Genomic DNA, 914,805 nt, shown 5'->3' with positions numbered 1-914,805 from the left:
CGACATCTCTACCAGGCGACGAGTTCTAGGACTCCAGACTGCAACGTGTTCGCAGTCAGCGCAAGAGGGGGGTGGACGGTTGTCCGCGATTGCGACGAGGCCGCGAACCTGTTTGGGTTGACGTATGACCGATACGAACAGCAAGCCCGAGATCGACGCTCCCGAGGGGCCGGCTCCCGTCGAGCTGGTGATCGAAGACCTCGTCGTCGGCGACGGCGCCGAGGCGCAGCCCGGCTCGACCGTCGACGTGCACTACCTCGGCGTCGAGTACGACAGCGGCGAGGAATTCGACTCCTCGTGGGGTCGTGGCCAGTCCATCAACTTCCCCCTCCAGGCGCTCATCAGCGGTTGGCAGGAGGGCATCCCCGGCATGAAGGTCGGCGGTCGCCGCAAGCTCACCGTGCCCCCGCACCAGGCCTACGGCCCCGCGGGCGGCGGTCACCAGCTGTCGGGCAAGACCCTCATCTTCGTGATCGACCTGCTCGGCGTGAGCTGACCGCTCACCGTTCGAGTCGACGGCCGGCAGGGGCCACGGTGCGCAGCACCGTCTCCCTGCCGGCCGTCGTCGTTCCATCGGCCGTGCGCTCGTCGCGATAGCGGCCGCCGCGTTCGACGATTCGGGATGCCGCGCGGTTCGCAGTGCGATCGATCGTCGCCCACGTCGACGGCGACGCGAAGTCGACGCGGCCGTTGCGGCTGAAGATCACCCAGTCGTCGACGATCTCGACGTGCATGCCGGGCGCCTCGTCGATCATCGCCGCCATGAGGTCGGGCGTGAAGACGTAGAGTGCGTCGCGCTCGTACTCCTTCGGCACGAACAAGCGGAAGTACCGGTCGAAGTCGCCCTCGAGCGAGAGGTGCTGGTCGTCGTCGAAGTCGACGGGGAACGCGCGTCGCCCGGTGCTCGCCATCGTCACCGCCGCGGGTTCGAGCACCATGTGGGGCAGGTGCGCGTCGAGCTGCACGGCGACGTACTGCCAGTACGAACCGTCGTCGGCCGTCGTGCTGGCGACGCCGCCCGCGCGGATCGTGACGGACACCGACGTGCCGGCCTTCGCCTGCGGGTGGAGCAGGTTGCCGACTTCTACGGTGCGCCCCGAGGTCGTCGTGAAGCGCGAGTTGCGCCGTCGCCCGCTGAGGCGCTCGAACAGGCGGCCGGGCAGTCGCGGCTCCACGTTCGGCTCGTACACGAGGCCGTTCAGCTCTGCCAGCCGATGCAGTCGGGCCTCGGCCTTCGCCGGTTCGCCCGTCGCCGCGGGCAGGCTGGCGAGGCGGGCGACCGCGATCGTCGCGAACACCGCCCACGCGGTGAGGATCGCGAAGGTGAACGTCCATCCCGTGTCGAGCGCCGCCATGATGCCGTACGCGACCATCGCGAGGAATCCGATGCCGAACACGCCGAGACCGATCGCGAGTGCGATCATCCTGCCTCGGTTGGTGCGCGCAGCTGCACGGTCGCGCTGACGCTGCGCCGCGAGCTCGGCGCCCGAGACGGGAAGGGTGAGGGACGAGAGGTCGATCGCCGGCAGCAGCATTTCGGTAGTCTGGCATGCGGCCGGTCGACGGCCGGAACCCGAAAGGCGCGACGACGTGAACCGCTTCCGATCGCCACTCATCGCGTTCGCCCCGTACCTGGTCGTCTCGGCGCTGCACCTCGTGCTGCTGTACCTCGGCCCGGCGTGGAGCGTCACGGCGACGAAGGCGCTGCTGATGCCGCTGCTCGCCCTCGCGGTGGTGCTCCTCGTGCGCCCGTTGCGCGCGCCCGTGCCGTTGCTGTTGACGGGCATCGCGTTCTCGTGGGGCGGCGACGTGCTGCTCTCGTTCCCGGGTGACGGATGGTTCGCGGCCGGCCTCTGCTCGTTCCTCCTCGCCCACGTGGCCTACATCGTGCTGTTCCTGCGGATGCCCCGTGCACGTCCCCGCCCGCCGGCCTGGTCGTACGTCTACTGGGCCTGGATGATCGTCGTGCTCGGCCTGCTCCTGCCGCACGCCGGCGTGCTCGCCGCCCCGATCGTGCTCTACGCCGCGGCCATCGGCGCGATGGCGATGTGCGCGTCGATGCACGGCAGGTGGATCGTGCTCGGCGGTGCATGCTTCATCGTCTCCGACTCGGTGCTCGCCCTCGGCAGGTTCCTGCCCGGGTACGAGTTCGCGGCCCACGACTTCGTCGTCATGTCGACCTACCTCGCGGCGCAGGGACTCATCGCGTGGGGCGTGGTGGCCGCGACTCTGTCGCGCCGAGCCGCTGCGGGTCCGTCGTCTCCTGCACCCGATCGACGAGCTGACGCCACGGCCCCGTGAGCTGGCGCTCGGCGAGCGTCGCCTCGTGCGGCTCGCAGCGGATGCGGTAGACGAAGCGGTCGGGCTCGGGCGGCAGCGGTGGCGGCTCGCCCCACGGGATCTCGTCGATGAGGATGTACCACTCGTCGGGATCGGGCTGCTCGTCGACGCGAACCTCCCAGGTGAGCCTGGTGCCGGCGAGGCCACCGCTCCGGGACACGATGACGTCCATGGGCTGATCGTACTCCGCAGGCGTGGAGGCTACTCCGGAGGCACCTCGATGCCGACCGCAGCCCAGCCGTGCATGACGGCGCGCTCCTCACGGCTCTCGCGCCCGAAGCGCTCTCGCGCCGCTCGCACGGTCTCGGCGGCGAAGCCCGCGAAGTCCTCGTCGGGCGACAGTCGCCCCGAGGTGAGCACGTCGTACCAGATGCGCCCCACGTGCTCCCACGCGAAGCCGCCCAACTCCGTCGCGGCGAGTGCGAACGCCCGGTTCGGGATGCCGGAGTTCAGGTGCACGCCGCCGTTGTCGTCGTCGGTCTCGATGTAGTCGCGCATGTGCGCGGGCTGCGGGTCGCGGCCGAGCACGTCGTCGTCGTAGGCCGTGCCCGGCTCGAGCATCGAGCGCAGCGCCCGGCCCTGCACCTCGTCGGTGAAGATGCCCTCGCCGATGAGCCAGCTCGCCGCCCCGGCGTCCTGGCCGAGCGCGTACTGCTCGACGAGCGCGCCGAAGGCATCTGAGACATGCTCGTTGAGTGCCCCGGACTGCCCCTGGTAGCGCAGCTTCGCCGTGTGTTCGGTGACCCCGTGTGCCAGCTCGTGGCCGATGACGCTCAGCGAGTCGGTGAAGCCGCTGAAGACCTCGCCGTCGCCGTCGCCGAACACCATGCGCTCGCCGTCCCAGAAGGCGTTGTCGTAGTTGTCGCCGAAGTGCACGGTCGCCTCGAGGGGCATGCCGGCGCCGTCGATCGAGTCGCGGCCGAAGACCCGGTCGAACAGGCGATGCGTGTCGCCGAGGCCGTCGTATGCGTCGTCGACGGCTTCGTCGCCCGTGGCGCGCTCGCCCTCTCGGCGTACGAGGCGGCCCGGCAGCTTCTCCCGGCCCTCGGCGTCGGAGATGCGGCGGTCGGGCGCCGACGGCGCGTCGGGCAGCACGGTCGGCAGCTCGGGCAGCGGCTCGACGCCGAGACGTGCCGGAGGCTCGCGCAGCAGTGCGCGCCGCGCCGCCTCGGCCGCGATGGGGAACCGCGGGCCGGCCGCGTGGGCGATGCGGTCGAGCAGGTAGGGAGGCACGATCTGCTGCATGCCTCGATGCTCGCACCTGCCGGCGACATCGGCGCTGAACCGCGCTCACGAGTCGTCGCAGCGCCGCCGACATCGGTCGGGCACCGCACCGAGCGCCTCGCCATAGGCTGGTTGCGTGACCACCACCCCGCTCCTCGGCCTCCTGCTCGACGTCGACGGCCCCATCGCGAGCCCCGTGACGCGGTCGATCGCGTTCCCGTCGATCGCCCGCGACCTCGCGGCCCTCGCGAACGCCGGCAACCCCGTGATCTTCAACACGGGCCGCTCCGATGCGTTCATCGCCGAGCAGGTCGTGCCGCCGCTGCTCGCCGCAGGTCTCGAGCCGGGCGCGCCCGTCTGGGCGATCTGCGAGAAGGGCGCGGTCTGGGCAGCCATCGATCAGCACGGCCTCGGCGAGGTCTTCGTCGACCTCGACCTCGCGATGCCCGCCGACTTCGCCGCCGACATGCGCGCCTACGTCGAGGCGCACTTCGACGAGTTCGCCTTCTTCGACGACACGAAGCGCGCGATGGTCTCGGTCGAGCAGCACGTGCACGTGGCATCCGACGACTATCTCGGGGCCCAGCCGCGCTTCGACGCGCACGCCCACGAACGGCTCGCGGCGCGGGGCTTCGGCACGGTGCGGGACGGCGATGAGCGACCGGATGCCGCGGGGCGCGTGCACTGGCGCATCGACCCGACGATCATCTCGACCGACGTCGAATCCGTGCGTCTCGGCAAGGACCTCGGGGCCGCACGGGCCGTCGAGCTGCTCGAGCAGCGCGGCATCCGCCCGCAGCACTGGCGCACGATGGGCGACTCGCGCGGCGACTACCGCATGGCCGACTGGCTCGCCGAACGCGGTGAGCGGGTTCGCCACGTCGACGTGCGCCCGGCCGAGGGCATCCCGGACACCACGTACCCGGTGCTCACCGCGGGCGACCTCATCCACGACGAGGCCGGCGCGCTGTTCCTCTCTCGATGGGTCGTGGCGTCGCAGCGCGGCGAGCTCGGCGACGACGACTAGCGAGTCCCCGATGCCGAGCACGAACACCGCCGAGACCGTCGAACCGCCCGAGCTGCGGACGCATCCGATCGCCCTCGTGCCCGCCGTCCTCGTGTGCGGTGCCGCCGTGCTGCTGTTCGGATTCATGGTGCCGATCGCCGGGTACGCGATGCTCGCCGTCGGCCTCCTGGCCGCGTGGCTCTGCGACCGGTCGGGCCGCACCGAGCGGCTGCTCGCCGACCTCGCGCTCATCGCCATCGGGCAGGTCATCATCTCGACGGTGTCGCTGAAGGCCGACCTCAGCGACGAGGGCATGGTGCGCTTCGCGGTCGTGCTCGGGCTCGCGGTGCTCGTGCCGTACGTCATCTCGCGATTCGTGTACCGCGAGCACGTCATCCGCTTCCCGTGGCGCACGGGCCGGCGCTGGAATCGCACGCAGTGGCTCTACCTGATCTTCGTGACGCTCGCGGGCTGGCTGATCCTGCCGTTCTACTTCATCAGCTCTGGCGCGTACCAGAACTGGCCGACGGTGACCGAGCCCGACGAGATCGCGCGCCTGTTCGTCGGCGTCGGCGCCGTCGGCACGTGGGACGAGCTGTTCTTCGTCTGCACCGTCTTCGTGCTGCTGCGCCGGCACTTCCCGTCGTGGCAGGCGAACCTGCTGCAGACGATCGTGTTCGTCTCGTTCCTGTGGGAGCTCGGCTACCAGTCGTGGGGTCCGCTGCTCACGATCCCGTTCGCGCTCATCCAGGGGTACACGTTCAAGCTCACCAAGTCGCTCGGCTACGTGTTCACGGTGCACATGCTCTTCGACGCGGTGGTGTTCGCGGTCATCGTGTACGCGCACAACGGATGGCCGGCGATCTTCCTGCTGGCGCCGTAAGGCCGCGTCGGGCTGCGTTCGGGCGAACGGATGCCGCGGCATCCGCTCGTTCGCATCGTGCCTGCTTCAGGAGCGCGCCTACTTCAACTGGCCGCGCGTCTCGCCGCCCATGAATGTCGGCGTGTGCACGTTGATGTAGTAGGCCTTCGGGTTCGCCTCGATCGCGTCGAGCAGTGCCGGGGCGGGCGCGGGGACGGCGCAGGCCGAGACCTCGAAGCTCGTCGAGTTCGGCACCGGGATCGGGATGACGACGGGGCCGGCGACGTTGCGCGGGCCGACGTGCACGTGCGCCGCGGTGGCGCCGGCGGTGAGGCCCTCCACCTCGAGCGTGTAGCAGAACTCGCCGTCGCTGATCTCGTAGGCGAAGAATCCGCGTGCGCCGCCGGTGGCGCCGGTCGTCTGCGCTTCCTGCTCGTTGTTGAGCGGGATCGCCGGAGTGCCGGGCGGTGCCGCCTGAGCTGCTCCCGCACCCGCGAATGCGAGGGCGGCGATGGCCGTGAGGCCGAGTGCGATGGTGCGTGTTCGAGTGATCGTGATCATGATGACGGTTCACTTCCTTCGATCGGTTCGCACGCTACGCCGGGCGATTCGGCGCCGCAAGGTCAGCCGTCGACGGATGCCCCGTGCTCGCCGAGCCACTCGAGCAGCACCGCCGCGTGGTTGACCTGCTCGTCGCGCGCGCCGAACAGCAGCGTGACCCGATCGTGCTCGTCGCCGAGCGCGACGAGCGCCCGCGCGGCGTCGTTCGCGTCGAGTTCGCCGCGGTATCGATCGGCGAATTCGTCGAACCGCTCGCGGTCGTGGTGCCACTCGGTGCGGAGCTCGGGGGAGGGCGCCACGTCCTTGTCCCACAGATCGAGCTCGGCGCGCTCCTTGCTCACTCCGCGCGGCCAGAGCCGGTCGACGAGCACACGAAAGCCGTCGGATGCCTCGGCTTGGTCGTAGACGCGCTTGATGACGAACCCCATGGGGTCAGTCTGCCCCGGGGCATCCGTCGTGCCAAGCGACCGCCGTGCCGACGTCGTCAGCTCTTCGGTCGGCTCCGCAATCCGACCACGATGAGCGCGAGCCCGCCGAGCGCGATGATCGGTCCGAGGATCGCCCAGAGCAGCGAGCCGGTCATGGCGCTGCCGCCGATGAGGCCGATGCCCTGGAACATGAAGACGACGCCCATGACGACGACGAGTGCTCCGATCGCGACGAGAACTGGCTTTCGCATGCGGGCAGCTTCCCGCACCGGAGGTCGCGCCGCAAGCATCGGCTGCCGCCCGGCCGCACGCTCGGTATCCTCGGACCAGCTCGAGACCACCCCCGAAGCCACTGAAGCCCCACGGAAGGATGCCGCGCATGCGTGCGATCGTGCTCGACCGCTACGGCCCGCCCGAGCGGGTCATGCGCCTCGCCGAGCTCGCGGATCCGGTGCCGGGAGCCGGCGAGGTCGTCGTGCGGATCGCAGCTGTCTCACTCAACTCATGGGACGTCGACCTCGCGACCGGGGCGACGCTCGTGCGCCTCGAGGCGCCGCTTCGCCCCAAGCGTCGGGTGATCGGCTCGGATGTCTCGGGCACCGTCGTCGCCGTCGGCGGAGGCGTGACCCGGCACCGTGTCGGCGATGCCGTCTTCGGAGAGCTCTCGGCCGCGGGCTGGGGCGGGTTCGCCGAGCGCGTCGTCGCGCGCGATGAGGCATTCGTGGCGAGACCGACCGGGCTCGACGACCTCACCGCCGCCGCGCTGCCGCAGGCTGCGAGCATGGCGTGGCAGGCGCTCGGCGGGGCAGACGCGGTGGTGCCGAACGGTTCGCTGCACGGCAGGCGCGTGCTCATCGTCGGCGCGGGCGGGGGAGTGGGCACCTTCGCGATCCAGCTCGCGAAGCGCGGTGGCGCCCATGTGACCGCGGTGGAGCGGGCGATGTGGAAGCTCGACGCGCTCGCCGAGCTCGGCGCCGACGTGGTGGTCTCGGGCGTCGGCGACGGCACCGAACCGCGCCACGCCTTCGACCTCGTGCTCGACGTGGTCGGCGCGCTGCCGCCGTCGCAGTCGGGCGAGATGCTCGCCGAGGGCGGCCGCGCCGTGTACATCGGCGGCAGTCCCCGCCGCATCGCTCAGGTGCTCGTCGCGAGTGCCCGCGCCGGTCGCCGGTCCGAGGCGGACGCGGAGGCCGCCCGGCACGTCGGCCTGCTCGCTGCCGTGCCCAATCGCGACCTGCCCGGGATCGCCGCGCTCGCCGCAGCCGGTGAGCTGCGGGCGCTCATCGACGGCCCCCATCCGCTCGATCAGGTGCCGCAGCAGCTCGCGCGCCTGCAGTCGGGCGCGGTGCTCGGCAAGTCGGTCATCGAGGTCGGCTGACGAACCGGGCACGTCGGCCGCGAGGCATCCGCTCTGGTAGAGTATTGAGGTTGCCGTCATGACGGCCGCGCATAAAGAGAGCCCGGGCATTCTGCCACGGGCAGCGCGCAACAAGAAGAAAGGGGATCCCATCTATGGCACTTGAAGCTGATGTCAAGAAGGCGATCATCGAAGAGTACGCGACGCACCCCGGTGACACTGGATCCCCCGAGGTCCAGATCGCGCTCCTCACGAAGCGAATCAAGGACCTCACCGAGCACCTGAAGGAGCACAAGCACGACCACCACTCGCGTCGTGGCCTGCTGCTCCTCGTCGGTCAGCGTCGTCGTCTGCTCGGCTACCTCGCCGATGTGGACATCAACCGCTACCGCAAGCTCATCGAGCGTCTCGGCCTGCGCCGCTAATCGACTCTCGCTGAACCCGCGAACTTCTTGCGGAAGCCCCCGCCCAGCTCTCACGAGCCGGCCGGGGGCTTTCGTCATCCCCGGGCGAGCTCGTCCGGGCCGTGACCTGATCCGTCTCACTCGGTCGCGCGCGAACGCAACTGCGGATATACGATCTGGCGCGCCGCGGCCACCCGCCGCTGTTCGGCGTGTCGGATCGTATATCCGCAGTTGTGGGCGGGCGAACGGACGGGGGCCTGGCCAGGCGGAGCAAGGGGAGGGCAAAGCTGGGGAGGGCTCGGAGGGTGTGGGCTACTCGGCGCGTGCGCGGTGCGCCCGGGCGGCCATGCGGTTGCCGCATCGCGTGCTGCAATAGCGGCGGGAGGCGTTCTTCGACAGGTCGGCGTAGATGCCGGTGCAGTCGTCGGCCTGGCACATGCGCAGGCGATCCATGCCGTCGGCGCGGATGACGTCGACGAACGCCATGGCCGCCTCGACGAGGATGCGCGAGGCGAGCGGGGCGTCCTGACTGGTCGCGTGCACGTGCCAGTCGAGGTCGTCGTGCCGCACGAGCCGGGGCAGGGCGTTCGCCTCGTCGAGGATCGCGTTCACCTCGGTCACGGCGTCGTCGCGGTCGAGACGCCAGAGCGCGCGCAACCGGTCGCGCGCGGCTGCGACCTCGGCGACCTCCGCTGCGGTGCCGTCGCGCCGGCCGGAGTACCACCAGGCGTCGAGGATCGCGCCGAGCTGCTCGGGTGTGGAGAGCTCGTCGGCGCCCGATTCGGATGCCTCGGGCACGGTGTCGGCCAGCGCGGCGACGAAGCCGAGTGCCGCGATCGTGTCATCGGTGAAGATCATTTGACTCCTGACGTCCGTTGCCGGTACTGTCACGAGCATAACGTCGTTCGGTCATGACGCCGCCACGAATCCACACCACGAGAAGGAGACGCCGATGCGCGGTTCGAAGGGCTTCATCGGCATCGTGCTCGGCCTCGCCGCAGGCCTCGCGTTCGGCGCCGGCGGCGTGGTCGTCAAGCCGCTCCTCGAGTCGGGCTGGTCGCCGGGCGCCGCGGTCTTCGCCCGCATCGGCGTCGCCGCGATCGCGCTGATCGTGCCCGGCCTCATCGCCCTGAAGTTCGACCTGCGACCGCTCTGGCACGCCCGGTGGACGGTGCTCGCGTACGCCCTCATCGCCGTCGTCGGCACCCAGGTCGCCTTCTACGCCTCGATCGCGCTCATCCCCGTCAGCACGACGCTGCTCATCGAGTACCTCGCACCCGTCGCACTCGTGCTCGTGGCCTGGGCGCGCCAGCGCCGGGCGCCGCAGCTCGTCGTCATCGCGGGCTCGGTGCTCGCGATCGCGGGCCTGTACCTCGTGATCGGCCCGGGCGGCGGCGGGCTCGACGTCGTCGGCCTGCTGCTGGCGGGCGTCGCGATGGTCGGCGTCTGCGTCTACTACGTGCTCGGCGAGCGGGCGGATGCCTCGGTGCCCCCGATCGCCCTCGCCGCGAGCGGCTTCGTGGTGGGCGCGATCGTGCTCGGCAGCCTGGGCATCGTCGGCGTCGTGCCGTTCTCGGCGGAGTTCGTCGAGGTGCAGTACTTCGGCACGGTCGCGCCGTGGTGGGTGCCGGTGCTGACGGTCGGCCTCGTGTCGACGGCGTTCGCCTACGTCGCGGGCATCAGCGCGATCCGCATGCTCGGCACGCGCCTGTCGTCGTTCCTCGGGCTCTCCGAGGTGATCTTCGCGGCGATCGTCGCGTGGTTCGTGCTCGGCGAGGCGATCGGCCCGCTGCAGGCGGCTGGCGGCCTGCTGATCCTCGGCGGCATCGTGCTCGTGCGGTTCGAACGGCCGAGGGATGCTGCAGCGGTCGCCCTCGACATCGACCTCGTCCCGGTGGCCGTCGACGCCCGCGAGTAGCGATGCTCGAAACCGGCCGTAATACTCGATGAGCCGGGCGTAGCGTCGAGGCATGACACGCGCCGACTGGACCGAACTCGCCGACACGACCCAGGCGGTGCACGCCGGCAACGCCGTCGACGGCGGGTCGGGGGCGATCCGCACGCCGATCGTGATGGCGAACTCCTACGCGCTGCCCGACGATCCGTCGACGATGAGCTGGTCGGGCACCGAGAGCCCGCTCTACACGCGCAACTCTGGGGCGAACCAGATCGGGCTGCAGCAGAAACTCGCACTGCTCGAGCACGGCGAGGACTCGGTCGTGCTCGCCAGCGGCGTCGCGGCGCTGCACGCGGTCTTCTTCACGTTCCTGAAGACGGGCGACCACGTCATCGTCTCGGATGTCTCGTACGAGGCGACCTATCGGCTCTTCACCGAGCTCTTCCCCGAGAAGTACGACATCGAGGCCGATTTCGTCGACACGAGCGACCTCGACGCGGTGCGTGCGGCGCTCCGCCCGAACACGCGTCTCGTGCACATCGAGGCCATCGCGAACCCCACGACGAAGGTGACGGATGTCGCGGGCGTCGCCTCGATCGCACATGAGGCCGGCGCCCTGCTCAGCGTCGACTCGACGTTCACGCCGCCGCCATTCTTCCGCCCGCTCGATCATGGCGCCGACCTCTCGGTGCACTCGCTCACGAAGTACATCAATGGCCACGGCGACGCCATGGGCGGGGCCGTCACGGGCCGGCGCGAGCTCATCGCGCAGCTGAAGGCCGACGCCATGGTCGATGTGGGCGGCGTCATCAGCCCGTTCAACGCGTGGCTCATCATGCGCGGCTCGGTGACGCTGCCGCTGCGCCTCCGCCAGACCTTCCCGACCGCGCTGCGCGTCGCCGAGGCGCTCGACGCCGACCCGCGCATCGCGTTCGTCGCGTACCCGGGGCTCGCGGGGCACCCGCAGCACGACCTGGCGACGACGCAATTCGGCGGCGCCTACGGCGGCGTGATGTCGTTCGCCGTCGACGGTGGACCCGAGGTGCAGAACGCCTTCGTCGACGCCCTGCGCATCGTGACCTCGGCGGTCTCGCTCGGGCACGACGAGTCGCTCATCGTGCACGTCGGCACGACCGGGCCGCGCGTGGCGTTCTATCCCGACGGATTCAAGACCTTCGGACACCTGCGCTTCTCGATCGGACTCGAGGACGCCGACGACCTGATCGCCGATCTGCGGCAGGCGCTCGATGTCGCGGTCGGCCCGCTCGGCGGCTGAACGACACGGTCGCACTGCCTAGAATCTGATCATGCGATTCGGCGTGATCATCCTCCCGCAGTACGAATGGCCCGAGGCGGTGCACTACTGGCGCGGTGCCGAGGAACTCGGGTTCGATCACGCCTGGACCTACGACCACCTCTCGTGGCGGGGTCTCGCGGGGGAGCGCTGGCACGCCACGGTGCCCACCCTCACGGCGGCCGCGATGGTCACCGAGCGCATCGGGCTCGGCACCTTCGTCGCGAGCCCGAACTTCCGGCATCCGGTGCCGTTCGCGAAGGAGGTCGCGACGCTCGACCAGATCTCGGGGGGCCGCCTGCTGCTCGGGGTCGGCTCGGGCGGCACGGGGTTCGACGCGTTCGTGCTCGGTCAGTCCGAGTACACGCCGCGGCAGCGCCTCGAGCGGTTCGTCGAGTTCGCCGAGGCGCTCGACGTGCTCCTGCGCTTCGAGGAGCCGGAGTCGGGCGGCATCTCGTTCGAGGGCGAGTGGTTCACGGCTTCCGGCGCCCGCATGGTCGGCGAGCCGGCGCAGCGTCCGCGCATGCCGCTGCACCTCGCGGCGGAGGGGCCGAAGAGCCTCGATCTCGTGGCGCGGGTCGGCGACGGCTGGGTGACGACGGGCACCACCATCGACGACACCGACGCCTGGTGGCAGCGTCTTGCCGAGTTGAGCGCACGGCTCGACGACGCCTGCGCGCGACAGGACCGCGATCCGGCGAGCCTCGACCGCATCCTCTCGCTCGACTCGGAGCCGCGGTACAGCCTCGCGAGCGCCGCGGCCTTCGAAGACGCCGTCGGGCGTGCCGCCGAACTCGGGTTCACCGACGTCGTCGCGCACTGGCCGCGCGAGCACGGGCTCTACGCGGGCGACGAGTCCGTGCTCGACGAGGTCGCCGAGCTCATGCCGCGCCTGCGCTGATCACGGGCGCCGAGGCATCCGCGGGTCCTGGCGTCATGCTGCCCGCGATACCCTGAAGCACATGCCCGCGCCCCGTTCGAAGCCACTGCTCGCCTGGGAGCCGTTCCCGTACCTCGTCGTGTTCGTGCTGCTCCTGCTGACGGGGGTCGTGCGACCCGAGGGTCCGCCGTGGCTGCTGTGGCCGTTCCTCGCGATCCTCGCCGCGGCGGTCGCGTGGCTCATCGTCGGCCTCGTGCGCGGGTCGCGACGGTCGAACCCCGACCAATGGGGTGACCTCACGAGCCTCGACGGGCTCGAACTCGTCGACGCGGAGCGCGTCGAACGTGGGGTGCGTGCCGTCGCGCCGGTGGTCGACGAGCACCGGCACCAACCGGCGATCGAACTCGCACGGTTGCACGGCGGCCCCGAGCAGCATGCGGTGCTCGTGCCCCGTGCGAGCCGCTGGCTGTCGCGGCGCTACCGCATCGGTGTGCAGCTGGTCGGCGGCGACCGGCCGCGTCATGCCGGATTCCTCAGCGGCGCAGCCGACGACCGTTGGCGCGACCTGCTCGACGGCCTGCGCGAGCGCGGCCGCTATGTTCGGGTGCCGGCGCTCATCACGGGGGATTCACGACCGTACGGGGTCGAACTCGACCTCAGCGGCCTCGAACGGCTCGGTGCCGCGCCGGCGGAGTGACGCGCCGCACGGTCGACCGAGCGACTCGGCCGCGCGCAGCGGGGCGGCGGGTCAGGCCGAGGCCTCCTCGGCCTCCTGCTTGGCGAGGTCCGCGCGAACCTGCTCCATGTCGAGCGCCTTCACCTGGGAGATGAGCTCGTCGAGCATCGGCCGGGGCAGTGCGCCGGCCTGTGCGAAGACGCCGATGCCGTCCTTGAAGGCCATGATCGTCGGGATCGACGTGATGTTCATGGCTGCGGCGAGCTGCTGCTGGTCTTCGGTGTCGACCTTGGCGAACGTGAGGTCGGGGTTCGCCTCTGCGGCGGCCTCGTAGTTCGGTGCGAACTGCAGGCACGGACCGCACCATCCGGCCCAGAAGTCGACGAAGACGGTGCCGCCTTCGAGGATCGTCTTCTCGAAGGTGTCAAGGGTGAGCGCCACGGTAGCCATGCACCCAGCCTAAACGCGCAATCTGTGGCCGTGCTCGGCGTTCGCTTTGCGCGAGGTGTGAGCCGGCTCGACGGTGGGGCGAGCCGGCTGGGGGTTTCCTCACCTCGTCGGCGCCGTCGCCGCTATCGTGAAGGCGTGGTCGCATTCGGAGACGCGCTCGGTGCATTCCGTCGGCGGGGCCCGGTCGCCGACGCTCCGTCGGATTCCGGGGTCGCCGTCGACGAGGCTCGCCGTGCCGACGAGGCCATCCCCGATCTCGACTGGCGGGTCTTCCCCGAAGGGGCGGAGCACTCGATGTTCGCGGCGCCGAGCGGCTCGCTCGCTCGGGTCGCGCTGGGGCCGCCCGCCGCCCCGCGCATCGTGCTCGTGCCCGGAGCCACAGGGTCCAAAGAGGATTTCGTGCTCATGATGCCGCTGTTCGCCGCGGCCGGCTACCGGGTCGAGTCCTTCGACCTCGCCGGGCAGTACGAGTCGTGGCGCGCCGGGCCGTGGAACCTCGATCCGGCGCGCCGGCGCTACGACGAACGGCTCTTCCTCGACGACCTGCTGGCCGTGCTCGACGACGGCACGGCGCCCGCGCACGTGCTGGGATACAGCTTCGCCGGCACGCTCGCCGAACTCGCCCTGCTCGAGCGACCCGACCGGTTCGCGAGCCTCACGCTCCTCAGCGCCCCTCCCGAGCCGGGCCAGACGTTCCGCGGGGTCAAGCGCATCGGGCCGATCAGCTCGTTCACCTCGCCGCACCAGGGCGCGGCGCTCATGCTGTGGGGCATTCGCAACAACCTCAACCGGGTGCCGCCGCGCCGGCTCGAATTCGTGCGCGAGCGTTTCGCGCTCACGCGGCGCGAGAGCGTCGACGACATCATCGCGCTCATGATGGCGACGCCCGACCTGCGGGCGGATCTCACCGCGTCGATGATTCCGAAGCTCGTCGCGGTGGGGGAGCACGACCTCTGGCCGCGCGAACTCCATGAGCGGTTCGCTCGAGAGATCGGGGCGCATCTCGCCGTGTATCCGACCGGGCACAGCCCGTGCGAGACGGCGCCGCATCAGCTCGTACGCGACATGCTCGCCCTCTTCGCGGCGACCGACCTCACTCCGTAGTCGTCGGCGGCGGGCCGTCCGCCCTCACGCGGGCAGCGGTTCCTCGCCATCGGTCTCGGCAGCGACGGCCCCGTCGGGATCGGCAGGCAGCCCGCTCGCCTCCCACACCCAGACGGGCGCGCGACGTCGTTCCGCGCGCCTGGTGAGCGGCGGCCATTCGCGCGACTCGACCGACATCGTGTGGAACGCCATGCGCACTCGCCGCGCGAGACCGTCGAAGCTGTCGAACGGGCGCGCCGAGACGCCCACCAGCATGCGGCGGTCGCGCACGACGGTCATGCCCGGCTGCATCCACCAAGCGAGGTCGAGGTCGTCGTGCACGTCGGCGCGATCGCGGTGCACGAGGTCGCGGAGTCGGGTCCACGCGTCGGCCCGCATCGCATAGTTCGAGCCGAAGATGGGCGGATGCCCCAGCAACGCGCCGATGACCGTGAAGTAGCCGCCGATGTAGATGTTGCGGGCGATCCAACGAACGACCGCGTTGCGGCCGTAGAACACGCCGCCGTTCGTGACGACGGCTGGGTGATCCGATCCGGCCATGCGCCGCTCGATCTCGGCGATCCAGTCGGGCGCGGGGACCGAGTCGGCGTCGAGTCGGGCGAGCAGATCACCGGATGCCGCGTCGAACCCGGCGGCCGTCGCCGGCCAGATGCCGCGCAGCGGCTCGTGCACCACGCGTGCGCCGGCGGCGAGGGCGACCTCGGTGGTGGCATCCGTCGAGCCGTTGTCGACGACGATGATCTCGTCGGGGTGCCGGGTCTGGGTCGCGAGCGCAACGAGGCATGCGGCGAGGAAGTCCGCATCGTTCAAGCTCGGAATGATGACCGAAATCGTGCCCATCACGGCGAGTCTAGCCACGAGGCGGTCGTGCCACGCTCGATCCGTGCGTCGGTGCGCCCGATTCGGAACGGGGGCTGTTGCCCGCTCGTCGCACCACATATGCTGGCCCGCGACCGGGGGTCAATGGAGACGAACCGGAATGGAAGGGGAGACGATGTACCCATCTGCAACACTTTCCAAGCGCGCCAAGACGGCGGTGATCGCGACCGCGGCGATCGCCGGACTGGCGCTCGTGCCCACGAGCGCCGCCTTCGCGGCACCAGCTGCGAAGAGCTGCGACGCTCGAACCAACAACACCGTGCAGAAGCTGCTCGAGTGCGTCGGATCCGACGGCACGATGGAGCACCTCGAGGCGTTGCAGTCGATCGCCGACGAGAACGACGGCAACCGAGCCGCAGGACTTCCGGGTTACGAGGCCAGCGTCGACTACGTCGTCGAGACGCTCGAGGACGCCGGATGGAACGTCTCGATCGAGACGTTCGACTACGACTTCATCGGGGATTCGACGCTCACGCAGCTCACCCCCGTCGAGGCCGACTACCCGACCGGCGCGTTCACCGGCAGCGGCGACGGCGACGTCACCGCCGCGGTGGTTCCGGTCGACATCAATCTCACGCCGCCGCGGGCGTCGACGAGCGGCTGCGAGGCGGCCGACTTCGCCGGGTTCCCCGAAGGGTCGATCGCGCTCGTGCAGCGCGGCAGCTGCAACTTCGGCGACAAGGCGTTCTTCGCCGAGCAGGCGGGCGCTGTGGGCGTCATCATCTTCAACCAGGGCAACACGCCCGACCGTGAGGGACTCGTCGTCGCGGACGCCTCGTCACGGTCCGACGGCTCGACGGTCTCGCACGGCATTCCGGTCGTCGGAGCGAGCTTCGCGCAGGGTGTCGCCCTTGCCGAGCCCGACTCCTCGGCGCACATCTTCGTGCCCGCGCCCGACCCGCGCCCCCAGAAGAACGTCATCGCCGAACTGCCCGGCACGAACGACGGCAACGTCGTGATGGCCGGCGCTCACCTCGATTCGGTGCGCGAGGGCCCGGGCATCAACGACAACGGCAGCGGTTCGGCCGCACTGCTCGAGATCGCCCAGCAGATGTCGAAGGTCAAGCCGCAGAACACCGTGCGCCTCGCCTGGTGGGGTGCGGAGGAGGACGGCCTGCTCGGTTCGGCCGCGTATGTCGCCGGCCTCTCGCAGGCCCAGAAGGACGAGATCGCGCTGTACCTGAACTTCGACATGGTCTCCTCGCCGAACTACATGTTCATGATCTACGACGGCGACGAGTCGGGCTTCGAGGCGCCGGTGACGGTTCCCGAAGGTTCGGTGCAGATCGAGAAGCTGTTCGAGAGCTACTTCACGGGTGCCGGCGTGCCGTATGACGACGCGGAGTTCAGCGGTCGCAGCGACTATGAGGCGTTCATCCTCAACGGCATCGCCGCAGGCGGACTCTTCACCGGCGCCGATGCGATCAAGACCGCCGAGCAGCAGGCGATCTGGGGCGGCGAGGTGGACGAGATGCTCGACCAGTGCTACCACCAGGCGTGCGACGACCTCGAGAACATCGACGAGTACGCACTCGACGTGAACGTCGATGCGATCGCGTTCGCCGTGCTGGCCTACGCCTACTCGACCGAGTCGGTCAACGGCGTGGTCGGCAAGAACGTGCCGGGCGGGCTCAGCCTCCCGGTTCCTGCCGGTCCCGAGGGCACCGTCGGCAGCGACGGCGGGCACCAGCACTCCTCAGACGACTGAGTCCGAGGAGATCCGGGGCGGGGGTGCCGAGGGCACCCCCGCCCTTCGCGTGCGCGCGATCGCGGTCGATCGGGAATAGTGGGCGTGGGGCATCCGTTGTCGGAGATGTATGCAAAAGCATGCAACGCGGAAATCTCCCACGAGGAAGAGCCCAGGAGGGCAACCATGCAGTTCGGAATCTTCACCGTCAGCGACATCACTCAGGACCCGACGACGGGACGCACGCCGAGCGAGCACGAGCGCATCACCGATGTGCTGACGATCGCCCAGCACGCCGAAGAGGTCGGCCTCGACGTCTTCGCGCTCGGCGAGCACCACAACCCGCCCTTCTTCTCCTCCTCGCCGACCACGACGCTCGCCTACATCGCCGCGAAGACCTCGAAGATCCAGCTCACGACCTCGACGACGCTCATCACGACGAACGATCCCGTGAAGATCGCCGAGGACTTCGCGATGCTCCAGCACGTGGCCGACGGCCGTGTCGACCTCATGCTCGGTCGCGGAAACACCGGCCCCGTCTACCCGTGGTTCGGCAAGGACATCCGCCAGGGCATCAACCTCGCCCTCGAGAACTACAACCTGCTGCACCGCCTGTGGCGCGAGGACTTCGTCGATTGGGAGGGCCAGTTCCGCACGCCGCTGCAGGGCTTCCAGTCGACCCCGCGCCCGCTCGACGACGTGCCCCCGTTCGTCTGGCACGGCTCGATCCGCAGCCCCGAGATCGCCGAGCAGGCCGCGTACTACGGCGACGGCTTCTTCGCGAACCACATCTTCTGGCCCGCCTCGCACACGCAGCGCATGGTCACTCTCTACCGCCAGCGGTTCGAGCACTACGAGCACGGCACCGCCGCGCAGGCGATCGTCGGACTCGGCGGCCAGGTCTTCATGCGAAAGAACTCGCAGGACGCGGTGCGCGAGTTCCGCCCCTACTTCGACAACGCGCCCGTGTACGGCCACGGCCCGAGCCTCGAGGAGTTCACCTCGCAGACCCCGCTCACGGTCGGCAGCCCGCAGGAGGTCATCGACAAGACGCTCGGCTTCCGCGACTACGTCGGCGACTACCAGCGTCAGCTCTTCCTGATGGACCACGCCGGCCTGCCGCTGAAGACCGTGCTCGAGCAGCTCGACCTGCTCGGCTCGGAGGTCGTGCCGGTGCTGCGCAAGGAGTTCGCGATGAACCGCCCCGAGACGGTGCCGGATGCCCCGACGCACGACTCGCTCGTCGCCGCACGCAACGCGGCGAAGGCCGGCGGCACGAGCGTCGCACCGAAGGGCGCCGCGTTCGGCGCCGCAGCCGTGAAGGGAGCCTGACCATGACCACCCGCACTCTCGCCGTCGTCTCGGCGGGCCTCAGTCAGCCCTCGTCGACGCGCATGCTCGCCGACAAGCTCAGCGACGCCACGGTCGCGAAGCTCACCGAGCAGGGCATCGACACGACCGTCGAGACCTTCGAGCTCCGGGATGTCGCGACCGACATCATGAACCACATGCTCACGGGCTTTCCGAGCCCGAAGCTCGAGGCGGTCATCGAGGCCGTGACCGGCGCCGATGGGCTCATCGCCGTCACGCCGATCTTCACGACGAGCTACTCGGGACTCTTCAAGTCCTTCTTCGACGTGATCGACAGCGCCGCGCTCGCCGAGCTGCCCGTCGTGATCGGGGCCACGGCCGGCACGCCGAGGCACTCGCTCGCGCTCGACTACGCGCTGCGGCCCATGTTCACCTATCTGCACGCGATCGTCGCGCCGACCGGCGTGTTCGCGGCGACGGGAGACTGGGGCGAATCGGCCGACAGCGTGAAGACGCTGCCGGCGCGCATCGACCGGGCCTCCGGCGAGCTCGCCGCACTCGTCGCAGCGAGCGACCGTTCAGCGAGCGTCAGGGACCCCTTCGCGCTCGACCGGCCCTTCGGACACCTCATCGGGGGTCTCACCGGCGAGTGAGGTCGTCGCCGGGGTCGCCGGAACGAGCGACCCCGGGTCGAGGTCGTGCACGCCGTCATCGGGCATCACGGACTCGGCCGTGCCGGCGCCGCGGAACCACGGCGCCCACCACAGCACGGTGCCGGCGACCCAGGCGGTAACCATGACGGCCGCCCACGCCTGAGCCGTGCTGATGCCGGCGTCGATCGCCACGAGGTTCGCCTCGTCGACCGGCACGATCCGGTCGTCGAGCGACGCGAGCCACGTCGTGGTCGTCACCGTGACCGCAGTGGCGACGACCGCCGCGAGGGTCACGAGGAGCAGTCGTTGCGGTCGCAGCGCCTGCGCGAGCAGCGTCGCCGAGAGCGCGGCCACGACGATCGAGGCCGCGATCGCGCGCCATGCCATCTGGCCGACGACCGGTGAGAGGCCGGCGGAGAGCGAGTCGAGCATCGGGGGCAGCATCGCCGTCACCACGATCGCGAGCACGGCGAAACCGGTGAGCGCGATCCACCTCCCCGGTCGGGCGCGATGCGCGGCGGCGACGGTCTGCAGTTGCCGGTTCGCGACCTCGGTGACGCCCAGGAGTCCGAGGAGCGCCACCCAGAACGGGAGCGTCCAAAGACCGAACTGGAGCGATGCCGCGAAGAACACGCCGATGAGCAGCGCGGAGAGCACGACGAGGACGACACGCGAGGTGCGGGCGCGCCGTTCGGCAGCGGCGATCACCCTCCGCGCCCGGGAGTCGGCAACCGTGTGGTTCGCGATCGCCCGCCGCCGTCGTCGGCGGGCCCCGAACGCCGACCCGAGTCGCACCACGACGAACGCGGCAGCGACGGCGGTGGCGATGGACGCGACGCCGACACCGGGGCGCAGTCCGGCCGACTCGCCGAGTTCACCCGTCATCTCGCGGACCGCGAGCATGAGCCCGCACGCGACGATGAGCAGGGCGAGGATGAGACGGGGCGGTGAGAGCAGGGCCGGAACGACGACGAGCAGCGGCCTGAGGAGCCACTGCGAGATCCGCACCGGTGAGAGGGCTGCGCTGCCGCGAACGAGGGCGGCCGAAGCGTTCCGGGCGGCACGCGATGCGAGCGCCACGCGATACCCCGAGCGGAGGGACTCGAGATCCTGCGTGCCGCGGACCATCGTGGCGCGAATGGCATCGGGATCGTCGGGGGCGACGCGATCGGCATACGGGAACTCGTCGCTCGCGTTCATCTCGCGGAGCAGAGCATCGTGCACGGCGCCGAGCTCGCTCGTCGACGTCGACGTCGACGTCGACGCCGGGTCGCTGTTCGCGGGCGCCGTCCAGACGACGGGCGGCGCGGGCTCCATCGACTCGAGCAGCTCGATGACCCCCGCAGCCGCGTCCAGCCGCCCCCACCACCAGTCGTTCCGACGCCACGCCGCGCTCAGGAAACCGGCGAAGTTGGCGATTCGGAGCCCCGCGAGTTTCGACGATGATCGCAGCTCGCGGTCGTCGAGGAGCCGAGAGACGGTCTCGTGGTTCAGTTCGCCGACGGGCTTGCCGAGAGCGGCGCGGTAGCCCTCGAGCAACTGCGCGTCGAGCAGGGTGCGGAACCCCTCGACCGATGCGGGCTGGGTGTCCGAGCCGATCCGGTGGAATCGCACCGTCGACGTCGCGGTCGGCATGCCGCTGCCCGCGAAGATCAGGGGCAGGTCTGCCGACGGCAGCGGCCGCCCGGCCGGAGGCATCCGGTGCCAGGGGCTCTCGACCCAGCGTTCCTGACCCTCGAGCGCACCGAGGGCGGCGCTCGCGTGCTGGAGCCAGCCGACGATGCCGTCGAGTGCCGACCAGAGTCGCGCGCGATCGGCCGGGCCGTCGGCGTTCGAGGTCAGCCACACGAGGGCGAGGCGGCGGACCCGTTCGTCGGAGAGCGGCGATTCGATCGACGGGATCGCGTCGACGGCGTCGAGTGTGCGCTCCACCGCGGCGTCGCGGCGGTCGCGCGCCTCGCTCATCACCGCGTACAGGCCCTCCCGGAGCGCCGCCCGCGAGACGTCAGCCGTGGCGTCCACCTCGGTGAGTGCACGGTCGAACGCATGCAGCGAGACCGAGCGGAAGGCCTGGTCCTCGAGCGCGCGCACCCAGGTCAGCGCGCAGTACGCGGCATCGACGAGCGTCTGCCATCCCGTCGACACGGCGTCGGCCGGCAGCCCGTCGTCGAGCTCGTCCCTGCTGAACCGGTCGAGGATGTCGCGGAGCTCCTTCTCGAATCGGCCGATGCTCGTGCGGTCGAGGGCGCGTCGTACCGGGCGGCGCGCCAGATTCGTGCCGAGCGCCCACTCGCCGGGGCGACTGAAGACCATCCGCAGGAACTCGGCATCGGTCGTCGAGCGCAGGCGGGCGAACGCCGCGATCGAGCGCTGCGCCGGCGGCATCGACGCCTCTTCCGCGGAGGTGCGGGCATCGAGCCGGACGGCGAGCATCTCGTCGCGTCCCTTGCGGACGAGGGCCGCCGTGCGCGCCTCGTACACCGCGTCGATCTCGTCTTCGCCGGACTCGCCCGATGCGCGTTTGCGGACCGCGGTGAGGATCGGGAACAGGAACCGGGAGAGCGGGTCGGTGCGCGTGGTGGCGGGGTCGGGCGGCAGTTCCGGTGCCGGACCCTCGTAGGCGGTCGCCCGGATCAACCACCGCGAGCTCTCCTTCGGGGAGGGATCGAGGTACACGAGCGCCCGGTTCACGTGCTCGTTCGCCGGGATGTTCCGGATCGCCCGCAGCGCCCGATCGATCGGGATGTTGTCGAGCACCCCGCCGTCGACGACGCGGAACGGATGCGAACGGCCGTCTTCGCGGTGGGCGCTGAACACGGTGCGCATGTCGGGCGGGCTCGCGGGCTCGGAGGTGTCGAACGCCTCGTCGCCGGAGTAGATGAGCGCCGGTTCGAAGGCCCCGGGGAACGAGGAGGTCGCGCGGGCGGCGTAGGCGAGCCGGGCGAGGGCGGGACCACGAGCCGCCTCGTCGTCGTCCCGACCGGGGATGCCGCGGTCGGGCACGGAGTCGCCGTCGGAACCGACGAAGCGGAAGTGCGCGTGCCCCTCGGCCGCGTTGCGCTCGCTCGTGTCCTTGGCGTCGATGAGCGTCGCCGAGAGGTCGACGACGACGTGAGGCGCGGCGAGCGCCGGATGCGGTGCCGAGGCGGTGCCGACCCGACCCGTCGCGATGCTCCGCAGGGCCCGCTCGAGCTCCGACCAGAAGTACTCGTCGCCGCGGAAGACGGAGTCGAATGCCGCCGGCTTGCCGGTCTGCAGCAGACCCCATGCGGATCCGGTCGTCAGCCAGGTGCCGAGGATCCCCTCGAGTCCCACGCCGGCGCGCTGCGCGACGGCGTACATCACGCCGTTGAGCCCGCCGGCACTGGCTCCGGCGAGCACGTCGTACTCGACGCGGTCGTAGCCCCGAGCGAGCAGAAGCCGCGCGTAGGCGTCGGCTCGCACGAGCATGTGCTCGTCGTCGTCGGTGTCGTCCTCGAGTTCCGAAGGCTCCGGCCGCGGCCTGATGAGCAATGCCCTCGGGTCCGGATCATTCGCCATGCTGAAGATCCGGATGCGTCGGAGGATGTCGAGTTCGGCGATGGCGCCGCCGATCCAGACGGCGAGGCTCACCCCGCCCTTCATCGCGAGCGCGACCCGGAGGCCGCGCGCGGCGTACGGCCGGGCTCCATGGGGAAGGAAGATCCGCGGATTCGGGTCGTCGGGTGCGTCGGCCGCATCGGCGCCGTGGACGGCGTCGTGCGACGGCGGTGCCGGGTCGATGCCCTCCCGTGTCGGAAACACCCCGTACTCCCGCCGGGAGGTGGCGTCGAGGTGGAGTGTCACGTAGTCGTGCGGTTCCACGGTTTCGGGCATCGAGACTCCTGCGGGAGACCTGAGGCGGTCGGCGACAGGCTAGCGAACGGATGCCGCGACGGCATCAGTGCTCGCCCCGATCGGCGCCGATCCGGACCCGGCGAGCATCGAGCGCCCTGATCGCATGGTCGACGACGAGTCCGAGCGTGATCGCGATCGGAACGGAGACGCCGATCGCGACGAGCGGTGAGTCGCGCAGGAGGCTGCCGACGACCGCGCCGATCGCGACGTTGTACGAGGCCCAGGCGATGCCGGCCGCCGCCGACAGTGGGAGGTAGCGCTGGAGCGGCACGCGACCGGCACCGGCCGCGAGATTCACCGCGATTCGGGCGAACGGCACGTAGCGAGCGGTGAAGACGAGCAGTGCGGTCCTCCGGTGCACGGCGGTTCGCATCCGTTCGGTCGCGGCGGCGATGCGATCCGCGCGCTGCCAACGCCACCGGTCGAGGCCGACGCGCCGGCCGATCAGGTAGCAGAGCCCGTCGCCGACGACCGCTCCGGCGGCGGCGACGGGAACGACCTGCCAGAGCGCGGGGGATCCGGTCGTCGCCGCCAGCGCGCCGAGCGCGACGACGAGGGTCTCGCTCGGCAGCACGACGAGGAACGCATCGCCGACCACGAGCGCGAAGAGCATGGGCAGGAGCCAGGGCGAGGCGGCGAGCGAGGCGAGCCATGCGTCATCCACACGCCCGTTCTAGCCGCCCGAGGTGAACGGCAGGAGACGTCATCGCATCGTCGCAGGTGGTCTTAAAAAGTGAATCAACCTCATTTTGGGGGATGTCGGTCGCGACGAGGGCCGCGTACCGTCGTCGGTAGGACGCGGTCACGTGAGACATCGTCCGTGCGGACCGATCGGGGGGCGACCCGCGTGACGGCCGGTGTCTGCGCAATCCGGCCGCGCGCACACCCACCCGAAGGGAAGCAGATCATGACCATTCGCCGAACACTCGCCGTGCTCGCAACAACGGCGGCACTCGTACTCGTCGGTGCCGGAGCCGCATCGGCCGCCGGCAGCCCGCATTTCATCAAGAACGCCACGGGCGCCTCGCTCTCGGGGACCTCGCTGGTCGTCCAGTTCAAGGAAGCGGGCCTCCCGGCTGGCGCCACGGAGACCATCACGGCCACCGCGCAGCTCGACGCGACCTATTCGTGCGTCAACAACGGGGGCCACGTGCCTTCGGATCCGAAGAAGACGACGATCAGCACCGATGTCTCCGAGAGCGGAGAGTTCACCGCGGGCAAGAACGGCAACGTCATGGGGTCGCTCACGCTCAGCGCGCCGGCGGCAGCCGAGGTGCTCTCATGCCCGGGCGGACAGACGTCGACCCTCGTCTCGGGAATGTGGTCGAACGTCTCGATCTCCGATGAGGACAGCGGGGCGTTCCTCGCGATCCCCGGTACGTTCACCTTCTAGATCGAAACACGAGAAGCGGGAGGGCTCGCCCTTCCCGCTTCTCGTCGCGTACGGACTGCGCCGTCCGGGAGACGACGGTTCGCACCGCCGGGGAGGATCCGCCATGCGGTGCGAACGGCGTCACCCGGAGTGCGCGCGGCGGCGGGTCGCGAGAAGTGCTGCCCCGCCGAGGAGCACGAGAAGGATCGCCCCGGCGATCGGCCAACCTGATTCGACTCCTGTGGAGGCCAACGAGGTGTCAGGCGCCGGAGGCGCGGGCGTGGCGGCCGGCGGGGTCGGCGGAGTGGACGGCGTCGGCGGCACGAGGGCGACCGGGTTGTCGAGGGTCACGTCGACGGTCGTTCGATCGCCGATCACGAGGGTCGCCGTACTCTCATCCGACATGACGCCGTCGCCCGAGAATCGGGGCATGCCGTAGACCACTCCGCTGATCGCCTCGGGAGCCGCCTCGGTCAGGGTCACGACGGTGCCGGTCGGCAGGCCGCCGACCCCGAGCGGCGTGCCGGGCGAGAGGGCGAGTGAACCCGTGACGGGGGCGCCGTCTCGCAGGTACGAGTAGGTCACCGTGTAGACGGTGCCGTCGGGCACGACGGAGGCCCCATCGCCCGAGAGCGTCTTTGCCACGGCGAATCCGCCGACATTGCCGGTGCCGCCGCCCTCACCGCCTGCCGTCACGAACTCGACCGGCCACGTGGTGAACGCCTCGCCGGAGGCTGTGATGGTGTTGCCGAAGAGATCGCCCTCGCGCGCGTCCGCGGGCAGCGTCGTGCGGTACTGCAGCACGTACACGCGATCCTCCGAGGTCACGGGCTCATTGAAGGTCAACTCGAAGGAGTGGGTGGCGGGCGAGTCGACGAGCGTGAACGTCTCGGGGCCGGTGCCGGCGACGACCTCGTGGTACTCCCACGACGCCCACTTCGATGCGGGGACCCAGCCGGCGGTGAGGCCCGAGGGGTCGAAGCCCATGCGGGCGTCGTAGACGTCCTCGAGCACGACGGGGGAGTCGCCCGCGAGCACGTCCGACGGAACGACGACCTGCCACGTGATCGAGGTGCCGTCGTCGTTCAGCCAGCCCCACTTCTGCGGCGAGGTCGGCGCGGTGCCGGGCTCGCCGCCCTCGACGATTCCCCCGCCCGGGATCGGGACTCGGATCTCGATGCCGTTGGCGGTGGTGAAGACGTACGAGTCGTCGTCGGTCGCCGCCGTGGACTGCGCGAAGAAGTGGAGCGTCCCGCGCACGTCGTGATGCGTCTCGACATAGTCGCCGAGGGTGCACAGGATGCTCGACTCGGTGACGACGCAGTCGCCGACCGTCGCGCCAGAGGCATCGCGGAGCACGAAGGTCGCCGAGTAGGCGTGCACGGGGCTCGGGAAGTCGAGGCGGAAGGTGTCGCCTTCGACCGCGCCGGCGGGCGCGGCCCAGGTCGCATCGACGGTGTACCGCTGCCCGACCCCGATCGGGCCGTTCGGGGCATCGGTATTGATCGAGACGCTCGTGATGGCGTCGAGTTCGTCCGCGTGCGCAGCGGTCGGCATGGCGACGAGCATCGCGACCGAGGCGAGCGCAGTGGCGACGGATGCCGCGATCGCACGGAAACCTCTGGGCGGGCGGGTGGTGGTGTGCGCATTCGGGTGCACGGTGGATCAGCTCCTTCGGGTGGAAAGCGGAGGGGCTGTGGGTGCAGCCCTCCACCCGAAGAGACGGTCGTGGCAGGGAACGATGACGCGCGGCGAGCGATCCTCACGGGACTCTCAGGAACGGCACCGCGTCGAACGCACCGCGAGCGTTCGGGCGCGCCGAACGGCCGCTCCGTCGATCATCCGGTGCGGTCGCCGGTGCAGAGGTGCCTCGCGGTCAGTCGTCGAGCACGAAGGTCACCTCGAGGGTGACCGACCAGCCGGTGACCCGGCCGTCGCTCACTTCGACCTTCTGCTCCTTGACCCAGGCCCCGGTGACATTGCGCAGGGTCTCGGACGCCCGTGCGACCCCTGAGGCGACGGCGTCGTCGAAGCCCGTCTCGGAACGGACGGTGATGGTGGTGACACGTGCGACGGATGCCATTGCATTCCCCCTCGAATGATGTGCGTGCGTACGAGACCCATCTTGCGCCTCGGGCGAGCGGAAAGCGAGGGTCTCGCGGGGCCGCACGGGCCCGCCCGCGGCGCCCTCCCGTCGACGCGGCGGCGAACGGCAGTCGACCAGTCGATGAATCCTCGGTTCGCGGGGCGGTTTCCGGCTGGTGTCCGCCCGAGCACCCCTCACGCTGGAGTCGTGAAGGTCGTCCTCCTCGCAGAATCGTTCCTCCCGCACATGAACGGCGTGACGCACTCGCTGCTGCAGGCGCTGCGCCACCTCGAGCGCCGGGGGCACGAGGCCCTCGTCATCGCCCCGCGCTCGGGGCCGATCGATCACACGCTCTATGGAGCCCGAGCCGTGCTGCTGCCGTCGGTGCCGCTGCCGAGCTACCCCGACGTGCGCGTGACGCTCGCGGGTGCGCACCGCCTCGCCGAGGTGATGCGCGCCCACGAGGCCGAGGTCGTGCACCTCGCCTCGCCGTTCGTGCTCGGCTGGCGCGGCGTGCTCGCCGCCGAGTCGCTCGGCATCCCGAGCATCGCGGTCTACCAGACCGACATCCCCTCGTATGCCGAGCGCTACGGGGTACCGGGCGCAGCGCCGGCGCTCACCCGGCACCTCGGGCGCCTGCACCGGCGCGCGACCCTGACGCTCGCGCCCTCGTCGTCGGCGGTCGAACGGCTGGAGTCGCTCGGCGTCGACCGCCTCCGGCTCTGGCGTCGCGGCGTCGACACCGAACGGTTCTCGCCCGGCCGACGCGACGAGGCTTGGCGCCGCGAGATGGCGCCGGGCGGTGAGGTGCTCGTCGGCTACGTCGGCCGCCTCGCGCCCGAGAAGCAGGTCGAGGACCTCCGCGCGGTGGCGGAACTGCCGGGCGTGCGGCTCGTCGTCATCGGCGAGGGGCCGTCGCGGGTGCAGCTCGAACGCCTACTGCCCGAGGCGCGATTCACCGGGTTCCTCGGCGGCGACGAACTCGCGCGGGCGATGGCGAGCCTCGATGTCTTCGTGCACCCCGGAGAGAGCGAGACGTTCTGCCAGACCGTGCAGGAGGCGATGGCGAGCGGCGTGCCGGTCGTGGCGACCGGGCGCGGCGGCCCGCTCGACCTCGTGCAGAACAGCGCGAACGGATGGCTCTACCGCCCGGGCGACCTGGGCGAACTGCGTGATCGCGTGCGCGACCTCACCGGCGACGACGCCAAGCGCCGGGCGTTCGGCGAACGCGCACGCGCCTCCGTCGCCGGCCGCGGGTGGGATCGCCTCGGCGACGAGCTCATCGGCCACTACGAGGCGGCGATGGGGCGGGCGGAGGTCGCGGCGCCGGATGCCGCGCCGTCGCCGTTCGCTCGAGACGCAGGCCCCGCGGCATCCGCACCGCCCGCGGCGGCCCCGCGTCGCTGGCGTCGCTACGTGGCCGTCGGGGACTCGCTGACCGAGGGCCTCTGCGACACCTCGCGCGTGCCCGCAGGGGAGTACCGCGGCTGGGCCGACCGCCTGGCGATGCTCATCGCCGCAACGAGCTCGGCGGTCGAACCGGTCGCCTACGCGAATCTCGCCGTGCGCAGCCGCAAGGTGCGCGACGCGATCGACGTGCAACTGCCGGAGGCTGCCGAGCTCGGCGCCGACCTCGTCTCGGTGCTCATCGGGGCAAACGACCTCGTGGGCCGCCGAGTCGATCCGGAGGCGCTCGCTCGCGACCTCGGCGCGGCCGTCTCGCGGCTGCGCTCGACCGGGTGCGACGTGCTGCTCGTGACGCCGTTCCTGCCGCGCCGGCCGGTGACGCGGTTCTACCGCCGTCGCTTCCGGGCCTACAACGCGCGGCTGCGCGAACTCGCCGATGCCAGCGGGTCGATGCTCCTCGACGTCGACGCCCACCCCGAACTCGTCGACGACGAGCGGTGGGCTGAGGATCGCGTGCACCTCAACGCCGCCGGGCATCGCGGCATCGCGTACGCCGCGGCGCGCGTGCTCGGCATGCGGGACGCGACCGCGCTCGGCGAACTCGAGCATGCCGTGCACGACCAGGAGGAGGAGTTCGCCCGCACCGCGGTCGGCGACGCCGAATGGCTCCTCCAGCACGCGGTGCCGTGGGTCAGGCGGCGGCTCGCCGGTCGCGCAGCAGGCGACGGCCGGGTGCCGAAGCGCGCGCAACTGCAGCCCGTCATCGTGCCGGCGACGGATCGAATCCCACGGACACCGCCGGTCGCCGCGCAGCAGGTCGTGCGGGGGCAGTGACGCCGGATCAGCCGCTCTTGCGGCGGAACTCGCGCTTGTGGTCGGCCGGACCCTGCGTGTGCTGTGCAGCGCCGCCACCATCGAGGTGGGCTTCGCCAGAGCGCTTCTTCGCCGCGTTGTTCTTGCGATCGAGGGCTTCGCGGAACTTGCGCTTCGCCTCGTCGGACGGGCCCTGGTTGGTCTGCTCGTCGGAACTCATGCGTTCGAGTCTGGCACGGATGCCTCGTGCCCGCGCACGCCGGGACGGCGCCGAGCGGGCCCGCGCCACGCGACATCCGCTGTTCACCGGCCGAAAACGGTCGCTCTGCTAGCATTGGGGGAGGTTGCCCGTGCTTTTCGCGCGGGCGATCGGTTGGAGCAGGCCGGCAGGAAGCTGGTCCCCTGTGGTGGATTACCGATCGTTGATCGAGTGCGACGAAGTCGTGCATCGAGATCCGAGCGGTGGACTTCTACTGGTGGCCAGCGTGAACGCGTCGACCGACGCGATTCGTATTGCCTGTTCCTGCTCCTCTGGATGAGTCGCGCCCACACGGGGTGCGACGGTAAACAAAGGAGACGACCTCTTGGAAGGTCCTGAAATCACGTTCGCCGAAACGGTCATCGACAATGGCAAGTTCGGCACCCGCACCATCCGCTTCGAGACCGGACGTCTCGCCCAGCAGTCGCAGGGCTCCGCCGTCGCCTACATCGACGAAGAGACCATGCTGCTCTCGGCGACCTCGGTCTCCAAGCAGCCGAAGGAGCACTTCGACTTCTTCCCGCTCACGATCGACGTCGAAGAGCGCATGTACGCAGCCGGCCGCATCCCGGGCTCGTTCTTCCGTCGCGAGGGCCGCCCCTCGACCGAGGCGATCCTCACCTGCCGCCTGATCGACCGCCCCCTGCGCCCCTCGTTCGTCGAGGGCCTCCGCAACGAGGTGCAGGTCGTCGTCACCGTGCTCGCGATCGAGCCCGACGAGTTCTACGACGTGCTCGCCATCAACGCCGCGTCGCTCTCGACGCAGCTCTCCGGCCTCCCGTTCTCGGGCCCGGTCGGCGGCGTCCGTGTCGCCCTCATCGACGGCCAGTGGGTCGCGTTCCCGAAGTACTCGCAGATCGAAGAGGCCGTGTTCAGCATGGTCGTCGCCGGTCGCGTGGTCACCGAGGCCGACGGCTCGCAGGACGTCGCGATCATGATGATCGAGGCCGAGGCGACCGACAACGCCTGGAACCTCATCCAGGCCGGTGGCGTCAAGCCCGACGAGGCCGTCATCGCGCAGGGCATCGAGGCCTCGAAGCCCTTCATCAAGCAGCTCGTCGAGGCGCAGCAGTCGGTCGCGAAGACCGCCGCGAAGCCCACCGCCGACTACCCGACGTTCCCGCCGTACCAGGCCGAGGTCAAGGCAGCGGTCGAGGCATTCGCGAGCGCCGACCTCAAGGACGTCTACAAGATCGCCGGCAAGGTCGAGCGCCAGGACGCCGACGACGCGCTCAAGTCGCGCGTCAAGGAGCACGTCGCGGCCAAGGTCGAAGCGGGCGAACTGCCCGAGTCGGCCAACGCCGAGGTCTCCGCGGCCTACAAGTCGGTCACGAAGCACGTCATGCGGACGCGCGTCCTCGAAGAGGGCGTGCGCATCGACGGCCGCGGGCTCGCCGACATCCGCCCGCTCGACGCAGAGGTGCAGGTCGTTCCCCGCGTTCACGGCTCGGCCATCTTCCAGCGCGGTGAGACCCAGATCCTCGGCGTCACGACGCTGAACATGCTGAAGCTCGAGCAGTCGATCGACTCGCTCAGCCCGGTCACCAAGAAGCGCTACATGCACAACTACAACTTCCCGCCCTACTCGACCGGTGAGACCGGTCGCGTCGGGTCGCCGAAGCGTCGCGAGATCGGGCACGGCGCACTCGCCGAGCGCGCACTCGTGCCCGTGCTGCCGACGCGCGAGGAGTTCCCCTACGCGATCCGCCAGGTGTCCGAGGCGCTCGGCTCCAACGGCTCGACGTCGATGGGCTCCGTCTGCGCCTCGACCCTCGCGCTCCTGAACGCGGGCGTGCCGCTGCGCGCACCCGTCGCCGGCATCGCGATGGGCCTCATCTCCGACACCGTGAACGGTGAGACCCGCTACGCGGCGCTCACCGACATCCTCGGCGCCGAAGACGCCCTCGGCGACATGGACTTCAAGGTCGCCGGCACGTCGGAGTTCGTCACCGCGATCCAGCTCGACACGAAGCTCGACGGCATCCCCGCCTCGGTGCTCGCCGGCGCGCTGACGCAGGCGAAGGACGCCCGCACGACGATCCTCGCCGTGCTGAACGCCGCCATCGACGGCCCCGACGAGATGGCCCCGACCGCGCCCCGCGTGATCTCGGTGCAGATCCCCGTCGACAAGATCGGCGAGCTGATCGGCCCGAAGGGCAAGACGATCAACGCGATCCAGGACGAGACCGGCGCCGACATCTCCATCGAGGAGGACGGCACCGTCTACATCGGCGCGACCGACGGCCCCTCGGCCGAGGCCGCCCGCGCCCAGGTCAACGCGATCGCGAACCCGACGAACCCCGAGGTCGGCGAGCAGTTCCTCGGAACCGTCGTCAAGATCGCCGCGTTCGGTGCGTTCGTCTCGCTGCTCCCGGGCAAGGACGGCCTGCTGCACATCAGCGAGGTGCGCAAGCTCGCCGGTGGCAAGCGCGTCGAGAACGTCGAAGACGTGCTCGGCGTCGGCCAGAAGATCCTCGTCGAGATCACGAAGATCGACGACCGCGGCAAGCTGTCGCTCGCCCCCGTGCTGGCTGAAGAGGCCGACACCGAGGGTCGCGAGACCGCCGGCACGCACGCCGAGGAGCCCGCAGAGGGCGCCGACGCGTAGGTCGCAGTCAACCAGCGGATGCCCCGCCCGATTCGTTCGGGCGGGGCATCCGTCGTTTCGGCTGACGCGAGGTGCGAGTCGATGCTCGACTCACATGGGCAGGAAGCCGGCGCTGCGGTGCAGAGCGTCGCGCTCGGCGAGCGCTGCTGCTGCGGTGGCCCGTGCATCGATGCGGCGTTGCTGCCGGTCGCGATCGTTGCGCCGGGCCTCGCGCTGCAGGCCCCAGCTCGCGAGCCCGAGTCCGCTGCGCACCGCCCAGCCGGAGAGGAGTCCGGAATCGGGGGAGAGGAGAGTGGTCATCGTTCCTCCTTCGGAGAGGTGTCGTCCTTCGAGGTGTCGTTCGTGGCGCCGCCGGTCGGTTCCCCGCGCACGAGCGGGAACGCGTTGACGTGGATCTGCACCGGGCGGGACCCGGCCGATGGGGTGCGCTTGTAGGCGTCGATGTAGCGCTTCAGCACGGCGTCGATGTCGGTGACGAGCTGATGCAGCTGCTCGGGCGTGAGCCGCACGTTGATGGTGTCGGAGGTCGCGATGTCGAGCCACGTGTCGTCGAACACGTGCTCGCCCTCGCTGAGGAACTCGCGGAAGTTCTGTTCGCGCTTGCGGAACCACTCGTCTTCGACGAGCTTGACCGCGAGACGGTCGGCGCTGCCCGGCGGCAGCGACCGGGCATCGGGAATCGCGATCGACCCCGGCGTGCGCTCCCACCAGCGCTCGCGGCCCTTGCCTCGCGTGGTGTCTTCGCGCACGAGCCCGGCGCCTTCGAGCTGCCGCAGGTGGTAGCTCGTCGAGCCGCTCGATTCGCCGAGTCGTTCGCCGAGCCCGCTCGCGGTGAGCGGGCCGTACGCCGAGAGCTCGTCGTAGATGCGAACGCGAAGCGGATGCGCGAGCGACTTGAGGCTCGCCGACGGCAGCACGTGATCGATGCCGGGGTGGCGGCTGCTGCTCGGCTGGGCCGTGATGTCGTCGGGGTTCGTAGTAGCCATGTTGCAAAGATACCGCTGCAAAAGACTCTTTGCAAGGTTTTGTTTGCAACGAGTTCTCTGCAACTCTTCGGTGCCCGCGGAACCGCTCGCCGGTGGGGGATCGAAGCGGGCTCAGCCGGGCGCCGACCGAGTGAGTCGGGCGAGGGTCGCATCGGCGAGTCGCTCGGCGCTGCCCGGCGCGAGACCGAGGTAGAGCATCGGCTCGATGAGCTCCAACTCCAGCACGGCGAGCCGCCCGTCGAGCCGCACGACGTCGACGCGTGCGTACAGCAGGTCGAACGGGAGGCGCGCGAGCATCGACTGCACCTCCGCGAGGTCCGACCGGTCGACGGTGGCTCGCTCCACGGTGCCGCCGTAGATGCCGTGCGCCCGGAAGTCGCCGGTGGCCGGACGCTTTCGCAGCACGTGGCTCGACTCGTCGCCGAGGAAGACGAACGACAGCTCGCCCTCGTCGAGGATCGCCGGTGCGAAGGGCTGCACCATGACCTCGGTCTCGGGCGGGATGGCGTCGAGTGCCTCCCGGAGGGTTGCGGCGTCGGCGCGCACGACGCCCGACCCGCCCACGCCGACCGCGGGCTTCAGTACGAGTTCGTGCCAGCCTGCCTCGGCGACCGCTTCGTGGAGCCGCGCTCCAGCGGCCGGCGTTCCGCGCACGAGCGGCACGATGGGCACGCCGAAGCGGTCGAGGTCGTCGAGGTAATGCTTGTCGGCGTTCCAGCGCACCGCCTCCGCGGAATTGAGGAGTGCGGCACTCGACCGCTCGATGGCCGCGATCACCTCGAGGAACTGCGGCAGTCGATCGACGTAGTCCCAGGTGCTCCGGATCACGACGGCGTCATACGCGTTCCAGTCGATCTCGGCGCTGCTCCACGCCACGGGCTCGGCGTCGACGCCGCGTTCGGCGAAGGCGTCGAGGAGTCGGCGGTCGTCGTCGAACAGCGACTCCACGTCGGGGATCTCCCAGGTCACGAAGCCGGGGAGCCGTTCGCAGCGGAGCACGGCGATGCGGATCGGCCTCGTACGCGACGTCGGGCCTCTGCCGGTCATGGCGCCAGACTACGACACGGGCGCATCTCCGGCACGGGCGCGTTCGCTCGACGTCCGTACGGCGTCGCCGCTCAGAATCAGGCGGGTGCTGCCGTGCTGCCCCGCACCACGAGCGATGCGGCGACGGTGGTCGGCGTGGAGGGCGTCGAGTCGGGGTCGGCGATGACCTCGATCAGGTGATCGACGGCGAGCCGCCCGATCTCCTCGAAGGGTTGGGCCACCGTGGTGAGGGCGGGGCTGCAGTAGGCGGCGAGGGCGATGTCGTCGACGCCGATGACCGAGACGTCGTCGGGCACGCGTCGTCCGTGTTCGTGCAGGGCTCGGATGACCCCGAAGGCCATCTCATCGCTCGAGGCGAAGATCGCCGTCACCTCGGGCATGCGGGCGAGGAGGAGTCCGGCCTGGTAGCCGGACTCCGGCGACCAGTCGCCGCGCAGGATCGGGGGAGCCTCGCGACCGGCGGCCCCGAGGGCCGCGCGCCATCCGTCCTCGCGTTCGCCGGCCTCGACCCATTCGCCGGGCCCGGCGAGGTGCCAGACGGTCTCGTGGCCGAGCGAGAGCAGATGCTCGGTCGCGATGCGTCCGACGGCGGTCTGGTCGACGGCGACGACCTGGGTCGACGCCGACCTCGATCCGTCGATGGTGACCGTGGGGATGCGGCGGCTGATCTCCTCGGTGGCATCGCTGCCGACGAGCAGCGGCACGACGAGCACGATGCCTTCGACGGCCTGTTCGGCGAGGCGCGACATCGCCTCGGCGATCGCCTCGGGGGAGAGGGAGGTCGTGGTGGCCATGCTCACGGCGTAGCCGGCTGCGCGTGCGGCTCGCTCCATGCCGTAGCTGATGACGGCACTCGAGTAGTTGAGCGTCGGCATGCTCACGATGCCGATCGTCCGGCTGCGGCCGGACGAGAGCATGCTCGCGGCGGCGTTGCGTCGGTAGCCGAGTCGGGCGACCGCCTCCTCGACCTTCGCGCGGGTGCGGGCGGTGACGTTCGGGTGATTGCTGAGCGCCCGCGAGACAGTCTGCTTCGAGACGCCCGCGAGCGCGGCGACGTCGGCCATGTCGGGTGCCCGACCGGCGGAGGATCTCGGTGTGCTGCTCATGGTCGCTCCATCGGGGCGTCAATGCGGCATGGGCCCTCCATCCGCGGTGATGTTACCGATCATACCCGTCGGACACGATTCAGTGGGGGATGTCGCGGCTTTCCGTATGGCACTTGGGATTCCTGCTGTTGAGATCGGTAACAATCTGTGTAATGCTGTCCGACGACGGCCCCTCGGCCAGCACCTCTGCATTCACATTCAAGGGAGATTCAGTGAAGAAGACAGCACTTCGCTCGGCCGGTCTGGCCGGAGCGGTCGCGGTGGGCCTCGCACTCACGGCCTGCTCGAGCGGTGGCGGCGCGACGGCCGACGGACCCGTCGAGATCGACTTCTGGGGTTGGGCTCCGGGCTACGCCGACGCCGTCTCCGCCTACAACGCCTCGCAGGACGACGTGAAGGTCAACTACGAAGAGGTGGCCCCCGGCGCCAAGGGCGGCTACGAGAAGATGCTCAATGCCGTGACCGCGGGCAACGCGCCCTGCCTCGGCCAGGTCGGCTACGAGACGCTCACGAGCTTCGCCGCGCAGGGTGCGCTCGAAGACGTGTCCGATGTCGCCGCCGACGACGAGGGCGACTTCAGCGCCGCCACCTGGGCTGCGATGAGCGTCGGCGACGCCGTCTACGGCGTGCCGGTCGATCAGGGTCCCATGGCCCTCTTCTACAACACCGAGGTCTTCGACTCGCTCGGTCTCGCCGTGCCCACCACGTGGGACGAGTACAAGGCCGCGGCGCAGCAGATCCATGCGGCAGACCCGTCGAAGTACATCTCGGCCACCTACCTCAACTACGACTACGCCGGGTTCGACTGGCAGGCGCAGGCGCCCTGGTTCGCCGTCGAGGGCGACTCGTGGAAGGTGTCGATCGACTCGCCCGAAGGCGAACAGGTCTCCTCGTACTGGCAGGGCATGGTCGACGAGGGCCTGCTGAGCCCCGCGCCCATGTGGGACCAGTCCTGGTACACCGGGCTCGGCGACGGCAGCATCGCCACGCACGTCGGTGCCGTCTGGATCGCCGGCATCCTCAAGGGCAGCGCTCCCGACGGCGCCGGCAAGTGGGCCGTGGCGCCGATGCCGCAGTGGAACGCCGGCGACGAGGTCACCGGCAACGTCGGCGGCTCCGGCACGGCCGTGCTGAAGGGCTGCGACAACCCCGAGGCCGCGTGGGACTTCGCGCACTTCATGAGCACCGACGCCGACACGTTCTCGGCACTCGTCGAGTCGGCCGGCTTCTACCCGGCGGCGACCGAACTGCTCTCGCTCCCCGTGCTCAGCGAGGGTGACGACTACTTCGGCGGGCAGAACATCTACGAGGTGTTCACCGAGTCCTCGGAGCACGTCGCCGGAGGCTGGGTCTGGGGGCCGAACATGCCCGAGACGGTCGGGTTCCTCGACGACGGGCTGAGCGCTGCATGGGCCGGCACCGGCACGATCGCCGACGCGCTCACGACCACGCAGGAGAAGACGGTCGACGCGCTCGAGGCGCAGGGCCTCTTGGTCTCCGAGTAGCACCGGTTCCACGCGGCCAGCGCCGCGAACCAACGGATGGCGGGCCGGACCACCGGCCCGCCATCCGTTCCGAAGACGCACGCACGACAAGGAGCGACATGACCTCGGTCACCACGAACGGAGCAAGCGCACGTGTGCGCAGGTGGCGCACGCCATGGCTGTTCCTCACCCCGTTCCTCGTGCTCTTCCTGGCGATGTACCTGGCTCCGATCGCGTTCGCCTTCATCCAGAGCCTCTTCACGCTGCAGCGAGACGGACTCGGTCTCACCGCGCCCACCCTCGCCTTCGATCCGTTCGCCAACTACGCCCGGGTCTTCACCGACGACGAGTTCCTCGCCTCGCTCGGCCGAGTGCTGCTCTTCGGCGTGGTGCAGGTGCCCGTCATGCTCGGACTCGCCCTCTTCATCGCCCTGCTCATCGACTCGAAGTCGGCCCGTGGCCGCGGATTCTTCCGTCTCGGCAGCTTCCTGCCGTTCGCGGTGCCGGGCGTCGTCGCCGCCGTGATGTGGTCGTTCCTCTACTCGCCGGTCACGAGTCCGATCAACGGGTTCCTCGAGGCGACGTTCGGGTTCAGCATCCCGTTCTTCAGCGATGCACTGGCCCTCTGGTCGGTGGCCAACGTCGTCACCTGGTGCTGGACCGGCTACAACATGCTGATCATCTACTCGGCGCTGCAGACCATCCCCGCCGAGACCCTCGAAGCGGCGAAGATCGACGGCGCCTCGTCGTGGCGCACCGCTTGGAGCATCAAGATCCCGATGGTCCGCCCGGCCCTCATTCTCACGACCGTGTTCTCGATCATCGGCTCCGCGCAACTCTTCAACGAGCCCACCGTGCTGAAGTCCATCTCGGGTGGAGCGATCACCTCGACGTACACGCCCCTCATGGCGGCGCAGGCCCAGGTGGCGGCGCAGAACTACCCGTACGCCGCGGCCGAGTCGGTCGTGCTCGCCGTGCTCGTCGGCGTCACCTCGTTCGTCTTCTTCAAGATCACCGGAAGGGGAGATCGTTGACCCCGACCCTCGCCTCTGCCGCGCGGCCTCGCGGCCGGCGCGACACCACGCTCGCGAGCCGCACCGGCGTCATGGCCGTGCTGCTCCTCGCGGCGTTCTACTTCCTCATGCCGATCTGGTGGCTCGTCGTCGCCGCCACGAAGCCCGCCGGGCACCAGTTCAGCGGCAGCGGCCTCTGGTTCGACGGATTCGGCCTCGTCGAGAACATCGCCCTCGTCTTCGACGTGAACGACGGCATCTTCGGCACGTGGATGCTGAACAGCATCTTCTACTCGGGCACCGCCGCCGTCATCGGCACCGTCATCTCGGCGATGGCCGGCTACGCGATCGCGAAGTACGCCTTCCGCGGCCGCGGCGTCGTGTTCGGCGTCATCCTCGCCGCAGTGCTGATCCCGAAGGTCATGTTCACGCTGCCGCTCTTCCTCATGTTCAACCAGATCGGGCTGCTGAACACGCCGCTCGCGATGCTGCTGCCCTCGATCGTGAGCCCCTTCGGCGTCTATCTCGCGAGCGTGTTCGCCGCGCAGTCGGTGCCCGACGAACTGATCGAGGCAGGCCGGCTCGACGGAGCAGGGGAGTTCCGCATCTTCCGCTCGGTCTCGATGCGCATCATGACCCCGGCGCTCGTCACGATCTTCCTGTTCCAGTTCGTCGAGGTCTGGAACAACTACCTGCTGCCCGCGATGGTGCTGAACGACAGCTCCCTGCAGCCGGTCGTCGTCGGTCTCGTCGGCTGGTCGGCCTCCAACGGCAACGTGCCCGCGGGCACCGTCGTCGTCGGCGCCTTCCTCTCGATCATCCCGCTCGTCATCGCCTTCCTCTCCCTGCAGCGCTTCTGGCGCGCGGGCCTCACCGCCGGAGCCATCAAGTGACCCGCCCCGCTCCATCCGATACGAACAGCGCGACCGCGAACAGTGCGACTGCGACCACGTCGATCGCCGGGCCATCCGCGCCGATCCTCACGTTCCGCGACGGCGAGCTGTTCCGCGACGGTGCCCCGCACCGCGTGCTGAGCGGGTCGATCCACTACTTCCGGGTGCACCCCGACCTCTGGCGCGACCGGCTCGAGCGCCTCGCCGCGCTCGGCCTCAACACGGTCGACACCTACATCGCGTGGAACTTCCATCAGCGGAGCCCCGGCCCGGCCGACTTCAGCGGATGGCGCGACCTCGAGCGCTTCATCGCACTGGCCGGGGAGCTCGGCTTCGACGTGATCGTGCGACCGGGCCCGTACATCTGCGCCGAGTGGGACAACGGCGGCCTGCCGTCGTGGCTGACTGGTGTACCTGGCCTCCGGCCTCGCTCGAGCGACGACCGCTACATGACCGCGGTCGAGGAGTGGTTCGACGAGCTCATCCCGCGCCTCGCCGCGCTGCAGGCGAGCCGCGGCGGCCCCGTCGTGGCTGTGCAGCTCGAGAACGAGTTCGGCAGCTACGGTGACGATGCCGGCTACCTCCTCCGGCTCCGCGACGCGCTCGTGGACCGAGGGGTTACCGAACTGCTCTACACGGCCGATGGGCCGACCGAGCTCATGCTCGACGGCGGCACGCTGCCTGACGTGCTGGCGACCGCGACCTTCGGCTCCCGCGCCCGCGAGGCGGCCGAACTGCTGCGGTCGCGCCGCGACGGCGAGCCGTTCCTCTGCGCCGAGTACTGGAACGGCTGGTTCGACCACTGGGGCGAGCGCCACCATGTGCGGGAGCCCGGCGGGTCGGTCGGCGTGATCGACGAGATCCTCGCGGTCGGCGGTTCCGTCAGCATCTACATGGCGCACGGCGGCACGAACTTCGGCCTCTGGTCCGGGGCGAACCACGACGGCCGCGTGCTGCAGCCGACGGTCACGAGCTACGACTCGGATGCGCCGGTGAGCGAGCACGGCGCGATCACCGGGAAGGGTCGGATGCTGCGGCAGCGACTCGAGGCGTTCACGGGCGTCGTGCCTCCAGCGATCCCCGAGGCGCGAGCCGTGCTCGCGGCTCGGCGTCTGCCGACGGCGCCCGGCGCGGCGCTGCTGCCGGCGCTGCGGGCGGTGGGCGGCCACGAGGCATCCGTGACCGTCGCGCCCGCGAGCTTCGAGGAGCTCGGACTCGACGCCGGACTCGTGCTGTACGAGGCGACCCCGATCCTGCCGCGCGGCACGAGCACGCTCTCGATGCGCGGCCTGCACGACCGAGCCCAGGTCTGGGTCGACGGCCGGTTCGCCGGCGTCGTCGACACGGTGAGTGCCCAGAGCGGCCTCGAGGTAACGGGCAAGGGCGAGCGGGTGAGTCTCGAGATCCTCGTCGAGAACCAGGGCCGCATCAACTACGGGCCGCTGCTCGGCCAGGGCAAGGGCATCCTCGGCGTGGTGCAGATCGACCGGCGGATCGTGCACGGCTGGCGGAGCCGGCCGCTCCCGCTCGCCGAGTGGAGTGCAGCCGAACTCGAGGCTGCCGTCGCGGTGGCGGCGGGCGAGACGGCCGACGGTGTCGAGCAGGTCGAACCGGGTGACGCGGGGTTCGTCACCGCGATGTTCGAGGTCGAGACCGCAGCCGACACCTTCCTTGCGCTGCCCGGCTTCGCGAAGGGCTTCGTCTGGGTCAACGACTTCCTCCTCGGCAGGTACTGGGAGATCGGGCCGCAGGTCACGCTCTACGTGCCTGCGCCCGTGCTGCGGGCCGGGGTCAACATGGTCACCGTGCTCGAGCTCGAGCGCAGCGGCGACGAGCTCGAGCTGCGCGCGGCCCCAGAGCTCGGGCCCGAAGAGGAGTACATCGAGTCGTTCGACTGAGCGACCCGCGCGACGGCGCTGGGGTGCCGACGGCGCCGGGGTGCCTCAGCGCTCGAGCAACGGGGCGAGCCGGTAGGGGATGAGCTCGCCCATCGCGAGCGAGGTCTCGGTGCGCTCGACGCCGTCGATCGCGAGGATCTCGCCGTCGATGCGGAAGAGGTCGTGCGCGTCGCGGCAGACCACCCGCACGAGCAGGTCGATCGCCCCAGAGAGCCCGTGCGCCTGGATGACCTCGGGGATGCGCCCGATCTCGTCGACGACGTCGCCGAGCAGCTTCTGGCGCACGTGCACCGAGATGAACGCCTCGATCGGGTAGCCGAGCGGCGCCGGGTCCATGCTGCGCTCGAACGAGAGGAAGGCGCCGGATGCCTCGAGGCGCGCCATGCGCGCCTGCACGGTGTTGCGTGAGAGCCCGAGACGGTCGGCGAGCGCCACCACGGTCGCCCTCGGGTCGGGGGCGAGCGCCGTCAGCAGCGCCTTGTCGACAGCGTCGTAACCGGTCATAACGCCACACGATAGCAGTCGAACTCGTGATCGAACCGTGCAACATGCTCAAGGCAGCTCTGGTTGGTTGAGCTGTGTGCGAGATCGACGTACGCTCTGGGTATCCGGCAGTGCCGCCGGGCGCGGGCAGCCCACGAAGCGAGCCCGCCGACAGCGAGGATCGACGATGACCCCATCAGACCGAGACGCCACCGGCCTCTTGACGAGGCCCGACGACTTCGTGCAGCTCGTGACCCCCACGGGCGAACGCCACGCGAACGCGGAGTTCGACCCGTGGATCGCCGACATCGATCTCGGAGCCCTCGGCCGTCTCTACCGCGACATGGCGATCGTGCGGCGCATCGACTCCGAGGCCACGGCCCTGCAGCGTCAGGGCGAGCTCGGGCTCTGGCCGCCGCTGGCCGGGCAGGAGGCCGCGCAGATCGGCGCCGGCCGCGCGCTCCGCGACGACGACTTCATCTTCTCCAGCTACCGGGAGCACGCGCTCGCCTGGGTGCGCGGGGTCGAGCCGGCCGAGCTGCTCTCGGTCTGGCGGGGCACCGCGGCATCGGGCTGGAACCCGTTCGAGCACGGCATGGCCGTGCCGCAGATCATCATCGGCGCCCAGGCCCTGCACGCCACCGGCTACGCCATGGGCGCGGCCTGGGAGGGCTCGGACGCCGCGGCCATCTCGTTCTTCGGCGACGGCGCCACGAGCGAGGGCGACGTCAACGAGGCGCTCGTCTTCGCGGCGAGCTTCGACGCCCCGGTCGTCTTCTTCTGCCAGAACAACCAGTGGGCGATCTCCGAGCCCGTCGGCCTGCAGTCGAAGCAGCACCTCGCCCGCCGCGCCGACGGCTTCGGCATGCCCGGCGTGCGGGTCGACGGCAACGACGTGCTCGCGGTGCTCGCGGCCACCCGCATCGCCCTCGATCGCGCCCGACGCGGCGAAGGCCCGACGTTCATCGAGGCGGTCACGTATCGCATGGGCCCGCACACGACGGCCGACGACCCCAAGCGCTATCGCACCGACGACGAGCTCGCCGAGTGGCGCGAGCGCGACCCGCTCGCACGGGTGCTCGCGCTGCTCGAGGCATCCGGTGTCGACGTCGCCGGCCTCGAGCGCGAGGTGGCGGCCGACGCCGATCGCGCGGCGGCCGAGCTGCGCGCCGCGATCACGACGATCGCCGACCCCGCGCCGCTGACGGTCTTCGACCACGTCTACGCCGAGCCCAACAGCCACCTGGAGCGGCAGCGCGAGCACTACACGCGCTACCTCGCGATGTTCGAGGACGCATCGACGGAGCACAGCACGGATGCCGCGGCATCCGAGACCGCCGAAGGAGGCGCACGATGACCACGCTCACTCTCGCGAAGGCCCTCAACGCCGGACTCCGACGCGCGCTCGCCGACGACGACAAGGTCGTGCTCATGGGCGAGGACATCGGCACGCTCGGCGGCGTGTTCCGCGTCACCGACGGGCTGAAGGCCGAGTTCGGGGCGAAGCGGGTCGTCGACACACCGTTGTCGGAGGCCGGCATCGTCGGCACCGCCGTCGGGCTCGCGTACCGCGGCTTCCGTCCCGTCATCGAGATCCAGTTCGACGGCTTCATCTACCCGGGGTTCGACCAGATCGTCGCGCAGGTCGCCAAGCTGCACTACCGCTCTCGCGGGAACGTCCGCATGCCGATCACGATCCGCGTGCCGTTCGGCGGCGGCATCGGCGCGGCCGAGCACCACTCCGAGTCGCCCGAGGCGTACTTCGCGCACACGGCCGGCCTGCGGGTCGTGGCGTGCTCGAACCCGGCCGACGCGTACCTGATGGTGCGACAGGCGATCGCGAGCGACGACCCGGTGCTGTTCTTCGAGCCGAAGCGGCGCTACCACGTGAAGGGCGAGGTCGACGAGACGGCCAGCCTCGCCGACGCCCGGCCGATGGGCGTCGCGACGACCGTGACGACCGGCAGCGACGTGACCCTCGTGACGTACGGAGCGCTCGTGCAGACCGCGCGCGACGTCGCGACCGCGGCCGCCGAAGACGGGGTGTCGATCGAGGTGATCGACCTGCGCTCGCTCGCACCCGTCGACTACGCGACCGTCGAGGCGTCCGTGCGACGCACCGGCCGGCTCGTGATCACCCACGAGGCGGGCCAGCAGGGCGGGGTGGGCGCCGAGCTCGCCGCCTCGATCACCGAGCGGTGCTTCGAGTTCCTCGAGGCCGCACCCGTGCGCGTCACCGGGCACGACATCCCGTACCCGCCCGCGAAGCTCGAACGGCACCACCTGCCCGACCTCGACCGCATCCTCGACGGGGTCGACCGGGTGCTCGGCCGGCCGAACTCGCTGAGCGGGGTGGAGGCGTGAGCATGATCCGCGACTTCCCGCTGCCCGACCTCGGCGAGGGCCTCACCGAGTCCGAGCTCGTCGCCTGGCGCGTCTCCGTCGGCGATCGCGTCGAGCTGAACCAGATCATCGCCGACGTCGAGACCGCGAAGGCCGTCGTCGAGCTGCCGTCGCCGTATGCGGGCGTCATCACGGCGCTGCATGCGGCCGAGGGGGAGACGATCGACGTCGGCGCCCCGCTCTTCTCCTGCGACACCGGCGAACCGGATGCCTCGAGCCCGGCCGCGGGCGCCGCGTCGCCCTCCTCCCAGCCCGCCCCGGCGGCGCCGGCCTCGTCGAGTGCCGGCGCAGACGTCGTGGCCGAGGCCGCACCCGGGCCGAACCTCGTCGGCTACGGCGCCGCGGCCGAGACCGGCCCGAAGCGACGCGCACGCCGCTCGGCGCTCGTCGCCGACCTCGTGCCCGCGGTGCCCGAATCGCCGGCCGACGCGACCGCCGCCGAGGCCGCTCAGGGGCCCGCCGCGGCAACGGCGCGCACCGAACGTCCGCGGTCGACGCCGCCCGTGCGCAAGCTCGCCCGCGATCTCGGGCTCGACCTCGAGGCGATCGACGGCAGCGGCGAGCGCGGCCTGATCACCCGCGACGATGTCGAGCGCGCGGCATCCGCTCTCGCGATGCCGGTGCCCGACGACGTGTCGTCGCTGATCGCCGGAGCGCCGGTCGCGGCCGGCGCAGCGCCCGCCGAGACGCGGATCCCGATCAAGGGGGTGCGCAAGCACACCGCCGCGGCGATGGTGCGGAGCGCGTTCACCGCGCCGCACGTGACCGAGTTCCTGACCGTCGACGTGACGGCCACGATGGAGCTGCTCCGCGGGTTGCGCGACGATCGCGCGTTCGCGGGCCGCAAGGTGACGCCGCTCACGGTCGTCGCCAAGGCTGTGTGCATCGCCGCCCGTCGCACGCCCGAGGTCAACTCGCGGTGGGACGAGGAGGCGCAGGAGATCGTGCGGTTCGGCGGCGTGAACCTCGGCATCGCGGCCGCGACCGAGCGCGGTCTCGTCGTGCCCAACGTGAAGGGCGCCGAGCGGATGACCCTGATCGAACTGGCCGACGCGATCGCCGCGCTCGCCGAGACCGCGCGTGCCGGGCGCACGAGTCCGGCCGATCTCTCGGGAGGCACGATCTCGATCACGAACATCGGGGTCTTCGGCATCGACGCGGGTACGCCGATCCTGAACCCCGGGGAGGCGGCGATCCTCGCGATGGGCGCGGTGCGCCGTCAGCCCTGGGAGCACCGCGGCGAGATCGCCCTGCGCGAGATCATGACGCTGTCGTTGTCGTTCGACCACCGTCTGGTCGACGGCGCACAGGGGTCGAGGTTCCTCGCCGACGTCGGCGCGATCCTTCGCGAGCCGGGTGTCGCGCTGACCATGGCGTGAACGCCGCCGCGGCGAGAGGATGTGCGTATGGACGCTCGCACCATCCTCTCGCCGTCGGAGATCGCCGATGACCTCGCCGGTACCGCCTTCGCCCACGTCGACGACCACCTCGTGGGCGTCTTCCGCACGGCCGACTTCGCGACCGCGGTCCGGCTGCTCGACGCCGTCGCAGTCGTCGCCGACGAGCTGAACCACCACCCCGACGTGCGGCTCGGCTGGGGCCGCGTCGAGTTCGAGCTCACCTCGCACGACGTCGGCGGGGTGACCTCGCGAGACGTCGCCCTCGCCGGGCGCATCGGCGAGATCTCCGCCGAGCAGGGCGCCCGACCCGGGGCCTGACGACCCGGCCGCTGCTCGGGTATCGGCGATCGCGCTCCCCGGCACCCCAGAAACGGACACTCCACTTCGATTAGGCTTCTCCGCGAACAGGGAGGGGCCCGAGTGAAGCTGAAGCTCACCGTGCGGCAGTCGGATGCGCCGGAGCGCGACCTGCTCGTCACCATGGACGCGCTCGCGACGATCGGCGACCTCGCCCGGTTCCTCCGCGCGAGCGACCCGAACCGCGTGGGTGACGGGCATCGGGCCGATGCGCCTGCCGACGAGCCGACGCTCCGGGTCACCGCGCCGGGCGCCAGCACCTCGCAACTGGTCAACCCGCTCGCGACGGTGCACGAGTCGCCCCTGCGCTCGGGCTGCACCGTCGACGTCGCCGAGCAGTTCGACCCCGATGCCACCGGCCTCCCGCCGCTCGTCGACGTCGAGGTCGTCTCCGGTCCCGATCGAGGGCGGCGATTCTCCCTCGCGGCCGGGGTGAACTACGTGGGTCGAAGCGCCGCCGCGCAGGTGCGGCTCACCGACGAGGGCATCTCCCGCAGCCACGCGACGATCACCGTCGGCGACTCCGTCGTGATCGCCGACCTCAACTCGGCGAACGGCGTCGAAGTCGACGGTCGCCACGTCGACCGGGCGCAGCTCGGCACCCGATCGCTCGTGCGGCTCGGCGGCACCGAGCTGCAGCTGCGCCCGGCGGGTCATCGCCGAGTGCTCGGCGTGACGTCGCCCGTCGAGGCATCCGCTCGTGTGGACTTCGTGCGCTCGCCGCGGGTCGAACCCGTCTATGCCGGCCGTGAGCTCACCGCACCCGAGCTGCCCACGGCAGCCGAGAAGCCGCGTTTCCCGATGCTCGCGGTGCTCGCGCCGGTGGTGCTCGGCGCGGTGCTGTTCGCCATCCTCCAGACCCCGATCACGCTCCTCTTCATCGCCCTCTCGCCGATCATCATGCTCGGTACCTGGATCGACGGGGTGGTGCAGGCGCGTCGACGACGTCGCGACGAAGCGGCCAGGTTCGAGTCCGGTCTCGAGACCCTCGGGCAGGAGCTCGACGAGGAGACGCGCATCGAGCGCCGGGCACGGCTGGCGGAGTCGCCGTCGGGCGTGGCCATCGCCGGCGACATCCGCGAGCGCGGGCCGCTGCTGTGGACGCGCAAGGCGGAGCACGTCACCTTCCTCGACGTGCGCTTCGGCACCGGCGCGCTCCCGAGTCGCAGCACCGTCGCGCCGCCGACGCGCACCCATGCAGCCGCCGACGAGTGGAACCGGGTCATGCAGGTCATCGACCGGCATCGCACCATCGAGGGCGTGCCCGTCGTCGAGAACCTCGATCGGGCAGGCGCGATCGGCGTCGCCGGCGACAGCCCGTTCGCTCTCGGTGCCGCGCGAGCGCTCATCCTGCAGCTCGCGGCACTGCACTCGCCCGCCGACATCGTGCTCACGGCGATCGGCGGTCCGGCATCGGCGCAGGAGTGGGCATGGCTGAAGTGGCTGCCGCACGTCGACTCGCCGCACAGTCCGCTGCGTGGAGCGCTCGCCGACGAGTTCGCATCGGCGGCGTCGCTGCTCGCCGAACTCGAGGAGCTCGTCGGGCGCAGGCGAGCAGCGGGTTCCGGGCGCGGTGAGCGCGTGCGCTCGAGACTCACGGATGCGGCCGCCACGAGCCGCGCCGACGACGCCGTGGATCGCGAACCGGCGACCCCGGCCGTCGTCGTGCTCGTGCTCGGCGATGCGCCGGCCGACACCGGACGGCTCGTCGCGCTCGGCGAGGACGGTGCCGACTACGGCGTGCACCTGATCTGGCTCGCTCGCGACGCCAGAGCCCTGCCGGTGGTGTGCCGCACCTTCCTCGACGTCGACGACACCGGCCGCACGACCGTCGGATTCGTACGTCAGGGCCGCAGCGTCGAACTCGCGGCGACCGAGGCGTTCAGCGCCCGCGAGGCGGGGGAGTTCGCGCGGCTCCTCGCGCCCCTCGAAGACGTCGGCGCCCCCGTGCTCGACGAGTCCGACCTGCCGCGATCGGTGGCGTTCCTCGACCTCTTCGACGAGGCTGTCGCCGACGACGCCGACGCCGTGCTCGTGCGCTGGGCGAAGAACGACAGCCTCAGGGCGGCGTGGACGCCCGGGGAGCGGCGCGAGCCCGGAGGCATCCGCGCCCTCGTCGGCCAGGGCCCCACCGACCCGTTCTACCTCGATCTGCGCCGCCACGGCCCTCACGCGCTCGTCGGCGGCACGACCGGCTCGGGCAAGTCGGAGTTCCTGCAGACCTGGATCCTCGGCATCGCCACGGAGTACTCGCCCGACCGGGTCACCTTCCTGCTCGTCGACTACAAGGGCGGCGCCGCCTTCGCCGAGTGCGTCGACCTGCCGCACACCGTCGGACTCGTCACCGACCTCAACGCCCACCTCGTGCGCCGCGCGCTCACCTCCCTTCGCGCCGAGCTGAAGCATCGCGAGCAGCTGCTGAACGCCAAGGGCGCCAAAGACCTCGAGACGCTCGAGTCGCGTTCCGATCCGGATGCCCCGCCGGCCCTCGTGATCGTCATCGACGAGTTCGCCGCGCTCGCCGCCGAGGTGCCGGAGTTCGTCGACGGCGTCATCGACGTCGCCCAGCGCGGCCGCTCGCTCGGCCTGCACCTCGTGATGGCGACGCAGCGGCCCGCCGGCGTGATCAAGGACAGCCTCCGCGCCAACACGAACCTGCGCGTCGCCCTCCGGGTCGCCGACGAGGCCGACAGCCTCGACGTGCTCGGCACCGACCGTGCCGCCCACTTCGACCCGGCGACGCCCGGACGCGCCGCGTCCAAGCTCGGCCCGGGACGCGTCCACGACTTCCAGACGGCCTTCCTCGGCGGGTGGACGAACGCGGATGCCTCGACCGCGAGCGACATCGAGGCCGCCGAGCTGGTGTTCGGTCGCGGGCAGCGGCTGACTCCCGGGTCCCGTGCCCGCGCCGACGGCCCGCGGGTCGACGAGCCGCGGGACATCGAGCGGCTCGTGCGCACGATCGGGCGCACTGCGACGGCGAGCCGGCTCGCCGTCCCTCGGCGTCCGTGGCTCGACCAGTTGCTCCCGGTCATCGATCTCGCGAGCATCCCGGTCGCGCGCGACGGCACCGTCGCCGTCGGCCTGCTCGACGAGCCCGAGACGCAGCGACAGGTGCCGCTCGCACTCGATTTCGATCGCACCGGAAACCTCGCGGTGTTCGGCGCCAGCGGCTCGGGCAAGAGCGCGGCGCTGCGCACCGTCGCGATCGCGGCGTCGATGGGCGCCGCGCAGCACCCGGTCAGGGTCTACGGCCTCGACTTCGCAGGAGGCGCGCTCGCCAGCCTCGAGTCGCTGCCGACGGTGGGGTCGATCATCGACGGCGGCGACGTCGAGCGCGTGGCCCGACTCATCCGTCACCTCACCGAACTCGTCGACGTGCGTGCCGCGAAGTTCGCCCGTCATCGTGCCGCCTCGCTCGCCGAGTACCGCGCCCGCTCGGCCGACCTCGCCGAACCGCGGGTGATCGTGCTGCTCGACGGCATGAGCGCCTTCCGTGCGGAGCACGAGTTCGGTCAGGGCGGCCGGTTGTTCGACGCGTTCACGCGAATCCTCACGGCGGGCCGGCAGCTCGGCGTGCACGTGGTGGTCTCGGCCGACCGCATCGCCGCGTTCCCTTCGGCGCTGCTCGCCGCTGTGCAGCAGCGGTTGACGCTGCGGCTGGCATCGCCCGCCGACTACTCGATGGCGGGCGTGCCCGACGACGTGCTCGACGACGCCCCGCCCGGGCGGGGCCTGCTCGGCGGACACGAGGTGCAGCTCGGGGTGGTCGGCGGCTCGACCGAGCTCGGCTCCCAGGCCGCGGCGACGGAGCTGCTGGCCGCACGACTGCGGCAGGGCGGCGTGCGGCCGGTCGCCGAGATCGAGCGGCTTCCCGAGCGCATCGACCGTGCGCTGCTTCCGGCCACCGTCGACGGACGTCCGGCGGTGGGCATCAGCGACGAGACGCTCGGTCCGGTGGGGATCCCGCTCGACGGCCTGTTCGTCGTCACCGGGCCATTCGGCTCGGGGCGCACGACCGCGATGCGCACGATGCTCCAGGCCGTGCGCGAGACGCGGCCCGAACTCACCCCGTACCTCGTGGTCGCCCGGCGCTCGGCGCTCATCGATGCGACCGACTGGGCAGAGGCATCCGCCGACGCCGACGAAGCGGAATCGCTCGCGACCCGGCTCGCCGCGGCACTCGAACTGCCGCATGCCGAGCGTGATCGCGACCGACTCATCGTCATCGAGAACGTCGGCGACTTCGAGGGGCTCGGTGCCGAGGTCGCCGTCGCCCGACTGTTGAAGGCGGCCCGTCGCGCCGAGGTGGCGGTGCTCGTCGAAGCCGACACGGTCACGGCGGTCGCGGCATGGCAGATCCACTCCGAGCTCAAGACGGCACGCGCGGGCATCGTGCTGCAGCCCGAGGAGACCGACGGCATCGCGCTGTTCCGCGTGCAGTTCCCGCGCGTCACCCGCGCGGACTTCCCGGTCGGCCGCGGCATCCTCGTCGAGGCCGGTCGGGTCATGCGGGTGCAGCTCGCGCTGCCCGACGCGGACACCACGACGGAGCCGTCGACACGTCGTGGGCGACGCACCTCGAGCACGGCGTCGTGACACCCTGTGGAAACGGATTCGCGTCCCCGTTTCGCTTGGAATAGAGTGACCCGAACGAGGGGCACGGAGCTGGTCCGTGTCGCGGGGAAGGGGCCGTCATGGCGAATCTGAATGTCTCGTACGGCGAGTTGACGGCCAAGGCCGATCAGTTGGTCACGGGTCGCGATGAGATCAACGCGACGTTGACGAAGCTGCAGGGTCAGATCAACGCGCTCGTCGCCCAGGGCTTCACGACCGACAAGGCCTCCGGCGCGTTCGCCGACGCCTACACCCGGTTCACCACCGGTGCATCGAACACGATCGGCGGCTTGAACGACCTCGCCATGTTCCTGCGCACGACGGCGACCACCCTGGGCGACGTCGACGCGCAGATCGCGTCGCGTCTGGGTCGCTGACCCCCTCGGCCGCACCGACATGTACGGCAGCACCGAGGTACTGAGCACGCGCGCGTCGGACGCACGGCATGCCGCCGAGGTCCTCCGCGTGCGCGCGCGAGGGCTGCTCGCCGACGCAGGGAGCATGGGCTGGGACTCGCCGGCGGGGGAGTTGATGCGTGCCCGCCTGCAGGAGACGGCGGCGACGCTGGGCGCGCAGGCGACGGCGCTCGAAGACGTAGCGGCAGCGCTCGACGTGCACGTGCGGAGCGTCGAGGAGGTCCGAGCCGCGATCGCCGAGGCCGAGCGCCTCGTGACCGGGATCTGGAACACCGCTGCGAACGTCGCATGGAACACCGTCGAGGTGGTGCGGGATGTCGCGGAGGGTGCGGTGACGCACGCGATGCGCATGATCGGGCCGGTGCTCGCGACCCCGGGGGTCGTGTCCGTCGCCGTGTACGAACTGGGCGGGGCCGAGTTCACCCAAGACGAGGTGTCTCGCGCGCGGTCGCTCGTCGGTGCGATTCCGGCACTTCCGCAGACGGGCTCGCGCGATTGGCTCGACCTGCGGGCCACGGTCACGGCGCACGGATGGGGATGACCGCCGCACCGGGGCGCGTGATCGTCACACCGTCCGAACTCGTGCTGATCGCCGACCGGTTGCCCGGTGTCTCGCTGCCGGCGTTCGTCTCAGTCGATTCGACTGCGGACGACCGAGCGGTTGCGCTCGCCCGACTGCGGGCGCGAGGTCTGGTCAGCGAGGCGGCTGACCTCGACGACACTGACTGGGGGAACGTCGTCGACCTGTCGGTGCTGGCCCCGCTCGCCGTGCTCCGCGGTGCCGGTGTCGTCGTGCAGACCGAGGCATGGTCGGTCGGGGTGCGGCGGTGCACGGCCGCGTCGATTCGCGGTGCCGAGTACGCCGCGGTCACGCGCACGTCCACGCAGGCCGCCGACGACGAGGTCGTGCTGGAGCTCGCACCGATCGATCGACTCTGGCCTGCCCTGATCGACTCGCTGCCTCCTGTCGACCTGAGCGGGCACGCCGAGCAGCCCCGCCCGAGGTCGCGGGTGTCCACGGGCATCGTCGAGGCACGTGCGCTGATCGACGCGATCCGCGACGGCGATGCCGGGGTCATCGCGGCCGTTGCGAGCACCGCCGGCGGCGCACCCGAGACCGCACCGATGCTCCGAGCACTCGCGAGGCCGCTGCGGGCCGGCTTCCGGCTGCTCGGGTACGTCGGCACCGACCCGTTCGTGCAGCGCGACTGGCTGGCGACCGACTCGGGCTGGATGCATGTGCAGCTCACCATCGACCAGCCGTCGGGCGCAGGCGCCATCGATGCTCGAGCCATCGTCGAGACGGGGAAGCTCATGATCGACCCGACGAACCCCCGAGAGATCGGGGCCGACCTGTTGGCGATCATCGCCACCGTCGTGAGGAGTGCAGATGTCGCTTGAACGCCCCGACAACGACGACGTGGTCACCCTCGTCTCCGACGCCGCCGATGCCACCGAGCAGGCGACTGACGAAGCGATCGACGCGACGGGCGACGCGTGGAACGAACACGTCGAGCAGACCGGGCAGACGGTTCGTGACGCGGCATCCGGGACCTCCTCCGTCGTCGCGGAGCACGGACAACGGCTCGCCGTCACGTTCACCGACATCGACCGGGTCGTCGGCGGACTCAAGGCGGTCAACACCGACGTCGCTCCGATCCTCGCGTCGATGTTCACCCTGCCGAGCCATCCCGACCTCCTCGCATCGGTGCCGTTGTCGCCGTTCACCGCGGCTGGAGTCACCACTGCCGCGCTCAGCGCGGCCGGTCGCATCAGCATCGCCCTGTTCGCGTCGGAAGCGCTCACTCTGGTCGCGGCATCCGTCGTGTCGAGCTACGAGCTCGCCGACGCGGCCCTCTCCGCGCAGGCCGCCGCCGCGGGTGCGGCCGCCGGCATCGCATTCGGCACCGCCAAGACCACGATCGACCTGGCCGGCACCGTGGTCGTGGGCGCGGCAGACGTCGTCGGCACCGCCGTCTCAGGGGCCGCGGACGTCAACTGGCAGGTCGGCACCGCGCTCGTCACGGTCTCCGAACTCAGCAAGACGGCGCTGCTCGCGGCGGCAGGCTCGCTCCTCGTCGGGTTCGGCACCGAAGCGGTCACCTCGATCAACGAAGCGATGCCGAGCCCCTACGACGACGAGACCAGCCCCTGGGAGCTGCTCCAGGTCATGGTCCCGGTCGTCAGCGCGATCGACGGGCTCAGCAAATTCAGCCTGAGCGACGCCTGGGCGAACAGCGCTGACGCCATCCAGGGTGCACTCGGCACAACCGGGCCGCTCTTCGACGACATCCTCGACTCACTCATCCGCAGCGGTCGCACGCTCGGCTTCTTCCACGACGGTGAGACGCAGCTCGTCGACGAAGCGCCCATCGATGGTGGCGACCTGAGGGACCGGATGGATCAGGCACGTGAGGGGTCCATAATCGCGTTGGACCGTAAGCTGGTCCACGACGATGCCGGCGCCATACTTCCGCGTGATGTCGCCGAGCTTGCGGCCAGCGCCGGTCAAGTCGACAAGGTCGGTGGTGCCGAATTCTCGACGATCCGTGTGATCAGCTCAGTCGACACTGATGGAAGCACCAGCTATCTGGTGGTCATCCCGAGCACTCAACAGTGGTGGCCGACCAACGGGCCGGCCGCCAACGATCTGACCGCAGACCTCTACAACCTCGCGTACGGAGGTTCGGAGCTCAGCGATACCGTGCTCGAAGCCCTGGCCCAGACGCAGCGGGCCGACGGGGTCGACCCGGGAACTTCGGCTGTGTCCTACGCGGGATTCAGCCTCGGCGGCATCACGAGCGGCGTCCTCGCTGCCATCCCCGAGGCCCATGCCACCCAGGTCGTCACGTTCGGTGCGCCGTACGCGAACTCCGACATCCCCGACCAGGTCGGCGTCATCGCCTATGAAGCCCATCCCGACCTCGTGCCCACCCTCGACGGCTCGAACAACCCCGACACATGGACGACCATCAGAGACTGGGCGCCGAGCATCACCGATTCGGAGGGCGACGTGCTCGACGGGCAAGACCCCTCGGCCCACGACGCGAACCGCTACGCGGTGATGGCCGCCGAGCATCCGACGAGCAGCGACAGTCTCGACGACTTCTTCCAAGGAGACCTCACCGTGCACGACTACTACGCTGTACGCAAATGAACCGTCGGCGAATCCTCGTGACAGCCGCACTCGTCGTGGCGATGCTCGCCCTGACGGGCTGCGGCGGCATCACCGTCGGCGGACAGAAGGCCGATACCGCAGGCGTTCAGCTCCTGAACATCGATGGGGTCGACAGCGGCGGCGTCTACGCGGGGACCGTCTGGGCAGGCTTGACCCGCAAGGATCAGAGCAGTGTTTCCGTGACCCTCGACCCCGGGGTGGAGCCCACGCCGGAGTTCTTCGACTACCTCGTCGAGCTCGCCTGGTCGGTCAACGACAACAAGCCCAACGAGCCGGTCTCCGTCCATATCAGGTCCGACCCCCAGCTGAATGTCCGGGAGCTTGCTGAGGAGGCGGGGTGGACGTCGCTGCACGAGCTGGCTTTCGATGAGATCGGCGGTCCGATCTTCCTCGACGACGTGGAGGAGCGGTTCGGCCCGTGGCCGGGTGAGCCGCCCGAGGCGCCGACCGACGCGCTCATCCTGCCCGATGCGGGCGAGTAGCTGAGGCGAGCGCGGAAGTCGCGCAGGGTCGACGGTCGTGAAGCGCCACACGGGTCACCGTGCGGAAGCTCGGCCGTTGGAGGCTTCCGCTCGCCCTCAGTCAAGCGCGTAGACGCGCTCCTCGATCTCGGCGTCGCGCGCGTTCGCGAAGCTCGTCTCGGTGGAGACGTGCCGGAACCCGAGCCGTTCGAGCAGCGCGATCGACGGGGCGTTGTCGGCGGCCACGCGGGCGCGCACCGGTCGCTCGTGCACCTCGTCGAGGAACAACCGCATCGCCCGGGTGGCGATGCCCTCGTGCCAGTGCGCCGGGTCGATCCAGCAGGTGAGTTCGGCACGCCCGTCGTCGAACCAGCGGGCGACGCTGCCGACGATCACGCCGTCGGCGCGCACGGTGCGGGTGTCGACCGTGGGGTCGGCGAGAAGCCGGCGCCAATGGGCGTCGAACATCGCGCGGTCGCTCGGGTCGGGTGACGTGAACGCGGCCATGCGCACGGCGGTGGGGTCCTGCTCGAATCCGAACAGAGCGTCGAGATCGCCCGCGCGGGTCGCGCGCAGGGTCACGACATGAGGCTCGCCCATGTCATTTCCTCCAGGATGCCGCGGATGGTGCCGTCGGCGGGTCTGCGCCCAGGGATGCGGGCGCTGTGCGGAGTGGAGTTCAGGAGGCCGAAGGCGGCGTGTGCCCGGATCCTGAGCTCCGTCTCGGCCCGATCGGGCCGGAGTCTGTGAAGGGTGTCGACCCAGTGTTCGACGTACTGGCGCTGGAGGAGGCGCACCTCGTGCCGGGCGTCGACGTCGAGCTGCTCGAGTTCCCTGTCTTGCACGAGGATCACGTCGGCGTCGCCGAGCGCGAAGTCGACATGGAACGCGATGAGCTCGCGGAGTGCAGATGCGGGGTCGGATGCCGCGCCGAGCACTCGCTCGGCGCCGTCGAGCAGCGTGATGCTCGCGCCCTGGAGGATCGCGGCGAGCACGGCAGCCTTGCCCGGGAAGTGGCGGTAGACGGCGGGGCCGCTCACGCCGACGGCGGCGCCGAGGTCTTCGATCGTGACGCCGGCGTACCCGCGCTGCGCGAACAGTGTCGCGGCTGCGGTGAGGATCGCCTGGCGACGGTCGGCCTTCTGCCGGCTGCGTTCGGTCGCAGCACCCACGGTCGCAACGCCTGCAGCAGCCGCAGAACTCGCGGTCGCAGCGTCTGCGGCCGTCGCGTCTGCGACTGCGTCGCCGACGATCTCGGCCGTGCTCGGTGTGGTTGCCATCTCGGTTAATGCTCGCTAACATCGGGAATCGAGTTAGTGCACACTAACCGAAATTCAGCGCCGGCCACAAGGGGGCGCGCCGTCGACGAAGACTGGTGGAACGAATGCCGATCCTGCAGACCAGCATCGACCCGAGCGCCGATGCTGCGCGTTCCAACACCGCCGCACACGGCGTGCTCGTCGAAGAGCTGCGCACGCGTCTCGCGACGGCGGCGCTGGGCGGCCCCGAGGCATCCCGTGACCGCCATGTCGCCCGCGGCAAGCTGCTGCCGCGCGACCGGGTCGACCGGCTGCTCGACGAGGGCAGCCCGTTCCTCGAACTCTCGCCGCTCGCCGCCGAGGGACTCTACGGCGGCGACTCGCCGGGTGCCGGCATCATCACGGGTGTCGGGCTCGTGCACGGACGCCCGGTGCTCGTCGTCTGCAACGACGCCACGGTCAAGGGCGGCACCTACTACCCGATGACGGTGAAGAAGCACCTGCGCGCCCAGGAGGTCGCGAAGGAGCAGCGTCTGCCGTGCATCTACCTCGTCGACTCGGGTGGAGCCTTCCTGCCGCTGCAGGACGAGGTGTTCCCAGACCGCGAGCACTTCGGTCGCATCTTCTTCAATCAGGCGCAGCTCTCGTCGATGCGCATTCCGCAGCTCGCCGCGGTGCTCGGCTCCTGCACGGCCGGCGGCGCCTACGTGCCCGCGATGAGCGACGAGACCGTGATCGTGCGGGGCCAGGGCACGATCTTCCTGGGCGGCCCGCCGCTCGTGAAGGCGGCGATCGGCGAGGTCGTCACCCCCGAGGAGCTCGGCGGCGGCGAACTGCACTCCAAGGTCTCGGGCGTCACCGACCACCTCGCCGAAGACGACGAGCACGCCCTCGAACTCGTGCGCGACATGGTGGCGACGCTGCCCCAGCCGGCGCCGCGGGCGTGGTCCGTGCGCGAGCCCAGGCCGCCGGCCGTCGACCCGTCGACGCTCACCGCTGCGGTGCCGGTCGACGTGCAGCAGCCCTACGACGTGCGCGAGGTCATCGCACGCCTCGTCGACGGCAGCGAGTTCGCCGAGTTCAAGCGCGAGTACGGCGACACGCTCGTCACGGGCTTCGCCCACCTCGACGGCCACCCGATCGGCATCGTCGCGAACAACGGCGTGCTCTTCAGCGAGTCGGCCATGAAGGGCGCGCACTTCATCGAGCTCTGCGACCAGCGCGGCATCCCGCTCCTCTTCCTGCAGAACATCTCGGGCTTCATGGTCGGCCGCGACGCGGAGGCGGGCGGCATCGCCAAGCACGGCGCGAAGATGGTCACCGCCGTCGCGACGACCCGCGTGCCGAAGTTCACGGTCGTCATCGGCGGCTCGTTCGGCGCCGGCAACTACTCGATGTGCGGGCGGGCGTACTCGCCCAGATTCCTCTGGATGTGGCCGAACGCCCGCATCTCGGTGATGGGCGGCGAGCAGGCGGCATCCGTGCTCTCGACCGTCAAGCGCGACCAGCTCGCGGTCAAGGGCGAGACCTGGTCGGATGCCGCAGAGCAGGCGTTCAAGGACCCGATCCGGGCCCAGTACGACGATCAGGGCAGTCCGTACCACTCGACCGCCCGGCTGTGGGACGACGGCATCATCGCCCCCGAGGACACGCGCACCGTGCTCGCCCTCGCGCTCGAACTCGCGAGCCGAACGCCGCTGCCCGAGCCGGCGTTCGGGTTGTTCCGCATGTGACCCAGTCGGCCGGGCGCCGCGCCGTGCCGGTTCAGGCTCGACGCGCCGCCGCGGCCTCGACCTCGCGGATCGCCTCGTCGACGCCGCGGTTCCACGGCATGCCGTGGCCGGGCAGCACCCATCTGGCATCCGTGCCCTCGAGGCGCCGCAGCGATGCGAGCGCCTCGGCCGGGTCGTCGGTGAACGGCGCGGGCTGCGGCCCGGTCGCCCCGGTGAGCACATGGCGGGTGGTGAGTGCATCGCCGACGAAGACGGCGTCGGCCACCGGCACGTGGATCGCGATGCTGCCGGGGGAGTGACCCGGCATGCTGATCACGCGCGGTGCGCCCGGCAGATCGAGCACGTCGCCGTCGTCCACGGTGACGACCTCGGTGAGCGGGGTCGTGCGCAGGCCGTTGTGCGTGAGGGCGTACCAGAGGAACTTCGAGGTCGCCCCGAGCTTCATGCCGCCCCACTCCGGCTTCGTCGACTCCTCACCGCGAGCGCGGGCGGCATCGGCCGTGTGCACGAAGACCGGCACGCCGTGGTCGCGGCGCAGGCGCTCGGCGAACCCGATGTGGTCGGAGTCGCCGTGCGTGAGCACGACGCCGCGGATGTCGCCGACAGACCGGCCCATCTCGGCGAGCTCCGCGATCAGCTCCTTCCATTGCCCGGCGAGCCCGGCGTCGATGATGGTGACGCCCTCGGGGGTGTCGACGAGGTAGACGGCGACGATGTCGGAGCCGATGCGGTGGAGGGAGGGGCCGAGCTTCATCAGGTGCCTCACTTGCGATGGATGGGAGGTTGATGGCTATGCTACTTAGCCATCATGGCTATGCGCAATAGCCTAGAGTCGAATCGATCGAAAGGATCCCGCCGATGCCGACACCCGAACGAACCTCGCTCGACGCCATCGTCGGGGCCGGGCGCGCCATCCTCGAGGTCGAGGGGCTCGGCGGGCTCACGATGCAGGCGGTCGCCGAGCGAGTCGGCGTGCGCGCCCCGTCGCTGTACAAGCGCGTGCGCGACCGCAGTGATCTCGTGCGGCTGATCGCCGCGTCGTCGGTCGCAGAGCTCGGGGAGCGCCTCGGTGCCGAGCAGGCTCCGATCTCCGGCGGTGCCGGTGGTCGCGAGGCGACGGATGCAGCGGGCGCGGGCGCGGCGGCGGCGGCGGCCGAGAGTACCCAGGTCGCCGAGGTCGCCCGCCTCGCCCGTGTCGTGCGGGCGTTCGCACATGAGCAGCCGGCGGCGTACCGTCTCGTCTTCTCGCCCGGAGCGGAGTCGGGGCTCGACGTCGAGGCGCTCCGCGAGGCCAGCGCGCCGTTGCTCGCCGTCGCCGGCCGGCTCGCCGGTTCCGATCACGCGCTCGATGCCGCGCGCACCCTCACCGCGTGGCTGACGGGCTTCATCAGCATGGAGCTCTCGGGGGCGTTCCGCCTGGGCGGCGATGTCGATCGGGCGTTCGAGTTCGGCGTCGAGCGCATCGCCATGGCGCTCGCGCCGCGATCGGGGTGAGCGGGGAGTCCCGCTTGTGATTTCAGTTAACGCCCACTAACATCGAATCCAGTTAGTGCGCGTTAACTTAGTTCGCGCACCTCGAGCGCAGGGAGGCGCGGATGGGCACGGTCGACGCCGTCGACGAGGCACGGTCGATTCGTCCGTTCGACCGGGTGCTCGTCGCCAACCGCGGTGAGATCGCGGTGCGGGTGATCCGCACGCTCCGCCGCCTCGGCATCCGCTCGATCGCCGTCTTCTCCGACGCCGACGCCGACGCGCCGCACGTGCGCCTCGCCGACGAGTCCGTGCGCATCGGCCCGGCACCCGCCGCCGAGAGCTACCTCGACCCCGCGCGCATCATCGCGGCGGCACGCGAGACGGGCGCCGAGGCGATCCACCCCGGCTACGGCTTCCTCTCCGAGCACGCCGGCTTCGCCGAGGCGTGCCGCGATGCGGGCATCGTCTTCGTCGGCCCGGGGGTCGACGCGCTCGAGGTCATGGGCGACAAGATCCGGGCGAAGCGCCACGTCGAGGCATCCGGTGTGCCGACCGTGCCCGGCATCGCCGACCCGTCACTCGACGACGCCGCGCTCGCCGCAGCCGGCGAAGCGGTCGGCTTCCCGCTGCTCGTCAAGCCCAGTGCCGGCGGCGGCGGCAAGGGCATGCAGATCGCCCGCGACGCGCGCGAGCTCGCGGCAGCGCTGCCCGCTGCCCGGCGAGTGGCCATCACCGCGTTCGGCGACGACACGCTGCTGCTCGAGCGGCTCATCGAACGCCCACGGCACATCGAGGTGCAGGTGCTCGCCGACGACTTCGGCAACGTCATCCACCTCGGCGAGCGCGAGTGCTCGCTGCAGCGTCGCCATCAGAAGGTCATCGAAGAGGCGCCGTCGCCGCTGCTCGACACCGAGACCCGTGCGCGAATCGGGCAGGCGGCTTGCGACGCCGCCCGCAGCGTCGACTACCGCGGGGCGGGCACCGTCGAGTTCCTGGTGTCGGATGCCGCGCCCGACGAGTTCTTCTTCATCGAGATGAACACCCGGCTGCAGGTGGAGCACCCGGTCACCGAACTCGTCACGGGCGTCGACCTCGTCGAGCAGCAGCTGCGAGTCGCGGCGGGTCAGCCACTGGCGCTGACGCAGTCCGACATCGAACTCACCGGCCACGCGATCGAGGCGCGCGTCTACGCCGAGAGTCCCGAGCGCGGCTTCCTGCCGTCGATCGGCGAACTGCTCGTGTGGCGGGAGCCGAGTGGCGACGGGGTGCGGGTCGACGGCGGCATCCGTTCGGGGCAGCAGATCACCGCCGACTACGACCCCATGCTCGCGAAGGTCATCGCGTACGGTGCCGACCGCACCGAGGCGATCGCGCGCCTCGACGCCGCGCTCGCCGACACCGTCGTGCTCGGCGTCGACACGAACCTCGGCTTCCTCCGACGGCTCCTCGCTGAACCCGCCGTTCAGCGCGGGGAGCTCGACACCGGTCTCATCGACCGCATGCCGGAGCCCGAGTCGAATGCAGCTCCGCCCGAGGTGCTCGCCGCGACCGCCGCGTACCGCGACGCCGTGGCGATCGACGAGGCGCGGAGCGCCGGTGCCCACGCGTGGCGGACCGCTCGTGGCTGGCGTCCTGGCCGTCCCGCGGCGGTTGCAGGCCGCGACGCCACGACGGCCGACGCCATGGCAGCCGATGTCATCGCGACGGACGCCGACGACGCGGTCTGGCTGCACACGACGACCGGCATCTGGCGCGTGCCCGCCACGGGTCGCCGGGCCGCGCTCGACGCCCGCCTCGCCATGATCGAACGAGGCGGCCTCGCCGACCCCGAGCTCCGCGCACCCATGCCCGGCACCGTCACCGCGGTGCTCGTCGCCGACGGCGACGCAGTGCTGCCGGGCGACGCCGTCATCGCGATCGAGGCGATGAAGATGGAGCACCGCGTCACGGCGTCGGTCGCCGGCATCGTGCGCCTCGCCGTCGCAGTGGGGGAGCAGGTCTCCCGCGACCAATCCGTCGCTCGCGTGGAGCCGCAGCTCGCGGCATCCGCCGAGGTCCCGACATCCGTCCCCGCATCGTCGGACGCGCCCCACGAGGGCGCGAACCCGACGCCGTCCCACCAGGAATGAGGAGCACGACCGTGAGCACCGAGCTGAGTACCGAGGAACAGCAGCTGTACGACATGGTCTGCGAGTTCGCCGACACCGTCGTCGCCCCGCAGTCCTACGAGGCCGACCGCAGCCACACGCTCTCGATGGACGTCGTCGCGCAGATGGGCGACCTCGGGCTCTTCGGCCTGCCGTTCCCCGAGGAGGTCGGCGGCCAGGGCGGCGACTACATGGCGCTCGGCCTCGCGATCGAGGCGCTCGCACGGGTCGACCAGTCGATCGCGATCACGCTCGAGGCCGCGGTCGGACTCGGCGCCATGCCGGTCTACCGTCACGGCACCGAGGAGCAGAAGGCCGAACTCCTGCCCGACCTCGTCGCGGGGCGTGCGCTCGCGGGCTTCGGCCTCACCGAGTCCGAGGCCGGCTCCGACGCCGGTGCCACCCGCACGACCGCGGTGCTCGACGGCGACGAGTGGGTCGTCAACGGCTCGAAGCAGTTCATCACCAACTCGGGCACGCCGATCACGAGGTTCGTGACGGTGACCGCCGTGACCGGCGAGCGCACCCGCCCCGACGGCTCGGTCTCCAAGGAGCTGTCGACGATCATCGTGCCGAACGGCACGCCCGGGTTCACGGTCGACCCCGGATACGACAAGTCGGGCTGGCGCGCCTCCGACACGCATCCGCTCACCTTCGACGACGTGCGAGTGCCTGCGGCCAATCTCCTCGGCGAGCGGGGCCGCGGCTTCGCCAACTTCCTCCGCACGCTCGACGAGGGCCGCATCGCGATCGCCGCCCTCGCGACCGGTGTCGCACAGGGCTGCCTCGACGAGGCGCTCGCCTACGCGAAGACCCGCAACGTGTTCGGCGTGCCGATCGCATCGCACCAGTACATCGCGTTCACGATCGCGAACATGCAGGCGCGGGTCTACACCGCGCGGCTCGCCTGGCACGACGCGGCCCGGCGGCTCGACGCGGGCCTCCCGTTCAAGAAGGAGGCGGCCATGGCCAAGCTCGTCTCGAGCGACGCCGCCATGCTGAACTCGCGTGACGCCACCCAGATCTTCGGCGGCATGGGGTTCATGAACGAGTCCCTCGTGGCGAGGCACTACCGTGACTCGAAGATCCTCGAGATCGGCGAGGGCACGAACGAGGTGCAGCTCATGGTCATCGCACGCGAGCTGGGCATCGGCTAGGGGGTTCACCATGACGGATGCTTCGGCAGAACGGACGCCGCTCCGCGACGTCGTGCAGCGCGGGCTCTGGTTCGAGGAGTTCGAGCAGGGCGTACGGTACCTGCACCGCCCCGGTCGCACCGTCACCGAGGCCGACAACGTGCTGTTCACCACGCTCACGATGAACCCCCAGCCGTTGCACCTCGACGCGGCGTGGTCGGCCGAACAGCCGTTCGGCCAGCGGCTCGTCAACTCGATGTTCACGCTCTCGACGCTCGTCGGCCAGTCGGTCGGCCAGCTCACGCAGGGCACGCTCGTCGCGAACCTCGGCTTCGGCGCCGTCGCGTTCCCGCACCCGGTCTTCATCGGCGACACGCTCTACGGCGAGACCGTCGTGGAGTCCAAGCGGGAGTCGGCCTCGCGCCCGGGCCAGGGCGTCGTGGTCGTCGCGCACACCGCCCGCAACCAGCACGGCGAGGTCGTCGCGACCGCGTCGCGCACGATGCTCGTCTGGCTCCGTGAAGCGGGGGAGCGGCTGACGGCCGCAGGTTCGGCGCCGGATGAGGAGGGGAAGACCGCATGACGCATCCGACCTTCCGCTTCGGCCCGGCCCTGCTGTTCTGCCCGGCCGACCGGCCCGACCGCTTCGCGAAGGCCCTCGATCGCGCCGACGCCGTGATCCTCGATCTCGAAGACGCCGTCGCCGGCGACGCGAAGCACGCCGCCCGGGTCGCGTTGCTCAGCACGCCGCTCGACCCAGAGCGGGTCATCGTGCGGGTGAACCCCGCCTCGACCCCGGAGTTCGCGGAAGACCTCGCGGCGCTCGCGGAGACCGAGTACCGCACCGTCATGCTCGCCAAGTGCGAGGGCACCGCCGACCTCGTCGACCTCGCCGACTTCGACGTCATCGCGCTGTGCGAGACCGCTCGCGGAGTGCTCGCGGCGAACGAGATCGCGGCGCTGCCGAACGTCTCGGCACTCATGTGGGGGGCCGAAGACCTCGTCGCCTCGCTCGGCGGCTCGTCGAGCCGCTTCGCCGACGGCCGATACCGCGACGTCGCGAAGCACGCCAGGTCCCAGGTGTGCCTCGCGGCGGGGGCGCACGACATCGCCGCGATCGACACGGTGCACCTCGAGATCGGCGATCTCGACGGACTCCGGGCCGAGGCCGAAGACGCAGTGGCCGTCGGATTCGCCGCGACGGCATGCATCCACCCCGACCAGATCGAGGTCGTGCGCGAGTCGTACCGACCCGATGCCGCGCGGCTGGAGTGGGCGCGCGCCGTGCTCGAAGCAGCCGAAGCGCAGGGCGGCGTCTTCGCCTTCCGGGGCGGAATGGTCGATGCACCCGTGCTCCGGCAGGCCGTCTCGCTCATTCGCCGCGCGGGCGGCTGAGCGAAACGATTCGATAACGGTTCACCTGCCGTTCCCCGGATCGCACCCCCTGAGCGTCCGACGCGACGTATTCTCGGAGTCAATCCTGGGGAGGAGGGGAACGTGGCACGACGACACGTCTACCGGGCGAATGAGGCGAGCGGTGCGGGGGCAGCGGTCGCCCTCGCCGACGCGATCTCGCACGACGAGCATGACGACCGCACCGACATCTTCGACGGACTGCACGTCGACGTCATCGCGTCGAACCCGCTCTCGGGCCCCATCATCGTGCCCCGGAGAGTGGCCATCGGCGACTCCGGTCTCGCGGTGCATCCGCTCGCGCTCGGCGCCAGCACGTTCGGCTGGACCCTCAGCACCGAGCAGGCGTTCGACGTGCTCGACCGCTTCGCCGGCCTCGGCGGTTCCCTCGTCGACACCGCCGACAGCTACGCCGCCGGGCGCAGCGAATCGATCATCGGCAAGTGGATGGACTCGCGCGGCACTCGCGACCGCATGGCCATCGCGACGAAGATCGGCCACCACCCCGATCACCGCGGACTGTCGCCGGCAGAGATCTCGGCGGCCGTCGACGACTCGCTGCTGCGTCTCGGCATCGAGCGCATCGACCTGCTCTACTTCCACGGCGATGACGCCGAGGTGCCGCTCGAAGAGAGCCTCGGCGCGGTCGACGCCCTGATCGCCGCCGGCAAGGTCGGCGCGATCGGCGCAGCGGACTTCACGCCGGATCGGCTCATCGAGGCGCGCGTGCTCGCCGCCAACGGGCTGCCGCGTTTCCAGGCGCTGACCACGAAGTACAACCTCATGGAGCGCCGCCCGTTCGAGGGTGCGCCCGAACTCGTCGCCCATGCGCAGGCGCTCGCCGTGCTGCCCTACTTCGGCCTCGCGAGCGGGTTCCTCGGCGGGCAGGTGCGGCGGCGCGCCGACGTGCGCCATGATGCCAGGGGCGAACGGCAGGCGCGATACCTCGGTCGACGCGGCCACCGCGTGCTCGCAGCGGTCGACGAGATCGCCTTCGCGCACGGCGTGCAGCCGGCGACCATCTCGCTCGCATGGCTGCTGGCGAAGCCCACCGTCGTGGCGCCCGTCGTGAGTGCGAGCCGGCCCGATCAGGTCGATGCGCTCATGGCCGCGGCATCCGTCGAACTGCAGCGCTCGGAGATCGTCGAACTCGACCGCGCTTCCGCCTGATCGCGTGGCGGCGCGCCCGGGTGCGCGCCGCCCGAGCGCGCCCGACGCGGGTGGCATAGGCTGATCGGGATGAACGGCGCTGTCGACCTCCCACTCGGCCAGGCCGAGCTCTCCTTCACCGCAGCAGGCGACGCGCGAGTTCGGCGCAGCGTGCTCCCCTCGGGGGTGCGAGTGCTCAGCGAACAGGTGCCGGGCAGTCGCAGCGCGACCATCGGCTTCTGGGTCGCGGTCGGTTCACGAGACGAGCAGCGAGCGGATGCCGCGCACCCCGCGACGTACGGATCGACGCACTTCCTCGAGCACCTGTTGTTCAAGGGCACCGAGACGCGCTCGGCTCTCGACATCGCGATCTCCTTCGACGCCGTCGGCGGCGAGCACAATGCGCTCACGGCGAAGGAGTACACCTGCTACTACGCCAAGGTGCAAGACCGAGACCTGCCCATGGCGGTCGAGGTGCTCGCCGACATGTTCACGTCATCGTTGCTCGACCCGACCGAGTTCGAGAGCGAGCGCGGGGTCATCCTCGAAGAGCTCTCCATGGCGGGCGACGACCCGGGCGACGTCGCGAACGAGCGCTTCTTCGAGGCGGTGCTCGGTGCGCACCCGCTCGGCCGGCCGATCGGCGGCAACCCCGAGACGATCCGCAGCGCAACGCGCGACGCCGTGTGGGAGCACTACCGGGCCAACTACCGCCCGCAAGACCTGGTCGTCACCGTCGCCGGCGCCGTCGACCACGATCTGCTGCTGGCCGAACTCGACCGGGCGCTCGCGGCGGCCGGGTGGGACCCGACGGTCGCCGGGCAACCCGTCGAACGGCGTTCAATCGTGCCCGCAGCGCTCGAAGCCGGTCCCGAGGTCTCCGTCGTGGCACGCCCGACCGAGCAGGTGAACCTGCTGCTCGGGGTACCGGGCCTCGTCGCGACCGATGAACGGCGCCCGACGATGAGCATGCTGAACGCGATCTTCGGCTCGGGCATGTCGTCACGCCTCTTCCAGCAGGTGCGCGAGCGCCGCGGCCTCGCCTACTCGGTCTACTCGTTCGCACCGGGCTACTCCGATGCCGGCCTCTTCGGCATGTACGCCGGGTGCGCCCCGGCGAAGGCCGGCACGGTCGCGTCGCTCATGCGCGACGAACTCGAGCGGCTCGCCGAACACGGCGTCACCGCCGAAGAGATGCGCCGCGCCTCAGGGCAGCTCGCGGGCGCCTCGGCGCTCGCCCTCGAGGACTCCGACACCCGGATGTCGCGGCTCGGCCGCGCCGAGCTGACCCTCGGCGAGTTCGTCGACCTCGACGAGGCCCTCCGTCGCATCTCGCTCGTCACCGCCGACGACGTGCAGCGGCTGGCGGGCGATCTCGTCGCACGCCCGTTCTCGCTCGTCGCCGTCGGCGCGATCGACGAGACGGCATTCACCGGAGCGGCCGCCGCGGTCGCTCCGAGCTCCGACGTCGCCTGACGGCGGCATCCGCCCTGCATCAGAGGAACCGATACCTGTGGCCCACCACCTCTACCTCGTCCGTCACGGCGAGCAGCTCGACGCCGAGCACGGCCTTCCCGACGGCCCGCTGTCGCCCCGTGGCCGCCGTCAGGCCGAGCTTCTCGCCGAGCGCCTCGGCGGCATACCGTTCGACAACGCGTGGCACTCGCCCCTGCAGCGCGCGACCGAGACGGCGCAGATCATCGCGGCGAAGATGCCGGCGCTGAGCCTCGAGCCCTCGCCGCTGCTCTTCGACTGCATCCCGACAGGCCCTGCACCCGAGACCCCGAAGGCCTACGACGCCTTCTTCGGCTCCGTGACCGAGGCCGAGATCGAGGCCGGCAGTGCGCAGATGGAAGATGCGGCCTCCGAGTTCCTCCGCTCTCATCGCGAAGACCGGCACGAGTTGCTCATCACCCACAACTTCGTCATCGGATGGTTCGTGCGCGAGGTGCTCGGGGCGCCCGACTGGCGCTGGGTCTCGATCAACCAGGTGAACTGCGGCCTCACGGTGCTCACCCAGCGGCCCGGACGGCCGTGGAGCCTCGTCTCCCACAACGACATCGCGCACCTGCCACCCGAGCTGCGCACCGGCCTGTCGGAGCCGTACGCGATCTGAGCGCCTCGCGCTCGCGTACGGCTCGGGGCGCCGGTCAGCCGACGCGCTTGCCGTACCAGTTCGTCGCGTTGGGGTTGGCGTTGTACGGATCGATGTCGACGTACCCGCTCGAGCGGTAGAGGCCGCCTGCGGCCTCGAGGCTCGCATTCGTGTCGAGCACGAGCTCCTGCGCGCCGTACTCGATCGCCCGGCGTTCGAGTTCAGCGAGCAGACGGCGACCTTCGCCGTCGCCGCGGGCCGCGGGCGCGAGCCAGAGGTGCTTGACCTCGAAGCGCACCTCGAAGGTCTCGGGCCGGCGCTGGATGCGTCGTACACCGCCGCATCCGACCGCGGTGCCCGACTCGTCGACGACGACCAGGAAGACGCCCGCCGGCGGCGTGAACTGCTCCGCGGCCGGCCAGGTCGGACGGTACTCGCCCTGCTCGGCGGGGAACCCGACCGCTCGCTCGGCGAAGTAGTCGGCGAGCAACGCGTGCGCGTCGGGGTCGGTCACTGAGGCGTCTCGGTAGCGCAGCATGCCCCAACACTATTTGCGACGGGCGGCGGATGCCGCGTGCTCGGCGTCGAGCCGTCACGACGGTCGCCCGGCCCGCGCTTGCTAGGGTGAATCCGTGACGATACGGGTCGCCGTGGCGGGAGCCACCGGCAAGATGGGGCAGCTGGCGCTTCGACTGATCGAGGAGGCCGAAGACCTCGAACTGCACGCCGCGCTCGACTCGAAGTCGAGCCTCGACCTCATGCTCGGCGCCGATGTGGCGTTCGACGTCACGCATCCCGGCGCGAGCGCCGAGATCGTCGAGTTCGCCGCAGGAGCGGGCATTCCGATCGTCGTCGGCACCTCGGGTTGGTCGAGCGATCGCATCGCCGAGATCTCCGCGTTCGTGCGCGGCCACGCCGACGCGGGCGCCGTGCTCTTCGTTCCGAACTTCTCGATCGGCAGCGTACTCGGCACCGCCTTCGCGAAGCTCGCGGCACCGTTCTTCGACTCGATCGAGATCGTCGAGGCCCACCACGCCGGCAAGGTCGACTCGCCCTCGGGCACGGCCGTGCGCACGGCGGAGCTCATCGGCGAGGCGCGTGCGGCGCGCGGTCCGGTCGCCGCTCCGCACGCCGACCAGCGCGCCCGCGGGCAGCTCGTGAGCGGGGTCCCCGTGCACAGCCTGCGCCTCAATGGCGTCGCGGCCGAGCAGCGCGTCGTCTTCGGCGGCGACGGCGAGACCCTCACGATCACGCACTCCACGCTCTCGTCGAGCTCGTACGAGGCCGGCATCCTGCTCGCGCTCCGCAGCGCCCTCGAGGCATCCGGTGTCACCGTCGGCCTCGACGCGCTCCTCGATCTCGGACTGTCCGGCACCTCCCGATGACCACGAAGCTCGGCGCGCTCATCATGGCCGCGCTCCTCGTGCTCTACCTCGCGCTCGTCGGATGGCGCGCAGTTCAGTTCATGGCGACGGGGGAGCCGATCGCGATCGCGATGGGGGTGGCGCTCCTCGTGCTGCCGCTCATCGGTCTCTGGGCGCTGTGGCGCGAGCTCGAGTTCGGCATCCGCTCGCACGAACTCGTGAAACGGCTCGACGCGGAGGGCGGGCTCGACCTCGAGCTGCCGCTCCTGCCGAGCGGGCGTCCCGAGCGGGCAGCAGCAGGCGCGGCCCTCGACGAGTTCCGCACCGCGGCCGATGCGGCTCCCGAGTCGTGGCAGGCGGCCATGCGGCTCGGACTCGCGTACGACGCGGCCGGCGATCGTCGCAACGCCAGGCAGGCCGTGCGGCGGGCCGTCGCGCTGTCGCGCGTTCCTCGCTGAAGCCGTGGCGATCAGCCCGAGCGAGCCTCGATGAGCCTTCGCGACTCGTGCTGGGTCCGCGGCGCACAGGGTGGAGGCGCTGCCTGCGATGTCTCCACCATCGTCGCCGGCTCTCTCGCGCGCCCGCGCGTCGGCGTCGAAGGCAGCGGCCGTCAGATGCTGCCGGCACCGGGGCCGGCCTGATCCCGCTTCTCCTGCTCGATCCGCGCCTGCTCCTGGGCGGCGCGCTCGGCGGCGGGATCCTCGGAAGAGGCACGCGAGCGTCCCCAGCTCCTGACGAGCAGCACGACGATCACCGCGAGTATCGCGAGCCCGACGATCCACCACAGCGGATCCATGATCCACCTCCTCGTGCACGACGCCGCCGGCGTCGATCGTACCTACGATATTCCCGCCGTTTCGGAGCCGCAATGAGCTCGTCCGGCGGCCGGACCCTGCTCGACCGTGAAGGCGCAGCGAAGGTCCAACCAGCCAGGCTCCGATGTCCGCGTCGCGTAGGCGGTTGGGCGGATCGACCTAGCGGGCCGCCGTGCGCGGCGCCGCGAGCATCGCGTCGATCGCGGACTCGACGGTGGCGTGCGTGAAGCGGTAGCCGTCGTCGATGAGGCGCTGCGGGCGCACCTTCTGGCTCGACAGCAGCAGTTCGTCGGCGGCACGCCCGAGGGCGACCTCGAGCATGCGCTCGGGCACGCCGAGGGCGTGCGGCCGATGCATCCGCTCCGCCATCGCGGTCATCACGCGATCGGCGGTCGCCGGTGTCGGGCCGGCGATGTTCACCGGCCCCGAGAGCGATGACCCGAGCAGGTGCACGATGGCGCCGACCTCGTCGTCGAGTGCGACCCAGGGCCAGTGCTGGCCGCCCGTGCCGAGCCTGGCCGAGATGCCCAGGCGGGTGAGGGTGCCGACGCGCTTCAAGGCGCCGCCGTGCCCGACCACCATGCCGCTGCGGAAGACGACGGTGCGCGTCTCTTCGGGGGCGAGCCCGGCCGCGGACTCCCAGCGGCCGACGACCTCGGCGAGGAAGCCGGTTCCGGCGCTCGAGTACTCGGTGAGGAGCTCGCCCGGTCGGTCGCCGTAATAGCCGACCGCTGAGGCGTTGAGGAAGACCGTCGGAGGACGCCGCGCCTTGCGCATCGCGTCGGCGAGGGTGCGGGTCGCCGTGATGCGCGACTCGAGGATCTCGCCGCGGTACGACTTCGACCACGGCAGCCGGGCGAGCGAGGCGCCCGAGAGGTTCACGACCGCGTCGACGCGGTCCATGACGGTGAAGTCGATGATGCCTGCCGCCGGCGACCACGAGGCCTCATCGGCGCCCTGGGCGCGTCGGCGCACGAGGCGCACGACGTCGTGCCCGTCAGCGGTCAATGCGGTGACCAGCGCGGTGCCGATGAATCCGGATGCACCGGCGACGAGTACCCGCATGGATCAGGCGAGTTCGGCTTCGATCGTGATCGGAACGCCGGCGAGCGCCTGCGAGATCGGGCAGTTCTTCTTCGCGTCTTCGGCGAGGGCCTCGAACTGCTCCTCGGTGAGTCCCGGCACCCGGGCGCTCACCAGCAGGTGGCTGCCGAGCACGCCCTTGCCGGCCTCGAAGGTGACGGCCGCGGTGGTCTGGATGCTCTCGGCCGGCGTGCCCGCCTGGGCGAGGCCCAGCGAGAGCGCCATCGAGAAGCACGAGGAGTGTGCTGCCGCGAGCAGCTCTTCGGGGTTGGTCGTGCCTTCTGCGCCCTCGGCGCGGGCCTTCCAGTTGACGGGGAATGAGGCGAGGCCCGAGGAGTCGAGGGCGACATCGCCCGATCCCTCGAAGAGCGTGCCCTTCCAGACGGTGGTCGCTTCACTCGTGACTGCCATGTGATCCTCCTCGTCGAGCCGGGACACCAGCCTATCGGCGAGTGCCGCCGCAGGTCAGACCCCCGGGATGATCCTCGCCCGTGCGAGCAGCAGGTAGATCTGGCAGCCGAGGCAGAAGTCGAAGGCGGCGTTCAGGAAGGCGGCGAAGAACACGATCGCCGCGGCGATCGGCACCGCGTACTCGAGGCCGAGGAGCGAGAGCAGCACGCCGGCGAGACCGACGGCGAAGCCGACGCCCTGCGCGAAGGTCGGCGGGCGCGGGTCCTCGAGTTCGGCGGGCGGCTCGAGCCGCGGACGCACGAGCTTGGCGAAGATCAAGCCGTACGGATGCCGGCGGATGCCCGCGAACGCGCCCCACGCGAAGAGCAGCGTGATCGCGACGAGCAGCCAGAACGCCGCGGCATCCGCGCCTGCGATCGCGAGCACGACGGTGATGAGCAGCAGGGTCGCCGTGATGGCGGCGCCGAAGCGCGGGCCGCGCGGGTCGATGCCTGCAGGAGCGCGGGCCGCCTGCGTCGATTCAGCCGACGATGCCGATTCAGCCGGAGATGACATGGGGGCTCCTCAGGAGGTCGTCGAGTCGTTCGCGCACGGCGGCGGCGCGGGGGAGTCCTGCGATGCGGGCGCGCACCGCGCCGTCGGCGTCGAGCAGCAGCGTCGTCGGCGTCTCGGTGACGCGGAAACGGCCGGCGAGGTCGGGGCGATGCGTGAGATCGACCTCGACGTGCGCCGCGCCCTCGTGCTCACCGGCGAGCCGGGTCAGCAGTCGCCCCGTCGCCGGGCAGCGGGCGCAGAACTCCGTCGAGAACTGCACGAGCGTGGCCCGTTCGCCGAACGCGGTGACGCCGAGCTCGGCCGGCCGCACGACGTCGCCGGAGCCGCTGCGGGCGACGCCCTGCCGCGAACGCCAGACGAGGCCGACCGCGGTCGCCGCGGCGAGCAGCGCTGCGCCGGTCGCGAGCGCGGGGAGCCAGTCCATGCGGCCAGCGTACGCAGCACGCGCCGCCCCGTGCGGAGTGTGACCGACGATGACGGGGATGCCGCGGCATCCGCTCGCCTTCGCCGAAGTGTCGCCGGTGCGGGTTAGCCTTGTGGGGATGGCCGAGACGATCTCAACTCCGTACGAAGACCTGCTGCGCGACGTGCTCGAGCACGGCGCCGTCAAGACCGATCGCACGGGCACCGGCACGCGCAGCGTGTTCGGCCGCCAGCTGCGATTCGACCTCTCCGAGGGCTTCCCGCTCGTCACGACGAAGCGGGTGCACTTCAAGTCGATCGCCTACGAGCTGCTCTGGTTCCTGCAGGGCTCGTCGAACGTCGGCTGGCTGCGCGAGCACGGCGTGACCATCTGGGACGAGTGGGCCGATTCCGCCGGCGAGCTCGGTCCCGTCTACGGCGTGCAGTGGCGGTCGTGGCCGACGCCGTCGGGCGAGCAGATCGACCAGATCTCCGAGGTCATCGAGCAGATCCGCACGAACCCCGACTCGCGCCGGCTCATCGTCTCGGCGTGGAACCCCGCCGACATCCCGTCCATGGCGCTCGCGCCCTGCCACGCGCTGTTCCAGTTCTACGTCGCCGACGGCAAGCTCTCGTGCCAGCTCTACCAGCGCAGCGCCGACCTCTTCCTCGGCGTGCCGTTCAACATCGCCTCCTACGCGCTGCTGACGCACATGATCGCGGCGCAGACCGGGCTCGAGGTCGGCGACTTCGTCTGGACCGGCGGCGACTGCCACATCTACGACAACCACGTCGAGCAGGTCACCGAGCAGCTCACCCGCGAGCCCTTCGCGCCGCCGACGCTGCGCCTCGCGCGCACCCCCGACTCGATCTTCGACTACGAGTACGAGGACTTCATCGTCGAGGGCTACCAGCACCACCCGCCGATCCGCGCGGCCGTCGCGGTATGAGCGAAGCGGATGCCTCGGCAGCGCGGACACCAAAGCTCGGGCTCATCTGGGCCGAGGCGCACGGCGGGGTGATCGGGGCCGGGGGAGTGATGCCCTGGCACCTGCCCGAAGACCTCGCCCACTTCAAGGCCGTCACGCTCGGCAACCCCGTCATCATGGGCCGCAAGACCTGGGACTCGCTGCCCGAGCGGTTCCGGCCCCTCCCGGGGCGCACGAATATCGTCGTCACCCGCAACGCGCAGTGGGCGGCCGAAGGGGCCGTGCGGGCGGGCTCGATCGACGAGGCGCTGGCGTCGGCCGCGGCATCCGGCCCCGAATGGATCTGGGGCATCGGCGGCGGCGAGCTCTACGCCCGCCTCATCGACCGTGCCGATCGGCTCGAGGTCACCGAGCTCGACCTCGACCTCCCCGGCGACGCCTACGCCCCGTCGATCGACATGAGCTGGCGGCTCGTCGACACCGACGACGCGGCGAATCACCTCTCTCGCACCGGCACCGGCTACCGCTTCCGCCGCTACGACCGCCCCTGACCCGTCGCCCGTCTGCCCTCGCCAGCGCGTGAACGTCAGCGAGTCGGCGGATGTTTCGCACGACGCGCCGACCGGCCCCGGCGCGTCGTTCGATTCATCCGCTGACTCGCAGATGCTTTTGACTTCACCTCGACACCGTGCGCTTCGTCGAATCTTTCCTCAGACAGCTCCGGCTGATCAGGAGTGTCATGCGCCCTTGAGCAGGGTCGGAGCATGCCCGTCGACCTCGTCCGCATTCAGCGTCTCTGCTCTGCACTGAAGATCGCTCGCACGTCGGACTTCGCCCGGGCCGGCGTCTCGCGTCATGCGCTTGCGGTCGCGGTGCGAGAAGGCAGCGTGCTCCGAGTGCGAGAGGGCGTGTTCGTGCCGGCAGACGCCCTCCCGGAGGTGCGCACGGCCGCGGCACACGGCGGTGTGCTCGGCTGCATCAGTCGACTTCGTCTCGCGGGGCTCTGGGTGCTCGACGATGACGATGGGTCGGTGCATGTCGTGCTTCCGCGCCACGGACACCGGCGGCGATCGCATATGGACTGCACTTGCGTCGTGCACTGGGTCGCTGCCGATCCCCGCGGCGACCGCACAACCTTGGTCGAGGCGCTCCGGTGCCTGCTGGCGTGTCGTGGCGAGGAGTCGTTCTTCGTGGCACTCGAGTCGGCGATGCGCAAGCGGATCGTCACCGAGACGGTAGTCGCACGGCTGCGCGACTCGATTCCTTCGAAGTGGCGGTGGCTCGTCGACTTCGCGCGTTGGGATGCGGACAGTGGGCTCGAGTCCCTGCTCCGTCTGAGACTGCGGACGCTCGGCATCACGCTCGCCTCCCAGGTCGAGATCCCCGGTGTCGGCCGCGTCGACTTCATCCTCGGCGATCGACTCATCCTCGAGGTAGACGGGCGACTGAACCACGAGGGCGTCTCGATGCGGCACAAGGACCGCGTTCGCGACGCAGTCGCGGCCGCCCACGGCCTCGACACACTGCGCTTCGACCACGCGATGATCGTGCACGAATGGCCGCTCGTGGAAGCAGCAATCCTCGCCCGCATCGATCGAGGCCTGCATCTCGAGCGGCGAGTCGGCGGACGTGCGCGTTGACACGCCGACCGAGCCCAGCGTGTCGCGCGATGCATCCGCTGACTCGCAGTTGCGACGAGCCCGCGGGGCCGCCGCGGGGCACGCGGCGCGGGGCCGACCCGATACGCTGGAGAGCGTGACCTCTGAGAACCCCTTCGGACAAGTGCTCGTCGCGCTCGTCACGCCGATGACGGCGGACGGCGAAGTCGATTGGCCCGGGGTCGAGAAGCACGTCGACGATGTCATCTCGGCGGGCGCCGACGGCATCGTCGTCACCGGCACCACGGGTGAGACGTCGACGCTCACCGACCCCGAGAAGATCCGTCTCGTCGAGGTCGGCAAGGATGTCGCCGCGGGCCGCGCCAAGATCATCACGGGCGGAGGGTCGAACGAGACCGCACACGCGATCGAGCTCTACAAGCACTCCGAACGCGTCGGCGCCGACGGCATCATGATCGTCACGCCGTACTACAACAAACCGACGCAGGCCGGCATCCTGACGCACTTCCGGCTCGTGGCCGACGCCACCGACCTGCCGGTCATCCTCTACGACATCCCCGGTCGCACGGGCGTGCCCATCAAGTACGAGACGATCCTGCGGCTCGCCAAGCACCCCAACATCCTCGCCGTGAAAGACGCCAAGGGCGACTTCTCCGAGGTGAGCCGAGTGCTGAACCAGACCGACCTCATGTACTTCTCGGGCGACGACGCCAACGTGCTGCCGCACCTCGCGATCGGCGCGACGGGTCTCATCGGCGTCACCGCGAACATCGCGCCGGCGCCGTACCGCACGATCGTCGACGCCGTGAACCGCGGCGACCTCGCCACGGCCACGGCCGCGCATCAGCAGCTCGAGCCGCTCGTGCGCGCCACCATGACCCACGTGCCGGGCACGGTCGCGGCGAAGTACATCCTGCACGGCCTCGGGCGCATCTCGAGCCCGCGCGTGCGCCTGCCCCTCGTCGGCCCCGAAGAGTGGGAGGCCGCCCTCATCGAAGACGAGATCGACCACGTGCAGGGCATCCCGGGCGTCGACTTCCACAACTTCCGTCCCGACCGCAACGCCGCCGCCGGCGGCGCACTGCCGAAGGTCGCGGGAACCACCCGCTGAACGAGCGGATGCCGCGGCGCGCACCTGCCCGCTCCGACATCCGCCCCGAGACATCCGCCGGTCACAGGGCCGGCACCGAACTGAACACCGCAACAGAAGGAGGGCACATGCCCGACGTCGTCATCGATCCCGCCCCGCTCGAGGCCGGAACGCTCCGCATCATCCCCATCGGCGGCCTGGGGGAGGTCGGCCGCAACATGACCAGCTACGAGATCGACGGCAAGATCCTCATCGTCGACTGCGGCGTGCTCTTCCCCGAAGAGCACCAGCCGGGCGTCGACCTGATCCTGCCCGACTTCGGTTTCCTGAAGTCGCGCATCGACGACATCGTCGGCGTCGTGCTCACGCACGGTCACGAGGACCACATCGGTGCGGTGCCGTATCTCCTGAAGCTCCGCGGCGACATCCCCCTGATCGGTTCGCAGCTGACGCTCGCGCTCATCGAGGCGAAGCTCAAAGAGCACCGCATCAAGCCGTACACCCTCACGGTCAAGGAGGGCGGGCACGAGCAGATCGGCCCGTTCCGCCTCGAGTTCATCGCCGTCAACCACTCGATCCCCGACGCGCTCGCCGTGGCGATCAAGACCGACGCGGGCACCGTGCTCGCGACGGGCGACTTCAAGATGGACCAGCTGCCGCTCGACGGCCGCCTGACCGACCTGCGCGAGTTCGCGCGTCTCGGCGAAGAGGGCGTCGACGTCTTCATGGTCGACTCCACGAACGCGGATGTCCCGGGCTTCACGCCCCTCGAGCGCTCGATCGGCCCCGTGCTCGACGAGGTCATCAACCGCGCGCCCCGCCGGGTCATCGTGGCGAGCTTCTCGAGCCATGTGCACCGCGTGCAGCAGGTGCTCGACGCCGCATGGGCGAACCACCGGCGCGTGGCGCTGCTCGGCCGCAGCATGGTGCGCAACATGACGATCGCCGCCGACCTCGGCTACCTGAAGGTGCCCGAGGGCGTGCTGATCGACTACAAGAAGGCCGGCAACATCCCCGACGACGAGATCGTCTACATGTCGACCGGGTCGCAGGGCGAGCCGATGGCCGTGCTCTCGCGCATGGCCAACCGCGACCACCAGATCGAGATCGGCGAGGGCGACACGGTCATCCTCGCGTCGAGCCTGATCCCGGGCAACGAGAACGCGGTCTACCGCGTCATCGACGGCCTCACGAAGCTCGGTGCGAACGTCGTGCACAAGGCGAATGCGAAGGTGCACGTCTCGGGCCACGCCGCCGCCGGCGAGCTGCTCTACTGCTACAACATCCTGAAGCCGAAGAACGTGCTGCCGATCCACGGCGAGTACCGGCACCTCTTCGCGAACGCGAAGCTCGCACAAGACACCGGCATCCCCGAGAAGAACACCTTCATCGGCGAGAACGGCACGGTCTACGACCTGCGCGGCGGCGAGCTCCGCGTGGTCGGCCAGCTCGACCTCGGGTTCGTCTACGTCGACGGCTCGACCGTCGGCGAGATCACCGATGCCGACCTGAAGGACCGCCGCATCCTCGCGGAGGAGGGCTTCATCTCGGTCATCGTCGTGGTCGACGCCTCGACGGGCCGTGTCATCACCGGTCCTGAGATCCACGCGCGCGGATTCGCCGAAGACGACTCCGTCTTCGACGACGTCAAGCCGAAGATCATCGACGCCCTCGCCGAGGCCGCTCGCAACGGCGTGCGCGACTCGCACGCGCTGTCGCAGATCGTACGGCGGGTGCTCGGCGGCTGGGTCAACCGTCGCCTGCGCCGTCGCCCGATGCTCGTGCCGCTCGTCATCGAGGCGTAGCACGGGGCGCACTCCCCAGAACGGCCCGTCTTCGGACGGGCCGTTCGGCGTTTCGGCGCGGCGACACCGCGGGTCTCGGGGATGACCCGGAATCCTCCCTGAGGAGGATTCCGCTGTCGTCGCCGAATCCCTAAGGTGGGGGAGATGCCCGGCGGCCCCTACGCCCGGGCGACCCGACGAAGGAGTGCCGTGGGCGTCTGGCGCAAGTGGATCTTCCCGACCGTTCGCATCGTGCTGGTGGCGGTGATCGCGATCGCATTGGCGAAGCTCGCGTTCTTCCCCGATCGCGCCGAGGCCGAGACCGAGTCGCTCACGCCGACCGGGAGCGTGGCCGAGCCGCAGGTCGTGGTCGCGCGCGGTTCGATCGCGAACGACGTCGTGCTCACGGGCACGGTCAACGCGGATGCCGCGGCTCCCGTCAAGGCGACGGCCACGGGCACGGTCGACGAGGTGTTCGTCGCTGCGGGGCAGAAGGTCACCGCCGGGCAGAAGATCTACGACATCAAGGTGCAGGACGAGCCCGAACCGGTCGAGGCCGCACCCGGGCCCGACGGGGCGCCGGTGATGACCACCCCGGAGCCGACCTTCCACTTCGAGAAGGTGCTCGCGCCGACGGCCGGCGTGCTCTCGTCGCTCGACGTCATCGCGGGCCAGCCCGTTGCGACGGGCGATGTCACGGGGCAGGTCGCCCCGCCGACGTACAACGTCACCGCGACGCTCAGCCCCGAGCAGCAGTACCGGCTGACGAGCGCACCGACCGAGGCGGTCGTGACGATCGCGGGCGGCCCCGCGCCGTTCACCTGCGGCGGCCTCGTGATCTCCACGCCCTTGTCGGGCAGCGGCGCCGGGGCGGGCGGCGCGGGCGCGGCCGGCGGTGCCGGCGGCACGGGCGAAGAGACATCCGGTGGCACCACCGTGCGCTGCTCGGTGCCGGGTGACGTGCGCGTGTTCCCCGGACTCTCCGCGCAGGCGAAGATCTCGGCCGGCAGCGCCGACGACGTGCTCGTCGTGCCGGTCACGGCGGTCGAGGGCGGTGCGGAGACCGGCGTCGTCTGGCTCGTGACGCCCGAGGGCGAGCGGGTCGAGCAGCCTGTGAAGCTCGGCCTCAGCGACGGTACGCAGGTCGAGGTCGTGGAGGGCGTCGCCGAGGGCGACCAGGTGCTCGAGTTCGTTCCCGGCGCCCCTGGCGGCACCGGCGAGGAGAGCTGCGTGCAGGCGCCCGACGGCATGATGATGTGCGGAACGCTCACCAAATGACGCTCGTCGAAGCACGCGGCGTCGGCCGCACCGTCGAGCTGCCCGACGGGCGGCCGCTCACGATCCTGTCGGGCGTCGACCTCACCGTCTCCGAGGGCGACCGGGTCTCGATCGTGGGCCGTTCGGGTTCGGGCAAGTCGACGCTGCTGAACCTCCTCGGCCTGCTCGACGCGCCGACCGAGGGCGAGCTCGCGTTCCTCGGCCATGATGTGCGCCGCATCGGCAGCGGTGCCCGCGACCGTCTGCGCGGCAGTGAGGTCGGCTTCGTCTTCCAGCAGTTCAATCTGCTGCCGGGGCGCACCGCGCTCGAGAACGTGCAGACGCCGCTCCTCTACTCGGGCGGCCGGGAGTTCTGGCGGCGTGAGCGCATCGCCCGCGACATGCTCGAACGCGTCGGACTCGGCGAGCGGCTCACGACGAAGCCCGAGCGGCTGTCGGGCGGCGAGCAGCAGCGGGTGGCGATCGCCCGTGCTCTCGTGCGCAAGCCCCGACTCATCCTCGCCGACGAGCCGACCGGCGCCCTCGATCTCGAGACCGGCGCCGAGGTCATGTCGCTCATCGAGGCCGTCGCAGCCGAGACCGGTGCCGCGCTCGTGACGATCACGCACGACCCCACGATCGCAGCGCGATCGAATCGCCACTTCCTGCTGCGAGGCGGCAGGCTCGAGTCCGCGGATGCCGACGGCACGACTTCGGCCGACGACGACGCGGTCGCGGCCGAAGCGGACGACGACGCCCAGGCGGCCGTCGAGATCGGGGTCGTCGCATGATGGGCTGGCTGACCCGAACGGCGACCGGGATCGTGAGCACGATCGTCGAAGCCCTCGAAGAGCTGCGCATCCACCGCGGACGCGTGCTGCTCTCGCTCATCGGGGTCGCGGTCGCCGTGTGCGCGCTGACGACGGTCGTCGGCGCGGGGGCGATCGCCGAACAGGCGGGCCGCGAGATGCAGGAACGCGGCGGCGGGCGCCCCGCGACCGTGCAGATGACCCCGATGTCCCCGAACGGCTCGATCGATCCCGAGACCGCCGAAGTCGCGTGGCGCACGGCCCTCGAGCGGCACGGCATCGAGTACGCGAGTCGCATCGGATACGGCGGCCTGACCGTGCAGTTCGCCGACGGGGCCGTGCCCGTCTCGATGCAGGTCGTCGACCCCGACTACGGCGTGATGCACCGTGTCCGCCTGAGCGAGGGTGCCTGGTTCGTCGAACGGGATGCCGACCGCCTGGCGCCGGCGCTCATCGTCAACGAGGCGTTCTGGAAGCGGCTCGGGAGCCCGGCGCTCGACACGCACCCGACCGTGCAGCTCCTCGGCCGCGGTGCCGCCACGGGAGTCGTCACGGGAGTCACCCCTGCCCAGGGGGAGTGGGACACCGAGCCGACCGCGTTCATCCTCTCCGAGGGGTATCTCCCGCTCCAGCCTGCGACGCCTGATCCGATGATGGGCGCGTACGCGCCGTCGTACGAGATGTGGATTCCCGACGGTTCGGCCGATGAACTCACCGAATCGATGAAGCAGGCGTTCCAGTCCGAGCTCGGCGAGGGAGCCACGGTCGAGGGATGGCGCAGCGACTACGGCGCGATGGAGGGCGACCCGTTCCTCCCGCTCAAGCTGATGGTCATCGGGGTGGCGGTCGTCATCCTGCTGCTCGGCGCCCTCGGCCTCCTCACGATCGCGCTCGTGACCGTGCGCGGACGCATTCGCGAGATCGGCATCCGTCGGTCGTTCGGCGCCACAGCGGGGCGCGTGTTCTTCTCGGTGCTGATGGAGACCGTCGTGGGCACGTTCGTCGCGGGTGTCGTCGGGGTGGGTGCGGCGATCGCGATCGTGCGCAGTCCGCTCATGGGCATGGCGCTCGGTGGTGCCGAGGTGCAGGACATGCCGGGATTCCCGATCGAGGCGGCGCTGATCGGCATCGGAGCGGCAGTCGCGGTGGGTGCGCTCGCCGGACTCCTGCCTGCGCTCGGTGCGGTGCGGGTGAAGGTGATCGACGCGATCCGGTTCTGAGGCGACGCGCGGGGTGCGACGCGAAACACCGCCGTAACACCCCGCGCGTAGCATCCGCGCATGGCGGCATTCACGGTGCGACCGGCCATCCCCGACGACGGATCATTCCTCGCCGACATGGTGGTCGAGGCGGCGAACTGGCGGTCGGGAGGCATCCGGCCGCGACCGACGGTGCTCGCCGACCCCGCGTCGCGCGCGTACGTGGCCGGCTGGCAGCGTCCGGCCGATCGCGGCGTCGTCGCCCTCGACGGCGAGGGCAGGCCGGTCGGTGCGGCCTGGTACCGGCTGTTCGCCGCCGATGCTGCGGCTCACGGCTTCGTCGCCGTCGGCGTGCCCGAACTCATCATCGGCGTTCGACCGCTCTGGCGTGCGCAGGGCGTCGGCCGAGCGCTGATGCAGGCGCTCGCCGAGACGGCGCGCACGGCGGGCTTCGCACGGCTCGCGCTCAGCGTCGAGCACGGCAACTTCGCCGAGTCGCTGTATCGCTCCGAGGGGTTCGTGGTGGTCGGCTCCAGCTCCGGACGCGACACGATGGTGCGTTCGCTCGGCTGATGACGCAGCAATCCCGTGATCGCATCGTCGCCGGAGGCGGGGCGGATCGCCAACACTCGCACCCGGCTGTCGCCCGGTGTGGGCGCGCGGCCGTAGCCTAGGCACATGGCTACGAGCACCAGGTCGAATGGGCGTGCCTCGGGCGCGTCCTCGCGTGCTTCGAGTGCCCGCACCGCGCCCACGAAGAAGCTGCCGGCGGCGAGCACCCGTGGCACGGCCGCCAAGAAGCCGCCCGCGGCGCCCGAGGGGCCGAACATCCTCGTCCGCGCGTGGATGGGACTCGCCCACCTCACCGGTGGCGCTGCGCGCGCGCTCGGACCCGAGACGCTCTCGAAGGAGGAGCGTCGCGACGGCCTGCCATTCTTCATCGTCGTGCTCGCGATCATCGGCGCGGTGATCGAGTGGTTCCTCATCAACGAGCCCGTCGCCCAGACGCTCGACTCATGGACCTTCGGCGGGCTCTTCGGCCGCGTGGCCTTCGCCCTGCCCGTCGTGATGCTGCTCTTCGCGGTCTGGCTGTTCCGGCACCCGAGCTCCGTGCACGACAACACGCGCATCGGCATCGGGCTCGGCCTCCTGCTCCTGACCGTCTCCGCCCTCTGCGACATCTTCGGCGGCCAGCCCGAGCCGCGCGACGGCATGGCGGTGCTCGCCCGTGCCGGCGGCATCCTCGGTTGGCTGGTGGCCGCGCCGCTCATCGCGCTCATCACCGAGGCCGGCGCCGCCGTGGTCGTCATCGTGCTGCTCGTGCTGTCGCTGCTCATCATCACGAAGACCCCGCCGAACCGCATCCCGGCGCGCTTCCGCGAACTCTACGAGTGGCTCTTCGGCGCGACGCACGACGAACCGGTGACCGAGGTCGGCCCGAAGCCGACCAAGCGCGAGCGCAAGAAGTCGGTGCAGACCGAACTCGACGGCATCGACGCCCTCGGCGACGCCGAGGAGCCGAAGGGCGGCATGCTGCCGTGGTGGCGCCGCAATGACTCCAACCGTGAAGAGGATCCAGCATTCGAGGCCACCGGCGTCGAGGGCCTCACCGAGGTGTTCGGGGCGGGATCGGCAGCAGGCAGCTTCGAGACGCCCCTCGAGGGCGTCGGCCAGACCAGCTACAACACCGAGGTGCTCGGCGACCTCGAGCGCGCCGAGTCGGCGCTGCAGCAGTTCACGGGCGACGTGCCGCGCGGCGGCACCGGACTCCGCGGTGACGACGCCGGGGCCACGAACGTGCTCGCCGCGTTCGATGTCGCGAGCGACGCGGGCGATGCGGGCGCGCTGCCGGGCGCCGGCGCACCCGAGTCGTCGGAGTTCGATGCGGAGGCGTCATCCGAACCCGATCGCCCCTACAGCCTCCCCGCGGCGTCGACGCTCGCGGCCGGCGCACCTGCCAAGAAGCGCTCGCAGGCCAACGACGACGTCGTGCGCCAGATCACCGGCGTGCTCGAGCAGTTCGGCGTCGATGCGAAGGTCACGGGCTTCTCCCGCGGCCCGACCGTGACGCAGTACGAGATCGAACTCGGCCCGGGCGTCAAGGTCGAGCGCGTCACGGCGCTGTCGAAGAACCTCGCCTATGCCGTCGCCTCGAACGAGGTGCGCATCCTCTCGCCGATCCCCGGCAAGAGCGCGATCGGCATCGAGATCCCCAATGCCGACCGCGAGATCGTCACCCTCGGCGACGTGCTGCGCTCCGGCAACGCCGCGAACGCGACGCACTCCATGACGATCGGCGTCGGCAAAGACGTCGGCGGCGGCTACGTCGTCGCGAACCTCGCGAAGATGCCGCACCTCCTGGTGGCCGGCTCCACAGGCTCGGGCAAGTCGAGCTTCGTGAACTCGATGATCACCTCCCTCCTGATGCGGGCGAAGCCCTCCGATGTGCGCATGGTGCTCATCGACCCGAAGCGCGTCGAGCTCGCCCCGTACGCCGGCGTGCCGCACCTCATCACGCCCATCATCACGAACCCGAAGAAGGCCGCCGAGGCGCTCTCGTGGGTCGTGAAGGAGATGGACATGCGGTACGACGACCTCGCGTCGTTCGGCTTCCGCCACATCGACGACTTCAACAAGGCCGTCGTGGGCGGCGAGATCGTGCTGCCCGCCGGCTCCGAGCGCAAGCTCAAGCCGTACCCGTACCTGCTCGTCGTCGTCGACGAGCTCGCCGACCTCATGATGGTCGCCCCGCGCGACGTCGAGGACTCGATCGTGCGCATCACGCAGCTCGCCCGCGCCTCCGGCATCCACCTCGTGCTCGCGACCCAGCGACCGTCGGTCGACGTGGTCACGGGCCTCATCAAGGCCAACGTGCCGTCGCGTCTCGCGTTCGCGGTCACGAGCGTCACCGACTCGCGAGTCATCCTCGACCAGCCGGGCGCCGACAAGCTCATCGGGCAGGGCGACGCGCTCTTCCTGCCGATGGGGGCATCGAAGCCGCTCCGCGTGCAGGGCGCCTGGGTGAGCGAAGACGAGATCGAGCGGGTCGTCAAGCACGTGACCCGGCAGGCTCGTCCCGAGTACCGGCAGGATGTCGCGGAATCCGCTCCCCGCAAAGAGATCGACTCCGACATCGGCGACGACCTCGAGCTGCTGCTCGCCGCCGCCGAGCTCGTGGTGTCGACCCAGTTCGGCTCGACGTCGATGCTGCAGCGCAAGCTCCGCGTCGGCTTCGCGAAGGCCGGCCGCCTCATGGACCTGCTCGAGTCGCGAGAGATCGTCGGCCCGTCCGAGGGCTCGAAGGCGCGCGACGTGCTCGTGACCGCCGAGCAGCTGCCCGGTGTGCTCGCTCGCCTCCGCGGCGAGGAGCCGGCCGCGGCTCCGGCGACCCGGCCTGCTGCGGCCGCAGCGCCTGCCCCGGCGCAGACCGGTCCGCTCGGCGGCGGCATCGCACCCACCGAGGCGTACGACGCCCCTGACGCGCGCTACGAGGATCCGGTCGCGCGCATGAGCGAGGGCCTTCCCGAGGTCGAGGGCGACACCGACGAAGACGCCTGGGGCCTCACCGGTCGCGACTGATCCACGACCGGGCCGGCGTGCACGTCGGCCGCTCCGTGAGGGCCACCCGGCCGGTAGTCTGGCGGTATGACCTCTTCCGCCGGCACCCCCGCGCGATCGGCGAACTGGAACCTTCCGAACGCGATCACCGTCGTCCGCATCCTCATGGCTCCGCTGGTCTTCTGGCTGCTCCTCGCCGACGCGGGAGCCGACGGCCCGATGCGCTGGTGGGGCGCCGTGATCTTCATCGTCGCGATCTCGACCGACTGGGTCGACGGGTGGCTCGCTCGCTCCCGCGGTCTGGTCACCGACCTCGGCAAGATCCTCGACCCGATCGCCGACAAACTCCTCACGAGCGGCGCCCTGATCTGCCTCTCGATCCTCGGCGAACTGTGGTGGTGGGTCACGATCGTCATCGTGGTGCGCGAGGTGGGCATCACCGTGTGGCGCCTCGTCGAGCTGCGCCGCGGTAACGTGGTGCCCGCGTCGTCCGGCGGCAAGCTCAAGACCCTCGCGCAGTCGGTCGCGATCTCACTCGCGCTCGTGCCGCTGTGGACGATCGTCGGCGACTGGATCTACTGGCTCAATTGGGCGACGATGGCGGTCGCCCTCGTGCTCACCCTGTGGTCGGGTCTGCTCTACGTGCGCGACGCCGTGCGCCTCGCACGAGCGCCCCGCGACGCGAGCTGAGACGAGCGAGCGGATGCCTCGTGCCACCGAAGACTCGGCAGCCCGGCTCATCGCCGTGCTCACCGAGCGCGGCCTCAGGGTCGCGGTCGCGGAGTCGCTGACGGGCGGACTCGTGGTCGCCGAGCTCACGAGCGTGCCCGGGGCATCCGTCGTGGTCGCCGGCGGGGTCGTCGCGTACGACACCGCGGTGAAGCGATCGGTGCTGGGCGTCGACGCCGAGCTGCTCGCCGCCGAGGGGGCGGTGCACCCCGAGGTCGCCCGGCAGATGGCCGATCGCGTGCGCGTCGCGCTCGCGGTCGACGGGCGAGCGGCCGAGCTCGGCATCGCGACCACCGGGGTCGCCGGACCGACCGATCAGGACGGACGGCCGGTCGGCACCGTCTTCGTCGGCCTCGCGTTCGACGGCCGGGTCGAGGCGATCGAGCTCCCGCTGCTGCAGGGCACCCGGGCGGAGATCCGCGCCGCGACCGTGCAGGCCGCGATCGAGGCGGCGCTCGTCAGGATCCAGCGCGCCTGAGCGCGTCGACGCAGCCGGCCGGCGTGAGGGCGTCGGGCGCCGGGCGTCAGGCGTTCGGCACGCGGTAGCGGTGCTCGGGCCGGCCGGCCGTGCCGTAGCGAGGCGAGACCTCGGCGGCGCCGCTCGTGACGAGATGTTCGAGGTAGCGACGTGCGCTGACGCGGGACATGCCGAGCGATTCGGCGATCTCGGCGGCCGAGGCATCCGTCTCGCACCTCGCGAGCTGTGCGGCGACGCGCTCGAGACTCACGGGTGACAGGCCCTTCGGCAGCACCGCCCGACGTGCCGGCGCCGACCCGAGCACCTGGTCGACCGCGCGTTGGTCGAGCGTGGTGCCCGGCATCGCCAGGTTTGCGGCGATCCCGCGGCGCACCTCGTCGAGTCGTTCGCCGAGGGTTGCGCCCGAGAAGGGCTTCACGAGGTAGTGGCGCACTCCGAGCTGTCGCGCCCGGCGCACGGTGTCGAGGTCGCGTGCGGCGGTGACGGCGATGACCTCGACATCGTCATCGGCCGCGCGCAGCCGGCGGAGCACGTCGATGCCGCTGATGTCGGGCAGGTAGACGTCGAGCAGCACGAGTTGCGGCCGGTGTAGCTCGATGGCCGAGAGGGCTTCGGCGCCCGTATGGGCCTCGGCGACGACGGTGAAGCCCTGGCGCGCGTCCACGAAGGCGCGGTTGACCTGTGCGACGGCGAAGTCGTCGTCGACGATCACGACACGGATGTCGCTCATGCGTGCGCTCCCACGTCGTTGTCGGAGGCCGCCGTTCGCGCCCGCCGGTCGGGCGCGGGCCAGGGCAGCCGCACCGTGAATCGGGCGCCGCCGAGGGGCGAGGCATCGACCTCCGCTGATCCGCCCAGCCGGGCGGCGATGCGCGTCACGATCGTCAGGCCGATGCCGCGCCGGGCCTTTCCCGGTGCCGCCGACTTGTCGCTGACGTCGGGTTCGAAGATCGCGTCGCGCCGATGCGGCGCGATGCCCGGGCCGTCGTCGTCGACCTGCACGACCACGGTCGCCGGTTCGAGGTCGTCGCGAATCGAGAGCGCGATGCGTCCGCCGAGCACGCACGCCTCGATGGCGTTGTCGAGCAGGTTGCCGACGACGGTGAGCAGTTCGGTGCGCGGGGCCCCGTCGTCGACGGTGTCGAGGTGCGACCCGGGTGCCAGCACGAGTTCGAGTCCGAGCTCCTGTGCGCGAGACCGCTTCGCGAGCACGAGGGCGGCCATCTCGACGTCGCCGATGCCATCGTGCTCGTCGAGCGGCGAGAGCGCGCCGCCGCTGCCGACGCGCTCGATGAACGCGATCGCGGCCTCGACGTGGCCGAGTTCGAGCAGCCCGCTCACGACGTGCAGCTTGTTGGCGAACTCGTGCGACTGCGCGCGGAGACCCTCGGCCAGGCCCTGCGCACCCTCGAGCTCGCGGAGCATTGTCTCGAGCTCGGTGCGGTCGCGGAGGATCGCGATCGAGCCCACTTCGCGACCGTCGACGCGCACCCGGTCGCCGTGCACGAGCAGCACCCGCTCGCCAGACAGCACCGGTGTCTCACGGTTCTCGCCCGAGGCGATGAAGCTCGCGAGCTCGCGGTCGAGCACGTCGCCGATCTGCCTGCCGAGCACCGCTTCGGGGTCCGCGACCTCGAGGAGGCGCGCCGCGGCGTCGTTCATGAGCACGATGCGCCCACCGTCGTCGACGGCGACGAGCCCCTCGCGGATGCCGTGCAGCATCGCCTCGCGGGTCTCGAGGAGGGCCCGGATCTCGTCGGGCTCGAGTCCGTAGATCCGGCGACGGATGACGCGGCCGATCCAGGCCGAACCGATCACCCCGATCACGGCGGCCGCGACCAGCGCGACGAGGAGCACGGTGAGCCCGCCCGCGAAGTCGGCGCGCAGCTCGGACTCGAGGATGCCGACCGACACCTGCCCCATGACCTCGCCGTCGGGCGCGAAGATCGGCACCTTGACCCGCCATGACTCGCCGAGCGTGCCCGTCTGGGTGCCCACGTACACCTGCCCCGACAGCGGGATCGCCGGGTCGGTCGACACCTTCTCGCCGATGCGGTCGGGGTTCGGATGGGAGTAGCGGATCCCGTCGTCGTTCGCCACGACGATGTAGGTCACGTTCGACGCGCGCCGCACGACCTCCGCGACGGGCTGGATCGTCGCCGACGGGTCCTGGTCGTCGAATGCATCGGTGATGACCGGAAGGCCGGCGACCGATTGCGCGACCGCGATCATGCGGTCCTCGTAGGCGTCGCGGAGCTGCTGCTCCTGCATCCAGACCGCGGTGACGCCGGTGCCGACCACGGTCGTGAGCACGATGACAAGCTGCAGCAGCAGCAGCTGCATGCCAAGCGTCATCGACCGGCCCACCTGTCAAGTGTGCAGCACCGCGACCGGGCGGGCGTCCACGAGCCCGTGACCAATACGACCGAATCGACCGAAACGACCACTACGACCCTTACGACCGCAGACTTCCGACCCGGGTGACGCCCCTCCTAACGTCGGCGGCACACCGATCGTCAGCCCGCGGATGAACCCGGGCACTCAAGGAGGAGCATTGCGATCTCACAGCTGGCCGCGCACGTCGGCCGCACTCACTCGAACCCCTCGCACGGCGGCGCGCATCGCGTTCGCGAGCGTCGGCACGGCTGCACTGCTCGGCCTCGCCGCATGCGCGGCCCCGGCCGGCGGCGGCGGAGGCGAGGCGGATGCCGCAGCGGCATCCCTCGACGCCGTGAACCTCATCGCCCCAGCCGACCCCGGCGGCGGCTGGGACCAGACGGCCCGCGCCATGTCCCAGGTGCTGACTGACGAGGGCCTCGTCACGCAGGCGCCGGTGCAGAACATCGGCGGCGCCGGCGGCACTGTCGGGCTCGCCTCGCTGGCCAACGAGAAGGACCCGGCGACGCTCATGGTCACCGGTCTCGTCATGGTCGGCGCCGTCGAGACGAACGCCTCCGATGTGCGCATCGAGGACATGACCCCGATCGCGAAGCTCACCGAGGAGGCGCTGGTGCTCGTGGTGCCGGCCTCCTCGCCGTACAAGACGGCCGAGGACCTCGTCGACGCGATCGTCGAGGAGGGCGCGGCGATCTCGGTGACCGGAGGTTCGGCCGGCGGCGCCGACCACATCCTCGCCGGCATGCTGCTCACCGAGGCCGGGGTCGACCCGGCCGACATCCCCTCGACGCTCAACTACATCCCGAACTCGGGCGGCGGCGAGGCCGTCACGATGCTGCTCGGCAACACCGTGCAGGCGGGCATCTCGGGCGTCGGCGAGTTCGTCGAGCAGATCGAGGCCGGCGAGCTCCGCGCCCTCGCGGTCTCTTCGCCCGAGCCCGTCGAGCTGCTGCCCGACACCCCGACGCTCGTCGAGGAGGGCTACGACGTCGAGCTCACCAATTGGCGTGGCCTCCTCGCGCCCGGCGGCATCTCGGACGCCGACGTCGAGGCGCTCACCGCGCTCGTCACCGAGCTGCACGACTCGGAGGGCTGGACTGCGACGCTCGCCGACAAGGGCTGGGCCGACGCGTTCCTCGTCGGCGACGAGTTCCAGTCGTTCCTCGACGGCGACATCGCCGAGGTGACCGAGACGCTCACGACGATCGGCCTGGTCGCGCCGTGACCGATGCGACACCGGCTCCCCTCGACGCTTCGGCGTCGGGGGGAGCCGCCCCCGTTCGTGCACCGATCGGCGAGTTCGTCTTCGCCGCGGTGTGCGCCGCGCTCGGCCTGTACGCGATCATCGGCGCCGGATTCATCCGGGTGCCGCCGGGTTCGGCGAGCGTGCTCGGTCCCCGGGTCTTCCCGTACGCCGTCGGGGTGCTGCTCGTCGCGGCATCCGTCGCCGTCGTGGTGCAACTGCTGCGCGGTCGCCGCGGCGTGCCCGACGAGGGGGAGGACGTCGACCCCGACGCCCCGACCGACTGGCTCACGGTGGCCAAGCTCGTCGTCTGCTTCCTCTCGCAGATCGTGCTCATCGAGTTCGCCGGCTGGCCGCTCGCGGTGACGGTGCTCTTCGCGGGCGCGGCCTGGTCGCTCGGCGCGAAGCGCTGGTGGATGGCCGTCGCCGTCGGGTTCGGACTCGGACTCGTCACCCAACTCGTCTTCGGCTCGTGGCTCGGCCTCTCGCTGCCCGCCGGCCCCCTCCTCGACTGGATCCCGATCTTCCATGGATAGCCTCACCGCACTGCTCGAGGGCTTCGCCACCGCGCTGCAGCCCCAGTACCTGCTCTACGCCCTGTTCGGCGTGTTCATCGGCACCGCCGTCGGCGTGCTGCCGGGCATCGGCCCGGCGATGACCGTCGCGCTCCTGCTCCCGCTCACGTACTCGCTCGACCCGACGGGTGCACTCATCGTCTTCGCCGGCATCTACTACGGCGGCATGTACGGCGGGTCGACGACCTCGATCCTGCTGAACACGCCGGGGGAGTCCGCGTCGATCGTGACGGCGCTCGAGGGCAACCGGATGGCGAAGGCCGGTCGCGGTGCGGCGGCCCTCGCGACGGCGGCGATCGGGTCGTTCGTCGCGGGAACGGCGGCGACCCTCGCGCTCACCTTCCTCGCACCCGGCATCTCGAAGCTCGCGGTGCAGCTCGGCCCCGCCGACTACTTCGCCCTCATCGTCGTCGCCTTCCTCACGGTCGGCGCGCTGCTCGGGTCGAGCGTGCCGCGCGGACTCGTCTCGCTCGGCCTCGGCCTGCTGCTCGGACTCGTCGGCACCGAGGTGCTCTCGGGACAGCAGCGCTACACCTTCGGCATCCCGAGCCTCGCCGACGGCATCGACGTCGTGATCATCGCCGTCGGCCTCTTCGCTCTCGGCGAGACGCTCTACGTGGCGTCGCGACTCCGGCACGGGGCGGTGCGCGTCATCCCGGTCACGAAGGGGTGGCGCAGCTGGATGACCCGCAGCGACTGGTCGCGCTCGTGGCGACCGTGGCTGCGCGGCACCGCGATCGGCTTCCCGATCGGCACGATCCCGGCGGGCGGGGCGGATGTCGCGACCTTCCTCTCGTACGCGGCGGAGCGGAAGCTCGCGAAGGGCGATGCGCGGGCCGAGTTCGGCCGCGGCGCGATCGAGGGGGTCGCGGGTCCGGAGGCCGCCAACAACGCCGCGGCCGCGGGCGTGCTGGTTCCGCTCCTCACGCTCGGGCTGCCGACCACGGCGACGGCCGCGATCATCATCTCGGCGTTCCAGTCCTACGGGATCCGCCCTGGGCCGATGCTCTTCGAGAACCAGTCGGGGCTCGTCTGGGCGCTCATCGCGAGCCTCTACATCGGCAACGTCATGCTGCTCGTGCTGAACCTGCCGCTCGTCGGCATGTGGGTGAAGGTGCTGCGCATCCCTCGGCCGTACCTCTACGCGGGCATCCTCGCCTTCGCGGGGCTCGGGGCCTACGCGCTGCACTTCAACGTCTTCGACACGGTGACCCTGCTCGTCGTCGGCCTCGTCGGCTTCTTCATGCGCCGCTACGGGTACCCGGTGGCGCCGATGGTGGTCGGCGGCATCCTCGGTCCGATGGCCGAGGAGCAGCTGCGCAAGTCGATGGCCATCAGCCAGGGCGACCTCGCCTATCTCGTGCACAGCCCGTTCGCGATCGTGGCCTACAGCACGCTCGCCGTCATCATCGTGCTCGGCATCTGGCTGAAGCGGCGCAAGGCGAAGCTCGAGGCGACGCCGACGCTCGTACCGACGGCGGCGATCGCGGCCATCGAGGATCGGGAGCGCGAGACATCCGGGCGTCGAGGGAATTCCGGCCGGGACGCGGAATAGTCTTCGTGAACACCCTGTTACATGTGGCAGGTTCACACGAAAGCCCCAGTGTGCAACGCTAGATTGGTACAACGGAGAGTCGGCTAGACTGACGCTCCCGTTTCCGGCTCCGGGGGAGCCGCAGGCAGAGAGAAGGAGGTTCCCGATGGTCCTGGTTCGACAGGAGATCGGCGATGTGCTGAGGGACTTCCGTCTGCAGAAGGGTCGTACCCTTCGTCAGGTCGCGTCCAAGGCCAGCGTCGCGCTCGGCTACCTGAGCGAGGTGGAGCGAGGCCAGAAAGAGGCGTCCTCCGAGATCCTCGCCTCCGTCGCCGATGCGCTCGACACGCCCATCTCGGTGATCATGCACGAGGTCGGCGACCGCATCGCGGTGCTCGAAGGCCTCTCGGTGGTGCCCGACAGTCTGCCCGACGAGCTCGTGGCAGAGTTCGACGCCGACCTGATGGTCCGCTGACCACTCCCTATACGCAACGCAGATCGGCCGGTCGTGAGACCGGCCGATCGTCTGTCCAGAGGTGATCCGGTGAAGCAGAGCGAGTTCCAGGCCGCGGTCGCGGAGGAGTTCGGCGTCGGCTACGGCGGCGCGGTCGTCGGCGACCTCGTGCTCACCGCGCTCGGCGGCCGCACCGCCCGTGAGGCGCTCGCCGCCGGGGTGCGCCCGCGCGAGGTCTGGCTCGCCCTCTGCGAGGCGACGGATGTCCCGGAGGAGCGCCGGCACGGCGCCGGCCGCCCGGTGCCCGGGGAGACGCGCTCGCCGCGGCACCCGTAGCGGCGCCGCCGTTCGACGTGCCATCGACGCTCGCACTCGCGTCCGAAGACGTGTTCGACACGCGGGCGCGTCTTCGAACATGCGTTCGGGAGCTGGGGTAGGCTCCTCAACAGCAGGAGCTCCAGTGCAGCTGTCCACATCCCCGTCGAGTTCGGCGTCGGATGTCGGTGGCCGACCATACGGTCGATGCATCGGAACACACCGCAACCGCCTTGTCGCACGACCCCGCAGGTCAGCACCGAACGGTCAGCACCCGCAACGTGGAACGACAGCCTAGAGGCAGCAGCAATCGAGCATCGAAGGAGCCCCACCCATGGCATCACCAGCAGACCGCGAGAAGTCACTCGAGACCGCCCTCGCGCAGATCGACCGCCAGTTCGGCAAGGGCTCGGTCATGCGCCTCGGCAGCGAAGACCGCGCACCCGTCGAGGTCATCCCCACGGGCTCGATCGCGCTCGACGTCGCGCTCGGCATCGGCGGGCTCCCGCGCGGCCGCATCATCGAGATCTACGGTCCCGAGTCGTCGGGTAAGACGACGCTGACCCTCCACGCCATCGCCAACGCGCAGCGCAACGGCGGTATCGCCGCGTTCATCGACGCCGAGCACGCGCTCGACCCCGAGTACGCGAAGAAGCTCGGCGTCGACATCGACGCGCTGCTCGTCTCGCAGCCCGACACGGGTGAGCAGGCGCTCGAGATCGCCGACATGCTGGTGCGCTCCGGCTCCATCGACCTCATCGTCATCGACTCGGTCGCCGCGCTCGTGCCCCGCGCCGAGATCGAGGGCGAGATGGGCGACTCGCACGTGGGCCTGCAGGCCCGACTCATGTCGCAGGCGCTCCGCAAGCTCACCGGTGGTCTCAGCCAGACGAACACCACGATGATCTTCATCAACCAGTTGCGCGAGAAGATCGGCGTGTTCTTCGGCAGCCCCGAGACGACCGCGGGCGGCAAGGCGCTGAAGTTCTACGCCTCGGTGCGTCTCGACATCCGTCGCATCGAGACCCTGAAAGACGGCACCGACGCAGTCGGCAACCGCACCCGCGTCAAGGTCGTCAAGAACAAGATGGCGCCACCCTTCAAGCAGGCCGAGTTCGACATCCTCTACGGCGTCGGCATCTCGCGCGAGGGCAGCCTCATCGACTACGGCGTCGACCAGGCCATCGTCAAGAAGTCGGGTGCGTGGTACACGTACGACGGCGACCAGCTGGGTCAGGGCAAGGAGAACGCCCGCAACTTCCTGCTGCAGAACCCCGACATCGCCGCCGACATCGAGCAGAAGATCCTCGTCAAGCTGAACATCGGCCAGCCGGCCGGTGCGGCTGCTGCGGCTCCGGCGAATGTCGAGCCCATCGCACCGAAGCTCGGGCGCAAGGGCGCCTGAGCAAGAACCACGACACGACCGGGGTGAGTCAGACATGAGCGACGCATCATCAGAACGACTCGCCCCGGTCACGTACCTGCCGTGGGCGAAGGCCGAGCCGACGCCGCCGGTTGCGGCATCACGGAGCCGTCCGACGGCTGAACCCGAGTCGCCGCCCGTTGCGGCGCCACGGAATCGCCAGAAGGCCGACGGAGGTCGTGGTCGCCTTCGCTCGGTGTCGCGCAACGAGACCTGGGCCGAGTCCGAGGCGGGGTCGGAGTCACGAGAGCCGTCGGAGCCCGAAGAGTCCGGGGCGGAGCGCGATGAGCGCATCGACCGGCTCGTCATCTCACGGCTGCGCCGTTCGGCGCTCTCGGTCTCCGAGGTGCGCGCGGTGCTCGTCGAGCACGGGCTCGACGACATCGAGGTCGAGGAGTGGATCGAGCGCTACGAACGGCTCGGCTATCTCGACGACGCGAAGCTCGCCGAGCAGGTCGTGCACAGTCACGGCGTGCGCCGCGGCCGGGGCAGCGGCGCGATCATGCAGGAGCTCGGGCGCCGCGGCGTCGACAACGCGCTCGCGCGGGCGGCGGTCGAAGACCTCGACCCCGAGACCGAGCTCGAGAACGCGAGGGCCGTCGCCGAGCGACGGGCACGTCAGCTGCGCGGGCTCGACCGGCAGACCGCCGAGCGCCGGCTGTCGGCGTTCCTCCAGCGGCGGGGCTACCCGGGCGATGTCGTGCGCGAGGCGGTGACGGCGGCACTGGCTGCCGAAGGCTCGTAAACTGGTGCGATCATGAGCACCATTCACGACGTCTCCATTGATGAGGTGCCCGGCGACTCGCTCGCCGGAGCGGCAACGACGCCGCGCACCTACGAGGTCCGCACCTTCGGGTGCCAGATGAACGTGCACGACTCCGAGCGGCTCTCGGGCTCGCTCGAGGCCGCCGGGTACGTGCCCGCCGACGGCGCGGAGCCCGACGTCGTGGTCATCAACACCTGCGCCGTCCGCGAGAACGCCGACAACAAGCTCTACGGCAACCTCGGTCACCTCGCGTCGGTCAAGCGCCGCCACGAGGGCATGCAGATCGCCGTCGGCGGATGCCTCGCCCAGAAGGACAAGAACGTCATCCTCGAGAAGGCGCCCTGGGTCGATGTCGTCTTCGGCACCCACAACATGGGCGCGCTGCCCAGCCTGCTCGAGCGTGCCCGCCACAACGACGAGGCGCAGCTCGAGATCCTCGACTCGCTCGAGGTGTTCCCGTCGACGCTGCCCACGAAGCGCGACTCCAGCTACAGCGGATGGGTGTCGATCTCGGTCGGCTGCAACAACACCTGCACCTTCTGCATCGTGCCGGCGCTTCGCGGCAAAGAGAAAGATCGCCGGCCCGGCGACATCCTCGCCGAGATGCAGGCGCTCGTCGACGACGGCGTGATGGAGATCACGCTGCTCGGCCAGAACGTCAACTCCTACGGCGTCGAGTTCGGCGACCGCCAGGCGTTCGGCAAGCTGCTCCGTGCGGCGGGCCAGATCGAGGGCCTCGAGCGCATCCGCTTCACGAGCCCCCACCCCGCCGCGTTCACCGACGACGTCATCGACGCGATGGCCGAGACGTCGAACGTCATGCCGCAGCTGCACATGCCCCTGCAGTCGGGTTCCGACCGCGTGCTGAAGGCGATGCGCCGCTCCTACCGCTCCGAGAAGTTCCTCGGCATCCTCGACCGGGTGCGCGCGCGCATCCCGAACGCGGCGATCTCGACCGACATCATCGTGGGCTTCCCAGGCGAGACCGAAGCGGACTTCCAGGAGACGCTCCGCGTCGTCGAAGCGGCGCGGTTCGCCTCGGCCTTCACGTTCCAGTACTCCATCCGCCCCGGCACGCCTGCGGCGACGATGGAGGACCAGGTGCCCAAGGAGGTCGTGCAGGAGCGCTACGAACGACTGCTCGCCCTGCAGGACCGCATCTCGTGGGAGGAGAACCAGCGCCTCATCGGTCACCCCGTCGAGGTGCTCGTCGCGACCGGCGAGGGCAAGAAGGACGCAGAGACGCACCGCCTGAGCGGTCGCGCCGAAGACAGCCGCCTCGTGCACTTCGAGGTCCCCGCCGGCTCCGAGCTGCCGCGGCCGGGTGACGTCGTCTCCGTGACCATCACGCAGGCCGCGCCGTTCCACCTGATCGCCGACTCGCTCGACGACGCACCGCTGCGCATTCGCCGCACCCGGGCCGGTGACGCATGGGATCGCGCGCAGGCAGAGAGCTGCGGCGTACCGGCCGCGCCTGGGGCATCCGCAGCCGGCCGTGTGTCCCTCGGCTTGCCCACGCTTCGCGCGCGCGGCGCCGAGCCGCTCATCTCGCCCGGCGTGGGCACAATGCCGATCTACGACCCCACCGACGGCCAACGCTGACGTGACGCTCATCGCGATCGTCGGCGCGACCGGCACGGGCAAGTCCGCATTCGCGCTCGACCTCGCCGAGGCGTACGGCAGGGTCGGCCGTGTCGCCGAGGTGGTGAACGCCGACGCCATGCAGCTCTATCGGGGCATGGACATCGGCACCGCCAAGCTCCCGCCCGCCGAGCGGCGCGGGGTGCCGCATCACCTCCTCGACGTGCTCGACGTCGTCGACGAGGCATCCGTCGCCGAGTACCAGACGGCGGCGCGCGCCGCGGTCGACGAGATCCTCGCCCGCGACTCGGTCGCGCTGCTCGTCGGCGGCTCCGGCCTCTACGTCTCGTCGGTCATCCACGACTTCCGCTTTCCGGGCACGGATGCCGCGGTGCGCGCCCGGCTCGAGGCGGAGCTCGCCGCGCAGGGCCCCGGCATGCTGCATGCGCGTCTCCGCGAGCTCGACCCCGTGACGGCGGCGAGCGTCGACGCGCAGAACGGGCGCCGTCTCGTGCGCGCCCTCGAGGTGATCGAGGTGACCGGGGAGCCGAAGGCCGCGCGGTTGCCCGACGAGCCCATGCCCTGGCGTTCGCACGGCATCGTGCACCTCCGCAGCGACCGGTCGACGCTCGTCGGGCGCCTCGACGAGCGGGTCGAGGGCATGTGGCGAGACGGACTCGTCGACGAGGTGCGGGGGCTCATCCCGGCGGGCATCGAGCAGGGCGTCACCGCGCGCAGGGCCATCGGCTACGCGCAGGCGCTCGGCGAGATCACGGGCCGGCTCGCGCGCGCCGAGGCCATCGCCGAGACGCAGCAGCTCACCCGGACCTACGCCCGCCGCCAGGTGAGCTGGTTCAAGCGGTACCGCGAAGCGGTCATGATCGACGCGGACGACGCCGTCTCGCGAGGCACCGAACTCGCCCGGATCGCGGCCACGGACTGATCCGACGGCAATCGATCTGCGCTGCACGAAGGCGCCCGGATCGCAGCCATAGACTGATCGGATGGCATTCGATCTGCGGTTCACCAAGGGCCAGGGCACCGGCAACGACTTCGTGCTCTTCAGCGACCCCGAGGGGGAGTCGGAGCTCACCCCGACCCAGATCGCCGCAGTCTGCGACCGCCGGTTCGGCGTCGGCGCCGACGGGGTCATCCGCGCCGTGCGCTCGGCGAACCTCGAGGCGGGCGCCGCGGCCCTCGCCGAAGACCCGTATGCGGTGTGGTTCATGGACTACTGGAACGCCGACGGCACCGTCTCCGAGATGTGCGGCAACGGCATCCGCGTCTTCACGAGCTACCTGATCGACCAGGGGCTCGCCGACCTCGGCGCGAACGAGTCGATCGCGATCGGCACCCGTGCCGGTGTTCGCACCGTGCGACGCACGGTGGCGGGGTTCGAGGCCGACCTCGGCCTCTGGCGTCTGGCCGGCGGCGAGCCGCTCGTGCGCGGCAAGAGCCTGCCGGTCGCCCGGCCCGGCCTCGGCATCGACGTTGGCAACCCGCACATCGTCGTCGCCCTGGCCGACGACGAAGAGCTCGACGGGCTCGACCTCGCCTACCAGCCGATCATCGAGCCCGAACCCGAGGCGGGCGCCAACATCGAGTTCGTCGTGCCCGCCGAGCCGCTCGTCGAAGAGGGAGTCGGGCGCATCCGCATGCGGGTGCACGAGCGCGGCTCGGGTGAGACGCTCTCGTGCGGCACCGGAGCTGTGGCCTCCGCGCTCGCGGTGCGCTACTGGGCCGGCGAGGCCGCTCCGGACCGTTGGCGGGTGCAGGTGCCCGGCGGTGTGCTCGGCGTGCGCATGTTCCAGGCCGCCGACGGCGAGCACGTGTCGCTCTCGGGTCCGGCCGAACTCGTCTTCGACGGAGTGCTCAGCCTCGCCTGAACCGGCGGCGCCTGCCGTTCGACGGCGTGGACCTCGCGGTCAGCGAGCGGATGCCGCCGCGCTCACCTCGAGCACCCGGAAGCCCTTGTCCTGCGCGACACGGTCGACCTCGAAGTCGAGGTCATCGCCGATCCAGCGCTGCAGCGACTCGGCGCCGAGGTGCTTCGCGACGACGAGCCACGCACTCGCCTCGCCTTCCAGGCGGGGGAGCCAGCGCTCGAGGAGCGCGTGCAACTCGGCCTTGCCGACCCTGATCGGCGGGTTCGACCAGATGCCCGCGAAGCGCACGTCGCCGGGAACATCGTCCGGCAGCACCGCGTTGACGTTCGTGATGCCGACGCGTGCGCAGTTGCGACGCACGAGGTCGAGGGCGCGCTCGTTGACGTCGACGGCCCACACCGTGGCATCCGGTGCCCGCAGCGCCAGTGAGATCGCGATCGGGCCCCAACCGCAGCCGAGGTCGAGCAGATCGCCGGTCGCCGGCGGCGCGGGGGCGCGGTCGAGCAGGATGCGGGTGCCGGTGTCGAGGTGCTCGGGACTGAAGACGCCGCCCGAGGTCGAGAGCTTCAGTTCGCGCCCGGCGAGGGTCGCGGTGATGGTGCGGAGAGTGGCCTCGCCGCCCGGACGAGAGGAGAAGTAATGCTCGGAGGCCATACAGGGGAACCTATCGCAGCGATGGGAACTAGGGTTAACGCGATGAATGACGCTGAACAGAACTCCGCAGACGACGCCGTCGAGCGGGTGCTCAAGGGCGCCGAGACCAAGGCCGGGGTGACCCGCTTCGGATCGGATTCCGCCGAGGCGCTCATGTCGCCCGATTCAGTCGACCTGTTCGGCTCCGATACCGACGGCGAGCAGTACGACCGCGAGGCGCGGGCCGGTCTCCGCCGGGTCGGCGGACTCTCCACCGAGCTCGAAGACGTCACCGAGGTCGAGTACCGGCAGCTCCGGCTCGAGAACGTCGTGCTCATCGGCGTGTACTCGCAGGGCTCGCAGGACGAGGCCGAGAACTCCATGCGCGAGCTGGCGGCCCTCGCAGAGACCGCGGGTGCCCGCGTGCTCGACGGCGTGCTGCAGCGCCGTCCGCACCCCGACCCGAGCACGTATCTCGGCCGCGGCAAGGTCGACGAGCTGCGCCACATCGTCGCCTCGCTCGGCGCCGACACGGTCGTCGCCGACACCGAGCTCGCGCCGAGCCAGCGACGTGCCCTCGAAGACGCGATCAAGGTCAAGGTCATCGACCGCACCGCCGTCATCCTCGACATCTTCAGCCAGCACGCGAAGAGCCGTGAGGGCAAGGCGCAGGTCGAGCTCGCGCAGCTCGAGTACCTCCTGCCGCGTCTGCGCGGCTGGGGCGAGTCGATGTCGCGCCAGGCCGGTGGCCAGGTCGGCGGCGCCGGGGCGGGCATGGGCTCCCGTGGTCCCGGTGAGACGAAGATCGAGCTCGATCGCCGTCGCATCCACTCGCGCATGGCGAAGCTCCGCAAGCAGATCGCCGGCATGAAGCCCGCACGCGAGGCCAAGCGCGCCAACCGCCGACGCAACGCCGTGCCCTCGGTCGCGATCGCCGGCTACACGAACGCCGGCAAGTCGAGCATCCTGAACCGCATCACCGGTGCCGGGGTGCTCGTCGAGAACGCCCTGTTCGCCACGCTCGACGCGACCGTGCGCCGCAACACCACGGCCGACGGCCGCGTCTACACGATCGCCGACACCGTCGGCTTCGTGCGCAACCTCCCGCACCAGCTCGTCGAGGCGTTCCGCTCGACGCTCGAGGAGGTCGGCGACTCCGACCTCATCGTGCACGTCGTCGACGCAGCCCACCCCGACCCCGCCGGGCAGATCGCCACTGTGCGCGATGTCATCGGCGAAGTCGGTGCCCGCGACATCCCCGAGCTCATCGTCTTCAACAAGGCCGACCTCGTGACCCCCGAAGACCGGCTCGTGCTCCGCGGGCTCGAACCCGGCGCGATCTTCGCATCGGCCCGCACCGGCGAGGGCATCCCCGAGGTGCTCGAGGCCATCGCCCGAATGATGCCCGACCCCGCCGTCGAGATCGACCTGCTCGTGCCGTACGACCGGGGCGACGTCGTCTCGACGCTGCACGAGACCGGTCGAGTGCTCTCGATCGAGTACCTCGAAGACGGCACGCGCGTGCGTGCGCTCGCCTCGCCGGAGCTCGCAGGCCAGCTCGAGGAGTTCGCCGCGGCCTCCGCGGAGGCCTGAGCCGCGGCATCCGCTCTGCCGGCGCACGGTGCGACGACCGCACGTGCACGCCGGCGACCGGCCCTTCGGCGACCCGTGTTCCGGTGACGGATGCCTCGGCGAGGCCGCCCCGGCGACCGCTCCGCGTCACCGTGCGTCACAGTCGTGCGGTGCCTCGCGGTGCCGCGTATCGTCGCACCTGATCGATCAGTGACCGGCCCACGCCGACCACTTGGAGCGACCGCCGAGCCCGGCACCCGCCCGCGACATCCACCCGCCGTTCCGGCCGGGGGAACGCGGCCTGCCGTGTTCTTCCCGTTGCCGCTCGCCACGCAGGAGCACCATGGCATCGACCGCAACCGACGCATCGGGCGCCGACTGTCGCCCCCGACTGCCGCTCTCCTTCGAGCTCTTCCCGCCCCGCACCGATGCTGCGGCGCTCGCCCTCGGCCGCACGATCGACCGGCTCGCCGAGGTCGACCCCGCGTTCATCTCGGTGACGTTCGGCGCGGGCGGCAGCTCGCGCGCCCGTTCGCTGACCGTGCTCCGCTACATGCTCGAGCACACGCACGTCGAGCCGATGGCGCACCTGACGTGCGTGGGCTCCTCCCACGCCGAGGCCAACCGGCTCGTGAGAGAGTTCCTCGACGCGGGCATCACGAGCTTCCTCGCGCTGCGCGGCGACCCGCCGGCGAACGCCGACCCCGACGCGGGCATCGGCGACCTGGGCAGCGCCGCCGAACTCGTGCAGCTCATCCACCGGGTGCAGGAGGAGCGTGAGCCCTTCGGGCAGGTCGGCGTGCCGGGCAACCCCGGCGCGTCGCGCATCAGGGCGCGCCCGCGTCCCGAGCGGGTCGCGGTGGCGACGTTCCCGACCGGGCATCCGCGGTCGCGGAACCTCGGGCACGACGTCGACACGCTGCTCGCGAAGGAGATCGCCGGAGCGAACCTCGCGATCACCCAGCTCTTCTGGCGCGCCGACGACTACCTCGGCTTCGTCGAGCGCGCACGCGCCGGCGGGGTCACGATCCCGATCCTGCCGGGCATCATGCCCGTCACGAACCCGGCACGGCTGGGTCGGCTGACGGAGCTGACGGGCGTCGAACCGCCGGCCGAGCTCGCCATCGACCTCGAGATCGAACCGGATGCCGCGGCGCAGGCCGAGCTCGGCATCGCCTTCGCCACCCGCCTCGCCGCCGAGGTGATCGCGGGCCGCGCCCCCGGCCTGCATCTCTACACCTTCAACCGCCATGAAGCCGTGCTCGACGTCGTCGACCGGCTCGGACTGCGAACCGACCGGTTCGCCGACGAGAGGAACACCGCACGATGACCACCCCTGCACCCGCCTTCCCGAACGCGACGATCCTGGGCTACCCGCGCATCGGTCGCCGGCGCGAGCTCAAGCGGGCCGTCGAGGCGTTCTGGGCCGGATCCATCACAGCCGAAGAGCTCGAACGCGAGGCCGCAGCATTGCGCACCGCGACCCGTGAGCGCCTCGCGTCGCTCGGCCTCGCGCGCACCGGCTCGGCGATCCCCGAGACGTTCTCGTTCTACGACCAGGTGCTCGACACCGCCGTCGCCGTCGGCGCGGTGCCCGAGCGCTTCGCGGGGCTCGCCGACGAGCAGGGCTGGCTCGACCTCGCCGCCTACTTCACGATCGCCCGAGGCGTCGGCGACGACGCGCCGCTCGAGATGACGAAGTGGTTCGACTCCAACTACCACTACCTCGTGCCCGAGATCGGCCCCGACACCGTGTTCTCGCTCCACGCCGAGCGCATCCTCGCCGAGTTCGCCGAGGCGAAGGCGGCCGGGTTCACGACGCGTCCCGTGATCGTCGGGCCTGCGACCTTCCTGCTGCTCGCGAAGGCTGCCGACGGCGCCCCCGCCGGCTTCGCGCCGATCGACCGGCTCGCCGACCTCGTGCCCGTCTACGCGGAGCTGCTCGAGCAGCTCGCCGCGGTCGGCGCCGAGTGGGTGCAGCTCGACGAGCCCGCGCTCGTGAGCGAGAGCATCGACGTCGACCGGGCCCGCGTGATCGAGTCGGTCGGCGTCGCCTACGACGCCCTCGGCGCACTCGAGGCCCGACCGGCGATCTTCGTCGCCGCTCCCTACGGCTCGCTCGACGACGCCCTGCCGGCACTCGCGGCGACCCCCGTCGAGGCGATCGGCCTCGACCTCGTGCGCGGCACGCTGCCCGACGGACTCGACCCCGTGACCGCCGAGTCGCTCGCCGCGAAGACCCTCGTCGCCGGCGTCATCGACGGTCACAACATCTGGCGCGGCGACCTCGATGCGGCGTTCGAGCGGGTGGCTGCCGTGCAGCACCTCTCGCCGGCCGTCTCGGTGTCGACCTCGACGTCGCTGCTGCACGTTCCCCACGACGTCGCCGATGAAGACGAGCTCGACGCCCGTCTGGTCTCGTGGCTCGCGTTCGCCGACCAGAAGGTCGGTCAGGTGGCCGTGCTCGGTCGCGGGCTCGCCGAGGGGCGCGACGCGATCGAGGGCGAGCTCGCCGCGGCATCCGCTGCCCTCGCCGACCGCGACGCCGCACCGGGCGTGCGCGTGCCCTCGGTGCGCGACCGTCTCGCCGGGCTCGCCGAGGCGGACTTCGCCCGCGTGAGCTACGACGAGCGGGTCGCTGCGCAGGAGTCGCTGGGGCTGCCCGAGCTGCCGACGACCACGATCGGCTCGTTCCCGCAGACGGCCGAGATCCGTCGCGCCCGCGCCCGTCTCGTGAAGGGCGAGCTGAGCGCTGACGACTACGCGGCGCTCATGCGCGCCGAGATCGAGCGCGTCGTGCGACTGCAGGAGGAACTCGGACTCGACGTGCTCGTGCACGGCGAGCCCGAGCGCAACGACATGGTGCAGTACTTCGCCGAGCTGTTCGACGGCTTCGCCGTGACGAAGCACGGCTGGGTGCAGTCGTACGGCTCCCGCTGCACGCGGCCGTCGATCCTCTGGGGCGACGTCTCGCGGCCCGCGCCGATGACGGTCGAGTGGTCGAGCTACGCGCAGTCGCTCACCGAGCAGCACATGAAGGGCATGCTCACCGGCCCCGTCACGATCCTCGCGTGGTCGTTCGTTCGCGACGACCAGCCGCTCGGCGACACGGCGCGGCAGGTGGCACTCGCCCTCCGCGACGAGATCACCGACCTCGAGACGGCGGGCATCCGCATCATCCAGGTCGACGAGCCCGCCCTGCGCGAGCTGCTCCCGCTGAAGCTGGCCGATCAGCCCGCGTACCTCGACTGGTCGGTCGGCTCGTTCCGCCTCGCGACGGGCGGCGCCGTGCCCGGCACGCAGGTGCACACGCACCTCTGCTACTCGGAGTTCGGCGTCGTCATCGACGCGATCAAGAACCTCGACGCCGACGTCACCTCGATCGAGGCGGCCCGCAGCCGCATGGAGGTCGTCGACGACCTCGAGACGAGCGGCTTCGACCACGGCATCGGCCCGGGCGTCTACGACATCCACTCGCCGCGCGTGCCCGGCGTCGCCGAGGTGCAGGCCTTGCTCGAGCGCGCGGCGGGGGCGATCCCCGCGACGCGGCTCTGGGTCAACCCCGACTGCGGCCTGAAGACCCGCGGCTACGACGAGACCGTCGAGTCGCTGCGGCACATCGTCGAGGCGACCGCGGCGGTGCGGGCCGAGCGCGCCGCCCCGGTGCTCGCCGGGTAGCTGCGACCGAGCGGATGTCGCGGCTCGCGGCATCCGTTCCTGCGACCGAGCGGATGTCGCGGCTCGCGGCATCCGCTCGGCTCACGCCGGGGTGATGCACAGGCGCGGAACGTATGGTCGACGCATGCAACTCGCGGTCCACGAATCCGGCGGGGGTACGCGCACCGCGATCCTCATCCACGGCATCATGTCGGACTCGCGCGCCTGGCATCGCGTCACCGCCGAACTCGAGGCGCAGGGGTTCCGCGTGCTCGCGGTCGACCTCGCCGGCCACGGCCGCAGCCCGCGGGCTCTGCGCTATTCGCCGGCCGCGTGGGCGAGCGACGTCGTCGAGACACTCGAACCGCTGCTCGACGGGCCGCCCGACGTCGTCATGGGGCACTCGCTCGGCGGGCTCGTCGCAAGCCTCGTGGCCGACCGCCTCGCTCCTCGGGCCGCGATCTACATCGACCCGGCCTTCTCGTTCCCGAAGGGGGTCAAGGGGTGGGCCTTCAAGGCCTTCTTCGCCGTGGCGCCTCGGCCCCGGCGTTCGGCGCTCGTGCGCATGAACCCGAAGTGGAGTGCCGCCGACGTCGACATCGAACTCGCGACGCTGCGCGACTGGGACAAGCGCACGATCCTCGGCTTCACCGACACCCGGCCGCTCGTGCCGCCGGCCCGGCTCGTCGCCCCGACGCTCGTCGTGCTCGCCGAGAAGAGCCTGCTCATCACCGCGAAGGTCGCTCGTCAGCTACGACACCAGGGCATGACGGTCGAGACGGTGCAGGGCACCGGGCACACGGTGTTCCGCGACGACCACGCCGGCTTCATGGACGCCGTGCTCGGATGGCTGCGCGAGCTGTCTCCGCTGACGCCGGAGCAGGTGCCGGTCCGGGTGCACGCCGCCGCGTAGCGGGAGACATCCGCTCGCTCGCTGCCGCTGCCGGTGCGTGCGTCGGCTGCGTGCGTCGGTGTCAGACCGAGCGCAGCACAGCGACGATCTTGCCGAGCACCTCGGCGTGGTCGCCGACGATCGGTTCGAACGCGCTGTTGCGGGGGAGCAGCCAGGTGTGCCCGTCGCGCTGGCGGAACACCTTGACGGTGGCCTCGCCGTCGAGCATCGCCGCGACGATCTCGCCGTTCTCGGCGGTGCGCTGCGATCGCACGACGACCCAGTCGCCGTCGCAGATGGCGGCGTCGATCATGGAGTCGCCGACGACCTTCAACATGAACAGCTCGCCCTTGCCGACGAGCTGCCGGGGGAGCGGGAACACCTCGTCGACCTGCTGTTCGGCGGTGATCGGCACACCGGCCGCGATGCGCCCGACGAGGGGCACCATCGCCGCATCGCCGACCGGGGTCGGGTCGGACGATGTCGCCGGGCGGTCGGTGACGCCCGGCAGCTCGATGAGCACTTCGAGCGCACGCGGGCGGTTGGGGTCGCGCCGGAGGTAGCCGGCGAGTTCGAGCTGGTTGAGCTGGTGGGTCACGCTCGAGAGCGACGAGAGGCCGACAGCGTCGCCGATCTCGCGCATGCTCGGCGGGTAGCCGCGGCTCGAGACCGAACGCTGGATCATCTCGAGGATGGCGATCTGCTTCGCGCTCAGACTCTTGCGGCGGCGCGGCCTGCCGGCTGCCTGCACGTCGTCGATGTCGGTGCTCAACGTCTTCGCCCCTCGTAGCGGCCACGCGGCCGGATGTCGGTGGTGTCTGGTCGACTGTCTTCCAGACATTCGAAACTGTATCCGTCTCGCGTGCGTGCGGCAAACATCTGTTCGAGTGTGTCGGAGATCCGGTTTCCCGGGTTTCCGGAGTTTCATCCTTGCCATGTTCGAAATTCGAATGTATGTTCGGAACAGAGTTTCGCATCCGGTCCTCCCGGCCGAGGGCCGGATGCGACTCCTACAGGAGGTGTGACATGAGCGCAGCGATCGCAACGACCGGCTTCCAGCCCTCGCGGGCCCTCCCGCGTGAATCGGCTCGGAGCAACGACTCGACATCGAGCACGGTGGTGCGCACCCGCCTTCGGCTGACCCGCCGCGGTCGCATCGTCTTCACCGCGCTCGCGCCGCTTCCGCTCGTGATCTGGGCGTTCGTCGTGGTGCTCGGGTCGGGGACTGCCGCCGCCGATGTCGACTCCGTCGGTGCGGCCTTCGAGGCGGCATCCTTCGAATACGTGACCGTCGGCCAGGGCGACTCGCTCTGGGCGATCGCCGAATCGGTCGACCCCAGTGGCGACGTGCGCGAGGTCATCGAAGAGATCATCCGGCTCAACGGTCTCGACGACGCGGTCGTCGAGCCCGGGCAGCGGCTCGCGTTGCCGCTCGCCCCGTGACCGTCGGCGCGTGACGAGCGGCTGAAACACTCGGGCGAGCCTCGTTAGGCTTGCATGGTGACGAGTCTCGAAGACCTCCCCATCCGCGACGACCTCCGTGGTCGCACCCCGTACGGGGCACCGCAGCAGGCCGTGCCGGTCGCACTCAACGTCAACGAGAACACGCATCCGATTCCCGAGGCCGTCGCGCACGACATCGTCGCCCGCGTCGCCGCCGCGATCATGACGCTCAACCGCTATCCCGACCGTGAGTTCTCCGTGCTGCGCCGAGCACTCGCCGACTACCTCGGGCACGATCTCGACCCCGCGCAGATCTGGGCGGCGAACGGGTCCAACGAGGTGCTGCAGCACATCCTGCAGGCCTATGGCGGACCCGGGCGCTCGGTACTGGGGTTCGCGCCGACGTACTCCATGTACGGGCTGCTCGCTTCGGGTACCGGCACCGAGTGGATCACCGCGGGCCGTGACGACGAGTTCGAACTCAGTCCCGAAACGGCCGTCGCCGCGGTGCACGAGCACGACCCAGACATCGTGCTGCTCTGCGCGCCGAACAACCCCACGGGCACACCGCTCCCGATCGAGACGATCGAGGCGGTCGCCGACGCCGCACGCGGCATCGTCGTCGTCGACGAGGCGTACTTCGAGTTCGCCGAGCCGGGCACGCCGAGTGCACTGACCCTGCTCGAGGGGCGGCCGCGCCTGCTCGTCTCGCGCACGATGAGCAAGGCGTTCGCCTTCGCCGGTGCGCGAGTCGGCTACCTCGCCGGCGACCCTGCGGCGATCGACGCACTCCGACTCGTGCGCCTGCCCTACCACCTGTCGGCGCTGACGCAGGCGGCGGCACTCGGTGCGCTCGCCCACTCGGCCGAGATGCTCGCGATGGTCGACGAGATCCGCGGGCAGCGGGAGCGCATCTCGGGCGAGCTCGCCCGGCTCGGGTTCCACCCGTACCGCAGCGGCTCGAACTTCGTGCTGTTCGGCGGTGTCGACGACCCCCGTGCCGTGTTCGAGCAACTGCTCGCCCGCGGCATCCTGATCCGGGAGATCGGCATCCCCGGTCACCTGAGGGTCACCGCGGGCACGGAGGCCGAGACCACGGCCTTCCTCGAAGCGATCGCCGTATCCGCCCCGAATAGGATTGCCTCATGACCGCATCGAGCCCTTCGCGCACTGCCCGGGTGCAGCGCGAGACGAGCGAATCCAGCATCGACCTCTCGATCGACCTCGACGGCTCGGGCACGAGCGACATCGAGACCGGCGTTCCGTTCTACGACCACCTGCTCACGGCGTTCGCGAAGCACTCGCTGACCGACCTGACGGTGCGCGCGAGCGGCGACCTCGAGATCGACGTGCACCACACGGTCGAAGACGTCGGCATCGTGCTCGGGCAGGCCATCAAGCAGGCGCTCGGCGACAAGCGCGGCATCTCCCGCTACGGCGACGCGCTCGTGCCGCTCGACGAGGCGCTCGCGCAGGCCGTCGTCGACATCTCCGGCAGGCCGTTCCTCGTGCACACGGGCGAGCCCGTCGGCTTCGAGTACCACCTCATCGGCGGCCACTTCACGGGTTCCATGGTGCGGCACGTCTTCGAGGCGATCGCGTACAACGCGGCGCTCACCGTGCACGTCACCGTGCTCGGCGGCCGTGACCCGCACCACATCGCCGAAGCGGAGTTCAAGGCGTTCGCGCGCGCGTTCCGCCAGGCGAAGGCATTCGACCCGCTGGTGTCGGGCGTTCCGTCGACCAAGGGTGCGCTGTGACCCGCAGCCGTCGTGTCGTCGTGCTCGACTACGGTTCGGGCAACGTGCACTCGGCCGCGAAGGCACTCGAGCACGCCGGTGCCGAGGTGACGGTGACCGCCGATCGCACGGCGGCGCTCGAGGCCGACGGCCTCCTCGTGCCCGGCGTCGGCGCCTTCAAGGCAGTCATGGACCAACTGCACGCGGTGCGCGGCGGTGAGATCATCGATCGCCGACTCGCGGGCGGACGCCCGGTGCTCGGCATCTGCGTGGGCATGCAGGTGCTCTTCGAGCACGGCGTCGAACGCGGCGTCGACACCGAGGGGCTCGGCGAGTGGCCCGGAACCGTCACCGAGCTGCCCGCCCCGGTGCTGCCGCACATGGGCTGGAACACCGTCGAGGCGGGTGAGGGTTCCGCCCTCTTCGCCGGCATCGAAGACGAGCGGTTCTACTTCGTGCACTCGTTCGCCGCACAGGAGTGGCTGCTCGACGTCGAGCCGCCGTTCCCCGCGCCGACGCTGACCTGGGCCGAGCACGGCGGCCGGTTCCTCGCCGCCGTCGAGAACGGCCCGCTGACGGCGACCCAGTTCCACCCCGAGAAGTCGGCCGAGGCGGGCATCCGCCTGCTCGCCAACTGGATCGGGACCCTCGGCTGAGCCGTTCGACCGTCATGTGCACTCGGCTCCGACATGGTCGGACTAGGATGCTGTGACTGTGCCGACTCGCAAGGCGCGACCGCGATGACTAGGACAGTGAATGAGTGAATTCAACAAGACCCCCCGCCTCGTGCTGCTCCCGGCGGTCGACGTCGCCGGTGGCAAGGCGGTGCGCCTGACCAAGGGCGAGGCCGGCACCGAGACCAGTTACGGCGACCCCGTCGACGCTGCGGTCGAGTGGGCCGATCAGGGTGCGGAGTGGATTCACCTCGTCGACCTCGACGCTGCGTTCGGACGCGGCTCGAACGCGGGCGTGCTGAAGAAGACCATCCGTCAGGTGCGCGGCGTCAACGTCGAGCTCTCCGGCGGCATCCGCGACGACGAGTCGCTCGAGCACGCCCTCGAGATCGGTGCCAAGCGCATCAACCTCGGCACGGCGGCCCTCGAGAACCCCGAGTGGGCGGCCTCGGTCATCGCGCAGTACGGAGAGGCGATCGCGGTCGGGCTCGACGTGCGTGGCACCACGCTCGCCGCCCGCGGCTGGACGAAGGACGGCGGCGACCTCTGGCAGGTCATGGAGCGCCTCGAAGAGGCGGGTGCCGCTCGCTACGTCGTCACCGACGTCACGAAAGACGGCACGCTGCAGGGCCCGAACCTCGACCTGCTCCGCCAGGTCATGGAGCGCACGCACCGGCCGGTCGTCGCATCGGGCGGCATCTCGAGCCTCGACGACATCGTGGCGCTGCGCGAACTGGTCCCGCTCGGCCTCGAGGGCACGATCGTGGGCAAGGCGCTGTATGCGGGCGCCTTTACCCTGGTCGAGGCATTGGATGTCGCTTCGCAGTGAGTGCTGACGCTGGCGAGGGCCGCTCCGGCGACAACGCCGCTGCCGCCGACTCCGCCGGCGTGCCGTGGGCCGGGCGTTCCTTCCAGCCCAACACGCACGCCTCTGACGACGGCCGGGCGCCCGAGGCGCTCGCCGCGGCCCTCGACGCGTTCCATGCCGGCGACGCCGGGCAGGCGCCCGTCGTGGCGGAGTTCGCGCGTTCGCGCCTCCTGATCCCCTTGCTCGCCGAACTCGGCGACGGGGGCTCAGAAGTCGGCGCTCACGGTCTCGCGGTCGACAAGAGCCAGGAGCTCTCGATCGTGACGGTGCAGGGCCCCGACGGTCGCAAGGTGCTTCCCGTGTTCGCCTCGGTCGAGGCGATGTCGCGGTGGAACCCGCTCGCGAGGCCGGTGCCGGCCGACGGCGTGCGCGTCGCCCTCGCGGCCGCCGACGACGGCACCGATCTCGTCGTGCTCGACCCGGGTTCGCCGACCGAGTTCGTGCTTCGGCGCCCGGCGGTATGGTCGGTCGCGCAGTCGCACGAGTGGCAGCCGCCGTTCGAGTCGCCCGCCGTCGGCGCGGCGTTCCGGGGTTCGATCGAGCGAGAGCTCGCCGTGCTCGGCGTGACCCTGCTCCCCGGCGACCCGACGGCCCGCCTCACCGGACCCGAGCTCGTCGTGCGTCTCGAGCTCGTCGCCGGCCTCAGCCGTGAGGAGCTCGACGTGATCACGGCGCGGCTCGCCCGGCGCTGGGCGGCCGACGACGTCATCGCGACCTCGGTCGATTCGCTGACGGTCAAGCTCGTCGGCACGCCCACCGGCTGAGCCGGGGCGCCGAAGCGGCTCGAGCGGCCGCGGTGCCCCCGACAGGGGTGCTCACCGCCCGTTCGTGGCGTTGACCACACCGGCGAAGCGGCGCACAATCGGTGGTGTGCGCTCGTCGCACGGAATCCAGGTGCGCCATGACTGAAGCGAACACGACGTCCGGCGCGTCGGGCGAGGCCGCCCAGACAGCGGATGCCTCGTACGACGCGGTGATCGAGGCATCCGGCCGCCACGCCCGAGCGTGGCTCTCGAGTGTCCGCGAGCGGGCGATCCCGCCGCAGGCGACGGCCGACGACATCAAGGACCGCCTCGGGCGCGAGCTGCCGGAGGCGGGCGAACCCGACCTCGAGGTCATCGCGCGACTGGCCGAGGGTGTCGAGCCCGGACTCATCGCGATCGGCTCGCCGCGCTTCTACGGTTGGGTGATCGGCGGCACGCAGCCCGTCGCGCTCGGCGCCGACTGGCTCGTCTCGGCATGGGACCAGAACACAGGCCTGCGCGCGATAACGCCTGGGGCGGTCGCCGTCGAGGAGCTCGCCGGCGAGTGGCTGCTCGACCTGCTCGGCCTGCCGCCGCAGAGCGACGTGGGCTTCACGACGGGCGCCACGATGGCGCAGTTCTCGTGCATGGCGGCCGCGCGGGGCGAGGTACTGCGCCGGGCGGGATGGGACGTCGAGGCTGATGGGCTCGCCGGCGGTCCGGCCATACGATTCATCGCCGGCGACGAGCGTCACGGCACCATGGACCTCGCAGCACGGTACCTGGGGCTGGGCGCACCGATCGCGGTACCCGCTGACGAACAGGGGCGCATCCGCGTCGACGAACTGGCCGCGGTGCTCGCCGCCGGCCAGGGCCCGGCGATCGTCGCGCTCCAGGCCGGCAACATCCACTCCGGTGCGTTCGACGACTTCGCCGCCGCGATCGAGGTGGCGCACGCGGCCGGCGCGTGGGTGCACGTCGACGGCGCATTCGGGCTCTGGGCTGCGGCGTCTCCGTCGCTGCGCCACCTGACCGCGGGGTTCGCGGCCGCCGACTCGTGGTCGACCGACGCGCACAAGACCCTGAACGTGCCGTACGACTGCGGCATCGCGATCGTGCGCGACCCGGCAGCGATGCGGCGCGCCCTCGGCATGCACGCGAGCTACCTGCAGGCCACCGAGGTCGGCGCAGACCCCCACGAGAAGGCGCCTGAGCTCTCGCGTCGCGCTCGCGGCGTACCGACCTGGGCGGTGCTCCGCTCCCTCGGTCGCGAGGGCGTCGCGCGGCTCGTCGACGGACTCGCCGAAGCTGCGCGCGGCATCGCCGACGGGGTCGGCGCTCTGCCCGGCGTCGAGGTGCTGAACGAGGTGGTCTTCACCCAGGTCTGCATCGCCCTCGACGACGACGCGGTCACCGAAGCGCTCAGCGAGCGGCTCTGGAACGAGGGCGAGGTGCTCGCCATGACCTCCCGCTGGCATGGCCGCGCCGTCGTGCGCTTCTCGGTGAGCAATTGGCGAACGGATGCCGCGGAGGTGCGCCGAACGGTCGACACCGTCGCCCGCACGCTCACCGCGATCCGGGGCTGAGGCTGACCGGAACGATGAGGTCGGCCCACGCAGCAGACCCGGCGTCGGCGGCATCCGCTTGAATGGAGACATGACTGAGGCGCTCGACGCGTTCTCGCCCGCGACCCGGGCGTGGTTCACCGAGTCCTTCAGCGCACCCACCACCGTGCAGAACGGCGCCTGGCAGGCGATCTCGCGCGGCGAGCACTCGCTCGTCGTCGCTCCGACCGGCTCGGGCAAGACCCTTGCCGCCTTCCTCTGGGCGATCGACCGGCTGCACCACGAGGCTGCTGATGCCGAGTCGACGGGCACGCGCGTCATCTACCTCTCCCCGCTGAAGGCGCTCGGCGTCGACGTCGAGCGCAACCTCAGGGCGCCGCTGGTCGGCATCGCCCGCACCGCGGCGGCGCACGGTTTCGAGGTGCCCGAGGTCTCGGTCGGCGTGCGTTCGGGCGACACGCCGCCAGGTGAACGGCGACGGCTCGTGACGCACCCGCCCGAGATCCTCATCACGACGCCCGAGTCGCTGTTTCTCATGCTCACCTCGGCGGCGCGCGAGACACTCCGCGGCGTGCAGACGGTGATCGTCGACGAGATCCACGCGCTCGCCGGCACGAAGCGCGGTTCGCACCTCGCACTCTCGCTCGAGCGGCTCGACGAACTCACCGCCGCGCCGGTGCAGCGCATCGGGTTGTCGGCGACGGTGCGACCCCACGAAGAGGTGGCGCGGTTCCTCGGCGGCACTCGAGCGGTCACGATCGTGGCGCCGGCCTCGGGCAAGAGGTTCGACCTGCAGGTCACGGTGCCCGTCGACGACCTCTCCGACCTCGCCGGCGAGACGGGCGCGGGCACCGTGTGGCCGCACGTCGAAGAGGCGATCCTCGACGAGGTGCTCGCCCATCGCTCCACGATCGTGTTCGCGAACTCCCGGCGTCTCGCGGAGCGGTTGACGGCACGGCTCAACGAGCTGTGGGCCGAGCGCACCGCGGTGCCGGTCGAGGCGCTGACGGTGCCGACGGAGGCGACGGCGGTGAAGCGAACGCCGGCAGAGGCGGTCGGCGCCTCGGGCATCACGACCGGAGCCCCGCCCGTGATCGCGCGGTCGCATCACGGCTCGGTGAGCAAAGAGGAGCGGGCCCTCGTCGAAGACGACCTCAAGTCGGGGCGGCTCCGCTGCGTCGTGGCGACGTCGAGCCTCGAACTCGGCATCGACATGGGAGCGGTCGACCTCGTCATGCAGGTGGAGTCGCCGCCCTCGGTCGCGAGCGGACTGCAGCGGCTCGGCCGGGCCGGTCACCAGGTCGGCGAGGTCTCGAAGGGCCTCATCTTCCCGAAGCATCGCGCCGACGTGCTGCACTCGGCGGTCGTCGCCGAACGCATGATCGGCGGCGCCATCGAAGAACTCCGCATCCCCGCGAACCCGCTCGACGTGCTCGCCCAGCAGACCATCGCGGCGACCGCGCTCGACGAATGGGACGTCGAGGCGTGGTTCGCGCTCGTGCGCCGTGCGGCGCCGTACGCCGCACTGCCCCGATCGGCGTTCGACGCCACGCTCGACCTCCTCGCGGGGCGCTACCCCTCCGACCGCTTCGGCGAGCTGCGCGCCCGCATCGTCTGGGACCGCGACACCGGCACCATCGTCGGCCGCCGTGGGGCCCAGCGCCTCGCGGTCACGAGCGGCGGCACCATCCCCGACCGAGGCCTGTTCGGCGTGTTCATGGTCGGCGAGGCCGGACCCGGCCGCCGTGTCGGCGAGCTCGATGAGGAGATGGTCTACGAGTCGCGTGTCGGCGACGTGTTCGCCCTCGGGGCCACGAGTTGGCGCATCCAGGAGATCACGCACGACCGGGTGCTCGTGGCTCCCGCCTTCGGCGAGCCCGGGCGCCTGCCGTTCTGGAAGGGTGACGGCATCGGTCGCCCTGCCGAACTCGGGGCGGCGATCGGCGGGTTCATCGCCGAACTCGCGGGCGCACCGGCATCCGATGCCTTCGCTCGCAGCCGTGCCGCCGGACTCGACGAGCGGGCCGCCACGAATCTCGTGAAGTTCATCGATGACCAGCGCGCGGCGACCCGGGTGGTGCCCGATGCGACGAACCTCGTGGTCGAGCGCTTCCGCGACGAGCTCGGCGACTGGCGCATCGTGCTGCATTCGCCCTACGGCATGCGTGTGCACGCGCCATGGGCGCTCGCCATCGGCGCACGCGTGCGCGAGCAGAGCGGCGTCGACTCCAACGCCGTGGCGAGCGACGACGGCATCGTGCTGCGCATGCCCGACACGGGCGACGATCCGCCGGGCGCCGAGCTCTTCGCGTTCGAGCCGGCAGAGCTCACCGAGCTCGTCACGGCGAACGTGGGCGGTTCGGCGCTGTTCGCGGCGCGGTTCCGGGAGTGCGCGGCGCGGGCGCTCATCCTGCCGCGGTCGAACCCTGGCAAACGATCACCGCTCTGGCAGCAGCGGCAGCGGGCGTCGCAACTGCTCGAGGTCGCCCGCGACTTCCCCGAGTTCCCGATCGTGCTCGAGGCGGTGCGCGAGTGCCTGCAGGACGTCTACGACCTGCCGGCCCTCACGCGTCTCGCCGAACGCATCGAGCGCCGCGAGCTGCGATTCGTCGACGTCACGACCGAGTCGCCGAGTCCCTTCGCGTCGAGCCTCCTCTTCGGGTACGTCGGCGCCTTCATGTACGAGGGCGACGCCCCGCTCGCCGAACGGCGGGCCGCGGCGCTCTCACTCGACCCGGCGCTCCTCGCCGAATTGCTCGGCACGGTCGAGCTGCGAGAGCTCCTCGACCCCGAGGTGGTCGACGAGGTCGAGCGCATGCTCCAGCGCGTCCACCCCGAGCGCCTCGCGCGAGGCGAGGAGGGCGTCGCGGACCTGCTGGGCGACCTGGGCCCGCTCACGGCCGACGAGGTGGCGGCGAGGGTCGACGACGAGACGGATGCCGCAGCGGCGCTCGCCGCACTCGTCGCGGCGCGCCGGGCGGCGCCGGTGAGCTTCGCCGGCCGGTCGTGGTTCGTCGCCGTCGAAGACGTCAGCCGGCTGCGCGACGCCCTCGGGGTGCCGATCCCGCCGGGCCTGCCCGAGGTGTTCGGCGAGGGGGTTCGCGACCCGCTCGGCGATCTCGTCGCCCGCTACGCCCGCACGCACGGCCCGTTCACGGCAGCGTCGGTGGCCGCCCGCTTCGGCATCGGCCAGGCCGTGGCATCCGCTGCGCTCGCGAGGCTCGGCGGGGAGCGCCGCGTCGTCGAGGGCGAGTTCCTGCCGCATGGGTCGGGCATGGAGTGGTGCGACAGCGGGGTGCTCCGGCGCATCCGTCGACGCTCGCTCGCGGTGCTGCGCAATGAGGTCGAACCGGTCGAGCCCCGCGAGTTCGCGCGGTTCCTGCCTGCCTGGCAGCACGTGGGCGGCAAGGTCAGCGGTGTCGACGGCGTCGCCGCGGTGATCGAGCAGCTCGAGGGCGCGCGCATCCCCGCCTCCGCGTGGGAGGCGTACGTGCTGCCGGCCAGGGTCGCCGACTACCGGCCGGGCATGCTCGACGAGCTGACCGCGTCGGGCGAAGTGCTCTGGGCCGGCACGGGTTCGCTCGGCGGCGACGACGGCTGGATCAGCCTGCACCTCGCCGAGACGGCCGAGCTCACACTGCCGGCGCCCGCGGCCGCACCCCTCGACCCGCTGGAATCCGAGTTGATCGCGGTGCTCGGCGGCGGAGGCGGTTTCTTCTTCCGGCAATTGGCCGAGGCAGTCGGCTCCGAAGACGACCGCGCGCTCGCCGACGCCCTCTGGCGCCTCGTCTGGGCCGGGCTCGTGACCAACGACACCTTCGCCCCGGTGCGCGGCCTGCTCGCCGGCGGGGGAGCGCACAAGACCGCGGCGCCCACCCCTCGGGCACGGCTCCGGGCGGGGTCGCTCTCACGTCGGTCGCTCGCGGCGACCGTGCAGGCCGGGCGCACGGCGGCTGCCCGGGCCAATCCGCCGAGGGCCGCCGGGCGCTGGTCGGTGCTGCCGCTCGCGAGCAGCGCCGCCACGCCGCGGGCGCATGCGCTCGGCGAGGCGCTGCTCGAGCGCTACGGCATCGTCACGCGCGGCTCCGTCATGGCAGAGGCGCACGTCGGCGGGTTCGCGCTCGCGTATCGCACCCTCTCGGGGTTCGAGGACTCCGGGCGAGTGCGCCGCGGGTACTTCATCGACGGCCAGGGCGGGGCGCAGTTCGCGACCGGGGCAGCCGTCGACCGCCTCCGCGCTGCGCCGAAGGGCGAGGCGGTCGCGCTCGCGGCCACCGACCCGGCCAATCCGTTCGGCGCCGCCCTCGACTGGCCCGAGCTTCCCGGCGAGAATGCGCATCGCCCGGGGCGCAAGGCGGGCGCCTTCGTCGCCGTCGTCGACGGCGAGGCGGTGCTCTACCTCGAGCGCGGCGGGCGCACGACCCTCGTCTTCACCGACGACGAGTCCGCCCTCGCCGCGGCGACCGCGGCGCTCGCCACCGCGCTCACCCGGGGTCGCACCGAGCGGCTCCGGGTCGAGACGGTGAACGGCGGCGCGGTGTTCGGCTCCGTGCTCGACCGGCCGCTGCGTGCTGCAGGGTTCCGGGAGACGCCGAGAGGGCTTCGCTTCGATGCCAGAGGGTGACACCGTCTACCGGGCTGCACGACTGCTCGACGAGGCGCTCGCCGGTCGCACCGTGACGCGCACCGACTTCCGGGTGCCCGCGCTCGCCGAGGTCGACCTGGCGGGCGAGCCGGTGCACTCGGTCGCGAGCCGCGGCAAGCACCTCCTGATGCGCATCGGCGGGGTCGTCGTGCACTCGCACCTGAAGATGGAGGGGGAGTGGCGATTGCTCCGGGCCGGCCAGCCGTGGCGACGGCCCGCTTGGCAGGCGCGCGCGATCATCGACGTGCCGGATGCCTCCGCGGTCGGCTTCGACCTCGGCACCCTCGAGCTGTTCGGCGCCGCCGAAGAGGCGGAACGGCTCGCCTACCTCGGGCCCGACCTGCTCGGGCCCGACTGGGACGCAGAGGAGGCCGTGCGCCGGCTCGCGAGCTCGCCCGAGACGCCGATCGGAGTCGCCCTCGCCGAGCAGCGCAACCTCGCCGGGCTCGGCAACGTCTACGTCAACGAGGTGTGCTTCCTCCGGGGCATCCTGCCGGCCCGACCGGTCGCCGAGGTCGAGCTCGCGCCCCTCGTGGCACTCGCGAGCCGGGTCATCCGTGCCAACCGCGATCGCGCGGTGCGCACGACCACCGGCGACACGCATCGAGGCCGGCAGCTCTGGGTCTACGGCCGAGGCGGCGAGGCGTGCCGTCGATGCGGCACGCTCATCGAACACGGTCGCCTCGGGCGGAACGCCGTCGAGCAGCGCGAGAGCTGGTGGTGCCCCAACTGCCAGCGCCCGCGCGCGGCCGGCCCGCCTGAGATCAGCTGACCGGGCCGGTCCACTTCTCGCCCGGGCCCTTGCCGATCGGGTCGGGAATGACGGATGCCTCGCGGAACGCGAGCTGCAGCGACCGCAGGCCGTCGCGCAGCGAACGCGCGTGCATGTCGCTGATCTCGGGAGCGCCCGCCGTGATGAGTCCGGCGAGGGCGTTGATGAGCTTGCGCGCCTCGTCGAGGTCGATCTGCTCATCGGGGTCTTCGGCCAGTCCGACCTTCACGGCTGCGGCGCTCATGAGGTGCACGGCGGCGGTCGTGATGATCTCGACTGCGGGGACCTCGGCGATGTCGCGGGTGGCGCCCTCGACCGTGGTCTCGTCTGAACTACTGTTCACGGATTTCCTCTGCTAGACTACTTCGGGCTCCGGGGCTTCACCCCGGTACGAAAGTGGAGATTCTCCCACCCGCGCATACCGCTTCATCAAGGTTACCGGGTCATTGCACTCCGCTCCCACGTCGCAAGACGGGGGAGTAGGTAGGGTGCCGCATGAACAGCACGGTGGAAATCCGTGCACGCATGCGCGAATTTCTCCTTTCGTCGTCGGGCGGCATCCGCCTTCCGACCGAGCGAAACAGCTTGAGTAGAGGAGAACACGCATCAGCGATCCCCGTACAAACGACCGTATCCGCGTCCCCGAGGTTCGACTCGTGGGGCCTGCCGGAGAGCAGGTCGGCGTCGTGAAGATCGAGGTGGCCCTGCGGCTCGCGCAGGAGGCCGATCTCGATCTCGTCGAGGTCGCTCCGAACTCGAAGCCGCCGGTCGCGAAGATCATGGACTACGGCAAGTTCAAGTACGAGGCTGCGCAGAAGGCGAAAGAGGCCCGGCGCAACCAGGCGAACACCATCCTCAAAGAGGTGCGGTTCCGTCTCAAGATCGACAAGCACGACTACGAGACCAAGATGAAGCGCGCCATCGGCTTCCTGAAGGCCGGCGACAAGGTCAAGGCGATGATCCTCTTCCGCGGTCGCGAGCAGTCGCGTCCCGAGATGGGCGTCCGCCTGCTGCAGCGCTTCGCGGAAGACGTGGCCGAGTTCGGCACGGTCGAGCACAACCCGACGATCGACGGCCGCAACATGGTCATGGTGATCGGGCCCCTCAAGAACAAGGCCGAGGCCAAGGCCGAGGCCAACGCACAGCGTGCTGCTGCGAAGGCGCGACCGGCGGCAGATGCCCCGGCCGACGGCGACGAGCAGACGGCCGAGCCCGTCGAGGGCTGAGCCAAACATCCCCGTCCGTCACTCGCGTGACGGCAGAACCAAGGAGAAATACGAGATGCCGAAGCAGAAGACCCACTCCGGGTCCAAGAAGCGCTTCAAGATCACCGGTAGCGGCAAGATCAAGAAGCAGCAGGCCGGTATGCGCCACAACCTCGAGGTCAAGTCCTCGAAGCGCAAGGCCCGTCTGAACCAGGACAAGGTCGTGTCGGCCCCCGACGCCAAGGTCATCAAGAAGCTTCTCGGCCACTGAGCCGCGAGACCCGTTAAGGAAGAAACAGAGTCATGGCAAGAGTGAAGCGGGCGGTCAACGCCCACAAGAAGCGCCGGGTCATTCTCGAGCGCGCCAGTGGTTACCGCGGCCAGCGTTCGCGTCTCTACCGCAAGGCCAAGGAGCAGGTCACCCACTCCCTCGTCTACGCGTACCGCGACCGCCGCCAGAAGAAGGGCGACTTCCGTCGCCTCTGGATCCAGCGCATCAACGCCGCGTCGCGTGCGAACGGCCTCACGTACAACCGCCTGATCCAGGGCCTCGGCCTTGCAGGCATCCAGGTCGACCGTCGCATCCTCGCCGACCTCGCGGTCAACGAGCCCGCGACGTTCGCCGCGCTCGTCGAGTCGGCCAAGAAGGCACTCCCGGCCGACACCTCGGCTCCGAAGACCGCCGCGTAAGCAGCGACTTCAGCTTCGAACGGCCCGGCACCCTCCGCTCGCACGAGCAGGGAGTGCCGGGCCGTTCCGCATTCCCCCGGTAGAATCGGGGCATGCTCGAGAACCCCCGATCGCCGCGCGTGCGCGCGGTAGCGAAGCTCGCCCGCAAGGCCGCACGTGTCGAGAGCGGCATGTTCCTGCTCGAGGGCCCCCAGGCGGTCGCCGAGGCGCTCACCTTCCGGTCCGAACTCGTCATCGAGCTCTTCGCCACGCCGAGCGCACTCGAGCGCCACCCCGAGATCGCCGATGCCGCCGCGTCGTCAGACGTCGAGATCGAGTTCGTCACCGAAGAGGTGCTCGACTCGATGGCCGACACGGTGACGCCGCAGGGGTTCGTGGCTATCTGCCGGCAGTTCCCGACCGCGGTGAAAGACGTGTTCGCCGCGAAGCCGAAGCTCGTCGCCATCCTCGAAGAGGTGCGCGACCCCGGCAACGCCGGCACCATCGTGCGTGCCGCCGATGCCGCCGGCGCCGACGCCGTCATCTTCACCGGGCGCACCGTCGACCTCTACAACCCCAAGGTCGTCCGCTCCTCGACCGGCTCGATCTTCCACCTGCCCGTCGCCATCGGCGCCGAACTCGCCGACGTGCTCGTGCGGGCACGTGCCGCGGGCCTCACCGTCCTCGCCGCCGATGTGAAGGGCGACGACCTGCTCTCCGCCCGTAACGACGGCGTGCTCGCCGGGCCGACCGCCTGGGTGTTCGGCAACGAGGCCAGGGGCCTGCCCGACGAACAGCTCGAGCTCGCCGATCGCGTGGTCACCGTGCCGATCTACGGGCACGCCGAATCCATGAACCTCGCCACCGCGGCATCCGTCTGCCTGTATGAGAGCGCCTTCGCGCAGCGCACCGCTGATCACGGTTAGGTAACCACTGCCCGACTCCGTGTCGCTGGGCCGTCGCTGGCCCTAGTTTTGGGGATATGGAGCCAATGCAGCCTGCCCCGCCGACCTCCAACATCTCGGTGCGTCGCGGCGAGCCGCTCGTGGTCATCGACCACGTCGACAAGCACTACGGCGAGCTGCACGTGCTGAACGACATCAACACCGTCGTGAACCGCGGCGAGGTCGTCGTCGTCATCGGTCCGAGCGGCTCGGGCAAGTCGACGCTCTGTCGTGCGATCAACCGTCTCGAGACCATCGATTCGGGCTCCATCGCCATCGACGGCGTGAAGCTGCCCGAAGAGGGCGCGGCGCTCGCGAAGCTGCGTGCCGACGTCGGCATGGTGTTCCAGTCGTTCAACCTGTTCGCGCACAAGACCGTGCTCGAGAACGTCACGCTCGCGCCGATCAGGGTCAAGCGGATGTCGCGCAAAGCGGCAGAGGCCGAGGCGATGAAGCTCCTCGAGCGCGTCGGCGTGGCGAACCAGGCGAAGAAGCTCCCGGCCCAGCTCTCGGGCGGCCAGCAGCAGCGTGTCGCCATCGCCCGTTCGCTCGCGATGAACCCCAAGCTCATCCTCATGGACGAGCCGACGAGCGCGCTCGACCCCGAGATGATCAACGAGGTGCTCGACGTCATGATCGGTCTGGCCAAAGACGGCATGACCATGATCGTCGTCACGCACGAGATGGGCTTCGCTCGCAAAGCAGCAGATCGAGTGCTGTTCATGGCCGACGGCAAGATCGTCGAAGAGGCGACCCCCGCGGAGTTCTTCGACCACCCGAAGTCCGATCGCGCGAAGGACTTCCTCTCGAAGATCCTCGAGCACTAGACCCGCGCCGCCACGAGCGGCGGGGATTCACCACACAGGAAAGAGGCAACGGACATGACACGCATGAGAATCGCCCTCGTCGCAGCCGCAGCGGCCGCAACACTTGCCTTCGCCGGCTGTGCCAGCGGCGGCGGCGGCGAAGCAGAGGAGTCGGCCGAGCCTGCTCCCACGTTCGAGGCGGGCACGACCATGGCCGCCCTGCAGGAGGCCGGCGAGATCACGATCGGCACGAAGTTCGACCAGCCTCTGTTCGGCCTGGTCGGTCCGTCGGGTGACCCGGAGGGCTTCGACGTCGAGATCGGCAAGATCATCGCCTCGGAGCTCGGCATCGACGAGGAGAACATCAACTGGACCGAGACCGTCTCGGCCAACCGCGAGCCGTTCATCGAGGGCGGCCAGGTCGACCTCGTCGTCGCCACTTACACGATCAACGACAAGCGCAAGGAGGTCGTCTCCTTCGCGGGCCCGTACTACGAGGCCGGTCAGTCGATCCTCGTGCTCGCCGACAACGACGACATCAAGAGCGAAGAAGACCTCGTCGGTCAGCCCGTCTGCTCGGTGACGGGTTCGACTCCTGCGGCGAACCTGAAGGAACTCGGCGCCGAGGTGCTGGAGACCGACACCTACTCCAACTGCCTCGAGCCGCTCCGCCAGGGCGACGTCGTCGCGGTGTCGACCGACAACGTGATCCTCGCGGGCCTCGTAGCCCAGAACGAGGGCGAGTTCAAGGTCGTCGGTGAGCCGTTCACCGAAGAGCCGTACGGAATCGGCGTGAAGCTCGACGACACCGACTTCCGCATGTTCATCAACGACGTGCTGGAAGAGGCCTACGAAGACGGCCGCTACGAGGAGGCATGGAACTCCACGGCCGGCACGGTGCTGCCGTTCGCCGACCCGCCCGCGGTCGACCGCTACTGATTCGAATGGACCCGGACCCCGATGGGGTCCGGGTCCACTCCCTCACCATCGAGAGGACCCGCGTGGACGTCGTCATCGCGAATCTCCCGCTCTACCTCCAGGGCTTCAGTGTCACGCTGCTGCTGCTCGCGGTCGGCGGGGTGGGCGCGCTCGTGCTCGGCACGCTCATCGCAGCCATGCGGATCTCGCCGATCGCGACGCTCCGCGTGATCGCCACGGTCTACACCGAGATCATCCGCAACACTCCGTTGACGCTCGTGGTGATCTTCTGCGCGATCATCCTGCCGATCCTGGGATCCGACCTCTCGTTTCTCGTTTCGGGCATGATCGCCCTCGCGGTCTACACGTCGCCGTTCATCGCGGAGGCGCTCCGGTCCGGCATCAACGGCGTGCCGGTCGGCCAGGCCGAGGCCGCGCGGAGCCTGGGTCTCGGCTTCGGCCTGACGGTCTCGATGATCGTGCTGCCGCAGGCGTTCCGCATGACCATCCCGCCGCTCATCAACGTCTTCATCGCGCTGACGAAGAACACCTCCGTCGTCGGTGGTGTCGGATTCGTGAGCGAGCTGTTCGGTGTCGGCCGCACCCTCGCGAATGCGAACGGCGATGCCGTCATCGCCATCCTCGTCGGCATCGCATTCTTCTACCTCATCGTGACCGTGCCGCTCGGCCTACTCGCGACGCAGCTCGAGCGGAAGTGGGTGGTGCAGCGATGAGCGGCGCCAGTGTCCTGTTTGACGCGCCCGGCCCCAAGGCTCGGCGTCTCTCCCGCATCTTCTCGGTCGTCACGGCCGTGCTGGTGGTGGCGGGCCTCGGCTGGGTCGTCGCCACGCTGAACGCGCCCCGCGAATCCGGCGGGATCACCCTGCCCGGGATGTTCGATCCGAGCCGCTGGGACATCGTGCAGGATCCCGAGATGTGGGGCTTCATCTTCTCGGTCGGTGTGTGGGGAACGCTCCGCGCCGCGATCGTCGCAGCCGTGCTCGCCATCGCACTCGGCATCGTCCTGTCACTGCTGCGCAGCTCGACGATCGCATGGGTCCGCATTCCGACCGCAGTGCTGATCGAGTTCTTCCGCGGCATGCCGGTGCTGCTGATGATGCTGTTCATCCTCCTCGTCGCCGGAACCGGCCAGTACTGGGCTGTCGTGTCCGCCCTGGCGATCTACAACGGCGCGCTGATCGGCGAGGCACTCCGCGCGGGCCTGGTGGCGCTGCCGAGAGGCCAGCGCGAGGCCGCCCTCAGCGTCGGAATGCGACCCCTGCAGTCCAAGATGCTCGTCGAGTTCCCGCAGGCGTTCCGCCAGATGCTGCCCATCATCGTCGCGCAGCTGGTCGTGCTGCTGAAGGACACGTCGCTCGCCTACATCGTGGGCTACCCCGAACTGCTCCGCGTCACGCTCAACAACCTGGGTAGCTTCTACGGCAACCGGTACCTGTTCACGCTGTGGTGCATCGCGTTCGTCCTCTACCTCGCGATGAACCTCTCGCTCTCGTGGTTCGCGCGCTGGCTGTCGCGGCGCACCGACCGTCGATACCACCCGGGCAAGGCCGGCCCGCGACCGGATGACCCGAGCCAGGCGCTGCTCCTCGCCGACGCCACGGCGGAGGCGAGCGAATCCGCACGCGGCCCGCTGCGTTGACGGCCGGCATCACGCCCGCACGATCCCCTGAGCCCGCCCGCTAGACTCGTTCCTTGTGTCCGAGCCCCGTGAAATCACCGAGCAGTCCGTCGAGTCCGCGGTCGCCGCGGCGCTCGCCGCGATCGCCTCGGCCGGCGATTCCGCCGCGCTGAAGGCCGTCCGCGCCGAGCACACCGGCGAGAAGAGCGAACTCGCCCAGTTGAACGCCCAGCTGCGCAACGTCCCCAACGAGCAGAAGGCCGCACTCGGCAAGCTCGTCGGCGGTGCGCGCGGTCGTGTGAACCAGGCGTTCACCGCCCGCGAGGCCGAGATCCTCGAGGCCGAGGCCGCCGAGCAACTCGCGGCCGAGACGGTGGACGTCACCGCGCTCGCCTCGCGGTACCGGGCGGGTGCGCGGCATCCGCTGTCGCTCCTGCAAGACCGGGTCTGCGACGTCTTCACCGGCATGGGCTGGGAGGTCGCCGAGGGGCCCGAGGTCGAGAGCGAGTGGTTCAACTTCGACGCGCTGAACTTCGACGCCGACCACCCTGCGCGTGCCATGCAGGACACCTTCTTCGTCGACCCGCCCGAGTCCCACCTCGTGCTGCGCACGCACACGAGCCCCGTGCAGATCCGCTCGATGCTCGAGCGCGAGCTGCCGCTCTACGTGCTCGCTCCGGGCCGCGTGTACCGAACCGACGAGTTCGACGCCACGCACCTGCCCGTCTTCATGCAGTTCGAGGGCGTCGCCGTCGACAAGGGCCTCACCATGGCGCACCTCAAGGGCACGCTCGACCACTTCGTGAAGTCGATCTTCGGCGACGAGGCGAAGATCCGCCTGCGCCCGAGCTTCTTCCCCTTCACCGAGCCATCGGCCGAACTCGACTTCTGGCACCCGACCTTCAAGGGCGGCGCGCGGTGGATCGAGTGGGGCGGCTGCGGCATGATGCACCCCAACGTGCTGAAGGCGGCCGGTATCGACCCCGAGGTCTACACCGGGTTCGCCTTCGGCATGGGCATCGAGCGCGGGCTCATGCTCCGCAACGACGTGCAGGACATGCGCGAAATGGTCGAGGGAGACATCCGCTTCTCCCAGCAGTTCGGAATGGTGGTCTGAGACATGCGAGTTCCACTGAGTTGGCTCGCCGAGTACGTCGAGCTCGTGCCGGGCACGACGCCTGAAGACGTGCATGCAGCGCTCGTCAAGGTCGGCCTCGAAGAGGAGGACGTGCACACGTTTGACCTCGAGGGCCCGATCGTCGTGGGCGAGGTGCTGGAGTTCGTCGAGGAGCCGCAGTCCAACGGCAAGACCATCCGCTGGTGCCAGGTGCGCGTCGCGGCCGACGGTGAGACCGCTGCCGACGGCGGCGACGCCGTGCACGGCATCGTCTGCGGTGCCCGCAACTTCTTCGTGGGCGACAAGGTCGTCGTGACGCTGCCGGGCGCCGTGCTGCCCGGCCCCTTCCCGATCGCCGCCCGCAAGACCTACGGGCACGTCTCCGATGGCATGATCGCCTCGGCGCGCGAGCTCGGCCTCGGCGAAGACCACGACGGCATCCTGCGGCTCTCGACGCTCGGCATCGACGCGCCCGTCGGCACCGATGCGATCAAGCTGCTCGGCCTCGACGACGCCGCCATCGAGATCAACGTCACCCCCGATCGCGGCTACGCGTTCTCGATCCGCGGGGTCGCCCGCGAGTACGCGCACGCCACCGGGGCGCGCTTCCGCGACCCGGTCGAGCAGGCGGCGCCGGCGGATGTCTCGGACGACGCGTTCTCCGTCGTGATCGACGACGCGGCCCCGATCCGCGGCAAGATCGGCTCCTCGGTCTTCGCCACGCGCATCGTGCGCGACGTCGACGCCTCCCGCCCGACGCCGGCGTGGATGATCGCGCGGCTGAAGCTCGCCGGCATCCGCTCGATCTCGCTGCTCGTCGACATCACGAACTACGTCATGCTCGAGCTCGGCCAGCCGATCCACGGGTACGACCTCGACCAGCTCCGCGGCGGCATCGTCGTGCGGCGCGCGACGCCGGGGGAGAAGTTCACCACGCTCGACGGCAAGGAGCGCACGCTCCACGTCGAGGACCTCGTCGTCACCGACGACCGCGGGCCGATCGGCCTCGGCGGCGTCATGGGCGGCGCTGAGACCGAGATGGGAGACGAGACGCGCAACGTGCTCGTCGAAGCCGCCAACTGGGACCCGGTGTCGATCGCGCGCACCGCGCGTCGCCACAAGCTGCCGAGCGAGGCCGCCAAGCGTTACGAGCGAGGTGTCGACCCCGAGATCGCGGCCGCGGCCGTCTCCCGCGTCGCGCAGCTCATGGTCGACCTCGCCGGGGGCACCGCCGATGCAGGCGGCTCCCTGATCTCCACGGCTCCGGCGCGCGAGGCGATCCTCTTGCCCGCCGGCTTCGTCTCGTCGATCATCGGCGTCGAGTACACCGAAGACGAGGTGCACGACGCCCTCGCCGAGATCGGCGGCGTCATCACCGCCGTCGACGGCGGATTCTCGGTCGTGCCGCCGGCCTGGCGCCCCGACTTGACGGGCCGCGAAGAGCTCGCGGAGGAGGTCGCCCGACTGATCGGCTACGACCGCATCCCCTCGGTGCTGCCCGTCGCGCCTCCCGGCCGCGGACTCACCCGCTCGCAGCGGCTGCGCCGGCGCACCGCCGACACGCTCGCGGCGGCAGGATCGGTCGAGGTGCTCTCCTTCCCGTTCGTCTCCGACGCCGACAACGCGGTGTTCGGCAGTGCCGACGGCGCCCCCGTGGCATCCGTGCGCATCGCGAACGCGCTCGACCAGACGGTGCCGTTCCTGCGTCGTTCGCTCGTGCCCGGCCTGATCGGCGCCGCGCGACGCAACCTCTCGCGCGGCCTCACCGACCTCGACCTCTTCGAGATCGGCACGGTGTTCCTGCCCGAGACGGGTCGCACCTACGGTTCGCTCGAGCTGCCCGTGGGCGACGAGAAGCCGAGCGACGAGGTGCTCGCGGCGCTCGACGCCGGCATCCCGCCGCAGCCGCGCCATCTCGGTGCGCTCATCGTCGGCGACGTCGTGGTGAAGCAGCCGGGTCAGCCCGCGGTGCCCGCCGGCATCGCCGACGCGCTCGACGTCGTGCGCCAGGTCGAACTCGCGACCGGTGCGCGCATCGACGTCGCGCAGGGTTCGCACCAGGCGATGCACCCCGGCCGCACGGCAGAGCTCCGCGTCGACGGCACCCTCGTCGGCTTCGCCGGCGAACTGCTGCCGGTGCTCGCCGCCGAAGCCGACCTGCCGCGGGTGGTCGCCGTCGTCGAGCTCGATCTCGACGCCGTCATCGCGCTGACCGAGCCCGCCCTCGAAGCGCGCACGATCGACACGATGCCCGCCGCGACGCAGGACCTCTCGCTCATCGTTCCCGTCGAGGTCGCAGCGGCCGAGGTCGCCGCGGCGATCCGCGAGGGCGCGGGCTCGCTGCTCGAGCACCTCTCGATCGTCGACGACTACCGCGGCCAGGGCGTGCCCGCCGGGGCGAAGAGCCTGACGTTCGCGCTCCGGTTCCGGGCCGACGACCGCACGCTCACGGCGGCCGAGGCCAGTGAGGCGAAGCTCGCCGGTGCGGCGCTCGCGAACGACCGCTTCGGGGCGACCGTCCGCGAATGACCCCGCGCGCACGATCCGTCGGCGACGTCGTCGCGGCCATCGATTCGGTGGGCGCGCGGCGTGCCGGCCGGCGGATGGTGGTCGGGGTCTCCGGCTTCGGCGGCGCGGGCAAGTCCACGCTCGCCCGGGCGCTGGTCGGCGAGATCGACGGCGCCGTGCGGTTGCGGGGGGACGACTTCCTCGAACCCGCGCGCTCGCATCACCGATCACCCGACTGGGACGGCGTCGAGCGGCACCGCATCCGCGATGAGGTGCTCGATCCGTTCCTCGCCGGCCGACCGGCCGCGTTCCGCCGGTACGACTGGTCGGCCCGCGAGCTGGGCGCGCCCGAAAGGCTCGAGCCGGCCGACGTGCTCGTGCTCGACGCCGTCGGGATCTTCCATCCCGACCTCGACGGATTCCTCGACCTGCGGGTCTGGGTCGACGTCGACCTCGAGGAGGCGACCCGGCGCGGCATGGCCCGCGACGCCGCCGAGGGGCGCCTGCACGAGGAGTTCTGGCGCGACATCTGGGTGCCGAACGAACGCGACTTCGCTGCGGCCTTCGACCCGCGCGGCCACGCCGACCTCTGGTACGAGCCCGCGGGGGGCGACGGCGCCTGACGTCACGCGTTTGCACGGTGCCACCCGCCCCGGATAGGGTCGCCTGTATGTCCGCCGCTCGGTTCGCAGTCCCCGCACGCATCTCGCGTGTCGTCGTGGTGCGCAGCCGACGTCGTGGCGAGCGCCGACTCTAGGCGACCCCGCATGCGGCAACGAGGCCGTCAGCAGGTGTCGCCGGAGCCATCCTCGACCACTCCGACCTTTCAGGTCGTGTGCGTCGCCGGGAGCCAACCTCGACCACTCCGACCTTTAAGGTCGTGTGCTTGGCCGGGAGCCGACCTCGACCACTTCAGACCTTTAAGGTGGAACCATGACGTTCACCGTCGCCGTTTCCGGCGCGTCCGGCTATGCCGGAGGCGAGATCCTTCGCCTCCTCGCCGACCATCCCGATTTCGATGTGCGCACCGTGACCGCGCACTCCAACGCCGGCCAGCCGCTCATCGCGGTGCAGCCGCACCTGCGCAGCTATACGCATCTCACGCTGAAGGACACGACGGCCGAGAACCTCGCCGGTCACGACATCGTGTTCCTCGCGCTGCCGCACGGGGCATCCGGTGCGATCGCCGCGCAGCTGCCGGCCGAGACCCTCGTGATCGACTGCGGTGCCGACCACCGACTCGAGAGCAAGGCCGACTGGGCGGCGTTCTACGGCGGTGACTTCCACGGCGCGTGGACCTACGGGGTGCCCGAGCTTCCGCGCCTGTCGGGCACGCAGCGCGACCGGCTCGCCAAGACGAAGCGCATCGCGGCGCCGGGCTGCAACGCCTCCACCGTCGCGTTGTCGCTCGCGCCCGGCATCCGTGCCGGCGTCATCGAGGCCTCCGATATCGTGTCGGTGCTCGCGGTCGGCCCATCGGGTGCCGGCAAGAGCTTGAAGGCGCACCTGCTCGGCTCCGAGCTCCTCGGCTCGGCGAACCCGTACTCGGTCGGCGGCGTGCATCGCCACATCCCCGAGATCCAGCAGGCGCTGCGCTGGGCGGGCGGCGGCAACCCCACCATCTCGTTCACCCCGGTCATCGTGCCGATGTCGCGGGGCATCCTCGCGACCTCGACGGCGCGCATCGTGCCCGGCACGGATGCCGCGACGGTCCGTGCGGCATGGGAGGACGCCTACGCGGGCGAGCGCTTCGTGCAGCTGCTGCCCGAAGGCCAGTTCCCGCGGACCGCCGACGTGCTCGGTGCGAACACCGCGCTCCTCGGCCTCCAGATCGACGAGAACTCGGGCCGCGTCGTCGTGGTCGCCGCCGTCGACAACCTCGTGAAGGGCACCGCGGGTGCCGCCATCCAGTCCGCGAACATCGCACTCGGGCTCACCGAGTCGACCGGACTGCCCGTGAACGGAGTCGCCCCGTGACCGTCACCCATCCGCAGGGATTCGAGGCCGCGGGCATCGCCGCGGGCATCAAGCGCTCGGGCGCACTCGACCTCGCCCTCGTCGTGAACCGCGGGCCCGCGCAGCAGGCGGCGGTCGTGTTCACCTCGAACCGCGCGCAGGCCAACCCGATCATCTGGTCGAAGCAGGTCGCGGCCGACGGCATCGTGTCGGCGATCGTGCTGAACTCGGGCGGCGCGAACTGCTTCACCGGGCCCGAGGGGTTCCAGGTCACGCACCGCACGGCCGAGGCCGTCGCGTCGGGGCTGGGAATCGCAGCCGGCGACGTGCTCGTCTGCTCGACCGGACTCATCGGCGACCAGCTCGACGGCGAGGTGCTCGAAGAGGGCGTCGTCTCGGCCCTCGCCCGTCTCTCGACCGATGGCGGCGACGATGCGGCCCGTGCGATCATGACCACCGACTCGAAGCCGAAGCAGGTCGTCGTCGAGGGCGACGGCTGGTCGATCGGCGGCATCGCGAAGGGCGCCGGCATGCTGGCGCCGGGGCTCGCGACGATGCTGGTGGTCGTGACGACGGATGCCGCGTTGCCGGCCGATGACCTCGACACCGCGCTCCGCGCCGCCACCCGCGTGACCTTCGATCGGCTCGACTCCGACGGCTGCATGTCGACGAACGACCAGGTCTCGCTGCTCTCCTCCGGGGCGTCGGGCGTCACGCCTGATCTCGGCGAGTTCACCGCGGCACTCACCGAGGCGTGCCGCAACCTCGCGTTGCAGCTGCAGGCCGACGCCGAGGGCGCGAGCCACGACATCGCGATCGAGGTCGTCGGTGCGGTGACCGAAGACGACGCGGTCGAGGTCGGCCGCTCGGTCGCCCGCAACAACCTCTTCAAGGCGGCGATCTTCGGAAACGACCCCAACTGGGGCCGGGTGCTCGCCGCGATCGGCACCACGAGCGCGCCGTTCGATCCGTACCTCGTCGACGTCTCGATGAACGGGGTGCGCGTCTGCCACGCCGGACGCCCCGACGCTCCTCGAGACGAGGTCGACCTCACGCCGCGCGCGACGCACGTGCTCATCGAGCTGCACGCCGGCGAGGCATCCGCCACCATCTTCACGAACGATCTCACGCACGACTACGTGCACGAGAACAGCGCCTACGCGAGTTGAGCATGAGCGACGAGACAGAACCAGAAGACACCAACGACGCCGCGGCGAAAGCCCAGGTGCTCATCGATTCGCTGCCCTGGCTGAAGCGCTTCCACGGCGAGACGATCGTGGTGAAGTTCGGCGGCAACGCCATGGTGAGCCCCGAACTGCAGCGCGCGTTCGCCGAAGACATGGTCTACCTGCGCTACGCGGGCATCAAGCCCGTCGTCGTGCACGGCGGCGGCCCCCAGATCTCGGCGATGCTCGAGCGGCTCGGCATTGCGAGCGAGTTCCGCGGCGGCTACCGGGTCACGACCCCCGAGACGATGGACGTCGTGCGCATGGTGCTCTCGGGCCAGGTGAACCGAGAGCTCGTCTCGCTCATCAACGAGCACGGACCGCTCGCCTCGGGCCTCTCGGGCGAAGACGCCGGCCTCTTCACCGGGCGCCGGCGCGGCGCGATCGTCGACGGCGAAGAGGTCGACCTCGGGCTCGTGGGCGACGTCGTCGCGGTCGACCCGGCCGCGGTGCTCGCCGAACTCGCTGCCGAGCGCATTCCCGTGGTGTCGTCGATCGCCCCCGACGGCGACGTGACCGGGCAGTCGCTCAACGTGAACGCCGATTCGGCTGCTGCATCGCTCGCCGTCGCTCTCGGCGCGGCGAAGCTCGTGATCCTCACCGACGTGGCGGGCCTCTACCGCGATTGGCCGAACCGCGACTCGCTCGTCTCGGTCATCGACGTGCCCTCGCTCGTCGAACTGCTGCCGAGTCTCGAGTCGGGCATGATCCCCAAGATGGCCGCGTGCCTCGAGGCCGTCGAGGGCGGCGTCGCGAAGGCTGCGATCATCGACGGCCGGGTGCCGCACTCGATCCTGCTCGAGGTCTTCACGCAGTCGGGCATCGGCACCGAGGTGGTGGCGGCATGAACGACTGGCAGCTGCGGTTCGACCAGCGCATCATGCGCTCCATCGGCATGCCGCTCGCGAAGCTCGAGCACGGTTCGGGCGCCTGGGTGACGGATGCCGCGGGCACGACGTACCTGGACTTCCTCGCGGGCATCGCGGTGAACTCCCTCGGGCACGCCCATCCGGTGTTCGTCGAGGCGGTCACGGCGCAGGCGTCGAAGCTCGCACACGTCTCGAACTACTTCACGACCGAGCCTGCGCTCGAGCTCGCCGAGCGCCTCGTGCGCCTCGCCGGTGCGGGGCCCGACGGGCGCGCCTGGTTCGGCAACTCGGGCGCCGAGGCGAATGAGGCCGCGTTCAAGCTCGCCCGGCTCAACAACTCGGGTGGCGCACGCACCCGCGTGATCGCGCTCGTCGACGCCTTCCACGGGCGCACGATGGGTTCGCTCGCGCTCACCGGCAAGCCGCACATGCGGGCGCCGTTCGAGCCGATGGCGGGGGGAGTGGAGCACATCCCCGCGACGATCGAGGCGCTCGAGGCATCCATCGACGACGCGGTCGCTGCCGTCTTCGTCGAGCCCATCCAGGGCGAGGCCGGCGTCGTCGAACTGCCCGAGGGGTTCCTCGAGCGGGCGCGCGAGCTGACGCTCCGCCACGGCGCGCTGCTCATCGTCGACGAGATCCAGACCGGTGCCGGGCGCACCGGAGCATGGTTCGGCTTCCAGCACGACGGCATCACGCCCGACGCGATCACGGTGGCGAAGGGCATCGGCGGCGGCATCCCGATCGGCGGGCTCATCACCTTCGGCCGAGCCTCCGAGCTCTACCAGAAGGGCCACCACGGCTCGACGTTCGGCGGCAATCCGCTCGCGACCGCGGTGGCGAATGCCGTGCTCGGCGAGATCGAGCGCGCCCGTCTCGTCGAGAACGCCGCCAGGCGCGGTCCGCAGCTGCGCAAGCGGATCGAGGCGATCGGCTCGCCGCTCGTCGCGGGCACGCGCGGCCGGGGACTCCTCATCGGAGTGGCCCTCACGGCGCCGGTCGCCGGCGACGTCGTCGCCCACGCCATGCGTCACGAACTCATCGTGAACGCCGCCAACGACACCACCATCCGCATCGCGCCGCCGCTCATCATCGGCGACGCCGAGATCGACGAGTTCGAGGCGCGCTTCGCGCGCGCCCTCGTCGACGCTCACCCGTACTGACCCGACCGACCTCTCCACGAACGGATGTACCGCATGACCCGCCACTTCCTCCGCGACGACGACCTCACCCAGGCCGAGCAGACCGAGATCCTCGACCTCGCCGAGCAGCTGAAGGCCGACCGCTGGTCGCAGACGCCGCTCGCCGGCCCGCAGACCGTCGCCGTGATCTTCGACAAGTCCTCCACCCGCACGCGCGTGTCGTTCGCCGTCGGCATCGCCGATCTCGGCGGCTCGCCGCTCATCATCTCGACGGCGAACAGCCAGCTCGGCGGCAAGGAGACCCCCTCCGACACCGCTCGCGTGCTCGAGCGCATGGTCTCGGCGATCGTCTGGCGCACCTACGCGCAGTCGGGCCTCGAGGAGATGGCCGCCGGCACGACCGTGCCCGTCGTCAACGCCCTCTCCGACGACTTCCACCCGTGCCAGCTGCTCGCCGACCTGCTCACCATCCGCGAGCACAAGGGCCGGCTCGCCGGCCTCACGGTCACCTTCCTCGGCGACGGCCGCAGCAACATGGCCCAGTCGTACCTGCTCGCGGGCGCCACGGCGGGCATGCACGTGCGCATCGCCGCTCCGGCGGAGTTCGCCCCCGAGGCATCCGTCGTCGCGGATGCCGAGCGCATCGCGTCCACGACCGGGGGCTCCGTCGCCATCGTCACCGACGCGCGCGAGTCCGTGACCGGTGCCGACGTCGTCGTCACCGACACCTGGGTGTCGATGGGCAAGGAGGAGGAGAAGGCGCATCGCGTCGCCACCTTCGGCGGGTACCAGGTCGACGCCGAACTCATGTCGCACGCGGCATCCGATGCGGTGTTCATGCACTGCCTGCCCGCCGACCGCGGCTACGAGGTCAGCGCCGAGGTCATCGACGGCCCGCAGTCGATCATCTGGGACGAGGCCGAGAACCGCCTGCACGCGCAGAAGGCGCTGCTGGTCTGGCTGCTCGCGAGGAAGGACGCCTGATGAGCGACGTGAACGGCACCGACGGCACGGCGGGCACCGAGCCCGGGGCCGAGGCCCACGGCACCAACGAGGGCTCGCTCTGGGGTGCTCGATTCGCGAGTGGCCCGTCGCCCGAGCTGCAGCGCCTCTCGAAGTCGACGCACTTCGACTGGCAGCTTGCGGGCTACGACCTCGCCGGCTCACGCGCACACGCCCGCGCGCTGGCCGCGGCCGGATACCTGGAGGCCGACGAACTCGAGGCCATGCTCGCAGGGCTCGACACCCTCGAGGCGCGCGTCGTGTCGGGCGAGATCGTCGCCGGGGAGGCCGACGAAGACGTGCACGGCGCCCTCGAGGCCGCACTGATCACCATCGTCGGCTCCGAGCTCGGCGGCAAGCTCCGCGCGGGCCGCAGCCGCAACGACCAGATCGCCACGCTCGTGCGGCTCTACCTGAAGGACCACGCCGCGACCATCGGTCGCGACCTCGTGCACCTCATCGACGCGCTCGCCGCGCAGGCCGACGCACATCGCACGGCCATCATGCCGGGGCGAACGCACCTGCAGCACGCGCAGCCGGTGCTGCTCGCCCATCACCTGCTCGCGCACGCCTGGGCGCTGTCGCGCGACCTCGAGCGCCTCGTCGACTGGACGAAGCGAGCGGATGTCTCGCCCTACGGCGGGGGAGCCCTCGCCGGGTCGACGCTCGGCCTCGACGCGGCATCCGTCGCCCGCGACCTCGGGCTCGCGAGCCCCGCCGAGAACTCGATCGATGCGACCGCGAGCCGCGACGTCGTCGCCGAGTTCGCGTTCGTGACGGCGATGATCGGCATCGACCTCTCGCGCTTCGCCGAGGAGATCATCCTCTGGAACACCCGCGAGTTCGGCTTCGTCACGCTGCACGACGGCTACTCGACCGGGTCGTCGATCATGCCGCAGAAGAAGAACCCCGACATCGCCGAGCTCGCGCGCGGCAAGTCGGGCCGTCTCATCGGCAATCTCACGGGGCTGCTCGCGACGCTGAAGGCGCTGCCGCTCGCCTACAACCGCGACCTGCAGGAGGACAAGGAGCCCGTCTTCGACTCCGTCGAGACGCTCGAGGTGCTGCTGCCGGCGTTCACGGGCATGGTCGCCACGCTCACCTTCCACACCGAGCGCATGGCCGAGCTCGCACCGGCCGGCTTCTCGCTGGCGACGGATGTCGCGGAGTGGCTCGTGAAGCGGCGCGTGCCGTTCCGCGATGCCCACGAGATCACCGGTGCCCTCGTGCGATACGCCGAGGAGCACTCGCTCGAGCTCGACGCCGTCGACGACGCCGCACTCGCGGCGATCTCGCCGCACCTCACGCCCGACGTGCGCGAGGTGCTCACGGTCGAGGGCTCGGTCGCGAGCCGTGACGGCATCGGCGGCACCGCTCCCGTGCGGGTCGCCGAACAGTTCTCCCGCCTCGCCGATCGCGTGCGGCACCTCGTCGCGGGCCTGCCGGAGGCGCGCAGCTGAGCGGACTCGTCGCCCCTGGCCGGGAGTTCTTCGAACAGGATCCCGTCGTGCTCGCACCACTCCTGCTCGGAGCGGTGCTGAGTTACGACGCGCCCGACGGGCGGGTGGCGATCCGCCTCTCGGAGCTCGAGGCGTACCGGGGCGTCGGCGAGGATCCCGGTTCGCACGCGTTCCGGGGGCGCACGCCGCGCAACGCGGTGATGTTCGGCGAGCCCGGGCACCTGTACGCGTATTTCAGCTACGGCATGCACGTCTGCCTGAACATCGTCGCGCGTCCGGCGGGCTCCTCATCGGGTGTGCTCATGCGCGGTGCGACCGTGGTCGACGGTCTCGACCTGGCGAGGAGCCGTCGGCCCGGCGTGAACGATCGGGACCTCGCGAGAGGGCCCGGCCGGCTCGCGAAGGCGCTCGGCGTGCCGCTCGACGCCGGCGGCAGCGACTTGCTGGCACCGCCGTTCACGCTGCAGGTGGTGCAGACACCGCTCCATGCCGCGAGCGGCCCGCGCACTGGCGTCGGCGGCGAAGGCGGTGGCTCGCAGTACCCGTGGCGCTTCTGGCTGCCCGGCGACGAGGGCGTCTCGCCGTATCGGCGGCACAAGCTCGCGGCGGAGTGACGGGCGCCGCCACGTGGCATCCGCTGATCGCGGTGCGCCGCAGCAGGTTGCGAGCGCTCAGCGCAATGCGAGATGCACGACGAGTGCGCCGGCGCACGCCCAGATGAGGCTCGCGAAGGTGCCGATGATGAATCGCTCGCGCGCCTCGGGCGCCTCGAGTTCGGTGAAGCGGCCGACACCCTTGATGGCGACGACGATCGCGAGCGCCTCTGGGAAGCCGGCGATGATGGCGCCCGCCGAGGCGACGCGCTCGAGCACGCCGATCGTCAGGCCGCCGCGCAGCACTTCGCGCTTGGCGGTGGCTTGCACGCCGCGATGCTCCTCGTCGGCCGTTCGCTTCTCGGCGACGATGATGCCGCCGTGGAGTCCCGGTGCCACGGTGCCGCCCATCGCGAGGTCGAGCGCCGTGGCGGCAGCCGGGCTGCCGCCGAAGACGGCGACGGTGAGGCCGAGCACGGTGATGAGCGGCGCGAGGCCGAACTGTGCGGGGCCGCTCGCCGACGCCGCTGCGAGCAGCGCCACGCCGAGCGTGCCTGCCGCGAACCAGATGTAGGCGCGCCGCGGGCGCAGATAGGCGAGCACCGAGAGCGCCGCCGCGGCGACCAGCGAGACCACCAGGGCCGACCAGGTGATGGCGTCGGCGATGATGACGAAGTGGTTCATGCGTGGGCTCCCGTCGATTCGTCGAGGTTCTCGAGCAGCCTAGCGAGCGCCGGCACGGCGTCGAGCTCTGCGCGGATGTTCGCCGACCTCATGCGCGAGCTGATCGCCGGGGCGCTCACGCCGAGCTCATCGGCGATCTCGGTCTGCAGGGCACCGGCGACGATGCGGTCGTAGACCTCCCAGCCCTGGTCGGACCTGCGCTCGCGGAGGAGGAGGGCGAGCTTGAACAGTGCCTCGACGTGTTCGGCGTCGCCGTGGGCCGCCTCGATCGCGAGCCTGGGCGAGCTCTTCTTCGCGCGCTCGACCGCATCGCGTGCTGCGAAGAACGCCTCGCCGCTCGCCTCCCGGATGTCGGCCGGAAGCGGGTCGCGAACGTCGCCGCATCCGATGCCGACGCTCCAGGCCCCGTCGCGGGTGAGTTCGAACACGACCTCGACGACGGTGCGCGCGTCGCGGGTGAGCAGCTGGAGCTCGTCGCCTGCGTTTCGCGCGACCGGCAGCAGCAGCTTCTCGCCGTGCGCGCGCTGGATGCGGTCGCGCTCGGCGCCGGCGAGATCGGCCTGCGTGCGACTGGAGACCTGGTCCGCGGTGACGACGAGCATGATGGCTCCTTCAGTCTGTAGCCTTTATCTGTAGTCGAATAAGCATACAACATTAATCAGGAATCGGTTAGAGATGGGACCTAATCCGCTCGCTGATACCCTGACGGAGTGTCAGACCCAGTGATCCTCAACACCCAGCAGAACGACGCCGCTTTCGCAGACGTCTGGGAGGAGCTCGTCTGGCGCGGCCTCGTGCATGTGTCGACCGACCAGGCTGCGCTGAAAGAGCTTCTCGCGGGCGAGCCGATCACCTATTACTGCGGGTTCGACCCCACGGCGCCGAGCCTGCACCTCGGCAATCTCGTGCAGCTGCTGACGATGCGCCGCCTCCAGCTCGCCGGCCACAAGCCGCTCGGCCTGGTCGGCGGCTCGACCGGTCTGATCGGCGATCCCCGCCCGACGGCCGAGCGCACGCTGAACACCAAGGAGACCGTCGCCGAATGGGTCGGGTACCTGCAGGGTCAGGTCTCGCGATTCCTCTCAGGCGAGGGTGAGAACGCGGTTCGGCTCGTCAACAACCTCGACTGGACGGGCGGGCTGTCCGCCATCGACTTCCTGCGCGAGATCGGCAAGCACTACCGCGTCGGCACGATGCTGAAGAAGGACGCGGTGGCGTCGCGCCTGAACTCCGACGCCGGCATCAGCTACACCGAGTTCAGCTACCAGATCCTGCAGGGCTTCGACTACCTCGAGCTCTACCGCCAGTACGGCTGCGTGCTGCAGACGGGCGGCAGCGACCAGTGGGGCAACCTCACGAGCGGCACGGATCTCATCCACCGCGTCGAAGGCGCGAGCGTGCACGCGATCGGCACCCCGCTCGTCACGAACTCCGACGGCACGAAGTTCGGCAAGAGCGAGGGCAATGCGATCTGGCTGGATGCCTCGATGTGCAGCCCGTACGCGTTCTACCAGTTCTGGCTCAACACCGACGACGCCGACGTGATCTCGAGGCTGAAGATCTTCACGTTCCTCAGCCGGGAGCGCATCGAACAGCTCGAGGCGCTCGTCGCGACCGAGCCGTTCAAGCGCGAGGCGCAGAAGGTGCTCGCGAACGAGGTCACGACGCTCGTGCACGGCGCGGATGCAACGCAGGCCGTGATCGACGCGTCGCGTGCACTGTTCGGCCAAGGTGATCTCGCCGCCCTCGATCGCGAGACACTCGAGGCCGCACTGCGCGAGCTTCCGAACACCACGGCGACGACGGATGCCTCGATCATCCAGCTTCTCGTCGAGACCGGCCTCGTCTCGAGCCAGAGCGAGGGCCGGCGCGCCATCGCCCAGGGGGGAGTGTCACTCGACAACGTCCGCATCGACGATGACGCGGCGACGCTCGACGGTCGCGTCGAGCCAGGCGGCATGGCGGTGCTTCGTCGGGGGAAGAAGACGTTGGCGGGAGTCTTCGTCGGGTAGTCGCTGCAAACCTCGGTTCGGGCCCCGGTCATTCACTTCGGTGGGTGGTCGGGGCCTTGCGTGTTTCGGGGTGTCACGGTGCGACACGCCCGGGATGCGGGTGTGATTTGCGTGGTCGTGTGGAGTCCACGTATTGTTATCACTCGTTGCCCCACAGGAGCGGATGAGCGGGACTGCTGAGTAAGCGTCTGGTTCTCCTCCTCAAGTGGCACGAAGATCCCAAACCAAGTTGTTTCTTCTTCTTGTGTTTGAAGCGTTCGGATGCGTCCTGTTTCAGGATGGCCGGATGAGAACGAAAAGCTCCGGTGGTTTGATCCGTTTCGGGTCGGTTGTCGGGTGCGTCCGTTCCTTGAGAACTCAACAGCGTGCACTATGTTCAATGCCAAATTATTGAACCCCGACCAGTCCTTTGGGGCTGGGGAGGATTCCTTTGGATTGATGGACAGTCAGTTTGATTGTTCTTTCAGTCAGAGATTGAAACTCTCAATGCTCTTCGGAGTGTTGGAACCATTTTTTTTGGAGAGTTTGATCCTGGCTCAGGACGAACGCTGGCGGCGTGCTTAACACATGCAAGTCGAACGATGAACCTGGAGCTTGCTCTGGGGGATTAGTGGCGAACGGGTGAGTAACACGTGAGTAACCTGCCCTGGACTCTGGGATAACCCCGAGAAATCGGAGCTAATACCGGATAGGACCTGGAACCGCATGGTTTTGGGTGGAAAGTTTTTTCGGTCTGGGATGGACTCGCGGCCTATCAGCTTGTTGGTGAGGTAATGGCTCACCAAGGCGTCGACGGGTAGCCGGCCTGAGAGGGTGACCGGCCACACTGGGACTGAGACACGGCCCAGACTCCTACGGGAGGCAGCAGTGGGGAATATTGCACAATGGGCGAAAGCCTGATGCAGCAACGCCGCGTGAGGGATGACGGCCTTCGGGTTGTAAACCTCTTTTAGTAGGGAAGAAGGGCTTCGGCTTGACGGTACCTGCAGAAAAAGCACCGGCTAACTACGTGCCAGCAGCCGCGGTAATACGTAGGGTGCGAGCGTTGTCCGGAATTATTGGGCGTAAAGAGCTCGTAGGCGGTTTGTCACGTCTGCTGTGAAATCCCGAGGCTCAACCTCGGGCCTGCAGTGGGTACGGGCAGACTGGAGTGCGGTAGGGGAGATTGGAATTCCTGGTGTAGCGGTGGAATGCGCAGATATCAGGAGGAACACCGATGGCGAAGGCAGATCTCTGGGCCGTAACTGACGCTGAGGAGCGAAAGCGTGGGGAGCGAACAGGATTAGATACCCTGGTAGTCCACGCCGTAAACGTTGGGCGCTAGATGTGGGGACCATTCCACGGTTTCCGTGTCGTAGCTAACGCATTAAGCGCCCCGCCTGGGGAGTACGGCCGCAAGGCTAAAACTCAAAGGAATTGACGGGGGCCCGCACAAGCGGCGGAGCATGCGGATTAATTCGATGCAACGCGAAGAACCTTACCAAGGCTTGACATATACGAGAACGCCGCAGAAATGTGGAACTCTTTGGACACTCGTATACAGGTGGTGCATGGTTGTCGTCAGCTCGTGTCGTGAGATGTTGGGTTAAGTCCCGCAACGAGCGCAACCCTCGTCGTATGTTGCCAGCACGTAATGGTGGGAACTCATATGAGACTGCCGGGGTCAACTCGGAGGAAGGTGGGGATGACGTCAAATCATCATGCCCCTTATGTCTTGGGCTTCACGCATGCTACAATGGCCGGTACAAAGGGCTGCGATGTCGTAAGGCGGAGCGAATCCCAAAAAGCCGGTCTCAGTTCGGATTGAGGTCTGCAACTCGACCTCATGAAGTCGGAGTCGCTAGTAATCGCAGATCAGCAACGCTGCGGTGAATACGTTCCCGGGCCTTGTACACACCGCCCGTCAAGTCATGAAAGTCGGTAACACCCGAAGCCGGTGGCCTAACCCTTGTGGAGGGAGCCGTCGAAGGTGGGATCGGTGATTAGGACTAAGTCGTAACAAGGTAGCCGTACCGGAAGGTGCGGCTGGATCACCTCCTTTCTAAGGAGCACTGGCCACTTTGGTGGTCCAGGCATGCCAGATCAGACCGAACGTGTCTGCTGGCAGCTCATGGGTGGAACATTGACATAGGTGCTCGTCTGAATGGTTCAGACCTAGTACGCCGCTTCCTTTGGGGAGTGGTTGGAACGGTGGGGGCCGGCCGGTCGGGTGCATGCACGCTGTTGGGTCCTGAGGGGCCGGACAACTTCCCGCGCTTCGGCGTGGGGGTGATGGTTTCTTACAGACCTTCACGAAGCCGATGGGTTTTGATTCGGTGGGTGTGGGGGTTCTGGCCGTCTGTTGAGAACTACATAGTGGACGCGAGCATCTTAGAAACGGGACTTCGGTCCTGTTTCACAATAGGTGAGTCGCCAAGGGGTCGCCTTCGGGTGATCTTGTTGGCGTATTCACTGGTCAATTTCGCAGCATCGCCCTCGGGTGGTGTTGCACGATTCGATCTCATGTGATTTTCAAGTTTTTAAGAGCAAACGGTGGATGCCTTGGCATCTGGAGCCGAAGAAGGACGTCGTAATCTGCGATAAGCCTCGGGGAGCTGATAAACGAGCTGTGATCCGAGGATTTCCGAATGGGGAAACCCCGCCAGGCCCTTTGGGTGACCTGGTGACTCCCGCCTGAATATATAGGGCGGGTAGAGGGAACGTGGGGAAGTGAAACATCTCAGTACCCACAGGAAGAGAAAACAACCGTGATTCCGTTAGTAGTGGCGAGCGAACGCGGAAGAGGCTAAACCGAGCCATGTGTGATACCCGGCAGGGGTTGCATGGTCGGGGTTGTGGGACCTTTCGGACTGTACTGCCGTGCAGTCACGGTGACGCGTCAGGTATAGACGAACCGGATTGAAAGCCGGACCGGAGTGGGTGTGAGTCCCGTAGTCGAAATGCCTGGCGGCCCGGAGAGGTATCCCAAGTAGCGCGGGGCCCGAGAAATCCCGCGTGAATCTGTCAGGACCACCTGATAAGCCTAAATACTCCCAGATGACCGATAGCGGACAAGTACCGTGAGGGAAAGGTGAAAAGTACCCCGGGAGGGGAGTGAAATAGTACCTGAAACCGTTTGCTTACAAACCGTTGGAGCCTCCTTGTAGGGGTGACAGCGTGCCTTTTGAAGAATGAGCCTGCGAGTTAGTGATATGTGGCGAGGTTAACCCGTGAGGGGCAGCCGTAGCGAAAGCGAGTCTGAATAGGGCGATTCAGTCGCATGTCCTAGACCCGAAGCGAAGTGATCTATCCATGGCCAGGTTGAAGCGACGGTAAGACGTCGTGGAGGACCGAACCCACTTCAGTTGAAAATGGAGGGGATGAGCTGTGGATAGGGGTGAAAGGCCAATCAAACTTCGTGATAGCTGGTTCTCTCCGAAATGCATTTAGGTGCAGCGTTGCGTGTTTCTTGCCGGAGGTAGAGCTACTGGATGGCCGATGGGCCCCAAAAGGTTACTGACGTCAGCCAAACTCCGAATGCCGGTAAGTGAGAGCGCAGCAGTGAGACGGTGGGGGATAAGCTTCATCGTCGAGAGGGAAACAACCCAGACCACCAACTAAGGTCCCTAAGCGCGTGCTAAGTGGGAAAGGATGTGGAGTTGCACAGACAACCAGGAGGTTGGCTTAGAAGCAGCCACCCTTGAAAGAGTGCGTAATAGCTCACTGGTCAAGTGATTCCGCGCCGACAATGTAACGGGGCTCAAGCACGCCACCGAAGTTGTGGCATTGACATTGATGGTAGGCCTTCGTGGTCCAGCCGTGTTGATGGGTAGGAGAGCGTCGTGTGGGCAGTGAAGCGGCGGTGTGAACCAGCCGTGGAGGCCACACGAGTGAGAATGCAGGCATGAGTAGCGAAAGACGGGTGAGAAACCCGTCCTCCGGAAGACCAAGGGTTCCAGGGTCAAGCTAATCTGCCCTGGGTAAGTCGGGACCTAAGGCGAGGCCGACAGGCGTAGTCGATGGACAACGGGTTGATATTCCCGTACCGGCGAAGAACCGCCCACATGAAATCAGGAGTGCTAAGCATCCCAAGACGCGTGGATCCCTTCGGGGACGATCGTGAGGCGGCATGCGACCCCATCTGGTGGAGTGAGCGTATTAACAGGTGTGACGCAGGAAGGTAGCCCAACCCGGGCGATGGTTGACCCGGGGCAAGCGTGTAGGCCGAGCGATAGGCAAATCCGTCGCTCATGATGGCTGAGACGCGATGCGGATAAAAAGTGGGTGATCCTATGCTGCCAAGAAAAGCATCGACGCGAGGTTCCAGCCGCCCGTACCCCAAACCGACTCAGGTGGTCAGGTAGAGAATACTAAGGAGATCGAGAGAATCGTGGTTAAGGAACTCGGCAAAATGCCCCCGTAACTTCGGGAGAAGGGGGGCCTAAGGCGTGAATGGACTTGCTCCAGGAAGCGCTGCAGGGCCGCAGAGACCAGTGGGAAGCGACTGTTTACTAAAAACACAGGTCCGTGCTAAGTCGCAAGACGATGTATACGGACTGACGCCTGCCCGGTGCTGGAAGGTTAAGAGGACCGGTTAGCCGCAAGGCGAAGCTGAGAATTTAAGCCCCAGTAAACGGCGGTGGTAACTATAACCATCCTAAGGTAGCGAAATTCCTTGTCGGGTAAGTTCCGACCTGCACGAATGGCGTAACGACTTCCCAGCTGTCTCAACCGCGAACTCGGCGAAATTGCATTACGAGTAAAGATGCTCGTTACGCGCAGCAGGACGGAAAGACCCCGTGACCTTTACTACAGCTTGGTATTGGTGTTCGGTGTGGCTTGTGTAGGATAGGTGGGAGACTTTGAAGCTGGCACGCTAGTGTCGGTGGAGTCATTGTTGAAATACCACTCTGGTCACTCTGGATATCTAACTTCGAACCGTGATCCGGTTCAGGGACAGTGCCTGGTGGGTAGTTTAACTGGGGCGGTTGCCTCCCAAAAAGTAACGGAGGCGCCCAAAGGTTCCCTCAACCTGGTTGGCAATCAGGTGGCGAGTGTAAGTGCACAAGGGAGCTTGACTGTGAGACTGACAGGTCGAGCAGGGACGAAAGTCGGGACTAGTGATCCGGCAGTGGCTTGTGGAAGCGCTGTCGCTCAACGGATAAAAGGTACCTCGGGGATAACAGGCTGATCTTGCCCAAGAGTCCATATCGACGGCATGGTTTGGCACCTCGATGTCGGCTCGTCGCATCCTGGGGCTGGAGTAGGTCCCAAGGGTTGGGCTGTTCGCCCATTAAAGCGGTACGCGAGCTGGGTTTAGAACGTCGTGAGACAGTTCGGTCCCTATCCGCTGCGCGCGTAGGAAATTTGAGAGGATCTGACCCTAGTACGAGAGGACCGGGTTGGACGAACCTCTGGTGTGCCAGTTGTTCCGCCAGGAGCACCGCTGGTTAGCTACGTTCGGGATGGATAACCGCTGAAAGCATCTAAGCGGGAAGCCGGCCTCGAGATGAGATTTCCATACCCTTCGGGGTGAGAGGCTCCCAGCCAGACGACTGGGTTGATAGGCCGGATGTGGAAGACAGGACTAACGACTGTCGGAGCTGACCGGTACTAATAAGCCGATAACTTGATAATCACTACACTCACACACGTTTGAACATGTTCATGAAAAGGCCGTGTGAGTGGCCAAAGATACGCTCGCGTCCACTCTGTGGTTCCCTTCAGACGGAAACCCAACACATAACTCAACATTGTTGAACCCGCACCACCACACCCGCACGCGGGTGCAGGATGGTGCGGTCACCGAGACCACACACCCACCCCAACCCTGTTGGCGGGCGAGGTGTGGCAAGAGTTTCGGCGGCCATAGCGCGAGGGAAACGCCCGGACACATTCCGAACCCGGAAGCTAAGACTCGCAGCGCCGATGGTACTGCAGGGGGGACCCTGTGGGAGAGTAGGACACCGCCGGACAAACATTGAGGAGAGTGGCCACCCGAAGACGGGTGGCCATTCTTCGTTAACGGGGTACTTCACAAGGTGCCCCATTACGGTTGAGTCTCATGAGGACTCCACACACGACGGGACTATCGTGAGCGACTCCAAGAAGGACTCGGCAGACCAGGGACGACCCCAGCGGAGCGAACAGCGCAGCGGCGGCAACGGAGCCGGCCGACCAACAGGCGCGCGTTCCGGATCCGCCCACCGAGATGGCGCTCCAGCGAAGAAGCCGTACGGAGATCGTGACGCGAAGAAGCCCTATGGCGACCGCGACAACCGCAAGCTCTACGGCGATCGTGACGCGAAGAAGCCCAATGGCGACCGCGACAACCGCAAGCCCTACGGTGACCGTGACGCGAAGAAGCCCAATGGCGACCGCGACAACCGCAAGCCCTACGGTGACCGTGACGCGAAGAAGCCCTACGGCGATCGCGACAATCGCAAGCCGTACGGTGACCGTGACGCGAAGAAGCCGTATGGTGACCGCGACAACCGCAAGCCGTACGGTGACCGTGACGCGAAGCCCTATGGTGATCGCGGTGCGTCGAAGCCGTACGGCGACCGTGACAACCGCAAGCCGTACGGTGACCGCGATGCGAAGAAGCCGTACGGTGACCGCGACAACCGCGAGCCCTACGGTGACCGCGATGCGAAGAAGCCGTACGGTGACCGCGACAACCGCAAGCCCTACGGTGACCGTGACGCGAAGCCCTATGGTGATCGCGGCGCGTCGAAGCCCTACGGCGATCGCGACAACCGCAAGCCCTACGGTGACCGCGATGCGAAGAAGCCCTATGGTGACCGCGACAACCGCAAACCCTACGGTGACCGTGACGCGAAGCCCTATGGTGATCGCGGCGCGTCGAAGCCCTACGGCGACCGCGACAACCGCAAGCCCTACGGTGACCGCGATGCGAAGAAGCCCTATGGCGACCGCGACAACCGCAAGCCCTACGGCGATGGGCCGCGTGGCGGCCGCCCCGGTGGGCGTGACGACCAGCGCGAAGCTCCCCGCGAGGTCCACGGAGCGCCCGAACTGCAGGTGCGCCCGCGTCACGACGACCCGTTCATCCCAGAATCGATCGAGGCACGCGACCTCGACAAGGGCGCACGCGCCGAGCTGAAGACGCTGAGCAAGGAGAACGCCGACTGGGTCGCGCGGCACCTGGTGGCGGCATCCGAACTGCTCGAAGACGACCCCGAGCTCGCTCACCAGCACGCGCTCTCGGCAGGACGCCGCGCGGGCCGCATCGCGGTCGTGCGCGAGACGCTCGCGATCACCGCCTACGCGACCGGCGACTTCGCGCTCGCCCTTCGCGAGCTGCGCACGTATCGCCGCATCTCGGGCAGCAACGACCAGCTTCCGCTCCTGGTCGACAGCGAACGCGGAGTCGGCCGCCCCGACCGCGCCCTCGAGGTCGGTCGTGCGGTCGATCGCTCGACGCTGCCGGCTCCCGTGCAGGTCGGCCTCGCCATCGCGATGTCGGGCGCCCGACTCGACCTCGGCCAGCCCGAGATCGCCCTCGCCGAGCTCGAGATCCCGCAGCTCGACCCCGATCGTGCCTTCTCGTACAGCCCGGCGCTGTTCTCGGCATACGCCGAGGTGCTCGAAGAGCTGGGCCGCGCCGATGAGGCGGCGAAGTGGCGCGCCCGCGCCGACCGCGCCGAAGCCGCCCTCGGCGGCCCCGCCGAAGCCGAGTCGATCGAGATCTTCGAGGTGGAGCTCGAGGAGGTCGACGACACCGAGTCCGTCGAGACCGAGGCATCCGACGAGTCCGTCGAGACCGAGGCATCCGACGAGTCCGTCGAGACCGAGGCATCCGACGAGACCGTCGCAACCGAGGCATCCGACGAGGCTGAAGCAGCGGATGCCGCTGCCCAGGACGTATCCGCCGACGCACCCGAATCCTCCGACGAGTCCGACGATTCCGGCGCTGTGCTCGACGGCGACCCGGGCGACGTGCTCGAAGACGACGTGCGCGAGATGCTCGCCGCGCTCGAGGCCGACGAGAGCGAGGGCACGTCCGGTGGGACTGTTCCGCGCGAAGACTGAGCACGCGACGCCGCTCGACGGCGTCGACGCCGTGCTCGCCGACCTCGACGGCGTCGTTTACGCCGGCGCCCACGCGATTCCGCGCGCGGTCGAGAGCCTGAACCTCGCGAAGCGCGATCGGGCCGTCGGGTACATCACGAACAACGCGTCGCGCAGCGATGCATCCGTCGCCGGTCACCTGGCCGAACTCGGCCTCGAGGTCGTGCCGGCCGATGTCGTGACGTCGCCGCAGGCGGCGATGTCGCTGCTCGCCGAGCAGGTGGCGCCGGGGGCCCTCGTCTTCGTCGTCGGCGGCGAGGGCATCACGACCGAGCTCGAGAAGCGCGGCTACCGCATCACGCGTTCCGCCGATGATGCGCCCGAGGCCGTGGTGCAGGGCTTCACGCCCGAGATCGGATGGCGCGAGCTCGCCGAGGCATCCTTCGCACTGACCGCCGGCGGTCAGGACGGCGCAACGCCCGGGATCCCGTGGATCGCGACGAACATGGACTGGACGATCCCCGTCGCGCGTGGCATCGCGCCGGGCAACGGCACACTCGTCTCCGCGGTGCACACGGCCGTCGGGCGGTTCCCGCTCGTCGCAGGCAAGCCCGAGACGCCGATCTTCGACGAGGCCCGCCGCCGATTCGGCGCCGAGCGACCGCTCATGGTCGGCGATCGGCTCGACACCGACATCCTCGGCGCCCGGCGCGCCGGCATGCTGAGCGCCCTCGTGCTCACCGGCATCGACAAGGCGAAGCAGGTGCTCGCAGCTCCCGAATCGAGCCGGCCCGACTTCATCCTGGCCGACCTCGACGGCCTCCACGCCCCGTATCCGGTGACGGAGGAGGTACGCGGCGGGGTCACCCGAGTGGGTACCGCGCGGGTGCGCCTCTCGGGCAACCGGGTCGAGATCGTCGACGACGGCGGCGACCGGCTCGATCTGCTCCGTGCCGCATGCGCGGCGATCTGGGGGTCGGGCATGGGCATCCACGTGCTCGACGTTCCGGCGCGGCTCTACAGCTGATCGGTCGGTCGTCGGCTCGGCGTCAGCGGCTCGGGGTAGCGTTGAGGGGTGAGCACTGAACCCGATCGACCAGCAGCGGCCGAGACGACCCCGCCGGCGTCCGATGGGGCGTCCTCGTCGGTGTCGGTCGTGCTCGCCGACGTCGAGGGCCGACCGCTCGCCGAGCGCGCAGCGGCCTATCAGGCCCTCGCCGACGAGCTGCGCACCCAGCTCGAGCAGTCCGACCCGTCATTGCGCACCTGACGCATGACCGGACAACGACTGGACGCGGCCCTTGCTGAGCGCGGACTCGCTCGATCACGCACGCACGCCGCAACGCTCATCGCCGCGGGTGTGGTGACGGTCGACGGTCGCCCCGTCGTCAAGGCCTCCGCGAAGGTGGGCGATGACGCGGTGCTCGAGGTCGCGGAATCCGATCACTACGTGAGTCGTGCGGCGCACAAGCTCATCGCCGGTCTCGACGGGTTCGGTGTCGATGTCGCCGGGCGCATCGCGCTCGACGCGGGCGCCTCGACGGGCGGGTTCAGCCAGGTGCTCCTCGAGCGCGGCGCCCGGCAGGTGCTCGCCGTCGACGTCGGGCACGGTCAGCTCGCACCCGAACTCGCAGATGCCCCCGGTCTCGTGCTCGTCGAGGGCTGCAACGTGCGCCATCTCGATGCGGCGCGACTCGCGGAACTCACCGGGGTCGCCGAACGGCCGTCGCTCATCGTCGCCGACCTCTCGTTCATCTCGCTCACCGTGGTGCTGCCCGCGCTGCGCGCCAGCGCGACGGATGACGCGGATTTCGTGCTGCTCGTCAAGCCGCAGTTCGAGGTGGGCCGCGGGGGAGTGCGCGAGGGCGTCGTGCGCGACGCCGGTCTCCGCTCCGAGGCGGTCTCGAACGTGCTGTGGGCGGCGTTCGACATCGGACTCGGCACCGCGGGCATCCTGTCCTCCCCAATCGCCGGCGGCCACGGAAACCTCGAATACCTCGTGTATCTCAGCGCCGTGCGGGGGTCGAATCCGACAGAATGGTCACGTCAGGTCGACGAAGTGACGGGGAGGGCGAAGGCGTGAGCGACGCACGGCGCTTCCTGGTGGTCTCCCACACCGGTCGGCAGTCCGCCCTCGAGGCGACGAGCGAGGTCTGCGCTCAGCTGCTCGCCGCCGGCGCGGTGCCGGTCATCGCGGCCGAGCACTGGGACGAGGTGCACGACTTCGTACCCGAGCTCAACGGCTCGGTCGAACGATTCGAAGAGACCGATCCCACCGCCATCGAGCTCGTCATCGTGCTCGGCGGCGACGGCACGATCCTCCGGGCCGCCGAGATCATGCGCGACTACCCGGTGCCGCTGCTCGGCGTGAACCTCGGCCATGTCGGCTTCCTCGCCGAGAGCGAGCGCGACGACCTCGGCTACACGATCGGCCGTGCCCTGGCACGCGACTACACCGTCGAAGAGCGCATGACGCTCGGGGTGCGCGCGAAGGTCGGCGAGAGCGTCGTCTACGAGAGCTGGGCGCTCAACGAGGTCACCGTCGAGAAGGCCGAACGCGAGCGCATGCTCGAGGTCGTCATCGAGGTCGACCGCCGGCCACTCTCCTCCTTCGGCTGCGACGGCGTCGTGATGTCGACTCCGACCGGGTCGACCGCGTACTCGTTCTCCGCCGGCGGGCCGATCGTCTGGCCGAGCGTCGAAGCCCTGCTGCTCGTTCCGCTCAGCGCACACGCACTCTTCGCCCGCCCGCTCGTCGTCGGCCCCGAGTCGTCGCTCGCGGTCGAGATCCTGCAGCGCACCGAGGCATCCGCGGTCATCTGGTGCGACGGGCGGCGCACGTTCGACCTTCCGCCGGGTGCGCGCGTGATCGTGCGCAGGTCGCCCGTGCCGGTGCGCCTCGCTCGGCTGCACGAGGCGCCCTTCACCGATCGCCTCGTCAACAAGTTCCAGCTCCCGGTCACCGGGTGGAGGGGGCCGGTCGGGCGTGAGTGAGGCAGAGAGTGATCGAGGTCTGCAGTGATTGAGGAGCTTGGCATTCGCGACCTCGGCGTCATCGCCGAGGCGACGCTTCCGCTCGGGGCCGGGTTCACGGCGGTGACGGGTGAGACCGGCGCAGGCAAGACCATGGTCGTGACCGCGCTCGGGCTGCTGCTCGGCTCACGTGCCGATGCCGGTGCCGTGCGAGCCGGCGCCAAGCAGGCGTGGGTCGAGGGCCGCTGGCTCGTCCCCGACGACGGCGTCGTCGCCGAGCGCGTGGCCGAGACGGGCGGCGAGATCGAGGCGGGCGAGCTGTTGCTCGGCCGGTCTGTCTCGGCCGAGGGCCGCAGCCGTGCGGTCGTCGGCGGCCGAAGCGCTCCCGTCGGGGTGCTCTCCGACCTCGGCGACGAACTCGTCGTCGTGCACGGCCAAGCCGACCAGCAGCGGCTCCGCTCGGCGGTCGCGCAACGCGAGGCGCTCGATCGCTTCGCCGGGTCGAAGCTGCAGGCCGTGCTCGACGAGTATCGCGAGGCGTTCAACGCCTGGCGGACGGATACCGCGGAGCTCGAGCGACTGCGAGCCGACCACGAGTTGCGCCTCCGTGAAGCCGAAGAGCTGCGGGCAGCGCTCGACGAGGTCGAAGCCGCCGACCCGCAGCCCGGCGAAGACCTCGAGTTGCAGGAACGCGCCGACCGGCTCTCGAACCTCGAAGAGCTGCGGCTCGCCGCCGCGCAGGCGCGCGCACTGATCTCGGCCGAAGACGTGGTCGACGACGTTCCCGATGCGGTCGCACTCGTCGACGGCGCACGCCGGCAGCTCGAGCGCGTCGCCGAACACGACGCCGCGCTGCAGCCGATCGGCGAGATGCTGACGAACGCGGGCTTCCTGCTCGCCGATGCCGCCGCCGAGCTGTCGGGATACCTGGCCGGACTCGACGCCGACGGCGCGCGCGAGCTCGAGGTCGTGCAAGAACGTCGCGCCGTGCTCGGCGGTCTCGTGCGCCGTCACGGCGGTGGTCTCGACGACGTGCTCGAGTTCCGCCGCAACGGTGGTCTCCGGCTCGTCGAGCTCGACAGCGACGACGAGCGCATCGAGGGGCTCGAGGCATCCGTCGCCTCGCTCAAGGCCGACGTCGACCGGCTCGCCGGTGCGCTCACCGAACTGCGCACCGATGCCGCGGGCCGTCTCGCGGCCGCAGTGACCACCGAACTCGCAGCGCTCGCGATGCCCGACGCCCAGCTCGCGGTCGCGATCGAGCCGACGGCCGAAGCGACGACCCACGGCCGCGATGCCGTGTCGATCCTGCTGCGACCGCACCCCGGCGCCGAGCCGCGGCCGGTGTCGCGCGGCGCCTCGGGCGGCGAGCTGTCACGGGTGATGCTCGCGATCGAGGTCGTCATCGCGGGCAGCGATCCGGTGCCGACGTTCGTGTTCGACGAGGTCGACGCGGGTGTCGGCGGTGCCGCCGCGATCGAGATCGGGCGGCGACTTGCTCGACTCGCCGAACGCTCGCAGGTCATCGTCGTTACCCACCTCGCGCAGGTCGCCGCGTTCGCGACGAATCACCTGAGCGTGGTGAAGGGCACCGACGGGCAGGTCACCTCGTCGAGCGTGCGCCAGCTCGCCGGTGCCGAGCGAGAAGCCGAGATGGCGCGGCTGCTGTCGGGGCTGGCCGACTCGCAGAGCGGACTCGCGCACGCGAGGGAGTTGTTGGAGATCGCCGCCGACCGCGCGGCGTGACAGGCGGTCGACGACCGTGAACGAACGGGATCGAGTGGATCCCGAGAAAAATGGGGGAGCGCGTGGGGCATGTCGGGTCGAATGATCAGGAACGTGGGTTAGGCTATAAGCCCGTGGTGGATGAACGCGGAACAGACAATCAGAACGACACGACCAAGCACATCTTCGTGACCGGTGGTGTCGTTTCTTCGTTGGGCAAGGGACTCACGGCGGCGAGTCTCGGCAACCTCCTGACTGCCAGGGGCCTCAGAGTCGTCATGCAGAAGCTCGATCCATATCTGAACGTGGATCCGGGCACGATGAACCCCTTCCAGCACGGCGAGGTCTTCGTGACCGACGACGGCGCTGAGACCGACCTCGACATCGGTCACTACGAGCGGTTCCTCGACATCAACCTGAGCCAGGCGGCGAACGTCACCACCGGCCAGATCTACTCGACGGTGATCGCCAAGGAGCGCCGCGGCGAGTACCTCGGCGACACGGTGCAGGTGATTCCGCACATCACCGACGAGATCAAGCGGCGCATGCGGCTGCAGGCCTCGGAGTCGCCGAAGCCCGACGTCATCATCACCGAGATCGGCGGCACCGTCGGCGACATCGAGTCGCAGCCGTTCATCGAGTCGGCACGCCAGGTGCGTCACGAGCTCGGTCGCAAGAACGTCTTCTTCGTGCACGTCTCGCTCGTGCCCTTCATGGGCGCGTCGGGCGAGCAGAAGACGAAGCCCACGCAGCACTCCGTCGCCGCCCTGCGCTCGATCGGCATCCAGCCCGACGCACTCGTGCTGCGCAGCGACCGGCCCGTCACCGAGTCCAACAAGCGCAAGATCGCGCTCATGTGCGACGTCGACGAGCAGGCCGTCGTGAACGCGGTCGACGTGCCGTCGATCTACGACATCCCGACGATGCTGCACGACCAGGGACTCGACGCCTACATCATCGACACCCTCGGTCTCGCCGAGAAGGCGGCCGACGTCGACTGGTCGGGCTGGAGCGGCCTCCTCGACGTCGTGCACGATCCCAAGCACGAGGTCACGATCGGGCTCGTCGGCAAGTACATCGACCTGCCTGACGCGTACCTCTCGGTGACCGAGGCGCTGCGCGCCGGCGGTTTCGCGAACGACGCCAAGGTCAACATCGAGTGGATCCCGTCCGACGAGTGCCAGACGCCCGAGGGTGCGCAGAAGCACCTCGCCCACCTCGACGGCATCTGCGTGCCCGGCGGCTTCGGCGTGCGCGGCATCGAGGGCAAGCTCGGCGCACTGCTCTTCGCACGTGAGAACGCCATCCCGGTGCTCGGTCTCTGCCTCGGCCTGCAGTGCATGGTCATCGAGTACTCGCGCAACGTCGCCGGCCTGCCCGGCGCCTCGTCGAGCGAGTTCGACCCCGACACGCAGTACCCGGTCATCGCCACGATGGAGGAGCAGGTCGAGATCATCGCCGGCGGCGACCTCGGCGGCACCATGCGCCTCGGCCTCTACCCGGCCAAGCTCGCAGAGGGTTCGATCGCGGCCGAGCTCTACGGCTCGACCGAGGTCTCCGAGCGCCACCGTCACCGCTACGAGGTCAACAACGCCTACCGCGACCGCATCGCAGAGGCGGGCCTCTCGTTCTCGGGCATGTCGCCCGACCGGCACCTCGTCGAGTTCGTCGAGCTGCCGCGCGATGTGCACCCGTTCTACGTCGGCACGCAGGCTCACCCCGAGCTGCGCAGCCGCCCGAACGACGCGCACCCCCTGTTCCGCGGCCTCGTCGGTGCGGCGCTCGAGCGCCAGCAGGCGAGCAAGCTGTTCGACGACGTCAGCAATGGCTGAATCCCACGACACCGGCATCGGCGGGCGGCGCGAGCCGCTCGCCGATGAGCGGGTCGAGGTGCCCGTCGTCTCGAGCGATCGGGTCTTCGAGGGTCGTGTGTGGGACATCCGTCGCGACGCGTTCGAGTTCGGCGGCGAGACCATCGTGCGCGAGTACATGGATCACACCGGCGCCGTCGGCGTGCTCGCGATCGACGACGACGACAACGTGCTGCTGATCAAGCAGTACCGGCACCCCGTGCGCGTGCGCGACTGGGAGATCCCCGCCGGGCTCCTCGACATCGACGGCGAGCCGCCACTGGCCGCCGCGAAGCGGGAGCTCGCCGAAGAGGCCGATCTCGAGGCATCCGACTGGGCGGTGCTCAGTGACTTCGCGACGTCGCCCGGCGGCAGCGACGAGCTGATCCGGGTGTACCTGGCGCGCGGGCTGTCGGCGACGGCCGAGCCGTTCGCCCGAGAGGGCGAGGAAGCCGACATGGAGACCCGATGGGTGCCGCTCGACGAGTGCGTCGACGCGGTGCTCGATCGACGCCTCCTCAACGCCCCGCTGGCGATCGCGGTGCTCGCGGCTGCAGCGGGCCGCGCACGCGGCTGGTCGAGCCTCGGTGCAGCGGATGCCCCGTGGCCCGGGCAGGCCATCGGTCGTATGGAGCCTCCGCGACGATGACGCGAACCCCCGTCGACGACTACCTGCGGCATCTCGCCGTGGAGCGGGGGCTCGCGCAGAACACGATCTCGTCGTATCGACGCGACCTCGCGATCTACGCCGACTGGCTCGCGTCCCGGGGCATCGGCGGACCATCGGCGGCGACCGAGCAGGACCTCGGCGACTTCGTGCGGTTCCTCGGCGCCGACCGGGTGCCGCCGCTCGCGACTTCGTCGATCGCGCGCGTCCTGTCGGCCGTGCGCGGCCTGCACCGCTTCCTCGCCGAGGAGGGTCTGGTAGCAGCGGATGTCTCGCGCGAGCTGCGCCCGCCGAAGCTGCCGATGCGGCTGCCGAAGGCGATCCCGGTCGACGACGTCGAGGCGCTCATCGCGGCCGCCGGCGGCGACGAGCCGACCGACCTCCGCGACACCGCCCTGCTCGAGGTGCTCTACGCGACCGGCGCGCGCGTCTCCGAGGCCGTGTCGTTGAACGTCGACGACCTCGTCGACCAGGAGGTCGTGCGGCTCTTCGGCAAGGGCGGAAAACAGCGCATCGTGCCGCTCGGCAGCTACGCACGGCGGGCGGTCGACGCCTACCTCGTGCGTGCCCGCCCACTGCTCTCCGCTCGCGGCACGGCGACGCCCGCGCTCTTCCTCGGCGCGCGCGGCAAGCGGATGTCACGGCAGGCCGCCTGGGAGGCGATCCGCGATGCCGCAGCGACGGCGGGGCTCGCGTCATCCGTCTCGCCGCACACCCTGCGCCACTCGTTCGCGACCCATCTGCTCGAGGGCGGTGCCGACGTGCGCGTCGTGCAGGAGCTCCTCGGCCACTCCTCGGTCGCCACTACGCAGATCTACACGCTCGTCACAGCGGACACACTCCGGGAGATGTACACCGCGGCCCACCCGCGTGCTCGCTAGAATCGACCAAGCACCCGCCCGGCCCAGGAGAGAAGACGACACGTGACGCACCAGACGAACCACTCAGCGGACGGAATCGCAACTCCGCCAGAGCTCGGTCCCACTGGTCGTCCCGCTCGCGAGTTCCCCGAGCCCGCGACGCTCACCTCGCATGGCCCGGCACGCATCATCGCGCTCTGCAACCAGAAGGGCGGCGTCGGCAAGACGACCACCACGATCAACCTCGGCGCGACGCTCGCCGAGTACGGCCGCCGGGTGCTCGCGATCGACTTCGACCCGCAGGGCGCGCTCTCGGCGGGGCTCGGCGTGCCGACGCACGACGTGCCGACGATCTACGACCTGCTGCTCTCGCGCACGCTCGACCCCGCCGACGTGATCCAGAAGACGAGCGTCGACGGCCTCGACGTGATCCCCGCGAACATCGACCTCTCGGCCGCCGAGGTGCACCTCGTCACCGAGGTCGCCCGCGAGCAGATCCTCGCGAGCGTGCTGCGCCGCGTCTCGGCCGACTACGACGTCATCCTCATCGACTGCCAGCCGTCGCTCGGCCTGCTCACCGTGAACGCGCTGACGGCCAGCCACGGTGTCGTCATCCCGCTCGAGTGCGAGTACTTCGCACTGCGCGGCGTCGCGCTGCTCATCGAGACGATCGACAAGGTGCGCGACCGCCTGAACCCCGCGATCAAGCTCGACGGCATCCTCGCGACGATGTACGACTCCCGCACCCTGCACTCCCGCGAGGTGCTCGAGCGCGTCGTCGACGCGTTCGGCGACGAGGTGCTCGAGACCGTGATCACCCGCACCGTGAAGTTCCCCGACGCGAGCGTGGCCGGCACGCCGATCACCGAGTTCGCACCCGAGCACCAGGCGTCGCGGGCGTACCGCCAGCTCGCCAGGGAGCTGGTCTTCCGTGGCGCGGTCGCCTGAGGCGGCTTCGGCCCCCGAACAGCACGCGCCCGACGCGACGGTGTCGGCCGAAGGACAGCACGCGCACGCGCGGACGGATGACTCGGTCAACGAGGAGGGCGGCTTCCGCGTCGCGCTCACGAACTTCGAGGGCCCGTTCGACCTGCTGCTCTCGCTCATCACGAAGCACGAGCTCGACATCACCGAGGTCTCGCTGTCGGCCGTGACCGATGAGTTCATCTCCTACCTTCGCGGCCTCGATTCCGAAGAGGAGCTCGATCGCGCCTCCGAGTTCCTCGTCGTCGCGGCGACGCTGCTCGACCTGAAGGTCGCCGGTCTCCTTCCGCAGGGCGAGCTCGTCGACGCCGAAGACGTCGCCCTGCTCGAGGCCCGCGACCTGCTGTTCGCACGCCTGCTGCAGTACCGAGCCTTCAAGGAGGCTGCGCGCTGGTTCTCGGGCAACCTCGAGCGCGAGTCGCTGCGGCACGCCCGCAACGTGCGCCTCGAGGAGAAGTTCCGCCGGCGCGCGCCCGAGCTCGTCTGGACCCTGTCTGCAGAAGACTTCGCTGCGCTCGCGACGCTGGCGCTGACGCCGCGCGAGATCCCGGTCGTCGGCCTCGACCACCTGCACGCACCGCTCGTCTCGATCCGCGAGCAGGCCGCGCACGTCGTCGCCGTGCTCCGCCGCGGCGATCCCGTGACCTTCCGTCAGCTCATCGCCGGCGTCGGCCAGTCGGGAGTCGTCGTCGCACGATTCCTCGCCGTGCTCGAGCTCTATCGCCATGCCGCGATCGGCTTCGAGCAGCTCGAGCCGCTCGGCGAGCTGACGCTGCGCTGGTCGGCCGAGAACTGGTCGGACGAGAACCTCGAGAGCCTGGGGGCTGACTATGACGAATGAGACGGATGTCGCGGCGACGGACGTGCCCGACGAGCAGGTCGTCGACGCAGTGAACGAGCCCGACGCGGCGAACGAGTCGGAGCCCGGCGGCCCCGAGCTCTCGATCGTGACCCCGCTCGACGTGCCCGGCCAGCCCCGACTCGACCTCGACCGCGCGCTCGAGGCGATCCTCTTCATCGCCGATGAGCCGCAGAGCGTCGTGTCGCTCGCGGCAGCCGTCGCGCGCCCCGTCGCCGAGGTGCGCGCCGCGATCGCGCGGCTCCGGGCTGACTACGACGGGGCCGGCGCGTCGGGCGAGCCGCGAACGGATGTCGCGGGGGAGCCCGAGCCGCGAAGCATCCGTCGCGGGTTCGAACTCCGCGAGGTCGGCGGCGGCTGGCGGTTCTACGTGCGTGCCGAGTACGACACCCTCGTGGCCGACTTCGTGCTCACCCAGTCGTCGACCAGGCTCTCGCAGGCGGCGCTCGAGACGCTCTCGGTGATCGCCTACAAGCAGCCCATCTCGCGCTCGCAGGTCGCATCGATCCGCGCGGTGAACGTCGACTCGGTCGTGCGCACACTGCTCGGGCGCGGCCTCGTCACCGAGGTCGACACCGACCCCGAGACCGGCGCGATCCTCTACGGCACGACCGAGCTGCTGCTCACCAACCTCGGCATCAACTCGCTCGACGAGCTGCCCCACATCTCGCCGTTGCTCGACGACGGCCAGGAAGGATTCGATTTTGACTGACGCAACCGGCTGGGGCGGCGAACCCGCCCCTGAGGGCGTACGACTGCAGAAGGTGCTCGCCGCCGCGGGCGTCGCGAGCCGGCGGGTCTCCGAGCAGTACATCGCCGAGGGCCGCGTCGAAGTGAACGGCGAGATCGTCACCGAACTCGGCCGTCGCATCGACCCCGAGACCGACCTCGTCGCGGTCGACGGCGTCGCCGTGCAGCTCGACCCTGCGAAGCGCTACTACATGCTGAACAAGCCGCGCGGCGTCGTCTCGTCGATGCGCGACGAGCAGGGCCGCCCCGACCTCACCCGCTTCACCGACGACCTCGAGGAACGGGTGTTCAACGTCGGTCGCCTCGACGCGGAGACGAGCGGCCTGCTGCTGCTCACGAACGACGGCGACCTCGCGCACGTGCTCGCGCACCCGTCGTTCGGCGTCTCGAAGACGTACATCGCGAAGGTGACCGGCCGGGTCACGCCGCAGGTCATCCAGCAATTGAAGAACGGCATCGAGCTCGACGACGGCCCCATCAAGGCCGACAAGGCCCGCATCCTGCAGCAGCAGGGCGACGACCGGCACTCGATGGTCGAGCTCACGCTCCACTCGGGCCGCAACCGCATCGTGCGCCGCATGCTCGACGCCGTGGGGCATCCGGTCGTCGACCTCGTGCGCCGCAGCTTCGGCCCGCTGAACCTCGGCACCCTCCGTTCGGGTCAGATGCGCGAGTTGACTAAAGTGGAGCGGGGCCAGCTGCTCACCATCTCCCGCGCCGCGGACGCTGGCCGGGAGGACGGCGCCGACCCGAACGAAGGTGAGTCGTGACCGAATCACGTCTGACCGGCCCGGTTCGCGTGGTCGGTGTGGGCCTGCTCGGCGCGAGCATCGGGCTCGGGCTGCGCGCCAAGGGCGTCGACGTGATCCTCGCCGATGCCTCGCCGACGCACCTCGCGATCGCGGTCGACTACGGTGCCGGCCGAGCCGCCGCCGCAGGTGACCGCCCGCAGCTCATCGTCGTGTGCGTACCGCCCGATGTCACCGCCGATGTCGTGGCCGCCGAACTCGAGGCGTACCCCGAGGCCATCGTCACGGATGTCGCGAGCGTCAAGCTCGCCGTCTACGAGAACCTGAAGGCGCGTGGCGCGGATCTCTCGCGCTACATCGGCACCCACCCCATGGCCGGGCGCGAACGCGGCGGTCCCATGTCGGGCCGCGCCGACCTCTTCGTCGGTCGCCCGTGGGTCGTGGCCGCCCACGGCGGTATCTCGTATCAAGACGGCTCGGCGATCGACGACCTCATCCTCGACCTCGGTGCCACGCTCGTCGAGCTCACGCCCGAGCAGCACGACGCCGCCGTCGCCCTCGTCTCGCACGTGCCGCAGGTCGTCTCGAGCCTCATGGCGCGTCGCCTCATCGACGCCCCGCACGCCTCGGTCAACCTCGCCGGGCAGGGCGTGCGCGACGTCACGCGGGTGGCCGCGAGCGACCCCGAGCTCTGGGTGCAGATCCTCGGTCAGAACTCCGCGCCGGTCGCCGAGATCCTCCGCGGCTACCGCGACGACCTCGACCGCTTCATCGACGCGCTCGACAACATGGATGCCCCGGGCGCCCGTCGCCGCATCGCCGAGGAGCTCTTCGGCGGCAACACCGGCGTCGAACGGCTGCCCGGCAAGCACGGCGTCGACCGTCGCTACTCGAGCCTCATCGTCATGATCGACGACCGGCCCGGCCAGCTCGCCCGGCTCTTCAACGACGTCGGCGAGGCCGGCGCCAACATCGAAGACCTGCGGCTCGAGCACTCGCCGGGCGCGCAGATCGGCCTCGCCGAGATCTCGGTGCTCCCCGAGGTGCAGCAGCATCTCACTGATGAGCTGGCCGCACGCGGCTGGCGGATTGCAGGTTGAACGTGTCACTCGTCATCCCGTTCGTCGTGGCCGTCGATGGTCCGGCAGGCAGCGGAAAGTCGAGCGTCTCCAAAGAGGTCGCACGCCGACTCGACTTCGGCTTCCTCGACACGGGCGCCGCGTACCGTGCGCTGGCGTGGCACGTCGAGGCATCCGGCGTCGACACCGACGACGAGGCATCCGTCGTCTCGTGCCTCGACTCCTTCGGCTACCGCATCGGCACCGACCCGACCGGGTACTCCGTGCACGTCGGCGAGGTCGACGTGACCGAGGCGATCCGCGACCCGCAGATCTCCGCCGTCGTGAGCGCCGTCGCCCGGGTGCCCGAGGTGCGCCGTCACCTCATCGAGCTGTTCCGGTCGATCATGGCGGCGGTCGATGCTCCCGGCATCATCGTCGAGGGGCGCGACATCACGACCGTGGTGGCGCCCGACGCCCCCGTTCGCATACTCCTCACAGCATCCGAAGCGGTTAGAATGAGCAGGCGCTCCGCAGAGCTGACCGGATCGTCGGTCGAAGCTGTGGGGGAGCAGCTGCGGAAGCGCGACGCGGCGGACTCCAAGGTCGTGGACTTCATGACCGCGGCAGACGGCGTCACCACCGTCGATTCCACGGAACTCGACTTCGACCAGACAGTCGATGCGGTGATCGGCGTGATCCGCGCAGCGCAACCCGCGCTCGCCCCGGGGCACGATGCCAGGGGCGCACAGATTTCAGAGGAGACACCATGACCGACCAGAGCGAAGAGTTCGACGCTCCCGACGACGACCTCGTCGAACGTCTCGCCGGCGTCGACGACGAGCTCGCCGAGCAGCGCGCAGCCACGCTGCGCTCGGGGCTCGCCGACTATGCGCTCGACGACGACGACCTCGACGTGCTCGAGCTCTCGGAGGAGGGCGAGGAGGGCATCCGCTACCTCCCCGCGCTGCCCGTCATCGCGATCGTCGGTCGACCGAACGTCGGCAAGTCCGCGCTCGTCAACCGCATCCTCGGCCGCCGCGAGGCCGTCGTCGAAGACACCCCCGGTGTCACGCGCGACCGCGTCTCGTACAAGGGCGAGTACCTCGACCGCCGCTTCACGCTCGTCGACACCGGCGGTTGGGAGCCCGACGCGAAGGGCATCGACGCCTCGGTCGCCCTGCAGGCCGAGGTCGCCATCGAACTCTGCGACGTCGTGCTCTTCGTCGTCGACGCCACGGTCGGTGCGACCTCGACCGACGAGCACGTCGTTCGCCTGCTCCGCAAGACGAAGAAGCCCGTCTTCCTGCTGGCCAACAAAGTCGACGACGCGCGTCAGGAGCCCGAAGCCGCAGCGCTCTGGAATCTCGGCCTCGGCGAGCCCTACCCGGTCTCGGCACTGCACGGTCGCGGCGTCGCCGACATGCTCGAGTCGGTCTTCAAGGTGCTGCCGCAGGTCTCTGCGGTCGCGAAGGACGAGTTCGGCGGCCCCCGCCGCGTCGCGATCCTCGGTCGCCCGAACGTCGGCAAGTCGAGCTTGCTCAACAAGTCGGCGGGCGAAGAGCGCGTCGTCGTGAACGAGCTCGCCGGCACCACGCGCGATCCCGTCGACGAGCAGATCGAGCTCGGCGGCAAGATCTGGCGGTTCGTCGACACCGCCGGCATCCGTCGTCGCGTGCACCTGCAGCAGGGCGCCGACTTCTACGCCTCGCTCCGCACCCAGGCCGCGCTCGAGAAGGCCGAGGTCGCCGTCGTGCTCCTCGACGTCTCGGTGCCGATCTCCGAACAAGACGTGCGCATCATCGACCTCGTGCTCGAGTCGGGCCGCGCGCTCGTGCTCGCCTACAACAAGTGGGACCTGCTCGACGACGAACGCCGCCGGTACCTCGAGCGCGAGATCGAGCAGGACCTGCACCACGTCGCGTGGGCGCCTCGCGTCAACATCTCGGCCAAGACCGGCCGTCACCTCGAGAAGCTCGTTCCGGCGCTCGAGACGGCACTCGAGTCGTGGGACACCCGTATTCCGACGGGCAAGTTCAACGCGTTCCTCACGGAGCTCACGCAGGAGCACCCGCACCCGGTTCGCGGTGGCAAGCAGCCCCGCGTGCTGTTCGGCACCCAGGCGGCCAGCCGCCCGCCGACATTCGTGCTCTTCACGACCGGGTTCCTCGACCCGGGCTACCGCCGGTTCATCCAGCGGCGCCTGCGCGAGATCTACGGCTTCGAGGGCTCGCCGATCGTCATCAACATGCGGGTGCGCGAGAAGCGCGACCGCTCGAAGTAGGTCACGGATGTCGCGACGCCCGAGTTGCTCCCGCGAGGGGAGCGACTCGGGCGTTCGCGGTCCATCCGGCGGCGCGAGGATGTGATGGACGTCACGATCCGGGTGAAGCCCGGCAGTCGCAAGGGGCCGCTCGTGGAGGCGCTCGAGGGCGACCCGGCCGCCTCGCTGACCGTCTTCGTGCGTGAACGTGCGGTCGACGGCGCCGCGAACGTCGGCGTCGTCGCAGCCCTCGCAACCCACTTCGGGGTGCCGCGGAGTCGCGTGCACATTCTGCGCGGGGAGTCGTCGCGCGTGAAGCGCGTGCGCATCGACGCCGACTGAACCGCGGCGATCGCGGGGCGCATACGATGGCCCCATGGCTCTCGACGACGCGGGCGACCACGACGGTGCCGGTGCGGTGGTGCTGGCGGCAATGCGCGCGATCGGAGTCCGCCTCGATGAGATCGAGCCGGCGGCCATTGCCGACGAGCCGGATGCGGTGCATCGTTTGCGTACCACCGTGCGGCGGCTTCGCAGCGTGCTCGCCGTGTACGGATCGTTGTTCGACGCCTCGCAGGTCGATGAGGTACGCCGTCGGTATCGAACGCTCGGCCGGAGGCTCGGCAGGGTGCGCGACCTCGAGGTCCGGCTCCTCGTGGCGCAGGAGGCCCTGCACGACGCAGCGACGTCGGGGGGCCTCGATTCCGCGGCGCTGGTGCAGGTCAGCGCCGGAATCGTCGCGGACGTGACCACATCCCATCAACTCGCGCACGGGCGATTCGTCGAACACCAGCGACGGCCGGGCGCCGCTCGGCGTCGCGCTGCGCTCGACGAACTGCTCACCGACGCAGCCGTAGCCAGACTGGCAGGTGCGGAAGCTCGGCCCGTCCTCGGTGCACTCCTCGGGCGCGAAGCGCGGCGGGCCGCGAAACGGGCGTCAGGAGTGGAGGCGACCAGCACTCCGGCGCAGTTGCATGCTGCGCGGAGGGCCGCTCGCCGCCTCCGCTACGCCGCGGAGGCGATTGCAGATGACCCCGGTGCGACCTTCGGTGCACCGGCGTCGCGGCTCGCGGCCGCCGGACAGGGCGTTCAGGACGTGCTCGGCGATCATCGGGATCAGCTGCTGTTCGCCGAGTACTTGCGAAGTTCGGCCCCCGGCGCAGTCGGCACCGGGCAGAGCATCGTGGTCGAGCGACTCGCGGACGCCGCCGATCGACATGCCGCCGCGCGACTCTCCGATCTCGGCCCCGCGGTGCACGACCTTTGCCGCGCCGAGCGTGACTGGCTCTCGGGCTAATGCCCTGCAACGGGGTTCGGTATCGGTGCGTCCGGCTCAGCCGGCCAGCTCGACCTGCATGATCGCGCGGTCGGGCCGGGGTCGTGAGACCTCGGTGAAGCCCGCATGGGTGAACATCGAGACGGTGCCGTGGAAGAGCGCGTCGGCCGAGACCTTCGCGCGGATCTTCGGGTCGACGGCATAGGCCTCGACGACGCGGGCGCCGCCTGCTCGGGCGAAGTCGACCGCCGCCTCGGCGAGAGCGCGAGCGACGCCGCGGCCCCGGTGGTTGCGGGGCACGACGAAGCAGGAGACCGCCCAGACGGCGGTGTCATCGAAATCGGGATGCTCGGTGCCGCCCTTGACGATGGTGCTCAGGCGAACCCTGGGGAGGTCGGTGCGAGGTTCGACGGCGCACCAGCCGACCGGCGTCTCGCCGTCGTAGGCGATGAGCCCGCGCCCGATGCCCGACGCGTTCAACTGCTCTTGCAGCCGGTCGCGCAGCCCGTCGTCGCCGAACCGGCGCCAGTCGCTGCCCGGGATCTTGTACCACTGGCACCAGCAGTGCGCAGGATCGCCACGAGTGCCGAAGACGGCTTCGACATCGGTGAACGGAACTTCGCTCGCAGGGGCGACCCGGAGCCGGAGCGGCTCGAGGTCTTCGGTCACGTCGGTGATCACGATTCGAATGTAGCGCCGACCACTGACATCCGCAGCGGTTGCGGGGCGTTCGACCACACAAGTCGTGAATATAGGTAACAATGCAGTATCATCATGATATGACTCCCGAGATCACCGTGCTCGACCGGCTGCTCGAGGTCAGCGAGCTCTTCCAGAAGGACATGGCCCACGCGTTCGATGGCACGCCGCTGACCCCCTCACGCGTGCGCGTGCTCTGGGAGCTCGCCGCCACCGGCCCGTCGACGCAGCACGCGCTCGCGACCCGGCTCGAGGTGAGTCCGCGCAACATCACCGGTCTCGTCGACGCGCTCGAGGCCGGCGGGTACGTCGCGCGTACACCGCACCCGAGTGATCGGCGGGCGATCATCGTGTCGCTCGCGGCATCCGCTGAGGAGTTCATGCGCGACATGCAGCGCGACCACGCCGAACTCTCAGCCGAACTGCTCGGCGCCGTCGCGCCCGCCGATCGTGATGCGCTGCTGCGGGGCGTCGAGGCGATCGCCGGGCGTCTGCGCGAGCTCATCGAAGCCGACGAGCAGCGCCGGGCGGTCGGCGAGGCACGGGCGGCGGTGGGGGAGTGAGCACCGCGACCTCGGCGCGCGCCGAGGCATCCCTCTGGCAGCGCATCGGCTGGTTCCTGAAGCGTGCGCTGCTCATGGAGCTCAGCATCTATGCGAGCATCGGCCGGTTCGTCGCACGGCGCCCGGCGATCGCGCCCGGCGCGAAGGGGTTCGGCTTCCACAAGCCGGTGCTGACGATCCTCATGATCTTCATCGTGCTCTCGGCCGTCGAGATCCCGATCTTCGACCTCATCGTGCATCGCTGGCCCGCCGTGCGCATCACGCTGCTCGTGCTCGGCATCTGGGGGCTCACCTGGATGTTCGGGCTGCTGTGCGCATATCTCATGCGGCCGCACACCGTCGGCCCCGACGGCATTCGCGTGCGCGGCGGTCTCGAGCTCGACATCGCGCTCAGCTGGGACGACATCGCGTCGGTCGCGCGCAACCTCCGAGTGGATGAGCCCAAGTCGCCGAAGATCGTCGAGACGGATGCCGCTCGCACCCTCATGCTGCGCATGACCGACGAGACGAATCTCGAGATCGAACTCGAGGGGCCGACGGTCGTGAAGCTGCCCGGACACGGCAGGGCCGGCGGTGAGCAGTCGGTGACGGCACTGCGCATCTGGGTGGATGACCCGGTGGCGTTCATGGACGAGGTGCGGAAGTACATCTGACTTCGCGCCTGCCTGCGTGTGGGCGGCGGCCGAATTCGCACCGAACGGATGCCCCGTAGACGCCCGTGTGTCACGAGCACCCCTTCGGATGCCGCTATGATGGTCAAGTTGTCTTCGGAGAAATCCGGTGGCATCGGGCTGTGGCGCAGCTTGGTAGCGCACTTGACTGGGGGTCAAGGGGTCGCAGGTTCAAATCCTGTCAGCCCGACCAGAGAAGCCCCGGTAGATCGCAAGATCCGCCGGGGCCTTCTTCATGTCTGGAATGCCCAACCCCTCCGAAAGCCCTCCTTAAGCGAGAGCATCGGTGATTTCTGCCATGATGTGTGAATGACAGAGGCTTCGCCGCCTGAAGCTGCATCGGCACCCGTCGTCAGTGAGAGTCCTGAGGCTACCGGCACCCCGCGCTTCTCGTTGAGGGTCGGACGGTTCTTCATACCCCTCGGCTGGAAGTTCCTCGGCGCGGTTGTCGTGGTTGTTGTAACCGTTCTAGTGGTAGCGATTCTCCCCGCTGGCGCTCCAGCGTGGATCAGCTCCGCCGCCTACTTGGTCGCAGGTGCGCTCTTGGGGCTCGTCCTCCAACCGATGCCTGAAACCCCAAGCAACAAGACTCACGCTGAGTTTGCAGTCTCATCGCTCGCGGATACCACACGCTCGGTTGCGAGTTCCCGCACCGCCGTGGCGCAGCTGATGGAGAGTGGAGAATTGAATCAAGTTCGTATGGGCCTGCAAGTGGTTCAATCCGAGCTCGACAGAACACTCGCTCAGCTGGTCAATTCAGTGAGTGAATGGGACAAAATCGAGCCAGGCGTAACTGAACGCGTTCTGACCCAGATCAAGGAGCGAGCCGAGCTGGCTCGAAGGCTAGGAGTTGAGAAGTAATTGGCAAAGGCAATTCGTGGCCAAGTTGCGCAGATCGTCAGCGACCGGGAAGTAATTCTCAACCGGGGAGTCGCAGACGGTGTGGAGCCCGGGATGTTCTTCAAAGTGCTTGATCCGAGAACCGTCGACATCACCGATCCAGAGACGGGCAACATACTTGGCTCAATCTCGAGGATCAAGATCGTCTTGAAAGCTGCTGAGGTGGCGGAGCACCTCACGGTCGCCCAGACCTTCCGCTCGCACGAAGTCAACGTTGGAGGAACTGGGAACAACCTTCTTGGCTCGCTTATGAGCCCGCCGAAGTATGTAAGGCAGGTGGAAACCCTTCGGCGAGGTGCGGGTGAACCTGCTCCGATTGCAGAGCGAGAGAGCGTTGTAGCGATTGGTGATCCGTTTGAAGCCGCTACATCGCAGGAGGTGGAGAGTTCACGGTCGGTAAGTCTCTGGAGAGAGGCCGTTGAAGGCGAGAGCCTCGTTCAGAGCGACCCCGAGTAGCCGCCTGTCACTATCCCAGCGCCTTTCGCTATCGCAGAAGGAAAGCCGCGGGACTGGCTGCGGTGGGTTGGAAGCGACTAGCTGCGACCGATGGCCGACCAGTCGACGCTGATGTCGACCCCGTCCAGCTCAACCGCGAGCTTGGACTTCCAGCCGCCCGCCGGGTCGATCGGGATGTATACGATTCCGTTGATATCGCTCGGAAGTTCAACCCCATCGTCGTATAGGACCGCGACTCGCGTCCGTCCGAGCAAACCAAAGAAGAACCCCATCTCGAACACGACGTTCTGGCGTGCACGCGACTGATCGTCCTCAGGATCGAGAGACTTCGGACGTCCAACGTCGTCACCGGTCAGGAGGACCACTGCAAATCCAACGGATGCAGCGCTTGACTCGAACTTTTCGATCAACACCTGCCCCTTGTTGGCCTGCTGGTGCAGGATTACTGGCTGCGCGCCCGTCAGATTCTGCAAGAAGGATGAAAGCTCAAACTTGCGAGCATCATCCTGGCCATGAACTATGAAGACCCGATCTGACGCCTCTGATTGATCCGCTGCGGGAATAGGTCTCTCTGAAGCTTCTTCCGAGATTTCGACTTCAAGCTTGGCGGCTTCGAGAAGGGCGACGGTCTCGGTGACTCCAGCAGGCTGATATCCGCTTGTATCCATCCCGTCAAACCAAATCGACGGACCGAACGCGATTGCGGTGAAGCTCCTGTACATGGGACTGTCGTCGCCGAAGATCTGGCGGACGACCACGTCTGTTCGCTTCAACCACTTATCGAAATCCTCAGGATAGCCGCCGTTGGCATCGGATATCTGTTGGTCGAGGAGTTCGAGTTTTCTCGTCAGGTCCACGAGGACCACCGTAGTGGTGAACCGTGTTACCGGTCGCCAGCCGCACGAAGGCGTACTTGCTGCGGGGGAGTAGCTCTGGCCGCCGCGACGTGGGCAGAGAACCGGGCGCGGTGCGAGCTGTAGTCCTTCTTGCGCAGGTGCGCGTAGACCCGGTCGGCGATCTCGTAGCTGGCGTGGCCCATCGCTCGGCTGAGTTCGTGCATGTCGAGCGCCTTGCTCTCCAGCGCCAGCGTCGCGAACGTGTGGCGAAGCTCGTGCAGGTGCAGTTCCGGGAACCCTGCCCGACGCGCGGCGGGCTTGAAGGTGTAGCGGTAGAAGCCCTTTGGAGAACACGTCGCTATTCCGAGTGAGGTGCGCCGCGAGGCAGAGAGATTCCCCGACATCGTTGCATTGCGGAGAAATCTATACCCGACGACTTCGGAGGTCCTCGGCTGGCTCATCGAGGTCATGTCGACGGTGCCCGCTCGCGACAAGAACCTCGTCGATCTCTACGCCAACCACGGCGCCGCCGACCCGCTCGTTGTAGCGTGCGCGCTCGATGGCCGCGAGCGGGACGACCTCTACCTGATTGCGCCGGAGTGGGTGGTCGTCACCGGCGACAAAGCCGTGCAGAGCAAGGCGGAGCAGTTTGGGCTGACGGTTCTTAGCAACGCTGAGTTCGCGGCTGTCATCGACGCCGCCGAGGGGCAAACGTGACCGGCTGGACGGATTTGCACGTTTAGCCGGGAACGGTTGTTCACCACCCCTTCTTCATCACCATCAGGTCAACTTCGGGTGGCTGGATATCCAGTTCACCTTCGGGCCGGAGGGGCCGGATCTGCCGTGGCTCGGCTGGGCGCTGGATACGGCAACCCTGATCCCGTGTGTCAGCTACGGCGCGAGCGTCGAGCCTCCCTCCTGAGGAGTGCGGCTCGCGTTCACCGAAAGAAGTCTGGAATGATCGCGTCGATCTTGGCCTGCAGGCCTTTCAACGCCGTTTCGGGCCAACCGAAGTATGCGGTCACGTAATTGAGGGCGTTGTAGAAGGCGGCAAGCGCCGCTCCCACATCGTTCTCGACTGACTCGATTCTGACGAGGATCTGTGCCTTGTGATGACCGGTTGCAGGGTCTTCGACCCATCTTCGCTGCTCCCGAACCGGGTACAAGGTGGGATGCGTGAGGTTGGAGAGAAGACCGTACATGCCGGAGGCCGTGGTGGCATCGATCGTTCCACCAAACGACTCGGTGAGTTCGTACATCCACTTCACCGCGTCTTCGAGACCGGGGAGTTGCTGGGCGCGTAGTACGCCATTGCCAAGCTCTGCCTTCGTTGACCCCGAAAAGCGCTCGAGAATCTGTGCCTTGAGCTTCTTGTACGCGGTCTCAGTTCGCTTGTATGTCGGATCGTCCTTGCCGCGAAGGCGACCCGAGTTCTTCTTCGCCTCCTCGGCGCTCTTAAGTTCTTCGAGGTAGACGCGAGCGAGACGATCTTCGGCTGGCTCGTCAGGATCGTCACCCAATACCCATACCGCGTGGGCGCAGTTCTCGATGATCGCGCGAAGGATCAGGGGAGGAGACGAGATGACCTCTCCGGCCCTGAGCAGGCTCGCCAGCCCTCCCATATGAGCCGCAGCTCCGAAGAGAAAGATCTGTATGACCTCTGCAATGAGGCGATGACCCGTCTCGCCGGTCGGGTTGGCGATCGCTGGGTCTGGTGCAGGCAAGGTCACGGCAGCGGCCGCCGCACCCGATCCCGACGCTGGTTCCCAGTGGAAGGTGTCGGCCGTTTCGTGAAACGCGTCGCGACATGCGAGTAGCGCCTGAGCAAGCTCTTCCAGGCGAGCGCTGTAAGCCGGAGGCACGGTCTGCCAGTAGGTCATGCGATTACCATCCCTGGTTGCTCTGAGGCGAGCGGTAGCGGTGTCAGCTTTCACGAGGCCGACCCGTCTTCCCTTCGTAGGCACGTCATGGAGGTGGTGGTCGCTCACTGATATAGAACGCCAGACTGGACTCCCACAGTCAGACCCCACCGCATTGACCTTGCCGCGGTGGGGATTTCAGTGGGCCGCGACCGAAGTCGTAGGCCCCGAGCCGTTCTTGACGGTGAGAGTGGTGGTACTTGTGACCAGATGGCCGGCAGGGAAGAACTGACGGTGCAGACCATCCTCCTCGAATACATGTGCTGCTCCCGGCAGAGCCTCGAAGGGAAGCGGGCGGAGTGCGTTCGGATTGTGAAAGACGGTCAGACCGTCGATCCAGTCCTCTTCGTAGTCTTCGCTGACTACCTGCGAGAACTCCTCCTCCACTCCGGTGTTGTCGTTCGCGAAGCGTCGTCCCTCATGGCGAGCGGTGACGTTCGGTTCTCCCATGCCCGCCGCGATCCCAATGCGGTTGAACTTCGTCAGCGTTCCGGCAGCGTTGAACGCGACCGCGCTGATGTGCTCCGAGTCCGGCAACTTGAAGAAGCCTGACGGCAGTCGCTTGTCACCCCACTCAAGATCCGTTACTGGCACCTCGACCTTTTGGACCTTGCCATCAGACTCGACCTCTTCGATACGCACGCCGTACAGGTACTCGAACAAAGCCGACTGGCTCCAGGTCATGGACAGGTCTTGGTGAAAGTCCTGGACCGCGATGACGAAGGGAATGTCCTGGACACCCTCACGCTCCCAGTATCGCTTCTGAAGCTTCGCCCAGAGCGGTCCGGAGAAGCGGGTTGGCAGGTAGTTGTGGATGTAGTCGTGGATGGCCTCCGCCGTCTCGGGGAGCGGGACGACCAGGTTTGGCGGCGGCGGGTTGGCTGTGGTGGCCTCGATGTAGAAGTCGCCGAGGATGCCGCGAGCCAGGAAGTCGGGCGCGGGCTTCGGCTGCTCGACTCTGTACCCTGCTTCACGGAGCATGGCCCAGAGGTAAAGCTCCCAGACGCGAGGATCGAACCCAGTCGTTTGGAACTGCTCGACGTACGAGCCGTCTTGGTTGTCATACCAACGCATCGCTATTTCGATCAGTCGTTTCGCGGCCACGGCGCTCGGACTGTCACGAAGGTACTTGAAGCGAGTGTGAAGCTTGCTCTCCTTCACCACCTTCGCGAAGAAGTCCGCAGACGGCTTCTCATCACCCTGGGTTCGTGCGTTGTTGTAGTTCTTCAGGACGCGAACCATGCTCTCGGCTGTGCCGTTGACTGCATCAGGGATGTTCGTGTGGCTTTGCAGCGTCTCGACGGCGCGATACTTGCCCGCGAGGTCAGGTGCCAGCACCGCGCTGTTGAGGTCCCTGTCCGTGAGGTCCACGAAGACGGTCGCCAGCACCTTCGCTGGTTTGACCTCCAGCCACTCGACCTCCGTGATCGGAGGCAGCGGTCCCACTCCTCGCGCCCAAACCACGTAGGCGTCGAATCGTCGCTTACTGATCGCGTGAATCTCGACCGCGCCAGTGCCGTCAGCCATCAGATGCATCACCTTTCTTTGGAGCGGTCTGCGTAGGCCGCTATCGGTCAAGTCGCTGTACGTAGCGGGTTGCTCAGAGGTGAGCAGCCAGTGCGTCACGAACCACCGCAAGATCCGCCTCGCGGTGCTTCACGATGAACCGTCCGCGAACCGTGAAGTCGGTCATGGGGATGATGACGAGGGACAAGCCTCGAGCGGGGATGAGTTCGCGGCGTCGGTCATCGTAGAGCCGACGCTGAATCCCGCGGTGCGCTCCCGAGACGGTGAGCACCTCCGGCTTGTCGAAGTGCTTGACAGCTTCGGTGTGCTGCTTCTCATGGAACTCCACCACAAGCCGCAACGACGGATAGTACGCATCCACCGGAAGAGCCTTGCGACGGCCCGTCTTAGGTGAAGGGTCACCCTTCAGCCACTCGAAGGTGTGCTGCCTTCTGCCCTTCGATCCCAGCGCCTCATCGCAGAGGTCGAGGACGTAGCCCTCGTTCTCTAATGCCATGAGCTGAGGGTAGCGGCAATGCGCGACACATCCTCGACCGGAGTCGTCGGTGAGGCCGGGTGTTCAAGAACGATTGGGTCTGATCTGCCGAACGTCCTGGAGCCGCGACGCTTCGGCGGATGCGACCGTACAAAGCCAACTCGTCGAGCACACCAACTACATCCTGATGAATCAGTACCGTGAGGCGCTCGGCCTCGACGATGGCCCGGTCACGTATTGTCTCTGGAGCGTCCGCGAGCCGGCGGTCCATCCCGTTGCCCATGCATGGATCAACGGCGCCAAGCGCCCCGCCGCCGAGATCGACACGGACCCGATCGTGTATGCCATCGGGTGGGTGATGGACGAGCGGACCATCGTCACCGCGGTGACTCCGCGGGAGCACCTCGACCACATCCGGATCGCATTCGCCACTCGAGTAGCTCCTCGAGCATACGCCCGCTGAGGGATTCCCTTGTGACGCCTGATGGGAGTTCGGTTTGGCGGTGGCGACGATACGGCGGGCATCGGCTTCCCATCATTTACCCATCAGATTGACCCGTGAGAGACCCCCGACGACCGGGTAGAATCGGAGTTAGCGAACCGCCCGGTTCCCTGTAAACACAAGGGAATCCGCAAGTTTTCGGAGACATTCGGTGAAAACCGAGTTAAGGCTGCAGCCTTCAAGGGGTCGTAGGTTCAAATCCTGTCAGCCCGACCAGAAAGTCCCGGAAACCTGAGGGTTTCCGGGACTTCTGCGGTTAAGAGAGACTGATCCTCTCATGCCGAGCGTCGATCTTGCAGTGCTCGGGTCCACGCAGCGATCCAATGGGCGCGCTGACGCAGTACGCCGATCTCCGCACAAGGCCGACGCGGTCCGTCGGTGTGGGAGCCTGCCACGCCTGTTGGCGACCGACTTCGGCTGTTGACTTCGCCAGCTCTCTTCGCAAGTATTCGCGCATGAGTGACAAGTCCGATTCCGAGCAGATCGACGACATCATCGCGCAGCAGAGCGGCTGGAAGCAGGACGTGCTCGTCGCGCTTCGAGCTGCGATCATGGCCGCCGACCCGGCTGCCGTCGAGGCGGTCAAGTACAAGAAGCCCTCTAAACCGGAGGGAGTTCCGTTTTGGACGCATGACGGAGACGTCTGCTTCGTCGACGTGCTCAAGAGCGCTGTAAGGCTGACGTTCGCGAAGGGTGCCCGCATGGAAAGCAGCGATCTCTTCAACACCCGGCTGGACAGCAAAGTCGTTCGAGCCATCGACTACTTCGATGGAGACCGCGTGGACGAAGCGGCGGTCAAGGCGCTCGTAGCTGAGGCCGTGGAACTCAACGTCGCAGCCAGGTGACAGTGGTGACGGGAGCGCCGAACCGGTCACCCACGTCAGGCCGCGACCTTCGCATGCCCGACTAATGCGAGGACTGCGCGTGAATCCGAATCAGGCAGCGGCCCGGATCCTCCAAGGGGTCTCAGGTTCAGATCCCGTCAGCCCGACCAGAAAGTCCGGAAAGGTCGAGGGCTTCGTGCTCGATGGCCCGAGTACATCCACTTGACCCCAGAAGGGGTGACACGGACACGAGCCACTCGATACCATCCGCGGAGACGGTCACAATGGCCGGTGTGCGACAAGGAGGTCGACATGACACACGGAATCGGCAGGAGGTCGTTGATCACGGCCGCCGCCGTCATGGGCATGCTGGGATTCGCGGTGACTCCAGCCACGGCCGCAGGCCCGGGGAACTCGGACGACGCTCCGTTCCGCGGGCGGATCGTGAGCATGCTCCAGCACATGAGCGTTGAAGAGAAGGTGGGTCAGCTCTTCGTCGTCGAGGTGTACGGGCGCGACGCCACGGCTGTGACTGCCACCGCTGCCGCGAACAACCGGCGGCTGTACGGCGTCGATACTCCAGCGCAGGTCATCGACAAGTACAAGCCCGGCGGCGTCATCTACTTCACGACCCGCGGGCCCGACAACTTCGGCACGCCGACCCAGATCGCGACGCTCTCGAACGGGCTGCAGACAGCGGCGACCGACCAGCCGGCCGGCATCCCCCTGCTCATCTCGACCGACCAGGAGGGCGGCGCCCTCGTCGCCCGGTTCGGCGCTCCGGCGACGCAGATGCCCGGGCAGATGCCCCTCGGCGCGAGTCGCTCGGCGGAGCACGCGCACCGCTCGGCCGAGGTGATCGGCACCGAGCTCGCCGCGGTCGGCATCAACCAGGACTACGCGCCGGTCGCCGACGTCAACGTCAACCCGGCCAACCCGGTCATCGGCATCCGCTCGATCGGCGAAGACCCGCAGCTCGTCGCCGAGCTCGTCGCCGCCGAGGTCGACGGCTTCCACGACGGCGGCGTCGCGGCCGCCGCGAAGCATTTCCCGGGCCACGGCGACACGGCGACCGACAGCCACTTCGGACTCCCCGAGGTGACGCACACGCGCGAGCAGCTGGAGGCCATCGACCTGCCGCCGTTCCGGGCCGCGATCGCCGAAGGCGTCGACACGATCATGACCGCGCACGTCGTGTTGCGCTCGATCGACCCGAGCGGCGCCCCCGCCACGATGTCGGAGCCGATCCTCACGGGCCTCTTGCGCGAAGAGCTCGGCTACGACGGGCTCATCGTCACCGACGCGCTCGACATGCAGGGTGCCACGAGCACCTATCCGCCGAACGTCGCGCCCGTCGCGGCGTTCAAGGCGGGCGCCGACATGCTCGTGCTCCCACCCCAGATGGATGTCGCCTTCAACGCCGTGCTGAGCGCTGTGCGGAGCGGCGAGATCTCCGAGAAGCGGCTCGACGAGTCGGTGTACCGTGTCTTGCGGCTCAAGCTGCAGCGCGACCTCTTCGAGGACCCGTTCGTCGATGCCGATGCCGCGGCCGCGATCGTCGGCGCACCCGCGCACGTCGCCGACGCGCAGACGATCTCCGACGACACGACCACGCTCCTCAAGAACGACGCCGGCGTGCTGCCGCTCTCGACCGAGCCGCGCGACGTGCTCGTCACGGGCTGGGGCGTCGCGACGACGTCGACCCTCGGAGGCGCGATCGCCGCCCGCGGGCAGAGCGTCACGGTGCGCGAAACGGGGCTCACGCCGAGTGCGGCCGTGATTGCCGAGGTCGCCGCGGCCGCTGCGAACCACGACCTCGTCGTGGTCTCGACGAACAACGCGTCGAACGTCTCGGCGACGACCGGGCTGCCGACCGCGTCGGCCGCAGCCCAGCAGGCCTTCGTGCAGGCGCTCCTGGCAAGCGGCACGCCGGTAGTCGTGTCGGCGATGCGCAACCCGTACGACATCTCGGTCATGACGAACGTGCCGACGGCACTCGCGACCTACGGCTACACGGCGGCGTCGCTCGAGTCGCTCACGCGTGTGCTCTTCGGCGAGAACGAACCGGTCGGCAAGTTGCCCGTCACGATCCCGACGGCGGACCGGACGGGCGTGCTGTACCCGTTCGGCCACGGGCTCGGGTTCGACTGACGCGCTGACGCCCGCTGGGTGAGTGGATGCCGCGCGGCATCCACTCACTCCGCGACGGGCCGACGCCGTCGGTCGGAGAGCGACGGGCCCGGGGCATCCGGTCTTCTCCACCTGATGACGACCTCGTAGGCTCTCTCCATGCGCAGCATCCCGAACGGCCGCCTGCAGGTGGTCTGCGGCCCGATGTTCGCCGGTAAGTCCGAGGAGTTGCTGCGGCGCGTGCGCCGCGCGCAACTCGCCGGACTCGCCGTCGAGGTCGTCAACCACGCGCTTGACGATCGGCACGCCGCGGGCCGAGTGGCCTCGCATTCGGGGCTCAGCATCGCGTCCCGATCAGTGCCCGACGTCGGCTCGCTGGTAAAGCTGGTCGGCGATCGCGAGCTGGACCTGCTCGCGATCGATGAGGCGCAGTTCTTCGGGACGGAGCTCGTCCCGGCGGTGAGCAGACTGGTGCTCACCGGAATGTCGGTCGTCGTCGCCGGTCTCTGCGTGACGTTCGACGGCCGCCCCTTCGAGCCGCTTCCATCGCTCATGGCGCTCGCCGAGGATGTGACGAAGCTCACAGCCGTGTGCGCCGTCTGCGGGCAGGATGCCGCGTTCCATCAGCGGGTCCTCGCCGACGACGTCGCGGACGCTCGCGTCGCGACCGCCGAGCATGTGGGCGGGATCGAGTCGTACCAGGCACGCTGTCGGCAGCACTTCGGCGAACGAGGCCGTCGCCCACTGTGAAGTGTCACCCGAGTGCTGAACGCGGGAGCGTCAACGCGAGTCGCGATCGTGCCCCATATGACTCGACGGTGATCAAGCGGACGGCGGTGGCGTTGCGTCGGGCCGGTCACGCCACTCGGTCTCGGCCAGTGCGTAGACATCCGTGTCGGCCCAGCGGCCCTTGAACCAGATGTTCCCGACCAGGTGCGCCTCCTTGCGCATTCCGAGTCGACGGCAGAGCGCGACGGATGCCGCATTCAGGGGATCCACCTCGGCGACGATGCGATGCAGGCCGATCGAGTCGAATCCCAGCCGAAGCACCTGCATCGCAGCCTCGGTGGCGTACCCCTGACCGGAATACCCGGGGTGGAATGCCCAGCCGATCGCGGCGCAGCCGTGTTCGGCACGCTCGAGCATGAAGTAGAGGTCGCCGATCACGCGCGCATCACTCCGGTGTTCGACCGCGAGTTCGAGGAAGTCGCCATCGGATGCGAGGGTCGACTGTTCCGACCATTTCGCGATCCTGGCGGCGAGTGTCTCGCGATCGCGAGGCTCGTAGAGGAGGTACTCGCAGACGTCGGCGCGGGACTGGTAGGCGAGGATGTCACCGAGGTCCGCCTCACGCATGGTGCGGAGCCGGAGGCGTTCGGTGAGAGATTCCTCGAACTTGAACGGGAGGCGGAAGACGGGACGCTCGCTCACCTCGCCGAGTCTAGATGGCACTCTGGGTGCTGCGGCGTTATCCCGTCATTCCGACGGGCTCGAAACCCGGTCGGGCGACGAGCGCTGCTGTTCCGCATACTGCGTGCCCCAGCGTGTCAACTCGCCGAGCAGCGGCGTCGCGCTGACTCCGAGTTCGCTCAGCCGGTACTCGACCTTCGGCGGCACCTGACGGTACACCATGCGCGTGATGAGGCCGTCCTCCTCGAGCTCCCGCAGCTGGCGGGTGAGCACGCGTGACGTCGGATCCTGAAGGAGCCGGCCGAGTTCCCCGAACCGCAGCACCTCGTGCTCGCCGAGGAGAGTGAGGATGCTCGGCTTCCAGGCCCCGCCGAGCACGGCGATCGACACCTCAGCGTCACACGAATCGGACCACTCGCGGACGATCCGTTCCGTCTTCTCTCTCATGGAGAGCTCCCTCCTGTCGGCTTTGACAGTATCCAATCGGTAAGTACGTGACATTTCTGTCGGTACTTGCACCTTCTGTCTGTAGTTTACAGACTCGTGATGTGACCTCACCAACCGCCATCATCGATTCGCGCTCGACCCTCCGCCTCTGGCTCGCGATGGTCCCACTGCTCCTGGGAATCCTCATCGGCGCGCTCGCGATCAGCAGCGTCTCCACCGCCCTTCCCCGAATACGTGCCGACCTGGCCTTCACCGACACCGAGGGGCTCTGGTTCGTCGACATCTACTCGCTCTCGCTGGCCGCAACCCTCATCGTCGCCGCGCGGATCGGCGACGCGTTCGGTCGGAAGCGGATCGTCCTCATCGGCCTCGCGGGATTCGCGGTGCTCAACGCGGTCGGAGGCCTCGCGGACAACGGGACCCTGCTCATCGTCATCCGCGGGCTGCTCGGTGTCGCCGAAGCGTTCGTCGTCGCGGGGGTGGTCGCCACCATCGGCGCCAACTACCAGGCCAGGGAGCGCGTGATGGCGTACGGGCTGTGGACGGCGACGTTCGGCGTGGGAAGCGCGCTCGGTCCTGTGATCGGCGGGCTGCTCTCGGACGGACCAGGGTGGCGCTGGCTGCTGCTGGGGAGCGTGCCGCTTGCGGTGCTCGCCGGGGTTCTCGCGTTCTGGTTGGTCCCGGACTCGCGCAGTTCCCGACCGCAGTCCTGGGACATCCCGAGCATCGTCTCCTCGATCGTCGCACTCGGCGCCCTCACATTCGCGCTGCACGAGGCGCTCGCGGCGCCGGTGTCCGCCGCGGTGGCCGGTGCGATCGCGGTCGTGAGTCTCGTCTTCTTCGTCGCCAGGCAACGACGGCTGAGCGAACCGCTCATCGATATGCGACTGTTCGGGCTGCAGGGGTTCAGCCCCGCCATCGTTCGAGTGCTCATCGCCAGCGGCGTCGCGTCCGGGTCCGTCCTGCTCGTGAGCCTGCATCTGCAGGACACGAGGGGCCAGAGCGCCGCGGATGCCGGCCTCGCGATCCTGCCCCAGGCGGCGGCGATCGCGATCGGCGGGGTGGTCGCGCCGATCGCGCTTCGCTGGTTGCGCGCACAGACACTCACGGTCGGAGCGCTTCTCCTGCAGGCCGCCGGCATGGCATGGCTCGTCACGGACCCGGAGCTCGTCGCGGTGCCACTGGCGTGCGTCGGACTCGGATTCGGCATCGCGGGAACGCTTGCGGCGACGGCGTTGTTCGACGCGACCACCGACGACGACGCCGGCCAGGTCGGCGCGATCCAGGAGGTCGGCTTCGCGCTCGGCGGCGGGCTCGGCATCGCCATCCTCGGCACGATCGCTGCGGTCTCGGACGGTGGATTCGCCACCGCCGCTCTCGTCGCGGCGATCGCGCTCGTCGCCGCGGCGATCCTCCCGTTCGTGCGCCGCCGGACGGCGAGCGGTGCTCGAGCAATGCTCACGCCGGAGGACTCCTGACCTCACGCCGGTCGGTCGGCCCTCTGCAGCAAAAGTTCCCCGGGGCTGAGTGCGGTTCCTCCCTCGGCCGCGTTCGGCGCGCCGCAGGGGTTGAGCTGGCGGGCCGGATGTGGTCGGCTGGGTTCGGGGAAAGGGGTGCGATATGAACGACGACCCGTCTTGGACGAAGGTCGTACAGGCCGTCGAGCCGGAGCAGCCACAGCTCAAGCGGGTGCTCGGACCGGGACTGCTGCTCCTGTTCATCGTCGGCGACATCCTCGGCACGGGCATCTACGCGCTCACCGGTCAGGTCGCCGCGGAGGTCGGCGGGGCAGCGTGGCTGCCGTTCCTCCTCGCGTTCGCCGTGGCGACCGTGACCGCGTTCTCGTACCTGGAGCTCGTCACCAAGTACCCGCAGGCCGCCGGCGCGGCGCTGTACACGCACAAGGCGTTCGGCATCCACTTCTTCACCTTCATCGTGTGCTTCATCGTGATGACCTCGGGCATCACGTCGGCGTCGACGGCCTCGCGCGCGTTCGCGGCGAATCTCCTGATCGCCTTCGGAATCCCGGATGCCACGGTGACGACGATGCTCATCGCGGTCGCGTTCATCGTGCTCATCATGCTGGTGAACCTCCGCGGCGTGAGCGAGAGCGTGTGGCTCAACGTCTTCCTGACCCTCGTGGAGCTGTCGGGCCTGCTGCTCGTCATCCTGATCGGCATGTGGGCGATCGCCGGCGGCAACGCGGACTGGTCGCGGGTCGTGGCCTTCGAGACGCCGGAAGACAAGGGTGTGCTGCTTGCGGTCAGCACCGCGACATCCCTCGCCTTCTTCGCGATGGTGGGGTTCGAGGACTCGGTCAACATGGCCGAGGAGACGAAGGACCCGAGTCGCATCTTCCCGAAGATGATGTTGAGCGGGCTCGGCATCGCGGCGGTGATCTACGTGCTGGTGTCGATCACCGTGGTCGCGCTCGTGCCGATCGGGCAACTCGTCGGCAGCGAGACGCCGCTCGTGACCGCGGTCGAGGCCGCGGCGCCCGGATTCCCGATCAACGACCTGCTGCCGTTCATCTCGATGTTCGCGGTCGCCAACACGGCACTCATCAACATGATGATGGCGAGCCGCCTGCTCTACGGCATGAGCCGGCAGGAGGTGCTGCCGCCGTTCCTCGGCAAGGTCGCGCCGAGACGGCAGACGCCATGGGCGGCGATCCTGTTCACGAGTGCGCTGGCTGTGGGCCTCATCGTCTACGTCTCCCTCGACGCCGAAGGCTCGATCGTCGCCCTGCTCGGTGGCACGACCTCGCTCCTACTGCTCACCGTGTTCGCGATCGTCAACGTGACCGTGCTGGTGCTGCGGCGGCAGCCGGTCGAGCACAAGCACTTCCGCACGCCCTCGGCACTGCCGGTGATCGGCGCGATCACATGCCTCTACCTGGTGTTCCCGTGGACCTCCGGCCGGCCGGCCGGGCAGTACGGGATCGCGCTCGCCCTCTTGGCGATCGGCGTCGTGCTGTGGATCGCAGAGCGCGTGTACACGGCAGCGCGGCGCCGACGCGCTGGCGTGTGAAGCGAGTTGTGAAACACGGCCGACGTCCCTGTGAACAGGTTTCGGACCACTGCCCGCTCGGTGCCCTATGGTCATCACCATGGGCTCGACTGCGACGGCGTATCTCACCGGTTTCGGCCGGTATCTTCCGGGCGATCCCGTCGACAACGACGGCATCGCGGCGCGACTCGGTGGCGACGATGCGGTCACCGAGCGAATCCGCCGCCGCATCCTCGACGCGAACGGCATCCGGCAGCGGCACTACGCACTCGACGAGCACGGCGAGCCCACCGAGCTCAATGAGGAACTCGCCGTCAAGGCGCTTCGCGCTGCGTTCGACGACCGGGGCATCGACGCGTCCGACGTACGAATGCTCGCCTGCGCGACGACCATGGGCGACGTGCTCGTGCCGGGCTTCGCGTCGATGGTGCACGGTCGACTCGGCGGCGGTCCGATGCAACTGCTGTCGGCATCGGGTGTCTGCGCCTCGGGGCTCGCCGCGCTCGACGCGGCCGTGAGCAAGGTCAGGCTCGGCGACCACCCGGTCGTCGCGGTCGTCGGGTCGGAGCTGTCCAGCCGCAGCCTGCGGCAGCGCCGCTTCGACGACATCCGTGCCGGCATGGACTCCCATTTCCTGCGCTGGATGCTCTCCGACGGCGCCGGTGCCGTCGTCGTCGAGTTCCAGCCGCACCCGAGCAAGCCGTCGCTGCGGGTCGACTGGGTGCGTCAGGTCTCGCTCGCTCATGAGCACGACGTATGCATGCGGGCGGGCATGGACGGCATCGAGCCCGTTGTCGGCAATACCTGGCAGGATGTCGGCGTCGCCCAGGCCGAGGCGAGCGGCATGTTCGTGCTGCGTCAAGACGTCACCGTGCTCGACGACCTCGCCGAGGCCGGCATCCGCCAGTTCGAGGAACTCGTCGACATCGGCCTCGTCGACGTCCATCACCTCGACCACGTCGTCTGCCATTACAGCACCAACGCGTTCCGCGATGCCGCGTTCGACGGGCTGCGCCGGCGCATCCCCTCACTCGACACCGACAAGTGGTACTCGAACCTCGAGACCCGCGGCAACACCGGTTCGGCGAGCATCTTCATCGCACTCGAAGAGGCTTGGCGCACCGGTCGGTTCAGCCCCGGCGAGACGATCCTGCTGGCGGTGCCCGAGTCGGGTCGATTCTCGTTCGCCTTCGCCCACCTCACCGTTGTCGCCCCACCCGATCAGCAAGGAGCCACCACATGACGACCGACACGACGACCGCGTCCGCCGAGCTGCAGCCTGCGGATGTCGCAACCCTCTTCGACCGGCTCGCCGACGTGTGGGTCGAGCTCGAGCGGTACCTGGAGCGCGTGCCCGTGCTCCGCCGGCTCGACGACGGCACGGTGACGATCGACGACTACCGGCGGCTGCTCTTCAACCTCCGCCAGCAGGTCGTCGACGGCTCGCCGTGGATCTCCCGTGCCGCATCCAACTTCGACATCGACCATTTCGAGCTGCGCGCGGCGGCGATCAAGCACGCCGAAGAGGAGCACCGCGACTACCTCATGCTCGAACGCGACTACGTCGCGATCGGCGGGTCGCTCACCGATCTGCGCGCAGGGCGCAAGAACATCGGTTCCGAAGCGCTCTCGGGGTACATGTTCAATTACGCGGATCAGCCGAACCCGGTGGGTCTGCTCGGTGCGATGTTCATCATCGAAGGGCTCGGCGCGAAGCGCGCCGCGGGATGGGCCGGCAGATTCCAGGAGGTGCTCGGACTCGCCGACAGCCAGGTGCACTTCATGCAGTACCACCAGGAGGCCGACAGCGAGCACACCGGCGACCTCGAGGCGATCCTCACCTCCGGCATGATCGATGACGCCGCAGCCGACGAGATCGTGCGCTGCGCGCAGGTGGTGGCCCGCCTGTACGCGCTGCAACTCGAAGAGCTGGATCACTGACATGGCGGAGTTCGTCCGTTCGGACCCGAGCATGTGGGAGGCGGTGTACGCCGATCCATCCGTGCCACTCGACCGCGCGCTCGTGCGACTGATCATCGACGACCAACGACGCCTCTCGCGGCGTTGGCTCTACCCGATCGCACGTATCCTGTCGCGCGTGTTGGTCGCGCTCATCTCGATCGTGAAGCGCGTGCTGCCGTTCCGGTGGATGCCGCTCCACACGATGGACGTGCTGTGCGTCTGGTTCCTTCGACGATTCGTGTCGCCCGATGCCGTCGAGCTGCTCATCCGGCACTTCGTCGTCGAGACGAATCTCGTCAACTTCATCATCCGCAATACCCCGGTCGACATGGAACCGGTCACGTTGCGCCCCGAGGCGCTCTCGGGGCTCGGTGATCAGGCCGTCGTCGAGCACGACGTCAACGTCTACGACGTGCTCATCGCGCTCGACGCGGTACAGCTGACGCGGCCCGAGAGGCTCGACTTCACGCAGCTCGACATCCCGCCGCTCGACGCCGAACGACAGCGCCGTCGGTTCGTCCGCCTCGACATCCAGACCGCTCTGTGCTTCATGAACATCCCGTTCTCGATGGCGCTCACGGTCGAGGAATACCGACGTGCGGTGCACTCCATCCGGTTCGACGACTCGTTCCTCGAGATCCTCGCCCTCGTCACCGACGACGACACGTTCCGCCACTGGAAGCTGGCGGGCATGAGCCTCTGGATGGACTCGAACGTCGACGTGCCACGGATGGTCTATCGGCACGCGCTCGTGTGCGAGTACGCGCACGCGCGCCTCGTGAAGTTGGCCGGGGGAGAGTACCCGCGCCAGACCAGCGTCGAGTTCGACTGACGCGAGCGCTGCACCCGATCACCGAGCAATGGTGGAGGTCTAGGATCTGTCGCGTGTGGGACGCGTATGTGGAATTCGGTGAAGCCGATCGATCCAGCCTTCCGATCGAGCAGCAGCGCCTGTACGCAGTCCTCGATCTGAGGCAGGAAGTGACGTCGGGCGGATTCGACTCCTACTTCCGGTACTGGGGTGGCGACACGGCTGAGATCGCGCTGGACGCGCTGCCCGGACTGGTCGGTGAAGAGTGGGCAGTGCTGTTGCGCGACGCGATGAGCCTGATGGGGACTCCGTATCCGCGCGAGCCGGACGATCGCGCTGCGATGCTCGACGCCGGAGACTTCGACGACGCTCTCGCAGCACTCGACGACCGGCTGTATCGGCTCGAGGCCGTCGAAGACATCGACGGGAGACTCACCGCTCACTCGTACTGACGGTCGGCATCGCGGGAGCCTTCCGGAAGGGGCAGTCGGGGCCGTATCGTCGAACCAGTGACTGAGGAGGGCATCCGATGCGCAGCGTCACATATTCGATGAGTGCCTCGCTCGACGGCTACATCGTCGGCCCCGACGGCGGGTTCGACTGGAGCGTCCCGGACCCGGAGGTGTTCCGACTCTCCTTCGACGAGATACGGGGTGTCGGCGTCCACCTGATGGGACGCAAGCTGTACGAGACGATGCTGTACTGGGAGACCGTCGATCCGGGCGACCTCGACGACGCGGAGCGTGAGTGGACCACGCTCTGGAATCCGCTCCCGAAGGTGGTGTTCTCCACGACGCTCTCTCAGGTGCAGGGCAGCTCCCGTCTGGCAACCGGCAGCGTCGCGGAGGAGATCGAACGGTTGCGAGCCGAGCCCGGCGACGGTGAGATCGCGATCGGAGGCGCGACCCTCGCCGCCGAGGTGGCCGCGCTCGACCTGATCGACGAATACCGGGTCAGGGTCTACCCGGTGCTGGTCGGGGGCGGCATCCCGTTCTTCGCGCAGCAGGAGCGCCACGTGGATCTCGAACTGCTCGAGAGTCGCGCCTTCGACTCGGGGGTCGTCTACCTCCGGCATCGCGTCGTGCACTAGCACTGCAGGTCGCGCGCCTCACGATTCATCTGCTCGCGCTCGCCGCTTCGCATCCCAGGACCCGTTCCCGGTGCGCCCGGCATGGAGACCGAGACATCCCGCTGGGGCGCGAAGCTCACTGGCGACGCGATGAACGCTGCGGTGGCGATCAGGGCGAGCACCGTCAGGCCCGAACAGAATCGCGTCATGGCCGTGAAGGTTCGCTCGCCCAGCCGGCGGCGCACGACGGCGAGGAGGACGAGCCCGATCAGGCCGCCCGCGGTGTTGGTGATCAGGTCGGTGACATCGGAACTGCCGACGGACAGTGCGTACTGGGCGACCTCGAGCGCGAGGCTCGCCCCGGCGATCGCGAACGTGGCCTTCCACCATGGCCACGACGGCGCGAGCAGACCGAGGTAGAGGCCGAACGGGATGAAGAGCACGATGTTCGCGACGACCTCGGATGGTGCGCTCGCCCCGTTGCAGGCGTTGGAGACGAACGGGACGAGCTTGACCTGACGCAGCCCGCCCATGCCGAAATAAGGGACTTCGAGCTTCCACATCACGATCCAGGCGAGCAACGCGAGGTACAGCGCGAAGAGGGCGGGCAGCACGAAGCGCCGAGTGCCGCGAGTCGGATCGCCGCCGCCCGCCGTCGACGAACGCGGCGATTCGTCGACGGTCATCGGGCAGCGCCCGACGCCGCGGCGGGCAACTGCACCGTGACGCGCATCCCGCCTTCGGGGCGGCCGACGACCGTGAGAGTTCCGTCGTGCGCATTCACGATGCTCTTGACGATCGCGAGGCCCAGACCGACACCGCCATGGTCACCGCGAATGCGTTCCGTGCCCCGCTGGAACGGCTCGGTGAGCGTGGAGACCAATTGCGGCGGGAGCTGCTCGCCGGTGTTCTCGACCGTCAACGTGACCGATCCGTCGTCGACAGCGGTGATGAGCGATGCGGTGCCGTGTTCGGGCAGGTTGTGCACGATCGCGTTGTGCAGCAGGTTCGTGGTCGTCTGCAGGAGGAGCGCTCGGGAGCCGAGCGTGAGGGCGATGGCACCGGATGCCTCGATGGTGACGCCGCGCCGCTCCGCGAGCGGCAGCAGCGTCTCGACTGCCTCATCCGCGAGGAGTGACAGGTCGACGACCGCTCGGGTGAACGACCGCTGATCGGCGCGGCTGAGCAGGAGCAGCGCCTCGGTGAGGTCGATGGCCCGGGTGTTCACCGCACTGAGACGGTCGATGATTGCTGGGCTGACGTTGCTCGGATCACTGCGCGCGACCTCGAGCATGGTCTGCGTGATCGCGAGCGGGGTGCGCAGCTCGTGAGAGGCGTTGGCGGCGAATCGCTGCTGTTCGGCGACGTGCGCCTCGAGCCGGGCGAGCATGGCGTCGAAGCTGTCGGCGAGCTCGCGGAATTCGTCGTTGCGTCCCTCCAGATCGATGCGATACGAGAGCGACCCGTCGGCCGCCTTGCGCGTGGCTTCGGTGATGCGGTCCAGCGGTACGAGCATGCGGCCCGCGAGGAACCATCCACCGACCAGCCCGACGACCAGTAGGAACAAGAGGACCACAGTCACCACCGGACCGAACGCACGGATGAGATCGCCCTGGCCGGGCACGAAACCGCCGATCGTCTGGACTGCATGAGTGGGGACGTAGCGCAGGAGGTAGAGCCATACCGCGGCCAACAGCAGCACGCTCGCGACCGTCAGGAAACCCGCATAGCTGAGGGTCAGCTTGAGTCGGACGCTCATTCCTGGAGCCCTACTCATGCCGACCGGCCTCGCCCTGAGCGGCCGGCCCGATGTCGATGCGGTAGCCGACGCCGGGCACCGTGGCGATGACCCAGGGCTCGCCGAGTCGTTTCCGCAACGCCGAGACGGTGATGCGCACGGCGTTCGTGAAGGGGTCGGCGTTCTCGTCCCACGCACGCTCCAACAGCTCTTCGGCGCTGATCACACCGCCCTCCGCGGCGACGAGGACCTCGAGCACGGCGAACTGCTTGCGGGTCAACGCGACGTATCGGCCGTCGCGGTAGACCTCGCGTCGGAACGGGTCGAGGCGCAGCCCGGCGATCTCGCGCACCGGCGGCCGGTTGTGCGCACGCCGGCGATCGAGCGCTCGAAGCCGGAGCACGAGCTCCTGCAGTTCGAACGGCTTGGTGAGGTAGTCGTCGGCACCGATTCCGAATCCGGATGCCTTGTCGTCCAGCCGGTCGGCGGCCGTGAGCATCAGGATCGGCATCCCGCTGCCGGAGGCGACGATGCTCTCGGCGATCTCGTCGCCCGACGGGCCGGGGACGTCCCGGTCGAGGACGGCGATGTCGTAGGTGTTGATGCTCAACAGTTCCAGCGCCGTGTCCCCGTCGCCGGCGATATCCGCCGCGATCGCCTCCAGGCGCAACCCATCGCGGATGGCCTCCGCCATGAAGGGTTCGTCTTCAACCACCAACACACGCATGCTGGCAATGCTAGGAGTTACCGCGTATCGCGGGCGTATCCGAAACCGGATACGGGCGGGCAACACGGGGCTGCGTTGACTGGCGGCATGAGTCACCATGCAACATCTCGAATTCGGTATCGCAGGATCCTCTGGGCTGCTGTGGTCCTCATCGCGATCGTCGTCGCGGTCACGATGATGGTCGGATCCCTCGCCCGATCGTTGGCAGCGACATCCGCCGGCCCAGCTGACACGCAGCCGCAGGGTGGCATGGCGATGGCCACCGCCGACGGGGCCATCACCGAGGCCGATGGTGCGATGCCCGATGGCGTGTCCGCCTTCGACGAGCAGCATCCCGGGGTCGTCAACCTCGACCCCGACCTGCTGCAGGCCCTGCGCGACGCGGCGTCGGATGCGCGCGAGGACGGGATCGAGTTCGTCGTCAACAGCGGCTGGCGCTCGCCGGAGTACCAGGAGCAACTGCTCCGCGATGCCGTGGCCGACTACGGGTCCGAGCAGGAGGCCGCTCGGTGGGTCGCGACCGCGGAGACCTCCGCTCACGTCGCCGGAGGCGCAGTCGACATCGGTTCCTATGACGCGACCGACTGGGTGTCGGACCACGGTGCCCGGTACGGCCTGTGCCCGATCTACGACAATGAGCCGTGGCATTTCGAACTGCACCCGGAGGCGATCGATCAAGGGTGCCCGGCGAAGTACTTCGACCCCACGGAGGATCCGAGGATGCAGCAGTGACCGTCGGTCAGTCGGCCCACACCTCGTCGATCGGGAGCTCGCGCCCGAGGATGTTCGACGCCGCCCGGTGCCCGGAGTACAGCGCCGCAGGCACCGTCGCCGGGTCATCCGTCCACGTCGCCTCGCCGGCGAGGTGGAGGACGCCGCCGACGGGGGTCGCGAGGTCGTCGTGGTCGGCCGTCGTGGAGCCGACCGTCATGTAGGCGTACGAGCCACGGGCGAACGGGTCATCCTGCCACGCCGTGATGTGCACGGTGCTCGGCTGCGGCACGCGCTCGCCGTAGAGCCTGCGCAGCTGCGCGAGAACGGACTCGACGACCTGGTCCCGGTCCCAGGCGCGCGTCGCTCGAGCCGTGGGGCCCGCCGCGAAGGTCAGGAGCGTGGGCGTGCCGTGCAGGTCGGTGAGGTCGTACCAGGAGTGCCACCAGCGGCTCTCGGGTCCCTGTTGCCGGATCGCGTAGACCCCGTCGTCCCAGAACTTCGTGGGGAACCGAAGGAAGACCTTCTCGAACGCATTCATCTCGAGCCGGCCGAGTGCGCCCGCCACGGGGTCGGGAAGCGGCGGCTCGACGACGAACTCGGGGGAATGCAGCACGCCGACCGGCGCCGTCACCACGGCGGTGTCGGCCGTGAACACGCCCCGATCGGTCGTGACGACGACGCCGTCGGCCGACCATCGCACGTGGGACACGACGTGCTCGAGACGAATGTCGAGTCCGGCCGCGAGGTGCTCGGGAAGCCGGTCGTACCCGTCGGGGAACACGACCTCGTCGCCGTCGATCGAGTCGTCGTCGAGGCCGTGCGCGGCGAGATCCTCGATCCACGCCCCGTACTGCTCCTCCGCCCGATGCTCGAGGAACTCGCGCACGCGCTGGGTGCGTTCTGCGTCCCACGTCTGGGCGGCGAGCGCAGCCTCGGTCACGTCGCGGTACGAGGCATCCGGGTCGGATGCCGCCACCACCTCGACGAGCGCCGCGTCGAGCGTGCGGATGTCGCCCGTGAAACGCTGCGCCGCGACATCCGGGAGCCGCTCGCCATCGGGGCCGAAGTACGCGATCGGCCGGCTGTCGGGCTGATACCCGCCGACCGTGAACTCCACCATCGCCATGCCGAACGCCTCGGCCGCCTCGGCGACGGGGCTGCGCGTGATGCCGTGGATCCATGAGGCGCCGAGGTCGGTGACGAGCCCGTCGCGGCGATCGGTCCAGACCCTGCCGCCCACCCGGTCGCGGGCCTCGAGCACCACGACCCGGCGTCCGGCTCTCGCCAGCAGTCGAGCGGCGGTCAGGCCCGCCACCCCCGCACCGATCACGATTGTGTCGACCTGGTCTCTCACCGATTCTCCTTCGAGCGGATGCCGCATGCCCTCCGACGCTATCGGTCGACGACGCCGCGCGTGACATCGCCATCGACCTGCGGGCGGGTTCCGGGTGAGGATGGAGGCATGGACTTCATGGAGATCCGCTTCGACGGCAGGCTCCCGGTGGACCGGGACGACGTCGAGGACGAGCTGAACGACGCACTCGCCGACCTCGGCGAGGTGAGCGGGGCCGGATCCGGCGCGTTCGGGGCGCACCTCGACGTCGACATCGATCCAGCGGCGCCGCGAGACGAGGTGGTTCGCCGCGTGCTGGGCGTGCTCGTCGGGCTCGGCCTGTCGGGACTGGCCCGGATCCGCCCGGGCGACGGCACGGAGTGGATCGAGGCCTGATGGCCGACCAGACGAACAGTGCGTGGGTCAAGACCGGAGGCGGGCCGCTGATCGCCGTGCCCGAGTCGGTGCTCGAAGCCTGGCACGGGGCGGACGACGAGGATGACGATCTGGACGACGGCGTCGAGGAGGGAGTCGGCGACTACGGGCGTGCCTGCGCGGTCGCCGGGTACGCAGGGGTGATCGACGTCGGCGGTACGCCCGCTCTCGTGCTCGGCGACGACCCCGCCCCGACGACGTTCGTCTCGGAGCGCTCCCTGTTCCTCCGCGTGCCGGCCGCCGACAGCGCGGAGGCGGCGGTGGGCGCACTCGGGCGGGCACTCGAGGTTGCCAGGTGGGAGGAGGCCGCGCACTGGGACGTGCCGGGGCCCGTCGTGCTCTTCGACTCCGCCTTCGCCGCGGACGATCTCGGCAGCACCTCGTCGTTGCGCGTCGATCTCGCGCCCGGCCGCTACCGGGTCGAGACCGCCGACGTCGAGCCCGACGACGACACCTGGCTTCTGCTGGTCCGGCTGTCTCCCGAGGCACCGGTGTGACAGGGTGAAGTGCATGATCATCGACATCGTTCCCCCCGAGGCCGTGGGCCCGGTCCGAATCGGCATGACCATGGATGAGGCGAAGCGCGCGCTCGCCACCATCGACGGCCACGATCCCCAGTCGGGGTTGCCTGCGGTCTACGACAGCGGCATGTCGATCGAACTCGAACCCGCCCCCGGCGGAACGGTGGGCGCGATCGAGGTGTCCCGCCCCTACGGCCCGGTGCGCGTCGAGTACCGCGGCATCGACCTGCTGGGCACGCCGGCTGCGCGAGTCGTGGAGCAACTCTCCGAGTTCACGGAGCTCGAGGAGGACGAGGGCGGCCGCAGTTACGTGGCTCCGGCGCTCCTGCTGTCGCTGTGGCGACCTTTCGTCGAGGACGAGAACCCCGATGAAGAGCAGGGCCACTTCTTCCAGTCGGTGCTCGTTGCGCCGCCGGGCTACTTCGACGGACCGAATGCCTGAGCGCCGAGCCCCGGGCTCCGGGCCCCAGGTGGCCTGAGCAGGCCTGCACCAGACCCGGAGTCGCTGCTCTGCAGGCGGGGAGCGTGTTCAGTCGACCAGTCGCTGCGCAGCATCGAGGCTGCCGAGCGCCGCGTCGGCGTCGACGCGGGTGAGCGCGAAGGTCGCGACGACGAGGGCGGTGCAGGTCTCGGCGAGACGATCGACCTCGTCGGCCGGTCGGTCGGGGTATCTGGCCGCGATGCCGCTGCGGATGGCCGTGTGCAGTTCGCCGCGATAGGCGGCGACCGACTCGCGGACGGCCGCGTCGTGAGCGATCGGGGCGCCCGCGGCATTGATGAGCAGGCAGCCGTTCTCGGCGGTGAAGGAGTCCGACCGTTCGAGTGCCGCACGGAGGCCGGTGAAGTACTCGACGATCGCGTCAGGGGAGACCTGCGGGACCGTGAGCGGCCGGAGCCTCGGGCGGACGACCTCGTCGAGGTAGCTGTTCACCGCTGCGTCGAAGAGCCCGCGCTTGCTGTCGAACGCGTGGTAGATGCTCGAACGCTTGAGCCCGGTCGCCGCTTCGAGGTCGGGAATCGAGGCATCTTCGTACCCGTGCTGCCAGAAGACGGTGCGAGCGGCGCGGACGACCTCTGCGGTGTCGAACATCTGCTGTCGGCCCATGTGCCGGCTCCCCTTTTTGCGTAACGGTCAGTCCAGTATATATTGGAACGACCGTTACATGAAACACGGCCCACGAGGCCGGGAAAGTGAAGCAGCACGTGTCGAACGCGACCAGCACGCACATCCAGCTCATCGCCCGCCCCGAGGGGTGGCCGACCCCGGCCGACTTCCGCATCACCACGGTCGCGTACGGCGACCTGCAGCCGGGCCAGATCCGCGTGCGGAACGAGTTCGTCTCGGTCGACCCGTACATGCGCGGTCGCATGAACGACGTGCGCAGCTATGTCGCGCCGTACGCCCTCGGCGAGACCATCGCCGGCGGGGCGATCGGGCGCGTCGTGGCATCCGAGGCCGAATCGATCCCGGTCGGCAGCGTGGTGCTGCACCAGCACGGCTGGTCGGACATGGTGCAGCACGACGCGGCGACCTTCCGGGTCGTGCCCGAGCTCCCCGGGGTGCCCCTGTCGCTGTACCTCGGCACGCTCGGCATGACGGGGCTGACCGGCTACGTCGGCCTCACCGCCATCGCGGGCATGAAGCCCGGCGACACCGTCTTCATCTCGGGCGCCGCCGGTGCCGTCGGCACCGCTGCCGGGCAGATCGCGAAGCTGCTCGGAGCCGGCCGGGTCATCGGTTCGGCCGGCTCGGCCGAGAAGGTGCGCCTGCTGACCGAGAAGTACGGCTACGACGCCGCGTTCAACTACAAGGATGCCCCAGTGCGCGAGCAGCTCGCAGAGCTCGCGCCCGACGGCGTCGACGTGTTCTTCGACAACGTCGGCGGCGACCACCTCGAGGCCGCCCTCGACGTCATGAACGACGGCGGCCGGATCGCCCTCTGCGGAGCGATCACGAGCTACAACACGACGGAGAAGGCGGTCGGTCCCGACAACCTGGCGAACATCATCACCCGCGGTCTGTCGGTCAAGGGGTTCACCCTCGCGGCATACCTCCACCTCGCGCCGGAGTTCAACGGCAGGATGACCGGCTGGTTCTCGGAGGGGCGCATCGCCTACGACGAGACCATCGTCGACGGCATCGACAACACCGTCGACGCGTTTCTCGACATGATGCGCGGCGCGAACACCGGCAAGATGCTCGTGCGCGTGGGCGGCGGCACGACAGAGGACTGAGCCAGGCCGAGCGAGTCCGCCGCCAGGCTCAAGAGCAGCACGAGGCCGGACCCGCCCGCGCGGAAGCGCGCGAGGATCTCCCGTGTCGGTCGGCGAAGGATGTCGGGGTGATCGAAGGTCTTCGCGAGGGCGGCGAACGCGAGGTTGAACGCGATCGGCAGAACGATCAGCAGAATGCTCACGACATGAGACGTCGTCATCGACGCTCTCCCTCCACCGCTGGGGCGTCCATGCCCACGAGCTCGGCGCTCACCCGCCAGAGACGCTCGGCGTCAGCGCGGTCCTCGCCGCGCCTCGACGGGCGCACGCGCCTGCTGTTCGAGAAGAATCCGCCGGTGACCTGTTCGAGATCGGGCGCGGTGGCGAGGTGGATCGAGGTCGCCGCGCCCTGAGCGGGTGTCTTCATGAAGGGCTTGAGCACGGGCACGATGAACCGCTGCACCGCTGCGGGATCCTCTGCGCCGAAGGCGGTGCGCACCACTCCGGGATGCAGGGCGTTGGAGGTGACCAGAGTGCCGCGCAAGCGTCTCGCCAGTTCGAACGCGAACAGCACGTTCGCGAGTTTCGACTGGTCGTAGGCGCGCGACCCCGAGTAATTGCGCTCACCCTGCAGGTCGTCGAAGTCGACACGCCCGGTGCGATGCGCGTTGGAAGAGACTGTGACGACACGCGATGGTGCGCTCTGCTTCAGCCGGTCGAGGAGGAGGTTCGTCAACAGGAACGGCGCGAGGTGGTTGACCGCGAACGTGCGCTCGAGTCCGTCGGCTGTGAGATGCCGGGTCTGCCAGAACCCGCCGACGTTGTTGACGAGCACGTCGAGGCGCGGCAGGCGTTGCAGCACCTCGTCGGCCAGACGCCGCACCTCGGCCTGCGAGGAGAGGTCGGCGACGAAGGCCTGCACGTCTGCGGCGCCCGCCTCGCGGACCGTCCGTGCGATCGCGTCGGTGCGCTCTCGATCCCGACCGACGATCGCGAGCTGCATGCCGGTTCGGGCGAGTCCGAGCGCGGTCGCCTTGCCGATGCCGCCGGTCGCACCGGTGATCAGCGCGACACGCGAGCGCGACTCTTCGGATCGTCGTGACATGGCGGACTCCCTCCATGCGAACACCACCAGTATGGTCCGGATGTCTCGCAGAGTGGTCGAGCGCGGTCGACCACCCGGATCACGCTCGCGCGAACGCCCGCTCCAGTCGGCTGAGCCCCTCTCGGATCCTGGCGGGTTCGTACGTGGTGAACGAGAGTCGCATCGTCGAGGCATCCGGCCGCTCCGCATAGAACGGAGCGCCCGGCACGTACGCCACGGACTGCTCGATCGCCGCTGCGAGTCGGTGTGTGCTGTCGTGCCCGGTCGGCAGCGTGGCCCACACGAACATCCCGCCGTGCGGGGTGCTCCATGTGCTCCCGGCAGGGAGCGTCTGAGGCAGGGCGGCGAGCATCGCGTCCCGGCGCTCGCCGTAGGCCGCGCGGATGCGGTCGAGGGCGGTCTCGAGGCCGCCACCGGTCAGGTAGTGCGCCGCCGCGGCCTGATCGACGGTCGAGGTGTGCAGGTCAGCGGCCTGCTTCGTCACGACCACCGCGGAGTGGAGATCGGCAGGAGTCCGGATCCAGCCGAGCCGGAGACCGGGGGCGAGCACCTTGGAGAAGCTGCCGACCGTGATGACGTGCTCTTTCGCCAGGGCTGCGAGGTACGGCATCGGCTCGCCCGAGTAGCGCAGCTCGCGGTACGGCTCGTCTTCGATGATGCGGAAGCCGTGTCTGGTGGCCAGCCGGGCGAGCCCTTCGCGCGTCGTGAGCTCGAGGGAGCCGCCGGTCGGGTTCTGGAACGTCGGCACCGTGTACATGAGCTTCGGGCGGTGCTGCTCGGCAAGAGCGTTCAGCTCGTCGAGGTCGATCCCCTCGGCGTTCATCGGCACGCCGATGATGCGCGCCCCCGCCATGGTGAAGGCCTGAAGTGCCGCGAGATAGCTCGGTCGCTCGACCAGCACCACGTCGCCCGGGTCGAGCAGTGAGAGCGCCAGCAGGCTGAGGGCCTGTTGCGATCCCGTCGTGATGAGGATCTCGTCGCGCGTCGTCGGCAGACCTTGTGCCGTGTAGCGATCGGCGATGAACTCGCGCAACGCCGGGTTGCCTTCGCTGGTCGAGTACTGCAGGCCGCCCGGATCGATCAGGGCCGCGTCGAACGAGCGCCGGAGGCCGTCGAGGTCGAAGAGCTCGGGGGCAGGCAGGCCGCCGGCGAACGAGATGACGTCGGGGTTCTCGGTGAGCGCGAGGAGATCGCGCACCGGCGACCGCGTCGTGCCGCCGGAGCGTTGGGAGAGACGGGGGAGTGGAGCGTGCATGGTACCTCACCGGCAGAGTGCGGGAACGTCGGGATCTGATGGCCGTCTCGATCGTGTCCCCGGCCGGGCGAGGCCGCCGTCGTGGTCGGATGGCGCGCTCGTAGCTTTACGGTACAGAATGTATCGTATGGCGGCAACGGTGTTGGGGCGACCACGGCACGAGAGCATCGATCGGGCGATCCTCGACGCGGCGGCGCGCATCATCGAGGTCGAGAACTACCGGGCCCTCACGATCGGCCGGGTGGCTCAGGATGCCGCGACGACGCGTGCTGCCGTGTACCGACGATTCCGCACGACCGCAGAGCTCGCGATCGCGGTGCTGAGCGACCGCTTCGGCACCGATCCGGGCGTGGACACCGGGGATCTCGAGACCGACCTCCGCACGATCCAGCGCCATCGGTTGGAGCTGTTCACCCACCCGCTCATCGTGCGCGGCCTCCCGGGCCTGATCGACGACCTCTCGCTCCAACCCGATGCAGCACGGCGCTTCTCCGAGGAGTTCCTCGGCCCTCGGCGCACGGCGACGACGCGCGCCGTGCAGCGCGCGATCGATCGCGGGGTCGTCGAGGCATCCGTCGACGTGGAATGGATCAGCGACCTGCTCACCGGACCGCTGCTCATGCGCGCGCTGCTCCCCGGACTGCAGGCGATCGACACCGCCCTGATCGAGCACACGATCACCGCGGCGCTCGCCGAACTCGACGGGCCCGGTCGGCGCCTCAGGTGACGGCGTCCTCGATCATCGAGAACACGCCGATCAGGAACACGAGCAGGCCGCCCGCGATCCAGAGCCACTCGACGCGGCGCGACATCCGTCTGCCCTGCTTCGCGACACCGGGTGGTGGGCGACGGATCACCGGCGCACCCTCGGCCGACGACGCCACGTGGGTGGAGCCGAGTCGTTCGTCGCGCCAGCGCTCCCATCGCGACACGCGCTCGGTCAGTGCGTCGACGACGGAGAACAACCACACCCAGGTCGCCGGATCGAGGGTGGAGAGGTCCTTGCGCGAGTACAGGAACAGGTGGTCGTCGACGATCTCGACGTCGAGTTCCGCCACGGTGTCGATGAACGCGGCCATCACGTCTGGTGTGAACAGGTAGAGCGCATCCGACTCGTACTCCTCGGGGCAGTAGAGCTCGAAGTACCGGTCGAACTCGCCTTCGAGGCGCAGTCGCTGACGCCGAGCGAACTCGACCGGCAGATTCCGGCGGCCGAGCGCGTTATTGCCCTTCGCGTCGAGCACGAGGTGCGGCAGAGTCACCGGCAGTCGTACCGCGACGTATCCCCATCGGTGGCGTTCCCGGCCCTTGCCCTCGCCTGTCGTGGAGTGATGGTTGGCGATGGAGACGGGATGCCTCCCACCCCGCGCCATCACGTCGTAGGCGAGCTCCGTGCCGCCCCGCGTGAAGATCATTCCCGGCAGCGCGGGGCCCGGCTGCACCGGTGCATACGTCATGCCGTTCGCCGCAGCGAACCGGTGGAGACGGTACTGGCGCCGACCGGCGCGTCGGACGAGCGCGCGGACGACGAGCGCTGCCGACACCGCGACGAACCCGAGATACGGCAGGAGCAGGAACCATGCGGCGAAGCCTTCGCCCGGGTCGGAGGGGGACAGCAGATCATCACCGAGCAACGACGTCCAGAAGACGAGCAGCACAAGGGCCGCGACGAGCAGCAGGCCGGTCGGCCAGAAGATCGCAGCGAGGTTCGGCCGGATCGAGGGCGGCAAGCGGTTCCGGAACGCCGTCAATGCTGCCCGGTCGATGCGCTCCTCGAGCGCCGTCGTGTCCAGGCGCGTCCCCGTGGACGTCGTTCCGCGCTCAGCCATGGCCGTCATTCCGTCGGCTCGGGGTCGGCGGAACCGAGGTCGAGCTGCGGATGATGAGCTCGGGTTCGAAGAGGAGCTCGCCGCGATGCACGGTCCGGTGCTTCAGCAGGCGGGTCATCACCGGCACGACGGCTTCGGCCAGCCGCTCGAGCGGCTGCCGCACCGAGGTCAGCGGCGGGTCCGCGTAGTCGAGCGGGTAGACGTCGTCGTAGCCGACGATCGAGATGTCCTCCGGAACGCGCAGCCCGCGTCGTCGTACGGCTCTGACGGCTCCCAGCGCGATCTCGTCGCTCGCCGCGACGATCGCCGTCAGGGGCGAGTCGTCGAGCAGTGCGGTCGTCGCCGAGATGCCCCCCTCGATGCTGTACTCGTGGCGCACGACGTGGAACGGGCCGTCGTCACCACGCATCCGCAACGCGGCGATGAAGCCCTCCACGCGCAGCTCGCTGGGGCGATTGCCGACCGGTCCGGCGGCAAGCCCGATGCGGCGGTGACCGAGGTGCCAGAGGTGGTCGACCGCGAGCTCGGACGCCATCAGGTCGTTGGTCGACAGGCCGGGCGCCGGCACTCCGGGGAAGTTGCCGTTGATGCAGACGAACGGGATGCCTCGGCTCGTGAGCAGGCGGTGGACCGCCGGCTCCGCCTCTTCGAGGGTGTTGCTGGCGGAGACGAACACCACGCCGACCGCCCCGGCATCGATCATCGCGGTGACGAAGTCGAGCTCCTGCGTACCGCCGACCGGCGCGGAGCAGATGACCGCCCGCAGTCCCTGAGGCCCCAGGGCGGCGGCGATGCGATCGGCCAGATGCGCGAAGAACGGATCACGGATGCCGGGGGTCACGAGCAGCACCAGGCTGCCGTGCGTCGGTCGCGTGTAACCGACGCGGCGCATCGCCTCCTCGACCACGCGGCGGGTCTCCGAGGCGACGACGGAGGGGTTGTTGACCACTCTGCTCACCGTCGCCTCGCTGACTCCGGCCGCCTCAGCGACGGCTGCCAGGCCGACTTTGGCCATTCGGCTCCCCTTTCGACACGACGTTCTCGATCACTCGCGCTCGAGGTGGACGAGCACGGCCGTCTCCGGGCGCAACGCCGGAATCTCCACCCCGGATGTCATCAGGATGCCACCCGGCAGCGCCATGGGAACGGGGGAGAAGAGTCCGTACGCGCCGATGCCGTCGACCTCCGCCAGTTCGACCTCCGTCATCCCCGGCATCTCGGCGCGAACCCGGTAGCGCGAGGTCGCGTCGAGTCCGGGCAGTCGCAATCGAAGCGTCGAGTCGGGTCCGTGCTCTGCGGCGATGATCGTGTAGAACGCCTCGGATCCGTCGGCGGCGACCACGCCGCGCACGACGGCGTCCTGCCCGGCACGGTCGCCGTTGACGACCTCGCCCGTGTGCAGCAGCTGCCGCAGGCCGACGTAGCGCTCGATCCATCCGCGGAGTTCGGCGAGCTCCTCGGGTGCGGCGGTCGTGAGGTCCCATTCGACGCCGAGATGGCCGATCAGGGCCACTGCGGCACGGAACGGCAGCGGATGCGTCCTGCCGGTCGTGTGCGACGTCGGCGACGCGATGTGCGATCCGATGAGTTCGGGGGGCAGCAGCAGGCCGGTGCCGGTCATGATCCGCATCCGATCGAGCGGGTCCATGTTGTCGGAGGCCCACACGCGATCGGTGTGCTCGATGACCCCGCGATCGACGCGGCCGCCGCCCGAGCTGCAGCTCTCGATCTCCAGGCCGGGGTGCGCGGCCCGGAGCTCGTCCATCAGCCGATAGGTCGCCAAGGTCTGACGATGCACCGCGGGCGTGAGGTCGCGCCCGCTGCCGGCCTCGACGAGATCGCGGTTGTGGTCCCACTTGAGGTAGCCGATGCGCGAATCCGAGAGCAGTGCCGACAACCGGTCTCTGAGGTACTCGTACGCCGCGGGATCGGTGAGGTCGAGCAGTTGCTGGTTGCGCCCCTCGATCGGCAGCGTGTCGCGCGCCCGCATGATCCAGTCGGGGTGTGCGCGAGCGACGTCGGAATCGAGGTTGACCATCTCGGGCTCGACCCAGATGCCGAACTGCATGCCCAGGCCGGTGACGAGCGAGACGAGCGGGTCGAGGCCGTTCGGCCACACGGCGGGATCGGGGATCCAGTCGCCGAGGCCTGCGCGATCGTTGCGACGCCCGAGGAACCAGCCGTCGTCGAGCACGAACCGTTCGACTCCGAGGTCTGCCGCGATCGTGGCGAGCCGGGCGAGCTTGTCGAAGTCGTGGTCGAAGTAGACGGCCTCCCAGACATTGAGGGTGACGGGACGCGCCGATCGCGGATGGTGCGGCCGGGCGCGCAGCGACGCGTGGTGACGGGCTGCGACGCCGTCGAGTCCTGTGCCGTATGCGGCGTAGACGACCGGTGATCGATATTCCTCACCGGTCGCGAGCACGACCTCTCCGGGCAGGAGGAGCTCGCCGCCGCCGAGCACTGCGGCGCTCGACGTGCGCTCGAGGGAGTGCTCGTGATTGCCGCTGAAACCGACGTGCATCGACCAGACCTCGCCGTGGCGGAAGGTGAAGCCGGGTGTGCCGGCGCAGAGCAGGAGCGCCGCATCGAAGCCGGTGCGTCCACGACGGGATTCACGCGAGTGCACGCCGTAGCCGACGGGGAACCGCTGCGGCCACCGCTCGTTGCCCCAGCGTCCGGCGAAGTCGAGCCCCTCGCTCGCATACGTCGGCACCGGGAGCACGAGTCGCAGCGCGTCGAGACGGTACGGGTCGGCCGAGGTGTTGCGGATCGTGGCCTGCATGGTCACGATTCCGGATGCCTCCATCTCGATGCCCAGTTCGAGCTCGAGCGCGGCCCAGTCGTCACGTGCGCGGATCTCGAGTCGACCCGCTCCGCTCGAGACCGTGTCGTCGGTTGCGATCACCCGGCCGTCGAGGACGGTCTCGACCACGGTGAAGCGCGGAGACCAGGCGCCGCCGTCGCGGCTGCCGACCACGCCGGGCCTGCCGAACCATCCGTCGCCGTGCTCCGGCACGATCGTGAGCGCATGTCGCGTGTCGGGGCCGCTCGACGTGGCCACCTGCTCCGCGACGATGCACGCGATCTGGAGTTCGTCGGGCGTGAGTTCACCGAGCTCGCGGCCCCAGTGCGTCACCTCCGGCAGACCCGTGGGGTGGATGCGCAGGAGCAACGAGACGCCGGCGGAGGTCAGGTGCACTACCGAATGAGACATGCTGCAAGTATCAAGCAAGATCTTGCATTGATCCAGCAGAACTTCCGTCCCGCGCGCGCTCGCCAGTCCGCCTGAGGCGCACTGGTGGTCAGCGGCGGGCTCGCCCCGCGAGTTTCGCCTCGAGCGCCGCGACATCCGGCACGAACCATGCGGCGTCGCCGCGATTCGTCTCCCGCACGAACGCATCGAACGCGTCGCTCGTCGCCACGTGCTCCGAGACGTCGCCCACGATCGCGACGCGCAGGCGGTAGTTGCCGAATTTGCCGAGCACCTCGCCGGCGAAGCCGCTCGAGAGGTCGAAGAACCGTTCGTCGAGCCGTTCGACCGGGATCGCGATGAGGTTCGCCCGGCTCGACCAGGCACCACCGATCAGGTCGGAGGTGTCGTCGTCGGTCGCGATCACCGGGCCGTCGACGTCGAGACGATCGACGCGCACTCCGTGGAGCTCTTCGATGGGCATGACCCCACGCTAGACCCGGCGTGCGCGAAACGGCGCAGGAAACGGGCGCAGCAAACGAGCGGATGCCGCGGGTGGCGTGCACCCGCGGCATCCGCTCGTCTCGCGACCGATCAGCCGAACGGCACCGCTTCGAGCACGGTGACCTGCACGGCGCGGTTCGGCGCCTGGTAGGTGACGGCATCGCCGACGTAGCGGCCGGTGATCGCCGCGCCGAGCGGCGAGGTCGGCGAGTAGACATCGAGGTCGACGGTCGCATCGAGGTCGGCGAGTTCGCGGCTGCCGAGCAGGAAGCTCGTGGGTTCCGCGTCGTCGTCGAACCGCACCGTGATTCGCATGCCGGGCTCGACGAGCCCGTCGTCGGGCTTCAGGCCCACCTCGGCGTTGCGAACCATGGCACGAAGCTCGGTGGCTCGCGCCTGCTCGGTGTCGGTCAGCGTTCGGCCGGGCCGCGAGAGCTCGACGAGTTCCGCCTCGAGCCGCTCGAGTGCGGCCGGGGTCATCCACACGGATTCCGTGGTCATCGCGGAATTCCTCCCTTTCGGCGACCCCGCGGGGTCGTCTGGAACAGAACTTCCCAGCCTAGTCGAGTCGGCTCGAGAGGGATACCGCCTACTGGTTCAGCCAGGCGATCAGTGTGCCGATCGCGGTGAGCAGGATGAGTGCGAGGAGTCCGTACCGCCGCAATTGCACGGCGAGGAGCGCGACCGACGGGCGCCGGCGGGGTCGCCGCCGGCGCCGTGGCGCGCGAGGGGGTTCGGGCGGAGTGCTCAGCTGGCCCTCGGCACGATGAGGCCGTCGGTGGCGGTGCTGGCGGCTGCGAATCGCGCCTGCACGTCAGCCCAGTTCACGATCTCCCAGAAGGCCTTCACGTAGTCGGCGCGGACGTTGCGGTAGTCGAGGTAGTACGCGTGCTCCCAGACGTCGAGCTGCAGCAGCGGGGTCACGCCGAGCGGCGCGTTGCCCTGCTGGTCGAAGAGCTGGAAGATCACGGGGCGGGCGCCCACGCTGTCCCAGGCGAGCACCGCCCAGCCCGAGCCCTGCACGCCGAGCGCCGTCGCGGTGAAGTGCGCGCGGAACGCGTCGAACGAGCCGAAGCCGTCGTCGATCGCCGCAGCCAGCTCGCCTTCGGGGGAGCCACCGCCGTCGGGCGACATGTTCTGCCAGAACACGCTGTGGTTGATGTGGCCGCCGAGGTTGAACGCGAGGTCCTTCTCGAGCTTGTTGACGTTCGCGAGGTTGCCGCTCTCGCGAGCCTCGGCGAGCTGCTCGAGCGCGGTGTTGGCACCCGTCACATAGGCCTGGTGGTGCTTCGAGTGGTGCAGCTCCATGATCGTCGCCGAGATGTGCGGCTCGAGCGCGGAGTAGTCGTACGGCAGTTCGGGCAGTGAATAGGCGGGCATCCGGATGCTTCCTTTCGACGTGCCGCTCGCGGGTGCGATGCGGCGGGGTTGGACGACGGGGTCAGAGTTCGGGGGCGGCCTGGTCGAGGCGGTGGAAGCGGCGATCACGGTAGACGAGCGAGGGTGCCTGCTCGCCGAGGAACACGTCGAGCACCTCGGCGACGACGAGTGAGGACCCGCCGACCGGCACCACGTGCAGCGTACGACAGCGGAGCGCTGCCGGGGAGTCGGCGAGCCATGGCTCGCCGGTCTCGAGACGCGACCAGCCCTGCTCGGGAGTGAAGCGGGGTTGGCCCGAGCGGGCGAAGGCGCGAGCGACATCGACGTGGTGGGCGCCGAGGAAATGCACGACGATGCTGTCGGCGGCGAGCAGTGCGCCGGCCGAGCCCGTGGCCCGGGTCACCGAGAACGACAGCGCGGCCGGCTCGGCCGAGACCGACGCGACGCTCGACGCGGTGAGGCCGACCGGACCGTCGGGCGTCATGCCGGTGATGAGCGCGACCCCTGCCGGGTGGTCGCGGAACGCGGCCTTGAACGCGTCGGCGGTTGCGGTGGCTCGGCGGTCGATGGCGGCATCCGTCATGCGTGCGCCTCCTGAGGCGGCAGCGCCGCGATGATCGGGTGGTCGAAGGCGAGCATGCCGATCTTGGCGGCTCCACCGGGCGAGCCGAGGGGAGCAGCCCCTCCGACGGACACTTCGAAGAACTCGACGTTGGCCTTGTAGTAGTCGGCCCAGATGTCGGGGAGGTCGTCTTCGTAGTAGATGGCCTCGACCGGGCACACGGGTTCGCAGGCGCCGCAGTCGACGCATTCGTCGGGGTGGATGTAGAGCGAGCGTTCGCCCTCGTAGATGCAGTCGACGGGACACTCGTCGATGCAGGCCTTGTCTTTGACGTCGACGCATGGCAGCGCGATCACATACGTCACCTGGCGGTCACCGACTTCACGATTCGCATGCCTCTACCGTAAAACCTCAAGTACCCTTGAAGTCAAAACGAGGGGGTCGGATGTCGCAGCATGACGCACTCGAGGCCGAACCGGCAGCGGCCGGCAAGCACGCGCCCGACGAGCTGCTCACCGTCGGCGAGATGAGCCGGCGCACCGGGGTGGCGCCGTCGGCGCTGCGCTTCTACGAGGACCTCGGGCTCATCGCCTCGCACCGCACCGGTGGCAATCAACGGCGCTACCCGCGCCACATGCTGCGCCGGGTCTCGCTCATCTCGGTCGCAAAGCGGCTCGGCATCCCGCTCTCCGACGTGCAGACGGCGTTCGAGAACGTGCCGCTCGACACGACCCCGAGTCACGAGGACTGGCAACGGGCATCGCGTCGCTGGAAGCGGCAGCTCGAGCTGCGCCGGCTCGGCATCGAACAACTCGAACGCGAGCTCACCGGATGCATCGGCTGCGGCTGCCTCTCGATGAAGGCGTGCCGACTGCTGAACCCCGACGACGAGCTCGGCGAGCACGGGTCGGGGCCGCAGCGCCTCTGAGCGGGGCGGCTCCGAGCACGTGGTCGTCGGTCGAGCTCGTCGCCCGAGGTTCAGGATCGAGCGGGACCGCTCGCCGTCTCGTCAGGCCGCGACGATGAGCCGCGTGACGTCGGCGAGCACGTCGTGGTTGCTCGGAGCATCGGCGCGATCGGTGCGCGTGAGGATCGCGAGTGTCAACGCCTCCTCGCCCGGACGCCAGATCACCCCGGCGTCATTGACGACGCCGTAGCTGCCGAGACCGGTCTTGTCGGCGAGCTCGAACGGCGGCGTCAGGCCCGCGAGGATCCGCTGGCCCGAGGTCGTGTTCCGCAGCATCCACTCCTGAAGCCGCGCGGTGGTGAGGGCGCCGGCGCCCTGGTCGATGAGCAGGAGCTGGAGGAGGAACGCGATGTCATCGGGTGTCGACGTGTCGCGCTCGTCGCCGGGCGTGGCCTCGTTGACCTCCGGTTCCGGTCGATCGAGACGGGTTCGGGTCGCCCCGAGCGAGCGGGCGAACTCCGTCACGGCCTGCGGCCCGCCGAGTTCGCGCAGCAGCAGGTTGCCGGCGGTGTTGTCGCTGTAGCGGATGGCGGCGTCGGCCATCTCCTCGGGGGTGGCCTGCCAGGTCTTCCGATTCAGCCTCGTGTCCTTGCCGACGACATCGGCGAGGGTGAACGGGATCGGCTTCGCCCAGTAGACGTCGTCGTAGCCCCGTGCCTGCACGAGGGCGCCGGCCGCAAGCGTCTTGAACACGGAGCACATCGGGAAGCGCTCGGCGCCGCGGTAGCGGAAGGCCCGTCGCGAGTCGTGCCACATCGCGGTGACGCCGATGGTGACGGATGTCGCCCGCTCGAGTTCCGCGATGGCCTCCGTCAGGCGCCGGTGGCCGCCGACCGCCGGTGCGGCCGGTGCTGCGAACGCGGGTGTCGTCGAGAACGCCGCGGCGGCCGCACCGGCCGTGGTGAGGCCGCCGATGGCGAGCAGGGATCGTCGGGAGAGCTGGCTGGAAGGTCGATTCGTCATGTCCGGGAGTCTGTCGGCGACCCGTCGATGCTGGCAAAGGCCGAATCGACGTGATCGATGCAAGAATCGCATGCATGGCGCGACACCTCGATCTGCGGGCCGCGTGCGAGGCCTTCGTCTCCGTCGCCGAGCGGGAGAGCTTCACGGCCGGCGCCATCGGAGCCGGCGTCACCCAATCCGTCGCGAGTCGGCGCATCGCGGCCCTCGAGGAGCACCTCGGAGCACGCCTCTTCGAGCGCACCTCGCGCCGCGTGGTGCTGACCGACTTCGGTCGCGGGGTGCTGCCGAGCGCGATCAAACTCGTCGATGCGGCGCTCGAACTCTCCGAGGACGCCGAGCGGTCGCACCGGCTCCCCGTGACGATCGGCATGCCGCACGCCTTCGACACCGCCGTGGCCGCGAGGATCGCCGCCGCGGCATCGAGCCGGTCGATGACCGTCGAGTTCGTGCCGGGGCTTCCGGCGGAGCGGGCGGCGGCGTTCGCGGCAGGGCGCACCTCGCTGAACCTCGAGCCCGTCGCGCCCGATCGCGCCCGCTGGGCGGTGCCGCTCGGTATCGCGAGCGCGGGGACGAGCCATGCGGAGGGCGACTTCTTCTTCTCCGAGTTGCGGCCGCGCCGCGGCATCCGCTCGCTCGTCAGACTCTGGCTGGCGCCCGAAGACGACGTGCCGCACGTTCGCGATCGCCTCGAGCGGGTGCGCAACGGCGCGGGACTCGCGCCCACCCAGCTGCGAACGGCGCCCTCGCTCATCACCGCGATGGCGGCGGGGCAGGGCGGCGACGACCTGGTGCTCTGCACGAGCTCCGAGGCCGTCGTGTACGGGCTTCGATGGCGAGCACTCGGAGATCTGCGTCTGGTGCGCGGGTACGCCCTGGCCGGGCGCGAGCGGGAGCTCCTCGCTCGATTCCTCGAGGTGGCCGGTGCGGACGTCGCCGAGCTGCTGCAGTCCGCCCCGGTCGCGGGCGGTCCTTCCGAGACCCGACCGACGCGAGGCGGGGCGCATGCAGACTGATCGCGCCGTGCTCCGCGACGCCGGCGAGGTGCTGCATTCGGCTGGCCTGCGCGCCTCGATCGTGGTGCGCGATCTCGGGAGCGGCCGACAGCTGTCGATCGCGGCCGACGACGCCTACCCGCTCGCCTCCGTCGTGAAGCTTCCGCTCGCGCTCGCCGTGCTGCAGCGCATCGACGACGGGCGGCTCGACCCGGCCGGGCCGGTGATGCTCGAACCGTCCGATCGAACGCCCGGGCAGACCGGCTACTCCCGGTTCCGGCATCCGACCACCGTCTCGATCGAGGACCTCCTCTACATGGCCGTGTGCCTGAGCGACGACACCGCGGCCGACGCCCTCTTCGACCTCTGCCCGCCCGCTGCGGTCACGTCGTCGCTGCGTGAGGCGGGCATCGCCGGCATCACGGTGCGGCACTCGATCCGCGAGCTGCACCGCACCCTCGCGAGCGTGCTGCCGCCCGAGCAGATGCCGCAGGCACTCGCACTCGCCATCCGGGCGTCCACCCGGGGTGGCGGCCACCTGATTCCCCAGCTCGACGTGTCGAGCGCGAACGCTGGCACCGCGAACGCGTGCGTCGAGCTCCTCGACCGCATCTGGCGGTCGCCCCTGCTCGACGGCCAGAAGAACCGACTGCGCGGCCTGCTGGCGATGAACGTCATGCGTCAGCGACTCGCACCCGACCTGGAGTCCGACGACGCCGCGTGGCATTCGAAGACCGGCACGTTCCTGCACCTGCGCCACGAGGTCGGCGTGCTCGAGCACGCCGATGGTCATGCGCTCGCCATCGCGGTGCTCAGCGAGTCATCCGTGCCGGCGCAGCGCCAGCCCGCCGCCGAGCAGGCGCTGGGGCTCGCGGCGAAGCTCCTGCACGATCGGGTGCGATCGGCCGCAGCCTGACTGCGCCGCCGCCGGACGGCCCGAGCGCCTCAGCCGCCGAGTTCCTGCAGCTCATCGAGTCGGGGTGCCGGAGCGACCGGGTCGTCGACGCCGTCGAAGATGCGCAAAGTGCGTTCGGCGCCCCACCGCGGCCAGCCGGGCTCGCCGGCGGTCGCGAAGGCGACCCACGCCTCGTGCATGGCCGAGGCGAGCGACTGCGGCGCGGATGCCCCGGCGAGCGCCACCGAGTCGGGCGCGGCGAGCCCGTCGAAGACGAACCCGAGCTCCACGGCGTGCGCCGCGCCGAGGTCGCGCACCGGGCTGCGCCACGCGAACTCGTAGACCCACGTCGGTGCGCCGGCCGCCGCCCGTGCATCGGCCACTCGGTACTCGGAACGCCGCAGCAGCACGTCGGTGAGGATCGCGCCGAACACCTCGCCGTGCTTCGCCCCCTGCCGGTTGGCGCGGTACCGGCGCACGGCAGCCGCCGAGATCTTCGCAGCGCGCCGGCCGAGGGCCAGGTGCAGGCGCGTGATCTTGTCCACGGCGCCGCTCGGCACGAGCCAGAGGCGGTACTCCTCCGTGGTCGTGCCGATGAGGAGCGGCACGTTCGACGAGGCGCCGGCTGCGAAGCCGTCGGCGGGCGAAGCGGGCACGAGGTCGTCGTCGGTCGCGATGGTGAACGCCGGACCGCCGCCGAGCGGCGAGCTGCCCGCGAGCACCTTGGCCTGCGCCGCCACGAGCCGATCGGGATCGATCGCCGCGAAGGCGTCGCGGGTGGCGGGCACGCCGAGTTCGCGGGCGATGAGCCCGGTGATCCTGCCCGCATCGGCGGGAGACTTCACCTCGAGCGGCCCGCTCATGACGATCGCCCGCTGCATCACCTCATTCGCGACGGGCGACGCGGCGAGGGCCGCGACGGTCGCTCCGCCGGCCGACTGGCCGAAGACCGTGACCTGGTCGGGATCCCCTCCGAATCCGGCGATCTCGCGCTGCACCCATCTGAGCGCGGCGAGCTGGTCGTGCAGGCCGAGATTCAGCGGAGCGCCCTCGAGCACAGAGAAGCCCTCGGTGCCGAGTCGGTAGTTGACCGAGACGAACACCACTCCGTCGCGGGCGAACGCCGACCCGTCGTAGCCGGGCAGCGCGTTCGACCCGTGCTTCAACGATCCGCCGTGCATCCAGACCATGACGGGCAGCTGCGCGCCCGCGGCATCCGCCGGTGCCCAGATGTTGACGTGCAGGATCTCGTCGCCCGGGATCGCGACCGTCGGCAGCAGTTCGCCGAGTGCTCCGGCATAGGGCGCCTGCGGAGCGGTCGGTCCGAAGGCCGTCGCGTCGCGGACCCCCTGCCACGGTTCGACCGGTTCCGGCAGACGGAACCGGCGCTCGCCGAAGGGCGGTGCGGCATACGGAACGCCCAGGTACCGGGCGATGCCGTCGATGGTCTCGCCGCTGAGGGCGCCGGTGGAGGTCTCGATGACACCCTCGAGGGGTGCCCGCTCGTCGCTGAGTGGTTGCACCAGCTCATCCTGCCGGTCGGGCGCCGGTTCGCGCTAGACGCAGTCGCCGGACGCAGTCGAGCCCCGACGATCCATCGATCGCCGGGGCTCGAGTGGTGGTGGAGCTACGCCGCAGGCTCGCTGTCGCGCTTCGGCAGCTTCCAGCCCGGCCGCACGAAGTGGCACGTGTAGCCGTTCGGGTACTTCTCCAGGTAGTCCTGGTGCTCGGGCTCGGCCTCCCAGAACGGGCCGGCGGGCGTGACCTCGGTCGTGGCCGGGCCCGGCCAGAGGCCCGAGGCGTCGACATCCGCGATGGTCTCGAGGGCGACGGCCTGCTGCTCGTCGCTCGTCGGGAAGATCGCCGAGCGGTAGCTCGTGCCGAGGTCGTTGCCCTGGCGGTTCAGCGTCGACGGGTCGTGGATCTGGAAGAAGAACTCGAGGAGGTCGCGGAACGACTCGACCTCGGGGTCGAAGACGATCTCGATCGCCTCGGCGTGGGTGCCGTGGTTGCGGTAGGTCGCGTTCGGCACGTCGCCGCCCGTGTAGCCGACGCGGGTGCTGATGACCCCGGGGCGCTTGCGGATCAGATCCTCCATGCCCCAGAAACAGCCGCCGGCGAGGATCGCGGTCTCGGTTCGTGCAGTCATCGTGCGTTCTCCTGGTTCTCGAACAGTGCGCGGTATCGACCGTAGCCCGCCTCGTCCAGCTCGGCGAGCGGAACGAAACGCAGGGCCGCGGAGTTCATGCAGTAGCGCAGCCCGCCGGCCTCGGCCGGGCCGTCGTCGAAGACGTGGCCGAGGTGGCTGTCGGCCCCGCTCGACCGCACCTCGACGCGCTTCATGAACAGCGAGCGGTCGGTCTTCTCGGTGACGGCCTCGGGCTCGATCGGCTTCGTGAAACTCGGCCAGCCCGAGTGGCTCTCGTACTTGTCGGTCGAGGCGAACAGCGGCTGCCCCGAGACGACGTCGACGTAGATACCGGGCTCGTGGTTGTTCCAGTACTCGTTGCGGAACGCCGGCTCGGTGCCGTCCTCCTGCGTGACCGAGTACTGCTTCGGGGTGAGGCGGGCGATGGCCTCGGGAGTCTTCCGGTAGTCCTGTGACACGTCTCCTCCTCGATCGGCGCCGCTGGCTGCGGCGTCACCAGAGAAAACGATGGCGAGCGCGATCGTGTTCCGCGAATCGGCCTGCGCGGCTGTGGGTTCGCTGTGAACGTGCATCCACGCGCAACGAGGCCGACCCCGATTGCGCCGCCGATGCGCGAGGTCGTCTCCCGGCAGCCGTGGTGCACCGCAGCACTGCGGACGTTCGGCTGCATCAGGGATGACCCTGTTGCCGGGCTCTCCGCTGTGCGGGATACTCGGGACATCAGTGGCGTTCAGGAGCGAACGCGACCGACATCCGCATCGCTTCGTCGTCACCCTCCGTAGGGAGGATGTCATGGTTGCGAAGCACGGTCGGGGGTTCTCGGGCATCGGCGCCGTTCTCGCCGAGGTCGCTCTGCTGGGGGCGGCTCTGGTCGGCTGCGCCGTCGCGCAGCCCTTCGAGCCCGAGGCGACACCGAGCATCCCCAGCTCGTCGGCGCCGAGCACGACGTCGGCAGCGCCGCCGCCCGATCCCGGCGGCGAGGCAGTTGCGGTGGAGCTCCCGCAGCTCCCGATCGGCGGCGACGCGACGCAGAACGAGGAGACCTTCGCCGACGAGTGCGTCACGGTGAACTGGATCGTCGACGCGGACGCCGCCCAGATCCCGGAGGGCGTGCAGGTCACGGTCACGGGAGCCAGCTTCACGGACGACGTCTATGCGCTCGCCGAAGTGGGGTGCAGCGGCAGCGAGCCGCCCTGCATCGGATACGTCTTCGGCGTCGACCGGAACCGCCAGACGTGCGAGCTGGCGATCGCGCCGACGGGCAATCCGCCGAGCTCTGCCGACACCGAGCTCGTCGTCGCCGTCTCGGGTCGGGTCGACTGCGTCGAGGGTGAAAGCCAGGAGTGCACCGCGTTCCTCCTCGCGGTCGCGCAGGAACCAGGGGTCAGCATCCCCCTCGATGCACCAGAGCCTGCCGACCCGATCGACGACCCCATGGACGACCCGACGGACGACCCGACCGATGACCCGACGGACGACCCGGCGGAATGACGCCTGATGTCCGAGACGGGCGAGCAGCAAGGCGGGGCGCAGCTTGAACGCTGGATGAACGTGCTCGGCAGCGTGATCGCGCCGGCCACGCTCCTCGGCGCGCTGCTGTTCTACTTCGGCTACGTCTCCTCCCGCGCCCAGTACGACTACTTCGGCATCGATGTCGACGTCATCGGCCTGAGCACACAGGACTACGTCATGCGCAGCCCACAGCCGCTCCTCGTTCCGCTCCTCGTGCTCGCCCTCCTCGGCGCAGGCCTGATCGCGGTGCACGCGGTGATCCGGCGCCGCTCGGACCGGCCCGGTTTCGCGGTCGCCGTGAAATGGTCGACCGTCATCGGCCTCGTCATCTTGGGAGCAGGTCTCGTTCTGCTGTTCGCCTACCCGCTGTTGGGCGAATGGCCCTACTACCCGCTCGTCACCCCGCTCGTGCTGGCGGCGGGGGGCGCGATCGCGGCCTACGGCCTGGGTACCCTGCGCTTCCTTGTTCGCGCGGGCCGGTCGGCTCGCGCCCCGCAGAGGGGAGTCGTAGTGCTGCTCTGGGCCGCCGTCGTCGCGTGCGTGTTCTGGGCGACGGCCACGATCGCGCAGTGGTCGGGTCTGGGCCTCGCGCAGCAGCAGGCACGGGACCCGGTCAATCTGCCGAGTGTCATCGTCGACACCCATGAGCGGCTCTTCCTTCCCGACGAGGCGCACGTGAGCGAATCCGCGCTGCCGGTCGCTGAGGACGACGTGTTCCGATTCCGCTACTTCGGGCTCCGCCTCCTGATCGTCGGCGACGACCGGCTGTTCCTCATCTCCAACGAATGGGACAGCCACAGCACGACGCTCGTGCTGCCGATCGACGACTCGATCCGGCTGCAGTTCCAGTTCCGCAACTTCCCGCCGTGAGCGGTGCCGTCCGGCGCAAGCGCTCGAGTCGATCCGGACTGCGCCGCGTCGTCTCGACCGGTGCGGAGCTGTTGGGTGCCCTCGCTACGATTGCCGGGTGAGCGAAGCCCCCGCACAGACCGCCCCCGCATCCGTCGATATCTCGGCCGTCGTGCGCCCCGAGCGATCGGTGCACCTGCTCGAGGCGCTCGCGCACCGAGTCGTCATCGCCGACGGGGCGATGGGCACGATGCTGCAGGAGCACGACCCGAGCCTCGACGACTACCAGCAGCTCGAGGGCTGCAACGAGATCCTGAACGTCAGCCGCCCCGACATCATCGGGCAGATCCACGACGCCTACTTCGAGACCGGCATCGACGCCGTCGAGACGAACACCTTCGGCGCGAACTGGTCGAACCTCTCGGACTACGGCATCGACGACCGCATCGAGGAGCTCGCGGCGGCCGGCGCGGCCATCGCCCGGGAGCGGGCGGAGGCTTGGCAGGCACGCGACGGCCGTGAGCGCTGGGTGCTCGGCTCCATGGGGCCGGGCACGAAGCTGCCGAGCCTCGGGCACACGAGCTACGCGCACCTCAAGTCGACGTTCGCCCTGCAGGCCGAGGGCCTCATCCGCGGCGGAGCCGATGCCTTCCTCGTCGAGACCTCCCAGGACCTGCTGCAGACCAAGAGCGCCGTGAACGGCTGCAAGCAGGCGATCGCGGCGACCGGCGTGCGCCTGCCGATCTTCGTCGAGGTGACCGTCGAGACGACCGGCACCATGCTCATGGGCTCCGAGATCGGCGCGGCGCTCACGGCGCTCGAGCCGCTCGGCGTCGACGCGATCGGCCTGAACTGCGCGACCGGGCCCGACGAGATGAGCGAGCACCTGCGCCATCTCTCGAAGTTCTCGAACGTGCCCGTCATGTGCATGCCGAACGCGGGCCTGCCGGTGCTCGGCGCGAACGGGGCGAGCTACCCGCTCACTCCCGAGGAGCTCGCGACCGCGCATGAGCAGTTCGTGCGCGAGTTCGGTCTGGGCCTCGTCGGCGGATGCTGCGGCACCACGCCCGCCCACATGAGCGCCGTCGTCTCGAGGCTGCGGGGGGCCGAGGCATCCGCTCGCCGCATCGAGGCCGACCCCGGTGTCGCGAGCCTCTACCAGCACGTCAGCTTCGAGCAGGAGAGCTCGTACCTCGCGATCGGCGAGCGCACGAACGCCAACGGGTCGAAGGCGTTCCGTGAGGCGATGCTCGAGGAGCGGTGGGACGACTGCGTCGACATCGCCCGCAACCAGGTGCGCGACGGCGCCAACCTGCTCGACGTCTGCGTGGACTACGTGGGGCGCGACGGCGTCGCCGACATCCGCGAGGTCGTCTCGCGGCTCGCGAGCGCGTCGACGCTGCCGCTCGTGGTCGACTCGACCGAGCCGGCCGTGCTGCAGGCCGGGCTCGAGCTGATCGGCGGCCGTCCCGTCGTCAACTCGGTGAACTTCGAGGACGGCGAGGGCGGCACGAGCCGCTTCGCCCGCATCATGCCGCTCGTCAAGGAGCACGGCGCCGCGGTCATCGCCCTGACGATCGACGAGGAGGGTCAGGCGCGCACCGCCGAGAACAAGGTGCGCATCGCCTCGCGGCTCGTCGACACCCTGGTGGGCGAGTGGGGGATGCGCGTCGACGACATCATCGTCGACGCCCTGACGTTCCCGATCGCGACCGGGCAGGAGGAGACCCGGCGCGACGCCATCGAGACGATCGACGCGATCAGGCAGATCACTGCGAAATACCCGGGCATCAACACGACGCTCGGCGTCTCGAACGTGTCGTTCGGACTGAACCCCGCCGCACGGTCGGTGCTGAACTCGGTGTTCCTGCACGAGGCGGTCGAAGCCGGCCTCACGAGTGCGATCGTCGACGCGGCCAAGATCGTGCCGCTCGCCTCGGTGCCCGAAGACCGCCGTAAGGTCGCTCTCGACCTCGTGTGGGACCGCCGCGAATACGACGCCGACGGTACCCTCACCTACGACCCGCTCGTGGCGATGCTCGACCTCTTCGCGGGCGTCGACATGGCCGCGATCCGCGACGCGCGTGCCGCCGAGCTCGCGGCGCTGCCCGTGGGCGAGCGCCTCGAGCGCCGCATCATCGACGGCGAGGCCAAGGGGCTCGAGGCCGACCTCGACCTGGCTCGCGCCGGAGGGCTCAGCGCGATCGACATCATCAACGTGCACCTGCTCGAGGGCATGAAGGTCGTCGGCGAGCGCTTCGGTTCGGGCGAGATGCAGCTGCCGTTCGTGCTGCAGTCGGCCGAGGTGATGAAGAGCGCCGTGGCCCTGCTCGAACCGCACATGGAGAAGTCCGCCGCCGGCGGCAAGGGCACGATGGTCATCGCCACCGTGCGCGGCGACGTGCACGACATCGGCAAGAACCTCGTCGACATCATCCTCTCGAACAACGGCTACGAGGTGATCAACCTCGGCATCAAGCAGCCCATCGCCGACATCATCAAGGCGGCCGAAGAGCACGACGCCGACGTGATCGGCATGTCAGGCCTGCTCGTGAAGTCGACCGTGGTGATGAAGGAGAACCTCGAGGAGCTGAACGCCAGGGGGCTCGCGAAGCGCTGGCCCGTGATCCTCGGCGGTGCCGCCCTGACCCGCACCTATGTCGAAGACGACCTCGCCGGCATCTTCGACGGGCAGGTGCGCTACGCCCGCGACGCCTTCGAGGGGCTGGCCCTCATGGAGCCGCTCGTCGCGATCGCCCGCGGCGCCGACCCGGCCACCGTCGGACTGCCCGCCCTCAAGAAGCGCATCCACCGGCCCGGACTGCTCACCGTCACCGAGCCCGAAGACATGCCGGAACGATCGGATGTCGCGGCCGACAACCCCGTGCCGGCGCCGCCGTTCTGGGGCACCCGCATCGTCAAGGGCATCGCGCTCGCCGAATACTCCGCGTTCCTCGACGAGCGCGCCACGTTCATGGGGCAGTGGGGGCTGAAGCCCAGCCGCGCCGACGACGGCGCGAGCTACGACGAGCTCGTCGAGACCGAGGGGCGGCCTCGACTGCGCTACTGGCTCGACCGCATCCTCGCCGAGGGACTGCTCGACGCCTCAGTTGCCTACGGCTACTTCCCGGTGGTCGCCGACGGCGACGACATGGTCGTGCTGCATCACGGCGACGACCCCGACGGCCTGCTCGGCACCGCGGGGCTGCTCGCCCCCGACGGCGGCTCCGGGGGCCCGATCGGCGGCGACCGACTTCGATTCCACTTCCCGCGTCAGCGCCGCGACCGCCACCTCTGTCTGGCCGACTTCGTGCGCTCGCGTGACTCCGGGCAGGTCGATGTCGTCGCCGTGCAGCTCGTGACCGCCGGGCAGCGGGTCAGCGAGGCGACCGCGAAGATCTTCGCCGAGAACCGCTATCGCGACTACCTCGAGCTCAACGGCCTCGCCATGCAGCTGACCGAGGCGCTCGCCGAGTACTGGCACTCCCGGGTGCGCGACGAGCTCGGCCTCGGCGGGGAGGACCCCGACGACGTCGCCGGACTCTTCAAGCTGCACTACCGCGGCGCACGCTTCTCGCTCGGCTACCCGGCGTGCCCCGACATGGAGGACCGTCGCAAGGTCGTCGAGCTGCTGAAGCCCGAGCGCATGGGCGTCGTGCTCTCGGCGGAGCTGCAGCTGCACCCCGAGCAGTCGACCGACGCGTTCGTCTTCCACCACCCCGAGGCGAAGTACTTCTCGGTCTAGCGGGTCGGCCGCGTCGCCGTCGACGGGCGCTGCGACGGCAGCTTCGCGCGCCGGAGCGAGGCGAGCACGGCCGGACCGATCAGGGCGATGCCGACAACGGTCGTGACCGCGCGCACCGTGTCCCAGGTGAGCGTCGAGGTCACGAGCGAGTACAGGGCGAACGAGGCGAGGTTCTCGCCGATCGGCGCCGTCCCGTCGTAGGAGATGCCGGTGCCCGTGCCGACGGCGAACGGCCAGAACCAGAGGTTCATGATGAGGCCGAACGCGTAGGCGGCCACGACGCCGTACCCGGCGAGCATGGCGATCTCGAGGGCGGTCGCCCGGCGCACGGCTGCCGTGGTCGCTGCCCGGGGCCGGATCGCCGGCAGCAGGCCGGCACCCGCGGCCACCCAGGCGCACGCGAACATCTGGAACGGCGTCCATGGGCCGATGCCGCCCCAGAGCACCGACGATACGGCGATCGTGAGCATGCCGAGCAGGAACCCGAAGCGGGCGCCGAACGCCCGCCCGGCGAGGATCAGCAGGACGAAGACCGCCTCGATGCCGCCCACTCCGGCTCCCGCGATGCGGATGCCCGCGCCGATCGCCGCGAGCACGCCGAGCAGCGCCACCGCCTTCGCGGAGTGCATCTGACGGTCGAGGGCGGCGAGCACGACGGCGATCACCGCCGGCAGCACCGCGAAGGCCACGAACGGCGCGGCCCGCTGCGCATCGGCCGGCACCGCCGTCGCGACGAGCGGCCAGCCGAACGCGGCGAGGGCGAGGGTGCTACCGGCGAGGAGCGCCACGGTGGTGATTCGTTCGCGACGAACGACGGCACGGGGGCCGCGGGCGTCGTCGTCGGCCGCGACGCGGTGGTCGGTTCGGGGCTCGGTGGCGGTCATGCGATGACCTCCGCGGCCATGAGCGGGGCCGGCGAGACCGCGCCCCGCTCGATCGCGAGCTCCCGGCTCGCGAACCGAGTGGCGAACTCGCGGTCGTGCGTCGCGAACAGCACGACCCGGCCGTCGCCGGCGACCGTGCCGAGTGCTTCGCCCACGAGTCGCCGTGCCGCTGCGTCGAGCCCGCGGGCCGGTTCGTCGACGAGCAGCACGGCGTGCGAGGGGGCGAGCTGGATGGCGATCGCGAGGCACAGCCGCTCTCCCGCAGAGAGGTCGCGAGGATGCCGGAGGAGCATGCCCTCGCCGAGGTCGCGGCCGAGCAGCGCTGCGAAGGCCTGGGCGGTCGGCGTCGCGGGCCGATTCCGGCGATCGGCCCGGTGACACTCGGCGGCGACGGTCGTGCTGAAGAACAGGTCGTCGAACTCCTCGGGCACGAGCGTGATCGCGCGGCGGCGCGCCGCAGGGTCGAGCGAGGCGACGTCGACGTCGCCGATCAGCACGCGGCCCGCGGCATCCGGCACCGCCATCGCACCCAGCAGGCTGCTCTTGCCCGCGCCGTTCGCTCCGGTGATCGCGACGCGTTCGCCGGCGTGCAGGGTGAACTGCGCACCCCGCACCGCGAAGGTGTCGCCGTGCCGCGCATCGAGACCCTGCACCGAGACGAGCGGATGCCGCCGCCCCGGCGTCGCTCGATCGTCGCCGTCGCCGTCGCCGTCGACACGGCGCGCCGGTGCCGGCAGGGTCGTCGGCGCGAGAGCCGGTGCGTCGCCGATCGTGACGCGCCCACCGTCGATCGCGAGCCAGGCGTCGGCGATGCCTCGCCACTCGGCGGTTCGATGCTCGGCCACGACGACGCAGGTGCCCGACTCGTGCGCGACCCGGGCGAGCGCCTCGCACACGATTCGTCGCGCCGCCGTGTCGAGCTCGGCGAGCGGTTCGTCGACGAGCAGTAGGGTCGGGCGCGAGACGAGGGCCGCGGCGATCGCGACGAGCGTCGCCTCACCGGCGGAGAGCGCGATGACGGGCCGCTCGAGCAACCGGGCGATCCCGAGCGCATCGGCAGTCTGCTGCACCCGCTCGGCGATGCGCGCGGCGTCGAGGCCCTGTGTGGTGAGCGCGAAGCCGATCTCGTCGCGCACCGTCTCGGCCACGAAGGACAGCCGCACCTGCTGGGCGACGACGCCGACGAAGCCGGCCGTCTCGCGGGGCGGGAACCGGCGCCGATCGAGTCCGCCGATCTCGATGCGCCCGCCCTGCACGCCGCCTTCGAAATGCTGGAAGAGGCCGCTCATCGCGTCGAGCAGGCTCGACTTGCCCGAGCCCGTCGCGCCCGACACGATCGTCAGGCTGCCCGGGGCGAGTTCGAGATCGACGTCGTCGAGGCGCCAGGCGCCACCCTGGTCGAGCGAGGCCGCGGTGCACCGCACGGGTCGTTCGGCGTCGGCGGTCGGTCGAGCGGATGCAGCGAACCCGCGCACCTCCATCGAGGCGGCGAGGGCGAGGGCTCGTTCGATCGTGTGCTCGAACACCGGCACGAGGAGGGCTGCCGGCCCGCGCTCACCGCGAAGGGCGGCGGCCCGACGCATCCGTCGCACCGACTGGGCGAGCGCCGGAGCAGTGGCCCATGCGATGACGAGCGCGCGCGAGACGGCGCGGATCGGGCCACGGGTCGCGCCGAGCACGAAGAGACGCTGCACGTCGATGAGCGCGTTGAGCACGCCGAAGGCGAGAATGACCGCCGCGAACGGCAGCGCACTGACCGCGGCGTTCCAGATGCCGCCGCTCGTGACCGGTCCGAAGAGCGCGATGTGGGCGAAGGGGCCCTCGAGCGGCACCCGCGGCAGGTCGAGGAGCAGCACTCCGCCACCGGATGCCCCGCCGAACACCACGCGGTAGGCGACGCGCGACACGACGAACACCGCCGCGACGATCGCCGCCGCGCGCAGTGGTGCCGCGCGGAACCGCATCATCCGGCCGGGGTCGGAGTCTCCGTGCCGGTCGTGTAGACGAGGCCGACGCTCTGGCCGGGCTCGAGCTGCAGCGTGCCGAGTCCCTCCTGCGCGTACTCCCACTCGGCCTCGGCCGAGGACTTCACCCAGAGCGCCCAATACGCGTAGGCGGGCGGCATCGACTGGCAGGACTCGACGAACGAGGCCTCGCCTGCGACCTCGACGGTCTCATCGGGCCCGGGCCGGTCGTTCACCCGGCAGACGATCTGGTCGCCCCACTCGACCGAACCCTCGGTCGTGACGCCGGCCTCGTCGAGCACCGTCGTCGCCGGGATCGCGGCGCTCGCGTCGACGCAGTCCGATGCGCCGTCGCCCCCGAGCGTGCCGAAGTCGACGATCACGCCGACCCCATCGCAGTCGGCCCCGGCTTCGGCGCTCGCCTCGGTGCTCGCTGCGGCGGTCGGATCGGCGGTCGGAGCGGGTGTCGCGGCGGCGCAGCCGCTCAACGCGAGCACACCGACGAGGAGCAGGGAGAGGAGGGGGGATCGCACGTCGACCACCCTACCGACGAGCGGTTCTGCACCGTCGCGGCGTGAAACAACCCGACATCTACGAACGTGACGCCTGTCACGAAGGACTTGCAAACCCGAGGAACCCTTCGGTTAGTCTGTGCGGATCGGCAACTTCCCGCGGGCGGAAGGCGCTCGCGGATCGTCGCATGATGGGGGATCGGCAGTCGAGTCGAGCCCCCGCTGGGGGAGAAGCATGCTCGAAGCGTCCGGAGTCTCGACCACCGCACGGCCCACGACGGGCGGATCGACCGGACCAGGAGCCCCACGCAGACGCACACGACCAGCGCGCTGGCGCGCCGTGGCCTCCGGAGCCTCCGTGCTCGCACTGGCCGCCGTGGCGGGCACCGGCGTCATCACGAACGACACCGTCGCCGAACGCGCAGCGCAAGCGGCCGATCAGGTTGCCGCGACCGCGCAGCTCTCGGCGGCGACCGACCTCGACGCGAGCCAGCTGGGCACCCACGAGGGCATCCTCACGGCGCGGGCCGCGCAGGACGCGGCCGATGCGCTGCACTCGGCGGAGACGGTGATCGCGGCAGCCCACGGCAAGTCGGACATCTCGGACCTCGAGGCATCCGTCGCCGCGCTGCAGTCGTATGAGCTCCTCGCTCCCGAGCGGGTGTTCGAGCTCGCCGATGCAGCTCGCGCCCACGCGGTCACCGTGCAGGCCGCGGTCGTCGAGTTCGATCGCGTCGCGGCCGAGCAGGCTGCAGCCGCGAAGGCGGCCGCGGAGCAGGCGGCCGCCGAACGGGCAGCGGCCGAGCGCGACGCCGCGACGCCGCCGACGAGCGGCGGACCTGCGCCGGCGGCGCCCGCGAACCCGAGCGAGGCACAGGTCATCGCCCGCGACATGATGGCTGCTCGCCATGGCTGGGGCGCCGACCAGTTCGGCTGCCTCGTCGAACTCTGGAACCGGGAATCCGGCTGGAACGTCACGGCAGGCAGCCCGGACGGCGCCTACGGGATTCCGCAGGCGCTGCCCGGGAGCAAGATGGCGTCGGCAGGCGCGGACTGGTTGACGAGCGCGGCCACGCAGATCAGCTGGGGGCTCGGCTACGTGGCCGGGCGATACGGCACGCCGTGCGGTGCGTGGGCCCATTTCGAGGCGAACAACTGGTACTGACTTCGTGGTCGCGTGCGCTACACGAGCGGCCGGAGCCGGTATCCGATTTGGATGACTTTCACAGGGGAAGTTGAGGTTTCGTCCAGAAGGCCTCGGCAGACTGGCCACTTCGCCCGGGCGCCCCCGCTCGTGGAACGTCGAACAAGGGTCGCCCAGTGCTCTGCACAGTGCCGATCCGCCTTGTGAAAGTCATGCAGAACCAGTCATCCTCTTCTGAAAACAGCCAGTCCGAAGCCCGCGAGACCGAAGCGCTCCGCCCCCGGTCCCGCCGCAACCGCCCCCTCTGGAGGAGCGGACCGATGCTCGCGGCCGGAGCCGTCGTCGCCGTCGGCGCCATGGTCGGCACCGGCTTCGCCGTGCAGTCCGCCGTCGCAGCGACGAACGACAGCGTCGCCGCGACCGATGCCCTGCGCGACGCCGCGAACCTCGACGTCGAGCAGCTCGGCTCGCACGCCGGCATCCTCGAGGCCCGCGCCGTCAAGGCCGCGAACGACACCATCGCCACGGCGAAGGACACGCTCGCCGCAGCCAAGGGCAAGGCGGATGCCAAGGAGCTCGCCTCTTCGGTCGCCGCCCTCGGCAACTACCGGCTCCTCGCCCCCGAGCGGGTGTTCGAACTCGCCGATCGCACGGAAGCCCACGTCGCGCCGGTGCAGGCCGCCGTGGCGAAGGCCGACAAGATCGCAGCCGAGAAGAAGGCCGCTGCTGCTGCTGCCGCTGCGGCTGCTGCTGCCGCGGCCGCCGAGGCCGAAGCCGAGTCGGAGTCGTCGGAGTCCTCGACCGGCTCGCGCCCCAGCGGCCCCGCCAACCCCAGCGGTGCCCAGGCCATCGCCCGTGACCTCATGGCTGCTCAGTACGGGTGGGGCGCCGACCAGTTCGGCTGCCTCGTCTCGCTCTGGGACCGCGAGTCCGGCTGGAACGTCTACGCCGAGAACCCCTCGAGCGGCGCCTACGGCATTCCGCAGGCCCTGCCCGGCAGCAAGATGGGCACGGCCGGCAGCGACTGGCAGACCAACCCCGCCACCCAGATCACCTGGGGCCTCGGCTACATCGCGGGCCGCTACAGCACGCCGTGCGGCGCGTGGGACCACTCGGAGTCTGCCGGCTGGTACTGATCCCGAACGGATGATCGAACGGCGGCGACGTCGGGCCTCGCGCTCGCTGTCGTCGCCGTTCGGCGTTGCAGCCCGAATCGGCGGCATCGGCGTGGATCGTCGACCCGCGACATCCGAGCCTCGATAGCCTGACGGCATGAGCGAGCGCGGGGGAGAAGGTCCGAAGGCCGCGAAGCGGGGCGCGTTCGCCGGAGTCATCGCGTTCGGCACCCGTGCCACGTCGTGGGCGCTCGAGCTGAAGCCCGCGCGCGCGTTCCTCCTCTACCTCGAACGCCACGGTGCGATGCTCGCCGACAGCGTGACCTACCGGGTGCTCTTCTCGATCTTCGCGGGCGTGTTCCTCGGCTTCGCGATCGCGGGCATCTGGCTCTCAGGCAATCCCGACGCGCTCGACGCGCTCGTGGAGACGGTCGATGCCGCGATTCCCGGCCTCTTCGGCGAGGGCGGGTTGATCGCACCCGGCGACGTCGTGCAGCCGCTGACCCTCAGCATCGCCGGCATCCTCGCCCTCGTGGGCCTCATCGGAGCCGCGATCGGGGCGATCGGGTCGCTCCGCACCGCCTTCCGTCGCCTCGGCTCGCAGCCCGACGACCAGACCTTCTTCGTCTGGGTCATGCTGCGGGACCTCCTCCTCGCGATCGGATTCGGCGCCGCGTTCGCCGCGGCCGCGGCCGTCACGGTCTTCAGCACGACCGCACTCGGCACCATGCTCGGCTGGCTCGGCATCTCGAGTCACGACGCGGTCTTCGACGCATCCTCCCGGTTCGTCACCATCTCGGTGACGTTCGTGATCGACGCGCTCCTCATCGCGATCATGTTCCGCGTGCTCTCCGGCATGCGTCCGAGCGCTCGCTCGCTCTGGAGCGGAGCGCTGCTCGGCGCCGTCGGACTCTCGGTGCTGCAGGTGCTCTCCGGCCTCTTCGTCGGCGGGGCGACGAGCAATCCGCTGCTGGCCTCGTTCGGCTCGCTGATCGCCCTGCTCATCTGGCTGAACCTCTCGAGCCAGGTCATCCTCATCGCCGCCGCCTACATCGTGACCGGTGTCGACGACGAGCACGACCGCGTGAGTGCGCGCTTCGGCGCCCCGACGCTGGCGATCCGCCGCATGCAGCGGGCGGAGCGCCGGGCGACGGATGCCGCGGCCGAACTCGTCGCCGCACGTGAGGCCGTCGAGAAGGAGCGCGCGGGAGGTTCGTGACGTGGCGCGATCGGGGCGACAGAATGGGTGGATGCCGACCGTGCTGCAGCTCGTCCGCTCCGTGGTGTCACCGCTGACCCGCACGCGACTCTTCCGTTGGTGCGCCCCGCGCGTGCTTCCGCCGATCGAACGCGTGATCGCCGCGATCTCGGGCGGACGAGTGCAGCTCAGCGCTCTGCTCGTGCCGTCGCTCGTGCTGCACACCACCGGCGCGAAGTCGGGCGAGCCCCGTGACTCCGCGCTCATGTACACGCCCGACGGGCACGGCCGTGCGATCGTGGCCGGCACGAGCTTCGCCCGTGACCGTCATCCCGGCTGGACGTACAACCTGATCGCGCACCCCGATGCCGCGATCACGGTGCGAGGCAAGCGGATGCCGGTGCGCGCGAGTCGCATCGCCGATGACGAGCGGGACGCCGCATGGGCGCGCATCGAGGCGCAGTGGCCCGGGTATCGCGCGTACGAGCGGGAGTCGGGCAGGGTCGTGCGGCTCTTCCGCCTGCAGCCCGTCGCCGACGTGCATCACGAGCCGATGTGACGTGCTGAAGGAGCCGCGAGAACGCAGGCCGCGCCCAGCGCCACGCCGTACGCTGGGCATATGACGCGACGCCCGAGTGACCCGATCTACAGCACGGCGATCGTCGCCGGCCGCGCGCTGTTCGGCTTCTGGGGCTTGAAGCGCAGCGTGACCGGTGCCGAGCACGTGCCGACGACCGGCGGCGCGGTGGTCGCCATGACGCACTTCGGCTACTTCGAATTCGCGCTCGTCGAGTGGGCGACCTGGCTCGCCAACCGCCGCCGCATCCGTTTCATGGGCAAGCAGAGCGTGTTCGACAAGCCGATCGTCGGATCGATGCTGCGCAGCATGAAGCACATCCCGGTCGACATGAAGGCCGGAGCCGCCGCGTACGCGAAGGCGGTGACGTCGCTCCGCGACGGCGAGCTCCTCGGCGTCTTCCCCGAAGCGGGCGTCAGCGCCTCCTTCACCGTGCGCCAGCTCAAGACCGGCGCGGCGCGTCTCGCGGCCGAGGCCGGGGTGCCGATCATCCCGGTCGCCGTCTGGGGCGGCCATCGCCTGATGACCAAGGGTCACAAGGTGCGGTTCTTCGAGCGGTTCGGCGTACCGGTGAGCTTCGCGTTCGGCGAGCCGATCACCGTCGCCGCCGACGAAGACCCGCATACCGTGACCGAGCAGCTCCGTGCGACCCTGCAGCGCATGGTCGATCGACTGCAGGCCGACTACCCGGTCGACGGCACCGGCATGTGGTGGCAGCCGCGCTCGCTTGGCGGCACCGCGCCCACGCCTGAAGCGGCCGCGGCCGCAGACGCTGCACGGGATGCCGCCCGCGAAGCGGCTCGCGCCGCGCGCGACGACCGGCACTGACCCGAGACATCCTCGACGCCGCGGGTTAGGCTCGTGGCATGTGCAGGAACATCCACACCCTCCACAATTTCGAGCCGGCGACCACTGACGACGAGGTGCATGCCGCGGCGCTGCAGTTCGTGCGCAAGGTGAGCGGTTCGACGAAACCGTCGAAGGCCAACGCCGAGGCGTTCGACCGTGCGGTGGCCGAGATCGCGCACGTGACCCGCCACCTGCTCGACGACCTCGTGACCGCGGCACCGCCGAAGAATCGCGAGGAGGAGGCCGCCAAGGCCCGGGAGCGGGCGGCGCGCCGGTACGCGACGCAGGCGACGGCTCAGATCGCGTGACGCGCCGGGGCGCCGAGGCACTGACGCTCCGTGGGGAGTAGCGTCGCCTTCATGGCCGATGCCGTCACTCTCTCCGTCCCCGGTCCGCACGGCGATCGCGACGTGCGGATCTCGAGTCCGTCGCGGGTGATCTGGCCTGAGGCCGGCATCACCAAACTCGAACTCGCCGAGTACTTCATCGCCGTGGGCGCACCGTTCGTCGAGGCGAACGGCGACCGTCCGGTGTCGCTGCAGCGATTCCCGGGCGGCGTCGACGGCGAGCAGTTCTTCTCGAAGAACCCTCCGAAGGGCGCACCCGAGTGGGTGCGGTCGGTGCCCGTCACCTACCCCAGTGGGCGCACGCACCCGCAGCTCGTCGTCGATGAGCCCGCCGCCGCGGTCTGGGCGGCGCAGATGAACACGATCGTCTTCCACCCGTGGGCGTCCCGCGCCGAGAACCCCGACAACCCCGACCAGCTGCGCATCGACCTCGACCCGCAGCCCGGCACGGGCTTCGCCGAGGCCGTGCCCGTCGCGGTAGAGCTCAGGAAGCTGCTCGGCGAGGTCGGCCTCACCGCGTTCGTGAAGAGCTCGGGCAGCCGCGGCATCCACGTCTTCGCCCCCATCGAGTCCGAGCACGAGTTCCTCGACGTGCGCCACGCCGTCATCGCGCTCGGGCGCGAGCTCGAACGCCGCATGCCCGACGAGGTCACCACCAACTGGTGGAAGGAGGAGCGCGGCGATCGGATCTTCATCGACTACAACCAGGCCAACCGCGACCGCACGATGGCGGGCGCATACTGCCCGCGCCCGCTGCCGCAGGCCTCGGTGTCATGCCCGCTCGAGTGGGACGAGCTCGATTCGACCGATCCCGGCGACCACACGGTGCGCACCGTGCCCGAGCGACTGCAGCAGGTCGGCGATCCGTGGCACGGCATGCACGACGCTCCCGGGCGCATCGACACGCTGCTCGACTGGTGGCAGCGCGATCTCGACGACGGGCTCGGCGAACTGCCGTTCCCTCCCGACTTCCCGAAGATGCCGGGCGAGCCGATGCGCGTGCAGCCGAGCCGGGCCAAGCAGCAGCCCTGACTCAGGGTGCTGCGACGGGCAGGTCCGCAACTGCGGCATACGCCGGCACCCAGGGTGACATGTTCGTCGGCGTGCTCGCGGTCTCGCGGTCGGCGACGAGTGCCTCGACGGCTGCCGCGATGGACCCGAGCGCGGTGCGGAACAGCAGCGAACCCGTGCTCACCCGTGCGACGCCGAGTGCGGCGAGTCGCGAGAGCGGCAGCTCCGCCTGGACGAGCACGTTGAGCGGTGCCTCGATCGCGCGCACGAGGGCGGAGACGGTCGCCGATTCGAGCACGCCGGGCACGAAGACACCGGATGCCCCAGCCGCCAGATATCGGCGGGCCCGGGTCACCGCGTCGTCGAAGCGGCCGGCGGCATCGTCCTCGCTCGCCACCCAATACCCGTCGGTTCGAGCGTTCAGGTAGAGCCCGGGCGCCGCGGCGGCGATCGCGGCGACCTTGGCCGCGGCGAGCTCGGGGTCGATCAGGTCGCCGTGCTCGGTCGAGTCCTCGATGTTCACGCCGACGCACCCGAGCGCGGCGAGTTCGGCGACGTACCGCCCCACCTCGTCGGGGTCGTCCGAGAAGCCGGCCTCGAGGTCGACGCTGAGCGCGATGCCGTGGGCGGCAGCCGCCCGAGCGAGCGCGAAGGTCTCGGTGGCGATCTCACCGGCGCCGTCGCGTTTGCCGGCGCCGACGGCGATCCCGAGGCTCGTGGTGCCGATCGCGCGGTGGCCGGTGGCGGCGAGCCATCGCGCGGAGGCGAGATCCCACGCGTTCGGCAGCAGCATCGGGGAACCGGGTCGATGGAGGGCGCGGAACTCAGCGGGCGTCAGCATCGGGGGAGGTCTCCTCGTCTCGGCGCCGCTCGGCTCCGTCGGTGCGTATGGTCTCGACGATCGCGGCGGCGATGGCCAGAGCGTGATGGGGTGCCGGGCAGGCCCGGGGCCCCGCCCCGAACGCGAGCACGCGGGCCGGGCGTTCGGCGGTCGCCTCGCGGTCAGGGCCGCCGAGGTGCAGCGTGACGAGCATCTCGCCGCCCTCGAGCAGCCCGGGCACGAGCCGTCGCGTGACGGGCACGGGGGAGTCGTCGCGGAGCACGGATTCCAGCAGCGCGCGGGTCGGCGCGTCGGCTCCGCGCGATCGTGCAGGGGCGAGAGCACGCTCGACGAGGGTCGTCGTCGCCGCATGCGCCTGCACGAGCAGCTGCACGCGAAGCACCTGTTCGGCCGGGTCGGCGGCGCCGGATGCCTCGAGCAACGCGGTCACGGCGGCATCCGCTGTCTCGGGGTCCGCTGCCGCACCCGTGGGGTAGGCGGCCGCGACCACCTCGACGAGCGAAGGGAGGACATCGGCGCGGGCGAAGCCGAGCGCGTCGGCGAGCACCGCGACGGGGATGTCCCGGGCGCACGTTCCCGCCCGGGCGTGCGCAGCGGCGGCAGCAGCGAGGGCGGCCGGGTCGAGTCCGTCGAGCAGCGCCTCGAGACGGGCGCGGCGGGCCTCGTGCTCGGCGCCGTTCACGAAGCGCGAGACGTCGGCACGGAATCTCGTCATCGGTGATGCGGTGGTTCCTGCCGCGACCGCGGCCTCGGGAACCCGTGACGAGGGCTCGCTCAGGATGCGTTCGACCTCGGCCCGTTCGATGATCTCGATCATGGTTCGACGCTACGCCCGGGACGCTTCGATGTCCGGCGAAGTGTCACCGACGTATCGTGGTGGCATGCACGGAGACGCCGATCTCGCCGAACCCGCACGACTCATGGGGGAGCCGGCCCGTGCCGCGATGCTCGTGGCGCTCCTCGACGGCAGATCGCTGCCCGCGAGCGAGCTGGCCTCCGTGGCAGGGGTGAGCGCCTCGACCGCGAGCACGCACCTCGCGCAGCTGCTCGCGGGCGGACTCGTGACCGATCGCAGGCTCGGCCGGCACCGGTACTTCACGCTCGCGAGCGCCGACGTGGCGAACGCCGTCGAGGCACTGCAACTGATCGCGCCTCGGCGCACGGTGAACTCGTACGCGCAGTCCGCCTCAGCGGAACGGCTCGCCCTCGCACGCTCGTGCTACGACCACTTCGCAGGCCGTCTCGCACTCGACCTCGCCGACGCGCTCGTGAGCGAGGGAGCGATCGCGCCCCTTGTCGCGGGAGAGCCGGGTCGGGTGCTCGACCCGGGCACGCCGCTCGCGGAGCGGCTCGGCATCGCCGAGGGCATCGGCATCGCCGGTTCCGCGCGTCGACCGGTGGTGCGCGGATGCCTGGATTGGACCGAGCGCCGTCCGCACCTCGCCGGTCGACTCGGCGCCCACGTGCTCGAGCGGCTGATCACCGAGGGCTGGGTCGAGCGTCGCACGGGCGACCGCTCCCTCCGGGTGACCGAGGCGGGCTCACGGGAGTTCGCCGCGATCGCCCGAGGCTGAGCCGGGCATGCGAGCCCGGGTACTGCTCAGACCGGGTTGCCGGGGCGCCCGGCCACCGGGTGCATGTCGGCGCCGATAGGGGAGCGCGGAGCCCCGTGCACCTCGCGGTGCAGCCGCTCCATGCGCGTGTCGAGCTCGGCTGCGGTGTGCGCGGCATCCGTCAGCCCGTCGAGCAGTTCCTTCGGCACCTGTCGGTCGTACTTGTAGTAGATCTTGTGCTCGAGGCTCGCCCAGAAGTCCATCGCGATGGTGCGGATCTGCACCTCGACGGCGACCGGGTGCGCCCCGGTCGAGAGGAACACCGGCACCTCGACGATGACGTGGAGGCTCTGGTAACCGTTGGACTTCGGCTCCTGGATGTAGTCCTTGACCCGCAGCACCTTGATGTCGCGCTGCGCGGTGAGCAGCTCGAATATGCGGTAGGCGTCGGACACGAAGCTGCACGTCACTCGCACGCCGGCGATGTCGGTGATCGTCTCGCGGATGGTGTCGAACGTCGGGTCGATGCCCTTGCGCTGCATCTTCGCGATGACGCTGTCGAGGCTCTTCAACCGGCTCGAGATGTGCTCGATCGGGTTGTAGTCGTGCGTCTGGTTGAACTCCTCGCGAAGGATGGAGAGTTTCGTGATCACCTCGTCCATGCCGAACTTGTAGCGCAGCATGAAGCGCTCGGTCTCGTCGCGGAGGGCTCGCATCTCGTCGAGCGTCTGGCCGTCGATGGTCTCGAGCGTGCGCTGTGCGCGTGCCGTGAGCATGGGCGGAGCGGAGTGCCGGGTGGGCGGGGTGCCGTCGAGCGGGGTCACGGATGCCACGCTACGACGCGAAGCTCTGCATTTGCTTTGATCTGCGCCTGAACTGCGCGGTGTTCGCCGCCGGCGCACCGCCGGCCCCTCGGTGCGTCGCTACGCTCGAGGCATGGCAGAGTGGCTCACCGTGGCTCCCGGCGTCCATCAGCGCCGGTACGACCCGTTCGACATCTCGATCGTCGTGATCGAGGGCTCCGACGGGCTTCTCCTCGTCGACACCCGTGTGCAGCCGAGCGAGGCGTTCGAACTCGCCGCAGACATCGCGACGCGGTTCGACCGTCCGGTTCGCTGGGTCGTGAACACCCACGCGCACTTCGACCACACCTTCGGCAATCAGGTCTTCGGGCCGGGCACGCCGACGGATGCCGCGATCTACGGCCACGCGAACATCGCCGCCCACTTCGCCGAGTTCGAGGGGCCGCGTCTCGCGGCGTGGCGCGCGGATCCGAGTCGCGAGCCCGAACGGCAGTGGGCCGACGTGGTGCTGACGCCCCCGACGCATCCGATCGTCGAACCGCTGGTGCTGAACCTCGGCGACCGCGTCGTGGAACTGCGCCCGCAGTCGCCCGCGCACACCGACACCGATCTCGCGCTCTTCGTGCCCGATGAGCGCGTCTGGATCCTCGGCGACCTGATCGAGGAGTCGGGGCCGGTGATGTACGGGTCGGGCAGCTACCCGCTCGGCTGGCCGGGTGTGCTCGATGTGCTCGCCGCGTCGATGCGGCCGAGCGATCCGGTGGTGCCCGGGCACGGCAGGGTGGTCGACCGGGCGTTCGTGGAACGGCAGGCGGGGGAGCTGGGGCTCATCGCAGATCGGTTCCGCGCAGCGCATGCGGCCGGGCTCAGTCCGGCCGAGGCGCTCGCCGCCCACGATGACTGGTCCATCCCCGTCGACGGGCTCGGCGGCGCCGTCGAACGCGCGTACCGAGTACTCGACGCGCGGAGGGAGGCGCGGGCATGAACGCCGACGGCGATCCGTTCGCGATCCACCTCTCCGACGACGAGCTCGACGACCTGCGCGGACGACTCCGTCGCACCCGATTCGTTCAGCGGAGCAGCAGCCGCCCGTGGGCCGGAGGCGTCGATCCCGGCTATCTCGCGGGTCTCGTCACCGAGTGGGCCGAGACCTTCGACTGGCGCTCGGTCGAGACGCGCCTGAACCGGCTCGACCACCGGCAGGCACTGGTGCAGGGAACCCGGGTGCACTTCGTTCGCGCGAGCGTCGGCGCGGCCGACGGCGAAACCATCCCGCTGCTCGTGATGCACGGCTGGCCGTCGAGTTTCCTCGAGATGCTGCCGCTCGCCGATGCGCTCCAGGCGGCGGGCGAGATGCACGGTCTGCGATTCGACCTCGTGATCCCGTCGATGCCCGGCTTCCTCTTCTCGGAGCTGCCCGATGCTCCCCTGACACGGGAGATCATGGCCGACCTGATGGCCGCGTTGATGCGCCAGCTCGTCGGCGATGCGCAGTTCGGCGTCTTCGGCGGCGACATCGGCGGCACCGTTGCCGCATGGATCGCGGCGAAGCATCCCGATCGAGTGCTCGGCCTCTACATGATCCATCCGCCGTTCCCGGCGGAGTTCACGGCGCCGCTGACGTCTGCGGAGCGCGCTGTGCTCGAGGCCGAAGCCGAGTTCGACGAGGGCGACGAGGGGTACAGCGCCATCATGGGCACGCGGCCCGACACGGTCGCGGCGGCGCTCATCGATTCGCCGGCAGGGCTGCTCGCATGGATCATCGACAAGCTCCGCGACTGGAGCGACGCCGGCGGCGACCTCGAGCGTCGCTTCGATCGAGAGACCCTCCTCACCCTCGCGACCCTGTACTGGTCGACCGGTTCGATCGGCACCTCGTTCCGCCAGTACTTCGACTTCCCGGCGAACGCGCCGCGACCCGTGATCACCGTGCCGGCGGGATTCACGCTCAGTGCCGAGGCGATCATCCGGGACATCCCGAAGAGCATCGCCGAACGAGCGTGCAGCGACATCAGGGTGTGGCACCCGGCGACGGCGGGCGGTCACTTCATGGCCCACGAGGAGCCCGAACTGCTCGCGGGGCATCTCGCGGCGTTCTTCGACGAGCACGGTCGTCCGCGCGGGAACTGACGGAACGACGCGGTGCGCGATCTCGGACGTCGTTCGTGTCAGGATCCGTCGGTCGTCGTCGACCTCTCGAGTTCCGCACGGACCGCGGCGATCGCACGGTCGAGGGCCGCCTCGTACCGGTGCGGCGCCGGTGCTCCGTAGCCGACGACCATCGCCGGTACCCGCAGCTCCGAGGGGTCGCCGAGCTGGAAGGATCCGAGTCCGTCGAGCCGAACGCCGAGCCGCCGGGCGACGCCCGTGACCTCGCGCTCGTCGATGCCGGTCGGCAACTCGACGAGGCAGTGCAGGCCGGCACGCATCCCGCTCACCCGGCATCCGTGGAGCTCTGCGGCGACGCGTCGTTCGAGGAGCTCACGTCGCGAGCGGTACTCGGCGCGACGACGGCGTACGGTGCGGTCGTATTCGTGCGCCTTCATGAAGGCGTCGAGGGTCGACTGGTTCAACACATCGGCGATGCCGTTCACTGCAACGAACTGCGCGGCGAATTCCGCTGCCAGGCGCTCGGGCACCACGGCCCACCCGAGCCCGACGGCAGGGGCGAGGCTCTTCGACGCAGTGCCGAGGTAGACGACCTGCTCCGGGGCGAGCGATTGCAGCGCGCCGATCGCTCGACGGTCGTAGCGGAACTCGCCGTCGTAGTCGTCTTCGATGATGAACGCCCCGGTGCGTTCCGCCCAGGCGACGACCTCGAGTCGTCGCGATGGCGAGAGCGCGACACCGGTCGGGAACTGGTGCGCCGGCGTCAGGAGCACGGCATGGACGGCGAGATCTCCCAGGCCGCTGACGACGGCGCCGTCGTCGTCGACGGCGAGTGCCACCACGTCGAGCCCCGCGGCGCGGAGGATGCCGCGATGCGCCTCGTGGCCGTACTCCTCGACAGCGATGCGCTGTGCGCCTCGGGCCACGAGCGAGCGCGCGACGGTCGCCAGGCCGGCGCCGAAACCGCGGGTGACCGCGATGCGCGCGCCGTCCGCCCAGACTCCGCGAGTGCGGGCGAGGTACTCGGCGACGGTGGCCCGCAGCGCGACGGAGCCCTGCGGCGGGCCGTACCCGAATGAGGACGCCGGGAGGTCGAGTGCCGCCCGCCGCGCCGAGGCCGCCCATTCGCGCCGGGGGAACGACGAGGCATCCGGGATGCCGCCGCGCAGGTCGAGGCCGGGCTGCGGCAGACGGGGCTGCGGTTCGACGCCCGATGCCTCCGTTCCGGCTCCGAGGCGCGCGGCGACCCAGGTGCCGGCGCCGACGCGCGCCTCGAGCCACCCCTCGGCGACGAGAACGCCGTAGACCTCGGCAACCACGTTGCGGGCGATGCCGAGGTCCGCGGCGAGGGTGCGACTGGCGGGCAGCCGGGTGCCGGCCTCGAGGCGTCCGTCGCGAACCGCGGCTCGGAGCGCCGCTTCGAGTGAGGCCGCCTTTCGGCGCCGGTCGAGATCGAGATGCAGATCGAGCCCTCGAATGGCCCAGGATTCACCCATGGAATTGGACTGTAGCAGTGGGCTGATCGACTCGTAGCGTGGTGTCATGACCATCACCGATGCACTCGTCGACATCCCCGTCCGCCTCGACTTCGATGCGATCGTTCCGCGCTTCTCCCGCGCGGTCGCCTCGCTCGACCACGCCGCGACCGCCGAACTCGACCGGGTCGACTTCGACCCGCAGCTGCGCGAGATGGTGCGGCTCCGCGCCTCGCAGATCAACGGATGCGTCTACTGCGTCGACCTGCACTCGAAGGATGCGCGCGCCGCCGGCGTCTCCGAGCAGAAGTTGCACGCCGTCGCGGTGTGGCGCGATTCGGCGCTGTTCACCGCGGCGGAACGTGCGGCCCTCCACCTCACCGAGTCGATCACCCGGCTCTCGGAGAGCCACGTGCCCGAGGAGGATCTCGCCGCCGCGACCGCCGTCTTCGGCGAGGATCGCACGGCCGCGCTCATCTCGCTCATCATCGTCATCAACGTGTGGGACGCCATCGGCGTGACGACGCGGTGCTGGCCCGTCGCACGCGACGCCGCCTGACCCGGCACGACTCGGTCTGGAATGATGCAGACATGACGGATGCCGCGCAGCCACCGGTCCTGCAACTCCGAGTCGTCATCGAGGCGGAGGACTACGAACAGGCGGTGGCCTTCTACCGAGACGCGCTCGGCATGCCGGAGCTCATGGCCTATGCCGAGGGCGACGATGACCGTGTGGCCATCCTCGAGGCAGGGCGGGCGACCCTCGAGATCGCGAACCCGACGCACAAACGCGTGATCGACGAACTCGAGGCGGAGGGGCGCCCGAGCCAGCGCATCCGGCTCGCCTTCGAGGTGACCGACGGTGCAGGCACCACCCGTCGCCTCGCCGAGGCCGGCGCCGCCGTCGTCGCCGAGCCGGTCGAGACGCCCTGGCGTTCGCTCAACTCACGGCTCGATGCGCCGGCGGGCCTGCAGATCACGGTGTTCGAAGAACTCGAAGGCTCCGAGGAGCGCGCCCTGCGCGACGGGTTCGGCACCGAGGCCGAGCGCGACTGACGACGCGGCGGGCTCAGACGTCGCCGTCGACGTAGAACCACCTGCCGCTGTCGCGGAGGAACCGGCTTCGCTCGTGCAGCACGCCGCGCTCGCGGTCGGAACGGTATGAGGCGCGGAACTCGACCTCGCCGTCGCGATCGAACGGGCCGCCGCGCTCGGTCGAGACGATCTCGAGGGCGAGCCATGTCGTCTCGTCGTCGAGATCGAGGTCGAGCGGACGCGTGCTGGAATGCCATGTCGCGCGGAGGTAGTCGGCGTCGCCGACCGCGAAGGCGGTATAGCGCGAGCTCATGAGCTGCACGGCGGTCGGCGCCTCGGCGCTGCGCGCGAGCAGGGGGCCGCAGCAGTCCCCGAAGGTGCTGCCGCTGCGGCAGGGGCACCGATCGTCTGCGGCCGGTCGGTGCTGGGGAGAGTTGCTGGGCATCCTCTCAGTATCGCGGGCGTGGAGGGCGATCATCATGCTCTGCACAGCAATAACTGAGGAACTCTTCAGAAACTCCGGGCAGAGTGTCTGACTTCTGCCCTCGCTCGGGGGCGTCCCCCAATCCGATCCGAGCACCCCAGAACCTATGCGCAACGAAATCACCACGCCCGAAACCGAAACCGCCCACGAGACCCGGCACCCGCGCCGCAGCATCCGCAAGCGCCGCATCAGCCGCAAGCGGCTCATCGCCGTCGGCGCCGTCATGGCCACAGGCCTCATCGTCGGCACCGGAATCACGGTGCAGTCGGCGATCAGCACCCAGGCCAGCATCGCCGAGACCGCCGCGCTCACCGAATCGACCGGTGTCCGTTCCGAACAGCTCGGCGCCTACAGCGCGATCGCCGAGGCCCGCACGCGCCACAGCGCGCAGGACACCCTCACCGCAGCCAACGCCACGCTCGCCGCGGTCGACGGCAAGGTCGACTCCAGCGGCCTCGCTGCGTCCGTCGCCTCGCTCGGCGAGTACGAGCGGCTGCCGATCGATTCGATCGTCGACCTGACGAAGCAGACGCGCGCCGAAACCGAGAAGGCCGCGGCCGCAGCCGCCGCCTACGACCGCGCCCAGGCCGAGAAGGCCGCCGCCGCCGCGGAGGCACTCGCCCGGGCGAACACGCCCGACGGCGCCCGAGCCACCGCACGCTCGCTCGCCGCGTCGAAGTACGGCTGGGACGAGTCGCAGTTCCAGTGCCTCGACCAGCTGTGGCAGAAGGAGTCGGGCTGGTCGTACACCGCCTACAACGCGTCGAGCGGCGCCACCGGCATCCCGCAGTCGCTGCCCGGCAGCAAGATGGCCACCGCCGGCTCCGACTGGCAGACCAACGCCGCAACCCAGATCAAGTGGGGGCTCGACTACATCGCCCGCGGGTACGGCAGCCCGTGCAGCGCGTGGTCGCACTCGCAGTCGGTGAACTGGTACTGATCCCGGGGGATGTCGCGTAGGGTTGCCCGCACGGGGCCGCCCAGGCCTCCGATCAAAGGGCGTCATCCATGTCAGACAAGTCGCCGAAGAAGTCGTCGTCCAAGACGGCTGCGAGCAAGACCCTGAAAGAGAAGCGCGCCGACAAGAAGGCGAAGGTCGAGCACCGCGCCAGCAGCGACGCAGTGTCCGAGGCAACGCACCGCAAGCGCTGAACCGCAGCGGCGCCCGAGCGGGGCGATGGAATCTCCGTCGCGTTGCACGGGCGTCGCGATGCAGCCCGGCGACCGCAGTTCAGACGGCGCGAGGGTCGAGCAGGCCCGCTCGGTCGGGGTGCCGGTCGAACCACTCGCCCACGTACCAGCAACTCGGCACGATGCGACGGGTCGAGTTCGCCTCGACGTCGTCGACCGCGAACTCGACGAGTTCGCCCGCCAGGCCGCTGCCGCGGTACGGCGGGTTCGTGAACGTACGGGTGAACGCGACCGAGTCGCCGAGCTCCCGATAGTCGAGCACGCTCGCGATGTCGCCGTCGACGCGCAGCACGTATCGGCGGGCGTCAGGTTCGTGAGCGAGTTCGGTATGCACGTCGATCAGGCTACGCCGCGTACGCTCAGCGACCGCGGAGGCGCTCGAGATCTCGCCGTTCCCGTTTCGTGGGGCGGCCCGCACCGCGATCGCGCGTCGCGACGATCGCCACCGTCTCGCGTGGCGGCGGGGGAGGTGTGCGATCGTCGACCGCCGTCGCCGCGACGGCCGCCGATACCCGCTTGACGAGCGTCTGCCGCACGACGAGCATGCGATCGAATCCGTCGATGCGCACGCGCACCTCGTCGCCCGGGCGCACCGACTGGGCCGCCTTCGCGCGCTCGCCGTTCACGCGCACATGCCCGGCCCGGCATGCCGCCGTGGCGGAGGATCGCGTCTTGAACTGCCGCACCGCCCAGAGCCAGGCGTCGACGCGCACGGGGGACTCGCCGTTCATGCCAACAGCCTACGGCGGCGCCGGCCCGACATGTTCGTGGGGCATGCTGGACTCATGAGCGGAGCGAGCGGCGACGAATGGGTCGTGGGCCCCGATGGCGCGAAGTACTGGGGCAGGTATGGGGCGGCAGGCCTGTTGGTCGTGAGCCCCGAGCGCGAGGTCCTGCTGCAGCATCGGGCGTTGTGGAGCCACTTCGGCGGCACCTGGGGCATGCCCGGGGGGGCGCGACACGAGCACGAGAGCGCCGTCGAGGCGGCCGTCCGTGAGGCGGGTGAGGAGGCGGGTGTGCCACCGGCGCTCCTCGAGGTGCGGTTCAGCACGGTGCTCGACCTCGGTTACTGGTCGTACACGACCGTCGTCGCCGATGCCGCCGAACGGTTCGCCCCGATCGTCAGCGACCCCGAGAGCATCGAGCTGCGCTGGATCGCGATCGATCAGGTCACCGAAGTGCCGCTGCACCCGCGATTCGCCGAAGCCTGGTCGGGCCTCGCAGCCCGCCTCTGAGGCCCCGCGTCAGGCGGTGCGCTCGTCGACCGGTGACACGGACCGTCGTGGAGGCCACGGCACGATCGGCGAGGTGCGGGCGCGATAGTCGTCGTAGTCGGGGTACCTCGACCGCGAGATCGACTCGGTGAAGATCGTCGAACCGATGAAGAGCGTCGTGAGCAGCACGGCTCCCGTGACCGACCAGTGCAGCCAGACGCCGGTCGCCGCGACCGCGAACCCGTAGAAGACCCACCACTGGGCCTGTTCGAAGAAGAAGTTGGGGTGCCGCGAGAAGCGGAACAGCCCGGTCTGCAGGAAACCCGGCTGCGGCGTGCGGCCGGCCGCACGCTCGGCGGCCTTCCACCGGTGGAACGTCCATTGCTGCTGGTCGGCCACCGTCTCGCCGGCGAGGAGGGCGAGGAACACGACGGAGAGCACCACGTCGGCCGCACCGAGCGGAGCGTCGCCGGCGGCGAACACCGTGGCGGCCGGGAGGCAGAACAGCAGGATCACGGCGTTCTGGTAGATCGAGATGAACAACAGGTTGAACGCGGCGAACCCTGCACGCGACATCCGCCCGCGCAGCACCGCCCAGCGGTAGTCCTCGCCGCCGGGGCGGTACCCGCCCTTACGAGCGAAATTGAAGGTCAAGCGGATGCCCCATGCCGAGACGAGCACCGCCATGAGCACGAGTCGCCCGTCGAACCCCGACGCGACGGCGAACACCCACACGTAGACGATCGGCGCGATCGACCAGATGCGATCGACCCACGAGTACTCGCGAGTGGCGATCGAGGCGACCCACGTCGCGAGCGTGATCGCGGCGCAGATGACGAGACACACGATGAGCGGACCCATGGCGGCATTCTACGGATCGATAGGATCGGAACGTGGCTGGGGAACGCTCGGGGGAGGTCGGTTCGGAGATCTGGACGATCCCGAACATCCTCAGCATGCTCCGGCTGGCACTCGTTCCGGTCTTCCTGATCTTCATCGTGCGCGGCGACTACATGGTCTCGCTCGTCGTGCTCGTCGTCGCGAGCCTCTCCGATCTGCTCGACGGCTACCTCGCGCGCCGTCTCGGCCAGGTGACCCGTCTCGGGCAGCTGCTCGATCCCGCCGCCGACCGGCTGTACATCTTCGCCGCACTCGTCGGTCTCGCAGCCCAGGGCCTCGTGCCCTGGTTCATCGTCGTCGTCATCGTCGCCCGAGACGTCTTCCTGCTCGCCCTCGGCGTCGTGCTCGCCAACCACGGATTCGGGCCGCTGCCCGTGCATCAGCTCGGCAAGGTCGCGACGTTCGCGCTGTTCTTCGGCTTGCCGGTGATCATGCTCGGACTCGCATTCCCTGCCGTCGCCGCCATCAGTCAGCCGATCGGCTGGGCGATCACCCTCTGGGGTGCATTCCTGTACTGGTGGGCCGGCATCATCTACGCGATCGAGACCGCTCGCGTCATCCGCATTCCGCGGGTGGCAGACGAGCCTCGATCGGATACGCTGGAACAGGGAGGTCAATGTGGCGGATAGCGACAACACTCAGGCCGGCAGTGCCGAGACCGGGAGCGAGCCTTCGACGACCACGTCGACGCATGCTGCGGTCGACGGGGCGACCGATACGACCATCGGCTTCAGCCGTGAGGCGGCCGCACAGCTGAGCGCGGTCGACGCCGACGTCACAGCCGAAGAGCAGGAGGCGATCGCCGCACTGCCATCGGGCTCGGCACTGCTCATCGTGCGTCGCGGGCCGAACAGCGGGGCGCGATTCCTGCTCGACACCGACGTGACCGTCGTGGGTCGTCATCCCGACGCCGACATCTTCCTCGACGACGTGACGGTCTCCCGCAAGCACGCGGAGTTCGTGCGGCACCGTTCCGCGTTCGAGGTCCGCGACCTCAGCTCGCTGAACGGCACCTACTTCGACGGAGTGCGCATCGAGACGGCGCTCCTGAGCGACGGTGCAGAGGTGCAGATCGGAAAGTTCCGGCTCACGTTCTACGCCTCGCGGCGCGACCTGGCTCCGGTGGCGAGCGAATAGTGGCAGCTCCCGCTGCGTCCACGCGCGCGAGCGGCCAGGCGCCACTGCTGGGCATCGGTCAGGTGCTGGCACGGCTTCAGCCCGAGTTCCCCGAACTCACTCCATCGAAGCTGCGCTTCCTCGAAGAGCAACGGCTCGTTGCGCCCGCCCGAACCGCGGCCGGCTACCGGAAGTTCTCGACGGCCGACGTCGAGCGCATCACGGTCGTGCTCTCCATGCAGCGCGACCAGTACCTGCCGCTCAAGGTGATCCGCACCCACCTCGAGGCGATCGACGCAGGGGAGACCCCGGCGCTGCCCGGCGCCACGAGTGCCGCGGCGTTCCTCGCGGGCGCGCGAAGGTTCCGTCGCGATGAACTCATCGCGGAGGCAGAGGCCACGGCCTCGCTGCTCGACGATGCGGTGTCGGCGTCGTTGCTGCCGGCAGCCGAGTACTACGGCGACGAGGCGCTCGGGGTGCTCCGCTCGCTCGTCGCACTGCGAGCGGTCGGCATCGAACCGCGCCACCTCCGCGGAGTGCGCGCCGCGGCCGAGCGCGAGGCGGCGCTCGTCGAGCGGGCGATCGCGCCGTCACGTCGAGCGGATGCCGCCGACAAGGCCCGTGCCGCCGAGCGCGGCCTCGAACTCGCCGAGCATCTCGAGGCCGTGCATGCGAGTGTTGTCCGGGCCTCGCTCGGCCGTCTCGCACGATGATCTCGCGACACGCCGTGACGTTCGGCCGGATGTGTTCGACAGAGCCTGCCGCCCTCGGTAGCGTGGAACTCGCGCCGACGAGGTGCCGACGCGAGAGTGAGGGGCGGAACGGATGAGTGAGCTCGACCGGACTCCACGCTCGCGGTACGACCTCGGGTTGCTCTTCACCGATGGCATGCCCGAGCACGACGACGCCACGGGATATCGCGGAGCGGTCGCGGCGCGTGCCGCCGGCATCAGCTATCGCCAGCTCGACTACTGGGCGCGCACGCAGCTCGTCGAGCCCACCGTGCGCAGTGCTGCCGGCTCGGGTTCGCAGCGGCTCTACGGTTTCCGCGACATCCTCGTGTTGAAGCTCGTGAAGCGACTGCTCGACACCGGCATCTCCCTGCAGCAGATCCGCACGGCGGTGACGCAGTTGCGCGAAGCGGGCATCGACGATCTCGCCCAGACGACCCTCATGAGCGACGGTGCGAGCGTCTACCTGTGCACGTCCGACGACGAGGTCATCGACCTCGTCAACCGCGGCCAGGGCGTGTTCGGCATCGCCGTGGGCAAGGTGCTGCGCGAGGTGGAGTCGACGCTCGTCGAGATCGGCACGCAGCCGGCCGACCCCATGGACGAACTCGCCGCACGTCGCGGCGTGCGCTCGCGCAAGATCTCCTGAACCCAGCCCTCCGCGCTCGACGCGCATCCGCACGCTCAGCGTGTCGTTCGGCGTGGTCGTGTCTCCGCACGCAGCGTCGGTCGTTCCCGTCCAGCACGTCACTGCATGCCGGGTGGGCTCCTGCAGGGCCGTCATGCGACCCGCGAGTCGATCAGGCGGTCGGAGTCGGGGCCTCGAGCGGCAATCCGGCGAACTCGCCGATGCGAGCCGTGCGCAGCACCCGCTCGAGCAGCTGATCGAAGTTCGACGACATCTCCTCGGCGCTCTCGCCCGGCCACATGTGCAGCGGCTTCGCGGCGCCCTGCGCCTGCTGGAGCGACGTGCGCTCGGGCAGCTGCGGGGAGAGCACGAGCGGACCGAACATGTCGCGCAGCTCCTTGATGCGGAACTGGTGTTCGAGCGACTGCACGCGCGCACGGTTCACGATGATGCCGAGCGGCTGGAGTCGCGGCGAGAGACCTCGCCGGATCTCCTCGATCGCGCGGAGCGCGCGGTCGGCCGCCGCGACGGAGAAGAGCCCTGGCTCGGTCACGACGGCGACGCGGTCGCTCGCGGCCCAAGCCGTGCGGGTCAAGGCGTTCAGCGACGGCGCGCAGTCGATGAGCACGAGTTCGTAATCGGCCTCGACGTTGGCGAGCGCCTCCTCGAGCTTCCAGATGTCGCGGATCGACGGATGGGGTCCGTCGAAGTTGATCGCCGACGGGCTGCCGATCATGACGTCGATCGTCGACTGCGGGTTCGAGCGCGCCCAGCCGCTCGGCGCGATCGCCGAGCGCACGATCTTCTCCTTGGGAGAGGCGAGCACATCGGCGACGTTGAGGTGGCCGGCGACCTGGATGTCCATGCCGGTCGAGACGTCGGATTGCGGATCGAGGTCGACCACGAGGGTACGGACGCCGCGGGCGAACGCCGCCGACGCCAGTCCGAGGGTGACGGTGGTCTTCCCGACACCGCCCTTCAGAGAACTGACGCTGAGTACGTGCACGGCAGATACGTTACCTTTACTACTCGGGCGATACCTAAACGTTCGCTGTGGGGAATCCAGTCTGAAAGGCCTGCATGTTCACGAAGATCCTGGTTGCCAATCGCGGAGAGATCGCCATTCGAGCGTTCCGAGCCGCCGTCGAACTCGGTGCGAAGACGGTCGCGGTGTACCCGTTCGAAGACCGCAACTCCCTGCACCGGCTGAAGGCCGACGAGGCGTACCAGATCGGCGAGCCGGGTCATCCGGTGCGCGCCTACCTCGACGTCGCGGAGATCATCCGCGTGGCGAAGCTGTCGGGCGCCGACGCGATCTACCCGGGATACGGATTCCTCTCCGAGAACCCCGAGCTCGCGCAGGCGGCGGAGGCCGCCGGCATCACCTTCATCGGCCCGCCCAAGCGCGTGCTCGAGATGGCGGGCAACAAGGTCACGGCCAAGGAGCACGCGATCGCAGCGGGCGTGCCCGTGCTGAAGTCGACGCAGCCCTCGCGCGACATCGAGGAGCTCGTGGCCCAGTCCGACGAGGTCGGCTTCCCGATCTTCGCCAAGGCCGTCGCAGGCGGCGGCGGTCGCGGCATGCGCCGCGTCGCCTCGAAGGACGACCTGCGCGCGGCCCTCGAAGAGGCCATGCGCGAGGCCGACAGCGCGTTCGGCGACCCGACCATGTTCCTCGAGCAGGCCGTGCTGCGGCCGCGCCACATCGAGGTCCAGGTGCTCGCGGACGCCTCGGGTGAGACCGTGCACCTCTTCGAGCGCGACTGCTCGGTGCAGCGCCGCCACCAGAAGGTCATCGAGATCGCTCCGGCCCCGAACCTCTCCGACGAGGTGCGCCAGTCGCTCTACCGCGACGCGATCGCATTCGCCAAGTCGATCGGCTACGTCAACGCCGGCACCGTCGAGTTCCTGCTCGACACCGCCGGCGAGCGGGCCGGCCAGCACGTGTTCATCGAGATGAACCCGCGCATCCAGGTCGAGCACACGGTCACCGAAGAGGTCACCGACGTCGACCTCGTCGTCTCCCAGATCCGCATCGCCGCGGGGGAGTCGCTCGCCGAACTCGGCCTGCAGCAGGACTCGATCCGGCTCCGCGGCGCCGCCCTCCAGTGCCGCATCACGACCGAAGACCCGACCGCCGGGTTCCGCCCCGACACGGGCAAGATCACGACGTACCGCTCGCCGGGCGGTGCCGGCATCCGCCTCGACGGCGGCACGATCAACCCGGGTGCCCAGATCAGCCCGCACTTCGACTCGATGCTCGCCAAGCTCACCTGCCGCGGGCGCGACTACCCTGCCGCAGTCGCCCGCGCGAAGCGCGCCCTCGCCGAGTTCCGCATCCGCGGCGTCTCGACGAACATCCCGTTCCTGCAGGCCGTGCTCGAAGACCCCGCGTTCGTCGCCGGCGACCTCAGCACCTCCTTCATCGACGAGCGCCCGCAGCTGCTGCGCGGTCGTGTCTCGAAGGACCGCGGCACCAAGATCCTCAACTGGCTCGCGGATGTCACGGTGAACCAGCCGAACGGACCGGCGCCGACGACCGTCAGCCCCGCCGAGAAGCTGCCCGCCATCGATCTCTCGGCCCCTGCACCGTCGGGCTCGCGTCAGCGCCTGCTCGAACTCGGCCCGAAGGGCTTCGCCGCGGCGCTCCGCGCCCAGACGCCGCTCGCGGTGACCGAGACCACGTTCCGCGACGCGCACCAGTCGCTGCTCGCGACCCGCGTTCGCACGCGCGACCTCGTCGCCGTCGCACCGTATGTGGCCCGCATGACCCCCGAGCTGCTCTCGGTCGAGGCGTGGGGCGGTGCGACGTACGACGTCGCCCTCCGCTTCCTCGGTGAAGACCCGTGGGACCGCCTCGCCGCCCTCCGCGAGGCCCTGCCGAACATCAACATCCAGATGCTGCTCCGCGGGCGCAACACGGTCGGCTACACGCCGTACCCGACCGAGGTGACCGACGCGTTCGTGCGCGAGGCTGCGTCGACCGGCGTCGACATCTTCCGCATCTTCGACGCGCTGAACGACGTCTCGCAGATGCGTCCGGCCATCGACTCGGTGCTCTCGACCGGCCACGCGGTGGCCGAGGTTGCGGTGTGTTACACGGGCGACCTGCTCGATCCGGCGGAAGATCTCTACACGCTCGACTACTACCTGAAGCTCGCCGAGCAGATCGTCGACGCCGGGGCGCACGTGCTCGCGATCAAGGACATGGCCGGACTCCTGCGCCCGACAGCTGCTGAGAAGCTCGTGGGCGCGTTGCGGGAGCGATTCGACGTTCCCGTGCACCTGCACACGCACGACACCGCAGGCGGCCAGCTGGCGACGCTCCTGGCCGCGAGCCGCGCCGGAGTCGACGCCGTCGACGTCGCGAGCGCGCCCATGGCCGGCACCACGAGCCAGCCCTCCGCGTCGTCGCTCGTCGCCGCCCTCGCGCACACCGAGCGGGACACGGGCATCTCCCTCGACGCAGTCTCCGACCTCGAGCCGTACTGGGAGGCCGTGCGCCGCCTGTACCGCCCGTTCGAGTCGGGCCTGCCCGGCCCCACCGGCCGCGTCTACCACCACGAGATCCCCGGTGGTCAGCTCTCCAACCTGCGCCAGCAGGCGATCGCACTCGGCCTCGCCGACGACTTCGAGCTCATCGAGGACATGTACGCGGCAGCCGACCGGATCCTCGGCCGGGTCCCGAAGGTCACGCCGTCGTCGAAGGTGGTCGGCGACCTCGCCCTGCACCTCGCGGCCGTCAAGGCCGACCCCGACGACTTCGCGGCCAACCCCGAGAAGTACGACGTGCCCGACTCGGTCATCGGCTTCATGGCCGGTGAGCTGGGCGACCTGCCCGGCGGATGGCCCGAGCCGTTCCGCACGAAGGTGCTCGCCGGCAAGGACATCCGCATCGGCGTGACCGAGCTCACCGCCGAACAGCGCGAGGCGCTCGAGGCCGACAGCGCGACCCGTCGGGCGACGCTGAACGCGCTCCTCTTCCCGGCGCCGACGCGCCAGTACGAGCAGATCCGCGAGCTGTTCGGCGACCTGTCGGTCGTCGACACCGCCGACTACCTGTACGGCCTGCGCCAGGGGGCCGAGCACGTGGTCGAGATCGCGAAGGGTGTGCGGCTGTACGCCGGTCTCGAGGCGATCGGCGAGGCCGACGACAAGGGCATGCGCACGGTCATGACGATCCTGAACGGGCAGCTCCGCCCGGTCTTCGTGCGCGACCGCTCGATCGTCGTCGAGACCCGTGCGGCCGAGAAGGCGGATGCCTCGCAGCCCGGGCAGATCGCAGCGCCGTTCTCGGGCGTCGTGACCCTCCAGGTCGAGGCCGGTGCCGAGATCTCCGCAGGCCAGAGCGTCGCCTCCATCGAGGCGATGAAGATGGAGGCCGCCATCACCTCGCCGATCGCCGGCGTGGTCGAGCGCGTCGCGATCCCCAAGACGCAGCAGGTCGAGGCGGGTGACCTGCTCGTCGTGGTGCGCCCGCGATAACGCGGTGCGCCCGCGTTCGGAGGCGCGCCCGCGATAGGCTGGGAGCGGTTGGCACTGATGAGGAGGGGTATCGGTGACTGAAGACAAGTTCGATGATGACGCGGCGTCGCGTCCGGGGGCGGGCACACGCACGTCCGCACTCGACCGCGCGCGCAGATCGGCGGCATCCGGCGCACATTCGGCCGATGACACCGCGGCGAACCCGAGCGTTCGGGTCGACCTGCCACCGGCGCCGGTGCACGAGATGCCCGACGACGAGGTCGCCGTGGCGATCGACGACGTCGCGGTGAACCCGGGCAGCCTCGTCGGCGGTGGCAGCAGCACGACCTCGGTCGAGGTCATCACCCCTGCACTGGCCGGTGCCGGCTACCGGGGCGCGTCGCGTCGTGAGCCGTCGCCCTACAGCGCACTGCTCGCGTCCGATGCATCGAAGACCCGGCGCGAGCGCGTGAGCACCGACACGGGCAGCCACGTCGCCATCGTCGACGTTCCCGGCGACCCGGCGCTGCCCGCCGAGGTCCCCGAGACCGCGGACTCGCTCACCGCCGACCGGCTCATCGACCTGAACCGCACGACTCGGCCGGCGCCGCAGGGCGGCTTCAACCGACTCGTCTACGAGGCTTCCCTTCACCTCGTGAACCTCGGCGACTCGCCGAAGGTGCAGGCCTACAAGGCCATGAGCCAGCGCATCCAGCGACGGTTCGAGGGCGGCGCCCGGTTCGTGCCCGTGCTCACGCGCAAGGGCGGCGTCGGCAAGACGACGATCACGGCGCTCCTCGGCATGGCTCTCGCCGATGCACGCGACGACCGCATCATCGCGATCGACGCGAACCCCGACCGCGGCACCCTCGCCGAGCGCGTCGACCGGCAGACCCGCGAGACGGTGCGCGATGTCGTCGCGAAGGCCTCGTCGATCGGCGGCTACACCGACTTCTCGCGCTTCGTCTCGCGCGACGAGACGCGTCTCGACATCCTCGCGTCCGACACCGATCCGACCCTCTCCGAGGCGTTCGACGACAACGACTACAACGTCGTCGCCGGCCTCGCCGCCCGCTACTACTCGATCGTGCTGACCGACTGCGGCACGGGCATCGTGCACTCGGTCATGCGGGCCACGCTGCAGCGCGCCGACTCCGTCGTGATCGTGTCCGGCGGCAGCGTCGACGAGGCGCGCCTGGCGTCCGAGACGCTCACCTGGCTCGAGGCCAACGGCTACGGCGAACTCGTGCGCAACGCGGTCGTCGCGATCAACCTCGCCACGCAGGGCACGCACCTCGTGAAGGTCGATGAGATCGAGGCGCACTTCCAATCGAGGGTGCGCGAGATCGTGCGCATCCCGTACGACCCCCAGCTCGCCGCAGGTTCCGTCGTGAACTGGCACGAGCTGCGACCCGTCACCCAGCACGCGGCTCGAGAGCTCGCGGCGCTCGTGGTGGAAGGCATGCCCGCCGAGCGCGAGCACTGAAACGGAGAACCCTTGCCCGAACGTCCCATTCGCCTGTTCGGCGACCCCGTCTTGAAGACCGTCTCCGCCCCCGTCGAACAGGTCGACGATCGCGTGCGCGGGCTCGTCGCCGATCTGATCGACAGCGTCAGGCTGCCTGGACGGGCGGGAGTCGCGGCGTCCCAGATCGGCGTGAACCTGCGCGCGTTCAGCTACAACGTCGACGGTGAGGTCGGGTACATCCTGAATCCCGAGCTCGAGGTATCGGGCGACACGGAACTGATCGACGAGGGATGCCTCTCGGTGCCCGGTCTCTGGCACAAGACCCCGCGGCATCCGTTCGCGCGAGTGCGGGGCATCGACCTCGACGGCAACGAGATCGAGCTGTCGGGCACCGGGCTCATGGCCCAGGCGCTGCAGCACGAGACCGACCACCTCGACGGGCTGCTCTACCTCGATCGCCTCGAGAAGGACGAACGTCGCCTCGCGATGAAAGAGGTGCGCGAGTCGGACTGGTTCTGAGCTTCGATCGCATGACGAAGGCCCCGCGGAATCCGTGGGGCCTTCGTCATGCGTGAACGGCTCAGTGCACGATCGAGTGGCCCTCGGTCGCGGGAGCGCCGGAGTACATCGCCTCGATGTTCGGGCTGAAGTCCTCGAGGATGATGTTGCGCTTGATGCTGAGCTTCGGCGTCAGGTGGCCGCTGGCTTCGGTGAGCTCGGTCGGGAGGATGGTGAACTTGCGGATCGACTCCGCGCGCGAGACCGTCTCGTTGGCGGCGTCGATGGCACGCTGCACCTCGGCGAGCACCGCCGGGTTGACGGTGGCCTCGTCGATCGACATGCCGGCATCCTCGCCGTTGTTGTTGAGCCACACCGGGAGCATCTCGGGGTCGAGCGTGATGAGCGCCGAGATGAACGGCTTCTTGTCGCCGACGACGACGACCTGACCGACGAGCGGGTTCGCGCGGATGGGGTCTTCGAGCGCGGCGGGGGAGACGTTCTTGCCTCCGGCCGTGACGATGATCTCTTTCTTGCGGCCGGTGATGGTGAGGAATCCGTCGGCGTCGAAGGAGCCGATGTCACCGGTCTTGAACCATTCGCCGTCGAACGCCTCGGCCGTCGCCTCGGGGTTCTTCCAGTACTCCTTGAAGACGTCGATGCCCTTGATCTGCACCTCTCCATCGTCGGCGAGTCGTACAGCGACGCCCGGGAGCGTGGGGCCGACGGTGCCGATCTTCGACTTGCTGGCCAGGTTCACCGTGGCGGGCGCGGTCGACTCGGTGAGGCCGTAGCCCTCGAGGATCGTGATGCCGAGCGCGTGATAGAAGTGACCGAGTCGCGGACCGAGCGGGGCGGAGCCCGACACGGCGTACTTGACGTTGCCGCCCATGGCCGCCCGGAGCTTCGACAGCACGAGCGTGTCGAGCACCTTGAACTTGAGCTTGAGGCCGAGCGGCACCGAGCCCGCCTCTTTGGCCATGGAGTACGCCACGGCGGTCTCGGCGGCGGCGCGGAAGATCTTGCCCTTGCCGCCGGCTTCGGCCTTCTGCTCGGACGCGTTGTAGACCTTCTCGAACACGCGGGGCACGGCGAGGAGGAAGGTCGGCTTGAAGCTCGCGAGCGAGGGCAGCAACTGCTTCGTGTCGGCCTGGTGCCCCACGCGCACTCCGGCGTGCACCGACAGCACCGCGATGAAACGGGCGAACACGTGCGCCGTGGTGATGAAGAGAAGCGTGGAGGCGCCGTTGGGGTCGAGCACGACCTCGTCGAGTGCGACCGCGGCGTTGCGGGAGAGCTCGACGAAGTTCGAGTGCGTCAGCACGCAGCCCTTGGGCTTGCCGGTCGAGCCCGAAGTGTAGATGAGCGTCGCGATGTCGGAGCCGACCGCGAGATTGCGACGTCGCTCGATCTCCTCGTCGGGGACCTCGGTGCCGCCGGCGACGAGCTTGTCGAGGTCGCCGAGGTCGATCTGCCAGACGCCCCGGATGGCGGGGAGGTCGGGGTGCACCTCGTCGAACCGGGCGAAGTGGTCGGGCGTTTCGACGATGACGCCGATGGCGCCCGAATCGCTGAGGTTCCACCGCACCTGCGAGGGCGAGCTCGTCTCGTAGATCGGCACCAGCACGGCGCCCGCGAACCAGGTCGCGAAGTCGATCAGCGTCCACTCGTAGCGGGTCTTGCACATCAGGCCGATCTTGTCGCCCGGCTGGATGCCGGCGGCGACGAGGCCCTTCGCGAGGGCGATCACCTGGTCGTAGAACTCCTTCGTCGTCACCGGCGACCAGCCGCCGTCGGCGGTCGGGAGTGAGAACAGCACGGAGTCGGGCGTCGCGGCGACGCGATCGACGAGCAGATCTGTGGTGTTCGCTTCAGGGTCGGCAGCGACCACAGGTGGGGTAGCGAATTCGATCACGGTAGCTCCTTCGGCACCGGGAGGGTTGCACGCGGCTCGGGCACCAGCGCGAACCTCGGCATTGGGGTCGATTACACTCTAGTCGTTGCTCGCGACCGACCCAGGTCTCAGCTCCATCACGCTTCTTCCCCCTTCTGAAAGGCAGCCTTCCGGTGCATGCGATCGGTATCGACATCGGTGGAACGAAGATCGCCGGCGCGATCGTCGACCAGCTCGGCAACATCGTCGCCAGCGACCGCGTCCCGACGCCCGCCGGAGACTCGACGCTCCTCGAAGACGCGGTCGTGCAGATGATCGAGTCGCTCCGCGCTCGCGCAGAAGAGGAGATCGTCGCGATCGGCGTCGCAGCAGCGGGCTTCGTCGACGCGGCGCAGTCCACGGTCTACTACGCGCCCAACATCGACTGGCGCAACGAGCCCTTCCGCGAGAAGCTCGAGGCGCGGGTCGGCACGGCCGTCATCGTCGACAACGACGCCAATGCGGCAGGCTGGGCGGAGTTCCGCTTCGGTGCCGGGCGTCTCGTGAGCGACATGGTCATGCTCACCATCGGCACCGGCGTCGGTGGCGCGATCGTCGCCGGCGACCGCCTGTTCCGCGGCGGCTTCGGCGCGGGAGCCGAGCTCGGCCACCTGCGCGTCGTTCCCGATGGCCTCGCGTGCGGGTGCGGGCAGCGCGGATGCATCGAACAGTACGGTTCCGGCCGCGCGCTGCTGCGCATGGCGAACGAGATCGCCGATGCCGGCGGCATCGGTCAGGGCCTGGCGCGCGTGCGATCCGAGCACGGCGAGCTCGACGGTCGCCTCGTCGGCGAGTTGATCGCCGCGGGCGATGCCGGCGCCATCGCGGCCCTGCGGCAGCTCGGGCACTGGCTCGGCCAGGCCGCGGCGAGCCTCTCGGCAGTGCTCGATCCGCAGCGCTTCGTCTTCGGAGGCGGCGTGGCCGTGGCGGGCGAGCTCCTGCTGGAGCCGATCCGTGCCGCGTACCTCGAGCACCTGCCGGCCCGCGGCTATCACCCCGAGCCCGACTTCGTGATCGCCGAACTCGTCAACGACGCCGGAGTGGTCGGCGCGGCCGACCTCGCCCGCGTGTGGGTCGCCGAGCACGCCTGAGTCCCGCGACGCTAGGCTGAGTCGGTGCTGAAGAGGGAAGGGGGAGTCCGTTGTTCTACTGGATCATGAAGAACCTCGTGATCGGTCCGATCCTCCTCTCGATCTTCCGGCCGTGGGTCGTCGGCCTCGAGAACGTGCCGAAAGAGGGCGCGGTCGTGCTCGCCTCGAACCACCTCTCGTTCATCGACTCGATCTTCCTGCCGCTGATCGTCGACCGTCCGGTCGTCTTCCTCGCCAAGAGCGAGTACTTCACGGGCAAGGGCCTCAAGGGCTGGGCGACGAAGGTCTTCTTCCAGGCGGCCGGCCAGCTGCCGATCGACCGTTCGGGCGGCAAGGCCTCCGAGGCGTCGCTCGAAACGGGTCTCCGGGTACTCGGCGAGGGCAAGATCCTCGGCATCTACCCCGAGGGCACTCGCAGCCCCGACGGCAAGCTCTACCGCGGGCGCACGGGCGTCGCACGCATGGTGCTCGAAGCGGGCGTCCCGGTGATCCCCGTCGCGATGATCGGCACCGAGCACGTCATGCCGATCGGCTCGCGTCTGCCCAAGGTGCGGCGCATCGGCATCATCCTCGGCGAGCCGGTGGACTTCAGTCGTTTCGAGGGACTCGAGGGGGATCGGTTCGTGTTGCGTTCCGTGACGGACGAACTCGTCTACGACCTGCGCGGTCTGAGCGGCCAGGAGTACGTCGACGTGTACGCCAGTTCGGTGAAGGAGAAGCGGGCCTCGCAATCGCGATAGGCTCATTCCGCGGGGACGCGACGTGCGTCGCCGTTTCTCTTTTCGGCGCCGTCGTGCGCCCCGAACCCTCAGGACGTTCCCCGTGGTACAGCTCGTCGAGCCGGTCGTGAATGCAGATCCCTCCGTGATTGCCGGCCTCGACTATTGGCGCACCCTCCCCATCAAGCAGCAGCCGACCTGGCCCGACGTCGAGGCCGCGCACGCGGCATCCGCCGAGCTCGCGACGCTGCCGCCGCTCGTCTTCGCCGGCGAGGTCGACACGCTCCGCGACCGACTCGCAGCAGCCTCGCGCGGCGAGGCGTTCCTGCTGCAGGGCGGCGACTGCGCCGAGACCTTCGCGGGCGCGACGGCCGACCAGATCCGCAACCGCGTGAAGACCGTGCTGCAGATGGCGGTCGTGCTCACGTACGGCGCATCGATGCCGGTCGTGAAGATGGGCCGTATGGCAGGGCAGTTCGCCAAGCCCCGTTCGAGCGACACCGAGACGCGCGGCGACGTCACGCTGCCCGCGTACCGCGGTGACATCGTGAACGGCTACGACTTCACCCCCGAGTCGCGTGCGGCCGATCCCAACCGGCTGATCAAGGGGTACCACACGGCGGCCTCGACGCTGAACCTCATCCGGGCGTTCACGCAGGGCGGCTTCGCCGACCTCCGCCAGGTGCACTCGTGGAACCAGGGCTTCGCCTCGAACCCGGCGAACGCCCGCTACGAGAACATGGCTCGCGAGATCGACCGAGCGATCAAGTTCATGGAGGCGTGCGGCGCCGACTTCGAGGCGATCAAGCACACGGAGTTCTACACGGGCCACGAGGGCCTGCTCATGGACTACGAGCGCCCCATGACCCGCATCGACTCGCGTACGGGCACCCCGTACGACACCTCGAGCCACTTCATCTGGATCGGCGAGCGCACCCGTGAACTCGACGGCGCGCACGTCGACTTCCTCTCGCGCGTGCGCAACCCGATCGGTGTGAAGCTCGGCCCGACGACTACGCCCGAGACGATGCTCGAACTCGTCGAGAAGCTCGACCCCGAGCGCGAGCCGGGTCGACTCACCTTCATCACCCGTATGGGCGCCGGCAAGATCCGTGACGCGCTGCCGCCCCTGCTCGAGGCGATCAAGGCGAGCGACGCGAGCCCGCTGTGGGTCACCGACCCCATGCACGGCAACGGCATCACGACGCCCAACGGCTACAAGACGCGTCGGTTCGACGACGTGGTCGACGAGGTCAAGGGCTTCTTCGAGGCGCATCGCGACGCGGGCACGCACCCGGGCGGCATCCACGTCGAGCTCACGGGCGACGACGTCACCGAGTGCCTCGGCGGCTCGGAGCACATCGACGAGGAGACGCTGGCCACGCGATACGAGTCGCTGTGCGACCCGCGGCTGAACCACATGCAGTCGCTCGAGCTCGCGTTCCTCGTGGCCGAGGAGCTCGCGGCGCGCTGACGCGGACACGATCGAGACGCAGAACGGCGGATGCCCCGGGGCATCCGCCGTTCTGCATGTCTCGGGCTCATCGGCCGAAGCGTCGGGCTCAGAGCGTGAGCTGACCGACGATCGTGATGGTCGATCCGCGCACGCGCTTCTCTCCGGCGGGAGGGTCAGACGACGTGACCGTCGCCAGATCGAGGAAGAGGTCGGGCAGGCTGTAGCTGACGTCGAATTCGGCCTTCTCGAGTTCGGCCTTCGCTTCGGTCATGGTCTTGCCGACGACGTCTGGCACCTCGACGAGGTCTTGACCCTTCGAGAGCGTCAGGTTGATCGTGTCGCCCTGTCGCACGACCTCGGTCGTCGGCTCTGCGGCGACGACGCTGCCGTCGGCGATCTCGCCCGAGTTGTCGAAGACGGAGTCGAGGTAGGCGAACTTCAACCCGGCCTTGGTGAGCGCGGCCTCCGCATCGGCGCTGGGCATCGCGATGACGTTCGGGATCGGGCCGGCGGAGACCACGAGCGTCAGCTCGCCGAGCTCGGGGTACTCGGCGCCGACCGACTTGCCGTCGGCATCGAGCACGTCGATGACCGTGTCGGCGGCGACGTCATCGGAGAACTGGAGCACGTTCGGATCGACGACGGTGAAGTCCTTCAACGTCGCACGCGCGTCGGCCGACGGCGCGCCTCGAACCTCGGGGACGGGCAGTATCTGCGGGCCCTGTGAGACGTAGAGCGTGACGGTCGAGCCGCGTTGCGCCTGTTCGCCTGCCTCGGGGTCGGTGCCCGACACCTTGCCCTTCTCGATGACGGGGTCGTTGCGTTCGGCGGGCTCGACCGAGAAACCGGCCTTCTCGAGCGCGGCGGTCGCGGCGGCGGGGGCGAGGTTCGCCGTCGCGGGCACGGGAGCGAGGGCGCCGGGGCCCGCGCCGAAGTACCAGCCGGTGCCCGCTGCGAGCCCGGTCAGCAGGAGCACGAGGGCGATGATCCAGTAGCCGCGGCGCTTGCGGCGCTCGGCGCTCTTCGCGAGCGCCTCGGTGTCGTCGCCGTCGGATGCCTCGAGGGTCGCCGTCGCCGCGACGGGCGCCGCGCCCGCGCCGAGCACGCGCGTCTCGGCGGTCACCGCCGTGCCCGGCAACGCGCCACCCGGAAGCACCATCGTCGCCTGCGTCTGCAGGGGACGATGCGATGCACGGATCTCCGGCTCGACCTCGCGCAGGCGCTCGAGCATCTCGCGGGCGTCGTTCGGGCGCGCCTCGGGGTCGCGGTTCGTGGCCCAGAGCACGAGCTCGTCGAGCTCGACGGGAACCGCCGGGTTCTTCGAGCTCGGCGTCGGCACCTGGTCGTTCGCGTGCTGGTAGGCGATGGCCATCGGCGCCTCGCCCACGTAGGGCTGCTCGCCGGTGAGCATCTCGTACATCATGATGCCGACCGCGTAGATGTCGCTGCGGGCATCTGCCACGCCGCGGGTCACGAGTTCGGGGGAGAGGTAGGCGATCGTGCCGAGCAGCGCCTGACCGGTGGCCGTGTTGGCGCTTGCGGCACGGGCGAGCCCGAAGTCCCCGAGCTTGATGCGCCCGTCATCGGCGAGCAGCACGTTCTCGGGCTTCAGGTCGCGGTGCACGATGCCCGCCTTGTGCGCGGCGGCGAGTCCGGCGAGCACGGCGTCCATGATGTCGACGGTCTGCTCGGGGGTGAGCTTCTTGTAGTCCTTCAGCAGTTCGCGCAGGGTGATGCCGGGCAGGTACTCCATGACGAGGTAGGCCATGTCGGCGTCTTGGCCCTGGTCGAACACGTTCACGACGTTCGGGTGCGCGAGACGCGCGGCCGAGCGGGCCTCTTGCACGAACCGGGTCTTGAAGGTGTTGTCGTCGGCGAGGTGGCCGTGCATGATCTTGATCGCGACGCGGCGCTCGAGGCGCAGGTCGGTCGCGAGGTACACCGTGGCCATGCCGCCGCGGGCGATCCGGGAGCGCACCTGATAGCGGCCGTCGATGAGACGGCCGATCATGGGGTCGACAGGCGCAGTGGTCACTCTGAGAGTCTACGAAGAGCTATATGCCGCAACCGTTGCAAACGCCGACGGCGCGCCGATCGCAACCCCATCGTGATGCTCGGCGACCCCGGTCAGCCGAGTTCCGACAGCCAGGCGCGCGCCGAGGACTCCCACTTCGCGTAGTGGTCGGGGTGCGCGCTCAACTGCACTGCCTGCGCGGCCTGCGTCACGGTGAGCGATTCCCACCCGGGGATGTCGAGCAGGCCGCGGGTGCGTCCGGCATTGGGGTTGGCGGCGCCGCCGTAGAACGCGGTCGCGGCGCGCACCGGGTCGAGCACCTCTTCGACGGTGCCCCAGCCCTGGCTCGGGCGCTGCTGGAAGAGGCCGAGCGAGTCGTGGTCGCCGTATTCGGGATTCTTCAGGCCCGACTCCTGCGCCGCGGCGGCGAGGGCGACGACGATGCCCTGGTCGGGCACCCCGAGTGCGCGTCCGACGTCGACGATGATGAGGGCGTTGCCGCGCATCTCCTCGGTGAGGGCGACGCTGACCGAGGCGACGCTGACGGCGGCGACCGGTCGAGCGACCCGCAGCACCTGGCCGGCGCGGATCACCGCTCCGGCGTCGAGGCTGTTGATCGCGACGAGTTCCGGGACGTCGAGGTCGTGCCGCGCGGCGATGTCCCAGAGGGTGTCGCCGTCGACGACGGTGTAGACGTCACCGCGCGACGGCGCCGGGGAAGCCGGTGTCGGCGCAGCCGGTGCCGGGGCGGCGGGGGCCGGCGTCGCGGAGGCGGGAGCCGCGGCATCCGTGCCGCCTGGAGGCAGCACGATCGACTGCCCCGGGAAGATCAGGCTCTGCCGGCCGAGCCCGTTGGCACTCAGCATCTGGTCGAGTGAGACGCCGTAGGCGGCGGCGATGCCGCTCATGGTGTCGCCGGCGACGACCGTGTGTCTGGTGAGTTCGGCGGCGACGGGCTCCGGTGCCGGGGCGGGGGTGCCGCTGCCGGGCAGGGCCAGGCGTTGCCCGGGGAAGATCAGGCTCGACCAGCCGAGCCCGTTGAGCGCGAGGATGTCGGCGGTCGCCACGCCGTACCGTTCGGCGATGCCGCTCACCGTGTCGCCGTCGCCCACGGTCACCTCCGACGGCACGGAAGCGGAGGAGGCGGTCGTCGATGCGGCGGCATGGCGGACGGGACCGTCGTTCGAGGCCTTCACCTTGGGCATGCGCTTGGCCGACTGCGGCGCCGCCTCTGCGGGTTGCGCGATGCCGAGCGTGACCGCGATGGTCGACACGACGGCGAGCGGCAGGGTGATCAGGCGACGGATGCCCCGGCGACGGTCGTTCACGTCGCGTGCATGCCGGCGCGGATGGTCGACCGGGCCGTTCGCGGTCTCGGCGTCGTACGTCATCGTTGCCCCCTTGCGCCCCGGCTTGGTGCTCCCGGGCCCCCGCGGCAACCGTCGCATAGCGTGTTGGGGGAGTCAAACACCTCGACGCGAGTCTCTCGAAGCGGGCGGAGTGAGGCTGCTGAGGTGTGTCGCGATCGATGGTTCCGCAAGACGCCCGGCTCGTGGCAGTCTTGGTATGTGACCGATGCTGCCGAAACCGACTGGCTGACCGTTCCCGACCTCGTCGAGATGCTCGGGCAGAGCCCGAGCCGCATTCGTCGACTCATCGACGACCGGCACCTGCTCGCCGCGCGCGTCGACGGCGTGCTCAAGGTGCCCTCGGTGTTCCTGCGCGACGACGCTCCGCTGCCCGAACTGTACGGAACGGCGAACGTGCTCGCCGACAACGGCTTCACCGACGCCGAGGCGCTCGAGTGGATGCTCGCCGAGGACGACAGCCTCGGCACGTCGCCGATCGCAGCGCTCCTCGCCGGGCGCAAGGCCGAGGTGCGCCGCGTGGCGCAGGCGCTCGCCTGAACCGCTGAACCGCGTCAGCTCGTGCGGCGGGTGACCGCCCGTGCAAGCGAGCCGAGTTCGGCGCGGGCGTCCCTGCTGATCGGCGCGGCCTCGAGCGCCTCTGCGGCCTTGGCGACGTTCGAGGTGATGAGTGCCTCGACCTCGTCGACGGCGCCGCATTCGCGGATGGTCTGCTGCAGCATCCTGACCTGTTCGGGCGCGAGCTCGGGATCTCCGAGGAGTTCGTCGAGCAGACGGCGCTGGCCGGGTGCGAGTCGCTCGCGGGCGATCGCGATGAGCATGGTGCGCTTGCCCTCGCGGAGGTCGTCGCCGCTCGGCTTGCCCGTGACCTCTGGGTCGCCGAACACGCCGAGCAGGTCGTCGCGCAACTGGTAGGCGATGCCGAGCGGCAGGCCGAACGCGCGGAGCGAATCGAACTGCGCGGCCGAGGCGCCGGCGATTGCGCCGCCGATCACGAGCGGCGCCTCCACGCTGTACTTCGCCGACTTGTAGACGATGACGCGCTCGGCGCGGAGCCGCTGCTCCGATTCGGCCTGGCTCCGCCACGCGCGCTCCTCGAGGATGTCGAGGTACTGACCGGCCGTGACCTCGGTGCGCATGCGCATGAACTCCGAGCGCGCCCGGCGTGCGGCGTCGCGGTCGGGGAGCGCCGCGAGCCCCTCGTCGAGCAGTTCGTCGCTCCACCCGAGCAGCAGGTCGCCGAGCAGGATCGCCGATGCGCGACCGAACTCGGGTGCCGAACCCGCCCAGCCCGAATCCGCGTGCAACTGCTCGAAGAGGCGATGCCCCGAGGGGGCGCCTCGTCGGGTGTCGGAGTTGTCGATGATGTCGTCGTGGAGCAGCGCCGCGGCGTGGAAGAGCTCGAGCGCGGCGGCGGCGGAGACGACGGGGAACCTGTCGCGCCCGCCCTCGGCGGCGAACGGGTCGAAACCGCGCCCGCCGATCGCTTCCCAGCCCCAATAGCAGAACAGCGCCCGGAAGCGCTTGCCTCCGCTGAGAAACCGCCTTGAGAACGCGTCGAGCGGTTCGAGGTCGGGGCTGATCTCGCGGAGAATGGAAGTGCGTTCGGCGAGGAAATCCTCGATGCGTTCGTGCACCATATCGACCAGTCGGGAACCGTGAGCCACCCGCCTAGCCTAGCGAGGCTGAGCAGGGCTAGAATGGACTCGGATGCGTCGATCCCGAGCCTGAGGGGAATGAGATGCCGCTTTCGGAGCAGGAGCAACGTCTTCTCGAGGAGATGGAGCGGAACCTCTATCGCAATGACGCCGACTTCGTGCAAGCGGTCGGCGGTGTTCGTGGTCGACGGCCGAACTACCGGGCCATCGTGCTCGGAGTGCTGCTCGCCGTCGCCGGCGCGGGCGCGCTGATCGCGGGCGTGGCCTCGCAACTCCTCATCATCGGGGTCGTCGGCTTCGCCCTCATGTTCGCCGGGGTGCTCGTCGCGATCACCCCGTCCAAACGCGGCGCAGCAACCGCCGCCCCCGCAGAGGCGCCGGCCGCGAATCGACGCGGTCGCGGCATCACGGGCGGCAGCTTCATGGACCGCATGAACGAGCGTTGGGATCGCCGCCAAGACGGCCAGGGCTGATCCCTCCACTTCGCACCACCTGAACGGGTCGATCTTCGGATCGGCCCGTTTTTCGTGCGCCCGGGCGGCACTCCGCCGTCTCAGCCCGGCGCGCTGCGCGGCATCCGCTGCCTGAATGTGCCGTTCGCATCGGCCATGGCGATCGTTCGCGCCGGATCCCTCCACTCCACTCCACCCGCTTGATCCCTGTATTCACGGGGCACGCTCATGCGATGACACGCCACGATGCGCGAATGTCGTTGATTGGTGGATGAGAGTGGAGTAAAGTGGGGTCACCTGGATTCTGGCCGGAGGAAAGGGGGTGGTGTGGTGTTCCTCGGTAGCTATGAACCAAAGCTCGATGAGAAGGGCCGCGTCATTCTTCCGGCGAAATTCCGGGAGGAGCTCTCGAGCGGTCTCGTGCTCACGCGCGGGCAGGAACACTGCATCTACGTGTTCAGCGCGCGGGAGTTCGAGAGCATGAGCGACAAGATCCGCCAAGCCCCGGTAACGAGCAAGCAGGCGCGCGACTACATGCGCGTCTTCCTCTCGGGGGCTTCCGCGGAGACCCCCGACAAGCAGCATCGCGTCACCATCCCCGCCACGCTCCGCGCCTACGCGGGCCTCGACCGCGACCTCACGGTCATCGGAACGGGCAGCCGGGTGGAGATCTGGGACGCGACGGCATGGGCGAGCTACCTCGCCGAGCAAGAGGCGGCCTTCGCGGACACGGCGGAGGAGGTGATCCCCGGACTCTTCTAGTCCTCGGGCTCCGACCCCCAGCCGGCCGCGCCTGGTGCACTTCCCCGCATCAGGACGAACGGATGGGGATCGGAACCCGAGGCCACGAAGGCAAGGCGGAATCATGGACATCGAACGCATTCACACCCCGGTCATGCTCGAGCGCACGCTCGAACTCCTGGCCCCGGCCCTCGAGGCCGACGGCGCCGTGATGGTCGACGCGACCCTCGGCATGGGCGGCCACACCGCCGCGTTCCTCGAGCACTTCCCGAAGCTCACGGTCATCGGACTCGATCGCGACACCGACGCACTCGGCATCGCCCGCGAGCGACTCGCGAAGTTCGGCGACCGTGCCCGATTCGTGCACACGGTCTACGACGGCATCGTCGAGGCCGTTCGCAGCGAGGGGTTCCGCGAGGTGCAGGGCGTGCTCTTCGACCTCGGCGTCTCCTCGCTCCAGCTCGACCGCGCCGAGCGCGGCTTCGCCTACTCGAAGGATGCGCCGCTCGACATGCGCATGGACTTCACGAGCGGCCGCACCGCGGCCGATGTGATCGCAGAGGAGAGCGAAGAGGAGCTTCGCCGGATCTTCCTCGACTACGGCGAGGAGAAGCTCGCCGCGCGCTACGCGAGGGCGATCGTGCGGGCGCGAGCGGAGGCCCCGATCACGCGTTCGGCCGAGCTCGTCGCCATCATCCAGGCGGCGACCCCGGTCGCGATCCAGCGGCAGGGTCACCCCGCAAAGCGGGTGTTCCAGGCGCTGCGCATCGAGGTCAACGAGGAGCTCTCGGTGCTCGAGCGGGCGATGCCCGCCGCGCTCGACACCATCGCCGTCGGCGGCCGCATCGTCGTACTGGCCTACCAGTCGCTCGAGGATCGGATCGTCAAGCGTTCGCTCGCCGCAGCGTCGAGCTCGTCGGCTCCGGCCGGCCTGCCGATGGAGCTGCCCGAGCACCGGCCCGAGTTCAAACTCCTGGTGCGGGGCGCCGAACTCGCGAGCGAAGACGAGCAGGCGGAGAACCCGAGGGCCAAGCCCGTGCGGCTCCGTGCCGCTGAGCGCGTGCGGAGGCCGTCATGAGCGCCGTGCAGGCCCAGTCCCTCCCCGCCCCCCGGCGGGTCGGTCCCGAGCGCCCGCAGCGACGGCTCCGCCCGGCGCCCGAACGAGCGCCTCGGTCGAAGCCGAGGCTCGCATACGCGGTCATCGCGCTCGGCGGCGTGGCGGTCATCATCGTGGCGCAGCTCCTGCTCTCGATCGCGGTGACGCAGGGAGCGTACGAGATCGATGCGCTGCAGATGCAGCAGACGACGCTCACCCGCGACGAGCAGAAGCTCTCCGAAGACCTCGACCGCGTCGAGTCGCCCCAGTTCCTCGCCACGAAGGCCGAGGGGCTCGGCATGGTGCCGAACTCGGACCCCGTCTATCTCCGACTCTCCGACGGCGCCGTGCTCGGCGAGCCGAAGGCGGCCGAAGGCGGTGCCGGGGCGTCCGCGCCGCTCGTCCCGAATGCGCTGATCGACGGCGTGCCGTCGACCGGCAAGGCACAGGCGGGGGAGACTCCGACCGGAGGAACTCCCGGTCGGGCTGATGGTGCGACACCCGGGGCTCCTGCGGGGGCTCCGGCGGCGCCTGTCGACGGCGGACTGCCGACGCCCGCCACGCACTGACCGTTCTACCGCTTGCGAGGACCCACTCGATGAACCGCACCAGCCGCCACCCGATGCGGCGGATCCTGCTCTCCGCCGCAGTGCTCCTGGCCCTGGTCGGCGTCTTCGTCGTCCGCCTCGTCGACATCCAGATCGTCCGTGCGGCCGAGCTCAACGAGCAGGCGCAGGACGCACGTTCGGAGCCGGTCACCGTCTGGGGATCACGTGGCGACATCGTCGATGCGAACGGCAAGGTGCTCGCCGACAGCGTGATGCGGTACGACATCGTGCTGTCGCCGAAGCAGGCGTCGAAGGCGATCGTCGAGCGCGAAGTACCCGATCCCGACAACCCCGACAAGACGAAGGACGTCGTCGTGCCGATGCCCGAACTCGCGGCGGAGCTCGGCGAAGTGGTCGGACTGACCGGCGACCAGGTGGAGGGCATCATCTCCGCCGAGCTCGCTGAAGACCCGAACGCGGACTACGCCTACGTCGCCAAACTCGTCGACACCGAGACCTACGAGAAGGTGAAGGCGCTCGACATCCCGTGGGTGTACGCCGATGATCACCCGAGTCGTCGGTACCCCAACGGTGCCGTCGCCGGCAATCTCGTGGGCTGGGTCGACCCCGACGGCGAACCCGTCGCCGGCCTCGAACGCTCCGAGGACGAATGCCTCGCGAGTGAGAACGGCAAGGTCAGCTACCTGCACAGCCTCCAGGACTGGGTGAAGATCCCCGGCACCGAGATCGTGCACAAGCAGGCCCATGACGGCGGCATGCTGCAGCTCACGATCGACACCGACCTGCAGTGGGCCGTGCAGCGCATCGCCGAGGCCCGGGTGCAGGAGGTCGGCGCCGAGTGGGCGACCGTGACCGTCATGGAGGCGAAGACCGGGCGACTCCTCGCGGTCGCCGACGTGCCGACGGTCGACCCGAACAAGCCGTCCGCGACCGACGAGGAGGATCGAGGCTCCCGCTCGTTCACCGCGCCCTTCGAGCCCGGCTCGACGTTCAAGGCGCTCACCGCGGCATCCGTGATCAACGCGGGCCTCGCCGATCCCTTCAGCAAGATCACGGCGCCCTACCGCATCGTGTTCCCCAACGGGGCGAACATCAACGACAGCTCGAGCCACGAAGACCTGCCGCTGACACTCACCGGCGTGCTCATCGAGTCCTCGAACACGGGGATGTCGCAGTTCGGCGAACTGATGACCGACCGGGCCCGCTACGACGACATGCTGAAGTTCGGCCTCGGCAGCCCGACCGAGGTCGGATTCCTCGCGGAGGAGCCGGGCGACCTGCACGGCGACCCCGACGAGGACTGGGACAACCAGACCAAGTACGCGACGATGTTCGGCCAGGGGTTGACCACGACCGCGGTGCAGATCGCGAGTGTCTACCAGACCATCGCGAACGGCGGCGTGCGCATGCCGGTCAGCCTCGTCGACAGATGCATCAACGAGGACGGCACTGCGACGCCGGCCCCGTCGAAGGGCGAGCGGGTGATCTCGGCCGAAGCCGCGTCGGAGACGAGCCAGATGCTCGAGCGCGTCTACCAGGACGCCTGGCTCTCCGACGAGTGGAACATTCCGGGCTACCGGGTCGCCGCGAAGACCGGCACCGCCCAGTTCCCCGACGGCAAGGGCGGCTACCGCAAGGAGTACCTCGTCTCGGTCTCGGGGTTCGCTCCGGCGGACGATCCGCAGTTCGTCGTTTCGGTGAGCATCATGAATCCCGTTAAGATGAATTCGTCCGCCGCATCCGCTCCCGTCTTCCAAGAGGTGATGAGCCAGGTGCTGAAGAAGTACCGGACCGTTCCATCCGGCGCCCCGGCGCCCGAGCTGCCAGCCACCTGGTGAGAAAGTTGGGTTCGTGACCGGAACGCCTCTCACGGCTCTCCGGCCGAAGCACCCGAGTCCCCGATCGCTTCCCGGCCTCGCCGAAGCGTTCGGATTCGCCGTGCTCGGCGAGATCGACGGTCTCGAGGTGACCGGAGCCGGCCTGTCCTCGAAGAGCGTGCAGCCCGGCGACCTGTACGTCGGGGTGCCCGGGCGCAACGCCCACGGCGCCGACTTCGCGGCATCCGCTCGTGAGGCGGGCGCCGTCGCGCTGCTCACCGATGCCGCGGGCGCCGAGCGCGCGGCCGATGCCGGCCTCCCGATCCTCGTGACCGACGACGTGCGCGCGGCGCTCGGCGAGGTCGCGGCGTGGATCCACCGCACCGCCGAGAACCCCGCGACGTTCTTCGCCGTCACCGGCACCAACGGCAAGACGAGCGTCGTCTACCTGCTGTACGGCATGCTCCGCCAGCTCGGCATCATGGCCGGCCTCACGTCGACGGCCGAGCGGCGCATCGGCGACGAGGCCGTGACGAGCTCGCTCACGACCCCCGAGGCGAGCGAGCTGCACGCGCTGCTCGCCCGCATGCGCGAGGTCGACGTGCGCGCTGTCGGCATCGAGGTCTCCGCGCAGGCGCTCTCGCGCCACCGCGTCGACGGACTCGTCTTCGACGTGGTCGGGTTCACCAACCTGACGCACGACCACCTCGACGACTACAGCTCGATGGACGAGTACTTCGAGGCGAAGCGCGAGCTGTTCCAGCCCGAGCGATCGCGACGCGGCGTGGTCACGGTCGACTCCGAGTGGGGCAGTCGCCTCGTCGCCGAGTCGCGCATCCCCGTGACGACCCTCGCCTCGGTCGACGGCGTCGAGGCCGACTGGCGCATCACGGTGCTCGAAGAGGGCGCCGACCACACGTCGTTCCGACTTGACGGCCCCGATGGTCGCCGGATCGAGACCCAGGTGCCGCTGCTCGGCTGGTACATGGCCGCCAACGCCGCCCTCGCGATCGTCATGCTCACCGAGGCCGGGTACGACCTCGACCTCATCGGCGCCGCGCTCGAGCGCGACGGCGGCGTGCAGGCGTACATCCCGGGCCGTGCAGAGCGCATCTCGGGCGATCGCGGTCCGGTGGTCTACATCGACTACGGCCACAGCCCCGACGCCTTCCTGCAGACCCTCGGTGCGATCCGCCGTTCGACGGCGGGCCGAGTCGTCATGGTCTTCGGCGCCGACGGCGACCGCGACACCACGAAGCGCGCAGAGATGGGCGCGATCGCCGCCCGCGGGGCCGACGTGGTCGTCATCACCGATTTCCACCCGCGGTTCGAAGACCCGGCCTCGATCCGCGCCGCGCTCATCGCCGGCGCTCGCGAGGCCGTTCCCGACCGCGAGATCCACGAGATCGCCGATCCGCGCGAGGCGTTCCGCGCCGCGCTCGCCCTGGCGGGCGACGGCGATGCGATCCTCTACGCCGGCCCCGGTCACGAGGACTACCACGAAGTGAAGGGCGTCAAGATCCCGTACTCCGCAAGAGACGATTCCCGGCAGGCACTGCGCGACGCGGGGTGGCTCGCATGATCGCCATGACCCTGGCCGAGATCGCTTCGGCCACCGCCGGCGCGCTTCGGCTCGACGCCACCCAGGCCACGCCCGACACGATCATCGACGGGGTCGTGACGACCGACTCCCGAGAGGTCGGCGCGGGCGGCGTGTTCGTCGCCAAGCGCGGCGAGTTCGACGACGGCCACCGCTTCGCCCCGGCCGCAGCCGAACAGGGCGCCGCCCTGCTCATCGTCGAACACGCCCTCGACCTCCCCGTGCCGCAGATCGTCGTCGCCGACTCGGTCGACGCCCTCGGCGCCCTCGCGAGCGAGGTCGTGCGCCGGGTGCGCGCACTCGGGCGACTGCGCATCGTCGGCGTCACCGGCTCGAACGGCAAGACGACCACGAAGAACCTCCTGCGCACGGTGCTCGAGCGCGTCGGCCCGACCGTCGCTGCCCGCGCCTCGTTCAACAACGAGGTCGGCGCGCCGATCACGATGCTCGAGCTCACGAACGAGACCGAGTTCCTCGTCGCCGAGATGGGCGCCTCGGGCGTCGGCGAGATCGCACGGCTGGTGCGCATGGCTCGGCCGGACGTCGGCATCGTGCTGAAGGTCGGCCTCGCCCACGCCGGTGAGTTCGGCGGCATCGAGCAGACCGTGCTGGCCAAGTCCGAGATGGTCACCGACCTCGTCGAGACGGATGTCGCGGTGCTGAACGCCGACGACCCGCGCGTGGTGCCCATGGCGGGCCTCACCGCGGCGCGCGTCATCTGGTTCGGATTCGGCGAGTCCGCCGACGTCCGGGCGACCGACATCCGCGCCCACGCGCGCGGCACCGAGTTCACCGTGACGATCCCCGGCGGCGAGTCTGCACGGGTGCAGTTCTCGGTGCTGGGGGAGCACCACGTCATGAACGCACTCGCGGCCATCGCGGCATCCGTCGAACTCGGCGTACCGCTCGCCGCGGTCGTCGCCGCGCTCGAGCAAGTGACCCTCGCCGAGCGCTGGCGCATGCAGGTCATGGGCGGTCGCGACGGCGTCACGATCATCAACGACGCCTACAACGCGAGCCCCGACTCGATGTCGGCCGCGCTGAAGACGCTCGCGCAGGTGAAGAACCCCGAGGCCCGCACGATCGCGGTGCTCGGTGAGATGAGCGAGCTCGGGGAGTTCTCGGGCGAGGAGCACGATCGCATCGGACTGCTCGCGGTGCGGCTCGGCATCTCGCAACTCGTCGTGGTGGGAGCCGGCGCACGTCGCCTGCACATCACGGCGATCAACGAGGGCTCGTGGGACGGCGAATCCGCCTTCGTCGAGTCCGCCGACGAGGCGTTCGACCTCGTCACGTCGTCCGTGCGCCCCGGCGACACGGTATTGGTGAAATCGTCGAATGCGGCGGGTCTCCGCCTGCTGGGCGACCGACTGGGAGAATGGTTCGCGTGAGCGCTGTTCAGGTACGCGGCGGGGCAGGGCACACGGCCGGCCTGCCCGACGATCGACTGGGAGAGTGGTTCGCGTGAGAGCACTGCTGACCGCTGGGGCGTTGTCGCTCGCCTTCACGCTGTTTCTGACCCCGCTGTTCATCCGGCTGTTCACACGGCTCGGGTGGGGGCAGTTCATCCGCGACGACGGGCCGCAGAGCCATCACGTCAAGCGCGGCACGCCCACCATGGGCGGCATCATCTTCATCCTGGGCACCCTCTTCGGGTACTTCGTCGCGACGCTGCTCGTCAGCGACGAGAAGCCGACGGCGACGGGCCTGCTCGTGCTGTTCATGATGGTCGGACTCGGCGTGGTCGGCTTCATCGACGACTTCCTGAAGACCCGCAAGAAGCAGAGCCTCGGTCTCGGCGGCTGGGCGAAGGTCGTCGGCCAGGTGATCATCGCCGGGGCGTTCGCCCTGCTCGCGCTCCAGTTCCCGAACGATCGCGCGATCACTCCCGCCGATACCAAGATCTCGTTCATCAGGGACCTGCCGCTCGACTTCATGGTGTTCGGCGCGGTCGTCGGCGTGATCCTCTACGTCATCTGGATCTGCCTGCTCGCGGTCGGCACCTCCAACGCGGTCAACGTCACCGACGGCCTCGACGGACTCGCCGGCGGCGCCTCGATCCTCGCGATCGGCTCGTTCGTCATCATCGGCTTCTGGCAGTTCAACCAGTCGTGCGCGTCCGCCGGCCTGAACCCGTCCGACGAGTACCGCTGCTACGACGTGCGCGACCCGCTCGACATCGCGATCGTGGCGACCGCGATCGTCGGCGGTCTCATCGGCTTCCTGTGGTGGAACACGAACCCCGCGAAGATCTACATGGGCGACACCGGTTCGCTGGCGCTCGGCGGCGCACTCGCGGCACTCGCGATCGTCAGCCGCACCGAGCTCCTCCTGCTGCTCATCGGCGGCCTCTTCGTGATCGAGACCGGTTCGGTCATCGTGCAGCGGGCGTACTTCAAGCTCTCGCACGGCAAGCGCATCTTCCTGATGAGTCCGATCCACCATCACTTCGAGTTGAAGGGATGGGCGGAGGTCACGATCGTCGTGCGCTTCTGGATCATCGGCGGCCTGCTCGTGGCGGCAGGCGTCGGCGCCTTCTACTTCGAGTGGCTGCAGAGCTGATGACGGATGCCGCTTCGCCCGTCTCCGATCGTCTCGATGCGCTGACCAGCTGGAACGCCGATTGGCGCGGTCTCCGGGTCGTCGTCATGGGTCTCGGCGTCACGGGGTTCGCCGTCGCCGACACGCTGACCGAGCTCGGCGCGTCGGTGCTCGTCGTCGCGCCCGAGGTCGACGACGATCGTGCACGCATCCTCGAGGTCATCGGGGCCGGTCTGCTGCGGCATCCGCTCGATGCCGTGCCCGCCGAGGTCGTCGAGTTCGCACCCGAGCTCATCGTCGCCTCGCCGGGGTTCCACCCCGATCACCCGCTGCTCTCGTGGGCGGCCGAGTCGTCGATCGCGGTGTGGGGCGACATCGAACTGGCCTGGCGGGTGCGCGACAAGGTCAATACGGCCGAGTGGATCCTGGTCACCGGCACGAACGGCAAGACGACGACCGTGCAGATGGCGGCGACATTCCTCGCGGCGAACGGCCTGCGCGCGGCGCCGTGCGGCAACATCGGCGTGCCGGTGCTCGACGCCGTGCGCGACCCGGGCGGGTTCGACGTGCTCGTCGTCGAGCTCTCGAGTTACCAGCTGCACCACCTGCCGACGTCGGGACCGGGCGCGCTGCACCCGTGGGCGAGCACCGTGCTGAACATCGCCGACGACCACCTCGACTGGCACGGTTCGTTCGAGGCCTATCGGGCCGCGAAGGCGACGGTCTACGAGAACACGAAGGTCGCGTGCGTGTTCAACCGGGCCGACGAGGCCACGCGCCGCATGGTCGAAGACGCCGAGGTCGAGGAGGGCGCGCGCGCCATCGGCTTCGGGCTCGACGTGCCGGGGCCGAGCGACTTCGGCGTCGTCGAGGGAATCCTCTGCGACCGCGCGTTCCTCGACGAACGGCACTCCGCGGCGCTCGAGATCATCACGCTCGATGAATTGGAACCTCGAGGGCTCACCGCCCCGCACGTGGTGGCCAACATCCTCGCGGCGTCGGCCCTCGCCCGCTCGTTCGGCGTGCCGGTCGGCGTGATCCATGACGCGCTCGGCTCGTTCCGGCTCGACGCCCACCGCATCGAGACGGTGGCGGTCTCCGGCGGCATCCGCTGGGTCGACGACTCCAAGGCGACGAATCCGCACGCGGCCGAGGCGTCGCTGCGGGCGTTCGGCAAGGTCGTCTGGATCGTCGGAGGCCTCCTCAAGGGCGTCGACGCCGATGCACTCGTGGCAGCCCACGTCGCACGCCTCCGCGCCGCGATCGTGATCGGCGCCGACCGCGCCGCGCTCGTCGCCGCGTTCCGCCGACACGCGCCCGAGCTGCCGCTCTTCGAAGTGGTCACGGATGACACTGAGACGGTGATGCCCGACGCGGTCGCGCTGGCCGCGGCGGTCGCTGAAGAGGGCGACACCGTGCTCCTCGCGCCCGCTGCGGCGTCGATGGACCAGTTCGCCGACTACGGTGATCGCGGACGGCGGTTCCACGACGCGGTCGGATCGATGCTGGGAGGTGAGGCGGATGGCGACTCCGCCCCGCGCGAACCGCTCCCCGGAGCCTGAGCGCACCGGCGTCTCGGCCTCCAGGATCCGTCTCGGGCGCGTCTTCCGCGTCGAGTCGGCCGACTACTTCCTGCTGCTCGGCACGACGCTCTTCCTGGTCGTCTTCGGCCTCGTGATGGTGCTCTCCGCCTCCGTCGTGCAGTCGCACCTCGAAGACGAGAGCTTCTATGCGCAGGCGCTGCGTCAGGGACTCTTCGCCGTCTTCGGCATCCCGCTCATGCTCATCGCGAGTCGCATGCCAGAGACGTTCTGGATGCGGCTCGCCTGGCCCGCCCTGATCCTCTCCTGCATTCCGCAGCTCCTCGTCGTCGCGACACCCCTCGGCGTCGAGAAGGGCGGCAACACGAACTGGCTCGAGATCGGCTCGGTGCAGTTCCAACCGTCGGAGTTCATCAAAGTGGCCCTCGTGATGTGGCTCGGCCTCATCGTCACGAAGAAAGAGGCGCAACTCGGCGACTTCGTGCACGGGGTGCTGCCGATCGTGCTCGTCGGCGGCGGCGCGATCGGCCTCGTGCTCCTCGGCGGCGACCTCGGCACCGTCATGATCATGGGCGCCATGCTGCTCGGCGCGCTGTTCCTCATCGGGGTGCGGCTGCGGCTGCTGCTGCCGCCGATCTTCGCGGCCATCATTCTGTTCGCGATCGTCGCGGTCTCGAGCCAGAGTCGCATGCGCCGGATCACCTCCTTCCTCGACGCCGACTGCGTGAGCGGTGGCAGCGGCGACTCCGTCAGCGACTGCTGGCAGATCCAGCACGGATCGTTCGCCCTCGCGAACGGCGGCGTCTTCGGCGTCGGGCTCGGCAACTCGGCCGCGAAGTGGTCGTGGCTGCCCGCCGCCGACAACGACTTCATCTTCGCGATCATCGGCGAAGAGCTCGGCCTGATCGGCGCGATCGTGGTCATCGCCATGTTCGTCGTGCTCGCGGTGGCGCTCGGGCGCGTGCTGCGCGGGGCGCGCACGCCGTTCGCTCGCACGGCCACGGCTGCGGTGCTCGTGTGGATCATCGGTCAGGCGTGTGTCAATATCGGTGTCGTGCTCGGCGTCTTCCCCATCCTCGGTGTGCCGTTGCCGCTCGTCTCCGCGGGTGGCACGGCTCTGCTCACAACGCTCTTCGCGATCGGCATCGTCTTGTCGGTCGCGCGCGATCCCGAAGCCCCGGCGCGCGCCGCGGCACGTGCGGCGGCACGCAAGAGCGGTCGCCCCGCAGCATCGCGGGCGGCACGATGACCACCTACCTCCTCGCCGGTGGCGGCACCGCCGGCCACGTCAACCCCTTGCTCGCGGTCGCCGACCGGCTGCGCGAACGCGACCCCGAGGCATCCGTGCTCGTGCTCGGCACGGCCGAAGGCCTCGAGGCCCGACTCGTGCCCGCCCGCGGCTACGAGCTCCTGACGATCGCGAAGGTGCCGTTCCCGCGCCGGCCCAACCGTGCAGCCGTGGCCTTCCCGGCGCGATTCCGCGAGTCGATCGCCGCAGTACGCCGCATCATCGACGAGCGAGGCGTCGACGTCGTCGTGGGCTTCGGCGGCTACGTCTCGACCCCGGCGTACCTCGCCGCGCGTCGCGCCGGCATCCCCGTCGCGATCCACGAGGCGAACGCACGCCCCGGTCTCGCGAACCGACTCGGCGCGCGCTTCGCCGCGACGGTCGGCGTCGCCTTCGACGGCACGCCGCTGCCCGGCGCCCGACTCGTCGGCATGCCGCTGCGCCGCGAGATCGAGACCCTCGATCCGGCCACCCTCCGAGGCGAGGCCGCTGCCCACTTCGACCTCGACCCGTCGCGACCGGTGCTCCTCGCCACCGGCGGTTCGCTCGGCGCCAGGCGCATCAACCGCACGATGGTCGACTCGGCCGACGCGATCACGGCTGCCGGATGGCAGGTGCTGCACGTCACCGGTGCGAAGTCCGAGGTCGTCGACCCCGACGTGGCCGACTACCGCATGGTCGAGTACGCCGACCGCATGGACCTCGCCCTCGCCGTCGCCGACGCCGCGGTCTCGCGCGCCGGGGCCGCCACGGTGTGCGAACTCTCGGCGCTCGGCATCCCCGCCGTCTTCGTGCCGTACCCGGTCGGCAACGGCGAGCAGCGGTTCAACGCCGCCGGCGTGGTCTCGGCCGGGGGAGCCGTGCTCGTCGACGACGCCGACTTCGTGCCCGAGTGGGTCGACGCGACCCTGCTGCCGATGCTCTCCGACGCCGGCCGTCTCCGGGTCATGGCGGAGGCCGCCGCATCCGTCGGGTTCCGCGACGGCACCGACCGCATGGTCGCCCTCGTCGACGAGGCGCTCGGCGAGCCAGCCGGCGCCGCCCCGTCGGGCGCGTAACGTTGAGTGAGCGGATGCCGCGACATCCGCTCGCCCGAACCGGCGCCTCCGGCGTCTCGCACCCCGTCCGCAATCGACCTCAGCCAGGAAGAACCGCAGCACCGTGACGATCAAGCCCGACCTCTCCGCCCAGATCCCCGCCGAACTCGGCGCCGTGCACTTCGTCGGCATCGGCGGTTCCGGCATGAGCGGCATCGCCCGGCTCATGCTCGGCGACGGGCACCGGGTCACCGGGTCCGACGTGCGCGACTCCGCGAACATCGCGGCGCTCCGTGAACTCGGCGCCGAGATCGCGATCGGGCACGACGCCGCGAACCTCGCCGACGACATCGACACCGTGGTCGTGACCGGCGCACTCTGGGAGGACAACCCCGAGTACCGCCTCGCGCTCGAGCGGGGCCTCCCGGTGCTGCACCGGTCGCTCGCCCTCGCCGCGCTCATCTCCGGCCGCCGTCTCGTCTCGGTCGCGGGCGCCCACGGCAAGACCACGTCCACCGGCATGATCGTCACCGGCCTCCTCGCGCTCGGCGAGGATCCGAACTTCGTCAACGGCGGCGTCATCGAGGGGCTCGGCGTCTCGTCGGCCGCGGGCGACGGCGAACTGTTCGTCGTCGAGGCCGACGAGTCCGACGGCTCCTTCCTGCTCTACGACACCTCGGTCGCGCTCATCACGAACGTCGACCCCGACCACCTCGACCACTACGGCTCGCGCGAGGCCTTCGAGCAGGCGTTCGTGACGTTCGCCGACGGGGCGCGCGAGCTCGTCGTCGTCTCGTCCGACGACGCCGGCGCCAAGCGGGTCACCGAGAAGCTCTCGCACGAGCACGTGGTCACGTTCGGCCAGGCTGCGGATGCCACGGTGCGCGTGCACTCGGTCGAGACCGACGGGCCCGTCTCCTTCGCCGTCGACTACGCCGGCGCGACCTACCGCGCCACGCTGCGCATCCCTGGACTGCACAACGCGATCAACGCGGCGGGCGCCTTCGCGGTGCTCGTCGGCCTCGGCTTCGACCCCGAGGCATCCCTCGCAGGCATCGCCCGGTTCGCGGGAACCGGCCGACGCTTCGAACTGCACGGCACGGTGGGCGGCGTCAGCGTCTACGACGACTACGCGCATCACCCCACCGAGGTCGCAGCCGCGCTGTCCGCCGCCCGCACGGTGGTCGGCGAGGGTCGCATCATCGCGGTGCACCAGCCGCACACCTACAGCCGTACTCAGACCTTCGCCAAGGAGTTCGCCGAGGTGCTCGAGCAGTACGCCGACGAGACCGTCGTGCTCGACGTCTACGGCGCACGCGAGGACCCCGTGCCCGGTGTCACGGGCGCCCTCGTGAGCGAGCGGTTCGCCGACCCGGCGCACGTCGCCTTCGTGCCCGACTGGCAGCAGGCCGCCGACTACACCGCGAGCATCGCCCGCGACGGCGACTTCGTGATCACGCTCGGCTGCGGCGACGTCTACCGCATCGTGCCCCAGCTGCTCGGCTCGCTCGAGCGCGAGCGCGGATGACGCCGGAGCCCGCGTGAAACGGCCTCAGGGGTTCGACGGACCGCCCGCACGTGCGCCGCGCGCACCTCTGCCGGTGCCGGACGCCGAGCGCACCTCGACGCCGGTCGCGCGTGCCCCGCGCACCGAGCGGCCGGCGCCCGATGCGGACCGCACCTCGACGGAGCCGATCGCGATCGTGGTCACGACGCCGGTGACTCCGCTCGTGCCGGGCAGGACTCCGGCATCGGCGGAGAGTCTCCCACCGTCGCGGCCGCCGGGTTCGGAGCGAGACGATGCACCGGCCGCCCCCGCGACCTCGAAGAGCGAGCGGACGGCCAAGCGCGAGCTCGCCGCAGCGGGCCGGGAACGCCGAAAGTACGAACGCCAGGAGGTGCGGCGATTCACGAAGCGATCCCGTCGTCGCCGGATCGTGTGGTCGGTCGTGCTCGGTGCGATCGCGGCGCTCGTGGTCGTTGTCGCGGTCGGCGCCTACTCGCCGCTCATGGCATTGCGCGAGGTCCGGGTCGAGGGCGCCGCACGCATCCCGGTCGCCGACGTGCAGGCGGCATTCGACGATCAGCTCGGCACTCCGCTGCCGCTCATCGCGAGCGCCGACGTGCTCGCCGCGCTCTCGGACTTCCCGCTCATCGAGACCTATTCGACCGAGACGATCCCGCCCGGCACCCTCGTCGTGCGCATCGTCGAGCGGGTGCCCGTCGGCGTCGTCGACACCGGGAAGGGGCTCGAGCTCGTCGACGCCGCAGGCGTCGTCATCGAGCGCCCGACGGAGCGACCCGACGGGCAACCGCTGATCGTCGCGGAGGGCGGCGTGGCGGGCGAGGGCTTCCGAGCCGCTGCCGCGGTCATCAGGAGTCTTCCGCCCGAGGTGCGCGGGCAGCTCGTCGGTGCCTCCGCGGCGACGGCCGACGACGTGCAGCTCGAGTTGTCGACCGGCGCGACCGTCGTCTGGGGGAGTGCGGAGGAGTCCGCCGCGAAGGCGGCCGTGCTCGCGAGACTCATGGACGCGGCGCCGCCCGACACGGTCGGCGAGTACGACGTGTCGTCACCGGCCAGCGCCGTCACGCGGTAGCGGCAGCCGGAAATCGGCCGGATCGCGGCCGATCCGCCCGGCGGTTCGCGACACGCGGGCGAGCCTTTCGCGGCAGAGGCCGTCGGGAGCCTACCGTCATCACAGGAATTGCATACTCAGCAAAACTTTAACCTTCGACTAGAGGTTCAGGGTTCAGAGTTCGCACGGAAGGCCGGTCATGTCGACAAACCAGAACTACCTCGCCGTCATCAAGGTCGTCGGTATCGGCGGCGGCGGTGTCAACGCCGTCAATCGCATGATCGAGCTCGGCCTCCGCGGCGTCGAGTTCATCGCGATCAACACCGACGCGCAGGCGCTGCTCATGTCGGACGCCGATGTGAAGCTCGACGTGGGGCGCGATCTCACTCGCGGCCTCGGCGCCGGCGCCGACCCCGAGGTGGGCCGTCGTGCCGCCGAAGACCACGCGGAGGAGATCGAGGAGGCGCTCGCGGGCGCCGACATGGTCTTCGTCACCGCAGGCGAGGGCGGCGGCACCGGCACCGGCGGTGCTCCCGTCGTCGCGCGCATCGCCAAGTCGATCGGCGCGCTCACCATCGGTGTCGTCACGAAGCCGTTCGGCTTCGAGGGAAAGCGACGCCAGACCCAGGCCGAACAGGGCGTCGCGCGCCTGAAGGAAGAGGTCGACACCCTCATCGTGGTGCCGAACGACCGCCTGCTCGAGATCAGCGACCGCGGCATCTCGATGCTCGAGGCCTTCGCCACGGCCGACCAGGTGCTGCTCGCCGGTGTCCAGGGCATCACGGACCTCATCACGACCCCCGGTCTCATCAACCTCGACTTCGCCGATGTGAAGTCGGTCATGCAGGGTGCGGGCTCCGCGCTCATGGGCATCGGTTCGTCGCGGGGGGCCGATCGTGCGATCAAGGCCGCAGAGCTCGCCGTCGCGAGCCCGCTGCTCGAAGCCTCGATCGACGGCGCCCACGGCGTGCTGCTCTCGATCCAGGGCGGGTCGAACCTCGGCATCTTCGAGATCAACGACGCCGCCCGGCTCGTGCAGGAGGCGGTGCACCCCGAGGCGAACATCATCTTCGGTGCCGTCATCGACGACACGCTCGGCGACGAGGTGCGCGTCACGGTCATCGCGGCCGGCTTCGACGGCGGCGAGCCGAACGCCAAGCCCGTCGAGGCGCGACGCACGAACTTCGTGCCCGCTGCCGTCGGCGCGGCGGTCGGCGGCGGTGCCATCTCGAGCGAGGCCGCAGATGTGATCGCCGAGATCGACATCGACGAGCTCGTCGAGACTGCGAACTGGGGCGAGGTCGAGACGGCGACGGCCGACCAGATCGTCTCGGACCCCGCGTTCGACACCGACGACGACGACCTCGACATCCCCGACTTCCTGAAGTGAGCGACGCGAGGCCGGCCGCCGACTCGCTGGCAGGGCGCCTCGCCGAGGTGACCGGCCGGGTGTCGGATGCCGCGCGGGACGCGGGTCGCGACCCTGCCGAGATCACGACGATCGTCGTCACCAAGTTCCATCCCGCGTCGCTCGTCGAGCAACTCGCCGAGCTCGGCGTGCGCGACGTGGGCGAGAATCGGCATCAAGAGGCGCAGGCGAAGGCCGCCGAGCTCGCTGCACTCGACCTGCGCTGGCACTTCGTCGGGCAGCTGCAGAGCAAGAAGGCCCGGCAGGTGCGCGCCTACGCCTCGGCGATCCACTCGGTGGACCGGCCGGCGCTCGTCGACGCGCTGCGTTCCGACGAGGCATCCGTCGACTGCTTCGTGCAGGTGAACCTCACCGAGGACGCCGGCCGCGGAGGTGTCGCCCCTGTCGACCTCGAAGCGCTCGTCACGCAGGTGCTGGAGACCCCCGGACTGCGTCTCCGGGGACTCATGGCGGTCGCGCCGCTCGGGGAACCGGCTCGGCCGGCATTCGCCCGCGTGCGCGCCATGTCGGAGCGGGTTCAGAAGTTGGACCCGACCGCGCACGATCTGTCCATGGGGATGTCGCACGATTTTCGCGACGCGATCATGGAGGGTGCGACACACCTGAGAATCGGAACGGCAATCACCGGGAATCGGCCGGTCGCCGGTTAACCTCGAAGAGACGGAACACAGACGGAGGCAGCGATGTCGAACCCGCTCAAGAAGACGATGGTCTATCTCGGACTCGCCGATGAAGAGCTCGAAGAGGAGACCACGCAGGCCCACGCGCCCGCACCGGTGACCCCGGTCGCGAACGCGGCGCCTGCACCGAGGACCGGTGCATCGGTCACACCGCTGCGCAAGAACCATGTCCAACCGAGCACACCGCAGGCGGAGATGAACGAGATCCTGACCGTCCACCCGCGTCAATACCGTGACGCGCAGGTGATCGCCGAGTCCTTCCGTGAGGGAGTCCCCGTGATCATCAACCTCTCGCAGATGTCGGATGCCGACGCGCGTCGTCTCATCGACTTCGCGAGCGGCCTCTCGCAGGGGCTCTACGGAAAGATCGAGCGCGTGACGAGCAAGGTGTTCCTGCTGTCGCCCGCCCACGTGGTCGTCTCGGGGGAGACCGGCGAGAGTGAGGGCGACGTGGACGCGTCGTTCTTCACGCACGCGTAGCCCGTCGTGGGCGCGCTGGCAATCGTCTGGAACATCCTCTACATCCTGCTGCTCATCTACTTCTTCGTGATGTGGGGGCGGTTCGTCCTGGATCTCGTGCGCACGTTCAACCGTGCGTGGCGCCCTCGCGGCACCTGGCTCGTGGTCGTCGAGGCCGTCTACAGCCTCACCGATCCGCCCGTGCGCTTCTTCCGGCGACTCGTGCCGCCGATCCGCATCGGCCAGGTCGCATTGGATCTGGGGTGGAGTCTGGCCATGCTCGTCGTGATCGTGGCGATGACCGTGGTGTCCCTTCTGGCACAGGGGGCGACCGTGCCCGGCTGATGATCTCCTGCGAGGGATGAGGTCGAGACGATCGGCACTCACGACTCTGAGGATGTCTTTGCTACCGTTAGCTGAACGTGATCGAACAGTTCGACAGATTTGAGGGTGGAAAGCCATGGCGCTAACTCCGGAAGATGTGGTCAACAAGCGCTTCCAAGCGACGAAGTTCCGGGAAGGGTATGACCAAGACGAGGTCGACGACTTCCTTGACGAAGTCGTGGTCGAGCTTCGTCGACTGAACGGGGAGAACGAGGAGCTGCGTCAGCGGCTGTCCGCGGCCGAGGCCCGTGCTGCGGAGGCCGCCAAGGCTCCCGCCGCCGCTGCGCCGGCAGCTGCCGCGGTCTACACCGAGCCGGCGGCTCCGCCGCCCACGGTCGCGGTGCCGATGCAGCAGCCCGTCTCGCAGCAGTCGGACTTCGACGAGCAGGCGAGCACGACGAACCTCCTGCAGCTCGCGCGTCGTCTGCACGAGGAGCACGTCCGCGAGGGCGTCGAGAAGCGCGATGCGCTCATCGCCGAGGGCCACGCCACCGCGGCTCGAGTCGTCGCCGAGGCCGAGGCCAAGCAGCGCGCGCAGATCGGTGTGCTCGACCAGGAGCGCGTCGCGCTCGAGAAGCGCGTCGACGAGCTCCGCGTGTTCGAACGCGACTACCGCGCGAAGCTGAAGAACTACATCGAGGGTCAGCTCCGCGAGCTCGACACTGCAGCGCCGGTGCAGGTCACCGGCAACCAGGGATTCTCGTCGCCCGTCGGCGCGTCGGGCCTGCCCGCTGAACAGCCGGCACCGACGTTCCAGGGCTTTGGAGGCTGAGCGGGCCGCGAAGGTCGGCTCCACCACCGCCCTCCTGGTCGTGGCCGGCGCCGCACTCGCGGCGTACGGCCTCGACCAGCTGAGCAAGTTCCTCGTCGTCTCGAACCTCACCGAGGGTGAGGTCGTGCCGGTGCTCGGTTCGCTGCTCCAGTGGCAGTTCGTGCGCAACCCCGGTGCGGCATTCTCGATCGCGAGCGGAATGACCTGGATCTTCACGATCCTCGCAGCCGGCGTGATCACCTTCATCGTGTGGTTCGCACGGCGCATCCGCTCGATCGCCTGGGCCGTCGTCTTCGGACTCCTGCTCGGCGGAGTGCTCGGCAACCTGACCGACCGGCTCTTCCGCGAGCCGTCGTTCGGCCTCGGTCACGTGGTCGACTTCATCTCGACACCGTGGCTCATCCCGGCGATCTACAACATCGCCGACATCGCGATCGTGTCGAGCATGGTGCTCTTCATGATCCTCACGATCCGCGGCATCGGCCTCGACGGCTCGCGCGAGCTGCGGCCCGCGAAGCGCGAGGCTGCCGAGACCGCGCGGAACGAGACCCCCGCCGCCACGGCGGACGGCGACGTTCCGCTCCGCGAAGCCGCGACCGGAGCCTGATGGAGCACCGTTCCTTCCCCGTTCCCGACGGGCTCGAGGGCGCGCGCGTCGACGCAGGCCTTGCGAAGCTCCTCGGCTTCTCCCGCACCCTCGCCGCCGACATCGCCTCGGCGGGCGGCGTCTCGCTCGACGGGGCATCCGTCGACAAGTCCGACCGGCTCCGCGCCGGCGCCTGGCTCGAGGTGAGCTGGGAGGAGCCGCGCGGCCTCACGATCGACCCGATCGCCGTGCCCGACCTCGGCATCATCCACGACGACGACGACCTCGTGGTCGTCGACAAGCCGGCCGGCGTCGCCGCGCATCCCTCGGTGGGCTGGAACGGGCCGACGGTCGTCGGCGCGCTCGCGGCCGCGGGCTTCCGCATCTCGACGTCGGGGGCATCCGAGCGCCAGGGCGTCGTGCACCGTCTCGACGCGGGCACCAGCGGCCTCATGGTCGTCGCGAAGTCGGAGCGCGCCTACACCGAACTGAAGCGCCAGTTCCACGACCGTGAGGTGGAGAAGATCTACCACACGGTCGTGCAGGGCCACCCCGACCCGCTCGCCGGAACGATCGACGCGCCGGTGGGCCGTCACCCCCGCTCCGAATGGAAGTTCGCGGTGACCGCCGAGGGCAAGCATGCCGTCACGCACTACGAGACGATCGAGGCGTTCCCCTACGCATCGCTGCTCGAGGTGCACCTCGAGACCGGCCGCACACACCAGATCCGGGTGCACATGGCCGCCCAGCGGCATCCGTGCGCGGGGGACTCGATGTACGGCGCCGACCCGACGCTCTCGGCGAAGCTCGGCCTCGACCGGCAGTGGCTCCACGCCAAGCAGCTCGCCTTCGCCCACCCCGCCGATGGCGAGTGGACGACGTTCGTGTCGGAGTACCCGGCCGATCTCGCGCACGCGCTCGGCGTGCTCCGCGGCGACTGAAACACCGTCTGCCGCGGCCCCGACGTGGGAGGTCGCACGTAGACTTCGAAGACCTCCGAACACACTCGCCGTACCCCGATGAGGAGCCCAGTGGCCACCGATTCCTTCGTCCATCTGCACGTGCACAGCGAGTACTCGATGCTCGACGGTGCGGCGAGGGTGGGGGAGCTCATCCAGGCTGCGAAGGGCGAGGGAATGCCCGCGGTCGCGATCACCGACCACGGCAACGTGTTCGGTGCGTACGACTTCTGGAAGCAGGCGACCGACGCCGGCATCAAGCCGATCATCGGCACCGAGGCGTACATCACCCCGGGCACCGCACGTGGCGACAAGACCCGAATCCGGTGGGGCAACGGCGGGGGCGACGACGTCTCGGGCTCGGGCGCCTACACGCACATGACACTGCTGTCCGAGACGACCGAGGGCATGCACAACCTCTTCCGGCTCTCGAGCCGTGCGTCGATCGAGGGCTACTACTTCAAGCCGCGCATGGACCGCGAGCTGCTGTCGATGTACTCGAAGGGGCTCATCGCCACGACCGGCTGCCCGTCGGGCGAGGTGCAGACGCGCCTGCGACTCGGACAGTACGACGAAGCGGTGAAGGCGGCATCCGACTTCCGCGACATCTTCGGCAAGGAGAACTACTTCGCCGAGATCATGGACCACGGTCTCGGCATCGAGCGCCGCATCATGGAGGACCTGCACCGGCTCGCGAAGGACCTCGCCCTGCCGCTGGTCGCCACGAACGACCTGCACTACACGCATGCCGCCGACGCCAAGAGCCACGCCGCTCTGCTCTGCGTGCAGTCGGGTTCCACGCTCGACGACCCCAACCGGTTCAAGTTCGACGCCGATGAGTTCTACCTGAAGACGGCCGCCGAGATGCGCCATGTCTTCCGCGACTACCCCGAGGCCTGCGACAACACCCTGCTCATCGCAGAGCGCGCCGACGTGAAGTTCAACACGAACGCCAACTACATGCCGCGCTTCCCGGTGCCAGAGGGCGAGAGCGAAGACACCTGGTTCGTGAAAGAGGTCGACCGCGGCCTCGAGGTGCGCTACCCGAACGGCATCCCGGCCGACGTGCGCAAGCAGGCCGACTACGAGGTCGGCGTCATCCTGCAGATGGGCTTCCCCGGCTACTTCCTCGTCGTCGCCGACTTCATCAACTGGTCGAAGAACAACGGCATCCGCGTGGGTCCCGGCCGTGGCTCCGGTGCCGGTTCGATGGCGGCCTACGCCATGCGCATCACCGACCTCGACCCGCTGCAGCACGGCCTCATCTTCGAGCGGTTCCTGAACCCTGACCGCGTCTCGATGCCCGACTTCGACGTCGACTTCGACGAGCGCCGTCGCGGCGAGGTCATCAGGTACGTGACCGAGAAGTACGGCGACGAGCGTGTCGCGCAGATCGTGACCTACGGCACGATCAAGGCGAAGCAGGCGCTGAAGGACTCGGGCCGCGTGCTCGGCTTCCCGTTCTCGATGGGCGAGAAGCTCACGAAGGCGATGCCGCCCGCGGTCATGGGCAAGGACATCCCGCTCACCGGCATCTTCGACGCGAAGCACCCGCGCTACAAGGAGGCCTCCGACATCCGGGCCATCGTCGAGACGGATCCCGAGGCGAAGACCGTCTTCGAGACGGCGCTCGGCCTCGAGAACCTGAAGCGCCAGTGGGGCGTGCACGCGGCCGGCGTGATCATGTCGAGCGATCCGCTCGTCGACATCATCCCGATCATGAAGCGCGAACAAGACGGCCAGATCGTCACGCAGTTCGACTACCCGGCGTGCGAGTCGCTCGGCCTCATCAAGATGGACTTCCTGGGGCTGCGCAACCTCACCATCATCGACGACGCCCTCGACAACATCGAGGCCAACCGCGGCCACCGTCCGGTGCTCGAAGACCTCGCGCTCGACGACCAGGGCGCCTACGACCTGCTTGCGAGGGGAGACACGCTCGGCGTGTTCCAGCTCGACGGCGGGCCGATGCGATCGCTGCTGCGCCAGATGAAGCCCGACAACTTCGAAGACATCTCGGCCGTCATCGCCCTCTACCGGCCGGGCCCCATGGGTGCGAACTCGCACATCAACTACGCGCTGCGCAAGAACCGCCTGCAGGAGATCACCCCGATCCACCCGGAGTTCGAGGAATCGCTCCGGGAGATCCTCGACACGAGCTACGGCCTGATCATCTATCAGGAGCAGGTGATGGCGATCGCGCAGAAGGTCGCCGGGTTCTCGCTCGGCCAGGCCGACATCCTGCGTCGCGCGATGGGCAAGAAGAAGAAGTCCGAGCTCGACAAGCAGTACGAGGGCTTCTCAGGAGGCATGAAGGCGAACGGCTATTCGGATGCCGCGATCCAGAAGCTCTGGGAGATCCTGCTCCCGTTCTCGGACTACGCGTTCAACAAGGCGCACTCCGCCGCGTACGGCGTCCTGAGCTACTGGACCGCCTATCTCAAGGCCCACTACCCGGCCGAGTACATGGCGGCGCTGCTCACGAGCGTCGGCGACGCGCGCGACAAGCTCGCGCTCTACCTCAACGAGTGCCGACGTATGGGCATCAAGGTGCTGCCACCAGACGTGAACGAGTCGATCGGCTACTTCGCCGCCGTCGGCGAAGACATCCGATTCGGACTCGGCGCCGTGCGCAACGTCGGGTTCAACGTGGTCGACGCGATCCGCGGTGCACGCGACACGAAGGGCCGATTCGAGTCCTTCCACGACTTCCTGAAGAAGTCGCCGCTCCCGGTTGCGAACAAGCGCACGGTCGAATCGCTCGTGAAGGCCGGTGCGTTCGACTCGCTCGGACACACGCGTCGATCGCTCGTCGAGATCCACGAGGGCGCGGTCGAGTCGGTCGTGAAGGAGAAGCGGGCCGAAGAGGTCGGCGACTTCGGCTTCGACTTCGACAGCCTCTTCGACGACGACGAGCGCGATGCCGCGCCGTCGCTCGTGCCCGCCCGACCTGAATGGCCGAAGAAGCAGAAGCTGGCCTTCGAACGAGAGATGCTGGGGCTGTACGTGTCGGAGCATCCGCTCGACGGACTCGAGGTGTCGCTCGCGAAGCACGCATCGACGTCGATCCTCGATCTCACCACCTCGGATTCGACGCAGGATGCCGACACGGTCACGGTGGCCGGCCTCGTCACGAGCGTGCAGCACCGCATCGCGAAGGCCTCGGGCAACCAATACGGCATGATTACGGTCGAGGACTTCTCGGGCGAGATCACGGTGATGTTCATGGGCAAGGCCTACCAGGAGTTCGCGCCCGGCCTACAGGCCGATTCGATCGTGGTCGTGCGCGGGCGGGTCAGCATGCGCGACGACGGCATGAACCTGCATGCCTACAGTGTGTTCACGCCCGAGATCGGTCAAGACGAGGAGTCGGGCATCGTGAAGATCACGCTGCCCGACCAGCGGGCGACGCAGGAGACGACCGAGGCGCTCCGAGATGTGCTCGTCCGGCACCACGGGGAGACCGAGGTTCGGATCACGCTGACGAAGGGCCGCGTCGGTCGTGTCTTCGAGATCGGGCAGTACCCGGTCAAGGTGACCGCCGACCTCTACGGAGAGCTGAAGAGCCTGCTCGGCCCGAACTGCCTCGTGTGACGTCGACCCGATCCGTGGCGTGACCGGTCGATAGGCTGGAATCATCATGCTGCGCACCATCGACCTCCGTGGAACCCGACCCTCGACGGCAGGGCTCCTCGCCCTCGTGCCCCGGGCGGCGACCGACGTCTCCGCGGCGCTCGATGCCGCCCGCTCGATCATCGACGAGGTGCGCGAGCACGGTGAGACGGCGCTGCTCGACCAGGCCGAGCGCTTCGACGGCGTTCGACCGGCGGCGGTGCGCGTGCCGGCCGACGAACTGGCGGCGGCGCTCGAGGGCCTCGCACCCGATATCCGGGCGGCGGCGCTCCAGACGATCGAGCGCGTGCGTGCCGCGAGCGAGGCCCAGGTGCCCGCGCCCCAGACGACGGTGCTCGCCGCAGGGGCCGTCGTCGAGCAGCGCTGGCAGCCCGTCGCCCGCGTCGGCCTCTACGTGCCGGGCGGCAAGGCGGTCTACCCGTCGAGCGTGATCATGAACGTCGTGCCCGCCCAGGTGGCCGGGGTGCGCTCGATCGCGCTCGCATCACCGGCGCAGTCGGAGTTCGGCGGCCGCATCCACCCGACGATCGCGGGCATCGCCGCACTCCTCGGCATCACCGAGGTCTACGCCATGGGCGGCGCCGGCGCGATCGGCGCCTTCGCATACGGCGTCGACGGCATCGGCCTCGAGCCGGTGCAGCGCGTGACCGGCCCGGGCAACGTCTTCGTCGCCGCCGCGAAGCGCGTCGTGCAGAGCGTCACCGGCATCGATGCCGAGGCCGGGCCGACCGACATCCTCGTCATCGCCGACGACGGCGCCGACCCCGACTTCGTCGCGGCCGACCTCGTGAGCCAGGCGGAGCACGACGAGCTCGCCGCCGCCGTGCTCGTCACCGACTCGCCCGAGCTCGCGGCCAGGGTGGCCGAGCGCCTCGAGGCGCGCGTCGCGGCCACGAAGCACAGCGCACGGGTGCGCGAGGCGATCGACGGAGTGCAGTCGGCAGTCGTGCTCGTCGACGACCTCGAGCAGGCCGCCGACTTCGCGAACGCCTTCGGCCCCGAACACCTCGAGATCCAGGTGCGCGACGTCGATGCCACGCTCGCGCGCATCGAGAACGCCGGCGCGATCTTCGTCGGCTCCTTCTCGCCGGTCAGCCTCGGCGACTACGCAGCGGGTTCGAATCACGTGCTGCCGACGGGTGGTCAGGCGCGCCACGCCTCCGGTCTCTCGGCCGCCACCTTCCTGCGCCCGCAGCAGGTCGTGCGCTACGACGAGCAGGCGCTCCGCGAGGTCGCCCCGGTGATCGCCGCGCTCTCGACGGAAGAGGACCTGCCCGCACACGGCGAGGCCGTCACCGCCCGATTCCCGGACTGACCCCGATTCGAATCGTTCCGCCGGGAGTCGTCGCGGTCGTGCTCGCGGGCACGTCGGCGGCGCCCTGATCGCCGCCGCTAGGCTGGGAGCACCATGTACTGTCCCTTCTGCCGTCACCCCGACTCCCGAGTCATCGACTCCCGCACGAGCGACGACGGGCTCTCGATCCGGCGCCGTCGCCAGTGCCCCGAGTGCGGGCGCAGGTTCTCGACCACCGAGACCGCGAGTCTCGTCGTCATCAAGCGGTCCGGCGTGGTCGAGCCGTTCAGCCGCGAGAAGGTCGTGCTCGGCGTCAGGAAGGCGTGCCAGGGCCGCCCGGTGACCGACTCCGACCTCGCGGTGCTCGCGCAGAAGGTCGAGGAGACGATCCGCTCGACGGGTGCATCGCAGATCGAGGCGAACGACATCGGCCTCGCGATCCTGCCGCCGCTCCGTGAGCTCGACGAGGTCGCCTATCTCCGCTTCGCGAGCGTCTACCAGGCGTTCGATTCGCTCGACGATTTCGAATCCGCGATCGATCAGCTCCGTGAAGAGCACGGTCGTCTGCCGGCGCGACCGGTGGAGTGACGTCGGCCCGGCCGCTCCCACTCCGGTAGCCTGAGGCGCGATGTATCGACTTCTCTTCACCGCCTTCCTCTCCCACATGGACCCGGAAGACGCGCACCACCTCGCGTTCCGCGTCATCCGCGCGCTCCCGACGCTCGGTTTCGGCAAGCTCGTCGAGCGGTTCACCGCGCCCGACCCGTCGCTCGCGGTCGAGACGCTCGGCCTGCGCTTCCCGTCGCCCTTCGGCGTCGCGGCAGGGTTCGACAAGGACGGTTTCGCAGTGCGCGGCCTCGGCAACCTCGGGTTCGGGCACGTCGAGGTCGGCACGATCACGGCCGTCGCCCAGCCCGGCAACCCGCGGCCACGCCTGTTCCGCCTCGTGAGCGATCGCGCGCTCGTCAATCGCATGGGCTTCAACAACGGCGGTGCGGATGCCGCGGCCGGCCGTCTCTCGCGACTGTCGCGCCGCAGCGACCGCCCGGTGCTCGGCATCAACATCGGCAAGAGCCGGGTCACCGCCGTCGAGGACGCGGTCGCCGACTACGAGCGCAGCGCCCGCGTTCTGGCCCCCTTCGCCGACTACCTCGTGGTCAACGTCAGCTCGCCCAACACTCCGGGGCTCCGCGGCCTGCAGGAGATCGACTCGCTCGCGCCGCTCCTCGAATCGGTGCGTGCGGCTGCCGGCGGCACCCCGCTGCTCGTGAAGATCGCCCCCGACCTCGACGACGCCGAGATCGTGCGTATCTGCGAGCTCGTCGAGCGCCTCGGCCTCGACGGCATCATCGCGACGAACACGACGATCTCCCGCGATGGGCTCCGCGCCGAGGCATCCGTCGTCGACGCCATCGGGGCAGGCGGCCTGTCGGGTGCGCCGCTCGCTGCGCGGTCGCTCGACGTGCTGCGACTCATCCGCGCCCAGGTGCCTGCTGAGCTCTGCGTCGTCTCGGTCGGCGGTGTCGAGACCGCCGCCGACGTGCAGAACCGGCTCGATGCAGGAGCCACGCTCGTGCAGGGGTACTCGGCGTTCATCTACCGGGGTCCGTTCTGGGCCAGGCAGGTCAACCGCGGCCTGGCGAAGTTCGCGCGGAGCCGCCGCTCGGCCGTCGCGGCCTAGCCTCACTCGGTGCGCTCAGCGCGCCGCACACGTCGGCGCGCTGAGCGCACCGGTCGTCACAGCACACCCGTCGCCGCAGCGCGCGGTGGTCAGAGCACGCCGAGATCGGCGAGCCGGTCGGCGATCGTCGAGCCGTCGTTCGCCGAGACCCACGGCACGCCCGAGGCGTGCTGCTCCGTCTTCGTGCGACCTCCGGCGAGCACGGCTTCACCCTTCGACAGGCGGCGGATGGCGACGGCGGCGACCTTTTCGGGGTGCTCGAGCGCGAAACGCTCGTAGTGCTCCTCGTCGTGCTGCCCGTCGTCGCCGATGAGGAGCCAGCGCACGTCGGGAAACTCCTCGGCGAGTCGCCGGAGGTTCTCCTGCTTGTGCTCCCGGCCGCTCCGGAACCACCGGTCGTGCGTCGGGCCCCAGTCGGTGAGGAGGAGCGGGCCCGCCGGATACAGGTTGCGCGAGAGGAACCTCGTGAGCGTGGGTGCGACGTTCCAGGCGCCCGTCGACAGGTAGATGACGGGGGAGGCCGGGTGCGAGCGCACGAGCCGTTCGAACAGCACGGCCATGCCCGGTGTCGGGATGCGCGCGTGCTCGTCGAGCACGAAGGTGTTCCAGAAGGCGACGAACGGCCGGGGGAGTGCCGTGACCATCACGGTGTCGTCGACGTCGGAGATGATGCCGAATCGAACCTCGGGCCCGACGATCCAGATCGGCGCCTCGACGGGCTCCGCACCCTCGGTGTGCAGCGTCACCCGGTGCCAGCCGGGCTCGAGCGAGACCGGCACCTTCGTGTCGACGACCCCGCCGCGATCGGCGAGCACCTCGATGCGCGTGCCGCCGACCTCGATCACCACGGGCACGCCGCCGACAGGCACGCTCGTGAAGCTGCGCCATCCGCGGATGCCCTGCTCTCCACGGCGACGCCGGCGCTTCGACGTCTCGTCGGGGGCGACCGGCTTCGCGAGCAGCACCCGGCAGAGCACTCGCACCCACTCGGTGGACCCGTAGCCCGTGTAGGGCACGATGGTCGGCCGGTGGCCTCGGCGGCGCGCCCAGCGTTCGCGGATGTCGTGCACCCAGTCTTCGAGGCGCGCGGCACGATGCCGGACCTGGCGCTCTCGTTGTCCGGCCGGAAGGGGGGAGCTCGCCGGCATCCACTCAGTCTGTCATGCGTCGACACCGCGTCGCGAAACGTGCCCGGAGATGGTCGGACGACCCGCGCCGCTCCGGGTAGAGTGGACGGGCAACTGAGGAGGTTCCGTGCCGAATGTCGACCTGATCCTGGGGGCCGATCCGAGCCGGAGACGCTCGATCCGTACCGAGCCGACCCAGCGACGCAGTACACAGCGCCTCGACGCGCTGCTCGACGCCGCGGCGGAGATCGTCGACGAGTCCGGGTTCGAGCGCCTGACCACGCAGATGGTCGCCGAGCGCGCCGGTGCCTCGATCGGCACGGTGTACCGCTACTTCCCCGACCGCGTCGCCGTGCTGTACGCACTTCGCGAGCGCTCGGTGCGACGTTTCCGGGAACGCATCGCCGACGACCTCGTCGACATCGACCTCGCCAACTGGTGGCACCTCATGGACGTGGCGATCGACGCCTGCGCCGCGATGTACCGCGACGAACCGGGCTTCAGCGTCGTGCACGCCGCACGTCGTGAGACGCCCGAGGGCGACATCGAGCCCGAGCTCGCCCACCGACTGGCACGCCTCATCGAGGCGGAGTTCGGCGGTGACGACCTCGACCTCGCGGAGCTGCGCTTCCGCCTCGGCGTCTCGATCGAACTCGGCGACGCGCTCATCAGCCGCGCGTTCGAGCGTGACGAGGCCGGCGACGACCGCTACCTGGCCGAGGCGAAGCGCCTCGTGCACGACTACCTCGCCGAGCACCTGGGCGAGGCGCGCAGCGCCAGCACCGCCGCCTGACGTCCCGCCGGCGTCCGACGCGCCGCGTCGCGTTCGTTGCCTCGGCACGCGATTGGTGTTTGGCTGGAAGCCGGTTCGGCGAGTGCCGGGCGTGGAATGAGGCAGCATGATCGAGTTCCGTGGCGTCACCAAGCAGTTCCCCGACGGCACCGTCGCGGTGGCGGGTGTCGACATCGTGGTCCCGCCGCGCAAGACGACCGTCTTCGTCGGCTCCTCGGGTTCCGGCAAGACGACGCTCCTGCGCATGATCAATCGCATGGTCGACCCGACCGCGGGGCAGGTGCTGATCGACGGCACGGATGTCGCGACGCTCGAGCCGGTGGGGCTGCGACGCGGCATCGGGTACGTGATGCAGAACTCGGGGCTCCTACCGCACCGCAAGGTGATCGACAACGTCGCGACGGTGCCGCTGCTCCGGGGTGAGAAGAAGGCCGTCGCCCACGCTCGCGCACTCGAGCTGCTCGACACGGTGGGCCTCGACCGCTCGCTCGCCGACAAGTACCCGAGCCAGCTCTCAGGCGGCCAGCAGCAACGGGTGGGCGTCGCCCGCGGCCTCGCCGTCGACCCCAACATCCTGCTGATGGACGAACCGTTCGGCGCCGTCGACCCGATCGTGCGAGCGGAGCTGCAGCAGGAACTCCTCCGCCTGCAGGGCGAACTCGGCAAGACGGTCGTCTTCGTCACGCACGACATCGACGAGGCGTTCCTCCTCGGCGACCAGGTCGTGATCATGCAGCACGGTGGGCAGATCTCCCAGGCAGCGTCTCCGGCTGAGATCCTCGCGAATCCCGCCGACGACTTCGTCGCCGACTTCGTCGGGGCGAATCGCGGCAAGCGGGCGCTGCACCTGACCGAGGTCGATGGGCGCCGGATCGTCGTCGACGACGACGGACGCCCAGCGGGAGTGCTCGCCTCGTGAACTGGCTCTGGTCGAATCTCGACCTGGTCGGCGAACTGATGCTGACGCATCTGGCATTGTCGGTGCCCGCGATCATACTGAGCTTCGTGATCTCGGTTCCGATCGGATGGATCGCGCACCGGTACCGGTGGTCGCGAGGGGTGCTGCTCTCGCTCTGCGGCCTGCTCTACGCGATCCCGTCGCTCGCGCTGCTCATCGCACTGCCGATCGTCACCGGGCAGCGGACGACCTCCCCGGTCAACCTCGTGGTCGCGCTGACGCTGTACGGCATCGCGGTGATCGTGCGCACCGCTGCCGACGCCTTCGACGCGGTGGAGCCCGATGTGCGCCAGTCGGCGACGGCCATCGGCTATTCTGCGGCGGGTCGGTTCTGGGGCGTCGAGCTCCCGCTCGCGGGGCCGGTGCTGCTGTCCGGCCTCCGGGTCGTGATCGTGAGCACGGTGAGTCTCGCCACCATCGGCGCCGTCATCGGCGTGCAGAGCCTCGGCAGCCTCTTCACCGACGGCCTGCAACGCGGCATCCAGGCCGAGATCATCACCGGCATCGTGGCCACCATGGTGCTCGCCATCGGGCTCGACTGGGCGAGCGTGGCGATCGGCCGCATGCTGATGCCGTGGTGGCGGCCGAGCGCCGCGGAGCGTCGCCGCACCCTCGACCGCGTCGAGCGGGTGGACGCCGCATGAACCTCCTGCTCGAGGGCATCGCCTGGATCCTCGACCCGGCCAACTGGACCGGGGCGGGGTCGATCCCCGAGCGCATCGCCCAGCACCTCGCGATCTCGGCGACCGTGCTCGTGATCTCAGCGCTCATCGCCCTGCCGATCGGCATGCTGGTCGGGCACACCGGCCGCGGCAAGGAACTCGTCGTGACGGTCTCCGGCGGGTTGCGCGCGCTGCCGACACTGGGCCTGCTCACGCTCCTGGCACTGTGGCTCGGCATCGGCCTCCAGGCGCCGATCATCGCACTGGTCGTGCTCGCACTGCCGCCGCTGCTCGCCGGCGCCTACTCGGGGCTGGAGTCCGTCGACCGACGCACGGTCGACGCTGCGCGGGCGATGGGCATGCGCGAGGGGCAGATCATCGGCAGGGTCGAGGTGCCGCTCGGCATGCCGATCATCGTCGGCGGCATCCGCTCGGCCACGCTCCAGATCATCGCGACCGCGACACTCGCCGCCTACATCGCCGACGACGGGCTCGGCCGCTTCATCTTCGCCGGACTGAAGACCCGCGACTACGCCGAGATGCTCGGCGGCTCGATCCTCGTGATCCTGCTCGCCCTCGCCATCGACGGCCTCTTCGCGATCATCCAGCGCCTCGTCGTGCCCGCCGGCGTGCGGGCGAACAGAACCAGAGAGCTCCGCTCGCGGCCGCCCCGGCCACGAGCGGTCGTGGGGCGACCCATCACCGAAGGGAATCCAGAATGAACACCGCAGGAAAAGGCCGGCTCGTTGCACTCGCAGCAGTCGCGGTCGGGGCGACAGTGGCCCTGGCAGGGTGCGCGTCGGGCGATCCGCTGGACAGCGGATCGAGCACCGACGGCGCGTCGTCGGAGACGATCGTCGTCGGTTCGCAGGACTACTACTCCAACGAGATCATCGCCGAGATCTACGCGCAGGCGCTCGAGGAGAACGGCTTCACGGTCGATCGGCAGTTCCGCATCGGCCAGCGGGAGGTCTACATCCCCGAGATCGAAGCGGGCGAGATCGACGTCTTCCCCGAGTACACGGGCAATCTGCTCCAGTACTACGTGCCCGACACGACGGCGACGACGAGCGACGACGTCTACGCCGAACTCGAGACCTCGCTGCCCGAGGGCCTGCGTGTGCTCGACCAGTCGTCGGCGACCGATCAGGATTCGTACAACGTCACGAAGGAGTTCTCGGACGCCAACGGCGTGACGAGCCTCGCCGACCTCGCGAAGGTCACGACTCCGCTGACCCTGGGCGGCAACTCCGAACTCGAGACGCGCCCGTACGGTCCCGAAGGGCTCAAGTCGGTCTACGGGGTCGACGTGGCCTTCACGCCGATCGAGGACAGCGGCGGCCCGCTCACCCTCAAGGCGCTCGTGGACGACCAGGTGCAGCTCGTGAACATCTACAGCGCCGACCCGAACATCAAGGCCAACGACCTCGTGACGCTCGAAGACCCCGAGGGGCTCTTCCTGGCTTCGAACGTCGTGCCGGTCGTGAGCGAGAAGGTCACCGATGAGATCGCCGACGTCATCAACACCGTGAGCGCCGCGCTCAGTGCCGAAGACCTCGTCGCGCTCAACGCGCTGAGTGTCGACGAGCAGCAGTCGGCCGACCAGATCGCGAAGGACTGGCTCGCCGAGAAGTCGCTGTTCTAGCGGTTCGCGTCGAGATTCGAGGGGTCGGATGCCGCGGCATCCGACCCTTCGTCGTCGGCTGCGCCCGCCGCAGCCTCGGACGGCTCGTGGGCCGGGGCATCCGTGGCGGTCATGTGCTTGGCCTCGGAGCGGACGAGGAGTTTCTTCACGCCCCAGACGGCGGCGAGGAAGAGGGCGATGACGCCGACGAACAGGTAGCCCGCCCAGTGCAGCTCGCGGCTCAGTTCGCGGTAGCTCCCGGCGGCGAGCCAGCCGACGGTCACGTAGGAGAACGCCCAGATGACGCACGCGGGCACCGTCCACGCCATGAACTTGCGGTACCGCATCGAGCTCATGCCGACGGTGAGCGGGATGAGCGAGTGCAGCACGGGCAGGAAGCGGGAGATGAAGACCGCGGGGCCACCGCGTCGGTCGAGATAGCGCTCGGCGCGCGACCAGTTCTCGTCGCCGATCTTGCGCCCGACCCACGATCGGTGGATGTGCGGACCGAACCAGCGGCCGAGGGCGAACCCGATGCTCTCGCCGATCAATGCGCCGACGATGACGGTGATCGTGAGCGCGAAGTACTCGCCCGCTCCGTCGATGGCCGTCGAGGCCACGATCACGATCGTGTCGCCCGGCACGACGAGTCCGATGAGCACCGACGTCTCGAGCAGCATTCCGAGCCCGGCGAGCAGGGTGCGGGCGATCGGATCGACAGCCTGGACGGTGTCGAGAATCCAGTCGAGGATCTCGTTCATCGTTCGAGCGTAGCGAGGCGCGCTGGGCGCCGGCATCAGACTCGGGTCTGATTCGCCGGGGGAGCGGCTCGTACCGTGGTCGGGGTCAGGCGAGCGCGCCGAGCGTTGCGAGCAGCGCGACGATCGGCACGGCGACGATGATCGCCGCGGTCCACACGACGGCGGAACCGGTCAGCGGGCCGGAGAGCTGCTGGGGTTCGTCGAGCCGGGCGAGCCGCGCCTCGAGCATCGTGACGTCGGGAACGACGCCGCCGGAGTCGGCATACGCGCCGGGCTCGCCGCCGCTGCCGACCTGCAGCATCGCGCGGCGGAGCGCCTCGTCGTCGGACTCGCGACGTGCATGGTCGTCGGCGAGCATCTCGGCGAGGAGAGCCACCGACCGTTCGGCGCGGTTGGCGATCGGGAACCAGGGCAGCGCGCTGTGCCAGGCCCGGAACGCGAGGAGCACGAGATGGTGCAACTGGTCGAGGTGCGCGCGCTCGTGCGCGATGACGGCCCGCAGTTCGGCTTCGTCGAGCGCGTCGATGAGGCCGTCGGTGAGCACCGTCGCGGAGCGGATGCCCGGCACGCAGTAGGCGAGGGGCACCGGATGGGCGAGCACGCGAGTTCTCGGCTGACCGGGCATCGGGTCGCTGAGCAGGTCGATGAGCTGATGTTGGCGGCGGCGTTCGCGCTCGGCGCGCACCGCCGTGAGTGCGAGGTTGAGGGCGAGGTGCAGGGCGAGTCCGGCGGCGAGCGTGAGCGCGGCGAGGTGCACGACGCCGAACTCGGGCGGGATCGGGCCGGTGAAGAGAAGGGGGAGCAGGGCCTGGGCCGCGCCCAGCAGCGATCCGGCCGGAGACGCGCCGAAGACGAGCAGGCAGCCGATCATCGAGAGGCCGCCGCCGAGTGCGATCGCCTGCCAGAGTGCGAGGGCGATCGCCGGGGATCGGTTCGGCCAGGAGGCGCGCGACAGCACGAGGGGGATCGGCCACGCGAGCAGGAGTGCGAATCCGCCGAGCAGCACGGCGACGGCGAGCATCGTCAGGATCGCGAGAGGTCGTCGAGCAGGCGCCGCAGCGTTGCGGCCTCACCGGCGCTGACGGTGCCGACGAACCTGGCGAGCGCGGCATCGCGATCGCTGGCACGGTCGAGCACCTCGTGCATGAGCTCTGCGGTGTGCTCTTCGCGAGTGAGCAGCGCCCGGTAGCGGTGCGGGCGGGTGTCGCGGGCGCGCGACACGAAGCCCTTGCGCTCGAGTCGGGACAGCACGGTCAGCACGGTCGTCGTCGCGACGGCGCGGCCGGGCTCGCCATCGCTGAGGGCGAGGGCGTCGCGCAACTCGTTCGCCGTGAGCGCGGCGTCGCGCGACCACAGCACCTCCATCACGGAGCGCTCCAGTTCGCCGAGACTCGCCATGCCTCCAGACTACCGTCGTCGGGCGATTTGTTCTACGCTTCGTAGAAGAAGGTTCTACTGCGTGTAGAACAAAGACCGCGTCGCTTGCGATCGCGTGTGAAAGGGGCATCCGTGAACGAGCTGCTGGACCCGCTGCTGCTCGCCCGATGGCAGTTCGGGCTCACCACCGTCTACCACTTCCTGTTCGTCCCGATCACCATCGGCCTCGCGACCTCCACGGCCGTGTTCCAGACCGCGTGGTACCGCACCGGCAAGCTCGAGTACCTGAAGATCACGAAGTTCTTCGGCACGATCTTCCTCATCAACTTCGCCATGGGCGTCGTGACGGGCATCGTGCAGGAGTTCCAGTTCGGCATGAACTGGTCGGAGTACTCGCGCTTCGTCGGCGACGTGTTCGGGGCCCCGCTCGCGCTCGAGGGCCTGCTCGCCTTCTTCTTCGAGGCGACGTTCATCGGCCTCTGGATCTTCGGCTGGGACAAGCTGCCCCGCGGCCTCCACCTCGCGACGATCTGGTGCACGGCCATCGGCTCGATCGCCTCGGCGTACTTCATCATCGCCGCGAACGCGTTCATGCAGAACCCCGTCGGCTACGAGATGAACGTCGAACGAGGGCGCGCGGAGCTCGTCGACATCGGCGCGCTGCTGTCGAACCCCGTGGCGCTCGCGGCGTTCCCGCACACGATCGCGGCGAGCTTCATGGTGGCCGCCGGCCTCATCATCAGCGCCGCGGCCTGGCACCTCGCCCGCAACCAGCACCTCGACTCGATGCGCCCCGCACTGAAGTTCGGCCTCTGGGTCATGGTCGGTTCGGGCATCCTCACGACGCTCTTCGGCGACCAGCTCAGCCTCGCCATGGTGGCGACCCAGCCGATGAAGATGGCCGCCGCCGAGGCGATGTACGACACCGCATGCGGGGCGGATGCCTCGTTCTCGCTGTTCACCCTCGGCACCCCCGACGGCACGAGCGAACTCTTCTCGATCCGCGTGCCGTACCTGCTCTCGTTCCTCTCGACGCACACCTTCGACGGCTGCGTCGAGGGCATCAACGACCTCCAGGCGCAGTACCAGGAGCTCTACGGGCCCGGCGACTACACGCCCATCATCTGGGTCACCTACTGGTCGTTCCGCTGGATGATCGGCCTCGGCCTCGCTCACGTGCTCGTCGCCGTGGTCGGCCTCTGGCTCACCCGCAAGGGCCGCATGCCCAAGCAGGCCTGGATCTGGAAGGTCGCCATCTGGAGCTTCCCGCTCTCGCTCGCCGCGATGATCGTCGGCTGGATCTTCACCGAGATGGGCAGGCAACCCTGGATCGTGTTCAGCCTGCTGCCCACCGAATCGGCGGTGTCGCCGAACGTCACCGGGCTCGACGTGCTCATCTCCCTCGTGGCGTTCACCCTCATCTACGGCATCCTCGCGGTCGTCGAGGTGCGCCTCATCATCCGGGCCATCAAGAAGGGCCCAGCGGAGCTCGGCGAACCCGATCCCGAAACCGGCCGCGTCGAACCCGCCTCGACGGTCTACTAGGAGGACACCCATGGATCTCACAGTGCTCTGGTTCTGGATCGTCGCCTTCATGTTCGTCGGCTACTTCGTGCTCGACGGATTCGACTTCGGCATCGGCATGTCCCTCCCGTTCCTCGGGAAGGACGAGACCGATCGTCGCGTGCTGATCAACACGATCGGCCCCGTCTGGGACCTGAACGAGACGTGGGTGATCGTCGCCGGCGCCTCGCTCTTCGCCGCGTTCCCCGAGTGGTACGCCACGCTCTTCTCCGGGTTCTACCTCGCGTTGCTGCTCATCCTGCTCGCGCTCATCGCTCGCGGTGTCTCGTTCGAGTACCGCCACCAGCGACCCGAGTCGCGCTGGAAGAAGTGGTTCGACGGCATGATCGTCGTCGGGTCGGCGGTGCCGGCGCTCCTCTGGGGCGTCGCGTTCGCCAACATCGTGCAGGGTGTGCCGCTCGACGCGGATCACAACTACACGGGGACGCTCTTCGACCTGCTGAACCCGTACGCGCTGCTCGGCGGCGTCACGACCCTGCTGCTCTTCTTCACCCATGGCGTGGTGTTCGCCTCGCTGAAGACCGAGGGAGATCTGCGGGAGCGTGCGAGACGACTCGCCACGAAGTCGGGCCTCATCACGATCGTCGTCGCCGCGTCGTTCCTGCTCTGGACGGGGCTCGCCTTCGGCACGCTCTGGTTCTGGATCCTCGCGGCCGTCGCCGCGGTGGCCCTCATCGGCGGATGGATCGCGAACCTGCGCGGGGCGGAGGGCATCGCGTTCACCCTGCTCGCCATCACGGTCGCTGCTGCGGTGTTCGCCCTCTTCGCGGCGCTGTTCCCCGACGTGATGCCCGCCTCGAACGATCCGGCGAACAGCCTCACCATCGAGAACGCCTCGAGCACGACCTACACGCTCACCGTCATGAGCTGGGTGGCCGTGTTCTGCCTCCCGCTCGTGCTGCTCTACCAGGGGTGGACGTACTGGGTGTTCCGCAAGCGCGTCTCCCGCGCGTCGATCGAGGCGGCAGCGCACTAGGTGAGACCGCTCGATCCGCGGCTCCTCCGTCGCTCCCGCGCCGCTCGCGGCTTCCTCGCCGCGGGCGGCGCCCTCGCCCTGGTCCAGAGCGCGGCCATCGTGGCGTTCGCCTGGGCACTCGCGTCCCTCGTCACGGGATTCATCGACGGCATGCCGATGGCCGACGGCGTGCCGCTCCTCGTGCTGCTCGTGGCCGCGGCATCCGTTCGCGCCGTCGCCGCGTGGCTCTGGGACGTCGTGGGCTCGGCCGGCGCCACTCGGGTGAAGGCCGAGCTCCGCAGCGAACTGCTCGCGGCGCTCGAGGCCGAGCCAGAGGGGCTTCCGGACTTCCCGACGGCGCGCATCGCGACCCTGCTCGGTCCGGGGCTCGACGCCCTCGACGCGTACTTCGGACAGTACCTGCCGCAGCTCGTGTCGACGATCGTCGTCACCCCGATCCTCATCGCGATGGCATGGATCGCCGATCCGTTGTCGGGGCTCGTGCTCGTGATCGTGCTGCCGCTCATCCCGGTCTTCATGGCGCTCATCGGCATGGCCACGCAGGTGGTGCAGCGGCGGCAGTGGGAGAGTCTCGCGTCGCTGTCGCGCGGCTTCCTCGAGGTCGTCGGCGGATTGTCGACGCTGCTGCTCTTCCGCCGTGCGGAGCGCCAGACCGCCCGGATCAGGGCGGTCACCGACGACTACCGCTCGCACACCATGAAGGTGCTGCGCATCACCTTCCTCTCGGGCTTCACGCTGGAGTTCGCCGCGAGCCTCTCGGTGGCGCTCGTCGCCGTCTCGATCGGGCTGCGCCTCGTCGCAGGCGACATGCTGCTCATCGCCGGGCTGTTCGTGCTGGTGCTCGCGCCCGAGGTGTTCCTGCCGCTGCGCAACGTCGGCGCCGCCTTCCATGCGTCGACCGAGGGGGTCGCCGCGTCGGTCGACGCCTTCGACCTGCTCGACGCGGCCGAGCAGGCGCATCGGGTGCCGGTGCGCGACACGGCGGTCGTCGTCGACGCGATGAACGACGGCACGGATGCCGGTGGCGGCCTGCTGCTCCGCGGCATCAGGGTCAGGCGCGGCGACCGGGTCGTGCTCGACGGCCTCGACCTCGAAGCCCGCCGCGGTGAACTCGTCGCGGTGACCGGGGAAAGCGGTTCGGGCAAGTCGAGCCTGTTCGCGGCGCTGCTCGGCTTCGTGCCGATCGAGGGCGATGCGCGGCTCGACGGGTCGCGGCTCGGCGCCGGCGCGGGCGCCCGCTCGCAGGTCGCGTGGTCGGGGCAGACTCCGGCGCTCCTCGCCGGAACGATCGCCTCGAACGTGCGCCTCGGCGACGAAGACGCCGACCCCGCGCTCTGCGCGCGCGCCCGCCGGCTCGCGGGTGTCGAGCTGGATCCCGAACTGCGGCTCGGACCGGGCGGATCGGGCCTTTCGGGCGGCCAGGCGCAGCGCGTCGCGACCGCCCGGGCGATCCATCGGCTGCTCGCCCGCGACGCGCCGCTGCTGCTCCTCGACGAACCGAGCTCGGCGCAGGACGCCGACCGCGAGGTCGCCCTCGGCGATGCGCTCCGCGAACTCGCGGCAGACGGCCGCGTCGTCGTCGTCTCGACCCACCGAGCGGCACTCGCATCCCGGGCCGACCGCATCATCGAACTGGAGCCTGCGCATGTCTGACCCCGCGCGCGCCATGCTGCGCCGCTCCATCCCGAGTCCGCGCCGGCTCCTGCCCGCCGTGCTGTTCGGCATCGGCTCAGCCGGGTCGACGATCGTGCTGCTCGCGTGCTCGGCCTGGCTGATCGCCCGTGCCGATGAGCAGCCGCCCGTGCTGTACCTCTCGATGGCGATCGTCGGCGTGCGCGCGTTCGCGCTCGGCCGCTCGGTGTTCCGCTACCTCGAGCGGCTCACGGGCCACGACGCCTCGTTCCGGCAGCTCGCCACGATCCGTGCGGACGTGTTCGCGCGCATGTTGCCGATCGCCCCTGACGGCATCGCGGCGACACGACGTGGCGACCTGCTCGATCGCTTCGTGAGCGACGTCGACGAACTGCAGAACGTGCCGCTGCGTGCCGTGCAGCCGCTCGTGAGCGCGGCGATCGTGCTCGTGGCCGCCGTCATCGGCATCGGGTTCCTGGCGCCGCAGTCGGCCGTGGCCGTGCTGGTCTGCCTCGTCGTGGGCATCGGCGTGGCGCTGCTCGTGCAGCAGCGGGCGGTCGCCCGGGCCGAGCGCACCACGGCACCGCTCCGTGGCGAGCTGCAGGCGGCGATCGTCGAACACGTGCAGGCGCTCGACGTGCTCGTCGCCTTCGACGCCGCGGGCGCCGGGCGTCGACGCATCGACGAACTCGGCGCCGGGTACGCCAAGGCGACCCGGACCCGTGCGGCGGCGACCGGCGTCGCGGCGGCGGCGATGAGCGCGATCGGCGGATTCGCCGTGGCCGCGAGCCTCGCCGCGGCGGTGCCGCTCCTGCAAGACGGCCGCATCGACGGGCCCACCTTCGCAGTGCTCTGCCTCGTGCCCCTCGCGATCGCCGAGATCGCGACGGCCGTGCCGCTCGCGGCGTCGTCGCTCCGGCTCGCGCGTGCGAGCGCCTCCCGGGTCGCGGGAGCCGTGCCCGACACCGTGCCGGCGGGCATCCCCGTCGTGCCGGAATCGCCGGCGGCACCGCCGACGCAGGATGCGCCGCCGCTGATCGAGTTGCGCGGCGTGCAGGCGAGCTGGCCGGTGCTCGCGAACCCCGAGGGCGGCGGCGCAGGCACGGCCGCGACCGACGACGGCAGGGGAGCGGCCCTCACCCGGGTGGATCTCGCGATCGCGCCGGGCGAGCGGCTCCTCGTGCGCGGAGGTTCGGGAGCAGGCAAGACCACGCTCGCGCACGTGCTCGTGCGCTTCCTCGAGTACGCGGGTTCCTACCGCCTCGGCGGCATCGAAGCGTCGACCCTCGACCCCGCCGACGTGCGCGGCATCGTCGGACTCGTCGAGCAGCGGCCGTGGCTCTTCGATGAGGACGTTCGGCAGAACCTGATCTTCGCTCGCGACACCGCGAGCGACGACGAGCTGCTCGACGTACTCGAGCGCGTGGGCCTGCGCGAGTGGGTCGAGGAGCGTGGCGGCCTCGACGCGAAGGTCGGCGAGCGCGGCGCCCTCGTCTCGGGCGGGCAGGCGCAGCGACTCGCCCTGGCCAGGGCGATGCTCGCCCGATTCCCGGTTCTCGTGCTCGACGAGCCGACGGCGAGCGTCGACCCCGCACGCGCCGACGCGCTCCTTCGCGACCTGACCGACGCGGCGAGTCGCTCGGGCAGCAGCGTCGTGCTGATCTCGCACGCCCCGGTCGATCCCGCGCTCGTCGATCGCATCGTGACGATCGAAGACGGTCGCCTCCCGGCGATCTAGGCTGAGAGGATGCCGCGTCGCATCCGTCACCTCACCCTGCCGGTGTGGCGCGACCCCGAAGCGGTCTTCCGCACGTTCTTCGCCGAGTCGCCGTACGTCGTCTGGCTCGACGGGGGAGCGGATGCCGCGTCGGGATCGAGCGTGCTCGCGGTCCCGCACGAGCACTCCGAGTTCGTGACGGCCGACGTGGTGCGCGGCACGGTCTCGAGGTCACGGCCGGCGGCCTCGGATGCCGCGGTGCAGGCGACCACGACGGCCGGCTCGATCTTCGACGTGCTCGGCGAGATGTTCGCCGAGCACCGACCGGCACCGGGCGACGACTCCATCGGGTCCGCCGATGACGGCGGCCCGATCGGCTGGTTCGGCTGGTTCGGCTACGAGCTCGGCGCGCAGCTGAACGAGGTGCCGATCGCCGAAGCCGAGACGCCGGATGCCGCGTTCCTCTTCATCGACCGGGCGATCGTCTTCGATCACGGCGCACGATCGGTGCGGCTCGTCTGGCTCGACGACGACGAGTCCGCCGCGCCAGGCCCGGCGGAGGCGTGGGCGACCGAACTCGCGGCCGGCATCGAACGGCTCGACGCGGCATCCGCGCCCGTGATCTCGCCGGTCGCGTCGCCGGCAGGCGCGGGTCCTGACCGCGCGCCGACGCGCTGGCGTCATGATCCGCAGCGCTACGAGCAGCTCATCGCCGAATGCCAGGCCGCGATCATCCGCGGCGACGCGTACCAGCTCTGCCTCACGAACCGGGTCGACGTCGACGTGCACCCCGATCCGGCCACCGCCTACCTGGCGCTCCGCGCCTCGAGCCCGAGCCATCACGGCGGGTACCTGCGCTTCGGTGACACCGCGCTGCTCAGCGCCTCGCCCGAGCAGTTCCTCCACGTCGAACCCGGAGGCATCGTCTCGACGAAGCCGATGAAGGGCACTCGGCCGCGAAGCGCCGACCCCGAGACCGACGCCGCCCTTCGCCGGGAACTGCTCGCCAGTGAGAAGGAGCGCGCCGAGAACCTCATGATCGTCGACCTCATGCGCAACGACCTCGGCCGCATCGCCGAGCTCGGCACCGTCGAGGTGCCCAGCCTCCTCGACGTCGAGGAGTACGCCCACGTGCACCAGTTGGTCTCGACGGTGACCGCGCGGCTGCGGCATCCGCTCACCGCGCTCGACGCCGTGCAGTCGGCGTTCCCTGCGGGCTCGATGACGGGGGCCCCGAAGCACAGCGCCATGACGATCCTGCACGAGCTCGAGCAAGGGCCGCGGGGGATCTACTCCGGGGCCTTCGGCTACCTCGGCGTCGACGGCAGCGCCGACCTCGCGATGGTGATCCGCTCGATCGTGCTCACGCCGAACGGCGCATCCATCGGCACCGGCGGCGGAATCACCGCGCTCTCAGTCGCCGCGGAGGAGGTCGAGGAGACCCGCATCAAGGCGCGTGCCCTGCTCGCGGTGCTCGGCGCGGAGATGCCCGCCTCCGAGTGAGTAGGCTTGATATCCGAGTGCGCCGTGATCCGGCGCGCCCGCCAGCCTTCCCGAGCGATACACGATTGAGAGTCACGTGGCACACGACCAGGACCCAGCGCACGCCGATGCCGGCGCGTACGACTTCGCTGCCATCCAGGCGAAGTGGCTTCCCGTGTGGGATGAGTCCGAGCCGTTCCGTGCCGGGCTTCCCGGCGACACGAGGCCGCGCAAGTACATCCTCGACATGTTCCCCTACCCCTCGGGCGACCTGCACATGGGTCACGCCGAGGCGTTCGGCTACGGCGACACCGTGGCGCGCTACTGGCGCCACCAGGGCTTCGACGTGCTGCACCCGGTCGGCTGGGACTCCTTCGGGCTGCCGGCCGAGAACGCCGCCATCAAGCGCGGCATCGACCCGCGCGGGTGGACGTACGAGAACATCGAGCAGCAGAAGCGCTCGTTCCGCCAGTACGCACCGTCGTTCGACTGGTCGCGTGAGCTCCACACGAGCGACCCCGAGTACTACAAGTGGAACCAGTGGCTGTTCCTGAAGCTCTACGAGCAGGGCATCGCCTACCGCAAGGCGGGCCAGGTCAACTGGTGCCCCAACGACCAGACGGTGCTCGCCAACGAGCAGGTCATCGACGGGCACTGCGAGCGCTGCGGTGCGGTCGTGACGAAGAAGGCCCTGACGCAGTGGTACTTCCGCGTCACCGACTACGCCGACCGGCTGCTCGACGACCTGAACCAGCTCGAGGGCGCCTGGCCCTCGAAGGTGCTGTCGATGCAGCGCAACTGGATCGGCCGCTCCTCGGGCGCCGACGTCGAGTTCGAGATCGAGGGGCGCGAGGAGCGCATCCCGGTCTTCACGACGCGCCCCGACACCCTCTTCGGCGCGACCTTCATGGTCGTCGCTCCCGACTCCGACCTCGCGGCCGAGCTCGCGAGCGGCGCGTCCGCCGAGGTGCGCATGCGCTTCCAGGACTACGTCGACTCGGTGCGCGCCGAGAGCGACATCGACCGGCTCGCGACCGACCGCCCGAAGACGGGCGTCTTCCTCGAGCGTTACGCGATCAACCCCGTCAACGGCGAGCGCCTGCCGATCTGGGCCGCCGACTACGTGCTCGCCGACTACGGTCACGGCGCGATCATGGCCGTTCCGGCGCACGACCAGCGCGACCTCGACTTCGCGCGCGCGTTCGACCTTCCCGTGCGCGTCGTCGTCGACACGAACGCTCCCGTCACGGGCGTGATCCCGGTGATCCCGCTCGACGAGAACGGCGACCCGTACCTGCCCGACGACCTCCCGCTCGAAGACCCGGCGTCGACCGGCGTCGCGCTCGCGGGCGAGGGCCGACTCATCAACTCCGGACCGCTCGACGGACTCTCGAAGTCCAACGCGATCCGTCGCGTCATCGAGATCCTCGCCGAGCGCGGCCTCGGCCGCTCGTCGAAGAACTACCGCCTGCGCGACTGGCTGATCTCGCGCCAGCGCTACTGGGGCACGCCGATCCCGATCATCCACTGCCCCGATTGCGGGGAGGTGCCGGTCCCCGAGGCCGAGCTGCCGGTGCGACTGCCGGATGCCGCGGGGCTCGACCTGAAGCCGAAGGGCGCGAGCCCGCTCGGCGCGGCAGAAGACTGGGTCAACGTCGCGTGCCCGAACTGCGGGGGAGCGGCCCGCCGCGACTCCGACACGATGGACACCTTCGTGGACTCTTCGTGGTACTACCTCCGCTACCTCGACCCCAACAGCGACGAGCGCGCCTTCGACCCGGCCGAGGCCGAGAAGTGGGCGCCCGTCGACCAGTACGTCGGCGGCGTCGAGCACGCCATCCTGCACCTGCTGTACTCGCGCTTCATCACCAAGGTGCTCTTCGACCTCGGCTACCTGAGCTTCACCGAGCCGTTCACGTCACTGCTCAACCAGGGCATGGTCATCATGGACGGCACGAAGATGTCGAAGTCCAAGGGCAACCTGGTGGAGTTCGCGAGCGAGCTGCGGGCGCATGGCGCCGACGCGCTGCGCGTCACGCTGGCGTTCGCCGGCCCGCCCGAAGACGACATCGACTGGGCGGATGTCTCGCCGGTCGGCGCGTCGAAGTTCCTGGCCCGCGCCTGGCGCATCTCGGGCGAGATCACCTCGAGCCCCGACGTCGAGTGGAAGACGGGCGACGCATCGCTCCGCCGGGTCACGCACCGTCTGCTCGCCGATGCCCCCGGCCTCGTCGAGGCGTTCAAGTTCAACGTGGTCGTCGCCCGACTCATGGAGCTCGTGAACGCGACCCGCAAGGCGATCGACTCCGGCGCGGGCGCCGGTGACGCCGCGGTGCGCGAGGCGGCCGAGGTCACCGCGATGATCCTCGACCTGTTCGCGCCGTTCACGGCAGAGGACATGTGGCAGCGGCTCGGCTACGAGCCCACGATTGCGCTCGTGCCATGGCGCAAGGCCGATCCCGCGCTCCTCGTCGAGGAGTCGGTGACGGCGATCGTTCAGGTCGACGGCAAGGTGCGCGATCGACTCGAGGTGTCGCCGAAGATCTCGAGCGACGAGCTCGAGGCGATGGCGCGTGCGTCGGCAGCGGTCGTCCGCTCGATCGGCGAGCGTGAGATCGTCAACGTGATCGTGCGCGCGCCGCGTCTCGTGAACATCGCGACCCGGGGCTGATCGTGCGAACCCTCCCCGAAACGGGGAGGGTTCGACTTCCGGTGCTCGCCGGCGACCAGCGCCGGGGTGACAGCTGCCCGGTCATGACGGCAGAGCGAGTTCGAAGGCGCGGTGCATCTGCTCCGGTCGAGCGATCATGCACTGCATTCCGAGAGCCGCCGCACCGCCGTCGTCGCGCGACGAGTCGCCGATCATGACGCAGTGCCTCGGGTCGACGCCGAGCGAGTCCGAGGCGAGTCGGAAGATCCGCGGATCGGGTTTCGCGTACCCGACCTCATACGACAGGATCACCGCATCGAACGCGGACGCGAGCCCCCAACGCTGCAAGGCGGGTCGGACATCCAGTGCGATGTTCGACACGACGGCCAGGGGCATCCCGATGTCGGAGGCGCGTGCGATGAATGCAGCGGCGCCGGCGTTCAGCATCCATTGCTGAGGCATCGTCTCGTACAGGGCTTCTGCGAGTTCGGTCGACACGCGATCGTCGCGGGAGATCGTCGACACGAATGCGTGGCGATGCGAGGTGGGGTCGAGGTCCCAGTCCAGTGTCGGGAACCGCTGCCCCGCGTCTGCCCACACGTTCCGAATCCGATCGGAGAGCCCCGCGGACGGGTCGACGTCGTGGGGCACCCGCGTGCGCGCATCGGCGATCCACTCGTCGACCGATCGAGCGACGGCCAGGGTGCCGTGGAAATCGAGGAGCACCGCGCGCGGGTGACGGTGAGGTGGACGCGCTTCGGGACTCATGCCGCTCATTCTCCCGCGCTGCGCGAAGGGCGGAGCCGATCGGAGGGATGGGGTGCCGGCGGGGTCAGGCCCAGGACTGCTTCTGCGAGTCGACCAGGTGGATCACGTCTGACGGCGAGGAGATCCAGAACCCGTCGAACCCGGCGCCGAGGTCTTCGATCTCGTCGCGTCGCGCGATCCCGGCGTTCTCCAGCACCTCCGCTGCCGATCCGGTGTCGGAAGCCACCAGCTCGAGCCACACTTCGGCCTGCGAGAGCCCTGGACAATTGTCGATCCAGAGGTTGCAGTGGCCGAATTCGAATCCCGTGGCATCACCGTTCGGTCCGGAGACCGCTGGGAGCTGCAGGATGTCGCGATAGAACCTGACCGTCGCCTCGTAGCGGTGCGGCGGCACCTTCAGGGCGACGTTGCGACCGCCTGAGAACGCGGGATGCTGATCGGTCATGGTGTGCTCCTCGATTCGAGTTGGCCTGGCAGGTTGATGCAACCTTAGAGTTGCACCATCGAGAGTGCAATCTTCGAGTTGCACCAAGTCGACCGAGGTTCGGGTTCTTCATTGCGGGTGCCAGAGTGCGGCGAAGGTCTATATTTACTTTCGTTGCGGTAAAGTAGATATAGCCCAACGCCCATCGACGTGAGGAAGCGACCCATGGCCCATTACGTCGACCTGCTCTGGAACCCCGAAGACGCCTCGCACCTCGGCCGCAAGGACCGTGCGCCCGGCCGGTACCGGGCGTACGTTCCCGATGAGCTCGGTGAGGAGCTGCCCGCGATCAGTCCGGCGGCGCAGCGCGCCGCCGAGGATGCGCTGGCGGTGCTCGCACGTGCCGACGAGCGCATCGGCGAACGAGGGCGCTTCCTCAACCACCTGCTGATCCGCTCGGAGAGCATCTCGTCGTCATGGATCGAGGGGAACAGCGTCACCCCGAAGAAGCTCGCCATCGCGGAGCTGCTTCAGCACAGCCCCACCGGGCACAGCACGCGAGTCGCCGTGGAGGTCGTTGCGAACGTGCGAGCGACCGAAGCGGCGATCACGGAACTCGGCGACTTCGACCGCGCGGTCACGACAGCCGACATCGAGCGCCTGCAGCACGTCATCGAGCCCAGGCTCGAGTCCGGCTTGCGCACCGTGCAGAACTGGGTCGGAGGGCCCGGATGGAGCCCGCTCCGCGCAGACTTCGTACCGCCCCCCGAGAGCGAGGTGCAGCGCCTGGTCGACGACCTCGCGCGCTTCGTGACCGCGACCGAGGGGAACCCCGTCGTGCGCGCGGCGATCGCACACGCCCAGTTCGAGACGATCCATCCGTTCATCGACGGCAACGGCCGCACCGGCCGGGCGCTGATCCACACCGTGCTCCATCGCGCGGACGCGCTGCGGAACACGCTCATCCCCATCAGCACGGTCTTCGCCGGCGCCAAGGATCGCTACATCGCAGGACTCACCGCGTTCCGGCAGATCCCGTCGCACCTCGACGACTGGATCATCGGCTTCGCAGAAGCGGCCGAGCTGGCGGCGGGCAACGCCGTCAGGCTCGCTGCAGACATCGCCGACCTCGATGAGAAGGTGCGAGCGGACCTGATCCGCTTCCGCGAGGATCAGGCGATCACGCCCGCGGCTCCGCGTCGTGATGCCGTGGTGCTCAAGATCCTTGACGCGCTGGCCACGGATCCGGTCCTGACCATCGAGAAGACGGCCGAACAGCACGGGGTGTCCACGGCGGCCGCGCATCGCGCGCTGGTGCAACTCGCCGAGGCGGGCATCCTCGGTCGGACGAAGGACCACAAGGGCAAGCTGATCTGCTGGACGGCAGACCAGCATCTGGCGCTCGTCAGCCTGACCGAGCGCAGCAACCGGGTCGGAGCAGGCGACACCGAGCACGGCGGCCCGCGTCTCGGTCCGCCGGCGCCGGCCGTCGGCCGGGTCGGCGCGCTGCGAGCGTAGGTGCTGCGGCGAGGTCTACGGCGAGATCGCGCCTCTGATCGACACTCCTCCTCGACAGCGGAGGAGTGCCGCCCCGCTTGCACCGAGCGCCGCCGGCCGCACCTCGAATGATGCCGATCGTCCTACCGTGCAGGCATGCCCGCTCGCGATGCCGTCGACCCGTTGGCGGTGCTCGATCCCTCCGCCCGCCGCGCGAGCCCACGCATCCGGGTCGGCGTCGGCGCTGCCGTGGTGCTGTTCGTGCTCGCAGTCGCGATCGCGGCGCTCATGTCGTTCGGTGCAGGCGGGGGCGGCGAGCAGGCGCGCATCGAGGCATCCGGCGACCGAGCGGATGCCTCGGCCGACCCGTCATCGACCGTGGGTGCGCCGTCGGTGCTCGTGCACGTACTCGGTGCCGTGGTGCGGCCCGGGCTCGTCGAGCTCGACGCGGGTGCTCGGGTCGTCGACGCCATCGCGGCGGCGGGAGGTCTGGCACCCGACGCCGATCCGGCGGGGGTGAATCTCGCGCGTCCGCTCGTCGACGGCGAGCAGCTCGCGGTGCCGGTGGTCGGTCAGGTGCCGCCGCCCGCTGCCGAGGGTGCGTCGGTGCCCGGTACCGGACCCGCTGACGGCCTCGTGCATCTGAACAGCGCAGACCTCACCGAGCTCGACACGCTCCCGCGCATCGGACCGGCGCTCGCGCAACGCATCATCGACTGGCGCGACGCCAACGGCCAGTTCACGTCCGTCGACCAACTGCTCGACGTCGCAGGCATCGGCGACGCCGTGTTCGCGGGCCTCGAGCCGCTCGTGGCGCTCTGAGTGCGCGACCTCCGCCTGCTCCTGCCCGCGATGTCCGCGTGGGCGGTGGCGTGGTGCGCCATCGGTATCCCCGGAGGCGCTTCAGGGGCAGCGCTCGTCGCGTGGGCGCTGTGGGCGACGGCGTGCCTCGCTGCAGTTCTCGCGGTCATCGGAGTGCTGCGCGAGCGTCGTCGGGCTGCGGCGCTCAGGGATGGCGCCGTCGCCGCACCGTTCGTTCGCGCGGCGGCGACGGCGCTCGTCGTGGTGTCGGGCGGCGCCCTCGTGGCGAGCTCCGTGGCGCTCGGGCTCGGCACGCGAGAGTCCTCGCCACTCGCCGTCGCGGCCCAGGACCATCGATCACCCGAGGTCACGATCGAACTCACCGGCGCCCCGCGGGCGATGCGCTCGAACTGGTTCGCCGAGGGCGACACTCCGCCGCTCCGGGTCGAGGGCAGACTCGTCGTCATCGACGACGCCGCGGCGCACGCGGTACCGGTGACGACGGCGCTGTCGCTGCCCGCGGGTGAACTGCAGCTCGGCGCCCGGGTCACGTTCGCGGCTCGTGTCACAGCATTGCCGGCCGATGAAGGGTCGGCGTTCCGGTTGGCGCCGGTGGGAGACATCCGTTCGGTCTCGCTGCCACCGCCGTGGCTCGCGTGGACCGTCGGCCTGCGCACCGGCTTCGCCGAGACCGCCGGCGCGCTCGGCGGCGACGGCGGAGCGCTCGTGCCCGGGCTCGCCATCGGCGACACGAGTGCCGTCGACGAGGGCCTCGACGCGGCCATGAAGGCGTCGTCGCTGAGCCATCTGACGGCGGTCTCGGGGGCGAACTGCGCCATCGTGACCGCAGCGGCATTCGCCTTCGCCGCGCTGCTCGGCCTGCCTCGACTGCTGCGTGTCGTGCTCGCCCTTGCGGCTCTCGCCGGGTTCGTGGTGCTCGTCACACCCGAGGCGAGCGTCGTTCGTGCAGCGACGATGGCCGTCGTCGTGCTCGTGGCGGTCGCAGCGGGTCGGCCGGGTGGCGGCTCCGCCGCGCTCTCACTGGCGGTCGTCGTGCTGCTGGTGGCCGACCCGTGGTACGCCCGCGACTACGGGTTCGCGCTGTCGGTGTTCGCGACGGCAGGGCTCCTGTTGCTCGCCCGGCCGCTCACCGTCGCACTCGCACGCTGGATGCCGCTGCCTGTCGCCGCCGTCATCGGCGTGCCGCTCGCCGCCCAGTTGGCCTGCCAGCCGGTGCTCGTGCTGCTCGACCCTGCGCTCGCCCTCTACGGTGTGCCGGCGAACCTGCTCGCGGCACCTGCAGCGCCCATCGGCACGGTGGTCGGGCTTATCGGCTGCCTGCTCCTGCCGGTGCTGCCCTCGGTCGGGTTCGCGTGCCTCCAGCTCGCGTGGCTGCCCGCCTCGTGGATCGCATTGCTCGCTCGGGCCTCGTCGACCATGCCTGCGGCCCGCCTCGAATGGCTGCCGGATGCCCCGGGTGCGCTGCTGCTCGCGGCATGCACGGCGCTCGCACTCTGGCTCCTCCTGGGGTCGCGGCGTCGACGGCGACTCCGCGGCATCGCGGGAGCGGTGCTCGTCGTGGCGATCGCCGTGCCGGTGGGACTCTTCGCCGGCAGGCCGCTCATCGGCGCGGCGACGCGGCCGACCGAATGGGATGTCGCCGCGTGCGACATCGGGCAGGGCGACGCGGTGTTCGTGCGCTCAGGCGAGGCGACGGCGCTGATCGACACCGGGCCGGATCCTGCCGCGCTCTCGCGCTGCCTGGGTCTGCTCGGCATCTCCCGCATCGACCTGCTCGTGCTGACGCACTGGGATGCCGATCACGTCGGGGGAGTGCCGGCGGTCGCCGGTCTCGTCGAGACCGTTCTCCATGGCCCGCTCGACGGCGACCGGTCGACGCGTGCGCTGGATCCGCTCGTCGCGGCGGGCGCTGAGCCGGTCGAGGTGGTGGCCGGCTTCGGCGGCAACCTCGGCGACGCGCGCTGGCGCGTGGTCTGGCCTCGACCAGACGCGCCGCCGGGCAACGACGCCAGCGTGGTGCTCGACGTCTCGACACCCGAGTACCGTGGCCTCTTCCTCGGCGACCTCGGTGAGGAGGCGCAGGCCCGGGTGCTGCGGTCCGCGACGCTCGGCCCGGTCGATCTCGTGAAGGTCGCGCATCACGGTTCAGCCGACCAGAGCGAGCGTCTCTACGACGAGCTCGCTGCAACGGTCGGGGTCATCGGAGTGGGCGCCGACAACGGTTACGGCCACCCGACGGACCGGCTCCTCGACCTGCTGCGTGCGAACGGCACGGCGGTGGTGCGCACCGATCAGTCGGGCGCCGCGCTGTTGACCGCTGAAGCCGGCGGCTTCGAGCTCTGGACCGAGCGCGACTCCGCCGGTGTCGCCGGCGGCCCGTAGACTCGTTGTGACGAACGGGAGGTGCGGTGGCATCGCGCACAGGCGCATCGCGCTCAGGGGCATCGCCCAAGGCGAAGGCGGCGATCCCGCAACTCGCATGGCACGCGATCCGGCCGGCACCGGTGGTGCTCGTCACGGGTGCTGAAGACGTGCTCGCCGAGCGGTCGATCACGATGTTGCGCGACTTCCTGCGCTCCGAAGACCCGGCCCTTGAAGTGAGCGATCTCGAAGCCGACGGCTACCGGCGAGGCGAGCTCATGACGCTCGCGAGTCCCTCGTTGTTCGGCGAGCCGCGCCTCATCCGCGTCAGCGGTGTCGAACGCGCGAGCGACGACTTCCTGCTCGACGCGCTCGACTACCTCTCGCAGACGGCCGAGTCCACGACTCTCGTACTCCGCCACCGCAACGGCGTGCGCGGCAAGAAGCTCCTCGACGCGATTCGCGGCGGTGGCGGAGGTGGCATCGAGGTCGTCTGCGCCGAATTGAAGAAGGACGCCGAGAAGCAGGACTTCGCGGCGGCCGAGTTCCGCACGGCGGGCCGCAAGATCAGCCCTGGGGCATTGCGGGCTCTCGTCGGCGCATTCAGCGACGATCTGCGCGAACTCTCCGCGGCCTGCCGTCAGCTGCTCGCCGACGCGCCATCCGACATCACCGAAGCCGTTGTTGCGCGCTACTACGGCGGCCGCGTCGAGACCAACGCGTTCGCGGTGGCCGACGCAGCGATCGCCGGCAGGCATGGCGAGGCGCTGATCGCGCTCCGGCATGCGCTCGACAGCGGTGCCGACCCCGTGCCCATGGTCGCGGCGTTCGCGATGAAGGTGCGCACGATGGCCAAAGTGTCTGGCACTCGAGGCGGCGGCGCACAGCTCGCCGGCTCGCTCGGCCTGGCACCGTGGCAGGTCGACCGAGCGCGACGCGATCTCGCCGGTTGGACCGACGAGGGCCTCGGCCGGGCGATCGAAGCACTCGCAGCGACGGATGCCGCGGTCAAGGGCGCCGAACGCGATCCGGTGTTCGCCCTCGAACGACTCGTCGGCGTCATCTCCTCGCGCGGTCGCGCCTGACGAACGCGCCGTTCGAGCGACCGCTCCTCCTGCGCACGGCTCCTACCTCGGTGCGCGAGTTCGCGGCGTCGTGCACGCGTCGATGGATGACCTCGGGCATGACGAAGGCCCCGACACATCCGTGCCGGGGCCTTCATCGAGTGCGTGTTCGCGTCAGAGCGCTGCGACCTGCTTCGCGAGAGCCGACTTGCGGTTCGCGGCCTGGTTCTTGTGGATGACGCCCTTGCTCGAAGCCTTGTCGAGCTTGCGCGTCGCGGCACGGAGGGCGGTCGTCGCCTTCTCCTTGTCGCCCGTGGAGATCGCGTCCTTCGCAGTGCGGATGACGGTCTTCAGCTCGCTCTTGACGGCCTTGTTGCGCTCCTGCGCCTTGAGGTTCGTGCGGTTGCGCTTGATCTGCGACTTGATGTTTGCCACGTGGAGTTCGTCTTTCGTTCTTGTGCGGGTACCGGATGTGCCGGGAAAGGTAGAGGGGCCTCACCGGCGAATCGTGCGGGGTGGGACCCACACGCAAGCCAACAGGCAACGATACCAGCTATGCGGGTACGTCACCAACGTTCGCGCCTGCGAGTTGCCCGGGGAAACTCGGCGACCCTTCCGACGGCGCGCCAGCCGGGCTGCGACGCCGGCGCCCGGCCGCGGCGCGGCGATCGAGCTCGGCGACGGCGCCGAGCACGATTGCGGCGAAATCGTCGGGTCGGATGAGGCTCACGAGGTGCGTTGCGCCGGGAATGATGGCGAGGTGCCCGTCGCGGGTGGCGCGCAGCATCCGGCGCTCCTCGAATCGGAAATGGTCGAAACGCCCGTTCACGAGCCAGACGGGCAGGTCGATCGCCGCGAGGGATACGACGGGGTCGAGCTCGCCGACGGCCTCGAGCGCGGGCGCCATGACGTCGAGGGCGACGCCGCCCGCGAGCACGTCGTCGACGGCCTCGGGGGAGAGGAAGAGCCGGGCCATGGCGTCGTTGAGACCCCGCCCGCGGTCGGGCATCCGCCCGATGAGCGCCGAGAGCCGTCGGTACCCGCCGAGCGGCGCGCCCCGCGGCCGCGTGCTGCACGACGCCGCCACGAGCCCGTCGAGCCGATCGGGTTTTCGCGCAGCGAACTCGATCCCGAGGTAGCCGCCGAGGCTCAGTCCGACGAGCAGTCGCGGTGTCGAATGATCGGCGGCCTCGTCTGCACCGACAGCAGGGTTCAGTGCTGCGTCGATCGTCTGCAGCGCCGCCTCGACCGTGAATGGTTCGCCGATCCGGCGGCCGTGCCCCGGCAGGTCGATGGCGACGACGTCGAGGTCGTGCGCTCCGAGGAGCTCGAGCTGCCTGCGCCACATCGACGATGAGGTGCGGAGTCCGTGCACGAGCACGACGCGAGCGCGAGGCATCCGTCAGCCCGCCCTGATCGCACCCAGTTCGCGCGCCCTGGCGACTGCGGCAGTACGCGAACCGACCCCGAGCTTCGTGAAGATGTGCACGAGGTGCGACTTGACGGTCGCCTCGCTGAGGAAGAGGGCGCGGCCGATCTCGCGATTCGTGCGGCCTTCGGCCACGAGCGAGAGCACCTCGGCCTCACGCACCGTCAGCCGTTCGCTGCTGGCGAGCGACGCGTCGAGTCGCGACGAGACGCCGGGGGCGAGCGCGGCGTCGCCGACCGCCGCGGCGTGCACGGCGGCGATGAGCTCGGCGGGCGGGGCATCCTTCAGCAGGTAGCCGCTCGCCCCGGCCTCGATCGCGCCCAGGATGTCGGCGTCGGTGTCGTAGTTCGTCAGCACGAGCACTCGGGGTGATCCCAGCTGCGAGCGGATGCGCCGGGTCGCCTCGGCGCCCTGCATCGCGCCCGGGTACTGCAGGTCCATGAGCACGAGGTCGACGGCGGATGTCTCGGCCAGCCGCACCGCGTCTTCGGCCGTCGTGGCCTCGCCGATGACCTCGAGATCGGGTTCGCTCTCGAGCATCGCGCGGATGCCGGCGCGCACGACGGGATGGTCGTCGCTGAGGAGGATGCGGATCATGGCTTCACCACCGGGATGCGGACGGAGATCGCCGTGCCGTCGCCGGGCGTCGACTCGATGTCGACGCTGCCGCCGAGGGCCGCAGCGCGCTGGCGGATGGCGCGAAGGCCGAATCCGCCGGTGCCCGCGTCGCCCGGCTCGCCGTCGACGCGTTCTGCCTCGGAAGTGCGGAACCCGACCCCGTCGTCGACGACGTCGAGTGCGATCTCGTCACCGAGGTAGCTGAGCGTGACCGACGCGTGGGCGGCGCCGGCGTGCTGCAGCACGTTCGCGAGCGACCCCTGCGCGATGCGGAGGAGGGCGGCGTCAGCCGCCATCGACAGCATCACGGGCTCACCGCTCGTGGAGAACTCGACCCGGAGCGGCGTGCCGGACTGCATCGACTGCTCGGTGGTCGACTCGGTGAGTCGCCGGAGCGCCGACGGCAGGGTCTGCGCGTCGAGCGAGGGCGGAGCGAGCTCGCGGATGAAGCGGCGCGTCTCGCCGAGGTTCTGGGCGGCGGTCTCGCGGGCGAGTCGCAGCTTCTGCTGCGTGGGTTCGTCGGCGACGTCGCGCTCCGCGGCGTGCAGCAGCATCTGGATGCTCGACAGGCCCTGCGCGACGGTGTCGTGGATCTCCTTCGCGAGGCGTTCGCGCTCGGCGAGGGTGCCCGCTTCGCGGCTGGCCGCCGCGAGCTCCTCACGAGTCGCCATGAGGTCGAGGATCAGCGCCTGGCGCTCCTGCGTCTCCTGCGCCATGGCGCGATAGCCGAGACCGATCACGATCGCGACGCCCGCGCTGATCAGCGGGCCGAGGATCGAGCCGACCTCGAATCCGAGGTGCGACGCCGTGCCCCAGACCGACAGGCCGAAGGTCACGACGACGAGCGGCACCGCGATCGGTGCCGCGAGCACATGCAACTCGAGGAAGAAGAGCGGGAACGCGAGGAACGCCGCGTCGGGGGTCATGGCCGACATGCCGACCCACAGCACGAGGAGGCTCACGAGCCAGATCACCCGCGCCCAGGTGGGCAGGTTGCGGTGGGCAGCCGCGATCCCAGCGCCGTAGCAGGCGAGGAATGCGACGGCGAGCACCGTGAGCCCGATCTCATGGGGCGCGTCGTCGAGGAGTGCGCGCACGACCACGAACAGCGTGAGGCCGATGACGAGCACGTGCAGGCCGAGTCGCAGCGCCGTGAAGACCGGCCGCAGGGCCGATGGAGCGACGCGTTCGCTCGGGATCTCGATGACCGCCATGATGCTCTGAGCGTAGCCCGGGGGCGTGCCACGAGGCATCCGTCGAAAGTCTGAAGCGAAGTCATGGGAGAATCGTCAGGATGTCCCCGAGAGCCACGAACCCGCCGGTGCCTGCTGCCACCGACCCCGCGCTGATCCGCAACTTCTGCATCATCGCGCACATCGACCACGGCAAGTCGACGCTCGCCGACCGCATGCTCGGTATCACCGGCGTCGTGAGCGATCGAGACATGCGTGCTCAGTACCTCGATCGCATGGACATCGAGCGCGAGCGCGGCATCACGATCAAGAGCCAGGCCGTGCGTATGCCGTGGCAGGTCGAGGGCGCCTCGTACGCGCTGAACATGATCGACACGCCGGGTCACGTCGACTTCAGCTACGAGGTCTCCCGTTCGCTCGCGGCCTGCGAAGGAGCGATCCTCCTCGTCGACGCGGCGCAGGGCATCGAGGCCCAGACGCTCGCGAACCTCTACCTGGCCCTCGAGAACGACCTCGAGATCATCCCGGTGCTGAACAAGATCGACCTTCCGGCCGCCGAGCCCGAGAAGTACGCGAAGGAGCTCGCCGACCTCATCGGCGGTTCGCCCGACGACGTGCTCAAGGTCTCGGGCAAGACCGGCGTCGGCGTCGAAGCGCTGCTCGACCGTGTCGTCGAGCGCATTCCGGCTCCGGTCGGCGATGCGGATGCCCCGGCGCGCGCGATGATCTTCGACTCCGTCTACGACAGCTACCGCGGCGTCGTCACCTACGTGCGCATGATCGACGGCCACCTGAAGCCGCGCGAGCGCATCCAGATGATGTCGACGAGGGCGACGCACGAGATCCTCGAGATCGGCGTGAGCGCGCCCGAGCCGACTCCGTCGAAGGGTCTCGGCATCGGCGAGGTCGGCTACCTGATCACCGGCGTGAAAGACGTGCGCCAGTCGAAGGTCGGCGACACGGTCACGACCGCCGCGAAGCCGGCGACCGAAGCGCTGCCCGGGTACACCGAGCCGCTGCCGATGGTCTTCTCGGGTCTCTACCCGATCGACGGCAGCGACTACCCCGAGCTCCGCGAGGCGCTCGACAAGCTGAAGCTGTCGGATGCCGCGCTCGTCTACGAGCCCGAGACCTCCGTCGCACTCGGCTTCGGGTTCCGCTGCGGCTTCCTCGGCCTGCTGCACCTCGAGATCGTGACCGAGCGCCTCGAGCGCGAGTTCGGGCTCGACCTCATCGCCACCGCGCCGTCGGTGATCTACGAGGTGACGACCGAAGACAAGAAGACCGTCACGGTCACGAACCCGAGCGAGTTCCCGACCGGGGCGAAGATCGTCGAGGTGCGCGAGCCCATGGTGCGCGCCGCGATCCTCGCACCGAAAGACTATGTGGGCACGATCATGGAGCTCTGCCAGTCGCGCCGTGGTTCGCTCATCGGCATGGAGTACCTCGGTGAAGACCGGGTCGAGATCCGCTACAACATGCCGCTCGGCGAGATCGTCTTCGACTTCTTCGACCAGCTGAAGTCCAAGACCGCCGGCTACGCCTCGCTCGACTACGAGCCCACGGGCGACCAGGCAGCCGACCTCGTGAAGGTCGACATCCTGCTGCAGGGCGAGCAGGTCGACGCGTTCAGCGCGATCGTGCACCGCGACAAGGCCTACGCCTACGGCGTGCTCATGACCGGGCGCCTGCGGGAGCTCATTCCGCGCCAGCAGTTCGAGGTGCCCATCCAGGCCGCGATCGGCGCCCGCATCATCGCGCGCGAGTCGATCCGCGCGATGCGAAAAGACGTTCTGGCCAAGTGCTACGGCGGTGACATCAGCCGCAAGCGCAAGCTCCTCGAGAAGCAGAAGGAGGGCAAGAAGCGCATGAAGATGGTCGGTCGCGTCGAGGTCCCCCAAGAGGCGTTCATCGCCGCGCTCAGCGGAGACGTCGAGAAGAAGGACAAGAAGTAGCCTTCGGGTTCTACGTCCGAGGCGTCGTCGGTGCGTATGCGCTGAGCCGCTCGCGAAGCGAGCCGGTGTGCAGCTCGAAGAGATGCGCGTCGTCGTCGGAGAAGTAGATCGACTCGCCCTCGCCCTGCACCCGTGAGCGCGGCGGGCGCTGCTCGAGGCCGAGCGAATCGATGATGCGACGCAGCTCGTCGAGCGCACTCGCGTCGACCTGGAACGCGACGTGGTTGTACGAGCGCGGCAGCTCACCGTCGCCCTGCATGATCGCGACCCAGGTCGCGGTCGGCTCATCGCCGATGAGGAAGAACCGCTCCTCCGAGAGCGAGAACGTCTCGGCGCCGCTGTCGTACACGCGCACCGCTCCGAGCACGCGCGTGAGGATCGTCTCCATGCGGTCGAGGTCGGTGACGATGAAGGTCACGTGGCTGAGGCCTGAGCTGGCGATGCGAGGAGTGGTGTCTGCCATGCCTCCATTCTCGAAGACCTCGGCCCGAGTCATCGACGCCGAGGGCGCCGAGCGCTAGCGTGGTCGCCGTCGGCGGGTGGAACGCACGAGCTGCATCGGGCGGTCGCGTCCACCCCGAAAGGGGCAGAGCATGGTCCGGATGCTGCGTCCGCGCGCGTTGCAACAAGGCGACACCGTCGCCGTGGCGGCGCTCTCAGGCGGCCTCGACGCCGACGAGGAGGCGCTCTTCAGACGCGGCATCGCCGAACTCGAGGGACTCGGCTTCGTCGTGCAGATCTCGCCGCTCGTCGAGATCGGGCGTCACTGGTGGTGGGGCGCGGCCCAGCCCGCCGAGCTCGCGGGGGAATTCAACCGCCTGCTCCACGACCCTGAGGTGCGCGCGATCTTCGCGCTCTCGGGCGGTCGCATGACGCTCGGCTACCTCGACCTGATCGACTACGCGGCCGTCGAGGCCGACCCGAAGCCGGTCATCGGGTTCAGCGACATCGATGCCGTGCTGCTCGCGCTGCACTCCCGCACGGGTCTCGTGGGCGTGCACGGCGATCTCGTGACCTTCGGGTACGGCGAATGGCAGGAGGCCGGCGCCGATCGGCGGCAGGAACTCGCCGACGTGTCGACCCGTCTGCTCACGAGCACGTCACCGGTCGGCATGCTGCCGTCCGACGGCGAATGGGAACGCTGGCACGGCGGCCGTGCGGTCGGGCCGCTCCTCGGCGGCCTGCTCAACCGTCTCGTGCGCCTGCAGGCGACGCCGTTCGCGCTGCCGCCCGAACGCTTCGACGGCGCCATCCTCTTCTGGGAGGAGGTCGGCACCGCCACGTCGGCGGTCTGGAACGATCTGCACGTGCTCCGCCACGCCGGCATCCTCGATCGCATCGCAGGCATGCTGGTCGGACCCGTCGCCGACATCGAGGTCACCGAAGGCGGTCCCGGGCTGCGCGAGATCGTGCTCGACGTGCTCGGCGACCGCGACATCCCGGTGCTCGCGAATCTCGAGATCGGCCACACTCCGCCGAACCTGCCGTTGCCGCTCGGCGTTCGCGCCCAACTCGACGCGGATGCCGCGACCCTCTCACTGCTCGAATCAGCTGTCGTCGAACGCTGAGCACTCGGCGATGAGTCGTCATCACCAGTGCGGACACAGGCGACCTCCGTAGAATCGACTGATGCCTGTCGAGCCTCAATCGCATCAGACGCGCGCGCCCGGCAGGCGCCGCACCACAGGAAAGGCCCACGGATGACCCGCCGAAGCACCTTCACCGACCAGTCGGTCACGTACGGCGCCATCGGGGCGACCCTCGCCCCCGATCTGCTGCGCTATCCGCCGGCAGGCTACCGCCCGTCCGAAGACGCGGTTCGCCTCGGATCGGGCATCGAGCGCTTCGAGCGCGCCGCCGAGTCGCTCATGACGTGGGGCATCCAGCGCGGCTCCGGCTTCGAGATCGTCGACATCTCGACGGGCACCGGCGCCCAGTATCCGGGCATCGTCTACGACACCGAGGGCGCGCCGCTCGCCGAGCAGCCTGCCCCGCGCATCGAGGAGCGGTTCGGTGCCGACGGCATGCCCTACATCGCCGCTGGCATGACGGCGACGCTCGAGCGCAAGAAGCGGATCGGCACCGAGCAGATCCCCGTGCTCATCGTCTACGTGATCGACGAGCCCGAACGCATCGGATTCGCCTACGGCACGACCGGTGCAGGCGCCGAGAGCGGCGAGGAGTCCTTCATCGTCGAGCACCGCGACGACGACACCGTGTGGCTCACGATCCGATCGATCTTCGCGACGTCGGGCGTCACGGCGCCGATGCAGCGCAAGCGCCGCCGCGAGCTCACGCGTCTCGAACTGCGGGCGCTGCACCCCGCCGGCGGCGTCTAGTCGTGGCATCCGCTCTGCCGCTCGGCGACCCGGCGCCTGCTGACGGGCTCCTGCCCTCGTCTGCCGCCCTCGGCGCCGACGACCGCGCCTTCGGCGTGTACGTGCACGTGCCGTTCTGCCGGGTGCGCTGCGGGTACTGCGACTTCAACACCTACACCTCCGACGAGCTCCGAGGCGCGCGTCAGGTCGACTACGCCGACCACGCGATCGCCGAGGTCCGGATGTCGCGGCAGATGCTCGAGGCATCCGCCGTGCCCGCTCGTCCTGCGTCGACCGTCTTCTTCGGCGGCGGCACGCCGACCCTGCTGCCGGCCGACGACCTCGTGCGCATGCTCGGGGCCGTTCGCGACGAGTTCGGGTTCGAATCGGGAGCCGAGGTCACGACCGAGGCGAACCCCGACTCGGTCGGCCCCGAAGACCTCGTGCGTCTCGCCGAGGGCGGGTTCACGCGCGTCTCGTTCGGCATGCAGTCGGCCGTGCCGCACGTGCTCGCCGCACTCGACCGCACGCACGACCCGGCACGGGTGCCGCTCGTCGTGCGCTGGGCGCGCGAGGCGGGGCTCGACGTCAGCCTCGACCTGATCTACGGCACGCCGGGGGAGTCGATCGACGACTGGCGCCGCAGTGTCGAAGCCGTCGTCGCCGAGAAACCCGACCACGTGAGCGCCTACGCGCTCATCGTCGAAGAGGGCACGAAACTGGCCAGGCAGATCCGGCGCGGCGAGCTCGCGCAGCCCGACGACGACCTCGAGGCCGACATGTACGAGTTGGCCGACGACCTGCTCGCCGCGGCGGGCTACGAGTGGTACGAGGTCAGCAACTGGGCGACCGACGCCTCGCATCGATCACGGCACAACCTCGGCTACTGGCGCGGCGACGACTGGTGGGGCGTGGGCCCCGGTGCGCACAGCCACGTCGGCGGCGTGCGCTGGTGGAACGCGAAGCACCCCTCGGCGTACGCCGACCGGGTCACCGCGGGGGTCTCACCCGCGGTGGGCCGAGAGACGCTCGACGGCCCGACCCGCGAGGTCGAGCGCGTGCTGCTGCTCACTCGCATCCGCGAGGGCATCCCGGTCGCCTCACTGCATGCGGGGGGTCGTCATGCGGTCGCCGGCCTCATGGCAGACGGCCTGGTGGACGCGAAAGCCGCCCTCTCGGGAGTGGTGACACTCACCAGGAGAGGGCGGCTGCTCGCCGACGCCGTGGTGCGGCGTCTGCTCGACGATTCGTCGGAGCTCAGCTCACGAACTTGATCGAGAGCGGGTAGGTGTAGGGCTGGCCCTGGTTCGCCTTCACCGCGGCGATGATGCTGAAGACGATGATCAGCACGCTGATCGCCGCGAGCAGGAAGAACCCGATGATGATGAGCGCGAGGAACGAGCTCACGACGGCGGCGATCGCCATGGTGATCTGGAAGTTCAGGGCGGTCGCGGTGTGCTCGCGCACGAACGGACCCTTGTCCTTTAGCACCAGGTAGCCGATCAGGGCGGGGATGAAGCTGAAGAAGATGCCGCCGATGTGCACGAGCGTCGCCCAGAGCTTCTCATCGGCCGGGCTGAGCTGCTGGCTCGGCTGCTCGTAGGGGTTGCCGGGAGGCGGGGGAGGCGGGGTTGCACCGGACATGATGTCTCCTTGGTCGGCTCGCCGTGAGGCGAGGTTCGGTCTCGTCGCCCGATGGGCGAAGTTCGAGGCACTCTCATGCTGGCACAGCCGAGCGCGCCGGGTAAGACCTCGCCCCGGCGCGCTCGATGCCGACCGGCTACTTGATGAGGCGGATGGCGAACGGGTAGCGGTAGTGCTGGCCGTCCTTCGCCTTCAGGAAGGCGATGATCGAGAACACGACGCTCACGATCCAAGCGGCCCAGACGAGGAAGACGCCGATGAGGATGACCGTGAGGATCGAGCCCACGATGTAGGCGATGAGGATCGTGATCTGGAAGTTCAGCGCCTCTTTCGCCTCGGTGTTCGTGAACGGGCCGCGGTCCTTGAAGACGAGCCAGATGATGAGCGCCGGGAGGAACCCGACCACGCCGCCGAGGTGGGCGAAGGCGCCCCACTGCACGTCCTGCTCCTGCGAGAGGGGCGCAGCCGCGGCCGGCTGCGCGCCTGCGGGCGCGCCCTGGGGGGCGGCGGGCGGCGGGGTCGGCTGGGCGTCGGGATCGGGGGTCGGGGTGTTGGAATCGGTCATGGCGTGTGCCTTTCGGAGGGCTCTCAGATGAACCGCATCTCGCGCGACGGGGCATCGCTGCAAAGGGGGTGACTCGCGGGGGATACCCATAAGCTAGCGCCGCGCCTCGCGGCTGGCAACGGCCGCGTCACGGTATGGCGCGATATGATTAGCACTCACTCAGAACGAGTGCTAAGCGATGGAGGGAAGCGAGGGTCATGGTCTCCGAACGCAGCCTCGCAGTTCTGCGAGCGATCGTGCAGGACTACGTCGCGTCCCGCGAACCCGTCGGCTCGAAGTCGATCGTCGAACGGCACGCCTTCGGCGTCTCCGCCGCGACGATCCGCAACGACATGGCACTGCTCGAAGAAGAGGAGCTGATCGCGGCGCCGCACACGTCGTCGGGCCGCATCCCGACCGACAAGGGCTACCGGGTCTTCGTCGATCAGCTCACCGACGTGCGTCCGCTGAGCGGCGCACAGCGGCAGGCGATCGAGACGTTCCTCGGCGAATCGAGCGATCTCGACGAACTGCTCGCACGCACGGTGCGACTCATCGCCCAGCTCACCAACCAGCTCGCGGTCGTGCAGTACCCGAGCTTCGGCAGTGCGCGCGTGCGCCACGTCGAGCTCATCGCGCTCGCCCCCGAGCGGGTGCTCTGCATCCTCATCACCGACTCCGGGCAGGTCGAGCAGCGTCTCGCCGAACTCGAGGAGCCCGTCGACGAGCAGACGCTCGGCGACCTCCGCGTGCGACTGAACGACATCGCCGGAGGCCGGGCGATGGCGGATGCCGCGGACGCGCTGTCGGGCGAGATCGACAACGTCGACCCGCGCCACGCGGCGGTGCTGCACACGCTCGCCGTGACGCTCGCCGAGCAGGCGCGCGCCCAGCGCCAGGATCGCCTCGTGGTCGCCGGAGCGGCGAACCTCGTGCGCACCGAGCAGGACTTCGCCGGCTCGATCCTCGGCGTGATCGAGGCCATCGAAGAGCAGGTGGTACTGCTGAAGCTCTTCGGCGAGATGGCGACCGACGAGCACGCCGTGACGGTGCGCATCGGGCGCGAGAACGCCTCGTTCGGCCTTGGCGAGACCTCGGTCGTCTCGAGCGCCTTCGCGATCCCGGGCCGCGACATCTCGCGCCTCGGCATCGTCGGCCCCACCCGCATGGACTACTCCCACAGCATGGCGGCCGTACGCGCCGTCGCCCGTTACCTCTCCCGAACGCTCGGCGAGAACTGAACCCGCCGCCCGTCGCTCGCGACCGGCATCCGGCAATCGAAAGGACAAGCCCTCCGTGGCCGACCACTACGAGGTCCTCGGCGTCTCCCACGACGCAACCCCCGACGAGATCAAGAAGGCCTACCGCCGTCTCGCGCGCGAACTCCACCCCGACGTCAACCCGGGCGCCGAGGCATCCGAGCGCTTCAAGTCGGTCACGCACGCGTACGACGTGCTCTCCGACCCGAAGCAGCGCCAGCAGTACGACCTCGGCGACCAGGGCGGCTTCGGCGGCGGCCAGAACTTCGGCGGCTTCGGCGACATCTTCGAGACCTTCTTCGGGGCAGGCCAGCAGAGCCGCGGTCCGCGGTCGCGTCGTGAGCGCGGTCAAGACGCGCTGCTGCGCGTCGAGGTCGGTCTCGACGAGGTCATCTTCGGCACGCACCGCGACATCGAGGTCGACACCGCGGTGACCTGCGAGACGTGTCACGGCTCGTGCTGCCAGCCGGGCACCTCGCCCGTCACCTGCGACATCTGCCACGGCACCGGCTCGATCCAGCGCTCGGTGCGCTCGCTCCTCGGCAACGTCATGACCTCGAGCCCCTGCGGCACCTGCCGCGGCTACGGCACCGTCATCGCGACGCCCTGCGTGACCTGCCAGGGTCAGGGGCGCGTTCGCGCCCGCCGCACCGTGCCCGTCGACATCCCCGCCGGCGTCGACACGGGCGTGCGCCTGCAGATGCCGGGCTCCGGCGAGGCCGGCCCGGCCGGCGGCCCGAACGGCGACCTCTACCTCGAGATCAAGGTCAAGAACCACGACGTCTTCAGCCGCAACGGCGACGACCTCCTGTGCACTCTCGAGGTCTCGATGACCGACGCGATCCTCGGCACGCACGCGAAGGTCGCCGCACTCGACGGCGACGTCGACGTCGATCTCAAGCCCGGCCTCCAGAGCGGCGAGATCCTCACCGTGAAGGACCGAGGCGTCTCGCGCCTGCGCGGTGCCGGCCGCGGCGACCTCAAGGTCGGCATCCAGGTGGTGACGCCGACCAAGCTCTCGTCGAAGGAGCGCGACCTCATGCAGCAGTTCGCCGCATCGAAGAAGGCGCCCGCGCCCGAGCTCAGTCACTTCCAGCAGGGCATCTTCGCCCGACTGCGCGACCGGTTCCTCGGTTAGGCGGATGCTTCGGTGAGCCACCTCTACCTCGACGAGTCGCTCGATCTCTCCGCCGTCGCGCCCGGCTCGACCGTTGCGCTCACTGGCGACGAGGCCCGCCACGCGGTCACCGTCTCGCGCGTGCGCGCGGGTGAGCGCATCGCGATCGGCGACGGACGCGGCACCCTCGTGCACGGCGCCGTGGCGTCCACCGGCGCCCGCGAGCTCGAGCTCGAGGTCGACGAGGTGCTCGTCGAAGAGGCCGCATCACCGCGCATCACCCTGGTGCAGGCGCTCGCGAAGGGCGACCGCGACGAACTCGCCGTGCAGGCCGCGACCGAGCTCGGCGTCGACGCGATCGTGCCGTGGGCGGCGAGCCGCTCGGTCTCCCGCTGGGAGGGTCCGAAGGCCGAGAAGGGCCGTCAGCGCTGGGCGACCATCGTGCGCGAAGCGGTCAAGCAGTCGATCCGGGCCTGGCTGCCGGCCGTCGCGCCGGTCACGACGACAGGGCAGCTCGCCGAGCGACTCGAGGGCCAGCGGATGCTGCTGCTCGAGCCGACCGCGACGGCGCTGCTCACCGACATCCGACCTGACGGGCGCGATCTCGCACTCGTCGTCGGCCCCGAGGGCGGCATCGCGCCGGCCGAGATCGAGCGCCTCGTCGCCGCCGGTGCAGAGCCCGTGCGGCTCGGCGCACCCGTGCTCCGCACCTCGACCGCCGGGCCGGCGGCGATCGCGGTGCTGAACGCCTCGCTCGGGCGGTGGTGAGGCATCCGTCGCTACGATGGAGTCATGACCGAGTCCCGCGCAGAACCGACCCTCTTCGAGCGCATCGCCGCCCGTGAGATCCCCGCGCGCGTGGTCGCAGAGACCGACCGCGTCATCGCGTTCCACGACATCGCGCCGAAGGCGCCGGTGCACGTCGTCGTGACGCCCAAGTCGGGCGACTACCGCGACGTCGTCGAGCTCGCAGCCGGCGACCCCGGCCTCCTCGCCGAACTCGTCGAGGTCGCGCACGGCGTGGCCGACGAGCTCGCCCACGGCCAGTTCCGCCTCGTCTTCAACACCGGGGCCGCCGCGGGTCAGACGATCTTCCACGTGCACGCGCACGTGCTGGCCACCGCCGGCTCGGCCGGCGGTCTCGAGGAGGACACGCTTGCCGGAGTCTGATCCGATCGGCGACCGCGCCGCTGCCGACCGCTCACCGGCGGAGGCCGCAACGGCCGACGAGGAGCGACTCACCATCGACGGAATCGCCATGGTGCGACTCCTCGGCCCGCAGGACCGGCTGCTGACGCAGGTGCAGCGCGAGTACCCCGGCGTGCAGGTGCACGTGCGCGGCAACGAGATCGCGATCCGGGGCGACGCCGACGGGCGCATGCACGTGCGCCGACTCATCGAAGAATTGCTCGAGCTCGTGCGCGCCGGGCAGGACCCCACACCCACAGAAGTGAGGAGCTCGGCCCGTATGCTCGACGCCGATTCCAATGCCAAGCCGTCCGAACTGCTCGGGCAGGTCATCGTCTCGAGCCGCGGCAAGACCATCCGGCCGAAGACCGAGGGCCAGCGTCGCTACGTCGACGCGATCGACGAGCACACCATCGTGTTCGGCATCGGCCCCGCCGGCACCGGCAAGACCTACCTCGCGATGGCCAAGGCCGTGCAGGCGCTCCAGCGCAAGGAGGTCAGCCGCATCATCCTGACGCGCCCCGCGGTCGAAGCGGGCGAGCGACTGGGCTTCCTGCCCGGCACGCTCACCGACAAGATCGACCCGTACCTGCGGCCGCTCTACGACGCGCTCAACGAGATGATGGACCCCGAGCTCGTGCCGAAGCTCCTCGCCTCGGGCACCATCGAGGTCGCGCCGCTCGCCTACATGCGCGGCCGCACGCTGAACGACTCGTTCGTCGTGCTCGACGAGGCGCAGAACACCTCGCCCGAGCAGATGAAGATGTTCCTCACGCGACTCGGCTTCGGATCGAAGATGGTGGTCACCGGCGACATCACGCAAGTCGATCTTCCGGCCGGCGCGAGCGGCTTGAAGCTCGTCACCCGCATCCTCGACCACGTCGACGACATCGAGTTCGTGCGCCTCACGAGCGACGACGTCGTGCGGCACACGCTCGTCGGCCGCATCGTCGACGCCTACACCGAGCACGACCAGCGCCAGCAGGCGCAGCGATTCGAGCGCGACCAGGCGCGAGAGTTCGCCAATCGCGCCGAACGGCGTAGCGCCGGCCCCCGCGACCACCTGCCGAGGAAGGGCAAGGCATGAGCATCGAGATCAACAACGAGTCCGCGATCGAGGTCGACGAGGCCGCCATCCAGCGGCTCGCCGTGTACGCCCTCGACGCGATGCACGTGCACCCCGACGCCGAGATCGCCATCGTGCTCGTCGACGAGGGCGCCATGGAGCAGTTGCACGTGCAGTGGATGGACGAGCCCGGCCCGACCGACGTGCTGAGCTTCCCGATGGACGAGCTGCGTCCCGGCACCGACGACGCGCCGACCCCGGCAGGGCTGCTCGGCGACATCGTGCTGTGCCCGCAGGTCGCCGAGGCGCAGGCGCGGGCGGCGGGGCATCCGCTCATCGACGAACTGCTGCTGCTGACGACCCACGGCATCCTGCACCTGCTCGGCTTCGACCACGCCGAGCCGGCGGAGGAGAAGGAGATGTTCGGCGTGCAGCGCGACATCCTCGTCGGATTCTCCATGCAGGAGCGGCGCCGCTGACATGCAGCCCTGGCTCTTCCTCGGCGCGGCCTTCGTGCTCGTCGCGTTCGGCGGCCTCATGGCCGCCGTCGACTCGGCGATCGCGTCGACCTCCCGCGCCGACGTGACGGAGCTCGCGCTCGAGTCGCGCGCTCGGCGGTCGCTCCTCGCGATCGCCGAAGACACGGGGGCGCACGTCAACGCGGTGAACTTCGTGCGCATCATCGCCGAGACGACCGCAGCGGTGCTCGTGACCCTGGCCTTCGCCTCGTTCCTCGACAACGTGTGGCTCGTGCTGCTGTACTCGGCACTCATCATGACCGCCGTCTCGTTCGTGCTCGTGGGTGCGAGCCCTCGCAGCGTCGGCCGGGTGAACGCCGCGATCGTGCTGCGGCTCACCGCCCCGCTCGTGCACTTCCTGCGCGTGCTGCTCGGCCCGCTCGCCGGCGCGCTCGTCTCGCTCGGCAACCGCGTGACGCCCGGCCGCATCCGCTTCACCGGGGTCTCGAGCGAAGAGCAGCTGCTCAGCATGGTCGACGAGGCCACCGAGCTCGACGTGCTCGAGGAGGGCGACCGCGAGCTCATCCACTCGATCTTCGAGTTCAACGACACCGTCGTGCGCGAGGTCATGGTGCCGCGCACCGACATGGTCACCATCGAGGCGGCCGCGCACCTGCCGCACGCGATGGCGGTGTTCCTGAAAGAGGGGTACTCGCGCATCCCCGTGGTCGAGCGCGACGCCGACGACGTGACCGGCGTGCTGTACCTGCGTGATCTTGCGCGACTCGGATTCGAGCGCCCGCTCGACGCCGAGGGGCTCACGGTCGGCGAACTCGTGCGCCCGGCGCTGTTCGTGCCCGAGTCGATGAAGGCCGACGCACTGCTGCGGCAGATGCAGCTCGAATCGAACCACCTCGCGATGGTGGTCGACGAATACGGCGGCATCGCCGGCCTGGTCACCCTCGAAGACGTCATCGAGGAGCTCGTGGGCGACATCGCCGACGAGTACGACCGAGAGGCCGCGCAGGTCGAAGACCTCGGAGGCGGGCGCTTCCGCGTGAACGCGCGCCTGCCGATCGACGAACTCGGCGAGCTCTTCGGACTCGACATCGAAGACGACGACGTCGACTCGGTGGGCGGCCTGCTCGCGAAGGAGCTCGGGCGTCTCGCCCAGCCCGGCGAGCGGGTCACGGTCTCGGGGCTCGTGCTCGAGGCCGAGCGCACCGAAGGCAGACGCAAGCGCATCTCGACGATCCTCGTCGAGCGCGACCAGGCGCTCATCGACGTGCAGAGCGCGTTCGAGTCGAGCGACACCGAAGGAAGGAACTCCCGTGGCTGAGTATCATGCCGGATTCGTCTCGTTCGTCGGGCGGCCGAACGTCGGCAAGTCGACGCTCACCAACGCCCTCGTCGGCGAGAAGGTCGCGATCACGAGCTCGAAGCCGCAGACGACGCGCCGCGCCATCCGCGGCATCGTGCACCGCGAGCACGGCCAGATCATCCTCGTCGACACGCCGGGTCTGCATCGCCCGCGCACGCTGCTCGGCGAACGCCTCAACGCCCTCGTGCAGTCGACCCTCGGCGACGTCGACGTGATCGCGTTCTGCGTGCCGGCGAACGAGCCGATCGGCCCGGGCGACCGCTACATCAACGAGCAGCTCGACCAGTATCCGCGGGCCAAGAAGGTCGCGATCGTCACGAAGACGGATGCCGCGTCGAAGTCGAAGATCGCGGAGCACCTGCTCGCCGTGTCGGAGCTCCGCGAGTGGGCGGCGATCATCCCGGTCTCCGCGCCGCAGGACGACCAGCTCGACGTGCTCGTCGACGAACTGCTGTCGTTGCTGCCCGAGTCCGACCAGCCGCTCTACCCGGCCGAGACGTTGACCGATGAGAACACGAGCGAGCGCATCGCCGAGTTCATCCGCGAAGCGGCCCTCGAGGGCGTCTCCGACGAGCTGCCGCACTCGATCGCGGTGACGGTCGACGACATGGTCGAGCGCGAAGACAAGGACCTGCTCGAGATCTACGCGAACCTCTACGTCGAGCGCGACAGCCAGAAGGGCATCATCATCGGCAAGGGTGGATCGCGACTGCGCGAGGTCGGCACGACCGCCCGCGCCCAGATCGAGGGGCTGCTCGGCCGCAAGGTGCACCTCGCGCTGCACGTGAAGGTCGCGAAGGAATGGCAGCGCGACCCGAAGCAGCTCGGTCGCCTCGGGTTCTGAGGCGTGCGACGGGGCCGGGCGCGGCGGTCGTCCCGGTCGTCGCCGTGTACGACTCGAGGATGATTCCGCGCGCCCGCTGAGGTCGGCGGTCGCCCGAGCGCGTACGGTGGATCGGTGCCCATGACCATCAGCCGCGCGAAGCTCACGACCGACATCGTGCTCGCCGTCGTGTTCGGGTTCGTGTGCATGCCGTTCGCCGTGCTCGGCGAGTGGGCCGACATCGTCGCGCTGCTCGCGTTCTCCGCCGCTCTCGCGGTGCGCCGCGCATGGCCCGCCTGGTCGCTCGGACTCGCCTGGGGCGGCGCGCTCGTGCAGATGCTGTGGCTGCGGGACCTGCAGCTGTACGACGTCGCGGTGATCGGGGTGCTGTACTCGACCGCGGCGCACGGCGGTCGAGTCGTCAAGTGGCTGGGCCTCGTCTCGGCCGGCGTCGGCGCGCTGTTCGCGACCGGCTACCTCGCCGTCGCCAAACCGCTCATCGACAATGCCGGGTTCGTCGGTCCGCAGGACACCGTCAGCATGGTCATCCTGACGCTCGTGCTGTTCGTCGCCTCGATCGCGGTGCTCGTGCTCTCCTGGACGGCAGGGCTCCTCGTCCGCTCCGTGCGCGACACCCGTGAGGTGCGTCGCCGTGAGGAGACCGCGAACCGCGAGCGCGAACTCGTCGAGTACCGCTACATCGTCGAGCAGGAGCGCAATCGCATCGCACGAGACATGCACGATGTCGTGGCGCATTCGCTCGCCGTCGTCATCGCGCAGGCCGACGGCGCCCGATTCGCCGCGCCCACCCGGCCCGAAGCAGCCGTCGACGCGCTCGGCACGATCGCCGGCGTCGCTCGCGGCGCGCTCGGCGATGTGCGCCTGCTCCTCGCCGAACTCCGTCATGACGAGGCGGGGGCGCCGCAACCCGTGCTCGACGACCTCGGCGGCCTGCTCGACCAGGTGCGTGCGGCCGGCCTCGACCTCCGCTTCACCGAGACGGGGCAGCGCCTGGCGCTCGGCACCGGTCACCAGATCGCGGTCTACCGCATCGCACAGGAAGGCCTCACGAATGCACTTCGCCATGGCGACGTCAGCGCACCCGTGCACCTCGGGCTGGACTGGGACGCCGACGGCGTCACGGTCTCGCTCGTGAACGCCAGGCGAGCGGATGCCCCTGCGCCCGAGTCCCATGCCTTCCGGCACGGCATCCCGGGCATGCGTGAGCGGGCACAGCTCGCCGGCGGCACGCTGCTCGTTGAGGCCGGCGCAGACGCCATGTTCCGCGTGACCGCGAGGATTCCGGCGCAGACGGGTCGCCCGGCATGAGCGGCATCCGCGTCGCGCTCGTCGATGACCAGGCGCTGTTCCGAGCCGGTGTGCGCATGCTCATCGAGTCGCAGCCCGACCTCGAGGTCGTGGGCGAGGCGAGCGATGGCGGCGCCGCCGTCGAGCTCGCGCGCCGTGAACGACCCGATGTGGTGCTCATGGACGTGCGGATGCCCGTGCAGGACGGCATCGCGGCGACCGAGCAGATCGTCGCCGCCGCCGATCGTGACGGAGTGGCTCCGCCACGCATCGTCGTGCTCACGACCTTCGACCTCGACGAGAACGCGGCGAGGGCCATTCGCGCCGGTGCGAGCGGCTTCGTGCTGAAGGATGCGGACCCCGAGTTCCTGCTCGCGGCGATCCGCACGGTGCACCAGGGCAACCAGGTGATCGCTGCGGCCGCGACGCGCGCGCTCTTCGCCCACGTGGGCCGGGGGAGCGGCCGGCGGCCGGCGCCCGCCGCCTGGTCGGAGCTGACGCCTCGCGAACGCGAGATCTTCGCACTCGCGGCCCGGGGGCTCAGCAACGGCGAGATCGCGGCATCCGAGTTCCTGTCGGAGGCGACGGTCAAGACCCACGTGAGCCGCATCCTCGCCAAGCTCGGGTTGCGCGACCGTGTGCAGCTCGTGGTGTTCGCCTACGAGCACGAGCTGCCGACGGCGCCCTGACCGTCCAGGTGCCTGCTCTCGGGTGATGCCGGGTCATCCTGCAGGATGACGGCGAACCATCCAAGCGCCGGATGCCTCACCCCCGGTGCCGTCCGTAGCGTCGAAGACATGCAGATCCAACCCTCCGACCTCGGCCTGATCGCCCGCGTCGCCGAACTCGGCAAGCGCTACGGAACCGGTGCGAGCACCGTCACCGCACTCGATGACGTCTCCCTCGGCCTCCGCCGCGGCGAGTTCACCGCCATCATGGGCCCATCGGGTTCGGGCAAGTCGACACTCATGCACATCATGGCGGGCCTCGACTCGCCGACGGCCGGCCAGGTGTGGCTCGGCGACACCGACATCACCGAGCTGTCCGACTCCGCACTCACCGTGCTCCGCCGTCGTCGCATCGGCTTCATCTTCCAGTCGTTCAACCTCGTGCCGACGCTCGACGTGCGCGGCAACGTCATGCTGCCGTTCGACCTCGACGGGCGGCGCCCGACGCGCGACGAGCAGGCGTGGATCGACGAGCTCTTCGACACGCTGGGCCTACGGCCCCGCATCGGACACCGCCCGCACGAGCTCTCGGGCGGCCAGCAGCAGCGCGTGGCCATCGCCCGTGCGCTGGCAACCCGGCCCGACCTGGTCTTCGCCGACGAGCCGACCGGCAATCTCGACTCGCGCACCGGGCGCGAGGTGCTCGGCCTCCTCGCCGCGGCGAGCGCGCGCTATGGCCAGTCGATCGCCATGGTCACGCACGACCCCGTCGCCGCGAGCCATGCCGACCGCATCCTCTACCTCGCTGACGGTCGCATCGTGCGCGACTCGGGTCGTTCGAGCGCCGAGGAGATCTCCTCGTTCATGCTCTCGATGGAGGTCGCCGCCTGATGCACACGCGACTGAAGGACCAGTGGCCGACGCTCCTCGTCGCCGCCCTTGCCGGCACCTTCGGGGTCGCGCTGCTGCACATCACCGGGCTGCTCGCCGCTGCGATCGCCGCCGACGACGTGACCGGCGAGAGCACCACGGTCGCGCTGATGCTCGGCATCGTCGCCGTCGTGTTCATCGTGATCGCGGTCTACGTGAGCGCGATCGTCACGGCGAACACCGTCTCGACCGTCGTTGCCGGTCGCACACGGCTCATCGCCCTGCTCCGCCTCATCGGCTCGAGCGCCCGGGCTCAGCGCGCACAGATCGCCCGTGAGGGGCTGCTCGTGGGCCTCATCGGGGCGGCGATCGGCGTCATCGCCGGCACCGCGATCGCCTTCGGCATCGAGCAGCTGGCCGTCGCGAACGACCTCATGCCCGCCACCGACTACGACTACCTGAACGCGATGATCGTGCTGCCGGCGATCGCCGTCGTGATCACCACGTGGCTCGCCTCGTGGGTCGGCTCGCGCCGGGTGCTGCGAGTGCGGCCGATCCAGGCCATCGGCAACGCCAACGAGCAGGACCGCGAGGAGCTCGGCCGTCGTCGTGGGCGCAACATCACCGCCCTCGTGCTGTTCGTCGTGGGCATCGGCCTGCTGGTCGCCGGCGTGGTCTGGGGTCTGACCGAACCGTACGGCGTGCTCGTCGGCATGGTCGGCGGTCTCGTCTCGTTCACGGGCATCGTGCTCGGCGCACACGTCGTGATGCCCCCGGTGCTGCGCATCGTCGGCCGGCTCTTCGGTGCCTCGCCGGCGGCCCGCCTCGCCGCCGAGAACGCCGTGCGCCACCCCGAGCGGAGCTCGCGCATGACCATCGGCCTCGTGATCGGCGTCACCCTCGTGACCACGTTCTCGGTGACGATGGAGTCGTACCGGGCGATGCTCGTCGCCGCGCAACGAGCACAGCCCGAGATGTACGCCGGCATCGACGAGATGCTGAACGTCACCGTCGCGGTCTTCACGGTGCTCATCGGGTTCAGCGCCCTCATCGCCGCGATCGGCATGGTGAACACCCTGTCGCTGAGCGTCATGCAGCGCACGCGCGAGCTCGGCCTGTTGCGCGCGCTCGGCTTCGACCGTCGGCAGCTGCGTCACATGATCGTCGTCGAGAGCGCCGCCCTCACGCTCGCGGCCACCGCCACCGGCATCGTGCTCGGCTTCGGCTACGGCTGGGCGGGTGCGCAGGCACTGCTCGGCGGTGCGCAGGGGGAGCCGACGTTTGTGCTCCCGGGCATTCCGTGGGCGCTGTTCGGCGGTCTGCTCGTGGCCGCGGGCGTCCTGACGCTCGTCGCCTCCATCGCTCCGGCACGGCGCGCGATGCGCGTCTCGCCGGTGGTCGCCCTCGCGGTCGACTAGGGAGTGCCGCCGCGGGGTGCTGAGGGGAACGGAACGAGCGGATGCGTCGGGGGAGGCATCCGCTCGTTCCGTCATGTTTGCGCAGCCGGTCGTCCTCGGTGTTAGCCTTGGCGTGTGCTTCACGGCCTGCTTCTCCTTAGCTGCCGCAGCGAGTCCTAGTCTCAGGCCTCCCTCGCTGCGGAGTTCGTCGTCGGCTGAAACCCATCCGTAAGCGAGAAGAGCACCCCATGCAGAACACCCAGCAGCCGTCGTCGATGCCCGTGCATCGCTACCGCCCGTTCCACGAGCAGATCCGCGTCGACCTGCCCGATCGCACGTGGCCGTCGAAGCGCATCGAGGTCGCACCGCGCTGGTGCGCCGTCGACCTGCGTGACGGCAACCAGGCCCTCATCGACCCGATGAGCCCCGAGCGCAAGCGCATCATGTTCGACCTCCTGGTCAAGATGGGCTACAAGGAGATCGAGGTCGGCTTCCCCTCGGCGAGCCAGACCGACTTCGACTTCGTGCGCAGCCTCATCGAAGGGAACGCGATTCCCGAGGACGTCACCATCCAGGTGCTGACGCAGGCGCGCGACCACCTCATCGAGCGCACCTACGAGTCGATCGCCGGCGCGAAGCAGGCCATCGTGCACCTCTACAACTCGACGAGCATCCTGCAGCGCGAGGTCGTCTTCCGCACCGACCAGCAGGGCATCATCGACATCGCCCTGCACGGTGCGCGCAAGTGCCGTGAGATGGAAGCGACGATTCCGGGCACCACCGTCTACTACGAGTACTCGCCCGAGAGCTACACCGGCACCGAGCTCGAGTTCGCCGTCGACGTCTGCAACCAGGTCATCGAGATCTTCGAGCCGACGCCCGAGCGCAAGGTCATCATCAACCTGCCCGCGACCGTCGAGATGGCCACGCCCAACGTGTACGCCGACTCGATCGAGTGGATGTCGCGGCACCTCGCGCACCGCGAGAACGTCATCCTCTCGCTGCACCCGCACAACGACCGCGGCACCGCGGTTGCCGCCGCCGAGCTCGGCTACCTGGCCGGCGCCGACCGCATCGAAGGCTGCCTCTTCGGCAACGGCGAGCGCACCGGCAACGTCGACCTCGTCGCCCTGGGCATCAACCTGTTCACGCAGGGCATCGACCCGCAGATCGACTTCTCCGACGTCGACGAGGTCAAGCGCACCGTCGAGTACTGCAACCAGCTGCCCGTGCCCGAGCGTCACCCGTGGGCCGGCGACCTCGTCTACACGGCGTTCTCCGGCTCGCACCAGGACGCGATCAAGAAGGGTTTCGAGGCCATGGACGTCGAGGCGGAGCGCCGCGGCGTCGCCCTCGGCGAACTCGAGTGGGCCGTGCCGTATCTGCCCGTCGACCCGCGCGACCTCGGCCGCAGCTACGAGGCCGTCATCCGCGTGAACTCGCAGTCGGGCAAGGGCGGCGTCGCCTACCTGCTGAAGGCCGACCACGCGCTCGACCTGCCGCGCCGCCTCCAGATCGAGTTCTCGGGCGTCGTGCAGGCCAAGACCGACGCCGAGGGCGGCGAGGTCTCGAGCGACGAGATCTGGCGCGTCTTCAACGACGAGTACCTGCCCGCGCCGCAGGAGCGCCCCGATGAGAAGTGGGGCCGGTTCGAACTGCTGTCGCTCCGCACCGAGAGCGCGCTCGACGGCGTCGTCAACGTGCGAGTCGGCCTCCGCGACGGCGACGAGCGCGTCGAGGCCGACGCGTCCGGCAACGGCCCGATCTCGGCGTTCCTCGCCGTCATGGGCGCCGAGGGCGTGTCGGTGCAGCTTCGCGACTACGTCGAGCACACGCTCGCCGCGAGCGGCAACTCGCTGGCCGCTGCCTACGTCGAGCTCGAGGTCGAGGGCCGGGTGCTCTGGGGCGTCGGCATCGACGCCGACATCTCGACGGCATCGCTGAAGGCGGTCGTCTCCGCGGTCAACCGCGCGCTCCGCAGCGCCGTTCCCGCCGACGCCGAGCGCGAGGTCGTCGGGGTCTGATCGAAGTCGGATGCCGCGTGCACGAGGTGTGCACGCGGCATCCGCTGGTTCATGGCATGGGAGTCAGGCGCGACGCCAGACCTTCCAGGAGCCGAGCGCACGTTGCTCGGGAAGGCTCCAGCCGAAGCGCACGGAGCCCAGGCGGATGAGTGTCGTCACGATCACGCACGCACTGCCCGCCACGACGACGTTGACGCCGAGGGCGACGAGTACCACGAGGAGCGCCGCACCGACGGTCGCGGCGATCGCGTAGAGCGAGCCGACGTGCATGAGAGCGATCGGCAGGTTCAGCGCGACATCACGCAGGATCGAGCCGCCGACGGCGGAGAGCACCCCGACGAACACCGCCGGCACGACGGGTGCACCGTAGGCGAGCGCCTTCGTCGTGCCGATCGCGCCGAAGAGGCCGATCGTGACCGCGTCGAGCGCGATGATGAGCCCATTGAGCCGGGTGAACACCCGGAGCAGCAGCATGCCGAGCAGAGCCGCCGCGGTCGCGACGGGGATGTACCAGTTGTCGAAGATCGCCGCGGGCGGCTGATTCAGCAGCACGTCGCGGAGGAGACCACCGCCGAGTCCGACGAGCACGCCGATCAGGGCGACGCCGAGCAGGTCGATGCGGCGCTCGGTGAGGCGGGCGGCGAACATCGCACCCTGGATGGCTCCGATCGCCACTGCGGTGAGGTCGAGCCAGAGCGGGATGACGAAGAGTGCGGAGCTCACGGCACCAGTGAATCACGCGCCGCGAGGAACTGCTCGAAGGTGACGGTCGTGGTCTGCCCGTCGGGCACGAGCGCGCTGCCCGAGCGGAAGGCCCGGAAGGTCGCGCCGGGCAGGCGCAGGGGCATGACCGGGCGATGCGAGCCTCGCGCCGTGCGGTAGGCCTCTGCGAACGAGCGGACCGTGCGCACCTCGGGGCCGCCGATGTCGGGCACGCGTCCCGCCGGCGCGGAGTCGACGAGTTCGACGAGTCGGTCGACGAGCTCGCCCACGTCGATCGGCTGCAGGCTGATCGACGGCGCGACGAGCACGGGGGAGTATCGCTGCGCGTCGAGAAGCGAGGCCACGAATGGGTGGAACTGGGTCGCCCGGAGGATGGTGTGCGGCACGCCCGAGCCGGTCACGACCGCCTCGGTCGCGAGCTTGCCGCGGTAGTACGGGAGCGGATTGCGGTCGATGCCCACGATCGAGAGCAGCACGAGGTGCGGGCGCCGCTCGGGGCCGATCGCATCGACGAGGACTCGGGCGATACCCGAGTCGTCTCGGCTCGTCGTCGCGAGGTGCACGATCGTCTCGACGCCGTCGATCGCTTGCTCGATGCCGTCGCCCGTGGCGAGGTCGCCGGTCACGAGGTCTGGTCCGCTGCGGCGACTCAGCGCCCGCACGCTGTCGCCGCGATCGCGGAGCCGCTCGACGAGCCGGCGCCCAACAGTTCCGGTCGCCCCGGTGACGAGGATCTCTGCCATGCGCCCAGTCAAGCATGTGGGATCGGGGCGCCGCGGCATCCGCTTCGGGCGGTTCGAGGGCCCGGGGTGGGAGAATGAAGGGTGCCCGTGTACCGAGATGAAGCCGTCGTGCTCCGCACCCACAAGTTGGGCGAAGCCGACCGCATCGTCACCCTGCTGACCCGGCAGCACGGCAAGATCCGCGCCGTCGCCAAGGGCGTGCGACGCACGGGCTCGAAGTTCGGGTCGCGGCTCGAGCCGTTCATGGTCGCCGACCTGCAGCTCTACGAGGGCCGGAGCCTCGACGTCGTGACGCAGGCCGAGTCGCTCGGCTCCTACGGCGCCCTCATCACGCAGGACTACTCGGCCTACACCGCCGCGAACGCCATGGTCGAGGCCGCCGACAAGCTCACCGAGGCCGAGGGCTCCCTGCAGCAGTACCTGCTGCTCGTCGGTGCGCTGCGCTCGCTCTCACGGCACGAGCACGGCGCGAGCCTCACCCTCGACTCCTACCTGCTGCGTGCCCTCGCCCTCGCGGGATGGGCGCCGAGCTTCCAGGACTGCGCGCGCTGCGGCAAGGTCGGCGAGCACACGGCGGTCGTCGTGCAGCTCGGCGGCGTCGTCTGCGATGAATGCGCCCCGCCCGGCACGCCGCGCATCGCCGGCTCCACGGTGGCCCTCCTCGGCGCACTGCTCGCCGGCGACTGGGTGTTCGCGAAAGCGTCGAGCGACCGCGACCGCAGCCAGGCCAGCGGCATCATCGCCGCCTACACCCAGTGGCACCTCGAGCGGGGCCTCCGCTCGCTGCCCCACGTATCCAGAGAGACGACCGCCCAGTGAGCCCGAAGCCCTACACCCACCGCGACGCCGTGCCCTACCGGCCGCTCGACTGGACGGGCATCTACCCGCCCGCCCTGCCGAAGGGTGCAGTGCCCGAGCACGTCGCGATCGTCATGGACGGAAACGGCCGGTGGGCCAACCGCCGCGGCCTCACCCGCATCGAAGGGCACAAGGCGGGCGAGATGGCGCTGCTCGACGTCGTCGCAGGGGCCATCCAGGCGGGCGTGAAGCACCTCTCGGTCTACGCGTTCTCGACCGAGAACTGGAAGCGCTCGCCCGAAGAGGTGCGCTTCCTCATGGGCTACAACCGGGACGTGCTGCACCGGCGCCGCGACCAGCTCAACGAGTGGGGCGTGCGCATCCGGTGGGCCGGACGCCGCCCCCGCCTCTGGGCCTCGGTCATCAAGGAGCTGCAGGTCGCGGAGCAGCTGACCGCGGGCAACGACACCCTGACCCTCACGATGTGCGTCAACTACGGAGGGCGCACCGAGATCGCCGACGCCGTGCGATCGATCGCCGACGACGTGGCATCCGGTCGCCTTCGCCCGTCGGCCGTGTCGGAGAAGCTCATCGCGAAGCGGCTCTACGTGCCCGACCTGCCCGACGTCGACCTCTTCGTGCGCAGCTCGGGGGAGCAGCGCACCTCGAACTTCATGCTCTGGCAGTCGGCGTACGCCGAGATGGTGTTCCTCGACACGCTGTGGCCCGACTTCTCGCGCGTCGACCTGTGGCAGGCCATCGAGCTCTATGCCGGTCGCAATCGCCGTTTCGGCGGTGCGATCGACGCGCCGACCGCCGGCAGCTGAGTCGAGCCGACTCCGTCGGTGATCGTTCTCGTCAGCCGAGGCCGAGCTCGGTCACGAGCGACCGCGCCTTGGTGAGCGCTGCGCTCGAGCCCGGCCGTGCTGCGAGGTCCGCCAGCCCCGGCCATGCGGCGTGCTCGGCTGGGATCCGGCCCGCCGATGCGGCGGCACGCAGCACCGGGGCCCGAAGCAGTGCGACGTCGAGGACGCGGTTCAGCCAGGACGGCGGCTTCGGCTGGGCGGCCGCGAATCGGACGGATTCGGTGAGCAGCGGCCACAGCACCGGCAGCGCGCGCATCTCGCGTTCGATCGAGCCCATCATGCGCGCAGGCGTGATGTCGGGCAGCGGCAGCAGCCGTGACGCGGCCAGGCACACCGACTCGGCAGAGAAGCGGCGGCCGGCGACCATCGCGTCGACGCTGTAGCGCGACTCGACGTCGGAGCACAGCGAGGCCAGCACGACCGCGACCATCAGAACGGTCAGGGGCGGTACCGGGCCGTTGCTCATCGGGCCGTCCTTGCCGGCGTTGCGGTCGCGGAACTCCGACGGGATGATCCTGCCCGACGCTTCGTCCCACTGCAGCCAGCGTCGCTCCTCGCCCACGACCGTGTCGGCATCGAGCTGGCCCTCGCGGTCGAGGGCGTACGACCAGGACATGAGCGCCCGGTACCGCACCTCGGGTGCTTCGGCCAGGCTGAACTCGAGCGGCACGAAGCGCTTCGACCCGCGAAGGTGCGATGACGAGGCGAGGCGGATGCCGTCGTCGATGGCGGCCCCCTCACCGTCTCCGGCGGGCCAGATCGCGTCGAGATCGACCGCGGGCTTCGGCGAAGCGACGTCGGAGCCGGAGGCCGCACTCGGTTCGGGGAGTCGCGCAGCGATCGCCTTCGCGGCGGCGACGGCGCGCGAGGAGCCGGGGCGGGCGGCGAGAGCGCGGGTGTGCGGGAGGTCGAGCGTCGTCGGTTCGGCGTTGCCGGCAGCGACGGCGTCCTCGGCGCCGGGCAGCAGGACGCCGATCGCCTCGACCACCTCCGCGGTGCCCGCCGTCATCCGAACAGCTCCGAGCGACGCGCCGACGAAGCCGTCGAGAAGCGGCCAGACGACGGAGCCGAGTCCGGCCTCGCTCAGCTCCAGCGCGACGCGCGCGAGTTGCGCGCCGCTGCCCGAGCTGCCACACCGGAGCAGGCCGAGATCGGCCGTCCCCGGCCGGAGCAGCCCTCGATCCCATGCCTCCAGCACACCCTCGAACATCGCGGTGGCGGCATTCGGATGCGGTGACTGAAGTCCACTGAGCATCCGGGCGGCGAGGCACGGGGTGAGTGGTGCCTTGCGGCGCGCGAGCTGTCGCCACTCGAAGCCGCTGCCGGCTTCGAGTCCATCGCCCGAGTATGCGCCGTCACCCCACGTCGGCAACTCGACCGTCCCGCCCCAGGCGAAACCCGTCGTATCGATTCGGCGCGGGAACGGAGTGAGCGACGCCGGAAGCGCGGTGGCTGCACGGCGCCAGTCGCCATCCTCGTCCTGCACCTGTGCCGGTTCGATCAACGGATCGAGCGCGTACGCGATGGCTGCCGGGCCGGCGGCGATCGTCATCAGCTCGCCGGACTGCAGCACGACGGGCACGTCCAACAGGGCGAGCGCGTCGAGGTGCCGCTGCTCGACGAGCACCAGGTCGAGGCGGAGCAGTGCGAGGAGCAGATCCGCCTCACTCGCTGTGGCGTCGGCATCGCGGTACCTCAGCAGGCGTTCGACGAGATCGTCCGGCGCGATCCGAAGGTCGTCCCACGACGGTGTGGACAGCAGCGTGGGAACCTCGCCGAGCCGTCGGACGACCGAGGCTTCGCGCGCCGGGACCGGACTGAACACCACATCGCGCCGCCACTCGTCGTCGCCGGAGGGCACGAGCCGGTCGAGCATTCGGATGCGAGCGCCGGCGACCCGGTCGGCAGCGGAGCTCACGCCCGCACGCCAGTTCGGCCTCAGCCCGCGCAGCGCGTTGTGCGCTGCGTCGACATCGGTCCGTGCGACAGCGTTCGCGAGCTCAAGGAAGCGGTCGACCTCGAGGTCTTCGGCGCCCTCAGGGCGTGACGCCAGCACCCCCGCGGCCTCGGCGAGCGCGGCAGGTGATGCGACCGGCAGCTGGAAGCGCGGCACGATCCAGACGTCGGGAGTCGGCTGCCACGCTGTCGCTGCGACCTCGGGCTCCGCGACGGGTTCGGAGTCGACGCCCCATCGCTCCTGCAGGGCCAGGGCCGCCTTCGCCAGCGAGCCGTCGCGGCCCGACGCGACCGGCGACAGCGCGAACGAGGCCGTCTCGGCAGCATCACCGGTGAGCGGCTGCGTGCGGCGCAGCGCTGCGTCGAGCACGATCCTGCGTGCGGCCTTGGACTTCGCCGCGAGCGAGAGCGAGAGCACGTCGGCGGCCTGGTACGCGTCACCGTGCTCGATGATCGCGGGCGCGAACGCCGTCACCACCGGGGCCTCCGCGTGACTGAGGGCTCCGAGGAGGGCGTCCGCATGTGCGACGAACTCTGCGTCGGTGAGTGCCAGCGAATCGGTGAGGACGACGGCCCACACCTTGCGGTCTCCAGGCCGCTGCGCGGCGTCGAGCGCCGTGAGCGCGAGCGCCACGGCTTCGTCGCGCTCGACCCACCCCTGTTCGGCGCCCGCGGCGACCACGTCGCCGAACGGTCCGGTCGCCGGAGCCCCGACGGCGACGCCGGTGCGCAGATGGTCGACGAATCGAGAGCGGATCACCTCGGCATCGATCGCGCCGCGACCGACGGGGTACAGCTCAGCCTCCAGACCGAGCGCGACGGCCGCGTACACGGCCCAGTCCTTCAGGTACTCCACGCTCTCGGGCACGGGCAGTGCATGGTGATGCACCAGCCGCACCGCGCGACCGGCGTGCACCGACGTCGCGTGCTCCCATGGGCGCCGGTTGGAGCGACAGGCGCGCGACGTGAAGGCGATGGCGAACTCCGGCCCGCGCGTCGCGAGCACCTCGCTGGCGAGCTGATCGGGGACGGAACCCGGCCCGTCGAGCACGGCCTCCGCGCGTCGTGCGTCCGCACCCACACGGATGGCGAACAGCGCGAGCATCCCGTGGTCGACCTCGCCCACCGTGGACTCGCGGAAGAGACTGTTCCCCTCTTCGACCCAGACGTCCCAGTCGCCGCGTTGCAGGCCGGCGCGGGCTTCGCGCTGCTGCGCATCGGTGCCGACCGGGAGTGCGAGCGCGTCGGTCTGTGCGGCGCCGGCCCAGCCGAGGTCGCTGAACAGCTCGAGCGAGCGCGCGAGGGCGTCGGTCATCGGATCTCCTTCATCATGATCTGTGCGGCGAGCACGTGCTTGCACGGTCCTCGATCTCCACCGCCGGTGAGCTGCCACGTGCAGGTGCAGCGGGCGTCGCCATCGGCCCCGCGCACGCTGTACGTTGCGGGCTCGGTGCGGGTGCCCGAATGCACGAGCCACTCGCCGGGCTCGGTACCCCGTTCCACGAGGCGCTGCGCGACGAGCCGTCGCGCCGCGCTCACGCGCGGGTTGTCCCGCGTGACGCGCTCGGGGTCGTCCAGCAACTCCCGGTGGAAGTGGGCGCGTGCGCGTATGTCCCAGCCCACGCGTCCGGAGGCGGCCAGCACGGCGAGACCCGACTCGACCTGTGCCGTCGTGAGCCCCGACTCGAGGCGCAGCCGCTCGACGTCGATCACCGGTTCGAACGCCAGCAGCGCCGAGACGAGCGCCGCATGCTCGGTGACCTCGGGACTCGCCAGCGCGCTCAGCAACGAGCCCTCGCCCGAGAACCCGCGCCATGGCTCCTTGGTGATCCCGAGCAGCAATCGGGCGTGCTGGAGCTCGACCTCGAATGCCGTGGCGCCCGGCTCACCGTCGGCAGGGCCGTACACGGTGAGCCCGGTCACATGGGGGAGCAGCCGCTTCAGCCCGCTCAGGCGATGGATTCCGTTCACGTGCACTGCGCGGTCGGTGCGACGAGGCGCGATGCGGAATCCTGCAGCAGTCGGTGTGAGCCATCCGGCCGATCCCGTCGCGGTCGTCGCAGGGATCGAGGTGAGCAGTGCGCGTGCGGCCGCCCGGTCGAGCGTGAAGGCGCGAGCGAGTCCACGGTGCAACTCTGCGACATTGCCGAGCGCGGGGATCCACCGATTCGGCATCTCGACCGGCCGCTCCGTCGCCGCGGTCGCAGGGGTGGCCACGGTCAGCCCGTGCCGGCCGACATCGAGATGGAACAGCTCGCCCCTGCCGACCGACGCGAGCGCTTGTCGCGTGGCCATCCCGATGTCGACGTTCGTGGTCCCATGCGCGACCTCACCGCCGTCCAGTCCGGAGCCGAGGAGGTCGAGTCGTGCGTACACGCTGTTGCAGGCTGAGAAGACTTCAGCGCGCAGTCGATCGCCGTGGGCGGTGAGCACCGGGTCGCGTTGAGTGGTGGGCGTGTACTTGAAGTACCGGGTGGCGGTGATGTCGGCGAGCGACAGCAGTCCGCGCGCCAGTACCTGCGGTTCGGTTGCGAACCCGTGGAAGAAGCTCGGACTGGCGACTGTCCCGTCGGGAGTGAGGGCCGGGGCGAGTGCGAGCGCCAGCCGATCGCGAGTCACCGATGACGCCGTCGTGAACCCGCGAACACCCATGCGGACGAGGCTAGCGGAGGCCACCCTCCATTTCGGCCGGGTGTCGTCCGGCCGACAGGCCCGCAGACGGTGGCCTCAGCGGGATCTGCGGCGACCGATCACTCCGGCGAACAACGCGTGCAGGAGCGGCAGCGCCGAAGCGATCATGAGTGTCGTTCCGAGCACGGGGTTCGGCGCGACGAGCATCGCTCCGCCGATGAGCAGCGCGGCGAACAGCACGGCCGACACGACGCGGCGGGCGAGGCCCTCGAGTCGGTCGAGGCGCCGTTCGATGCGTGAGGTGTCGAACGAGAGCCGACCCTCATCGGCCTTCGTGATGAGCGCGTCGACGCGCTGCGGCATCCGCCAGAGCAGGCCCGCGCTCTTCATCGCCTCCGAGGCGAGGTCTCGCGCGATGTCGCCGCGCTCCTCATCGAGGAGCCGTGCGGCGTAGGGCTCGACGGCATCCCACACGTTGAACTCGGGGTCGAGTCCGCTGCACATTCCCGAGGTGAGCGCCATCGAGCGGATCAGCAGCAGCAGGTGCTCGGGCAGCTGGAACGGGAGGGACCGCATGACATCGCCGAATTCCTCGCCGAACTCGCGGAACTCCCGCGGGTCGACGTGTTTCAGCTGGGCGAAGCCCATGCCGCCGAAGCGGGCGAAGAGCTGCGAGAGCGCGCGCTCGAGCTCGCCGGTGTCGGCCGAGGGCATGAGCACCCCGATCTCGCGGGCGGCGTCGATCATCGCCCGACCGTCGCGGGCGGCCACGGCGATGACGAGTGCGCGAAGCCCCGAGCGCAGCTCGGTCGGCACCTCGGCCATCATGCCGAAGTCGACGAAGGTGAGCCGCCACGGCGGAACAGAGCCGTTCGGCCCGTCGCCGTGCACGGTCGTGGGCGGCAACGGCGTGACGAAGATGTTGCCGGGATGCGGGTCGGCATGCACGAATCCGTGCGTGAAGACCTGGTCGAACATGATCTCGGCGAAGACCTGAGCGACGTCGGCGGGCGGGATGCCGGCCGCCTGCAATGCGACGGTGTCGTTGATCTTGATCGCCGTGACGTCCTCGAGGGTCAGCACCCGACGGGTCGTCCGCTCCCACACCACGGCCGGGGCGTACACGCGGTCGTCATCGGCGAACGACTCCGCGAAGCGCTCGGCACTCGCTGCCTCGTGCAGATAGTCGATCTCCTCGAGGCTCGTCTGGGCGAACTCCTCGACGAGGGCAGGGGCATCGACGCGGTCCGACACGATGCGCACCCGCCGCAGCCAACCGGCGACGCGGCGGAGCGCGGCGAGGTCGACGGCGACGATCTGGTCGATGCCGGGGCGCTGCACCTTGACGACGACGTCGTGCAGCCCGGTCTCGGCGGCGTCGCCATCGGAGAGCCGGGCGCGGTGCACCTGCCCGAGCGAGGCCGCCGCCACGGGGGCCTCGTCGAAGCGGTCGAAGACGTGCTCGAGTCGTGCGCCCAGCTCGGCCTCTGCGAGGTCGCGGATCGCGGGGAACGGCACCGGCGGCACTTCGTCCTGCAGGCCCTCGAGCTCCGAGGTGATCTCGGGCGGCAGCACGTCGAGGCGCGACGAGAGGAACTGCCCCACCTTGATCATGAGCCCGCCGAGCTCGACGGCGAGCGTGCGGAAATCCTCCGCGAGTCGACGGATGCGCTGCTCGCGTGTGCGCTCGGCGACGCCCGCGAGGCCCAGTTTCGGCAGCGCGAGCTCGAACCACCAGAGTTGGATCAGTCGCCGGGCCGCGAACGTCAGGATGCGGCGGGAGCGCGCACGACGTGCACCGTCGCTCATCGCGCCATCCGCTCGCCGGTTCCTCGATGGGGAAGCAGGGGCGCCACGTGTCAGCTCTGGGCGAGGATCGAGTACAGCGCGCGGCGGGCGTCGTCGAGCACCGTCACGGCCTGCTTCACCTGGTCGGGGGTTCCGCTCCGGCCGAGCTGCGCCGTTGCGGCGGCGAGGTCGACGGCCGCCTTCGAGAGGGCGCGGTGCTGTTCGGTGCCGTTGGACGACGAGGACTCCCAGGGTGCCGGCCGGTCGGCCGCTGCCTCGACCTCGGCACGGCCGAGGTCGGTGAGCGAGTAGGTCTTGCGACCGCGCAGCTCCTCGGCGACGATGAGCTCCTCATCGGCCAGCAACTGCAGCGTCGGGTAGACCGAGCCGGCGCTCGGCTTCCACATGCCGCCGCTGCGCTCCTCGATCTCCTGGATGATCTGGTAGCCGTGCATCGGCTGCTCGGCGAGCAGGGCGAGCACCGCCGCGCGCACGTCGCCGCGCGCCATCCGCTTCACCCCTGGTCGTGGGTCGAAGGTGGAGCGCAACTGCTCCATCGCCTCCCAGATCGCAGCGCCGGGGCTGCCTGCCCCGAAGCCGCGTTCACCACTGAAACCTGCTCCACCGAATCCGCCTGTCGGGCGTTGACCGTTCATGATGACCTCCCGGTTCACGACTGAGCGATACTCAACGATATATCGCTAGCGTCCTGAATGGAAGGGGTACGTCGTGGCGAGCCAGGCCTCGGCCTCGCGTGGATTCCGCAACAGCACGACCTCGAGGTGCGGGCGCCTGCGCGCGGCGTCGGCGACGAGTTCGCCCCGGCTGCCATGCGTGTTCCACGCCCAGCGGATGATGTGCTCGGGGTCGCTGAAGATCGTGGTCAGTGAAGGCTCGAGGTTGCCGTTCCAGAGCTCCTCGCGCCGCACGCGGCGTCGCACCGTTCGCGCGACGACCTGCCGCATCACGCGCGCCCGCGAGTAGTCGAGGAAGACCAGCACCTGCGCCCGGTCGGCGAGCAGTTCACGCGCCGAGTCGTACTGCCACTCGGTCACCCAGCCCGGCTGGGACGTGAACGCGTCGACGTCGGCGACGAAGCTCGGACGCGGCGTCCAGTCGGGTCCGTGGAAGAGCGCGTCGATCTCCTGGAACGGCAGTCCGGATGCCGCGGCGATCTGCCGCGCGAGCGTCGACTTGCCCGCCCCGCTGGCCCCGGCGACGAGGATGCGGCGCGGTGCGCGGTCGCGCGGGGAATCGGCAGCATGAGGCATCCGTTCACCCTAATCCGGGCCCGGACGCGGCGTCGCGATCGACGAGGGGTGCCCGACGGGGAATACGGAGACCGAATCATCCGTTTGCAGAGTTCGTGAGTGAACCCATCAAGATCGACATCTGGTCCGACATCGCGTGCCCGTGGTGCTACATCGGCAAGCGCCACCTCGAGAGCGGCATCGCCTCGCTCGGAGACGACGCACCCGAGGTCGACATCACGTACCACTCCTTCGAGCTCGCACCCGACACCCCGGTCGACTTCGAGGGCTCCGAGATCGACTTCCTCGCCAAGCACAAGGGCATGCCCGCCGAGCGCGTGCAGCAGATGCTCGAGCACGTGACGGGCGTCGCCGCGACCGCCGGACTCGACTACGACTTCGATGCGCTGCAGCACACCAAGACGCTGAAGGCGCACGAGCTGCTGCACTTCGCCAAGGAGCAGGGCCTGCAGCTCGAGCTCACCGAGCGCCTGCTGCGCGCCTACTTCACCGAGGGCCGTCACGTCGGACGCGTCGACGAGCTCGTCGAGCTCGGCGCCGAGATCGGCCTCGACGCCGACGCTGCGCGCGAAGCGCTCGAGTCGGGCCGGTACGCCGCGGCCGTGCAGGCCGACATCGCCCAGGCGCAGGCCTACGGCATCAACGGCGTTCCGTTCTTCGTCATCGAGGGCAAGTACGGCATCTCGGGCGCGCAGCCCGCAGAGGTCTTCGCCCAGGCGCTCACGCAGATCGCCGACGAGCGCGAGAGCGCCGTCGCGTGAGCGAGGTCGACACTGCGACGACGGATGCCGCGGCTCCCGCGCCCTTCGCGATGATCACGGGCGACCCGTCGGCCATGGTCTGCGAGGGCGACGTCTGCTTCATCCCCCCTGCTGGTTGAGCCTGTCGCCTGGTTGAGCCTGTCTGCTGGTTGAGCCTGTCGAAACCCGGTCTCGACAGGCTCGACCCGCAGCAGCGGGCACGGGGCGCTGAACGCTCGCGCTACTCGGGGTCGGAGATGTCGGCCACCGTCGCGCCGAAGGCGTCGATGAGCCGATCGGCGTCGACGAAGAGGCTGCGGCCGTGCTCGCCGGCACCCATCGAGACGCGTCGACCCGCGATCGAGGCGTCGGCGACGACCGGCCAGGCCGTGGTCGAGCCGAGCGGGGTGATGGTGCCGCGCTCGTAGCCCGTCGCGGCGAGCGCGAGTGATGCGTCGGGCAGCTGCAGCTTGTTCACGCCGACGACCGCGCGCAGCTTCGACCATGAGATCTTGCGGCCACCGGGCACGAGGGCGAAGACGTAGGTGTCGTCGCTGCGCTTGACGACGAGCGACTTGACGATGTCGGCGGGAGTGATGCCCATGAGCGCGGCCGCCTCCTCGAGGCTGTTCGCCGCCGGGCGCTCGATGATCTCGACCTCGAGGCCGCGCGCCGCGGCATCCGCTCGCACCCGATCCGCACCCGTGAGCTCCGACATGTCGTCCTCCCCAGCCTCGTCCTCCGAGAATCCTAGGCGCGCACGGACGAAGCGGGCGAGTGCGCCCCGATCTCTGGGAGAATCGACGGTGATGTCCTCAACCACCACGCTTCCAACGGGCCCGCTCACGATCGGCGGGCTCGAACTCGACGTGCCCGTCGTGCTCGCCCCCATGGCCGGCATCACGAACACGGCCTTCCGTCGCCTCTGCCGCGAATTCGGCGCCGGCCTCTACGTCAGCGAGATGATCACCTCGCGCGCGCTCGTCGAGCGCACCCCCGAGTCGATGCGCCTCATCACGCACCACGAGTCCGAGACGCCGCGCTCGATCCAGCTCTACGGCGTCGACCCGAAGACCGTCTCAGAGGCGGTCACCATGCTCGTGGCCGAAGACCGGGCCGATCACATCGACCTGAACTTCGGATGCCCCGTGCCGAAGGTCACCCGCAAGGGCGGCGGCGCCGCCCTTCCGTGGAAGAGCGGGCTCTTCCGCGACATCGTCGAGGGCGCCGTGCGCGCGGCCGGCGAGATCCCGCTGACCATCAAGATGCGCAAGGGCATCGACGCCGACCACCTCACCTACCTCGAGGCGGGCCGCATCGCCGAGGGCGCCGGCGTCGCTGCGGTCGCGCTGCACGCGCGCACCGCCTCCGAGTTCTACTCGGGCGAGGCCGACTGGTCGGCCATCGCGAGGCTCAAAGAGACGGTCACGAGCGTGCCGGTGCTCGGTAACGGCGACATCTGGTCGGCCGATGACGCGCTGCGCATGGTCGCAGAGACCGGGTGCGACGGGGTCGTCGTCGGGCGCGGATGCCTCGGCCGCCCGTGGCTCTTCGGCGACCTCGCCGCGGCGTTCCGCGGCGAGTCGCAGAGCTTCCACCCGTCGCTCGGGCAGGTCGCGCAGACATTCCGTCGGCACGCCGAGCTCCTCACCGAGTTCTTCGACAGCGAAGAGCGCGGGTGCCGCGACATCCGCAAGCACGTCGCCTGGTACTTCAAGGGCTACCCCGTGGGCGGCGACCTTCGCGCGCGCCTCGCGACCGTCGAGTCGCTCGTGCAGCTCGACGAGCTGCTCGGCACCCTCGACTGGTCGATGCCCTACCCGGGCGAGGGCGCCGAGGGCCCGCGCGGTCGCGCCGGCACTCCGAAGAAGCCGGCGCTGCCCGACGGCTGGCTCGACTCGCAGGAGCTGGCGGGCCACGACCGAGTGACCCTCGTCGACGCCGAACTCGACACGAGCGGCGGCTGACCGTGCGCGAACCACTCTTCGGCGGCTACGAGACCGCCGACACCGAACGCTGGCTCCCCGAAGAGCACTCCTCGCGGCGCAGCGACTTCGCGCGCGACCGTGCCCGGCTGCTGCACTCGAGCGCGCTGCGTCGCCTCGCGGCGAAGACGCAGGTGCTGAGCCCGACTGCCGGCCTCGACTTCGCCCGCAACCGCCTCACGCACTCGCTCGAGGTCGCACAGGTCGGGCGCGAGCTCGCCTCGAGCCTCGGTCTCGACCCCGACGTCGTCGACACCGCGTGCCTCGCGCACGACCTCGGCCACCCGCCCTTCGGCCACAACGGTGAGAAGGCGCTGAACACCTGGGCGGCCGACATCGGCGGCTTCGAGGGCAACGCGCAGACGCTGCGGCTGCTCACGCGACTCGAGCCGAAGGTCTTCGGCCCCGACGGCCGCAGCTACGGCCTGAACCTCACCCGCGCGAGCCTCGACGCGAGCTGCAAGTACCCGTGGCCCGAGGCGACGAGCGTCGCCGATCCATCCGGCCGCGCCAAGTTCGGCTTCTACCAGGGCGACACCGAGGTGTTCCGCTGGCTCCGCGCCGGTGCCCCCGAGCGCCGCCTCTGCATCGAGGCGCAGGTCATGGACCTCAGCGACGACATCGCCTACTCGGTGCACGACTTCGAAGACGCGATCGTCAACGGCTACATCGACGTCGCAGCGCTCGGCGCCCGCGTCGACCACGAGAGCCTCGTCACGTCGATGTACGAGTGGGTCGGCGGCTCGATCACCCACGACGAACTCATCGCCGCATTCGACCGCCTCGACTCCCTCGACGGATGGCTCGACACCTGGAACGGCAGCCGATTCGACCAGGGCCGCCTGAAGAACCTCACGAGCCAGCTCATCGGCCGGTTCGCGCACGCCGCGACCACCGCGACCCGATCGGCGTTCCCGCTCGCGAGCCTCATCCGCTTCGACGCCGACGTCATCGTGCCCCGCGAGATCCAGGCCGAGATCGCGGTGCTGAAGGGCATCGTCGCTGCGTACGTGATGTCGAAGAACACGCGCCAGCCGATCTACCACCAGCAGCGCGAGGTGCTCACGTCGCTCGCCGATGTGCTCCTCGCGGGCGGCGAGCAGCACCTCGACGCCGGCTTCGCCGAAGACTGGCGTGCGGCAGACGACGACCCGGCGCGCAAGCGGGTCGTCGTCGACCAGGTCGCGAGCCTCACCGACCAGTCGGCCCTCGCCTGGTACGAGCGCCTCGTGCAGCAGTGACGACGCGAACCGGCCTCCGGCGCTCGTCGGCGTTCGGCGAACTAGGATGAGAGCCATGGCGGGCCGAATTCGACAGAGCGATGTCGATGAGGTGAAGGCCCGCACGAACATCGCCGACATCGTGGGCGAGCACGTCAGCCTGAAGTCGGCGGGCGTGGGTTCGATGAAGGGCCTCTGCCCCTTCCACGACGAGCGCAGCCCGAGCTTCCATGTGCGACCGGGTCTCGGCTACTACCACTGCTTCGGCTGCGGCGAGTCGGGCGACGCCTACACGTTCCTGCAGCGCATGGACCACGTCTCGTTCACCGAGGCGGTCGAGCGGCTCGCCGGCCGCATCGGCTTCGAACTGCACTACGAAGACGGCGGCCAGGCCTCCGATCACGGCAACCGCGCGAGGCTCCTCGCGGCCAACCAGGCCGCCGCCGAGTTCTTCGTCGAGCGTCTCAGCGCCCCCGACGCCGAGGTCGGCCGCCGGTTCCTCGGCGAGCGCGGCTTCGACGCCGAGGCGGCCCGGCGCTTCGGCGTCGGCTTCGCGCCCAAGAGCTGGGACGCACTGACCGACCACCTCAAGGGTCGAGGGTTCACGACCGAAGAGCTCTCGGCCTCCGGCCTCGTCTCGCAGGGCGACCGCGGCGTCTACGACCGCTTCCGCGGCCGGCTCGTGTGGCCGATCCGCGACGTCACGGGCCAGACCGTCGGCTTCGGTGCGCGACGCCTGCTCGACGACGACAAGGGCCCCAAGTACCTGAACACCCCCGAGACCGCGATCTACCACAAGTCGCAGGTGCTCTACGGGCTCGACCTGGCCAAGCGCGACATCTCGAAGACCCACCGGGTGGTGGTCGTCGAGGGATACACCGACGTCATGGCGTGCCACCTCGCCGGGGTCACGACCGCGATCGCCACGTGCGGCACCTCGTTCGGCGTCGACCACATCAAGGTGCTGCGCCGCGTGCTCGGCGATGCCTCGGGCGTCGGCGAGGTCGTCTTCACCTTCGACGGCGACGCGGCCGGCCAGCAGGCGGCGATCCGCGCGTTCGGCGAAGAGCAGCGCTTCGCCGCGCAGACGTTCGTGGCCGTCGCCCCCGACGGGCTCGACCCGTGCGACCTGCGCCTCGCGCGCGGCGACGCCGCCGTGCGCACCCTCATCGAGTCGCGCACTCCGATGTTCGAGTTCGTCATCAAGCACACGCTGGCCCGCTACGACCTCGAGACGGTCGAGGGCCGGGTGGCCGCGCTCCGAGCGGCGGCGCCCGTCGTCGCCGACATCCGCGATCCCGCGCTGCGGCCCGGGTACACCCGAGAGCTGGCCCGCATGCTGGGCGTCGAGCTCGGCGAGGTCACGCGCGCGGTGCGCTCGGCGGCGAGCCGGCCGAAGTCGGGGGAGTCGGGCGACGGCCGGCCCGCGGCATCCGGCACCGCAGGCGCCACCGAGGCGGCGGATGTCCCCGAGCGCCCGTTCTCCATCACCCAGTTGCCGAACGACCCCGCGACCCGCCTCGAGCGCGATGCCCTCCAGGCGATGGTGCAGCACCCCGACACCGTCGGTGCCGACCTGCTCCGCCACGCGGTCGACTGCCGGTTCGGCAACCCCTCGCTCACGGTGATCCGCGACGGCATCGCCTCGGTGCTGGCCTCCTCCGACCCGCAGGTGCGCGTCGACCGGGTCATCGCCGAGGTGCCGGCGCCATTCGCCAGCCTCGTTCAGCAGCTCGCCGTCGCACCGATGCCGCATCGCAGCGAGGCCGAGCTCACGGTCTACGTGCAGGGCGTGGTGGGAGCGCTCGTCGATCGCGAACTGCTGCGCCAGAAGTCCGAGCTGCTCGGGCGCCTGCAGCGCACCGACCGCACCGACGTCGCCGCCTATGCGGCACTGCAGCGTGCCCTCGTCGAGATCGAGACCGAGCGCCGCGCGCTCAGGGCCGACTGAGGACCATCCGCACGAAGGTGCCCGCCGACGCGCATCCGTTGCGTCCAATGTTGCAGATCGGTAAACATTCGGCCGTGGAGCCGTCACTCCAAGCACCATTCCGAGGCCGTGTGCTACGTCTTGGGGATACGAAAACGCGTCTGCGCGCAGCGCAGCGCGATTCAGTCCTGACAGGAAGAGGTAGACGGATATGACATCCGCATCCAAGAACGGGCGGCGCAGCCTCGTCGCAGTGGCCGGTCTCTCGGCCGCAGCCCTCGCTTTGGCCGGCTGCGCCGCGGGCGGCGGGGGCGACGACGCTTCCGGCAGCTCGATCACCATCGGCACGACCGACAAGGTGACCACGCTCGACCCGGCCGGCTCGTACGACAACGGCTCGCTCGCCGTGCAGACGCAGGTCTTCCCGTACCTGCTGAACACCGACTACCAGAGCACCGAGGTCGTTCCCGACCTCGCCGAGTCGGCCGAGTTCACCTCGCCGACCGAGTACACGGTCAAGCTTCCCGCGGGCCTGAAGTGGGCGAACGGCAACGACCTCACCGCCGACGACGTGAAGTTCTCGTTCGACCGCCAGGTCGCGATCGCCGACCCCAACGGCGCCTCGAGCCTGCTCTACAACCTCGACAGCACCGAGGTCGTCGACGACACCACGGTCGTCTTCCACCTCAAGGCCGAGAACGACCAGGTCTTCCCGCTCATCCTCACGAGCTTCCCGGGCGCCATCGTCGATGACGAGGTCTTCGCCGCCGACGCGCTGACGCCCGACGACGAGATCGTCGCGGCGAACGCCTTCGCGGGCCCGTATACGATCACGAGCTACGACTTCAACACGCTCATCTCGTTCAAGAAGAACCCCGAATACAAGGGCCTTCTCGCCGAGGCGAAGACCGACACGGTCAACCTGAAGTACTACGCCGAGTCGTCGAACCTGAAGCTCGACGTGCAGGAGGGCGGCATCGACGTCGCCTACCGCAGCCTCTCCGCGACCGACATCGACGACCTCAAGGGCAACGACAAGGTCAACGTCGTCGAGGGTCCCGGCGGCGAGATCCGCTACATCGTCTTCAACTTCGACACGCAGCCGTACGGCGCGAAGACGCCCGAGGCCGACCCGGCCAAAGCGCTCGCGGTGCGTCAGGCCGTCGCCGACCTCATCGACCGCGATGAGCTCGCCGACCAGGTCTACAAGGGCACCTACACGCCGCTGTACTCCTACGTACCGGCCGGCATCGCCGGCGCGGTCGAGCCGCTCGTCGAGATGTACGGCGACGGCGAGGGCGCGCCCGACGCCGACAAGGCCGCCGAGCGCCTCACGGCTGCCGGCGTGACCACGCCGGTCGAGCTGAACCTGCAGTACTCGAACGACCACTACGGCCCCTCGTCGGCCGACGAGTACGCACTCATCAAGGACCAGCTCGAGTCGACCGGCCTGTTCACGGTGAACCTGCAGACCACCGAGTGGGTGCAGTACTCCGAAGACCGCACCTCCGACGTGTACCCGGCCTACCAGCTGGGTTGGTTCCCCGACTACTCGGACGCCGACAACTACGTCACGCCGTTCTTCCTGATCGAGAACTTCCTCGGGAACCACTACGTGAACCAGGAAGTCAACGACCTGATCATCAAGCAGGCCTCCGAGCCCGACCCCGCAACCCGCACCGCCGACATCGAGGCGATCCAGGAGAAGGTGGCGGCCGACCTGTCGACCGTGCCGTACCTGCAGGGCGCACAGGTCGCCGTGACGGGCACCGATGTGGAGGGCACCGACCAGACGCTCGACGCTTCGTTCAAGTTCCGCTACGCGGCGCTGTCGAAGGGCTGAGCCGGCTGAACGGCTAGAGTCACTTCTACGCAAAGAACGGATGGCCCGCTCTCCCGAGCGGGCCATCCGCATTCGAGCCTCACCCGATTGGCGAACATTGACCTCAACGACGACGGCGCCCGCCAGTAGCGCGTCCCCCGCAAAACGGAGACCACCGAAGTCCTCCGGTGGCGGCCTCGGCCGCTACATCATCGTGCGGGCCCTTCTCATCATCCCGACGGTGTTCATCCTCGTCACCCTCGTCTTCGTGCTCATGCGCTCGACCGGTGACCCGATCACCGCGAAGCTGGGCGGCCAGCTCCCGGCCGACCAGCTCGCCGAGCGCATCCACGCCGCCGGCTACGACCGCCCGATCTTCGTGCAGTACCTCGAGTACCTCGGACAGATCGCCACGGGCAACTTCGGCACCACGCTGACCGACAACCGCCCGGTCACCGAAATCCTCGTCACCTACGGCGCTGCGACCCTCGAGCTGGCGTTCTACGCGCTCCTCGTCGCCTTCGTCGTGGGCATCCCGTTCGGCCTGATCGCCGCGTACTTCCGCGACAAGGGCCAGGATGCCTCGCTGCGCGTGTTCGCCATCCTGTGCTACGCCACTCCGGTCTTCTTCGCCGGCCTGCTGCTGAAGCTCATCTTCTCGGTGTGGCTCGGGTGGCTGCCGGTCGCCGGTCGAGCCTCGGTCAGTGCGCAGCTCCAGATGGAGCTGCTGCCGAACAAGACGGGCCTCTACACGATCGACGCGATCATGACGGGGAATCCGGCGGTGCTCGGCGACGTGCTCGCTCACGCGGTGCTGCCCGCCATCGCACTCGGCCTGCTCACCGCCGGCGTGTTCCTCCGGCTCGTGCGCACCAACGTCATCGGCACGCTCTCGACCGATTACGTCGATGCCGCGCGATCTCGCGGCGTGAGCGAGTACCGTCTCGTGCGCAAGCACGCGTACCGCCCCGCGCTCATCCCCATCATCACGGTCATCGGCCTGCAGATCGCGCTGCTCCTCGGCGGCGCGGTGCTCACCGAGACGACCTTCGAGTGGAAGGGGCTCGGGTTCATGCTCTCCGAGTACCTCCAGGCGCGCGACTTCGTCGCGGTGCAGGGCATCGTCGCCCTGCTCGCCGTGATCGTGGCGCTCACCAACTTCATCGTCGACATCATCGCGGCGCTCATCGACCCGAGGGTGAGGTACTGACATGTCGACCGACACCGTCATCCAGCCGCCGAAGCGGCGCCTGCGCGACCGGCTTCCCGTCGTGCACCAGCTGCGCCAGAGCGTCGGCCTCCAGCGAGGCATGCTCGTCGCAGGCCTCGTGCTCACCGGCCTCTTCGTGCTGGTCGCGATCTTCGCGCCGCTCATCGCCCCGTTCGGCTTCGCGCAGTTGCGCGATGCCCAGGGCCCCTTCGGCAGCCAGCAGCCTCCGTCGGCCGAACACCTCTTCGGCACGACCGTCGGCGGCTACGACGTGCTCTCGCGCGTGCTGTGGGGCGCCCAGACCGCCCTGTACGTCATCGTCATCGCGGTCATCCTGTCGATCTTCGCGGGCGTGCTGCTCGGCCTCGTCTCCGGATACTTCGGCGGCTGGCTCGACCGCGTGCTCGTCGTGGTGTGCGACGCGATCTACGCGTTCCCGTCGCTGCTGCTCGCGATCGTCATGGCGATCGTCATCTCGGGCGGTCAGTCCAACCTGTGGGGCGGCGTCTTCGCCGCGGCGATCTCGATCACGGTCGTGTTCATCCCGCAGTACTTCCGGGTGATCCGTGCCGAGACCGTGCGCATCAAGGCTGAGGCGTACGTCGAGTCCGCCAAGGTGCTCGGCGCCTCGAACGGCCGGGTCATGTTCCGTCACGTGCTGCGGAACGCCACCCGCACCCTGCCGCTGATCTTCACCTTGAACTCGTCCGAGGCGATCCTGACCCTCGCGGGCCTCGGCTTCCTCGGCTTCGGCATCGAGCCGACGGCGGCCGCGGAGTGGGGCTACGACCTCAACAAGGCGCTCTCCGACGTCTCGAGCGGGATCTGGTGGACGGCGCTCTACCCGGGCATCGCGATCGTGCTCGTGGTGCTCGGCATCACGCTCGTCGGCGAGAGCCTGAACGACCTCGCCGACCCGCGCCTGCGCGGCCGCCGACGCGTCGCACAGGCCTCCGGCGAGGTCGCCGAGACCTCGGTCGTTCCCGGCGGCACGCTGATCGCGGGTCCCGGAGGGCTCGCGGGGCTCGAAGACGGCGAATCATTCGACGAACACGGAATCGGGGTCCGCTCATGAGCACGGTCGTCAACATCGAGCGACTCGGCGTCTCGTTCGCCACCGACGCCGGCGCCGTCAAGGCGGTCGACGACGTCTCGCTGAAGGTCGAGCGCGGCGAGGTCCTCGCGATCGTCGGCGAGTCGGGGTCCGGCAAGACCGTCACCGCGAAGACGATCCTCGGCCTGCTGCCCGACACGGCCACCGCGAGCGGCGCCGTCATCCTCTCGAACAAGGCCGGCACCTCCGAGAGCGATGTCGTGTCGCTCTCGAAGAAGCAGTTGCGCGCCGTCAGGGGCACGGATGTCGCGATGGTGTTCCAGGAGCCCTCGAGCGCCCTGAACCCGGTGTACACCGTCGGCTGGCAGATCATCGAAGGCCTCCGCGCCCACTCGTCGATCTCGGCGAAGGACGCACGTGCGAAGGCGATCGAGATCCTCGGTCGGGTCGGCATCCCCGACCCCGAGCACCGAGTCGATCACTACCCGCACCAGTTCTCGGGCGGTCAGAAGCAGCGCATCGTCATCGCCATGGCGCTCGTGCTCGACCCCGGCCTGATCGTCGCCGACGAGCCGACCACGGCGCTCGACGTGACCGTGCAGGCCGAGATCCTCGATCTGCTCCGCCGTTGCCGCGACGAGTTCGGCATGGGCATCGTGCTCATCACGCACAACATGGGCGTCGTCGCCGACCTCGCCGACCGTGTGGCCGTGATGTACCAGGGCAAGGTGGTCGAAGAGGCCGACGCCAAGACGCTCTTCGCCTCGCCCAGGCCGAGTACACGAAGGCCCTGCTCGCTGCGGTGCCGTATGTCGGCACCGGCACGGCGAGCGCCATCGAGCGCGCGGCGAAGCGACCGGCCGACTGGGTCGAGCAGGCGCCCGTGGTCGAGGCATCCGGTCTCGAGATCGTCTACCCGGGCCGCTTCGGGCGACCCGGTTTCCAGGCCGTCGGCGGTGTCGACTTCGTGATCCGTCCGGGCGAGGTGCTCGGGCTCGTGGGGGAGTCGGGCTCGGGCAAGACCACCATCGGCCGTGCGATCGCCGGGCTGACGAAGGTCACCGGCGGTTCGCTGCGCGTGCTCGGCCACGAGATGAACGGGGTGCGCGAGCGCGAGTTCCGGCCGCTCCGCAGCCGAATCGGCTTCGTCTTCCAAGACCCGGCGTCGAGCTTCAATCCGCTGCTGACGATCGCCGAGTGCGTCGCCGAGCCCCTCGTGATCCATGGCAGGGCATCGAACCCGGCCGCGGCGCGCAAGCGGGTCGACGAGTTGCTCGAGGCGGTGCAGTTGCCGAAGGCCTACGGAGACCGCTACCCGCACGAGCTGTCGGGCGGCCAGCGTCAGCGCGCGAGCCTCGCCCGGGCGCTCGCGCTCGAGCCCGAACTGCTGATCGCCGATGAGCCGACGTCGGCGCTCGACGTCTCGGTGCAGGCGCGCGTGCTCGAGCTCTTCGCCGAGCTGCAGCGCGAGTTCGGCTTCGCCTCGCTCTTCATCAGCCACGACCTCGCCGTCGTGGACATCCTCGCCGACCGCATCGCCGTGCTCTACCGCGGATCGCTCGTCGAGGAGGGCACGGGTGCCGAGGTGCTCGGCGCACCGAGCGACCCGTACACGCAGCGGCTCCTCGCGTCGCTGCCGGTACCCGATCCGATCGCGCAGGCCGAGCGTCGCGAGGAGCTTCGCCGACTCCGGGAGGCCGTGTGATGCGTGGCGCGGCCCACGGCTATCCGATCGTGCTCGACGACTTGTCGGTCGAGTATCCGGCGAGGGGTCCGAGCCCGGCGCATGTGACGCTGCACGGGCTGAGCCTCACAGTGGCGCCCGGGGAGGTGCTCGGGCTGCTCGGCAGCGCCGGCAGCGGCAAGAGCACCCTCGCCAAGCTGCTCTCGGGTGTCGCGTTCGACACGCGCGCGGCCGAGGGCCGGCCGCTCATCACCGGCGGTGACGCCACCGTGCTCGGGCAGTCGCTCCGCCGCCTCCCGAAGCGCAAGGTGCCCGAGTACCAGTTCCATGTCGGCTACCTGCCGCAGGACGCCGCGTCGACGCTGCCCGCCGACCGCACCGTCGCCGAGATCATCGGCGAGCCGATCCTCGAGCGCGACCACCGGTACAACGCGCGCGCCCTGGCGACCCGGGTCGCCACGATGCTCGACGGGGTGCGTCTCTCGCTCGGCAAGCTCGACATGTACCCGTACGAGCTCTCGGGCGGTCAACGGCAGCGCGTCGCGCTGGCCCGCGCGCTCGTGCTGGGGCCATCGGTGCTCATCGCCGATGAACCCACGGCGGGAATCGATCTCACCGTGCGCGACGTGGTGGCGCAGCTGATCGGCGAGCTCCGACAGGAGCACACCTTCTCGGCGGTCATCATCAGCCACGACCTTCCCGTGCTGCGAAGCACCGCCGAGCGCGTGGCGGTGCTCGACCGGGGTCGGCTCGTCGCCATCGGCACGATCGACGAGGTGCTCGACGATCCGAAGCATCCGTACGTGATGGCCCTGGCCGGGGCGCTCGACGCCGGACACGCCGTGATCGACGATCTCGACCTGGGGCCTTCGGTATGACGGATGCCGCGGCATCCGTCTCACGTGCACGGCACCGCGTCGTGGCCGGTGCCGCCGCCGGGCGGCGCGCCGCTGCGACCCCGGTCGAGGCCGGGCCCGTCGCGATCCTGCCGACTGCCGAGCCGGCGTTCGTCGACGCGGTCGAGCGGGCCGGGGGAGTCGTCGCCCCGCTGACGGCGGCGACCCGCGGACTCGTGTGGACCGCGGCATCCGGAAGCGACGACCTCGCACGGGTGCTCGACGAGCACCCCTCGATCGGCTGGCTGCAACTGCCGTGGGCGGGCGTCGACGCGTTCGCCGGGTTGATCGAGCGTGCCGCCGGCGACGGCCGCGTCTGGACCAGCGCGAAGGGCGCGTACGCGCAGCCCGTCGCCGAGCACGCGCTCGTGCTCGTGCTCGCGGTGCTCCGAGAGCTCCCGAGGCGTGTGCGTGCGACATCGTGGCAGGCCGACGAGCTCGGCCGCACGCTCTACGGCGCGAACGTCGTGATCGTGGGCGCCGGCGGCATCGCCGTCGAACTGATTCGGCTGCTCCAGCCGTTCGGGACGCGCGTCACGGTCGTGCGGCGCAGCACGGAGCCGGTGGTCGGAGCCGAGCGCACCCTGCCGACGGCGCGACTCGGTGAGGCACTCGCCGACGCCGACGTGGTCGTGCTCGCAGCGGCACTCACAGGCGACTCACGCGGATTGATCGGCGAAGGAGAACTGCAACGGATGCCTCGTGGCGCCGTGCTCGTCAACGTGGCACGCGGCGGCCTCGTCGACACCGAGGCCCTCGTCGCCGCCCTGACGTCGGGCCATCTCGGCGGGGTCGGGCTCGACGTCACCGATCCCGAGCCGTTGCCGGCGGGGCATCCGCTCTGGCAGGCGCCGAACTGCATCGTGACGCCGCACGTCGCCGACACCGAGGAGATGACCGTGCCGCTCTTCGCGGAGCGCATCTCGCAGAACGTGCGCGCGTTCCTCGGCGACGGCGACTTCGAGGGCCGGATCGATCCTGTCGCGGGCTACTGAGTCGGTCACCTCGGGCTCGGCATTCTCGAGGGGGCCTCGGATTGGGAGTCGGGCGAACCTTTTGCTAGAGTATCCATCGCTGAACAAGCGATCCTCCATAGCTCAATTGGCAGAGCAATCGGCTGTTAACCGGTAGGTTCTTGGTTCGAGTCCAAGTGGGGGAGCGACAAGCCCCGCATTCCATGAATGCGGGGCTTTTTCGTTGCCTCGGGGTCGGATCGCACTGCAGCCTCCGTTTCTCGTCCGGCCAGATTCCGTTCACTCGATTGTTGGAGCATCTGCGTTCTACGAAGGAGCCAGATGTCCATCCGTATCGGCATTCGACGTGCCCTCATCCCGATCGTCGCACTGGTGATCGTCGTCATCGCCGCCGTCATGCCCGCGGCGCCGGGTGCGGCGCACGGGTTCTCGACGGTCGTCTACGTCGATGCCACCGCACCGGGCGCCGACCATGTCCGCACCGAGATCGGTCTCGAGTACGACCTGCTCGTCGCTTCAGTGGCGGGGAGCCGAGACGTGCCGCAGTTCTTCGACGAAGGGATGGCGGCGTTCGGGACGGGAGAGGAGTCGTCGGCGCTCAACGCGCATGCCGACGCCATCGTCGGCTACGTGACCGACCGTTTCGCGGTGAGCGCGAATGGACGAGCGTGCGAGCCCGCGCAGTCCGGCGCCCTCGGGGTGATCGAGCGGCACGACGTTCCCTACGCGCTCCTCACGCTCGACTTCGCGTGCGAGCCGGCTGCCACTCACGCATTCCGCAGCACGCTCTTCCCCGATGAGGAGCAGTTCGTGCGGGGCACCGTCACGATCGTCGAGTATCGACTCGATGGGCGCACGAGCACCGCGACGCTGAATCGCGAGGCGCCGGAGTTCGACACGGAGCAGCCGTTGATCGAGCGGTTCTCGCAGTACTTCGTCCTCGGTGCCGAACATCTGCTCTACGGCATCGATCACCTTCTCTTCCTGCTCGCACTCATCATCGGGTCGCGGCGCCTTCGGGACGTGGTGATGGCGGCGACCGCGTTCACGGTCGCTCACTCGGTCACCTTCACCTTCGCGGCGCTCGGCATCATCTCGGTTCCCGCGGCGCTCGTCGAGCCGGTCATCGCGTTGTCGATCGCCGTGGTCGCAGTGTGGTACCTCTGGCGCGCACGTCGCGATCGGGCGGCGTCACTCGTCGTGCAGCCGGGCAGGACCCGTCTCGACGTCGGCGATTGGGCCAGGCTCGCGGTCGTATTCGGGTTCGGGCTCATGCACGGACTCGGGTTCGCCGGTGCGCTCGGCATCGACGAGCCGTTCTCGTGGCCGCTCCTCTGGTCGTTGCTCGTGTTCAACCTGGGCATCGAGGCCGTGCAGGTCGGGATCATCGTCACGCTCTTCCCGCTGCTCGGGCTGTGGCGCCGACAGGCTCCGACGAGTTCGATCATCGGCGGGGCCGTCATCGCGTCAGGGGTCGCGCTGATCGGTCTCGTGTGGTTCGTGCAGCGCGTGCTCGGCATCGGATGAGTGCAGTGACGATGGTCCGGGAATGGGACGGTGAACTCCTGACGAACACTCAGTTCATGTGGCATCCGCAATTCAGGATGTCCCTACGCTCGCTGCTGTGAAAACCTCTCTACGGCTCTCTGCCGTCTCCTTACTGGTTGGGCTCGCAATAGCGTTGGTCCCTCTCCCCGCATCCGCTCACGTCGGCGAGCATCAGGCCGAGATCGTGGTTCGCACGGGTTCGTCATCGATGGCCGTGCTGACGTTGCCTGAGGACGTCGTCGATGTCGAGACCGCTGCCGACTTCGTCGCGGCCCGGGTCGCGGGCCCTTGCGCTGCCGACGCTGCCGCGTTCCCGGGTTCCTCGGTCGGCGCACCCGGTGGCGTCGTCGTCGAGCTCAACTGGGCGTGCCGGGTCTCGCAGCTCGACCTCTCTGCGCTGGTCGAGTCGGCGGGTCTGAATCGTGTGGTCACGGACTTCGACGGGATGACCGTGAACGCGGATCCCTCGATGCCCGTGGTCGACGCGGGTGGCGCGCATCCTGTTGCGCCGTCCATCCCGTTCCTCCTGATGGTGCTCGCAGGCCTTGTGGCTGCAGCCGCCGTGGCGTTCGGCGTGTGGTGGATGCTGCAGTCTCGGAAGTTCCGAGCCGAAGCGAGCACGCGTCGGAACGCTGTTGATTCGACGAACGGACGCCCATCGCGCACTCGTCGGGTCCGTGGCGTCGCCGGCGTACTCGCCGGCGCGCTCGTCCTGGCGCTGGTGCCGGGCTACGCCGCCACTGCGACCGAGGTGCCAGACGACCTGGTGCTCGTGACGCAGAATCCGAAGGAAGGCGATGCGCTGACGTTCAACTACAAGACGGACACGCCGTCGTCGACGAACTGGGTGGGGATCTACCGGCCGACAGACCAACCGGGTCCCGTGGCTGCGACGATGTGGAAGTACACGGCCGGCCCGTCGGGCACGGTCACCTTCAGCGGCCTCGAGGCCGGCACCTGGAAGGCGCATTTCCTCGCCAATGACGGATACGACCCCATCGTCGCTCCCATCACGTTCACCGTCGCGCCACGGGCGAACACCGGCACCACGGTGCCGGTCAGCGGAATCGTGTACACCGACCAGGACGCGGACGGCACACGCGACGACGGTGAGCCCGGCATGGCGGGGCTCTCAGTGACGGACGGCCAGGTCTGGGCCACGACCGATGAGAACGGTCGCTATCAGATCGACATCGATCCCGCCCGCCGCGCGACCGACCTGGTCAGCGTCGTCTCGCCCGACGGCTTCACGCCGACCCTGCGCGACGACTTCGTACCGCAGTTCTTCTCGAAGGTCGACACGAGCGGCTCTGCCGCCGAGGGCGTCGACCTCGGTCTCGTCCCCGACGAGCACGCCGCCGACCCGACGGAGACGTGGCTGATGGTCTCCGACACCGAGGTGGTCGGCTTCACCGACGAGCGGGCGGCGGAATCCCTCGCGGCATGGACCGCGCGGGTCCACACGCTCTCCGAGGTCGACGACGCGAGCTTCACGATCACGACCGGAGACCTGACCGTGACCGACTACGCGGCGACGGAGCGACGGCAGAAGGGCTACGACGTGCTCCGCGACGGACTGCGTAACGGAGGCCTCGGACATCCGTTCTATCCAGTCATGGGCAATCACGACGTCGGCGGGCCCGCCGGTGCTTCGGGATACGGCGGAAGCATGGAGTTCTGGCGACAGAACATGGGCCCGGAGTGGTACTCGTTCGACCGCAACGGCCGCCATGTCGTGGTGCTCGAGGACAACTACGACGCACGCGGCCTCGCACCGCAGCTCGCGTGGCTCAAGGAGGACCTCAAGCGTCACGCGGAGGGCAAGCAGGTGCTGGTCTTCGCGCACCGTTCCCTGTTCACGAAGTGGGGTCCGGGCGCCGGGATGCAGCCGATCGTCGATGAACTCGCCCGCTACGACACGCGCATGTTCGCAGCCGGGCACAATCAGCAGGCGGAGTACCGCCGGGGAGCGTTCGCCCGTTCGGTCGAGATCAACAACCAGGGCACCTACGGAATCGATGGCGCCCGCCCCGACTACAAGATCCTGGACTTCTCGGCCATCACCGATGACGAGTCGACGCCTGAGAACGAAGACCGCGGACTCGTGTTCGGCACGCACCGGCAATTCGAGATCGATGACGATGCCGCACTCGTGAGCCCGGGAGAGGGAGGCCGATTCGATGCGGGCAGTCCCGTCCCGGTGCAGGTCTACGCGGAGGACGACGGACGCACACCTGCTACGGCCACGGTCACGGTGCAGGACGCTCGAGGACGGGTGGTCTGGACCGAGGACCTCGCGTTCGGCGGGGACGCAGCCGCACTCGGTCGCGAGAACTGCTACGTGGAGCCTGGCGGTGATGGGCCCGAACCATGCCCGCCGGCACGAACCTCCTGGACGCGCGCGGTGAGCGAGATTCCGGCACTCCGCGCCGGTGACTACACTGCAGACCTTGCGGTCGTCGGCACCGACGGAAACGGATGGCCCGAGCGATCGACCTCGTTCAGCGTCACGAAGGCGGCAGACGAGGAACCTGCGTTCGACGGGGACTGGGTACGGCAGGGCGGCACCGAGGCCGGACGGTCGTCGGCAGCGACGGATCCGGGCGCCGAACTCGACCTGCAATGGGTCCAGAACACCGGTGAGCAGTTCAACCTCAATGGCTCGGTCATCGCCGACGGGCGAGTCATCGTCGCGTCGGAGGCGTTCGATTCGCCGTACAGCATGATGCTGGCCTACGACGCCCGCACCGGTGCCGAGCTCTGGCGCACCTACCTCGACGGCGATGCGGAGTCGGCACCGTCCCTGCACGAGGGCAAGGTGTACATCACGACGTCGAACGCGCGGCTCTACGCGCTCGATGCCGAAACGGGAGCCGTCGCCTGGGAGACCATCGACGACGAGCACCGCCAGGCGACGTCGGTGCGAAGGTACGGACGCGCCGGCGGACCCGTGAGCGTCTTCGACCTCCCTGCCGAGGGGCGTGCCGTCGCGGTGTACCAGGAATACGGCCGTGTGATCTGCCGCGACGCGTCAGACGGCAGCAAGCTGCCCGGTGGATTCTCCGCTCCGGCGGCATGGGGCGAGTTCCACAGCACGGCGGTGCGCGTGCCCGGGAGCAACCGTGCCTGGATGCACAGCGGTTCGAGCGAGACGCTCATCGGGCTCGACCTGTCGACCTGTCAGCAGACTAGCTCCACGGGCACGAATGGCGGACTGCAGAGCATGTCGTCACCGGCGCTCACGGATCCCGAACAGGGCGAACCGAAGGTCGTGACGGTCACGAAGGACGGCGTCCGTGCGCATGATCCCGGTGACGGGCACGTGCTGTGGCACGCCGCCCTCTCCGGCGAGAAGTGCGAGCCCGGTCCGCCGCCGGTCACGAGTCCGGCCATCCGCGGCGAGATCGCCTACGTCGCGGCGATCGACGGGGTCATCAGGGCGTACGACACCGCGTCGGAGACCCCGAGCACCCCGATCTGGGCGACGGAGGTCGGGTATCTGCCAGGCGAGGCACCGTCCGACGACCCCGGAAGGGCAGGATGCGGTGCTGACGCCGTCGGATCTCCGACGATGCATCCGCTCGTCACAGAAACCATGGTCTACGCCGGGACCTGGGACGGCCGCCTGCTCGCCCTCGACCGGGCGAACGGTTCGCTGGTCGCCTCGTACGACCTCGGTGGCGGCGTCGCCTCGGCGCTCTCGGTGAGTGGTGACTGGCTGTACGCGCTGACCGACGACGGATCGATCCACGCCTTCACCGCGAGGCCCGAACCCGCGCGGGAGCTCGCCATGGACGTGACGGTCGGGAGTCGTTGCGCCGGTCCGAACGCGAAGCTGTCCGTCAAGGTGGTCAACGCCGAGGAGGTTCCGATCGACGTCTCGATGGCCACCGAGTTCGGCGACAAGTCGTTCGACGGCATCGCCCCCGGCGAGAAGGCGTTCCACCCGTTCTCGACACGGAAGCAGGTGCTTCCGGCCGGTGAGGTGACGGTGACGGCGACCGCAGAGATCGACGGGGAGGAAGTCACGACCACGCGCTACGTGGAGTACGAGCGGAGGTCCTGCGGATAGATCCCGCTCTGTCGGGCGGTCGGCGCGAGTGCGCCGGCCGCCCGACGGCTCCTCGACACGACCGTGTCGGCTCACCCGTGCTCGACGAGATCCTTGGCCATCCAGTGGTCGGCGTACGGTCCATCGCTGAACGCCGCAACCTCCCGATACCCCGCGCGACGATACAGGCGCTGCGCCTCGACCAGGTCACCGCGCACTTCGAGTCGTATGCGTCGTACCCCGCGCCGTTCGGCGACGCGCTCGACCTCGCCGATCAGCGCCGCTCCGAGCCCGCGGCCGCGTGCTTCAGACGTGATGAAGACGCGAGTGAGTTCACCGACTTCGGCGTCGATGTAGCGGACTCCGGCGCATCCGAGCACCTCGTGCCCGTCGCGGGCGACGACGAATGCTCCGGTCTCGCCGCGGAGGTCATCGCTCGGCTCGTCGGCGAGCGTCTCCTCGATCTCGGAGTCCGTCGCGGGCCGCCCGTTGTAGCGGCCGATGATGTCGTCGTAGTAGCGGCGGAGGATCAGGCGCGAGGACTCGGTCGTCGGGTCGACCTGCACGAAGGTGAGCACCCGCCAACGCTAGCGGAGGTCTGTCGAGCGCCAGTCGGGGCACAGGCGTCCCGATATTCTGAGGAGCGGAAGAAGGAGGGTCCGTGGACGAGCGCACCGCCGCCGACGCGTCTGCCGCCGGCGACGGCGCGGGCGCTGCCGCCGAGCGCTCGACGGCCATCCGCGACAGCCTCGCCGTCGGGCTCGCGACCGCGATCTACGGCGTCTCGTTCGGAGCCCTCTCAGTGGCCGCGGGCCTCGACATCTGGCAGACATGCTTCCTCAGCCTCGTGATGTTCACTGGCGGCTCGCAGTTCGCACTCGTGGGCGTGCTCGCGAGCGGGGGAGTCGCCGCGGGCGGGTCCGCGATCGCCACGGCTGCGATGCTCGGCATCCGCAACGTGGTCTACGGCATGCGCATGAAGCCGATCGTCGACGACGTCGATCCGGCCACCGGGCGCGGCAGCATCTGGCGACGCGTCGCTGCGGCGTGGGTCACGATCGACGAGTCGACGGCGGTGGCGCTCGCTCAGCCGAGCGATCGCGCCGCCCGCGTCGGCTTCTGGGTGACCGGCATCACGATCTTCGTCGGCTGGAACCTCACGACGCTCGTCGGCGCACTCATCGGCGACGCGATCGGCGACACGCGGGCATGGGGGCTGGATGCCGCGGCGGCCGCGGCCTTCCTCGGGCTCCTGTGGCCGCGACTCAAGCGATTCCAGGCCGGCGCGGTCGCGGTGGCGGCGGCGGTCGTCGCAACCCTCACCACACCGGTGCTCATGCCCGGGCTTCCCGTGCTCGTCGCGGCCGTGGTCGCGGTCGTCGTCGGCTGGTTCAATCTCTTCGATCGGCGGCGCGCGTCGTGACCACGTGGCACATCATCCTCATCGCCAGTGCGGCGACCCTCGCCCTCAAGCTCGTCGGGCACCTCGTGCCTGCCGGGTTCCTCGAGCGCGAACGACCTGCGCGCATCGCCGACCTCCTGACCGTCGCGCTGCTCGCCGCACTCATCGCGGTGCAGACGCTCGGTGTCGGCCAGGACATCGTGATCGACGCCCGCGTTCCCGCGCTGATCGTCGCGGCAGCGCTCTACGCGCTCAGGGTGCCGTTCATCGTGGTCGTGGCGGTCGCCGCGCTCGTCGCCGCGGGCATCCGCGCACTCGGGTGAACCGGCGCCACGCGGCATCCGCTGGTCTGGCGGTGCTCAGGCCTCGAGGTCGTCGACGCCCGGCATCCATTGCGCGCCGGGCTTGCCCCAGCCGAGCTTGCGGGTGATCTTCGCGACGATGCGCTGATCGCGCTCACCGAGGCGGTCGGTGTAGAGCGTGCCGTCGAGGTGGTCGTACTCGTGCTGGAAGATGCGCGCGAGCCATCCCTCGGCCTCGATCTCGAACCGCTCGCCGTCGAGGTCGGTCGCGCGGAGGATCGCGCGCTCGGCGCGCCGCAGCCCGAATCGCTCGCCGGGGAAGGAGAGGCAGCCCTCCTCCTCATCGATGTCGGGCTCGCCGGCAGGAGGCGGCGAGATCCAGAGTTCGGGGTTGATCGCGACGCCACGCCAGCGCGTGCCGTCTTCGTCGACCCATCCGTAGGTGAAGAGTCGCAACCCGACGCCGACCTGCGGGCCGGCGAGCCCGACGCCCGGCGCAGCGTCCATCGTGTCGAACATGTCGGCCACGAGGGTGCGGATCTCGTCGTCGATCTCCTCGATGGGGAGGGCGGGGGAATGCAGCACCGGGTCACCGGCGATTCGAATGGGGAGCACGGCCATTCGGCAAGGATATCCGGCACGGAACGGGTAGGGTCGATGCGTGGAACCGGACCTGAGCGACCTCACCGAGCAGATCGCACTCGACCCCACCCAGTTCATCGGGATCCCGCTCGCCCTCGTCGGCGCGGTGTTCCTCTCCCTCGGAGCGCAGTTCCAGCACCGAGGCGTGGTCAAGGTCGAGTCGCGCACCGTCGACAGCTTCGGCAAGGGGCTGAACTTCAAGCAGCTCACGCTGCTCCTCGCGCGACCCTCGTGGGTACTCGGCACGGTCATGCTCGGTCTCGCGATCGTCTTCCAGCTGTCGAGCCTCTACTTCGCCCCGCTCATCGTGGTGCAGCCGCTCGGCGCCATCGCGCTCGTCATCACGTCGATCCTCAACTCGCGCATCAATCACGTGAAGCTGAATCGGAAGTCGATCACGGCGATCGTGATGTGCGTGGGCGGCGTGTTCCTCTTCGTCGGCGTCGCCGCGTTCACGGCCGTCGACAAGCCGGTCACCGAGCGGCAACTGATCACGATCCTGATCATCCTCGCCATCGTGCTCGCGGCCTCCGGTGTCACGTTCGCGCTGTTCCGCCAGCACATCCGCGCCATCTACTACGTCATCATGGCCGGCGTGCTCTACGGCTTCGTGGCCACCCTCGCCAAGGTCGTGATCGGCCGGGTGGAGCAGGGCGAGTTCGAATGGCTCACCGCACTCTGCCTGATCGGGCTGCTGGGCGCCGCCGCACTCGGCGCGTACTTCGTGCAGAACGCGTACGCGTCGGGCCCGCCCGACCTGGTCATCGCGGGGCTGACGGTCGTCGACCCGATGGTGGCCGTGGCGATCGGCATCGCCGTGCTCGGTGAGGCGTCGCAGGCGCCGCTCTGGGCGATCGGCGTGTTCATCGTGGCCGGGGTCATCGCGGTGTGGGGCGTCTTCCAACTTGCCCGAAACCACCCCCAGACGCGCCTGTGAGCTGAGTGTCGGCTGCTCCGACGACATGCGCGCACAGGGGAGCATCCGGTGCGCTGCGTAGACTATCGTCGGATTCAGTCCGCGCGTCGAGCCGCCTATCGCAGCGCCCCGATGCCCCGACGAGGGCCGATCGCCCTCGATCCCTTGAAATGGTGAGGAACAACCCCACGTGTCAGACACCCCCGGTGCGAGTACTCCCGGCACCGCCGGAGCCGAGATCGAGCGACCGCTCACGGTTCTGATCGGCGCCGACACCTTCGCCCCCGACGTCAACGGCGCCGCACGCTTCGCCGAACGCCTCGCTGCAGGCCTCGCCGAGCGCGGTCACGACGTGCACGTCATGGCCCCTGCGGGCAACCGCAAGCACGGCACCTGGAAGGAGGTGCACGAGGGTCAGGAGATCACGGCGCACCGCCTCCGCAGCTGGCGTTGGTACCCGCACGACTGGCTGCGGTTCGCGCTGCCGTGGCGCATCAAGCAGAACAGCGCCCGGGTCATCGACCAGGTCAAGCCCGACGTGGTGCACTTCCAGTCGCACATCATCACCGGCCGCGGCCTCTCGGTCGAAGCGCAGAAGCGCGGCATCCGCATCGTCGGCACCAATCACTTCATGCCCGAGAACATGCTCGAGTTCACGTTGCTGCCCGCGGCGTGGCAGGAGTGGGCGGTCGGTCTCGCCTGGAAGGCCGCACGTCGCACCTTCGGCCGCGCCGAGGCAGTGACGACGCCGACCCGAAAGGCCGCGCAGTTCCTCGAGAAGCACACCGGTCTCGTCGGCGTGCACGCGATCTCGTGCGGCATCGATGCGCACAAGTATTCGCCGAGCTGGGAGCCGCGCACCGAGAACCGCATCCTCTTCGTCGGTCGAGTCACCGGCGAGAAGCAGATCGACGTGCTCCTGCGAGCGCTCACGTTGTTGCCGAAGGAACTCGACGCCAAGGTCGAGATCGTCGGCGGCGGCGACCAGAAGAAGAACCTCGAGCACCTGGCGGTCGAACTCGGCATCGCCGACCGGGTGAAGTTCACCGGCTATGTGACGGATGACGAGCTCCGCGAGGCCTACCACCGCGCGTCCGTGCTCGCGATGCCCTCGATCGCCGAGCTGCAGAGCATCGTGACGATGGAGGCCATGGCCTCGGCGCTGCCCGTCGTCGCGGCGAACGCGATGGCGCTTCCGCACCTCGTGCACGACGGCGAGAACGGATACCTCTTCGAGCCCAGCAACGCCGAAGACCTCGCTGCGAAGCTCCGCATCGTGCTCGAGGCCTCGCCGGCCGAGTACCGCAGGCTGAAGGAGGAGTCGATCCGGCTGATCGCCGCACACGACATCCAGCGCACGATCTCGACCTTCGAGAGTCTGTATCGTGGGAGGCCGGTGACCGATCCGGTCACCGACGTCGCGCCGGCTGCCACTCCCGAGTGACCCGGTGCGTGGGGCGGTAGCTCAGCTGGTCAGAGCAGTGGACTCATAATCCATCGGTCACGGGTTCAAGTCCCGTCCGCCCTACAAATATGGTTTCACCAGGGTGAGGGCGATGATCTGAAGAGACGCGCGGTTCACAGCCGGCCCCCATGCCGGCAAATTCTTGGTCGCCGAGGAGGACGAGAGCGGGTCGATCATTGCGCTCATCTGCAATGGTCAGCCTGGATCTCTGGAGTCGATTGCAGACTTCTGGTTCGCCGACGTGGTTGAGCTGGAGCGTGGCGTGACTGAGGACGGCTGGAAGGTCACCTGGCTGCCGCGGGGAAGCCTCGGGACACCGTTCTGACCAGTGGTGCAGCTCGGGGTACAGGCGCAGTGCCGGTGTGGAACCTCACGCGGGTGATGCCGTGCGCGGTGACGACGGCGTTCGCCCGTTCGAGGAAGGCCGCGCATACCAGCCCCTTCTCATCGGTAGGGCATTCATGTCGTGAGTAAGGGTTGACGCCCGCCAGCACACTGGGCTGCCTCATACTCGATCCCAATCGGGACGTCCACGCGAAGGTAATCGTCGATGACCACAGCTCCAGCCGGTGAGAACTCCCACAGCTACAAACGCTCCGGGTACCAGCCACAGCGCACGGCTCCTCCAGGGGTCCTCTTCTCGGGTTGCGGCTCTCGCCTCGCCGAGGCTGACATAACGGCATCCTGATCACGGGCGCGGAACCTCGGAATCTGCTTCTGGCTTCCGGCTTCTCACCCGGGGGCCTATTGCGATTCGTCACGTATCCCTCGGTGTCCGCTTCTCGTTAGCGCGAGGCGCGAGCCGAGCGGTTCAGACAATCCGACGATGGGCGGGTGCTCGTCGAACTCATTGATGATCAAGGCGCGGTGTCCGTCGAGATCTTCGAGCTACGCGCTGGCCGAGTAACCAGTGAGTGGGAGTTCTTGTTCGGCCCATCCGTGAGTTCGTCAACTGAACTCGGACCCACTACGGCAATCTAGCCGGGTCCAGCTGATCTCACATCGCTGCGGCGTACCCCCGCTGCTGGCGCCGTGAGTACTTCGACATCGTTCACCTACGCATAGTGCACTCCGTGCCAGCATGCAAGGCCTCGACGCCGCGACGGCGGCACGCATACGGTCTGATCATCGAGTGAACGGAGCCACCATGTCCGATCCGGAGATCACCCCGTCGCGGACGGCTGACGACTCAGGTGGGAAGAGCGATGACCGTCGCGGGTCGAGCGACGACGTCACCCTTCCTGCGGAGACCCAGATCGAAGACGAGACCGTCGGGATCGATACTGCGTCGGGTGGGACCCAGAGCCCCGGGGACGACGATGAGTGACGCTCGCCCTGGCGATCCTGGCCCGCCCGAGGACGAGCCTGCCCGCGAGCGGTCGTCACCGACGGAGGAGCTGGCGCCCGCACTCGACATCGACGCCCGGCTCACCGAGATCGAGCGCCGTGTGAACCTGCTCGTCAACGTCACGCCACTCAATGCGGCGGAGGCGTGGGCGGACTTCGAACGCAGTGACTTCGGCACGGCCCCCACGCTGCGGCTGCGGCCGTTGGACTTCGACCCGGACCTGCTGCAGCGCGACCTGTACGACCTCGAGGTCGAGAATGTGGATGACCCGGCGCTGCACACGCTCTTCCGGGCGAAGAGGGACGAGATCGCCCGTCAGATCACCGCGTTGGAGGACCGCGACACGTCACGGTTCCTCTACGGGTCACTCCAGCTCTACGGAACGGTGGCCCCTCCGCTGGCCGCGGCGGCGCAGGAGCTGCTCGAGACCATCCCCCCGCAGGCGCCCAGCACCCAGACCGTCACCGCCGGGGCGTTCGCCGACGAGGCCCGGGCGGAGTTCGAGCGCTACCGTGCCGTGTATCCGGACTTCCCGGTCAGCGTCGAGGTGCGAGACGACGTCTCCGAGCTGATGGTGTCGTTCGGCCGCCTGCTCATCCCTGCGTCCGCCGCTTTCAGGGCCGACCGGGTCGAGCCGCTGCTGCACCACGAGGTCGGCACCCACGTGGTCACCTATCAGAACGGTGCCCGGCAGCCACTGACGCTGCTGACCATCGGCCTGCCCGGCTACGACGAGACGCAGGAAGGCCTCGCCGTGCTCGCCGAGTACCTGACCGGCGGGTTGGACCCGCGGCGGCTACGCGTGCTCGCGGCGCGAGTGGTCGCGGTCGGCGAGATGCTCGACGGCGCCGGCTTCCTGGACATCTTCGAGTTGCTGCGGGCCGCCCATCGCATACCGGCGCGTACCGCGTGGTCCATCGCCATCCGGGTCGTCGTCGGGGGCGGATCGGTGAAGGACGCGATCTACCTGCGCGGGATCACGCGCATCCTCGACGCTCTCGCCGAGGGCAGCCGGCTCGACGTCCTGCTCGTCGGCAAGCTCGCATTGGACCACATCCCCTTGGTGCAGGATCTGCTCGACCGCGAGGTGCTCCACGCCCCGTGGGTTCGGCCACGCTGGTTGGACGTGCCCGGTGCACAAGAGCGTCTGGAGAGGCTGCGCGCGGGCGCGACTGTCACCGACCTCTACGAAGGAGACAGGGCAGCATGAGGCTCGCATTTCTCGTCAACGATGTCGCCACCGAGGTGGACGAGTACACGACCACCCGACTTGCACGGGCCGCGGCCAGGGGCGGGCACGAGACCTGGTATGTCGGCGTCGGGGATCTCGAGCTCGGCAGCAGCGACGGGCTGTTCGCGGCCATGGCTCGCGCCGCGAGATGGAAGAGCGACGACACTCTCGCGAGCTTCATGGAGAGGATCAAGGCGCGCGACGCCGAGCGGATCGTCATGGACGACCTCGATGCGCTCGTCCTGCGCAACGAGTCGATCGACGACCTGCAGGAGCGCCCGTGGGCCAGCCCGATGGGCGTGGTGTTCGGACAGATGCTCGCGGACCGAGGTGTGACGGTGGTCAACGACCCGAACACCCTCCATCGGGCGACCAGCAAGCTCTACCTGGAGGAGTTCTCCGAGAACGTCCGACCTCGGTCGCTGGTGACACGAAACAAGGAGGCGATCGAGCGGTTCGTCGACGACGTCGGCCATTGCGTCGTCAAACCGCTGTACGGGGCCAAGGGCCGCAACGTCTTCATGATCGAGGGCCCGGGGGAGACCAACCTCGCTCAGATGACGGAGGCCGTCCTGCAGGACGGGTACGCCATCATCCAGGAGTTCGTCGACGGCGCCGAGGACGGCGATGCCCGGATCTTCTTGCTGGAGGGCCGCATCCTCGAGCGCGACGGCCGGCCGGCCGCCTTCCGACGCGTGCCCAGCGGTAACGACCCGCGCGCCAACATCAGCACCGGCGGTCGGTCGGTGCCCCTCGAGGTCGGTGAGGCCGAGCTCGGCATCGTCGAGGCGATGGGCGACAAGCTCGTCGCCGATGGCATGTTCCTCGTGGGCATCGACGTGATCGGCGGTCACGTGGTGGAGATCAACGCGGAGAGTCCCGGCGGGTTCCAGAGCATCGAGAGGCTCTACGACATCGACATCGCCGAGACCGTCATCGAAGCCCTGGAGCGCCGCGCAGGCCCTGGGACGGAGGCGAACCTGTTGGTGGGCCGGTCGGCTGCTTCGAACCCGAACAGTATTCCGTCGATGGGTGGCCAATAGTTCATCCCGTCGATGACGCCTCGACCCCCAGCGGGTCCAGCGGCAGTTCGATGTCGACCATCATTGCGGCGTCCGCAGGCCCAGAAGCATGCGCTGGTGTCCGATTCGGGGTTGGTGACCGCGTTCTCGGAGGACGCTGCCGCCCGCGAAGCCAGGATCGGTCGGTTTGTCCGGACATCCAGCCGAGATACTTGAATCGTGACCGTGGCAGGCGCACAGTGGAAGGAGAGGGAGGGCGCCTATGCGCGACTGGATGACTCAGCCGGATGTCATGCCGATCCTGTCCCCGGGCCGGCACTTCTCCCCACGGCGTGGGGCGTGCGATTATGCGGTCGTCTCAGCTTCGCTGAGCTGATCCGCGCACGTCCAGATCGGAGAACCCTGTGGGCAAGGTGGTCTTGAACGGCTCGGTGTCGGTGGACGGCTTCATCGCGGACGAGAACGACGATCCCGGTCCACTGTTCGAATGGCTGGTCAGCGGTGACGTCCCGTTGGACGAGAGCGGCGTGTTGAACGTGTCGCAAGCGTCCTACGACCACATCCGGCCGTACTGGGACCAGATCGGGGTGACCATCGCCGGCCGCCACGTCTTCGACCTGACGGACGGTTGGGACGGAAAGCCTCCGAGCGGGATCGACCACGTGGTCGTCGTGACGCACCGACCGCAGCCCGAGGGCTGGGACTCCGAGGCGCCGTTCCACTTCGTCGACGGCGTCGAGGCGGCCATGGCCAAGGCGCAAGAACTTGCGGGTGACCGCATCGTCGAGGTCGCCGCTGGTGACGTCGGTGGCCAGATGTTTGCCGCGGGCCTGGTCGACGAGGTGCGCATGGATGTCGCACCCGTCGTGTTCGGGGCCGGCAAGCGCTACTTCGGGTCGGTCCACGCACCGCACCTGTTGGAGGATCCTGATGTGGTGATTCAGGGCGACCGGGTGCTACACCTGCGCTATCGGGTGCGCCGGCAACCGAACTGAGCGGGTGCGCGAAGACGCCCCTTGCGAACGACGGCACAGGGTCGGGTATCCGGCTGCGCTTGCGCATCGCTGCACTGAGGCCGACGCGCCAGCCGACATCCACCCTCGATGGACATCCGGGCGAGGTACTTGAATCGCGGCCGCGGCAGGCGCACAGTGGAAGGAGACAGAGGGGGTCTCATGCGCGACTGGACGGCTCAGCCGGATGTCATGCCGATCCTGTCCCCGGGCCGGCACTTCTCCCCACGGCGCGGGGCGTGCTTCATGGAATTCGCGTCGTACCTCGCGGGGGAGCGTTGGAGCGACCATCCCGCCTGCACGCACCGCACGCTCGCGCTTCTTGCGCGGATGGTGAACGACCGGACGAGCGAGGCCGGCCGCGCCCGGCTCACGCCGCTCATCCCGACGGTCATCGGCCTGACGAGCGATGACCCGCTGCTCGACGTGCTGCTCGCCGTACGAGCTGCCAGTGCCGCCTTGCCCATCGCCGCCGAGGAACGTCAGCGTTCGCTGGCGGTGGGGCTGCGAGTCGCCCTCAGGGTCCTCGCGGATCGAGACGACGATCCCGCCGCGGAATTGCGCGAACTGGGCAAGGCTGCCCTCCGCGCCGCCCCCGCCGCCGACGCCTGGGCCGCACGGTTCATCGAGGAGGTCGGTCCGGGCCGCCCCGGCATGACGGTGCGGCAGTGCTCCGCTCTCGCGACCAGCGCCGTCGATGGGATCGCGCGGGCGTGCGTCGCGGATCCCGATGAACATCTCGTCGCCCTGCTCACTGCTGCCGTGTCGGACACGGTTCGCTTCGTGGGTGCTGATCGAGGTCGAACTCTCCGACGAGTCCATCCAGGTCCCTTCGCCGGCGCAGCGGTCATGTCGCTTCGCTGAGGCGATCCGCGCCATCTCTCCAGATCGGCGTGATGAGCCGCCGCGATGACGTTGCATCGTCCATCGTGTTCACTCGTGTTCGGACAGCAGCGGCGGCGACCATCCCGGATCGCGACCGAGTTGCGCAGCGCGCGAGACGGATGCCGCGCCGAAGCGATCGCGTACCGCGTCGAGCGCCGTGTCGAGGCGCACCCCGTCGTCCCAGTCGATCGGCAGCTCCGGCTGGAGGCTGTCGGTGCGCGCCAGTTGCGACAGCGAGACCCCGATCAGGGTGATGCCGCGCTCTGCGATCACGGGCTGCGCGCCGACGAGCAGCTCTCGCGCGACGCTGAGCAGCATTGCGGTGCGATCGGAGGGGGAGCGGAGCGTGCGCGAGCGGGTCGCCTTCACGAAGTCGCCGTAGCGAAGACGCAGCACGACCGTGCGGCACATCCGGTCGCCGTCGCGGAGGCGGCGGGCGAGCCGATCGACGATCTGGGTGAGGATGACGTCCAGCTCGTCGGCGGAGCGCAGGCGACTGCCGAGTGCGCGCTGAGAGCCGATGGCGCTGCGGCGGCGCGTGGTGTCGACCGGGCGGGGGTCCCGCAACCGGGCCAGCGCGTGCAGATGCGCGCCGGTCGCCTTGCCGAGCAGCCTCTCCGCGGTCGCGGCTTCGAGCTCCGCCAGTTGCCCGACCGTTCGAATGCCGAGCCGATGCAGCTTCTCGGCCGTCACCGCACCGACTCCCCACAGTCGTTCCACCGGCAACGGCAGCAGGAACGCCTCCTCCCGTTCGGGCTCGACCACCAGCAGGCCGTCGGGCTTGCTGACCGCGCTGGCGACCTTCGCGAGGAACTTGGTCCGCGCGATCCCGACCGAGATGGCCAACCCGACCTCGGAACGAACCCGCTCACGCAGTCGCAGCGCGATCTGCTCGGGCGTGCCCGCGATGCGTCGGAGGCCCCCGACCTCCAAGAACGCCTCGTCGATGGAAAGCCCCTCCACCAGCGGCGTCGTGTCGCGGAAGATCGCGAACACGGCTCGGCTGGCCGCCGAGTACGCGTCCATCCGCGGCGGGACGACCACGGCATCCGGGCAGAGGTTGCGCGCCTGCCGGCCGCCCATCGCAGTGCGCACCCCACGGGCCTTCGCCTCGTAGCTCGCCGCCAGTACGACACCGCCGCCGACGACGACGGGCCGGCCGCGCAGTTCAGGCGCGTCGCGCTGCTCGACCGACGCGTAGAACGCATCGAGATCCGCGTGCAGCACGGTCGCCTCGCCCCGCATCTCGCTCCTTCAAATCGGTCGTCCGTACTGCGGATCGTCGCACGCACCGACGACACGGGGCCGGCCCTCGCGGGCTCACCTGCTGCGAACAATGCGCTACCCGATCGTTATCGTTCCGGCCACGAAGGGCGTCTCACGTCGCAATAGGCTTTCGGGATGCCTCGATTCCTCACGCCCGTCGCCCTGGCCGTTGCGGCCTCACTCGCCCTCGCAGGTTGCTCGAGCAACCCGGGCAACGATTCACCGTCGGCGAGTGAAGCGCAGGAGCCGACTGCGGCGCCCGCCACGGGGGTCGCGGTCGAGGGGACCGGGTACGGGTTCGTCGCACCCGAGGGCTGGGAGATTCCGGCCGACTTCTCGTTGCCCGGCGCGGATGTCATCGTCGCCGATCTGACCGACTCCGACGGATTCGCCGACAACGTCAACGTCTTCCTCTCTCCTGCGGGTGAGCTCGCACCCGACCAGGTCGAGTCGATGGGTGTCGGCGAACTCGAGGGGGCAGGTGCCACGGAGGTGACGGTGCGGGAGCGCGTCGTGGTCGCCGAGTCGGAGTCGGCGCACATCTCGGCCGGTCTCTCGTCGAACGGAGCCGACTATCTGATCGAGCAGTACTACGTGACCAACGACGGCCAGACGTACGTCGTCACGTTCTCGTTCAGCCCGACCGTGTCGCAGCCCGACCGCGACGAGCTGTCGGAGTCCGTGCTCGCGACGTGGGACTGGTCGTAGGTCGCCCAGCCCGACTTCTTCGGCCCGGCGCCGGCGCCGGGCGCGTGAGCCCCGTGAAGGCGTTTCCGGTCGGTGGTGCGTCGTAGGCTTGCGCCGTGGCCAACCTCGATGATCTCCGTCGCACCGCCGTCGGGCTGCCCGGGAGCGAAGAGCGAGCGACGACGGGCGGCGCCGCCTGGTTCGTGCGCGGCAAGCTCTACGCCTGGGAGTGCCACCCCTGGCCGAGCATCCCTGAAGACATGCGTACGATCATCGCGGCAGAACTCGTCGTCGGCGTGAAGGTCGCCGACCCCGTCGATGCACTCGCGCTCGTCGAGATGGCACCCGGTGTGTTCCTGCGCACCACCACGAGGTGGGGCGAGCCGAAGGTGGCGTTCCGCATGGCGGGGATCGACGAGCAGCACCTCGCAGAGCTGGTGACCGAGGCGTGGAGAGTGCAGGCTCCGAAGTACTTGCGGACCCGATTCGACGAGCTCGGCCCCGAGACCGCCGCCCTGCCGTCACGAGGGGACTGAGCGTCGCGGTCGATGCCGCCTACGCCGGCTCCTCCTCGGGGATGCCGAGCCCGCGAGGGAACACGCTGTGGCGGAGCTGGGTCTCCATGGCTCCGACGATGTCCGCGATGTCGACCGCCGCGAGATCTGCGGGCTGCCACTCCGGCACGACATCCTGGTGGAGCGAGTCGGTGTTCTGCGCCACCAGTGCCTGCACCCCGGTGAACATGTCGGGTTGCGTCGTGAACCAGCGCGCCAGCCGCAGCTCGCGTTCGAGCGCCTCGCGCAACGATTCGCCGTCGCGCGCAGCTCGTACCGAGCGCAGCGTCGCCGCAAGTGCCGTCGGCGAGAGCCGGAGGAGCGTGTCGGCGGCCGCGGCCGCGTTTCCAGCAGCATCGGGGTCGCTCGAATCGGCGGCGCGCAGCCCGGCAACCTCTTCGTGGTTCGAGAACGCCCAGAGGCGCTCGAGGATCGCATGGACCGAGTCCACGGCGTAACAGGCGTCGATCCAGTCACGACGGACGAGCACCGTCGAGGTGCCGGGGTCGGCCGCGAATCGCCGAACCTTCTCATCGGGCGCGGCCCCGTCACCTTCGTCTTCGAGTGCTGCGGTCAACTCACCGATCCGCTCCGTCGGCACCATCACATCGGCGAAGCCGAGGGCGATCGCGTCCGCTGCGGTCAGGTCGACCGAGTTCAGGGCGAGGTACGTTCCGACCTCACCCGGGGTGCGCGCGAGCCGCCACGTCGCACCCCCGTCGGGAACGAAGCCGTAGCCGGTCTCCGGATGCCCGAGCTTCACCCGATCCGTCACCACTCGTGTGGAGGCGTGGCCGGCGAGCGCGATGCCGCCGCCCATCGTCATGCCGTGCATGATCGACACGATCGGTTTGGGGTACTCGGCGAGCTTCGCGATCAGGCGGTATTCATCGCGGAAGAAGACCGCGCCGATCGTCATGCCCTCGGCCGCACGAGCCAGGATCTCGCGGAAGTCGCCGCCTGCGCAGAACCCGTAGTCGCCGACCCCGTCCAGCAGGATGGCCGAGACGGAGGGATCCTCCGCCCACGCATCGAGCGCCTCGGTCATGGCGCGCATCATCTCGAGGTCGATCGCGTTGATCGACTCCGGACGATTGAGACTCAGGTGGCCGAGTTGGCCGACGACGACGGAGTTGACAGGCGTATGCACCCGCACAACGCTAACGGGCGTAGACCCGTGGTGACGACTCGACGTGCGGCTCGAACGTCTGGGCCACCCTCATCCGATCGGCTCGAACTCGTTGAGGCGCCAGGTCTGATCGAACCAGGGCTCGAGCGGGCCATAGAGGCGCAGCACCGGGAACCAGGACTTGCCGGGCAGCGTCTCGACCCAGTTCGACTCCTTGCCGACCGGCGCGGCCGGGCCGAAGTAGAGGTCGAACGAGCCGTCGTCGTTGGCCTGGAGCTTGCCGTCGTTGCTGGCGAGAGCCGGGTACGGGGTCGAGGGGATGACGAGCAGCGACCGCGTCTGCGTGTCGTACACGTCGATTGCCCAGAAGTTCTTCGCCGGGGGATTGGCGTCGACGTGCAGACGATAGCTGCGCGCGCCGTCGAGGAGCTGTCCTTCGGAGTCGTGCACGGTGTAGGCGTACGCCGACCCGGCACCGACCTGCGCGTGCGCCATCGCCGGGGTGATGACCGTCGCGAGGTAGTGGAACTGGGTGCGGGCGTCGAGAAGCCGAGCACCGTCACGGAGGAACTCGTAGTTGCCGCCCACGAAGGCGTTGCGCCACGATCCGTACAGCACGGCTTCGGGGTCGCGCGGTGCGTAGCCGACCGTTCGGGCGAGGCCGGCGGCGATCGGCGCCGCCAGCTCGAGTATGGCGCGCAGACGCGCATCGGGCGCGAAGGGCTGACCGCTCACGATGCCGATCGCAGCGAGCTGACCTGCACGTTCTGCGTCGAGTGCATCTGCCGGCTCCTCCTGAACCAGCTGGGCAACCTCTTCGTAGAACGAGAAGTCGTTCGCGTGCACGGTGTTGAACGGCGTCTCGGCGAGATTGATGAATTCGTTCTCCGCGGGGTTCGCCGCATCGGCGAGCGGGTAGATGCGCGTCTGCTTCATCGCGGGGACGCCGCCGAGCGCGCGCAGCACGACGAAGTTCGTGTACGTCGGCGTGCGATAGACGAAGTAGCCGTCGGGCACCTCGCCCTCATAGCCCGGCGGCAGGAACAGGTACTTGCCGCCGGCGCCGTGGTCGGGCCCTGCGATGCCCATGTCGGCCACGTACCGGAACCAGAAGTCGTCGACGACGCACAGCGACTGCGGTGGCGCCTCGATGACGGTCGGCCCCCACGCCTTCAGGTCGAGCATGGTCACACCGTAGGTCGTCTCGGTGTTCGGCGTGAGGAACAGCGCCTTCGAGGTCGCGCGGGGCTCGGTGATGCCGATCTGCCGGGCCGAGGTGACGCCGGCGACGCGGAGGCCTGCGCGGAACGCCACGAGCGACGCTCCGGGAACGGCGTTCAGGAACACATCGATGGCTCGGATGAGGTCGAGTGCGTTGTACGCGGTCTCGACGGTCTCGGGCACCGGCACTCCATCGAAGAAGTGCAGATCGCCGAACGGCGACGGGACGGTGTCGGGTGTGCTCACCGAGGCCACGGCCTCCGCCATCTGGGCAGCGGTGAGTCCTGGACGCGTGTGCTCTGACATGTTCCCCCTTGATCGAATCGTGCTCTCACCTTGGCAGGGGTGAGGGTCGAAGTCGATCAAGGGGGCGGCGCGTCACTCCGCCGTGGTGTCGGCCGCCTTCACGAGTTGCCCGCCGGCGAGCCCGGCGAGGATCGAGCCGACGTCGAGCCCTGTCAGCGACTTGACGACCTCGGTGCCCTCGCCGAGCACCTGGCCGACGGTCTTCGTGATCGCGCTTGCGCCGTCGGTCGAGACGACGGTCAGCGTCTTGATGTTCGAGATCGGCTCCGCCGCGGCACGTACGATCTCGGGCAGGCGCGAGATGATCTCCTGCGCGAGCGCCGCCTCGCCGTACTTCTTCAGCGCCATGGCCTTCGCGTCGGTGGCGGCGGCCTCGGCGAGACCTTCGGCCTGAATCGCCGAGGCGCGAGCCTCGCCATCGGCCCGGATACCGGCGGCGAGTGCGACCTGACGGTCGCGCTCGGCCTCACCGGCGAAGCGCACGGAGGTGGCGGATGCCTCGGCGTCCTGCACCGCGGCTACCTTGTTGGCCTCGGCGATCTTGGTGCGCTTGTACGCCTCTGCCTCGGTGCTCGCGTTGGCGGCGTCGCGGAGTGCGGTCGCGCGCTGCACTTCGGCGTACGCCTCGGCCTCGGCGGGCTTGCGGATCTCGATGTCGAGCCGCTCCTGGGTCACGAGCGCCTGCTCCGAGAGCGCGTCGCGCTCCTGCACGGCGACCAGTTTGTCCTGCTCGGCCTTCGCGAGCTGACCGGATGCCTCGGCCTCGGCATTGGCCCGGTCGGTCTCGGCCTTGATCGTGGCCTGCTTCAGGCTCAGCGCCTTCTGGCGCTCGGCGACCTGCTCGGCAGCCTCGATGCGCGCGAACTCGCTGACCCGTGCGGCTTCGGCCTCGCTCACCTCGGCGACCTGACGTGCGCGGGCGGCCTCGGCGCGGCCGAGGTTCGCGAGGTACTCGCTGCCGGGCGTCGAGATGTCGGAGATGTTCAGCAGGTCGACCTGCAGGCCCTGCTCGACGAGGTCGGTCTTCGTCTCGGCGACGACGCGGTCGGAGAGGCTCTTGCGATCGGAGATGATCTGTTCGATCGTCATGTCGCCGACGATCGAGCGCAGCGAGCCCTCGAGCGATTCCTTGATGATCTCGGTGAGCAGGCTCTGCTGCGAGAGGAAGCGCTGGGCTGCACGGCGAACGCCGTCTTCGGTTCCGCTCACCTTGAAGTTGATCGACGCCTTGATGGCGATCTTGATGCGGTTCTTGTCGACGCCCTCGACGGTGATGCCGATCTGGCGCTGCTCGAGCGAGATCGCGAAGCCCTGCTGCAGGATCGGCCAGACGAAGGTGCGGCCGCCGATGACGACGCGCTGCGCCGACGACTGCTCGGGTGCGGCGCGTCCGGCCCCACGACCGACGATGACGAGCGCCTCGTTCGGTGGCACGCGGCGGATGCGGCGGGCAATGAACGTCAGCAGCGCGAGCAGCGCGATGACGATCGCGATGACCGAGATGACCTGGATCAGCAGGGGGGAGAGCATCGGGTTTCCTTTCGGGAGGAGACGCAGGGAGGGTGGTGCAGGGGACTTCGGGGGTTGAGCGGGAAGTGCGAGCGGAGGGGCGTGGTCAGCCCGCGACGACCTTCACGCGGCTGCCGGCGTGCTCGACGACGCGCACCCGAGCGCCCTCCGCGATCGGCTCGTCGGAGTACGCCAGGCGGCGCTCGAGCTCACCGGGGCCGTCGAGGCTCACCTCGCCGCCCGCGGTGGTGACATCCGAGCGCGCGACGCCCGAAAGCCCTACGGCCGAGGCGGGCACCCCGTCGGAGCTCCGGGTGAGGTTGCGAATCGCGAGCACGCAGAGCAGGTAGGCAACCGCGGCGAGCACGATCGAGAGCACGTACACCCAGACGACCTCGAGTCCCATGCTGCCGACGAGGGCGCCGGATGCCCCGAAGACGACCATGCCGACGGCGAGTGCCGTGCCGGAGAGGGCGCCGTCGCCGATCTCGAGGTGGTCGAAGATGTCGCCGAGCACGAGCGAGATGACGAGGAGTACGAGGCCGATGCCTCCGACGATGAGGAACGGAAGGAGCATCGACTGCCTCTCTGCGCGCGCGAAAACCCGGGCAGAGGGGGTGCTCGGGTGGATACACCCTACCGGGCTGGGAGGCTCCGCGCAGCAGCGGATATGCCGACCGCGTCACACGTATGCTGCGGCAGGCATCGTGGCGCTCAGACCGCGTGCTGCCGAGAGACCAGCAGCGCATCGACCGCAGCGTCGCCGCGGATGCGCCGCATGAGCGCGACGACCTCGTCGACGACGGCGAGGGTGAGGCCGCGGCATACGATGCTGTACGGCCCGAGGGCTTCGAGCCCGCCGGCCCTGATGCGGATGACCTCCCAGCCGACCTCCCGGAGCGCCTCGTCTTTCTCGACGTCGGACGCCTCTTTCAGGCCGAGGTGGGCGCGTCTCGATCGGCCGGGATCGTCGTATTCGATGGCGATGCGAAGCTGTGGGACGAGGATGTCGGGCCAGACCTCCTGCTTGCCGTAGAACATGCGCGCGGTGCGCACGGCGTTGACGCGATGGTGGAGGCGGATGCGTTCGCCGAGGAGCATGCGCAACCGCTGCTCGACCTGGGAGGTGCCGAGTCTCAGACCCGGTTTCATGAAGGCGACGCCGGCCTCGCGCCGCGCACCGGGCGCTGCCGCGTTCGACCGGCACTTGGCACAACTCGGGCCGGTCAGCACCTCGCCCACCGTGGCGGGGTATCGATCGTGCCCGCGGGCGCAGCGCCAGTCGTAGCTCGCTCCGATGCGCGTCTCGCGGGCGAGCGCGGCGCGCTGCGGGGGAGCGACGCGTGAGAGCAGCTCGGCGCGCGAGCGCTGCGTCTCGTGCAGCAGCATGCAGAGGGGGCACACGCGGGAGAGCGCGACGGCACCGGCAGCGCCCGCCTCGGCGCCGTGCCCGCATCGGAAGCTCACCGCGACCATCGACGCCGCCCGCATTCGTTCATGGGCTCGATCATCGCCGCTGCCACCGACATGATGCGCTCGGCATGTCGGACGCACGGGCGAGAATGGGAGCATGCGGATCGTGGTCGGTGCGATGGGGCCCGGCCGGGTCGCACTGGTCGACCCCTCGGTCTCGATCGCACCGTTCGACACGGTGCCGCTGCACGACCTCCCGGGCGTTGTCCGCGCCCTCGAGGCGACTCACCGCCCCCGTTGGATCTGGGCCGACACCCGTCGCTGGTACCCCCGCCTCCTCGCCGAGGGAGTGCGCGTCGAGCGCTGCCACGACCTCGTGCTCGCCTCCGCGATCCTCGACCACTCGACTGCGACGACGGCGGCTCGCGATGACGGCATGCATCCGAGGCCCGAATGGCTGCCGCTCGGGCCGGCCGAGGCCGGGCAGCCGATACCTGCCGTGCCCGCGGCATCCGCTGCGCATTCGGCGCTCTTCGATCTGCTCGACTTCGACGGCGAAGCGGATGCCGCGGCGCGCGAGACCGCCACCGGGCCGCGCGACGTGCTCGGGGTGCCGGTCGATGCGGTGCTCGCCGAGCACGCACGGCAACTGGCGCTCGTCGCCGCGTCCGAGCGGCCGGGCGCGCTCCGCCTGCTGCTCGCGGCCGAGTCCGCCGGCGCGCTCATCGGTGCGGAGCTGCACGCCGCCGGGTTGCCGTGGCATCGCGGCGTGCACGAGCGCGTGCTCGAGGCCGAGCTCGGGCCGAAGCCCGCTCCCGGTCGCAAGCCCGTTCGCATGGAGGAGCTCGCGACCGAGGTGCGAACCCTGCTCGGCGCCCCGGCCGTGAACCTCGACTCCCAGGTCGACCTGTTGAAGGCACTGCGCCGTGCCGGCATCCCGGTCGAGTCGACGAGCCGCTGGGAGCTGCGCGAGCACGACCATCCGGCGATCGAACCGCTCGTCGCCTACAAGAAGCGCGCCCGGCTGCTCAGTGCGAACGCGTGGTCCTGGCTCGACGAGTGGATCGTCGACGGGCGGTTCCGGCCCGACTACGTTCCCGGCGGCACGGCCACGGGGCGATGGGCCACATCGGGCGGCGGCGCCCTGCAGCTGCCGAAGAACGTGCGCAGCGCGGTCGTCGCCGACCCCGGCTGGACGCTCGTCGTCGCCGACGCCGCACAGCTCGAGCCGCGTGTGCTCGCAGGCATGGCGCACGACCAGGCGATGGCCGCTGCAGGCAGGGGGCGCGACTTCTACAGCGGCATCGTGGGCGCGGGCGTCGTCGAGACGCGCGATCAGGCGAAGGTCGCGATCCTCGGCGCGATGTACGGGGCGACGACCGGCGAGAGCGGCCGGCTCGTGCCGCGCCTCGCACGCGCGTACCCGCGTGCGATGGCGCTCGTCGACCGCGCCGCAGCCGAGGGGGAGCGCGGAGCCAGCGTCACCACCCTGCTCGGCAGGTCGTCGCCGCCGCCCGGAGCCGAGTGGCGCGCGATCCAGTCACTGGCCTCCCAGCCCGAGGCGACCCCGACCGACGAGCGACGTGCGCGCTCGCGTGCCCGCGACTGGGGCCGCTTCACCCGCAACTTCGTCGTGCAGGGCACCGCGGCCGAGTGGGCGCTCTGCTGGATGGCGGGCCTCCGATCGCGGCTCGTGGCGATCGCGGGCGATGCCCCCGGGCCCGGTGCGATCGCGTCCCGCTCGGGGCCGGCATTCGAGCGCATGCCGCACCTCGTCTACTACCTGCACGACGAGATCATCGTGCACACGCCCGTCGAGCACGCCGATGCCGTGGCTGCCGCGGTCATGGAGTCCGCGATGGAGGCCGGCAGGTTGCTCTTCGGCGACTTCCCCGTGGAGTTCCCGCTCGATCTCGCGATCGTCGAGAGCTACGCCTCGGCCGATGCCTGAGCCGCGTTGGCCTCGGCGGCGAGTGACTCGGAGTCGGCCGACCGCGCCGACGGCCGCCTTCCGCGTCGAGGCCGCTCCATGCGGGGTGCGAAGGCGAGATCGATCCGGCCGGTGATCGCGGCGACCTCGTCGAGCCAGGCGAGCGCCGCGTGGGCGCGCGCCACCTCGGCGGAGGCCGCCAGGGCGGCGAGCCGAACGGAGGCCACGGCCGCGTCGTCGTCGCGTTCCCCGTCGTCGACCGCTGCACGAGCGGATGCCTCGAGCGCACGCTCCTGCCACCGCACACGCTCGGCCGCGACGACCGGGCCGACCTCGATGCTCGGCAGCGACGCCGCGACGAGCACCCGATCGACGGTCTCGTCCCACGGGTCGCTGCCTGAGGCATCCGCACCGGCGAACCAGGCCGACGTCGCAGCGGTGCCCGCCTTCGTCGCCCGGTAGAGGGGGAGGCCGTCGTCGGTGGCACCCGCCGATTCCACGAGGCCCTGCTTGCCGAGGCGCTCGAGCGTCGCATAGCTCTGGCCGACATTGACGTTACGCCGCCCGCCGGTGCGCTCGGCGAGGTCGCCGTGCAATTGGAACCCGTACCCCGGGCCCGCGGAGAGCAGGGCGAGCAGTGCATCGCGAACAGCCATTCGTACTCCGATCGAAGTCAACGTTTCACTGAGTATATGGTTTCGCGCCTTGTCAATGAGCCTGATGCGGGGCATAATCGGCGGTGACGGCTCGCTCGTCGACAACCGAATACCGTCATCTATCCGTTGAGGTCGTTGGGGAAGACGCACCTCGAGAACGGAGTATGAGATGACGAAGAATGCCACGCGGGCAGTGCGCACCGCGCGAGGCGTGCTGTTCGTGCACTCCTCGCCGAGGGCGCTGTGTCCGCATGTCGAGTGGGCCGCCGGCACCGCCCTCGGTGTCGCCGTGAACTTCGACTGGAACGAGCAGCCGGTGCTTCGCGGTGCCATGCGAGCGGAGTTCTACTGGGAAGGCGATGCCGGCAGCGGCGCGAAGCTCGCCTCGGCACTGCGCGGCTGGGAGCAGCTGCGCTTCGAGGTGAGCGAAGACCCGACGCCCGGCTCCGACGGTGCACGATGGATGCACACTCCGGAACTCGGCGTCTTCTTCGCCCAGACCGACACCGCGGGCAACGTCGTGGTGCCCGAGGACCGCATCCGATATGCGATGGACGTCGGTGGCACCGACTCCATCGAACTGCATCGCGAGCTGCGCCTCGCCCTCGGGCAGGCGTGGGACGACGAACTCGAGCCCTTCCGCCACGCGAGCGACTTCGCCCCGGTCGTCTGGTTGCACCAGGTGGGCTGAGCGAACCTCGGTCCGCCGGCGGCGTGACGCGAAGTCGGATGACTCTTCCCGGCGGCGCATGAGCGAAACCCTCGGACCGTGCACGAGAAGACCCCGGCGCAGGGACTGCGACCGGGGTCTTCTCATGCGTGCACCGGGCGGGCCCGGCCCTCGTCTACGGCGTGCGGATCGCGACGACGGCGTTGTGGCCGCCGAAGCCGAACGAGTTGCTGATCGCGAGCTGCGGGCCATCACCGAGCGGCTGCGGCTCACCGGAGATGCGCAGCGGGATCTCGGGATCCTGCGTGGTGAGGTTGATCGTCGGCGGCGCAAGGCGGTTCTGGAGCGCGAGGACCGTGAATACCGCTTCGAGCGCTCCAGTGCCGCCGAGCAGGTGCCCGGTGGACGCCTTCGTGGCGGAGACGGGGATCTCGTGCACGCGATCGCCGAAGACGTTGCGCAGCGCCGTGTACTCGGCGATGTCGCCGACGGGCGTGCTCGTCGCGTGGGCGTTGATGTGCGTCACGTCGTCGACCGTCGCACCGGCCTGCGCGAGTGCGTCGAGCACCGCTCGGCTCGCGCCGCGGCCCTCGGGGTCGTTCGCGGTGATGTGGTACGAGTCGGCGCTCACCGAACCGCCCGCGAGCTCCGCATAGATGCGGGCGCCGCGCGCGAGGGCGTGCTCCTCGGTCTCGAGCACGAGGCTCGCGGCACCCTCGCCCATGACGAAGCCGTCGCGGTCGACGCTGTACGGGCGCGAGGCGTGCGCCGGGTCGTCGTTGCGACGCGAGAGCGCCTGCATCGACGAGAAGGAGGCCAGCGTGATGGGGTGCACCGCGGACTCCGAGCCGCCGGCGATGACGACGTCGGCGTAGCCGAGCTGGAGGTGCTCGTAGGCGTTCGCGAGGGACTCGGTGCTCGACGCGCAGGCCGAAGCCACCGTGCGTGCGAACGCGCGTGCCTCGAAGTGCATCGAGATCGCGGCAGATGCGGCGTTCGGCATGAGCATCGGCACGGTCATCGGCAGCACACGGCGGGGGCCGCGCTCGCGCAGTGTGTCCCATGCGTCGAGCAGGGTCCAGATGCCGCCGATGCCGGTGGCGTAGTCGACGCCGAGGCGTTCGGGGGCGACATCGGGTGATCCGGCGTCCGCCCACGCCTCCTTCGCGGAGATCAGGGCGAACTGGCTCGACGGGTCGAGTCGCTTCGCGACGGGGCGCTCGAGCACCTCTTCGGGGCGAACCTTCGCCTCGGCGGCGAAGGTGACGGGCAGCTCGTACTTGGCGACCCAGTCGTGCTCGAGCGAGCGCGCGCCGGACTCGCCGGCGAGCAGGGCGTTCCAGCTCTCAGGGGCGGTGCCGCCGAGCGGTGAGGTCGCACCGATGCCGGTGATGACGATCTTCTTGGTCATTCGAGAAACACTCCGATGGAGGAAATGGTCACACTGATCGAGCGGGCCGGGCGGAAGGCGCCGGCCCGCTCCACGCAGCTGCTAGGCCTGGGCCTTGACGATGAAGGTGACGGCGTCGCCGACGGTCTTCAGGTTCTTGACCTCTTCGTCGGGGATCTTCACGTCGAACTTCTCTTCGGCGTTGACGACGATCGTCATCATGGAGATCGAGTCGATGTCGAGGTCGTCGGTGAACGACTTGTCCAGCTCAACCGTGTCGGTCGCAATGCCGGTCTCGTCGTTGATGAGCTCGGCCAGGCCGGCAAGCACTTCTTCGGTGGACAATGCCATTGTTCTTCTCCTTGGGGGTGTCTCGTTTGACCGAGAGACAGTCTAGATGGACAGGGGGAGGTGGTTCAGGGAAGAACCACCACTTGGGCGCCGAACACGAGTCCGGCGCCGAAGCCGATCTGGAGGGCGAGGCCTCCGGAAAGTTCAGGGTGCTCCTCGAGCAGGCGGTGCGTCGCGAGCGGGATCGAGGCGGCAGAGGTGTTGCCCGTCGTCGCGATGTCGCGGGCGATGACGACGGTCTCGGGCAGCTTCAACTGCTTGGCGAACTCGTCGATGATGCGCATGTTCGCCTGGTGCGGGATGAAGGCGGCGAGGTCGTCGGACGTCACGCCCGCGGCATCCAGCGCCTGCTTCGCGACCTTCGCCATGTCCCACACGGCCCAGCGGAAGACCGTCTGACCCTCCTGCCGGAGCGTCGGCCATTCGGCCGCGCCGTCGCGGAACTCGGTGAGGGTGCCGTTCATGCCGACCGCGCCCGCCTTCGAGCCGTCGGAGCCCCAGATGGTGCGGGCGATGCCGGGCGTCTCGCTCGGGCCGACGACGACGGCGCCGGCTCCGTCGCCGAGGAGGAAGGAGATCGAGCGATCGGTCGGGTCGACGACGTCGGAGAGCTTCTCGGCCCCGATGACGAGGGCGTAGGTCGCGGCGCCCGAGCGGATCAGCGCGTCGGCCTGCGCGACCGCGTAGGCGTAGCCCGCGCAGGCGGCGTTCATGTCGTATGCCGCGGCGGGGTTCGCACCGACGCGATCAGCGACGACGGCCGCCATCGACGGCGTCTGCTGCACGTTGGAGATGGTCGCGATGATGACGAGGTCGATGAGCTCGGGGGCGATGCCCGACCGCTCGATCGCCTCGCGGGCAGCGGTCGTGGCCAGGTCGGTCGCCGAGACGTCGGCTCCGGCACGCGTGCGGGTCACGATGCCCGTGCGCTGCTGGATCCACTCGTCGGACGAATCGATCGGGCCGATCAGGTCGGCGTTGGGCACCGCGTTCTCGCCGCGGGCTGCGCCGACGGCGTAGATGCGCGTGAAGGCAGGCCCGTGCGACTGCTGGAGGGTGGGATTCGTCATGCTCGGCTTTCTCGTCTTCGTCGCCGGCTCAGGCGTGCTGCTCGATGAGCTCGATCGCCGCCGACAGGTCTTCGGGAGTCTTCACGGCGACCGTCGGCACGCCCTTGAGTGCGCGCTTCGCCAGACCGACGAGGGCGCCGGCCGGAGCGAGTTCGATGATGCCCGTGACTCCTGCCGCCTGGAAGGACTCCATGCAGCGATCCCAGCGTACGGGGGAGGACACCTGGCCGACGAGCAGGTCGAGGAATGCGGCACCGGATGTCACGGCTGCGCCATCGCGGTTGGTCCAGAGGGGGAGCGTGGGGTCGGCCGGGGCGAGGTCGGCCGCGACAGCTGCGAGACGGTCGACCGCCGGGCGCATGTACCGGGTGTGGAAGGCGCCGGCGACCTGCAGCGGGATGACCCGTGAACCGGCCGGAGGCTCGGCCTTCAGGGCCTCGAGCGCGTCGAGCGCGCCGGCCACGACGATCTGGCCGCCGCCGTTGAAGTTGGCGGGCTCGAGGCCGAGCTCGTCGAGACGGGGGAGCAGCGCGGCTTCGTCGGCGCCGATGACCGCGCTCATGCCGGTCGGCACGAGCGCAGCGGCATCCGCCATCGCCCGGCCGCGTTCGGCGACGAAGCGGATCGCATCGGTGTCGCTGAGCACGCCGGAACCTGCGGCAGCGGTGATCTCGCCGACCGAGTGGCCCGCGATGCCGCCGATGCGCGCCGCACGGCCGTCGGCCAGAAGCGAACCGAGCGTCAGGATGCCGGCCGCGACGATGAGCGGCTGCGCGATCGCGGTGTCGCGGATCGTGTCGGCGTCAGCTTCGGTGCCGAAGTGCGCGAGATCGAGCCCCGCGGCATCGGACAGCACCGACAGCCGTTCGGCGTAGGCCGACTCGGCCAGCCAGGGAGCGAGGAATCCGGGGGTCTGAGAGCCCTGTCCAGGGCAGACGACGACGATCACCACCCCAGTCTGCCAACCGGAGCGCCACCTGGAGTGTGCACACGCGACAAGCTCTCGGCGGAAGCCTTGTACGAACGGTACAGAAGCCGGGTCAGTTGGTGGGTCGTCGGCGCGGGGCCAGCTCGTGATCGCTCATCGAACCGATGATGAGCGCCGACTGCAGGATCAGCGCTTCGCGCGCACCCGTCGCGTCCCAGCCGATGACGTCGGAGACGCGCTTCAGGCGGTAGCGCACGGTGTTGGGGTGCACGAACAGCTCACGTGCCGTGGCCTCGAGCGAGCGGCCGTTGTCGAGGTAGCTCCACAGCGTGGTGAGGAGTTCGGTCGAGTGGGCCTGCAGCGGCCGATAGATGCGGTGCACGAGCGTCGCCCGGGCGAGCGGGTCGCCGGCCAGCGCGCGCTCGGGAAGCAAATCGTCGGCGTGCACCGGCCGGGGTGCGTGCCGCCAGGAGCGGGCGACCGCGAAGCCGGCGAGTGCCGCCTTCGCGCTCTTCGAGGCGTCGACGAGGTTCGGCACGGCGTGGCCGAGCACGAGGTGCCCGGGGCCGAAGTGCGGCTCGAGCTGGCTCGCGATCTCCATGAAGGTGAGCGCCGGGGCGGTGCCGATCGCCTCTTCCGCTTCACGGGCGAGAGGATCGGCACGACCGATCACGAGCACGAGGCGATTGCCCTGCACGCCGATCAGGACGTCGGCGTGCATGTGGCGGGCCGCCCGGCGCACGTGGTCGACGTCGAGCTGCTTCGGCGCCGTGCCCACGAGCACCGACACCTCGCCGTGGCCGTGCCAGCCGAGGGCCGCGATGCGGCTCGGCAGTTCGTCGTCGGCCTCGCCCGAGAGGATCGAGTCGACGACGAGGGCTTCGAGACGGGCATCCCAGAGGCCGCGCGCCTCGGCGGCGCGTGCGTAGACGTCGGCGGCCGCGAAGGCGATCTCCCGCGAATACAGGAGGATCGCCTCGCGCAGCGGCTCGCCGCCGTCCTTCACGCGATCTTCGACGACCTCGACCGTCACCCGGATGAGCTGCAGCGTCTGCTGCAGGCTCACCGAGCGGAGCAGCTCACGCGGAGCCGCCCCGAAGACGTCGGCCGCGATCCACGGCGTGGACCGGGGGTCGTCGAACCAGGCGACGAACGAGGAGATGCCGGCCTGGGCGACGAGGCCCACCGCGGAGCGACGGCTGGGTGGCATGTCGCCGTACCACGGCAACGTGTCTTCGAGACGCTTGAGCGTCGCCGTCGCGAGTTCGCCCGCGATGGTGCGCAACCATGCGAGCGTTTCCGCCTTCGTCTTGGGCCTCGTCGCCACCTCGTCGCCTGCTAGCTCTCTCCGCCGGCCGATCCGGTGGTGCCGGCGTTCACGTCGTACAGGCGGTACTTCTCGATCGCCTGGGCGGGGAGTGAACGGTCGACCTCACCGCGGTCTGCGAGGAGTTCGAGCGTGCGGACGACGACCGACGGACCGTCGATCTTGAAGAAGCGACGCGCGGCGGGGCGCGTGTCGGAGAACCCGAAGTCGTCGGCGCCGAGCGTGGCGTACTGACCGGGCACGTAGGCGCGGATCTGGTCGGGCACCGCGTGCATGAAGTCCGAGACGGCGACGAACGGTCCGTTCGCCGCGGTGAGCTTCTGCGTGAGGTACGGAACCTGGCGCTCGGCGTCGGGATTCAGGAAGTTGTGCTCGTCGGCGGCGAGGCCGTCGCGGCGCAGCTCCGACCAGCTCGTGACCGACCAGACATCCGCCGACACGCCCCAGTCCTGCGCGAGGAGCTGCTGCGCCTCGAGGATCCACGGCACCGAGACGCCGGAGGCGAGGAGCTGGGCCTTCGGCCCGGCGACGTCCGACGTGTTCAGGCGGTGGATGCCGCGGATGATGCCGTCGACGTCGACGCCCTCGGGCTCGACGGGCTGCACGAGCGGCTCGTTGTAGACCGTGAGGTAGTACATGACGTTCGGGTCGGCGTGAGAGCCGCCGTACATCCGCTCGAGTCCGGAGCGCATGATGTGCCCGATCTCGTAGCCGTAGGCCGCGTCGTACGACACGACGGCCGGGTTGGTCGACGCGAGCAGCGGCGAGTGGCCGTCGGCGTGCTGGAGGCCTTCGCCGGTGAGGGTCGTGCGGCCGGCCGTGGCGCCGATGATGAACCCGCGGGCCATCTGGTCGCCGGCCGCCCACATCGCGTCGCCCGTGCGCTGGAAGCCGAACATCGAGTAGAAGACGTACACCGGGATCAGCGGCTCGCCCTGCGTCGAGTACGACGTGCCCACGTTCGTGAACGCCGCCATGGCGCCGGCCTCGTTGATGCCGACGTGGAGGATCTGGCCCTGCGGGCTCTCTTTATAGGCGAGCAGGAGCTCGCGGTCGACCGAGGTGTAGTGCTGGCCGTTCGGGTTGTAGATCTTCGCGGTCGGGAAGAACGCGTCGATGCCGAAGGTGCGCGCCTCGTCGGGGATGATCGGCACGATGCGGTGGCCGAAGTCCTTCGAGCGGATGAGATCCTTCAGTAGTCGTACGAACGCCATGGTCGTGGCGATCTCCTGCGTGCCGGAGCCCTTCTTCGCGATCGCGTAGACCGAGTCGTCTGGCAGCGAGATCGCCGTGTGGTTCGAGCGGCGCTCGGGCAGGTAGCCGCCGAGCTCGCGACGGCGCTCGTGCAGGTACTGGATCGCCTCGTCCTGGTCGCCGGGCGTGTAGTACGGCGGCAGGTACGGGTTCTCCTCGAGCTGCGCGTCCGTGATGGGGATGCGCATCTGGTCGCGGAACGTCTTGAGGTTGTCGAGGGTCATCTTCTTCATCTGGTGGGTCGCGTTGCGCCCCTCGAAGGCCGGACCCAGGCCGTAGCCCTTGATCGTCTTCGCCAGGATGACCGTCGGCTGGCCCTTGTGCTCGCTCGCAGCCTTGAACGCGGCGTAGACCTTGCGGTAGTCGTGGCCACCGCGCTTGAGACCCCACACCTCGTCGTCGGACAGGTGCGAGACGAGCTCGAGGGCGCGCGGGTCGCGGCCGAAGAAGTTCTCGCGCACGTAGGCGCCCGACTCCGCCTTGTAGGTCTGGTAGTCGCCGTCGGGGGTGACGTTCATGAGGTTGCGGAGCGCACCGTCGTGGTCGCGCGCGAGCAGGTCGTCCCACTCGCGGCCCCAGACGACCTTGATGACGTTCCAGCCGGCACCGCGGAAGAAGCTCTCGAGCTCCTGGATGATCTTGCCGTTGCCGCGCACCGGACCGTCGAGGCGCTGCAGGTTGCAGTTGATCACGAAGTTCAGGTTGTCGAGACCCTCGTTCGCGGCGACCTGGAGCTGGCCGCGGCTCTCGACCTCGTCCATCTCGCCGTCGCCGAGGAACGCCCAGACCTGCTGGTCGCTGGCGTCCTTGATGCCGCGGTTCGTCAGGTACTTGTTGAGCTGCGCCTGGTAGATCGCGTTGATCGGTCCGAGACCCATCGACACGGTCGGGAACTGCCAGAACTCCGGCATGAGGCGCGGGTGCGGGTACGACGAGAGGCCGTTGGGCGCGTGCGACTTCTCTTGACGGAACCCGTCGAGCTGGTCGGCCGACAGGCGGCCCTCGAGGAACGCGCGGGCGTAGGTGCCGGGGGAGGCGTGGCCCTGCACGAAGATCTGGTCGCCGCCGCCGGGGTGGTCCTGGCCGCGGAAGAAGTGGTTGAATCCGACCTCGTAGAGGGCGGCAGACGAGGCGTACGTCGAGATGTGGCCGCCGACGGCGATGCCGGGGCGCTGCGCGCGGTGCACGAGCACAGCGGCGTTCCACCGGATCCAGGCACGGTACCGGCGCTCGATCTCCTCATCGCCGGGGAACTCGGGCTCGTTCTCGGGAGCGATCGTGTTCAGGTAGTCGGTGGTCGGAACCATCGGCACACCGAGGTGCAGTTCCTTCGAGCGCTTCAGCAGGCTCAGCATGATCTCTCGCGCGCGCTGGTGTCCCTTCTCGGCGACAAGCGCATCAAGGGATTCGGCCCATTCGGAAGTCTCTTCCGGATCGGCGTCCATCGCCTCGACCGAGTAGGGATCCTGGTCGTTGACAGTCACACTCGACCTCTCTCTTCAGCAGATCGTGCCTGCGGGGTGTGGGATGTGCGCACGCCCAGTGGGCCGGGTTCTCGGCCGGGTGGCACCACGCCATCCTAGTGATTCTATGCCCGCGGGGTGGGGGCTAGGCTGGGGCCTCGATCCGACCGAACGTCCTGTGGAGGGAAGCCGCCCCGTGATCCTCGCTCCCGGCGCCGCTGCGCCCGACTTCACCCTCGTGAACCAGTTCGGCCAGCCCGTGCAGCTCTCGGAGCTCAGGGGTCGCGCCGTGGCGCTCGTGTTCTTCCCCCTGGCGTTCTCGGGCATCTGCCACGCCGAACTCTGCGAACTGCGCGACAACATCGCCATGTTCGAGGGGCCGGATGTCGCGCTGCATGCGATCTCCGTCGACTCGAAGCACACCCTGCGCGCCTGGGCCGAGCGCGAGGGCTACGACTTCCCGCTGCTCGCCGATTTCTGGCCGCACGGCGCGGTCGCGGATTCGTTCGGCGCGTTCGACGTGCGCACCGGGCTCGCCGAACGGGCGACGTTCCTGATCGATGCCGAGGGCGTCGTGGCGGCGAGCTTCGCGACACCACGCGGCGAGGCGCGGTCGCTCGAGCAGTACCGAACGGCGCTCGCGGCGCTCTGAGCGTGCGCCGGCGGCATCCGATCGCACGGTCGCCTGACGTCAGCCGAGGATGTTGACCGACCTGGCGATCACGAGCGCGAGGATCAGGAACCCGCCGAACGCCTGCAACGCCATCAGGAGCTTGAACCGCGGCGAGAGCGGCATCGCGTCGGTCGCGCTGAACGCCATCGAGTTCGAGAGCGCCGAGTAGAGGTAGTCGACGAAGCGGGGCATCCAGTCGCGCACCGCCGATGACCGCGCCGCGACCTCGGTGACCGCGTCGTCGTCCTCGTCCTGTGGGAACCGGAAGTCCGCGGGCGGCAGGTCGGATCGCGCCGCCATCGTGCGCATGACCGGGCCACCCCGGTCGAGCTCCCAGTACAGCAGTGTGAATCCGATCACGTTCGCGACCCAGACCTGCAGTGCCGAGAGGAGCAGGCCGTGCGCGTCATCCGCCTGGCCGACGGCCAGGGCCACGAGCAGGAACACGAGCGTGATCTGGTTCGCGACGACGAGCCCGGCGGCGAGGATGATCGACGTCCACTTCGTGAACGGGGTGAGCCGGGTGAGCCGGTGCGGGTTCGCGATCACGAGCGGCACGAGCAGCGCCAGGCCGAAGACGACGACGACGAAGCGCAGCGGGCCGAGGAACGCGTTCGGCAATGCGGCGTAGAGCGCCAGCGCGATCACGAGCGCGACGACCGACGGCCATCGATGCTCCGACGGCGTGCTTCGGCTCGGATGCTGCTGCATCGGCTGCTCCATGGCCGCGAGTCTAGGCAGCTCGCGATAGCATGAGCGTGCGCCGCGCGCGGTCGCGGGCCTTTAGCTCAGTTGGTAGAGCGCCACGTTTACACCGTGGATGTCGTCGGTTCGAGCCCGGCAGGGCCCACCCTTCGCCTTCCTAGGCCGGGTCGCCGGCCACGAGCCGTACGCAGCACTGCCCCACGCCGGGTTCGAGCACGACCGCTCTCGCCTCCCCGTCGACGCCTTCGGCGGCGCCCTGGAGGAGGGCCCGGTTGGCACCGCAGATCGTCGCGGTGTGGTTCTGCGCGACCCGGTGGAACGGGCAGTTGGTGAGGAGCAGCCCATCGGCGCCGTCGTCGACGGGTTCGTAGCCGAGTCGCTGGAGCACCTCGGTCATCGAGTCGGAGGCCGAGCCGAGCGCCCGGCCGAGGTCGGTCGCGACGCGTTCGAGCGTCGGCCGGATCGGGCGGCCCGTGCGATCCGATTCCTCGACGGCCCGGCTCAAGAGCTCGGCGGCGATGTCGTAGTGGCGCTTGGGCACGGAGACGGAGACCTCACCGGAGGCGGCGGTGTAGAGCTTCGCGGGGCGCCCGGCGCCCGGCCCGGTGCGGCCGTTGCGACGTTGGAACTCGGTGACGAGCCACCCCGCCTCGACGAGTCGATCGAGGTGGAAGGCCGCAGTTCCGCGCGCCATGCCGAGCGCCCGAGCGGCTTCGTCGCGGCCGACGGGCTCGGGATGCCGGCCGACGAACTCGAGCAGCGCCCGCCGTTGCGGGTCTGCGATCGAGGCGACGGCCACCAGGTCGTCGTGCCGCGCGGAGTCGTCCATGCGGTCAGCCTAGCTCTAAAACGATGATTCTTGACGAAAGACGAGAATCTAAAACAGCAATCATTGACTTAAGAATTTCCTGCTCGTACAGTCGGGAACATGAGATGCGCTCGAGTCGCATCGAGAGGCGGATGATCGTGACCACGGCGCCGAGTTTCGTCATCGTCGGCGGGGGACTCGCCGGCGCCACCGCGGCGAAGACGCTCCGCGACGAGGGCTTCGACGGCGACGTCCACTTGATCGCGGCCGAGGCGCATCATCCGTACATCCGGCCGCCGCTGTCGAAGGACTACCTCGCAGGCACCGCCGAGCGCGACTCGGTGTTCGTCGAGTCGCCCGAGTGGTACCGCCGGCGCGAGATCGACCTGCAACTCGGTACCACCGTCACCGCGCTCGACCCCGCAGAGCAGCGCGTGCAGCTCGACACGGGCGAGGCGCTCGACTACGACGCCCTGCTGCTCGCGACCGGATCGACCGCCCGTCGCCTCACGATCCCCGGTGCCGAACTGCAGGGAGTGCGCACGCTTCGCACCCTCGATGATTCCGAAGCGCTGCACGAGGAGCTCGCGAGTGGCGGCCGTCGACTCGTGCTGATCGGGTCGGGCTGGATCGGCATGGAGGTCGCCGCGACGGCGCGCACCCTCGGCAACGAGGTCACGATCCTCGAGCGAGACCCCGTGCCGCTCGCGAACGCGCTCGGAGACGAGCTCGGCGGCATGTTCGCCGAACTGCACGTCGAGCACGGCGTGGAGCTCCGAACCTCCGTCGTCGTCACCGAGATCACTGGCGCCGGCGGCCGCGCGACCGGCGTGCGGCTCGACACCGGCGACCTCTTCGCCGCAGATCTCGTGCTGGTCGGCGTCGGCGCGATGCCGAACCTCGACCTGGCCCGCAGCGCCGGCGCCGCGATCGGCTCGGGAGTGCTCACCGACGCCGCGCTCCGCACCGACCTGGCGAACGTCTGGGCCGCGGGTGACATCGCCGAGGCGTACCATCCGCTCGCCGACCTGCGCCTGCGAAGCGAACACTGGGCCAACGCCCTGCACGGCGGCGCGGTCGCCGCCCGCTCGATGCTCGGACTCCCCGTCTCCTACGACGACATCCCGTACTTCTACACCGACCAGTACGACCTGGGCATGGAGTACTCGGGCTTCGGCCCGCTGACCCGAGGCGCCGAGATCGTGTACCGCGGCGATCGGGACGCCCGGGAGTTCATCTCGTTCTGGGTCGCCGGCGGTCGCGTGGTCGCGGGCATGAACGTCAACGTCTGGGATGTCAACGAAGGGGTGCAAGGCGTCATCCGGCGCGGCAACGTGGTCGACCCGGCGCGCCTCGCCGACGAGCGGATTCCGTTGGAGGAGCTGTGAGCCCCGCAGCGTCCCCGACCGCGGCACTTGCAGCCGAAGGGGTGAGCATCTGGCTCGACGACCTCTCGAGACAGCGCATCCTCAGCGGCGACCTGCAGCGCCTCATCTCGCAGCGCGAGGTCGTGGGTGTCACGACCAACCCCACGATCTTCGCGGCCGCCATCGGCGGAAGCACGGCGTACGACGAGCAGGTCGCCGCCCTCGCGCAGGGCAACCGGTCCGCGAGCGACGTCGTCTTCGCGCTGACCACCGACGATGTGGCGAGGGCGGCCGACCTCCTTCGCCCCGTGTTCGATGCGAGTGGCGGCGTCGACGGATGGGTGTCGATCGAGGTCGGTGCCGATGCTGCGCACGACACGCTCGCGACGCTCGTCGAGACCCGGTCGCTCGCCGAGCACATCGATCGCCCGAACGTGTTCGTGAAGATCCCCGCGACCGTCGAGGGCGTGGCCGCCATCACGGCCGCGATCGCGCTCGGCATCAGCGTCAACGTCACCCTCATCTTCGGTCTCGACCGCTATCGAGCGGTGGTCGACGCCTATCTCACCGGTCTCGAGCGCGCCCACGAGTCGGGTCTCGCACTCCGGGGCATCCGCTCGGTCGCATCGTTCTTCGTGTCGCGCGTCGACACCGAGGTCGATCGCAGGCTGGATGAGATCGGCACAGCGGCCGCGCGCGAGCTCAGGAGTCTCGCCGGCATCGCCAACGCGCGACTCGCGTACGAGATCTTCACGAGCGAGTTCGCGGGCGCACGAGCCCAGCGGCTGCTGGCGCTCGGCGCGAACGTGCAGCGACCGCTCTGGGCTTCGACCGGTGCGAAGGACCCGGCGCTGCCCGACACCCGCTACGTCGAAGAGCTCGTGGCCCGCGATGTCGTCAACACGATGCCCGAGAAGACGCTCGAGGCCGTGTTCGACCACGGTCGCATCCGCGGCGACACGATCACGGGCACCGCCGACGAGTCGCGGGCCGTGCTCGCCGGCCTGGCGGCGCTCGGCATCTCCTACGACGAAGTCACCGCGACCCTCGAGCGCGAGGGCGTCGCGAAGTTCCAGGCATCGGGCGACGAACTCGTCGCCACCGTCGCGGCCGCACTCGAGCGCGCACGAACCGGAAGGCCATGACGGATGCCGCAGCAGACCGAGACCGTTCGTGAGCCGACGCCCGTAGCCGCAGAGCTCGGGGCCGCCGGGCGCGTCGCCTTCGAGGTCGAGACCGAGATCCCGACCGCGCACGGGCCGTTCCGCTTCCGCGCCTATCGGGATCTGGTGACGGACGACGAGCACCTGGCGATCGTCTCGCTCGCACCCGTGACGCAGGGCGCGCTCGTGCGCGTGCACTCCGAGTGCCTGACGGGCGAGGTGTTCTCGTCCGAGAAGTGCGAGTGCGGCCCGCAGCTCGATGCCGCCCTCGAGCGGATCGCGGACGGCGGAGTCGTCGTCTACCTCCGCGGGCACGAGGGCCGGGGCATCGGCCTCGTCGCCAAGCTCAAGGCGTATCGCCTGCAGCAGTCGGGCCTCGACACGCTCGACGCCAACCTCGCGCTCGGCCTGCCCGCCGACGATCGCGAGTACGCGGCCGCTGCGGCGATCCTCGACGATCTCGGCCTGCACTCGGTGCGGCTGCTCACGAACAACCCCGACAAGATCGCCCAGCTGACCGGCCACGGCATCGAGGTCGTCGAGCGAGTGCCGCTCGTGACGGGGGCCGCTCCGGCCAACCTCGCCTACCTCCGGGCGAAGCGCGACCGAATGGGGCACCTGATCCCCGCCGACACGTGACCGACACGGGCGCGAAGCGGATGCGGCGCAGCGCCGGGCCGCGGTGTCGCGCGCTCCGAAGGTAGGCTGGGCGGGTGACCGCCACCCTCGCCGACCTGCTGACGACGATCGAACGTCTCTGGCCGATCGCGGGAGCGGAGTCGTGGGATTCCCCAGGACTCGTGACCGGCGATCCAGCGGCCCCGGTGCGGCGCGTGCTCTTCACGGTCGACACCGTCGTCGAGACGGTCGACGAGGCGATCGCCGAGGGTGTCGATCTCGTCATCGCCCACCACCCCCTGCTCCTGCGCGGAGTCACCTCGGTCGCCGAAGACCGCTACAAGGGGTCCCTGATCGCGCGTCTGATCCGCGCCGACTGCGCAGTGGTCACCGCCCATACGAACGCGGATGTCGTCGCCGAAGGCACCTCGGCGGTACTGGCCGACCGGCTCGGCCTCATCGAGACGCGGCCCATCCGGCCGTCGATCGACCCGTCGCTCGGGCTCGGCCGCGTCGGTCGCCTGCCCGAGCCCACGACCCTGGGCCGCCTCGCCCGTGTGCTCGCCGACATCCTCCCCGCGACGGCGACCGGTGTCCGCGCCTCCGGAGGCTTCGACGACCCGGTCGAGACGGTCGCCGTGTGCGGCGGCGCCGGCGACTCGCTGCTCGGCGACCCGGCGGTCCGCGGCGCCGACGCGTACATCACGGCCGACCTCCGCCATCACCCGGCGTCGGAGGCACGCGAGCAGGCGAAGCTCACGGGCGGCCCTGCGCTGCTCGACGTCTCGCACTGGGCGAGCGAATGGCTGTGGCTCGATGTCGCGGCCGCGCAGCTGCGCGCAGCCCACCCCGAGCTCTCCGTCGTCGTCTCCGAGCTCCGCACCGATCCCTGGGATTTCCAGATCGTGCAGTGAACAGCGAACCCCGACCACCGTCCTCACCGACGACCCGATCCCACGAGGAGCACCACGTGAAGGCCAGCCCCGCCGAACAAGAACAGCTGTTGCGGCTCCAGTCGCTCGACACCCGCCTCGCGCAGCTCGCGCACAAGCTCGGCTCGCTGCCGCAGGCAGGCCGGCTCGCCGAGTTCGCCGCCCGTGACCAGGCCGTGCGCGGCACGCGTGCCGAGGCTCTCGGCACCCTCGAGGACGCACGCGTCGAGCTGAAGCGCCTGGAGTCCGACGTCGCCGTCGTCGAAGCGCGCATCGCGCGTGACAGCGAGCGCCTCCAGCACACCTCATCGGTGAAGGACGTCTCGGCGCTCGAGGCCGAGCTGGTCTCGCTCCGGCGCAGGCTGAACGACCTCGAAGAGCAGGAGCTCGTCGTCATGGAGCGCGTCGAGGAGGCGGACGTGGCCCTCTCCAGCATCGACCTGCAGCGCGACGCGATCGTCACCGAGGTCGCCGCCCTCGAGGCCGAGCGTGACGAGGCCGCAGGCGGCCTCGGGGTCGAGCGCGAGCAGACCGAACGCGATCGGGCGGTCGTCGCCGAGGGCGTGGCCGAGCCGCTGCTCGCGTTCTACGAGCAGCGCCGCGTGCGCGGCGGGGGAGTCGGCGCGGCCCTCCTGCAAGCGCGCACGTGCGGTGGCTGCGGCATCACGCTCACGGGTTCCGACCTCGAGTCGGTGCGCCGTGCAGCCCCCGACGAGGTCGTGCTGTGCCCCGAGTGCGACCGCATCCTGGTGCGGACCGACGAGTCGGGCCTCTGAGCCGCGCTCTGCGCTGACGACCGGCGAACGGGCCCGGATGCCGCGGCGATCCGGGCTCGGCCGCGACGGTAGACTCGAATCGCGAGTGGGCCGGCAAGACGGTCGCGTCGCACGGTTTCGATCGTGCGCCGAGGAACGTCCGGGCTCCACAGGGCAGGACGGTGGGTAACTCCCACCCGGGGCAACCCGCGAGACAGTGCCACAGAAAGCAGACCGCCCGGTGCGCAAGCGCCGGGTAAGGGTGAAACGGTGGGGTAAGAGCCCACCAGCGACCGCGGTGACGCGGTCGGCTCGGTAAACCTCGTCCGGAGCAAGGTCAGACAGGGAACGATGGGGCTGCCCGTCCCGTTTCCGGGTAGACCGCTGGAGGGCTGCGGCAACGTAGTCCCGAGAGAGATGGCCGTCCAGCCGGTGTCGCGAAAGCGCCCGGTGAACAGAACCCGGCGTATCAGCCGGCCCATTCGCACCCTTTCGCACACCGACCGGCGGCACCACCTCCCGTGAATCGGGTTCGCGGATCAGCGCCAGAAGTCGGCGAGACTCGCAGCGAGTGCCAGGCCCTGGTCGTGACCTCCTCGCGCTGCCGGCCGACGGGTCGCGGGGTCCAGCGCATTGGCATTGAACACGTCACCCGCGCCGGCGTCGGGGAAGACGGTCTCGACCTCGCTTCCCACTGCGCGCAGCTCGTCGACCTGCGTCGCGAGGTCCATGCCCCACTCGAGCGGGGTCCGCGACCGGCCGCCGAACGGCTCCAGCACCACGACTCGGTCGTATCCGGCCGCCAGGTCGGTGTTGGAGCTGCGTCGATAGCCGCCGTTGAGGTAGCGGCGCTCACCGATGCGGTACGGGATCATCGCAGAGGTGCTGGCGGCGACGGCGTCGACCAGGTCGATGCCGCTCCGGCGGTCGAACACCACCGGTTGCCCGGTTCGGGCTTCGACGGCCGTGATGAACACGGGCTGGCCCGGCCAGTCATGGCTGGGAAGCCGGGCCGCCACGATCTCGCGCCATCGAGCAGCATCCGAGCCGTCGGACGCGTCCCGTTCGAGCGCCGCAGCGCCCATCCTGCGCCTCATGTCGGATGCACCCGCGGAGGAAGCGATGATCTGGTCCGACCACTCCATGTAGCTCGGCCCGGAGAGGGATGGCGTGCGTCTCCCGGCGGATCCGCCGGTGCCGGTGCCGGGCCGCGTCTGGGGCGCCTCGGCGAGGATGGCGGCGTAGAGCTCGGCGGGCCGTGCGCCGCTGGTGATCTGGGCAGCCACCGTCGAGCCTGCCGAGGTGCCGATGATGAGATCGGCGGAGGTGAGATCGACACCGGCGTCGCACAGGCCGGCGATGAGGCCCAGCTGCCAGGCATTGCCTGCCGCTCCGGCGCCGGCGAGCACCAGGGCCCGGGTGTTCGAGGGGTTCGTCGAAGATGTGGTGTTCATGGGAGTCGCCTTTCGCGATTGCGTGTGCGGCGCTCCCGGTTGCGACTACGTCAGTCGCGCGATCGCGGCCTGCGGGGGAGCACCCATTGCGGATACTGCGTTCATGGGTCTCACCTCCAACCGGTCGATCACGATCACCGGCACGTTAGCACGGCCGACGACGAACCGCTCGCACCCGATCGACTACGCCGCGAGCGACGCCGCGCCGAGGATACCCGCGTTGTTGCGGTGCGCCGCCGGCACGATCGGCGTCTTCAAGTCGAGCAGGGGCAGGAACTGCTCATGGTGCTTCGACACGCCGCCGCCGACGACGAAGAGGTCGGGCGAGAAGATGAACTCGACGTGCGCGTAGAACCGCTGCAGCCGGGTGGCCCACTCCTGCCAGTCGAGCGATTCCCGCTCCATCGCCGAGTACGCGGCGTTCTTCTCGGCTTCGCGCCCGTCGAGCTCGATGTGCCCGAGCTCCGTGTTCGGCACGAGCACGCCGTCGTAGAGGAACGCGGAGCCGATGCCGGTGCCGAGCGTCGTCAGGATGACGAGGCCGTCGGCGTCGACCGCGGCGCCGTAGCGGGACTCGGCGTAGCCGGCGGCATCCGCGTCGTTGATGAAGTGGATCTCGCGACCGAAGGCGTCTTCGAAGAGCTCCTCGGCGGGCAGGCCGATCCACTCCTTCGAGATGTTGGCCGCTGAGAGGGTGCGGCCGTGCTTGACGATCGCCGGGAAGCACACGCCGAGGGGGAGGTCGTCGCCGAACTCGTCGGAGAGACCGGCGAGCAGTTCACCGGTCGCAGTCAGGATGTCGGCGGGGCGGCCTCCTTCGGGCGTCGAGACCTTGCGTCGCTCGGAGGCGAGCCGGCCGGTGCCGAGGTCGACGACCGCGCCCTTGATGCCCGTGCCGCCGATGTCGATCCCGATCGCGTGCTGTGTCGCCATAGCGGCCACACTATCGCGGGCCGTTCGGGTGCCGTTCAGGGGAGCGTCAGGATGTCGGCGCCTCGCTCGGTGACCACGAGGGTGTGCTCGAACTGGGCCGTGAGCGAACGATCACGCGTCACGACCGTCCAGTCGTCGGCCCAGACATCCCATTCGATGGCGCCGAGGGTGAGCATCGGCTCGATCGTGAAGATCATGCCCGGCTCCATGACGGTGTCGAACTCGGGGGCGTCGTAGTGGGGGATGATCAGCCCCGAGTGGAACGCGCGCCCGACCCCGTGGCCCGTGTAGTCGCGCACGACCCCGTAGCCGAAGCGCTTCGCGTACGCCTCGATCGCCCGGCCGATCACGTTGACCTCGCGGCCGGGTGCGACGGCGCGGATGCCGCGGCGCAGCGCCTCACGGGTGCGCTCGACGAGCTGGGCGGCCGCTTCGCTCGCCTCGCCGACGAGGAACGTGTGGTTGAGGTCGCCGTGGTACCCGTCGAGGTACGCCGTGACGTCGATGTTCACGAGGTCGCCGTCGGCGAGCACCGTGTCGTCGGGGATGCCGTGGCAGATGACCTCGTTGACCGACGTGCACGACGACTTCGGGAAGCCCCGGTAGCCGAGCGTCGACGGGTAGGCGCCGTGCGCGACGACGTACTCGTGCGCGATGCGGTCGAGCTCGTCCGTCGTGACGCCGGGGCGGATCGCGGCGGACGCCGCCTCGATCGCGCCGGCGGCGACACGCCCGGCCGCGCGGACGAGCTCGACCTCTTCGGTCGTGTAGCGATCGCCGCTCGAGTACGGCGCCGGCGCGCGCTTGCCCACGTACTCGGGTCGCGGGATGGCGGCGGGCACCGCTCGGAGCGGTGACAGGCGGCCGGGGATCAGGTGGCCTGAGGCGTCCTTGGGCATAGGATCAGCCTATGGCCGAGGATGTCGAGCACATGTTCTGGTACAACCTGAACACCGGTGAGGTGGAGCAGGGATTCGTGTCGCCATCGGTCGATCGGGTGGGGCCCTTCGAGACCCGCGCCGAGGCCGAACGGGCCCTCGAGATCCTGCGTGCGAACAGCGCCAAGTGGGCTGAAGAAGAGGCCGCCGAAGACTGAGCTCCAGCTGGCCGAGCCTGTCGGGACCGAGGCTTCGACGGGCTCAGTCGGCAGCGCGGCTACTCGTAGGAGTGCTCGGAGTTCGGGTAGACGCCGGCTTCGACGTCGGTGCGCCATTCCTTCGCGGCCGCGCTCAGGATGCCCGAGAGGTCGGCGTACTGCTTCACGAACTTCGGCACGCGACCGATCGTGAGACCCGCCCAGTCGGTCCAGACGAGCAGTTGGCCGTCGGTGTGCGGGCCCGCCCCGACGCTGATGGTCGGGATGTCGAGGAGTTCGGTGACCTGCCGCGCGGCATCCGCCGGCACCATCTCGAGCACGACGGCGAACGCACCGGCGTCCTGCACGGCCTTGGCGTCGGCGAGCAGCCGCTTGACGCCCTCGCCGCGGCCCTGGATGACATGGCCGCCGAGGCCGTGCTCGCTCTGCGGCGTGTAGCCGATGTGCGCCATGACCGGGATGCCGGCACCCACGATGCGGCGGATCTGCTTGTGGCTGCGCTCCCCGCCCTCGAGCTTCACGGCGTGCGCGCCGGTCTCCTTCATGAACCGCACCGCGGTGTGCAGTGCGTCTTCGGGGCCGTTCTCGTACGAGCCGAACGGCATGTCGGCGACGACGAATGCGCGTTTGACCGCACCGGCGACTGCGCGCGTGAGGGGGATCAGTTCGTCGACGGTGACGGGCAACGTCGTCTCGTAGCCGAACACGTTGTTGCCGGCCGAGTCGCCGACGAGCAGGAAGTCGATGCCGGCCTCGTCGAAGATGCGAGCGGTGAGCTGGTCGTAGCTCGTGAGGCCCGTGATCTTGATGCCGTCGCGCTTCGCGTTCTGGAAATGCCGGGTGCGCACGCGCTTCGGCCCTCCGGTCGCGGCGGCACCGCCGTAGGGGTTCTGCTCGGTGCCGGCCGACGTGTCGGATGCTGCGTTCTGGGGCTCGCCTGACATGGGGCAAGTCTGGCACACGCGACATCCGTCACCGCCTCGCGGGCGCGCGCAAGGCAGCACCGCGAGCCAGTACGCTGAGAGGTGCGAGAGAGGGTGTGGATGGATAAGCAGCGCGACTTCGTTCTTCGCACGATCGAGGAGCGAGGGGTCAAGTTCGTCAGGCTCTGGTTCACCGACGTGGTCGGAACCCTGAAGTCGGTGGCGATCGCGCCGGCCGAGGTCGAGGGTGCGTTCACCGAGGGCATCGGCTTCGACGGCTCGGCGATCGAGGGCCTCAGCCGCACGTTCGAGTCCGACCTGCTCGCGTACCCCGATCCGACGACGTTCCAGACGTTGCCGTGGCGCGGAGACATCGACCCCACCGCGCGCATGTTCTGCGACATCACGACGCCCGACGGCGAGCCGGCGGTCTCCGATCCGCGCAACGTGCTGAAGCGCACCCTCGCGCGTGCGGCCGATCGCGGCTTCACCTTCTACACGCACCCCGAGATCGAGTTCTACCTGCTCAAGTCGTCGAAGTACGGCGCCTCGGGCCCCGAGCCCGTCGACTCCGCCGGCTACTTCGACAACGTCCCGGGCGGCACCGCCCACGACTTCCGTCGTCGTTCGGTGCGCATGCTCGAAGACCTGGGCATCTCGGTCGAGTTCAGCCACCACGAGGCGGGCCCCGGTCAGAACGAGATCGACCTGCGGTACGCCGATGCGCTGACCACCGCCGACAACATCATGACGTTCCGCACCGTGATCAAAGAGGTCGCGATCGAGCAGGGCGTGTACGCGACGTTCATGCCGAAGCCGTTCTCCGGTCAGCCCGGCAGCGGCATGCACACCCACATGTCGCTCTTCGAGGGCGATGCCAACGCCTTCTACGAGGCCGGAGCGCAGTACCAGCTCTCCAAGGTCGGCCGGCAGTTCATCGCCGGACTGCTGACCCACGCTCCCGAGATCACGGCCGTCACCAACCAGTTCGTGAACTCGTACAAGCGTCTGTGGGGCGGCGTCGGACCCGACAAGCTCGCCGAGGCGCCCAGCTTCGTCTGCTGGGGGCACAACAACCGTTCGGCGCTCGTGCGGGTGCCGTTGTACAAGCCCGGCAAGGGGCAGAGCGCTCGCGTCGAGTACCGTGCGATCGATTCGGCGGCGAACCCCTACCTCGCGTTCTCGCTGCTCCTGGCTGCGGGCATGAAGGGCATCGAAGAGGGCTACGAGCTCCCGCCCGAGGCCGAAGACGACGTGTGGGCGCTGACCGATCGTGAGCGACGGGCACTCGGCTACGACCCGCTGCCTGCGAGCCTCGATCACGCGGTGCAGCTCATGGAGGAGTCGGAGCTCGTCGCCGAGACGCTCGGCGAGCAGGTGTTCAACTACGTGCTGGCGAACAAGCGGGCCGAGTGGCGCGACTACCGCTCGGAGGTCACTCCGTTCGAGCTGAAGCGCAACCTCGAGATCCTCTGACGCATCGGATGTCTCGTCAGGCCCCCACGCTCGGAAGAGTCGCTCGCGCGGGCTTCGTCGAGCTGAGCGGCGCCGCGGCGGCGCTCGAGTCGCTGTCGGCGTCCACCGGTGTCGCTGCGGACTCCCTGCTCGAGGTGTTCGCGCAGGCCGCCGACCCCGACGAGGCGCTCGCGGTCGTCGCTCGACTCCACGAACAGGCGCCGACCGAGCTCGCCGGCGTCCTCGATCATGAGAACGCCGCGGCGCGCCTGGTGCGACTCGTCGGAGCGTCGCGCGGATTCGCCGACTTCCTCCTGCGGCATCCGTCGGATCTGGCATCGTTCGCGCAGGTGCCGATCGCTCCGCCGAGCGTCACCGAGGCACGAGCATCGCTGCTCGCCGCGCTCGACGGGGTCTCCGCCGCGCCTGCTGATCTGACGGAAGCGGCGGCGAAGGCGATCCGCATCCGGTACCGCCGGCTCCTCGCGGACATCGCGGTGTACGACCTCACCCGCGCCGACGCGGTCGACGTGGTCGATGTCGTCGCCGCAGGTCTCGCCGATCTGGCCGGCGCCACGCTCGATGCAGCGCTGGCGGCCGCTCGTCGTGTGATCGGGCGTGCGCCGGGGGAGCCGGCGGCACCCGGGCGGTATCCCGCCGCCGAGGTCGAGGCCACGAGGCTCGCCATCATCGGCATGGGCAAGGCCGGGGCCCGTGAGCTCAACTACGTGAGCGACGTCGACGTCATCTTCGTCGCCGAATCCGCCGACGAAGACGTGGTCTCGACCGCGCGAGCGCTCGACATCGCGACCCGGCTCGCCATGCTGACGATGCGCATCATCGGCGAGCCCGGCATCGAGCCGCCGCTGTGGGAGGTCGACCCGAACCTCCGCCCCGAGGGCAAGGACGGCGCACTCGTGCGCACGCTCGAGTCGCACTTGCAGTACTACGACCGGTGGGCGAAGAGCTGGGAGTTCCAGGCGCTGCTCAAGGCCCGCCCGCTCGCCGGCGACCTCGAGCTCGGCGGCCGGTACATCGAGGGCGTCGCGCCGAAGGTGTGGTCGAGTTCGAGTCGAGAAGGCTTCGTCGAGTCCGTGCAGGCGATGCGCGAACGGGTCACCGAGCACATCCCGGCCGACGAGGTCGACGTGCAGATCAAGCTCGGGCCCGGCGGCATCCGCGACATCGAGTTCACGGTGCAGCTGCTGCAGCTCGTGCACGGCGCCTCCGACGACGGCATCCACCAGCGGGGCACGCTGCCCGCCCTCGCGGCCCTCGCGGAGCTCGGCTACGTCGGGCGGGAGGAGGCGGCCGAGTTCGCGCGCGACTACCGGGTGCTGCGCGTGCTCGAGCACCGGGTGCAGCTCGAGCGGTTGCGCCGCACGCACCTCATGCCGCGCGACGAGCACCGACTCCGCGTCCTGGCCCGTGCGTCGGGGCTCGGCCGCACGGCTGATGAACTCAGGGCGGTGTGGCTCGCCACGCGCCAACGCGTGCGCGGCCTGCATGAACGACTCTTCTACCGGCCGCTGCTGTCGGCCGTGGCGGCGCTGCCCGCATCCGGTCTCGGGCTCACCAGCGTGCAGGCGGAGGCTCGACTCGCGGCGATCGGGTTCCGTGACCCCCGCGGTGCACTCGCGCACATCGCGGCGCTCACCACCGGCGTCTCGCGGCGCGCGCAGATCCAGCGCAATCTCATGCCGGTGCTCATCTCGTGGTTCGCCGACGGCACCGACCCCGACTTCGGGTTGCTCTCGTTCCGGCGCCTCAGCGACACCCTCGGCACCACGCACTGGTACCTGCGGCTGCTCCGGGACTCCTCCGACGCGGCGCTGCGACTGACCCGCGTGCTGTCGGGCTCGCGATTCGCCGCCGAACTGCTCGAGCGCAGCCCCGAATCGGTCGCATGGCTCGAAGACCTCGACGAGCTGCGACCTCGATCGATCGCCGCGCTCGAAGACGAGGGCCGCGCAGTGCTCCGTCGCCATGCGGAGCCCGACGTCGCGGCCAAGATCTTCCGCGCCATCCGTCGCCGCGAGGTGCTGCGGCTCGCGTTGTCCGGAATCCTCGACGTCTGCACCGTCGAAGAACTCGGCCACGCCCTCAGCGACGTCACCGAGAACCACATCGCCGCCCTCGTCGCCGCGATCCGCGGCGGCGAGCCCGACGGCATCGAATTCGCCGTGATCGGCATGGGCCGCTTCGGCGGCCGCGAGCTCGGCATCGGCTCCGACGCCGACATCATCTACGTCTACCGGGCGACGGATGCCGCGGCCGACGCCGCACATTCGCGGGCGCTCCGCATCGTCTCCGAACTCGTGCGTCTCAGCGAAGACGCGCGGCTGCCCTTCGACCTCGACGCAGACCTCCGCCCCGAGGGACGCAACGGCGTCGTCGCCCGCTCGCTCGATGCCTACCGTGCGTACTACGCGAGGTGGTCGCTGACGTGGGAGGCGCAGGCGCTGCTGCGAGCCCGCGGTGTGGCGGGCAACCTGCCGCTCATCGAGGAGTTCACCGAGCTCGCCGACACCGTGCGCTATCCCGAGTCGATCAGCGAACGCGACGTGCGAGAGGTCAAGCGCATCAAGGCTCGCGTCGAGAACGAACGACTGCCGCAGGGAGCCGATCCGAACCGGCACCTGAAGCTCGGGCGCGGATCGCTCTCCGACGTCGAGTGGTTCGTGCAGCTCATCCAGCTGCAGCATGCCGCCGCAGTGCCGGCGCTGCGCACGACGTCGACGCTCGACGCCCTCGCCGCAGCGGTCGAACATGGGCTCGTCGAGGCATCCGATGCCGAGACGCTGCGCGCAGCATGGGTGTTCGCCTCGCGCGCCCGTTCGGCGCTCACCCTCTGGCTCGACCGCACCACCGACGTGCTGCCCGTCGAGCGGTCGCAGCTCGAGGGCGTCGCCCGCATCATGGGCTACCCGCCGGGCTCGGCGACGCAGCTCGAGCAGGACTACCTGCATGTCACCCGGCGCGCCCGGGCCGTCTTCGATCGCGGCTTCTACGGGGTCGAGCCTCGCCGCGAACCGTCCATCGGCTGAACGCCGCCGGGGCTCGAGACGAGCGACATCGTCATCCGGTCGTCCCGTCGGCCCGACGCAACGTGCTGCCGTGAAACGACGAATGGGCCCGCCCGCCGAAGCGGTGCGGGCCCATCCAGGCCGGATCCTACGACTGCAGGGGGGATGCAGGTTCGGATCCTGGGGACTGCAGAGGGGGCTGCAGGATCAGACGCCGTAGTAGAGCTCGAACTCGAACGGGTGAGGACGCAGAGCCAGCGGCTTCAGCTCCTTCTCGCGCTTGAAGTCGATCCACGTCTCGATGAGCTCCTTGGTGAACACGCCGCCCTCGAGGAGGAAGTCGTGGTCGGCCTCGAGTGCCGCGAGGGCCTCGCCGAGCGAGCCGGGGACCTGCGGGATCGCCTTGGCCTCCTCGGGCGGGAGCTCGTAGAGGTCCTTGTCGACGGGCTCGTGCGGCTCGATGCGGTTCTTGATGCCGTCGAGGCCGGCCATGAGCTGCGCGGCGAACGCGAGGTAGGGGTTGCCCGAGGCATCCGGAGCGCGGAACTCGATGCGCTTGGCCTTCGGGTTGGTGCCGGTGATCGGGATGCGGATGGACGCCGAACGGTTGCCCGCCGAGTACACCAGGTTCACGGGAGCCTCGAAACCGGGCACCAGACGGTGGTACGAGTTCACCGTCGGGTTCGTGAAGGCGAGCACCGCGGGGGCGTGCTTCAGCAGGCCGCCGATGTACCAGCGCGCGAGGTCGGAGAGACCGCCGTAGCCGGCCTCGTCGTAGAAGAGGGGCTTGCCCTCGCTCCAGAGCGACTGGTGGGTGTGCATGCCCGAGCCGTTGTCGCCGAAGATCGGCTTCGGCATGAACGTCGCCGTCTTGCCCCACTGCTCGGCGGTGTTCTTGACGATGTACTTGAACTTCAGGATGTCGTCGGCTGCGGCGACCATCGTGTCGAAGCGGTAGTTGATCTCGGCCTGGCCACCGGTGCCAACCTCGTGGTGCGAGCGCTCGAGGATGAGGCCCGCGTCGATGAGCTTGAGGCAGATGTCGTCGCGCAGGTCGGCCTGCTTGTCGACGGGGGAGACGGGGAAGTAGCCGCCCTTGTAGGGGGTCTTGTTGCCGAGGTTGCCGCCCTCTTCGACGCGGCCCGAGTTCCAGGCGCCCTCTTCGGAGTCGACCGAGTAGAAGCTCGAGTGCTGGTTGACCTCGTAGCGCACGTCGTCGAAGATGTAGAACTCGGCCTCGGGGGCGAAGAACGCGGTGTCGGCGATGCCGGTCGACGCGAGGTACTTCTCGGCCTTCTTGGCGACCTGACGCGGGTCCTTCGAGTAGATCTCGCCGTTGCGCGGGTTGTAGATGTCGAAGACCATGATGAGTGTGCGCTCGGCGCGGAACGCGTCGATGTACGCGGTCGTCACGTCGGGGATGAGCTGCATGTCGGACTCGTGGATGTTCGCGAAGCCGCGGATCGAGGAGCCGTCGAACAGCTGGCCGACGGTGAAGAACTCTTCATCGACAGTGGAGGCCGGGATGTTGAAGTGCTGCTGCACGCCCGGAAGATCGGTGAAGCGGATGTCGAGGAACTTGACATCCGTCTCCTTGATGAACTTGAGAACTTCGGACGAATCGCTGAACATGTTTGCGCAGTCTCCAAGAGGACTAGAACCGGACGGACTTTCACAGCCGGTAGTGACGCTAGCCGGGTGCCGTTTCCCTGCCGTGACCGGAATGTTTCGGCCATGTTACGCCCAGAACGGCTCGGTAGACTCTTCTGGTGCCTGATGCGAAACCCCAGACCTTCGGAGACCTCGAGCCGAGCCGATGGCCGGGGGAGCGCCTCGGACTGCCCGCTGAAGGGCGCGGCTCCGTGGCTCGACCCGGTCGCCGCATCACCGCGCTGCTCGTCGACTGGGCGAGCGCCATGCTGATCTCGCTGCTCTTCACGCCCTACGAGTCCGCCGCGTACACCTGGGTCACGCCGCTCGTGTTCGCCGTGCTGCAGATCGTCTTCATCCCGACCATCGGCGGCAGCCTCGGGCACCGCCTGCTCGGCATGCGGGTCATCCCGCTCGAGGGCGGTTGGATCGGCGCCCGGCGTCCGGTCGTGCGCACCGCGCTGCTCCTGATCGTCATTCCGGCGCTCGTCTGGGATTCCGACCAGCGCGGCTTCCACGACAAGGTCGCCGGCACGGTGCTCATCCGCTACTAGCCCCGTCGTGTCTTCCGAGACCCCGGTCACTGGCCCCGCAGGCTCCGCAATCCGAGCACGGCCGCGAGCGGCTTCACCAGTGCGAGCTCACCGAGCCGGTGATCCTCGGCGCGTACGAGTCGATCGGCGAGGTCGGGCCGCAGCTTCCACAGGTGCGCTCGCCCCTTCTCGGCATGGAGCGAGTTGGAGACGATCTTGATCGCGTCCGCGTCCTCGATGAACGGGATCGCGTTCTGGATGTTCTCCCAGGTGGTCGAACTGTCGCGGTCCAGCCGAATCGGCCCGGTGTATCCGCGTCGTCGGGCGTAGCGGGCCATCAGCTCCGCCTCGGAGACGGAGCTGGCCACACCGCCCCCGCACAGCACGAGCACGCTCTCCGACGCGTGCGGATCCCGCGAGCGGAGCCCGGCGCGAACCCGGTAGCGGTTCAACAGGTTGGCCCGCGTCCCGCGATTCCGGTAGCCGAGGATGACGACTGCTTCCGAGGTACCCGACCGCGCCGCGGTACCGAGCCGCCGACCGGTCGATCGGTGGTGGACGAACTCGGCCCAGGCGACGACGCCCGCGATGGCCGCAACCGGTACGAGGAGAGGAAGGCGACGCACCCTGCGAGGCTACCGCCGAACGGGATGATGCAGCCGGGGAACGGGCCGCTGCCTTCCTCGGCCACACGACGAGAACGCGGCATCCGTCATGACGGATGCCGCGTTCGTTTCGCTCAGTGCCGGGTCAGCGCATCTTGCCGCGCTGGGGCCGGGCCTTCATCGGGTCGATGCCCTTCGGGATCGGCAGGGAGGTCTGGAGCGAGTTGAGTCGATTGGAGACGGCCAGTACCTCGGGCTTGGTCAGCGCCTTCTTGGTCTTGCGGAGCGCCGCCGGGAGCTTGTGGAGGGCGATCGACCCCTCGTCGTCGCCGACCGAGAGCTGCATGACGGGAACGTTCGGCAGGATGCGGGTGACCTTGCGCTGCTCGTCGTCGAGCATGCGCTTCGTGCGCGAGACGGGCCCCTCGCTGATGAGGGCGACGCCGCCACGGCCGACGGCACGATAGACGGCGTCCTGCGTCTTGCCGTTGACGGCGACGGGCATCTCGTTGCCGACCCATCCGCCGCGAAGGCCGCTGCGGAGCACCGCACCGACCGCGCCGGGCTGGCCCTCGATCTGCGAATACGCGGCACGCTCGGCGCGACGGCCGAGGATCACGAGTGCGATGAGGAGGCCGGCGAGCACGCCCGCGACGACCCAGAGGGCGATCGTGAAGCCGTTGCCCTCGCTCAACCAGAGCGCGAGGCCGAGGCTCACGAGCACGGGGGCGAGGAAGCCGAGGAGCATCAGCCACTGCGCGGTGGAATCGTAGCGGCGGGTCATCTGGAAGACCTGCCACATCTGCTTCATGCGGCCGGGCTCCTTCTGAGCCTTCGATGCGTCCTTGGTACGTGCCATGTTCTCAAGGATACCGGCGCGGAGGGCCGTCTCGGACCGCGATCTGGTCGCGGTCCGAGACGGCGGATGCCGCTAGCCGACCGCCTGCGCGAAGCCGAGCGATGCGTCGGCGAGATGCGAGAGTTCGGCGGGCAGTTCCCGCCCCTTCGCGTGCATCGACTGCGCCCAGAGGCGACCTGCCCGATAGGAGGAACGTACGAGGGGGCCGGCGAGGACGCCGAGGAAGCCGATCGCCTCGGCCTCCTCCTTGATCTCGATGAACTCCTCGGGGCGCACCCAGCGGGCGACCGGCAGATGCCGGGGGCTCGGCCGCAGGTACTGCGTGACCGTGATGATGTCGGTGCCGGCGTCGTGGAGGTCCTGCAGTGCCTGCGAGATCTCTTCCCGCTCCTCGCCCATGCCGAGGATGAGGTTCGACTTCGTGATGAGTCCGGCGTCCCGGCCCTGCGTGATGACGTCGAGCGACCGCTCGTATCGGAACGCCGGACGGATGCGCTTGAAGATGCGCGGCACCGTCTCGACATTGTGCGCGAACACCTCGGGCTGGGCATCGAACACCTGCTGCAGTAGTTCGGGCACTCCGTTGAAGTCGGGCACGAGGATCTCGACCCCCGTGCCGGGCGACTGACGGTGGATCTCGCGGATCGTCTCCGCGTAGAGCCAGGCGCCGCCGTCGGGCAGGTCGTCGCGGGCGACGCCAGTGACGGTCGAATAGCGCAGCTGCATCTTCACCACCGACTCGCCGACGCGGCGAGGTTCGTCGGCGTCGTAGTCGGCCGGCTTGCCGGTGTCGATCTGGCAGAAGTCGCAGCGACGCGTGCACTGCGCCCCGCCGATGAGGAAGGTCGCCTCACGGTCCTCCCAGCATTCGTAGATGTTGGGGCAGCCGGCCTCCTGGCACACGGTGTGCAGGTCCTCGCTCTTCACGAGCGACTGCAATGCCCGGTATTCGGGCCCCATCTTCGCCCGGGTCTTGATCCATTCGGGCTTGCGCTCGATCGGCGTCTGGGCGTTGCGGATTTCGAGGCGCAGCATTTTGCGCCCCTCGGGTGTCGTGCTCACGCGGCGATCGCCGCCTCGGCGCGGAATCGCGCGGAGATCGGTTCGACGAGATCGGCCGGGGTCACGGTGCGACCCAGTTCGCGGCTGATCGTGGTCACTCCCGCATCGCGGATGCCGCAGGCGACGATGCGGTCGTAGGCGTCGAGCTCGTTGCTCGCGTTGAGGGCGAAGCCGTGCATGGTGACACCGCTCTCGACGCGGATGCCGATGGCGGCGATCTTGTTCTCGCGTCCGGGCGGGCCGACCCAGACGCCGGACCTGCCGTCGACGCGGTGCGATTCCAGGCCGATGTCGGCGAGCACGTCGATGAGGATGCCCTCGAGTCGCCGGACGTATCCGACGACGTCGATGGGTTCCGGCAGGCGCAGGATCGGATACCCGACGAGCTGGCCGGGTCCGTGCCAGGTGATCTTGCCGCCACGGTCGACGTCGATGACGGGAGTGCCATCGGTCGGCCGCTCTTCGGGCGCTGTGCGCTTGCCGGCGGTGTAGACGGAGGGGTGCTCCAGAAGGAGTACGGTGTCGGGGCGTTCGCCCCCGACAACCGCGCGATGGACGGCGCGCTGAAGGTCGAGACCCTCGATGTACGGCACGGAGTTGGCGCTTAGCCCCGTGACGACGATGTCGAGCATGGGATTCAGCTTAGGTCACTCCTCCTCGACAGCGGTCGTCGACGGGCTGGACTCCCCAGCGATCGGTCCGGTTCTACCCTGGCGGTGACTCGCAGGCATGCTGTCGGCATGGTTCGATCCAGCAGGCGACGCCCCGAACATCGCTCCGGCTCCGGCTCCGATGCCGAGGCGGTGACGCGCGACGCATCGCCTTCGGCCTCGTCGACGCTCGCCGGCTACCGTCTGCTCCGGCGCATCGCGTCGGGCGAGCGTGCCGACGTGTTCCTCGCCGCCGTCGACGGCCCGGCAGACGATCCGGGACCGCTCGCGGTCGTGCGGGTCTACGAGGCCACGGCGGACGGAGCGGCGATCGCCATCGAGATCGAGGCGATGTCGACGGATGCCTCGGGGTCGCTGCCTGCGATCTTCGACGTCGCGACCCTCGACGACGGGCGATGCGCACTCGCGGTCGAACGGCTGGCGGGCGCATCGGTCGCTCGCATCATCGCAGAGCGGCGGTTGACCCCCGGCGAAGCGGTCACGATCCTCGCTCCGATCGCGGTCGCAGTCGGCGAACTCGCGCGCAGAGGGTTCGTGCACATCCGGATGTCGCCAGGCGACGTGCTCCTCGACGGACACGGGCGTCCGCGGCTCATCGGCCTCGGCGGCCTCGAGCGACTTCCCTCGGCGCCGCACGAGCGCAATCAGTTCCTTCGAACGGGGCACCTCGCCCTCGCGGACCTGGTCGCCGAGGTGATCGCGGCGACGGAGCGACCGGGGGTGTTCGCTGCCGTCGATGAACTGATGCAGGCACGTCTCACGACACGGCCGTTCATGCCGTGCGACGCCGAGCTCGAACGAGCGCTCTTCGCTGCTGCAGAGCCCGCGGCCATCCGTGGCGTCGTCGCCGTCGCACCACGGCCGGGCCTGGGATCACGGGCGACCGCGCCGCTCGAGACCGGGACTTCGGACGCACACGGCGATGATGCCGGCGGCCTCGGTGCATCCGAGGCTCCGGCACGCGGTTCGTTCGCGACCCTGCTCGACCTCGCGCAGTGGCCAGCGTTCCTGGCGGACGGCCGTCGCGCAGTCGACGGTGCACCGACTTCCGGTTCACCCGACGCCTCCCTCGGCGTCCGGAGCCGAGCGCGAGCGATGCTGCGCCGCCGCCGACCAGCTCTCGTCGTCGGGTCCCTCGTCGGCGGGGGAGCACTCGTGCTGCTCCTGACGCTGGTGCCGCCGGAGACGAACGACGCCGTGTCCGCGGGCACCGGTCACGACGCTGCTGCGCAGGCGGCCGAGGTGCCGGCGGTCGATCCGTCAGCGCCGGCGGCCGCGCCCGAGGATGCCACCGCCGGCGATGACGTCGTGGCAGCCGTGCAGGCCATGCTCGAGCGCCGTGCCGAGTGCTTCGATCAGCTCGACCTGGCCTGCCTGCAGACGATCGTGCAACCCGGTTCCGCCGCCGAAGCCGACGAGGTCGCGGCCATGGGCGTCGCGCGCGATGGCGGTGACGCGCCGGCCGCGTTCGATCCGGCCGGCATCGCAGTGACGGCCGAGATGGGTTCGGCGGTGCTCGTCGCGGTTCCCTACGCAACGGGTGAACGAGAACCGGCCTCGCTCCTCGTGATGAGGGGCGAGGCCGGTTGGCGACTTCGAGAGATCTTCGGCTAGATGCCGAGGTCCGCCTCGAATGCGCCCTCTTCGAGCCGCTGCTTGACGGCGGTGAGGAAGCGGGCGGCGTCTGCGCCGTCGATGATGCGGTGGTCGTACGAGAGCGCCAGGTAGACCATCGAGCGCACGGCGATCGCGTCCGCGCCGTCGGTCGAGACGACCACGGGGCGCTTCACGACGGTGCCGGTGCCGAGGATCGCCGACTGGGGCAGGAACACGACCGGGGTGTCGAAGAGTGCACCGCGCGAGCCGGTGTTCGTCAGGGTGAAGGTGCCCCCCGACAGCTCGTCGGGCTTCAGCTGGTTGTTGCGCGTGCGCTCGGCGAGGTCGGCGATCTGCGCGGCGAGGCCGGCGATGTCGAGCTCGGCCGAGTCACGGATCACCGGGGTGAGGAGGCCGCGCTCGGTGTCGACCGCGATGCTCATGTTCTCTTGCGCCGGGTAGACGATGCTGTCGCCGTCGACGGTGGAGTTGATGATCGGGTAGGCCCGGAGCGCTTCGGCCGCTGCCATCGCGAAGAACGGCAGGAACGAGAGCTTGTTGCCGGTCTTGGCGAGGAAGTCGCCCTTGACCTTGTCGCGCAGGCGGGCAACCCGGGTCACGTCGACCTCGACGACGGTCGTGAGCTGTGCGGTCGACGTCATCGAGACGACGGCGCGCTCGGCGACGACCTTGCGCAGGCGCGTCATCGGCACGGTGGTGCCGCGCAGCGGCGAGACCTCGAGCTCCTGACGCGCCGGGGCGGCTTCAGCGGATGCCGCGGGCGCAGCATTCGCCGAGATGACGTCCTGCTTGCGGATACGACCGCCGACACCGGTGCCGGTGACGCTCGCGAGGTCGACACCCTGCTCGTTCGCGAGCTTGCGGACGATCGGCGTGACATAGCCTGCAGGGCCGGCGTGCGAGCCACCGGCGGGTGCCGAGGGAGCTGCCGGCGCTGCGGGAGCAGCGGGCTCGGCGACCGGGGCTGCCGGAGCTGCGGGGGCTGCCGGTGCGACGGGCTCGGCGACCGGGGCTGCCGGAGCTGCGGGGGCTGCCGGCGCGACGGGCTCGGCGACCGGGGCTGCCGGAGCAACCGGAGCCGCGGGGGCAGCCGGTGCGACGGGCTCGGCTGCCGGAGCTGCGGGCTCGGCTGCCGGAGCTGCGGGCTCGGCGACCGGGGCTGCCGGAGCTGCGGGGGCAGCCGGTGCGACGGGCTCGGCGACCGGAGCAGCGGGTGCGACGGGCTCGGCAGGAGCAGCCGGAGCCGCCTCCGCCACGGGCGCTGCGGCCTCGGGAGCGGCCGGGGCAGCAGCAGCTGCACCCGAACCATCGCCGATCGTCACGAGCGCGGTGCCGACCTCGACGGTTTCGTCCTCTTGGACGAGGATCGCCTCGATGACACCCGCCACGGGTGACGGGATCTCGGTGTCGACCTTGTCGGTCGAGACCTCGAGCAGCGGCTCGTCGACCTCGACACGGTCGCCGACATTCTTCAGCCAGCGGGTGACCGTGCCCTCAGTGACACTCTCTCCGAGTGCCGGGAGGCTGACGGATTCGCTCATGCGCTTGTCTCCTTCACAGCGTGGGAACGCTTTCTAGCTTATTGCAGTCGTGGATGGGAACGACGGGTTCAGATGGCGTGGAGCGGCTTGCCGGCCAGCTTCAGCACTGCCTCGCCGAATGCCTCGCCCTGGGTCGGGTGGGCGTGGATGAACGGGGCGATGTCTTCGGGGTACGCCTCCCAGTTCACGGCGAGCTGCGCCTCGGCGATGAGCTCTCCGACACGGCCGCCGATCATGTGCACGCCGACGATCGGGCCATCGTTCACGCGGACGACCTTGATCGAGCCGGAGGTGCCGAGGATCGAGCTCTTGCCGTTGCCGGCGAGGTTGTACTCGAACGACGACACCTGGTCGGCGCCGAACTTCTCGGCGGCCTTCGCCTCGGTGTAGCCGACGGAGGCGACCTCGGGCTCGCAGTAGGTGATCTTCGGGATGTTCACGTCTTCGACGACGATCGGGGCGAGGCCCGCGATCTCCTCGGCGATGAAGATGCCCTGCTGGTAGCTGCGGTGCGCGAGCTGCAGGCCGGGGACGATGTCGCCGGCGGCGTAGACGCCGGGAACGCTCGTCTCGAGGCGGTCGTTCGTGATGACGAAGCCGCGGTCGATGGTGATGCCGGCCTCTTCGTAGCCGAGGTTCTGCGTGACCGGGCCACGGCCGACGGCGACGAGCAGCAGCTCCGCCTCGTAGGTGGTGCCGTTCTCGAGCGTCACGACGACGCCGTCGTCGTTCTGGGTCACGCTCTGGAAGCGCACGCCGAGCGAGTACTCGATGCCGCGCTTGCGGAAGGCGCGCTCGAGCTGCTTCGAGATCGTCTCCTCCTCGTTGGGCACGAGGTGGGGCAGGGCTTCGATGATCGTCACGTCGGCGCCGAAGGAGTTCCAGACGCTCGCGAACTCGACGCCGATGACGCCGCCGCCGAGCACGGCGACCTTCTTGGGGATGAAGTCGAGCTCGAGGGCCTGCTCGCTCGTGATGACGCGGCCGCCGATCTCGAGGCCGGGGAGCGAGCGCGAGTAGGAACCCGTGGCGAGCACGACGTTCTTGCCGACGTAGCGGTCGTCGCCGACGGCCACGGTGTTCGCGGCGACGAGACGGCCCTCACCGGCGATGACGGGGATGCCGCGAGCCTTCAGCAGACCCTGCAGGCCCTTCCACTTGCTCGCGACGATGCCCTCGCGGTAGGCGGAGACGCCGGCGATGTCGACGCCCTCGAAGGAGGTCTTGACGCCGTACTTCGCAGATTCGCGGGCCACCTCGGCGACCTCTGCCGAGTGCAGCAGGGCCTTCGTGGGGATGCAACCGCGGTGGAGACACGTGCCGCCGAGCTTGTCCTTCTCGATCACCACGGCGGTCATGCCGAGTTCGACGGCACGGATCGCAGCGGCGTAGCCGGCGCTGCCTCCGCCCAGGACGACAATGTCAAAGTTCTGCTCGGACAAACGCTCTCTCCCTTGCGCACCAGATCTGCGACACGGACTGCTCCCGGTTCGTTGCCGGGACAGGGTGTATGGGCGAGGATCTCGCCCCCAACGACCTTACTACTCTGCGGCGAGCTGCTCGCCCAGCCGGATGAGTGTGCGAACGGCGATGCCGGTGGCGCCCGATCCGGTGAAGCCGTAGCCGGCTGCGGTGTTGTGCGAGGGGCCCGCGATGTCGAGGTGGGCCCACGGGATGCGCGTGTCGGCGCCCTCTCGCAGCCCGACGAACTCCTGCAGGAAGACGCCCGCGAGCAGCATGCCGGGCACCGTCATGCCGAGCTTGGTGTTCGCGAGATCGGCGACATCCGACTTCAGGTACTGCATGAGGTCGCGGGGGAGCGGCATCGGCCAGGTCGACTCGTCGACCGAGTCCGCCGCCGCGCGCACCTGCCCGACGAGGTCCTCCTCGCCCATGAGGCCCGCGATCCGGTGGCCGAGAGCGACCATCTGCGCGCCGGTGAGGGTCGCGACGTCGACGATCGCGTCGGGCTGCTCCTCGCTCGCGGCGACCAGGCCGTCGGCGAGCACGAGCCGGCCCTCTGCGTCGGTGTTGATGACCTCGACGGTCTTGCCGCCGCGGATCCGCAGCACGTCGTTCGGGCGCGCCGCGGTCGAGGAGGGCAGGTTCTCGGCGATGCAGAGCCATCCCGTGACCCGGATCGGCACCTCGAGCTCGGCGAGGGCGACCATCGCGGAGAGCACGGTTGCCGCCCCCGCCATGTCGGTCTTCATGCCGACGAGCGCGGTCATGGGCTTCAGCGAGATGCCGCCCGAGTCGTACGTGATGCCCTTGCCGACGAGGGCGAGGTGAGCGGATGCCCCGGCCGGCGTGTAGTCGAGGCGCACGAGTCGCGGCCCGCGACTCGAGCCCTGACCGACGGCGAGGATGCCGCCGAACCCGTCGGCGGCGAGCGCCTGCTCGTCCCACACCTTCGAGCCGATGCCGACGGCCGCGGCCGCCTCGACGGCGATCTGCGCGAGTCGCTCGGGGAACAGGTCGGCGGGCGGCATGTTGACGAGGTCCTTCGTGGTCGCGACGGCGGCGACCACCGCGCGAACCCGGTCGACACCGATCGCGGACCCGTCGAACACGGAGTGCAGCACGATGCTCGTGGGCCGCGGCTTCGGCTCCGAACGGAATCCGTCGTAGCCGTAGGCGCCGAGACCTGCGCCCTCGAGGAGTGCAGCGGCAGCGTCGGCGTCATCGGTCGGAACGGCGATCGCCACCGCGAGCTCGCCCTTCAGCTGGCGGAGCGCGCTACCCGCGGCGAGGCGGAGGCTCGCGGCATCCGCTCGCTCCCCGATGCCGACCAGCGCGACCACACGCGGGCCGCCGGCAACGCCGGGGATGCGGATGAACTCTTCGGCCGCCCCGCTCAGGTCGAGCGCCTCGAGCACGGGCGCCACCCAGTCGAAGCCGGCTTCGGCCAGCAGTTCCGGGCCGTCGGCGCCCTTTCGGACGGCGAGCAGCACGACGTCGGCGTCGGAGGCGGAAGCGGGGGAGTCGGTCACTGAGAGGGTGGGAACAGCCATGCGGTCGATCGTACGTGTTCGCTCTCGGCATCATGTGGACGGGCGATGATCCGGAGGAGGGTGCAACGGGCCTCAGTAGGCTGGAAGCATGCGAGACCCCCGCTCCCTGTACGAGTTGAACCCCGACGTGATCGTTCCCGCCGGGCTTCCGCTGGTCGCGGGTCTCACCGGCTACGCCGATGCGGGCGGGGCCGTCGCGCAGACCACCGAGTACCTGCTCTCGACGCTCGACAGCACGGTCGTGGCATCCTTCGAGGCCGACGAACTGCTCGACTACCGGGCGCGCCGGCCGATCATCCTCTTCGAGGGCGACCACCTCACCGACTACACGCCGCCGCGGCTGAGCCTCGATCTCGCGGTCGACGAGCTGGGCCAGCAGTTCCTGCTGCTCACCGGATTCGAGCCCGACTATCAGTGGCAGCGGTTCAGCTCGGCCGTACTCGACCTGATCGAGCGATTCGAGGTGTCGTCGACCACCTGGATCAACTCGATCCCGATGCCCGTGCCGCACACGCGGCCCGTCGGCGTGACCGTGAGCGGCAATCGCTCCGAACTCATCGATGCGATGTCGATCTGGCGTCCGACGACGCAGGTGCCCGCCAACGCGCTGCACCTCGTCGAGTTTCGGCTCCAAGAGCTCGACCACCCCACGACGGGCTTCGTGCTGCTGATTCCGCACTACCTCTCCGACGCCGAGTACCCATCGGCCGCGATCACCGCGCTCGAGGCGATCAGCGCCGCGACCGGACGCATCTTCCCGACCGACGCGCTGCGCGAACAGGGACGGGACTTCATCGCCCGCATCGACGAGCAGGTGTCGGAGAACGCCGAGCTCGCGAAGCTCGTGGGCACGCTCGAGCAGCGGCACGACTCCTACATGGAGGGCACCACGCTCCGATCGCCGCTGACCGACGAAGACGGCGAGCTGCCGTCGGCCGATGAGATCGCCGCGGAGCTCGAGAAGTTCCTCGCGTTCCGCCGCGCGAACGACGACGACACGCCGCGCGGACTCTGAACGGGCGGGGAATGCCCCCGGCCGTCTCGACGTTGAAGCAACAAGAGAGCGAGTCCGGCCCCGATCAGGCGTGAAGCGGTGCGCACGTCTGTATAATGGAGGCAGGACCCGTTCTGGCCCGCTGGCGTGGTGAAAGACCATGCCGATGCAGCGGACTTGACATGGGTCCTCATAGTGTCCGAAAACGACCGGACCGAGTGCAAGAGCCGAGTCCGCGAGGACGCGCGGGCACAACGGTAGGAGAGGTTCAACGAATGGCAACGACGAAAGCCGCGACGACGGCTGCGAGCGAGGCGGAGAAGCCCGCTGCGAAGCGCGCGACCGCCGCGAAGTCGACCGCCGCGAAGACGCCGGCGAAGGCCGCGGCCACCCCCGCGACCAAGACGCCGCGCGCTACCACCGCGAAGACCGCGACCAAGCCCCGCGCCAAGGCGAAGGCCAAGAGCGACGACGATGAAGGTGAAGAGGTCGTCGACATCGAGGTCGTCGACGGCGCCGATGACTCGGCGGCCGACGGCGACGACGACGACACGAAGGCCGTCGCGGTAGAGCCGCACCCCACCGGTGCCCTCGTGCTGCGCGCGGTCGACGACGAAGACGAGGTTCCGGTCTACTCGAGCGCCATCACCGGCGCGACGGCCGACCCCGTCAAGGACTACCTGAAGCAGATCGGAAAGGTCGCGCTCCTGAACGCGGCCGAAGAGGTCGAGCTCGCGATGCGCATCGAGGCGGGCCTGTTCGCCGAAGAGAAGCTGTCGCACATGACCGATGCGGAGAAGCGCTCGCAGCTCGGTCGCGAACTGCAGTGGGTCGCCAAAGACGGTCAGCGCGCCAAGAGCCACCTGCTCGGCGCGAACCTGCGCCTCGTGGTCTCGCTCGCCAAGCGCTATACGGGTCGCGGCATGCAGTTCCTCGACCTCATCCAAGAGGGCAACCTCGGCCTCATCCGTGCGGTCGAGAAGTTCGACTACACCAAGGGCTTCAAGTTCTCGACGTACGCGACGTGGTGGATCCGCCAGGCGATCACCCGCGCCATGGCCGACCAGGCGCGCACCATCCGCATCCCGGTGCACATGGTCGAGGTCATCAACAAGCTCGCCCGCGTACAGCGTCAGATGCTGCAGGACCTCGGTCGCGAGCCCACGCCCGAAGAGCTCAGCCGCGAACTCGACATGACCCCCGAGAAGGTCATCGAGGTGCAGAAGTACGGCCGCGAGCCCATCTCGCTGCACACGCCCCTCGGTGAAGACGGCGACAGCGAGTTCGGCGACCTCATCGAGGACACCGAGGCGGTCGTCCCGGCCGACGCGGTCGGTTTCACGATGCTGCAGAAGCAGCTCGAGTCGCTCCTCGACTCGCTGAGCGAGCGCGAGGCGGGCGTCATCCGCATGCGATTCGGCCTCGGCGACGGAATGCCGAAGACCCTCGACCAGATCGGCGACACCTTCGGTGTCACGCGTGAGCGCATCCGCCAGATCGAGTCGAAGACGATGGCGAAGTTGCGTCACCCTTCGCGTTCGCAGTCGCTCCGCGACTACCTCGAGTAGGCCGCCAGTGCGCTACGCCCCGGCGATCCTCGTCGGCAGGCTCACCCGATTCGCCGCCCGGCTGCGCAAGCCCGGCGGCGGATCGGCTGTTCCCGGCCTGGTCGTCAACCGCATCGCCCCGAAGTACCTGAAGCGCACCCTCTCGGGCTTCCCGCAGGGTCTCGTCGTCGTCTCGGGTTCGAGCGGCAAGTCGACGACCACGAAGATGCTCGTCGCGATCCTCCGCGCCCACGGCGTCGACGTCTTCACCAATCCGTCGACGGCGAACATCAGCCAGGGCCTCACCTCGGCGTTGCTCGAGCAGGCCGACTGGCAGGGCCGCGTGCCCGGCGAGGTCGCGGTGCTCGAGATGGACGAGGGCCACGGCGCACTCGTCATGCAGGGCGTCGACGCGCGGGTCGTGTGCCTGACGAACGTCATGGTCGACCAGATCGACCGTTTCCACGACTCAGAGATGGTCGCCTCCATGCTCGCCCGCATCGCGGCGCGCGCCGGCGAGTCGATCATCGTGAACGCCGATGACGCCTACCTCGAGCGACTGGCCGCACGGGTTCGCCCCGAGGTCGCCGTGCACCGCTTCGGCGTCACCGAGACCGTGCTCGCGGCATCGCCGCGCGGCCTCGGCTACACCGAGACGAGCGGCACCCGACTGTCGAGCGGCACCGACGTGGTCGTCGAAACGGTCGACGGTGCGTCTGCAGTGCTCGATGACGCCGGGACATCCGTCTCGATCGGACTGCCGGCACGCGGCGTGCACTACGCCGTCGATGCGGCGGCCGCGTACGCGACGGCGAAGGCCGTGCTCGGCGAGCGCTTCGCGAGCTCGACGGCTGCCGATGCCCTGAGCGCGATCCCCGCCGTGTTCGGCCGTGGCGAGCGCACCACCGTTCGCGGTCAGGATGTCGAGTTCGTGCTCGTGCAGAATCCCGCCAGCTATCAGCTCAACGTCGACAGCATCGCGCCGGGCACCGAGCAGATCCTGTTCGCGATCGGTTCCGACGTGCGCGACCCTTCCTATTTCTGGCCGACGGATGCCGGTTCGCTCGGCCGGGTCTCGATCGTGACCGGTTCGAAGTCGGCCGAGGCGGCGCTCATGCTGGCCTACGACGGCGTCGAGATCGACCGCGTCGAGCCTGACCTCGGCACGGCCGTCGACGACTTCCTGGCGATGCCGGCGCCCTCGTCGGGCGTCAAGACGATCGTCTTCACCGCCGACGCCATGCGACGCACTCGCGCCCACCTCGGACTCGCTGGAGCAGAATGACCCTCACGATCGTCTCGTTGCTGCCCCGACTCCAGAACACGAACGGCGACGCCGAGAACGCCCGCGTGCTCGCGACGCGTGCACGGTGGGCGGGCCTCGACGCCGAGGTCGTCGAGGTCGAGTCGGCCGCGCAGCTGCCGCCCCGCGTCGACGCGATCGTGCTCGGTTCGGGCAGCGACTCGTCACTCGACGAGAGCCGCGAACTGCTGCTCACGATGCACGACGAGTTCCGCCGCTGGGGCACCGAGGGCGTGCCGATCCTCGCGATCGGCACCGGCTGGGAGCTGCTCAGCTGGGGCGTCGAGCTCGCGAGCGGGCGCAGCGTCGAGGGCCTCGGCATCCTGCCGGGCCGTTCAGTGCCGCGTGCGAACCGGGTGACCGGCGACGTCGTGGTGAAGAGCCCGCGCTTCGGCATGCTCGTCGGCTTCGAGAACCACGCGCGCGACTACGTCGGCGCAGAGGCATCCCCGCTCGGCCGTCTTCGCGCCGGACACGGCAACGGCCGCGACTCCGGTCAGGAGGGCGCGGTCATGGGCGATGTCTACGGCACCCACCTGCATGGCCCGGTGCTCGCCAAGAATCCCGTATTCGCCGATCGGATCCTCGACACCATGGCCTCGCGCGCCGGGCTCGAGTACGTCTCGGGCGAGCGGGCGCAGGCCGTCGACGCCTACGCGTCGGCCGCGCGTGCCGCGCAGCTGTCCGCCGCCGGCGTCTCGCTTCCCGAGTCCTGAAGCCTCCCGAGTCCTGAAACGACGAACGCCCCGGACGAGCCGGGGCGTTCGTGGAGTCGGTCGGTCAGCTGCGGTCGCCGAGCAGCTTGCTCGACTCGTCGTGCCAGCTGTGCGCGATCTGCGAGAGCTTCTCCTGGTGCTTGCGACCGTGGTGGGCGCAGAACAGCAGTTCGCCGCTCGCGACGACGACGCGGATGTACGCCTGCGCGCCGCAGGCATCGCATCGATCGAGCGCGGTGAGCTCGTAAGGGGTCTCGAGTTCATCGACCGCACCGGTGGTCTCGGTGTATTGGGTCATGGCTCCTCCTTCGTCGCTCATGCGTGGTGTTCCGTTCATCAATGAAAACACGAGTGGGGGCCGGTTCCTTCCGTTGGGCCGGGCATTTCGCTCAGCGCGTAGTGGCTGAACGGATGTGTCGGTGCAGCTCAGTAGGCTTGTTCGACGTGAGCTCCGACTATTCCGCCCGCCATCTCTCCGTGCTCGAGGGCCTCGAGGCCGTGCGCAAGCGACCCGGCATGTACATCGGCTCGACCGACTCCCGCGGCCTCATGCACTGCCTCTGGGAGATCATCGACAACTCGGTCGACGAGTCGCTCGCGGGCCATGGCAACGAGATCGGCGTGACGCTCCACCCCGACGGCAGCGTCGAAGTGCGCGACCGCGCGCGCGGCATCCCGGTCGACATCGAGCCGAAGACCGGTCTCTCGGGCGTCGAGGTCGTGTTCACGAAGCTGCACGCGGGCGGCAAGTTCGGTTCCGGTTCCTATGCGGCCTCCGGTGGCCTGCACGGTGTCGGAGCATCCGTCGTCAATGCGCTCTCCGAGCGACTCGACGTCGAGGTCGACCGCGACGGCAAGACGTGGGCCATGTCGTTCCACCGCGGTGAGCCCGGCAACTTCGCCGATTCGGGTGCGCCATCGCCCGATGCACCGTTCACCCCGTTCGAGCAGCGCAGCGAGCTCCGGGTCGTCGGCAAGGTGGCGAAGGGCGTCACCGGCACGCGCATCCGATACTGGGCCGACCGCCAGATCTTCACGAAGGGCGCCGAGTTCCAGACCGAAGAGCTGCTCGGTCGCGCGCGCCAGACCGCGTTCCTCGTTCCCGGCCTCGCCATCGACGTCACCGACGAGCGGGGTGAGGCCCCGCACACGACCTCGTTCCAGTTCGAGGGCGGCATCTCCGAGTTCGTCGAGCACCTCGCGACCGATGCCCCGCTCACCGACGTGTGGCGTCTGACCGGCACCGGCCACTTCACCGAGACGGTTCCCGTGCTCACCGAGGGCGGCGCGATGGTGCCGACCGAGCTGAAGCGCGAGTGCGTGGTCGACATCGCCCTGCGCTGGGGCACCGGTTACGACACGGTGATCCGCTCGTTCGTGAACATCATCGCGACGCCCAAGGGCGGCACGCATCAGGCCGGCTTCGACCAGGGCCTCCTGAAGTTCCTGCGCCAGCAGGTCGAGCTGAACGCTCGACGCCTGAAGGCCGGCAACGACAAGCTCGAGAAGGACGACGTGCTCGCGGGCCTCACGGCGGTGGTCACGGTGCGCCTGCCCGAGCCGCAGTTCGAGGGTCAGACGAAAGAGGTGCTCGGCACGCCCGCTGCCCGCGCCATCGTCTCGAGCGTGCTGACGAAGGAGCTCGGAGCACGCTTCTCCTCCACGAAGCGCGACGACAAGAACCAGGCTGCCCTGCTGCTCGACAAGGTCGTCGCCGAGATGAAGTCGCGCATCTCCGCACGGGCGCACAAAGAGACGCAGCGCCGCAAGAACGCGCTCGAGAGCTCGTCGCTGCCGGCGAAGCTCGTCGACTGCCGGTCGAACGACGTCGCACACAGCGAGCTGTTCATCGTCGAGGGCGACTCCGCACTCGGCACCGCCAAGCTCGCCCGCGACAGCGAGCACCAGGCGTTGCTGCCGATCCGCGGCAAGATCCTGAACGTGCAGAAGGCGAGCGTGGCCGACATGCTCGCGAACGCCGAGTGCGCGTCGATCATCCAGGTGATCGGTGCCGGCTCCGGCCGCAGCTTCGATCTCGAGGCCGCCCGCTACGGCAAGGTCATCCTCATGGCCGACGCCGACGTCGACGGCGCGCACATCCGCACGCTGCTGCTCACGCTCTTCTTCCGCTACATGCGGCCGATGATCGAGCATGGCAGGGTGTTCGCCGCGGTGCCGCCGCTGCACCGGGTCGTCGTGATGAACCCCGGGTCGAAGCCGAACGAGACCATCTACACCTATTCAGAGGCCGAGCTCAAGGGCGTGCTCGCGACGCTCGATCGTCAGAAGAAGCGCTATCAAGACCCGATCCAGCGGTACAAGGGCCTCGGCGAGATGGACGCCGACCAACTCGCGACCACGACGATGGATCGCCGCCACCGCACTCTGCGTCGCGTGGGCATCGGCGATGCCGAGAACGCCGGGCGGGTGTTCGAACTGCTCATGGGCAGCGACGTCGCGCCTCGCAAGGAATTCATCATCGAGAGCTCCGACGCGCTCGAGCGCGATCGCATCGACGCGTGACGCTGAGCCGGCGGCGGCCGGATGCTCTCGCCCCGCGTGACGACGCACCGCTGGGCCCGGTCGAATACGACCGAGCCCAGCGGACACTCTGACAGCGTTCTGACGAGAGCGGTGACTCAGTTGCCGTAGAGCGCGACGGCCCCCGTGCGGTCGGAGCTCGTCATCGACAGATCGTCGGACGAACCGTTGCACTGCGGGTAGTGCATGATCGAGGAAGAGTCGTACGGCGTCAGCGGACGCCAGTTGTTGTCTTCGAAGCACGTGCCCGATTCGGGACGCGTGTGCTCGTGCCGGAACCCGAGGGTGTGGCCGAGTTCGTGACCGAGGATGTTGGTCGGCGTCCAGGAGCCCGAGCTCCAGATCGAGTCGTCGATGAGCACGTTCTGCTGACGGTCGGGCGTGCTCGGGAAGAACGCACGGGCGATGTACTGCGAGGTCTGCACCGGCTCGACCGAGAACAGTACCGACTTGTTGCGCGTCGTGCACTGGCCGTCGGCGCTGCTCACGTACACGAAGTTGATCTTCGATGACGCGGACTCCCAGAGAGCCGCGCCGCTCGCCATCGCGTTGACGACATCGGCGTGACGCGTGCCGAACTTCGTGCTGACGCAATAGGTGAGGTTGCCGACCTGCGAGGCCGACCACTTGTCGTCGGCGCCGTTGACCGTGTTGACGATGAGACCATCGGTCGGCGTCTCGGGACCGACGAGCAGGTCGTAGAAGTTCCGCAGGTCGCCCTTGTCCGAGATCACCTCGTCACCATTGACGATGTAGCCGCCATCGACGTCTCGGTAGGTCGATGCCGCGAACTCCTGGTAGGAGGGAACGTCGGAGTCATCGAGCGGGGTTGCGCCGGCGGCCGGGATTACCGTGCCGACAGCGAGCGCGGCGGCCGCGGTGGCGGCGAGCGCGAGTGTTCTCGTGATTCTCATGCAGTGTGCTCCTTCTGAAATGAGCGAATCTCCGTTCGCCTGGTCGGCGAGCGGCTTCGGTTCCATGGGTCGGGCGTCGTTGCCAGTCCATAGGTCAGGCGTCGTTGTCTGTCCCCCGAAGTAGGCACAACGTAGCCTGCGAGATTCGGGCGTGTCAAGGATTTCAGCGCGTGCCGCGAGAGCTCCGACTCGCTCGAGCACGACCGCATCGAAGTGTGACGTTCACCCCGACGTCGGTCGGATGTTCTGATTCAGATGGAAGACGTTGCCGGGATCGTACGCGTCCTTGACGGCGGTCAGTCGTGTCAGTTGATCGGTCGAGTACGCCCGACGGAGCCCCGCCTCTCCATCGTCGCCGAGCACGTTGACGTACGCGCCGCTCGAGTACTCGTCCATCGTGCTCGCGTAGCGCCGGGCGGCCGCAATCCGCGGCGCATCCTCGTGGGGCGAGCGCCAGCGGGAGGCCGCCACGAACTCGAACGCCGTGTCGCGCCTCGAGAAGGCTGTGGCGTCGCCGGGAACGTCCGCGATGGCCCCGCCGTATGCCTGCAGACTCACGTCGGGCGAGAGTTCGTCATCGCGATCGAGCAGCGCTTCGATCAGGTCATCGCCGAGCTCGCGGAAGTAGTGTCCCTTCCAGTACCGACGCCATGCGTGGCCTTCGACGTCGTCTTCGCGCGTCTGCAACTGCAGGTAGCTGAGCGGATCGACTGATCTCGCAGCGGGAGGGGCGGCGTGGTCGAGGCGCTGCTCGAGCGCGACGATGCGTGCACGAGCGTCGAGTGGATCACCGACCCACACGAACCCGAGCGCCACCGTCCCGCCGGAGATCGTCGCGGTGAAGGTCGACTCGCGCGGCGCGTCGATGCTGAGGTCGCGCCATGCGCGCATCGCAGCTGCGGCGGCCTCAGCGTCCGCGACATCCTCGATCGGATAGTGGAACTCGACGGCGATCGCGTCGCCGGGTTCGGGGTGCAGTGCGAACTCGAACGCGGTGACGACACCGAAGTTGCCGCCGCCGCCGCGAAGCGCCCAATCGAGTTCGCGATTGGAATCGCGGTCGACCCGCAGCAGCTCACCATCGGCCGTGACGAGCTCGAACGCGAGCACGTTGTCGCAGGCGAGCCCGAGCCGCCTCGCGAGCCAGCCCATGCCGCCACCGAGGGTGAGCCCGCCGACGCCGGTGTGCGAGACGTTCCCCGCCGTCGTTGCGAGGCCGTGCTGCTGTGCGGCTCGGTCGAGGGCGCCGAGGAGGGCGCCGCCCTGCACCCGCGCGCGCCGCCCGAGCGCATCGACCTGCACATCGCCCATGGGCCGGAGATCGATCATGAGACCGTCATCGGCGACCGCGTGTCCGACGATGCCGTGCCCGCCGCAGCGCACGCCGATCTCGAGGTCGTTCTGCGTGCCGAACCGGATCGCCGTGGCGACGTCGGTCGCGTCGGCGCACCGCACGATGTAGCGCGGATGCCGGTCGACCATGCCGTTCCAGACAGTGCGGGCCTCGTCGTAGCCGTCGTCTCCCGGTTCCAGCACCGTGCCGGAGATGTCGTGCAGCGTCGTGCGCCCCATGAGCGCCCCTCCCGTTCGCCAGAGAGCCGGCGCACAACGAGTACGGCGTTCAGCGGCCGGCACGGCCGAATATGCCCCTCGACCGTGCCCGCGTCAAGCCCGACGTACGACGTCAGCCGATGCGCGTGCCGATCGCGCCGACGACGGCCTCGAGCGGCTGGCCCGACCCGTCGCGCTTCGCCCCGCCGTCGGGCAGCGTACGGGCCGTGCCATCGGGTCCGACGGCCAGCGCAGGGGAGCGGCCGACCCAGGCGAGGTGCAACGCGTCTTCGCCCTTCAGGAAGCGCTGCGCGCGCACTCCGCCGGTCGCGCGGCCCTTCGCCGGGAACTCGGCGAAGTCGCTGACCTTGGCGCTGCCGGGGTCGGTACCGAGCAGGGTGTCCGTCGTCGCCGCGATCGTGACGACGACCGCCTCGGGCACGTCGTCTGCGGCGATGCTCGTGAAGTGCACGATGTGGGCACCGGCCCCGAGGTTGATGCCGGCCATGCCGCCCGCGGGGCAGCCCTGCGGGCGCACGGTGGCAGCGGGGAACCGCAGCAACTGCGCGTCGGTGGCGACGAACACGAGTTCGTCGGTCTCGTCGCCCTGCACGGCTCCGACGACCTCATCGCCCGCCTTCAGACCGATCACTTCGAACTCGGGCTTGTTCGGGTACGCGCCGGTGGCGACGCGTTTGACGACGCCCTGCTTCGTGCCGAGCGCGATCGACCGATCGGAATCGAGCGAGACGATCGCGAGTACCTTCTCGTCGCGGTTCGGCAGCGTGAGATAGTCGCCGATCTTGACGCCGGCGCCCAGCTGCACCGAGGTGGGCGGCAGCATCGGCAGGTCGACCGGAGTGAAGCGGATGAGTCGGCCGAGGCTCGTGACGGCGCCGATCTCGGCCCGGCTCGTCGTGTCGAGCGTCGAGCGGATCGCGTCGTGCTTGCTGCGACGGGCGGGAACGGAGATGACGGGTGCGCCCTCGTCGCCCACGGGCAGGTCGACGCGTGCGATGCGACCGGTGGCCGAGAGGAAGACCCGGCAGGGCACGTCGGCGACTTCGAGGATCGCGGCGGCCCGCTTGGCGGCGGCGCCGGCGATGCTCGGCCGGGCGTCGGTGAGCAGGGTGCGGCGCGGAGTGCCGAAGCGCTCGGCGATCTCGGCGAGCTCGTCGGAGACGAGGGCCTCGATGCGGTGCCGGCTCGAGAGCAGTGCCTCGAGCTCGGCGATCTCGGCGCGCAGCTTGTCGCGCTCGGCCTCGAGCTCGATGCGCGAGAACTTCGTGAGTCGGCGCAGCTGCAGTTCGAGGATGTAGTCGGCTTGCACCTGGCTGAGGTCGAAGACCTCGATCAGGCGAGCGCGTGCGGCGGCGGTGTCGTCGCTGCCGCGGATGAGCTGGATGACCTCGTCGATGTCGAGGATCGCGATGAGGAGGCCGTCGACGAGGTGCAGGCGTTCGCGCCGTCGGGCGAGCCGGTACTCGGAGCGGCGGGTGACGACCGAGATGCGGTGCGCCACGTAGACCTGGAGCAGCTCCCGCAGGCCCAGGGTCTGGGGTCCGCCGTCGACGAGTGCGACGTTGTTGATGTTGAACGAGTCCTCGAGCGGCGTGAGCCGGTAGAGCTGCTCGAGCACGGCCTCGGGGCTGAAGCCCGTCTTGATGCCGATGACGAGCCGCAGCCCGTTCGTGCGGTCGGTGAGGTCGGTGACGTCGGAGATGCCGTTGATCTTCTTGGCGTTGACGCCGTCTTTGATCTTCTCGATGACCTTCTCGGGGCCGACGAGGTAGGGCAGCTCGGTGACGACGAGTCCGGTCTTACGGGCGGTGATCGACTCGACGCTGACCTTGGCGCGCGTCTTGAAGCTGCCGCGACCGGTGGCGTAGGCGTCTTTGATGCCCGAGAGCCCCACGATGGTGCCGCCCGTGGGCAGGTCGGGGCCGGGCACGTACTCCATGAGCTCGTCGAGAGTGGCGTTCGGGTGCGCGATGAGGTGCCGCGCGGCGCCGACGACCTCGATGAGGTTGTGCGGCGCCATGTTGGTCGCCATGCCGACCGCGATGCCGCTCGCACCGTTGACGAGCAGGTTCGGGTAGGCGGCGGGGAGCACTTCGGGCTGGGTCAGCTGGTTGTCGTAGTTCGGCACGAAGTCGACGACGTTCTCGTCGAGTCCGTCGGTCATCGCGAGCGCGGGGGAGGCGAGACGGGCTTCGGTGTATCGCGACGCTGCAGGGCCGTCGTCGAGCGAGCCGAAGTTGCCGTGACCGTCGATGAGCGGCACGCGCAAGGTGAACGCCTGCGCCATGCGCACGAGGGTGTCGTAGATGGCCGTGTCGCCGTGCGGGTGGAGCTTGCCCATGACCTCGCCGACGACGCGCGCCGACTTCACGTGGCCGCGATCGGGCCGCAGGCCCATCTCGGTCATCTGGTAGAGGATGCGCCGCTGCACGGGCTTCAGACCGTCGCGGGCGTCGGGAAGCGCCCGCGAGTAGATGACGGAATACGCGTACTCGAGGAACGAGCCCTGCATCTCTGCGGCGACGTCGACGTCTTCGATGCGCTCGACGATCGGTTCTTCAGCGGGCTGATTCTTTGCTCGGGTCATCCGTCGTATCTGGGCCGGGCGTGGCGTGCACGCGGGAAACAGGGGCGCGCCCGGCCTGTGCCAGACTGGGCGCGATGTCTGCCATGCTACCGGTGCCCGCCGACACCGCCCCACGCCTTGCCGGGGTGCTCGGCAGTTCGATGTCGGCCGTTCAGGGCCTTCCGAACGATCTCGGCCTTCCCCGGGCGACTGCCGTCGTCGTCGTGCTCGTCGACGGACTCGGCGCATCGAACATCCAGTCGCGTGCCGGGCACGCCAGGTTCCTCGCCTCCCGCATGGCGAAGCGCGACGTGCTCCGCACCGTGTTCCCGTCGACGACGGCGGCCGCGATCGCGACGTTCGCGACGGGCCGCCCTCCCGGCGATCACGGTCTCGTCGGCTACCGCGTGCTGGACGCAGCGCACGATCGCCTCGTCAACCAGCTGAGCGGATGGGACGCGGGCATGCCGCCCGAGACCTGGCAACGCCTGCCCACGCTCTTCGAGACGATGCGCGAGGCCGGCATCCCGAGCTACGCGATCGGAGCCGCCAGATACTCCGACTCGGGCTTCACTCGCGCGGTGCTCCGCGGAGCCGAGTACCGGCCCGGGGCATCCGTCGCCGACCGCTTCGCCGAAGCCGATCGCATCCTCGCGACCGGTGAGCGCGCGGTCGTCTACCTCTACGTTCCCGAACTCGACCAGGCCGCGCATGCCCACGGCTGGGAGTCGGACAAGTGGCTCGGCCAGCTCGAGACGCTCGACGCCGAACTGGCCGCATTCGAACGACGGATGCCACGTGGCGCCGGTCTCCTCGTCACCGCCGACCACGGCGTGGTCGACGTGCCCGCGCACCGACACGTCTTCATCGACGACCGGCCCGAACTGCTCGTCGGGGTGCGTCACGTCGGGGGAGAGCCGCGCTGCGTGGCGCTGTACTTCGAACCCGGGCTCGAGGCATCCGCTCGCACCGCCCTCGTCGAGGGATGGCGCGCCGCCGAGGGGCACCGTTCGTGGGTCGTGAGCCGCGACGAGGCGATCGAGGCCGGGCTCTACGGCGAGGTCGCGGGCGACGTGCGCGATCGCATCGGCGACGTCATCATCGCGGCGCGGGCCGGCATCGCCTACTACGACCGCAGGGAGCCGAACCGTCAGGCCGAGGCCATGATCGGCCAGCACGGGTCGCTCAGTGACGAGGAGACCCGGGTTCCGCTCATCCGCGGGGGAGTGTTCGGCCGCAACTGATGCGGTCGAGACGTGCGACTGCCCCGGGCGGCGAAGCCGCCGCCGCGAGGCAGTCGGATCACTCGGGGTAGTTCCAGCGCTTGACCTGCGGCTTCGGCAGGCGCAGCGGGCGCAGCTGCAGTGCACGCATCGCGGCGTACCAGCGCACGCGCTCGACCTTGTCGGCGCCGAACTTCGCAGCGAGCTTCTTCGTGAGGATGAAGCCCAGCACGATGACGTCGATGACCGCGACGAGGAAGAACGACCAGAGCGCGAGGATGCCGATGGACTGCACCTGGGCGCTGGGCACGAACGTCAGCAGGATGACGGCGAACATCACGGGGATGAGCACCTCGCCGATGCTGAACCGTGCGTCGACGTAGTCGCGCACGTACTTCTTCTGGGGGCCGCGGTCGCGGGCGGGCAGGTAGCGCTCGTCGCCGACCGCCATGCCGATGCGGGCCCGCTCGCGCGATTCCGCCGCCTTGGCACGGGCCTGCTTCGCCGCCTCCTTGCGGTCGTTCGGCACGAGCGGGCGCTTCCGCGCAGCCTCCTGCTGCGCTCGGCTCGGCGTGGGCGCACCCTTGCCGGCCTTCAGGCGAGCCTGGGTCTCTTCGAGCGTCTCGGCGCTCGGTTCTTCGGTGTTGTTCGGGTTCTTGGCCACGGGATTCCTCGAATCGGTTCCCCTTAAGATTACCGGCATGACCGAGTCTCATCCCGCCGTCGGCGGAACTTCCGACCCCACCACCACGAGCGACGCGCTGCGCAGCGCCGTCGAAGCCGCTTTTCCCTCCACCATCGCCGATCTCACGCGCCTTGTGAAGATCCCGTCGGTGTCCTGGGCGGCCTTCGACGACGCCCACGTGGAGGCGAGCGCCGAGGCCGTCGCCGAGCTCGTACGCGGGCTCGGCGTCTTCGACCTCGTCGAGATCCGCCGCGCCGCGATCGGCGAGGGCGAGGGCGCGGATGCCCCGCTCGGCAAGCCGGCGGTCGTGGCGCGCCGTGCTGCGCGCAACGGGCGGCCGACGGTCCTCCTCTACGCGCACCACGACGTGCAGCCGCCCGGCGAGGACGCCGACTGGGAGTCGTCCCCGTTCGAGCCGACGCTCCGCGGAGACCGCCTGTACGGCCGCGGCGCCGCCGACGACAAGGCCGGCGTGATGGCGCACATCGGTGCCATCCGCGCACTCACCGAGGTGCTCGGCACCGACTTCGACCTCGGCATCGCGCTCTTCATCGAGGGCGAGGAGGAGTCGGGCTCGCTCTCGTTCGCCAACTTCCTGCACGAGAACCGCGAGCTGCTCGAGGCGGACGCGATCGTCGTCGCCGACTCCGGCAACTGGGACCTCGAGACGCCGGCGCTGACCGTCGCGCTCCGCGGCGCGGTGGCATTCCGCATGCGGGTGGCGACGCTCGGCCACGCATCGCACTCGGGCATGTTCGGGGGAGCGGTGCCCGACGCCATGCTCGCCGCGATCCAGCTGCTCGCGACCCTCCACGACGCTGACGGCTCCGTCGCGGTCGACGGGCTGACCTCGGCCGACCTCGAGACGCCGGCCTACGATGAGGCGCAGCTCCGCGCTGAGACCGGCCTCCTCGATGGCGTCACCCCGATCGGGCGCGGCGAGATCCTCTCGCGCATCTGGGCGCAGCCGGCGATCACGGTCACGGGCATCGACGCGCCCTCGGTTGCCAACGCCTCGAACACGCTCGTGCCGAGCGTCGCAGTGCGCGTGAGCGCCCGCGTCGCGCCAGGCCAGCGCGACGTCGACGCCCTCGACGCGATCCGCTCCCACCTCGAATCCCACGCACCGTTCGGCGCGAAGCTCGAGTTCGACGCGATCGAACTCGGCAATCCCTTCCTCGTCGACACCTCGGGCTGGGCGGTCGCCGAATCGAATGCGGCGATGGCCGAGGCCTGGGGCAAGGAGCCCGTCGAGATCGGTGTCGGCGGGTCGATCCCGTTCATCGCCGAGCTCGTCGCCGAGTTCCCCGCCGCACAGATCCTCGTGACCGGTGTCGAGGACCCCGACTCGCGTGCGCACAGCCCCAACGAGTCGCTGCACCTCGGCGTCTTCCAGCGTGCGCTGCTGAGCGAGGCGCTCTTCCTCGCCCGTCTCGACGCACGGAGCGAGGATTCCTGAGAGCCGGTCGGCCCCGGTCGCCGTTCCTGCGGTTACCATGGAAGAAGGTTCCGCGTTCCCTGACGCACCGAGGAGAGACATGAGCGACACGATCACCGAGACCGCGCACGGCGTGAAGCTGAGCGACCCCGCCGCCGACAAGGTGCGCAGCCTCCTCGAGCAGGAGGGTCGCGACGACCTTCGCCTGCGCGTCGCGGTGCAGCCCGGCGGCTGCTCCGGCCTCATCTACCAGCTCTACTTCGACGAGCGCCTGCTCGACGGCGACGCCGTCGTCGACTACGAGGGCGTCGAGGTCGTCGTCGACAAGATGAGCGTGCCGTACCTCGATGGCGCATCGATCGACTTCGAGGACACGATCCAGAAGCAGGGCTTCACGATCGACAATCCGAACGCAGAAGGCAGCTGCGCGTGCGGTGACTCGTTCCACTGAGGCATCCTGATCAGCTCCGAAGGGAGGTCGCGAAAGCGGCCTCCCTTCTGTGTTTTCGCCGATCGTGCAGGAAATCACCGCTCCGACGCGCCCGACACCGCGCCTGAGTGCACACCCCGGGGGTCGAGTCGGAGTAGGCTAGACAACGATCACCGCGCTTCACTGTGAAGCGCCTTCGAGTCTCCCGAAAGGTCACCGGTGCGCAACAACCGCCGTCTCCGATGGGCTGCAATCCCGATCGCAGCGTCGCTCAGTCTCGTCCTCGCAGGGTGCACGCAGGCCCAGTTGAACGGATTCCTCCCCGGATTCGTCGAGGGTGAGGCGCCGGTAACGAACCACACCGAGCGTGTCTCAGGCCTCTGGGTCACCTCGTGGATCGTGCTGCTGATCGTGGGTGTCATCACCTGGGGTCTCACGATCTGGGCCGTCATCGCCTACCGCCGCCGCAAGGGCCAGACCGGCCTCCCGGTGCAGCTGCGATACAACATGCCGATCGAGGTCTTCTACACGATCATCCCGCTGATCCTGGTGCTGGGCTTCTTCGCCTTCACCGCACGCGATCAGGCGGCCATCGAGGAGCGCTTCGCCGAGCAGGACATCGACGTCAAGGTCGAGGTCATCGCCAAGCAGTGGGCGTGGGACTTCAACTACGTCAAGGAAGACGTCTACTCGCCCGGCATCCAGGGCCAGCTCTCCGAGGAGGGCCCCAAGGGCTCGCTCGTGCAGGAAGAGCTGCCGACCCTCTACCTGCCCGTCGGTGCCAACGTCGAGATCGAACTCGAATCGCGCGACGTCATCCACTCGTTCTGGGTCGTGGACTTCCTCTACAAGAAGGACATGTACCCCGGCAAGACCAACTACATGTCGTTCGTGCCCGAGCGCGAAGGCACGTACGCGGGCAAGTGCGCCGAGCTCTGCGGTGAGTACCACTCGCTCATGCTCTTCAACGTCGAGGTCGTCTCGCAGGCCGAGTACGACGACTACATCGAGTCGCTTCGCGACGCCGGCCAGGAAGGCCAGCTGTCGAACGAGTACGACCGCAACCAGAACCTGCCCGGTACGGGCGCGCCCGAATTGAAAGAGGAGCACTAAGCCGCGATGAGCACCACGACCGCACCGGCTCGCCCCTCTGCGAGCACGCTTCCGTTCGGCGCTTCCAAGGTCGAACGCAAGGGCAACATCCTCGTCAAGTGGATCACGTCCACCGACCACAAGGTCATCGGGTACATGTACCTGATCACCGCGTTCATCTACTTCTGCATCGGCGGCGTCATGGCGCTGATCATCCGGGCGCAGCTCTTCGAGCCGGGCCTCGAGATCATCCAGACGCGTGAGCAGTACAACCAGCTCTTCACGATGCACGGCACGATCATGCTGCTCATGTTCGCGACCCCGCTGTTCGCGGGCTTCGCCAACGTGCTCATGCCGCTGCAGATCGGCGCCCCCGACGTGGCGTTCCCGCGTCTGAACGCGTTCGCGTACTGGCTCTTCAACTTCGGTTCGCTGATCGCGGTCGCGGGCTTCTTCACCCCCCAGGGTGCCGCGTCGTTCGGATGGTTCGCATATCAGCCACTCGCATCGACGACGTTCTCACCAGGTGTCGGTGGAAACCTCTGGATGCTCGGCCTCGGCCTCTCCGGTTTCGGCACGATCCTCGGTGCGGTGAACTTCATCACCACGATCATCACGATGCGCGCGCCCGGCATGACCATGTTCCGCATGCCGATCTTCACGTGGAACACCCTCGTGACCTCGATCCTCGTGCTCATGGCCTTCCCCGTGCTCGCCGCGGCGATCCTGGCCGCCGGCGCCGACCGCATCTTCGGCGCCCATGTGTTCGACCCCGCCAACGGCGGCGTCATTCTGTGGCAGCACCTGTTCTGGTTCTTCGGCCACCCCGAGGTGTACATCATCGCGCTGCCGTTCTTCGGCATCGTCTCCGAGATCTTCCCGGTGTTCAGCCGAAAGCCGATCTTCGGGTACAAGACCCTGATCTACGCGACGATCGCGATCGCGGCCCTCTCGGTCACCGTGTGGGCACACCACATGTACGTCACCGGCTCCGTGCTGCTGCCGTTCTTCGCACTCATGACGATGCTCATCGCAGTGCCGACGGGTGTGAAGATCTTCAACTGGATCGGCACGATGTGGCGCGGCTCGATCACCTTCGAGACCCCCCTCATCTGGTCGCTCGGCTTCCTCATCACCTTCGTGTTCGGCGGCCTCACCGGCGTCATCCTCGCGTCGCCGCCGCTCGACTTCCACGTGTCCGACACGTACTTCGTCGTCGCCCACTTCCACTACGTGGTGTTCGGCACCGTCGTCTTCGCGATGTTCGCCGGCTTCTACTTCTGGTGGCCGAAGTGGACCGGCAAGATGCTGAACGAGACGCTCGGCAAGTGGCACTTCTGGCTGCTCTTCATCGGCTTCCACACGACGTTCCTGATCCAGCACTGGCTCGGCGTCGTGGCGATGCCCCGCCGGTACTACTCGTACCTGCCCGAAGACAACATCACCTGGATGAACCAGCTGTCGACGATCGGCGCCGGCATCCTGGCGGTCTCGATGATCCCGTTCTTCCTGAACGTGTACATCACGGCCCGTCGGGCACCCAAGGTCACGGTCAACGACCCGTGGGGCTACGGCGGATCGCTCGAGTGGGCGACCAGCTGCCCGCCGCCGCGCCACAACTTCACGTCGATTCCTCGTATCCGTTCGGAGCGCCCTGCGTTCGACCTCAACCACCCCGAGGCAGGCATCCCGGTCGGCATCGGTCCGGCGAAGGACGCACCGCAGTCGCCCACGTATGACGCTGCTTCGGAGGAGATCAAGTAATGCGCGCCAACGTCAACCTCTTCTGGATCCTGACGGTATTCCTCGCGATCGTCGCGGGCGTTTACATCGGCTGGAGCTGGGCCGACAACGTCGCGAACGGGCTCAACCACCCCGAGTGGGCAGGCACGGTCGCCATCTCGCTGACCGCAGTCCTGAGCGCGTTCATCGCGTTCTACCTCGGACGCGTGCACAAGGCCCAGGGCGCTGAACTGCCCGAGGACCGCCTCGACGCGAACATCGACGACGGCGACGCCGAGCTCGGGTTCTTCAGCCCGTGGAGCTGGTGGCCGATCGTGCTCGCCGGCGCCGCTGCGCTGATGTTCCTGGGCCTCGCGGTCGGGTTCTGGATCTCCTACATCGCGGTCGGCCTCGGCGTGATCGCCCTCGTCGGCTGGGTCTACGAGTACTACCGCGGAAACTTCGCCCGCTGAGTTTCAACGCGAAGAGCCCCGAGACGGTTTCCGTCTCGGGGCTCTTCGCGTAGCTGTGTCATCGATTCGTCAGGCGGTCGACGTCGTCGCCGCGCTGCCGATCGGTGCCCTGACGGCCACGGCGACGTTCCAGTTGCCGACACGATCGTCGTCGCTGACGACCATGCCCGAGCGTCGCAGCACGTCGATCATCGCCTCGGGGGAGTGGATGAAGCCGCGGTATCGACTCCCACGCATCGCCATCCACGCGTTCTCCAGTCGAACCAGTGCGCGGGTCACCCACGACGGCGATGGGTAGGTGAAGACGATCGCGCGCCGCGCATGGGCGGCCGCGGCGCCGAGGAGATGCGTGAAGTCGGGATAGCAGCACACGACTCGGTGGAGAATCACGAAATCGGCCGGCTCGATGTCATGGCCTGGCACGGCGAGATCGATTCCGACGATCCGGGTCGCCGCGGATTCGACTCCAGCCTGGCGAATCAGCTCCGCAGCCTCCCCTTCGTAGGCGTCCGAGAGCTCCAGGTTCACGGCCGACGCCGCACCTCGCGCCAGCAGTTCGAGCTGCATCGCGCCGATGCCGCCGCCGATCTCCAAGACCGATCTGCCCTCGACGCCGAGAGCTGAGATGAGGTCTGTCACGCGGCGCTCTGAGTCGGTCAGGCCGTGCCGTCGAAAGCGGCGCGCCAGCTTCGCGGCGAATCGGGCGCCGAATACGTCGTCGAATCCGCATGGGACCCGCGGATCGCAGCACTCGTCCATGGCTTCATTCTCGTCCGGATGCCGATCGATGGCGAGACCCTGGCGAGTCGTCGACCATCACTGAAGAACAGGCGAACGCACGAACGTCACGACGTCGACCGACACGGTCACCGAGAGTTCATCTGATGCTGCTGCCCGCTCGCCGTCGGCCCGATGATGTGCGGTGGGGCCCATGTCCACGAGCAACTCGCGGGTCTCGGCGTCGGCGACAAGGGGATACTCGACCCGCGTCGTCCCGGACGCCGTGAAACCCACGTCGGAGAACTGTGCGGCCACGAGTTCGGCCTTGCCGTCGGGGATGTCGAGCGCCGCTCCGATGCGTCGCAGCTCGATGAAGTGCAACGCAGTCGGCACGACGACGAGCAGGACGCCCCCGGGACGCACGATACGTGCGAACTCCTCCGGGTTCCGCGGTGCGAAGACGTTGAGCGCGATGTCGGCGCTGGCGTCGCGGATCGGGAGCGGCCGCCACAGATCGAGCACGACGCCTGTGGAGCCGGAGACCGCCTTCATGGCCATGCGCACGGCCGCGGGGGAGCGATCGGCGAGCAGCACGGAGGCGCCCGGGCCGGCGCGCCCGAGCGCGCCGGCGTAGTAGCCCGTGCCGCACCCGAGGTCGGCGATGCGGGTTGCTGCCGACGTGTCGTGCGACTCCCCGGGTTGACGGACGCCGGCCCTTGAAGCGGTGCTCGGTCGACCCGCGTGCATCGCTGCGATGAGAGCATCGGCGATCGGCGCGTAGGCACCGGACTCGAGGAGTCCGGTGCGCGCCTCGAGCATCTGCCGGTCATCGCCGACGGTTCGAGGGGCTTTCGGTGGGAGCAGCGTGACGCTGCCGTGCTTGGCCAGGTCGAACCGGTGGCCGGTCGAGCAGCCGAGTACTCGATCGGTGACCGGCTCGAGGTCGTGAAAGCAGTTCGGGCACCGCAGCCACGTCGAATCGATCGACATGGCGCGGTGCCCGAATCTCTCTGACGGGATCGTCAGTGGTGGGTGTCGTGGCCGGACTCGAGCTCGCCCTTCGTGACCGGCGCGATGCGGTCTTCGAAGAACCAACGCGAGAACGCGGCGCGGAGATGCTGACCGGCCGTGATCTTGCCACGCGCGTTCGGGCGGATCATGAGCGGAGCGTAGCTCTCGTGGCTGACGAGCTTCCAGCGGTCGTACTCGTCGAGGGGCTGGTGCACCTCGATGAACTCGCCGCCCGGCAGCTTGACGATGCGCCCGGACTCGTAGCCGTGCAGCACGATCTCGCGGTCCTTCTTCTGCAGCGCGATGCAGACGCGCTTCGCGATGAAGTAGGCGACGAACGGGCCGACGATGACGACTGCCTGGAGTGCATGGATGACGCCCTCCATGGTGAGCGAGAAGTGCGTCGCCAGGATGTCGGAGCTCGCAGCCGCCCAGAGGCCGGCGTAGAACGTGACACCGGCTGCACCGATCGCTGTGCGGGTCGGAGCGTTGCGGGGACGGTCGGCGATGTGGTGTTCGCGCTTGTCGCCCTTGATCCAGGCCTCGATGAACGGGTAGATCAGCACCAGCACGATGAACACACCGATGACGATGAGCGGCACGAGGATGTTGAACGACCAGGTGCGGTCGAGCCAGACGAACTCCCAGCCCGGCGGGATGAGACGCAGAGCGCCGTCGGCGAAGCCGATGTACCAGTCGGGCTGGGTACCGGCGGAGACGGGGGAGGGGTCGTACGGGCCGTAGTTCCAGATCGGGTTGATCGTGAACATCGAGGCGATGAGCGCGAGCACACCGAAGATGATGAAGAAGAACCCGCCGGCCTTGGCCGCGTAGATCGGGAGGATGGGCGGGCCCACCGCGTTCTGCTGGGTCTTGCCCGGGCCGGCGTACTGCGTGTGCTTGTGCACGACGACGAACACCAGGTGGAGCGCGACGAGCGCGACCACGAGCGCCGGAAGCAGCAGGATGTGCAGCGTGTAGAGACGACCGACGATCTGGGTGCCGGGGAACTCGCCGCCGAAGAGCAGGAACGAGGTCCAGGTGCCGATCAGCGGAATGCCCTTGACCATGCCGTCGATGATGCGGAGGCCGTTGCCCGACAGCAGGTCGTCGGGAAGCGAGTAGCCGGTGAAGCCCTCGGCCATCGCGAGGATGAAGAGGGTGAATCCGATCACCCAGTTCAGCTCGCGCGGCTTGCGGAACGCACCCGTGAAGAAGATGCGCAGCATGTGCAGCCCGATGGCGGCGACGAAGAGCAGCGCAGCCCAGTGATGCATCTGGCGCACGAACAGGCCACCGCGAATGTCGAAGGAGATGTCGAGCGTCGACGCCATGGCGACCGACATCTCGACGCCCTTGAGCGGCACGTAGGAACCGTCGTAGTGCACTTCGACCATCGAGGCCTGGAAGAAGAACGTCAGGAAGGTGCCCGAGATGAGCACGACGACGAAGCTGAAGAGCGCGACCTCGCCGAGCAGGAACGACCAGTGGTCGGGGAAGGCCTTACGGCCGAGTTCCTTGACGAATCCCGCGATGCTCGTGCGCTCGTTGACGTAGACGGACGCAGCTGACGTGAACGACCGCTTCTGCGGCGCGGTTGCGGACGGTGCGGTGGTCAATTGCGCTCCCAGAAGCTCGGGCCGACGGGTTCGGTGAAGTCGTGCTGCGCGATGAGGTAGCCCTCGTCGTCAACCTCGATCGCAAGCTGAGGCAGGGGACGGGCTGCCGGGCCGAAGATGACTTCGCAGTTGTTCGCCACGTCGAACTGCGACTGGTGGCACGGGCACAGCAGGTGGTGCGTGTGCTGCTCGTAGAGGGCCACGGGGCATCCGACGTGCGTGCAGATCTTGGAGTACGCGACGATGCCCTCGTACGCCCAGTTCTCCTTGCCGGGCGCAGGGTTGAGTTCGCCCGGCTCGAGGCGCATGAGCAGCACCGCTGCCTTGGCCTTCTCTTCGAGCTTGCCGTGCTCGAGGTCTTGGAGACCCTCGGGGATCACGTGGAACGCGCTGCCGATCGTGACGTCGGCGGCCTTGATCGGGACACCGGAAGGGTCGAGCGCGAGGCGTGTGCCCTTCTTCCACATCGTGTGGCTGAGCAGCTCGACGGGCATCTGGTCCTGCGGTGCGAAGCCTCGGAACAGCACGATGGCGGGCAGCGGGAAGACGAGCAGCGCACCGATGAGGCTGTTGCGGATCGCCGCGCGACGAGTGAAGCCCGACTCGCGGTCGGAATCGGTGAACACCTTGACGGCCGCCGCCTGGGTCTCGGGCGATCCGCCGATGGGGTGGCGCTCGTCGACGAGTTCGACGTCGGCCATGATCGCCTTGCCCCAGTGCACCACGCCGAATCCGATGGCGAGCAGTGCCAGGGTCGCGCCGAGGCCGAAGAACATGTTGTTCAGGCGCACCGCACCGACGTCGTTGGACTCGATCGGGAACAGCATGTACGCGGCGATCGCCCAGACGCTGCCGAGGATCGACAGGTAGAACAGGGTGTAGACGGTGCGCTGGGCACGCTTCTCACGCTTCGGGTTCTCGTCGGTGACCCGGGGCCGGTGCGGCGGGAAGCCGGGGTTCTCGAACGAGTCGGCCGCGATGACCGCGGTACCCGGCGAGACGGCAGTGTCGTGCGCGGCGTGCGACGAGTCGGCAGCGGCGAGCTCTGCGCCGCTGTGGTCGTCCTGTGCCATGGTTCTCCTTCTTCAGCTACTTCTGTGCCGGGGCGTGCGCTAGTTGGACTTCGCCGTGATCCACACGGTGATCGCGACGATCGCGCCGAGACCGAAGATCCAGATGAACAGACCCTCTGCGACCGGCCCGAGGGAGCCGAGTTCGATGCCGCCGGGCGAGCGGTTGTCCTGGACGTACTTGAGGTACGTGATGACGTCGCGCTTGTCTTCCGGCGAGATGTTCAGGTCGTTGAAGACCGGCATGTTCTGCGGGCCGGTGACCATGGCCTCGTAGATGTGCACGCCCGAGACATCCGTCAGCGGGGGAGCGAACTTGCCTTCGGTGAGCGCACCACCGGCGCCGGCCACGTTGTGGCACATCGCGCAGTTGATGCGGAAGAGCTCCGCACCGTTCGCCGCGTCGCCACCGCCGTTGACGAGGTGGTCGCTGGGGATGTCGGGGCCCGGGCCGAGCGAGGCGACGTAGTACGCCAGCTGCTTGACCTGCTCGTCGGTGAACTGCGGAGGCTTCACTTGCGCCTGGGGGCCCTGCATCTGCATCGGCATGCGGCCGGTGCCGACCTGGAAGTCGACCGCTGCCGCGCCGACGCCGACGAGGCTCGGGCCTTCGTCGGTGCCCTGGGCGGAGAGCCCGTGGCACGTGGCGCAGTTGGCCTGGAAGAGCTTCTTGCCCTCTTCGATGGTCTGCTGCGAGTTCGGGTCCACTTCGGCCTGCGCGATGGTGCCGCTGCTCAGCGCGGCGTATGCACCACCGGTGAAGACGAGGCCGAGCGCGAGGAGCGCGACGGTGGCGAGCGGGTGCCGGCGTCCGGTGCGTCGCTTCTGGCGAGTCATGGGTATCTTCCTGTTCACGGGCATGCTGTGGTGACGCTCCTGATGCGACTTACTTGAGGACGTAGATGACGAAGAACAGTCCGATCCAGACCACGTCGACGAAGTGCCAGTAGTACGAGACGGCGATCGCGCTGGTCGCCTCGCGGTGACCGAAGTTCTTGACCGCGAAGACGCGGCCGATGACGAAGAGGAACGCGATCAGACCACCGGTGACGTGCAGGGCGTGGAAGCCCGTCGTGAGGTAGAAGGCCGAGCCGTAGGCGTTGGAGTCGAGCGCGATGCCCTCGGACACCAGCGTCGCGTACTCCCAGACCTGGCCTGCGACGAAGACGCCGCCCATGGCGTAGGTGAGGAAGAACCACTCCACCACGCCCCACTGGGTCGGCTTCCATCCGGTCGCGTACGGCTGGAGTCGCTCGGCCGCGAAGACGCCGAACTGGCACGTGACCGACGACAGCACGAGGATCAGCGTGTTCACCGCCGCGAACGGCACGTTCAGCCTGCCGGCCTCGAAGGACCACAGCTCGGGTGATGTCGACCGCAGCGTGAAGTAGATCGCGAAGAGTCCCGCGAAGAACATGACCTCGCTGCCGAGCCAGACGATCGTTCCCACCGCTACGGTGTTCGGTCGTTTGATCAGGGGCGCGCTCGCCTGATAAGTGATTGAGGTGCTCGTCACCATCCCATTATGGCTGAAACGAGGCCTGAGTTTTCGTCATCCGGGGGAGTCGTGTCGCTCACTTCGGGTAAGGCAAACCTAAGTTGCCCTGTGCGAAGGCCGCGAATCCGCCGTGAATCCCGCAGATAGGATCGACGCATGCCCGCAGGACAGAACTGGCCAGACATCTTGAATTCCCTTCTCGAAGGGTCCGATCTGAGTGTTTCGGATGCCGCGTGGTGCATGGAACAGGTCATGACGGGTGCGATCAGCGAGGCGCAGCTCGCCGGATTCCTCATCGCGCTCCGCGTCAAGGGGGAGACCGTCGACGAGATCGTCGGCTTCCGCGACGCGATCCTCGACCATGCGATCGCCCTGCCGGTCGATCCGATGGCGCTCGACATCGTCGGCACCGGCGGCGATCGCTTCGGCACCGTCAACGTCTCGACGATGGCCTCGATCGTCGCCGCGGCATCCGGTGTGCCGGTGATCAAGCACGGCAATCGTGCCGCGAGCTCGTCATCGGGCTCGTCGGACGTGCTCGCCGCACTCGGGCTCGACCTCGAGCTGCCCGCCGAGCGGGTCGCCGACGTGCTCGGCGAGGCCGGCATCACCTTCGCCTACGCGGCGGCGTTCCACCCCGGGTTCCGTCACGCCGGCCGTGTGCGCTCCGAGCTCGGCGTGCCGACCGTCTTCAACTTCCTCGGCCCGCTCGTGAACCCGGCCCGCCCCGAGGCATCCGCTGTCGGCGTGGCGCAGCTCGACCGCGTGCCGCTCATCGTCGGCGTCTTCCAGACCCGCGGCGCCACCGCGCTCGTCTTCCGTGGCGACGACGGCCTCGACGAACTCACGACCACCGGCCACAGCCATGTCTGGGAGGTGTCGCTCGGCACCGTCAAGGAGCATGACCTCGACCCGCGCGACCTCGGCATCGCGCGCGCCACGATCGAGCAGCTCGCAGGCGGTGACGCGCAGCACAACGCCGCCGTCGTGCACGACGTGCTCGCGGGCGCCCACGGTCCGGTGCGCGACATCGTCGTGCTGAACGCCGCAGCCGGCCTCGTCTCGTTCGAGCTGGCGAAGGACCCGAGCCAGTTCCAGCGCGCCATCCTCGACCGCTTCACCGAGAAGATCGCGATCGCCGAGGCCGCGATCGACAGCGGTGCGGCCGCGCGCAAGCTCGAGCAGTGGATCGCGGCCACGAAGTCCTGATGGCTCCTGCGCCCTGAGCCTGTCGAAGGGGTCTCTCCGCTTCGACAGGCTCAGCGAGCACAAGGGATCACTTCACGTCGGCGTCGACCCAGTCGAACGTCTTCGTGACGGCCTTCTTCCAGAGCCGGATCTGACGGTCGCGCTCGTCGGGATCCATCTTCGGCTCCCAGCGCGAATCCTCCTGCCAGTTGGCGCGCAGCTCGTCGAGGCTCGACCAGAAGCCGACCGCGAGACCCGCGGCGTAGGCCGCGCCGAGTGCCGTCGTCTCGGCGACCACCGGGCGCACCACGGGCACGCCGAGGATGTCGGCCTGGAACTGCATAAGGGTGTTGTTGGCGATCATGCCGCCGTCGACCTTGAGCTCGGTCAGGTCGACGCCCGAGTCGGCGTTCACGGCCTCGAGCACCTCGCGGGTCTGGAACGCCGTCGCCTCGAGGGCGGCGCGGGCGATGTGGCCCTTGTTCACGAACCGCGTGAGGCCGACGAGCGCGCCGCGCGCATCGGGGCGCCAGTACGGCGCGAACAGGCCGGAGAACGCAGGCACGAAGTACGCGCCGCCGTTGTCCTCCACCGTCTTGGCGAGCGCTTCCACTTCGGGCGCACTCGAGAACAGGCCGAGGTTGTCGCGGAGCCACTGGATGAGCGAACCCGTGACCGCGATCGAGCCCTCGAGTGCATAGTGAGGGGCGGCGTCCCCGAGCTTGTACCCGAGCGTGGTGAGCAGTCCGTTCTTCGAGTGGACGATCTCCTCACCCGTGTTGAAGATCAGGAAGTTGCCCGTGCCGTAGGTGTTCTTCGACTCGCCCGCGTCGAACGCGGCCTGGCCGAAGGTCGCGGCCTGCTGGTCGCCGAGGATGCCGGCGACCGGGACCTCGCGGAGCAGACTCGAGGAATGGGCGTGGCCGTACACCTCGGAGGACGACTTGATCTCGGGCAGCATCGACTTCGGCACGCCGAACGCGGCGAGGATGTCGTCGTCCCAGGCGAGGGTCTCGAGGTCCATGAACATCGTGCGCGAGGCGTTCGTGACGTCGGTCGCGTGCACGCCGCCGTCGACGCCGCCCGTGAGGTTCCACAGCACCCAGGTGTCGGTCGTGCCGAACAGCAGGTCGCCCGCCTCGGCCTTCTCACGTGCGCCGGGCACGTTCTCGAGGATCCAGACGATCTTCGTGCCCGAGAAGTACGTCGCCAGCGGCAGGCCGACCTGTTGCTTGAACCGCTCCACGCCGCCGTCGGCCGCGAGACGGTCGACGATCGGCTGGGTGCGCGTGTCCTGCCAGACGATCGCGTTGTACACGGGCCGGCCGGTGGTCTTGTCCCACACGACGGCGGTCTCGCGCTGGTTGGTGATGCCCACCGCGGCGACGTCGTGCCGCGTCAGATTCGCCTTGCCGAGCGCCTGGCCGATCACCTCGCGCGTGTTGTCCCAGATCTGGGTGGCATTGTGCTCGACCCAACCGGCCTGCGGGAAGATCTGCTCGTGCTCGAGCTGCCCGGTCGAGATGATCGATCCGTGCTTGTCGAAGATGATCGCGCGCGACGAGGTCGTGCCCTGGTCGATCGCGAGGATGTAGTCGGCCATTCGGTTTCTCTCTCAATCTGCTCAGCCGGTCGAAGCCGGCGGTCGTGCCGCGGATGAAGCGGGGCCGGCTCGACGAGCCGACCCCGACCTCATCAGGTGATGATGGGCAGCAGCGGGATCGCCAGCCACCCGGCCAGCAGTCCGCCGATGACCGGGCCGATCACGGGCACCCATGAGTACGACCAGTCGCTGCCGCCCTTGCCGTGGATCGGCAGGATGGCGTGCGCGATGCGCGGGCCGAGGTCACGGGCCGGGTTGATCGCGTAGCCCGTCGGGCCACCGAGGGAGACGCCGATACCGATCACGAGCAGCGCCACGGGCAACGCACCGAGCGCCGCGAGACCGCCGTCGCCCTGCCTGCCGCCGCCGAAGCCGATCACGACGAACACCAGCACGAAGGTGCCGATGATCTCGGTGACGAGGTTCCAGGCGTAGTTGCGGATGCCGGGGCCCGTCGAGAAGACGCCGAGCTTCGAGGCGGGTTGCGGTTCCTCGTCGAAGTGCTGCTTGTAGGCGAGCCAGACGATCACGGCGCCGATGATCGCTCCGATGAACTGGGCGCCGATGTAGGCGCTCACGGAGACGGGATCGACCGGCACGGTGAGGCCGAGCCCTGCGTTGCCGAACTCGGTCGCGCCGTTGGCGACGAGACCGAGGGTGACGGCCGGGTTGATGTGCGCGCCCGACGCGTAGGCGACGATCACACCGGCGAAGACCGCGAGGCCCCAGCCGATCGTCACCATGAGGAATCCGCCGTTGAAGCCCTTCGTCTTGGCGAGGGCCACGTTGGCCACGACACCACAGCCGAGGAGCACGAGCATCGCGGTACCGACGAGCTCGCTGAGGAACAACACTCCGAGATTGTCCACGTTGACCATCCATCCTTTTCGCTAGCCCGAGGGCATCGCCCAGGGGCGGAACACTGCCAACGATACTCAGACCGGCATCTGCGGGGAATGGGGCGGGTGAGATTTCGCGCTGCCCCTTACGGTTGGCGGCATGTCGGGCGTAGGTTGGCGGAGGAATGCTGCGTCGACGTCGCTGCACGGCTGCACGGCGCCCGCTGTCTGAGGGAAAGGGATGTCGTGAAGAAAATCATCAATGATCCCAAGCGGGTCGTCGACGAGTCGGTCGCCGGTTTCGGTCTCGCCCACGCCGACCTCGTGCGCGTCGAGTTCGATCCGATCCATGTCGTGCGCGCCGATGCGCCGATCGCCGGCAAGGTCGGCATCGTGAGCGGCGGCGGCAGCGGGCACGAGCCCCTGCATGCCGGCTACGTCGGCTTCGGCATGCTCGATGCCGCCGTGCCGGGCGCAGTGTTCACCTCACCGACGCCCGACCCGATCCTGGCCGCGACGAAGGCGGTCGACGGAGGAGCCGGCGTGCTCCACATCGTGAAGAACTACACGGGCGACGTGCTGAACTTCGAGACGGCCGCCGATCTCGCCGCCGCAGACGGCATCGAGGTGCGCGCGGTCGTCACCAACGACGACGTCGCCGTCAAGGACTCGCTCTACACGGCGGGCCGACGCGGCGTCGGAGGCACGGTCCTCGTCGAGAAGATCGCCGGCGCCGCTGCCGAGCGGGGGGATTCGCTCGACCAGGTCGTCGCCGTCGCGGAGCGGGTGAATGCCGGTGCACGCTCGATGGGGCTCGCCCTGACGGCCTGCATCGTGCCGCACGCCGGGGAGCCGAGCTTCACCCTCGCCGAAGACGAGATCGAGATCGGCATCGGCATCCACGGCGAGCCGGGGCGCGAACGTGTCAAGCTCGAGCCCGCTGATCGACTCGTCGACCGGCTGCTCGAACCGATCCTCGAGGACCTTCCGTACGAGCGCGGCGAGCGCACCCTGCTCTTCGTCAACGGCATGGGCGGTACTCCGCAGATCGAGCTGTACCTCGCCTACCGCAGGGCGGCGGAGGTGCTCGAAGAGCGCGGCATCGAGATCGCCCGATCGCTCGTGGGCAATCACATCACCGCGCTCGAGATGCAGGGCATGTCGATCACGTTGCTGAAGCTCGATGACGAGATGGTCGAATTGTGGGATGCCCCGGTGCAGACGGCTGCGCTGCGGTGGGGCCGGTAGAAGCAGGATCGAAGGGGGAATCTCGGTGGGATTGGACATCACCTGGGCCGTGGACTGGGTCAGACGAAGCGCACAGGTGATCTCGGATCACCGAGTCGAGCTGATCACGCTCGATCGCGAGATCGGCGACGGCGACCACGGCGAGAACATGGACCGGGGCTTCCAGGCCGTGCTGCCGAAGCTCGACGACCTCGCTGCCGGTTCGACACCCGGGGATGTGCTGAAGCTCGTCGCGACGACGCTCATCTCGACGGTCGGCGGCGCAGCCGGTCCGCTCTACGGAACCGCGTACCTGAAGGCCGCCGCGGCCGCCGGCAGCGCAGTCTCGCTCGACGGCCCGGCGATCGCGGCCATCCTCACGGCCGCGCGCGACGGGGTCGTCACGCGCGGTAAGGCGGAGGCCGGCGACAAGACGATGATCGACGCGTGGACACCCGCCGTCGACGCAGCGGATGCCGCGGCCGCAGCAGGCATCGACGCCGCAGGCGTCTTCGCCGCGGCCGCTGATGCGGCCGAAGCCGGCGCGGTCGCCACCGAGCCGCTCGTGGCGCGGAAGGGCCGTGCGAGCTACCTGGGTGAACGATCGGCCGGGCATCGCGACCCGGGGGCCGAGTCGAGTGCGCTGCTGCTCCGAGCTGCCGCGGATGCGGCGGCGGCATCAGCGGGTGCCTGAGATGGGCACCCCGGAGAAGGTGGGCGTGCTCTTCGTCTCGCACTCGGCGGCGATCGCCGCAGGGCTCGTCGAGCTGGCGAGGCAGATGGCGCCGACGGCTGCGCTCGTCGCCGCAGGCGGCACCGACGACGGCCGCATCGGCACGAGCTTCGATCTCGTGACCGCCGGCATCGCCGAGGCCGACTCGGGTCGGGGTGTGGTGGTGCTCTGCGATCTCGGGTCTGCGATCCTCACTGCCGAGACGGCCCTCGACTTCCTCGACGACGAGGTGCGCGAGCGGGTGCGCATCGTCGACGCACCGCTCGTCGAGGGCGGGGTCGCCGCCGCGGTCGCTGCGGAGGCGGGGGACCCGCTCGAGGTGGTCGTGGCGGCCGCCGAGTCGGCACGGGGGCCGGCCACCGCGGCGAGCGCGGGCGCGGTCGGCGAACGGGCGGAGGCGGATGCCGCGAGCCCCGCTGCCGCGGCATCCGGCTACACCCGGAGCATCCGTCTGGTGAACTCCGACGGGCTGCACGCTCGGCCCGCCGCCGAGCTCGTGAAGCTCGCGAGCACGTTCCCGCAGAAGGTCACCGTGAACGGCACTGATGCCAAGAGCCTTCTGGGCATCATGTCGCTCGGCCTCACCAAGGGCGCGCAGGTCGACATCACGAGCAGGGACCTGAGCGGTCGCGAAGCGGTCGACGCGTTGGCGGCACTCGCGGAGTCGGGCTTCGGCGAAGCCTGAACCGGGTCTCGTCAGTTGCCGCCGGCGACGCGGATGTCGGCGCCCGAGGTGTACGAGGCATCCGCTGAGAAGAGGTACGCGACTGCACCGGCGATCTCATGCGGCTCGCCTGCGCGACGCATCGGGATGTTCGGAGCACGCTCTTCCGGAGCGTTCGGCCGACCGGCCGTCGCGTGGATCTCGGTGTGCGTCGTGCCGGGGGAGACGGTGTTGACCCGCACGCCGACGGGGCCGAACTCCTTGGATGCGCCCGTCGTGAGCGCGTTCAGCGCCGCCTTGCTTATGGCGTAGGGGATGTAGGTGTTCGGGGCGCCGCTGCGGGCCGCACCCGATGAGATGTTCACGATGCTGCCGCCTTCGCCGCCGCGATCGGTCGCCATGTGGGCGATCGCCGCGCGCGTCAGGGCGATGGGGGCGAGCACGTTCACGCGGAAGAGCACCTCGCTCTCGTCGAGGCTCGCCTCGAGGAAGCCCCCGATGCGCCCCGTGATGCCCGCGTTGTTGACGAGGCCGGTGACCCGGCCGAACTCGGCGATCGCCGCGGGGACCACGGTCGCCGTCGCCTCGAGGTCGGCGAGGTCGACCTGCAGCAGCAGCACCCGAGCACCGGATGCCGCGCACCGACGTGCGACCGCGTCGGCCTCGTCACGGCGCTCGCGGTACGTCAGCACGAGGTCGTGCCCGTCTGCGGCGAGGCGTTCGGCGATCGCCGCACCGATTCCGCGGCTCGCGCCCGTGATGATCGTGACCTGTCGTGTCGCTGAGGCATCCGTCATGTGCCAAGCCTATTCCCGGTGCCGTGTCTGAATTCCGCGAACTCGGCGCGAAGGAGGCAGTGGCGGCGCGGTGCGCAGCGGGCGTACCATCAGGCGCATGATGGCACGTGACGAAGCGAGCCGAGACGACGGCAACGCGTTCACCCACTTCTTCGACAAGGTCGACCGGGTGCTCGAGCCCGTGTTCAGCAACCCGCCGACTCCAGCGGATGAAGCGCCGCTCGAGCCCACCGACGGCAAGGCGTGTCCGATCTGCGGGCATCCCATGTTCGAGCACTTCATCGATCATTCGACGCCCAACACCGTGCTGGTCTGCCCGACCGACGAGCGGTTGCCCGAGCACGAGGTCGGTGGGCCCTACAACGAGCTCGGCATGCCCGCGACGGGCCGCCGACTCGAGAAGTACGCCGAGCGTCACACGAACGAGTAGGTGCACGCAGCGGCATCCGCTGCATCATCTACGCTGGCGACGTGACGTCACGAGTCGTACCGCACAGCATCAACATCACGATCCTGCACGACGGTCAGGTGCTCTTGGAGCTCCTCTCCGACATTCGCACGAGCCTGGCTCACGCGGAATCCCAGGTCTTCGACCAGGACCACGTTTTCGCCGTCGTGTCGAGGTGGGTGGCCGAGCGTTCGTGGCAGCCGACGCATCGGGGAACCGCGCGGGCCTCGTTCGCCGAGAAGTATCGGCGAGGCTATGAGCTGGCGGTTCCCGGCACCGAACGTGACCTGTTGCGGTTCCGCGTGTCGCCGAAGGGGCTCGCGGAGCGGTTCGCACTCGCGTTCTCCGCTGGTGCCGAATCCGATGATCCCCGAACTGAGCAGTTCGCTCGAGACTTCGCCCGCGGTCTCGGCATCTTCTTCCGGAGGTCCAAGGTGTTGGCGGAGGAACGCCTGGCCGGCGGTGTATACCTGCCGATCCTCAGGTCGTACCTCGATCATGCGCGCTCGAAGGTCGGTGAGGAGGACCAGAATCACCACGAGGTGTTCTCCCGGGGCGTCGGCGCCATCATGGACGACGAGCGGTACCTCCTGCTCTCGGACGATGACGACGCACGACAGCTGTATGCCGCACTCGAGTCGGAGCGATCGGACCTCTACAACTGGTACATGAACCTCGCGAAGGGCGGCGTGGTGGGGTCGAGGCGACCGCAGGGCGCCTGATCTGCACGGCGGCGACCGGTCACCAGGGCCTGGTGTCCTTGCCGTCGAGCCAGAGCCGGCCGATGCTGATGGGCGGTTCGGGCGTCGTCTCGGCGTTCTTGATGTCGACGGTCTCGCGGTGCTTGATGACCTGCGCGATGGCCATCGCGTGGCCGTGCCCGAGTGCGTACTCGGTCTTCAGCCATGCGACGACTTCGCCGGTCTTGGTGCCGGCGGCTCCGAGTCCGCGTTCATCTGCGAGTTCGATGAAACGGCGAGGCGTGATGCCGGTCGAGGTCTCGACGTTGTCGAGGTAGGACTGCCCTTGGGACATGTGCGTGCTCCTTCTCCGTGTTCGTGCTTCGTGTTTGGTGCTTCGTCTTTGGTGCTTCAGTGCCGCGCGCTCGGTCGGTGGACGGTGAGCTGCACGCCGCGTTCGAGGGTTCGGGATTCGACGAGCTCGAGGTCGGCGCGTGGCCCCTCGTAGGTGTCGAACAGGCGTCGCCCTTCGCCGAGCACCACCGGGTGGGTGAGGAGGCGGAGCTCGTCGAGCAGGCCGTGGGCGAGCAGGGATTCGACGAGACGGATGCTTCCGGCCACGGTGAGACGACCGTTCCCGCCGGCCTTCAGCGCGACGAGGTCATCGAAGCCGAGAATCTCGGTGTTGTGCCAGGTCGGAGAGTCGAGCGTGCTCGAGATGACGACCTTCGGCATCGCGTTGAGTTGGCGGGCGAGCGGCACGTCGTCGCCGCGATTCGGCCACGAGCCTGCGAAGACCTCGTACGTGCGGCGCCCGAGCAGCAGAGCGGATGCCTCGCCCTGCTCACGAGCCACCTCTGCGAGCATCTCCTCTCCGACCCAGGGGAAGTGCCAGGTCTCCGGCGCTTCGACCACGAGATCGAGGCTCGCGAACAGCTCGGCGGTGATGGTCCTGGCCATGTCAGGCGCTCACAGCCATGGCACGGAGGATGGGAGCGACCGCATCTGCCGGAAGCTGGTGGTCGCCGCCGGGAACGACGACGAGCTCGCTGCCGGGCACGACCGCGGCGAAGGCTGCAGCGCCGGTTCTGATGGACGGGAACGTCGACTCGCCGACGAGGACCGTGACGGGAACCGGGATCGACACGAAGCGGTCGAGCGCGGCGACGTCGCCGGCCATCGTGTCGCCCATGATGCGAGCGTCGTAGCGAAGGGTGTCGGCGAAGGGCTCCACCGCCGCGATGAACGGAGAAGCCATCATCTGGTCGACCATCTCCGAGGGCAGCCCGACCGCCTCCAGCGAGAAGTACCGAAGGGCTCCGAGTCGATCGCCTGCTGCGGCGAAGGCGTCGAGCCTCGCGATGTAGTCCGCCGGGATCGGCGGACGGGCGTCGTCGACGATGAACGGCGGCTCGAAGGTGGCGACCGCGGCGACCGGCACACCGGCGAGGGCGGCTTCGAGCGCGAGGACGGCGCCAGAGGACTCGCCGAGCAAGAGAGCGGCGCCGCCGACGTGCTCGAGGAGCGCGGCGATGTCGTCGATCTCGCGTTCGACGGCGTAGGTCTCGGCGTCGCCGCTCTCGCCGCGACCGCGCCGGTCGTAGGTGATGACGCGGAGTCCGCCGGCCGCGGCGAGCGCTGCGGCACTGGGGGAGATGGCACGGTATGCGGTGGCGCCGTGCACGAGGATCACAGCGGGGGCGTCCGCAGGGCCGAGGTCGTCGAATGCGATCTGCGTGCCATCGGCGGAGTGGGTGAACTGGGTCATGAGCATCTTCCTTCATCTGAACGGTACCGTTCAGTACGGTACTGAGTGGTACAGTACTGACGGGTACCGGAGGAGTCAAGTCATGAACACCAATCCACGAGTCGAGGCGACACGAGCTCGCATCCTGAACGCTGCCTTGGACGCATTCGTCCTCGACGGGTACACCGGCGCGAGCACCGATGTCATCGCGGCAGCGGCATCAGCCTCGAAGCAGACCGTCTACAAGTACTTCGGCGACAAGGAGGGGCTCTTCCGGGCACTGATCTCCGATGTCGTCGACCGGGTGCACGACTCGATCGTGCGCCTCGACATCGATGCCTACGTCGATGGGGAAGCCGTCGTGCGGGCACTCGCCCGACTGTTGACCGACTCGGTGCTCGATCGTCGGGTGCAACGATTCCGCCGCCTCGTCATCGCCGAAGCCGCGCGCTTCCCCGACATCGGCCGCGCCTACTACGAGGGGGCGTTCGAGCACACGCTCGGCCACATGGCCGATCTGCTCGCCGGCGCGAGCGAGCGCGGCTGGCTGAGCATCGAGGAGCCGCGGATCGCGGCGAATCAGCTGGCGGGGCTGTTGCTCTGGATCCCGAGCAACCGGATCATGATGACCGGTCGATTCGATGCCATCACCGAAGCCGAAGTCGAGGCCGGGTTGGAATCCGGCGTCCGTGTCTTCTTGGCGGCGTATCGGGACTGACCTCGTGCGGGGAGCGTGGGCTGGGACTAGGTTTGCGCCATGCGCAAATTCGACGTTCGGCGCCGGACGGCCGTCTCCGACGGCACCCCGAGCTGATGCAGTTCGTTCTGGACTTCCTCGTCTGGAGCGCGATCATCGGGATCATGCTGTGCATTCCCCTCGCCATTCGCGCGGTTCGCAATGAGCTCGTGCACCAGGATGACCCGCAATTCACGCCCACTTCACTGCTCGCGCGAACAGTTCGATGGCAGCGCCAGCGCGGCAGGCAGGATGCCGCCGCTGCAGACTCGTACGACGACTGATCCGCGGAGTGTGGTGGCCTGGGTATTCACCGGGTTGCTGCTCCTGCTCGTGGTCGTCTCGGTGGCCGCAAGCTGAGGCGTACTCCTCGCGCCGGTCGCATACTGGGGCGCGATCGTCGCGATGATCGGGGGAGCGATCCTGGTGTTCCTCTGCGCGACGAGGGCCGCCGCCGCCTAAGTCAGTCCCGACATTTCGCGGCTGCTTCATCGACCGTTGGCGACCGAACCGCACCGCATCACTATCGGGCGCGACCGAGCCTCACTCGTTCGACGACTTGCCAAGATCCTGGTTCCCTCGATCCCGCCATGAGGCTGAGAGACGCGACTCTCGTCGTGAGCGGAAGCCGAGGACGAATCGCACTCGCCGCAGCACGCATGAGTTCCACATCGCCTCCATCGCCGATGGTCACATGAGGGATCACGTCGTCGTGTGCCCCGCCGTATGGAGAGCACTCGGGAAACGCGTCGACCACCTGGCGGATAAGGTGCTCGAACTTCTCCGGTTGCGACGGTGCGAGCCAGACCACCTGATCGGCGAACCAACCGAAGTCGTCGAAGACCGCATCGAACGGACTCACCTTCGTCGCCACGGCTTCGAGCCTCGACAGTGTGGTGTGATTCACATCAGCCGGTCGCACGAACGGGTAGAGCATGGTGAGATGCGCCGGCATTCCCCACTCCCGGGAGGGGTCGAGCGCCTTCCTGTGGTCATCGAGGACCTCGTCGAACTCCGAGATCTCGACGACGATCGCACTTTCGCGCTCGGCTGCCATGCAACCAATCATCGCCCATGCCCCCGCTCGAGCAGTCCGCAGCCGAGGGGGGCGGGACGGGTCACGCGAAGTCGAACATCGGCGGGAAGGCGAACACCAGGATCGCCGCCCAGCCGAGGTAGACCGGGAGGTACGCGGTCTGCCACGACTCGACACGACCGAATGGCACGCGCCGACGCACGAAGCCGATCTGCAGCCACGTGGCCCACGCGAGGTTTGCGAGAAGGATGAGGTTCAGCCCGAGTGACGCCGTCTTGTTCGCGCTGAACCCGAACTCGCCCGTACGGGCGATCATCGCGACGAGCACGATGACATCGACGACGAGCGCTGCCACGAGCATGAGCACCTGCAGGCGATCGAACCAGCCGGGGGCGAGCGCAGGGTCGCGCGCTGAGATCGCGTACACGAGGAGCGCGACGACCACGACGAGCACGAGGTCGAAGGCGATGAGCAGTTCACGGCTGCCGTCGACGAGGTTCCACTGCATGACCGACGCCACGATGAGTGCGAGCATCATGAGCGTGAAGAGCGGAGTGAACACCTTCGTGAGCACCGGGGCGATGTTCTCGATGACGCGTTGCTTCGCGCCGACGAGCCAGGCGGAGACGAGGATCGCACCCGCTGCCCCGCACGGCAGCACCCACTCGACGATGAACGGCGCGATATCGACCTGGATCGACGCGAACACCGCGACGGTGAGCCCGCTCAAAGCGCCGCCCACGATCGCGATGAGCACGTAGTAGACGAGCCATTCACCGCTGAAACGCAGGAAGTCCATCCGAGTGCGGTCGCTCCGCCAGACACCGCCGGCGTCGACGATGCCCGTGACGAGCCAGAGCGCGACGATCGAGCCGATGGTCGCGAGCACGGCGGTCGCGGAGTTCTGCGTCGCGACCGTGTCGGTCGAGGATCCTCCGTCGAACGGGTAGAGGTTCAGGGCGAGCGCCACGAGCGCGAAGGCGCCTGCGACGCCGAGAAGCGTGCCCATCGGCGGTCGCCGCCGCCAGGCGAACCATGCGGCCAGGAAGGGGAGCACGAGGACCGCGATGTTCCGGAAGACGAGTTCCGGATCGCCGGTGAGCAGCTCGGTCGCCTTCACCGCGATCCCGGCGCCGACGCCGAGCAGGAGGGCGATCGTGAGCCCGTTGGCGCGCCGCACGAACGGCATCGTGCCGTTCGAGGCATCCGTGCCCTCGGAGTCCGACGAGTCGTGGAGCACGAGCTGCTTCCAGAGGCGGCCCGAGTGCTCGGCGGCGTACTCGCGTGAGAGGTCGTCCATGCTCCCGAGGCGCTTGACCGCGATGAGGAACGCCTCGTCGTCGGCGAGACCAGCGGCCGTGAGGGCGTCCACCCGATCGCGCAGGTGCGATTCGAGTTCGTCGACGTCGCGGACGCTCAGGGCGTCGCGCCGCTCCATCCATTCGCGCCATGATGCGATGAGCTCGTCGAGGGCAGGGGCATGTTCGGTCGTCATGATCAGCCCAATCCGAGCGCGAGGCGCGGCTGTCGCTTGTCGCCGTCGCCGGGCCAGACCTGGTCGAGCACCCCGCCGACGATCGACCACTGCCGGCGATGGTCGGCCAACGTCGACGCACCCTGTGCGCTCAGCCGATAGTGCTTGCGCGGCCGCCCGCCGGATGACTGGCGCCACTCGGATTCGACGTGGCCGAGTCGCTCGAGCCGGTGCAGCAGGGGGTAGAGCATGCCGTCGCTCCACTCGAGCTCACCGTCTGAGAGCTCCGTGATCCGCTGCAGGATCGCGTAGCCGTACGATTCGCCCTCGGCGAGGATGCCGAGGACCACCGGGGTGGCCGCAGCGGCCACCAGGTCCTTGCCGATGCGCATGCGTGCTCCAATCGCGACCGGGGGATGCCTAGAGCATCCAGATACCTAGAACTGCAAGGTATCACCAGAGCGCGCTCTACGCCATCGGGTCGGTCTCCGTCGACGAGCATGCTGAAGGCCGAGCCGAGAGCGGCCACGATCCAGAAACCAACTCGTGTTGAACGCGGTCGTCAGCCCGCCAGCGAATGTGCGGGAACAGTGGAGCGCAGGATGCCTCCCGTGATGCCGCGGACGACCAGCCATGCCAACGGCGCGGCTGCCAGGCGGAGTGTCTCGCCCACGATGATCAACCACATCGCGACGCGGAGCTGGTCGAGGTCGTCAGCGGCAATGTAGATGCGGTTCGATTGCTGGATGACGACGTTGCCGAGGACCCAGAGCAGCCACCACATGATCTGCCACGAGGGCCGAGTGCGCCCGATGGCTCGCCAGAGGTCCGAGATGTTCTGGTACGGGAACCAGAAGCTGATGATGGGCACGAACCAGGATCCAGCGTGCCAGCCGGCTGAGCGGCGCATTCGGCCAGTGACCTGCTTGACAGCGCGGTACTGCCAGATGGCCCAGAGCGCGCCGGTCGCGAGAATCGAGACAGACGACATGATGGAGACCACGAACGTGCTCTGGTCGTACATGTCGAATACGCCGATGGCGGAGTTGAGACCGTTGAGGTAATTCGTGACCGCGCTGATTCCGAACGTCTCGATTCCGATGGTGGCGACGGACATGACGCCGCAGACGATCAGGAGCACTTGGGTTGCCATCGCGAGCCTGGCGAGGGCGTTGGTGGTCGCGAGTGGCTGGTTGGACTGGTGGTGCTGCTGCTGCTGCTGCTGCTGCGTCCATCGTGCGCCGTCCCACCACCAGGTTGCCGACGATCCGTCCGGCGCCGGGTACCAGCCGGCCGGAGGGGGAGTGGGGGCGATGGTCATCGGCTGGCTTCCTCGGGGGATCGTCTTCGACACGTCGTGCAATGCGGACAGTTCGCTTCGCTGGATCGCGTGCCACTCTAGCGATCCACGAGTGGCTTGCGGAACGGCGCTCTGGCGGCGAGATCCGGTTGGAGTTGCCGCGTCTAGCGCCTCGTCTCGTACCTGGTCATGATCACCCCGCCGGGAAACGTCCGCGTCTCCACCGGCTTCAGGTGCACCCAGCTGTCCAGCGCAGCGAAGAACGGTGTGCCGCCGCCCACCATGACCGGATGTGTCACGATCGTGTACTCGTCGATCAGTCCGGCCCGCATGGCCGCCCCGGCGAGCGTTGCACCACCGACCCTCATCGGCTCGCCGTCCTCGGCTTTGAGCCGGGTGATCTCCGCGACCGCGTCGCCGGTGACCAGACGCGCGTTCCAGTCGACCGTGTCGATCTTCGAGGAGAAGACCACCTTCGGCGTGTCCCGCCAGTTCCGCGCAAAGGCGATCTGTGCCGGGGTGGCATCGGGCTGCTGGTCGCCGGTCGGCCAGTGGGAACTCATGATCTCCCACAGCTTGCGCCCATACAGCAGCAGGCCGATCGCCTGTTCCTGATCGAGCCACCACTGGAACAGTTCGTCACTCGGCTCGCTCCACCCGAGGTCGTCGCCGGGAGCGGCGATGTATCCGTCCAAGCTCACGTTCATGCCGTAGATCAGTTTCCGCATGGCGCCAGTCTTCCGTCACCCGGTCACGCTCGTCTAGACCGAACACGAGCGGTGGGGGACCGGCAAACGCACGGCGCAGGGTCACGCCTCCGGTAGCGTTTGCGGCGTGAATCCGGTCGCCGCAGGCGCCTTCCAGATCTGCGTGGCTGCCGGATTCAGAGGGATCCGCTTGCGGTCGTCCGATGAGGACAGGCTGAGGAGCCGGAACCTGGTCGACTAACATTCGGGGATGACCAACCCGGCTCCGATCGACGACGTCCCGATCGGCGGCGAGATCATTCGCCTCGGGCAGTTCCTGAAGTTCGCTGGGCTCCTCGACTCTGGTGGAGACGTGAAAGAGGCCATCATCAACGGCTCTGTGGCCGTGAATGGCGAAGTTGATCGCCGACGTGGACGGCAGCTGCAGCTCGGCGACATCGTCAGCTTCGATGGTCGCAGGGTTCGTGTCAGCCTGTGAAGGCCGGACAGCCCTCGAAAGCGCATCGTAGTCTTCCTGAGACGGATCCTGTCGCTGTGCGCCTTCGAACCGACTGGGGGACCGCCAAGCCCGCTGTCGAGGATCTTGTGCCGGTGCTCAACGAACTCGATGGAGCAATTCGGGCCGCGGCAGCCGCTGGACTCGATTGGCGCGGCATCGTCGCCGAGAGCCGCATCGAGGCCCGTCTTGTCCAGCACGTCGTCGCTGGAGGTTCGAGTATCGATTACCTGCTCCTCAAGCGTGCGCAGCACAGCTGACGAACCACATGCGAAGCACGAGCCGGATACCTGCGACGTTGCTGCGGCCTCGGCCTTCGGGCGCACGAGATCGCATGTCGTCGGTTGTCACACGGACGGGTCCCAGGCTCCGAGCTGATCGAAGATACGACGTTCGCCTTCGAACTGAAGCGAATCCAGCGTTCTGCGTCCGTAGAAGAACAGGACCAGGTCACTGGCCGTGCCTCGGGCGGAGGCGTTGGCCGTGTCGGGGTCCTCGCTGACAGCGGGCGCGATGTGGGCGACCTGTGCGCCGTCGTGGGACAGCCGGAGGCGCCAGGAGCGGCCCTCAGTGGCGTGGTAGTCGACGATGGCAGGGTCGTGTGGCCAGGCGACCGTCGTCGCGCAGAGGGTGAACTGGCAGTCGTCGAAACCGTCGAGGGCGATCTTCTCCGGTATCGGCTGCGGGGCACCCCCAGTGAGCTGGACGTCGTAGGTGTGCACCGCGATCTCGTGGAGCTGGCGCCGCGCCCAGGCCCCTGAGGTCTGCGGTGACGGTGAGTCCGCCCACCATGTCCAGCAACCGCGATCCGGGCCCGCCTCGCGCAGCACACTCGCCAGGTGCTCTACTGACTCGACCCACCAGGCCAGGAGAGCCTCGCGCTCCCGAGGCGCACCCGTGCTGCCTCCCCATGCCGACTCCTCTGGCGGACCGTCCGCGGGCCCGGCGGTGACGATGGCGGCTGCCTTGCGGCGACCCATGCCCACGTGTTGCACGTGATCGAACAACGTCCGCGCGGGATGGGTCGTCATCTGAATGTCGAGGCTCGGCGCCGCGGCGACCGCAGTGCGGAAGGCGGCCGACCGTTCGTTGATCAGCCGCAGCTGCTCAGGGAACGTGAGAATCTTGTGCATCCCGCCGTTCTACCACTGTGCTCCGATGACCGGACAGCAATTTCCGCAGCCGACACGGCGGCCGTCCTGGCATTGTTACGTGCACTCGGGGGAGGAGGGGAGTCATGGTGGGCTTCAGCACAGTGCAGCATCCGACCTTTGCCACTTCTGATGGTGAAGTCCCTTATCCAGATTTCCCCAGATCTCGGACTCCTGAGACGAGAGCCTCCCGCAGGGAGGCGGTGATATCGATCGACTTGGTGACGGGCAGGTCGATAGCGGCGGGATCGATCGGCTGAACATCCATGTGTGTGCTCCTCGTGTGCGTCGAGTGTTGCTACTGCTCGGTCATGGCGGACGTGGACCGCATCTCAGTGGCTGTTGGGCCGAGATGGTCGCGCAGGAGCTCACGGGCGCGGGCGTACCGTGAGCGCGCGGTCGATGCGGAGGTTCCTGTCACGACGGCCGCGTCGATCAGGCTGAATCCGTCCCAGTGGACCAGTCGGACAAGTTCCTGGAGTTGGCGAGGCAGTCTCGCTATCGCGGCACGTATCTGCTCGGACTCCTCGAGCGACTCCACCTCGGTCGGTGTGACCAGCCTTGCGCGAGTGAGTTCATCGCGAAGGCGCTCGACGGCAGCGTGCCGGCGCCGGCTTGCGCGGTGGGAAGCAGACAGGACCCGGGACGCGATACCGAAGAGCCACTTTCGGGCATCTGTTTCGTCGGTGGGGAGGCGGTCGACTCGCTTCCAAGCGACGATCATGGTGTCGCTGAGCAGATCGGCCGCGTCGGCACGGGGCTCGGTGCGTCGCTCGAAATAGGCAAGCAGATCGGATGAGTTGGCGCGAAGTGCGCTGGTCAGCTCCGCCACGCGGGGGCTCGATGCCCGGGTCATCGCTCGCCCCCGTCGCAGAGGCCGCCCGATTCGATGGACAGATCCTCGGTCGGGAGGCCGAGGCTCGCGACGTGCTCAACCGTCAGCTCGTAAATGGCCATGCTGCGCGCCACGGACTCGGGGTTCCTCGGTCCTCCACCGTCCTGGATCTGTTCGGCAAGTTGCTCGCTGATGTCGACGGCGTTGATATCGAGCGTCGCGAGGTACTCCCGAGCAGCGTGTATTGAATCCGACTCCGAGTCCTGTTTCGAGGCCGAAACGACGCGGAACCCTTCATGGCAGATCTCTTCGCCCCGCGAGTGGGACGTCGCGTTATCCGTCCACCCGAACCACGCGAGCACGCCGGGCGTGGCCGCGGCGATCGAGGCGCCACCCGCGAGCGCGAACACAATGAAGCTGCCGGCAAGCATCGGCCGCCATCGACGTTTGACGGTGAGCGGCTGTGCGCTCACCAGGTCATCCAACGCAAAGCTCAGATTTCGGCTGCGCTCGGCCAGCTCGGGCTGCGAGCGACGCAGCAGTTCGTCCAGATCATCGGCCACCGCGTAACCCCGTCCATTTCGTTCGACTTACACATACATGTCCGCTGGTGCCCGAAACGTCCATTTCGGCTGCGTCGTGTTCGAGATGAGCATGATTCGCCCCATCAAGAGGGCGAGATCGGCCCCCGAAGTTCCCACAACAGGGGCGTCCCGGACGCTCGGACTCTCGGCTGAGCCTTACGCTAACCGGATGCGTATCTCCGCTCAGTCGGTCATTGTCGGAATCGGCACCACAGTCATCGCCTTTGCGCTTGTCGGCTGCACCAGCCAACCAGGTCCGGCCGTGACGGAGGCGACGGCACCTCCCAGCAGTACCGTCAATTCCACCCCTGAGGCGAGCACCGCACCCGTAGTGGAGCTCGCAGGCTGCGACACCACGCTCGACGACGCTGGCAACGCTGATCTCGCTGCGACAAATCTCACGCCGGTCGACTTCGAATTCCAGAACTGGGACTATCCGCTGCTCTCTGATTTCGCGGCCGACGGTGTGGTCTGCAAGTGGGCCGGCGGCGGCGACGTAAATGTCGTCGTCGGCCAGCTGGCGATGGATGAGGCGACATGGGAGACAACGCGAGCCGAGCTCGAGGCGGCCGGCTTCCAGCGGGACAACGCTGGTGGAGTCGATGGGTTCACGAACGGACCGGACGGTGAAGACGAGAGCTATCCGTCGCGCGGATTCGCCTGGCGCGACGGCATCCTCTACTACGCCAGCTATCCCGGCATCCTTGAGTTCATCCCGGCGTTCCAGATCTGACTGTTCGACCCCATCTGAGCGCCGCGCGGCCGGGGTAGGCCCTGCGAATCCTGCAGATCGGGGATTCTCATTCAGACATAATGTGCATTATCGGCTACCTCACCGGAGCTCCATCGAACGCTCAACCAATGCGACAGTATGTTCCCCGGAGAAGCACCATCAAACGCAAACCGACCGCACCTGCTGTCCCATGCGATCCGCTGCGTCGTTGCGTCGGTGAGAATGCACCGAGGGAAAGATACGAATACCTCAGTTTCCGGCTCGGGCGCTAGATACTCGAGACGCTTCGTCGACACGTCGTCGAGATGGCCGGCTTGCCGAGGGTCTCGCCATTCAGTGTTACGAGCTGGAGCGCTCCTGGTTTACCCCAGGAAACGGACTGCATTATCCGTTTTCGTGCGCTGAGCAGACGCTGCATCTACGCTCGAATCGTGATCGACTTCCTGATTGTTGTGAACGGCGTTCCGGGTGCGGGCAAGACGACATTGGCCAGTTCGCTCGCTCGAGAACTCGCGGTTCCTCTGATCGCGAAGGATGCGATCAAGGAAGCGCTGAGCGACGCGATGAACGTCTCGCTGCCGACGTCGCAGCTGGGAGCGGTCGCCGCTGAGAACGTCTGGGCGATCGCAAGGATGCTCAGCGGAACGGTGATCGTCGAATCCTTCTGGGCGGCAGGTCGAGACGACTCGCATTTTCGTCGCGGCTTCAACGCACTTGGTGCACCGCGTGGCGTCGAGATCTGGTGCCAGATCTCGCTTGAAATTGCACGGGAACGGTTCCTCACGCGAGATCGCCACGTTGCGCATGCCGACGCTGGGCGCCTTCCAGAGTGGGAGGCGCTCAGCTCGTCCGCAGCTCCAATCACAGGCCTGCCCGTGATAGCTGTTGAGACGACAACGGCGGTGGATGTGCCGTCATTGGCGAAGACGCTGACGGAGCACATCGCGGCCTCGTAGTGATGACACCGTCTCCGAACCCGAGCGCTTCGCTTCGCGCATGAGGCCCTATCGGCAGATGAATGCGCGATTCACTTGATGAGTGGCACGTTACTCGTGTCGGATCCGACCGTCAGCGGACACAAGTTCCAGCACACGCCTGCTGACGTCCTCGTACACGGCGAGCCGTGAAGCGGCGATTTCGTTGAACCAATCGGTCGCGATCCGAAAGATCAGTGCACGCACGAGGTACTGCGAGAAGTGGTCGGAAGGCTCGATCGTTTCGAGCAACGAAGGGGGCGCTCCTTCGAAGCACACCGCGTCCACAGCGACGATCGCCACGGAATACTTGACGGGCCGCCAGTACAACGTGAGATCGATAACCGACGGCACATGCATCTCATCGAACAGAACGTTCCCGCTGAGATCACCATGGACGATGCCCGGAGACTCCGAGATGGCCAGACGCGCCGCGAGCAGATCTGCGAGAAACGGTGCGCCGTCGATATCGGCGGGTACGCGCTCATCCCACGCGAGACGATCAGCGCGGGCCCAGGCATGAGTCCGCCTATCGATGAAGTCCGGTCGGTCGACTCCTCGGAACTGGTCTGCAAACTCGAAAGCGACCCTCGCGGTTTCTGCCCACCTGCCCGCTCGGTGTTCACCTTCGAGCACGGGAAACGCCGTCCACCCGTCGACGATCAGCTCCCCCGACCGACTCATGATCGGTAGGCTCATTCGGATCTCCGCAGCGCTCACGTTGCTCGACGCGAGGTGCAACCAGTCGAGCTCTTCGGGCAGCACGTCGAGCGGTTTGAGTATGACGTTCCCGACGCGCCACGCAGTCCCTCTGCCACCCGTCAGCCTCGCAGCCGGACCGGCGGCGCCGAACGCGTCGAGGACATGAACTGGCGGGCGCATTCCGCGATCCTAGCTGGCATTCAGGTCACGCCCGCGAACTCGCCAGCCACTCCCCTGGCTTGGTCCCGGCGGAGGCCATGTGTGCACGAAACCGGGCCAGCGGCCTACGTCGTCGGCACTTCGTGCCCAGCCGAAGCCGCATTGCTGTGCGGCGCGCACTCGGCCGCAGTGGACGGTGTCGTCGCCTTCGCCCCGTCTGATGGTCGCGCCGGCCATACGATGGCGGGCAAGCAGAGAATTGTGTGGATCGCCGCGGTCTACGTCTCCCTCGTCGCAGCGCTCGGGTTGACGGGCTGCGCTCCGGCCACCGGGGCCGTCACCCCGTCAGCCGCGGGTTCGACCAGTGAGCCGGTCGAAGCGAGCGATTCGCCCACCGTCACCACTCCCCCGGCGGTTGAGTCGGCGCCCTGCGATGCGGTGTTGGACAAGGCCGGCTACGACGACCTCGCCGCCGACAATCTCACATTGCGCGACTTCGACGTGCAGAGCTGGGACTACCCGCTGCTGGCCGAGTACTCGACCGACGGCATGGTCTGCAAGTGGACCGGTGGAGGCATGTGTTCGTCGTACTCGGCCGGTTGCCCATGAACGAAGCGGCATGGGCGACGACTCGCGCCGGTCTCGAGGCGGACGGATACTTCGAGAACGTCGACTACGGGATCGACGGATTCGTCGATGGGCCCGACGGGAGCGACGAGAGCTACCCCGCTCGCGGCTTCGTCTGGAACGACGGCATCCTCGACTGCGCGAGCTACCCCGGGATCCTCAGGTTCGTCTCGGCTCTCCAATCTTAGGCGGTGTGAGATCGAGGGCCGACGTCGAGGCGTTGGCGGGCACCACTGCGATGTCCTCCGTCAGGATGGGATTGCTGGGCCAGGCGAAGGAGATCGGGTCGATCGCAGGTGAGGAATCATGATCCGGCCATACGTTGAGCATGTGGATCTGAAACTGTTTCGACCGAGCTGGCTCGTTCTCCTCGCACCTGCCGCCGGCGCGGCCTACATCGTCCTGTGGTGGATCGCCGAGGCCGGACGCCTCGGGAACGCCCCGCTCGGGCCGATCGTGGCTGTGGTGCCGTTCATCGCGTTCGGCCTCGCGATCGCGATCTCCCAGCGATGGCCGGCCGTGGCCTTGGGCTTGATCGGTGCGGTTCTCGTCGTGCAGCTTCTGGTGGAGAGCGCGAGGTTCGGCAACACGAGCTGGCCGGCCTACCTGCCGCTGCTCTACGCACTGTTCAATATCAGCGCCTTCGGCAGCTACGTCGTGCATTGGATCTCGCTGCCGGCCTCCGGCCTCTACGCGGTGATCGTGACCTTGCTCCTGACGCTCCGCAGCTTCGGCGCTGCTGAATGGCCGGTGCTGTACTCGCCGCAAGCCGCCCGCGACTACCAGAACGGCGGCGAGTTCGAGGTCGTCGGGATGTTCGCTGCGGCGTGCGTCATCGCGGTCGGCCTCGCGGTCGGCGCCTGGTGTGCCGGCCTGGCGCTTCGTATGGTCACGAAGGTGTACACGGCTCGCAGGCACGCCCAGGCGCTCGAACGCGATCTCGCGGCGGTTGAAGACGAGCTGGTCGCCCTGTCGGAACGCGAGCAGCTCGCCCAGGAAGTGCATGACGTGATGGCGCATTCGCTCGCCGTGATCGCTGCCCAAGCCGATGGAACGCGAATGACGGATGACTCGCTCGCTGCGGGCACCCGGAATGCGCTGAGCACGATCGCGGACACGGCACGCGACGGGTTGACCGAACTCCGCCAGCTCCTGGACTCGAGCCCCCTCCTCGGCGAAGCAGAACGCCCGAAGCTCACCGATCTTCAGGCGCTGTTGGATCGAGTCCGCGGCGCGGGGCTCGATTGCGTGTACGCCGAGCACGGCGAGAGCAAGCCCCTCTCCCCCATCCAGCAGTTGAGCGTCTTCCGAATCGTGCAGGAGGCGCTCACGAACGCGGTCCGGCATGCCGACACCGACGGCTCCACGACGGTCACGTTGGACTGGAGGGGGCCTGGATTGGCGCTCCTGATCGCGACCCCGGCCTCCGCCACGGGTGCGACTCGACCGGGCCGCGGCATCCGCGGCATGCAGGAACGCGCGCAGATCGCCGGCGGCTGGCTCACCGCCGCCGTCGATGAGGGAGACGCATTCATCGTCAACGCGTTCATCCCGGTCGACGAACCCACCAGGCTCGCGATCGAGGCCATCGCATGAGTGAACCCATCCGGGTCGCCATCGCAGACGACCATGTGCTGTTCTGCGCGGGCATCGAGATGATCATCCGGTCGCAGCCGGATCTCGAGTTCGCCGGCACCGCGCACGACGGCGACGACATCGTCACCCTTGCCGCCGAGGTGCGCCCCGACGTCATCCTCATGGACATCCGGATGCCGAAGGCCGACGGCATCACCGCGACCCGGAGGGTGCTGGTTGAGTCCCCCACCTCACGGGTCATCGTGCTGACGACGCACCAACGACAGGAGGCGGTCGCGCACGCGATCGACGCCGGCGCACATGGCTTCCTCATGAAGGACGCCCGACCCGAACTGCTCCTGGCCGCGATTCGCACCGTTCACGAAGGAAACTCCGTCTACGCACCCTCCACCACGCTCGCGCTCATCCGCGACCTCACGCCGTCGGCGCGCGTCGAGCCGGATCAGCAGGCGATCGCGGCGCTGACAGCCCGCGAACGCGAGGTCTACCTCCTCGCAGCACGCGGACTCTCGAACGCCGACATCGCCGAGTCCGCGTACATCAGCGAAACGACCGTCAAGTCGCACATCTCGAGCATCCTGGCGAAGCTTGAGCTCGCATCCCGGCTGCAGGTCGTCGCCCACGCATACAACCACCGCCTTGTTCAGTGAGGAAGTCCGCCATGACCGACCCCGCGATCGAACTGCCGCCGACCGAACCGATCGACATCACCGCATACCTGCCCGACCCCTACGACGAACCATCCGCGTAGAGATGGATCGCGAAACTGCCGAACGGGATGGACTGCAGGAGCCCTAGACTGCCGACATGAGCGACCTCCCACCGGACATGGATGCGAGCGGCTGGCTGACGCTCGGCATTGTCGCAGTCGCGCTCGTCGCCGGTGGCTTCATCGCAAGCTGGCTGAAGAAGCGACGGAGCAGGACCTCGAGCAGCACGTCGACGCAGACGGATGCCGAGGTCGCGCGCCAGCACGCGATCGACGAGGCGGAACGACTCACACGCAACCCGCGGGAACGCTACTAGGCCCTGTTGCCAATCCTGATCGCCGGAGCTGATCGGCGATGTTTGCGGCTACTTTGGGTCGGGGCAGCCGAATGTCGTCGAGCGCTGCTTCAACCCACTCAAGCAGTGCGTGCGTTCGATCAGTGGGCGCTGCGAGCGGCGCCGGCCGTGTGGGCCGCGGCAATCGCTTCGCTGTGCGACCGTTCGCCGGGGATCGATGCGTCGTGATCACCCGGGAGTCGTCGAGCACGTCGCGCTCGCACGACGAGGAAGACCGTGGCGCACGCGATCATGACGCCGAAACCCGCCAGCCAGAACACCAGTTCCATGTCGATCTCCTCTTGTTGGCGCGAGCCTATCCCATCGCGCGGCACAAGCGGAGGTGAATCTCCGCGGGCGCTCCCCCGCTCGGCGACGTCTCAGTTCGCGTGCTGCGATGGGATTCGTACCATGCGGATCGAGCGGACACCCTCCACGCTCTGCACTGCGCCGTCGGCATGGAATCCGTGCTTCCGATAGAACGCCTGTGCTCGCGGGTTGGGGTCGGCGACCCACAGGGCGACCGACTCATCGTCCCCCTGGATGACAGCGTCGAGGAGCGCCGCGCCGACGCCGGTGCCGTGTTCTGCCGCGAGGACGTACAGCACGTAGAGGTGCGTGCTCCAATCGGCCGTCGGCACTTCCGGCGGGCCGGCCATCGCGACCCCGATGACGATTCCTTCCCGTTCGGCCAGCGCGACGCGATTCGCGCGGTACCGCTCGTCGACGAGTGCGGCGGTCCAGAATCGTTCGCGAGCTTCGACGAGCCCGTCATCGTCGAGCACGCGATCGGGCATCATCCCGCGGTATGTCTCGCGCCACGACGCGACGAGCATGCGAGCCATGCCCGGGACGTCGGCGACTCGTGCCGGCCGAACGACGAATCGCGAGTCCATCGGCGAACAGTATCGAAACCGCAACGAAGCCGCCCGCGGTGTCAGACTCCAGCGAGCTGTGGCACGACGACCGCGGCCACGATCGCCAGAGCCACCAGTGCAAGAACGAGTAGCGCCCGATCGATCCGTCGACGACTCACCGTGCCCGCGGCGAAGGAGGAACGCGAGAGGTGGTCGAGGTTCGGGAGCAGCGCCTGGTACGGCGGCTCAACCTCGCTCGTGACCGTCTCACTCCGGTCTGCCGAGTCATCCTCGTCTCGCATATCCCCAAGGTAGCTGCGCTCGAACTGGGCCTGCTAGTCACTTGACAAAATGGAAGGTTCCTTTCGAACGGGAAACACAGGGAAGTGGGGCCGCCATATCCGAGCCGAACACATCTGAAGCAGCCACCTCGCTCGCGAACGCGTACTCCGTGCTGAGCAAGCAGGTCGCCCTGCTCGTCGATGCGGGTTTCGTCGACGTGCAGAAGGGATATGCCGGAAAGCGGCCGCGCACCTGGTTGCAGCTCACTCCGAGAGGGCATGCCGCCTTCGTCCGGCATCTCGATGCGCTCCGCGACATCGCGAACGGTGGCCCGCGCTAGCGCGCGGGCAACCGTCGCCCATTCCCCCGATCAGGCGTCGCCGACCTGAGGCGCGTGCTCCGCGGCATCCGCTGTCGCAGCCCAACTCGCCAGCATCTTCAGTGCGTCGGCCGAGACCGAGTTCGGCTCGGCCGTGAAGATCGAGAGCTTGAGCCCCGGATCGGCGGGGAGCTCCATCGCCTCGAAACTCAGCTCGAGGGCGCCGACGATCGGATGATGGAGACGTTTGACGCCGGTGCGGTGGTGGCGCACATTGTGGGCCGCCCAGAGCGTGCGGAACCGTTCGCTGCGCGTCGACAGCTCCCCCACGAGGTCGGTCAGTCGCTTGTCGTACGGATTTCGGCCGGCCTCGCCGCGCAGTGCCGCGACGACGTCTTGGGTGACGCGATCCCAGTCGGGATAGAACTCCTGGGCGGCCGGGTCGAGGAACGCGAACCTCGCGCCGTTCGGCTGCGGCGCGGCGAAGACCACGGAGTAGAGCGCCCGGCCCAGTGCATTCGCGGCGAGATAGTCGGTGCGGTTGGTGCTGATGATCGCCGGCGCCTCGGTGATCGCATCGAGCACACGCTGCAGGGTCGGGCGCACCTCCCCGGTCTTCGGGCGCGGGCGTCGGGACGTCGGCGAGGCATTGGCGGCGCGGGCGAGGTCGAACAGATGGGCGGACTCGGCGTCGTCGAGCTGCAGCGCCCTGGCCAGGGCTTCGAGCACGGTGTCGGATGCCCCGGCGAGGCTGCCGCGCTCGAGACGCGTGTAGTAGTCGACGCTCACACCGGCGAGCATCGCCACCTCTTCGCGACGCAGCCCCGACACCCTGCGATTGCCGCCGTAGGCCGGCAGGCCCGCCTGCTCGGGAGTGATGCGGGCGCGCCTCGTGCGAAGGAACTCGCGCACCTCGCTCCGGTTGTCCATGTCTCGAGGGTAGGCCTCCGAGTCGCAGTGAGGGAGGTACTGCCAGTACTGGTCACGTCGGAGACTCCCCAGACCGGGCTGGATGCTGTCGAATGGGCTCATGACTTCCACGACCCTCACGCTCAACAACGGCGTCACCATCCCGGCGCTCGGATTCGGCGTGTTCCAGACCCCGCCCGAGGCCACGATGCTGGCCGTCGAGGCCGCACTTGAAACGGGCTATCGGCTCATCGACACGGCGGCCGCGTACGGGAACGAACGCGGTGTGGGCGACGCCATCCGGAACTCCGGTCTTGCCCGCGACGACGTCTTCATCGAGACCAAGGTGTGGATCAGCGACTACGGCTACGACGAGACGCTCCACGCATTCGAGAAGAGCGCCCGCAAGCTCGGGGTCGACACGATCGACCTCTTCATCCTGCATCAGGCGCTGCCGAGCGAGTTCGACATGACCGTCGACGCCTACCGCGCGCTCGAACGCCTGCTCGGTGACGGCCGGGTGCGCGCCATCGGCGTGAGCAACTTCATGCCCGATCACCTCGCGAAGCTGCTCGAGCGCACCGAGGTCGTGCCCGCCGTGAACCAGGTCGAGGTGCACCCGTACTTCAGCCAGCCGGCGGTTCGGGCGGCCGACGCCGAGCACGGAATCCTCACGCAGGCCTGGTCCCCCATCGGCGGCATCACCTCCTACCGCGGCGATTCGACGCGCAGCACCTTCACCGACCCGGTGATCGTCGGCATCGGCGAGCAGTACGGCAAATCGCCGGCACAGGTGATGCTGCGCTGGCACCTGCAGGAAGGCCGCTCCGCGATCCCCAAGTCGGTGCGACCCGAACGCATCGCCGAGAACTTCGACGTCTTCGACTTCGAGCTGACGAGCGAGGAGCTCGCCGCGATCGACGCGCTCGACACCGGCGTGCGCGGCGGCCCCGAGCCTGAGGTCGTCACCCTCGAGACGTTCGGGCGGGCCATCCCCGAAGACTGAGACTCTCGGCGGTCAGGTCGCGCGCGGTCGCGCGAGCGCACCCTACGATTGTCCGATGAACCAGCACGTGCAGCAGCGTCTCGAGTGGGCGGCGCTGCCGCCCGAGCTCACCAGTGAGATCGCGAGCCTCCTCGGAGCACCGGTCGTCGAGGCACGAAGCCAGCCGAGCGGCTTCTCCTCCGGCAGTGCCGACCGCATCCGGACCAGCGACGGCCTTCGCGCTTTCGTGAAGGCGGCGCACGTCGATCACAACGCGGGAACGACAGCGCTGCACCGCCAGGAGCTCGCCTTCATGCGCGCCGCCCCCAGCGGCCTGCCCGCCCCGGAGCTGCTCGGCGGGATCGAGCTCGACGGCTGGGTCGCGCTCATCTTCAGGGACATCGACGGTTCCCACCCCGGTGCGCGTCTGGACGGATCCGATGTGCACCACGTGCTGGACGCGCTGCACGTCCTGCCGCGGGTGCGCGGCAGCATGGCCATCGATCTCCCGAACATCGCCGACGAGGTCTCAGCCGACGGCGAGAGCTGGGACGAGCTCGTCGCCGACGGTGCGGTCGGCCACCTGCCCGAGTGGGCTCGCGCCAACCTCGACCGGCTCGCGACGGCGTCGCGCCGAGCCGGCGCGGCGGTCGCGGGCGATCACCTCGTGCACTTCGACTGCCGGGCTGACAACATGCTGCTCGACGATGGCGGCCGTGTCTGGCTCGTCGACTGGCCGTGGGCCGCGATCGGTGCGCCGTGGTTCGACGGCATGAGCTACCTGCTCGACACTCGACTCCGCGGCGAGACGGTCGACGCCGAGTCGGTGATCTCCGCCCATCCGATGTTCGACGGCGTCCCTCAGGGCGATCTCGATGCCGCCCTCGCGGCGACGACCGGCGCGTTCTTCAACAAGGCCCGACTCCCCGCGCCGGCGAACATGCCGACGCTCCGCGCATTCCAGCGACGCGAGGCGGTCGCCGGAATGGAATGGCTGAGAGAGCGCTGGGCGGCGTAGCGCGGTCCGATCCCCGCTCAGCAGGCTCGAGGGCGGCTCCCGTACGCTGTATCGAGACCCACGGATGCCTCGGAGACGCGACTCACCGAGGCATCCGCCCTGCACCGGCGTGAGAGGCACTCCACCTTGGCGATGAAGAACAGCACGAAGATCCAGCTCGCCGTGATCGGGGGTCTCGTGGTCGCCGCCGTGGGGATCGTCTTCGCCGTCACGGCCAACCAGGCGCCTGCAGCGGCGCCGGGCACCGCGGCACCGACGACGCCGGTCGTCGCCGAGAACAGTCACCGACTCGATGTCGCCGACGGCAGCACGGTGACGTTCACCGAGTTCCTCGACTTCGAGTGCGAGGTGTGCGGGGCGGTCTACCCGTTCGTCGAGGAGCTCCGCGCCGACTACGCCGGCGAGGTGACTTTCGTGACGCGGTACTTCCCGATGCCCGGGCACACGAACTCGCGCACCGCGGCGATCGCCGTCGAGGCCGCGGCCCAGCAGGGCAAGTTCGAGGAGATGTACGACCGCATTTTCGAGACCCAGGCCGAGTGGGGCGAGCAGCAGGTGTCGAAGGCCGATGTCTTCCGGGAGTACGCCGCCGATCTCGGGCTCGACCTCGAGGCGTACGATCTGGCGGTCGCCGACCCCGCCACCGAGGCGCGAGTGCAGTTCGACTTCGACGCGGCCGTGGCACTCGGGGCCGAGGGAACACCGACCATCTTCATCGACGACGAGCTCGTTCCGCTGACGTCGCCCGATGACATCCGCGCCGCTCTGGACCGCGCCCTCGCCGCCTCGGAGTGATTCCGCGGACCGCGCGTCAGCGCGCCTCCTGAATACGGATCATGTTGCCGGCAGGGTCGCGCACCGCACAGTCGCGCACCCCCCAGCCCTGCTCGATCGGCTCCTGCACGATCTCGGCACCCACGGCCTGGAGTTGTGCGAACGTCGCGTCGAGGTCGTCAGTGGCGAGCAGGATGCCGGAGTACGTGCCCTTCGCCATCATCTCGACGATGAGATCGCGCTCGTGGTCGGTGATGCCGGGATCGGCCGCCGGCGGCTCCAGCACGATCGAGATGTCGGGTTGACCCGTCGGACCGATGGTCACCCAGCGCATCCCCTCGTACTCGACATCGCCTCGGACCTCGAACCCGAGTGCGTCGCGGTAGAAGGCCACGGATGCGTCGGGGTCGGTGTGCGGCAGGAAGCTCGAGTGAATCGTGATGTCCATGGCGTCACGCTAGCCGCACGTTCGCGACGCCGCTTCTCGATTCCTGCGCGGTTCAGGCGAGCGGTTCGACGATGGAACGCTCACCGGGGATGCCCGTCTCGACGTTGTACGGCCGGCCAGACCGCGGTCGCCATTCCCTGAAGGATCGGAACGCCAGCGGCAACCCTTCGGCATGAGTCGGATCGATTCGGTCCATCATCTGCAGGTGCACGTGCGGCTCGGTCGAGTTGCCGGAGTTGCCGCACGCGGCGATCGGCTGCCCGGTCGTCACCGCGTCGCCGACCGCGACGCGGATCGACCCGAGGCGAAGGTGGGCGAGCGAGACGAACGCCCGCCCGTCCTGCAACGCGATCGTCACCGAGTTCCCCGCCACGGCGTGGAGGCCCTGTCGAACACGCGCTGCCTGCCCGAGCGCGTACGGCACCAGTGCGAGCTGCGATCGCCGGCCCTCGTGATCGGCCTCACCGTCGTGGACATCGACGATGATGCCGTCGGCCGGCGCGAGGATGGATCGCCCGAATCCGCGGAAGCGCTCGGCCGGCTCGGTCGAGACGAGCGTGCGCCAGTCACGCCGCTCCGCCGATCGTCGATGCCGATCGACCGCGACGAAGTCGATGGCGTACCGCTCGCCGAAGAGGTCGACCCCGTGGCTCGGCACCCGGCGGGCAGGGCTGTTCTGCGCCATCCACATCCCGGTGAACGGCAGCGACAGCACGGTCGCCGTGTCGGCGCTCATTGTGCCGGCCGTTGCAGGCGACGGTGGAGGCGCTGAGCGTCTCGACGGTACATCGCGGCGTGCGCGACGAGGTCGGTGCGCTCGGTCTCCATCGCGCGGGCATCGGTGAATGCGGCGAGTTCCTCGAGGCGTTCCGCGGCGGTCGCCAGTACAGCGGATGCCTCGTACGGAACGCCGTACGCGTCGATCACACGGTGCAAACGGGTCATCCGGGATTCACCGCCGTTCGCCTGTACCTCGTCGAATCCGTCGGCATCCTCGGCGAAGGGTGCGAGGCGATATGCGAGGTACGCGAGATCCCAGATTCGCGGCCCAGGCGACGCCATGTCGAAATCGATGACGCCGACCAGTCGTTCGCCATCGACGAGCAGGTTGTACGGTGCGAAGTCGTTGTGGCAGATCACCTCGACCGGATCGTGCCGCTGGGTACGCCAGATACCGGAGGCGAGCCCGGGTGGCACCTCGGCATCGTGAATCCGCCGCAGCAACCGGCCCGCCTGCTCGAGCACGGCCGACGACCAGAGCACGGCCGGCTCCGCACGATCGAGCGTCGAACCCGGGAGGTAGCCGAGCACTTCCCAACCTTCGATGTCCCTCCCCCGCGGCTCCGGCACCTGCTCGACGCCGCTCCCGCGAATCGCCATCAGCCACGCCTGAACCGAGGGGGTCCACTCGCCTGCCACTCGGCGCACGGTGTCGCCGACCCGCACCACGACTTCCATGTTGCCGCCGCTCAGCACCTCTTCCGCCATGCACCGATACTGGCAGGCCCACCTCGTCGCGACCTGCGTTCGCCGAAATCGGGCATCAACGACAGCACACGGTCACCCCGCGACATCCGAAGACTCGCGGATTCACATCCGACACTCAGGCGACCGACGGCCATAGCCTGATCCCTGCACGGCACCCGCCGCCGCCAGAAAGGACACAACAATGTCTACGTCGCAACCCACCGGGGTTTTCGCGTCATTCTCGCTCGACGCATCGTCACTCACGAAGTCGGCGATCAACACCATCCGCGCGACGCTCGGCATCAGCGGCGCCGTCGCGCTCATCTTCGGCTTCCTCATCACCTTCTGGCCGAAGGACTCCGCCGTCGTGATCACGGTGCTGTTCGGCATCTACTTCCTGATCGCCGGCATCGCCTACCTCGGTCTCGGCATCTTCTCGAAGGGCATCTCGGGCGGCGCACGAACGCTCGACATCATCCTGGGCCTGCTCTTCGTGGTCGGCGGCATCATCGTGCTCGCCAACCCGAGCGAGTCGGCCGTCTTCTTCGGCATCTTCCTCGGCATCCTCGTCGGCATCCTCTGGATCGTCGAGGGAATCGTCGCGCTCGCCCAGTCGAGTGACGCAGGCTCGCGAGGATGGGCGATCTTCTTCGGCATCCTGAGCATCGTGGCCGGCATCGTGGTGCTGTTCTCGCCGCTGTGGGGAATCGCGATCCTCTTCGTCATCGCCGGCATCAGCCTCATCGTGCTCGGCATCGTGCAGATCGTTCGCGCGTTCACCTTCGGACGCGGCGTCACGCCCGCTGCGGAGTAGCTCGAACGAACGGGAAAGCCCGCCGAAGCGATTGCTTCGGCGGGCTTTCTGCGTCTCAGGCGAGTCGTCTCAGTGGCGTGTGCTCAGGCATCGCCCTCGCGTGCGAAGCCCGAGGTGTCGCCGACGTAGCGGGTGTTGTCGGCGGGCACCGGCTCGACCGCAGCGGAGGCGACCTCGGCAGCGAACTCGGCGACGTTGAACAGCCGGCCGGCGTCCTGCTTGCGGGCCTCGATCGCTCCGGGGTTCGCGCGCTCGAGCAGGGTCGCCGTGATGGTGCCCTCGATCATGTCGCCCGAGACGACGACGAACTCGAACCCGGCGGCCTCGAGCTCGGGCAGCTTCGCGCGGAGCGCGTCTTCACCGGCACGCTTCGAGAGCGCGACGGCCTCGTACTCGGGCATCGTCGGCGTCGTGCGGATGAAGTGCGCCTGGTGGCTCGTGACGAACACGATGCGCGCTCCGGGAGCGAGGTGGGGCAGCGCGCCCTCGACGACGTTGACCTGGGCGTCGCGGTTCAAGCGCATGGCGTAGTCATCGCCCATGCCGGTCTCCATGCCGCCCGAGGCGTTGAGCACGAGGATGTCGATCGGGCCGAGTTCGGCAGCGGCGCGCTCGAACATCGAGGCGACGGATGCCGCGTCGGTGAGGTCCGCTCCGACGGCGATGGCGGTGCCACCGGCCTCGGTGATCTCGGCGACGACCTTCTCGGCGCGAGGGGCCTTGCTGCGGTAGTTGATGACGACGGATGCCCCGGCGGCCGCGAGGTAGCGGGCGGTGTCGGCGCCGATTCCACGCGAGGAGCCGGTGACGAGAGCGACGCGGCCGTCGAGGGTTTCGGGGGCGAGCGGGTTGGTCACAGGGGAACTCCTCGGGGCTTGACGGACGTGGTCCGCACAGAACAGGCGAACCGAGACTATCAAGTCCGCCGCCGCGACCCACTGGGTCAGGCGCCCTGATAGTTTCAGTAGACGCCGTGCGAAGGAGAACGAATTGGATGTGCTGACCCAGTACGCGTGGATCGTCTGGCTCGTGTTGATCCTCGCGTTCGCGACCATCGAGGTCTTCACGCTCGAGATGACGTTCCTGATGCTCGCGCTCGGCAGCGTCGCCGGTCTGCTGTCGGGTCTGTTCGGCATTCCGTGGTGGGCGCAGTTCATCATCGCCGCGCTCGTCGCGGTCGCATTGATCCTGTTGCTCCGGCCACCGCTGCTGCGGATGCTGCGGCGTGGCGGCGATCCGACGCGCAGCAACATCGACGCACTCATCGGCGCCGACGGCCAGGTGGTGCGCACCGTCACCCCGGCGGGTGGTCAGGTGCGACTGCAGAACGGCGACGTGTGGACGGCTCGGTTGTCGCCCATCACCGAGCAGACGAATGTCGCGGTCGGCGAGCGTGTGCTCGTGACCGGTATCGACGGAGCGACGGCGGTCGTCGTTCCGGTGGAGAGGAGCACTGGGGCTTGATGGACGTTTCCGGCATCATCGCGGCGATCGTCGTCATCGCGATCGTCATCTTCGTCATCGTCGTGTTGGCGAAATCGATCCGCATCATCCCCCAGGCCTATTCCGGCGTGGTCGAGCGGCTCGGCCGCTACCACAAGACCCTCAGCCCCGGGCTCAACATCCTCGTGCCGTTCATCGATCGGCTGCGCCCGCTCGTCGACATGCGCGAGACGGTCGTCTCCTTCCCGCCGCAGCCGGTCATCACCGAAGACAACCTCGTCGTCTCGATCGACACGGTCGTCTACTTCCAGGTGACGGACGCCCGTGCCGCGACGTACGAGATCGCGAACTACCTCGGCGCCGTCGAGCAGCTGACGACCACGACGCTGCGAAACGTGGTCGGCGGCCTGAACCTCGAGGAAGCGCTCACCTCGCGCGACAACATCAACGGTCAACTGCGCATCGTGCTCGACGAGGCGACCGGCAAGTGGGGCATCCGCGTCGGACGCGTCGAGCTCAAGGCGATCGATCCGCCCCACTCCATCCAGGACTCGATGGAGAAGCAGATGCGCGCCGAGCGCGACCGTCGTGCACTCATCCTCACCGCCGAGGGCACCAAGCAGTCCGCGATCCTCACGGCAGAGGGCGCCCGACAGGCCGCCATCCTCGAAGCCGAGGGCGATGCGAAGGCTGCTGTGCTTCGCGCCCAGGGTGAAGCCGAGGCGATCCTCACGGTCTTCGACGCCATCCACAAGGGAGACGCCGACCCGAAGCTGCTCGGGTACCAGTACCTGCAGATGCTCCCCCAGATCGCGCAGGGCGAGTCGAACAAGCTCTGGATCGTGCCGAGCGAACTCACCGAGGCGCTGAAGGGCATCGGCAAGGCGTTCACCCCCGCGGCTCCCCCGCAGGCGCCGGAAGCGCCCGGCGCGACCGGCCCGCGTCTCTGACGGGAGGCCCGTGGTCACCGCCTACTTCGAGCCGTCGAGGCCGCGAGTGCTCGCGCACCGCGGCCTCGCCCTCGAAGCGCCCGAGAACACCCTCCTCGCCTTCGCCAAGGCCGTCGCGATCGGAGCGGAGTACGTCGAGACCGACGTGCATCTGAGCGCCGACGGTGTCGCGGTGGTGGCGCACGATCCGACACTCGAACGCGTCGCCGATCGCGCCGTCGACGTCGAGAAGCTCACGATGGCCGAACTGCGACGCATCGGCCTCGGAAACGGGCAGGGATTCTGCTCCCTCGAAGAGGCGCTCGATGCGTTTCCCGAGACCCGGTTCAACATCGACGTGAAGGTCGAGAGCGCGGTCGAGGCGACCGTTGCCTCGGTGGCGAAGACCCGCGCCGGTTCGCGAGTGCTGCTCACGAGTTTCTCCGAGCGCAGACGACGACGCCTCGCGGCGCTGCTGCCCGACACGGCGACCTCCGCCGGCGGCGCCGGAGTCATCCGAACCCGCCTGGCCTCGCTCACCGGTTCGACGTCCGCCATGCACCGAGCACTGCACGGCGCCCGTGCACTGCAGGTGCCCGAGCGGATCGGCGTGCTGCCGCTCGTGACCGATCGCTTCGTCGCTGCCGTGCACCGCGCTGGAGCGGAAGTGCATGTCTGGACCATCAACGAACCCGCCGACATGACGCGACTGCTCGACCTCGGCGTCGACGGCCTCGTGACCGACCGCGCCGACGTCGCGCTCCCGCTCATCGCAGCGAGAAGCTGAGAATTCCCCGGTAAACCTCAGGCTCCGGAAAGGGAATGCCCAGCTTGATCGTTTAGACATAGAGACGAGCGAGAGGAGTACGCCATGGCGGACAGGAGCCTTCGAGGCATGCGCATCGGCGCACAGAGCCTGCAGAGTGAAGACGGCGTGGTGTTCGCAGACCGTGCGGAGTACGCCTATCGCTGCGAGACCTGCGGTCGCGAGACCGTGATGACGTTCTCGACCGAGGCCGAGCTGCCCGAGTCGTGGGAGTGCAAGCACTGCGGTGCATCCGCTGTGCTGCTCGTGGACTCGAAGCCGGTCGAGATCGACCGCTCGGGCGAGAAGGTCGCCCGCACCCACTGGGACATGCTGCTCGAGCGACGCACCCGTGCCGAGCTCGAAGAGCTGCTCGAAGAGCGGCTCAGCTATCTTCGCGCCCGTCGCGGCCAGAAGATCGGCGCCTAGGGCGCATCCGCTCCGATGGCGTCGTCATCGCCGCCGCGGTCGCGAGACCGTCGGCGCGCGATGATGCCCGCGGCGATCAATGCCGCCAGTGAACCGATCACGATCACGACCGGCACACTCGAGCCGAGCACGACCGACGGCGTGAGCCCGTCGCGCAGTTCGACGTCGGTGACCATCGCGCCCTGCTCGTAGGCAGGCAGCGAATCGATCGTGCGCCCCGAGGGGTCGATCACCTGGCTCGTGCCGACCGTCGAGATGTTCACGACCGAGCGACCCGTCTCGATCGCCCGGAGCCGGGCGATCGCGAGCTGCTGCTGATTCTCGTCGGTGCCGCGGAAGTCGGCGTTGTTGGTCTGGAACATGTAGAGCTGCGCGCCGTCGCGCGCCCCCTCCCAGATGACGTCGTCGTAGATGACGTCGAAGCAGATCGCGAGCCCGGTGACGGCGTCGCCGAGGTCGAACACCGGCGCGTTCGTGCCGGGGGTGTAGCCGCGCTGCACCAGACCGATCAGATCCGGCGCGAGCGCGTACCAGAAGTCCCGATCGGGGATGTACTCGCCGAAGGGCACCGGGTGCCGCTTGTCGTACAGCGCGACGGCGCCCTCCCCCGCTCTCCAGAGCATCGAGGTGTTGAAGTACTCGTCGTCGCGCACGGTCACGGTGTTCAGCACGATCGGCGCATCGAGCTCCTCGCCCAACCGATCGAAGATGCCGGCGACGGATTCGCTCCGCGTCGGGTCGATGTCGGAACCGCCCTCGGGCCAGAGCAGCACGTCGATGCCCTCCTCGTCGAGGATGGGCTCGGTCGCCGCGAGCTGCGCGGCGAGCACGTCGCCCGGCTCGCGCTCGTCGAAGTAGCCGGAGGGCCCGTTGCCCTGCACGCTCGCGACCCGGAGATCACCCGCCGGCGTCGTCTGCCACGCGGGCACGAGCATCGACACGGCGAGCAGCGCCGCGACGGGCAGCACGGTCGCCGGTCGGCGCCACCCCGCGACCCGCACCCACTCGATGACCCCGGCCACGATGGCCACCATCACGAAGCTGAGGCCCGTCGAGCCGGCCCACGACACCACCTGGGCGAACGGGCTCTCGGACTGGCTGAGCGCCGCCCGAGCCCATGGGAACCCGCCGTACGGCATGGTGCCGACGGCGGCCTCGCGCACGCACCAGAGGCCCGCGACGAGCAGCGGCAGCGCGACCAGCCGGATCCACGGTGAGCCGCTCACCCGGGGCAACCACCGGTAGGCGAGCGCGATCAGCACGCCGCCGCCCGCGACGAAGAGGGCCTCGAGGATCGAGAGGGCGAGCCACGGCACCGGGCCGAGGTAGAGCGAGGTCCACGAGACCTGCAGCAGATAGAACGAGAGCCCGAAGACCAAGCTGACGAGGGCGGCCCCCCACGCCGAGCGGCCGATGAGGCTGATCAGCGCGAGTGCGATGCCGACGAACGCGAGCGGCCAGATGCTCGCGCCGGGAAAACCGAGGTCGTAGGCGAACCCGCCGGCTGCAGCGGCCAGCACCGCGCCCCAGAGCGGCAGGAGGGGGCGATGGGACTTCTCGGGCACCAGATCAGCCTAAGCGACGGCGGAGGCCGCTCATGCGGGTGCGCCGTACGCGACGACTCCGCGCCGCACGGCGTCGATGGCGGATCGCGCTGTCGCCCCGAGCTCGGCATCGGCGACGATCGAGACCTGGTCGAGCAGGTCGACCACCTGCTTCGAGAGGCGCACGAAGTCGCCGGCTGCGAGCTCGGTATCGGCGAGCACGGTTCCGAGACTCGTGCCGCGCGCCCACGCGTGCATCGCCGATGCGAGTGCGGGTGAGGGCACCTCGCTGCCGGGCAGCCGGTGGTCGCGCTCGATGTCGTCGAGCACCGCCCAGGTGTCGGTCGTGCGTTCGAACGCCTCTCGGAACCGACCGCGGGGCAGCCGGTACTCGACATTGCTGTCGTCGCGTCGCGGCTCGTAGACGAGTGATGCCGCCATCGCGGCGATGCCGGCCTCGTCGAGGCCGTCCCAGATGCCGCGCCGCAGGCACTCCGCCACGAGCAGGTCGCGTTCACCGTAGATGCGCTTCAGGATGCGCCCCGACGAGGTGGAGACGAGCGCGCCGGATGCGTCGCGGTCGAGGTAGCCGAGCGACTCGAGCACCTCGGTGACCCGGTCGAACCGCTTCGCGACCTGGCCGGTGCGGGTTCGGATCTGCCGCGAGAGCTGCTCGTGCTCGGTCTTCAGCCGCCACCAGCGCTCGGCCCACCGGGCGTGCGACTCGCGCTCGGCGCAGCCGTGGCACGGGTGCGCGCGCATCGCCTTGCGAGCCGCCGTGAGCTCTCGCTGCATCCGATCGCGCTGCGCATGCGTCGGGTTGCCCTTCGACGACTGACGCTCGATCTCGCCGATGCGACGCCGGAGTGCGGCGTACTCGCCGAAGTCGCCGAGGTGGCAGCGCATCGCCTGCTCGAAGCCGGCCATCGACTCCTCCTGCTTGCGCAGGGTGCGGGCGAGATCGACGACCGCGCGGTCGGCCTGGAACTGGGCGAATGAGAGCTCGAGGATCTGGCGCGTGCGCTCACGACCGAACTGATCGATGAGGTTGACGGCCATGTTGTACGTGGGCCGGAAGCTCGAGTTGAGCGGGTAGCTGCGCCGGGAGGCGAGCGCGGCTACGGCCTCGGGGTCGAGCCCGTCGACCCACTGGATGACCGAGTGCCCCTCGACGTCGATGCCGCGGCGGCCGGCACGACCCGTCAGCTGGGTGTACTCCCCCGGCGTGATCGGCACCCGCGCCTCGCCGTTGAACTTCTCGAGCTTCTCGAGCACCACCGAGCGCGCGGGCATGTTGACGCCGAGCGCGAGTGTCTCGGTCGCGAAGACGACCTTCAGCAGCTTCAGCTGGAAGAGCTCCTCGACGATCTCCTTGAACGCGGGGAGCATGCCCGCGTGGTGGGCGGCGACGCCGCGCTCGAGTCCCTCGAGCCACTCCCAGTAGCCGAGCACCGCGAGGTCCTCATCGCGGAGCATGCGTGCGCGTGATTCGACGATCTGCCGGATCTCGGCGCGCTCGGCGGATTCGGTGAGACGGATGCCGCTGCGCAGCACCTGACGCACCGCCTGATCGCACCCGACCCGCGAGAAGATGAACACGATCGCCGGCAGCAGGTTCTTTCCCTGCAGCATCGCGACGACCTCGGGTCGATCTGCACGCCCATTGCCGCTGCGCGCATCACGGTGGTAGCGACCGCGGTCGCCGCCCCGCTGCCCGCGAGTCGAGCGGCCGGAGATCGATCGCCCGCCCGCTCGCGCGAGCTGCTTGAGCTCGGGATTCACGCGATTCGTCGCCGCCTGCCCCGACGAGTCGAAGAGATCGAGCATCTTCGACTTCACGATCACGTGCTGTTCGAGCGGCACGGGCCGCTCCTCTGAGACGATGACGTCGGTGTCACCGCGAACCGCCTGCAGCCAGTCGCCGAACTCCTCGGCGTTCGAGACGGTGGCCGACAGGGAGACGAGCCGCACCGCCTCGGGGAGGTGGATGATGACCTCTTCCCAGACAGCGCCGCGGAAGCGGTCGGCGAGGTAGTGCACCTCGTCCATCACCACGTACGCGAGACGGTCGAGCAGCGGCGAGTCGGCGTACAGCATGTTGCGGAGCACCTCGGTCGTCATCACGACGATGCGCGCACCCGAGTTGACGTTCGTGTCTCCGGTGAGGAGGCCGACCGATTCGGCCCCCCAGGTGTCGACGAACTCCTGGTACTTCTGGTTCGAGAGCGCCTTGATCGGGGTCGTGTAGAAGACCTTCGCGCCCTGCTCCTGCATGGCGAGGAACACCGCGAACTCGGCGATGATCGTCTTGCCCGCGCCCGTGGGCGCGGCAACGAGCACGCTGCGCCCCTCGTCGAGCGCGCTGCAGGCGGCGAGCTGGAACGGGTCGAGGTCGAAACGCTGGCCCGCGACGAAGTCGGCGAGACGCGGCTGGCGGCGTTGCTGACGGGAGAGCGCGTAACGCTCGGCCGGCGAGAGGCTCATCACCCCTCCAGCCTAGACAGGCTCCCCGAATTCGAGCAGGTTGCGGCGCGCGACACGACGATCGTGCAGGTGAGCGACGAACCATGCCGCGAAGTAGAGCACGATCATCGGAATGGCGAGCATGAACATCGAGATGACATCGGCCGACGGCGTCGCGATCGCGGTGAACAGCACGATCACGAGGATCGCGATGCGCCACGACTTGATGATCGATGCCGCACTGATGACCCCCGCGAAGTTCAGGAGCACGACGAATACGGGAACCACGAACGCGACGCCGATCGCCACGACGAGCTTCAGCACGAAGTCGATGTACTCCTTGGCGGTGAGGAACGACAACGCTCCCTCCGGAACGAATCCCGTCATGAGCTTCACGATGTTGGGCAGGACGAACCAGCCCGCAGCACAGCCCGCGAAGAACAGCGGAATCGCGGTCACGAAGAACACCAGCGTGAAGCGGCGCTCCTTCTTGTTCAGCCCCGGGACCAGGAACGCGAAGACCTGGTAGAGCCAGACCGGGCTCGAGATCACGAGCCCGATGGTGAACGCGATCTGGAGCATCAGGTCGAATCCGCTCGAGATCGTCGGGAAGACGATCGCCGTATCGGAGCCCTGCGCTTCAGCCACCCGCTGTACGGGCTCTTGGATCGCCTGCCAGACGAATGCGTTGGTGAGCCACCAGCCGAGACCGGCACCCACCACAATCGCGATCGCGGAGATGAAGAGGCGCTTGCGGAGCTCGATCAGATGCTGACCGAGCGACATCCGCTTCTCGCGGTCCTTCTCACCGCGATCTTTCACCGCGGTCACCGTGGTCAGGAGTTCTTGCCGGAATCCGGGGCGTCGGCCTTCGGCGTCTCGTCGGTCGCGTCAGGATCGGTCTTGTCGGAGCGGACCTCGGTCTTGAGGATCTTCATCGACTGGCCGAGGCTACGGGCGAGCGCGGGAAGCTTGGGAGCTCCGAAGAGCAAGAGGATGACCACGAGGATGATCAGCGCGTGCCAACCAGTGAAGCCTTGCCACATGGGGGTTCGTCCGTTTCGTCGGTGAGGGTGACGACAGTCTACCTGTCGTCGATGTCAGGCTGATGCCGCCCGGCATCGGAGGGAACAGGTTCAGCGTAGCCTGCCAGACCGGCTGCCGCCCACTCGGCGACCACCGCGCGCGCCTCTGCCGGCGCCACGACGGTCACGAGGCCGGGAAGACCCGCCACGAGGCGCTTGAGCCCGTGCACGTGCGCCAGGCGCAGCGTCACCCGCAGGCGCCCGTCGACCTGTTCGGTACGAGCGTCGGCCAGGTAGTCGGCGAGCAGCGGCAGTGTCTCGGGCGCGACGTCGACGACCACGTCGAGGTCGGAATCCGAGCTCTGGAAGAGCGTGTCGGGCACCGTGCGGTCGGAGTGGTCCTCGATCGGCGCATCGGAGACGAGCAGTTCGCTCATGCGGTCGACCCGGAAGTTCCGCACGTCCTCCCGCGTGTGGCAGTAGGCCTGCAGGTACCAGTCGGCGTCCTGCGACAGGATGCGGAGCGGGTCGACACGTCGGCGCCCCGCCACCCCGAGCGCGTTGCGGTAGTCGAACTCGAGCTGCCGGCCACCCGTCACGGCCTCTCGGATCAGGGCCAGCGAGGCATCCGCTTCGGTCTCTGCCACAGCCAGGCGACTGGGTGCCGCGGATGCCCCGGCCGTGAGCTTGGCCATGAGCGAGGCGAGCGAGGCCCTGCCGGCGTTCTCGGGCGATGCCGAGAGGTACTGCAGGCCGGCGATGAGTGCCGCCGCCTCACGTGCCGACAGTCTCGGCGCATCGTCGATCGCGACGTGGTGCACGATGACGATCACGTCGTCTTCCTCGAAGGCGTCCCAGTCGATGTCGAAGAGGTCGTTCGGCTGGTAGGTGCCGGTCTCGCCGGGCAGCCCCGACGTCGCGATGAGCCGCACGGCGTGGCGGATCTCCTCTTCGGTGAGCCCGAAGTGGGTCGCCGCCTCGTCGACGTCGACGACGCGCTGTTCGAGCAGGTACGGCACGAACGAGAGGAGGAAGACGAGCTTGTCGGGCGCCTTCAACGGCTTCGAGCGCTTGGCCATCATCGTCGACCCTCCTCTGCCGCATCGCCGGCGGCGTCGCGGTGGGCAGCGACGACGGCACGCAGCCGGTCGCGCACCGCGTCGCGCAACTCATCGGGCGCGAGCACGCGGACCTCGGGACCATAGGCGGCGAGCTCGTCGGCGAACACCGCGGCATCCGTGTAGTGCAGGCGGATGACCCCGGCGTCTTCATCGCCCTCGATCGCGCGCTTGCCGAGTCGCACCTCGGCGTCGCTGCCTCCGGTGACCGCGAGGTCGGCGACGTTGCGCTCGTGCAGCTCCTGCAGCTCGGCGATGATGCGGTCCTGAACGCCGAGCGGCGGCGCCTCGAAGCTCGAACCGGGCACGGGCGTCACGTCGCCGATGATGCGCGAGAGCAGGAAGGTGCGGGGGCTCGCCGCGTCGTGGTCGTACGCATGCAGATGCCAGCGGCCGTCGTGGAGCACGACGGCGAGCGGGTCGACCGTGCGCCGACGCGGCTCGGCCTCACCGGGCTTGAAGTAGCGGAACCGCACCGACTGCCGGCGATCGAGCGCCTGTCGCAGCGGCTCGAACGCCGTGTCGCGCACGCGCAGCCGCGGGGCGTAGCCGATCACCGGTTCACGCGGCTCGATGCCGAGCGAACGGAGCTTCGTGAGCGCGCGCTGCGAGTCCGCCGAGAGCGACGCCTCACGCCATACCTCGGCGGCGAGGCCGAGCAGCGCGAGTTCGTCGGGCGTGAACCGCACCTCATCGGGCAGGTCGTACTGGCCCTTGGGGATGCGGTAGCGGAGCGCCTGGTTGTCGCCCGGTCGATCGGGCGATTCCACGGTCTCGAGCGGGATGCCGAGCTCGCGGATGTCGTCTTTGTCGCGCTCGAACTGACGCTCGAGATTCGCATTCTGACCGGCGGAATCGAATCGCTCGGCGTAGCCGCGCACCGTCGACAGGATCTCGGACTTCAGGAGGCCCGTCTCGGTCGCGAGCAACGCCAGCACGAGGCTGAACAAACGGTCTTCGACCGGGATCTTCGACTCGCCCTTGTTCACTCCGCCGCTCGCCACACGTGCGATCTTACTGAACCGCGGTGGCGGCGAGGGCCGCCTCGACGAGCTCAGACCACGCCCAGGATGTCGATCACGTAGAACAGGGTTGCACCCGGCGGGACCGTGGCGTTCCCCTGGTCGCCGAAGCCGGCACTCGGCGGCACGACGACCGCGACCTGCGAGCCGACCTTCTGCCCGATGACCGCTTCCGAGAAGCCCGCGGGCATCTGGCCGCCCTCACCGTCGGTGACGGCCACGATGGTCGGGGCTCCCTTCGGCCAGGTCGAATCTTCCAGCACGTCGCTCTCAGCCCAGGTCAGGCCCGTGTAGTGCACGACGACCGCGTCACCGGATTCCACGACCTCGCCTGAACCCTCTTTCAGGACCTCGACCTCGGTCGTCTCGAACGGGTCGGCCTTCGGTACCGTGATGCCGGGGCGCCCGTCGGGCGCCAGCACCACGGCCGGGAACCCGTCACGGCTGAGGCGCACCGCGCCGTCGGCGCGCGCAGGGAAGGCACGCTGCACGTCGAAGACTGCCACGAGGCTGTCGCCCCCCTCGGCGGCGCTGGGATCGTCCGCAGGCCGGATGGCGTCTTCAGACGGCGCAACCACGACGACGCGAGATCCCTCTCGGGCGCAGCTCAAGCCCTTCGTGAATGCGACCAAGGTGTCGCCGCCGACTGCGAGCGGCGCGGCATCGTCGTCGTAGCCGACGGACTGCACCAACTCACCGGTCGTGCCATTGAAGATCGAAGCGCCGAGCATCACGATCTGGCCCTCTTGAAGACGTTCGCCCTCACCGGCGATGACCTCGGTGCACTGCGTCTCATCGGGCGCGAGCGGCGTCGGGAACGTGACACGCGGCGCGTCGCCGAAGTCGCCCTTCACCGTGACTGCGTTGGAGGAATCACCGGACCCCGCCTCGGGGGCGGGCGCCGAAGCGCAGCCCGACAGCGTCAGGGCGATGATGCCGGCCGTGGCGATGAGCGCGAATGACGAGCGCACTGATCCTCGATTCTTGGGTGATCGGTGAGGGGCGTTGAAAGCCTACCCGCCCTGACCGGCGGGTTCCGTCCCGGGCGAGTCGAGCTCGGCCGAGACGACGGGGTCGCCCACTGAGGCGGCATCGGACCCGTCACCGGCGCGCGAGCGGGTGGCCGCGGCATCCGCCTGCCTGACGCGCTTGCGCAGGCTCTTGTCGCTCACGTTGCGCTCGCCGAGCGCACCGGGGGTCCAGGCCTCGACGTCTTCATCGCTGAACTCGGTCTTCGACGGGCGACGCTTCAGCTCGGGCAGGATCGTGTCGGGAGCGAGGCGCCGGGCGGTGATGAGGAAGCCGGTGTGCGCGATCATGCGGTGGTCGGGGCGCACGGCGAGACCCTGCACGTGCCAGCCGCGCACCATCGTCTCGGACGACTGCGGCTCGGTGTACTCCCCCGTGGCGCGGATCGCCTCGGCGACGCGCGAGAGCTGTGTGGCCGTGGCGATGTAGCAGAGCAGCACTCCGCCGGGCTTCAGCGCCGCCGAGACCGACTCGAGGCACTCCCAGGGCGCGAGCATGTCGAGCACGACTCGGTCGACGGATGCCTCGTCGACCGTCTCGGGCAGCACCTCTGCCAGATCGCCGAGCGTGATCGACCAGTTCTCGGGGTCGGCGCCGTGGAAGGTGGCGACGTTGCCGCGCGCGACGCTCGCGAAGTCGTCGCGTCGCTCGAAGGAATACAGGTGACCCGCCGCCCCGATGGCGCGGAGCAGCCAGAGCGAGAGCGCACCCGAGCCGACGCCGGCCTCGACCACGCGTGCGCCCGGGAATATGTCGGCCTGTGCGAGGATCTGTGCGGCGTCCTTCGGGTAGACGATCGCGGCGCCGCGCGGCATCGACATGACGAAGTCGGTGAGGAGCGGTCGAAGGGCCAGGTACTCGACCCCGGCCTGGTTCGCAACGACGGAACCGTCGGGCCGGCCGATGAGGTCGTCGTGCGCGAGCAGCCCCTTGTGCGAGTGGAAGTGCTGACCCGGCAGGAGCGTGATCGTGTGCAGGCGCCCCTTGGGCCCCGTCAGCTGCACTCGGTCGCCGACGCGGAACGGTCCGCTCTGCTCGCCTCTGCTCTCGATCATGCCGTGACCTCGCGAATCGTCAGGAGTGCGGCCAGGTCGTCGACGGTCGTGCCGTCGAGCGTCGGCCACAGTGCCGCGGCCGGCAGGCCGTCGAGCGGGATGAAGTTCGGCACGGCGAGGGCGAGCGCCCCCGACGCGTGCGCCGAGGCGAGGCCCGTGGGCGAGTCCTCGATGGCGACGCAGTCGACGATGTCGACGCCGAGCTGCGCTGCGGCGGTGAGATAGGGCTCGGGGTGCGGCTTCGCGTTCTCGACGCTGTCGCCGGAGACGATCAGGTCGAACGCCTCGAACGGGATGGCGGCGACGATGTCGTCGGCCATCGAACGGACCGACATGGTCACGAGCGCGGTGGGCACGGATGCCTCGCGCAGCGCCTGCAACAACTCGCGGGCCCCGGGCCGCCACGGCACGCCGTGCTCCTCGAGCTGCTCGCGCACGCGTTCGGTGAGGCGGTTCACGATGGTGTCGGCGTCGAGGTCGACGCCCCTCGCCTGGAAGTACGCCGCACCGTCCCAGAGGCCGCTGCCCACGAGCTCGAGCGCATCGTCGTGACTCCATGGGAGTCCGAAGGCCTCCATGAGCTCCGTCTCTGCGGCCATCCAGTACTGCTCGGTGTCGACAAGGGTGCCGTCCATGTCCCAGAGGACTGCGGCGGGGAGGCGAGTGGTCACAACCGACAAGTCTACGGGCACGGCCTATTGTGGAGGTGAACCCGGAGATCCGGGGCGGAAAGCGGGGCACCAGGAGTGAATCAGCCGGCCGGTTTCGAGGGCGGAAGGCTGCTCGTCGTCGCATTCGAAGGATGGAACGACGCCGGAGAGGCGGCGACCGGGGCGGCCAAGCTCCTCGTCGAGCGCCTGGGCCTCGTCGAGATCGCGGCGGTCGATCCCGAGCTCTACTTCGACTACCAGTTCACTCGCCCCACGATCGTGCTCGGCGACGACGGCACCCGCCGTCTCGAGTGGCCGGGTGCCGCGATCATGGGTCCGGGCGGCCTCCCGGCATCCGACGACGACGACGACCAGGTCACCGGCCCCGGCGCCGAGGCCCTGCACGTGCTGCTCGGCGCCGAGCCCGCCCGCAGCTGGAAGGGCTTCGCGGCCGAACTCATCGACACCGCACTCGCTGCCGACATCGAGGGCATCGTGCTGCTGGGTGCGATGCTCGCCGACGCGCCGCACACCCGGCCGCTGTCGGTCTTCGCCTCGAGCGAGAACCCCGAGGTGCGGACGGCGCTCAACGTCGAACGCTCGACCTACGAGGGCCCCGTGGGCATCCTCAGCGTCATCGCCGACCAGGCCGAGCGCGTCGGCATCCCGACGGTCTCGCTCTGGGCGTCGGTGCCGCACTACGTGCACAACGCGCCGTCGCCGAAGGCGGTGCTGGCCCTCCTCGGCAAGGTCGAGGAGCTCACCGGGCTCTCCATCCCCCGCGGCAGCCTCGAGGTCGACGCGAAGGCCTGGGAGGCGGGCGTCGACGCGCTGGCCGCCGAAGACGACGAGATGGCCGGCTACATCACCCAGCTCGAGCAGGCCCGCGACGCGGTCGACGCCCCCGAGGCGAGCGGCGAGGCCATCGCACAGGAGTTCGAGCGCTACCTCCGGCGCCGTGGCGAGGAGCCCGGAGGCCGCGCCGACGGGCGCGGCGACGGGCCGCGCTGATCGATCAGCGCAGGGCGATCAGGCGCTGATCGCCCCCGTGCCGAGCAGCACGAGGATCGTGGTGCCGAGCAGCACCCGGTAGATCACGAACGGCAGGAAGCTGCGCTTCGAGATGTAGCTCATGAAGAACGCGATCACGAGCAGGCCCACGACGAACGCGACGAGCGTGGCGGCCGCCGTCTCGATCGCCCCATAGACCGAGGGCTCGTCGAGGCTCTTCACGAGCTGGAAGAGTCCGCTGCCGAACACCGCGGGGATCGCGAGCAGGAAGGCGTAACGCGCCGCTGCGGCGCGCTCGTAACCCAGGAAGAGCCCCATCGTGATGGTGCCGCCCGAGCGCGAGACCCCCGGAATGAGGGAGAGCGCCTGGGCGAGGCCGAAGAAGATGCCGTGCGGCACCGTGAGGTCTTCGAGCTTGCGGCGCTTGGCACCCGCCCAGTCGGCGAGTCCGAGGATGAGGCCGAACACGATGAGCATCGTTCCGACGATCCAGAGCGAGCGCAGGCTCGTCTCGATCTGATCCTGGAACAGGATGCCGAGCACGACGATCGGCACCGAGCCGATGATGATGAGCCAGCCCATGCGCGCGTCGGGGTCGTTGCGCGGCACGCGCCCGGTGAACGATCCGAACCAGTGCGAGATGATGCGCACGATGTCGCGCCAGAAGAACACCACGACCGCGGTCTCGGTGCCGAGCTGCGTGATCGCGGTGAACGCGGCTCCCGGGTCCTGCGCTCCGGGCAGGAACTCCCCCAGGATGCGCAGGTGGGCGCTCGAGGAGATCGGCAGGAACTCGGTGAGGCCTTGGACGAGGCCGAGGATGAGCGCTTCGATCACGTGGTGCATCCGCCTTCCGCCCCCGCGGAAGCAGGAGGACTGAGTTCGGTCAAAAGTCGAGGAGGAGGTCGCGCAGTACCCGCCTGCCGAAGACCGACCCGTTCGGTCAGTAGTCGAGGAGGAGGTCGCGCAGAACCTGCCTCCCGAAGACTGACGCGTTCGATCAGTAGTCGAGGAGGAGGTCCCGGAGAACCTGCCTACCGAAGACTAATGCGTCGAGCGGGACCCGCTCGTCAACACCGTGGAACATCGCCGGGAAGTCCAAGCCTTCTGGCAGCTTCAGGGGCGCGAAGCCGTAGCCGGCGATGCCGAGCCGGCTGAGCGCCTTGTTGTCGGTGCCGCCCGAGAGCAGGTACGGGAAGACGGGGGCGCCGGGATCGTGCACGCCGAGCGTGTGCTTCACGGCGTCGACGAGGGCACCGGATGTCGCAGCCTCGAGCCCCACGTCGCGGTGCACGATCTCGACCTCGACCTCGTCGCCGACGAGCGCACGCACCTCGGCGAGCACCGCCTCCTCCTCGCCGGGCAGGGTGCGGATGTCGACGAGCGCCTCGGCGCGGTCGGGGATGACGTTGTGCTTGTAGCCCGCGGTGAGGAGCGTGGGGTTCGTCGTCGTGCGGAGGGTCGCGGTGATGAAGCCCGATGCCGAACCCGTGGCGAGGGCGAGCTCGTCGGGCGAGACCTGCTCGGGGTCGACGCCGAGCACGCCCGCGATCTCGCCGAGGAGCTCGCGGGTGGTGTCGGTGAGCCGCACGGGCCACTCGGTGCGGCCGAGGGTCGCGATGGCCTCGGCGAGCTTCGTGATGGCGTTGTCGCGGATGAGCCGCGACCCGTGGGCTGCGGTGCCCTTCGCGACGAGGCGCACCCAGAGCAGCGACTTCTCACCGGTCTGCAGCAGGTAGGCGCGGCGACCGCCGACCGTGATCGAGTAGCCGCCGACCTCGCTGATCGCCTCGGTGGCGCCCTCGAAGAGCTCGGGGTGGTGGTCGACGAGCCATCCGGAGCCCGCGCCTCCCCCGGCCTCCTCGTCGGCGAAGAAGGCGACCACGAGGTCGCGCGCCGGCTGCGAGCCCGAGCCGATGATGTCGCCGAGGGCGGTCAGCATCATCGCGTCCATGTCCTTCATGTCGACGGCGCCGCGGCCCCACAGCATGCCGTCGCGCACCTCGCCCGCGAACGGGTCGACGCTCCAGTTGCGGGCGTCGGCCGGCACGACGTCGAGGTGGCCGTGCACGACCAGGGCTGGCTTGGACGAATCGCGGCCGGGCACGCGTGCGACGACGCTCGTGCGTCGCGGCTCGGGTTCGAAGAGCTGCGGGGCGAGGCCGAGCGCTGCCAGTCGCGCCTCGACGTACTCGGCGGCCTCGCGCTCGCCGTTGGCCCTGCCCTCGCCGTAGTTCGAGGTGTCGAAGCGGATCAGGTCGCGCGCGACGATCGCCGTCTCGTCGAGTTCTGCATCGGAAGGGGTGCCAGTGGGAGACGGGGCCATGCCCTTCACGGTAGCCGGGGCATCCGTGGTTGGCCACCGTGGTCGAAGGCACCTCTGAAACCGTGCTAATGTCTTCTCTCGGGCCACCGAGTGATCGGAACGGCCTGACACGAGCGCGGGTGGCGGAAATGGCAGACGCGCTAGCTTGAGGTGCTAGTGCCCTAACGGGCGTGGGGGTTCAAGTCCCCCCTCGCGCACGCTTGTGTCGAGAAGGCCGGATCAGTTTACTGATCCGGCCTTTTCGCATTTCCGGGCCTGGTTTCCGAAGTCGGCGCGAATGTTCTTTTTCGCGTTCCTTCACCCTCATCCGATGTCTGTCGCGAGGTCATCCGACGTTCTGGACGGTCGGCACTGCCGACTTGCCGTATTCGAACATGTGTTCGAAACTGTGAGGATGACCATGACCGCTCCCCTCGCTCCGGCCGATGCGCCATCGCGCGTCGAGGAGCTGCAGGCGCGCATCCGGGGCATGCAGGCGACGCGGCTCGAGTCGAAGACGGTGCCCACGCATCCGGCCTTCGAGCAGGTGCTGCCCGGCGGCAGCCTTCGCGAGGGCACGGTCGTCTCGGTCGAGGGGTCGACGACCCTGCTCATGGCCCTGCTCGCCGGCCCCTCGGCGAGCGGCCGTTGGGTCGCGGTGGCCGGCATGCCCGAGTTCGGCGTCGAGGCGGCCTCGCGGTTCGGCATCGACCTCGAACGGCTCGCGCTCGTGCCCGACCCGGGGCGGCAGTGGCTCGCCGTGGTCGCGGCGCTCGCCGACGTCATCCCCGTGGTCGCCGTGCGGCCGGTCGGCCGGGTCTCCCCCGCCGAGGCGTCGCGGTTGACCGCCCGGCTCAGGCAGCGCGGCACCGTGCTGCTCGTGGCCGGCCAGTGGCCGGGCAGCGACGCGAGCCTCGGCGTCGAGACGAGCGACTGGCACGGGCTCGAACTCGGACACGGGCACCTCAGCGACCGCGACGTCGTCGTCTCGGCGGGCGGGCGCGGAGAATTCGGGCGCCGAGGCCGTTCGCGACTCCGGCTGCCTGGGCGCTCACTCGAATTCGGGGTCGCGGCCGATGAGGCGGCACCGTCCGGCGAGCCGGTGCCGTTGGGCGAGCCGGTGCGCCTCGACGAGTACGTTCGGCGGGCGGTCTGATGGCGGTCGACCTCGTGCACGCCGACCCCACCCGCACGATCGTGCTCTGGTGCCCCGACTGGCCCGTGTTCGCGGCCTGCCGCGAATCGGGACTCGATCCCGATGCACCCGTCGCCCTCACCGTGGGCGGGCAGATCTACGCCTGCTCGGCCGCAGCGCGCCGCGACGGCGTGGTGCGGGGGCTGAAGCTCCGCGAGGCGCAGTACCGTTCCCCCGAGCTCGCCCTGCTCGACTACGACGCCTCGCTCGATGTGCGCGTCTTCGAGCCGGTCGTGCGGCGGGTCGAAGAGACGGTGCCCGGGGTGCAGCTCATCCGCCCCGGCACGCTCGCCATGCGGGCCCGCGGCCCGGCGAGGTACTACGGCGGTGAGGATGCCGCGGCGCGGGCCCTGCTCGACACCGTCGCCGCACTCGACGTGGTGGGCGCTCGGGTGGGGGTCGCCGACGGGCCGTTCGCGGCCGAGCAGGCGGCTCGGGCGGCGGGCGCCGGTGGTGCCGTGGGCGGCCCGGGCGAGTCCTCCGTGGGCATCGTCGCGCCCGGGGCATCCGCTGCCTTCATCGCACCGCTGCCGGTGCGCCTCGTCGTGGACGCTCGCATCGGCACCCTGCTGAACCGCCTCGGGGTGCGCACCCTCGGCGAGTTCGCGGCCCTGCCCGAAGCCGACGTGCGTCGCCGGTTCGGCGCGGCGGGTGCCTTCGCTCACGATCGTGCGGCCGGGCGGGAGCAGGCGAGAGTGCTCGCCCGCACGCCGCCGCCCGAGTTCGAGGTCGCGCAGGAGTTCGAGCCGCCGCTCGACCGCATCGACCAGCTCGCCTTCGCCTTCCGGCTGCGGGCCGACGAGTTCATCGACCGCATGCGGGCGAAGCGACTCGTGTGCACCGGCATCCGGGTCGAGATCGACGACGAGGCGGGCGGGCACTCGAGCCGCAGCTGGCTGCACCCCCGCTGGTTCACCCCCGCCGACGTCGTCGACCGCGTGCGCTGGCAACTGCAGGGCGCCGGCACCGCCGACAGCGCGCTCACCCGCCCGATCGTGCGGCTGCGCGTCGTGCCCGAGCGCATCGACTCCACCGGCAACCACGAAGAGGGTCTCTGGGGCGGCGGGCCCGATGAGCGCGTGCACCACGGGCTCACGCGCGTGCAGAGCATGCTCGGCCACGACGCGGTCGTCACGGCCGCGATCGGCGGCGGTCGCATGCTCGCCGACCGGCAGGTGCTCGTGCCCTGGGGCGACCGGGCGCCCGAACGCGCCGGTGGGGGCTCGGCCGCGGCTGCACCGTGGCCCGGCAGCCTGCCCGCGCTGGCGCCGGCGAGCGTGTTCCGCGAGCGGCTGCCGATCGGGCTGCTCGACGGCGGGGGCGCGGCCGTCGAGATCGACGCCCGCGGAGTGATCTCGGCCAAGCCCGAACGCTTCGCGCTCGCCGGGGCGGCACCGGCACCCGTGCGGGCCTGGGCGGGCCCCTGGCCGGTCGTCGAGCGCTGGTGGGACGCCGAGCACGCGCGGCGCGTGCACCGCTTCCAGATCGTCGACGACGACGGGTGCGCGTGGCTGCTCGTGCGCGACGACGAGGGCTGGTGGGCCGAGGCGAGGTACGACTGAACCCCGCGACATCCGCAGCGAGCCAGGCAGATCGAGGGGGTGACTGATGGGGTGGAACAATCCGGGCATTCCGTGGTCGGAGCTCGAACGCAAGCTCTCCGACGAGCGCCGGCCGGGTGCGCCTGGCGCGCCGAAGACCATCGGCGACGGCGGCGACTCGCCCGCGTGGAGTCGCAAGCGGCACCCGTACCGTCCGTCGGAGGGGCTCGCGGCCCCGACCGGGCCGGTCGTGCCCTACGCCGAGCTGCACGCGCACTCGAACTTCAGCTTCCTCGACGGCGCCTCGTCGCCCGAGCAGCTCGTCGAGGAGGCGCAGCGCCTGGGGCTCACCGGGCTCGCCATGACCGACCACGACGGCTTCTACGGCATCGTGCACTTCGCCGAAGCCGCCGAGAGCTTCCCCGAGCTGCAGACGGTCTTCGGCGCCGAGCTCTCGCTCGGGCTGCAGGGGCCGCAGAACGGCTTCGCCGACCCCGAGGGCGAGCACCTGCTCGTGCTCGCCCGGCGTGAGACGGGCTATCACCGGCTCGCCGGTGCGATCACCGACGCCCAGCTCGCCGGCGGCGAGAAGGGGCGACCGGTGTACTCGCTCGAAGCGCTCGCCGAACGCGCTGACGGCGAGTGGGTCGTGCCGACCGGGTGCCGCAAGGGCGCCGTGCGCCGTGCGCTCGCCGAGGGCGGGGCGCATGCGGCGGCGCGCGAGCTCGACCGCCTCACCGCGCTCTTCGGGCGCGACAACGTCGTCGTCGAGCTCTTCGACCACGGGCACCCCTTCGATCAGGAGGCGAACGACGCGCTCGCCGGCCTCGCCGAGCAGGCCGGCCTGCCGCTGCTCGCGACGAACGCCGTGCACTACGCGACGCCGCCGGAGCACCGCCTCGCGGCCGCCCTCGCCGCGGTGCGGGCCCGCCGCAGCCTCGACGAGCTCGACGGATGGCTGCCGGCCTCCGATCAGCTGCACCTGCGCAGCGGCGCCGAGATGGCCGCCAGGTTCGCCCGCTACCCCGGCGCCGTCGCGCGCTCGGTGACGCTCGCCGACGACCTCGCCTTCACGCTGCGCAGCGCCCGCCCGAAGCTGCCGAAGCAGGAGGTGCCCGAGGGGCACACGCCGATGAGCTGGCTGCGAGTACTCGTCTGGCAGGGCGCCGAAGAGCTCTACCCCGGCGTGCCGCAGCACGTGCGCGAGCGGCTCGAACGCGAGCTCGACGTCATCGAGTTGAAGGACTTCTCGGGCTACTTCCTGATCGTGCACGACATCGTGGCCGAGGCGCGGCGCCGCGGCATCCTCTGCCAGGGTCGTGGCTCGGCGGCGAACTCGGCGGTCTGCTACGCCCTGCGCATCACCGCGGTCGACTCGATCGGGTACCGGCTGCCCTTCGAGCGCTTCCTCTCAGCGCTCCGCGACGAGGAGCCCGACATCGACGTCGACTTCGACTCCGACCGGCGCGAGGAGATCATCCAGTACGTCTACGCGAAGTACGGCAGGCAGAACGCGGCGCAGGTGGCGAACGTCATCAGCTACCGGCCGAAGGTCGCGGTGCGCGACATGGCGAAAGCGCTCGGTTACTCCACCGGGCAGCAGGATGCCTGGTCGCGGCAGGTCGAGCGCTGGGGCGCCGTGGTCGAGACCGATGACCACGACATCCCCGACGCCGTCGTCGAGCTCGCCGGGCAGGTACTCACCTTTCCGCGCCACCTCGGCATCCACTCGGGCGGCATGGTGCTGACCGACCGGCCCGTCGGCGAGGTGGTGCCGATCGAGCACGCCCGCAAAGAGCACCGCACCGTGGTGCAGTGGGACAAGGACGACTGCGCGTGGATGGGCCTCGTGAAGTTCGACCTGCTCGGCCTCGGCATGCTCGCGGCCCTGCAGTACACCTTCGACCTCGTGCGCGAGTCGACGGGCGAGGTGTGGGAGCTCGCGAGCCTGCCGAAAGAAGAGGCGGCGGTCTACGACATGCTCTGCCGCGCCGACTCGATCGGCGTGTTCCAGGTCGAGAGCCGGGCTCAGATGGGCACGCTCCCCCGGCTGAAGCCCCGGTGCTTCTACGATCTCGTGGTCGAGATCGCGCTCATCCGTCCCGGTCCGGTGCAGGGCGGTGCGGTGCATCCGTACATCCGTCGGCGCACCGGCGAAGAGACCGTCACCTACCTGCATCCGAAGCTCGAGCCCGTGCTCGAGCGCACGCTGGGCGTGCCGCTCTTCCAGGAGCAGCTCATGCAGATGGCCGTCGCGGTCGGCAACTGCAGCGCCGCGGATGCCGACCTGCTGCGGCGCGCCATGGGCTCCAAGCGCGGGGTCGAGAAGATCGAGCGGCTGAAGGCGAAGCTCTACGCCGGCATGGCCGAGAACGGCATCGAGCCCGAGGTGGCCGACTCGATCTACGAGAAGATCGAGGCCTTCGCGAACTTCGGCTTCGCCGAGAGCCATGCGCTGAGCTTCGGGCTGCTCGTCTACGCGAGCTCGTGGTTGAAGCTGCACTACCCGGCGGCGTTCCTCGCGGCGCTGCTCCGCGCCCAGCCCATGGGGTTCTACTCGCCGCAGACGCTCACCGCCGACGCGCGGCGGCACGGGGTGGCGGTGCTGCGCCCCGACATCCTGCGGTCGGGGGTGCACGCGGGGCTCGAGGCCGCAGACGGTGCGGTCTCAGGTCGCGGCGACGGATGCCGCGCGCCCACCGGTCTCGACGCGTGCGCCGAGCCCGCGCAGCCGCCCGTCGGCCCCTTCGAACGTCGCGCCCCCGATCGCAGCGCAGAGCACCGGCGCGACGGCGCGTTCGCGGTGCGGCTCGGACTCGCCGACGTCTCCTCGATCGGGCAGGCCGTCGCCGAACGGCTCGTCGCCGAACGCGAGGCCCGCGGACCGTACCGCGACATGGCCGACGTCTCGCGCCGCGGCGGGCTCGATGCCGCTCAACTCGAGGCGCTCGCCGCGGCGGGAGCATTCGACGGGTTCGGACTCGAGCGGCGCGAGGCGCTCTGGATGGCAGGCGAGGCGGCCCTCGACCGTGAGGAGTACCTCGCGGGCTCCGTCGTCGTCGTGCAACCACCGCTGCTGCCGATGCTGAGCCCGGCCGAACAGGTGGTCTACGACCTCTGGGCCACGGGCATCTCCCCCGACGATCACCCCATCAGGCACGTGCGCGAGCGGCTCGACGAGCGGGGGGTCATCCGCATCGACCTGCTGCAGCAGGCGGAGTCGGGTCGGCGCATCGAGGTGGGCGGGGTCGTCACGCACCGGCAGCGGCCCGCGACGGCGAGCGGCATCACCTTCCTCAACCTCGAAGACGAGTCGGGCACGCTGAACGTCATCGCGGGCGTCGGGGTGTGGAACCGCTATCGGCGCATCGCCCGCGAGGCGCCGGCCATGATCGTGCGCGGCATGCTCGAACGCTCGCACGAGGGCGTCACCAATCTCATCGCCGATCGATTCGAGCCACTCACCGTGTCGGCGCCGCACCGATCGCGCGACTTCCGCTGAACCTCGCGGCTGTCCGTGCGCGGCTGTCCGTGCGCGGCTGTCCGTGCGCGGCTGCGCGGAATACCCTGAGGTCGTGGACAGCTGCGTTCCACGAGATTCGACGCGAGGTGGCGGAAGGTGACCCGCCGGCCGGCGGGTCACCGACTGTTCACGCGCGCATTCATCGCGTTGGGGATCGCGGAACTCTGCTACTTCACAGCCGCAGGCATCGCGATCTTCGCACTTCCGCTCTACGTCACCGGACCGATCGGCGGCGACGAGGCGTGGGCGGGGCTGGCATTCGGCGCATTCGCCCTGACGGCGCTCATCCTGCGGCCGCTCGCCGGACGACTCGCGGACACCCTCGGGCGACTCCCACTGCTCGTGGGCGGTGCGCTCATCGCGGCGACGAGCCTCGGACTGATCTCGCTGGCCGACGACCTCGTCACGGTCATCGCCCTGCGGCTCCTCGCAGGTGTCGCCGAGGCGGCGTTCTTCGTGGCGGGGTTCGCCGCGCTCGCCGACCTCGCGCCCGAGGAACGCCTCGGCGAGGCCCTGTCGTACAACTCGCTCGGACTCTACCTCGGCATCGCGCTCGGACCGCCGCTCGGGCAGGCGCTCGTCTCGCTCGGCGGCTACCCGTTCGCGTGGGCGGGCGGCGCAGCACTCGCAGCGCTCGCGGCCGGGCTCTCGCTTCTCGTGGGCGAGACCAGGGAGGCCGCTCCGCCCGCAGAACCCGACCGTCGGTTGATCCATCGCCCCGCCTTGCCGATCGCACTCGGGTTCCTCGCCTCGCTCGTCGCGATGGGCGGCTTCCTGGCCTTCGCCTCACTCCACGCCGTGCAGGTGGGGCTCGCGAACCCGAGTCTCGCGTTGTTCAGCTACGGCGGCGTCGTGGTGGTGTGTCGCATCGCCTTCGCGCGGGTTCCCGACCGGCTCCCGCCGCTCGCACTCGGCGCGGCGGCGCTCGTCACGATCGGTCTGGGTCTCGCCGTCGCGGCCTCGTGGCCATCGCCTGCAGGGCTCATCGTCGGCGCGGGAGTCGTGGCGGTCGGGGTCGCGTTCAGCACCCCGGCGTTCTTCGCCGCGATCTTCGCGACGGCGTCGCCGTCGCAGCGCGGCGTGGCATCGGGCACCGCGAGCGCGGCGATCGACCTGGGCCTCGGAATCGGACCGATCGTTCTGGGCCTCGTCGCCGACGCGGTCGGAATCCCGTGGGCGTTCGGTGCCGGCGCGGTCGTGGCCATCGCCGGGGCGGCCTGGACGCTCGCGCTCCGGCGTCGCGGGGCCGAGTCCGTTCGGGCGGAGGCATCCTGACGCGGTCGCCGATTCGCACGGCGGACCGATCGCGGCCCGGTTCGCAGCGACGCCGTGTGTCGACGCCGGGCTCGCCCCGCGGCATCCGCTAGCCTCGACCGGTGCCTGCAACGCCCCCTGGATCCTTCTCCGACGACCCCCATGACCGGTACGGCGGCGATGTGCTCTCCGGCGACTGGAAGGCGCGCGGGCGCAAGGTGATCCCGACGGTCGAGGCCGAACGCGACCTCGTGGTCGAGCTCGCCGAGAACGGCTTCTGCGGCGCCGTGATCGGCATCGAGAAGAACATCGTCGTGCTCGAGGACCGCTTGGGCGGGAAGCGCATGTTCCCGCTCGGCCCCGGCTTCCTCGTCGACGGCGAGGCGGTGCAGCTCGTCGCGCCGAAGCCGAAGGCACCCGCCGGGCGGCTGCGCACGGCCTCGGGATCGTTCGCCGTGGAGTCCTCGCCTGCTCGGGTCGCGCTGCCGAGCCGCATCTTCGTCGAGGGGCGTCACGACGCCGAACTCGTCGAGAAGGTCTGGGGCGCCGACCTCCGCATCGAGGGCGTCGTCGTCGAGTACCTCGAGGGCGTCGACGTGCTCGCCGACGTGCTCGCCGAATTCCGCCCGGGCCCGGGCCGCAAGGCCGGTGTGCTCGTCGACCACCTGGTGCCCGGCTCGAAGGAGCAGCGCATCGCCGACGCCGTCATGCGCGGCCCGTACGGTGCGAACGTGCTCGTGGTGGGGCATCCGTTCATCGACATCTGGCAGGGCGTGAAGCCGGCCCGCCTCGGCAAGGAGGCGTGGCCCGTGATCCCGCGGGGCACCGAATGGAAGCACGGCGTCTGCGACGCGTTCGGCTGGCCGCACGCCGAGCAGGCCGACATCGCGCGGGCCTGGCAGCACATCCTCGGCCGGGTGCGCGGCTACGGCGACCTCGAGCCCGCCCTGCTCGGCCGGGTCGAAGAGCTCATCGACTTCGTGACCGCACCCGCCGGCTGACCAGCCGCCGGCGCGCGAGTACCCGATGCGTGCACGAGTACCCCGCATGCTGCGCAGCTCGGGGCCTCCGCCGCCGATCAGGTCCTCCCGCGGCAGGACCCGAGTCGGTCAGATCGAGAAGCCGCCGTCGCTCATGATCAGCTGGCCCGTCACCCAGCGGGCCTCGTCGGAGACGAGGAAGCGCACGAGGCGTGCGGCGTCGTCGGGCGTGCCGAGCCGGCCGCTCGGCTGCATGGTGGTGAGCGCCGTGCGCGTCTCGTCGTCCATCCAGCCGGTGTCGACTGGCCCCGGGTTCACGAGGTTCACGGTGATGCCGAGCGACGCGAGTTCTCGGCCCGCCGCGATCATGATGCGGTCGAGTGCGCCCTTGCTCGCGCCGTAGGGCACGTTGCCGACGACGTGGTCGCTCGTGAGCGCGACGACGCGGCCTCCCTCGCTCGGCACCTGGGCGGCGAAGGCCCGCAGCAGCAGCCATGACGCGCGGGAATTGACCGCGAAGTGCCGGTCGAAGCTCTCGATGGTGGTGTCGAGGATTCCGGAGTCCACACTCTCGGCATGCGAGAGCACGAGGGCGCTGATCGGCCCCAGAGCAGCGGATGCCTCGGCCACGAGCCGTGCGGGCACCGACGGGTCGGCGAGGTCGGCGTCGAGGGCGATGGTGCGCGCACCGAGACCCTGGAGCTCGGCCACGAGTGCTGCAGGATCGCGATCGGGGTCGCCGCCCAGCGGCATCCGACGGTCGTAGTCGCCGAAGTGGCTGAACGCGACGTCCCAGCCGTCGGCGGCGAGCGTGGTGGCGATCGCCCAGGCGATGCCGTTGCTGCGGCCGGCGCCGGTGAGCAGCGCGACGGGTCTGGTCATGACGCTCCTAGACGATCGTGGTGCCGAAGGCGAGGCCGAGGACGTACGTGACCGCCGCGGCGCCGAGGCCGATGCCGAGCTGGCGGAGCGCACGCTTCAGCGGCGATGCGCCCGAGAGCAGGCCGACGATCGCGCCGGTCGCGAGCAGGGCGATGCTCACGAGTACCGTCGCCGTCAGGATCGCCGGGAGCCCCGTCATGCCGAAGAGGTACGGCAGCACGGGGATCAGCGCGCCCGAGGCGAAGAAGCAGAAGCTCGAGATCGCGGCGGAGAGGCCGGTGCCGACGGCCTCGTCGTCGTGCTCGACGACGCTGAGCGCGTCAGTCGGCGCCTGCAGCTGCTCGGCGGCGTGCACGCGGGCGACGACGAGCGCCGCGTGATCGACGGCCTCCTGCTGCTCCATGCCGCGCGCACGGTAGACGAGCGCGAGCTCGTTGGCGTCGATGTCGAGGTCGGGCAGCGCCTCGCGGGCTGAGGGGTCGGGGGCGGATGCCTCAAGCAGCTCGCGTTGCGACCGCACCGACACGTACTCCCCCGCACCCATCGACAGGGCGCCGGCGAGGAGGCCCGCGATGCCGGTGAAGAGCACGACCGCCGCGGGCACGCCCGTCGCGCCGATGCCGAGCACGAGCGCGAGATTCGAGACGAGTCCGTCGTTGGCGCCGAACACGGCGGCGCGGAAGGTACCGGCGAGGCGGCGGCGACCGCGGGAGGCAAGCCCGCGCACGACCTCGCCGTGGATGCGCTCGTCGGCCGCCATCGCCGGGGTGGCGTCGGGGTCGGTGGCGTACGGGGAACGGGCCTCGGCGCGCTGCGCGAGCGCGAGCACGAAGATCGAGCCGAATCGGCGGGCGAGCGCCCCGAGCAGGCGGGTGCGCACATCGGCGCGAGGCATGCCGCTGTCGTCGCCGCCGAGCAGGGCGAGCCAGTGCGCTTCATGACGGCCCTCGGCTGCGGCAAGCGCGAGCAGGATGTCGCGCTCCTCGCCGTCACGGCGGGCTGCGAGCTCACGGTAGACGGCGGCCTCTGCCCGTTCGTCGGCGAGGTAGCGCCGCCATCTCGCGCGGTCGGCGGCCGTGCCCGCCGGCTGTACGTGGTTCATCGTGCTCCCGTCCATCGCGGGCGCTCGTCTGCCTGCGATCCGAGCTGGTCCCGCGTCATCGCATGCGGCCGTTCGAACGGCCTCAGCCACGCTATCGGGCGGGGTCGGCGCGACCGCCGGTTTCGCCCGGATTGGCAGGATTTCGGATCGCCGAACCGGGCTCAGCCGACGAGCTTGTTCCAGCCGTCGCCGTCGGCGTGCTCGAAGATCAGGTTCGTCTCGGTGTGGGCGACGGCGGGGTGCCCGGTGAGGTAGTTGAGCACGAACTCGCGCAGCTCTTCCGCGTCGCGCGCCGCGACGTGGATCAGGTAGTCCTCGGCGCCGGCCATGTGGAAGACGCCGATCACGCCGGGCAGATGCGGCACGGCCTGGCGGAACGCGTCGATCTCGCTGCGATCGTGCTTGACGAGACGGATAGCGATGAGGGCCTGCAACGAGACGCCGAGCGAGGCGAGATCGACATCGACCCGGTACCCGCGCACGGTGCCGAGCGTCTGCAGGCGCCGGAGTCGGAGCGATACGGTGGACTCGGCGACCCCGACCTCGGCGGCGAGGGCGGCGCCCGAGGCGCGGGCATTCGTCGAGAGCGCCTGGAGCAGTGCCCGGTCGACGCGGTCGAGTTCCGGCTTCTGCGCCACGGTGGTCTCCTCAGAGGTCAAAATTGCAGAACATTCGAGATTTCGAGCGTATCGCATCGAACCTTCACGTTGGTTTGCTGTTCGTCACAGATTCTGCTTGATTCGAGCCATGCAGACATCGTCGTCGCACCTCGAGACCCGCGCCGTCCACGGCGGAATGACGGGCGTTCGAGAGAGCGGATCCCATGTGCCAGTGATCGACTTCTCCACCACGAATCCGCTCGGCGACGTCGAGACCGGCGGCGCCTCCTACGAAGAGCTCGCGACGGGCCACGACCTCGGCGAGGGCCGTTCGGCGGTGTACCAGCGACTCTGGCAGCCGGGCGTCGCCCGCTTCGAGGAGTCGCTCGCCGGACTCGAGGGCACCGAGGGCGCCGTGGCCTTCGCGAGCGGCATGGCCGCGCTCGCCGCGACGCTCATCGCCACGGCGTCCGCTGGACGACCCCACATCGTCGCGGTGCGCCCGCTCTACGGCGGCACCGACCACGTGCTTGCGAGCGGCCTGCTCGGCACCGAGCTGACCTGGACGGATGCGGCCGGCATCGCCGGTGCCATCCGGCCCGACACCGGGCTCGTCGTCATCGAGACGCCTGCGAACCCGACGCTCGAGCTCCTCGACATCCGGGCGGTGGCGGATGCCGCGGGCGACGTTCCGGTGCTCGTCGACAACACCTTCGCCACCCCGGTGCTGCAGCGCCCGGCCGAACACGGCGCGACCCTCGTGCTGCACAGTGCGACCAAGTACCTCGGCGGCCACGGCGACGTGATGGGCGGCGTCGTGGCCGCCGACGCAGCCTGGGTCGAACGGCTGCGACAGGTTCGCGCGCTGACCGGCGGCCTGCTGCACCCGATGGGCGCGTACCTCCTGCACCGCGGGCTCCGCACCCTGCCGCTGCGGGTTCGCGCGCAGCAGGAGACCGCCGCCGAGCTCGCCGAGCGCCTGCTCGCCCACCCGGCAGTGGCGCGAGTGCACTACCCAGGGCTGCCCGGCCAGGATCCTGCGGGCCTCATCGGCCGTCAGCTCGAGGGGCCGGGGTCGATCATCGCGCTCGACCTCGTCGGCGGGTACGACGCCGCCGCGAGGTTCACCGAGTCCTGCGAGCTCGTGACCCACGCCGTCTCGCTGGGCGGCGTCGACTCGCTCGTGCAGCACCCGGCGTCGCTGACCCACCGGCCCGTCGCCGGCGAGGCGAAGCCCGGCGCGGGCATCGTGCGCCTCGCGATCGGGCTCGAGCACGTGGACGACCTCACGGACGACCTCATGGCGGCACTCGACCGGGCAACGGAACTCGGCGGCCTCGACGGCGCCGTCACCGGCGACGCGTCCTCCGGTCGGGAACCGGTGGACGCGCGCTGAGCGGCGCACGTTCCGGCGTGCGCTGAGCGAGTCCCGGCTCAGTCGCGCGCCGGCTCGCGTGCCGTCGTCGCGGCCGTGTGCACGGGGTTCCTGATGCCGATCCACGACACGATGCCGCCGATCACGAGGAAGCCCGCGGTCGCGATCGCGGCTCGGTGGAACCCCGTGACGTCGAGCTGCGTGCCGACGATGACGCCGATCGAGGCGATCGCGACGAGCCCGGCGATGCGTGCGACGGCGTTGTTGACGGCGGAGCCGATGCCGGCCCGGGCCGGATCGACCGCGCCCAGGATCGCCGCGGTGAGCGGTGCGACGGTCATCGCCATGCCGAGCCCCATCACGATGATGCCCGGCAGGAGCTGCGTCCAGTACGACACCTCGGTCGTGACCGTGAGGGTGAGCAGGTACCCGAGCGCCGCGGTGATCGGCCCGAGCGTCATGAAGATGCGCGGCCCGAATCGGGTGGACAGCCCGCCGAACCAGGAGCCCAGGAGGACGATCATGATCGTCGGCGGCAACGTGGCGAGCCCGGCGGCCGTGGCCGAGAACCCCGCGAACTCCTGCAGGAAGATCGTGATCGCGAACGGTCCGAGCGAGAACGCGGCGTAGATGAAGAGCGTGGCGAGGTTGCCCGCTGCGAAGTTCCGCGCTCGGAAGAGGCTGAGCGGCAGCATCGGCTGCGGCGCCCGATGCTCCCACCAGACGAACGCGATCAATGCGACCAGACCCACGACGAGCGGAATGTAGACGACCGGCGATGACCAGCCGAACCTGCCCTGCTCGATGAGCGCGAAGACCGTGCCACCGAGGCCGACGACGCCGAGCGAGGCACCCAGCCAGTCGATGCGCTCCTTCGCGGGGTTCGGGGCGTCGCGACCGAGTGCGTGCATGAAGACGAGCGCGAAGGCGATCGGCAGCAGATTGATCCAGAAGACGAGCCGCCACGAGACGAGGTCGACGAGCAGGCCGCCGAGGAGCGGTCCGACGAGGAAGGCAACGGTGGTCCACGCCGTCCAGCGCCCGATCGCCTTGCCCTGCTGCGCAGCCGGGAACGTCGCGATGATGAGGGCGAGCGAGCTCGGCACGAGGAGCGCGCCCGCGGCGCCCTGCAGTCCGCGACCGATGACGAAGACGAGCCCGTCGGGTGCCATGGCGCAGAGCGCCGAGGTGGCGGCGAAGCCGTAGAGACCGATGCGGATGATGCGCAGCCGCCCGTAGGAATCCGACAGGGAGCCCGCGAGGAGGATGAGCGACCCGAGGGTCAGCAGGTAGGCGTCGACCGCCCACTGCTGCAGGGCGAGTCCTCCGCCGAGTTCGGCCTCGATCGCGGGGAGTGCGACGTTGATGACCGCACCGTCGAGGAACGCGATGAAGGCGACGACGATGGCGACGACGAGCACCCGGGAGCGGCGTTCCATACTCGTCATGCTAGACCTGCGTCGGAGCGCGGCGGCGGCCCGCGTTCGGCCGCCACCGCGCTCCGTGGGGCCTCGTCAGGCGGCCAGCCAGACGTCCGGTCCGAACACCTCGTAGTGGATGTCGGTTGCCGGGATGCCTGCACTGATCGCCTGCGACCGGATGGAGCGCATGAAGGGCAGCGGCCCGCAGAGGTACACCTTCGCGCCGGCCGGCAGCTCGACGCCGTTCAGGTCCATGAAGCCGGTCTCGGCGTCCACGCCCGTCGCGGCCTCTTCCAGCCAGAGCTGCAGCTCCGCGTTCGGAAGCCGATCCACGGCCGAGCGCATCTGCCCTTCGAGGGCCCAGTTCTCGGCGCGCTGCTCGGCGTGCAGCACGAGCACCCGGCGGCCGGAGACCTGCTGCGCGAGCGACTGCAGGATGGACGCGCTCGGGGTGCAGCCGATGCCCGCGGTGGCGAGCACGATCGGGGCATCGGAGTCGTCGAGCTCGATGTCGCCGTACGGGTTGGAGAGCTCGACGACGTCGCCGACGTCCACGGAGCCGTGCAGGTGCGGCGAGACCTCACCGCCCTCGTCGAGCTTGGTCGTGAAGACCCGCTCGCTGAGCGAGTCCACGTTGTCCGACAGCGAGTACTGGCGCGCCTGACGGAGGCCGTCGGCGAGGCGCACACGCACGGAGACGTACTGGCCGGGGGTGGCGCGAGTGACGGGGGTGCTGTCGGCCGGCGTCAGCCGGAACGTGACGGATCCCACGCCGGCGGCCTCCTTCGCCGTGACGCGCCACATCGTCCACATCTCATCGTTCGCCTGCTGGGCGTAGAGACCTTTCTCGAGCTTGATCAGCGCATCGGCCATGAGCCAGTAGACCTCGGTCCAGGCTTCGGCCACCTCGGGCGTGACGGCCTCGCCCAGATCTTCGGCGATGGCGGCGAAGAGGTGCTCGTAGACGATCGGGTAGCCCGACTCGGGGATGCCGAGCGAGGTGTGCTTGTTCGCGATGCGCGCGAGCACGGCCTCCGGCAGCGTGCCCGGGTGGGCCAGGAGGTGCGTGGCGAAGGCGGCGATGCTGCCGGCGAGTGCTCGCTGCTGCGTGCCGTTCTGCTGGTTGGCGCGGCTGAACATGCCGTCCATCAGTTCGGGATGGGCGGCGAACAGTCGGCGGTAGAACTTCGGCGTGATCTCGTCGATGCGTCCCGCGATGACGGGCAGTGTGGCCTCGATGACGGGGCGGGACTTCTCAGACAGCATCGTTTCTCCTTCGAGCGTCGAACCGGTACGTGACGACCGGATTCCGCTCTATTTCTACACGCTGTAGAAAACATGTCCAAATCGCCTCCGCCCTCCCGTGGCGGGCCGGCTCAGCGACTGCCGAGGCGCTTGCGCAGGAACTCGATGCGCGCCTGCAACTGCGTCACGGTGGCCTGCGCGACCGCAGGGCCGCCGCAGACGCGGCGGAGCTCGCCGTGCACCTGCGAGTGCGCCTCGCCCGTATGCCGCGCCCACAGCCCGACGAGGCTGTTGAGCAGCGACCGCTGCTCTTTGAGCGTGCGGAAGAGCGCGACCGGTTCGGGGGTCTCGTCGGCGACGACGTGCTTGCGACGCTCCCCCGCACGCCGCGCCTGCCGCGCCTGACGGTGCCGCAGCAGCTCGGAGACCTGCTCCGGCTCGAGGATGCCGGGGATGCCGATGAAGTCGTACTCCTCATCGCTGCCGGGCTCGGCGAGCGTGCCGAACTCGGTGCCGTCGAAGAGCACTCGGTCGAACGAGGCATCCGACCCGAGCGCCTCCCAGGTGCCGAGCCCCATCTCTTCTTCGGAGGCCCGCTCTTCGCGGTTGGCCGACTCGAGCAGGCTGTCGTCGAGGCCGTCGTCGTCATCGTCGCCGCCTCGGCGGTCGAGGGCGTGATCGCGTTCGAGCTCCATCTGCGACGCGAGATTCATGAGGGTGGGCACGTTGGGCAGGAAGACCGAGGCCGTCTCACCGCGGCGACGGGCCCGCACGAAGCGGCCGATCGCCTGGGCGAAGAAGAGGGGCGTCGAGGCGCTCGTGGCGTAGACGCCCACCGCGAGGCGCGGCACGTCGACACCCTCGGACACCATGCGCACGGCGACCATCCACCGGCTGGTGTTCGCCGAGAACTCCTCGATGCGCGAGCTCGCCTCCTTCTCGTCGGAGAGCACGATCGTCACCTTCTCGCCGCAGATCTGTTCGAGGATCTGCGCGTAGGCGCGGGCGACGGTCTGGTCGGTCGCGATGACGAGGCCGCCCGCGTCGGGGATGCCGTGGCGCACCTCGGTGAGGCGCCGGTCGGCGGCGGCGAGCACCGCGGGGATCCACTCGCCGCTCGGTTCGAGCGCCGTGCGCCAGGCCGACGAGGTGATGTCCTTCGTGTTGTCTTCGCCGAGCTTCGCCTCCATCTCGTCGCCGGCCTTCGTGCGCCAGCGCATGTGGCCCGCGTAGACCATGAAGAGCACCGGGCGCACGACGCCGTCGGCGAGGGCGCGGCCGTATCCGTAGTTGTAGTCGGACCTCGAGAGACGCACCCCCTGCGCGTCGGGAACGTAGTCAACGAAAGGAATGGGAGCGGTGTCGGAGCGGAACGGCGTACCGGTCAGCGACAGCCGCTTCTCGGCGCGCTCGAACGCCTCGCGGATCGCGTCGCCCCACGAGAGCGTGTCGCCGCCGTGGTGGACCTCGTCGAGGATGACAAGGGTCTTGCCCGACATCGTCACCTCGCGATGGAGGCCAGGCCGCATCGCGACCTGCGCGTAGGTGACGGCGACCCCGTGGTAGTGGCGGGCGGTGCGACCGTGGGCGTTGCGGAAGTCCGGGTCGAGCCGGATACCGGCACGCGCCGCGGCATCCGCCCACTGCCGTTTCAGGTGGTCGGTCGGCGCCACCACGGTGATGCGGTCGATGATGCGCCGCGCCCGGAGTTCTGCCGCGAGACGCAGGGCGAACGTCGTCTTGCCGGCGCCCGGCGTCGCGGCAGCGAGGAAGTCCCGCGGCAGCTCGGTGAGGTACTGCTCGAGGGCCTCGGCCTGCCAGGCCCGGAGCTTCGATGCCGTTCCCCACGCTGCGCGTTCGGGGAACGAGGGTGAGAGGTGCTCGGCGGCTGACGTGCCCGGTTGGGGGCCGAAAGGGATCGCAGTACTCACTGGATCCGAGCGTAGCGGAGGCACCCGACATCCCCGAACCGGGATCGAGTTGGCACAATGGAGGAATGGTCACGCAGCAGCATCCCTGGTCGCGCTACGTCGCCCTCGGCGACTCGTTCACGGAAGGCATCGGCGACCCCGAACCGGGTGCGCCCGGCGGTCACCGCGGCTGGGCCGACCGTGTCGCCGAGGAACTGGCCCAGGGCACCGAGGACTTCGCGTACGCGAACCTCGCCGTGCGCGGCAAGCTCATCCAGCAGATCATCGACGAGCAGATCGAGCCCGCCCTCGCGCTGCGCCCCGACCTCATCACGATCTCCGCCGGCGGCAACGACGTCATCCGCCCGCGCACCGACCCCGACGAGATCGCGGCGCGCTTCGAGTACGCGATCGAGCGCCTCTCCCGCGATCACGCGACGATCGTCATCTTCACCGGCGTCGACGTCGGCTTCTCTCCCGTGTTCCGCGGCATCCGCGGCAAGGTCGCGATCTACAACGAGAACCTGCGCACGATCGCCGCGAAGTACGACTGCATCGTGGCCGACCAGTGGGCGCTCACCGCCATTCAGGACCAGCGCATGTGGGCGCCCGACCGCCTGCACCTGAACTCGCTCGGCCACCACACCGTCGCACGCATGGTCGTCGACGCGTTGAACGTCGAGCACGACCTCGAGCCGCTGCGACCCGAGCCGCTGCCGTCGAGCACGTGGCGTCAGGCGCGCGTCGACGACATCTCCTGGGCGCGCGAGTACCTCGTGCCCTGGGTCGTGCGACGCATCCGTCACCAGTCGTCGGGCGATCTCATCAGCGCCAAGCGACCGGATGCCGCGCCGTACGCGTCACCCGAATAGGCCGACGACGCTCGGCGAGCGGTCTCGAGGGGCGGTGCTCAGCCGAGCGCGCCCGGATTCGAGAGGCGCCACCACGCCCCGGGGTCGTCGATCCCGGCATCGAGCACGAGCGGCACGCTGATCTCCTGGGTGCCGGCGCGAACGATCGCGGTGCCGACCTCCTCGCCACGCTGCGCCAGCGTGATGGGATCGGCCTGCACCTCGACGTCGACGGGCGTGTCGCTCCACACGACGACGGTGGCGCCGTCGGCGGTGCGAGCCCGAGCGGTCTCGCCCCACGGCGTCGTGTACTCGGCGAGCACCTGATTCGCCTCGAGCGGCACGACCTCGTGGAAGCCCGGGGCGACGGAGTCGAGCAGCGCGGCGATGGCCTCGTCGAGCACGGAGTGGTTCTCGCCTCCGAGGAGCACGCCGACCACGGTCACCGTCGAGGCGCCGACCGCGTAGTCGGCTGTGAAGAGCAGGTTCGCCGCGTCATCCGTCGTGCCGGTCTTCATGCCGTCGACGCCATGCGTTCCGAGCAGCTTGTTCGAGTTCTCGAGGGTGCCGAGCTCGGGGATCTCGACGCTCTTCGACGCGACGATGGCCGCGATGGTCGGGTCGCGGAGCGCGATCTCGCCGAGGAGGACCATGTCGGATGCGGTGCCGAGGTTGTCGTCGGAGATGCCGCTGGAGTCGACCACGTGGGTGTTCGCGAGTCCGTTGGCGGCGAGCCAGGCATTGGCCTTCTCGACGAGCGCCTGCTCGGAGCCGAAGGCCCAGTTCGCGATGGAGATGCCGTAGTTGTTGCCCGACGGGATGAGCAGCGCCTCGAGGCTCTCCTTGAGGCTCAGGGTCGCACCCGCCTCGACGGGGGCCACCGAGCCGTTCTGCTCCACCATGTCCCAGTAGATGTCGACGTCGGCGTCGGTGTACTCGATGTCGGGCCCGCTCTCGCCTGCGGAGATCGGATGCTCGGCGAGCACCGTGAGCGCGGTGATGACCTTGGTGATGCTCGCCATCGGCATGAGGGTCGTCTCGTTGCCCGCGGCCATGAGTCCCTCGAATCCGACGGCGCCGACGGCGTAGCCCCCGAACCCGGGCAGCGCCAGCGCCTGCGGCGCCGCGGCGACCGGCTCGGGATCGGTGACCTGCGGGGCGGCAGCGGGCACCGCGGCACCGAGCGCATTGGCCGTGTAGACGCCGCCCGTCGTGATGAGCGCGATGACGACCGCGAGCGCGCTGAAGACGACGATGCGACGGCGTCGGTACACCCTCGCCTTGGCAGTCGCGTCTTGGGCGTCGGTCATGATGGGACCTCCGCCGGCAGCCCGACCTCGGGCAGCGCGACCGCGTACAGCACGACCGCGGCGGCGGCTGCGACGTTCAGCGAGTCGACGCCGTGCCGCATGGGGATCGTCACGACCCGATCAGCCGACTCGAGCGCCGTGCGACTGAGACCGTCGCCCTCGGCGCCGAACACGAGTGCGAGGCGCTCGGGAGCATCGGCGGCGAGATCGGGCAGCGAGACCGCGTCGTCCGCGAGGGCGAGCGCCGCGATCGTGAAGCCGTGCGCATGCAGCAGCTCGGCCGCTTCCGGCCATTCGGGCAGCCGGGTCCACGGCACCTGGAACACGGTGCCCATGCTCACCCGCACGCTCCGGCGGTAGAGCGGATCGGCGCAGCGCGGGCTGACGAGCACCGCGTCGGCGCCGAGCGCGGCGACGCTCCGGAAGATGGCGCCGACGTTCGTGTGGTCGACGATGTCCTCGAGCACGACGACGCGGCGGGCGCCCGCGAGGAGCTCGGCCGGATCGGCGAGCACCGGCCGCTCGAACGCCGCCAGCGCACCGCGGTGCACGCGGTACCCGGTGATCACCTCGAGCTGGTCGGGGTCGGCGAGGTGCACGGGGATGTCGAACGGCGCGAGCACCGGTTCGAGGCCTGCGAGCCACTTCTCCTCCATGAGCACCGAGCGCGGGCGGTGGCCGGCACCGATTGCCCGGCGGATGACCTTCGCCGATTCGGCGATGTACAGGCCCTGTTCGGGCTCGTGGGCGCTGCGCAGCGCGACGTCGGTCAGCCGTGCGTAATCGGCCACCGCATCGGATGCCGCGTCGCGGACTCGTTCGATGTGCATGCGTCTCCTCACCCTCCAGCCTGCCAGTGCACGAAACATTCCGGAAAACGGACGCGTCTAGACTCGAGAACATCGCCGAAGGGAGAGTCGCGTGAGCACTGGTATCGAGGCTCCGGTCGGGGTCGAGGCGCACGTCGCCGAGGCGATCGAGCTGCTCCGCGGGGCGCGCGTCGCGGTGCTCACCGGGGCGGGCGTCAGCACCGACTCGGGCATCCCCGACTATCGCGGCGAGGGCGCTCCCGTGCGCACACCGATGACCGTGCAGACCTTCCTCGCCTCCGAGCAGGCGCGCAAGCGCTACTGGGCGGGCAGCCACCTCGGATGGCGCAGCTTCGGCAGCGCGGTGCCGAACCGCGGTCACCTCGCCCTCGCCGAACTCGAGGCTCGCGGCGTCGTCAGCGGCGTGATCACCCAGAACGTCGACGGCCTGCACCGCCGTGCGGGCAGCCGTCACGTGATCGAGCTGCACGGCAGCATGGACCGCGTGCTGTGCCTCACCTGCGGCCAGCACTACGCTCGGCAGGCGGTCGCTGCACGGCTCGAGGAGCTGAATCCCGAGATCGACCTCGAGACCGCGATCCGTCCGGCCCCCGACGGAGACGTCGAGGTCGACGACGTCGACGCGATGGTGATCCCCGCGTGCACCGTGTGCGGCGGCATCCTGAAACCCGATGTGGTCTTCTTCGGCGAGTTCGTGCCGTCCGACCGGTTCCAGGCGGCGGCCTCCCTCGTGCAGGGCGCCGACGTGCTGCTCGTCGCAGGCTCGTCTCTCGTCGTGAACTCGGGCATGCGGCTCATCGAGCAGGCCCGGCGCAAGCGTCTTCCGATCGTCATCGTCAACCGAGGGCTCACGAAGGGCGACGGCCGCGCAGCGGTCAAGGTCAATGCCGGCGCGAGCGAGACCCTCGTCGCGATCGCGGCCGCCCTCGATTCGTGACGTCCCGGTCAATCTGCGAGAGTTCTGCCATGACGGATGCCTCCACCGACCCCACCCGCACCGACTCGGTGCTCATCGCACTCGTGCGTCACGGCGAGACGGAGTGGAACCGGCAGCGGCGCATCCAGGGCACGACCGACATCCCGTTGAACGACACCGGTCGGCTCCAGGCTGCGCAGACCGGCGAGCAGCTCGCGAGCGAGCAATGGGATGCCGTCTACGGCACGACGCTCTCGCGCGCCGCGGAGACGGCTCAGATCATCGCTCGACGACTCGAGCTGCCCGAGCCCGAGCTCCTGGCCGATCTCGCCGAACGCGCCCACGGCGTGCTCGAAGGACTCGACCATGCAGGGCGGGCAGCGGTCGAGGCGCAGGCGGCGACCATCGAGGGCCTCGAGCCGCGCTCGACCGTGATCGCCCGATCGACCGCGGCGCTCGCCGGGATCGCCGCGGCGCACCCCGGCGGCTCGGTCGTCGTCGTCTCGCACGGCGGCGTCATCCACTCGCTGATGCTGCACCTCAGCGACTGGACCCTGCCCGGCGCCGGCTACGCGGTCGCCAACGGCTCGGTGCACCTCGTGCGCTTCGAGGCGGGCGAGCTGGCGCTCGTCGAGCCCGAGGCCCTCACGGGCACCGACGCGTAACCAGACGCCGCGCTGCGCCTGCACGGCCCCCTTCGGGCCGCGCATGACCGCTCTCGGTTCAGCCGACCCGTCGGCGCCGGCGCCGGCGATTGCCCGCCACCGTCGACAGCATGAGCGCGAGTAGGCGGTCGGCCGACGCCGCCCAGTTGTAGCGGGCGGCCACGCCCACGCCCGCCTCGGATCGCCGCTCCCACTCCCCCTCGCGTTCGAGCGACCAGAGCGCCGCGACGAGCGACTCGGGGTTCTCGGGGTCGAAGTAGACGGCGGCGTCGCCGCCGATCTCGCGGAAGATCGGGATGTCGCTGACGACGACTGGCGTGCCGAGCCGCATCGCCTCGACGAGCGGGATGCCGAAGCCCTCGGCCTTCGACGCGTGCACGAGCGCGGTCGCGCCCGAGAGCAACTCGGCGTACGCGGAATCGCTCACGCCGTCGTGGAAGACGAGCCGAGCCTGCGGTGCGAGTCGCGTGAGCCGCGAACGCTCATCGGCGCTGATGCGGCTGAGCAGGTGCAGTTCGTGGTCGGGCAGCGCGGCGACGGCGCGCACGAGCGTGTCGACGTTCTTGTAGGGCATGTAGGAGCCCATGTAGACGAGCCGGTGCCCCTCTGGCCGCGTGCGCGGCAGCTCCGGAGCGCCGAGGTCGTCGGCCGCGTTCGGCACGACGGTGACGGGCCGGTCGGTGAGGTGGTGCTCGTGGATGAGCCCCGCCGTGGTCTCGGAGACGGTGACGACTTGGTCGGCGCGGTTCAGCAGCATGCGCTGCGGCCACCAGGCGAGGTGGTACAGGCGCCAGAGCAGGCGCAAGGGTGCCGGCAGGTCGCGCGGCGGCGTGCGGTTCTCGTAGTAGATCAGGTCGTGCAGGGTCAGCAGCAGTTTGTAGTCGCGCCCCCACGAGCCCATCGTCTGCATCGGCGTGAAGACGACGTCGGGCCGCAACCTCTTGACCTGCAGGGCGACGAGCGGCTCGCGGATGCTCGTGGGCGAGCTCACGAGTTGCCACGGCAGCTCGGGCAGCATGGCGAGCTGGCGGTGGTCGCTCACGAGCATGGTGAGCGGATGCCGCTTGCCGAGCTCGGTCACGATGCCCGCCGTGAACCGGCTGATGCCGTCGTGCTGCCCGATGCGGGTGTAGCGGCAGTCGACGACGATCCTCACGCGCGCGCCCCGGCGCCGAGGAACGTCAGGATGCGGGACGCGGCGTCGCCGGGCGTCTCGTAGTGGATGAGGTGGCCGACCTCGGGGATCACCTCGAGCGTCGCGTCGGGGAAGAGGGTGACGAGTCGGTGCTGCGCCGCGATCGGGGTGACGTCGTCACGCTCGGCGGCGACGAGGAGCGTCGGCACCGCGATGTCGGCGGCGTACTCGCTGACGTCGTTGCTGACGGAGGCCTGGAACGCCTCGAGCACGGCGTCGCGGTCGGCGAACGCCGAGAAGTACTGGTCGTGCTGGTCGTGGATGAAGCGGCGGAGCGACTTCGACCGGGTCTTGGCCATCGTCACGCTCATGACCCGCACGACGACACCGTTGCGCAGCAGTGCGAACCCGGCGCGCTCGGGCAGCGCGGCGGCGGTGCGGTAGTAGAGGACCGCGAGCCGGGTCATGATGCCTCGGGGGCCCTCGAGCGCCGGCGCGCCGATGGGATTGACGAGCACGAGGCGCTCGGGGGCGAGTCCGGCGGCGACCGCGGCCGACGACACGATCGAGCCGAACGAGTGGCCGAGCAGGGCGTAGGGACCTGTGATGCCGATGGCGTCGATGAAGGCGCCGAGCCAGTCGGCATAGGCCTCGATGTCGTGCGGGCGACCGGCGAAGGTCGCCGACTCGCCGAAGCCGGGCAGGTCGGGCGAGATGATGCGGAAGCCGGGCAGCTGTGCGACGACGGGTTCGAGGCCGTGGTGATCGCCGCGGAAGCCGTGCACGAGCACGAGCACGGGGGCGTCGGCTTCGCCGTACTCCCACCAGGCCGTCTCGGTGCCGTCGACGTCGACGCGGTGCGCTCGCACGGGGATGCGAGCGAGTTGCTCGGCGTACGGAGAGGTGATCATCCTTTCCATTCTATGGCGAGGTGCTGGGCGACTCCCGTTCACTGTGGAGAGGCGAGGCCGTGCGGATGCCGCCGACACGCGCCCCCGCACGGCCTCGATGACGGTGGCCGACCATAGCCTGACGGCATGGATCTTCTGGGTGGCCACTGGGCCGACACTCTCGCCGTCTTCGATCTCGAGACGACGGGCATCGACGTCGACACCTGTCGCATCGTCACGGCCCATGTCGGCGTCATCGGCGCCTCGGGCGAGGTCCTCGAGCAGCGTGAGTGGCTCGTCGACCCCGGGGTCGAGATCCCCACCGCGGCGTCGCTCATCCACGGCGTCAGCACCGAACGCGCCCGGCTCGAGGGGCAGCCGGCTCCCGGCGCGGTCGCCGAGATCATCGGCGCATTGACGGATGCCGCGGCGCGGGGCCTGCCGATCGTCGCGTACAACGCCGCCTACGACCTCACGATCCTCGACCGCGAGGCATCGCGGTACGGCGTCACTCCCCTGCCCACGCCAGGTGCCGTCATCGACCCCCTCGTCATCGACAAGGCCGTCGACAAGTACCGCCGAGGCAAGCGCACGCTCTCCGCGACCGCCGAGCACTACGGCGTCGTGCTCGACGACGCCCACGACGCCGGTGCCGACGCCGTGGCCGCCGGCCGCGTCGCCCAGGCCATCGCCCGCACCTTCCCCGAACTCGCCGCGACCGCCGTCGCCGAGCTGCACGCTCGCCAGGTCGACTGGAGCCGCGAGCAGGCAGAGAGCTACCAGGCGTGGCGCCGCAAGAACGGCGAGCCCGAGTTCACCACCTCAGGCGCCTGGCCGGTGCGCTGAGCCGGCATTCGGCTCCCCCGGCACGCGAATCCGCGAGTAGACGAAGAGGTCCCGTCGCTCGGAGCGGATCACGCGCCACGATCTGAGCAGCCCCTCGCGCTCGAACCCGGCCGTCTCCGCGGCCTTCCAGGAGCCCGTGTTCCAGGGCTCGACGAACAGCTCGAGACGCTCGAGCGATGGCAGGCTCCACGCCCACTCGCCGAGCGCACGAAGCGCCGCGGATGCATGGCCGTGGCCGCGCTCCGACTCGACGATCCAGTAGCCGATGCTGGCGCGCCCCGGGTCGTCGCGCACGGGCCAGAGCCCGATCTGGCCGATGGCGCGATCGTCGGCGTCGGCGATCGCGAACGAGTAGCCCGCGCCCGACCTCAGGCGCCGATGCTGGCGTGCGATGTAGGCGAGGGCGCCGCGGCGGTCGGCGTTCCGCGGCACGGTCGTGACATCGGGGATCAGCGGGTCTCGTGAGGCCTCGCGCACCGTCTCGACGTCATCGTCGCGGAACGCGCGGAGCACGATGCCGTCACCGGTCACTGCGGCGGGCAGCGTGAGCGCAGGTGGCGTGCTCCTGCGCTTGCGCTTGCGCTTGCGCGATGGTCCCGGCATCCGGTGACGCTAACACGACGCGTGTCGCGGCCGCTCGACGACAGCCGAGCGTACGACGAAGGCCCCGCCGACGGCGGGGCCTTCGTGGTACGACAGTGCTTACGCGCCGAAGTTCTTGAAGCGCTGGTTGAACTTCTCGACGCGACCGGCCGAGTCCATGATGCGCTGCTTGCCCGTGTAGAACGGGTGCGACTCCGACGAGATCTCGACGTCGATGACGGGGTAGGTCTCGCCGTCGAGCTCGATCGTCTTGTCGCTCTTCGCCGTCGAGCGGGTGAGGAACGTGGCGCCCGAAGCGAGGTCGCGGAAGACGATCGCGTTGTACTCGGGGTGGATGTCGGTCTTCATGGAGACTTCCTTGGATTTCAGCTGGTGAAGCATTCGGACGGTGGATACGAAACCTGCGCGCACGCAGGGAAGAAAGGTGGCCCACGGGCCAGCTATCGATCTTAGCAGAATCGACGGCGAGGTGCGGTCACACGGCGCGAGCCGCGTATCGACCGTCGGTTTCGGTCAGTTCGATCGTCATGTCGAAGGTCTTCGAGAGATTCTCGGCCGTGAGCGACTCCGCGAGCGGACCCGCGGTGACGATGCCGCCCTTCTGCAGCAGCAGGGCGTGCGTGAAGCCGACGGGGATCTCTTCGACGTGGTGGGTGACCATCACGATCGCGGGCGACGCCGACGACGCGGCATAGCCGCCGAGGAGCGAGACGAGCTCTTCGCGGGCACCGAGGTCGAGGCTCGCGGCCGGCTCGTCGAGCAGCAGCAGCTCGGGGTCGGTCATGACCGATCGGGCGATCTGCACGCGCTTCTGCTCGCCGTCGGAGAGGCTGCCGAAGCGGCGGTCGGCGAAGCCCTCGAGGCCCCACTCCGAGAGCACGCGCTGCGCACGACGCAGGTCGATCGCCTCGTACTCCTCGTTCCAGCGACCGGTGACCGAGTACGCCGCGGTGAGCACGACGTCGATCACGGTCTCGTTGCGCGGGATCTTGCGGGCCATCGCCGTCGAAGCGAAGCCGATCATGGGGCGCAGTTCGAACACGTCGACCTTGCCGAGCGCCTCCTGCAGCACGTCGGCCGTGCCCGACGTCGGGTGCATCGCCGCGGCTGCGATCTGCAGCAGCGTCGTCTTGCCCGCGCCGTTCGGCCCGAGGATGACCCAGCGCTCGTCGGAGTCCACGCTCCAGTTGACGGAGTCGAGGATCGTGTTGCCATCGCGGACCACCGACACATCGTGGAACTGCAGAACCGTGCTCGCCATGCGTCCCATGCTATCGGCAGCGCGAGGGTCGCTCGGCGCACCCGGCACGCCGAGCCCGTCGACCGGGGGTCATCGAGCGAGCACGCGCCCGTAGAGCTCGAGCGTGCGTTCGGCGATCGCCGCCCAGCCGAAATCGGTCTCGGCGCGGCGGCGGCCGGCCGCGCCCATCTCGGCCGCGCGGGCGGGATCGCTCACCACAGCGGTGAGCGCCGCGGCGAGATCGGCGACGAACCGTTCGGGGTCGACCGGCGTGCCGGTGCCGTCGTCGAGCTGCTCGATCGGCACGAGCACCCCGGTGACACCGTCGGCGACGACCTCGGGGATGCCGCCCGTCGCGGTGCCGACGACCGGAGCACCGCAGGCCATCGCCTCGAGGTTCACGATGCCGAGGGGTTCGTAGACCGAGGGGCAGACGAAGGTCGTGGCGGCCGTGAGGAGGGCGGAGAGCTCGCCGCGCGGCAGGTGCCGGTCGATCCAGACGACGCCGTCGCGTTCGGTGCGCAGCTCGTCGACGAGGGACGTCACCTCCGCCATGATCTCCTCGGTGTCGGGCGCCCCGGCGCACAGCACGAGCTGCACGTCGTCGGGCAGCAGACGCGCCGCCCGCAGCAGGTAGGGCAGCCCCTTCTGCCGCGTGATGCGGCCGACGAAGATGACCGACGGCCGATCGGGGTCGACCCCCAGCGACCGAACGACATCGGGGTCGTGGTGCGGAGCCCAGTCGTCGAGATCGATGCCGTTGTAGACCACCTCGACCCGACTCGGGTCGATCGAGGGGTAGGAACGCAGGATGTCGCGGCGCATGCCCTCGCTGACTGCGATGACCGCATCGGCGTCTTCGAAGGCGGCGCGCTCGACCCAGGATGAGAGCCGGTACCCGCCGCCGAGTTGCTCGGCCTTCCACGGCCGCAGCGGCTCGAGGCTGTGCGCCGTCACGACGTGCGGCACACCGTGCAGGCGCTTCGCCGTGAATCCCGCGAAGTTCGCGTACCAGGTGTGCGAGTGCACGAGATCGGCACCGACGGTGTCCCCTGCCATGAGCAGGTCGACGCCCATCGTGCCGAGCGCCGCGTTCGCCGCCGCGAATTCGGGCGGCGTCGGATAGCCGAAGGTTCCCGCTTCGTCACGCGGCGCACCGAAGCACCGCACCTGCACGTCGATGCTTGAACGCAGCGCTCGAACGAGCTCCGCGACGTGCACACCGGCACCGCCGTAGACCTCGGGTGGGTACTCGCGGGTGAGCAGGTCGACGCGCATGCTGCAAACGTAGCGCAGCGGCATCCGTCACGCTCCGACTCGACGGCCCACCGGCGGCTCGCGCTGACTACAGTTGTGGCATGGCGACGCGCAAGGTATTCGGCATCGTCCTCGCCGGCGGCGAGGGCAAACGACTCATGCCCCTGACGGAAGACCGCGCGAAGCCTGCGGTGCCGTTCGGCGGGCAGTACCGATTGATCGATTTCGCGCTCTCGAACCTGCTGAACTCGGGGCTCCGGCAGATCGTCGTGCTCACCCAGTACAAGTCGCACAGCCTCGACCGGCACGTGTCGCAGACCTGGCGCATGAGCGGGCTCCTGAACTCCTACGTCGCGTCGGTGCCCGCGCAGCAGCGCCTCGGCAAGCGCTGGTTCTCGGGGTCGGCCGACGCGATCCTGCAGAGCCTCAACCTCATCTACGACGAGCAGCCCGACATCATCGTCGTCGTCGGTGCCGACCACGTGTACCGCATGGACTTCAGCCAGATGATCGACGCGCACATCGAGTCGGGCGCCGCGGCGACCGTCGCCGCGATCCGGCAGCCGATCGGCCTCGCCGACCAGTTCGGCGTCATCGAGGTCGATGCAGCCAATCCCGGCCGTATCCACCGGTTCCTCGAGAAGCCCGCCGATCCGGTCGGCCTCCCCGACTCCCCCGGTGAGGTGCTCGCCTCGATGGGCAACTACGTGTTCGACGCCGATGCGCTCATCGACGCCGTGCTGCGCGACGGCGAACGCACCGACTCGAGCCACGACATGGGCGGCGACATCATCCCGGCCTTCGTCGCGCAGGGTGCCGCGGGCGTCTACGACCTGCAGCGCAACGAGGTGCCCGGGTCGACCGATCGCGACCGGTACTACTGGCGCGACGTCGGAACCATCGACTCGTTCTTCGAGGCGCATCAAGACCTCATCTCGGTGCTGCCCGTCTTCAACCTCTACAACCGGGAGTGGCCCATCTTCAGCCAGCAGCTGAACTCGCCGCCGGCGAAGTTCACCCGCGACGCCCGAGGCACCCTCGGCACGGTCATCGACTCGATCGTCTCGCTCGGCTCCGTGATCTCGGGTGCCCACGTCGAACGCAGCGTCATCGGGCCGTGGGCGAAGGTCGGCTCCGGCGCGCACGTCTCCGACTCGATCCTCTTCGACCGGGCGCGCATCGACGCCCGAGCGACCGTGCAACGGGCGATCCTCGACAAGGAGGTCATCGTCGAGGCGGGCGCGCGCATCGGCGTCGACCGGGCCGAAGACGTCGCCAGGGGGTTCATCGTGACCGACAGCGGAATCACCGTCGTGGGCAAGGGCTCGCGCGTCCGGGCCACCGCGTGAGCGCCGGCACCATCGGCCGCGCGAGCGGCCCCCTCGTCGTGCTCGACGCCGACTCGACCCTCATCCGCGAGGAGGCGATCGAACTGCTGGCCGAGGCCGCAGGCACCCTCGAACACGTCGCCGCCGTCACCGAGCGGGCCATGCGCGGCGAGCTCGACTTCGCCGAGAGCCTGCGCGAGCGGGTCGCGACCCTCGCCGGCCTCGACGTCTCGGTGCTCGCCGCCGCACGCGAGCGGATGACCCCCACCCCAGGTGTGCGGCAGCTCATCGACGGCGTGCACGCGGCCGGCGGACGCATCGGCGTCGTCTCCGGCGGGTTCCACGAGTTGCTCGACCCGCTCGCCGAGCGTCTCGGGCTCGACTTCTGCCGGGCGAACCGCCTCGAGATCGCGGGCGGCCGGCTCACCGGTCGCGTCGACGGCCCGATCATCGACGCCGCCGCGAAGGCGACGGCGCTCGCCGAGTGGGCGGCTGTCAGCGACATCCCGATCCGACGCACCGTCGCGGTCGGTGACGGCGCGAACGACCTGCAGATGCTCGACCGAGCCGCGCTCGGCGTCGCCTTCTGCGCGAAGCCGATCGTGCGAGCGCAGGCCGACGTCGCGATCGATCTCCCCGACCTCTCACCGGTGCTCGCTGCGCTCGGAATTCGTGGGTGAACCGCCGAGTGTCGCTCGTTGACCCCTGTGCGCGCCGCGGCGTAGCATCGCGGCATGGCTGAGGTCGAGGGTGCGCGCTCGGCGCAGCCGGTGATCGTCGGCGTGGTGCCCGGTCAGCCCGCCCAGGTGGTGCAGCAGGCCGCCCTCTTCGCGAGTCGGTTCGGAACCGAGCTGGTCTGCGCATACGTCAACCCCGCTCGCTATCCGGTCGAGGAGGCCGCCGACGGATCGGTCGAGAGCGCCTCGCTCGATCCCGACTTCGCCGACGACCGTGAGACGGTGTTCGACGAGACGCTCGCCCGTGCGCTGCGAGACCGCCTCGCGACGACCGCCGTGCCCTGGCGCACGCTCGCGCTCGCCGGCGATGTCGCCGAGGCACTCGGGCACCTCGCCGAGACGCTCGATGCCGTCATGATCGTCGTGGGCGCACACGAACACTCGCTCGGCGGGAGTATGCGCGAGTTCTTCAGTCGTTCGGTCGGCGCGCAACTGGCGCACCGGCAACTGCGACCGATCGTCATCGTTCCCGCATCGCAGCGCGCATCGTCCGAGCCCCGCCGCGGATCCGACTCGTGACGGATGCACGGCCGCCCCACCTCCGGTGGAGTGCCATCGCGCTCGTCGTCGCAGGAGGCATGGCCGGGTCCGCAGCCCGCGCCGGGCTCGCCTTGGCGATCCCCACGATCGCCGGAGTGCCGATCGCCATCGCGCTCGTCAACATCGTCGGTGCGTTCGTGCTCGGCGGCCTGTACTCCATGCTCGCGCACCGGGGCCCGGCGGACGCGTCGGCCGCGCAGCTCCGCCTCCTCATCGGCACGGGCTTCTGCGGCGGGTTCACCACGTACAGCGCACTCGCCAACGACACCGTCGTGCTCGCGGTGAACGGCGGGGTCGGCGCGGCCATGCTCTACGCGCTCGGCACCCTGCTGGTCGGCGGGCTCGCCACCTGGGCCGGGATCGTCGTCGGAATCGGACTCGGCGGACGCCGGCGCCCCGGTCGGGTCGGTGAATCCGCATGACGCTTCCGCTCTTCCTCCTGATCGTCGTCGCGGGCGGACTCGGTGCCGGCGTGCGCTTCGTGCTCGACGGTCTCATCCGATCACGGGTTCGCACCGCGTTCCCTTGGGCGACGACGCTCATCAACGTGTCGGGTTCCTTCGCGCTCGGCATCATCATCGGCGCAACGCTCTCGAACCTGCTGTCCCCCGAGCTCGCCCTCGTGCTCGGCACCGGGTTCCTCGGCGGTTACACGACCTTCAGCACCGCGAGCTACGAGACGGTGCAGCTCATCCGACAGCGGCGATTCGCCGCGTCGTTCGTCAGCGGGGTGCTGATGCTCGTGTTCTCGCTCACGGCCGCCGGACTCGGGCTCTGGCTCGGCAGCGCGTTCTGACCGCGCCGGAGCGTTGAGTGGTTCGGTGCGAGCCGACGAACGTGTCGGACGCCGCGAACAGGACCTTCTCCGCGAACAGCGGGTTGTCGGCGGGCTTGACTCGTGAGGAACCGGCCCATGTATTCTTGTCCGCACATAGTTGTCTAGCAAAGGAGCGAGACGAAGATATGCGGCAAATGCAGAGCACGTGGAAGGTGATCATCGGCGCAGCTGCGGGCGCGTTGATGATCGGAACGACGACGATATCGGCGCAGGCGGCACCGCCAGATGGCGCGCACATGCCCCCGCAGGTGCAAACCCAGTCTGAGAGCTCTCGTCATCACGCCGCGGCGGCGGTGGCTGCGCTGGTGGACTTCTACAACCCGGAGAACGGACGGTTCGATCCGGGCCCCTCTTGGTGGCAGACCGGAAACTCGCTGCAGGTGGTGCTGGACTTCGAGCAGCGAGCGAACGACACGTCCTACCTTCCTCTGGTCGAAGAGGCCGTGACGATGCTGCGAGCTCCGCAGGACTGGTGGCCGCAGGGCGGAGGTGAGTTCCGGACCGACTCCACCGACGACACGGGATGGTACGCGTTGGCGATGGTGCGCCTGTACGAACTCACGGGGAAGACCGAGTACCTCGACATCGCCAAGCTCGATGAGGCCTACATGCGCGACTACTGGGACGACCGTTGCGGTGGCGGGATCGTCTGGGACATCCCGTCGAACAGCTACAAGAACGCCATCAGCAACTCGCTGTACCTCAAGTTGACGGCTTCACTCCACAACGCCATCCCCGGGGACACCTTCTACCTCTCCCGTGCGCTCGAGGAATGGGAGTGGTTCAAGGCGAGCGGCATGATCAATTCGGACCACCTGGTCAACGATGGGCTCCGAGACGACTGCACGAGCAACGGCGGGACGACCTGGACCTACAACCAGGGCTCGCTCATCGGCGGCCTGGTCGAGCTCGCTGAGGCGACGGGTGACCGAAGTCTGCTCACCGAGGCGAGGGCGATCGCAGATGCCACGCTCTCGAGCCCCACGTTGGCGCCGGGAGGCGTGTTGACGGAGCCGTGCGAACCGACCCGGTGCAACACGGACCAGTCGGCGTTCAAGGGGATCTTCGCGCGAAACCTCGCAGAACTGGACGACGTGTTGCCGGGCCATCCGTACAAGAAGTGGCTGAAGAACCAGGCCGAGCTCGCCTACTCCGTCGACCGGAATGCTGCGAACCAGTTCGGTCTGTTGTGGGGCGGACCGTTCGATCGTGCCGATATCGGCCGGCAGGACTCCGGGACCTCGCTGATGGTCGCCGCGCTCTGACGGACGGGATGGGCGGCCGGTTCGCGATGACCGGTCGCCCATTCAGGCGTACGACACTAGTGCCCCATGCCGAGTCCGCCGTCGACGGGGATGACGGCGCCCGAGATGTAGCCCGCGTCGTCGCCCGCGAGCCAGGCCACGACCTTCGCGACCTCGTCGGGCGATGCGAAGCGACCGAGCGGAATGTTCTTCTTGTACTCGGCCTGCTGGGCCTCGGGCAACTCGTCGGTCATGTCGGTCTCGATGAACCCGGGTGCGACGACGTTGGCGGTGATATTGCGCGCGCCGAGCTCGCGGGTGAGCGAGCGGGCCATGCCGACGAGGCCGGCCTTCGACGCCGAGTAGTTGACCTGACCGGGCGAGCCGTACAGGCCGACGACGCTCGAGATCATCACGATGCGACCGAAACGGGCCTTCAGCATGCCCTTGGATGCGCGCTTGACGACGCGGAAGGCACCCGTCAGGTTGGTGTCGATGACGCTCGTGAAGTCGTCTTCGCTCATGCGGAGCAGCAGCATGTCCCGCGTGATGCCGGCGTTCGCGACGACGACCTCGACCGGGCCGAGTGCCGCTTCGATCTCGGTGAAGGCCGCATCGACGGATGCCGCGTCGGTGACGTCGGCCCGAACGGTGAGCGAGCCTTCAGGCCCTTCGCCCGAACGTGCGGTCACGGCCACGCGGTGGCCTTGGGCGATGAACTCGCGGGCGATCGCGAAACCGATTCCCCGGTTGCCACCGGTCACGAGAACGGTGCGGCTCGTCGTCATGCGTTGCTTCTCCTTCTGGCATCGGGCCGATCGACCCGTTTCAGCTTAGATGCTCGCGTATTCGAGGCATCCGTCGCCCGCCGACAGACGTAGGCTTGAAGCAAGAGGAGTGCCGCAGGACCACGGCGACCATCATGAAGCAGCAGCAGTCGATCACCACGCTGCCGCCCTCGCCCGAAGCGGAGCGGCGGGCGCGCATGATCAAGTACTCGATCGCGATGTCGATCCGCGTGCTCTGCGTCATCGGCCTGCTCTTCGCACGTGGCTGGTGGCTCGCCGTGTTCGCCGCAGGCGCGATCTTCCTCCCGTATTTCGCGGTGGTGATCGCGAACGTGCAGGGCTCGGGACGGCAGCGCGCGGTGCTTCGCCCCGGTGGCCTGCTGCGTCGCACTCCCCCGCCTGCAGCCTCATCTGCGGCCGGTTCATCGAGTGCCGCCGATCCGGCGCACCACGACGACGCGGCACCGCACGACGACGACGCTCGCCACGATGAACGCGGCGCCGCATGATCGGTGGACTGGGCGCATCGCCCGACCACGGCACCTGCTCGCGCGCGCAATGCGGGCAACCCGCGCTGTGGCGCATCGACTGGCGCAACCCGCGCATCCACACCGGCGACCGCGGCAAGACCTGGCTCGCGTGCGACGAGCACGTCGACTACCTGCGCGGGTTCCTCGAGGCTCGCTCGTTCCCGGTCGCGGTCGCCGCCTTCGCAGACATCCACGAGCCGCGGCCCGACGCCGCAGACGGAGACGACGAGTGAACGACTGGCGATTCCTGTTGCATCGGCGATGGGCGGGCTACCTGCTGCTCACCGTCGTCTTCGCGATCGTCTGCTCGGCGCTCGGCGCCTGGCAGTTCAACCGGCGCACCGAGGCGCTCGCCGAAGTCGCGCGCATCGACGCCAACTACGACGCGGCGGCCGTGCCGGTCGCCGAGGCGCTTCCCGACCCCGAGGCGTTCGGCATCGATCAACGCTGGCAGGTGGTCGCGCTGTCCGGCGAGTACCTCGCCGACGAGGAGGTCGTCGTGCGGAACCGCCCGTTCGAGGGCAGCTCGGGCTTCCAGGTGATCACGCCGTTCCGCCTCGACGACGGCACGGTGTTCATGGTCGATCGCGGATGGATCGCACAGAACTCCGAGGGACGGCCGAGCGAGGTGCCGTCGCCGCCGAGCGGGAACGTCGAGATCGAGGCGCGCCTGAAGGCCGGCGAGGGGCGCATCGACGGGCGCACGTCGACGGGCGACGAGTTCGCGACGATCGACCTCGAGGAGCTCTCCGAGCGGGTCGGCGAGCCCAGCTATACGGCGGCCTACGGCGTGCTCGTGCAGACGGGGGCCGACGCCGACGAGCCGCCACTGGCCGCCGCACGCCCCGAACGCGACGAGGGCCCGCACCTCTCCTACGCGCTGCAGTGGTACGTCTTCGCCCTCATGGGCTTCGTCGGCCTCGCCTGGGCGGCGAACCAGGAGCGCAAGGCGCTCGCAGAGACATCCGGTTCGACGGATGCCGCCGCTCGCGCGGCTCGCAAGCCGAAGCAGAAACGGCGCGACGCCGACGCCGATCTCGAGGACGGCGTGCTCGACCGGCACTGACCGAGCCGAGCACGCGGCCTCACGCCAGCTCGATGAGCTCCTGGTACTCGCGGCTCCAGTGGTCTTCGGTGCCGTCGGGCATGATGAGCACGCGCTCGGGGTTCAGCGCCTCGACGGCGCCGGGGTCGTGCGAGACGAGCACGACCGAGCCCTCGTAGTGCGCGAGGGCGTCGAGGATCTCGGCACGGCTCGCGGGGTCGAGGTTGTTCGTCGGCTCGTCGAGGAGCAGCACGTTCGCACCCGAGACGACGATCATCGCGAGCGCGAGACGGGTCTTCTCGCCGCCGGAGAGCACGCCGGCCGCCTTGTGCACGTCATCGCCGGTGAAGAGGAATGAGCCGAGCACCTTGCGTGCCTCGGTCTCGGTGAGGTTCGGCGATGCGCTGACCATGTTCTGGAGCACCGAGCGCTTGACGTCGATCGTCTCGTGCTCCTGCGCGTAGTAGCCGACGCGCAGGCCGTGGCCCGCATCGACGACGCCGGTGTCGGGCTTGTCGACACCCGCGAGGATGCGGAGGAGCGTCGTCTTGCCCGCACCGTTCAGGCCGATGATGACGACCTTCGAGCCGCGGTCGATCGCGAGGTCGACGGCAGTGAAGATCTCGAGCGAGCCGTAGCTCTTCGACAGGTCCGATGCCGTGATGGGCGTGCGGCCGCACGGCGCCGGGGTCGGGAAGCGGAGCTTCGCGACGCGGTCGACGGTGCGCACCTCTTCGAGGCCGGCGAGCAGCTTCTCGGCACGGGCGACCATCTGGTGGGCCGCGGCGGCCTTCGAGGCCTTCGCCCCGAACTTCGCAGCCTGGAGCTGCAGCACTCCGGCCTTCTTCTCGGCGTTCATCCGCTCTTTCTTGCGACGCTCCTCGTCGGCGGCACGCTGACGCTGGTAGTGCTTCCAGCCCATGTTGTAGATGTCGATCGCGGAGCGGTTCGCGTCGAGGTAGAACACCCGGTTCACGACCTCGCCGACGAGCACGACATCGTGGGAGATCACGATGACGCCGCCCCGGTAGTTCTTCAGGAACTCGCGGAGCCAGACGACGGAGTCGGCGTCGAGGTGGTTCGTCGGTTCGTCGAGGATCATCGTCTCGGCGTCGGAGAAGAGGATGCGAGCGAGCTCGATACGGCGTCGCTGACCGCCCGAGAGGGTCTTCAGCGGCTGGTCGAGGATTCGGTCGGGCAGGTTCAGGTTCGAGGCGATCGAGGCCGCCTCGGCCTCGGCTGCGTACCCCCCGAGTGCGTTGAAGCGGTCGGTGAGGTTGCCGTACTTCTTCATGGCGCGCTCGGCGACTGCCGGGTCCGCGTCGCCCATGCTCAGGGACGCCTCGTGCATGCCGAGCGCGATCTGGCCGAGTCCGCGGGCATCGAGGATGCGGGTGCGAGCGAGCATCTCGGGATCGCCGGATCGCGGATCCTGCGGCAGGTAGCCGATCTCGCCGCTGCGCTCGATCCGGCCGCCGGTGGGCAGCGTCTCGCCCGCGAGGGTCTTCGTGAGGGTGGTCTTTCCGGCGCCGTTCCGACCGACGAGGCCGATCTTGTCGCCGTCGGAGACGCGGAAGTCGACGTGCTCCATCAGCACGCGCGCACCGATGCGGATCTCGAGATCATGAACGGCGAGCACGGGGGTTCCTCCGAAACGAAAGGGGTGGGATTGCGTGCCGAGCGGCACAGCCTCCCAGTCTATCCCGCCGGGCGCGGCTCCGTGGCGGCGTGGCCGCAGCACAGCGGATGTCTCAGGCTTCCGCCAGACTCGGAGCATGCCGAATCTCGCCAGCGACGCGCGCGTTCGCGCTGCCCGACTCGACTCGCACGGGCTCGCATCGGGCCTGCCATCGATCGCCGCAGCGGTGCGACACCTCGGCGCGGTGCAGGCGCAGGACTTCGCCGCCTCGAAGTGGGTGCTCGGCGCGCGGGTGCGCGGCTCGGTCGCCGCCGACGTCGATGCCGCCATCGAGAGGCGCGAGGTGCTCCGGTCGTGGCCGATGCGCGGCACCCTCCACCTGGTGCCCGCCGAGTCGCTGCGGGACATCCTCGCGATCACGGGCCCGCGCATCCTGCAGAAGGCAACGACGACCCACCGGGAGCTCGGGCTCGACGCCGAGGTGTACTCCGCCGCGCGCGGCATCGCGGAGCGCGAGCTCGCGGGCGGCCGATCGCTCTCGCGCGATGAACTGCAGTCCGCCTGGCAGACGGCGGGCATCTCGACGGCCGGGCAGCGCGGCTACCACCTGATCTGGTGGCTCGCTCACGACGGTGTGCTCTGCTGCGGGCCCGTCGAGGGTCGCGCTCAGCGATTCGTGCTGCTCGACGAATGGTCGCCTCGCGTCGCGCCGGCGCGGGCGCGCGAAGAGACGCTGACGGCGCTGTTCGTCTCCTACCTCACCGGGCACGGGCCGGCGACGATTCAGGACTTCGCCTGGTGGAGCGGGCTGACACTGACCGATGCCCGCGCCGCCCTCGCCGACGCGGGTGATCGGGTCGTCGCGTTCGACGACGAGCGCTTCATCGTCTCAGTGCCCTCGTCGAGCGAGAGTCCTCGGGCCTCGCGTGCCACCGGACGCCACGCGCTCGCGGCGTTCGACGAGTACTACCTCGGCTATCGCGATCGCGGCCCGGTCTGCGACCCCGCGCATGCGCCGCGGGTGGTGCCCGGCGGCAACGGCGTCTTCCAGCCGACGCTCGTGCAGAACGGCCGGGTCGTCGGGCTGTGGCGAAAGGCGGAGCGGGCGCGAGCGACCTCCGTGACCCTCGACGGGTTCGACGGCCCGCTCGATCCCGCGGCGTTCACCCCGCGCCTGCGCGAGTGGGCGCGGTTCTGGGGCAGGGAACTCGGCGAGGTGTCCGCGCTCGACTGAGACGGATGCCGCGGCATCCGCCGTTCCGGCGCGGGCTGCCGCGCCCGCTCACTCGCCGGAGCGCACGAACGGCGGCCGTGCAGAATGCACGACCGCCGTTCAGTGGAGCGTCGGGACTACTGCGCGAGCGCGGCCTGGAGCTCGAGGGTGATCGTCACCTGGTCGCCGAGCAGCACGCCGCCGGTCTCGAGCGCTGCGTTGTACTGCAGGCCGAAGTCCTCGCGGTTGATGACGGTCTTCGCCGTGGCGCCGCCCTTGTAGTTGCCGTAGGGGTCGCCGCCGAAGCCGCCGAAGTCGAAGTCGAAGGTGACCGGCTTCGTGATGCCGCGGATCGTGAGGTCGCCGTCGACCTTGAAGTCGCCCTTCTCGACACGCACGCCGGTCGACACGAAGTCGATCGTCGGGTAGGTCTCGGCCTCGAAGAAGTCGCCGGTGCGCAGGTGCGCGTCGCGGTTCGGCTCGTTCGTGGTGACCGAGGCGACCTCGGCCGACGCGGTGACGCTCGAGTCGAGCGGGTTCTCGGCGGTGACGAACGTCGCGGTGAAGCGCTCGAACTTGCCCTTGACCTTGCTGATCATGATGTGGCGGATGCTGAAGCCGACCTCGCTGTGAGTGGGGTCGATGTTCCAGGTGCCAGCGCGGTAGCCGGGGATCTCGATCGTCGGTGCAGTCGTCGTCATGTTGGGCGGTCTCCCGTGTTCGGTGTCGTGGCGGCCGTTCGGCCACGCCTATGCAAACGCATGGAGAGCGTGCGTATTCCCGACCGACCGAGAAGTTTCAGGAATCTCTCGGGTTCAGCTCGCGAGCGTCCGGCGCAGGGTCAGCACCCGTTCGACGGCGTCGTCGAGCTGGGCCTCGGTGATGCGCCCCGATTGCACGCCGCCGACGATCGCGCCGACGAGGCCGTCGACCGAGATGCCCATCGAAGCGGGATCGGCGGGAAGCACGTAGAGGAGCAGGTCTGCGCCCGCGGCCACCGCGCGAACCGCGTTCTCTCCGGGATCCGCGTACTCGGGCAGGCCGTTGTGCTGCAGCATGAGCATGTCGTCGGTCACGACCACGCCGTCGAAGCCGAGTTCGTCACGCAGCACGCGGTGCCACTCGGGCGAGAGCGACGCCGGGGCCGCATCGACGGCGGGGTAGGCGAGGTGGCCGGTCATGACGAGTTCGGCGCCCGCGTCGATGCCGCTCGCGAACGGCAGGGCGGGACCGGCGCGCCATTCGTCGATCGTGAGCGGCGCGGTCGGCACGCTCGAGTGCGAGTCGCCCGGTGCCGCTCCGTGCCCGGGAAAGTGCTTGAGGGTGCTCGCGACGACGCCCTGCTCCCCCGTGACGGCCCCGGCCACCCGATCGGCCGCGCCGACGGGGTCGGTGCCGAGCACCCGACCGAAGATGAACGAGTCGGGGTCGGCGGTGACGTCGGCGACGATGCCGAAGTTCACGTTGACGCCGCTCTGGGCGAGCACCGCTGCCCGGGCTGCGAAGGCCGCCTGAGCGGCCGCGGGCGCCTCGGCGCGCAGGGTGTCGGCGGCAGCGGCGCCGTCCCAGGGCAGTCGCTGCACCTCGCCGCCCTCCTCGTCGATGCCGATCAGCACGGGAGCCTCGGCATCGGCCTGTACGGCAGCGGTGAGCGCACCGAGCTCGGCGGGGCCGGCCGGCACGTTGTCGCCCATGAGGATGAGTCCGGAGACCCCAGCGTCGACGTACGCGCGGAGCGGTGCCGGGTCGGTGCCCGGTGCGTGCACCATGAGCAGTGCCGCCGCCTTCTGCTCCATCGTGAGCTGCGACATCCGCTCGTCGACCCACTCGGCGATCGGATCGATCGGAGTCGGCGTCGGGGTCGGAGTCGACGTCGGTTCCGACGGGGCCGTCGTCGCTCCACTGCCGGCAGTGCCGGCGCATGCCGTCAGCGCGAACAGCGCCGCCGTCATGAGGAGCGGCAGTCGTGCAGTTCGGATGGCGCGCATTCGAACGACTCTACGGTGCGTGTCCGAACGAGCGCCGAGAGCCGCCATGGGTAGAATCGCCGCCTCGAAGGGGGTCTCGTGCGAACTGGACCGAGGTACGCGGCAACCGGGGCGATACTCGTCGCCGCGGCCCTGATGCTGCCCGCCGCCCCCGCATTCGGCGAGGACTACCCCAGCTGGGACGAGGTCACCGCCGCCAAGCAGAACGTGGCGTCCCGCGAGGCCGAGGCGACGCGCATCAGCGGGCTCGTCGCCTCGCTCGAGACGACCGCCGCTGCGCTCGGCGACGCAGCAGTGCAGGCGGCCGGCGTCTCCGCCGCGGCAGCAGCGGCACTCGCCGACGCCGAGCAGCGGGCCGCGACGCTCGCGACGCAGTCGGCCGCAGCGGAGGCCGAGGCCGAGGCATCGGGCGAGCGACTCGGGCGGGTCGGAGCCGTACTCGCCCGTTCGGGCGGGGCGGACGTCACGCTGCGACTGCTGTTCGACGACGACGCCTCGACCGAGCTGCCGCAGGGGCTCTCCCGCGCGGCCCAGCTCACGAATGTCTATGGCGGCATCGCCGACCGCGCCGAGGCGGCGAAGGCGGAGTCGGCCTCGCTCTCCGCCCAGGCCGACGTCGCCGAGCAGGAGCGATCGCGCCGTGCGGAGGCGGCAGCCCTGGCCGCTGCCGAAGCCGAATCCGCCCACGCGACCGCCGAGGCCGAACTCGCCGAGCAGCGAGTCGTCGTCGACACGCTCTTCGCACAGCTCGCGAGCCTGCGCGACAGCACCGCGGCACTCGAACGGCAGTATCGGGCCGGCGAACAGGTGCGGCGAGAGGCGGAGGCCCGGCAGCGCGCCGCCGAGGAGGCCAGCGGCAACGCCGTCGACGTCGGCAGCGCACCGCCGCCCGGCGTCGTCGTCGACACCGCCGGCGCGAAGGCGTACGCGGCAGGCACCGTCGCACGCTACGGCTGGGGTCCGGGCGAGTACCAGTGCCTCCTGAACCTGTGGACACGGGAGTCGAGCTGGCGGGCCGACGCCTACAACGCCTCGAGCGGCGCATACGGCATTCCGCAGTCGCTGCCGGGCAGCAAGATGGCCAGCGCGGGTGCCGACTGGCGCACCAATGCCGCCACGCAGATCGAGTGGGGTCTCTCGTACATCGCCGACCGCTACGGCGCGCCGTGCGGCGCCTGGGCGCACTCGGAGCGGTTCAACTGGTACTAGCGCTACAACTGGTACTGATGCATGCCGACTCGAACGACCACGAACTCGCAGTGTTCCGGCGCCACGGCGCCGAGGGCGTGCTGCTGCTCGGCGGCGGCGCCGCGATCCTGCTGCAGCTCGCCGACCCTCGCGTCGCCCGCGGTGTGGCCCGGCACAGCGGGTTCCGCGAGCGCCCGCTCGAGCGTCTGATCGGCACCCTCGACTACGTCTACGCGATCGGCTTCGGCGACGAACAGCTCGCCGCCGAAGCAGTGCGCAGCGTGAACCGTCGCCACGCCCCCGTGCGCGGCGACGCCGAGGGCGGTCAGCCCGCGTACAACGCGTTCGACGCCCACGCCCAGCGGTGGGTCGCCTCGACCCTGTTGGCCGTCGCGCTCGAACTGCACGAGCGGCTCGAGGGACCGCTGCCCGCAGCGACCGCCGACGTCATCGTGAGAGGCTATGCGCCGCTGGGGACCCGACTCCAGGCCGCCGACGAGGGGTGGCCCGAGACCCGCGCCGAGTTCGACGCCTGGTGGGCCGAGCAGCTCGGCGCCCTCGAGGTCGGCGGCGACGCCCGAGCCGTCGCGAGGGGCCTGCTCGGCGGGACATCCGCCCTGCCGTTCGGCGCCGGTCTGCTGCTGCCGCTCGTGCGCCTCATGACCGCGGCGCTGCTCCCGGCGCCGATCCGGGCGGCCTACGGGTTCCGCTGGACGCCGCGGGTCGAACGCGTCGCGAACGGATGGCTCGACGCGATCGCCGCCGTCTGGCCCCTGCTGCCCACGGCCATCAGGCACGCACCGCTGCGCGCATCCCTTCGTCGCGCGAAGCGTCGCAGCCGGTACTCTGGAACCGAGCAACGAGGACGAGGATGACCCAGTCAGTACCGCACCGCAATGATGCGCTCGACAGCATCGACCGCAGCATCGTCGCCGAGCTGAGCCGCGACGGCCGGCTCTCGGTGCGCACCCTCGCGGAGCGCGTGCACATCTCCCGCACGGCGGCGCACAACCGCGTGCAGCAGTTGCAGCAGCGCGGCGTCATCACCGGCTTCGGCGCCCACATCGACCGCAAGGCGATCGGGCTGAACATCTCGGCGCTCGTCGTGGTACGCATCGGCGAGGTCTCGTGGGAGGAGATCGCGGCGAAGCTCGCGACGCTTCCCTTCGTCGAGAAGGTGCAGGCCGTCTCGGGTGACATCGACATCATCCTGACGGTGAGCGCGCCCGACCACGAACAGCTGAGCCAGGCGATCCTCCGCGACATCCACGACATGCCGGGCGTCGTGTCGACGCGCTCGCACCTGATCCTCGCCGAGATCGAGGGTCATCCCCCGGCGCAGACCCTGGACATCTGGCGCACCTGACGCCGTCCGCAGTGGACGAATGGCCGCGCTTTCGAGTCCGCCGTGCCGTTCGTTCACGGTTGATCGAGACCACCGTCGCGGCGCGCCACAGTGTCCGACGATGAGGTCATGAGCCTCAATGTCGAGCACGCATCCGTCCGCACCCTGCCGAGCGAGAAACCCCTGCGCCTCCTCGACAACGCCGGCCATGCGGTCACCGGTTCGGCGACCGGCGGGTTCGGTCTGCCCGACACCCAGACGCTGCTCGAGCTCTACCGCAAGATGGTCGTCGCCCGGCGCTTCGACGTGCAGGTCACCGCGCTCACCAAGCAGGGCCGCCTCGCCACCTATCCCTCCGCGTACGGCCAGGAGGCGTGCGAGATCGGCGCCGTGGCCGCGCTCACCGCCGAGGACTGGCTGTTCCCGACCTACCGCGACAGCATCGCCCTGCTCACCCGCGGCATCGAGCCCGCCGACATCCTGCAGTCGTTCCGCGGCGACTGGCACAACGGCTACGACCAGCACGCGCACCGCACCGCCGCCCAGGCGACGCCCCTCGCGACGCAGGCGCTGCACGCCGTCGGCCTCTCGCACGCAGCACGCCTGCGGCACGATCCGATCGTCGCGCTGACCTTCCTCGGCGACGGCGCCACGAGCGAGGGCGATGCGCACGAGGCCTTCAACTTCGCGGCGGTCTGGCAGACGCCGACCGTCTTCGTCGTACAGAACAACCAGTTCGCGATCAGCGTGCCGCTCGAGCGGCAGACCCGCGCGGCGACGCTCGCCGACAAGGCGGTCGGCTACGGCATGCCCGGCTACCACGTCGACGGCAACGACATCGCGGCGATGTACGCGGTGACGAGCGCCGCCGTCGAGCGCGCCCGGAGCGGCGGCGGCCCCACGCTCATCGAGGGCGTGACCTACCGTATCGAGGCGCACACGAACTCCGACGACCCCACCCGCTACCGCGCCGCGCGCGACGTCGAGCACTGGAAGCGTCGCGACCCGATCGAACGCCTCGAGAAGTTCCTCGTCTCCGAGGGCGTGCTCACCGAGTCCATGCGCACCGAGATCACGGATGCCGCCGAGGCCCTCGCCGCACGCACGCGCGACGTCATGACGATCGAGGCCGAGCTCGACCCGCTCGAGCTCTTCGACCACGTCTACGGGCGCGAGCGCGCCGCGCTCCTCGAGCAGCGTGCGTCGCTCGAGGCCGAGATCGCCGCCGGTGCGTTCGCGAGCCACGAGGGGGCAGCACGATGACCGCGACCGCGACGAGCACCCCCCGCCGCCGAGGCATCCGCCGCTCCGACGCAGCTGACCATGGCAGGTGCGCTGAACGCGGCGCTTCGCGACGCCATGGCGGCCGACGATCGCGTCATCGTCTACGGCGAGGACGTTGGACCGCTCGGCGGTGTGTTCCGCGTCACCGACGGGTTGCAGGCCGAGTTCGGCGAGGATCGCATCTGGGATTCGCCGCTCGCCGAGTCGGGCATCATCGGCACCGCGGTGGGCATGGCGATGTACGGCATGCGCCCGGTCGTCGAGATGCAGTTCGACGCCTTCAGCTACCCGGCGTTCGAGCAGATGGTCTCGCATGTCGCGAAGATGCGGAACCGCACGAAGGGGCGCGTCACCCTGCCCATGGTCGTCCGCATCCCGTGCGCCGGCGCGATCGGCGGCGTCGAGCACCACTCCGACTCCTCCGAGGCGTACTGGGCGTCGACGCCCGGCCTCACCGTGGTGATGCCCTCGAACCCCGCCGATGCGTACTCGATGCTGCGCGAGGCGATCGAGAGCGACGACCCGGTCGTCTTCATGGAGCCGAAGAGCCGCTACTGGTCGAAGGCACCGCTCGCCCTGCCCGTCACGACTGCGCCGATGGATCGCGCCGAGGTCGTGCGCGAGGGCACCGACGTGACGCTCATCGGCTACGGCCCGACCGTGCGCACCGCGCTCGAGGCCGCCGAGGCGGCTGCCGCTGAAGGCCTCTCGATCGAGGTCGTCGACCTTCGCAGCCTCTCCCCCTTCGACGACGAGACCGTCAGCGCCTCCGTGCGCAAGACCTCGCGTGCCGCCGTCATCCACGAGGCCGCGCAATTCGGCGGCTACGGAGCCGAGGTCGCCGCGCGGGTGACCGAGCGCAACTTCCACCACCTCGCCGCGCCGGTGCTGCGCATCGCGGGGTTCGACATCCCGTTCCCCTCGCCGAAGCTCGAGGAGTACCACCTGCCGACCGCCGACCGCGTGCTCGCCGCCCTCGACACCTGGGAGTGGGACGCATGAGCCGCGAGTTCATCCTCCCCGACCTCGGCGAAGGGCTCACCGAGGCCGAGATCGTCGCGTGGCTCGTCGCCCCCGGCGACGAGGTCGCGATCGACCAGGTCGTCGTCGAACTCGAGTCGGCGAAGTCGGTCGTGCAGCTGCCGACGCCGTTCGCCGGCGTCGTCGAGTCCCTCGGCGGCGAAGTCGGCCAGGTGCTGCACGCGGGCGCCGTGCTGCTGACGCTCGACGGGGAAGCGCAGGTTCCGGATGTCGCGGCGCCCGCCGAACCCGGCATCGTGACGAGCGAGACCGCGCTCGCCGAGGAGTCGGGCGCCGTGCTGATCGGCTACGGCACCCGGCAGTCGACCGTGACGAAGCGGACGGCCTCCGCGCCGGCGCGCTTCGGTCGCCGCAGTGGCGCCGGAGTCGGTGCCGGCGGTGGCGGTGGCGGTGCGTCCACCGCGCCACGCTCGAACGGTGCTGCACGACTCGACGCCGCTCGCCGCTCCCCTGTCGTCTCCCCGATCGTGCGCCGCCTCGCCCGCGAGCACGGCTTCGACGCGAGCCAGTTGCTCGGCTCGGGTCACGATCATCTCGTGATGCGACGCGATGTCGAGTCGTTCATCGCCGAGCAGGAGGCGCCGACGACGACAGCGGCCGCCGCGGCATCCGCCGCCCCGTCGACGGCGACGCCTGCTGCCGCACCCGTCGCCGACCGCGAGGGCGACCGGCGCGTGCCGCTCGACCGCATGGCACGCGCCGCCGCCGCGCACTTCTCGCGCTCGCGACGGGAGATTCCCGAGGCGACCGTCTGGATGGACGTCGACGCGACCGGCCTGCTGGCCGCGCGCCGGCAGCTGCAGGAGGCGACGGGTGAGCGGTTCGGCATCACCGCCCTCATCGCCCGATTCGTCGTCGCGGGTCTCGCGAAGCACCCCGCTCTCAACGCGAGCTTCGATGCCGAGCGCGACGAGCTCGTCCTGCACTCGGCCGTGAACCTCGGCCTCGCCGCGCAGACCCCGAGGGGGCTCCTCGTGCCCGTCGTGCACGGCGCCGAGCGGATGCCGCTGCGCACGCTGCGCGACGCGATCACGGCCCGCACCGAGGAGGCCGCCACGGGCGTCTTCCCACCATCGGCGCTGACGGGCGGCACCTTCACGCTCAACAACTACGGCACGCTCGGCGTCGACGGTTCGGCGGCGATCATCAATCACCCGGAAGCGGCGATGCTCGGCGTCGGCCGGTTCATCGAACGCCCGTGGGTCGTCGACGGCGCTCTCGCCGTGCGCACGGTGACGGAGTTGACGCTCTCGTTCGACCACCGGGTGTGCGACGGCGCCGAGGCCGCGGCCTTCCTCACCTTCGTGGCGCGATGCATCGAGCGCCCCGTGTCCGTGCTCGCCGAACTCTGAGTTCGACGCGGTGTCGCCGGATGCGACGTCGGGATCGGCTCGGGATCAGAAGAAGTCGTTGGGAGTGCCTGCTGCGCGCTCGACGTCGCGGGTGTCCTGCGCCCCGGCTTTGAGCTTCGCGACCGCGACACGCAGCCCGGACTCCATCTGCGCAGCCCATGCGTCGGACTCCCGCGCGGTCTGCTCGGCGGCACGGGCGCGAGCCTCGCTCGCCTCGGCGGCGTTGCGCGCGTCCTTCACCTGTCGGAGTGCGAGCGAGATGCCGTAGTACGCCGCGACCATGGTGGCGATCGGCGCGGCGATGATCGCCAGCGCACTGATCGCGGCACCGGTGGGGCTGAATGCGATCAGCAGTGCGAATGCGAGGAAGAGCGCGACGATCGCCGCGAGCACGACGAGCATGAACCGAAGGTCACCGCTCCACGTGCGTCGTTCGGCCGGCTCCGTCAGCGACGGCTCGTCGCCTGCAGCCGGCGCGAAGTTCGGCAGCGCCGCAGTGGCTGCCGCCTCGTCGTTGGTCGGACGTGTGTACGCGTCGGACATTCGTGCTCCGCTCCCCTAGGCATTCGGATCAACCCCCCAATTGTGGGCCGGGTCAGTCGACGGGTCAAGGTGCCGCGCGGCATGCCTCCGAAGCCGGCGACCCTCGACCTCAGGCGGCCTGCGCTTCAGCGAGCCCCGCCTCGATCGCGGCGATCACCGCGGGGTCGTCGGGCTGCGTGGTGGGGCGGAAGCGCTGCACCTGCCCGCCCGGCTGCACGACGAACTTCTCGAAGTTCCATTTCACGCGACCCGACTTGCCGTTGTCGTCGGCCACCGAGGTCAGTTCGGCGTACAACGGATGCCGGTTCCGTCCGTTGACCTTGACCTTCTCCATCAGCGGGAAGCTGACGCCGTACGTCATGGAGCAGAACTCCTTGATGTCGTCGCCGTTGCCCGGCTCCTGCCCGGCGAACTGGTTGCACGGGAAGCCGAGCACCGTGAACCCTCGATCGCCGTACTCGCGCTGCAGCGCCTCGAGCTTCTCGTACTGCGGTGTGAGTCCGCATTTCGATGCGACGTTGACGATCATCACGACCTGGTCGGCGTACTCGGCGAGGGAGGTCGAGGCTCCGTCGATCGTCGTGAGGGGGATGTCTCTGATGTCCACGATCCGAGCCTACGTCGCGCAGCGGCATCCGAGGCCACTTTCACATCCAATGCGAAGTCACGGTTCCGCGCAGCATCGAAGCGCGGCAGACTCGGTCTGTGGGCATCACCGACGAAGACCTGGCATTCCTCGAGCGTGCCGTCGTACTCGCCCGAGAGGCTGCGGCCGACGGCGACGGCGCCTTCGGTTCGGTACTCGTCGATGCGGCCGGTGTCGAGCGCTTCGCCGACCGCAATCGCGAGACCACCCTCGGCGACGAGACCCGGCATCCCGAGTTCGAGATCGCACGATGGGCCGCCGCGAACCTGACGGGCGCAGAGCGCGCATCGGCCACGGTCTACACCTCGGGTGAGCACTGCCCGATGTGCTCCGCGGCCCATGCCTGGGTCGGTCTCGGGCGCATCGTCTACGCGGCCTCGGCGGCGCAGGTCGCCGAGTGGCGCGCGGAGGTCGGCATGACGCCGTCTCCGGTCGCCGCCCTCGCGATCACGACCGTCGCGCCGGGCCTCGTCGTCGATGGCCCCGTCGCGCAGTTCGCCGACGAACTCCGGTCGCTGATCGTCGGCGAGGCATCCGCGTCCTGACCGGTCGCATCCGTCGAAGCCGATCGCTCGCCGGTCTCGAGACCCGGTGTCGGCGCGGCGCGATACGGTCGGTGGAGGCGGCCTCGGGCCGCGGAATGACGAGCGGTTGTGCGCACGTCGAGTACCCGCATCGGGTGACGATGCACGCCCTCGAGAGGACCACCCCACCACGATGCTGGGCGTCAACCATGCCACCAGCGGCGCCGCCGCCTGGATCGCCGTCACCGGGGCGATGCCGTACCTCACGAGCGGCGTGTACCCGCTCGACCCCGTCGGCGTCGTCGCCGGGTCCTTCATCTGCGCCGGTGCGGCGCTGCTGCCCGATGCCGACCATCACAGTGCGACCATCGCGCAATCCGTGCCGATCCTCGGACGGCTCACGGCGGGTGCGGTCGGCTCGGTCGCCGGCGGCCATCGGTATGGCGCGCACTCCCTCATCGCCGCCGTCATCGTCGGACTCGGCGCCTGGGCGCTGACCCTCCTGACGCTCACGACCGGGCGGCTCGGCACCTTCTCGCTCGGCATGATGCTCGGCTCCGCCGCCCTCATGTGCTTCGCCGTGAAGGCCCGCGACCTGGTGAACTCGTGGCTGACGGCCTGGGCCATCGGTGCCGCGTTCGGACTGGTGCTCGTGGTGCTCGCCCCCGACAGCGTCGATTGGTTCCCGTTCGCGGTCGTCGTGGGCTTCGTCGCCCACCTCGCCGGGGACTTCCTCACCACCGGCGGCCTGCCCGGACTGCTCTGGCCGATCATGCCGCGTCCGCCCAGGTTCCTGAGACGGGCTCCGATCATCAGCCGCATCTGGCGCCCGAGCGGGCACGTCGCCCTGCCCGTACTCGGCGCCACAGGGTCGGTACGAGAGGTGGCGCTCGGAACGGGCCTCGCGCTCTACGTGTTGATCGGGGTCGCCCACGAGACCTTCCGCTGGTTCGGCATCCACCCTGCGTCACTGCTCTGACGGGCGCTGCGCCGACGCGGACGCGATCACGCATCGACCTCATCGCCCGTTTGCAGCAGCACCGCCAGATGGCAGTCCGATCTCCGAGCTGAGCGATACGGTACCGATCATGCAGATCGACGGACTCTACAACTTTCGCGACACCGGTGGAGTGCCGCTCACGAACGGGGGCACGACCCGTAGCGGCGTGCTCTTCCGCTCCGACGCACTCTCGGGCCTGACCGACACCGGGCTCGCCGAGCTCGCCGCCACCGACATCGGCGTCATCGTCGACTTCCGCACTCCCGATGAGCGACAGGCCGCGGCGGACCGCGTTCCGACGTCACGGCCGTTCGCGGTCGTGGAGCTCGGGCTGCTCGAGGGCGCCATGGCCGACATGGCACAGCGGTTCTTCGCAGACGGCGCATCGCCGTCGGCCGAGGCGCTCGCCGACGCTGCGGCATCGGTGCCCACGCTCGGCGACCTGTATATCGGCATGCTGCAGCACGGAGCCGCCCAGTTCGCCGAGGTCGCGCGCCTCATCGCCACGTCGACCGATGACTCCCCCTCCGCGGTGCTCGTGCATTGCACCGCCGGGAAGGATCGCACCGGCGTGGCGACGGCGCTCATGCTCGACGCGGCCGGCGCCGAGCGCGCCGCCGTCGTCGCGGACTATGCGGCATCCGAGGAGAATCTCGCCGGCCCTTGGGCCGACGGGATGCTGCAGATGATCGCGTCGTTCGGACTCCCCCTCACTCCCGAACTGCACACGCTCGTGACGGGCACGCCGCCCGAGGCGATCGAGCGCGCCCTCGCCTGGGTCGACGGCGAGCACGGCGGCAGTGCGGCCTACCTCGCCTCGGGCGGGCTGACGACCGAGGAGCTGGCCGGCCTCCGGGTGCGCCTCGCCGGCTGACGGCCACCGGGTATCCGTCTGGTCGCATCTCGACGTCGAGCGAAGTCGGCGATCTCGGCCGAGCCCGGGCTGGCCCTGACCCGCCCTTTACCCTCGGCCGCGTTAGATGGGTCACCATGGACGCACCATCTCGCTCGAGCAACATGATCGACGCCACGCCGCGGATGAGCCGCCTGCAGAGCGGCATCCTCTGGTTCGTCCTCGTGGCGGGTACGTTCGGCGGCCTGCTCATCGCCGCGAACGTCGCGTTCGGATCGCAACCGGTCGGCGACCGAACGGAATATGCGTACCACCTGGCAGCACTCGACCCCGACGTTCGGGCGTTGCCCGTCGTGGCGCACATCCCGGAGTCGGCTCTCGACATCCGGCTCGTGTGGAATCCGGCGACGGGCGCCGCGGCAGCAGCCTGGAACACCCCAGCGGATGCAGTCCCGCCCGAGGGGTGCGCAGCCGTTGCAGCTCCGGCACCCCCGGTCTTCGCCGAACGCATCGTCCGTCTCGGCGCCGAGCCGCCCGACGGCCTCGACTGCAGCGGCGTGATCGTCGTCGAGCACGGCGGCGCGACGTACGCGTGGACGGCCCCTCACTGACCGGCTCGGACTTCAGCGCGAGGTCGCCTTCCGGGGAGCTTCGTCGAGGTCCAGCGCGGGTATCGACCCGGTCACCACCGCGTCGACGTTCATTGAACCGTCGACCGGGCCGACGATCGGAATGGGCGTGGTCGGCGTCGGCGCCAGCGGCTCGACCCGCATCCTGCCGAGCCGTCGGTGCTCGATCACGTAGGCGGGAACGAGCAGCGCGATCGCACCGAGCCACGCAAGCGGGTTGCTCCACACCACCCCGACGAAGCCGAACGCCGATCCGAGCACGATCGCCGCACCGACGCGCATGACGAGCTCGACCACGCCGGTCACGGTCGGCGCCACCGTTCGGCCGAGACCCTGCAGCACTCCGCGCAGCACGAACAGCACGCCGAGTGCGGAATAGGTGAAGCCGTCGACGACGAGCATGTACGCCGCGGCATCCACGACCGCTTCGGATCCGTCGCCGACGAACACCCGCACCAGCTGTTCGCTGAAGATGATGAGCGGGGCGCCGATGACGATCGCGGCGCCGATCGACATCCAGGTCGCCTGCACCACACCACGCCGGATGCGGTCGGGGCGCTGCCCGCCGAGGTTCTGGGCGGCGAACATCGACGCCGCGAGGCCGAGCGACGACAGGAGCGCCACCGCGATCGAATCCACTCGCGATGCCGTCGTGTACGCCGCGACCGCGTCGGCGCCGAGCTCGTTCAGGGCCACCTGCACCGTGAGCGTGCCGATCGCGATGATCGAGGTCTGGAAGCCCATCGGCATGCCTAAGCGCAGATGCTCGAGCATCTCGGCGCGCGACACCCGCCAGTCGGCGCGGCGCACGTGCAGCACCGGAATCCGGCGGCGGATGAAGTCGAGGCAGAGCACGACCGACACGGCCTGCGAGACGACCGTTGCGAGGGCTGCCCCGGCGACGCCCCAGTCGAGCGGACCCACCATGAGCACCACCAGACCGATGTTCAGCAGGCACGAGAGCGTCAGGAAGACGAGGGGGGTGCGCGAGTCGCCGATCGCGCGGATGACCGCGGACAGGTAGTTGAAGAACATCACGGCGGATGCCCCGACGAAGCTGATCTGCGCGAACACCGTCGCCTCGGCGAGCAGTTCCTCGGGTGTCTGCAGCAGTTGCAGCGCCGGGCCTGCGATGAGCGGCGCGCCGATCGTGAGCACGACGCTCATGGCGCCGGTCAGGAGTGTGCCCGCCGCGACCGAACGGCGCACGGCATCGAGGTCACCCGAGCCGAATGCCTGCGCGGTCGGGATCGCGAAGCCCGAGGTGACGCCCCATGCGAATCCCAACAGCAGGAACAGCAGTGACCCGGTCGCTCCGACCGCCGCGAGCGAGTCGATGCCGAGCTGCCTGCCGACGACGATCGCGTCGACCACCTGGTAGAGCTGCTGCACCACGTTGCCGATGAGCAACGGAACCGCGAATACGAGGATGACCCGCCACGGGGCGCCGGTGGTCAGGTTTCTTGCCATGCGGATCTCAACGGGTTCGGGGCGGAAGACGATGCGCGATGTTTGCGTCGCCATGGGAGTATATCCGGTCGCCTCCTCGGTCATGCGACGGCTGTCCCGATCCGCTCGGCGCAGTCGGACACGGCGAAGGCCGAGGTTCGGAGCGATGGTCGGGAACGGTGCCGGCGGCGTATCGTGTGGCCAGGAGGTCGAGAGAGATGACTGACAGGAGTTCGAACGCCGGATGCTTCGCCGGCGGCGGTGCGATCTACGGCCTCGGCATCATCGGTGCCTGGGTGTTCTTCTTCCAGCAGGCCGATGCGTTCTGGGCCTTCGTCTGGGCGTTCTTCCAGGGCATCTTCTGGCCGGCGTTCATGGTGTACGAGGTGTTCCGGACCCTCGTCGAGTAGCGCGGCTATTCCGGGTGGTCAGTCGAGCGGCGGACGACGGAGCTGCTTGACGTAGGTGCGCCGCTTCTTCGCCGCCAAGCGCCGTTCCTTGGCACCGCGGCTCGGCTTGGTCCGACGTCGCGACGGTGACGATGGCCGCAGAGCATCGGCTACGACATCGGCCAACCGAGCGCGCGCGGCATCCCGGTTGCGCAATTGTGCCCGATGTTCGGATGCTGCGATCGTCAGCACCCCGCCGACGAGGCGACTGCTCAGACGCTCGAGGAGTCGCTCCCGTTGGAGCGGAGAGAGAACGGTCGAGCCTGCCACATCCCAGATGAGCTCGACTCGGGAATCGGCAGTGTTCACGCCTTGCCCGCCGGGCCCCGACGACCGCGAGAACCGCCAGGACAGCTCGGACTCGGGGATCGTGAGTCCGGCGTCGATCCGAAGACCGGGGCGATGGGCAGCGGGCATGGTTCCATCATCCTCGTGTGCGCGAGAGATGAGCGCGCATACGGATCGGCCTTCGTTCGTCGGAAGATTCCGGGCTGCCGCTGCGTTGTCGGTTGCATGGGTTGGAATGACGATGTCGTAGAGACGTTCCGCAGCAGCAAGGGCACCGAGAACCACTGGGGCCCGAAGCTGATCATCCTGCATTCAATCGGGGCGAAGTCGGGCGAGACGCACCTGAATCCCGTCGTCGGCTTCCGCAACGAGCACGGATGGCGCGTGGTGGCGTCGAAGGGCGGCTCGCCGGAGAATCCCGCCTGGTACCACAACCTGCGAGCGAACCCGTCATTCGAGATCGAGGCCCTCGTGGACGGCGAGATCGTGACGGTGCCGGTGACGGCGACCGAGATCGCCGGCGACTCGTGGCAGGAGGCGTACGGAGCCATCGTGGCCGAGGAGCCGCAGTTCGGGGGCTACCTCGAGAAGACCGATCGCCGGATCCCGGTGCTGCAGCTCACCCCTCGCACGGATTGACGAGACGCTTCTCGCGGAGAGCGCTCGCGATCGGCTGACCTTCGTGGCGGGCAGGGACAGCCGGTGACAGCCAGCTCGACGACTGCATCGTAGGCAGAGCCGTGCTGCCCGGGTGTCGCGGGCGGACGTGCATCCGAGCTGTGGTCCTCCAGCACAAGACAGCCCAAGCACTCACGGGACGATCGTGGCTGCCGTCGCGGGCGACTAAACTGCCCCCGTGTCGAAGACACGGGGGCGACCACCGAGTGTTCCGCCTCGCTGGTTCGTCCGCCTCGCTTGGGTTGTGCACCGGGGCATGTACCGAATCACGGGTGGACGAGTCGGGTTGTGGCGCCCGAAACCCCGAGGGTGGGGCACGCTGCACTTGACGACCATCGGGCGGCGCACCGGCCATGAGCGAGCGGTGATTCTCGGCTACTTCGAGGACGGTCCGAACCTCGTCACGATGGCGATGAACGGTTGGGCAGATCCGGAGCCGTCGTGGTGGCTCAACCTTCAGGCCCAACCTGATGCGGTGGTGGTCGTTCGAGATGGCCTGCGGCTCGTGCACGCTCGGGCCGCGCATGGGGACGAACGCTCGCGTCTCTGGTCCAAGTGGCGCGAGATCGACGCGGGGCTCGACGACCTCGCGGCGCTTCGGTCATCCGAGACCGCAGTCGTGGTCCTGGAGCCACGCTCAGCTCAGATTCCCTGACGTGTGCCGGAGCTCCTGCGGGCCATGGCTGCCGTAGCGGATGTCCAGGCTCAGATCGATCGAGGCCGCGGCGGCGCTTTCTGAGCCGCTGATGCGATTTCAGGGCGGCGTTCACCCCCGGCCGTCGACGAGCCCGCCGACGGCCCAGACTCGGCGTGCCGCTTCACGGTGCCGAGAAAGGCCCGAAGGTTGCCCCGATCGCGCCCTGAAACCAGAAAACCCCCGAAGAACTCAGGTTCTTCGGGGGTGTTTGGTGGATCTGAGGGGACTCGAACCCCTGACCCCCTGCATGCCATGCAGGTGCGCTACCAGCTGCGCCACAGACCCGTTCTGCCTCGCTTGAGGCAACGAATTGAGCTTACACCAGCCTCCGCCCGCAGACGAAATCGAGGGACCCTCGACCGGTGCGGCCCGCTCCGATCAGCTGCTCGCGGCGAGCAACGGCGCCACGGGAAGCGCCGGGCAGTCGGCCCAGAGGCGCTCGAGGCCGTAGTACAGGCGCTCCTCCTGGTGGAACACGTGCACCACGACGTCGCCGAAGTCGAGCAGGATCCAGCGCCCGACGTTGTGGCCCTCGCGGCGCTTCGTCGGCGTGCCGGCACGGCCGAGCACGTCTTCGATCTCGTCGGCGATCGCAATGACGTTGCGCTCGGAGTTGCCGGTGACGATGAGGAATACGTCGGCGAACGGGATCTGGCGCGACACGTCGAGTGCGACGAGATCGTCGCCGCCCTTCGAGTCAGCCGCACGCGCTGCCAGCGCGAGCGTCTCGAGGGCCTGGTCGGATGCAGTCATGCGCTCACTTCCGGTGCGTGGTGGTTGTCTCGGATCAGAACAGCCCCGCGACGGCGCCGATGACGAGGGTGGCGACGACGCCGAGTGCGAGCACTCCGGCGGTCACGGCGAGCACGAGCGGAACGTTCATGCCCTCCTTCTTCGGCGGGGCGATCATGGCGCGGGCTGCGCCCTGGGTGCTGATGGCGCGCGTCGCGGCGACGGGCGCTGCGCCGGTGCCAACCTCTTCGATCTGGTCGAAGAGCCGGTCGACGTCGGAGGAGTCGATGCGGCTGGGGTGCACGCCCGTCGCGCCGTACGAACGCGGCAGGTCGATCGACCCGGTGGCGATGATCTCGCCGCTCGAGGCGAGCGGCGAGCCGCCGAGCGAACCGTGGTCGGGCAGGGTCGGCAGGATCAGGGCGTTGGTGGTCGTCGGAACGCCGTGGCTCACGCCACCGCGCGACAGCAGCTGGTCGAACGGCTCGGCCGACTCGACCGGGGCGTTCAGCTGCGAGGTCCAGTGGCCGACCGCCGGCGACGGCGAGGCGATCTCCTCGTCGGGACGAATCGGATGCACCGGGTTCGCCCCAACCGGGAACGACACGGCGACCCCGGGCTGCTGCGGCGCCTGCTGCTGCGGAGCCGGGTCGTCGATCTCGTCGTCTTCGAGGTCGAACTCGTCGAGTTGGTTGGCGTCGAGCATCGCGCGAAGCTCACGGCGGGTGAGCGTGCGCTCGGGCGTGGTCGCCTCGTTCAGGCCGTACTGCGGCGGCTGCTGCTCGGCGACCGGGTGCGGGTACGGCGCGGCGTCGGCCGGCGGCTGAACGGGTGCGGCCGGGGCCGGCGCGGGGATGACCGGACGCGGCGCGAAGGGGCTCTGCTGCGACACCGGAGCCGGCGGCGCTACGGGGAACGAAGCGGGCTCGCCGAAGCCACCGGCCGGGCGAGGCGCCGCGAATGCCGGGCTCGTCGCCGCGACCGGCATCGAGGGAACCGGCGCCGGCTGAACGGGCGCGGGGACCGCCTGCACGGGGGCGGGCTGCACGGGCGCGGGCGGCTGCGACTGCTGCGGTGCGACCGGCGCGCCGGGAACGGGAAGCGTCTGGCCCGAGGCATCCGGGGTCGCCGAAGGCTCCTGCTGCTCCAGCAGTCGCTCGCGTTCGCGCATTTCGCGGCGCGTCAGCGGCGGATCCTGCGACGACGTCATACGACACTCCGGTAGAGATGGTGCTTGGAGATGTACTGGACGACCCCATCGGGCACCAAGTACCACACCGGGAAACCCCGGCGCACCCTGCTCCGGCAATCGGTCGACGAAATCGCCAGAGCCGGAACTTCCAGCAAGCTTACGTCTTGCTCCGGCAATCCCGAAACGGACAGCACATGTCCCGGACGACTCACAGCAACGAAGTGCGCGAGATCCCAGAGTTCCTGCACGTCTTTCCAGGAGAGGATCTGGGCGATGGCGTCGGCGCCGGTGATGAAGTAGAGGTCGGCATCGGGGCGTTCACGGCGGATGTCGCGCAGTGTGTCGATCGTGAACGTCGGCTTCTCGCGATCGATGTCGACCCGGCTCACGGTGAACCGCGGGTTCGACGCCGTCGCGATCACCGTCATCAGGTAGCGATGCTCCGCCTGGGTGACGTTCGACTTGTAGCTCGGCTGGCCGGTCGGCACGAAGACGACCTCGTCGAGGTCGAGCGACTGCGCGACCTCACTCGCCGCGACCAGGTGGCCGTGGTGAATGGGATCGAACGTTCCGCCCATGACTCCGATGCGAGGCCGGCGCTCCGCGACCGTCATCGCGCGCTCGCCAGCCTCAGTGGCCGCCGTGCTCGTCTCCGGCGTGGCGTGCGGCGTATGCCGCGGCCTTGGCGGCGTGGCGGTTCGCCACGTCACGGTACGAGGCGACGACGAACCCGAGGGCGGCGAAGATCGCGAGCGCGATGAGACCGTAGACCCAGGACTCCATCGGCAGCTCTCTCGCGTGCACCGTCTCGGTCAACACCGTCGCGGTCTGCACTGCGGTGACAAGGCTCATTCGCCGTTCCTTTCGAATCCTGCGGGTCGTGCTCCAGACAGTCTAGCGAGGTCAGCCGCGCACATGTCCGGCACCACGCACGATCCACTTCGTGCTGGTCAGTTCGGGCAGGCCCATGGGACCGCGTGCGTGCAGCTTCTGCGTCGAGATGCCCACCTCAGCACCGAAGCCGAACTCGGCGCCATCGGTGAACCTGGTCGAGGCGTTCACCATGACGGCGGCTGCGTCGACCTCGTTGAGGAAGCGCTCGGCGTTCGCGAGGTCGTTCGTGACGATCGACTCCGTGTGCTTCGTCGAGTACCGGCGGATGTGCGCCATCGCATCGTCGATCGTGTCCACGACGCCGACGGAGATGTCGAGCGACATGTGCTCGGTGGCCCAGTCCTCGTCGGTGACGGGCTGCACCTCGGGCCGGATCGCGCGGACCCGCTCGTCGCCGTGCACGGTGACTCCGGATGCCTCGAGGCGCGCGAGCACCGGCGGCAGCAGTCGTTCGGCCGCATCGACGTGCACGAGCAGCGTCTCGAGCGCGTTGCACACGCTCGGCCGTTGGGTCTTCGCGTTGTGCACGAGGTCGACCGCCCAGTCTTCGCGGGCGCTCTCGTCGAGGAACATGTGCACGACACCGGCGCCCGTCTCGATGACGGGCACCTTCGCCTCGTCGACGACGGCGCGGATGAGGCCGGCGCTGCCGCGAGGGATCAGCACGTCGACGTAGTCGCGGGCCTGCATGAGGTGCCGGGCACCGGCACGGCCGAAGTCGTCGACGGTCTGCACGGCGTCGGCGGGGAGGCCGGCCGCATCGAGCGCGTCGCGGAGCACGCCGAGCAGCACCCGGTTCGTCTGCTCGGCAGCGGTGCCGCCGCGCAGCACCACGGCGTTGCCGCTCTTCAGCGCGAGCACGGCGATGTCGATCGTGACGTTCGGCCGGGCCTCGTAGATCGCTCCGATGACGCCGAGGGGCACTCGGATCTGGTCGATGCGCACGCCGTTCGGCAGCGAGCGGCCGCTCACGGTGTCGCCGACGGGGTCGGTGAGTCCGATGACCTCGCGAACCGCGTCGGACAGCGCGGCCACTCGCCGCTCGTCGAGGGTGAGGCGATCGAGCAGGCCGGTACCGAGCCCTGCGGCGCGACCGGCCTCGAGGTCGAGGGCGTTCGCCCCGATGATCTCTGCCGAGCGCTCGGCGAGCAGCACCGCCACCTGTTCGAGTGCGGCGTCCTTCTCAGCGGTCGACGCGCGAGCGAGGCGCCGTGAGGCGTCCTTCGCCGCGGCGAGACGGGTATCGATCACCGAGACGTCGAGGTCGGGCTGCTCCATGCCCCAAGCCTAGGCGAGCGGACTGTCGCGCTCCGCAGTGTGACGCGGCGGCGCCGGGTCGAACCAGGTGCCGACATCGTCGCCCGCGAGCGCCTCGGCGACGAGCGGCGTCGCCGTGATCAGCACCGACGTTCCGGCCTCGGCCGCGATGCGGGCTGCCGAGACCTTGGTCTCCGCTCCCCCGGTGCCGACTCCAGCACGACCGACGGAGCCGATCTCGACGCCGGCGAGCTCGTCGCCGTACGGCACGTGCTCGATGCGACGCGCGCCCTCGAGGTGCGGCGGCTTCGTGTACAGCGCATCGACATCGGAGAGCAGCACGAGCAGGTCGGCGCCGATGAGCTCGGCCACGAGCGCCGCGAGCCGGTCGTTGTCGCCGAAGCGGATCTCGTGCGTTGCGACCGTGTCGTTCTCGTTGACGATCGGCAGGATGCGGAGGGCGAGCAGCCGGTCCATCGCGCGCTGCGCGTTCGAACGAGGGGTCGAGTTCTCGAGGTCGCCCGCCGTGAGCAGCACCTGGCCGGCGAGCACGTCGTAGCGGTCGAGGCTGGTCTGGTACCGCCACATGAGCACGTTCTGCCCGACGGCGGCGGCCGCCTGCTGCGTCGCGAGGTCGGTCGGCCTGCCGTCGAGGCTGAGCAGCGGCAGCGCCGTCGCGATCGCTCCGGAGGAGACGAGCACGATCTCGGCGCCCCGCACGTGCGCAGCGGCCAGCGCATCGACCAGCGGTCCGATCTGGTCGGAGTTCTCACCGCTGACCGACGAGGAGCCGACCTTGACGACGATGCGCGACGCTGTGGGGATCTCTGCGCGGTTGGCGGGGGTCATTCCCGCTCCTCGCCGCTCGAGTCCTTCCCGGCTTCGGGACCCACGGCTGGTGCAGCGCCGGCAGCGGCCTCGGCGTCGGTCTGCTCGTCGAGCTCGTTCCACATGCCGGCCGTGCGCTCGCGCTCGAGCTCGGCACGGGCCGCGGCCTTGGCGTCCATGCGCTCGTAGTACTCGCTACGACGCTCCGCACGTGTGGCGCGACGGTTCTCGTCGAGCCGGGTGTCGGTGCCGCGCGGTGCGGTGATGAGCTCGGCCGTCGACGTGAGCGTGGGCTCCCAGTCGAACACGACACCCGCGCCCTTGCCGATCACGACGGTCGAACCGGCGTCGGCGCCGGCGCGCACGAGCGCGTCTTCGACGCCGAGCTTCGCCAGGCGGTCGGCGAGGAAGCCGATGGCCTCGTCATTCGTGAAGTCGGTCTGCTGCACCCAGCGCTCGGGCTTCTGGCCGAGCACGCGGTACATGGTGCCGTAGCTGCCGCCCTCGGCACGCACGACGAAGCCGGGGTCGTTGGAGGCCTTCGGCCGCATCACGATGCGCTCGGGTGCCGGCGGCGTCGCGGCTTCGGCTTCTGCACGGGCCGTGTCGACGAGCTCGCCCAGGGCGAATCCGAGCTGACGCAGACCCTCGTGGCTGACGGTCGAGATCTCGAACACGCGGTATCCGCGCGACTCGAGCTCGGGGCGCACGAACTCGGCGAGTTCGCGTGCCTCGGGCACGTCGATCTTGTTGAGTGCGATGATCTGCGGGCGCTCGAGCAGCGGCAACTGGCCCTCGGGCACGGGGTACGCGGCGAGCTCGGCGAGGATGACCTCGAGGTCGGTGATCGGGTCGCGACCCGGTTCGAGTGTCGCGCAGTCGAGCACGTGCAGCAGGGCTGCGCAACGCTCGACGTGGCGCAGGAACTCGAGCCCGAGGCCCTTGCCCTCGCTGGCGCCCTCGATGAGACCGGGCACGTCGGCCACCGTGAAGCGGTGGTCGCCGGCCTGGACGACGCCGAGATTCGGGTGCAGCGTGGTGAAGGGGTAGTCGGCGATCTTCGGTCGAGCAGCCGACATCGCGGCGATGAGGCTCGACTTGCCGGCCGACGGGTAGCCGACGAGCGCGACGTCGGCGATGCTCTTGAGCTCGAGCGTGATCTCGACCTCGTCGCCGAGGGTGCCGAGCAGTGCGAAGCCGGGGGCCTTGCGCTTCGTGGTCGCGAGCGACGCGTTGCCGAGACCGCCGAGGCCACCGGCCGCCGCGACGAAGCGCGTGCCCGGCTCGGTGAGGTCGGCGAGTTCGAGGCCGTCGGTGTTCTTGACGACGGTGCCGACGGGCACCGGGAGTTCGAGGGTCTCGCCGACGGCGCCCGCGCGGTGGTCGCCCATGCCGGGCTGACCGTTCGCGGAGGAGCGGTGCGGACGCCCGTGGTAGCCGAGCAGCGTCGTCACCTGCGGGTCGGCGATGAGCACGATGTCGCCGCCGTTGCCGCCGTTGCCGCCGTCGGGGCCGGCGAGCGGCTTGAACTTCTCACGGCGAACGGAGACGCAGCCGTTCCCGCCATGACCGGCACGCAGGAACAGCGTCACCTCGTCGACGAAGCTGACCATGCTGCATCCTCCAAACCGAGTAAAACACGTGAGGGCGGGCCGAAGCCCGCCCTCACGATGAACGTCGATCGACTATTCGCCGACCGCCACGATGTTGACGACCTTGCGGCCGCCCTTGTTGCCGAACTGCACTGCACCGGCCTCGAGCGCGAACAGGGTGTCGTCGCCACCGCGACCGACGCCCGCGCCCGGGTGGAAGTGCGTGCCGCGCTGGCGGACGATGATCTCGCCTGCGCCGACAACCTGGCCGCCGAAGCGCTTCACGCCGAGGCGCTGCGCGTTGGAGTCACGACCGTTGCGAGTGGAGCTAGCTCCCTTTTTGTGTGCCATTTCGCTTCTCCCGGGCCCTTACTTGATTCCAGTGACCTTGACGCGCGTGAGGTCCTGACGGTGCCCCTGGCGCTTCTTGTAGCCGGTCTTGTTCTTGAACTTCTGGATCACGATCTTCGGACCGCGGAGGTCGTTGAGGACCTCGGCCGTGACCGTGACCTTCTCGAGCGCCTTGGCGTCGGAGGTGATCTTGTCGCCGTCGACGAGGAGCACCGCGGCGAGCTTGACGTTGCCGTCCTTGTCTGCCTTGATGCGGTCCATCGTCACGATGGTGCCGACTTCGACCTTCTCCTGCCGACCGCCGGCGCGCACTACTGCGTAAACCACTACTCGTACCTATCTCTGGGGAGCCCGGGGGCCCCGACTGTCTGATGGGATGTCACTGCGCGGTCGCCCCAGCGGGAAGAAGGGTGGTGACTGGCAGAAAACTGTTGTGCAGGCGATTCTGGAGTTCGGAGAACCGGACCCCGGAGACCTGCGGACGGGCGCACCGTGATAAGCGGCGGCACCAACGGTCGAGTTTACCGGATGTCGCGGGGCCGGTCAAACCACTGCCACCGGCGCGTCGCGGGCTCGACGCGTAGGATCGGCCCATGACCGTGCTCATCGACACGCCGCTCTGGCCGAAGCACGGCACAGTCTGGGCTCACCTCGTCAGCGACGAGTCCATCGACGAACTCCGGGAGTTCGCTGAGAGAACCGGGTTGCCGCCGAGATCGTTCGATCTCGACCACTACGACGTGCCCGTGGAGCGCTACGACGATCTCGTCGCCGCGGGCGCCGTGCCGGTCTCGCCGCGGGAGCTCGTCGAGCGCCTTCGGAGGAGCGGACTGCGCGTCACGCCGCGTGAACGGCGTGAGCGCGCAGCCCGGTCATCACTCGGCTGAGTCGGATGCCGCGGAGTCGCCCGAGCCGTCGGCCCGGGTGATCACGGGCTGGCCGCCGGCGGTCGTGCTGAGTGCGGCGGTGGAGACGCGACGACTACGCGTGCGCCCCTCGCCCGCCTTCTTCGGAGCGGGAAGCGCGTCGAGCACCGAATCGAGGAGCACCTCGGTCTCGGCGACCCTGACGGGGCGCTTGCGGGCCACCGGAGGCACGGGCAGGTCGAGGATCTGCGCGACCTCGGGAACCGCCGGCGCCGTGGGCGCCTCGACGACCGACGCTGCCGCAGCCGGCGCTGCGGCGACGGGCTCGGAGGCGACCGGCGCCGCACCCTGGTCCTGCGACACCCGGCGGTGACGACCGCGACGACGACCGCCGCCCGAGGTCTCTGCCGGCTTCTCGTCGGCGTCGGCCTTCGGCGCGCGGCCCGCGTCGGCGGTCGAGGCAGCAGGCTGCTCCCCCGCGACATCCGCGGCCGGCTCTTCGGCCTTGTGCTCGGTGTGCGGAATCGTCGAGGCCGCGATCTGCGCGAGCGCGTTCTTCACGTCGTCGGTGATCGCGTGGGTGCCGGTGTGAGCCTTGGGCTCGGCGGGCGCCTGAGCGGGCTGCTGCTGGTTGCCACCGCGACCGCGACCACGACGCTCGGGCTGCGACTGCTGGGCGCTGCGGTGCTTCACGACGGGCTCGTGATGCACGATGATGCCGCGACCGGCGCAGATCTCGCAGGGCTCGCTGAACGACTCGAGGAGGCCCAGGCCGAGCTTCTTGCGCGTCATCTGCACGAGGCCGAGCGAGGTGACCTCGGCGACCTGGTGCTTCGTGCGGTCACGCGAGAGGCACTCGACGAGACGACGCAGCACGAGGTCGCGGTTGGACTCGAGGACCATGTCGATGAAGTCGACGACGATGATGCCGCCGATGTCGCGGAGGCGCAGCTGACGCACGATCTCCTCGGCCGCTTCGAGGTTGTTCTTCGTGACGGTCTCTTCGAGGTTGCCGCCGGAACCGACGAACTTGCCCGTGTTGACGTCGACGACGGTCATCGCCTCGGTGCGGTCGATGACGAGCGAGCCGCCAGAGGGCAGCCAGACCTTGCGGTCGAGCGCCTTCTCGATCTGCTCGCTGATGCGGAACTCGTCGAAGGAGTCGCGCTCACCGGCGTACGCCTCGACGCGCTCGAGCAGGTCGGGTGCGACCGCGCGGAGGTACCGCTCGATCGTCTGGCGCGCTTCATCGCCCTCGATGACCATCTTCTGGAAGTCCTCGTTGAAGACGTCGCGCACGATCTTGATCAACAGGTCGGGCTCGGAGTGCAGGAGCGCGGGCGCCTGCACCTTCTCGAGCTGGGTCGAGATGTCGGCCCACTGCGCGATGAGGCGGTTCACGTCGAGCGTGAGCTGCTCTTCGGTGGCGCCTTCGGCCGCGGTGCGCACGATGACGCCCTGGTTGTCGGGCAGCACCTCTTTGAGGATCTTCTTCAGGCGGGCACGCTCGGTGTCGGGGAGCTTGCGGCTGATGCCGTTCATCGAGCCGTTGGGCACGTACACGAGGTAGCGGCCGGGCAGCGAGACCTGGCTCGTGAGGCGGGCGCCCTTGTGGCCCACCGGGTCCTTCGTGACCTGAACGAGCACCCGGTCGCCGGGCTTCAGCGCGAGCTCGATGCGGCGGGGCTGGTTCTTCTCGCCGTTCTCGGCGGCGGCCTCCCAGTCGACCTCGCCCGAGTACAGCACGGCGTTGCGGCCGCGGCCGATGTCGACGAACGCGGCCTCCATGCTCGGCAGCACGTTCTGCACGCGGCCGAGGTAGACGTTGCCGATGAGCGATGCGTCCTGATTGCGCGCGACGTAGTGCTCGACGAGCACGCCGTCTTCGAGCACGCCGATCTGGATGCGGCCGCCCTTCTCGCGCACGACCATCGAACGGTCGACCGACTCGCGGCGCGCGAGGAACTCGGCCTCGGTGATCACCGCGCGGCGGCGGCCGGCGTCACGGCCATCGCGCCGGCGCTGCTTCTTCGCCTCGAGCCGGGTCGAGCCCTTGACCTTCTGCGGCTCGGTGATGAGCTCGACCTCGCGGGGCTTGCGCACCTTGACGACCGTGTTGGCGGGCTCGTCGGTGTTCGCACGCCCCTCTTCGCCGCTGCGACGGCGGGTGCGCCGGCGGACGGTCGACGACTCGTCGTCGTCGCGCTCGCGACCGGTGCGGTCGTCACGGGCCTGCTCGCGACCTCCGCGGTCGGCGCGGTCGTCACGGCCGCCGCGCTCGTCGCGCTCGGGCCGGTCGAAGCCCACGAGCACCGGCGGCGCGTGGAAGATCAGCGACGTGGTGGTGAGGGTCGCGGGGATCGGCGAGACCTCGACGGCCTCGACCGCCGCTTCGACGACGACCTCGACGGTCGCAGCGGATACCTCGGCACCCGTCGCCGCGATCGGTTCGATGTCGGCCGTCGCGGTCGCTGCAGCGGCGTCGACCGTCTCGGGAGCGACCGGGGCCGCGGCATCCGTCGGTGCGGTCTCGACCGCCGGCGTGGCCGGCGTCTCGACTGCGGGCGTCACCTGGGTGTCGACCGCCTTCGCGCGGCTCGCTCGCCGAGCGCCGAACAGTCCGCCGCGACGTCGGGTCGAGCCGTTGCCGGTCTCGGGTTCGTTCGTGTTCTTCTCGTTGCCTTCCACCATCTCTGGTGCACTCCTACGCCGGTTCCGACAGCCGCGCCGTCGTCCCGTACTCGTCTGGAGCGGCTCCGCGCTTGCGCCGAACCGCTGAATCCTTCATTACTGCGACCGGCAGGTTGCCTGTGTCGCCACGTCTTGCGGTGCGTTCACCGCCCACTGGATGCGCTGCATCCTCAAAGCCCTCATTGGCGTCGTGCCGGGCGCGGCCCGGACGACTCCTTCGATTATCGCATGCTCTCGCAGCTGAGGGCGGAATCGGCATGCCATAATCCGAGCATGCCGGACTCGCCCACCCGTTCCCGACCCGTCGGCCTCGCCGTATTCCTCCTGATCGCCGGGGGCCTCGGGCTCCTCGCGGCGTTCGAGCTCTCCATCGAGAAGGTGCTCTCGCTCAGCGACTCGTCGCACATCCCGTCGTGCAACGTCGGCGTGCTCGTGGGCTGCAGCACGAACCTGGCCTCGTGGCAGGGCGGGGTCTTCGGCTTCCCGAACCCGTTCATCGGCCTGATGGCGTGGCCCGTGGTCATCACGATCGCCGTGGCGATCCTCGCCGGGGCGACGTTCTCGCGCTGGTTCTGGGCGGCGTTCAACGTCGGTGTCGCCGGTGCGCTCGTCTTCGTGGGCTGGCTCATCTACCAGAGCATCTACGTGCTCGACGTGCTGTGCCCCTGGTGCATGCTCACGTGGGCGGTCACGATCCCGACGTTCTGGGCCCTGACGCTCTACAACCTCCGCGAGGGGCATATTCCGGCATCGGCACGCGTTCGCCGCCTCGCGGGCACCTGGTTCGGCTGGGTGCCGCTCATCACGGTCGTCTGCTACGCCGTGGTCGTGCTGCTCGCTCAGGCGCAGATGGACGCGATCCCGCGCGTGATCCTCGACCTGAAGAACGCCTTCAGCTGAGACACGGATGTCGCGGCGCCCGGGTGACCCGGGCGCCGCGACATCCGTTCAGCGCTGCGAAGCGCGACGCCTCGTCGAAGCGCGACGCCTCAGAACCAGAGGGCGAGCTCGCGCTCGGCCGACTCGACCGAGTCGGAGCCGTGCACGAGGTTCTGCTGCACCTTGAGGCCCCAGTCGCGACCGAAGTCGCCGCGGATCGTGCCGGGCGCCGCCGTCGTGGGGTCGGTCGTGCCGGCGAGCACGCGGAAGCCCTCGATGACCCGGTTGCCGGCGATGCGCATGGCCACGATCGCGCCGGACTCCATGAACTCGATGAGCGGCTCGTAGAAGGGCTTGCCCTCGTGCTCCGCGTAGTGGCGGGCGAGCAACTCGCGGTCGGGCTGCACGAGGCGGAGGTCGACGAGGGAGTAGCCCTTGGCCTCGATGCGGCGGAGGATCTCGCCGGTGAGGTTGCGTGCGACACCGTCGGGCTTGACGAGCACGAGGGTCTCTTCGATGGGGCTGGTCATTGCTGTTCCTTCCATTGCGCGGCCGCTGCCGCTCGTTCTCGGTCGATACGTGCGCCGGTCACCATGCAGTACCACCACATGCCGCCGAAGAGCGCGCCCACGACGAACATCGCGGGGTTGAGGAATCCCGATGCGAGGATGAGCACCTGGATGACCCAGCCGAGCGTGTACGCCCAGCTGTATCGCAGGAGCCCGATCGTCGCGATCAGGGCGAGGATGATGACGCCGCCGGCCGCGAGGGCGACCCATGACGGCAGGGAGCCCTCGACGCCGCCCTGGGAGAGGCCCCAGATGACGAGCGCGGCGAGGAACACCACGATGACCTCGAAGCCGAGCACGATGGCGGCGAGGCTCTGACGGATCGAGCGCAGCGGCGCGACGGGCGCGTCGGCGGTGGGGTCGCCGGATGCCGCGGTCTCATCGGATGCCGCGGGCGCGGTGTCGTCGGGTTCGGGCATGGACGTCGAGTCGCTCACGAGCGCCCCCATTCACGGTCAGCGGCGATGGCGATGGCCTCGCCCACGAGCACGATCGAGCCGGTGACCACGACGGCGCGCTTCGGCGCATCTGCCGCCCACTTCCGTGCATCGTCGAGTGCGTCGAGCAGGTCGTCGTACTGGAACACCTTGTCTTCGTTGCTCCAGCCGACGGCGGCGAGGGCGAGCTCGTCGACGGGGATCGAGCGCTCCGACGACGAGGTGGTGATGTTGAACCGCTCGACGGCGCCGTCGAGCGCCGTGATGATGCCCTGCGCGTCCTTGTCACGAAGGACGCCGACGACCGCCACGACCTCGTCGAAGTCGAAGTACTCGTCGAGGGCCGCGACGAGCGCGCGCGCTCCATGCGGGTTGTGCGCGGCATCGACGAGCACGGGCGGCTCGGTGCCCACCATCTGCAGGCGCCCGGGCGAGGTCACCGCGCCGAGTCCCTGCTGCAGCACCTCGTCGGCCATGCGCATCGTGCCGGCGCCGAGGAACGACTCGACCGCGGCGATGGCCACGGCGGCGTTCTCGGCCTGATGGCGTCCGAAGAGCGGCAGCGCGAGGTCGCGGTACTCCCCCGCAAGTCCCTTGACCGAGATGAGCTGACCTCCGACGGCGACGCGCGAGTCGAGCACGGCGAAGGCGCCGCCCTCGACGGCGAACGTGCCGCCCTGCTCGGCCGTGGCGTCGCGCAGCACCGTCAGCGCCTCTGGCGACTGGAACGCCGTGACGACGGCCGCGTCGGGCTTGATGATGCCGGCCTTCGTGCGCGCGATCTGCTCGATCGTGGTGCCGAGCGCCGACTCGTGATCGAGGTCGATCGGCGTGAACACGGCGACCTGGCCGTCGGCCACGTTCGTCGAGTCCCACTCGCCGCCCATGCCGACCTCGAGCACGACGACGTCGACCGGAGCATCGGCGAAGCATGCGAACGCGAGCGCCGTGAGCGTCTCGAAGAAGGTCAGCCGGGGCTTGCCGGCCGCTTCGAGCTCGGCGTCGACGATGGCGACGAACGGCTCGATCTCCTCCCAGTTGCGAGCGACCGCCTCGTCGGAGACCGGCTCGCCGTCGATGAGGATGCGTTCGGTGAACCGTTCGAGGTGCGGGCTCGTCATGAGACCGGTGCGAAGCCCCCCAGCGCGCAGGATCGACTCGATCATGCGGCTCGTCGAGGTCTTGCCGTTCGTGCCGGTGATGTGGATCACGGGAGCGGCGCGATGCGGGTCGCCGAGGATCTCCACCGCGCGTCGCGTCGCGTCGAGCCGTCGCTCGGGGGCGGCTTCGCCGACCCGTTCGAGCAGGCTCCGGTACACGGCGTCCGCCGCGTCGGCGTAGTCGAGTTCTTCGGTCATGCCTTCGCCACCTCCACGGCCAGTCGCGAGGATTCGCCGACCGTCTTCGCCTCGTCGCCGGGGTCCCCGGCGATCACGGTCAGTTCGGTCGCGAGCGTCTCGCCCGCGATGAGCTCGCGATGCCGCTCGGCGGCCGCCGCTCCGGTCTCGTCGAGCGTCAGCGTCAGACGGATGCGGTCGCCGACCTCGAGGCCGGCCGCCTTGCGCGACTCCTGCACGGCGCGGACGACGTCGCGCGCGAGACCCTCGGCCTCGAGCTCGGGGGTCGTCGCCGTGTCGAGGATCACGAAGCCACCGTCGGCGAGCAGCGCGAGCGCGCTCGATCCGTCGCCCGAACCGCCGGCTTCGAGCACGAGGTCGTACTCCCCCGCCTCGAGTGCGATGCCGCCCGCGACGACCGTGTCGCCCTCGACGCTCCAATCACCCGAGCGGGCGGCCTGGATCGCCTGCTGCACGGTCTTGCCGAGCCGCGGGCCTGCGGCACGGGCGTTGACCGTGAGCCGCTTCGTGACCCCGAAGTGCTCTGCGCTCGAGGCGTCGAGCGTCACGAGGTCGACGGCCTTGACGTTGAGCTCGTCGCGCAGGATCGCCTCGAACGGCGCGAGCGCCGCGGCATCCGTCGCGACGACCGTGAGGCGCGCGAGCGGAAGCCGAACGCGACGACCCGACTGCTTGCGCAGCGAGAGCGCGGCGGAGCTGATCTCGCGCACCGAGTCCATCGCGGCGACGAGGTCGTGGTCGACCGGGAAGGCCGCGGCGTCGGGCCAGTCGGCCAGGTGCACGCTGCGCCCGCCGGTAAGGCCGCGCCAGATCTGCTCGGAGACGAGCGGCAGCAGCGGAGCCGAGAGCCGCGTGAGCGTCTCGAGCACCGTGGAGAGGGTGTCGAACGCCTCGCTGCCCGAGCCGTCTTCGCCGACGCCCGCCCAGAACCGGTCGCGCGAGCGGCGCACGTACCAGTTCGTCAGCACGTCGCCGAAGTCGCGCAGCTTCGCCGCGGCGAGCGGCGAGTCGAAGGCCTCGAAGTCGGCGGTCACCCCGGTGACGAGCTCGCCGAGCTTGGCGAGCAGGTAGCGGTCGAGCACGTCGGTCGAATCCGTGCGAGCGGATGCCTCGTAGCCGCCCTCGCGAGCAGAGTTGGCGTAGAGCGAGAAGAAGTACCAGGTGCTCCAGAGCGGCAGCATGAACTGCCGCACGCCCTCGCGGATGCCCTCCTCGGTGACGATGAGGTTGCCGCCGCGCAGCACCGAGCTCGACATCAGGAACCAGCGCATCGCGTCGGAGCCGTCGCGCTCGAAGACCTCGGAGACGTCGGGGTAGTTGCGCAGCGACTTCGACATCTTCTGCCCGTCGCTGCCGAGCACGATGCCGTGGCTGACGACGTTCGAGAAGGCGCGCCGGTCGAACAGCGCCGTCGAGAGCACGTGCATCACGTAGAACCAGCCGCGCGTCTGGCCGATGTACTCGACGATGAAGTCGGCGGGGTTGTGGCTGTCGAACCACTCCTGGTTCTCGAACGGGTAGTGCACCTGCGCGAAGGGCATCGAGCCCGAGTCGAACCAGACGTCGAAGATGTCGGGGATGCGCCGCATCATCGACGTGCCGGTGGGGTCGTCGGGGTTCGGGCGCACGAGGTCGTCGATGTAGGGGCGGTGCAGGTCGGGCTCGCCGTCGGGGTTCACGGGCACGCGGCCGAAGTCGCGCTGCAGCTCCTCGAGCGAGCCGTACACGTCGACGCGCGGGTACTCGGGGTCGTCGCTCTTCCACACCGGGATCGGCGAGCCCCAGTAGCGGTTGCGGCTGATCGACCAGTCGCGGGCACCGGCGACCCACTTGCCGAACTGGCCGTCCTTCACGTTGTCGGGCACCCAGTTGATGTCGTGATTGAGCTCGCCCATGCGGTCGCGGAACTCGGGCACGCGGATGAACCAGCTCGAGACGGCCTTGTAGATCAACGGGTTGCGGCAGCGCCAGCAGTGCGGGTACGAGTGCTCGTAGCTCGCCTGGCGGAGCAGACGCCCCTCGGCCTTCAGCAGCTGGGTGAGCGGCTTGTTCGCGTCGCTCCAGAGCAGCCCCGCGACATCCGTCACCGCCGGCAGGAACCGGCCGCCCTCGTCGAGCGAGATGATGACCGGGATGCCCGCGGCCTCGGAGATCTTCTGGTCCTCTTCACCGTAGGCGGGCGCCTGGTGCACGATGCCGGTACCGTCTTCAGTCGTGACGTAGTCGGCGACGAGGATGCGCCAGGCGTTCTGCAGGCCGTACTCCTCGACGTCGGCGTAGTAGTCGAAGAGCCGGTCGTAGGCCACGCCCTCGAGCTCGCTGCCGCGCACCGTGCGCGAGACCGCGGCGCGCGCGTCGTCGGCCGACTCGTAGCCGAGCTCCTTGGCGTAGTTGGCGACGAGGTCGATCGCGAGCAGGTACTCGCCGCCGAGCACCTCGGTGTCGGATGCCACGGCGCCCGAGACGGCGGTGCCGACCTCTTCACGCAGCACGGTCGCGTCGGGCGTGCCGTTCGGCCCCGCGGGCACCACGGCGTACTCGATGTCGGGGCCGACCGCGAGGGCGAAGTTCGTCGGCAGGGTCCAGGGCGTCGTCGTCCACGCGAGCGCTCGCACGGCCGTGAGGCCGAGCGACTCGGCCTTCGCCCCGACGAGCGGGAACGTGACCGTGACCGTCTGGTCCTGACGCATCTTGTAGACGTCGTCGTCCATGCGCAGCTCGTGGTTCGAGAGCGGCGTCTGGTCGCGCCAGCAGTAGGGCAGCACGCGGTAGCCCTCGTACGCGAGGCCCTTCTCGTGCAGCGTCTTGAACGCCCAGATGACGCTCTCCATGAACGTCACGTCGAGCGTCTTGTAGTCGTGCTCGAAGTCGACCCAGCGCGCCTGCCGGGTGACGTACTCCTGCCACTCCTTGGTGTAGCGGAGCACGGCGTCGCGAGCGGCCTGGTTGAAGGCCGCGATGCCCATCTCCTCGATCTCGCTCTTGTCGGTGATGCCGAGCTGACGCTCGGCCTCGAGCTCGGCGGGCAGGCCGTGGGTGTCCCAGCCGAAGCGGCGGTGCACCTGCTTGCCGCGCATGGTCTGGAACCGCGGGAACAGGTCCTTCGCGTACCCGGTCAGCAGGTGTCCGTAGTGCGGCAGGCCGTTGGCGAACGGCGGGCCGTCGTAGAAGACCCACTCGGGAGCGCCCTCGCGCTGGTCGATCGAGGCCTGGAACGTGTCGTCGGCCTTCCAGAAGGCCAGCACGTCGCGCTCGACGGCGGGGAACTCGGGTGAGGGGGCGACACCGTGGTCGTCTGGGGTACGGGGGTACACGCTCGCTCCTTGCGGGGACGGATGCTCTCACGAGGACGCCGGTGCTCGATCGAGCGCCGCCGCGGTACCACCTCGCTTGCGAGTCGCGTCTTGCGACCGACTCGCCCCTCATTGCCGGCTGTGACGGGCCGAACCGTTCGGTTCTACTGCCGAGCGGATGCCGCGTGGCGCCCGATCGGGTTCTTCCGAAGACTCCCCGGTGATAGCCGGATCAACGTCGAATTACCGACGACTGCTGCGCCGGTTCGCATCCGGATCAACATCGTTGCCGTCAAGACTACCGCGTCGGCATGGGGCGGAGCACGCCCGAAGCACGGGGCGCCGAGCGGTACGCCTCGCTGATGAGCGCCAGCAGGGCAGCCTCGGGCAGCTCGTGGTTCTTCGCCTCGTCGACGAGGTCGTACACGGCGCCCGCGAGCGCGGCGTGCCCGCCGATGCGCACGGCGACGACGGCGCCCCGGCCGCGATGGAGCTCGATGAGGCGTTCGTCGCGCAGCCGGTGGTAGGCGCGGAGCACCGTGTGCACGTTGACGCCGAGCGCTTCGGCCAGCTCGCGCGCGGCCGGCAGCCGCTCGCCGCCCGAGAGGCGACCGTCGATGATCGACGCGCGCAGCCCCGAGGCGAGCTGCTCGAAGAGCGGCGCATCGAGGGTCTGGTCGAGTCGGATCAGCATGCGCAAAGTCTATTGTTCTAGTGATATACGAACAACTTGCTTGTCGGGACTGCACGCCGATGTCAGGATGAGTCCGGGCCACGCCGATGCGAGCCCGCCCCAGCTCCCCACCACAAGGACCTCGATGCGTGCTGCACCCGTGACCACCTCCCCGAACGTGCGCAGGCTCGGCATCGCCGGCATCGCCCTCGTCTCGACGATCGCACTCGCCGCCTGCCAGGCGCCCGCGCCCGAGGCATCCAGCGAACCGGTGTCGGGCGGCACGCTGAGCTACGCGAGCGGCGACGCCGAACCGACCTGCCTCGACCCGCACGTCGGCGGCAACTACCCGCAGGCGCTGCTCGCCGGCCAGTTCCTCGAATCGCTCGTGTCGCGCGACGACTCAGGCGAGATCATCCCCTGGCTCGCGGAATCGTGGACGGCCTCCGACGACGGACTCGCGTGGGAGTTCACCCTGCGCGACGACGTCGCCTTCACCGACGGGACGCCGCTCGACGCCGAGGCGGTGAAGGTCAACGTCGAGCACCTGAAGGACCCGGCGACCCAGTCGTCGACGGGTTACCTCGCGCTCGGCAAGGTCGACCACGTGGAAGTCGTCAGCGACCAGGTGGCCCGCTTCGTGATGAGCTCGCCCGACAGCGCCCTGCTCGAGTCCCTCAGCCAGCCGTGGCTCGCCATCGAATCCCCCGCCGGTCTCGCCCGCGGCATGGACGAGAACTGCCAGGCGCCCATCGGCACCGGCCCCTTCGTGGTTGACGAGTGGGTCAAGCAGGATCGCGTGTCGCTCGTGCGCAACGACGACTACACCTCCCCGCCCGCCGATGCGGCGCACGAGGGGCCGGCGTACCTCGAAGCGATCGACTGGCGCTTCGTTCCCGACGCCGCTTCGCGATACGCGGCACTGCAGGGCGGCCAGGTCGACGTCATCGACAACCCCCAGCCCGACACCATCGCGGCCGCGAAGTCGAACGACGCGCTCACCTGGCTCGATGCACCGCGTCCCGGCGCCGCGAACCGCATCGAGCTCAACTCGGGTCAGGCCCCGTTCGACGACGAGCGCGTGCGCGAGGCGTTCATCCGCGCGGTCGAGGTCGACGACGGCATCGACGCGCTCTTCTTCGGCACTGCGGAGCGGTCGTACTCGCCCCTCTCCTCGGTCGAAGCCGTCGCGTACTCCGACGAGTCGCTGTTCGAGCCCGACCTCGACCGGGCCAATGCGCTCCTCGACGAAGCCGGATGGACGGAGCGCGACGCCGACGGCTATCGCGTGAAGGATGGCGTGCGGCTGACGCTGCGCTTCCCGGTGAGCACGAACCAGTCGATCCCTGCCGAGCAGTCGCTCTTCGAGCAGGTCCAGGCGACGGCCGGAGCAGCCGGCTTCGACGTCGTGATCGAACTCCTCGACCTCTCGAGCTGGTACGGCGCGCTCGCGGCGCACGAGTACGAGATCGTGAGCGCCCCGTACACCAAGGTCGGCCCCGACGTCCTGCGCATCCTGTACCACTCCGACAGCATCACGCCGGCGCCGAGCGGGTACTTCGCGAACCTCGCCCAGCTCGACGATCCCGAGGTCGACTCACTCCTCGCCGACGCGGCGACGACGAGCAACGCCGAAGCCCGCGCCGAGCTCTACGAGCAGGCGCAGCAGTTGATCCTCGGCGGCTACTACCTGCTGCCGCTGTACGACCAGCAGAACAGCTTCCTGCTCAGCACGTCCGTACAGGGGGCCCGCGCGATGCCGACCGTCTCGACGCCGACGTTCTATGACGCCTGGCTCGCCGACTGAGCAGCGCCGCTCCTTCGGCGGTGCGACCCTTCGCCGCGCCGGCCTGCTCGTGGCCGGCGCGGTGTTCGTGCTGTGGGCGGTGGCCACGCTCACCTTCTTCGCGATCCGGCTGATCCCCGGCGATCCGGCGCAGGCGATCCTCGGCGGCCCCGGGTCGCAGGCGTCCCAGGAGGCGCTCGATCAGGTCCGGAGCGACTACGGGCTCGACCAGCCGCTCATCGTGCAGTACTTCGCGATGCTCGGTCGCCTGCTCACGGGCGACCTCGGGACGTCGTACGCCCTCAAGCTCCCCGTCGCCGACCTGCTCGCGGCCCAGCTCGGCGGCACGCTGCTCCTCTCCGCCCTCTCCCTGGTGCTCGCATGGGTCCTGGCGCTCGGTCTCGCGATCTGGTCGACCCGGCGCGGCAGGATCGCGAGCGCCGTCGGCGAGGGCATCGAGATCACGACCGCTGCGCTGCCGCATTTCTGGCTCGCCGCCGTGCTCATCGCGGTCTTCAGCGTGGCGCTGGACTGGCTGCCGCCGGTCGCGACCGGCACTCCCGCCGGATTGGTGCTGCCCGTCGTGACCCTCGCGATCCCGCTCGCGGGATTTCTGGCCCAGGTCATGCGCGACAGCCTCCTCGACGCGATGCAGCAGCCCTTCGTCGTGTCCGCCCGGGCTCGCGGCGAGAGTGCCGTCGGCCTGCGCGTGCGCCACACGATCCGGCACGCCGCCCTCCCAGCCATCAGCCTGTCGGGCTGGGCACTCGGCTGGCTGCTCTCTGGGGCGGTCGTCGTCGAGACGATCTTCGCGATGCCCGGGCTCGGTCGCACCCTGCTGCAGGCGGTGACGCTCCGCGACATCCCGGTCGTCACAGGAGTGGTGTTGCTCGTCGCCCTCGTGTACGTGCTCATGACCGTGCTGACCGATCTCGCGGCGCGCATCGCCGACCCTCGATTGCGTCAGGAGTCCGGCCGATGAGCGATCTCGAACTCCAGCAGGCCACAGCGGTCTCTGCTGCGGCGCACGCGCCCGCCCGGCGCAGAGGTCGGATGCCGCGGGTCGGCACCCTCGTCGCGGGGGCGTTCGTGCTCTTCCTCCTCGCAGCGACCGTCGCGCCCGAGCTCGTCGCGACACAGGATCCCAACGCGATCTCCCCCGTCGACGCATTCCAGTCGCCGTCGCCCGCACATTGGTTCGGCACCGACGAATCGGGTCGCGACATCTACAGTCGCATCGTCGCGGGCACCGCCACCTCGCTCCTCATCGGGATCGCTGCGACCGCGATCGGCCTTGCGCTCGGGCTCGTGCTCGGCGTGCTGGCGAGTTTCGGCGGCCGGGTCGTCGACTTCGGCGTCAACCGGCTCGTCGAGGTGCTCTTCGCCTTCCCCGGGCTCCTCCTCGCACTGCTCGTCATCGTCGTGTACGGTCCCGGTCCTGTCACCGCCACCGTGGCGGTCGGCCTCTCCACGGCGCCGGGATACGCCCGGATCATCCGCGGCCAGCTCGTCGCGATCCGCTCATCGCAGTACGTCGAAGCCGCGCGGGTGCTCGGCCGCTCCCCCGCGCGCATCCTCTCTCGGCACGTGCTGCCGAACGCGCTCATCCCGCTCTTCGTGCTCGCGACGCTCGGCATCGGGCAGGCGATCGTCTGGGCAGCAGCCCTCAGCTACCTCGGACTCGGCGCCCAGCCCCCGGCCGCGGAATGGGGTGCGATGCTCGCCGCCGGCCGCACCTACCTCGCGACCGCATGGTGGATGACGGTGTTCCCCGGGCTCATGATCGTCGGCACGACCATCGCGACGACGGTGCTCGGCCGCGCACTCACACGTCGCGGACGGGGCGAGCGATGACGAACCCGCTCGCGCCCGTGCTCGAGGTCGCCCGGCTGCACGTCGGTTTCGGCGGCACCGAGGTCGTGCACGGCGTCGACCTCACGATCATGCCCGGCGAGTGCGTCGCCATCGTCGGCGAATCCGGCTCGGGCAAGTCGGTGACGGCTCGCGCACTGCTCGGCATGGCCGGCGCCGATTCGCGGACTTCGGCAGAGCGCCTGCGCATCAGCGGCCTCGATCTGGGCGCGGCGAGCGAACGCGAGTGGCGACGTGAGCGAGGGCGTCGAGCCGGACTCATCCTGCAGGATGCGCTCGGCTCGCTCGATCCGCTCCGCACAGTGGGCCGCGAGATCGAGGACCCGCTCCGGATTCACCTGAAGCTGCCCGCATCCGAACGCCGGGCACGAGTGCTGCAACTCCTCGCCGACGTCGGCATGCCGGACCCGGCGAGTGCCGTTCGTCGGCGTTCCGGCGAGCTCTCGGGCGGGCTTCGCCAGCGCGCGCTCATCGCCGCGGCGATCGCGCTCGATCCGCCACTGCTCATCGCCGACGAACCGACGACTGCGCTCGACGTCACCGTGCAGGCGCGGATCCTCGCCCTGCTCGACGAGATCCGCGAACGCGGCACGGGAGTGCTGCTGATCAGCCACGACCTGGCCGTCGTGTCGCGTATGGCCGACCGCATCCTCGTCTTGCGCGAGGGACGGATCATCGAGCAGGGACCGACCGGTGAGGTGCTGGAGTCGCCGCGGGAGGACTACACGAGATCGCTCATCGCTGCGGTGCCGGCGGAGGTCCCTCGCGGAGCGCGGCTGTCCGCATCGCCGATGCGGCCGGCGACGCAGCCGGGTGCGCTGCCGACGATCTCATCGGCGCCGCTTCCGGCATACGATCCGGCAATCGGCGCGACCCCGCTGCTCGAACTCGCGCACCTGACGAAGACCTTCACCGTGCCGGGCGGGCGCTTCACCGCCGTCGACGACGTCTCGCTCTCGCTGCATCGCGGTGAGACGCTCGGCCTCGTCGGCGAATCCGGCTCGGGCAAGACGACGGTCGCTCGCCTCGCCCTCGCCCTCACGACGCCCGACGGCGGCTCGGTGCGCTTCGACGGCGAGGAGTGGTCGGCACTGGACGAGCGGCACCGGCGCCCGGCGCGCCATCGGATCGGCGCGATCTACCAGGACCCGCTCGGCTCCTTCGACCCGCGATGGAACGTCGGTCGCCTGCTCGCCGATGCGGTGCGCGGTGCGCGCGAGGCTGGCATGAGCGGCACGTCCTCCGGACCCACCGCTCCCGTCGTCGCCGCTCTCCTCGACCAGGTCGGGCTCGCGGCATCCGTCGCAGACAGGAGACCCCTGACGCTGTCCGGCGGCCAGCGGCAACGCGTGGCGATCGCCCGAGCCCTCGCCGGGTCGCCCGAACTCCTGATCTGCGACGAACCCGTCTCCGCACTCGACGTGACGATCCAGGCGCAGATCCTCGACCTGCTCGACGACATCCAGCGTGAGCGCGGACTCGCCCTCCTGTTCATCTCGCACGATCTCGGCGTCGTGCACCACATGGCCGACCGTGTCGCGGTCATGCGGGCCGGCCGGATCGTCGAGTCCGGCGATGCCGGGCGGGTGTTCGCGCAGCCGGGGCATCCGTACACGGCGCAGCTCGTCGCGGATTCGCCGCGCCTCGCGACCTGAAACGGCGCGAGACGCGCGTCGGCGCCGTCCAGCAGGCCACCCGGCCCGTCCTCCGGTAGGCTGGATCGTCGCACATTCAGGCACCTCACCACCGACACGGTGCCGCCGATATCGAACCGGAGCATCATGACCGACACCGCGCGCATTCCCGACAAGCCCGCTCTCGAAGGCCTCGAATCGGTCTGGGGAGGCGCCTGGGAGCGCGAGGGCACCTATCGGTTCGACCGCACGACGGCGACGCGCGAGTGCATCTACTCGATCGACACCCCGCCGCCGACCGCCTCGGGCTCGCTGCACATCGGCCACGTCTTCTCCTACACGCACACCGACGTCGTCGCGCGTTTCCAGCGCATGCGCGGCAAGAGCGTCTTCTACCCGATGGGCTGGGACGACAACGGCCTGCCCACCGAGCGCCGGGTGCAGAACTACTACGGCGTGCGCTGCGACCCCACGCTCGCCTACGTCGAGGGCTTCGTGCCGCCGTTCGAGGGCGGCGACGGCAAGTCGACGAAAGCCGCCGACCAGGTGCCGATCAGCCGCCGCAACTTCATCGAGCTGTGCGAGCGGCTCACCGTCGAAGACGAGCAGCAGTTCGAGGCCCTGTGGCGACAGCTCGGCCTCTCGGTCGACTGGACCCAGACCTACCGCACGATCGGCGACGAGTCGCTCTTCGCCTCGCAGCTCGCCTTCGTGCGCAACGTCGAGCGCGGCGAGGCCTACCAGGCGCTCGCGCCGACCCTCTGGGACGTCACGTTCCGCACGGCGGTCGCGCAGGCCGAGCTCGAGGACCGCGAGCAGCCCGGTCACTACCACCGCGTCTCGTTCCACCGCCCCGACGGCGGCGTCATCGAGATCGAGACGAGCCGTCCCGAGCTCATCCCCGCGTGCGTCGCCCTCGTCGCCCACCCCGACGACGAGCGTTACCAGCCGCTCTTCGGCACGACCGTCACGACGCCCGTCTTCGGCGTCGAGGTGCCCGTGGTCGCCCACCACCTCGCCCAGAAGGACAAGGGCACCGGCATCGCCATGATCTGCACGTTCGGCGACATCACCGACGTCGTGTGGTGGCGCGAGCTCGACCTGCCGAACCGCGCGATCATCGGCTTCGACGGCCGTGTCATCGCCGAGGCCCCCGACGTCATCACCTCCGAGGCGGGCAAGGCGGCGTTCGCCGAGCTGGCCGGCAAGACCACCTTCTCGGCCAAGCAGGCCGTGGTGCAGCAGCTCCGCGACTCGGGCGACCTCCTCGCCGACCCGAAGTCGATCACCCACCCGGTCAAGTTCTTCGAGAAGGGCGACAAGCCGCTCGAGATCGTCTCGACGCGCCAGTGGTACATCCGCAACGGCGCCCGCGACGAGGCCCTCCGCGAGCGACTGCTCTCGCGCGGCCGCGAGATCGACTGGCACCCCGACTTCATGCGCGTGCGCTATGAGAACTGGGTCGGCGGGCTCTCTGGCGACTGGCTCGTCTCGCGCCAGCGCTTCTTCGGCGTGCCGATCCCCGTCTGGTACCCGCTCGACGCGGCGGGCGACCCGGTGTTCGACGAACCGATCGTCGCGACGCGCGAGATGCTGCCGGTCGACCCGTCGTCGGCTGCTGCGCCCGGCTTCGACGAGTCGCAGCGCGGTGTCGCCGGCGGCTTCATCGGCGAGCACGATGTCATGGACACCTGGGCGACCTCGTCGCTGACCCCGCAGCTCGCGGGCGGCTGGGAGCGCGACCCCGAGCTCTTCGACCTCGTCTTCCCGTACTCCCTGCGCCCCCAGGGTCAAGACATCATCCGCACCTGGCTCTTCTCGACCACGCTTCGCGCCGAGCTCGAGCACGGCGTGGCGCCGTGGGCGCACGCCTCGATCTCGGGATTCATCGTCGACCCCGACCGCAAGAAGATGTCGAAGTCGAAGGGCAACGTCGTGACGCCGGCCGGTCTCCTCGACCAGCACGGCTCCGACGCGGTGCGCTACTGGGCGGCATCCTCGCGCCTCGGCACCGACGCGGCCTTCGACCCGCAGAACCCGACGCAGGTCAAGATCGGCCGCCGCCTCGCCATCAAGGTGCTGAACGCGGCGAAGTTCATCCTCGGCTTCGACGGTCGAGCGGATGCCCCGGTGACCGTGCCCGTCGACCGCAGCATGCTCGCCGAGCTCGCCGGGGTCGTCGAGCGGGCGACCCGCTCGCTCGAGGCCTACGACCACGCCCGGGCCCTCGAGCTGGCCGAGACGTTCTTCTGGACGTTCTGCGACGACTACCTCGAGCTCGTGAAGGAGCGCGCCTACGGCGAGCCCAGCCCCGAGCAGGCCTCTGCCGTCGCGGCGCTGAAGACCGCACTCGATGTGCTGCTCCGCCTCTTCGCACCCGTCATCCCGTTCGCGACCGAAGAGGCGTGGCGCTGGTCGCACGAAGGCTCGGTGCACGTGGCGTCGTGGCCGAACGTCGACGAGCTCGCCGCGCGTGGCGAAGCCGGCGTCGAGCTGCTCGAGCTCGCCGGCCTCGCGCTGACCGGCATCCGACGGGCCAAGACCGACGCGAAGGCGTCGCAGAAGACGCCCGTCGCGAGTGCCGTGATCGCCGCGCCCGCCGCGACGATCCCGCTGCTGGAGTCGGTCGCATCAGATCTGCGTGCGGTGGGGCGCATCGCCGAGCTCGGCTTCGTCGAAGCCGAGTCGTTCGAAGTCCGCGACGTCGTCTTCGAGGCGCCGTCGGAATAGGGGGAACCATGAACTACGAGATCCGATCGGCCGGTGACGACGACTTCTTCGGATGGCTGCCGCTGTTCGAGGCGTACTGCCGCTTCTACGAGACCGAGCTCGACGACGCCAAGGCGCTCATCGTCTGGAACTGGATCCGTGACGAGTCCGAGCCGCTGCAGGCCGCACTCGCCGTCGACGACGAGGGGCGACCGGTCGGGCTCGCCCACTACCGGGCCGTGCCGAACTCGCTGACGGCGACCCGGGGCATGTACCTCGACGACCTCTACGTCGACGAGAGCGCACGCGGGTCGGGCATCGGGCGATCGCTCATCGAGTTCGTGCATGCGCGGGCCGCTGAGATCGGCCAGGGCGGCGTCAACTGGATCACGGCCGACGACAACGCACCGGCGCAGCAGGTCTACGACCAGCTCGCGAAGCGCACCAGCTGGGTCACCTACGAGATGGACGCCTGATGCGACTCGGCACGCGGTGGGCGTTCGGCTCCGAGCCGCCGGTCAGCGTGCCGACCGAGCTGCGCGAGCGCATCGCGGCCGCCGAGACGGCGTTCGCCGGCGACGGTGCGAACCGCCATTGGACGCTCACCTGGCTCGAGGGCCGGCCGATCGCCGAACTCGACGACGGCACGGTCGTGCGCGACACGATCGTCGACGCGCACGACGCCGACGAGGACTGGTAGCGGCAGCCCGCTCAGCGCACGCGCACGGTCGGCACGATGCTCGGCCGGATTCGGCTACGCCCGCGCGATGATCTCGCCGTGCGGCATGAGCAGCCAGCCGTCCTCGTCGGCGGCCCACGCCCGCCACGCGCCGGCGATGCCACGGAGCTCGTCGATGTCTGCGTGCCCCGACTCGATGGCGTGCGCGGCGAACTGGGACTCCGTGGCGCGCTCGGCCCATGCGCCGCCCCACCATTCGCGTTCGAGCGCGGTGGAGAAGACCCAGACGGCCCCCGTCGCGGCGATGTCGGCGAAGCCCGCCTCGCGTGCCCAACCCTTCAGATGCCGCCCGGCATCGGGCTCGCCGCCGTTCCATTCGTGCACGGCGCGATAGAGCTCGAGCCATCGGGCGAGGCCCGGCGACGTGGGGTTCCAGATCACGCCGCCGTAGTCGACGTCACGGGCGGCGACGATTCCACCGGGCTTCGTGACGCGGCGCAGCTCCCGCAGCGCGTCGACGGGCCGGGCGAGGTGCTGCAGCACCTGGTGGGCGTGCACCACGTCGAAGGTGTCGTCGTCGAAGTCGAGCGCATAGGCGTCACCGACGGCGAACTCGACGTTCGCCACCCCTTCGCTCTCGGCCAGCCCCGTCGCCGCGGCGACCACGTCGGCCGAGGCGTCGATGCCGACGACCGTTCCGGGGCGCACACGGCGGGCGAGGTCGATCGTGATGGTGCCCGGCCCACTGCCCACATCGAGGATGCGAGCTCCTTCGTGCAGGTGCGGCACGAGGTAGGCGGCCGAGTTCTCGACCGTGCGCCAGGAGTGCGTGCGCAGCACGCTCGCATGGTGGCCGTGCGTGTAGGCGTCTCGGAGACCGTGTTCAGCGCGTTCGGTGCTCATGTTCCGAGCCTAGGCTCATGCCCGCTCGTGTGACAGCGAACTACGGTGGATGGATGACCGAGCACTCCAACCCGTTCCTCGAGCCGAGCCCGCTGCCCTACCGGCTTCCGCTCTTCGCCCTCATCCGACCGGAGCACTACCGGGAGGCGATCGAAACCGGCATGCGCGAGCAGCGTCGGGCGATCGAGGCGATCGCGACGGATGCCGCGGCGCCGACGTTCGAGAACACCGTCGTCGCCCTCGAACGCGCGGGAGAGGTACTCCGCCGCGTGCTCCCCGTCTTCGAGAACGCGAGTTCGGCCGACAGCGATGCCGCGATCGACGCCCTCGAGGTGGAGTTCGCGCCCCTGCTGTCGGCGCATCGGGACGCCATCCGGCTCGATCCGCGCCTCTACGCGCGACTCTCCGAACTGCAGGACGCGCGCGACGAGCTCGGGCTCGACGCCGAGTCGGCGGAGCTGCTCGACAGGTACCACCGCACCGCGACCCTCGCCGGAGCCGCCCTGAGCGAGCCGCAGCGCCTCGAGCTCACGACCATGAACACCCGTCTCTCCGAACTCACGACGGCATTCCAGCAGCATCTGCTCGCCGACGGCAACGACCTCGCGCTGCACCTGACCGATCCCGACGACCTCGCAGGCCTCGACGATGGTCGGCGTTCGGCGGCGCGAGAGGCCGCGATGGCGCGCGGTCTCGACGGCTGGCTCATCACTCTCGTGCTGCCGACGGGGCAGCCGGCTCTCGCATCCCTCGAGCGCGACGCCGTGCGCGACCGCCTGCTCGCCGCATCCCGGTCACGCGGATGCCGCGGCGGCGTTCACGACACCCGTTCGACGCTCCTCGAGATCGTGCGGATCCGCGCCCGGCGGGCCGCACTCCTCGGGTTCGACAACCACGCCGCCGCAGTGACCGTCGACGAGACGGCCGGAACGCCCGAGGCCGTCGCCGAGCTGCTCGACCGGCTCGTGCCCGCCGCCACGGCGAACGCCCAGCGCGAAGCGCACGCCCTCGCCGAGCAGGCGGTCACCGAGGAGCGACGGCCGATCGAGGCATCCGACTGGGCAGTGCTGAGCGAGGCCGTGCGGCGCGAGCGGTACGCGGTCGACCTCGACGAGATGCGCCCGTACCTCGAGTTCGACCGAGTGCTCACCCGCGGCGTCTTCCGCGCCGCGGAGCTGCTGTACGGCCTGAAGATCCTCGAGCGCACCGACCTCGTCGGCTACCACCCCGAGACCCGCGTGTTCGAGGTGTTCGAGCAGGATGGCACCCCGGTCGGGCTCTACCTGCTCGACCTGTACACCCGCGATTCGAAGCGCGGCGGAGCATGGATGAGCTCGCTCGTCGAGCAGTCGACGCTCGAGGGCACGCTCCCGGTCGTCGTGAACAACATGAACGTCGCCCGGCCGGCGGCGGGCGAACCGACGCTGCTCACGCTCGACGAGACCGAGACGCTCTTCCACGAGTTCGGTCACGCGCTGCACGGCCTGCTCTCGCACGTCGTGCACCCGTCGATGTCGGGCACGAACGTGTACCGCGACTTCGTCGAGCTGCCGAGCCAGGTCAACGAGCTGTGGGTCCTGCGACCCGAGGTGCTCGGCGAGTACGCGGTGCACCACGAGACCGGCGAGCGGATGCCGCAGCAGCTCGTCGATCGCCTGCTGGCGTCGCGCACGTTCAACGAGGGCTTCTCGACGACCGAGTACCTCGCGGCGGCCGTGCTCGACCAGGCGTGGCACCGTCTCTCCCCCGCTGAGGCCGATGCCGTCACCGATGTCGCCGACTTCGAGCGCCGGGCACTGGCGGCCGCCGGCCTCGACGACCCGCTCGTGCCGCCGCGCTACTCGAGCACCTACTTCGCGCACGTCTTCGCGGGCGGGTACGACGCCGGGTACTACTCGTACATCTGGAGCGAGGTGCCGGGCGCCGACATCATGGCCTGGTTCGAGGCGCACGGCGGAGCCACTCGGGAGAACGGTGCGCGCTACCGCGAGGAGATCCTCGCTCCGGGCGGGTCACGTGACCCGCGGGAGTCGATCCGCCGCCTGCTCGGGCGCGAGCCCGACATCGCGGCGCTCCTCGAGCGCCGCGGCCTCGCCTGAGACGGCGGACGCCCCGTGCAGCGTGCTGCACGGGGCATCCGTCGATGTCGAACGAGCGACTCGGATCGCGATGACTCAGAGCGTGGAACTCAGATCGCGAAGCCGAGGGCGCGCATCATGTCGCGGCCGTCGTCGGTGATGCGCTCGGGGCCCCACGGCGGCATCCACACCCAGTTGATGCGGAACGCGTCGACCGTTCCGTCGAGTGCCTCGGCGGTCTGCTCCTCGATGACGTCGGTGAGGGGGCATCCGGCACTCGTGAGCGTCATGTGGATGACCAGGGCGTCGTTCTCGTCGTCCCACCCGAGGTCGTAGATGAGGCCGAGGTCGACGATGTTGACCCCGAGCTCGGGATCCATGACGTCTTTCAGCGCTTCTTCGACCTGGTCGTAGCGCTCTGGTGCGAGGGAGGTGACCATGGTGCGATTCTACCCTCTGCCTATTCGGCCGGCAGAGCTTCGGCCGGCACCGCTTCGGCTGCGGACTCCGCGACCTGGTAACGGTCGTAGCCCTCTTCTTCGAGACGGTCGGCCAGTTCGGCGCCGCCCTGCTCGGCGATCCTGCCCGCGACGAAGACGTGCACGAAGTCGGGCTTGATGTAGCGGAGGATGCGCGTGTAGTGCGTGATGAGCAGCACGCCGAGGCCCGTGTTCGCGTGGGCGCGGTTGACGCCCTCGGAGACGATCTTCAGCGCGTCGACGTCGAGGCCGGAGTCGGTCTCGTCGAGCACGGCGAACTTCGGCTTCAGCAGTTCGAGCTGGAGGATCTCGTTGCGCTTCTTCTCGCCGCCCGAGAAGCCCTCGTTGACGTTGCGCTCGGCGAACGCCGAGTCCATCTTGAGGTTCGACATCGACTCGCGCACGTCCTTGATCCAGCCGCGGATCGCAGGCGCCTCGCCGTCGATCGCCGTCTTGGCGGTGCGGAGGAAGTTCGTGACGGTCACGCCGGGGATTTCGACGGGATACTGCATCGCGAGGAAGACCCCGGCGCGCGCACGCTCGTCGACCGACATCTCGAGCACGTTCTCGCCGTCGAGGAGGATCTCGCCCTCGACGACCTGGTACTTAGGGTGGCCGGCGATCGTGTACGCGAGCGTCGACTTGCCCGAGCCGTTGGGGCCCATGATCGCGTGGATCTCGCCCTCGTTGATGACGAGGTCGACGCCGCGCAGGATCTCGCGCGTGCCCTGCTCGGTCTCGACGTTGACGTGGAGGTTCTTGATCTCGAGAACGGACATGTTCGTAGTGGTCTCTTTCGGTTGCCGGCCGTTCCGGGCCGGAGAAGGTGTGTCAGACGGTCAGGGTGACCGCGGGATCGATGTGGACGTCGCCGTCCTTGAGCTCGACCTGGTAGACCGGGACGGGCTCGTACGCGGGCAGCGTGAGCGGCTTGCCCGTCTTGAGGGAGAACATGGAGCCGTGCGCCCAGCACTCGAGGGTGTCGTCTTCGACGAAGCCCTCGGCGAGCGAGATGTCGCCGTGGGTGCAGGTGTCTCCGATGGCGAAGACATCACCCGCTGCGTCCTTCACGACGGCGATGGGAACGCCCTCGAGCACGAAGCGCGACGCTTCGTTGACGGCGAGGTCGTCGATGGCGCACACACGCACGGATGTCACGTCAGCGACCTTCCAGTTCAGCCTCGATCGCCGCCGTGAGGCGGGCTTCGAGGTCGGCCGAGCCGATCTTCTGCACGATGTCGGTGAGGAAGCCGCGCACGACGAGTCGTCGTGCCTCGTCTTCGCGGATGCCGCGTGCCATGAGGTAGAACAACTGCTCGTCGTCGAACCGACCCGTGGCACTCGCGTGCCCGGCGCCTTCGATGTCGCCGGTCTCGATCTCGAGGTTCGGCACGGAGTCTGCACGGGTGCCCTCGGTGAGCACGAGGTTGCGGTTCTGCTCGTAGCTGTCGGTGCCGACCGCGGCGTTGCCGATGAGCACGTCGCCGATCCAGACGGTGCGCGCGCCTGCGCCCTGGAGCGCACCCTTGTAGGTCACGCGGCTCTTGGTGTGGGGTGCGTCGTGGTGCACGTAGACCTGCTGCTCGAGGTGCTGACCGGCATCGGCGAAGTACAGGCCGAGGGCCTCGATGTCGGCACCCTGTTCGGCGAGGTGGGTCGAGGGGTTCACCCGGACGACCTTGCCGCCGAGCGAGACGACGATGTGCTTCAGGAACGAGTCGCGGCCGAGGCGGGCGAACTGGCTCGAGAGGTGCACGGCCTCGTCGTCCCACTCCTGCAGCGACACGACGGTGAGGGATGCCCCGGCGCCGACGAGGATCTCGACGTTCTCGCTGAGGCGGGCGGCGCCCGTGCCGGCGAGCACGACGAAGCCGCGGCTGTTCGGCGCGGCCTCGATGACGGTGTGCGCGGCGCGCGGCGCGTCGCCGAGCCCCGTGCGGGTCACGAACACGATCTTCTCGTCTTCACCGGTGACGGAGACGAGGAGGGCCTCTTCGAACGTCGACCACGCGTTGGCGCTCGCGCGCTCTTCGGGCGTGCCCGCCGTGCCGATGCGGGCGTCGTCGCGCGGGATGTACGAGAACGAGATGCCCGAGGCATCCGTCGTCTCGATCGGAAGGCGCGACCCGTCGAGCTCGCCACCGGTCAGGTCGGCGAACACCGCGACCGGGGAGAGCTTCCACTCGTGCTCGCGGCCGTTGATGGGCGGGAAGTCCGCGACGTTCACGGAGCGGAATCGCTCGGAGCGGGTCTGCACCGGCACGAAGGCGCCGTCGGAGTGCGCGACGAGGCCGTGCTGTCCTGCAGTGGGCATGGCGGTGCTGGTCATCTGGGCGGTCACTACTAGCCCACCGATCCTTCCATGCCCATTTCGATGAGCTTGTTGAGTTCCATCGCGTATTCCATGGGGAGCTCGCGCGCGATCGGCTCGATGAAGCCGCGCACGATCATCGACATGGCCTCGGTCTCGTCGATGCCACGGCTCATCAGGTAGAAGAGCTGCTCCTCGCTGACCTTCGAGACCGTGGCCTCGTGTCCGAGCTTCACGTCGTCGACGCGGATGTCGATCGCCGGGTAGGTGTCGGAGCGGGAGATCGTGTCGACGAGCAGGGCGTCGCAGACGACGCTGTTCGCCGAGTGGTGGGCGTTCGCGTCGATGCGCACCTCGCCGCGGTAGCCGGCTCGGCCCCCGCCGCGTGCGATCGACTTCGAGACGATCGACGACTGCGTGTACGGCGCCATGTGGATCATCTTCGCGCCGGCGTCCTGGTGCTGGCCCGGGCCCGCGAACGCGACCGAGAGGGTCTCGCCCTTGGCGTGCTCGCCCATGAGGAAGATCGACGGGTACTTCATCGTGACCTTGGAACCGATGTTGCCGTCGACCCACTCCATGGTGGCGCCTTCGGCGGCCGTGGCGCGCTTGGTCACGAGGTTGTAGACGTTGTTCGACCAGTTCTGGATCGTCGTGTAGCGCACGCGTGCGTCTTTCTTGACGATGATCTCGACGACGGCCGAGTGCAGCGAGTCGCTCTTGTAGATCGGCGCCGTGCAGCCCTCGATGTAGTGCACGTAGCTGCCCTCGTCGGCGATGATCAGCGTGCGCTCGAACTGGCCCATGTTCTCGGTGTTGATGCGGAAGTAGGCCTGCAGCGGAATCTCGACGTGCACGCCCTTCGGCACGTAGACGAACGAACCGCCCGACCACACAGCCGTGTTCAGCGCCGCGAACTTGTTGTCGCCGGCGGGGATCACGGTGCCGAAGTACTCCTCGAAGAACTCGGGGTGCTCCTTCAGCGCGGTGTCGGTGTCCATGAAGATGACGCCCTGGCGCTCGAGCTCTTCATTGATCTGGTGGTAGACCACCTCGGACTCGTACTGGGCCGCGACACCCGCGACGAGGCGCTGGCGTTCGGCCTCGGGGATGCCGAGCTTCTCGTACGTGTTCTTGATGTCGTCGGGCAGGTCTTCCCAGGTCTGGGCCTGCTTCTCGGTCGAGCGCACGAAGTACTTGATGTTGTCGAAGTCGATCTCCGACAGGTCGGCGCCCCACGTGGGCATCGGCTTGCGCTCGAAGAGCTGCAGGGCGCGCTGGCGACGCTGGAGCATCCATTCCGGCTCCGATTTCAGCGCGGAGATGTCGGCGACGACCTCCGGCGAGATGCCGCGTCGGGCGGATGCCCCCGCGGCGTCGGAGTCGGCCCAGCCGAACTCGTAGGTACCGAGCCCTTCGAGTTCCGGTCGGTCGATCAGTACGTCCGTCATGCTCTCCCTCTTCTCCTCCCGTGCAACCGGCTATCAGGCCGGCTCATTCCCCTCGTGAGTCGAGGCGCTCGTTGAGTGGGTGATGATGTGCCCGGTGGCGCTAGTGCCAACCTAAGATGGTATGCGGCCCGTGGCGCGCGATCTCGCGCGGTCGGCGGGCCTACCAACCCCTCAAGTCTATAGGGTCGCGGCAGGCGCCGGGCAGGACTCCCAGTGCCGTCACAGCGCGATCCGGATCAGGAACGACCCGCGTGACCCGCACTCTCCGTATCTTCGCCTGGGCCTCGTTCGTACTCAACGTGCTGATCATCGCAACCGGTGGCGCGGTGCGCCTCACGGATTCGGGACTCGGCTGCAGCGACTGGCCCGTCTGCGTGCCGGGCTCGCTGATCCCGACCCCCGAGCTCGGCATCCACGGCGTCATCGAGTTCGCGAACCGCACGATCAGCGGTCCGCTCCTGCTCGCTGCGGCCGGGGTGCTGATCCTCGTGTGGCGGCACCGCCGCGAACGGCGCGATCTCTTCGTGCTCGCCGTCCTCGTCTTCGTCCTCGTGATCGTGCAGGCGCTCGTCGGCGCCTTCGTGGTCTGGCAGGAGCTCGCCGCGGCACTCGTCGGCTTCCACTACACGGTCTCGGTCGTCATCGTCTGCATCGCCGCCGCCTTCCTCGTCCGCATGTACGAGCCCGGCGGAACGCGAGAACTCGCCGTCCCCAAGCCGTTCGCGATGCTCACCCACATCACGAGCTTCGTCCTCGCGGCGACGGTCGTGGTCGGCGTCTTCACCACCGCCTCGGGTCCGCACTCGGGTGATGAGGACGTCATCCGCACCGGCGTCGACGCGAGCGTGCTCGCTCACGTGCACTCCTGGCCGGGCTACGCGCTGCTCGCGCTGACCCTCGTGCTCGTCATCGCCGCGTGGCGGCTGAAGCTGCCGACCCTCCGCTGGTCGATCGCCCTCCTCGCCATCGAGCTCGTGCAGGTCGGCGTCGGTCTCTACCAGGCGCGGAGCGGCCTGCCGGCACTCGCAGTCGGCGTGCACATGGTGCTCGCGGCCCTCACGGCCGCCACCATGACGGTCGTAGTCATGCGGCTGAAGCGCCCCGTCGCGGCAGACGCCGCGCCCGAGCCGTCGCCGGTCGAGGCATCCGCTCGCTGAACGCACCGCAGCTTCGGAGAGCTGTGCCAGACCGGACGGCATCAGCTGATCCGCTCCGATTCGGTGCAGATCTCTGAAGTCATGCCGACCGCAGGTGCAGCCTCTGACCCGAGCTCCGATTCAGCGGCGGGAGGGGCGGGGCCGGCTGGGCCGGCGGGTGCGAGACCGGGACGCCGTGACGCCGTTCAGAACGGCAGCAGCGGGTCGATGCCGACCGCGAGGAAGAGCAGCGACAGGTAGGCGATCGAGCCGTGGAAGACCCGCATCGGCGAGACCTGCTCGTGGCGGATCGCGAGGTTGTACAGGCGGTGCGTCTCGTAGATGAACCAGACGCCGGTGACGACCGCGACCGTCGAGTAGACGAGTCCCATGTCGGCGATCGGGATGAGCAGGAGCGAGCACGCGACGGTCGCCCATGCGTAGAGGATGACCTGCAGCCCCACCTGAGCACGACCCCGCACGACGGCGAGCATCGGAACCCCGGCGGCCGCGTAGTCGTCCTTGTACTTCATCGAGAGCGGCCAATAGTGCGGCGGCGTCCAGAGGAAGATGATGAGGAAGAGGATGACCGGCGGCCAGCTGAGGTCGCCGGTGACCGCGGCCCAGCCGATGAGCACGGGCATGCAGCCCGCGACGCCGCCCCAGACGATGTTCTGGGCGGTGCGGCGCTTCAGGATGAGGCTGTAGAAGACCACGTAGAGCAGGATCGCGCCGAGCGAGAGCGCGGCGGCGAGCCAGTTGGTGAAGATGCCGAGCCAGACGATCGAAGCGATGCCGAGTCCGTATGCGAAGACGAGCGCCTCGCGATCGCTCAGTTCGCCGGTCACGAGCGGGCGCCCCTGCGTGCGCTTCATGACCCGGTCGATGTCGCGATCGATGTAGCAGTTGAACGCACCCGCCGAGCCCGCGCTCATTGCGCCGCCGATGAGCGTGGCGATGAGCAGCCAGAGACTCGGCAGCCCCTGCTGAGCGAGGATCATGGTCGGCGCGGTCACGACGAGCAGCAGCTCGATCACTCGCGGCTTGGTGAGGGCCAGATAGGCCGAGAGCTTGCGCCGGACGGTCATCGCCGGGCGGTGGTCTCTGGTCTCTACGGCTGCCTGCATCGTTCCTCTTCCGGCGAGGGCACGCAAAACACGGCCGCGCTCGTCATCGATTCTATGACATCGTGTGTCGCCCGTTCCGCCGCCACGGTTCGGCACCCCTCGGCCTCACGACCGAGCGCGGTGCGCGTGAGCTCCTCGTCACCGTCATGAAACGTGAGGAGTCCATATACTTGGCAGTGCGCGCCCGACGGCGCGGTTTTCGAATTGCCGTCCGGTGCAAACCGACCAGAGGTCATCCGCCGGGCGATTCGCGCCGAAGCGATTCCAGGGGTGCTCGGGGCCATCGGTTCCCGTCATCGTCCAGCGACCGGAAGGAACAGCACAATCGTGGCAACTCTGCAGTGGGATTCTCTCGATGACCAAGCGATCGACACGGCACGGGTCCTCGCGGCCGACGCCGTCGAGAAGGTCGGAAACGGGCATCCCGGTACCGCGATGAGCCTCGCGCCCGCCGCCTATCTCCTGTTCCAGAAGGTCATGCGCCGCGATCCGTCCGACCACGCGTGGCTCGGCCGCGACCGCTTCATCCTCTCCGCGGGCCACTCCTCGCTGACGCAGTACGTGCAGCTCTTCCTCGCCGGCGACGGACTCGAGCTGTCCGACCTCGAGTCGCTGCGCACCTGGGGTTCGAAGACCCCGGGCCACCCCGAGTACGGTCACACCGCGGGTGTCGAGATCACGACGGGCCCGCTCGGCCAGGGCCTCGCCTCCGCCGTCGGCTTCGCCTACGCCGCCCGGTACGAGCGCGGCCTCTTCGACCCGGATGCCGCGGCGGGCACGAGCCCGTTCGACCACTTCGTCTACGTCGTCGCGGGTGACGGCGACCTGCAGGAGGGCATCACGAGCGAGGCGTCCTCGCTCGCCGGCCACCAGCAGCTCGGGAACCTCGTCGTGATCTACGACTCCAACCAGATCTCCATCGAAGACGACACCAACATCGCCTTCACCGAAGACGTCGCGAAGCGCTACGAGTCGTACGGATGGCACGTGCAGACCGTCGACTGGAAGAAGACGGGCCAGTACGTCGAAGACGTGGCCGAGCTGCACGCAGCCATCGAGGCCGCCAAGGGCGAGTCCTCGAAGCCCTCGATCATCATCCTGAAGACGATCATCGGCTGGCCGTCGCCCGGCAAGCAGAACTCCGGCAAGATCCACGGCTCCGCACTCGGTGCGGCGGAACTCGCTGCGACGAAGGAGGTGCTCGGCTTCGACCCCGAGCAGAGCTTCGTCGTCGCCGAAGACGTGCTCGCACGCACCCGCGGCGCCGTCGAGCGCGGCGCTGCGCAGCACGCCGAGTGGCAGCTCGCGTTCGACGCCTGGGCCGCAGCCAACCCCGATCGCAAGGCCCTCCTCGACCGGCTCGAGGCCGGCGAGCTGCCCGCCGACGTCGAGTCCGTGCTCCCCGTCTTCGAGGGCGGCACCGAGCTGTCGACCCGTGCCGCTTCGGGCAAGGTCATCAACGCCCTCGCCGGCGTGCTGCCCGAGCTGTGGGGCGGATCGGCCGACCTCGCCGAGTCGAACCTGACCACGATCAACGGCGCGGCCTCGTTCATCCCGACCGAGTGGTCGACGCACGAGTTCTCGGGCAACCCCTACGGCCGCGTGCTGCACTTCGGCATCCGCGAGCACGCCATGGGCGCTATCGTCAACGGCATCGTGCTGCACGGCAAGACCCGCGCCTTCGGCGGCACCTTCCTCATCTTCAGCGACTACATGCGGCCCGCCGTGCGCCTCGCGGCGCTCATGCAGGTGCCGTCGATCTTCGTCTGGACGCACGACTCCGTCGCCCTCGGTGAAGACGGACCGACGCACCAGCCCATCGAGCAGCTCGCGACCCTCCGCGCGATCCCGGGCCTCACGGTCGTACGGCCCGCCGACGCCAACGAGGTTGCATACGCCTGGCTCGAGATCCTGAAGCGCACGGATGCCCCCGCGGGCATCGCCCTCACCCGGCAGAACATCCCCGTGTTCGAGCGAGGCGCGGCCGAGGCATCCGGTGACACCCTCGCCGCCGCGTCGAACGTGGCGAAGGGCGCCTACGTGCTCGCCGAGGCCGCATCGGGCGCACCCGACGTGATCCTCATCGCCACCGGCTCCGAGGTGCAACTCGCCCTCGCCGCCCGCGAGACGCTCGCAGGCGAGGGCATCGGCGCACGCGTCGTCTCGGCACCGTCGCTCGAGTGGTTCGAGGAGCAGACGGCCGAGTACCGCGAGCAGGTGCTGCCCTCGGGCGTCACCGCGCGCGTCTCGGTCGAAGCCGGGCTCGCCCTCTCGTGGCACCGCTATCTCGGGGCACGCGGCCGCTCGGTGTCGATCGAGCACTTCGGCGCCTCCGCCGACTACAAGACCCTGTTCCGCGAGTTCGGCATCACGGCCGAGGCCGTCGTCGCCGCCGCGAAGGAATCGCTCGCGTCGGCCTGACGCGCGCCAGAAGAGGAGACACTCCCATGACCAGCTCCCCCACTGCAGCACTCTCGGAGGCGGGCGTCAGCATCTGGCTCGACGACCTCTCTCGTGAGCGCATCGCCTCCGGCGGCCTCGCTCGACTCATCGCCGAGCGCGACGTCGTCGGCGTCACCACCAACCCGACGATCTTCGCCGGCGCTCTTGCGAAGGGCGACGGCTACGCCGAACAGCTGCACACGCTCGCCGCGGCCGGCGCCGACGTCGACACGGCGGTCTTCGAGATCACGACCGACGACGTGCGCGCCGCCGCCGACGTCTTCCGTCCGGTGTACGACCGCTCGAACGGCTTCGACGGCCGCGTCTCGATCGAGGTCTCGCCCGGTCTCGCCCGCGACACCGCCGGCACGATCGCCGAGGCCAAGTCGCTCTGGGCCAAGGTCGACCGCCCGAACGCCATGATCAAGATCCCCGCGACGGCCGAGGGCCTCGACGCGATCACTGAGGCGATCGGCTCCGGCATCAGCGTCAACGTGACCCTGATCTTCAGCCTCGACCGCTACCGCGAGGTCATCGCGGCGTATCTTGCAGGGCTCGAGCAGGCCAAGGCGGCCGGCATCGACCTGTCGACGATCCACTCGGTCGCCTCGTTCTTCGTCTCGCGTGTCGACACCGAGATCGACAAGCGACTCGTCGCGATCGGCACCGACGAGGCCGTCGCACTGAAGAGCAAGGCCGGTCTCGCCAACGCGCGCCTCGCCTACGAGCTCTTCGAGCAGGAGTTCGGCGGAGAGCGTGCCGCAGCCCTCCTCGCGTCCGGCGCGAACCGCCAGCGCCCCCTCTGGGCCTCGACCGGCGTCAAGGACCCCGCGCTGCCCGACACGCTCTACGTGACCGAGCTCGTCGCCCAGGGAGTCGTGAACACGATGCCCGAGAAGACGCTCGAGGCCACCTTCGACCACGGCGTCATCACGGGCGACACCGTCACCGGCGTCTACGTGCAGGCCGGCGAGGTGCTCGATGCGCTCGCGCGCGTCGGCGTCGACTACGACGACGTGACCCTGCTGCTCGAGAACGAGGGCGTCGACAAGTTCATCGTCTCCTGGAACGAGCTGCTCGACACCGTTCGCGGTGCGCTGGAGGCCGCACGATGAGCTTCCGCATCTCCGTGAGCGGAGCCGCGGCCGATGCCGTGCGCAGCACGGTCCCGACGCTCGTCGCCGACCTCGTGGCCAGCGGCATCACCGCGCAGGACGCGTCCCTCTGGGGCGCCGATGCCGAGGCAGAGGCTTCGAAGCGCCTCGGCTGGACCGAGGCCGTCGCGATCTCCCGCCCGCTCGTCCCCGAGATCGAAGCCCTGCGCGAAGAACTCGAAGCCGCGGGCGTCGACCACATCGTGCTCGCCGGCATGGGCGGCTCCTCGCTCGCGCCCGAGGTCATCACGCGAACGACGAACGTCGACCTCACCGTGCTCGATTCGACCGAGCCCGGGCAGGTTCGCACGGCCCTGGCCGACCGGCTCGCGACGTCGGCACTCGTCGTCTCGTCGAAGTCGGGTTCGACCGTCGAGACCGACAGCCAGCGACGGGTCTACGAACAGGCCTTCCGCGATGCCGGCATCGACCCCACGACGCGCATCATCGTCGTCACCGACCCGGGCTCGCCGCTCGACGAGTCGGCTCGCGCTGCGGGCTACCGGGTCTTCAACGCCGACCCCGACGTGGGCGGCCGCTACTCTGCCCTCACCGCCTTCGGGCTCGTGCCATCCGGCCTCGCCGGCGTCGACATCTCCGAGGTGCTCGACGAGGCCGAGACGATCGAGCTCTCGCTCGCCATCGACAGCCCCGAGAACCCGGGGCTCGTGCTCGGCGCGGCGATCGCGGCGACGGTCCCCCTCCGCGACAAGCTCGGCATCGTCGCCGACGGCACCCACATCGTCGGGCTCCCCGACTGGGCCGAGCAGCTGATCGCGGAATCCACCGGCAAGAACGGCACCGGGCTCCTCCCCGTCGTGCTCGACGTCGACGCACCCGAGCTCGGCGAGGACCTCGCCGACCTGCAGATCGTGCGCATCGTCGACGACGCGGGCGACGAGATCTTCGGCCGCGACGACTCCGGCGAGATCCGCGTTTCGGGAACGCTGGGCGCGCAGCTGCTCGTCTGGGAGTACGCGACCGCCGTCGCGGGCCGCATCCTCGGCATCAACCCCTTCGACCAGCCCGACGTGGAATCGGCGAAGATCGCCGCGCGGGGCCTCCTCGACGCCCGACCCGAGCCCACGCCGGCGGCATTCGTCGAACAGGGCATCGAGGTGCGCGGCACCGCCGAGGTGATCGGCGCCTCGAGCGACCTCGCCTCGGCCATCGACGTGCTCCTCGAAGAGCTGCCGGCCGACGGCTACCTCTCGATCCAGGCCTACGTCGATCGCGTCGCCCACCCCGAGCTTGAGCGACTCAGGGGCATGCTCGCCGCCCGTGCCGGTCGACCGGTCACGTTCGGCTGGGGGCCGCGCTTCCTCCACTCGACCGGGCAGTTCCACAAGGGCGGCCCAGCGGTCGGCGCGTTCCTGCAGATCACGCAGACGCCCGCCGAAGACGTCGCGATCCCCGATCGACCGTTCACCTTCGGCCAGCTGATCGCAGCGCAGGCGTCGGGCGACGCGAGCGTGCTCGCCGAGCACGGTCGACCGGTGCTCACGCTCACGCTCACCGACCCCTCGGCCAATACGGCGACGCTGTTCGACGTCGTCGCCTGATAACCCGGAGGAACGATGCAACCGGCCGCGATCACCGCGCAGCACAATCCGCTCCGATCCCCCAAGGACTACCGACTGAACCGCATCGCGGGTCCGTCGAGCCTCATCATCTTCGGCGTCACGGGCGACTTGTCGCGCAAGAAGCTGATGCCGGCGGTCTACGACCTCGCGAACCGGGGGCTGCTGCCGCCCGGATTCGCGCTCGTCGGCTTCGCCCGGCGCGAATGGGCCGACCAGGACTTCGAGCAGGTCGTGCACGACTCGGTCAAGGAGTACTCCCGCACCGAGTTCCGCGAGGACGTCTGGAGGCAGCTGGCCCGAGGCATCCGCTTCGTACCCGGTGACTTCGACGACGACGCGGCCTTCGACCGCCTCCGCCAGGTCGTCCAAGACCTCGATCGCGAGCGCGGCACGATGGGCAACCACGCGTTCTACCTGTCGATCCCGCCGAAGTCGTTCCCGCTCGTCACCGAACAGCTGAAGCGCTCGGGGCTGACCGAGCAGCGGGGCGACCAGTGGCGCCGCGTCGTCATCGAGAAGCCGTTCGGCAGCGACCTGAAGACGGCGCGCGAGCTGAACGACGTCGTGGCATCGGTCTTCCCGCCCGACTCGGTGTTCCGCATCGACCACTACCTCGGCAAGGAGACCGTCCAGAACATCCTGGCGCTCCGGTTCGCGAACCAGCTCTACGAGCCCATCTGGAACGCGAACCACGTCGACCACGTGCAGATCACGATGGCGGAGGACATCGGCGTCGGCGGCCGTGCCGGGTACTACGACGGCATCGGTGCGGCGCGCGACGTCATCCAGAACCACCTGCTGCAACTGCTCGCGCTCACGGCGATGGAGGAGCCGATCTCGTTCGAGGCCGGCGACCTGCGCGCCGAGAAGGAGAAGATCCTCGCGGCCGTGCGTCTGCCCGACGACCTCGCGACGGGCACCGCGCGCGGCCAGTACGCGGGCGGCTGGCAGGGCGGCGAGAAGGTCATCGGATTCCTCGACGAAGACGGCATGAACCCCGATTCGACGACCGAGACCTACGCGGCCATGAAGCTCACCATCGGCACTCGCCGCTGGGCGGGCGTGCCGTTCTACCTGCGCGCGGGCAAGCGCCTCGGCCGGCGCGTCACCGAGATCGCGGTCGTCTTCAAGCGCGCGCCGCAGCAGGTGTTCGCCGACAGCCAGACCTCGCAGCTCGGCCAGAACGCACTCGTCATCCGCGTGCAGCCCGACGAGGGCGTCACGATCCGCTTCGGCTCGAAGGTGCCCGGCGCCGGCATGCAGGTGCGCGACGTGACGATGGACTTCGGCTACGGCCACGCCTTCACCGAGGCGAGCCCCGAGGCCTACGAGCGGCTGATCCTCGACGTGCTGCTCGGCGACCCACCGCTCTTCCCCCGACAGGAGGAGGTCGAGCTCTCGTGGAAGATCCTCGACCCGATCGAGGAGTTCTGGGCGACGCAGGGTCAGCCCGAGCAGTACCGCCCCGGCACCTGGGGTCCGGCCTCGGCCGATGAACTCCTCGAACGCGACGGACGAAGCTGGAGACGCCCATGATCGTCGATCTGCCCGACACGACGACCAGCCAGGTCTCGAAGACCCTCGTGAAGATCCGCGAGGAGGGCGGCGTCGTGGCCCTCGGCCGCGTGCTCACCCTCGTGATCGCCACTTCTCCCGGTGTCGAGGAGGAGGCGATCGAGGCCGCGAACGACGCCTCCCGCGAGCATCCGATGCGCGTCATCGTGGTCTCGACCGAGCCCGGCACCGAGACGTCGGCGATCGCGCCCCGCCTCGACGCCGAGATCCGCGTCGGCGGAGACGCCGGTGCGAGCGAGGTCATCGTGCTCCGCGCCTGCGGCGACGCCGCGCGTGACGAGGAGAGCCTCATCATGGCGCTCCTCCTGCCCGACGCCCCGGTCGTCACCTGGTGGCCCGGCGCGGCACCCGAGGTACCCGGGCGTTCGCCGCTCGGGCGCATCGCGCACCGCAGAATCACGGATGCCTCGGCACAGCCCGACCCGCAGGCGGCGCTTCGCGCACTCGCCGGCAACTACACGCCGGGCGACGCCGACTTCGCGTGGACGCGGCTCACGCTCTGGCGTGCGCAGCTCGCCGCGGTGCTCGACCAGCCCCCATACGAACCGGTGACCCGGGTGCACGTGAGCGGCGCCGTCGATTCGCCCTCGACCACGCTCCTCGCAGCATGGCTGCGACTGCAGCTGAACGCTCCGACCGACTACGAACTCGCCGGACCCGAAGCCGGATACCACGGCATCCACGGCGTGAGCCTCGAGCGCCAGAGCGGTGCGATCGAACTGATCCGCGACGTCCCCGGCATCGCGACGCTTCGCCAGCCGGGTCAGCCGCGGCACGACCTCGCGCTGGCGCGTCGCAACCTTCGCGACTGTCTCGCGGATGAGCTGCGCCGCCTCGACCCCGACGAGTTGTACGGTGAGGTCATCACCCGCGGCCTCGAGCTCCTCGAGGTTCGCGGCGAAGGAGGCACGGAATGACCAACGAACGACGCGTGCTCGTGCACCCCGACAAGGCATCGCTCGCCGGTTCGGTCGCGGCGCGCTTCATCACGAAGCTCCTCGACATCCTCGACACCCAGGCGGTGGCGCACGTCGTGCTCACCGGCGGCTCGATGGGCGGCACCGTGCTCCAGTCGGTCGGCGCCTCGCCAGCGCACACCTCGATCGACTGGTCGCGCGTGCACTTCTGGTGGGGCGACGAGCGATGGCTGCCCGCCGGCGACGCCGAGCGCAACGACGAGCAGGCCCGGGTCGCATTCCTCGGCGGGCTCGAACTCCCCGCCGAGAACCTGCACCCGTTCCCCGCCTCCGACTCGGGGCTCGACCTCGACACGGCGGCCGAGGTCTACGCCGCAGAGCTCTCGGAGCACGGCGTCGATGGCCTGTCGCATCCGATCTTCGACATCACGTTCCTCGGCGTCGGCCCTGACGGGCACATCGCGTCGCTCTTCCCGCACCGCTCCGGCATCCAGGTGACCGATCGCACGGTGATCGCCGTGCGCAACTCGCCGAAGCCGCCGCCCGAACGTCTCAGCCTCACCCGGCCGGTCATCAACGCCTCGCAGCGCGTGTGGATGGTGCTCGCAGGCGCCGACAAGGCCTCGGCACTCGGTCTCGCCCTCGCCGGCGCCAGCCGCGACGAAGTGCCGGTCGCAGGCATCAAGGGTCGTCGGCGCACGGTGTTCTTCGTCGATGCCGATGCGGCGTCCGAAGTGCCCGAATCGCTCATCGCACGCGACTACTGACGCGGTCGACACCGCGCGGAAGCACGCAGAAGGGGGCGGCCATCAGGCCGCCCCCTTCTCGCGTTCGCGCTTCGCGCGTCAGTCCTTCGGTGCCTGACCGCGACGCGTGCGCAGCTGAGTGAGCGCGTCGTCGAGCAGGGCCGCAGCCTCTTCGTCGGTGCGGCGCTCCTTCACGTACGCGAGGTGCGTCTTGTACGGCTCGAGCTTCGACACCGACGGCGGGTTCTCGCGGTCGCGGCCGGCCGGCAGGCCGGTCGACGGGCTGTCGATGGTCTCGGGGATCTCCTCTTCGGGGAGCGTCGCCGAGAAGTAGCGCACGGTCTCGTTGCCGTGAGCGTCCCAGTAGCTGACGGCGACACGATCGGCGTGGAAGCCACGATCCTGCTCGCCCATGGGGCCTGCTCCGACGCGCGACCCGCGGATGGCGCTGTTTCCTGATGCCATGGTGGTTCCCGTCAGATTCCGGAGTCGAACTTGGTGATGAGGCCGAGCACGACGATGCAGGTCACCCAGATGAGTCCGAGGATGACCGTGATGCGGTTCAAGTTGCGTTCGGCGACACCGGATGCGCCGAGGCTGGAAGTGACACCGCCGCCGAACATGTCGGACAGACCGCCGCCACGACCCTTGTGCAGCAGGATGAGCAACGTCAGCAGCAGGCTCGTGAGACCGAGCAGCACCTGCAGGACGACCTGGAGAATCTCCACGGGGTGAACCTTTCCGGGCACGACAGATGGGTCGATGCCGACATTCGAGTATAGCCGGAAGCATGGCCGTACCCGGGAGCGCATCGCACTCCCGGGTACGGAAGATCAGGCTCCGACGTGCTTCTTGAACCGCACGATGCTCGCGAACTCGGGGATGTCGAGGCTCGCGCCGCCGACGAGGGCCCCGTCGACGTTCGGTTCGCGCAGGAACGAGGCGATGTTCGCCGCCTTCACCGAGCCGCCGTACAGCACGCGGGTGGACTGTGCGACCTCTTCGCCGACGAGCTCGACGAGGAGCGCGCGCAGCGCCGCGGCGACTTGCTCGGCCTGGGCCGGCGTCGCCGCCTGCCCCGAACCGATCGCCCAGACGGGCTCGTAGGCGACGACGAGGCCCTTCGAGCCGTCGACGCCCTCGAGCGCTGCGCGCAGCTGCGCGACCGGAACGGCGCTCGGCCCGTGGGCCTCGAGGTCTTCTGCGGTCTCGCCGACGCAGACGACCGGCACGAGGCCGTGACGGTGCGCCGCCTTGACCTTCGCGTTGACCTCGGCGTCGGACTCCGCGTGCAGCGTGCGCCGCTCGGAGTGACCGATGATCACGTACCGGCAGTCGAGCTGCTTGAGGAACGCTCCGGAGATCTCGCCGGTGTATGCGCCGGAGTCGTGCGCCGAGACGTCCTGCGCGCCGTAGCCGATGGGCAGGGAGTCGGCCGCCACGAGCGTCTGCACCGAACGCAGGTCGGTGAACGGCGGGAAGACCGCGACCTCCGCGTCGGCGAAGTCGTGCTTCGCGTCGGCGAGGGCCCATGCGAGCTTCTGCACGAACGCGATCGACTGCAGGTGATCGAGGTTCATCTTCCAGTTGCCTGCGATGAACGGGGTGCGCTTCACTGCCATCCGAGGACCTCCAGTCCGGGGAGTTTCTTACCTTCGAGGAACTCGAGGCTCGCGCCTCCGCCGGTCGAGATGTGACCGAACTGAGCGTCTTCGAAGCCGAGTTGACGAACAGCGGCGGCGGAATCGCCGCCGCCCACGACGCTGAGGCCGTCGACCTGAGTCAACGCCGCCGCGACCACACGGGTGCCTGCCGCGAACGGTGCGAGCTCGAACACGCCCATCGGGCCGTTCCAGAACACCGTCTTCGAGCCGCGGATGCGGTTCGCGAACTCGGACGCGGTGTCGGGCCCGATGTCGAGTCCCAGACCGGATGCCCCGAACGGCGTCTGCTCGATCGCGTCGGCGGGTGCGACGACGTGCTCGGCCTCAGCCGAGAATGAGGCGGCCACGACCACATCGGTCGGCAGCACGATGTCGACACCGCGCTCGGCTGCCTCGGCGAGGTAGCCCTTCACGGTCTCGATCTGGTCGGCTTCGAGCAGGCTCGACCCGACCTTGTGCCCTTGGGCGGCGAGGAAGGTGAACAGCATGCCGCCGCCGATGAGCAGTGCGTCGACACGCGGCAGCAGGTGCGCGATGACGCCCAGCTTGTCGGACACCTTCGAACCGCCGAGCACGACCGTGTAGGGGCGCTCGGGGTTCTCGGTGAGCCGGTCGAGCACGTCGAGCTCTGCCGCGATGAGCAGACCGGCGGCGCTCGGACGGAGCTCTTCGAGCTCGTACACGCTCGCCTGCTTGCGGTGCACGACGCCGAAACCGTCGGAGACGACCGCGTCGGCGAACTCCGCGAGCTCGCCGGCGAAGGCGGTGCGCTCAGCCTCGTTCTTCGAGGTCTCCCCTGCGTTGAAGCGCAGGTTCTCGAGCACGAGCACCTCGCCGTCGGGGAGGGCCGCGACCTTCGCCGCGGCATCCGTGCCGACCGTGTCGGTCGCGAAGGCGACCGGCGCGTCGAGCAGCTCGCCGAGGCGCGACGCGACGGGCGCGAGGCTGTACTGGGGGTCGGGGGCGCCGTCGGGGCGACCGAGGTGGGAGACCACGATCACGCGGGCGCCCTGGGCGACGAGTGCCGCCAGGGTGGGGACCGATGCCCGCACGCGGCCGTCGTCCGTGATGACCCCGTCCCGGAGGGGGACGTTCAGGTCACAACGGACGACGACGCGCTTGCCGGCGAGCGGACCGAGGGAGTCGATCGTTCGCAGGGTCACAAGGGCTCGATTCAGAGTCGTTCGGCGACGTACTCGGTGAGGTCGACGAGACGGTTGGAGTAGCCCCACTCGTTGTCGTACCAGCTCGAGAGCTTGACCTGGTCGCCCAGGACGCGAAGGAGACCGGCGTCGAAGATCGACGAGTGCGGGTCGGAGACGATGTCGCTCGAGACGATCTCGTCTTCGGTGTACTTGAGGATGCCCTTCATGGGGCCCTCTGCGGCGGCCTTGTAGGCGGCCTTGACCTCGTCGACGGTCACGGGGCGCGACGAGGTGACCGTGAGGTCGGTGATCGAGCCGGTGGGAACCGGAACGCGCAGCGCGAAGCCGTCGAGCTTGCCGACGAGCTCGGGCAGCACGAGGCCGATGGCCTTGGCCGCACCGGTGGAGGTCGGAACGATGTTGATCGCAGCCGCACGCGCACGACGGAGGTCCTTGTGCGGGCCGTCCTGCAGGTTCTGGTCGGCGGTGTAGGCGTGCACCGTGGTCATGAGACCGCGCTCGATGCCGAAGGCGTCGTTGAAGACCTTCGCGAGGGGAGCCAGGCAGTTGGTCGTGCACGACGCGTTCGAGATGATGTTGTGCTTCTCGGGGTCGTACTCGTGCTCGTTGACGCCCATGACGAACGTCGCGTCCTCGTCGGTCGCAGGGGCCGAGATGAGAACCTTCTTCGCGCCGGCCTCGATGTGCTTGCGGGCGTCGGCGGCCTTGGTGAAGAAGCCGGTCGACTCGATGACGATGTCGACGCCGAGCTCGCCCCAGGGCAGGTTCGCGGGGTCGCGCTCCGAGAACGCCTTGATGGACTTGCCGTTGACGATGATGTTGTTCTCGTCGTAGTCGACCGTCGCGTCCAGGCGACCCGTGATGGAGTCGTACTTGAGGAGGTGTGCAAGCGTCTTGTTGTCGGTGAGGTCGTTCACGGCGACGATCTCGAGGTCGGCGCCCTGTGCGAGGGCGGCACGGAGGTAGTTGCGGCCGATACGGCCGAAGCCGTTGATGCCGATCTTTACAGACACAGATGTCTCCTGTTTGACGATGGCGCGAACGCGCATTTCACGGGTGAACTGGTCGGACGACGGTGTCCCCGGACAGGTCCGGGGACACCATCCGTTTACGACAGTAGCAGCAGCCCTGAGGTCTTCTCACCAGCTGCGGTGAACCGCTTCTGGACGTTCTCCCAGTTCGCGATGCTCCAGAACGCCTTGACGTAATCAGCCCGGACGTTCTGGTAGTCGAGGTAGTACGCGTGCTCCCAGACGTCGAGCATCAGCAGCGGCACGATGCCGGCAGGCAGGTTGCCCTGCTGGTCGAAGAACTGCACGATGATCAGGCGTTCTCCGAGCGAATCCCACGCGAGCACCGCCCAGCCCGAGCCCTGCACGCCGAGCGCCGTGGCGGTGAAGTGCGCCTGGAACTTGTCGAAGGAGCCGAACTGGTCGTCGATCGCCGCGGCGAGTCCGCCGGTCGGCTTGTCGCCGCCCTCGGGCGAGAGGTTGGTCCAGAAGATCGAGTGGTTGACGTGGCCGCCGAGGTTGAAGGCGAGGTCCTTCTCGAGCTTGTTGACGTTCGCGAGGTTGCCCGAATCGCGGGCCTCTGCGAGCTGGGCGAGCGCGGTGTTCGCACCCGTCACGTACGCCTGGTGATGCTTCGAGTGGTGCAGCTCCATGATCCTGCCGCTGATCGCCGGCTCGAGCGCCGAGTAGTCGTAGGGCAGGTCGGGGAGGGTGTAGTCGGCCATTGCTTCTCCTTGTCAGATGCGCCGGATCCCCCGGGCGTCTCCCCGGGATTCCGCGGCTGCCCCTCGAGTCTATGCCCGCATCCGCCATCGCATCCGTGGAGCCCGGCGGGGTTGACACCGAGTGACGGATGCCGCTGCGGCACCGCCGACCGAACGTGCGGGCTCCGTGCGGCGCGTCCGACGGAGCTTCCGCTCAGACCTCGTCGAGGTCGGCGGGAAGGCTCGCCTCGGTGCCGGGCACGCCGAGGTCGGCGGCCTTCTTGTCGGCCATCGCGAGCAGTCGACGGATGCGACCGGCGACCGCGTCCTTCGTCATGGGCGGGTCGGCATAGTGGCCGAGTTCGTCGAGGCTCGCCTCGCGGTGGGACAGACGGAGCTCACCGGCGTACTTGAGGTGGTCGGGGATGCCCTCGCCGAGGAGTTCCATGGCGCGCTCGACGCGAGCGCATGCGGCGACGGCCGCCTGTGCGGAACGGCGGAGGTTCGCGTCGTCGAAGTTCACGAGACGGTTGGCCGTGGCGCGCACCTCGCGGCGCTGACGCAGTTCCTCCCAGTTGCGCACGGTCTCGGTGGCGCCCATGACGGCGAGCATCGCACTGATCGCCTCGCCGTCGCGGATGACGACGCGGTGGACGCCGCGCACCTCTCTGGCCTTCGCCGAGATGCCGAGGCGGCCGGCGGCGCCCACGAGCGCCATGGCGGTCTCATTGCCAGGGCACGTCACCTCGAGCGCAGCCGAACGACCGGGGTCGGTCAGGCTGCCCTTCGCCAGGAACGCCCCGCGCCAGATCGCCGCGACCTCATCGCGCGAGCCCGTGGTGAGCTTGTTCGGCAGGCCGCGCACCGGGCGACGGCGGGCATCGAGCAACCCGGTCTGTCGCGCGAGCGTCTCCCCGCCCTCGAGCACGCGCACGAGGTACTGGTTCGAACGGCGCATCCCGGTCGGTGAGATCACCGAGACGTCGGGACGCACCCCGTAGATCTCCCCCAGGTCGCGCGTCACGCGGCGCGCGAGGGTCGGGGAGTCCAGCTCGGCCTCGATCGCGATGCGGTTCGAGATGATGTGCAGGCCGCCGGCGAACCGCAGGATCGACGCCAGCTCAGCGACCCTGACCCCGGTCTTCGACACCTCGACGCGCGCCAGTTCTTCTTTCACGTCAGCGGTCAGTGCCACTTGTCGTCCTATCTCTCATATATGTGTTGCAGCGGCTGCGATCACTCGCGGCCGAGATCCCGATCCTTCACGCTCACGGCGACGCCGGGCAGCGCGGAGATGCGCTTCGCCAGCTCGCGCACCAGGGCGACCGAGCGGTGCTTGCCGCCGGTGCATCCGATCGCGATCGTCGCATGCCGCTTGTTCTCGCGCTGGTAGCCGGCGAGCACCGGTTCGAGTGCCTTCACGTACGCCTCGACGAACTCCATCGCACCGGGCTGACCCAGCACGTACTCCGAGACGACGGCGTCGTCGCCCGTGAGGTGGCGGAGCTCGGGGATCCAGAACGGGTTCGGCAGGAAGCGCGCATCGGCCACGAGGTCGGCGTCGGAGGGCACGCCGTACTTGAACCCGAAGCTCTGCATCGTGATGCGAAGACCGGCGTGGCCGGCCTCGGCGAAGGTCTCGGTGATGAGGGTCGCCAGCTGGTGGATGTTGAGGTCGGAGGTGTCGACGACGATGTCGCTGGCCTCGCGCAGCTCTGCGAGGCGGGCGCGCTCGGCGCCGATGCCGTCGAGCAGCGTGCCGTTGCCCTGCAGCGGGTGCGGCCGGCGCACCGACTCGAAGCGGCGCACGAGTACGGAATCGGTCGCGTCGAGGAAGACGACGCGCACGTTCACGCCGGTGCGGAGGGCCTGGATGATCTCGCGCAGCTCGGAGAAGAAGTCGCGGCCGCGGATGTCGACGATCGCCGCGATGCGCGGCAGTGACGTGCCGGCCCGCTCGACGAGCTCGACGAGGGGGCGCAGCATCTGCGGCGGAAGGTTGTCGACGACGTACCAGCCGAGGTCTTCGAGCGCGTTGCCGACGGTCGAGCGCCCTGCGCCGGACATGCCGGTGACGATCAGCATCTCCTGCTGCTCGGAATCTACGGTCATCGTGTCGAGGCCCCCTTCCGCGTGTCGACACCCAAGCCTATCTGGGTGCGGGGGCGCCGTCGGCGTGCAGGGCGCGGTGCACGGTCGCCGCGAGAGCGGGTCCGATGCCCTTCACCTCGGCGATGTCGGTCTCGGATGCCGCGCGCAGCCGTTTCACCGAGCCGAAGTGCCGCAGCAGCTCCTTCACGCGCGACGGCCCGAGGCCGGGAATCTCGGAGAGGACGCTGCCCATGTCGCGCTTGCGACGCTGCCGCTGGTGGGTGATCGCGAAGCGGTGCGCCTCGTCGCGCACCCGCTGGAAGAGGAAGAGTGCGTCGCTGTTGCGCGGAAGGATCACGGGATAGTCGCCGTCGGGCGTCCAGATCTCCTCGAGTCGCTTCGCGATGCCGCAGAGGTAGATCCCCTCGACGCCCGACTCCTCGAGGGCGCGCGCCGCCGCGGCCACCTGCGGCTGCCCGCCGTCGACGATCAGCAGGTTCGGCCGGTAGGCGAACTTCTTGCGGCGCTCGGATGCCGCGGCATCCGATTCGCCTTCGGGGATGTCCGCACCGTCGGCGGCGCTCGAGGTCGCCGTGTCTTCGCCCGCCGCCGTCGCGGGGACGGTCGCCGTCGCGGTGGTCGGTTCGATCGGCGAGCCGATCGAGTCGGGGGCCTTCAGGTAGGCGAGTCGACGCGTGAGCACTTGGTGGAGCGAGTCGGTGTCATCGGTCGAGTTCGGAATCGTGAACCGTCGGTACTCGTCTTTGCGGGGAAGCCCGTCTTCGAAGACGACCATGGAGGCGACGATGTTGGTGCCGCTGAGGTGCGAGACGTCGTAGCACTCGATGCGGAGCGGCGCGTCGGCCATGCCGAGCGCCTCCTGGATGTCTTCGAGTGCGCGTGACCGCGTCGTGAAGTCGGCGCTGCGCCGTGTCTTGTAGAGCATGAGGGTCTGCTTGGCGTTCTGCGTCGCCGTTCCGAGCAGTGCCGCCTTATCACCGCGCTGTGCGGCCCGCAGCCGTACCTTTCGCCCGGCGATCGTGCCGAGCCAGGTCTCGAGCGCTTCGGCGTCGTCGGGCAGCTCGGGAACGACGACCTCCGCCGGAGGCACCTCGCCATCGCCGTAGGCGTTCTGCACCACCGAGTCGACGAGATCGCCGAGCGGCACGTCGAGCTCCTTGTCGACGGTCCACGAGCGCACGCCGCGGATGCGACCGCCGCGCACGATGAAGAGCTGGACTGCGGCGGCGAGCTCGTCGTGATCGATGCCGAAGACGTCGATGTCGACCTTCTCGCCGAGCACCACGGCGCTCTTCTCGAAGAACGAGGTGGCCGCCTGCAGGCGATCACGGAATCGCGCCGCCGACTCGTAGTCCTGCACCGCCGCAGCCGAACGCATGCGCTGCGTGAGCTCGCCGAGGATGCGGCGATCCTGGTTCTGCATGAACGAGACGAAGCGGTCGACGTTCTCGCGATGCTCCTCGATCGACACGACCCCCGAGCACGGCCCGAAGCAGCGGCCGATCTGGCCGGCGAAGCACGGCTTGCCACTGGCCATGGCGCGACGGTAGTCGGAGTCCTTGCACGTGCGGATCGGGAACAGCTTGAGCAGGATCTCGAGCGTCTCGTTGACGGCCCACACCTTCGGGTACGGCCCGAAATACCTGGCGCCGCGGATGTTGCGGTTGCGGGTGACGACGGCGCGCGGCGCCTCTTCGGCCAACGTGACCGCGAGGTATGGGTACGACTTGTCGTCTTTGAACTGCACGTTGAAGGGCGGATCGAACTCATTGATCCACGTGAACTCGAGCTGCAGCGCTTCGACCTCGTTCGCGACGACCGTCCACTCCACCGAAGCGGCCGTCGTGACCATCCGTCGCGTTCGCTCGTGCAGGGTGCGGAGCGGCGCGAAGTAGTTCGAGAGCCGTGCCCGGAGGTTCTTCGCCTTGCCCACGTAGAGCACCCGGCGATCGGCGTCGCGGAACCGGTAGACGCCGGGCCCTGTGGGGATCTCGCCCTTCCTCGGACGGTACGGCACACCTTCGGTGCCGGGCAGCACGGTGGTCATCGACTCAGCTGGCGACCGCGGCACGCACCGACGCCGCGTCGAGGATCTCTCGCAGGAAGTACCCGGTGTGGCTCTCGGGCACCGAAGCCACCTGTTCGGGCGTGCCGGTCGCCACGATCTGGCCGCCGCCGGAGCCGCCCTCGGGCCCGAGGTCGATGATCCAGTCGGCCGACTTGATCACGTCGAGGCTGTGCTCGATGACGATGACCGTGTTGCCCTTGTCGACGAGCTTGCCGAGCACCTTCAGGAGCTTCTGCACGTCTTCGAAGTGCAGTCCGGTCGTCGGCTCGTCGAGCACGTAGACGCTGCGCCCGTTCGAGCGCCGCTGCAGTTCGGTGGCGAGTTTGACGCGCTGCGCCTCACCGCCCGAGAGGGTGGTGGCGCTCTGGCCGAGTTGCACGTAGCCGAGTCCGACGTCGACGAGGGTCTTGAGATAGCGGTGGATGGCCGAGATCGGCTCGAAGAACTCGGCTGCCTCGCTGATCGGCATCTCGAGCACCTCGGCGATGTTCTTGCCCTTGTAGTGCACCTGCAGGGTCTCGCGGTTGTAGCGCTGGCCGCCGCAGACCTCGCACGCGACATAGACGTCGGGCAGGAAGTTCATCTCGATCTTGATCGTGCCATCGCCCGAGCACGCCTCGCAGCGCCCGCCCTTGACGTTGAAGCTGAATCGACCCGGCAGGTAGCCTCGCGCCTTCGCCTCGGTCGTCTCGGAGAAGAGCGTGCGGATGCGGTCGAAGACGCCGGTGTACGTGGCGGGGTTCGAGCGCGGCGTGCGCCCGATCGGCGCCTGGTCGACGTGCACGACCTTGTCGAGCTGGTCGAGTCCCGTGACCCTCCGGTGCTTGCCGGGTACCTTGCGGGCACCGTTCAGGCGGTTCGCGAGCACCCGGTAGAGGATGTCGTTGACGAGCGAGGACTTGCCCGACCCGCTCACACCGGTCACGGCGGTGAGCACGCCCAGTGGGAACTCGACGTCGACGCCGCGCAGGTTGTTCGCCTCTGCGCCCTGCACGGCGATCTTGCGCTCGGCGTCGATCTCCCGGCGCTGTTCGGGGATCGGGATCTCTTTGCGACCCGAGAGGTAGTCGCCGGTCAGCGATCGCGTGTTCTTCACGAGGTCGGCGTAGCTGCCCGAGTGCACGACGGTGCCGCCGTTGACGCCGGCCCCGGGGCCGATGTCGACGATCCAGTCCGCGGTGCGGATGGTGTCTTCATCGTGCTCGACGACGATCAGCGTGTTGCCGAGGTCGCGAAGCGCGATGAGGGTGTCGATGAGGCGACGGTTGTCGCGCTGGTGCAGTCCGATGCTCGGCTCGTCGAGCACGTAGAGCACGCCGGTGAGGCCGGAGCCGATCTGGGTCGCGAGCCTGATGCGCTGCGCTTCGCCACCGGAGAGCGTGGCGGCCGCCCGCGACAGGTCGAGGTAGCTGAGCCCGACGCGGATCAAGAAGTCGAGGCGAAGCTTGATCTCGCGCAGCACCTGGGCGGCGATCGTCTGCTCGCGGTCGGTGAGCGCGAGGCGATCCATGAAGCCGCGAGCGTCGGTGAGGCTCAGCAGCCCCACGTCGGCGATGCTGTGGTCGTGGATGAGTACCGAGAGCACCTCGGGCTTCAGCCGCTTGCCGTCGCACACCGGGCACGGCACCTCGCGCAGGTACTCGGACCAGCGTGCCCGCTGCACATCGGTCTCGGCCTGCAGATACTGGCGCTCGATGTAGGGCACGACCCCTTCGAAGCCCGAGGTGTAGCTCATCTCGCGCCCGTAGCGGTTGCGCCACTTCACCTTGACCTCGAAGTTGTCGCCGCGCAGCACCGCTTGGCGGGCGCCCTCGTCGAGCTCCTCCCAGGGGGTGTCGAGCGAGAAGTCGAGGTCGCGGGCGAGCCCGCCGAGCAGCTTCTCGTAGTAGTTGTAGAGACTCTTGCCCTGCGAGGTCCACGGCAGGATGACGCCCTCGGCGATGCTGAGGCTCTGGTCGCCGAGCAGCAGCGCGTCGTCGACCGACATGCGGGTGCCGAGGCCCGAGCACTCGGGGCAGGCACCGAACGGAGCGTTGAACGAGAAGGTGCGCGGTTCGATCTCGGTGAGCTGGATGGGGTGCTGATTGGGGCACGACAGCTTCTCGGAGAACGTCGCCCATGCTTCGGGCCCGGTCTCGTCGACGTAGTTGACCTGCACGAGCCCGTCGGTCAGCCGCAGCGCGGTCTCGAGCGAGTCGGTGAGGCGCCCGAGCAGCTCGGGTCCGGCGACGAGCCGGTCGATGACGACGGAGATGTCGTGCTTGATCTGCTTCTTGAGCTTCGGCGGGTCATCGAGCCGGATGACGTCGCCGTCGACGACCGCTCGCGAGTAGCCCTGCGCAGCGAGGTCGCGGAAGAGGTCGACGAACTCGCCCTTCTTCTTCGAGACGACGGGGCTGACCACCTGGTACCGGGTGCCCTCGGGCAGTTCCATGAGCTGGTCGGCGATCTGCTGCACGGTCTGGCGCTGGATGCGCTCACCGCACACGGGGCAGTGCGGCACGCCGATGCGCGCCCAGAGCAGACGCATGTAGTCGTAGATCTCGGTGATCGTGCCGACGGTCGAGCGCGGGTTGCGGTTGGTCGACTTCTGGTCGATCGACACCGCAGGGCTGAGGCCCTCGATGAAGTCGACGTCGGGCCGGTCGACCTGCCCGAGGAACTGGCGGGCGTACGCCGACAGGGACTCGACGTAGCGCCGCTGCCCCTCTGCGAAGATCGTGTCGAACGCGAGCGACGACTTGCCGGAGCCCGAGAGCCCGGTGAACACCACCATCGCATCGCGAGGAATCTCGACGTCGACGTTCTGCAGGTTGTGCACGCGAGCACCGCGGACACTCAGGTGCGAATGGGCATCGAGACGTGAAACTGGCACCCTTCGAGTTTAGAGAGCACCACCGACACGGATGCCTCGACCGCACGCGCTCTCAGCGAACATACGTTCGAATCACGGGGTCCGGCCCCCGAGATCAGCCGAGATGACCGGCCTTCTCCATCTGGCGGAGTTCGCGCTTCAGGTCGGAGACCTCGTCGCGCAGACGCGCTGCGAGCTCGAACTTCAGCTCCCCCGCTGCGACCAGCATCTGGTCGTTGAGATCGCGGATGATGTCTTCGAGATCATTGGCGCCCGCGGCCGCGATTCCCTCGCGCCGGAGGTTCGGCACCGAGGTCTTCTTCTTCGCATCTCGACCGGCGAGGAGCGCCGCCGTATCAGCCTCTTCTCGCGCGAGCACATCGGTGATGTCGGCGATGCGCTTGCGCAGCGGCTGCGGATCGATGCCGTTCACCCGGTTGTACTCGAGCTGCATGTCACGTCGACGCGTGGTCTCGTCGATCGCCGACTTCATCGAGTCGGTGAGCACGTCGGCGTACATGTGCACCTCGCCCGAGACGTTTCGAGCGGCACGGCCGATGGTCTGGATGAGCGATGTCGACGAGCGGAGGAAGCCCTCCTTGTCGGCGTCGAGGATCGCCACGAGCGAGACCTCGGGCAGGTCGAGGCCCTCGCGGAGGAGGTTGATGCCCACGAGCACGTCGTACACGCCGGCCCGGAGTTCGGTGAGCAGCTCGACGCGGCGCAGGGTGTCGACGTCGGAGTGGAGATACCGAACCCGCACGCCCGCCTCGGTGAGGAAGTCGGTGAGTTCTTCGGCCATCTTCTTCGTGAGGGTCGTGACGAGCACGCGCTCGTCGCGGCCGGCACGGGTGCGGATCTCTTCGAGCAGGTCGTCGATCTGGCCCTTCGAGGGCTTCACCACGATCTGCGGGTCGACGAGACCCGTGGGGCGGATGATCTGCTGCACGACGCCGTCGGCGATGCCCATCTCGTAGCGCCCGGGCGTTGCGGAGAGGTACACGGTCTGTCCGACGCGCGCCTTGAACTCGTCCCACTTGAGCGGGCGGTTGTCGAGCGCGCTCGGCAGGCGGAACCCGTGCTCGACGAGCGTGCGCTTGCGCGAGGAGTCACCCTCGTACATCGCACCGATCTGCGGCACCGTGACGTGGGACTCGTCGATGACGACGAGGAAGTCGTCGGCGAAGTAGTCGAGGAGGCAGTGCGGTGCTTCACCGGCCTGGCGGCCGTCGATGTGCCGCGAGTAGTTCTCGATGCCCGAGCAGAAGCCGATCTGCTCCATCATCTCGAGGTCGAACGTGGTGCGCATGCGCAGGCGCTGCGCCTCGAGCAGTTTGCCCTCGCGCTCGAGCTCGGCCAGCCGCTCTTCGAGTTCGATGCGGATGGTGCCGATCGCACGCTGCATCACCTCGGTGCTCGCGACGTAGTGCGAGCCCGGGAAGACGGGCACCGAGTCGAGCTTGGCGACGACCTGGCCGGTCAGCGGATGCAGGCTGTAGAGCGCCTCGATCTCGTCGCCGAACATTTCGATTCGGATCGCGAGCTCCTCGTAGATCGGGATGATCTCGATCGTGTCGCCGCGCACGCGGAAGTTGCCACGCGAGAAGTCGACGTCGTTGCGCTGGTACTGCATCGAGACGAACTTGCGGATGAGCCAGTCGCGATCGACCTGCTGGCCCACCTGCAGCGGCATCATCGCGCCGAGGTACTCTTCGGGCGTGCCGAGGCCGTAGATGCACGAGACCGACGACACGACCACGACGTCGCGGCGACTCAGCAGGGAGTTCGTCGTCGAGTGGCGCAAGCGCTCGACCTCGGCGTTGATCGAGCTGTCTTTCTCGATGAAGGTGTCGGTCTGCGGAACGTACGCCTCGGGCTGGTAGTAGTCGTAGTACGAGACGAAGTACTCGACGGCGTTGTTCGGCAGGAGCTCGCGGAACTCGTTCGCGAGCTGCGCCGCGAGCGTCTTGTTGTGCGCCAGCACGAGCGTCGGCCGCTGCACCTGCTCGATGAGCCATGCCGTCGTCGCGGACTTGCCGGTACCGGTCGCGCCCAGCAGCACGACGTCGGTCTCCCCGGCATTGATGCGCGCCGCGAGTTCGGCGATCGCCGCCGGCTGATCGCCGCTCGGCGTGTACTCGCTGATGACCTCGAACGGCCGAACTGAACGTGTGGCCTGCATGCTCTCCAGTCTAGGAGCGCCCGCCGACACTCCCCCTGTGAGCGTGCTGGCAGCCCGCCGAGGCGACGGTCAGGCGCGAGCGCGACGCTCTTCGACGATGCGGTGCCACAGCTCGTCGGTCTGGCTCATGGTGTGACCCAGCGACCCATCCGTGTCGATCACGACGTCGGCGATCGCAAGGCGAGCCGTGTTGTCGACCTGGGCGTCGACGCGCGCCTCGGCCTGCCCTCGCTCGAGCCCGCGGTTCTCGACGAGACGCTCGACCTGGGCGCGTCGAGGGGCGTTGGTCACGACGATCAGGTCGAACGGGTGATCGACGGAGGCCTCGACGAGCAGCGGCACGTCGTAGACGACGACAGCATCGGGGTCCTCCTGCTCGGCCTTCGCGAACAGGCGGCTCGAGAGCTCTCGCACCGCGGGATGCACGATCGCGTTGAGCTTCGCGAGCTGCTCGGCATCGCCGAAGACGCGCTCACCGAGCTTCGCACGGTCGAGCGTGCCGTCGCGGTGCAGCACGTCGGCGCCGAACTCCTCGACGATCGCGGCCAGCGCGGGCGTTCCGGGCTCCACCACGCGACGGGCGAGCTGGTCGGCGTCGATGTGCACGGCGCCGTGTTCGTAGAGTCGACGCGCGACCGTGGACTTGCCTGAGGCGATGCCGCCCGTGAGACCGATCAGATACACGACTCCACTCTAATCGTGCGACACTCGACGCGACGGCTCAGGAGGCGCCCATGCTCGAACTGCTCACGGGAACCGGACTCGCCCTCGCAGCCGGCCTGAACGCCTGGATCCCGCTCGTCGCGATCGGCGCACTCGACCGGTTCACCGGGCTCATCGAGCTGCCGCCGCAGTGGGCGTGGCTGTCGAACGAGTGGGTGCTGCTCATCCTCGTCGTGCTGCTCATCGTCGAGTTCGTCGCCGACAAGGTGCCGGGCCTCGACTCGATGAACGACATCGTGCAGACGTTCGTGCGACCCACTGCCGGCGGCCTCGCGTTCGGCTCGGGGGTCAGCGCGACGACGACGGCGGTCACCGATCCCGAGGCGTTCGTCACCTCGCAGCAGTGGGTGCCCATCGCGATCGGCGTGGGACTCGCCCTGCTCGTGCATCTCGCGAAGGCCATGGCCCGTCCGGTCGTCAATGCCGCCACGGCGGGCATCGGCGCGCCGGTCGCGAGCGCAGCCGAGGATGCCGGCTCCTTCGCACTGGCCTTCGCGGCGATCCTCGCCCCGGTGCTCGTCGTGCTCGGCATCGTGTTGATCGCCGCGCTCGTGATCATCGCCGTGCGCCGCCGCCGCAGGGCGCGGAGCGCGCGACATCCGTCGACTGCCCCGTGAGACGCCGGAAGGCCGGCCCCCGAGGGGACCGGCCTTCCGTATCGCGGACCGCGACGTGTCGCGGATCGTGACTAGTTGTTGCTCGAGAGCTTCTCGCGCAGCGCCGCGAGCGACGCGTCGTCGGCGAGGGTGCCCGCGCCGGCCGAGTCGCTCGAGAACGATGCAGCGCTCGAGGTGAACGAGTCGTCGGCCACAGCAGCAGCGTTCGCCGCGGCGACCTGCTTCTTGTGAGCCTCCCAGCGAGCCTGGGCTGCAGCGTAGTCCTGCTCCCACTTCTCGCGCTGGGCCTCGAAGCCCTCGCGCCACTCGTTGGTCTCGGGGTCGAAGCCCTCGGGGTACTTGTAGTTGCCCTGCTCGTCGTACTCGGTGAGCATGCCGTAGAGCGCCGGGTCGAACTCGGTGCCCTCGGGGTCGACGCCCTCGTTCGCCTGCTTCAGCGAGAGCGAGATGCGGCGACGCTCGAGGTCGATGTCGATGACCTTGACGAAGACCTCTTCGCCGACCGACACGACCTGCTCTGCGAGCTCGACGTGCTTGCCCGACAGCTCGGAGATGTGGACGAGGCCCTCGATGCCGTCTGCGACGCGAACGAACGCACCGAACGGAACGAGCTTCGTGACCTTACCCGGAGCGACCTGACCGATCGCGTGGGTACGGGCGAAGACCTGCCACGGGTCCTCCTGCGTCGCCTTGAGCGACAGCGAGACGCGCTCGCGGTCGAGCTCGACGGAGAGCACCTCGACGGTGACTTCCTGACCGACCTCGACGACCTCGCTGGCGTGCTCGATGTGCTTCCACGAGAGCTCGGAGACGTGGACGAGACCGTCGACGCCGCCCAGGTCGACGAACGCACCGAAGTTGACGATCGACGAGATGACACCCTTGCGGATCTGTCCCGGGTGGAGGTTCGCGAGGAACGTCGAACGCGACTCGGACTGCGTCTGCTCGAGGAGCGCGCGGCGCGAGAGCACGACGTTGTTGCGGTTCTTGTCGAGCTCGAGGATCTTCGCCTCGATCTCCTGGCCGAGGTACGGCGTGAGGTCGCGCACGCGGCGGAGCTCGATGAGCGACGCCGGGAGGAAGCCGCGGAGGCCGATGTCGACGATCAGGCCGCCCTTGACGACCTCGATGACCGAACCGGTCACGACGCCGTCGGCTTCCTTGATCTTCTCCACGTCGCCCCATGCACGCTCGTACTGAGCGCGCTTCTTCGACAGGATGAGGCGGCCTTCTTTGTCTTCCTTCTGGAGGACGAGGGCCTCGACGGTGTCGCCGACGCCGACGACCTCGCTGGGGTCGACATCGTGCTTGATCGAAAGCTCACGCGAGGGGATGACACCCTCGGTCTTGTAGCCGACGTCGAGGAGAACCTCGTCGCGGTCGATCTTCACGACGGTACCCTCGATGAGGTCGCCGTCGTTGAAGAACTTCAAAGTCTTCTCGACCGCGGCGAGGAAATCGTCAGCAGATCCGATGTCGTTGATCGCGACCTGCTTGGGCGCCTTGGTCGTTGCGGTTGTCATGTAGTGAATGCTCCGTAAAGGACAAAATCGAGCCCATCGCGTGGGAGAGCGATATGTTGATTCCGCGATGGGCATGCGGACAGGGATGTCACACGAGTGACGCTCAATCCTAACGGAAGCGCTCCCCCATTGGCAAACGACCGTGTCAGTCCCGCGGCGTCGGCACTCGACCCGCCGCGGAGCGCTTCGTTTCAGGCTTCAGGATGCTGCGGAGCGCCGGCTCGAGATCGGGATACGCGAACTCGTATCCCGCATCGAGGAGGCGCTCGGGAACGACCCATCGGCTCTTCAGCACCAGCTCGGTCTCGGTGCGGATCACCGCGGATCCGGGCTCGAGCATCCACCGCCATGCCGGAATGCCGAACGGCACGCCGAGGAGTCGGCGGATGGTGCGCATCAGCGTGCGGTTGTCGGTGGGGTTCGGGGCGCTGACGTTCACGACGCCGTCGAGATCGGGCCGCTCCGCGAGGAAGTCGATGATGCCCGCGACATCGTCGATGTGCACCCAGCTGAAACGCTGTCGGCCGCTTCGCGCCGTGAACTCGTGGTGTGTGCCCGCGGCCCGGCGGGCGCGCGTCGCCGGCCACCGTCCGTCGAGCTGCGGCCCGCCGAGTCCGAATCGCGCGAGCCGCGCGAGCGGCCGCATCACACTGCCGTCACCAAGCACGATCGCGATGCGGAGGGCGATCCGCCGCGTCGCCGGCAGCGCGCCGGCGAAGAACTCCCGCTCCCAGGCCTTCGCGACCTCGACCGAGAATCCGCTCCCGAGCTCGCCGTCGCGCTCGGTCATCGGGCGGTCTTCGGCATGTCGGTAGATCGTGGCCGTCGAGGAGTTGAACCAGACCCGCGGCGGCACGGCGGCCGACTCGACGGCCGAACGCAGCGCTGCGGTCGTCTCCACCCGCGAACGCACGATCTCGGCGCGATTGCGCGGGGTGTACCGGCAGTTGACGCTCTTGCCTGCGAGGTTCACGAGCACGTCGCATCCGTCGACGAGGCCGGCGATCGCCGCCGGGTCGCCCCACGCGGCATCCGCCGACGCACCGCGACCGATCGTGCGCACCTCGATGCCGGCCGCGCGATACCTCGCGACGAGGTGACGCCCGATGAAGCCGGATGCCCCGGCGATGACCACGCGCGTCATGCCGGCGTCTCCTGTTCGATCTCGTAGACGAAGGAACCCGCGTACTCATAGATCCGCCCGAGCAGCGGCGCATCGAGCGTGAACCGCACGCTCTGCCGGCCGGTCACCCCGTCGAACCGCTCCACCACCCGCGCTCGCGGCGCCACGGCGGTCGGGATCCGCAGCCGCACCCGGCCGGCTCGAAGCCCGACCGACGTCGAGCTGAGCACGAGCGCCCCCTCTCGCACGGTCGCATCGAATGCCACGCGCAACCGCCCACCGACGCCGAGCACATCGATCACGCGACCGTTCCGGAAGTGCACCGCGTCGGTCATCTCGCGCGAACCGGAACGGAACTCGAACCGGCGCACGGCATGGAGGACGCCCGTCGACGACCGCCGGTTCTCCACCGCGAACGGCACCTCGACCTCGTGCACGGGGAACAGGACGCCCCACCGGCCCAGCACCGAGAGCAGCGGCCAGAGCCATCGGCGCGGGGTGCCGACGACCTCGAACGTGCCGCGTCCACGCCCGACCGCGCCGTCGGGCACCTCCGAGAAGTAGCACTGCAACCCCGGATGGAGCTCGGAGACGGCCCCGCCGAGCGCCTGCGCGTACGGCGAGAGCGGCGGCGCGGCATCCGTCGACGGTGCTGACCCTGCGCCCTGCTGCGGCTGCTGCGTCGACACCGGCGCGATCAGCCGAGCAGCGCGGAACGCAGGGTGTCGAGCCCCACGCCGCCGAGCGCGAGCGCGTTGCGGTGGAACTCGCGGATGTCGAACGACGCGCCCTCGCGGCGGGCGACCTCGTCGCGCAGCTGCTCCCAGATGCGCTGGCCGACCTTGTACGACGGCGCCTGGCCCGGCCAGCCGAGGTACCGGTTCACCTCGAAGCGCACGAAGCCCTCGTTCATGTTGACGTTCTGCCCGAGGAAGTCGAAGGCGTAGTCGCCGGTCCAGGCACCCTGCCCGTCGGGCCGCTGCTTGCCGAGGTGCACGCCGATGTCGAGGACGACGCGCGCGGCGCGCATGCGCTGGCCGTCGAGCATGCCGAGCCGGTCGGCCGGGTCGTCGAGGTAGCCGAGGCCCTGCATGAGCCGCTCGGCGTAGAGCGCCCAGCCCTCGGCATGGCCGGAGGTGCCGGCGAGCTGTCGACGCCAGGTGTTCAGCTGTCCACGGTTCACGACGGCCTGGCCGATCTGCAGGTGGTGACCGGGAACACCCTCGTGGTACACCGTCGTGAGCTCGCGCCAGGTGTCGAACTCGGTGACGCCCTCGGGCACCGACCACCACATGCGACCCGGGCGCGAGAAGTCGTCGCTCGGACCGGTGTAGTAGATGCCGCCCTCCTGCGTCGGCGCGATCATGCACTCGAGCGTGCGGATCTCGGCGGGGATGTCGAACTGCGTGCCGGCGAGTTCGGCGACGGCACGGTCGCTCGTCTCCTGCATCCAGCGCTGCAGCGCGTCGGTGCCGTGGAGCTTTCGCGACGGGTCTCCGTCGAGGAACGCGATCGCCTCGTGCACGGATGCCCCGGGCAGGATCTCGTTCGCGATCGACTCCTGCTCGGCGACCATGCGGGCGAGCTCTTCGATGCCCCACTCGTAGGTCTCGTCGAGGTCGATCACGGCCCCGAGGAAGTGGCGCGACTGCAGCGCGTAGATCTCACGGCCGACACCGTCGTGCTCGCCGGCGACCGGGTGCAACTCCGACTCGAGGAACTCGGCGAGCCGACCGTACGACGCGGCGGCCGCGGCCGCCCCGACGCCGAGGTGGCTCGTGATCGAGGCGGGGAGATCGGCATCGCCCGCCTTCGCCGAGCCGGCGAACGTGCCGAAGAACCCGTCGGGCCTGGCGATGCGTCGCGCCTGCGCGGCGACCTCGCTCACCTGGCGAGCGGCGGGCACGGTGCCCCGGGCGATGCCCTCCCGCAGGGTCTCGATGTAGCCGTCGATCGCGCCGGGGACGGCCTCGAGACGGGTCGCGATGCGATCCCACTCCTCAGGGGCATCGGTCGGCATGAGGTCGAAGACCTCCCGGATGTCTTGTGCAGGGCTCGCGATCACGTTGAGGTCGCGCAGGTGGAGTCGGGCGTCGTGGCGCTCGAGTTCGAGCTCGAGCTCGCTGCCGAGATCGGCCACGGTGATGCGATCGACGTCGTCGACCGGCGTCGCGGCACGAAGGGCGGCGAGCGCCTCGCGCGTGGCTGCGATGGAGCGCTCGTGACCCTCGGGCGAGTAGTCGGCGAGCTGCTCGTCGAACGTCGTGCGGCCGATGTAGGTGCCGACGCCGGGGTTCAATTCGACGAGTGTGTCGACCCACCCCTCTGCAATGCGATCGACGTCGGTCGGGGTGCGCTCACTCGAAGTCATGAACCCGAGCCTATGACGGACCGCACCCGTTCGAGGCACACAGTTCCACGTTGTGGATGGATGCCCCGCCCGGTCGGCGCACCGATCAGTGCGCGGCGTCCTCCCAGTTGGCCCCGCGACCGATCTGCACGTCGAGCGGCACGAGCAGCTCGGCCGCACTCGCCATGCGGTCGCGCACGAGCGTCTCGAGCGTCTCGGACTCCCCCGCCGCCACCTCGAAGATGAGCTCGTCGTGCACGGTGAGCAGCATGCGGCTCGCCATGCCCTGTGCCGCGAGGTCGTTCTCGACGCGGGACATCGCGATCTTGATGATGTCGGCCGCAGAGCCCTGGATCGGCGAGTTCAGCGCGGCGCGCTCGGCGTTCTCGCGAAGCACCCGGTTCGGGCTGTTGAGGTCGGGGAAGGGGCGGCGACGACCGAAGATCGTCTCGGTGTAGCCGTCGATCTTCGCCTGCTCGACGACCATGCGCAGGTAGTCGCGCACCGCACCGAAGCGCTCGAAGTACTCCTTCATGAGCTGCGTCGCCTCGGCGCGATCGATGCGGAGCTGCTTCGAGAGACCGAAGGCGCTGAGGCCGTAGGCGAGGCCGTACGACATGGCCTTCACCTTCGTGCGCATCACGGGGGTGACGTCGGCGGGGTCGACCCCGAACACGCGTGCGCCGACGAAGCGGTGCAGGTCTTCACCGGCGTTGAACGCCTCGATGAGCCCGGGGTCGCCCGAGAGGTGCGCCATGATGCGCATCTCGATCTGCGAGTAGTCGGCCGTGAGCAGCTCGGTGTACTCGGGGCCGTGTCGGAACGCCTTGCGGATGCGCCGGCCGTCTTCGGTGCGGATCGGGATGTTCTGCAGGTTCGGGTCGTTCGACGACATGCGGCCCGTGGCGGCGCCGATCTGACCGTAGCTCGTGTGGATGCGGCCGTCGGCGGCGATCGACTTGTCGAGGGACTCGACGATCTGACGCAGCTTCGTGGCGTCGCGGTGTTCGAGCAGGTAGCCGAGGAACGGGTGCGGGTTCGATTCCTGCAGGTCGGCCAGCGCACTCGCATCGGTCGTGTAGCCGGTCTTCGTCGCCCGCGTCTTCGGCATGCCGAGCTGGTCGAAGAGCACCTCTTGGAGCTGCTTGGGGGAACCCAGGTTGACCTCGCGCCCGATCTCGGTGAAGGCGGCCTCTGCCAGGCCCGCGGCACGGGCGCCGAGTTCGGTCGAGAGCGAGGAGAGCTCGTCGTGATCGACGGTGACGCCGCGCACCTCCATCGCCGCGAGCACCGGCACGAGCGGCATCTCGACATCGGCGAGCAGCTGTCGCGAGCTCTCGGGCAGGGCCCGGAGCACGACGGGCGCGACCCGCAGCGAGTACCACGCATACTCGGGGGCGCCCGCGTCGGCGCCCTCTTCGGGCACGAGCTGGGCGGGGTCGGCCTGCGGCACGGTCTCGCCGAGGTAGCGCTCGACGAGGTCGGCGAGCGTCTTCTCGGCGAGGATCGGCCGCACGAGCCATCCGGCGACGAGGGTGTCGACGACGAGCCCGTCGAACGCGAGGCCCGAGCGCATGAGCGCCTTCAGCTGGGGCTTCGCATCGGTCATGATCTTCGGCGCGTCGCTCGCGAGCCACGCCTCGAACGGCGCGTAGTCAGTGCGACCCTGCTGCCACGGGAGGTGCACGGACTCGGTCGCCGTCGCGATGCCGGCGCCGATCACGGTGCCGTCGAGCACCTCGATGCTGAGGCCGAGACCCGCGGGCTCTGCGACGACGGCGCGCTCGATCCAGGCGGCGAGCTCCTCGTCGAGCAGACGGCGCGGGCTCGGTGCGGCGGGGGCCGCAGGGGCATCCGCCGCCGGGGCCGCAGGCGCAGTGGGGGTCGCGGCAGCGCCGTTGCCGTTGCCGTTGCCGTTGCCGGCCACGATCTTCTTCATGCGCTCGAACAGCGTGCGGAACTCGAGCCGTTCGAAGAGCGGCTGCACCGCCTCGATGTCGATCGGCTTGGCCTCGAGCTCGTCGATCGCGACGTCGAGCTCGACATCGGTCACGAGCCGGTTGAGGCGGCGGTTGCGGATGGCGTTCTCTTTCTCGTCGCGCAGGTTCTGCCCGACGACGCCCTTGATCTCCTCGGCGTGCTCGAGGATGCCGTCGAGGGAGCCGTAGAGGCCGAGCCACTTGACGGCGGTCTTCTCGCCGACCTTCGTGATGCCGATGAGGTTGTCGCTCGACTCGCCCACGAGCGCGGCGACGTCGGGGTACTGCTCGGGCCGGATACCGTACCGCTCGACGACCGCGTCGGTGTCGTAGCGCTTCAGCTGCGAGACGCCCTGGGTGTTCGGGTAGAGCAGCGTGACGTCGTCGTTGACGAGCTGGATGGTGTCGCGGTCGCCCGAGACGAGGAGCACCCGGTAGCCCTCCGCACGCCCGCGAGCGGCGAGCGTCGCGAGGATGTCGTCGGCCTCGTAATCCTCTTTCTCGAGGGTGCGCACGCCCATCGCCTTCAGGGCGTCTTGCAGCAGCGGCACCTGCCCCTTGAACTCGACCGGGGTCTCACCGCGGGTGCCCTTGTACTCGGGGTACTCCCGCGTGCGGAACGACGCGCGCGAGATGTCGAAGGCGACGGCGATGTGCGTCGGCTTCTCGTTCTGCAGCAGCAGGAGCAGCATCGACAGGAAGCCGTGGATGGCGTTCGTGTGCTGACCGTCGCGGGTGGTGAAACTGTCGACTGGGAGGGCGTAGAAGGCCCGGAAGGCCAACGAATGGCCGTCGACGACGAGGAGGGTAGGCTTTTCTGCGTCCGACACCCCCCAAGACTACAAGCGGCCGACGACACTGCCCGACGGCCCATCTCGAAGGCGAGCATGACCCAGACGAGCGACCCGATCGACTACCTCCACACCCGGGGAACGGGGGCCCTGGCCGAGAAGATGGGCATCGAGTTCCTCGAGTTCTCGGTCGATCGTTCCGTCGCGAGAATGCCGGTCGAGGGCAACACGCAGCCCGCGATGCTCCTGCACGGCGGCGCCTACGTGGTGCTCGGCGAGTCGCTCGGCTCCATGGCCGCGAACCTGTGGGCGGGCGACGGCAAGCTCGCCGTCGGCATCGAGATCAACGCGACGCACACGCGATCCGCGACGAGCGGATGGGTGACCGGGGTCTGCACGCCGATCCACCTCGGCCGCACCCTCACGACGCACGAGATCGCCGTCACCGACGATCAGGGCCGTCGCTGCTCCACGATCCGCATCACGAACCTCATCAAGGACCGCCCAGCGGCCTGAGACGGAACGAGAACAGCGGATGCCGCGGCGACTCGTGTCGCCGCGGCATCCGCTGTATGGAAACCTGTGGTGTTACTTCTTGGCCGCGAGCTGCTCGATGATCGCCTGCGAGACGTCTTTCATCGTGAGGCGGCGGTCCATCGAGGCCTTCTGGATCCACCGGAACGCCTCGGGCTCCGAGAGTCCCATCTTCTCGTTGAGCAGGCCCTTGGCCCGATCGACGAGCTTGCGGGTCTCGAAGCGCTCGACGAGGTCGCCGACCTCGGCCTCGAGCGCGATGATCTGCGCGTAGCGGGCCAGGGCGATCTCGATCGCGGGCAGCAGGTCGTTGGGCGTGAACGGCTTCACGACGTAGGCCAGGGCGCCGGCTTCGCTGGCGCGCTCCACGAGCTCCTTCTGGCTGAACGCCGTGAGGAGCACGACCGGGGCGATGTGGCCCTTCGAGAGCCGCTCTGCGGCGGAGATGCCGTCGAGCTGGGGCATCTTGACGTCCATGATGACGAGATCGGGCCGCAGCTCGGTGGCGAGCGCCACTGCCGTTTCGCCGTCACCGGCCTCGCCGACGACCTCGAAGCCGTTGTCGCGCAGGATCTCGACGATGTCGAGGCGGATGAGCGACTCATCTTCCGCCACGACCACGCGGCGCGGTGCCGACTGAGTTGGTTCGGTGTCTGTCACGGAGGAAAGCCTACGGTATTCTGAGCGAGGCCTTTGGCCGGTGTGGCGGAATGGCAGACGCGGAGCACTCAAAATGCTTTGCCCGAAAGGGCGTGTGGGTTCGACCCCCACCACCGGCACCAGCTCGACGAGCGAGAACAGCTCAGTGAGCGGATGCCGCGATGTGCGCGTTCCGCTGTTCGATGAGCCGCTGCAGATACGGGCCGATGACGACCTCCGCGATCCGGCCGAGCGGACCGAACGGAGCGACGAACCGCACCCGGTCGGTCATGATCGTGCCGCCCGACCCGTCGGGCGCGAATCCGTGCTCGTGCCGGAACGAACGGAACGGCCCGCGCACCTGTTCGTCGACGAACGACGCCGGTTCGTCGAACTCGGTGATGCGGCTCGTCAAGCGGAACGGCACTCCGAAGTGCCACGCCCGCCACGTGACTTCCTCACCATCGCCGATGAGCCCCGTCGTGGTCCCCGCCACGGCGCGTTCACGCGAGGCCGCCATCGAGGAGACGTGCAGGTCGATGCTCCGCGCCAGGTCGAACGATCGCTGCACCGGCGACGACAGGCGGGTGATGCACTCGAACTCGACGGTCACGCTCCGAGTGTGCCACGTCGGCCGAGGCATCCGCTGTTCGACGCAGCGGGCATGCGAGCGCATGCGAAAGGAGCCGGCCCTCTCGGGCCGGCTCCCCTCGTGATGCGGCTTAGAGCACCTCGCCGACGACGTGCACACGCACGTCGTTGGTGGTGCCGGGGATTCCGGGAGGGGAACCCGAGATGATGACGACCTTCTCGCCGTTGACCGCCTTGCCGGTCTTCGCGAGCGCCTCGTCGACCTGGCCGACCATCTGGTCGGTGTGGGTCACCCGCGAGACGACGAACGACTCGACGCCCCAGTTGAGAGCGAGGCGACGACGGATCGCGGGGTCGGGCGTGAAGGCCAGGATGGGGATCTTCGAACGCAGTCGCGTCATGCGGCGCACCGTCTCGCCCGACTCCGTGAACACGCACAGGTACTTCGCCTCGACGAAGTCGGCGACCTCGACCGCGGCGGCGGTGATCGCACCCGACTGGGTGCGCGGCTTCGTGCCGAGCGGCAGGATGCGGTCGAGCCCGTGCTGCTCGGTCGACTCGACGATGCGCGCCATGGTCTGCACCGTGATGACGGGGTACTCCCCCACGCTCGTCTCGCCCGAGAGCATGACCGCGTCGGCGCCGTCGAGCACCGCGTTCGCGACGTCGGAGGTCTCCGCGCGCGTCGGCACGGGGCTGTGGATCATCGACTCGAGCATCTGCGTCGCCACGATGACGGGCTTGGCGAGACGACGGGCGATCTCGACCGCGCGCTTCTGCACGATCGGCACCGCCTCGAGGGGCAGTTCGACGCCGAGGTCGCCACGGGCGACCATGATGGCGTCGAACGCCTCGGTGATCTCCTCGAGGGCGTCGACGGCCTGCGGCTTCTCGATCTTCGCGACGACGGGCACGCGTCGGCCCACCTCGTCCATGATCTCGTGCACTCGCGTGATGTCGGACGCGTTGCGCACGAAGGAGAGCGCGATGAGGTCGGCGCCGAGCTCGAGGCCCCAGCGGAGGTCGGCCTCGTCCTTCTCGGAGAGCGCGGGCACGTTGACCGCCACGCCGGGCAGGTTGATGCCCTTGTTGTTCGACACCGGGCCGGCGACGATGACGCGGGTCGTGACGACGACGCCATCGGTCTCGATGACCTCGACACGGACCTTGCCGTCGTCGATCAGCAGGAAGTCGCCGGGCTTGACGTCTTGGGGAAGCCCCTTGAACGTCGTGCCGACGATCTCCTTCGTGCCGACCACGTCTTCGGTCGTGATCTTGAAGATGTCGCCCTCGGCGAGTTCGTGCGGTCCGTCGGCGAACTTGCCGAGGCGGATCTTCGGGCCCTGCAGGTCGACCAGCACGGCGATGGCCTTGCCGCTGTCGTTCGCGGCCTTCCGCACGTTCTGGTAGACGCCTTCGTGCACGTCGTAGCTGCCGTGGCTGAGGTTCATCCGCGCGACGTCGACGCCCGCATCGATGATCGCCCGGATCTGCTCATAGCTCGATGTCGCCGGCCCGAGGGTGGCGACGATCTTCGCTCGTCTCATTATCTTGTGCTCCCATGTTCCGCGCGTCAGCGCCGGGTGTTGGTCGAAGCGCGCCGTGCGGCGCGCAGTGGTCAGATGGAGAAGGCGTGCGCCGTCGAGGCGATCGGCGACGGCAGCAGGGTCTCGCCTTCAAGGTAGCGGTCGACGGCGGATGCCGCAGCACGACCTTCTGCGATCGCCCAGACGATGAGCGACTGGCCGCGGCCGGCATCGCCTGCGACGAAGACGCCCGGTTGTGCGGTCGCGTAGTCGGCCTCGCGGGCGAGGTTGCCGCGGTCGGTGACGGCCAGCGCCAACTGCTCGTCGAGCGCCGCGGTCTCGGGCCCGGTGAACCCGAGCGCGAGCAGCACGAGGTCGGCGGGGATCTCCCGCTCGGTGCCCGCCTTCGGCACGCGCCGGCCGTCGAGGTACTCGGTCTCCGCGACCCGGATGGCGCGCACCTCTCCGACCTCGTTCGCGAGGAACTCGACCGTGGAGGCGAGGAACTGGCGGTTGCCGCCCTCCTCGTGCGCGCTCTGCACCTCGAACAGGGTCGGGTGCATGGGCCACGGCTGGTGTTCGGGCCGGTTCGCACTCGGCTCCTTGCCGATCGCGAGGTTCGTCACCGAGAGGGCGCCCTGGCGGTGCGCGGTGCCGATGCAGTCGGCGCCGGTGTCACCGCCGCCGAGCACGACGACGTGCTTGCCCTCGGCGGTGACCTGGTCGACGACCTGGTCGCCGGCGAGGTGCCGGTTCGACTGCACGAGGTAGTCCATGGCGAAGTGCACGCCGGGCAGGTCTCGCCCGGGGATCGGCAGGTCGCGGGGAACGATCGCACCGGTGGCGATCACGACGGCGTCGTAGCGCTCGCGGAGCTGCGCCCAGGTGATGTCGACGCCGATGTCGACGCCGGCGCGGAACCGGGTGCCCTCGGCCGTCATCTGGGCGAGCCGCAGTTCGAGGTGCTTCTTCTCCATCTTGAAGTCGGGGATGCCGTAGCGGAGCAGGCCCCCGATGCGGTCGTCGCGCTCGAACACGGCGACGGTGTGACCGGCGCGCGTGAGCTGCTGGGCTGCGGCCAGACCGGCCGGGCCCGAACCGACGACCGCGACGGTCTTGCCCGTGAGACGCCCTGGCGGCTGCGGCTGCACCCAGCCGTTGCCGAACGCCTCGTCGATGATCGAGACCTCGACCTGCTTGATCGTGACGGCCGGCTGGTTGATGCCGAGCACGCACGCCGACTCGCACGGAGCCGGGCAGAGCCGCCCCGTGAACTCGGGGAAGTTGTTCGTCGCGTGCAGGCGCTCGGCGGCCGCGCGTCCCTCGCCGCGGTACATGAGGTCGTTCCACTCGGGGATCAGGTTGCCGAGCGGGCACCCCTGATGGCAGAACGGGATGCCGCAGTCCATGCAGCGCCCGGCCTGACGGCGGAGCTGAGCGGGGTCGCCCTGCTCGTAGACCTCTTTGAAGTCCATGATGCGCACCGGCACCGGCCGCCGCTTGGGCAGCTCGCGCTCGGTGACCTTCAGAAAGCCCTTCGGGTCAGCCATTGGTCACTTCCAGGATTCGAGTCCAGACCACGTCGCCGTCGGGGTCCAGCCCCTCGTCGACCGCGCTCTGGCGGGTTCGGAGCACTGCGGCGTAGTCGCGCGGCAGCACCTTGGTGAAGCGGTCGAATGCGTCGTCGCCGGCGGCGAGGAGCGATGCGGCGACCGCGGAGTCGGTGTTCGCGACGTGCTGTTCCAGCAGGTCGCGGACGATCTCGCGATCGGCGCTGCCGAGCGGGTGCAGCTCGAGCTCCCCGGTCGTCAGCGATTCGCGGTTCACGCGTTCTTCACGGAGACCGAGCACGTAGGCGGTGCCGCCCGACATGCCCGCACCGAGGTTGCGACCGGTCTCGCCGAGGATGAGCGCGAGCCCGCCGGTCATGTACTCGAGCGCGTGATCGCCCACGCCCTCGACGACCGCGGTGGCGCCGGAGTTGCGCACGAGGAAGCGTTCGCCGACGATGCCGCGGATGAACATGCTCCCCTGGGTCGCCCCGTAGCCGATGACGTTTCCGGCGATCACGTTGCGCTCGGCGACGAAGCCGCTGTCGCGCGACGGACGAACCACGATCTGGCCGCCCGACAGCCCCTTGCCGACGTAGTCGTTCGAGTCGCCCTCGAGGCGGAGCGTGATGCCCGCCGGCAGGAAGGCGCCGAGCGACTGGCCGGCAGACCCCGTGAGCGTGATGTCGATCGAACCGCTCGGCAGGCCGTGCTCGCCGCGCCGCAGCGTGACCTCGTGGCCGAGCATGGTGCCGACGGCGCGCTCGGTGTTGCGGATCGGCAGCGCGATCTCGATGTTGCCGCCCTGTTCGAGCACGAGGCGGCTGCGCCGGATGAGCTCGTTGTCGAAGTGCTGGTCGAGCTCGTGGTCCTGACCGCGCAGGTTCCGCCGTGCCTCGGACTCCGAGAAGTCCGGTCCGACGAGCATCGGGGTCAGGTCGAGGCCCGAGGCCTTCCAGTGGTCGAGTGCGCGGTCGACGTCGAGCAGCTCGCGCCGGCCGACGATCTCGTCGATCGAGCGGTAGCCGAGCTCCGCGAGGTACTCCCGCACCTCCTGGGCGATGAACTCGAAGAAGTTCACGACGAACTCGGGCTTGCCCGTGAAGCGCTTGCGCAGCTCGGGGTTCTGCGTCGCGACGCCCACCGGGCACGTGTCGAGGTGGCAGACCCGCATCATGACGCAGCCCTGCACGACGAGCGGCGCCGTGGCGAAGCCGAACTCCTCCGCACCGAGCAGCGCGCCGATCACGACGTCGCGCCCGGTCTTCAGTTGCCCGTCGACCTGCACGACCACGCGGTCGCGCATGCCGTTCAGCATGAGCGTCTGCTGGGTCTCGGCCAGGCCGAGCTCCCAGGGGGTGCCCGCGTGCTTCAGCGAGTTGAGAGGGCTCGCGCCGGTGCCGCCGTCGTGACCCGAGACGAGGATGACATCGGCGAGGGCCTTGGCAGTGCCTGCTGCGACCGCGCCGATGCCCGACTGGCTGACGAGCTTCACGTGCACGCGCGCCTTCGGGTTCGCGCGCTTCAGGTCGAAGATCAGCTGCTTGAGGTCTTCGATCGAGTAGATGTCGTGGTGCGGCGGCGGCGAGATGAGGCCGACGCCGGCGGTCGCGTGCCGCGTGCGTGCGACCCACGGGTACACCTTCGTCGGCGGCAGCTGGCCGCCCTCGCCGGGCTTGGCACCCTGGGCGAGCTTGATCTGGATGTCTTCGGCATGGGTCAGGTACATGCTCGTGACGCCGAAACGACCCGAGGCGACCTGCTTGATCGCGCTGCGGCGCTCGGGGTCGAGCAGACGGTCGAGGTCTTCGCCGCCCTCACCGGTGTTCGACTTCGCGCCGAGCCGGTTCATCGCGATCGCGAGCGACTCGTGCGCCTCCTTGGAGATGGAGCCGTAGCTCATCGCCCCGGTCGAGAACCGCTTGACGATCGACTCGACGGACTCGACCTCGTCGATCGGCACCGCCGGCCGCGTGCCGGTGCGCAGGGCGAACATGCCGCGGAGCGTCATGAGGTCTTCGGCCTGCGAGTCGACGAGCGAGGTGTACTCGCGGAACACGTCGTAGCGGCGGTTGCGCGTCGCGTGCTGCAGGCGGAAGACCGTCTCGGGGTTGAAGAGGTGGGGCGAGCCGTCGCGGCGCCACTGGTACTCGCCGCCCGTCGCCAGGCGCTCGTGCGCGCGCACCGCGACATCCTGCGGGTACGCCTGCGTGTGCCGGTCGAGGTTCTCGGAGGCGATCGTGTCGATGCCGACGCCGCCGAGCTTCGAGGTCGTGCCGGTGAAGAACTCGTCGATGAAGCCCTGGTCGAGCCCGATCGCCTCGAAGGCCTGAGCCCCCGCGTACGACGAGATGGTGGAGATCCCCATCTTCGACATGATCTTCAGCACGCCCTTGCCGAGCGCCTTGATGACGTTGTGCACCGCGTCTTCGGGCGTGACGCCGGTGATGACTCCCGAGCGCACGAGGTCTTCGCAGCTCTCCATGGCGAGGTAGGGGTTCACCGCGGATGCCCCGTAGCCGATGAGCAACGCGACCTGGTGCACCTCGCGCACGTCGCCGGCCTCGACCACGAGCCCGACTTTCATGCGGTTCTCGGAGCGGATGAGGTGGTGGTGCACCGCGGAGAGCATGAGGAGCGACGGGATCGGTGCGAGGTCCTTGTTGGAGTCGCGGTCGCTCAGCACGATGAAGGCCGCGCCGTCGTCGATGGCCTGGTCGACTTCGCCGCAGATCGCGGTGAGGCGGTTGCGGAGCGCTTCAGGGCCCTCGTCGAAGCGATAGAGGCCGCGGATCGTGACCGTCGTGCGTGCGCCCGGCGCCGGGTCGATGTGCACGATCTTCGCGAGCTCGTCGTTGTCGATCACCGGGAAGGTGAGCGCGACCTGTCGTGCGTGCTCGGGTCCGGCGTCGAGGAGGTTGCGCTCGGGGCCGAGCGACGTGCCGAGCGAGGTGACGACAGCTTCGCGGATTGAGTCCAGCGGCGGGTTCGTGACTTGCGCGAACTGCTGCGTGAAGTAGTCGAAGAGCAGGCGCGGGCGCTTGGACAGCACCGCGATCGGGGTGTCGGAGCCCATGGCGCCGAGGGGTTCCTGCCCGGCGCGCGCCATCGGCGCGAGCAGGATCTTCACCTCTTCCTCGGTGTAGCCGAAGGTGCGCTGGCGACGGTTCACTGATGCCGGCGGGTGCACGATGTGCTCGCGCTCGGGCAGCTCGGCGAGCTGGATGCGGCCCTGCTCGAGCCAGTCGCCCCACGGCTCGGCTGCGGCGAGCTCCGCCTTGATCTCGTCGTCTTCGATGAGGCGCCCGGCCTCGGTGTCGACGAGGAACATGCGGCCCGGCTGCAGACGGCCCTTGCGCACGATGCGGCTCTGCTCGATGTCGAGCACGCCGATCTCGCTCGCGAGCACCACGAGTCCGTCGTCGGTGACGACGTAGCGGCCCGGGCGCAGGCCGTTGCGGTCGAGGGTCGCGCCGACGAGCGTGCCGTCGGTGAAGACGATCGCGGCCGGGCCGTCCCACGGCTCCATGAGCATCGAGTGGTACTCGTAGAACGCGCGGCGCTCGGGTGCGATCTCGGTCTGGTTCTCCCAGGCCTCGGGCACCATCATCATGACGGCGTGCGGGAGGCTCCGGCCTGCGAGCGTGAGCAGCTCGACGACCTCGTCGAACGAGGCGGAGTCGCTGGCACCGGGCGTGACGATCGGCCGGAGCGGCGCGAGGTCGCCCAGCACCTCGGACTCGAGCTGCGACTGGCGCGCCCGCATCCAGTTGCGGTTGCCCTGGATCGTGTTGATCTCGCCGTTGTGCGCGATCATGCGGAACGGCTGCGCGAGCGGCCACGACGGGAAGGTGTTGGTCGAGTACCGGGAGTGCACGAGGGCGAGCTTCGACGCGAACCGCTCGTCGGAGAGGTCGGGGTAGAAGGGCTCGAGCTGCAGCGTCGTGACCATGCCCTTGTAGACGATGGTGCGACTCGAGAGCGAAGCGAAGTAGAGCTCGAGTTCGCGTTCCGCGCGCTTGCGCAGCCGGAAAGTGAGCCGGTCGAGCTCGATGCCCGAGACGGTCGCGCCGGTCGATGAGGTGGCGACCGCCTGCACGAAGAGCTGCTGCACGACCGGCATCGCCGCCCGGGCGAGCGAGCCGAGTTCATCGGGACGCACGGGCACTTCGCGCCATCCGATGACCGACAGGCCTTCGGATGCCGCGAGCCCGACGAGTGCCTGCTTGACCCGACTGCGTGCGGTGGGGTCGACGGGAAGGAACGCGTTGCCGACCGCGTAGGCGCCGGCAGCGGGAAGCCCGAACGCGGCGACCGCGCGGAGGAACGCGTCGGGCACCTGCGTGACGATGCCCGCGCCGTCACCGGTGCCGGCGTCGGAGCCGACCGCGCCGCGGTGCTCGAGGTTGCGGAGCGCATCGAGCGCCGCCGTGATGATGTCGTGTCCGGCGGTGCCACGGAGCGTGGCGACCATCGCGAGGCCGCAGGCGTCTTTCTCGGCGGCAGGGTCGTACATGCCCTGGGCAGCCGGAACAGTACCGAACCTCGAGAAGGGTGGGGTGAGCGACACGTGAACCGTCCTCATCAACTAAGTGTGCAGCGGGGGACGTCGTCGGCCCATCAAGGGAGATGTCTCGACGCGTGGTGCGGCGTCGCTTCGGAGAACGTTCTGCGGGGGCGTTTTACGCTGAGGTGGATCGGCTTGAGCTTGTGGCTGCCGTCACGCCCGTCTTGCTCTCACCCTCGACATCATCGTCGAGAGAGTCGGAGTCGGACTCGATATCTTCGGAGTCTACCTCAGCATTCGGCGCAGTCCATTCACGCCCCGGCACGTACGGGCTCGGCTCGTCGCCGGTGTGACGACGACGCTGCACGAGGATCAGCACGATGCCGAGAACGACGGCTGCGAGCGACGCCCAGACGTTGACGCGGATGCCGAAGAACATCTCGCTCGGGTCGAGGCGGATCGACTCGAAGAACGCGCGGCCGGCGCCGTACCAGATGAGGTATACGCCGAACGCCTTGCCCCAGCGCAGGTTGAACCTGCGCTCGAGCATGACGATGGCGGCAGCGCCGAGAAGGTTCCACACGAGCTCGTAGAGGAACGTCGGGTGGAACAGCGTGCCCTCGGCGAGGCCGGCCGGGAAGGCCAGGTTGTCGGAGGAGATCTCGAGGCCCCAGGGCAGGTCGGTGGGCGAGCCGAAGAGCTCGTGGTTGAACCAGTTGCCGAGCCGGCCGATGGCCTGTGCGACCAACAGGCCGGGTGCGAGCGCGTCGGCGAACGACCAGAAGCGGATGCCGGTGAACCGGCAGCCGATGATCGCACCGATCGCACCGCCGATCAGGGCGCCGTAGATGGCGTTTCCGCCCTCCCAGATGTTCCAGATGGCCCCGGGGGCAAAGGGATTCCAGACGTTCGCACCGGCGTAGAAGTAGTCGTCGGGGTGCGTGAAGACGTGGTAGAACCGGGCGCCGATGATGCCGAGCGGCACCGCCCAGAGGGCGATGTCGAGCACGATGCCGGGCTCGGCACCGCGCTTGGTGAGGCGGCGCGAGGTGATGATGACGGCGAGGATGATGCCGACGAGGATGCAGAGCGCATACGTCTGGATCGTCAGCGTGCCCCACGGGACCGGAATCTCGAGGGCGCGCCAGGCGGGGTCTGGGCTCGGAATGCTGAACGGTGCGATCACGCCGGCTGCTGCCTTTCCTCAGTTGCTTCGGCCGCTGACGGCCTCAATGAGCGTACTTCACTCTGCGCGGGTGCCGCGCGCGAGTTCCGCAGCCAGCTCGCCGACCGCGGCGACGCCGCCCGTGGCGAGTGCGTTTACGAGCGCCGACCCGACGATCGCGCCCTGCGCGTACTCGAGCACCTCGGCGACCTGGGCGGCCGTGGAGATGCCGACGCCGACGCAGCTCGCGGGCGCGTCGGCAGCCGTCAGCCGCTCGACGAGCGTGCGAGCGGCCCGGTCGACGTCGCTGCGGGCGCCGGTGATGCCCATGGTCGAGACGGCGTAGACGAAGCCGCGACTCGCGTCGACGACCTGCCTGATTCGGGCGTCGGTCGAGGTCGGCGCCGCGAGGAACACCCGGTCGAGACCGGTGCGTTCGGATGCCGCGATCCAGTCGGCGCCCTCGTCGGGGATGAGGTCGGGCGTGATGAGGCCCGCTCCCCCGGCCGCGACCAGGTCGTCGGCGAATCGATCGACGCCGTACTGCACGACAGGGTTCCAGTAGGTCATGATCAGCACCGGGGCATCCACCCGCGCGGTGATGCGTCGCACGGCCTCGAAGCCGTCGGCGAGGCGGAAGCCGTTCGCGAGCGCCTGCTGCGTGGCCGCCTGGATGACGGGACCGTCCATGACGGGGTCGGAGTACGGCAGGCCGAGCTCGAGGATGTCGACGCCGTTCTCGACCATCGCGACCGCTGCTTCGACGCTCTCGTCGAACGTGGGGAAGCCGACGGGCAGGTACCCGATGAGCGCGCCGCCCGCCTCCTCGTTACGGCGGCGGATGACGGAACCGACCGTGTTCATTCGGCGTTCTCCTGGTCGTAGAGCTCGAAGTAGTGAGCAGCCGTGTCCATGTCCTTGTCGCCGCGACCCGAGAGGTTCACGAGGATGGTGGCCTCGGGTCCGAGTTCGCGGCCGAGCTCGAGGGCGCCTGCGAGGGCGTGGGCCGACTCGATCGCCGGGATGATCCCCTCGGTGCGGGTGAGGAGGCGCAGCGCCTGCATCGCCGCGTCGTCGGTCACGGGGCGGTAGTTCGCGCGCCCGATCGCCGAGAGCCACGAGTGCTCGGGGCCGACGCCGGGGTAGTCGAGCCCCGCCGAGATCGAGTGCGACTCGATGGTCTGGCCGTCTTCGTCCTGCAGCAGGTAGCTGCGCGCTCCGTGGAGCACGCCGGGGCGGCCCTTCGTGATGGTCGCGGCGTGGCGCTCGGTCTCGACCCCATCGCCGCCGGCCTCGAAGCCGTAGAGCGCGACGGACTCGTCGTCGAGGAAGGCGTGGAAGATGCCGATCGCGTTGGATCCGCCGCCGACGCAGGCCGCGACGGCCGTCGGCAGCCCGCCGGTGAGGTCGATGACCTGCTGGCGGGCCTCTTCGCCGATGATCTTCTGGAAGTCGCGCACCATCTCGGGGAACGGGTGCGGACCCGCGACCGTGCCGAAGATGTAGTTGGTGGTCTCGACGTTGGTGACCCAGTCGCGCATCGCCTCGTTGATCGCGTCCTTCAGCGTGCGCGAACCGGCCTTCACCGCGACGACCTCGGCGCCGAGCAGCCGCATGCGCGCCACGTTCAGGGCCTGGCGCTCGGTGTCGACCTCGCCCATGTAGATGACGCAGTCGAGCCCGAAGAGCGCCGCAGCCGTCGCCGTCGCGACGCCGTGCTGACCGGCTCCGGTCTCGGCGATCACGCGGGTCTTGCCGATGCGCTTCGTGAGCAGCGCCTGTCCGAGAACGTTGTTGATCTTGTGCGAACCCGTGTGGTTCAGGTCTTCGCGCTTCAGGATGACCCGGGCACCACCGGCGTGCGCGGCGAAGCGCGGCACCTCGGTGATGATCGACGGCCGGCCCGTGTAGCTGCGGCCGAGTTCGGCGAGCTCTTCGCCGAACGCGGGGTCGAGCTTGGCGAGGTCGTAGGCCTCGCCGAGCTCGTCGAGGGCGGCGACGAGGGACTCGGGCACGAAGCGCCCGCCGAAGTCGCCGAAGTAGGGACCGGTCTGCGCTCTGAGCGCCATGTCACACCGCCAGGAAAGCTGAGAGGTTGGCAATCGGGTCGCCGCCCGTGACGAGCGCCTCGCCGACGAGAACGACGTCGGCGCCCGATGAGCGGTAGTGCGCGACATCCGCCGCCGACAGCACCGCGGACTCCGCGACGCGGATCGCTCCCTCGGGGAATCGCGGCGCGAGGCGGCCGAAGAGGTCGCGGTCGAGTTCGAACGTCGAGAGGTCTCGGGCGTTCACGCCGATGAGGCGCGCGCCGAGCGCTGCGGCGCGCTCGAGCTCTTCAGCCGAGTGGGTCTCGATGAGCGGCGTCATGCCGAGCTCGACGATGAGGTCGTGGAGCTCGCGCAGCGTCGGGTCGTCGAGCGCCGCCACGATGAGCAGCACGAGGTCGGCGCCCGCGGCACGGGCTTCGAGCACCTGGTACGGCGTCGCGATGAAGTCCTTGCGCAGCACCGGAAGCGAGACCGCGGCGCGCACGGTCTCGAGGTCGGCGAGCGAACCGCCGAACTTGCGGCCCTCGGTGAGCACGCTGATGGCGCTCGCACCGCCGAGCTCGTACTGACGAGCGAGGGCGGCCGGGTCGCTGATCGTCGCGAGCGAACCCCGCGAGGGGCTCGAGCGCTTGATCTCGGCGATGACCTTCACGTGGGCGGCCGGGCGCAGCGCCTCGAGCGCGTCGAGTGCCGCGGGGCGCTCGAGCGCCGCAGCCTCGACGGCCGCGAACGGTGTGCTCTCGCGGCGCGCCAGAGCGTCGGCGACAGCGTTCGCCGTCAACTCGGCGAGCACTAGTGCGCCTTTTCGATGACCTTCGAGCCGCCGACACCGTAGCCGGCGCGCGCGAGCACCCAGCCGACGATCAGGCCGACGACGAGCAGACCTGCCGACGCCCAGACGAGCCACTCCGCCTCGAAGAAGAAGGCGACCGTGCCGATCGTGAATGCGATGAGCATGATCGTGACGGCGGTCCATGCCGCGGGCGAGTGTCCGTGGCCGGGATCTGCGGTCTCAATGCTCATGATGCTCCTTCGTGCTGGGGTTTTCGTCGGCCAGTCTAGCGGTTCGCGTCACTGGGGTTCTCGTCGTCGCGCGGGTCGGCGGCGGCATGGTCGGTGGAATCGTCGGGCGCAGCGTCGGTCGCGCCGCCCGTTTCGACGTCGGTCTCGTCGTCGGTCGGGTCGTCGCCCCGGCTGAGGCCGTCCCAGTCGTCGATGGCGCGGTCCGAGGCGGGGCGCTCGGCGGCCGCTGTCGTGGTGCCGTCGGCGGCCATGCGGGAATCGCTGTACCGCCGAGACGAGGCCGGCCAGCGGCCGCCCGTCACGAGCACCGCGAGGCCAGCGAGCACGAGCAGCACGCCGCCGACGATCGCGAGCACTGGCCAGATCGTCGCGGTGACGGATGCCACGAGCTCGGCGGTCGGTGCGGCGCCGGCGACGCCCGTGGCATCCGTGACGGCAGGCGACACCGCGGCGATGGGGTCGGCGAGGGACAGGCTCGCCGCGAGCAGCACGCAGCCGCCGAGGAGCACCTCGAGCAGGCCGAGCACGAAGCGGATGCCCGGCCCTGCGATCGCGAGCGCCGCCACGAGCGCGAGGCCCGCGAGGCCGAGCGCCGCGAGCGCCGGAGAGGCGATGCTGCCGGTGACGGCGATCGGCTCACCGGTGCCGCCGGTGCTGCTCGCCTCGATGAGGAGGTCGAACCACGTCTGGCTCCACGAGAGCAGCACGAGCCCGGCGCCCACGACCGTCGCGACCATCGCGGGCAGCTTCATGCGGGCCGGGTTCACGACTCCACCCGCCGCATCGCGTTGGCCACTGCGACAGCACGGAGCGGCGCGGCGGCCTTGTTGCGGGACTCCTGGTACTCGGATTCGGGATCCGAGTCGGCGACGAGGCCGCCGCCCGCCTGCACCCGGGCGACGCCGCCCGAGATCGTCGCGGTGCGGATGGCGATCGCGAGGTCGGCGTCGCCGCCGAAACCGAAGTAGCCGACGACCCCGCCGTAGAGGCCGCGCTGCGCGGGCTCGAGCTCGTCGATGATCTCGAGCGCACGTGGCTTCGGCGCGCCCGACAGGGTGCCCGCCGGGAACGTCGCGCGGAAGACGTCGATCGCGTTGGCGTCGCCGACGAGGTCGCCCTCGACCGAGGAGACGAGGTGCATGATGTGGCTGAACCGCTCGACCCGCATGAATTCGGTCACCTCGACGGTGCCGGCCGTGCAGACCTTCGCGAGGTCGTTGCGGGCGAGGTCGACGAGCATGAGGTGCTCGGCCTGCTCCTTCGGGTCGGCGATGAGCTCCGCCTCGAGGTCGGCGTCGGCCTCGGGCGTCGCGCCACGCGGCTTCGACCCCGCGATCGGATGCGTGAACACCCGGCCGTGCTGCACCTTCACGAGCGCCTCGGGCGAGGAGCCGACGATCCAGTACGGCTCCCCCGACGTGTCCTCGAGATGCAGCAGGTACATGTACGGGCTCGGGTTGAGGCTGCGGAGCACCCGGTACACATCGATCGGGTGCGCGGTCGCCTCCTGCTCGAAGCGCTGCGAGATGACGACCTGGAAGATGTCGCCCTCGCGGATGTACTCCTTCGAGCGGTCGACGGCCCGAAGGAAGTCGGCCTTCTCGGTGCGATGCACCGGGTCGCCCGCGCGGGCCAGGTCGATCTCGGCGAGCCAGGCCTCGGTCGGCTGGGCGAGCCCCAGCTGCATGCGGTCGAGGCGCGCCTGCGCACCCTGCCAGAGCTGCTCCGGCGCTTCGCCCTGGTCGTTCAGCACCGAGGCGATGAGCTGCACGGTGCCCGTGCGGTGGTCGATCACGATGAGCTCGGAGACGAACGCGAACGCCTGGCCCGGCATCGGGAACTCCGACGGCGGCCGGTTCGGCAGATGCTCGATCTGACGGATCGCCTCCCAGCCGATGAAGCCGACGAGGCCGCCGGTGAGCGGCGGGGCGCCCGGCACGTCTTCGGTGCGCCAGCGCTCGAAGAGCGCCTCGAGCGCGGCGAGCGGAGCGAGCCCGGCGGCGTCGCCGAGGGCGCGTTCGGCGCTCAGGCCGTAGTCCTGCCATTCGACGCGGTCGGATGCCTCGGTGAGCACGCCGTACGACGAGACGCCGACGAACGAATAGCGCGACCAGATGCCGCCCTGCTCGGCCGACTCCAGCAGGAACGTGCCGGGGCGGCCTCCCGCGAGCTTGCGGTAGATGCCGACCGGGGTCTCGCCGTCGGCGAAGAGCTCGCGCACGACGGGCACGACCCGGCGCCCCGAGAGCAGGGCGGTGAACTCCTCGAAGGTGGTCGTGGCGTCGGCCAACGTGTGCTCCTCGTCGTCAGTCGGCGGGCGGGAATCCGGGGGTCACGGCGATCGGGTCGCCGTCGAAGCAGGTGCGGGTGCCGGTGTGGCAGGCGGCGCCGATCTGCTCGACGCGCACGAGCAGCGTGTCGGCGTCGCAGTCGAGCGCCGCCGAGCGCACGTACTGCGCGTGGCCCGAGGTGTCGCCCTTGCGCCAGTACTCCTGGCGGGAGCGCGACCAGAAGGTCACCCGCCCCTCGGTCAGCGTGCGGCGCAGCGCCTCGCGGTCCATCCAACCGAGCATCAGCATCTCGCCGGTGTCCCACTGCTGGATGACGGCGGGCAGCAGCCCGTCGGCGTTGAAGACCGCGCGCCCGAGCGCCTCGTCGACCGTCGATTCGGTGGTCATCGCACGATCCTCCCGTCGGCCGCCAGCGCGGCCTTGACCTCGCCGATGGTCAGCTCGCCGTTGTGGAACACCGAGGCCGCGAGCACCGCGTCGGCCCCCGCCGCGATCGCGGGCGGGAAGTCGGCCACCGCGCCGGCACCGCCCGAGGCGATGACGGGCACGGTCGAGAGCTCGTGCATGAGCGCGGTGAGTTCGAGGTCGAAGCCGGTCTTCGTGCCGTCGGCGTCGATCGAGTTGACGAGCAGCTCGCCGGCGCCGAGTTCGATGCCGCGGCGGGCCCATTCGAGCGCGTCGAGGTCGGTCTCGGTGCGACCGCCGTGGGTCGTGACCACGAAGCCCGACGGCGTGCGGTCGGAGCGCTTCACGTCGAGCGAGAGCACGAGCACCTGCGCGCCGAATCGGTCGGCGATCTCGCCGATGAGCGCAGGGCGCGCGATCGCGGCGCTGTTGACGCCGACCTTGTCGGCGCCGTGGCCCTGCAGGCGCGCGACGTCGTCGGTCGAGCGGATGCCGCCGCCCACGGTGAGCGGGATGAACACCTGTTCGGCGACCCGCTGCACCATGTCGTACGTCGTCGAGCGGTCGTCGACGGTGGCGGTGACGTCGAGGAACGTGAGTTCGTCGGCGCCCTGTTCGGCATAGCGGGCGGCGAGCTCGACGGGGTCGCCCGCGTCACGCAGGTTCTGGAAGTTCACGCCCTTCACGACGCGGCCGGCAGCCACGTCGAGACACGGGATCACACGGACGGCGAGTGACATGCGCGCCTCACAACCGGGCCGCGTGGATGGCGCTGACGAGGATCGCCCTCGCGCCGAGCTCGTACAGTTCGTCCATGACGTGGTTCATGTCGACGCGCGGGATCATGACCCGCACGGCGACCCACTCGGGGTCGTGCAGCGGCGAGACCGTGGGCGACTCGAATCCCGGCGCCGCAGCGGTCGCGCGCTCGAGGTGCTCGAGCGGCACGTCGTAGTCGAGCAGCACGTACTGGCGGGCGACGAGCACTCCCTGCAGGCGCCGGAGCAGCGTCGCCGCGCCCGGCTTGTCGACGCCGGAGCCGATGAGCACCGCCTCGGATTCGAGGATGACCGGGCCGAAGATCTCGAGGCCGGCCTGACGGAGCGTCGAGCCAGTCGACACCACGTCGGCGACGGCATCGGCCACCCCGAGGCGCACCGCCGACTCGACGGCACCGTCGAGCTTCACGAGCTTCGCCGGGGCCACGCCGTGGCCGGCGAGGAAGTCGCCGACGAGACCCGGGTAGCTCGTGGCCACCCGAACGCCCTCGAGGCCGGCGAGTTCGGTGAACGCGCCCGCCGGGCCGGCGAAGCGGAAGGTCGAGTCGCCGAATCCGAGCGGCGCGATCTCGGAGGCATCCGAGCCCGAATCGAGCAGGAGGTCGCGACCCGTGATGCCGACGTCGAGGGCGCCGGAGCCGACGTACGTGGCGATGTCGCGCGGGCGGAGGTAGAAGAACTCGACCCCGTTGCGCGGGTCGGCGGTGTGCAGGTCGCGCGGGTCGCGGCGACCGGTGTACCCGGCCTCCCACAGCATCTGCGCGGCGGTTTCAGCAAGCGAGCCCTTGTTGGGCACGGCGATTCGGAGCATTTCCTGACTTTCGTGTCGACGGTTCTGATCGGCCATGGGCGTGATTAGAGATGTCGATACACGTCGGCGGGCGAGAGCCCCTTCGCCAGCATCAGCACCTGCAGGTGGTACAGCAGCTGGGAGATCTCTTCGGCCGTCTCGTCGTCGCTCTGGTACTCGGCGGCCATCCACACCTCGGCAGCCTCCTCGACGATCTTCTTGCCGATGGCGTGCACGCCGGCGTCGAGCTCGCGCACGGTGCCTGAGCCCTCGGGGCGGGTGGCGGCTCTGTCAGCGAGCTCGATGAACAGCTCGTCGAAGGTCTTCACCCGTCAAGACTACCGGTGACAGGAGCCCTGCCATGCCGGTGGGCTCCTGCGGCGTCACGAAGCGTTCCGGTCAGTGCCGGTGCACGATCGCGGCGTCACGAAGGGCGGCGATGCGCTCGGCGGGCACTTCTGCCCCGAAGACCGCCGATCCGGCGACGAAGGTGTCGGCCCCGGCCTCTGCGGCGATGCCGATCGTATCGAGCGAGATGCCGCCGTCGACCTGGAGCCAGACGTCGAGGCCGGTCTCCCGCACCACGCGTGAGAGGCGCTCGAGCTTCGGCATCGTCTCGTGCATGAACGACTGCCCGCCGAAGCCTGGCTCGACGGTCATCACGAGCACCTGGTCGAACTCGGGCAGCAGCTCGAGGTAGGGCTCGACATCGGTGCCCGGCTTCAGCGCGATGCCGGCGCGAGCGCCGATCTCGCGGAGTCGGCGCGCGAGGGCCACCGGCTCATCGGTGGCCTCGGCGTGGAAGGTGACCGAGAATGCGCCGAGTTCGGCGTATCCCGGAGCCCAGCGATCGACGTCGGAGATCATGAGGTGCACGTCGAGCGGAATCGGGCTGACCTGCTGCAGGCGCCCCACCATCTGCGGGCCGAACGTCAGGTTCGGCACGAAGTGGTTGTCCATGACGTCGACGTGCACGAGGTCGGCGCTCGCGATGCGCCCGAGCTCGTGCTCGAGGTTCGCGAAGTCGGCAGCGAGGATGCTCGGGTTGATCCGCGTCGTCATGCAGCCACCCTATCGAGGGTCGGCGGTGTCGCCGGTCGCTCAGGCCCGCTTCCGCACGAGGGCGACGAACATCGCGTCGGTGCCGTGCCGGTGCGGCCAGAGCTGCACGGTCTCGGGCGCGCCGGCGAGGTCGAGCGGATGCCGCGACAGCCCTTCGATCACGGCGCGCGTGTCGAGCTGCTCCGCCGTGTCACCCGCCCTGCGGAGCGCCGCGGCGAGGGTGCCGTGGGTCTCGGCGGTGTGCGGCGAGCAGGTCACGTAGGCGAGGATGCCGCCGGGCGCGAGCGCTGCGAAGGCGCTGTCGAACAGCTGCCCCTGGAGCTTCGTGAGCTCGGCGACATCCGATGGGGCCTTGCGCCAGCGCGCCTCGGGGCGGCGGCGGAGCGCGCCGAGCCCGGTGCACGGGGCGTCGAGCAGGATCCGGTCGAAGCCGCCCGGTGCGCCGAGCGCCTCGAGGTCGAGCTGCCGGCCGTCGCCGACGTGCACCTCGACGTCGAGCGGCACGCCCACGATCGCGTTGCGCACGAGTTCGGCGCGAGCGGGCACCGTCTCGTTCGCCGCGAGCACCGCGCCGCCCGCGAGCGCCTCGGCCGCGAGCACCGCGGTCTTGCCGCCGGGGCCGGCGCACAGGTCGAGCCACCGCTCCCCCGGGCGAACCGGTTCGGCGCGGCTGAGCGCCAGCGCGGCGAGCTGGGAGCCTTCGTCCTGCACGCGGATGCGGCCGCCGGAACGCTCGGCCGCTGCGATCGGATCGTCGGCGACCGCGCCGATCGGCGAGAACCGGTCGGGTTCGAGTCCCTCGATGGCGTCGGTGTCGACGTCGAGGCCCGGCAGCACGGCGAGGTTCACGCGCGGCGAGGCGTTGTCGGCGTCGAGCAGCTGCTCGAGTTCATCGGCCCGGCCCTCGTGATCGAGGGCGGTGCGGAGCGCCCGCACGATCCATTCGGGGTGGCTCGTGACCGCCGCGAGGCGAGCGTCTTCACTGCCCGCGCCTTCGGCGACGCGTTCGCGCCACTCCTCGGCGGACGTGCGCGAGATCGTGCGAAGCACGGCGTTCGCGAACCCCGCCGCCTTCGGGGCGACGCGTCGCGCGAGCTCGACCTGCTCGTTGACCGCGGCGTGCGTGGCGACGCGGGTGGCCAGCAGCTGGTGCGCACCGAGCCGGAGCACGTCGAGCACCGCGGGGTCGATCGCGGAGGCCGGCCGGTTCGCCGCGAGCTCGATGACCCGGTCGTAGAAGCCCTGCATGCGGAGCGTGCCGTAGGTCAGCTCGGTCGCGAAGGCGGCGTCGGCCCGGTCGAGTCCGGCGCGACGGATGCGCGTGGGGAGGAGGAGGTTCGCGTAGGCCTCGTCGGCCCGCACGGCCTCGAGCACCTCGACGGCGACGATGCGCGCGGGGGCGATGCGGGCCTGCGTGGGGCGGGCCTGTACTGGGCGGTTCGAAGCTCCCCCGCCGCTCCGGCGCTGGCCTCCTCCACCGGCGTTGCCGCCGCGACCGCCGTTCATCGTGCCACCGCCGTGGTGCGGCCGGAGCCGCGCCACCAGTCGCCGGCGTCCATCGCCGGCTTGCCGGCCGGTTGCACCCGGCGCAGCTCGAGCGGAGTCGTGCCGGTGCCGATGAGCACTCGGCGGGCCGAGAGCACGAGTTCGCCCGGCGCGAGTGCGGGGATCTCGTCGCCGTCTGCAGGAGCACTGAGCTCGAGGAGCTTCACCCGCTGCTCGTCGATCGTCGTCCAGGCGCCGGGTTCGGGCGTCACGCCGCGGAATCGGGCGCGCACCTCGTTCGCGGGCCGCGACCAGTCGAGACGGGCATCGTCGATCGAGAGCTTCGGGGCCAGGCTCGCCTCACCGGCCTGCGGCACCGCGCGCGCCGAGCCGTCGGCGATGGCATCGACCACCTCGGCGAGCAGCCCGGCTCCGGAAACCGCGAGGTCGCCGAGCAACACTCCGGCCGTCTCATCGCCCTGTAGCGGATGCCGCAGCTCGGCGAACACGTCGCCCGCGTCGAGCTCGGGCACCAGCTGGAACACGGATGCCCCGGCGACGGTGTCGCCCGCGATGAGCGAGTGCTGCACCGGTGCCGCACCGCGCCAGGCGGGCAGCAGCGAGAAGTGCAGGTTGATCCAGCCGTGGACCGGAGTCGACAGCAGGGGCTCGCGCACGAGGCCGCCGTAGGCGACGATGACGCCGAGGTCGGGCTCGAGGGCGGCGATCCGCGCCGTGGCATCCGCGTCGAGCCGGTTCGCCTCGATGAGCGGCATGCCGAGATCGGCCGCCGCCTGTGCAACGGGCGAGGGGGTCAGTACGCGCTTGCGCCCGAGCGGGGCGGGCTGCCGGGTGACGACGCCGACGAGGTCATGGCCGCTCGCCGCGAGACGTTCGAGCGACGGGATGGCGACGGCAGGAGTGCCGGCGAAGACGATGCGGAGCTTCTGCACACTCCATTGTCGCCGACGACGCGCCGACTACGGGACCTCGGGATCGTCGAAGCGCACGCGCAGCACCGCCGGCCGCTTCGGCGGCTGCCCGGCGACCGGGCGCCGACGCTCGGTCGCGACCCGGATCATCTCGGCCCGAAGGGCTTTGGCGACCGCGGCGCCGGCGGCGTAGTCGAACCGCACGATGCCGCGCTCGAGTCCCTCGTCGGCCGGAACCGGGCCGAGCGAGTCGACACCGGGTGCGGCGTCGCGCACCGCGTCGAGCGCCTTGGCGACCAGGACGGGCGCCGCCGTCACACTCGCCACACGCACCGCGGGCGGGAATCGCAGCGCCCGTCGGCTCGCGAGCTCGCCGCTTGCCCACTCCGCGAGCCGCCACGACGCCAGCGACTGCGCGAGTGCGCCCGCCACCCCGACCAGGTAGATCGGCGAACCGGGAGCTGCGAGCGCCGCCGCGTTGGCCCACCAGCGCAGGCAGTCTTCGGCGACGCGAAGGGACTCGCGCAGCAGCATCCGCTCGCCGTCGAGCAGGAGCACGGCACGGTAGCCGCCGTCGGCGACGGGTTCGGCGCCGCGGGTCGCGACGACGAGGGCAGGCTCGGCGCCGACCTTCAGCACCGGCCGCTCGCCGTCGGAGAGGATGACGCGGGCATTCGGGAACGCGCGGCCGAGCTCTTCGGCGGTGCGGCTCGCCCCCACCGTCGCCGCGCGCAGCTTCGTCGCCTCGCAGACCGGGCACCGCCAGGTGCTCGCACTCGTGCCGCACAGCACGCACCGCGGGTCGCCGCCGCTACGCGGCACGACCAGTGCGCCGCCGCACGCCGCGCAGCGCGCCGGTTCCCGGCAGCGGTCGCACGTGAGCATCGGAGCGTGACCGGGTCGCGCGACCTGCACGAGCACCGGCCCATCGAGGAGTGCCTGCTGCGCCGCACGCCAGGCGCTCGACGGGATGCGCGCCGATCCGGGCTCGGGTGACGCCTGCTGCTCGGTCGGGATGACCTTGGGTCGCACATGTCTGACGGCGGGCACCTCGTGAACCCAGCCGATCTCGACGAGCCGTTCGACCTCGACGCTGCGGCTGTGGCCGACGAAGAGCAGGGCGGCGCCCGACTGCTCCTGACGGATGAGGGCGGCATCGCGGGGATGCACGCCCGGCGCCAGCTGCTCGTTCTGGAGCGAATCGCCGTCGTCCCAGATCGCGATGAGGCCGAGCCTCGACGCCGGGGCGTAGACGGTCGAGCGGTTGCCGATGACGATGCGTGCGTCGGTGCCGGTGGCGTCGAGGAACGCGCGGAACCGTTCACCTCCGGTCTGCCGGGCGTCGGTGCGGAGCACCCGTCTCGGGTCGACGCGATCGGCGAGCGCCGCCTGCAGCTGCTCCTGATCGCGGTAGTCGGGCACGATGACGAGGCTCGAGCGGTCGGCCGCGAGCGTGTGCGCGGCGGCCGCCGCAAGGGTTGCCGCCCATGCACCGACCCACTCGCCCGACGAGAGCAGCACCGGCCGGGGATCTGCGGCGAGGGCCATGCGCTCCCCCGCATCGATGCCCGTCTCGAAGCGGCCGGGCTCGTACCCGGGAATCGGCGCGGCCGGCCCGGGCAGGTCACCCGCGTCAGGTTCTGCCGCACGCCATGCGCGCTCGGCCCGCACGTAGCGGCTCGGGATGGCCACCCGCAGGATGTCGCCGGCGTTGCCGGCCGCCCGATCGGCAGCGGCCCGCGCCAGTGCCCACACCTCGGGCATCAGCAGTGGCACCTCGGAGACGATGTCCTCGAGCTCGCTGAGGCGCCCCTCGAACTCGCTCGTCGAGACGACTTCGACGAGCCATCCGTTGGCGATGCGCCCGCCCGAACGCAGCGGAACGCGCACGCGCACCCCGGCGACCGCGGCCTCGCGGAGCCGTTCGGGCACGGCGTAGTCGAAGAGCTGGTCGAGTTGCGGCAGGGGCGAATCGACGAGCACGCGGGCGACGGAGCCGCCTGCCACGTCAGAGCCCGGAAGCGGAGCGGAGGTCGTCGACGCGGTCGAGGCGCTCCCAGGTGAAGTCGGGCAGCTCGCGCCCGAAGTGGCCGTAGCTCGCCGTCTGGGCGTAGATCGGCCGCAGCAGGTCGAGATCGCGGATGATGGCCGCCGGTCGCAGGTCGAACACCTCGCGGATCGCGGCGGTGATCTGCTCGTCGGGCAGCGCGCCGGTGCCGAAGGTCTCGACGTAGAGCCCAACGGGCGCCGCCTTGCCGATGGCGTACGCCACCTGCAGTTCGAGACGATCCGCGAGGCCCGCCGCGACGGCGTTCTTCGCGACCCAGCGCATCGCATACGCCGCCGAGCGGTCGACCTTCGACGGGTCCTTGCCGCTGAAGGCGCCACCGCCGTGCCGGCTCGCACCGCCGTAGGTGTCGATGATGATCTTGCGGCCGGTGAGGCCGGCGTCGCCCTGCGGGCCGCCGATCTCGAAGCGACCGGTGGGGTTGATGAGCACGTCGAGGTCGGGCCGGGCGAGCTCGACCATGTCGAGCACCGGGCGGATCACGAGCTCTTCGACCTCGGCACGGAGCTGCTCGGTCGACACCGCGAGCGTGTGCTGCGTCGAGAGCACGACCGTCTCGACCGTCTTCGGCACCTGGCCGTCGTAGCCGATCGTCACCTGGGTCTTGCCATCGGGTCGCAGGTAGTCGAGCTCGCCGTTCTTGCGCACGGCCGAGAGCCGCTCGGCGAGGCGGTGCGCGAGCCAGATCGGCACGGGCATGAGCTCGGGGGTCTCGCGCGTGGCGTAGCCGAACATGATGCCCTGGTCGCCGGCGCCCTGCATGTCGAGCGCGTCGATGCTCGAACCCTCACGGGACTCGAATGCATGGTCGACGCCCTGGGCGATGTCGGGCGACTGGCCGCCGATCGACACCGAGACGCCGCACGAGCGCCCGTCGAACCACGCGTCGGAGGAGTCGTAGCCGATGGAGGTGACGCGCTCGCGCACGATCGCCGGGATCTCGACGTAGCCGCTCGTGGTGACCTCGCCCGCGACGTGCACGAGGCCGGTCGTCACGAGGGTCTCGACGGCGACCCGGCTGTGCGGGTCTTCGCGCAGCAGCGCGTCGAGGATCGAGTCGGAGATCTGGTCGCAGAGCTTGTCGGGGTGCCCCTCGGTGACGGACTCGGACGTGAAGCGGCGGAGTGCGCTCATGTGGTGGGCTCGTGTTCCTTCGAGGTCGTCGCGGTGGTGACGGCGGTCACTTCCGTGACCACCACATCGAGGATGTCATGCGCCACCGACTGTTTCGTTCCGTGTGCTCGTGTGACGACATCGCCGTCCCGGCCGATCACGACGACCTGGTTCTCGTCGCTCGCGAAGCCCTCGTTCCAGCCGACGCGGTTGACGACGAGCAGGTCGGCGCCCTTCGCCTCGCGCTTGGCGCGGCCGAGCGCGATGATCCGGTCGTCGTCGGGCTCGGTCTCGGCTGCGAAGCCGACCAGCAACGTACCCGGATGCGGCGCGTGGCCGAGACCCGCGAGGATGTCGGGGTTGCGCACGAGTTCGAGCGTCAGCCCGTCGTCGCTCGCATCCTTCTTGATCTTGCCCTCGCTCACGCTTGCCGGCCGGTAGTCGGCGACCGCGGCGGCCATCACGACGACATCGGCGCCGTTGGCGGCCTCGGTCACCGCGGCCTGCAGCTCGAGCGCGGTCGAGACACGGCGGATGTCGCAGCCCTCGGGCTCGGCGACCTCGAGGTTCGCGGCGATGAGCGTGACGTGCGCGCCGCGCTCGCGAGCGGCCTCGGCGATCGCGATGCCCTGCTTGCCGCTGGAGCGGTTGCCGAGGAAGCGCACGGGATCGAGGGGCTCGCGCGTGCCGCCCGCGCTCACCACGACGTGGCGACCCGCAAGATCGGCGCGACGAACGGATGCCGCGGCGCCGACGCCCTCACCCAGCACGCGTTCGAGTGCGACCCGAACGATCTCGTCGGGCTCCTCCATGCGACCGGGGCCGCTGTCGGCACCGGTGAGCTGCCCGACTGCAGGCCCCACGATCGTGACGCCGCGCGAACGGAGCGTCTCGACGTTCGCCCGAGTGGCGGGGTGCCGCCACATCTCGGTGTGCATGGCCGGTGCGATGACGACGGGCGCCTCGCTCGCGAGCAGCGTGTTGCCGAGCAGGTCGTCGGCGAGCCCCGTCGCGAGCTTCGCGATCGAGTTCGCGGTCGCGGGGGCGATGACGATGAGGTCGGCCGCCTGCCCGATGGCGACGTGCCGCACCTCGGCGACTCCCTCGTACAACTCGGTGTGCACCGGGTTGCGCGAGATCGCCTCGAGCGTCGGCCGACCGACGAAGCGCAGTGCGCCCTCGGTCGGCACGACGTGCACGTCGTGGCCGGCGAACACGAGCGCGCGCACGACACCGACGGCCTTGTACGCGGCGATGCCGCCGGTGATGCCGACGACGACGTTGAGCCGAGTCATCCGGCCCTCCGGATCACTCGGCGATCGGGCGGAGCCGGAGCTTGTCTTCGTTGATCTCGTGCATCGCGACCGACAACGGCTTGTCGTCGATCGAGGAGTCCACGAGCGGGCCGACGTTGTCGAAGAGGCTGCCCTCGTGCAGGTCGGCGTAGTAGTCGTTGATCTGGCGCGCGCGCTTGGACGCGAAGATGACCAGCTGGTACTTCGAGTCGACCTTGGAGAGCAGGTCGTCGATGGGCGGATCGATGATGCCGGACAGCTTCTCAGCCATGGAATGACTCCTTAGATCGTGGGTGCGCACCCGCAGTGCGCGGAAAGTCGTGGCGAGGGCAGCTCAACGCCGACCCTTGCGAGATCTCATCAAGTCTACGACCTCCTGCGCCGCTTCGGCGACGTCGTGGTTCACGACCTGGTGGTCGAACTCCTCGATGGCGGCCAATTCGACCTTCGCGGTCTCGAGTCGGCGCTGCTGTTCGGCCGGGCTTTCGGTGCCGCGGCCGACCAGACGTCGCACGAGTTCGTCCCAGCTCGGCGGCAGCAGGAAGACGAGCGTCGCCTCGGGCGCGGCGCGGCGAACGGACCGTGCACCCTGGATGTCGATCTCGAGCAGCACGCTGTTGCCGGCGGCGATCGCCTCCTCGACGGCCTTCCGCGGAGTGCCGTAACGCGACGCGTTGTGCACGGTCGCCCACTCGAGGAGTTCGCCGGCCTCGACCATGCGGTCGAACTCGGCGTCGTCGACGAAGAAGTAGCTCTCGCCCTCGACCTCGCCGGGCCGCGGCTGACGCGTCGTCGCCGAGACCGAGAGGCGCACATCGGGGTGGTGGCGCCGGATGTACTCGGCGACGGTGCCCTTGCCGACCGCGGTCGGTCCGGCGAGCACGACGAGTCGGTCTCCCGTGCCGCCATGGGCGGCGACCCAGTCCGCGAGGAACTCGCGGAGACGCCGGCGCTGCAGCCGGCCGAGGCCGCCGAGGCGCTTCGACGGCGAGATCTCGAGCTCCTCCATGATGCGCGCCGACTTCGTCTGCCCGATCGCGGGGATCGAGGTGAGGAACTCGGTGACGCGGAGGCGCCCCTCGACTCCGTCGGGCGATTCGAAGGCCTCGCGCAGCACGTCGAGCGGGCTTCGCGAACCGGCCGCGATCGCGGACTTGACGGTCGCGCGAGCGCGTCGCGCCGCAACCGCGGCACGGGATGCAGCCACTCGATCGACATCGGGCGGCGACGGGCGTGTGGTCCCGGGAACGGTCGTCTGCTCAGACACTCGTCGCTCCGACCTCGCCCACGCGGCGCGTGATGGCCTCGGCGAGACCATCGGGCCCTGCACCGAGGATCGACCGCGACTCGCTCACGATGACGCCGGCAGCGAGCGACCCGTAGATCGACCGGAGGTCGCGGAGTTCGGCGCCCTGATGTCCGAATCCGGGTGCCAGCACCGGCAGCCCCGGCCGCGGCGGATCCACGTCGAGGTCGATGCCCGAGCTGCGCAGGTCGATGGTCGCGCCGAGCACGACGCCGACGGAGCCGAGAGGCCGGTTCGCGGCATCCGCTCGCCCCTGGTTCCAGGCGATGACCCCGCCCGTGATGGCCTGGGCGACGGTGGAGCCGGCGCGGCTCGACTGCTGCAGCACGGCGCGCTGGATCGCGGCGGCCTCGGGGTTCGAGGTCGCGGCCAGCACGAACGCGCCCTTGCCCGCCCGCTCGGCGGCTTCGAGCACGCCCGCGATCGAGCCGAGCCCCTGGTAGGCGCTGATCGTCATCGCGTCGGCCTCGAGGGTCGATCCCGGCGACAACCAGGCCTGACCGTACGCCGCGACGCTGGTGTCGAGATCGCCGCGCTTCACGTCGGCGATCACGAGCAGACCGGCATCGCGGGCCTCGGCGAGCACCCGCTCGAGCGCCGCGTAGCCCGCGGCGCCATGGCGCTCGAAGAACGCCACCTGCGGCTTGACGATGCCGACGCGCCCAGCGGCGGCGTCGACGGTGCGCAGTCCGAACTCGCGCACGCCATCGGCCGAGTCGGGAAGTCCCCACTGGTCGAGGAGCGATGCGTGCGGGTCGATGCCGACGCAGAGCCTGCCGTAGGCCGCGAAGACGGCTTCGAGCCGGTCGCCGAACGGAGTCACGTCGGTCATGCGTTCGCCTCCCGACGGAGTCCGTACTCCTGGAGGCTCGTGACCTCGAAGCCCTCGCGCTGCACGTCGAGCGACGCCACAGCCGCCGAGAGTTCTGCGATCGTCGTGAACAGCGGGATGTCGGACGCGACGGCCGCTGCGCGGATCTCGTAGCCGTCGGCGCGGGACGAACGCCCGCTCGGCGTGTTCACGACGACGTCGATCTCTCCGCGGTTGATGAGCTCGACCACGGATGCCGCGTCCTCGCTCGTCTTCTCGCTGAACTTCAGCACTTCCTTCGCACGGATGCCGTTGCGCCGCAGCACCTCGGCGGTGCCCTCGGTCGCGGCGATGTCGTAGCCGAGCTGCTGCATCCGCAGCGCGGGCAGGATGATCGCGCGCTTGTCGCGATCGGAGACGGAGACGAACACGGTGCCCGAGAGCGGCATGCCGCCGTATGCGGCGAGCTGGCTCTTCGCGAACGCGGTCGGGAAGTCCTTGTCGATGCCCATGACCTCGCCCGTCGAGCGCATCTCGGGGCCGAGCACGGAATCGACGACGAGTCCCTCGCGGGTGCGGAAGCGGTGGAAGGGCAGCACGGCCTCCTTCACGGCGACCGGCGCGTCGAGCGGCACTCGCGAGCCGTCGGACGCCGGGAGCATGCCCTCGTCGATCAGCTCGGCGACGGTCGCGCCGACCATGATGCGCGACGCGGCCTTCGCGAGCGGGATGCCGAGCGCCTTCGAGACGAAGGGCACGGTGCGGCTCGCACGCGGGTTGGCTTCGAGCACGTAGAGCACGCCGGCGCCGATCGCGAACTGCACGTTCAGCAGGCCTCGCACGCCGATGCCCTCGGCGATGGCACGGGTCGCCTCGCGGACCCGGTCGACCTCGGCGCGGCCGAGGGTCACGGGCGGCAGGGTGCAGCTCGAGTCGCCGGAGTGGATGCCGGCCTCCTCGATGTGCTCCATGACGCCGCCGATGTAGAGGTCGGTGCCGTCGTACAGCGCGTCGACGTCGATCTCGATCGCGTCGTCGAGGAAGCGGTCGACGAGCAGCGGATGCGTCGGGCCGACGATGCCCTGACCCTCGATCCGTGCGAAGTAGTCGGCCAGCGACGGCGAGTCGTAGACGATCTCCATGCCGCGGCCGCCGAGCACGTAGCTCGGTCGCACGAGCACGGGGTAGCCGATGCCCTCCGCGACGTGCACGGCGCCGGCGAGGTCGGTCGCAGTGCCGTTCTTCGGTGCGAGCAGGCCCGCGGCGTCGAGGATGCCGGAGAAGAGACCGCGCTCTTCGGCGAGGTCGATCGCCTCGGGAGTTGTGCCGAGGATCGGAATGCCGGCGGCTTCGAGGCCCTTCGCGAGGCCGAGTGCCGTCTGGCCGCCGAGCTGCACGACGACACCGACGAGTTCGCCCGACTGCGACTCGGCGTGGATGACCTCGAGCACGTCTTCGAGGGTGAGCGGCTCGAAGTAGAGCCGGTCGCTCGTGTCGTAGTCGGTCGAGACCGTCTCGGGGTTGCAGTTGATCATGATCGTCTCGAAGCCCGCCGCCGAGAGGGCGAACGAGGCGTGCACGCACGAGTAGTCGAACTCGACACCCTGGCCGATGCGGTTCGGGCCCGAGCCGAGGATGACCACCTTGCGGCGGTCGCTGGGCTCGACCTCGGTCTCCTGGTCGTAGCTCGAGTAGTGGTACGGCGTGAGCGCCGGGAACTCCCCCGCGCACGTGTCGACCGTCTTGTAGACCGGGCGGATGCCGAGGATGTGGCGCACCTCGCGGGCGTCGGCCTCGCCGAAGCCGCGCAGCTGGCCGATCTGCGCGTCGGAGAAGCCGTGGTCCTTCGCGAGCAGCAGGAGCTCGGTGTCGAGGTTCTCCGCCGAGGCGATGGTCTCGGCGACCTCGTTGATGAGCACGATCTGGTCGAGGAACCACGGGTCGATCTTCGTCGCCTCGAAGAGCTGCTCGATCGTGGCGCCCTTGCGGAGCGCCTGCTGCACGACGACGATGCGGCCGTCGGTCGGCACGGATGCCACCTCGAGGAGCTCCTCGATCGAACGCTCCTCTTCGCCCCAGTGGAACGACGAGCCGCGCTTCTCGAGCGAGCGGAGTGCCTTCTGCAGCGCGGTCGCGTAGTTGCGGCCGATCGCCATGGCCTCGCCGACCGACTTCATGGTGGTCGTGAGGGTGGGGTCGGCGGCCGGGAACTTCTCGAACGCGAACCGGGGCACCTTGACGACGACGTAGTCGAGCGTCGGCTCGAACGACGCCGGGGTGACCCGGGTGATGTCGTTCGGGATCTCGTCGAGGCGGTACCCGATGGCGAGCTTCGCGGCGATCTTCGCGATCGGGAAGCCGGTGGCCTTCGAGGCGAGGGCGCTCGAGCGCGAGACGCGCGGGTTCATCTCGATCACGATGACGCGGCCGTCGGCCGGGTCGATGGCGAACTGGATGTTGCAGCCGCCCGTGTCGACGCCGACGGCGCGGATGATGTCGATGCCGATGTCGCGCAGGTGCTGGAACTCGCGGTCGGTCAGCGTCAGCGCGGGTGCCACGGTGATCGAGTCGCCGGTGTGCACGCCGACGGGGTCGACGTTCTCGATCGAGCAGACGACGACCGTGTTGTCGGCGGTGTCGCGCATGAGCTCGAGCTCGTACTCCTTCCAGCCGAGGATCGACTCCTCGAGAAGCACCTCGGTCGTGGGCGAGTCGTGCAGGCCCTGGGTGACGATGCGCACGAGGTCTTCCTCGGTGTACGCGAAGCCCGAGCCGAGGCCGCCCATCGTGAACGACGGGCGCACGACCAGCGGGTAGCCGAGGTCGAGGGCGAACTCCTTCGCCTGCTCGAGCGTCTTCGCGACATGCGATCGTGCGACGCCCGCACCGGCCTCGATCACGAGGTCCTTGAAGAGCTGGCGGTCCTCGCCCTTGCGGATGGCGTCGACCTTCGCGCCGATGAGCTCGACGCCGTGCTTCTCGAGGATGCCCGCGTCGTGCAGCGCGATGGCGGCGTTCAGCGCCGTCTGACCGCCGAGCGTCGGGAGCACCGCGTCGGGCTTCTCCTTGATGATGATCGACTCGATGATCTCGGGAGTGATCGGCTCGATGTACGTCGCGTCGGCGAAGTCGGGGTCGGTCATGATCGTGGCCGGGTTCGGGTTCACGAGGATGACCCGCACGCCCTCCTCGCGGAGCACGCGGCACGCCTGGGTGCCCGAGTAGTCGAATTCGGCGGCCTGTCCGATGACGATCGGACCGGATCCGATGACGAGGACGCTGTTGATGTCGTCGCGCTTGGGCATTACTCGTTGCTTCCTTCGGTCGCGGTGCTCGTCGTCGTGTTCGCGATCACCATGTCGCGGAATCGGTCGAAGAGGTAGTTCGCGTCGTGCGGGCCGGCCGCCGACTCGGGGTGGTACTGCACGCTGAACGCGGGGATGTCGAGGCAGTTGAGCCCCTCGACCACGTTGTCGTTGAGGCCGTAGTGGCTGACCTCGACGCGGCCGAAGCCCTCACTCGACTCGCTCACGCGGTCGATGGGGGCGTCCACGGCGAAGCCGTGGTTGTGCGCCGTGATCTCGACGCGGCCGGTGGCCTTGTCGAGCACCGGCTGGTTGATGCCGCGGTGGCCGAAGGGCAGCTTGTAGGTGCCGAAGCCGAGCGCGCGCCCGAGCAGTTGGTTGCCGAAGCAGATGCCGAAGTACGGCAGCCCCTCTCGGAGCGTCGTGCGCAGCAGTTCGACATGGCGGTCGGATGCCGCGGGGTCGCCGGGTCCGTTCGAGAAGAACAGCGCATCGGGTGCGAGGGCGAGCACCTCTTCGGCCGTGATCGACTGCGGGACGACGTGGACGTCGAAGCCGCGCTCGGCGAGGTACTTCAGGGTCGAGGTCTTCACGCCGAGGTCGAGCACCGCGACGGACCCGACGCGTTCGCCTTCGGCCGGCAGCGTGTAGGGCTCGGTGGTCGAGACGGCGCCCGACAGGTTGGCGCCGGCCATCGCCGCGCCGCTCTGCACGAGGTCGAGCTGCTCGCCCGGGGTGAGCAGCGCGTCGTCGCCCGAGAAGATGCCGGCGCGCATGGCGCCCGCCGAGCGGAGGTGGCGCGTGAGCGCTCGCGTGTCGATGCCGCTGATGCCGACGACGCCCGAGGTGGCGAGATCGTCGTCGAGGCTCCGCTGCGAGCGGAAGTTCGAGACGACTCGCGAGGGGTCGCGCACGATGAAGCCGGCCACCCAGATGCGAGCCGACTCCATGTCCTCGTCGTTCATGCCCGTGTTGCCGATGTGCGGCGCGGTCATCATGACGATCTGACCGGCGTACGACGGGTCGGTCAGCGTCTCCTGGTAGCCGGTCATGCCGGTGGCGAAGACGGCTTCGCCGAGGGTGCGGCCGCGCGCACCGTAGGCGCGTCCTTCGTAGCGGCGTCCGTCTTCGAGGACGAGCACGGCGGATTCGCTCGTGCCTGCGGGGGTCTCAGTCATTCGAGGCCTCACTCTCCTGCTCTGGCCGCGGCGCGGCTGGCGCTGCGGCGATGTCTTCTTCCGGCCGCGGCGCGGGCGGCGCTGCGGCGATGTCGTTGACGGCCTGGATGATCCTGGCCGGGTCGCCCGGGTAGCGGGCGCGCACGTAGCTGTCGACGCGGGGTTCGACGGGTTCGGCCGCTCCCCGCTCCTGGGCGATCCAGGTGAGGGCGATGAGGCCCTCGGGCTCGACGCCGCGGTCGATGGCGTAGCTCGCGAGCTGCGCGCCGACGAGGCGGTCGGCCGGGATGAACGTCAGGGACTCCCCCGCGATGCGGAGGATCAGGCCTTCGGGAAGCACCTCGAGGTGGCCGGACCCGCGGAATGCGAGCCCGTGCACCGCGAGCCGTTCGAGGGGCTCCCCGAGCGGGGTGGTCGCGACATAGAGCACCTCGGCATCGACCACCGGAGCGCCGTGCGCGGCGGGCACCGGGTACGAGCCGAGCGACTCGTCGCGCACGGTGCGCCGCTTCCACGAGCGGTACATGAGCCAGCCGACGAGCGCCACGACGGCGACGGCGACGAGGGTGCCGATCACCTTATCCATGCGCGGCCCCCTGAGCGGATGCCGCGTTGCGGGCGACCTCGTCGTGCGGGCGCACCGCGCCGTCGAGGAAGGTCGGGTAGCCGCCGTGGAACGTCGCGACGACCCGCCCGGGCAGGCGACGGCCGAGGTACGGCGAGTTCGTGCTGCGGCCGGCGAGCCGGTCGAGGTCGAACTCGGATGCCGCGGCGGGGTCGTACAGCGTCAGTTCGGGAGCGGCACCCACGGCGATCGACTCGCCGTGGCCGTGCAACCGGCCGATGCGCGCCGGTGTCGACGACATCACGCGCGCGACATCCGCCCAGTTCATGAGGCCCGTCTCGACGACGGCGGCGTGCACGACGGCGAGGGCCGACTCGAGTCCGACCATGCCGTTGGCGGCGGCCTGCCACTCGCTCTCCTTCGCCTCGACCGGGTGCGGAGCGTGGTCGGTGGCGACGATGTCGATCGTGCCGTCGGCGAGTGCAGCGCGCAGCGCCTCGACGTCTTCAGCACGGCGCAGCGGCGGGTTCACCTTGAACCGGGGGTCGTAGCCCGCGATGAGGTCCTCGGTGAGGAGCAGGTGGTGCGGCGTCACCTCGGCCGTCACGTCGATGCCGCGGGCCTTGGCCCAGCGGATCACCTCGACGGATCCGGCGGTGGAGACGTGGCACACGTGCAGGCGCGAGCCGACGTGCTCGGCGAGGAGCACGTCGCGGGCGATGATCGACTCCTCGGCGACGGCGGGCCAGCCGGTCAGCCCGAGCTCGCCGGAGAGAGCGCCCTCGTTCATCTGCGCGCCCTCGGTCAGCCGGGGCTCCTGCGCGTGCTGGGCGATGACACCGTCGAAGGCCTTGACGTACTCGAGCGCGCGGCGCATGAGCAGCGGGTCGGAGACGCAGAACCCGTCGTCGGAGAAGACCCGCACGTTCGCCCGGGATCGTGCCATCGCGCCGAGCTCGGCGAGCTGTTCGCCCTTGAGCCCGACGGTCACGGCGCCGATCGGCTGCACCGTCGCGTAGCCGGCGGCACGGCCGAGGCTCGCCTCCTGCTCCACGACGCCCGCCGTGTCGGCGACCGGGAACGTGTTCGCCATCGCGAACACCGCGGTGAAGCCGCCGGCCGCAGCTGCCTGGGTGCCGGTCAGCACCGTCTCGCTCTGCTCGTAGCCGGGCTCGCGGAGGTGCGTGTGCAGGTCGACGAGACCGGGAAGGGCGATGAGCCCGTCGGCGTCGACGACCGTCGCGCCCGAGGCATCCGCGATGCTGCCGACGCCGGCGATGACGCCGCCGTCGAGCAGGATGTCGGCGCGCTCGCCACCGGGGAGGGTGGCGCCGGTGATCAGGAAACGCTCGCTCATCAGGCGTCCCCCCGTTCGCCGGACATCAACAGATAGAGGGCGGCCATTCTCACTGAAACTCCGTTCGCAACCTGCTCGCGCACGGTCGACTGCTGGGAGTCGGCGGCGCGGGCGGCGATCTCGAGCCCGCGATTCATCGGGCCGGGGTGCATCACCATCGTACTGGGGGGCAACGCGTCGAACCTGGCGTCGTCGAGACCCCAAGTGCGCGCGTACTCGCGGCTGTTCGGGAAGAACGCCGCGTTCATGCGCTCGGCCTGGATGCGTAGCATCATGACGACATCGGGGGTGCCGCTGAGGGCGGCATCGAGGTCGTAGCCGACGCGGGCGGGCCAGGTGCGGGTGTCGACCGGCACGAGGGTCGGCGGAGCGACGAGCTCGACCTCCGCGCCGAGCGTCGCGAGCAGCCACACGTTCGACCGCGCGACACGCGAGTGCAGCACGTCGCCGACGATGACGACGTGCACGCCGTCGAGCGCGCGCCCGCGCGATGCCGTGCCGTGCAGGCGCCGGCGCATCGTGAAGGCGTCGAGCAGCGCCTGGGTGGGGTGCTCGTGCGTGCCGTCGCCGGCGTTGACGACGCCCGCATCGATCCATCCGCTCGTCGCGAGCGTGTACGGCGCGCCCGAAGCGTGGTGGCGGATGACGACGCCGTCGGCACCCATCGCCTGCAGGGTCTGCGCGGTGTCCTTCAGGCTCTCGCCCTTCGAGACGCTCGACCCCTTGGCGCTGAAGTTGATGACATCGGCCGAGAGGCGCTTCGCGGCGGCCTCGAACGAGATGCGGGTTCGCGTGGAGTCCTCGAAGAAGAGGTTCACGACCGTCTTGCCGCGCAGCGTCGGCAGCTTCTTGACCTCGCGCTCCTGCACGGCAGCCATGTCCTCGGCGATGTCGAGGATCTCGATGGCCTGCTCCCGGGAGAGCTCGCGGGTGCTGAGCAGGTGGCGCATCAGACCTCGCCCCCCTCGGCAGCGACGGTGTCGTCGATCGCGACGGCGTCGTCGCCGTCGATCTCGGTCAGGCGCACGTTGATGCGCTCCCTGGTCGAGCTGGGCAGGTTCTTGCCGACGAAGTCGGCCCGGATCGGGAACTCCCGGTGCCCCCGGTCGACGAGCACCGCGAGCCGCACCGCGCGGGCACGGCCGAGGTCGTTCAGCGCGTCGAATGCGGCCCGGATCGTGCGCCCCGAGAACAGCACGTCGTCGACGAGCACGACGGTCTTGCCGTCGATGCCGCCGGCCGGCAGTTCTGTGGGCTGCGGCGTGCGCGTGCGAGTGCGAGTGAGGTCGTCGCGGTACATCGTGACGTCGAGCGCCCCTGCAGGCGGCGGCGCGGCGTCGGGCTCGATGCGTGCGATGTTCTCGGCGATGCGACGGGCGAGGATCACGCCCCTGGTCGGGATGCCGAGGATGACGAGATCGGAACTGCCACGATTGGACTCGAGGATCTCGTGCGAGATGCGGGTCAGCGCCCGCGAGATGTCAGCTTGACTGAGCACGGCACGTGCCATCAAACGACTCCCTTCTCCGCCTCACAGGACGGCCTTAAAGGTTGTCAACGTCCTTCGATCCTATCGTGTCCCGCGACCGGGGGCTGCCGGCGACATGGCACCGCTCGGTAGCGTTTCCGCCATGCGTGCGCACCCGTCCCGCCCATGGGCGGTCGCGTGCGCGCTCCTCGCCGCGGCGTGGGCGCTCTTTCTGCTCCCACCGCAGCAGGCGATCTGGTCGGGCGTGCACACCCCCGACTGGCTCGACGCGCTCGACGGACTGCCGGTCTACGACGGCATCCGGTCATGGCTGCACGGGGCGGGGCTGCACGATCTCTACCTCGTGTTCGGCGCCGCGGCATCCGTCTCGTTCGTGCTCGTCTGGATCGCGACCGGCCCGGCACTCGCGGCGCTGGGGTGGAGCGGACGAGTGCTGGGGTGGCTCGTGCTCGCCGCCGGCGTCATCACCCTCATGTCGTACCTGAACCACCCGGTCGATGCCCCGTTGCATGCGATCTGGGGCGGCGAACTGTTCGTGCTCGCGGCGATCGGCGTGTGGGCGGTCGTCGCGGCGGTCGTCGCCCCGCGCGGCGTCGGCATCCCGGCGTGGGAACGCTGGCTCCTCGGCGCGACGCTCCCGATCCTCGTCGGCGCGACCGTGCTGCTGACCTACTGGCCGCACGGCAGTCTCGTCGGGCTCGCGCTCGAGGCCGCCGCGCTCGCTGCGTGGGCGCCGCGAGCCGATGACGCGAACGACCCCCTGCCGCGAGCGGAGGGGGTCGTCGGCGAGACGGGCCGAACGCACGAGGTCACCTGATCGGACGCGTGAATGCCTTCGCCGCGATCACCATGGCCGCGGCCACCAGCACGACGTCCTTCAGGATGTACTGCGCGGTGAGCGAGGGCCCGGCCGCGGTGAAGAGCTCTCCGGCGAAGAACACGAGCGGCGAGAACACGCCGACGAAGGTCACCGCGAGGGCGAGCAGGCCGACGCGGAGCAGCACGCCCGTGACGAGCGTGACACCGACGAACACCTCGAGCGCTGCCGTCAGCGCGAGCGCCGCGTAGCCATCGATCACGCCGAACGACAGCACGTTCCACGTGCGGGTCACGAGCGCCTCGACCGGGCTCATGCCGGGGAAGAACTTCAACGCGCCGAACACGAGGAAGACGAGGCCGAGCGAGACGCGGAGCGCGGGAACTCCTGCGCGAGCGAGGAACCGCTGGACGACCGCCTGCGCGGCGTTCGCGCGGTCGAGGATCGAGTCGAGCCCTGATCCGGTCGCGACGCGACCGGTTCCGATGGTGGTGCTGGACATGGTGCTCCTTCCGAGAGCAACGTGGGAGATGCCGGCCGGAATCGGCGGCATACTCATCACATCGCCGCGGCGGTCGCCCGTCGTCGGGAGTGCCGCTGAACCGCGCTCGGTGTCTCCACCGAACGCGCTCTCAGGGACATGCCCGCCGAACCCCCCGAGCGCGGGGCAGGCCGAAGCCGTCGTGTGCGCTCGAATCGAACGCACACGGGAAGGAGCTCGGAACTCAGGCCTTCGAGTGGGAGATCGCCGCGAGCAGGCCGTTCACGAAGCCGGCCGAGTCGTCGGTCGAGAGCACCGTGGCCGCCTCGACGGCCTCGGAGATCGCGACCGGGTCGGGCACTGCGTCGTTGTGGATGATCTCCCACACGCCGATGCGCAGGATCGCACGGTCGACCGCGGGCATGCGCTCGAGAGTCCAGCCGTGCGAGTGCGTCTCGATGAGCTCGTCGATCTCGGCGCGGTTGTCGACGATGCCGTCGACGATCTCACGCGCGTAGAGCCACGATGCGGCGCGCTCTGGCTCGCTCGCCGCCTTCTCCGCCTCGACGACGAGCATCTGCTCGACCGGCACCTGACGCATGTCGGCCGAGTACAGCAGGTCGAGCGCGCGCTTGCGCGCCTTGGTACGTGCGCTCACTAGTCGTTCACGCGGCCGAGGTAGTCGCCCGTGCGGGTGTCGACCTTGACCTTCGTGCCGGTCTCGAGGAACAGCGGCACCTGGATCTCGTAGCCGGTCTCGACGGTCGCGGGCTTCGTGCCACCGGTGGAACGGTCGCCCTGCAGGCCCGGCTCCGTGTAGGTGATCTCGAGCACGACCGAGGCGGGCAGCTCGACGTAGAGCGGGTTGCCGTTGTTCAGGGCCACGGTCACCGACTGGTTCTCGAGCATGAAGTTCGCGGCGTCGCCGACGACGGTGCCGGGCACCGTGAGCTGGTCGAAGTCGGTCTGGTCCATGAAGACGTAGCCGTCGCCATCGCTGTAGAGGTACGTGAAGTCGCGACGATCGACGTTCTCGATCTCGATCTTCGCGCCCGCATTGTAGGTGCGGTCGACGGTCTTGCCCGACACGACGTTCTTCAGCTTGGTGCGCACGAACGCACCGCCCTTGCCGGGCTTGACGTGCTGGAACTCGATGACGCTCCAGAGCTGACCGTCGATGGAGAGGACGACGCCGTTCTTGATGTCAGCGGTGCTTGCCATGCGTGTGTGTTCCGTTCAGTTGCGAAGAGGCTCGGCCGGAATCGGCCGCAGAAGTTCAGTCGGTCGAGTTTAGTCGCTCGGTCGGGACTGCGCCAATGCACGCGGATGCCGCGCCGCGGGCGCCGATCTCAGGCGTGACGCAGCACCCAGTCGACGGCCATGCGGTACGAGTCGCTGCCGAAGCCGGCGATGACACCGGTGGCGACACCCGAGATCACGCTCGTGTGCCGGAAGGTCTCGCGCGTGTGCGGGTTCGAGAGGTGCACCTCGACGAGCGGCACCCCCGCCTGCTTCAACTGGGCGGCCGCGTCGCGCAGCGCGTAGCTGTAGTGGGTGAACGCGGCCGGGTTCAGCACGACCGGGAGCTTCCGGTCGACGGCCTCGTGGATCCAGCCGATGAGCTCGGCTTCGTCGTCGCTCTGGCGCAGGTCGATCTCGACGTCGGCCGGAACCACGCCTGCGAGCGAGTCGCGGATGTCGGCGAGGCTCTCGCTGCCGTAGACCTCTGGTTCGCGGGTACCGAGCCGGCCGAGGTTCGGGCCGTTGAGGATGAGGATCGTCGTCACGCCGCAAGCCTATCGAGGCGGGCCCTCGGGTGAACGGCGGACGGACGGCAGGTGGCGGACCGGGTGCCATCCGAGGCTCGGGTTCACGTGCCGGTCGCACCGCATTCCGCGGACGGCCATCACGACGTGCCCTGCACCCGATTGGCTCGCCGTATGCCAACCGACACTGCACGAACGCGTACGCGCTTCCGCCTCCTGGTCGCCGCGGCCACCGCCGTCACGGCGGCCGCGATACTCGTCCCCTCGTCCGCCACCGCCGCCGGGAACGGCGACGGACCGAAGGGTCCGTCCGTCAAGAAGACGGAACCCGTCCTCGTCGCTCGGGCGACCCTCTCGGCCGACCACCTCGAGGCGGGCCCCGCCAGCGGCGCAGCGCTCACCACGACGGTGAACGGGCGCACCGGCCCCTTCGCGGGCCAGGTCATCCCCGGGTTCTCGGCGATGATCGACAACGGCGACGGCACGTTCTGGGCCCAGCCCGACAACGGCTTCGGCGCGAAGGGCAACTCGGCCGACTTCCTGCTCCGCAACTACCTGGTCCGTCCGGCCTGGCAGTCCGCAGAGGGCGGCAGCGGCGAGATCCAGGTCGAGCGGTTCATCTCCTACAACGACGCGGACCGCGTGCTCGACTTCCCGATCGCGAACGAGGCGACACCCGAGCGCCTGCTCACCGGCGCCGACTTCGACATCGAATCGGTGGTCCGGGCGAAGGACGGCAGCTTCTGGGTCGGCGAGGAGTTCGGCCCGTTCCTGCTCCACTTCGGCGCCGACGGCACCCTGCTCGAGAAGCCGTACCCGATGCCCGGCGGCGCGAAGTCGCCCCAGAACCCGTATCTCGAGGTCGGCGAGACGCCTCGCGTACGTGCGAGCCGCGGCTTCGAGGCTCTGGCGGCCTCGGTGAACGGACGCTACCTCTACCCGGTCGTCGAGGGATCATACGCCGATGACACCGACCTCCGTCGTCGCGAGATCCTCGAGTTCGACACTCGGGCCGGCGCGTACACGGGTCGCACCTGGAACTACCAGACCGATCAGGACGCCAACGTCGTGGGCGACGCGTTCGCCGTGCGCAACGGCGTGCTGCTGCTCGTCGAACGCGACGACTTCGAAGGCGACCAGGCCGTGACGAAGCGCATCTACGAGGTGAACCTCACGCGCTCCGACTCCGAGGGCAAGCTGGAGAAGACCCTCGTGGTCGATGCCCTGCGCATCGCGAACCCCGGTCTGCTCGGCGCGGGTGACGGCTATGGCACGGGCGATCCGTTCTCGCTGCCGGTGCAATCGTTCGAGACCGTGGTGCAGTTGAAGAACGGCGACCTCCTGATCGCCAATGACAACAACTACCCCGGCAACGACGCGCGCATCGCGGGCACCCCCGATGACACCGAGATCGACGTCATCGACCTCGATCGCACGCGGGTGCAGCCCTCCGACGTCACCGTCGTGGCGCATCGCGGCGCGAGCGGATACCGCCCCGAGCACACGCTCGCGGCGTACGAGACGGCGATCACCGAGTGCGCCGACTTCATCGAGCCCGATGTCGTGTCGACGAAGGACGGCGTGCTCGTCGCCCGCCACGAGAACGAGATCAGCGGCACGACGGATGTCGCGACCCGCCCGGCGTTCGCCGATCGCAAGGCCACGAAGCAGATCGACGGCGTCTCCGTCACGGGCTGGTTCACCGAGGACTTCACGCTCGCCGAGCTCAAGACGCTGCGTGCGGTGGAGCGGCTCCCGCAGATCCGCCCCGAGAACACGACGTTCAACGGCCTCTACCAGGTGCCGACCCTCGACGAGGTGCTCGACCTCGCTCGGCACTCGGTGAGCTGCGACGGCCTGCCGGTGGGCGTCTACCCCGAGACGAAGCACCCGAGCTACTTCGACTCGATCGGCCTCTCGCTCGAGGAGCCGCTCGTCGCCGAGCTCTCGCGCAACGGGCTCGACGAGGCCGATGCGCCCGTCATCATCCAGAGCTTCGAGGTGGGCAACCTCCGCGAGCTCGACGGCGTCACCGACGTGGCGCTCGCCCAGCTGCTCAACTCGAGCGGTCGTCCCTACGACTTCACGGTCGCCGGTGACGCCCGCACGTATGCCGACCTCGCGACGCCCGCGGGCCTCGCGGAGATCACGACGTACGCCGACGGCGTCGGCGTCGAGAAGAGCCTCCTGATCCCCCGCACCGCGACCGGCACGCTCGGCGCGCCGACCACGCTGATCGCCGACGCGCACGCGGTCGGACTCGAGGTGCACGGCTGGACGTTCCGCCGCGAGAACGCGTTCCTCCCGGCCGAGTTCCGTTCGAGCGCCGATCCTGCAGGCATCGGCGACCTCGCGGGCGAGCTCCGGGTGTTCCTCGATGCGGGCCTCGACGGCTTCTTCACCGACAACCCCGATCTCGGCGCCGCGACCGCTGGCTGATCGGGTTCATCCGATTCGAGAGCGGGCGGTTGCCTCGGGCATCCGTCCGCTCTCGTGCGCGATGGTCAGGAGGCGATCTCCTGGTATGCCGCGAAGAGCAGCGACGGGTCGGGCGCGAGCATGACCGTCGGCTTCGCGAGGTCGTCGAGCACGATGAAGCGCAGCTGACCGGCGCGCGACTTCTTGTCGCGCTGCATCGTGGCGAGCAGCGTGTTCCAGCGGCCCGCGGGGTACGAGGTCGGCAGGCTCAGCAGGTCGAGCACCCGCTTGTGCCGGTCGGCGACCTCGTCGGGGAGACGGCCCGAGAGCCGGCCGAGCTCGGCCGCGAACGCCATGCCCACGGCGACCGCCGCGCCGTGGCGCCACTGGTATCGCTCGGCGTGCTCGACGGCGTGGCCGAGCGTGTGCCCGTAGTTCAGGATCTCGCGGATCCCCTGCTCGGTGAAGTCCTCTGAGACGACGTCGGCCTTCATCTGGATCGCGAGCTCGACCACGCGGCGGAACTGCGGCGTCGACGGGTCGGTCGCGGCCTCGGGGCCGGCCTCGATGATGTCGAGGATCTCGGGGTAGCGGATGAAGCCCGCCTTCACGATCTCCGCGAAGCCCGCGAGGATCTCGTTCTTCGGCAGCGTGTCGAACACGTCGAGGTCGCAGATCACGGCGGCGGGTGCATGGAACGCGCCGACGAGGTTCTTCCCTTCGTTCGTGTTGATGCCGGTCTTGCCGCCGACGGCCGCGTCGACCATGCCGAGCACCGTCGTCGGCACCTGCACGACCTTCACGCCGCGAAGCCAGGTCGCTGCGACGAAGCCCGCGAGGTCGGTGATCGCTCCCCCGCCGAACCCGACGACCGCGTCGGTGCGGGTGAAGTCGGCCTGTCCGAGCACCTGCCAGCAGAACGCGGCGACCTCGATGCGCTTGCCGGCCTCGGCATCGGGCACCTCCGCGAGCAGCACCTGGTAGCGGTCTGAGAGCGCCTCGCGCAGCTCTGCGGCACGAGCGCCGAGCGTCGCGGGGTGCACGATGAGCACCTTCGTCGCGTCCGTGCCGATCGCGTCGCCGATCTCGGCGAGCACCCCTCGGCCCACGATGACGTCGTAGCCCGATTCGCCGCCGACGCGGATGCTCGTGCGGGTCTCGTCTGCGGTCATCGTGTTCCTCCGAAGTGCCCGGTGATGTCGTCGACGATCCGCGCGACCGAGCGACGCGAGGTGTCGATGCTGAAGTCGGCGACCGACTCGTACAGGGGGCGCCGCGCCTCGAGGATGGCGCTCCAGCGCTCGATGCCGCCGTCGGCCAGCAGCGGACGGGTGCCGCCGGTGAGTCGGGGAGCCACCGCTGATGCGGAGACCTGCAGCCAGACGACGGGCAGGCCGGCGAGATCGTCGCGAGTGTCGTCGTGCAGCACCGCGCCGCCGCCGAGCGAGATCACGGCCTCTTCGCGCAGCGCCTCGTCGACGACCTCGCGTTCGACGATGCGGAAGTACTCCTCGCCCTCGCGGTCGAAGATCTCGTCGATCGGCCCGTAGCGTTCGACGATGCGCAGGTCGGTGTCGACGAACGGTGCGCCGACGGATGTCGCGAGCCGCTGCCCGACCCGTGACTTGCCCGCGCCCATCGGGCCGACGAGCACGATCGGCAGGGCGAGTCGCGGGGTGTCAGACACGATCTGCCGCGGCGTCCGCCGCAGCGCCCGCCGTGCGGAGCGTTTCGGGGATCGCCGCGAGGTAGGACTCGAGGTTGCGCCGGGTCTCGTCGACCGAGTCGCCGCCGAACTTCTCGAGCACGGCGTTCGCGAGGGTGAGCGCGACCATCGCCTCGGCCACGACGCCTGCTGCGGGAACCGCGACGACGTCGGAACGCTGGTGGTGGGCCGCAGCGGCCTCACCGGTGGCGACGTCGACCGTCGGCAGCGCGTGCGGCACGGTCGCGATGGGCTTCATGCCGGCGCGAACGCGCAGCACGGTGCCGGTGGACATGCCGCCCTCTGTGCCGCCGGCGCGATCGCTCGCGCGAGCGATGCGACCACCGTCGACGTGCAGTTCGTCGTGCGCGGCCGAGCCGCGGCGGCGAGTGGTCTCGAAGCCGTCACCGACCTCGACGCCCTTGATCGCCTGGATGCCCATGAGGGCGGCCGCGAGCTGTGCGTCGAGACGACGGTCCCAGTGCACGTGCGATCCGAGTCCGGGCGGCAGGCCGTAGGCCAGCACCTCGACGACGCCGCCGAGCGTGTCGCCCTCCTTGTGCGCGAGGTCGACCTCTTCGACCATCGCCGCGGATGTCTCGGGGTCGAAGCAGCGCAGCGGATCGGCGTCGAGCACCTCGACGTCGTCGGGCGTCGGCAGTGGGCGGCCGTCGGGCACCCGAACGGGGCCGATCGCGAGCGTGTGCGCGACGAGCCGGATGCCGAGTTCGGCGAGGAACGAACGTGCGACCGCGCCGAGCGCGACGCGGGCCGCGGTCTCACGGGCGCTCGCGCGCTCGAGCACCGGGCGGGCCTCGTCGAAACCGTACTTCTGCATGCCGACGAGGTCGGCGTGCCCGGGCCGGGGCCGGGTGAGCGCGGCGCCGCGCCCGCGGCCGAGCTTGGCAGGGTCGATGGGCTCGGGGCTCATGACCTCCTGCCACTTCGGCCACTCGGTGTTTCCGATGCGCAGCGCGACGGGGCTGCCGAGGCTGAGTCCGTGGCGCACACCGCCCGAGATCGCGAGTTCGTCCTGCTCGAACTTCATGCGCGCACCCCGGCCGTAGCCGAGTTTGCGGCGCGCGAGGTCAGCACGAATATCGTCGAGCGAAACGGGGATACCGGCGGGAAGACCCTCGAGGATCGCGACGAGCTCAGGGCCGTGCGACTCTCCGGCAGTGAGCCAACGGAGCATGTTCCTATCCTTCCACAGGCTCAGGGACGCCGACGTCGCATGACGCCGGCCGCGATGGCGACGCGCCGCCCACCAGCGCCTACCTCGATCAGGCGACCGCAGCGCGCATGTCGGCGAGCACGGCGTCCTCGTCGTCGAGCGGCTCGTTCGGGTCGCCGTTCACGAAGGTCCGAACCTGCAGCAGCGCCTGGTGCAGCAGCATCCCGAGCCCGTGCACCACCGCGCCGCCTCCCGCGATCCAGCCTGCCGCGAGCGGGGTCGGCCAGGGGTCGTACGCGACGTCGAGCAGGGTGGCGGTGGCGATGAGCCCAGCGGATGCAGCGACGCCGAGGTCGGTGCCACCGGGCACGGTGCTCACGACGAGGTCGGCACGATCGATCGTCGCGAGTTCGGCCAGCCCGCCCACGTCGACCCGCACGCCGAGACGCGAGCCGAGCTCGACGAGCGACGCGGCGGAGCCCGGGCGGCGCACGAGCACCTGCACCTCGCGTGCCCCGAGCTGCGACATCGCGACGAGTGCCGAGGCGGCCGTCGCCCCGCCGCCGAGCAGCACGCCGCACGAGGCCTCGTGCACGCCGGCCTCGCGGAGCGTGCGCACGATGCCGCCGACGTCGGTGTTGAAGCCCCGTCGGGTGCCGGCGTCGCAGAGCACCGTGTTCGCGGCACCGGTGATCGCGGCGACCTCGTCGATCGAGTCGAGCAGGGGCAGCACCTCCTGCTTCAGCGGCATGGTGAGCGAGAGTCCGCGCCACGAGGCATCCAGGCCCCCCAGGAACTCGCCGAGCCGGGCGCCGTCCATCTCCACGGTCGAGTACTGCCACGGCAGCCCGAGGCGGTTGTACGCCGCGCGGTGCAGTGCTGGGCTCTTGGAGTGCGAGATCGGCGAGCCGAGCACCGCCAGCCGTGCATGGAGCCGTCGCACTCGATCAGCCATACTCGGGGTGCTCTTCCATCCACGCGAGCCACTTCTCGACGGCGACGTCGTGCTGTTCGACGGTCTCGGAGAAGATCGTCTCGCCGGTGTCGAGGTTCCACGTCACGAAGAAGAGCCACGGTCCGTCGGCCGGGTGCAGCGCCGCGTCGATCGCGAGGTCGCCGGGGTTCGAGATCGGGCCCACCGGCAAGCCGGGGTGCACGTAGGTGTTGTACCGGTTCTCCGCGTTCTCCCGCTCCTCGTCAGTCGTCGTGACCAAATGGGTGTTGCCGGTGCCGTACGCGACCGTGGCGTCGGACTCGAGCAGGCCGCTCTCCCACTGGTTCGGGTCGAGACGGTTCTGGAAGACGCGCGAGACCTTGTAGAAGTCGTCGCGGAGGCCCGCCTCGCGCTGGATGAGCGCGGCGAGCACGATCGTCCCCCAGCGATCTTCGGGCGCGACGCCTGCGGCGTCGAGCGCTTCGAACTGCCGGTCGACGAGGGTCTGCAGCACCGCGTGCGCGTCGAGTCCCGGGTCGAGCGTGTACGTCGCCGGGAAGAGGAATCCCTCGAGGTTCGTCGCCTCTGCGGGCAACCCGTAGTTCGCGGGCGGCTCGGCCGCGGCCCCCTCGAGCTCCGAGAGCGGCACACCTGTGCCCTCGGCGATGAGCGGCAGCGCATCGACGGTCGCCGTGCCTTCGGGGATCACGAAGGTGTTCTCGAGCTTCGTCGCCGGATCCTGCAGCGCATCGAGCGCGGCCTGCGCGCTCATCTTTTCGGCGAGCTGATATGCACCGGGGTGGAACTCGGGCTCGGGGCTCTGCTCGAGCAGGAGGTCGTAGAAGGCGTCGTACGACGCGGTGACGCCCCCGTCGACGAGGTTCGTCGCGATGTCGGAGCCGACGTCGCCGTCGTGGATCATGAACACGACCTCGCCGGTGCCGGCGCCCTCGTAGTCCTCGGCCGGAGTGAACCGCTCGATGACGGCGTTGATCGGGCCCTGCAGGAAGAAGAAGGCCACGGCGCCGAGTGCGATGACGACGAGGAGGCCGATGAGGCAACCCCATGCGCCCCGACGCTTCGGCTTCTCGGGCTCGTACGGGTCGGCGTTCACGGCTCGACGCTCGGCGCGCGACGGACGTGCCGGCTCGGGAGCGGCCGGTTCGGCGACGATCGAGTCGAAGAAGGGAAGCGGGACCTCCTCCGCAGGCGGACCCGCCTCGGCGAGCACCGCCGCTGCTTCGGCCTCGGCGGCCCGGCGCTGCTCGGCCTCCCTCGCCTCACGGCGGGTCATCGGCTGTCCCTCAGCGGCTGGCGGAGTCGGCGTCGCACCGGTCGGCGTCGCACCGGTCGGCGTCGCACCGGTCGGCGTCGCACCGGCCGCCGGTCGTGGCGGCGCGGCATCCGCTGCTCTGGGTGCTCGCACCGGCGCATCGCCGGCGAGCATCGCGTGCCAGTCGGCGGTCGCGCGGTCCGAGTCGTGGCGCTCGGGGGGAGGCTGGGTCACAGGGGGGATGGCCCTTCGGGGATCTCGATCGTCCGGCCGGGCGGGCGGTGGAAATCCCGCTCGGCGTCGATGGCGTGTTGCAAAATGATAACGGCTGCAACCTGATCGACGATGGGACGTTGCTTGCGCGCCGACTTCCCGGTCGCGCGAAGCGCCTGTTGGGCGCTCACGGTCGAGAGTCGTTCGTCGACCAGCCGCACCGGGATCCCCGTGCTCGCCAGCCGCTCCGCGAACGCCACCGCGTCGTCGGTCGACGGCGTCGACGCACCGGAGAGCGAGAGCGGATTGCCGACGACGATCTCGATCACCTCGTGCTCACGCGCGATCTCGAGGATGCGCGACACATCGGCGTCGCCGTCGACAGCACGCGGCACCGTCTCCACCGGGGTCGCGATCATGCCGCCCGGGTCGCAGCGCGCCACGCCGATGCGCGCCCGCCCGACATCGACCCCGAGTCTCGCCCCGGTACGCACAGCGCCTACCCGCGGAGCGCCGAGCGCACCGCGTCGAGCGCCGCCGGGATCGCCGCGAGGTCGCTGCCGCCGCCCTGGGCGAGGTCGGGCTTGCCGCCGCCTCCGCCGCCGAGCACACCGGCCATGGTCTTCGCGAGGGCACCGGCATTGGCGCCGGCGTCGCGAGCGGCAGGCGAGGTCGCGACGATCGCGACCGGCTTGCCGCCGACCTCGGCGGTCAGGGCCACGACGGATGCCGCGTCGCCGAGCTGTGCTCGAACGGAGGTCGCGAGCGCTCGGAGTTCGTCACCGGTGCCGAGCGAGCCGACCGTCTCGGCGACGAGCAGCACCTCGCCCGTGCGCACGGCCTTGGCGGCAAGCGCGGGTACGCGATCGTTGAGAGCGCGAGCCTCGAACTGCTGGATGCGCTTCTCGGCGGCCTTCAGGCTCGAGACGAGCTCGCCGACACGGTCGACGAGCTGATCGGGGCGCGTCTTCAGCGACGAGGTCAGCTCGGAGACGAGTGCACGCTCCGACGCGAAGCGGCGGAATGCGTCGAGGCCGACGAGTGATTCCACGCGGCGGTTGGATGCACCGACCGAGGACTCCCCCACGATGTTGATCATGCCGACCTCGGCGCTCGTCGACACGTGCGTGCCGGCGCAGAGTTCGCGCGACCAGGGGCCGCCGATGTCGACGACGCGCACGACGTCGCCGTACTTCTCGCCGAAGAGCGCCATCGCGCCGAGGGACTTCGCCTCGTCGAGCGGCATCTCGCGCGTGACGACCTCGAGGTTGTCGCGGATCGCGGCGTTCGAGATCTCCTCGATCTCGCTGCGGGTCTCGGCCGAGAGCGCCGAGTTCCAGCCGTAGTCGAGTCGCAGGTAGCCGGCCTTGTTGAACGAGCCGGACTGGTGGGCGTTCGGGCCGAGCACCTGGCGGAGCGCGGCGTGCACGAGGTGCGTGCCCGAGTGCGCCTGCGTGGCACCGCGACGGTACTGCTCGTCGACGAGCGTGGTCGCCGGCACGCCGACGCCGACCTCGCCCGACGTCACCTTCACGGTGTGGCTGATGAGGCCCTTGATGGGCTTCTGCACGTCGAGCACCTCGAGGTCGAAGCCGTCGCCGACGATGCGACCCTGATCCGGTGCCTGACCACCGGACTCCGCGTAGAGCGAGGTCTCGGCCAGGATCACCTCGGCGGTCTGACCGGCGGTCGCGAACGGCACCGGGCGGCCGTCGACGAGCAGACCGAGCACGTTCGACGCCGTCGTCAGCTCGGAGTAGCCCGTGAAGATGGTCTCGCCCTTGGCACGGAACTCCGCGTACACCGAGAGGTCGGCGAGCACCTTCTTCTTCGACTTGGCATCGGCCTTCGCACGCGAGCGCTGCTCGGCCATGAGCGTGTCGAACGCGGCACGGTCGACGGCGAGGCCGGCTTCATCGGCCATCTCGAGCGTGAGCTCGATCGGGAAGCCGTAGGTGTCGTGCAGGAGGAACGCCGTGTCGCCGGCGAGCTGGCCGCGACCCGACTCCTTGGTCTTGGTGACCGCGAGGTCGAGGATCGAGGTGCCCGCCGTGAGCGTGCGGAGGAAGGTCTCCTCCTCACCGAGGGCGAGCTGCTCGATGTGGGCGTAGTCCTTCGCCACCTCGGGGTAGGCGCTCTTCATCGCGTCGCGCGACGCGGCGAAGAGCTCGCGGAAGGTCGGGCCCTCGACGCCGAGCAGGCGCATAGCGCGGATGCTGCGGCGCAGGAGCCGGCGCAGGATGTATCCGCGCCCCTCGTTCGACGGGCTCACGCCGTCGCTCATGAGCATCAGCGCGGAGCGCACGTGGTCGGCGATGACGCGCATGCGCACATCGTCGTCGTGGTCCGCGCCGTAGCGACGGCCCGAGATCTCGGCGGCGCGATCGAGCACCGGGCGCACCTGGTCGATCTCGTACATGTTGTCGACGCCCTGCTTGATGAACGCCACGCGCTCGAGTCCCATGCCGGTGTCGATGTTCTTCTTCGGCAGTTCCTTCACGATGCGGAAGTCGGTCTTCGACTTCACGTCGTCGATGAGGTACTGCATGAACACGAGGTTCCAGATCTCGACGTACCGGTCGTCGTCGGTGGCCGGGCCGCCGTCGATGCCGTACTCGGGGCCGCGATCGAAGAAGATCTCGGAGCAGGGGCCCGCCGGACCGGGCTGGCCGGTGTGCCAGTAGTTCGGGCCCTTGCCGAGGCGCTGGACGCGCTCGTCGGGCAGGTCCGCGACCTTCTTCCAGAGTTCGATCGCCTCGTCGTCGTCTTCGTAGACGGTGACCCAGAGGTCGTTGCGGTCGAAGCCGTAGCCGCCGTCGGCCTCGGGCGTCGTCAGCAGCTCCCAGGCCATCGAGATGGCGCCCTCTTTGAAGTAGTCGCCGAACGAGAAGTTCCCGCTCATCTGGAAGAACGTTCCGTGGCGCGGGGTCTTGCCGACCTCTTCGATGTCGTTGGTGCGGATGCACTTCTGCACACTCGTCGCGCGCGGGTACGGCGCGGGCACGAGGCCGGTCAGGTACGGCACGAAGGGCACCATGCCGGCGACCGTGAAGAGCAGCGTGGGGTCGTCGGAGACGAGTGACGCCGAGGGGACGACGGTGTGCCCGCGCTCGGCGAAGAAGTCCAGCCAACGCTGGCGGATGTCGGCAGTCTGCATGGTTCCGTTCTCAGTCGTTGCCCGGGCGTCCGGGCATCACATCGTGGTCGCGACTCAGAGAGCCGCGGGAGTCTCGCCCTGCTCGGCTCGGAGCTCGGCGTCGCGGGCGTGGTAGCCCTCGGCGATCGCGTGGCCGAAGGCGCGGGCCTTCACGTCGACCGCGGAGAAGAAGTCTCGCCCCTGCTTGGTCTGGTTGACCTGGTGCGCGACCGCGAATCCGGCCGCGACGCCGACGGTGAACCACAGAATGCTCTTCACGAGGTGCTCCTGCTCCTGATCGATGTGTCGCCTTGCGGTGCGCTCGGCACGCCTCGCACCAGTCTAGTGGCCGCACCGCAGGCGGTCGCCGGGTACGACACAGGGGCCGCGGGAAACCCCGCGACCCCTGTCTCAACTGCTCTGCGTCAGCGAGCTGCGTAGTACTCGACGACCAGCTGCACGTCACAGGTCACGGGGACCTCGGCGCGCTTCGGGCGACGGACGAGCTTCACCTGGAGCTTGTCGAGCTCGACCTCGAGGTACGTGGGGAGCTTGGGGAGCACGTCGACGTGACCGCCGGCAGCGGCGACCTGGAACGGCTCGGTGCCCTCGCTGCGTGCCTTGACGTGCACGAGCTGGCCCGGCTTCACGCGGAACGAGGGGCGGTCGACGAGCTGGCCGTCGACGAGGATGTGGCGGTGCACCACGAACTGGCGCGCCTGCGAGATGGTGCGGGCGAAGCCGGCACGCAGCACGATGGCGTCGAGACGCATCTCGAGCAGCTCGACCAGGTTCTCACCGGTCAGGCCGTCGGTGCGGCGCGCCTCGTTGAAGGCGATGCGCAGCTGCTTCTCGCGGATGCCGTACTGGGCGCGCAGGCGCTGCTTCTCGCGCAGACGAACGGCGTAGTCGCTGTCCTGCTTGCGCTTGGTGCGGCCGTGCTCACCGGGAGCGTACGGGCGCTTCTCCATGTAGCGGGCGGCCTTCGGGGTGAGGGCGACGCCGAGCGCACGGGAGAGGCGGGTCTTGCTACGTGACTGGTTCGACACGAATGTCCTTTCGGAAGAATCTCAAGTGAATTCACGGCGCGATCGTGCGCCGGGAATCTGTGTCAGAGGGATTCGCCAAGGGTGGATCGGCTACAGATCGCACCCATTCGCCGGTGACTCTCTCGCAGCCGCGCTCGAGAATCAGGCTTCAGGCCAACGGAAATGATATCACGACGGCGCAGTGCGCCCCACCGGGGGCTCTCAGACTCGTGGCGGTCATCGCCCGCCGCGAACGATGCGCCGCAGCTTCGCGAGCCGCGCAGAGACCTCGCGCTCGTTGCCGTGCTCGGCGGGCTCGTAGTACACGGCGCCGCGCAGCGACTCGGGCAGGTATTCCTGCGCCACGACGCCGATCTCGTCGTCGTGCGGGTACTTGTAGCCCTTGCCGTGGCCGAGCCGCTTCGCCCCCGGGTAGTGCGCGTCGCGCAGGTGCTTCGGCACCCGGCCTGCTTTGCCCTCGCGCACGTCGGCGATCGCCCGGTCGATGCCGACGTAGGCCGCGTTCGACTTCGGGGCGGTGGCCAGGTGCACGACGGCCTGGGCGAGCGGGATGCGCCCCTCGGGCATGCCGATGAACTGCACGGCGTCGGCCGCGGCGACGGCCACGCCGAGCGCGCTCGGATCGGCGAGGCCGATGTCTTCGGAGGCGAGCACGATGATGCGGCGCGCGATGAACCGCGGGTCTTCGCCGGCCTCGATCATGCGCGCGAGATAGTGCAGCGAGGCGTCGACGTCGCTGCCCCGCACCGACTTGATGAACGCGCTGATGACGTCGTAGTGCTCGTCGCCGTTGCGGTCGTAGCGCAGCAGCGCGCGGTCGACGGCGCGGGCCACGATGTCGGTGGTGATGACGGGCGCAGCGGATGCCGCGGCATCCGTCTCGCCATCGGCCGACGACTCGTCGGCGCCGTTCGTGTCGGTGGCAGCCGTCTCGTCGCCGTCGTCACCCGGCTCCGGCGCAGCGGGAATCGCCTGCGCCGCGGCCACGGCAGCGGCCTCGAGCGCCGTGAGTGCACGTCTCGCGTCGCCTGAGGCGAGCCGGATGATGGCGGCCCGCGCCTCGGGGTCGAGCGCCACCTTGCCCGACAGGCCGCGCGGATCGGCGACCGCCCGATCGACCAGCACCCCGAGGTCGTCGTCGGTGAGGAGCTCGAGGGTGAGCAGGAGCGAACGGGACAGGAGCGGCGAGATGACCGAGAACGACGGGTTCTCGGTGGTCGCGGCCACGAGGATGACCCACCCGTTCTCGACGCCCGGCAGCAGGGCGTCTTGCTGGGCCTTCGTGAAGCGGTGGATCTCATCGAGGAAGAGCACGGTCGAGAGGCCGTAGAGATCGCGGCTCGCCCGCGCCTCCTCCATGACCTGGCGCACGTCGCGCACTCCGGCCGACACGGCCGACAGCTCGACGAACTTGCGGCCCGACGAACGGGCGATCGCCTGGGCGAGTGTCGTCTTGCCGGTGCCGGGCGGACCCCAGAGGATGACGGAGACCGACCCGGACTCCCCCGAGCGATCGCCGGCGAGGGCGACGAGGGGCGAACCGGGCGTCAACAGGTGCCGTTGGCCGGCCACCTCGTCGAGGCTCGTCGGGCGCATGCGCACCGCGAGCGGGGTCGCGCCTGAACGCAGCCCCGGGCCGGAATCCACCATGCCGTCAAGCGTAGTCGCGGCATCCGACACCGGAGCCCGGGCCGGAATCGACCACGGAGCCGACCAGTGGCGCGGCATCCGGCACCGGATCTCGGGTCCTGATCGGTGCGGCGATTGGTCTGGGCACCCCGCCTTGCGTAGAGTCGGCACGCAGGAGTCCCGAGAAGGAGCATGCGTGGCATCGAACGACCGGCAGGCGCGTGAAGAACGAGCGCGCCTTCGCACCTACCAGGCACGCCAGGAAGTCCACACCCGGAAGGCACGCCGGCGCACCCGCGACAACGTGATCGCGGTGCTCGCGCTCGTCGTCGTGCTCGCCCTCGCGACGGCCGCGCAGATCTTCTACTTCAGCGGCGGACCCGGCGCCGAGCCGGCCGCCACCGCGACTCCCACGCCGACCCCGACTCCCGCCGAGGGCGAGAACCAGGGCGACGTGCCCTCGGCCGACATCGCCGAGGACCGCACCTGGACCGGCACGCTCACACTCAACGACATCCCCCTCGGGGTCGAGCTCGACGGCGCGGCTGCTCCGCAGGCCGTCTCGAGCGAGATCAGCCTCATCCAGTCGGGCTTCTACACCGGCACGAGCTGCCACCGCCTCACGACCGAGGGCCTCTGGGTGCTGCAGTGCGGCGACCCGAACGGCGACGGCACCGGCGGTCCCGGCTACAGCTACGGCCCCGTCGAGAACGCTCCGGCCGACGCGCTCTACCCGGCCGGCACGATCGCGATGGCGCGTGCTGATTCCCAGTACAGCAACGGCAGCCAGTTCTTCATCGTCTACGAGGACACGACGCTGCCCGGTGACACCGGCGGGTACACGGTCATCGGCAAGGTGACGAGTGGTCTCGACGAACTCCGCGCCGGTGTGCTCGACGCGGGCACGAGCGATGGCGCCGGCGACGGCGCACCCGCCGTACCGACCACGATCACGGCGTTCACGATCGAGTGACGGCCCGCGCCGCCCCTCGGCGGTGCAATAGGCTTGATGCCGTCAACGTCGCCTCCGGGCGGCATCCGACATACGACAGGGTGAGGCCGTGACCGATTCAGATCAGCAACCGTGGGGCCGCGTCGACGAGACGGGCACCGTCTTCGTGCGCACGAGCGACGGCGAACGAGCGGTCGGGCAGTACCCCGACGGTTCGGCTGAAGAGGCACTCGCCTACTTCGAGCGCAAGTACGCCGACCTCGCGGGCCAGGTGGGCCTGCTCGAGCAGCGCGTCCGTCGCGGCGCTCCCGCAGCCGATGTCTCGAAGGCCGTCGCCGCTCTCCGTTCCTCCGTCTCCACCGCGAACGCCGTCGGCGACCTCGAGTCGCTCGCGCAGCGTCTCGAGGCGCTCTCCGGCACCACCAAGGAGCTGACGGAGCAGCAGCAGGCCGAGTCGAAGGCCGCGGTCGCCGAGGCGATCGCGGAACGCACCGCGATCGTCGAGGCCGCCGAATCACTCGCTGCCGGCGACCCTGCGAAGACGCAGTGGAAGCAGGCGACGGCCGAACTCGACGAGCTCTTCGCCCGCTGGCAGCTCCACCAGCAAGACGGCCCCCGTCTGCCGAAGAACGAGGCCAACGAGCTGTGGAAGCGCTTCCGTGCCGCCCGCTCGACGATCGAGACGCACCGCAAGGCCTTCTTCGCCGAGCTCGACGCCGCGCACCGCGACGTGCGCACGCGCAAGCAGGCGCTCATCGAGCGCGCCGAGGCACTCGCGCCGCGCGGCGCCGACGCGGTGGGCGACTACCGTCACCTGCTCGACGAGTGGAAGCTCGCCGGCCGTGCGGGCAAGAAGCTCGACGATGCACTGTGGGCGAAGTTCAAGGCCGCTGGTGACGTGCTCTTCAGCGCCAAGGCCGAGATCGATGCCCAAGAAGACGAGAGTTACCGCGCCAACCTCGACGAGAAGCTCGCGCTCCTCACCGAGGCGGAGCCGCTGCTGACCGCGAAGGACCCCAAGCAGGCTCGCGCCGACCTCAACAAGATCCAGCGCAAGTGGGACGAGATCGGCAAGGTTCCGCGCGATCAGGTGCGGGTCGTCGAAGACCGGCTCCGCAAGATCGAGAACCATGTGAAGTCGCTCGAGGAGGAGCGCTGGCAGCGCGAGGACCCCGAGAAGAAGGCGCGCTCCGAAGGCATGCTCGGCCAGCTGCACGACGCGATCGACAAGCTCGAAGCCGAGCTCGCCGCCGCAGAGGCATCGGGCGACGCGAAGGCCGCGGCATCCGCTCGCGAGGCCCTCGACGCGCGCCGCGCCTGGCTGAAGGCCGTCGGCGGCTGAGTTCTCCGCGCTCGATTCGCGGTCTCGGCCGCGTTCATCGAGCGCGCGGTGCGGTTGTCCACAGATCACTGCGGCCTGCGTCCTGAACGGCGCGGATGCCGCAGCATGTGCATATGGCCAAGCTCCCGACCGTGCTCAGCGTCGACGACCTCTCGATCGCCGAGCTCTGCGCCGCCCGCATCGACGGTGAGCTCATGCTGGTCGACGAGGCATGGGCGCCGGTCGACGAACCCGACCTGCCGTCGCTGCGTGCCGCGGCCGTCGCGCTGCGTGCCCCGCGCACCCTCGTGATCGAGCGGCGCTCTGCGGCCTGGGTGCACGGCGCACTCCCCGCTCCCCCGGCGCTGGCCCAGTTCTGCGTGCCCCGAACCGCCAGGGTGGCCGTGGTCTCAGCGCCGCGCCTGGTCGTACGCGAAGTGGCGATCGAGCCCGACGAGATCATCGAGTACCGTCGTGCGAGGTGCACCACGCCGGTGCGCACCGGCTTCGACCTGCTCCGCGATCCTGCGGAGTCCGATGTCGAGGTCGAATCCATCGTCACCGCGCTCTGCGCAGACGACCCCGGGCTCCACGCCGACCTGAGTCATCGGATCGACGGCGCGACGCGCATGCCGCATCGCGGGCTCGCCCTCCGACGGTTCGACCGTGTCGAGGCGATGCTCGCTCACGACCGGCTGCAGGGGCGTCGGGGCGTCAGCCGTCGCTGACGCGGTAGACGTCGTAAACAGCGTCGATGCGCCGCACCGCGTTGAGCACGCGATCGAGGTGCGTGGTGTCACCCATCTCGAACACGAAGCGGCTGAGCGCGAGTCGGTCCGTCGAGGTCGAGACGTTGGCCGAGAGGATGTTGACGTGATGCTCCGACAGCACTCGCGTGACGTCGGAGAGCAACCCGGCACGGTCGAGCGCCTCGATCTGGATCTGCACGAGGAAGACGCTCTTCGAGCTCGGCGCCCACTCCACGTCGATCATGCGCTCGGGCTCCTGCATGAGGCTCTGCACGTTGTGGCAGCTCGCCTGGTGCACCGAGACTCCTGCGCCGCGGGTGACGAATCCGACGATCTCGTCGCCCGGCACGGGGGTGCAGCATCTGGCGAGCTTCACGAGGATGTCGGGCGCACCGCGCACGAGCACACCGGAGTCCGAGTGCCGCGGCAGCGGCCGCGAACGCACCGGGATCGGCAGGTCGGGCTCATCGCCCTCGTCGACGTCGCGCACGAGTGCGACGACCTTCTCCAGCACCGACTGCGTCGACACATGGCCCTCGCCGACGGCGGCGTACAGCGAGGAGACGTCGTCGTACCGCAGCTGCGCTGCGACCTCGGCGAAGGACTCCTGGTTCATGAGCTTCTGCAGCGGGAGGTTCTGCTTGCGCATCGCGCGGGCGATCGCGTCCCGCCCCTGCTCGATCGCCTCGTCGCGTCGCTCCTTGGTGAACCACTGACGGATCTTGTTGCGCGCACGAGGGCTCTTGACGAAGCCGAGCCAGTCCTTGCTCGGCCCCGAGTCTGGGTTCTTCGAGGTGAAGACCTCGACGACATCGCCGCTCGACAGTTCGCTCTCGAGTGGAACGAGCCGGCCGTTGACCTTCGCGCCCATCGTGCGGTGGCCGACCTCGGTGTGCACGGCGTAGGCGAAGTCGACGGGGGTCGCGCCCGCGGGCAGGCCGATCACCCGGCCCTTCGGCGTGAAGACGTAGACCTCTTTGGCGCCGATCTCGAACCGCAGCGAATCGAGGAACTCCCCCGGATCGGCGGTCTCGGCCTGCCAGTCGGAGATGTGGGCGAGCCACGCCATATCGGCCTCGTTCTGACCGGACTTGTCGGCGGTGCGGCCGCCCGCCATGCGCTCCTTGTACTTCCAGTGCGCGGCGACACCGTACTCGGCGCGCTGGTGCATGTCGTGCGTGCGGATCTGGATTTCGACCGCACGCCCCTTCGGACCGATGACGGTCGTGTGCAGCGACTGGTACAGGTTGAACTTCGGCGTCGCGATGTAGTCCTTGAAACGGCCGGGCAGCGGGGTCCACCTGGCGTGGATCGCCCCGAGCACCGCATAGCAGTCGCGCACCGAGTTCACGAGTACGCGGATGCCGACGAGGTCGTAGATCTCGTCGAAGTCGCGACCGCGCACGATCATCTTCTGGTAGATCGAGTAGTACTGCTTGGGGCGACCGACGACCTTGCCGCGGATCTTCGCGGCCTTCAGGTCGTCGGTGATGAGGTCGATGACGTTCTGCACGAACTCTTCGCGCTGCGGGGTGCGCTGCTTGACGAGGCTCTCGATCTCGGCGTAGAGCTTCGGGTAGAGCACGGCGAACGAGAGGTCTTCGAGCTCCCACTTGATCGTCTGGATACCGAGGCGGTGCGCGAGCGGCGCATAGATCTCGAGCGTCTCGGTCGCCTTGCGGGCAGCGGATGCCGCGGGCACGAAGCCCCACGTGCGTGCGTTGTGCAACCGGTCGGCGAGCTTGATGATGAGCACGCGGATGTCCTTCGACATCGCGACGATCATCTTGCGAACGGTCTCCGCCTGCGTGGAGTCGCCGTACTTGACCTTGTCGAGCTTGGTGACGCCGTCGACGAGCATCGCGATCTCGTCGCCGAAGTCGGCGCGTACCTGGTCGAGCGTGTACGCGGTGTCCTCGACAGTGTCGTGCAGCAACGCCGCCGCGACGGTCTTCGACCCGATGCCCAGGTCGGCGAGGATCTGCGCGACCGCGATCGGGTGCGTGATGTACGGCTCACCGCTCTTGCGCTTCTGCCCCTCGTGGGCGCGCTCGGCGACCGTGTAGGCCCGCTCGATGAGGGAGAGATCCGCCTTCGGATGGTGCATCCGCACCGTGCGCATGAGCGTGTCGACCGCGCCGGAAGGCTGCGCCTTCGAGAAGATGCGGGGCACCAGACGGCGCAGCGATGCCGTCGAGTTGACTCCCGTTTCCGTCATCGCTCACCTCCGGAACTCAATTATCGCCGCTCCGGAGGCTTCGACGCGCCACACGGCTCACGCCGGCCGCGAACATCATGCGGTGGGCAGCGCCTCGGCTCCCGTCGAAACGGATGCCGCGCGCTCACGCTCCTTCAAGACCTTCTGGTCGTGGCGGCTGATCGCCGGCTCCCCCTCGCGCAGCTGCGAGTAGAGCGGAGCGGCGACGAACACCGTCGACCAGGTGCCGACGAGGATGCCGATGAGCAGCGCCAGCGAGATGTCGCGGAGCGTGTCGGCTCCGAGCACACCGGCGCCGATGAAGAGAATCGCCGCGACGGGCAGCGCAGCCACGACGCTCGTGTTGATCGAGCGCACGAGGGTCTGGTTCACCGCGAGGTTCACGGATTCGGCGAAGGTGCGCCGAGACTCCTGGCCGTCTTCGGCGGTGTTCTCACGGATCTTGTCGAACACCACGACGGTGTCGTACAGCGAGTAGCTGAGAATCGTGAGGATACCGATGGTCGCCGCCGGGCTGATCTCGAAGCCGACTGCGGCATAAATGCCCACGGTCACGACGAGGTCGCCGATCAGCGCGAGGATCGCCGCGAGCGACATCTTCCAGGTGCGGAAGTACAGCGCCATGATGATGCCCGCGAGCAGGAGGAACGCGACGAGGCCGACCAGGGCCTGCCGAGTGACATCCGCGCCCCAGCTGGGGCCGATGAAGGAGGACGTGACCTCCGACTCGGGAACGTCGTACGCCTCTGCGAGTGCGTCGGTCACGGCTTCGGAGTCCGCCTGGGCGAGCTGGTCGGTCTGCACGCGCACGCCGGTGCCGCCGACGATCGCGACGCGCACCTCGGCGTCGGGAACGACGGAGTGCACCGCCTCGATGGCGGGCTCAGGGGTGGCGTTGTCGACCTGCGCGATCTGGAACTGGGATCCGCCGCGGAACTCGATGCTGAAGTTCACGCCGGTGAGGAGCGGGACGACGATCGAGAGCAGGATCAGGATCCCGGCGATCGTGTACCACTTCTTGCGACCTCCGACGAAGTTGAAGGAGCGCTTGCCGGTGTAGAGGTCGTTGCCGAAGGTCGTGAGACGGTTCGCCATCAGGACTCCTTCCCTTCGTCGGACGAATCGGAGGCGCCGACTGCTGCGGCGGCCTTCCGTTCGGCGATCGTCTGGCGGCGCTGCGCTTCCTTCGCGCTGGCCGCGGTCTTCTTCGCCGGCTGTCCGACAGGCTTGCGGAACTCGGCACGACCGCGGTACACGGCCCCGAGTGCATTCGGGTCGAGGCCCGACCAGGGGTTGCCGCTGGAGAAGAAGCGGGTCTGGGCGAGCAGCTGCAGCATCGGGTGCGTGAACAGGATGACCACGACGACGTCGATGATCGTGGTGAGACCGAGTGTGTACGCGAAGCCCTTGACGCTGCCGACGGCGAGCACGAAGAGCACGATGGCCGCGAGCAGGTTGGTGGCCTTCGACGCGAGAACGGTGCGGAATGCGCGCTTCCAACCCGCCTCGACCGCACCGACGAGTGGCCTGCCATCGCGGAGCTCGTCTCGAACGCGTTCGAAGTAGATGATGAACGAGTCGGCGGTGAAACCGATCGAGACGATGAGGCCCGCGATGCCGGCGAGCGACAGTCGGTAGCCCTCACGCCACGACAGGATCGTGATCATCAGGTAGGTGATGATGCCGACGATCACGAGCGAGGCGATGGTGACCGATGCGAGCGCACGGTACTGGAAGATCGTGTAGATCACGACGAGGATGAGGCCGATGAGACCGGCGATGAGGCCGGACTGGAGCTGCGAGGTACCGAGCGTCGGCGAGATCGTGTCGGACGACTGCACCGTGAAGCTGAGCGGCAGAGCACCGAACTTCAGCTGGTCGGCGAGCGCCTTCGACGAGGCCTGGTCGAAGCTGCCGGTGATCTGCGGCTTGCCGTCGGTGATCGCGCCGTTCATCGACGGTGCGGTGAGCACCTGACCGTCGAGCACGAACGCGAACTGGTCGCGCGGCGTCTGGCCCTGCAGGCCGAACAGGCGGGTGCTGACCGTGGCGAAGTCCTCGGTGCCCTCGGCGTCGAAGACGATGTTGACGGCCCACTGGCCCGTCGATGCACCGGTCGGGGTCTGCACCATGCCGTTGGTGGCGTCGACGATGTTCTCGCCGCTCGCCTCCACCGGGCCGAGGAGGTACTTCGCGGTACGGGTCACGTCGCAGGTGACGAGCGGCTCGTCGGCCGGTGCGACGTTCGCCGAGTTCTCGTCGATCTGCGAGCAGTCGAAGTCGTCGAATTCCTTCTGCAGCGCAGGCGTGATCCACGAGGGGTCGCTGCCATCCGTCGGCTCCGCAGTCGGGGTGGACTCGAGCTCTTCGGCGGGTTCCTCGGTCGGTGAGGGGCTCGCACTCGGATCGATCGCCGTGTTGGTCGCCGCGTCGGCGAGCAGCACGGCCCGGAGCTCGAGCTTCGCCGACTGCTGGATGCGCGCACGGGTCTGATCGTCGAGCTCACCCGGGATGCGGACGACGACGTTCTCGCCCTCGGTGTTGATCTCTGCTTCGGAAACGCCCGAGGCGTCGACGCGCTGGCGGATGATCGAGACCGCCTGGTCGAGCTGCTCCTGCGAGACGCTCGCGCCGGTCTCGACCTTCGGCTCGAGGATGATCTGCGTGCCGCCCTCGAGGTCGAGTGCGAGCTTCGGGGTCCACGACCCGCCGCCCCAGATGACGCCGGCGGCATTGATGCCGAACAGCAGCGCGATGATGACACCCAGCCAGGTGAGTGATCTCCATGCCTTGCGCACGGGGGTCGGCCGGGATGACCGCTTCGATGGTGCAGCCACGTGTTCCGCTTTCTCTGCAGAGAGCCCGCGCGTCAGCGCACGGGCCCAGCCTGGGGTTGAGTCTTAGTCGTCCGACTTCTTGGTGTCGGGCTTCTCGTCGGTCGCGTCCGTCGAGGTCGCATCGGTCTCGGAGTCGAGACGCTCGCCGAACTCGGGCTCGCCCTCGATCGCGGCGGACTCTTCGACGACGTCGGCCTTCGGCTCGACGACGCGTGCGACCGTCTGGCGGTGCACGGTGAGCACGGTGCCGGGCGAGGTCTCGAGGAGCACCTGGTTCTCGTCTTCATCGATCGAGAGGATGGTGCCGAAGACGCCGAAGTTGGTCATCACCTTCGCGCCAGGCTGCACCTTCGACTGCAGTTCGCGGGCATCTGCCTGACGCTTGCGCGAGTTGCGGAACATGAAGAAGATGAGCACCGCCAGGACGGCGAGCATGATGATGGTGAACGGATCGAACGTCATGAGAGGAAAAGTACCTTCCGGAGTGCGACGCGCGCACGAAGTCGTCGGTGCTGAGGGGTCAGCTTCAAGGATTATAGGTCATCGATCGGAAGCGCCGCTGCCGCATCGGGCGCATCAGCCGCGAGACCGAAGTGACGCCAGGCCGCTGGAGTGGCGACGCGCCCCCTCGGTGTTCGGGTGATGAGCCCGATGCGCACGAGGAACGGCTCGACGACGGCCTCGATCGTCTCGGCCTCTTCGCCCACCGAGACGGCGAGCGTATTGAGGCCGACCGGTCCGCCGCCGAAGCGCGTGAGGATCATCTCCATGACCGCGCGGTCGAGACGATCGAGCCCGAGCGGGTCGACGTCGTAGAGTTCGAGCGCGGCACGGACCGCGCCGAGATCGGCGCGTTCGCCGTGCACGAGCGCGTAGTCGCGTACCCGCCGAAGCAGTCGGTTGGCGATACGCGGGGTGCCGCGGCAGCGCCCGGCGATCTCGGCGAGTGCCTCCTTGTCGGCATCGAGGCCGAGCATGCTGCCGGCGCGCGCGAGCACTTGTTCGAGCTCCGCCTCGTCGTAGAACTCGAGGTGCGCGGTGAAACCGAACCGGTCGCGCAGCGGGTTCGGCAGCAGCCCGGCTCGTGTCGTCGCGCCGACGAGCGTGAACGGCGACAGGTCGAGCGGCACCGAGGTCGCCCCCGCCCCCTTGCCGACCATGATGTCGATGCGGAAGTCCTCCATGGCGAGGTAGAGCATCTCTTCGGCGGAGCGCGCCATGCGGTGGATCTCGTCGATGAAGAGCACCTCGCCGGGTACGAGCGAGCTCAGGATGGCCGCGAGGTCGCCGGCGTGCTGGATGGCCGGGCCGCTCGACATGCGCAGCGGTCGCCCGCCCTCGTGGGCGACGATCATCGCGAGGGTCGTCTTGCCGAGCCCGGGCGGGCCCGCGAGCAGGATGTGGTCGGGCGTGCGCTGCTGCAGCGTCGCCGCGGTGAGCAGCAGTTGCAGCTGCCCGCGCACGCGGGTCTGGCCGACGAACTCGCCGAGGCTCTTGGGCCTGAGCGCCCCCTCGAACGCGAGCTCGGCCTCTCCGGCGAGCACGGGGTCGGTCAGGTCGAGGTCGTCGCTCATCGTGCCCGCCCGGTCTGCTGCGCGGGGCCGAGCCGTGCGAGCGTGAGCCGCAGCAGCGTCGGCACCGACGCGGCCTCGATGTCGGATGCCGCGGCGATCGTCTCGTCGACGGCCTCTGCCGCGACCCGCTCCGACCAGCCGAGGCCCGTGAGCGCAGCGAGCACGCTGTCTGCGGCTCCGCCGGCGACGACCGGTGCGTGCGGCGTCGACACGGCCGGCGCGACGAGCTTGCCCGCCAGCGAGACGGTGATGAGCTTCGCGGTCTTCGGGCCGATGCCGCTCACCTTGCGGAACACGGCATCGTCGTCGCGCTGCACGGCCTCGGCGATCTGCCCGGGCGAGAGCACCGAGAGCACGCCGAGCGCCGATTTGGGCCCGACGCCCGTGACGCCGATGAGGAGGTCGAAGACGTCGAGTTCGTCGCGCGTGGCGAAGCCGAAGAGCGTCAGCGAGTCTTCACGCACGACGAGCGTGGTGTGCACGGATGCCTCGTGCCCCTCGCGCATCGAGAGGGCGAGCGCCGGGGTCGTGTTGACGTGGAACCCCACCCCGCCGACCTCGATCACGACCGAACCACCGGCAGCTGCGAGCACACGGCCACGAAGAGAGGAGATCACCGCTTCAGCCTACGGGCCGCCCCCGACACCGAGGCAGAGCGCTCCGCGGCGAGCCACGCCCGCTGGGCCGGTGTGAGGGCGGAGTCGTCGGCCGAGCCGTCGGCCCCGTCGCGCACGGCTGCGCCGGCGACTCCCCCGGTGCGCCAGGCGTGGCAGATCGCGAGGGCGAGGGCGTCGGCGGCATCCGCAGGTTTCGGCACCTCGTCGAGGCCGAGGATGCGCGCCACCATCGCGCCGACCTGCTTCTTGTCGGCGCGCCCGTAGCCGGTGATCGCCGCCTTCACCTCGCTCGGCGTGTGCAGCGCGACGGGCAGGGCGCGGCGGGCGGCGATCAGCATGGCGACGCCCGAGATCTGGGCGGTGCCCATGATGGTCGACACGTCGCTGCGCGCGAACACGCGCTCGAGCGCGACGGCCTGCGGCCGGTGCTCCTCGATGATCGCCTCGAGCCCCTCGGCGATGCGGGCGAGTCGGCGCGGCGTGTCGAGCTCGGCGGGCGAACGCAGCACCACGACGTCGACGAGTCGCGCCGTGCGGTTCGGCTCGACATCGACGACGCCCACGCCGCATCGCGTGAGGCCGGGGTCGATGCCGAGCACTCGCACGGCGATCGGCTAGTCCGCTTCGAGCTCGGCCTGCACCTCGGGGGTGAGGTCGAAGTTGCTGTAGATGTTCTGCACGTCGTCACTGTCTTCGAGCGCGTCGATGAGACGGAACACCTTGCGGGCGGTCTCCGCGTCGATCTCGACCTTGAGCGACGGCACGAACGCGGCATCCGCCGAGTCGTAGTCGATTCCGGCCTCCTGCAGCGCGGTGCGCGCGGCGACCATGTCGGATGCCTCGGTGATGACCTCGAAGGTCTCGCCCTCGTCGGTGACCTCTTCCGCGCCGGCGTCGAGCACCGCGCCGAGCACGTCGTCTTCGCCGAGGCCCTCGGTCTTGGCGACCACGATGACGCCCTTGCGCGCGAAGTTGTACGCGACGGAGCCCGGGTCGGCCATGGTGCCGCCGTTGCGGGACATGAGCGTGCGCACTTCGGCGGCCGCACGGTTCTTGTTGTCGGTGAGGCACTCGATGAGCAGCGCGACGCCGTTGGGGCCGTAGCCCTCGTACATGATCGTCGTGTACTCGATCGACTCACCGGTCAGGCCGGCGCCGCGCTTGATCGCGCGATCGATGTTGTCGTTCGGGACGGAGGTCTTCTTCGCCTTCTGCACGGCGTCGACCAGGGTCGGGTTGCCGGAGAGATCGGCGCCGCCCATCTTCGCGGCGACCTCGATGTTCTTGATGAGCTTCGCGAACGACTTCGCACGGCGCGAATCGATGATCGCCTTCTTGTGCTTGGTCGTCGCCCACTTGGAATGCCCGGACATGCGTCTCCTGAATCGAATCCTCGCGCGGCCGGGTCGCGGCTCGCGCGCCACCATTCTAGGTCAGCGACGCCCGCGCTCCACGCTCTTCTCGGGCTCGGGGTGCAGGCGGCGCAGGGCGCGCTCGTAGCTGCGGCGACCGAACAGGCGGTAGGCGAGCCGCATCGGCGCGGGCAGTTCGCGCTCCATCCATGCGGCGCGGTCGGCCTCGGGCACCGCCTCCATCATGAGCCCCAGCAGCAGGAAGAGGGGCAGCGGCGGCTTCTCGTGCTGGGCGTGCGCCTCGATCTCGTCCCACTCGGCGGTGGAGAGCACCGCGTCGAGCACGGGGAACGCCTCGCGCTCCTCGTCGGCGAGGTGTTCGGCGAGGTTCCGGTCGACCTCGTCGAGCGCCGCCGCCAGGCGCTCGGCCGACGCGGCATCCGCACCGGCGCCGGTCCAGGCGTCGATGCGCGCGTCGATCTCGTCGAGCTGGTCGGAGACGGCCTGATGCTGCTTCCGCATCAGGGCGACGTGCAGCCCGCAGGCCGGCGCGCGCTCGGTCATCCGGTCCCAGAAGAAGTCGTCTTCGGCATGGTGGTGCACGTGCAGCAGCTTCGTGAGGCCGTGCAGGTGTTTCGCGAGGAAGGCGGCCCGATGCACATCGCCGGGCACGACCTCCCGCACGAGAGCGGGTGCCTCGCCGAACAGACGACGGAACATCCGGTGGATGAGCACGATCTCGTCGCTGCGGCAGGTCGTCTCGGGCGCACTGCCGGCGGGCGCGCCGGAACTGGGGAGTCGAGTGGTCATGGGAAGTCAGCGAAGCGGATGCCGCGGCATCCCGCCCCCGTGCCGACCCGACTCCGAGCTCGGTGCCTCCCCTGAACTCCGGTGCTCGCAGAGAGCCCGGATCCGGACTCAGCCGAGCATCTTGTTCAGGGTGCGCAGGTTGCGGTTCGTGGTCGTCGGCTTGAAGCGGGCCTTCGCGAGCAGCTTCGCGAACGGCGTGTCGACCGTCGTGCCCTTCACCGGGTTCCAGTAGACGACGCCGTCGCCTCGCGAGATCGGGTCGATCTCGGGATCGGCATCGGCCGCGAAGGCCGCGAGTTCTTCGACGACCGCGGACTCGGACGCGAAGATCACCCACGGCTGCCGGCGCTCGTCGTCGGCGTCGAACGGAAAGCCGTCGACGGCGCGCTGCAACTGGGCGCGGGTGACGAGCACGATCCACGCGTCGTAGTCGAAGCGGTCTCGGAGCGCCTGCTCGATGCGCGCCTTCAGCGCCTCGCGGGTCTCGTCCGTCGAGCTCGCGAACACGACGTTGCCGCTCGCGAGCACCGTGCGAACGCCCTCGAAGCCGAGACGCTCGAACAGTTCGCGCAGATCTGCTGATCTCACGGTGATGCCGCCGACGTTGACGCCGCGGAGCAGTGCGATGAAGTCGGTCATGCCCCGACCCTAGCGAGCGCCGCCGACCACGCGGATCGCCCGGGGTTCAGGGTGCCGCGCGTCAGCTGGAGACCGAGACGCGGGCGCGCACCTTCGCGAGGAAGTACTCGTGGAAGCGGTGCTCCCCCGTGATCTCGGGGTGGAAGCTCGTGCCGAGGAGGTTGCCCTGTTCGACGGCCACGACACGCCCGTCGGCAAGCGTTGCGAGCGGCGTTGCGGCGGCGCCGACCGACTCGACGACCGGTCCGCGGATGAAGACCGCATGCACCGGCACCTCGCCGAGCGCCGGGATGTCGAGGTCGGTCTCGAACGACTGGTTCTGCGAGCCGAAGGCGTTACGGCGCACGACGACGTCGAGGCCGCCGAGCGACTCCTGGCCGGCGATCGCGTCGAGCACCGTGTCGGCGAGCATGATGAGCCCGGCGCACGTGCCGTAGACCGGGAGCCCTGCGGCGATCGCGGCCTGCAGCGGCGCCTGCAGTCCGAAGGTGCGCGCGAGCTTGTCCATGACGCTCGACTCGCCACCGGGGATCACGAGGCCGTCGACCGCGTCGAGCTCCTCGGGGCGACGCACGAGCGAGACGTCGGCTCCGAGCGTCGCGAGCACGTGGGCGTGCTCGCGGAAGTCCCCCTGGAGGGCGAGCACCCCGACGCGGGGGCCGGCCGAAGCCGACGCCCCCGCGTCGAGGGAACCGCTCCTGAGGCTCGTGGTCACCAGCCGCGCTCGGCGAGGCGGTGCGGCGCGGCGAGGTCGGCGACGTTGATGCCGACCATGGCCTCGCCGAGACCGCGCGAGACGGCGGCGACGACCGAGGGGTCGTCGTAGAACGTGGTCGCCTTGACGACGGCCGCTGCGCGCGCCTCGGGGTTGCCCGACTTGAAGATGCCCGAGCCGACGAACACGCCGTCGGCGCCGAGCTGCATCATCATCGCGGCATCCGCCGGGGTGGCCACGCCGCCGGCGACGAAGAGCACGACCGGGAGCTTGCCGGTCTCGGCGACCTCGAGCACGAGCTCGTACGGCGCCTGCAGCTCCTTGGCCGCGACGTAGAGCTCGTCCTTCGTCATCGAGCGCAGCACGTTGATCTCGGAGGAGATCTTGCGGATGTGCTTCGTCGCCTCGGAGACGTCGCCGGTGCCGGCCTCGCCCTTCGAGCGGATCATCGCGGCACCCTCGTTGATGCGGCGGAGCGCCTCTCCGAGGTTCGTGGCACCGCAGACGAAGGGGGTGTTGAACGCCCACTTGTCGATGTGGTTCACGTAGTCGGCGGGCGAGAGCACCTCGGACTCGTCGATGTAGTCGACGTCGAGGGCCTGCAGCACCTGCGCCTCGACGAAGTGGCCGATTCGGGCCTTCGCCATGACGGGGATCGACACCTCGGCGATGATCGCGTCGATGAGGTCGGGGTCGCTCATGCGGGCGACGCCGCCCTGCGAGCGGATGTCGGCGGGCACGCGCTCGAGGGCCATGACGGCGACGGCGCCGGCGTCCTCGGCGATGCGCGCCTGCTCGGGGGTGACGACGTCCATGATGACGCCGCCCTTCAGCATCTCGGCGAGGCCGCGCTTCACGCGGCTCGAATCCGTTTCGGATACGGTCACAGGGGGATCCTCTCGGACGAGCGCGCGCTGTGGCGCGCATCAGAACAGACCAAACAGAACTATTGTCCTAGGCCAAAAGATAGCATGGTCGCAGAGACGAGGAAGGACGGTTCGACATCATCGACATCGAGGGTCGCTCAGCGGCCGAGATCGCCGACAGCCTGCGCACGCTGATCGAGCGCGGAGCCCTCCGACCCGGCGACGCACTCCCCCCGGTTCGCACCCTGGCGGAGCATCTCGGCGTGAACCGGAACACCGCCGTCTCGGCGTACCGACAGTTGATGAACGCCGGCGTCGTGATCACGCTCGGCCGCGGCGGCACTCGCGTGGCCGGCGCTTCCGCCGTCGCCCAGGAGGGCTTCGCCGCAGACACGGCGCTCCGCGACATCGGCACCGGCAACCCCGACCCAACACGCATTCCCGACCCCTCCCACGCGCTGGCGAGCATCGCCCGTCGCCCGGTGCTGTACGGCGAACCCGTCATCGATCCCGACCTCGCCCGATGGGCGCAGGACTGGATGAGCGCGGACCTGCCGCCCGAGACGCCGATGCGCGTCACCGTGACGAGCGGCGCCGGCGATGCCGTCGAGCGGCTGCTCGCCCAGGCGCTCACCCGCGACGACGCCGTCGCCCTCGAGGACCCGTGCTTCCTCACGAGCATCCACACCGTGCGCGTCGCCGGCTACCGCGCGGTGCCGGTGCCGATCGACGACGAGGGCATGACCGTCGACGGCCTCAGGGCGGCGCTCGAACAGGGTGTGCGAGCCGTCATCTGCACGCCGCGCGCGCAGAACCCCACGGGGGCGAGCCTCTCCGAAGGGCGTGCCGCCGAGCTGCGCGCCGTGCTCCGCGACCACCCCTACGTGCTCGTCATCGAAGACGACCACTACTCGCTGCTCTCGCAGTTGCCGTACCACTCCCTCATCGGCACCGAGCATCGCCGGTGGGCGCTCGTGCGCTCGGTCTCGAAGTTCCTCGGTCCCGACATGTGCCTCGCCGTCACGGCCTCCGACCCCGAGACCGCCGACCGGCTCGCGATGCGGTTGACCCCGGGCACCACGTGGGTGAGCCACCTGCTTCAGCGGCTCGTGCGCGCGCTCGCGACCGACCCCGAGGTCGCGGCCGGCATCCGCGCGGCGGGCGAGCACTACGCCGCCCGCAACGCCGCCTTCGCCGAGCTGCTCACCGCCGAAGGCCTCCCGACGAAGGCCGGCGACGGCCTGAACGTCTGGGTCCCGCTCGGTGCGCCGGCCCGCGCCGTCTCCGAGCAGCTGATGCGCCGCGGGTGGCTCGCCAGACCTGGTGACGAATTCGCGCTCGGCGGCGGCGAGGCATCCGATCACCTCCGCCTCACCGTGCACGAACTCGACGACTCCGACCTGCGGAAGCTGGCCGCCGATCTCGGCGCCTCCGTTCGCGCGGCTCGCCGGTAGCGGCGGCGCCACGACCGAGCGTCGACTCCGAAGGTGCGATGATCGAGCGGTGAAGATTCTCTCGATCCAGTCCGCGGTCGCCTACGGTCATGTCGGCAACTCGGCCGCCGTCTTCCCTCTGCAGCGCATCGGCGTCGAGGTGTTGCCGGTCTACACCGTCAACTTCTCGAACCACACCGGCTACGGCGCCTGGCGCGGACCGATGATCAGCCCCGACGACGTGCGCGATGTCATCACGGGCATCGAGGAGCGCGGCGTGTTCCCGCAGATCGACGTGGTGCTCTCGGGCTACCAGGGCGGCGAGGGCATCGCCGACGTCATCCTCGATGCGGTCGCGCGGGTCAAGGCCGCGAACCCCGACGCCGTCTACGCCTGCGACCCGGTCATGGGCAATGCGAAATCCGGATGCTTCGTGGCCCCTGCCATCCCGATCCTGCTGCGCGACCGCGTGGTGCCGGCGGCCGACATCATCACGCCCAACCAGTTCGAGTTGGGCTTCCTCACCGAGACCGAGCCCGACACCCTCGAGTCGACGCTGGCGTCGGTCGACCTGGTACGCGCAACCGGCCCGCGCACCGTGCTCGTGACCAGCGTGGAGCGACCCGACCGCGAGGAGGGCACCATCGAGATGCTCGCCGTCGACGACTCGGGCGCCTGGATCGTGCAGACCCCGCTGCTGCCGATGAAGGCGAACGGATCGGGCGACGTCACCGCCGCGCTCTTCACGGCGCACTACCGTCGCACGGGCGACGCCGCCGACGCGCTCGCTCGCGCCACCTCGAGCGTTTTCGACCTGCTCTCGCTCACGCACACCTCGGGCGAACGCGAGCTGCAGCTCGTCGAGGCGCAGGAGTTCTACGCGAACCCGAGCCTGCAGTTCACCGTGCGCCAGGTGCGCTGAGCCCGTCTGCCCGAGTCGGGCCCGCCTCAGCGCAGTGCGCTCAGGCGGGCCACGCCTCGGCGATCTCCTGACGCACTTCGCCGAGCAGGCGCGGCAGCGCCTTCGTGCCGGCGATGATCGGGAAGAAGTTCGAGTCGAGCGCCCAGCGCGGCACGATGTGCTGGTGCAGGTGCTCGGCGATGCCTGCACCCGCGATGCGCCCCTGGTTCATGCCGATGTTGAACCCGTCGCACTTCGAGACCTGCTTCACGACCCGCATCGCGATCTGCGTCAGCTCGCCGATCTCGGCGACCTCCTCGGGGGTCGCCTCGTCGTACGTCGCGACGTGGCGGTACGGACAGACGAGCAGGTGCCCGCTGTTGTACGGGAAGAGATTCAACAGCACGTAGGCGTGCTCGCCGCGCGCGACGATGAGCGACTGCTCATCGCTCATCTCGGGAGCGCGGCAGAACGGGCACGAGTGCTCGTCAGGCTGCTGGCCGTGCTGGATGTACACCAGCCGGTGCGGCGTCCAGAGGCGCTGGAACGCGTCGGGCACACCGGCGAGGTCGGCCGAGGCATCCGTCGGCACGCCCTCGAACTCGTCTGGCTGGTACGCGCTCATGCGAACAGGTCGTCGCGAGTGACGACCTGGCGACGCTCCACGATGACCTGCTTGATGCGCTCGACCGCCTCGGCGATCGCGACGCCGTTCTCCTGGGTGCCGTCACGGAAGCGGAAGCTCACCGTCTCACCCGAACGGTCGTTGTCACCCGCGATGAGCTGGATCGGCACCTTCTGCGTGGTGTGCGTGCGGATCTTCTTCTGCATGCGGTCGTCGCTCACGTCGAGCTCGGCGCGCACGCCGGCGCCCTTCAGCTGCTCGATGATCGCGCCGAGGTAGGGCGCGAAGTCCTCGGCGACGGGGATGCCCACGACCTGAACGGGAGCGAGCCACACCGGGAACGCGCCTGCGTAGTGCTCGATCAGCACGCCGAAGAAGCGCTCGATCGAGCCGAACTTCGCGGAGTGGATCATCACCGGCTGCTGGTGCGTGCCGTCGGCCGCGGTGTATTCGAGACCGAAGCCCTCGGGCTGGTTGAAGTCGTACTGGATCGTCGACATCTGCCACGTGCGGCCGATGGCGTCGCGCGCCTGCACGGAGATCTTCGGGCCGTAGAACGCTGCGCCGCCCGGGTCGGGCACGAGGTCGAGACCCGACCGCTCTGCGACGTCGCGCAGCACGTTCGTGGCGACCTCCCACTGCTCGTCGCTGCCCTTGAACTTGTCGGAGTTCGCGTCACGGGTCGACAGCTCGAGGTAGAAGTCGTCGAGGCCGAAGTCGCGGAGGAGGCCCAGCACGAAGTCGAGGAGGTGCTGGATCTCGCCGGGCGCCTGCTCGGGGGTCACGTAGCTGTGCGAGTCGTCTTGGGTGAGGCCGCGCACGCGGGTGAGGCCATGCACGACGCCCGACTTCTCGTAGCGGTACACGGTGCCGAACTCGAAGAACCGCAGCGGCAGCTCGCGGTACGAGCGTCCGCGCGAGCGGTAGATGAGGTTCTGCATCGGGCAGTTCATCGCCTTGAGGTAGTACTCGCTGTTCTCGAGCTCCATCGGCGGGAACATCGTGTCCTTGTAGTACGGCAGGTGCCCGCTCAGCTCGAAGACGTGGCCCTTCGTGATGTGCGGGGTCGAGACGTACTGGAAGCCCTCTTCGATGTGACGACGGCGGACGTAGTCCTCCATCTCGCGCTTGACGACACCGCCCTTGGGGTGGAAGACCGGCAGACCCGAGCCGATCTCTTCAGGGAACGAGAACAGGTCGAGCTCGGTGCCGAGCTTGCGGTGGTCGCGGCGCGCGGCCTCCTCGAGTCGGTGCTGGTACGCGCGCAGCTCGTCTTTCGTCGGCCACGCGGTGCCGTAGATGCGCTGGAGCTGCGGGTTCTTCTCGGAGCCGCGCCAGTAGGCGGCGGCGACGCGCATGAGCGACCAGCCGTTGCCGATCATGCGGGTGCTCGGCACGTGCGGGCCGCGGCAGAGGTCTTTCCAGACGGTCTCGCCGGTCTTCGGGTCGACGTTGTCGTAGATCGTGAGCTCACCGGCCCCGACCTCGACGTTCTCGTTGTCGCCGCCGGTCGACGCAGAGCCCTTGAGACCGATCAGTTCGAGCTTGTACGGCTCGTTCGCGAGCTCGGCGCGCGCCTCATCGTCGGTGACGACCCGGCGCATGAAGCGCTGGCCGGCACGGATGATTCGAGACATCTCTTTATCGAGCGCCTTGAGGTCTTCGGGGGTGAACGGCTCGGCGACGTCGAAGTCGTAGTAGAAGCCGTCGGTCACGGGCGGGCCGATGCCGAGCTTCGCCTCGGGGTTGACCGTCTGCACCGCCTGCGCGAGCACGTGCGCGGCCGAGTGGCGGAGGATGTTCAGGCCGTCGGGCGAGTCGATCGTGACGGGTTCGACCACGTCTTCGTCCGTGACCGTCGTGGCGAGGTCCTTGAGCTCGCCGTTGACGCGCATTGCGACAACGGAACGGTCGGTGAAGAGCTCGAAGCCGTCGGCCACCTGAATCCACTCCTTGAATCGGTCTACAGAACCCTTCAACTGTAGTCGCCGTGGGCCAACCGCTCGGCACTTCGGTGTTGCCCCTGAGACGGCCCGGGCGGTCCAGTTTTAGAGTTTCCCTCATGTATGAGACATCGAAAGAACTGGGCTCCCGCAGCGAGTTCGATGAGCGTGTCATCGAATTCGCCGACTTCGAGCCGGACATCCGCCTCGAGGAATGGGCCGAGAAGTACTGGGTCGGCGAACTCGTGGTCGGCCCGATCTTCTGGGCGCCGATCGACTTCCTCTCCCCCGTGCACACCGTCGGCAAGGGGCGCACGAATCTCACCCTGATCCGCCCCACCATCATGCAGACGGATGCCGCTACGCCGTACGCCGGCTTCGACCGCCGCGAGTCGCCGACGCGCAACCCGGCAGCCTCCATCCACTTCGAACCGGCCGCCTACGGCATCACCGGGGTCGGCACCTACGTCTGCACCTTCTCGGTGGAGTCCGGGGCCCCGGTCACATTGAACGCCAGCGGCTATGCGGCATCCGGAACCGTCGTCGGCGCTGGACCCAGGAGCGTGAACGGCAAGCAGACCGTGAGCCTCACGCTGAAGAACCTGCCCGCATACGGCGGCTGGGCCGCCATCGAGCAGACGGCGGGCGACTCGTGGGCCTGGTACACGACCCGCATCAGCTATCCCCCGCTCGTGTTCGAGCAGGTCGGGTGACCCCGGAAACGACGAAAGCCCCGGCGATGCCGGGGCTTTCTTGTGGTGGGCGATACTGGGATCGAACCAGTGACCTCTTCCGTGTCAGGGAAGCGCGCTACCGCTGCGCCAATCGCCCAAGTCGAGAATGGAAGTTCTCAGCTTGGAGGTGGATACGGGATTCGAACCCGTGTATACGGCTTTGCAGGCCGCTGCCTCGCCTCTCGGCCAATCCACCGTGTCTGGGTTCACCACCAAAAGAACAGGAATGGGGCTTTCGCCCCATCCTGATCAGAGCGGATGACGAGATTCGAACTCGCGACCCTCACCTTGGCAAGGTGATGCGCTACCACTGCGCCACATCCGCGTTGCTCGCATTTCTGCGTGCATGAAGACTCTAACTGATTCCCTGAACGATTCACAAACTGACGGGGTCGAGCAGCGGATTCGCGCTGATCACGGGCCGAATCCACCCCCGCATCCCGGGCGTGTCGAGGGGGTTCGGCGCCCTCTCGGCACCCTTCCGAACGTGCGCCGCTCGCTCGATGTGCATTCACCCCGTGCGGTCGGCTAGTATCGAGTCCGCGGTCATTCGCGTGACACGCAATTCCCACATGGGCGATTGGCGCAGCTGGTAGCGCGCTTCCTTCACACGGAAGAGGTCGTCGGTTCGAGCCCGGCATCGCCCACGAAAGCCCCCTCTCCACAGGGGGCTTTCTTCGTTTCCGGGAGCTGCGCCGGTTGCGGGTCTCGCTCGCGCCGTGCCGGCCGACCGCCAGGCCCCCGTTGTGGCCGTTCCCGCCGCCGACTACCGTGTGCCCTATCCACGCGTCGAGGCGAGGGGGAACCATGTCGGGCGAAGTCTCATTCATCGAGTTCGGTGCTGCGGATGCCATGACGGCACGCACCTTCTACGGCAAGCTCTTCGGCTGGACCTTCGAGTCGGGACCGGGCGGCGACGGCTACGCGGTCACCGGGGTCGGCGTCCCGGCCGGCGTCCACGGCGGCGATCCCGGCGCCGCCCCGTATGTCTTCTTCAGGGTCGAGGATCTGGACGCTGCGGTCGCTGCCGTCGAACGACTCGGCGGCACCGTCGAGTCCCTCCCGGGCGCCGACGACGAGGAGACCATGGCGACGTTCGGCGAGTTCCGCCTGTGCCGCGACGATCAGGGGTCGCCGTTCGGCCTTCATCGGCCCCCACGGGCCTGATACGGGTCGTTCCGAGCACACACCGCCGCTCAGCGCATCAGCGCCAGCCGTACCGTGCGTCCAGCGCAGCGGTCACGCGGCCGTACCGCTCCGCATCGAGGGAGGCCGCTTCCCGGCGCATGCCTCCCGCACGCACGCGGAAGACCCGGTCGATGCGCGCCCAGCTCGGTCGGCCCTCCCCGTCCCAGGCGCCGGTGCCGAGCGAGACGAAGTCGCGATCACCGTCGTGGGCCTTGCTGGTGAGCTGCACCGCCAGGTAGTCGCCGGCTCCGGATGCCGCGACGACGACGACCGGCCGGTCCTTGCCGCGCCCGTCGTTCTCCTCGTAGGGCACCCAGGTCCACACGACCTCGCCAGGGTCGGGCTCGCCGTCGTGCGACGGCGAGTAACCCAGCTCGACCGCGCGGAGACGACGCGGGTCCACCTCGATCGTCGCGGACTCACCCGCCTGCCCCGGCGACAGCGTGTCGGTCTGGATCGACGCAGGCTCGGACGCATCCGCTGTTCGCGTCGTGCCGCCCTGCTGCGGCCGCGACTCACCCGATGGCTGGCCGACCGACGCCTTGGACGAGCCGGACCCGAGCAGCGCCCCGACGGCACGGACGAGGGCGGTGAGGAAGCGATTGGTGTCTGACACACCGGCACACTACCCCACCGCCCTCGCGGTGATTCCGTCAGGTTCAGACGGACTCGAGCTTGTACGCGTCCTCGCCGTGGACCACGGTGTCGACACCCGCGATCTCGTCTTCGTTCGTCACCCGGAAGCCCATCGTCTTCTGGATGATCGTGCCGATGATGAAGGCGAGCACGAACGAGTAGGCGAGCACCGTGAAGGCGGCGATCGCCTGCACCATCAGCTGGGTCGGGTCACCGCTGTAGATCAGGCCGGTGTTGTTCGCGAAGAAGCCGAGGTACAGCGTTCCGATGAGACCGCCGACGAGGTGGATGCCCACGACGTCGAGCGAGTCGTCGAAGCCGAACTTGAACTTCAGGTCGATCGCGAGGGCGCAGACCGCACCGGCGATGAGGCCGAGCACGATCGCCCAGCCGGGCGTCAGCGACGCGCAGGCGGGGGTGATGGCCACGAGGCCGGCCACCGCACCGGATGCCGCGCCCACCGACGTGGGCTTGCCGTCCTTGATCTTCTCGACGAGGAGCCAGGCCAGCAGCGCAGCCGCCGGGGCCGCCAGGGTGTTGACCCATGCGAGGGCCGCGGTGCCGTCGGCGGCGAGCTCGGAGCCCGCGTTGAAGCCGAACCAGCCGAACCAGAGGAGGCCCGCACCGAGCAGCACGAACGGCGGGTTGTGAGGAACGTGGGCGCCCTTCGAGAAGCCGACCCGCTTGCCGAGCACGAGTGCCAGGGCGAGGGCGGCTGCGCCCGCGTTGATGTGCACTGCGGTGCCGCCGGCGAAGTCGATGACGCCGACGCCGAAGGCCTCCTGCATGCCGAACGTCGTCCAGCCGCCGTAGGCGAACGAGCCGTCGTCGGCGAGGCCGAAGTTGAACACCCAGCTCGCGACCGGGAAGTAGACGATCGTCGCCCAGATCGCGGCGAAGATCATCCAGGCGCCGAACTTCGCGCGGTCGGCGATGGCGCCGGAGATGAGCGCGACGGTGATGATCGCGAACGTCGCCTGGAAGGCCACGAACGCGAGCGGCGGGTAGGCGGCGCCCTCGGGCGTCTCGAGCAGGCTCGTCAGGCCGATGGCCGACCAGTCGATGGACCAGGGGGCGACGAGACCCTCAGCACCCGGGAATGCGATGGCGTAGCCGTACAGCACCCAGAGGACGCCGATGAGGCCGATCGCACCGAAGCTCATCATCATCATGCTGATGACGCTCTTCGCCTTGACGAGTCCGCCGTAGAAGAATGCGAGTCCGGGGGTCATGAGCAGCACCAGGGCCGCCATGATCAACAGGAACGCGGTGTTGCCTTGATCCATCTCGAACCTCTCTCAGGAATACAGGCGGGGGAACCTGTGTCGCCAAGTTTCACGAGAGGACGTTTCGAGCGGGACCGCCTACTGTTTCGCGTCTGTTACGTGCGGGTCCCGCAGGTAAACAGCACGTTTCCGAGCGCCGCTCAAGCGATGTGAATCGCCCGCGAACGGGAACACGAGCCGGATTCAGTCGTGCGGCGGCAATTCGCCGGTGGTGAGCGCGATCATGCGCGACATCGCCCGGAGGTACTTCTTGCGGTAGCCGCCCGACATCATGTCGCCGCCGAAGACCTCGTCGAGCGGCAGTCCGCTCGCGATGATCGGCACCTCGGCGTCGTAGACGCGGTCGATGAAGGCGACGAGACGCAGCGCCGCGTTCTGGTCGGTGAGCTCGTGCACTCCCTCGAGGGCGATGAACTCGAGGCCGGCCACGAGCTTCACGTACTTCGAAGGGTGCACGGTCGCCAGATGCGCGACGAGGTCGTCGAATCCGTCGAGCGAGATGCGGTGCCCGCGCTCGGCGAGGGCCGCGGCCGTGCGTGCGACATCGGCATCGCCCGCGAGCGATTCGGCGTGCCCCTCGGTGTCTCGACGGCGGTAGTCGAGGCCGTCGATGCGGAGGGTCTCGAAGTTCGACGAGAGGGCGTGGATCTCGCGGAGGAAGTCGGAGGCGGCGAAGCGGCCCTCGCCGAGCGCGTTCGGGGGCGTGTTCGACGTCGCCGCGACGCGGGTGCCGCCGGCCATGAGCTCGCCGAGGAACCGCGTCATGAGCATCGTGTCGCCCGGGTCGTCGAGCTCGAACTCGTCGATGCAGACGAGCTTCGCACCCCGCAGCAGCTCGACCGCCGGCTGGTAGCCGAGCGCGCCGACGAGCGCCGTGTACTCGATGAACGTGCCGAAGTACTTCGGGCCGTGCGCCACGTGCCAGAGCGCGGCGAGCAGGTGGGTCTTGCCGACGCCGAACCCGCCGTCGAGATAGACACCCGGCAGCTCGATGCGCGCGGGGCGCTTGCGCGAGAAGAACCCGCCCGGGCGCTGCGCCGCACGCCATGCGCCGGCGAACTCCTTCAGGCGGTCGAGTGCGGCCTGCTGCGACGGGAAGTCGGGATCGGGCCGGTACGACTCGAACGACGCGTGCTCGAACTGCGGCGGCGGCGAGAGCTCCGCGGCGATCTCGGCACCCGAGATCGACGGGTTCCTCTCGACGAGACGGATGAGTGGCTGGCTCGATGCCGTGGTCATGCTGGAGGAGCTCCCGGTGTGCATCTGTTGCATCGGATGACAGGGCTTGTGACTTCGCCCCGTGCGCCGCGTAGATTCGTGGTGGACAGGTGATCAGCCTAGTCCGCTCCCCTCGAACACCCCGCCGACCAGGCGATCCCAGGAGGTACCCCATGTCCGCCGAGTTCGACGCCGCTGAGAAGCTCGCCGAGTACGCGCACCCCGAGCGTCTCGTCACCACCGAATGGCTCGCCGAGCACCTCGGTGAACCGGGGCTGGTCGTCGTCGAATCCGACGAGGACGTGCTGCTCTACGAGACCGGGCACATCCCCGGCGCCGTCAAGATCGACTGGCACCTCGACCTCAACGACCCCGTCGTGCGCGACTACGTGAACGGCGAGCAGTTCGCCGCACTCGCCAGCTCGAAGGGCATCGCCCGCGACACCACCGTCGTGATCTACGGCGACAAGAACAACTGGTGGGCCGCGTACGCGCTCTGGGTCTTCACGCTGTTCGGCCACGAGGATGTGCGCCTGCTCGACGGCGGCCGCGACCTCTGGATCGCCGAGGGCCGCGAGCTCACGACGGCCGCCCCCGAGGTGACGCCGGTCGAGTACCCCCTCGTCGAGCGCGACGACCGCGTCGTGCGCGCCTATAAGGACGACGTGCTCGCGCACTTCGGCAACCCGCTCGTCGACGTGCGCTCCCCCGAGGAGTACACCGGTGAGCGCACGACCGCACCCGCCTACCCCGAAGAGGGCGCCCTGCGTGCGGGCCACATCCCGACCGCGGCATCCGTGCCCTGGGCTCGCGCCGCGGCCGCCGACGGCACCTTCAAGTCGCGCGCCGAACTCGACGCGATCTACCGCGACGAGGTCGGCCTCGCCGACGGCGACGACATCATCGCCTACTGCCGCATCGGCGAGCGTTCGAGCCACACCTGGTTCGTGCTGAACCACCTGCTCGGCTTCGAGAAGGTGCGCAACTACGACGGTTCATGGACCGAGTGGGGCAGCGCGGTGCGCGTGCCGATCGTCACGGGCGACGCGCGCGGCGAGGCCCCGACCCGCTGACGCCGCGACGGGCGGGGGCGCTGCGCGACATGGGAGAATGGATCCCGATGAACGCGACGACCCTGCCCGCACGACTCGCCGAGACCCGCGACGACTTCCTCGCCCTCGGCGTGCGCGACCGCCTGCAACTGCTGCTCGAGTTCTCGAACGAACTGCCCGAGCTGCCCGAGCGCTACGCCGACCACCCCGACCTGTTCGAACGGGTCGAGGAGTGCCAGTCGCCGGTCTTCATCTTCGTCGAGGTCGAAGGCGGGCGAGTGCACCTGTTCGCGACCGCGCCGGCCGAGTCCCCGACGACTCGCGGCTTCGCCTCGATCCTCGTGCAGGGTCTCGACGGGCTGACCCCCGACGAGGTGCTCGACGTGCCCGCCGACTACCCGCAGTCGCTCGGACTCGGTGAGGCGGTCTCCCCGCTCCGGGTGCGCGGCATGACCGGCATGCTCGGCCGCATCAAGCGCCAGGTGCGCGAGCGCGTCGCCGCGTAGGCTTCGCGGCAGCAGCGGTCACCCCGCGATCTGGGCCTCGTCGCCCATGAGGGCTGCGCTCTCGGTGCGGCGTTCGAGCCACGAGCGCACGAGTCCCGTCCACCGCTCGGGCTCCGCGTTCCAGAGCTTCGTGTGCCGGGCACCCTCGAAGACCTCGAACTCGATGAGGTCGGGTCGGGCGGCGGCGAAGCGGCGCGACCCGTCGATCGGCACAAATCCGTCGTCGACGCTGTGCATGAGCAGCATCGGCACGTCGAACTCGTCGGCCCGGGCGATCGGATCGAGTTCCACAACGTCGATCGGCGCGCCGATGCCGGTGAGACCACTGCCGAGCGGTCCACCGAGCACTCGCACCACGAGGTCGCCGAGCTCGGGCGGCATGTTGTACAGCTGCCCTTGGAAGCGGAGGATGTCGGCCCAGTCGATGGCCGGCGAATCGAGCATCACGCCGACGAGTCGCTCGCGCACCTCTGCCGAGCGCAACACCGCCTGCAGCGAGATCGCGCCGCCCATCGACCAGCCCATGAGCACGATCTCCTCGGCGCCGTGCTCGACGGCGAACCGGGTCGCGGCGACCACGTCTGCCCACTCGGTGCCGCCGAGGCCGTACCTGCGGTCTTCGCTCTCGGGAGCATCGCCGTCATTGCGATACGAGATCAGCAGCGAGTTCCAGCCCGCGTCGTACGCGGGCGGCACGGCGCGCAGTGCCTCGGGTCGCTTCGCGCCACGACCGTGGACCTGGATGACCCAGCGCGCCGAGTCATCCGCCGACCTGATGACCCATGCGGGCGCCGGGCCGAGCTCGGTCTCGATGACGACGTTGTCGTACGGCAGCTCGAGCTCCCAGGGGCCGAGGTGGTACCAGCCGTTGATGCGGCCGCGCGTCGCCCGGTCCAGGCGGCCGAAGTCGACGGACTCGATGCTGCGCCGCACCCCGCGCCCGCCGTCGTCGACGACGTCGCCGAGCCTGGCGTGACCCGCGTCGCGGTCGAACCAGAGCCCGTAACGGCCGCGCATGCGCGTCTCCTCGGAGCCGACCAGCGTGATCTCGCCCGCGGCGAGATCGACACTCGTGATGCGCACGTCTTCTTCGCGCTTCTCGGGCGGGGTCACCACTTTGCGGGCGAAGAACACCGCAGTGGCCGCGGTCGCCGCGCCGATCGTCACGGCGATGAGCCCGACGGCACCTGCCGCGATCGCCATCGTGGCACCTGCACCGCGCTTTCGTCGCATCCGTTTCCTCCCGAAGCAGTCACCGTGTGCCGGTGGCGCGGCGTGCCGCCGACGTCCCCAGTATCCGAGACTCTAGTCTGCACTCGTGCCCGACTCAGCGCCTCCGCTTCCACCCGAGTTCGAGGCCGCCCTCGCGTCGCTCAGGGCCGCCTCTCCCAGAACTGAGCTGCGCATCTCGGAGATTCCGGCTCCGGGCTCGTTGGCGCCGAACGCCGTCGCCCTCTCGGCCGATGTCAGCCCGAGCCGGCATGACGACTCCGAGCTCGGAACCGGGCGGTTCGTGCTGCTGTACGACGAGAGCGAGCCCGAGGCATGGGGCGGTCGGTTCCGCGTCGTCTGCTTCGCTCAGGCGCCCCTCGAGACCGACATCGGCCTCGACCCGTTCCTCGCCGACGTCGCCTGGTCGTGGCTCGTCGACGCCCTCGACGCGAGGGGCGCCCGGTACATCGCCGCATCGGGCACCGCGACGAAGATCCTCTCCACCGGATTCGGCGAACTGGCCAGGCAGGGCGACGGTGCGCAGATCGAACTGCGTGCCTCGTGGACCCCGCTCGACTCGGCGATCGGCCCGCATGTGGAAGGCTGGGCTGAATTGTTGTGCATGCTCGCAGGGCTGCCGCCCCGATCAGAAGGGGTGACTCCCCTGCCCCGTCGGAGGACGAACCGTGGATGAATTCCAGGTGATCGAGACCCCCGCCGCCTACGACGAGGCGGTGAGGCGGCTCCTCGACGGCGAGGGTCCGATCGCAGTCGACGCCGAACGGGCGAGCGGATTCCGCTACTCGCAGCGGGCCTATCTGATCCAGATGTTCCGGCGCGGCTCGGGCACGTTCCTCTTCGATCCGCCGCAGATCCCCGACTTCTCTGCCCTGCAGGACGCCATCCGCTCCGAGGAGTGGGTGCTGCACGCGGCGAGTCAAGACCTGGCGTGCCTCCGCGAGGTCGGCCTCGACCCCGAGCGCATCTTCGACACCGAGCTCGCGGCACGGCTCCTCGGCATGCCACGGGTCGGCCTGGCTTCGGTCGTCGAGGAACTGCTCGACATCAAGCTCGCGAAGGAGCACTCGGCCTCCGACTGGTCGACGCGACCGCTGCCGCAGTCGTGGCTGAAGTACGCGGCACTCGACGTCGAGCTGCTCGTCGACGTGCGCGAACGAATCGGCGCACGCCTCGAGGAGGACGACAAGGCGGAGCTCGCGGCGGAGGAGTTCGACGCCGTGCTGCATCGCGCCGCGAAGCCGCCCGCTGCCGAACCGTGGCGCCGCCTCTCGGGCATCCATGCCATGCGCAGCCCCCGCAACCTCGCGGTGGCCCGTGAACTCTGGCTTTCACGTGACGCGCTCGCGACCGAGCTCGACGTGGCGCCCGGTCGCCTGGTTCCGGATGCCTCGCTCCTCGCCGTCGCCCGAACGCTGCCGTCGACCCGGCGCGCCCTCGCCGACCTCCGGGAGTTCAACGGCCGTGCGAGCCGCACCGAGCTCGACCGCTGGTGGGGGGCCGTGGAGCGCGGGCTCGCGACGACCGACCTGCCGCAGGTGCGGGTGCCGAGCGACGCTCCTCCCCCGCCGCGCGCCTGGGCCGCACGGCATCCCGAAGCGGACGCGCGCCTCAGGCTCGCGAAGGCCGCCGTGTCCGAGGCCGCCGAGCAGATGAACATGCCCGTCGAGAACCTGCTCACGCCCGATCACCTGCGCCGGGTGGCCTGGACGCCGCCCGCGGAACCGACGGCGGAGGCCATCGGCGAAGCGCTTCGGGCACTCGGTGCACGCGAGTGGCAGGTTGCCGCAACCTCACAGAGAATCGCCGCTGCATTTGTCGAGGCGGCACAATCCGTCGAAGACGCCACCTCCGACGCTTCGTAGATTCCGTCAAGCGATTCAGCGCCTCCGCAGCGGCGTTCGTAGGATCGAAGCATCCTGACCGAAAGTGAGCTGCAGCGTGGCTGATCAAGCTGAAGTCGTATTCGTCGACGGGGTCCGCACCCCGTTCGGCAAGGCCGGCGACAAGGGCATGTACTGGAACACCCGGGCCGATGACCTCGTCGTGAAGGCGATCGTCGGACTCCTCGAGCGCAACCCGAACATCCCGAAGGACCGCATCGACGACGTCGCCATCGCCGCGACGACCCAGACCGGCGACCAGGGTCTCACCCTCGGCCGCACGGCCGCGATCCTCGCCGGACTCCCGAAGACCGTTCCCGGCTTCTCGATCGACCGCATGTGCGCTGGCGCCATGACGGCCGCCGCGATGATGTCGGGCTCGATCGGCTTCGGCATGTACGACATCGCCATCGCCGGCGGCGTCGAGCACATGGGACACCACCCCATGGGTTCCGGCGTCGACCCCAACCCGCGATTCCTCAGCGAGCGCCTCGTCGGCGAAGACGCCCTCGTGATGGGCGCGACCGCCGAGCGCATCCACGACCGGTTCCCGCAGCTCACGAAGGAGCGCAGCGACCGCTTCGCCCTCGCGAGCCAGCAGAAGACCGCAGCGGCCTACGCCGCGGGCAAGATCCAGCAGGACCTCGTGCCCGTCGCGATCCGCACCGAGCAGGGCTGGGGCCTCGCCACGCGCGACGAGGTCATGCGCCCCGAGACGACGCTCGAGGGCCTCGCCGCCCTGAAGACGCCGTTCCGCCCGCACGGCCGCATCACGGCCGGCAACGCCTCGGGCCTGAACGACGGCGCGACCGCCGCGATCCTCGCCTCCGGCGCTGCCGCGAAGGAGTTCGGCCTGTCGCCGAAGATGAAGCTCGTCAGCTACGCCTTCGCGGGCGTCGACCCCGAGATCATGGGCATCGGCCCGATCCCCGCCACCGAGAAGGCCCTCCGCAAGGCGGGCCTCTCGATCGAGGACATCGGCATCTTCGAGATGAACGAGGCGTTCGCCGTGCAGGTGCTCTCGTTCATGGACCACTACGGCATCGCCGACGAAGACCCCCGTGTCAACCCGTGGGGCGGCGCGATCGCGGTCGGCCACCCCCTCGCCTCCTCGGGCGTGCGTCTCATGAACCAGCTCGCGAGCCAGTTCACCGAGCGGCCCGACGTGCGCTACGGCATCACCAGCATGTGCGTCGGCCTCGGCCAGGGCGGGACCATGGTCTGGGAGAACCCGAACTACGACAAGAAGGCGAAGAAGGCCTGATGACCGACTACACGAAGATCGACTTCGACTCGCTCGCCGCCCTCTCCGACGACGAGGTCGTCACGCACTCCTTCGTGCGCGACGTGCCGATCTCGGGCGGCAAGACGCTCGCCCTCGTCACGCTCGACAACGGCCGCGACCACACCCGCCCGAACACCCTCGGTCCGGTGTCGCTGCTCGAGTACGCGAAGACCCTCGACGAGCTGAAGTCGCGCGCTGCAGCAGGCGAGATCCACGCCGTCGCGATCACGGGCAAGCCGTTCATCCTCGCCGCGGGCGCCGACCTGTCGAAGGTCGCCGAGATCCCCGACCGCGACACCGCCCGCAAGATGGGCCAGCTCGGCCACTTCGCGCTCGGCAAGGCCTCCGAGCTCGGCGTGCCGTCGTTCGTGTTCATCAACGGCCTCGCCCTCGGCGGCGGCCTCGAGATCGCGCTGAACGCCGACTACCGCACGGTGGATGCCTCGGTGCCCGCCGTCGCCCTGCCCGAGGTCTTCCTCGGCCTCATCCCCGGTTGGGGCGGCGCGTACCTGCTGCCGAACCTCATCGGCATCGAGAACGCCCTCAAGGTCGTCATCGAGAACCCGCTGAAGCAGAACCGCACGATGAAGGCCGACGACGTGATGGAGCTCGGCATCGCCGACGCGAAGTTCGACTCGGTCGCGTTCCTCGAGGACTCGATCAAGTGGGCCGACGGCGTCGTCTCGGGCCGCATCAAGGTGAAGCGCCCGAACGAGCCCGGCAAGGTCGAGCGCCTCGTGAAATGGGACGCCGCGATCGCGATCGCCACGAAGATGCTGAAGAGCCGCATCGGATCGGTGCCGAAGTCGCCGTACGCGGCGCTCGAGCTCATGAAGGCCGCCAAGAGCGGCACCAAGGCCGAGGGCTTCGAACGCGAAGACGAGGTGCTCTCCGAGCTCATCGTCGGCGACCAACTGCAGGCCTCGATCTACGCCTTCAACCTCGTGCAGAAGCGCGCGAAGCGCCCCGCCGGTGCGCCCGACAAGGCGATCGCGAAGAAGGTCACCAAGGTCGGCGTGCTCGGAGCCGGCTACATGGCGAGCCAGCTCGCCCTGCTGTTCGTGCGCCGCCTGCGGGTGCCGGTGGTCATCACCGACATCGACCAGGCACGCGTCGACAAGGGCGTCGCCTACATCGGCGAAGAGATCGACAAGCTCCTCGAGAAGGGCCGCATCTCCCCCGATGAGGCCAACCGTCTGAAGGCGCTCGTGACGGGCACCACCAATAAGGCCGACTTCGCCGACTGCGACTGGGTCATCGAGGCCGTCTTCGAAGAGCTCGAGACTAAGCAGAACGTCTTCGCCGAGATCGAGCAGTTCATCTCGCCCGAGGCCGTGCTCGCCACGAACACCTCGTCGCTGTCGGTCGAGCAGATCGGCGCGAAGCTCGCGCACCCCGAGCGCCTGGTGGGCTTCCACTTCTTCACCCCGGTCGCGGTCATGCCGCTGATCGAGGTCGTGAAGACGCCCCACACCGATGAGGCGACGCTGTCGACCGCCATGGTCACCGCGAAGAACCTGCGCAAGAACGCCGTCATCACGGCCGACACCCCCGGCTTCGTCGTCAACCGGCTGCTGGCCGTGCTGCTCGGCGAGGCGATGCGGGCCGTCGACGAGGGCACCTCGTTCCAGACCGTCGACGAGGCGATCGCCCCGCTCGGCCTGCCCATGGCGCCTTCGGTGCTGCTCGATCTCGTGGGCCTGAAGGTCGGGGCGCACGTGCTCGACACCCACCACGCGGCGTTCCCCGACCGGTTCTACCGCAGCGAGAACCTGCACAAGCTCGCCGACTACGGCAAGCTGCTCGACAAGGACGACAAGGGCAAGGTCAAGGGCTTCGACAAGGGTGCCCTGAAGATCGTCGCCGGTGGCAAGAACCCCCGCTCGGCCGACGAGATCCTCGTCGCCCTGCAGGACGGCCTGGCCCGCGAGGTGCACCTCATGCTCGACGGCGATGTCGTCGCAGCTGCTGAGGACATCGACCTCTGCATGGTGCTCGGTGCCGGCTTCCCGTTCCAGATGGGCGGCCTGACGCCGTACCTCGACCGGGTCGGCGCGTCCGAGCGCGTCTTCGGCGACACATTCCACCACCCGACCATCACGGGTGTGGGCGCGTAGCCTCGACGCCACCTCACCAGAAAGCGGCCCCCGGCATGTGCCGGGGGCCGCTTCTCTATGCTCGGAGCATGACGAAGTTCCAGTACTCCGTCGCTTCGAGCCTCGACGGATTCATCGCCGACGAACATCATGGGCTCGGTTGGCTGCTGCAGTTCGGTTTCGACGCGTTCCAGGATCACTACGATCGCTTCTTCGCCGATGTCGGCGCGGTCGTGCTCGGTGCCTCGACGTACGAGTGGATCCTCCGGGAGCAGCCCGGCAATTGGGACTTCGGAGCCCGGCCCGCGTGGGTGCTCACGCACCGGCGGTTGCCGGTGCCGCCGGACTCCGACATCCGATTCGGGTCGGGCGACGTCCTCCCGATCGCCGACGCCGCACGAGCGGAGGCCGGCGAGCGGAACGTCTGGATCGTCGGCGGCGGACCGACCGCCGCCCAGTTCCTCGAGGCGGAACGGCTCGACGAACTGCTCGTCACGTACATGCCGGTGGCACTCGGGCGTGGCAGACCGCTCCTGCCCGTCGCCACGGCGACCCCGCGCTTCACGCTCGTCCGAACGACGCCGTTCCCGAACGGCGCGGTCGAGCACGTCTACCGCACGGGTTGACGCCGGGAGAGCGTCAGACGCGCGGCTGCGGGCTCGTGTCGGTCGAGACGCCCGCTTCGGCGCCGGCACCGCGCGCGTGCGGCAGCTTCGAGCCGAGCACCATGGCGGTGACGTCGCGTGCGATGTGCTGCGGGGTGAGCCCCACTCGCTCGAGGATGTCGGAGCGCGAGCCGTGGTCGAGGAACTCATCGGGCAGGCCGAGCTCGGTCACCGCCGTGTCGACGCCCGCCTCACGCAGATCCTGGCGGATTCGCGTGCCGATGCCGCCGACCCGGATCCCGTCTTCGATGCTCACGACGATGCGGTGTTCGGCGGCCAGGTCGATGATGCTGCGCGGCACCGGAACGACCCAGCGGGGGTCGACCACGGTGGCGCCGATGCCCTGCGCCTCGAGACGCTCGGCCACCTGCAGTCCGGTGTCGGCCATCGGGCCCACCGTGACGATGAGCACGTCTTTGCGCTCGGACTCGGCGAGCACGTCGACGCCGTCGTCGGTGCGCCGCACGGCGTCGAAGTCGACGCCGACGGTGCCCTTCGGGAAGCGGATGACGGTCGGCGCGTCGTCGACCGTCACGGCCTCGCCGAGCTCTTCGACGAGACGCACCGAGTCTCGCGGTGCGGCGATGCGGATGCCCGGCACGACCTGCAGGATCGAGAGATCCCACACGCCGTGGTGGCTCGGGCCGTCGGGGCCGGTGACGCCGGCGCGGTCGAGCACGAAGGTCACGCCCGCCTTGTGCAGTGCGACATCCATGAGCACCTGGTCGAAGGCGCGGTTCATGAACGTCGCGTACACGGCGACCACCGGATGCAGCCCGCCGAAGGCGAGGCCGGCAGCGGATGTCGCGGCGTGCTGTTCGGCGATGCCGACGTCGAAGACACGGCTCGGGAACCGTTCGGCCATGCGGTGAAGCCCGGTGGGTCGGAGCATCGCCGCAGTGATGCCGACGAGCCGCTCGTTGCTCTCGGCGAGGTGCACGAGTTCGTCGGCGAAGACGCTCGTCCACGACGGCGCCGAAGCGGTCTCGAGCGACTCACCGGTCTCGGGGTCGATCTGGCCGACCGCGTGGAACTGATCGGCCGCGTCGCGCAGGGCGGGCTCGTAGCCGCGACCCTTGTCGGTGATCGCATGCACGATGACCGGGGCCCCGTAGGCCTTGGCCTGGCGAAGTGCGGCCTCCATGGCGCGCTCGTCATGACCGTCGATGGGGCCGATGTACTTGATGTCGAGGTTCGAGTAGAGCGCCTCGTTGTCGGTGAAGCGGCTGAGGAAGCCGTGCAGGCCGCCGCGGACGCCGCGGTAGAACGCGCTGGCCGGGGCGCCGAGCCGGTCGAACGCACGCCGACTCGAGAGGTGCAGGTTGCGGTAGGTCTGCTTCGTGCGCACGGTGTTGAGGAAGCGCGCCATGCCGCCGATCGTCGGGGCGTACGAACGACCGTTGTCGTTGACGACGACGATGAGCTTTCGCGTGTTGTCGTCGGAGATGTTGTTGAGCGCTTCCCACGTCATGCCGCCGGTGAGGGCGCCGTCACCGACGACCGCGACCACGTGACGGTCGTCTTGGCCGGTCATCTCGAAGGCCTTGGAGATGCCGTCGGCCCATGACAGCGAGCTCGACGCGTGCGAGCTCTCGACGATGTCGTGCTCGGACTCGGAGCGCTGCGGGTACCCGGCGAGACCACCCGTCTTGCGGATCGTCGAGAGGTCGCGCCGGCCCGTCAGGAGCTTGTGCACGTACGACTGGTGCCCGGTGTCGAAGACGATCGCGTCGCGCGGCGACTCGAACACGCGGTGGATGGCGATCGTCATCTCGACGACGCCGAGGTTCGGGCCGAGGTGCCCGCCGGTCTTCGACACGGACTCCACGAGGTACTCGCGGATCTCGCGTGCCAGCTGGTCGAGCTGTTCGGGACTCAGCGCGTCGAGATCACGAGGTCCCGAAATGGTCTCGAGCAGTGTCATGCGTCTTGCCTCCGGAGGGTCGCGGGCAGTGCCGCCGAACGGAACGAGTCTACGCCGGGCTTCCTGCGAAGCAGGGCAGACAAGAGGGCGATCGGCACCAAGCCGACCGCCCCCGAATCTCTTGCGAGCGTCTAGACGAGCGAACGCAGCACGTACTGCAGGATGCCGCCGTTGCGGTAGTAGTCCGCCTCACCCGGCGTGTCGATGCGGACGACCGCGTCGAACTCGACGGTCGCCTTGCCGGCGGCGGAGTGCTCGCTCGGCGTGGCCACGACATGCACGGTCTTCGGCGTGACGCCTTCGTTCAGCTGCTCGAGACCCGAGATCGAGACGACCTCGGTGCCGTCGAGGCCGAGCGACGCCCAGCTCTCGCCCGCGGGGAACTGCAGCGGCACGACGCCCATGCCGATGAGGTTCGAGCGGTGGATGCGCTCGAAGCTCTCAGTGATGACGGCCTTGACGCCGAGCAGGCTCGTACCCTTCGCCGCCCAGTCGCGCGACGAGCCGGAGCCGTATTCCTTGCCGCCGAAGATGACGAGCGGAGTGCCCTGAGCCTGGTAGTTCTGGCTCGCGTCGTAGATGAACGACTGGGGCGCGTCGGCCTGGGTGAAGTCCCGCGTGTACCCGCCCTCGACGCCGTCGAGGAGCTGGTTCTTCAGGCGGATGTTCGCGAACGTGCCGCGGATCATGATCTCGTGGTTGCCGCGACGCGAGCCGTACGAGTTGAAGTCCTTGCGGTCGACGCCGTGCTCGGTCAGGTAGTGACCGGCCGGGCTGTCGGCCTTGATCGAACCGGCGGGGCTGATGTGGTCGGTCGTGACCGAGTCGCCGAGCTTGGCGAGCACGCGTGCGCCGACGATGTCGGTGACGGGCGTGGTCTCCATGGTCATGCCGTCGAAGTACGGGGGCTTGCGCACATACGTCGACTCGGCGTCCCACTCGAAGGTCGCACCGGTCGGCGTCTCGAGCGAGCGCCAGCGCTCGTCGCCGTCGAACACGCCGGCGTACTGCGTGACGAACATGTCCTTGTTGATCGACGTGTCGATCGTGTACTGCACCTCGGCGGCGTCGGGCCAGATGTCCTTCAGGAAGACGTCGTTGCCGTCGGTGTCCTTGCCGAGCGAGTCGACCTCGAAGTCGAAGTTCATCGAACCGGCGAGGGCGTACGCGATCACGAGCGGCGGGCTCGCGAGGTAGTTCATCTTCACGTCGGGGTTGATGCGACCCTCGAAGTTGCGGTTGCCCGAGAGCACCGCGGTGACGGCGAGGTCGGAGTCGTTGACCGCGGCCGAGATCTCGTCGAGCAGCGGGCCCGAGTTGCCGATGCAGGTGGTGCAGCCGTAGCCGACCGTGTAGAAGCCGAGGGCCTCGAGGTCGTCGGTGAGGCCGGCCTTCTCGTAGTAGTCGGTGACGACCTTCGAGCCCGGAGCCAGGGTGGTCTTGACCCACGGCTTGGCCTTCAGGCCCTTCTTCGCCGCGTTGCGCGCGAGGAGGCCGGCAGCGAGCATGACCGACGGGTTCGAGGTGTTCGTGCACGAGGTGATCGCCGCGATCGCGACGGCACCGTGGTCGAGCACGAACTGCTCACCGGTGCCGAGCGTGACATCCGTCGGCTTCGAGGCCGTCGCCGGAGCGTGGCTCTTGTGGTGGTGCTCGTGGTGGCTGTACTCGTCTTCGGGCGAGTTTCCGGGCGGGTCGGATGCCGGGAAGGACTCGGCGCCCTCGAGGTCGACGAGGTCGTGGTCGACCGTCGCGTAGTTCAGCAGGTCCCTCTCGAACGCGTTCTTGGACTCGGAGAGCTCGATGCGGTCTTGCGGACGCTTCGGGCCGGCGATCGACGGAACGACGGTCGAGAGGTCGAGTTCCATGTACTCGCTGAACTCGGGCTCGCTGTCGGCGTCGTGCCAGAGCTTCTGGACCTTCGAGTACGCCTCGACGAGCGCGATCTGCTCGTCGCTGCGGCCGGTGAGGCGCAGGTAGTCGAGGGTGACGTCGTCGATGGGGAACATGGCGGCGGTCGAGCCGAACTCGGGGCTCATGTTGCCGATGGTGGCGCGGTTGGCGAGCGGCACGGATGCCACGCCCGAGCCGTAGAACTCGACGAACTTGCCGACCACGCCGTGCTTGCGGAGCATGTCGGTGATCGTGAGCACGACGTCGGTCGCAGTGACACCCGTGGGGATCTCGCCCGAGAGCTTGAAGCCGACGACCTTGGGGATGAGCATCGAGACGGGCTGGCCGAGCATGGCCGCCTCGGCCTCGATGCCGCCGACGCCCCAGCCCAGCACGCCGAGGCCGTTGACCATGGTGGTGTGCGAGTCGGTGCCGACGCAGGTGTCGGGGTAGGCGCGGAGGACTCCCCCGACCTCGCGGGTGAAGGTGACCTTCGCGAGGTGTTCGATGTTGACCTGGTGCACGATGCCGGTGCCCGGCGGCACGACCTTGAAGTCGTCGAACGCGGTCTGGCCCCAGCGGAGGAACTGGTAGCGCTCGCCGTTGCGCTCGTATTCGATCTCGACGTTGCGCTCGAGCGCGTTCTCGGTGCCGAAGAGGTCGGCGATCACCGAGTGGTCGATGACCATCTCTGCGGGTGCGAGCGGGTTGATCTTGTTGGGGTCGCCGCCGAGGGCGACGACCGCCTCGCGCATGGTGGCGAGGTCGACGATGCAGGGAACACCGGTGAAGTCCTGCATCACGACGCGCGCCGGCGTGAACTGGATCTCGGTGTCGGGCTCGGCGGTGGGGACCCACGAGCCGAGCGCCTCGATCTGCTCCTTGGTGACGTTCTTGCCGTCTTCGGTGCGCAGGAGGTTCTCGAGCAGCACCTTCAGGCTGAACGGAAGCTTCTCATGGCCCGGCACGGTGTCGAGCCGGAAGATCTCGTAGGACTCATCACCGACGCGGAGCGTGTCCTTCGCCCCGAAACTGTTCACTGCAGACACGATGTCCTCTCCTTCGCGGGTGCCGCCGGACATGCAGGCGGCACTCCATCTTCTCCGTCAGACATGGGGCTGTTCCAGCAAGGGTAACCTAAGCCACTCGCCCGCCGACAGGCCTCGCACGGTGTGCGGATTTATCTTGACGTCGAGATAACTCTATCACTCGCCGGAGCGAGCGGATGACGGGTAGATCGCCCGTACGACGAGCCAGGAGAAGACCAGCACGAGCGCGTAGAGCGGCACGCCCATGATCAGACGGGTGGCGCCGAGCGCCTCGACGTTGTCGGCGAGATAGAAGGGCAGTTGCACCGCGAGACGCGCGACGAACAGCCCGATCCAGACGAGCGTCAGGAACTGGGCGGCCCGGTACTTGCGCTTGTCCTGCTTCCACGCGACGCCGTCGCCCATGAGGAATCCGACGATCAGGCCGATCGCGGGCCAGCCCACGAAGAGCGACACCGTCAGGGCGAGCGCGTAGGCGGCGTTCGTGTAGAAGCCGATCACGTAGTTGTCGCGCGCGTCGCCCGACCAGAGCGCCAGCGCCGCGGAGGCGAGCACGCCGACGAGCCCGGCGATGGCCTGGGTCGGCTGCCCCTTGGTCACGAGGCGGGCGGCCGTGAACACGACGGCGAGACCGACGGATGCCGCGAGGGCGGGTACGAGCGCCGTCTGGGGGTCTTGCCCGGCGAAGCTCGTGAGCCCGCTGTAGACGATGAGGAACACCAGGCCGGGCAGCAGCGCCTCGAGGATGCCGCGCACGCCGCCGACCGCGGTGAGGAGGTCGCGACCGCTCAGCTTCTCGTCGCGCGCGAGCGCGCCGAGACCGCTCTTCTCCGCTGCTGCGGCGAACTGCCGACCGAACTCGCCGGCCGTGCCGGTCTCGTCGGCCGTGCCGGGGGTGCCGTCCGCTTCGGCCGAGCGGTCCGCCGCGTCATCCGCTCGCTCGCCGTCACCGGCGCTCGACGAACCGTCGGCGTTCGTCATCGCGGTCACACCGTGGGCGCACCCGCGGAGGACGCGGGCATGCGCAGCGGAATGAGGTCGCGCGGCGGCATCGGAGTACTGCCGCGCACGACGACGATCGAACGGAAGAGGTCTTCGACCTTCGCCGCCGCAGCCGGATCGACGGCGGCCTCGCCGGCGATCACGCCGCGGAGGAACCAGCGCGGTCCGTCGACGCCGATGAAGCGCGCGAGGCGCATCTGCCCCGGCTGGCCCTCACCCGCCGCGACGGGGATCTGGGCGAGCAGCTCGGGTCCGAACGAACCCTCGCGCACGGTGGTCGTGCCACCCTGACGGGCGATCTGGTCGGCGATCTGCGCACGGATCTCATGCCAGAGACCGCTCGAGCGCGGCGCGGCGAACGGCTGCACCTGCAGGGTCGAGTTCGCGTAGTCGAGTCCGATCGCAACGACGCGCTTCGTGCCCTCCTCGACCTCGAGGCGGAGGTGGAGTCCGTCGCGCGGCAGCACCTTCACTCCGCCGAGATCGACGTAGGGGCGGACCGGGTTCGCCTCGGCCTCATCGAAGGGACCCGCTTCGGCGCGGTCTTCGGGGGCGGACTTGGGCTGTTCGGCGGGGATGTCGCCGGTTTCGATGTCGCTCACGCGTTCACTCCTGACTTGTGCTCCCCGAAACCGGTGGAGCCGAATCCTGCCTCGCCCCGCAGGCTGCCGGGCAGCCGCTCGACCTCGACGAATCGAGCGCGGCTCACCGGCATCACGATGATCTGGGCGATGCGGTCGCCGACCTCGATCGTGTGCGCCTCGCGGGCGTCGGTGTTCAACAGTGCGACCTTGATCTCGCCGCGGTAGCCGGCATCGATGGTGCCGGGCGCGTTGACGATCGTGATGCCGTGCTTGAAGGCGAGGCCCGAACGCGGCACGACGAAGCCGACGTAGCCGTCGGGCAGCGCGATCGCTACGCCGGTGCCCACCGTGGCCCGCTCACCGGGGCCGAGCACGACGGCCTCGGAAGCGTGGAGATCGGCGCCCGCGTCGCCCGGATGGGCGTAGTTCGGCACGCGGTCTGCGGTGATCAGCACATCGACGGAATCGGTCACTGTTCGAGGGTAGTGCAGAAGTCTGGTCGAATAGAGCCATGCCCGACTACCGCGAGAAACTCTGGCCGACGCCGTGGATCTACATCGTCAGCCTGCTGCTGATCCCCTCCAGCATCCTGGTGCTGGCGCCCGTCTCGATGCCCGCCGGCATCGCGACCGGAGTGATCCTGTACGGCGCGACGGTCGCAGCGCTCAGTTTCACCGCGCCCGTGGTCGAGGTGGCGGACGGCCGACTCCGGGCGGGGCGCGCGTCGATCGCGCTGGCGGACACCGGCATCGCGACCGGTGCGACGGATGCCGCGGCTCGCGTCGAACGCGGCACGGGCCTCGACGCGCGGGCGTTCCTCGTGATCCGCGGCTGGGTGCAGCCCGTCGTGCGGGTGCCGATCACCGACCCGTCGGACCCGACGCCGTACTGGCTGGTCTCGACGCGTCATCCGAAAGAACTGGCCGCCGCGATCAATGGATCGCGACGGCCTGAACGTACTGAGCCGGGCGTCTAGGACGCGCACTCCAAGCAGATCGGTCCGAGCTTCGTCTCGTGGTCCATCTGCGAACGGTGCTTCACGAGGAAGCAGTTCACGCAGGTGAACTCGTCGGCTTGGGGCGGAAGCACCACGACGTCGAGTTCGACGTCGGAGAGATCGGCACCAGCGAGGTCGAACCCGCCGGGGTTATCGGCGTCATCGACATCCACTACGCCCGACATCTTGTCGGGGACGCGCTCCTTGAGGGCCTCGATCGACTCGGAGTCGTCTTCGGTCTTCCTCGGTGCGTCGTAATCCGTTGCCATTCCCATCCATTTCTTCATCGCCGATGATTCGGCGGCCATAGTCTGCATCAAATCGGTGGCGTTAGCAAACCACTTTTGCAGCGTTTCCACAGCTGCTACGTGCTCAACTTCCGGCGCGCCCGCCCTATTCCCACGAGCACACATGCGGACGTGGCATCCTTGGGCGGAGACGAAAGCACGGAAGGGCTTGTCGCGATGCAAGAACTCAAGGTAATCGGAGTCGAGAACGGCGCGTTGCTCGCCGCTTCCGACGATGGAGCGCGCTTCCGAATCGAGATCGACGAGGTGCTGCAGTCCCGCATCCGTCAGGCGCAACCCGAACAGCATGTCGGACCGAAACCCTCGCCCCGCGAGGTGCAGGCGCACATTCGTGCAGGAATGTCCGCCGAGGAGGTCGCGCAGGTCACCGGCGCGTCGATCGACTACCTCCGCCGCTTCGAGGGCCCGGTGCTCGCTGAGCGCGAACACATGGTCACCTCGGCACTCGCCGTGCCCGTGCACGTCACCACCGAGACCGAGCCGGCCGACGAGCCGCCGTCGTTCGGCGGCGTCATCCGCGAGCGGCTCGCGCAGCTCGGCGCCCATGGCGAACGCTGGGCGAGCTGGAAGGACGAGGAGCGCGGCTGGATCATCAAGCTCGAGTTCACCGCCGAGACCATCGACCACGACGCCCGCTGGAGCTTCGAGCCCCGGAAGCAGGCGCTGCAGCCGCTGAACTCAGAGGCGGTCACGCTCTCGCAGCAGGGCGAGATGAAGGGCGGGCTCATCCCCCGCCTCCGCGCCGTCGGCCCCGAGTCCGAGGAGTCCCGTTTCGACAGCGGCGCCTTCACGTTCGAGGAGCCCGAGCACGGCGACTTCGACACGGCGCCCCACCTCGAGCCGCTTCCGTACGCGCGCACGCCGCAGGCCTCGAGCCCCGCCGTGGCCCGCGCAGCGATCAAGCGAGCGGATGAACCGAAGCAGACGCTCGGCGAGACGGCCGACCTGCTCGAGGCACTGCGCCGTCGACGCGGCGAACGCGAGGCGGCGAGCGGCGAGCCCGAACGCCCGCAGGCGGCGCCCGCCGCGGCACCCGTGCAGGAGGCCCCCGAGCCCGAACAGCCCGAGGAGAAGCCCGGCACCGCCGCGCGCAGCATCTGGGGCGGCAAGGGCGTCTCGAGCAACTCCGGCGCCCGCGGCGGCGCCAAGAAGGGCCGCGCATCGATGCCGAGCTGGGACGAGATCGTCTTCGGCGCACGCACCGACGACGACCTGGCCTGAGCGGCACCCCACCCGTCGAACGCCGCCGTGCATCGCGCACGGCGGCGTTTCGTCTGCCGGTACCCGGTGATACCATCGAACATACATTCGAATCGGTGAGGTGCCCATGTCGCTCGTGCAGGAGTACGTCGAGCTGTGGACCAGCGACGACGGCCGCCCCGAGCGACTGGTGTGGCGGTCACGTCGGTTCCGCGTGAGCGATACGCCGACGACTCTTGTCGGCCCGTGCGACTGGTGGACTCCGGTGGCTCGCTACGACGTGTCCCCCGGGCGCCCCCCACTGCAGATCACCGGCTGGCGATTCCAGGCGAGCGCCGATGATGGCGAGACGCACGTCTTCGACGTGCGTCTCCGCGACGACCGCTGGGAGCTCGTGCGCGTCTTCGACTGACTTACGCGGATTCCGTATCGCGATCGTGCTCGCCGCCGCCCGAATGGGGTGCTGCGGCCTCTGGGGAGGGTGCGGTGGCGACGGGGGCGGACGCGCCTCGCCCCAACCAGAGCATGAGCACCCCACCCACGACGAGACCCCAGAACGCGGAGCCGATGCCGATCACGGCGACCCCCGACGCGGTCACGAGGAAGGTGCCGATGGCGGTGATGCGCTGACGCGGGTCTTCGAGCGCGCCGGTCAACGCGGTGACCATGGCTCCGAGCAGTGCGAGGCCTGCGACGGCGGTGATGATGATCGGCGGCGACGCCTGCACCACCGCGGCGGCGAGACCCGCGCCGGCTCCGAGCACGAGGTAGACGATGCCCGAGGTGAACGTCGCGACCCAGCGCCGACGGGGGTCGGGGTTCGACTCGGGGCTCGCCATGATCGCCGCCGTGATCGCGGCGAGGTTCAGCGCGTGACCGCCGGCGAACGCCGCGCCGACCGAGGCGACGCCCGAGGCGACGAGCACCGGCCTCGGCGCCAGGCGATAGCCGAACGTCGACATCACGGCGAATCCCGGCACGTTCTGCCCGGCCATCGTCACGATGAAGAGCGGGAGGCCGAGGCTCACGATCACGAACGGATCGAAGACGGGAGCCACGAACTGCAGCTGCGGTCGCACGGCCTCGCTGGCGAGCACCGCGGGCCCCGCGAGCACGGCGATGCCGATCACCGCGACCAGCATCGCCGCGGGCACCGCCCAGCGCGGCGCGAGGCGAGCGAGGAGCAGCCACACGAGCACCATGGGCACGGCGATCGCCGGCTGCTCGACCGCAGCGAACACCGGTGCCACGCAGATCGGGAAGAGGATGCCGGCGAGCATCGCGCTGGCGATCGGCTTCGGGATGCTCGTGATCGCCCGGCCGAGGGCGGGCCAGAGACCCGCGAGCACGATGAGCACGCCGCACACGATGAACGCGCCGATCGCAGCGGCGAACTGTTGCGTGGTCGCTGCCGCGGCCACGAGGAGGGCCGCACCGGGCGTGGACCAGGCGAACGACACCGGCATGCGCGTGATGAGCGGCAGCACGATGCAGAGCAGTCCGGTCGCGATGCAGAGCGCGAACAGCCCCGAGGCCGCCTGCGTCTCCGTGGCACCGACGGCGACCAGCCCCGCGATCACCAGGGCGAAGGAACTCGCGAATCCGGTGATGGCCGCGATGACGCCCGCGACGACGGTGTGGAAGATGGGCGGCGCTCGCTCTCGGCCCGGGCTATGCCGACTTCTCGGTGCGACGCTGCTTGGCGTGCGGCACGATCGTGGGCGCGGCGTTGTCGAGCACCGCGGCCTTCGTGACGACGACGCGGGCGACACCCGTGGAGGACGGCACCTCGAACATGATGGGTCCGAGCACCTCCTCCATGATCGCGCGGAGCCCGCGGGCGCCCGTCTGTCGCAGCACCGCGAGGTCGGCGATCGCCTGCAGCGCCTCCTCTTCGAAGTCGAGCTCGACGCCGTCGAGTTCGAACATGCGCTGGTACTGGCGCACGAGCGCGTTGCGCGGCACCGTGAGGATCTCCATGAGCGCCTCGCGGTCGAGCGGCGTCACCGTCGCGACGACGGGGAGACGGCCGATGAACTCGGGGATGAGGCCGAACTTGTGGAGGTCTTCGGGGAGGACCTCGCTGAAGATGTCGGCTTCGTCCTCCTTGTTGTGCAGCGGTGCTCCGAACCCGATGCCGCGCTTGCCGGCGCGCGACGAGATGATGTCCTCGAGCCCGGCGAAGGCGCCGGCGACGATGAACAGCACGTTCGTCGTGTCGATCTGGATGAACTCCTGGTGCGGGTGCTTACGGCCGCCCTGCGGCGGCACTGATGCGACCGTGCCCTCGAGGATCTTGAGCAGCGCCTGCTGCACGCCCTCGCCCGAGACATCCCTCGTGATCGACGGGTTCTCGGCCTTGCGGGCGATCTTGTCGACCTCGTCGATGTAGATGATGCCCGTCTCGGCGCGCTTCACGTCGAAGTCGGCGGCCTGGATCAGCTTCAGCAGGATGTTCTCGACGTCTTCGCCGACGTATCCGGCCTCGGTCAACGCGGTGGCGTCGGCGACGGCGAACGGCACGTTGAGCTGCTTCGCGAGCGTCTGCGCGAGATAGGTCTTGCCGCACCCCGTGGGGCCGATGAGCAGGATGTTGGACTTCGAGAGCTCGACGTCGTCACGGGCGTCGGCCGAAGTGAGTGCCGTGCGAGCGCGAACGCGCTTGTAGTGGTTGTAGACCGCGACGGCGAGCGCCTTCTTCGCGGCCTCTTGGCCGATGACGTACTCCTCGAGGTAGCCGAAGATCTCCTTCGGCTTCGGCAGTTCGAACTCGCCGGCCTCGGTCTCGCCGGCCTCGGCGAGGCGCTCCTCGATGATCTCGTTGCAGAGCTCCACGCACTCGTCGCAGATGTAGACGCCGGGTCCGGCGATGAGCTGCTGCACCTGCTTCTGGCTCTTTCCGCAGAACGAGCACTTGAGCAGGTCGGCGCTCTCTCCGATGCGTGCCATCGAAACCCTCCCTGTCGACGAATCTGTTCCGAGCCTAGCCCGAGATCGGGCCGATCGAGGGTAGCGCGCGGGATTCGACACGCTCGGTCGTTCGCGGGACGCGAACCGGGACGTTCAGTCGAGGAGGTGGCGGAGGTAGCGCCGCGGATCGTCGAGATACCCGCGCCAGTGGGCGACGAGTTCGAGCTCCTCCCAGCTCGTCTCGCGGATGCCCCACTCCCCCAGTTCGAGAATGGTGGCGCCCGGCACGGACGCCAGCACCGGCGAGTGCGTCGCGCAGATGATCTGGGTGCCGCGGGCGACCATGCGGTCGAGGCCCGCGATCCACCCGAGGATCGATGAGAACGAGAGCGCCGCTTCGGGCTCGTCGAGGCACACGAGCCCCGCCCGGTAACGCGGGTGGTTCAGCTTGTTGTCGAGCAGGTCGTTGAAGGACTCGCCGTGGCTGAGCGAGTGCAGATGCCGATCGGGGCTGTCGGGCAGCCCCTCGAGGTAGCTGTAGTAGCCGTGCATCGTCTCGGACCGGAGGAAGAACCCCCACCTCGGCGCCGACGGGCTGCGCTCGATGCGCAGCCACTCCGCGAGCGGCGACTCGCTCGGCCGGGTCGATGTGCCGCCGTTGCTGCTGCCGCCCTCGGGCGGCAGCCCGTAGGCCATGGCGATGCCCTCGAGCAGCGTGGACTTGCCGCTGCCGTTCTCGCCCACCAGAAACGTCAGGCCCGGCGAGAACTCGATGCCGCCGTCGCCGATCAGCTGGTCGATCGCCGGAATGCTCGCGGGCCAGGCGACACGGTCGATCGCGGCATCCGGAGACAGCGAAACGCGGCGGATGGCCCGGCTTTCGTGCAGCCAGTCATCCGCCGCGTTCACGGTGCGGCGCGTTATCGCGTGATCGCCGGCAGGCTCTTGCGCGAGCTGAGCACCTGGTCGATGAGACCGTACTCGAGCGCTTCGCTCGCCGACAGGATCTTGTCGCGGTCGATGTCGGTGTGCACCTGCTCGGGCGTGCGGTTCGAGTGACGCGACAGCGTCTCCTCGAGCCACGAGCGCATGCGCATGATCTCGGCGGCCTGGATCTCGATGTCGGACGCCTGGCCGTGACCTGCCTCGCCCATGGCGGGCTGGTGGATGAGCACACGGGCGTTCGGCAGTGCGAGGCGCTTGCCCGGCGTGCCGGCTGCCGCGATCACCGCGGCGGCCGAGGCGGCCTGGCCGAGCACGACCGTCTGGATCTGCGGACGGATGTACTGCATCGTGTCGTAGATCGCGGTCATGGCAGTGAAGGAGCCACCGGGCGAGTTGATGTAGAGGATGATGTCGCGGTCGGGGTCCATCGACTCCAGCACGAGCAGCTGCGCCATGATGTCGTCGGCGGATGCGTCGTCGACCTGCACGCCGAGGAAGATGATGCGGTCCTCGAACAGCTTGGCGTAGGGGTCTTGGCGCTTGTAGCCGTAGGCCGTGCGCTCCTCGAAGCTCGGCAGGATGTAGCGCGAGCCCGGTGCCTGGACGCCGTTGAAGGCGGTGCCACCGAAAGCAGGGATGTTCATTCGCTCGTTCTCTCTTCTCTCGAGTGCCTACGCCTGGGTTCCGCCGCCGCCGGCCACGTCGAGGGCCGATTCGCGGATGTGGTCGACGAAGCCGTACTCGAGGGCCTCCTGCGCGTTGAACCAGCGGTCGCGGTCGCCGTCGGCGTTGATCTGCTCGACGGTCTTGCCCGTCTGCGCCGCCGTGATCTCCGCGAGTCGCTTCTTCATGTCGAGGATGAGCTGCGCCTGCGTCTGGATGTCGCTCGCCGTGCCGCCGAAGCCGCCGTGCGGCTGGTGCAGCAGCACGCGGGCGTTGGGGGTGATGTATCGCTTGCCCTTGGTGCCGGCCGTCAGGAGCAGCTGCCCCATGGAGGCGGCCATGCCGATGCCGACGGTGACGATGTCGTTCGGCACGAACTGCATGGTGTCGTAGATCGCCATGCCGGCCGTGATCGATCCGCCGGGCGAGTTCACGTAGAGGTAGATGTCTTTCTTGGCATCTTCGGCGGCGAGCAGCAGCAGCTTCGCCGCGATCTCGTTCGCGTTGTCGTCGCGCACCTCGGAGCCAAGCCAGATGATGCGGTCCTTCAGCAGTCGATCGAAAACACCGGTGCCTGGTGTCGGTTCGGCCATGTGTCGCTCCGTTTCCGTTGTCGCGTTCACTCGAATCTATCCGGTGCAACGCGCGCGAACGGGGCTGTTCGCCCTAGGCGGATGCCGCGAGCTCTGCAGCGTATGCGGCGAGCGACACCCGGTACCGCTGCAGGTGCGGGGCGAGGGCTGCGAGGGCCTCGGATGCCGCGAGCCGCGCGTCGCCCGCATCGACCCGTGCAAGGGCGCGGAACGCGACGACGGCGTCGCGCAGTTCTCCGGACTCGGGCTCGATCTCGTCGAGCATGGCGATCGCCTCGAGCGGGCGCCCGAGGTTGCGGATCGTCGATGCGAGCTGCACGTGCGCCTGAATGCGTTCGGAGCCCGAGAGCCCGCCCGCGATGGCCTGCCGATAGAGCGGCTCCGCCTCGGCCTCGAGGCCCGCCGAGTCGCGAGCGCCGGCGCGCTCGAAGATCGCGATCGGGTCACCCGCCGGGCGTTCTGCCGCGAGGGCGTCGATGCGGCGGATCACCTCGTGGTCGCCGAGCTCGTGGGCCGACGCCCAGACCGCGTCGACCCGCTGCTGCCAGTCGCTCATGCACGTACCTCCCGTGAATGCGGGAAGGGGCCGGGCGAAACGCCCGACCCCTTCACCGTTCGATCACCGAATTACTCGGCGTCGGCCTTCTTCGTTGCGCGCTTCTTCGGCGCGGGCTTCTCAGCAGCGTCGGCGGCCTCGTCGGCAGCGGCGGCCTTCTTCGGCGCGCGCTTCTTCGGCGCGGGCTTCTCGGCGGCCTCGGCCTCTTCGACGATCTCTTCAGCCTCGTCGACGACCTCTGCTTCGGCCTCAGCCTCGGCAGCGGCGACGGCGGTGAACTCGGAGAGGTCGACGGGCTTGCCCGCGGCATCCGACACCCTCGCCTTGCCGAGCGCGATCGCGAGCGCCTTGTTGCGCGCGACCTCGCCGACCATGGCGGGGATCTGACCGTTCTGGCTGAGGATCTGCACGAACTCGTTCGGGTCCATGCCGTACTGGGCTGCGCCCTGCACGAGGTACTGGGTCAGCTCGTCCTGGCTGACCTGGACCTTCTCGGCCTCGGCGATCGTGTCGAGCAGGATCTGCGTCTTGAACGCCTTCTCGCTCGACTCGGCGACCTCTGCGCGGTGCTCGTCGTCTTCGAGGCGGTTCTCGTTCTCGAGGTGACGGTGCACCTCGTCGTCGATGACGGCCTGCGCGACGGGAACCTCGACGAGCTCGAGGAGCTTGTCGACGAGGAGGTCGCGGGCCTGGCTGCCCTGACCGAACGACTTGTTGCGCGCGACCTGCTCCTTGAGGCTGTCGGTCAGCTCGACGAGCGTGTCGAACTCGCTCGCGATCTGCGCGAAGTCGTCGTCGGCTGCGGGGAGCTCGCGCTCCTTCACAGCGGAGACGGTGACGGTGATCTCAGCGGTCTCGCCCTCGTGGTCGCCGCCCAGGAGCTTCGACGCGAAGGTGGTGGTCTCGCCTGCGGAGAGCGTGTCGAGGGCCTCGTCGATGCCCTCGATCAGGTCGCCCGAGCCGAGCTCGTACGAGATGCCGCTGGCGGTGTCGACCTCGTTGTCGTCGATCTTGGCGACGAGGTCGAGGGTGACGAAGTCACCGGTCTTGGCGGGGCGGTCGACCGTGATGAGCGTGCCGAAGCGGCTGCGCAGGCGGTCGAGCTCTTCGGCGACCTCGTCGTCGGCGACCTCGACGGAGTCGACCGTGAGCTCGATGCCCTCGTAGGCGGGCAGCTCGATCTCGGGGCGCACGTCGACCTCGATGGCGAGCAGCAGGTCGCCCGAGAAGTCCTTGTCGCTGGGCCACTCGACGATGTCGGCCTCGGGGCGACCGAGGGGGCGCAGCTCGTGCTCGGCGACGGCGGCGCGGTAGAACCCGTCGAGGCCCTCGTTGACGGCGTGCTCGAGCACGGCGCCCTTGCCGACGCGCTGGTCGACGATGGGCGGCGGCACCTTGCCCTTGCGGAAACCGGGCACGTTGATCTGCTCGGCGATGTGCTCGTACGCGTGGGCGATGCTGGGCTTCAGCTCCTCGGGCGTCACCGAGATGGTGAGCTTGGCGCGAGTGGGGCTCAGCTTCTCAACCGAAGTGGTCGGCATGTGGAAGTTCTCCTGTTGTGTGGAAGTTCGTGTCGAGTCCTGGAACTCGTCGGGGCGACAGGATTCGAACCTGCGACCTCCCGCTCCCAAAGCGGGCGCTCTACCAAGCTGAGCTACGCCCCGAGTCGCGACTCAACTCGTCGATTCAGCCGTGCGGGCATGCGAAAGCATGCGTCAGACGGATGGACCCCAGAAAGTCTACTGCACAGCGTGAGGCCCCTGCTGTGCATCCCGGGTTCGGGCGCCCGACACCGAGTTGTGGATGATCCACCGCTGGCGCTCGCGACCGTGGCAGAGTGTGGCCATGCCCGAGCAACCCGCCGATGCCCGCGACCTCCGACGCTGGCCGTCAGACCCCGCGCAACTGATCGACACGACGCTCTGCCCCTCCTGCTTCAGCGCGCTGCGCAGCGCGGTGTGCGGCACCTGCGGACTCGACCTCTCGGTGCCCGCCGCGGGCGAGCTGCTCGCCGCCGGTCGCGCACTGCACGATCGCGAAGCCGACCGGCAGTCGCTCATCTCGACGATGCGCGAGGCGCAGACCTCCCGCGTCCGCCAGGCGGCAGCGAGCGTGACGGATGCCGCGGCGCATGCTGCTCCCGTTGCGGCGGCGACGCCGTCGCCCTCCCCCGCGATGGTTCCGGCCCAGGCGCCGCCGGTGCTGTCGGTGCCGGTACCAGTGCCGCCGACTCCGGCAGTGACTCCGACCCCGACCCCGATCCCCCAGCAGCTCCAGGCCTCTGCTCCGGCACCCGCGGGCGCGACCGCGCCGGTCGCCGCGCCTCGCTCCGGACGCTCGGGCGTGCAGGTGCTGCTCCTGACGCTCGGCGTCGTGCTCATCTCCATCACGGCGATCGTGTTCCTCTTCGTCGCCTACCTCGTCGCGTCCCTCGAGGTGCGCTCGATCATCATCGCCGTGGCGAGCGTGCTCGTGCTCGGCGTCGCGTGGCTGCTCAGGGCCCGCCGCCTTCCCGGCACCGCCGAGGGCGTGGCATCCGTCGCCATCGTGCTGTTGCTCCTCGACGTGTGGATCGTGCGGGCCAACATGCTGTTCGGCACCGAGACCATCGGCACGTCGGCCTACCTCGGCGGCGCCCTGCTCGTCGTCGCCGCGGTGCTGGTCGGCGTGCGAGCGGCGAGCGGCATCCGCGTCGCCGGCATCGCCGCGGCCGTGTTCGCTCCCGTCGGCGTGTTCCTGCTCGCCAGCGAGGCTGCGCCCGACGACCAGCTCAGCACCCCGTTCTGGGTCGGATTCCTCGCCGTCTCCCTCCTGGGGTCGGCGGCCGTGCTGCTGCCCGCCACGGTCGAGCGCACCATCGTGATGGCGGCAGGCTTCGTCGGCGGAGCGCTCGCCCTCCTCCCCGCGTACTGGGCGCTGCCCGAGGTCGCGTGGAGCCGGCTGTGGTGGTACCTCGTGGTGGCGGCCGCATGGCTGATCGCGCTGGTCGCGGTGCGGCTGCGGCGCGGGCTCGGTGCGGTCTGGGCCCGGATCGCGGCGCCGGCGTTCGGCCTGAGCCTCGCGCTGGCACCGGCCCTGGCGATCTTCGGCGAGCTCGGCAGCGAGGTCTCGCTCTGGCTCGCACCCGCGGCCGCGGGTGCCGTCGCCGCCGTCTTCGCCGCCGGCACGCGACTGACGGGCACTGCCGCACGGGATTCGCTCGCAGCGTTGGTCGCGGCGATCGCCGTCGCCGCCTGCTCGGTGCTTCCCGGGGTGTTCCTCGGCTTCAGCGTCGTCTGGACGAGGTTCGCCGGAAGCGTGCCGCCGTGGAACCTCGAGCTCGACGAGCAGCTGCAGCCGGGCACCCCCGATCACGATCTCACCGCGGTGCTCGTGCCCGTCGTCGTGGCTGCCGGCGCTCTCGTCATCTCGGTGCTCGTGCGGCGCGGCCGAGCACTGGCCGCGATCCCGACCGCTGCGGCCTTCGCGAGCGGCATCGCCGTCGCCTGCGTCGCCCCCGGCCCCGCGATCGCTGCCGCACTGCTCCTCGTGCTCGCCGGCGGCGCGCTCGTCATCGCCGCGTTCCGGCATCGCCTCGCGGTTCCCGGCCTGCTCGCGACGCTCGCGGTCGGCGGCAGCGCCAGTGCCGCATTCGCGTGGTGGGTGGGCTACTCCAACGCCACGATGTGGCCGTGGGTCGCGGCGACCGTGATCGCACTCGCGATCGTCGGCCGCGTCATCGCGCGCCGGGTCTGGCCTGCGGTCGCCGTACCGGCGGTCGGTGCGGCGCACCTCGCGATCGCGTCGACGCTCTTCGTCTTCGCCGTGTTCTCCATCCCGTTCTGGCAGACTCCCGACGACCTGCAGCTCATCGAGCCGTGGATGTGGCTCGCCGTCACCTCCTCCGTGCTCCTCGTCGCCGCCGCGGTCGTGCGCTTCGGCAGCTCGAGCGATCGCCTGTGCGCGGTGACGCCGCCGTTCGCGGCATCCGTGATCTCGATCTGGGCACTCGCCTTCGAGACGGATGCCTCGTGGCGCTGGGTGCCCGCGGGCATCTTCGTCATCGCCGGGGTGCTCTGGTTGCGTCTCGGCGCGCCCGAGGCGCTGCGCGTCGCATTCGCCGCGACGACTCCGCTCGCGCTCGCCTTCGTCTCGGCGGTCGTCGTCGACGAGGCGTTCGGGTGGGAGACCGTCGGCGTCGGCATCGCGGGCGCCGCCCTGCTCGGCGCGGCACTGGCTCACGTGGTGCCCGAGCGCGCGAGCCGTGCCCGGCTCGTCTGGGCCGTCGCCGTGGGCGTCGTCGCGGTGGTCGCGCTCGTCTCAGGCGTCACCGGGTCATTCGGCTCCTCGGAGCTCTGGCTCGTGCTCCTGCTGCTGACGCCGGTGCCGATCGTGCTCGCCGCGCTCGCGGGCGATCCGATCGGCGGTCAGTCTCCGGCCCGGCATCTCGGCTGGGTGAGCCTCGCGCTCGGCGTCTCGACGGTGTGGGCGTGGCTCTCGGTCGACGCGGCCGACCGCCCGGTCAGCGTCGAGGCGTACACGCTGCCGCTCGCCGCCGCGCTCGCCCTCGCCGGCGGGTTGATCACCTGGCGACGCACGAGCGGCAGCGTTCCCGCGCAGGGTCGCACCGCGCTGTTCGCGACCGCTGCGGCGATCGCGGCGCTCCCGAGCATCGGCACCGCGGGTGAGGCCGAGCTCCGTGCGCTCCTGCTCGTCTCGATCGGCATCGTCGTGGCGATCGCCTCGGTGTTCCTGCCCGAGCTGGCACGGGGGGTGCCCGTGCGGCTGCTCGGCGTGCTCACCGGGTGGGTCGCGTTCACCGGTGCCGGTCTGGTGCGCGGGGCCACCGTCGCCACCGACAATGCCGACAGCGCGCTCATCGCCGAGTTCTGGCCGCTCATCGCCCTCGCGGCGGGCGTGACGATCTCAGTGATGTGGGCGCGCACCGCGTCTCGGCTCGCCAGGTTGGCAGAGGTGATGCTCGCGGCATCCGTCGCCATCGCCGTCGTGCCGACGATGCTGGAGATCGTCGACGGCGACGAGCCGTTGCTCCGCTCGGTCGTGCTGTTCCCTGTGCTCGCACTCGCCTGCATCGCGTCGGCCGCGACGACGGGGAGACCCCTCGCAGGCTCCGTGTTCGTCTGGACGATGCTCGGCACGCTGACGCTCGGTGGCGTGATCGTGCTGTTCTCCGGACAGCTCGACCCGTTCGACCTCGTCACCGCGTCGCTCGGCGTTGCGCTCATCGGCGTCGGATGGTTCCGCATGCGCCGCTCCCCCGAACTCGGCAGCTGGCCGGCGCTCGGCCCCGGCCTCGGCGTGCTGCTCGTGCCGCCGTTCTTCGCCGACTTCACCGATCCGCAGCTCTGGCGCATCGTGACGCTCGGAATCGTCGCGGTCGTCGTGCTGGTCCTCGGCGCCGTTCGGCGCCTGCAGGCGCCGCTGCTGCTCGGCGGTGCCGTGCTGCTCGTGCACGCCCTCGTGCAGCTCTGGCCGTGGATCACCGACCTCTACGAGGCCGTGTGGTGGTGGCTGTGGCTCGGCATCGCAGGCGTGCTGCTCGTCGTGCTCGCCGCGACCTACGAACGACAGCTGCGGCTCGCTCGCGGCACCATTCGCTCGATCGCGGCCCTGCGATAGGACGCGGCGGTAGGCGGCAGACACGGCGCGCGTCACGAGAGGGGGGTCATCGTGTACTACGATGATCCAGTGCCCGCGAGCGGGTACGCGGGGATGTAGCTCAATGGTAGAGCCTCAGTCTTCCAAACTGATCACGCGGGTTCGATTCCCGTCATCCCCTCCACACGATCCACTCGTCGCTGCCTCCGACACTCTCGTCGCACCCGCAGCATTCTCGATTCGCGATCTCGGCCTCCTCGAGGTGTCGACGAACGTGCGCGCGCAGCATGCTCACGATCTGATCGCCCGTGAGAATTCGGTCTAGCGCTTGCTGAGAGCGCTCTACTACCGTGAACCCCATCGACAACATCCAGCCCTCGCTCCTCGGCCGTGGCGAAGAATTGGAACGTCTCGCCGTGCTCGTGAGTTCCGCGCGCAACGGGCACGGCTCAGCCTTGCTCCTGCGCGGCGAGGCCGGCATCGGGAAGACGACCCTGCTCGAAGCGGCCATGCATGACCTCGCCGGCGTGCGGGTCGTCCGTTCCGACGGTTTCGAGGCGGAGTCGGCCATGCCGTACGCAATGCTGCAGCGGCTCGGGACGCCGTTCACGCACCTTGTACCGGCTCTGCCGCGACGCCAGGCATCGGCGTTGCGCATCGCCGCAGGGGTCGACGAGGGGCCACCACCCGACCGATACCTCGTCGGCCTCGGCATGCTGTCGCTGCTCGCGGCCGCCGCAGAGCGCGAACCAGTCGTGTGCGTCGTCGACGACGCGCACCTCTCCGATCCCGAGTCGCTCGAGGTGCTCGCGTTCGTCGCGCGTCGGCTGAAGGCAGAGGCGGTGGCGATCGTGCTCAGCGCCCGCCCCGACCCGAGGGTCGATCGCGCGGTCGCCGGCATCGCCTCGCTGGAGCTCGGGGGGCTCGACCCGCAGACGGCCGTGCAGGTGCTGAATCGATCGGCGACGGATCAGGTCGACCCGTACCTCGCGATGCGATTCGCCGAGGAGACGGGTGGCAATCCGCTCGCCCTCACCGACCTTGCGCGGGAGTTCACCGCACAGCAGCTCACCGATTCCTCGCTCGGGCTCGGGCCCGTTCCGATCGGTCAGCGCCTGGAGTCCACGTACCTTCGCGCGGTCGAAGCGCTTCCGGCCGACACGCGTCGGTGGCTCGGCATCGTCGCGGCGGAGTCCACCGGTGATCCCGCGCTCATCGACGATGCCGCTCGGCGGCTCGCCGTGTCTGCCGATGCCTCCGGGGCGGCCGAGAGCGCAGGGCTCGCCACTTCGCGCGACCGCGTGCGGTTCCGGCATCCGCTCGTCCGCGCTGCCGTGTACAACGCGATGACCGCGACGGAGCGTCGCCGCGTGCACGAGGCGCTCGAATCGGTCGCCGGGGCTCGTGGTCGTCCCGATCTCGCGGTGTGGCACGCGGCTGAGGCCACGCTCGGCATCGACGACGACGTCGCCGACCGCCTCGAACTGGCAGCGGATGCCGCGGGCGGGCGGGGCGGCACCGTCTCGCGTGCTCGACTGCTGGCGCGCGCGGCCGATCTGTCGAGCCGTGGGCCAGAGCGGGAGGCGAGGCTCGTCGCCGCGGCGGAGGCCGCCGCGGTCGCCGGTGCGGCGCGCTTCGCGACCGAGATGCTCGACCGAATCGACCCGACTGCCCTCGACCCCGTGACCGAGGGCAGGGTGCTCATGCTGCGCGCCATGCTCGCCCTCTTCGTGGCCGATCCCGAAGGCGTGAGCGGCGGCACCGAGCAGTTGCTGCGGGCGGCAGGCCTGTTCCACGGTCGCGCGCCCGAGCTCGAGCAGCGAGCGCTGCTCGGGGCCTTCAACGCGGAGCTCACCTCGGAGTCGACCGTGCGCAGCGGGAGCCTGCAGGCGCTCGGGCGCCGGCTCGCGACCGGAGCCGGCGTGACCGACGGGCGCAGGTCGCTCGCGTTGCGCGCCCTCGGTGCGCACATCCTGCAGCCGTACCCCGAGGCGGCGCCGATCATGCGTGCAGCGGTTGCGATGCTGCAGGACTCGAACGACGCGCAGCTGCTCGAGCTCGGCTCCGAGGCGGTCGCGTTGACGATGGCGTTGTGGGACGAGCAGACCTGCGTCGAACTGCTCGAACGCACGGTGCGTGCGGCCACGGAGGCCGGCAACCTGCGCGTGCTCGACACCACGCTGTGGGTACTCGGGCTCCTCGAGCTCGTCCGCGGCGACCCCGCCGCATCCGGTCGGTACGTGGAGCAGGTGCGCGAGTTGCGCCGAGCCATCGGCTACGACGCGGAGCAGGTCGTGAACGCGTCCTACCTCGCCTGGTCGGGGGCGCCGCCCGAACTCGTCGAGCAGATCGCCGAGGCGACGCTCCTCACCGGATTCGCCGGCGTCTGGACGATCGCGATGACCGGTCTCAGCATCCGCGAGATCGCCGACGGCCACTACCGTGACGCCTACGAGCGCCTCCGACCCATGGTCGAGCACGAGTTCCTGCAGGTGACGTACCAGCAGCTGCCCGACCTGGTCGAGGCGGGCGTACGCAGCGGCAATGTCCGGGCGGCGCGGGCCGCGGCCGATCGGCTCGCCGAATTCGCGACGGCGAGCGGCACGCCATGGATCCGCGGCATCTCGGCACGGGCCGAGGCCCTGCTCGCCGAGCCGGAGCAGGCGGAGGCCCGATACGTCGAGGCGATCGAGCACTTCGGCCGGGCCACGGCACCCGGCGAGCTCGCGCGCGCGCACCTCCTGTACGGCGAGTGGTTGCGCCGCATGAAGCGCCGCCGCGAGGCCCGCGACGAGCTCCGTTCCGCGCTCGCGATCTTCGAACGCGTCGGTGCGCCGGCGTTCGCGGCGCGAGCCCGTCGGGAACTCGAGGCGACCGGCGAGCACGTGCTCGCGCACGAGACGGGTGACGGCCCCGACCGGCTCACACCCCAGGAGGATGCGGTCGCGCGGCTCGCGTCCGCCGGCCGGACGAACGCCGAGATCGGCGCCGAGCTCTTCATCAGCGCGAACACGGTCGACTACCACCTGCGGAAGGTGTTCCGGAAGCTCGGCATCACCTCGCGGAAGCAGTTGACCGAACGGATGCCCGCGCGCTGAGCTCGCGACTACGCGCACCACGTGGTTCGGCGCAAGCACGGTGCGGGCCAGCATCGAGGCATCCGCGAATCGCGAGCAGCGCGACTCGCCCGGTATCCGGGAGGCGCCCATGCCCCACGTCACTGCCGATGACGGCGCGCAGATCTTCTACAAGGACTGGGGTTCGGGCGGCACGCCGGTGCTCCTGAGCCACGGGTGGCCCCTGAACGCGGACGCGTGGGAGGCTGCGGCGCTCTTCCTCGCCGAGCACGGGCACCGCGCGATTGCGCACGACCGGCGCGGCCACGGCCGATCGAGCCAGACGTGGAACGGCAACGAGATGGACACCTACGCCGACGACCTCGCCTGCCTCATCGAGCACCTCGACCTGACGGACCTCACGCTCGTCGGGCATTCGACCGGCGGCGGAGAGATCGCGCACTACGTCGGACGGCACGGCTCGGCGCGCGTCGCCAAGCTCGTGCTCATCTCGGCGGTGCCGCCGCTCATGCTCGAAGCCGCCGACAACCCCGGCGGGCTGCCGATCGCGGTGTTCGACGGCATCCGCGCCGGCGAGGCATCCGATCGCTCGCAGCTGTACCGCGACCTCGCCGACGGCCCGTTCTTCGGCCACAACCGCAACACCGACATCTCGCAGGGCGTCCGCGACGCGTTCTGGCTGCAGAGCATGGCCTGCGGGCACCGCGCAGCCTACGAATGCATCGCCGCGTTCTCGGCCACCGACTTCCGGCCCGACCTGGCGAAGATCGACGTGCCGACGCTCGTGATCCACGGCGACGACGACCAGATCGTGCCGTTCGAGGTCGGCGGCGCTCGATCGGCCGAGCTCATCGACGGGGCGACGCTGCTCGTCTACGAGAACGGCGCCCACGGCCTGCCCGACACCGACCGCGACCGGCTGCACGCCGACCTGCTCGCCTTCATCGATTCCTGAACCGGATGCTGCGGGGCCGACCCCGCGGCATCAGACCGCCCACACTCGAAAGGACTCCGCCATGACCGACCAGACCGACTCCGCCGCACCCGACACCATCGTGCTCGTGCACGGCCTCTGGATGACCCCGCGCAGCTGGCGGGGCTGGAAGGAGCGCTTCGAGTCGAAGGGCTTCACCGTGCTCACGCCCGCCTACCCCGGTTTCGAGATCGAGGTCGAGGCGCTGCGCGAGAACCCCGACGTCATCGCGAAGCTCACGGTGCCCGCGACCGTCGACCACCTCGCCGCCCAGATCGAGGCGCTGCCGAAGCCACCGATCATCATGGGCCACTCCTTCGGCGGCACGCTCACGCAGCTGCTGCTCGCGCGGGGGCTCGGCGCGTCAGCCGTCGTCGTCGACTCCGCGCCGACCGAGGGCGTGCGGATGACGCCCCTCTCGCAGGCGAAGTCGCTCTTCCCGGCGCTGAAGAACCCTGCGAACATCCACCGGGCGGTCGCGTTCACACCCGAGGAGTTCCACTACGCGTTCGCGAACACGCTGTCGCGCGAGGACTCCGACGCTGCATGGGAGGAGTTCGCGATCGCCGCTCCGGGCAACTGGATCTGGGCGTACGGGCTCATCGCCAACTTCAAGCCCGGCCACCAGGAGACCTGGGTCGACTACGCGAAGGACCGCGCACCGCTGCTCTTCATCGGCGGGGAGAAGGACCACATCATGCCCCCGAGCGTGAACAAGTCGAACGCGAAGCACTACGCGAAGTCGCCGGCGCTCACGGAGTACGTCGAGTTCCCGGGTCGCTCGCACTGGATCTGCGCCGAGCCCGGTTGGGAGGAGGTCGCCGACCACGCCCTCGAGTGGGCGCTCGCACACGCGAGCGAGTCGGTGGCGCTCAGCGCGTCGGCTGAGTGACGGAGGCCGGCCGTCGACATCTGATCCACACCGCAACGAATCGGAAGGAACGATCATGATCACAACCAAGCGGCGAGGCCTTGCCACCCTTGCCATCGCAGCAGCGATCTCCCTCGTCGCCCTCGGAGGCGCCGTTCTCCCGGCGACCGCGGCGACCACCGCGGACGCGCACGTCGCGCGAGCTGCCGCAGCCAAACCGACCGTCGTCCTCGTACACGGCGCCTTCGCCGACTCCAGCGGTTGGAGTCTCGTCTCGACGGCGCTGCAGGCCAAGGGCTACCCGGTCATCGCATTCTCGAACCCGCTGCGCGGGCCGCAGTACGACAGCGACTACCTGCGACAGTTCCTCAGCACCATCAGCGGGCCCGTCGTGCTCGTCGGTCACTCCTACGGCGGCGCCGTGATCAGCAACGCAGCCACCGGCAACCCGAACGTCAAGTCGCTCGTCTACATCGCCGCCTACGCGTTGGCCGAAGGAGAATCCGTCCAAGCCGCGAACGCTCTCGGCGGCGGCCACACCGACGTGATCGACCACCTCGTGCTCCGCCCGTTCCCCGGTGCGACCGACGGCGATGCCGATGCCTTCATCGATCCGGCGTTCTTCCCGGAACTGTTCGCGCAGGACATCCCGAAGGTCGTGGCGCAGAACATGGCCGGCTCGCAGCGCCCCGGCGCGCTCGCGTCCCTCGTCGCTCCATCGGGTCCGCCGGCCTGGGCATCGATCCCCAGCTGGTACATGGTGGCCAAGAACGACCGCATCATCCCGCCCGAAGCGGAGCGCGCCATGGCCGCGCGGGCCAACGCCAAGACGGTCGAGGTGAACACCTCGCACGTGCCGATGATCAGCCAGCCGCTCAAGGTGGTTTCGATGATCGTCGACGCGTCCAAGTAGTCACGGCGATGTCGGCCCGCCGCGTCTGCGGCGGGCCGACATCATGCGCTCCGTGACCGGCGTCGACCGGCCCGATCACCGTCGACGTCGGCTGAGTAGTCGCATGTGACGCCACGTGTCAACCCCAGATCAGCCCAGCCTTCCCTTGGTTGAAATATGTGAGCACCCGCGTAGCGTTGAACCCGACATACGTTCAGGGAAGGTGGACCACATGACCGACACGAAGATCGCTCCCAAGACCCCGAAGGCCGGCGCGAACGCCGATGTCGCATCGGGCGTCGCCCAGTTCCTCGCCCCCGTCGTGCATGAGCTCGTCGCCCTCGCCGTCAACGGCAAGCAGGCGCACTGGCACGTGCGCGGCGTGAACTTCATCGCAGTGCACGAGCTGCTCGACGTCGTCGTGGCGCACGCGCAGGAGTGGGCCGACCTCGCCGCCGAGCGAGTCGTCGCGCTGGGACTGCCAGTCGACGGGCGCCTCAAGTCCGTCGCCGACAAGAGCGGCGCCGCGAACCCGAAGCTCGGATTCCAGCCCTACGACGAGGCGATCGCCGACGTCGTCGCCCAGATCGACCTCGCGGCAGAGAAGGTCGCCGAGGCGATCGAGGGGCTCGACGAGCTCGACCCGGTGAGCCAAGACGTCGTGATCGAGATCCGCCGCGGCCTCGACAAGGACCGCTGGTTCCTCTTCTCGCACGTCGCTGTGAAGTAACACGCGATGGCGGGCTGACGGGCCCGGGTGCAGAATGCCGGTATGACGGCCGATGCACCCGGGCCCGTTTCGTCTTCGGCGGATGCCGCCGGCGCGGATTCGGGCGCGGCATCCGACCCGCCCCTGACCGACGCGCAGAAGTCGTTGCGCGCGCAGATGCTGGCCACCGAGCACTGGAGCCTGCTCGCCTCGCGGTCGACCACGCAGAGCGAGGTGCTCACCCGCATCGCGATCTTCCTCACGCTCGTCTCGGCGGGGCTCGTGACGCTCGGTGTGCTCGGCAACGCCACCGAGTTCCGCGGCTGGTTCGGGATCGCCGCGCTCGGCGTGCTCGTGCTGCTCGTGCTGCTCGGGGTCATCACGCAGTTCCGCGTGTTCAACACCGCGACCGAAGACCTCGCGTACGTGCTCGCGATGAACCGGCTGCGCGGCGCCTACCTCGACCTCGACCCGGGCATCGAGCGGTACTTCCTCATGGGCACCACCGACGACGAGACGGGCATCGGCCGGACCTACTACCCGTTCGCCGTGCGCGACCGCACGCAGGTCTTCGCGAGTTCGGCGATGGTGATGCTCGTCGTGAACACCGCGCTCATCGGCCTGCTCACCGGTGCGCTGGTCTACGCGTTCACCGCGGCGGTGGGGTGGTCGGTCGCCGCGGGCGCGGTCGTCGCGGTGATCTCGTTCCTGTTCTGGATGCTCCGGGGCTACCGCAGCTACCTGGAGGTGCTGCGCACGCACGTGCCCCTGCGGCGCAGCACGGAGCCCTGACCAGCGGCGTCAGCGCTGCAGCCAGGTGAGCACGGCGAGCACTCGCCGGTGGTCGGTGCCGGAGTCCTCGAGTCCGAGCTTCTGGAAGATCGACGTGACGTTCTTCTCCACGGCGCCGACGCCGATGAAGAGCTGCTTCGCGATGCCGGCGTTGGTGCGCCCCTCGGCCATGAGCGTCATGACCTCGCGCTCACGGGGCGTCAGGGTCTCGAGGGGGTCGCTACGGCGGGCGAGCAGCTCGCGCACGACCTGCGGGTCGAGCACGGTGCCGCCCTGGCTGACCCGTTCGACAGCGTCTTCGAGTTCGTCGAGCGAGGCGACGCGATCCTTCAGCAGATAGCCCATTCCGCCCTCGCCCGACGACAGCAGTTCGTGGGCGTAGGTGCCCTCGACGTACTGGCTGAGCAGCAGCACGCCGACCTTCGGCATGCGGCGCCGCAGTTCTATCGCCGCGCGCACGCCCTCGTCGCGGAACGACGGCGGCATGCGCACGTCGAGGATCGCGAGGTCGGGCCGGGTCTCGTCGAGCGCGGCGAGCAACGAATCGGCCTCGCCGTAAGCGGCCACCGTCTCGAAGCCGGCCTCGTCGAAGAGCCGCACGAGCCCCTCGCGGAGCAGCACCGAATCCTCGGCGAGCACGATGCGGAGCGGGGCGCGATCGGTCATGCCCCCACACTATCGGCGGGCGAGCGGATGCCTCGTGGCCGCACGGGCCACGAGGCATCCGCTGTTCAGGGTCAGACCTGGAGCGCCGTCTCCCCTGCAGCGAGCGGCGCGAACGGGATGTGCGCGCCGATCGTCGTGGGACCGCCGACCGGGCTGTCGACGACGAGCACGCCGCGCAGGCCCTGCACGCGCTCCTCGAGGCCGGCGAGGCCGTGCCCCGCCGTGAGTGCTGCGCCGCCGCGCCCGTTGTCGGTCACCCAGACGTCGAGCCAGTGGCCGGTCGCGCCCGTGTCGCGCGTCGAGACGGTGAGGCGGATGCCGCTCGCCTCGGCGTGCTTCACGGCGTTCGTGAGCAGTTCGGCGGCGATGAAGTAGGCGTTGCGCTCGATCGACGCGGGCAGCGTGGCATCCGTCGGCAGGTCGATCTCGACCGTGACCGGGATCGGGCTTCGTGCCGCGACCGACTGCAGGGCGACCGCGAGGCCGCGGTCCTGCAGGATCGGCGGGGCGAACCCGCGCGAGAGCGCACGCAGTTCGTCGAGGGTCTCGCGGGCCTGCTCACGGGCCTCGACGAGCAGTTCGCGCGCCGACTCGGGGTCGCGCTCCAGCTTGCGCTCGATCGCGGCGAGGTCCATCTGCAGGCGCACGAGCCGCTGCTGCGGGCCGTCGTGGATGTCGCGCTCGAGGCGGCGGAGCGACGCGTCTTCGGCCTGCACCGCTGCGCCGCGGGAGGCGGCGAGCTGCGCGACCTCGCGCTCGAGGGCTTCGGACCGCCACGAGCCCAGCACGCCGCGCGCGATGACGTCGTGCAGCAGGGTGAGGCCGCGGAACACGAACGGCAGGGTGGCGAGGAAGATCAGGCCGAGGATGAACTCGAAGACCGTCTCACCGACGACGGGGTCGATCTGCCAGGTGTTGCCCGGGAACATCCAGTCGACGACGACGTCGTAGAGCCAGAAGTCCTGGTCGCCGCGGCCGTCGGGGATGTAGCGCTGCCAGATCCAGCCCGTCGTGCCGCCGAGTGCCACCGAGGTCCAGGCGATCGTGATGCTCCACGAGACGATGCTGATGACCGGGTTGATCACCATGCCGTGCAGCATGTAGAGCCAGTAGTGGCCGTCGACGAACGGTGCGAACACCGTGCGCCAGAAGCCCTGCTCGCGGTTGTCGCGGTCCCAGACCGGGCGGGTGATCTCGGGGCGACCCGCCCAACGCAGGCGCACGAGCTCGAGGGTGCCGAACCCGCGGGCGATGAAGAGCGATGCGACGACGATGAAGACGCCGAAGACCAGTGCGATCAGCCCGAGCCCGGTGAAGAACGTCGTCGCGAGCACGACGAGCCCGGTGATCGCGATCGGCATGGTGAGGATGAGGAAGGCGAACTCTCGCGGCACCTTCGCCCACAGCGACCAGTAGCCGCGGCGCTTCGGCGCGGCATCCGTGGTCGCGACAGAGGCGGTCGCCGGGGGCGTCGCCGTGGTCTCAGTGGTGTCAGTGCTCATGATGGGTTCCTTCAGTAATCGTGGCACGCTGACCGGGCTCGACGACGGCGAACTGGCCCATCATCCCCTGGTCTTCATGCCACAGCAGGTGGCAGTGGTACATGTACGGCGTGTCGGGGTCGGAATAGTCCTCGAACCGCATCAGCAGTTCGTACTCCTTCTCGGGCTCGGTGAAGATCGTGTCCTTCCAGCCCGCGAGCTCGGGCGGCGGCGCCGCGCCGTCGATCGACGCGATGCGGAACTGCACGTCGTGCACGTGGAAGCTGTGCGGCACCTGCGTCGCGTTGTCGACGATCCAGCGTTCGAGGGTGTCGACGGTCACGGTCTCGTCGATGCGGCCCATGTCCATCGCCTCGCCGTTGATCTCGAAGCTGTCGTTGAGCGTGAACGTGCGGGTCGTCGCGACCTCGGCCTCGTCGTAGTCGTCGATCGTGTTGAGCGCGGCGGGCACGGGCGGTGCCGGGTCGAGCGTCTCGGCTGCGCGCACCTCGAGCACGTCGAAGGCGTCGCTGCCGCCGTTGGTGTCGGCGACCGCGCCCACGAGCCCCGCGATCTCGGGCGTCATCTTCGACTGCAGCACGACCCGCTCGCCGGGCGTGACGCGCAGCAGCACCTCGGCGCGTTCGCCGGGCGACAGCCGCACGTGATCGAGCGAGACGGATGCCTCGAGCAGCCCGCCGTCGGTCGCGATGAGTTCCACGGGGCGCGCGTCGCCCCACGTGAAGGCGTAGGTGCGCGCGGTCGAGGCGTTCAGCAGTCGCAGGCGCACGAGTTCGTCGGAGACCTCGAGGTACGGTCCGCGGGTGCCGTTGACGATGAGCTCGTCGCCGAGCCCGCCGGCGTACCCGCGCTGCTTCGACTCCTGCTCGCCGTCGGCGGAGAAACCCGAGTCCTGCACGATCACGGGCACGTCGTCGACGCCGTACTCCGACGGCAGGCCGAGCGAGCGTTCGTGCTCGTCGTGCAGGATGAACATGCCCGCGAGACCTTTCGCGACGTGGTCCTCGGTCTCGCCGTGCGGGTGCGGGTGGTACCAGAGCGTCGCGGCCTGCTGGTCGATGCCCCACTCGGGCGACCACGAGGCATCCGGTGCCACCATCTGGTGCGGGCCGCCGTCCATCTCGGCGGGCAGGTGCATGCCGTGCCAGTGCACGGTCGTCGGCTCGTCGAGCGAGTTCGCGACGTTGACGCGCACATGTTCGCCGCGCTCGGCGACGAGCGTCGGGCCGAGGTAGCTCCCGTTGAAACCCCACGTGTCGCTCGGCTGCCCCGGGGTGAACTCGGTCGTGCCCGCCTGGGCGTCGAGCGAGAACACCCGCGTGCCGTCGGCGTCGACGGTGGACTCGGCGAGCGGCGGAATCGCCAGCGGCGTCTCGAAGTCGACCTTGCCGACCGTCGAGATCGGCCCGGGTCCGACGACGCCGCATCCGGCGAAGGCGATCGCCACGAGTCCGCCGGCGGCGACTGCGGCGAGCGCGGTGCCGAGCACGGCGCGGGGGCGACGGAGCTGAGGTGGTCGGAGGCGTGTCACTGGCATGGTTCCAGCCTCGCGAGCGACGCGTCGGGGTCACAGCCGGAGGACAGCCGAATCGGGACGGGGGTTTTCCCCCTTCCCTACGGAGCCGGGCCTCAGAGCGTCTGGTGTGTGATGCGTCCGTCGAGCAGGGTCGCGGCGACCGGCATGGTGCTCAGTGCGTCGACGGATGCCGCATACGGGTCGAGTTCGAGCACGGCGAGGTCGGCGCGCATTCCCGTGCGAACCGTCGTTCCCTGCCGGCCCGTCGACGCGGCGAGCGCGGCACGTGCTTCGATCGCCTGTTCGGGATGCCACGGCTCGCGCCCGTCCCGGGTGCGCCACACGGCTGCGGCGATCGCGACCCACGGGTCGAGCGGTGCGACGGGGGCATCGGAGCCGAGGGCGAGTTCGACGCCGGCCGATGCGAGGTCGGCGAGCATGAACGCCCGGTCGGTGCGCCCGGCCCAGTAGCGTTCGGCGACGTCGCGGTCGTCCATGGCGTGCTCGGGCTGCACGCTCGCGACGATGCCGAGCCGTGCGAGGCGGTCGATGTCGTCGCGGCGCAGCAACTGGGCGTGCTCGATCGATCCGGTGCATCCGACCGCTTCGAACGCATCGAGCACCCGGGCGTTGGCCTGGTCGCCGATGGCGTGCACCGCCGGGGTGATGCCCGCCTCGTGGGCACGCCGCATGAGCGGCACGAGCTCGTCGTACGCCACGGTCGCGAGCCCGTACGGGTGTTCGTCGGGGCCGAGGCCGGGATACGGGTCGAAGCACCACGCGGTGCGCGTGTTGAGCGAGCCGTCGGTGATGACCTTGTACCCGCCCACTGTGACGAGCCCGGCAGTGCCGGGCACCTCGTCACCGGTGCGGAGCCCCTCGGCGATCGCGCGATCGAGGTGCTGCGTGTAGATGCCGAACGACACCCGCAGCGCGTCGACTCCCCCGGCCACCCGGCGCACCCAGTCATCGCGGTTCCACCGCATCTCGTACTCGGTGACGCCGACGACACCGCGGCCGGCCGCCCGGTGCGCGGCATCGGCCACCCATCCGTCGAGCACGGTGTCGGCGACGTCGTCGATCTCGCGCACGAGCCGGAAGCAGTCGTCTTCGCGCAGTATGCCGCTGGAACCGGCGAGTGCCTCCACTCCGTACCGTCGGAGCGCCGCGGAGTTCAGCCAGCAGGCGTGCAGGTCTGCCGCGACGAGCACCACGGGCACGTCGCCCGAGACGGCGTCGAGCACCGCACGGGTCGGGGCGTCGGCCCACAGGCCGTCGCGGTAGCCGAAGCCGATCACCTCGGGTTCGCCCCGGTCGACGGATGTCTCGACGAGACGGGCGACGGCGGCCGCCGACTCCGCACCGGCCAGATCGAGGCGGCGCGAGAGCATGGCCCATTGGGAGAAGTGCACGTGCCGGTCGTAGAGACCGGGCACGACGAAGCGCCCGTCGAGATCGAGACGACGGATGCCGCCGGGCGACGTATCCCCGGTTGGCCGCTCACCGGTCGGCGACACCGAGACGACGCGGCCTCCGGCGAGGTGCAGGTCGACGACCCCGTCGGCGCCGGGCAGCCGTGCGCCGGCGAGGATCAGGGGCTCAGCGGCATCCGCTGCACTCATGGCGTTCATGCCTGGCAGTAGGGGCACCAGTAGAGCTTGCGGGCGCCCATCTCCTCGAGCACGATGTTCGTGCCGCAGACCCGACAGGGCAGGCCCTCGCGCTTGTACACCCAGTGGCGGTCGTCGCGGCTGGCCATCGCTGCGCGGTACGCCTCGGGGTCGAGGTCGTCCATGGTCATCATCTGACCCGTCTCGACACCGATGCGCAGTAGCTTCGCCCAGTCGCGCCACAGGTGGCGCACATGCTCCTCGGGCACGAGCTTGCCCGGCGTGTGCGGGTTCTGCTTCGCCCGGAAGAGGAGTTCGGCCCGGTACACGTTGCCGATGCCCGCGACCACGTTCTGGTCCATGAGCAGCAGGCCGATCGGGGTCGCCGTCTTCAGGATCCTGCGGGTGAAGCGCTCTTCGGCCTCGGGCCCGTCGTCGAGCAAGGGGTCTGGGCCGAGTCGGCCGACCACGGCTTCGACCTGGGCGGGGTCGAGCACCTCGCAGGCGGTCGGGCCACGCAGGTCGGCGCAGATCGTGTCGGTGAGGAGCCGCACCCGCACCTGCCCGATGGGCTCGGGCGGGAAGGTGTCGAGGCCGTTGCCGTCCTTCTCCTTCTCGGACTCCGACATGCGCAGGCGCGTCTTGCGCGGTGCGCCGATCGACTGCAACGAGTTCTCGCCGGCCGAGTCGAAGACGACGGCGTCGGGGTTCGGCCGGTCGAGGAAGGTGCCGGCCTGGTTCGTCTGCCCCATGCGCCCGTTCGCCGAGGCGATCGTGGCATCCATCAGGATCTCGCCGGCGAAGTCCCACGCCCCGTACATGCCGAGGTGCACGCGCAGCCAGACGTCGCCCTCGAAGCCGAGGAACATCTGCTTGCCCACGGCCCGCGCATCGGTCATGCGCCGGCCGTCGATCTCGGCCGCTCCGGCGGCGAACCGGCCCTGCGGGCTCGAGGCGCGCACGACGTGCCCGACGAAGTTGCGCTCGAACTGCCGGGTGATGCGGTGGACGGAGTGACCCTCGGGCACCCGACTACTCCGCCGGTGCCTCGACGTCGACGCCCTTGCCGGCGATGTCGCCCGTCGTCTCGTACTCGGCGAGCTGGGCGATGCGGCGCACGTGGCGCTCGTCGCCCGAGAAGGGCTCGGCGATGAAGGCGTCGATGTACCGGATCGCCTCCTGCACGGTGTGCTGGCGGGCTCCGATCGAGATGACGTTGGCGTCGTTGTGCTCACGGGCGAGCATCGCGGTGTCCATGCTCCAGACGAGGGCGGCGCGGATGCCGCGGACCTTGTTGGCCGCGATCTGCTCGCCATTGCCCGAACCGCCGAACACCACACCGAGCGCGCGCACACCCGCTGCCTGGTCGCGGGCGACGCCGAGCGCCGCGTTGATGCAGAACGCCGGGTAGTCGTCGAGGGCGTCGTACTCGGCCGGTCCGTGGTCGATGACCTCATGACCGCCGTTGGTCAGGTGATCGACAAGCGTGCGGCTGAATTCGAGGCCGGCGTGGTCGGTCGCGATGTGGATGCGCATGCGCCAAGTCTATGGATTCGGCGCCCACGTGAGCGCACGCCCGTGCGGGTGCGCCCAGGCGCGCTGCACCCCATCGACGGCGAGCACGAGGTCGCTGCTCTCGTTGGGCACGTCGTCGCGCACGCGGATGCCGCGGACCACGCTTCGCCCCTCGACCGAGAGCCAGTGACCGGGCAGCTCGCTCACCCGCTCGACGAACGCATCGCGGCCCGCCTCGTCGAGGTACATGAGCACGGCCGTGTGGAAGACGACGAGCGTGGCGTCGCTCGGTGCGGATGCGGCGAGCGCAGCGAGCTGCTCGTTGAGGTCGCCGCTGACGAGGAGCGGCGGGGTGCGGGCCGCGATCTCGGCGGCGGCCCGGAGCCGAGCCCGACGGTCGTCGTGCTCGGGCCACACCAGCGCGTCGAGCCAGTCGACATCGGCGGCCGACCGCACGTCGAGCGGGTGCAGGTCGATGCCTGCGCGCCACACGACCTCGGGCATGGCGGCGGGCACCGGCGTCAGCACGTCCCCGCGCAGCGTGCAGTCGAGCACGACGGCGCTCGGCCCGTCGACGGGGTCGAGCTGCGGGTGGCCCGCATAGCGGTAGCTGTACCGGTCGGGGTAGAGGCAGAGCCCCGCGGATGCTCCGACCTCGAGCAGCGCGATCGGCCCCTCGATGCCGCCGAGCACGGGCAGGTGCAACGCGCAGCGCGCAGCCTCGTTGGTCTGCGTGGCGTGGGTGAGCGCGACTTCGCGCACCTCGCCCCAGTGTTCGGCGAGCCACGCTGCGAACTCGGGGTAGCCGCCGCTCGGGGCGCCGAGCAGCCGCGCAGCCGAGAAGACGAGGTTCGGCTGCCGCTTCGGCGGCGGCAGCTCGTCGATGAGGGCGAGGGTCGAGGCATCCGTCGCCACCCCTGCAGCCCAGGCCTCGTAGGTGGCGGACATGCCGTGCGCCTCGACCTCGGCGAACGAGCGGTACCGGTCGGCCGTCGACGCGGATGCATCGGTGCTGGTGCTCATGGCGTCACGCTACTCCGGCGGCGGGCGCGCTTGAGGCTTGCGCGCTTGCTTGCGTCCAGCGCAGCGGCATACAGGTGATCGCGGGGTACCGTCCCGTAGAATCGTCGGATGCCCTCCGACGCCTCCGACTCCATCAGCGCGCCCACGATCGACGCGCGCGATCTCGAGACGACGCTGCGGGTGCTGGCCACGCTCAGCGAGCTCGACCAGGACGACCCCGACTTCGAGACCGTCCGCCACGCGACCGCGAAGATGTTCAAGGCCGTCAAGGTCGCCCGCCGGCTCGAGAAGCGACGCGTCATCCAAGACGCCGACCGCGCCGTGATCGCCGCGACGGCGACGGGCGCACCGACCCGCATCGACGACGAGACCCGGGGCGCCGACCTCGTGAGCGGCACCGACGCCCGCACCGCCGGCGAGCTGCAGGTCGCCCGCCCCTGCTACATCTGCAAGCAGCGCTACACGCTCGTCGACGCGTTCTACCACCAGCTCTGCCCGAGCTGCGCGGCCATGAGCCACGCCAAGCGCGACGCCCGCACCGACCTCACCGGCAAGCGCGCCCTGCTCACGGGCGGTCGCGCGAAGATCGGCATGTACATCGCGCTGCGCCTGCTGCGCGACGGCGCGCACACGACGATCACGACGCGGTTCCCGCGTGATGCCGCCCGTCGGTTCGCCGCGATGCCCGACGCCGCCGACTGGCTGCACAACCTGAAGATCGTCGGCATCGACCTGCGCGACCCCGCGCAGGTCATCGCGCTCGCCGACGACGTGGCCGCGCAGGGATCGCTCGACATCCTCATCAACAACGCGGCGCAGACCGTGCGCCGCTCCCCCGGTTCGTACTCGCCCCTCGTCGAAGCGGAGTCCTCGCCGCTGCCCGACGGCCCCATGCCCGAGCTCGTGAGCTTCGGCCACACGAACGACGCGCACCCGCTCGCGCTCGCCGACTCGGTGTCAAGCCACCCCGTGCTCTCATCGGGCCTCTTCGCCGGCACGATGACGGCCGACGACCTCACGGCGCTCGCACTCGCACCCGGTTCGAGCTCGCTCGCGAAGCTCGCCGACCGCACCGCGATCGACGCCGGCGGACTCGTGCCCGACCTCCACCACGAGAACAGCTGGAGCGCGGTCGTGCAGGATGTCGACCCGCTCGAGATGCTCGAGGTGCAGCTCTGCAACACGACGGCGCCGTTCATCCTCGTGAGCCGCCTGCGCGCGTCGCTCGCTGCTTCGTCGGCACGCCGCACGTACATCGTGAACGTCTCGGCGATGGAGGGCCAGTTCGGTCGCGGCTACAAGGGGCCGGGGCATCCGCACACCAACATGGCGAAGGCCGCAGTGAACATGCTCACGCGCACGAGCGCGAAGGAGATGCTCGCCGACGGCATCCTCATGACGAGCGTCGACACGGGCTGGATCACCGACGAGCGCCCGCACCCCACGAAGGTGCGCCTCGCCGAAGAGGGCTTCCACGCCCCGCTCGACCTCGTCGACGGCGCTGCGCGGGTCTACGACCCGATCGTGCGCGGCGAGGCCGGCGAAGACGTCACCGGCGTGTTCCTGAAGGACTACTCGCGCGCCGACTGGTGACGCGCGGCCGGCGTCACCCGGTCGGGTCGACGGGGGCCTCGTCGAACCAGCCGAATGGCCGTACCGTCTCGATCTGCACGATCTGCAACCCGCCCCGAGCAGTTCTCTGACGTTCCTCGTCCCAGAGCAGGCTCGCGCTCATCGGTCGAGCTTCGTCGCCCAATCGAGCAGCTCGGCTCGGATCGATCCGGTCATCGGAAGGCGGTGCCACCACCATCCGGCATCGGCCACGAGATGCCCGGCGAACGATGCGACCACATGACGGTCATCGTCGGTGGTCATCTCGCGGTACATGCGATCTGTCTCGGAGACGACCTTCTCGAGTTCTCCGATCGACTCCCGCCCGGCCGTGCCCAGCCCGAGCTGCACGAAGTCGCGAAGGTACAGCGCCCCAACGAAGTCATCGGCACCCCAGTCGTCGCGCCGCTGTGGCCGCACCGCCTCCGACACGATCCGCTGCACATGGGCCGTCCAACCCGCAACGAGTTCACCCACCTCCATCTCCCGCCCGGATGGCAACTGAACGACCGCCCCGCCGAACTCCACCATCAGCTTCTCCCAGCACAGCTGCTCATGACGCTCAAGTCGTCCAGTGATGGGTTCCGATGGCGCTGCTGACCGCGGGCCGCCTTGGAACCGACAGAGGTGCGCATGCTGCCACGCTATGGCGTTCGCGGATGCGGAGGGAAGGCCCGCACGCCCGCCGCGCCGCATTCTGGGGGCGGCGGGCACCGCTCCACCGGCAGTAGGCTCACGAGCGCCTTCCATGGAAGGGGGTCGCATGCTGCTGATGATCGCGTGCGGTGCACTCCTGGTCGTCGGCCTCGCGCTCACCACGATGTGGTCGGGCGAGCGCCTCGTCGAGCCGCCGGCCCCATCGGCCCTCGTCACCGCCCGCACGGCGACACCTGAACCAGCGAAGCGGATGCCGCGGCACCTCGCCGGCCTGAGGGTGTACGTCTGGTGGGCGACCGTCTTCACGGTGCTCGGCACGGCGTCGGGCCTTCTGATCACCGGCGCCGGCGGGCGGCTCATCATGCGTCTGCTGGCGGAGACCTCGCCCGAGGCGACCGGCAGCATCACCGAGGCATTCGCACGGGTCGGTGACATCACGGTCGAGGGAACCACGGCGTATCTCGTCTTCGGGGCGCTTCCTGCTGCGTTCGCGTCGGCGGCCCTGTACCTGCTCGTCGCTCCCTGGCTCCCCCCGGGTCGCCTCGGCGGGCCGGCGTTCGGCGCGCTGCTGCTCGTGACCGTCGCTCCGTTCGTCGAGCCGCTGCGCACGTCGAACTTCGATTTCGCGATCCTCGGCCCGGGCTGGCTCGCCGTGCTGCTGTTCGCCGCGCTCGCCGTGTTGCAGGGTGCGTTCCTCGCGGCGCTCGCCGGCCGCCTCAGCCGGGGCCTGCCGCTCCTCACCCGCGATCGGTGGCTCGGCCCGGTGTCGCCGCTCCTCGCGGCGGTCGTGCTCGTGCCCGTCGGCGTCGTGCTCGCGGTCGGCGCGCTCGTGGCGTTCGTGTTCCCGCGCGCGCTGCCGTGGATCCTCGCGGTCCGCGCCTCCGGGGCCGGAGTCATGACCGGCCGGATCCTCCTCGCCATCGCCGTGGTCGCGGCGCTCCCCGCGTTCATCGGCACGGTGGTCACGATCGGGCAGCGCTGAGCCGCGGCATCCGCTCGCCTACTCATCGCCGCACGTCCGTGACCGCGTGCCGCGCGAGAGCTAGGCTGATGCACGTTGCCTGCGGCCACGAGCCGCGTCGATGACTGCCAAAGGAGCAGACGTGCCCGGAGAGAACCTCACCCGAATCGAAGCCGAGGAGCGTGCTGCGCTCGTCTCGGTGCGCGACTACGACGTCGTGCTCGATGTCACCACCGGTCCGGAGGTGTTCCGCACCCAGACGACCGTGCGGTTCACCGCGACCGCGGGTGCGTCGACGTTCATCGACGCCATCACGGCGACCGTGCACTCGGTCACCCTGAACGGCGTCGCGCTCGACCCCGCCGAAGTGAGCGACGGCGTGCGCATCCAGCTGCCGAACCTCGCCGCCGAGAACGAGCTCGTCGTCGTCGCCGACGGCCGCTACATGAACACCGGTGAGGGCCTGCACCGCTTCGTCGACCCCGCCGACGGCGAGGTCTACCTCTACACCCAGTTCGAGGTGCCCGACTCGCGGCGCATGTTCGCCGTGTTCGAGCAGCCCGACCTCAAGGCCGAGTTCAAGTTCACGGTCACCGCGCCGTCGCACTGGCAGGTCATCTCGAACCAGCCGACGCCCGAGCCCGAGCTGCACCCCTCGGGTCGCCGCGCCGACGACGTCTCGACGGCCACGTGGGCGTTCGAGCCGACGCCGCGCATGTCGAGCTACATCACCGCCCTCATCGCAGGCCCCTACGACGTCGTGCGCGACGAGCTCACGAGCTCCGACGGGCGGGTCATCCCCCTCGGCGTGTTCAGCCGCAAGAGCCTGTCGCAGTACCTCGACGCCGACTACATCTTCGAGAAGACGAAGCAGGGCTTCGAGTACTTCGAGTCGAAGTTCGACGTGCCCTACCCGTTCGCGAAGTACGACCAGCTCTTCGTGCCCGAGTACAACGCCGGTGCCATGGAGAACGCGGGCGCGGTGACCTTCACCGAGGTCTACGTGTTCCGCTCGAAGGTCACCGACGCGATCAAGGAGCGCCGGGTCGTCACGATCCTGCACGAGCTCGCGCACATGTGGTTCGGCGACCTCGTCACCATGAAGTGGTGGAACGACCTGTGGCTGAACGAGTCGTTCGCCGAGTGGGCGTCGACGATCGCCACCGCAGAAGCCACCGAGTGGCACCACGCCTGGACGACGTTCAACTCGATGGAGAAGAGCTGGGCCTACCGTCAGGACCAGCTGCCCTCGACGCACCCGATCGTCGCCGAGATCCGCGACCTCGAAGACGTGCTCGTCAACTTCGACGGCATCACCTACGCCAAGGGCGGTTCGGTGCTGAAGCAGCTGGCCGCCTGGGTCGGCATCGAGGCGTTCTTCACGGGCGTCTCGGCGTACTTCAAGAAGCACGCGTGGGGCAACACGACTCTCGCCGACCTGCTCGGCGAACTCGAGGTCGCCAGCGGCCGCGACCTGTCGGCCTGGTCGAAGCTCTGGCTCGAGACCGCGGGCGTCAACACCCTGCGCCCCGAGATCGCGACGGATGACGCGGGCACGATCACTGCCTTCACCGTGCTGCAGTCGGCGCACCCCGACTACCCGACGATCCGGCCGCACCGCGCCGCGATCGGCTTCTACAACCTCGTCGACGGCGCGCTCGTGCGCGAGCACCGCGTCGAGCTCGACATCGACGGTGAGCGCACGGATGTCGCCGAGCTCGTCGGCCTCGCACGCCCCGACCTCGTGCTCCTCAACGACGACGACCTCGCCTACGCGAAGATCCGTCTCGACGAGGCATCGCTGCAGGTCGCACTGGGGAACCTCTCGAAGATCGAGGACCCGCTCGCCCGCGCCCTCGTCTGGAGCTCGGTGTGGGATGCCGTGCGCGACGCAGAGACGAGCGCGAGCGACTACCTCGAGCTCGTGCTCGGCAACATCGCGAGCGAGACCGAGTCGACGACGCTGCGCATCATCCTCGCGAACGCGCAGCTCGCGGCGAGCGCGTACGTCGCTCCCGAGCACCGCTCTGACGCACGCCGTTCGCTCGCCGACGGGTTCTGGCAGCTCGCGCAGCAGGCTGCGGCCGGCAGCGACGCCCAGTTCCAGTTCGTGAAGGCGTTCGCCTCGATCGCCGAAGCCGGTTCGCACGTCGACGCCCTCGCCGGGCTCTTCGACGGCTCGATCACGCTCGACGGCCTCGACATCGACACCGACCTCGGCTGGGAGCTGCTCATCGCGCTCGTCGCCGCAGGCCGCGCCGGAGATGCCGAGATCGACGCCCGCCTCGAGTCCGACAAGACCGCCACGGGCCAGGAGTCGGCCGCGCACGCCCGCGCGGCGACGCCGACCGCCGAGGGCAAGCAGCGCGCATGGGCGTCGGTCATCGACGTCGACACGGCGACGAACTCGGTCGTGCGCACGACCGCGACCGGCTTCGTGCGGGCCGACGACCAGTCGCTGCTGACTCCGTTCATCGAGCGCTACTTCGGCATGCTCGACGGCATCTGGAAGAGCCGCAGCTACGCGATCGCCGAGAAGCTCGTCGACCTGCTCTACCCGGCGCCGCTCGCCAACCGCGCACTCGTCGAGGCCAGCCACGCCTGGCTCGCGGCGAACCCCGACGCGGCGCCGGCGCTGCGCCGCCTCGTCGTCGAGAACGTCGCCGGCGTCGAGCGCGCACTCGCCGCGCAGGCGCGCGACGCGCAGTAGCACTCGGCACGACCGCTCAGGGCGGGTCGGCATGGTACTTCGGTACCATCCCGGCTCGCCCTGAACCATTCTTCAGGCGGATGTCCCGGCACCGCCTGCTCTCTAGCCTTGAAACATGATCACGGCAGAAGGGCTCGTCAAGCGCTACGGCGCGAAGACCGCCGTCAACGACATCAGCTTCACCGTCCGCCCCGGGCAGGTCACCGGGTTCCTCGGCCCGAACGGCGCCGGCAAGTCGACCACGATGCGCATGATCGTCGGGCTCGACCGTCCGAGCGAGGGTCGCGTCACCGTCAACGGCAAGCCGTATGCCGCGCACCGCGCGCCGCTGCACGAGGTCGGCGCCCTCCTCGACGCGAAGGCCGTGCACACCGGCCGCACCGCCTACAACCACCTGCTCGCGATGGGCGCCACGCACGGCATCGGCGCGAGCCGAGTTCGCGAGGTCATCGAGATGACCGGCCTCGAATCGGTCGCCCGCAAGCGCGTCGGCGGCTTCTCGCTCGGCATGGGCCAGCGGCTCGGAATCGCCGCTGCGATGCTCGGCGACCCGTCGACGCTGATCCTCGACGAGCCGGTCAACGGCCTCGACCCCGAGGGCGTGCTGTGGGTGCGCCAGTTCGTGCGCCACCTCGCGTCCGAGGGCCGCACGATCTTCCTCTCCTCGCACCTCATGAGCGAGATGGCGCTCACCGCCGACCACCTCATCGTGCTCGGCCGGGGCGAGATCATCGCCGACGCCCCCGTCGCCGACATCATCGCCGGTGGCACGCGCCCTCGCGTGCTCGTGCGTTCGCCCCACTCCTCGCAACTCGCCGACCTGCTCGCCGCCCCCGAGGTCGCGGTCATCCGCTCAGAGGCCGGCGTGCTCGAGGTGACGGGAGTCGCGGCATCCGGCATCGGAGACCTCGCCGCGCAGCACGGACTCTCGATCCACGAACTCACCCCCCTCAGCGCATCGCTCGAGGAGGCCTACATGGCCCTGACCGCCGACGCGGTCGAATACCGCACGGAGGCAGTCCGATGACCACGATCACCCCGCCCCTCGCGCACCCCTCGCAGCGCGCTCGCTCCACCTCGCTGTCGTTCGGCGGAGTGCTCCGGTCCGAGTGGATCAAGCTGCGGAGCCTCCGGTCGACCACCTGGTCGTACCTCATCGTCATCGCGATCTCGCTCGGCATGGCGCTCATCATGTCGCTCAGCATGGCCAGCGGCATGAACGGCGGTGCGGATGCCTCGGGCATGCCCGCCTCCGAGCAGGTCTCGCTCGTCATGCAGTCCTCGGTGTTCGGCGTCTTCTTCGGCCAGCTCGTGGCGGGCGTGCTCGGTGTGCTCGTCATCAGCGGCGAGTACACGACTGGCATGATCCGCTCGACGCTCACGGCCGTGCCGAAGCGACTGCCGGCCCTCGCCGCCAAGGCGGTCGTGCTGTTCGTCGCGACCTTCGTCATCGGGCTCCTCGCCAACCTCGGCGCGTTCCTCGTCTCCTCGGTGGTCTTCGCGGGCATCGACGTCTCGGCGAGCATCACCGACTCCGCGATCTACCTGCCGCTCCTCGGGGGTGCGCTCTACCTCGCGCTCATCTCGGTGTTCGCTCTCGGGGTCGGCACCATGATCCGCAGCAGTGCGGGCGGTATCGCCGCGGTCCTCGGTCTCATCCTGCTCGTGCCGACGGTGCTGCAGATGATCCCCGCCGAGTGGGCGCACGATCTCATTCCCTACCTGCTCTCGAGTGCCGGTCTCGGCATCTTCACCTCGACGACGGCGGAACCCGCCGGCGACGCGCTCGGCGCCTGGCTGAGCCTCCTGATCGTGCTGGCATGGGTGGGGGCATCCATCGCCGGCGCCGCGGTGCTGCTGAAGCGACGGGACGCGTAGAGTCCAGTCCATGACGGAAGCACCCATCTCCCCCGGCTACCCGGCTTCGGTAGTCGGGGGAGAACTTCGTCTGCCGAAGCCACCCGGGGTGATCCGGCAGTTCTGGGCGCGGCATCCGTGGCTCACGGACTCGCTGATCACGGCGCTGTACTTCGTACCGACGTTCTTCGGGTCCATCGCGATGCTGTTCGTCCCTACCCCACCACCCGCGTGGATCGCCGTCGCGCAGCTCGCCGCCATCGCCGTGGCGGCCGCTGCGATCCTGCTCTTCCGCCGCAGGCGGCCCTGGCTCCTCGTCATCATCGCCTGGCTCGTCTGCCTCGTCGTCTATCCCTTCGGGTCGACCGATGTGCTCCCCCTGCTGCTCGCCCTCTACGCCCTCGCGGTCTACGGTTCGACACGCTCGGCCTGGATCGGGTTCGGGGGCTCGGTGGTCGTCGCGACGGCCTCCTCGTACATCGCCGTCTGGGCCCACGCCGACGACACGGTCGCGCCGTTCGGGGCCAACGCGCCGGCATCCGCGTCGCAGTTCACGGTGCTGCTGCTGATCGCGACCCTCATCGGCGTGACCGTCGGCAACCGGCGCCGCTACCTGAACGCCCTCATCGCCCGTGCACACGACCTCGCCCGGGAGCGCGACCAGCAGGCGCAGCTCGCGACGGCTCTCGAGCGCTCCCGAATCGCCCGCGAGATGCACGACATCGTCTCGCACAGCATCACCGTCATGGTGACGCTCGCCGACGGCTCGGCGGCGACGGTCGGCCGCGACCCGGAGCGCGCCGCCGAAGCGATGCAGCACGTGGCCGACACCGGTCGCGCCGCGCTCGTCGACATGCGACGCATGCTCGGCGTCCTCGCCGAACCCGACGAAGCATCGGGCGGCTCTGAGGAACTCGCCCCGCAACCGGGCACGGCGGCCCTGCCGGTGCTCGTGGAGCGATTCCGCGCCGCCGGGCTGCCGGTGCAACTGACGACCGTTGGGCCGCCGATCGTCGACTCGAACCTGCAGTTGACCGTGTACCGCATCGTGCAGGAGGGTCTGACCAATGCGCTGCGGTACGCCGCGACGGCCCACCGGGTCGACGTGACCGTCGCGCACGTCGATGACGTGGTGCGGGTCGACGTGGTCGACGATGCTGTCGTCGCGTCGACCTCCGAGCTCACGAGCGGCGGCAAGGGCCTCGTCGGCATGCGCGAACGGGTCGCGTTGTACGGCGGCACCCTCGAAGCCGGGCCAGGCGCCCAGCGGGGCTGGCGGTTGCATGCCGAGCTCCGAGCCGAAGAGAGCACGCCGCGATCCGATGCGGCCACCACGAACTCGGAGGAGTCCGAATGAGCACCGACCCGCATCCCATCCGCGTCGCGATCGCCGACGACCAGTCGCTCGTGCGCGCCGGGCTCCGCATGGTGCTCGAAGCCGAGCCCGACCTCGTCGTCGTCGGCGAGGCCGCCGACGGGCGCGAGGCGATCGCCCTCGTCGAGACACTCGACATCGACGTCATGCTGATGGATGTGCGCATGCCCGAGGTCGACGGCATCGCCGCCACCGAGTCGATCGTCGCGGCCGGACGACCGACCCGCATCCTCGTGCTGACGACCTTCGACCTCGACGAGTACGCCTTCGCCGCCATCCGTGCCGGCGCGAGCGGATTCCTGCTGAAGGATTCCCGGCCCGCCGAACTCGTCGGCGCGATCCGCACCGTGCACGCCGGTGAGGCGGCGCTCGCACCGCGGGTCACCCGCCGCATGATCGAGCTCTTCGCCGGCGAGCTGCCCGGTGCCGCGGCGACGAGCCGGGCGCCGGGGCTCGACACGCTGACCCCCCGCGAGCACGAGATCCTCATCGCCATCGCCGAGGGTCGGAGCAACCCGGAGATCGCCGAGCAGTTCTTCCTGTCGGAATCGACCGTGAAGACCCATGTCGGCAGGGTGCTGCAGAAGCTCGACGCACGCGACCGGGTGCAGCTCGTGATCTACGCGTACGAGCACGGACTGCTGCCCATGCCCGGCTCATCATGAGTCAGTAGGCTGACGTGGCAACGAACCCCACGGAGGCCCCTGCATGCCCGCTGCCGATCTGACCCGAATCGAAGCCGAACAGCGCGCCCATGTCGTGCGTTCCCCGCGCTACGACATCCGCCTCGACCTGTCAGGCGGCGGCGATACGTTCCGCAGCGAGACAGTCGTCTCGTTCGACGCCGTGCCCGGTGCCTCGACCTTCATCGAGGCGTGCACGGTCGAGGTGCACGAGATCACCCTGAACGGCAGCCCGCTCGACACGGCCGTCGTCAGTGACGGCACGCGCATCCGCCTCGACGGCCTCGCCGCGGCGAACGAACTGCGCGTCGTCTCGACGGCCGCGTACACGAACACCGGCGAGGGACTCCACCGCTTCGTCGACCCCGTCGACGGCGCGACCTACCTCTACACCGAGTTCGCCGTCGCCGAGGCGAACCGGGTCTTCGCAGTCTTCGACCAGCCCGACCTGAAGGCCAGGTTCACCTTCACGATCACCGCGCCCGCCGCTTGGACAGTGCTCAGCAACGCCGCGACGCCCGCACCAGTGCCCGCGCAGGTCTCGACAGGCTCGACCGGCAGTTCTGCGGACTCGACCAGCAGTTCTGCGGACTCGACCGGCACTTCTGCGGTCTCGACCTGGTCGTTCGAACCGGGCCCCGTCATCTCGAGCTACATCGTGGCGATCATCGCGGGCCCGTACGCCGCATGGCACGGCAGCGCGCGCAGCGTCGATGGCCGCGACATCCCCCTCGGGGTGCTGACCCGCGCCTCGCTCGCGCAGTACGCCGAGCCCGAGGTCATGTTCGAACTCGTGCAGGCCGGCCTCGCGTTCTACGAGACCGCCTTCGGCGTGCCCTACCCCTATGGCAAGTACGACCAGATCTTCGTGCCCGAGTACAACTGGGGCGCCATGGAGAACGTCGGCGCCGTCACGTTCAACGAGTCCTACCTGTTCCGGTCACGGGTCTCCGACGCGCGGCGCGAGCAGCGCGCGATCGTCGTGCTGCACGAGCTCTCGCACATGTGGTTCGGCAACTCCGTCACGATGCAGTGGTGGAACGACCTGTGGCTGAACGAGTCGTTCGCGACGTGGGCCTCGACCCTCGCGACCGCTGCCGTCACCGAGTTCACCGGCGTCTGGGCGACGTTCGCGAGCGACGAGAAGACGCACGCCGCCGAGCAGGACCAGTTGCCGTCGACGCATCCGATCGTCGCCGAGATCGCGAACCTCGCCGACGTCGAGGTCAACTTCGACGCGATCACCTACGACAAGGGCGCCTCGGTGCTGAAGCAGCTCGTCGCCTGGGTGGGACTCGACGCCTTCCAGCGCGGTGTCGGCGCGTACCTCACCGCCCACGCGGGAGGCAACGCCACGCTCCGCGACCTGCTCGACGAGCTCGAGGCGGCGAGCGGCCGCGACCTCACGCGCTGGTCGGCGCTCTGGCTCGAGACGGCCGGCGTCAACACCCTCCGCGCGAGCATCGAGACGGATGACGCGGGCACGATCACCGCCGCACGCGTCGAGCAGAGCGCAGCACCGGGGCATCCGACGCTGCGCCCGCACCGCCTGGCGCTCGGCTGCTTCCGACTCGGCCCTGCCGGACTCGAGCGCACGCACCGCATCGAACTCGACATCGACGGTGCGGTGACCGAGGTGCCCGAGCTTGTGGGCCTCGCCCGCCCCGACCTGCTACTCGTGAACGACGACGACCTCACCTACGCGAAGGTCCGTCTCGATCCCGCCTCCTTCCGCACCGCGATCGATCACCTCCCCGAGCTCTCCGATCCGGTCTCGCGCGCCGTCGTGCTCGGTTCGGCATGGGACGCACTGCGCGACGCCGAGGTGCCGACGATCGACTTCGTGCGCCTCGTCATCGGCAGCATCGGCCACGAGACGCAGTCGGCGGCGCGCGGACTCGCGCTCGCCCGGCTTGAACTCGCGATCTCGCGCTACCTCGCCGAGGACCACCGCACCCAGGTCTCGGCAGAGGCCGGCGACGCCGTCTGGGCGCTCGCCGAGCTCGCTGAGCCGGGTTCCGACACGCAGCTGCAGTTCGTCAAGGGGTTCACCCGCATCGCCTCGACCGCGGCGCACGCCGACGTGCTCGGCAGCCTCCTCGACGGCTCGATCAAGCTCGCGGGGCTCGAGATCGACCTCGACCTGCACTGGGAGCTCGTGGTCGCACGGGCCACGCTCGGTGCGGCAGCCGACGACGAGATCGACGAGGCGCTCGCACGTGACGACACGGCCAAGGGCCGACTCCTCGCCGAGACCGCCCGGGCGGCTCGCCCCGACCAGGCGTCGAAGGATGCCGCGTGGCGCAGAGTCGCGACGGATGCCTCGCTGTCGAACGACCTCGCTCGCGCGATCGCCGACGGCTGGCAGCGCACCACGCAGCCCGAACTGCTCGCAACGACTGCGACCGAGTACTTCGCGATGCTGCAGGACGTCTGGGCGAGCCGGAGCTTCACGATGGCCTCGCTCATCGTGAAGCGGCTGTACGCAGCGCCCCTCGTCTCACCCGAGCTCGCAACGATGACCCGCACCTGGCTCGAGGCGAATCCGACGCCGGCACCGCTGCACCGGCTCGTCTCCGAACAACTCGATGAGCTCGAGCGGGCGCTCGCTGCACAGGCTCGCGATGCCAGCGAGCTCTCGGGCGCGGCTCAGTAGACTTTCACACCATGTTCGGATTCGCAGCGACCTCTGGTGAGGACAACCCGGTGACCGCCGACTTCTGGGCGCAGATCGCGACGTACTGGGCCGAGAACTGGGACGTCGTGCTCGGCAAGATCATCTCGATCGTCTTCATCATCGTCTTCGCCCTCCTGATCCGCTGGGTGCTGCACTTCGTCATCGAGCGAGTCGTCAAGCAGATCGTCACGGGCGTCAAGAAGAAGCAGGACGTCACCGACACCCAAGCGCTCCAAGCGTCGCCGCTCGCGGCCGTGCGAGTCGTTCAACGCACGCGCACGCTCGGCACGGTGCTCACGAACATCGTCAACGTGACGCTCTTCATCATCGTCGTGCTGCTCGTCGTCAACACCATCAACGACGCGATCCTCGGCTCGTTCGCCCTGCTCACCGCAGCCCTCGGCGCGGGGCTCGGCTTCGGCGCGCAGAACATCGTGAAAGACGGCCTCAACGGCCTGTTCATGGTCGTCGAGGATCAGCTCGGCGTCGGCGACGTCGTCGACCTCGGCCCGGCGACGGGCATCGTCGAAGAGGTGCGCATCCGCGTCACGAAGATCCGCGACGTGAACGGCACGCTCTGGTTCGTGCGCAACGGCGAGATCCTTCGCGTCGGCAACATGTCGCAGGGTTGGGCGCGCGTGATCGTCGATCTCGCGGTGCCGTACGACGTCGACGTCGACGAGGTCGAGGCGACGCTGCTGCGCACGGCGACCGAGATGGCGCACTCCCCCAAGTGGCGCTCGCGCGTGCTCGAGAAGCCCGAGGTCTGGGGTCTGGAGTCCGTCACGGCGGAGGCCCTCGTTATCCGCGTGGTCATGAAGGTGCGCTCCTCCGCGAAGGACGACGTGGCGCGGGAGCTGCGCATGCGGCTCAAGCGCGCACTCGACGAGATGGGCGTGAAGCTGCCGAGCCTCAACAGCGTCGTGCTTGCCGGGTTCGAGGGAGCCACCCGGGTCAAGGGCGCGAAGCCGCCGAAGACGACACCGAACGCCGTCGTCGCCGCGGGCGATACCGGCGCCGCTGCGGCCCGCGCCGCCGTGAAGAAGCCCCGCGCACCCCGCGCACCGAAGCCGCCGGCACCCCCGGCTGGAGGAGCATCATGACCGAGCACGTGCCCGTCGAGGCATCCGGCCCAGCGCGGCCCGCGAACGTGCCGCTGCGCGGCACCGAGCACGGCTCGGCGCTCGGCCCGTCGTTCTACGAGACCGTCGGCGGACGCCCGACCTTCGAGCGGCTCGTCGCGGAGTTCTACCGCGGTGTCGCTGGCGACCCCGTGCTGAAGCCGATGTACCCCGAAGAAGACCTCGGACCGGCGGCCGAACGGCTCACCATGTTCCTCGAGCAGTACTGGGGCGGCCCCGGCACCTACAGCGAACAGCGCGGCCACCCGCGCCTGCGCATGCGGCACCAGCCGTTCAAGGTGAACCCCGACGCCCGCGACCGCTGGCTGCAGCACATGCGCGCCGCGGTCGACTCGCTCGACCTGCCGCCGCTCGCGGAGGAGACGCTGTGGGATTATCTCCAGCGGGCCGCCTTCGCGATGGTCAACACGTTCGACGAATAGCAGCACCACACCGCCCGACCCCACCCGAACCCCACGCACCACCCGAGACGAAGGAGTCCTTGTGGCCGCCTCCCCCGCACCCGCCGCGACCGAACGCACGCAGAAGCCGGCCGACGCCATCGTCGTCGGCGCCGGCCTCTCGGGCCTCGTCGCCGCAGCCGAACTCGTCGACGCCGGCAAGCGCGTCGTGATCGTCGATCAAGAGCCCGAAGCAAGCCTCGGCGGCCAGGCGCACTGGTCGTTCGGCGGGCTCTTCCTCGTCGACTCGCCCGAGCAGCGCCGCATGGGCGTGAAGGACTCGCTCGAGCTCGCGAAGCAGGACTGGGACGGCACCGCCGGATTCGACCGCGACGACGAAGACGACTGGGGGCGGCGCTGGGCCGACGCCTACGTCGAGTTCGCCGCGGGCGAGAAGCGCGCCTGGCTGCACGAGAAGGGCGTGCGCTTCTTCCCCATCGTCGGCTGGGCGGAGCGCGGCGGCTACAACGCCATCGGCCACGGCAACTCCGTGCCGCGATTCCACATCACGTGGGGCACCGGCCCCGGCGTGCTCGCCCCGTTCATCGCCAAGGTGAAGGCGGGCGAGGCAGCGGGTCTTGTCGAGTTCCGCCACCGGCACCGCGTCGACGAGCTCATCGTCGAAGCCGGCGCGGTCGTCGGCATCCGCGGCGCCGTGCTCGCACCCGACGGAGCTGGGCGCGGCGAGCCGTCGAACCGCGACGAGGTCGGCGAGTTCGAGCTGCGCGCCCCCGCCGTCGTCGTCGCCTCGGGCGGCATCGGCGGCAACCACGACCTCGTGCGCGCGGCATGGCCCGAGCGCCTCGGCACGGCCCCCGAGCACATGCTCTCGGGCGTGCCGGCTCACGTCGACGGGCGCATGCTCGGCATCGCCGAGGCATCCGGCGCACGGCTCGTCAACGGCGACCGCATGTGGCACTACACCGAGGGCATCACCAACTGGGACCCGATCTGGCCGATGCACGGCATCCGCATCCTGCCCGGCCCGTCGTCGCTCTGGTTCGACGCGACCGGCAAGCGACTGCCAGTGCCGCTCTTCCCCGGCTTCGACACCCTCGGCACGCTCGAGCACCTCATGACGACCGGACACGACCACTCGTGGTTCGTGCTCACCCAGAAGATCATCGAGAAGGAGTTCGCACTCTCGGGCAGCGAGCAGAACCCCGACCTCACCGGCAAGGACCTGAAGCTCCTCGCCCAGCGACTCGGCTCGGGCGCACCTGGCCCGGTCGAGGCGTTCAAGGAGCGCGGCGTCGACTTCGTGGTCGCCGATACGCTGGGCGAACTCCTCGACGGCATGCGCGCCCTCTCGCCCGAGGCGGAGCTCGACACCGCGAACATCGAGCGCGAGATCGTCGCCCGCGACCGCGAGGTCGACAACGAGTTCACGAAGGACCTGCAGCTCACCGCGGTTCGCGGTGCGCGCAACTACCGCGGCGACAAGCTCATCCGCGTGGCGACGCCGCATCAGATCCTCGATCCGAAGGCCGGACCGCTCATCGCGGTGAAGCTCCACATCCTCACCCGCAAGAGCCTCGGCGGCATCCAGACCGACCTCGACTCCCGTGCCCTCGGGGCGGATGGCGCACCGGTTCCCGGGCTCTACGCCGTCGGCGAGGCATCCGGCTTCGGCGGTGGCGGCGTGCACGGCTACCGTGCGCTCGAAGGCACCTTCCTCGGCGGATGCCTCTTCACCGGCCGCGCAGCCGGACGCGCGATCGCTCGCCTCTGACCCATTCTTGTGGGTTGAGCCTGTCGAAACCGGCGCAGCAGGGTTTCGACAGGCTCAACCAGCAGAAGTCAGGCCTTCAGGGTCCAGGGCTTGCGGCGCACGAGCACGTGTCCGCGGCGCGACGAGAGCCGGGTCCACGGACCCGTCTCGAAGAGCTTCACCTCGTCGTCGCCGAGGAAGCCGAGGCTGTACGCGGCGAACGCAGCGCCGGTGGGGAGGTACTCGACGCCTTCGACGCCGCGCCCCCACACCTCGGAGCGCACGCGCTGCACGAGCTGCTCCCCGGTGCCGGCCGGAATCGCCTCGGCGACCTCGTCGATGCCCGCACGTGCCGCAGCCTCGAGCGTCGCGGCATCCGTCGTGCCGAGCGGCCGCCAGCCGCCCCGCGGCGGCGAAATGCCCGCCCAAGTGACCGTGTTGACCTCGGGCGGTCGCGACATCGAGACGGGGCGCGAGTCGTCGTCTTCGCCGAGCTCGCCCCGTGCCCGCACGATGCGCTCGACGAGGGAGCGCATCGGCACGACCGAGTCGAACTCCTCGTCGTCGGCGAGGGCGAAGGTGCGCAGGCCGAGCACGGTGGGGCTCTCGTCGAGAATGCCCCGCGGGTACAGGATCGCGGTGTACACGGCGAGGATGCCCGAGCCCGCGATGAGGCGCACGGAACCGTCTTCGACGCGCCCTGCGCGCTGCAGGTAGGTGTGCAGATCTCCGAGCGACAAGCTGTCGGCGAGCGTGAGTTGTTGAGCCATCTCCTGTCTAAACTACCAAGAGAGCGCCGCCGCCCCGGCGGTCACACGCTCAGAGGGTCACGAGCGGTCACCGACCACCGACACGGAGGAACGATGAACGGTCCGATCGACGGCCTGCTGAGCACCCTGCACCTCACCGACACGGGTGCTCGCACCACGGAGGACATCTTCACCGGTCCCTCGCAGTGGATGCCGCTCGGGCGTGTCTTCGGCGGCCAGGTGCTCGCCCAGTCGCTCATCGCCGCGATGCGCACCGTGGCCGACGACCGCACGATCCACTCGATGCACGGCTACTTCCTGCGGCCCGGCGACGTGGCGCACCCCATCACCTTCTCGGTCGACCGGCTGCACGACGGCCGTTCGTTCTCGACCCGTCGCACGCACGCCTTCCAGAACGGCGTGCCGATCCTGTCGCTCATCGCCTCGTTCCAGACCGAAGACGACGGCGTCTCGCACCAGGTGGAGATGCCGACCGACCTGCCCGACCCCGAGACGCTGCCGTCGACGGCCGACGTGCTCGGCGCCTTCGATCACGATATCGCCCGCTACTGGTCGAACGAGCGGGCGTTCGACGTGCGGCACATCCCCTCGCCCGTGTACCTCAGCGTCGAGGGCGAGCGGGTGCCGCGCCAGGCGGTGTGGATGAAGGCGTTCGGCCGCCTGCCCGACGACCTCAACATGCACCGTGCCGCGCTCGCGTACGCAAGCGACTACTCGATCCTCGAACCGATCCTGCGCGCGCACGGCGTCGCCTGGGCGACCCCCGGCCTGAAGGTCGCGAGCCTCGACCACGCGATGTGGTGGCACCGCGACGCCCGCGTCGACGAATGGCTGCTCTACACGCAGGACTCGCCGTCGGCGAGCGGCGGCCGCGGACTCTCGCTCGGACGCATCTACACCCGCGATGGCGTGCTGGTGGCGAGCGTCGCGCAAGAGGGCATGGTGCGGGTGCCCGAGTCCGCTCGCCCGTCGGCTCCGACTGAATAGATCCTGTGGAATCCGCCGTCCTTCGCGGATGGTGACCCAGAATGGGTGCCATGGGCGCTCACGTGAAGTGAGCGACGCGGACGAAGGAGTTCTGGCGATGACCGATCCCACCCGACGCACCATCCTCACCCTGGGTTCCGCCGGTGCGATCGGCGGCGCACTCGCACTCGCCGGTTGTGCAGCGGATGCCCCGAGCCCGAGCGGCTCGGCCAGTGACGCACCCCCGAGCCTCGTCGAGGATCCGCCGGCATCGACCGACGCATCCGCGGCACCCGATGCGCCGGCCGTCGGAGGCGACATCGCAGCCCTCGCCGATGTGCCGGTCGGCGGAAGCATCGACACCAAGATCGACGGGGCACCAGCATTGCTCGCACAACCGATTGCTGGCCAGGTCGTCGCGTTCAGCGCGATCTGCACGCACCAGCAGTGCGTCGTGGCCGCCGCGGGCGACGAGTTCCACTGCCCCTGCCATGGGTCGATGTTCGACGCCGCGACGGGAGACGTCATCCAGGGTCCGGCGCTCGAGCCGCTGAGTCCGATCGCCGTCGCCGTCTCGGGCGACCGCATCGTCGCGGCCTCCTGACCATGGACTACACGTTCGCGGGGCTCCCCCTGCACGTGCTTCTGGTGCACGCCGTCGTGGTGCTGACGCCGTTGCTCGGCCTGCTGCTCATCGTGATCGCGGCGTGGCCTGGCGCGCGGCGGGTGCTCTGGCTTCCCGCCCTCATCGCAGCGGCGCTGCTGCTGCCCCTCGGGCTCGTCACGATCGAGGCGGGCAAGTGGCTCGAGCAGCGGGTTCCGCCTGCACCGCTGATCCAGGTGCACACCGCGCAGGGCGAAGACATCGTGCCGTGGCTCGTCGCGTTGCTCGTGCTGGCCGCGGCGATCAGCGGTTGGGCGCTCGTCGAGCGCTCCGCACGTCGACGCGGTGCGGCGGGTGACGGGGCGGCGCCGAGCCGCGGCATCCGATTCGCCGTGGGCACCGTGCTGACGGTCGGTGCGCTTGTGATCACCGCGGGCTCGACGTGGACGCTCGTGCAGATCGCGGAGGCCGGAAGTCGCGCCGTCTGGGAGGGCTCGTTCAGCGACGAGCCGCTCGAGGACTGAATCCGGCGCGCGCAGCGAATCGACTCGGCCTGCGGGCCGGTCGCGACGGTGGGGCTCCCCTGTCGGCGGTCAGCGCCGCCGGAAGGCGATCGGGTCGCCGAGGTACGGCTCCCATGCCGCGCGTTCCGTGTCGCCGATGCGACGCGGCCGCTCGGTCGTCGCATCGACGAGCACGATGGTGGTGACCGCGCGGGTGTACAGGACGCGTGGCTCGACGCCGACCGGCGAGTAGACCTCGTAGCAGACGTCGAGGCTCGCCCCGCCCATGTGGCCGATCCAGAGCTCGATGTCGACCGGCTGGCGCTGGTACGGGATCGGCGCGAGGTACTCGACCTCCTGGCGCGCGATCAGCGTGATCGTGGTTGCGCCAGGAGTCGCATCGAGCACCGCCGTCGATGCGCCGGCAGCATGCTCCGAGGTGTCGTCGCTCACCCAGAACGCCTGGATGCGAGCCTCTTCGAGGAGGCTCAGCATCCGGGCGTTGTTCACGTGCCCGTAGGCGTCGAGGTCGCTCCACCGCAGCGGAGTGGGCACGTGCAGGCGCATGTCAGTCCCTGGTGAGCTTGCGGTAGGCCGAACGGTGCGGCTTCGCCGCGTCGGGCCCGAGGCGCTCGATCTTGTTCTGCTCGTACGACTCGAAGTTGCCCTCGAACCAGTACCAGTTCGCGGGGTCCTCCTCGGTGCCCTCGTACGCGAGGATGTGCGTCGCGATGCGGTCGAGGAACCACCGGTCGTGGGTGATGACCACGGCGCAGCCGGGGAACTCGAGCAGCGCGTTCTCGAGGCTCGAGAGGGTCTCGACGTCGAGGTCGTTGGTCGGTTCGTCGAGGAGCAGCAGGTTGCCGCCCTGCTTCAGCGTGAGCGCGAGGTTCAGACGGTTGCGCTCACCACCCGAGAGCACGCCGGCCTTCTTCTGCTGGTCGGGCCCCTTGAAGCCGAACTGCGAGACGTAGGCACGCGACGGGATCTCGGTCTTGCCGACGATGATGTAGTCGAGGCCGTCGGAGACGACCTCCCACAGGTTCTTGTTCGGGTCGATGCCGCCGCGGCTCTGGTCGACGTAGGAGATGTCGACCGTCTCGCCGATCTTCAGGTCGCCGCCGTCGAGGGGTTCGAGCCCGACGATCGTCTTGAACAGGGTCGTCTTGCCGACGCCGTTGGGGCCGATGATGCCGACGATGCCGTTGCGCGGCAGGCTGAAGCTCAGGTCTTCGATGAGGATGCGTTCGCCGAAGCCCTTGCGCAGCTTCTTGGCCTCGATCACCTGCGCGCCGAGGCGCGGACCGACGGGGATGACGATCTCTTCGAAGTCGAGCTTGCGCGTGCGCTCGGCCTCGGTCGCCATCTCTTCGTAACGGGCCAGACGCGCCTTCGACTTCGCCTGGCGCCCCTTCGCGTTGGACCGGACCCACTCGAGCTCTTCGGAGAGGCGCTTGGCGAGCTTGGCGTCCTTCTTGCCCTGGACGCTGAGTCGTTCCTGCTTCTTCTCAAGGTAGGTCGAGTAGTTGCCCTCGTAGGGGTAGAGGCGACCGCGGTCGACCTCGCAGATCCACTCGGCGACGTGATCGAGGAAGTACCGGTCGTGCGTGACGGCGAGCACGGCGCCGGGGTACTTGGCGAGGTGCTGCTCGAGCCAGAGCACGCTCTCGGCGTCGAGGTGGTTGGTGGGCTCGTCGAGGAGCAGCAGGTCGGGCTTCTGGAGCAGCAGCTTGCAGAGCGCGACGCGGCGCTTCTCACCGCCGGACAGCACGGAGATCTGCTCGTCGCCCGGCGGGCAGCGCAGTGCGTCCATCGCCTGCTCGAGCTGGGAGTCGAGGTCCCACGCGTCGGCGGCGTCGATGGCCTCCTGCAGCACGCCCATCTCGGCGAGCAGGGCGTCGAAGTCGGCGTCGGGCTCGGCCATGGCCAGCGAGATCTCGTTGAAGCGGTCGAGCTTCGCCTTGATCGGGCCGACACCCTCCTGCACGTTCTCGAGCACCGTCTTGGTCTCGTCGAGCACGGGCTCCTGCATCAGGATGCCCACGGAGAATCCGGGGCTCAGGCGCGCCTCGCCGTTGGACGGCTGGTCGAGACCGGCCATGATCTTGAGGATCGTCGACTTGCCGGCACCGTTCGGGCCGACCACGCCGATCTTCGCTCCGGGGAGGAATGCCATCGTCACGTCATCGAGGATGACCTTGTCGCCGACCGCCTTGCGGGCGCGAACCATCGAGTAAATGTAATCAGCCATGTCGCCTACCAGTCTATGGGGCGGGTCTGCCCGACGAGACAGGCGCCGGTGCCGAGCGGTGGGCGAACCGCCCCGTGATACCCGTCGGACTTCGGACCGTACTGACCGACGAGGCATTCGCCTTGGAAGAGCACGGAGAACTGCACCGAATCGGCCGCCTCTCCGATCGTCGTCGTGTCGGCGGTGACCTGCATCTGCGCCTTGTCGAACCCTGCCGCGACGAGCGCGTCGATGAAGTCCCGCCCGCCCGCCGAGGCGTTCGCGGCGACGACGCCGCTGTTCACCCAGTCGAAGTAGGGCAGGTTCTCGGTCGCGGAGAGCTCGGGTCGGAACTCCGGTGCGGTCGGTGCGGCGGTGCCCGGGGCGGACGGCGTCGGCCGACCGGTCGCAGGCGGCGTCGGCCCTGGATCGTCGAACGTGCACGCCGCCAAGCCCACGAGCATCGCGACCCCGGCGAGTGCAAGGGCCGCGCTGGTACCGATCCGCCGTCTCATCGTTCCCCTCACCGGCGGTGGCGACCGCCCGAGCCGATTCTAGGCGGTACGCCCCTGAAGGCGGCTCGGGCAGGCCAGCGGCGGCCTCGGTCACTCCCGATCAGCCGGCGAAGGTCGATTCGAGCTCGGGCAGCGGAACGTCTCCTGCGTCCTCGGAATCGCCCCACGCAGCGGAGGCGTCGTCGACCGGGTCGGCGCCGGCCGCCGTCACGTCGTAGCCGGCGCCCGAGTCGCCCGAGTCGCCCGAGTCGCCCGAGTCGCCCTGCGATGACACCTCTGCCGCGGCATCCGCTGGTCGCGTGGACCGCACCTTCGCGTAGGAGGTCACGCACCAGGCGAGGTCGTGCCCGATGGAGTCGGCCTCGATCTCGACGGCGGTGCCCGACCGCTCGCCGGTCTCCCAGGCCCGCAGCCGGAGTCGGCCGCGGATGATGAGGCGCTCGCCCTTGCGGATCGACAGGCTCGCGTTCGTGGCGAGTTGGCGGAAGGCGGAGACGGTGTACCAGTTGGTCTCGCCGTCTTCCCAACTGGCCTTCGCCCGATCGAACACGCGCCTGGTCGAGGCGAGTCGGAACGTGGTGATGGCGAGTCCGCCGCTGGTGACGTGGTGTTTGGGATCGGTTCCCACGACTCCCGTCACGGTGATGATGTCGGTCATGTGCTGCACTCCTCGGTCGGATGCCGCCGCGAGTCGACGGCACGCGGCTCCGGGAGGGCGCTCGTGCCGGATCGTCACCCCGGAGCCGCGTTCCGTTCAGCATCGAGGGCCGGCCGAGGCATCCGGATGCCGTGTGCGAAGGTCGTGCAGAAGCCTGCCGTCACGATGAATGTGGAGGACGAGTCGGCGACCTAGAGTTGCTCCATGAGCTACGTCGCCCTCCCCGAACGCTACGACCGCATGCAGTACAACCGGGTGGGCCGCAGCGGCCTGAAGCTCCCGGCCCTCTCGCTCGGCCTCTGGCACAACTTCGGCCACGAACGCCCGTACGACACCCAGCGCGCGATCGTGCGTCGCGCCTTCGACCTCGGCGTCACCCACTTCGACCTCGCGAACAACTACGGCCCGCCTCCGGGCAGCGCCGAGACGAACTTCGGCCGCATCCTCGCCGGCGACCTCGCGCCCTACCGCGACGAGCTCATCATCTCGTCGAAGGCGGGCTACGACATGTGGCCCGGCCCCTACGGCGAGTGGGGTTCGCGCAAGTACGTGCTCTCCTCGCTCGACCAGAGCCTCGGGCGTCTCGGCCTCGACTACGTCGACATCTTCTACTCGCACCGGCCCGACCCCGAGACGCCGATCGAGGAGACGATGGGCGCGCTTGCGACGGCCGTGCGACAGGGCAAGGCGCTCTACGTGGGCATCTCGAACTACGACCCCGACCAGACGCGCGCCGCCGCCGCAGCGCTCGAGGCCGAGGGCGTGCCGCTCCTCATCCACCAGCCGCGCTACTCGATGTTCGACCGTCACATCGAAGACGGCCTGTTCCCGGTGCTCGAAGAAGTCGGCGCCGCGAGCATCGTCTTCTCGCCGCTCGCGCAGGGCCTCCTGACCGATCGGTACCTCGGCGGCGACGTTCCCGCCGATTCCCGGGCGGCGACGAGCCGGTTCCTCTCCCCCGACACGATCAGCGGCGAGTACCTGGAGCGCGCCCGCGCGCTCGATGCGATCGCGAAGGAGCGCGGCCAGACACTCGCCCAACTCGCCCTCACGTGGGTGCTGCGGCAGCCGCTCGTGTCGAGCGCGCTGATCGGCGCGTCGAGTGTCGCCCAGCTCGAGCAGAACATCGCAGCACTCGACGCGGCACCGCTCACCGCTGACGAGATCGAACGCATCGAGCCGTTCGCCGCGCACGGCACCGTGCTCGGCTGAGCGCGGCGGGGCTCCGCGGTGCCCGGCTGAACTCGGCCGGGCACCGCCGCTCGGCGACGGCTCGAGACCACCGATCGGATGTCGGTGGCCCGCCGTACGCTCGTGACACACCGCAGGGCCGGCTGCATCACGAGAGGAGCGACATGTCCGCCATCGCCACGAACGCATCGCGCACGCGCGAGCCGTTCCCCGACGTCGTGCCCGGCCTGCAGATCTCACCGGCAGAGCCGGGCCTGTGGCGAGTCACCCGCCCGCAGGGCGCGGTGCTCGGGCACATCGAGCAACGCGGCTTCGGCGACGAGCTGCGCTTCGGAGCGAAACGACTCGTCGCGGGCGGCATCCGCTCGATCGAACTCGGCGAATTCTGGTCGTCGCGCGATGCTGCCGAGGTCTTTCGCTGAGCTCGCGCGGCGCGTATTCGGGCGCGCCGTCGACGCTCGATCGTCACGCCGCACCGCGGGGGTAATCTACGGCCATGCAGTGGTGGAACGATCTCATCTCCTGGCTCGGTACGAGCGCTTCGCGGCCCACGGTGTTCTCCGCCGTCGTGCTGTTCTTCGCGGTGCTCGCCGCTGGCCTCCTCGCCGTGTGGATCGCCAATCTCGCGATCAAGCGCCTCGTCGCGCAGCGCGATCGCGAGGCGAAGGCCGCCGCGATCGCCGCACTCGTCGACGCCGCGACCGAGGCATCGGTGTGGAACTCGCTGACGCCGCAAGAACAGGTGCTCGCCGACCGCGCCGTGGGCCAGGCCGACATCATCGTGCGACTGCTGCCGATCCGCGGATCGGATGTCGCGGCCAACTGGGCGGCCCACCAACTCCACGAGCTCAAGCGGGCGTCTGCGACGTTCGGATACCAGCTCGACCCTGCCGTCGTGGAGTTCCGTGATCGCCTCCTCGAGTGGCAGCGCCACCCCGGGCGCACGCGCCGTCAGTTCCTGAACGATCTCGCCCGCTGGCGCACGCAGCGTCAAGAGCCCGAGCAGTCCGCCATCGACCAGCAGGACGCGTGGGTCGCCGAACAGCACCAGCAGCGGTACCAGGGCAGTGTCACCATCGCAGATGACGGCGCCGAGACCGCGAATACCGCACCGACGCCCACGCTGCAGGGCGATCAGCTGCGCTGAACCGCACCCGCGAACGCGACTCCGACCTCGACCTCACCTTCGACCTCACCTTCGACCGCGCCTTCGGCCGCATCCTCGGCCGCAGGAGCGAGTTCACTGCGGCGTCGCACCCCCGCCGAGGCGCTCAGCGCCACCAGTCGTCGAACATCGACACCGGAACCGTGCGCTTGTGGCGCGTCTGCAGGAAGCGTGCCTCGATGCGCTCGGCAACCGACTCGTCGATCTCCTCGCCCTCGAGGTACGCGTCGAGATCGGCGTAGCTCAGGCCGAGGTTCGCCTCATCGGACTGACCGGGGTTCGCGTCGAGCAGATCCGCCGTCGGCACCTTGAGGTACAGGCGCTCGGGAGCGCCGAGGTGCACGAGCAGAGCCCGCCCCTGACGCTTCGTGAGACCCGTGAGCGGAAGCACATCGGCTCCCCCGTCGCCGTACTTGGTGAAGAATCCCGTGACGGCCTCGGCCGCGTGATCGGTGCCCACCACGAGCAGCCCGCCCTCGCCCGCGAGGGCGTACTGCGCCACCATGCGCATGCGCGCCTTGACGTTGCCCTTGCCGAAGTCGCTGAGCGGCGCCGCGGTCGCCGCCGCCGCGAAGTCCGCGGTGAGCCCGTCGACGCCGCCCTTGATGTCGAAGACCACGGTCTCCTGCGGCTCGATGAAGCTCAACGCCAGCTGCGCGTCGTCTTCATCGCGCTGCACGCCGTACGGCAGTCGCACGGCGACAAACCGCGACGGAGTGCCCTCTGCGACAAGTTCGTCGACCGCGATCCGGCACAGCCGACCCGCGAGCGTGGAGTCCTGCCCGCCGCTGATACCGAGCACGAGGCCCTGCGCTCCCGTCACGCGCACGTACGACTTCAGGAAGTCGATGCGGGCGCGCGCCTGCTCGGCGGGGTCGATGACCGGGGTGACGTTGAGTTCGGCGATGATTCGCGACTGCAGCTCTCGCATGCCACGACCATACCGTCGTCATGTTTCCGGCAGACGAACCGGATGCATCCGGGTCGCCGCCGCGCTCCGCTAACATCTCGACAGGCATCACCTGCCGCCCTGAACGGAGTGCCTCTTGGAGATCTCGATCGGAACCATGGTGCTCGTGCCGGCGATCGCCGTCGCGGCGCCGCTGCTCGTGCGCGCGATCGGCAAGTGGGTGGCGATTCCCCTCGTCGTCTTCGAGATCGTGCTCGGCCTCCTGCTCGGCCCTGCCGTGCTCGGATGGATCGTTCCCGACGACTTCATGACCCTGCTGGCCGACTTCGGTCTGGCCATGCTCTTCTTCCTGGCTGGCAACGAGATCGACTTCCGCGCAATCCGCGGTCGGCCGCTGAGCCGAGCGGCGATCGGCTGGATCATCTCGCTCGCAGCGGGCATCGGCCTGGCGACGCTCCTCGCGGCGGACCTGCCTGCCGCGGCGTTCATCGGCATCGCGCTGACCTCGACGGCGCTCGGCACGATCATGCCGGTGCTGCGCGATTCGGGCGACCTCGGCACCCCGTTCGGCATCGCGGTGATCGCGCTCGGCGCCGTCGGCGAGTTCGGCCCGCTGCTGGCGATCTCCATCTTCCTGAGCGGGCGCAGCCCCCTGCTGGCCACGGTCGTGCTGCTCTCGTTCGCCGTGATCGCGGGCATCGCGATCTGGCTGGCGGCCAAGGGCGTGGGCAAGCGCATGCACCGGGTGATCACGGCGACGCTGCACACGAGCGGGCAGTTCGCGGTTCGGCTCGTCATCTTCGTGCTGCTCGCGCTCGTGGCGCTCAGCATCGTGCTCGATCTCGACATGCTGCTCGGTGCATTCACCGCCGGCGTGCTGTACCGACTCTTGATCTCCGGCGCCCCGAAGCGCGACATCGAAGTGGTCGAGACGAAGCTCGAAGCGGTCGGGTACGGGTTCCTGGTTCCCGTGTTCTTCATCAACACCGGGGTCGCGTTCGACCTCGAATCGCTCTTCGCCGACGCGCGCACGACGGTGCTGCTGCCCGTGTTCCTCGTGCTGCTGCTCGTCGTGCGCGGCCTGCCGTCGCTGCTCGCCGCCCCGGCGGGGTCGAGTCGGCGCGACCTGGTGGCGACCGCGCTGTTCGGCGCCACGGGCCTGCCGATCATCGTCGCCGTGACGGCGATCGGCGTCGACAACGGCGACCTGCCGAGCGGCACCGCAGCGGCGCTCGTCGGCGCCGGCATGCTCTCGGTGCTGCTCTTCCCGCTGATCGCGCTCGCCATCCGCAAGGGGCGCTCGGATGCCGCGACCCGCACCGCCGAAGACGACCCCTTCGTCCCCGTCGAGGGGTGACCCGGCTCGCCCCGGTATGCTGGCACCGCCGCCCCCGTAGCTCAGCGGATAGAGCAGGAGCCTTCTAATCTCTTGGTCGCAGGTTCAATTCCTGCCGGGGGCACTCCTCTAGCCGATCCCTTCGAAGCCCGCGCAGAGCGCGCTCGTGGATCCTGCGATGCCGCCCGAGCAGCGCCGTCGGTGCGCCCGGATAGACTCTCTGCATGCCTTCTTCGAGCGACCGCCTGGTCTGGATCGACTGCGAGATGACCGGACTCGACCTCGAGGTCGATGAGCTCGTCGAGATCGCGGTCATCATCACCGACTACGACCTCAACCCCGTCGACGCCGGCATCAGCATCGTCATCAAGCCCGACGCGAGCGCGCTCGAGTCGATGGGCGAGTTCGTGCGCACGATGCACACCCAGTCCGGACTGATCGAAGAGATCCCCAACGGCGTGAGCGTCGCCGACGCCGAGTACCAGGTGCTCGAGTACGTGCTGCAGCATGTGCCCGACGAGCAGAAGGCGCCGCTCGCCGGCAACTCCATCGGCACCGACCGCGCGTTCCTCGCGAAGTACATGCCCCGGCTCGACGCGCACCTGCACTACCGCAGCGTCGACGTCTCCTCGATCAAAGAGCTCGCGAAGCGCTGGTTCCCTCGCGCCTACTTCAACTCCCCCCAGAAGAACGGCGGGCACCGTGCCCTGGCCGACATCCAGGAGTCGATCCGCGAGCTGCACTACTACCGTCGTGCGGTCTTCGTCGCCGAGCCCGGCCCCTCGACGGCCGAGCTCCAGAGCCTGTCTGCAGCCGTGGTGAACGAGTTCGCCTCCAAGGTGTAGTAAGCTCTTCAAGTTGCCAGATCGCGTAAAGCGGTCGGCACATGGTGGGTATAGCTCAGTTGGTAGAGCGCCTGGTTGTGGTCCAGGAGGTCGCGGGTTCAAGCCCCGTTACTCACCCCAATGCCGTTCTCGGCGAAAGCCGTTTCACGCCCGTCGCACTTCGATCGGAGCCGCTCGTGGAACTCGATGCCGAGGCGTTCGAAGCGATCGTCGTCGATGAACTCGACCAGTTGCCCGATGACATGGTCGACGGCCTCGAGAACATCGTGTTCGTCGTCGAAGACCGACCAGAAGACGGTTCGCTCGACCTGCTCGGCCTCTACGACGGCTTCGCTCTGACCGAACGCGACCGCTACGGGTTCGGCGAGATGCCCGACCGCATCATCCTCTACCGCGAGCCGCTCCTCGCGATCTGCGCCGACGAAGACGAACTCCGCGAAGAGATCCACGTCACGCTGGTGCACGAGATCGCGCACTTCTACGGCATCGACGACGACCGGCTGCACGAGCTGGGCTGGGCGTGATCCGCGGCGGGTTACGCTGATTCCATGAGGATGACCCCCGGCCGCATCGTCGGCATCGCCGTCGGCGCGATCGCGATCCTCGGCATCGGGGTCTACGGCCCGGCGATGCTCCTCGGCCCGCTTCCGGCGGTGAACGTCACGGTCGCCGAAGGCGCCGACACGGCACCCGAAGAGGGCGCGGCGCCCGTGACCCTGCCCGCAGACGGCGCGAGCGCGATGGCGGTGCTCGCCGACGACGGCGCGGCCACCACACTCGGGGTGGGCGGCGACACCGAGCCGGTGCCGATCGGCGGCGCCGTGAAGCTCGTCACGGTGCTGGCCACTCTCGATACCCTTCCCTTGCCGCCCGAGGGCGGTGGCCCCGAGATCACGATCGGCCCCGCCGACTACACCGACTACCTCCGCTACGTCGCCGAGGACACGCGCACGCTGCCCGTGCTGCCCGGCGAGAAGTGGACCGAACGCGATGTCGTGCGTGCCGTGCTGCTCGCGTCGAGCAACAACCACGCCGACACCCTCGTGCGGTGGGCGTTCGGCGGCGTCGACCCGTACGTCGAAGCGGCCAATGCCTGGCTCGCCGAGAACGGCTTCACCGCGACCCGCGTCGCCGATGCCACCGGGCTCTCGGGCGACAACGTCGGCACCCCTGAAGAGCTCACCCGCCTCGCCGCCCTCGTGCTGGCCGACCCGCGCCTTGCCGAGATCTACGCGATCCCCGAAGCACCGGTCGCTGCCGGCGAGCGGGACATCCCCGACAACGTCGCGCGTTCAGGTGAGGCCGGCGTGCGGGCGCTTGCTCGGAGCTACACCGACCAGGCCGGCGTGACCTTCGTGTACACCACCACCGTGCCCGGACCCGATGACGAGACGCCGTACCGGTTGGTGGGCGCCACGACGCTCATGCCCGACTACGAGACGCTCGACGCCGCCGTGAGCACGGCAGTGTCATCGAGCGCCCAGTCGGCGGTTCCCGCCGAGATCATCACCGCGGGCACGCCCTACGCGAGCGTCGAGGCGGCGTGGGGCGATCGGGCAGAGCTCATCGCATCGGTCAGCCGAACGGATGCATCGTGGGGCAACAGCGTCGCCGGGGCATCCGTGACCGTCGAGCCGTTCACGACCGCGTCCGCCGGGAGCGAGGTCGGGCGCATCAGCATCGCGACCGGGAACGGCGATGTCGCCTCACCGCTCGAGCTGACGCGCGCGATCCGCGACCCGGGGCCGATCTGGCGACTCGCCAATCCCGCCGCTATCATCGGCGCGTTCATCGCCGATCAGCAGGGCTGACGGGCGGTCGACGCCCCGCGACGCCCTCAGTCGTTCTCGTCGTCGGACTCGACGGGGTCGGAGTCGCCGGCGTCGAACCGGAACTGCACCCGCACCTGTCCGTTGACCTCGCGCTCGTCGACCGCGTCGTACCAGAACAGCGATTCGAGGCCGTCGATGGCGGCGACCATGCCGACGCGCGACTCGGGCTTGCCGCCCACGAGGACACGGTGCTCGAACTCCCCCTCGAGCGGGCCGTCCAGGAACTCCGCGACGTACTGTGCGACGGTGTCTGTGCTCATGCAACCACCGTAGCCCTCGGCGTGCCCGGAACGGCAGGTCGTGGCGTGGTTCGGGCGGCGAGTCGCAGCGCGACGGCTCAGGCGCCGGTGACCCGGACGCGCACATCTGCACGGCGCGCAGGCGCGGTTCGTGCGACGTATCGCCGCCACTGGCGCTCCCACAGGTCCCAGTAGGGGTCGAACGCCCCGGCGTCGCGCGCGAGTGCGCGGCGCTTGCGCACCTGAGGCGACGCCTCGACCCAGATCGCGACGGCCTCGATCGACGAGGTCGCGGCGAAGGCTCCGCATCCTTCGATGATGAGCGGGCGGCCCGGCCTGCTGTGCTCGACCGATCCGACGCGACCGGCCGCCCAATCCCACGTCCGCCAGGTGCCGACCGCACCGCGGGCACGGCGGGCGACGAGTTCGCGCACCACCTCGGCACCGGCGCGCTCGAGGCCGGTCCAGCCCGGGTAGACGTCGTCGAGGCGCACGAGCTCGGGCGCCCGACCCGGCCAGGCCCGCACGAGCGCATCGGCGAGGGTGCTCTTGCCCGAACCGCTCGGCCCGTCGACGGCCACGACCTGCGCGCCCGCAGCGCGGCAATGCTCGAGCACGAGGCGCACTGCGGATGCCGCGGGGGTGCCCGCGGCCACGCCGCCCGACGCGCTCGCGCTCACGCCCACACCGCGTGGTAGGTGCCCGCCCAGACGGCGCAGCCGATCGCGAGCACCGCGATGCCTGCGGCGATGCAGAGCAGCGCGGCATCCGGCCAGCCGACCCGCGATTCGCGCGCCCAGGTGCGTGGGTGGTCGGAGCCGAAACCGCGAGCCTCCATCGCCGTGGCGAGCTTGCTGCCGCGCCGGATCGCGAGCACGAGCAAGGCGAACGCCATGGTCGCGAACCGCCGGATCACGCCGTGATCGCCGATGCCGCGCGCACGCCGCGACAGCGCCATCGCCCGCCAATCCTCGATGAAGAGGCCGACGAGTCGCGCGCCCGCCAGGGCGCCGAGTACGAAACGGCTCGGGAGCCTCGCGATCTGCGCGAGGCCGTCGGCCAGCTCGGTCGGATCGACGTTCATGAACAGCAGAACCGCGGGCAGTCCGATCGCGAGCACGCGCACGGTGACGGCGACGGCGAGTTCGATCGATCCGTCGGTGATGCGGGCGAGCCAGAACGACCAGTACTCGGTGCCCTCCGGCTGGCCGTAGAGCAGCATGCTGAGACCGGCGATGGGCGCGGCGATGAGGATCGGCCATCCTCGCGAGACGAGGACCTTCGGCGTCACCCCCGCGATCGCGAAGAGCACGAGCTGTATGCCGAGAGCGACGGAGGCGCTCACCCAGTCGACGGTGAGCAGCAGGGGCGTCGTGAGCAGCATCGCCGCGGCGAGGCGGCTCACGGGGTTCACGCGGTCGACGAGGTGCAGTCGCGGGGTCGTCGTGGTCATGGTCGTGGTCATGCCGCCGCCTCCATGCGCAGCGCGTCGCTGCCGAGGTCGAGGTGCTGGTCGCCGAGTGCGTCGAGGTAGGCGGCGTCGTGGCTGACCGAGAGCAGCGTCGTGCCGTCGTCGACGAGCGTGCGGAGCAGCGTCACGAGTTCGATCCAGGTCAGGCGGTCCTGCCCGAAGGTGGGCTCGTCGAGGATGACGACGCCGGGCTGCGCGACGAGCGCGCACCCGACCGTGAGACGTCGCTGCTCACCGCCCGAGAGAGTGAACGGGTTCGCCTCGGCGAGTCGGTCGAGCCCCAGTCGTTCGAGCACCTCGCGGGTGCGTCGAGCCGTGGTCGCTGCGTCGAGACCGAGCGCGCGCGGCGCGACCTCGAGTTCGCGCTGCACCGTCGACGCCACGAACTGATGCTCGGGCTCCTGGAAGACGGTGCCGATGCGGGTGAGGAGCTCGCGCGACCGCCAGCGGATCGGATCCGTCTTGAGCCCGGCGGCGAGCTCGATCGAGGCGCGCACTCTGCCGCCGAGCGGCGCCAGCAGGCCGCCCATGGTGAGCGCGAGCGTCGACTTGCCGGCACCGTTCGGCCCCGTGAGCACTGTCGAGGCGCCACGCGGCAAGGCGAGCGAGAGGCCGCTGCGCACGACGGCGTCGCTGCGGCGGCCGATCGCAAGTTCGACGGCATCGAGATCGACGACGGATGCCGCGGGCGCGGGCCGCGCGGCGGAAACCGCTGGTCGCACGCCCGGCACCCACACCCCTGCGGCGAGCAGGGCGTCGCGCTGCGTCGAGATGACGTGCTGCGGCTCGCCGTCGGCGATGAGCCGCCCGTCGCGACCGAGCACGACGACACGCGTCACGAGGTCGATCCAGACGTCGACGCGATGCTCGACGACGACGAAGGTCGCGCCGGTTCGATCGAGCGTACGAGCGACCGCCTGCCGCACCTCGTGGACGCCTGCGGGGTCGAGGTTCGCCGTCGGCTCGTCGAGCAGCAGCAGGCCTGGGCCCATCGCGAGGGCGCCCGCCAGCGCGAGACGCTGCTTCTGGCCGCCGGAGAGGACGCTCGTGGAGTGGTCGAGTGGGAGGTCGAGGCCGACCTCGTCGAGGGCACGACGCACGCGCGGCCAGATCTCGTCACGCGGAACGCCGAGGTTCTCGCAGCCGAACGCCACATCGTCGCCGACCCTCGCGAGGATCACCTGCGAGTCGGGATCCTGCAGCACGAGACTCGCCCGCCCGCGCACGGCTCCGGGCCACTCGCCGTCGATGAGCAGCGAGCCGGTCTCCTCGCCCTCTTCAGCCCCGCCGTGTACTCCGGCGAGTGCATGCAGGAGCGTCGACTTACCCGACCCCGATGGCCCGAGCAGCAGCACCCGCTCCCCCGCGGCGATGACGAGGTCGATGCCGTCGAGCGCAGATCGCTTGCGCCCGGCGTGCCGCCACCCCCACCCGCGCGCCTCCACGCGCGCGGGCCGGGTGGCACCGGTTTCGCGCGACACGTCAGACCCGCTGGGCCACGTCTTGACCGGCGGCGAAGCGATTGAGCGCCCCCGTCGCGGCGAGACCGCGCACGATGAGCCAACCGAGCAGCCCGGCGAGCAGTGCGCCCGAGATGACGACGGTCGCGAAGTAGAGGCCGAGGAACTCCGCCGACTTCGCGAGGTTGCCCGAGGTGAAGAGCTCGAGCGTCCATGCCGCGGCGCCGGCAGCAGCACCCGCGAGCATCGCGGTCAGGAGCCCGAATCGGCGGTACGCGAAGATCGCGAACACCAGTTCGGCACCGAGACCCTGCGCCAGACCGGAGTAGATCGTCTCGATGCCCCACTGGTTGCCGACGAGCGCCGAGACGATCGCCGCGAGCAGCTCGACGAAGAGCGCCGCACCCGGCTTGCGGATGATCAACCCGCCGAGCACGCCGCCGATGAGCCAGATGCCGACGGCGATGCCGCCGAGCCCCGGCGTGAGCGCATCGGCCGCGCTGAACCACGCGTAGCCGATGTTGTTCCAGAAGAGGAAGAGCAGCCCGGTCGCAACGCCGATGACGCTGGCGACGACGATATCGACGACCCGCCAGCGCAGATCGCGCGTCTTGCGGGGCGTGGAGGGGCTGCTGGTTTCTGATGCTGCAGTGTGCACTGTCGTGCCCTTTCGATTCGTGGAAAGAGGCACGGGAAATTGAGATGTGATTGGCCTCCCTGCGCTGGCATGACCCAGATCAGGTTCGACGGTCGAAGGTTGAGAACCTTCCTCTCAGCCCGGCTCACCGGACTCCCGTGTTCGAGCACGAGTATACGCCGATGGCGCGGGCAGCGACGTCGCCGTGGTCACACCGGCACGCACCAACGACGGCTGACCGCGATCCCGGTCGCGGTCAGCGCTTGAGCGCGCGGATCACCATTCGCAGCGCCTTGCCGGTGACCCACACGAGCGGAGTGGCGACGAGCAGCAGCCCGATGAGGTTCGGTTCGAAACGCACATCGCCCGAGCGCCCGACGTATGCGCCGAGCGGAATGGAGAGTCCGCCGCCGCCACCACCACCGGCCTCGTCGCCCGCACCGTCGGAGCCGCTGCCGGCGCCGAAGCCGTAGTACCCGAGCGCCACGGGCACGAGCGTGGTGCCGTCGATGTCGACGGGGTCTCCGTAGGAGGTCTTCACGCCGACGCCGGCGACGGTCTCAGCGAGGTCCAGAACGAGTTCAGCCATGTGTCAACGCTACCGGCGCGCTCGCTCCCGAACCACCCCTTGCGAGATTCGCCGGCACCGGGATTCAGCGAACGTCGCCGGCGCCGGGTTCGTTGCGACGCGACGATTCGACCCGGTCGGCTGCGCGCTTCACGAGCGAGGCGGGCCGCACGACTCCGCGACCGAACCGCGCTGTCACCTCGTCGATCGTGCGCTCGGCCTCGCGCCACTCTTCGTCTGGGTCCCACAGCATCGCCCCGCTGCCCGAGGTCCGGAGCTGTTCCGCCCGCACGCCGATGAGGCGGATGCGGGCCCCGTCTCCGGCGAGCTCGCCGAGCGCAGCGGATGCCTCGTCGTAGATGCGTCTCGCGACGTCGGTCGGCTCCCCCAGGGTGCGTGATCGGGTGACCGTGCGGAAGTCGCCGTAGCGCAGCTTCAGCACGACCGTGCGCCCGACGACCCCGGCACGGCGGAGCCGCACTGCGACATCGTCGGAGAGTCGCAGCAGCTCGCGCCGCAACTGGTCGAGGTCGGTGAGGTCGTACCCGAAGGTGACCTCGTGCCCGATGCTCTTCTCCTCGCGCCCGGTGACGACGTCGCGCGCATCGACGCCCATCGACAGGTGAGCGAGCTTCGCTGCGAGTGCGGGCCCGAGCGCCCGTGCGAGCGCGTCGGCGGGCATGGCGGCCACGTCGCCGACCGTGCGCAGTCCGATGCGGGTGAGCGACTCCTCGGTGACCTTGCCGACCCCCCAGAGCGCGGAGACCGGCAATGGATGGAGGAACTCGAGGGTGCGGTCGGCCGGCACGACGAGCATGCCGTCGGGTTTCGCCCGGCTCGAGGCGACCTTCGCCACGAACTTCGTCGCCGCGACGCCGACCGAGCAGGTGAGGCCGGTCTCGTCGCGCACGCGCCTGCGCAGGCCCCACGCGATCTCGGCCGGGCTGCCGTGGAGGCGCCGGGCGCCGGAGACGTCGAGGAACGCCTCGTCGATCGAGAGCTTCTCGACCAGCGGCGTGACCTCTTCGAAGATCTGCATGACGCGGCGCGAGTACTCGGTGTAGCTCGCGTAGTCGCCGCGCAGCACGATCGCGTTCGGGCAGCGCTGCAGGGCGATGGACATGGGCATGGCCGAGTTGACGCCGTACCTGCGTGCCTCGTAGCTCGCGGCGGAGACGACGCCGCGCCCCGCAGTGCCGCCGACCAGCACGGGCTTGCCTCGGAGGTCTGGCCGCTTCAACAGCTCGACGGAGACGAAGAAGGCGTCCATGTCGACGTGCAGGATCGGTGTCGCCGAGTCGTCGACCGGACCGGTGGTCACTTGGCGCGACGAGCCGTCCTGCTTGCTCATGCTGCGACCCTATCCGCTGCCGCCGTCATCGTCGGACCAGGTCGGCGCCGGGCGCCCCCGCTCGAGCCGTGCTGCTCGCGCGGGGGCGCTCGGGGGGATCGCCTACTTCGTGGGGTAGACCGCGACTTCCGGCAGGCCCAGGTAGTTGGTGCCCGCCAGCTGCACCATCACGTAGCGCCCGTCGACCGGCGTGGCAACGGTGGTCGGCGCCGCCATCTGCCCGGTCTCGTGGTGCGACCACACGCCAGGCACCGCCGCTTGCTCCTCCGGGGTCAGCGAGGTGTCGAACGGCTCATCCGAGATGAACAGGTAGTAGTCGGTGTTCCGCGCGGTGCAGCAGTCCGTGCGGTTGAACAGCTCGACGCTCGAGAGACCCGTCACCGCTCCCAGATCGAGCTGCCACCAGGCGTTCGTCTCCGAATTCGTGTGCGCCAGCGTCGAGTAGTCGCCGTCGACAGCTCTCGACGCCGCGAGCACGGTGCTCACGTCCGTGTAGGTGCTCGACTGGGTCGCGGGCTTGCCGAGCGCGATGTTCTCGCCGGGCGGGTTCTGCCGGAGCTCACCGATCTCGGCGAGGCGGGCGAGGTGCGACGCCGGAATGCTGCCGTCCTTGTCGGGACCGACGTTCAGCAGGTACAGCGAGTTGCCCGCGTTCAGACGGTTGAGCGAGCTGACGATCTGACGAGCGCCCTTGGGTGCGCCGGTGTTCGTCGTGTGGAACCAGGTCGAGTTCGAGTCGAGCGTGTCGGACGCGTCCTTGGGCCGGGTGTCGTCGGCCGGCGGGAAGCCCTGAACCGGCACCTCCCAGACGAGCACGTCCGTCGTGTCGAGCGAGGAGAAGTGGTCGTTGTTCGCGACCACCGTCTCGGGCGAGACCTGGTGGATGAACTGGCGCAGGCCCTCGTACTCGACCTGGGTGTACGGGATGTGCCAGCCCCACCCGTCGAACCAGAGGTAGTCGATGGTGCCGTACTGGGTCAGGATCTCGCGGAGCTGGTTCTTGATCAGCGACACCGGTTCGCCGTTGTGCCGGTCCCAGATCGAGTAGTAGAGCCCGACGCCGAGATCGGCATCGCGCATCGCATCGACGTAGTCGGCGACGAGGTCGCCCTCACCGTCCTGGTAGGGGCTGTTCGCGATCGAGTAGTCGGAGTAGCGCGTCGGCCAGAGTGCATGACCGTCGTGGTGCTTCGCGGTCAGCACGCCGAAATCCATGCCGGCCGACGTCATCGCATCGGTCCACACCTTCGGGTCGACGTCGGCCCCGGGATCGAATGCGCTCGCCGGCGTGTTCGGATCTGCCCACTGCACGTTCGTCATGGTGCCCATGCCGTAGTGCAGGAACATGCCGAAGGGGTTCTCGGCCACGAACTCGGCGCCTTCCTCCGTGCCATCGCTCGGCGCGAGCTTCTCGTTGCCGAACGCCTGCACCTCGGCAAGCGCAAGCGGGCCGTCGTCGGCCGACTGGATGCGGAGATAGCGCGCCTGCTCGTTCACCTTCACCGTGATCGACGCATCGGCCGAACCTTCGACGTGCCGCGCCTTCACACCGTGCTGGTCCAAGGTCGCTGTGAGGTCCTCCGACGCGAACGGCGTCGACGAGGTCAGTACGTAGAAGTCGCCCAGTCGCTCCTCAGCACCGTTCCAAACGACGAGGTGCTTGATCATCTTGCGGGCGCTGAGATCGGCACCCCACCACGCGTGCTGGTCGGCACCGGTCAGCGCGACGTCGGCCCCGCCCGTCTCACCGTCCTGTGCATACTCCGCGATGCGATCGCCCTGCGTCGAGCTCTGCGACGTGCGCGCCGCTGCCATGAGGTTGCGGAGCTGGTGCGGGCCCGGTGCGACCTCGGCGGGCGTCGACGTCGCATCCACCTCCTCGGCGGATGCGCTGGTCATCGGCTGCATGACCAGCGCGGCGAGCGCTGCTCCAGTAGCCAACAGCCGCACTGACCGACGACCCTGAATGGTCCTCTTCGTTTCGACAGACAACATTGTCCCCTTCCTCGAATCGTGCTTTCCCATCGCACGATAACGAGTCGGAACCATTAAGTCTATTTCCTATAGGAAACTGCCTTCGGCGGCGCATCCTCTCCCGGCTGAGCGAATGCGGCGCGGCAAACGCCGAACGACCACCGGCCTCAGAGGCCGATGGTCGTTCGCAGTTACCTCGGAATCCGACCGTCACTTGGCCGGCATACCGTCAGAACCCGAAGTCGCCGCCACCGCCGAAGTCGCCACCACCGAAGTCCCCGAAACCGCCGAAGTCTCCGCCCGAATCTGCGCCGGACGCATCGGCCGCACCCCCGTCGGCCGCACCGGCGTCGCCGCCATCAGCACCGGCCTCGCCGCTGTCGGCGCCCGCCTCGAATGCCGAGGGGTCGGGCAGGAACGCCTGTGCGATCGCCGAACCGACGACGACACCCGCGACGGAACCGAGGAGCGAGCCGGCGAACATGCCGCCGAACGACGGCCCGCCCTGCTGGGGACGGCCGCCCGAGGCATCCGCTCGGTTGAAGGCGCGCTCGACGCTGCCGGGTGCGCGGAGCTCCGCGCGGGTCGCCGCCCTGGCCAATGCGCTCGGCTCGTCGGAGACGAGTCGCTCACCGGCGGGTGCGTCTGCGCTGAGCGAGGCGAAGAGAGCCTGGCGCTGCTGCGGCGTGAGCTTCGCGAACGCCTCGGCGTGCACCGCCTCGACCGACTCGGGCGGGGCCGTGCGCAACAGGTAGCGGTAGCGCTCGACTGCGAGCTCGTCGTCGCTCAGCCTGCGCGCGGGCTGGGCCTGAGGCCGCTGCGGTTCGGCGGGAACTGCTCCGAAGAGTCGGTCAAGGAATCCCATGTTGTCCTCGTCAATCGTTCAGGGGACGACCAATCTATGGCCGTCAGCATTGAGCGTGCTGTGAATGGGGTGCACGTCGAATGGGGTGCGCGCCCCTCGCCATGGCATCGGCCGCGTCAGCGGGGTCGCTGGGCCGTGAACGTGCCAGAATTGCCATAGGGCCGGACGGAGTAGTCGGAGGGGCCGTGAGCGAGTCGAGCGCACCGCATTCCACCGGGTTCGTGCCCGGTGCCACCGCGCGTGATCCGGTCATCGATCTCGTGCGCGTGCTGTGCGTCGCCCTCGTGGTCGTGGGCCACATGCTGATGATCGGCGCGGCAGTCATTCCCGGTCGCGGGCTGGTGGTCGAGCGCACACTCCTCGAGACGAACTGGATCGGCCCGGTCACGTGGGTCGCACAGGTCATGCCGCTGTTCTTCGTGGTCGGCGGATTCGCCGGCATCGGCGCCTGGCGGCGCCTCGAGGCGTCCGGCGGAAGGGCGGCCGACTTCATCCGCTCGCGAATCCTCAGGCTCGCGCGCCCGTCGATCGCTCTGTTCGCGGCACTCGCCCTCGCCATACTCGTGATGCACCTCACCGGGGTCGATCCCGTTGCGATCCGGCTCATCGGCATGGGAATCTCGTCGCCGCTCTGGTTCCTCGCGGCGTATGCCTTCGCGCAGGCCTACCTTCCCGGGCTCGCGACGTTGCACTCCATGGCGCCCTGGCGGACGCTTTCGACACTGGCAGCCGGCGCGCTGACGTTCGACCTGCTGCGCTTCGCGACCGGCATCGAAGCACTCGGGCTCCTGAACATGACATTCGTCTGGTTGTTCGTACAGCAGCTGGGTTTCTGGATGGCAGACGGTTGGTTCCGGGCCAGGTCGAAGGCAACCGTCGCGGCGATCGGCGGCAGTGCCTACCTCCTGCTCGTCGGGCTGGTCGCAGTCGGATACCCGGGAAACATGCTCGACAATCTCAATCCGCCGACCTTCGCGATCGTCGCGCTCGCCGTCGGACAGACCTGCCTGCTCGTGCTCGTGCATCCGGCGCTGGCACGCCTGATGACCGTGCGGGCGGTACGTGCGGCCGTCGCAACGGTCGGATCCCGCCTGATGACGATCTACTTGTGGCACTTGCCGGTGCTCGCACTCGTGATCGGCCTGCTGCTGCTCACTCCACTGCCGGCACCGTCGGCCGGCTCCGTCGAATGGTGGCTGACCCGGCCGGTGATCCTCCTCGTCATGGCCGGCGTGCTCGCCGGGATCTCGATGCTGTTCGGCCGATTGGAGCGCCCGTTGCCGAGCCACGGGTACGACGCGTCCGACTGGTCGACCGGAGTCGCTGCCGCGTGCATGGTCGTGCCGCCGTTCGCCGTGATCGTCTTCGGTCTCGACTTCGTCGTCGCCGCGTCGAGCGCGATCCTGCTCGCGGCGGCTGTACTCCTCCTGCGCCCGCTGCCCGCGCGCCTGCACGGACGCGGTCCGACCACCATCGCCCTCGGGCGATCAGTGCGGCCGCATCGCTCGCTCGCTCGCCTGAACGAGCCGGAGCCGAGCGACGCGACCATGCCTGATCAGGCCTGAGCACGCTCCAGCACGAGCTCGCGCACGCGAGCAGCGTCGGCCTTGCCCTGCATCGCCTTCATCACCGCGCCGATGACGGCGCCGGCAGCTTGCACCTTGCCGTCGCGGATCTTCGCGAGCACGTCGGGCTGCGAGGCGAGCGCCTCGTCGATCGCGGCGATCAGGGCGCCGTCGTCGGAGACGACCGCGAGACCGCGGGCGTCGACGACCTGCTGCGGTGAACCCTCACCTGCGATGACGCCTTCGAGCACCTGGCGGGCCAGGCGGTCGGTGAGCGTGCCCGAGTCGACGAGCTGAGCCAGTTCGGCGACGTGCTCGGGAGAGACGAGGTCCGATGCGTCGACGTCGGAGGCGTTCGCGAGACGGGCGATCTCGCCGGTCCACCACTTGCGCGCGGCGGCGGGCGTCGCGCCGGCCTTCACGGTCGCCTCGAGCTCGATGAGCAGGCCCGAGTTCGCGACATCCTGGAACTCGAGGTCGGTGAAGCCCCAGTCGGACTTGAGCCGGCGACGGCGCACGGCCGGCGGCTCGGGCAGCGCGGCGCGCAGTTCGTCGACGAGCTCCTTCGAGGGCACGACGGGCAGCAGGTCGGGCTCGGGGAAGTACCGGTAGTCGTCGGCGTCGGACTTCGGACGACCGGCGCTCGTCGCGCCGGTGTCTTCGTGCCAGTGGCGCGTCTCTTGAATGATCGTGCCGCCGCCGGCGAGGATCGCCGCCTGACGCTGGATCTCGTAGCGCACGGCGCGCTCGACGGAGCGCATCGAGTTGACGTTCTTCGTCTCGGTGCGCGTGCCGAGCTTCTCCTGACCGCGGGGGCGCAGCGACACGTTCGCGTCGCAGCGGAGGTTGCCGCGCTCCATGCGCGCCTCGGAGATGCCGAGCGAGAGCACGATGTCGCGGATCGTGGCGACATAGGCCTTCGCGAGCGCCGGGGTGTCGGCCTCGCCGCCGAAGATCGGCCGCGTGACGATCTCGACGAGCGGAACGCCGGCGCGGTTGTAGTCGACGAGCGAGTACTCGGCGCCCTGGATGCGGCCCGTCGAGCCGCCCACGTGCGTGAGCTTGCCCGCGTCCTCCTCCATGTGCGCGCGCTCGATCGGCACCGTGAAGACCCGGCCGTTCTCGAGCTCGACCTCGACCTCGCCGTCGAAGGCGATCGGCTCGTCGTACTGCGAGATCTGGTAGTTCTTCGCGAGGTCGGGGTAGAAGTAGTTCTTGCGGGCGAACCGGCTCGACGGCGCGATCTCGCAGCCGAGCGCGAGGCCGAGGCTGATCGAGTACTTCACCGCGTCGCCGTTGACGACGGGCAGCGACCCCGGCAGGCCGAGGCACACGGGCGTGATGAGCGTGTTCGGCTCCGCGCCGTGGAACTGCGAGTTCGCGGGGTTCGGGGCCGACGAGAACATCTTCGTCGTGGTGTTCAGCTCGACGTGCACCTCGAGGCCGATGACCGGCTCGAAGAGCTCGAGGGCCTTGTCGAAGTCCATCAGTTCAGCGCGGGCCATCAGAGTGCGCCTTCCTCGGTCGCGGTGAGCTCATGGGTGGAGAGATCGGGGGCCTGGGCGAGGAGCGGACCGCCCCACTGCGCTTCGAGCAGTTGCTCGAGCGCGGCACCGACGTTGTAGAGACGTGCGTCTTCGCGTGCCGGCGCCAGGAACTGGATGCCGACGGGCAGGCCGTCTTCGGGCGCGAGGCCCGAGGGCAGCGAGATGCCGGGCACGCCCGCGAGGTTCGCGGGGATCGTCGCGATGTCGTTGAGGTACATCGACACGGGGTCGGCGAGCTTCTCGCCGAACTTGAACGCGGTCGTCGGCGCGGTCGGCGAGGCGAGCACGTCGACGTTGGCGAACGCCGCGTCGAAGTCGCGCTGCACGAGCGTGCGCACCTTCTGCGCGGAGCCGTAGTAGGCGTCGTAGTAGCCCGCCGAGAGCGCGTAGGTGCCCAGGATGATGCGGCGCTTCACCTCGGGGCCGAAACCGGCCTCGCGCGTGGCCGACATGACCTGCTCCACCGTGCCGCCGCCCTCGGGCGTGACCCGGAGGCCGAAGCGCACCGAGTCGAACTTCGCGAGGTTCGACGACGCCTCGGCGGGGAGGATCAGGTAGTACGCCGCGATCGCGTACTCGAAGTGCGGTGCGGAGATCTCGACGATCTCGGCGCCGTTCTTCTCGAGCAGCTCGAGCGACTCGTGGAAGCGCTGGCGCACGCCGGCCTGGAAGCCGTCGCTGTCGAGCTCCTTGATGACGCCGATGCGGAGGCCCGAGACATCCGCTCGCCGCACGGCTTCGGCCATCGACGGCCACGCCTCGGGGATCGACGTGGAGTCGAGCGGGTCGTGCCCGGCGATCACGTCGTGGAGCAGCGCCGCGTCGAGCACGTTGCGCGTGACGGGGCCGATCTGGTCGAGCGAGGAGGCCAGGGCGATCGAGCCGTAGCGGCTGACCGCGCCGTACGTCGGCTTCACGCCGACCGTGCCGGTCACGTGCGCCGGCTGGCGGATGGAGCCGCCGGTGTCGGAGCCGAGCGCGAGGGGCGCTTCGAACGCTGCGACGGATGCCGCGGAGCCGCCGCCGGAGCCGCCGGGGATGCGGTCGAGGTCCCACGGGTTGTGGGTCGGGCCGTAGGCCGAGTGCTCGGTCGACGAGCCCATGGCGAACTCGTCCATGTTGGTCTTGCCGAGCGGGATCATGCCCGCCTCGCGCACCTTCGTGACCGGGGTCGCATCGTAGGGCGGGATCCAGCCCTCGAGGATGCGGGAGCCCGAGGTCGAGGGCATGCCCTTCGTGACGAGCACGTCTTTGATCGCGATCGGCACGCCGGCGAGCGGGCCGAGCGGTGCGCCTGCTGCGCGCTGGCGGTCGATCTCGGCCGCGGTCTCGATGGCGCGCTCGCCCTCGACGTGGAGGAAGGCGTGCACGGCGCCGTCGACGGCCGCGATGCGGTCGAGATGCGCACGGGTCGCCTCGACCGAGGAGACCTCGCCGGCGGCGAGCTTGGCGCCGAGTGCTGCTGCGGACAGGCGGATCAGTTCGTCGCTCACTGCTCTTCTCCCAGGATCGCCGAGACCTTGAATCGCGAGTCGTCGGACTCGGGGGCGCCCTCGAGCGCCTCGTCTGCGGTGAGCACCGTCGTGCCGACGACGTCGTCGCGGAACACGTTCTGCATCGGGATGGGGTGGCTCGTCGGCGGCACGTCGGGCGTGGCGACCTCGCTCACCTGCTCGACCGCGTGCATGATCTGGCCGAGCTCCGTGGTGAGGTGGCCGATCTCTTCATCGGTGAGCGCGATGCGGGCGAGGTTCGCGAGGTGCGCGACCTGCTCCGCAGTGATTTCGGACATGCTGCTCCGTCGTCTCGGGATGGGGATGCATCGATTCTATCGGGGCTTGCCGAACAGCCCGATGCCGTACTTCTGCATGAGCTCGTACGCGTCGGCGTAGGTCTCGGGCTCCTCGTCGTCGGGTCGCCCGAACTTGGCGAGCAGCAGCCCCAGCAGGCCGCGTGCCGGCGGGCTCAACGGCTTGGCCTTGTGCGCATGGCCGGGATGCGGGGCCTCCGCCTGCGGGTTCGGTGGGATGTACTGCGGGGTCGTCGACGGCCAGGTCAGCGGATGCCTCGGCGAGTCGAGGTTCACCGCCGAGAACATGTCGTTCGCCTCGGCGTCGCGCCGGGTCAGGGGCTTCAGTCCGTGCAGTTTCGCAAGGGTCGCGATCACGGCGCCGTGGTGCATCTCGTCGTTGATCACGCTGCCGGCTCGCGTGTACGCCGAGACGGCGATGGCGGGCACGCGGCATCCGAGCCGATCGAAGCGGAAGCCCATCTCACCGGCCGCCTCCTCGACCTCGGGCGGCGTCGCCGACGGCGGCGGTACGTGGTCGTAGCATCCGCCGTGCTCGTCGAAGGTGATCAGCAGCATGGTGTTCAGCGCGTTCGAGCCGTCGGAGGACTCGCTCGACTTGATCGAGGAGTAGATCTCGTGGATGAGCGCCTCGCCGGCCCTGACGTCGGAGATCGCGCTGTCGATGACCTCGGTGCCGTCGACATCGCTCTCGCGGAGCCTGCCGACCGGCGGGTGGAAGTCGTTGTGGTTGTAGACCATGCGCGGCTCGATGAACGCGTATGCCGGGAGCTTTCCGTTCTTCACGTCGTCGTGGAACTGCGACATGGTCGCGAAGTGCTCGGTACGCCAGTACTTCTCGAGCACCGGCGCGTGCAGCACGCCCGTGAAGGAGACGAGCTGGAGTTCGTCGAAGTAGATGCGCCACGAGATGCCGGCGTCTTCGAGTCGGTTGAAGATCGTCGGCGAAGCCGGCGCATCGAGCCACTTCGTGTACCCGCCGCCGTGCTTGTTCGTGACGAAGCCGTGCGAGGTCGAGGCGTGGAAGAAGGACCGGTTGCAGAACGTCTGCGACGGCACCCCGGCATGCCAGGCGTCGTAGACCGCGAAGTTCTTCGCGAGCGTCGAGAGCACGGGAAGCATCTCGGTCGAGAACGAGCCCATGATCTGCGCGAGTTCGGCCTGATCGGGCGGCGTGCCCTTCTTGAGTCGCTCGTAGTTGACGAGGTAGTCGGTCACGAAGCCGTTCATGCGCGGCTTCGCGTTCGACTTCGGGGCGTTGTACGGCGCCGTCATCTGTTCGACGAAGAGCTCGGCGTTGCCCGCCGGGTCGATGGTGTCGAAGATCTGCGTGTTGACGTGCGGGTACTCTTCACCGGGATCGGGGTTCGGTCGCCCCATGATCTCGTCGGTCGGCCCCTCGTAGACATGGGCGGCGATCTTCGTGCCGTCAGGCGCCTCGTTCGAGTAGTCGCCGAACGCGAGCCCGTCGAACTGCTGCCCATCGGGCACATCGTCGGGCGAGTACAGCCAGCCGAGCAGGTTGTCGAACGAGCGGTTCTCGCCCATGACGACGACGAGGTGATCGAAGCCCGCCTTCTCGCGCGGGCTGAACGCCGCGAAATCGGCGGCACCCGCCTCGTAGCCGAGGGCGTGCCCGATCGATGCCCCGATCGCGGCCCCGACGCCGCCGCCGACCACGGCACCCGCCGCCGCGACTCCGCCGAGCTTCAGGAAGTCTCGGCGACTCGACCCCCCTGAGGTGGTCGCCTCGCCCGCACGATCAGTCTCGCCGCGATCGGCCTCATCGCGATCGGTCTCGTCGTCCCCGGACGAAGCTCCCCGCTCGTGCGAACGCTCATCACCCGTCATGTCCCCTCCGACATCTTCGGTGTTGCCCCTGCCCCGGCCCTGCGATCAGTCGAGCGCGGCCGGCCCCTCAGTCACGAGCAGCGCGAACTGCGCTGCGTCGAGCACCCGGATGCCGAGCTCTTCGGCCTTCGCGAGCTTCGAACCGGCCCCCGGGCCGGCCGCGACGAAGTCGGTCTTCTTCGAGACGCTGGACGCCGCCTTGCCGCCTGCGGCGATGATCGCCTCTTGGGCCCCCTCGCGGCTGAAGCCCTCGAGCGATCCGGTCGCGACGATCGTGAGACCCGCGAGCACTCCCCCGGCTTCGGCGGCAGCCCCCGGCCCCGGATGACCCGGGGTGGCGAACTGCACGCCCGCTGCGGTCCAGCGGTCGACGATGTCGAGGTGCCAGTCGACGCCGAACCACTCGATGAGCGAGTCGGCGATGATGCCGCCCACACCCTCGACCTCGGCGAGCTGTTCACGGGTGGCGGCGCGGATCGCGTCGAGCGAGCCGAACCAGTCGGCGAGTGCACGTGCCGCGACCGGCCCGACGTGGCGGATGTTGAGGGAGACGAGCAGACGCCAGAGCGGCTTCGTCTTGGCCTTCTCGAGTTCGGCGAGGAGCTTCGTCGCCGCCTCGGAGGGGCCGACGACCCGGAAGTCCTTCTTCACCCCGGCGGCACGGCGCTCGGCCGGCGTCATCGTCTCGGTGCCGGGCGGGTAGCTCGCCGGTCCGAGCTTCTGGAACGGCGCGCGCCTCGACGGCGCACCGGTCTCCTCGTCGACCTTGGGCTCTCCGGTCTCGGAGTCGCGCACGACGACCTCGATCGGCACGAGCTCGCCGAGCGTCAGGTCGAAGAGCCGCGCCTCGGTCGCGAGGGGCGGCTCGGCCGGCACGGAGGGCTGGGTGAGCGCCGCGGCCGTGACCTCGCCGAGCGCCTCGATGTCGAGACCGCCGCGCGAGCCGATGTGCTCGACCCGGCCGCGCACCTGCGCGGGGCAGGACTTCGCGTTCGGGCAGCGCAGGTCGATGTCGCCCTCTTTCATGGCGCGCAGCGGTGTGCCGCACTCGGGGCAGCGTTCGGGCATGTGCCACTCGACCTCGGTGCCGTCGCGCAGCTGCTCGACCGCCCCGAGGATCTCGGGGATGACGTCGCCCGCCTTGCGGAGCACCACGGTGTCGCCGATGCGCACGCCCTTGGCCTTCACGACCTGCTGGTTGTGCAGCGTCGCCTGGCGCACCGTCGACCCGGCGACCTTGACGGGCTGCATCACCGCGTACGGGGTTGCCCGGCCCGTGCGACCGACGCCGACGACGATGTCGAGGAGCTTCGTGTGCACCTCTTCGGGCGGGTACTTGTAGGCGATCGCCCAGCGCGGGGCGCGGCTCGTGGCGCCGAGCTCGTCGTGCAGGGCGAGCTCGTCGACCTTGACGACGATGCCGTCGATCTCGTGCTCGACGTCGTGGCGGTGTTCGCCGCGCTCGGCGATGTACCCGGCGACCTCGTCGACCGAGTCGAACACCCGAGAGTGCGGTGAGACCGGCAGGCCCCAGCTCGCGAGCAGCGCGTAGATCTCCGACTGGTTGCGGACATCAGGATGCTGCCACGCGCCGATGCCGTGCAGGTACATCTCGAGACGGCCGAGCCGCTCGCGCATGAGCGACAGTTCGAAGGCGTTCTTCTTCTCACGACGCTGGCGGAGGCTCCCGGCTGCGGTGTTGCGGGCGTTGGCGAACTCGGGATATTTCGTGGGGATGTCTTCGGGTGCACGGCCCTTCGCGAGCTGCTCGGCCTCGAACGCCGCCTGCAGCTCGTGTTGCCGCTCGTTGAGCGCCTCGAAGTCGCTCGTGCGCAGGAACACCTCGCCGCGCACTTCGAAGAACGCCGGGTAGCCCTCGCCCTCGAGTCGGTGCGGGATCGCCGGGATCAGGTCGACGTTCTCGGTGATGTTCTCGCCGACCCGGCCGTCGCCGCGGGTCGTCGCGGTCTCGAGCACGCCGTCGCGGTAGGCGAGGCTGATGGCGAGGCCGTCGATCTTCAGCTCGGAGAGCCAGTGCACCGGCCGCCCCGCGGCTGCGGCGGTCTTCGTCGCCCAGTCGCGGAACTCGTCGATCGAGAAGACGTTGTCGAGGCTGAGCATGCGCTCGGCGTGCTCGTGCTCGGGGAAGCCCGCCGAGACGATCGCAGCACCGACCTGTTGGGTCGGGCTGTCTTGGCCCGCGAGCTCGGGGAACGCCCGCTCGAGCGCCTCGAGGCGGTGGAAGGCGGTGTCGTACTCGGCGTCGGAGAGCGTCGAGTCGCCGTCGCCGTAGTACGCGAGCCGCGCACCCTCGATGCGATCGGCGAGCTCGGTCGCCTCTGCACGCGCTGCGTCGAAATCGGTCGGAAGGCTGCCGCTGTCACCGGAGAAGTCGCTCACACGCCCATAGTACGAGGCGGCGCCGACGCTCACCCGGCGCCCGGGCCCCGTTCGGCTATCGATCGAACCCGACGAGATCGATGCGCCGGTGGTAGCGCACCCCGACGACCCCGCCGAGGAGGGCGCCGCCGACGCTCACGAGGGCCGCCACGACCGCGATGGTGATGCCCACGATCGTCAGCGCGCTCTCGGGCACCGAGATGCGCGGGAAGGCGTTCAGGACGCCCAGAACGTCGCCCTGGATGCCGAGCACCATGCTGACGACCGCGGCCACGATCGCGATGACGACCGCCCAGAGCCACACGGCGAGCCCCTGCAGCACACCGCTGAATCGAGCCATGCGGCCGGCGACGTAGCCGCCGCAGTAGAACGCGACCAACGCGATCACGAGCAGTGCGCTGACGCCGATCCAGCCGACGGCGTCGGCGCCGAGCAGCGCGTCGCGGCTCGAGGTGCCTGCCGCTCGCACGGGCCCGAGGCCGAGAGTGACACCGGCCGCCACGAGCAGCCCGGTGAGGATGGACGTGAGGCCCGCGACGGTGATCCACCCGAAGAGGGCCGAGCCGATCTTCATGCCGCCGAATGCCTGCCGCTGGCGTTCGATGACCTCTTCGGCGGTGATGGGGGCGACCTCGACGATCGGTTCCCATTCGTCGGCGGGCGGGGCGACGATCGTGATTCGACCCGTCGTGGGTGCCGGGTCGAGGTTTCGGAACGGCTCGGCCGGGTCACGGTTCGGATCTGCGGGAATTTGTGGGTAGGACACAACGACTCCTCGTCATTCACGCGGCGCCGGGGGTAGCGCCAGCGCGAATCTACGCGATGCGTGTCGTTGAGGCGAGCCTCCGCGCGGCTAGGCGTCGACCGGGACCGCGCTGACCGTGCGGTCGATCGTGAACTGTCCGAGTACTCGGGTTCCGACGTAGATGACGGCGGTCTGGCCGGGCGCGACACCATCGAGTGGATGCCCCGGGGTGACGACGAGCTCGCCGTCGACGAGCTGCGCGACGGCCGGCACGGGGTCGGCGTGGGCGCGGATCTGCACCTCGCAGTCGAACGCCGTCTCGGGCTGCTCGGGCGCGAGCCCGGCCCACGAGAAGCGCGACCCGGCGATGACGCCGATCGCGAGCGCCTCCTTGGGGCCGACGACGACGGTGTTCTCCTTCGGGCGCACCTCGAGCACGAAGCGCGGCTTGCCGTCGGCCGCGGGCGTGCCGAGTCGCATGCCCCGGCGCTGGCCGACGGTGAACGAGTGCGCGCCCTCGTGCGAGCCGACGACGGCGCCCGTGCGGTCGACGATGTCGCCGGTCTCGGTACCGACCTTGTCGGCGAGCCAGCCCCTCGTGTCGCCGTCGGGGATGAAGCAGATGTCGTAGGAGTCGGGCTTCTGCGCGACCGAGAGCCCGCGCTCGGCTGCCTCGGCGCGCACAAGCGTCTTCGAGGGCGTGTCGCCGAGCGGGAAGTAGGCGTGCGCGAGCTGCTCGGCGGTGAGCACCCCGAGCACGTAGCTCTGGTCTTTGGCCTCGGCGCTCGCGCGGTGGAGTTCGCGGTTGCCCGCGTCATCCGTCACGATCTTGGCGTAGTGGCCCGTGGCGACGGCGTCGAAGCCGAGGGCGAGCGCCTTCTCGAGCAGGGCGGCGAACTTGATGCGCTCGTTGCAGCGCATGCAGGGGTTCGGGGTGCGCCCGGCGGAGTACTCGGCGATGAAGTCGTCGACGACGTCGGCCTTGAACCGCTCGGAGAAGTCCCACACGTAGTACGGGATGCCGAGCACGTTGGCGGCGCGCTGCGCGTCCATCGAGTCCTCGATGGTGCAGCAGCCACGGCTGCCCGTGCGCAGGGTGCCGGCGTTGCGGCTGAGCGCCAGGTGCACGCCGACGACCTCGTGGCCGGCCTCGACGGCGCGCGCGGCCGCGACGGCGCTGTCGACGCCACCGCTCATCGCTGCAAGAACCTTCACCCCTCCAGTGTAGGCAGACAGCCTGAGCGGATGCCCCGTGGCCCGGGCAGCGGGCGCGTCAGCGGTCGAACGAGGTGGCGCGGGCGGCGAGCCCAGCGCGGGCGGCCTGCGCGTGGGCGGCGGGCAGCGCTGTGAGGAACGCGTCGACGTCGGCGTCGGTCGACGCGTGCCCGATCGTGATGCGGAGCGCGCCGCGGGCGTCGGCCTCCGACCGGCCCATGGCCATGAGCACGTGCGAGGGTTCGGGCACGCCGGCCTGGCAGGCCGACCCCGTCGAGACCGCGACGCCGGCCGCGTCGAGCAGGAAGAGGAGCGAGTCGCCCTCGCACCCGGGGAACGAGAAGTGCGCATTGCCGGGCAGTCGAGCGGATGCCCCGGGGCCAGCGTCGCCCGACAGGCGCGCGTCGGGAACCGCATCGGCGACGCCGGCGATGAGCCGATCGCGGAGCTCCGCCATACGAGCCGTGTCGGCGCCGAGACGGGCAGCCACGATGTCGGCGGCCGCCGCGAACGACGCCGCAGCCGCGACATCCTGCGTGCCCGACCGCACCTTGCGCTGCTGCCCGCCGCCATGGATGAGCGGCTCGACCGCCGCCGACCGGTCGAGCACGAGCGCGCCGATGCCCGCCGGCCCGCCGATCTTGTGCGCCGAGACGCTGAGGGCGACGAGCCCGGCGCCGCGCGGGGCATCCGTCGCCGTGCGGATGCCGTGGAAGTCGATCGGCACCTGCCCGTATGCGGCGATCGCGTCGACGTGCAGCGGCACGCCGGCCCGGGCGGTCAGGCGCGCGACCTCGTCGACGGGTTCGATCGTGCCGACCTCGTTGTTGGCCCAGAGCATCGTGACGAGGGCGACGGATGCCGCGTCGCGGTCGAGCTCGTCGGCGAGCACGTCGAGGCGCAGCCGGCCGACCTCGTCGAGCGGCAGCTCGACCACTTCGGCGCCCTCGTGCGCGACGAGCCACTCGACGGTGTCGATCGTGGCGTGGTGCTCCCCCGCCGGCATGAGGATGCGGCGACGCGCGGGCGACGCCTCGGCCCCACCTGCCGCCGTGCGCCGCTGCCACCAGAGTCCCTTGATCGCGAGGTTCACCGCCTCGGTGCCGTTGCCCGTGAACACGACCTCGATCCCGTCGGCGCCGAGGGTCGCGGCGATGCGCTCGCGGGACTCCTCGAGCAGGCGCTTGGCCTGCTGGCCCGCGCTGTGGATCGACGAGGGGTTGCCCACCACGGCGAGCGCGGCGGTGAGCGCGTCGATGGCCTCGGGCAGCATCGGCGTGGTCGCGGCGTGGTCGAGGTAGACCATGACCATGTGACCTCCGAGTGGTGACCGGGTGTGAGCGCGACACGGGCGTGCACGCGCTTGCAGGCGTCTCGCCTCCACGAACTACTGTAGATCGCATGCCTGAGCGCGATCCCCTGCACGGCCTCGGTGTTCGTGCGGGCGCCGACGGCGGGGTCGCGAGGGTCTGGTCGCAGCACGCGACATCCGTCGACCTCGTGGTGTTCGACGCCGACGACCTCGACTGGGCGATCGCGCGCACTCCGCTCGTGCGCGACGAGCACGGCGTGTGGCAGGGCGAGTCGGCAGAGCTGCGTCCCGGCGCCCACTACGGCCTGCGCGTCGACGGGCCCGCGGGCGTCGAGCATGCGTTCAACCCCGTGCACACCCTGCTCGACCCCTATGCTCGCGGTCTCACGCGCGCCGACGACGGCTCGTGGCGCGGCGTCGCGCTCGAGTCGCTCATCGCGACGGGGTTCGAGTGGGGCGACTCGGCCAAGCCACGCGTGCCGCTCGACCGCACCGTGGTCTACGAGGCGCACGTGCGCGGCTTCTCGAAGCTGAACCCTGCCGTGCCCGAAGCGCTGCGCGGCACCTACGCAGGCCTCGCGCACGACGCCTCGCTCGAGTACCTCGTGAATCTCGGCATCACGACCGTCGAACTGCTGCCGGTGCACGCATTCGTGTCTGAAGATCGCCTCGTGCGCCAGGGCAAGATCAACTACTGGGGCTACAACACGCTCGCGTTCTTCGCCGCGCACTCGCCGTACGCGAGCGCCGCGGCCCGCGCCGAGGGCGCCGCGGCCGTGCGGCGCGAGTTCGCCGGCATGGTGCGGCGGCTGCACGAGGCCGGGCTCGAGGTCGTGCTCGACGTCGTCTACAACCACACCGCCGAAGAGGGTCGCGAGGGGCCGACCTCGTCGTTCCGCGGCATCGACAACGCCGCGTACTACCGGCACGACGCGCACGGCCGCTACGTCGACACCACGGGGTGCGGCAACAGCCTCGACTTCGCGGGCGAAGCGCCTCAGCGGCTCGTGCTCGACTCGATGCGCTACTTCGCCGACGAGCTGCAGGTCGACGGGTTCCGCCTCGACCTCGCCGCCACGCTCGGCCGCGACGAGCGCGAGACGTTCACGCCGGAGCATCCGCTGCTGCGCGCCATGCTCGACGACCCGGTGATCGGCGCGTCGAAGCTCATCGCCGAGCCGTGGGACGTGGGGCCAGGCGGCTGGCAGACCGGCAACTTCCCGAACGGCTTCAGCGAGTGGAACGACCGCTACCGCGACCGCATGCGCGACTTCTGGCTCGGCGACCTGCGGCGCGAGCGCGAGACCGGCTCGGCGGGCAGTGGCATCGGCCGCTTCGCCACGCGCCTCGCGGGCTCGTCGAACACGTTCTCCGGCGAGCGCGGGCCCCTCGCGAGCCTCAACTTCGTGACGGCGCACGACGGCTTCACCCTCGCCGACCTCACCGCCTACGACGTCAAGCACAACCAGGGCAACGGCGAGCAGAACCGCGACGGAACCGACTCCAACAACTCGTACAACCACGGGGTCGAGGGCGAGGCGGCCGACCCGGTCGTGCGGGCTGCGCGGCGCCGGAGCATCCGGAACCTGCTCGGCACGCTGCTGCTCTCGGCGGGTGTGCCGATGATCACCGCGGGCGACGAGTTCGGCCGCAGCCAGCGCGGCAACAACAACGCGTACTGCCACGACTCCCCCCTCACCTGGCTCGCGTGGGAGGAGGCCGACCGGCCCCGCTTCGCTCCCGCGCTGCTCGAAACCGCCCGGCACCTGATGCGGCTGCGGGCCGAGAACCCGGCGCTCCGCCCCATGCGCTTCGGACGCCTCGGCGAGACCGTGCCGAGCGCCACGCAGATGGACTGGTTCAACGCCGAGGGCGAGACCATGGGCATCGACGACTGGAACTCCCCCGCCGAGCGCACGCTTCAGTTCCTCGCCGCCTCCACGCCCGAGACCGAGGCGCCGAACCGCATCCTCCTCGTCGTGCATGCGCACGAGTCCGATGCCGAGGTCGTGCTGCCGTCGCACGACGAGGTGAGCGGGTACACCCTGCTGTGGGACTCGGCCGACGAGTCACCGTCGGCGGCATCGCTCGCTTCGTCTGCAGCCGCCCCGCTCGCCCCCGGCGCGTCTCTCAGAGTCGGCGCCCAATCGATGCGCCTGTTCCGCGCAGAGGGTGCAGCCTGATGGCCAAGCGAGCGGATGCCTCCGCGGGCACGCCCGCGACCGTCGCGCTCTCCCGGGCGGGCATCGCCTTCACCGCACTCGGCTACGACCACGACCCGCGTGCCGCCGCGTACGGCCTCGAAGCCGCCGAGAAGCTCGGCCTCGACCCCGACCGCGTGTTCAAGACGCTGCTCGCGAGCGTCGACGGCGCGCTCGCCGTGGGCATCGTGCCCGTGGCGATGCAGCTCGACCTGAAGGCACTCGCCGCCGCGCTCGGCGGCAAGCGCGCCGAGATGGCCGACCCCGCCGTCGCGGAGCGCAAGACGGGCTACGTCGTCGGCGGCATCAGCCCCATCGGCCAGAAGACGGCGCTGCCGACGGTGCTCGACGAATCGGCGATCCTCCACGAGACGATCTACGTCTCGGGCGGGCGACGCGGCCTCGACCTCGAGCTCGCACCCGACGACCTGCTCGCGGTCACTGCAGGCCGCTACGCGCCGATCGCCCGCACCCGCTGAGCCTCAGCGCTCAGCCGGCGTCACGACCCACGCACGAAGTGTCGTTCCTGCGGATATACGATCCGCCACCCCGAGATCTTCCACTGCGCACCGGCGCGCCGGATCGTATATCCGCTGGAGTGACATGGCACGGCGCCGCGCCTCGGCCGAGCCAGCCTCAGTCAGCGACCGCCACGAGTCCCAGCTCGGCGGTCGACAGCAGCAGCGGATGCCGCGGCACCACGCGCACCGTGTAGCCGAACGCGCCCGCGCGATCGAGCACGAGCGACCCCGTGTAGAGGTGCTCGCCCGGGGAGAGCTGCGCCGCGGCATCTGCGACCTCGAGCTCGGCGTGCTGCGCGGCGTCGATCGTCTCGTCGGCGCGGCTGCGGCCGTAGACGACCTCGACCCGCACGTCGTCGGGCGAGAGCTCGCCGAGCCGCACGACGGCGCGCAGTTGCAGCTCGTCGCCGACGTGCGGCGCGTCGATGCCACCCGACTCCACATGCGCGACCTGCACGCCGGGCCATGCCGCACGCACCCGAGCACCCCAGCTCGAGAGCTCGCGGGCTCCCCGCGCGCTCTCGGCCGCGACGATCGTGAAATGCTCGGCCGCGGGCCGGTACAGGCGTTCGACGTACTCGCGCACCATGCGATCGGCGCCGAGCTCGGGCGCGAGCACCGCGAGGGTCTCACGCACCCGACGAACCCATTCGACCGGCACGCCGTCGCCGTCGCGCTCGTAGTAGCGCGTCGCGACTCGGTGCTCGAGCAGGTCGTAGAGCGCCGCCGCCTCGAGAGCGTCGCGCTCCCCTGCATCGCCCGCCGCATCGGCGGAGGGGATCACCCAGCCGTAGTCGTCGCCCGCGAACTCGGCCCACCAGCCGTCGAGGATCGAGAGGTTCAGGGCGCCGTTCATCGCCGCCTTCATGCCCGAGGTACCGCAGGCCTCGAGCGGGCGCAGCGGGTTGTTGAGCCACACGTCGCAGCCCGGGTAGAGCTTCTCGGCCATGCTCATGTCGTAGTCGGGCAGGAACACGATGCGCCCCCGAAGCTCGGGCTGCTGGGCGAACTGCACGAGCTGCTGGATCAGTCGCTTGCCCTCGTCGTCGGCCGGGTGCGACTTACCGGCGATGACGAACTGCACGGGGCGCTCGGGGTTCGTGAGGATCGCCTTCAGCCGCTCAGGGTCCTGCAGCATGAGCGTGAGCCGCTTGTACGTCGGCACCCGGCGAGCGAACCCGACCGTGAGCGTGTCGGGGTCGAGCACCTGCGACACCCACTTCGGCGGCTCGGCGCCCGAGTGCTGTTCACGCCAGGATGCCGCGAGCCTGCGCCGAGCGTCGTCGACGAGCTGCTGGCGCATGGCGCGCTTGACGGTCCAGAACTCACCGTCGGCGAGCGCGGGGCTGCGCCACTCGGCGTGCTCGGTGTCGCCCGTGCCGAGCCGCGTCTCGGCGAGGCCGAGCAGGGCGGGGTCGGTCCAGGTCGGGGCGTGCACGCCGTTGGTGATGGACGTGATCGGCACCTCCTCGGCGTCGAAGCCGGGCCAGAGGTCGCCGAACATGCGGCGGCTCACCTCGCCGTGCAGTCTCGAGACGCCGTTCGCGTGCTGGGCGAGCCGAAGCCCCATGACCGCCATGTTGAACGCGCTCGTCGCCGGGTCGGCGCCGGGTTCTACCCCGAGGGCGAGCGCGTCGGCCGGGTCGACGCCGGGCAGCAGCGAACCCGACAGGTACCGCTCGACGAGCGCACGATCGAAGCGGTCGATGCCGGCGGGCACCGGCGTGTGCGTCGTGAAGACGGTGCCGGCCCGCACGAGCTGCAACGCAGCGGCGAAGGTGAGCCCCTCGCCGATGTAGGTCGCGATGCGCTCGAGGCCGAGGAAGCCCGCGTGACCCTCGTTCATGTGGAAGACGTCGGGTGCGGGGCATCCGCTCAGTTCCGTCCACGCGCGCACCGCACGGGCGCCGCCGATGCCGAGCAGCAGCTCCTGCAGCAGGCGGTGCTCGCCGCCGCCGCCGTAGAGGCGGTCGGTCACCGAGCGCAGTTCGTCGGAGTTCGTCGGGATGTCGGTGTCGAGCAGCAGCAGCGGGATGCGGCCGACGGCGGCCTTCCACACCCGCGCGTGCAGCGCGCGGTCGTCGGGCAGTGCGAGGGTCACCTGCACCGGGGCGCCGTCGGGTGCGCGCAGCAGGGTGAGCGGCAGGCCGTCGGGATCGAGCACCGGGTAGCGCTCCTGCTGCCAGCCGTCGGGCGAGATCGACTGCGAGAAGTACCCGGCCTTGTAGAAGAGTCCGACGCCCACGATCGGCACACCGAGGTCGGATGCCGCCTTCAGATGATCGCCCGCGAGGATGCCGAGACCGCCGGAGTACTGCGGCAGCGCGGCGGTGATGCCGAACTCGGGCGAGAAGTACGCGATCGTGCTCGGGGTCTCGGCGCCGAGCGACTGGAACCAGCGGGGCTCGGCGAGGTATTCGCGCAGCGCCGCACGCTCGCGCTCGGCCCACTCGACGTAGCCGCCGTCGCCCGCCAGCTCGGCGAGCCTCGCCGGCTCGACCTCGCCGAGGAACGCGACCGGGTCGCGATCGGAGGCCTGCCAGAGCTCGGGATCGACATGCTGGAACAGCCTGCGGGTCGGTTCGTGCCACGCCCAGCGGAGATTCGCGGCGAGCTCTTCGAGCGCACCGAGCTCGGCAGGGATGACCGCGCGGACCGTGAACTTGCGAATCGGCTTCACGGCTCCACCCTAGGAGCCGCAGATGTCGGTTGCGTGAACGCAGGGTCGTGAGGTGATCTTCAAGGATGCCGCAACTGGCACTGGTTGATGGGCCGGGCCCATGGCGCCGTAGACGAACTACGTGACCGCGAGGTCCCCCTGAAGGCGGCGCGCTGGCAAGTGGCCGACCCATAATGCGGGGTCGACGAGGACAGTCCGCAGACTGGATCCGTCATGCTCTATGCGTTGCGGCATCACTCCTTTGAGCCGCCGATCAATATCCTCTACGAACTTGGAGCTTGGTAACCCGCGAGCACATCCCTGATCTCGGACTCACTCACACCAGAACCCTCCACCGCGCTCAAAGCTGCGCTGCCAAACGCGCTCTCTGCATCTTCCACGACTCGAGTGCCCAGGTAAGCAAGCGCATCCCTGGACGGAGCACTCCGAACAAGTGCAGCGAGAATCCGCCCGAAGGTAATCTGATTGCGCACGAGGGCATCGACAACGTCCTCGACAAGATCTGCAGTCTCGTCGTAGATGCCGCCGCTGAGTTGGCTCTCGATATAGCCTCCAGGAAGCCTGTGCCTCCACCATGCCTCCGCGAGTTCGTCCAAGCTATACATCGAGCCCCTTTCATCACCATCCACCGAGCACGCCTGAGCCCTCCATATCTGCCTGCCAAATGGCGAAGTAGCTCAGGTCGTTGCTCAATGCAGGAACGGTCGATGCATCTACAACGCACACAGCTACGTAGATGTCCTCCGCAGAAAGGTTGTCGTCGAATTCTTCGTCCCACGGGTGCTCGACGTTGGCGTCGCGAAGGGCAGTGGAGCTTGAGTCAATAGCCGCGACCAATGTGGCATCACCAGGCTTGCATTCCTCGAGGGCCCGCTCATCCATCTGTGATTCATCGATCCCCTGCCACACGAGCGGTGGAATCGTGGCCGTCGTCGCTGAGCAGCTGACGAATGCGGCGAGCACAAATCCCGCTGTCAGGCCCCGTGCCGCAATCCTGAAGAATTTCTGTTCCACTTCCTCGCCCATCCTCGATGCTGGCAACTACGCTGGCGGCTGGTCTCCATCCAGCACCCAGCGAGATTGCAGCCGCGCTTGTGCCTCACGGTGTTCTTCCTTATACCGAGCGGACAAGACCACATTCACCTGGCTTTCAAGTGCCGCTTCAAGATTCCCGAGCACGTACTCCTCGGCCGTCGGTTGTTCCTCCGAGTCGTGCAGTTCGTTGTAGGCGGCGACCCACTCGAAAAGCACGAGCGCTTCGTCCTGGGAGAACTCGACCAAGACGCGATCTTCCGACATCAGCTGACCTTTCACCTTCACCGTGAGCTGGCAGCCTACGCGAGCGCCAAGTACTGGTGCACGAACGCCACCGCCATACCGCCCTCGCCGACGCCCGCGGCCACGCGCTTCACCGAGCCCGAGCGCACGTCGCCGATCGCGAACACCCCCGGCGCACTCGTCTCGAGCGCGAACGGCCGACGATCGAGACCCCACTGCGGGGTCGCCGCCGCGTCGGCTCCGGTGAGGATGAACCCGTGCGAATCACGAGCAACCGCCGATGGCATCCACTCGGTCACCGCGTCGGCGCCGATCATCACGAACACGACACCGGCCTCGGTTCGCACCGTCGCCCCGCTCGTGCGGTCGACGATGTCGATGGCTTCGAGGCTCGATCCGCCGTGCAGCCCGACGATCTCGCTGCGGGTCTGCACTCGTACCCCGTCGTTCGCGGCGATCTGGTCGATGAGGTAGCGCGACATGCTCGCCTCGAGCGACGGGCCGCGCACGAGCATCGTGACCGATCGCGCGTGCCGTGCGAAGAAGAGTGCCGCTTGACCCGCCGAGTTGCCGGCGCCGACGATGCAGACATCCGCGCCCTGCGCGATCGAGGCGTCGCTGCGAGCTGCCCCGTAATAGACGCCGTTGCCGCGGAACCGGTCGATGCCGGGTACCGGCAGCGAGCGCCAAGCCACGCCCGTCGCGATGATGACCACGGGCGCCCGCAGCACATCGCCGCCGTCGAGCACGATCTCGGCCCTCGCACCAGCGCCCGGCACGATCGACTCCACCGTGCGCGTCACCACGATCTCGGCGCCGAGCCGCTTCGCCTGCTTCAGGGCGCGACTCGCGAGGTCGTCGCCCGAGATGCCGAACGGAAACCCGGTGTAGTTCTCGATGCGCGTCGAGGTGCCGGCCTGCCCGCCAGGAGCGACAGACTCGATCACGACCGTGCGCAGGCCCTCGGCGGCGCCGTTGACGGCCGCGGTGAGTCCCGCGGGCCCGGCACCGAGAATGACGACGTCGTAGTCGGATGCCGCGGGCACGACGTCGAGCCCGACCGCTGTTGCCACCTCGCGCAACGAGGGGTCCACCGTACGCGCGCCGCCGTATTCGAGAATCGGGTACTGCTCTCCGGCGACGGGTTCGTCGAGGGTCGTGCGCTCGAACGCGACCTGGTTGCGGATGAGGAAGCCGGTGACCTCATGGGTTCGGGCATCCGACCGCGGTCCGATGACCCGCACGTCGGTCTCGAGCCGCTCGGCCGCCATCTCCTGCAGCGAATCGAGGTAGCGACGGGCCAGGCCGGCGACGCGGGCGGGGATCGACGGCGCTGTTGCCGCGAGGGTGTAGTAGACCGTGACGTCGAGCTTGATGATGCGCGCGCCCTCCGCGGCATCCGCCGCCCGACCGCTCGCCGGGAACGGCGTGCTCAGCGTCATCGGTACCTCGCCGAAGAACTGCCCCGGCTTGCGGCGGCCGATCACGCGCTCCTCGCCGTTGATCACCTTGGTGATCTCGGCGCCGCCCTCGACGACGATGAAGAGCGCCCGCTCGTCGCCCTCGTGCGCGAAGTACTCGCCGGGCATGAGGCGAATGTCTTCAACCGCCCGCGCGAGTTCGTCGAGCGTCGCCTCGGGCACCGGCGCGAAGATCGGGATGCCGCGGAGCGTTTCGGCGGTGATCATCGCTCTCGCCCTCGCACCATGCGCTGACGGTATCCACGTCGAGACCTGCCGTCAACAGGTCGGGCCCGTGACGTTCCGGACGCGTTCGCGAGTGCGATCCGGCGCGGACGCGCTACGGTCGAACCGTGACGACCGCCTCCGTGCTCGCCGGCCGGATCCCAGTGACCCGGCTGACCCCCGCTGTGCCCGATGCGCGCTGGCGCCCCAAGGCGTTCGAGGGCGAGGTGGTGCCGTTCCGCGCGACCGTGTTCCGCGAGGGGCACGACCAGGTCGGCGCGATGCTCGTCATCACGAGCCCGTCGGGCGAGGTGCACCGAGAGCGGATGTCTCCGCTGGCGGCCGGCACCGACCGCTGGGAGGCCGAGGTGCTGCTCGACGAGATCGGCGAGTGGCACTGGCACGTCACGGGGTTCGACGACGAGGTCGCCACGTGGCGGCACGACGCCGCACTCAAGGTCGACGCCGGCGTCGACGCCGAGCTGATGTTCGAGCTCGGCGCGCGTCTGCTCGACCGGGCCGTCGCCGAGAAGTCCCGGCCACTCGCCGCACGAAAGCGTCTCGCGAGCGTCGCGGCGGGGTTGCGCGGTGAGCACGCTTCGACAAGCTCAGCGAGCAGAGCCGCCGCCGATCGGCGCCCGCTCATCGACGACCCGGCCCTCGCCGAGTTCGACGCCCGACCGCTCGCGCGGCTCTCGACGGACTCCCCCGAGCACACGATCCTCGTCGAGCGCCGCCACGCGGGCGTCGGCGCCTGGTACGAGTTCTTCCCGCGCTCCGAGGGCGCGAAGCAGCTGAAGGACGGCTCGTGGAAGTCGGGCACCTTCCGCAGCGCGGCCAAGCGTCTCGACGGGGTCGCCGCGATGGGCTTCGACGTCGTCTACCTGCCGCCGATCCACCCGATCGGGGTCACCAACCGCAAGGGGCGCAACAACACGCTCGACCCGGGCCCGCACGACCCCGGCTCCCCCTGGGCGATCGGCGGGCCCCTCGCCGACGGCTCCCCCGGCGGCCACGACGCCGTGCACCCCGACCTCGGCACGCTCGCCGACTTCCGCGCGTTCGTGCGCCGGGCCGCCGCGCTCGGTATCGAGGTCGCCCTCGACCTCGCGCTGCAGGCCGCACCCGACCACCCGTGGGTGACGGAGCATCCCGACTGGTTCACGCAGCTGCCCGACGGCACGATCCGCTACGCCGAGAACCCGCCGAAGAAGTACCAGGACATCTACCCGGTGAACTTCGACGACGACCCCGAAGGCATCTTCACCGAGGTGCTCCGGGTCGTGCGGCACTGGATGAAGCAGGGCGTGCGCATCTTCCGCGTCGACAACCCGCACACGAAGCCGCTCGCGTTCTGGGAGCGGCTGATCGCGGCGGTGAACACGGATGACCCGGGCGTCGTGTTCCTCGCCGAGGCCTTCACCCGGCCGGCGATGATGCAGGCGCTCGCGATGGTCGGCTTCCAGCAGTCGTACTCGTACTTCACGTGGCGGAACACGAAGGCCGAGCTCGAGGAGTTCCTGACCAGCGTCTCGCAGGAGACCGCCGACTTCATGCGGCCGAACCTCTTCGTCAACACCCCCGACATCCTCACCGAGTACCTGCAGTTCGGCGGTCCGGCCGCGTTCACCGTGCGGGCGACCGTCGCCGCGACGGCGGCGCCGCTCTGGGGCGTGTACTCGGGGTTCGAGCACTTCGAATCGGTCGCCCGCCCCGGCGCCGAAGAGGCGATCGACAACGAGAAGTACGAGTACAAGCCGCGCGACTTCGCGGCCGCCGAGCGCGAGGGGCGTTCGCTCGCGCTCTACCTCGGCATCCTCAACCGCATCCGCGCCGAGCACCCGGCGCTCGGCCAGCTCCGCAACATCCGCTTCCACGCGAGCGACGACGACTCGGTGCTCGTCTACTCCAAGCACCTCGACGGCCGCTTCACCGGCACGGGCGCCGACGACACGATCATCGTCGTGGCCAACGTCGATCCGCACTCCGTGCGGGAGACGACGGTGCACCTCGACCTCGAGGCGATCGGCCTCGAGCCCGGCACCCGCTTCGAGGTCGACGAGCTCGTCACCGGCGAACGCTGGGAGTGGGGCGCCGCCAACTACGTGCGACTCGACGCGTTCACGCGGCCCGCGCACATCCTGCACGTGAGAAGGGCCACGGATGCCTGAACCGCTCGCCGCACCAGCCATCGCCGACGACGTGCTCGCCGCCGTCGCCGAGGGGCGCCACCACGACCCGCACTCGGTGCTCGGCCAGCACGGGTTCGAGGAGCCGCAGCTCGCCGGTCCGCTCACCGCGATCCGCACCCGACGGCCGCTCGCGGAATCGGTCCAGGCGGTCCTCCCCGGCGGCGGCGTGCTCCCGCTCGAACACGTCGGTCATGGCATCTGGGCCGGCGCCGGCGCCTTCGGCCCCACCGACTACCGGGTGCGCGCCCGCTATGCCGACGGTTCGGACTGGACGAGCGACGACCCCTACCGCTTCGCGCCGACCATCGGCGAACTCGACCTGCACCTCATCGGCGAGGGCCGGCACGAAGAGCTCTGGCGAGTGCTCGGTGCCCACCACCGCGAGCACTGGGGCGTCGGCGGCAGCGTCGGCGGCACCGCGTTCACCGTGTGGGCGCCGCGCGCGGTGGCGGTGCGCGTGACCGGTGCGTTCAACCGCTGGGACGGCACCGGGCACGCGATGCGCAGCATGGGTCCGACCGGCATCTGGGAGCTCTTCATCCCCGACGTCGAGCCCGGCGCGGTCTACAAGTTCGAGCTGCTCACCGCCGCCGGCGACTGGATCATGAAGGCCGACCCGATGGCTCGCCAGGCCGAGGTCTCCCCCGCCACGGGTTCCGTCGTGTCGCGCAGCACCCACGAGTGGGCCGACGGCGAATGGATGTCGCGCCGCGCCGCCGCGGACCTGCACGCGCTGCCCATGAGCATCTACGAGCTGCACCTCGGCTCGTGGCGCCCCGGCAAGGGCTACCGCGACGTCGCCGACGAGCTCATCGAGTACCTCGAGTGGCTGGGCTACACGCACGTCGAGTTCATGCCGCTCGCGGAGCATCCGTTCGGCGGCTCATGGGGCTATCAGGTGACCGGCTACTACGCAGCGACCTCGCGGTTCGGCTCCCCCGACGACCTGAAGTACCTCATCGACCGGCTGCACGGCGCGGGCATCGGCGTGATCATGGACTGGGTGCCCGGGCACTTCCCGAAAGACGAGTGGGCGCTCGCGCGCTTCGACGGCCAGCCGCTCTACGAGCACGCCGACCCGCGACGCGGCGAGCAGCTCGACTGGGGCACCTACGTCTTCGACTACGGCAACCCGCGCGTGCGCAACTTCCTCGTGGCGAACGCCCTCTTCTGGTTCGAGGAGATGCACGTCGACGGGCTGCGGGTCGACGCCGTCGCCTCGATGCTCTACCTCGACTACTCACGGGCCGAGGGCGAGTGGCTGCCGAACATCCACGGCGGGCGCGAGCACCTCGAAGCGATCGGCTTCCTGCAGGAGGCCACCGCGACGGCGTACAAGCGCAACCCGGGCATCGTCATGATCGCCGAGGAGTCGACGAGCTGGCCGGGCGTCACCGCCCCCACCGAGAGCGGCGGCCTCGGCTTCGGCTACAAGTGGAACATGGGCTGGATGCACGATTCGCTGCAGTACATCCAGAACGACCCGATGTACCGCTCGCACCACCATCACGACCTCACGTTCTCGTTCCTCTACGCGTTCAGCGAGCACTTCGTGCTGCCGATCAGCCACGACGAGGTCGTGCACGGCAAGGGCTCGCTCGTGCGCAAGATGCCCGGCGACCACTGGCAGCAACTGGCGAACGTGCGCGCCTACCTCGCCTTCATGTGGGCGCACCCCGGCAAGCAGCTGCTCTTCATGGGGCAGGAGTTCGGCCAGCTCTCCGAATGGAGCGAGGAGCGCGGCCTCGACTGGTGGATCCTCGACCAGCCGAGCCACCGGCAGCTCGCCGAGTTCGTCGGCGCGCTGAACCGCGGCTACCGCGCAACGCCCGCGCTCTGGCAGCTCGACGACGACGCGGCCGGCTTCGAGTGGGTCGAGGGCGGTGCGACCGCCGAGAACGTCATCGCGTTCCTCCGGTACGACCGAGAGCGGCGACCGCTCCTCTGTGTCGTCAACTTCGCGGGGGTGCCGCACGAGGGGTTCCGCCTCGGGCTGCCGAGCGCCGGGCGCTGGCGCGAGGTCATGAACTCGGATGCCGCGGAGTTCGGCGGCTCGGGCGTCGGCAACCTCGGTGTGGTCGACGCGGTCGCGGAGCCTTGGGCCGGTCGCCCGGCCTCGGCGTCGTTCACCCTGCCGCCGCTCGGTGCGGTGTGGTTCGCGCTCGACACCCTGCCGGTCGAGTAGGCGCGCTCGCGCCGTATCGAGACCCGTCGGCGCGGCGTCAGTAGAGCAGCGTCGTCAGACGACGGCGTGCCACGGCGACTCGCGGGTCGTCGGTGCCGACCACCTCGAAGAGTTCGACGAGCCGCTCGCGCACGAGCTTCTTGCCGTCGGCGTCGAGGTTCGGGAACAGCGTCAGCAGTCGATCGAAGGCATCGTCGACGTGACCGCCGGAGAGGTCGAGGTCGGCGACGTCGAGCTGCGCGCCCAGGTCTTCGGGAGCGGCTGCCGCGGCGTTGCGAATCGAGTCGAGCGTCTTGCCCTGCAGCCGGCCCAGCAGATTCGCCTGCGCGAGCCCCGCGACCGCGAGGGTGTCTCGTGGGTCCTGGGCCATCGCGGTGCGATACGCGGCCGACGCGGCGGCGAAGTCGCCTCGCTCGATCGCGTCGTACGCCTCCTGGTGCAGCGGCGGGAGCGGCGCTTCGACGGTCTCGGCGGGAGCGGCTGCCGCGTCGGCCCCGTTCTCGCCGGGCTCGATGCTGCCGGTCACGCCATGCTGGCCGGCGAGCTCGAGCAGTTGGTCGAAGACCTGGTCGATGACCTCGTCGGGCTGCTCGCCCGCGAACAACGGCACCGGCTGGCCGGCGACCACGGCGACGATCGTGGGGATCGCCTGCGCCTGGAAGGCCTGCACGAGCTGCGGGCTGCGGTCGGCGTCGGCGGCCGCCAGCACGAGCCGGCCCGCACGAGCGCGGACCAGTCGTTCGAGCGTCGCGAGGAGGGCCTTGGACGGCTCGCTCCACGTGGCCCAGAGCGCCACGATGACCGGCACGGTGCGTGAGAGTTCGAGCGTGGAGCCGAAGGCTGCGTCATCCGTCTCGAAGACGATCTGGTCGCTCGGCCCGGATGCCGCGTGCGCACCCTGCTGACCCGCCGAGCCCTGCGCCTGACGCTGCACGAGCGAAGAGAGGTCGACCGCGCCGCGAAGCGCGGCGCCGGAAGGGGGAATCGGGTTGGTCACGGTACCTCCGAAGCTCCGATGAGACTCTCCGACCAGCCGAGCAGACGGATCTGGTCTTCAGACTCGTTGCCGACGCCGGGAACGTAGAACAGCAGTTGGATGCCGATGACGCGTTGCACACCCTTCGCGCTCTTGCCGGTGAAGCCGGAGAGCGAAGCGCCGGCACCGGGCTTGAACCCGATCGTACCGCCGTCGTTGGGGATGACGTTCTCGGTCTGCTCGATCGAGACGCTCACGAGCGCGCCGGCGTCGTTCGTCGCCAGTGCGACCGTGGGGCTGTCGCCCACCTTGTTGGAATAGGTCGCATCGACCGTCTTCTCCAGGCCGTCGTTGATGGCCTTCTGACCGGCCGGGCCGAGCTGCTGCATGAGCGTGTCGCCCTCGGGGTCGAACATCGGGTAGAACTCCGAGGCCTCGCCCTTCAGGAGCACATCGGCGTACGCCGCCCCGACCTGACCGGTCGGCATCACGAGGCCCTTGAACTCCGGCGAGATCGGCGGTGCGCCGATCGAGGCGGGTGCGACCTCGGGAACGTCTGCATCGGGCGCGAGCGAGATCGAGTACATGATCTTGTAGTTGTCGCGCGGCGTCTCTTGCACGAGCACGAGCGCGCTCGGTGCGATCGTCGGGTCATCCGAGTTCTTCGCGATCGTGAGCACCGTGCGCGGCCAGCCAGTGACCTGCTGCGGAAGCGTCAGCGTCAGCGGGGAGGCCGGAATCGGCGTCGGAAGCGGGTGATCGGCGAGCTTGCCCCGGATCGCGTAGTTGGCGGCCCTCGCCTCGAGCGCAGGGCCCGTGAACCGCTCAGCGGCCGCCTTGGTGCCGCGTGATGCATCGATGTCCTTGGCGAACACCGCGATGCGACGCATGATGCGCTCCATCTGCGGCACGGTCACCGCCGGCTGGGCCTTCTGGGTGTCGTCGACGGGTTCGTCGGTCGGCCCGGGCGTCGCGAGCGGCGTCGCCGGGGCAGTGGTCTCAGGTGCCGCCTGCTGGTCGAAACTCGGCCAGTAGTCGGCCGAACACGCGGAGAGCGCGAGGGCCGGAACGACGAGGAAGGGGACGATGGCGATGCGCTTGGCACGACCGATGGCGCGCCGGCCGCCGCCCACCTGGGTGCGCCCCGGCTTGGGAGCGCTCGGCAGCTTGCCACGAGTGCCGCCCGGCAGGTTTCGACGAGGGCCCCGCATGCGTCGGTGGTTCATGAAGCCGGCGATCACGAGCGCGATGCCGAGCAGGAAGACGAGCGCGCCGCCGACGATCAGCGGCCCTGCCCACGGCGTCGCATTGTCGAGCGGCCAGTCGATCTTCACGCGGGAGGGCAGTTCCTCGCCGCCGTTCGCGCTGACGAGGACGGAGATGTCCTCGGGGACGTCGATCGTGGTCGTGAGCACGAGGTCGTCGGTGAACTCGTCGAGCCAGAGATCGGAGCCGTCGGGCGTCGGGGCCGCCGCAGGTTCGGCCTCGCCCTCGGTCGGCGCCTGAGTGGTGGGAACCGTCGGGTTGGAATCCGCGACGGGCTTCGTCACGACGATCTCGTTCGTCATCTCATCGGCCTCGGCGTCGTAGCCGACCGAGACGTACGGCGTGTCACCGAGCCAGGCCTCGACATCGGAGCTGCGCCCGTAGGAGAGGAACGCCTTCGGGGATCCGGACACGGTGATGGTCTGCTTTCCCGGGTGCGCGGCGAGCGCCTCGGGTTCGATCACGATGAAGTCGGCTTCACCGCCCGCCAGCTCGGCGGACATCGAGACACGGTCGGGTTCCAGGAAGACCGTGCGCTGGGCGATGCCGAGCCCGATCATCACGGCCGCGGCGATGAATGCCACGATTGCGAAGACGAAGCGCACGAACAGAACCTCCATTGCCGCCAACGGCGGCCTCTGACACAGACATTCCAGACTACCGACGATATCTGGGAGATCCCTAACCGTCGGCTGGAAGTCCGGTGTCTCCGCCCACCTCGCGCGACCCGTACAATCGGACACACCATCCCGCATGCGCCCCCACGAACGCGGGACAGAGCCCGGAGGAAGAATGGCCGTCGAAGAGACCGAGTTCACGCAGGTGTTCCGCGGATATGACAAAGACGAGGTCGACAAGGCGATCAATGGTCTGCGCCGCGACATCATCGCCGCGAACAACCAGAGCACCGACAGCGTCAAGGAGAACAAGCGTCTCCTCGCTCGCATCGAGGAGTTGACGGCAGAGCTCGAAGAGGTCGGCAGCCCCACCTTCTCCGGTCTCGGCACGAAGCTCGAGAACACCCTGCGCGTCGCAGAGGAGCAGTCGACGCGCCTCATCGCGCAGGCGGACATCGACGCCGAGAAGCTCCGTCGCTCCGCCGAAGACGAGGCGCACCTCATGCGCTCCGACGCGCACGAGCTCGCCGAGCGCACCCTCACCGAGGCACGCGCCCAGGCCAACCGCATCCTCGAGAACGCTCGCGCAGAGGCCGACGACATGGTCTCGCGCTCGCACGAGGCGAGCGAGCAGCTTCGTCAGGACGCCGCACGCGACGCCTCGGCGATCCGCGGCGCCGTCGCCACGGAGACCGCCGAGATCCGCACGAGCGCGAAGCGCGAATCCGCGGCGATGATCGCCGCGGCCGAGCGCAAGTCCGCCGAGCTCCAGCTCGCGGCCAATGCGGAGGCCACCGAGGCGCGCGCCACTGCTGCAGGGCTCACGAAGGAGACCGAGCAGACCCGCGCCGAGGTCGCCATCGAGCTCGACCGCGCCCGTGCCGAGCTCGCCCGCGAGAGCGAGCAGGCCCGCATCGACCTCGCGGCGGAGACCGAGCAGTCCCGCCTCGACCTCGAGCGCGAGTCCGCCGAGGCGCGTGCCGCAATCGACGCCGAGATCGCCGAGCGCCGCGCGGCCCTCGTGCACGAACTCGACCAGGCGCGCAGCGACCTCGACCGTGAGCTCGAAGGCAGCCGGGTCGAACTGGTGCAGCAGCGCGAGCAGGCGAAGGTCGACCTCGAGCGCGAAGCCGAGGCCGCACGCCTGAAGCTCCAGCACGAGCTCGAGCGCATCCGCGCCAAGCACGCCGCCGACCTCGAGCAGATGCGCGCCGATCTCGCCCTCGAGCAGGAGCAGGCACGCGCCGACTTCGACGCGGAGTCCGAGCAGGGCCGAATCGACCTCGACAACCAGCTCACCGCGATGCGCAAGAAGACGACCCACGAGGTCAACCGCATGCGCCGCGAGATCGAGAAGGCGCACCTCGACCTCGAATCCGAGCTGTCGACGAAGCGCGACGAGGCCGAGCAGGAACTGCTCGCCGCCCACCAGGAGGCGGTCGCGCAGACGCAGAAGTTCCTCGAGGACGCCAACGCCGAGCTCGCCGAGGCGGTCGCCCGCACCGCCGAGAGCCGCGCAGAGGCGGACCGCCTCGAGACCGAGGTCCGGTCCGACATCGCGGTCGTCCGCGACAAGGCCGACGACGAGGCACGCGACCGCATCGCTGCCGCGCACGAGCAGGCGCGCAAGCTCATCGCCGACGCCGAGGAGCGCACTCGTGCGCTCGTCGCCGACGCCGAGGATCGCCTCTCGCAGATCAAGATCGAGCGCGACGCCGTCGCCGGCTACTTCGAGAGTCTCCGCGGCGTGTTGACGCAGGCGGAGCAGATCGCGGCGAAGACCAAGTAGTCGGTCCAAGAGAGGAGTGCGGGCCGTTCCATGAAGATCCAGAACGCGTTCCGCATCGGGCTGGTCGGCACCCTCGGCGTGGGTGTCGGCCTCCTCATCCTCAGTTCCATCGCAACGCTGTCGACGATCATCGCGTACGTCGGCGTCGCGTTGTTCCTGGCCCTCGGCCTCGATCCGGCAACCAGCTGGCTCGAACGCCGGGGGCTTCCGCGTTGGGCGTCGATCCTCATCGTCATGAGCGGGGTCGGCCTGCTCGTCGCCGGGCTCGTGATCGCCGTGGTGCCGATCATCGTCGAGCAGGTGAGCGAGCTCGTCGAAGTGACCCCGCGCATCATCGACCAGATGAGCTCGCAGGACTGGATCGAGTTCCTGAAGGACCAGTTCCCGCAGGTTCCGGTCGACGAGATCAGCGATCAGGTCACGAACGGCCTCACCGACTTCTTCACGAATCCCGACAAGCTCAGCGAACTCGCCGGCGGTGTGCTGCAGGTCGCCGTCGCGATCGGCGCGGGCGTGTTCGGCGTCGTCATCGTCTTCATCCTGACGCTCTATTTCGTGTCGTCGTTGAACACGATGAAGCGCGCCACCTACCAGCTGGTGCCCGCGTCGAAGCGCGACCGCTTCGCCGACCTCACCGAGCAGATCACCCAGTCGGTCGGTCGCTACGTGCTCGGCCAGGTCTCGCTCGCCGCCGTCAACGGCGTGGCGAGCTTCATCTTCCTGTCGATCATCCAGGCCCCGTTCCCCGCGGTGCTCGCCTTCCTCGCCTTCCTGTTCTCACTGGTGCCGCTCGTCGGCACGCTGAGCGGCTCGGTGCTGATCGTGCTCGTCTGCCTCATCCCGGGCCTCGGCTCGCCGTTGACCGCCCTCGTGGCGGCGATCTACTACATCATCTACATGCAGGTCGAGGCATACGTGCTGAGCCCGCGCATCATGAACCGCGCCGTGAAGGTGCCCGGCGCGCTCGTGGTCATCGCAGCGCTCGCCGGCGGCTCGCTCGGCGGTGTGCTCGGCGCCCTCGTGGCGATCCCGGTGGCCGCGGCCATCCTGCTCATCATCAAGCAGGTCGTCGTGCCGCACCAGAACGAGCGCTGAGCTAACGACACCTCCGCCGGCACCGGGAGTGCGCTCAGATCGTGAGTTCGCTCACGATGCGCGTGCGCTCAGGTCGCGTCTGCCGGCCACACAGTCGGCAGCGGCAGTGCAGCGGGATTGACGACGCCGACGATCTCGTCGAGCACGCGCCGGGTCTGCGTCTCCCCCACCCACAGGTGTCTGCCGCCCGTCACGTCGATGCGGGTGATCTTCGGCACGCTCGAGAACCGCTTGGCCGCCTCGGCCGGACGCAGGTAGTCGTCGAACTCCGGAATCAGCGCCACGAGTTCTGGTGCTGCGTGCTGCCAGCGCGCGAGTTCGGCGTCGCTCGTGCGGTGCAGCGGCGGCGAGAGCAGGATCGCCCCGTCGATGCCGTGGTCGAGTCCGTACTTCAGTGCGAGTTCCGTGCCGAACGACCAGCCGACGAGCCAGGGGTGCGGCAGGGCGCGCTCCGTCACGAACGACATGGCCGCCGCGACATCCGCTCGCTCGGCGACGCCCTCGCCGAAGGAGCCCTCGCTCGTGCCGCGCGGCGAGACCGTGCCCCGGGTGTTGAATCGCAGCACGGCGAGGTCGGCGAGCGCCGGCAGGCGGGCGGCCGCCTTCCTGATGATGTGCGAGTCCATGAAGCCGCCGGCGGTCGGCAGCGGATGCAGCGTGACGAGGGTTGCCACGGGCGGCCGCTCGAGGGGCGTGGCGAGCTCGCCGACGAGGGTCAGGCCGTCGGCCGTGTGCAGCTCGATCTCCTCGCGACGAGCCGGCAGCTCGACGCTCGCGCGGATCTCGATGGACGTGTCGCTCATACCGCGCCGATCCTCCAGCAGTGAATGTGCCAATGACGACGAGAGGCCAGGTCGGCCGCGTCGCCGAGCACGCCGTCGGCGCGCCACGCGACCAGGTGGGCGATGCCAGGCACGACGTCCTGGCCGCATCCGGGGCAGACGTACGCCTTCACGGCCTGCGCCTCGGAGACGGGCTGCACGTTCCATTCGCGACCGCCACGCACCTCGGTACGTCGCCATCCCGAGGTCAGGCGATCGACGTCGAGTTCGGGGTGCTCCTCGCGGGCGCGGGCCGCCCGACTCCGGGATCGGTTCGAACGCGCCATGGAATCCAGTCTAGGCGGGCGTGGGCATGCAGTGCTCCGCGCCGTGTCGCCGTGGGCTCAGTACCAGCCGACGTCTTCGGAGTGCGCCCACGCGCCGCAGGGCGTGCCGTAGCGGCCGGAGACGTAGCCGAGGCCCCATTCGATCTGGGTGGCCGCGTTGGTCTCCCAGTCAGCGCCCGCGGTCGCCATCTTCGATCCGGGCAGCGCCTGCGGGATGCCGTACGCCCCGCTCCCGGCGTTGTAGGCGTTCACCCGCCAGCCGGACTCCTTGTTCCAGAGCGCGACGAGGCAGTCGAACTCGCTCGACGGCCAGCCGCGGGCGGCGACGGCCGTGGCGGCGTATGCCTGGGCCGACCCCGGGTCGGGCGTCACTGCAGGAGGAGCCCATCCGCTGCCCTCGCTCGTCGAAGCGGGGGCGAGTTGCACCTCGGGCTTCTTCTCGACGTCGTAGCTCTCTTGGCCGACGTCGATCGAGTAGTCGCCGGCGACGTCGATCGCCTGCACGCTCTGACCGCCGAACCGGTCGGCCTCGCTCGCGAACTCCGATGACGCGATCGCGCCCGAGAACGGGTCGACGAGGTTCACGAGGAGGAAGCTCACGGATGCCGCGAAGGCGAACACGACCGTGACGGCCTGCTTCACCCGACCGACGCGAGGCGGCCGTGCAGGCGACTGCCGGGGTGCGGGCGACGGTTCGAGTGGTGATGCGGCTGCCGTCGTCTGAGGACGCGGCTCATCGGCCTCGTCACTTCCCGCATGTCTACCCACGATTCGACGAGTGTATCGAAAGACCGGCGCGGGATTCCAACTCGACGCGCACGTCAGCGAACCGCGAGCATGACGTCGACCACGGCGTCGAGGAGGAGGTCGACCTGCGCCTCGCGATAGCCGCCCCGCTGCGTCTTGAAGACGACGCCGCGCACGTCGTCGATCGCGATCGGCCACCCGTCGCTGAAGTACCTCGTGAGCTTGTCCGCGAAGCGGTCGACGTCGCGAATGCTGTACCCGCGCACGAGTGCGCCGACCCGGTCGAAGCGATGCCCCTCAGGGCGAGCCAGGCGGTTGGAGACCACCTGCGCGGTCGCACGCGCCTCGCTGAGCCAGGCTTCGCCGCCGTGCAGTCGGGCGGCGACCTGGCGCTCCTGGGCGGCGAAGGCGTCTTCCAGCCGCTCGAGCGCCTGGTCGACGTGCGTCGTGGAGTAGCCGCCCTTCTGCATCGCGAAGGCGGTCAGCCGGATGCGATCCGAGGTCAGCGGCGCGTCGTCGGGCTGGGAGGTGCCATCGTAGGCGCGGCGCGCCACCTGCAGGAACGACTCGACCTGAGCCGTGTTGTAGCCGAGCTTGGGCTTGCGAGCGCGAGGGAAGGTGGAGTCCACCGCTCCATTATTGCGGAGCGACCGTGCGGAAACGCCCACTCCGGTGCGGATTCGCTCAGCCGAAGATCCGGAATGCCACGAAGGCGACGGCGGCTGACGGCAGGATCGAGTCGAGCCGGTCGAGGAACCCACCGTGACCCGGAAGCCACGAACTCATGTCCTTGATGCCGATGTCGCGCTTGATGAGCGACTCGACGAGGTCGCCGAGGGTCGCAGTCAGGAAGATCGACGCACCGAAGATGAGGCCGAACCACCAGGTGTTGCCGAGCATCAGCGTCGAGAGCAGCACACCGGCGACGAGGCTGACCCCCGCTCCGCCGGCGAAGCCCTCCCAGGTCTTCTTCGGGCTGATGACCGGTGCCATCTTGTGCTTGCCGAGCATGAGGCCGAACGCGTAGGCGCCGGTGTCGGCTGCGACCGCCACTGCGATGAATGCGAGCGTCCAGAGTTCACCGCCCTCCGCTGCGGTGAGCACGACCGCGAACGTCGCGAGGAACGTCACGTAGCCCTGCACGAAGGCACCGGCGGCGACGTCGCGACCGAGGTCGCGGCCTGAGCGCCGCATCGCCGGCACGGCCTGTTCGCCGAGGCGCCAGAGCGTGACGATGAGGATGCCGCCGAGCACCGCGATCAGCTGACCGCCGGCGCCCCCGTAGTAGGCGAGCGGCACGGCGGCGACCGCGACGACGACCGTCGGGATGCGCGGCACGTGGTAGCCGCCCTTGCGCAGCGCCTGGGCGAGTTCGTAGCTCGCGAACGCGGCGATGACCACGGCGAAGAGCATGAAGAGCTCTTTGATCACGAGGAGGCTGAGCAGGAGCACCGCCCCGAACCCGAGCCCGATGAGGGTCGCGAGGATCAGGTTGCGCCCGGTACGGGCCTTGATCTTCTCCTGCGCCTGATCGAACTGGGCCTTCCCGACCTCGAACTGCCGCTCCAGGTCGGCCTTTCGGGCATGCACCTGCGCACGGAACTCCTCGCGCGAGGTTCGTTCAGCTCCCCCGGCGTCCGACTCATCCTCTTCTGGGACGCCTGACATCGTCTGCCTCAGACCTCGAGGAGTTCGGCTTCCTTGCGCTTCAGGGCGTCGTCGATCGCGTCCACATTGGACTTCGTGATCTGCTCGAGTTCCTTCTCTGCGCGCGAAACCTCGTCATCGCCGACGTCGCCCTTGAGGGCGTCGAGGTCGTCCTTCGCCTTGCGGCGGATGTTGCGCACCGAGACGCGTGCGTCTTCGGCCTTGCCGCGCACGATCTTGACGAACTCGCGGCGACGCTCTTCCGTCAGCTCGGGCAGCGTCACGCGAATGATGTTGCCGTCGTTCGAGGGGTTCGCCCCGAGGTTCGGGGTGTCGCGGATGGCCTGCTCGATGTCCTTCAGCGCGCCCTTGTCGTAGGGCGTCACCACGAGGGTGCGTGCTTCGGGGTTCGCGAGCGAGGCGAGCTGCGCGAGCGGCGTCGGCGTGCCGTAGTAGCTCACCATGATCTTCTGGAAGAGCTGGGGGTTCGCCCGGCCGGTGCGAACGCTCGAGAAGTCGTCTTTGGCGACCTCCACGGCCTTCTGCATGCGAGTGGTGGCATCGGAAAGTACGTCCGCGATCACGGGGGCTCCTTCTGGTTCGCTACTCGGGACAGTCTATCGACTGGAGGCGGGCTCGCCGTTGCTGACGATCGTGCCGAGTTCGGCGCCGAGGATCGCCTTGGTGACGTTGCCGTGCGGCGCCATGCCGAAGACCTGCATGGGCATGCCGTTGTCCATGCAGAGGCTGAACGCCGTCGAGTCGACGACCTTGAGTCCCCGCTGCAGGGCTTCCTGGTAGCTGATGCGGTCGATCTTGTGCGCGTCGGGGTTGGTGCGCGGGTCGTCGGAGTAGACGCCGTCGACGCCGTTCTTCGCGACGAGCACGACTTCGGCGTCGATCTCCAGCGCACGCTGCGCGGCGACCGTGTCGGTCGAGAAGTAGGGCAGGCCGGCGCCGGCGCCGAAGATGACGACGCGGCCCTTCTCGAGGTGCCGCTCGGCACGACGCGGAATGTACGGCTCTGCGACCTGCGTCATCGAGATGGCCGACTGCACGCGCGTCTCGGCGCCTGCCTGCTCGAGGAAGTCCTGCAGGGCGAGCGCGTTCATCACGGTGCCGAGCATGCCCATGTAGTCGGCCCGGCCGCGGTCCATGCCGCGCTGCGAGAGCTCGGCGCCGCGGAAGAAGTTGCCGCCGCCGACGACGATCGCGATCTCGACCGTGCGCGCGGCATCGGCGATCTCCCGCGCGAGCGCGCTGATCACGTCGGGATTCACCCCGAGGGCACCGGCGCCGAACGCCTCCCCCGAGAGTTTCAGCAGGACCCTGCGCTTGCGTTCCGTCATCCTGACCGATCCTTCCCCTCTGGGGTCAAAGCTACTGGTTCGCCGAGCCCGGCGCAGTGCCGGTGCTCGGGTGTTTTCGACGGGCACGACCCGCCCGGCATCCGGAATCCCTCCGGACACAGCAAAGGAGTCCGGATCGCGAACGATCCGGACTCCTTCGAGGCACTTACGCGCCGACCTTGAAGCGAGCGAAGTCGCTCACCGTGAGGCCTGCACCCTCGAGCACCTTCGCGACGGACAGCTTGTTGTCCTTCGCGTAGTCCTGCTCGAGCAGCGCGACCTGCTTGAAGTACGCACCGAGGCGGCCTTCGATGATCTTCGGGAGGGCGGCCTCGGGCTTGCCCTCCTCGCGCGAGATCTGCTCGACGATCGCGCGCTCCTTCTCGACCGACTCCGCCGGAACTTCCTCACGCGTGAGGTACTCCGGGTTCGCGAACGAGATGTGCTGCGCGACCGAACGGGCCGTCTCAGCGTCGGTGCCGGCGTAGCCGAGCACGACGCCGACCTGCGGCGGGAGGTCCTTCGACGTCTTGTGCAGGTAGATCGAGAACTGCTCGCCCTTGACGAGACGGACGCGACGGAGCTCGACCTTCTCGCCGAGGATCGCGGCCTCTTCGTCGATCACGGTCGCGACGGTCTTGCCGTCGGCCGGAGCGGCGAGTGCAGCCTCGAGGTTCTCGGCACGAGCAGCTGCGACCGCAGCGAGCACGCGGTCGGCGAGGCCGACGAACTTGTCGCCCTTGGCCACGAAGTCGGTCTCGCAGGCGAGCTCGATCATGGTCGCGGTGCCGTCGCCGTTGTCGACGGCGGCGACGAGACCCTCGGCGGTGGAGCGGTCGGCGCGCTTGGCGTTGCCCTTCGCGCCCTTCAGGCGGAGGATCTCGACCGCCTTCTCCATGTCGCCGTCGGCCTCGACGAGTGCGTTCTTCGTGTCGACCATGCCGGTGCCGAGGCGCTCGCGCAGGTTCTTGACGTCTTCGAGAGTGAAGTTAGCCATATCTCTGAAGTCTCCTGAACTCGTGGTCTTACTTGGACTCGGCGGCTTCGGCAGCCTCGGCGCCTTCGACGTCGGCAGCGGTCTCGGTCGCGGCGACCTCGGTCGCGGCCTCGTCGACGACCTCGGCAGCTTCGGCCTTGGCCTCTTCGACGGTCTCGGCGACGACCTCGGTCTCGGCCGAAGCCTGCGCCGGGGTGGTCTCGGAGCCGGCCTGGAGGAGCTCCTGCTCCCACTCGGCGAGCGGCTCGACGGCGGAGACGTTGCCCTCGGCCTCGGGCTTCTGGTGGCGCTCGATGAGGCCCTCAGCAGCAGCGTCGGCGACGATGCGGGTGAGCAGGCTCACCGAACGGATCGCGTCGTCGTTGCCCGGGATCGGGTACTGGACCTCGTCGGGGTCGCAGTTGGTGTCGAGGATGCCGATGACGGGGATGCCGAGCTTCTTGGCCTCGTCGATCGCGAGGTGCTCCTTCTTGGTGTCGACAACCCAGAGCGCCGACGGCGTCTTCGTCAGGTTGCGGATACCGCCGAGCGACTTGTGCAGCTTGTCGAGCTCGCGCTTCTTGATGAGGAGTTCCTTCTTGGTGAAGCCACTCGTGGTGCCTTCGAAGTCGAGCTCCTCGAGCTCCTTCATGCGCGCGAGGCGCTTGGAGACCGTCTGGAAGTTGGTGAGGAGGCCACCGAGCCAGCGCTGGTTCACGTAGGGCTGGCCGACGCGGGTCGCCTGCTCGGCGATCGCGTTCTGCGCCTGCTTCTTGGTGCCGACGAAGAGGATGGTGCCGCCGTGGGCGACCGTCTCGCGCACGAAGTCGTACGTCTTGTCGATGTAGGCAAGCGACTGCTGCAGGTCGATGATGTAGCTGCCCGAACGCTCCGTCAGGATGAAGCGCTTCATCTTCGGGTTCCAACGGCGGGTCTGGTGCCCGAAGTGAACGCCGCTGTCGAGCAGCTGGCGAATGGTGACGACGGCCATGAGCCGTACTCCTTTGTTCTCAGTTGTCGCTCCGGCCGGCGGCTGGAGCCCTGGCGCCCGGCACGGCTCCGCCGGTTTCTGCGATGAAGCAGAGAACTGGACTGAGTGGAGTCGTCGGCCGAAATGGCGCGCGTAGTCACCCCGGAAGACCGGGGTGCTCCCGATACTCTACCACCGGCACTCGGCCTCCCAAACCGCGGCAGACGCGTGCACTTCCACATCTCACGCCGACGGCACGAGCGGATGCCACGTGAACGCCGATCATCGGATCATGAACGCCCCGACACCGATCGGCCGGCGGCGCACTGCGCGCCAGTCCGCGTCCTTCTCCATCATCGCCGTGCTCGCAATGGTCGCGACCGGCTCAGCGGCCTCTGCAACGACGTTCGCCCCCTCACCAGGGGAAGCCGCGCAGGTCGATGCGGCCGGCGCATCCGAACGGTCCGTGCCGGAGGAGCCGTGGCGATGGCCGGTCCCGGCCCCGATTCGCGTCGTCGCCCCGTTCCGAGCGCCGCCCACGCCGTACACCGCCGGTCATCGCGGCATCGACATCGCGTCGGCGCCCGCTGCCTCCGTCGTCGCTCCAGCGCCCGGCGTGGTCAGCTTCGCGGGCATGGTCGCGGGTCGGCCGGTCATCGCGATCGACCACGGCGACGGCGTCGTGAGCGCGATCGAGCCGGTCGCCGCGCTCGTGGAGGCAGGGGCGTCTGTCACGGCAGGCGATCCGATCGGCACCGTCTCGATGGGCGGGCACTGCGCCTCCGGCTGTGTCCACTTCGGCGTCCGCGTCGACGGGGAGTACGTCTCGCCGTACCTCTTCCTCGGCGGCCTTCCGCGCGCGGTGTTGCTGCCGTCGGGGTGAGTCAGGCGCGGGGGTGCGCCGTGCGGTAGCTCTGTTTCAGCCGCTCCGACGACACGTGCGTGTAGATCTGGGTGGTGCCGAGGCTCGCGTGCCCCAGGAACTCCTGCACGGCACGCAGGTCGGCGCCGCCGTCGAGCAGGTGCGTCGCCGCAGTGTGCCGGAAGGCGTGCGGCCCGCTCGGGCCGGTGCCCGGGATCTCCGCGAGGATCGCCGCGACGAGCCGGTAGACGCTGCGCACACCCATGCGACCGCCGCGGGCGCCGAGGAACACCGCACGCGTCTCGGGCGGTGTGGCGCCCCCGCCGGCACTCAGACTCCCACTCGCAGTCGCAGTCGCAGTCGCAGTCGCAGTCGCGACGATCTCCGGCCGCGCCTCGTCGAGATAGCGGTCGATCGCCCGAGCTGCTGGGGCCCCATAGGGAACCATCCGCTCTTTCGAGCCCTTGCCGAGCACGCGCACGACGCGCCGCCGTCGATCGATGTCGTCGAGATCGAGCCCCACCAGCTCCGAGACGCGCAGCGCCGACGCGTAGAGCAATTCGATGATCGCGAGGTCGCGCACCTCGGCGGGCGCGCCACCGGCAGCCCGCGCCGACAGTGCGGCGAGCGCATCGGTGACGGCCGCTTCGGTGACGACGCGCGGCAGGGTGCGCTGCGCCCGCGGCGCCTTGAGGCGCACGCCGGGATCGGCGTCGAGCAGCCCGCGCCGGGTGAGCCAAGCGGTGAATCCCCGAGCGGATGCCGCGCGCCGGGCGATGCTCGTTCGGGCGAGCCCTCGTTCGGTGGCCGCCCAGAGCCAGTCACGCAGCAGCGGCAGGTCGATGGCGGGTGCCTCGGTACCGCCGCGCGCATCGGCGAAGGCGATGAGCTCGATGAGATCGCTGCGGTAGGCGGCGACGGTGTGCGGGGAGTATCCGCGCTCGACCGCGACGTGCGACAGGTAGTCGTCGAGCAGCTGGTCGAGGTTCACGACTCCAGCTTGCTCCCGTGCACGCCTGCGCGACGCACGGCACGCCCTGAAGCGGTGGTCGAACTCACTCCGTGCCGAGTTTGCGGGAGAACCGCTCGAGACGAGCCTCAGGCGACAGCGACTCGATCTCGTCGAGGAAGACCTCATCGAGCGTCGTGACGGGCGAGTACGGCCCCACCGGCACGACCGAGGTCACGATGCCGTCGTCGTAGAGGTGCACGAGGGAGAAGGATCGCCCGCCGTCGACGCCCACGAGATCCCGCGGCGACGCGGAGAGGTCCATCGTGTACGCGGTGGCCCCGGCGACGGAGACGGGGATGCCCGCGAAGCTCCCATTCGTCGCGTAGTGCAGGTGACCGCCGAGGATCAGCCGAACATCCCGGCCGCGGACGACCTCGGCGAGACGGTCTTGTCCGCGGAGCTCGAGCACGTCCATCAGCGCGAGCGGCGTGGCGATGGGCGCGTGATGCAGCGCGATGACGGTGCCGTGCTCGGCGGGCGTCTCGAGGGCGGCTGCGAGCCAATAGAGCGATGCATCGTCGAGCTCGCCGTGGTGGTAATCGGGGACGGTGGAGTCGAGGGCGATGATGCGGAGTCCCTCGACGTCGACGACGCGGTGCACCGGCGCATCGCTCGCGGGTTCGCCGAGCAGCTCGCTGCGGAACGCGGCGCGCTCGTCATGGTTGCCCATCACCCAGACGAGTCGAGCGCCCATGCGCTCGGCGAGGGGCTCGAGCGCGGCGCGAGCGAGGCGGTAGGCGTCGGACTCACCCAGGTCGGCGACATCGCCGGTGACGACGATCGCGTCGACACCGCCACCGAGCCGCTCGAGCTGTGCGGAGACCTGCGCCAGTGCCCGAACCGTATCGGCGACACCACCGAGCGGCTCACCGCCGCGCAGGAGGTGCGTGTCACTGATCTGGGCGATGACCTGTCGGGCAGCCGGATACCGGCCGAGTTGCGGGTGCTGCATCGAGCCCTCCTTCTGCCGTCAGCCTAGGGCGTGCCGCCGACGCGCCACCGAAGCGCGCCAACGGAGCGCGCCACCGTCATCCGCGCCTGACCCGCAACCAGCCGAGCGGATGCCGCTTGGCCTGAGCGATGGCCTCGAGCCCGCCGAGCACGCCCATCACCGACGACGGTGTCATGCCGCACCGACGTGCGACGTCGGCCAACTCGCGAGGACTGCGGGTGCTCAGCGCGTCGAGCACGCGCACCGCATCGTGAGACGTCGCCATGCCGGTGCCGCGATCGTCGGATGTCGGATCGGCCGCCCGACCCCCGGGACGTCGTGCTCCCCCGACGAGCTCGGCCATCTGCTCGGCGTCGGTGACGCAGACGGCGTCGTATTCGCGGAGCAGCCGATGGCACCCGGCTGAGGCGGGGCTCGTGACCGGGCCGGGCACCGCGCCGAGCGGCCGCCCGAGCGCGGCCGCATGCCCCGCAGTGTTCAGAGACCCTGAGCGGAACCCTGCCTCGAGCACGACCGTGCCCTCACTCGCAGCCGCAATCAATCTGTTGCGCTGGAGGAACCTCCACTTCGTAGGCGCGGCGCCGCAGGGCAGTTCGGAGACGACCGCTCCGGTCGCGACGATGCGGGCGAGCAGCGTCTCGTGCCCCATCGGGTAGAACCGGTCGACTCCGCCGGCGAGGAAGGCGACCGTGGTGCCGTCGCTTGCGAGCGCCGAACGGTGCGCCATGCCGTCGATGCCGTAGGCGCCGCCGCTGACGACGGTGAACCCGCGATCGACGAGCCCGGCGGATGCCTCCATGGTGACGTGCTCGCCGTAGCCTGTTGCGGCTCGGGCGCCGACGAGCGAGATCGATGCCGACGACCCGAGCGCGTGCTCGCGACCGCGAACCCAGAGCCCGAGCGGAGCGTGGATGCCGAGTTCGTCGACCCCGACGGGCCAGGCGGCATCGCTCGGCAGGAGCAGGTGGGCCCCGACCCGAGCAGCCTGTTCGAGCGATCGCGCGAACGCACCGTGATCGAGCCGCGGCGACCAGCGTGCGAGGCCCGTCTCAGCTTCGCGAGCGTCGATCGAGCCGCCCGCCCGCGTCAGCGCGTCGACGAGGACGGCCGGGCTCGCGGAGTCGAGGAGGACCTCTGCCGCCCCGATCGCTCCGATGGCGTCGATCGCACGGCCGAGGAGTCCGTCACCGGGTTCGGCGACCGACCCCAGCAGTGCGCGGGCGAAGATCTCGTCGAGGGTGGAGCCGTCGGCGATCGGCGTGGATCGAACCGTCGAGAGCGCGGCGCGCAGCCCGTTCGCTTCGCGATGGACGGTACTCACAGTGGGAGCCCCTTTCTGAGGAAGAGTGCACGGCCGACGTGGTCGAGGCCCGGGACATCCGCGCCGTCGAGGTCGGCGAGTGTCCACGCGACCTTGAGGATGCGGTCGTAGCCGCGCATGGTGACGCCGCCGAGTTCGAGCGCACGGTCGAGGTCGGCGGTCGCGCGACCGCCCGGGTGGAGTCCACCTGCGCCGCGCAACCAGGGTCCCGGCATCTGCGAGTTGGTGCGCCAGGGGGTGCCGCGCAATCGGCGGGCGGCGCGAGCTCGAGCCTCGACCACCCGCTGCCGTGCGACTGCCGTCGAGATGCCCGGCCGCTCGGCCGCGACGCGAAGTCCCGCTGCGGTGATGCGGGGCACCTTGAGCTGCACGTCGATGCGGTCGAGCAGCGGGCCGGAGATGCGGGCCAGGTAGCGTCTGCGTGCGTTCGGCGGGCAGGTGCACTCCGCGCCCTTCGACCCGTGATTGCCGCACGGACACGGATTGGCGGCGATCACGAGCTGGAATCGGGCCGGGAACGAGGCGACGGCGTTCGCCCGGTGGATGGCGATGGACCCCGATTCGAGCGGTTGTCGCAGCACGTCGAGCACGGCGGAGGGGAATTCGGGCGCCTCGTCGAGGAAGAGCACGCCGTGCGAGGCGCGCGCCGCCGCACCGGGTCGGATGAGTCGGCTGCCGCCGCCGACCATCGCGGCGGCCGTGGCCGTGTGGTGCGGCGCCTCGAACGGCGGGCGATGCGAGAGGCCCGCGACCGGCGGCCGACCGGAGAGCGATCGGAGCGAGGCGACCTCGAGCGCCTCGTCGGCGTCGAGATCGGGCAGGATGCCGGGAAGGCGCGACGCCAGCATCGTCTTGCCTGCACCGGGCGGGCCGAGCAGGAACACGTGGTGGCCGCCCGCCGCGGCCGCGAGCAGCGCCTCGACGGCGTCGTCGTTGCCCGAGACGTCGGCGAGGTCCCCGTGCGGCTCCTCGACCGCTCCGGAGGGATCGGCCCGGTCGGGCGCCGGCACCGCCTCGAACGCCCGGTCGTCGTAGACGCCCCCGTGATGCACCGCCGCGTCGAGCAGCGAGGCGACCCCGATCACGGCGACGCCGGGCACGAGGCCCGCCTCGTCGGCGTTGGCCGTCGGCACCATGACCGTGTCGTAGCCGGAGCGCACGGCCGCGAGCACGGCGGGGAGGATGCCGTCGATCGGCCGGAGCCGGCCATCGAGGCCGAGCTCGCCGAGGTGCACGACCCGTTCGACCGACTCGGCGGAGATCCCACCCGCCGCGGCGAGGCACGCGACGGCGATCGCGAGGTCGAACCCCGAACCGTGCTTCGGAAGGGCCGCGGGCGAGAGGTTGACGGTGAGCCGCCGCTGCGGGAGCGGGCAACCGGCGTTCACGGCCGCCGCCCGCACCCGGTCGCGCGCCTCGCCGAGGGCCGCGTCGGGCAGGCCGATGATGACGAACGCCGGAAGCTGCGAGGACAGGTCGGCCTCGACCTCGACGACCGAACCGGTCAGGCCGAGGAGGGCGACGGCACGCGTGCGCGCGACCGGCATCAGTCGAGGCCCTCGAGATGCTCGATGAGCGCAGGCGCCTCGGCCGGTGCGAGCACGGCGACCGCGTCGATGCGGATGCGCGAGACCGTGGCATCCGTCGCCTCGCACCAGGCGATCGCGAGGCGCCGCATGCGCGCGAGCTTCAGCGGGGTGATCGCCTCGAACGGATGACCGTAGTCTCCGGACGTGCGGGTCTTGACCTCGATGAACACCGTGTCACGGCCGTCGCGCGCGACGATGTCGATCTCGCCGATGCGGCACCGCCAGTTGCGCTCGAGCACTCGCATGCCGCGCGCCTCGAGATGCTCGACCGCGAGTTGTTCGCCGCGTCGGCCGAGCTCTGCATTGTGCGACATCCGCACCACCTCCGCGTCCAGCGTCGCGGGCCGGCCCGCCCCGGCCGGCCGCCTGCGGCGACACCGTGGAGAACTCGTGGCGATCGGGACTGGGGAGACGGAGTGATGTGCCTCAGGTGCATGATGGGTGGAGCCGCACGAGTCACCCCGAGGAGACCGAGATGCCGTTCGAACCTGCACCACTCGACCACGAGTTCACCGCGCCGATCGGCGTCGACGTCAAGGGCGAGATCTGGGCCTGCGTCGAGATGCCGGGCTCGGCCGAGTTCTTCGGCACCGGGAGGGCGGTCAAGGTCGACGCGACGGTCGACGGCGTGCCGCTGCGCAACGTCGGGCTCATGGTCACCGGAACCGGCGGGCACATGCTCTCGCTGAACGCCAAGCTCCGGCAGAAGCTCGGCAAGGACGTCGGCGACACGGTCACCGTGCACCTCGAACGCCGCCTCAGCTGAGGCAGACGACTACTCGTCGAGCGCGAGCTCTTTCGGCAGCTCGAACTCGCGCGTGGCGAGCTCTTCGACGTTGACGTCTTTGAAGGTGAGCACGCGCACCGACTTCACGAAGCGGTCGGCACGGTAGACGTCCCAGACCCAGACGTCTTTCATCGTCAGCTCGAAGTAGAAGTCGTGCTCGGTGTCGCGGCGCACGAGTTCGACCTCGTTGGCGAGGTAGAACCGTCGCTCGGTCTCGACCACGTACTTGAACTGCGACACGATGTCGCGGTACTCCCGATACAGGGCCAGCTCGACCTCGCGGTCGTAGTCTTCGAACTCGTCCTCATCCATCGCACTCATCCTACGCTGAGGTCGAAGAGCGTCGGCGCCGGTTGCGTCTGCTCGTGCAGCCAGGTGGTGCGGTGGAGCTCGCTCGGGCCGTGCTCGGCGATCGCGGCGAAGTGCGCACGACTCGAGTAGCCCTTGTTCTCGTCCCACGCGTACAGCGGGCGCTCGTCGTGCATCCGACGCATGAAGCGGTCGCGGTGCACCTTGGCGATGACGGATGCCGCGGCGACCGACGCGCAGTCGCGGTCGGCCTTGATGCGGGTGACGACCCGTGCGCGACGCTCGATCGAGGCGCTCAGCCAGTCGTGGTTGCCGTCGAGGAGCAGCGGCACGTCGGCGATGAGCTCGGTGGCCGCCGACAGCTCGGCGAAGGCACGGGCGCCGGCGAGCCCGAGGCAGGCCATGATGCCGAGTTCGTCGATCTCGGCCGCGCTGGCCTCGCCGACCGCCGACGCGCGCACCCAGGTGGCGGCTCTCGGCGCCATCGCCTCACGGCGCGGCTCGCTGAGCAGCTTCGAATCGCGCAGACCCGCAGGCATGCGCCGAACGCCGGAGTCGATGAGCACGAGGCCGATCGTCACGGGGCCCGCGAGCGCACCGCGACCGACCTCGTCGCACGCGAGCATCATGGGCGCGTCGGCGAGGAACTCCCGTTCGACGCGAAGCGTCGGGATCGCTGCCGGGGCCACGTCAGTCGCCCGCCTCGTCGACGCCCTCGAACACCTGCGGGTAGTTGTCGAGCCACGCCCAGTGGTCGACCGGCCAGCTGACGACGAAGGCGCGGCCCACGACGTTGTCGATCGGCACGAACCCCTTGAGCGGCGTCTCGGTGTTGTACCGGGAGTCCTTGGAGTTGTTGCGGTTGTCGCCCATGACCCAGAGCGAGTCCTCGGGCACGACCACGTCGAAGTCGTCGCGCGACGCCTTGGTGTCGCCGGGCGGCAGCGCGATGTACGGCTCGTCGAGGGGCACGTCGTTGACGCTCATCTGCCCGAGGGCGTTGCAGCAGACGACGTGGTCGCCGGGCAGCCCGATGAGGCGCTTCACGAGATGGTCGTTCGAGTCGGGCGCCGCGAGGCCCACGAAGGCGAGGAACCAGTCGACGGCGGCCACGAGCGGCGGCTGCTCGACGTCGGCGCGGGCCGGGAGCCATCCGCCGGGGTCGCGGAAGACGATGACGTCTCCGCGTTCGAGCGGGGTGACGTCGGGGACGAGCTGGTTCACGATGATGCGATCGTCGATGAACAGCGTCTCCTCCATCGACTGCGATGGGATGAAGAACGATCTGATGAGGAACGTCTTGATGAGGAACGAGACGAGCACGGCCACCACGAAGATGACGAGCAGGTCTCGGAGGAACAGGAGAACGCCGCGTCGTCTGTTCGGCGTCGCCGAATCCGCGCGATCCGTTCGCGTGCCTGTGTCTTCTTCTGTCATTTAACCGCCCGAGCTCCCCACCCAGTCTAGGGGTGGGGAGCTCGGGGAAGAGTTCGCGTGGAGCGCGATCCGCGAAGCGGATCAGGCGTCGCGCTTCTCCTTGATCTTCGCCTTCTTGCCGCGGAGCTTACGCAGGTAGTACAGCTTCGCGCGACGTACGTCACCGCGGGTGACGACCTCGATGTGGTCGATCACGGGCGAGTGCACCGGGAACTTGCGCTCGACGCCGACCTGGAAGCTGACCTTGCGGACCGTGAAGGTCTCGCGCACGCCTTCACCCTGGCGGCCGATGACGACGCCCTGGAAGACCTGGATGCGCGCGCGCGTGCCTTCGATGATGTTGACGTGCACCTTGACGGTGTCGCCGGGGCGGAAGTCGGGGACATCCGACCTCAGGCTCGCGGCGTCGACGTGGTCGAGGATATGCATGTTGGTTCGCTCTCTGCGCCCGCCACCGGTCGAACGCGGATCATTGGATGGAAGTTCTGGTGCCGCCTCGCACGAGCAAATCGTGCGTGCGCGCTCCCCGGAGGCAGAGACCTGCGGCGGCACAATCCTCTATTGTGCCACGCCCGGGGGCGACAGGCCAAAAGCTGGCGACGGATGCCCCATCGCAGATCGCCTCGACGGCCGCCGGTCAGTCCTCGCGGACCTCGTGGATGATGATCACGTCGTCGCTGCCGTCGTCGAACGGCGGGCGCCGCACCCCTGGGCCGGCGCTGCCCGCCGAACCGCTCGACGCACCGCCGGTCGGCGCCCCGGGCTGCTCGCCCGCGAGCCGCTCGAACTCCGCCATGGAGGCCTTCATGCGGTTGGCGCCGTCGGTGACGAGCTGCCAGACCGCGGCCCAGAACGCGGCGATGCCGAGGAGGATCGCGAGCACGCCGAAGCCCGTGGCAGTCGGCCCGTAGAACCCGGTGCCGATGATCGAGAGATGCCAGGCAGTGAGCACGCCGACATCGATCCACGAGAGCGCACGCTCCTGACGCACGGTGGGACGCACGTTCGTGATGAGTGCCACGACGCCGAGCACGATGAAGGCGATGGGCACGACGACGACGAGCCCCAGCGTGCCCCAACCGCCTCCGCCGAAGATCGCCCAGCCCACCGCGAGCCACACCGGCAGCACGATGATCGCGATCATCTGCCATCTGTAGAGTGCGCGCCTCAGGAGCATGAACTCAGCGTAATCCGACGAAGCTCGGCGCGCGCCGGGTGTTCACTCAGGGCGGAGCCGACAGAATGGAGTCGTGATTGAACTTCGGACCCCTGCAGAGATCGAGGAGATGCGGCCCGCCGGCCGCTTCGTGGCGAGCGTGCTGGAGGCCACCTCGGCAGCAGCCGCGGTGGGTGTGAACCTGCTCGAACTCGACGCCCTCGCGCACGAGATGATCCGCAAGGCCGGCGCCGAGAGCTGCTACATCGACTACCACCCCTCGTTCGGCGCGAGCCCGTTCGGCAAGGTCATCTGCACCTCGGTGAACGACGCCGTGCTGCACGGACTCCCCCACGACTACCGTCTGCGCGACGGCGACCTGCTGAGCCTCGACTTCGCGGCCTCGGTGAACGGATGGGTCGCCGACTCGGCGATCTCCCTCGTCGTCGGAACGGCGCGCGACGAAGACCTGCGCCTCATCGACACGAGTCGGCGTGCACTCGACGCCGGCATCGCGGCCGCGCGCACGGGCAACCGCATCGGCGACATCTCACGGGCGATCGCGGATGTCGCGAAGGCCGAGGGCTACTCGATCAACACCGACTTCGGCGGCCACGGCGTCGGTCGCACGATGCACGGCGACCCGCACATCCCGAACAACGGACGTCCCGGCCGAGGGCTGCCGTTGAAGCCCGGACTCGTGGTCGCGATCGAGCCGTGGTTCCTCGCCACGACCGACCGCATCTTCACGGACCCCGATGGCTGGACCCTGCGCAGCGCTGACGGCTCGCGCGGCGCGCACTCCGAGCACACGATCGCCATCACCGACGGCGACCCGATCGTGCTCACGCAGCGTTCCTGAGCAGGGTTCCGCTGCAGGCATCCGCTGCGCCGGCTGCGGGCTCGGCGCTCCGCTCCGATGTCAGCGCTCGAGTTCGACCTCGATCATGCCGCCGACGATGCGCGTACGATAGGTGCGCAGCGCCAGCGCGCTGTCGGTGAAGCACTCCCCCGTGCCGAGGTCGTAGACCTCCTTGTGCAGGGGCGATGCGATCGTCGGCCGGTCGCCTCGCGACCCGACGATGCCCCGCGCCATCACCGGCGCGCCCGTGTGCGGGTCGTGATGGTCCACGGCGTACACCTCTTCCTCCTCGAGACGGAGGAGTGCGACCTGCGTGCGCCCGAGCAGCGCGACCTCGCCCCAGCCCGGCTCGAGGTCGGCGACCTCGCACGTCGGCACCCACGTGGTCGTCGTCTCCATCGTCAGCGACATGCCGGCTCCTCTCGTCGTGCCTCCGAGGCTAGGTTCCGGGTGTTTCCTCCGCGGCATCCGCGTGTTTCACCGACGTGAAACCGTCCTCACACGACCCATCGACGGGCGTGCGCCGGAGGACCGCTTCGGTTACCGCGCCGAAACAGGGCGGAAACCGGCCGGTCGTACGCTCGCCTCATTCGAGTCCCTGAGGCAGCCAATTCGCTCGCCTCAGTCGAGCCCCGGAGGCGGCCATGATCGAGAGCACCCAAGCGGATGCCGGCGTACGAGACGTCGTCATCGTCGGCGGCGGACCCGCGGCGCACCGGCTCGCCGACAGCCTGCACGCCCGCGACACCGGCCGCGCCCTGCGCGTCACGGTCGTCGGCGAGGAACTGCACGAACCGTACGACCGGGTCGCGCTCAGCACGCGACTCGCGGATGGCGCGGCCGACCTGACCCTGCAGCCCTCGTCGATGTGGGACGACGACCGCATCCGCCTCGTCACTGGCGAGCGCGTCATCGCCGTCGATCGCGACGCGCAGATGGCGACCACCTCGGGCGGCCTGGCCCTGCACTGGGATGAGCTCGTCTTCGCCACGGGCTCGAGCGCCCCCGTGCCCGAGATCCCCGGAAGCGGCCACGCCCGCGTCTATCGCACGATCGACGACGTCGACGCCCTCGTCGCTGAGACGCACGCGCTCGCGGCGGCGCACGGCCGTCCCGCGCAGGTCGTGGTGGCGGGCGGCGGGCTGCTCGGGCTCGAGGCGGCAGGCGGCCTCGCCAAGCTCGGGGCGCACGCCGCGGTCGTGCACTCCGGCGGGTGGCTCATGTCGGCCCAGCTCGACGAAGGTGCGGGGCGCGCGCTCGGCCGCATCATCTCGGGGCAGGGCATCGGCCTGCACCTCGGCACTCGCCCTGCCGCCGTGCTGGCGGAGGGCGGGGCGGTCGTCGGGGTCGAACTCGCGAACGGGCGCCGCATCGATGCCGATCTCGTCGTCTTCGCGATCGGCATCAGCCCGCGCGACGAACTCGCGCGCGAGCTCGGGCTCGAGCTCGGGCCGCGCGGCGGCATCGCGATCAGCACGGCGTGCGCGGCATCCGCTGCCCATGTCTGGGCGATCGGCGAGGTGGCGAGCTTCGAGGGGCGCTGCACCGGGCTCGTCGCCCCCGCCAACGCGATGGCCGAGGTCGTGGCCGACCGGCTGCTCGGCGGTGCCGCGGAGTTCACGAGCGTCGACGACGCGACGAAGCTGAAGCTCTCGGGGGTCGACGTCGCGAGCTTCGGCGACGCGCTCGCACGCACCGAGCAGGCGCTCGAGATCGTCTACGCCGACCCGGCGCGCGGCCTGTACCAGAAGCTCGTGGTGACCAGCGACGCGAAGACGCTGCTCGGCGGCATCTTCGTGGGCGACGCGTCGCCGTACGCGTCGCTGCGACCACTGCTCGGCACGCAACTCTCGAGCGAGCCCGCCGCCTACCTCTCGGCGTCGGGCATGGAGGCGCCGGGCGGCGACGAACTGCCCGCTGCGGCACTCGTCTGCGCGTGCAACAACGTGAGCGCGGGCACCATCCGCGACGCCGTCGGCGGTGCGCACGCCGATCACGCCGAGGGTTGCAGCGAACTCGGTGCGCTGAAGAGCTGCACCCGCGCCGGCATGCAGTGCGGCTCGTGCGTGCCGCTCGTGAAGAAGCTGCTCGAGTCGGAGCTGCAGAAGTCGGGCATCACGCCCTCGCGTGCGCTGTGCGAGCACTTCGCGCTCTCGCGCCAGGAGCTGTTCGAGTCGGTGCGGGTGCTCGAGCTCACCTCCTTCGACGAGATCGTCGCGCGGCTCGGCACCGGGCGCGGCTGCGACGTCTGCAAGCCCGTCATCGGCTCCATCCTCGCGACGCAGCACGGCTCCTACATCCTCGACGGCGGTCGCGGGGGCCTCCAGGACACGAACGACCGGGCCATGGCGAACATGCAGAAGGACGGCACGTACTCGGTCGTGCCCCGCATTCCCGCGGGCGAGATCACCCCGCAGAAGCTCGCCGTGATCGCGCAGGTCGCGACCGACTTCGACCTCTACACGAAGATCACCGGCGGCCAGCGCATCGACCTCTTCGGCGCACGGCTCGACCAGCTGCCCGAGATCTGGAGGCGGCTCGTCGACGCCGGATTCGAGTCGGGCCAGGCCTACGGCAAGGCGCTGCGTAACGTGAAGAGCTGCGTCGGATCGACCTGGTGCCGCTTCGGCGTGCAGGACTCGGTGTCGATGGCCGTGCAGCTGGAGCTGCGTTACCGCGGCCTCCGGTCGCCGCACAAGCTGAAGTTCGGCGTCTCGGGCTGCGCCCGCGAGTGCGCCGAGGCGAGGGCGAAGGATGTCGGCGTGATCGCCACCGACCAGGGCTGGAACATGTACGTCGGCGGCAACGGCGGCTTCCAGCCGGCGCACGCGCAGCTGCTCGCGAGCGACCTCGACGACGAGACGCTGCTGCGCTACATCGACCGCTACATCATGTACTACGTGCGCACCGCCGACCGGCTGCAGCGCACGGCCCGATGGATCGAAGACCTCGAGGGCGGCCTCGACCATGTGCGCGACGTCGTCGTGCACGACTCGCTCGGTCTCGCCGACGAACTCGAGCAGGCGATGGCGACCCACGTCGACACCTATGAGGACGAGTGGGCGGCGACGCTCGCCGACCCCGAGCGGCTCCGGCGCTTCCGCTCCTTCGTGAACGCGCCGCACGTGCCCGACCCCACGATCGCGCGGGTGCCCGAGCGCGAGCAGTTCCGGCCGGCCACCGCCGACGAGCGCGAGCGCGGCGAGGCCGTGCTCGTCTCGGGCCCGAGCATCCCGGTGCGCGGAGCCGACGCATGACCGGCCGCGTGACCCTCGTCGGCGGCGGTCCCGGCCGCGAGGACCTGCTGACCCTCGCCGCCGTGCGCGCCCTCGCAGCTGCCGACGTCGTGCTGTTCGACCGGCTCGCCCCGCACGAGCGACTGCACGAACTGGCACCCGAAGCAGAACTCGTCGACGTCGGCAAGCGACCGGGTCACCACGCCGTGCCGCAGCACGAGATCGAGGCGCTCCTCGTCGGGCACGCGCTCGCGGGCCGCCACGTCGTGCGGCTGAAGGGCGGCGACCCCTACGTGCTCGGGCGCGGCGGTGAGGAGGTGCTCGCGTGTCACACCGCGGGCGTGCGGGTCGAGGTGATCCCCGGCGTCACGAGTGCCGTCGCCGTTCCCGGCGCCGCGGGCATCCCGCTCACGCACCGCGGCATCAGCCACCTGTTCACGGTGGTCTCCGGCCACGCGCCGCTGACCGAGACGGAGCTGGAGCACCTCGCGGGTCTCGGCGGCACGATCGTCGTGCTCATGGGGGTGAACTCGCTGCCCTCGCTGACGGCCGGCCTCGCCCGATACGGCATGCCCGCGCAGATGCCCGTCGCGATCATCGAGCGCGGCTTCCGCACCGACCAGCGCACGACGATCGGCGACCTCGCCGACATCGTCGTCTCCGCGGGGCGAGCCCGCGTCGCCTCCCCCGCGGTCGTCGTGGTCGGCGAAGTCGTGCGCCTCGCGCACGACGGCGATGCGAGCGCCGCCGAGCTCATGCAGCGGGCGGCGGCGTTCTCGGCGGTGGCCGCATGACCGACGTCATCGAGCTCCCGCCGGGGTTCCGCCCCGACCAGCTCGAGGGCTTCCGCATCGGCGTCACGAGCGATCGACGATCGGGCGACCTCATCGACGCACTCGTGCGACGCGGCGCGCAGGTGCTGCACGCGCCGACGCTCCGCATGGCGAACGCCGTCAGCGACGACCCCGTCATCGCCGACACCCGGGCGATCATCGAGGCCCGGCCCGACGTGCTGCTCGCCACGACCGCCTACGGCGTGCGCCGCTGGTTCGAGGTCGCCGACGCTGCGGGGCTCGGCGAGCAGCTCGTCGACGCGCTCTCCGACACGGCGATCCTCGTGCGCGGGCCGAAGGCCCGCGGAGGCATCCGTGCCGCCGGCCTGAACGACGTCGGCATGAGCGCCGAGGAGACCACCGAGTCGCTCATCGACGAGGTGCTCGACACCAGGCCGGCGGGGCTCACGGTCGCCGTGCAGCTGCACGGGTTCCTGAACCCGTCGCAGCTCGATCGCCTGCGCGACGCCCACGATCGGGTGCTGACCGTCGAGCCGTACCGCTGGATCGAGCCCGACGAGACCGATGAGCGGGTCGATCGCCTCATCGAATCCGCCTGCACGGGCGGACTCGACTGCATCACGTTCACGAGCGCACCCGCGGTGCACGCGCTCTTCGCTGCGGCCGAGGTGCGCGGCCGACTCGAGGACCTCGTCGACGCGATGTGCGGACCGGTCGTGGCGGCGGCCGTCGGCCCGGTCACGGCGGCACCCCTCATCGCGGCGGGCATCGAGCCGATCCAGCCCGAGCGGTTCCGCATGGGGGCGCTCATCAGGCTGGTCTGCGAGCACCTCGAGTCGAGCCGGGTGCTGCGCCTCGACACCCGTCACGGGCCGCTCGAACTCCGCGGCTCCGTCGTCGACGTCGACGAACGCCGCGTCGCCCTCGCACCCGTCGCCCTCATGATCCTCCGCGCACTCGTGCTCGCGCGAGGCTCCGTCGTCGCTCGCGACCGGCTCACGGCCGCACTGCCCGGCACCGACGACGAGCACGCCCTCGAGGTGGCGCTCAGCCGCCTGCGCCAGACGCTCGGCGTGCCGGGCCTCATCGCCACGGTCGTCAAGCGCGGGTACCGGATCGATGTCTGAGACCGGCCTCACAGACCTCACCGGGGCGGGTGAGCAGGTGGAGACACAGGGTTTACGACCGGCATCCGCTGCGGAAACACGCCGCGAATAGCGTCGAGCACGACACCAGCTCGACCCGCGACCGACCTTCCCCGGAGGCACCGATGACCGACACCGTGAACGCCGCTCCCCCGCCCGTCACCGCATCGCCGAGCGTCGATCCGGCCTCTGCGGCCCCCACGACCGCCCCCGTGACCGCCCCCGCGCTCGCGACCCGCCCCGGCCGATGGATCGACAACTGGAACCCCGAGGACCACACCCAATGGGAGACCGAAGGACGTGCGATCGCCCGCCGCAACCTCCGCTGGTCGATCTTCGCCGAGTTCCTCGGTTTCGTGGTCTGGCAGCTCTGGTCGATCGTCGCGGTCACCCTGCCGGCCGCCGGCTTCGACCTCGACACCGGCGAGATCTTCTGGCTCATCTCGATCCCGAGCCTCGTCGGCGCGACGCTGCGCATCCCCTACTCGTTCCTGGTGCCGAAGTTCGGCGGCCGCAACTGGACGATCATCTCGGCCGGGCTCCTCCTCATCCCCGCGATCCTGCTCGCCATCGTGGTCGGAAACCCCGAGACGCCGTTCGGCGTGCTGCTGCTCGTGGCCGCACTCGCGGGCTTCGGCGGCGGCAACTTCGCGAGCTCGATGTCGAACATCACGTTCTTCTACCCGCAGCGCGAGAAGGGCTGGGCGCTCGGGCTGAACGCCGCAGGCGGCAACCTCGGGGCATCCGTCGCCCAGTTCGTCGTGCCGATCGTCATCACGATCGGTGCCGGCGCCACGCTGAACCTCCCGCTCGCGGGCTGGATCTGGGTGCCGCTGATCCTCGTCGCGATGATCGGCGCCGCCCGCCGCATGGACAACATCTCGAGCGCCAAGGCCGATTTCGCGGGCTCGGCGGCGGCCCTGCGCGAACCGCACCTCTGGGTGCTCTCACTGCTCTACATCGGCACGTTCGGCTCGTTCATCGGCTTCGCGAGCGTCTTCCCGAAGCTGATCGCCGACCAGTTCCCCGAGTTCTCCGCCATCGCGATCGGCGGCGCCTCGATCTCCCTGGCCTTCCTCGGCGCGCTCGTCGGCTCGCTGGCCCGGCCGTACGGCGGGCGCCTCTCCGACCGCTTCGGCGGGGCGCGCATCACAATGCTCGCCTTCGCCGCGATGGGCACGATCACGATCGGCGTGCTGCTCACGCTCCCGCTCGGCAACTTCTGGCTCTTCCTCGGATGCTTCCTGCTGCTGTTCGCCGCGGCCGGCATCGGCAACGGCTCGACGTACCGCATGGTGCCCGTGGTCTTCGCCGTGCGCGGCGGTGCCGCAGCCGGCTCAGGCGACGTGTCGACCCAGCGCAGGGCCGCCGCGGCCCTCGGGCTGATCTCGGCGATCGGCGCCTACGGCGGCTTCCTCATCCCGCAGATGCTGAACCTGTCGTTCCAGACCACGGGCGGCTACGCCGGCGCGTTCCTCGGGTTCGTCGCCGCCTACGCCGCACTCCTCGTGCTCACCTACGTCGTCTACGTGCGCTCGGGCCGCCTGCGCGAACACAAGATCTGAATCGAGACCGGATGAGCCGCTCCGCCGACACGCACTGCCCGTACTGCGCGCTGCAATGCGCCATGACCCTCACCCCGGCAACGGCAACGGATGCCTCGACCGCACCGGTGACCGTCAGCGGGCGCGACTTCCCGACCAACCGGGGAGGGCTCTGCAAGAAGGGCTGGACGTCGGCGGAACTCCTCCGTGCCCCGTCGCGCCTCGGCGCCCCGCTCGTGCGGGGCGCCGACGGCGTGCTGCACGAGACGAGCTGGGAGGAGGCGCTCGATCACGTCGCGGCATCGCTCCGCGGCATCCGTTCATCGCATGGTGCCGACGCCGTGGGCGTCTTCGGCGGCGGCGGCCTCACGAACGAGAAGGCGTACCTGCTCGGCAAGTTCGCGCGGCTCGCGCTCGGCACGAGCCGCATCGACTACAACGGCCGGTACTGCATGTCGTCGGCGGCTGCGGCGGGCAATCGGGCCTTCGGGGTCGACCGCGGCCTGCCGTTTCCGCTCGACGACCTCGACGGGGCCGACACGATCCTGCTGCTCGGCACGAACGTCGCCGAGACGATGCCGCCGTTCATCGGTCACCTGGCCGGTGCGCAGGCCGCGGGCGGCCTCGTCGTGGTCGACCCGCGGCGCACCGCGACCGCCCGGCTGACCGACGACGGCAAGGGCCTGCACCTGCAGCCGATGCCCGGCACCGACCTCGCCCTGCTGCTCGGGCTCATCCACATCGTCATCGCCGAACGGCTCGTCGACCTCGACTACGTCGCAGCCCGCACGGTCGGGTACGAGGCGATCCGTCGCAGCGTGGCGTCGTGGTGGCCCGAGCGCGTGCAGTCGACGACCGGCGTGCCGGCACTGACGCTGCGCCGTCTCGCCCGACGGCTCGCCTCGGGCGGCAACGTCGTGATCCTCACCGGACGCGGCGTCGAACAGCATGTCGACGGCACCGACACGGCGACCGCGGCGATCAACCTCGCGCTGCTCCTCGGCCTGCCCGGGCGCGCCGGCAGCGGCTACGGCACGCTCACGGGGCAGGGCAACGGGCAGGGCGGGCGCGAGCACGGCCAGAAGTGCGACCAGCTGCCCGGGTACCGCAAGATCACCGACCCCGAGGCGCGTGCGCACGTCGCGCGGGTATGGGGCGTCGCGCCGAGCGCGATCCCCGGACCGGGTGTTCCGGCCGTCGAGCTCCTGCAGTCGCTCGGCGAACCCGGCGGCGTGCGCGCGCTCCTGGTGCACGGATCGAACCTCGTCGTCTCGTCGCCGAACGTCGCGATGGTGCGCGCGCGCATCGCCGCGCTCGACCTGCTCGTCGTGTGCGACTTCTTCCTCTCGGAGACGGCGGCGCTCGCCGACGTCGTGCTGCCCATCACCCAGTGGGCCGAGGAGGAGGGCACGATGACCTCGCTCGAGGGCCGCGTCATCCGTCGCCGTCGTGCGATCACGCCGCCCGGTGGCGTGCGCGACGAACTCTGGATCCTCGCGGAGCTCGCCCGACGCCTCGACTGCACCGCGACGTTCGACACCGACCCCGAACTCGTCTTCGAGGAGCTGCGCCTCGCCTCCGAGGGCGGCATCGCCGACTACTCGGGCATCGACTACGCGATGCTCGACCGAGGTGAGGCCGCGTTCTGGCCGTACCCGCGCGGCAGCACGGGCACCCCGCGTCTCTTCGCCGACCGGTTCGCCCACCCCGACGGGCTTGCGCGGCTCGTCCCCGTATCGGTGCGGGCGTCCGCTCACCCTGCGCCGCTCCCCGGCGAGCTCACGCTCGTGACCGGCCGACTGCTCGAGCACTACCAGAGCGGCGCGCAGACCCGGCGGGTGCCCGAGCTCGCCGAGGCCCAGCCCGAGGCGCGGGCCGCGATGAATCCGTCGACCGCCGAACGCCTGGGCGTCGCCGACGGCGAGCTCGTCGAGCTCTCGAACGCGCGGGGAACCGTGCGTTGCCGCACACGGCTCACGACCGACATCCGGCCCGATGCCGTCTTCCTGCCGTTCCACTACGGCGACGAGCAGGCGGCGAACCTCCTGACTTCCGACGCCGTCGACCCCGTCTCGGCGATGCCCGAGTTCAAGACCAACCTCGTGCGGCTCGCACGCCTCATCGAGATCGAGGTGCCGGCATGAACCCGCTCAGGATCGTGCTCATCGGCTACGGGCCCGTCGGGGCCCGCTTCGTCGACGAGCTGCTGCCCGCCGTCTCGAACGGCACCGTCGCCCTCACCGTCGTCGCCGGCGAAGACGTCGAGGCGTACAACCGGGTACTCGTGGCCGAGTACGCCGTCGGCAACACCGAGCTCGACGCGATGCTCGTCGGCGACCGGGTCGCTGCGGAAGCCGCCGGTGCGCGGGTGCTGCTCGGCGTCGCCGCGACCTCGATCGATCGTGCTGCACGGCGCGTGCACCTCGACTCGGGTGAGCGGCTCGAGTACGACCGGCTCGTGCTCGCGACCGGGTCGCGGGCGAACGTGCCGACGCTCGACGGGGTCGAACGGCACCGCCGCGACCTCGACTCGCTGCAGAAATACGCGAAGCAGCTCGTCGCGCGCGATGACGAACTGCCCGCGGGCATCACCGCCCTCCGCGACCTGGCCGACGCCGAGCGCGTGCTCGACGCGGTGCACGCGCGAAAGCGCATCATCGTGCTCGGCGCCGGCGTGCTCGGCCTCGAACTCGCGCTCGCCGCCGCCCACGCCGGGGCGCAGGTCTGCGTCGTGCATCACGGCCCGCATCCGATGCCCCGCAACCTCGACCGCGGCGGCGGCCTCGTGCTGCGCGCGGCCCTGCGCCGATCGGGCGTCACCGTCGTCGCCCACAGCCGGGCAGAGGCCGTGGCCTTCCGCACCGACGCCGACGGCACGCGCCGCTTCGACATGGTCGTCACCGCCGACGGCAAGCAGTTGCGCGGCGACTTGCTCGTGCTCTCGTGCGGGGTGAGCCCCCGCAACGAGCTCGCGACGCTCGCCGGCCTCCGCACCGCCGTCGGCGTCGTCGTCGGCGCCGGCCTCGCGAGCTGGACGGATCCCGACGTGTACGCGATCGGCGACTGCGCCCAGGTCGCCCCGCGCACCGAGGAGCTCGCCGGGCAGCGCGTGCTCCCCGGCGCTCCCTCAGGCCTCATCGGCCCGGGCTGGCGGCAGGCGGAGTGGCTCGCCGCGCAGTTCATCGCGTCGACGACAGGCGAGAGCCCCGCGGATGCCGCGGCGCCCGCTGAGCGCGATGCGATCGTGATGCTCAAGGCCGAGCACATCGACGTGGTCGCGGTCGGCGACATCTCGGCGGACCCGTGGGACGACGACACCCTGCACCCGCGACGGCGAGTCTCGCAGTGGGCCGACCCCGAGCACCTGCGCTACGTGAAGATGGTGACCGAAGACGGCGTGCTCACGGGCTTCGTGAGTGTCGGGATGCCGCGCACCGCGGCCGAGCTCACCCTGCTGTTCGAGCGCCGCGGCGAGCTGCCGGCCGACCGATCGGTGCTGCTGCGCTTCGATGGCCCCGACTACGACCCGAGCACCGATGCCGACGCGTTCGCCCCGGCCTCGACCGTGTGCTGGTGCAACGGGGTCACCGTGGGTCGCATCGAGGAGGCCGCCGGGTGCGGCGCCACGACGGTCGAGGGCGTGGGTCGCGAGACCCGGGCCGGCACGGGGTGCGGCGGCTGCAAGGGGCGCATCGCCGAGATCCTCGCCCGCGCGGCCGAGACCGACGAGTCGCCGAGCATCACCGCCTGAGGACGCTCACCACGGCAGCGGGAGGAGCAGGGCGGGCTCGCCGTCGGCGACGGGCGAGACGAGCAGGCCGTCGGCGTCGGCGAGGCCCCGCAGCATCGCGGAGCCCGCCCAGGGGCTCACCACCGCGCGAGCGCCCTGCCAGGTGAACGGCGTGATGCGGCGTTGCCGCCCGGTGGCCGTCACGTCGTGGGCGTGCACCCTGTCGAGTGGGGCGAGCGGGCGCCCCGACGCCCCGTCGAGCCAGGGCGGGAAGAAGCTGAGCAGGCACGCGAACGCGGCGAGCGGGTTGCCCGGCAGGCCGAGCACCGGCACTCCCGCGCTCGTGCGGGCGAACAGCACGGGGTGGCCGGGGCGCATCGCAACCCCGGCGAAGTCGATCGTGCCGCCCTCGGCGACGATCGCGCGGCGCAGCAGGTCGCCGTGGCCGCCCGCGGTGCCGCCCGTCGTGACGAGGACATCGGCGTGCGTCTCGGCGAGGAGCTCGGTGAACGGGTCGAGCCGGTCGCGGATGCGCCGGGTCGACGCCGCCGCGCCGAGCCGTTCGAACAGCGCGGGCAACGAGGGCCCGAAGGCGTCGCGCACCGCCCCGGGCGCCGGCCGGCCCGCTCCGACCAGCTCGTCGCCCGTGACGATCAGCTCGACGCGTGGAACCGCGAGCACGTCGAGCGCGTCGTGGCCGGCTGCAGCGGCGAGGGCGAGTCGTGGCGGGGTCATCCTGGCGCCGGGTCGGATGAGCGGCTCGCCGCGGCGCAGTTCTTCGCCGCGACGGCGGATGTCGCGCCCCGCGAGCGGTGCCGGAGCGATGGGTCGGAGCCACTCGGGGTCGTCAGGGAGGAGGCCCCCGTGCTCGGCCCGCAGCACCCCGACCGTGCCGGGCGGCACGGCTGCCCCGGTCGTGACGACGCGGGCCCTGCCCGCCAGCAGCCGGTGCGCCGGTGGGGCGCCCATCGTCACCGTGCCGTCCAGCTGCCACGGGCCGTCGCCCGCGACCGCCCAGCCGTCCATCGCGCTCACGTCGACGGAGGGCAGGTCGACGAGCGCGTGCACGGCGGCTGCGAGCGTTCGGCTGTCGGCCCGGTCGATCGGCACCGACACGGAGCGAAGCGGCCGAGCGGCGCCCGCCTGCCGGATGAAGGCCCTCGCCGAGTCCCACGACATCGAGGTCACGGCGCGTCCTCGGCGAGCCGGCGCTCGACGGCGACGACGACGACGTCGAGCGGGATGCCCCGGGCTGCGGCGTAGCCGGCGAGGTAGGTCGTCAACGGCGCGGCCGGGCGGGCGACGCCGTGCGCCGCGATGCGGGCGAGATCGAGCACCGCCGCGACATCGGGCAGGGTGTCGAGCCCGAGTTCGGCCACGAGCTCCCGCGACCAGCTCTCGACGTCACGCGACGCGGACACGGCGCACCTCCCCTGTCGGCAGGGCGATGCCGTGCCGTTCGGCGTCGGCAGGCGTGTCGACGTCGGCGCACCAGCTCCCGCGAAGCGCGACACCTCGCAGGTGCAGCTGCGCGAGCACTGCACCCATCGACGCGCCCCTGCCGCCTGCACGCTGAGCGTCTTGCGTCGACGCGAGCACGTCGACGACCGCGGCGCGGAGCGCCGCCGTCCGATAGACGGCGAGCAGGGGCTGCGAGAAACCGTCGGGATCCACCCCGACCACGCCGTCGACCGTGTGGGCGACGCGGGCGAGCAGGAGCGCCACCGCCGGTGCCGCGCCGACCAGGTCGCCCGCGAGCACGACCGTGAAGGGCTGCGGACGGTCGGCGAGCCCCTCGAGTCCCGCCGCGATCGCCGCGACCGGGCCGCTCCAGGGCGGATCTTCGGCGGCGACGCGGATGCGCCGCTCGGCGAGCACCCATCGGGGCGCCGGCGCACTCGACACGTACGCGACCGCGCGGGCGCCGCTCACCGCGCCGACGGCACGTGCCGCAAGGCTCGTGCCCTCGATCGTGAGCGCCGTCTTGTCGATGCCGCCGAGCCGTGCGGCCCGGCCGCCGGCCAGGACGATCGCGTCGTACGCGCCGATGCCGGGAGCCCCGGCAGCCGTGGTCACGCCCGCTCCAGGCGCGCCCCGGCGATGTCGCGATACCGGTCGAGCACGAGGTCGACGAGCAGGCCGGGGGCCGCTTCGTCGGGCAGCAGCAGGGGGGACGCGATCGCGTCGGCGCCGGCGGATGCCGCGGCGTCGTAGAAGGTGCCCGGCGCCAGCAGGTAGCTGCCGACGACCACCCGCACCCCCGGGTGCACCTCGCGGATCATCTCGATGGCGTCGTGCAGCCGCGGAATCGCCGCGGCGATGAACCCGACCGTCACCGATCGGCCGAGACGGTGCCCGAGCCGGCGCGCCGTCTCGAAGCACTCGCGCACCGCGCGTGGATCGTTGGAGCCCGCCGCCGCGAGCACCACGGCGTCGGTGTCGGAGAGCCGGAGCCGGCCCAGTCGCTCGGCGAGCACCTCGACGATGCGATCGTCGGGGCCGAGCTCCGCCGCGAGTCGCGTGCCCGCGAGGGCACCGGCGTCGGAGCCTCGCCCGTCGAGCCCGAGCGAGAGCCCGGTGCGCACGTGGAATCCCGCGGAGAGCACGAGCGGCACGATGACGGCGCCGTCGTCGTCGGGGCCGAGCGCCGCCGCGACATCAGACCGGCTGGCGTCGACGAAGCTGATGGAGACGTCGAGGTCCGGTCGCGCCGAGGCCACGCCGTCGACGAGGCGGATCACCGCCTCGCGGTTGGCGCTCGACGGCGCCCCGTGGGTGACCGCGACGAGTCTGAGCGGATGCGCTTCGACGTGTTCCGCCGGGGCGCCGGCACCTCTCGACCCGACCATGTGCTGACCCGCGCTCTCCGGCGGGAACCGTTCCCACCCGCCGATTCGACGCTAGGGAGGGCGTGTTTCACGCACCGCACCCGTGTGTTTCGGGCAGGTGAAGAACGGCTCACGCCGGATGGCCCCGGCGAGCCGCGGTGCTGCTACTCGCCGAGCAGTTCGGGGCGGACGCGCCGCGTGCGCTCGATCTGCTGCTCGCGGCGCCACGCGGCGATGGCCCCGTGATTGCCCGACAGCAGCACCGGCGGCACGTCGAGCCCGCGCCACGACGAGGGCTTCGTGTAGCTCGGGTATTCGAGCAGGCCGTCTTCGTGCGACTCCTCGACGAGGCTCTCGGGGTTGCCGACGACGCCCGGCACGAGGCGGCCGGCGGCCTCGATCATCGCCATCACGGCGACCTCGCCGCCGTTCAGCACGTAGTCGCCGAGGCTGATGAGCCGCACGCGCATGCGGGTCGCGTAGTGGTCGACGACGCGCTGGTCGATGCCCTCGTAGCGGCCGCAGGCGAACACCAGGTGCTGCTCTGCGGCGAGCTCGCGCGCGATCTGCTGGGTGAACGGCTCGCCGGCGGGCGACGGCACGATGAGCAGGGCATCGGATGCCCCGTCGCCCACGATGCCGTCGATCGCCTCGCCCCATGGCTCGGGCTTCATGACCATGCCGGCGCCGCCCCCGTAGGGGGTGTCGTCGACCGTGCGATGGCGGTCGTGGGTGGCGTCGCGCAGGTCGTGCGCCGTCACCTCGATGAGGCCCGTCTGCCGCGCCTTGCCGAGCAGTGACAGGTCGAGCACCGAGAAAAACTCGGGGAAGATCGTGACGATGTCGACGCGCATCGGCGGACTACTCGTCGCGATCGGCCTCGGCGGGCGCCGCGGCATCCGTCTCGGCGGTCTCGACGGGGGTGACTGCCGGAGCCGTCTCGACGGCCGGCTCGGCCTCGGGAAGCTCTTCGAAGAGCCCCGGGGGCGGCGTCACGGTGACCGTGCCCGCCGCGAGATCGACCTCGGGCACGATGGCCGCGACGAACGGCACCATGACCTCGCCGCTGCCGGTCTTGACGATCAGCAGGTCCTGTGCGGGGAAGTGCTCGACGTGCGAGACCTCGCCCACCCGCTCGCCGTCGCGAATGACCGCGAGGCCGATGAGCTGGTGGTCGTACCAGGCGTCGTCTTCCTGAGCCTCTTCTTCGACGTGGGAGACCCAGAGGATCGCCTTCGCGAGGCCCTCGGCCTCGGTGCGGTCGTCGACGCCCTCGAAGAACCCGACGGCGTGCCCGTTGTACCAGCGGAGCTCGCGGAGCTTCAGGCTCTTGCCGTGCCACGGCGAATCGCCGGGAACCTGCAGCGAGAACTCCGCCCCCGGCACGAATCGCCGGTCGGGGTCGTCGGTGTAGAGCTCGATCTTGATGGCGCCCTTCAGGCCGTGCGCCTTCAGCAGGCGCCCGACCCGGAGCTGTGTTCCTGAGGTGTCGGCCACGTCAGTCGTCGGTGTCGACGACGTCGACGCGAACGCGGCGGCCGTCGGCGAGAGCGGTGACGAGCGTGCGGAGCGCCTTCGCGGTGCGGCCGGCACGGCCGATCACGCGACCGAGGTCCTCGGGGTTCACATGAACCTCGAGGACCTCGCCACGTGCGCTCGACGCGGAGACGACCTTCACTTCGTCAGGGTGATCGACGATCCCCTTGACGAGGTGTTCGAGCGCGGACTGGAGCAAGGCTTTACGCCTCGTCCGTCGCGGTCTCGGCGGGTGCCTCTTCGACCTTGGCCGCAGGCTTCTCGGCCTTGGGCTTCAGCACCGGCTTCTTCTTCTCGTCGGCGACGAAGGCGGCCTTCGGCTCCGCGACCTGAACGGTCGAGACGGCGTTCTTGTCGCCCTTGAACTTGCCCCAGTCGCCCGTGAGCTTGAGGATCGCCGCGACCTGCTCGGTCGGCTGCGCGCCGACGGAGAGCCAGTACTGCGCGCGGTCGGAGTCGACCTCGATGAAGGACGGGTTCTGGGTGGGGTGGTACTTGCCGATCTCCTCGATCACGCGACCGTCGCGCTTGGTGCGCGAGTCGGCGACGACGATGCGGTAGTACGGCGCACGGATCTTGCCGAGACGCTTGAGACGAATCTTGACAGCCACAATTCTCCTGAAATGTTGTGAGTTGGCGAACTGACAGCCGTGAGCGTGGGGTGCACACTCGGCGGAAGCTCAAAGGGGTTCTGCGCGCCTGATAGAGGGTCGGGCGATACAGAACTCGACTGATCATTCTTGCAGATTCCGCGCCGAAACGAGAATCGGACCATGCCGCGCGTCCCGAAGCCTGCATCGGGACGCGCGGCACGCGGGAATCAGCGACCGGAGACGACCTCGGGGGCAGATGCGTTCCGTTCGCCCGAACGCGCCGCCGCCAGCCAGGCCTCGAGGCCGGCAGCGTCGATCGGGAGTCCGCTGGAGAGCACGTCGTGGCCCGTCGACGTCACCACGAGGTCGTCCTCGATGCGCACGCCGAGGCCGCGGAGCTCGGGCGGCACCGTCTCGTCGAACGCGTGGAAGTAGAGCCCGGGTTCGACCGTGAGCACCATGCCCGGCTGCATCACGGCCCCCTGGTAGGCGGCGTAGCTCGAGCCCGCGCAGTCGTGCACGTCGATGCCGAGGTGGTGCCCCACGCCGCACACGAGGTAGCGGCGGTGCTGCTGCCCGTCGGGGGCGAGCGCCTCGTCGACCGAGACCGGCAGCATCCCCCAGTCGTGCAGGCCCCGAGCGATGACCTCCATGCTCGCGACGTGGAAGTCGGACCACTGGCGGCCCGGCCCGACGGCCGCCAGCCCGGCACGGTGCGAGGCCTCGACGAGGTCGTGCACGGCGCGCTGCGCCGAGGTGAACGTGCCGCCGGCCGGGATGGTGCGCGTGACGTCGGCCGTGTAGCCCGACCGTCGCTCGACGCCGACGTCGAGCAGCAGCAGCTCTGCAGGACTGATCTCGCCGTCGGCGCGCACCCAGTGCAGGATCGGCGCGTGGGCGCCGGAGCCGACGATCGACGCGTAGCCCGGGCCGTTGCCGACCGTGCGCGCGTAGCGGTCGAAGGTGCCCTGCAGCCAGCGCTCGCCGCCCCACTCGATGGCCGAGGAGAGCTCGCGCGCCATCGCGGCGAACCCTTGCTCGGTCGAGGCGACCGCGGCCGCGAGCTCAGCGAGCTCCCACTCGTCCTTGATCATGCGGAGCTCCGCGAGCACGCGCTTGAGGTCGGCCGAGCGGGGGTTCGCGGCGAGCGCGGCGGCCGCCGGCCCGACCGGCGTCGGCGCACCGGCGACGAGGGTGTCGCGGCTCAGCGCGAGCTCCTCGATGCGGCGCGTGCGCACGTCGAGCGCCTCGGCGTACTCGGCGAGGCCGGGCATCGGCCCGACCCAGAGCTCGCCCCGGAGCGGGTCGGCGTGGAAGCCGTCGTCGCCGGGCCGGAAGGGCGCGGGCAGGTAGAGCGTGGCGTCGTGGCCGCCGGGCACCGACTCGATCACGAGCACCGCGTCCTCGATGCCGCAGCCGAGGAGCCAGAGGAAGTCGCTGTCGGCGCGGAACTCGAAGCTCGTGTCATTGGCGCGCACGGGTGCCCGACCGGCCGAGACGGCGATGGTGCGGCCGGGCAGCGCCTCGGCGAGCCGGGCGCGGTGGTGGTGCGCGGCGAGCGCGGCACCCGACGGGATCACCGGCGTGCGCACGGGCGTGCCCCAGCCGCTCCGCATGGACTCGTTGAACCCCGGCGACTGCGTGAGTCGCGGCATCCGCGGGTCCCGCTCGGCCGGAGCCGGCATGGAGGATGCCGCTCCCCCGCCGCGCTCGCCCTGATGCGCGTGGGTGTGGGCGTGGGTCTGTTCGGTCATTCCGGGTCCTTTCAGGTGCGCGGTCACGCGCGCGGAGCGTGGGCCGAGCCGGCGACGCGCCGGTCGAGGGCGTCGAACAGTCGTCCGGCGACCTTCCCGGTGTGCAGTCCGTCGTGCTCGAACTCGTTGGTGGTCCAGGCTTCGAGGCCGCCGACCCGCTCGACGGTGTCGAGCGAGAACGCGGCGTCGACGTACATGTCGTCGAGGTAGACGACCGCCTCGACGGGCACGGCGTTCGCCGCGAGTCGCGCCCGGTCGTACAGCTCGATCGGGCGATCGGTCTCGGCGAGCCGCTCGACGCCCGCGCGGAAGCCGCGGAGTGCCCGCACCTCCTCGAACATCCATGGGAAGACCATCTCGCCGGTGAAGAGCAGCGGCCGGGCGTCGGGGTCGAAGTCGGGATTGCCGGCCCGGGCCCGTTCGGCCGCCCAGGCGGTGGGGCCGGGCCCGTAGATGCTCTCCTGCAGGGCGATGAAGAGCGGATTGCGATCGAACGCGGTGAGGGCGCCGACGGTCGACAGGAACGTCTCGCCGATGACGGTCTCGCCGGCGTCGGCGAACGCCTCGTCGAACACCCAGTGCACCCGGTCGAAGCCCGGGGCCATGCCGAAGTCGAAGCCGAGCGTCTGCAAGCGGCGCACGGTGAGCCGGTCGCCGTCGGGCAGGCGCACGTCGCCGGCGTCGAGCAGGTCGGCGACCCGCGCGATGCGCTCGGTCAGATGCGGCAGCCGCTCGGCGAACCGGCGGTTCTTCGCCCGCACGCGCGGGAAGGTACGGGCGTAGACGTCGTCGGCCGACGGATCGAGGCTCGGCAGTCCCCCGGTGATCGCCGAGGCGACGATCGCCTCGGGCGCGACCGAGAGGTAGTGCAGCGTCAGGAAGCCGCCGTAGCTCTGCCCGAGCGTCCACCACGGCCGGCCGCCGTAGTGGGCACGCCGGAGCGCCTCGAGGTCGCGCACGATGGAGTCGGCACGGTGCAGGGCGAGGATCTTCGCCGATTCGTCGGCGCTGAGCCCCTCGAGCTGCCGCCCCTCGAGCGGGGTCGAGCGGCCGGTGCCCCGCTGGTCGGGCAGCACCACCCGGAACCGGGCGAGCGCCTCGTCGAGGAACCCGTCGCGGCCGAGCGGTCGCGGCGACTTGCCGCCGGGCCCGCCCTGCAGGTAGACGAGCACCGGCAGGTCCTCATCGCGGCGGGCTGCGTCGACGAGTTCGCGCGCGAACACGCGGATGGTCGGCCCGTCGGGTTCGGCCCAGTCGAGCGGCACGTCGAGCCACAGCTCGCGGGCGGCGACATCCTTCCCGATGGGATACCAGTCGGCGCTCATCGGGTGGCCGTCCGCACCCGAGAGTCGAGCAGCGCGTACGTCGTGTCGACGACGAGGTTGGAGACGACGACGAAGACGCCGCCGAGCAGTACGATCGCGATCACCACGGGTCTATCCTGCATGGCGACCGCGGTCACCGCGAGGCTGCCGACGCCGAGCAGGCCGAAGACCTGCTCGATCACGATGACGCCGCCGAGCATGAGCCCGATGTCGATGCCGAGCTGGGTCACGAGCGGCGGCATGGCGCTGCGGAACGCGTGCACGTACGTGACCCGACGCTCGTCCACGCCCTTGGCCCGCGCGGTGCGGATGTAGTCCTGGCCGAGCACCTCGAGCATCTGCCCGCGCGTGAGCCGCGCGTACACGGCCGCCACGACGAGCGCGAGCGTCAGCCAGGGCAGCAGCAGGTGCCAGGCCCACTGCAGGGGGCTCTCCGTGAACGGCACGTAGCCGCTCGGCGGGAAGAGCATGAACCCGAGCTTCGTCGGCACGAAGTAGAGCAGGTACAGCGCGAGCATGCCGAGCACGAAGGTCGGGAAGCTGATGCCGACGATCGCGAACCCCTGCCCGAGGCGGTCGCGCGCCGAGCCCGGATGCTTCGCCGAGACGATGCCGATGGGGATGCCGATCGCGAGCCAGAACACCATGCCGCCGAAGACGAGCGACATCGTCACCGGGATGCGGGAGACCACGAGTTCGGAGACGGGCATGCTCGAGCGGTACGAGTAGCCGAGGTCGCCGTGCAGCAGGTTGCCGATGAAGGTCACGTACTGCTCGGTGATCGGGCGGTCGAGCCCCAGGTTCGTGCGGATCTGCGCCATGAGCTCCTCGGTCGCCTTGTCGCCCGCGATGATGCGGGCCGGGTCCGACGGCGAGACGTAGAAGAGCATGAACACGAAGACGCTGAGGAGGAACAGCACGAGCACGCCGAACGCGATGCGGGAGAGGATGAACCGGGTCATGCGCGCTTGCCCTTCGAGACGGCGGCGGGATCGAGTGCGTCGCGAAGGCCGTCGCCGAGCAGGTTGAACGCGAGGGTCAGGGCGAGCAGGGCGCCGCCGGGCACGACGACCATCCACCACGCCACGAGGTAGAGCGACCCGTTCGCGGCATCCGCCAGCATGTTGCCCCAGCTGGGGGTCGGCGGCACGATGCCGAGTCCGAGGAACGAGAGCGTCGCCTCGAACACGATCGCCGCCGGGATCATGAGGGTCGTGTAGACGATGATCGGCACGACCAGGTTGGGCAGGATGTCGCGGAACATGATCGACGTGCGCGAGGCGCCGAGCGAACGGGCCGCCTCGACGAACTCGCGGTGACGGAGCGCCAGCACCTGACCGCGGATGACTCGGGCGAGGCCGGTCCAGCTGAAGAACACGATCACGGCGATCGACAGGCTGAGGCTCGGGCCGAGCACCGAAACGAGCGCGATCGCGCAGAGCAGGAACGGCACGCTCATCACGAGGTCCATCGTGCGGCTGAGCACCGTGTCGACGACCCCGCCCGAGAACCCGGCGATCGTGCCGATCGCGATGCCGATCACCGACGCCACGATCGAAGCGAGCACGCCGACGAGGAGCGAGACCTGCGCGCCGTAGGCGAGGCGCACGAGCACGTCGCGGCCGAGCTGGTCGGTGCCGAACAGGAACTCGGCGTTCGGGCCCACGGGGATGCCCTCCGGGGTGAGGCCGGTCTCGCGGAACTGCTCGGTCGGGCCGTGACCGGTCCACGCCGCGATGAGCGGGGCGCAGAGCGCGAAGGCGATGATCAGGAGGATGGCGATCATCGAGGCGATGCTCGCGGGGTCGCGGAGGAGCCGGCTGAGCGTGAGCCGGCCGGAGCCCCGCGCCTGCACTTCGGTCGAGGCGCGCGCCGCCGCAGCGGGGGTCTTGGGCATGAGGCTCACGAGGCGACCTCCATGACGATGCGGTCGACGGATGCGCCGGCGGAGCCCGCCATGGGCAGCAGCAGTCGATCGCGCGGCTCCCGCGGGATCTCGGGCGCCGCGGCGGCGAGCAGGCGCCGGGTGAACGGCTGCTGCGGGTCGTTCCAGACCTCGTCGGCGGTGCCGAGCTCGACGATGCGCCCGCCCTCCATCACGGCGATGCGATCGCAGACGTGGCGCACGACGGCGAGGTCGTGCGAGATGAACAGGTAGGTGAGGCCGAGCCGGCGCTGCAGCTCGTCGAGCAGGTTCAGCACCTGAGCCTGGATCGACACGTCGAGCGCCGAGACCGGCTCGTCGAGGATCACGAGCTCGGGGTTCAGCGCGAGCGCCCGGGCGATGCCGATGCGCTGCCGCTGCCCGCCCGAGAACTGCGACGGGAAGCGGTTGTAGTGCTCGGGGTTCAGCCCGACGAGCTCCATGAGCTCCTGCACCTTCGCCTGTCGCTCGGCGCCCTTCGCGAGGCCGTGGATGCGGAACGGGTCGCCGATGATCGAACCGACGCGGCGACGGGGGTTCAGCGAGCCGAACGGGTCCTGGAAGACGAGCTGCACGCGACGCCGGAGGTCGCGCCACTGGGCGCGGTCGAGGTTCGTCGTCGGGGCGCCGTCGAACTCGACGGTGCCGGCCGTCGGCGCGACGAGCCCGGCGATCGCACGCGCGAGGGTGGTCTTGCCGCAGCCGCTCTCGCCGACGAGGCCGAGCGTCTCGCCCCGCCGCACCTCGAGCGAGATGTCGTCGAGCACGACGCGCGGCTCGCCGCGGCGCTGCGGAAAGGTCAGGCGCAGTCCGTCGACCTTCACGATGGGGTCGTCGGGGTTCGCGAGCAGGCTCGGCGGCGGGAGCACCGGCGGCTCCGGCTCGACCGGCGTCGTCTCGAGCCAGCACGCCACCTCGGTGCCGTCGTCGTAGTGACGCACCGGCGGCTTCGAGCCGCAGATCGACATCGCATCCGGGCAGCGGTCGCGGAACGCGCAGCCCTCGGGCGGTGCGAGCAGGCTCGGCGGTCGCCCGCCGATGGGCACGAGCGGCGTGCCCGGCTCCCGGTTGAACGACGATGACCGCAGGAGCCCCGCGGTGTAGGGGTGGGCGGGGCCGCAGAGCACCGCATCGGCGGCCCCGAGTTCCATGCGACGACCGCCGTACATGACCATGACCCGGTCGGCGACGCGCGAGAGCACGCCGAGGTCGTGGCTGATCATGAGCACGGTCGTGCCGAACTCGCTGCGCATCTCGCCGAGCAGGTCGAGGATCTGCGCCTGCACGGTGGAGTCGAGCGCGGTGGTCGGCTCGTCGGCGATGATGAGCGCCGGGCCGAGCGAGAGGCCCATCGCGATCATCACACGCTGTCGCATGCCCCCCGAGAACTGGTGCGGGTAGGCGTCGAAGCGCGCCGCGGCATCCGGAATGCGCACCCGGTCCAGCAGGTCGATCGCGCGCGCCTTCGCCGCTTTCGCACTGACCTTCTCGTGCGCCTGGATCTGCTCGACGATCTGCCAGCCCACCGTGTACTGGGGGTGCAGGCTCGAGAGCGGGTCCTGGAAGATCATGCTGATCTCCCGCCCGCGCACCGAGCGCAGCTGCTCGGGGGCGAGCGAGAGCAGGTCGCGGTCGCGGAACAGCACGGAACCGCTGGTGCGCGCGCCGGGCACGAGGCCCATGATCGACTGCACCATCACGGACTTGCCGGAGCCGGACTCGCCGACGACCCCGAAGAACTCGCCCTCGTTGACGGTGAACGAGACGTGTTGCACCGCATGCACGGTGCCGTCCTCGGTGGGGATGTCGACGGCGAGGTCGCGCACGTCGAGGAGGATCGTCATTGGGGGTCCCTCGATCTGACCCGGCGGCCGGCCGGGACCGGCCGCCGAGTACGTGATTTGCGAATGGTGCGGACGGCTACTTCGTGAGCCAGACGTTCGTCCAGTCGCCGTTCTGGCTCTGGGCGTACGGCTCGAACCCGCCGACGCGGGCCGAGTGGTAGTTCGGCTTCAGTCGGTACGCGATGCTGACGATCGGCGCGTCGGCCATGACGGCCTCGTCGACCTGGTGCCAGAGGTCGGCCGCCTCGTCGGGCGTCGCCGCGGCGAGGGCCTCGGCGGCGAGCTGGTTGGCGGCGTCGCTGTTGAAGTCCACGTAGTTGTAGGTCTGCGGCGTGCCGTCGAAACGGAACTGCGGCTGGAACACGCTGCGCGCGGCACCGCCCTGCCAGTCGGGCGACCAGCCGACGAGCGCGATGTCCCAGGCGCCCGAGCTCGCGTTGTCGGGGTTCGTCATGAAGTTCGCGTAGTAGTCGGTCGGCGGCACGGGCGTCAGCTCGACGGTGATGCCGGCGCGCTCGAGGCTCGCCTGCACGGTCTGGGCGATGTCGGGCTGCGTGCCGACGTTGCGGTACGGCATCTTCAGGGTGAGGCCGTCGGGGTAGCCCGCCGCGGCGAGGAGCTCCTTCGCCTTCTCGGGGTCGCCCTTGCCGCCTTCGGTCGCGTACTCGTCGGACTCCTGGTAGCCGAGGATGCCGGGGCCGAAGATGCCGTTCGTGACGCCGGCGAGGTCGGCGCCGCCCATGGTCTGCACGACGGCCGACTTGTCGACCGCGTACTGCAGCGCCTGGCGCACCTCGAGCTTGGTGAGCGCGCCGCCGTTGTTCGTCGACGCCGTGTTCATCCACATGAACTGGTCGACGCCGCCGTTCTCCATGGTGGAGAACTTCTCGTCGTTCGCGGCCTTGAGCTGCTGGATGTTCGCGGGGCTCGGGGAGAGGTCGAAGAGCAGGTCGGCCGATCCGGCCTGCAGCTGCTGCATCGCGGCGTCGCCCTCGACGCCCATCGTCATCTCGATGCCGTCGACGTAGGCCTTGCGGAGCGGGTCGCTCTCGGGGTCCCATGCGGGGTTGCGCTCGAGCACGAGCTTCGCGTCGGGGGTGTACTCGGCCACCTGGTAGGGACCGGATGACACGAAGCCGCGCCGGTACTCGGGCGAGTCGGGCAGCGCGTCGAGCGCCTCGATGGGTGCCGGGTCGGCCGCGTCGAGCGAGAGCATGAACGGGAAGTCGCTCGCGGGCTCGACGAGGGTGAACTCGATCGTGCGGTCGTCGGGTGTCCGGATGCCCGCGATCTCGTTGCCCTCGATGTAGTCCTTGATCGGGCCGACCTCGGGGGCGACGGCGGCGAAGCCGGTGCAGAACTCGTCCATGCCGGCGATGAGGCCCTGGAAGTAGCCGGCGAGGGCGCCCGAGATGTGCGGGTTGCAGAGACGCTCGATGCCGCGGGCGACGTCGCTCGCGACGATGGGCCGGGCGCCGTCGGGTGCGCCCCAGGTGACGCCGTCGCGGAGGGTCACGGTGTAGGTGAGTCCGTCGGTGCTCGGGGTCGGCACCTCCTCGACGAGGTCGGGCTGGAGCACGATGCGCTCGGCGGCGTCGTCGCTCGCCGCATAGCTCAGCAGCGAGCGCGACACCGAGCGCATCACGCTGTAGGTCGGCACGTACGCGACGAGCTGCGGGTCGAGGTGGTCGACGTCGCCGTTCGCGAGCACCTTGAGGGTGCCGCCGGTCTGCGGTTCGCCGTCGCCCGAGTCGGCGCCGGGCGTGGTCGTGCACGCGGTCAGCATGAGCGCCGTCGAAACGGCGAGCACTGCGGCCGCGCGCAGAGTGGTTCGAGCCATGATTCACCTTTGAGTCATTCGCTGTCCGCAAGTCGGACGACAAGCGGGTCACCGTGCTCGAGCGAGCGCTGCTCGGGGTTCCGGCGCTCGTGGCGGCCGTATCCGGATGGCAGCTCGTCGGATCGAAGCTTCGAGCCGTCGGCGATATGTGACATATTACGCATTACCCGTACGATGTGTCCATGCCCGGCATCTTCGACTCGCTCCGCCTCATCGACGGCCCCGCCATCGCCGAGCGCATCACCATGCGCCAGGCCATCGACGCCCTGCAGCGGGCACTCCGCGACGGGTTCGACCCCGACGCCGACCCCGCGCGGGCGATCGTCGACGTGCGGCACGGCCAGCTCCTGCTCATGCCGTCGGACCTCGGCCCCTACACCGGTCAGAAGCTCGCGACCGTGGCCCCGGCGAACCCGGCACGCGGCCTCGAGCGCATCCAGGCGATCTACATCGTGCTCGACGCCGAGACCCTCGCACCGCTCGCCCTGCTCGACGGCACGGAGCTCACGAGCCTGCGCACCCCGGCCGTGTCGGCAGCCGCGGTGGACGTCGTCGCGGCTCAGGATGCCTCGTCGCTCGTCGTCTTCGGCACCGGCCCGCAGGGCGTGCGACACGTCGAGGCCATGCAGGCCATCCGCCCCGTCGAACGGGTGCGGTTCGTCGGCCGCGACCGGGCGAAGGCCGAGCACGCAGCGAGCCTCGTCGGCGCGAGCGGTCTCGACGTGGCCGTCGGCACGGCAGCGGATGTCGTGGAGGCCGACCTCGTCGTCTGCGCCACCACCGCCCGCGAGCCGCTCTTCGACGCCGCACTCGTGCGTGACCACGCCGCGATCGTCGCCGTCGGCTCGCACGAACCCGACGCCCGCGAACTGCCGGGCGAGCTCCTCGGGCGCGCCCGCGTGATCGTCGAGTCGCAGCGGGTGGCGCTCGCCGAGGCCGGCGACGTCATCCTCGCCATCGCCGAGGGCCACCTCTCCCCCGACGCACTGACCCCCATGGCGCAGCTGTTCGGCGACGACGGCCCCGAGGCATCCGCTCGGCCCGTCGTGATCAAGACCTGCGGCATGGGCTGGCAGGACCTCGCCGTCGCACAACTCGCACTGACGAACGAACGGAACGCATGATGCACTGGAAGACCGAAGACTGGCACACCGCGGGCGAACCGTTCCGCATCGTGCTCGACGTCCCGACCTCGGGCGACACCGTCGCCGCCCGCCGGGTCGAGGCCATGACCGGCGAGGCCGACGCCGTGCGCCGGTTCCTCTGCCTCGAGCCGCGCGGGCACGACGACATGTACGGCGGCTTCATCACCCCGCCCGACGACGACGGCGCCGACTTCGGCGTGCTGTTCTGGCACAAGGACGGCTTCTCGACCGCGTGCGGGCACGGCACCATGGCGCTCGGCGCCTGGGCGGTGCACACGGGCCGGGTCGCCGCACCCGACGACGGCGAGGCGATCGTCACGATCGACGTGCCGAGCGGGCGGGTGCAGGCGCGCGTGCAGCGCAGCGGCGGCGTCACGACGGGTGTCGTGTTCCGGAACGTGTCATCGCGCGTGCTGGCGACCGGGATTCCGCTCTCGACCAGTCGGGGCGACGTCGTCGTCGACCTCGTCTTCGGCGGCGCGGTCTACGCGACCCTGCCGGCAGCCTCCCTCGGTCTCACCGTGACGCCCGCCGACACCACCGAGCTCATCCGCCTCGGTCGCGAGATCAAGTGGGCGCTGAACGACCACCCGGCAGCACAGGTCGCCGACGACCGCCTGTCGGGTGTGTACGGCACGATCCTCGTCGACGACCTGGGCCGCACCGCCGACGGCCCGTGGCAGCGCAACGTCACCGTCTTCGCCGACGGCGAGGTCGACCGCAGCCCGTGCGGCTCGGGCACTGCCTCTCGCGTGGCGCTGCTCGCGCACACGGGCGAGCTCGCCGACGGCGAGGTGCTCACCCACGACTCGATCATCGGCACGCGCTTCCTCGCACGGGTGGCCGAGCGCACGGATGGCGCCGTGGTGCCCGAAGTCACCGGCCAGGCGTACCGTGTGGGCACGTGCGAGTTCGAGCTCGACCCGGCCGACCCGCTCGCCGAGGGCTTCAGCCTGCGCTGACGGCCGCAGAACCACGAGGGTCAGCCGCACAACGTCGAGAAGGAGAACGAAGATGGAATCGGCATCGCTGAGGATCACCGGCGCCCATGTCTGGGATCGAACAGTGCAGGGCTTCGTCGACCGCGATCTCTGCATCGTCGACGGAATCGTCACCGAGCGAGCGGATGCCTCGGCCGAGGTGCTCGACGCCGCCGGCGGATGGATCGTCCCCGGACTGATCGACGCGCACTTCCACGCCTACGCCACGAGCATGGACGGGTTCGAGAACGAGCGGGGGCCGCTGAGCTACGCCGCGATCAACGGTGCCCGTCGCCTCGGCAGCGCCCTGCGGCGCGGGTTCACCACCGTTCGGGATGTGGCCGGAGGCGACATCGGGCTGGCCCGCGCCGTCGAGACCGATCTCTTCCGGTCGCCGCGCTATCACTTCACGGGGCCAGCGCTCAGCCAGACCGGCGGGCACGGCGATCCTCGCTCCGCACACGTCGACATCTGCTTCACCGAGGGCCACATGTGCGAGGTGGTCGACGGGGTCGACGAGCTGCGCCTGGCGGTGCGCCGCCGCCTGCGCACCGGCGCCCATGCCATCAAGGTGATGACCTCGGGCGGGGTGTTCTCCCTCACCGATCCCATCCGGATTCCGCAGTACTCCCCCGACGAGCTGCGCGCGGTCGTCGAGGAGGCCGAGCGCCGCGGCACCTACGTCGCCGCTCACGCCTACTCGCCCGAAGCCGTGGTGCATTCCATCGAGAACGGTGTTCGCTCGATCGAGCACGGCAATCTCATCGATTCGCCGACCGCGCGACGCATGGCCGAACTCGGAGCGATCCTGGTTCCGACGCTCGCCGCCTACGACGCCATGGATCGCCGTGGCGCGGAGCTCGGCTTGAACGAGATCTCCCTGGCCAAGAACGCAGAGGTGCTCTCGAAGGGGCAGGAGGCCGTGCAGCTCGCACTGGCCGCGGGCGTGCCGGTCGGCTTCGGCAGCGATCTCATGGGAGACCTCGAGGACGATCAGCTCTGCGGCGTGCGCCTGCAGGTCGAGGCGAGCGGCGCAACCGAGACCCTGCGCTCACTGACCGAGACGAATGCCGCGCTGATCGGCGATCGACGACTCGGCCATCTGGATGCCGGGGCGTACGGCGATGCGGTCGTGCTGGCCGCGAACCCGATCGCGGAGCCTGCCGCGTTGTGGGAGGCCGATGCGCGTCGGCACATCGTGCAGGCCGGCCGTCGCGTGGTCTGAGCAAGGACGCCCCGGCCGGCCGGGACGACGAATGGCCCGGGCGTGTGCGCCCGGGCCATTCGCGTACCCGTCTCGTCAGTGGATGCCAGTGAGGCTTCCCCACTCGCTCGACCGCCCCGCCTCGCTGCGACGCTGCGGAACACCCCATGGGTTGTCGTCGCGCAGCGCGTCGGGCAGCAGGGCCGCCGGCGCGTTCTGGTACGCGACGCCGCGGAGGAACCGCGTGATCGCCGCCGTGCCGACGCTCGTGGCATCGGTGGTCGTGGCCGGGAACGGCCCGCCGTGCTGCATCGCGGCGGTCACGGAGACGCCGGTCGGCCATCCGCCGAAGAGCACGCGACCGCTCGTTTCGGCGAGTGCCTCCACGAGGTCTCCGAGCTCGCCCGCCTCGGCGTCGGTGGCGTGCACGGTCGAGGTCAGGTTGCCGGGGAACAGCTCGCGGTGGAGGTCGGGCAGCGCCGCGGCATCCGAATACCGCACGATCACCGACAGCGGCCCGAACGACTCCTCGAGGAGTGCATCGGGCTGCGCCCGCAGCTGCTCGACCGAGACCTCGACGACCGTGGGCGTCACGAAGCGCTGCCCGTCGTCGTCGACTCGCACCTCGCCCTCGGCGAGCACGGCGACGCCGTCGGCGCCGAGCACGGCGCTGCGGCGCTCTTCGAACGCCCGGCCGATGCCCGGGTTCAGCAGGCGATGCTCGCCGACCGCGGCGGCGGCCTCCGCCAGCTCGCCGAGCTCAGCGCCCGTCGGCACGAAGAGGAAGCCCGGCTTCGTGCAGAGCTGGCCCGCCGACCCGGCGACGGAGGCGAGGAAGCCCTGGAGCAGCTCGGGTTCGGCGACGACGGCACCCGGCGTCGCGTAGACGGGGTTCACGCTGCCGAGCTCACCGTAGAACGGGATCGGCCGCGGACGGGTCGCTGCGATGTCGGCGAGCAGCCGGCCGACGTGCGTCGAGCCGGTGAAGGCGCCCGCACGGATGCGGTCGTCCTTCAGCAGGGCGACGCCGTTCTGCTGCCCCTCGATGAGCTGGAAGACGCCGTCGGGCATGCCCGCACCGGCGAGCGCCTCGATGACGACCTCCGCGGTGCGGCGCGAGAGCTCGAGATGCCCCGAGTGCGCCTTCACGACGACGGGGCATCCTGCCGCGAGCGCCGCGGCCGAGTCGCCGCCCGCGACCGAGAACGCGAACGGGAAGTTCGACGCCGCGAAGTTCAGCACGGGGCCGACCGGCTCGAGCACGCGGCGCACGTCGGGACGCGGACCGATGACGTACTCGGGGTCGGCCGCGTCGATGCGGGCGTCGAGGTAGGCGCCGTCGACGATCGCCTCGGCGAAGAGCCTGAGCTGGTTCGAGGTGCGGCGCACCTCGCCGATGAGACGCGGCGCGGTGAGGCCGGTCTCGCGCATCGCGATCGCGATGAGCTCGGCGGCGTTGCGGTCGAGAGCGTCGGCCACGGCGACCAGTGCCGCGGCTCGGGCGCGCGGTTCGGTCGCGGCGAAGGCGCGCGCGACGGCGGCGGCCCGTTCGGCGACGCGGTCGAGGTCGGGTTCGGTTGAGGTCGTCATGGGTCGATCCGCTCTGTGCTGGGGGTCGGTCTGGGGGGTCAGAAGACGAACCCCTCGGGGAACGGGTCGTCGTCGTCGAGGAAGTATTGGCCGAGCCCGGTCACCCACGCCCGCCCGGTGATGGTGGGCACCACCGCGGGCACGCCGCCGACGGTCGTCTCCCGCAGCAGCCGCCCGGTGAACTCGGTGCCGATGAACGACTCGTTCACGAAGTCGGTGTCGAGGGCGAGTTCGCCGCGGGCGTGCAGCTCGGCCATGCGCGCCGACGTGCCGGTGCCGCACGGCGAGCGATCGAACCAGCCCGGATGGATCGCCATCGCGTGCCGCGACCGCACGGCGTCGGAGCCGGGCGCGATGAACTCGACGTGATGCACGTGGTTCGCGCCGTCGAGCTCAGGATGCCGCGGCGGCGCCTGGGTGTTGATCGCCTCCATGATCGCGAGGCCTGCGGCGACGATATCGTCCTTCCGGGTGCGATCGAACGGCAGGCCGACGTCGTCGAGATCCACGAGCGCGTAGAAGTTGCCGCCGAAGGCGACGGAGTAGGGCACGGCGCCGTAGCCCGGCACCTCGATCGAGGCATCCAATCGCTCGACGAAGCTCGGCACGTTCTCGATCGTGACGTGCACGGCGTGGCCGCCCTCGACCGCGACACGGGCGATGACGAGCCCCGCGGGCACGTCGAGCCGGATCTCGGTCACGGGTTCGACGACCTCGACCATGCCCGTCTCGACGAGCACCGTCGCGACGCCGATTGTGCCGTGGCCGCACATCGGCAGGAACCCGCTCGCCTCGATGAACACGACACCCCAGTCGGCGTCATCGCGCGCAGGCGGCTGCAGGAACGCGCCCGACATCGAGGCGTGGCCGCGCGGCTCGTTCATGAGGAGGCCGCGCAGCCCGTCGAGGTGCTCCATGGCGTAGAGGCGCCGGTCGTTCATGGTGGCGCCGGGGATCCGGCCGACGCCGCCGGTGACGACACGCGTCGGCATGCCCTCGGTGTGCGAGTCGACGGCCGAGACGACCCGGCGCCCCCGCATCAGCGGGCCGCCAGGGCGGCGAGCGCCCGCTCGGTGTCGACCGTGACCTGGGCGCGCTGCTCGTCGCTCAGCGGTCCGCGCGGCGGACGGGTCGGCCCGCCGTAGGAGTTGCCGCAGATGTCCATCGAGAGCTTGATCGCCTGCACGAACTCGGTGCGCGAGTCCCAGCGGAAGACGGCCACGAGCTGCGTGTAGAGCTCGCGCGCCTCGTGCCACTTGCCCTCGACGAGCAGGTTGTAGAGCTCGACGGCCTCCTTCGGGAAGGCGTTCGGGTAGCCGGCGAACCAACCGACGGCACCGTTCACCATGAGCTCGAACAGCACGTCGTCGGCGCCCGCGATGATGTCGATGTCGCAGAGTTCCTTGATCTCGTAGACCCGGCGCACGTCGCCCGAGAACTCCTTGATCGCGACGACCTCGGGAATCTCGGCGAGCTTCGCCACGAGTGACGGCACGAGGTCGACCTTGGTGTCGAAGGGGTTGTTGTACGCCATGATCGGCAGCCCGACCTTGGCCACCTCCTCGTAGTGCGCGATGACCTCGCCCTCGTTGGCGCGGTAGAGCGTGGGCGGCAGCAGCAGCACGCCATCGGCGCCGTCTTCGCGGGCCCATTCGGCCCACTTGCGGGCCTGGTGGCTGCCGACGCCGTGCGCGCCGGCGATGACGATGCCGCGTCCGTCGACGGCCTCGACGGCGACCTGGATCACCTTGCGCCGCTCCTCGTCGGTGAGCGATGAATACTCGCCGAGCGAGCCGTTGGGGCCGACGCCGCGGCATCCGTTGCTCATCAGGAAGTCGACGTGCTCGGCGAACTTGTCGTAGTCCACCGCGAGCCCGGCGGGCGCCGAGTCGTCTTCGGTGAAGGCGAGCGTCGTGGCGACGACGACGCCGCCGAGGTCCATGGTGCTGGTCATCTGATCTTCCGTTCTCTGGTCCGTTGTTCGCGGATCGGTAGTATGTGACATATTACTACTGTGGTTCGGCGGCGGCAACTGCCGATTCGCCACGGCCGGCGGTCGAGATCGCGGTCTCGACGGCGACCGCGCCGCTGTCGCTCCCCCGCCCGACCGCCGCCACCTCGCCGAGCCGCACCGGCGCGAGCACCGGTCGGCGGTCGAACCCCTCGGGCGCACCGCCGGCCGCGGCCACGACCGCCTCGACCGCCCGGCCGCACGTGCGCCCCTGGCAGGCGCCGAGCCCGGCCCGTGTCGCGAGCTTCATCGCGCGCAGCGGCGCATCGGCCCGGTCGGCGATCGTGCGGCGCGTGACGTTCTCGCAGCGGCACACCACGGTGTCGTCGGCGAGCCACGATGTCCAGCCCGGCCGGATGCCGTGGGCACGCTCGAGTCTCGCCGCGAAGGCGCGCATGCGCCGCCGCACCGCGAGCGGGCCGCGCATGCGGTCATCGTCGAGCGAACCGCCGGCGGCCATGAAGCCCGCCACGGCACCCTCGGCGAGCGCGGCATCCGCACCGCCGATGCCCGTGATCTCCCCGGCTGCGTAGACGCCGGCCGCGCTCGTGCGCTGCGCGTCGTCGACGACGACGAACCGGCCGCGGCGATCCCCCTCGATCGCCGCACCGAGGGCGATCGCCACCTCGAGGCGCGGCGTGAAGCCGTGCCCGAGCGCCACGGAGTCGCACGCGACCTCGCGCTCGGTGCCGGGAACCGGCCGCCAGTCGGCGTCGAGTGCAGCGATGACGACGCCCTCCACCCGGTCGGTGCCGAGCACCCGCACCACGCCGCTGCCGACCCGGTACGGGATGCGGTGGCGCGCGAGGGCGCCGACGTATTCGACGAGTTCGCCCGCCTTGCCCGCGAGCTGCCACGGCCGCGGCAACCACCCGGCCGCGAGACCGCCGAGGCGCGACGCCTCGTGCACCCCGACGACCTCGGAACCCGCGACGGCGAGCGACTGCGCGACGGGCAGCAGGAACGGACCGGCACCGCTCACGACCGTGCGCCGCCCCACGGTGACGCCGTCGCGCTTCGCGAGCGCCTGGGCGGCGCCGGCGGTGGTGACACCCGGAAGGGTCCAGCCCGGCAGCGGGAGGGCGAGATCGTGCGCGCCGGTCGCGACGACCACGGCGTCGGCTTCGACCTCGAGCGCCGTGCGCCCCGCGGCATCCGCAGGGCCGACGACGGCGCGCAGGCGCAAGGTGCCATCGGATGCCTCGGCCGACCACACGCTCGCACCGTTGTGCACCTCGGCACGGTCGAGCACTCCCCTGAGCCGCTCGAACCGCGCCCAGCCGTGCTGGAGGCGGCGGTCGGTGAGCTGTTCGTGATGCCGCCAGTACTGGCCGCCGAGCCGGCCGCCCTCGTCGAGCAGTGTGACGCGGGCTCCGGCGGCGAGGGCGGCCTGGGCCGCAGCGAGGCCGGCGGGTCCGCCTCCGAGGATCGCGACGCGCCTCGCGCCACGGGCGCCCGCGCCCACGCCCACGCCGATGCCCGTCACGCCCGCACCTCGCGCTCCACACGGTCGCCGTCGACGGCCTCGCGCTGACACGCCCGCACCCCTTCGACGCCGTTCACGGTCACGAGGCAGTCGTGGCAGACGCCGATGCCGCAGAACACGCCGCGATCGCCGGTCTGCGCCGTGCGCCACGCGGTGCGGCCGGCGCCGATGAGCACCCCGGCGATGGTCTGGCCGTCGCGCCCCTCGAGCGGCTCGGCGTCGACGGTGATGCGGATCATGCGGTCTCCTGCAGGCTGGCCCGGCCCGGGAGGAACGGGGTGGGGTCGAGGGCGGTCGGTGCGCCGAGCACGGCGTGCGCGACGAGTTCGGCGGTCGCGGGCGCGAGGCCGATGCCCGCGCCCTCGTGGCCGGTCGCGTGCACGAGCCCGGCGACGTCGGGGTCGGCGCCGATCACGGGCAGGTGGTCGGGCGCGTACGGGCGGAACCCGAAGTAGCTGCGCAGCAGCAGCGTCTGCTCGAGGAAGGGGAACAGGCGCACCGCCTTCGCGGCGATCGCCGCCGCCGGCGCGACACCGGGCCGGTCGTCGAAGCCGACCCGCTCGCGGCTCGAGCCGATCAGGACGGTGCCACCAGGGGTGGATTCGACGACGGTGGAGGTCTGCAGGGCGGCGTCGCCCGAGCCGACCGCGCCGACGTAGTCGCTGTCGTAGACCTTGTGGAAGACGCGCTGCGGCATCGGTGTCGTGACGAGGATCACGCCGCGCCGCGGCCGGATGTCGAGGCGGGCGCCGAGCCGCCTCGCGACCTCGCCGGCCCACGGGCCCGCGCAGTTCACGACGACGTCGGCCTCGATCGGCCCGGCCGTCGTCGCCACGCCGGTGAGGCGACCCGCTCGGCCGAGCGGGCCGGTCACCTCGCCGATCACGAGTCGGGCCCCGCCTCGCACCGCCGTGTCGAGCAGGGCCTGCGTCGCCGTCGACGGCTGGATCTGGGCGTCGTCGGGATAGTGCACGGCGTGCACGACCTCGGGAGACAGGAACGGCTCGGCCGCGGCGAGCGCCGCGACATCCATCGCCTCGGCGCGGATGCCGGTGGCGCGCTGCGCGGCGGCGAACCGCTCGAGCGCCGCCTCACCCTCGCCGAACGCGACGACGATGCCGCCCTTCGCCTCGAACTCGGTCGCCGGCTGGCTCGACGGCCGGTCGGCGTCGAGTCGCTCGGCGAGCACCCGCCACATCGCGTTCGAGGCGACCGCGAGGTCGGCCTCTGCGCCCGGCGCCTTGTCGCTGACGAGCAGGTTGCCCTCGCAGCGACTGGATGTCTCGCCGGCCACGCCGACCCGGTCGATCACGACCACCTCCGCGCCGCCCTCGATGAGCGCGAGCGCACATGCGGCACCCACGACGCCCGAACCGATCACCGCGACGCGCACGATGCACCTCCTCGTCGCCAGTCAACCACCGAGGTACGCCTCGATGACACGCGGATCCTTCGCGAGTTCGGCCGCCGGGCCCTCGAGCGTCGCGCTGCCGGTCTCGACGACGTACGCGCGGTGCGCGATCTTCAGCGCGGCACGGGCGTTCTGCTCGACGAGCAGCACGGTCGTTCCCGCCGCGTTGACCGCCGCGATGATCTCCATGACCTGCTTCACGACGAGCGGGGCGAGCCCCATCGACGGCTCGTCGAGCAGCAGCAGCTTCGGCCCGCCGATCAGCGCCCGGCCGATCGCGACCATCTGCTGCTCGCCGCCCGAGAGCGTGCCGCCCTGCTGCGCACGCCTCTCGGCGAGTCGCGGCATCATGCCGTACACCTCGTCGAGCCGCGACGCGATCGCCTTCTGGTCGCGCACCGTGTAGCCGCCGAGCAGCAGGTTCTCGTGCACGGTCATGGTCGAGAAGATCCGTCGCCCCTCGGGCACGTGGATCAGCCCCGCGGAGACGATGTCCCAGGGCCTCGCCATCGTGAGGTCCATGCCCTGCCAGCTCACCGAGCCCGAACGCGGGCGCACGAGCCCCGAGAGCATGTTCATGGTCGTCGACTTGCCGGCGCCGTTGTTGCCGAGCAGGCACACGATCTCGCCCTCGCCGACCGTGAAGCTCAGTTCGCGGAGCGCGTGCACCCGGCCGTAGACGACGTCGGCGTCGCGCACCTCGAGTGTCGTGGTCATCATGCGTCCTCGCTCTCGTCGACGCCGAGGTAGGCCTCGATCACGGCGGGGTTCCGCTTCACATCCTCCGGGGCGCCGTCGGCGATCTCCTTGCCGTAGTTCAGCACCACGATTCGCTCCGCGAGTTCCATGACGAGCCCCATGTCGTGTTCGATGAGCACGACGGCGACGCCGAGCCCCCTGATCCTGCGGATGAGCCGCATGAGCGCCTGCTTCTCGTTGAAGTTCAGGCCCGCGGCGGGTTCGTCGAGCAGCAGGAGCTTCGGACTCGTGGCGAGCGCACGTGCGATCTCGACCCGGCGCTGCTCGCCGTACGGCAGCTGCGTGACGTAGAGCTGCTCGTCGTCCTCGAATCCGACGAAGTCGAGCCAGCCCCGCGCCTCGCGGACGCACGCCGCCTCGGCCCGGCGGTAGCCGGGCGTGTGCAGCAGGGTCGCCCAGAAGCCCTCGCGGAGGTTCGCGTGCATCGCGGTCGTGACGTTCTCGAGCACCGAGAGCTCTCGGAACAACCGGAGGTTCTGGAAGGTGCGCGCCATCCCCCACTTCGTGACCCGCGACGGGAGCACCCGGTAGAAGCCGAAGCTCTGCAGGAGGTTCACGAGCCCGAGCCGGCGCCAGATGGCCGGAACCGACCGCACGATCGCCTTGCCGTCGAAGACCACCGAACCCGCTGTCGGGAGGTAGAAGCCCGAGATGCAGTTGAACGCGCTCGTTTTGCCGGCGCCGTTCGGGCCGATGACGGCGAGGATCTCGCCCTCGCGCACCTCGAAGCTGAGGCCGTCGACAGCGGTCACCCCGCCAAACTGCAGTCTGAGGTCGCTGACCTCGAGCAGGGCGCTCATGCGCGATCTCCTTCGTGCGCATCGGTCGTCGGCGTGCCGTCGACCGACTCCATGACGCTCGCCGGCACGGCCGTCGCCTCGGTGAACGCCGGCGGCGTCGGACGGGTGCGCCGCAGCCACGGCAGCACGGCGGTGGCGGGCCAGAGCCCCGACGGACGGAACAGCATGACGACGACGAGCAGCACGCCGAAGATGAGGTAGCGCCACTCGGCGAAGTCGCGCAGCAGCTCGGGTGCGAGCGACACGAACAGCGCGCCGATGATGACGCCGGGCGTCGAGCCCATGCCGCCGAGCACCACGGCCATCAGGATGAGGGCCGAGTAGAGGAACTGGAAGCTGTTCGGGCTGATCGCCGAGAGGTGGGTCGCCATCAGCTGACCCGCCATGCCGGCCCAGACGGCACCGATGATGTACGCCGAGATCTTGGCCATGTAGGTGTTGATGCCCATCGCCTCGGCGGCGTCCTCGTCGTCGCGCACGGCCTTCCAGGCCCGCCCGAGCCGGCCCTTCGCGAGCCGCCCGGCACCGATCACGCCGACGACGATCACCACGGCTGCGACGAAGTAGTAGAACACCACGCGCTCGGGGAAGTCGATGCCGAGCAGGTTGAACCCGTCGTCGAAGCCCCACGGCCCGAAGCTCCAGGACGGGATGCCGTGGATGCCCGACGGGCCGCCGGTTATCTTCAGGTTGTTGGCGGTGATGCGGATGATCTCGCCGAACCCGAGGGTCACGATCGCCAGGTAGTCGCTCCGGAGGCGCAGCGTCGGCGCGCCGATGATGATGCCCGCCGTGATGCAGGCCACGATCGTCGCGATGAGCGCGGCCCACATGGGCCAGCCGAGCACCGTCGTGAAGATGCCAGAGACGTACGCGCCGACGGCGAAGAAGGCGATGTAGCCGAGGTCGAGGAGGCCGGCATAGCCGACCACGACGTTCAGGCCCATGCAGAGCATCACGTAGATGAGCGCACTCGTGGCGATCGACATCGTGTAGCGCGAGGCATCCATGAACGGAAGCACCGCCACCAGGACGACGGCCAGCAGGCCGAGCGCGCGCATGAAGCCCTGCTGGGAGGTGAAGACGCCCTTCGGCGGCCGAGGCCGCTCGAACTGGGGCGCGGGGGCACGCAACGACACGTGCTTCAGGGCGTGATCCAGATCGCGCACCATGTCACATCCTCTCCACGACGCGGGCGCCGAGCAGGCCCGTGGGTTTCAGCGTCAGGAACAGGATGAGGAACCCGAAGGCGAACACATCCCGCCATTCGCCGCCGAACCAGGCCGAGCCGAACGACTCGAGCATGCCGAGCAGCACGCCGCCGAGCATGGCGCCGTACAGGTTGCCGATGCCGCCGATGACTGCGGCGGTGAAGGCCTTCAACCCGATGATGAAGCCCATGAGGAAGTCGATCGATCCGTAGTAGGCGCCGGCCATGACACCGGCGGCGCCGGCGAGCGCGGATCCGATGAAGAACACCATCGCGATCACCCGGTCGACGTTGACGCCCATCAGCTGCGCGCCGGTCGGGTCGAGGGCGATCGCACGCATCGCGCGCCCCTGCCGTGTGCGCTCCACGATGTGGGCGAGCACGAGCATGAGCACGGCCGCGATGACGACGAGCACGATCTGCGAGGCGGTGACGCGCATGCCGAGCACGTCGAACCCGCTCGACTCGAGCCGGATGGGGAACGCCTCGGGGTTCGGCCCGAAGATCTGGCGCACACCGTACTCGAGCGTGAACGAGACGCCGATCGCCGTGATGAGCACCGCGAGCCGCGGGCTCCGGCGGAGCGGCCGGTAGGCGATGCGTTCGATGCCGACGCCGATGAGGCCGGTGGTGACCATCGACAGCAGGAGCACCACGAGCAGGAGCGGGATCGAGGTCTCGTTCGAGATGCCGAACGCCGAGAGCGTGAAGAACCCGACGAAGGCGCCGAGCATGTAGATGTCGCCGTGCGCGAAGTTCAGCAGCTTGATGATCCCGTAGACCATGCTGTAGCCGAGCGCGACGAGGGCGTAGAACGATCCGACGATGAGACCGTTCCAGATGAGCTGCATCATTGCAGAGGAATCCTTCCGACGAGTCGGGGCGGGGCCTGAGCCCCGCCCCGCTGCGTCAACCCTGCAGGTCGTCCTCGAGGACGAACGCGCCGGTCGCGGGGTCGATGGCGACGATCACGAATCCGCCGCCCGACAGGGTGTGGGTGTCGGTGAACGTGAGGGGCCCTGCGAAGGTGTCGAAGTCCTTCAGGCCCTCGAGACCGGCCACCACGTTGTCGAACTCGGTGTCGCCGGCGTCTTCGATGGCCTGCGCCATCACGCGCACGGCGTCGTACGCCTGGGTCGAGTAGGGTCCGGGCGGGTCGCCGGCGAGCTCCTCGTAGTCGGCGATCCACTGGTCGGCGCCGTCGATCATGTCGGGCGTCTGCGTGAAGGTGCCCACGACGTTCTCGGTGTAGCCCTCGCCCGCGATCTCGGCGAACTTGGCGTCGACCGAGCCGTCGGCGACGAGGAACACGCCGTCGTATCCGGCATCCTGCGACTGACGGGCGATGAGTCCGCCCTCCTGGTAGTAGCCGGTCCAGTAGACAAGCGCCGGCTTCTCGGTCGCGAGCGTCGTCGCGACGGCGGAGTAGTCGTTCTCACCGGGGGTGATGGTCTCGCTCACGACGACGTCGAGCCCGGCGGCGGTGGCCTGCTCGGTGAATGCGCCGGCGAGGTCGGCCGAGTAGCTCGTGGCGTCGTCGACGACCGCGACGTTCGTCGCGCCGATCTGCTTCGCGTACGTCACGGCCGCTTGGGCCTGCTGGTCACCGGTGCCGTTGATGAGGAAGACGCCGGGCAGGCTCTGGTCGACGAGTTCGTTCGAGTTCGCCGCCGGGATCACCATCGGGATGCCGGCCTCGTCGAAGATCGGCAGCGTCGGGAGCGTGGCGCCCGAGCAGTAGCCGCCGACCGAGGCGACGATGCCGTCGGTGACGAGCTTGTTGGCGCCCGAGACCGCGGTCGTCGCGTCGCACGCATCGTCTTCGACGAGCAGCTCGAGGTCGCGACCGAGCACGCCGCCGTCGGCGTTGATCTCGTTCACCGCGAGCTGCGCGCCGTTCTGCATGTACTCGCCGAACGCGGACTCGCTGCCCGAGAACGGCGCGAGCATGCCGATCTTGATGGGTCCGTCGGCGGCAGACTCCGACCCTCCGCCGGCGAGACCGCTCGAGCATCCCGCGGTCAGCGCGAGCACGCCGGCTGCGGCGGCGACGTGGAGGAGGCGCTTGCGGCGCCGAGTTCCGAACTGCATGTGACTCTCCTTCGAGTACGACAGTGCCTCATCGCCGGGCGGCGATATGTGACATATTACTGCCAGCGGCGCGCAGCGCAAGCCGGCAACGGCGAGCGGTGCATCAGCACTGCATCACGGCCGCGAAGGGTCGCCGATCACCACGACGGATGACCCAGCAGACGACGGACGAGCGGCGGCGTCAGTCCTCGTGCTCGCCGCTCCAGATGCCGCCCACATGCCCGATGTGGCGACGCATCAACGCGGTCGCCGCATCGCCCTCGCCGTCGAGCAGGAGCTGCACGAGCTCGGCGTGCTCGAGCGCCGATTCGGTCAAGGCGCCCTGCTCCGCGAGCTCGACGAGCCCGGTCAACCGCGTCTGCTGACGCAGCTCACCCACCAGCGAGACGAGGAACTGGTTGCCGGTCAACCCGAGCAGCGTCAGGTGGAAGGTCGTGTCGGCCTCGAGGTAGTCCTGGAACCGGCCCTCGTCGCCGGCGCGCACGATCTCTGCGGCGAGCTGGCGAAGCCTCTCGGCATCCTGCTCCGACATTGTGCCGGCGAGCTGGCGCATCGGCGGCACCTCGAGCAGCAGTCGCACCTCGCGCAACTGCCGGAGCTCGTCGAGCGAGACCTCGGTCACGCGGAAGCCGCGATTGCGCATCGGCGACAGGAACCCGCGGCGGGCGAGGTTCAGCATCGCCTCGCGCACGGGCGTGGCACTGACCCCGAACTCGGCGGCCATCGTGGGCACGGTGAGCACGGCACCCGGCTCGTATTCGCCCGACACGATGCGCGACGACATCGCGCGCTCCACCTGCTCGCGCAGGCTCACGACCTCCGCCAGCAGCGACGAGTCATTCATGGCCGGCTCCCTGGTACGTCATGCACCACAGCGTAGTCGGGGGCGACGCCGCAGATGGCGCTCCGTGACCCGTGTTCCGCAGCAGACCAGGCCCTCGTGAAATGATGTGGATGCACCGGGAGGCGCGGAACGGGGGTGCATGCATGGCGATCGAGTTCGCACGATCGGCACGGTCCACCGTGGGGCTCGAATGGGAGATCGCCATCGTCGATCGCACCACCGGCGAGCTCGCGTCCGTCGCCGGCCAGGTGCTCGACGCCCTCGATGCGGGCAGCGCGGGCGAGCATCATCCGTTCATCACCTCCGAACTCCTGACGAACACCGTCGAGCTCGTGAGCGACGTGCACGAGACCGTCGCCGGTGCCGTCGCCGACCTCGAGCACCAGCTCGGCGAGGTGCGCGCCGTCATCGACGAACTCGGCCCGTACGACCTGATCTGCGCGGGCTCCCACCCGTTCAGCCAGTGGTACGACCAGCACCTCACCGACAAGCCGAGGTACCACAAGCTCATCGAGCGCACGCGCTGGTGGGGTCGCAACATGATGATCTGGGGCGTGCACGTGCACGTCGGCATCGAGGACCGCGACAAGGCGCTGCCGATCCTCGACGGGCTGCTCGCCTACCTGCCGCACCTGCAGGCGCTCTCGGCCTCGAGCCCGTTCTGGGCGGGCGTCGACACCGGCTACGCGTCGAACCGCGCGCTCATGTTCCAGCAGTTGCCGACCGCCGGACTCCCCTACCCGCTCGCCGACTGGCCCGCCTACGAGCGCTACGTCGACGACCTCGTGCGCACCGGCGTCATCGACGACCACAGCGAGGTGCGCTGGGACATCCGCCCGTCGCCGAAGTGGGGCACGATCGAGGTGCGCGTCTGCGACGGCCTCTCGACGGCCGCCGAGATCGCCGCGATCGGCGCGCTCGTGCAGTGCCTCGTGGAGTGGATGAGCACCCGGCTCGACGAGGGCGGCACCCTCACCGTGCTGCAGCCCTGGTACGTGCGCGAGAACAAATGGCGGGCGGCGCGCTACGGCCTCGAGGCCGAGGTGATCGCGGATGTCGCGGGCACCGAGCGCCCGGTCGCCGACGACCTGCGAGAGCTGCTGACCATCCTGGCGCCGATCGCAGACCGCCTCGGCTGCGGTGTCGAGCTGCAGCAGGTGCGCGCCATGCTCGACTCGGGCGCGAGCTACGCCCGGCAGCTGCGGGTCGCCGAGGCCGCCGGCGGCGACCTCAGGGCCGTGGTCGCCCATCTCGCCCGCGAGCTGCGCGACGGCATCGAGAACGAGCCGCCCGCGGCATCCGTCGCCCTCTGAAGCGGCTAGCCCGGCAGGCGGCGCGTGCGGATCAGCTCGGCGTACCAGAGCGCGCTGTCTTTCGGCAGGCGCTCGAAGGTGTCGTAGTCGACGCGCACGATGCCGAAGCGCTTGGAGTAGCCGTAGCCCCACTCGAAGTTGTCCATGAGCGACCAGACCTGGTAGCCGCGCAGGTCGACGCCGCGCGCCATCGCCCGGTGCGCCGCGGTGAAATGACGGCGCAGGTAGTCGGTGCGCTCGACGTCGTGCACAGCGGGCCCGTCGGGCTCGTCGACCACGACGTCGGGGAAGGCGGCGCCGTTCTCGGTGACCATGAGCGGCAGTTCGGGGTAGCGCTCGCTGAGCGAGACGAGCAGGTCTTCGAGGCCCGAGGGGTCGATGTTCCAGCCCATGTCGGTGTACGGGCCGGGCTGCACGAGGAACTCGACGTGCTCCGATCCCGGCCACGGCGTGCCGCCCATGTCCTTATGGCCGTCGGCGTTCACGCGCGGCGAGACGCCGTCCCACATGTCGACCGTCACGGTCGAGTAGTAGTTCACGCCGAGCAGGTCGATGGGCTCGGCGATGAGCTCGGTGTCGCCCGGCAGCACGAACGACCAGTCGGTGACCGCGGCCGTGTCGGCGATGACGTCGGCCGGGTACCCCTCGCCGAGGAGGGGTTCGAGGAACACGCGGTTCGCGAGGCCGTCGATGCGGCGGGCGGCTTCGGCGCCGCCGTCGCCCGAGGGGCGGATCACGTGGAGGTTCAGCGTGATCGAGTAGCCGGGGTCGTTCGTCACGACCCCGCGCAGGGCGGCGATCGCGAGGCCGTGCGCGAGGTTCAGGTGGTGCACCGCGGCGAGCGCCTTCGCGCCGTCCATGAGCCCGGGTGCGTGCGCGCCCGAGCCGTAGCCGAGGTACGCGCTGCACCACGGCTCGTTGAGCGTCGTCCACACGGCCACCCGGTCGCCGAGTCGCTCGCCGACGATTCGGGCGTAGTCGGCGAAGGCGTACGCGGTCTCGCGGTTCGCCCAGCCGCCCTCGTCTTCGAGGGCCTGCGGCAGGTCCCAGTGGTAGAGCGTCGCGATCGGTCGGATGCCGCGGGCGATGAGCCCGTCGACGAGGCGCTCGTAGAACGCGAGGCCGGCCTCGTTGGCCTCGCCGCGCCCGGTGGGCTGGATTCGCGGCCAGGCGATCGAGAACCGGTACGCCTCGAGGCCGAGTCGAACCATGAGGTCGAGGTCTTCATCGAGGCGGTGGTAGTGGTCGCAGGCGGTGTCGCCGGTGTCGCCGTTCCAGACCTTTCCGGGGGTGTGGCTGAAGGTGTCCCAGATCGACGGACCCCGTCCGTCTTCGTGCACTGCACCCTCGATCTGGTACGAGGCCGTGGCCGAACCGAAGAGGAAGTCCTCGCCGAACTCGAGGCCGGTGTCTCGGTAGTCGGGGGTGCCGATCGCCATCGTCGAGTGCTCCAATCTCAGCGGCGAGTGCGCCGCGGATCTCACTGTACCGCGCTCCACTTACAGGTCTGTAAGTAGCGAGTCGTCCGTGGCACGACGTCCGCGTCGAGGCTGCTCCGACATCGCCTAGGGTCGAGGAATGGAGACTCCGCCGATCCTCGAGACCGCAGCCTTCCGAGCCGAGCTCCAGCCCGATCGGGGCACCAACGGCGGCTACTCGCTCGTCATCGACGACGTCACCCAGTCGCACGTGAACCCGAACGATCCGCGCGATCTGCAGCTGCCGTACGTGCGTCGCATCGCCGCGGTGCTCGCCACCGTTCCGGGCGAGGAGCCTGCCGTGCTGCACCTCGGCGCGGGCGCCCTCACACTCCCCCGCTACGTGCACGCCCTGCACCCCTCGAGCCGTCAGCGCGTCGTCGAGCTGTACCCCGAGTTGCTCGAGTTCGTCACGCAGCACGTGCCGCTGCCCGCCGACGCGCCGATCGAGCTCGCGATCGGCGACGCCCGCACCGAGGTGCAGCGGCTCGCCGGCGACGGCGACGACCAGTGGGACCTCGTGCTCGTCGACGTCTTCTCGGGCGGCGCCGTGCCGCGCCACGTCACGACGATCGAGTTCTTCACCGAGCTCGTCACGCTCCTGGCGCCCGGCGGCGTGCTCATCGTCAACTGCCTGAACGGCGCCGAGCCGCAGGTGACCGGCGACACCCTCGCCGCCGTGCTCGAACTGCTGCCCGACGTGCTCGTGATCGGATCGGAGGCCGTGCTCAGACGAGTGGCGCCCGGCAACACGATCATCGTGGCGTCGCGGCATCCGCTCGACCCTGAATCGGTCGCGCAGTGGCTCTCGACCGACCCGCTCTCGGTGGCCACCGGAGCGACCGTCGTCGACGGCCCGGCCCTCGAAGAGCTCGCAGGCACCGTGCGTCATGACGCCCGATAGGAACCCGACGAGTGGCATGAGACCACCCTCCGCGCATGACGGCACCGCGAACGAGTTGCCGCGACCGCAACCGTTCCTCACAGAAGAGGTCGTCGCTTTCGTGATGGAACTTCTGATCGCCGGAGAGATCCAACGCCCGGTAGCCTGCCGCTTCGTAGCTCCATGGGTGGAAGGAGATCTCCCCGCTTCGACGCGGGCCCGCACCGGCGCGCAGACGATCCACGGCCTCGATATCGTGCGCGACGATGCGGGGAGGGAAGTGCATCCAGGAGTTACCGCCGACGATCTCCCGTTCGTCGTCGATGCGAATGAGATGAGACGGAAATGCTGGCAGTGGCTGGATGCGCGTCCAGCGGACCAGGGACCCGGGCGGGCACGATGAGTACGGATCGCTATCCGTCTGATTCGAGAGGCTTCCGCCGGATCTTGGATGAGGTTCAGCAAGCAGTAGACCCGGACACCCGGTTGCCGGCCTTGCCATTTCGGGCGCCGACCGGCGTGCTGGATATCTGCCAGTACAGCAACGCGATCGAGGGCTCATTCGGACCCGTGCTCCAAAGCCTTGTGGACTCTCACGGGGACTCAAGCGTGAGTTTGGTCGTCCTGGACCCTAGCCCGCAGTATTACCGTCGTGGCTACGGCTCGTTTCCTGCGTTTCGTGTACCTGGATCTGGACTCTCCGATGCGTACTGGGATCTCGTCGCACATGAGCCGGAAGATGACCCAACCGGCGCCGTGATCTACACCGCGGATGTTGTCGCCATCGTCGGAAGCTCGGGACAGTGGTCGGTTTGGGGAGAACGGTCCTGGGACCTCGCGATCGTACTGTCACAGATCGACGGTGGGCCCTGGCTCACTTGCGGGGTTCCGTTCGTGCCCGTCGAGGCAGCATTGGCCGACTTCACGATGCCGGATTTCAAGCGCCCTCTGCCCGACACTGAAAGGTCCGAGTTCCTCCGCAACATTCGGGAGCGCGGATGGGGCAGCGGGGTGTGAGACGATTTCGCTCGCCACGTGCTTCACGGCCGCTATCGACCGGGACCAAGATGGGCGCAGACATGCGCGATGATCGGATCACGAATGGAGGCCTCGATGTCATCCCCCGATAGCCGCGAACCAGACACAGACGTGATGACGACAAGGGAAGCCTTCCTCGCGATGTCTGACTTCATCTGGCAGTTCGCGCAGCGTGCCGGTGACGACCTGCTGACGCTGATCGGTGATACCGGAATCGAGGCAGATGGTGGCCAACGGATCCTGCCGCCTGGGATGACTGGCTCGCGTCCGTCGCCAAGGTCCGAGCCGGTATTCCACCCCGCAGCGAGTGATCGCATGGCGATCCGCTTGGAGGTACGCACGATGAGAACAGCATGCTGTCAGACGATCCACAGTGAGCTGACGCGAGGGAACTCGGCTACTCGGCGAACTAGCGCCACAGCTCACATTACGACGGAGGTGCGTTACTGACATGGCTCGAGCGTGGTCGGTGCCCGGCTCTCAGCGAGCGTGGACGACAGCAATTCTCTGCACTCTCGGTCTGGTGCTCGTCGCCTACATCGGAACATGGTGGGGCGTTGTTGCGCTGCATAATGTTCCGATCGCGCGCACGGAGGTCATCGGAACATGGGAAGACGAATCAACCCAGGGCACTCTCACATTTCACGACGACGGCACCGTGGACATGAGGAACTTCGTCATCCCTCAGGGGCAGACGGGAACCGACGATCTCCGCATCGAGTCCGAGGCTGCGAACTGGCAAGTCAGTGGGACGGCAAACAAACTGATCGTGGTACGTGAAGATGGCTCCGGATTCAGCCTCCATTCCGCGAGGACACCCTTCGCACTCGGACTTGCAGTCCGCGCGGATGTGGACCCCTCGCCTGACGATCTGATGTTCGTGCGGGAATAACGCCGCCAATGGCTGCGCTATCGCCGCACTTCGGAGAGTGTCCCCGATGGAGCTTGAGGCGCAGGGGTCCGGCTCCTTGCCGTGGCATTTCCTGGGCTCTGGTGGTTGCTCTTCCAACGCGTACATCGTGGAGAGGTCTCATGCAACAGCCATGCGAGCGCTGATTAGTCCACCTAGCGAAGGCGCCTCGGTGTTCGCATTTCTGCGCGTTGGCGATGATTGACACTCGAGATGACTCGGGCGCGTCATTCCGCTTGGTCAGGCTCGGGCCCATGCGTGAGGGCATCGTTTCGTGGAGCATCGAGGCGAGGTCCGTGGCCAGCTATTCGGCGTGCTCACTCGGCTCGGGGATCGCCTCCCGTCCCATCAGGCCACGTTCATCCTTGAGTTGATCGACGTGAGTGAATGGGGAACCGCCCTAGAGCAGATCGCCGACGTCCTTTCGGAGGATGAAGTAGTGCTCCGCGACGATGAACGCAATGATCTCCTCGCGCTGAACCGCATGCTCGGAATGGGCGAACGTGTTCCAGCCGCGCTGTCCTTGTGTCCCCAGATTGCCTAACGGGTGCTTTGTAGCCGTCTCGGGCAACGCGTGAGGGCGCGAATAACGCCGCCGCGAGCAGTCTTTCTCCGCCAAGAGACCTTCGCTCGGTCAGCGGGTTGGGCGCCTTGACCGATCCTCGCGGAGCACGGCTGCGAGCTTGATCCGGTAGACCGCGAGCACCGCGAAGAACGCGTTCAGGTCGACCTTCTCTGAGGTCGGATCCTCGAGCTCCTTGAGCCGGATCGGACGGATCTTCGCGAGCTCGGCGACCTGCTTGTGCGTCGCATTGCCGCGGCTCTTGACGAGGAAGTCCGCCAGCGCCGCCCGGTCGCCGAGGACGCGATGCGTCTCGGTCGCGAGGTCGATGCGACTGTGGCCGATGTGGAGGTGGCCGCAGTGCTGGCAGGTGTACCAGCTCGTCGACGGGTCTTCGCGGAGCTTGCCCGGAATCTCGATCTCGCTCCGATACCGGCGCTTGAACTCCCACCGGCCGCCCCGCTCGGTCTTGCACTCGCGGGGTGCGTTCGCAGCGTCGAGCACCAGCTCTGCCAAGCCTGCGCACCGAGGCGTGCAGTACAGCCCCTGATAGACCGGAACCCCGGGTCCGCCGAGTTTCTGCGCGCACTTCCTGCAGCGCTGCCGCTCGGGGAAGAGCTTCTCCTGGACCATCGAGCCGACGCTAGCGGCGCAGCATCTTCTGCAGGGCCGCGAGCTCTTCTTCGCTCGGCGCGGCCTTCGCCCCGCCGCCGCCCAGGCCGAAGCCCGAGCCGGCCGGTGCAGTCGCTGCACCAGGCGTCGCACCCGACGCGATCGCCGCGTTCTCGGCGGCGCGCTTCGCGGGGTTGCCCGACCGCGACGAGCTCGACTTCTTGCCCTTGCCGCCCTGGCGCTTGCCGCCGCCGTGGCTGCCGCCGCCGGGCAGCGGACCCATGCCGGGGATCTGCGGCACGCCGCCGCGAGCGACGGTCTTCATCATCTTCGCGGCCTGCTCGAAGCGCGCGACGAGCTGGTTCACGTCGGTGACGGTCATGCCCGAACCCTTGGCGATGCGCAGGCGTCGCGAGCCGTTCAGGAGCTTCGTGTTCTCGCGCTCGGCGGGGGTCATCGACTGGATGATCGCCTCGGTGCGCACGATCTCGCGCTCGTCGAAGTTCTCGAGCTGCTGCTTCATGCCGCCCGCGCCCGGCAGCATGCCGAGCATCTTCTTGATCGAGCCGGCGCCGCGCAGCTGCTGCATCTGGCCGAGGAAGTCGTTCAGCGTGAACGAGTCGGTCGCGAACTTCTCGGCGACCTTCATCGCCTCTTCTTCGTCGAACGCCGACTGCGCCTGCTCGATCAGGGTGAGGATGTCACCGAGGTCGAGGATGCGGCTCGCCATGCGATCGGGGTGGAACGGCTCGAAGTCGTCGAGGCCCTCACCGGTCGACGCGAAGATGATGGGGCGACCGGTGACGGATGCCACGCTGAGCGCGGCACCACCGCGCGCGTCGCCGTCGAGCTTGGTGAGCACGACGCCCGTGAAGTCGACGCCCTCCTGGAAGGCCTTCGCGGTGTTGACGGCGTCTTGGCCGATCATCGCGTCGATGACGAAGAGCACCTCGTCGGGGTTCGTCGCCTTGCGGATGTTCGAGGCCTGCTTCATGAGCTCGGCGTCGACGCCGAGGCGACCGGCGGTGTCGATGATGACGACGTCGTGCAGCGCGCGCTCGGCGTGCTTCACCGCGTCCTTCGCGACCTTCACGGGGTCGCCCGTGCCGTTGCCGGGCTCGGGGGCGAAGACCGGCACGCCGGCCTGGCCGCCGACGACCTGCAGCTGGTTCACGGCGTTCGGGCGCTGGAGGTCGGCCGCGACGAGCAGTGGCGTGTGCCCCTCCTTCGCGAGCCACTTCGCGAGCTTGCCCGCGAGGGTGGTCTTGCCGGCACCCTGGAGGCCCGCGAGCATGATGACCGTGGGCGGGTTCTTCGCGAACTGCAGGCGACGCTGCTCGCCGCCGAGGATGCGGACGAGCTCCTCGTTGACGATCTGCACGACCTGCTGCGCCGGGTTCAGCGCCTTGTTGACCTCGTCGCCGAGCGCGCGCTCGCGCACGTGCGCCGTGAACTCCTTGACGACGTCGAGCGAGACGTCGGCGTCGAGCAGTGCGCGACGGATCTCGCGAACGGTGCCGTCGACGTCGGACGCGGAGAGCTTGCCCTTGGTGCGGAGATTCTTGAAGGTCTCGGCGAGGCGGTCAGACAGGTTTCCGAAGGTAGCCATGGTTCGCCAAGTCTAATTGAGGTCGGATGCCGCCTCTGCCGCAAGCTCGCCGCGAACCGCCGGCCCGCGACAGATGCCGACGCCCGCCTCGTGCGCTCAGGCGTCGAAGCGGAGGTCGACCATGTCGCGCTGGATGTCGATCGACGCCACGAGCCGCGAGTCGATGTCTTCGGGCGCGAGCCCGAACTCGAACTCGGCGAAGTGCTCGCCGTCGCCGTCGGCGTCGGGCCGGAGGTCGACGCGCACGAGGCTCAGCGAGCGGAGTGCATCGATGTCGCGGTCGCCGGAGTCGCGGGTGATCGCGGCGGCCGCGGCATCCGCTTCGTCGCCGCCCAGCACGGAGCGGAGGAACAGCGAGACAGGGCTGCTGCCCGAGTCGAGCTGGCCGACGAAGACGCCGCGCAACTCGTCGTCGATGAGTTCGAGTTCGCCGACCATCGTCGCCGCGGCGTCGAGCGACGCGGTCGAGACCTCGTCGGAGTCGGCGTCGAGCACCACCTCGACGTCTTGATCGCCGTACTCCTTGCGCTCGGCCCAGTAGTCGCCGATGAGGCCGAAGTAGTCGTGTTCGATCGCCATGTCGTTCTCCTTCTCAGCCGACGAGCTTCTGGGCGAAGACGTGCGGCGTGAATCCCGTGAGGTCGCCGATGCCCTCGCCCTGGCCGATGAGCTTGATGGGCAGGCCGGTCTTCTCCTGCACCGCGAGCACGAAGCCGCCCTTGGCGCTGCCGTCGAGCTTCGTGAGCACGAGGCCGGTGACCCCGCCGTGCTCGATGAAGGCCTCGGCCTGAGCGAGGCCGTTCTGGCCCGTGGTCGCGTCGAGCACCAGCAGCACCTCGCTGATCGGCGCCTGCTTCTCGACGACGCGCTTGATCTTGCCGAGCTCGTCCATGAGCCCGCCCTTGGTGTGCAGGCGCCCGGCCGTGTCGATGATCACGATCTCGGTGCCGTCGCGCTTGGCCTGCTCGACGGTCTGGAAGGCGACGGACGCCGGGTCCTGACCTTCGCGCTCAGGGCGCACGATGCCGACGCCGGCGCGTTCGGCCCATGTCGCGAGCTGGTCGACCGCCGCGGCACGGAAGGTGTCGGCGGCGCCGACCACGACGGTGCGGTCGAAGGTGCGGAGGAACTTCGCGAACTTGCCGATCGTCGTGGTCTTGCCGACGCCGTTGACGCCGACGACGAGCACGACGGCGGGCCGCTCGGTGAGCTTCAGCGTGGGGTCGTACTTCGCGAGCCGTTCCTCGACGATCTCGCGGAGCATCCGCTGCACGTCTTTGGGGTCGGTGGTCTTGTACCGGTCGACCTGCGCACGGATCTGCCGGACGATCTCCTCGGTGACCGAGGGGCCGAAGTCGGCCCGGATCAGTGCGGACTCGAGGTCGTCCCACGTGTCCTCGTCGATCGTCTTCGCGCCGAAGACCCCGCGGAGGGCCGCGCCGAGCGACCAGGATGCACGTTCTGCCATGTCTCCAGCCTAGAGCGCATGCCGGCTACACCGATCCAGCGGAGCACCGCAAGGGGTTGCCGGTCGTGCGCGGGCACGGGAGTCTCGGAGCGACGGAAGGAATGCGGATGACGATCGTGGGATTCCACGCCTCGCACGAACAACTCCCGCCGAGCCGCCTGCTCGAGGCGGTGCGGCACGCCGAACAGGCCGGCTTCGATGCCGCGATGTGCAGCGACCACTTCGAGCCCTGGAGCGTGCGCCAAGGTCACTCCGGCTACGCGTGGAGCTGGCTCGCCGCAGCGCTCGAGGCCACTCGCTTCTCGCTCGGCGTCGTCACGGCCCCTGGTCAGCGCTACCACCCGGCGATCGCCGCGCAGAAGATCGCGACCCTCGCCGAGATGTACCCGGGGCGTTTCTGGGCGGCGATCGGCAGCGGCGAAGCCATCAACGAGCACGTCACCGGCGACCCGTGGCCCGAGAAGGGCGAGCGCGACGCGCGGCTCGTCGAGACCGTCGACGTCATGCGTCGCCTGCTCGCGGGTGAACAGGTCTCCGCCAACGGCCGCATCCGGGTCGACCGCGCGCGCATCTGGAGCCTCCCCGAGGCACCGGCTCCCCTGTTCGCGGCGGCGGTGAGCACCGAGACGGCGCGCGAGGCGGCCGCGTGGGCCGACGGTGTCATCACGATCGACCAGTCGCGCGACGAACTTCGCGCCTTCATCGACGCCTATCGCGATGCGGGCGGGCGCGGGCCGGTCTCGGTGCAGGTCCACCTGAGCTGGGCGCCGACCGACGACGAGGCGCGGTCGATCGCGCACGATCAGTGGCGCCAGAGCCTCGTACCGGCGCACCTCGCCTGGGAACTCGAGACTCCGGAGGCGTTCGACGAGCGCACCGCGGAGGTGTCTGCCGAGCAGGTGGCCGAGACCCTGCCGGTCTTCGCCGACACGGCACGGCACCTCGAGCACCTGATGGCCATCGCCGAACTCGGGGTCGACCGCATCTACCTCCACCACGTCGGCACCGAGCAGGCCGCATTCATCGACGCGTTCGGCGAGCACGTACTGCCGGCGCTCAAGGAGGTCGACCGATGAGGATCACCGACCGGAGCGATCTGTGGTGGAAGACCGCGGTCGTGTACTGCCTCGACGTCGAGACCTACATGGACTGGAACGACGACGGCTTCGGCGACTTCGAGGGCCTCGCGCACCGGCTCGACCACCTCGCCGAGCTCGGGGTCACGTGCATCTGGCTCATGCCCTTCCAGCCGACTCCCGACCGGGACGACGGGTACGACATCACCGACTTCACCGGCGTCGACCCCCGGCTCGGCTCGCTCGGCGATGTCGGAGAGTTCACTCGCACGGCACGCGATCGGGGCATGCGCGTCATCATCGACTTCGTCATGAACCACACCTCCGACCGGCATCCGTGGTTCACGGCGGCACGACGCAGCCGCAACTCGCCCTACCGCGACTACTACGTGTGGCGTGATGAACCTCCGGAGCAGCAGGCCGCGACCGTGTTCCCGGGCGAGGAGGACAGCGTCTGGGAGCTCGACGAGCGCAGCGGCCAGTACTACCTGCACAGCTTCTACCGGCATCAGCCCGACCTGAACATCGCCAACAGCGCGGTCCGCGACGAGATCGCGAAGACCCTCGGCTACTGGCTCGAGCTCGGGATCTCGGGGTTCCGGGTCGATGCGGTGCCGTTCCTGATCGAGCCGCCTGCCGGCGTCGACATCGGCGACCCACACGAGTTCCTCCGCGACATCCGCCGGTTCCTGCAGCGCCGTTCGAGCGAGGCCGTGCTGCTCGGCGAGGTCAACCTGCCGTACGACCAGCAGCTCGAGTTCTTCGGCCGGCCCGGCGACCCGCCCGAACTCACGATGCAGTTCGACTTCCTCGGCATGCAGGCCCTCTACCTGTCGCTCGCCCGCGAGGACGCTCGGCCCCTCGCGGAGTCCCTCGCCAAGCGGCCCGTGCTCGAGCCCGAGGCGCAGTGGGCGAATTTCGTGCGGAACCACGACGAGCTCACCCTCGACAAGCTGAGCGATGCGGAGCGCCAGGAGGTGTTCGATGCGTTCGCGCCCGAGGAGTGGATGCGCGTCTACGACCGCGGAATCGCCCGACGGCTGCCGCCCATGCTCGACGGCGACCCCCGCCGCATCCGCATGATCTACAGCCTGCTCTTCTCGCTGCCGGGAACGCCGGTGCTGTTCTACGGCGAGGAGATCGGCATGGGCGAGAACCGCGAAGAAGGCGGACGGATGACCGTGCGCACGCCGATGCAGTGGACCTCCGGCAAGAACGGCGGCTTCTCCCGTGCCGTGCCGCGCCGGCTCCCTGCGGCGCCGCCCACGGACGGCTACTCGCCCGAGCACGTGAACGTCGAATCGCAGATGCACGACCCCGACTCACTGCTCGGCGTCATCCGGAGCTTCGCGGCGCGCTACCGCAGCTCCCCCGAGATCGGCTGGGGTCGCCCTGAGGTGCTGCCCAGCGGACAGGACGCGGTGCTCGCGCATCGCATCACCGCGGATGTCGGGCGATTCGTGGCGGTGCACAACTTCGCGCCGACCCCGACGGTCGTGGCACTCGAGCTGGGCCCGGTGCCGCCCGATTCGGTGCTCTCGGACCTGTTCGCCGTCGACGCGTTCGAGCTCGACGAGCGCGGCCGCATCGACGTGCACCTCGACGCCTACGGGTACCGCTGGTTCCGCATCGTCGAACCCGACGACCGCCGTCTCACGTGAGCTTGCGACACCGTCGCAGAGCGGATGCCGCGGCATCGTCAGCTCGCCTTCGCCTCGCGCTCCTCGCGCACCCGCTGTCCGACGACGGCCGACACTCCGTCCTGCCGCATCGAGACGCCGTAGAGCGCGTCGGCGATCTCCATCGTGCGCTTCTGGTGCGTGATCACGATGAGCTGCGAGTCGTCGCGCAGGGACTCCATGGTCGTCAGCAGACGACCGAGGTTCGCGTCGTCGAGCGCCGCCTCGACCTCGTCCATGATGTAGAACGGGCTTGGGCGGGCCTTGAAGATCGCGATGAGCAGGGCGACCGCGGCGAGCGAGCGCTCACCGCCCGAGAGCAGCGAGAGCCGCTCGATCTTCTTGCCCGCGGGCTTCACGCTCACCTCGATGCCCGTCGTGAGCATGTTCTCGGGGTCGGTGAGCGTGATGCTGCCGACGCCGCCGGGGAAGAGCACGGGGAAGACCTCGGCGAACGCCGCCTGCGTGTCGTCGAACGCGCTGCGGAAGATCGACTCCATCTTGCCGTCGATCTCCTCGATGATCGTCAGCAGGTCCTTGCGGGTGTTCGCGAGGTCGGTGAGCTGCTCGGTGAGGAAGAGGTGGCGCTGCTCGAGCGCCGCGAACTCCTCGAGCGCGAGCGGGTTGACCCGACCGAGCTGGGTGAACTTGCGCTCGGCCTGCGCGAGCCGCCGCTGCTGCTCCTCGCGCCGGAAGGGGCGGGGTTCGCCGTCTTCGTCTTCGACGGGGATGAGCTGCTCGGGCCCGTACTCGTCGACGAGCACGTCTTCGGTCAGGCCGAGCTCCGACTCCGCACGCTCGACGAGGCCTCCGACGTGCAGCTTCTTCTCGTAGATGCGCAGTTCGAGGCCGTGCACGTCTTCGGTGACCGACTGCAGTCGCTCCCGCACGGCGGCCTCCTCGCGGCGCACCGCCTGCAACTCCTCGTTGCGGCTCGCCCGTTCGGCCTCCGCACGCCCCAGCGCGACTCTCGCTTCAGCGACGGAGGCATCGACGGAGGCGAGCGCCTCGGGCAGCACGTCGGCGACCCGGGTGGCCGCCTCGAGCTGGGCGCGACGGATCACGGCGCGCCGCGCGGCATCCGCTGCAGCTTGCCGCTCCGCCTCGAACTGGGCCTCCATCGCGCGGATGCGGGCCTCTTCGGCGCGCACGCGCTCCTTCGCGGTCTCGAGTCGCAGCTTCGCCTCGACCTCGGCCTCGCGGGCCGCCTCGAGCGCGGCGAGCGCTCCGTCGCGGGCGGCCGTCTCGAGCACCGGTCGCGGCTCGGCGCGGGCGGCCTCGAGGGCGGCCTTGGCTGCGGTCGCGAGTTGCTCGGCCTCGGCGACGCGCTCCTCGGCGAGCGCGGCCGCCTGCCGCAGACGCTCGGAGTCGGCGTCGGCCGCCTCGGCCTGCACGCGTGCGCGGTTCAGTCGCTCGGTGCGCTGGGCGAGTTGCGCGTCGAACTCGCGCAGCGCCGCGAGCGCGCGCTTCGACTGCTCCTTCGACTGCTCGACGATCTGGCGCTGCTCGGTGAGCTCGAAGCGGGCGCGCTCGATCTCGGCGCGCACCTCCTCGAGGCGGGCGGCAGCGCGATCGCGTTCGGCGATGAGCTCGATACGGCTCTGCTTGCGGCCCGAGCCGCCGCGCAGCACGTAGCGGCCGACGACGGTGCCGTCCTTCGTGATGACCGTGGCGGGCGTCGAGCGCTTCGCGAGCGCAGCCTCCGCGTCGCGCGCGACTGCGAGGTCGTCGGCGATGAGCACCTCGGCGAGGAGGCCCAGCACGCCGGCGGGCGCCGTGACGACCTCGGATGCCGCGGTGAGCCCCGCGACCGGAGCGGCCGCCGCCGGAGCAGTACCCGCGTGGGCCAGCGCCAGTGCAACGCGGCCGAGTTCGCCGCGTTCGGCGTGCTCGAGGGCGCGGAAGGCGGCGGCGCGGTCGTCGACGAGCACCGCGTCGCTCAGCGAGCCGAGGGCCGCGGCGATCGCCGGTTCGTAGCCCGGTTCGACCTGCAGCGCCTCGGCGAGAAGGCCGCGCACGCCGCTGACGCCGGCCTTGGCGAGCGCCGCCGAACCGTCCTTCTGGTCGAGGGCGAGCGAGAGCGCCTGGGTGCGAGCGCCGAGCGCGCCGTGCTCGCGTTCGCGGCCGTGCAGCTCCTCGCGGATGCGTTCGATCTCGGCCTCGGCCTCGAACACCGCGCCCTGGGCGAGCTCGTACGCCTCGTCGAGGTCGGTCTCGGCGGTGTCGCCGTTGTCGGCCTCGGCCTCCGCAGCGGCGAGCGCGGTGGCCGCCGAGGCGCGACGCTCGGCCGACGCCTCGAGCGCGTTCTCATGACGCAGCACCTCGCCGCGCACGGCGGCGAGCTTCGAGGCCGCAGTGTCGGCCTGGCCGGTGAGCTTGGAGAGTTCGAGGTCGTAAGCCGAGACGAGCGCACTCTGACGGGCGATGCCCTCGTCGACGGTGTCGAGTTCGGCGCGGCGGCGCATGGTCGCCTCGTGCGCGTCGTCGAGCGCGGATGCCGCGGTGCCGACGCCGTCACGGATGCCGGTGAGCTCGGTCACCGCCCCGTCGATCATCGCGCGGGTCACGCTGGGCGAGACATCCGTCTGCTCCGCCGCACTGCCGAGCAGGGCGATGCGCTGGCGGGCGAGGGAATCGAGTGAGCGCAGGCTCCCCTGCGCCTGCTCGAGCGCGAAGGTCGTCGATCGCGCCCGGTCGACGGCGTCGCCGACCTGCGCCTGTTCGAGCCGGGTGACCTTGGCCTGATGCTGCTCGAGCTGGTCTTGCAGCACGAGGCGTTCGGCGTGGCGTTCGTGTTCGCTCTTGCCGTGCTCGTCGAGGGCGCGGCGGAGGCCGACGACCTCGTCGGCGAGCAGTCGCGCCTTAGCGTCACGCATGACCGCGGCGATCGTCGCCGCCTCGCGAGCGACCTCGGCCTGGCGCCCGAGCGGCTTCAGCTGCCGCCGGATCTCGCCAGCGAGGTCGGAGAGGCGGGTGAGGTTCGCCTGCATGGCGTCGAGCTTGCGGAGCGTCTTCTCCTTACGCCGACGGTGCTTCAGGATGCCCGCCGCCTCCTCGATGAAGCCGCGGCGGTCTTCGGGCGTCGCCCGCAGCACCTGGTCGAGCTGACCCTGGCCGACGATGACGTGCATCTCGCGGCCGAGACCCGAGTCGCTCAGCAGTTCCTGCACGTCGAGCAGGCGGCAGTTGTCGCCGTTGATCGCGTACTCGCTCGTGCCGTTGCGGAACAGGGTGCGCGAGATCGTGACCTCGGTGTACTCGATCGGCAGCGCGCCGTCGCTGTTGTCGATCGTGAGGCTCACCTCGGCGCGCCCGAGCGGACCGCGGGTCGAGGTGCCCGCGAAGATGACGTCCTCCATCTTGCCGCCGCGGAGGGTCTTCGCACCCTGCTCGCCCATCACCCAGGCGAGGGCGTCGACGACGTTGGACTTGCCGGAGCCGTTGGGTCCGACGATGCAGGTGACGCCCGGTTCGAACGCGAACGTCGTCGGCTGTGCGAAGGACTTGAAGCCCTTGAGCGTCAGGCTCTTCAGGTACACGTCCCACCCTCTCCTGGTCGCGAGAACGCTGGGGTCTACGGTATCCGAGGTTCGGGCCCGCGCCGCGCACGCGCGCCGTCCGCCGTGCGATCCGATCTTGTCGCCGCCGCGCGCTGCCGATATCCTGATCGGCTGCCCACCGGGCGGCGAGGAGGCTCGGAATGACACTCGACATTCGACCGGTTGCGATTCCGGAACGCCTCGGCACGCCCGAGGCCGAGGAGTTCGAGGCGTACGTCGAGGCAACGGCGGTGGCCGACGAGTCGGTCTGGGGCCACCGTCGCTTCTCGTACGACGCACCCGAACTGCTGCCCGAGTTCCTCGATGACCGGTACACCGGCCGACGCGCCTTCGCCGCATGGGACGGAGGGCGCTGCGTCGGCCGCGCCGACGTGACCTGGGAGCGGAGCGACGGCGCCCGCGCCGCGGAGATCACGGTCGGGGTCGCCACCGACCAGCGACGACGCGGCATCGGCAGCGAGCTGCTGCGCCATGCCGAAGCCCACGCACGGTCGATCGGACGCGAGGTGCTCGTGGGCCGCTCGGATGTGCCCGTCGCCGGCCTCGACCTCCCGGGCACCCGTCTCGAGGCACCCGACGGCACCGGATCGATTCCGGCGGCCGATCCCGGGGCCTCGTTCGCGACCCGCCACGGCTATCGCCTCGGCCAGCTCGAACGCATGAGCGGGCTCACCGTGACAGGCAGGTCGGCGAAGTTCCGGTCGATGCTCGTCGATCACCTCGCCGCACGCGACGAGATCGCCGCGAGCTACCGACTCGTCGGCTGGATCGACCGGGCCCCGGAGGAACTGCTCGCCTCCCTCGCCGTGGCCCACGCCTCGATGGCGACGGACGCGCCAGCCGGCGGCATCTCCTACGACGAGGAGGCGTGGGACGCCGATCGGGTGCGGGCCGAGGAGACCCTGGCCCTCGCGGGCGGCCGCACGACGCTCGCGCAGGCCGCCATCGCTCCCGACGGTGCGGTCGCCGGGTTCACGGAACTCTCGCTGCCCGCCGACTCGATGGCCGTGTTCCAGTGGGACACCATCGTGCTCGGCCCCCACCGCGGCCACCGCCTCGGCATGCTGCTGAAACTCGCCAACCTCGTGCGACTCGGCGAGACCGCGCCCGAGCGCACCGACGTCTACACCTGGAACGCCGACGAGAACGACCACATGCTCGCGATCAACATCGCGCTCGGCTTCACGGTTCGCGGGATGAGCGCGGAGTGGCAGCGGCCCTGACCGGAGGTACGGCATGCCGCGCGACGATCGTCCGCACGGCTTCGTCCACCACGTTGCGCGTCTCGTCTTCGCTGAGCGACCAACCGCCATGGATGAGGCGGGGCCAGAAGACGACGGTGGAGATCATGCCGAGGAACTGCGCTGCCGCGGCATCCGGATCGTCGATGCGCGCCGATCCGGCGGCGTCCTCGGCTCGGAGGTAGCGCCCCAGTGCCGCGAACACGGGCAGCGTGCCGAAGTCGAAGGTGCGTTCCCGCAACTCGGGGAACCGTTGCGACTCGCCGATCAGGGTGCGAATCAACTGCTCCATGCGGGGGCGGTTCAGCAGCTCCACGTATGCGGAGCCCAGGGCGGTCAGACCCGCGCCGAGATCGCCGGTCGGCGGGTCGACGACGGCTCCGGCCGGCGCACCGCCGGCCTCGAGGACCATCGCCTCGAAGAGCTCGGCTTTCGTCGGGAACTGCTTGAACAGCGTCGCCTTGGAGACCCCCGCGTGCTCGGCCACGCGCGTGAGCGAGGTGCGGTCGTACCCGTGCTCGAGGAACAGAGCGGTGGCCGCGTCGACGATCGCCGCGCGGTTCGTGGCGGCGATCCGGCGGTGATACGCGGAGAGTTCGCGGGGCATGCAGCCAGTATGCCAGAGAGGCGAGTCGCTTGACTCATGGCTCGGCGGTTGTTACCTTGCCAGTGGTGAGCCAAGCGACTCACCTCAAGCAAAGGAGCTGAAATGGGCAAGCTCATCTATTCGATGATCACCTCGCTCGACGGGTACGCCAAGGCGGCCGAGGGGGACCTCGGCAACGGTGCCGAAGACGAAGAAGTGCACACGTTCATCGGCGACGCCTTTCGCAACGTCGGCACCTTCCTCTACGGCAGGCGCATGTACGAGACGATGGTCTTCTGGGAGACCGTCGACGCCCAGACCGACGTGCCGCCGTACATCGTGCAGTACGCCGACGGATGGAAGGCGGCGGAGAAGATCGTTTACTCCACGACGCTGGAGACGGTATCGAGCGCGAAGACCAGAATCGAGCGCACCTTCGACCCCGATGCGATCCGCAGACTGAAGGCGGAGTCCGACCACGACCTCAGCGTCGACGGGCCGAATCTCGCTGCCCAGGCGATCGCGGCCGGACTCGTGGACGAATACCACCTCTTCATCACCTCGAGCGTGGTCGGTGGCGGTACCCGATTCTTCCCCGACGGCGTGCGTCTGGATCTCGATCTGTTCGCGCAGCGAGCCTTCGACAACGGACTGATCTATGCGGGCTACCGCGCCCGTTGATCTTCGGGTTGCGCGGCGACCCTCACCGCATCACCGCAACCGCTGGCACCTGGGGCAGAAGTGCGAACCGCGGTTCATGAACTGCTCGCGCACCATCGCGGTGCCGCAGCGAGGGCAGGGCTTTCCGGCGCGCCCGTAGGCGTTCAGCGAGTGCTCGAAGTACCCGGATGCCCCGTTGACGTTCACGTACTGGGCGTCGAAGCTCGTACCGCCCTCGGCGAGTGCCTTGCCGAGCACCTCGCGCACGGCGCCGAGGAGCTCGCGGGCACGCCGGCTCGAGAGCGACGACGCGGGCTGCTCACCGTGCAGCCGCACAGCCCACAGGGACTCGTCGGCGTAGATGTTGCCGATGCCGCTGACGACGCCCTGGTCGAGCAGCACGCGCTTGATCGCCGTGCCGCGTTTCGCCAGTGCTGCGACGAACGCGCGCTCGGAGAACGCCGGGTCGAGGGGATCCCGCGCGATATGGGCGACCTGCGCCGGCACCTGCCGCGCCCACTCCCCCGTGACGCCGTCGGAGAAACCGCCGATCTCGCCGTCGGCCGTCGGCACGAGGCGGTCGATCGCGAGGGAGCCGAAGATGCGCTGATCGACGAAGTCGACGCGAAGCTCACCGTGCTCCGGATGCTCGAGGTGCACTCGCACGCGGGCATGCGCGTCGTCGCCCGGATGATCGGGCGTGCGCAGCAGCATCTGCCCGCTCATGCCGAGGTGGCCGACGACAGCTCGCCCGTCGCGCCGCTCATCACCCGAGAGGGGCAGCCAGAGGAACTTGCCGCGGCGCACGGCCGCGTCGATGCGGGCGCCCGTCAGCAGGGTCTCGAAATCGCCGGATGCCGCGTCGTGCCGTTTCAGCGAGCGCGGCTCGAGCACCTCGACCGCCGAGACCATGGCGCCGGTGACGGCGGGCGCGAGCCCGGCGCGCACCATCTCGACCTCGGGCAGTTCGGGCACGTCAGGCTGGGTTCAGCAGGGTCCAGGCCTCGAGCGCGGCGGCCATCTCGGCCTGCTTCTTGCTCGAGCCCTCGCCCGAAGCCTCGACGAGGTCGCCGACGGTCACCGTGGCGACGAAGTGCTTGTTGTGGTCGGGTCCGCTCTCGGCGACCGTGTAGGCCGGTGCCGTGGATCCACGGCGAGCTGCGATCTCCTGCAGGCTCGTCTTCGGGTCCATCGCCGCGCCGAAGCGCGCGGGGTCCTTCATGAGCGGCGCGACGAGGCGCATCACGAGCTCCGTGGCGGTGTCGCCACCGGCGTCGAGGTACACCGCGCCGATGATCGCCTCGACCGTGTCGGCGAGGATCGACGGCTTGTCGGCGCCGCCGGTCATGGTCTCGCCACGACCGAGCCGGATGAACCGACCGACGCCGATGGTGCGACCGACCTCTGCCAGCGCGACACTCGAGACGAGACTCGCCCGCCGCTTCGCGAGTTCGCCTTCGTCGAGATCGGGGTGATCACGGAACAGCTTGACCGTCACGGCCTGCCCGAGGATCGAATCGCCCAGGAACTCCAGGCGCTCGTTGGTCGGGATGCCGCCGTTCTCGTACGCGAATGACCGGTGCGTGAGCGCGAGCTGGAGCAGGGCGGGATCGATCGAGATCTGCAGGCGTTGCTGCAGCTCTTCGAGCGCGTGATCCACTGCCCCGTTGAGCTCCGTTCGCGTCACGACCGGTCGTTCGGGTGTCTGGGGCCGACTAGACGTCGGCGACCTTGCGGCCCTTGTACTCGAGGAAGAGCGGGGTGCCCGCCGAGTCCTCGACGACCTTGGCGCGGTGAGGAAGGCTGTAGGTGACCTTGCCGTTCTCGACCGTCTTGACCAGGGTGGGGACCTCGGCCTTCCACTGCGCACGGCGCATGTGGGTTCGGGCGCGTGACTTCTTCCGCTTCGGAACAGCCATGACTATCTCTCTTCTCTCTGCTGGTCGGCGCCGGATGCGTCATCCGGGCCGCTGTCTTCGGAAGCCTGGAACCCTGCGAGCGCGGACCATCGTGGATCGCTGTGCTCAGGGGTGACGAGTTCCGGATGATCGGCCAGTCGGAGCCCGGTCTCGAGGTCGAGTCCCGGGCAATCCGGTCGGCACACCGGCTGGAACGGCAGTGCCAGCACTACCGCATCTCGGATGAGTGGTTCAAGATCCACGTGGTCGTCTTGAACCTCATACTCGATGGCTTCCCCAGAATGATACCCGAAGAGTTCTTGGAACTCGACTTCGACGGGCAGGGCGATGTCGATGAGGCATCGGCCGCACTCCCCCTCGGCGACCGCGTCGACCTCTGCGGTGACGAGGATGCCCTCATGCACCGACTCGAGTCGGACGTCGATGTCGAGCTCGGATCCGGCGCGAACGGCGACGAGTCCCTCGCCCATCTGGTCGCCGGCGGCGACGGAGAAGGGGTGCTCGCGCATCTCGCCGGGACGGTTGACGAGGTCGCGGACGTTCACACGGAACGGGGAATACTTGATGGCCACGATCGACGAGTCTACGCGCCGAGGGATGGGCGTTCGCCGAACGCCCGTCGCGCGACGTCGATGAGCGAACGCGGCGCGAGCACGGCACGCGCGCGCACCGCCGGTGCGGCATCGGCGAGCAGGGCAGCGCGCACCGTCGCGAGATCGCCGAGCAGGGCGGGTGCCGCCGCAATCGATGCGGCGTCTGGGCCGTACCGTTCGCGTTCGACGGCATCGCGGAGTTCGAACAGGGCAGCCCTCGCCTCGGCGCCGCCGAACGCCTCGCGCTCGGCGACCGACGCGGCGAACGCTCGGGCCGTCTCGGCGTCGTCGCCGCCCGCCCAGAGATCGCGAGCCGTCGCGATGACCTCGTCCCACGCGGCATCCGCGGGCCGTTCGCCCTTCGCGATGCGTCGGCGGCGCGTCCAGCGCTGCCCGAGACGCAGCATCGCCGGGAGGAGGAGCACGAGCAGCACGATGACTGCCACCGGCACACCGCGCTGCCACCACGCGTTCGCCGCGGCGTCGCCACCGGCCTGCCCGGCGAGCCCGCGATCGGGGTCGAGTTCGGGGCGGCCGCTCGCACCCGGGGTGACGGGTGCCGTGCTCGGCGCCGCCGCTCCGGTGCCGTCGCCCGCACCTGGCCGGGAGTAATCGGGCACGCTGCCGCGCCCCGGCGTCGGCTCGAACGGCACCCACCCGACGCCTTCGAAGTAGAGCTCGGGCCACGAGTGCAGGTCGTGCGAGTCGACCTCGATGCGCTGCACGCCGTCGACGCGCTCCTGCGTCGGGGACCCTTGCGTGTACCCGAGCGAGATGCGCGACGGGATGCCGATCTCGCGCGCGAGCACCGCCATCGTCGACGCGAAGTGCACGCAGTAACCCGACTTGGTCTCGAGGAACTTGGCGATCACGTCGAAGCCGCCGCCGTCGTAGCCCTCGGCGACCGGCGCCTCGGTCGAGTAGTCGAACTGGGAGGAGCGGAGGAAGGACTGGATCGCCACCGCCGCGTCGTAGCGGGAGGCGGTGCCCGCGGTCACCGTCGCCGCCGTGTCGGCGATGATCGGCGGCATCTCATCGGGGAGCGCGAGGTTGCCCTCGAGCTCTGCCGGCACCTCGGTGCTCGCCTGGCGAAGCTGTGCAACCGTGGGCTCCACCTCGACACGGGTGGCCGTGTAGTGCTGCCCACCGGTGTTCGTGTCGACGCTGCGCACCGAGAGCGACCCCTCGTCCCAGAACCAGGAACCGTTGAGACCCTCGATGCGCGAGGTCGGATACGGCACGGGGAGCCATGTCGTGCGCACCTCGTCGACGATCACCTCGATCGGATGCTCCGAGGTCTCGACCTCATCGGAGAGGCCCTCGGGCCTCGGCATCGCATCGACGGTGTTGTCGCCGTCGACGGCCTCCTTGCTGGCGCCCCACACCTCGCCCTCGAACTCGTCGAGCGTGAGCAGGGTGAAGTACGGACGGTCGGCGTCGCGAGCGAAGTAGTGGAAGGCCGGGCGTGCCTCGGGACGCCGCAGATCCCGCCCCAGGTCGATGAACGGGCTCACTCCGCGGCCGAACAGTGTGCCCGGGCTCTGCGACCCGAGCAGCAGGCTCGACGAGATGCTCGGCGTCGATGCGGCCAGGATCGATGCGGTGAGGAGGCCGACCGCGGCGAGGCCGAGCGATGCGCCGAGCGTCGAGACGATGGGCACCCGGTTCGGCGGCACGATCGTCGCGGCGTCATCGCCCTCGGCCCCGGCGGCGAGTCTCGCCCGTCGCCGCACCCGCACATCGACCCGGAGCAGCAGCAGGTATGCCGCCGCGGTCAGCACGAGGGCCGGGGCCTCTGCGCCCGCCTCGATGATGAAGCCCGGCACGACCACGGGCACGAGCGCCGGCACCGCGGCGAGCGCCGGCACCCTGAGGGTCTGCACGAGCACGTCGACGACGAAGGCGAGCAGCCCCGTGCCGAGCGCGAGGGCGAACAGCAGCGGCGGAACGGGGATGGCGGGCACCGACTGCTGCTCGATCGTGCGCTGGGCCCCCGCCATGAGGTCGCCGAAGGCCTCGAAGGTGCCCTGGGTCGGGATGACGAGGGCGATGCTCGTCGCCCCGCCGAACACGAGGGTCAGGAGGGCGAGGAGCACCACGAGTTCGAGCACGGGCACGAGCGAGGCGGGGGTGCGCAGCGCGCGCAGGCCGGTGCCGGCGAACAGCACGCCCCCGGCGATGAAGGCGCAGAGCCACCACCATCCGCTGCCGGCGATGAGCGGGCCGAGCGCCATCGCCGCGGTGGCGAGCAGCAGGAAGGACGCGGCGGTCAGGGCGAGCCGCTGAGCGCGCGACAGGGGAACCGGATCAGGACGCATCGGGCGCTCCGGGTGCGACAGGGCCGCGACCGGCGGCGGGGCTGCGCGGAGCAGCGGGCTGGACGCGGGTCGTGCCCGACCACGCCGCAGGGATGTCGGCCGCCCGGCGCACGCGCACGACGCGCCAGTCGGCCTTCTCGAGCAGATCGACGATGCCGCCGGACACCGCTTCCGTCGCGAAGACCACGGCCGGCTCGATGCTCGATCGCAATGCGATGAGCGAGCGGGCGTCGTGTTCGTCGGGGTCGACGAGCACGGCGAACCCCGGCATGCGGGCATCGCGGCCGCGCGAGCCCGCGGTGTGCGCCCGCGCGTTCGACGCGGCACGCACCCCAGCGGAGCCGGTGGGTCCGTCGAGACGGGCGAGGTCTTCGAGCATCAGTCGATCGCCGCCGGGCATGCGATAGCCGGCACCCGAATCGCCGGAGGCGAGTCCCCGCTCGGTGTCGTCGAGGCGGTCGCACCGCACCCGGTAGCCGTGCTCGAGCAGGTGCATGCCGATCGACGCCGCGACCTCGACGCCGAGTTCGAAGCCGAAATGCGGCCCGTCGTCGCCGTCGCGACGGTGACCCGCCGGCTTCGCACGCCCCGCCAGGGTCGTGTCGAGGATGATCCGCGCCTCGGGGTCGCCGCGCTGCTCCTCTTCGCGCACCATGAGCTCGCCTCGCCGGGCGGTCGCCGCCCAGTTCACCCGCCGCAGCGGGTCGCCGTAGCGGTACTCGCGTGCGATGAGCTCGTCGGAGTTCGGGTGGGTGCGCAACTGCAGGCCGTTGAGCACGCCGTCGACGCTCGCCGCCGAACCGAGCGCAGTGTCGAGCGGCGTCACCCGCGGCGTGACCACGATCTCGTGGGCGCCACCGATGTCGCGATCGACGCGGGCGAGGCCGAATGGATCGGCGATGCCGACCCGCAGCGGGCCGATCGGGTAGACCCCTCGGCGAGGGGTTCGCAGCCGGTACTCCACGCGCACCGTGTCGTCACCCGAGGGCAGCATCGACTCGTAGGGCCCCATCGCGGGCAGGATGGCCTCGGGCGCGGCCGTGAGCGTCGACGGCACTCCGTCGCGCCAGTGCGCCCCGTCGAAGGTTCGACGCGAACGGTTCTTGATGACGAGCGCCACCCGGGTCGAGGTGCCGGCGTCGACGACCGGCGGGGAGAATCTGCGGGTGACCCCGAGACTCGGCTTGCGCATGGCGACGAAGAGGGCGGCCACGGCCGGCATGGCGATGCCGACGAAGGCGAGCACGAGCACATCGCGCGAGTCGAACCAGAGCGACACCGCGAGCAGCAGCACCCCGACGATGACGAGCGTGGCACCCCGGCGAGTGAGCCGCGGCCAGGTCGCGATTCGAGCGGAGCGGGGGCGCCACATGTCAGTTCCTTCGCGCGCTGCCGACCGGAACCGGCGTCTCCCCCACGATTCGGCGCACGATGGCGTCGATGAGCGGCCCGCTGTCGCGGTCGTGCGCGCCGACCGCACGGCTCGTCGGCACGAGACGGTGCGCCAGCACCGGCACGGCGAGGGCGTCGACGTCGTCGGGCAGCACGAAGTCACGGCCGTGCATGGCCGCGTGCGCCTTCGCTGCGCGGATGAGCTGCAGCGTGGCTCGCGGGCTCGCGCCGAGTCGCAGCTGCCGGTCTTCACGCGTGGCCCGCGCGAGCTCGACGGCGTACTCCTTGACCGGCTGCGACGTGAAGACGTGCTGCACGGCCTCGATCATGCCGCGGAGCTCGTCGAGGTCGACGACCGGCTGCAGTGTGTCGAGCGGGCTCGACGTCTCACGGGTCGAGAGCATCGCCAACTCGTCGGTCGACGAGGGGTAGCCCATGGAGATGCGGGCCATGAAGCGGTCGCGCTGCGCCTCGGGCAACGGGTACGTGCCCTCCATCTCGACCGGGTTCTGCGTCGCGATGACCGTGAACGGCGGCTCGAGCCGATAGGTCGTGCCATCGGCGGTGACCTGGCGCTCCTCCATGCACTCGAGCAGCGCCGACTGCGTCTTCGGGCTCGCACGGTTGATCTCGTCGCCGATCACGATGTTGGCGAACACCGGCCCGTGCTTGAACTCGAAGCGCCGGCTCGCCTGGTCGAACACCGAGACGCCGGTGACATCGCTCGGCAGCAGGTCGGGCGTGAACTGGATGCGGCTGACCGTCGCGTCGACCGAGCGGGCGAGGGTCTTGGCGAGCATCGTCTTGCCCACACCGGGCACGTCTTCGATGAGCAGGTGACCCTCGGCGAGCAGCACCGTGAGCGCGCTCGTGACGGCCTCGCGCTTGCCGGCGATGACCGCCTCGACGTTCTGCACGATCGCGGCCGCCCGCGCACCGACCTCGTCGATGCCCATCTTCGCCGCGACGGCCGTCGTCTCGGTCATGGCGTCATCGCCGCCTGGAGGTACTCGGCCACCGCCGGCGGCACGTACGGAGCGACGTCGCCGCCGAGCGCGGACACCTGACGCACGAGCGAACTCGACACGTGCGCGTTCGCCGGGTCGGGCAGGAGGAACACCGTCTCGACCCCTGCGAGGTGGCGGTTGACGATCGCCATGGGCGTCTCGTAGGCGACGTCGAGCTGCGATCGCACGCCCTTCACGAGCACGGAGGCGCCGACATCGGTGCAGTAGTCGACGAGGAGGCCCATGCTCCACGACGCCACGACGATGCGGCCCCGGATACCGGCCTCGGCGATCGATCGCTCGATGAGCGAGACCCGCTGCGCGATCGGCAGCAGCGCCGACTTGTCGGGGTTGTGCACGACGACGACGTGCAGCTCGTCGTAGAGCCCGGCGGCCCGTTCGATGACGTCGAGGTGGCCGCGCGTGACGGGGTCGAACGATCCTGGGACGACGGCGATCCGCTGCATACGCACCAGCGTACTGCCCGCGCAGCCTCGCGCGAGGGGCTGTGGAGAGTCTCAGCCCTTGCTCAGGTATCCGCTGGTCTCCTCGTCGAGCCGGCGGCGCACGGCAGCAGCGAGCGCCGGGTGCGCAGCGAGCCCGTCGCCGCCGTCGAGCACCTCCTGCGCCATCTCGCGCGCCTCGGCGATGAGGTCGCCGTCGCGTGCGACCTTCAGGAGCTTCAGCGACGAGCGCCCGCCGGATTGCACGGCACCGAGCACGTCGCCCTCCTGCCGCAGCTCGAGATCGGCCTGGGCGAGTTCGAAGCCGTCGAGTGTCGCGGCGACGGCCTCGACGCGCTGCAGGGCGAGCGACCCGGGCACGGCCGACGTCACGAGCAGGCAGAGGCCGGGCACCGAGCCACGGCCGACCCGGCCGCGCAGCTGGTGCAGCTGCGAGACGCCGAACCGGTCGGCGTCGACGACGACCATGGCGCTCGCGTTCGGAACGTCGACGCCGACCTCGATGACCGTGGTCGCGACGAGCACGTCGATCTCACCGGCCGAGAACGCGCGCATCGTCGCGTCTTTCTCGTCGGCCGTCATGCGGCCGTGCAGGGGTGCGATGCGCGTCTCGGCGAAGCGGGGATGGGCGCGCAGCTCTGCCAGCACGGCGACGACGGATGCCACGGGCGCCGCGGCATCCGCTTGACCCTCGCCGTCTGCGGACACGACTCCGGCCGCGCCCCCGGGACCCTCGTCTTCGACGACCTTCGCCTCGATGGCGGGACAGACGACGAACGCCTGCCGCCCGAGCGCGAGCTCTTCGGCGAGCCGCTCCCAGATGCGCGGACGCCAGGTCGGCCGGATCGCGAGCGGCACGACCTGGGAGGTGATGCCGGCGCGGCCCGCCGGCAGCTCGCGGATGGTCGACACGTCGAGGTCGCCGAACACCGTCATCGCGACGGTGCGCGGAATCGGCGTGGCCGTCAGCACGAGCACGTGCGGGGGGCTCTGCCCCTTCAGGCGCAGGGCCTCGCGCTGCTCGACGCCGAAGCGGTGCTGCTCGTCGACGACGACGAGACCGAGGTCGGCGAACGAGACGTTGTCGCCGAGCAGCGCATGCGTGCCGACGACGATGCGGGACTGGCCCGCTGCCGCTCGCAGGAGCGCCTTCTTGCGCTCGGCGAGCGGGAGTTGGCCCGTGAGCAGGGTCGGCATGAGTTCTGCCGCCAGATCGGGGCCGAGCATCTTGGCGATCGATCGCAGGTGCTGGCCGGCGAGCACCTCGGTCGGAGCCAGCAGCGCCGACTGGCCGCCGGAGTCGGCGACGGCCAGCATCGCGCGGAGCGCCACGACCGTCTTGCCCGAGCCCACCTCGCCCTGCACGAGCCGGTTCATCGGCACCGGCTCGCCGAGGTCGTGCGCGATCTCGCCGCCGACCTCGAGCTGGTCGCCCGTGAGCGTGAACGGCAGTGCCGCGTCGAACCGCTCGAGGAGGCCACCGGGCACGGGCTGCCGCGCGGCGGTCGTGTGCGTGCGCAGCTCGGCACGGCGCTCGAGCAGCGCCGTCTGCAGCACGAACGCCTCGGTGAAGCGCAGCGTGCCGCGTGCACGCTTCCAGTCGCCGTCGCGCTCGGGCCGGTGCACGAGTTCGAGCGCCTCACGGTGCGCCAGGAGCGACTTCGCGGCGCGCACCGACGCGGGCAGGGGGTCGTCGAGCGGGGCGAGCCCGTCGAGCACGAGCTCGATCGCCTTCGCGATCTGCCAGCTGGCGAGCGTGCTCGTCGCGGGGTAGATCGGGATCGGCGCCTCAGCCCAGCGCTTGGCGGCCGCATCACCGGCCTCGAGCGGCGTGGCGTCGTCGAACAGCTCGTAGTCGGGGTGCGCGAGCTGGCGCTGCCCCTTGTAGTCGCTCACCTTGCCGGCGAAGATGCCGCGACGCCCCGGCCGGAGGTCGGCGGCGCGCCAGCGCTGGTTGAAGAACGTGAGCGTCAGCACGCCCGTGCCGTCGGTGATCTTCGCCTCGACGATCGAGCCGCGGCGAGCGCGCATCGACCGTTCGCCGACCTCGATCACCTCGGCGATGATCGTGATGTTCTCGTCGAGCGGCAGGGTCGCGAGCGCGGTGAGTTCGCCGCGCATGGCGTAGCGCCGCGGGTAGTGCGCGAGCAGGTCGCCGACGGTGCGGTGCCCGAACCCGCGCTCGAACGCCTGGGCCGTGCGACCGCCGAGTGCACCCGACAGCCGGGAGTCGAGGGTGAACGAGCCGGGCGCGATCTCGCCGCCGGTCGTCGCGTCGCGCCCCTCGGTGTCGCGCCCATCGGTCATGGCTCGATCGTAGGCTCCGCCTCCGTCAGCGCGGCGAGCTCCGCCTGCACGTACGGGTCGTCGGGGCGTGCCTCCGAGAGCTCGCGCTGCAGCGCGAGCGCCTCGTCGGTGCGGCCGAGGGTGCGCAGGCACCGGGCGACCGACCAGCGGGCGACGTGGCGCTGCTCGGCCGTGCCGTAGCGGTCAGCGGCGTCGACGGCCTGCTCGAAGTGGGTGAGGGCTCCGTCGGCCCTGCCGCCGTCGTGCATCGTCCAGCCGAGGTTGTTGTGCAGGGCGACGCCCCAGCGCAGCAACCGTGCGTCGCGCACCCCGTCGAGCACGTCGAACCCCTCGGCGGCCCACTCCTCTTCATGCCCGGCGTCGTTCAGCGCGAGCATGTGCAGCGCGTCGAGCACGAGGAACGTCGATCCGGCGAGCGCGGCCTCGCGCACGCCACGGGTGAGTTCGGGCACGGCGTCGGCCGGGCGACCGGCGGATGCCGCGAGCCGGCCCCGCTCGATCGCCACACGAGCCCGGAGCTCTGCGGCGTCCTTTCCGCGATCAGCGGCGGGAACGCCTGCCGCAACGCCCTCGAGCGCCGCGAGCGCCTCGTCGACACGGCCCTGGATGCCGACGGCCCGAGCGAGCTGCGTCGTCATCACGGCGCGCAGGTGCGCGGAGTTGCCGTCGTCGTCTGCGGCCTCCCTGAACCGCTCCTCACTGGCCGCAGGGTTCCCGAAATCCCAGAGTCGGTCGATCATCTGCTGTTCGGCGCCGCGGTGTCGGGACGGTTCGGCGGGCACCTGGTCGGTCGAGTCATCCACCCTCCCATCATGGCAGCGCCCGGAGGTCGGCCGAGCATGCCGCGCATCCACGCATCATGGCAGCGCCCGGAGGTCGCCCGAGCATGCCGCGCATCCACGCATCATGGCAGCGCCCGGAGGTCGGCCGAGCATGCCGCGCATCCACGCATCATGGCAGCGCCCGGAGGTCGCCCGAGCATGCCGCGCATCCACGCATCATGGCAGCGCCCGGAGGTCGGCCGAGCATGCCGCGCATCCACGCATCATGGCAGCGCCCGGAGGTCGGCCGTTATGCTCGCCTGAGCATGACCCGCATCATCGCCGGATACGCCGGCTCACTCACCCTCCGGGTGCCGCGCTCCGGCACCCGTCCCACGAGCGACCGCGTGCGCGAGGCGATCTTCTCCGCTCTCGAGGCGCGAGACGCCCTCGACGGCGCCCGCGTGCTCGATCTCTACGCCGGCTCCGGCGCACTCGGCCTCGAGGCTGCGAGCCGCGGCGCCACCGACGTCGTGCTCGTCGAACGCGCCAAGCCCGCAGCCGAAGTGTGCCGCGCCAATGCCGATGCCCTGCTGAAGGCGGCGAAGGGCGGGCGTCGACCGCACCTCCGCGTGGCCGTGCGCCCCGTGGCGGCGTATCTCGAGACGGCTGCCGCAGGCGTCGACCTCGCGTTCATCGACCCGCCGTACGACCTCGACGAGGTCGCCCTCGCACGCGACCTCGAGCTGCTCGCGCCCCTGCTCGCACCCGACGCCGTCGTGATGGTCGAACGGAGCTCCCGCTCTCCCGAACCCGCGTGGCCCGCCGGCATCGAACCCGAACGCCGCCGCGACTACGGCGAGACGACCCTGTGGTGGGCGACCACGGCTCAGCCCGACCTGCCGTCCCAGCCCGAGTAGGGATCCCACCCCGCCGAATCGATCGCGACGCCGTCGACGAAGAGCCGGCCCGCCGCGCCGGTCACGACGCCGATGCGCGCGAACGGTTCGGGCAGCGGGACATCGGCCGGGAAGGTCGCGAGCAGACCGTGGTCCTCGCCTCCCGCGAGGGCGAGACGCACATCCGGCCCGAGCGCGCTCGCCGAGAAGTCGATGCCGACGCCGCTCGCCTGGGCGATGCGGCGGGCGTCCCGCGCGAGCCCGTCGGAGACGTCGAGCATCGCCGTCGCCCCTCCGATCGCCGCAGCGACCCCGGCGGCGACCGGCGGCGACGGCGCCAACTGGGCCGCGACGAGTTCGGGATGCCTGGCGCGCAACGCCACGGCCGCGGCGGCGTCGGGTTCGCCCGCGGCATCCGTCGCCTCGTCGAAGAGCAGGGCGAGACCGAGGGCGGCGTCGCCGCGAACGCCGGCGTGCGCGACGACGTCGCCGGGGCGGGCGCCGCTCCGGGTCACCGGCGACCGGCCCTCGAGGTCTCCGAAGGCGGTCACCGCGATCGTCAGCACCGCGGAGGCCGTGAGGTCGCCGCCGACGACGCCCGCCCCCGGGGCGAGCGCCGCGAGTCCCTCGCGGAGGCCGTCGGCGATGCCCTCGAGCACCACGGCGTCGAGCGACGGCGGCGCGGCGATCGCCACCACGAGTGCGGTCGGGCGTGCGCCCATGGCGGCGACGTCGGTCAGGTTCGTGGCCGCCGCCTTCCAGCCGAGCTCGTAGGGCGTCGACCAGGCGAGCCGGAAGTCGGGGCCCTGCACCATGAGGTCGGTGGTCACGACGAACCGCCCGTCGGCGGCGGCGATCACCGCCGCATCGTCGCCCGGGCCGAGGATCGCCGCGTCGGCCGGGCGCAACCGCGGCAGGATGCGCGCCAGCGCGGCGTCTTCACCGAGTTCGCCGACGGTACGGGGCAGGGCTGCGGGGTCCGCGCGGTCGGGCTCGTGCATGCCTTCACGCTAGCGTGCGTGCGGGCGACGACGTCCAGCTCCGCTCCGGCTGCTCGCGATAGCCTGAACGGGATGTCCGATTCCTCCGTCGCCCCCCGGTCTCGCCCGAGACGCCGCCTGCTCGCCGCCGCCGTCACCGCCGCCTCGGTGCTCGTGCTCGCCGGCTGCAGCCAGCCCGTTCCGATCGAGACCGCGCCGCTCGCGAGCGATCCCGCATGCGCGGCCGTCGTCGTGCGCCTTCCCGACACGCTCGCGAAGGACACCGAGGCCGAACAGGTCGAGCGCGAGACCAACGCGCAGGGCACCGGAGCCTGGGGCGAACCGGCATCCGTCATCCTGCGCTGCGGCGCCGAGACGCCCGGCCCGACGACCGATCGGTGCGTGAGCGTCAACGGAGTCGACTGGGTGATCGACGAGTCGGATGCCCCGAACTACCTGTTCACGACGTACGGGCGCACGCCGGCCGTCGAGGTGCTCGTCGACAACGACGTGGTCTCGGGCACGACCGTCATCACCGAGCTCGCGGCCGCGGTCTCCGTGATCCCGGCCGACGGCGGCTGCACGACGCTCGACGAGACGACGGACTGAGGCCCACGCATCCTGCCGGTTGAGCCTGCCGAAACCACGACCTGGGTTTCGGCCGGCCCTGGGCTTCGGCAGGCTCGGGCTTCGGCAGGCTCAACCCGCAGATGAAGCTAGCGGCTGCCCCGCGCGTACCCGCCGTCGATGAGTTCGGCGATGAGGTCGGGGTAGGCCAGCCCCGACTGCTGCCAGCAGGTCGGGAACATCGAGATCGGCGTGAAGCCCGGCATCGTGTTGATCTCGTTCACGACGAAGCCCTCGTCGGTCAGGAACACGTCGACGCGCGCGAGCCCCTCGCCGCCGATCGCCTCGAACGCGTGGCGCGCGACGCGCTGCAGCTCGAAGAGCTCGCCGTCGCCGAGCTCGGCGGGGCAGATCAGCTCGACGCCCGGAGCGTCGAGGTACTTCGCCTCGAAGTCGTAGAACTCGCGGCCGCTCACGACGACCTCGCCGGCGACGCTCACACGAACGGGGGTGCCTGAGCCGCCGAGCACACCGCACTCGATCTCGCGGCCGACCACGGCCGCCTCGACGAGCACCGTGCCGTCTTCGGCGAACGCGGTCTCGAGGGCCGCGTCGAGCTCCGACCAGTCGGCCACCTTCGTCACGCCCACCGACGAGCCGGCGCGTGCCGGCTTCACGAAGACGGGCATGCCGAGCGCCTTGGTGCGGCGCTCCCACAGCTCGCGATTCTCGTCGAGCGAGGCGCGGGTCAACGTCACCCACGGTGCCACGGCGATGCCGGCGCCCTCGAGCACCGTCTTCGTGAAGTGCTTGTCCATGCCGATCGACGAGGCGAGCACGCCGTTTCCGACGTACGGCAGGCCGAGGAGCTCCAGCAGCCCCTGCACCGTGCCGTCTTCGCCGAAGCGGCCGTGCAGGATCGGGAAGACCACGTCGACGTCGCCGAGCGAGCGTTCGCCCGAGGCATCCGTCACCTTCAGCTCGCGCGACGACGCGCTCTCCGGCCAGCGCACCCGACTGCCGTTGTCGACGACCTCGGGCAGATGCGCCGGGTCGAGGGCGAAGCGGTCGGCGTCGTCGGACTCGAGCACGAACGCGCCGTCGTGGGTGATCCCGACCGGGATCACCTCGAAACGGCTACGGTCGATCGCCCGAAGCACCCCGCCCGCCGTGGCGCAGCTGATCGAATGCTCGCTGGAACGCCCTCCGAACAGCAGAACCACTCTGAGCTTGTCCATCGATCGTCCTTTCGCCCTGAGGCTCGTCGTCTGTCGTGAGGTGCGGCGCGATGTCCTTCGGGTCGAGGGTGCCCGCGAGCACCTGTCGGACCTGTTCGACGATGGGCATGTCGACGCCCATCGCACGCGCCAGTTCGAGGATCGGCCCGACCGATGCGAGCCCCTCTGTGGTCTGCTGCATCTGATTGACGACGTCGTTCAGGTGGTAGCCCTGGCCGAGCAGCCGCCCGGCGGTGTTGTTGCGCGAGAGCGGCGACTGGCTCGTCGCGATGAGGTCGCCGAGCCCCGCGAGCCCGGCGAGGGTCTCGGGGTGCGCGCCGTACGCGACCGCGAAGTCGGTCATCTCGACGAGACCGCGCGTGATGATCGACGCCTTCGTGTTCTCGCCGTAGCCGACGCCGTCGACGATGCCGATCGCGACGGCGATGAGGTTCTTCAGCACGCCGCCGAACTCGGTGCCGATCACGTCGGTGTTCACGAACGTGCGGAAGTAGCGGTTGCGCGCAACGGATGCCACGGCCTGGGCCGTCTCGAGACTCGTCGACGACACGACGGCGGCCGTCGGCTGCTCCTTCGCGATCTCGAGCGCGAGGTTCGGCCCCGAGATCACGGCGATCTGCGCCGGGTCGAGGCGCAGCACCTCGGCGATGACCTCGCTCATGCGCTTGCCCGTCGACTTCTCGACGCCCTTCATGAGCGAGACCACGGATGCCTGTGCGTGCAGGTGCGGCGCGATGATCGCGAGATTCTCGCGCAGCGACTGGCTCGGCACCGAGATGTAGACCTGCTCGGCGCCCGCGAGGGCGAGGTCGAGGCGGCTCGTGGCACGGAGGCCGAGCGGCAGGTTCACGCCCGGGAGGTAGTCGCTGTTGCGCTTGGCCTCCTGGATCTCACGTGCCAGCTCGGGGCGCCGGGCCCACAGCACCACATCGGCGCCGCCGTCGGCGAGGATCTTCGCGAAGGTGGTGCCCCAGCTGCCGGCGCCGAGGACGGCGACGCGCTTGCCTGCGGCCTTGCGGCCTCCGGACTTCTTGGCGGGATCTCTAGTCTTCAAGGCGCCCCGTCTCCTTCTGGCCGTGCTGAGTCGGATCCCAACGCTCGGCCGGTGCCGGCTCACCGCGCAGCTCTGCGAGCAGTTCGGCGACCGCGTCCATGAGCTCCCCCGTCGCCTCGAGCAGGCTGCTCTGCGTGAGCGGCCGGCCTCGATAGGCGCTGAGGTCGAGCGGTTCGCCGATGATCACGTCGATCGTCTTGCGCGGGAACGGGTGGAGCTTCTTGCCGTAGCGCGGCATCAGCTCCTGCGTGCCCCAGTGGGCCGCGGGGATGATCGGGATGTCGCGCTCGAGTGCGATGCGCACGGCGCCCGTCTTGCCGCGCATCGGCCACAGGTCGGGGTCGCGGGTGAGCGAGCCCTCGGGGTAGACGACGACCATGCGCCCCTTCTCGACGAGCTCCTCCGCTGCGCGGAGCGCCCGGTGGCTCTTGCTGCCCGCACGCTCGACCGGGATCTGCCCGGAGGTGCGCAGGAGCCAACCCAGCACGGGGTTCTTGAAGAGCGAGGCCTTCGCGAGGAAGCGCGGCGCGCGGCCGAGCTTCCACACGGCCGCCCCGATCACGAGCGGGTCGATCTCGCTGTAGTGGTTCGGCGCGAGCACGAATGCGCCCGACTGGGGCAGCCGTTCACGGTGGTGGAACCGGTAGCGGACCGCGAGTCCGAGCGGTGGGAGGGCGATGGCCGCGAGCAACCAGAAGAACGACGGTCGGCGGGTCTCCGAACGCGGCTTCATCGAACTCGTCGAGGATGTGTCGTCGTGTGGCACTCCCCCATTATCCTTCGAGTTCGAAGTCCGCCCCGAGGAGCTCCAGCTTCGTGATGAAGTTCTCGTAACCGCGAGCGATGATGCCGACGTTCGAGACGGTCGAACGGCCGTCGGCCGTGAGCGCCGCGATGAGGTGGCTGAACCCGCCGCGCAGGTCGGGCACCTCGATGTCGGCACCGGTGAGCTTCGTCGGGCCCGAGATGACGGCGGAGTGCTTGAAGTTGCGCTGCCCGAACCGGCACGGACGACCGCCGAGGCACTCCTTGTGCACCTCGATCGACGCGCCCATCTCGACGAGCGCGTCGACGAAGCCGAAGCGCTGCTCGTAGACCGTCTCGTGCACGATCGAGACGCCCTTCGCCTTCGTGAGGGCGATCACGAGCGGCTGCTGCCAGTCGGTCATGAAGCCGGGGTGCACGTCGGTCTCGATGATGACGGGCGAGAGCTCGCCGCCGGGGTGGAAGAAGCGGATGCCGTCTTCCTGGATCTCGAAGTCGCCGCCGACCTTGCGGAAGACGTTGAGGAAGGTCAGCATCTCGGCCTGGCGTGCGCCGCCGACGAAGATGTCGCCGTCGGTCGCGAGGGCCGCAGCGGCCCAGCTCGCGGCCTCATTGCGGTCGAAGAGCGCGCGGTGCGTGTAGCCGTCGAGCTTGTCGACGCCCTCGATGCGGATGACCCGGTCGGTGTCGACCGTGATGATCGCACCCATCTTCTGCAGGATGTTGATGAGATCCATGATCTCGGGCTCGATGGCCGCTCCCGAGAGCTCGGTGATGCCGTCGGCGAGCACCGCGGTCAGCAGCACCTGCTCGGTCGCCCCGACGCTCGGGTAGGGCAGCGAGACCTTGGCGCCGTGCAGGCCGCCGGGCGCCGACATGCGGATGCCGCTCGGCAGCTTCTCGACGATGGCGCCGAAGTTGCGCAGCACCTCGAGGTGGTAGTCGATCGGGCGGTCGCCGATGCGGCAGCCGCCGAGGTCGGGGATGAACGCCTCGCCGAGACGGTGCAGCAGCGGGCCGCAGAACAGGATCGGGATGCGGCTCGACCCGGCGTGCGCGTCGATGTCGGCCATGTGGGCGGTCTCGACGGCCGACGGGTCGAGGATGAGCTCGCCCTCTTCGATGCCCTGCGTCACGCTCACGCCGTGCACCTCGAGGAGGCCGCGGACGATGCGGACGTCGCTGATGTTCGGCACGTCTTTCAGCACGCTCGGAGTGTCGCCGAGGATGGCCGCGACCATCGCCTTGGTGACGAGGTTCTTCGCGCCCTTCAACTCGATGCGACCGCGGAGCGGCTTGCCGCCGTTGATCGTGATCTTGTCGACGTTCAACCCGACTGCCGTTCCATGGTTCTTGGCATCTTGCCCGAGTGTGTTCACAGACTCCCTGATTCCGCCGGCTCCCGGATGGGGAGCGTCTTCGGCCGCCACGATTCTCGATGAGACTCGAACTCGGCGATTGCCGCTTCATCTCTGAGGGTGAGCCCGATGTCATCGAGCCCCTCGAGCAGCCTCCATCGAGTGTAGTCGTCGATCTCGAACGGCACCTTCAGCGACCCTACGGTCACTGTTCGCTCAACCAGATCGACGGTGACCTCTATTCCCGGGTCCGCCTCGACGACCTCCCAGAGCCGCTCGACGTCCTCATAGGCGACCTGTGCGGCGAGCAGGCCCTGCTTGCCCGAGTTGCCGCGGAAGATGTCGCCGAATCGCGAGCTGATGACGACGTCGAAGCCGAAGTCGCGCAGCGCCCAGACGGCGTGCTCGCGGCTCGAGCCGGTGCCGAAGTCGGGGCCGGCGATGAGCACCTTCACACCCTGGTGCTCGGGCCGGTTCAGCACGAAGTCGGGGTCCTGGCGCCAGGCGTGGAAGAGCGCGTCGTCGAACCCGGTCTTCGTGACCCGCTTCAGGAACACCGCGGGGATGATCTGGTCGGTGTCGACGTTCGAGCGGCGCATCGGCGCAGCGGTGCCCGTGACGGTGGTGATCTTCTCCATGATCAGTTCCCCTCCCCTTCGGTCTGCAGATCCCAGGGGCTCGAGAGGGTTCCGCGGATGGCGGTGGCAGCGGCCACCAGCGGCGACACGAGGTGCGTACGGCCGCCCTTGCCCTGGCGCCCCTCGAAGTTGCGGTTCGAGGTCGACGCGCAGCGCTCGCCCGGGGCGAGCTGGTCGGGGTTCATGCCGAGGCACATCGAGCAGCCCGCGAATCGCCATTCGGCGCCGAAATCGGTGAAGACCTTGTCGAGGCCCTCTGCCTCCGCCTCGAGACGCACGCGAGCCGAGCCGGGCACGACCATGACGCGTACGCCATCGGCCTTCTGCTTGCCCTTGATGATCGAGGCGAACGCCCGCAGGTCTTCGATGCGACTGTTGGTGCACGAGCCCATGAACACCGCGTCGACGCGGATGTCCTTCAGCGGCGTGCCCGCCTCGAGGTCCATGTACTCGAGCGCCCGCTCGGCGGCGGCGCGCTCGTGCTGGTCCTCGATGGCGGCCGGGTCGGGAACGTTCTCGGAGAGCGAGACGCCCTGACCGGGGTTCGTGCCCCAGGTGACGAAGGGCTCGAGCGTGTCGGCGTCGATGAACACCTCGGCGTCGAACGTGGCGCCCTCGTCGGTGGCGAGCGTGTCCCAGTAGGCGACGGCGGTGTCCCAGTCGGCGCCGGACGGTGCGTGGTCGCGACCTTCGAGGTACGCGTAGGTCGTGGCATCCGGGGCCACCATGCCGGCTCGCGCACCCGCTTCGATCGACATGTTGCAGATGGTCATGCGCCCGTCCATCGAGAGCGCGCGGATCGCGCTGCCGCGGTACTCGAGCACGTAGCCCTGGCCGCCGCCGGTGCCGATCTTCGCGATGACCGCGAGGATGATGTCCTTCGCGGTGACCCCGGGACGCAGTGCGCCCTCGACGTTGATCGCCATGGTCTTGAAGGGCTTCAGCGGCAGGGTCTGCGTGGCGAGCACGTGCTCGACCTCGCTCGTGCCGATGCCGAACGCCATCGCGCCGAACGCGCCGTGGGTCGAGGTGTGCGAGTCGCCGCACACCACCGTGATGCCGGGCTGCGTCAGGCCGAGCTGCGGGCCCACGACGTGCACGATGCCCTGTTCCTTGTCGCCGAGGGAGTGCAGGCGGATACCGAACTCCGCGGCGTTTCGACGCAGAGTCTCGATCTGCGTGCGGCTCGTCAGGTCGGCGATCGGCTTGTCGATGTCGAGCGTCGGCGTGTTGTGGTCTTCGGTCGCGATCGTCAGATCGGGCCGGCGCACGGGGCGGCCGGCCATGCGCAGGCCGTCGAAGGCCTGCGGGCTGGTGACCTCGTGCACGAGGTGCAGGTCGATGTAGATCAGGTCGGGGGTGCCGTCTTCGCCCTGCTTGACCAGGTGGGCGTTCCACACCTTCTCGGCCAGGGTGCGCGGGGCTTCACCCGTTGCGACAGCGTTGTTCGTGGGTGCTGCGTTCATGCGTTCGTCTTCCTCAGGTCCAGGGGTCAGCCGACGACAGACTCCGCGGCGGGGAAGGCCTCAGAACGAAGCCCCGCCGCGGCAACGAAGGAGAAGACGTCGTCGTGCGCGCACAACTTCAGGCTAACACCTCGAAAACGTCGGCCCCGCCAGATGACGCCGAGCGGTCACGCCCGCTCGACGCGCACCGCGAAGGTGCCGAGTTCGACCCGGTCGCCCGGCGAGAGCACCACGCGCTCGCCCGGATCGAGGTCGCGCTCGACGCCGTGCGCATCGGTCACGAGCACGCCGTTCGTCGAGTGCAGGTCGGTGATCGAGAGCTCGGCGCCCTCGAGATCGACGATGGCGTGGGTCTTCGACACCGACTTCGCCGCATCGACGACGGGCACGAGCACCGCGTGCGGCCGCACGGGCACGTGTGCCGGGTCGCGACCGAGCACGAGCGAACCGCCGACCTGGAACCGCTGGCCGTCGTCGAGCGAGAGGATCCACGGCCCGTGCGGCACGGCCTGCGCCTCGGGCAGGACGGGCTGCGGCGGCGGCGCGGGCGCCGCCGGCGTGAACGTCGGGAAGGCGGCCGGCGCCACGGCAGGCGCGGGCCGCGGCGGCGCCTCGACCGTGTCGGGGATCAACCCGGGAGGCGGAACGATGAACCCCTCGTGTTCCACGGCTCCACTCTAGGCGAGCACGCGACGCCGGCGCAGCACCGTGTCATCCTGCTGCGGGTGCCGCAGCCTCGCCGCTTCCGGGCCCAGCGCGCTTGGCCGCCTTCGCAGGCTTGGCCGGCTTCGCTCCCGAGATGTCGACCTGCGCCCAGTCCCGCTTCGACCGGATGCGGAAGCGGCTGAAGAGACGCCTGAGACGACCGGATGCCGCGCGTGCGAGGCCGACCGCCTCGGTCGCGGCGCTCCAGCTCTCGTCGACGACGCTCTGCTCGATCTCCTCGCCTCCGAAGACCGCCCGGTCGGTGGCATCGGCCAACGGCATCACCCGGATGCCGCTCGCGGGCGCATCGGCGCGGACGACCCGCACGGGGCCCGTGTCGGTGTGCGCTCCGCGCGCATCGCCGAGACCCTGTTCGCGCAGCTGCCGCTCGATCACCGTGGCCGTCTGACGGCGGCTGCCGACGCGCGGCACGTCGAAGCCGAGTTCGGCGAACTCGTCGGTCAGCTCGTCCCAGGCCCCCGCGACGCGTCGATCCCCCGACCCGCGGTTGCGCCGCCGTCGGCGACGGCGCGCCTTGATCGCCGCGATCACGAGCATCGTGCCGAAGAACAGCAGCAGTGGAATGCCGACCACGCCGGCCGTGACCCAGGCCCACAGCGGGATGACGAAGGGCTGGTTCTTCTTCTCGTCGTCGCTGTCGTCGATCTCGACGGCGGTGAGCAGGTCCTCGTCCTCGTTGTCGCTCCTCGGAGGCTGGCGCACCTGCGGCTGCGGCTCCGATTTCGGCTTCGGGGTCTGATCCTGCGGGATGTCGGTCTCGTCGGGAGTGGGATGGAACGCCACCCAGCCCACGTCCTCGAAGGCGACCTCGACCCAGGCCGTGACGTCGTCGCCCACGACCTCGACGGATTCGGCGTCGTCACCGATCTGCGGCGCGAATCCCATGACCACCCGGGCCGGGTACCCGAGGTACCTGGCCATGAGGGCCATCGCCGAGGCGTACTGCTCCTCGTCGCCGATCATCTGGCTCCGTGTGAAGAGCTCGATCATGCGGTCGGCGCCGTGTCCGGCACGAGAGGGGACGGCGTCGGAGGCGAGGCCATGACTCAGGAAGCCCTGGGTCTTCAGCGCCGTCTCGATCGCGCGCAGCTGCTCGATGGGAGTCTCGGCGTCGCCGGCGAACTCCTGCGCCTTGGCGACGACGACGTCGGGCGTGTTCTCGACCGGTGCGAGGTCGATCAGGGCTGCCGGGGTGTCGAGGAGATCGTCGTCGTCGATCCCCTTCTGCAGCGTCGCATCGATCGAGTAGCGGTACGCCTCGTCGACGCCGCTCGTCAGCACCGCGGTGCCGGTCGCGGAGTTGTAGCGCAGGTCGCCCGCGCTGGCGACGCTCGCGGCGTCGTCGAACGCCAAGCGGGTCGGATACCCGACGCCCGGCAGCCAGACGTCGTCGTAGGCGGAGATCTCGATCTCGGCCGAACGTTCGGCGCCCGCGCGCATGAGCTCGGGCAACGGCAGCGTCTCGCCGACGAGTTCGAACCCGCCGTCGGAGGAGGTCATGTCCTCGGGGCCGGCGACGTTCCAGAGACGGCCGTCGTACGAGTCCATGCTCGCGAGCCGGATGACATCGCCGGGCTCGAGCCCCTTCGCCGTGAAGAGCGTCGTGTCTGCGAGGTCCTTCGTGTACGCGCGGAAGCCCGCGAGCGGGCTCGGGAACGCGAGCGGATCGAACGGCGGAGTGATCTCCTCGCGCAGCACGAAGCGATCGGGCTGCGTCGGGGCGAGCGCGGTGCCGGCGAGGGCGCCGACGAGCACCGCGCCCGTGACGAGCATGCCCGTTCCGGCGAACTTGCGTCGCCGCAGCCGGGTCGCTCCCTCATCGCTCGCCGCAGGAGCGGCCTGTCGGCGCCAGCCGAGCCAGATGAGCGCGATCGCGGCGAACGCGACGCCGCGGACTCCGGCGAAGTAGGTCTCGTCGGTGCCGAGCAGGATGCCCGAGAGGAACAGGAGCGCCGGGCCGATGAGCAGCACGGTCGACCGGAGCGGCGTGCGCCGGACAACCAGCCAGCGGCTCGCGAGCATCGTGCCGACGAGCGCGACCAGCCAGGTCGCGAAGTACGGCACGACCGGGATGTAGTAGGGCGCCTCGACCGGTGTCTGGAGGGTGACGATGTCCGCCCAGCCCCACACGGCGCCGAGCGCGAGGCCCGCGAGCGATTCGAGGCTCGGCACCACCCCGAACAACGACTGGGCGGGCATCGTGAGCGCGCTGCCGAACAGGAAGTAGCCGAGCAGGGCGGCGAGCACGTTCGTGACCACACCGAGGCGGAGCACGTAGCCGAGCACGCCGAACGCGGTGCCGACGACGAGACCGCCGATCCCGGCGATCAGGAAGTTGTAGTCGCCGAACGAGGTCTCGTAGCCGATGACGCCGAGGAGCGACAGCACCGAGATGATCGCGACGTCGGGCCACGCCCGGGCCGGGAACGGCCGCATGGCGGACGGAGCGGCGGACGCCGGCGTCGAAGGGACCGCGTGTACGGGAGTCGAGGATTCGGTCACGGTCGCACCCGCCGCATCACTCGGGGAAGATCGCCGATCGCGCCGATCGTCACGACCGTGAGGCCCGACACCTTCGCGATGCGCGACGGCGCGCCGAACTCGGCACGGAACCCGATGGTCTGCGTGTCGAGGCCGAAGACCGTCTCGGCGGCGCGGAAGTCGGCGAGCGGCACCTGCGACCCTCCGACGATCATCACGACGCTCGGCGGCGGCAGGCGCTTCGTCGAGTCCCGCGCGAAGTCGCGCAGGTTCGCATGGTCGCCCGAGGTCTCGACCAGACGCGAGGAGTCATCGAGCAGCGACGTCGGGGTGGCGGTGGAGAGCGGCATCCGCTCGCTCACGATGCTCATCCTGGTGCCGTCGCGCACGACCTGGACCCCGATCGACGCGGTGATGGAGATGGCGAGTTCGAACTCGTCTTCGGAGGCGTAGGCGGCGCGGTCGGTGGTGTGCACGATCGTGAGCTGCGACCGGCGGGTCTCCTCGAACTGGCGCACCATGAGTTGGCCGGTGCGGGCGGAGGTGCGCCAGTGCACGTTGCGAAGCGCATCGCCCGGTTCGTAGGAGCGCAGGGCGTGGAAGGAGATGTCGTCGTTCGTGATCGTCTTCGTGACCTCGCCCTCGAGGTCGCGCACGAGACCGGAGGCGCTCGGCGCCAGCCGAGCCGTGACGGGGTGCACGAAGAGCTCGACCTCGTCGGTCCAGCGCACGGTGCGGCGCAGCAGCCCGAGCTGGTCGCCGCGCACCGTGATCGCCGGACCGGCGACGATGACGGCACGACGATGGGTCGGCACGGCGAAGAGCTCGTCGTGCTCGGCGCCCGGCGCGAGCACCGGAACCACGAACTCGGCGACGGCGCCGCCCACCGGCAGCTCCGTGCGAGACGGGATCGACGGCTTCGCGGCGATGTTCGTCACGAGCATGCGGCCGAGCGCACGCTCGCCCGCGACGACGCGGTGCGGGTTCAGCTCGATGTGCACGCTGAAGTTCGCGCGGCCGAAGACGAATGCGACCGCGACGAGGAGTGCTGCGGCGAGCGTCGCCGCGACGAACCCGAACTCGATCCAGCCGAAGATGCGGCTGAGCGCGAACGCTACCACCGCGCCGGCGAGCACGATCCAGCCGAGGGGCGAGACCACGCTCGTCACCGGCGCCGCGAACCCGAAGACGCGGCCCAGGGCCTGCCCCGACAGCCGGAGCGCGTTGCGGACGCCGCCCGTGATGGCTCGCCAGACACCCCGCAGGGCGATCGTGGTCTGCGAGGGCACGCGCGGAGCGGCGGCCTCCGGGCGTTCGGGCGCGGCGGTGCTCGTCATGCCGCGCGGTACGCGGGCGGTTCGATGTCGACCAGCACTCGGCTCACGATGTCTTCGGCGGTGACGCCGGCGAAGTCCGACTCGGGATCGACGATGATGCGGTGCGCGAGCACGGGCACCGCCAGCTCCCGCACGTCGTCGGGCGTCACGTAGGTGCGCCCCTGCGACAGCGCCCACGTCTTGACGGCACGCGCGAGTGCGAGCGCGCCGCGCATGCTGACGCCGAGCGTGGAGTCCTTGTGGGTGCGGGTGGCGGTCACGATGTGGTTGAGGTACGCGAGCACGGATGCGTCGACGAACACCTCCGAGGCCAGCTGGGCCATCGCCGCCACCGACCCGGGGGCGATGATCGGCGAGACCTTCGATGCACGGGCACGGTTCGACGAGTCGAGGAGCAGGGCGACCGCGGTGTTGTGGTCGGGGTAGCCGAGCGACGTCTTGATCAGGAAGCGGTCGAGCTGCGCCTCGGGCAGCGTGTAGGTGCCGGCCTGCTCGACGGGGTTCTGCGTCGCGATGACCATGAACGGGCGGCCCACATCGTGGCTCACGCCGTCGACGGTGACGCGCGCCTCCTCCATGACCTCGAGCAGGGCCGACTGCGTCTTGGGGCTCGCACGGTTGATCTCGTCGGCGAGCACGATCGAGGCGAAGATCGGGCCCTTGTGGAACTCGAAGACGCCCTTGCCCTGGTCGTAGATCGTCACGCCGGTGACATCCGACGGAAGCAGGTCGGGGGTGAACTGGATGCGCGAGTTCGAGCCGTCGAGCGTGTTCGCGAGCGCCTTGGCGAGCACCGTCTTGCCGGTGCCCGGCACGTCTTCGAGCAGCACGTGGCCGTCGCTGAGCAGCGCCGTCACCACGAGCCTGATGACCTCGCGCTTGCCGAGGATCGCCTGGTCGACGTTGTCGACGAGCTTCGCGAATGCGTCGGCGAACCAGTCCGCCTGTTCCTGTGTCACTGACATACGTGCTCCTCTGAGATGTTCTGGCTGTGCTGGTGACGCCGGGTCACCACGAGTTGAAGTTGATGCTGTTCCACTGACTGCCGCTGATGGCACCGAGCGTGCGAGAGGTGCCACCGCTCACGTTCTCGAAGTGCACCGCGATCGTCTCGCCCGCCGATCGCACACCGAGGTGGTTCTGCAGCTGCGCGCGGCCGTCGGCTCCGATGGACATGGTCTCCTTGTAGCTGCCCACCGCGCCGCCGTTGATCGTGGCGTAGACCTTGTAGGTGCCGGGATCCATGTTGTACCAGGTGATGCGCACCTCGGCGCAGCCGCCGCCGCCGCTCTGGCACGAGATGCTCGCGCCCTTGCCGATCGATCCCGACGGCTGCGGGTTGCTGACGACGGTCGAGGCGCTCGCGCCGGGACCCGTCTGGCCGCTGCCCCGGTTGATCGCCTGCACCTCGACGGTCCAGGTGCCCGCGCTCGCGCCGCCGGTCGACGCCGACGTCGCGTTCGTGTAGTTCCAGGCCCCGCCGTTCAGGCGCCACTTGTACTGCAGGGATCCGCCGCCGGTGATCGACGGCTCGCTCCAGTTCATGTTCAGCGTGGCGGGCGCGGTGCCGCCCGCGCTGATCGACACGTTGCGCGGGGCCGTGGGCGTGCCGTAGGGCGTCACGGTGTCACTCGCGGGCGATGCCGCGGAGCTGCCCTTCTCATTCCTCGCGGTCACGGTGAACGCGTACCCCTGACCGTTGGTCAGGTTGCCGATCGGCTGGTTCGAACCCGCAGCGTCGGCAGGGAAGGTCTTCTCGCCGCCCGACCAACGAACGGTGTAGTCGATGATCGGAGAGTTGTTGGTCGCGGGCGCCTGCCACCTGATGGTGGCGGCCCCGTCGCCGGCGGATGCCACAGGCTGCGCGGGCCGGTCGGGCGGGGCGCGCACGATCACGGTCGCCCGGCCGGTCACCTCGCGCAACGGATCCTTCGTGCCGTCCTGCACCCGGTAGACGATGCTCAGCTCGCCCGTGAACGTCGGGCCGGTCGTGACCGTGATGTCGGAAGCGGTGTAGCTCACGCTCGCCGTGGACCCGACCGACGCCTGATCGATCTGGGCATCGATGATCCTGAGCGGCACGCCGTCGGACTCGAACGGGTTGAGGTCGTTGGCGAGCACGTCGATGCCCTTGCTCGTCGCGGGCTCCATCTCGACAGGGCCGTCGTCGCGAACCTGCGCGGTCGGCCTGGAGGAGCTCACGACCTCGACGTCGATCGATCCGGGGACCGAGAACTCCTTGTAGTCGACCGTGAACGTGAGCGTCGTCTTCGTGCCGGGCTGCACGCCGAGAGGCGAGCCGACGGTGAGCATCGACCCGTTGAGGCTCGCCGTGAAGTCCTCGCTCTGGCCCTGCAGGCCGTTGTACGTCAGCTGCTGCAGGATCGCGTCGCTCGGGTGGCCGCTCGACTCGCGCAGATCGATCTCCTGCGCGGCCTCTCCGGCCTCGACCTGCACGGTGCGGGGCGTGAACGACGGCGGCACGTCTTCGAAGTTCGGGTCGCCGACGGTCACGTTGATCGTGAGGAACGCCTTCCTGCCCTTCGGGTCGGTCGCACTCTCGCCGTCGGTCACCTCGAAGGTCACGCTCGCCGGCCCGCGGTAGTCCTCCGCCGGGGTGTAGGTGAGCGTCGAGGCATCCGTCATCGGAGACGTGCCGTCGCTGTTGGACGCCGTCGCGGAGAGGATGCGCGCCGGCTTGCCGGAGGGCACGATCACGATGTCGCCGAGGTTCCACGAGATCGTGCCGTTCATGCGCACGATCTGCGGACCGAGGTCGGCGAGGTACGGAGGCGGGAAGACCTGCTCCTGCTCCTTCTGCTCGTCGTCATCGGGGGCGACGTTCGGGGGCACGACGATGAAGGCCATCGCCGTCAGGTCGTCGACCTCGTTCGTCAGGCGGTAGGCGATCGCCTGGCGCTCCGACGTCGGGGTGACCTTGACGGTGCCGTCGCTCATCACCTCGGCGTTCTCGGAGTTCGGCCCCTCGACGGCGACCGCGAGGTCTTCGACGAGTCCGCCGGGGTTCTGGGCGTCCTTCAGCGGGTCGACGGTCACGCTGCTCTTGTCGGCGACCTGCTTCGGCTCCACGATCTTGTCGCGCGCGGTCGGCGGTTCGATCTTCGCGTCCTTCGCGACGAGCACCTGGATGAACGCGCCGTCGGCGCCGCCGTGCCCGTTGGTGATCTCGTACCGCACCGAGCTGCCGCCCTCGGCCTCGGGCGCCTCGACGAGCACGCGGTTGTTCTTCACGCTCGCGGTGAGTCCATCGCCCACCTCGGGCAGCTTCTTCTGCACCTTGATCGGGTAGCCGCTCGGGTCGGAGTCGTTCGCGAGCACGTCGATCGCCGCGCGACGGCCGGGCCGGAGTTCGACGACGTCGTCGACCGCGTTCGGCGGCAGCGCCTCGGAAGGTCGCGGAATGACGCCGATGCGGATCGTGCCGGTCGCAGAGGCGCCGCTGGTGTCGGCGACCTCGTAGGTGAAGGTGTCGGTGCCGGCAGAGCCCGCGTTCGCCTCGTAGCTGATGTGCGTGCTGCCGATGTCGGTGATGCGACCGAGCGAGGGCGGCGTGGTGATGCCGACGAGGGTGACGGAGTCGCCGTCGGGGTCGAGGCCGTCGAGGGGGATGTCGATCTTGACGGCGGTGCCCTCGAAGGTGCGGGAGGTCAGCGGCAGCGGGAGCGGTGCGCGGTTGCCCTCGGCATCGGGAGCGACGACCGTGAAGCGCACGACGGCCGAGGCCGATTGCTCGTAGTCGTCGGAGATGCGGTAGCCGACGGAGTAGACGCCGGGCTTCTTCGGCGCCTGGTAGCGGACCGTTCCCTCGGAGGTGAAGGCGAGCCCGCCTGCGCCGCTGACATCGGCGAGCTCGCTGTCGAGCGTGATCGGCGCGGCATCGGGGTGGTAGTCGTTCTCGAGCACCGGCACGGTCACGATGTCGCCCGCGCGCACGGCGACCGCGTCGTCGACGGCGACCGGTGGCTGGTGCTTGACGAGCGGCGGAACGGGCACGACGGTGACGGTGGTCGTCGAGGTCGCGATGCCGTCTGACACGGTGTACGCGAACTGGAGCTGCTCGGTGAGCGCCTCGGACGCCGTGATCCTCGCGACCGCGTTGTTCAGCACCTCGACCGAGAGCAGGTCGCCGGATGCCTCGGTGTCGACGGTCTGCACGGCGAGCACCCGGCCGCTCGGCGAGACGTCGTTGATGAGCACCGGCAGGGTCGTCGGCTCGCCCGGACGGAGGTACGCGGTGTCTTTCACCGCGATCGGGGGCGGCGACTCCCCCGGAGCCTCCTTGACGTCGACGCGGATCAGGCCGACGCTCGTCGCCGCACCGGCGCCGAGGTTGTAGATGAAGATGTGGCTGCCGACCTGCCGGGACGAGAAGGCGATGGCACCCCGCTCGAGGTTCGGGGTCACGGAGGCGCTGGACGGCGTGCCCTCGACCCCGAGGAGCGCCAGCGGCTCTCCCGACGGACTGAGGTCGTTGGCGAGCGGTTCGATCATCACCGTCTCGCCGGCGAAGACCTCGGCGAAGTCGGGAGTGCCGACCGGGTTCAGCGCGCCCGGTTCCTTGACCTCGACGGTCAGCACCCCGGCCGAGGTGACCGTGCCGTCGGAGACGACGAACTGCACCTCCTTGGTGCCGAGTTCACCGGTCTTGTGCTCGAAGGTGACGAAGCCGTCGGGAGCGAACCGGACGGAGTCGCCGGTGGTCGGCGAGGCGCTCACGAGGAAGACGTCGTCGCCGTCGGGATCGATCCAGTCGCTGAGCACGTTGTAGCCCATCGCCTTGCCCTGCTCGACGCTGATCGCGCCCTCGCGGATGGCGACGGGCGGGTTGTTCTCGGCGATCGGGCGGATCGTCACGTCGACATGGGCCTGTGCGACGCCGAGGCGTCCGTCGTCGGCCGTGTACTGGAACGACACCGTGCCCGAAGCCCCCGGCGCCGGGGTGAACTGCAGCGCTCGGCCGCCGTCGATGACCTCGAGCTTGCCCGACTCCTCGGCGATCTCGCCGACGTTCGTCGCGGTCAGCACGTCGCCGTCGGGGTCCGTGTCGTTCTCGAGCACCTCGAGCAGCGTCGTGCGCCCCGGGCGCACACCGAACTCGTCGTCGCGCGCGGTGGGCGGCCGGTTCGTCTCGCTGCGTTCGGCGAGCGTGTCCTCGAAGGTCTGCTGGGACGCCTTCTCGTCGCCCTCCTCGGCGTCGCTCTCATCGGGCGGAGTCACTTCGTCCCAGTTGTCGACGAGGCGCATGTTGGAGTCGACGAGCCACACGTTGCCGTTCGACAGGTTGTTCAGCGCGATGACGCTGCGGTTCACGCGGAACTCGAGGCGCGAACCGGCGGTGACCTGGTCGATGGTCTGCACGGCCGGTTCACGTCCGTCGCAGGCGCTGACGTACCGGCCGACGCCCGCCCACGCCCCGTGGGCGCACCCGTCGAGCCAGACCGGGCTCGCGACCTCGTCGGCAGTGGTCGGAGCATCGATGTCGGCGGCGATCGCCTCGACGTCTCCGCCCGCGAGCGGAACCCGCAGGAGGCCCTCGCCCGACGCGAGGAGCACCGAGTCGCTCTCGGCGCCGACCTGCTGGATCTTGAGCGCCGTCTCATCGAGCTGCCGCGCGCTGCCACCGATGATGAGCGCGTTCTTCTCGGTGTCGAGCACCACCGGCTCGTCGCCGACGATCGACAGCTGATGCTCGCCGATCGCCGGGAGCTCGCTCGTCTCGGGTCCGCTGCCCGGCGACGTGATCTTCACGAGCTCGTCGTCGGCAGCGGAGCTCGCGTAGACGACGCCGTCGTTCGATACCGCGACGTGCGCGCCCTTGCCGAGCTGGGCGATCGGCTCGGTGTCGGCAGGGTTCAGCTGCAGATCGCCCGCGGCACCCGTGACCCAGAGCTCGCCCTTCGGCGAGACGATCGCGAGCGTCTCGCCGCCGTGGTCGACCTCGGACCCCGGAGGGGCGGCGATGCCCTGGCCGAGCGTGGTGAACGCGGGATCGATGCGCTCGATCGAGCCGAGGCTCTCGTCGTAGAGGAAGACATCGTCGCCGTCCTGCAGCACGTCGAACGCGTTCGATGCGGTATTGACCGCGGCATCGAGTTCTTCGATCTGCCGGTTGAGCCGACCCGCGAGCAGTTCCTTGCCGTTGGTGACCCACACCTCGCGGGCCGCGAGGTCGACGTCGGTCACGGGGAAGCCCTGATGGAGCACGGCGAAGGTGAGCGGAATGCCTGCGAGCAGTGAGATCGCCACGGTCGATGCGGCAGCCTTGCGAGTGCGCACCCAAGACGTGAAGGTACTCACTCCGTCACTCCCCTGTTCCGCTCGACCTCGGTACCGGCGCCGAGCTCAACCCCCACACCGGGGTACACGGTAACACGATCGCGGGCGGAGTCGACATGGGCAGGACTCCCCTCGTCGCAATGCCCGCCTCGCCTGCGGGGGACGCCCCCGTTCAACAGTCGGGCACGGTGCGCGCGCCGCGGTTCGTGTGTGCGGCCAGCACGAACCATCCGTTGTAGACGCCGCTCGCCTGGGCCATGTAGAAGTAGCTCTCACCCCATCGTTGCGAACGGCAGACGGCGTCGATGGCCGTGCCCGCCGAGAGCATTCCCGCGGGGTTCATCGTGCATCCGCGTTCGGCGTTCGTCGGCGGGTTCGTGTACGTCTCGTCGGGTTCGGGGCAGGTGCTCTGCGTCACCGTGGTCGCGTTGACCGGAACCCACGGCGCGGTGGGCGTCGCCGTGCCCGACATGGTGCGGGGCCCGCACCCGGCGATGTTGCACGCGGCAACGAAGTACCGGGAGCCAGTGCCGTTCGCACCGGTCGCCGACGCCGTGGTGCCCGTCGCGGTGCCCGAACCACCGGGAGTGCCCTCGAACGTCCACTCGTAGCGCGAGATGCCGCGTCCGCCGTCGTCGTTCGGCGCCGCCCAGCTCAGCGAGAGTCGCGCGTCGCCCGACGCCGACGCCACGAGGTTCGCGCTCGCGGGTGCGCCCGGCAGGCCGAACGGCGTGCCCGAGGCGCTCGATGGCGAGGCACCCGACGTGCCGATGCCGTTGACGGCCTCGACCTGGAAGCGATACGCCGTGCCGTTCGCCAGACCCGAGATCGTGTGCACGAGTCCTGCGGCATCGGCGGTGAAGTCGGTGCTGCCGCCGTTCCAGGACAGCCGGTAGCCCGAGATCGTCGAGTTGTTGTCGGGCGGAGCCGACCAGCGCACGCTCACCGCACCGTTCTGCTCCGAGACGATCACGGGGGCCTTCGGCGCCTCGGGTCGATCGCGAACGGTCACCATGACCCGGCCCTGGGTCTGTCGGCTCGGATCCTTCGTCGCGTCCTGGATGCGGTAGATCACGCTGAGGGTTCCCGTGAACGAGGCGCCGGTCTGCACGGTGATCCCCGTCGACGTGTGGGTCACCGTGGCGCTCGAACCGACATCCGTCTGGTCGATCTCGGCGGCGACGACCTGCAGCGCCGTTCCGGGGAACGGATTGACGTCGTTGGCGAGCACGTCGAGCGTCTGCGAGTCGCTGCGGAGCATCTCGAACGGTCCGTCGTCGAGCGCCTGGGGCTTCGCACGGGTCGATGAGACGACGGTGACGTCGACGTGGCCCGGCACGGTGAACTCGCCGAGCACGACGTCGAACGAGAGTCGCGTCGCCGTTCCCGTCGCGACGCCGAGTGGAGCGGAGACGGTGAGGATGCCGCCGGCCACGGTCGCCTCGATGTCCGGCGTCGCGCCGCGGAGGTTCGCATAGCCGACGCGTTCGAGCATCGCCGGGTTCGGGTGGTCGGTCGATGCTCGGAGATCGATCGCGAGCGGAGCCTCGCCGGCCTCGATGGTCTCGGAACGCGGGGTGAAGACGGGCGGGGTGTCGGCGAACTCGGGGTCGCCGACGAAGACCGGGATGGTGAGGAAGACGTTGCGCCGGTCGCCGGACTTCGCGTCGGCCCGGTCGGTGACCTCGAAGGTGACCGATGCCTCGCCGCGGTAGTCCCGCTTCGGCACGTACTGCAGGGTCTGCTCGTCGACGAACGACGACTCCGCCCAGTTCGTGCTCGTCGCGCTCAGCGATCGCACCGGGCGGCCCGACGGCGCCACGACGATGTCGGAGACCTGCCAGGAGATGCGCCCGTTCATGGGCACGACGATCCGATCGAGATCGGCGAGGTACGGGTCGGCCGCGTCCTCGCCGGCGGCCGGAACGACGATGAACGCCATCGCGTCGAGCTCGTCGAGCTCGTTCGTGAGCCGGAACGCGACGGCGAATCGGCGCGAGCTCGGGCGCACCTCGACGCTGCCGTCCTGGAGTAGCGTCGCCCGGTCGGCGTTCGGTCCCTCGAGCCGCACGGTGAGGTCGTCGACGAGGCCTCCGGGGTTGGTGGCCTCGCGCAAGGGGTCCACCCGCACCGTGTCGACGCCCACGACGTCGGCCGGTTCGAGGACCTGATCCGATGCGGTCGGGGGCAGCACCGTCGCGTCGTGCTTCACGACGACCTGGACGAACGCCGTGTCGGCGCCGCCGTGCCCGTTGGAGACCTCGTACCGCAGGGTGAACGCGCCTTCGTGCTCGGGCGCCGTGACGACCACGCGGCGGCGGTCGTCGATCTCGGCCTCGAGGGCGTCGTCGACCTGCGGGAGGTCGACGACGCCGAGCGCGCGTCCGCTCGGGTCCGAGTCGTTCAGGAGCACCTCGACGGAGGCGCGACGACCGGGTTTCATCTCGATCGCGTCGTCGACGGCGTTCGGCGGGGCCGAGGTCTCGGGCGGCGGGATCACCCCGATCCGGATCGACCCGGTGGCCCGTTCGCCGAGCGCGTCGTGCACCTCGTAGGTGATCGTGTCGGTGCCGCTGGAGCCCTCGAACGCCTCGTACGTGATCGACGTGCTCGTCTGTTCGACGACGCGGCCGAGGGTCGCCCCGCCGAGCACACCGGTGAGCACGAGCGAATCGCCGTCGGGGTCGAGTCCGTCGAGCGGGATGTCGACGGTGACGGCGGAGCCTGCGAACGTGCGCGAGGTGAGCGGTGGCAGGGCTGGGGCGGTGTTCCCCTCGTCGTCGCGGGCGACGACGGTGAAGCCGATGCTCGCGCGGGCGGTCTGCTCGAAGTCGTCGACGACGGAGTAGACCGCCGTGTACGTGCCGGGCTCCTCCGGCGCTTGGAAGCGCACCCGGGAACGGTCGACGAAGGCGACGCCCCCGCCGAGCTCGGTCGAGGCGAGTTCCGGCAGCACCCGCATCGCGGCGGCATCCGGGTGGTAGTCGTTGCCGAGCACGTCCACCGTCGCGATGTCGCCGGCGCGCACCTTCGCCGTGTCGTCCACCGCGACCGGCGGTTGGTGCTTCACGAGCGGGGGCACCGGAACGACGGTGACGGTGGCGCTCGAGACGCCGCTGCCGTCGGAGATCGTGTATCGCAGTTGCAGCTGGCGGTCGAGCGCCTCGACCGCCGAGATGCGCAGGGCGGTGTTCGTCAGCACCTCGACCGACACGAGATCGTCGATCCCGGTGGCGTCGACGGACTGCACGGCCAGCACCCGACCCGACGGGGACACGTCGTTCGCGAGCACCGACACCGTGGTCGGCTCTCCCGGGCGGAGGTACGCGGTGTCGACGACGGCGATGGGCGGCGGGTCCGCCGCGGGCTGCTCGACGATGCGCACGCGAACGAGGCCGACGCTGACGGATGCCCCTGCGCCGAGGTCGTACAGCACGGTGAAGTCACCCGGCTCGGGCGAGGAGAACGCGATCGTGCCCCGCTCGAGGTCGGGCGTCGCCGTGAGGCCGCCCGGGATCTCGTCGATGCCGAGCAGCGCGAGTGGCGCTCCGGACGGGCTGAGGTCGTTCGCCAGCGGCTCGAGGAGCACGGTCTCGCCGGCGAAGCCCTGCTCGAAGTCCGGTGTGCCCACGGGGTTCAGCGACCCGACGGCCTGCACGTCGACGGTCAGCGTGCCGGAGGCGGACGTCTGCCCGTCGGAGACCGTGTACGCGACCTCCTTCAGCCCGAGCTCGCCGCTCCGATGCTCGAACGTGACGAACCCGTCGGGGCTGAAGCGGACCGTATCCCCGCCCGTCGGCGACGCGTTCACGAGGAAGACGTCGTCGCCGTCGGGATCCGTCCAGTCGGAGAGCACGTTGTAGCTGATCTGCTGCCCCTGCTCCACGCCGACCGCCGCCTCCCGCGAGGCGACCGGCGCCGCGTTCTCGCCGGCCGGCACGATGCGGACGTTCACCGCTGCTTCGGCGGCACCCGATCGTCCGTCTTCGACGGAGTAGCGGAACGACACCGTTCCGGCCGCGCCGTCGGCCGGCGTGAACTGCAGCGCACGACCGTCGTCGATCAGCTCGAGACGGCCGAGGGATGCCGCGACCTCGGGCACCGACGTGATGGTGAGCACATCGCCGTCGGGGTCGGTGTCGTTCTCGAGCACCTCCAGCAGTGTCGTGCGATCGGGTCGCACCCCGAGCTCGTCGTCACGCGCCGTCGGCGGGCGGTTGGACTCCGTGCGCTCCGCGAGCGTGTCCTCGAACACCTGCTGGGCGCTCTTCTCGTCGCCCTCCAGCTCATCGGACTCCTCGGGCGGCGTGACCTCCTCCCAGTTGTCCACGAGACGGAGGTTCGCGTCGACGAGCCAGGTGTTGCCCGAGTTCAGGTCGTTCAGCGCGACCACATCGCGATTCACCCGGAACTCGAGCCGGGCGCCCACCGTCACCGGCTCGATCCGCGACTGCAGCGGCTCGGCGTCGCGGCACTGCGAGACATACGACGACGACGTCGCCCATGCCCCGTGCACGCACCCCTCGACGAACACCGGCGCGGCGACCTCCTCGGCCGAGCGGGCCGGCTCCGCCCCTGCGACATCCACGTCGATCTCGCGCACCGACGCCCCGTCGAGCGGCACCGCGAGGAGCGACGCGGCGCCGGCGACGTAGGCCGTGTCGTGCTCGGGCCCGGACTGCTGCAGCCGCAGCGCGTCGCCGGGCAGCTCGATCTCGCGACCCTCGACGAGCAGCACGTCACGCTCGGTGTCGAGCACGACCGCGCGATCGCCCACTGCGGCCAACTGGTGCGCCCCGAACCCTGGCAGGTCGGTCGTGAGCGGTGGGCCGCCGTCGCTGGCGAGCCGGTGCAGCTCGTGCGCGCCCGGTTCGGTCACGAACGTCGTGCCGTCGGCGCCGACCGCGACCTCGGCGTCGGGGCCGACGTCGATCGCGGGCTTCGTGCCCGCCGCATCGAACGACAGCTCACCGCCCGCGGGGATCGTCCACAGCTCGCCGCGCGGCGACAGCACGGCGAGCACATCGCCGCCGAACGCCACGCGAGAGCCGATCGGCACGTCGACACGCTGCGTCAGGGTGGTGAAGGCGGGGTCGATCCGCTCGATCGAACCCGCGTCGCGATCGTAGAGGAAGACGTCCGCCCCGTCTTGGAGCACGTCGGCGCCGTTCGACTGCGTCGCGACGGACGCATCGAGTTCCTCGATCTGACGGTTCAGTCGTCCGGCGAGCAGTTCCTCGCCGTTGGTGACCCACACCTCGCGCGCCCGCAGGTCGGGATCGGTCACCGGGAACCCGCGGTGCATGGCCGCGACCGTGACGCCGCCGACCGCCATCAGCGACAGCACCACGCCCGAGGCGAGCCCCTTGCGAGCCCGCAGCCAAGCGATCGGGCTCACTCCGCTGCCGCGTCGAGCAGGGGCAGGTCGTCGATGCTCACGAGGCGCGTGGCGACGGCGTACTCCACGAGCCGGGCGCGACGGTTGGTCGCCAGCTTGCCGCGACCGCCGCGCAGCCCGTCGACGCCGATGCGGTCGAGCTTCTCGCAGACGTTGTCGAGCTTGCGGTTGAAGGTCGTCATGCTCCAGCCGAGGCGGGCGGCGGCCTCGGCCGAGCTCGGAACCAGTGCCCGCCCGCCCGCCGGCTGCGACAGGACGTTCTCGGCCAGTGAGACCACGAGTAGCCGCTGGCTCGAGGTCAGCGTCACGGGCAGGATCGTCGTGCCTCCGTCGGTGGGTGCCGCGGTGAGGGAGGTGTTGTAGAAGTCCTCTTCGGCATGCACCGTGAAGTCGTACGTCGTCGCACCCGCGCTGAACATCACGTGCACGGTCTGGAACACGAGCGGCAGCTTCGCGCCGGGCGCGAGCCAGGCCTGCACGCTGCCCGTGGCATCGGAGATCGTGGCCGAGAGGATCTGGCCGACGTTGGAGAGCCACCAGAGCCCGTACTCCGCCGACAGCGTGAGGAACGTGCGATGCAGGTACGGGTTGTCGTCGATCGTGAGGTCGGACTCCCGCCCGATCGTGAAGGGGGCTCCGACCTCGACGGTGTAGGTCTCCCCGCAGTACTCGACCCGCAGTGGTCTCACGGCGTGCACCCCGTCATCGGCTCGGACAGCTTGCTGCCCCGCTGCACCTTCACGTCGATGCAGGTTCGGATTCCCGACGAGGTGCCCTCGACGGTGATCGTCGACCCCGTGGACACCTGCGGGTCGCCCGAGCCGTCGGTGAGTTCCCAGCGGTAGCGGTCGCCCTTTTCGGGGTCGGCATGCGACACCTCGAACGTGACGCTGGACCCGTCGGCGCTCGCGACGCCGGAGGAGACCACGGGAGCCGGAATGGTCTGCCCGATGACGGCGTTCTCGCCGCCCGGATCCGTCGTCTCGGCGACGATGGGCTGCATCAGGGAGCCGGACATCGCGATCGCGATGCCGATCACGGCCGCCACGACGACGCCGGCCACGATCGTGATGATGAGCCCGACCCGGTTGCGCCGCGGCGCTGCGGATGCCTCGGGCGACGTGCCCGGCGTGCCGACCGCGCCGCCGGAAGCGCCGGCAACCGGGTGAGCGCCGTGACCGACCGGTCGCACGATGGTCGAGTCCGGCGCGGCCATCGCGTGCTGCGACGACGAACCTCCGGCAGCTGAGGGCCGCACGATCGTCGAGTCCGGCACCTCGACGGCTCCCGGACGACGCACCACGGTGCCGTCGTCGACGAGCGCACCGGAGGCGGGCACCATGGGAGCCTGTGCCTGGATCTGCTGCGGCGAACGCGCCCGCGTGGCATCCTCATCGCGCGGCGGCGTCCGCGGCGCCTGCGGAGCCTGCGCGTCGACCGTGCGCACCGAGCGGGCGCGCGTCGCATCGGCGTCGTCGGGCTCGGCCTCCTCGCGCGCACTCGCGAGGTTCGGCACCTCGATGTTCGTGGCGGCGTAGCCGAGTTCGAGTTCGACGCGCTGCAGCGCCCTGGCGAACTCGACGGCACTCGGGTACCGGTCGTCGCGTCGACTCGCCATGCCCTTGGCGAGCACGGCGATCAGGCTGCGCGGCACGTCGGAGCGGTCCATCGGCGTGATCGCCCCGCGTTCGATGCGCCCGATGAGGTCGAGCGAGCCGTTCGAGCGCCCGGGGATCTCGAACGGGGTGCGCCCCGCGATCAGCGTGTGCACGGTCGCCGCGAGCGAGAACACGTCGCTGCGGGTGTCGGGGCGCGGGTCGTCCTCGAACATCTCGGGAGGCGACCACGGCACGCTCATGCCGACGGCGGACTGGCCGGATCCGGTACCGGAAGCGAGGTCGCTCGCCGTCACGGTGTGCACGGGCAGTTCGCCCTCGAGGTTCGACGAGATGCCGAAGTCGGTGAGGGCCGGCCATCCGTAGTCGTTCGTGAGCACGTTGGCCGGCTTGATGTCGCGGTGCAGGATGCCGGCGGCGTGCGCCGTCGCGATCGCACCGGCGAGCCGAACGCCCGTGCGCAGCGCGTCTTCGATCGACAGCGGCTGCCGCTTGTACCGTTCGGCGAGGCTCGGACCGGAGCAGTACTCCATGACGAAGTACGGACGGCCGTCGGCCGAGACGTCGGCATGGAAGATCGTGACGATGAACGGATGCGCCGACAGCTGCGCCATCAGGTTCGCCTCGGCGACGAACTGCGCCTTGGTGTCGCGGCCGAGGCCCTCGGCGAGCAGCACCTTGACCGCGACCTTGCGTCGCGGCAGCTTCTGCTCGTAGAGGAAGACGTCGGCGAACCCGCCCGACCCGAGCAGCCCGTGCGCGGCGTAGCCGGGCAGCTCCGGCGGGGTGGACGGGGCGCGACGCATCAGCCGCCCACCACCTGGATGGTCCAGCCGCCGCCGAGGTCGACGACGGTGCCGGTGAGCACCGGGGTCGGCTCGCCCGATCGCAGCTTCACGGGTGCCTTGCCGGGCGCCACGACGTGAGTGCCGTTGCGTGAGTGCAGGTCGGTGATGACGACGGTGTCGCCCTCGAGGGCGAGTCGCACGTGGCTGCGCGAGATGTCGGGGTCGCCGAGTCCGATCGTGATGAGTCTGGGGATGCGACCGCCCGACACCTTGCTCACGCTCGGGGCACGACCGAGCACGACCTCGTGACCGATCGATTCGAGGGTGCCGTCGGGCATCCGGATGCTGGCCTGCGGCGCCGCGGCGGGTGCCGCCGGCGCTCCCCCGGCCGGGGTCGCCACCGCTCCGCGCGCCGCGCGCTCCTCGCGGAGCCGACGGATGTCGATGCTCGCGACGGTCATCCCGTCGTGGTCGCCGTCGACCGGTTGCGCTGCGGCGACGGCGGCGGGCGGTCCCGCGGGCAGCCCGTTGGCGAAGGCGGAGGAGGACCCGGCGATCGTCTCCTCGTCGGGCACCATCGTGAGTTCGACCGGCATGGTGACGCGGGCGGGCGGCGCAGGGGGCTCCGGTGCGGGCGGCGACGCCGGAGCTGCCGCAGGCGCCGGAGCGGGCGCGGGCTCCGGTGCGGGCGCGGAGACCGGGGCAGCTGCCGGAGCAGGAGCAGCCGCCGATGCAGGCGCAGGCGCCGACACCGCGACCGGGGCGGCATCGGCGGCCGCGCCGGGCCGGGGCTCGGGCGCGAGCGGTTCGACGCCCTCGGAGACGATCGAGCGCAGCGGCACCACGGCTTCGACGACGGGCAGCGACGGCGCCGAGGCATCCGTTCCGCCGTCGACGACGATCTCGATCGAGGAGGCGCCGTCGAGCACGCGCTCGACCCAGGTCGACACCCCGGCGTCGTGGATCTCGTCGGAAGCGGAGCGCACGCTGACGGGGCCGCGCACGACGACTCGCGCGGTGCCGGCCTCCGCATCGCGCACCACGAGAGCGAACGGGGGCGTTGCGGCGAGTCCCTGCGCGGTGAGCCGATCGAGCACCAGCGACGTCGGGTCGCCGGTGCCGAGCTCGGGCCAGAGGGCGGTGAGCCGGTCGGTCGCATCGGCGCGGACGACGAGGATCACTCCGCCGCGAACCGCGGCGAACCATGCCGCCTCGGAATCATGCCGGTACGTCGCCATCTCCGCCTCCCCCAGTGCGCGGCCGTGTCTCCTCGACCGCTCTCGACAGCCTCCCGCGCCGATCGCGCGTGGTCTCGTCATCGTCGTCGTCGGCCCCGAGCACGGACTCGACGACGATCGCCGTCACGTTGTCGCGACCGCCGTGCGCGAGCGCTGTATCGACGAGCTCGCCGGCGAGCCCCGCCGCGTGCCCCGCGTCGCCCGCGAGGATGTGCGCGATCGTGCGATCGTCGACCTCCTTCGTGAGGCCGTCGCTGCAGACGAGGAACACCTGGCGCCCCGCGGCGGGGATCAGCCAGACATCGGGGTCGACGAACTCGTCGGCGCCGAGCGCCCGCGTGATGACATTGCGTTCGGGGTGTCGTTCGGCGTCTTCGGGCTGGATCAGCCCCGCGTCGACGAGTTCCTGCACGGCCGAGTGATCGACGCTCAACTGGTCGAGGGTGCGGCCGTCCCAGGCGTAGACGCGCGAGTCGCCGATGTTGAAGACCATCCAGTGGAATCCGGCGCCGTCGCCGGCATCGACGAGAGCGACGCCCGACAGGGTCGTGCCCGCGACCGCGGTGCCCTCTTCGCCCACCTCGCTCAGCGCGCGAACGGCCTCGTTCGAGCTGTGGATGGCGTCGAGCACCTGCTCGGGCGACGAGGGCACGCCGAACTCGAGGTGCCGGGAGAACGTCTCGATGACGGCCCGGCTCGCCGCGTCGCCGCGGGCGTGGCCGCCCATGCCGTCGGCGACGAGGTAGATGGGGGCCTCCGCCAGGAAGGAGTCCTCATTGACGCTGCGGACACGACCGACGTCGGTTCGCGCGCTGTGCGCGATGAGCGCAGCCCCGCGGGTCAGGGCGACGACGCCCTCGCCATCACCTGACACGGTTCTCCTCGGATCGAGCGGGAAGGTCGGCGGCCGCAGCGATGCATCCGGCGCCGAGCCTCCACGCTAGCAAGTCCGAGACCGTCTCGATGACGCCTGTGGAACCACGCGCTTCATCGCACGCTCCGCACCCGGTAGATCAGGATGCCGCCGAGCAGCATGATCACCGCGGCGACGACGTAGAGCTCGCGGTAGCCGGAAACGCTCAGCACGAGCCAGGCGACGAGCGGCGCGATCGGCAGGTTCTGCGCCGCGTTGATGAGGCCGAGGTCCCGTGCGCGATTCGTCCGGTCGGGCAGCACGTCGGTGACGAGTGCCTGGTCGACGGAGAGGAACACGCCGTAGCCGAGGCCGAGGAGCACGGCGGCGACGATCGACGCGTCCCAGGTCGGCACCACCGCGAGCAGCAGCGCCGCCGTCGCCTGCAGCGCGGCGGCGACGAGCACGAACACGCGGCGGGCGCGGAGCCGATCGGAGAGCAGACCGCCGAGCCACCCGGCGAGACCGCAGGCGACCAGGTAGACGAGGATCAGCACGAGCATGCCGGTGTCCGGGTCGTCGACCTTCAGCACATCCGAGAGGAAGAAGAGGAGGTACGCCGTACCCACCATGTTGCCGGCGTTCACGAGCACGCGCGACGTCATGGTCCAGTAGTAGTCGTGGTTCGGCCCGAGCGGCGGAATCCGCAGCGCAGCCGAGAAGCGCGTCGGCGCGGCATCCGTCGGCGGTTCGGGGTCACGCGAGCCGAGCAGGAACGGCACTGCGCAGGCGAGCGCGAGCACGCCGACGATCGCCCAACTGCCGCCGACGTCGGGCACGAGCATCGTGACGATCACCATGCCGATCGCGAGTGCGAGCACCTGCGGCACGCCCATCGCCGCCGAGGCACGACCGCGCTGGAAGCGCGGAACCTGGTCGGCGATCACCGCGGAGAGCGCCACGAGCACGGCCGCATAGCCCAACGCGACGAGCGCGACGAGCACCGCGATCGCGATCGGATCCCGCTGGATGCCGACGAGTGCGAACGAGACGCCGCCGAGGAGGAACCCGCCGAGGATCCAGGCCCGGCGTCGCCAGCCGGGGATGCGCGTACGGTCGCTCAGGATGCCGAGCACGGGCACGGACACGAGGATCACGACGGATGACTCGCCGATGAGGAACGCCGTCAGCGCGACCTTGTCGTCGGAGGAGACGACCTCGGCGAGCTTGGCCATCATGAACTGCCCGGGCAGCATGACGAGGAGCCAGAGGCCGAACCACGCGAGCGCGAAGCGGAGGAGCCATCCGATGGAGACCGGTGGCAGCACGGTTCCGGAGACGGCGCGCTCGGCCGATGCCGGGCTCGCAGTGTCGGGCGCGGTGTTCAGGGGGTCGGGCTCGGGCGCCCGGTCGACGTTGACCATGCAACGAAGTATGAAGTGGGACGACCGTCCGAGTCAATCGTCCCACTTCGATCCCTGCGCCGCGCTCGGCGACGCGGGCCGACTCAGTGTCCGTCGCTGCGGGAGTCCTCGGTGAAGTGCGGCACCTCGTCCATGAGCTTGTGCCCACGCGACTTCGCGTCGTGACGGGCCTTCACGAGGCTCGCGACCGTGGCGACGGCCATCGCCGCGAGGATCACGCCGAGCGACATCCAGGTGGAGATCTCGGGCGCCCACTCGATGGGCTCGCCGCCGTTGATGAACGGCAGCTCGTTCACATGCATGGCGTGGAACACGAGCTTGACGCCGATGAACGCGAGGATGAACGCGATGCCGTACTTGAGGTACTCGAGGCGCTCGAGCAGGCCGCCGAGCAGGAAGTACAGCTGGCGCAGGCCCATGAGTGCGAAGACGTTCGCGGTGAACACGATGAACGGGCTCTGCGTGATGCCGAAGATCGCCGGGATCGAGTCGAGGGCGAAGAGCAGGTCGGTCGTGCCGATGGCGATGAAGACGATGAGCATCGGCGTGAAGAAGCGCTTGCCGTCGATGACCGTGCGGAGCTTGACGCCGTCGTACTCGTCGGTGATCGAGACCCGGCGGCGCAGGATCCGTACGATGAAGGTGTCCTTCTCCTCGTCGTCTTCATGGCCGCGAACCTGCTGGATCGCGGTCCAGACGAGCCAGGCACCGAAGATGTAGAAGATCCACGAGAAGTTCTCGATGAGCGAGGCGCCGAGCAGGATGAAGATGCCGCGCAGCACGAGCGCGATGATGATGCCCACCATCAGCACCTCCTGCTGCAGCTTCCTCGGCACTGCGAACTTCGCCATGATGATGACGAACACGAAGAGGTTGTCGATCGAGAGGCTGTACTCCGTCAGCCAGCCGGCGAGGAACTGCCCGGCGAACTCGCCGCCGGCGAAGAAGTACATGAGCCCTGCGAAGATCAGCGCGAGCACGACGTAGAAGACGACCCAGAGGGTCGACTCCTTGATCGACGGCACGTGCGGCCGCTTCAGAACGAGCAGGAGGTCGGCGATGAGGATCAACGTCAGGACGACGAGGGACCCGACTTCGAACCAGATGGGGAGTTCGAGCAACGTGATGCCTTTCGGAGTGTGCGGGGACGACGGAATCCGAAAGTCTCTCCCCCTGCGCATTCGCAGGTCCCACGCCCGGAGCGGCGGCAACGGCGCTCGTACTGACGATCGTGGGTCGAGGCGTGGCCTCGCGGGATACTCCCCTTCGCTCTCGCGAGTCTAGTCGACCGGTGCCCGCACTCGGCCCGCGACGCTCACCGTTTCCGCTCGCCCCGCGCCCGTAGACTCGTGCTCCCACCAGAAGGAGAGTGCCTGTGAGCTCGACACCCCCCACCCGCCAGTACCGTGCGACCCCGGGCTCCGCCCTCGTCGGCTACGCCATCTTCGCGAGCCGCTGGTTGCAGGCACCGCTCTACCTCGGGCTCATCGTCGCCCAGACGATCTACGTCGTCGTCTTCATGGTCGAGCTCTGGCACCTCGCCGAGGGCGTCATCGCGCACCCCGAGAAGATCGACGAGGCGGACATCATGCTCGCCGTGCTCGGCCTCATCGATGTGGTGATGATCGCGAACCTGCTCATCATGGTGATCATCGGCGGCTACGAGACGTTCGTCTCGCGCATCAACGTCGACGGTCACCCCGACCAGCCCGAGTGGCTGAGCCACGTCAATGCCAACGTGCTGAAGGTCAAGCTCGCGATGGCCATCATCGGCATCTCGTCGATCCACCTGCTCAAGACCTTCATCGAGGTCGGCGACATGACCGACGGCGTCGCGAAGGGCACCGAGA

857 protein-coding genes, 15 tRNA genes, 3 rRNA genes, 1 other RNA gene, 4 pseudogenes and 1 riboswitch (1 of these 881 only partly in view) are annotated in these 914,805 nt (G+C 69.7%); of the genes and pseudogenes, 442 read left to right on the top strand and 438 right to left on the bottom strand.

Features of this window, described 5'->3' with window-relative positions; genetic code table 11:
- The first annotated feature begins 124 nt into the window (after positions 1-124).
- On the top strand, positions 125-496 hold the full coding sequence (locus tag JOE59_RS08755; RefSeq protein WP_204459888.1) for an FKBP-type peptidyl-prolyl cis-trans isomerase: 372 nt from the start codon (positions 125-127) through the stop codon (positions 494-496).
- 4 nt (positions 497-500) lie between these two features.
- Here JOE59_RS08755 and JOE59_RS08750 read toward each other — a convergent pair whose 3' ends face one another.
- Positions 501-1,535 (bottom strand): hypothetical protein, encoded by a 1,035-nt coding sequence (locus tag JOE59_RS08750; protein WP_204459886.1) that lies wholly within the window; start codon positions 1,533-1,535, stop codon positions 501-503.
- A 55-nt stretch (positions 1,536-1,590) separates the two neighbouring features.
- Between JOE59_RS08750 and JOE59_RS08745 the strand changes: the two genes are divergently transcribed.
- Entirely contained in the window at positions 1,591-2,301 is a 711-nt protein-coding gene (locus JOE59_RS08745; protein WP_204459883.1) for a lysoplasmalogenase, read from the top strand.
- On the opposite strand, the gene JOE59_RS08740 is transcribed toward JOE59_RS08745, so the two are convergent.
- Both JOE59_RS08740 and JOE59_RS08735 read right to left on the bottom strand, forming a co-directional pair.
- A complete protein-coding gene (locus tag JOE59_RS08740; RefSeq protein ID WP_204459881.1) occupies positions 2,201-2,512 on the bottom strand; it encodes a protealysin inhibitor emfourin in 312 nt (103 codons plus the stop codon). The two genes, JOE59_RS08745 and JOE59_RS08740, sit on opposite strands and share 101 nt — an antisense overlap.
- A gap of 29 nt (positions 2,513-2,541) precedes the next feature.
- Positions 2,542-3,585, bottom strand: coding sequence for a M4 family metallopeptidase (locus JOE59_RS08735; RefSeq protein WP_204459879.1), 1,044 nt, complete (start codon positions 3,583-3,585; stop codon positions 2,542-2,544).
- A 115-nt stretch (positions 3,586-3,700) separates the two neighbouring features.
- Between JOE59_RS08735 and JOE59_RS08730 the strand changes: the two genes are divergently transcribed.
- Both JOE59_RS08730 and JOE59_RS08725 read left to right on the top strand, forming a co-directional pair.
- Positions 3,701-4,591: a hypothetical protein gene (locus JOE59_RS08730; RefSeq protein ID WP_204459877.1), complete on the top strand. Its 891-nt coding sequence runs from the start codon at positions 3,701-3,703 to the stop codon at positions 4,589-4,591.
- Between the two features lie 10 nt (positions 4,592-4,601).
- Positions 4,602-5,453, top strand: coding sequence for a CPBP family intramembrane glutamic endopeptidase (locus JOE59_RS08725; RefSeq protein WP_204459875.1), 852 nt, complete (start codon positions 4,602-4,604; stop codon positions 5,451-5,453).
- A 78-nt stretch (positions 5,454-5,531) separates the two neighbouring features.
- Here the strand turns inward: JOE59_RS08725 and JOE59_RS08720 are convergent, their stop codons facing one another.
- From JOE59_RS08720 to JOE59_RS08710, 3 genes are all read right to left on the bottom strand, one after another.
- A complete protein-coding gene (locus JOE59_RS08720) occupies positions 5,532-5,993 on the bottom strand; it encodes a CHRD domain-containing protein (protein ID WP_204459873.1) in 462 nt (153 codons plus the stop codon).
- A 62-nt stretch (positions 5,994-6,055) separates the two neighbouring features.
- Positions 6,056-6,421: a DUF488 domain-containing protein gene (locus JOE59_RS08715; RefSeq protein WP_204459871.1), complete on the bottom strand. Its 366-nt coding sequence runs from the start codon at positions 6,419-6,421 to the stop codon at positions 6,056-6,058.
- A 56-nt stretch (positions 6,422-6,477) separates the two neighbouring features.
- Entirely contained in the window at positions 6,478-6,672 is a 195-nt protein-coding gene (locus tag JOE59_RS08710) for a hypothetical protein (RefSeq protein WP_204459869.1), read from the bottom strand.
- Positions 6,673-6,800: 128 nt separating this feature from the next.
- Here JOE59_RS08710 and JOE59_RS08705 point away from each other — a divergent pair, with 128 nt between their 5' ends.
- Both JOE59_RS08705 and rpsO read left to right on the top strand, forming a co-directional pair.
- Positions 6,801-7,799: an NAD(P)-dependent alcohol dehydrogenase gene (locus JOE59_RS08705; protein WP_204459867.1), complete on the top strand. Its 999-nt coding sequence runs from the start codon at positions 6,801-6,803 to the stop codon at positions 7,797-7,799.
- Between the two features lie 134 nt (positions 7,800-7,933).
- Positions 7,934-8,203, top strand: coding sequence for a 30S ribosomal protein S15 (gene rpsO, locus JOE59_RS08700; protein ID WP_056658110.1), 270 nt, complete (start codon positions 7,934-7,936; stop codon positions 8,201-8,203).
- A gap of 291 nt (positions 8,204-8,494) precedes the next feature.
- Here rpsO and JOE59_RS08695 read toward each other — a convergent pair whose 3' ends face one another.
- On the bottom strand, positions 8,495-9,040 hold the full coding sequence (locus JOE59_RS08695) for a CGNR zinc finger domain-containing protein (RefSeq protein WP_204459865.1): 546 nt from the start codon (positions 9,038-9,040) through the stop codon (positions 8,495-8,497).
- A 94-nt stretch (positions 9,041-9,134) separates the two neighbouring features.
- Here JOE59_RS08695 and JOE59_RS08690 point away from each other — a divergent pair, with 94 nt between their 5' ends.
- From JOE59_RS08690 to JOE59_RS08675, 4 genes are all read left to right on the top strand, one after another.
- Positions 9,135-10,100: an EamA family transporter gene (locus JOE59_RS08690; RefSeq protein WP_204459863.1), complete on the top strand. Its 966-nt coding sequence runs from the start codon at positions 9,135-9,137 to the stop codon at positions 10,098-10,100.
- Positions 10,101-10,152: 52 nt separating this feature from the next.
- Positions 10,153-11,355 carry a trans-sulfuration enzyme family protein gene (locus JOE59_RS08685; protein ID WP_204459861.1) on the top strand — a complete coding sequence of 401 codons (1,203 nt, stop codon included), beginning with the start codon at positions 10,153-10,155 and terminating at the stop codon, positions 11,353-11,355.
- A gap of 31 nt (positions 11,356-11,386) precedes the next feature.
- Positions 11,387-12,274: an LLM class flavin-dependent oxidoreductase gene (locus JOE59_RS08680; protein ID WP_204459859.1), complete on the top strand. Its 888-nt coding sequence runs from the start codon at positions 11,387-11,389 to the stop codon at positions 12,272-12,274.
- Between the two features lie 61 nt (positions 12,275-12,335).
- Entirely contained in the window at positions 12,336-12,950 is a 615-nt protein-coding gene (locus JOE59_RS08675; RefSeq protein WP_204459857.1) for a hypothetical protein, read from the top strand.
- A 51-nt stretch (positions 12,951-13,001) separates the two neighbouring features.
- Here the strand turns inward: JOE59_RS08675 and JOE59_RS08670 are convergent, their stop codons facing one another.
- Positions 13,002-13,379, bottom strand: a complete 378-nt coding sequence (locus JOE59_RS08670; RefSeq protein WP_179549776.1) for a thioredoxin family protein — start codon at positions 13,377-13,379, stop codon at positions 13,002-13,004.
- A gap of 246 nt (positions 13,380-13,625) precedes the next feature.
- Between JOE59_RS08670 and JOE59_RS08665 the strand changes: the two genes are divergently transcribed.
- Positions 13,626-14,483: an alpha/beta fold hydrolase gene (locus tag JOE59_RS08665; RefSeq protein ID WP_307837130.1), complete on the top strand. Its 858-nt coding sequence runs from the start codon at positions 13,626-13,628 to the stop codon at positions 14,481-14,483.
- Between the two features lie 24 nt (positions 14,484-14,507).
- Here JOE59_RS08665 and JOE59_RS08660 read toward each other — a convergent pair whose 3' ends face one another.
- Positions 14,508-15,323 carry a glycosyltransferase family 2 protein gene (locus JOE59_RS08660; RefSeq protein ID WP_204459856.1) on the bottom strand — a complete coding sequence of 272 codons (816 nt, stop codon included), beginning with the start codon at positions 15,321-15,323 and terminating at the stop codon, positions 14,508-14,510.
- A gap of 154 nt (positions 15,324-15,477) precedes the next feature.
- Here JOE59_RS08660 and JOE59_RS08655 point away from each other — a divergent pair, with 154 nt between their 5' ends.
- From JOE59_RS08655 to JOE59_RS08645, 3 genes are all read left to right on the top strand, one after another.
- Positions 15,478-17,070: a M28 family peptidase gene (locus tag JOE59_RS08655; RefSeq protein ID WP_204459855.1), complete on the top strand. Its 1,593-nt coding sequence runs from the start codon at positions 15,478-15,480 to the stop codon at positions 17,068-17,070.
- A gap of 165 nt (positions 17,071-17,235) precedes the next feature.
- Positions 17,236-18,381: an LLM class flavin-dependent oxidoreductase gene (locus tag JOE59_RS08650; protein WP_204459854.1), complete on the top strand. Its 1,146-nt coding sequence runs from the start codon at positions 17,236-17,238 to the stop codon at positions 18,379-18,381.
- Between the two features lie 2 nt (positions 18,382-18,383).
- Positions 18,384-19,013, top strand: coding sequence for an FMN reductase (locus JOE59_RS08645; RefSeq protein ID WP_204459853.1), 630 nt, complete (start codon positions 18,384-18,386; stop codon positions 19,011-19,013).
- Here the strand turns inward: JOE59_RS08645 and JOE59_RS08640 are convergent.
- Entirely contained in the window at positions 18,939-22,868 is a 3,930-nt protein-coding gene (locus tag JOE59_RS08640) for a DUF3376 domain-containing protein (RefSeq protein WP_204459851.1), read from the bottom strand. The two genes, JOE59_RS08645 and JOE59_RS08640, sit on opposite strands and share 75 nt — an antisense overlap.
- Positions 22,869-22,932: 64 nt before the next feature.
- Positions 22,933-23,553 (bottom strand): DedA family protein, encoded by a 621-nt coding sequence (locus JOE59_RS08635; protein ID WP_307837010.1) that lies wholly within the window; start codon positions 23,551-23,553, stop codon positions 22,933-22,935.
- Between the two features lie 243 nt (positions 23,554-23,796).
- Between JOE59_RS08635 and JOE59_RS08630 the strand changes: the two genes are divergently transcribed.
- Positions 23,797-24,282 (top strand): hypothetical protein, encoded by a 486-nt coding sequence (locus tag JOE59_RS08630; RefSeq protein WP_204459849.1) that lies wholly within the window; start codon positions 23,797-23,799, stop codon positions 24,280-24,282.
- A gap of 120 nt (positions 24,283-24,402) precedes the next feature.
- On the opposite strand, the gene JOE59_RS08625 is transcribed toward JOE59_RS08630, so the two are convergent.
- Both JOE59_RS08625 and JOE59_RS08620 read right to left on the bottom strand, forming a co-directional pair.
- A complete protein-coding gene (locus JOE59_RS08625) occupies positions 24,403-25,920 on the bottom strand; it encodes an Ig-like domain-containing protein (RefSeq protein ID WP_204459847.1) in 1,518 nt (505 codons plus the stop codon).
- A gap of 217 nt (positions 25,921-26,137) precedes the next feature.
- On the bottom strand, positions 26,138-26,344 hold the full coding sequence (locus JOE59_RS08620; RefSeq protein ID WP_204459845.1) for a dodecin family protein: 207 nt from the start codon (positions 26,342-26,344) through the stop codon (positions 26,138-26,140).
- A 210-nt stretch (positions 26,345-26,554) separates the two neighbouring features.
- Here JOE59_RS08620 and JOE59_RS08615 point away from each other — a divergent pair, with 210 nt between their 5' ends.
- Positions 26,555-28,588, top strand: coding sequence for a glycosyltransferase (locus JOE59_RS08615; protein ID WP_204459843.1), 2,034 nt, complete (start codon positions 26,555-26,557; stop codon positions 28,586-28,588).
- A 7-nt stretch (positions 28,589-28,595) separates the two neighbouring features.
- Here the strand turns inward: JOE59_RS08615 and JOE59_RS08610 are convergent, their stop codons facing one another.
- The gene (locus JOE59_RS08610) at positions 28,596-28,787 is read right to left on the bottom strand and encodes a DUF5302 domain-containing protein (RefSeq protein ID WP_056658069.1); all 192 of its coding nucleotides are present in this window, start codon (positions 28,785-28,787) and stop codon (positions 28,596-28,598) included.
- Positions 28,788-29,151: 364 nt separating this feature from the next.
- Between JOE59_RS08610 and JOE59_RS08605 the strand changes: the two genes are divergently transcribed.
- Complete coding sequence (locus tag JOE59_RS08605) at positions 29,152-31,434, top strand: polyribonucleotide nucleotidyltransferase (protein ID WP_204459841.1); 2,283 nt, start codon at positions 29,152-29,154, stop codon at positions 31,432-31,434.
- A 90-nt stretch (positions 31,435-31,524) separates the two neighbouring features.
- Here the strand turns inward: JOE59_RS08605 and JOE59_RS08600 are convergent, their stop codons facing one another.
- The 4 genes from JOE59_RS08600 to JOE59_RS08585 form a co-directional block, all read right to left on the bottom strand.
- The gene (locus JOE59_RS08600; RefSeq protein ID WP_204459839.1) at positions 31,525-31,734 is read right to left on the bottom strand and encodes a hypothetical protein; all 210 of its coding nucleotides are present in this window, start codon (positions 31,732-31,734) and stop codon (positions 31,525-31,527) included.
- Positions 31,731-32,420: an ArsR/SmtB family transcription factor gene (locus JOE59_RS08595; protein ID WP_204459837.1), complete on the bottom strand. Its 690-nt coding sequence runs from the start codon at positions 32,418-32,420 to the stop codon at positions 31,731-31,733. The genes JOE59_RS08600 and JOE59_RS08595 overlap by 4 nt, the downstream gene beginning before the upstream one ends.
- A gap of 111 nt (positions 32,421-32,531) precedes the next feature.
- The gene (locus tag JOE59_RS08590) at positions 32,532-33,467 is read right to left on the bottom strand and encodes an ATP-grasp domain-containing protein (protein ID WP_204459835.1); all 936 of its coding nucleotides are present in this window, start codon (positions 33,465-33,467) and stop codon (positions 32,532-32,534) included.
- A gap of 77 nt (positions 33,468-33,544) precedes the next feature.
- A complete protein-coding gene (locus JOE59_RS08585) occupies positions 33,545-34,573 on the bottom strand; it encodes a LacI family DNA-binding transcriptional regulator (protein ID WP_204459833.1) in 1,029 nt (342 codons plus the stop codon).
- A gap of 212 nt (positions 34,574-34,785) precedes the next feature.
- Here JOE59_RS08585 and JOE59_RS08580 point away from each other — a divergent pair, with 212 nt between their 5' ends.
- From JOE59_RS08580 to JOE59_RS08565, 4 genes are all read left to right on the top strand, one after another.
- Positions 34,786-36,078 (top strand): ABC transporter substrate-binding protein, encoded by a 1,293-nt coding sequence (locus JOE59_RS08580; protein WP_204459830.1) that lies wholly within the window; start codon positions 34,786-34,788, stop codon positions 36,076-36,078.
- Between the two features lie 98 nt (positions 36,079-36,176).
- On the top strand, positions 36,177-37,091 hold the full coding sequence (locus JOE59_RS08575) for a carbohydrate ABC transporter permease (protein ID WP_204459828.1): 915 nt from the start codon (positions 36,177-36,179) through the stop codon (positions 37,089-37,091).
- Positions 37,088-37,963: a carbohydrate ABC transporter permease gene (locus JOE59_RS08570; protein ID WP_239560159.1), complete on the top strand. Its 876-nt coding sequence runs from the start codon at positions 37,088-37,090 to the stop codon at positions 37,961-37,963. The genes JOE59_RS08575 and JOE59_RS08570 overlap by 4 nt, the downstream gene beginning before the upstream one ends.
- Positions 37,960-39,861, top strand: coding sequence for a glycoside hydrolase family 35 protein (locus JOE59_RS08565; RefSeq protein WP_307837009.1), 1,902 nt, complete (start codon positions 37,960-37,962; stop codon positions 39,859-39,861). The genes JOE59_RS08570 and JOE59_RS08565 overlap by 4 nt, the downstream gene beginning before the upstream one ends.
- A gap of 45 nt (positions 39,862-39,906) precedes the next feature.
- Here JOE59_RS08565 and JOE59_RS08560 read toward each other — a convergent pair whose 3' ends face one another.
- Positions 39,907-40,365 carry an Lrp/AsnC family transcriptional regulator gene (locus tag JOE59_RS08560; protein ID WP_204459826.1) on the bottom strand — a complete coding sequence of 153 codons (459 nt, stop codon included), beginning with the start codon at positions 40,363-40,365 and terminating at the stop codon, positions 39,907-39,909.
- 166 nt (positions 40,366-40,531) lie between these two features.
- On the opposite strand from JOE59_RS08560, the gene pdhA (JOE59_RS08555) reads away from it, so the two are divergent.
- The 10 genes from pdhA (JOE59_RS08555) to JOE59_RS08510 all read left to right on the top strand — a co-directional run bounded on the left by pdhA (JOE59_RS08555) (position 40,532) and on the right by JOE59_RS08510 (position 53,197).
- A complete protein-coding gene (gene pdhA, locus JOE59_RS08555; protein ID WP_204459825.1) occupies positions 40,532-41,701 on the top strand; it encodes a pyruvate dehydrogenase (acetyl-transferring) E1 component subunit alpha in 1,170 nt (389 codons plus the stop codon).
- Entirely contained in the window at positions 41,698-42,708 is a 1,011-nt protein-coding gene (locus tag JOE59_RS08550; protein WP_204459824.1) for an alpha-ketoacid dehydrogenase subunit beta, read from the top strand. Before pdhA (JOE59_RS08555) ends, JOE59_RS08550 begins: the two co-directional genes overlap by 4 nt.
- A gap of 2 nt (positions 42,709-42,710) precedes the next feature.
- A complete protein-coding gene (locus JOE59_RS08545; protein WP_204459823.1) occupies positions 42,711-44,126 on the top strand; it encodes a dihydrolipoamide acetyltransferase family protein in 1,416 nt (471 codons plus the stop codon).
- 27 nt (positions 44,127-44,153) lie between these two features.
- Entirely contained in the window at positions 44,154-44,465 is a 312-nt protein-coding gene (locus JOE59_RS08540; protein WP_204459822.1) for a 4a-hydroxytetrahydrobiopterin dehydratase, read from the top strand.
- 102 nt (positions 44,466-44,567) lie between these two features.
- Entirely contained in the window at positions 44,568-49,103 is a 4,536-nt protein-coding gene (locus JOE59_RS08535; RefSeq protein ID WP_204459821.1) for a type VII secretion EssC family protein, read from the top strand.
- Between the two features lie 98 nt (positions 49,104-49,201).
- Entirely contained in the window at positions 49,202-49,498 is a 297-nt protein-coding gene (locus JOE59_RS08530) for a WXG100 family type VII secretion target (RefSeq protein ID WP_074261151.1), read from the top strand.
- Positions 49,499-49,517: 19 nt separating this feature from the next.
- Positions 49,518-50,078 carry a hypothetical protein gene (locus JOE59_RS08525; RefSeq protein WP_204459820.1) on the top strand — a complete coding sequence of 187 codons (561 nt, stop codon included), beginning with the start codon at positions 49,518-49,520 and terminating at the stop codon, positions 50,076-50,078.
- The gene (locus tag JOE59_RS08520; RefSeq protein WP_204459818.1) at positions 50,075-50,938 is read left to right on the top strand and encodes a hypothetical protein; all 864 of its coding nucleotides are present in this window, start codon (positions 50,075-50,077) and stop codon (positions 50,936-50,938) included. Before JOE59_RS08525 ends, JOE59_RS08520 begins: the two co-directional genes overlap by 4 nt.
- Entirely contained in the window at positions 50,928-52,694 is a 1,767-nt protein-coding gene (locus JOE59_RS08515; protein WP_204459816.1) for a hypothetical protein, read from the top strand. Before JOE59_RS08520 ends, JOE59_RS08515 begins: the two co-directional genes overlap by 11 nt.
- A gap of 17 nt (positions 52,695-52,711) precedes the next feature.
- The gene (locus JOE59_RS08510) at positions 52,712-53,197 is read left to right on the top strand and encodes a hypothetical protein (protein ID WP_204459814.1); all 486 of its coding nucleotides are present in this window, start codon (positions 52,712-52,714) and stop codon (positions 53,195-53,197) included.
- Positions 53,198-53,293: 96 nt separating this feature from the next.
- Here the strand turns inward: JOE59_RS08510 and JOE59_RS08505 are convergent, their stop codons facing one another.
- Positions 53,294-53,776 carry a GNAT family N-acetyltransferase gene (locus JOE59_RS08505; protein WP_204459811.1) on the bottom strand — a complete coding sequence of 161 codons (483 nt, stop codon included), beginning with the start codon at positions 53,774-53,776 and terminating at the stop codon, positions 53,294-53,296.
- Positions 53,755-54,456 carry a TetR/AcrR family transcriptional regulator gene (locus tag JOE59_RS08500; protein ID WP_239560157.1) on the bottom strand — a complete coding sequence of 234 codons (702 nt, stop codon included), beginning with the start codon at positions 54,454-54,456 and terminating at the stop codon, positions 53,755-53,757. The genes JOE59_RS08505 and JOE59_RS08500 overlap by 22 nt, the downstream gene beginning before the upstream one ends.
- A gap of 104 nt (positions 54,457-54,560) precedes the next feature.
- Here JOE59_RS08500 and JOE59_RS08495 point away from each other — a divergent pair, with 104 nt between their 5' ends.
- The gene (locus JOE59_RS08495; protein ID WP_204463318.1) at positions 54,561-56,168 is read left to right on the top strand and encodes a carboxyl transferase domain-containing protein; all 1,608 of its coding nucleotides are present in this window, start codon (positions 54,561-54,563) and stop codon (positions 56,166-56,168) included.
- A 31-nt stretch (positions 56,169-56,199) separates the two neighbouring features.
- Here the strand turns inward: JOE59_RS08495 and JOE59_RS08490 are convergent, their stop codons facing one another.
- Positions 56,200-56,922: an MBL fold metallo-hydrolase gene (locus tag JOE59_RS08490; protein WP_204459809.1), complete on the bottom strand. Its 723-nt coding sequence runs from the start codon at positions 56,920-56,922 to the stop codon at positions 56,200-56,202.
- A 104-nt stretch (positions 56,923-57,026) separates the two neighbouring features.
- Here JOE59_RS08490 and JOE59_RS08485 point away from each other — a divergent pair, with 104 nt between their 5' ends.
- The 8 genes from JOE59_RS08485 to JOE59_RS08450 all read left to right on the top strand — a co-directional run bounded on the left by JOE59_RS08485 (position 57,027) and on the right by JOE59_RS08450 (position 65,602).
- Entirely contained in the window at positions 57,027-57,662 is a 636-nt protein-coding gene (locus JOE59_RS08485; protein WP_204459807.1) for a TetR/AcrR family transcriptional regulator, read from the top strand.
- A 101-nt stretch (positions 57,663-57,763) separates the two neighbouring features.
- Positions 57,764-59,770 carry an acetyl/propionyl/methylcrotonyl-CoA carboxylase subunit alpha gene (locus JOE59_RS08480; RefSeq protein ID WP_239560155.1) on the top strand — a complete coding sequence of 669 codons (2,007 nt, stop codon included), beginning with the start codon at positions 57,764-57,766 and terminating at the stop codon, positions 59,768-59,770.
- The gene (locus tag JOE59_RS08475) at positions 59,767-60,945 is read left to right on the top strand and encodes an acyl-CoA dehydrogenase family protein (protein ID WP_204459805.1); all 1,179 of its coding nucleotides are present in this window, start codon (positions 59,767-59,769) and stop codon (positions 60,943-60,945) included. The genes JOE59_RS08480 and JOE59_RS08475 overlap by 4 nt, the downstream gene beginning before the upstream one ends.
- A gap of 10 nt (positions 60,946-60,955) precedes the next feature.
- The gene (locus JOE59_RS08470; protein ID WP_204459803.1) at positions 60,956-61,507 is read left to right on the top strand and encodes a MaoC family dehydratase; all 552 of its coding nucleotides are present in this window, start codon (positions 60,956-60,958) and stop codon (positions 61,505-61,507) included.
- Entirely contained in the window at positions 61,504-62,319 is an 816-nt protein-coding gene (locus JOE59_RS08465; protein ID WP_204459801.1) for an HpcH/HpaI aldolase/citrate lyase family protein, read from the top strand. The genes JOE59_RS08470 and JOE59_RS08465 overlap by 4 nt, the downstream gene beginning before the upstream one ends.
- 102 nt (positions 62,320-62,421) lie before the next feature.
- Positions 62,422-63,507, top strand: a complete 1,086-nt coding sequence (locus tag JOE59_RS08460; protein ID WP_307837007.1) for an aldo/keto reductase — start codon at positions 62,422-62,424, stop codon at positions 63,505-63,507.
- Positions 63,508-63,576: 69 nt separating this feature from the next.
- A complete protein-coding gene (locus JOE59_RS08455) occupies positions 63,577-64,962 on the top strand; it encodes a M16 family metallopeptidase (protein WP_204459799.1) in 1,386 nt (461 codons plus the stop codon).
- A 37-nt stretch (positions 64,963-64,999) separates the two neighbouring features.
- On the top strand, positions 65,000-65,602 hold the full coding sequence (locus JOE59_RS08450; RefSeq protein ID WP_204459797.1) for a histidine phosphatase family protein: 603 nt from the start codon (positions 65,000-65,002) through the stop codon (positions 65,600-65,602).
- 34 nt (positions 65,603-65,636) lie between these two features.
- Here JOE59_RS08450 and JOE59_RS08445 read toward each other — a convergent pair whose 3' ends face one another.
- A complete protein-coding gene (locus JOE59_RS08445) occupies positions 65,637-66,119 on the bottom strand; it encodes a GNAT family N-acetyltransferase (protein ID WP_204459795.1) in 483 nt (160 codons plus the stop codon).
- Positions 66,120-66,213: 94 nt separating this feature from the next.
- On the opposite strand from JOE59_RS08445, the gene dapB reads away from it, so the two are divergent.
- Positions 66,214-66,966 (top strand): 4-hydroxy-tetrahydrodipicolinate reductase, encoded by a 753-nt coding sequence (dapB, locus tag JOE59_RS08440; protein WP_204459793.1) that lies wholly within the window; start codon positions 66,214-66,216, stop codon positions 66,964-66,966.
- Complete coding sequence (locus JOE59_RS08435; protein ID WP_204459791.1) at positions 66,963-67,403, top strand: hypothetical protein; 441 nt, start codon at positions 66,963-66,965, stop codon at positions 67,401-67,403. Before dapB ends, JOE59_RS08435 begins: the two co-directional genes overlap by 4 nt.
- Positions 67,404-67,555: 152 nt before the next feature.
- Here JOE59_RS08435 and JOE59_RS08430 read toward each other — a convergent pair whose 3' ends face one another.
- The 5 genes from JOE59_RS08430 to JOE59_RS08410 form a co-directional block, all read right to left on the bottom strand.
- Positions 67,556-67,741 (bottom strand): hypothetical protein, encoded by a 186-nt coding sequence (locus JOE59_RS08430; RefSeq protein WP_204459789.1) that lies wholly within the window; start codon positions 67,739-67,741, stop codon positions 67,556-67,558.
- Between the two features lie 178 nt (positions 67,742-67,919).
- Complete coding sequence (locus JOE59_RS08425) at positions 67,920-68,825, bottom strand: TIGR01777 family oxidoreductase (RefSeq protein WP_204459788.1); 906 nt, start codon at positions 68,823-68,825, stop codon at positions 67,920-67,922.
- A 3-nt stretch (positions 68,826-68,828) separates the two neighbouring features.
- On the bottom strand, positions 68,829-69,254 hold the full coding sequence (locus JOE59_RS08420; protein ID WP_179549808.1) for an OsmC family peroxiredoxin: 426 nt from the start codon (positions 69,252-69,254) through the stop codon (positions 68,829-68,831).
- A 54-nt stretch (positions 69,255-69,308) separates the two neighbouring features.
- Positions 69,309-69,809, bottom strand: coding sequence for a DUF4395 domain-containing protein (locus JOE59_RS08415; protein WP_204459787.1), 501 nt, complete (start codon positions 69,807-69,809; stop codon positions 69,309-69,311).
- Positions 69,793-70,233 carry a TlpA family protein disulfide reductase gene (locus JOE59_RS08410; protein ID WP_204459786.1) on the bottom strand — a complete coding sequence of 147 codons (441 nt, stop codon included), beginning with the start codon at positions 70,231-70,233 and terminating at the stop codon, positions 69,793-69,795. Before JOE59_RS08410 ends, JOE59_RS08415 begins: the two co-directional genes overlap by 17 nt.
- 118 nt (positions 70,234-70,351) lie before the next feature.
- On the opposite strand from JOE59_RS08410, the gene JOE59_RS08405 reads away from it, so the two are divergent.
- Both JOE59_RS08405 and JOE59_RS08400 read left to right on the top strand, forming a co-directional pair.
- A complete protein-coding gene (locus tag JOE59_RS08405; RefSeq protein ID WP_204459785.1) occupies positions 70,352-71,161 on the top strand; it encodes a thymidylate synthase in 810 nt (269 codons plus the stop codon).
- Positions 71,158-71,691: a dihydrofolate reductase gene (locus JOE59_RS08400; RefSeq protein ID WP_204459783.1), complete on the top strand. Its 534-nt coding sequence runs from the start codon at positions 71,158-71,160 to the stop codon at positions 71,689-71,691. The genes JOE59_RS08405 and JOE59_RS08400 overlap by 4 nt, the downstream gene beginning before the upstream one ends.
- Positions 71,692-71,877: 186 nt before the next feature.
- Here JOE59_RS08400 and JOE59_RS08395 read toward each other — a convergent pair whose 3' ends face one another.
- On the bottom strand, positions 71,878-72,783 hold the full coding sequence (locus JOE59_RS08395) for a hypothetical protein (protein WP_204459781.1): 906 nt from the start codon (positions 72,781-72,783) through the stop codon (positions 71,878-71,880).
- A 112-nt stretch (positions 72,784-72,895) separates the two neighbouring features.
- Between JOE59_RS08395 and dapA the strand changes: the two genes are divergently transcribed.
- From dapA to JOE59_RS08350, 9 genes are all read left to right on the top strand, one after another.
- Entirely contained in the window at positions 72,896-73,870 is a 975-nt protein-coding gene (gene dapA, locus JOE59_RS08390) for a 4-hydroxy-tetrahydrodipicolinate synthase (protein WP_204459779.1), read from the top strand.
- A gap of 107 nt (positions 73,871-73,977) precedes the next feature.
- Entirely contained in the window at positions 73,978-75,654 is a 1,677-nt protein-coding gene (locus JOE59_RS08385; RefSeq protein ID WP_204459778.1) for a ribonuclease J, read from the top strand.
- A 189-nt stretch (positions 75,655-75,843) separates the two neighbouring features.
- Positions 75,844-76,911 (top strand): efflux RND transporter periplasmic adaptor subunit, encoded by a 1,068-nt coding sequence (locus JOE59_RS08380; protein ID WP_204459777.1) that lies wholly within the window; start codon positions 75,844-75,846, stop codon positions 76,909-76,911.
- Positions 76,908-77,681 carry an ABC transporter ATP-binding protein gene (locus JOE59_RS08375; protein WP_204459776.1) on the top strand — a complete coding sequence of 258 codons (774 nt, stop codon included), beginning with the start codon at positions 76,908-76,910 and terminating at the stop codon, positions 77,679-77,681. The genes JOE59_RS08380 and JOE59_RS08375 overlap by 4 nt, the downstream gene beginning before the upstream one ends.
- A gap of 32 nt (positions 77,682-77,713) precedes the next feature.
- Complete coding sequence (locus JOE59_RS08370; protein WP_307837005.1) at positions 77,714-78,919, top strand: ABC transporter permease; 1,206 nt, start codon at positions 77,714-77,716, stop codon at positions 78,917-78,919.
- 60 nt (positions 78,920-78,979) lie between these two features.
- On the top strand, positions 78,980-79,471 hold the full coding sequence (locus JOE59_RS08365; RefSeq protein WP_204459773.1) for a GNAT family N-acetyltransferase: 492 nt from the start codon (positions 78,980-78,982) through the stop codon (positions 79,469-79,471).
- A 105-nt stretch (positions 79,472-79,576) separates the two neighbouring features.
- Positions 79,577-82,477 carry a DNA translocase FtsK gene (locus tag JOE59_RS08360; RefSeq protein ID WP_204459772.1) on the top strand — a complete coding sequence of 967 codons (2,901 nt, stop codon included), beginning with the start codon at positions 79,577-79,579 and terminating at the stop codon, positions 82,475-82,477.
- Between the two features lie 66 nt (positions 82,478-82,543).
- Positions 82,544-83,146 (top strand): CDP-diacylglycerol--glycerol-3-phosphate 3-phosphatidyltransferase, encoded by a 603-nt coding sequence (gene pgsA, locus JOE59_RS08355; protein ID WP_179549819.1) that lies wholly within the window; start codon positions 82,544-82,546, stop codon positions 83,144-83,146.
- A 13-nt stretch (positions 83,147-83,159) separates the two neighbouring features.
- Positions 83,160-83,663 (top strand): CinA family protein, encoded by a 504-nt coding sequence (locus tag JOE59_RS08350; protein ID WP_204459771.1) that lies wholly within the window; start codon positions 83,160-83,162, stop codon positions 83,661-83,663.
- A gap of 46 nt (positions 83,664-83,709) precedes the next feature.
- Here JOE59_RS08350 and JOE59_RS08345 read toward each other — a convergent pair whose 3' ends face one another.
- Together JOE59_RS08345 and JOE59_RS08340 are read right to left on the bottom strand one after the other, a co-directional pair.
- Entirely contained in the window at positions 83,710-84,393 is a 684-nt protein-coding gene (locus tag JOE59_RS08345; protein WP_204459770.1) for a response regulator, read from the bottom strand.
- A complete protein-coding gene (locus JOE59_RS08340; RefSeq protein ID WP_204459768.1) occupies positions 84,390-86,018 on the bottom strand; it encodes an ATP-binding protein in 1,629 nt (542 codons plus the stop codon). The genes JOE59_RS08345 and JOE59_RS08340 overlap by 4 nt, the downstream gene beginning before the upstream one ends.
- 199 nt (positions 86,019-86,217) lie before the next feature.
- Between JOE59_RS08340 and JOE59_RS08335 the strand changes: the two genes are divergently transcribed.
- The 10 genes from JOE59_RS08335 to dapF all read left to right on the top strand — a co-directional run bounded on the left by JOE59_RS08335 (position 86,218) and on the right by dapF (position 95,837).
- Positions 86,218-87,285, top strand: coding sequence for a Bug family tripartite tricarboxylate transporter substrate binding protein (locus tag JOE59_RS08335; protein ID WP_239560152.1), 1,068 nt, complete (start codon positions 86,218-86,220; stop codon positions 87,283-87,285).
- Positions 87,282-87,839, top strand: a complete 558-nt coding sequence (locus tag JOE59_RS08330; RefSeq protein WP_204459765.1) for a tripartite tricarboxylate transporter TctB family protein — start codon at positions 87,282-87,284, stop codon at positions 87,837-87,839. The genes JOE59_RS08335 and JOE59_RS08330 overlap by 4 nt, the downstream gene beginning before the upstream one ends.
- Positions 87,832-89,433: a tripartite tricarboxylate transporter permease gene (locus tag JOE59_RS08325; protein WP_204459764.1), complete on the top strand. Its 1,602-nt coding sequence runs from the start codon at positions 87,832-87,834 to the stop codon at positions 89,431-89,433. Before JOE59_RS08330 ends, JOE59_RS08325 begins: the two co-directional genes overlap by 8 nt.
- Before the next feature lie 145 nt (positions 89,434-89,578).
- On the top strand, positions 89,579-89,887 hold the full coding sequence (locus JOE59_RS08320; protein ID WP_056013571.1) for a helix-turn-helix domain-containing protein: 309 nt from the start codon (positions 89,579-89,581) through the stop codon (positions 89,885-89,887).
- Positions 89,888-89,956: 69 nt separating this feature from the next.
- The gene (locus JOE59_RS08315; protein ID WP_204459763.1) at positions 89,957-90,202 is read left to right on the top strand and encodes a DUF3046 domain-containing protein; all 246 of its coding nucleotides are present in this window, start codon (positions 89,957-89,959) and stop codon (positions 90,200-90,202) included.
- 313 nt (positions 90,203-90,515) lie between these two features.
- On the top strand, positions 90,516-91,586 hold the full coding sequence (gene recA / locus JOE59_RS08310; RefSeq protein WP_179549822.1) for a recombinase RecA: 1,071 nt from the start codon (positions 90,516-90,518) through the stop codon (positions 91,584-91,586).
- A gap of 34 nt (positions 91,587-91,620) precedes the next feature.
- A complete protein-coding gene (locus JOE59_RS08305; RefSeq protein WP_204459762.1) occupies positions 91,621-92,349 on the top strand; it encodes a regulatory protein RecX in 729 nt (242 codons plus the stop codon).
- A gap of 12 nt (positions 92,350-92,361) precedes the next feature.
- Positions 92,362-93,972, top strand: coding sequence for a tRNA (N6-isopentenyl adenosine(37)-C2)-methylthiotransferase MiaB (gene miaB, locus JOE59_RS08300; protein ID WP_204459760.1), 1,611 nt, complete (start codon positions 92,362-92,364; stop codon positions 93,970-93,972).
- Between the two features lies 1 nt (position 93,973).
- Complete coding sequence (miaA, locus tag JOE59_RS08295) at positions 93,974-94,894, top strand: tRNA (adenosine(37)-N6)-dimethylallyltransferase MiaA (protein WP_204459758.1); 921 nt, start codon at positions 93,974-93,976, stop codon at positions 94,892-94,894.
- 61 nt (positions 94,895-94,955) lie between these two features.
- On the top strand, positions 94,956-95,837 hold the full coding sequence (gene dapF, locus JOE59_RS08290) for a diaminopimelate epimerase (protein ID WP_204459756.1): 882 nt from the start codon (positions 94,956-94,958) through the stop codon (positions 95,835-95,837).
- A 39-nt stretch (positions 95,838-95,876) separates the two neighbouring features.
- Here the strand turns inward: dapF and JOE59_RS08285 are convergent, their stop codons facing one another.
- Positions 95,877-96,491 (bottom strand): class I SAM-dependent methyltransferase, encoded by a 615-nt coding sequence (locus JOE59_RS08285; protein ID WP_204459754.1) that lies wholly within the window; start codon positions 96,489-96,491, stop codon positions 95,877-95,879.
- 42 nt (positions 96,492-96,533) lie between these two features.
- Here JOE59_RS08285 and hflX point away from each other — a divergent pair, with 42 nt between their 5' ends.
- From hflX to JOE59_RS08265, 4 genes are all read left to right on the top strand, one after another.
- Positions 96,534-98,063: a GTPase HflX gene (gene hflX / locus JOE59_RS08280; RefSeq protein WP_204459751.1), complete on the top strand. Its 1,530-nt coding sequence runs from the start codon at positions 96,534-96,536 to the stop codon at positions 98,061-98,063.
- Between the two features lie 322 nt (positions 98,064-98,385).
- Positions 98,386-99,372: a methylenetetrahydrofolate reductase gene (locus JOE59_RS08275; protein ID WP_204459749.1), complete on the top strand. Its 987-nt coding sequence runs from the start codon at positions 98,386-98,388 to the stop codon at positions 99,370-99,372.
- Positions 99,369-101,720, top strand: coding sequence for a 5-methyltetrahydropteroyltriglutamate--homocysteine S-methyltransferase (metE, locus tag JOE59_RS08270; RefSeq protein WP_204459747.1), 2,352 nt, complete (start codon positions 99,369-99,371; stop codon positions 101,718-101,720). Before JOE59_RS08275 ends, metE begins: the two co-directional genes overlap by 4 nt.
- Positions 101,721-101,844: 124 nt before the next feature.
- Positions 101,845-102,612 carry an alpha/beta fold hydrolase gene (locus JOE59_RS08265; RefSeq protein WP_204459744.1) on the top strand — a complete coding sequence of 256 codons (768 nt, stop codon included), beginning with the start codon at positions 101,845-101,847 and terminating at the stop codon, positions 102,610-102,612.
- A 61-nt stretch (positions 102,613-102,673) separates the two neighbouring features.
- Here JOE59_RS08265 and lexA read toward each other — a convergent pair whose 3' ends face one another.
- Positions 102,674-103,351 carry a transcriptional repressor LexA gene (gene lexA / locus JOE59_RS08260; protein ID WP_179552657.1) on the bottom strand — a complete coding sequence of 226 codons (678 nt, stop codon included), beginning with the start codon at positions 103,349-103,351 and terminating at the stop codon, positions 102,674-102,676.
- 266 nt (positions 103,352-103,617) lie between these two features.
- On the opposite strand from lexA, the gene JOE59_RS08255 reads away from it, so the two are divergent.
- From JOE59_RS08255 to JOE59_RS08215, 9 genes are all read left to right on the top strand, one after another.
- Complete coding sequence (locus tag JOE59_RS08255; protein WP_204459742.1) at positions 103,618-104,034, top strand: LysM peptidoglycan-binding domain-containing protein; 417 nt, start codon at positions 103,618-103,620, stop codon at positions 104,032-104,034.
- A gap of 54 nt (positions 104,035-104,088) precedes the next feature.
- A complete protein-coding gene (locus tag JOE59_RS08250; protein WP_204459740.1) occupies positions 104,089-105,183 on the top strand; it encodes a histidinol-phosphate transaminase in 1,095 nt (364 codons plus the stop codon).
- Positions 105,180-105,794 (top strand): imidazoleglycerol-phosphate dehydratase HisB, encoded by a 615-nt coding sequence (gene hisB / locus JOE59_RS08245; RefSeq protein ID WP_204459738.1) that lies wholly within the window; start codon positions 105,180-105,182, stop codon positions 105,792-105,794. The genes JOE59_RS08250 and hisB overlap by 4 nt, the downstream gene beginning before the upstream one ends.
- Positions 105,791-106,429: an imidazole glycerol phosphate synthase subunit HisH gene (gene hisH, locus JOE59_RS08240; protein WP_204459736.1), complete on the top strand. Its 639-nt coding sequence runs from the start codon at positions 105,791-105,793 to the stop codon at positions 106,427-106,429. The genes hisB and hisH overlap by 4 nt, the downstream gene beginning before the upstream one ends.
- Positions 106,430-106,529: 100 nt before the next feature.
- Positions 106,530-107,276 (top strand): bifunctional 1-(5-phosphoribosyl)-5-((5-phosphoribosylamino)methylideneamino)imidazole-4-carboxamide isomerase/phosphoribosylanthranilate isomerase PriA, encoded by a 747-nt coding sequence (gene priA, locus JOE59_RS08235; RefSeq protein WP_179549836.1) that lies wholly within the window; start codon positions 106,530-106,532, stop codon positions 107,274-107,276.
- Entirely contained in the window at positions 107,273-108,079 is an 807-nt protein-coding gene (locus JOE59_RS08230) for an SseB family protein (protein WP_204459734.1), read from the top strand. Before priA ends, JOE59_RS08230 begins: the two co-directional genes overlap by 4 nt.
- Positions 108,080-108,216: 137 nt before the next feature.
- On the top strand, positions 108,217-109,644 hold the full coding sequence (locus JOE59_RS08225) for a pyridoxal phosphate-dependent decarboxylase family protein (RefSeq protein ID WP_204459733.1): 1,428 nt from the start codon (positions 108,217-108,219) through the stop codon (positions 109,642-109,644).
- Between the two features lie 70 nt (positions 109,645-109,714).
- Complete coding sequence (locus JOE59_RS08220) at positions 109,715-114,247, top strand: ATP-dependent helicase (protein WP_204459732.1); 4,533 nt, start codon at positions 109,715-109,717, stop codon at positions 114,245-114,247.
- Complete coding sequence (locus JOE59_RS08215) at positions 114,234-115,040, top strand: DNA-formamidopyrimidine glycosylase family protein (RefSeq protein WP_204459731.1); 807 nt, start codon at positions 114,234-114,236, stop codon at positions 115,038-115,040. The genes JOE59_RS08220 and JOE59_RS08215 overlap by 14 nt, the downstream gene beginning before the upstream one ends.
- On the opposite strand, the gene JOE59_RS08210 is transcribed toward JOE59_RS08215, so the two are convergent.
- Positions 115,033-115,383 carry a DUF1844 domain-containing protein gene (locus JOE59_RS08210; RefSeq protein ID WP_204459730.1) on the bottom strand — a complete coding sequence of 117 codons (351 nt, stop codon included), beginning with the start codon at positions 115,381-115,383 and terminating at the stop codon, positions 115,033-115,035. The two genes, JOE59_RS08215 and JOE59_RS08210, sit on opposite strands and share 8 nt — an antisense overlap.
- A 262-nt stretch (positions 115,384-115,645) precedes the next feature.
- Here JOE59_RS08210 and infC point away from each other — a divergent pair, with 262 nt between their 5' ends.
- The 18 genes from infC (at position 115,646) to JOE59_RS08120 (ending at position 133,115) form a co-directional block, all read left to right on the top strand.
- On the top strand, positions 115,646-116,266 hold the full coding sequence (gene infC / locus JOE59_RS08205; RefSeq protein WP_204463315.1) for a translation initiation factor IF-3: 621 nt from the start codon (positions 115,646-115,648) through the stop codon (positions 116,264-116,266).
- 55 nt (positions 116,267-116,321) lie between these two features.
- Positions 116,322-116,516 carry a 50S ribosomal protein L35 gene (gene rpmI, locus JOE59_RS08200; RefSeq protein ID WP_056657888.1) on the top strand — a complete coding sequence of 65 codons (195 nt, stop codon included), beginning with the start codon at positions 116,322-116,324 and terminating at the stop codon, positions 116,514-116,516.
- Positions 116,517-116,548: 32 nt separating this feature from the next.
- A complete protein-coding gene (rplT, locus tag JOE59_RS08195) occupies positions 116,549-116,935 on the top strand; it encodes a 50S ribosomal protein L20 (protein ID WP_179549840.1) in 387 nt (128 codons plus the stop codon).
- A gap of 92 nt (positions 116,936-117,027) precedes the next feature.
- A complete protein-coding gene (locus JOE59_RS08190; RefSeq protein WP_204459729.1) occupies positions 117,028-117,840 on the top strand; it encodes a TrmH family RNA methyltransferase in 813 nt (270 codons plus the stop codon).
- A gap of 56 nt (positions 117,841-117,896) precedes the next feature.
- Complete coding sequence (locus JOE59_RS08185; RefSeq protein WP_374191120.1) at positions 117,897-118,685, top strand: amino acid ABC transporter ATP-binding protein; 789 nt, start codon at positions 117,897-117,899, stop codon at positions 118,683-118,685.
- 54 nt (positions 118,686-118,739) lie between these two features.
- Positions 118,740-119,603 carry a glutamate ABC transporter substrate-binding protein gene (locus JOE59_RS08180; protein ID WP_204459728.1) on the top strand — a complete coding sequence of 288 codons (864 nt, stop codon included), beginning with the start codon at positions 118,740-118,742 and terminating at the stop codon, positions 119,601-119,603.
- 62 nt (positions 119,604-119,665) lie between these two features.
- Positions 119,666-120,316 carry an amino acid ABC transporter permease gene (locus JOE59_RS08175; RefSeq protein WP_204459727.1) on the top strand — a complete coding sequence of 217 codons (651 nt, stop codon included), beginning with the start codon at positions 119,666-119,668 and terminating at the stop codon, positions 120,314-120,316.
- Positions 120,313-121,242 (top strand): amino acid ABC transporter permease, encoded by a 930-nt coding sequence (locus JOE59_RS08170; protein WP_204459726.1) that lies wholly within the window; start codon positions 120,313-120,315, stop codon positions 121,240-121,242. The genes JOE59_RS08175 and JOE59_RS08170 overlap by 4 nt, the downstream gene beginning before the upstream one ends.
- A gap of 55 nt (positions 121,243-121,297) precedes the next feature.
- Positions 121,298-122,338 (top strand): phenylalanine--tRNA ligase subunit alpha, encoded by a 1,041-nt coding sequence (gene pheS / locus JOE59_RS08165; protein ID WP_204459724.1) that lies wholly within the window; start codon positions 121,298-121,300, stop codon positions 122,336-122,338.
- A 3-nt stretch (positions 122,339-122,341) separates the two neighbouring features.
- Positions 122,342-124,867 (top strand): phenylalanine--tRNA ligase subunit beta, encoded by a 2,526-nt coding sequence (pheT, locus tag JOE59_RS08160; protein ID WP_204459723.1) that lies wholly within the window; start codon positions 122,342-122,344, stop codon positions 124,865-124,867.
- On the top strand, positions 124,864-125,469 hold the full coding sequence (locus JOE59_RS08155) for a uridine kinase family protein (protein WP_239560151.1): 606 nt from the start codon (positions 124,864-124,866) through the stop codon (positions 125,467-125,469). Before pheT ends, JOE59_RS08155 begins: the two co-directional genes overlap by 4 nt.
- Positions 125,470-125,779: 310 nt before the next feature.
- On the top strand, positions 125,780-126,823 hold the full coding sequence (argC, locus tag JOE59_RS08150; RefSeq protein WP_204459722.1) for an N-acetyl-gamma-glutamyl-phosphate reductase: 1,044 nt from the start codon (positions 125,780-125,782) through the stop codon (positions 126,821-126,823).
- Positions 126,820-127,971 (top strand): bifunctional glutamate N-acetyltransferase/amino-acid acetyltransferase ArgJ, encoded by a 1,152-nt coding sequence (gene argJ / locus JOE59_RS08145; RefSeq protein WP_204459719.1) that lies wholly within the window; start codon positions 126,820-126,822, stop codon positions 127,969-127,971. The genes argC and argJ overlap by 4 nt, the downstream gene beginning before the upstream one ends.
- 2 nt (positions 127,972-127,973) lie before the next feature.
- The gene (gene argB, locus JOE59_RS08140) at positions 127,974-128,876 is read left to right on the top strand and encodes an acetylglutamate kinase (RefSeq protein ID WP_204459718.1); all 903 of its coding nucleotides are present in this window, start codon (positions 127,974-127,976) and stop codon (positions 128,874-128,876) included.
- Entirely contained in the window at positions 128,873-130,060 is a 1,188-nt protein-coding gene (locus JOE59_RS08135; protein WP_204459717.1) for an acetylornithine transaminase, read from the top strand. Before argB ends, JOE59_RS08135 begins: the two co-directional genes overlap by 4 nt.
- A 33-nt stretch (positions 130,061-130,093) precedes the next feature.
- Positions 130,094-131,023: an ornithine carbamoyltransferase gene (argF, locus tag JOE59_RS08130; protein ID WP_204459716.1), complete on the top strand. Its 930-nt coding sequence runs from the start codon at positions 130,094-130,096 to the stop codon at positions 131,021-131,023.
- The gene (gene argH, locus JOE59_RS08125; RefSeq protein WP_204459715.1) at positions 131,023-132,501 is read left to right on the top strand and encodes an argininosuccinate lyase; all 1,479 of its coding nucleotides are present in this window, start codon (positions 131,023-131,025) and stop codon (positions 132,499-132,501) included. The genes argF and argH overlap by 1 nt, the downstream gene beginning before the upstream one ends.
- Positions 132,498-133,115: a DNA-3-methyladenine glycosylase gene (locus JOE59_RS08120; protein ID WP_204463312.1), complete on the top strand. Its 618-nt coding sequence runs from the start codon at positions 132,498-132,500 to the stop codon at positions 133,113-133,115. Before argH ends, JOE59_RS08120 begins: the two co-directional genes overlap by 4 nt.
- A gap of 57 nt (positions 133,116-133,172) precedes the next feature.
- On the opposite strand, the gene JOE59_RS08115 is transcribed toward JOE59_RS08120, so the two are convergent.
- Positions 133,173-133,778, bottom strand: a complete 606-nt coding sequence (locus JOE59_RS08115; RefSeq protein ID WP_204459714.1) for a hypothetical protein — start codon at positions 133,776-133,778, stop codon at positions 133,173-133,175.
- Positions 133,775-134,380, bottom strand: coding sequence for a DNA-binding protein (locus tag JOE59_RS08110; RefSeq protein ID WP_204459713.1), 606 nt, complete (start codon positions 134,378-134,380; stop codon positions 133,775-133,777). Before JOE59_RS08110 ends, JOE59_RS08115 begins: the two co-directional genes overlap by 4 nt.
- A 108-nt stretch (positions 134,381-134,488) precedes the next feature.
- Here JOE59_RS08110 and tyrS point away from each other — a divergent pair, with 108 nt between their 5' ends.
- From tyrS to JOE59_RS08000, 22 genes are all read left to right on the top strand, one after another.
- Positions 134,489-135,790 (top strand): tyrosine--tRNA ligase, encoded by a 1,302-nt coding sequence (tyrS, locus tag JOE59_RS08105; RefSeq protein WP_307837004.1) that lies wholly within the window; start codon positions 134,489-134,491, stop codon positions 135,788-135,790.
- A gap of 513 nt (positions 135,791-136,303) precedes the next feature.
- Positions 136,304-137,831: ribosomal RNA gene (locus tag JOE59_RS08100) — 16S ribosomal RNA — on the top strand.
- 468 nt (positions 137,832-138,299) lie between these two features.
- Positions 138,300-141,406: ribosomal RNA gene (locus JOE59_RS08095) — 23S ribosomal RNA — on the top strand.
- 221 nt (positions 141,407-141,627) lie between these two features.
- Positions 141,628-141,744, top strand: a 5S ribosomal RNA gene (rrf, locus tag JOE59_RS08090).
- The 16S, 23S and 5S rRNA genes sit together here, the layout of an rRNA operon.
- A 118-nt stretch (positions 141,745-141,862) precedes the next feature.
- Positions 141,863-143,824, top strand: a complete 1,962-nt coding sequence (locus JOE59_RS18705; protein ID WP_239560149.1) for a primosomal protein — start codon at positions 141,863-141,865, stop codon at positions 143,822-143,824.
- Positions 143,799-144,830, top strand: a complete 1,032-nt coding sequence (locus tag JOE59_RS08080) for an HAD-IIA family hydrolase (RefSeq protein WP_204459711.1) — start codon at positions 143,799-143,801, stop codon at positions 144,828-144,830. The genes JOE59_RS18705 and JOE59_RS08080 overlap by 26 nt, the downstream gene beginning before the upstream one ends.
- 48 nt (positions 144,831-144,878) lie before the next feature.
- Positions 144,879-145,073 (top strand): hypothetical protein, encoded by a 195-nt coding sequence (locus JOE59_RS08075; RefSeq protein ID WP_204459710.1) that lies wholly within the window; start codon positions 144,879-144,881, stop codon positions 145,071-145,073.
- Positions 145,074-145,076: 3 nt separating this feature from the next.
- A complete protein-coding gene (locus JOE59_RS08070; RefSeq protein ID WP_204459709.1) occupies positions 145,077-145,886 on the top strand; it encodes a TlyA family RNA methyltransferase in 810 nt (269 codons plus the stop codon).
- Positions 145,883-146,797, top strand: coding sequence for an NAD kinase (locus JOE59_RS08065; protein ID WP_307837003.1), 915 nt, complete (start codon positions 145,883-145,885; stop codon positions 146,795-146,797). The genes JOE59_RS08070 and JOE59_RS08065 overlap by 4 nt, the downstream gene beginning before the upstream one ends.
- Before the next feature lie 24 nt (positions 146,798-146,821).
- Positions 146,822-148,522: a DNA repair protein RecN gene (recN, locus tag JOE59_RS08060; protein WP_204459707.1), complete on the top strand. Its 1,701-nt coding sequence runs from the start codon at positions 146,822-146,824 to the stop codon at positions 148,520-148,522.
- 50 nt (positions 148,523-148,572) lie between these two features.
- Positions 148,573-150,333: a CTP synthase gene (gene pyrG, locus JOE59_RS08055; RefSeq protein ID WP_204459706.1), complete on the top strand. Its 1,761-nt coding sequence runs from the start codon at positions 148,573-148,575 to the stop codon at positions 150,331-150,333.
- Positions 150,326-151,000, top strand: a complete 675-nt coding sequence (locus tag JOE59_RS08050; RefSeq protein WP_204459705.1) for an NUDIX domain-containing protein — start codon at positions 150,326-150,328, stop codon at positions 150,998-151,000. The genes pyrG and JOE59_RS08050 overlap by 8 nt, the downstream gene beginning before the upstream one ends.
- Positions 150,997-151,899, top strand: coding sequence for a site-specific tyrosine recombinase XerD (xerD, locus tag JOE59_RS08045; protein WP_204459704.1), 903 nt, complete (start codon positions 150,997-150,999; stop codon positions 151,897-151,899). Before JOE59_RS08050 ends, xerD begins: the two co-directional genes overlap by 4 nt.
- A 42-nt stretch (positions 151,900-151,941) precedes the next feature.
- On the top strand, positions 151,942-152,826 hold the full coding sequence (locus JOE59_RS08040) for a ParA family protein (RefSeq protein WP_307837002.1): 885 nt from the start codon (positions 151,942-151,944) through the stop codon (positions 152,824-152,826).
- Between the two features lie 40 nt (positions 152,827-152,866).
- Entirely contained in the window at positions 152,867-153,703 is an 837-nt protein-coding gene (locus JOE59_RS08035; RefSeq protein WP_204463308.1) for a segregation and condensation protein A, read from the top strand.
- A complete protein-coding gene (gene scpB / locus JOE59_RS08030) occupies positions 153,693-154,433 on the top strand; it encodes an SMC-Scp complex subunit ScpB (RefSeq protein ID WP_204459702.1) in 741 nt (246 codons plus the stop codon). The genes JOE59_RS08035 and scpB overlap by 11 nt, the downstream gene beginning before the upstream one ends.
- Positions 154,426-155,241, top strand: a complete 816-nt coding sequence (locus JOE59_RS08025) for a pseudouridine synthase (RefSeq protein WP_204459700.1) — start codon at positions 154,426-154,428, stop codon at positions 155,239-155,241. Before scpB ends, JOE59_RS08025 begins: the two co-directional genes overlap by 8 nt.
- Entirely contained in the window at positions 155,238-156,320 is a 1,083-nt protein-coding gene (locus tag JOE59_RS08020; RefSeq protein ID WP_204459698.1) for a prephenate dehydrogenase, read from the top strand. Before JOE59_RS08025 ends, JOE59_RS08020 begins: the two co-directional genes overlap by 4 nt.
- Positions 156,317-157,051 (top strand): (d)CMP kinase, encoded by a 735-nt coding sequence (cmk, locus tag JOE59_RS08015; RefSeq protein ID WP_239560147.1) that lies wholly within the window; start codon positions 156,317-156,319, stop codon positions 157,049-157,051. The genes JOE59_RS08020 and cmk overlap by 4 nt, the downstream gene beginning before the upstream one ends.
- Positions 157,048-158,562: a ribosome biogenesis GTPase Der gene (gene der, locus JOE59_RS08010; RefSeq protein ID WP_074259346.1), complete on the top strand. Its 1,515-nt coding sequence runs from the start codon at positions 157,048-157,050 to the stop codon at positions 158,560-158,562. Before cmk ends, der begins: the two co-directional genes overlap by 4 nt.
- Positions 158,563-158,646: 84 nt before the next feature.
- Positions 158,647-158,883, top strand: coding sequence for a DUF167 domain-containing protein (locus tag JOE59_RS08005; RefSeq protein ID WP_204459696.1), 237 nt, complete (start codon positions 158,647-158,649; stop codon positions 158,881-158,883).
- Positions 158,884-158,917: 34 nt separating this feature from the next.
- Positions 158,918-159,838, top strand: coding sequence for a CHAD domain-containing protein (locus JOE59_RS08000; RefSeq protein WP_204459694.1), 921 nt, complete (start codon positions 158,918-158,920; stop codon positions 159,836-159,838).
- A gap of 36 nt (positions 159,839-159,874) precedes the next feature.
- On the opposite strand, the gene JOE59_RS18955 is transcribed toward JOE59_RS08000, so the two are convergent.
- The gene (locus JOE59_RS18955; protein ID WP_204459691.1) at positions 159,875-160,498 is read right to left on the bottom strand and encodes a GNAT family N-acetyltransferase; all 624 of its coding nucleotides are present in this window, start codon (positions 160,496-160,498) and stop codon (positions 159,875-159,877) included.
- A 98-nt stretch (positions 160,499-160,596) separates the two neighbouring features.
- On the opposite strand from JOE59_RS18955, the gene JOE59_RS07990 reads away from it, so the two are divergent.
- From JOE59_RS07990 to JOE59_RS07975, 4 genes are all read left to right on the top strand, one after another.
- Positions 160,597-161,079: a MarR family winged helix-turn-helix transcriptional regulator gene (locus JOE59_RS07990; protein WP_204459689.1), complete on the top strand. Its 483-nt coding sequence runs from the start codon at positions 160,597-160,599 to the stop codon at positions 161,077-161,079.
- The gene (locus JOE59_RS07985) at positions 161,076-161,732 is read left to right on the top strand and encodes a hypothetical protein (RefSeq protein WP_204459687.1); all 657 of its coding nucleotides are present in this window, start codon (positions 161,076-161,078) and stop codon (positions 161,730-161,732) included. Before JOE59_RS07990 ends, JOE59_RS07985 begins: the two co-directional genes overlap by 4 nt.
- A 134-nt stretch (positions 161,733-161,866) precedes the next feature.
- A tRNA-Pro gene (locus tag JOE59_RS07980) sits at positions 161,867-161,943 on the top strand.
- Between the two features lie 668 nt (positions 161,944-162,611).
- Positions 162,612-163,106, top strand: a complete 495-nt coding sequence (locus tag JOE59_RS07975; protein WP_204459685.1) for a hypothetical protein — start codon at positions 162,612-162,614, stop codon at positions 163,104-163,106.
- A 77-nt stretch (positions 163,107-163,183) separates the two neighbouring features.
- Here the strand turns inward: JOE59_RS07975 and JOE59_RS07970 are convergent, their stop codons facing one another.
- Together JOE59_RS07970 and JOE59_RS07965 are read right to left on the bottom strand one after the other, a co-directional pair.
- Positions 163,184-163,963, bottom strand: a complete 780-nt coding sequence (locus JOE59_RS07970) for a TIR domain-containing protein (protein ID WP_204459683.1) — start codon at positions 163,961-163,963, stop codon at positions 163,184-163,186.
- Between the two features lie 26 nt (positions 163,964-163,989).
- Entirely contained in the window at positions 163,990-164,412 is a 423-nt protein-coding gene (locus JOE59_RS07965) for a tyrosine-type recombinase/integrase (protein ID WP_204459681.1), read from the bottom strand.
- Between JOE59_RS07965 and JOE59_RS07960 the strand changes: the two genes are divergently transcribed.
- A complete protein-coding gene (locus tag JOE59_RS07960) occupies positions 164,411-164,659 on the top strand; it encodes a hypothetical protein (RefSeq protein ID WP_204459679.1) in 249 nt (82 codons plus the stop codon). The genes JOE59_RS07965 and JOE59_RS07960 overlap by 2 nt on opposite strands.
- 221 nt (positions 164,660-164,880) lie before the next feature.
- Here the strand turns inward: JOE59_RS07960 and JOE59_RS07955 are convergent, their stop codons facing one another.
- From JOE59_RS07955 to JOE59_RS07945, 3 genes are all read right to left on the bottom strand, one after another.
- Complete coding sequence (locus JOE59_RS07955; RefSeq protein ID WP_204459677.1) at positions 164,881-165,822, bottom strand: hypothetical protein; 942 nt, start codon at positions 165,820-165,822, stop codon at positions 164,881-164,883.
- A gap of 177 nt (positions 165,823-165,999) precedes the next feature.
- Positions 166,000-167,388: a hypothetical protein gene (locus tag JOE59_RS07950; protein WP_204459676.1), complete on the bottom strand. Its 1,389-nt coding sequence runs from the start codon at positions 167,386-167,388 to the stop codon at positions 166,000-166,002.
- Positions 167,389-167,461: 73 nt separating this feature from the next.
- Entirely contained in the window at positions 167,462-167,884 is a 423-nt protein-coding gene (locus JOE59_RS07945; RefSeq protein WP_204459675.1) for a hypothetical protein, read from the bottom strand.
- A gap of 166 nt (positions 167,885-168,050) precedes the next feature.
- Between JOE59_RS07945 and JOE59_RS07940 the strand changes: the two genes are divergently transcribed.
- The 4 genes from JOE59_RS07940 to JOE59_RS07925 all read left to right on the top strand — a co-directional run bounded on the left by JOE59_RS07940 (position 168,051) and on the right by JOE59_RS07925 (position 172,069).
- Positions 168,051-168,326 (top strand): hypothetical protein, encoded by a 276-nt coding sequence (locus JOE59_RS07940; RefSeq protein WP_204459674.1) that lies wholly within the window; start codon positions 168,051-168,053, stop codon positions 168,324-168,326.
- Positions 168,327-168,820: 494 nt separating this feature from the next.
- Positions 168,821-169,210 (top strand): DUF1801 domain-containing protein, encoded by a 390-nt coding sequence (locus JOE59_RS07935; protein ID WP_204459673.1) that lies wholly within the window; start codon positions 168,821-168,823, stop codon positions 169,208-169,210.
- Positions 169,211-169,651: 441 nt separating this feature from the next.
- A complete protein-coding gene (locus JOE59_RS07930) occupies positions 169,652-171,340 on the top strand; it encodes a glycoside hydrolase family 3 protein (protein WP_239560144.1) in 1,689 nt (562 codons plus the stop codon).
- Between the two features lie 138 nt (positions 171,341-171,478).
- Entirely contained in the window at positions 171,479-172,069 is a 591-nt protein-coding gene (locus JOE59_RS07925; protein WP_204459671.1) for a thymidine kinase, read from the top strand.
- Positions 172,070-172,141: 72 nt separating this feature from the next.
- On the opposite strand, the gene JOE59_RS07920 is transcribed toward JOE59_RS07925, so the two are convergent.
- Together JOE59_RS07920 and JOE59_RS07915 are read right to left on the bottom strand one after the other, a co-directional pair.
- A complete protein-coding gene (locus JOE59_RS07920) occupies positions 172,142-172,750 on the bottom strand; it encodes a GNAT family N-acetyltransferase (protein ID WP_307837000.1) in 609 nt (202 codons plus the stop codon).
- 45 nt (positions 172,751-172,795) lie between these two features.
- Entirely contained in the window at positions 172,796-173,176 is a 381-nt protein-coding gene (locus tag JOE59_RS07915) for a winged helix-turn-helix transcriptional regulator (protein WP_204459670.1), read from the bottom strand.
- 101 nt (positions 173,177-173,277) lie between these two features.
- On the opposite strand from JOE59_RS07915, the gene JOE59_RS07910 reads away from it, so the two are divergent.
- The 7 genes from JOE59_RS07910 to JOE59_RS07880 all read left to right on the top strand — a co-directional run bounded on the left by JOE59_RS07910 (position 173,278) and on the right by JOE59_RS07880 (position 180,048).
- The gene (locus JOE59_RS07910) at positions 173,278-174,654 is read left to right on the top strand and encodes an MFS transporter (RefSeq protein WP_204459669.1); all 1,377 of its coding nucleotides are present in this window, start codon (positions 173,278-173,280) and stop codon (positions 174,652-174,654) included.
- 142 nt (positions 174,655-174,796) lie between these two features.
- Positions 174,797-176,206 carry an APC family permease gene (locus JOE59_RS07905; protein ID WP_204459668.1) on the top strand — a complete coding sequence of 470 codons (1,410 nt, stop codon included), beginning with the start codon at positions 174,797-174,799 and terminating at the stop codon, positions 176,204-176,206.
- A gap of 79 nt (positions 176,207-176,285) precedes the next feature.
- Positions 176,286-177,428: a 3-oxoacyl-[acyl-carrier-protein] synthase III C-terminal domain-containing protein gene (locus JOE59_RS07900; RefSeq protein WP_204459667.1), complete on the top strand. Its 1,143-nt coding sequence runs from the start codon at positions 176,286-176,288 to the stop codon at positions 177,426-177,428.
- Positions 177,425-178,126: an iron-containing redox enzyme family protein gene (locus JOE59_RS07895; protein WP_204459666.1), complete on the top strand. Its 702-nt coding sequence runs from the start codon at positions 177,425-177,427 to the stop codon at positions 178,124-178,126. Before JOE59_RS07900 ends, JOE59_RS07895 begins: the two co-directional genes overlap by 4 nt.
- A gap of 1 nt (position 178,127) precedes the next feature.
- Positions 178,128-178,979, top strand: a complete 852-nt coding sequence (locus JOE59_RS07890) for a DUF6999 family protein (RefSeq protein WP_179549887.1) — start codon at positions 178,128-178,130, stop codon at positions 178,977-178,979.
- Between the two features lie 53 nt (positions 178,980-179,032).
- A complete protein-coding gene (locus JOE59_RS07885; RefSeq protein WP_204459665.1) occupies positions 179,033-179,410 on the top strand; it encodes a DMP19 family protein in 378 nt (125 codons plus the stop codon).
- Between the two features lie 77 nt (positions 179,411-179,487).
- Complete coding sequence (locus JOE59_RS07880) at positions 179,488-180,048, top strand: dihydrofolate reductase family protein (protein WP_204459664.1); 561 nt, start codon at positions 179,488-179,490, stop codon at positions 180,046-180,048.
- On the opposite strand, the gene JOE59_RS07875 is transcribed toward JOE59_RS07880, so the two are convergent.
- From JOE59_RS07875 to JOE59_RS07865, 3 genes are read right to left on the bottom strand one after another with little or no spacing between them, the layout of a single operon-like run.
- Positions 180,045-180,713: a VanZ family protein gene (locus tag JOE59_RS07875; protein WP_204459663.1), complete on the bottom strand. Its 669-nt coding sequence runs from the start codon at positions 180,711-180,713 to the stop codon at positions 180,045-180,047. The genes JOE59_RS07880 and JOE59_RS07875 overlap by 4 nt on opposite strands.
- On the bottom strand, positions 180,710-181,786 hold the full coding sequence (locus tag JOE59_RS07870) for a sensor histidine kinase (RefSeq protein WP_275581142.1): 1,077 nt from the start codon (positions 181,784-181,786) through the stop codon (positions 180,710-180,712). Before JOE59_RS07870 ends, JOE59_RS07875 begins: the two co-directional genes overlap by 4 nt.
- Positions 181,787-181,796: 10 nt before the next feature.
- Positions 181,797-182,492, bottom strand: a complete 696-nt coding sequence (locus JOE59_RS07865; protein ID WP_204459661.1) for a response regulator transcription factor — start codon at positions 182,490-182,492, stop codon at positions 181,797-181,799.
- 297 nt (positions 182,493-182,789) lie between these two features.
- On the opposite strand from JOE59_RS07865, the gene JOE59_RS07860 reads away from it, so the two are divergent.
- Complete coding sequence (locus JOE59_RS07860; RefSeq protein ID WP_307836999.1) at positions 182,790-183,224, top strand: M15 family metallopeptidase; 435 nt, start codon at positions 182,790-182,792, stop codon at positions 183,222-183,224.
- Between the two features lie 7 nt (positions 183,225-183,231).
- Here the strand turns inward: JOE59_RS07860 and JOE59_RS07855 are convergent, their stop codons facing one another.
- Positions 183,232-184,587, bottom strand: coding sequence for a flavin monoamine oxidase family protein (locus JOE59_RS07855; RefSeq protein WP_204459659.1), 1,356 nt, complete (start codon positions 184,585-184,587; stop codon positions 183,232-183,234).
- 81 nt (positions 184,588-184,668) lie between these two features.
- On the opposite strand from JOE59_RS07855, the gene JOE59_RS07850 reads away from it, so the two are divergent.
- Genes JOE59_RS07850 through JOE59_RS07840 form a run of 3 tightly spaced genes read left to right on the top strand, consistent with a single transcriptional unit; the run spans position 184,669 to position 185,937 of the window.
- A complete protein-coding gene (locus JOE59_RS07850) occupies positions 184,669-184,935 on the top strand; it encodes a hypothetical protein (protein WP_204459658.1) in 267 nt (88 codons plus the stop codon).
- Positions 184,935-185,471: an Imm21 family immunity protein gene (locus tag JOE59_RS07845; protein WP_204459657.1), complete on the top strand. Its 537-nt coding sequence runs from the start codon at positions 184,935-184,937 to the stop codon at positions 185,469-185,471. The genes JOE59_RS07850 and JOE59_RS07845 overlap by 1 nt, the downstream gene beginning before the upstream one ends.
- Positions 185,472-185,484: 13 nt before the next feature.
- Entirely contained in the window at positions 185,485-185,937 is a 453-nt protein-coding gene (locus JOE59_RS07840) for a hypothetical protein (RefSeq protein WP_204459656.1), read from the top strand.
- Positions 185,938-186,024: 87 nt separating this feature from the next.
- On the opposite strand, the gene JOE59_RS07835 is transcribed toward JOE59_RS07840, so the two are convergent.
- Positions 186,025-186,600: a TetR/AcrR family transcriptional regulator gene (locus JOE59_RS07835; protein WP_204459655.1), complete on the bottom strand. Its 576-nt coding sequence runs from the start codon at positions 186,598-186,600 to the stop codon at positions 186,025-186,027.
- A 98-nt stretch (positions 186,601-186,698) separates the two neighbouring features.
- Here JOE59_RS07835 and JOE59_RS07830 point away from each other — a divergent pair, with 98 nt between their 5' ends.
- Positions 186,699-187,730 (top strand): NADP-dependent oxidoreductase, encoded by a 1,032-nt coding sequence (locus tag JOE59_RS07830; RefSeq protein ID WP_204459654.1) that lies wholly within the window; start codon positions 186,699-186,701, stop codon positions 187,728-187,730.
- A 196-nt stretch (positions 187,731-187,926) separates the two neighbouring features.
- Here the strand turns inward: JOE59_RS07830 and JOE59_RS07825 are convergent, their stop codons facing one another.
- Together JOE59_RS07825 and JOE59_RS07820 are read right to left on the bottom strand one after the other, a co-directional pair.
- Entirely contained in the window at positions 187,927-188,814 is an 888-nt protein-coding gene (locus tag JOE59_RS07825; protein ID WP_204459653.1) for an SDR family oxidoreductase, read from the bottom strand.
- A 79-nt stretch (positions 188,815-188,893) separates the two neighbouring features.
- Positions 188,894-190,012 carry an aminotransferase-like domain-containing protein gene (locus tag JOE59_RS07820; RefSeq protein ID WP_204459652.1) on the bottom strand — a complete coding sequence of 373 codons (1,119 nt, stop codon included), beginning with the start codon at positions 190,010-190,012 and terminating at the stop codon, positions 188,894-188,896.
- 184 nt (positions 190,013-190,196) lie between these two features.
- On the opposite strand from JOE59_RS07820, the gene JOE59_RS07815 reads away from it, so the two are divergent.
- On the top strand, positions 190,197-190,796 hold the full coding sequence (locus JOE59_RS07815) for a TetR/AcrR family transcriptional regulator (RefSeq protein ID WP_204459651.1): 600 nt from the start codon (positions 190,197-190,199) through the stop codon (positions 190,794-190,796).
- Here JOE59_RS07815 and JOE59_RS07810 read toward each other — a convergent pair.
- The 8 genes from JOE59_RS07810 to fdxA form a co-directional block, all read right to left on the bottom strand.
- Complete coding sequence (locus tag JOE59_RS07810; RefSeq protein ID WP_204459650.1) at positions 190,789-191,898, bottom strand: hypothetical protein; 1,110 nt, start codon at positions 191,896-191,898, stop codon at positions 190,789-190,791. The two genes, JOE59_RS07815 and JOE59_RS07810, sit on opposite strands and share 8 nt — an antisense overlap.
- The gene (locus tag JOE59_RS07805; protein ID WP_204459649.1) at positions 191,891-192,913 is read right to left on the bottom strand and encodes a LacI family DNA-binding transcriptional regulator; all 1,023 of its coding nucleotides are present in this window, start codon (positions 192,911-192,913) and stop codon (positions 191,891-191,893) included. The genes JOE59_RS07810 and JOE59_RS07805 overlap by 8 nt, the downstream gene beginning before the upstream one ends.
- Positions 192,914-192,943: 30 nt before the next feature.
- Positions 192,944-195,115 carry an alpha-galactosidase gene (locus JOE59_RS07800; RefSeq protein WP_204459648.1) on the bottom strand — a complete coding sequence of 724 codons (2,172 nt, stop codon included), beginning with the start codon at positions 195,113-195,115 and terminating at the stop codon, positions 192,944-192,946.
- A gap of 88 nt (positions 195,116-195,203) precedes the next feature.
- Complete coding sequence (locus tag JOE59_RS07795; RefSeq protein WP_204459647.1) at positions 195,204-195,575, bottom strand: DUF4180 domain-containing protein; 372 nt, start codon at positions 195,573-195,575, stop codon at positions 195,204-195,206.
- A gap of 110 nt (positions 195,576-195,685) precedes the next feature.
- On the bottom strand, positions 195,686-196,096 hold the full coding sequence (locus JOE59_RS07790; RefSeq protein ID WP_204459646.1) for a GreA/GreB family elongation factor: 411 nt from the start codon (positions 196,094-196,096) through the stop codon (positions 195,686-195,688).
- Positions 196,097-196,342: 246 nt separating this feature from the next.
- Complete coding sequence (locus JOE59_RS07785; protein ID WP_204459645.1) at positions 196,343-196,975, bottom strand: superoxide dismutase; 633 nt, start codon at positions 196,973-196,975, stop codon at positions 196,343-196,345.
- Between the two features lie 61 nt (positions 196,976-197,036).
- Entirely contained in the window at positions 197,037-197,558 is a 522-nt protein-coding gene (locus tag JOE59_RS07780; protein ID WP_204459644.1) for a flavin reductase family protein, read from the bottom strand.
- Positions 197,555-197,902 (bottom strand): ferredoxin, encoded by a 348-nt coding sequence (fdxA, locus tag JOE59_RS07775; RefSeq protein WP_204459643.1) that lies wholly within the window; start codon positions 197,900-197,902, stop codon positions 197,555-197,557. The genes JOE59_RS07780 and fdxA overlap by 4 nt, the downstream gene beginning before the upstream one ends.
- Before the next feature lie 80 nt (positions 197,903-197,982).
- On the opposite strand from fdxA, the gene soxR reads away from it, so the two are divergent.
- The gene (gene soxR, locus JOE59_RS07770) at positions 197,983-198,465 is read left to right on the top strand and encodes a redox-sensitive transcriptional activator SoxR (RefSeq protein WP_204459642.1); all 483 of its coding nucleotides are present in this window, start codon (positions 197,983-197,985) and stop codon (positions 198,463-198,465) included.
- An 81-nt stretch (positions 198,466-198,546) separates the two neighbouring features.
- Here the strand turns inward: soxR and bla are convergent, their stop codons facing one another.
- Positions 198,547-199,260: a class A beta-lactamase gene (bla, locus tag JOE59_RS07765; RefSeq protein ID WP_374191135.1), complete on the bottom strand. Its 714-nt coding sequence runs from the start codon at positions 199,258-199,260 to the stop codon at positions 198,547-198,549.
- 281 nt (positions 199,261-199,541) lie between these two features.
- Between bla and JOE59_RS07760 the strand changes: the two genes are divergently transcribed.
- On the top strand, positions 199,542-200,480 hold the full coding sequence (locus tag JOE59_RS07760; protein ID WP_204459640.1) for a LysR family transcriptional regulator: 939 nt from the start codon (positions 199,542-199,544) through the stop codon (positions 200,478-200,480).
- A complete protein-coding gene (locus tag JOE59_RS07755) occupies positions 200,470-201,375 on the top strand; it encodes a serine hydrolase (RefSeq protein ID WP_204459639.1) in 906 nt (301 codons plus the stop codon). Before JOE59_RS07760 ends, JOE59_RS07755 begins: the two co-directional genes overlap by 11 nt.
- Before the next feature lie 29 nt (positions 201,376-201,404).
- Here the strand turns inward: JOE59_RS07755 and JOE59_RS07750 are convergent, their stop codons facing one another.
- The 3 genes from JOE59_RS07750 to msrB form a co-directional block, all read right to left on the bottom strand.
- The gene (locus JOE59_RS07750) at positions 201,405-202,877 is read right to left on the bottom strand and encodes a carboxylesterase/lipase family protein (protein WP_204459638.1); all 1,473 of its coding nucleotides are present in this window, start codon (positions 202,875-202,877) and stop codon (positions 201,405-201,407) included.
- Between the two features lie 104 nt (positions 202,878-202,981).
- Entirely contained in the window at positions 202,982-203,503 is a 522-nt protein-coding gene (msrA, locus tag JOE59_RS07745) for a peptide-methionine (S)-S-oxide reductase MsrA (RefSeq protein ID WP_204459637.1), read from the bottom strand.
- Positions 203,500-203,961: a peptide-methionine (R)-S-oxide reductase MsrB gene (msrB, locus tag JOE59_RS07740; protein WP_204459636.1), complete on the bottom strand. Its 462-nt coding sequence runs from the start codon at positions 203,959-203,961 to the stop codon at positions 203,500-203,502. The genes msrA and msrB overlap by 4 nt, the downstream gene beginning before the upstream one ends.
- A 334-nt stretch (positions 203,962-204,295) precedes the next feature.
- Between msrB and JOE59_RS07735 the strand changes: the two genes are divergently transcribed.
- The 3 genes from JOE59_RS07735 to metH all read left to right on the top strand — a co-directional run bounded on the left by JOE59_RS07735 (position 204,296) and on the right by metH (position 209,609).
- Positions 204,296-204,994: a hypothetical protein gene (locus JOE59_RS07735; RefSeq protein WP_204459635.1), complete on the top strand. Its 699-nt coding sequence runs from the start codon at positions 204,296-204,298 to the stop codon at positions 204,992-204,994.
- Positions 204,995-205,000: 6 nt separating this feature from the next.
- Positions 205,001-205,885: a hypothetical protein gene (locus JOE59_RS07730; protein WP_204459634.1), complete on the top strand. Its 885-nt coding sequence runs from the start codon at positions 205,001-205,003 to the stop codon at positions 205,883-205,885.
- 97 nt (positions 205,886-205,982) lie between these two features.
- Complete coding sequence (metH, locus tag JOE59_RS07725) at positions 205,983-209,609, top strand: methionine synthase (protein ID WP_204459633.1); 3,627 nt, start codon at positions 205,983-205,985, stop codon at positions 209,607-209,609.
- Here metH and JOE59_RS07720 read toward each other — a convergent pair.
- From JOE59_RS07720 to JOE59_RS07710, 3 genes are read right to left on the bottom strand one after another with little or no spacing between them, the layout of a single operon-like run.
- Positions 209,606-210,493, bottom strand: a complete 888-nt coding sequence (locus JOE59_RS07720; RefSeq protein ID WP_204459632.1) for an ECF transporter S component — start codon at positions 210,491-210,493, stop codon at positions 209,606-209,608. The genes metH and JOE59_RS07720 overlap by 4 nt on opposite strands.
- Positions 210,490-212,460 carry an ATP-binding cassette domain-containing protein gene (locus JOE59_RS07715; RefSeq protein WP_204459631.1) on the bottom strand — a complete coding sequence of 657 codons (1,971 nt, stop codon included), beginning with the start codon at positions 212,458-212,460 and terminating at the stop codon, positions 210,490-210,492. The genes JOE59_RS07720 and JOE59_RS07715 overlap by 4 nt, the downstream gene beginning before the upstream one ends.
- Complete coding sequence (locus JOE59_RS07710; protein ID WP_204459630.1) at positions 212,457-212,990, bottom strand: hypothetical protein; 534 nt, start codon at positions 212,988-212,990, stop codon at positions 212,457-212,459. The genes JOE59_RS07715 and JOE59_RS07710 overlap by 4 nt, the downstream gene beginning before the upstream one ends.
- Positions 212,991-213,327: 337 nt before the next feature.
- On the opposite strand from JOE59_RS07710, the gene JOE59_RS07705 reads away from it, so the two are divergent.
- The 7 genes from JOE59_RS07705 (at position 213,328) to ligD (ending at position 219,231) form a co-directional block, all read left to right on the top strand.
- Complete coding sequence (locus tag JOE59_RS07705; protein WP_204459629.1) at positions 213,328-214,134, top strand: aggregation-promoting factor C-terminal-like domain-containing protein; 807 nt, start codon at positions 213,328-213,330, stop codon at positions 214,132-214,134.
- A gap of 299 nt (positions 214,135-214,433) precedes the next feature.
- Positions 214,434-215,249, top strand: coding sequence for an aggregation-promoting factor C-terminal-like domain-containing protein (locus tag JOE59_RS07700; RefSeq protein WP_204459628.1), 816 nt, complete (start codon positions 214,434-214,436; stop codon positions 215,247-215,249).
- A gap of 136 nt (positions 215,250-215,385) precedes the next feature.
- Complete coding sequence (locus JOE59_RS07695) at positions 215,386-216,447, top strand: YihY/virulence factor BrkB family protein (RefSeq protein ID WP_204459627.1); 1,062 nt, start codon at positions 215,386-215,388, stop codon at positions 216,445-216,447.
- Between the two features lie 31 nt (positions 216,448-216,478).
- On the top strand, positions 216,479-216,985 hold the full coding sequence (locus JOE59_RS07690) for a nitroreductase family deazaflavin-dependent oxidoreductase (RefSeq protein ID WP_204459626.1): 507 nt from the start codon (positions 216,479-216,481) through the stop codon (positions 216,983-216,985).
- Positions 216,986-217,045: 60 nt separating this feature from the next.
- Positions 217,046-217,831, top strand: coding sequence for a lysophospholipid acyltransferase family protein (locus JOE59_RS07685; protein ID WP_204459625.1), 786 nt, complete (start codon positions 217,046-217,048; stop codon positions 217,829-217,831).
- A 38-nt stretch (positions 217,832-217,869) separates the two neighbouring features.
- Positions 217,870-218,160, top strand: a complete 291-nt coding sequence (locus JOE59_RS07680) for a DUF2277 domain-containing protein (protein ID WP_074259289.1) — start codon at positions 217,870-217,872, stop codon at positions 218,158-218,160.
- 51 nt (positions 218,161-218,211) lie between these two features.
- Positions 218,212-219,231 (top strand): non-homologous end-joining DNA ligase, encoded by a 1,020-nt coding sequence (gene ligD, locus JOE59_RS07675; RefSeq protein ID WP_204459624.1) that lies wholly within the window; start codon positions 218,212-218,214, stop codon positions 219,229-219,231.
- A 1-nt stretch (position 219,232) separates the two neighbouring features.
- Here the strand turns inward: ligD and JOE59_RS07670 are convergent, their stop codons facing one another.
- Both JOE59_RS07670 and JOE59_RS07665 read right to left on the bottom strand, forming a co-directional pair.
- Complete coding sequence (locus JOE59_RS07670) at positions 219,233-220,051, bottom strand: isocitrate lyase/PEP mutase family protein (RefSeq protein WP_204459623.1); 819 nt, start codon at positions 220,049-220,051, stop codon at positions 219,233-219,235.
- Entirely contained in the window at positions 220,035-220,868 is an 834-nt protein-coding gene (locus JOE59_RS07665; RefSeq protein WP_204459622.1) for a hypothetical protein, read from the bottom strand. Before JOE59_RS07665 ends, JOE59_RS07670 begins: the two co-directional genes overlap by 17 nt.
- A 64-nt stretch (positions 220,869-220,932) precedes the next feature.
- On the opposite strand from JOE59_RS07665, the gene JOE59_RS07660 reads away from it, so the two are divergent.
- Positions 220,933-221,625, top strand: coding sequence for an ArsR/SmtB family transcription factor (locus tag JOE59_RS07660; RefSeq protein ID WP_204459621.1), 693 nt, complete (start codon positions 220,933-220,935; stop codon positions 221,623-221,625).
- A gap of 26 nt (positions 221,626-221,651) precedes the next feature.
- Here JOE59_RS07660 and JOE59_RS07655 read toward each other — a convergent pair whose 3' ends face one another.
- Complete coding sequence (locus JOE59_RS07655; protein ID WP_204463305.1) at positions 221,652-222,380, bottom strand: GTP pyrophosphokinase; 729 nt, start codon at positions 222,378-222,380, stop codon at positions 221,652-221,654.
- Positions 222,381-222,540: 160 nt separating this feature from the next.
- On the opposite strand from JOE59_RS07655, the gene JOE59_RS07650 reads away from it, so the two are divergent.
- Positions 222,541-223,392 (top strand): MBL fold metallo-hydrolase, encoded by an 852-nt coding sequence (locus JOE59_RS07650; RefSeq protein ID WP_204459620.1) that lies wholly within the window; start codon positions 222,541-222,543, stop codon positions 223,390-223,392.
- Complete coding sequence (locus JOE59_RS07645) at positions 223,389-224,537, top strand: epoxide hydrolase family protein (RefSeq protein WP_204459619.1); 1,149 nt, start codon at positions 223,389-223,391, stop codon at positions 224,535-224,537. The genes JOE59_RS07650 and JOE59_RS07645 overlap by 4 nt, the downstream gene beginning before the upstream one ends.
- A 38-nt stretch (positions 224,538-224,575) precedes the next feature.
- Here JOE59_RS07645 and pdxR read toward each other — a convergent pair whose 3' ends face one another.
- On the bottom strand, positions 224,576-226,012 hold the full coding sequence (gene pdxR / locus JOE59_RS07640; RefSeq protein ID WP_204459618.1) for a MocR-like pyridoxine biosynthesis transcription factor PdxR: 1,437 nt from the start codon (positions 226,010-226,012) through the stop codon (positions 224,576-224,578).
- A gap of 46 nt (positions 226,013-226,058) precedes the next feature.
- Between pdxR and JOE59_RS07635 the strand changes: the two genes are divergently transcribed.
- Together JOE59_RS07635 and JOE59_RS07630 are read left to right on the top strand one after the other, a co-directional pair.
- Positions 226,059-226,550: a carboxymuconolactone decarboxylase family protein gene (locus JOE59_RS07635; RefSeq protein ID WP_204459617.1), complete on the top strand. Its 492-nt coding sequence runs from the start codon at positions 226,059-226,061 to the stop codon at positions 226,548-226,550.
- Positions 226,551-226,582: 32 nt separating this feature from the next.
- On the top strand, positions 226,583-227,047 hold the full coding sequence (locus JOE59_RS07630) for a VOC family protein (protein WP_204459616.1): 465 nt from the start codon (positions 226,583-226,585) through the stop codon (positions 227,045-227,047).
- Positions 227,048-227,060: 13 nt separating this feature from the next.
- Here the strand turns inward: JOE59_RS07630 and JOE59_RS07625 are convergent, their stop codons facing one another.
- Positions 227,061-227,471: a YchJ family protein gene (locus JOE59_RS07625; RefSeq protein WP_204459615.1), complete on the bottom strand. Its 411-nt coding sequence runs from the start codon at positions 227,469-227,471 to the stop codon at positions 227,061-227,063.
- Between the two features lie 145 nt (positions 227,472-227,616).
- Between JOE59_RS07625 and JOE59_RS07620 the strand changes: the two genes are divergently transcribed.
- Positions 227,617-228,450, top strand: a complete 834-nt coding sequence (locus tag JOE59_RS07620; protein WP_239560141.1) for an aggregation-promoting factor C-terminal-like domain-containing protein — start codon at positions 227,617-227,619, stop codon at positions 228,448-228,450.
- A gap of 68 nt (positions 228,451-228,518) precedes the next feature.
- On the top strand, positions 228,519-228,662 hold the full coding sequence (locus JOE59_RS07615) for a hypothetical protein (RefSeq protein WP_179549936.1): 144 nt from the start codon (positions 228,519-228,521) through the stop codon (positions 228,660-228,662).
- Between the two features lie 79 nt (positions 228,663-228,741).
- On the opposite strand, the gene JOE59_RS07610 is transcribed toward JOE59_RS07615, so the two are convergent.
- Together JOE59_RS07610 and JOE59_RS07605 are read right to left on the bottom strand one after the other, a co-directional pair.
- Positions 228,742-229,035: a GNAT family N-acetyltransferase gene (locus JOE59_RS07610; protein WP_204459614.1), complete on the bottom strand. Its 294-nt coding sequence runs from the start codon at positions 229,033-229,035 to the stop codon at positions 228,742-228,744.
- Positions 229,036-229,060: 25 nt separating this feature from the next.
- Entirely contained in the window at positions 229,061-229,432 is a 372-nt protein-coding gene (locus tag JOE59_RS07605) for an RNA-binding S4 domain-containing protein (RefSeq protein ID WP_074259278.1), read from the bottom strand.
- Positions 229,433-229,486: 54 nt separating this feature from the next.
- On the opposite strand from JOE59_RS07605, the gene JOE59_RS07600 reads away from it, so the two are divergent.
- Complete coding sequence (locus JOE59_RS07600) at positions 229,487-229,936, top strand: NUDIX domain-containing protein (protein ID WP_307836997.1); 450 nt, start codon at positions 229,487-229,489, stop codon at positions 229,934-229,936.
- Positions 229,937-229,945: 9 nt separating this feature from the next.
- Here JOE59_RS07600 and JOE59_RS07595 read toward each other — a convergent pair whose 3' ends face one another.
- Positions 229,946-230,776 carry a DUF1295 domain-containing protein gene (locus JOE59_RS07595; protein WP_204459612.1) on the bottom strand — a complete coding sequence of 277 codons (831 nt, stop codon included), beginning with the start codon at positions 230,774-230,776 and terminating at the stop codon, positions 229,946-229,948.
- A gap of 32 nt (positions 230,777-230,808) precedes the next feature.
- On the opposite strand from JOE59_RS07595, the gene JOE59_RS07590 reads away from it, so the two are divergent.
- The 4 genes from JOE59_RS07590 (at position 230,809) to JOE59_RS07575 (ending at position 233,311) form a co-directional block, all read left to right on the top strand.
- The gene (locus JOE59_RS07590; RefSeq protein ID WP_204459611.1) at positions 230,809-231,444 is read left to right on the top strand and encodes a CDP-alcohol phosphatidyltransferase family protein; all 636 of its coding nucleotides are present in this window, start codon (positions 230,809-230,811) and stop codon (positions 231,442-231,444) included.
- Positions 231,434-231,952, top strand: coding sequence for an FHA domain-containing protein (locus tag JOE59_RS07585; protein WP_374191119.1), 519 nt, complete (start codon positions 231,434-231,436; stop codon positions 231,950-231,952). The genes JOE59_RS07590 and JOE59_RS07585 overlap by 11 nt, the downstream gene beginning before the upstream one ends.
- Positions 231,949-232,644 (top strand): transcriptional regulator FtsR, encoded by a 696-nt coding sequence (gene ftsR, locus JOE59_RS07580; RefSeq protein ID WP_204463302.1) that lies wholly within the window; start codon positions 231,949-231,951, stop codon positions 232,642-232,644. The genes JOE59_RS07585 and ftsR overlap by 4 nt, the downstream gene beginning before the upstream one ends.
- A gap of 112 nt (positions 232,645-232,756) precedes the next feature.
- Positions 232,757-233,311, top strand: a complete 555-nt coding sequence (locus JOE59_RS07575) for a MerR family transcriptional regulator (RefSeq protein ID WP_074259273.1) — start codon at positions 232,757-232,759, stop codon at positions 233,309-233,311.
- 151 nt (positions 233,312-233,462) lie between these two features.
- Here JOE59_RS07575 and JOE59_RS07570 read toward each other — a convergent pair whose 3' ends face one another.
- The gene (locus JOE59_RS07570) at positions 233,463-234,296 is read right to left on the bottom strand and encodes a ParA family protein (RefSeq protein WP_074259272.1); all 834 of its coding nucleotides are present in this window, start codon (positions 234,294-234,296) and stop codon (positions 233,463-233,465) included.
- Between the two features lie 74 nt (positions 234,297-234,370).
- On the opposite strand from JOE59_RS07570, the gene JOE59_RS07565 reads away from it, so the two are divergent.
- The 3 genes from JOE59_RS07565 (at position 234,371) to def (JOE59_RS07555) (ending at position 239,741) form a co-directional block, all read left to right on the top strand.
- Positions 234,371-237,775: a pyruvate carboxylase gene (locus JOE59_RS07565; protein WP_204459610.1), complete on the top strand. Its 3,405-nt coding sequence runs from the start codon at positions 234,371-234,373 to the stop codon at positions 237,773-237,775.
- A gap of 73 nt (positions 237,776-237,848) precedes the next feature.
- Positions 237,849-239,240 (top strand): MinD/ParA family ATP-binding protein, encoded by a 1,392-nt coding sequence (locus JOE59_RS07560; RefSeq protein WP_307836995.1) that lies wholly within the window; start codon positions 237,849-237,851, stop codon positions 239,238-239,240.
- Between the two features lie 12 nt (positions 239,241-239,252).
- The gene (gene def, locus JOE59_RS07555; RefSeq protein ID WP_204459609.1) at positions 239,253-239,741 is read left to right on the top strand and encodes a peptide deformylase; all 489 of its coding nucleotides are present in this window, start codon (positions 239,253-239,255) and stop codon (positions 239,739-239,741) included.
- 61 nt (positions 239,742-239,802) lie between these two features.
- Here the strand turns inward: def (JOE59_RS07555) and JOE59_RS07550 are convergent, their stop codons facing one another.
- Positions 239,803-241,635, bottom strand: coding sequence for an AMP-dependent synthetase/ligase (locus tag JOE59_RS07550; RefSeq protein WP_204459608.1), 1,833 nt, complete (start codon positions 241,633-241,635; stop codon positions 239,803-239,805).
- Positions 241,636-241,787: 152 nt separating this feature from the next.
- Here JOE59_RS07550 and JOE59_RS07545 point away from each other — a divergent pair, with 152 nt between their 5' ends.
- The 3 genes from JOE59_RS07545 to JOE59_RS07535 all read left to right on the top strand — a co-directional run bounded on the left by JOE59_RS07545 (position 241,788) and on the right by JOE59_RS07535 (position 244,937).
- Positions 241,788-242,744, top strand: a complete 957-nt coding sequence (locus JOE59_RS07545; RefSeq protein ID WP_204459607.1) for an ROK family glucokinase — start codon at positions 241,788-241,790, stop codon at positions 242,742-242,744.
- Between the two features lie 50 nt (positions 242,745-242,794).
- Entirely contained in the window at positions 242,795-243,484 is a 690-nt protein-coding gene (locus JOE59_RS07540; RefSeq protein ID WP_056008212.1) for a lysophospholipid acyltransferase family protein, read from the top strand.
- A gap of 124 nt (positions 243,485-243,608) precedes the next feature.
- A complete protein-coding gene (locus tag JOE59_RS07535) occupies positions 243,609-244,937 on the top strand; it encodes a class II 3-deoxy-7-phosphoheptulonate synthase (RefSeq protein WP_204463300.1) in 1,329 nt (442 codons plus the stop codon).
- Positions 244,938-245,025: 88 nt separating this feature from the next.
- On the opposite strand, the gene pknB is transcribed toward JOE59_RS07535, so the two are convergent.
- A complete protein-coding gene (gene pknB / locus JOE59_RS07530) occupies positions 245,026-246,954 on the bottom strand; it encodes a Stk1 family PASTA domain-containing Ser/Thr kinase (protein WP_307836994.1) in 1,929 nt (642 codons plus the stop codon).
- Positions 246,955-247,046: 92 nt separating this feature from the next.
- Positions 247,047-248,324 carry a muramidase family protein gene (locus JOE59_RS07525; protein WP_239560139.1) on the bottom strand — a complete coding sequence of 426 codons (1,278 nt, stop codon included), beginning with the start codon at positions 248,322-248,324 and terminating at the stop codon, positions 247,047-247,049.
- Positions 248,325-248,501: 177 nt separating this feature from the next.
- Between JOE59_RS07525 and JOE59_RS07520 the strand changes: the two genes are divergently transcribed.
- Positions 248,502-248,840: an Rv2175c family DNA-binding protein gene (locus JOE59_RS07520; RefSeq protein WP_307836993.1), complete on the top strand. Its 339-nt coding sequence runs from the start codon at positions 248,502-248,504 to the stop codon at positions 248,838-248,840.
- Between the two features lie 14 nt (positions 248,841-248,854).
- On the opposite strand, the gene JOE59_RS07515 is transcribed toward JOE59_RS07520, so the two are convergent.
- Positions 248,855-249,967 (bottom strand): polyprenyl synthetase family protein, encoded by a 1,113-nt coding sequence (locus JOE59_RS07515; protein ID WP_204459606.1) that lies wholly within the window; start codon positions 249,965-249,967, stop codon positions 248,855-248,857.
- A 74-nt stretch (positions 249,968-250,041) separates the two neighbouring features.
- Here JOE59_RS07515 and JOE59_RS07510 point away from each other — a divergent pair, with 74 nt between their 5' ends.
- The 24 genes from JOE59_RS07510 to JOE59_RS07395 all read left to right on the top strand — a co-directional run bounded on the left by JOE59_RS07510 (position 250,042) and on the right by JOE59_RS07395 (position 277,093).
- On the top strand, positions 250,042-250,431 hold the full coding sequence (locus JOE59_RS07510; RefSeq protein WP_204459605.1) for an SCO2097 family morphological protein: 390 nt from the start codon (positions 250,042-250,044) through the stop codon (positions 250,429-250,431).
- 309 nt (positions 250,432-250,740) lie between these two features.
- Entirely contained in the window at positions 250,741-251,172 is a 432-nt protein-coding gene (mraZ, locus tag JOE59_RS07505) for a division/cell wall cluster transcriptional repressor MraZ (protein ID WP_056651561.1), read from the top strand.
- A gap of 103 nt (positions 251,173-251,275) precedes the next feature.
- Complete coding sequence (gene rsmH / locus JOE59_RS07500) at positions 251,276-252,229, top strand: 16S rRNA (cytosine(1402)-N(4))-methyltransferase RsmH (RefSeq protein ID WP_204459604.1); 954 nt, start codon at positions 251,276-251,278, stop codon at positions 252,227-252,229.
- Entirely contained in the window at positions 252,226-252,816 is a 591-nt protein-coding gene (ftsL, locus tag JOE59_RS07495) for a cell division protein FtsL (protein WP_204459603.1), read from the top strand. Before rsmH ends, ftsL begins: the two co-directional genes overlap by 4 nt.
- Before the next feature lie 29 nt (positions 252,817-252,845).
- Entirely contained in the window at positions 252,846-254,654 is a 1,809-nt protein-coding gene (locus JOE59_RS07490; protein ID WP_204459602.1) for a peptidoglycan D,D-transpeptidase FtsI family protein, read from the top strand.
- Between the two features lie 13 nt (positions 254,655-254,667).
- Positions 254,668-256,215, top strand: a complete 1,548-nt coding sequence (locus JOE59_RS07485) for a Mur ligase family protein (RefSeq protein ID WP_204459601.1) — start codon at positions 254,668-254,670, stop codon at positions 256,213-256,215.
- Positions 256,212-257,624 (top strand): UDP-N-acetylmuramoyl-tripeptide--D-alanyl-D-alanine ligase, encoded by a 1,413-nt coding sequence (locus tag JOE59_RS07480; RefSeq protein WP_204459600.1) that lies wholly within the window; start codon positions 256,212-256,214, stop codon positions 257,622-257,624. Before JOE59_RS07485 ends, JOE59_RS07480 begins: the two co-directional genes overlap by 4 nt.
- A 73-nt stretch (positions 257,625-257,697) precedes the next feature.
- Entirely contained in the window at positions 257,698-258,795 is a 1,098-nt protein-coding gene (gene mraY, locus JOE59_RS07475) for a phospho-N-acetylmuramoyl-pentapeptide-transferase (protein WP_204459599.1), read from the top strand.
- On the top strand, positions 258,795-260,336 hold the full coding sequence (gene murD, locus JOE59_RS07470; RefSeq protein WP_204463296.1) for a UDP-N-acetylmuramoyl-L-alanine--D-glutamate ligase: 1,542 nt from the start codon (positions 258,795-258,797) through the stop codon (positions 260,334-260,336). Before mraY ends, murD begins: the two co-directional genes overlap by 1 nt.
- Complete coding sequence (gene ftsW / locus JOE59_RS07465) at positions 260,296-261,564, top strand: putative lipid II flippase FtsW (RefSeq protein ID WP_204459598.1); 1,269 nt, start codon at positions 260,296-260,298, stop codon at positions 261,562-261,564. The genes murD and ftsW overlap by 41 nt, the downstream gene beginning before the upstream one ends.
- Positions 261,561-262,661, top strand: coding sequence for an undecaprenyldiphospho-muramoylpentapeptide beta-N-acetylglucosaminyltransferase (gene murG, locus JOE59_RS07460; RefSeq protein WP_204459597.1), 1,101 nt, complete (start codon positions 261,561-261,563; stop codon positions 262,659-262,661). The genes ftsW and murG overlap by 4 nt, the downstream gene beginning before the upstream one ends.
- Before the next feature lie 103 nt (positions 262,662-262,764).
- A complete protein-coding gene (gene murC / locus JOE59_RS07455; RefSeq protein WP_204459596.1) occupies positions 262,765-264,168 on the top strand; it encodes a UDP-N-acetylmuramate--L-alanine ligase in 1,404 nt (467 codons plus the stop codon).
- A gap of 73 nt (positions 264,169-264,241) precedes the next feature.
- Entirely contained in the window at positions 264,242-265,237 is a 996-nt protein-coding gene (locus tag JOE59_RS19085) for a cell division protein FtsQ/DivIB (RefSeq protein WP_307836992.1), read from the top strand.
- A gap of 178 nt (positions 265,238-265,415) precedes the next feature.
- Positions 265,416-266,606, top strand: a complete 1,191-nt coding sequence (gene ftsZ, locus JOE59_RS07445; protein ID WP_074259252.1) for a cell division protein FtsZ — start codon at positions 265,416-265,418, stop codon at positions 266,604-266,606.
- Positions 266,603-267,295: a YggS family pyridoxal phosphate-dependent enzyme gene (locus tag JOE59_RS07440; RefSeq protein WP_374191118.1), complete on the top strand. Its 693-nt coding sequence runs from the start codon at positions 266,603-266,605 to the stop codon at positions 267,293-267,295. Before ftsZ ends, JOE59_RS07440 begins: the two co-directional genes overlap by 4 nt.
- A gap of 33 nt (positions 267,296-267,328) precedes the next feature.
- Complete coding sequence (locus JOE59_RS07435) at positions 267,329-267,805, top strand: cell division protein SepF (protein WP_074259250.1); 477 nt, start codon at positions 267,329-267,331, stop codon at positions 267,803-267,805.
- A gap of 6 nt (positions 267,806-267,811) precedes the next feature.
- Positions 267,812-268,129: a YggT family protein gene (locus JOE59_RS07430; RefSeq protein ID WP_204459595.1), complete on the top strand. Its 318-nt coding sequence runs from the start codon at positions 267,812-267,814 to the stop codon at positions 268,127-268,129.
- Positions 268,130-268,244: 115 nt separating this feature from the next.
- A complete protein-coding gene (locus tag JOE59_RS07425) occupies positions 268,245-268,940 on the top strand; it encodes a DivIVA domain-containing protein (protein WP_204459594.1) in 696 nt (231 codons plus the stop codon).
- Positions 268,930-269,547 carry a signal peptidase II gene (lspA, locus tag JOE59_RS07420; RefSeq protein WP_204459593.1) on the top strand — a complete coding sequence of 206 codons (618 nt, stop codon included), beginning with the start codon at positions 268,930-268,932 and terminating at the stop codon, positions 269,545-269,547. The genes JOE59_RS07425 and lspA overlap by 11 nt, the downstream gene beginning before the upstream one ends.
- The gene (locus tag JOE59_RS07415) at positions 269,547-270,467 is read left to right on the top strand and encodes an RluA family pseudouridine synthase (RefSeq protein WP_204459592.1); all 921 of its coding nucleotides are present in this window, start codon (positions 269,547-269,549) and stop codon (positions 270,465-270,467) included. Before lspA ends, JOE59_RS07415 begins: the two co-directional genes overlap by 1 nt.
- A 78-nt stretch (positions 270,468-270,545) precedes the next feature.
- Entirely contained in the window at positions 270,546-274,079 is a 3,534-nt protein-coding gene (dnaE, locus tag JOE59_RS07410) for a DNA polymerase III subunit alpha (RefSeq protein ID WP_204459591.1), read from the top strand.
- A 46-nt stretch (positions 274,080-274,125) separates the two neighbouring features.
- Complete coding sequence (gene hisD / locus JOE59_RS07405) at positions 274,126-275,433, top strand: histidinol dehydrogenase (protein WP_204459590.1); 1,308 nt, start codon at positions 274,126-274,128, stop codon at positions 275,431-275,433.
- A gap of 93 nt (positions 275,434-275,526) precedes the next feature.
- Positions 275,527-276,000, top strand: a complete 474-nt coding sequence (nrdR, locus tag JOE59_RS07400; RefSeq protein ID WP_056008298.1) for a transcriptional regulator NrdR — start codon at positions 275,527-275,529, stop codon at positions 275,998-276,000.
- Between the two features lie 40 nt (positions 276,001-276,040).
- Entirely contained in the window at positions 276,041-277,093 is a 1,053-nt protein-coding gene (locus JOE59_RS07395; RefSeq protein WP_204459589.1) for a quinone-dependent dihydroorotate dehydrogenase, read from the top strand.
- A gap of 89 nt (positions 277,094-277,182) precedes the next feature.
- Here JOE59_RS07395 and JOE59_RS07390 read toward each other — a convergent pair whose 3' ends face one another.
- The gene (locus JOE59_RS07390) at positions 277,183-278,241 is read right to left on the bottom strand and encodes an App1 family protein phosphatidate phosphatase (RefSeq protein ID WP_204459588.1); all 1,059 of its coding nucleotides are present in this window, start codon (positions 278,239-278,241) and stop codon (positions 277,183-277,185) included.
- Between the two features lie 106 nt (positions 278,242-278,347).
- Between JOE59_RS07390 and JOE59_RS07385 the strand changes: the two genes are divergently transcribed.
- The 5 genes from JOE59_RS07385 (at position 278,348) to JOE59_RS07365 (ending at position 282,278) form a co-directional block, all read left to right on the top strand.
- Positions 278,348-279,013: a TetR/AcrR family transcriptional regulator gene (locus tag JOE59_RS07385; protein WP_204459587.1), complete on the top strand. Its 666-nt coding sequence runs from the start codon at positions 278,348-278,350 to the stop codon at positions 279,011-279,013.
- Between the two features lie 106 nt (positions 279,014-279,119).
- The gene (locus tag JOE59_RS07380; protein WP_074259241.1) at positions 279,120-279,932 is read left to right on the top strand and encodes an ABC transporter ATP-binding protein; all 813 of its coding nucleotides are present in this window, start codon (positions 279,120-279,122) and stop codon (positions 279,930-279,932) included.
- On the top strand, positions 279,929-280,615 hold the full coding sequence (locus JOE59_RS07375; protein ID WP_204459586.1) for an ABC transporter permease: 687 nt from the start codon (positions 279,929-279,931) through the stop codon (positions 280,613-280,615). The genes JOE59_RS07380 and JOE59_RS07375 overlap by 4 nt, the downstream gene beginning before the upstream one ends.
- Positions 280,612-281,355: an ABC transporter permease gene (locus JOE59_RS07370; protein WP_204459585.1), complete on the top strand. Its 744-nt coding sequence runs from the start codon at positions 280,612-280,614 to the stop codon at positions 281,353-281,355. Before JOE59_RS07375 ends, JOE59_RS07370 begins: the two co-directional genes overlap by 4 nt.
- Entirely contained in the window at positions 281,352-282,278 is a 927-nt protein-coding gene (locus JOE59_RS07365) for an ABC transporter substrate-binding protein (RefSeq protein ID WP_204459584.1), read from the top strand. The genes JOE59_RS07370 and JOE59_RS07365 overlap by 4 nt, the downstream gene beginning before the upstream one ends.
- Here JOE59_RS07365 and JOE59_RS07360 read toward each other — a convergent pair.
- From JOE59_RS07360 to JOE59_RS07350, 3 genes are all read right to left on the bottom strand, one after another.
- Entirely contained in the window at positions 282,275-283,018 is a 744-nt protein-coding gene (locus tag JOE59_RS07360) for a DedA family protein (RefSeq protein WP_204459583.1), read from the bottom strand. The two genes, JOE59_RS07365 and JOE59_RS07360, sit on opposite strands and share 4 nt — an antisense overlap.
- 85 nt (positions 283,019-283,103) lie before the next feature.
- Entirely contained in the window at positions 283,104-284,039 is a 936-nt protein-coding gene (locus JOE59_RS07355; RefSeq protein WP_204459582.1) for a M56 family metallopeptidase, read from the bottom strand.
- A gap of 2 nt (positions 284,040-284,041) precedes the next feature.
- Positions 284,042-284,416: a BlaI/MecI/CopY family transcriptional regulator gene (locus JOE59_RS07350; RefSeq protein WP_204459581.1), complete on the bottom strand. Its 375-nt coding sequence runs from the start codon at positions 284,414-284,416 to the stop codon at positions 284,042-284,044.
- A gap of 111 nt (positions 284,417-284,527) precedes the next feature.
- On the opposite strand from JOE59_RS07350, the gene JOE59_RS07345 reads away from it, so the two are divergent.
- The 6 genes from JOE59_RS07345 to leuS all read left to right on the top strand — a co-directional run bounded on the left by JOE59_RS07345 (position 284,528) and on the right by leuS (position 294,457).
- Positions 284,528-285,940, top strand: coding sequence for a cytochrome ubiquinol oxidase subunit I (locus tag JOE59_RS07345; RefSeq protein WP_204459580.1), 1,413 nt, complete (start codon positions 284,528-284,530; stop codon positions 285,938-285,940).
- A 10-nt stretch (positions 285,941-285,950) separates the two neighbouring features.
- Complete coding sequence (gene cydB / locus JOE59_RS07340) at positions 285,951-286,955, top strand: cytochrome d ubiquinol oxidase subunit II (protein ID WP_204459579.1); 1,005 nt, start codon at positions 285,951-285,953, stop codon at positions 286,953-286,955.
- On the top strand, positions 286,956-288,608 hold the full coding sequence (cydD, locus tag JOE59_RS07335) for a thiol reductant ABC exporter subunit CydD (protein WP_204459578.1): 1,653 nt from the start codon (positions 286,956-286,958) through the stop codon (positions 288,606-288,608).
- On the top strand, positions 288,601-290,325 hold the full coding sequence (gene cydC, locus JOE59_RS07330; RefSeq protein ID WP_204459577.1) for a thiol reductant ABC exporter subunit CydC: 1,725 nt from the start codon (positions 288,601-288,603) through the stop codon (positions 290,323-290,325). The genes cydD and cydC overlap by 8 nt, the downstream gene beginning before the upstream one ends.
- A 9-nt stretch (positions 290,326-290,334) precedes the next feature.
- Entirely contained in the window at positions 290,335-291,807 is a 1,473-nt protein-coding gene (gene pabB / locus JOE59_RS07325) for an aminodeoxychorismate synthase component I (RefSeq protein WP_204459576.1), read from the top strand.
- Positions 291,808-291,883: 76 nt separating this feature from the next.
- Positions 291,884-294,457, top strand: a complete 2,574-nt coding sequence (leuS, locus tag JOE59_RS07320; RefSeq protein WP_204459575.1) for a leucine--tRNA ligase — start codon at positions 291,884-291,886, stop codon at positions 294,455-294,457.
- An 81-nt stretch (positions 294,458-294,538) separates the two neighbouring features.
- Here the strand turns inward: leuS and JOE59_RS07315 are convergent, their stop codons facing one another.
- Together JOE59_RS07315 and JOE59_RS07310 are read right to left on the bottom strand one after the other, a co-directional pair.
- On the bottom strand, positions 294,539-295,204 hold the full coding sequence (locus JOE59_RS07315) for an HAD family hydrolase (RefSeq protein ID WP_204459574.1): 666 nt from the start codon (positions 295,202-295,204) through the stop codon (positions 294,539-294,541).
- Between the two features lie 64 nt (positions 295,205-295,268).
- Entirely contained in the window at positions 295,269-295,649 is a 381-nt protein-coding gene (locus tag JOE59_RS07310; protein ID WP_204459573.1) for a VOC family protein, read from the bottom strand.
- A 204-nt stretch (positions 295,650-295,853) separates the two neighbouring features.
- Between JOE59_RS07310 and JOE59_RS07305 the strand changes: the two genes are divergently transcribed.
- The 4 genes from JOE59_RS07305 to holA all read left to right on the top strand — a co-directional run bounded on the left by JOE59_RS07305 (position 295,854) and on the right by holA (position 301,393).
- Positions 295,854-297,146 carry a Fic family protein gene (locus JOE59_RS07305; RefSeq protein ID WP_204459572.1) on the top strand — a complete coding sequence of 431 codons (1,293 nt, stop codon included), beginning with the start codon at positions 295,854-295,856 and terminating at the stop codon, positions 297,144-297,146.
- A gap of 135 nt (positions 297,147-297,281) precedes the next feature.
- A complete protein-coding gene (locus JOE59_RS07300; RefSeq protein WP_204459571.1) occupies positions 297,282-297,947 on the top strand; it encodes a ComEA family DNA-binding protein in 666 nt (221 codons plus the stop codon).
- The gene (locus tag JOE59_RS07295; RefSeq protein WP_307836990.1) at positions 297,948-300,329 is read left to right on the top strand and encodes a ComEC/Rec2 family competence protein; all 2,382 of its coding nucleotides are present in this window, start codon (positions 297,948-297,950) and stop codon (positions 300,327-300,329) included.
- Positions 300,330-300,355: 26 nt separating this feature from the next.
- Positions 300,356-301,393 carry a DNA polymerase III subunit delta gene (gene holA, locus JOE59_RS07290; RefSeq protein WP_204459570.1) on the top strand — a complete coding sequence of 346 codons (1,038 nt, stop codon included), beginning with the start codon at positions 300,356-300,358 and terminating at the stop codon, positions 301,391-301,393.
- A gap of 153 nt (positions 301,394-301,546) precedes the next feature.
- Here the strand turns inward: holA and rpsT are convergent, their stop codons facing one another.
- The 4 genes from rpsT to JOE59_RS07270 all read right to left on the bottom strand — a co-directional run bounded on the left by rpsT (position 301,547) and on the right by JOE59_RS07270 (position 304,633).
- Positions 301,547-301,807 carry a 30S ribosomal protein S20 gene (gene rpsT / locus JOE59_RS07285; RefSeq protein ID WP_074259221.1) on the bottom strand — a complete coding sequence of 87 codons (261 nt, stop codon included), beginning with the start codon at positions 301,805-301,807 and terminating at the stop codon, positions 301,547-301,549.
- Positions 301,808-301,925: 118 nt separating this feature from the next.
- The gene (locus tag JOE59_RS07280) at positions 301,926-302,771 is read right to left on the bottom strand and encodes an alpha/beta fold hydrolase (RefSeq protein WP_204459569.1); all 846 of its coding nucleotides are present in this window, start codon (positions 302,769-302,771) and stop codon (positions 301,926-301,928) included.
- A gap of 3 nt (positions 302,772-302,774) precedes the next feature.
- Entirely contained in the window at positions 302,775-303,398 is a 624-nt protein-coding gene (locus JOE59_RS07275) for a response regulator (protein ID WP_204459568.1), read from the bottom strand.
- Entirely contained in the window at positions 303,395-304,633 is a 1,239-nt protein-coding gene (locus tag JOE59_RS07270; RefSeq protein WP_204459567.1) for a sensor histidine kinase, read from the bottom strand. The genes JOE59_RS07275 and JOE59_RS07270 overlap by 4 nt, the downstream gene beginning before the upstream one ends.
- A gap of 80 nt (positions 304,634-304,713) precedes the next feature.
- On the opposite strand from JOE59_RS07270, the gene lepA reads away from it, so the two are divergent.
- On the top strand, positions 304,714-306,567 hold the full coding sequence (gene lepA / locus JOE59_RS07265) for a translation elongation factor 4 (protein ID WP_204459566.1): 1,854 nt from the start codon (positions 304,714-304,716) through the stop codon (positions 306,565-306,567).
- A gap of 10 nt (positions 306,568-306,577) precedes the next feature.
- Here lepA and fosX read toward each other — a convergent pair whose 3' ends face one another.
- The gene (gene fosX, locus JOE59_RS07260) at positions 306,578-307,030 is read right to left on the bottom strand and encodes a FosX/FosE/FosI family fosfomycin resistance hydrolase (protein WP_204459565.1); all 453 of its coding nucleotides are present in this window, start codon (positions 307,028-307,030) and stop codon (positions 306,578-306,580) included.
- Positions 307,031-307,169: 139 nt separating this feature from the next.
- Between fosX and JOE59_RS07255 the strand changes: the two genes are divergently transcribed.
- The 3 genes from JOE59_RS07255 to hemW all read left to right on the top strand — a co-directional run bounded on the left by JOE59_RS07255 (position 307,170) and on the right by hemW (position 310,159).
- On the top strand, positions 307,170-308,135 hold the full coding sequence (locus JOE59_RS07255; RefSeq protein WP_204459564.1) for a S66 peptidase family protein: 966 nt from the start codon (positions 307,170-307,172) through the stop codon (positions 308,133-308,135).
- 132 nt (positions 308,136-308,267) lie between these two features.
- Positions 308,268-308,906, top strand: a complete 639-nt coding sequence (locus JOE59_RS07250) for a DUF1990 domain-containing protein (RefSeq protein WP_204459563.1) — start codon at positions 308,268-308,270, stop codon at positions 308,904-308,906.
- A gap of 2 nt (positions 308,907-308,908) precedes the next feature.
- Positions 308,909-310,159, top strand: coding sequence for a radical SAM family heme chaperone HemW (hemW, locus tag JOE59_RS07245; protein WP_204459562.1), 1,251 nt, complete (start codon positions 308,909-308,911; stop codon positions 310,157-310,159).
- On the opposite strand, the gene JOE59_RS07240 is transcribed toward hemW, so the two are convergent.
- A complete protein-coding gene (locus JOE59_RS07240) occupies positions 310,143-310,529 on the bottom strand; it encodes a DUF4870 domain-containing protein (RefSeq protein ID WP_204459561.1) in 387 nt (128 codons plus the stop codon). The genes hemW and JOE59_RS07240 overlap by 17 nt on opposite strands.
- Positions 310,530-310,665: 136 nt before the next feature.
- The gene (locus JOE59_RS07235; protein ID WP_204459560.1) at positions 310,666-311,094 is read right to left on the bottom strand and encodes a DUF4870 domain-containing protein; all 429 of its coding nucleotides are present in this window, start codon (positions 311,092-311,094) and stop codon (positions 310,666-310,668) included.
- A gap of 197 nt (positions 311,095-311,291) precedes the next feature.
- Here JOE59_RS07235 and hrcA point away from each other — a divergent pair, with 197 nt between their 5' ends.
- The 13 genes from hrcA to leuA all read left to right on the top strand — a co-directional run bounded on the left by hrcA (position 311,292) and on the right by leuA (position 324,632).
- Positions 311,292-312,314, top strand: coding sequence for a heat-inducible transcriptional repressor HrcA (gene hrcA / locus JOE59_RS07230; RefSeq protein ID WP_204459559.1), 1,023 nt, complete (start codon positions 311,292-311,294; stop codon positions 312,312-312,314).
- A 55-nt stretch (positions 312,315-312,369) separates the two neighbouring features.
- Entirely contained in the window at positions 312,370-313,470 is a 1,101-nt protein-coding gene (gene dnaJ / locus JOE59_RS07225; protein ID WP_204459558.1) for a molecular chaperone DnaJ, read from the top strand.
- 12 nt (positions 313,471-313,482) lie between these two features.
- Positions 313,483-314,217 carry a 16S rRNA (uracil(1498)-N(3))-methyltransferase gene (locus JOE59_RS07220; RefSeq protein WP_204459557.1) on the top strand — a complete coding sequence of 245 codons (735 nt, stop codon included), beginning with the start codon at positions 313,483-313,485 and terminating at the stop codon, positions 314,215-314,217.
- 24 nt (positions 314,218-314,241) lie between these two features.
- A complete protein-coding gene (locus JOE59_RS07215) occupies positions 314,242-314,619 on the top strand; it encodes an HIT domain-containing protein (RefSeq protein WP_204459556.1) in 378 nt (125 codons plus the stop codon).
- Between the two features lie 88 nt (positions 314,620-314,707).
- Positions 314,708-315,724, top strand: coding sequence for a PhoH family protein (locus tag JOE59_RS07210; RefSeq protein WP_204463292.1), 1,017 nt, complete (start codon positions 314,708-314,710; stop codon positions 315,722-315,724).
- Positions 315,721-316,182, top strand: coding sequence for an rRNA maturation RNase YbeY (gene ybeY / locus JOE59_RS07205; protein WP_179550002.1), 462 nt, complete (start codon positions 315,721-315,723; stop codon positions 316,180-316,182). Before JOE59_RS07210 ends, ybeY begins: the two co-directional genes overlap by 4 nt.
- 1 nt (position 316,183) lies before the next feature.
- Positions 316,184-317,500 carry a hemolysin family protein gene (locus JOE59_RS07200; RefSeq protein ID WP_204459555.1) on the top strand — a complete coding sequence of 439 codons (1,317 nt, stop codon included), beginning with the start codon at positions 316,184-316,186 and terminating at the stop codon, positions 317,498-317,500.
- Positions 317,493-318,386, top strand: a complete 894-nt coding sequence (era, locus tag JOE59_RS07195) for a GTPase Era (protein ID WP_204459554.1) — start codon at positions 317,493-317,495, stop codon at positions 318,384-318,386. Before JOE59_RS07200 ends, era begins: the two co-directional genes overlap by 8 nt.
- 120 nt (positions 318,387-318,506) lie before the next feature.
- Entirely contained in the window at positions 318,507-319,694 is a 1,188-nt protein-coding gene (locus JOE59_RS07190; RefSeq protein WP_204459553.1) for a sensor histidine kinase, read from the top strand.
- Entirely contained in the window at positions 319,691-320,362 is a 672-nt protein-coding gene (locus tag JOE59_RS07185) for a response regulator (RefSeq protein ID WP_204459552.1), read from the top strand. Before JOE59_RS07190 ends, JOE59_RS07185 begins: the two co-directional genes overlap by 4 nt.
- A gap of 108 nt (positions 320,363-320,470) precedes the next feature.
- Positions 320,471-321,232, top strand: a complete 762-nt coding sequence (locus JOE59_RS07180) for an ABC transporter ATP-binding protein (protein ID WP_204459551.1) — start codon at positions 320,471-320,473, stop codon at positions 321,230-321,232.
- Complete coding sequence (locus JOE59_RS07175) at positions 321,232-322,629, top strand: ABC transporter permease (RefSeq protein WP_204459550.1); 1,398 nt, start codon at positions 321,232-321,234, stop codon at positions 322,627-322,629. Before JOE59_RS07180 ends, JOE59_RS07175 begins: the two co-directional genes overlap by 1 nt.
- A gap of 227 nt (positions 322,630-322,856) precedes the next feature.
- The gene (gene leuA / locus JOE59_RS07170; RefSeq protein ID WP_204459549.1) at positions 322,857-324,632 is read left to right on the top strand and encodes a 2-isopropylmalate synthase; all 1,776 of its coding nucleotides are present in this window, start codon (positions 322,857-322,859) and stop codon (positions 324,630-324,632) included.
- A gap of 63 nt (positions 324,633-324,695) precedes the next feature.
- On the opposite strand, the gene JOE59_RS07165 is transcribed toward leuA, so the two are convergent.
- Both JOE59_RS07165 and JOE59_RS07160 read right to left on the bottom strand, forming a co-directional pair.
- The gene (locus JOE59_RS07165) at positions 324,696-325,355 is read right to left on the bottom strand and encodes a trimeric intracellular cation channel family protein (RefSeq protein WP_204459548.1); all 660 of its coding nucleotides are present in this window, start codon (positions 325,353-325,355) and stop codon (positions 324,696-324,698) included.
- Positions 325,352-326,098 (bottom strand): SDR family oxidoreductase, encoded by a 747-nt coding sequence (locus JOE59_RS07160; protein ID WP_204459547.1) that lies wholly within the window; start codon positions 326,096-326,098, stop codon positions 325,352-325,354. Before JOE59_RS07160 ends, JOE59_RS07165 begins: the two co-directional genes overlap by 4 nt.
- Before the next feature lie 81 nt (positions 326,099-326,179).
- Here JOE59_RS07160 and recO point away from each other — a divergent pair, with 81 nt between their 5' ends.
- Positions 326,180-326,917 (top strand): DNA repair protein RecO, encoded by a 738-nt coding sequence (gene recO, locus JOE59_RS07155; protein WP_204459546.1) that lies wholly within the window; start codon positions 326,180-326,182, stop codon positions 326,915-326,917.
- Entirely contained in the window at positions 326,914-327,723 is an 810-nt protein-coding gene (locus JOE59_RS07150) for an isoprenyl transferase (protein WP_204459545.1), read from the top strand. Before recO ends, JOE59_RS07150 begins: the two co-directional genes overlap by 4 nt.
- Before the next feature lie 31 nt (positions 327,724-327,754).
- Here the strand turns inward: JOE59_RS07150 and JOE59_RS07145 are convergent, their stop codons facing one another.
- From JOE59_RS07145 to JOE59_RS07125, 5 genes are all read right to left on the bottom strand, one after another.
- Entirely contained in the window at positions 327,755-331,033 is a 3,279-nt protein-coding gene (locus tag JOE59_RS07145) for a DUF7824 domain-containing protein (protein ID WP_204459544.1), read from the bottom strand.
- Complete coding sequence (locus JOE59_RS07140; protein ID WP_204459543.1) at positions 331,030-332,370, bottom strand: SWIM zinc finger family protein; 1,341 nt, start codon at positions 332,368-332,370, stop codon at positions 331,030-331,032. Before JOE59_RS07140 ends, JOE59_RS07145 begins: the two co-directional genes overlap by 4 nt.
- Positions 332,371-332,445: 75 nt before the next feature.
- Complete coding sequence (locus JOE59_RS07135) at positions 332,446-334,158, bottom strand: ABC1 kinase family protein (RefSeq protein ID WP_204459542.1); 1,713 nt, start codon at positions 334,156-334,158, stop codon at positions 332,446-332,448.
- A gap of 50 nt (positions 334,159-334,208) precedes the next feature.
- The gene (locus JOE59_RS07130; protein WP_204459541.1) at positions 334,209-334,793 is read right to left on the bottom strand and encodes a PadR family transcriptional regulator; all 585 of its coding nucleotides are present in this window, start codon (positions 334,791-334,793) and stop codon (positions 334,209-334,211) included.
- A 45-nt stretch (positions 334,794-334,838) separates the two neighbouring features.
- Positions 334,839-335,408 carry a P-loop NTPase family protein gene (locus JOE59_RS07125; protein WP_204459540.1) on the bottom strand — a complete coding sequence of 190 codons (570 nt, stop codon included), beginning with the start codon at positions 335,406-335,408 and terminating at the stop codon, positions 334,839-334,841.
- Positions 335,409-335,503: 95 nt separating this feature from the next.
- On the opposite strand from JOE59_RS07125, the gene JOE59_RS07120 reads away from it, so the two are divergent.
- A complete protein-coding gene (locus JOE59_RS07120; protein WP_204459539.1) occupies positions 335,504-336,169 on the top strand; it encodes a DsbA family oxidoreductase in 666 nt (221 codons plus the stop codon).
- The gene (locus JOE59_RS18950) at positions 336,166-336,288 is read left to right on the top strand and encodes a hypothetical protein (RefSeq protein ID WP_268754819.1); all 123 of its coding nucleotides are present in this window, start codon (positions 336,166-336,168) and stop codon (positions 336,286-336,288) included. Before JOE59_RS07120 ends, JOE59_RS18950 begins: the two co-directional genes overlap by 4 nt.
- A 101-nt stretch (positions 336,289-336,389) precedes the next feature.
- Here JOE59_RS18950 and JOE59_RS07115 read toward each other — a convergent pair whose 3' ends face one another.
- Positions 336,390-336,866 carry an aminoacyl-tRNA deacylase gene (locus JOE59_RS07115; RefSeq protein WP_074259192.1) on the bottom strand — a complete coding sequence of 159 codons (477 nt, stop codon included), beginning with the start codon at positions 336,864-336,866 and terminating at the stop codon, positions 336,390-336,392.
- A gap of 91 nt (positions 336,867-336,957) precedes the next feature.
- Between JOE59_RS07115 and dusB the strand changes: the two genes are divergently transcribed.
- From dusB to JOE59_RS07055, 12 genes and pseudogenes are all read left to right on the top strand, one after another.
- The gene (gene dusB, locus JOE59_RS07110; RefSeq protein WP_204459538.1) at positions 336,958-338,115 is read left to right on the top strand and encodes a tRNA dihydrouridine synthase DusB; all 1,158 of its coding nucleotides are present in this window, start codon (positions 336,958-336,960) and stop codon (positions 338,113-338,115) included.
- A 2-nt stretch (positions 338,116-338,117) separates the two neighbouring features.
- Positions 338,118-339,374 carry a deoxyguanosinetriphosphate triphosphohydrolase gene (locus JOE59_RS07105; RefSeq protein WP_204459537.1) on the top strand — a complete coding sequence of 419 codons (1,257 nt, stop codon included), beginning with the start codon at positions 338,118-338,120 and terminating at the stop codon, positions 339,372-339,374.
- Positions 339,375-339,429: 55 nt separating this feature from the next.
- Complete coding sequence (dnaG, locus tag JOE59_RS07100) at positions 339,430-341,304, top strand: DNA primase (RefSeq protein WP_204459536.1); 1,875 nt, start codon at positions 339,430-339,432, stop codon at positions 341,302-341,304.
- A gap of 190 nt (positions 341,305-341,494) precedes the next feature.
- The gene (locus JOE59_RS07095) at positions 341,495-343,126 is read left to right on the top strand and encodes an ABC transporter substrate-binding protein (protein ID WP_204459535.1); all 1,632 of its coding nucleotides are present in this window, start codon (positions 341,495-341,497) and stop codon (positions 343,124-343,126) included.
- Positions 343,127-343,223: 97 nt separating this feature from the next.
- On the top strand, positions 343,224-344,315 hold the full coding sequence (locus JOE59_RS07090) for an ABC transporter permease (protein ID WP_239560136.1): 1,092 nt from the start codon (positions 343,224-343,226) through the stop codon (positions 344,313-344,315).
- A 1-nt stretch (position 344,316) separates the two neighbouring features.
- Positions 344,317-345,390 carry an ABC transporter permease gene (locus tag JOE59_RS07085; protein ID WP_204459533.1) on the top strand — a complete coding sequence of 358 codons (1,074 nt, stop codon included), beginning with the start codon at positions 344,317-344,319 and terminating at the stop codon, positions 345,388-345,390.
- Positions 345,387-347,074 (top strand): annotated as a pseudogene (locus JOE59_RS07080) (ABC transporter ATP-binding protein). The gene JOE59_RS07085 and the pseudogene JOE59_RS07080 overlap by 4 nt, the downstream one beginning before the upstream one ends.
- The gene (locus JOE59_RS07075) at positions 347,074-347,931 is read left to right on the top strand and encodes an ATP-binding cassette domain-containing protein (RefSeq protein WP_204463291.1); all 858 of its coding nucleotides are present in this window, start codon (positions 347,074-347,076) and stop codon (positions 347,929-347,931) included. Before JOE59_RS07080 ends, JOE59_RS07075 begins: the two are co-directional and overlap by 1 nt.
- Positions 347,928-348,944, top strand: coding sequence for a D-isomer specific 2-hydroxyacid dehydrogenase family protein (locus JOE59_RS07070; protein WP_204459532.1), 1,017 nt, complete (start codon positions 347,928-347,930; stop codon positions 348,942-348,944). Before JOE59_RS07075 ends, JOE59_RS07070 begins: the two co-directional genes overlap by 4 nt.
- Before the next feature lie 91 nt (positions 348,945-349,035).
- Positions 349,036-349,108, top strand: a tRNA-Asn gene (locus tag JOE59_RS07065).
- 136 nt (positions 349,109-349,244) lie between these two features.
- On the top strand, positions 349,245-350,450 hold the full coding sequence (locus JOE59_RS07060) for a HupE/UreJ family protein (protein ID WP_204459531.1): 1,206 nt from the start codon (positions 349,245-349,247) through the stop codon (positions 350,448-350,450).
- Positions 350,451-350,604: 154 nt separating this feature from the next.
- Positions 350,605-354,543 (top strand): outer membrane protein assembly factor BamB family protein, encoded by a 3,939-nt coding sequence (locus JOE59_RS07055; protein WP_204459530.1) that lies wholly within the window; start codon positions 350,605-350,607, stop codon positions 354,541-354,543.
- Positions 354,544-354,614: 71 nt separating this feature from the next.
- On the opposite strand, the gene JOE59_RS07050 is transcribed toward JOE59_RS07055, so the two are convergent.
- Positions 354,615-355,100: a GNAT family N-acetyltransferase gene (locus tag JOE59_RS07050; RefSeq protein ID WP_204459529.1), complete on the bottom strand. Its 486-nt coding sequence runs from the start codon at positions 355,098-355,100 to the stop codon at positions 354,615-354,617.
- A 158-nt stretch (positions 355,101-355,258) separates the two neighbouring features.
- On the opposite strand from JOE59_RS07050, the gene JOE59_RS07045 reads away from it, so the two are divergent.
- Both JOE59_RS07045 and JOE59_RS07040 read left to right on the top strand, forming a co-directional pair.
- Entirely contained in the window at positions 355,259-355,945 is a 687-nt protein-coding gene (locus JOE59_RS07045; protein ID WP_307837128.1) for an AzlC family ABC transporter permease, read from the top strand.
- On the top strand, positions 355,942-356,247 hold the full coding sequence (locus JOE59_RS07040) for an AzlD domain-containing protein (protein ID WP_204459527.1): 306 nt from the start codon (positions 355,942-355,944) through the stop codon (positions 356,245-356,247). The genes JOE59_RS07045 and JOE59_RS07040 overlap by 4 nt, the downstream gene beginning before the upstream one ends.
- Before the next feature lie 36 nt (positions 356,248-356,283).
- On the opposite strand, the gene def (JOE59_RS07035) is transcribed toward JOE59_RS07040, so the two are convergent.
- A complete protein-coding gene (gene def, locus JOE59_RS07035) occupies positions 356,284-356,847 on the bottom strand; it encodes a peptide deformylase (protein ID WP_204459526.1) in 564 nt (187 codons plus the stop codon).
- 40 nt (positions 356,848-356,887) lie between these two features.
- On the opposite strand from def (JOE59_RS07035), the gene JOE59_RS07030 reads away from it, so the two are divergent.
- The 7 genes from JOE59_RS07030 to JOE59_RS07000 all read left to right on the top strand — a co-directional run bounded on the left by JOE59_RS07030 (position 356,888) and on the right by JOE59_RS07000 (position 364,727).
- On the top strand, positions 356,888-357,805 hold the full coding sequence (locus JOE59_RS07030) for a DMT family transporter (RefSeq protein ID WP_307836989.1): 918 nt from the start codon (positions 356,888-356,890) through the stop codon (positions 357,803-357,805).
- A 169-nt stretch (positions 357,806-357,974) separates the two neighbouring features.
- Positions 357,975-359,228 (top strand): glycosyltransferase, encoded by a 1,254-nt coding sequence (locus JOE59_RS07025; RefSeq protein WP_307836988.1) that lies wholly within the window; start codon positions 357,975-357,977, stop codon positions 359,226-359,228.
- A 10-nt stretch (positions 359,229-359,238) separates the two neighbouring features.
- Positions 359,239-359,312, top strand: a tRNA-Ile gene (locus JOE59_RS07020).
- Between the two features lie 1,256 nt (positions 359,313-360,568).
- Positions 360,569-361,807 carry a peptidase MATCAP family protein gene (locus JOE59_RS07015; protein ID WP_204459525.1) on the top strand — a complete coding sequence of 413 codons (1,239 nt, stop codon included), beginning with the start codon at positions 360,569-360,571 and terminating at the stop codon, positions 361,805-361,807.
- Between the two features lie 35 nt (positions 361,808-361,842).
- Positions 361,843-362,871 (top strand): ATP-grasp domain-containing protein, encoded by a 1,029-nt coding sequence (locus tag JOE59_RS07010; protein WP_307836987.1) that lies wholly within the window; start codon positions 361,843-361,845, stop codon positions 362,869-362,871.
- 383 nt (positions 362,872-363,254) lie between these two features.
- Positions 363,255-363,845 carry a dihydrofolate reductase family protein gene (locus tag JOE59_RS07005; RefSeq protein ID WP_204459524.1) on the top strand — a complete coding sequence of 197 codons (591 nt, stop codon included), beginning with the start codon at positions 363,255-363,257 and terminating at the stop codon, positions 363,843-363,845.
- 180 nt (positions 363,846-364,025) lie between these two features.
- Positions 364,026-364,727 (top strand): hypothetical protein, encoded by a 702-nt coding sequence (locus JOE59_RS07000; protein WP_204459523.1) that lies wholly within the window; start codon positions 364,026-364,028, stop codon positions 364,725-364,727.
- 69 nt (positions 364,728-364,796) lie between these two features.
- On the opposite strand, the gene dinB is transcribed toward JOE59_RS07000, so the two are convergent.
- Positions 364,797-365,993, bottom strand: a complete 1,197-nt coding sequence (dinB, locus tag JOE59_RS06995; protein WP_204459522.1) for a DNA polymerase IV — start codon at positions 365,991-365,993, stop codon at positions 364,797-364,799.
- Positions 365,994-366,149: 156 nt separating this feature from the next.
- On the opposite strand from dinB, the gene JOE59_RS06990 reads away from it, so the two are divergent.
- Together JOE59_RS06990 and JOE59_RS06985 are read left to right on the top strand one after the other, a co-directional pair.
- Positions 366,150-366,722 carry a hypothetical protein gene (locus tag JOE59_RS06990; protein WP_204459521.1) on the top strand — a complete coding sequence of 191 codons (573 nt, stop codon included), beginning with the start codon at positions 366,150-366,152 and terminating at the stop codon, positions 366,720-366,722.
- 95 nt (positions 366,723-366,817) lie between these two features.
- Positions 366,818-367,237 (top strand): MmcQ/YjbR family DNA-binding protein, encoded by a 420-nt coding sequence (locus JOE59_RS06985; RefSeq protein WP_204459520.1) that lies wholly within the window; start codon positions 366,818-366,820, stop codon positions 367,235-367,237.
- 19 nt (positions 367,238-367,256) lie between these two features.
- Here the strand turns inward: JOE59_RS06985 and JOE59_RS06980 are convergent, their stop codons facing one another.
- The 5 genes from JOE59_RS06980 to JOE59_RS06960 form a co-directional block, all read right to left on the bottom strand.
- Positions 367,257-368,405, bottom strand: a complete 1,149-nt coding sequence (locus tag JOE59_RS06980) for an enoyl-CoA hydratase/isomerase family protein (protein WP_307836985.1) — start codon at positions 368,403-368,405, stop codon at positions 367,257-367,259.
- Positions 368,406-368,474: 69 nt separating this feature from the next.
- Entirely contained in the window at positions 368,475-369,911 is a 1,437-nt protein-coding gene (locus tag JOE59_RS06975; protein WP_204459518.1) for a DUF1254 domain-containing protein, read from the bottom strand.
- 72 nt (positions 369,912-369,983) lie between these two features.
- Positions 369,984-371,441, bottom strand: a complete 1,458-nt coding sequence (locus JOE59_RS06970; RefSeq protein ID WP_204459517.1) for a flotillin family protein — start codon at positions 371,439-371,441, stop codon at positions 369,984-369,986.
- Between the two features lie 85 nt (positions 371,442-371,526).
- A complete protein-coding gene (locus tag JOE59_RS06965; protein ID WP_204459516.1) occupies positions 371,527-371,997 on the bottom strand; it encodes an NfeD C-terminal domain-containing protein in 471 nt (156 codons plus the stop codon).
- Between the two features lie 137 nt (positions 371,998-372,134).
- Positions 372,135-372,911, bottom strand: a complete 777-nt coding sequence (locus JOE59_RS06960) for a putative endonuclease domain-containing protein (protein ID WP_204459515.1) — start codon at positions 372,909-372,911, stop codon at positions 372,135-372,137.
- Between the two features lie 79 nt (positions 372,912-372,990).
- Here JOE59_RS06960 and JOE59_RS06955 point away from each other — a divergent pair, with 79 nt between their 5' ends.
- Positions 372,991-374,784: a bifunctional 3'-5' exonuclease/DNA polymerase gene (locus JOE59_RS06955; protein ID WP_204459514.1), complete on the top strand. Its 1,794-nt coding sequence runs from the start codon at positions 372,991-372,993 to the stop codon at positions 374,782-374,784.
- Here the strand turns inward: JOE59_RS06955 and JOE59_RS06950 are convergent.
- Positions 374,763-375,419: a PadR family transcriptional regulator gene (locus tag JOE59_RS06950; protein WP_204459513.1), complete on the bottom strand. Its 657-nt coding sequence runs from the start codon at positions 375,417-375,419 to the stop codon at positions 374,763-374,765. The genes JOE59_RS06955 and JOE59_RS06950 overlap by 22 nt on opposite strands.
- 169 nt (positions 375,420-375,588) lie before the next feature.
- On the opposite strand from JOE59_RS06950, the gene JOE59_RS06945 reads away from it, so the two are divergent.
- The gene (locus JOE59_RS06945; RefSeq protein WP_204459512.1) at positions 375,589-376,110 is read left to right on the top strand and encodes a DUF3145 domain-containing protein; all 522 of its coding nucleotides are present in this window, start codon (positions 375,589-375,591) and stop codon (positions 376,108-376,110) included.
- 154 nt (positions 376,111-376,264) lie between these two features.
- On the opposite strand, the gene JOE59_RS06940 is transcribed toward JOE59_RS06945, so the two are convergent.
- The 6 genes from JOE59_RS06940 to aceE all read right to left on the bottom strand — a co-directional run bounded on the left by JOE59_RS06940 (position 376,265) and on the right by aceE (position 383,893).
- Positions 376,265-377,500: a beta-ketoacyl-[acyl-carrier-protein] synthase family protein gene (locus JOE59_RS06940; protein ID WP_204459511.1), complete on the bottom strand. Its 1,236-nt coding sequence runs from the start codon at positions 377,498-377,500 to the stop codon at positions 376,265-376,267.
- 81 nt (positions 377,501-377,581) lie between these two features.
- Positions 377,582-377,830: an acyl carrier protein gene (locus tag JOE59_RS06935; protein ID WP_056008597.1), complete on the bottom strand. Its 249-nt coding sequence runs from the start codon at positions 377,828-377,830 to the stop codon at positions 377,582-377,584.
- A 65-nt stretch (positions 377,831-377,895) separates the two neighbouring features.
- Complete coding sequence (locus JOE59_RS06930) at positions 377,896-378,900, bottom strand: beta-ketoacyl-ACP synthase III (RefSeq protein WP_204459510.1); 1,005 nt, start codon at positions 378,898-378,900, stop codon at positions 377,896-377,898.
- Positions 378,901-378,928: 28 nt separating this feature from the next.
- Complete coding sequence (locus JOE59_RS06925; RefSeq protein WP_204459509.1) at positions 378,929-379,849, bottom strand: ACP S-malonyltransferase; 921 nt, start codon at positions 379,847-379,849, stop codon at positions 378,929-378,931.
- Positions 379,850-379,940: 91 nt separating this feature from the next.
- Complete coding sequence (locus tag JOE59_RS06920; protein WP_056008603.1) at positions 379,941-381,155, bottom strand: PucR family transcriptional regulator; 1,215 nt, start codon at positions 381,153-381,155, stop codon at positions 379,941-379,943.
- 11 nt (positions 381,156-381,166) lie between these two features.
- Positions 381,167-383,893 (bottom strand): pyruvate dehydrogenase (acetyl-transferring), homodimeric type, encoded by a 2,727-nt coding sequence (gene aceE / locus JOE59_RS06915; protein WP_204459508.1) that lies wholly within the window; start codon positions 383,891-383,893, stop codon positions 381,167-381,169.
- 178 nt (positions 383,894-384,071) lie between these two features.
- Here aceE and JOE59_RS06910 point away from each other — a divergent pair, with 178 nt between their 5' ends.
- Entirely contained in the window at positions 384,072-384,524 is a 453-nt protein-coding gene (locus JOE59_RS06910; protein WP_307837127.1) for a peroxiredoxin, read from the top strand.
- A 39-nt stretch (positions 384,525-384,563) separates the two neighbouring features.
- On the opposite strand, the gene JOE59_RS06905 is transcribed toward JOE59_RS06910, so the two are convergent.
- Positions 384,564-385,268, bottom strand: coding sequence for a hypothetical protein (locus JOE59_RS06905; RefSeq protein ID WP_239560134.1), 705 nt, complete (start codon positions 385,266-385,268; stop codon positions 384,564-384,566).
- Between the two features lie 54 nt (positions 385,269-385,322).
- Between JOE59_RS06905 and JOE59_RS06900 the strand changes: the two genes are divergently transcribed.
- Positions 385,323-385,395 (top strand) — tRNA-Val (locus JOE59_RS06900).
- 12 nt (positions 385,396-385,407) lie between these two features.
- On the opposite strand, the gene JOE59_RS06895 is transcribed toward JOE59_RS06900, so the two are convergent.
- Positions 385,408-386,079: a helix-turn-helix transcriptional regulator gene (locus JOE59_RS06895; protein ID WP_204459506.1), complete on the bottom strand. Its 672-nt coding sequence runs from the start codon at positions 386,077-386,079 to the stop codon at positions 385,408-385,410.
- 131 nt (positions 386,080-386,210) lie between these two features.
- Here JOE59_RS06895 and JOE59_RS06890 point away from each other — a divergent pair, with 131 nt between their 5' ends.
- The 6 genes and pseudogenes from JOE59_RS06890 to rnpB all read left to right on the top strand — a co-directional run bounded on the left by JOE59_RS06890 (position 386,211) and on the right by rnpB (position 391,378).
- Positions 386,211-387,446 carry an NAD(P)/FAD-dependent oxidoreductase gene (locus JOE59_RS06890; protein WP_204459505.1) on the top strand — a complete coding sequence of 412 codons (1,236 nt, stop codon included), beginning with the start codon at positions 386,211-386,213 and terminating at the stop codon, positions 387,444-387,446.
- Entirely contained in the window at positions 387,443-388,570 is a 1,128-nt protein-coding gene (gene tal / locus JOE59_RS06885; protein WP_204459504.1) for a transaldolase, read from the top strand. The genes JOE59_RS06890 and tal (JOE59_RS06885) overlap by 4 nt, the downstream gene beginning before the upstream one ends.
- 63 nt (positions 388,571-388,633) lie before the next feature.
- Positions 388,634-389,227 (top strand): annotated as a pseudogene (gene ribA / locus JOE59_RS06880) (GTP cyclohydrolase II); the annotation flags it as partial.
- 74 nt (positions 389,228-389,301) lie between these two features.
- Entirely contained in the window at positions 389,302-390,120 is an 819-nt protein-coding gene (locus JOE59_RS06875; RefSeq protein ID WP_204459502.1) for a Nif3-like dinuclear metal center hexameric protein, read from the top strand.
- A gap of 56 nt (positions 390,121-390,176) precedes the next feature.
- The gene (locus tag JOE59_RS06870) at positions 390,177-390,914 is read left to right on the top strand and encodes a zinc ribbon domain-containing protein (RefSeq protein ID WP_204459501.1); all 738 of its coding nucleotides are present in this window, start codon (positions 390,177-390,179) and stop codon (positions 390,912-390,914) included.
- 86 nt (positions 390,915-391,000) lie between these two features.
- Positions 391,001-391,378, top strand: an RNA gene (gene rnpB / locus JOE59_RS06865) — RNase P RNA component class A.
- A 54-nt stretch (positions 391,379-391,432) separates the two neighbouring features.
- Here rnpB and JOE59_RS06860 read toward each other — a convergent pair.
- The 3 genes from JOE59_RS06860 to map (JOE59_RS06850) all read right to left on the bottom strand — a co-directional run bounded on the left by JOE59_RS06860 (position 391,433) and on the right by map (JOE59_RS06850) (position 394,179).
- Positions 391,433-392,347 (bottom strand): patatin-like phospholipase family protein, encoded by a 915-nt coding sequence (locus tag JOE59_RS06860; RefSeq protein ID WP_204459500.1) that lies wholly within the window; start codon positions 392,345-392,347, stop codon positions 391,433-391,435.
- 183 nt (positions 392,348-392,530) lie between these two features.
- Complete coding sequence (ppgK, locus tag JOE59_RS06855; RefSeq protein WP_204459499.1) at positions 392,531-393,280, bottom strand: polyphosphate--glucose phosphotransferase; 750 nt, start codon at positions 393,278-393,280, stop codon at positions 392,531-392,533.
- A gap of 35 nt (positions 393,281-393,315) precedes the next feature.
- Positions 393,316-394,179 carry a type I methionyl aminopeptidase gene (gene map / locus JOE59_RS06850; protein WP_204459498.1) on the bottom strand — a complete coding sequence of 288 codons (864 nt, stop codon included), beginning with the start codon at positions 394,177-394,179 and terminating at the stop codon, positions 393,316-393,318.
- 11 nt (positions 394,180-394,190) lie between these two features.
- Here map (JOE59_RS06850) and JOE59_RS06845 point away from each other — a divergent pair, with 11 nt between their 5' ends.
- Complete coding sequence (locus tag JOE59_RS06845) at positions 394,191-394,376, top strand: SPOR domain-containing protein (protein ID WP_056008634.1); 186 nt, start codon at positions 394,191-394,193, stop codon at positions 394,374-394,376.
- A gap of 59 nt (positions 394,377-394,435) precedes the next feature.
- On the opposite strand, the gene panB is transcribed toward JOE59_RS06845, so the two are convergent.
- A complete protein-coding gene (gene panB / locus JOE59_RS06840) occupies positions 394,436-395,320 on the bottom strand; it encodes a 3-methyl-2-oxobutanoate hydroxymethyltransferase (protein ID WP_204459497.1) in 885 nt (294 codons plus the stop codon).
- Between the two features lie 99 nt (positions 395,321-395,419).
- Here panB and JOE59_RS06835 point away from each other — a divergent pair, with 99 nt between their 5' ends.
- The gene (locus JOE59_RS06835; RefSeq protein ID WP_074259147.1) at positions 395,420-396,775 is read left to right on the top strand and encodes a glutamine synthetase family protein; all 1,356 of its coding nucleotides are present in this window, start codon (positions 395,420-395,422) and stop codon (positions 396,773-396,775) included.
- A gap of 8 nt (positions 396,776-396,783) precedes the next feature.
- A complete protein-coding gene (locus tag JOE59_RS06830) occupies positions 396,784-399,801 on the top strand; it encodes a bifunctional [glutamine synthetase] adenylyltransferase/[glutamine synthetase]-adenylyl-L-tyrosine phosphorylase (protein WP_204459496.1) in 3,018 nt (1,005 codons plus the stop codon).
- Positions 399,802-399,987: 186 nt separating this feature from the next.
- Here JOE59_RS06830 and glnA read toward each other — a convergent pair whose 3' ends face one another.
- Complete coding sequence (gene glnA / locus JOE59_RS06825) at positions 399,988-401,412, bottom strand: type I glutamate--ammonia ligase (protein ID WP_179550060.1); 1,425 nt, start codon at positions 401,410-401,412, stop codon at positions 399,988-399,990.
- Positions 401,413-401,549: 137 nt separating this feature from the next.
- Here glnA and JOE59_RS06820 point away from each other — a divergent pair, with 137 nt between their 5' ends.
- A complete protein-coding gene (locus JOE59_RS06820; RefSeq protein ID WP_307836982.1) occupies positions 401,550-401,984 on the top strand; it encodes an RDD family protein in 435 nt (144 codons plus the stop codon).
- 26 nt (positions 401,985-402,010) lie between these two features.
- Here the strand turns inward: JOE59_RS06820 and JOE59_RS06815 are convergent, their stop codons facing one another.
- The 4 genes from JOE59_RS06815 to lipB all read right to left on the bottom strand — a co-directional run bounded on the left by JOE59_RS06815 (position 402,011) and on the right by lipB (position 405,121).
- Complete coding sequence (locus tag JOE59_RS06815; RefSeq protein ID WP_204459495.1) at positions 402,011-402,589, bottom strand: YdcF family protein; 579 nt, start codon at positions 402,587-402,589, stop codon at positions 402,011-402,013.
- A gap of 124 nt (positions 402,590-402,713) precedes the next feature.
- Positions 402,714-403,427, bottom strand: a complete 714-nt coding sequence (locus JOE59_RS06810; protein ID WP_204459494.1) for a DUF4191 domain-containing protein — start codon at positions 403,425-403,427, stop codon at positions 402,714-402,716.
- Between the two features lie 72 nt (positions 403,428-403,499).
- Positions 403,500-404,489, bottom strand: coding sequence for a lipoyl synthase (gene lipA, locus JOE59_RS06805; protein ID WP_204459493.1), 990 nt, complete (start codon positions 404,487-404,489; stop codon positions 403,500-403,502).
- The gene (gene lipB, locus JOE59_RS06800) at positions 404,486-405,121 is read right to left on the bottom strand and encodes a lipoyl(octanoyl) transferase LipB (RefSeq protein ID WP_074259141.1); all 636 of its coding nucleotides are present in this window, start codon (positions 405,119-405,121) and stop codon (positions 404,486-404,488) included. The genes lipA and lipB overlap by 4 nt, the downstream gene beginning before the upstream one ends.
- Before the next feature lie 108 nt (positions 405,122-405,229).
- Between lipB and JOE59_RS06795 the strand changes: the two genes are divergently transcribed.
- Positions 405,230-406,774, top strand: a complete 1,545-nt coding sequence (locus tag JOE59_RS06795) for a serine/threonine-protein kinase (protein ID WP_204459492.1) — start codon at positions 405,230-405,232, stop codon at positions 406,772-406,774.
- Here JOE59_RS06795 and sucB read toward each other — a convergent pair.
- The 3 genes from sucB to JOE59_RS06780 form a co-directional block, all read right to left on the bottom strand.
- Complete coding sequence (gene sucB, locus JOE59_RS06790) at positions 406,771-408,318, bottom strand: 2-oxoglutarate dehydrogenase, E2 component, dihydrolipoamide succinyltransferase (protein ID WP_204459491.1); 1,548 nt, start codon at positions 408,316-408,318, stop codon at positions 406,771-406,773. The two genes, JOE59_RS06795 and sucB, sit on opposite strands and share 4 nt — an antisense overlap.
- A 68-nt stretch (positions 408,319-408,386) precedes the next feature.
- Positions 408,387-409,760 (bottom strand): dihydrolipoyl dehydrogenase, encoded by a 1,374-nt coding sequence (gene lpdA, locus JOE59_RS06785; protein ID WP_204459490.1) that lies wholly within the window; start codon positions 409,758-409,760, stop codon positions 408,387-408,389.
- Between the two features lie 99 nt (positions 409,761-409,859).
- Positions 409,860-411,332: a leucyl aminopeptidase gene (locus JOE59_RS06780; RefSeq protein ID WP_204459489.1), complete on the bottom strand. Its 1,473-nt coding sequence runs from the start codon at positions 411,330-411,332 to the stop codon at positions 409,860-409,862.
- Between the two features lie 88 nt (positions 411,333-411,420).
- Between JOE59_RS06780 and JOE59_RS06775 the strand changes: the two genes are divergently transcribed.
- From JOE59_RS06775 to JOE59_RS06760, 4 genes are all read left to right on the top strand, one after another.
- Positions 411,421-412,347: a proteasome assembly chaperone family protein gene (locus JOE59_RS06775; RefSeq protein ID WP_204459488.1), complete on the top strand. Its 927-nt coding sequence runs from the start codon at positions 411,421-411,423 to the stop codon at positions 412,345-412,347.
- Positions 412,348-412,601: 254 nt separating this feature from the next.
- A complete protein-coding gene (locus JOE59_RS06770; RefSeq protein WP_204459487.1) occupies positions 412,602-413,894 on the top strand; it encodes an RNA polymerase sigma factor in 1,293 nt (430 codons plus the stop codon).
- Between the two features lie 7 nt (positions 413,895-413,901).
- The gene (locus JOE59_RS06765; protein ID WP_204459486.1) at positions 413,902-415,158 is read left to right on the top strand and encodes a Mur ligase family protein; all 1,257 of its coding nucleotides are present in this window, start codon (positions 413,902-413,904) and stop codon (positions 415,156-415,158) included.
- Complete coding sequence (locus tag JOE59_RS06760; protein ID WP_204459485.1) at positions 415,155-415,892, top strand: type 1 glutamine amidotransferase; 738 nt, start codon at positions 415,155-415,157, stop codon at positions 415,890-415,892. Before JOE59_RS06765 ends, JOE59_RS06760 begins: the two co-directional genes overlap by 4 nt.
- Before the next feature lie 64 nt (positions 415,893-415,956).
- Here the strand turns inward: JOE59_RS06760 and JOE59_RS06755 are convergent, their stop codons facing one another.
- The gene (locus JOE59_RS06755) at positions 415,957-416,190 is read right to left on the bottom strand and encodes a DUF7455 domain-containing protein (RefSeq protein WP_204459484.1); all 234 of its coding nucleotides are present in this window, start codon (positions 416,188-416,190) and stop codon (positions 415,957-415,959) included.
- A gap of 146 nt (positions 416,191-416,336) precedes the next feature.
- On the opposite strand from JOE59_RS06755, the gene JOE59_RS06750 reads away from it, so the two are divergent.
- Complete coding sequence (locus JOE59_RS06750; protein ID WP_307836980.1) at positions 416,337-418,415, top strand: DNA gyrase/topoisomerase IV subunit B; 2,079 nt, start codon at positions 416,337-416,339, stop codon at positions 418,413-418,415.
- 116 nt (positions 418,416-418,531) lie between these two features.
- Here JOE59_RS06750 and JOE59_RS06745 read toward each other — a convergent pair whose 3' ends face one another.
- The 3 genes from JOE59_RS06745 to JOE59_RS06735 all read right to left on the bottom strand — a co-directional run bounded on the left by JOE59_RS06745 (position 418,532) and on the right by JOE59_RS06735 (position 423,506).
- The gene (locus tag JOE59_RS06745) at positions 418,532-419,347 is read right to left on the bottom strand and encodes a M57 family metalloprotease (protein ID WP_204459482.1); all 816 of its coding nucleotides are present in this window, start codon (positions 419,345-419,347) and stop codon (positions 418,532-418,534) included.
- A gap of 222 nt (positions 419,348-419,569) precedes the next feature.
- Positions 419,570-420,919 carry an FAD-binding oxidoreductase gene (locus tag JOE59_RS06740; RefSeq protein ID WP_204459481.1) on the bottom strand — a complete coding sequence of 450 codons (1,350 nt, stop codon included), beginning with the start codon at positions 420,917-420,919 and terminating at the stop codon, positions 419,570-419,572.
- 112 nt (positions 420,920-421,031) lie between these two features.
- Positions 421,032-423,506: a DNA gyrase/topoisomerase IV subunit A gene (locus JOE59_RS06735; protein ID WP_204459480.1), complete on the bottom strand. Its 2,475-nt coding sequence runs from the start codon at positions 423,504-423,506 to the stop codon at positions 421,032-421,034.
- A gap of 74 nt (positions 423,507-423,580) precedes the next feature.
- On the opposite strand from JOE59_RS06735, the gene JOE59_RS06730 reads away from it, so the two are divergent.
- A complete protein-coding gene (locus JOE59_RS06730; RefSeq protein ID WP_204459479.1) occupies positions 423,581-424,729 on the top strand; it encodes an alkaline phosphatase family protein in 1,149 nt (382 codons plus the stop codon).
- A 58-nt stretch (positions 424,730-424,787) separates the two neighbouring features.
- Here JOE59_RS06730 and JOE59_RS06725 read toward each other — a convergent pair whose 3' ends face one another.
- A complete protein-coding gene (locus tag JOE59_RS06725; RefSeq protein WP_307836979.1) occupies positions 424,788-425,372 on the bottom strand; it encodes a DUF3043 domain-containing protein in 585 nt (194 codons plus the stop codon).
- A 37-nt stretch (positions 425,373-425,409) separates the two neighbouring features.
- On the opposite strand from JOE59_RS06725, the gene JOE59_RS06720 reads away from it, so the two are divergent.
- From JOE59_RS06720 to JOE59_RS06700, 5 genes are all read left to right on the top strand, one after another.
- A complete protein-coding gene (locus JOE59_RS06720; RefSeq protein WP_204459477.1) occupies positions 425,410-426,852 on the top strand; it encodes a dipeptidase in 1,443 nt (480 codons plus the stop codon).
- Between the two features lie 79 nt (positions 426,853-426,931).
- On the top strand, positions 426,932-427,282 hold the full coding sequence (erpA, locus tag JOE59_RS06715) for an iron-sulfur cluster insertion protein ErpA (protein ID WP_074259126.1): 351 nt from the start codon (positions 426,932-426,934) through the stop codon (positions 427,280-427,282).
- 198 nt (positions 427,283-427,480) lie between these two features.
- Positions 427,481-428,374, top strand: a complete 894-nt coding sequence (gene ctaC, locus JOE59_RS06710; RefSeq protein ID WP_204459476.1) for an aa3-type cytochrome oxidase subunit II — start codon at positions 427,481-427,483, stop codon at positions 428,372-428,374.
- A gap of 6 nt (positions 428,375-428,380) precedes the next feature.
- Entirely contained in the window at positions 428,381-430,117 is a 1,737-nt protein-coding gene (ctaD, locus tag JOE59_RS06705) for an aa3-type cytochrome oxidase subunit I (RefSeq protein ID WP_204459475.1), read from the top strand.
- Positions 430,117-430,548: a cytochrome c oxidase subunit 4 gene (locus tag JOE59_RS06700; protein WP_204459474.1), complete on the top strand. Its 432-nt coding sequence runs from the start codon at positions 430,117-430,119 to the stop codon at positions 430,546-430,548. The genes ctaD and JOE59_RS06700 overlap by 1 nt, the downstream gene beginning before the upstream one ends.
- Before the next feature lie 69 nt (positions 430,549-430,617).
- Here the strand turns inward: JOE59_RS06700 and JOE59_RS06695 are convergent, their stop codons facing one another.
- From JOE59_RS06695 to ctaE, 6 genes are all read right to left on the bottom strand, one after another.
- Complete coding sequence (locus JOE59_RS06695) at positions 430,618-431,187, bottom strand: methyltransferase domain-containing protein (protein WP_204459473.1); 570 nt, start codon at positions 431,185-431,187, stop codon at positions 430,618-430,620.
- 177 nt (positions 431,188-431,364) lie between these two features.
- Positions 431,365-432,258: a methyltransferase domain-containing protein gene (locus JOE59_RS06690; RefSeq protein WP_204459472.1), complete on the bottom strand. Its 894-nt coding sequence runs from the start codon at positions 432,256-432,258 to the stop codon at positions 431,365-431,367.
- A 32-nt stretch (positions 432,259-432,290) separates the two neighbouring features.
- On the bottom strand, positions 432,291-433,898 hold the full coding sequence (gene qcrB / locus JOE59_RS06685) for a cytochrome bc1 complex cytochrome b subunit (protein WP_204459471.1): 1,608 nt from the start codon (positions 433,896-433,898) through the stop codon (positions 432,291-432,293).
- Positions 433,895-434,971 (bottom strand): cytochrome bc1 complex Rieske iron-sulfur subunit, encoded by a 1,077-nt coding sequence (gene qcrA / locus JOE59_RS06680; RefSeq protein ID WP_204459470.1) that lies wholly within the window; start codon positions 434,969-434,971, stop codon positions 433,895-433,897. The genes qcrB and qcrA overlap by 4 nt, the downstream gene beginning before the upstream one ends.
- Positions 434,972-435,010: 39 nt before the next feature.
- Positions 435,011-435,805, bottom strand: a complete 795-nt coding sequence (gene qcrC / locus JOE59_RS06675; RefSeq protein ID WP_204459469.1) for a cytochrome bc1 complex diheme cytochrome c subunit — start codon at positions 435,803-435,805, stop codon at positions 435,011-435,013.
- A 49-nt stretch (positions 435,806-435,854) separates the two neighbouring features.
- Complete coding sequence (ctaE, locus tag JOE59_RS06670) at positions 435,855-436,487, bottom strand: aa3-type cytochrome oxidase subunit III (protein ID WP_056008750.1); 633 nt, start codon at positions 436,485-436,487, stop codon at positions 435,855-435,857.
- 135 nt (positions 436,488-436,622) lie between these two features.
- On the opposite strand from ctaE, the gene trpD reads away from it, so the two are divergent.
- Positions 436,623-437,675, top strand: a complete 1,053-nt coding sequence (trpD, locus tag JOE59_RS06665) for an anthranilate phosphoribosyltransferase (RefSeq protein ID WP_204459468.1) — start codon at positions 436,623-436,625, stop codon at positions 437,673-437,675.
- A 67-nt stretch (positions 437,676-437,742) separates the two neighbouring features.
- On the opposite strand, the gene glpK is transcribed toward trpD, so the two are convergent.
- Both glpK and JOE59_RS06655 read right to left on the bottom strand, forming a co-directional pair.
- Positions 437,743-439,257: a glycerol kinase GlpK gene (gene glpK, locus JOE59_RS06660; RefSeq protein WP_204459467.1), complete on the bottom strand. Its 1,515-nt coding sequence runs from the start codon at positions 439,255-439,257 to the stop codon at positions 437,743-437,745.
- A gap of 92 nt (positions 439,258-439,349) precedes the next feature.
- Entirely contained in the window at positions 439,350-440,135 is a 786-nt protein-coding gene (locus tag JOE59_RS06655; RefSeq protein ID WP_204459466.1) for an MIP/aquaporin family protein, read from the bottom strand.
- Positions 440,136-440,342: 207 nt separating this feature from the next.
- On the opposite strand from JOE59_RS06655, the gene dhaK reads away from it, so the two are divergent.
- The 3 genes from dhaK to dhaM are packed head-to-tail and all read left to right on the top strand — an operon-like array spanning position 440,343 to position 442,741.
- Positions 440,343-441,344, top strand: a complete 1,002-nt coding sequence (gene dhaK / locus JOE59_RS06650) for a dihydroxyacetone kinase subunit DhaK (RefSeq protein WP_204459465.1) — start codon at positions 440,343-440,345, stop codon at positions 441,342-441,344.
- A gap of 25 nt (positions 441,345-441,369) precedes the next feature.
- Positions 441,370-442,017, top strand: a complete 648-nt coding sequence (dhaL, locus tag JOE59_RS06645; RefSeq protein WP_204459464.1) for a dihydroxyacetone kinase subunit DhaL — start codon at positions 441,370-441,372, stop codon at positions 442,015-442,017.
- A gap of 1 nt (position 442,018) precedes the next feature.
- A complete protein-coding gene (gene dhaM / locus JOE59_RS06640; protein ID WP_204459463.1) occupies positions 442,019-442,741 on the top strand; it encodes a dihydroxyacetone kinase phosphoryl donor subunit DhaM in 723 nt (240 codons plus the stop codon).
- An 11-nt stretch (positions 442,742-442,752) separates the two neighbouring features.
- On the opposite strand, the gene JOE59_RS06635 is transcribed toward dhaM, so the two are convergent.
- Entirely contained in the window at positions 442,753-443,517 is a 765-nt protein-coding gene (locus JOE59_RS06635; protein ID WP_204459462.1) for an SDR family NAD(P)-dependent oxidoreductase, read from the bottom strand.
- A 97-nt stretch (positions 443,518-443,614) separates the two neighbouring features.
- Between JOE59_RS06635 and JOE59_RS06630 the strand changes: the two genes are divergently transcribed.
- Positions 443,615-443,947: a hypothetical protein gene (locus JOE59_RS06630; protein WP_204459461.1), complete on the top strand. Its 333-nt coding sequence runs from the start codon at positions 443,615-443,617 to the stop codon at positions 443,945-443,947.
- Positions 443,948-443,988: 41 nt separating this feature from the next.
- Positions 443,989-444,687, top strand: a complete 699-nt coding sequence (locus JOE59_RS06625; RefSeq protein ID WP_204459460.1) for a hypothetical protein — start codon at positions 443,989-443,991, stop codon at positions 444,685-444,687.
- A 19-nt stretch (positions 444,688-444,706) separates the two neighbouring features.
- Here JOE59_RS06625 and JOE59_RS06620 read toward each other — a convergent pair whose 3' ends face one another.
- The 3 genes from JOE59_RS06620 to JOE59_RS06610 are packed head-to-tail and all read right to left on the bottom strand — an operon-like array spanning position 444,707 to position 446,413.
- On the bottom strand, positions 444,707-445,000 hold the full coding sequence (locus JOE59_RS06620) for a DUF4287 domain-containing protein (protein WP_204459459.1): 294 nt from the start codon (positions 444,998-445,000) through the stop codon (positions 444,707-444,709).
- Positions 445,001-445,056: 56 nt separating this feature from the next.
- On the bottom strand, positions 445,057-445,605 hold the full coding sequence (locus tag JOE59_RS06615; protein WP_204459458.1) for a dihydrofolate reductase family protein: 549 nt from the start codon (positions 445,603-445,605) through the stop codon (positions 445,057-445,059).
- 1 nt (position 445,606) lies between these two features.
- Positions 445,607-446,413, bottom strand: a complete 807-nt coding sequence (locus JOE59_RS06610) for an alpha/beta fold hydrolase (protein ID WP_204459457.1) — start codon at positions 446,411-446,413, stop codon at positions 445,607-445,609.
- 82 nt (positions 446,414-446,495) lie between these two features.
- On the opposite strand from JOE59_RS06610, the gene JOE59_RS06605 reads away from it, so the two are divergent.
- Both JOE59_RS06605 and JOE59_RS06600 read left to right on the top strand, forming a co-directional pair.
- Positions 446,496-447,110, top strand: coding sequence for a TetR/AcrR family transcriptional regulator (locus JOE59_RS06605; protein WP_204459456.1), 615 nt, complete (start codon positions 446,496-446,498; stop codon positions 447,108-447,110).
- Positions 447,111-447,205: 95 nt separating this feature from the next.
- Positions 447,206-447,412: a hypothetical protein gene (locus JOE59_RS06600; RefSeq protein ID WP_204459455.1), complete on the top strand. Its 207-nt coding sequence runs from the start codon at positions 447,206-447,208 to the stop codon at positions 447,410-447,412.
- A gap of 239 nt (positions 447,413-447,651) precedes the next feature.
- Here the strand turns inward: JOE59_RS06600 and JOE59_RS06595 are convergent, their stop codons facing one another.
- The 5 genes from JOE59_RS06595 to JOE59_RS06575 all read right to left on the bottom strand — a co-directional run bounded on the left by JOE59_RS06595 (position 447,652) and on the right by JOE59_RS06575 (position 451,666).
- Positions 447,652-448,185: a 2'-5' RNA ligase family protein gene (locus JOE59_RS06595; RefSeq protein WP_204459454.1), complete on the bottom strand. Its 534-nt coding sequence runs from the start codon at positions 448,183-448,185 to the stop codon at positions 447,652-447,654.
- Positions 448,186-448,246: 61 nt separating this feature from the next.
- A complete protein-coding gene (locus JOE59_RS06590) occupies positions 448,247-449,659 on the bottom strand; it encodes a permease prefix domain 1-containing protein (RefSeq protein WP_204459453.1) in 1,413 nt (470 codons plus the stop codon).
- 2 nt (positions 449,660-449,661) lie between these two features.
- A complete protein-coding gene (locus JOE59_RS06585; RefSeq protein WP_204459452.1) occupies positions 449,662-450,030 on the bottom strand; it encodes a PadR family transcriptional regulator in 369 nt (122 codons plus the stop codon).
- A 170-nt stretch (positions 450,031-450,200) separates the two neighbouring features.
- A complete protein-coding gene (locus JOE59_RS06580) occupies positions 450,201-450,959 on the bottom strand; it encodes a DUF4328 domain-containing protein (protein ID WP_204459451.1) in 759 nt (252 codons plus the stop codon).
- A gap of 143 nt (positions 450,960-451,102) precedes the next feature.
- On the bottom strand, positions 451,103-451,666 hold the full coding sequence (locus tag JOE59_RS06575; RefSeq protein ID WP_204459450.1) for a dihydrofolate reductase family protein: 564 nt from the start codon (positions 451,664-451,666) through the stop codon (positions 451,103-451,105).
- A gap of 229 nt (positions 451,667-451,895) precedes the next feature.
- Between JOE59_RS06575 and JOE59_RS06570 the strand changes: the two genes are divergently transcribed.
- Positions 451,896-452,123, top strand: a complete 228-nt coding sequence (locus JOE59_RS06570; protein WP_204459449.1) for an RNA-binding S4 domain-containing protein — start codon at positions 451,896-451,898, stop codon at positions 452,121-452,123.
- Between the two features lie 113 nt (positions 452,124-452,236).
- Positions 452,237-452,401 carry a hypothetical protein gene (locus JOE59_RS06565; protein ID WP_204459448.1) on the top strand — a complete coding sequence of 55 codons (165 nt, stop codon included), beginning with the start codon at positions 452,237-452,239 and terminating at the stop codon, positions 452,399-452,401.
- An 87-nt stretch (positions 452,402-452,488) separates the two neighbouring features.
- On the opposite strand, the gene JOE59_RS06560 is transcribed toward JOE59_RS06565, so the two are convergent.
- The 3 genes from JOE59_RS06560 to JOE59_RS06550 form a co-directional block, all read right to left on the bottom strand.
- Positions 452,489-453,274 (bottom strand): maleylpyruvate isomerase N-terminal domain-containing protein, encoded by a 786-nt coding sequence (locus JOE59_RS06560; RefSeq protein WP_204459447.1) that lies wholly within the window; start codon positions 453,272-453,274, stop codon positions 452,489-452,491.
- A 316-nt stretch (positions 453,275-453,590) separates the two neighbouring features.
- Complete coding sequence (locus tag JOE59_RS06555; RefSeq protein WP_307836977.1) at positions 453,591-454,124, bottom strand: RNA polymerase sigma factor; 534 nt, start codon at positions 454,122-454,124, stop codon at positions 453,591-453,593.
- Between the two features lie 20 nt (positions 454,125-454,144).
- Complete coding sequence (locus JOE59_RS06550; RefSeq protein ID WP_204459445.1) at positions 454,145-454,690, bottom strand: hypothetical protein; 546 nt, start codon at positions 454,688-454,690, stop codon at positions 454,145-454,147.
- A 190-nt stretch (positions 454,691-454,880) separates the two neighbouring features.
- Between JOE59_RS06550 and JOE59_RS06545 the strand changes: the two genes are divergently transcribed.
- The gene (locus JOE59_RS06545; protein ID WP_204459444.1) at positions 454,881-455,444 is read left to right on the top strand and encodes a hypothetical protein; all 564 of its coding nucleotides are present in this window, start codon (positions 454,881-454,883) and stop codon (positions 455,442-455,444) included.
- A gap of 431 nt (positions 455,445-455,875) precedes the next feature.
- Positions 455,876-456,400: a P-loop nucleotide/nucleoside kinase family protein gene (locus JOE59_RS06540; protein ID WP_204459443.1), complete on the top strand. Its 525-nt coding sequence runs from the start codon at positions 455,876-455,878 to the stop codon at positions 456,398-456,400.
- A gap of 90 nt (positions 456,401-456,490) precedes the next feature.
- Here the strand turns inward: JOE59_RS06540 and JOE59_RS06535 are convergent, their stop codons facing one another.
- The gene (locus JOE59_RS06535) at positions 456,491-457,300 is read right to left on the bottom strand and encodes a phosphotransferase (RefSeq protein WP_204459442.1); all 810 of its coding nucleotides are present in this window, start codon (positions 457,298-457,300) and stop codon (positions 456,491-456,493) included.
- Between the two features lie 168 nt (positions 457,301-457,468).
- On the opposite strand from JOE59_RS06535, the gene JOE59_RS06530 reads away from it, so the two are divergent.
- From JOE59_RS06530 to JOE59_RS06510, 5 genes are all read left to right on the top strand, one after another.
- Positions 457,469-457,888, top strand: a complete 420-nt coding sequence (locus tag JOE59_RS06530) for a hypothetical protein (RefSeq protein ID WP_204459441.1) — start codon at positions 457,469-457,471, stop codon at positions 457,886-457,888.
- Positions 457,885-458,094, top strand: coding sequence for a hypothetical protein (locus JOE59_RS06525; protein ID WP_204459440.1), 210 nt, complete (start codon positions 457,885-457,887; stop codon positions 458,092-458,094). Before JOE59_RS06530 ends, JOE59_RS06525 begins: the two co-directional genes overlap by 4 nt.
- 142 nt (positions 458,095-458,236) lie before the next feature.
- Positions 458,237-459,502: a sensor histidine kinase gene (locus JOE59_RS06520; protein ID WP_204459439.1), complete on the top strand. Its 1,266-nt coding sequence runs from the start codon at positions 458,237-458,239 to the stop codon at positions 459,500-459,502.
- Positions 459,499-460,152 (top strand): response regulator, encoded by a 654-nt coding sequence (locus JOE59_RS06515; RefSeq protein WP_204459438.1) that lies wholly within the window; start codon positions 459,499-459,501, stop codon positions 460,150-460,152. The genes JOE59_RS06520 and JOE59_RS06515 overlap by 4 nt, the downstream gene beginning before the upstream one ends.
- A 157-nt stretch (positions 460,153-460,309) precedes the next feature.
- Positions 460,310-460,528, top strand: a complete 219-nt coding sequence (locus JOE59_RS06510; RefSeq protein WP_179550117.1) for a hypothetical protein — start codon at positions 460,310-460,312, stop codon at positions 460,526-460,528.
- Positions 460,529-460,647: 119 nt separating this feature from the next.
- On the opposite strand, the gene JOE59_RS06505 is transcribed toward JOE59_RS06510, so the two are convergent.
- The 3 genes from JOE59_RS06505 to JOE59_RS06495 form a co-directional block, all read right to left on the bottom strand.
- Positions 460,648-460,836: a hypothetical protein gene (locus tag JOE59_RS06505; protein ID WP_204459437.1), complete on the bottom strand. Its 189-nt coding sequence runs from the start codon at positions 460,834-460,836 to the stop codon at positions 460,648-460,650.
- Between the two features lie 90 nt (positions 460,837-460,926).
- The gene (locus JOE59_RS06500) at positions 460,927-461,442 is read right to left on the bottom strand and encodes a GNAT family N-acetyltransferase (RefSeq protein WP_204459436.1); all 516 of its coding nucleotides are present in this window, start codon (positions 461,440-461,442) and stop codon (positions 460,927-460,929) included.
- A 41-nt stretch (positions 461,443-461,483) separates the two neighbouring features.
- A complete protein-coding gene (locus JOE59_RS06495; RefSeq protein ID WP_204459435.1) occupies positions 461,484-461,705 on the bottom strand; it encodes a hypothetical protein in 222 nt (73 codons plus the stop codon).
- Positions 461,706-461,746: 41 nt separating this feature from the next.
- Between JOE59_RS06495 and JOE59_RS18945 the strand changes: the two genes are divergently transcribed.
- Entirely contained in the window at positions 461,747-462,025 is a 279-nt protein-coding gene (locus JOE59_RS18945; protein ID WP_204459434.1) for a transcriptional regulator, read from the top strand.
- Between the two features lie 30 nt (positions 462,026-462,055).
- On the opposite strand, the gene JOE59_RS06485 is transcribed toward JOE59_RS18945, so the two are convergent.
- Positions 462,056-462,934, bottom strand: a complete 879-nt coding sequence (locus tag JOE59_RS06485) for a helix-turn-helix transcriptional regulator (RefSeq protein WP_204459433.1) — start codon at positions 462,932-462,934, stop codon at positions 462,056-462,058.
- Between the two features lie 100 nt (positions 462,935-463,034).
- Between JOE59_RS06485 and JOE59_RS06480 the strand changes: the two genes are divergently transcribed.
- The 3 genes from JOE59_RS06480 (at position 463,035) to JOE59_RS06470 (ending at position 465,711) form a co-directional block, all read left to right on the top strand.
- A complete protein-coding gene (locus tag JOE59_RS06480) occupies positions 463,035-463,919 on the top strand; it encodes an aldo/keto reductase (protein WP_204459432.1) in 885 nt (294 codons plus the stop codon).
- A gap of 55 nt (positions 463,920-463,974) precedes the next feature.
- Positions 463,975-464,916: a phosphotransferase gene (locus tag JOE59_RS06475; protein WP_204459431.1), complete on the top strand. Its 942-nt coding sequence runs from the start codon at positions 463,975-463,977 to the stop codon at positions 464,914-464,916.
- Positions 464,917-465,048: 132 nt separating this feature from the next.
- Entirely contained in the window at positions 465,049-465,711 is a 663-nt protein-coding gene (locus JOE59_RS06470) for a DsbA family protein (RefSeq protein ID WP_204459430.1), read from the top strand.
- Positions 465,712-465,727: 16 nt separating this feature from the next.
- Here JOE59_RS06470 and JOE59_RS06465 read toward each other — a convergent pair whose 3' ends face one another.
- Genes JOE59_RS06465 through JOE59_RS06455 form a run of 3 tightly spaced genes read right to left on the bottom strand, consistent with a single transcriptional unit; the run spans position 465,728 to position 467,626 of the window.
- Entirely contained in the window at positions 465,728-466,138 is a 411-nt protein-coding gene (locus JOE59_RS06465; protein ID WP_204459429.1) for a VOC family protein, read from the bottom strand.
- Between the two features lie 52 nt (positions 466,139-466,190).
- Positions 466,191-466,874 (bottom strand): M23 family metallopeptidase, encoded by a 684-nt coding sequence (locus JOE59_RS06460; protein ID WP_204459428.1) that lies wholly within the window; start codon positions 466,872-466,874, stop codon positions 466,191-466,193.
- Entirely contained in the window at positions 466,871-467,626 is a 756-nt protein-coding gene (locus tag JOE59_RS06455; protein WP_204459427.1) for a phosphotransferase, read from the bottom strand. The genes JOE59_RS06460 and JOE59_RS06455 overlap by 4 nt, the downstream gene beginning before the upstream one ends.
- Before the next feature lie 181 nt (positions 467,627-467,807).
- On the opposite strand from JOE59_RS06455, the gene JOE59_RS06450 reads away from it, so the two are divergent.
- Positions 467,808-468,419 (top strand): HdeD family acid-resistance protein, encoded by a 612-nt coding sequence (locus JOE59_RS06450; RefSeq protein WP_204459426.1) that lies wholly within the window; start codon positions 467,808-467,810, stop codon positions 468,417-468,419.
- A gap of 83 nt (positions 468,420-468,502) precedes the next feature.
- Here JOE59_RS06450 and JOE59_RS06445 read toward each other — a convergent pair whose 3' ends face one another.
- Positions 468,503-469,276, bottom strand: a complete 774-nt coding sequence (locus JOE59_RS06445; protein ID WP_204459425.1) for an SDR family oxidoreductase — start codon at positions 469,274-469,276, stop codon at positions 468,503-468,505.
- Between the two features lie 139 nt (positions 469,277-469,415).
- On the opposite strand from JOE59_RS06445, the gene JOE59_RS06440 reads away from it, so the two are divergent.
- The 4 genes from JOE59_RS06440 to JOE59_RS06425 all read left to right on the top strand — a co-directional run bounded on the left by JOE59_RS06440 (position 469,416) and on the right by JOE59_RS06425 (position 472,025).
- Positions 469,416-469,883, top strand: coding sequence for an NfeD family protein (locus JOE59_RS06440; RefSeq protein ID WP_307837126.1), 468 nt, complete (start codon positions 469,416-469,418; stop codon positions 469,881-469,883).
- Positions 469,883-470,812: an SPFH domain-containing protein gene (locus JOE59_RS06435; RefSeq protein ID WP_204463284.1), complete on the top strand. Its 930-nt coding sequence runs from the start codon at positions 469,883-469,885 to the stop codon at positions 470,810-470,812. The genes JOE59_RS06440 and JOE59_RS06435 overlap by 1 nt, the downstream gene beginning before the upstream one ends.
- Positions 470,813-470,822: 10 nt before the next feature.
- Complete coding sequence (locus JOE59_RS06430) at positions 470,823-471,578, top strand: glycerophosphodiester phosphodiesterase family protein (RefSeq protein WP_204459424.1); 756 nt, start codon at positions 470,823-470,825, stop codon at positions 471,576-471,578.
- An 84-nt stretch (positions 471,579-471,662) separates the two neighbouring features.
- Positions 471,663-472,025: an RNA polymerase-binding protein RbpA gene (locus JOE59_RS06425; RefSeq protein WP_179550125.1), complete on the top strand. Its 363-nt coding sequence runs from the start codon at positions 471,663-471,665 to the stop codon at positions 472,023-472,025.
- Here JOE59_RS06425 and lnt read toward each other — a convergent pair.
- The 9 genes from lnt to JOE59_RS06380 are packed head-to-tail and all read right to left on the bottom strand — an operon-like array spanning position 472,022 to position 481,952.
- On the bottom strand, positions 472,022-473,590 hold the full coding sequence (gene lnt, locus JOE59_RS06420; RefSeq protein ID WP_204459423.1) for an apolipoprotein N-acyltransferase: 1,569 nt from the start codon (positions 473,588-473,590) through the stop codon (positions 472,022-472,024). The genes JOE59_RS06425 and lnt overlap by 4 nt on opposite strands.
- A 30-nt stretch (positions 473,591-473,620) precedes the next feature.
- Positions 473,621-476,053 carry a DEAD/DEAH box helicase gene (locus tag JOE59_RS06415; RefSeq protein ID WP_204463283.1) on the bottom strand — a complete coding sequence of 811 codons (2,433 nt, stop codon included), beginning with the start codon at positions 476,051-476,053 and terminating at the stop codon, positions 473,621-473,623.
- 12 nt (positions 476,054-476,065) lie between these two features.
- Entirely contained in the window at positions 476,066-476,818 is a 753-nt protein-coding gene (tatC, locus tag JOE59_RS06410) for a twin-arginine translocase subunit TatC (protein ID WP_204463282.1), read from the bottom strand.
- 50 nt (positions 476,819-476,868) lie between these two features.
- Positions 476,869-477,078 (bottom strand): twin-arginine translocase TatA/TatE family subunit, encoded by a 210-nt coding sequence (gene tatA, locus JOE59_RS06405; protein ID WP_074259078.1) that lies wholly within the window; start codon positions 477,076-477,078, stop codon positions 476,869-476,871.
- 38 nt (positions 477,079-477,116) lie between these two features.
- The gene (locus tag JOE59_RS06400; RefSeq protein ID WP_239560122.1) at positions 477,117-478,139 is read right to left on the bottom strand and encodes a helix-turn-helix transcriptional regulator; all 1,023 of its coding nucleotides are present in this window, start codon (positions 478,137-478,139) and stop codon (positions 477,117-477,119) included.
- Positions 478,136-479,179, bottom strand: coding sequence for a helix-turn-helix transcriptional regulator (locus tag JOE59_RS06395; RefSeq protein WP_307836976.1), 1,044 nt, complete (start codon positions 479,177-479,179; stop codon positions 478,136-478,138). Before JOE59_RS06395 ends, JOE59_RS06400 begins: the two co-directional genes overlap by 4 nt.
- 50 nt (positions 479,180-479,229) lie before the next feature.
- Entirely contained in the window at positions 479,230-480,168 is a 939-nt protein-coding gene (locus JOE59_RS06390) for an FKBP-type peptidyl-prolyl cis-trans isomerase (protein WP_204459422.1), read from the bottom strand.
- A 42-nt stretch (positions 480,169-480,210) separates the two neighbouring features.
- Positions 480,211-481,281 carry a tRNA (adenine-N1)-methyltransferase gene (locus JOE59_RS06385; RefSeq protein WP_204459421.1) on the bottom strand — a complete coding sequence of 357 codons (1,071 nt, stop codon included), beginning with the start codon at positions 481,279-481,281 and terminating at the stop codon, positions 480,211-480,213.
- Positions 481,278-481,952, bottom strand: a complete 675-nt coding sequence (locus JOE59_RS06380) for an HAD family hydrolase (RefSeq protein ID WP_307836975.1) — start codon at positions 481,950-481,952, stop codon at positions 481,278-481,280. Before JOE59_RS06380 ends, JOE59_RS06385 begins: the two co-directional genes overlap by 4 nt.
- A gap of 75 nt (positions 481,953-482,027) precedes the next feature.
- Between JOE59_RS06380 and JOE59_RS06375 the strand changes: the two genes are divergently transcribed.
- A complete protein-coding gene (locus JOE59_RS06375; RefSeq protein WP_307836974.1) occupies positions 482,028-482,942 on the top strand; it encodes a PAC2 family protein in 915 nt (304 codons plus the stop codon).
- Positions 482,943-482,960: 18 nt separating this feature from the next.
- On the opposite strand, the gene JOE59_RS06370 is transcribed toward JOE59_RS06375, so the two are convergent.
- A complete protein-coding gene (locus JOE59_RS06370) occupies positions 482,961-483,788 on the bottom strand; it encodes an undecaprenyl-diphosphate phosphatase (protein WP_204459420.1) in 828 nt (275 codons plus the stop codon).
- 154 nt (positions 483,789-483,942) lie between these two features.
- Positions 483,943-485,268, bottom strand: coding sequence for a M20/M25/M40 family metallo-hydrolase (locus JOE59_RS06365; protein WP_204459419.1), 1,326 nt, complete (start codon positions 485,266-485,268; stop codon positions 483,943-483,945).
- Positions 485,269-485,381: 113 nt separating this feature from the next.
- On the opposite strand from JOE59_RS06365, the gene JOE59_RS06360 reads away from it, so the two are divergent.
- From JOE59_RS06360 to JOE59_RS06335, 6 genes are all read left to right on the top strand, one after another.
- Positions 485,382-485,465, top strand: a tRNA-Leu gene (locus JOE59_RS06360).
- A gap of 203 nt (positions 485,466-485,668) precedes the next feature.
- Positions 485,669-486,403, top strand: coding sequence for a DnaE2-dependent mutagenesis accessory factor ImuA' (gene imuA' / locus JOE59_RS06355; RefSeq protein WP_204459418.1), 735 nt, complete (start codon positions 485,669-485,671; stop codon positions 486,401-486,403).
- Entirely contained in the window at positions 486,403-488,004 is a 1,602-nt protein-coding gene (locus JOE59_RS06350) for a DNA polymerase Y family protein (protein ID WP_204459417.1), read from the top strand. Before imuA' ends, JOE59_RS06350 begins: the two co-directional genes overlap by 1 nt.
- Positions 488,005-488,050: 46 nt before the next feature.
- Positions 488,051-491,485 carry an error-prone DNA polymerase gene (locus tag JOE59_RS06345; protein ID WP_204459416.1) on the top strand — a complete coding sequence of 1,145 codons (3,435 nt, stop codon included), beginning with the start codon at positions 488,051-488,053 and terminating at the stop codon, positions 491,483-491,485.
- 117 nt (positions 491,486-491,602) lie between these two features.
- Positions 491,603-492,781 (top strand): MFS transporter, encoded by a 1,179-nt coding sequence (locus tag JOE59_RS06340; RefSeq protein ID WP_204459415.1) that lies wholly within the window; start codon positions 491,603-491,605, stop codon positions 492,779-492,781.
- A 101-nt stretch (positions 492,782-492,882) separates the two neighbouring features.
- Entirely contained in the window at positions 492,883-493,761 is an 879-nt protein-coding gene (locus JOE59_RS06335; RefSeq protein ID WP_204459414.1) for a DUF3097 domain-containing protein, read from the top strand.
- 108 nt (positions 493,762-493,869) lie between these two features.
- Here the strand turns inward: JOE59_RS06335 and JOE59_RS06330 are convergent, their stop codons facing one another.
- From JOE59_RS06330 to JOE59_RS06320, 3 genes are all read right to left on the bottom strand, one after another.
- Entirely contained in the window at positions 493,870-494,622 is a 753-nt protein-coding gene (locus tag JOE59_RS06330) for an SDR family oxidoreductase (protein WP_204459413.1), read from the bottom strand.
- A gap of 7 nt (positions 494,623-494,629) precedes the next feature.
- Positions 494,630-495,724: a VIT1/CCC1 transporter family protein gene (locus JOE59_RS06325; RefSeq protein WP_204459412.1), complete on the bottom strand. Its 1,095-nt coding sequence runs from the start codon at positions 495,722-495,724 to the stop codon at positions 494,630-494,632.
- Between the two features lie 161 nt (positions 495,725-495,885).
- Positions 495,886-496,362 (bottom strand): Lrp/AsnC family transcriptional regulator, encoded by a 477-nt coding sequence (locus tag JOE59_RS06320; RefSeq protein WP_179550138.1) that lies wholly within the window; start codon positions 496,360-496,362, stop codon positions 495,886-495,888.
- A 109-nt stretch (positions 496,363-496,471) separates the two neighbouring features.
- Between JOE59_RS06320 and JOE59_RS06315 the strand changes: the two genes are divergently transcribed.
- A complete protein-coding gene (locus tag JOE59_RS06315; RefSeq protein WP_204459410.1) occupies positions 496,472-497,719 on the top strand; it encodes a trans-sulfuration enzyme family protein in 1,248 nt (415 codons plus the stop codon).
- 38 nt (positions 497,720-497,757) lie between these two features.
- Here JOE59_RS06315 and JOE59_RS06310 read toward each other — a convergent pair whose 3' ends face one another.
- From JOE59_RS06310 to JOE59_RS06300, 3 genes are all read right to left on the bottom strand, one after another.
- Entirely contained in the window at positions 497,758-499,137 is a 1,380-nt protein-coding gene (locus JOE59_RS06310; protein WP_307836973.1) for a DHA2 family efflux MFS transporter permease subunit, read from the bottom strand.
- A 75-nt stretch (positions 499,138-499,212) separates the two neighbouring features.
- Positions 499,213-500,385: a globin domain-containing protein gene (locus JOE59_RS06305; RefSeq protein WP_204459408.1), complete on the bottom strand. Its 1,173-nt coding sequence runs from the start codon at positions 500,383-500,385 to the stop codon at positions 499,213-499,215.
- Positions 500,386-500,495: 110 nt separating this feature from the next.
- A complete protein-coding gene (locus JOE59_RS06300; protein WP_307836972.1) occupies positions 500,496-502,295 on the bottom strand; it encodes a DEAD/DEAH box helicase in 1,800 nt (599 codons plus the stop codon).
- A gap of 65 nt (positions 502,296-502,360) precedes the next feature.
- Here JOE59_RS06300 and JOE59_RS06295 point away from each other — a divergent pair, with 65 nt between their 5' ends.
- Entirely contained in the window at positions 502,361-503,146 is a 786-nt protein-coding gene (locus JOE59_RS06295; protein WP_204459407.1) for an SGNH/GDSL hydrolase family protein, read from the top strand.
- Between the two features lie 38 nt (positions 503,147-503,184).
- On the opposite strand, the gene JOE59_RS06290 is transcribed toward JOE59_RS06295, so the two are convergent.
- Together JOE59_RS06290 and JOE59_RS06285 are read right to left on the bottom strand one after the other, a co-directional pair.
- Entirely contained in the window at positions 503,185-504,435 is a 1,251-nt protein-coding gene (locus JOE59_RS06290; protein ID WP_204459406.1) for a D-alanyl-D-alanine carboxypeptidase family protein, read from the bottom strand.
- The gene (locus JOE59_RS06285) at positions 504,432-505,265 is read right to left on the bottom strand and encodes a TrmH family RNA methyltransferase (RefSeq protein WP_204459405.1); all 834 of its coding nucleotides are present in this window, start codon (positions 505,263-505,265) and stop codon (positions 504,432-504,434) included. The genes JOE59_RS06290 and JOE59_RS06285 overlap by 4 nt, the downstream gene beginning before the upstream one ends.
- Positions 505,266-505,356: 91 nt before the next feature.
- Here JOE59_RS06285 and JOE59_RS06280 point away from each other — a divergent pair, with 91 nt between their 5' ends.
- Both JOE59_RS06280 and JOE59_RS06275 read left to right on the top strand, forming a co-directional pair.
- A complete protein-coding gene (locus tag JOE59_RS06280) occupies positions 505,357-506,202 on the top strand; it encodes an NAD-dependent protein deacetylase (RefSeq protein WP_307836971.1) in 846 nt (281 codons plus the stop codon).
- 29 nt (positions 506,203-506,231) lie between these two features.
- Positions 506,232-506,846 (top strand): histidine phosphatase family protein, encoded by a 615-nt coding sequence (locus JOE59_RS06275; protein ID WP_204459404.1) that lies wholly within the window; start codon positions 506,232-506,234, stop codon positions 506,844-506,846.
- Positions 506,847-506,904: 58 nt separating this feature from the next.
- On the opposite strand, the gene JOE59_RS06270 is transcribed toward JOE59_RS06275, so the two are convergent.
- Complete coding sequence (locus JOE59_RS06270; protein ID WP_204459403.1) at positions 506,905-508,002, bottom strand: glycosyltransferase family 4 protein; 1,098 nt, start codon at positions 508,000-508,002, stop codon at positions 506,905-506,907.
- Positions 507,999-508,892: an alpha/beta fold hydrolase gene (locus JOE59_RS06265; RefSeq protein ID WP_204459402.1), complete on the bottom strand. Its 894-nt coding sequence runs from the start codon at positions 508,890-508,892 to the stop codon at positions 507,999-508,001. The genes JOE59_RS06270 and JOE59_RS06265 overlap by 4 nt, the downstream gene beginning before the upstream one ends.
- A 126-nt stretch (positions 508,893-509,018) precedes the next feature.
- Here JOE59_RS06265 and JOE59_RS06260 point away from each other — a divergent pair, with 126 nt between their 5' ends.
- Positions 509,019-509,717, top strand: coding sequence for an exonuclease domain-containing protein (locus tag JOE59_RS06260; RefSeq protein ID WP_204459401.1), 699 nt, complete (start codon positions 509,019-509,021; stop codon positions 509,715-509,717).
- Here the strand turns inward: JOE59_RS06260 and JOE59_RS06255 are convergent.
- The 4 genes from JOE59_RS06255 to glgA all read right to left on the bottom strand — a co-directional run bounded on the left by JOE59_RS06255 (position 509,694) and on the right by glgA (position 512,838).
- On the bottom strand, positions 509,694-510,320 hold the full coding sequence (locus JOE59_RS06255) for a GNAT family N-acetyltransferase (protein WP_204459400.1): 627 nt from the start codon (positions 510,318-510,320) through the stop codon (positions 509,694-509,696). The genes JOE59_RS06260 and JOE59_RS06255 overlap by 24 nt on opposite strands.
- Positions 510,321-510,419: 99 nt before the next feature.
- The gene (locus JOE59_RS06250; RefSeq protein WP_056008902.1) at positions 510,420-510,668 is read right to left on the bottom strand and encodes a type B 50S ribosomal protein L31; all 249 of its coding nucleotides are present in this window, start codon (positions 510,666-510,668) and stop codon (positions 510,420-510,422) included.
- A gap of 127 nt (positions 510,669-510,795) precedes the next feature.
- Positions 510,796-511,581 carry an ABC transporter ATP-binding protein gene (locus JOE59_RS06245; protein ID WP_204459399.1) on the bottom strand — a complete coding sequence of 262 codons (786 nt, stop codon included), beginning with the start codon at positions 511,579-511,581 and terminating at the stop codon, positions 510,796-510,798.
- Between the two features lie 69 nt (positions 511,582-511,650).
- Entirely contained in the window at positions 511,651-512,838 is a 1,188-nt protein-coding gene (gene glgA / locus JOE59_RS06240; RefSeq protein ID WP_204459398.1) for a glycogen synthase, read from the bottom strand.
- 80 nt (positions 512,839-512,918) lie between these two features.
- Here glgA and glgC point away from each other — a divergent pair, with 80 nt between their 5' ends.
- The 6 genes from glgC (at position 512,919) to JOE59_RS06210 (ending at position 517,525) form a co-directional block, all read left to right on the top strand.
- On the top strand, positions 512,919-514,166 hold the full coding sequence (gene glgC / locus JOE59_RS06235) for a glucose-1-phosphate adenylyltransferase (protein ID WP_204459397.1): 1,248 nt from the start codon (positions 512,919-512,921) through the stop codon (positions 514,164-514,166).
- A complete protein-coding gene (gene serB, locus JOE59_RS06230) occupies positions 514,163-514,825 on the top strand; it encodes a phosphoserine phosphatase SerB (RefSeq protein WP_307836970.1) in 663 nt (220 codons plus the stop codon). Before glgC ends, serB begins: the two co-directional genes overlap by 4 nt.
- A gap of 54 nt (positions 514,826-514,879) precedes the next feature.
- Positions 514,880-515,401, top strand: a complete 522-nt coding sequence (locus JOE59_RS06225) for a universal stress protein (RefSeq protein ID WP_204459396.1) — start codon at positions 514,880-514,882, stop codon at positions 515,399-515,401.
- Positions 515,398-515,844: a fluoride efflux transporter FluC gene (locus JOE59_RS06220; RefSeq protein ID WP_307836969.1), complete on the top strand. Its 447-nt coding sequence runs from the start codon at positions 515,398-515,400 to the stop codon at positions 515,842-515,844. The genes JOE59_RS06225 and JOE59_RS06220 overlap by 4 nt, the downstream gene beginning before the upstream one ends.
- Positions 515,841-516,218, top strand: coding sequence for a fluoride efflux transporter CrcB (crcB, locus tag JOE59_RS06215; protein WP_204459395.1), 378 nt, complete (start codon positions 515,841-515,843; stop codon positions 516,216-516,218). Before JOE59_RS06220 ends, crcB begins: the two co-directional genes overlap by 4 nt.
- A 176-nt stretch (positions 516,219-516,394) precedes the next feature.
- The gene (locus JOE59_RS06210; protein ID WP_204459394.1) at positions 516,395-517,525 is read left to right on the top strand and encodes a glycoside hydrolase family 76 protein; all 1,131 of its coding nucleotides are present in this window, start codon (positions 516,395-516,397) and stop codon (positions 517,523-517,525) included.
- A gap of 56 nt (positions 517,526-517,581) precedes the next feature.
- On the opposite strand, the gene fabG is transcribed toward JOE59_RS06210, so the two are convergent.
- Entirely contained in the window at positions 517,582-518,292 is a 711-nt protein-coding gene (fabG, locus tag JOE59_RS06205) for a 3-oxoacyl-[acyl-carrier-protein] reductase (RefSeq protein WP_204459393.1), read from the bottom strand.
- Positions 518,293-518,426: 134 nt separating this feature from the next.
- On the opposite strand from fabG, the gene JOE59_RS06200 reads away from it, so the two are divergent.
- Genes JOE59_RS06200 through JOE59_RS06190 form a run of 3 tightly spaced genes read left to right on the top strand, consistent with a single transcriptional unit; the run spans position 518,427 to position 519,888 of the window.
- Complete coding sequence (locus tag JOE59_RS06200; RefSeq protein WP_204459392.1) at positions 518,427-518,801, top strand: DUF3099 domain-containing protein; 375 nt, start codon at positions 518,427-518,429, stop codon at positions 518,799-518,801.
- Positions 518,798-519,055 carry a hypothetical protein gene (locus JOE59_RS06195; protein WP_204459391.1) on the top strand — a complete coding sequence of 86 codons (258 nt, stop codon included), beginning with the start codon at positions 518,798-518,800 and terminating at the stop codon, positions 519,053-519,055. The genes JOE59_RS06200 and JOE59_RS06195 overlap by 4 nt, the downstream gene beginning before the upstream one ends.
- Entirely contained in the window at positions 519,052-519,888 is an 837-nt protein-coding gene (locus JOE59_RS06190; protein WP_204459390.1) for an SURF1 family cytochrome oxidase biogenesis protein, read from the top strand. The genes JOE59_RS06195 and JOE59_RS06190 overlap by 4 nt, the downstream gene beginning before the upstream one ends.
- A gap of 19 nt (positions 519,889-519,907) precedes the next feature.
- Here JOE59_RS06190 and JOE59_RS06185 read toward each other — a convergent pair whose 3' ends face one another.
- Positions 519,908-521,506 carry an ABC-F family ATP-binding cassette domain-containing protein gene (locus JOE59_RS06185; protein ID WP_074259040.1) on the bottom strand — a complete coding sequence of 533 codons (1,599 nt, stop codon included), beginning with the start codon at positions 521,504-521,506 and terminating at the stop codon, positions 519,908-519,910.
- Positions 521,507-521,642: 136 nt separating this feature from the next.
- Here JOE59_RS06185 and JOE59_RS06180 point away from each other — a divergent pair, with 136 nt between their 5' ends.
- The gene (locus JOE59_RS06180) at positions 521,643-522,740 is read left to right on the top strand and encodes a winged helix DNA-binding domain-containing protein (protein ID WP_204459389.1); all 1,098 of its coding nucleotides are present in this window, start codon (positions 521,643-521,645) and stop codon (positions 522,738-522,740) included.
- A gap of 116 nt (positions 522,741-522,856) precedes the next feature.
- On the opposite strand, the gene JOE59_RS06175 is transcribed toward JOE59_RS06180, so the two are convergent.
- Complete coding sequence (locus JOE59_RS06175; protein ID WP_204459388.1) at positions 522,857-523,420, bottom strand: YceI family protein; 564 nt, start codon at positions 523,418-523,420, stop codon at positions 522,857-522,859.
- A gap of 114 nt (positions 523,421-523,534) precedes the next feature.
- Positions 523,535-524,707, bottom strand: a complete 1,173-nt coding sequence (locus JOE59_RS06170) for a glycoside hydrolase family 3 N-terminal domain-containing protein (protein ID WP_204459387.1) — start codon at positions 524,705-524,707, stop codon at positions 523,535-523,537.
- Between the two features lie 78 nt (positions 524,708-524,785).
- Between JOE59_RS06170 and JOE59_RS06165 the strand changes: the two genes are divergently transcribed.
- The 6 genes from JOE59_RS06165 to JOE59_RS06140 all read left to right on the top strand — a co-directional run bounded on the left by JOE59_RS06165 (position 524,786) and on the right by JOE59_RS06140 (position 530,917).
- Entirely contained in the window at positions 524,786-525,916 is a 1,131-nt protein-coding gene (locus tag JOE59_RS06165) for an aggregation-promoting factor C-terminal-like domain-containing protein (protein ID WP_204459386.1), read from the top strand.
- Positions 525,917-525,933: 17 nt separating this feature from the next.
- On the top strand, positions 525,934-526,770 hold the full coding sequence (locus JOE59_RS06160) for an oxygenase MpaB family protein (RefSeq protein WP_204459385.1): 837 nt from the start codon (positions 525,934-525,936) through the stop codon (positions 526,768-526,770).
- Positions 526,767-527,261: an Lrp/AsnC family transcriptional regulator gene (locus JOE59_RS06155; protein ID WP_056008950.1), complete on the top strand. Its 495-nt coding sequence runs from the start codon at positions 526,767-526,769 to the stop codon at positions 527,259-527,261. The genes JOE59_RS06160 and JOE59_RS06155 overlap by 4 nt, the downstream gene beginning before the upstream one ends.
- A gap of 108 nt (positions 527,262-527,369) precedes the next feature.
- Positions 527,370-528,503: a pyruvate dehydrogenase (acetyl-transferring) E1 component subunit alpha gene (pdhA, locus tag JOE59_RS06150; protein ID WP_204459384.1), complete on the top strand. Its 1,134-nt coding sequence runs from the start codon at positions 527,370-527,372 to the stop codon at positions 528,501-528,503.
- A 60-nt stretch (positions 528,504-528,563) separates the two neighbouring features.
- A complete protein-coding gene (locus tag JOE59_RS06145) occupies positions 528,564-529,526 on the top strand; it encodes an alpha-ketoacid dehydrogenase subunit beta (protein ID WP_204459383.1) in 963 nt (320 codons plus the stop codon).
- The gene (locus JOE59_RS06140; RefSeq protein WP_204459382.1) at positions 529,523-530,917 is read left to right on the top strand and encodes a dihydrolipoamide acetyltransferase family protein; all 1,395 of its coding nucleotides are present in this window, start codon (positions 529,523-529,525) and stop codon (positions 530,915-530,917) included. The genes JOE59_RS06145 and JOE59_RS06140 overlap by 4 nt, the downstream gene beginning before the upstream one ends.
- A gap of 45 nt (positions 530,918-530,962) precedes the next feature.
- Here JOE59_RS06140 and JOE59_RS06135 read toward each other — a convergent pair whose 3' ends face one another.
- Together JOE59_RS06135 and JOE59_RS06130 are read right to left on the bottom strand one after the other, a co-directional pair.
- Entirely contained in the window at positions 530,963-531,460 is a 498-nt protein-coding gene (locus tag JOE59_RS06135) for a hypothetical protein (RefSeq protein ID WP_204459381.1), read from the bottom strand.
- A 109-nt stretch (positions 531,461-531,569) separates the two neighbouring features.
- Positions 531,570-532,067, bottom strand: a complete 498-nt coding sequence (locus JOE59_RS06130) for a glutathione peroxidase (protein WP_307836968.1) — start codon at positions 532,065-532,067, stop codon at positions 531,570-531,572.
- Between the two features lie 98 nt (positions 532,068-532,165).
- Between JOE59_RS06130 and JOE59_RS06125 the strand changes: the two genes are divergently transcribed.
- The 4 genes from JOE59_RS06125 to JOE59_RS06110 all read left to right on the top strand — a co-directional run bounded on the left by JOE59_RS06125 (position 532,166) and on the right by JOE59_RS06110 (position 535,094).
- Positions 532,166-532,651, top strand: a complete 486-nt coding sequence (locus JOE59_RS06125; protein ID WP_204459380.1) for a nucleoside deaminase — start codon at positions 532,166-532,168, stop codon at positions 532,649-532,651.
- A gap of 172 nt (positions 532,652-532,823) precedes the next feature.
- Positions 532,824-533,609 (top strand): metal-dependent hydrolase, encoded by a 786-nt coding sequence (locus tag JOE59_RS06120; RefSeq protein ID WP_204459379.1) that lies wholly within the window; start codon positions 532,824-532,826, stop codon positions 533,607-533,609.
- 109 nt (positions 533,610-533,718) lie between these two features.
- Positions 533,719-534,504, top strand: a complete 786-nt coding sequence (locus JOE59_RS06115) for a tyrosine-protein phosphatase (protein ID WP_204459378.1) — start codon at positions 533,719-533,721, stop codon at positions 534,502-534,504.
- Between the two features lie 116 nt (positions 534,505-534,620).
- On the top strand, positions 534,621-535,094 hold the full coding sequence (locus JOE59_RS06110) for a hypothetical protein (RefSeq protein WP_204459377.1): 474 nt from the start codon (positions 534,621-534,623) through the stop codon (positions 535,092-535,094).
- Between the two features lie 12 nt (positions 535,095-535,106).
- Here JOE59_RS06110 and JOE59_RS06105 read toward each other — a convergent pair whose 3' ends face one another.
- Positions 535,107-536,582: an MATE family efflux transporter gene (locus JOE59_RS06105; protein WP_204459376.1), complete on the bottom strand. Its 1,476-nt coding sequence runs from the start codon at positions 536,580-536,582 to the stop codon at positions 535,107-535,109.
- A gap of 197 nt (positions 536,583-536,779) precedes the next feature.
- Here JOE59_RS06105 and JOE59_RS06100 point away from each other — a divergent pair, with 197 nt between their 5' ends.
- Positions 536,780-536,971 carry a hypothetical protein gene (locus JOE59_RS06100; RefSeq protein WP_179550176.1) on the top strand — a complete coding sequence of 64 codons (192 nt, stop codon included), beginning with the start codon at positions 536,780-536,782 and terminating at the stop codon, positions 536,969-536,971.
- A gap of 18 nt (positions 536,972-536,989) precedes the next feature.
- Here the strand turns inward: JOE59_RS06100 and arfB are convergent, their stop codons facing one another.
- Positions 536,990-537,427 (bottom strand): alternative ribosome rescue aminoacyl-tRNA hydrolase ArfB, encoded by a 438-nt coding sequence (gene arfB, locus JOE59_RS06095; RefSeq protein WP_204459375.1) that lies wholly within the window; start codon positions 537,425-537,427, stop codon positions 536,990-536,992.
- A 96-nt stretch (positions 537,428-537,523) separates the two neighbouring features.
- Here arfB and JOE59_RS06090 point away from each other — a divergent pair, with 96 nt between their 5' ends.
- On the top strand, positions 537,524-537,937 hold the full coding sequence (locus JOE59_RS06090; RefSeq protein WP_204459374.1) for a nitroreductase/quinone reductase family protein: 414 nt from the start codon (positions 537,524-537,526) through the stop codon (positions 537,935-537,937).
- Between the two features lie 295 nt (positions 537,938-538,232).
- Positions 538,233-538,631 carry a nitroreductase/quinone reductase family protein gene (locus tag JOE59_RS06085; RefSeq protein ID WP_204459373.1) on the top strand — a complete coding sequence of 133 codons (399 nt, stop codon included), beginning with the start codon at positions 538,233-538,235 and terminating at the stop codon, positions 538,629-538,631.
- A gap of 251 nt (positions 538,632-538,882) precedes the next feature.
- Here the strand turns inward: JOE59_RS06085 and JOE59_RS06080 are convergent.
- The 10 genes from JOE59_RS06080 to rplU form a co-directional block, all read right to left on the bottom strand.
- Positions 538,883-538,958: transfer RNA gene (locus tag JOE59_RS06080), tRNA-Ala, on the bottom strand.
- 93 nt (positions 538,959-539,051) lie between these two features.
- Entirely contained in the window at positions 539,052-539,426 is a 375-nt protein-coding gene (gene rsfS, locus JOE59_RS06075) for a ribosome silencing factor (protein ID WP_204459372.1), read from the bottom strand.
- Between the two features lie 34 nt (positions 539,427-539,460).
- Positions 539,461-540,576, bottom strand: a complete 1,116-nt coding sequence (locus tag JOE59_RS06070) for a hypothetical protein (protein WP_204459371.1) — start codon at positions 540,574-540,576, stop codon at positions 539,461-539,463.
- A 35-nt stretch (positions 540,577-540,611) separates the two neighbouring features.
- Positions 540,612-541,211 (bottom strand): nicotinate-nucleotide adenylyltransferase, encoded by a 600-nt coding sequence (gene nadD, locus JOE59_RS06065; RefSeq protein WP_074258997.1) that lies wholly within the window; start codon positions 541,209-541,211, stop codon positions 540,612-540,614.
- 16 nt (positions 541,212-541,227) lie between these two features.
- A complete protein-coding gene (locus JOE59_RS06060; RefSeq protein ID WP_056009123.1) occupies positions 541,228-541,449 on the bottom strand; it encodes a hypothetical protein in 222 nt (73 codons plus the stop codon).
- A gap of 51 nt (positions 541,450-541,500) precedes the next feature.
- Complete coding sequence (locus tag JOE59_RS06055) at positions 541,501-542,769, bottom strand: glutamate-5-semialdehyde dehydrogenase (protein WP_204459370.1); 1,269 nt, start codon at positions 542,767-542,769, stop codon at positions 541,501-541,503.
- A 9-nt stretch (positions 542,770-542,778) separates the two neighbouring features.
- A complete protein-coding gene (gene proB, locus JOE59_RS06050) occupies positions 542,779-543,597 on the bottom strand; it encodes a glutamate 5-kinase (RefSeq protein ID WP_204459369.1) in 819 nt (272 codons plus the stop codon).
- Positions 543,594-545,189, bottom strand: a complete 1,596-nt coding sequence (gene obgE, locus JOE59_RS06045) for a GTPase ObgE (RefSeq protein ID WP_204459368.1) — start codon at positions 545,187-545,189, stop codon at positions 543,594-543,596. The genes proB and obgE overlap by 4 nt, the downstream gene beginning before the upstream one ends.
- Before the next feature lie 72 nt (positions 545,190-545,261).
- Positions 545,262-545,519, bottom strand: coding sequence for a 50S ribosomal protein L27 (gene rpmA, locus JOE59_RS06040; RefSeq protein ID WP_056009138.1), 258 nt, complete (start codon positions 545,517-545,519; stop codon positions 545,262-545,264).
- 18 nt (positions 545,520-545,537) lie between these two features.
- Positions 545,538-545,846 carry a 50S ribosomal protein L21 gene (gene rplU, locus JOE59_RS06035; protein ID WP_074258992.1) on the bottom strand — a complete coding sequence of 103 codons (309 nt, stop codon included), beginning with the start codon at positions 545,844-545,846 and terminating at the stop codon, positions 545,538-545,540.
- A gap of 266 nt (positions 545,847-546,112) precedes the next feature.
- Between rplU and JOE59_RS06030 the strand changes: the two genes are divergently transcribed.
- A complete protein-coding gene (locus JOE59_RS06030) occupies positions 546,113-546,406 on the top strand; it encodes a DUF4031 domain-containing protein (protein WP_204459367.1) in 294 nt (97 codons plus the stop codon).
- On the opposite strand, the gene JOE59_RS06025 is transcribed toward JOE59_RS06030, so the two are convergent.
- A complete protein-coding gene (locus JOE59_RS06025; protein WP_204459366.1) occupies positions 546,395-549,076 on the bottom strand; it encodes an Rne/Rng family ribonuclease in 2,682 nt (893 codons plus the stop codon). The two genes, JOE59_RS06030 and JOE59_RS06025, sit on opposite strands and share 12 nt — an antisense overlap.
- A 273-nt stretch (positions 549,077-549,349) precedes the next feature.
- Between JOE59_RS06025 and JOE59_RS06020 the strand changes: the two genes are divergently transcribed.
- Positions 549,350-549,976 (top strand): vitamin K epoxide reductase family protein, encoded by a 627-nt coding sequence (locus JOE59_RS06020; protein WP_204459365.1) that lies wholly within the window; start codon positions 549,350-549,352, stop codon positions 549,974-549,976.
- 89 nt (positions 549,977-550,065) lie between these two features.
- Here JOE59_RS06020 and ndk read toward each other — a convergent pair whose 3' ends face one another.
- The 5 genes from ndk to JOE59_RS05995 form a co-directional block, all read right to left on the bottom strand.
- Complete coding sequence (gene ndk / locus JOE59_RS06015) at positions 550,066-550,485, bottom strand: nucleoside-diphosphate kinase (RefSeq protein WP_204459364.1); 420 nt, start codon at positions 550,483-550,485, stop codon at positions 550,066-550,068.
- A complete protein-coding gene (locus tag JOE59_RS06010) occupies positions 550,482-550,961 on the bottom strand; it encodes a DUF4233 domain-containing protein (RefSeq protein WP_204459363.1) in 480 nt (159 codons plus the stop codon). The genes ndk and JOE59_RS06010 overlap by 4 nt, the downstream gene beginning before the upstream one ends.
- Positions 550,958-552,319 carry a bifunctional folylpolyglutamate synthase/dihydrofolate synthase gene (locus JOE59_RS06005; RefSeq protein WP_204459362.1) on the bottom strand — a complete coding sequence of 454 codons (1,362 nt, stop codon included), beginning with the start codon at positions 552,317-552,319 and terminating at the stop codon, positions 550,958-550,960. The genes JOE59_RS06010 and JOE59_RS06005 overlap by 4 nt, the downstream gene beginning before the upstream one ends.
- Positions 552,316-555,633 carry an isoleucine--tRNA ligase gene (ileS, locus tag JOE59_RS06000; RefSeq protein ID WP_204459361.1) on the bottom strand — a complete coding sequence of 1,106 codons (3,318 nt, stop codon included), beginning with the start codon at positions 555,631-555,633 and terminating at the stop codon, positions 552,316-552,318. The genes JOE59_RS06005 and ileS overlap by 4 nt, the downstream gene beginning before the upstream one ends.
- 277 nt (positions 555,634-555,910) lie before the next feature.
- A complete protein-coding gene (locus JOE59_RS05995) occupies positions 555,911-556,306 on the bottom strand; it encodes a GntR family transcriptional regulator (RefSeq protein ID WP_204459360.1) in 396 nt (131 codons plus the stop codon).
- A gap of 124 nt (positions 556,307-556,430) precedes the next feature.
- Here JOE59_RS05995 and JOE59_RS05990 point away from each other — a divergent pair, with 124 nt between their 5' ends.
- The 7 genes from JOE59_RS05990 (at position 556,431) to JOE59_RS05960 (ending at position 564,986) form a co-directional block, all read left to right on the top strand.
- Positions 556,431-558,092 carry an ABC transporter substrate-binding protein gene (locus JOE59_RS05990; protein WP_204459359.1) on the top strand — a complete coding sequence of 554 codons (1,662 nt, stop codon included), beginning with the start codon at positions 556,431-556,433 and terminating at the stop codon, positions 558,090-558,092.
- Positions 558,070-559,053 (top strand): ABC transporter permease, encoded by a 984-nt coding sequence (locus JOE59_RS05985; protein ID WP_204459358.1) that lies wholly within the window; start codon positions 558,070-558,072, stop codon positions 559,051-559,053. Before JOE59_RS05990 ends, JOE59_RS05985 begins: the two co-directional genes overlap by 23 nt.
- Positions 559,050-559,925: an ABC transporter permease gene (locus JOE59_RS05980; protein ID WP_204459357.1), complete on the top strand. Its 876-nt coding sequence runs from the start codon at positions 559,050-559,052 to the stop codon at positions 559,923-559,925. The genes JOE59_RS05985 and JOE59_RS05980 overlap by 4 nt, the downstream gene beginning before the upstream one ends.
- Positions 559,922-561,598, top strand: a complete 1,677-nt coding sequence (locus JOE59_RS05975; protein ID WP_204459355.1) for a dipeptide ABC transporter ATP-binding protein — start codon at positions 559,922-559,924, stop codon at positions 561,596-561,598. Before JOE59_RS05980 ends, JOE59_RS05975 begins: the two co-directional genes overlap by 4 nt.
- Before the next feature lie 126 nt (positions 561,599-561,724).
- Positions 561,725-564,307: a valine--tRNA ligase gene (gene valS / locus JOE59_RS05970; protein WP_204459354.1), complete on the top strand. Its 2,583-nt coding sequence runs from the start codon at positions 561,725-561,727 to the stop codon at positions 564,305-564,307.
- 8 nt (positions 564,308-564,315) lie between these two features.
- Complete coding sequence (locus tag JOE59_RS05965) at positions 564,316-564,762, top strand: GNAT family N-acetyltransferase (RefSeq protein WP_204459353.1); 447 nt, start codon at positions 564,316-564,318, stop codon at positions 564,760-564,762.
- Positions 564,762-564,986 (top strand): hypothetical protein, encoded by a 225-nt coding sequence (locus JOE59_RS05960; RefSeq protein ID WP_204459352.1) that lies wholly within the window; start codon positions 564,762-564,764, stop codon positions 564,984-564,986. The genes JOE59_RS05965 and JOE59_RS05960 overlap by 1 nt, the downstream gene beginning before the upstream one ends.
- Positions 564,987-565,040: 54 nt before the next feature.
- Here JOE59_RS05960 and JOE59_RS05955 read toward each other — a convergent pair whose 3' ends face one another.
- Positions 565,041-565,868, bottom strand: a complete 828-nt coding sequence (locus tag JOE59_RS05955) for a methyltransferase domain-containing protein (RefSeq protein WP_204459351.1) — start codon at positions 565,866-565,868, stop codon at positions 565,041-565,043.
- A gap of 53 nt (positions 565,869-565,921) precedes the next feature.
- On the opposite strand from JOE59_RS05955, the gene JOE59_RS05950 reads away from it, so the two are divergent.
- Positions 565,922-567,967 (top strand): M3 family metallopeptidase, encoded by a 2,046-nt coding sequence (locus JOE59_RS05950; protein ID WP_204459350.1) that lies wholly within the window; start codon positions 565,922-565,924, stop codon positions 567,965-567,967.
- Positions 567,968-568,056: 89 nt separating this feature from the next.
- Here the strand turns inward: JOE59_RS05950 and JOE59_RS05945 are convergent, their stop codons facing one another.
- Genes JOE59_RS05945 through sufB form a run of 5 tightly spaced genes read right to left on the bottom strand, consistent with a single transcriptional unit; the run spans position 568,057 to position 572,187 of the window.
- Positions 568,057-568,386, bottom strand: coding sequence for a metal-sulfur cluster assembly factor (locus JOE59_RS05945; RefSeq protein WP_074258975.1), 330 nt, complete (start codon positions 568,384-568,386; stop codon positions 568,057-568,059).
- 20 nt (positions 568,387-568,406) lie between these two features.
- On the bottom strand, positions 568,407-569,204 hold the full coding sequence (sufC, locus tag JOE59_RS05940) for a Fe-S cluster assembly ATPase SufC (protein WP_204459349.1): 798 nt from the start codon (positions 569,202-569,204) through the stop codon (positions 568,407-568,409).
- Between the two features lie 52 nt (positions 569,205-569,256).
- Complete coding sequence (locus JOE59_RS05935) at positions 569,257-569,583, bottom strand: non-heme iron oxygenase ferredoxin subunit (RefSeq protein WP_056650583.1); 327 nt, start codon at positions 569,581-569,583, stop codon at positions 569,257-569,259.
- A gap of 1 nt (position 569,584) precedes the next feature.
- Positions 569,585-570,754, bottom strand: coding sequence for a Fe-S cluster assembly protein SufD (gene sufD, locus JOE59_RS05930; protein ID WP_239560119.1), 1,170 nt, complete (start codon positions 570,752-570,754; stop codon positions 569,585-569,587).
- Between the two features lie 14 nt (positions 570,755-570,768).
- A complete protein-coding gene (sufB, locus tag JOE59_RS05925) occupies positions 570,769-572,187 on the bottom strand; it encodes a Fe-S cluster assembly protein SufB (RefSeq protein ID WP_056009191.1) in 1,419 nt (472 codons plus the stop codon).
- 251 nt (positions 572,188-572,438) lie between these two features.
- On the opposite strand from sufB, the gene JOE59_RS05920 reads away from it, so the two are divergent.
- A complete protein-coding gene (locus JOE59_RS05920) occupies positions 572,439-573,344 on the top strand; it encodes a COX15/CtaA family protein (protein WP_307836966.1) in 906 nt (301 codons plus the stop codon).
- Positions 573,345-573,529: 185 nt separating this feature from the next.
- On the opposite strand, the gene JOE59_RS05915 is transcribed toward JOE59_RS05920, so the two are convergent.
- Entirely contained in the window at positions 573,530-574,450 is a 921-nt protein-coding gene (locus tag JOE59_RS05915; protein WP_204459347.1) for a heme o synthase, read from the bottom strand.
- A gap of 327 nt (positions 574,451-574,777) precedes the next feature.
- Between JOE59_RS05915 and tkt the strand changes: the two genes are divergently transcribed.
- From tkt to pgl, 6 genes are read left to right on the top strand one after another with little or no spacing between them, the layout of a single operon-like run.
- Entirely contained in the window at positions 574,778-576,871 is a 2,094-nt protein-coding gene (tkt, locus tag JOE59_RS05910; protein ID WP_204459346.1) for a transketolase, read from the top strand.
- A 26-nt stretch (positions 576,872-576,897) separates the two neighbouring features.
- Positions 576,898-578,007 carry a transaldolase gene (tal, locus tag JOE59_RS05905; protein WP_204459345.1) on the top strand — a complete coding sequence of 370 codons (1,110 nt, stop codon included), beginning with the start codon at positions 576,898-576,900 and terminating at the stop codon, positions 578,005-578,007.
- Entirely contained in the window at positions 578,004-579,608 is a 1,605-nt protein-coding gene (locus tag JOE59_RS05900; RefSeq protein ID WP_204459344.1) for a glucose-6-phosphate isomerase, read from the top strand. The genes tal (JOE59_RS05905) and JOE59_RS05900 overlap by 4 nt, the downstream gene beginning before the upstream one ends.
- A gap of 15 nt (positions 579,609-579,623) precedes the next feature.
- The gene (zwf, locus tag JOE59_RS05895) at positions 579,624-581,165 is read left to right on the top strand and encodes a glucose-6-phosphate dehydrogenase (protein WP_204459343.1); all 1,542 of its coding nucleotides are present in this window, start codon (positions 579,624-579,626) and stop codon (positions 581,163-581,165) included.
- Complete coding sequence (locus JOE59_RS05890; protein ID WP_204459342.1) at positions 581,162-582,121, top strand: glucose-6-phosphate dehydrogenase assembly protein OpcA; 960 nt, start codon at positions 581,162-581,164, stop codon at positions 582,119-582,121. Before zwf ends, JOE59_RS05890 begins: the two co-directional genes overlap by 4 nt.
- Positions 582,118-582,888: a 6-phosphogluconolactonase gene (gene pgl, locus JOE59_RS05885; RefSeq protein WP_204459341.1), complete on the top strand. Its 771-nt coding sequence runs from the start codon at positions 582,118-582,120 to the stop codon at positions 582,886-582,888. Before JOE59_RS05890 ends, pgl begins: the two co-directional genes overlap by 4 nt.
- 78 nt (positions 582,889-582,966) lie before the next feature.
- Here pgl and JOE59_RS05880 read toward each other — a convergent pair whose 3' ends face one another.
- The 12 genes from JOE59_RS05880 to coaE form a co-directional block, all read right to left on the bottom strand.
- Complete coding sequence (locus tag JOE59_RS05880) at positions 582,967-583,332, bottom strand: RNA polymerase-binding protein RbpA (protein WP_204459340.1); 366 nt, start codon at positions 583,330-583,332, stop codon at positions 582,967-582,969.
- A gap of 11 nt (positions 583,333-583,343) precedes the next feature.
- On the bottom strand, positions 583,344-583,595 hold the full coding sequence (gene secG, locus JOE59_RS05875) for a preprotein translocase subunit SecG (RefSeq protein WP_204459339.1): 252 nt from the start codon (positions 583,593-583,595) through the stop codon (positions 583,344-583,346).
- 105 nt (positions 583,596-583,700) lie between these two features.
- A complete protein-coding gene (tpiA, locus tag JOE59_RS05870) occupies positions 583,701-584,489 on the bottom strand; it encodes a triose-phosphate isomerase (protein ID WP_204459338.1) in 789 nt (262 codons plus the stop codon).
- Positions 584,480-585,694 carry a phosphoglycerate kinase gene (locus tag JOE59_RS05865; RefSeq protein ID WP_204459337.1) on the bottom strand — a complete coding sequence of 405 codons (1,215 nt, stop codon included), beginning with the start codon at positions 585,692-585,694 and terminating at the stop codon, positions 584,480-584,482. Before JOE59_RS05865 ends, tpiA begins: the two co-directional genes overlap by 10 nt.
- 11 nt (positions 585,695-585,705) lie before the next feature.
- Positions 585,706-586,710: a type I glyceraldehyde-3-phosphate dehydrogenase gene (gene gap, locus JOE59_RS05860; protein ID WP_204459336.1), complete on the bottom strand. Its 1,005-nt coding sequence runs from the start codon at positions 586,708-586,710 to the stop codon at positions 585,706-585,708.
- A 95-nt stretch (positions 586,711-586,805) separates the two neighbouring features.
- On the bottom strand, positions 586,806-587,432 hold the full coding sequence (locus JOE59_RS05855; RefSeq protein WP_204459335.1) for a superoxide dismutase: 627 nt from the start codon (positions 587,430-587,432) through the stop codon (positions 586,806-586,808).
- 193 nt (positions 587,433-587,625) lie between these two features.
- Positions 587,626-588,606 (bottom strand): DNA-binding protein WhiA, encoded by a 981-nt coding sequence (gene whiA, locus JOE59_RS05850; protein WP_204459334.1) that lies wholly within the window; start codon positions 588,604-588,606, stop codon positions 587,626-587,628.
- A 41-nt stretch (positions 588,607-588,647) separates the two neighbouring features.
- A complete protein-coding gene (gene rapZ, locus JOE59_RS05845; protein ID WP_204459333.1) occupies positions 588,648-589,523 on the bottom strand; it encodes an RNase adapter RapZ in 876 nt (291 codons plus the stop codon).
- 37 nt (positions 589,524-589,560) lie between these two features.
- On the bottom strand, positions 589,561-591,570 hold the full coding sequence (gene uvrC, locus JOE59_RS05840; protein WP_204459332.1) for an excinuclease ABC subunit UvrC: 2,010 nt from the start codon (positions 591,568-591,570) through the stop codon (positions 589,561-589,563).
- A gap of 4 nt (positions 591,571-591,574) precedes the next feature.
- Positions 591,575-594,466: an excinuclease ABC subunit UvrA gene (gene uvrA / locus JOE59_RS05835; RefSeq protein WP_204459331.1), complete on the bottom strand. Its 2,892-nt coding sequence runs from the start codon at positions 594,464-594,466 to the stop codon at positions 591,575-591,577.
- Positions 594,467-594,560: 94 nt separating this feature from the next.
- Complete coding sequence (gene uvrB, locus JOE59_RS05830; protein ID WP_074258957.1) at positions 594,561-596,627, bottom strand: excinuclease ABC subunit UvrB; 2,067 nt, start codon at positions 596,625-596,627, stop codon at positions 594,561-594,563.
- A 69-nt stretch (positions 596,628-596,696) separates the two neighbouring features.
- Positions 596,697-597,311: a dephospho-CoA kinase gene (coaE, locus tag JOE59_RS05825; RefSeq protein ID WP_204459330.1), complete on the bottom strand. Its 615-nt coding sequence runs from the start codon at positions 597,309-597,311 to the stop codon at positions 596,697-596,699.
- A 50-nt stretch (positions 597,312-597,361) separates the two neighbouring features.
- Here coaE and JOE59_RS05820 point away from each other — a divergent pair, with 50 nt between their 5' ends.
- Entirely contained in the window at positions 597,362-597,967 is a 606-nt protein-coding gene (locus JOE59_RS05820; protein WP_204459329.1) for a DUF4126 domain-containing protein, read from the top strand.
- Positions 597,968-598,038: 71 nt separating this feature from the next.
- Here the strand turns inward: JOE59_RS05820 and rpsA are convergent, their stop codons facing one another.
- The 5 genes from rpsA to polA form a co-directional block, all read right to left on the bottom strand.
- A complete protein-coding gene (gene rpsA / locus JOE59_RS05815) occupies positions 598,039-599,490 on the bottom strand; it encodes a 30S ribosomal protein S1 (RefSeq protein ID WP_056650636.1) in 1,452 nt (483 codons plus the stop codon).
- 145 nt (positions 599,491-599,635) lie between these two features.
- Positions 599,636-600,634 (bottom strand): epimerase, encoded by a 999-nt coding sequence (locus JOE59_RS05810; protein WP_204459328.1) that lies wholly within the window; start codon positions 600,632-600,634, stop codon positions 599,636-599,638.
- Positions 600,631-601,302, bottom strand: coding sequence for a DUF4166 domain-containing protein (locus JOE59_RS05805; RefSeq protein ID WP_204459327.1), 672 nt, complete (start codon positions 601,300-601,302; stop codon positions 600,631-600,633). The genes JOE59_RS05810 and JOE59_RS05805 overlap by 4 nt, the downstream gene beginning before the upstream one ends.
- 8 nt (positions 601,303-601,310) lie before the next feature.
- The gene (locus JOE59_RS05800) at positions 601,311-602,984 is read right to left on the bottom strand and encodes a DUF885 domain-containing protein (RefSeq protein ID WP_204459326.1); all 1,674 of its coding nucleotides are present in this window, start codon (positions 602,982-602,984) and stop codon (positions 601,311-601,313) included.
- 85 nt (positions 602,985-603,069) lie between these two features.
- Positions 603,070-605,772: a DNA polymerase I gene (polA, locus tag JOE59_RS05795; RefSeq protein WP_204459325.1), complete on the bottom strand. Its 2,703-nt coding sequence runs from the start codon at positions 605,770-605,772 to the stop codon at positions 603,070-603,072.
- A gap of 57 nt (positions 605,773-605,829) precedes the next feature.
- Here polA and JOE59_RS05790 point away from each other — a divergent pair, with 57 nt between their 5' ends.
- The gene (locus JOE59_RS05790) at positions 605,830-606,249 is read left to right on the top strand and encodes a hotdog fold thioesterase (protein WP_204459324.1); all 420 of its coding nucleotides are present in this window, start codon (positions 605,830-605,832) and stop codon (positions 606,247-606,249) included.
- A 72-nt stretch (positions 606,250-606,321) separates the two neighbouring features.
- On the opposite strand, the gene JOE59_RS05785 is transcribed toward JOE59_RS05790, so the two are convergent.
- Positions 606,322-606,927: an ANTAR domain-containing response regulator gene (locus tag JOE59_RS05785; protein WP_056009246.1), complete on the bottom strand. Its 606-nt coding sequence runs from the start codon at positions 606,925-606,927 to the stop codon at positions 606,322-606,324.
- 36 nt (positions 606,928-606,963) lie between these two features.
- On the opposite strand from JOE59_RS05785, the gene JOE59_RS05780 reads away from it, so the two are divergent.
- A tRNA-Leu gene (locus JOE59_RS05780) sits at positions 606,964-607,049 on the top strand.
- A gap of 20 nt (positions 607,050-607,069) precedes the next feature.
- Here JOE59_RS05780 and JOE59_RS05775 read toward each other — a convergent pair.
- From JOE59_RS05775 to pyrR, 30 genes are all read right to left on the bottom strand, one after another.
- Positions 607,070-607,519 (bottom strand): SRPBCC family protein, encoded by a 450-nt coding sequence (locus JOE59_RS05775; RefSeq protein ID WP_204459323.1) that lies wholly within the window; start codon positions 607,517-607,519, stop codon positions 607,070-607,072.
- A 109-nt stretch (positions 607,520-607,628) separates the two neighbouring features.
- Complete coding sequence (gene pyk / locus JOE59_RS05770; protein ID WP_204459322.1) at positions 607,629-609,044, bottom strand: pyruvate kinase; 1,416 nt, start codon at positions 609,042-609,044, stop codon at positions 607,629-607,631.
- Positions 609,045-609,115: 71 nt separating this feature from the next.
- Positions 609,116-610,573, bottom strand: coding sequence for a glutamate synthase subunit beta (locus JOE59_RS05765; protein ID WP_204459321.1), 1,458 nt, complete (start codon positions 610,571-610,573; stop codon positions 609,116-609,118).
- On the bottom strand, positions 610,566-615,158 hold the full coding sequence (gene gltB, locus JOE59_RS05760) for a glutamate synthase large subunit (RefSeq protein ID WP_204459320.1): 4,593 nt from the start codon (positions 615,156-615,158) through the stop codon (positions 610,566-610,568). The genes JOE59_RS05765 and gltB overlap by 8 nt, the downstream gene beginning before the upstream one ends.
- Before the next feature lie 97 nt (positions 615,159-615,255).
- On the bottom strand, positions 615,256-616,266 hold the full coding sequence (lgt, locus tag JOE59_RS05755; protein ID WP_374191117.1) for a prolipoprotein diacylglyceryl transferase: 1,011 nt from the start codon (positions 616,264-616,266) through the stop codon (positions 615,256-615,258).
- A 57-nt stretch (positions 616,267-616,323) separates the two neighbouring features.
- Entirely contained in the window at positions 616,324-617,109 is a 786-nt protein-coding gene (gene trpA / locus JOE59_RS05750) for a tryptophan synthase subunit alpha (RefSeq protein WP_204459319.1), read from the bottom strand.
- Complete coding sequence (gene trpB / locus JOE59_RS05745) at positions 617,106-618,314, bottom strand: tryptophan synthase subunit beta (protein ID WP_204459318.1); 1,209 nt, start codon at positions 618,312-618,314, stop codon at positions 617,106-617,108. The genes trpA and trpB overlap by 4 nt, the downstream gene beginning before the upstream one ends.
- A gap of 1 nt (position 618,315) precedes the next feature.
- Positions 618,316-619,089, bottom strand: a complete 774-nt coding sequence (gene trpC, locus JOE59_RS05740) for an indole-3-glycerol phosphate synthase TrpC (protein ID WP_204459317.1) — start codon at positions 619,087-619,089, stop codon at positions 618,316-618,318.
- On the bottom strand, positions 619,089-619,319 hold the full coding sequence (locus JOE59_RS05735; protein WP_204459316.1) for a DUF6704 family protein: 231 nt from the start codon (positions 619,317-619,319) through the stop codon (positions 619,089-619,091). Before JOE59_RS05735 ends, trpC begins: the two co-directional genes overlap by 1 nt.
- Before the next feature lie 35 nt (positions 619,320-619,354).
- Positions 619,355-620,086 (bottom strand): Trp biosynthesis-associated membrane protein, encoded by a 732-nt coding sequence (locus JOE59_RS05730; RefSeq protein WP_204459315.1) that lies wholly within the window; start codon positions 620,084-620,086, stop codon positions 619,355-619,357.
- On the bottom strand, positions 620,083-621,609 hold the full coding sequence (locus tag JOE59_RS05725) for an anthranilate synthase component I (RefSeq protein WP_204459314.1): 1,527 nt from the start codon (positions 621,607-621,609) through the stop codon (positions 620,083-620,085). The genes JOE59_RS05730 and JOE59_RS05725 overlap by 4 nt, the downstream gene beginning before the upstream one ends.
- Before the next feature lie 16 nt (positions 621,610-621,625).
- The gene (hisI, locus tag JOE59_RS05720) at positions 621,626-621,997 is read right to left on the bottom strand and encodes a phosphoribosyl-AMP cyclohydrolase (RefSeq protein WP_204459313.1); all 372 of its coding nucleotides are present in this window, start codon (positions 621,995-621,997) and stop codon (positions 621,626-621,628) included.
- On the bottom strand, positions 621,994-622,755 hold the full coding sequence (gene hisF / locus JOE59_RS05715; RefSeq protein WP_204459312.1) for an imidazole glycerol phosphate synthase subunit HisF: 762 nt from the start codon (positions 622,753-622,755) through the stop codon (positions 621,994-621,996). The genes hisI and hisF overlap by 4 nt, the downstream gene beginning before the upstream one ends.
- A gap of 7 nt (positions 622,756-622,762) precedes the next feature.
- Positions 622,763-623,605, bottom strand: coding sequence for an ATP phosphoribosyltransferase (gene hisG / locus JOE59_RS05710; RefSeq protein ID WP_204459311.1), 843 nt, complete (start codon positions 623,603-623,605; stop codon positions 622,763-622,765).
- A 44-nt stretch (positions 623,606-623,649) separates the two neighbouring features.
- Entirely contained in the window at positions 623,650-623,913 is a 264-nt protein-coding gene (locus JOE59_RS05705; protein WP_056650691.1) for a phosphoribosyl-ATP diphosphatase, read from the bottom strand.
- A gap of 70 nt (positions 623,914-623,983) precedes the next feature.
- Positions 623,984-624,646: a ribulose-phosphate 3-epimerase gene (gene rpe, locus JOE59_RS05700; RefSeq protein WP_204459310.1), complete on the bottom strand. Its 663-nt coding sequence runs from the start codon at positions 624,644-624,646 to the stop codon at positions 623,984-623,986.
- Positions 624,647-624,685: 39 nt separating this feature from the next.
- Positions 624,686-626,152, bottom strand: a complete 1,467-nt coding sequence (locus tag JOE59_RS05695) for an RsmB/NOP family class I SAM-dependent RNA methyltransferase (protein WP_204459309.1) — start codon at positions 626,150-626,152, stop codon at positions 624,686-624,688.
- Positions 626,149-627,084, bottom strand: a complete 936-nt coding sequence (gene fmt / locus JOE59_RS05690) for a methionyl-tRNA formyltransferase (protein WP_204459308.1) — start codon at positions 627,082-627,084, stop codon at positions 626,149-626,151. Before fmt ends, JOE59_RS05695 begins: the two co-directional genes overlap by 4 nt.
- A 27-nt stretch (positions 627,085-627,111) precedes the next feature.
- A complete protein-coding gene (locus JOE59_RS05685) occupies positions 627,112-629,070 on the bottom strand; it encodes a primosomal protein N' family DNA-binding protein (RefSeq protein WP_307836965.1) in 1,959 nt (652 codons plus the stop codon).
- 1 nt (position 629,071) lies between these two features.
- Positions 629,072-630,265, bottom strand: coding sequence for a methionine adenosyltransferase (gene metK, locus JOE59_RS05680; RefSeq protein ID WP_204459307.1), 1,194 nt, complete (start codon positions 630,263-630,265; stop codon positions 629,072-629,074).
- Positions 630,262-631,539 (bottom strand): bifunctional phosphopantothenoylcysteine decarboxylase/phosphopantothenate--cysteine ligase CoaBC, encoded by a 1,278-nt coding sequence (coaBC, locus tag JOE59_RS05675; RefSeq protein WP_204459306.1) that lies wholly within the window; start codon positions 631,537-631,539, stop codon positions 630,262-630,264. The genes metK and coaBC overlap by 4 nt, the downstream gene beginning before the upstream one ends.
- A gap of 13 nt (positions 631,540-631,552) precedes the next feature.
- On the bottom strand, positions 631,553-631,810 hold the full coding sequence (gene rpoZ, locus JOE59_RS05670; protein WP_056009287.1) for a DNA-directed RNA polymerase subunit omega: 258 nt from the start codon (positions 631,808-631,810) through the stop codon (positions 631,553-631,555).
- A 63-nt stretch (positions 631,811-631,873) separates the two neighbouring features.
- A complete protein-coding gene (gene gmk, locus JOE59_RS05665) occupies positions 631,874-632,806 on the bottom strand; it encodes a guanylate kinase (protein ID WP_307836964.1) in 933 nt (310 codons plus the stop codon).
- The gene (gene pyrF, locus JOE59_RS05660) at positions 632,799-633,677 is read right to left on the bottom strand and encodes an orotidine-5'-phosphate decarboxylase (RefSeq protein ID WP_204459304.1); all 879 of its coding nucleotides are present in this window, start codon (positions 633,675-633,677) and stop codon (positions 632,799-632,801) included. Before pyrF ends, gmk begins: the two co-directional genes overlap by 8 nt.
- Positions 633,674-636,961, bottom strand: coding sequence for a carbamoyl-phosphate synthase large subunit (gene carB, locus JOE59_RS05655; RefSeq protein ID WP_204459303.1), 3,288 nt, complete (start codon positions 636,959-636,961; stop codon positions 633,674-633,676). The genes pyrF and carB overlap by 4 nt, the downstream gene beginning before the upstream one ends.
- The gene (gene carA, locus JOE59_RS05650; RefSeq protein ID WP_204459302.1) at positions 636,961-638,139 is read right to left on the bottom strand and encodes a glutamine-hydrolyzing carbamoyl-phosphate synthase small subunit; all 1,179 of its coding nucleotides are present in this window, start codon (positions 638,137-638,139) and stop codon (positions 636,961-636,963) included. The genes carB and carA overlap by 1 nt, the downstream gene beginning before the upstream one ends.
- Positions 638,132-638,725 (bottom strand): PH-like domain-containing protein, encoded by a 594-nt coding sequence (locus JOE59_RS05645; protein WP_204459301.1) that lies wholly within the window; start codon positions 638,723-638,725, stop codon positions 638,132-638,134. The genes carA and JOE59_RS05645 overlap by 8 nt, the downstream gene beginning before the upstream one ends.
- Positions 638,718-640,061: a dihydroorotase gene (locus tag JOE59_RS05640; RefSeq protein ID WP_204459300.1), complete on the bottom strand. Its 1,344-nt coding sequence runs from the start codon at positions 640,059-640,061 to the stop codon at positions 638,718-638,720. The genes JOE59_RS05645 and JOE59_RS05640 overlap by 8 nt, the downstream gene beginning before the upstream one ends.
- On the bottom strand, positions 640,061-641,011 hold the full coding sequence (locus JOE59_RS05635) for an aspartate carbamoyltransferase catalytic subunit (protein WP_204459299.1): 951 nt from the start codon (positions 641,009-641,011) through the stop codon (positions 640,061-640,063). The genes JOE59_RS05640 and JOE59_RS05635 overlap by 1 nt, the downstream gene beginning before the upstream one ends.
- Positions 641,011-641,574, bottom strand: a complete 564-nt coding sequence (gene pyrR, locus JOE59_RS05630; protein ID WP_204459298.1) for a bifunctional pyr operon transcriptional regulator/uracil phosphoribosyltransferase PyrR — start codon at positions 641,572-641,574, stop codon at positions 641,011-641,013. Before pyrR ends, JOE59_RS05635 begins: the two co-directional genes overlap by 1 nt.
- 118 nt (positions 641,575-641,692) lie before the next feature.
- Here pyrR and JOE59_RS05625 point away from each other — a divergent pair, with 118 nt between their 5' ends.
- On the top strand, positions 641,693-642,367 hold the full coding sequence (locus JOE59_RS05625) for a hypothetical protein (RefSeq protein ID WP_204459297.1): 675 nt from the start codon (positions 641,693-641,695) through the stop codon (positions 642,365-642,367).
- On the opposite strand, the gene JOE59_RS05620 is transcribed toward JOE59_RS05625, so the two are convergent.
- The 4 genes from JOE59_RS05620 to JOE59_RS05605 form a co-directional block, all read right to left on the bottom strand.
- Complete coding sequence (locus JOE59_RS05620; protein WP_204459296.1) at positions 642,360-642,869, bottom strand: DoxX family membrane protein; 510 nt, start codon at positions 642,867-642,869, stop codon at positions 642,360-642,362. The genes JOE59_RS05625 and JOE59_RS05620 overlap by 8 nt on opposite strands.
- A gap of 223 nt (positions 642,870-643,092) precedes the next feature.
- Positions 643,093-643,506 carry a transcription antitermination factor NusB gene (gene nusB, locus JOE59_RS05615; protein ID WP_074258922.1) on the bottom strand — a complete coding sequence of 138 codons (414 nt, stop codon included), beginning with the start codon at positions 643,504-643,506 and terminating at the stop codon, positions 643,093-643,095.
- Positions 643,506-644,069: an elongation factor P gene (gene efp / locus JOE59_RS05610; protein WP_074258921.1), complete on the bottom strand. Its 564-nt coding sequence runs from the start codon at positions 644,067-644,069 to the stop codon at positions 643,506-643,508. Before efp ends, nusB begins: the two co-directional genes overlap by 1 nt.
- 128 nt (positions 644,070-644,197) lie before the next feature.
- Positions 644,198-644,635, bottom strand: coding sequence for a type II 3-dehydroquinate dehydratase (locus tag JOE59_RS05605; protein ID WP_204459295.1), 438 nt, complete (start codon positions 644,633-644,635; stop codon positions 644,198-644,200).
- Between the two features lie 153 nt (positions 644,636-644,788).
- On the opposite strand from JOE59_RS05605, the gene JOE59_RS05600 reads away from it, so the two are divergent.
- The gene (locus JOE59_RS05600; RefSeq protein ID WP_204459294.1) at positions 644,789-647,053 is read left to right on the top strand and encodes an esterase-like activity of phytase family protein; all 2,265 of its coding nucleotides are present in this window, start codon (positions 644,789-644,791) and stop codon (positions 647,051-647,053) included.
- A gap of 65 nt (positions 647,054-647,118) precedes the next feature.
- On the opposite strand, the gene aroB is transcribed toward JOE59_RS05600, so the two are convergent.
- The 10 genes from aroB to JOE59_RS05550 all read right to left on the bottom strand — a co-directional run bounded on the left by aroB (position 647,119) and on the right by JOE59_RS05550 (position 658,166).
- Positions 647,119-648,204 (bottom strand): 3-dehydroquinate synthase, encoded by a 1,086-nt coding sequence (gene aroB, locus JOE59_RS05595; RefSeq protein ID WP_204459293.1) that lies wholly within the window; start codon positions 648,202-648,204, stop codon positions 647,119-647,121.
- Positions 648,201-648,719: a shikimate kinase gene (locus JOE59_RS05590; RefSeq protein WP_307836963.1), complete on the bottom strand. Its 519-nt coding sequence runs from the start codon at positions 648,717-648,719 to the stop codon at positions 648,201-648,203. The genes aroB and JOE59_RS05590 overlap by 4 nt, the downstream gene beginning before the upstream one ends.
- Positions 648,712-649,932, bottom strand: a complete 1,221-nt coding sequence (aroC, locus tag JOE59_RS05585) for a chorismate synthase (RefSeq protein WP_204459292.1) — start codon at positions 649,930-649,932, stop codon at positions 648,712-648,714. The genes JOE59_RS05590 and aroC overlap by 8 nt, the downstream gene beginning before the upstream one ends.
- An 88-nt stretch (positions 649,933-650,020) precedes the next feature.
- Positions 650,021-650,866, bottom strand: a complete 846-nt coding sequence (locus tag JOE59_RS05580; protein WP_204459291.1) for a shikimate dehydrogenase — start codon at positions 650,864-650,866, stop codon at positions 650,021-650,023.
- Positions 650,859-652,352 carry an endolytic transglycosylase MltG gene (mltG, locus tag JOE59_RS05575; protein ID WP_307836962.1) on the bottom strand — a complete coding sequence of 498 codons (1,494 nt, stop codon included), beginning with the start codon at positions 652,350-652,352 and terminating at the stop codon, positions 650,859-650,861. The genes JOE59_RS05580 and mltG overlap by 8 nt, the downstream gene beginning before the upstream one ends.
- Positions 652,349-652,825 carry a Holliday junction resolvase RuvX gene (gene ruvX, locus JOE59_RS05570; RefSeq protein WP_204459290.1) on the bottom strand — a complete coding sequence of 159 codons (477 nt, stop codon included), beginning with the start codon at positions 652,823-652,825 and terminating at the stop codon, positions 652,349-652,351. Before ruvX ends, mltG begins: the two co-directional genes overlap by 4 nt.
- Positions 652,826-652,830: 5 nt before the next feature.
- Positions 652,831-655,488 (bottom strand): alanine--tRNA ligase, encoded by a 2,658-nt coding sequence (gene alaS, locus JOE59_RS05565; protein WP_204459289.1) that lies wholly within the window; start codon positions 655,486-655,488, stop codon positions 652,831-652,833.
- A 54-nt stretch (positions 655,489-655,542) separates the two neighbouring features.
- Positions 655,543-655,746 carry a hypothetical protein gene (locus tag JOE59_RS05560; RefSeq protein ID WP_204459288.1) on the bottom strand — a complete coding sequence of 68 codons (204 nt, stop codon included), beginning with the start codon at positions 655,744-655,746 and terminating at the stop codon, positions 655,543-655,545.
- 146 nt (positions 655,747-655,892) lie between these two features.
- Positions 655,893-656,516 (bottom strand): 30S ribosomal protein S4, encoded by a 624-nt coding sequence (rpsD, locus tag JOE59_RS05555; RefSeq protein ID WP_204459287.1) that lies wholly within the window; start codon positions 656,514-656,516, stop codon positions 655,893-655,895.
- Positions 656,517-656,732: 216 nt separating this feature from the next.
- Positions 656,733-658,166: a replication-associated recombination protein A gene (locus JOE59_RS05550; RefSeq protein ID WP_204459286.1), complete on the bottom strand. Its 1,434-nt coding sequence runs from the start codon at positions 658,164-658,166 to the stop codon at positions 656,733-656,735.
- A gap of 175 nt (positions 658,167-658,341) precedes the next feature.
- Between JOE59_RS05550 and JOE59_RS05545 the strand changes: the two genes are divergently transcribed.
- The 3 genes from JOE59_RS05545 to JOE59_RS05535 all read left to right on the top strand — a co-directional run bounded on the left by JOE59_RS05545 (position 658,342) and on the right by JOE59_RS05535 (position 661,146).
- Positions 658,342-659,118 carry a peptidylprolyl isomerase gene (locus tag JOE59_RS05545; protein WP_307836961.1) on the top strand — a complete coding sequence of 259 codons (777 nt, stop codon included), beginning with the start codon at positions 658,342-658,344 and terminating at the stop codon, positions 659,116-659,118.
- A gap of 88 nt (positions 659,119-659,206) precedes the next feature.
- Positions 659,207-660,439, top strand: a complete 1,233-nt coding sequence (locus JOE59_RS05540; RefSeq protein ID WP_204459284.1) for a DUF349 domain-containing protein — start codon at positions 659,207-659,209, stop codon at positions 660,437-660,439.
- A 113-nt stretch (positions 660,440-660,552) separates the two neighbouring features.
- Positions 660,553-661,146 (top strand): hypothetical protein, encoded by a 594-nt coding sequence (locus tag JOE59_RS05535; RefSeq protein ID WP_204459283.1) that lies wholly within the window; start codon positions 660,553-660,555, stop codon positions 661,144-661,146.
- On the opposite strand, the gene JOE59_RS05530 is transcribed toward JOE59_RS05535, so the two are convergent.
- The 12 genes from JOE59_RS05530 to pdxS all read right to left on the bottom strand — a co-directional run bounded on the left by JOE59_RS05530 (position 661,133) and on the right by pdxS (position 672,816).
- Positions 661,133-663,385, bottom strand: coding sequence for a RelA/SpoT family protein (locus tag JOE59_RS05530; protein WP_204459282.1), 2,253 nt, complete (start codon positions 663,383-663,385; stop codon positions 661,133-661,135). The genes JOE59_RS05535 and JOE59_RS05530 overlap by 14 nt on opposite strands.
- Positions 663,386-663,460: 75 nt before the next feature.
- The gene (secF, locus tag JOE59_RS05525; protein WP_204459281.1) at positions 663,461-664,480 is read right to left on the bottom strand and encodes a protein translocase subunit SecF; all 1,020 of its coding nucleotides are present in this window, start codon (positions 664,478-664,480) and stop codon (positions 663,461-663,463) included.
- A complete protein-coding gene (gene secD, locus JOE59_RS05520; RefSeq protein ID WP_307836960.1) occupies positions 664,480-666,222 on the bottom strand; it encodes a protein translocase subunit SecD in 1,743 nt (580 codons plus the stop codon). The genes secF and secD overlap by 1 nt, the downstream gene beginning before the upstream one ends.
- Before the next feature lie 63 nt (positions 666,223-666,285).
- Complete coding sequence (gene yajC, locus JOE59_RS05515) at positions 666,286-666,684, bottom strand: preprotein translocase subunit YajC (RefSeq protein ID WP_204459280.1); 399 nt, start codon at positions 666,682-666,684, stop codon at positions 666,286-666,288.
- Positions 666,685-666,755: 71 nt separating this feature from the next.
- Entirely contained in the window at positions 666,756-667,796 is a 1,041-nt protein-coding gene (gene ruvB, locus JOE59_RS05510; RefSeq protein ID WP_204459279.1) for a Holliday junction branch migration DNA helicase RuvB, read from the bottom strand.
- A complete protein-coding gene (ruvA, locus tag JOE59_RS05505; protein ID WP_204459278.1) occupies positions 667,793-668,413 on the bottom strand; it encodes a Holliday junction branch migration protein RuvA in 621 nt (206 codons plus the stop codon). Before ruvA ends, ruvB begins: the two co-directional genes overlap by 4 nt.
- On the bottom strand, positions 668,410-669,018 hold the full coding sequence (ruvC, locus tag JOE59_RS05500) for a crossover junction endodeoxyribonuclease RuvC (RefSeq protein WP_204459277.1): 609 nt from the start codon (positions 669,016-669,018) through the stop codon (positions 668,410-668,412). The genes ruvA and ruvC overlap by 4 nt, the downstream gene beginning before the upstream one ends.
- 9 nt (positions 669,019-669,027) lie before the next feature.
- Complete coding sequence (locus tag JOE59_RS05495) at positions 669,028-669,786, bottom strand: YebC/PmpR family DNA-binding transcriptional regulator (protein WP_204459276.1); 759 nt, start codon at positions 669,784-669,786, stop codon at positions 669,028-669,030.
- Positions 669,787-669,846: 60 nt separating this feature from the next.
- Entirely contained in the window at positions 669,847-670,575 is a 729-nt protein-coding gene (locus JOE59_RS05490; RefSeq protein ID WP_204459275.1) for a hemerythrin domain-containing protein, read from the bottom strand.
- Between the two features lie 108 nt (positions 670,576-670,683).
- A complete protein-coding gene (locus JOE59_RS05485; RefSeq protein WP_204459274.1) occupies positions 670,684-671,214 on the bottom strand; it encodes a DUF1697 domain-containing protein in 531 nt (176 codons plus the stop codon).
- Between the two features lie 61 nt (positions 671,215-671,275).
- Positions 671,276-671,929 (bottom strand): pyridoxal 5'-phosphate synthase glutaminase subunit PdxT, encoded by a 654-nt coding sequence (gene pdxT / locus JOE59_RS05480; protein ID WP_307836959.1) that lies wholly within the window; start codon positions 671,927-671,929, stop codon positions 671,276-671,278.
- A complete protein-coding gene (pdxS, locus tag JOE59_RS05475; protein ID WP_204459273.1) occupies positions 671,926-672,816 on the bottom strand; it encodes a pyridoxal 5'-phosphate synthase lyase subunit PdxS in 891 nt (296 codons plus the stop codon). Before pdxS ends, pdxT begins: the two co-directional genes overlap by 4 nt.
- A 116-nt stretch (positions 672,817-672,932) precedes the next feature.
- Here pdxS and JOE59_RS05470 point away from each other — a divergent pair, with 116 nt between their 5' ends.
- Positions 672,933-674,249 (top strand): aminotransferase class I/II-fold pyridoxal phosphate-dependent enzyme, encoded by a 1,317-nt coding sequence (locus JOE59_RS05470; RefSeq protein ID WP_204463265.1) that lies wholly within the window; start codon positions 672,933-672,935, stop codon positions 674,247-674,249.
- Between the two features lie 49 nt (positions 674,250-674,298).
- Entirely contained in the window at positions 674,299-675,150 is an 852-nt protein-coding gene (pdxY, locus tag JOE59_RS05465) for a pyridoxal kinase PdxY (protein WP_204459272.1), read from the top strand.
- 40 nt (positions 675,151-675,190) lie between these two features.
- On the opposite strand, the gene JOE59_RS05460 is transcribed toward pdxY, so the two are convergent.
- Together JOE59_RS05460 and thrS are read right to left on the bottom strand one after the other, a co-directional pair.
- Positions 675,191-675,754: an HIT family protein gene (locus tag JOE59_RS05460; protein ID WP_204459271.1), complete on the bottom strand. Its 564-nt coding sequence runs from the start codon at positions 675,752-675,754 to the stop codon at positions 675,191-675,193.
- The gene (gene thrS, locus JOE59_RS05455) at positions 675,751-677,649 is read right to left on the bottom strand and encodes a threonine--tRNA ligase (RefSeq protein WP_239560672.1); all 1,899 of its coding nucleotides are present in this window, start codon (positions 677,647-677,649) and stop codon (positions 675,751-675,753) included. The genes JOE59_RS05460 and thrS overlap by 4 nt, the downstream gene beginning before the upstream one ends.
- Positions 677,650-677,816: 167 nt before the next feature.
- Between thrS and JOE59_RS05450 the strand changes: the two genes are divergently transcribed.
- Entirely contained in the window at positions 677,817-678,410 is a 594-nt protein-coding gene (locus JOE59_RS05450) for a hypothetical protein (RefSeq protein ID WP_204459269.1), read from the top strand.
- Between the two features lie 43 nt (positions 678,411-678,453).
- On the opposite strand, the gene JOE59_RS05445 is transcribed toward JOE59_RS05450, so the two are convergent.
- From JOE59_RS05445 to JOE59_RS05435, 3 genes are all read right to left on the bottom strand, one after another.
- Positions 678,454-678,528: transfer RNA gene (locus JOE59_RS05445), tRNA-Val, on the bottom strand.
- A gap of 25 nt (positions 678,529-678,553) precedes the next feature.
- Positions 678,554-678,627 (bottom strand) — tRNA-Cys (locus JOE59_RS05440).
- A 57-nt stretch (positions 678,628-678,684) separates the two neighbouring features.
- Positions 678,685-678,756, bottom strand: a tRNA-Gly gene (locus tag JOE59_RS05435).
- 249 nt (positions 678,757-679,005) lie between these two features.
- Between JOE59_RS05435 and JOE59_RS05430 the strand changes: the two genes are divergently transcribed.
- Together JOE59_RS05430 and JOE59_RS05425 are read left to right on the top strand one after the other, a co-directional pair.
- Positions 679,006-679,078, top strand: a tRNA-Val gene (locus JOE59_RS05430).
- A gap of 160 nt (positions 679,079-679,238) precedes the next feature.
- The gene (locus tag JOE59_RS05425; RefSeq protein WP_204459268.1) at positions 679,239-679,598 is read left to right on the top strand and encodes a VOC family protein; all 360 of its coding nucleotides are present in this window, start codon (positions 679,239-679,241) and stop codon (positions 679,596-679,598) included.
- 37 nt (positions 679,599-679,635) lie between these two features.
- Here the strand turns inward: JOE59_RS05425 and JOE59_RS05420 are convergent, their stop codons facing one another.
- From JOE59_RS05420 to zapE, 3 genes are all read right to left on the bottom strand, one after another.
- Positions 679,636-680,235 carry a type II toxin-antitoxin system PemK/MazF family toxin gene (locus tag JOE59_RS05420; RefSeq protein WP_204459267.1) on the bottom strand — a complete coding sequence of 200 codons (600 nt, stop codon included), beginning with the start codon at positions 680,233-680,235 and terminating at the stop codon, positions 679,636-679,638.
- A 43-nt stretch (positions 680,236-680,278) separates the two neighbouring features.
- The gene (locus JOE59_RS05415; RefSeq protein ID WP_204459266.1) at positions 680,279-681,541 is read right to left on the bottom strand and encodes an ammonium transporter; all 1,263 of its coding nucleotides are present in this window, start codon (positions 681,539-681,541) and stop codon (positions 680,279-680,281) included.
- A gap of 183 nt (positions 681,542-681,724) precedes the next feature.
- The gene (gene zapE / locus JOE59_RS05410; RefSeq protein WP_074258891.1) at positions 681,725-682,780 is read right to left on the bottom strand and encodes a cell division protein ZapE; all 1,056 of its coding nucleotides are present in this window, start codon (positions 682,778-682,780) and stop codon (positions 681,725-681,727) included.
- Between the two features lie 152 nt (positions 682,781-682,932).
- Here zapE and JOE59_RS05405 point away from each other — a divergent pair, with 152 nt between their 5' ends.
- Both JOE59_RS05405 and JOE59_RS05400 read left to right on the top strand, forming a co-directional pair.
- A complete protein-coding gene (locus JOE59_RS05405; protein WP_204459265.1) occupies positions 682,933-683,832 on the top strand; it encodes a sulfurtransferase in 900 nt (299 codons plus the stop codon).
- Between the two features lie 47 nt (positions 683,833-683,879).
- Positions 683,880-684,317, top strand: coding sequence for a SufE family protein (locus JOE59_RS05400; protein ID WP_204459264.1), 438 nt, complete (start codon positions 683,880-683,882; stop codon positions 684,315-684,317).
- A gap of 18 nt (positions 684,318-684,335) precedes the next feature.
- Here JOE59_RS05400 and JOE59_RS05395 read toward each other — a convergent pair whose 3' ends face one another.
- Complete coding sequence (locus JOE59_RS05395) at positions 684,336-685,550, bottom strand: alpha/beta hydrolase family protein (RefSeq protein WP_204459263.1); 1,215 nt, start codon at positions 685,548-685,550, stop codon at positions 684,336-684,338.
- Positions 685,551-685,635: 85 nt separating this feature from the next.
- On the opposite strand from JOE59_RS05395, the gene JOE59_RS05390 reads away from it, so the two are divergent.
- The 5 genes from JOE59_RS05390 to JOE59_RS05370 all read left to right on the top strand — a co-directional run bounded on the left by JOE59_RS05390 (position 685,636) and on the right by JOE59_RS05370 (position 691,437).
- The gene (locus tag JOE59_RS05390) at positions 685,636-686,223 is read left to right on the top strand and encodes a DUF3000 domain-containing protein (RefSeq protein ID WP_204459262.1); all 588 of its coding nucleotides are present in this window, start codon (positions 685,636-685,638) and stop codon (positions 686,221-686,223) included.
- On the top strand, positions 686,216-687,412 hold the full coding sequence (locus tag JOE59_RS05385) for a ribonuclease D (protein WP_204459261.1): 1,197 nt from the start codon (positions 686,216-686,218) through the stop codon (positions 687,410-687,412). The genes JOE59_RS05390 and JOE59_RS05385 overlap by 8 nt, the downstream gene beginning before the upstream one ends.
- 76 nt (positions 687,413-687,488) lie before the next feature.
- Positions 687,489-688,694 carry a thiolase family protein gene (locus tag JOE59_RS05380; protein WP_204459260.1) on the top strand — a complete coding sequence of 402 codons (1,206 nt, stop codon included), beginning with the start codon at positions 687,489-687,491 and terminating at the stop codon, positions 688,692-688,694.
- The gene (locus JOE59_RS05375; protein ID WP_204459259.1) at positions 688,694-690,832 is read left to right on the top strand and encodes a 3-hydroxyacyl-CoA dehydrogenase NAD-binding domain-containing protein; all 2,139 of its coding nucleotides are present in this window, start codon (positions 688,694-688,696) and stop codon (positions 690,830-690,832) included. The genes JOE59_RS05380 and JOE59_RS05375 overlap by 1 nt, the downstream gene beginning before the upstream one ends.
- A 68-nt stretch (positions 690,833-690,900) precedes the next feature.
- On the top strand, positions 690,901-691,437 hold the full coding sequence (locus JOE59_RS05370; RefSeq protein WP_204459258.1) for a dihydrofolate reductase family protein: 537 nt from the start codon (positions 690,901-690,903) through the stop codon (positions 691,435-691,437).
- Between the two features lie 13 nt (positions 691,438-691,450).
- Here the strand turns inward: JOE59_RS05370 and dxs are convergent, their stop codons facing one another.
- From dxs to dut, 5 genes are all read right to left on the bottom strand, one after another.
- Entirely contained in the window at positions 691,451-693,400 is a 1,950-nt protein-coding gene (gene dxs, locus JOE59_RS05365) for a 1-deoxy-D-xylulose-5-phosphate synthase (RefSeq protein WP_204459257.1), read from the bottom strand.
- A 131-nt stretch (positions 693,401-693,531) separates the two neighbouring features.
- Complete coding sequence (gene acnA, locus JOE59_RS05360; protein ID WP_307836958.1) at positions 693,532-696,342, bottom strand: aconitate hydratase AcnA; 2,811 nt, start codon at positions 696,340-696,342, stop codon at positions 693,532-693,534.
- Between the two features lie 156 nt (positions 696,343-696,498).
- Entirely contained in the window at positions 696,499-697,323 is an 825-nt protein-coding gene (locus JOE59_RS05355) for a DUF3159 domain-containing protein (protein WP_204459255.1), read from the bottom strand.
- 5 nt (positions 697,324-697,328) lie between these two features.
- Complete coding sequence (locus JOE59_RS05350) at positions 697,329-697,946, bottom strand: DUF3710 domain-containing protein (RefSeq protein WP_204459254.1); 618 nt, start codon at positions 697,944-697,946, stop codon at positions 697,329-697,331.
- Positions 697,943-698,401 (bottom strand): dUTP diphosphatase, encoded by a 459-nt coding sequence (gene dut / locus JOE59_RS05345; protein WP_204459253.1) that lies wholly within the window; start codon positions 698,399-698,401, stop codon positions 697,943-697,945. Before dut ends, JOE59_RS05350 begins: the two co-directional genes overlap by 4 nt.
- A 38-nt stretch (positions 698,402-698,439) precedes the next feature.
- On the opposite strand from dut, the gene JOE59_RS05340 reads away from it, so the two are divergent.
- Positions 698,440-698,904, top strand: coding sequence for a DUF3093 domain-containing protein (locus tag JOE59_RS05340; RefSeq protein WP_204459252.1), 465 nt, complete (start codon positions 698,440-698,442; stop codon positions 698,902-698,904).
- On the opposite strand, the gene JOE59_RS05335 is transcribed toward JOE59_RS05340, so the two are convergent.
- Positions 698,901-699,194, bottom strand: a complete 294-nt coding sequence (locus JOE59_RS05335) for a DUF4193 domain-containing protein (RefSeq protein ID WP_056009399.1) — start codon at positions 699,192-699,194, stop codon at positions 698,901-698,903. The two genes, JOE59_RS05340 and JOE59_RS05335, sit on opposite strands and share 4 nt — an antisense overlap.
- Positions 699,195-699,389: 195 nt before the next feature.
- On the opposite strand from JOE59_RS05335, the gene sepH reads away from it, so the two are divergent.
- Positions 699,390-700,454, top strand: coding sequence for a septation protein SepH (gene sepH / locus JOE59_RS05330; protein ID WP_204459251.1), 1,065 nt, complete (start codon positions 699,390-699,392; stop codon positions 700,452-700,454).
- Positions 700,455-700,560: 106 nt separating this feature from the next.
- Positions 700,561-700,845: a hypothetical protein gene (locus JOE59_RS05325; protein WP_204463264.1), complete on the top strand. Its 285-nt coding sequence runs from the start codon at positions 700,561-700,563 to the stop codon at positions 700,843-700,845.
- A gap of 1 nt (position 700,846) precedes the next feature.
- Here JOE59_RS05325 and JOE59_RS05320 read toward each other — a convergent pair whose 3' ends face one another.
- From JOE59_RS05320 to JOE59_RS05285, 8 genes are all read right to left on the bottom strand, one after another.
- Positions 700,847-702,079: a benzoate/H(+) symporter BenE family transporter gene (locus JOE59_RS05320; RefSeq protein ID WP_204463263.1), complete on the bottom strand. Its 1,233-nt coding sequence runs from the start codon at positions 702,077-702,079 to the stop codon at positions 700,847-700,849.
- 25 nt (positions 702,080-702,104) lie between these two features.
- Positions 702,105-703,382: an ATP-dependent Clp protease ATP-binding subunit ClpX gene (clpX, locus tag JOE59_RS05315; RefSeq protein ID WP_074258875.1), complete on the bottom strand. Its 1,278-nt coding sequence runs from the start codon at positions 703,380-703,382 to the stop codon at positions 702,105-702,107.
- 114 nt (positions 703,383-703,496) lie between these two features.
- Positions 703,497-704,252, bottom strand: coding sequence for an AAA family ATPase (locus JOE59_RS05310; RefSeq protein WP_204459250.1), 756 nt, complete (start codon positions 704,250-704,252; stop codon positions 703,497-703,499).
- A gap of 11 nt (positions 704,253-704,263) precedes the next feature.
- Positions 704,264-704,932 carry an ATP-dependent Clp protease proteolytic subunit gene (locus JOE59_RS05305; protein WP_179550364.1) on the bottom strand — a complete coding sequence of 223 codons (669 nt, stop codon included), beginning with the start codon at positions 704,930-704,932 and terminating at the stop codon, positions 704,264-704,266.
- Positions 704,933-704,959: 27 nt separating this feature from the next.
- Entirely contained in the window at positions 704,960-705,544 is a 585-nt protein-coding gene (locus JOE59_RS05300) for an ATP-dependent Clp protease proteolytic subunit (RefSeq protein WP_056650900.1), read from the bottom strand.
- Between the two features lie 73 nt (positions 705,545-705,617).
- Complete coding sequence (locus tag JOE59_RS05295) at positions 705,618-706,100, bottom strand: tetratricopeptide repeat protein (RefSeq protein ID WP_204459249.1); 483 nt, start codon at positions 706,098-706,100, stop codon at positions 705,618-705,620.
- A 71-nt stretch (positions 706,101-706,171) separates the two neighbouring features.
- Entirely contained in the window at positions 706,172-707,641 is a 1,470-nt protein-coding gene (gene tig / locus JOE59_RS05290) for a trigger factor (RefSeq protein ID WP_204459248.1), read from the bottom strand.
- 49 nt (positions 707,642-707,690) lie between these two features.
- Positions 707,691-707,764: transfer RNA gene (locus tag JOE59_RS05285), tRNA-Pro, on the bottom strand.
- A gap of 181 nt (positions 707,765-707,945) precedes the next feature.
- On the opposite strand from JOE59_RS05285, the gene JOE59_RS05280 reads away from it, so the two are divergent.
- The 8 genes from JOE59_RS05280 (at position 707,946) to JOE59_RS05245 (ending at position 719,012) form a co-directional block, all read left to right on the top strand.
- Positions 707,946-711,719, top strand: coding sequence for an SCO7613 C-terminal domain-containing membrane protein (locus tag JOE59_RS05280; RefSeq protein WP_204459247.1), 3,774 nt, complete (start codon positions 707,946-707,948; stop codon positions 711,717-711,719).
- 89 nt (positions 711,720-711,808) lie between these two features.
- A tRNA-Gly gene (locus JOE59_RS05275) sits at positions 711,809-711,882 on the top strand.
- Between the two features lie 166 nt (positions 711,883-712,048).
- Positions 712,049-714,796 carry a helix-turn-helix transcriptional regulator gene (locus JOE59_RS19080; RefSeq protein WP_307836957.1) on the top strand — a complete coding sequence of 916 codons (2,748 nt, stop codon included), beginning with the start codon at positions 712,049-712,051 and terminating at the stop codon, positions 714,794-714,796.
- A 109-nt stretch (positions 714,797-714,905) separates the two neighbouring features.
- Positions 714,906-715,730 carry an alpha/beta fold hydrolase gene (locus JOE59_RS05265; RefSeq protein ID WP_204459246.1) on the top strand — a complete coding sequence of 275 codons (825 nt, stop codon included), beginning with the start codon at positions 714,906-714,908 and terminating at the stop codon, positions 715,728-715,730.
- A gap of 61 nt (positions 715,731-715,791) precedes the next feature.
- A complete protein-coding gene (locus tag JOE59_RS05260; RefSeq protein WP_204459245.1) occupies positions 715,792-716,640 on the top strand; it encodes an alpha/beta hydrolase in 849 nt (282 codons plus the stop codon).
- Between the two features lie 55 nt (positions 716,641-716,695).
- Complete coding sequence (locus JOE59_RS05255) at positions 716,696-717,532, top strand: alpha/beta fold hydrolase (RefSeq protein WP_204459244.1); 837 nt, start codon at positions 716,696-716,698, stop codon at positions 717,530-717,532.
- A gap of 211 nt (positions 717,533-717,743) precedes the next feature.
- Positions 717,744-718,241 carry a Dps family protein gene (locus tag JOE59_RS05250; RefSeq protein ID WP_204459243.1) on the top strand — a complete coding sequence of 166 codons (498 nt, stop codon included), beginning with the start codon at positions 717,744-717,746 and terminating at the stop codon, positions 718,239-718,241.
- Positions 718,242-718,283: 42 nt separating this feature from the next.
- The gene (locus JOE59_RS05245) at positions 718,284-719,012 is read left to right on the top strand and encodes a hypothetical protein (RefSeq protein WP_239560112.1); all 729 of its coding nucleotides are present in this window, start codon (positions 718,284-718,286) and stop codon (positions 719,010-719,012) included.
- Positions 719,013-719,021: 9 nt separating this feature from the next.
- On the opposite strand, the gene JOE59_RS05240 is transcribed toward JOE59_RS05245, so the two are convergent.
- The 7 genes from JOE59_RS05240 to JOE59_RS05210 all read right to left on the bottom strand — a co-directional run bounded on the left by JOE59_RS05240 (position 719,022) and on the right by JOE59_RS05210 (position 726,844).
- Positions 719,022-719,678, bottom strand: coding sequence for a response regulator transcription factor (locus JOE59_RS05240; RefSeq protein WP_204459242.1), 657 nt, complete (start codon positions 719,676-719,678; stop codon positions 719,022-719,024).
- A gap of 71 nt (positions 719,679-719,749) precedes the next feature.
- The gene (locus JOE59_RS05235) at positions 719,750-721,180 is read right to left on the bottom strand and encodes a sensor histidine kinase (protein WP_204459241.1); all 1,431 of its coding nucleotides are present in this window, start codon (positions 721,178-721,180) and stop codon (positions 719,750-719,752) included.
- Positions 721,170-722,717, bottom strand: coding sequence for a multicopper oxidase family protein (locus JOE59_RS05230; RefSeq protein WP_204459240.1), 1,548 nt, complete (start codon positions 722,715-722,717; stop codon positions 721,170-721,172). Before JOE59_RS05230 ends, JOE59_RS05235 begins: the two co-directional genes overlap by 11 nt.
- 92 nt (positions 722,718-722,809) lie before the next feature.
- Complete coding sequence (locus JOE59_RS05225) at positions 722,810-724,327, bottom strand: amidohydrolase (RefSeq protein ID WP_307836956.1); 1,518 nt, start codon at positions 724,325-724,327, stop codon at positions 722,810-722,812.
- Complete coding sequence (locus JOE59_RS05220) at positions 724,324-725,334, bottom strand: Fpg/Nei family DNA glycosylase (protein WP_074258862.1); 1,011 nt, start codon at positions 725,332-725,334, stop codon at positions 724,324-724,326. Before JOE59_RS05220 ends, JOE59_RS05225 begins: the two co-directional genes overlap by 4 nt.
- A 4-nt stretch (positions 725,335-725,338) precedes the next feature.
- Positions 725,339-725,842: a ribose-5-phosphate isomerase gene (locus JOE59_RS05215; RefSeq protein WP_204459239.1), complete on the bottom strand. Its 504-nt coding sequence runs from the start codon at positions 725,840-725,842 to the stop codon at positions 725,339-725,341.
- 9 nt (positions 725,843-725,851) lie between these two features.
- Positions 725,852-726,844, bottom strand: coding sequence for a DUF2332 domain-containing protein (locus JOE59_RS05210; RefSeq protein ID WP_204459238.1), 993 nt, complete (start codon positions 726,842-726,844; stop codon positions 725,852-725,854).
- 108 nt (positions 726,845-726,952) lie between these two features.
- On the opposite strand from JOE59_RS05210, the gene JOE59_RS05205 reads away from it, so the two are divergent.
- Positions 726,953-728,437, top strand: a complete 1,485-nt coding sequence (locus JOE59_RS05205; protein WP_204459237.1) for an SDR family NAD(P)-dependent oxidoreductase — start codon at positions 726,953-726,955, stop codon at positions 728,435-728,437.
- Between the two features lie 13 nt (positions 728,438-728,450).
- On the opposite strand, the gene JOE59_RS18930 is transcribed toward JOE59_RS05205, so the two are convergent.
- Both JOE59_RS18930 and JOE59_RS05200 read right to left on the bottom strand, forming a co-directional pair.
- Entirely contained in the window at positions 728,451-728,579 is a 129-nt protein-coding gene (locus JOE59_RS18930; RefSeq protein WP_275581122.1) for a hypothetical protein, read from the bottom strand.
- Positions 728,576-729,169, bottom strand: a complete 594-nt coding sequence (locus tag JOE59_RS05200) for a hypothetical protein (protein WP_204459236.1) — start codon at positions 729,167-729,169, stop codon at positions 728,576-728,578. Before JOE59_RS05200 ends, JOE59_RS18930 begins: the two co-directional genes overlap by 4 nt.
- A 49-nt stretch (positions 729,170-729,218) precedes the next feature.
- On the opposite strand from JOE59_RS05200, the gene JOE59_RS05195 reads away from it, so the two are divergent.
- The 10 genes from JOE59_RS05195 to JOE59_RS05150 all read left to right on the top strand — a co-directional run bounded on the left by JOE59_RS05195 (position 729,219) and on the right by JOE59_RS05150 (position 742,689).
- Positions 729,219-730,094: a hypothetical protein gene (locus tag JOE59_RS05195; protein WP_204459235.1), complete on the top strand. Its 876-nt coding sequence runs from the start codon at positions 729,219-729,221 to the stop codon at positions 730,092-730,094.
- 121 nt (positions 730,095-730,215) lie between these two features.
- Positions 730,216-732,783 carry an aminopeptidase N gene (gene pepN, locus JOE59_RS05190; RefSeq protein WP_204459234.1) on the top strand — a complete coding sequence of 856 codons (2,568 nt, stop codon included), beginning with the start codon at positions 730,216-730,218 and terminating at the stop codon, positions 732,781-732,783.
- Between the two features lie 115 nt (positions 732,784-732,898).
- Entirely contained in the window at positions 732,899-733,810 is a 912-nt protein-coding gene (locus tag JOE59_RS05185) for an ABC transporter ATP-binding protein (protein WP_179550384.1), read from the top strand.
- A complete protein-coding gene (locus JOE59_RS05180) occupies positions 733,807-734,661 on the top strand; it encodes an ABC transporter permease (protein ID WP_204459233.1) in 855 nt (284 codons plus the stop codon). Before JOE59_RS05185 ends, JOE59_RS05180 begins: the two co-directional genes overlap by 4 nt.
- Positions 734,662-734,671: 10 nt before the next feature.
- Positions 734,672-735,997 carry a sensor histidine kinase gene (locus tag JOE59_RS05175; RefSeq protein WP_204459232.1) on the top strand — a complete coding sequence of 442 codons (1,326 nt, stop codon included), beginning with the start codon at positions 734,672-734,674 and terminating at the stop codon, positions 735,995-735,997.
- On the top strand, positions 735,994-736,680 hold the full coding sequence (locus tag JOE59_RS05170) for a response regulator (protein ID WP_204459231.1): 687 nt from the start codon (positions 735,994-735,996) through the stop codon (positions 736,678-736,680). The genes JOE59_RS05175 and JOE59_RS05170 overlap by 4 nt, the downstream gene beginning before the upstream one ends.
- A 43-nt stretch (positions 736,681-736,723) precedes the next feature.
- The gene (pepN, locus tag JOE59_RS05165) at positions 736,724-739,354 is read left to right on the top strand and encodes an aminopeptidase N (protein WP_204459230.1); all 2,631 of its coding nucleotides are present in this window, start codon (positions 736,724-736,726) and stop codon (positions 739,352-739,354) included.
- 11 nt (positions 739,355-739,365) lie between these two features.
- Positions 739,366-740,478 carry a mechanosensitive ion channel family protein gene (locus tag JOE59_RS05160; RefSeq protein ID WP_204459229.1) on the top strand — a complete coding sequence of 371 codons (1,113 nt, stop codon included), beginning with the start codon at positions 739,366-739,368 and terminating at the stop codon, positions 740,476-740,478.
- A complete protein-coding gene (locus tag JOE59_RS05155) occupies positions 740,475-740,939 on the top strand; it encodes a globin (RefSeq protein ID WP_204459228.1) in 465 nt (154 codons plus the stop codon). The genes JOE59_RS05160 and JOE59_RS05155 overlap by 4 nt, the downstream gene beginning before the upstream one ends.
- 61 nt (positions 740,940-741,000) lie before the next feature.
- Complete coding sequence (locus JOE59_RS05150; protein ID WP_204459227.1) at positions 741,001-742,689, top strand: FAD-binding dehydrogenase; 1,689 nt, start codon at positions 741,001-741,003, stop codon at positions 742,687-742,689.
- Between the two features lie 68 nt (positions 742,690-742,757).
- Here JOE59_RS05150 and JOE59_RS05145 read toward each other — a convergent pair whose 3' ends face one another.
- Positions 742,758-743,438 (bottom strand): DUF8185 domain-containing protein, encoded by a 681-nt coding sequence (locus JOE59_RS05145; protein ID WP_204459226.1) that lies wholly within the window; start codon positions 743,436-743,438, stop codon positions 742,758-742,760.
- A gap of 93 nt (positions 743,439-743,531) precedes the next feature.
- Between JOE59_RS05145 and JOE59_RS05140 the strand changes: the two genes are divergently transcribed.
- The 3 genes from JOE59_RS05140 (at position 743,532) to JOE59_RS05130 (ending at position 745,532) form a co-directional block, all read left to right on the top strand.
- Positions 743,532-744,425 carry an acyl-CoA thioesterase gene (locus JOE59_RS05140; protein ID WP_204459225.1) on the top strand — a complete coding sequence of 298 codons (894 nt, stop codon included), beginning with the start codon at positions 743,532-743,534 and terminating at the stop codon, positions 744,423-744,425.
- Positions 744,426-744,522: 97 nt separating this feature from the next.
- Positions 744,523-745,008, top strand: a complete 486-nt coding sequence (locus JOE59_RS05135) for a QcrA and Rieske domain-containing protein (RefSeq protein ID WP_204459224.1) — start codon at positions 744,523-744,525, stop codon at positions 745,006-745,008.
- 2 nt (positions 745,009-745,010) lie between these two features.
- Positions 745,011-745,532, top strand: a complete 522-nt coding sequence (locus JOE59_RS05130; protein ID WP_204459223.1) for a hypothetical protein — start codon at positions 745,011-745,013, stop codon at positions 745,530-745,532.
- 69 nt (positions 745,533-745,601) lie between these two features.
- Here JOE59_RS05130 and JOE59_RS05125 read toward each other — a convergent pair whose 3' ends face one another.
- The 4 genes from JOE59_RS05125 to ssb all read right to left on the bottom strand — a co-directional run bounded on the left by JOE59_RS05125 (position 745,602) and on the right by ssb (position 748,914).
- A complete protein-coding gene (locus JOE59_RS05125) occupies positions 745,602-746,078 on the bottom strand; it encodes an acyl-CoA thioesterase (protein WP_204459222.1) in 477 nt (158 codons plus the stop codon).
- A gap of 1 nt (position 746,079) precedes the next feature.
- The gene (gene ettA / locus JOE59_RS05120) at positions 746,080-747,762 is read right to left on the bottom strand and encodes an energy-dependent translational throttle protein EttA (protein WP_204459221.1); all 1,683 of its coding nucleotides are present in this window, start codon (positions 747,760-747,762) and stop codon (positions 746,080-746,082) included.
- A gap of 5 nt (positions 747,763-747,767) precedes the next feature.
- Complete coding sequence (locus JOE59_RS05115) at positions 747,768-748,256, bottom strand: DUF6993 domain-containing protein (RefSeq protein WP_204459220.1); 489 nt, start codon at positions 748,254-748,256, stop codon at positions 747,768-747,770.
- A 100-nt stretch (positions 748,257-748,356) separates the two neighbouring features.
- Positions 748,357-748,914, bottom strand: coding sequence for a single-stranded DNA-binding protein (gene ssb / locus JOE59_RS05110; protein WP_204459219.1), 558 nt, complete (start codon positions 748,912-748,914; stop codon positions 748,357-748,359).
- A gap of 204 nt (positions 748,915-749,118) precedes the next feature.
- On the opposite strand from ssb, the gene JOE59_RS05105 reads away from it, so the two are divergent.
- From JOE59_RS05105 to JOE59_RS05095, 3 genes are all read left to right on the top strand, one after another.
- The gene (locus JOE59_RS05105; protein ID WP_204459218.1) at positions 749,119-750,126 is read left to right on the top strand and encodes an aldo/keto reductase; all 1,008 of its coding nucleotides are present in this window, start codon (positions 749,119-749,121) and stop codon (positions 750,124-750,126) included.
- Between the two features lie 143 nt (positions 750,127-750,269).
- Positions 750,270-750,527 carry a hypothetical protein gene (locus JOE59_RS05100; RefSeq protein ID WP_204459217.1) on the top strand — a complete coding sequence of 86 codons (258 nt, stop codon included), beginning with the start codon at positions 750,270-750,272 and terminating at the stop codon, positions 750,525-750,527.
- Positions 750,528-750,601: 74 nt separating this feature from the next.
- Positions 750,602-751,252, top strand: coding sequence for a hypothetical protein (locus tag JOE59_RS05095; RefSeq protein WP_204459216.1), 651 nt, complete (start codon positions 750,602-750,604; stop codon positions 751,250-751,252).
- 124 nt (positions 751,253-751,376) lie between these two features.
- On the opposite strand, the gene nadE is transcribed toward JOE59_RS05095, so the two are convergent.
- Complete coding sequence (gene nadE / locus JOE59_RS05090) at positions 751,377-752,201, bottom strand: NAD(+) synthase (RefSeq protein ID WP_204459215.1); 825 nt, start codon at positions 752,199-752,201, stop codon at positions 751,377-751,379.
- Between the two features lie 115 nt (positions 752,202-752,316).
- Between nadE and JOE59_RS05085 the strand changes: the two genes are divergently transcribed.
- From JOE59_RS05085 to JOE59_RS05060, 6 genes are all read left to right on the top strand, one after another.
- Positions 752,317-753,537 (top strand): cation:proton antiporter, encoded by a 1,221-nt coding sequence (locus JOE59_RS05085; RefSeq protein ID WP_204459214.1) that lies wholly within the window; start codon positions 752,317-752,319, stop codon positions 753,535-753,537.
- Between the two features lie 30 nt (positions 753,538-753,567).
- Positions 753,568-753,640 (top strand) — tRNA-Arg (locus JOE59_RS05080).
- A 100-nt stretch (positions 753,641-753,740) separates the two neighbouring features.
- The gene (gene orn, locus JOE59_RS05075; RefSeq protein ID WP_074258834.1) at positions 753,741-754,361 is read left to right on the top strand and encodes an oligoribonuclease; all 621 of its coding nucleotides are present in this window, start codon (positions 753,741-753,743) and stop codon (positions 754,359-754,361) included.
- Positions 754,362-754,405: 44 nt separating this feature from the next.
- Positions 754,406-754,481 (top strand) — tRNA-His (locus tag JOE59_RS05070).
- A 56-nt stretch (positions 754,482-754,537) separates the two neighbouring features.
- Entirely contained in the window at positions 754,538-754,885 is a 348-nt protein-coding gene (locus JOE59_RS05065; protein WP_074258793.1) for a metallopeptidase family protein, read from the top strand.
- Positions 754,886-754,909: 24 nt separating this feature from the next.
- Complete coding sequence (locus JOE59_RS05060) at positions 754,910-756,172, top strand: serine hydrolase family protein (protein ID WP_204459213.1); 1,263 nt, start codon at positions 754,910-754,912, stop codon at positions 756,170-756,172.
- A gap of 26 nt (positions 756,173-756,198) precedes the next feature.
- Here the strand turns inward: JOE59_RS05060 and JOE59_RS05055 are convergent, their stop codons facing one another.
- From JOE59_RS05055 to JOE59_RS05015, 9 genes are all read right to left on the bottom strand, one after another.
- Positions 756,199-756,453: a hypothetical protein gene (locus JOE59_RS05055; RefSeq protein ID WP_204463259.1), complete on the bottom strand. Its 255-nt coding sequence runs from the start codon at positions 756,451-756,453 to the stop codon at positions 756,199-756,201.
- Positions 756,454-756,530: 77 nt separating this feature from the next.
- Positions 756,531-757,112, bottom strand: a complete 582-nt coding sequence (locus JOE59_RS18695; RefSeq protein WP_239560108.1) for an AAA family ATPase — start codon at positions 757,110-757,112, stop codon at positions 756,531-756,533.
- On the bottom strand, positions 757,109-757,897 hold the full coding sequence (locus JOE59_RS05045) for an energy-coupling factor transporter transmembrane component T family protein (protein ID WP_239560106.1): 789 nt from the start codon (positions 757,895-757,897) through the stop codon (positions 757,109-757,111). Before JOE59_RS05045 ends, JOE59_RS18695 begins: the two co-directional genes overlap by 4 nt.
- The gene (locus JOE59_RS05040; protein ID WP_204459212.1) at positions 757,894-759,384 is read right to left on the bottom strand and encodes an ABC transporter ATP-binding protein; all 1,491 of its coding nucleotides are present in this window, start codon (positions 759,382-759,384) and stop codon (positions 757,894-757,896) included. The genes JOE59_RS05045 and JOE59_RS05040 overlap by 4 nt, the downstream gene beginning before the upstream one ends.
- A 1-nt stretch (position 759,385) precedes the next feature.
- Complete coding sequence (locus JOE59_RS05035; RefSeq protein WP_204459211.1) at positions 759,386-760,021, bottom strand: ECF transporter S component; 636 nt, start codon at positions 760,019-760,021, stop codon at positions 759,386-759,388.
- A gap of 39 nt (positions 760,022-760,060) precedes the next feature.
- A riboswitch (TPP riboswitch) is annotated at positions 760,061-760,170 on the bottom strand.
- A gap of 86 nt (positions 760,171-760,256) precedes the next feature.
- Positions 760,257-760,589, bottom strand: coding sequence for a hypothetical protein (locus JOE59_RS05030; RefSeq protein WP_204459210.1), 333 nt, complete (start codon positions 760,587-760,589; stop codon positions 760,257-760,259).
- A gap of 64 nt (positions 760,590-760,653) precedes the next feature.
- The gene (locus JOE59_RS05025; RefSeq protein ID WP_204459209.1) at positions 760,654-761,919 is read right to left on the bottom strand and encodes a DNA polymerase IV; all 1,266 of its coding nucleotides are present in this window, start codon (positions 761,917-761,919) and stop codon (positions 760,654-760,656) included.
- A gap of 102 nt (positions 761,920-762,021) precedes the next feature.
- Positions 762,022-763,860 (bottom strand): alpha-L-fucosidase, encoded by a 1,839-nt coding sequence (locus JOE59_RS05020; protein ID WP_204459208.1) that lies wholly within the window; start codon positions 763,858-763,860, stop codon positions 762,022-762,024.
- A 262-nt stretch (positions 763,861-764,122) separates the two neighbouring features.
- Complete coding sequence (locus JOE59_RS05015; protein ID WP_204459207.1) at positions 764,123-764,758, bottom strand: hypothetical protein; 636 nt, start codon at positions 764,756-764,758, stop codon at positions 764,123-764,125.
- A 185-nt stretch (positions 764,759-764,943) separates the two neighbouring features.
- Here JOE59_RS05015 and JOE59_RS05010 point away from each other — a divergent pair, with 185 nt between their 5' ends.
- Positions 764,944-766,323, top strand: coding sequence for an acyltransferase family protein (locus JOE59_RS05010; protein WP_204459206.1), 1,380 nt, complete (start codon positions 764,944-764,946; stop codon positions 766,321-766,323).
- On the opposite strand, the gene gatB is transcribed toward JOE59_RS05010, so the two are convergent.
- The 8 genes from gatB to JOE59_RS04970 all read right to left on the bottom strand — a co-directional run bounded on the left by gatB (position 766,314) and on the right by JOE59_RS04970 (position 777,203).
- Positions 766,314-767,828, bottom strand: coding sequence for an Asp-tRNA(Asn)/Glu-tRNA(Gln) amidotransferase subunit GatB (gene gatB / locus JOE59_RS05005; RefSeq protein ID WP_204459205.1), 1,515 nt, complete (start codon positions 767,826-767,828; stop codon positions 766,314-766,316). The two genes, JOE59_RS05010 and gatB, sit on opposite strands and share 10 nt — an antisense overlap.
- Positions 767,828-769,363, bottom strand: a complete 1,536-nt coding sequence (gene gatA / locus JOE59_RS05000) for an Asp-tRNA(Asn)/Glu-tRNA(Gln) amidotransferase subunit GatA (RefSeq protein ID WP_074258785.1) — start codon at positions 769,361-769,363, stop codon at positions 767,828-767,830. Before gatA ends, gatB begins: the two co-directional genes overlap by 1 nt.
- Complete coding sequence (gatC, locus tag JOE59_RS04995) at positions 769,360-769,662, bottom strand: Asp-tRNA(Asn)/Glu-tRNA(Gln) amidotransferase subunit GatC (protein WP_204459204.1); 303 nt, start codon at positions 769,660-769,662, stop codon at positions 769,360-769,362. The genes gatA and gatC overlap by 4 nt, the downstream gene beginning before the upstream one ends.
- Before the next feature lie 36 nt (positions 769,663-769,698).
- Positions 769,699-771,531, bottom strand: a complete 1,833-nt coding sequence (locus JOE59_RS04990) for an alkaline phosphatase family protein (RefSeq protein ID WP_204459203.1) — start codon at positions 771,529-771,531, stop codon at positions 769,699-769,701.
- A gap of 45 nt (positions 771,532-771,576) precedes the next feature.
- Positions 771,577-773,931 (bottom strand): NAD-dependent DNA ligase LigA, encoded by a 2,355-nt coding sequence (gene ligA, locus JOE59_RS04985; RefSeq protein WP_204459202.1) that lies wholly within the window; start codon positions 773,929-773,931, stop codon positions 771,577-771,579.
- A gap of 55 nt (positions 773,932-773,986) precedes the next feature.
- Positions 773,987-774,697: a hypothetical protein gene (locus tag JOE59_RS04980; protein ID WP_204459201.1), complete on the bottom strand. Its 711-nt coding sequence runs from the start codon at positions 774,695-774,697 to the stop codon at positions 773,987-773,989.
- 87 nt (positions 774,698-774,784) lie between these two features.
- Positions 774,785-775,891, bottom strand: a complete 1,107-nt coding sequence (gene mnmA, locus JOE59_RS04975; RefSeq protein ID WP_307836955.1) for a tRNA 2-thiouridine(34) synthase MnmA — start codon at positions 775,889-775,891, stop codon at positions 774,785-774,787.
- Positions 775,892-775,949: 58 nt separating this feature from the next.
- Complete coding sequence (locus JOE59_RS04970) at positions 775,950-777,203, bottom strand: cysteine desulfurase family protein (RefSeq protein WP_204459200.1); 1,254 nt, start codon at positions 777,201-777,203, stop codon at positions 775,950-775,952.
- 89 nt (positions 777,204-777,292) lie between these two features.
- Between JOE59_RS04970 and glgX the strand changes: the two genes are divergently transcribed.
- Positions 777,293-779,386, top strand: a complete 2,094-nt coding sequence (gene glgX / locus JOE59_RS04965; protein ID WP_204459199.1) for a glycogen debranching protein GlgX — start codon at positions 777,293-777,295, stop codon at positions 779,384-779,386.
- A complete protein-coding gene (ybaK, locus tag JOE59_RS04960; RefSeq protein WP_204459198.1) occupies positions 779,386-779,883 on the top strand; it encodes a Cys-tRNA(Pro) deacylase in 498 nt (165 codons plus the stop codon). Before glgX ends, ybaK begins: the two co-directional genes overlap by 1 nt.
- 157 nt (positions 779,884-780,040) lie before the next feature.
- On the opposite strand, the gene glgP is transcribed toward ybaK, so the two are convergent.
- The 5 genes from glgP to JOE59_RS04935 all read right to left on the bottom strand — a co-directional run bounded on the left by glgP (position 780,041) and on the right by JOE59_RS04935 (position 785,571).
- On the bottom strand, positions 780,041-782,605 hold the full coding sequence (gene glgP, locus JOE59_RS04955) for an alpha-glucan family phosphorylase (protein WP_204459197.1): 2,565 nt from the start codon (positions 782,603-782,605) through the stop codon (positions 780,041-780,043).
- 263 nt (positions 782,606-782,868) lie between these two features.
- Positions 782,869-783,234 carry a hypothetical protein gene (locus tag JOE59_RS04950; protein WP_204459196.1) on the bottom strand — a complete coding sequence of 122 codons (366 nt, stop codon included), beginning with the start codon at positions 783,232-783,234 and terminating at the stop codon, positions 782,869-782,871.
- A complete protein-coding gene (locus JOE59_RS04945; protein WP_204459195.1) occupies positions 783,224-783,631 on the bottom strand; it encodes a hypothetical protein in 408 nt (135 codons plus the stop codon). Before JOE59_RS04945 ends, JOE59_RS04950 begins: the two co-directional genes overlap by 11 nt.
- A gap of 15 nt (positions 783,632-783,646) precedes the next feature.
- Entirely contained in the window at positions 783,647-783,904 is a 258-nt protein-coding gene (locus JOE59_RS04940) for a hypothetical protein (protein ID WP_204459194.1), read from the bottom strand.
- A 35-nt stretch (positions 783,905-783,939) separates the two neighbouring features.
- Positions 783,940-785,571, bottom strand: a complete 1,632-nt coding sequence (locus JOE59_RS04935; protein WP_204459193.1) for an FAD-dependent oxidoreductase — start codon at positions 785,569-785,571, stop codon at positions 783,940-783,942.
- A gap of 125 nt (positions 785,572-785,696) precedes the next feature.
- Here JOE59_RS04935 and JOE59_RS04930 point away from each other — a divergent pair, with 125 nt between their 5' ends.
- Both JOE59_RS04930 and glgB read left to right on the top strand, forming a co-directional pair.
- Entirely contained in the window at positions 785,697-787,739 is a 2,043-nt protein-coding gene (locus JOE59_RS04930; RefSeq protein WP_204459192.1) for a maltotransferase domain-containing protein, read from the top strand.
- Complete coding sequence (gene glgB / locus JOE59_RS04925) at positions 787,732-789,945, top strand: 1,4-alpha-glucan branching protein GlgB (protein WP_204459191.1); 2,214 nt, start codon at positions 787,732-787,734, stop codon at positions 789,943-789,945. The genes JOE59_RS04930 and glgB overlap by 8 nt, the downstream gene beginning before the upstream one ends.
- 37 nt (positions 789,946-789,982) lie before the next feature.
- Here the strand turns inward: glgB and JOE59_RS04920 are convergent, their stop codons facing one another.
- Positions 789,983-790,942, bottom strand: a complete 960-nt coding sequence (locus JOE59_RS04920) for a tetratricopeptide repeat protein (protein WP_204459190.1) — start codon at positions 790,940-790,942, stop codon at positions 789,983-789,985.
- The gene (locus JOE59_RS04915; RefSeq protein WP_204459189.1) at positions 790,939-792,792 is read right to left on the bottom strand and encodes a DUF8094 domain-containing protein; all 1,854 of its coding nucleotides are present in this window, start codon (positions 792,790-792,792) and stop codon (positions 790,939-790,941) included. Before JOE59_RS04915 ends, JOE59_RS04920 begins: the two co-directional genes overlap by 4 nt.
- Positions 792,793-792,979: 187 nt before the next feature.
- Here JOE59_RS04915 and JOE59_RS04910 point away from each other — a divergent pair, with 187 nt between their 5' ends.
- Both JOE59_RS04910 and JOE59_RS04905 read left to right on the top strand, forming a co-directional pair.
- Positions 792,980-794,593 (top strand): DivIVA domain-containing protein, encoded by a 1,614-nt coding sequence (locus tag JOE59_RS04910; RefSeq protein ID WP_204459188.1) that lies wholly within the window; start codon positions 792,980-792,982, stop codon positions 794,591-794,593.
- 30 nt (positions 794,594-794,623) lie between these two features.
- Positions 794,624-795,688 (top strand): AI-2E family transporter, encoded by a 1,065-nt coding sequence (locus tag JOE59_RS04905; protein WP_204459187.1) that lies wholly within the window; start codon positions 794,624-794,626, stop codon positions 795,686-795,688.
- A gap of 68 nt (positions 795,689-795,756) precedes the next feature.
- Here the strand turns inward: JOE59_RS04905 and JOE59_RS04900 are convergent, their stop codons facing one another.
- From JOE59_RS04900 to rpsB, 9 genes are all read right to left on the bottom strand, one after another.
- Positions 795,757-796,491 carry an alpha/beta hydrolase gene (locus JOE59_RS04900; RefSeq protein ID WP_204459186.1) on the bottom strand — a complete coding sequence of 245 codons (735 nt, stop codon included), beginning with the start codon at positions 796,489-796,491 and terminating at the stop codon, positions 795,757-795,759.
- A complete protein-coding gene (locus JOE59_RS04895) occupies positions 796,488-796,796 on the bottom strand; it encodes an Rv1322 family protein (RefSeq protein WP_204459185.1) in 309 nt (102 codons plus the stop codon). Before JOE59_RS04895 ends, JOE59_RS04900 begins: the two co-directional genes overlap by 4 nt.
- A 57-nt stretch (positions 796,797-796,853) precedes the next feature.
- Entirely contained in the window at positions 796,854-797,438 is a 585-nt protein-coding gene (locus JOE59_RS18690; protein WP_239560104.1) for an aggregation-promoting factor C-terminal-like domain-containing protein, read from the bottom strand.
- 179 nt (positions 797,439-797,617) lie between these two features.
- Positions 797,618-798,172 carry a DivIVA domain-containing protein gene (locus JOE59_RS04885; protein ID WP_204459184.1) on the bottom strand — a complete coding sequence of 185 codons (555 nt, stop codon included), beginning with the start codon at positions 798,170-798,172 and terminating at the stop codon, positions 797,618-797,620.
- Between the two features lie 55 nt (positions 798,173-798,227).
- On the bottom strand, positions 798,228-799,133 hold the full coding sequence (locus tag JOE59_RS04880; protein ID WP_307836954.1) for a phosphatidate cytidylyltransferase: 906 nt from the start codon (positions 799,131-799,133) through the stop codon (positions 798,228-798,230).
- Between the two features lie 86 nt (positions 799,134-799,219).
- The gene (gene frr / locus JOE59_RS04875) at positions 799,220-799,774 is read right to left on the bottom strand and encodes a ribosome recycling factor (protein ID WP_179550433.1); all 555 of its coding nucleotides are present in this window, start codon (positions 799,772-799,774) and stop codon (positions 799,220-799,222) included.
- A gap of 33 nt (positions 799,775-799,807) precedes the next feature.
- Positions 799,808-800,539: a UMP kinase gene (gene pyrH / locus JOE59_RS04870; protein WP_204459182.1), complete on the bottom strand. Its 732-nt coding sequence runs from the start codon at positions 800,537-800,539 to the stop codon at positions 799,808-799,810.
- A 166-nt stretch (positions 800,540-800,705) separates the two neighbouring features.
- Positions 800,706-801,536 (bottom strand): translation elongation factor Ts, encoded by an 831-nt coding sequence (gene tsf, locus JOE59_RS04865; protein ID WP_204459181.1) that lies wholly within the window; start codon positions 801,534-801,536, stop codon positions 800,706-800,708.
- A 28-nt stretch (positions 801,537-801,564) separates the two neighbouring features.
- The gene (gene rpsB / locus JOE59_RS04860) at positions 801,565-802,506 is read right to left on the bottom strand and encodes a 30S ribosomal protein S2 (protein ID WP_074258761.1); all 942 of its coding nucleotides are present in this window, start codon (positions 802,504-802,506) and stop codon (positions 801,565-801,567) included.
- A gap of 271 nt (positions 802,507-802,777) precedes the next feature.
- Here rpsB and JOE59_RS04855 point away from each other — a divergent pair, with 271 nt between their 5' ends.
- Positions 802,778-803,368, top strand: coding sequence for a M23 family metallopeptidase (locus JOE59_RS04855; RefSeq protein WP_204459180.1), 591 nt, complete (start codon positions 802,778-802,780; stop codon positions 803,366-803,368).
- Position 803,369: 1 nt separating this feature from the next.
- Here the strand turns inward: JOE59_RS04855 and JOE59_RS04850 are convergent, their stop codons facing one another.
- The 5 genes from JOE59_RS04850 to JOE59_RS04830 form a co-directional block, all read right to left on the bottom strand.
- Positions 803,370-804,338, bottom strand: coding sequence for a tyrosine recombinase XerC (locus JOE59_RS04850; RefSeq protein ID WP_307836953.1), 969 nt, complete (start codon positions 804,336-804,338; stop codon positions 803,370-803,372).
- 64 nt (positions 804,339-804,402) lie between these two features.
- Positions 804,403-805,311, bottom strand: a complete 909-nt coding sequence (locus JOE59_RS04845) for a phosphodiesterase (protein ID WP_204459178.1) — start codon at positions 805,309-805,311, stop codon at positions 804,403-804,405.
- 76 nt (positions 805,312-805,387) lie between these two features.
- Positions 805,388-806,632, bottom strand: coding sequence for a DNA-processing protein DprA (gene dprA / locus JOE59_RS04840; RefSeq protein WP_307836952.1), 1,245 nt, complete (start codon positions 806,630-806,632; stop codon positions 805,388-805,390).
- Positions 806,629-808,179, bottom strand: coding sequence for a YifB family Mg chelatase-like AAA ATPase (locus JOE59_RS04835; protein ID WP_204459177.1), 1,551 nt, complete (start codon positions 808,177-808,179; stop codon positions 806,629-806,631). The genes dprA and JOE59_RS04835 overlap by 4 nt, the downstream gene beginning before the upstream one ends.
- Entirely contained in the window at positions 808,179-808,535 is a 357-nt protein-coding gene (locus tag JOE59_RS04830; RefSeq protein WP_204459176.1) for a YraN family protein, read from the bottom strand. Before JOE59_RS04830 ends, JOE59_RS04835 begins: the two co-directional genes overlap by 1 nt.
- Positions 808,536-808,696: 161 nt before the next feature.
- Here JOE59_RS04830 and JOE59_RS04825 point away from each other — a divergent pair, with 161 nt between their 5' ends.
- Complete coding sequence (locus tag JOE59_RS04825) at positions 808,697-808,987, top strand: DUF1905 domain-containing protein (protein WP_204459175.1); 291 nt, start codon at positions 808,697-808,699, stop codon at positions 808,985-808,987.
- Positions 808,988-808,996: 9 nt separating this feature from the next.
- Here JOE59_RS04825 and JOE59_RS04820 read toward each other — a convergent pair whose 3' ends face one another.
- The 5 genes from JOE59_RS04820 to JOE59_RS04800 form a co-directional block, all read right to left on the bottom strand.
- Complete coding sequence (locus tag JOE59_RS04820; protein ID WP_022891843.1) at positions 808,997-809,320, bottom strand: DUF2469 family protein; 324 nt, start codon at positions 809,318-809,320, stop codon at positions 808,997-808,999.
- A gap of 5 nt (positions 809,321-809,325) precedes the next feature.
- Entirely contained in the window at positions 809,326-810,006 is a 681-nt protein-coding gene (gene rnhB / locus JOE59_RS04815; RefSeq protein ID WP_374191116.1) for a ribonuclease HII, read from the bottom strand.
- A 1-nt stretch (position 810,007) separates the two neighbouring features.
- Positions 810,008-810,754 (bottom strand): signal peptidase I, encoded by a 747-nt coding sequence (lepB, locus tag JOE59_RS04810; RefSeq protein ID WP_204459174.1) that lies wholly within the window; start codon positions 810,752-810,754, stop codon positions 810,008-810,010.
- Between the two features lie 81 nt (positions 810,755-810,835).
- Positions 810,836-811,183 (bottom strand): 50S ribosomal protein L19, encoded by a 348-nt coding sequence (gene rplS / locus JOE59_RS04805; RefSeq protein ID WP_056009567.1) that lies wholly within the window; start codon positions 811,181-811,183, stop codon positions 810,836-810,838.
- Positions 811,184-811,391: 208 nt separating this feature from the next.
- Entirely contained in the window at positions 811,392-811,931 is a 540-nt protein-coding gene (locus JOE59_RS04800) for a hypothetical protein (RefSeq protein WP_204459173.1), read from the bottom strand.
- A gap of 73 nt (positions 811,932-812,004) precedes the next feature.
- On the opposite strand from JOE59_RS04800, the gene map (JOE59_RS04795) reads away from it, so the two are divergent.
- A complete protein-coding gene (map, locus tag JOE59_RS04795; protein ID WP_204459172.1) occupies positions 812,005-812,772 on the top strand; it encodes a type I methionyl aminopeptidase in 768 nt (255 codons plus the stop codon).
- A 60-nt stretch (positions 812,773-812,832) separates the two neighbouring features.
- Here the strand turns inward: map (JOE59_RS04795) and nirD are convergent, their stop codons facing one another.
- Entirely contained in the window at positions 812,833-813,183 is a 351-nt protein-coding gene (gene nirD, locus JOE59_RS04790; RefSeq protein WP_204459171.1) for a nitrite reductase small subunit NirD, read from the bottom strand.
- Between the two features lie 233 nt (positions 813,184-813,416).
- Between nirD and nirB the strand changes: the two genes are divergently transcribed.
- The 6 genes from nirB to JOE59_RS04760 all read left to right on the top strand — a co-directional run bounded on the left by nirB (position 813,417) and on the right by JOE59_RS04760 (position 823,242).
- On the top strand, positions 813,417-816,029 hold the full coding sequence (nirB, locus tag JOE59_RS04785) for a nitrite reductase large subunit NirB (RefSeq protein ID WP_204459170.1): 2,613 nt from the start codon (positions 813,417-813,419) through the stop codon (positions 816,027-816,029).
- Entirely contained in the window at positions 816,026-816,802 is a 777-nt protein-coding gene (cobA, locus tag JOE59_RS04780) for a uroporphyrinogen-III C-methyltransferase (protein WP_204459169.1), read from the top strand. The genes nirB and cobA overlap by 4 nt, the downstream gene beginning before the upstream one ends.
- Complete coding sequence (locus JOE59_RS04775) at positions 816,799-817,929, top strand: uroporphyrinogen-III synthase (RefSeq protein ID WP_204459168.1); 1,131 nt, start codon at positions 816,799-816,801, stop codon at positions 817,927-817,929. Before cobA ends, JOE59_RS04775 begins: the two co-directional genes overlap by 4 nt.
- Before the next feature lie 143 nt (positions 817,930-818,072).
- On the top strand, positions 818,073-819,512 hold the full coding sequence (locus JOE59_RS04770) for an MFS transporter (protein WP_204459167.1): 1,440 nt from the start codon (positions 818,073-818,075) through the stop codon (positions 819,510-819,512).
- Positions 819,513-819,523: 11 nt separating this feature from the next.
- Positions 819,524-821,635: a molybdopterin oxidoreductase family protein gene (locus JOE59_RS04765; protein ID WP_204459166.1), complete on the top strand. Its 2,112-nt coding sequence runs from the start codon at positions 819,524-819,526 to the stop codon at positions 821,633-821,635.
- Positions 821,632-823,242 carry an FAD-dependent oxidoreductase gene (locus tag JOE59_RS04760; protein WP_204459165.1) on the top strand — a complete coding sequence of 537 codons (1,611 nt, stop codon included), beginning with the start codon at positions 821,632-821,634 and terminating at the stop codon, positions 823,240-823,242. Before JOE59_RS04765 ends, JOE59_RS04760 begins: the two co-directional genes overlap by 4 nt.
- A gap of 6 nt (positions 823,243-823,248) precedes the next feature.
- Here the strand turns inward: JOE59_RS04760 and JOE59_RS04755 are convergent, their stop codons facing one another.
- The 15 genes and pseudogenes from JOE59_RS04755 to JOE59_RS04690 all read right to left on the bottom strand — a co-directional run bounded on the left by JOE59_RS04755 (position 823,249) and on the right by JOE59_RS04690 (position 836,865).
- A complete protein-coding gene (locus tag JOE59_RS04755) occupies positions 823,249-824,400 on the bottom strand; it encodes a molybdopterin-binding protein (RefSeq protein WP_239560644.1) in 1,152 nt (383 codons plus the stop codon).
- A gap of 5 nt (positions 824,401-824,405) precedes the next feature.
- A complete protein-coding gene (locus JOE59_RS04750; RefSeq protein ID WP_204459163.1) occupies positions 824,406-824,642 on the bottom strand; it encodes a DUF6457 domain-containing protein in 237 nt (78 codons plus the stop codon).
- On the bottom strand, positions 824,626-825,297 hold the full coding sequence (gene mobA / locus JOE59_RS04745) for a molybdenum cofactor guanylyltransferase (RefSeq protein ID WP_204459162.1): 672 nt from the start codon (positions 825,295-825,297) through the stop codon (positions 824,626-824,628). Before mobA ends, JOE59_RS04750 begins: the two co-directional genes overlap by 17 nt.
- Positions 825,294-826,070, bottom strand: a complete 777-nt coding sequence (locus JOE59_RS04740) for a sirohydrochlorin chelatase (RefSeq protein ID WP_204459161.1) — start codon at positions 826,068-826,070, stop codon at positions 825,294-825,296. Before JOE59_RS04740 ends, mobA begins: the two co-directional genes overlap by 4 nt.
- A gap of 143 nt (positions 826,071-826,213) precedes the next feature.
- Complete coding sequence (gene trmD, locus JOE59_RS04735) at positions 826,214-826,903, bottom strand: tRNA (guanosine(37)-N1)-methyltransferase TrmD (RefSeq protein WP_204459160.1); 690 nt, start codon at positions 826,901-826,903, stop codon at positions 826,214-826,216.
- 7 nt (positions 826,904-826,910) lie between these two features.
- Positions 826,911-827,546, bottom strand: a complete 636-nt coding sequence (gene rimM, locus JOE59_RS04730; protein WP_204459159.1) for a ribosome maturation factor RimM — start codon at positions 827,544-827,546, stop codon at positions 826,911-826,913.
- Between the two features lies 1 nt (position 827,547).
- Positions 827,548-827,784, bottom strand: a complete 237-nt coding sequence (locus JOE59_RS04725; protein ID WP_022891825.1) for an RNA-binding protein — start codon at positions 827,782-827,784, stop codon at positions 827,548-827,550.
- A 4-nt stretch (positions 827,785-827,788) separates the two neighbouring features.
- A complete protein-coding gene (gene rpsP, locus JOE59_RS04720) occupies positions 827,789-828,196 on the bottom strand; it encodes a 30S ribosomal protein S16 (protein ID WP_056009615.1) in 408 nt (135 codons plus the stop codon).
- A gap of 209 nt (positions 828,197-828,405) precedes the next feature.
- On the bottom strand, positions 828,406-829,932 hold the full coding sequence (locus JOE59_RS04715) for an aminopeptidase P family protein (protein ID WP_307836951.1): 1,527 nt from the start codon (positions 829,930-829,932) through the stop codon (positions 828,406-828,408).
- 23 nt (positions 829,933-829,955) lie between these two features.
- Entirely contained in the window at positions 829,956-831,257 is a 1,302-nt protein-coding gene (locus JOE59_RS04710; protein ID WP_204459158.1) for an alpha/beta fold hydrolase, read from the bottom strand.
- Entirely contained in the window at positions 831,254-832,219 is a 966-nt protein-coding gene (locus tag JOE59_RS04705; RefSeq protein ID WP_204459157.1) for an ABC transporter permease, read from the bottom strand. The genes JOE59_RS04710 and JOE59_RS04705 overlap by 4 nt, the downstream gene beginning before the upstream one ends.
- On the bottom strand, positions 832,216-833,154 hold the full coding sequence (locus JOE59_RS04700) for an ABC transporter permease (protein ID WP_204463254.1): 939 nt from the start codon (positions 833,152-833,154) through the stop codon (positions 832,216-832,218). Before JOE59_RS04700 ends, JOE59_RS04705 begins: the two co-directional genes overlap by 4 nt.
- 5 nt (positions 833,155-833,159) lie before the next feature.
- Positions 833,160-833,948, bottom strand: a pseudogene (locus JOE59_RS19200) (ABC transporter ATP-binding protein); the annotation flags it as partial.
- Between the two features lie 192 nt (positions 833,949-834,140).
- Positions 834,141-835,025, bottom strand: a pseudogene (locus JOE59_RS19195) (ABC transporter ATP-binding protein); the annotation flags it as partial.
- Positions 835,026-835,101: 76 nt separating this feature from the next.
- Positions 835,102-836,865, bottom strand: a complete 1,764-nt coding sequence (locus tag JOE59_RS04690) for an ABC transporter substrate-binding protein (RefSeq protein WP_204459155.1) — start codon at positions 836,863-836,865, stop codon at positions 835,102-835,104.
- A 182-nt stretch (positions 836,866-837,047) separates the two neighbouring features.
- Between JOE59_RS04690 and JOE59_RS04685 the strand changes: the two genes are divergently transcribed.
- The 3 genes from JOE59_RS04685 to JOE59_RS04675 are packed head-to-tail and all read left to right on the top strand — an operon-like array spanning position 837,048 to position 840,215.
- Positions 837,048-837,989, top strand: coding sequence for an ornithine cyclodeaminase family protein (locus tag JOE59_RS04685; protein ID WP_204459154.1), 942 nt, complete (start codon positions 837,048-837,050; stop codon positions 837,987-837,989).
- Positions 837,986-838,972, top strand: a complete 987-nt coding sequence (locus tag JOE59_RS04680; RefSeq protein WP_204459153.1) for a proline racemase family protein — start codon at positions 837,986-837,988, stop codon at positions 838,970-838,972. Before JOE59_RS04685 ends, JOE59_RS04680 begins: the two co-directional genes overlap by 4 nt.
- A 52-nt stretch (positions 838,973-839,024) precedes the next feature.
- Positions 839,025-840,215 carry a metal-dependent hydrolase family protein gene (locus JOE59_RS04675; RefSeq protein WP_204459152.1) on the top strand — a complete coding sequence of 397 codons (1,191 nt, stop codon included), beginning with the start codon at positions 839,025-839,027 and terminating at the stop codon, positions 840,213-840,215.
- Between the two features lie 75 nt (positions 840,216-840,290).
- Here the strand turns inward: JOE59_RS04675 and JOE59_RS04670 are convergent, their stop codons facing one another.
- From JOE59_RS04670 to JOE59_RS04615, 12 genes are all read right to left on the bottom strand, one after another.
- Positions 840,291-841,784: an aldehyde dehydrogenase (NADP(+)) gene (locus JOE59_RS04670; protein ID WP_204459151.1), complete on the bottom strand. Its 1,494-nt coding sequence runs from the start codon at positions 841,782-841,784 to the stop codon at positions 840,291-840,293.
- A gap of 38 nt (positions 841,785-841,822) precedes the next feature.
- On the bottom strand, positions 841,823-842,824 hold the full coding sequence (locus JOE59_RS04665; protein ID WP_204459150.1) for a proline racemase family protein: 1,002 nt from the start codon (positions 842,822-842,824) through the stop codon (positions 841,823-841,825).
- On the bottom strand, positions 842,824-843,738 hold the full coding sequence (locus JOE59_RS04660) for a dihydrodipicolinate synthase family protein (RefSeq protein ID WP_179550468.1): 915 nt from the start codon (positions 843,736-843,738) through the stop codon (positions 842,824-842,826). The genes JOE59_RS04665 and JOE59_RS04660 overlap by 1 nt, the downstream gene beginning before the upstream one ends.
- A gap of 55 nt (positions 843,739-843,793) precedes the next feature.
- Positions 843,794-845,281 (bottom strand): NAD(P)/FAD-dependent oxidoreductase, encoded by a 1,488-nt coding sequence (locus tag JOE59_RS04655; RefSeq protein WP_204459149.1) that lies wholly within the window; start codon positions 845,279-845,281, stop codon positions 843,794-843,796.
- Positions 845,278-845,520, bottom strand: a complete 243-nt coding sequence (locus JOE59_RS04650) for a (2Fe-2S)-binding protein (protein ID WP_204459148.1) — start codon at positions 845,518-845,520, stop codon at positions 845,278-845,280. The genes JOE59_RS04655 and JOE59_RS04650 overlap by 4 nt, the downstream gene beginning before the upstream one ends.
- A complete protein-coding gene (locus tag JOE59_RS04645) occupies positions 845,517-846,674 on the bottom strand; it encodes an NAD(P)/FAD-dependent oxidoreductase (protein ID WP_307836950.1) in 1,158 nt (385 codons plus the stop codon). Before JOE59_RS04645 ends, JOE59_RS04650 begins: the two co-directional genes overlap by 4 nt.
- Positions 846,675-846,695: 21 nt before the next feature.
- Positions 846,696-847,409: an ABC transporter ATP-binding protein gene (locus JOE59_RS04640; protein WP_204459147.1), complete on the bottom strand. Its 714-nt coding sequence runs from the start codon at positions 847,407-847,409 to the stop codon at positions 846,696-846,698.
- Positions 847,409-848,251, bottom strand: a complete 843-nt coding sequence (locus JOE59_RS04635) for an ABC transporter ATP-binding protein (protein ID WP_204459146.1) — start codon at positions 848,249-848,251, stop codon at positions 847,409-847,411. Before JOE59_RS04635 ends, JOE59_RS04640 begins: the two co-directional genes overlap by 1 nt.
- Positions 848,248-849,423 carry a branched-chain amino acid ABC transporter permease gene (locus JOE59_RS04630; RefSeq protein WP_204459145.1) on the bottom strand — a complete coding sequence of 392 codons (1,176 nt, stop codon included), beginning with the start codon at positions 849,421-849,423 and terminating at the stop codon, positions 848,248-848,250. Before JOE59_RS04630 ends, JOE59_RS04635 begins: the two co-directional genes overlap by 4 nt.
- A 1-nt stretch (position 849,424) precedes the next feature.
- Positions 849,425-850,315 carry a branched-chain amino acid ABC transporter permease gene (locus JOE59_RS04625; protein WP_056009660.1) on the bottom strand — a complete coding sequence of 297 codons (891 nt, stop codon included), beginning with the start codon at positions 850,313-850,315 and terminating at the stop codon, positions 849,425-849,427.
- A gap of 55 nt (positions 850,316-850,370) precedes the next feature.
- On the bottom strand, positions 850,371-851,552 hold the full coding sequence (locus tag JOE59_RS04620; protein ID WP_204459144.1) for a branched-chain amino acid ABC transporter substrate-binding protein: 1,182 nt from the start codon (positions 851,550-851,552) through the stop codon (positions 850,371-850,373).
- Between the two features lie 181 nt (positions 851,553-851,733).
- Positions 851,734-852,396 carry a GntR family transcriptional regulator gene (locus JOE59_RS04615; protein WP_204459143.1) on the bottom strand — a complete coding sequence of 221 codons (663 nt, stop codon included), beginning with the start codon at positions 852,394-852,396 and terminating at the stop codon, positions 851,734-851,736.
- 143 nt (positions 852,397-852,539) lie between these two features.
- On the opposite strand from JOE59_RS04615, the gene JOE59_RS04610 reads away from it, so the two are divergent.
- The gene (locus tag JOE59_RS04610) at positions 852,540-853,709 is read left to right on the top strand and encodes a glutamate--cysteine ligase (RefSeq protein ID WP_204459142.1); all 1,170 of its coding nucleotides are present in this window, start codon (positions 852,540-852,542) and stop codon (positions 853,707-853,709) included.
- Between the two features lie 5 nt (positions 853,710-853,714).
- Here the strand turns inward: JOE59_RS04610 and JOE59_RS04605 are convergent, their stop codons facing one another.
- Positions 853,715-855,148 (bottom strand): GH1 family beta-glucosidase, encoded by a 1,434-nt coding sequence (locus JOE59_RS04605; RefSeq protein ID WP_204459141.1) that lies wholly within the window; start codon positions 855,146-855,148, stop codon positions 853,715-853,717.
- 139 nt (positions 855,149-855,287) lie between these two features.
- On the opposite strand from JOE59_RS04605, the gene JOE59_RS04600 reads away from it, so the two are divergent.
- The 4 genes from JOE59_RS04600 to JOE59_RS19190 all read left to right on the top strand — a co-directional run bounded on the left by JOE59_RS04600 (position 855,288) and on the right by JOE59_RS19190 (position 858,562).
- Positions 855,288-856,091 (top strand): spermidine synthase, encoded by an 804-nt coding sequence (locus JOE59_RS04600; protein ID WP_204459140.1) that lies wholly within the window; start codon positions 855,288-855,290, stop codon positions 856,089-856,091.
- Between the two features lie 378 nt (positions 856,092-856,469).
- A complete protein-coding gene (locus JOE59_RS04595; RefSeq protein ID WP_204459139.1) occupies positions 856,470-857,087 on the top strand; it encodes a hypothetical protein in 618 nt (205 codons plus the stop codon).
- A gap of 544 nt (positions 857,088-857,631) precedes the next feature.
- On the top strand, positions 857,632-858,000 hold the full coding sequence (locus tag JOE59_RS04590; RefSeq protein WP_204459138.1) for a hypothetical protein: 369 nt from the start codon (positions 857,632-857,634) through the stop codon (positions 857,998-858,000).
- A 292-nt stretch (positions 858,001-858,292) separates the two neighbouring features.
- Complete coding sequence (locus JOE59_RS19190; protein WP_204459137.1) at positions 858,293-858,562, top strand: MafI family immunity protein; 270 nt, start codon at positions 858,293-858,295, stop codon at positions 858,560-858,562.
- 90 nt (positions 858,563-858,652) lie between these two features.
- On the opposite strand, the gene JOE59_RS04580 is transcribed toward JOE59_RS19190, so the two are convergent.
- The 4 genes from JOE59_RS04580 to ftsY all read right to left on the bottom strand — a co-directional run bounded on the left by JOE59_RS04580 (position 858,653) and on the right by ftsY (position 862,269).
- Positions 858,653-859,096 (bottom strand): hypothetical protein, encoded by a 444-nt coding sequence (locus JOE59_RS04580; RefSeq protein WP_204459136.1) that lies wholly within the window; start codon positions 859,094-859,096, stop codon positions 858,653-858,655.
- 127 nt (positions 859,097-859,223) lie between these two features.
- Complete coding sequence (ffh, locus tag JOE59_RS04575) at positions 859,224-860,801, bottom strand: signal recognition particle protein (RefSeq protein WP_204459135.1); 1,578 nt, start codon at positions 860,799-860,801, stop codon at positions 859,224-859,226.
- A 96-nt stretch (positions 860,802-860,897) separates the two neighbouring features.
- Positions 860,898-861,380 (bottom strand): hypothetical protein, encoded by a 483-nt coding sequence (locus JOE59_RS04570; protein WP_179550481.1) that lies wholly within the window; start codon positions 861,378-861,380, stop codon positions 860,898-860,900.
- A 13-nt stretch (positions 861,381-861,393) separates the two neighbouring features.
- Positions 861,394-862,269: a signal recognition particle-docking protein FtsY gene (gene ftsY, locus JOE59_RS04565; protein ID WP_204459134.1), complete on the bottom strand. Its 876-nt coding sequence runs from the start codon at positions 862,267-862,269 to the stop codon at positions 861,394-861,396.
- Positions 862,270-862,376: 107 nt separating this feature from the next.
- Between ftsY and JOE59_RS04560 the strand changes: the two genes are divergently transcribed.
- Positions 862,377-863,345, top strand: coding sequence for a TIGR03885 family FMN-dependent LLM class oxidoreductase (locus JOE59_RS04560; RefSeq protein WP_204459133.1), 969 nt, complete (start codon positions 862,377-862,379; stop codon positions 863,343-863,345).
- Positions 863,342-865,006, top strand: coding sequence for an alpha-amylase family protein (locus JOE59_RS04555; RefSeq protein WP_204459132.1), 1,665 nt, complete (start codon positions 863,342-863,344; stop codon positions 865,004-865,006). Before JOE59_RS04560 ends, JOE59_RS04555 begins: the two co-directional genes overlap by 4 nt.
- A 38-nt stretch (positions 865,007-865,044) precedes the next feature.
- Here JOE59_RS04555 and smc read toward each other — a convergent pair whose 3' ends face one another.
- Entirely contained in the window at positions 865,045-868,563 is a 3,519-nt protein-coding gene (gene smc, locus JOE59_RS04550; RefSeq protein WP_204459131.1) for a chromosome segregation protein SMC, read from the bottom strand.
- Between the two features lie 161 nt (positions 868,564-868,724).
- Between smc and JOE59_RS04545 the strand changes: the two genes are divergently transcribed.
- The gene (locus tag JOE59_RS04545; RefSeq protein WP_204459130.1) at positions 868,725-869,807 is read left to right on the top strand and encodes a GNAT family N-acetyltransferase; all 1,083 of its coding nucleotides are present in this window, start codon (positions 868,725-868,727) and stop codon (positions 869,805-869,807) included.
- On the opposite strand, the gene JOE59_RS04540 is transcribed toward JOE59_RS04545, so the two are convergent.
- A complete protein-coding gene (locus JOE59_RS04540; RefSeq protein ID WP_204459129.1) occupies positions 869,767-870,432 on the bottom strand; it encodes a TetR/AcrR family transcriptional regulator in 666 nt (221 codons plus the stop codon). The two genes, JOE59_RS04545 and JOE59_RS04540, sit on opposite strands and share 41 nt — an antisense overlap.
- 102 nt (positions 870,433-870,534) lie before the next feature.
- Between JOE59_RS04540 and JOE59_RS04535 the strand changes: the two genes are divergently transcribed.
- Positions 870,535-871,092 carry a dihydrofolate reductase family protein gene (locus tag JOE59_RS04535; RefSeq protein WP_204459128.1) on the top strand — a complete coding sequence of 186 codons (558 nt, stop codon included), beginning with the start codon at positions 870,535-870,537 and terminating at the stop codon, positions 871,090-871,092.
- Between the two features lie 30 nt (positions 871,093-871,122).
- Here JOE59_RS04535 and mutM read toward each other — a convergent pair whose 3' ends face one another.
- The 10 genes from mutM to JOE59_RS19075 all read right to left on the bottom strand — a co-directional run bounded on the left by mutM (position 871,123) and on the right by JOE59_RS19075 (position 881,874).
- Positions 871,123-872,046 carry a bifunctional DNA-formamidopyrimidine glycosylase/DNA-(apurinic or apyrimidinic site) lyase gene (gene mutM / locus JOE59_RS04530; RefSeq protein ID WP_204459127.1) on the bottom strand — a complete coding sequence of 308 codons (924 nt, stop codon included), beginning with the start codon at positions 872,044-872,046 and terminating at the stop codon, positions 871,123-871,125.
- A 1-nt stretch (position 872,047) separates the two neighbouring features.
- A complete protein-coding gene (rnc, locus tag JOE59_RS04525; protein ID WP_204463252.1) occupies positions 872,048-872,731 on the bottom strand; it encodes a ribonuclease III in 684 nt (227 codons plus the stop codon).
- A gap of 55 nt (positions 872,732-872,786) precedes the next feature.
- Entirely contained in the window at positions 872,787-872,990 is a 204-nt protein-coding gene (gene rpmF / locus JOE59_RS04520) for a 50S ribosomal protein L32 (RefSeq protein ID WP_022891802.1), read from the bottom strand.
- Positions 872,991-872,992: 2 nt separating this feature from the next.
- Positions 872,993-873,460 carry a YceD family protein gene (locus JOE59_RS04515; protein WP_307836947.1) on the bottom strand — a complete coding sequence of 156 codons (468 nt, stop codon included), beginning with the start codon at positions 873,458-873,460 and terminating at the stop codon, positions 872,993-872,995.
- Positions 873,461-873,573: 113 nt separating this feature from the next.
- Positions 873,574-875,901 carry a transglutaminase TgpA family protein gene (locus tag JOE59_RS04510; RefSeq protein WP_204459126.1) on the bottom strand — a complete coding sequence of 776 codons (2,328 nt, stop codon included), beginning with the start codon at positions 875,899-875,901 and terminating at the stop codon, positions 873,574-873,576.
- The gene (locus JOE59_RS04505) at positions 875,891-877,273 is read right to left on the bottom strand and encodes a DUF58 domain-containing protein (RefSeq protein ID WP_204459125.1); all 1,383 of its coding nucleotides are present in this window, start codon (positions 877,271-877,273) and stop codon (positions 875,891-875,893) included. The genes JOE59_RS04510 and JOE59_RS04505 overlap by 11 nt, the downstream gene beginning before the upstream one ends.
- A gap of 1 nt (position 877,274) precedes the next feature.
- The gene (locus tag JOE59_RS04500; protein WP_374191115.1) at positions 877,275-878,279 is read right to left on the bottom strand and encodes an AAA family ATPase; all 1,005 of its coding nucleotides are present in this window, start codon (positions 878,277-878,279) and stop codon (positions 877,275-877,277) included.
- The gene (gene coaD / locus JOE59_RS04495) at positions 878,276-878,767 is read right to left on the bottom strand and encodes a pantetheine-phosphate adenylyltransferase (protein WP_204459124.1); all 492 of its coding nucleotides are present in this window, start codon (positions 878,765-878,767) and stop codon (positions 878,276-878,278) included. Before coaD ends, JOE59_RS04500 begins: the two co-directional genes overlap by 4 nt.
- A gap of 51 nt (positions 878,768-878,818) precedes the next feature.
- The gene (locus JOE59_RS04490; protein WP_204459123.1) at positions 878,819-881,071 is read right to left on the bottom strand and encodes an ATP-dependent DNA helicase RecG; all 2,253 of its coding nucleotides are present in this window, start codon (positions 881,069-881,071) and stop codon (positions 878,819-878,821) included.
- The gene (locus JOE59_RS19075) at positions 881,068-881,874 is read right to left on the bottom strand and encodes a tetratricopeptide repeat protein (RefSeq protein WP_204459122.1); all 807 of its coding nucleotides are present in this window, start codon (positions 881,872-881,874) and stop codon (positions 881,068-881,070) included. Before JOE59_RS19075 ends, JOE59_RS04490 begins: the two co-directional genes overlap by 4 nt.
- A 284-nt stretch (positions 881,875-882,158) precedes the next feature.
- Here JOE59_RS19075 and JOE59_RS04480 point away from each other — a divergent pair, with 284 nt between their 5' ends.
- Positions 882,159-882,752: an RsmD family RNA methyltransferase gene (locus JOE59_RS04480; protein ID WP_204459121.1), complete on the top strand. Its 594-nt coding sequence runs from the start codon at positions 882,159-882,161 to the stop codon at positions 882,750-882,752.
- On the opposite strand, the gene thiL is transcribed toward JOE59_RS04480, so the two are convergent.
- The gene (gene thiL, locus JOE59_RS04475; protein WP_204459120.1) at positions 882,722-883,732 is read right to left on the bottom strand and encodes a thiamine-phosphate kinase; all 1,011 of its coding nucleotides are present in this window, start codon (positions 883,730-883,732) and stop codon (positions 882,722-882,724) included. The two genes, JOE59_RS04480 and thiL, sit on opposite strands and share 31 nt — an antisense overlap.
- Before the next feature lie 72 nt (positions 883,733-883,804).
- On the opposite strand from thiL, the gene JOE59_RS04470 reads away from it, so the two are divergent.
- Complete coding sequence (locus JOE59_RS04470; RefSeq protein WP_204459119.1) at positions 883,805-884,320, top strand: DUF3515 domain-containing protein; 516 nt, start codon at positions 883,805-883,807, stop codon at positions 884,318-884,320.
- A 107-nt stretch (positions 884,321-884,427) separates the two neighbouring features.
- On the opposite strand, the gene JOE59_RS04465 is transcribed toward JOE59_RS04470, so the two are convergent.
- The 18 genes from JOE59_RS04465 to JOE59_RS04380 all read right to left on the bottom strand — a co-directional run bounded on the left by JOE59_RS04465 (position 884,428) and on the right by JOE59_RS04380 (position 914,076).
- Entirely contained in the window at positions 884,428-885,516 is a 1,089-nt protein-coding gene (locus JOE59_RS04465) for a D-alanine--D-alanine ligase family protein (RefSeq protein WP_204459118.1), read from the bottom strand.
- Complete coding sequence (locus JOE59_RS04460; RefSeq protein WP_204459117.1) at positions 885,416-886,570, bottom strand: NAD(P)H-dependent glycerol-3-phosphate dehydrogenase; 1,155 nt, start codon at positions 886,568-886,570, stop codon at positions 885,416-885,418. The genes JOE59_RS04465 and JOE59_RS04460 overlap by 101 nt, the downstream gene beginning before the upstream one ends.
- Positions 886,560-887,303, bottom strand: a complete 744-nt coding sequence (locus JOE59_RS04455; protein ID WP_204459116.1) for a lysophospholipid acyltransferase family protein — start codon at positions 887,301-887,303, stop codon at positions 886,560-886,562. Before JOE59_RS04455 ends, JOE59_RS04460 begins: the two co-directional genes overlap by 11 nt.
- 40 nt (positions 887,304-887,343) lie before the next feature.
- Entirely contained in the window at positions 887,344-888,714 is a 1,371-nt protein-coding gene (gene murA, locus JOE59_RS04450; protein ID WP_204459115.1) for a UDP-N-acetylglucosamine 1-carboxyvinyltransferase, read from the bottom strand.
- Complete coding sequence (gene leuD / locus JOE59_RS04445; protein ID WP_204459114.1) at positions 888,711-889,331, bottom strand: 3-isopropylmalate dehydratase small subunit; 621 nt, start codon at positions 889,329-889,331, stop codon at positions 888,711-888,713. Before leuD ends, murA begins: the two co-directional genes overlap by 4 nt.
- Before the next feature lie 2 nt (positions 889,332-889,333).
- Positions 889,334-890,797, bottom strand: coding sequence for a 3-isopropylmalate dehydratase large subunit (leuC, locus tag JOE59_RS04440; protein ID WP_204459113.1), 1,464 nt, complete (start codon positions 890,795-890,797; stop codon positions 889,334-889,336).
- Positions 890,798-890,964: 167 nt separating this feature from the next.
- The gene (locus tag JOE59_RS04435; protein WP_204459112.1) at positions 890,965-891,465 is read right to left on the bottom strand and encodes an FHA domain-containing protein; all 501 of its coding nucleotides are present in this window, start codon (positions 891,463-891,465) and stop codon (positions 890,965-890,967) included.
- A gap of 43 nt (positions 891,466-891,508) precedes the next feature.
- Positions 891,509-893,959 (bottom strand): transglutaminase TgpA family protein, encoded by a 2,451-nt coding sequence (locus tag JOE59_RS04430; RefSeq protein WP_204459111.1) that lies wholly within the window; start codon positions 893,957-893,959, stop codon positions 891,509-891,511.
- A gap of 62 nt (positions 893,960-894,021) precedes the next feature.
- On the bottom strand, positions 894,022-895,341 hold the full coding sequence (locus JOE59_RS04425) for a DUF58 domain-containing protein (RefSeq protein ID WP_204459110.1): 1,320 nt from the start codon (positions 895,339-895,341) through the stop codon (positions 894,022-894,024).
- Positions 895,338-896,306 (bottom strand): AAA family ATPase, encoded by a 969-nt coding sequence (locus JOE59_RS04420; RefSeq protein WP_204459109.1) that lies wholly within the window; start codon positions 896,304-896,306, stop codon positions 895,338-895,340. The genes JOE59_RS04425 and JOE59_RS04420 overlap by 4 nt, the downstream gene beginning before the upstream one ends.
- Positions 896,307-896,349: 43 nt before the next feature.
- Positions 896,350-901,659 (bottom strand): Ig-like domain-containing protein, encoded by a 5,310-nt coding sequence (locus tag JOE59_RS04415; protein WP_204459108.1) that lies wholly within the window; start codon positions 901,657-901,659, stop codon positions 896,350-896,352.
- A gap of 151 nt (positions 901,660-901,810) precedes the next feature.
- Positions 901,811-907,036: an Ig-like domain-containing protein gene (locus JOE59_RS04410; protein WP_204459107.1), complete on the bottom strand. Its 5,226-nt coding sequence runs from the start codon at positions 907,034-907,036 to the stop codon at positions 901,811-901,813.
- Positions 907,033-907,734 (bottom strand): hypothetical protein, encoded by a 702-nt coding sequence (locus JOE59_RS04405; protein WP_179550506.1) that lies wholly within the window; start codon positions 907,732-907,734, stop codon positions 907,033-907,035. Before JOE59_RS04405 ends, JOE59_RS04410 begins: the two co-directional genes overlap by 4 nt.
- Positions 907,722-909,458, bottom strand: coding sequence for a serine/threonine protein kinase (locus JOE59_RS04400; protein ID WP_204459106.1), 1,737 nt, complete (start codon positions 909,456-909,458; stop codon positions 907,722-907,724). The genes JOE59_RS04405 and JOE59_RS04400 overlap by 13 nt, the downstream gene beginning before the upstream one ends.
- Positions 909,458-910,678 carry an FHA domain-containing protein gene (locus tag JOE59_RS04395; RefSeq protein WP_204459105.1) on the bottom strand — a complete coding sequence of 407 codons (1,221 nt, stop codon included), beginning with the start codon at positions 910,676-910,678 and terminating at the stop codon, positions 909,458-909,460. The genes JOE59_RS04400 and JOE59_RS04395 overlap by 1 nt, the downstream gene beginning before the upstream one ends.
- Positions 910,659-911,552 carry a PP2C family protein-serine/threonine phosphatase gene (locus JOE59_RS04390; protein ID WP_307836945.1) on the bottom strand — a complete coding sequence of 298 codons (894 nt, stop codon included), beginning with the start codon at positions 911,550-911,552 and terminating at the stop codon, positions 910,659-910,661. The genes JOE59_RS04395 and JOE59_RS04390 overlap by 20 nt, the downstream gene beginning before the upstream one ends.
- 113 nt (positions 911,553-911,665) lie before the next feature.
- Positions 911,666-912,955 (bottom strand): MFS transporter, encoded by a 1,290-nt coding sequence (locus JOE59_RS04385; protein ID WP_204459104.1) that lies wholly within the window; start codon positions 912,953-912,955, stop codon positions 911,666-911,668.
- Positions 912,956-913,038: 83 nt separating this feature from the next.
- Positions 913,039-914,076: a TerC family protein gene (locus JOE59_RS04380; protein WP_239560098.1), complete on the bottom strand. Its 1,038-nt coding sequence runs from the start codon at positions 914,074-914,076 to the stop codon at positions 913,039-913,041.
- Positions 914,077-914,330: 254 nt separating this feature from the next.
- Here JOE59_RS04380 and JOE59_RS04375 point away from each other — a divergent pair, with 254 nt between their 5' ends.
- Positions 914,331-914,805, top strand: the 5' portion of a protein-coding gene (locus tag JOE59_RS04375) for a TIGR00645 family protein (RefSeq protein WP_204459102.1). The gene runs 224 nt beyond the window's last position; the window shows 475 of its 699 coding nt (coding positions 1-475); it begins with the start codon at positions 914,331-914,333; its stop codon lies beyond the right edge, outside the window.

This window comes from Agromyces cerinus (assembly GCF_016907835.1).
Taxonomy (GTDB): Bacteria; Actinomycetota; Actinomycetes; order Actinomycetales; family Microbacteriaceae; genus Agromyces; species Agromyces nitratus.
This window is presented reverse-complemented; position numbering and strand designations above follow the sequence as displayed.

Bases quoted from the DNA above. Each gene is read 5' to 3' on its own strand.
- JOE59_RS07130 (WP_204459541.1), bottom strand. From the start codon at position 334,793: ATGAACGGTCAACGCCCGACAGGCGGATTCGGTGGAGCAGGTTTCAGT.
- hisI (WP_204459313.1), bottom strand. From the start codon at position 621,997: ATGACCACCGAATCGACGGTCGACGAGGCGCTCGGGCGCGCGGTCTTC.
- coaBC (WP_204459306.1), bottom strand. From the start codon at position 631,539: ATGACTCGGCTCAACGTCGTCGTCGGCATCACCGGCGGCATCGCCGCG.
- JOE59_RS06965 (WP_204459516.1), bottom strand. From the start codon at position 371,997: ATGCTCCTTCCGTTCCTCATCGTCGGAGGCATCGGCCTCGTACTCCTC.
- JOE59_RS04600 (WP_204459140.1), top strand. From the start codon at position 855,288: ATGGAGACTCCGCCGATCCTCGAGACCGCAGCCTTCCGAGCCGAGCTC.
- JOE59_RS07605 (WP_074259278.1), bottom strand. From the start codon at position 229,432: ATGAACGGCGAGTCCCCCGTGCGCGTCGACGCCTGGCTCTGGGCGGTG.
- JOE59_RS08680 (WP_204459859.1), top strand. From the start codon at position 11,387: ATGCGATTCGGCGTGATCATCCTCCCGCAGTACGAATGGCCCGAGGCG.
- JOE59_RS08340 (WP_204459768.1), bottom strand. From the start codon at position 86,018: ATGACGCTTGGCATGCAGCTGCTGCTGCTGCAGCTTGTCATCGTGCTC.
- JOE59_RS07865 (WP_204459661.1), bottom strand. From the start codon at position 182,492: ATGCGTGTGTTGGTGGTTGAAGACGAACCCTTCATGGCGGAGGCCATC.
- JOE59_RS08345 (WP_204459770.1), bottom strand. From the start codon at position 84,393: ATGAGCGACATCCGTGTCGTGATCGTCGACGACGACTTCGCCGTCGCA.
- JOE59_RS06315 (WP_204459410.1), top strand. From the start codon at position 496,472: ATGCAGACATCGTCGTCGCACCTCGAGACCCGCGCCGTCCACGGCGGA.
- JOE59_RS05265 (WP_204459246.1), top strand. From the start codon at position 714,906: ATGCCCCACGTCACTGCCGATGACGGCGCGCAGATCTTCTACAAGGAC.
- JOE59_RS05255 (WP_204459244.1), top strand. From the start codon at position 716,696: ATGATCACAACCAAGCGGCGAGGCCTTGCCACCCTTGCCATCGCAGCA.
- fabG (WP_204459393.1), bottom strand. From the start codon at position 518,292: ATGACGACGAGCCGCACCGTTCTCGTGACCGGTGGCAACCGGGGAATC.
- JOE59_RS07930 (WP_239560144.1), top strand. From the start codon at position 169,652: ATGAGCGTTGAAGAGAAGGTGGGTCAGCTCTTCGTCGTCGAGGTGTAC.
- JOE59_RS08385 (WP_204459778.1), top strand. From the start codon at position 73,978: ATGCCCGACGTCGTCATCGATCCCGCCCCGCTCGAGGCCGGAACGCTC.
- JOE59_RS07380 (WP_074259241.1), top strand. From the start codon at position 279,120: ATGATCGAGTTCCGTGGCGTCACCAAGCAGTTCCCCGACGGCACCGTC.
- JOE59_RS08470 (WP_204459803.1), top strand. From the start codon at position 60,956: ATGACGGATGCTTCGGCAGAACGGACGCCGCTCCGCGACGTCGTGCAG.
- JOE59_RS08660 (WP_204459856.1), bottom strand. From the start codon at position 15,323: ATGGGCACGATTTCGGTCATCATTCCGAGCTTGAACGATGCGGACTTC.
- JOE59_RS07645 (WP_204459619.1), top strand. From the start codon at position 223,389: ATGAACGCCGACGGCGATCCGTTCGCGATCCACCTCTCCGACGACGAG.
- JOE59_RS05170 (WP_204459231.1), top strand. From the start codon at position 735,994: ATGAGCACCGACCCGCATCCCATCCGCGTCGCGATCGCCGACGACCAG.
- JOE59_RS07135 (WP_204459542.1), bottom strand. From the start codon at position 334,158: ATGAGCGACGGTGCACGTCGTGCGCGCTCCCGCCGCATCCTGACGTTC.
- JOE59_RS08500 (WP_239560157.1), bottom strand. From the start codon at position 54,456: ATGGCAACCACACCGAGCACGGCCGAGATCGTCGGCGACGCAGTCGCA.
- JOE59_RS07660 (WP_204459621.1), top strand. From the start codon at position 220,933: ATGCACGGAGACGCCGATCTCGCCGAACCCGCACGACTCATGGGGGAG.
- JOE59_RS04800 (WP_204459173.1), bottom strand. From the start codon at position 811,931: ATGCTCCTGAGGCGCGCACTCTACAGATGGCAGATGATCGCGATCATC.
- JOE59_RS06505 (WP_204459437.1), bottom strand. From the start codon at position 460,836: ATGGAACTGGTGTTCTGGCTGGCGGGTTTCGGCGTCATGATCGCGTGC.
- JOE59_RS04945 (WP_204459195.1), bottom strand. From the start codon at position 783,631: ATGGGCGAGGAAGTGGAACAGAAATTCTTCAGGATTGCGGCACGGGGC.
- JOE59_RS07695 (WP_204459627.1), top strand. From the start codon at position 215,386: ATGAGCGAGCGCGGGGGAGAAGGTCCGAAGGCCGCGAAGCGGGGCGCG.
- JOE59_RS04630 (WP_204459145.1), bottom strand. From the start codon at position 849,423: ATGGTGCGCGATCTGGATCACGCCCTGAAGCACGTGTCGTTGCGTGCC.
- JOE59_RS07700 (WP_204459628.1), top strand. From the start codon at position 214,434: ATGCTCGCGGCCGGAGCCGTCGTCGCCGTCGGCGCCATGGTCGGCACC.
- JOE59_RS06195 (WP_204459391.1), top strand. From the start codon at position 518,798: ATGATCGGTGGACTGGGCGCATCGCCCGACCACGGCACCTGCTCGCGC.
- JOE59_RS04970 (WP_204459200.1), bottom strand. From the start codon at position 777,203: ATGGTCATGGTCTACCTCGACCACGCCGCGACCACGCCGATGCTGCCC.
- JOE59_RS08050 (WP_204459705.1), top strand. From the start codon at position 150,326: ATGGCTGAATCCCACGACACCGGCATCGGCGGGCGGCGCGAGCCGCTC.
- JOE59_RS06210 (WP_204459394.1), top strand. From the start codon at position 516,395: ATGCAGAGCACGTGGAAGGTGATCATCGGCGCAGCTGCGGGCGCGTTG.
- uvrC (WP_204459332.1), bottom strand. From the start codon at position 591,570: ATGACCACCGTGCTGCCCGGCACCGAAGGTGTGCCGTACCGTCCGAGG.
- JOE59_RS07480 (WP_204459600.1), top strand. From the start codon at position 256,212: ATGATCGCCATGACCCTGGCCGAGATCGCTTCGGCCACCGCCGGCGCG.
- JOE59_RS05395 (WP_204459263.1), bottom strand. From the start codon at position 685,550: ATGCGACGAAAGCGCGGTGCAGGTGCCACGATGGCGATCGCGGCAGGT.
- JOE59_RS04755 (WP_239560644.1), bottom strand. From the start codon at position 824,400: ATGTCGTGGGACTCGGCGAGGGCCTTCATCCGGCAGGCGGGCGCCGCT.
- JOE59_RS05145 (WP_204459226.1), bottom strand. From the start codon at position 743,438: ATGGCTCAACAACTCACGCTCGCCGACAGCTTGTCGCTCGGAGATCTG.
- JOE59_RS06275 (WP_204459404.1), top strand. From the start codon at position 506,232: ATGACGGATGCCTCCACCGACCCCACCCGCACCGACTCGGTGCTCATC.
- JOE59_RS05175 (WP_204459232.1), top strand. From the start codon at position 734,672: ATGACGGAAGCACCCATCTCCCCCGGCTACCCGGCTTCGGTAGTCGGG.
- JOE59_RS08485 (WP_204459807.1), top strand. From the start codon at position 57,027: ATGCCGACACCCGAACGAACCTCGCTCGACGCCATCGTCGGGGCCGGG.
- priA (WP_179549836.1), top strand. From the start codon at position 106,530: ATGAGTGAATTCAACAAGACCCCCCGCCTCGTGCTGCTCCCGGCGGTC.
- JOE59_RS07160 (WP_204459547.1), bottom strand. From the start codon at position 326,098: ATGGCAGAGATCCTCGTCACCGGGGCGACCGGAACTGTTGGGCGCCGG.
- JOE59_RS06560 (WP_204459447.1), bottom strand. From the start codon at position 453,274: ATGCACAAGATTCTCACGTTCCCTGAGCAGCTGCGGCTGATCAACGAA.
- JOE59_RS06655 (WP_204459466.1), bottom strand. From the start codon at position 440,135: ATGGTCAACGTGGACAATCTCGGAGTGTTGTTCCTCAGCGAGCTCGTC.
- JOE59_RS06760 (WP_204459485.1), top strand. From the start codon at position 415,155: ATGACCCTCACGATCGTCTCGTTGCTGCCCCGACTCCAGAACACGAAC.
- nadE (WP_204459215.1), bottom strand. From the start codon at position 752,201: ATGCGAGAGCTGCAGTCGCGAATCATCGCCGAACTCAACGTCACCCCG.
- JOE59_RS08710 (WP_204459869.1), bottom strand. From the start codon at position 6,672: ATGCGAAAGCCAGTTCTCGTCGCGATCGGAGCACTCGTCGTCGTCATG.
- JOE59_RS08400 (WP_204459783.1), top strand. From the start codon at position 71,158: ATGAGCGAAGCGGATGCCTCGGCAGCGCGGACACCAAAGCTCGGGCTC.
- JOE59_RS08675 (WP_204459857.1), top strand. From the start codon at position 12,336: ATGCCCGCGCCCCGTTCGAAGCCACTGCTCGCCTGGGAGCCGTTCCCG.
- JOE59_RS04675 (WP_204459152.1), top strand. From the start codon at position 839,025: ATGGAATCGGCATCGCTGAGGATCACCGGCGCCCATGTCTGGGATCGA.
- JOE59_RS08490 (WP_204459809.1), bottom strand. From the start codon at position 56,922: ATGAAGCTCGGCCCCTCCCTCCACCGCATCGGCTCCGACATCGTCGCC.
- sepH (WP_204459251.1), top strand. From the start codon at position 699,390: ATGCAAGAACTCAAGGTAATCGGAGTCGAGAACGGCGCGTTGCTCGCC.
- JOE59_RS04650 (WP_204459148.1), bottom strand. From the start codon at position 845,520: ATGATCCGCATCACCGTCGACGCCGAGCCGCTCGAGGGGCGCGACGGC.
- JOE59_RS06400 (WP_239560122.1), bottom strand. From the start codon at position 478,139: ATGATGGCCAAGCGCTCGAAGCCGTTGAAGGCGCCCGACAAGCTCGTC.
- JOE59_RS05055 (WP_204463259.1), bottom strand. From the start codon at position 756,453: ATGAGCACAGACACCGTCGCACAGTACGTCGCGGAGTTCCTGGACGGC.
- JOE59_RS05235 (WP_204459241.1), bottom strand. From the start codon at position 721,180: ATGAGCACTGACACCACTGAGACCACGGCGACGCCCCCGGCGACCGCC.
- JOE59_RS08640 (WP_204459851.1), bottom strand. From the start codon at position 22,868: ATGCCCGAAACCGTGGAACCGCACGACTACGTGACACTCCACCTCGAC.
- JOE59_RS07875 (WP_204459663.1), bottom strand. From the start codon at position 180,713: ATGACCGTCGACGAATCGCCGCGTTCGTCGACGGCGGGCGGCGGCGAT.
- JOE59_RS05495 (WP_204459276.1), bottom strand. From the start codon at position 669,786: ATGTCCGGGCATTCCAAGTGGGCGACGACCAAGCACAAGAAGGCGATC.
- thrS (WP_239560672.1), bottom strand. From the start codon at position 677,649: ATGCGCGTCAACGGCGAGCTCAAGGACCTCGCCACGACGGTCACGGAC.
- clpX (WP_074258875.1), bottom strand. From the start codon at position 703,382: ATGGCACGCATCGGAGAGAGCGCCGACCTGCTCAAGTGCTCGTTCTGC.
- JOE59_RS07965 (WP_204459681.1), bottom strand. From the start codon at position 164,412: ATGACCTCGATGAGCCAGCCGAGGACCTCCGAAGTCGTCGGGTATAGA.
- JOE59_RS06590 (WP_204459453.1), bottom strand. From the start codon at position 449,659: ATGACGACCGAACATGCCCCTGCCCTCGACGAGCTCATCGCATCATGG.
- JOE59_RS08455 (WP_204459799.1), top strand. From the start codon at position 63,577: ATGAACGGCGCTGTCGACCTCCCACTCGGCCAGGCCGAGCTCTCCTTC.
- ruvB (WP_204459279.1), bottom strand. From the start codon at position 667,796: ATGAGCGACGACCTCGACCTGACCGACCCCGTGCTCGCCGGAGAGGCC.
- pheT (WP_204459723.1), top strand. From the start codon at position 122,342: ATGCGAGTTCCACTGAGTTGGCTCGCCGAGTACGTCGAGCTCGTGCCG.
- JOE59_RS07510 (WP_204459605.1), top strand. From the start codon at position 250,042: ATGCCGCTTTCGGAGCAGGAGCAACGTCTTCTCGAGGAGATGGAGCGG.
- JOE59_RS04690 (WP_204459155.1), bottom strand. From the start codon at position 836,865: ATGGCTCGAACCACTCTGCGCGCGGCCGCAGTGCTCGCCGTTTCGACG.
- JOE59_RS07215 (WP_204459556.1), top strand. From the start codon at position 314,242: ATGACCGAGTCCCGCGCAGAACCGACCCTCTTCGAGCGCATCGCCGCC.
- JOE59_RS08425 (WP_204459788.1), bottom strand. From the start codon at position 68,825: ATGCGGGTACTCGTCGCCGGTGCATCCGGATTCATCGGCACCGCGCTG.
- soxR (WP_204459642.1), top strand. From the start codon at position 197,983: ATGTCGCAGCATGACGCACTCGAGGCCGAACCGGCAGCGGCCGGCAAG.
- JOE59_RS05640 (WP_204459300.1), bottom strand. From the start codon at position 640,061: ATGAGCGAGCGTTTCCTGATCACCGGCGCCACCCTCCCCGGTGGCGAG.
- JOE59_RS04910 (WP_204459188.1), top strand. From the start codon at position 792,980: ATGGCCGTCGAAGAGACCGAGTTCACGCAGGTGTTCCGCGGATATGAC.
- JOE59_RS06055 (WP_204459370.1), bottom strand. From the start codon at position 542,769: ATGGAGCAGCCCGACCTCGACGTCTCGGTGATCGATACCCGTCTCGCC.
- rsmH (WP_204459604.1), top strand. From the start codon at position 251,276: ATGGACATCGAACGCATTCACACCCCGGTCATGCTCGAGCGCACGCTC.
- xerD (WP_204459704.1), top strand. From the start codon at position 150,997: ATGACGCGAACCCCCGTCGACGACTACCTGCGGCATCTCGCCGTGGAG.
- scpB (WP_204459702.1), top strand. From the start codon at position 153,693: ATGACGAATGAGACGGATGTCGCGGCGACGGACGTGCCCGACGAGCAG.
- JOE59_RS08575 (WP_204459828.1), top strand. From the start codon at position 36,177: ATGACCTCGGTCACCACGAACGGAGCAAGCGCACGTGTGCGCAGGTGG.
- JOE59_RS07685 (WP_204459625.1), top strand. From the start codon at position 217,046: ATGACGCGACGCCCGAGTGACCCGATCTACAGCACGGCGATCGTCGCC.
- JOE59_RS05280 (WP_204459247.1), top strand. From the start codon at position 707,946: ATGCCCGAGCAACCCGCCGATGCCCGCGACCTCCGACGCTGGCCGTCA.
- JOE59_RS05025 (WP_204459209.1), bottom strand. From the start codon at position 761,919: ATGAGCAAGCAGGACGGCTCGTCGCGCCAAGTGACCACCGGTCCGGTC.
- trmD (WP_204459160.1), bottom strand. From the start codon at position 826,903: ATGCGCGTCGACATCGTCACGATCTTCCCCGAGTTTTTCTCGGTGCTC.
- JOE59_RS05580 (WP_204459291.1), bottom strand. From the start codon at position 650,866: ATGGCTGATCGAGTGCGACGGCTCCATGCACGGCTGGCGGTGCTCGGC.
- JOE59_RS06225 (WP_204459396.1), top strand. From the start codon at position 514,880: ATGGCTGAGGTCGAGGGTGCGCGCTCGGCGCAGCCGGTGATCGTCGGC.
- JOE59_RS07955 (WP_204459677.1), bottom strand. From the start codon at position 165,822: ATGACCTACTGGCAGACCGTGCCTCCGGCTTACAGCGCTCGCCTGGAA.
- JOE59_RS05405 (WP_204459265.1), top strand. From the start codon at position 682,933: ATGTCCGCCGAGTTCGACGCCGCTGAGAAGCTCGCCGAGTACGCGCAC.
- hisF (WP_204459312.1), bottom strand. From the start codon at position 622,755: ATGTCACTCGCCGTCCGTGTGATCCCGTGTCTCGACGTGGCTGCCGGC.
- JOE59_RS04900 (WP_204459186.1), bottom strand. From the start codon at position 796,491: ATGAGCGACACGTCCATCGAGATCCGCGCGAGCGTCGAGCTGCCGGCT.
- yajC (WP_204459280.1), bottom strand. From the start codon at position 666,684: ATGACGTTCGATCCGTTCACCATCATCATGCTCGCCGTCCTGGCGGTG.
- JOE59_RS08225 (WP_204459733.1), top strand. From the start codon at position 108,217: ATGACTGAAGCGAACACGACGTCCGGCGCGTCGGGCGAGGCCGCCCAG.
- ffh (WP_204459135.1), bottom strand. From the start codon at position 860,801: ATGGCTACCTTCGGAAACCTGTCTGACCGCCTCGCCGAGACCTTCAAG.
- panB (WP_204459497.1), bottom strand. From the start codon at position 395,320: ATGTCAGGCGAGCCCCAGAACGCAGCATCCGACACGTCGGCCGGCACC.
- uvrB (WP_074258957.1), bottom strand. From the start codon at position 596,627: ATGCAGGCCACACGTTCAGTTCGGCCGTTCGAGGTCATCAGCGAGTAC.
- JOE59_RS05135 (WP_204459224.1), top strand. From the start codon at position 744,523: ATGACCGATCCCACCCGACGCACCATCCTCACCCTGGGTTCCGCCGGT.
- JOE59_RS07780 (WP_204459644.1), bottom strand. From the start codon at position 197,558: ATGACGGATGCCGCCATCGACCGCCGAGCCACCGCAACCGCCGACGCG.
- JOE59_RS04465 (WP_204459118.1), bottom strand. From the start codon at position 885,516: ATGGACAAGCTCAGAGTGGTTCTGCTGTTCGGAGGGCGTTCCAGCGAG.
- JOE59_RS08755 (WP_204459888.1), top strand. From the start codon at position 125: ATGACCGATACGAACAGCAAGCCCGAGATCGACGCTCCCGAGGGGCCG.
- JOE59_RS05015 (WP_204459207.1), bottom strand. From the start codon at position 764,758: ATGGGATTCCTTGACCGACTCTTCGGAGCAGTTCCCGCCGAACCGCAG.
- JOE59_RS05305 (WP_179550364.1), bottom strand. From the start codon at position 704,932: ATGAACATCCCTGCTTTCGGTGGCACCGCCTTCAACGGCGTCCAGGCA.
- JOE59_RS07815 (WP_204459651.1), top strand. From the start codon at position 190,197: ATGGCGGCAACGGTGTTGGGGCGACCACGGCACGAGAGCATCGATCGG.
- JOE59_RS06260 (WP_204459401.1), top strand. From the start codon at position 509,019: ATGGATCTTCTGGGTGGCCACTGGGCCGACACTCTCGCCGTCTTCGAT.
- zapE (WP_074258891.1), bottom strand. From the start codon at position 682,780: ATGACCACGGCATCGAGCCAGCCACTCATCCGTCTCGTCGAGAGGAAC.
- gatC (WP_204459204.1), bottom strand. From the start codon at position 769,662: ATGTCCGAAATCACTGCGGAGCAGGTCGCGCACCTCGCGAACCTCGCC.
- lepB (WP_204459174.1), bottom strand. From the start codon at position 810,754: ATGACAGAAGAAGACACAGGCACGCGAACGGATCGCGCGGATTCGGCG.
- dinB (WP_204459522.1), bottom strand. From the start codon at position 365,993: ATGCGGGGCGAGGCGACCGTGCTGCACGCGGATCTCGATGCGTTCTAC.
- JOE59_RS05490 (WP_204459275.1), bottom strand. From the start codon at position 670,575: ATGACCACTCGACTCCCCAGTTCCGGCGCGCCCGCCGGCAGTGCGCCC.
- JOE59_RS06475 (WP_204459431.1), top strand. From the start codon at position 463,975: ATGAACCAGCACGTGCAGCAGCGTCTCGAGTGGGCGGCGCTGCCGCCC.
- JOE59_RS07140 (WP_204459543.1), bottom strand. From the start codon at position 332,370: ATGGGTGTTCGCGGGTTCACGACGGCGTCATCGGTGACTCGCGATCGG.
- JOE59_RS08645 (WP_204459853.1), top strand. From the start codon at position 18,384: ATGACCACCCGCACTCTCGCCGTCGTCTCGGCGGGCCTCAGTCAGCCC.
- tsf (WP_204459181.1), bottom strand. From the start codon at position 801,536: ATGGCTAACTTCACTCTCGAAGACGTCAAGAACCTGCGCGAGCGCCTC.
- JOE59_RS06370 (WP_204459420.1), bottom strand. From the start codon at position 483,788: ATGCACCACGTGATCGAAGCGCTCATCCTCGGCCTCGTCCAAGGCCTC.
- JOE59_RS04710 (WP_204459158.1), bottom strand. From the start codon at position 831,257: ATGAGCGCCGACTGGTATCCCATCGGGAAGGATGTCGCCGCCCGCGAG.
- JOE59_RS06170 (WP_204459387.1), bottom strand. From the start codon at position 524,707: ATGCGCGCCATCCGAACTGCACGACTGCCGCTCCTCATGACGGCGGCG.
- def (WP_204459526.1), bottom strand. From the start codon at position 356,847: ATGGCCGTGCTCCCCATTCGAATCGCCGGTGACCCGGTGCTGCATTCC.
- msrA (WP_204459637.1), bottom strand. From the start codon at position 203,503: ATGACTGCACGAACCGAGACCGCGATCCTCGCCGGCGGCTGTTTCTGG.
- JOE59_RS08410 (WP_204459786.1), bottom strand. From the start codon at position 70,233: ATGGACTGGCTCCCCGCGCTCGCGACCGGCGCAGCGCTGCTCGCCGCG.
- JOE59_RS08695 (WP_204459865.1), bottom strand. From the start codon at position 9,040: ATGATCTTCACCGATGACACGATCGCGGCACTCGGCTTCGTCGCCGCG.
- ctaE (WP_056008750.1), bottom strand. From the start codon at position 436,487: ATGGTGACGAGCACCTCAATCACTTATCAGGCGAGCGCGCCCCTGATC.
- JOE59_RS07200 (WP_204459555.1), top strand. From the start codon at position 316,184: ATGCAGCCCTGGCTCTTCCTCGGCGCGGCCTTCGTGCTCGTCGCGTTC.
- JOE59_RS07175 (WP_204459550.1), top strand. From the start codon at position 321,232: ATGCACACGCGACTGAAGGACCAGTGGCCGACGCTCCTCGTCGCCGCC.
- JOE59_RS05695 (WP_204459309.1), bottom strand. From the start codon at position 626,152: ATGAACGGCGGTCGCGGCGGCAACGCCGGTGGAGGAGGCCAGCGCCGG.
- JOE59_RS07880 (WP_204459664.1), top strand. From the start codon at position 179,488: ATGCGCAGCGTCACATATTCGATGAGTGCCTCGCTCGACGGCTACATC.
- JOE59_RS08185 (WP_374191120.1), top strand. From the start codon at position 117,897: ATGGAGCCAATGCAGCCTGCCCCGCCGACCTCCAACATCTCGGTGCGT.
- bla (WP_374191135.1), bottom strand. From the start codon at position 199,260: ATGTGGCACGACTCGCGACGGGCCTTCCGCTACCGCGGCGCCGAGCGC.
- JOE59_RS08005 (WP_204459696.1), top strand. From the start codon at position 158,647: ATGGACGTCACGATCCGGGTGAAGCCCGGCAGTCGCAAGGGGCCGCTC.
- JOE59_RS06955 (WP_204459514.1), top strand. From the start codon at position 372,991: ATGCGGATCGTGGTCGGTGCGATGGGGCCCGGCCGGGTCGCACTGGTC.
- JOE59_RS07305 (WP_204459572.1), top strand. From the start codon at position 295,854: ATGGCCCATTACGTCGACCTGCTCTGGAACCCCGAAGACGCCTCGCAC.
- JOE59_RS07810 (WP_204459650.1), bottom strand. From the start codon at position 191,898: ATGGCTGAGCGCGGAACGACGTCCACGGGGACGCGCCTGGACACGACG.
- glgA (WP_204459398.1), bottom strand. From the start codon at position 512,838: ATGCGCGTCGACCTGCTCACCCGCGAGTACCCACCCGAGGTCTACGGC.
- JOE59_RS04990 (WP_204459203.1), bottom strand. From the start codon at position 771,531: ATGACGGGTGATGAGCGTTCGCACGAGCGGGGAGCTTCGTCCGGGGAC.
- valS (WP_204459354.1), top strand. From the start codon at position 561,725: ATGACCGACACCGCGCGCATTCCCGACAAGCCCGCTCTCGAAGGCCTC.
- JOE59_RS07670 (WP_204459623.1), bottom strand. From the start codon at position 220,051: ATGCTGACGCCCGCTGAGTTCCGCGCCCTCCATCGACCCGGTTCCCCG.
- arfB (WP_204459375.1), bottom strand. From the start codon at position 537,427: ATGCCCGCTGCCCATCGCCCCGGTCTTCGGATCGACGCCGGACTCACG.
- JOE59_RS08650 (WP_204459854.1), top strand. From the start codon at position 17,236: ATGCAGTTCGGAATCTTCACCGTCAGCGACATCACTCAGGACCCGACG.
- qcrA (WP_204459470.1), bottom strand. From the start codon at position 434,971: ATGGCACAGGACGACCACAGCGGCGCAGAGCTCGCCGCTGCCGACTCG.
- JOE59_RS05210 (WP_204459238.1), bottom strand. From the start codon at position 726,844: ATGAGCACCAGCACCGATGCATCCGCGTCGACGGCCGACCGGTACCGC.
- JOE59_RS08305 (WP_204459762.1), top strand. From the start codon at position 91,621: ATGAGCGACGCATCATCAGAACGACTCGCCCCGGTCACGTACCTGCCG.
- trpB (WP_204459318.1), bottom strand. From the start codon at position 618,314: ATGGCGCTCAGAGCGCAGACCGGTCCCTACTTCGGCGACTTCGGCGGG.
- crcB (WP_204459395.1), top strand. From the start codon at position 515,841: ATGACGCTTCCGCTCTTCCTCCTGATCGTCGTCGCGGGCGGACTCGGT.
- JOE59_RS08180 (WP_204459728.1), top strand. From the start codon at position 118,740: ATGACACGCATGAGAATCGCCCTCGTCGCAGCCGCAGCGGCCGCAACA.
- JOE59_RS05245 (WP_239560112.1), top strand. From the start codon at position 718,284: ATGACGGCCGATGCACCCGGGCCCGTTTCGTCTTCGGCGGATGCCGCC.
- JOE59_RS06630 (WP_204459461.1), top strand. From the start codon at position 443,615: ATGATGGCACGTGACGAAGCGAGCCGAGACGACGGCAACGCGTTCACC.
- hflX (WP_204459751.1), top strand. From the start codon at position 96,534: ATGAATGACGCTGAACAGAACTCCGCAGACGACGCCGTCGAGCGGGTG.
- hisB (WP_204459738.1), top strand. From the start codon at position 105,180: ATGACCGCATCGAGCCCTTCGCGCACTGCCCGGGTGCAGCGCGAGACG.
- JOE59_RS04425 (WP_204459110.1), bottom strand. From the start codon at position 895,341: ATGACGAGCACCGCCGCGCCCGAACGCCCGGAGGCCGCCGCTCCGCGC.
- JOE59_RS06365 (WP_204459419.1), bottom strand. From the start codon at position 485,268: ATGGCCCCGTCTCCCACTGGCACCCCTTCCGATGCAGAACTCGACGAG.
- JOE59_RS06615 (WP_204459458.1), bottom strand. From the start codon at position 445,605: ATGGCCAGGACCATCACCGCCGAGCTGTTCGCGAGCCTCGATCTCGTG.
- ybaK (WP_204459198.1), top strand. From the start codon at position 779,386: ATGGCCAAGCGAGCGGATGCCTCCGCGGGCACGCCCGCGACCGTCGCG.
- JOE59_RS06495 (WP_204459435.1), bottom strand. From the start codon at position 461,705: ATGCGAGACGAGGATGACTCGGCAGACCGGAGTGAGACGGTCACGAGC.
- JOE59_RS08750 (WP_204459886.1), bottom strand. From the start codon at position 1,535: ATGCTGCTGCCGGCGATCGACCTCTCGTCCCTCACCCTTCCCGTCTCG.
- der (WP_074259346.1), top strand. From the start codon at position 157,048: ATGACCGACCAGAGCGAAGAGTTCGACGCTCCCGACGACGACCTCGTC.
- JOE59_RS05820 (WP_204459329.1), top strand. From the start codon at position 597,362: ATGCTCGAACTGCTCACGGGAACCGGACTCGCCCTCGCAGCCGGCCTG.
- JOE59_RS08495 (WP_204463318.1), top strand. From the start codon at position 54,561: ATGCCGATCCTGCAGACCAGCATCGACCCGAGCGCCGATGCTGCGCGT.
- JOE59_RS05115 (WP_204459220.1), bottom strand. From the start codon at position 748,256: ATGAGACGGCGGATCGGTACCAGCGCGGCCCTTGCACTCGCCGGGGTC.
- JOE59_RS05535 (WP_204459283.1), top strand. From the start codon at position 660,553: ATGGCCAAGCTCCCGACCGTGCTCAGCGTCGACGACCTCTCGATCGCC.
- JOE59_RS06500 (WP_204459436.1), bottom strand. From the start codon at position 461,442: ATGGACTCGCGATTCGTCGTTCGGCCGGCACGAGTCGCCGACGTCCCG.
- aroB (WP_204459293.1), bottom strand. From the start codon at position 648,204: ATGACCGCAGACGAGACCCGCACGAGCATCCGCGTCGGCGGCGAATCG.
- JOE59_RS08250 (WP_204459740.1), top strand. From the start codon at position 104,089: ATGGTGACGAGTCTCGAAGACCTCCCCATCCGCGACGACCTCCGTGGT.
- JOE59_RS05230 (WP_204459240.1), bottom strand. From the start codon at position 722,717: ATGCCAGTGACACGCCTCCGACCACCTCAGCTCCGTCGCCCCCGCGCC.
- JOE59_RS07115 (WP_074259192.1), bottom strand. From the start codon at position 336,866: ATGTCGGAGCTCACGGGTGCGGATCGGGTGCGAGCGGATGCCGCGGCG.
- recA (WP_179549822.1), top strand. From the start codon at position 90,516: ATGGCATCACCAGCAGACCGCGAGAAGTCACTCGAGACCGCCCTCGCG.
- JOE59_RS08070 (WP_204459709.1), top strand. From the start codon at position 145,077: ATGACCGGACAACGACTGGACGCGGCCCTTGCTGAGCGCGGACTCGCT.
- JOE59_RS06295 (WP_204459407.1), top strand. From the start codon at position 502,361: ATGGTCACGCAGCAGCATCCCTGGTCGCGCTACGTCGCCCTCGGCGAC.
- JOE59_RS07525 (WP_239560139.1), bottom strand. From the start codon at position 248,324: ATGACGTACGACGCCGAGACCGCGAACGGCCCGGTCGACCATCCGCGC.
- ctaD (WP_204459475.1), top strand. From the start codon at position 428,381: ATGAGCACCACGACCGCACCGGCTCGCCCCTCTGCGAGCACGCTTCCG.
- JOE59_RS06795 (WP_204459492.1), top strand. From the start codon at position 405,230: ATGGTTCGATCCAGCAGGCGACGCCCCGAACATCGCTCCGGCTCCGGC.
- cobA (WP_204459169.1), top strand. From the start codon at position 816,026: ATGACCGGCCGCGTGACCCTCGTCGGCGGCGGTCCCGGCCGCGAGGAC.
- rpsB (WP_074258761.1), bottom strand. From the start codon at position 802,506: ATGGCCGTCGTCACCATTCGCCAGCTGCTCGACAGCGGCGTTCACTTC.
- JOE59_RS08445 (WP_204459795.1), bottom strand. From the start codon at position 66,119: ATGCTGCGCTACCGAGACGCCTCAGTGACCGACCCCGACGCGCACGCG.
- carA (WP_204459302.1), bottom strand. From the start codon at position 638,139: ATGACTGAGACCCCCGCAGGCACGAGCGAATCCGCCGTGCTCGTCCTC.
- JOE59_RS06730 (WP_204459479.1), top strand. From the start codon at position 423,581: ATGTCTGCCATGCTACCGGTGCCCGCCGACACCGCCCCACGCCTTGCC.
- ftsZ (WP_074259252.1), top strand. From the start codon at position 265,416: ATGTCGACAAACCAGAACTACCTCGCCGTCATCAAGGTCGTCGGTATC.
- JOE59_RS05645 (WP_204459301.1), bottom strand. From the start codon at position 638,725: ATGGATAAGGTGATCGGCACCCTCGTCGCCGTCGCCGTCGTGGCGCTC.
- JOE59_RS05855 (WP_204459335.1), bottom strand. From the start codon at position 587,432: ATGGCCGACTACACCCTCCCCGACCTGCCCTACGACTACTCGGCGCTC.
- glnA (WP_179550060.1), bottom strand. From the start codon at position 401,412: ATGTTCAGCGATTCGTCCGAAGTTCTCAAGTTCATCAAGGAGACGGAT.
- JOE59_RS06135 (WP_204459381.1), bottom strand. From the start codon at position 531,460: ATGTCCGACGCGTACACACGTCCGACCAACGACGAGGCGGCAGCCACT.
- JOE59_RS06415 (WP_204463283.1), bottom strand. From the start codon at position 476,053: ATGAGCCTCTCGCCGGCCGAGCGTTACGCGCTCTCCCGTCAGCAACGC.
- gltB (WP_204459320.1), bottom strand. From the start codon at position 615,158: ATGAGGACGGTTCACGTGTCGCTCACCCCACCCTTCTCGAGGTTCGGT.
- JOE59_RS07895 (WP_204459666.1), top strand. From the start codon at position 177,425: ATGACGACCGACACGACGACCGCGTCCGCCGAGCTGCAGCCTGCGGAT.
- JOE59_RS08670 (WP_179549776.1), bottom strand. From the start codon at position 13,379: ATGGCTACCGTGGCGCTCACCCTTGACACCTTCGAGAAGACGATCCTC.
- JOE59_RS05735 (WP_204459316.1), bottom strand. From the start codon at position 619,319: ATGAGCATTGAGACCGCAGATCCCGGCCACGGACACTCGCCCGCGGCA.
- glgC (WP_204459397.1), top strand. From the start codon at position 512,919: ATGGCGACGCGCAAGGTATTCGGCATCGTCCTCGCCGGCGGCGAGGGC.
- JOE59_RS08525 (WP_204459820.1), top strand. From the start codon at position 49,518: ATGTACGGCAGCACCGAGGTACTGAGCACGCGCGCGTCGGACGCACGG.
- sufB (WP_056009191.1), bottom strand. From the start codon at position 572,187: ATGACGGACGTACTGATCGACCGACCGGAACTCGAAGGGCTCGGTACC.
- dhaM (WP_204459463.1), top strand. From the start codon at position 442,019: ATGGGCACCCCGGAGAAGGTGGGCGTGCTCTTCGTCTCGCACTCGGCG.
- JOE59_RS04610 (WP_204459142.1), top strand. From the start codon at position 852,540: ATGGCGATCGAGTTCGCACGATCGGCACGGTCCACCGTGGGGCTCGAA.
- pdhA (WP_204459825.1), top strand. From the start codon at position 40,532: ATGACCCCATCAGACCGAGACGCCACCGGCCTCTTGACGAGGCCCGAC.
- rpoZ (WP_056009287.1), bottom strand. From the start codon at position 631,810: ATGGCTGAGAAGCTGTCCGGCATCATCGATCCGCCCATCGACGACCTG.
- JOE59_RS05985 (WP_204459358.1), top strand. From the start codon at position 558,070: ATGACGCCTGGCTCGCCGACTGAGCAGCGCCGCTCCTTCGGCGGTGCG.
- JOE59_RS06030 (WP_204459367.1), top strand. From the start codon at position 546,113: ATGACCGTGCTCATCGACACGCCGCTCTGGCCGAAGCACGGCACAGTC.
- JOE59_RS07310 (WP_204459573.1), bottom strand. From the start codon at position 295,649: ATGACCGATCAGCATCCCGCGTTCTCAGGCGGTCGCAACGTCGCCCTG.
- ndk (WP_204459364.1), bottom strand. From the start codon at position 550,485: ATGACCAGCCCCATCGAAGAGACCCTCGTGCTCGTCAAGCCCGACGGT.
- JOE59_RS07905 (WP_204459668.1), top strand. From the start codon at position 174,797: ATGAACGACGACCCGTCTTGGACGAAGGTCGTACAGGCCGTCGAGCCG.
- JOE59_RS06325 (WP_204459412.1), bottom strand. From the start codon at position 495,724: ATGAACCACGTACAGCCGGCGGGCACGGCCGCCGACCGCGCGAGATGG.
- JOE59_RS08685 (WP_204459861.1), top strand. From the start codon at position 10,153: ATGACACGCGCCGACTGGACCGAACTCGCCGACACGACCCAGGCGGTG.
- JOE59_RS05125 (WP_204459222.1), bottom strand. From the start codon at position 746,078: ATGCGCCTGCACGTGCCCACTCCGCTGCGGTGGAGCGACCTCGACGCC.
- JOE59_RS06535 (WP_204459442.1), bottom strand. From the start codon at position 457,300: ATGCGCCCGCCAGTTCATGTCCTCGACGCGTTCGGCGCCGCCGGTCCG.
- JOE59_RS06810 (WP_204459494.1), bottom strand. From the start codon at position 403,427: ATGGCACGTACCAAGGACGCATCGAAGGCTCAGAAGGAGCCCGGCCGC.
- JOE59_RS08735 (WP_204459879.1), bottom strand. From the start codon at position 3,585: ATGCAGCAGATCGTGCCTCCCTACCTGCTCGACCGCATCGCCCACGCG.
- JOE59_RS07655 (WP_204463305.1), bottom strand. From the start codon at position 222,380: ATGCTCACGGCACGCGCACAGCGCACGCTCGAGACCATCGACGGCCAG.
- JOE59_RS04740 (WP_204459161.1), bottom strand. From the start codon at position 826,070: ATGGTCGGGTCGAGAGGTGCCGGCGCCCCGGCGGAACACGTCGAAGCG.
- JOE59_RS06945 (WP_204459512.1), top strand. From the start codon at position 375,589: ATGACGAAGAATGCCACGCGGGCAGTGCGCACCGCGCGAGGCGTGCTG.
- JOE59_RS07755 (WP_204459639.1), top strand. From the start codon at position 200,470: ATGCAGACTGATCGCGCCGTGCTCCGCGACGCCGGCGAGGTGCTGCAT.
- JOE59_RS05890 (WP_204459342.1), top strand. From the start codon at position 581,162: ATGATCGTCGATCTGCCCGACACGACGACCAGCCAGGTCTCGAAGACC.
- JOE59_RS06025 (WP_204459366.1), bottom strand. From the start codon at position 549,076: ATGGTGGAAGGCAACGAGAAGAACACGAACGAACCCGAGACCGGCAAC.
- JOE59_RS04420 (WP_204459109.1), bottom strand. From the start codon at position 896,306: ATGTCAGTGACACAGGAACAGGCGGACTGGTTCGCCGACGCATTCGCG.
- trpD (WP_204459468.1), top strand. From the start codon at position 436,623: ATGCCCGCAGGACAGAACTGGCCAGACATCTTGAATTCCCTTCTCGAA.
- JOE59_RS06290 (WP_204459406.1), bottom strand. From the start codon at position 504,435: ATGACCGACGCCCAAGACGCGACTGCCAAGGCGAGGGTGTACCGACGC.
- JOE59_RS06345 (WP_204459416.1), top strand. From the start codon at position 488,051: ATGGGGTGGAACAATCCGGGCATTCCGTGGTCGGAGCTCGAACGCAAG.
- JOE59_RS07860 (WP_307836999.1), top strand. From the start codon at position 182,790: ATGCCCGATGGCGTGTCCGCCTTCGACGAGCAGCATCCCGGGGTCGTC.
- tatC (WP_204463282.1), bottom strand. From the start codon at position 476,818: ATGTCGCTCGGTCAGCATCTGATCGAGCTCCGCAAGCGCCTCTTCATC.
- JOE59_RS06990 (WP_204459521.1), top strand. From the start codon at position 366,150: ATGCCTCGATTCCTCACGCCCGTCGCCCTGGCCGTTGCGGCCTCACTC.
- secF (WP_204459281.1), bottom strand. From the start codon at position 664,480: ATGGCGAACCGTCTCACGACCTTCGGCAACGACCTCTACACCGGCAAG.
- JOE59_RS08630 (WP_204459849.1), top strand. From the start codon at position 23,797: ATGACCATTCGCCGAACACTCGCCGTGCTCGCAACAACGGCGGCACTC.
- JOE59_RS06105 (WP_204459376.1), bottom strand. From the start codon at position 536,582: ATGGCAAGAAACCTGACCACCGGCGCCCCGTGGCGGGTCATCCTCGTA.
- rapZ (WP_204459333.1), bottom strand. From the start codon at position 589,523: ATGACCGTAGATTCCGAGCAGCAGGAGATGCTGATCGTCACCGGCATG.
- JOE59_RS07720 (WP_204459632.1), bottom strand. From the start codon at position 210,493: ATGACCGCCACCGAGCCCCGAACCGACCACCGCGTCGCGGCCGACGAC.
- ftsL (WP_204459603.1), top strand. From the start codon at position 252,226: ATGAGCGCCGTGCAGGCCCAGTCCCTCCCCGCCCCCCGGCGGGTCGGT.
- JOE59_RS04430 (WP_204459111.1), bottom strand. From the start codon at position 893,959: ATGCGGCCGTTCCCGGCCCGGGCGTGGCCCGACGTCGCGATCATCTCG.
- JOE59_RS04510 (WP_204459126.1), bottom strand. From the start codon at position 875,901: ATGCGTCCTGATCCGGTTCCCCTGTCGCGCGCTCAGCGGCTCGCCCTG.
- dusB (WP_204459538.1), top strand. From the start codon at position 336,958: ATGTCCTCAACCACCACGCTTCCAACGGGCCCGCTCACGATCGGCGGG.
- JOE59_RS05980 (WP_204459357.1), top strand. From the start codon at position 559,050: ATGAGCGATCTCGAACTCCAGCAGGCCACAGCGGTCTCTGCTGCGGCG.
- JOE59_RS08465 (WP_204459801.1), top strand. From the start codon at position 61,504: ATGACGCATCCGACCTTCCGCTTCGGCCCGGCCCTGCTGTTCTGCCCG.
- JOE59_RS05960 (WP_204459352.1), top strand. From the start codon at position 564,762: ATGCGACTCGGCACGCGGTGGGCGTTCGGCTCCGAGCCGCCGGTCAGC.
- JOE59_RS18930 (WP_275581122.1), bottom strand. From the start codon at position 728,579: ATGAGCGCGAGCCTGCTCTGGGACGAGGAACGTCAGAGAACTGCTCGG.
- glgB (WP_204459191.1), top strand. From the start codon at position 787,732: ATGCCTGAACCGCTCGCCGCACCAGCCATCGCCGACGACGTGCTCGCC.
- JOE59_RS07855 (WP_204459659.1), bottom strand. From the start codon at position 184,587: ATGCGGCATCCGCTCGAAGGAGAATCGGTGAGAGACCAGGTCGACACA.
- JOE59_RS08505 (WP_204459811.1), bottom strand. From the start codon at position 53,776: ATGGGCGAGCCTCATGTCGTGACCCTGCGCGCGACCCGCGCGGGCGAT.
- JOE59_RS04685 (WP_204459154.1), top strand. From the start codon at position 837,048: ATGCCCGGCATCTTCGACTCGCTCCGCCTCATCGACGGCCCCGCCATC.
- JOE59_RS06605 (WP_204459456.1), top strand. From the start codon at position 446,496: ATGAACACCAATCCACGAGTCGAGGCGACACGAGCTCGCATCCTGAAC.
- JOE59_RS04620 (WP_204459144.1), bottom strand. From the start codon at position 851,552: ATGCAGTTCGGAACTCGGCGCCGCAAGCGCCTCCTCCACGTCGCCGCC.
- JOE59_RS04855 (WP_204459180.1), top strand. From the start codon at position 802,778: ATGAACGCCCCGACACCGATCGGCCGGCGGCGCACTGCGCGCCAGTCC.
- JOE59_RS06930 (WP_204459510.1), bottom strand. From the start codon at position 378,900: ATGACGAATCCCACCCTCCAGCAGTCGCACGGGCCTGCCTTCACGCGC.
- pyrG (WP_204459706.1), top strand. From the start codon at position 148,573: ATGGGGGAGCGCGTGGGGCATGTCGGGTCGAATGATCAGGAACGTGGG.
- hisD (WP_204459590.1), top strand. From the start codon at position 274,126: ATGCTGCGCACCATCGACCTCCGTGGAACCCGACCCTCGACGGCAGGG.
- murG (WP_204459597.1), top strand. From the start codon at position 261,561: ATGACCACCTACCTCCTCGCCGGTGGCGGCACCGCCGGCCACGTCAAC.
- JOE59_RS04895 (WP_204459185.1), bottom strand. From the start codon at position 796,796: ATGGCGCGTTCGAACCGATCCCGGAGTCGGGCGGCCCGCGCCCGCGAG.
- JOE59_RS06180 (WP_204459389.1), top strand. From the start codon at position 521,643: ATGCCGAATCTCGCCAGCGACGCGCGCGTTCGCGCTGCCCGACTCGAC.
- JOE59_RS07190 (WP_204459553.1), top strand. From the start codon at position 318,507: ATGACCATCAGCCGCGCGAAGCTCACGACCGACATCGTGCTCGCCGTC.
- pyrF (WP_204459304.1), bottom strand. From the start codon at position 633,677: ATGACCGACGTGACTCCGTTCGGCGACCGGCTCGAAGCCGTCTTCGCG.
- JOE59_RS05450 (WP_204459269.1), top strand. From the start codon at position 677,817: ATGTATGAGACATCGAAAGAACTGGGCTCCCGCAGCGAGTTCGATGAG.
- JOE59_RS08415 (WP_204459787.1), bottom strand. From the start codon at position 69,809: ATGTCATCTCCGGCTGAATCGGCATCGTCGGCTGAATCGACGCAGGCG.
- JOE59_RS06780 (WP_204459489.1), bottom strand. From the start codon at position 411,332: ATGGCTGTTCCCACCCTCTCAGTGACCGACTCCCCCGCTTCCGCCTCC.
- ettA (WP_204459221.1), bottom strand. From the start codon at position 747,762: ATGGCTGATTACATTTACTCGATGGTTCGCGCCCGCAAGGCGGTCGGC.
- JOE59_RS05600 (WP_204459294.1), top strand. From the start codon at position 644,789: ATGCCAACCGACACTGCACGAACGCGTACGCGCTTCCGCCTCCTGGTC.
- JOE59_RS06525 (WP_204459440.1), top strand. From the start codon at position 457,885: ATGAACGAAGCGGCATGGGCGACGACTCGCGCCGGTCTCGAGGCGGAC.
- JOE59_RS07095 (WP_204459535.1), top strand. From the start codon at position 341,495: ATGACATCCGCATCCAAGAACGGGCGGCGCAGCCTCGTCGCAGTGGCC.
- JOE59_RS04670 (WP_204459151.1), bottom strand. From the start codon at position 841,784: ATGACGACCTCAACCGAACCCGACCTCGACCGCGTCGCCGAACGGGCC.
- JOE59_RS06460 (WP_204459428.1), bottom strand. From the start codon at position 466,874: ATGAGCGCCGACACGGCGACCGTGCTGTCGCTGCCGTTCACCGGGATG.
- JOE59_RS07235 (WP_204459560.1), bottom strand. From the start codon at position 311,094: ATGACCGATTCCAACACCCCGACCCCCGATCCCGACGCCCAGCCGACC.
- JOE59_RS04825 (WP_204459175.1), top strand. From the start codon at position 808,697: ATGCCGTTCGAACCTGCACCACTCGACCACGAGTTCACCGCGCCGATC.
- JOE59_RS06140 (WP_204459382.1), top strand. From the start codon at position 529,523: ATGAGCCGCGAGTTCATCCTCCCCGACCTCGGCGAAGGGCTCACCGAG.
- nrdR (WP_056008298.1), top strand. From the start codon at position 275,527: ATGTACTGTCCCTTCTGCCGTCACCCCGACTCCCGAGTCATCGACTCC.
- JOE59_RS05205 (WP_204459237.1), top strand. From the start codon at position 726,953: ATGCCCTCCGACGCCTCCGACTCCATCAGCGCGCCCACGATCGACGCG.
- JOE59_RS05810 (WP_204459328.1), bottom strand. From the start codon at position 600,634: ATGACGCGCGTGGTCATCGCCGGGGCATCCGGCTTCATCGGGCGTCAC.
- JOE59_RS08740 (WP_204459881.1), bottom strand. From the start codon at position 2,512: ATGGACGTCATCGTGTCCCGGAGCGGTGGCCTCGCCGGCACCAGGCTC.
- JOE59_RS04760 (WP_204459165.1), top strand. From the start codon at position 821,632: ATGAACCCGCTCAGGATCGTGCTCATCGGCTACGGGCCCGTCGGGGCC.
- JOE59_RS08725 (WP_204459875.1), top strand. From the start codon at position 4,602: ATGCCGAGCACGAACACCGCCGAGACCGTCGAACCGCCCGAGCTGCGG.
- ftsW (WP_204459598.1), top strand. From the start codon at position 260,296: ATGGCGACTCCGCCCCGCGCGAACCGCTCCCCGGAGCCTGAGCGCACC.
- JOE59_RS05880 (WP_204459340.1), bottom strand. From the start codon at position 583,332: ATGGCATCAGGAAACAGCGCCATCCGCGGGTCGCGCGTCGGAGCAGGC.
- trpA (WP_204459319.1), bottom strand. From the start codon at position 617,109: ATGAACACGGTCGGTTCCGTCATCCGCCGCCGTAACGAGGAGGCGGGC.
- pepN (WP_204459230.1), top strand. From the start codon at position 736,724: ATGCCCGCTGCCGATCTGACCCGAATCGAAGCCGAACAGCGCGCCCAT.
- JOE59_RS05550 (WP_204459286.1), bottom strand. From the start codon at position 658,166: ATGGTGGATTCCGGCCCGGGGCTGCGTTCAGGCGCGACCCCGCTCGCG.
- JOE59_RS08190 (WP_204459729.1), top strand. From the start codon at position 117,028: ATGCTCGAGAACCCCCGATCGCCGCGCGTGCGCGCGGTAGCGAAGCTC.
- JOE59_RS06970 (WP_204459517.1), bottom strand. From the start codon at position 371,441: ATGCTCTCCCCCCTGCTGATCCAGGTCATCTCGGTCATCGCGATCGTC.
- JOE59_RS07435 (WP_074259250.1), top strand. From the start codon at position 267,329: ATGTCGAACCCGCTCAAGAAGACGATGGTCTATCTCGGACTCGCCGAT.
- JOE59_RS06305 (WP_204459408.1), bottom strand. From the start codon at position 500,385: ATGCTGTCTGAGAAGTCCCGCCCCGTCATCGAGGCCACACTGCCCGTC.
- JOE59_RS04515 (WP_307836947.1), bottom strand. From the start codon at position 873,460: ATGGGCGAGGGACTCGTCGCCGTTCGCGCCGGATCCGAGCTCGACATC.
- tal (WP_204459345.1), top strand. From the start codon at position 576,898: ATGACCAGCTCCCCCACTGCAGCACTCTCGGAGGCGGGCGTCAGCATC.
- JOE59_RS05300 (WP_056650900.1), bottom strand. From the start codon at position 705,544: ATGGCCGAACCGACACCAGGCACCGGTGTTTTCGATCGACTGCTGAAG.
- hisG (WP_204459311.1), bottom strand. From the start codon at position 623,605: ATGCTCCGAATCGCCGTGCCCAACAAGGGCTCGCTTGCTGAAACCGCC.
- JOE59_RS07800 (WP_204459648.1), bottom strand. From the start codon at position 195,115: ATGTCTCATTCGGTAGTGCACCTGACCTCCGCCGGCGTCTCGTTGCTC.
- JOE59_RS04595 (WP_204459139.1), top strand. From the start codon at position 856,470: ATGAGTACGGATCGCTATCCGTCTGATTCGAGAGGCTTCCGCCGGATC.
- JOE59_RS04605 (WP_204459141.1), bottom strand. From the start codon at position 855,148: ATGGCGATCGGCACCCCCGACTACCGAGACACCGGCCTCGAGTTCGGC.
- JOE59_RS04385 (WP_204459104.1), bottom strand. From the start codon at position 912,955: ATGGTCAACGTCGACCGGGCGCCCGAGCCCGACCCCCTGAACACCGCG.
- JOE59_RS07760 (WP_204459640.1), top strand. From the start codon at position 199,542: ATGGCGCGACACCTCGATCTGCGGGCCGCGTGCGAGGCCTTCGTCTCC.
- JOE59_RS04560 (WP_204459133.1), top strand. From the start codon at position 862,377: ATGACGATCGTGGGATTCCACGCCTCGCACGAACAACTCCCGCCGAGC.
- JOE59_RS06145 (WP_204459383.1), top strand. From the start codon at position 528,564: ATGGCAGGTGCGCTGAACGCGGCGCTTCGCGACGCCATGGCGGCCGAC.
- JOE59_RS07145 (WP_204459544.1), bottom strand. From the start codon at position 331,033: ATGACCGACGCCCTCGCGCGCTCGCTCGAGCTGTTCAGCGACCTCGGC.
- JOE59_RS07270 (WP_204459567.1), bottom strand. From the start codon at position 304,633: ATGGCGGTCATCGAGATCCCGAGCGAACGCGTCGCTCCATCGGCCCTG.
- JOE59_RS07790 (WP_204459646.1), bottom strand. From the start codon at position 196,096: ATGACCACGGAATCCGTGTGGATGACCCCGGCCGCACTCGAGCGGCTC.
- pgl (WP_204459341.1), top strand. From the start codon at position 582,118: ATGACCAACGAACGACGCGTGCTCGTGCACCCCGACAAGGCATCGCTC.
- JOE59_RS08545 (WP_204459823.1), top strand. From the start codon at position 42,711: ATGATCCGCGACTTCCCGCTGCCCGACCTCGGCGAGGGCCTCACCGAG.
- JOE59_RS08220 (WP_204459732.1), top strand. From the start codon at position 109,715: ATGACTGAGGCGCTCGACGCGTTCTCGCCCGCGACCCGGGCGTGGTTC.
- coaD (WP_204459124.1), bottom strand. From the start codon at position 878,767: ATGCAGCGGATCGCCGTCGTCCCAGGATCGTTCGACCCCGTCACGCGC.
- rpe (WP_204459310.1), bottom strand. From the start codon at position 624,646: ATGACGACGCGGATCAACCCGAGCATCCTCGCTGCCGACTTCGCGAAC.
- JOE59_RS06090 (WP_204459374.1), top strand. From the start codon at position 537,524: ATGGGTTGGAATGACGATGTCGTAGAGACGTTCCGCAGCAGCAAGGGC.
- JOE59_RS07915 (WP_204459670.1), bottom strand. From the start codon at position 173,176: ATGAGAGAGAAGACGGAACGGATCGTCCGCGAGTGGTCCGATTCGTGT.
- JOE59_RS08655 (WP_204459855.1), top strand. From the start codon at position 15,478: ATGTACCCATCTGCAACACTTTCCAAGCGCGCCAAGACGGCGGTGATC.
- JOE59_RS05295 (WP_204459249.1), bottom strand. From the start codon at position 706,100: ATGAGCGACTGGCAGCAGCGGGTCGACGCGGTCTGGGCGTCGGCCCAC.
- JOE59_RS07210 (WP_204463292.1), top strand. From the start codon at position 314,708: ATGGTGCGACTCCTCGGCCCGCAGGACCGGCTGCTGACGCAGGTGCAG.
- JOE59_RS07650 (WP_204459620.1), top strand. From the start codon at position 222,541: ATGGCAGAGTGGCTCACCGTGGCTCCCGGCGTCCATCAGCGCCGGTAC.
- JOE59_RS05215 (WP_204459239.1), bottom strand. From the start codon at position 725,842: ATGCGCATCCACATCGCGACCGACCACGCCGGCCTCGAATTCAGCCGC.
- JOE59_RS07125 (WP_204459540.1), bottom strand. From the start codon at position 335,408: ATGCCTCATGCTGCCGATTCCCCGCGCGACCGCGCACCGCGCCGCATC.
- JOE59_RS04635 (WP_204459146.1), bottom strand. From the start codon at position 848,251: ATGAGCGCCCTGCTCGAGGTCAGCGACCTCAGACTGCAGTTTGGCGGG.
- JOE59_RS06830 (WP_204459496.1), top strand. From the start codon at position 396,784: ATGTCTCGTCAGGCCCCCACGCTCGGAAGAGTCGCTCGCGCGGGCTTC.
- JOE59_RS07825 (WP_204459653.1), bottom strand. From the start codon at position 188,814: ATGTCACGACGATCCGAAGAGTCGCGCTCGCGTGTCGCGCTGATCACC.
- orn (WP_074258834.1), top strand. From the start codon at position 753,741: ATGCCTTCTTCGAGCGACCGCCTGGTCTGGATCGACTGCGAGATGACC.
- JOE59_RS05375 (WP_204459259.1), top strand. From the start codon at position 688,694: ATGACCGACTACACGAAGATCGACTTCGACTCGCTCGCCGCCCTCTCC.
- JOE59_RS07730 (WP_204459634.1), top strand. From the start codon at position 205,001: ATGTCCGAGACGGGCGAGCAGCAAGGCGGGGCGCAGCTTGAACGCTGG.
- argC (WP_204459722.1), top strand. From the start codon at position 125,780: ATGACGTTCACCGTCGCCGTTTCCGGCGCGTCCGGCTATGCCGGAGGC.
- JOE59_RS07565 (WP_204459610.1), top strand. From the start codon at position 234,371: ATGTTCACGAAGATCCTGGTTGCCAATCGCGGAGAGATCGCCATTCGA.
- ssb (WP_204459219.1), bottom strand. From the start codon at position 748,914: ATGACCGACATCATCACCGTGACGGGAGTCGTGGGAACCGATCCCAAA.
- JOE59_RS07960 (WP_204459679.1), top strand. From the start codon at position 164,411: ATGTCGACGGTGCCCGCTCGCGACAAGAACCTCGTCGATCTCTACGCC.
- JOE59_RS06580 (WP_204459451.1), bottom strand. From the start codon at position 450,959: ATGACCATCGCCCCCACTCCCCCTCCGGCCGGCTGGTACCCGGCGCCG.
- JOE59_RS04640 (WP_204459147.1), bottom strand. From the start codon at position 847,409: ATGACCACGACACTCGAGGTGCGCGACGCCGACGTCGTCTACGGCCGG.
- JOE59_RS05250 (WP_204459243.1), top strand. From the start codon at position 717,744: ATGACCGACACGAAGATCGCTCCCAAGACCCCGAAGGCCGGCGCGAAC.
- JOE59_RS04470 (WP_204459119.1), top strand. From the start codon at position 883,805: ATGTCCGATTCCTCCGTCGCCCCCCGGTCTCGCCCGAGACGCCGCCTG.
- JOE59_RS07365 (WP_204459584.1), top strand. From the start codon at position 281,352: ATGAACACCGCAGGAAAAGGCCGGCTCGTTGCACTCGCAGCAGTCGCG.
- JOE59_RS06450 (WP_204459426.1), top strand. From the start codon at position 467,808: ATGTCTACGTCGCAACCCACCGGGGTTTTCGCGTCATTCTCGCTCGAC.
- nadD (WP_074258997.1), bottom strand. From the start codon at position 541,211: ATGACGGTCGCGGAGCGCCGGCCTCGCATCGGAGTCATGGGCGGAACG.
- JOE59_RS07600 (WP_307836997.1), top strand. From the start codon at position 229,487: ATGAGCGGAGCGAGCGGCGACGAATGGGTCGTGGGCCCCGATGGCGCG.
- JOE59_RS07280 (WP_204459569.1), bottom strand. From the start codon at position 302,771: ATGCCTCGCGCTCGCGTCGTGCTCGTGCACGGACTCCGCACCTCATCG.
- JOE59_RS06485 (WP_204459433.1), bottom strand. From the start codon at position 462,934: ATGGACAACCGGAGCGAGGTGCGCGAGTTCCTTCGCACGAGGCGCGCC.
- tpiA (WP_204459338.1), bottom strand. From the start codon at position 584,489: ATGGCAGTGAAGCGCACCCCGTTCATCGCAGGCAACTGGAAGATGAAC.
- JOE59_RS07180 (WP_204459551.1), top strand. From the start codon at position 320,471: ATGCAGATCCAACCCTCCGACCTCGGCCTGATCGCCCGCGTCGCCGAA.
- JOE59_RS05340 (WP_204459252.1), top strand. From the start codon at position 698,440: ATGCCCGACTACCGCGAGAAACTCTGGCCGACGCCGTGGATCTACATC.
- JOE59_RS06350 (WP_204459417.1), top strand. From the start codon at position 486,403: ATGGCGGTCGACCTCGTGCACGCCGACCCCACCCGCACGATCGTGCTC.
- JOE59_RS04665 (WP_204459150.1), bottom strand. From the start codon at position 842,824: ATGCGGGGGCGCCGGGTCGTCTCGGCCGTCGACTCGCACACCGAGGGC.
- JOE59_RS07060 (WP_204459531.1), top strand. From the start codon at position 349,245: ATGTCCATCCGTATCGGCATTCGACGTGCCCTCATCCCGATCGTCGCA.
- JOE59_RS06200 (WP_204459392.1), top strand. From the start codon at position 518,427: ATGAAGCAGCAGCAGTCGATCACCACGCTGCCGCCCTCGCCCGAAGCG.
- JOE59_RS05185 (WP_179550384.1), top strand. From the start codon at position 732,899: ATGATCACGGCAGAAGGGCTCGTCAAGCGCTACGGCGCGAAGACCGCC.
- JOE59_RS04625 (WP_056009660.1), bottom strand. From the start codon at position 850,315: ATGATGCAGCTCATCTGGAACGGTCTCATCGTCGGATCGTTCTACGCC.
- JOE59_RS08170 (WP_204459726.1), top strand. From the start codon at position 120,313: ATGAGCGGCGCCAGTGTCCTGTTTGACGCGCCCGGCCCCAAGGCTCGG.
- JOE59_RS08135 (WP_204459717.1), top strand. From the start codon at position 128,873: ATGAACGACTGGCAGCTGCGGTTCGACCAGCGCATCATGCGCTCCATC.
- JOE59_RS07625 (WP_204459615.1), bottom strand. From the start codon at position 227,471: ATGCCCAGCAACTCTCCCCAGCACCGACCGGCCGCAGACGATCGGTGC.
- JOE59_RS07275 (WP_204459568.1), bottom strand. From the start codon at position 303,398: ATGATCCGCATCCTCCTCAGCGACGACCATCCCGTCGTGCGCGCCGGC.
- JOE59_RS07250 (WP_204459563.1), top strand. From the start codon at position 308,268: ATGACCCGCCGAAGCACCTTCACCGACCAGTCGGTCACGTACGGCGCC.
- JOE59_RS06600 (WP_204459455.1), top strand. From the start codon at position 447,206: ATGCAGTTCGTTCTGGACTTCCTCGTCTGGAGCGCGATCATCGGGATC.
- JOE59_RS08435 (WP_204459791.1), top strand. From the start codon at position 66,963: ATGACCACGAAGCTCGGCGCGCTCATCATGGCCGCGCTCCTCGTGCTC.
- JOE59_RS05635 (WP_204459299.1), bottom strand. From the start codon at position 641,011: ATGCGCCACCTGCTCAGCACCCGCGAGCTCTCCCGGGAGCAGGCCATC.
- cydB (WP_204459579.1), top strand. From the start codon at position 285,951: ATGGATCTCACAGTGCTCTGGTTCTGGATCGTCGCCTTCATGTTCGTC.
- lipB (WP_074259141.1), bottom strand. From the start codon at position 405,121: ATGCTCGACATCGTCGTCACGGGGCTAAGCGCCAACTCCGTGCCGTAC.
- obgE (WP_204459368.1), bottom strand. From the start codon at position 545,189: ATGGTCAGCTTCGTCGACGAGGTGACGCTGTTCCTGCGTGCCGGTCAT.
- JOE59_RS07950 (WP_204459676.1), bottom strand. From the start codon at position 167,388: ATGGCTGACGGCACTGGCGCGGTCGAGATTCACGCGATCAGTAAGCGA.
- JOE59_RS05530 (WP_204459282.1), bottom strand. From the start codon at position 663,385: ATGACGGAAACGGGAGTCAACTCGACGGCATCGCTGCGCCGTCTGGTG.
- JOE59_RS04480 (WP_204459121.1), top strand. From the start codon at position 882,159: ATGACCCGCATCATCGCCGGATACGCCGGCTCACTCACCCTCCGGGTG.
- JOE59_RS06745 (WP_204459482.1), bottom strand. From the start codon at position 419,347: ATGAGAATCACGAGAACACTCGCGCTCGCCGCCACCGCGGCCGCCGCG.
- JOE59_RS05095 (WP_204459216.1), top strand. From the start codon at position 750,602: ATGCAGTGGTGGAACGATCTCATCTCCTGGCTCGGTACGAGCGCTTCG.
- JOE59_RS06700 (WP_204459474.1), top strand. From the start codon at position 430,117: ATGCGCGCCAACGTCAACCTCTTCTGGATCCTGACGGTATTCCTCGCG.
- efp (WP_074258921.1), bottom strand. From the start codon at position 644,069: ATGGCAAGCACCGCTGACATCAAGAACGGCGTCGTCCTCTCCATCGAC.
- lepA (WP_204459566.1), top strand. From the start codon at position 304,714: ATGTCCCCGAGAGCCACGAACCCGCCGGTGCCTGCTGCCACCGACCCC.
- JOE59_RS06250 (WP_056008902.1), bottom strand. From the start codon at position 510,668: ATGAAGACCGACATCCACCCCGAGTACAACGCGATCGTCTTCCGCGAC.
- JOE59_RS08155 (WP_239560151.1), top strand. From the start codon at position 124,864: ATGACCCCGCGCGCACGATCCGTCGGCGACGTCGTCGCGGCCATCGAT.
- JOE59_RS06245 (WP_204459399.1), bottom strand. From the start codon at position 511,581: ATGGCGAGCACGGTTCTGCAGTTCCACGATGTGTCGGTGGTCCGCGAT.
- argB (WP_204459718.1), top strand. From the start codon at position 127,974: ATGAGCGACGAGACAGAACCAGAAGACACCAACGACGCCGCGGCGAAA.
- JOE59_RS06770 (WP_204459487.1), top strand. From the start codon at position 412,602: ATGGCAACGACGAAAGCCGCGACGACGGCTGCGAGCGAGGCGGAGAAG.
- JOE59_RS06120 (WP_204459379.1), top strand. From the start codon at position 532,824: ATGCTGGGCGTCAACCATGCCACCAGCGGCGCCGCCGCCTGGATCGCC.
- JOE59_RS08285 (WP_204459754.1), bottom strand. From the start codon at position 96,491: ATGGCCTCCGAGCATTACTTCTCCTCTCGTCCGGGCGGCGAGGCCACT.
- JOE59_RS05060 (WP_204459213.1), top strand. From the start codon at position 754,910: ATGAGGATGACCCCCGGCCGCATCGTCGGCATCGCCGTCGGCGCGATC.
- JOE59_RS06950 (WP_204459513.1), bottom strand. From the start codon at position 375,419: ATGGCTGTTCGCGATGCACTGCTCGCCCTGCTCTCCGCGGGCCCGGGG.
- JOE59_RS06940 (WP_204459511.1), bottom strand. From the start codon at position 377,500: ATGACCAAGAAGATCGTCATCACCGGCATCGGTGCGACCTCACCGCTC.
- pgsA (WP_179549819.1), top strand. From the start codon at position 82,544: ATGACCTCTTCCGCCGGCACCCCCGCGCGATCGGCGAACTGGAACCTT.
- JOE59_RS06100 (WP_179550176.1), top strand. From the start codon at position 536,780: ATGACTGACAGGAGTTCGAACGCCGGATGCTTCGCCGGCGGCGGTGCG.
- JOE59_RS06480 (WP_204459432.1), top strand. From the start codon at position 463,035: ATGACTTCCACGACCCTCACGCTCAACAACGGCGTCACCATCCCGGCG.
- glgX (WP_204459199.1), top strand. From the start codon at position 777,293: ATGCCTGAGCGCGATCCCCTGCACGGCCTCGGTGTTCGTGCGGGCGCC.
- JOE59_RS06020 (WP_204459365.1), top strand. From the start codon at position 549,350: ATGCCGGACTCGCCCACCCGTTCCCGACCCGTCGGCCTCGCCGTATTC.
- JOE59_RS04395 (WP_204459105.1), bottom strand. From the start codon at position 910,678: ATGGCGACGTACCGGCATGATTCCGAGGCGGCATGGTTCGCCGCGGTT.
- JOE59_RS06160 (WP_204459385.1), top strand. From the start codon at position 525,934: ATGCATGCCGACTCGAACGACCACGAACTCGCAGTGTTCCGGCGCCAC.
- zwf (WP_204459343.1), top strand. From the start codon at position 579,624: ATGCAACCGGCCGCGATCACCGCGCAGCACAATCCGCTCCGATCCCCC.
- dapF (WP_204459756.1), top strand. From the start codon at position 94,956: ATGGCATTCGATCTGCGGTTCACCAAGGGCCAGGGCACCGGCAACGAC.
- JOE59_RS08560 (WP_204459826.1), bottom strand. From the start codon at position 40,365: ATGACCGGTTACGACGCTGTCGACAAGGCGCTGCTGACGGCGCTCGCC.
- JOE59_RS08350 (WP_204459771.1), top strand. From the start codon at position 83,160: ATGCCTCGTGCCACCGAAGACTCGGCAGCCCGGCTCATCGCCGTGCTC.
- JOE59_RS05485 (WP_204459274.1), bottom strand. From the start codon at position 671,214: ATGACCGACTTCATCGCACTGCTCCGCGGCGTCAACGTCGGCGGCATC.
- tig (WP_204459248.1), bottom strand. From the start codon at position 707,641: ATGCCGACCACTTCGGTTGAGAAGCTGAGCCCCACTCGCGCCAAGCTC.
- JOE59_RS06110 (WP_204459377.1), top strand. From the start codon at position 534,621: ATGGACGCACCATCTCGCTCGAGCAACATGATCGACGCCACGCCGCGG.
- rplT (WP_179549840.1), top strand. From the start codon at position 116,549: ATGGCAAGAGTGAAGCGGGCGGTCAACGCCCACAAGAAGCGCCGGGTC.
- JOE59_RS08515 (WP_204459816.1), top strand. From the start codon at position 50,928: ATGTCGCTTGAACGCCCCGACAACGACGACGTGGTCACCCTCGTCTCC.
- JOE59_RS07785 (WP_204459645.1), bottom strand. From the start codon at position 196,975: ATGCCCGCCTATTCACTGCCCGAACTGCCGTACGACTACTCCGCGCTC.
- JOE59_RS06860 (WP_204459500.1), bottom strand. From the start codon at position 392,347: ATGAACACCACATCTTCGACGAACCCCTCGAACACCCGGGCCCTGGTG.
- JOE59_RS08540 (WP_204459822.1), top strand. From the start codon at position 44,154: ATGGACGCTCGCACCATCCTCTCGCCGTCGGAGATCGCCGATGACCTC.
- JOE59_RS06545 (WP_204459444.1), top strand. From the start codon at position 454,881: ATGCGTATCTCCGCTCAGTCGGTCATTGTCGGAATCGGCACCACAGTC.
- JOE59_RS05800 (WP_204459326.1), bottom strand. From the start codon at position 602,984: ATGACTTCGAGTGAGCGCACCCCGACCGACGTCGATCGCATTGCAGAG.
- JOE59_RS06755 (WP_204459484.1), bottom strand. From the start codon at position 416,190: ATGACCCAATACACCGAGACCACCGGTGCGGTCGATGAACTCGAGACC.
- dxs (WP_204459257.1), bottom strand. From the start codon at position 693,400: ATGACACTGCTCGAGACCATTTCGGGACCTCGTGATCTCGACGCGCTG.
- JOE59_RS08365 (WP_204459773.1), top strand. From the start codon at position 78,980: ATGGCGGCATTCACGGTGCGACCGGCCATCCCCGACGACGGATCATTC.
- rpmF (WP_022891802.1), bottom strand. From the start codon at position 872,990: ATGGCTGTTCCGAAGCGGAAGAAGTCACGCGCCCGAACCCACATGCGC.
- JOE59_RS04615 (WP_204459143.1), bottom strand. From the start codon at position 852,396: ATGAATGACTCGTCGCTGCTGGCGGAGGTCGTGAGCCTGCGCGAGCAG.
- argH (WP_204459715.1), top strand. From the start codon at position 131,023: ATGAGCGACGTGAACGGCACCGACGGCACGGCGGGCACCGAGCCCGGG.
- JOE59_RS08720 (WP_204459873.1), bottom strand. From the start codon at position 5,993: ATGATCACGATCACTCGAACACGCACCATCGCACTCGGCCTCACGGCC.
- JOE59_RS05355 (WP_204459255.1), bottom strand. From the start codon at position 697,323: ATGACGAACGCCGACGGTTCGTCGAGCGCCGGTGACGGCGAGCGAGCG.
- sufC (WP_204459349.1), bottom strand. From the start codon at position 569,204: ATGTCCGTTCTCGAGATCAAGAACCTCCACGTCAACGTCGAGACCGAG.
- JOE59_RS07360 (WP_204459583.1), bottom strand. From the start codon at position 283,018: ATGAACGAGATCCTCGACTGGATTCTCGACACCGTCCAGGCTGTCGAT.
- JOE59_RS07395 (WP_204459589.1), top strand. From the start codon at position 276,041: ATGTATCGACTTCTCTTCACCGCCTTCCTCTCCCACATGGACCCGGAA.
- JOE59_RS05950 (WP_204459350.1), top strand. From the start codon at position 565,922: ATGACCGAGCACTCCAACCCGTTCCTCGAGCCGAGCCCGCTGCCCTAC.
- JOE59_RS08475 (WP_204459805.1), top strand. From the start codon at position 59,767: ATGAGGAGCACGACCGTGAGCACCGAGCTGAGTACCGAGGAACAGCAG.
- JOE59_RS07850 (WP_204459658.1), top strand. From the start codon at position 184,669: ATGGACTTCATGGAGATCCGCTTCGACGGCAGGCTCCCGGTGGACCGG.
- JOE59_RS04765 (WP_204459166.1), top strand. From the start codon at position 819,524: ATGAGCCGCTCCGCCGACACGCACTGCCCGTACTGCGCGCTGCAATGC.
- sufD (WP_239560119.1), bottom strand. From the start codon at position 570,754: ATGACCAGCACCGCCATGCCCACTGCAGGACAGCACGGCCTCGTCGCG.
- JOE59_RS06255 (WP_204459400.1), bottom strand. From the start codon at position 510,320: ATGCCGGGACCATCGCGCAAGCGCAAGCGCAAGCGCAGGAGCACGCCA.
- JOE59_RS06960 (WP_204459515.1), bottom strand. From the start codon at position 372,911: ATGCGGGCGGCGTCGATGGTCGCGGTGAGCTTCCGATGCGGGCACGGC.
- JOE59_RS08520 (WP_204459818.1), top strand. From the start codon at position 50,075: ATGACCGCCGCACCGGGGCGCGTGATCGTCACACCGTCCGAACTCGTG.
- JOE59_RS08405 (WP_204459785.1), top strand. From the start codon at position 70,352: ATGGCCGAGACGATCTCAACTCCGTACGAAGACCTGCTGCGCGACGTG.
- JOE59_RS05180 (WP_204459233.1), top strand. From the start codon at position 733,807: ATGACCACGATCACCCCGCCCCTCGCGCACCCCTCGCAGCGCGCTCGC.
- JOE59_RS08375 (WP_204459776.1), top strand. From the start codon at position 76,908: ATGACGCTCGTCGAAGCACGCGGCGTCGGCCGCACCGTCGAGCTGCCC.
- JOE59_RS07715 (WP_204459631.1), bottom strand. From the start codon at position 212,460: ATGATGCGGTTCCGCGCGGCACCACTGCGCGCGGCGGCGATCGTCGCG.
- JOE59_RS04505 (WP_204459125.1), bottom strand. From the start codon at position 877,273: ATGTGGCGCCCCCGCTCCGCTCGAATCGCGACCTGGCCGCGGCTCACT.
- JOE59_RS06515 (WP_204459438.1), top strand. From the start codon at position 459,499: ATGAGTGAACCCATCCGGGTCGCCATCGCAGACGACCATGTGCTGTTC.
- ftsY (WP_204459134.1), bottom strand. From the start codon at position 862,269: ATGGCAGAACGTGCATCCTGGTCGCTCGGCGCGGCCCTCCGCGGGGTC.
- JOE59_RS04680 (WP_204459153.1), top strand. From the start codon at position 837,986: ATGATGCACTGGAAGACCGAAGACTGGCACACCGCGGGCGAACCGTTC.
- JOE59_RS07690 (WP_204459626.1), top strand. From the start codon at position 216,479: ATGCCGACCGTGCTGCAGCTCGTCCGCTCCGTGGTGTCACCGCTGACC.
- JOE59_RS05620 (WP_204459296.1), bottom strand. From the start codon at position 642,869: ATGTCCAGCACCACCATCGGAACCGGTCGCGTCGCGACCGGATCAGGG.
- JOE59_RS06310 (WP_307836973.1), bottom strand. From the start codon at position 499,137: ATGGAACGCCGCTCCCGGGTGCTCGTCGTCGCCATCGTCGTCGCCTTC.
- JOE59_RS06470 (WP_204459430.1), top strand. From the start codon at position 465,049: ATGAAGAACAGCACGAAGATCCAGCTCGCCGTGATCGGGGGTCTCGTG.
- JOE59_RS07615 (WP_179549936.1), top strand. From the start codon at position 228,519: ATGTCAGACAAGTCGCCGAAGAAGTCGTCGTCCAAGACGGCTGCGAGC.
- JOE59_RS07845 (WP_204459657.1), top strand. From the start codon at position 184,935: ATGGCCGACCAGACGAACAGTGCGTGGGTCAAGACCGGAGGCGGGCCG.
- JOE59_RS04500 (WP_374191115.1), bottom strand. From the start codon at position 878,279: ATGACCGAGACGACGGCCGTCGCGGCGAAGATGGGCATCGACGAGGTC.
- pyrH (WP_204459182.1), bottom strand. From the start codon at position 800,539: ATGACGGAACGCAAGCGCAGGGTCCTGCTGAAACTCTCGGGGGAGGCG.
- JOE59_RS06330 (WP_204459413.1), bottom strand. From the start codon at position 494,622: ATGACCAGACCCGTCGCGCTGCTCACCGGCGCCGGCCGCAGCAACGGC.
- leuD (WP_204459114.1), bottom strand. From the start codon at position 889,331: ATGGAGAAGATCACCACCGTCACGGGCACCGCTGCGCCGATGCGCCGC.
- rpsA (WP_056650636.1), bottom strand. From the start codon at position 599,490: ATGACAACCGCAACGACCAAGGCGCCCAAGCAGGTCGCGATCAACGAC.
- JOE59_RS08590 (WP_204459835.1), bottom strand. From the start codon at position 33,467: ATGACCGGCAGAGGCCCGACGTCGCGTACGAGGCCGATCCGCATCGCC.
- JOE59_RS08690 (WP_204459863.1), top strand. From the start codon at position 9,135: ATGCGCGGTTCGAAGGGCTTCATCGGCATCGTGCTCGGCCTCGCCGCA.
- JOE59_RS05765 (WP_204459321.1), bottom strand. From the start codon at position 610,573: ATGGCTGACCCGAAGGGCTTTCTGAAGGTCACCGAGCGCGAGCTGCCC.
- JOE59_RS07255 (WP_204459564.1), top strand. From the start codon at position 307,170: ATGCTGCGTCCGCGCGCGTTGCAACAAGGCGACACCGTCGCCGTGGCG.
- JOE59_RS08420 (WP_179549808.1), bottom strand. From the start codon at position 69,254: ATGGCAGTCACGAGTGAAGCGACCACCGTCTGGAAGGGCACGCTCTTC.
- JOE59_RS07425 (WP_204459594.1), top strand. From the start codon at position 268,245: ATGGCGCTAACTCCGGAAGATGTGGTCAACAAGCGCTTCCAAGCGACG.
- JOE59_RS05140 (WP_204459225.1), top strand. From the start codon at position 743,532: ATGAACGGTCCGATCGACGGCCTGCTGAGCACCCTGCACCTCACCGAC.
- JOE59_RS07595 (WP_204459612.1), bottom strand. From the start codon at position 230,776: ATGGGTCCGCTCATCGTGTGTCTCGTCATCTGCGCCGCGATCACGCTC.
- JOE59_RS07085 (WP_204459533.1), top strand. From the start codon at position 344,317: ATGTCGACCGACACCGTCATCCAGCCGCCGAAGCGGCGCCTGCGCGAC.
- JOE59_RS06385 (WP_204459421.1), bottom strand. From the start codon at position 481,281: ATGATCGAGAGCAGAGGCGAGCAGAGCGGACCGTTCCGCGTCGGCGAC.
- JOE59_RS04770 (WP_204459167.1), top strand. From the start codon at position 818,073: ATGACCGACACCGTGAACGCCGCTCCCCCGCCCGTCACCGCATCGCCG.
- JOE59_RS07635 (WP_204459617.1), top strand. From the start codon at position 226,059: ATGACCATCACCGATGCACTCGTCGACATCCCCGTCCGCCTCGACTTC.
- JOE59_RS07000 (WP_204459523.1), top strand. From the start codon at position 364,026: ATGCGCGACTGGACGGCTCAGCCGGATGTCATGCCGATCCTGTCCCCG.
- JOE59_RS05240 (WP_204459242.1), bottom strand. From the start codon at position 719,678: ATGACCGATCGCGCCCCGCTCCGCATCGTGCTCGCCGAGGATTCGGTG.
- metK (WP_204459307.1), bottom strand. From the start codon at position 630,265: ATGAGCGCACTCCGCCGCTTCACGTCCGAGTCCGTCACCGAGGGGCAC.
- nirB (WP_204459170.1), top strand. From the start codon at position 813,417: ATGATCGAGAGCACCCAAGCGGATGCCGGCGTACGAGACGTCGTCATC.
- JOE59_RS04400 (WP_204459106.1), bottom strand. From the start codon at position 909,458: ATGCGTCGCGCCCCGTCCACCCCGCCGGAGCTGCCCGGCTACGCCGCG.
- JOE59_RS06720 (WP_204459477.1), top strand. From the start codon at position 425,410: ATGACCGAGTCTCATCCCGCCGTCGGCGGAACTTCCGACCCCACCACC.
- JOE59_RS05790 (WP_204459324.1), top strand. From the start codon at position 605,830: ATGACCCAGACGAGCGACCCGATCGACTACCTCCACACCCGGGGAACG.
- JOE59_RS05155 (WP_204459228.1), top strand. From the start codon at position 740,475: ATGACCGAGCACGTGCCCGTCGAGGCATCCGGCCCAGCGCGGCCCGCG.
- murD (WP_204463296.1), top strand. From the start codon at position 258,795: ATGACGGATGCCGCTTCGCCCGTCTCCGATCGTCTCGATGCGCTGACC.
- JOE59_RS07890 (WP_179549887.1), top strand. From the start codon at position 178,128: ATGGCGGAGTTCGTCCGTTCGGACCCGAGCATGTGGGAGGCGGTGTAC.
- JOE59_RS06835 (WP_074259147.1), top strand. From the start codon at position 395,420: ATGGATAAGCAGCGCGACTTCGTTCTTCGCACGATCGAGGAGCGAGGG.
- pyk (WP_204459322.1), bottom strand. From the start codon at position 609,044: ATGAGACGAGCGAAGATCGTCGCCACCCTCGGGCCGGCGACATCGAGC.
- JOE59_RS05900 (WP_204459344.1), top strand. From the start codon at position 578,004: ATGAGCTTCCGCATCTCCGTGAGCGGAGCCGCGGCCGATGCCGTGCGC.
- JOE59_RS08360 (WP_204459772.1), top strand. From the start codon at position 79,577: ATGGCTACGAGCACCAGGTCGAATGGGCGTGCCTCGGGCGCGTCCTCG.
- JOE59_RS05370 (WP_204459258.1), top strand. From the start codon at position 690,901: ATGACGAAGTTCCAGTACTCCGTCGCTTCGAGCCTCGACGGATTCATC.
- JOE59_RS04455 (WP_204459116.1), bottom strand. From the start codon at position 887,303: ATGAAGCCGCGTTCGGAGACCCGCCGACCGTCGTTCTTCTGGTTGCTC.
- JOE59_RS07070 (WP_204459532.1), top strand. From the start codon at position 347,928: ATGACGGATGCCGCGGCATCCGTCTCACGTGCACGGCACCGCGTCGTG.
- rsfS (WP_204459372.1), bottom strand. From the start codon at position 539,426: ATGACTGCATCCGACCAGGCCCTCGAGACGCTCGCGCTGGCAGCGCGT.
- JOE59_RS06265 (WP_204459402.1), bottom strand. From the start codon at position 508,892: ATGATCACCTCTCCGTACGCCGAGCAACTCGCTCGCATCCCCGTGCGA.
- hrcA (WP_204459559.1), top strand. From the start codon at position 311,292: ATGGTCTCCGAACGCAGCCTCGCAGTTCTGCGAGCGATCGTGCAGGAC.
- proB (WP_204459369.1), bottom strand. From the start codon at position 543,597: ATGACCCCCGCCAACCGCGCAGAGATCCCCACAGCGTCGCGCATCGTC.
- JOE59_RS07185 (WP_204459552.1), top strand. From the start codon at position 319,691: ATGAGCGGCATCCGCGTCGCGCTCGTCGATGACCAGGCGCTGTTCCGA.
- JOE59_RS06085 (WP_204459373.1), top strand. From the start codon at position 538,233: ATGTACCGAATCACGGGTGGACGAGTCGGGTTGTGGCGCCCGAAACCC.
- rpmA (WP_056009138.1), bottom strand. From the start codon at position 545,519: ATGGCACACAAAAAGGGAGCTAGCTCCACTCGCAACGGTCGTGACTCC.
- JOE59_RS04775 (WP_204459168.1), top strand. From the start codon at position 816,799: ATGACCGACGTCATCGAGCTCCCGCCGGGGTTCCGCCCCGACCAGCTC.
- JOE59_RS06740 (WP_204459481.1), bottom strand. From the start codon at position 420,919: ATGGGGCGCACGACGCTGCACGACATCTCCGGCACGGTGCTGGAACCG.
- JOE59_RS07630 (WP_204459616.1), top strand. From the start codon at position 226,583: ATGACGGATGCCGCGCAGCCACCGGTCCTGCAACTCCGAGTCGTCATC.
- JOE59_RS06845 (WP_056008634.1), top strand. From the start codon at position 394,191: ATGGCCGAGGATGTCGAGCACATGTTCTGGTACAACCTGAACACCGGT.
- JOE59_RS05460 (WP_204459271.1), bottom strand. From the start codon at position 675,754: ATGAGCGCGTACCAGCCAGACGAGTTCGAGGGCGTGCCGACGGATGCC.
- JOE59_RS05335 (WP_056009399.1), bottom strand. From the start codon at position 699,194: ATGGCAACGGATTACGACGCACCGAGGAAGACCGAAGACGACTCCGAG.
- JOE59_RS05990 (WP_204459359.1), top strand. From the start codon at position 556,431: ATGCGTGCTGCACCCGTGACCACCTCCCCGAACGTGCGCAGGCTCGGC.
- JOE59_RS08480 (WP_239560155.1), top strand. From the start codon at position 57,764: ATGGGCACGGTCGACGCCGTCGACGAGGCACGGTCGATTCGTCCGTTC.
- JOE59_RS08620 (WP_204459845.1), bottom strand. From the start codon at position 26,344: ATGGCATCCGTCGCACGTGTCACCACCATCACCGTCCGTTCCGAGACG.
- ybeY (WP_179550002.1), top strand. From the start codon at position 315,721: ATGAGCATCGAGATCAACAACGAGTCCGCGATCGAGGTCGACGAGGCC.
- JOE59_RS07840 (WP_204459656.1), top strand. From the start codon at position 185,485: ATGATCATCGACATCGTTCCCCCCGAGGCCGTGGGCCCGGTCCGAATC.
- JOE59_RS08320 (WP_056013571.1), top strand. From the start codon at position 89,579: ATGGTCCTGGTTCGACAGGAGATCGGCGATGTGCTGAGGGACTTCCGT.
- JOE59_RS06585 (WP_204459452.1), bottom strand. From the start codon at position 450,030: ATGCGCATCGGCAAGGACCTGGTGGCCGCTGCGGCCACCCCGGTGGTC.
- JOE59_RS08115 (WP_204459714.1), bottom strand. From the start codon at position 133,778: ATGAACCACTTCGTCATCATCGCCGACGCCATCACCTGGTCGGCCCTG.
- JOE59_RS07735 (WP_204459635.1), top strand. From the start codon at position 204,296: ATGGTTGCGAAGCACGGTCGGGGGTTCTCGGGCATCGGCGCCGTTCTC.
- JOE59_RS06975 (WP_204459518.1), bottom strand. From the start codon at position 369,911: ATGTCAGAGCACACGCGTCCAGGACTCACCGCTGCCCAGATGGCGGAG.
- JOE59_RS07925 (WP_204459671.1), top strand. From the start codon at position 171,479: ATGCGCAGCATCCCGAACGGCCGCCTGCAGGTGGTCTGCGGCCCGATG.
- JOE59_RS04715 (WP_307836951.1), bottom strand. From the start codon at position 829,932: ATGACCGAACAGACCCACGCCCACACCCACGCGCATCAGGGCGAGCGC.
- argF (WP_204459716.1), top strand. From the start codon at position 130,094: ATGACCCGCCACTTCCTCCGCGACGACGACCTCACCCAGGCCGAGCAG.
- JOE59_RS08595 (WP_204459837.1), bottom strand. From the start codon at position 32,420: ATGGCTACTACGAACCCCGACGACATCACGGCCCAGCCGAGCAGCAGC.
- JOE59_RS04545 (WP_204459130.1), top strand. From the start codon at position 868,725: ATGACACTCGACATTCGACCGGTTGCGATTCCGGAACGCCTCGGCACG.
- JOE59_RS05195 (WP_204459235.1), top strand. From the start codon at position 729,219: ATGCTGCTGATGATCGCGTGCGGTGCACTCCTGGTCGTCGGCCTCGCG.
- map (WP_204459498.1), bottom strand. From the start codon at position 394,179: ATGCCCAAGGACGCCTCAGGCCACCTGATCCCCGGCCGCCTGTCACCG.
- JOE59_RS05965 (WP_204459353.1), top strand. From the start codon at position 564,316: ATGAACTACGAGATCCGATCGGCCGGTGACGACGACTTCTTCGGATGG.
- JOE59_RS07935 (WP_204459673.1), top strand. From the start codon at position 168,821: ATGAGTGACAAGTCCGATTCCGAGCAGATCGACGACATCATCGCGCAG.
- JOE59_RS06510 (WP_179550117.1), top strand. From the start codon at position 460,310: ATGAGCGACCTCCCACCGGACATGGATGCGAGCGGCTGGCTGACGCTC.
- JOE59_RS04845 (WP_204459178.1), bottom strand. From the start codon at position 805,311: ATGCAGCACCCGCAACTCGGCCGGTATCCGGCTGCCCGACAGGTCATC.
- JOE59_RS04535 (WP_204459128.1), top strand. From the start codon at position 870,535: ATGGGCAAGCTCATCTATTCGATGATCACCTCGCTCGACGGGTACGCC.
- JOE59_RS06455 (WP_204459427.1), bottom strand. From the start codon at position 467,626: ATGGCGGAAGAGGTGCTGAGCGGCGGCAACATGGAAGTCGTGGTGCGG.
- JOE59_RS07390 (WP_204459588.1), bottom strand. From the start codon at position 278,241: ATGCCGGCGAGCTCCCCCCTTCCGGCCGGACAACGAGAGCGCCAGGTC.
- carB (WP_204459303.1), bottom strand. From the start codon at position 636,961: ATGCCCAAGCGCGACGACATCAACAGCGTCCTCGTCATCGGATCCGGT.
- JOE59_RS07075 (WP_204463291.1), top strand. From the start codon at position 347,074: ATGCGTGGCGCGGCCCACGGCTATCCGATCGTGCTCGACGACTTGTCG.
- leuC (WP_204459113.1), bottom strand. From the start codon at position 890,797: ATGAACGCAGCACCCACGAACAACGCTGTCGCAACGGGTGAAGCCCCG.
- aroC (WP_204459292.1), bottom strand. From the start codon at position 649,932: ATGCTCCGTTGGCTCACTGCCGGAGAGTCGCACGGCCCTGAGCTCGTC.
- JOE59_RS04540 (WP_204459129.1), bottom strand. From the start codon at position 870,432: ATGCCCCGCGAACTCTCCGCGTATCACCGCCGGATCGCCGCCACGAAC.
- thiL (WP_204459120.1), bottom strand. From the start codon at position 883,732: ATGCACGAGCCCGACCGCGCGGACCCCGCAGCCCTGCCCCGTACCGTC.
- JOE59_RS06895 (WP_204459506.1), bottom strand. From the start codon at position 386,079: ATGGACGACTCCGCGCGGCACGACGACCTGGTGGCCGTCGCCTCGATC.
- JOE59_RS06635 (WP_204459462.1), bottom strand. From the start codon at position 443,517: ATGACGGATGCCTCAGCGACACGACAGGTCACGATCATCACGGGCGCG.
- fosX (WP_204459565.1), bottom strand. From the start codon at position 307,030: ATGGCAGACACCACTCCTCGCATCGCCAGCTCAGGCCTCAGCCACGTG.
- JOE59_RS05415 (WP_204459266.1), bottom strand. From the start codon at position 681,541: ATGGATCAAGGCAACACCGCGTTCCTGTTGATCATGGCGGCCCTGGTG.
- JOE59_RS05995 (WP_204459360.1), bottom strand. From the start codon at position 556,306: ATGCTGATCCGACTCGACCAGACCCTCGATGCGCCGCTCTTCGAGCAG.
- JOE59_RS08110 (WP_204459713.1), bottom strand. From the start codon at position 134,380: ATGCTCGTCGTCACCGCGGACCAGGTCTCCAGTCGCACGCAGGCCGAT.
- JOE59_RS06595 (WP_204459454.1), bottom strand. From the start codon at position 448,185: ATGGCAGCCGAGCGCGAAAGTGCGATCGTCGTCGAGATCTCGGAGTTC.
- JOE59_RS08530 (WP_074261151.1), top strand. From the start codon at position 49,202: ATGGCGAATCTGAATGTCTCGTACGGCGAGTTGACGGCCAAGGCCGAT.
- JOE59_RS06425 (WP_179550125.1), top strand. From the start codon at position 471,663: ATGGCGGACAGGAGCCTTCGAGGCATGCGCATCGGCGCACAGAGCCTG.
- JOE59_RS08275 (WP_204459749.1), top strand. From the start codon at position 98,386: ATGGCATCGACCGCAACCGACGCATCGGGCGCCGACTGTCGCCCCCGA.
- JOE59_RS07415 (WP_204459592.1), top strand. From the start codon at position 269,547: ATGGAGCACCGTTCCTTCCCCGTTCCCGACGGGCTCGAGGGCGCGCGC.
- JOE59_RS05400 (WP_204459264.1), top strand. From the start codon at position 683,880: ATGAACGCGACGACCCTGCCCGCACGACTCGCCGAGACCCGCGACGAC.
- JOE59_RS05225 (WP_307836956.1), bottom strand. From the start codon at position 724,327: ATGAACGCCATGAGTGCAGCGGATGCCGCTGAGCCCCTGATCCTCGCC.
- miaB (WP_204459760.1), top strand. From the start codon at position 92,362: ATGAGCACCATTCACGACGTCTCCATTGATGAGGTGCCCGGCGACTCG.
- tatA (WP_074259078.1), bottom strand. From the start codon at position 477,078: ATGTGGCAAGGCTTCACTGGTTGGCACGCGCTGATCATCCTCGTGGTC.
- JOE59_RS08705 (WP_204459867.1), top strand. From the start codon at position 6,801: ATGCGTGCGATCGTGCTCGACCGCTACGGCCCGCCCGAGCGGGTCATG.
- JOE59_RS06610 (WP_204459457.1), bottom strand. From the start codon at position 446,413: ATGACCCAGTTCACCCACTCCGCCGATGGCACGCAGATCGCATTCGAC.
- rpsO (WP_056658110.1), top strand. From the start codon at position 7,934: ATGGCACTTGAAGCTGATGTCAAGAAGGCGATCATCGAAGAGTACGCG.
- ligD (WP_204459624.1), top strand. From the start codon at position 218,212: ATGGCCGATGCCGTCACTCTCTCCGTCCCCGGTCCGCACGGCGATCGC.
- JOE59_RS06005 (WP_204459362.1), bottom strand. From the start codon at position 552,319: ATGACCGAAGAACTCGACTACGCCGACGCGGCGGACGCCGTGTACCGG.
- JOE59_RS04700 (WP_204463254.1), bottom strand. From the start codon at position 833,154: ATGCCCAAGACCCCCGCTGCGGCGGCGCGCGCCTCGACCGAAGTGCAG.
- JOE59_RS07300 (WP_204459571.1), top strand. From the start codon at position 297,282: ATGCCCGCTCGCGATGCCGTCGACCCGTTGGCGGTGCTCGATCCCTCC.
- JOE59_RS06070 (WP_204459371.1), bottom strand. From the start codon at position 540,576: ATGCGCGAACGCGAGCGACTGCTGGAGCAGCAGGAGCCTTCGGCGACC.
- metE (WP_204459747.1), top strand. From the start codon at position 99,369: ATGACCACCCCTGCACCCGCCTTCCCGAACGCGACGATCCTGGGCTAC.
- JOE59_RS06570 (WP_204459449.1), top strand. From the start codon at position 451,896: ATGACCAACCCGGCTCCGATCGACGACGTCCCGATCGGCGGCGAGATC.
- JOE59_RS06435 (WP_204463284.1), top strand. From the start codon at position 469,883: ATGGACGTTTCCGGCATCATCGCGGCGATCGTCGTCATCGCGATCGTC.
- rpmI (WP_056657888.1), top strand. From the start codon at position 116,322: ATGCCGAAGCAGAAGACCCACTCCGGGTCCAAGAAGCGCTTCAAGATC.
- dnaE (WP_204459591.1), top strand. From the start codon at position 270,546: ATGAGGAGCCCAGTGGCCACCGATTCCTTCGTCCATCTGCACGTGCAC.
- pabB (WP_204459576.1), top strand. From the start codon at position 290,335: ATGCCGCGTCGCATCCGTCACCTCACCCTGCCGGTGTGGCGCGACCCC.
- JOE59_RS07315 (WP_204459574.1), bottom strand. From the start codon at position 295,204: ATGAGTCCCGAAGCGCGTCCACCTCACCGTCACCCGCGCGCGGTGCTC.
- JOE59_RS08610 (WP_056658069.1), bottom strand. From the start codon at position 28,787: ATGAGTTCCGACGAGCAGACCAACCAGGGCCCGTCCGACGAGGCGAAG.
- JOE59_RS07990 (WP_204459689.1), top strand. From the start codon at position 160,597: ATGACTCCCGAGATCACCGTGCTCGACCGGCTGCTCGAGGTCAGCGAG.
- JOE59_RS05955 (WP_204459351.1), bottom strand. From the start codon at position 565,868: ATGAGCACCGAACGCGCTGAACACGGTCTCCGAGACGCCTACACGCAC.
- sucB (WP_204459491.1), bottom strand. From the start codon at position 408,318: ATGAGCGAATCCGTCAGCCTCCCGGCACTCGGAGAGAGTGTCACTGAG.
- JOE59_RS06890 (WP_204459505.1), top strand. From the start codon at position 386,211: ATGATCGTGACCACGGCGCCGAGTTTCGTCATCGTCGGCGGGGGACTC.
- qcrC (WP_204459469.1), bottom strand. From the start codon at position 435,805: ATGACTCGCCAGAAGCGACGCACCGGACGCCGGCACCCGCTCGCCACC.
- JOE59_RS07370 (WP_204459585.1), top strand. From the start codon at position 280,612: ATGAACCTCCTGCTCGAGGGCATCGCCTGGATCCTCGACCCGGCCAAC.
- dnaG (WP_204459536.1), top strand. From the start codon at position 339,430: ATGGCGGGCCGAATTCGACAGAGCGATGTCGATGAGGTGAAGGCCCGC.
- JOE59_RS07835 (WP_204459655.1), bottom strand. From the start codon at position 186,600: ATGGGCCGACAGCAGATGTTCGACACCGCAGAGGTCGTCCGCGCCGCT.
- JOE59_RS06735 (WP_204459480.1), bottom strand. From the start codon at position 423,506: ATGACCCGAGCAAAGAATCAGCCCGCTGAAGAACCGATCGTCGAGCGC.
- JOE59_RS05030 (WP_204459210.1), bottom strand. From the start codon at position 760,589: ATGGCTGAACTCGTTCTGGACCTCGCTGAGACCGTCGCCGGCGTCGGC.
- JOE59_RS08600 (WP_204459839.1), bottom strand. From the start codon at position 31,734: ATGACCACTCTCCTCTCCCCCGATTCCGGACTCCTCTCCGGCTGGGCG.
- JOE59_RS07350 (WP_204459581.1), bottom strand. From the start codon at position 284,416: ATGGCGAGTCTCGGCGAACTGGAGCGCTCCGTGATGGAGGTGCTGTGG.
- JOE59_RS06935 (WP_056008597.1), bottom strand. From the start codon at position 377,830: ATGGCATTGTCCACCGAAGAAGTGCTTGCCGGCCTGGCCGAGCTCATC.
- JOE59_RS07015 (WP_204459525.1), top strand. From the start codon at position 360,569: ATGAGTGACGCTCGCCCTGGCGATCCTGGCCCGCCCGAGGACGAGCCT.
- JOE59_RS05625 (WP_204459297.1), top strand. From the start codon at position 641,693: ATGCGTGCGCACCCGTCCCGCCCATGGGCGGTCGCGTGCGCGCTCCTC.
- JOE59_RS08585 (WP_204459833.1), bottom strand. From the start codon at position 34,573: ATGAGCAGCACACCGAGATCCTCCGCCGGTCGGGCACCCGACATGGCC.
- cydC (WP_204459577.1), top strand. From the start codon at position 288,601: ATGTCTGACCCCGCGCGCGCCATGCTGCGCCGCTCCATCCCGAGTCCG.
- pdhA (WP_204459384.1), top strand. From the start codon at position 527,370: ATGAGCCTCAATGTCGAGCACGCATCCGTCCGCACCCTGCCGAGCGAG.
- JOE59_RS04935 (WP_204459193.1), bottom strand. From the start codon at position 785,571: ATGATCACCGCCGAAACGCTCCGCGGCATCCCGATCTTCGCGCCGGTG.
- JOE59_RS08325 (WP_204459764.1), top strand. From the start codon at position 87,832: ATGGATAGCCTCACCGCACTGCTCGAGGGCTTCGCCACCGCGCTGCAG.
- JOE59_RS07945 (WP_204459675.1), bottom strand. From the start codon at position 167,884: ATGGCATTAGAGAACGAGGGCTACGTCCTCGACCTCTGCGATGAGGCG.
- JOE59_RS07900 (WP_204459667.1), top strand. From the start codon at position 176,286: ATGGGCTCGACTGCGACGGCGTATCTCACCGGTTTCGGCCGGTATCTT.
- JOE59_RS04905 (WP_204459187.1), top strand. From the start codon at position 794,624: ATGAAGATCCAGAACGCGTTCCGCATCGGGCTGGTCGGCACCCTCGGC.
- leuA (WP_204459549.1), top strand. From the start codon at position 322,857: ATGCAGAACACCCAGCAGCCGTCGTCGATGCCCGTGCATCGCTACCGC.
- nirD (WP_204459171.1), bottom strand. From the start codon at position 813,183: ATGTCGCTGACGATGGAGACGACGACCACGTGGGTGCCGACGTGCGAG.
- JOE59_RS06775 (WP_204459488.1), top strand. From the start codon at position 411,421: ATGCGAGACCCCCGCTCCCTGTACGAGTTGAACCCCGACGTGATCGTT.
- JOE59_RS08715 (WP_204459871.1), bottom strand. From the start codon at position 6,421: ATGGGGTTCGTCATCAAGCGCGTCTACGACCAAGCCGAGGCATCCGAC.
- imuA' (WP_204459418.1), top strand. From the start codon at position 485,669: ATGACCGCTCCCCTCGCTCCGGCCGATGCGCCATCGCGCGTCGAGGAG.
- glpK (WP_204459467.1), bottom strand. From the start codon at position 439,257: ATGGCCGACTACATCCTCGCGATCGACCAGGGCACGACCTCGTCGCGC.
- JOE59_RS08265 (WP_204459744.1), top strand. From the start codon at position 101,845: ATGCAACTCGCGGTCCACGAATCCGGCGGGGGTACGCGCACCGCGATC.
- JOE59_RS07665 (WP_204459622.1), bottom strand. From the start codon at position 220,868: ATGATCGAGATCATCGAACGGGCCGAGGTCGAACGCATCCTGAGCGAG.
- JOE59_RS04830 (WP_204459176.1), bottom strand. From the start codon at position 808,535: ATGTCGCACAATGCAGAGCTCGGCCGACGCGGCGAACAACTCGCGGTC.
- JOE59_RS04705 (WP_204459157.1), bottom strand. From the start codon at position 832,219: ATGACCCGGTTCATCCTCTCCCGCATCGCGTTCGGCGTGCTCGTGCTG.
- JOE59_RS05160 (WP_204459229.1), top strand. From the start codon at position 739,366: ATGTTCGGATTCGCAGCGACCTCTGGTGAGGACAACCCGGTGACCGCC.
- JOE59_RS08550 (WP_204459824.1), top strand. From the start codon at position 41,698: ATGACCACGCTCACTCTCGCGAAGGCCCTCAACGCCGGACTCCGACGC.
- JOE59_RS06115 (WP_204459378.1), top strand. From the start codon at position 533,719: ATGCAGATCGACGGACTCTACAACTTTCGCGACACCGGTGGAGTGCCG.
- JOE59_RS08215 (WP_204459731.1), top strand. From the start codon at position 114,234: ATGCCAGAGGGTGACACCGTCTACCGGGCTGCACGACTGCTCGACGAG.
- JOE59_RS05915 (WP_204459347.1), bottom strand. From the start codon at position 574,450: ATGCAGGCAGCCGTAGAGACCAGAGACCACCGCCCGGCGATGACCGTC.
- JOE59_RS06175 (WP_204459388.1), bottom strand. From the start codon at position 523,420: ATGACGACGACTGCACCGACGATCGAGATCCCCGGCTACCGCGCTGGC.
- JOE59_RS06905 (WP_239560134.1), bottom strand. From the start codon at position 385,268: ATGGAGCAGCCGATGCAGCAGCATCCGAGCCGAAGCACGCCGTCGGAG.
- JOE59_RS04820 (WP_022891843.1), bottom strand. From the start codon at position 809,320: ATGGATGAGGACGAGTTCGAAGACTACGACCGCGAGGTCGAGCTGGCC.
- JOE59_RS05130 (WP_204459223.1), top strand. From the start codon at position 745,011: ATGGACTACACGTTCGCGGGGCTCCCCCTGCACGTGCTTCTGGTGCAC.
- JOE59_RS08430 (WP_204459789.1), bottom strand. From the start codon at position 67,741: ATGGATCCGCTGTGGTGGATCGTCGGGCTCGCGATACTCGCGGTGATC.
- JOE59_RS07355 (WP_204459582.1), bottom strand. From the start codon at position 284,039: ATGCTCGCCGTCGCCGTGCTGCTCGGCGGATTCGCACTCCTGCTCGCG.
- gatB (WP_204459205.1), bottom strand. From the start codon at position 767,828: ATGGCCCGCGCTGAACTGATGGACTTCGACAAGGCCCTCGAGCTCTTC.
- JOE59_RS04555 (WP_204459132.1), top strand. From the start codon at position 863,342: ATGAGGATCACCGACCGGAGCGATCTGTGGTGGAAGACCGCGGTCGTG.
- rplS (WP_056009567.1), bottom strand. From the start codon at position 811,183: ATGCATATCCTCGACCACGTCGACGCCGCGAGCCTGAGGTCGGATGTC.
- JOE59_RS06155 (WP_056008950.1), top strand. From the start codon at position 526,767: ATGACCCAGTCAGTACCGCACCGCAATGATGCGCTCGACAGCATCGAC.
- JOE59_RS04835 (WP_204459177.1), bottom strand. From the start codon at position 808,179: ATGCCGGTCGCGCGCACGCGTGCCGTCGCCCTCCTCGGCCTGACCGGT.
- JOE59_RS06620 (WP_204459459.1), bottom strand. From the start codon at position 445,000: ATGTCCCAAGGGCAGTCCTACCTCGACAACGTCGAGACCTCGACCGGC.
- JOE59_RS05100 (WP_204459217.1), top strand. From the start codon at position 750,270: ATGTCCGCCATCGCCACGAACGCATCGCGCACGCGCGAGCCGTTCCCC.
- JOE59_RS07680 (WP_074259289.1), top strand. From the start codon at position 217,870: ATGTGCAGGAACATCCACACCCTCCACAATTTCGAGCCGGCGACCACT.
- JOE59_RS05105 (WP_204459218.1), top strand. From the start codon at position 749,119: ATGAGCTACGTCGCCCTCCCCGAACGCTACGACCGCATGCAGTACAAC.
- JOE59_RS07620 (WP_239560141.1), top strand. From the start codon at position 227,617: ATGCGCAACGAAATCACCACGCCCGAAACCGAAACCGCCCACGAGACC.
- JOE59_RS07490 (WP_204459602.1), top strand. From the start codon at position 252,846: ATGAACCGCACCAGCCGCCACCCGATGCGGCGGATCCTGCTCTCCGCC.
- JOE59_RS04940 (WP_204459194.1), bottom strand. From the start codon at position 783,904: ATGTCGGAAGATCGCGTCTTGGTCGAGTTCTCCCAGGACGAAGCGCTC.
- pdxR (WP_204459618.1), bottom strand. From the start codon at position 226,012: ATGGGTGAATCCTGGGCCATTCGAGGGCTCGATCTGCATCTCGATCTC.
- JOE59_RS05325 (WP_204463264.1), top strand. From the start codon at position 700,561: ATGTCGCTCGTGCAGGAGTACGTCGAGCTGTGGACCAGCGACGACGGC.
- JOE59_RS06285 (WP_204459405.1), bottom strand. From the start codon at position 505,265: ATGCACATCGAACGAGTCCGCGACGCGGCATCCGATGCGGTGGCCGAT.
- alaS (WP_204459289.1), bottom strand. From the start codon at position 655,488: ATGCAGACTGCCGACATCCGCCAGCGTTGGCTGGACTTCTTCGCCGAG.
- JOE59_RS05045 (WP_239560106.1), bottom strand. From the start codon at position 757,897: ATGACCACGACCATGACCACGACGACCCCGCGACTGCACCTCGTCGAC.
- JOE59_RS08255 (WP_204459742.1), top strand. From the start codon at position 103,618: ATGAGCGCAGCGATCGCAACGACCGGCTTCCAGCCCTCGCGGGCCCTC.
- JOE59_RS07795 (WP_204459647.1), bottom strand. From the start codon at position 195,575: ATGCCCATCGAAGAGCTCCACGGAGTGCGCGTCGATCGTCTCGACGTC.
- JOE59_RS08000 (WP_204459694.1), top strand. From the start codon at position 158,918: ATGGCTCTCGACGACGCGGGCGACCACGACGGTGCCGGTGCGGTGGTG.
- JOE59_RS06690 (WP_204459472.1), bottom strand. From the start codon at position 432,258: ATGTCGATCGATTCGACGTGGCTGCGGTGCCCGAACTGCTTTCACGAC.
- JOE59_RS07805 (WP_204459649.1), bottom strand. From the start codon at position 192,913: ATGGCCAAAGTCGGCCTGGCAGCCGTCGCTGAGGCGGCCGGAGTCAGC.
- JOE59_RS07240 (WP_204459561.1), bottom strand. From the start codon at position 310,529: ATGTCCGGTGCAACCCCGCCTCCCCCGCCTCCCGGCAACCCCTACGAG.
- JOE59_RS05945 (WP_074258975.1), bottom strand. From the start codon at position 568,386: ATGGTCACCTCCCTCGCACCAGAGCGCTACGACCAGGTCGAAGAAGCG.
- JOE59_RS05260 (WP_204459245.1), top strand. From the start codon at position 715,792: ATGACCGACCAGACCGACTCCGCCGCACCCGACACCATCGTGCTCGTG.
- JOE59_RS07940 (WP_204459674.1), top strand. From the start codon at position 168,051: ATGAATCAGTACCGTGAGGCGCTCGGCCTCGACGATGGCCCGGTCACG.
- JOE59_RS04570 (WP_179550481.1), bottom strand. From the start codon at position 861,380: ATGGCGATCGAACACGACTACTTCGGCCTCATCGGCGACTACTGGGCC.
- JOE59_RS04660 (WP_179550468.1), bottom strand. From the start codon at position 843,738: ATGACCAGCACCATGGACCTCGGCGGCGTCGTCGTCGCCACGACGCTC.
- JOE59_RS06465 (WP_204459429.1), bottom strand. From the start codon at position 466,138: ATGGACATCACGATTCACTCGAGCTTCCTGCCGCACACCGACCCCGAC.
- JOE59_RS07575 (WP_074259273.1), top strand. From the start codon at position 232,757: ATGAGTGAGCTCGACCGGACTCCACGCTCGCGGTACGACCTCGGGTTG.
- JOE59_RS05975 (WP_204459355.1), top strand. From the start codon at position 559,922: ATGACGAACCCGCTCGCGCCCGTGCTCGAGGTCGCCCGGCTGCACGTC.
- JOE59_RS06575 (WP_204459450.1), bottom strand. From the start codon at position 451,666: ATGCGGAAACTGATCTACGGCATGAACGTGAGCTTGGACGGATACATC.
- ppgK (WP_204459499.1), bottom strand. From the start codon at position 393,280: ATGGCGACACAGCACGCGATCGGGATCGACATCGGCGGCACGGGCATC.
- JOE59_RS05425 (WP_204459268.1), top strand. From the start codon at position 679,239: ATGTCGGGCGAAGTCTCATTCATCGAGTTCGGTGCTGCGGATGCCATG.
- JOE59_RS06060 (WP_056009123.1), bottom strand. From the start codon at position 541,449: ATGAGCCTTGTCACCGCAGTGCAGACCGCGACGGTGTTGACCGAGACG.
- erpA (WP_074259126.1), top strand. From the start codon at position 426,932: ATGAGCGACACGATCACCGAGACCGCGCACGGCGTGAAGCTGAGCGAC.
- JOE59_RS07870 (WP_275581142.1), bottom strand. From the start codon at position 181,786: ATGAGCGTCCGACTCAAGCTGACCCTCAGCTATGCGGGTTTCCTGACG.
- JOE59_RS04490 (WP_204459123.1), bottom strand. From the start codon at position 881,071: ATGACCGATGGGCGCGACACCGAGGGGCGCGACGCGACGACCGGCGGC.